At 35.2% G+C, this 922,746-nt stretch carries 716 protein-coding genes, 3 tRNA genes, 2 other RNA genes, 3 pseudogenes and 2 riboswitches (2 of these 726 running past the window's edge); of the genes and pseudogenes, 353 read left to right on the forward strand and 371 right to left on the reverse strand.

From position 1 onward, the window contains the following. The 10 genes from FA048_RS06640 to FA048_RS06685 all read left to right on the forward strand — a co-directional run. Positions 1-1,559, forward strand: partial view of a SusC/RagA family TonB-linked outer membrane protein gene (locus FA048_RS06640; protein ID WP_136839464.1) — the end only. Its footprint begins 1,681 nt before the window's first position; only the last 1,559 of its 3,240 coding nucleotides appear in the window; its start codon lies off the left edge, out of view; the stop codon is at positions 1,557-1,559. Positions 1,560-1,583: 24 nt separating this feature from the next. Beyond that, the gene (locus FA048_RS06645; protein ID WP_136839465.1) at positions 1,584-3,026 is read left to right on the forward strand and encodes a RagB/SusD family nutrient uptake outer membrane protein; all 1,443 of its coding nucleotides are present in this window, start codon (positions 1,584-1,586) and stop codon (positions 3,024-3,026) included. Then, the gene (locus FA048_RS06650; RefSeq protein WP_136839466.1) at positions 3,016-4,203 is read left to right on the forward strand and encodes a sialidase family protein; all 1,188 of its coding nucleotides are present in this window, start codon (positions 3,016-3,018) and stop codon (positions 4,201-4,203) included. The genes FA048_RS06645 and FA048_RS06650 overlap by 11 nt, the downstream gene beginning before the upstream one ends. 2 nt (positions 4,204-4,205) lie before the next feature. Then, a complete protein-coding gene (locus FA048_RS06655; RefSeq protein ID WP_136839467.1) occupies positions 4,206-5,843 on the forward strand; it encodes a sialidase family protein in 1,638 nt (545 codons plus the stop codon). An 18-nt stretch (positions 5,844-5,861) separates the two neighbouring features. Next, positions 5,862-6,782, forward strand: coding sequence for a dihydrodipicolinate synthase family protein (locus tag FA048_RS06660; protein WP_136839468.1), 921 nt, complete (start codon positions 5,862-5,864; stop codon positions 6,780-6,782). A 10-nt stretch (positions 6,783-6,792) separates the two neighbouring features. Continuing rightward, positions 6,793-8,292, forward strand: coding sequence for a PKD domain-containing protein (locus FA048_RS06665; protein WP_136839469.1), 1,500 nt, complete (start codon positions 6,793-6,795; stop codon positions 8,290-8,292). Next, a complete protein-coding gene (locus FA048_RS06670) occupies positions 8,292-9,395 on the forward strand; it encodes a galactose oxidase (RefSeq protein WP_136839470.1) in 1,104 nt (367 codons plus the stop codon). The genes FA048_RS06665 and FA048_RS06670 overlap by 1 nt, the downstream gene beginning before the upstream one ends. A 27-nt stretch (positions 9,396-9,422) precedes the next feature. Beyond that, positions 9,423-10,655: an MFS transporter gene (locus FA048_RS06675; RefSeq protein WP_136839471.1), complete on the forward strand. Its 1,233-nt coding sequence runs from the start codon at positions 9,423-9,425 to the stop codon at positions 10,653-10,655. 1 nt (position 10,656) lies between these two features. Further along, on the forward strand, positions 10,657-12,054 hold the full coding sequence (locus FA048_RS06680) for a sialate O-acetylesterase (RefSeq protein WP_136839472.1): 1,398 nt from the start codon (positions 10,657-10,659) through the stop codon (positions 12,052-12,054). A 169-nt stretch (positions 12,055-12,223) separates the two neighbouring features. Beyond that, a complete protein-coding gene (locus FA048_RS06685; RefSeq protein WP_136839473.1) occupies positions 12,224-13,273 on the forward strand; it encodes an endonuclease/exonuclease/phosphatase family protein in 1,050 nt (349 codons plus the stop codon). Between the two features lie 110 nt (positions 13,274-13,383). Here the strand turns inward: FA048_RS06685 and FA048_RS06690 are convergent, their stop codons facing one another. The 4 genes from FA048_RS06690 to bla form a co-directional block, all read right to left on the reverse strand. After that, positions 13,384-14,136, reverse strand: a complete 753-nt coding sequence (locus FA048_RS06690; protein ID WP_136839474.1) for a LytR/AlgR family response regulator transcription factor — start codon at positions 14,134-14,136, stop codon at positions 13,384-13,386. Continuing rightward, positions 14,137-15,567 (reverse strand): sensor histidine kinase, encoded by a 1,431-nt coding sequence (locus FA048_RS06695; protein WP_136839475.1) that lies wholly within the window; start codon positions 15,565-15,567, stop codon positions 14,137-14,139. Between the two features lie 61 nt (positions 15,568-15,628). Then, positions 15,629-16,903, reverse strand: coding sequence for a TlpA disulfide reductase family protein (locus FA048_RS06700; protein WP_136839476.1), 1,275 nt, complete (start codon positions 16,901-16,903; stop codon positions 15,629-15,631). A 208-nt stretch (positions 16,904-17,111) separates the two neighbouring features. Next, positions 17,112-18,002, reverse strand: coding sequence for a subclass B3 metallo-beta-lactamase (gene bla / locus FA048_RS06705; RefSeq protein WP_136841208.1), 891 nt, complete (start codon positions 18,000-18,002; stop codon positions 17,112-17,114). Between the two features lie 567 nt (positions 18,003-18,569). Here bla and FA048_RS06710 point away from each other — a divergent pair. Together FA048_RS06710 and FA048_RS06715 are read left to right on the forward strand one after the other, a co-directional pair. Next, the gene (locus FA048_RS06710; RefSeq protein ID WP_136839477.1) at positions 18,570-20,531 is read left to right on the forward strand and encodes a PAS domain-containing sensor histidine kinase; all 1,962 of its coding nucleotides are present in this window, start codon (positions 18,570-18,572) and stop codon (positions 20,529-20,531) included. A 49-nt stretch (positions 20,532-20,580) separates the two neighbouring features. After that, the gene (locus tag FA048_RS06715) at positions 20,581-20,946 is read left to right on the forward strand and encodes a response regulator transcription factor (RefSeq protein ID WP_169306824.1); all 366 of its coding nucleotides are present in this window, start codon (positions 20,581-20,583) and stop codon (positions 20,944-20,946) included. Positions 20,947-21,006: 60 nt separating this feature from the next. Here FA048_RS06715 and FA048_RS06720 read toward each other — a convergent pair whose 3' ends face one another. Next, positions 21,007-21,333, reverse strand: coding sequence for a hypothetical protein (locus FA048_RS06720; protein ID WP_136839479.1), 327 nt, complete (start codon positions 21,331-21,333; stop codon positions 21,007-21,009). 222 nt (positions 21,334-21,555) lie between these two features. Between FA048_RS06720 and FA048_RS06725 the strand changes: the two genes are divergently transcribed. Both FA048_RS06725 and FA048_RS06730 read left to right on the forward strand, forming a co-directional pair. Then, entirely contained in the window at positions 21,556-27,195 is a 5,640-nt protein-coding gene (locus FA048_RS06725) for a HAMP domain-containing protein (RefSeq protein ID WP_136839480.1), read from the forward strand. Between the two features lie 4 nt (positions 27,196-27,199). Beyond that, on the forward strand, positions 27,200-28,426 hold the full coding sequence (locus FA048_RS06730) for a hybrid sensor histidine kinase/response regulator (RefSeq protein ID WP_136839481.1): 1,227 nt from the start codon (positions 27,200-27,202) through the stop codon (positions 28,424-28,426). A 112-nt stretch (positions 28,427-28,538) separates the two neighbouring features. Here FA048_RS06730 and FA048_RS06735 read toward each other — a convergent pair whose 3' ends face one another. Then, a complete protein-coding gene (locus FA048_RS06735; RefSeq protein WP_136839482.1) occupies positions 28,539-29,822 on the reverse strand; it encodes a sensor histidine kinase in 1,284 nt (427 codons plus the stop codon). 244 nt (positions 29,823-30,066) lie between these two features. Here FA048_RS06735 and FA048_RS06740 point away from each other — a divergent pair, with 244 nt between their 5' ends. The 8 genes from FA048_RS06740 to FA048_RS06775 all read left to right on the forward strand — a co-directional run bounded on the left by FA048_RS06740 (position 30,067) and on the right by FA048_RS06775 (position 40,257). Next, on the forward strand, positions 30,067-31,548 hold the full coding sequence (locus FA048_RS06740; RefSeq protein WP_205943445.1) for a serine hydrolase: 1,482 nt from the start codon (positions 30,067-30,069) through the stop codon (positions 31,546-31,548). Between the two features lie 214 nt (positions 31,549-31,762). Next, the gene (locus tag FA048_RS06745) at positions 31,763-33,010 is read left to right on the forward strand and encodes an efflux RND transporter periplasmic adaptor subunit (protein WP_136839483.1); all 1,248 of its coding nucleotides are present in this window, start codon (positions 31,763-31,765) and stop codon (positions 33,008-33,010) included. A 10-nt stretch (positions 33,011-33,020) separates the two neighbouring features. After that, complete coding sequence (locus tag FA048_RS06750) at positions 33,021-34,475, forward strand: TolC family protein (RefSeq protein ID WP_136839484.1); 1,455 nt, start codon at positions 33,021-33,023, stop codon at positions 34,473-34,475. A 22-nt stretch (positions 34,476-34,497) separates the two neighbouring features. Further along, the gene (locus FA048_RS06755) at positions 34,498-35,163 is read left to right on the forward strand and encodes an ABC transporter ATP-binding protein (RefSeq protein WP_136839485.1); all 666 of its coding nucleotides are present in this window, start codon (positions 34,498-34,500) and stop codon (positions 35,161-35,163) included. An 8-nt stretch (positions 35,164-35,171) separates the two neighbouring features. Next, the gene (locus FA048_RS06760; protein WP_136839486.1) at positions 35,172-36,410 is read left to right on the forward strand and encodes an ABC transporter permease; all 1,239 of its coding nucleotides are present in this window, start codon (positions 35,172-35,174) and stop codon (positions 36,408-36,410) included. A gap of 21 nt (positions 36,411-36,431) precedes the next feature. Then, entirely contained in the window at positions 36,432-37,616 is a 1,185-nt protein-coding gene (locus FA048_RS06765) for an ABC transporter permease (protein ID WP_136839487.1), read from the forward strand. A 21-nt stretch (positions 37,617-37,637) separates the two neighbouring features. Continuing rightward, positions 37,638-39,011 carry a sigma-54-dependent transcriptional regulator gene (locus FA048_RS06770; protein WP_136839488.1) on the forward strand — a complete coding sequence of 458 codons (1,374 nt, stop codon included), beginning with the start codon at positions 37,638-37,640 and terminating at the stop codon, positions 39,009-39,011. Beyond that, on the forward strand, positions 38,995-40,257 hold the full coding sequence (locus FA048_RS06775; protein WP_136839489.1) for a sensor histidine kinase: 1,263 nt from the start codon (positions 38,995-38,997) through the stop codon (positions 40,255-40,257). Before FA048_RS06770 ends, FA048_RS06775 begins: the two co-directional genes overlap by 17 nt. A 36-nt stretch (positions 40,258-40,293) precedes the next feature. Here the strand turns inward: FA048_RS06775 and moaCB are convergent, their stop codons facing one another. From moaCB to FA048_RS06825, 9 genes are all read right to left on the reverse strand, one after another. Then, entirely contained in the window at positions 40,294-41,202 is a 909-nt protein-coding gene (gene moaCB, locus FA048_RS06780; protein WP_136839490.1) for a bifunctional molybdenum cofactor biosynthesis protein MoaC/MoaB, read from the reverse strand. A gap of 1 nt (position 41,203) precedes the next feature. After that, complete coding sequence (locus FA048_RS06785) at positions 41,204-41,647, reverse strand: molybdenum cofactor biosynthesis protein MoaE (protein WP_136839491.1); 444 nt, start codon at positions 41,645-41,647, stop codon at positions 41,204-41,206. 1 nt (position 41,648) lies between these two features. Next, positions 41,649-42,749 (reverse strand): HesA/MoeB/ThiF family protein, encoded by a 1,101-nt coding sequence (gene moeB / locus FA048_RS06790; protein ID WP_136839492.1) that lies wholly within the window; start codon positions 42,747-42,749, stop codon positions 41,649-41,651. A gap of 2 nt (positions 42,750-42,751) precedes the next feature. Continuing rightward, on the reverse strand, positions 42,752-42,985 hold the full coding sequence (locus FA048_RS06795; RefSeq protein WP_136839493.1) for a MoaD/ThiS family protein: 234 nt from the start codon (positions 42,983-42,985) through the stop codon (positions 42,752-42,754). 49 nt (positions 42,986-43,034) lie between these two features. Then, positions 43,035-43,775 (reverse strand): sulfite exporter TauE/SafE family protein, encoded by a 741-nt coding sequence (locus tag FA048_RS06800; protein ID WP_136839494.1) that lies wholly within the window; start codon positions 43,773-43,775, stop codon positions 43,035-43,037. Between the two features lie 3 nt (positions 43,776-43,778). Next, positions 43,779-44,957, reverse strand: a complete 1,179-nt coding sequence (locus FA048_RS06805; protein ID WP_136839495.1) for a molybdopterin molybdotransferase MoeA — start codon at positions 44,955-44,957, stop codon at positions 43,779-43,781. 7 nt (positions 44,958-44,964) lie between these two features. Further along, entirely contained in the window at positions 44,965-45,945 is a 981-nt protein-coding gene (gene moaA, locus FA048_RS06810) for a GTP 3',8-cyclase MoaA (RefSeq protein ID WP_136839496.1), read from the reverse strand. A 391-nt stretch (positions 45,946-46,336) separates the two neighbouring features. Then, positions 46,337-47,134, reverse strand: a complete 798-nt coding sequence (locus tag FA048_RS06820; RefSeq protein ID WP_136839497.1) for an AraC family transcriptional regulator — start codon at positions 47,132-47,134, stop codon at positions 46,337-46,339. A gap of 78 nt (positions 47,135-47,212) precedes the next feature. Beyond that, positions 47,213-48,097 carry an oxidoreductase gene (locus tag FA048_RS06825; RefSeq protein WP_136839498.1) on the reverse strand — a complete coding sequence of 295 codons (885 nt, stop codon included), beginning with the start codon at positions 48,095-48,097 and terminating at the stop codon, positions 47,213-47,215. A 151-nt stretch (positions 48,098-48,248) separates the two neighbouring features. Between FA048_RS06825 and FA048_RS06830 the strand changes: the two genes are divergently transcribed. Continuing rightward, positions 48,249-48,998: a pyridoxamine 5'-phosphate oxidase family protein gene (locus FA048_RS06830; protein WP_205943446.1), complete on the forward strand. Its 750-nt coding sequence runs from the start codon at positions 48,249-48,251 to the stop codon at positions 48,996-48,998. A gap of 866 nt (positions 48,999-49,864) precedes the next feature. On the opposite strand, the gene cobA is transcribed toward FA048_RS06830, so the two are convergent. Continuing rightward, complete coding sequence (gene cobA, locus FA048_RS06835) at positions 49,865-50,629, reverse strand: uroporphyrinogen-III C-methyltransferase (RefSeq protein WP_136839499.1); 765 nt, start codon at positions 50,627-50,629, stop codon at positions 49,865-49,867. Positions 50,630-50,891: 262 nt separating this feature from the next. Between cobA and nirB the strand changes: the two genes are divergently transcribed. From nirB to FA048_RS06870, 7 genes are all read left to right on the forward strand, one after another. Next, the gene (nirB, locus tag FA048_RS06840) at positions 50,892-53,411 is read left to right on the forward strand and encodes a nitrite reductase large subunit NirB (protein WP_136839500.1); all 2,520 of its coding nucleotides are present in this window, start codon (positions 50,892-50,894) and stop codon (positions 53,409-53,411) included. 115 nt (positions 53,412-53,526) lie between these two features. Beyond that, positions 53,527-53,871, forward strand: coding sequence for a nitrite reductase small subunit NirD (gene nirD / locus FA048_RS06845; RefSeq protein ID WP_136839501.1), 345 nt, complete (start codon positions 53,527-53,529; stop codon positions 53,869-53,871). A 60-nt stretch (positions 53,872-53,931) separates the two neighbouring features. Continuing rightward, positions 53,932-54,327 carry a hypothetical protein gene (locus tag FA048_RS06850; protein WP_225872499.1) on the forward strand — a complete coding sequence of 132 codons (396 nt, stop codon included), beginning with the start codon at positions 53,932-53,934 and terminating at the stop codon, positions 54,325-54,327. A 90-nt stretch (positions 54,328-54,417) separates the two neighbouring features. Then, the gene (locus FA048_RS06855) at positions 54,418-55,716 is read left to right on the forward strand and encodes an MFS transporter (RefSeq protein WP_225872500.1); all 1,299 of its coding nucleotides are present in this window, start codon (positions 54,418-54,420) and stop codon (positions 55,714-55,716) included. A gap of 116 nt (positions 55,717-55,832) precedes the next feature. Further along, positions 55,833-59,429, forward strand: a complete 3,597-nt coding sequence (locus FA048_RS06860; protein ID WP_136839503.1) for a nitrate reductase — start codon at positions 55,833-55,835, stop codon at positions 59,427-59,429. Between the two features lie 49 nt (positions 59,430-59,478). Next, positions 59,479-59,976 (forward strand): nitrate reductase associated protein, encoded by a 498-nt coding sequence (locus tag FA048_RS06865; protein ID WP_136839504.1) that lies wholly within the window; start codon positions 59,479-59,481, stop codon positions 59,974-59,976. A 6-nt stretch (positions 59,977-59,982) separates the two neighbouring features. Next, positions 59,983-61,461, forward strand: coding sequence for a rubredoxin (locus FA048_RS06870; protein WP_136839505.1), 1,479 nt, complete (start codon positions 59,983-59,985; stop codon positions 61,459-61,461). 341 nt (positions 61,462-61,802) lie between these two features. Here the strand turns inward: FA048_RS06870 and FA048_RS06875 are convergent, their stop codons facing one another. Together FA048_RS06875 and FA048_RS06880 are read right to left on the reverse strand one after the other, a co-directional pair. Beyond that, the gene (locus FA048_RS06875) at positions 61,803-62,387 is read right to left on the reverse strand and encodes a molybdenum cofactor guanylyltransferase (protein ID WP_136839506.1); all 585 of its coding nucleotides are present in this window, start codon (positions 62,385-62,387) and stop codon (positions 61,803-61,805) included. Beyond that, positions 62,387-63,076, reverse strand: a complete 690-nt coding sequence (locus FA048_RS06880; RefSeq protein ID WP_136839507.1) for a Crp/Fnr family transcriptional regulator — start codon at positions 63,074-63,076, stop codon at positions 62,387-62,389. The genes FA048_RS06875 and FA048_RS06880 overlap by 1 nt, the downstream gene beginning before the upstream one ends. Positions 63,077-63,329: 253 nt before the next feature. On the opposite strand from FA048_RS06880, the gene FA048_RS06885 reads away from it, so the two are divergent. The 21 genes from FA048_RS06885 to FA048_RS06985 all read left to right on the forward strand — a co-directional run bounded on the left by FA048_RS06885 (position 63,330) and on the right by FA048_RS06985 (position 100,188). After that, positions 63,330-67,190, forward strand: coding sequence for a TIM-barrel domain-containing protein (locus FA048_RS06885; RefSeq protein ID WP_136839508.1), 3,861 nt, complete (start codon positions 63,330-63,332; stop codon positions 67,188-67,190). A gap of 261 nt (positions 67,191-67,451) precedes the next feature. Then, a complete protein-coding gene (locus FA048_RS06890) occupies positions 67,452-70,607 on the forward strand; it encodes a glycoside hydrolase family 2 TIM barrel-domain containing protein (protein WP_136839509.1) in 3,156 nt (1,051 codons plus the stop codon). 118 nt (positions 70,608-70,725) lie between these two features. Then, complete coding sequence (locus tag FA048_RS06895) at positions 70,726-72,981, forward strand: glycosyl hydrolase family 95 catalytic domain-containing protein (RefSeq protein ID WP_136839510.1); 2,256 nt, start codon at positions 70,726-70,728, stop codon at positions 72,979-72,981. Between the two features lie 817 nt (positions 72,982-73,798). Next, complete coding sequence (locus tag FA048_RS06900; protein ID WP_136839511.1) at positions 73,799-76,828, forward strand: SusC/RagA family TonB-linked outer membrane protein; 3,030 nt, start codon at positions 73,799-73,801, stop codon at positions 76,826-76,828. 14 nt (positions 76,829-76,842) lie between these two features. Further along, positions 76,843-78,408 (forward strand): RagB/SusD family nutrient uptake outer membrane protein, encoded by a 1,566-nt coding sequence (locus tag FA048_RS06905; protein WP_136839512.1) that lies wholly within the window; start codon positions 76,843-76,845, stop codon positions 78,406-78,408. Between the two features lie 23 nt (positions 78,409-78,431). After that, the gene (locus FA048_RS06910) at positions 78,432-79,112 is read left to right on the forward strand and encodes a fasciclin domain-containing protein (protein WP_225872501.1); all 681 of its coding nucleotides are present in this window, start codon (positions 78,432-78,434) and stop codon (positions 79,110-79,112) included. Positions 79,113-79,123: 11 nt separating this feature from the next. Beyond that, positions 79,124-80,149: a DUF5007 domain-containing protein gene (locus FA048_RS06915; RefSeq protein WP_136839513.1), complete on the forward strand. Its 1,026-nt coding sequence runs from the start codon at positions 79,124-79,126 to the stop codon at positions 80,147-80,149. Positions 80,150-80,228: 79 nt separating this feature from the next. After that, positions 80,229-83,354, forward strand: coding sequence for a SusC/RagA family TonB-linked outer membrane protein (locus FA048_RS06920; RefSeq protein ID WP_205943447.1), 3,126 nt, complete (start codon positions 80,229-80,231; stop codon positions 83,352-83,354). A gap of 18 nt (positions 83,355-83,372) precedes the next feature. Continuing rightward, on the forward strand, positions 83,373-84,890 hold the full coding sequence (locus FA048_RS06925; protein ID WP_225872502.1) for a RagB/SusD family nutrient uptake outer membrane protein: 1,518 nt from the start codon (positions 83,373-83,375) through the stop codon (positions 84,888-84,890). 4 nt (positions 84,891-84,894) lie between these two features. Beyond that, positions 84,895-85,680 (forward strand): fasciclin domain-containing protein, encoded by a 786-nt coding sequence (locus FA048_RS06930; RefSeq protein ID WP_136839515.1) that lies wholly within the window; start codon positions 84,895-84,897, stop codon positions 85,678-85,680. A gap of 28 nt (positions 85,681-85,708) precedes the next feature. Then, entirely contained in the window at positions 85,709-87,415 is a 1,707-nt protein-coding gene (locus FA048_RS06935; protein ID WP_169306826.1) for a DUF5008 domain-containing protein, read from the forward strand. 17 nt (positions 87,416-87,432) lie between these two features. Then, positions 87,433-89,184 (forward strand): DUF4983 domain-containing protein, encoded by a 1,752-nt coding sequence (locus FA048_RS06940; RefSeq protein WP_136839517.1) that lies wholly within the window; start codon positions 87,433-87,435, stop codon positions 89,182-89,184. A 4-nt stretch (positions 89,185-89,188) separates the two neighbouring features. Further along, positions 89,189-91,132 (forward strand): M60 family metallopeptidase, encoded by a 1,944-nt coding sequence (locus FA048_RS06945; RefSeq protein ID WP_136839518.1) that lies wholly within the window; start codon positions 89,189-89,191, stop codon positions 91,130-91,132. An 11-nt stretch (positions 91,133-91,143) separates the two neighbouring features. Continuing rightward, the gene (locus FA048_RS06950; protein WP_136839519.1) at positions 91,144-92,817 is read left to right on the forward strand and encodes a LamG-like jellyroll fold domain-containing protein; all 1,674 of its coding nucleotides are present in this window, start codon (positions 91,144-91,146) and stop codon (positions 92,815-92,817) included. 176 nt (positions 92,818-92,993) lie between these two features. Further along, entirely contained in the window at positions 92,994-94,052 is a 1,059-nt protein-coding gene (locus tag FA048_RS06955) for a phosphotransferase enzyme family protein (protein WP_136839520.1), read from the forward strand. A 305-nt stretch (positions 94,053-94,357) separates the two neighbouring features. Beyond that, positions 94,358-94,594 (forward strand): hypothetical protein, encoded by a 237-nt coding sequence (locus FA048_RS06960; protein ID WP_136839521.1) that lies wholly within the window; start codon positions 94,358-94,360, stop codon positions 94,592-94,594. 5 nt (positions 94,595-94,599) lie between these two features. Beyond that, positions 94,600-95,685, forward strand: coding sequence for a formylglycine-generating enzyme family protein (locus FA048_RS06965; protein WP_136839522.1), 1,086 nt, complete (start codon positions 94,600-94,602; stop codon positions 95,683-95,685). Positions 95,686-95,794: 109 nt separating this feature from the next. Further along, a complete protein-coding gene (locus FA048_RS06970) occupies positions 95,795-96,454 on the forward strand; it encodes a hypothetical protein (protein WP_136839523.1) in 660 nt (219 codons plus the stop codon). Positions 96,455-96,544: 90 nt separating this feature from the next. Beyond that, a complete protein-coding gene (locus FA048_RS06975) occupies positions 96,545-96,841 on the forward strand; it encodes a hypothetical protein (protein ID WP_136839524.1) in 297 nt (98 codons plus the stop codon). A 34-nt stretch (positions 96,842-96,875) separates the two neighbouring features. Beyond that, positions 96,876-97,160: a hypothetical protein gene (locus FA048_RS06980; RefSeq protein WP_136839525.1), complete on the forward strand. Its 285-nt coding sequence runs from the start codon at positions 96,876-96,878 to the stop codon at positions 97,158-97,160. Positions 97,161-97,260: 100 nt separating this feature from the next. After that, positions 97,261-100,188, forward strand: a complete 2,928-nt coding sequence (locus FA048_RS06985) for a DEAD/DEAH box helicase (protein WP_136839526.1) — start codon at positions 97,261-97,263, stop codon at positions 100,186-100,188. 780 nt (positions 100,189-100,968) lie between these two features. Here the strand turns inward: FA048_RS06985 and FA048_RS06990 are convergent. The 5 genes from FA048_RS06990 to FA048_RS07010 form a co-directional block, all read right to left on the reverse strand. Next, entirely contained in the window at positions 100,969-103,068 is a 2,100-nt protein-coding gene (locus FA048_RS06990) for a tetratricopeptide repeat-containing sensor histidine kinase (RefSeq protein ID WP_136839527.1), read from the reverse strand. A gap of 209 nt (positions 103,069-103,277) precedes the next feature. After that, positions 103,278-104,057, reverse strand: coding sequence for an ABC transporter permease (locus FA048_RS06995; protein WP_136839528.1), 780 nt, complete (start codon positions 104,055-104,057; stop codon positions 103,278-103,280). Next, positions 104,054-104,968, reverse strand: a complete 915-nt coding sequence (locus FA048_RS07000; RefSeq protein ID WP_136839529.1) for an ATP-binding cassette domain-containing protein — start codon at positions 104,966-104,968, stop codon at positions 104,054-104,056. Before FA048_RS07000 ends, FA048_RS06995 begins: the two co-directional genes overlap by 4 nt. Before the next feature lie 24 nt (positions 104,969-104,992). Beyond that, complete coding sequence (locus FA048_RS07005; protein WP_136839530.1) at positions 104,993-107,431, reverse strand: outer membrane beta-barrel protein; 2,439 nt, start codon at positions 107,429-107,431, stop codon at positions 104,993-104,995. Positions 107,432-107,836: 405 nt separating this feature from the next. Further along, a complete protein-coding gene (locus tag FA048_RS07010) occupies positions 107,837-108,433 on the reverse strand; it encodes a YceI family protein (RefSeq protein ID WP_136839531.1) in 597 nt (198 codons plus the stop codon). A 105-nt stretch (positions 108,434-108,538) separates the two neighbouring features. Between FA048_RS07010 and FA048_RS07015 the strand changes: the two genes are divergently transcribed. Next, positions 108,539-109,438, forward strand: a complete 900-nt coding sequence (locus FA048_RS07015; protein ID WP_136839532.1) for a winged helix-turn-helix domain-containing protein — start codon at positions 108,539-108,541, stop codon at positions 109,436-109,438. A gap of 13 nt (positions 109,439-109,451) precedes the next feature. Here FA048_RS07015 and idi (FA048_RS07020) read toward each other — a convergent pair whose 3' ends face one another. Then, entirely contained in the window at positions 109,452-109,985 is a 534-nt protein-coding gene (gene idi / locus FA048_RS07020; protein ID WP_136839533.1) for an isopentenyl-diphosphate Delta-isomerase, read from the reverse strand. A gap of 200 nt (positions 109,986-110,185) precedes the next feature. Between idi (FA048_RS07020) and FA048_RS07025 the strand changes: the two genes are divergently transcribed. From FA048_RS07025 to FA048_RS07035, 3 genes are all read left to right on the forward strand, one after another. Next, complete coding sequence (locus FA048_RS07025) at positions 110,186-110,491, forward strand: helix-turn-helix domain-containing protein (protein ID WP_169306827.1); 306 nt, start codon at positions 110,186-110,188, stop codon at positions 110,489-110,491. 127 nt (positions 110,492-110,618) lie between these two features. Continuing rightward, on the forward strand, positions 110,619-111,365 hold the full coding sequence (locus tag FA048_RS07030) for a LytR/AlgR family response regulator transcription factor (protein WP_225872503.1): 747 nt from the start codon (positions 110,619-110,621) through the stop codon (positions 111,363-111,365). 263 nt (positions 111,366-111,628) lie between these two features. Continuing rightward, the gene (locus FA048_RS07035; RefSeq protein ID WP_136839536.1) at positions 111,629-112,723 is read left to right on the forward strand and encodes a sensor histidine kinase; all 1,095 of its coding nucleotides are present in this window, start codon (positions 111,629-111,631) and stop codon (positions 112,721-112,723) included. On the opposite strand, the gene FA048_RS07040 is transcribed toward FA048_RS07035, so the two are convergent. The 3 genes from FA048_RS07040 to FA048_RS07050 all read right to left on the reverse strand — a co-directional run bounded on the left by FA048_RS07040 (position 112,698) and on the right by FA048_RS07050 (position 117,437). Next, positions 112,698-115,460, reverse strand: coding sequence for a lantibiotic dehydratase (locus FA048_RS07040; RefSeq protein WP_169306828.1), 2,763 nt, complete (start codon positions 115,458-115,460; stop codon positions 112,698-112,700). The two genes, FA048_RS07035 and FA048_RS07040, sit on opposite strands and share 26 nt — an antisense overlap. A gap of 457 nt (positions 115,461-115,917) precedes the next feature. Continuing rightward, positions 115,918-116,448: an RNA polymerase sigma factor gene (locus FA048_RS07045; RefSeq protein WP_136839538.1), complete on the reverse strand. Its 531-nt coding sequence runs from the start codon at positions 116,446-116,448 to the stop codon at positions 115,918-115,920. Positions 116,449-116,840: 392 nt separating this feature from the next. Next, on the reverse strand, positions 116,841-117,437 hold the full coding sequence (locus FA048_RS07050; RefSeq protein WP_136839539.1) for an RNA polymerase sigma factor: 597 nt from the start codon (positions 117,435-117,437) through the stop codon (positions 116,841-116,843). 224 nt (positions 117,438-117,661) lie between these two features. On the opposite strand from FA048_RS07050, the gene FA048_RS07055 reads away from it, so the two are divergent. Further along, positions 117,662-118,381: a ferritin-like domain-containing protein gene (locus tag FA048_RS07055; protein WP_136839540.1), complete on the forward strand. Its 720-nt coding sequence runs from the start codon at positions 117,662-117,664 to the stop codon at positions 118,379-118,381. Positions 118,382-118,398: 17 nt separating this feature from the next. Beyond that, positions 118,399-119,256, forward strand: a complete 858-nt coding sequence (locus FA048_RS07060; RefSeq protein ID WP_136839541.1) for a ferritin-like domain-containing protein — start codon at positions 118,399-118,401, stop codon at positions 119,254-119,256. Positions 119,257-119,700: 444 nt separating this feature from the next. Here FA048_RS07060 and FA048_RS07065 read toward each other — a convergent pair whose 3' ends face one another. Then, positions 119,701-119,982, reverse strand: a complete 282-nt coding sequence (locus tag FA048_RS07065) for a hypothetical protein (RefSeq protein WP_136839542.1) — start codon at positions 119,980-119,982, stop codon at positions 119,701-119,703. Positions 119,983-120,129: 147 nt separating this feature from the next. On the opposite strand from FA048_RS07065, the gene FA048_RS07070 reads away from it, so the two are divergent. After that, a complete protein-coding gene (locus tag FA048_RS07070) occupies positions 120,130-120,585 on the forward strand; it encodes a ferritin-like domain-containing protein (RefSeq protein ID WP_136839543.1) in 456 nt (151 codons plus the stop codon). A gap of 51 nt (positions 120,586-120,636) precedes the next feature. Here the strand turns inward: FA048_RS07070 and FA048_RS07075 are convergent, their stop codons facing one another. Next, a complete protein-coding gene (locus tag FA048_RS07075) occupies positions 120,637-120,960 on the reverse strand; it encodes a hypothetical protein (RefSeq protein WP_136839544.1) in 324 nt (107 codons plus the stop codon). A 480-nt stretch (positions 120,961-121,440) separates the two neighbouring features. Here FA048_RS07075 and xth point away from each other — a divergent pair, with 480 nt between their 5' ends. Continuing rightward, the gene (xth, locus tag FA048_RS07080; protein WP_136839545.1) at positions 121,441-122,211 is read left to right on the forward strand and encodes an exodeoxyribonuclease III; all 771 of its coding nucleotides are present in this window, start codon (positions 121,441-121,443) and stop codon (positions 122,209-122,211) included. Positions 122,212-122,228: 17 nt separating this feature from the next. On the opposite strand, the gene FA048_RS07085 is transcribed toward xth, so the two are convergent. Beyond that, positions 122,229-122,630 (reverse strand): response regulator, encoded by a 402-nt coding sequence (locus FA048_RS07085; RefSeq protein WP_225872504.1) that lies wholly within the window; start codon positions 122,628-122,630, stop codon positions 122,229-122,231. A 144-nt stretch (positions 122,631-122,774) separates the two neighbouring features. On the opposite strand from FA048_RS07085, the gene FA048_RS07090 reads away from it, so the two are divergent. Both FA048_RS07090 and FA048_RS07095 read left to right on the forward strand, forming a co-directional pair. Continuing rightward, positions 122,775-124,487 (forward strand): FAD/NAD(P)-binding protein, encoded by a 1,713-nt coding sequence (locus tag FA048_RS07090; RefSeq protein WP_136839546.1) that lies wholly within the window; start codon positions 122,775-122,777, stop codon positions 124,485-124,487. Positions 124,488-124,575: 88 nt separating this feature from the next. After that, positions 124,576-125,628, forward strand: coding sequence for a glycoside hydrolase family 130 protein (locus tag FA048_RS07095; RefSeq protein WP_136839547.1), 1,053 nt, complete (start codon positions 124,576-124,578; stop codon positions 125,626-125,628). A 22-nt stretch (positions 125,629-125,650) separates the two neighbouring features. Here FA048_RS07095 and FA048_RS07100 read toward each other — a convergent pair whose 3' ends face one another. Next, positions 125,651-126,019 (reverse strand): hypothetical protein, encoded by a 369-nt coding sequence (locus FA048_RS07100; protein ID WP_136839548.1) that lies wholly within the window; start codon positions 126,017-126,019, stop codon positions 125,651-125,653. A gap of 386 nt (positions 126,020-126,405) precedes the next feature. On the opposite strand from FA048_RS07100, the gene FA048_RS07105 reads away from it, so the two are divergent. From FA048_RS07105 to FA048_RS07125, 6 genes are all read left to right on the forward strand, one after another. Further along, the gene (locus FA048_RS07105) at positions 126,406-126,795 is read left to right on the forward strand and encodes a response regulator (RefSeq protein WP_169306829.1); all 390 of its coding nucleotides are present in this window, start codon (positions 126,406-126,408) and stop codon (positions 126,793-126,795) included. 163 nt (positions 126,796-126,958) lie between these two features. Beyond that, positions 126,959-127,132 carry a hypothetical protein gene (locus FA048_RS19695; protein ID WP_169306830.1) on the forward strand — a complete coding sequence of 58 codons (174 nt, stop codon included), beginning with the start codon at positions 126,959-126,961 and terminating at the stop codon, positions 127,130-127,132. Between the two features lie 68 nt (positions 127,133-127,200). Next, on the forward strand, positions 127,201-127,506 hold the full coding sequence (locus tag FA048_RS07110; RefSeq protein ID WP_136839550.1) for an ArsR/SmtB family transcription factor: 306 nt from the start codon (positions 127,201-127,203) through the stop codon (positions 127,504-127,506). A gap of 55 nt (positions 127,507-127,561) precedes the next feature. Beyond that, complete coding sequence (locus tag FA048_RS07115) at positions 127,562-128,593, forward strand: LLM class flavin-dependent oxidoreductase (RefSeq protein ID WP_136839551.1); 1,032 nt, start codon at positions 127,562-127,564, stop codon at positions 128,591-128,593. A gap of 42 nt (positions 128,594-128,635) precedes the next feature. Beyond that, the gene (locus FA048_RS07120; protein WP_136839552.1) at positions 128,636-129,670 is read left to right on the forward strand and encodes an aldo/keto reductase; all 1,035 of its coding nucleotides are present in this window, start codon (positions 128,636-128,638) and stop codon (positions 129,668-129,670) included. Between the two features lie 92 nt (positions 129,671-129,762). Further along, entirely contained in the window at positions 129,763-131,343 is a 1,581-nt protein-coding gene (locus FA048_RS07125; RefSeq protein ID WP_136839553.1) for a M1 family metallopeptidase, read from the forward strand. A 3-nt stretch (positions 131,344-131,346) separates the two neighbouring features. Here FA048_RS07125 and FA048_RS07130 read toward each other — a convergent pair whose 3' ends face one another. Then, on the reverse strand, positions 131,347-131,748 hold the full coding sequence (locus tag FA048_RS07130) for an OsmC family protein (protein WP_136839554.1): 402 nt from the start codon (positions 131,746-131,748) through the stop codon (positions 131,347-131,349). A gap of 43 nt (positions 131,749-131,791) precedes the next feature. On the opposite strand from FA048_RS07130, the gene FA048_RS07135 reads away from it, so the two are divergent. The 4 genes from FA048_RS07135 (at position 131,792) to FA048_RS07150 (ending at position 137,460) form a co-directional block, all read left to right on the forward strand. Beyond that, positions 131,792-132,235 carry a PaaI family thioesterase gene (locus tag FA048_RS07135; protein WP_205943448.1) on the forward strand — a complete coding sequence of 148 codons (444 nt, stop codon included), beginning with the start codon at positions 131,792-131,794 and terminating at the stop codon, positions 132,233-132,235. A gap of 167 nt (positions 132,236-132,402) precedes the next feature. Then, a complete protein-coding gene (locus FA048_RS07140) occupies positions 132,403-132,657 on the forward strand; it encodes a hypothetical protein (protein WP_136839555.1) in 255 nt (84 codons plus the stop codon). 106 nt (positions 132,658-132,763) lie between these two features. Beyond that, positions 132,764-136,021, forward strand: a complete 3,258-nt coding sequence (locus FA048_RS07145) for a SusC/RagA family TonB-linked outer membrane protein (RefSeq protein ID WP_136839556.1) — start codon at positions 132,764-132,766, stop codon at positions 136,019-136,021. 11 nt (positions 136,022-136,032) lie between these two features. Then, positions 136,033-137,460: a SusD/RagB family nutrient-binding outer membrane lipoprotein gene (locus FA048_RS07150; RefSeq protein WP_205943449.1), complete on the forward strand. Its 1,428-nt coding sequence runs from the start codon at positions 136,033-136,035 to the stop codon at positions 137,458-137,460. Between the two features lie 402 nt (positions 137,461-137,862). Here FA048_RS07150 and FA048_RS07155 read toward each other — a convergent pair whose 3' ends face one another. From FA048_RS07155 to FA048_RS07205, 11 genes are all read right to left on the reverse strand, one after another. Next, on the reverse strand, positions 137,863-139,143 hold the full coding sequence (locus FA048_RS07155) for a nucleoside recognition domain-containing protein (protein ID WP_136839557.1): 1,281 nt from the start codon (positions 139,141-139,143) through the stop codon (positions 137,863-137,865). Positions 139,144-139,238: 95 nt separating this feature from the next. Continuing rightward, the gene (locus FA048_RS07160; protein WP_136839558.1) at positions 139,239-140,411 is read right to left on the reverse strand and encodes a M14 family zinc carboxypeptidase; all 1,173 of its coding nucleotides are present in this window, start codon (positions 140,409-140,411) and stop codon (positions 139,239-139,241) included. Positions 140,412-140,462: 51 nt separating this feature from the next. Beyond that, entirely contained in the window at positions 140,463-143,333 is a 2,871-nt protein-coding gene (locus tag FA048_RS07165; protein WP_136839559.1) for a S9 family peptidase, read from the reverse strand. Between the two features lie 381 nt (positions 143,334-143,714). Continuing rightward, positions 143,715-145,526 carry a membrane protein insertase YidC gene (yidC, locus tag FA048_RS07170; protein WP_136839560.1) on the reverse strand — a complete coding sequence of 604 codons (1,812 nt, stop codon included), beginning with the start codon at positions 145,524-145,526 and terminating at the stop codon, positions 143,715-143,717. Positions 145,527-145,546: 20 nt separating this feature from the next. Then, positions 145,547-147,163, reverse strand: coding sequence for a CTP synthase (locus FA048_RS07175; RefSeq protein WP_136839561.1), 1,617 nt, complete (start codon positions 147,161-147,163; stop codon positions 145,547-145,549). Between the two features lie 342 nt (positions 147,164-147,505). Further along, positions 147,506-148,270, reverse strand: coding sequence for a GLPGLI family protein (locus FA048_RS07180; protein ID WP_136841224.1), 765 nt, complete (start codon positions 148,268-148,270; stop codon positions 147,506-147,508). A gap of 4 nt (positions 148,271-148,274) precedes the next feature. Next, positions 148,275-151,052 carry an outer membrane beta-barrel protein gene (locus tag FA048_RS07185; protein WP_136839562.1) on the reverse strand — a complete coding sequence of 926 codons (2,778 nt, stop codon included), beginning with the start codon at positions 151,050-151,052 and terminating at the stop codon, positions 148,275-148,277. A 219-nt stretch (positions 151,053-151,271) separates the two neighbouring features. Continuing rightward, the gene (locus FA048_RS07190; RefSeq protein WP_136839563.1) at positions 151,272-152,153 is read right to left on the reverse strand and encodes a glycoside hydrolase family 16 protein; all 882 of its coding nucleotides are present in this window, start codon (positions 152,151-152,153) and stop codon (positions 151,272-151,274) included. Positions 152,154-152,208: 55 nt separating this feature from the next. Then, entirely contained in the window at positions 152,209-153,621 is a 1,413-nt protein-coding gene (locus FA048_RS07195) for a PKD domain-containing protein (protein ID WP_136839564.1), read from the reverse strand. A gap of 11 nt (positions 153,622-153,632) precedes the next feature. Beyond that, positions 153,633-155,144, reverse strand: coding sequence for a RagB/SusD family nutrient uptake outer membrane protein (locus FA048_RS07200; RefSeq protein ID WP_169306831.1), 1,512 nt, complete (start codon positions 155,142-155,144; stop codon positions 153,633-153,635). A 10-nt stretch (positions 155,145-155,154) separates the two neighbouring features. Further along, positions 155,155-158,256 (reverse strand): SusC/RagA family TonB-linked outer membrane protein, encoded by a 3,102-nt coding sequence (locus tag FA048_RS07205; RefSeq protein WP_205943450.1) that lies wholly within the window; start codon positions 158,254-158,256, stop codon positions 155,155-155,157. A gap of 276 nt (positions 158,257-158,532) precedes the next feature. On the opposite strand from FA048_RS07205, the gene FA048_RS07210 reads away from it, so the two are divergent. Then, positions 158,533-161,424, forward strand: coding sequence for a triple tyrosine motif-containing protein (locus FA048_RS07210; protein ID WP_136839566.1), 2,892 nt, complete (start codon positions 158,533-158,535; stop codon positions 161,422-161,424). Here the strand turns inward: FA048_RS07210 and FA048_RS07215 are convergent. The 4 genes from FA048_RS07215 to trpS form a co-directional block, all read right to left on the reverse strand. Continuing rightward, a complete protein-coding gene (locus FA048_RS07215) occupies positions 161,421-161,945 on the reverse strand; it encodes a hypothetical protein (protein WP_136839567.1) in 525 nt (174 codons plus the stop codon). The two genes, FA048_RS07210 and FA048_RS07215, sit on opposite strands and share 4 nt — an antisense overlap. A gap of 39 nt (positions 161,946-161,984) precedes the next feature. Then, positions 161,985-162,767 (reverse strand): 3-deoxy-manno-octulosonate cytidylyltransferase, encoded by a 783-nt coding sequence (gene kdsB / locus FA048_RS07220; RefSeq protein ID WP_136839568.1) that lies wholly within the window; start codon positions 162,765-162,767, stop codon positions 161,985-161,987. A 28-nt stretch (positions 162,768-162,795) separates the two neighbouring features. Beyond that, entirely contained in the window at positions 162,796-163,422 is a 627-nt protein-coding gene (locus FA048_RS07225) for a deoxynucleoside kinase (protein ID WP_136839569.1), read from the reverse strand. Positions 163,423-163,503: 81 nt separating this feature from the next. After that, a complete protein-coding gene (trpS, locus tag FA048_RS07230) occupies positions 163,504-164,502 on the reverse strand; it encodes a tryptophan--tRNA ligase (protein WP_136839570.1) in 999 nt (332 codons plus the stop codon). Between the two features lie 140 nt (positions 164,503-164,642). On the opposite strand from trpS, the gene FA048_RS07235 reads away from it, so the two are divergent. The 6 genes from FA048_RS07235 to FA048_RS07260 all read left to right on the forward strand — a co-directional run bounded on the left by FA048_RS07235 (position 164,643) and on the right by FA048_RS07260 (position 167,705). Next, a complete protein-coding gene (locus tag FA048_RS07235) occupies positions 164,643-165,368 on the forward strand; it encodes a lysophospholipid acyltransferase family protein (RefSeq protein ID WP_136839571.1) in 726 nt (241 codons plus the stop codon). Next, positions 165,365-165,658, forward strand: a complete 294-nt coding sequence (gene gatC, locus FA048_RS07240) for an Asp-tRNA(Asn)/Glu-tRNA(Gln) amidotransferase subunit GatC (RefSeq protein WP_136839572.1) — start codon at positions 165,365-165,367, stop codon at positions 165,656-165,658. The genes FA048_RS07235 and gatC overlap by 4 nt, the downstream gene beginning before the upstream one ends. Before the next feature lie 69 nt (positions 165,659-165,727). Continuing rightward, positions 165,728-166,486, forward strand: a complete 759-nt coding sequence (locus FA048_RS07245) for an ABC transporter ATP-binding protein (RefSeq protein WP_136839573.1) — start codon at positions 165,728-165,730, stop codon at positions 166,484-166,486. A 68-nt stretch (positions 166,487-166,554) separates the two neighbouring features. Continuing rightward, the gene (locus FA048_RS07250) at positions 166,555-167,103 is read left to right on the forward strand and encodes a cob(I)yrinic acid a,c-diamide adenosyltransferase (RefSeq protein WP_136839574.1); all 549 of its coding nucleotides are present in this window, start codon (positions 166,555-166,557) and stop codon (positions 167,101-167,103) included. An 86-nt stretch (positions 167,104-167,189) separates the two neighbouring features. Continuing rightward, positions 167,190-167,411 (forward strand): DUF2795 domain-containing protein, encoded by a 222-nt coding sequence (locus FA048_RS07255; RefSeq protein ID WP_008240955.1) that lies wholly within the window; start codon positions 167,190-167,192, stop codon positions 167,409-167,411. 141 nt (positions 167,412-167,552) lie between these two features. Further along, entirely contained in the window at positions 167,553-167,705 is a 153-nt protein-coding gene (locus FA048_RS07260; RefSeq protein ID WP_136839575.1) for a lmo0937 family membrane protein, read from the forward strand. Between the two features lie 72 nt (positions 167,706-167,777). Here FA048_RS07260 and FA048_RS07265 read toward each other — a convergent pair whose 3' ends face one another. Beyond that, a complete protein-coding gene (locus FA048_RS07265) occupies positions 167,778-168,443 on the reverse strand; it encodes a 2-C-methyl-D-erythritol 4-phosphate cytidylyltransferase (RefSeq protein WP_136839576.1) in 666 nt (221 codons plus the stop codon). A gap of 73 nt (positions 168,444-168,516) precedes the next feature. Then, positions 168,517-169,566 carry a tRNA preQ1(34) S-adenosylmethionine ribosyltransferase-isomerase QueA gene (gene queA / locus FA048_RS07270; protein WP_136839577.1) on the reverse strand — a complete coding sequence of 350 codons (1,050 nt, stop codon included), beginning with the start codon at positions 169,564-169,566 and terminating at the stop codon, positions 168,517-168,519. A gap of 164 nt (positions 169,567-169,730) precedes the next feature. Between queA and FA048_RS07275 the strand changes: the two genes are divergently transcribed. Then, a complete protein-coding gene (locus FA048_RS07275) occupies positions 169,731-170,975 on the forward strand; it encodes an ABC transporter permease (protein WP_136839578.1) in 1,245 nt (414 codons plus the stop codon). Positions 170,976-171,112: 137 nt separating this feature from the next. Here the strand turns inward: FA048_RS07275 and FA048_RS07280 are convergent, their stop codons facing one another. Further along, positions 171,113-172,309: a pyridoxal phosphate-dependent aminotransferase gene (locus FA048_RS07280; protein WP_205943451.1), complete on the reverse strand. Its 1,197-nt coding sequence runs from the start codon at positions 172,307-172,309 to the stop codon at positions 171,113-171,115. 168 nt (positions 172,310-172,477) lie between these two features. Here FA048_RS07280 and FA048_RS07285 point away from each other — a divergent pair, with 168 nt between their 5' ends. Genes FA048_RS07285 through FA048_RS07305 form a run of 5 tightly spaced genes read left to right on the forward strand, consistent with a single transcriptional unit; the run spans position 172,478 to position 176,603 of the window. Further along, the gene (locus FA048_RS07285) at positions 172,478-173,401 is read left to right on the forward strand and encodes a cation diffusion facilitator family transporter (protein ID WP_394347488.1); all 924 of its coding nucleotides are present in this window, start codon (positions 172,478-172,480) and stop codon (positions 173,399-173,401) included. Then, positions 173,398-173,835 carry an NUDIX domain-containing protein gene (locus FA048_RS07290; RefSeq protein WP_136839580.1) on the forward strand — a complete coding sequence of 146 codons (438 nt, stop codon included), beginning with the start codon at positions 173,398-173,400 and terminating at the stop codon, positions 173,833-173,835. Before FA048_RS07285 ends, FA048_RS07290 begins: the two co-directional genes overlap by 4 nt. Before the next feature lie 2 nt (positions 173,836-173,837). Continuing rightward, on the forward strand, positions 173,838-174,719 hold the full coding sequence (locus FA048_RS07295) for a CPBP family intramembrane glutamic endopeptidase (protein ID WP_136839581.1): 882 nt from the start codon (positions 173,838-173,840) through the stop codon (positions 174,717-174,719). Then, a complete protein-coding gene (bioA, locus tag FA048_RS07300; protein ID WP_136839582.1) occupies positions 174,716-175,984 on the forward strand; it encodes an adenosylmethionine--8-amino-7-oxononanoate transaminase in 1,269 nt (422 codons plus the stop codon). The genes FA048_RS07295 and bioA overlap by 4 nt, the downstream gene beginning before the upstream one ends. 1 nt (position 175,985) lies before the next feature. Next, positions 175,986-176,603, forward strand: a complete 618-nt coding sequence (locus tag FA048_RS07305) for a hypothetical protein (RefSeq protein ID WP_136839583.1) — start codon at positions 175,986-175,988, stop codon at positions 176,601-176,603. Positions 176,604-176,681: 78 nt separating this feature from the next. On the opposite strand, the gene FA048_RS07310 is transcribed toward FA048_RS07305, so the two are convergent. The 4 genes from FA048_RS07310 to FA048_RS07325 are packed head-to-tail and all read right to left on the reverse strand — an operon-like array spanning position 176,682 to position 179,751. Then, the gene (locus tag FA048_RS07310; RefSeq protein WP_136839584.1) at positions 176,682-177,416 is read right to left on the reverse strand and encodes a hypothetical protein; all 735 of its coding nucleotides are present in this window, start codon (positions 177,414-177,416) and stop codon (positions 176,682-176,684) included. Positions 177,417-177,469: 53 nt separating this feature from the next. After that, on the reverse strand, positions 177,470-178,393 hold the full coding sequence (locus FA048_RS07315) for a DUF4097 family beta strand repeat-containing protein (protein WP_136839585.1): 924 nt from the start codon (positions 178,391-178,393) through the stop codon (positions 177,470-177,472). A gap of 31 nt (positions 178,394-178,424) precedes the next feature. Continuing rightward, the gene (locus tag FA048_RS07320; RefSeq protein ID WP_136839586.1) at positions 178,425-179,201 is read right to left on the reverse strand and encodes a HEAT repeat domain-containing protein; all 777 of its coding nucleotides are present in this window, start codon (positions 179,199-179,201) and stop codon (positions 178,425-178,427) included. Further along, positions 179,194-179,751, reverse strand: a complete 558-nt coding sequence (locus tag FA048_RS07325) for an RNA polymerase sigma factor (RefSeq protein WP_136839587.1) — start codon at positions 179,749-179,751, stop codon at positions 179,194-179,196. The genes FA048_RS07320 and FA048_RS07325 overlap by 8 nt, the downstream gene beginning before the upstream one ends. Before the next feature lie 195 nt (positions 179,752-179,946). Here FA048_RS07325 and trxA point away from each other — a divergent pair, with 195 nt between their 5' ends. Continuing rightward, positions 179,947-180,243, forward strand: a complete 297-nt coding sequence (trxA, locus tag FA048_RS07330; protein ID WP_136839588.1) for a thioredoxin — start codon at positions 179,947-179,949, stop codon at positions 180,241-180,243. On the opposite strand, the gene pdeM is transcribed toward trxA, so the two are convergent. Further along, positions 180,240-180,878, reverse strand: a complete 639-nt coding sequence (pdeM, locus tag FA048_RS07335; RefSeq protein WP_136839589.1) for a ligase-associated DNA damage response endonuclease PdeM — start codon at positions 180,876-180,878, stop codon at positions 180,240-180,242. The genes trxA and pdeM overlap by 4 nt on opposite strands. Positions 180,879-180,972: 94 nt before the next feature. Continuing rightward, on the reverse strand, positions 180,973-183,438 hold the full coding sequence (locus FA048_RS07340) for a ligase-associated DNA damage response DEXH box helicase (RefSeq protein WP_136839590.1): 2,466 nt from the start codon (positions 183,436-183,438) through the stop codon (positions 180,973-180,975). A 130-nt stretch (positions 183,439-183,568) separates the two neighbouring features. Between FA048_RS07340 and FA048_RS07345 the strand changes: the two genes are divergently transcribed. Further along, a complete protein-coding gene (locus tag FA048_RS07345; protein WP_136839591.1) occupies positions 183,569-184,276 on the forward strand; it encodes an outer membrane beta-barrel protein in 708 nt (235 codons plus the stop codon). Here FA048_RS07345 and FA048_RS07350 read toward each other — a convergent pair whose 3' ends face one another. Together FA048_RS07350 and FA048_RS07355 are read right to left on the reverse strand one after the other, a co-directional pair. Further along, on the reverse strand, positions 184,277-185,869 hold the full coding sequence (locus FA048_RS07350) for an ATP-dependent DNA ligase (protein ID WP_136839592.1): 1,593 nt from the start codon (positions 185,867-185,869) through the stop codon (positions 184,277-184,279). Continuing rightward, the gene (locus FA048_RS07355; protein ID WP_136839593.1) at positions 185,866-186,897 is read right to left on the reverse strand and encodes a ligase-associated DNA damage response exonuclease; all 1,032 of its coding nucleotides are present in this window, start codon (positions 186,895-186,897) and stop codon (positions 185,866-185,868) included. Before FA048_RS07355 ends, FA048_RS07350 begins: the two co-directional genes overlap by 4 nt. A gap of 156 nt (positions 186,898-187,053) precedes the next feature. Here FA048_RS07355 and FA048_RS07360 point away from each other — a divergent pair, with 156 nt between their 5' ends. Then, on the forward strand, positions 187,054-187,665 hold the full coding sequence (locus FA048_RS07360; protein ID WP_136839594.1) for a SatD family protein: 612 nt from the start codon (positions 187,054-187,056) through the stop codon (positions 187,663-187,665). Then, entirely contained in the window at positions 187,665-188,366 is a 702-nt protein-coding gene (locus FA048_RS07365; RefSeq protein WP_136839595.1) for a DUF3307 domain-containing protein, read from the forward strand. The genes FA048_RS07360 and FA048_RS07365 overlap by 1 nt, the downstream gene beginning before the upstream one ends. 156 nt (positions 188,367-188,522) lie before the next feature. Here the strand turns inward: FA048_RS07365 and FA048_RS07370 are convergent, their stop codons facing one another. From FA048_RS07370 to FA048_RS07400, 7 genes are all read right to left on the reverse strand, one after another. Then, positions 188,523-190,694 carry a S9 family peptidase gene (locus FA048_RS07370; RefSeq protein ID WP_136839596.1) on the reverse strand — a complete coding sequence of 724 codons (2,172 nt, stop codon included), beginning with the start codon at positions 190,692-190,694 and terminating at the stop codon, positions 188,523-188,525. 1 nt (position 190,695) lies between these two features. After that, positions 190,696-192,396: an LTA synthase family protein gene (locus tag FA048_RS07375; RefSeq protein WP_225872505.1), complete on the reverse strand. Its 1,701-nt coding sequence runs from the start codon at positions 192,394-192,396 to the stop codon at positions 190,696-190,698. 230 nt (positions 192,397-192,626) lie between these two features. Continuing rightward, a complete protein-coding gene (locus FA048_RS07380; protein WP_136839598.1) occupies positions 192,627-193,307 on the reverse strand; it encodes a hypothetical protein in 681 nt (226 codons plus the stop codon). Between the two features lie 22 nt (positions 193,308-193,329). After that, positions 193,330-194,109, reverse strand: a complete 780-nt coding sequence (locus FA048_RS07385; RefSeq protein ID WP_136839599.1) for an enoyl-CoA hydratase/isomerase family protein — start codon at positions 194,107-194,109, stop codon at positions 193,330-193,332. A gap of 4 nt (positions 194,110-194,113) precedes the next feature. Next, complete coding sequence (locus FA048_RS07390; RefSeq protein WP_136839600.1) at positions 194,114-196,201, reverse strand: ComEC/Rec2 family competence protein; 2,088 nt, start codon at positions 196,199-196,201, stop codon at positions 194,114-194,116. Between the two features lie 3 nt (positions 196,202-196,204). Then, positions 196,205-198,241 (reverse strand): helix-hairpin-helix domain-containing protein, encoded by a 2,037-nt coding sequence (locus tag FA048_RS07395; RefSeq protein ID WP_136839601.1) that lies wholly within the window; start codon positions 198,239-198,241, stop codon positions 196,205-196,207. Further along, positions 198,231-199,037: a PorV/PorQ family protein gene (locus FA048_RS07400; protein ID WP_136839602.1), complete on the reverse strand. Its 807-nt coding sequence runs from the start codon at positions 199,035-199,037 to the stop codon at positions 198,231-198,233. Before FA048_RS07400 ends, FA048_RS07395 begins: the two co-directional genes overlap by 11 nt. A 315-nt stretch (positions 199,038-199,352) precedes the next feature. Between FA048_RS07400 and FA048_RS07405 the strand changes: the two genes are divergently transcribed. From FA048_RS07405 to FA048_RS07430, 6 genes are all read left to right on the forward strand, one after another. Then, positions 199,353-200,045, forward strand: a complete 693-nt coding sequence (locus tag FA048_RS07405; protein WP_136839603.1) for a DUF4397 domain-containing protein — start codon at positions 199,353-199,355, stop codon at positions 200,043-200,045. Between the two features lie 91 nt (positions 200,046-200,136). Next, complete coding sequence (locus FA048_RS07410) at positions 200,137-200,934, forward strand: HipA family kinase (RefSeq protein ID WP_136839604.1); 798 nt, start codon at positions 200,137-200,139, stop codon at positions 200,932-200,934. After that, the gene (locus tag FA048_RS07415) at positions 200,912-201,295 is read left to right on the forward strand and encodes a DUF3037 domain-containing protein (protein WP_136839605.1); all 384 of its coding nucleotides are present in this window, start codon (positions 200,912-200,914) and stop codon (positions 201,293-201,295) included. Before FA048_RS07410 ends, FA048_RS07415 begins: the two co-directional genes overlap by 23 nt. A 5-nt stretch (positions 201,296-201,300) precedes the next feature. Then, on the forward strand, positions 201,301-201,765 hold the full coding sequence (locus FA048_RS20065) for a response regulator transcription factor (RefSeq protein ID WP_136839606.1): 465 nt from the start codon (positions 201,301-201,303) through the stop codon (positions 201,763-201,765). A 193-nt stretch (positions 201,766-201,958) separates the two neighbouring features. Beyond that, the gene (locus FA048_RS07425) at positions 201,959-202,498 is read left to right on the forward strand and encodes a DUF4199 domain-containing protein (protein WP_136839607.1); all 540 of its coding nucleotides are present in this window, start codon (positions 201,959-201,961) and stop codon (positions 202,496-202,498) included. Positions 202,499-202,669: 171 nt separating this feature from the next. After that, a complete protein-coding gene (locus tag FA048_RS07430) occupies positions 202,670-203,008 on the forward strand; it encodes a hypothetical protein (RefSeq protein ID WP_136839608.1) in 339 nt (112 codons plus the stop codon). Between the two features lie 2 nt (positions 203,009-203,010). On the opposite strand, the gene FA048_RS07435 is transcribed toward FA048_RS07430, so the two are convergent. Both FA048_RS07435 and FA048_RS07440 read right to left on the reverse strand, forming a co-directional pair. After that, positions 203,011-204,396 carry an MBL fold metallo-hydrolase RNA specificity domain-containing protein gene (locus tag FA048_RS07435; RefSeq protein ID WP_136839609.1) on the reverse strand — a complete coding sequence of 462 codons (1,386 nt, stop codon included), beginning with the start codon at positions 204,394-204,396 and terminating at the stop codon, positions 203,011-203,013. 130 nt (positions 204,397-204,526) lie between these two features. After that, complete coding sequence (locus FA048_RS07440) at positions 204,527-204,712, reverse strand: hypothetical protein (protein WP_055133765.1); 186 nt, start codon at positions 204,710-204,712, stop codon at positions 204,527-204,529. 357 nt (positions 204,713-205,069) lie between these two features. On the opposite strand from FA048_RS07440, the gene FA048_RS07445 reads away from it, so the two are divergent. The 6 genes from FA048_RS07445 (at position 205,070) to FA048_RS07470 (ending at position 210,138) form a co-directional block, all read left to right on the forward strand. Then, entirely contained in the window at positions 205,070-205,537 is a 468-nt protein-coding gene (locus FA048_RS07445; RefSeq protein ID WP_136839610.1) for a YMGG-like glycine zipper-containing protein, read from the forward strand. A 187-nt stretch (positions 205,538-205,724) separates the two neighbouring features. Then, on the forward strand, positions 205,725-206,810 hold the full coding sequence (locus tag FA048_RS07450; RefSeq protein ID WP_136839611.1) for an MBL fold metallo-hydrolase: 1,086 nt from the start codon (positions 205,725-205,727) through the stop codon (positions 206,808-206,810). Between the two features lie 59 nt (positions 206,811-206,869). Continuing rightward, on the forward strand, positions 206,870-207,247 hold the full coding sequence (locus FA048_RS07455; RefSeq protein ID WP_136839612.1) for a DUF1801 domain-containing protein: 378 nt from the start codon (positions 206,870-206,872) through the stop codon (positions 207,245-207,247). After that, the gene (locus tag FA048_RS07460; protein WP_136839613.1) at positions 207,238-208,080 is read left to right on the forward strand and encodes a hypothetical protein; all 843 of its coding nucleotides are present in this window, start codon (positions 207,238-207,240) and stop codon (positions 208,078-208,080) included. Before FA048_RS07455 ends, FA048_RS07460 begins: the two co-directional genes overlap by 10 nt. Before the next feature lie 2 nt (positions 208,081-208,082). Beyond that, on the forward strand, positions 208,083-209,021 hold the full coding sequence (gene miaA, locus FA048_RS07465; protein ID WP_136839614.1) for a tRNA (adenosine(37)-N6)-dimethylallyltransferase MiaA: 939 nt from the start codon (positions 208,083-208,085) through the stop codon (positions 209,019-209,021). Then, a complete protein-coding gene (locus FA048_RS07470) occupies positions 209,011-210,138 on the forward strand; it encodes a DNA adenine methylase (protein WP_136839615.1) in 1,128 nt (375 codons plus the stop codon). The genes miaA and FA048_RS07470 overlap by 11 nt, the downstream gene beginning before the upstream one ends. 68 nt (positions 210,139-210,206) lie before the next feature. Here FA048_RS07470 and FA048_RS07475 read toward each other — a convergent pair whose 3' ends face one another. Both FA048_RS07475 and FA048_RS07480 read right to left on the reverse strand, forming a co-directional pair. Then, positions 210,207-210,629: an SH3 domain-containing protein gene (locus FA048_RS07475; RefSeq protein ID WP_136839616.1), complete on the reverse strand. Its 423-nt coding sequence runs from the start codon at positions 210,627-210,629 to the stop codon at positions 210,207-210,209. 8 nt (positions 210,630-210,637) lie between these two features. Further along, complete coding sequence (locus FA048_RS07480; protein ID WP_136839617.1) at positions 210,638-211,108, reverse strand: BON domain-containing protein; 471 nt, start codon at positions 211,106-211,108, stop codon at positions 210,638-210,640. A 371-nt stretch (positions 211,109-211,479) separates the two neighbouring features. Between FA048_RS07480 and FA048_RS07485 the strand changes: the two genes are divergently transcribed. From FA048_RS07485 to FA048_RS07500, 4 genes are all read left to right on the forward strand, one after another. Further along, on the forward strand, positions 211,480-211,974 hold the full coding sequence (locus tag FA048_RS07485; RefSeq protein ID WP_136839618.1) for a hypothetical protein: 495 nt from the start codon (positions 211,480-211,482) through the stop codon (positions 211,972-211,974). A 156-nt stretch (positions 211,975-212,130) separates the two neighbouring features. Continuing rightward, a complete protein-coding gene (locus tag FA048_RS07490) occupies positions 212,131-212,673 on the forward strand; it encodes a porin family protein (RefSeq protein WP_136839619.1) in 543 nt (180 codons plus the stop codon). A gap of 340 nt (positions 212,674-213,013) precedes the next feature. Next, a complete protein-coding gene (locus FA048_RS07495; protein WP_136839620.1) occupies positions 213,014-213,547 on the forward strand; it encodes a DUF3347 domain-containing protein in 534 nt (177 codons plus the stop codon). Positions 213,548-213,642: 95 nt separating this feature from the next. Beyond that, the gene (locus FA048_RS07500; RefSeq protein ID WP_136839621.1) at positions 213,643-214,929 is read left to right on the forward strand and encodes a citrate synthase; all 1,287 of its coding nucleotides are present in this window, start codon (positions 213,643-213,645) and stop codon (positions 214,927-214,929) included. A 63-nt stretch (positions 214,930-214,992) separates the two neighbouring features. On the opposite strand, the gene FA048_RS07505 is transcribed toward FA048_RS07500, so the two are convergent. From FA048_RS07505 to FA048_RS07530, 6 genes are all read right to left on the reverse strand, one after another. Continuing rightward, on the reverse strand, positions 214,993-216,120 hold the full coding sequence (locus FA048_RS07505) for a DUF3667 domain-containing protein (RefSeq protein WP_136839622.1): 1,128 nt from the start codon (positions 216,118-216,120) through the stop codon (positions 214,993-214,995). 9 nt (positions 216,121-216,129) lie between these two features. Further along, a complete protein-coding gene (locus FA048_RS07510; RefSeq protein ID WP_136839623.1) occupies positions 216,130-217,248 on the reverse strand; it encodes a DUF3667 domain-containing protein in 1,119 nt (372 codons plus the stop codon). Between the two features lie 29 nt (positions 217,249-217,277). After that, positions 217,278-218,663: a nucleoside permease gene (locus FA048_RS07515; protein ID WP_136839624.1), complete on the reverse strand. Its 1,386-nt coding sequence runs from the start codon at positions 218,661-218,663 to the stop codon at positions 217,278-217,280. Positions 218,664-218,789: 126 nt separating this feature from the next. Beyond that, positions 218,790-219,404: a bifunctional nuclease family protein gene (locus FA048_RS07520; RefSeq protein ID WP_136839625.1), complete on the reverse strand. Its 615-nt coding sequence runs from the start codon at positions 219,402-219,404 to the stop codon at positions 218,790-218,792. A 48-nt stretch (positions 219,405-219,452) separates the two neighbouring features. Continuing rightward, positions 219,453-220,421 (reverse strand): electron transfer flavoprotein subunit alpha/FixB family protein, encoded by a 969-nt coding sequence (locus FA048_RS07525; protein WP_136839626.1) that lies wholly within the window; start codon positions 220,419-220,421, stop codon positions 219,453-219,455. A 112-nt stretch (positions 220,422-220,533) separates the two neighbouring features. Continuing rightward, positions 220,534-221,271, reverse strand: coding sequence for an electron transfer flavoprotein subunit beta/FixA family protein (locus FA048_RS07530; RefSeq protein WP_136839627.1), 738 nt, complete (start codon positions 221,269-221,271; stop codon positions 220,534-220,536). 112 nt (positions 221,272-221,383) lie between these two features. Here FA048_RS07530 and FA048_RS07535 point away from each other — a divergent pair, with 112 nt between their 5' ends. Together FA048_RS07535 and chrA are read left to right on the forward strand one after the other, a co-directional pair. Next, on the forward strand, positions 221,384-221,719 hold the full coding sequence (locus FA048_RS07535; RefSeq protein ID WP_136839628.1) for a tetratricopeptide repeat protein: 336 nt from the start codon (positions 221,384-221,386) through the stop codon (positions 221,717-221,719). Between the two features lie 21 nt (positions 221,720-221,740). Further along, entirely contained in the window at positions 221,741-222,940 is a 1,200-nt protein-coding gene (chrA, locus tag FA048_RS07540; RefSeq protein ID WP_136839629.1) for a chromate efflux transporter, read from the forward strand. Positions 222,941-222,999: 59 nt separating this feature from the next. Here chrA and dnaB read toward each other — a convergent pair whose 3' ends face one another. Beyond that, on the reverse strand, positions 223,000-224,565 hold the full coding sequence (gene dnaB, locus FA048_RS07545) for a replicative DNA helicase (RefSeq protein WP_136839630.1): 1,566 nt from the start codon (positions 224,563-224,565) through the stop codon (positions 223,000-223,002). A gap of 188 nt (positions 224,566-224,753) precedes the next feature. On the opposite strand from dnaB, the gene rlmB reads away from it, so the two are divergent. Beyond that, positions 224,754-225,521 (forward strand): 23S rRNA (guanosine(2251)-2'-O)-methyltransferase RlmB, encoded by a 768-nt coding sequence (gene rlmB, locus FA048_RS07550; protein WP_136839631.1) that lies wholly within the window; start codon positions 224,754-224,756, stop codon positions 225,519-225,521. Positions 225,522-225,536: 15 nt separating this feature from the next. Here the strand turns inward: rlmB and FA048_RS07555 are convergent, their stop codons facing one another. Next, on the reverse strand, positions 225,537-226,628 hold the full coding sequence (locus tag FA048_RS07555; protein ID WP_136839632.1) for a mannose-1-phosphate guanylyltransferase: 1,092 nt from the start codon (positions 226,626-226,628) through the stop codon (positions 225,537-225,539). 21 nt (positions 226,629-226,649) lie between these two features. After that, on the reverse strand, positions 226,650-227,615 hold the full coding sequence (locus FA048_RS07560) for a KpsF/GutQ family sugar-phosphate isomerase (RefSeq protein WP_136839633.1): 966 nt from the start codon (positions 227,613-227,615) through the stop codon (positions 226,650-226,652). Between the two features lie 87 nt (positions 227,616-227,702). Here FA048_RS07560 and recQ point away from each other — a divergent pair, with 87 nt between their 5' ends. The 3 genes from recQ (at position 227,703) to FA048_RS07575 (ending at position 231,494) form a co-directional block, all read left to right on the forward strand. Further along, positions 227,703-229,892: a DNA helicase RecQ gene (gene recQ, locus FA048_RS07565; protein ID WP_136841230.1), complete on the forward strand. Its 2,190-nt coding sequence runs from the start codon at positions 227,703-227,705 to the stop codon at positions 229,890-229,892. A gap of 66 nt (positions 229,893-229,958) precedes the next feature. Beyond that, positions 229,959-230,768, forward strand: a complete 810-nt coding sequence (gene kdsA / locus FA048_RS07570) for a 3-deoxy-8-phosphooctulonate synthase (RefSeq protein WP_136839634.1) — start codon at positions 229,959-229,961, stop codon at positions 230,766-230,768. Further along, positions 230,769-231,494 (forward strand): YqjF family protein, encoded by a 726-nt coding sequence (locus tag FA048_RS07575; RefSeq protein ID WP_136839635.1) that lies wholly within the window; start codon positions 230,769-230,771, stop codon positions 231,492-231,494. It abuts the gene before it with no gap. 3 nt (positions 231,495-231,497) lie between these two features. Here FA048_RS07575 and FA048_RS07580 read toward each other — a convergent pair whose 3' ends face one another. The 3 genes from FA048_RS07580 to FA048_RS07590 are packed head-to-tail and all read right to left on the reverse strand — an operon-like array spanning position 231,498 to position 234,494. Next, positions 231,498-231,926 (reverse strand): DUF6526 family protein, encoded by a 429-nt coding sequence (locus FA048_RS07580; RefSeq protein ID WP_225872506.1) that lies wholly within the window; start codon positions 231,924-231,926, stop codon positions 231,498-231,500. Beyond that, positions 231,926-233,821 (reverse strand): OmpA family protein, encoded by a 1,896-nt coding sequence (locus FA048_RS07585; protein ID WP_136839637.1) that lies wholly within the window; start codon positions 233,819-233,821, stop codon positions 231,926-231,928. Before FA048_RS07585 ends, FA048_RS07580 begins: the two co-directional genes overlap by 1 nt. Before the next feature lie 49 nt (positions 233,822-233,870). Then, complete coding sequence (locus tag FA048_RS07590) at positions 233,871-234,494, reverse strand: 7-carboxy-7-deazaguanine synthase QueE (RefSeq protein ID WP_136839638.1); 624 nt, start codon at positions 234,492-234,494, stop codon at positions 233,871-233,873. A 46-nt stretch (positions 234,495-234,540) separates the two neighbouring features. Between FA048_RS07590 and FA048_RS07595 the strand changes: the two genes are divergently transcribed. After that, entirely contained in the window at positions 234,541-234,876 is a 336-nt protein-coding gene (locus FA048_RS07595; RefSeq protein ID WP_136839639.1) for a Rieske (2Fe-2S) protein, read from the forward strand. A gap of 199 nt (positions 234,877-235,075) precedes the next feature. On the opposite strand, the gene FA048_RS07600 is transcribed toward FA048_RS07595, so the two are convergent. From FA048_RS07600 to FA048_RS07650, 11 genes are all read right to left on the reverse strand, one after another. Continuing rightward, on the reverse strand, positions 235,076-235,498 hold the full coding sequence (locus FA048_RS07600; protein ID WP_225872507.1) for a PIN domain-containing protein: 423 nt from the start codon (positions 235,496-235,498) through the stop codon (positions 235,076-235,078). Further along, positions 235,498-235,758 (reverse strand): DUF6364 family protein, encoded by a 261-nt coding sequence (locus FA048_RS07605; protein ID WP_136839640.1) that lies wholly within the window; start codon positions 235,756-235,758, stop codon positions 235,498-235,500. The genes FA048_RS07600 and FA048_RS07605 overlap by 1 nt, the downstream gene beginning before the upstream one ends. A gap of 99 nt (positions 235,759-235,857) precedes the next feature. Further along, positions 235,858-236,739, reverse strand: a complete 882-nt coding sequence (locus FA048_RS07610) for a bifunctional 5,10-methylenetetrahydrofolate dehydrogenase/5,10-methenyltetrahydrofolate cyclohydrolase (protein ID WP_136839641.1) — start codon at positions 236,737-236,739, stop codon at positions 235,858-235,860. Between the two features lie 61 nt (positions 236,740-236,800). Beyond that, positions 236,801-238,588: a translation elongation factor 4 gene (lepA, locus tag FA048_RS07615; protein ID WP_136839642.1), complete on the reverse strand. Its 1,788-nt coding sequence runs from the start codon at positions 238,586-238,588 to the stop codon at positions 236,801-236,803. A gap of 326 nt (positions 238,589-238,914) precedes the next feature. Next, the gene (locus FA048_RS07620; protein WP_136839643.1) at positions 238,915-241,842 is read right to left on the reverse strand and encodes a GH92 family glycosyl hydrolase; all 2,928 of its coding nucleotides are present in this window, start codon (positions 241,840-241,842) and stop codon (positions 238,915-238,917) included. Between the two features lie 4 nt (positions 241,843-241,846). Continuing rightward, entirely contained in the window at positions 241,847-242,293 is a 447-nt protein-coding gene (locus tag FA048_RS07625; protein ID WP_136839644.1) for a hypothetical protein, read from the reverse strand. Next, entirely contained in the window at positions 242,290-243,054 is a 765-nt protein-coding gene (locus FA048_RS07630; protein WP_136839645.1) for a copper homeostasis protein CutC, read from the reverse strand. The genes FA048_RS07625 and FA048_RS07630 overlap by 4 nt, the downstream gene beginning before the upstream one ends. 66 nt (positions 243,055-243,120) lie before the next feature. Beyond that, entirely contained in the window at positions 243,121-244,152 is a 1,032-nt protein-coding gene (locus FA048_RS07635; protein WP_136839646.1) for a N(4)-(beta-N-acetylglucosaminyl)-L-asparaginase, read from the reverse strand. A gap of 15 nt (positions 244,153-244,167) precedes the next feature. Next, positions 244,168-244,971 (reverse strand): nitrilase family protein, encoded by an 804-nt coding sequence (locus FA048_RS07640; protein WP_205943452.1) that lies wholly within the window; start codon positions 244,969-244,971, stop codon positions 244,168-244,170. 22 nt (positions 244,972-244,993) lie between these two features. Further along, on the reverse strand, positions 244,994-246,139 hold the full coding sequence (locus FA048_RS07645; protein WP_136839647.1) for a methionine aminotransferase: 1,146 nt from the start codon (positions 246,137-246,139) through the stop codon (positions 244,994-244,996). A gap of 65 nt (positions 246,140-246,204) precedes the next feature. After that, positions 246,205-247,407 carry a multidrug effflux MFS transporter gene (locus FA048_RS07650; RefSeq protein WP_136839648.1) on the reverse strand — a complete coding sequence of 401 codons (1,203 nt, stop codon included), beginning with the start codon at positions 247,405-247,407 and terminating at the stop codon, positions 246,205-246,207. A 134-nt stretch (positions 247,408-247,541) separates the two neighbouring features. On the opposite strand from FA048_RS07650, the gene FA048_RS07655 reads away from it, so the two are divergent. The 6 genes from FA048_RS07655 to FA048_RS07680 all read left to right on the forward strand — a co-directional run bounded on the left by FA048_RS07655 (position 247,542) and on the right by FA048_RS07680 (position 252,050). Further along, positions 247,542-248,312: a queuosine precursor transporter gene (locus tag FA048_RS07655; protein ID WP_136839649.1), complete on the forward strand. Its 771-nt coding sequence runs from the start codon at positions 247,542-247,544 to the stop codon at positions 248,310-248,312. Beyond that, on the forward strand, positions 248,312-248,656 hold the full coding sequence (locus FA048_RS07660; protein WP_136839650.1) for a hypothetical protein: 345 nt from the start codon (positions 248,312-248,314) through the stop codon (positions 248,654-248,656). The genes FA048_RS07655 and FA048_RS07660 overlap by 1 nt, the downstream gene beginning before the upstream one ends. A gap of 106 nt (positions 248,657-248,762) precedes the next feature. Continuing rightward, positions 248,763-249,473: a DUF421 domain-containing protein gene (locus FA048_RS07665; RefSeq protein ID WP_136839651.1), complete on the forward strand. Its 711-nt coding sequence runs from the start codon at positions 248,763-248,765 to the stop codon at positions 249,471-249,473. A gap of 113 nt (positions 249,474-249,586) precedes the next feature. Beyond that, a complete protein-coding gene (locus FA048_RS07670) occupies positions 249,587-249,898 on the forward strand; it encodes an RNA recognition motif domain-containing protein (RefSeq protein ID WP_136839652.1) in 312 nt (103 codons plus the stop codon). A gap of 216 nt (positions 249,899-250,114) precedes the next feature. Then, on the forward strand, positions 250,115-251,344 hold the full coding sequence (locus FA048_RS07675; RefSeq protein WP_136839653.1) for a sterol desaturase family protein: 1,230 nt from the start codon (positions 250,115-250,117) through the stop codon (positions 251,342-251,344). Then, positions 251,325-252,050: a lysoplasmalogenase gene (locus FA048_RS07680; protein ID WP_136839654.1), complete on the forward strand. Its 726-nt coding sequence runs from the start codon at positions 251,325-251,327 to the stop codon at positions 252,048-252,050. Before FA048_RS07675 ends, FA048_RS07680 begins: the two co-directional genes overlap by 20 nt. Here the strand turns inward: FA048_RS07680 and pbpC are convergent. The 4 genes from pbpC to topA form a co-directional block, all read right to left on the reverse strand. Further along, the gene (gene pbpC, locus FA048_RS07685) at positions 252,031-254,436 is read right to left on the reverse strand and encodes a penicillin-binding protein 1C (protein ID WP_136839655.1); all 2,406 of its coding nucleotides are present in this window, start codon (positions 254,434-254,436) and stop codon (positions 252,031-252,033) included. The two genes, FA048_RS07680 and pbpC, sit on opposite strands and share 20 nt — an antisense overlap. Before the next feature lie 467 nt (positions 254,437-254,903). Then, positions 254,904-260,495: an alpha-2-macroglobulin family protein gene (locus FA048_RS07690; RefSeq protein ID WP_136839656.1), complete on the reverse strand. Its 5,592-nt coding sequence runs from the start codon at positions 260,493-260,495 to the stop codon at positions 254,904-254,906. A gap of 335 nt (positions 260,496-260,830) precedes the next feature. Next, a complete protein-coding gene (locus FA048_RS07695) occupies positions 260,831-261,235 on the reverse strand; it encodes a hypothetical protein (protein WP_136839657.1) in 405 nt (134 codons plus the stop codon). Positions 261,236-261,316: 81 nt separating this feature from the next. Further along, positions 261,317-263,863 (reverse strand): type I DNA topoisomerase, encoded by a 2,547-nt coding sequence (gene topA, locus FA048_RS07700; protein WP_136839658.1) that lies wholly within the window; start codon positions 263,861-263,863, stop codon positions 261,317-261,319. A gap of 301 nt (positions 263,864-264,164) precedes the next feature. Between topA and FA048_RS07705 the strand changes: the two genes are divergently transcribed. From FA048_RS07705 to FA048_RS07720, 4 genes are all read left to right on the forward strand, one after another. Continuing rightward, complete coding sequence (locus FA048_RS07705; RefSeq protein WP_136839659.1) at positions 264,165-264,683, forward strand: glutathione peroxidase; 519 nt, start codon at positions 264,165-264,167, stop codon at positions 264,681-264,683. 66 nt (positions 264,684-264,749) lie between these two features. After that, positions 264,750-265,523: a M90 family metallopeptidase gene (locus FA048_RS07710; RefSeq protein ID WP_136839660.1), complete on the forward strand. Its 774-nt coding sequence runs from the start codon at positions 264,750-264,752 to the stop codon at positions 265,521-265,523. A 143-nt stretch (positions 265,524-265,666) separates the two neighbouring features. Further along, positions 265,667-266,419 carry a 5'-nucleotidase C-terminal domain-containing protein gene (locus tag FA048_RS07715; protein WP_136839661.1) on the forward strand — a complete coding sequence of 251 codons (753 nt, stop codon included), beginning with the start codon at positions 265,667-265,669 and terminating at the stop codon, positions 266,417-266,419. Beyond that, positions 266,397-267,353 carry a metallophosphoesterase gene (locus FA048_RS07720; RefSeq protein ID WP_136839662.1) on the forward strand — a complete coding sequence of 319 codons (957 nt, stop codon included), beginning with the start codon at positions 266,397-266,399 and terminating at the stop codon, positions 267,351-267,353. The genes FA048_RS07715 and FA048_RS07720 overlap by 23 nt, the downstream gene beginning before the upstream one ends. A 107-nt stretch (positions 267,354-267,460) precedes the next feature. Here the strand turns inward: FA048_RS07720 and mnmA are convergent, their stop codons facing one another. Then, positions 267,461-268,552, reverse strand: coding sequence for a tRNA 2-thiouridine(34) synthase MnmA (mnmA, locus tag FA048_RS07725; protein ID WP_136839663.1), 1,092 nt, complete (start codon positions 268,550-268,552; stop codon positions 267,461-267,463). Positions 268,553-268,629: 77 nt separating this feature from the next. Further along, positions 268,630-269,664, reverse strand: a complete 1,035-nt coding sequence (locus FA048_RS07730; protein ID WP_136839664.1) for a LacI family DNA-binding transcriptional regulator — start codon at positions 269,662-269,664, stop codon at positions 268,630-268,632. Positions 269,665-269,819: 155 nt separating this feature from the next. Here FA048_RS07730 and FA048_RS07735 point away from each other — a divergent pair, with 155 nt between their 5' ends. After that, on the forward strand, positions 269,820-272,105 hold the full coding sequence (locus FA048_RS07735) for a GH92 family glycosyl hydrolase (RefSeq protein WP_136839665.1): 2,286 nt from the start codon (positions 269,820-269,822) through the stop codon (positions 272,103-272,105). A 72-nt stretch (positions 272,106-272,177) separates the two neighbouring features. Here FA048_RS07735 and FA048_RS07740 read toward each other — a convergent pair whose 3' ends face one another. Then, positions 272,178-273,065 (reverse strand): polysaccharide lyase, encoded by an 888-nt coding sequence (locus tag FA048_RS07740; RefSeq protein ID WP_136839666.1) that lies wholly within the window; start codon positions 273,063-273,065, stop codon positions 272,178-272,180. 504 nt (positions 273,066-273,569) lie between these two features. Here FA048_RS07740 and FA048_RS07745 point away from each other — a divergent pair. Together FA048_RS07745 and FA048_RS07750 are read left to right on the forward strand one after the other, a co-directional pair. Next, complete coding sequence (locus FA048_RS07745; protein WP_136839667.1) at positions 273,570-275,417, forward strand: DNA topoisomerase; 1,848 nt, start codon at positions 273,570-273,572, stop codon at positions 275,415-275,417. Between the two features lie 71 nt (positions 275,418-275,488). Next, positions 275,489-276,514 carry a S66 peptidase family protein gene (locus FA048_RS07750; RefSeq protein WP_136839668.1) on the forward strand — a complete coding sequence of 342 codons (1,026 nt, stop codon included), beginning with the start codon at positions 275,489-275,491 and terminating at the stop codon, positions 276,512-276,514. A gap of 151 nt (positions 276,515-276,665) precedes the next feature. Here FA048_RS07750 and FA048_RS07755 read toward each other — a convergent pair whose 3' ends face one another. Next, entirely contained in the window at positions 276,666-277,433 is a 768-nt protein-coding gene (locus FA048_RS07755) for an MBL fold metallo-hydrolase (RefSeq protein WP_136839669.1), read from the reverse strand. Between the two features lie 115 nt (positions 277,434-277,548). Here FA048_RS07755 and FA048_RS07760 point away from each other — a divergent pair, with 115 nt between their 5' ends. The 4 genes from FA048_RS07760 to FA048_RS07775 all read left to right on the forward strand — a co-directional run bounded on the left by FA048_RS07760 (position 277,549) and on the right by FA048_RS07775 (position 279,752). Continuing rightward, positions 277,549-277,944, forward strand: a complete 396-nt coding sequence (locus FA048_RS07760; RefSeq protein WP_136839670.1) for a cupin domain-containing protein — start codon at positions 277,549-277,551, stop codon at positions 277,942-277,944. Between the two features lie 179 nt (positions 277,945-278,123). Then, the gene (locus tag FA048_RS07765) at positions 278,124-278,303 is read left to right on the forward strand and encodes a histone H1 (RefSeq protein ID WP_131553776.1); all 180 of its coding nucleotides are present in this window, start codon (positions 278,124-278,126) and stop codon (positions 278,301-278,303) included. Between the two features lie 144 nt (positions 278,304-278,447). Continuing rightward, entirely contained in the window at positions 278,448-278,756 is a 309-nt protein-coding gene (locus tag FA048_RS07770) for a hypothetical protein (RefSeq protein WP_136839671.1), read from the forward strand. A 132-nt stretch (positions 278,757-278,888) separates the two neighbouring features. Beyond that, positions 278,889-279,752, forward strand: a complete 864-nt coding sequence (locus tag FA048_RS07775) for an OmpA family protein (protein ID WP_136839672.1) — start codon at positions 278,889-278,891, stop codon at positions 279,750-279,752. Between the two features lie 48 nt (positions 279,753-279,800). On the opposite strand, the gene FA048_RS07780 is transcribed toward FA048_RS07775, so the two are convergent. Continuing rightward, positions 279,801-280,496: an NUDIX hydrolase gene (locus FA048_RS07780; RefSeq protein ID WP_136839673.1), complete on the reverse strand. Its 696-nt coding sequence runs from the start codon at positions 280,494-280,496 to the stop codon at positions 279,801-279,803. 177 nt (positions 280,497-280,673) lie between these two features. Between FA048_RS07780 and FA048_RS07785 the strand changes: the two genes are divergently transcribed. Continuing rightward, positions 280,674-281,816, forward strand: a complete 1,143-nt coding sequence (locus FA048_RS07785) for an aldose epimerase family protein (protein WP_136839674.1) — start codon at positions 280,674-280,676, stop codon at positions 281,814-281,816. A 601-nt stretch (positions 281,817-282,417) separates the two neighbouring features. On the opposite strand, the gene FA048_RS07790 is transcribed toward FA048_RS07785, so the two are convergent. The 5 genes from FA048_RS07790 to FA048_RS07810 form a co-directional block, all read right to left on the reverse strand. Then, positions 282,418-283,587 (reverse strand): alpha-hydroxy acid oxidase, encoded by a 1,170-nt coding sequence (locus FA048_RS07790; RefSeq protein ID WP_136839675.1) that lies wholly within the window; start codon positions 283,585-283,587, stop codon positions 282,418-282,420. 276 nt (positions 283,588-283,863) lie between these two features. Further along, positions 283,864-284,685: an amidohydrolase family protein gene (locus FA048_RS07795; protein ID WP_136839676.1), complete on the reverse strand. Its 822-nt coding sequence runs from the start codon at positions 284,683-284,685 to the stop codon at positions 283,864-283,866. A 1-nt stretch (position 284,686) separates the two neighbouring features. Then, positions 284,687-285,016: an L-rhamnose mutarotase gene (locus FA048_RS07800; protein ID WP_136839677.1), complete on the reverse strand. Its 330-nt coding sequence runs from the start codon at positions 285,014-285,016 to the stop codon at positions 284,687-284,689. A gap of 69 nt (positions 285,017-285,085) precedes the next feature. Next, positions 285,086-285,934 carry a fumarylacetoacetate hydrolase family protein gene (locus FA048_RS07805; RefSeq protein ID WP_136839678.1) on the reverse strand — a complete coding sequence of 283 codons (849 nt, stop codon included), beginning with the start codon at positions 285,932-285,934 and terminating at the stop codon, positions 285,086-285,088. A 20-nt stretch (positions 285,935-285,954) separates the two neighbouring features. Then, a complete protein-coding gene (locus tag FA048_RS07810; protein ID WP_136839679.1) occupies positions 285,955-286,719 on the reverse strand; it encodes an SDR family NAD(P)-dependent oxidoreductase in 765 nt (254 codons plus the stop codon). An 865-nt stretch (positions 286,720-287,584) separates the two neighbouring features. Here FA048_RS07810 and FA048_RS07815 point away from each other — a divergent pair. From FA048_RS07815 to FA048_RS07845, 7 genes are all read left to right on the forward strand, one after another. Next, positions 287,585-290,335 (forward strand): alpha-d-galacturonidase, encoded by a 2,751-nt coding sequence (locus FA048_RS07815; RefSeq protein WP_136839680.1) that lies wholly within the window; start codon positions 287,585-287,587, stop codon positions 290,333-290,335. Continuing rightward, the gene (locus tag FA048_RS07820) at positions 290,335-291,888 is read left to right on the forward strand and encodes an MGH1-like glycoside hydrolase domain-containing protein (RefSeq protein WP_205943453.1); all 1,554 of its coding nucleotides are present in this window, start codon (positions 290,335-290,337) and stop codon (positions 291,886-291,888) included. The genes FA048_RS07815 and FA048_RS07820 overlap by 1 nt, the downstream gene beginning before the upstream one ends. 213 nt (positions 291,889-292,101) lie before the next feature. Further along, positions 292,102-293,679: a glycoside hydrolase family 28 protein gene (locus FA048_RS07825; protein ID WP_225872508.1), complete on the forward strand. Its 1,578-nt coding sequence runs from the start codon at positions 292,102-292,104 to the stop codon at positions 293,677-293,679. Between the two features lie 128 nt (positions 293,680-293,807). After that, the gene (locus tag FA048_RS07830) at positions 293,808-296,630 is read left to right on the forward strand and encodes a glycoside hydrolase family 95 protein (RefSeq protein WP_136839682.1); all 2,823 of its coding nucleotides are present in this window, start codon (positions 293,808-293,810) and stop codon (positions 296,628-296,630) included. A 103-nt stretch (positions 296,631-296,733) separates the two neighbouring features. Further along, complete coding sequence (locus tag FA048_RS07835; RefSeq protein WP_136839683.1) at positions 296,734-300,246, forward strand: malectin domain-containing carbohydrate-binding protein; 3,513 nt, start codon at positions 296,734-296,736, stop codon at positions 300,244-300,246. Positions 300,247-300,402: 156 nt separating this feature from the next. Next, entirely contained in the window at positions 300,403-302,004 is a 1,602-nt protein-coding gene (locus FA048_RS07840) for a sodium:solute symporter (RefSeq protein WP_225872509.1), read from the forward strand. A gap of 52 nt (positions 302,005-302,056) precedes the next feature. Beyond that, positions 302,057-302,989, forward strand: coding sequence for a dihydrodipicolinate synthase family protein (locus FA048_RS07845; protein ID WP_136839684.1), 933 nt, complete (start codon positions 302,057-302,059; stop codon positions 302,987-302,989). Positions 302,990-303,307: 318 nt separating this feature from the next. On the opposite strand, the gene FA048_RS07850 is transcribed toward FA048_RS07845, so the two are convergent. Beyond that, positions 303,308-304,177 (reverse strand): AraC family transcriptional regulator, encoded by an 870-nt coding sequence (locus FA048_RS07850; protein ID WP_136839685.1) that lies wholly within the window; start codon positions 304,175-304,177, stop codon positions 303,308-303,310. 228 nt (positions 304,178-304,405) lie between these two features. Between FA048_RS07850 and FA048_RS07855 the strand changes: the two genes are divergently transcribed. The 22 genes from FA048_RS07855 to FA048_RS07960 all read left to right on the forward strand — a co-directional run bounded on the left by FA048_RS07855 (position 304,406) and on the right by FA048_RS07960 (position 343,300). Next, positions 304,406-306,037 carry a fucose isomerase gene (locus FA048_RS07855; protein ID WP_136839686.1) on the forward strand — a complete coding sequence of 544 codons (1,632 nt, stop codon included), beginning with the start codon at positions 304,406-304,408 and terminating at the stop codon, positions 306,035-306,037. Between the two features lie 12 nt (positions 306,038-306,049). Then, positions 306,050-306,727 (forward strand): DUF3826 domain-containing protein, encoded by a 678-nt coding sequence (locus tag FA048_RS07860; RefSeq protein WP_136839687.1) that lies wholly within the window; start codon positions 306,050-306,052, stop codon positions 306,725-306,727. Positions 306,728-306,774: 47 nt separating this feature from the next. Further along, complete coding sequence (locus tag FA048_RS07865) at positions 306,775-309,915, forward strand: SusC/RagA family TonB-linked outer membrane protein (protein ID WP_136839688.1); 3,141 nt, start codon at positions 306,775-306,777, stop codon at positions 309,913-309,915. Between the two features lie 19 nt (positions 309,916-309,934). Next, on the forward strand, positions 309,935-311,779 hold the full coding sequence (locus FA048_RS07870) for a RagB/SusD family nutrient uptake outer membrane protein (RefSeq protein ID WP_136839689.1): 1,845 nt from the start codon (positions 309,935-309,937) through the stop codon (positions 311,777-311,779). 36 nt (positions 311,780-311,815) lie between these two features. Then, positions 311,816-312,730, forward strand: a complete 915-nt coding sequence (locus FA048_RS07875) for a hypothetical protein (protein WP_136839690.1) — start codon at positions 311,816-311,818, stop codon at positions 312,728-312,730. A gap of 360 nt (positions 312,731-313,090) precedes the next feature. Continuing rightward, the gene (locus FA048_RS07880) at positions 313,091-314,743 is read left to right on the forward strand and encodes a pectate lyase family protein (protein WP_136839691.1); all 1,653 of its coding nucleotides are present in this window, start codon (positions 313,091-313,093) and stop codon (positions 314,741-314,743) included. Positions 314,744-314,747: 4 nt separating this feature from the next. Beyond that, positions 314,748-316,379, forward strand: coding sequence for a pectate lyase family protein (locus FA048_RS07885; RefSeq protein ID WP_136839692.1), 1,632 nt, complete (start codon positions 314,748-314,750; stop codon positions 316,377-316,379). Positions 316,380-316,426: 47 nt separating this feature from the next. Next, positions 316,427-319,594 carry a DUF6298 domain-containing protein gene (locus tag FA048_RS07890; protein ID WP_225872510.1) on the forward strand — a complete coding sequence of 1,056 codons (3,168 nt, stop codon included), beginning with the start codon at positions 316,427-316,429 and terminating at the stop codon, positions 319,592-319,594. Positions 319,595-319,597: 3 nt separating this feature from the next. Next, entirely contained in the window at positions 319,598-321,019 is a 1,422-nt protein-coding gene (locus tag FA048_RS07895) for a glycoside hydrolase family 140 protein (protein WP_136839693.1), read from the forward strand. A 174-nt stretch (positions 321,020-321,193) separates the two neighbouring features. After that, positions 321,194-322,072, forward strand: a complete 879-nt coding sequence (locus FA048_RS07900) for a glycoside hydrolase family 43 protein (protein WP_136839694.1) — start codon at positions 321,194-321,196, stop codon at positions 322,070-322,072. A gap of 153 nt (positions 322,073-322,225) precedes the next feature. After that, positions 322,226-324,055, forward strand: a complete 1,830-nt coding sequence (locus FA048_RS07905) for a sialidase family protein (protein ID WP_136839695.1) — start codon at positions 322,226-322,228, stop codon at positions 324,053-324,055. A gap of 98 nt (positions 324,056-324,153) precedes the next feature. Then, on the forward strand, positions 324,154-325,566 hold the full coding sequence (locus FA048_RS07910) for a sialate O-acetylesterase (RefSeq protein ID WP_225872511.1): 1,413 nt from the start codon (positions 324,154-324,156) through the stop codon (positions 325,564-325,566). Then, positions 325,566-328,334 carry a glycoside hydrolase family 2 protein gene (locus tag FA048_RS07915; RefSeq protein ID WP_136839696.1) on the forward strand — a complete coding sequence of 923 codons (2,769 nt, stop codon included), beginning with the start codon at positions 325,566-325,568 and terminating at the stop codon, positions 328,332-328,334. Before FA048_RS07910 ends, FA048_RS07915 begins: the two co-directional genes overlap by 1 nt. Positions 328,335-328,426: 92 nt before the next feature. Next, the gene (locus FA048_RS07920) at positions 328,427-331,159 is read left to right on the forward strand and encodes an alpha-L-rhamnosidase (RefSeq protein WP_169306833.1); all 2,733 of its coding nucleotides are present in this window, start codon (positions 328,427-328,429) and stop codon (positions 331,157-331,159) included. A 99-nt stretch (positions 331,160-331,258) separates the two neighbouring features. Beyond that, on the forward strand, positions 331,259-331,912 hold the full coding sequence (locus FA048_RS07925) for a DUF3826 domain-containing protein (RefSeq protein WP_136839697.1): 654 nt from the start codon (positions 331,259-331,261) through the stop codon (positions 331,910-331,912). A gap of 101 nt (positions 331,913-332,013) precedes the next feature. Next, a complete protein-coding gene (locus tag FA048_RS07930; protein WP_136839698.1) occupies positions 332,014-333,150 on the forward strand; it encodes a sialidase family protein in 1,137 nt (378 codons plus the stop codon). A 128-nt stretch (positions 333,151-333,278) separates the two neighbouring features. Next, on the forward strand, positions 333,279-334,709 hold the full coding sequence (locus tag FA048_RS07935) for an acetylxylan esterase (protein ID WP_225872512.1): 1,431 nt from the start codon (positions 333,279-333,281) through the stop codon (positions 334,707-334,709). A 1-nt stretch (position 334,710) separates the two neighbouring features. After that, the gene (locus FA048_RS07940) at positions 334,711-335,607 is read left to right on the forward strand and encodes a sugar phosphate isomerase/epimerase family protein (protein ID WP_136839699.1); all 897 of its coding nucleotides are present in this window, start codon (positions 334,711-334,713) and stop codon (positions 335,605-335,607) included. Position 335,608: 1 nt separating this feature from the next. Beyond that, on the forward strand, positions 335,609-338,128 hold the full coding sequence (locus FA048_RS07945; protein WP_136839700.1) for a right-handed parallel beta-helix repeat-containing protein: 2,520 nt from the start codon (positions 335,609-335,611) through the stop codon (positions 338,126-338,128). Between the two features lie 67 nt (positions 338,129-338,195). Beyond that, positions 338,196-339,281, forward strand: coding sequence for a Gfo/Idh/MocA family protein (locus tag FA048_RS07950; RefSeq protein ID WP_136839701.1), 1,086 nt, complete (start codon positions 338,196-338,198; stop codon positions 339,279-339,281). A gap of 201 nt (positions 339,282-339,482) precedes the next feature. Then, a complete protein-coding gene (locus tag FA048_RS07955) occupies positions 339,483-341,072 on the forward strand; it encodes a sodium:solute symporter family transporter (protein ID WP_136839702.1) in 1,590 nt (529 codons plus the stop codon). Positions 341,073-341,134: 62 nt separating this feature from the next. Further along, a complete protein-coding gene (locus FA048_RS07960) occupies positions 341,135-343,300 on the forward strand; it encodes an alpha-L-rhamnosidase-related protein (protein ID WP_136839703.1) in 2,166 nt (721 codons plus the stop codon). Between the two features lie 114 nt (positions 343,301-343,414). On the opposite strand, the gene FA048_RS07965 is transcribed toward FA048_RS07960, so the two are convergent. After that, entirely contained in the window at positions 343,415-344,197 is a 783-nt protein-coding gene (locus FA048_RS07965; RefSeq protein ID WP_136839704.1) for an IclR family transcriptional regulator, read from the reverse strand. A 235-nt stretch (positions 344,198-344,432) separates the two neighbouring features. On the opposite strand from FA048_RS07965, the gene FA048_RS07970 reads away from it, so the two are divergent. The 16 genes from FA048_RS07970 to FA048_RS08045 all read left to right on the forward strand — a co-directional run bounded on the left by FA048_RS07970 (position 344,433) and on the right by FA048_RS08045 (position 370,367). Further along, complete coding sequence (locus FA048_RS07970) at positions 344,433-347,189, forward strand: family 78 glycoside hydrolase catalytic domain (RefSeq protein ID WP_136839705.1); 2,757 nt, start codon at positions 344,433-344,435, stop codon at positions 347,187-347,189. Beyond that, entirely contained in the window at positions 347,186-348,298 is a 1,113-nt protein-coding gene (locus tag FA048_RS07975; RefSeq protein WP_136839706.1) for a glycoside hydrolase family protein, read from the forward strand. Before FA048_RS07970 ends, FA048_RS07975 begins: the two co-directional genes overlap by 4 nt. Positions 348,299-348,453: 155 nt before the next feature. After that, positions 348,454-350,826, forward strand: a complete 2,373-nt coding sequence (locus FA048_RS07980) for a glycoside hydrolase family 2 TIM barrel-domain containing protein (protein WP_225872513.1) — start codon at positions 348,454-348,456, stop codon at positions 350,824-350,826. 93 nt (positions 350,827-350,919) lie between these two features. Continuing rightward, positions 350,920-352,080: an ABC transporter substrate-binding protein gene (locus FA048_RS07985; protein ID WP_136839708.1), complete on the forward strand. Its 1,161-nt coding sequence runs from the start codon at positions 350,920-350,922 to the stop codon at positions 352,078-352,080. Continuing rightward, positions 352,077-353,228, forward strand: coding sequence for a CaiB/BaiF CoA transferase family protein (locus FA048_RS07990; RefSeq protein WP_136839709.1), 1,152 nt, complete (start codon positions 352,077-352,079; stop codon positions 353,226-353,228). Before FA048_RS07985 ends, FA048_RS07990 begins: the two co-directional genes overlap by 4 nt. A 94-nt stretch (positions 353,229-353,322) precedes the next feature. Further along, positions 353,323-354,486 (forward strand): CaiB/BaiF CoA transferase family protein, encoded by a 1,164-nt coding sequence (locus tag FA048_RS07995; RefSeq protein ID WP_136839710.1) that lies wholly within the window; start codon positions 353,323-353,325, stop codon positions 354,484-354,486. Then, positions 354,479-355,717 carry an extracellular solute-binding protein gene (locus FA048_RS08000; protein WP_225872514.1) on the forward strand — a complete coding sequence of 413 codons (1,239 nt, stop codon included), beginning with the start codon at positions 354,479-354,481 and terminating at the stop codon, positions 355,715-355,717. The genes FA048_RS07995 and FA048_RS08000 overlap by 8 nt, the downstream gene beginning before the upstream one ends. Further along, positions 355,714-356,793, forward strand: coding sequence for a Gfo/Idh/MocA family protein (locus tag FA048_RS08005; RefSeq protein WP_136839711.1), 1,080 nt, complete (start codon positions 355,714-355,716; stop codon positions 356,791-356,793). Before FA048_RS08000 ends, FA048_RS08005 begins: the two co-directional genes overlap by 4 nt. 220 nt (positions 356,794-357,013) lie before the next feature. Then, entirely contained in the window at positions 357,014-357,454 is a 441-nt protein-coding gene (locus tag FA048_RS08010; RefSeq protein ID WP_136839712.1) for a MaoC/PaaZ C-terminal domain-containing protein, read from the forward strand. Positions 357,455-357,604: 150 nt separating this feature from the next. Beyond that, positions 357,605-358,894, forward strand: coding sequence for an L-fucose:H+ symporter permease (gene fucP / locus FA048_RS08015; RefSeq protein WP_136839713.1), 1,290 nt, complete (start codon positions 357,605-357,607; stop codon positions 358,892-358,894). A 104-nt stretch (positions 358,895-358,998) separates the two neighbouring features. Next, positions 358,999-362,418: a glycosyl hydrolase gene (locus tag FA048_RS08020; RefSeq protein WP_136839714.1), complete on the forward strand. Its 3,420-nt coding sequence runs from the start codon at positions 358,999-359,001 to the stop codon at positions 362,416-362,418. Positions 362,419-362,558: 140 nt separating this feature from the next. Then, complete coding sequence (locus FA048_RS08025; protein WP_449421251.1) at positions 362,559-364,559, forward strand: aceric acid hydrolase; 2,001 nt, start codon at positions 362,559-362,561, stop codon at positions 364,557-364,559. 6 nt (positions 364,560-364,565) lie between these two features. After that, positions 364,566-365,993, forward strand: a complete 1,428-nt coding sequence (locus FA048_RS08030; RefSeq protein ID WP_136839715.1) for a sialate O-acetylesterase — start codon at positions 364,566-364,568, stop codon at positions 365,991-365,993. Between the two features lie 136 nt (positions 365,994-366,129). Beyond that, entirely contained in the window at positions 366,130-368,391 is a 2,262-nt protein-coding gene (locus FA048_RS08035; RefSeq protein ID WP_136839716.1) for a DUF5703 domain-containing protein, read from the forward strand. Between the two features lie 96 nt (positions 368,392-368,487). Continuing rightward, on the forward strand, positions 368,488-369,276 hold the full coding sequence (locus FA048_RS08040; RefSeq protein ID WP_136839717.1) for an L-fucose dehydrogenase: 789 nt from the start codon (positions 368,488-368,490) through the stop codon (positions 369,274-369,276). A gap of 71 nt (positions 369,277-369,347) precedes the next feature. Beyond that, positions 369,348-370,367 (forward strand): zinc-binding alcohol dehydrogenase family protein, encoded by a 1,020-nt coding sequence (locus tag FA048_RS08045; protein ID WP_136839718.1) that lies wholly within the window; start codon positions 369,348-369,350, stop codon positions 370,365-370,367. 272 nt (positions 370,368-370,639) lie between these two features. Here FA048_RS08045 and FA048_RS08050 read toward each other — a convergent pair whose 3' ends face one another. The 4 genes from FA048_RS08050 to FA048_RS08065 form a co-directional block, all read right to left on the reverse strand. After that, positions 370,640-372,340, reverse strand: a complete 1,701-nt coding sequence (locus tag FA048_RS08050; protein WP_136839719.1) for a sodium:solute symporter family transporter — start codon at positions 372,338-372,340, stop codon at positions 370,640-370,642. A 34-nt stretch (positions 372,341-372,374) separates the two neighbouring features. Next, the gene (araA, locus tag FA048_RS08055) at positions 372,375-373,865 is read right to left on the reverse strand and encodes an L-arabinose isomerase (RefSeq protein ID WP_136839720.1); all 1,491 of its coding nucleotides are present in this window, start codon (positions 373,863-373,865) and stop codon (positions 372,375-372,377) included. Between the two features lie 147 nt (positions 373,866-374,012). Then, a complete protein-coding gene (locus FA048_RS08060; RefSeq protein ID WP_205943455.1) occupies positions 374,013-374,711 on the reverse strand; it encodes an L-ribulose-5-phosphate 4-epimerase in 699 nt (232 codons plus the stop codon). Next, positions 374,708-376,408, reverse strand: coding sequence for a ribulokinase (locus tag FA048_RS08065; RefSeq protein ID WP_136839722.1), 1,701 nt, complete (start codon positions 376,406-376,408; stop codon positions 374,708-374,710). Before FA048_RS08065 ends, FA048_RS08060 begins: the two co-directional genes overlap by 4 nt. A gap of 167 nt (positions 376,409-376,575) precedes the next feature. Between FA048_RS08065 and FA048_RS08070 the strand changes: the two genes are divergently transcribed. Beyond that, positions 376,576-377,106: a hypothetical protein gene (locus tag FA048_RS08070; RefSeq protein ID WP_136839723.1), complete on the forward strand. Its 531-nt coding sequence runs from the start codon at positions 376,576-376,578 to the stop codon at positions 377,104-377,106. A 91-nt stretch (positions 377,107-377,197) separates the two neighbouring features. Next, positions 377,198-377,698 (forward strand): annotated as a pseudogene (locus FA048_RS08075) (transposase); the annotation flags it as partial. A gap of 146 nt (positions 377,699-377,844) precedes the next feature. Here FA048_RS08075 and FA048_RS08080 read toward each other — a convergent pair. From FA048_RS08080 to FA048_RS08090, 3 genes are all read right to left on the reverse strand, one after another. Beyond that, the gene (locus tag FA048_RS08080) at positions 377,845-378,558 is read right to left on the reverse strand and encodes a hypothetical protein (RefSeq protein ID WP_136839724.1); all 714 of its coding nucleotides are present in this window, start codon (positions 378,556-378,558) and stop codon (positions 377,845-377,847) included. An 880-nt stretch (positions 378,559-379,438) separates the two neighbouring features. Continuing rightward, on the reverse strand, positions 379,439-379,993 hold the full coding sequence (locus tag FA048_RS08085) for a hypothetical protein (protein ID WP_136839725.1): 555 nt from the start codon (positions 379,991-379,993) through the stop codon (positions 379,439-379,441). Between the two features lie 335 nt (positions 379,994-380,328). Beyond that, positions 380,329-380,401, reverse strand: a tRNA-Lys gene (locus FA048_RS08090). 191 nt (positions 380,402-380,592) lie between these two features. Here FA048_RS08090 and FA048_RS08095 point away from each other — a divergent pair. From FA048_RS08095 to FA048_RS08115, 5 genes are all read left to right on the forward strand, one after another. Next, a complete protein-coding gene (locus FA048_RS08095) occupies positions 380,593-380,970 on the forward strand; it encodes a hypothetical protein (RefSeq protein WP_136839726.1) in 378 nt (125 codons plus the stop codon). Positions 380,971-381,066: 96 nt separating this feature from the next. After that, positions 381,067-382,104 carry an NAD(P)-dependent alcohol dehydrogenase gene (locus tag FA048_RS08100; protein ID WP_136839727.1) on the forward strand — a complete coding sequence of 346 codons (1,038 nt, stop codon included), beginning with the start codon at positions 381,067-381,069 and terminating at the stop codon, positions 382,102-382,104. A gap of 360 nt (positions 382,105-382,464) precedes the next feature. Beyond that, positions 382,465-383,232, forward strand: coding sequence for a hypothetical protein (locus tag FA048_RS08105; RefSeq protein ID WP_136839728.1), 768 nt, complete (start codon positions 382,465-382,467; stop codon positions 383,230-383,232). Positions 383,233-383,381: 149 nt separating this feature from the next. Next, positions 383,382-383,576, forward strand: a complete 195-nt coding sequence (locus tag FA048_RS08110; RefSeq protein WP_136841251.1) for a YtxH domain-containing protein — start codon at positions 383,382-383,384, stop codon at positions 383,574-383,576. A gap of 439 nt (positions 383,577-384,015) precedes the next feature. Next, a complete protein-coding gene (locus tag FA048_RS08115; RefSeq protein ID WP_136839729.1) occupies positions 384,016-385,848 on the forward strand; it encodes a beta-N-acetylhexosaminidase in 1,833 nt (610 codons plus the stop codon). A gap of 43 nt (positions 385,849-385,891) precedes the next feature. Here FA048_RS08115 and FA048_RS08120 read toward each other — a convergent pair whose 3' ends face one another. Next, positions 385,892-386,119: a zinc-binding dehydrogenase gene (locus FA048_RS08120; protein WP_136839730.1), complete on the reverse strand. Its 228-nt coding sequence runs from the start codon at positions 386,117-386,119 to the stop codon at positions 385,892-385,894. 79 nt (positions 386,120-386,198) lie between these two features. On the opposite strand from FA048_RS08120, the gene FA048_RS08125 reads away from it, so the two are divergent. The 3 genes from FA048_RS08125 to FA048_RS08135 are packed head-to-tail and all read left to right on the forward strand — an operon-like array spanning position 386,199 to position 388,006. Continuing rightward, positions 386,199-387,023: a helix-turn-helix domain-containing protein gene (locus FA048_RS08125; protein ID WP_136839731.1), complete on the forward strand. Its 825-nt coding sequence runs from the start codon at positions 386,199-386,201 to the stop codon at positions 387,021-387,023. Next, on the forward strand, positions 387,004-387,264 hold the full coding sequence (locus FA048_RS08130) for a hypothetical protein (RefSeq protein WP_136839732.1): 261 nt from the start codon (positions 387,004-387,006) through the stop codon (positions 387,262-387,264). The genes FA048_RS08125 and FA048_RS08130 overlap by 20 nt, the downstream gene beginning before the upstream one ends. Before the next feature lie 16 nt (positions 387,265-387,280). Beyond that, positions 387,281-388,006 (forward strand): hypothetical protein, encoded by a 726-nt coding sequence (locus tag FA048_RS08135; protein ID WP_136839733.1) that lies wholly within the window; start codon positions 387,281-387,283, stop codon positions 388,004-388,006. Positions 388,007-388,285: 279 nt separating this feature from the next. Here the strand turns inward: FA048_RS08135 and FA048_RS08140 are convergent, their stop codons facing one another. Both FA048_RS08140 and FA048_RS08145 read right to left on the reverse strand, forming a co-directional pair. After that, on the reverse strand, positions 388,286-389,614 hold the full coding sequence (locus FA048_RS08140) for a paraquat-inducible protein A (RefSeq protein WP_136839734.1): 1,329 nt from the start codon (positions 389,612-389,614) through the stop codon (positions 388,286-388,288). Positions 389,615-389,661: 47 nt separating this feature from the next. Next, a complete protein-coding gene (locus tag FA048_RS08145) occupies positions 389,662-390,933 on the reverse strand; it encodes a paraquat-inducible protein A (RefSeq protein ID WP_136839735.1) in 1,272 nt (423 codons plus the stop codon). Between the two features lie 574 nt (positions 390,934-391,507). Here FA048_RS08145 and FA048_RS08150 point away from each other — a divergent pair. Genes FA048_RS08150 through FA048_RS08165 form a run of 4 tightly spaced genes read left to right on the forward strand, consistent with a single transcriptional unit; the run spans position 391,508 to position 396,535 of the window. Beyond that, entirely contained in the window at positions 391,508-393,844 is a 2,337-nt protein-coding gene (locus FA048_RS08150; protein WP_169306835.1) for a DUF11 domain-containing protein, read from the forward strand. A 17-nt stretch (positions 393,845-393,861) separates the two neighbouring features. Then, complete coding sequence (locus FA048_RS08155; protein WP_136839737.1) at positions 393,862-394,605, forward strand: hypothetical protein; 744 nt, start codon at positions 393,862-393,864, stop codon at positions 394,603-394,605. A 24-nt stretch (positions 394,606-394,629) separates the two neighbouring features. Then, entirely contained in the window at positions 394,630-395,556 is a 927-nt protein-coding gene (locus FA048_RS19910; RefSeq protein ID WP_136839738.1) for a T9SS type B sorting domain-containing protein, read from the forward strand. Between the two features lies 1 nt (position 395,557). Further along, positions 395,558-396,535: a PorP/SprF family type IX secretion system membrane protein gene (locus tag FA048_RS08165; protein ID WP_136839739.1), complete on the forward strand. Its 978-nt coding sequence runs from the start codon at positions 395,558-395,560 to the stop codon at positions 396,533-396,535. Positions 396,536-396,762: 227 nt separating this feature from the next. On the opposite strand, the pseudogene FA048_RS19915 reads toward FA048_RS08165, so the two are convergent. After that, positions 396,763-396,991 (reverse strand): annotated as a pseudogene (locus tag FA048_RS19915) (helix-turn-helix domain-containing protein); the annotation flags it as partial. A 187-nt stretch (positions 396,992-397,178) separates the two neighbouring features. On the opposite strand from FA048_RS19915, the gene FA048_RS08175 reads away from it, so the two are divergent. Both FA048_RS08175 and FA048_RS08180 read left to right on the forward strand, forming a co-directional pair. Then, a complete protein-coding gene (locus FA048_RS08175) occupies positions 397,179-397,898 on the forward strand; it encodes a helix-turn-helix transcriptional regulator (protein WP_136839740.1) in 720 nt (239 codons plus the stop codon). Positions 397,899-397,942: 44 nt separating this feature from the next. Next, positions 397,943-398,410: a GyrI-like domain-containing protein gene (locus tag FA048_RS08180; protein ID WP_136839741.1), complete on the forward strand. Its 468-nt coding sequence runs from the start codon at positions 397,943-397,945 to the stop codon at positions 398,408-398,410. Between the two features lie 455 nt (positions 398,411-398,865). On the opposite strand, the gene FA048_RS08185 is transcribed toward FA048_RS08180, so the two are convergent. Together FA048_RS08185 and FA048_RS08190 are read right to left on the reverse strand one after the other, a co-directional pair. Beyond that, a complete protein-coding gene (locus FA048_RS08185; RefSeq protein ID WP_169306836.1) occupies positions 398,866-399,996 on the reverse strand; it encodes a sensor histidine kinase in 1,131 nt (376 codons plus the stop codon). A 524-nt stretch (positions 399,997-400,520) separates the two neighbouring features. After that, a tRNA-Lys gene (locus FA048_RS08190) sits at positions 400,521-400,593 on the reverse strand. 213 nt (positions 400,594-400,806) lie between these two features. Here FA048_RS08190 and FA048_RS08195 point away from each other — a divergent pair. Beyond that, positions 400,807-402,969 carry a glycoside hydrolase family 3 C-terminal domain-containing protein gene (locus FA048_RS08195; RefSeq protein WP_136839743.1) on the forward strand — a complete coding sequence of 721 codons (2,163 nt, stop codon included), beginning with the start codon at positions 400,807-400,809 and terminating at the stop codon, positions 402,967-402,969. A gap of 131 nt (positions 402,970-403,100) precedes the next feature. On the opposite strand, the gene FA048_RS08200 is transcribed toward FA048_RS08195, so the two are convergent. Continuing rightward, on the reverse strand, positions 403,101-405,152 hold the full coding sequence (locus FA048_RS08200; RefSeq protein ID WP_136839745.1) for an OPT family oligopeptide transporter: 2,052 nt from the start codon (positions 405,150-405,152) through the stop codon (positions 403,101-403,103). Between the two features lie 243 nt (positions 405,153-405,395). On the opposite strand from FA048_RS08200, the gene FA048_RS08205 reads away from it, so the two are divergent. Continuing rightward, positions 405,396-405,893, forward strand: coding sequence for a D-glycero-alpha-D-manno-heptose-1,7-bisphosphate 7-phosphatase (locus FA048_RS08205; RefSeq protein WP_136839747.1), 498 nt, complete (start codon positions 405,396-405,398; stop codon positions 405,891-405,893). Between the two features lie 165 nt (positions 405,894-406,058). Here the strand turns inward: FA048_RS08205 and fsa are convergent, their stop codons facing one another. After that, positions 406,059-406,718, reverse strand: a complete 660-nt coding sequence (gene fsa, locus FA048_RS08210; protein ID WP_136839749.1) for a fructose-6-phosphate aldolase — start codon at positions 406,716-406,718, stop codon at positions 406,059-406,061. A gap of 85 nt (positions 406,719-406,803) precedes the next feature. Further along, positions 406,804-406,903: signal recognition particle sRNA small type (gene ffs, locus FA048_RS08215), an RNA gene on the reverse strand. 588 nt (positions 406,904-407,491) lie between these two features. Between ffs and gltB the strand changes: the two genes are divergently transcribed. Both gltB and FA048_RS08225 read left to right on the forward strand, forming a co-directional pair. Next, positions 407,492-412,000, forward strand: coding sequence for a glutamate synthase large subunit (gene gltB, locus FA048_RS08220; RefSeq protein WP_136839751.1), 4,509 nt, complete (start codon positions 407,492-407,494; stop codon positions 411,998-412,000). Between the two features lies 1 nt (position 412,001). After that, the gene (locus FA048_RS08225; RefSeq protein ID WP_136839752.1) at positions 412,002-413,468 is read left to right on the forward strand and encodes a glutamate synthase subunit beta; all 1,467 of its coding nucleotides are present in this window, start codon (positions 412,002-412,004) and stop codon (positions 413,466-413,468) included. 318 nt (positions 413,469-413,786) lie between these two features. On the opposite strand, the gene FA048_RS20085 is transcribed toward FA048_RS08225, so the two are convergent. From FA048_RS20085 to FA048_RS08230, 3 genes are all read right to left on the reverse strand, one after another. Beyond that, on the reverse strand, positions 413,787-414,140 hold the full coding sequence (locus FA048_RS20085; protein WP_394347485.1) for a DUF6804 family protein: 354 nt from the start codon (positions 414,138-414,140) through the stop codon (positions 413,787-413,789). Positions 414,141-414,160: 20 nt separating this feature from the next. Next, complete coding sequence (locus tag FA048_RS19700) at positions 414,161-414,307, reverse strand: hypothetical protein (protein ID WP_169306837.1); 147 nt, start codon at positions 414,305-414,307, stop codon at positions 414,161-414,163. 467 nt (positions 414,308-414,774) lie between these two features. After that, positions 414,775-415,182, reverse strand: a complete 408-nt coding sequence (locus tag FA048_RS08230) for a hypothetical protein (protein ID WP_136839754.1) — start codon at positions 415,180-415,182, stop codon at positions 414,775-414,777. A gap of 463 nt (positions 415,183-415,645) precedes the next feature. On the opposite strand from FA048_RS08230, the gene FA048_RS08235 reads away from it, so the two are divergent. From FA048_RS08235 to FA048_RS08245, 3 genes are read left to right on the forward strand one after another with little or no spacing between them, the layout of a single operon-like run. Then, positions 415,646-416,266 (forward strand): (2Fe-2S)-binding protein, encoded by a 621-nt coding sequence (locus tag FA048_RS08235; protein WP_136839756.1) that lies wholly within the window; start codon positions 415,646-415,648, stop codon positions 416,264-416,266. Further along, positions 416,263-417,246 carry an FAD binding domain-containing protein gene (locus FA048_RS08240; protein ID WP_136839758.1) on the forward strand — a complete coding sequence of 328 codons (984 nt, stop codon included), beginning with the start codon at positions 416,263-416,265 and terminating at the stop codon, positions 417,244-417,246. The genes FA048_RS08235 and FA048_RS08240 overlap by 4 nt, the downstream gene beginning before the upstream one ends. Next, the gene (locus FA048_RS08245) at positions 417,246-419,366 is read left to right on the forward strand and encodes a xanthine dehydrogenase family protein molybdopterin-binding subunit (protein WP_136839760.1); all 2,121 of its coding nucleotides are present in this window, start codon (positions 417,246-417,248) and stop codon (positions 419,364-419,366) included. The genes FA048_RS08240 and FA048_RS08245 overlap by 1 nt, the downstream gene beginning before the upstream one ends. Positions 419,367-419,433: 67 nt before the next feature. On the opposite strand, the gene FA048_RS08250 is transcribed toward FA048_RS08245, so the two are convergent. The 4 genes from FA048_RS08250 to FA048_RS08265 all read right to left on the reverse strand — a co-directional run bounded on the left by FA048_RS08250 (position 419,434) and on the right by FA048_RS08265 (position 423,436). Continuing rightward, positions 419,434-420,090 carry a YdeI/OmpD-associated family protein gene (locus tag FA048_RS08250; protein WP_169306838.1) on the reverse strand — a complete coding sequence of 219 codons (657 nt, stop codon included), beginning with the start codon at positions 420,088-420,090 and terminating at the stop codon, positions 419,434-419,436. Between the two features lie 89 nt (positions 420,091-420,179). After that, complete coding sequence (locus FA048_RS08255) at positions 420,180-421,520, reverse strand: OmpA family protein (protein ID WP_136839764.1); 1,341 nt, start codon at positions 421,518-421,520, stop codon at positions 420,180-420,182. Positions 421,521-421,718: 198 nt separating this feature from the next. After that, entirely contained in the window at positions 421,719-422,249 is a 531-nt protein-coding gene (locus FA048_RS08260) for an RNA methyltransferase (protein WP_136839766.1), read from the reverse strand. A 29-nt stretch (positions 422,250-422,278) separates the two neighbouring features. Further along, a complete protein-coding gene (locus FA048_RS08265; RefSeq protein WP_136839768.1) occupies positions 422,279-423,436 on the reverse strand; it encodes a galactokinase in 1,158 nt (385 codons plus the stop codon). Positions 423,437-423,500: 64 nt separating this feature from the next. On the opposite strand from FA048_RS08265, the gene FA048_RS08270 reads away from it, so the two are divergent. The 5 genes from FA048_RS08270 to FA048_RS08290 all read left to right on the forward strand — a co-directional run bounded on the left by FA048_RS08270 (position 423,501) and on the right by FA048_RS08290 (position 427,957). Next, positions 423,501-424,547 carry an aldose epimerase family protein gene (locus FA048_RS08270; RefSeq protein WP_136839770.1) on the forward strand — a complete coding sequence of 349 codons (1,047 nt, stop codon included), beginning with the start codon at positions 423,501-423,503 and terminating at the stop codon, positions 424,545-424,547. A 7-nt stretch (positions 424,548-424,554) separates the two neighbouring features. After that, positions 424,555-424,944, forward strand: coding sequence for a DUF1398 domain-containing protein (locus FA048_RS08275; protein WP_136839772.1), 390 nt, complete (start codon positions 424,555-424,557; stop codon positions 424,942-424,944). A gap of 99 nt (positions 424,945-425,043) precedes the next feature. Continuing rightward, on the forward strand, positions 425,044-426,255 hold the full coding sequence (locus FA048_RS08280) for a glycosyltransferase family 87 protein (RefSeq protein ID WP_225872517.1): 1,212 nt from the start codon (positions 425,044-425,046) through the stop codon (positions 426,253-426,255). After that, entirely contained in the window at positions 426,245-427,180 is a 936-nt protein-coding gene (locus FA048_RS08285; protein WP_136839774.1) for a glycosyltransferase family 2 protein, read from the forward strand. The genes FA048_RS08280 and FA048_RS08285 overlap by 11 nt, the downstream gene beginning before the upstream one ends. Beyond that, a complete protein-coding gene (locus FA048_RS08290) occupies positions 427,181-427,957 on the forward strand; it encodes a polysaccharide deacetylase family protein (RefSeq protein ID WP_136839776.1) in 777 nt (258 codons plus the stop codon). A 1-nt stretch (position 427,958) separates the two neighbouring features. Here FA048_RS08290 and FA048_RS08295 read toward each other — a convergent pair whose 3' ends face one another. The 4 genes from FA048_RS08295 to ribD form a co-directional block, all read right to left on the reverse strand. Further along, positions 427,959-428,822, reverse strand: a complete 864-nt coding sequence (locus FA048_RS08295; protein WP_136839778.1) for a nucleoside phosphorylase — start codon at positions 428,820-428,822, stop codon at positions 427,959-427,961. A gap of 210 nt (positions 428,823-429,032) precedes the next feature. Beyond that, positions 429,033-429,647: an IMPACT family protein gene (locus tag FA048_RS08300; protein WP_136839781.1), complete on the reverse strand. Its 615-nt coding sequence runs from the start codon at positions 429,645-429,647 to the stop codon at positions 429,033-429,035. Beyond that, positions 429,637-430,503, reverse strand: a complete 867-nt coding sequence (locus FA048_RS08305; protein WP_136839783.1) for an EamA family transporter — start codon at positions 430,501-430,503, stop codon at positions 429,637-429,639. Before FA048_RS08305 ends, FA048_RS08300 begins: the two co-directional genes overlap by 11 nt. Then, complete coding sequence (gene ribD / locus FA048_RS08310) at positions 430,503-431,555, reverse strand: bifunctional diaminohydroxyphosphoribosylaminopyrimidine deaminase/5-amino-6-(5-phosphoribosylamino)uracil reductase RibD (protein WP_136839785.1); 1,053 nt, start codon at positions 431,553-431,555, stop codon at positions 430,503-430,505. Before ribD ends, FA048_RS08305 begins: the two co-directional genes overlap by 1 nt. 85 nt (positions 431,556-431,640) lie before the next feature. Here ribD and prmC point away from each other — a divergent pair, with 85 nt between their 5' ends. Next, positions 431,641-432,543 (forward strand): peptide chain release factor N(5)-glutamine methyltransferase, encoded by a 903-nt coding sequence (gene prmC / locus FA048_RS08315; protein WP_136839787.1) that lies wholly within the window; start codon positions 431,641-431,643, stop codon positions 432,541-432,543. Positions 432,544-432,632: 89 nt separating this feature from the next. Here prmC and xerD read toward each other — a convergent pair whose 3' ends face one another. After that, a complete protein-coding gene (gene xerD / locus FA048_RS08320; protein WP_136839789.1) occupies positions 432,633-433,532 on the reverse strand; it encodes a site-specific tyrosine recombinase XerD in 900 nt (299 codons plus the stop codon). A 60-nt stretch (positions 433,533-433,592) separates the two neighbouring features. On the opposite strand from xerD, the gene aroQ reads away from it, so the two are divergent. Together aroQ and FA048_RS08330 are read left to right on the forward strand one after the other, a co-directional pair. Then, on the forward strand, positions 433,593-434,009 hold the full coding sequence (aroQ, locus tag FA048_RS08325; protein ID WP_136839791.1) for a type II 3-dehydroquinate dehydratase: 417 nt from the start codon (positions 433,593-433,595) through the stop codon (positions 434,007-434,009). Positions 434,010-434,024: 15 nt separating this feature from the next. Then, the gene (locus tag FA048_RS08330; RefSeq protein WP_136839793.1) at positions 434,025-434,756 is read left to right on the forward strand and encodes a TlpA family protein disulfide reductase; all 732 of its coding nucleotides are present in this window, start codon (positions 434,025-434,027) and stop codon (positions 434,754-434,756) included. Here FA048_RS08330 and FA048_RS08335 read toward each other — a convergent pair whose 3' ends face one another. Both FA048_RS08335 and FA048_RS08340 read right to left on the reverse strand, forming a co-directional pair. Beyond that, positions 434,757-435,773 (reverse strand): glycosyltransferase family 2 protein, encoded by a 1,017-nt coding sequence (locus FA048_RS08335; protein ID WP_136839795.1) that lies wholly within the window; start codon positions 435,771-435,773, stop codon positions 434,757-434,759. A 6-nt stretch (positions 435,774-435,779) separates the two neighbouring features. Further along, the gene (locus tag FA048_RS08340; protein WP_136839797.1) at positions 435,780-436,649 is read right to left on the reverse strand and encodes a lysophospholipid acyltransferase family protein; all 870 of its coding nucleotides are present in this window, start codon (positions 436,647-436,649) and stop codon (positions 435,780-435,782) included. A 37-nt stretch (positions 436,650-436,686) separates the two neighbouring features. On the opposite strand from FA048_RS08340, the gene FA048_RS08345 reads away from it, so the two are divergent. The 5 genes from FA048_RS08345 (at position 436,687) to bioB (ending at position 441,819) form a co-directional block, all read left to right on the forward strand. Then, positions 436,687-437,295 (forward strand): WbqC family protein, encoded by a 609-nt coding sequence (locus tag FA048_RS08345; protein ID WP_136839798.1) that lies wholly within the window; start codon positions 436,687-436,689, stop codon positions 437,293-437,295. A gap of 3 nt (positions 437,296-437,298) precedes the next feature. Next, on the forward strand, positions 437,299-438,417 hold the full coding sequence (corA, locus tag FA048_RS08350) for a magnesium/cobalt transporter CorA (RefSeq protein ID WP_136839800.1): 1,119 nt from the start codon (positions 437,299-437,301) through the stop codon (positions 438,415-438,417). A 273-nt stretch (positions 438,418-438,690) separates the two neighbouring features. Next, positions 438,691-439,176: a hypothetical protein gene (locus tag FA048_RS08355; RefSeq protein ID WP_136839802.1), complete on the forward strand. Its 486-nt coding sequence runs from the start codon at positions 438,691-438,693 to the stop codon at positions 439,174-439,176. Between the two features lie 247 nt (positions 439,177-439,423). Next, entirely contained in the window at positions 439,424-440,773 is a 1,350-nt protein-coding gene (mgtE, locus tag FA048_RS08360; protein WP_136839803.1) for a magnesium transporter, read from the forward strand. A 47-nt stretch (positions 440,774-440,820) separates the two neighbouring features. Beyond that, positions 440,821-441,819, forward strand: a complete 999-nt coding sequence (gene bioB / locus FA048_RS08365) for a biotin synthase BioB (protein ID WP_136839805.1) — start codon at positions 440,821-440,823, stop codon at positions 441,817-441,819. A 90-nt stretch (positions 441,820-441,909) separates the two neighbouring features. On the opposite strand, the gene FA048_RS08370 is transcribed toward bioB, so the two are convergent. Beyond that, on the reverse strand, positions 441,910-442,320 hold the full coding sequence (locus tag FA048_RS08370; protein ID WP_136839807.1) for an organic hydroperoxide resistance protein: 411 nt from the start codon (positions 442,318-442,320) through the stop codon (positions 441,910-441,912). A 123-nt stretch (positions 442,321-442,443) separates the two neighbouring features. Then, positions 442,444-444,600: an FUSC family protein gene (locus tag FA048_RS08375; RefSeq protein ID WP_136839808.1), complete on the reverse strand. Its 2,157-nt coding sequence runs from the start codon at positions 444,598-444,600 to the stop codon at positions 442,444-442,446. Between the two features lie 998 nt (positions 444,601-445,598). Here FA048_RS08375 and FA048_RS08380 point away from each other — a divergent pair. Next, positions 445,599-446,951 (forward strand): PhoH family protein, encoded by a 1,353-nt coding sequence (locus FA048_RS08380; protein ID WP_136839809.1) that lies wholly within the window; start codon positions 445,599-445,601, stop codon positions 446,949-446,951. Here FA048_RS08380 and FA048_RS08385 read toward each other — a convergent pair. The 12 genes from FA048_RS08385 to FA048_RS08440 form a co-directional block, all read right to left on the reverse strand. Next, the gene (locus tag FA048_RS08385; protein ID WP_136839811.1) at positions 446,948-448,156 is read right to left on the reverse strand and encodes a TCR/Tet family MFS transporter; all 1,209 of its coding nucleotides are present in this window, start codon (positions 448,154-448,156) and stop codon (positions 446,948-446,950) included. The genes FA048_RS08380 and FA048_RS08385 overlap by 4 nt on opposite strands. A gap of 35 nt (positions 448,157-448,191) precedes the next feature. Next, positions 448,192-448,908 carry a deoxyribonuclease V gene (gene nfi / locus FA048_RS08390; RefSeq protein WP_225872518.1) on the reverse strand — a complete coding sequence of 239 codons (717 nt, stop codon included), beginning with the start codon at positions 448,906-448,908 and terminating at the stop codon, positions 448,192-448,194. Continuing rightward, entirely contained in the window at positions 448,901-450,109 is a 1,209-nt protein-coding gene (locus FA048_RS08395) for a DUF763 domain-containing protein (protein ID WP_136839812.1), read from the reverse strand. The genes nfi and FA048_RS08395 overlap by 8 nt, the downstream gene beginning before the upstream one ends. A gap of 488 nt (positions 450,110-450,597) precedes the next feature. Beyond that, complete coding sequence (locus FA048_RS08400) at positions 450,598-451,728, reverse strand: tetratricopeptide repeat protein (protein ID WP_136839814.1); 1,131 nt, start codon at positions 451,726-451,728, stop codon at positions 450,598-450,600. A gap of 128 nt (positions 451,729-451,856) precedes the next feature. Next, entirely contained in the window at positions 451,857-452,942 is a 1,086-nt protein-coding gene (locus tag FA048_RS08405) for a tetratricopeptide repeat protein (RefSeq protein ID WP_136839816.1), read from the reverse strand. A gap of 98 nt (positions 452,943-453,040) precedes the next feature. Next, the gene (gyrA, locus tag FA048_RS08410; protein ID WP_136839817.1) at positions 453,041-455,626 is read right to left on the reverse strand and encodes a DNA gyrase subunit A; all 2,586 of its coding nucleotides are present in this window, start codon (positions 455,624-455,626) and stop codon (positions 453,041-453,043) included. 233 nt (positions 455,627-455,859) lie between these two features. Continuing rightward, complete coding sequence (locus FA048_RS08415; RefSeq protein ID WP_136839819.1) at positions 455,860-458,877, reverse strand: helix-hairpin-helix domain-containing protein; 3,018 nt, start codon at positions 458,875-458,877, stop codon at positions 455,860-455,862. A gap of 103 nt (positions 458,878-458,980) precedes the next feature. Continuing rightward, on the reverse strand, positions 458,981-460,168 hold the full coding sequence (gene dinB / locus FA048_RS08420) for a DNA polymerase IV (protein ID WP_136839821.1): 1,188 nt from the start codon (positions 460,166-460,168) through the stop codon (positions 458,981-458,983). A gap of 490 nt (positions 460,169-460,658) precedes the next feature. Further along, positions 460,659-461,552, reverse strand: a complete 894-nt coding sequence (gene hemF, locus FA048_RS08425) for an oxygen-dependent coproporphyrinogen oxidase (protein ID WP_136839823.1) — start codon at positions 461,550-461,552, stop codon at positions 460,659-460,661. Positions 461,553-461,695: 143 nt separating this feature from the next. Further along, positions 461,696-462,916: an MFS transporter gene (locus FA048_RS08430; protein ID WP_136839825.1), complete on the reverse strand. Its 1,221-nt coding sequence runs from the start codon at positions 462,914-462,916 to the stop codon at positions 461,696-461,698. Positions 462,917-463,023: 107 nt separating this feature from the next. After that, the gene (locus FA048_RS08435; RefSeq protein ID WP_136839827.1) at positions 463,024-463,611 is read right to left on the reverse strand and encodes a fasciclin domain-containing protein; all 588 of its coding nucleotides are present in this window, start codon (positions 463,609-463,611) and stop codon (positions 463,024-463,026) included. A gap of 80 nt (positions 463,612-463,691) precedes the next feature. Beyond that, complete coding sequence (locus FA048_RS08440; RefSeq protein WP_136839829.1) at positions 463,692-464,315, reverse strand: hypothetical protein; 624 nt, start codon at positions 464,313-464,315, stop codon at positions 463,692-463,694. 123 nt (positions 464,316-464,438) lie between these two features. On the opposite strand from FA048_RS08440, the gene FA048_RS08445 reads away from it, so the two are divergent. After that, the gene (locus FA048_RS08445) at positions 464,439-465,911 is read left to right on the forward strand and encodes a sensor histidine kinase (protein WP_169306839.1); all 1,473 of its coding nucleotides are present in this window, start codon (positions 464,439-464,441) and stop codon (positions 465,909-465,911) included. After that, a complete protein-coding gene (locus FA048_RS08450; RefSeq protein ID WP_136839834.1) occupies positions 465,898-466,584 on the forward strand; it encodes a response regulator transcription factor in 687 nt (228 codons plus the stop codon). Before FA048_RS08445 ends, FA048_RS08450 begins: the two co-directional genes overlap by 14 nt. Before the next feature lie 75 nt (positions 466,585-466,659). On the opposite strand, the gene FA048_RS08455 is transcribed toward FA048_RS08450, so the two are convergent. From FA048_RS08455 to FA048_RS08465, 3 genes are read right to left on the reverse strand one after another with little or no spacing between them, the layout of a single operon-like run. Beyond that, positions 466,660-466,971 carry a phosphoribosylpyrophosphate synthetase gene (locus FA048_RS08455; RefSeq protein ID WP_136839836.1) on the reverse strand — a complete coding sequence of 104 codons (312 nt, stop codon included), beginning with the start codon at positions 466,969-466,971 and terminating at the stop codon, positions 466,660-466,662. Positions 466,972-466,987: 16 nt separating this feature from the next. After that, positions 466,988-467,788 (reverse strand): DUF4249 domain-containing protein, encoded by an 801-nt coding sequence (locus FA048_RS08460; RefSeq protein WP_136839838.1) that lies wholly within the window; start codon positions 467,786-467,788, stop codon positions 466,988-466,990. A gap of 2 nt (positions 467,789-467,790) precedes the next feature. Then, complete coding sequence (locus FA048_RS08465; protein WP_394347486.1) at positions 467,791-470,130, reverse strand: TonB-dependent receptor; 2,340 nt, start codon at positions 470,128-470,130, stop codon at positions 467,791-467,793. Positions 470,131-470,312: 182 nt separating this feature from the next. Between FA048_RS08465 and FA048_RS08470 the strand changes: the two genes are divergently transcribed. The 8 genes from FA048_RS08470 (at position 470,313) to FA048_RS08505 (ending at position 480,246) form a co-directional block, all read left to right on the forward strand. Beyond that, entirely contained in the window at positions 470,313-470,798 is a 486-nt protein-coding gene (locus FA048_RS08470; RefSeq protein WP_136839840.1) for a PaaI family thioesterase, read from the forward strand. An 18-nt stretch (positions 470,799-470,816) separates the two neighbouring features. Next, a complete protein-coding gene (locus FA048_RS08475; protein ID WP_136839842.1) occupies positions 470,817-471,449 on the forward strand; it encodes an AlbA family DNA-binding domain-containing protein in 633 nt (210 codons plus the stop codon). Positions 471,450-471,513: 64 nt separating this feature from the next. Continuing rightward, complete coding sequence (locus FA048_RS08480) at positions 471,514-472,881, forward strand: MATE family efflux transporter (protein ID WP_136839844.1); 1,368 nt, start codon at positions 471,514-471,516, stop codon at positions 472,879-472,881. A 70-nt stretch (positions 472,882-472,951) separates the two neighbouring features. Beyond that, the gene (locus FA048_RS08485; RefSeq protein WP_136839846.1) at positions 472,952-475,750 is read left to right on the forward strand and encodes a TonB-dependent receptor domain-containing protein; all 2,799 of its coding nucleotides are present in this window, start codon (positions 472,952-472,954) and stop codon (positions 475,748-475,750) included. 3 nt (positions 475,751-475,753) lie between these two features. Further along, the gene (locus FA048_RS08490; protein WP_136839848.1) at positions 475,754-477,097 is read left to right on the forward strand and encodes a DUF4876 domain-containing protein; all 1,344 of its coding nucleotides are present in this window, start codon (positions 475,754-475,756) and stop codon (positions 477,095-477,097) included. Positions 477,098-477,123: 26 nt separating this feature from the next. Beyond that, positions 477,124-478,680 (forward strand): DUF6850 family outer membrane beta-barrel protein, encoded by a 1,557-nt coding sequence (locus tag FA048_RS08495; protein WP_136839850.1) that lies wholly within the window; start codon positions 477,124-477,126, stop codon positions 478,678-478,680. A 4-nt stretch (positions 478,681-478,684) separates the two neighbouring features. Continuing rightward, positions 478,685-479,824 (forward strand): cytochrome-c peroxidase, encoded by a 1,140-nt coding sequence (locus FA048_RS08500; protein WP_136839852.1) that lies wholly within the window; start codon positions 478,685-478,687, stop codon positions 479,822-479,824. A gap of 56 nt (positions 479,825-479,880) precedes the next feature. Then, positions 479,881-480,246: a response regulator gene (locus FA048_RS08505; protein WP_136839853.1), complete on the forward strand. Its 366-nt coding sequence runs from the start codon at positions 479,881-479,883 to the stop codon at positions 480,244-480,246. Between the two features lie 132 nt (positions 480,247-480,378). Here the strand turns inward: FA048_RS08505 and FA048_RS19705 are convergent, their stop codons facing one another. The 13 genes and pseudogenes from FA048_RS19705 to FA048_RS08565 all read right to left on the reverse strand — a co-directional run bounded on the left by FA048_RS19705 (position 480,379) and on the right by FA048_RS08565 (position 490,818). Next, positions 480,379-480,537, reverse strand: coding sequence for a hypothetical protein (locus FA048_RS19705; protein ID WP_169306840.1), 159 nt, complete (start codon positions 480,535-480,537; stop codon positions 480,379-480,381). A 74-nt stretch (positions 480,538-480,611) separates the two neighbouring features. Beyond that, on the reverse strand, positions 480,612-481,721 hold the full coding sequence (gene dinB, locus FA048_RS08510; RefSeq protein WP_136839855.1) for a DNA polymerase IV: 1,110 nt from the start codon (positions 481,719-481,721) through the stop codon (positions 480,612-480,614). Then, positions 481,722-482,678 carry a hypothetical protein gene (locus FA048_RS08515; protein WP_136839857.1) on the reverse strand — a complete coding sequence of 319 codons (957 nt, stop codon included), beginning with the start codon at positions 482,676-482,678 and terminating at the stop codon, positions 481,722-481,724. A 23-nt stretch (positions 482,679-482,701) separates the two neighbouring features. Further along, the gene (locus tag FA048_RS08520; protein ID WP_136839859.1) at positions 482,702-483,448 is read right to left on the reverse strand and encodes a hypothetical protein; all 747 of its coding nucleotides are present in this window, start codon (positions 483,446-483,448) and stop codon (positions 482,702-482,704) included. A gap of 38 nt (positions 483,449-483,486) precedes the next feature. After that, positions 483,487-484,170 (reverse strand): pseudouridine synthase, encoded by a 684-nt coding sequence (locus FA048_RS08525; protein WP_136839861.1) that lies wholly within the window; start codon positions 484,168-484,170, stop codon positions 483,487-483,489. Between the two features lie 182 nt (positions 484,171-484,352). Further along, positions 484,353-484,874 (reverse strand): hypothetical protein, encoded by a 522-nt coding sequence (locus FA048_RS08530; protein WP_136839863.1) that lies wholly within the window; start codon positions 484,872-484,874, stop codon positions 484,353-484,355. Between the two features lie 8 nt (positions 484,875-484,882). Then, complete coding sequence (locus FA048_RS08535; RefSeq protein ID WP_136839866.1) at positions 484,883-485,755, reverse strand: carboxypeptidase-like regulatory domain-containing protein; 873 nt, start codon at positions 485,753-485,755, stop codon at positions 484,883-484,885. A gap of 86 nt (positions 485,756-485,841) precedes the next feature. Further along, positions 485,842-486,744 carry a histone deacetylase family protein gene (locus FA048_RS08540; protein ID WP_136839868.1) on the reverse strand — a complete coding sequence of 301 codons (903 nt, stop codon included), beginning with the start codon at positions 486,742-486,744 and terminating at the stop codon, positions 485,842-485,844. An 84-nt stretch (positions 486,745-486,828) separates the two neighbouring features. Further along, positions 486,829-487,689: a bestrophin family protein gene (locus tag FA048_RS08545; protein ID WP_136839870.1), complete on the reverse strand. Its 861-nt coding sequence runs from the start codon at positions 487,687-487,689 to the stop codon at positions 486,829-486,831. Next, a complete protein-coding gene (gene kynU, locus FA048_RS08550; protein ID WP_136839872.1) occupies positions 487,686-488,972 on the reverse strand; it encodes a kynureninase in 1,287 nt (428 codons plus the stop codon). The genes FA048_RS08545 and kynU overlap by 4 nt, the downstream gene beginning before the upstream one ends. A gap of 63 nt (positions 488,973-489,035) precedes the next feature. Continuing rightward, positions 489,036-489,522: pseudogene (locus FA048_RS08555) on the reverse strand (pyridoxamine 5'-phosphate oxidase family protein). 221 nt (positions 489,523-489,743) lie between these two features. Further along, positions 489,744-490,349, reverse strand: a complete 606-nt coding sequence (locus FA048_RS08560) for a DNA-3-methyladenine glycosylase (RefSeq protein ID WP_136839874.1) — start codon at positions 490,347-490,349, stop codon at positions 489,744-489,746. Beyond that, positions 490,342-490,818 (reverse strand): GAF domain-containing protein, encoded by a 477-nt coding sequence (locus FA048_RS08565; RefSeq protein WP_136839876.1) that lies wholly within the window; start codon positions 490,816-490,818, stop codon positions 490,342-490,344. Before FA048_RS08565 ends, FA048_RS08560 begins: the two co-directional genes overlap by 8 nt. 136 nt (positions 490,819-490,954) lie before the next feature. On the opposite strand from FA048_RS08565, the gene FA048_RS08570 reads away from it, so the two are divergent. From FA048_RS08570 to FA048_RS08580, 3 genes are all read left to right on the forward strand, one after another. Then, positions 490,955-493,123 carry a S46 family peptidase gene (locus FA048_RS08570; protein WP_136839878.1) on the forward strand — a complete coding sequence of 723 codons (2,169 nt, stop codon included), beginning with the start codon at positions 490,955-490,957 and terminating at the stop codon, positions 493,121-493,123. 85 nt (positions 493,124-493,208) lie between these two features. Then, complete coding sequence (locus FA048_RS08575) at positions 493,209-493,457, forward strand: hypothetical protein (RefSeq protein ID WP_136839880.1); 249 nt, start codon at positions 493,209-493,211, stop codon at positions 493,455-493,457. A 365-nt stretch (positions 493,458-493,822) separates the two neighbouring features. Continuing rightward, on the forward strand, positions 493,823-494,461 hold the full coding sequence (locus FA048_RS08580) for a hypothetical protein (RefSeq protein ID WP_136839882.1): 639 nt from the start codon (positions 493,823-493,825) through the stop codon (positions 494,459-494,461). 2 nt (positions 494,462-494,463) lie between these two features. On the opposite strand, the gene FA048_RS08585 is transcribed toward FA048_RS08580, so the two are convergent. From FA048_RS08585 to FA048_RS08595, 3 genes are all read right to left on the reverse strand, one after another. Then, a complete protein-coding gene (locus tag FA048_RS08585) occupies positions 494,464-495,162 on the reverse strand; it encodes a Dph6-related ATP pyrophosphatase (RefSeq protein WP_136839884.1) in 699 nt (232 codons plus the stop codon). Continuing rightward, positions 495,155-495,847, reverse strand: coding sequence for a Sir2 family NAD-dependent protein deacetylase (locus tag FA048_RS08590; RefSeq protein WP_136839886.1), 693 nt, complete (start codon positions 495,845-495,847; stop codon positions 495,155-495,157). Before FA048_RS08590 ends, FA048_RS08585 begins: the two co-directional genes overlap by 8 nt. Positions 495,848-495,945: 98 nt before the next feature. Continuing rightward, entirely contained in the window at positions 495,946-496,524 is a 579-nt protein-coding gene (locus tag FA048_RS08595; RefSeq protein WP_136839888.1) for a DUF6580 family putative transport protein, read from the reverse strand. 259 nt (positions 496,525-496,783) lie between these two features. Between FA048_RS08595 and FA048_RS08600 the strand changes: the two genes are divergently transcribed. Then, positions 496,784-497,989, forward strand: coding sequence for a serine hydrolase (locus FA048_RS08600; RefSeq protein ID WP_225872519.1), 1,206 nt, complete (start codon positions 496,784-496,786; stop codon positions 497,987-497,989). Positions 497,990-498,034: 45 nt separating this feature from the next. Here the strand turns inward: FA048_RS08600 and FA048_RS08605 are convergent, their stop codons facing one another. Both FA048_RS08605 and FA048_RS08610 read right to left on the reverse strand, forming a co-directional pair. After that, positions 498,035-499,909 carry a TonB-dependent receptor plug domain-containing protein gene (locus tag FA048_RS08605; RefSeq protein ID WP_136839891.1) on the reverse strand — a complete coding sequence of 625 codons (1,875 nt, stop codon included), beginning with the start codon at positions 499,907-499,909 and terminating at the stop codon, positions 498,035-498,037. Between the two features lie 90 nt (positions 499,910-499,999). Further along, positions 500,000-500,194, reverse strand: a riboswitch (cobalamin riboswitch). 96 nt (positions 500,195-500,290) lie between these two features. After that, positions 500,291-501,172: a polyphosphate kinase 2 family protein gene (locus tag FA048_RS08610; RefSeq protein ID WP_136839894.1), complete on the reverse strand. Its 882-nt coding sequence runs from the start codon at positions 501,170-501,172 to the stop codon at positions 500,291-500,293. Positions 501,173-501,403: 231 nt separating this feature from the next. On the opposite strand from FA048_RS08610, the gene FA048_RS08615 reads away from it, so the two are divergent. Continuing rightward, the gene (locus FA048_RS08615) at positions 501,404-503,851 is read left to right on the forward strand and encodes a transglycosylase domain-containing protein (RefSeq protein ID WP_136839896.1); all 2,448 of its coding nucleotides are present in this window, start codon (positions 501,404-501,406) and stop codon (positions 503,849-503,851) included. Between the two features lie 72 nt (positions 503,852-503,923). Beyond that, positions 503,924-507,094 carry a PD40 domain-containing protein gene (locus FA048_RS08620; protein WP_136839898.1) on the forward strand — a complete coding sequence of 1,057 codons (3,171 nt, stop codon included), beginning with the start codon at positions 503,924-503,926 and terminating at the stop codon, positions 507,092-507,094. 62 nt (positions 507,095-507,156) lie between these two features. Here the strand turns inward: FA048_RS08620 and FA048_RS08625 are convergent, their stop codons facing one another. After that, entirely contained in the window at positions 507,157-507,507 is a 351-nt protein-coding gene (locus FA048_RS08625; protein ID WP_136839900.1) for a GIY-YIG nuclease family protein, read from the reverse strand. Positions 507,508-507,641: 134 nt separating this feature from the next. On the opposite strand from FA048_RS08625, the gene FA048_RS08630 reads away from it, so the two are divergent. Next, entirely contained in the window at positions 507,642-508,418 is a 777-nt protein-coding gene (locus tag FA048_RS08630) for an XRE family transcriptional regulator (protein WP_136839902.1), read from the forward strand. A 76-nt stretch (positions 508,419-508,494) separates the two neighbouring features. Further along, the gene (locus FA048_RS08635; protein ID WP_136839904.1) at positions 508,495-508,938 is read left to right on the forward strand and encodes a multiple ligand-binding protein 1; all 444 of its coding nucleotides are present in this window, start codon (positions 508,495-508,497) and stop codon (positions 508,936-508,938) included. A 55-nt stretch (positions 508,939-508,993) separates the two neighbouring features. Here the strand turns inward: FA048_RS08635 and FA048_RS08640 are convergent, their stop codons facing one another. The 9 genes from FA048_RS08640 to FA048_RS08680 all read right to left on the reverse strand — a co-directional run bounded on the left by FA048_RS08640 (position 508,994) and on the right by FA048_RS08680 (position 521,889). After that, on the reverse strand, positions 508,994-509,686 hold the full coding sequence (locus tag FA048_RS08640) for a GDSL-type esterase/lipase family protein (RefSeq protein WP_136839906.1): 693 nt from the start codon (positions 509,684-509,686) through the stop codon (positions 508,994-508,996). A gap of 7 nt (positions 509,687-509,693) precedes the next feature. Continuing rightward, positions 509,694-511,040: a glycerol-3-phosphate transporter gene (gene glpT, locus FA048_RS08645; protein WP_136839908.1), complete on the reverse strand. Its 1,347-nt coding sequence runs from the start codon at positions 511,038-511,040 to the stop codon at positions 509,694-509,696. A gap of 37 nt (positions 511,041-511,077) precedes the next feature. Beyond that, a complete protein-coding gene (locus FA048_RS08650; RefSeq protein ID WP_136839909.1) occupies positions 511,078-511,971 on the reverse strand; it encodes a glycerophosphodiester phosphodiesterase family protein in 894 nt (297 codons plus the stop codon). Positions 511,972-512,202: 231 nt separating this feature from the next. Then, entirely contained in the window at positions 512,203-512,592 is a 390-nt protein-coding gene (locus FA048_RS08655; protein WP_205943457.1) for a hypothetical protein, read from the reverse strand. Positions 512,593-512,705: 113 nt separating this feature from the next. After that, positions 512,706-514,106 carry a calcineurin-like phosphoesterase C-terminal domain-containing protein gene (locus tag FA048_RS08660; protein ID WP_136839913.1) on the reverse strand — a complete coding sequence of 467 codons (1,401 nt, stop codon included), beginning with the start codon at positions 514,104-514,106 and terminating at the stop codon, positions 512,706-512,708. A gap of 2 nt (positions 514,107-514,108) precedes the next feature. After that, a complete protein-coding gene (locus tag FA048_RS08665) occupies positions 514,109-515,644 on the reverse strand; it encodes a DUF5689 domain-containing protein (protein ID WP_136839915.1) in 1,536 nt (511 codons plus the stop codon). A 32-nt stretch (positions 515,645-515,676) separates the two neighbouring features. Beyond that, positions 515,677-517,275 (reverse strand): SusD/RagB family nutrient-binding outer membrane lipoprotein, encoded by a 1,599-nt coding sequence (locus FA048_RS08670; protein ID WP_317130520.1) that lies wholly within the window; start codon positions 517,273-517,275, stop codon positions 515,677-515,679. A gap of 17 nt (positions 517,276-517,292) precedes the next feature. Continuing rightward, positions 517,293-520,616 (reverse strand): SusC/RagA family TonB-linked outer membrane protein, encoded by a 3,324-nt coding sequence (locus tag FA048_RS08675; RefSeq protein ID WP_136839918.1) that lies wholly within the window; start codon positions 520,614-520,616, stop codon positions 517,293-517,295. 508 nt (positions 520,617-521,124) lie between these two features. Then, positions 521,125-521,889 (reverse strand): DeoR/GlpR family DNA-binding transcription regulator, encoded by a 765-nt coding sequence (locus tag FA048_RS08680; protein ID WP_136841261.1) that lies wholly within the window; start codon positions 521,887-521,889, stop codon positions 521,125-521,127. Between the two features lie 151 nt (positions 521,890-522,040). On the opposite strand from FA048_RS08680, the gene FA048_RS08685 reads away from it, so the two are divergent. The 5 genes from FA048_RS08685 to bioD all read left to right on the forward strand — a co-directional run bounded on the left by FA048_RS08685 (position 522,041) and on the right by bioD (position 527,739). Next, complete coding sequence (locus FA048_RS08685; protein WP_136839920.1) at positions 522,041-523,633, forward strand: glycerol-3-phosphate dehydrogenase/oxidase; 1,593 nt, start codon at positions 522,041-522,043, stop codon at positions 523,631-523,633. Positions 523,634-523,655: 22 nt separating this feature from the next. Further along, the gene (gene glpK / locus FA048_RS08690) at positions 523,656-525,146 is read left to right on the forward strand and encodes a glycerol kinase GlpK (RefSeq protein WP_136839922.1); all 1,491 of its coding nucleotides are present in this window, start codon (positions 523,656-523,658) and stop codon (positions 525,144-525,146) included. 54 nt (positions 525,147-525,200) lie between these two features. Next, a complete protein-coding gene (locus tag FA048_RS08695; protein ID WP_136839924.1) occupies positions 525,201-525,938 on the forward strand; it encodes an MIP/aquaporin family protein in 738 nt (245 codons plus the stop codon). Between the two features lie 65 nt (positions 525,939-526,003). After that, on the forward strand, positions 526,004-527,125 hold the full coding sequence (locus FA048_RS08700; RefSeq protein WP_136839926.1) for an aminotransferase class I/II-fold pyridoxal phosphate-dependent enzyme: 1,122 nt from the start codon (positions 526,004-526,006) through the stop codon (positions 527,123-527,125). A 2-nt stretch (positions 527,126-527,127) separates the two neighbouring features. After that, on the forward strand, positions 527,128-527,739 hold the full coding sequence (bioD, locus tag FA048_RS08705; RefSeq protein WP_136839928.1) for a dethiobiotin synthase: 612 nt from the start codon (positions 527,128-527,130) through the stop codon (positions 527,737-527,739). Positions 527,740-528,005: 266 nt separating this feature from the next. On the opposite strand, the gene rplT is transcribed toward bioD, so the two are convergent. The 8 genes from rplT to FA048_RS08745 form a co-directional block, all read right to left on the reverse strand. Further along, on the reverse strand, positions 528,006-528,350 hold the full coding sequence (rplT, locus tag FA048_RS08710; protein WP_055131818.1) for a 50S ribosomal protein L20: 345 nt from the start codon (positions 528,348-528,350) through the stop codon (positions 528,006-528,008). Between the two features lie 69 nt (positions 528,351-528,419). Further along, on the reverse strand, positions 528,420-528,620 hold the full coding sequence (rpmI, locus tag FA048_RS08715) for a 50S ribosomal protein L35 (RefSeq protein ID WP_136839930.1): 201 nt from the start codon (positions 528,618-528,620) through the stop codon (positions 528,420-528,422). A gap of 27 nt (positions 528,621-528,647) precedes the next feature. After that, positions 528,648-529,217, reverse strand: coding sequence for a translation initiation factor IF-3 (infC, locus tag FA048_RS08720; RefSeq protein WP_113652646.1), 570 nt, complete (start codon positions 529,215-529,217; stop codon positions 528,648-528,650). Between the two features lie 13 nt (positions 529,218-529,230). Continuing rightward, on the reverse strand, positions 529,231-531,156 hold the full coding sequence (thrS, locus tag FA048_RS08725; RefSeq protein ID WP_136839932.1) for a threonine--tRNA ligase: 1,926 nt from the start codon (positions 531,154-531,156) through the stop codon (positions 529,231-529,233). A gap of 156 nt (positions 531,157-531,312) precedes the next feature. After that, complete coding sequence (locus FA048_RS08730; protein WP_136839934.1) at positions 531,313-532,242, reverse strand: hypothetical protein; 930 nt, start codon at positions 532,240-532,242, stop codon at positions 531,313-531,315. A gap of 160 nt (positions 532,243-532,402) precedes the next feature. Continuing rightward, positions 532,403-533,131, reverse strand: coding sequence for a (Fe-S)-binding protein (locus FA048_RS08735; RefSeq protein WP_136839936.1), 729 nt, complete (start codon positions 533,129-533,131; stop codon positions 532,403-532,405). 25 nt (positions 533,132-533,156) lie between these two features. Next, entirely contained in the window at positions 533,157-534,470 is a 1,314-nt protein-coding gene (locus FA048_RS08740; protein ID WP_136839938.1) for an MFS transporter, read from the reverse strand. Between the two features lie 122 nt (positions 534,471-534,592). Next, a complete protein-coding gene (locus FA048_RS08745) occupies positions 534,593-536,485 on the reverse strand; it encodes a RecQ family ATP-dependent DNA helicase (protein ID WP_136839940.1) in 1,893 nt (630 codons plus the stop codon). A 75-nt stretch (positions 536,486-536,560) separates the two neighbouring features. Here FA048_RS08745 and FA048_RS08750 point away from each other — a divergent pair, with 75 nt between their 5' ends. Both FA048_RS08750 and FA048_RS08755 read left to right on the forward strand, forming a co-directional pair. Further along, positions 536,561-539,812, forward strand: a complete 3,252-nt coding sequence (locus FA048_RS08750) for an amidohydrolase family protein (protein ID WP_136839942.1) — start codon at positions 536,561-536,563, stop codon at positions 539,810-539,812. A 270-nt stretch (positions 539,813-540,082) separates the two neighbouring features. Further along, a complete protein-coding gene (locus FA048_RS08755; RefSeq protein WP_136839944.1) occupies positions 540,083-540,535 on the forward strand; it encodes an SRPBCC family protein in 453 nt (150 codons plus the stop codon). An 80-nt stretch (positions 540,536-540,615) separates the two neighbouring features. On the opposite strand, the gene FA048_RS08760 is transcribed toward FA048_RS08755, so the two are convergent. After that, entirely contained in the window at positions 540,616-542,817 is a 2,202-nt protein-coding gene (locus FA048_RS08760; protein ID WP_136839946.1) for a B12-binding domain-containing radical SAM protein, read from the reverse strand. A 181-nt stretch (positions 542,818-542,998) separates the two neighbouring features. After that, a complete protein-coding gene (locus FA048_RS08765; protein WP_136841264.1) occupies positions 542,999-544,189 on the reverse strand; it encodes a BaiN/RdsA family NAD(P)/FAD-dependent oxidoreductase in 1,191 nt (396 codons plus the stop codon). A gap of 264 nt (positions 544,190-544,453) precedes the next feature. Between FA048_RS08765 and FA048_RS08770 the strand changes: the two genes are divergently transcribed. Further along, positions 544,454-545,593: a 5-(carboxyamino)imidazole ribonucleotide synthase gene (locus FA048_RS08770; RefSeq protein WP_136839948.1), complete on the forward strand. Its 1,140-nt coding sequence runs from the start codon at positions 544,454-544,456 to the stop codon at positions 545,591-545,593. 57 nt (positions 545,594-545,650) lie between these two features. Then, a complete protein-coding gene (gene purE / locus FA048_RS08775) occupies positions 545,651-546,139 on the forward strand; it encodes a 5-(carboxyamino)imidazole ribonucleotide mutase (protein ID WP_136839950.1) in 489 nt (162 codons plus the stop codon). A 75-nt stretch (positions 546,140-546,214) separates the two neighbouring features. On the opposite strand, the gene FA048_RS08780 is transcribed toward purE, so the two are convergent. Next, positions 546,215-546,778, reverse strand: coding sequence for a YqgE/AlgH family protein (locus tag FA048_RS08780; protein ID WP_136839953.1), 564 nt, complete (start codon positions 546,776-546,778; stop codon positions 546,215-546,217). Positions 546,779-546,904: 126 nt separating this feature from the next. Between FA048_RS08780 and pdxH the strand changes: the two genes are divergently transcribed. From pdxH to FA048_RS08800, 4 genes are all read left to right on the forward strand, one after another. Beyond that, the gene (gene pdxH / locus FA048_RS08785; protein ID WP_136839954.1) at positions 546,905-547,555 is read left to right on the forward strand and encodes a pyridoxamine 5'-phosphate oxidase; all 651 of its coding nucleotides are present in this window, start codon (positions 546,905-546,907) and stop codon (positions 547,553-547,555) included. An 8-nt stretch (positions 547,556-547,563) separates the two neighbouring features. Continuing rightward, the gene (locus tag FA048_RS08790; protein ID WP_136839956.1) at positions 547,564-548,451 is read left to right on the forward strand and encodes a 3-hydroxybutyryl-CoA dehydrogenase; all 888 of its coding nucleotides are present in this window, start codon (positions 547,564-547,566) and stop codon (positions 548,449-548,451) included. A gap of 66 nt (positions 548,452-548,517) precedes the next feature. After that, the gene (ruvB, locus tag FA048_RS08795; RefSeq protein WP_136839958.1) at positions 548,518-549,540 is read left to right on the forward strand and encodes a Holliday junction branch migration DNA helicase RuvB; all 1,023 of its coding nucleotides are present in this window, start codon (positions 548,518-548,520) and stop codon (positions 549,538-549,540) included. 72 nt (positions 549,541-549,612) lie between these two features. Next, entirely contained in the window at positions 549,613-551,118 is a 1,506-nt protein-coding gene (locus FA048_RS08800) for a bifunctional GNAT family N-acetyltransferase/carbon-nitrogen hydrolase family protein (protein WP_136839960.1), read from the forward strand. Positions 551,119-551,192: 74 nt separating this feature from the next. Here the strand turns inward: FA048_RS08800 and FA048_RS08805 are convergent, their stop codons facing one another. After that, positions 551,193-551,414, reverse strand: a complete 222-nt coding sequence (locus FA048_RS08805) for a hypothetical protein (protein ID WP_136839962.1) — start codon at positions 551,412-551,414, stop codon at positions 551,193-551,195. A gap of 103 nt (positions 551,415-551,517) precedes the next feature. On the opposite strand from FA048_RS08805, the gene queG reads away from it, so the two are divergent. Further along, the gene (gene queG, locus FA048_RS08810; protein ID WP_136839964.1) at positions 551,518-552,453 is read left to right on the forward strand and encodes a tRNA epoxyqueuosine(34) reductase QueG; all 936 of its coding nucleotides are present in this window, start codon (positions 551,518-551,520) and stop codon (positions 552,451-552,453) included. Beyond that, positions 552,454-553,302 (forward strand): hypothetical protein, encoded by an 849-nt coding sequence (locus tag FA048_RS08815; protein ID WP_136839966.1) that lies wholly within the window; start codon positions 552,454-552,456, stop codon positions 553,300-553,302. 90 nt (positions 553,303-553,392) lie between these two features. On the opposite strand, the gene FA048_RS08820 is transcribed toward FA048_RS08815, so the two are convergent. From FA048_RS08820 to FA048_RS08830, 3 genes are all read right to left on the reverse strand, one after another. Next, on the reverse strand, positions 553,393-555,285 hold the full coding sequence (locus tag FA048_RS08820; RefSeq protein ID WP_169306841.1) for a M1 family metallopeptidase: 1,893 nt from the start codon (positions 555,283-555,285) through the stop codon (positions 553,393-553,395). Between the two features lie 68 nt (positions 555,286-555,353). Then, a complete protein-coding gene (locus FA048_RS08825; RefSeq protein ID WP_136839968.1) occupies positions 555,354-555,725 on the reverse strand; it encodes a GxxExxY protein in 372 nt (123 codons plus the stop codon). A gap of 119 nt (positions 555,726-555,844) precedes the next feature. Further along, on the reverse strand, positions 555,845-556,786 hold the full coding sequence (locus tag FA048_RS08830; protein WP_136839970.1) for a 3'-5' exonuclease: 942 nt from the start codon (positions 556,784-556,786) through the stop codon (positions 555,845-555,847). A gap of 177 nt (positions 556,787-556,963) precedes the next feature. Here FA048_RS08830 and FA048_RS08835 point away from each other — a divergent pair, with 177 nt between their 5' ends. Both FA048_RS08835 and FA048_RS08840 read left to right on the forward strand, forming a co-directional pair. Next, entirely contained in the window at positions 556,964-558,937 is a 1,974-nt protein-coding gene (locus tag FA048_RS08835) for a DUF3857 domain-containing protein (RefSeq protein WP_136839972.1), read from the forward strand. After that, entirely contained in the window at positions 558,937-560,841 is a 1,905-nt protein-coding gene (locus FA048_RS08840; RefSeq protein ID WP_136839974.1) for a DUF3857 domain-containing protein, read from the forward strand. The genes FA048_RS08835 and FA048_RS08840 overlap by 1 nt, the downstream gene beginning before the upstream one ends. 150 nt (positions 560,842-560,991) lie before the next feature. Here the strand turns inward: FA048_RS08840 and FA048_RS08845 are convergent, their stop codons facing one another. The 6 genes from FA048_RS08845 to FA048_RS08870 all read right to left on the reverse strand — a co-directional run bounded on the left by FA048_RS08845 (position 560,992) and on the right by FA048_RS08870 (position 566,626). Continuing rightward, the gene (locus tag FA048_RS08845; protein ID WP_136839976.1) at positions 560,992-561,606 is read right to left on the reverse strand and encodes a thioredoxin family protein; all 615 of its coding nucleotides are present in this window, start codon (positions 561,604-561,606) and stop codon (positions 560,992-560,994) included. Positions 561,607-561,610: 4 nt separating this feature from the next. Next, positions 561,611-562,099 carry a TlpA disulfide reductase family protein gene (locus tag FA048_RS08850; protein WP_136839978.1) on the reverse strand — a complete coding sequence of 163 codons (489 nt, stop codon included), beginning with the start codon at positions 562,097-562,099 and terminating at the stop codon, positions 561,611-561,613. Between the two features lie 40 nt (positions 562,100-562,139). After that, positions 562,140-562,691 (reverse strand): redoxin family protein, encoded by a 552-nt coding sequence (locus FA048_RS08855; RefSeq protein WP_136839980.1) that lies wholly within the window; start codon positions 562,689-562,691, stop codon positions 562,140-562,142. Between the two features lie 4 nt (positions 562,692-562,695). Continuing rightward, complete coding sequence (locus FA048_RS08860; protein WP_136839982.1) at positions 562,696-563,193, reverse strand: C40 family peptidase; 498 nt, start codon at positions 563,191-563,193, stop codon at positions 562,696-562,698. A gap of 2 nt (positions 563,194-563,195) precedes the next feature. Then, entirely contained in the window at positions 563,196-565,805 is a 2,610-nt protein-coding gene (mutS, locus tag FA048_RS08865) for a DNA mismatch repair protein MutS (RefSeq protein ID WP_136839984.1), read from the reverse strand. A gap of 245 nt (positions 565,806-566,050) precedes the next feature. After that, a complete protein-coding gene (locus FA048_RS08870; protein ID WP_136839986.1) occupies positions 566,051-566,626 on the reverse strand; it encodes a 2'-5' RNA ligase family protein in 576 nt (191 codons plus the stop codon). 115 nt (positions 566,627-566,741) lie between these two features. Between FA048_RS08870 and FA048_RS19815 the strand changes: the two genes are divergently transcribed. After that, the gene (locus tag FA048_RS19815) at positions 566,742-567,305 is read left to right on the forward strand and encodes a hypothetical protein (protein ID WP_205943458.1); all 564 of its coding nucleotides are present in this window, start codon (positions 566,742-566,744) and stop codon (positions 567,303-567,305) included. A 98-nt stretch (positions 567,306-567,403) separates the two neighbouring features. On the opposite strand, the gene FA048_RS08880 is transcribed toward FA048_RS19815, so the two are convergent. Continuing rightward, entirely contained in the window at positions 567,404-568,216 is an 813-nt protein-coding gene (locus tag FA048_RS08880; protein ID WP_136839988.1) for a DUF3108 domain-containing protein, read from the reverse strand. A 212-nt stretch (positions 568,217-568,428) separates the two neighbouring features. Between FA048_RS08880 and FA048_RS08885 the strand changes: the two genes are divergently transcribed. Both FA048_RS08885 and FA048_RS08890 read left to right on the forward strand, forming a co-directional pair. Then, on the forward strand, positions 568,429-569,442 hold the full coding sequence (locus tag FA048_RS08885) for a sensor histidine kinase (RefSeq protein ID WP_136839990.1): 1,014 nt from the start codon (positions 568,429-568,431) through the stop codon (positions 569,440-569,442). A 1-nt stretch (position 569,443) separates the two neighbouring features. After that, positions 569,444-570,157, forward strand: coding sequence for a LytR/AlgR family response regulator transcription factor (locus tag FA048_RS08890; RefSeq protein WP_136839992.1), 714 nt, complete (start codon positions 569,444-569,446; stop codon positions 570,155-570,157). Positions 570,158-570,186: 29 nt separating this feature from the next. On the opposite strand, the gene FA048_RS08895 is transcribed toward FA048_RS08890, so the two are convergent. Further along, on the reverse strand, positions 570,187-570,903 hold the full coding sequence (locus tag FA048_RS08895) for a LytR/AlgR family response regulator transcription factor (protein WP_136839994.1): 717 nt from the start codon (positions 570,901-570,903) through the stop codon (positions 570,187-570,189). A gap of 14 nt (positions 570,904-570,917) precedes the next feature. After that, a complete protein-coding gene (locus FA048_RS08900; RefSeq protein ID WP_205943459.1) occupies positions 570,918-571,868 on the reverse strand; it encodes a sensor histidine kinase in 951 nt (316 codons plus the stop codon). Between the two features lie 344 nt (positions 571,869-572,212). On the opposite strand from FA048_RS08900, the gene FA048_RS08905 reads away from it, so the two are divergent. Both FA048_RS08905 and FA048_RS08910 read left to right on the forward strand, forming a co-directional pair. Next, on the forward strand, positions 572,213-573,397 hold the full coding sequence (locus FA048_RS08905) for a serine hydrolase domain-containing protein (protein ID WP_136839998.1): 1,185 nt from the start codon (positions 572,213-572,215) through the stop codon (positions 573,395-573,397). A gap of 52 nt (positions 573,398-573,449) precedes the next feature. After that, complete coding sequence (locus FA048_RS08910) at positions 573,450-575,813, forward strand: outer membrane beta-barrel family protein (RefSeq protein ID WP_136840000.1); 2,364 nt, start codon at positions 573,450-573,452, stop codon at positions 575,811-575,813. 60 nt (positions 575,814-575,873) lie between these two features. Here the strand turns inward: FA048_RS08910 and FA048_RS08915 are convergent, their stop codons facing one another. From FA048_RS08915 to FA048_RS08930, 4 genes are all read right to left on the reverse strand, one after another. After that, complete coding sequence (locus FA048_RS08915) at positions 575,874-576,599, reverse strand: menaquinone biosynthetic enzyme MqnA/MqnD family protein (RefSeq protein ID WP_136840002.1); 726 nt, start codon at positions 576,597-576,599, stop codon at positions 575,874-575,876. Between the two features lie 89 nt (positions 576,600-576,688). Continuing rightward, on the reverse strand, positions 576,689-577,306 hold the full coding sequence (locus FA048_RS08920; RefSeq protein WP_205943460.1) for a histidine phosphatase family protein: 618 nt from the start codon (positions 577,304-577,306) through the stop codon (positions 576,689-576,691). A gap of 31 nt (positions 577,307-577,337) precedes the next feature. Next, positions 577,338-578,522: an aminofutalosine synthase MqnE gene (gene mqnE, locus FA048_RS08925; protein WP_136840006.1), complete on the reverse strand. Its 1,185-nt coding sequence runs from the start codon at positions 578,520-578,522 to the stop codon at positions 577,338-577,340. Positions 578,523-578,658: 136 nt separating this feature from the next. After that, the gene (locus FA048_RS08930) at positions 578,659-579,153 is read right to left on the reverse strand and encodes a lipocalin family protein (RefSeq protein ID WP_136840008.1); all 495 of its coding nucleotides are present in this window, start codon (positions 579,151-579,153) and stop codon (positions 578,659-578,661) included. Between the two features lie 105 nt (positions 579,154-579,258). Here FA048_RS08930 and FA048_RS08935 point away from each other — a divergent pair, with 105 nt between their 5' ends. Continuing rightward, positions 579,259-580,374, forward strand: coding sequence for a trans-sulfuration enzyme family protein (locus tag FA048_RS08935; RefSeq protein ID WP_136840010.1), 1,116 nt, complete (start codon positions 579,259-579,261; stop codon positions 580,372-580,374). Between the two features lie 131 nt (positions 580,375-580,505). Here FA048_RS08935 and cysM read toward each other — a convergent pair whose 3' ends face one another. Both cysM and epsC read right to left on the reverse strand, forming a co-directional pair. Beyond that, positions 580,506-581,378, reverse strand: a complete 873-nt coding sequence (gene cysM / locus FA048_RS08940; protein ID WP_136840012.1) for a cysteine synthase CysM — start codon at positions 581,376-581,378, stop codon at positions 580,506-580,508. After that, a complete protein-coding gene (epsC, locus tag FA048_RS08945; RefSeq protein ID WP_136840015.1) occupies positions 581,375-582,184 on the reverse strand; it encodes a serine O-acetyltransferase EpsC in 810 nt (269 codons plus the stop codon). Before epsC ends, cysM begins: the two co-directional genes overlap by 4 nt. A gap of 222 nt (positions 582,185-582,406) precedes the next feature. Continuing rightward, a riboswitch (SAM riboswitch) is annotated at positions 582,407-582,519 on the forward strand. A 261-nt stretch (positions 582,520-582,780) separates the two neighbouring features. On the opposite strand from epsC, the gene FA048_RS08950 reads away from it, so the two are divergent. Together FA048_RS08950 and FA048_RS08955 are read left to right on the forward strand one after the other, a co-directional pair. Continuing rightward, positions 582,781-583,878, forward strand: a complete 1,098-nt coding sequence (locus FA048_RS08950) for a homoserine O-acetyltransferase family protein (protein WP_136840017.1) — start codon at positions 582,781-582,783, stop codon at positions 583,876-583,878. A gap of 64 nt (positions 583,879-583,942) precedes the next feature. Then, positions 583,943-585,184: a homoserine dehydrogenase gene (locus FA048_RS08955; RefSeq protein WP_136840019.1), complete on the forward strand. Its 1,242-nt coding sequence runs from the start codon at positions 583,943-583,945 to the stop codon at positions 585,182-585,184. 271 nt (positions 585,185-585,455) lie between these two features. On the opposite strand, the gene FA048_RS08960 is transcribed toward FA048_RS08955, so the two are convergent. Genes FA048_RS08960 through FA048_RS08970 form a run of 3 tightly spaced genes read right to left on the reverse strand, consistent with a single transcriptional unit; the run spans position 585,456 to position 590,848 of the window. Next, positions 585,456-586,790: a dihydrolipoamide acetyltransferase family protein gene (locus FA048_RS08960; protein ID WP_136840022.1), complete on the reverse strand. Its 1,335-nt coding sequence runs from the start codon at positions 586,788-586,790 to the stop codon at positions 585,456-585,458. Positions 586,791-586,847: 57 nt separating this feature from the next. Then, positions 586,848-588,095: a competence/damage-inducible protein A gene (locus tag FA048_RS08965; protein ID WP_136840024.1), complete on the reverse strand. Its 1,248-nt coding sequence runs from the start codon at positions 588,093-588,095 to the stop codon at positions 586,848-586,850. An 8-nt stretch (positions 588,096-588,103) separates the two neighbouring features. Beyond that, entirely contained in the window at positions 588,104-590,848 is a 2,745-nt protein-coding gene (locus FA048_RS08970; RefSeq protein WP_136840026.1) for a putative LPS assembly protein LptD, read from the reverse strand. Between the two features lie 56 nt (positions 590,849-590,904). Here FA048_RS08970 and FA048_RS08975 point away from each other — a divergent pair, with 56 nt between their 5' ends. The 3 genes from FA048_RS08975 (at position 590,905) to FA048_RS08985 (ending at position 593,637) form a co-directional block, all read left to right on the forward strand. Next, complete coding sequence (locus FA048_RS08975; RefSeq protein ID WP_225872520.1) at positions 590,905-591,783, forward strand: N-acetylmuramoyl-L-alanine amidase family protein; 879 nt, start codon at positions 590,905-590,907, stop codon at positions 591,781-591,783. A 41-nt stretch (positions 591,784-591,824) separates the two neighbouring features. After that, complete coding sequence (locus FA048_RS08980) at positions 591,825-592,598, forward strand: N-acetylmuramoyl-L-alanine amidase family protein (protein WP_136840031.1); 774 nt, start codon at positions 591,825-591,827, stop codon at positions 592,596-592,598. A gap of 85 nt (positions 592,599-592,683) precedes the next feature. Beyond that, positions 592,684-593,637, forward strand: a complete 954-nt coding sequence (locus tag FA048_RS08985) for an MlaD family protein (RefSeq protein ID WP_136840033.1) — start codon at positions 592,684-592,686, stop codon at positions 593,635-593,637. 240 nt (positions 593,638-593,877) lie between these two features. Here FA048_RS08985 and FA048_RS08990 read toward each other — a convergent pair whose 3' ends face one another. From FA048_RS08990 to FA048_RS09010, 5 genes are all read right to left on the reverse strand, one after another. Then, on the reverse strand, positions 593,878-594,789 hold the full coding sequence (locus FA048_RS08990) for a ribonuclease Z (RefSeq protein ID WP_136840035.1): 912 nt from the start codon (positions 594,787-594,789) through the stop codon (positions 593,878-593,880). A gap of 5 nt (positions 594,790-594,794) precedes the next feature. Then, positions 594,795-595,181, reverse strand: a complete 387-nt coding sequence (locus tag FA048_RS08995; protein WP_136840037.1) for an STAS domain-containing protein — start codon at positions 595,179-595,181, stop codon at positions 594,795-594,797. 37 nt (positions 595,182-595,218) lie between these two features. Further along, complete coding sequence (locus FA048_RS09000; RefSeq protein ID WP_136840040.1) at positions 595,219-596,172, reverse strand: phosphoribosylaminoimidazolesuccinocarboxamide synthase; 954 nt, start codon at positions 596,170-596,172, stop codon at positions 595,219-595,221. Positions 596,173-596,291: 119 nt separating this feature from the next. Continuing rightward, positions 596,292-596,567: a hypothetical protein gene (locus FA048_RS09005; protein ID WP_136840042.1), complete on the reverse strand. Its 276-nt coding sequence runs from the start codon at positions 596,565-596,567 to the stop codon at positions 596,292-596,294. Between the two features lie 42 nt (positions 596,568-596,609). After that, entirely contained in the window at positions 596,610-597,569 is a 960-nt protein-coding gene (locus FA048_RS09010; RefSeq protein WP_136840045.1) for a PhoH family protein, read from the reverse strand. Between the two features lie 102 nt (positions 597,570-597,671). On the opposite strand from FA048_RS09010, the gene FA048_RS09015 reads away from it, so the two are divergent. The 3 genes from FA048_RS09015 (at position 597,672) to FA048_RS09025 (ending at position 599,403) form a co-directional block, all read left to right on the forward strand. Then, a complete protein-coding gene (locus FA048_RS09015; RefSeq protein ID WP_136840047.1) occupies positions 597,672-598,451 on the forward strand; it encodes an SAM hydrolase/SAM-dependent halogenase family protein in 780 nt (259 codons plus the stop codon). 122 nt (positions 598,452-598,573) lie between these two features. Next, positions 598,574-598,858: a putative quinol monooxygenase gene (locus FA048_RS09020; RefSeq protein ID WP_136840050.1), complete on the forward strand. Its 285-nt coding sequence runs from the start codon at positions 598,574-598,576 to the stop codon at positions 598,856-598,858. A gap of 11 nt (positions 598,859-598,869) precedes the next feature. Beyond that, positions 598,870-599,403, forward strand: coding sequence for a hypothetical protein (locus tag FA048_RS09025; RefSeq protein WP_225872521.1), 534 nt, complete (start codon positions 598,870-598,872; stop codon positions 599,401-599,403). Between the two features lie 128 nt (positions 599,404-599,531). Here the strand turns inward: FA048_RS09025 and FA048_RS09030 are convergent, their stop codons facing one another. The 7 genes from FA048_RS09030 to rpsO all read right to left on the reverse strand — a co-directional run bounded on the left by FA048_RS09030 (position 599,532) and on the right by rpsO (position 609,195). Further along, complete coding sequence (locus tag FA048_RS09030) at positions 599,532-600,767, reverse strand: DUF1015 domain-containing protein (RefSeq protein WP_136840052.1); 1,236 nt, start codon at positions 600,765-600,767, stop codon at positions 599,532-599,534. 189 nt (positions 600,768-600,956) lie between these two features. After that, entirely contained in the window at positions 600,957-601,910 is a 954-nt protein-coding gene (locus FA048_RS09035) for a D-2-hydroxyacid dehydrogenase (protein WP_205943461.1), read from the reverse strand. A gap of 55 nt (positions 601,911-601,965) precedes the next feature. Next, positions 601,966-603,045, reverse strand: coding sequence for a 3-phosphoserine/phosphohydroxythreonine transaminase (gene serC / locus FA048_RS09040; protein WP_136840055.1), 1,080 nt, complete (start codon positions 603,043-603,045; stop codon positions 601,966-601,968). 179 nt (positions 603,046-603,224) lie between these two features. After that, a complete protein-coding gene (locus tag FA048_RS09045) occupies positions 603,225-605,666 on the reverse strand; it encodes a TonB-dependent receptor (protein WP_136840057.1) in 2,442 nt (813 codons plus the stop codon). Positions 605,667-605,675: 9 nt separating this feature from the next. After that, positions 605,676-606,347: a ribulose-phosphate 3-epimerase gene (gene rpe, locus FA048_RS09050; RefSeq protein ID WP_136840060.1), complete on the reverse strand. Its 672-nt coding sequence runs from the start codon at positions 606,345-606,347 to the stop codon at positions 605,676-605,678. A gap of 319 nt (positions 606,348-606,666) precedes the next feature. After that, the gene (gene pnp, locus FA048_RS09055) at positions 606,667-608,802 is read right to left on the reverse strand and encodes a polyribonucleotide nucleotidyltransferase (RefSeq protein ID WP_136840062.1); all 2,136 of its coding nucleotides are present in this window, start codon (positions 608,800-608,802) and stop codon (positions 606,667-606,669) included. A gap of 108 nt (positions 608,803-608,910) precedes the next feature. Continuing rightward, a complete protein-coding gene (rpsO, locus tag FA048_RS09060) occupies positions 608,911-609,195 on the reverse strand; it encodes a 30S ribosomal protein S15 (RefSeq protein WP_136840064.1) in 285 nt (94 codons plus the stop codon). Positions 609,196-609,866: 671 nt separating this feature from the next. Here rpsO and FA048_RS09065 point away from each other — a divergent pair. Further along, positions 609,867-610,286 carry an acyl-CoA thioesterase gene (locus FA048_RS09065; protein WP_136840066.1) on the forward strand — a complete coding sequence of 140 codons (420 nt, stop codon included), beginning with the start codon at positions 609,867-609,869 and terminating at the stop codon, positions 610,284-610,286. Between the two features lie 63 nt (positions 610,287-610,349). On the opposite strand, the gene FA048_RS09070 is transcribed toward FA048_RS09065, so the two are convergent. Together FA048_RS09070 and FA048_RS09075 are read right to left on the reverse strand one after the other, a co-directional pair. Further along, positions 610,350-611,447, reverse strand: coding sequence for a hypothetical protein (locus FA048_RS09070; RefSeq protein ID WP_136840068.1), 1,098 nt, complete (start codon positions 611,445-611,447; stop codon positions 610,350-610,352). Beyond that, positions 611,441-612,070: an ABC transporter ATP-binding protein gene (locus FA048_RS09075; protein ID WP_136840070.1), complete on the reverse strand. Its 630-nt coding sequence runs from the start codon at positions 612,068-612,070 to the stop codon at positions 611,441-611,443. Before FA048_RS09075 ends, FA048_RS09070 begins: the two co-directional genes overlap by 7 nt. A 246-nt stretch (positions 612,071-612,316) precedes the next feature. On the opposite strand from FA048_RS09075, the gene FA048_RS09080 reads away from it, so the two are divergent. After that, the gene (locus FA048_RS09080; RefSeq protein ID WP_136840072.1) at positions 612,317-613,741 is read left to right on the forward strand and encodes an MATE family efflux transporter; all 1,425 of its coding nucleotides are present in this window, start codon (positions 612,317-612,319) and stop codon (positions 613,739-613,741) included. Positions 613,742-613,787: 46 nt separating this feature from the next. Here the strand turns inward: FA048_RS09080 and FA048_RS09085 are convergent, their stop codons facing one another. Beyond that, entirely contained in the window at positions 613,788-614,771 is a 984-nt protein-coding gene (locus tag FA048_RS09085) for a D-alanine--D-alanine ligase (RefSeq protein WP_136840074.1), read from the reverse strand. 118 nt (positions 614,772-614,889) lie between these two features. On the opposite strand from FA048_RS09085, the gene FA048_RS09090 reads away from it, so the two are divergent. The 10 genes from FA048_RS09090 (at position 614,890) to FA048_RS09135 (ending at position 621,601) form a co-directional block, all read left to right on the forward strand. Continuing rightward, a complete protein-coding gene (locus FA048_RS09090; protein ID WP_136840078.1) occupies positions 614,890-615,663 on the forward strand; it encodes a PASTA domain-containing protein in 774 nt (257 codons plus the stop codon). 10 nt (positions 615,664-615,673) lie between these two features. Further along, positions 615,674-616,729 carry an endolytic transglycosylase MltG gene (mltG, locus tag FA048_RS09095; RefSeq protein WP_136840080.1) on the forward strand — a complete coding sequence of 352 codons (1,056 nt, stop codon included), beginning with the start codon at positions 615,674-615,676 and terminating at the stop codon, positions 616,727-616,729. After that, positions 616,729-617,139, forward strand: a complete 411-nt coding sequence (locus FA048_RS09100) for an acyl-CoA thioesterase (RefSeq protein ID WP_136840082.1) — start codon at positions 616,729-616,731, stop codon at positions 617,137-617,139. The genes mltG and FA048_RS09100 overlap by 1 nt, the downstream gene beginning before the upstream one ends. Further along, positions 617,140-618,129 (forward strand): YihY/virulence factor BrkB family protein, encoded by a 990-nt coding sequence (locus FA048_RS09105; RefSeq protein ID WP_136840084.1) that lies wholly within the window; start codon positions 617,140-617,142, stop codon positions 618,127-618,129. Positions 618,130-618,226: 97 nt separating this feature from the next. Continuing rightward, a tRNA-Ser gene (locus tag FA048_RS09110) sits at positions 618,227-618,313 on the forward strand. A gap of 348 nt (positions 618,314-618,661) precedes the next feature. Then, entirely contained in the window at positions 618,662-619,084 is a 423-nt protein-coding gene (locus tag FA048_RS09115) for a hypothetical protein (protein WP_136840086.1), read from the forward strand. 2 nt (positions 619,085-619,086) lie between these two features. Then, the gene (locus tag FA048_RS09120; RefSeq protein ID WP_136840088.1) at positions 619,087-619,452 is read left to right on the forward strand and encodes a hypothetical protein; all 366 of its coding nucleotides are present in this window, start codon (positions 619,087-619,089) and stop codon (positions 619,450-619,452) included. Beyond that, positions 619,452-619,916, forward strand: a complete 465-nt coding sequence (locus FA048_RS09125) for a protein-export chaperone SecB (RefSeq protein ID WP_136840090.1) — start codon at positions 619,452-619,454, stop codon at positions 619,914-619,916. The genes FA048_RS09120 and FA048_RS09125 overlap by 1 nt, the downstream gene beginning before the upstream one ends. A gap of 151 nt (positions 619,917-620,067) precedes the next feature. Further along, positions 620,068-620,376 (forward strand): hypothetical protein, encoded by a 309-nt coding sequence (locus tag FA048_RS09130; RefSeq protein WP_136840092.1) that lies wholly within the window; start codon positions 620,068-620,070, stop codon positions 620,374-620,376. A gap of 37 nt (positions 620,377-620,413) precedes the next feature. Next, positions 620,414-621,601, forward strand: coding sequence for a DUF1624 domain-containing protein (locus FA048_RS09135; RefSeq protein ID WP_136840094.1), 1,188 nt, complete (start codon positions 620,414-620,416; stop codon positions 621,599-621,601). Here the strand turns inward: FA048_RS09135 and FA048_RS09140 are convergent, their stop codons facing one another. The 5 genes from FA048_RS09140 to rhaT all read right to left on the reverse strand — a co-directional run bounded on the left by FA048_RS09140 (position 621,602) and on the right by rhaT (position 628,714). Further along, a complete protein-coding gene (locus FA048_RS09140; protein ID WP_136840096.1) occupies positions 621,602-622,633 on the reverse strand; it encodes a GntR family transcriptional regulator in 1,032 nt (343 codons plus the stop codon). A gap of 63 nt (positions 622,634-622,696) precedes the next feature. Then, positions 622,697-624,076: an FGGY-family carbohydrate kinase gene (locus FA048_RS09145; RefSeq protein ID WP_136840098.1), complete on the reverse strand. Its 1,380-nt coding sequence runs from the start codon at positions 624,074-624,076 to the stop codon at positions 622,697-622,699. A 9-nt stretch (positions 624,077-624,085) separates the two neighbouring features. Beyond that, on the reverse strand, positions 624,086-625,369 hold the full coding sequence (locus FA048_RS09150; protein ID WP_136840100.1) for a sugar isomerase: 1,284 nt from the start codon (positions 625,367-625,369) through the stop codon (positions 624,086-624,088). A gap of 109 nt (positions 625,370-625,478) precedes the next feature. After that, positions 625,479-627,599, reverse strand: a complete 2,121-nt coding sequence (locus tag FA048_RS09155) for a bifunctional aldolase/short-chain dehydrogenase (protein ID WP_136840102.1) — start codon at positions 627,597-627,599, stop codon at positions 625,479-625,481. A gap of 20 nt (positions 627,600-627,619) precedes the next feature. Then, complete coding sequence (rhaT, locus tag FA048_RS09160) at positions 627,620-628,714, reverse strand: L-rhamnose/proton symporter RhaT (RefSeq protein ID WP_136840104.1); 1,095 nt, start codon at positions 628,712-628,714, stop codon at positions 627,620-627,622. Positions 628,715-628,957: 243 nt separating this feature from the next. Here rhaT and FA048_RS09165 point away from each other — a divergent pair, with 243 nt between their 5' ends. The 8 genes from FA048_RS09165 to FA048_RS09200 all read left to right on the forward strand — a co-directional run bounded on the left by FA048_RS09165 (position 628,958) and on the right by FA048_RS09200 (position 636,592). After that, positions 628,958-629,716, forward strand: a complete 759-nt coding sequence (locus FA048_RS09165; RefSeq protein WP_136840106.1) for an ROK family protein — start codon at positions 628,958-628,960, stop codon at positions 629,714-629,716. Then, complete coding sequence (locus tag FA048_RS09170) at positions 629,716-630,318, forward strand: HAD family hydrolase (RefSeq protein ID WP_136840108.1); 603 nt, start codon at positions 629,716-629,718, stop codon at positions 630,316-630,318. Before FA048_RS09165 ends, FA048_RS09170 begins: the two co-directional genes overlap by 1 nt. Positions 630,319-630,326: 8 nt before the next feature. Beyond that, on the forward strand, positions 630,327-631,751 hold the full coding sequence (gndA, locus tag FA048_RS09175) for an NADP-dependent phosphogluconate dehydrogenase (RefSeq protein ID WP_136840110.1): 1,425 nt from the start codon (positions 630,327-630,329) through the stop codon (positions 631,749-631,751). 80 nt (positions 631,752-631,831) lie between these two features. Next, entirely contained in the window at positions 631,832-633,343 is a 1,512-nt protein-coding gene (gene zwf, locus FA048_RS09180) for a glucose-6-phosphate dehydrogenase (protein ID WP_136840112.1), read from the forward strand. Positions 633,344-633,422: 79 nt separating this feature from the next. Continuing rightward, positions 633,423-634,148, forward strand: coding sequence for a 6-phosphogluconolactonase (gene pgl, locus FA048_RS09185; protein WP_136840114.1), 726 nt, complete (start codon positions 633,423-633,425; stop codon positions 634,146-634,148). An 84-nt stretch (positions 634,149-634,232) separates the two neighbouring features. After that, on the forward strand, positions 634,233-635,084 hold the full coding sequence (locus FA048_RS09190; RefSeq protein WP_136840116.1) for a bifunctional helix-turn-helix domain-containing protein/methylated-DNA--[protein]-cysteine S-methyltransferase: 852 nt from the start codon (positions 634,233-634,235) through the stop codon (positions 635,082-635,084). 1 nt (position 635,085) lies between these two features. Next, positions 635,086-635,796 carry a 2OG-Fe(II) oxygenase gene (locus FA048_RS09195; RefSeq protein ID WP_136840118.1) on the forward strand — a complete coding sequence of 237 codons (711 nt, stop codon included), beginning with the start codon at positions 635,086-635,088 and terminating at the stop codon, positions 635,794-635,796. Positions 635,797-635,983: 187 nt separating this feature from the next. Beyond that, positions 635,984-636,592 carry an alpha-ketoglutarate-dependent dioxygenase AlkB family protein gene (locus tag FA048_RS09200; protein ID WP_136840120.1) on the forward strand — a complete coding sequence of 203 codons (609 nt, stop codon included), beginning with the start codon at positions 635,984-635,986 and terminating at the stop codon, positions 636,590-636,592. A gap of 228 nt (positions 636,593-636,820) precedes the next feature. Here FA048_RS09200 and FA048_RS09205 read toward each other — a convergent pair whose 3' ends face one another. The 3 genes from FA048_RS09205 to FA048_RS09215 form a co-directional block, all read right to left on the reverse strand. Next, positions 636,821-637,705 carry a Ppx/GppA phosphatase family protein gene (locus FA048_RS09205; RefSeq protein WP_136840122.1) on the reverse strand — a complete coding sequence of 295 codons (885 nt, stop codon included), beginning with the start codon at positions 637,703-637,705 and terminating at the stop codon, positions 636,821-636,823. A gap of 4 nt (positions 637,706-637,709) precedes the next feature. Further along, positions 637,710-639,767, reverse strand: a complete 2,058-nt coding sequence (gene ppk1, locus FA048_RS09210; protein ID WP_136840124.1) for a polyphosphate kinase 1 — start codon at positions 639,765-639,767, stop codon at positions 637,710-637,712. A 106-nt stretch (positions 639,768-639,873) separates the two neighbouring features. After that, the gene (locus FA048_RS09215; RefSeq protein ID WP_136840126.1) at positions 639,874-640,461 is read right to left on the reverse strand and encodes a hypothetical protein; all 588 of its coding nucleotides are present in this window, start codon (positions 640,459-640,461) and stop codon (positions 639,874-639,876) included. Positions 640,462-640,537: 76 nt separating this feature from the next. Between FA048_RS09215 and FA048_RS09220 the strand changes: the two genes are divergently transcribed. Beyond that, entirely contained in the window at positions 640,538-641,029 is a 492-nt protein-coding gene (locus tag FA048_RS09220; protein ID WP_136840128.1) for a YajQ family cyclic di-GMP-binding protein, read from the forward strand. Positions 641,030-641,200: 171 nt separating this feature from the next. Continuing rightward, positions 641,201-641,653, forward strand: a complete 453-nt coding sequence (locus FA048_RS09225) for a GNAT family N-acetyltransferase (RefSeq protein ID WP_136840130.1) — start codon at positions 641,201-641,203, stop codon at positions 641,651-641,653. A gap of 35 nt (positions 641,654-641,688) precedes the next feature. Here the strand turns inward: FA048_RS09225 and FA048_RS09230 are convergent, their stop codons facing one another. From FA048_RS09230 to FA048_RS09245, 4 genes are all read right to left on the reverse strand, one after another. Beyond that, the gene (locus FA048_RS09230) at positions 641,689-642,651 is read right to left on the reverse strand and encodes a glycoside hydrolase family 43 protein (protein WP_136840132.1); all 963 of its coding nucleotides are present in this window, start codon (positions 642,649-642,651) and stop codon (positions 641,689-641,691) included. Positions 642,652-642,805: 154 nt separating this feature from the next. Continuing rightward, on the reverse strand, positions 642,806-643,762 hold the full coding sequence (gene rlmF, locus FA048_RS09235) for a 23S rRNA (adenine(1618)-N(6))-methyltransferase RlmF (RefSeq protein WP_136840133.1): 957 nt from the start codon (positions 643,760-643,762) through the stop codon (positions 642,806-642,808). Continuing rightward, positions 643,762-645,075, reverse strand: coding sequence for a nicotinamide mononucleotide adenylyltransferase (locus tag FA048_RS09240; RefSeq protein ID WP_136840135.1), 1,314 nt, complete (start codon positions 645,073-645,075; stop codon positions 643,762-643,764). Before FA048_RS09240 ends, rlmF begins: the two co-directional genes overlap by 1 nt. A 158-nt stretch (positions 645,076-645,233) precedes the next feature. Then, entirely contained in the window at positions 645,234-645,665 is a 432-nt protein-coding gene (locus tag FA048_RS09245; protein WP_136840137.1) for an Hsp20/alpha crystallin family protein, read from the reverse strand. Positions 645,666-645,739: 74 nt separating this feature from the next. On the opposite strand from FA048_RS09245, the gene FA048_RS09250 reads away from it, so the two are divergent. Beyond that, positions 645,740-646,234, forward strand: coding sequence for an acyl-CoA thioesterase (locus tag FA048_RS09250; RefSeq protein WP_136840139.1), 495 nt, complete (start codon positions 645,740-645,742; stop codon positions 646,232-646,234). Positions 646,235-646,263: 29 nt separating this feature from the next. Here FA048_RS09250 and FA048_RS09255 read toward each other — a convergent pair whose 3' ends face one another. Further along, positions 646,264-647,676 (reverse strand): FAD-binding oxidoreductase, encoded by a 1,413-nt coding sequence (locus tag FA048_RS09255; RefSeq protein ID WP_136840141.1) that lies wholly within the window; start codon positions 647,674-647,676, stop codon positions 646,264-646,266. 2 nt (positions 647,677-647,678) lie between these two features. Further along, positions 647,679-648,041, reverse strand: coding sequence for a dihydroneopterin aldolase (gene folB, locus FA048_RS09260; protein WP_136840144.1), 363 nt, complete (start codon positions 648,039-648,041; stop codon positions 647,679-647,681). Between the two features lie 125 nt (positions 648,042-648,166). Between folB and FA048_RS09265 the strand changes: the two genes are divergently transcribed. The 5 genes from FA048_RS09265 to FA048_RS09285 all read left to right on the forward strand — a co-directional run bounded on the left by FA048_RS09265 (position 648,167) and on the right by FA048_RS09285 (position 651,388). Beyond that, positions 648,167-649,357: an acyl-CoA dehydrogenase family protein gene (locus FA048_RS09265; RefSeq protein ID WP_136840146.1), complete on the forward strand. Its 1,191-nt coding sequence runs from the start codon at positions 648,167-648,169 to the stop codon at positions 649,355-649,357. Between the two features lie 221 nt (positions 649,358-649,578). Further along, on the forward strand, positions 649,579-649,965 hold the full coding sequence (locus tag FA048_RS09270; protein ID WP_136840147.1) for an SRPBCC domain-containing protein: 387 nt from the start codon (positions 649,579-649,581) through the stop codon (positions 649,963-649,965). Next, positions 649,965-650,321, forward strand: coding sequence for a DUF1801 domain-containing protein (locus tag FA048_RS09275; protein ID WP_136840149.1), 357 nt, complete (start codon positions 649,965-649,967; stop codon positions 650,319-650,321). The genes FA048_RS09270 and FA048_RS09275 overlap by 1 nt, the downstream gene beginning before the upstream one ends. 10 nt (positions 650,322-650,331) lie before the next feature. Beyond that, positions 650,332-651,114: a hypothetical protein gene (locus FA048_RS09280; protein ID WP_136840151.1), complete on the forward strand. Its 783-nt coding sequence runs from the start codon at positions 650,332-650,334 to the stop codon at positions 651,112-651,114. A gap of 61 nt (positions 651,115-651,175) precedes the next feature. Next, the gene (locus FA048_RS09285; protein ID WP_136840153.1) at positions 651,176-651,388 is read left to right on the forward strand and encodes a YidH family protein; all 213 of its coding nucleotides are present in this window, start codon (positions 651,176-651,178) and stop codon (positions 651,386-651,388) included. 101 nt (positions 651,389-651,489) lie between these two features. Here the strand turns inward: FA048_RS09285 and lysA are convergent, their stop codons facing one another. Beyond that, positions 651,490-652,662 (reverse strand): diaminopimelate decarboxylase, encoded by a 1,173-nt coding sequence (gene lysA / locus FA048_RS09290; RefSeq protein WP_136840155.1) that lies wholly within the window; start codon positions 652,660-652,662, stop codon positions 651,490-651,492. A 174-nt stretch (positions 652,663-652,836) separates the two neighbouring features. Continuing rightward, complete coding sequence (locus FA048_RS09295; RefSeq protein WP_136840157.1) at positions 652,837-654,147, reverse strand: aspartate kinase; 1,311 nt, start codon at positions 654,145-654,147, stop codon at positions 652,837-652,839. 260 nt (positions 654,148-654,407) lie between these two features. Between FA048_RS09295 and FA048_RS09300 the strand changes: the two genes are divergently transcribed. The 11 genes from FA048_RS09300 (at position 654,408) to FA048_RS09350 (ending at position 664,291) form a co-directional block, all read left to right on the forward strand. Beyond that, entirely contained in the window at positions 654,408-656,141 is a 1,734-nt protein-coding gene (locus FA048_RS09300; protein WP_136840159.1) for a phospho-sugar mutase, read from the forward strand. A 204-nt stretch (positions 656,142-656,345) separates the two neighbouring features. After that, entirely contained in the window at positions 656,346-656,543 is a 198-nt protein-coding gene (locus FA048_RS09305) for a hypothetical protein (protein WP_136840161.1), read from the forward strand. A 233-nt stretch (positions 656,544-656,776) separates the two neighbouring features. Then, on the forward strand, positions 656,777-657,580 hold the full coding sequence (gene budA / locus FA048_RS09310; protein ID WP_136840162.1) for an acetolactate decarboxylase: 804 nt from the start codon (positions 656,777-656,779) through the stop codon (positions 657,578-657,580). Positions 657,581-657,730: 150 nt separating this feature from the next. Beyond that, on the forward strand, positions 657,731-658,108 hold the full coding sequence (locus FA048_RS09315; protein ID WP_136840165.1) for a hypothetical protein: 378 nt from the start codon (positions 657,731-657,733) through the stop codon (positions 658,106-658,108). 144 nt (positions 658,109-658,252) lie between these two features. Continuing rightward, positions 658,253-659,026 carry an MbnP family protein gene (locus FA048_RS09320; RefSeq protein ID WP_136840167.1) on the forward strand — a complete coding sequence of 258 codons (774 nt, stop codon included), beginning with the start codon at positions 658,253-658,255 and terminating at the stop codon, positions 659,024-659,026. Positions 659,027-659,105: 79 nt separating this feature from the next. After that, positions 659,106-660,065 carry a cytochrome-c peroxidase gene (locus FA048_RS09325; protein WP_225872522.1) on the forward strand — a complete coding sequence of 320 codons (960 nt, stop codon included), beginning with the start codon at positions 659,106-659,108 and terminating at the stop codon, positions 660,063-660,065. Positions 660,066-660,132: 67 nt separating this feature from the next. Further along, positions 660,133-661,035 (forward strand): hypothetical protein, encoded by a 903-nt coding sequence (locus FA048_RS09330; protein ID WP_136840169.1) that lies wholly within the window; start codon positions 660,133-660,135, stop codon positions 661,033-661,035. 69 nt (positions 661,036-661,104) lie between these two features. Beyond that, positions 661,105-661,761: an SCO family protein gene (locus FA048_RS09335; RefSeq protein ID WP_136840170.1), complete on the forward strand. Its 657-nt coding sequence runs from the start codon at positions 661,105-661,107 to the stop codon at positions 661,759-661,761. A gap of 2 nt (positions 661,762-661,763) precedes the next feature. Continuing rightward, a complete protein-coding gene (locus tag FA048_RS09340) occupies positions 661,764-662,186 on the forward strand; it encodes a c-type cytochrome (RefSeq protein WP_136840172.1) in 423 nt (140 codons plus the stop codon). A gap of 72 nt (positions 662,187-662,258) precedes the next feature. Next, an RNA gene (gene rnpB, locus FA048_RS09345) (RNase P RNA component class A) lies at positions 662,259-662,636 on the forward strand. Between the two features lie 257 nt (positions 662,637-662,893). Continuing rightward, complete coding sequence (locus FA048_RS09350; protein WP_136840174.1) at positions 662,894-664,291, forward strand: sigma-54-dependent transcriptional regulator; 1,398 nt, start codon at positions 662,894-662,896, stop codon at positions 664,289-664,291. 127 nt (positions 664,292-664,418) lie between these two features. Here FA048_RS09350 and FA048_RS09355 read toward each other — a convergent pair whose 3' ends face one another. The 4 genes from FA048_RS09355 to gatB form a co-directional block, all read right to left on the reverse strand. Continuing rightward, positions 664,419-665,141 (reverse strand): RluA family pseudouridine synthase, encoded by a 723-nt coding sequence (locus tag FA048_RS09355; RefSeq protein ID WP_136840176.1) that lies wholly within the window; start codon positions 665,139-665,141, stop codon positions 664,419-664,421. Between the two features lie 162 nt (positions 665,142-665,303). Further along, positions 665,304-665,993, reverse strand: a complete 690-nt coding sequence (locus FA048_RS09360; protein ID WP_136840178.1) for a response regulator transcription factor — start codon at positions 665,991-665,993, stop codon at positions 665,304-665,306. Between the two features lie 103 nt (positions 665,994-666,096). Next, positions 666,097-667,203: a TlpA disulfide reductase family protein gene (locus FA048_RS09365; RefSeq protein ID WP_136840180.1), complete on the reverse strand. Its 1,107-nt coding sequence runs from the start codon at positions 667,201-667,203 to the stop codon at positions 666,097-666,099. Then, positions 667,204-668,661 (reverse strand): Asp-tRNA(Asn)/Glu-tRNA(Gln) amidotransferase subunit GatB, encoded by a 1,458-nt coding sequence (gene gatB / locus FA048_RS09370; protein ID WP_136840182.1) that lies wholly within the window; start codon positions 668,659-668,661, stop codon positions 667,204-667,206. Positions 668,662-668,802: 141 nt separating this feature from the next. Here gatB and FA048_RS09375 point away from each other — a divergent pair, with 141 nt between their 5' ends. Both FA048_RS09375 and FA048_RS09380 read left to right on the forward strand, forming a co-directional pair. After that, positions 668,803-669,147 (forward strand): hypothetical protein, encoded by a 345-nt coding sequence (locus tag FA048_RS09375; protein WP_136840184.1) that lies wholly within the window; start codon positions 668,803-668,805, stop codon positions 669,145-669,147. A gap of 26 nt (positions 669,148-669,173) precedes the next feature. After that, positions 669,174-669,719 carry a hypothetical protein gene (locus FA048_RS09380; RefSeq protein WP_136840186.1) on the forward strand — a complete coding sequence of 182 codons (546 nt, stop codon included), beginning with the start codon at positions 669,174-669,176 and terminating at the stop codon, positions 669,717-669,719. A gap of 53 nt (positions 669,720-669,772) precedes the next feature. Here FA048_RS09380 and FA048_RS09385 read toward each other — a convergent pair whose 3' ends face one another. Further along, positions 669,773-670,324 carry a hypothetical protein gene (locus FA048_RS09385; RefSeq protein ID WP_136840188.1) on the reverse strand — a complete coding sequence of 184 codons (552 nt, stop codon included), beginning with the start codon at positions 670,322-670,324 and terminating at the stop codon, positions 669,773-669,775. Between the two features lie 31 nt (positions 670,325-670,355). Next, positions 670,356-673,064: an alanine--tRNA ligase gene (gene alaS / locus FA048_RS09390; RefSeq protein ID WP_136840190.1), complete on the reverse strand. Its 2,709-nt coding sequence runs from the start codon at positions 673,062-673,064 to the stop codon at positions 670,356-670,358. Between the two features lie 117 nt (positions 673,065-673,181). On the opposite strand from alaS, the gene FA048_RS09395 reads away from it, so the two are divergent. Then, positions 673,182-673,517 carry a MerR family transcriptional regulator gene (locus FA048_RS09395; RefSeq protein ID WP_113653523.1) on the forward strand — a complete coding sequence of 112 codons (336 nt, stop codon included), beginning with the start codon at positions 673,182-673,184 and terminating at the stop codon, positions 673,515-673,517. Between the two features lie 55 nt (positions 673,518-673,572). Here FA048_RS09395 and FA048_RS09400 read toward each other — a convergent pair whose 3' ends face one another. From FA048_RS09400 to cmoA, 6 genes are all read right to left on the reverse strand, one after another. Continuing rightward, on the reverse strand, positions 673,573-673,785 hold the full coding sequence (locus tag FA048_RS09400; protein ID WP_136840192.1) for a hypothetical protein: 213 nt from the start codon (positions 673,783-673,785) through the stop codon (positions 673,573-673,575). Between the two features lie 81 nt (positions 673,786-673,866). Next, entirely contained in the window at positions 673,867-674,061 is a 195-nt protein-coding gene (locus FA048_RS09405; protein WP_136840194.1) for a coproporphyrinogen III oxidase, read from the reverse strand. Between the two features lie 195 nt (positions 674,062-674,256). Then, positions 674,257-674,490 (reverse strand): hypothetical protein, encoded by a 234-nt coding sequence (locus FA048_RS09410; RefSeq protein WP_136840195.1) that lies wholly within the window; start codon positions 674,488-674,490, stop codon positions 674,257-674,259. 294 nt (positions 674,491-674,784) lie between these two features. After that, positions 674,785-675,702, reverse strand: coding sequence for an SMP-30/gluconolactonase/LRE family protein (locus FA048_RS09415; protein ID WP_136840197.1), 918 nt, complete (start codon positions 675,700-675,702; stop codon positions 674,785-674,787). Positions 675,703-675,749: 47 nt separating this feature from the next. Beyond that, on the reverse strand, positions 675,750-676,472 hold the full coding sequence (locus FA048_RS09420; protein WP_136840199.1) for a methyltransferase family protein: 723 nt from the start codon (positions 676,470-676,472) through the stop codon (positions 675,750-675,752). A 1-nt stretch (position 676,473) separates the two neighbouring features. Beyond that, entirely contained in the window at positions 676,474-677,214 is a 741-nt protein-coding gene (cmoA, locus tag FA048_RS09425) for a carboxy-S-adenosyl-L-methionine synthase CmoA (protein ID WP_136840201.1), read from the reverse strand. Positions 677,215-677,448: 234 nt separating this feature from the next. Between cmoA and FA048_RS09430 the strand changes: the two genes are divergently transcribed. Further along, positions 677,449-677,844, forward strand: coding sequence for a YtxH domain-containing protein (locus tag FA048_RS09430; RefSeq protein WP_136840204.1), 396 nt, complete (start codon positions 677,449-677,451; stop codon positions 677,842-677,844). On the opposite strand, the gene FA048_RS09435 is transcribed toward FA048_RS09430, so the two are convergent. Then, positions 677,841-678,152 carry a hypothetical protein gene (locus FA048_RS09435; RefSeq protein WP_136840206.1) on the reverse strand — a complete coding sequence of 104 codons (312 nt, stop codon included), beginning with the start codon at positions 678,150-678,152 and terminating at the stop codon, positions 677,841-677,843. The genes FA048_RS09430 and FA048_RS09435 overlap by 4 nt on opposite strands. A gap of 195 nt (positions 678,153-678,347) precedes the next feature. Next, a complete protein-coding gene (locus FA048_RS09440; protein WP_136840208.1) occupies positions 678,348-678,737 on the reverse strand; it encodes a response regulator in 390 nt (129 codons plus the stop codon). A 241-nt stretch (positions 678,738-678,978) separates the two neighbouring features. On the opposite strand from FA048_RS09440, the gene FA048_RS09445 reads away from it, so the two are divergent. After that, entirely contained in the window at positions 678,979-679,776 is a 798-nt protein-coding gene (locus FA048_RS09445) for a S1/P1 nuclease (protein ID WP_136840210.1), read from the forward strand. On the opposite strand, the gene FA048_RS09450 is transcribed toward FA048_RS09445, so the two are convergent. Together FA048_RS09450 and FA048_RS09455 are read right to left on the reverse strand one after the other, a co-directional pair. Then, positions 679,769-680,149 (reverse strand): YchJ family protein, encoded by a 381-nt coding sequence (locus FA048_RS09450; protein WP_136840212.1) that lies wholly within the window; start codon positions 680,147-680,149, stop codon positions 679,769-679,771. The two genes, FA048_RS09445 and FA048_RS09450, sit on opposite strands and share 8 nt — an antisense overlap. Before the next feature lie 2 nt (positions 680,150-680,151). Further along, the gene (locus tag FA048_RS09455) at positions 680,152-680,604 is read right to left on the reverse strand and encodes a hypothetical protein (protein WP_136840214.1); all 453 of its coding nucleotides are present in this window, start codon (positions 680,602-680,604) and stop codon (positions 680,152-680,154) included. 342 nt (positions 680,605-680,946) lie between these two features. On the opposite strand from FA048_RS09455, the gene FA048_RS09460 reads away from it, so the two are divergent. Further along, entirely contained in the window at positions 680,947-681,618 is a 672-nt protein-coding gene (locus tag FA048_RS09460; RefSeq protein ID WP_136840216.1) for a DUF4397 domain-containing protein, read from the forward strand. 288 nt (positions 681,619-681,906) lie between these two features. Here FA048_RS09460 and FA048_RS09465 read toward each other — a convergent pair whose 3' ends face one another. Beyond that, positions 681,907-683,109, reverse strand: coding sequence for an MFS transporter (locus FA048_RS09465; protein WP_225872523.1), 1,203 nt, complete (start codon positions 683,107-683,109; stop codon positions 681,907-681,909). A gap of 174 nt (positions 683,110-683,283) precedes the next feature. On the opposite strand from FA048_RS09465, the gene FA048_RS09470 reads away from it, so the two are divergent. Genes FA048_RS09470 through FA048_RS09480 form a run of 3 tightly spaced genes read left to right on the forward strand, consistent with a single transcriptional unit; the run spans position 683,284 to position 685,235 of the window. Continuing rightward, entirely contained in the window at positions 683,284-684,255 is a 972-nt protein-coding gene (locus FA048_RS09470) for a Gfo/Idh/MocA family protein (RefSeq protein WP_136840220.1), read from the forward strand. 6 nt (positions 684,256-684,261) lie between these two features. Beyond that, positions 684,262-684,825 (forward strand): YeeE/YedE family protein, encoded by a 564-nt coding sequence (locus FA048_RS09475; protein ID WP_136840222.1) that lies wholly within the window; start codon positions 684,262-684,264, stop codon positions 684,823-684,825. Further along, positions 684,822-685,235: a DUF6691 family protein gene (locus FA048_RS09480; protein WP_136840224.1), complete on the forward strand. Its 414-nt coding sequence runs from the start codon at positions 684,822-684,824 to the stop codon at positions 685,233-685,235. The genes FA048_RS09475 and FA048_RS09480 overlap by 4 nt, the downstream gene beginning before the upstream one ends. A 2-nt stretch (positions 685,236-685,237) precedes the next feature. Here the strand turns inward: FA048_RS09480 and msrA are convergent, their stop codons facing one another. Then, positions 685,238-685,729, reverse strand: coding sequence for a peptide-methionine (S)-S-oxide reductase MsrA (msrA, locus tag FA048_RS09485; protein ID WP_136840226.1), 492 nt, complete (start codon positions 685,727-685,729; stop codon positions 685,238-685,240). Between the two features lie 222 nt (positions 685,730-685,951). Here msrA and FA048_RS09490 point away from each other — a divergent pair, with 222 nt between their 5' ends. Then, positions 685,952-687,694, forward strand: coding sequence for an ABC transporter ATP-binding protein (locus FA048_RS09490; protein WP_136840228.1), 1,743 nt, complete (start codon positions 685,952-685,954; stop codon positions 687,692-687,694). A gap of 59 nt (positions 687,695-687,753) precedes the next feature. On the opposite strand, the gene FA048_RS09495 is transcribed toward FA048_RS09490, so the two are convergent. The 6 genes from FA048_RS09495 to FA048_RS09520 all read right to left on the reverse strand — a co-directional run bounded on the left by FA048_RS09495 (position 687,754) and on the right by FA048_RS09520 (position 693,100). After that, a complete protein-coding gene (locus FA048_RS09495; RefSeq protein WP_136840230.1) occupies positions 687,754-688,236 on the reverse strand; it encodes a hypothetical protein in 483 nt (160 codons plus the stop codon). Between the two features lie 246 nt (positions 688,237-688,482). Continuing rightward, the gene (locus FA048_RS09500) at positions 688,483-688,674 is read right to left on the reverse strand and encodes a cold-shock protein (protein WP_136840231.1); all 192 of its coding nucleotides are present in this window, start codon (positions 688,672-688,674) and stop codon (positions 688,483-688,485) included. Between the two features lie 112 nt (positions 688,675-688,786). Further along, complete coding sequence (locus tag FA048_RS09505) at positions 688,787-688,987, reverse strand: YtxH domain-containing protein (RefSeq protein WP_136840233.1); 201 nt, start codon at positions 688,985-688,987, stop codon at positions 688,787-688,789. A gap of 179 nt (positions 688,988-689,166) precedes the next feature. Then, on the reverse strand, positions 689,167-689,838 hold the full coding sequence (locus FA048_RS09510; protein ID WP_225872524.1) for a competence protein CoiA family protein: 672 nt from the start codon (positions 689,836-689,838) through the stop codon (positions 689,167-689,169). A 276-nt stretch (positions 689,839-690,114) separates the two neighbouring features. Then, positions 690,115-691,818 carry a PAS domain-containing protein gene (locus FA048_RS09515; RefSeq protein ID WP_136840235.1) on the reverse strand — a complete coding sequence of 568 codons (1,704 nt, stop codon included), beginning with the start codon at positions 691,816-691,818 and terminating at the stop codon, positions 690,115-690,117. A gap of 628 nt (positions 691,819-692,446) precedes the next feature. Further along, entirely contained in the window at positions 692,447-693,100 is a 654-nt protein-coding gene (locus FA048_RS09520) for a LexA family transcriptional regulator (RefSeq protein ID WP_136840237.1), read from the reverse strand. A 113-nt stretch (positions 693,101-693,213) separates the two neighbouring features. Between FA048_RS09520 and FA048_RS09525 the strand changes: the two genes are divergently transcribed. The 8 genes from FA048_RS09525 to FA048_RS09560 all read left to right on the forward strand — a co-directional run bounded on the left by FA048_RS09525 (position 693,214) and on the right by FA048_RS09560 (position 703,801). Beyond that, positions 693,214-694,407: a hypothetical protein gene (locus FA048_RS09525; protein WP_136840239.1), complete on the forward strand. Its 1,194-nt coding sequence runs from the start codon at positions 693,214-693,216 to the stop codon at positions 694,405-694,407. Beyond that, entirely contained in the window at positions 694,397-695,413 is a 1,017-nt protein-coding gene (locus FA048_RS09530) for a HEPN domain-containing protein (RefSeq protein WP_136840241.1), read from the forward strand. Before FA048_RS09525 ends, FA048_RS09530 begins: the two co-directional genes overlap by 11 nt. Before the next feature lie 222 nt (positions 695,414-695,635). Then, complete coding sequence (locus FA048_RS09535) at positions 695,636-697,846, forward strand: PAS domain S-box protein (protein ID WP_136840243.1); 2,211 nt, start codon at positions 695,636-695,638, stop codon at positions 697,844-697,846. A gap of 615 nt (positions 697,847-698,461) precedes the next feature. After that, positions 698,462-700,564: an InlB B-repeat-containing protein gene (locus FA048_RS09540; protein ID WP_136840245.1), complete on the forward strand. Its 2,103-nt coding sequence runs from the start codon at positions 698,462-698,464 to the stop codon at positions 700,562-700,564. 65 nt (positions 700,565-700,629) lie between these two features. Then, the gene (locus FA048_RS09545; RefSeq protein WP_136840247.1) at positions 700,630-702,564 is read left to right on the forward strand and encodes an OmpA family protein; all 1,935 of its coding nucleotides are present in this window, start codon (positions 700,630-700,632) and stop codon (positions 702,562-702,564) included. 174 nt (positions 702,565-702,738) lie between these two features. Next, a complete protein-coding gene (locus FA048_RS09550) occupies positions 702,739-703,101 on the forward strand; it encodes a response regulator transcription factor (protein ID WP_136840249.1) in 363 nt (120 codons plus the stop codon). A gap of 83 nt (positions 703,102-703,184) precedes the next feature. Next, positions 703,185-703,382 (forward strand): hypothetical protein, encoded by a 198-nt coding sequence (locus FA048_RS09555; RefSeq protein ID WP_136840251.1) that lies wholly within the window; start codon positions 703,185-703,187, stop codon positions 703,380-703,382. A gap of 5 nt (positions 703,383-703,387) precedes the next feature. Continuing rightward, positions 703,388-703,801 (forward strand): DUF1810 domain-containing protein, encoded by a 414-nt coding sequence (locus FA048_RS09560; RefSeq protein ID WP_136840253.1) that lies wholly within the window; start codon positions 703,388-703,390, stop codon positions 703,799-703,801. Positions 703,802-703,921: 120 nt separating this feature from the next. Here FA048_RS09560 and FA048_RS09565 read toward each other — a convergent pair whose 3' ends face one another. Next, positions 703,922-704,878, reverse strand: a complete 957-nt coding sequence (locus tag FA048_RS09565) for an NAD-dependent epimerase/dehydratase family protein (protein WP_136840255.1) — start codon at positions 704,876-704,878, stop codon at positions 703,922-703,924. A 665-nt stretch (positions 704,879-705,543) separates the two neighbouring features. Here FA048_RS09565 and FA048_RS09570 point away from each other — a divergent pair. Then, on the forward strand, positions 705,544-706,074 hold the full coding sequence (locus FA048_RS09570; protein WP_205943462.1) for an Lrp/AsnC family transcriptional regulator: 531 nt from the start codon (positions 705,544-705,546) through the stop codon (positions 706,072-706,074). Between the two features lie 125 nt (positions 706,075-706,199). Beyond that, positions 706,200-706,460 carry a hypothetical protein gene (locus tag FA048_RS09575; RefSeq protein WP_136840260.1) on the forward strand — a complete coding sequence of 87 codons (261 nt, stop codon included), beginning with the start codon at positions 706,200-706,202 and terminating at the stop codon, positions 706,458-706,460. Positions 706,461-706,927: 467 nt separating this feature from the next. On the opposite strand, the gene FA048_RS09580 is transcribed toward FA048_RS09575, so the two are convergent. From FA048_RS09580 to FA048_RS09650, 12 genes are all read right to left on the reverse strand, one after another. Further along, positions 706,928-708,886, reverse strand: coding sequence for an OmpA family protein (locus FA048_RS09580; protein WP_136840262.1), 1,959 nt, complete (start codon positions 708,884-708,886; stop codon positions 706,928-706,930). Between the two features lie 30 nt (positions 708,887-708,916). Then, positions 708,917-709,888: a PorP/SprF family type IX secretion system membrane protein gene (locus FA048_RS09585; RefSeq protein WP_136840263.1), complete on the reverse strand. Its 972-nt coding sequence runs from the start codon at positions 709,886-709,888 to the stop codon at positions 708,917-708,919. A gap of 68 nt (positions 709,889-709,956) precedes the next feature. Next, positions 709,957-711,255, reverse strand: coding sequence for a gliding motility-associated C-terminal domain-containing protein (locus tag FA048_RS09590; RefSeq protein ID WP_169306843.1), 1,299 nt, complete (start codon positions 711,253-711,255; stop codon positions 709,957-709,959). A 4-nt stretch (positions 711,256-711,259) separates the two neighbouring features. Beyond that, positions 711,260-711,979, reverse strand: coding sequence for a hypothetical protein (locus FA048_RS09595; RefSeq protein WP_136840268.1), 720 nt, complete (start codon positions 711,977-711,979; stop codon positions 711,260-711,262). Positions 711,980-711,991: 12 nt separating this feature from the next. Beyond that, positions 711,992-712,903 carry a hypothetical protein gene (locus tag FA048_RS09600; RefSeq protein WP_136840270.1) on the reverse strand — a complete coding sequence of 304 codons (912 nt, stop codon included), beginning with the start codon at positions 712,901-712,903 and terminating at the stop codon, positions 711,992-711,994. Between the two features lie 58 nt (positions 712,904-712,961). Continuing rightward, positions 712,962-713,873, reverse strand: coding sequence for a hypothetical protein (locus tag FA048_RS09605; RefSeq protein WP_136840272.1), 912 nt, complete (start codon positions 713,871-713,873; stop codon positions 712,962-712,964). A gap of 9 nt (positions 713,874-713,882) precedes the next feature. Beyond that, positions 713,883-714,539 carry a hypothetical protein gene (locus FA048_RS09610; RefSeq protein ID WP_136840274.1) on the reverse strand — a complete coding sequence of 219 codons (657 nt, stop codon included), beginning with the start codon at positions 714,537-714,539 and terminating at the stop codon, positions 713,883-713,885. A gap of 63 nt (positions 714,540-714,602) precedes the next feature. Beyond that, positions 714,603-715,220: a hypothetical protein gene (locus FA048_RS09615; protein ID WP_205943463.1), complete on the reverse strand. Its 618-nt coding sequence runs from the start codon at positions 715,218-715,220 to the stop codon at positions 714,603-714,605. Between the two features lie 104 nt (positions 715,221-715,324). After that, positions 715,325-721,771 (reverse strand): collagen-like domain-containing protein, encoded by a 6,447-nt coding sequence (locus FA048_RS19710; protein ID WP_169306845.1) that lies wholly within the window; start codon positions 721,769-721,771, stop codon positions 715,325-715,327. A gap of 241 nt (positions 721,772-722,012) precedes the next feature. Beyond that, positions 722,013-722,321: a hypothetical protein gene (locus FA048_RS09640; RefSeq protein WP_136840278.1), complete on the reverse strand. Its 309-nt coding sequence runs from the start codon at positions 722,319-722,321 to the stop codon at positions 722,013-722,015. Positions 722,322-722,619: 298 nt separating this feature from the next. Beyond that, positions 722,620-723,219 carry a hypothetical protein gene (locus tag FA048_RS09645; RefSeq protein WP_136840280.1) on the reverse strand — a complete coding sequence of 200 codons (600 nt, stop codon included), beginning with the start codon at positions 723,217-723,219 and terminating at the stop codon, positions 722,620-722,622. Positions 723,220-723,429: 210 nt separating this feature from the next. Continuing rightward, positions 723,430-724,872 carry a tetratricopeptide repeat protein gene (locus tag FA048_RS09650; RefSeq protein ID WP_136840282.1) on the reverse strand — a complete coding sequence of 481 codons (1,443 nt, stop codon included), beginning with the start codon at positions 724,870-724,872 and terminating at the stop codon, positions 723,430-723,432. Positions 724,873-725,294: 422 nt separating this feature from the next. Between FA048_RS09650 and FA048_RS09655 the strand changes: the two genes are divergently transcribed. After that, positions 725,295-725,675, forward strand: coding sequence for a hypothetical protein (locus FA048_RS09655; protein WP_136840284.1), 381 nt, complete (start codon positions 725,295-725,297; stop codon positions 725,673-725,675). A gap of 59 nt (positions 725,676-725,734) precedes the next feature. On the opposite strand, the gene FA048_RS09660 is transcribed toward FA048_RS09655, so the two are convergent. Next, positions 725,735-726,364, reverse strand: coding sequence for a DUF4142 domain-containing protein (locus FA048_RS09660; RefSeq protein WP_136840286.1), 630 nt, complete (start codon positions 726,362-726,364; stop codon positions 725,735-725,737). A 1,185-nt stretch (positions 726,365-727,549) separates the two neighbouring features. Between FA048_RS09660 and FA048_RS09665 the strand changes: the two genes are divergently transcribed. From FA048_RS09665 to FA048_RS09675, 3 genes are read left to right on the forward strand one after another with little or no spacing between them, the layout of a single operon-like run. After that, positions 727,550-730,507, forward strand: coding sequence for a sugar-binding domain-containing protein (locus FA048_RS09665; RefSeq protein ID WP_136840288.1), 2,958 nt, complete (start codon positions 727,550-727,552; stop codon positions 730,505-730,507). A 21-nt stretch (positions 730,508-730,528) separates the two neighbouring features. After that, on the forward strand, positions 730,529-732,190 hold the full coding sequence (locus tag FA048_RS09670) for a GH39 family glycosyl hydrolase (protein ID WP_136840290.1): 1,662 nt from the start codon (positions 730,529-730,531) through the stop codon (positions 732,188-732,190). After that, positions 732,190-733,794: a family 43 glycosylhydrolase gene (locus FA048_RS09675; protein WP_136840292.1), complete on the forward strand. Its 1,605-nt coding sequence runs from the start codon at positions 732,190-732,192 to the stop codon at positions 733,792-733,794. The genes FA048_RS09670 and FA048_RS09675 overlap by 1 nt, the downstream gene beginning before the upstream one ends. A gap of 16 nt (positions 733,795-733,810) precedes the next feature. Here the strand turns inward: FA048_RS09675 and FA048_RS09680 are convergent, their stop codons facing one another. From FA048_RS09680 to FA048_RS09690, 3 genes are read right to left on the reverse strand one after another with little or no spacing between them, the layout of a single operon-like run. Beyond that, positions 733,811-735,055 (reverse strand): GDSL-type esterase/lipase family protein, encoded by a 1,245-nt coding sequence (locus FA048_RS09680; RefSeq protein ID WP_136840294.1) that lies wholly within the window; start codon positions 735,053-735,055, stop codon positions 733,811-733,813. Positions 735,056-735,077: 22 nt separating this feature from the next. Next, on the reverse strand, positions 735,078-736,025 hold the full coding sequence (locus FA048_RS09685; RefSeq protein ID WP_136840295.1) for a family 43 glycosylhydrolase: 948 nt from the start codon (positions 736,023-736,025) through the stop codon (positions 735,078-735,080). A 10-nt stretch (positions 736,026-736,035) separates the two neighbouring features. Beyond that, positions 736,036-737,373, reverse strand: coding sequence for a glycoside hydrolase family 43 protein (locus tag FA048_RS09690; RefSeq protein ID WP_205943464.1), 1,338 nt, complete (start codon positions 737,371-737,373; stop codon positions 736,036-736,038). 774 nt (positions 737,374-738,147) lie between these two features. Here FA048_RS09690 and FA048_RS09695 point away from each other — a divergent pair. The 3 genes from FA048_RS09695 to FA048_RS09705 all read left to right on the forward strand — a co-directional run bounded on the left by FA048_RS09695 (position 738,148) and on the right by FA048_RS09705 (position 744,467). Next, a complete protein-coding gene (locus tag FA048_RS09695; protein ID WP_169306846.1) occupies positions 738,148-741,276 on the forward strand; it encodes a SusC/RagA family TonB-linked outer membrane protein in 3,129 nt (1,042 codons plus the stop codon). Positions 741,277-741,377: 101 nt separating this feature from the next. Beyond that, the gene (locus FA048_RS09700; RefSeq protein WP_136840299.1) at positions 741,378-743,378 is read left to right on the forward strand and encodes a RagB/SusD family nutrient uptake outer membrane protein; all 2,001 of its coding nucleotides are present in this window, start codon (positions 741,378-741,380) and stop codon (positions 743,376-743,378) included. Positions 743,379-743,912: 534 nt separating this feature from the next. Further along, positions 743,913-744,467 carry a hypothetical protein gene (locus FA048_RS09705; protein WP_136840301.1) on the forward strand — a complete coding sequence of 185 codons (555 nt, stop codon included), beginning with the start codon at positions 743,913-743,915 and terminating at the stop codon, positions 744,465-744,467. A 302-nt stretch (positions 744,468-744,769) separates the two neighbouring features. On the opposite strand, the gene FA048_RS09710 is transcribed toward FA048_RS09705, so the two are convergent. The 21 genes from FA048_RS09710 to FA048_RS09810 form a co-directional block, all read right to left on the reverse strand. After that, positions 744,770-746,023, reverse strand: coding sequence for a glycoside hydrolase family 28 protein (locus FA048_RS09710; protein ID WP_136840303.1), 1,254 nt, complete (start codon positions 746,021-746,023; stop codon positions 744,770-744,772). A 349-nt stretch (positions 746,024-746,372) separates the two neighbouring features. Then, positions 746,373-748,103 carry a RagB/SusD family nutrient uptake outer membrane protein gene (locus tag FA048_RS09715; RefSeq protein ID WP_136840305.1) on the reverse strand — a complete coding sequence of 577 codons (1,731 nt, stop codon included), beginning with the start codon at positions 748,101-748,103 and terminating at the stop codon, positions 746,373-746,375. A gap of 18 nt (positions 748,104-748,121) precedes the next feature. Then, positions 748,122-751,355: a SusC/RagA family TonB-linked outer membrane protein gene (locus FA048_RS09720; RefSeq protein ID WP_136840307.1), complete on the reverse strand. Its 3,234-nt coding sequence runs from the start codon at positions 751,353-751,355 to the stop codon at positions 748,122-748,124. A 28-nt stretch (positions 751,356-751,383) separates the two neighbouring features. After that, on the reverse strand, positions 751,384-752,823 hold the full coding sequence (locus FA048_RS09725) for a fasciclin domain-containing protein (RefSeq protein ID WP_136840309.1): 1,440 nt from the start codon (positions 752,821-752,823) through the stop codon (positions 751,384-751,386). 32 nt (positions 752,824-752,855) lie between these two features. After that, the gene (locus FA048_RS09730) at positions 752,856-754,667 is read right to left on the reverse strand and encodes a fasciclin domain-containing protein (RefSeq protein WP_136840311.1); all 1,812 of its coding nucleotides are present in this window, start codon (positions 754,665-754,667) and stop codon (positions 752,856-752,858) included. A 7-nt stretch (positions 754,668-754,674) separates the two neighbouring features. Next, on the reverse strand, positions 754,675-756,144 hold the full coding sequence (locus FA048_RS09735; protein WP_205943465.1) for a RagB/SusD family nutrient uptake outer membrane protein: 1,470 nt from the start codon (positions 756,142-756,144) through the stop codon (positions 754,675-754,677). 14 nt (positions 756,145-756,158) lie between these two features. Beyond that, a complete protein-coding gene (locus FA048_RS09740; protein WP_136840315.1) occupies positions 756,159-759,431 on the reverse strand; it encodes a SusC/RagA family TonB-linked outer membrane protein in 3,273 nt (1,090 codons plus the stop codon). A gap of 2 nt (positions 759,432-759,433) precedes the next feature. Further along, entirely contained in the window at positions 759,434-761,665 is a 2,232-nt protein-coding gene (locus FA048_RS09745; RefSeq protein WP_136840317.1) for a fasciclin domain-containing protein, read from the reverse strand. A 530-nt stretch (positions 761,666-762,195) separates the two neighbouring features. Then, the gene (locus tag FA048_RS09750; RefSeq protein ID WP_136840319.1) at positions 762,196-764,961 is read right to left on the reverse strand and encodes a glycosyl hydrolase; all 2,766 of its coding nucleotides are present in this window, start codon (positions 764,959-764,961) and stop codon (positions 762,196-762,198) included. 88 nt (positions 764,962-765,049) lie between these two features. Next, positions 765,050-765,358, reverse strand: a complete 309-nt coding sequence (gene rhaM, locus FA048_RS09755) for an L-rhamnose mutarotase (protein ID WP_136840321.1) — start codon at positions 765,356-765,358, stop codon at positions 765,050-765,052. Between the two features lie 5 nt (positions 765,359-765,363). Continuing rightward, positions 765,364-767,811 (reverse strand): glycoside hydrolase family 31 protein, encoded by a 2,448-nt coding sequence (locus tag FA048_RS09760; protein WP_136840324.1) that lies wholly within the window; start codon positions 767,809-767,811, stop codon positions 765,364-765,366. 2 nt (positions 767,812-767,813) lie between these two features. After that, positions 767,814-770,258, reverse strand: a complete 2,445-nt coding sequence (locus tag FA048_RS09765) for a glycosyl hydrolase 115 family protein (protein ID WP_205943466.1) — start codon at positions 770,256-770,258, stop codon at positions 767,814-767,816. A gap of 68 nt (positions 770,259-770,326) precedes the next feature. Then, the gene (locus FA048_RS09770) at positions 770,327-771,451 is read right to left on the reverse strand and encodes a glycoside hydrolase family 88/105 protein (RefSeq protein WP_136840328.1); all 1,125 of its coding nucleotides are present in this window, start codon (positions 771,449-771,451) and stop codon (positions 770,327-770,329) included. 26 nt (positions 771,452-771,477) lie between these two features. Further along, the gene (locus FA048_RS09775) at positions 771,478-774,378 is read right to left on the reverse strand and encodes an exo-beta-1,4-galactosidase (protein WP_136840330.1); all 2,901 of its coding nucleotides are present in this window, start codon (positions 774,376-774,378) and stop codon (positions 771,478-771,480) included. Between the two features lie 402 nt (positions 774,379-774,780). Then, the gene (locus FA048_RS09780; RefSeq protein ID WP_136840332.1) at positions 774,781-776,433 is read right to left on the reverse strand and encodes an alpha-L-fucosidase; all 1,653 of its coding nucleotides are present in this window, start codon (positions 776,431-776,433) and stop codon (positions 774,781-774,783) included. A gap of 192 nt (positions 776,434-776,625) precedes the next feature. Then, positions 776,626-777,420: a rhamnogalacturonan acetylesterase gene (locus tag FA048_RS09785; protein WP_136840334.1), complete on the reverse strand. Its 795-nt coding sequence runs from the start codon at positions 777,418-777,420 to the stop codon at positions 776,626-776,628. Continuing rightward, on the reverse strand, positions 777,420-778,187 hold the full coding sequence (locus FA048_RS09790; protein ID WP_136840336.1) for a rhamnogalacturonan acetylesterase: 768 nt from the start codon (positions 778,185-778,187) through the stop codon (positions 777,420-777,422). The genes FA048_RS09785 and FA048_RS09790 overlap by 1 nt, the downstream gene beginning before the upstream one ends. 44 nt (positions 778,188-778,231) lie before the next feature. Continuing rightward, positions 778,232-780,085: a rhamnogalacturonan lyase gene (locus tag FA048_RS09795; protein WP_317130521.1), complete on the reverse strand. Its 1,854-nt coding sequence runs from the start codon at positions 780,083-780,085 to the stop codon at positions 778,232-778,234. Between the two features lie 12 nt (positions 780,086-780,097). Next, on the reverse strand, positions 780,098-781,717 hold the full coding sequence (locus tag FA048_RS09800; protein ID WP_136840340.1) for an arylsulfatase: 1,620 nt from the start codon (positions 781,715-781,717) through the stop codon (positions 780,098-780,100). A gap of 3 nt (positions 781,718-781,720) precedes the next feature. Beyond that, complete coding sequence (locus tag FA048_RS09805; RefSeq protein WP_136840342.1) at positions 781,721-784,147, reverse strand: hypothetical protein; 2,427 nt, start codon at positions 784,145-784,147, stop codon at positions 781,721-781,723. Positions 784,148-784,158: 11 nt separating this feature from the next. After that, complete coding sequence (locus FA048_RS09810) at positions 784,159-786,615, reverse strand: glycoside hydrolase family 95 protein (protein ID WP_136840344.1); 2,457 nt, start codon at positions 786,613-786,615, stop codon at positions 784,159-784,161. Between the two features lie 289 nt (positions 786,616-786,904). On the opposite strand from FA048_RS09810, the gene FA048_RS09815 reads away from it, so the two are divergent. From FA048_RS09815 to FA048_RS09835, 5 genes are all read left to right on the forward strand, one after another. After that, positions 786,905-788,911, forward strand: a complete 2,007-nt coding sequence (locus FA048_RS09815) for an alpha-L-arabinofuranosidase C-terminal domain-containing protein (protein WP_136840346.1) — start codon at positions 786,905-786,907, stop codon at positions 788,909-788,911. Between the two features lie 5 nt (positions 788,912-788,916). After that, positions 788,917-790,458: an alpha-N-arabinofuranosidase gene (locus FA048_RS09820; protein WP_136840348.1), complete on the forward strand. Its 1,542-nt coding sequence runs from the start codon at positions 788,917-788,919 to the stop codon at positions 790,456-790,458. Between the two features lie 86 nt (positions 790,459-790,544). Further along, positions 790,545-791,471 carry a glycoside hydrolase family 43 protein gene (locus FA048_RS09825; RefSeq protein WP_136840350.1) on the forward strand — a complete coding sequence of 309 codons (927 nt, stop codon included), beginning with the start codon at positions 790,545-790,547 and terminating at the stop codon, positions 791,469-791,471. Between the two features lies 1 nt (position 791,472). Then, the gene (locus FA048_RS09830; protein ID WP_136840352.1) at positions 791,473-792,450 is read left to right on the forward strand and encodes a glycoside hydrolase family 43 protein; all 978 of its coding nucleotides are present in this window, start codon (positions 791,473-791,475) and stop codon (positions 792,448-792,450) included. A gap of 251 nt (positions 792,451-792,701) precedes the next feature. Beyond that, positions 792,702-795,047, forward strand: a complete 2,346-nt coding sequence (locus FA048_RS09835; RefSeq protein ID WP_136840354.1) for a glycoside hydrolase family 127 protein — start codon at positions 792,702-792,704, stop codon at positions 795,045-795,047. A gap of 22 nt (positions 795,048-795,069) precedes the next feature. On the opposite strand, the gene galB is transcribed toward FA048_RS09835, so the two are convergent. Both galB and FA048_RS09845 read right to left on the reverse strand, forming a co-directional pair. Then, positions 795,070-797,502 (reverse strand): beta-galactosidase GalB, encoded by a 2,433-nt coding sequence (galB, locus tag FA048_RS09840; protein ID WP_136840356.1) that lies wholly within the window; start codon positions 797,500-797,502, stop codon positions 795,070-795,072. A gap of 40 nt (positions 797,503-797,542) precedes the next feature. Further along, the gene (locus FA048_RS09845) at positions 797,543-798,904 is read right to left on the reverse strand and encodes a glycoside hydrolase family 27 protein (protein WP_136840358.1); all 1,362 of its coding nucleotides are present in this window, start codon (positions 798,902-798,904) and stop codon (positions 797,543-797,545) included. A gap of 139 nt (positions 798,905-799,043) precedes the next feature. On the opposite strand from FA048_RS09845, the gene FA048_RS09850 reads away from it, so the two are divergent. Next, a complete protein-coding gene (locus FA048_RS09850; protein ID WP_136840360.1) occupies positions 799,044-800,036 on the forward strand; it encodes an aldo/keto reductase in 993 nt (330 codons plus the stop codon). Between the two features lie 3 nt (positions 800,037-800,039). Here FA048_RS09850 and galK read toward each other — a convergent pair whose 3' ends face one another. From galK to FA048_RS10030, 36 genes are all read right to left on the reverse strand, one after another. Further along, positions 800,040-801,191 (reverse strand): galactokinase, encoded by a 1,152-nt coding sequence (galK, locus tag FA048_RS09855; RefSeq protein WP_136840362.1) that lies wholly within the window; start codon positions 801,189-801,191, stop codon positions 800,040-800,042. A gap of 1 nt (position 801,192) precedes the next feature. Then, positions 801,193-802,062 carry a glycoside hydrolase family 16 protein gene (locus FA048_RS09860; protein WP_136840364.1) on the reverse strand — a complete coding sequence of 290 codons (870 nt, stop codon included), beginning with the start codon at positions 802,060-802,062 and terminating at the stop codon, positions 801,193-801,195. Between the two features lie 5 nt (positions 802,063-802,067). Continuing rightward, positions 802,068-805,193: a glycoside hydrolase family 2 TIM barrel-domain containing protein gene (locus FA048_RS09865; RefSeq protein ID WP_136840365.1), complete on the reverse strand. Its 3,126-nt coding sequence runs from the start codon at positions 805,191-805,193 to the stop codon at positions 802,068-802,070. A gap of 24 nt (positions 805,194-805,217) precedes the next feature. After that, positions 805,218-806,450: a fibronectin type III domain-containing protein gene (locus FA048_RS09870; protein ID WP_136840367.1), complete on the reverse strand. Its 1,233-nt coding sequence runs from the start codon at positions 806,448-806,450 to the stop codon at positions 805,218-805,220. A gap of 134 nt (positions 806,451-806,584) precedes the next feature. Beyond that, positions 806,585-807,817, reverse strand: a complete 1,233-nt coding sequence (locus FA048_RS09875; protein ID WP_169306847.1) for a DUF4998 domain-containing protein — start codon at positions 807,815-807,817, stop codon at positions 806,585-806,587. A gap of 25 nt (positions 807,818-807,842) precedes the next feature. Continuing rightward, complete coding sequence (locus FA048_RS09880) at positions 807,843-809,039, reverse strand: DUF5000 domain-containing lipoprotein (RefSeq protein ID WP_136840371.1); 1,197 nt, start codon at positions 809,037-809,039, stop codon at positions 807,843-807,845. 24 nt (positions 809,040-809,063) lie between these two features. Further along, complete coding sequence (locus FA048_RS09885; RefSeq protein ID WP_225872525.1) at positions 809,064-811,034, reverse strand: RagB/SusD family nutrient uptake outer membrane protein; 1,971 nt, start codon at positions 811,032-811,034, stop codon at positions 809,064-809,066. A 25-nt stretch (positions 811,035-811,059) separates the two neighbouring features. Beyond that, positions 811,060-814,305 carry a SusC/RagA family TonB-linked outer membrane protein gene (locus FA048_RS09890; RefSeq protein ID WP_205943467.1) on the reverse strand — a complete coding sequence of 1,082 codons (3,246 nt, stop codon included), beginning with the start codon at positions 814,303-814,305 and terminating at the stop codon, positions 811,060-811,062. A gap of 613 nt (positions 814,306-814,918) precedes the next feature. Then, positions 814,919-816,052 (reverse strand): glycoside hydrolase family 43 protein, encoded by a 1,134-nt coding sequence (locus tag FA048_RS09895; protein WP_136840373.1) that lies wholly within the window; start codon positions 816,050-816,052, stop codon positions 814,919-814,921. A 289-nt stretch (positions 816,053-816,341) separates the two neighbouring features. Further along, positions 816,342-817,646: a BNR repeat-containing protein gene (locus FA048_RS09900; protein ID WP_136840375.1), complete on the reverse strand. Its 1,305-nt coding sequence runs from the start codon at positions 817,644-817,646 to the stop codon at positions 816,342-816,344. A gap of 3 nt (positions 817,647-817,649) precedes the next feature. Beyond that, positions 817,650-818,906, reverse strand: a complete 1,257-nt coding sequence (locus FA048_RS09905) for a DUF2264 domain-containing protein (RefSeq protein ID WP_136840377.1) — start codon at positions 818,904-818,906, stop codon at positions 817,650-817,652. A gap of 2 nt (positions 818,907-818,908) precedes the next feature. Beyond that, positions 818,909-820,033, reverse strand: coding sequence for a glycoside hydrolase family 88/105 protein (locus tag FA048_RS09910; RefSeq protein ID WP_136840379.1), 1,125 nt, complete (start codon positions 820,031-820,033; stop codon positions 818,909-818,911). A gap of 120 nt (positions 820,034-820,153) precedes the next feature. Further along, positions 820,154-824,209, reverse strand: coding sequence for a hybrid sensor histidine kinase/response regulator transcription factor (locus tag FA048_RS09915; RefSeq protein ID WP_136840381.1), 4,056 nt, complete (start codon positions 824,207-824,209; stop codon positions 820,154-820,156). A 268-nt stretch (positions 824,210-824,477) separates the two neighbouring features. Further along, the gene (locus FA048_RS09920) at positions 824,478-826,412 is read right to left on the reverse strand and encodes a RagB/SusD family nutrient uptake outer membrane protein (RefSeq protein WP_136840383.1); all 1,935 of its coding nucleotides are present in this window, start codon (positions 826,410-826,412) and stop codon (positions 824,478-824,480) included. 11 nt (positions 826,413-826,423) lie between these two features. Next, positions 826,424-829,696 (reverse strand): SusC/RagA family TonB-linked outer membrane protein, encoded by a 3,273-nt coding sequence (locus tag FA048_RS09925; protein ID WP_136840385.1) that lies wholly within the window; start codon positions 829,694-829,696, stop codon positions 826,424-826,426. 1,871 nt (positions 829,697-831,567) lie between these two features. Continuing rightward, positions 831,568-833,649 carry a CehA/McbA family metallohydrolase domain-containing protein gene (locus tag FA048_RS09930; RefSeq protein WP_136840386.1) on the reverse strand — a complete coding sequence of 694 codons (2,082 nt, stop codon included), beginning with the start codon at positions 833,647-833,649 and terminating at the stop codon, positions 831,568-831,570. A 175-nt stretch (positions 833,650-833,824) separates the two neighbouring features. Continuing rightward, complete coding sequence (locus FA048_RS09935; RefSeq protein WP_136840388.1) at positions 833,825-834,985, reverse strand: transglutaminase domain-containing protein; 1,161 nt, start codon at positions 834,983-834,985, stop codon at positions 833,825-833,827. A 603-nt stretch (positions 834,986-835,588) separates the two neighbouring features. Next, entirely contained in the window at positions 835,589-836,035 is a 447-nt protein-coding gene (locus FA048_RS09940) for an Hsp20/alpha crystallin family protein (protein ID WP_136840390.1), read from the reverse strand. 451 nt (positions 836,036-836,486) lie between these two features. Next, positions 836,487-836,768: a hypothetical protein gene (locus tag FA048_RS09945; RefSeq protein ID WP_136840392.1), complete on the reverse strand. Its 282-nt coding sequence runs from the start codon at positions 836,766-836,768 to the stop codon at positions 836,487-836,489. Positions 836,769-836,841: 73 nt separating this feature from the next. Next, positions 836,842-837,111, reverse strand: a complete 270-nt coding sequence (locus FA048_RS09950) for a hypothetical protein (RefSeq protein WP_136840394.1) — start codon at positions 837,109-837,111, stop codon at positions 836,842-836,844. Positions 837,112-837,170: 59 nt separating this feature from the next. Then, positions 837,171-837,725 carry a DUF2589 domain-containing protein gene (locus FA048_RS09955; RefSeq protein ID WP_136840396.1) on the reverse strand — a complete coding sequence of 185 codons (555 nt, stop codon included), beginning with the start codon at positions 837,723-837,725 and terminating at the stop codon, positions 837,171-837,173. Positions 837,726-837,756: 31 nt separating this feature from the next. After that, positions 837,757-837,954 carry a hypothetical protein gene (locus FA048_RS09960; RefSeq protein WP_136840398.1) on the reverse strand — a complete coding sequence of 66 codons (198 nt, stop codon included), beginning with the start codon at positions 837,952-837,954 and terminating at the stop codon, positions 837,757-837,759. Between the two features lie 18 nt (positions 837,955-837,972). Next, a complete protein-coding gene (locus FA048_RS09965; RefSeq protein ID WP_136840400.1) occupies positions 837,973-838,650 on the reverse strand; it encodes a DUF2589 domain-containing protein in 678 nt (225 codons plus the stop codon). A gap of 63 nt (positions 838,651-838,713) precedes the next feature. Next, positions 838,714-839,493 carry a DUF2589 domain-containing protein gene (locus tag FA048_RS09970; protein ID WP_136840402.1) on the reverse strand — a complete coding sequence of 260 codons (780 nt, stop codon included), beginning with the start codon at positions 839,491-839,493 and terminating at the stop codon, positions 838,714-838,716. A 68-nt stretch (positions 839,494-839,561) separates the two neighbouring features. Further along, entirely contained in the window at positions 839,562-840,422 is an 861-nt protein-coding gene (locus tag FA048_RS09975) for a GH25 family lysozyme (protein ID WP_136840404.1), read from the reverse strand. Between the two features lie 213 nt (positions 840,423-840,635). After that, complete coding sequence (locus FA048_RS09980) at positions 840,636-841,304, reverse strand: response regulator transcription factor (protein ID WP_136840406.1); 669 nt, start codon at positions 841,302-841,304, stop codon at positions 840,636-840,638. 4 nt (positions 841,305-841,308) lie between these two features. Further along, entirely contained in the window at positions 841,309-842,091 is a 783-nt protein-coding gene (locus FA048_RS09985) for a sensor histidine kinase (RefSeq protein WP_136840408.1), read from the reverse strand. Then, on the reverse strand, positions 842,058-842,735 hold the full coding sequence (locus FA048_RS09990) for a hypothetical protein (RefSeq protein WP_136840410.1): 678 nt from the start codon (positions 842,733-842,735) through the stop codon (positions 842,058-842,060). The genes FA048_RS09985 and FA048_RS09990 overlap by 34 nt, the downstream gene beginning before the upstream one ends. A 12-nt stretch (positions 842,736-842,747) precedes the next feature. After that, positions 842,748-843,146 carry a hypothetical protein gene (locus tag FA048_RS09995; RefSeq protein ID WP_136840411.1) on the reverse strand — a complete coding sequence of 133 codons (399 nt, stop codon included), beginning with the start codon at positions 843,144-843,146 and terminating at the stop codon, positions 842,748-842,750. Between the two features lie 797 nt (positions 843,147-843,943). Continuing rightward, positions 843,944-844,666: a lycopene cyclase domain-containing protein gene (locus tag FA048_RS10000; protein WP_136840413.1), complete on the reverse strand. Its 723-nt coding sequence runs from the start codon at positions 844,664-844,666 to the stop codon at positions 843,944-843,946. Further along, positions 844,663-845,127 carry a sterol desaturase family protein gene (locus FA048_RS10005; protein WP_136840415.1) on the reverse strand — a complete coding sequence of 155 codons (465 nt, stop codon included), beginning with the start codon at positions 845,125-845,127 and terminating at the stop codon, positions 844,663-844,665. Before FA048_RS10005 ends, FA048_RS10000 begins: the two co-directional genes overlap by 4 nt. Next, positions 845,111-845,650, reverse strand: a complete 540-nt coding sequence (gene idi / locus FA048_RS10010; protein ID WP_136840417.1) for an isopentenyl-diphosphate Delta-isomerase — start codon at positions 845,648-845,650, stop codon at positions 845,111-845,113. The genes FA048_RS10005 and idi (FA048_RS10010) overlap by 17 nt, the downstream gene beginning before the upstream one ends. Continuing rightward, positions 845,647-846,147 carry a hypothetical protein gene (locus FA048_RS10015; protein ID WP_136840419.1) on the reverse strand — a complete coding sequence of 167 codons (501 nt, stop codon included), beginning with the start codon at positions 846,145-846,147 and terminating at the stop codon, positions 845,647-845,649. The genes idi (FA048_RS10010) and FA048_RS10015 overlap by 4 nt, the downstream gene beginning before the upstream one ends. Continuing rightward, positions 846,144-846,980, reverse strand: coding sequence for a phytoene/squalene synthase family protein (locus tag FA048_RS10020; protein WP_136840421.1), 837 nt, complete (start codon positions 846,978-846,980; stop codon positions 846,144-846,146). The genes FA048_RS10015 and FA048_RS10020 overlap by 4 nt, the downstream gene beginning before the upstream one ends. Further along, entirely contained in the window at positions 846,977-848,482 is a 1,506-nt protein-coding gene (locus FA048_RS10025) for a phytoene desaturase family protein (RefSeq protein ID WP_136840423.1), read from the reverse strand. Before FA048_RS10025 ends, FA048_RS10020 begins: the two co-directional genes overlap by 4 nt. Continuing rightward, positions 848,472-849,368: a MerR family transcriptional regulator gene (locus tag FA048_RS10030; protein WP_136840425.1), complete on the reverse strand. Its 897-nt coding sequence runs from the start codon at positions 849,366-849,368 to the stop codon at positions 848,472-848,474. The genes FA048_RS10025 and FA048_RS10030 overlap by 11 nt, the downstream gene beginning before the upstream one ends. A gap of 1,105 nt (positions 849,369-850,473) precedes the next feature. Here FA048_RS10030 and FA048_RS10035 point away from each other — a divergent pair. Beyond that, complete coding sequence (locus tag FA048_RS10035) at positions 850,474-852,570, forward strand: HRDC domain-containing protein (protein WP_136840427.1); 2,097 nt, start codon at positions 850,474-850,476, stop codon at positions 852,568-852,570. A gap of 23 nt (positions 852,571-852,593) precedes the next feature. On the opposite strand, the gene FA048_RS10040 is transcribed toward FA048_RS10035, so the two are convergent. From FA048_RS10040 to ligD, 6 genes are all read right to left on the reverse strand, one after another. Further along, positions 852,594-853,676: an AI-2E family transporter gene (locus FA048_RS10040; protein WP_136840429.1), complete on the reverse strand. Its 1,083-nt coding sequence runs from the start codon at positions 853,674-853,676 to the stop codon at positions 852,594-852,596. Between the two features lie 167 nt (positions 853,677-853,843). Then, a complete protein-coding gene (locus FA048_RS10045; RefSeq protein ID WP_136840431.1) occupies positions 853,844-854,020 on the reverse strand; it encodes a DUF3606 domain-containing protein in 177 nt (58 codons plus the stop codon). Positions 854,021-854,061: 41 nt separating this feature from the next. Beyond that, entirely contained in the window at positions 854,062-854,277 is a 216-nt protein-coding gene (locus tag FA048_RS10050) for a hypothetical protein (RefSeq protein WP_136840432.1), read from the reverse strand. Between the two features lie 39 nt (positions 854,278-854,316). After that, on the reverse strand, positions 854,317-855,093 hold the full coding sequence (locus FA048_RS10055) for a DNA-formamidopyrimidine glycosylase family protein (protein ID WP_136840434.1): 777 nt from the start codon (positions 855,091-855,093) through the stop codon (positions 854,317-854,319). A gap of 3 nt (positions 855,094-855,096) precedes the next feature. Then, on the reverse strand, positions 855,097-855,360 hold the full coding sequence (locus tag FA048_RS10060) for a DUF3606 domain-containing protein (protein WP_136840436.1): 264 nt from the start codon (positions 855,358-855,360) through the stop codon (positions 855,097-855,099). 26 nt (positions 855,361-855,386) lie between these two features. Continuing rightward, positions 855,387-858,200: a DNA ligase D gene (gene ligD, locus FA048_RS10065; protein ID WP_136840438.1), complete on the reverse strand. Its 2,814-nt coding sequence runs from the start codon at positions 858,198-858,200 to the stop codon at positions 855,387-855,389. 299 nt (positions 858,201-858,499) lie between these two features. Between ligD and FA048_RS10070 the strand changes: the two genes are divergently transcribed. The 4 genes from FA048_RS10070 to FA048_RS10085 all read left to right on the forward strand — a co-directional run bounded on the left by FA048_RS10070 (position 858,500) and on the right by FA048_RS10085 (position 861,139). Next, positions 858,500-859,450 carry a manganese catalase family protein gene (locus FA048_RS10070; protein ID WP_136840440.1) on the forward strand — a complete coding sequence of 317 codons (951 nt, stop codon included), beginning with the start codon at positions 858,500-858,502 and terminating at the stop codon, positions 859,448-859,450. Between the two features lie 91 nt (positions 859,451-859,541). Then, on the forward strand, positions 859,542-860,138 hold the full coding sequence (locus FA048_RS10075; protein ID WP_136840442.1) for a CinA family protein: 597 nt from the start codon (positions 859,542-859,544) through the stop codon (positions 860,136-860,138). Between the two features lie 67 nt (positions 860,139-860,205). Next, positions 860,206-860,778, forward strand: a complete 573-nt coding sequence (locus tag FA048_RS10080) for a YciE/YciF ferroxidase family protein (RefSeq protein ID WP_136841286.1) — start codon at positions 860,206-860,208, stop codon at positions 860,776-860,778. Positions 860,779-860,884: 106 nt separating this feature from the next. Next, on the forward strand, positions 860,885-861,139 hold the full coding sequence (locus FA048_RS10085; protein ID WP_136840444.1) for a hypothetical protein: 255 nt from the start codon (positions 860,885-860,887) through the stop codon (positions 861,137-861,139). 11 nt (positions 861,140-861,150) lie between these two features. Here the strand turns inward: FA048_RS10085 and FA048_RS10090 are convergent, their stop codons facing one another. Continuing rightward, positions 861,151-861,912 (reverse strand): DUF72 domain-containing protein, encoded by a 762-nt coding sequence (locus tag FA048_RS10090; RefSeq protein ID WP_136840446.1) that lies wholly within the window; start codon positions 861,910-861,912, stop codon positions 861,151-861,153. An 83-nt stretch (positions 861,913-861,995) separates the two neighbouring features. On the opposite strand from FA048_RS10090, the gene FA048_RS10095 reads away from it, so the two are divergent. From FA048_RS10095 to FA048_RS10105, 3 genes are read left to right on the forward strand one after another with little or no spacing between them, the layout of a single operon-like run. Beyond that, the gene (locus FA048_RS10095; protein ID WP_225872526.1) at positions 861,996-862,760 is read left to right on the forward strand and encodes an SRPBCC family protein; all 765 of its coding nucleotides are present in this window, start codon (positions 861,996-861,998) and stop codon (positions 862,758-862,760) included. A 44-nt stretch (positions 862,761-862,804) separates the two neighbouring features. Continuing rightward, on the forward strand, positions 862,805-863,425 hold the full coding sequence (locus tag FA048_RS10100) for an OmpA family protein (RefSeq protein ID WP_136840448.1): 621 nt from the start codon (positions 862,805-862,807) through the stop codon (positions 863,423-863,425). A gap of 46 nt (positions 863,426-863,471) precedes the next feature. Further along, the gene (locus FA048_RS10105) at positions 863,472-864,002 is read left to right on the forward strand and encodes a PRC-barrel domain-containing protein (protein ID WP_136840450.1); all 531 of its coding nucleotides are present in this window, start codon (positions 863,472-863,474) and stop codon (positions 864,000-864,002) included. Positions 864,003-864,253: 251 nt separating this feature from the next. Here FA048_RS10105 and FA048_RS10110 read toward each other — a convergent pair whose 3' ends face one another. The 3 genes from FA048_RS10110 to FA048_RS10120 form a co-directional block, all read right to left on the reverse strand. Then, positions 864,254-867,430, reverse strand: coding sequence for a chemotaxis protein CheB (locus FA048_RS10110; protein WP_136840452.1), 3,177 nt, complete (start codon positions 867,428-867,430; stop codon positions 864,254-864,256). A gap of 187 nt (positions 867,431-867,617) precedes the next feature. Further along, positions 867,618-868,076, reverse strand: a complete 459-nt coding sequence (locus FA048_RS10115) for a PA2169 family four-helix-bundle protein (RefSeq protein ID WP_136840454.1) — start codon at positions 868,074-868,076, stop codon at positions 867,618-867,620. Positions 868,077-868,295: 219 nt separating this feature from the next. Next, positions 868,296-870,758, reverse strand: coding sequence for a PAS domain S-box protein (locus FA048_RS10120; protein ID WP_136840456.1), 2,463 nt, complete (start codon positions 870,756-870,758; stop codon positions 868,296-868,298). A gap of 382 nt (positions 870,759-871,140) precedes the next feature. Here FA048_RS10120 and FA048_RS10125 point away from each other — a divergent pair, with 382 nt between their 5' ends. Continuing rightward, complete coding sequence (locus FA048_RS10125; protein ID WP_136840458.1) at positions 871,141-871,500, forward strand: response regulator transcription factor; 360 nt, start codon at positions 871,141-871,143, stop codon at positions 871,498-871,500. A gap of 25 nt (positions 871,501-871,525) precedes the next feature. Here the strand turns inward: FA048_RS10125 and FA048_RS10130 are convergent, their stop codons facing one another. Both FA048_RS10130 and FA048_RS10135 read right to left on the reverse strand, forming a co-directional pair. Beyond that, positions 871,526-872,605 (reverse strand): sensor histidine kinase, encoded by a 1,080-nt coding sequence (locus FA048_RS10130; protein ID WP_136840460.1) that lies wholly within the window; start codon positions 872,603-872,605, stop codon positions 871,526-871,528. A gap of 107 nt (positions 872,606-872,712) precedes the next feature. After that, on the reverse strand, positions 872,713-874,272 hold the full coding sequence (locus tag FA048_RS10135; RefSeq protein ID WP_169306849.1) for a PAS domain-containing sensor histidine kinase: 1,560 nt from the start codon (positions 874,270-874,272) through the stop codon (positions 872,713-872,715). 289 nt (positions 874,273-874,561) lie between these two features. Between FA048_RS10135 and FA048_RS10140 the strand changes: the two genes are divergently transcribed. After that, a complete protein-coding gene (locus FA048_RS10140; RefSeq protein ID WP_136840464.1) occupies positions 874,562-875,548 on the forward strand; it encodes a 2-hydroxyacid dehydrogenase in 987 nt (328 codons plus the stop codon). 158 nt (positions 875,549-875,706) lie between these two features. Beyond that, positions 875,707-876,084 (forward strand): response regulator transcription factor, encoded by a 378-nt coding sequence (locus FA048_RS10145; protein WP_169306850.1) that lies wholly within the window; start codon positions 875,707-875,709, stop codon positions 876,082-876,084. A 189-nt stretch (positions 876,085-876,273) separates the two neighbouring features. Here the strand turns inward: FA048_RS10145 and FA048_RS10150 are convergent, their stop codons facing one another. The 6 genes from FA048_RS10150 to FA048_RS10175 all read right to left on the reverse strand — a co-directional run bounded on the left by FA048_RS10150 (position 876,274) and on the right by FA048_RS10175 (position 886,422). Beyond that, the gene (locus FA048_RS10150; protein ID WP_136840468.1) at positions 876,274-877,659 is read right to left on the reverse strand and encodes a serine/threonine protein kinase; all 1,386 of its coding nucleotides are present in this window, start codon (positions 877,657-877,659) and stop codon (positions 876,274-876,276) included. Further along, positions 877,652-878,452 carry an FHA domain-containing protein gene (locus FA048_RS10155; protein WP_225872527.1) on the reverse strand — a complete coding sequence of 267 codons (801 nt, stop codon included), beginning with the start codon at positions 878,450-878,452 and terminating at the stop codon, positions 877,652-877,654. The genes FA048_RS10150 and FA048_RS10155 overlap by 8 nt, the downstream gene beginning before the upstream one ends. Positions 878,453-878,457: 5 nt before the next feature. Further along, positions 878,458-882,555 (reverse strand): FtsW/RodA/SpoVE family cell cycle protein, encoded by a 4,098-nt coding sequence (locus tag FA048_RS10160; RefSeq protein ID WP_136840470.1) that lies wholly within the window; start codon positions 882,553-882,555, stop codon positions 878,458-878,460. Then, on the reverse strand, positions 882,542-883,984 hold the full coding sequence (locus FA048_RS10165) for a PP2C family protein-serine/threonine phosphatase (RefSeq protein WP_136840472.1): 1,443 nt from the start codon (positions 883,982-883,984) through the stop codon (positions 882,542-882,544). The genes FA048_RS10160 and FA048_RS10165 overlap by 14 nt, the downstream gene beginning before the upstream one ends. Before the next feature lie 94 nt (positions 883,985-884,078). Next, the gene (locus tag FA048_RS10170; RefSeq protein WP_136840474.1) at positions 884,079-885,029 is read right to left on the reverse strand and encodes a hypothetical protein; all 951 of its coding nucleotides are present in this window, start codon (positions 885,027-885,029) and stop codon (positions 884,079-884,081) included. A gap of 46 nt (positions 885,030-885,075) precedes the next feature. After that, positions 885,076-886,422 (reverse strand): serine/threonine-protein kinase, encoded by a 1,347-nt coding sequence (locus FA048_RS10175; protein ID WP_136840476.1) that lies wholly within the window; start codon positions 886,420-886,422, stop codon positions 885,076-885,078. Positions 886,423-887,027: 605 nt separating this feature from the next. On the opposite strand from FA048_RS10175, the gene FA048_RS10180 reads away from it, so the two are divergent. The 4 genes from FA048_RS10180 (at position 887,028) to FA048_RS19715 (ending at position 893,670) form a co-directional block, all read left to right on the forward strand. Next, positions 887,028-888,782, forward strand: coding sequence for an ArnT family glycosyltransferase (locus FA048_RS10180; protein WP_205943468.1), 1,755 nt, complete (start codon positions 887,028-887,030; stop codon positions 888,780-888,782). A gap of 478 nt (positions 888,783-889,260) precedes the next feature. Further along, on the forward strand, positions 889,261-891,297 hold the full coding sequence (locus FA048_RS10185) for a tetratricopeptide repeat-containing sensor histidine kinase (RefSeq protein WP_136840480.1): 2,037 nt from the start codon (positions 889,261-889,263) through the stop codon (positions 891,295-891,297). 171 nt (positions 891,298-891,468) lie between these two features. Beyond that, positions 891,469-892,524: a helix-turn-helix domain-containing protein gene (locus FA048_RS10190; protein ID WP_136840482.1), complete on the forward strand. Its 1,056-nt coding sequence runs from the start codon at positions 891,469-891,471 to the stop codon at positions 892,522-892,524. 654 nt (positions 892,525-893,178) lie between these two features. Continuing rightward, entirely contained in the window at positions 893,179-893,670 is a 492-nt protein-coding gene (locus FA048_RS19715; protein WP_169306851.1) for a helix-turn-helix domain-containing protein, read from the forward strand. A gap of 315 nt (positions 893,671-893,985) precedes the next feature. Here the strand turns inward: FA048_RS19715 and FA048_RS10200 are convergent, their stop codons facing one another. Genes FA048_RS10200 through FA048_RS10210 form a run of 3 tightly spaced genes read right to left on the reverse strand, consistent with a single transcriptional unit; the run spans position 893,986 to position 909,119 of the window. Beyond that, positions 893,986-895,932 (reverse strand): OmpA family protein, encoded by a 1,947-nt coding sequence (locus FA048_RS10200; RefSeq protein ID WP_136840486.1) that lies wholly within the window; start codon positions 895,930-895,932, stop codon positions 893,986-893,988. 20 nt (positions 895,933-895,952) lie between these two features. Then, on the reverse strand, positions 895,953-896,966 hold the full coding sequence (locus tag FA048_RS10205) for a PorP/SprF family type IX secretion system membrane protein (protein WP_136840488.1): 1,014 nt from the start codon (positions 896,964-896,966) through the stop codon (positions 895,953-895,955). Between the two features lie 36 nt (positions 896,967-897,002). Beyond that, positions 897,003-909,119, reverse strand: a complete 12,117-nt coding sequence (locus tag FA048_RS10210; protein ID WP_136840490.1) for a DUF7507 domain-containing protein — start codon at positions 909,117-909,119, stop codon at positions 897,003-897,005. Between the two features lie 1,472 nt (positions 909,120-910,591). Between FA048_RS10210 and FA048_RS10215 the strand changes: the two genes are divergently transcribed. The 4 genes from FA048_RS10215 (at position 910,592) to FA048_RS10230 (ending at position 914,873) form a co-directional block, all read left to right on the forward strand. After that, on the forward strand, positions 910,592-911,401 hold the full coding sequence (locus tag FA048_RS10215) for a helix-turn-helix domain-containing protein (protein WP_136840492.1): 810 nt from the start codon (positions 910,592-910,594) through the stop codon (positions 911,399-911,401). A gap of 61 nt (positions 911,402-911,462) precedes the next feature. Further along, the gene (locus FA048_RS10220; protein WP_136840494.1) at positions 911,463-913,061 is read left to right on the forward strand and encodes a serine hydrolase domain-containing protein; all 1,599 of its coding nucleotides are present in this window, start codon (positions 911,463-911,465) and stop codon (positions 913,059-913,061) included. 139 nt (positions 913,062-913,200) lie between these two features. After that, complete coding sequence (locus FA048_RS10225; RefSeq protein WP_169306852.1) at positions 913,201-913,794, forward strand: helix-turn-helix domain-containing protein; 594 nt, start codon at positions 913,201-913,203, stop codon at positions 913,792-913,794. 104 nt (positions 913,795-913,898) lie between these two features. Continuing rightward, positions 913,899-914,873, forward strand: a complete 975-nt coding sequence (locus FA048_RS10230; protein WP_136840498.1) for a hypothetical protein — start codon at positions 913,899-913,901, stop codon at positions 914,871-914,873. 566 nt (positions 914,874-915,439) lie between these two features. On the opposite strand, the gene mnmE is transcribed toward FA048_RS10230, so the two are convergent. Beyond that, positions 915,440-916,798 (reverse strand): tRNA uridine-5-carboxymethylaminomethyl(34) synthesis GTPase MnmE, encoded by a 1,359-nt coding sequence (gene mnmE / locus FA048_RS10235; protein ID WP_136840500.1) that lies wholly within the window; start codon positions 916,796-916,798, stop codon positions 915,440-915,442. A 409-nt stretch (positions 916,799-917,207) separates the two neighbouring features. Here mnmE and FA048_RS10240 point away from each other — a divergent pair, with 409 nt between their 5' ends. After that, positions 917,208-918,332, forward strand: a complete 1,125-nt coding sequence (locus FA048_RS10240; RefSeq protein ID WP_136840502.1) for an AI-2E family transporter — start codon at positions 917,208-917,210, stop codon at positions 918,330-918,332. 568 nt (positions 918,333-918,900) lie between these two features. Here FA048_RS10240 and FA048_RS10245 read toward each other — a convergent pair. Both FA048_RS10245 and argS read right to left on the reverse strand, forming a co-directional pair. Beyond that, positions 918,901-919,695, reverse strand: coding sequence for a sulfite exporter TauE/SafE family protein (locus FA048_RS10245; protein ID WP_225872528.1), 795 nt, complete (start codon positions 919,693-919,695; stop codon positions 918,901-918,903). Positions 919,696-919,957: 262 nt separating this feature from the next. Beyond that, a complete protein-coding gene (gene argS / locus FA048_RS10250) occupies positions 919,958-921,730 on the reverse strand; it encodes an arginine--tRNA ligase (RefSeq protein ID WP_136840504.1) in 1,773 nt (590 codons plus the stop codon). A gap of 299 nt (positions 921,731-922,029) precedes the next feature. Here argS and FA048_RS10255 point away from each other — a divergent pair, with 299 nt between their 5' ends. Next, positions 922,030-922,746, forward strand: partial view of an arginine deiminase family protein gene (locus FA048_RS10255; protein WP_136840506.1) — the start only. The gene runs 732 nt beyond the window's last position; only the first 717 of its 1,449 coding nucleotides appear in the window; its start codon is at positions 922,030-922,032; its stop codon lies beyond the right edge, outside the window.

A 922,746-nucleotide genomic window follows, 5' to 3' on the forward strand; every position in this document is an offset into this window, starting at 1 on the left:
ACATCAATAATTATAACTACGGAGTTAATGCATCTGGATACGGAGCTCCAACTGATAACATCAGAACAGTAAATGCTACTTCACTATTAACCCAACGTAGTAGTTCAGATATCAGCTCTGATATCGTATTAAGCTTTTTTGGGAGGGTGAATTATGATTATGACCGCAAATATCTTTTCTCTGCAAGTTTAAGACAAGATGGTTCGTCTAAATTCACTTCTGAAAACAAATGGGCATTGTTTCCAGGTGTTTCTGCAGGATGGAACGTGCACAATGAAAAATTCTTTGACCCGATTAAAAAATATGTGTCAACCTTTAAATTGCGTTCAAGTTGGGGTCAGGCGGGGCAAAATGAGCTGTCAATCTTTGATACTCAAGGCCAATATAGTATAGGTAATACCTACCTAGGTGAGGTTGGTATTTTAAATACACGACTTGCCAACAAAGACCTAATTTGGGAAACTACAACTTCATTTGATGTAGGTGCAGATATTGGTTTGTTTAAAGACAGGGTTACTTTTTTGGTAGACTACTACAATAAAAGAACTTCCGATAGGATATTTAGCAAACCCTTAGATGCTACCTCAGGTTTCAGTTCTATAACCAGTAACTTCGGAACAATTCAGTCTGCCGGTTTTGACTTTGAAATCGCTGGTAAAGCAATCAAAACTAAAAACTTCTCTTGGGATATAAATCTTACCCTATCATTTAACAAATCAATAATTATTGATCTTCCAGAAAACGGAGAGCTTAAAAATAGAATTGGTGGAAACATCGTGTTCGATAAAAACTTAAATGATTATGTAAAAGTAGGCGGTACAGCAGAAGGAGAAAGATACGGTGGCAGGTGGGCTTACAACATGATAGGTGTTTATGCTACCGATGCAGATGCAGCAAATGCACCAAAAGATGTAGAAGCAAACAATCGTGTTAAAAAGGGTGGTGATGCTATTTGGGAAGATGTTGATGCAAATGGGATTATAGATGCAAGAGACATGGTTTTTATGGGTTACATCAGACCAGATAGAACTGGTGGTATCGTAAATACCTTTACTTACAAAGGGCTTTCTATGCGTGTTGTTGCAGATTTTGCAGTGGGCCATGTAATAGACAACTCTTTTAGGGGACGATCATTAGGTAGTGCTAGAAATAACAATATGACCCTAAGTGATGTAATGAGTGATAAGATCTGGAAGAATCAAGGTGATAATGCCAGTATTCCAAAATATACTGTTCAGAGTGATGCCGATTACAATTATAGAAATCACCTTAGAGGTGGTAATGGCCTAGCATCATCTTCTGGATATATTACAGCGAATTCAGCCTATCATTCAAAAGGAGACTTCCTTGCCTTTAGAGAGGTTTCCTTGAGTTACAGATTGCAGGCAGATTTTTTAAGAAAAGTACATATTGCTGGAGTGAATCTTTATGCTGGAGTATACAATATTGGCTATATCACCAAGTATGATGGTTTAATGCCAGAGATTTTTACTGGTAATGATCAGGGATCTTATCCTCGTCCGAGACAATATAATTTTGGAGCAACACTTACATTTTAAATCATGATGTTAAAGAAATATACAATGAGAAAGCAACTATATATATATACCGCTATCTGCTGTCTAGTTAGCTTCGCAAGCTGTAAAAAATTACTAGATGCACCACCAGTATCAAGCATCACCAATGAGTCATATTGGAAAGCTGAAGGTGATGTAACAGGATATATGACCGGAATCAATGCCGATTTCAGAAATCTGATGAACACAACTTTATATTTTGAAGATAGGAGTGATGTTTTTGTGCTTGGTTTAGAAGGAGCTACAAGTACAGCTTGGGCACAAAACTTAACCAGTTTAAACGCACCAAACTGGATCAATTTTTATAACCTGATCCACCATTGCAATTTGGTAATCAAATATGCGCCAACTATAACTACGGGTACGGCGGCCAATATTAACAGGGCGTTAGCACAAGCTTATTTCATTAGGGCACACACTTATTTTTCGCTGATTAGAACCTGGGGGAACGTGCCTATCGTACTGCAACCAACAGAAAGTGCTGAAACTGAACTTCCTGCTCGTTCGCCTGCAACTGAGGTAATGGCACTGATTCTTTCTGATATTGAGCAGTCACTCAAAAACTTCCCTGAAAATGGTTTTGTAAATAAAAACAAGGTTTCTAAGCCTGCTGCTAATGCTTTAAAAGCAGATGTATTGTTATGGAAGAATAAGGTGCTTTCTGGTACTAACGCTGATCTCGAAGGAGCAATTGCTGCAGCAGACTTGGCACTAGGAGCTGGAGTTTCTATTATAAGTGATTTTAGTAAGGTACATGCTACCGATAACCGTAAAAATGCGGAAATTATCTTTGCCTTTTATTTCCTACGTGATGAGAAATCTGACCAGTATGGCAGTAGATTAAAACCTAGAGATATTTTTGTTGCCGCGGCAACAAATGTTGCACAGTTGCCATTCTCAAAAAATGGGGCACGTAGTGTTTATGCGCCAAGTGCAAAAATTCAGAGTCTTTTTGCTTCAAATGATGTAAGAAAAGCAAATTCATTTATTGCTGCGGTTGATGCCTCGAATAATATTACTGGGGTATTCGATAACAAATTTAGAGGTACATTATATCCTGATGACCGCTATTACGAAAATGAGATTGTACTTTATCGTGCCGCCGAAATGATTTTGTTCAAAGCTGAGGCCTTGGCTGCCTTGAACAGAATTCCAGAAGCAAAAACCGAACTCGATAAGGTAAGAGGAAGGGCTGGCATCGGACCATACAACGGGCCTATGGACAAAATTTCTTTCGAAAAAGAACTACTTAACGAGCGTGCGAGAGAATTCTGGCTTGAACTGAAACGCTGGCCAGATCTGGTAAGGTTTCATTTTGGTGGAACCATCAATGTGTACAATGAAGTGCCTAACCTTTTAGGTAAATCAATTCCGTTGTTCTCCCCAATTCCCAATACCCAGATTTTCTTAAATCCGAACTTAAAACAGACAGAAGGCTATGCGAACTAAACAAACATATAAATTTCAATCGATCAGTTGCCTGATCGCAGTAACGTTAATTATATTTTCAAGCTGTGGTAAAGAAACTGGACCTATTGCAGAACCTAAGCCGGCACCTGCTCCAACAACAGGGAATACCAGTTACAATCATATCTATAAATCAAATGAAGGTGGTTATTATTGTTTCCGTATTCCTGCCATCATTAAAACCAAACAAGGTACTTTATTGGCTTTTGCAGAAGCAAGAAAAAACAATTGCGGTGATGAAGGAGATATTGATATGGTGGTAAAACGCTCTACTGATAAAGGCAAGACTTGGAGTGCATTGAGCGTAATTTGGACCGATGGAGAAAATACCTGCGGCAATCCTGCACCTGTTGTAGATGAAGCAACAGGTAAAATACACCTGCTCATGACCTGGAATTTAGGGACTGACGATATTTCTACAATAAATAACGGTACAAGTAAAGACACCAGAAGAGTTTATAAAACTTCATCTGTAGATGATGGTGTAAGTTGGGTCGCGCCAATAGAAATTACCACTGATGTAAAACTTGCAGCTTGGGGTTGGTATGCTACTGGACCATGTCATGGTATTCAAATTAGTAAGGGTACTTTCAAAGGAAGACTTGTAATCCCATGTGATAATATTGAAAAAGGCGCTGGAAGAAAAGGGTATTCACATGTGATTTATTCAGATGACAATGGCAATACTTGGAGATTAGGAGGAGTAACACCACCGATTTCAGTTAACCCTAACGAAAGTACAGTTGCAGAACTTGCAGATGGTAACTTAATGTTAAACATGAGAGTATCAGGTAATAACAACTTAAGAATGAAGAGTGTAAGTACAGATGGAGGGATTACGTGGTCGGTACCTGTAGATGCGCTTGGGCTTGTAGATCCTGTTTGCCAAGGAAGTCTGGTTTCGGGAACTGTTGGTGCCCAGCATACACTTTTCTTTTCCAATCCATCAAGTATTACACGAACGAATATGACTATAAAGATGAGCACTGATAATGGTGTCACTTGGCCAAAAGCTTATTCGGTATTCACGGGTATGGCGGCTTATTCAGATCTAGTAATGATTGAGAATAATGAAATTGGTATATTGTATGAGGCAGGAGTATCAAGGTTTTCTGATGGAATTGCCTTTAGGAGTGTAAATGTTTCAGAAATCAAGTAACTATGGTAAATCAAATCAAAATATTGTTTTTATTGTGTTCGATGCTGTTTTTTGTATCGGTAAATGCACAGGACCATATTTCTCAACAGAAATATCAATTACCTCTTTTAATTGGAAAAGATTTAAATCCGGTGTTACGTTTGGCTATAAATGTTAACAAGGATAAACCTTTAAGTGGGCTTGCGATAAATGTTCCTATCAATGGAACAGATATAGATGAAGTTCAACTTTTTTCACTTGATCAGGATTCGGCATTTATCACAACAGCTAAATTGGAAAAATTGATTCCAATAGCAAAGGTTAATGTGAGTAAGTCTAAAGAATTGCTACTCAAATTCAATAAACCTTTAAAATCAGGGCAGCATTTTTTCTGGCTTACATTAAAACTTAAAGACAAGGCAGATCTTCAGCATCGAATTAACTTAACAGTAAGTACGGTTATTTTAGGCGACAAAAAAATCAATGTTCGTCAACCAGTTACGCCAATTAGCCAGTATGTTGCTGTGGCTTTACGTCAACATAATCAGGAAAATGTGCATACACACCGCATTCCAGGCATCGCAACAGCAAAAGATGGAAGCTTACTAGCAGTTTATGATGCTCGAAGAACCAAAGGAGGTGATTTGCAAGGAGATATTGATATTGGTTTATCAAAAAGTATCGATAAAGGCAAAACCTGGCTTCCTATGCAAGTTGTGCTTGATATGGGTGCATGGGGCGGACTTCCAGAAAAATTTAATGGTGTTTCTGATGCTTGTATTCTGGTAGATAAAAATACGGGAGACATATTTGTAGCAGGCCTTTGGATGTATGGCGTAATCAATAAAGATGGTAAATGGGTTGAAGGTTTGAATGAACAGAGTACCGATTGGAACCACCAATGGCGAGATAGGGGATCACAACCAGGTTTTGATGTTAAACAAACATCACAATTTATGATTACCAAAAGTTCTGACAATGGAAAAACCTGGAGCAAACCATTGAACATTACCAAAATGTGTAAAAAAGAAGAATGGTGGCTCTGGGCACCTGCACCTGGTGCAGGTATTACTTTAAAGGATGGTACGCTGGTTTTTCCAACGCAGGGAAGAGATGCAACAGGTAAGCCTTTTTCAAATATTACCTACAGCAAAGATCATGGAGTAACTTGGCAAACCAGTGCAGCGGCTACAGACGAATCGACAACAGAAAACATGGCTGTTGAATTATCGGATGGTTCAGTTATGCTAAACATGAGAGCAAATTCGAATCGTACTGATACCAGTATAAATAATGGACGAGCAATAGCAGTAACCAAAGATTTAGGTAAAACCTGGACAATCCATCCAACTTCACATAAAGCTTTACAAGAACCAACCTGCATGGCTAGTATTTTACGCCATGATTATTCAATTGGTAAAGTGAAAAAATCAATATTGCTTTTCTGTAATCCAGATTCAAAGATTGCTAGAAATTACATTATGCTAAAAATGAGTAGTGATGATGGCAAATCATGGGAACGAAAAGTACTATTTGATGAATGGAAGGGTCGCGGATATTCTTGTATAACAAGCGTGGATGAACAAACAATTGGGGTTTTGTATGAAAGCAGTCAGGCAGATCTTGTCTTTCAAACGGTTAAATTAAAAGATTTGCTATAATAGATTTAGGATATAAAAATGAATAAGATAAAAGGACTAATTGCTGCAACTTTTGCAGCCTACAATGCAGATGGCAGTATAAATCTCTCAATAATCCCAGCAATTGTAGATAAAATGATAAACGATGGACTGACAGGTGTTTTCATCTGCGGAACAAATGGTGAAGGACCAAATCTTACCATCGAGGAACGCATGCAGATTGCAGAAGCATACGTGAAGGCCGCTAATAAACGTATTTTGGTTTTGGTGCATGTTGGGCACAGTTCTATTGCAGAATGCAGGAAACTAGCTGCCCATGCGGAGCAGATCGGTGCAGATGCCATATCTTCTGTTGCAGCATTCTATTTCAAACCTACCTCTGTTAAAAACTTGGTGAATAGCATTGCCGAAATTGCTTCGGCAGCGCCGAATACGCCATTCTATTATTATAACATCCCTACTTTAACAGGGGTTGCAATGGATATGGTAGATTTTTTAGAGCAGGCAGAAAAAGCCATTCCAACATTAGCTGGCATTAAATATACCGCTTCCACCTTACATGAATATCAGGCTTGCCTAGCTTATAAAAATGGCAAATTTGATATACTTTTTGGTTTTGATGAGATGTTGCTTCCAGCTTTAGCTGTTGGTGCCAAAGGTGCAATAGGAAGCACTTATACTTTTGCAGCACCACTTTATCTAAAGGTGATTGAACTTTATGAGCTAGGCAAAGCCGAAGAGGCTGCTGCCATGCAACTGAATTCTGTAAATATGGTGCGTTGTTTGGTAAAATATCCGCCAATTCCGGCGCAAAGAGCCATCATGAGAATGGAAGGTTTTGAATTAGGCAATTGTAGGTTGCCACTAGTGCCATTAAGTAAGACAGATGAAGAAAATTTTAAAGCCTCATTAGAGGAGATAGATTTTTTTAATATAGTTAACAGTGTAGCCATTTTGTAAAACTGATTGTATGAAACTTAAATTTTTACCAGTAATAGTCCTGATCTTATTTGTATTGGGTTGTAAAAAAGATGAACTCTCTAAAGAACTTAAACCCAACTTTAGTGTTGTTTCCCAACAAATATTAGCGGGAGAAAGTGTAGTGTTCAGTGATCTTTCCGAAGGACAAGCTTCTTCATGGAGTTGGGAATTTGAAGGTGGTACACCAGCAGTATCAGAGCTTTCTGGTCCAACGGTAACCTATAACCAACCTGGCACTTATGCGGTAAGCCTTACTGTGAAAAACAGTGCTACTACTGCGGTAGAGAAAAAGACGGCATACATTACGGTAAGCTACCGTGACATTACAGCTGATTTTACTGTGGCTACAACTTCGATAAAACAAAACGAAAGTATAACATTTACCGATAAAAGCCTTGGTATGCCTACCCAATGGGCATGGGAATTTAAATCAGGCGCTACAGTATTAACTTCTACAAGCCAAAATCCGTCGATGATATTTACTGTTCCAGGAGTATATACAGTTACTTTAACTGCAACCAATCCAAAAGGTGCTCAAACCGTAACTAAAACAAATCTGTTAACTGTTGTTGATATTACTTCTGTGGAAGCTAATTTTGACAGTGATCAAACGGCCACTTACACGGGAGGTAGTATTAAATTTAACGATAAATCTATTGGTACAGCAACCGCTTGGGCTTGGACCTTTGAAGGTGCTTCTGTTGGTAGTTCTACAGTTCAGAACCCAACGGTAAGTTACGCAAGTCCTGGACGCTATAAGGTAAAACTTGTGGCCTCTAATACAGTTAAAACCTCTACAATTGAAAAAACTGCCTATATCTTGGTTGTTCCTGGTGGATCGCTGACAGCATTTTATCCACTCAATGGAAGCATTAATGATGCGGGTCCATCCAAATTGGTTTCAACACCTGTGGGTACAGTTGGCTTTGAAGCAGACCGTACCGCGGCAGAGGGTAGAACTGGAATTTTTGGCAGCACTGGTGGCTTTATTGTACCAGATAATGAGGCGATGAACTTCGGAACTGGAGATTATTCTGTATCGGTTTGGGTTAAAACATCAACTACTACAAGAGGTATGATTTGGCAAGAAAGTGGTGCAAAAGGTTCGAAAGATAACCAAACATGGGTACGTATTTTAAATTCTGCGACCCAGGTAACTTCATTTTCTACAGAGGATGAAATCAATGGCTCTAGTATCCATTTGAACAATGCAAATGATGGTGCAGTAGCATCTATGAATGATGGTGCTTGGCATCATATTGTAACAACTAGAAAAGGTACATTAACTGCAATATATATAGATGGTGTAAAAATTAAGGAAGCTACAGCATCTGGTATAAAAAATGTTTCAAACCAAAGTCCATTTAAAGTAGGTTTGCAAGAAGGGACAGGAGGCTATAATAATCAATATAATGGCTTAATGGACGATCTGATCATCTACAAAAAAGCATTGACACAAGCTGAGGTTACTGCGCTTAAGAATTTATAATGATTAAACTACACTATCTATTTATACTCCTTTTTATGGTTACAACACTAAATGAAAATATAGTGCAGGCACAGACTGTGCAAAAATTTGATTGGCAACAATTACCTAGTATTCCTGATCAAATTGGCTTTGCAGGCTCTTTTGCTGGTGTTGCAGGAAACGTGTTGTTGGTTGCAGGTGGTGCTAACTTTCCAGATGGCGGCGCACCATGGACAGGATCAAAAAAGGCATGGAGCGATCAAATATTTGCTTTAGAAAAACATGGGGGGACTTGGAAGAAAATTGGAAATCTTCCAAAAAAAATGGGATATGGAGTGTCTGTAAATTATAAAGATGCTTTCATACTGATAGGCGGAAGCAATGAGCAAGGGCATCATCTGGATGTGGTTAAACTCCATTACATCAGTGGAAAATTAAATGTTGAGCGCTTGCCAGATTTACCTCAACCTATTGCAAATACTAGCGGAGTGCTGCTGGGTGATGTTATCTATGTAATGGGTGGCATACTTTCTCCTGATTCGAAAATAGCCGGAAATAACTTCTGGAAACTTGACCTATCTAAGGAAAATAAAGTATGGGAAGTTTTACCAAATTTGCCGGGAGAACCCCGGATGTTGAGCGTTGCTGGTTCGTTGAATGGCTCAATATATCTTTTTAGTGGGGTAGCACTGGTTGATGGGCAAAGAAAATACCTAACAGATGCTTACCAATATACGCTTAAGAATGGTTGGAAAAGGATTGCAGACCTGCCTATTACTGTAGCTGCAGCACCAACACCAGCCTTTGCTAGCAAGAATCAGCTATTTGTTTTTGGAGGAGATGATGGCGTTCTTGCGTCAAGTGCTGCTGCACTAAAAGAGAATCATCCTGGGTTTTCAAATCAAATCTTGGCTTATGACCCAGTGAAAAATATTTGGTGTAAATCAGGAGAGATTGATACAGTTAAAAAAGGTGATGCAGTGAACAATCCGAACGGAAGTATTTGGGCTCCGGTAACTACCACCTTAACCATTTGGAAAGGAAATGTAATTTTACCGGGAGGTGAGGTAAGGCCTGCAACCCGTACACCAAATGTACTAATGGCCAAACCTACTATGAATTAATACCAATAATTAAATAAATCAGCCTTAATGAATAATTCCACAAATGTAGTTTCCCGTTATGCATGGCTAATTGTTGGCATGTTATGGATAGTAGCATTCCTTAATTACCTCGACCGTATCCTGATTACCTCAATGAGGGATCCTATAGTTGCTGATTTTGCGTTAACAGATGCTCAATTTGGTTTGCTAACTGCGGTATTTTTATGGTCGTATGGAATTTTTAGTCCATTTGGTGGTTTCATCGCTGATAAATACAGTCGGAAAAAAGTAATTGTTTTCAGTGTTTTTGTGTGGTCGTTGGTCACGCTTTGGACAGGTTATGCCTCTTCATTTAATGAAATGTTGTTGACGAGGTTTTTAATGGGGATTAGCGAAGCTTGTTATATTCCTGCTGCCTTGGCTTTGATTACAGATTATCACAAAGGTCGAACCCGTTCTTTAGCCACTGGCTTACACATGAGTGGATTATATGCAGGCTTGGCATTGGGTGGTTTGGGTGGATATATTGCAACCATTTGGGGTTGGCGTTTTGGTTTTCACGCATTCGGTGCTTTTGGAATTGTCTATTCAATCATTTTGTTATATGTACTAAAAGATAAAAAAGAACCAGTAGCAGAAACGGACGAATTAATGCCTGTTACCGAAAAAATTACTCCGCTTGGTGCGCTAAAGGTGCTTTTTAGTGAAAGGTCATTCTATATTTTGCTCTTTTATTTTGCGGTTTTGGGTATGGTAAATTGGTTGGTTAATGGTTGGCTACCTACTTTCTTGAAAGACCATTTCAAACTAGATCTTGGTGCAGCAGGATTTTCTGCAACAGGTTACATACAGATCGGTTCGTTTATAGGGGTTGTTGCGGGTGGTATATTGGCAGATAGATGGACACGTAAAAATGAAAAAGGCAGGCTTTACATGTTAATAATAGGTTTTACTTTGGGAGCACCATTTCTATTTTTGATGGCTTCTACAAACGTATTTGCAATAGCCATTGTTGCTATGTTGGTATTCGGTTTGGCTAGAGGATTTAACGATTCGAATTTAATGCCCATCTTGCGACAGGTTGCCGATGGACGTTTTATTGCTACTGGTTACGGTCTGCTAAATTTCCTAAGTACAATTGTTGGTGGGTCAATGGTTTATGTAGGTGGTGCGCTAAAGGATGCAAACATTGATCTTTCCATTATCTATCAAATTGCTGCAATAATAATGTTAATTGCCACTTGGAGTTTGTTTGCTGTTAAGATTAAAAAGACGAGTTAGTATGAAAAGATATTTTTCGGTTATTTTGTTGATTAGCTGTTTTGTCCAGCTTGTTAAAGCAGAAGTTGTTCTTCCTGCAATATTTAGCAATGGAATGGTACTTCAGCAGAAGGAAAATGTTAAATTCTGGGGAAAGGCGAGGCCTAATGTCAATTTAGTAATTACTACTTCCTGGAACAACAAAACCATAACCGTTAAAACAGGTGCTGATGGAAATTGGAGATCGAATGTTAATACTCCGGTTGCAGGAGGTCCCTATACGATTATTTTGAATGATGGTAACAAGCTTATTTTATCTGATGTGCTGATAGGAGAGGTTTGGGTTTGTTCGGGGCAATCTAACATGGAAATGCCTGTAAAGGGTTTCGCAAATCAGCCAGTATTAGGCGCCAATGATATACTATTGGATGCTGAGGAAGCCGGAGTTAGACTTTTCAGGATAGAAAAGAATTTGAGTAGGTTACCTATTGAGAAGATATCGAGTAAATGGGAAGTAAGCAGCTCGAAATCTGTAAGCGAATTTAGTGCAGTTGGCTATCAGTTTGCAAGGTTTTTGCAACATAACCTTAAAGTGCCTATTGGGATTATTCAAACTGCATACGGAGGCACGGATATTGAAGCCTGGATGACAAAAAATAGCCTAGCTGGATTTAGTGATTTTAAGAATCCATCAGATACAGCCAAAATTATCAAGAATGATCCTGCTGTGCTTTTCAATGCTATGGTTAATCCGATTATAGGTTACCAAATTAAAGGAGTAATCTGGTATCAGGGAGAAAATAACAGGGTTAATCCATTAACTTATGATCGAAAAATGGCAGCTATGGTTAAGGAATGGCGTGCACTTTGGGAAGCAGGAAATTGGCCTTTTTATTATGTTCAAATTGCTCCAAATGTATATAAAGATCACAAGGAAGATATTCCACTGTTATATGAGGCACAAGCAAGAGCTATGTCGCTAATTGAAAATTCTGGAATGGTGGTGAGTGTTGATGCTGGTAGCCAAAAAACTATACACCCGCCTAACAAAACCATAATTGCAAAACGATTAGCTTATTGGGCTCTTGCAAAAAATTACAACAGGGAAGCTATTGCCTATCTAGGGCCTATTTACAAATCGCTAAAAATAGAAGGCGAAAAAGCTATTCTTAACTTTGAACAAATCCCTCTTGGACTTACAGCTTATGACCAGAAATTGATTGGTTTTGAGATAGCCGGCTCCGATAAGATTTTCATTCCGGCAGATGCAGTGATTACTGGTAAGACTGTTGTTGTTAAAAGTGAACAAGTTAAAAACCCCATGGCAGTTAGGTATTGTTTCAAAGATAGTGCGGTTGGTAACCTGTACAATGTAGAGGGACTGCCTTTAGGTCCATTCCGGACAGATAAGTGGGAATAAGTTACATGGTTTTCTTATAAATACAAGTATAGCTGTTAAGTAACCATTGGTATTGCCGTTTATTGGTAAATGTAAATTGGAGTTGCAATCTATAAAGATGTTCCTAGTATCCTTGGTGATATGGAACTAATGGCTTATTTTAGTCGATCAGTTGATTTCTGCTTTACCTATGCACCAAGCGCTTTTCTATATTTCTGTACTTATCATTATTGCAAGTTTAGTTCCCTTGATTCGCCATGACTTTTGGTTATTCAGAGTATTTGAGTATCCCAGATTACAAAAGCTAGTACTAAATGTAGTATTATTAATAGCGTACTTTTGGTTTCCCCCAATTACTGTTTATGAAAAAATTGTGGGCTGTGCACTTGTGCTGAACCTTGGTTATCTTATCTATCAAGTCTTTCCATTCACCTTGCTGGGCAAAAGGCAGATCATTTCGGCAAGGTACCCAGCTGGAGACAACAATATTTTACTATTGATTGCTAATGTCTATCAGGACAACCGTAAGAGCCAAAGCTACCTAGAGCTAATTAAGAGATGTGATCCCGATGTGCTGTTAATGGTAGAGACCAATTCGTGGTGGCAAGAGCAGATAGACGTTATTGGGAATGAATATCCACATCAGTTAAAGGTACCACTAGAAAACACCTACGGTATGATTTTTTATTCTAAACTTGAACTGCGAGAAGGCAGTATCAATTTTTTGGTGGAAGAGGATATTCCTTCTATACAAGTCGATGTAAAATTAAGATCTGGACAATGGGTGAGGTTGTATTGTCTTCATCCACAGCCTCCGGTACCACAAGAAAATCCACGTTCGACGGAAAGAGATAGGGAGATATTAATGGTCGCTGAGCTGGCAAAAGACTGCGAACTTCCGGTAATTGTAATGGGCGACCTAAACGATGTGGCCTGGAGTTATACCACTGAACTCTTTGGAAAGGTGAGTGGACTTTTAGATCCGCGAAGGGGAAGGGGTTTTTTTAATAGTTTCAACGCTAAATATTTATTTCTGCGGTTTCCGTTAGACCATATCTTCTGTTCTGCTGATTTTACGCTCTCTGGCATCAAGAGGATGGAAAGCTGCGGTTCAGATCATTTTCCTATGTGCGTGAATCTGCAGTATGACCCACGTTCTGAAAAGAACAATGAAAAGCCGGTTGCAGACCAGGAAGATTTAGCGCTTGCCCAAAACAAGTTAGCGGCAGATACAAACTAATAAGGCTGACCCTTGTTTAATTGTTTTATAGTTTATTGCCATATCTCATCTAGAGTAAATGGATTTATGGGACTTGATTATATTGTCAATGTGATTAATTTTCTCTGAAATTATATTTTTAACAAAGACTTCACTAAACTCTTTCTCTGTTTTGCGATAGGTATTTTTTGAGTAGTATAGTTCATGATCAAGTATCCCGAGTCTTCATTGAGCATGCTGGTAACATGTGCTTTATTTACCAAATGCGATTGGTGGCACCGTATAAAACCATATGGGACTAGTAATTCATCGTATTCATACAATGGTCTAGAAATAAGGTGTTCTACTCCACTTACCATAAAAAAAGAGGTGTAGTTGTTCGAAGATTCACATCTAACGATGTCTTTAACTGGTACTAAATAAGTTTCTTTAAGTGTTGGTAAAGCTATCTTCTGGTTTTCATCAGGATATTTATTATCCAGTAAGTGAAGAAGATTATCTAATCTTAAGTTTTGTTTTTTAGCATTTACTGATTTTTCTATTCTACTTACTGTATTTTTAAGCTCAGTAATATCAATGGGCTTTAATAAATAATCTAGCGCAGAAAATTTTACCGCCAATATACCATAAGCATCATAAGCAGTAACAAAAACCACTGCAAATTCTGGGTTTTTGAATGATTTTAATAGATCAAACCCATTCTTTCCTGGCATTTCAATATCAAGAAATACAACATCTGGTTTTAATTCTTGGATACAAGTTTTTGCTTGATCTGCATTTATAGCCGATGCTACAACTTCAATCTCTTTGCAATGGCGAACAAGCAGCGCTTGTAAATTGCTTATGTTAATAAGCTCATCATCAACTATTATTGCACTTATCATTTAATTATCTAACCAATTATGAAATGTTAAAATGGCTTCAGTTCCATCTTTTTTATTAAAATCGAGGACAATATTTTGCTCTTTTTTCATCGAATTAATTGTCTTTATTCTTTCTTCTGTTAAAGAAAGACCATAACCAAATTCACTACTTTTATTCAACCATGTTCCATTATCTTTCACCACAATTACAAAAGTACCTTTTTTTTGCCCTTCCTTACAAACAATGAGTAGTTGCCCTTTTTCTCCCAAACCAGAGAGACCATGCTTTATTGAATTCTCTATCAGAGGTTGTAATAACAAAGTTGGTATTTCTATTACAGAAGGATTGAGCTCCTCAGCGATTTCAATATCCCATGAAAAATTAAATCTAAAAGCTTCTATCCTAATATACATACGCATCATCTCAAGTTCTTGGTCCAGACTATTAAAAATATGCTTGCTTTTAGCCAATGTTTTTCTTAATAAAGAACTAAATTCCTGTAAATATTGATTTGCTTCATCAATTCGGTTCGTATTCATCAAACCTTGAATAGAACTCAATGCGTTAAAAGTAAAATGTGGGTTTAACAGCGACTGCAACCGTATAGCCGCTTGTTCCATTTTTTGCTGTTCCTTTAATGATGATTTAACCTTGTTTTTAAGACTTCTCGTGATCAATAAGATAACAATAGCCACAAATACTAGCAAAGCAATAATATATGTTGTGATAGATTGGTACCAATAAGGTTTTACACGCAGATAACCGACTCCTACATTTTCTTTTTGAACAACGTAGTTGACTCTCAACTCATAGTCCGTGTTCGCAACTAATTTTAAAGATTCAAGCTTGCTTTGGATGATTTTATGTTCAGTTCTTTTCGTTTTTAGGTTTACTAAAGTGTACTCAACTTGCAAGTCCCTAAAATCGGCTTCTCTATCAATAACGAGTTTTATTTTCTCTCCAGGTGATAGCTTAAACTCACTTGAATGATCGTCAGATGGCAAAACCAAAGAGCGGATTCCACTTTCGTTTGTAGTATATAGCTTGATTTTAGGGATTGACCTGAGTCTTTTAATTTCATACCTGCATACAAGCGAATCTGTTTTCCCATCTAAAATATCAACATAAAACTCTTCATTAGGATTTAAATAAACCTCACTAGGTAAAATATTTTTTGATTGTTTATGGGGCCTTTCTTTAAGATATGTATTGAGGTAAAGCTTATTGGCTAATTTATCAAATGTGTTAGTTGAGTTAATTGTTACAAAGCCCCCAACTGTATAAATCTTCACAAGTTTTTCCTTTGTAGCCTCTTTTATTTGACTGGTAAGCAGTCCTTTGCCTTCAACTCGTATGTATGAGCTGTTCAGTATATTAGATTGCTGACCATAAGCACCTTGTACATACATTAAAAGAAATAAAACAGGTGTAATATATTTCTTAAGCCTCATCTTGGTTATTGTTTAATTTCATTCGTAATGCTAATATAATATTTATTATAACTTTCGATTGTTATTGCGCTTTAGCAATAGCAATCATTGCTTCTAGTTCATTAATCAGTTCGGCGTCTGAGGAATATCCGCTGGTTGAAAATCTTAGTCTGCCATTTTTATCAATTACCATTTTAGCAGGAATTCCTTTTATGTTGTAGGCAACTGCAGTTGGGAATATTTTTGGATTTTTAGCTGATGGTTTATCCATCAATACATTATTGGGAAATTTGTATTTTTTGATATATGATTTTACACGTTCTTCTGCACTAGGTCCAGATTCCTGAGTTGCTATAAATAGAAAAATTACTTCTGGGTGCTGGCTGCTCACTTTCTTCATTGCTGGCATAGATGCGATGCAAGGAACACACCATGTCGCCCAAAAATCAAGCACTACAATCTTTCCTCTTAAATCAAGGAGTGATACACGTTTTCCACTAAGGTCAAATAGCGTAAAATTAGGCGCTTCAACATCAGCTATCATTTTCTTTGCCATTTCGATTTTATAAGCTTTGTTAACATTTCTTTGAATTGAGTCTAAAAAATTGGCTCCATTGGCTTTACTACCTCCATTTTTTACATATAATCTTTTAAGTTGGGTATTCATATTGGTAGAAGATTTCCCTAATTCGGCCATTTTAAGTAGTATTTCGTATGCCTTGGGCTCTTGACCTTCTAATTCTAAAAGCTTAGTATAAAGTTCAACAGAAGTTTGCTGGATTTCTTCCATGTCTGTACTTTTCCATGCTTTTTCTAGATATAAAAATGCTGCATGATTTTTACCGTTCGCATACAGAGTCTTGGCGTATGTTTCATAATAAGGATAAGCAGCCATTTTCATAAACTTGTTCCAACTTTCTTCTGGAAAATTGTTTGGTCTTGCCGATGGATCATTTTTATAGGAATCATACAGTTCTACTGTTTTTTTTGCAATCACCTCTGCATAATCCAAGTGTACATTGTCCCTATTTAAAATGTCTGCTGCCATATTCAGATAAGAGGTTTGGTTAAACTTGTTTTTGATTGACTTAATATAGTTTTCAAATTGTGGAAAAACCTTTACGTTGAGAAAATTCAGTGCTACCATTCCTTTCATAAGGTCAATATCTTCAGCGTTTTCAATTGTATCCAAGTTGTAGTCTTTAATGATTTTATGAAGAGATAGCACATTTTTTTCAGGATCCGTTTCTTTGATCATAGATTGGATCTGATTTCTCATTGCTTCCAAATTTTGTGCATTTGCATTCCATGAAATGCAAAAAAGCATGCTTAATACTATTCTGATGATAATTTTCATATTTCTTGTTTTTAACTTCTTGCCAAAATTAAATACAGGTATACGGAAAAAATACTATCACTGTGACAATAGCCAATATGGGTGTGAATTGGGATTGTTTCGTATCTATAAGATATCTTGCTATAACAATGTGGATATTTAACAGATTGAAATTGAAATCGCCTTTTTGTTGAATTCGAAAATATATATAGAAAGTTAATGGTTCAAACTAGTCTTTTTTGACCTTTTTATCGTATTGAATCTGTAGTTCAGCCAATGCCTTGTGATAGCCAGCTTGATCTATAAATGCTGTTGGAGCATAAGGCACTCCCGGTTTATGCTTTTGGTGTAGATTAAATTGACTAGCATGTGAGGATAACCAAATATCAAATTTCAGGTTCTTCATCGCCTTGAGGGTATAGGCATAATCTTTTTCAATTGTTGGATAGTTAGCTACGTCTGAGAATTTTTTTTCCGTTACAATGGTTGGCATGTTAGCGATTAATACCTTATAGGTCTTAGTGCCATCGATTACATCGAAAATATAGCTACATGAACCCTTAGTATGGCCTGGATGGTTTAGCATCTTGAGTTTTATGCCACCAAGGCTAATCAGCTCCCCATCTTTTAAAGTTTTATCAGGATTTAAAGGTAGATAGCTGCTCACGCCGTTTCCCAACGCATAATCTGAGCTTCCTCCATCCCTCATTACTTGTGCATCATTTTGGTTAACCATTACCTTTGCACCTGTACTTTTCTTTAACGCTGCCATTGCTCCCATATGATCATAATGAGCTTGTGTAGTAAGCAGTATCTTGGTGTCTGATAATTTAAAACCAAGTGCTTTGATGTTTTTTTCAATGATGACCGCAGAATTGGCTAATCCGGTATTGATCAGGATGTTTCCTTGTGCTGTTGTAAGGAGGTAGCAGGCAAGATCATACGTGCCTACATAGTACAAATTGCCTACAATGCGGAATGGAGGATAGGGTTTTGACCATTCGCTTGGGGTGTCTTTTGGTTCTTTAACTGTTTGCGCATGACTAGATAAGCTCGCTAATGCAAGAAAAAGTACAAGTGTCGTAGCTTTGGTTAGGTTTTTTAGGCTAAAAAAAATCATTTTCAAATATACAGATCTGAAAGAATTTCTGTATATTTTTTCCATTTTATCCCAGATTTAAATCCTGTTTTAGTCCCAGTATTTAAACTAATATTTTGCCGATTTTAGCAAACTTTGCATTAACTCAACCAGCTAAGTTATCTTGGGTTGGTATTATCAAATTAAAAATGAAAGTAGAGAACAGCGAGTTGCAAATCTAATGAACCTTTGTAGTACTGAAATAACAGAAGGTCAGTTTTCAGAAATAATTTTCCTGCTTCATATCTTCGGCTTTAGTCTGGTAAAAAATATGTAGTATTAATTGAGTTAAAGCATGTAAACATTTGGATAATAAATGTATAAAAATACATAAGTTTCATATTGTTTCGTTTTTTTATCGATAATTTATCTATAATTCTGTCAAAAATGTTGGATTTTCATTGTGTTACAACCTACATAAATACACTTTTATGCTAGTGTTTAGTTGGGATGAGTCTTCGCATCCAGCGCTAGATTTATCATTTTTATTAGCTACTTTTGGATATGAGATTTCTTTAGATCTTCATCTATCTATCAAGGAAATAAATTATGATTTTTGAACAACTCATAAAAGAGTCGCCGCTTGCTATTTATACATGTGATGCAAATGGACGAGTAACTTTTTTTAATGATTCGGCAGCAGTGTTGTGGGGAAGGAAACCAGAGCTTCTAAAAGATTATTGGTGTGGTTCATGGAAAATTTTTCATCCAGATGGCAGGCCCATGGAATTAAACAGTTGCCCAATGGCCCTTACGCTGAAACAAGGCAAATCTTTTGCGGGAGAAGAGATTGTTATCCAGCGTCCCGACGACTCATTTCGTTCGTTATTGGTCTATCCATCGCCTGTTTTTAGTGAGGATAAAGTGCTATTGGGAGCTTATAATACACTTGTCGATATTACAGAAAATAAATCTGGTGAAGAGAAACATGCCATACTTTCGGCTATCGTAGAATCCTCGGATGATGCAATATTGAGCAAGGGGCTAGATGGGGTCATAAAAAGCTGGAATACGGGGGCGCAGAAAATTTTTGGATATACAGAACAAGAGATGTTGGGGAGGCATATCAGCACGATCATTCCTCCAGCATTGATAAGCGAAGAGGAGGTAATTATTTCCAATATCAAGGCCGGCAAAAAGGTTGATCACTTCCAGACCATCAGAATGCATAAAGATGGGCATGAAATTGATATCTCACTCACAGTTTCTCCAATTAAGGATGCCTTTGGGAATATTACAGGGGCTTCAAAAGTGGCAAGGGATATCTCTGAGATAAAGAGAGCCGAACGTATGACCATAGAATTTGCTAAAAGGCAGCAGCTATTGAACTCTATCGGAACTGCTATTTCAGAAAAACTTGATGTTAAAGAAATTCTGCAAAGGGTTACGGATGCAACAACCGAAATTACGGGTGCGGCTTTTGGTGCCTTCTTTTACAATACTTACGATGAAAAAGGTGATTCATTAATGCTTTTTACGGTATCTGGAGCACCACATGAAGCTTTTGAACAGTTTGAGATGCCAACGGATACAGCGATTTTTCATTCTACCTTTTCTCTAGAGCGCATTGTTCGGTTAGACGATATAACCAAAGACCCTAATTATAGTAAAAATGCTCCCTATTTTGGTATACCAATAGAGCAACTTGACGTAGTTAGCTTTCTAGTCGTTCCGGTTATCTCCTCATCTGGTCAGGTAATTGGCGTGCTGTTCTTCGGACATCCTAAGGCTGGTATGTTCAAAATAGAACATGAAGAAATTATGGCTAGTGTAGCCTCACAGGCTGCAGTAGCACTAGATAATTCTAAACTATTTGAGGAGGTAAGAGCATTAAGTGAGAAAAAAGATGAATTTATAGCACTTGCAAGCCACGAACTTAAAACGCCACTAACTACTTTAAAAGGTTATTTGCAAATGTTGCAAAACGAAAAAGGAAGTAAGATGGCTGAATTCTTTGTGCAAAAATCTTTAAAGCAATTGGACCGCTTAGGCTCACTCATTGGTGATTTGCTAGACGTTTCTAAAGTAGAGGCGGGTAAGTTGCAATTCAATTTCGAAATTTTTGATCTGGGGCAAACTTTAAAAGATATTTTGGAAACTTTCCACTACAATACGAGCTCGCATGTAATTTCCTTTTCAGGATATGAAGGGCAGCTGTTGGTGTATGGAGACCAGCAGCGAATTGAACAGGTGATTATTAACCTATTGAACAATGCTGTTAAATATTCACCACGATCGAAACAGGTTTACGTAACCCTTGAGACGAATCAGGACCAAGCTGTGATTAGGGTGAGAGACAATGGGATTGGCTTAAGCAAAGAACAGCAAAAGAGTATCTTTAAGCGCTTTTTTAGAGCTGAAGGAGTTTCTGATATTGCTGGGTTGGGACTTGGCCTTTATATCAGCAAAGAGATCATAGATCGGCATAAAGGATCCTTTACCATAGCTAGCGAGGTAGGGGTTGGATCTGAATTTTGTTTTGCCATTCCGATAAAAAATACTGATGTTTAAAACAATTTAAACTAGAGGGATGTTCCCGGTTTGTCAAACAGAAAAAAACATGAACGATAAAAAGATGGTTTACGTTGTTGAAGATGATGGAGATATCAGTGAAATGATTGTCTTGCTGTTATCCAATGCTGATCTTGAGGTGAGTGCGAGTGCTACACTTTCAGATTTTCGCGAATTGCTTGATAGCCAACTGCCTGATCTGATTGTGATGGATGTAATGCTTCCTGATGGAAATGGTATGGACGAATGTCGTGAACTAAAAGAATCTAGCAGTTTAAAGCATATTCCACTACTGCTAATGTCGGCGCATGCTCAAAGTCACTTGGTGATTAGTGAGTGCCCTGCCGATGGTTTTATTGCGAAGCCTTTTGATATCTACGATTTTATTGATCGCGTTAAGTTGCAACTAGCCTGAATATCATCTTCCAAGTGAAAGTTTAAGCCAGCCTAACTTATTCTTTAAATTTTGTATCAATTAGGCTCTATTGATGTTGATTCCCTCTCTAATTCCATTTTGTTCAAAATAAAGCTGTAAAGGAGTATTAAACTTTACAAAAGCTGAGATATCTTCTTTTAACTTGTTTAGCAAGTCTATAAAGTCTACCTGTGGCTGTACGAATATAATGATATCGTCTCCCTGATGCTTGTATTGTTTAAGTTCATTCCCATATTTATTGTAAAGACGAATGATTAAATCTATTGGGCCGTCATTTTTGCGTTTGCTGGAATACGGCATTTTATTGTTGTTAAAATATTCCATACTTAGGCTTGTCCATAAATCGTACCAAAGCTTTCTAACCATTTGATTATGTGATGTAAAGATAACTTGCACTCAAAATTAGCAGTTTTCATTTCCATTTTGTTATCGAAACTAGTCTTCTCAATTAGTCCTACTGCTCTATCTAATGACTTTGTTGTCTATTATATGGTATTTTAAAAAATTATCTTTAATTTTCAGTTATGATCACTTGATGCCGGAACTTAATAGCTGGCCAAGTGTTAAATCTTAGCCCTTTTTACCACTATGGATGCTCAATATCTCACAACAACTTCTGCTGAATCAAAGGCAGCCGTTAACACATCTCTTGACTTAAAAGTGTTATTGAACGTGCTTTCCGCAGTCAAGAGCGGAAGGCTGAACATCAGGATGCCAGTAACCCAGGCGGGTATAGAAGGCAGGATTTGCGAGGTGCTCAATGATATCATTGATATGAACCAACGTTTTGTGGCGGAGATTTCTTCTGCAGAAAAGACAATTGGTAAAAAAGGGAACCTTTCTAAAAGAATAGAACTGCCAGAGGCAAAAGGGGAATGGGCTGATGGGGTCAGTTCGCTAAATACACTGATTACCGACTTAACGTCTCCAACTCTGGAGATTGCTAATATGATCAACTCTGTTGCTAATGGAGATCTTTCAAGACAAATTCCCTTGGAGATTAGTGGGCAGCCCCTAAGGGGAGAGTTCCTACGGATAGCTAAGGAGTCCAATCAGATGCTTTCCAAGTTGAGGCTTTTTTCGATGGAGGTAACTAGAGTTGCCCGTCAGGTAGGTTCCGAAGGAAAACTTGGTGAACAAGCGAAAATCAAAGGGGTAGCAGGTGTATGGGCGGAATTAACAGATTCGGTAAACCAGATGGCCGGTAATCTCACCGCCCAAGTAAGGAATGTGGCTGCGGTTACTACCGCAGTGGCGAAGGGTGACCTTTCCAGAAAAATTACCGTAGAGGCAAAAGGAGAGATATTGGAGCTCAAAAATACAATCAATACCATGGTGGATCAGTTGAACTCTTTCTCTTCTGAGGTAACACGTGTAGCCTTGGAGGTGGGAACAGAAGGGAAACTAGGTGGACAAGCAGAGGTGCCAGGAGTAGCTGGAACTTGGAAGGACCTTACAGATTCGGTGAACCGGATGGCGGGTAACCTAACCTCGCAGGTAAGAAACATTGCTGGGGTAACTACTGCGGTAGCCAATGGTGATCTTTCCAAAAAAATTACTGTAGATGTAAAGGGGGAAATGCTGGAGTTGAAGAAAACCATCAACACAATGGTAGATCAGTTGAATTCTTTTGCTTCAGAAGTAACCCGTGTGGCCTTAGAGGTGGGTACCGAAGGCGAATTGGGTGGCCAAGCAAGGGTAAAGGGCGTAGGTGGAGTGTGGAAGGACCTAACCGATTCAGTAAACCAAATGGGTAGCAACCTAACCGATCAGGTAAGAAATATTGCAGGAGTAACCACTGCAGTAGCAAAAGGTGATCTTTCTAGAAAGATCACCGTAGATGCTAAAGGGGAACTATTGGAGCTAAAGAATACGATTAATACTATGGTAGACCAACTGAACTCTTTTTCTTCAGAGGTAACCCGTGTGGCTCGAGAGGTTGGTTCTGAAGGGCAGTTGGGTGGACAGGCAAATGTACCTGGTGTAGGGGGTACTTGGAAAGATCTAACCGATTCGGTAAACCAGATGGCGGGCAACCTGACCGGACAAGTAAGGAATATTGCAGAGGTGACCACAGCGGTGGCTAAAGGAGATTTGTCTAAAAAAATTACAGTAGATGTTCAAGGAGAAATGCTAGAGCTTAAGATTACCATCAATACAATGGTGGATCAGCTCAATTCCTTCGGCTCGGAGGTAACTCGTGTGGCTAGGGAGGTAGGTTCTGAAGGACAGCTAGGCGGTCAGGCAAACGTACCTGGTGTAGGTGGTACTTGGAAGGATTTAACAGATTCGGTAAATAAAATGGCCGATAACTTAACCTCTCAGGTACGGAATATTGCAGAGGTAACAACTGCGGTGGCTAAGGGAGATCTTTCCCGAAAAATTACAGTAGACGCCAAAGGTGAACTCTTAGAACTAAAAGATACCATTAATACCATGGTAGATCAGTTGAGGGGTTTTGCATCAGAGGTAACTCGTGTAGCAAGAGAGGTAGGTTCTGAAGGACAGCTGGGTGGTCAAGCTAATGTACCTGGAGTGGATGGTACTTGGAAAGACTTAACAGATAGTGTAAACAAAATGGCGGGTAACCTAACCGCCCAATTAAGAAATATAGCAGATGTGGCTATTGCGGTAGCCAATGGAGACCTTTCCAAAAAGATTACGGTTGATGTGAGGGGAGAAATCCTACAATTAAAGGAAACCATTAATACCATGGTAGATCAGCTGAGAGGCTTTGCTTCTGAGGTAACTAGGGTGGCAAGAGAGGTAGGTACAGATGGAAATCTTGGTGGACAGGCCTTTGTTCCAGGTGTTGCCGGAACTTGGAAGGATTTGACTGATTCGGTAAATCAGATGTCGAGTAACCTCACCTCACAAGTACGTAATATTGCTGAAGTAACCAAAGCCGTGGCAAGTGGAGATTTATCTAAAACGGTAATTATAGATGTGAAGGGAGAGATGATGGACTTGAAGAATACCATCAATACGATGGTAGATCAGTTGAATTCATTCGCCTCTGAGGTAACCCGTGTGGCTAGAGAGGTGGGTACAGAAGGGAAACTAGGCGGACAGGCACAGGTAAAGGGTGTAGGTGGTACTTGGAAAGATTTAACGGATTCGGTAAATCAGATGGCATCGAATCTTACCGGACAGATCCGTGGTATTGCAAAAGTGGCGACTGGTATTGCAAAAGGAAACTTGAAGCAACGCCTCTCTATCAATGCATTAGGTGAGGTAGCACAGCTAACAGACACAATCAATGAGATGATTGATACGCTTGCCGTTTTTGCCGATCAGGTAACTACTGTTGCCCGTGAGGTAGGGGTACAAGGTAGGTTGGGCGGACAAGCTAGTGTGCCGGGAGCATCTGGAACATGGAAAGATTTAACCGAGAATGTAAATCAGTTGGCGCAGAACCTGACAACCCAAGTACGTTCGATTTCTGAGGTAGCCTCAGCGGTAACAAAGGGAGATTTAACAAGGACAATCCGTGTGGATGCAAAAGGAGAACTTGAGGCATTAAAAGACACCATCAACCAAATGATCGCCAACTTGAAGGGTACTACACTAAGGAACCATGAACAGGATTGGCTGAAATCTAACTTAGCTAAATTTGCCCAAATGCTACAAGGGCAACGTGACAGAAATGCGGTGGCGAATAAGGTGCTCTCCGAATTAGCAGAACTCGTAAATGCCCGTTATGGTGCATTTTATATTCTAGAACAGTTAGAGTCGATGGAAGAGCCGAAACTGAAGTTGTTTGCCGGTTACGCTCAAAAGAGTTCCAAGTTGATCAATCAAGAATTTTCATTGAGCGAAGGCTTAGTAGGCCAATGCGCAACCGATAAAGAACGGATTAGGATTAGCAATTTCCCAAATGATTACCTGCAGATAAGCTCTGGCATTGGCAGTGCCACACCTTTGGATCTTGTTATTCTTCCAGTGCTTTTCGAGAATAATGTTAAAGCGGTAATAGAGCTAGCATCCTTAGATACCTTTAGCGATACGCACATCGATTTTTTAGATCAGTTGACCGAAAGTATCGGTATAGTGCTCAACAATATCGAGACCAATACGCGTACTGAGGAATTGTTAACCCAGTCACAATCTCTAGCTGGTGAGCTTTCTGCACAACAGGAAGAACTCAGGAGGGCAAATGATGAGCTGCATGATAAAGGAAGATCGCTTGAAGAAAAGGCAGAACAATTGACACTGACCTCCAAATATAAATCAGAATTTCTAGCCAATATGTCCCATGAACTTCGGACACCATTGAACAGTCTTCTTATTCTTGCCCAGCAGCTTTTCGAAAATCATGAGGGCAACCTAACCGAAAAGCAGATTAAATATGCGAAGACTATTCATTCTTGTGGTGACGATTTGATCCAGCTAATCAATGATATTTTAGATCTTTCTAAAATTGAATCTGGCGTAATTTCAGCTGATGTACTGCCGGTAAGCTTTAGAGAAATTGCTTCCTTTGTAGAATCTACATTTAAGCCGATTTCAGAGACCAAGAACCTAAAGTTCGAAATCAACGTAGAAGGTGGATTACCAGAAATGATAGAAACAGATATCCAACGATTGAACCAGATTTTGAAGAACCTGTTATCCAATGCATTCAAATTTACTGAGAAGGGTAGCGTTAAACTTAATATCTACAGGCCAAATCTGGCACAGTTGGGCACGGTGCGCAAGCCGGAAGAGGTGATCGCATTTTCTATAGAAGATACAGGTATTGGGATTTCTAGAAATACGCAAGGCATTATCTTCGAGGCATTTCAGCAAGCTGAGGGTTCTACCAGTAGAAAATATGGAGGAACGGGACTTGGGTTATCTATCAGTAAAGGATTTGCAGAGCTATTAGGTGGTACCATTACCGTGGGTAGTGAACTAGGAAAGGGCAGTGTCTTTACGCTTTTACTGCCATTGAAATATCAAGAAGGAGGAATTGTTGTTCCGCAGGCCAAAGATCACTTTACTAGTCAAGCCCGAACCAATCTAATTGATACAGTTGAAATGCATATTGAAGATGATCGCCTACATATCGTTGCTGAAGATAAGGTGATTATCGTTGTTGAAGACGATGTAAGGTTTACCAAGATTGTGATGGATAAGGCACATGATCTCAATTTAAAGGTAGTTGTAGCTTCAGGATATTTTGAGATCTTTGAAAGCATACAAAAGTACAATCCCATCGCCATTACCTTAGATGTAAATATGCCGGAGTCTAATGGCTGGAAAATACTCAAGCTGTTAAAGAGCGACATGTCCTTTAGGCACATTCCAGTGCATCTTATTTCAGGTGAAGACAATAAGGCGATGGCTCTTAAACTGGGTGCTAAAAGTTTTAATCTAAAACCCTTATCCAATAAGGCATTAGATGATCTGATCTCTGGAATTATTGCTTTTAACAGCCAACAAAAGAAAAGGGTATTGATTATAGAGGATGATGAAATGGAGCTTGAAAGGCTTTCGGGGCTGCTAAGCAATGAAAACATAGAAATATTTTGTGCAAGTACCGCGAAAAAAGGTTTATCATTTTTGAAAAATAATATTTTCGATTGTATCATCCTTGATTACGTAATGCCAGGTGTAAAGGGAATGGAACTACTAAAAAAGGTAGACCTTTTGAAACATCCACAAACCACCATTATGATCCACTCTGCCAGAGACTTTAACCACGACGAGCTTACCCAGCTTAAAAGACTAAACCATAGAATTATCACTAAAACACCTACTTCTAATGTAAATTTGCTAGAAACGTTGCTGGTAAATTTGCATGTAAATAAAAAGCACCTCAGTGAGGATAAGCTACTGATGATAGAAAAACTGATGATAAGCAATGATATTTTAAGTGGTAAAAAGGTTTTGGTGGTAGATGATGATGTAAGAAATCTTTTTGCGTTGACCGCTGCCTTTGAACGCTCCAAAATTGAGGTGCTTACTGCAGAAAGTGGTAGGGAGGCCATTGAGTTATTAAATGGCGATAAGCGGATAGATATTGTGCTGATGGATATCATGATGCCAGAAATGGATGGCTATGAGACTATTCAAATGATAAGAAAAGAACCCAGACACAAAAATTTGCCCATCATTGCGGTTACAGCAAAGGCAATGATCGGTGATAGACAGAAATGTATCGCCTCTGGTGCCTCTGATTATATCACTAAGCCGGTAAAGACAGACCAGTTGCAATCACTGATGAAAATATGGTTGATCAAGTAAGGAAATGAAAGCTGACAAAAATATCAAGATACTCATCGTTGACGACAACCAGAACAATCTGATGTCGATAGAAGTTGCCTTGGAAAAGGAGGGTTATAGTTTTTCACGTGCACTATCTGGACGTGAGGCATTACGAATACTGCTGCACGACCAGAATTTTTCTTTAATCCTGCTAGATGTAAAGATGCCTATCATGGATGGTTATGAGACCGCAGAACTGATTTATGAAAGAGACAGCCTTAAAGACATTCCCATTATCTTTATTACTGCTCACGACTATGAAGAGGCTGCTATGTTTAAGGGCTATAGGGCAGGTGCGGTAGATTTTATCCGCAAACCATTTAATCCTGAAATGCTCAGGACTAAGGTTGCAGTTTTTGCAGAAATGTTCAGGAAGAACCAATTACTTAAAAGACAAGAAGAAAAGCTCAAAGCCAATAATCAGGAATTAGTATTGCTAAATACGGAATTGGAAAGTCGTGTTAACGAACGCACAGCTGAGCTTTTAGAACTTAATACAGAATTGAGGGCCTTAAACCTCTCTAAGGATAGGTTTCTTTCTGTTATCTCTCATGACCTGAGAAACCCATTAAGTTCCATTCTTATTGCGGCAGAATTTTTGAATAAAAATGCCGCTAGAATTACCCCGAAGCAAGTACTCAATCTTTCAGGAATAATTAATAAGACTGCAAAAGAGGTTCTCCAACAGTTGAATGACCTTGTAGATTGGGCTATGAAACAACGAGAGAAGTCGAGATTTAGCCCTTCTAAACTTGACCTTAGAAATGAAATTGACCAATCACTGGAATTATTGAGTTCGTTAGCCAACCAAAAGAAAATAGGCCTAGAGAATAATGTATATGATAAAATATGCATTAATGGCGATGAACATATGCTCCGCTCCATCTTGCAAAACGTTATTACAAATGCCATTAAATTTACTCCAGCTGCAGGTGCACCGATAAGTATAACAGCAGCTAAGGTGGAGGATATGGTTGAGATCTGCATTGCAGACAATGGAGCAGGGATGTCTAATGATACGCTAAATGCATTGTTAGACTTAGGGGGTAGCAAGCCAGAACTAGGCACCGATAGCGAACGAGGAAGTGGTTTGGGTCTATTATTGGTTAGAGAGTTTGTATCGCAACATGGTGGAAGCATTGCTATAGAAAGCCAGCTTGGTGCAGGTACAAAATTTAGGTTTACCATACCATTCTATGTAGAGGTATAATAATCCTATCAACTAGGGTTATAATCGAGCTCACTGTTAGGTGTAACCTTAGAAATCTAAGGCTTTTTATTTTAGATTAGACTACTACCCATACTATTTTCGCTAGTACTGCCTACGCATTAACAAGCTCGTCTCTATTAAGGGAAAAATTGATAGTAGTTCCTTTTCCCACTTTACTTTCGATCCATAGGTTTCCATTATTATTTTCAATGAACTCTTGACAGAAGATTAGTCCAAGACCACTTCCTTTTTCATTGGCGGTTCCTTTTTCTGAAAAACGATTGCTAATCTGAAATAATGAGGATTGCATCTCTGTACTCATGCCTATACCCTGATCTTTGACACAAATGGTGACTTTACCGTCGTTTTCCGAACTTGAAAAGATAATGTGTTGATCACTATGGCTAAACTTTAGTGCATTGCTGGTCAGATTTCGCAGTACAAAGGCAATCTGTTGTCTATCTGCATAGATCCTTGTTGCTGGATCGATAGAATTGCTCATTGTAACCTGTTTCTGTAAGGACAGCTGAGTAAATCCTTCGATGGCTGTATCAACCATCTCTTTTACTTTTAGCGTTTCTTTTTTGATTTTGGTTTGCATGACCGAACCATAATAGGCTTGTGAAGCCCATTCGAGAATATTATCGAGTGTCTGCAGTGAGAGATCTATATCTGAATGAAGCAGGGCAAGTACATGATGCTTTTCTTCCTTTGACAACAGTTCATTCTCTAGAAGGTAGATTAGGCTTTTCGCACTATTGAAGGGTGAGCGCATATCGTGTCCGATAATGGAAAGTACCTTGTCTTTGAATTGATTGGAATCGGCTAGGTCTCGCTTCTGTTGTTGGATGATAGCATTAGATTTGGCTGCATCGCTAATCACGGTCCAACAGATCATAGAAATGATGATTAGCGGTGTAAGTACGTTTACTGCCGACAGCAGATCGATGAACTTTGGTAGACTGTAGAGTGGCTCATAAAAATTCTGATAGATATTAACCGACAAGGCAGTGGCAAGGATGACTAAAATACTGATAGTGCGATATGTTTTGTTCTTGGCATAGATGGCTAAGGCCACCAGTGCGATGACCAAGTAGTTCTGTGTACCTAAGCGGTTACCAAAAGCGATACACATGTAGGTGATCCAGATTGTTGTAGCTAAAGGGACGAAGTATTTAGTAAGTGAAGTTTTGGAGTTGAAATTCATTAGCAACGACCCAATAAATATGCAGCTTAAAGTAATTAGGCTGATCGAATAGGGAAGCGAGTCGCGTCCAATAAAAGCCGATAATAACGCAAGCAGGGCACTGATGATGCAGACTAAATTAATTATTTTGATTCTTGATTTTTCAACAAAGGCAATATTGTCTAAAACAGTCTGAGAGTTATTCGGCATGGAGCGTAATATATTGGCGGCTACTAAGATACTAATCTATTGCTTAAAAAAAATGATGCCAATGCGTTAGTCCACCAATATTTGGTTTTAGATTATCCTAACCTACTTTCCATTTCTTTATGCCTAGCTCTAATCAATCACTTATATTTACCAATGCAAAATGAGATGCAACCATATCGGCTCAATCAACGCCCTACTGTAACATATATATAAAATAATTGTCTACAAGACAAACTAACACATCATGAAATTAACCTCTAAACTATTTACTTTTTTAATGATTATCGCTCTTCCTATACTTTCTAGAGCGCAGTTAACCACTTCAGACAACATAGACGTTTTTATAAAAAGCAAAATGCAACAGCGAAATATTCCTGCCTTGCAAATAGCGGTTGTTAGAAGCGGAAAAGTGGTTAAGTTGAGCCACTATGGCACTGCTAATCTAGAGTACGCTGTTCCTGCTACAGACCAAACAGTATTCCCAATCAACTCTATCACTAAAGCTTTTGTGGGGGTGGCAATTATGCAATTGGCAGAAGAAGGAAAACTAAAAATTCATGATCCTATTTCAAAATACCTAGATAGCTTACCTGTTAACTGGCAATCACTAACCTTGCAACAGTTATTAACACATACTTCTGGCTTGCCAGATATTATTGACGAAGATGAACAAGTATTTGGAGGTGGGGAACAGGCTGCTTGGAAAAGAGTTACCTCTTTACCATTACTGTCTAAGCCTGGAGAGAAATTTAGTTATAACCAAACTGGTTATGTAGCGCTTGGTAAAATCATTACTAAATTGAGCGGAATGCACTTTACTAAGTTTATTACCGAAAAACAATTTAAAATAGCAGGAATGCCACTTACCAGATTTGGAGATTCATACGATGTAGTTCCAAATTCTGCTGGCGCTTATACAATGTATAAAATGGTAAATGGAAATTTTATACGTAACAATACACCAGGTATATCTTATATCCAATTTCCAGAATTTTATAGAACTGCAGCTGGTATTATGTCTACAGCTCAGGATATGGCTAATTGGATTATAGCCTTAAAAGATGGTCGTTTGCTAAAGGAACAGCCTAGTATCGAAACCATGTTTACAGCAGCCTTACTTAACAACGGAAAAATTGGTGGCTTTAATGCACTTACCAATGGTTATGCGCTAGGTTGGCCTACCGTAACTAGGAGCGACCATCCCGCCGTTGCACCAGTTGGTGGTGGCAGGAATGCACTTTTTGTCTATTTAAAAGACGATCTGTCCATTGTAATACTCACCAATTTAATGGGATCTAGTCCTGAACGAATGATCGATGAAATTGCAGGATATTACATCAACGACATGCATGAAGCCAATGGTTTTGGCCTTCCGGTTGGTATTAAAAAGCTCCGTGCCGAATTACTTAAAAAAGGATTTGAACATCCTTTAACCACAGTTGAGTCTTTAAAAAAGAAAGAACCAGCTATCGATTTGAACGAACAAGATTTAAACGCATGGGCTTATCAATTGTTAGCGCAAAAAGATCATGTTAAAGCGCTTGCCATTTTTCAACTCAATACCATATTATATCCAACTAGTGCAAATGTTTATGACAGCTTAGCGGAAATTTTTGAAGTAATGGAAAATCAACCCGCTGCTTTAATTAATTACAAAAAAGTACTTGTCTTAGATCCTGGAAATAAAAATGCAATAGCAAGAATTAAAGCACTTTCTGGGAAGTAATAAATAAACCCTTTAGTGATTAAATAGGCTGCAGCTTTATTTTAAGATTGATAATATTAATCTATAGTATTTAAAATCCCCAACTCAAAATGCCCGCTATCAAACGCAATGTTCGATATCGGGCATTTTTATTTTCTGAAATTTATGTAATAATCTAATTATCAATATTTTGACTATGGCATTGCTCTTGTAAAGAGTATGTAAAATAGCTCAAATGGATATACTGATAGAAGAAGAAGTTACTAGAACAAAAAAGAAGAAACGATTACTGGTTATTAGCCTAATTATTATCGCATTGATTGCTTCAGTTTTTTTGATCCGTTATTATTTTAAAACCTCATTAAATAGTGCAGATTTTACAACGGCAAAAGTAGAAGTAGGAATAATAGAAAACACCATAAATGCCACAGGAGAGGTATTGCCAGAATTTGAAGAAATAATAGCTAGTCCGATTAATGCTTCCATTAAAAAAGTACTAATGGATGCGGGTAACAATGTAAATAAAGGTCAATCTATACTCACTTTAGATAAATCGGTTACACAAACAGATTATGAGAAACTCCGCTTCCAAATGGAGTCAAAAGAAAATGAAATTCGCAAATTAAAACTCGATCTAGAAAAAAGCTTTTTCGATATTAAATCTAACAACAGTATTAAACAATTGCGCATCAGTAATTTAAAAGATGCTGTTTCTTCTGCAAAAAGATTGCTTAAAGCTGGAGGTGGTACTAAGGAAGATGTAGAACGTGCTGAACTTGACCTAAAAGTAGCAGAATTAGAAAAACTGCAATTGGAAAACGAAATCAAAAGCAAACAGCAAACGATGAAGATTGAAATTAGGGAAGCTGAAATTGCTTTGGCAATACAAAGGAATGATTTAAATGCATTAAATAGAAAACTTGATTTAGCAGAGGTGGTAGCTACTAGAGCTGGTGTAATAACATGGGTAAATAAAAATATTGGTGCAAGCATTCGTGAAGGGGAAGCTTTGGTTCGTATAGCGGATTTAAGCGGATTTAAAGTTGCAGGAAGCATGTCAGACAATATGTTAGATAAGATAAATAACCACATGGCAGCCATTATAAGGATAGGTGATAAATTATTAAGGGGCACCATTACAAACATTTCTCCAGCTGTAAACAATGGCATCGTTTCTTTTGAGTTGCAGCTAAATGACAAGAGCAATGCAGCATTAAGGCCTAATCAGAAAGTAGATGTGTTTTTAATTACTTCTACAAGAAATGAGATTTTACGAGTTGCCAATGGTCCAGCATTTAATGGTTCGAATTTACAGGAAGTATATGTAATTAAAAACGGAATTGCTGAACGCAGAACTGTAAAAACAGGCCTTAGTAATTTCGATTATGTAGAGATATTAAGCGGACTAAAAGCTGGTGATGAGATTATTACCTCAGACATGAGTGCATATAAAAATACTAAAACCATCACCATTGGAAACTAAACTTAAAATAATGAAGAAATTTTTAGCTTTTGGATTATTTATGATATTTGGTTTAAATACCTATGCAGCTTTAGATACGATAAGGCTGACATTACCTGAGGTGGTAGCCATGGCAAAATCTAATTCTATTGCTGCAAAACAAGCTATTACAGTTAAAGAAACCAAATATTGGGAATGGCGTACATTTAAATCTAACTATCAGCCACAATTATCTTTACAAGGAATTTTACCTGGTTACACTAAAACGTACACACAAGTGCAACAACCAAATGGTACCATTCTGTTCCAGCCGGTGCATAATGATAACTCGTCGCTTACCCTTAATTTTACCCAAAGTATTGCTGCTACTGGTGGTACGATTTATGGTACTACCCAATTACAAAGGTTTGATGATTTTGACAGGAATAATGTGCTTTATAATGGTATTCCTTATGGCATTGGTTATACCCAACCTTTATTGCAATTTAATAGCCTGAAATGGGATAAAAAGATAGAGCCATTAAAATACGATGAAAGTAAACAAGCATTTATAGAAACTCAAGAAAAAATTGCTATTACTGTAACTGAATATTTCTTTGATTTATTACTTGCTCAAGTAAACCTCAACATTTCTGAAACCAACTTTGCCAATACACAAAGGATTTTAACCATAGCAAATACAAAATTTGAGTTAGGTAAAATCTCAAAAAATGAAATTCTACAATTACAATTAGAAGTATTAAATGCGCAAAAAGCAGTAGGTACAGCCAAAAGGGATGTAGAAATTGCTACTTTAAATTTGCGTAGTTATGCTGGTATAGAAGGAGATGACAAGATTAAACTCAATATGCCAGCAGTAGTGCAGCAAATGACTGTTGCAGCAGATAAAGTGCTGAAAGAGGCTTTCGAAAACCGTTCTGATGCTATTGCATTTGTACGCCGTTTGGCAGAAGCAAAAAGAGATGTTGCTAAAGCTAAAGGGGAAAATGGATTAACGGCTACATTAAGGGCAAACTTGGGTTACTCAAGTGCAGGGCCAAATATCTTTGATGTGTATCGCTCCCCAAAAAACCAGCAAGCTGTTGAGTTGCAGTTTGCCATTCCCATTATGGATTGGGGGAGATCTAAATCTAGAACAAAAACAGCACTTGCAAATGAGCAATTTACAACTTACGCAGTTGAACAAGATAAACAGACTTTTAAACAACAAATTATAACTCAGGTAACGCTTTTCAATATGATGAAGGAACAGATTTTATTAACAGATGCTGCTGAGAAAATTGCTGCCGAAAAGTATAAAATTGCCAGTGAACGTTATGTGCTTGGTAATCTTAGTATTACTGATTTAAGCATTGCCTTCCAAGAAAATGATCGGGCAAAACGTGATTATGTCTCTTCGTTACGAGATTTTTGGGCGGCTTATTATCAACTGCGCTATTTATCACTCTACGATTTTGAAAACAATAAAAAAATAACCTATTCATAACTCTTTAATTAAAATTGCATAAATGATACACTTACAAAACATAGAAAAAGTTTACCGAACAGATACGGTAGAAACCTTAGCCATAAACGGCATCAATTTAAATATTGCCAAAGGAGAATTTCTTTCTATTATGGGTCCTTCTGGTTGCGGAAAAAGCACTTTGCTTAATATTATGGGTCTTTTAGATGAACCCTCAAAAGGTAAAATCAGTATAGATGAACAAGATCTTAGCAGATTTTCTGATCAACAACTCGCTAAATTCAGAAATCAGAAACTGGGTTTTATTTTTCAAAGCTATCACCTCATTAATGACCTTAGGGTATTAGATAATGTAGAGCTACCCCTGTTATACCGAACTTCTTCAACTAAAGAGCGTAAAATGCTCGCTTCAGCAGCGCTAGAAAAAGTTGGATTGAGCAATAGGCTCAAACATTTTCCTACACAATTATCAGGCGGGCAGCGCCAACGTGTAGCTATTGCAAGAGCAATTGTGGGCAATCCACAAATTATATTAGCCGATGAGCCTACAGGTAACTTAGATAGCGCAATGGGGAATGAGATTATGGAAATTCTGATCAATCTTAACCGCAATGAAGGTACCACCATTGTTATGGTTACCCACGATGAAAACATGGCAAATAAAACACACCGATTGGTTCGTCTTTTTGATGGCTCACAAGTTCAATAAATAAGATCATGTTAAAAAACTATTTTAAAATCGCAATTGCCGTATTGAAACGAAGAAAATTCTTCACTTTCATTAGCCTATTCGGAATTAGCTTTACCCTAACTATTTTAATGGTGGGCTTTGCCTTTCTCGATAAAATAATTAGTCCTGATTATCCAGATTATAAAAGAGAAAGGTCATTGTATGTAACCACAATGGAAATGTCAAACTCGAAAGAAGGTTGGCTTAACCGATCTGATGTTTCTTTTTACTTTTTAGATCATTATGTATCTCGCCTTAAAAATGTAGCAATGATGGGTGTTTCATCTAATGCCAGAGCCTCAAACGCTTACGTAAACAACAAGAAAATTGTAATAGACTATAAACATACAAATGCCGATTATTGGAAGGTATTAGAGTATAATTTTTTAGAAGGAAAACCTTTTACCCAGCAACAAATAGACAATGCAGAACAGGTAGCAGTTATTTCTATCGAAACCAAAAAGGCATATTTTGGAGATGAAGCAAAAGTAGTAGGCAAATATATCTCTGCTGATAATATAAACTACCGTGTAATTGGTGTGGTAGACAATGTGCCAGAAACCCTGTATAGTTTTGCTGGTGATATGTACCTGCCTTATACGGTAGCTAAAGACGATTACAATAAACCAGACCTTATGGGAGGCTACAATGCTGTGTTATTGGCAAAAACAAAAGCAGATGTACCTAAAATGAAACAGGAATTTGATCAAATGATGAGAAAAGTTCCATTGCCAAGTAAAGAATTCGACAAAGTATATAGCCATGCTGATCCATTTTTTACTAGTATGACCAGAAGAATTGCTGGTGATGGAAAAAATTCGGGTATGACTATAGTAGTTGGTATTCTAAGTGTTTTTGTATTGTTGTTTTTGTTATTGCCTACCATCAACTTGGTTAATATTAACATTACCCGCATTTTAGAACGCTCATCTGAAATTGGCGTGCGGAAAGCCTTTGGCGCTTCTTCAAAAACCTTAGTGTATCAATTCATTGTAGAGAATATGATTTTAACTTTTTTAGGGGGACTCATTGGATTGTGTCTTTCCATGCTGGTCATTTATTTTATCAACGATCTCGAACTGCTCGAAAATGTAAGCTTAAAAATGAATTTTGCAGTATTACTCTACAGTTTCATCGCGTGTTTGTTTTTCGGACTGCTATCTGGGGTCTATCCAGCTTGGCGAATGTCTAAACTAAATGTAGTTAAAGCCTTAAAAGCACAATAACATTACTTAAAAAAAATTATCATGTTAAAACATTTATTTAAATTGATATGGAATAAACGGAAGCAGAACTTCCTGTTTCTTTCCGAAATTCTCGTATCGTTTTTGGTCATCTTTGCCGTATTCTCTTTTCTTACCTATTATTATCAAAACTACACCAAGCCTTTGGGTTTCGAATATGAACGTGTGTGGGCAATTAATTACGATAATGGGCAATTCCCAAAAAATAAAGACTCGCTGCAAACTTTATACAGTACCTTAAGCAATTCGCTTAAAGCCATGCCTCAAATAGAAGAGGTTTGTTATGCAAGCGGTAATTTCCCCTATGCCAGTAGCACCATGAGTACAGCGGTAAAGCAGAACGGGAAAAAATTTGACCGTGTTAATTTTTATACTGTTTCAGAAGATTATAAAAAGGTATGGAACGTAACAATGCTAGCTGGGCGATGGTTTGAACCTGAAGATGCTGTTAGTAAAGACAAAAGCATTGTGATTAATGAAACCTTAAAAACGGCAATCTTTGGCGAAGGCAGCGCTGTTGGTAAATTAATTGGCGACTTTGAAGATAAACATAAAATGAAAGTGATTGGGGTAGTGCAAGATATTAAAACTGCTGGCGATTATTGGCCTGCTGGCAATGCTATGTTTAATCGTCTTGATACTGGTTATTTAAAAGATACAAGGAACATTTTAATTAAAGTAAGCCCAGATGCCGATGCTACTTTCGAAAGTCAACTGTATAAATTCATGACCAGTACCTTCAAAAATTCTACCATCGAGATTGAGCACTTGAGCGAAATGCGTGATTCAAAAAATAAAGTTACCATTATTCCAATGGTCATTTTTATGATTATTGCTGGGTTTCTGATCATTAATGTTGCACTAGGTCTATTTGGTGTGCTATGGTATAATATCAATAAACGCAAAGGCGAAATTGGCCTGCGTAGGGCAATTGGCGCTAGTGGCAATTCGGTATCTTATCAATTGGTGTTAGAAGCTTTAATTTTAGCCACTTTATCGCTAGTAGTGGGCTGTTTCTTTGCCGTTCAGTTCCCACTGCTCAGCGTTTTCGATGTTCCATCAAGTGTATACCTTATTGCCATGGTACTCGCCGTTATTTTTATTTATCTTTTAGTATTTGCTTGTGCTTTGTATCCAGGTAAGCAGGCAGCAAGTATTCATCCTGCTGTTGCATTGCATGAAGAATAATGCTTATCTTAACTTCGCATAATGATACTAATTGTTGACGATGATATTGCAGTAAGAACTTCACTAACACTCTTGTTAAAAGGTGCTGGAAATGAGGTAGTCACAGCAAATAATGCTGTTCAGGCTTTTGAGACCATACAAGCTCAAAAGCCTGAACTTGTTATTCTAGATCTTAATTTTTCTATAGATACCTCTGGGAAAGAAGGTATGAGCCTGCTTCAGCAGATTAGGGTTCACTACCCAGTTTTACCTATTATTTTAATTACGGGTTGGGCTAGCATTGACCTTGCTATACAAGGCATGAAATTAGGTGCAAACGATTTTATCCATAAGCCATGGAACAATGACTATGTATTACAATCTGTAGTAACCCTGCTGCAATTAAATGGAAAGAAAGCTACTTCCAAAAGCAGGAAAGAACTAGATCAAAAATATCAGTTTAAACAGATAATTGGAGAAGATGCTGGTTTATTAAATATATTGGAGATTATAGGTAGGGTAGCTAGCACCAATGCTTCAATTCTCATTACTGGTGAAAGTGGTACAGGAAAGGAATTGATTGCAGAAGCTATACATGAGAATAGTGGACGTGCTGCAAAACCATTTGTGAAAGTTAACCTAGGCGGTATTTCTACTTCTTTATTTGAAAGTGAAATGTTTGGGCATGCTAAAGGAGCATTTACAGATGCACGCTTTGATCGCATGGGTCGTTTTGAAATGGCACATAAAGGCACCATTTTTTTAGATGAAATTGGCGATTTAGAAGCGAGTAGCCAAGTTAAATTATTGCGTGTTTTGCAAGATAGAACCTATGAGGTTTTGGGTAGTAGCCGAACAAAAATTGTGGATGCTAGAGTAATATGTGCTACCAATAAAAATTTAAATGAAATGGTGAATCTTGGCACATTTAGAGAAGATTTGTTGTATCGGATCAATTTGATAGCTATTCACCTTCCTGCACTTAGAGAACGATCGGGCGATATACCATTGCTGGTTAATTTTTTCATTGATAATTTGAAGGAAATCTACAATAGGCCACAGCTAACGGTTGCTGCACCCGCCATGCGTTGGTTACGACAATTACCCTTGCCAGGCAACATTAGACAGTTAAAAAACCTAGTAGAGCGCACAGTATTAATTAGCAATAAAAATGAATTAGGTATTGATGATTTTCAAGCGCAAATGCATCTTTCACCCTTAAAGGCCGACAAAGTTAAACTTCCTGGTGTAGGCACGATGACTCTCGATCAAATGGAAGAGGAAATGGTAAAACAAGCCATGAAATTTCATAAAAATAGGATAACCAAAGCCGCTGCTTCACTTGGTATTACTAGAAATGCACTATACCGTAGGTTAGAGAAGTATCAAATTCCTTTTAATGAGACTGAAGACTAAGTATATCGGTTTTGTGGTGGCGATTCACCTAGTTTGCTTAGTAATGAGTTATCTCATCTTCGAACAGCATAAACTCTTTTTTATACTGGCAGAAGTAGTGATCATTATTTCTATTGTTATTTCTCTGAACCTATACAAACAATTGATTAAACCACTCGTGTATTTGAAGCAGGGTGTGAATGCAATAAAAGATCAGGATTTTAATGTCAAGTTTTTAACTACTGGTCAAAAAGAAGTTGATGAGCTAGTAGATGTATATAATCGGATGATCGATGAATTAAGAACAGAACGTACCAAACAGCAAGAGCAACATTTTTTTCTAGAAAAACTAATCCAGACTTCACCAACAGGAATTATTGTATTAGATTATAACGAAGAAATTAAACAAATCAACCCAAAGGCGAAGGAGATATTAAGCGCTTATCCCAATTTTTTGATAGAGCAAATCTATCCAATGAAAATAGGGTTGGCTAAAATGATAAAGATAGGAGGGTTGCGTACCTATAAAGTTCAAAAATCTAAGTTCATAGATCGTGGATTTGAAAGAATATTTATCATGTTAGAAGAAGTAACTGCCGAAATTTTTGAGGCTGAAAAAAATGTCTATAGCAAGGTAATCCGCATGATGGCCCATGAAGTTAACAATACCATCGGACCGGTAAATTCTATTATAAACTCCACATTGGCACATAAATCGGCATGGATAGCTGAAAACGATCCACTCTTGGCAAATGCTTTACAGGTAGCGATGGATAGGAATCAAAATTTGAACATTTTTATGCGCAATTTTGCCGATTTAGTTAAACTCCCAGATGCCAATAAAAAGCAGATTGATTTAGTTGTCCTATTAAAATCAGTTGCTGACCTGATGCGCTTTGTTGCACAAGAAAAACAAGTTAAGTTCGAGTTTGACTTGCCAAATGAACCTTATTACCTTATAGCAGATGCACAGCAATTAGAACAGGCTTTTATAAATATTGTAAAAAATGCGATGGAGGCCATTGAATCTGTTGGTGTTATTACATTTACGCTAGACCCAATTAAGCAGCAGCTGGTGATTACTGATAATGGAAAGGGTATTGCAAAAGCAGATACAGCTCATTTGTTTAGCCCATTTTTTAGCACAAAAAAAGATGGGCAAGGTATTGGATTGACTTTGGTAAGGGAGATTTTATTGAATCATAGCTATGAGTTTTCCCTAAGCACAGCCGATGGGCTTACGAAGTTTATTATTCAGGTGAAGTAAGTGTTCTTAACTTATCCTTACAACCAAGCCTTAATATTAATGCTTTTGGCCTTTGTTGATGTTGAAAAGATGAAGTACCTGTGGGAACAATGCGGCAATGTATTCTTCTGCGCCAGTTTTTGAACCCGGAAAGGTGAGTACGAGTGTTTCGCCAATAAAGCCAGAAACCCCTCGAGATAACATGGCGTAGGGCATTCGTTCTTGTCCATATCTTCTTGCTGTTTCCATTATCCCCTCAATTGGGCGGTCAATTAGCGGGGCAATGGCCTCTGGAGTAACATCTCGGGGTGAGAGACCAGTACCGCCAGTAAAAATGAGTAATTGATGTTCATCACCACAAAGTGAAATTGCTTTTTCTTGAATGCTATTTACTTCATCTGGAATGATTTCATATTTAATGGTATTTATGCCATATTGTTCAAGTAGGGCGATGATAGCTTTGCCTGAAGTGTCTTGAGCTTTGCCAGCCGAAATAGAATCTGAGCAAACTACTACAGCCGCTTTTATCTCCGGAAATTTATTGTTTTTGAGATCAGATTTGCCACCAGATTTCTTCAGTAAACGTATATGCTGAATTTCTACACCTTTATCTATTGGTTTCAGCATGTCATACATCGTTAATGCAGTGATAGATGCACCATGCATAGCTTCTACTTCAACACCTGTTTTATAAATGGTATGTACTTCAACAGTGATAATTACATTTAGGCCTTCTATGGCATAAGTAATGGCGGTATATTCTACAGGTAATGGGTGGCAATCTGGAATAAGATCACTTGTTTTTTTTACACCTAATAGTCCTGCTGCGCGAGCAAACTCAAAAACATCTCCTTTCGGGATTTTTCTTTGTTCAATAGCATCAATAGTCTCTTGTTTTGAAACCTTTACAGTAGCTGTTGCAATTGCAATTCTAAGTGTGTTCGATTTTTGTGTAATGTTTACCATGTTAACTATTTTCCTTCCACTGGTGTGTCTCGTCTTCAAATATTTCCTTACCCCAAATTGGTAATTCTGCTTTTATTCTTTCTACAATTTCTGAACAAGCTTCAATAGCTGGCTTTCGCCTGATAGATGATGTAAACACAAACAAGCAAATTTCACCTACTTTTACTGTTCCTAAGCTATGGTAAATGTGCATGCAGCTTAATGGGTATTTTTTAAAGATATCTTCCCTAATTTGATCCATCTGGGTTAAGGCAAGCTCTTTATAGGTTGTGTAGTCTATGGCGGCTACCATTTTACCGTCAATTTCATCATTTCTAACCTGACCAAGGAATAGGCTATGTCCGCCAATATTCTTTTTATCACTATGCTTGGCAATACTTTCGCCAATGAACATAGGGTCAATTTTACCATTTATAAATATGTCTTTTACTTTCCTATCGCTCATTTCAAATTGTTAAATGATTTCTCCATTTGGCAATTCCACCTTTTAAACTGTATACTTTTTTGCTTGTGCCATACTTTTTATGGAAATTTTCTGCTGCAGTTATACTTCTAATCCCATGTTGGCAAATAAAAATGACATGATATGCTGTGACTTCTTGTGCTAAAAACTCATCCAATTTAGACATTGGTATTTTTTTATATAGATCTGGGTTCAATAATGGAACTTCGAATTCTTCTCTAACATCTATAATTAGGGTAGAAGGTTTTTGCTGAATTTGTTTTAATTGTGTTGCATCAATCTCCAAATAGCTATCTATCTCACAGCTGTTATTGTCTTCCATTTTTAAAAAATCTGCTACCGTATGCGGTAAGGTATAGTCACTTCCCGAACTCATATTTAGTTCATACTGTTGCAAGGTAAGAATGTTGTAATGTAATAAACGGTTAATTAATGGTTTTCCGATTTCGGTGATTAGTTTAATAACTTCGGCCGCTGCCAAGCTACCAATAATGCCTGGCAAAACACCAAGCACACCATTTTCTGCACAGTTAGGTATTTCTCCTTTTTTTGGTGGGATAGGAAAAAGATCCCTGTAATTGGTACATATGCCATTATCATCTTTGATGTTAAAAATGGCAAGTTGACCTTCGTAACCATCAACTGCAGCAAAAACTAATGGAATGTTTAAAAGTGCGCAAGCATCGTTAATAATGTATCTCGTTTCAAAATTATCAGTTCCATCTAACACAATGTGATAATCTTGTATTAAGTTAAGAATGTTATTTCTTTGAATATAAGTAGGATAGGTTATGATCTCTATTTCAGGATTCATTTCTACTAATCGTTCTGCCGCAACTTCAACTTTTAGTTTTCCTATATCGGTTGTTGTGTAAAGTACTTGGCGGTGAAGGTTAGATAAGGCTACGGTATCATCGTCTACTAAGCCCAAATGCCCAATACCAGCAGCTGCCAGGTATTGCAGGGCCGGACACCCGAGTCCGCCAACACCAATAACCAACACTTTAGCAGATGCCAGTTTTAATTGTGCTTCCTCACCAAAACCTTTAAGGATAAGCTGTCTATGATATCGTTCTGACGCCATGATTAACCTCCAGAAAATGGTGGCATGATCGCAACCGTATCGCCGCTTTTTAACTCAACGGTTTCTTGAATGATGGTTTTGTTTAGTGCCAATTTGTATTTGATGCCTGCTAATGGAGGGAATTCTTGTTCAAGGAAATCTTTCAACTGCGCAGTAGTTTTAATGCCATCTACTGTTAGCCTTTGATTTGCCATGAATTCTGCAATCTTCCCAAAACTAATAATCTCGATTTCCATTTGTCTAATTTACGCGTAAGATGCTAATATTGCTCCATCCTTTTTCATTTTATGCATGGGTAAATAACAATTTATAAGCTGCTAGGGCAAGTACGCAAGCCAGTACATTTTTTAATATAGTTTGAGGGAACTTCAAAGCCCCAAAATAAGCACCGCAAATACCTCCAGTAAAGGCAACGGCAACATAAGCTACCATGTGGTTATTAAATTCAAATCCTTTGATCAATTGACCGCCCAAGCCAGCAACAGAGTTTACAAAGATAAATGCAGCGCTAATGGCAGCTGTTTGTTTTTGGTCGGCCCATTTTAACAATAATAAAACAGGAGAGAGAATAATACCTCCACCAATGCCAATCATTCCTGATAAGAGTCCAATCATACCACCAACTAATAAAGAAAGAGGGATGTTAGCAGATTTAAAATCTTTAGGGTCTGTGTTTTTGAAAAAGAAAAACCTAATTACCGGAATGAGTAATAAAACACCCAATATTTTTTTATAAATGGAACTTTCTATGGCCATCATACCACCTATAAATGAGAGTGGGATGGATGCCAAGGCAAAAGGCCAAAATAACTTCCATTTAAAATGACCACCTCTATAAAATTGTATAAATGAAGTGGATGACACAAAAAGGTTAAGTAGTAAGGCAGTAGGTTTCATGATGGCAGGAGATACAGCAAAAATGGCCATTAAAGCCAAGTAACCACTAGCACCACCGTGACCAACCGATGCATATAAAAAAGCAACAACGAATAGTAAGATGTAAAAAAGGATAAAAGATTCTTGCATTCCTTAGCTTGGTAATAATAATATTGTTACCGATTGTTTCTCCTTAAAACTTTCTTCTTCTTCAGGTAAGCAGATTAAACAGTTTGCTTGGGCAAAAGAACTTAATCGATAAGAGTCTTGTGCATTTAATGGGCTTGCCTGCCCATTTTTATAAAACCCTTTTAAAAAATGTGTTAATCCTTTTGGTTTTTGGTAAGCCATTGTAAGCACTGCTTTTAATTCTAATACCGTATTTTCTTTCTGGGATAATTGTTTCAAACAAGGCAATACATAATTGTAATAACAACTTAAAACAGACGAAGGATTGCCAGGAAGCCCGAAGACCAATTGTTGTTCCTTTTTACCAAAATAGAGTGGTTTGCCAGGTTTTTGCTTCACTTTATGAAACAACTGTGCTATGCCGCATCTTTGCGAAGCCTCAATTACAAAATCATAATCACCTACACTTACACCTCCTGTCAGTAAAACTACATCGGCATTTGCCAGTGCTTCTTTGAGTACATTGGTTAATATATCAAGCTCATCATCTGCTTCAAATACAGCGATCTCGGTAATCCCTTCATTTTTTAATGCTGCGGTAAGCGAGTAAGAATTAGATTCGTACACTTGACCAAAATTAAGTGTCAGTCCAGGTTTTTGTAATTCTTTGCCAGTTACAATAATGGCAACCTTAGGCATAGGGAATACGGAAACAGTTGTAATACCAATGCCGGCCAAAAATCCAATAGCTGCAGGTGTTAAAAGGTTGCCTTTGCTCATCGCTAAATCACCAGCACTAATTTCAGCGCCTTTTTCTCTTGCATTTAGTCCTTTTTTAAGATTGAGGTCTTGAAGCCATATTTTACCATTTTCTACACTAACTTTTTCTTGCATGATCACTGTATCTGCTCCTTCAGGTAATGGTGCACCAGTAAAAATTCGATGTGTTTCTCCAGCTTTTAGCGCTGACTTTATAGCCGTTCCGGCAGCCATTTCGCCAGTAATGGTCAATTCTTTTAAATCTTCTTCAAATTTTAAAGCATAACCATCCATAGCCGATTGTCTAAATGCAGGAATATCACAGTTAGCGTAGCTATCTTCAGCAAGTATATGTCCTGAAGCTTGAGCCAGATTTAAGTTGATGGCTGCTAATGGAGTGACATTGTTATTGATTATTGTTTTTGCTTCGGCTACGGTAATCATATTTGGTTTATCCTCCAATGGTAATCATGCTTCTATTTTGTAGGGTGGCGGTGTCAATCTGCTCAAAGTGTTTGCCGAGCTGACCACCCAATTCTTTCTTTTTGCTTAAAATAGAAGCGTGGATAAGCGGTAATACCTCTTCGTTGTTACGTAATGCAGTTAACAAATCTGTTTCTCCATCGCTAAAAAGACAGTTTTTTAATTTGCCATCTGCAGTTAAACGCATTCTATTGCAGGTGTCGCAAAATGGAGCAGTCATGGTACTTATAATGGCAAATGATCCTTCATGGCCTGGTATCATGAAACTTTTAGCGGTATCATGTGGCTCTGCCTTAACAGGAAGAACCGTGAAATCTTTTTCAATAACCTGCAGTATCTCGGCCAAGGAGAACATTTTATTGCTTGTCCATCTATTTCCACTGAATGGCATGAATTCTATAAACCTAATCTGCAAAGGATGATGTTTGGTCCAATCTATGAAATCCTTGATTTCATCATCATTTAAGCCCTTCATCACCACCATGTTAATTTTTACGGTAAACTTATGTTGCAATAAAAGTTCAATATTGCTCCGCACCTGATGAAAAAGATCGCGACGGGTAATGAGCATGAATTTCTCAGGCTGCAAGGTATCTAAACTAATGTTGATGGATTTAATGCCTGCAGCTTTTAGGGTAGGTAACAATTCTGCAATTCTTGTCCCGTTGGTGGTAATTACCAATTCTACAGGTAACTTCCCTAGGTTGGTAATGATCTCTGCTGCATCTTTACGAACTAATGGCTCACCACCAGTTAACCTTATTTTTTTTACCCCTTGTGCTACAAATAGCTTAGCCAAACTTAAAATCTCATCAGGCTGCATTAATCTAGCCGCAGGCGTAAAATCATAATCCTCTTCGGGCATACAATAAAAGCAGCGGAAGTTACAGTTATCAGTAAGTGATATCCGTAAGTAATCATGCACACGTCCAAAAGAATCTGCTATCATTGTTGTTTTGTTAAGTTATGGTAATCTGCCTCAGTATCTATATCAATATGCCCTTCTTCGAAAGCAATGGCAGCTACATCTTTGTATCAGGTATTTCGCTCCAGTATCGCCACTCAAATTCATCAGTTGTATCATAAGTAACCATTTTTTTTGTTGTTGATGAATAGCCGAAAGTGCTTTTTTCAATGCATCGCCCTCTAAACAACCACCACTGATGGCTCATTGCCGTTTTGCAGGTGGGAATTTAGCTATTTTTTTCGCGATTGACTAGAAAAGGTGTCATTTTTAGGTTAAGTTGTTGAGGTGGGGAGTTGTTGAGGGGTTTAAGTCGAACAACGAGCAACGGCTAACGCTCAACGAAGGGCCAATATGTTCATTTGGTTAGCATGTTTCAGAGCCTTGATGGTGATACACCATACCTGTTCTTGAAGGCGAAGGAAAAATGAGAAAGGTTTTCAAAACCAAGTTCAAGGTAAATCTCCGAGGCGGATCTGCCCTTTTCGCTGATCTGGTAATGGGCCTCGTGCAACCTCCGTTGCTGTAGCCACTTGCTCGGGCTGTTGCCAAAGATTTTCTGGAAATCACGTTTAAAGGTAGCAAGGCTTCGTCCGGTTAGGTAAGCGAAACGCTCTAAGGGCACGTTAAAATGAAAGTTTTTCTCCATGAATGCGTGCAAGTCGGTCTTTATGGGGTCGCTAAAGTCAAATAGCATTTCTTTTAATTCTGGATTACCTTGCAATAAGATGAAGATGGCTTCACGCAACTTGATAGCTACGAGCTTTGGATCCATTTTAACTCCATCTTGATTGTAAGGAGATAGGGAATCGATATAACTTTTGAGCAGCGGACGAGGAGCTAGACTAACAAAACTGCCCTTGGCCGTTGGTGATGATGCACGGATGTCATGCTCCACGCTCATGCTGCGCAGGGTGTGTTGGTCTAGATACACCGAAACCGAGCGGAACTCGCCTCCTGGTGGGGGCTCCTTAAGGAATTTGACCAATTGGTTTCGCCTAATCAACCTAAAATCCCCAGGGTTAAAGACATGCTGCTTTTCTCCATAACCGAGTGTCAATGTGCCTGAGATCTGGTAGCTAAACACATGCTCGCTCACGAACTGTTCACCCTCCCTGTTCTTGGCGTAATAGCAGGAATAAGAGATGCTTGGATGGTTTATTTTGGGAGCCATAGTTTTAAATGGGTTGATGGAAGAACAATTTGGCTAGCAAGGAATGTCCATTGCTCAGTCCATCAACTTAATTGAATGTTACTTTTTTAAATTTAGGTATTTTTTGCCGTGTTCCGTCTGCAAAAAGTTTTCGGCATCGTCTGCATCTGTGGAGATGCTGATGTTTTCCCATTGCTCAAGCTCCCTAAGCTTTGCCGCCTCTGAATACTTCACAATGGCCACGGCCTCGCTGCCAAGCAGCAGGTGAAGTGGGGGTTGTGGGTGGTTCACCATGTTAATCATTACCTTGGCCGCCTTATCAGGATCTCCCATTGGTTTTATGCCCCCGCTCTTAAAGGCGTTCACCCTGGCATCTACCGTAGTTTCATACCCTTCTATGTGTGGGGCATAAGTCATTGAATCTCCCGCCCAGTCGGTACGAAAACCCCCTGGTTCAATGCAGGTTACCTTGATGCCCAATGGAGCCACCTCAATCGCCAGGCCCTCGCTGAAACCGCTGAGGCCAAATTTTGCAGCCTGGTAAATGCTTACGCCTCCACTGCCAACCCTGCCACCTATGGAGCTGACCTGCAAGATGTGCCCTGATCTTTGCTTGCGCATATAAGGGAGTACTGCTCGGGTTAATGCAATAGGGGCATAAAGGTTGGTCTGCAATTGACTGCTCACTTGTTCTTCCGTATAACCTTCAACTGCTCCAGTGATGCCGAAGCCTGCATTGTTCACCAGTACGTCAATCCTTCCAAAATGTGCAATCGTATCTGTTACGGCAGCTACAATATTTTTTGCTATGTTAACATCCAGTTGGAGTGGATAGAGTTGATTGGGGTATTTTTCGTTGAGGTCTTTCAGTGTGCTAATATCCCTTGCGGTTGCTGCTACCAGATCTCCTGTTGCCAATACCGCTGCTGTTAGGCTGCGACCCAGTCCCCTGGAGCTGCCTGTTATGAACCAAACTTTTTTCATGTTATTGATTTTTATTTGATACAAAGGTAAAGGTGCAGCACAGCATTAGCTTTGTTTAAAGGCTCAATCTACTTTGTTGAAAAGGTCATTTATTATAGGTTCAGTTAGGACTTAGCAATCGGCAAGGCAAAAGAACGCTCCATCTTTATTCATGCAACACCATGCTGGGAAAAAATTGAATGAAAAGCAGACTGTCATCGCTATGATAAAAATCTATGCTAATCATCGGTTCCTGAAAATTAATCGTAATTTGTATAAAAACGCTGATCATATGAACTATCCCGAGATTGCCTTTACAAAGGAGGTGAAAACTTTACAAGAAAAATTTGGCAGCAGGGCAGCTTACGCCCGAATGGTACATTCACGAACAACGGATGGCCTTTCAGAGGGTGAGATCGACTTCATCATGGGTCAAGATCATTTCTACCTTTCAACCATTAGCGAAAGTGGCTATCCTTACATCCAGTTTAGGGGAGGTCCAAAAGGTTTTTTAAAAGTGATTGATCAAACGACCCTGGGTTTCATCGATTTTGAGGGGAATAAGCAGTACATCTCTACTGGCAACATTAAAACCAACAATAAGGCGGCTTTATTTTTTCTTGACCAGGCTTCCCAAACCCGGCTTAAGATGTTCGCTGAAGTTGAAGTGGTATCCCTGGCTGATCGGCCCAGCCTTTTTGAAAAACTTAGCCTGGCTGATTATCAATACAAACCCAAGTTCATCATGCTCTTCAAGGTTCAGGGTTACGATTGGAATTGCCCCCAGCACATCACACCAAGATATACACAGGAAGAAATCCAAGCCGCATTTAAGGGGCATCTAGAAGAATCAGAACGGTTAAAAGAGGCAAACGAAAGATTGAGTAGAGAGATAGCGAAGCTTAAGGCTTCGAATGGGTAAAAGGCGGAAGAGAAATTGCGAAATTCGTCCCGATAGCAATCGGGAAGTAAATAAACCAATCGATTCCCTTGTATAATTTTAAAATTGGAATTCTACAGGATAATGATCTGTTATAGGTAAATCTTAAAATTGGTTAATTCAAACTAACGTAAGCTTGGGTATTTTGCTATTGCCCCAAAAGCACGTTAGTTTGATTTGTAGTTTCTGCTATGCATGAGCCATGTTCGTTAAACATGAAGATCCCAAAAGTAGCGTTAGCTGAAAAGCCTATTGGTATTTTAGCTTTGTTGTACCGTATAGGTTACTGCTGCTGAATCTGCGGCAAGTATATGAACTTTACCGGATGTTAAGGTAACGCTTTTGGGCACAAAGGCCAGGTTGATAGGCGTGCCGTCTAATGACGGAGACTGTTGAATGCTGCTTGTTTTTGGGGCAGTGAATGTAAGTACTGCGCCGCGGGTAAAGGGCCCTAAATTAACTTGCTGTTTGGGTTGTAATACTGGCATGATAAGATATGAATTAGATTTACCTACTCTGTTAAGGCTTTTCGGTTTACGCCTGCTAAAACAGTTGATATGCTTATAAAAAGCATACATGTCTTACATTCAAAGAAAGGAGAATGTGGTAAATCTTTTAAGCGTGGTAATACGGTTTTTAAAAGCAGGTAGAAGTACCTGTTAGGTGAGGATGGTTAAAATAGGGGTAATCAGCTGATGCCTAATGGCAAGTGATATTGAGTACTCAATATTACTGCTTTGGATTTCGTTTTAGTGTTTTAATGAAGCGATTATAGTTTAATAGCTATCTTCCCGATGAATCAGGACAGGCTGTTGCTACGCTGCCGATGTAAATCCCATTGCTTTCTGTTAAACGGCCAATAACCTGTTTTGAGTCTCGTAAATCACTTCCCTAGCTTTAACCACATTACCTATTATAATAATTGCCGGATAGGCTAATCCTTCTCTTGAAGCAGCTTCCGATAGGTCTTTTACCTCACATATTACCTGTTTTTGATGTGGTAGCGTAGCGTTTTGAATGATTGCCGCAGGCATTGAGCCTAAACCACCTTTAATATAAGTGTTAGCAATTTCTTCCATTTTCTTCATACCCATATATATAACTACAGTAGCTGAACTTTTCATGGCGCATTTTAAATCATTAGAAAGGCTTCCATCTTTTTTAGTTCCCGTAATCATCCAAATACTTTCACTTATTCCTCTATGGGTTAAAGGGATGTCCATAAAACCAGCACCTTGCATACTACTAATGCCTGGAATGTATGTTGCTTTAATACCGTGCTCTTCTGCATATAGTAATTCTTCAAAACCTCTTCCAAAAATATAAGGATCACCACCTTTTAACCTTACAATAACTTTATGGGTTTTAGTATGGGCTACAATTAATCTGTTTATTTCTTCTTGCGGAGTATAACAACCATAAGGTTGTTTGCCTACATAAACCATTTTGCAAGACTTTGGAGCTATTTCTAATAGATCTTTGTTGCTTAAGTTGTCATAAAGTAGAACATCTGCTCTTTTAATTACATTAAATGCTTTCATTGTAATCAATTCTGGGTCACCTGGACCGCCTCCTACAATAAATACTTCAAAATCGTTTGTTTTTAGCTCCATAATTTTAAATATTCTAGTATTATTTCGTAAAAATGATAAAAAATATCTTAAAAATTAAATTATTTATGATAAATATCATAAAATTTTATGTTTTTATCATTCTAGAGTCTATATTTGAATATCATTAATCATAATAATTGGTTTTTGATATTCAAAATATCATAAAATAGATTAGAAAATGGTAAGTTTTTAGATTTTTAGTTAAAAAAATCAAAATATTTAGGTGAAAAACTGTTTAGTTTTAAGAAAATACTAAAAAATTATGAAAAAAACTCAAATTATCGTGATTGGAAATGGAATGGTTGGATATAAGTTCTGTGAAAAGCTTAAATCGAAATCTGAGTCGTTTAATTTAATTGTTTTTGGTGAAGAATGCAGAAGAGCTTATGATCGTGTTCATTTAAGTGAGTACTTTAATGGTAAAACAGCAGAAGATCTTTCTTTATCTACAGCAACTTGGTATGAAGAACAAAATATTACACTTTTCTTAAGTAATCCCATTACTAAGATAGATCGCGACTTTAAAATGGTGTATGCTGCAGATGGATTAAGTTATTCATACGATTATTTAGTGTTCGCTACGGGTTCTGCCGCTTTTGTACCTACAATACCAGGTGTTGAAAAAGATGGAGTTTTTGTTTATCGTACCATCGAAGATTTAGAATTGATAAGTGAGTTTGCTAAAAAAGCAAAAACTGGAGCGGTAATAGGTGGAGGTTTATTGGGCTTAGAAGCAGCCAAGGCCTTGATAGATTTGGGAATTGAACAAACTCATATTATAGAGTTTGCACCTCGTTTAATGCCTAGGCAAATTGATGTTGCAGGAAGTGAAATGCTAAAATCTAAATTAGCTGATCTAGGATTAAAAATTCATTTGAATAAAAACACAACAAGTATAGTAGGTGATGGAAAAATTGCAGCTATGCAATTTAGCGATGATACAAATTTAGAGGTTGACATGTTGGTCATCTCAGCAGGGATTAAACCTAGGGATGAGTTAGCTAAGGCATGTGGTATTGAGGTAGGCCAGCGAGGTGGAATTTTGGTGAATGAAAAAATGCAAACAAGTGATCCATCTGTATTTGCTATTGGCGAATGTGCTTTATATGATGGGATGATTTATGGCTTAATTGCTCCAGGATATGAAATGGCTGAAGTATTAGCTGCTAATTTGTGTGAAGGCGATAAAGAGTTTACAGGTTTTGATATGAGTACCAAGCTTAAATTGATAGGAATTGATGTAGCTAGTTTTGGTGATAATTTTATAGATGAACCAGATTGTAGGACAATTATTTTTGAGAATAAACATAAAGGAATTTATAGCCGAATAAATGTAAGTAATGATGGACAATACCTTTTAGGAGGTATATTGATTGGTGATGCAACAGCATATAATATGCTGTTGCAAACTGTCAATAACAAAATTGTTTTACCAGAAAATCCAGAAGAACTAATTTTTGGAAGTAGAAGTGGGGGAGAAAGCGACGGAGCAGGTATAACAAGTTTACCAGATTCGGCATTAATTTGTAGTTGCGAAGGTGTAAGTAAAGGTGATATTTGCAGTGCGGTTACTGATCAAAATTGTGAAAATCTAGACGACATTAAAAAGTGTACAAAAGCCGGCACTGGTTGTGGTGGTTGTATTCCGATGGTTAAAGATTTAATGGTTCATACTTTTAAATCTCAAGGTAAATACGTTAAAAACGTAATTTGCGAACACTTTAACTACAGTAGACAAGAACTTTTCGATTTGATACATATTCACGAATTGAAAAGTTATGATGAAGTTTTAAATGAGTTTGGTAAAAATGATGGATGCGAAGTTTGTAAGCCATTAGTTGCTTCATTATTAGCAAGTCTTTGGAATGAAATGATTCTGAAAAAAGGAAACGATGTTGCGCAAGATAGTAATGATCGTTTTTTAGCGAATATTCAAAAAGGTGGTTCATATTCTGTGGTTCCCCGAGTTCCAGGAGGAGAAATTACACCAGATAAATTAATTATCATCGGCGAGGTAGCCAAAAAATATAATCTCTATACCAAAATTACTGGAGGACAACGCATTGATATGTTTGGTGCGCACCTTAATGACCTTCCAATTATTTGGGAAGAGTTAATTGCAGCTGGTTTTGAAAGCGGACATGCTTATGGCAAAGGTTTAAGAACTGTTAAAAGTTGTGTAGGAAGTACTTGGTGCAGATTTGGTTTACATGATAGTGTAAGTTATGCCATTAGAATTGAGGAAAGATACAGAGGTATTAGAGCACCACACAAATTCAAATCTGCCGTTAGTGGCTGCATTAGAGAATGTGCTGAAGCGCAGAGTAAGGATTTTGGTATCATCGCAACAGAAAAAGGCTGGAATTTATACGTATGTGGTAATGGAGGTAGCAAACCTCAACATGCTTTATTGTTGGCAACCGATTTAGATAGTGAGACTTGCATCAAGTATATCGATCGCTTTTTAATGTTTTACATCCGCACTGCAGACCCATTAACAAGAACAGCAACTTGGCTAAATAAAATGGAAGGTGGAATTGATTATTTACGCAACGTAGTAATTAATGATAGTTTAGGAATGGCCGAACAATGGGAACAAGAAATTGAAAATTTAATTAGTTCATACAAATGCGAATGGAAGGAGGCAGTAGAAAATCCTGCCATCAGAAAAAGATTTTCTCACTTTGTGAATGCACCAGAGGAGAAAGATCCAACCATTGAATTTGTAGATATGCGTGGACAGAAACGCGTAGCAGAATGGAAAACTTCTAACCAAATATAAAGTGTATGGTCGATTGTCGAATAGTCAATAGCTTGGATTAATAAGCTTAACGACTATTAACTATTGACTAAAAACTATGAACCAGTTTAATTATGAACCTTAAACCCTAAAGAAGATGACAGACACATCAAATTGGTTAGCAGCTTGCCGAGTCGAAGACGCCGTAGAAAATGGCGGCGTTTGTGTAAAAAATGGTGAAGAACAAATTGCCCTTTTTTATTTTAAGAGAAGAAATGAATGGTTTGCAACGCAGAATGAATGTCCGCACCGCAAACAGATGGCTTTAAGCCGAGGAATGATTGGATCAACTACAGATGAACCTAAAGTAGCTTGTCCATTCCACAAAAAGACTTTTTCACTTCATACTGGCGAATGTTTAAGTGGCGATGAATGCGCTATTAAAACTTATCCGGTAAAAATTGATAACGGAATTGTCTACATCGGGAAATCTCCGAAATAAATCATAATCGTATGAAATAACCAGTCATACGTAATTTAAACCAACAAAAAAACTGACATTATGAATCTTAAAAAATTTGTAGCCTTAACTGGCTGCCTAGCATTAACTATGCTCTTTTTTACCGCAAAAGCCCAAACAAAAGCTGTTTTGTTTGATGGAATTCTAGTTGCGGGATATGTTGACAATGGTGCTTTTGTCAACTGCGCAGGACCCAGTATTAAATTCAGCAAAAAACCATATACAATTTTAGTAGGTATGTTGCCTAGCATAAGAATTAAGGAAGATAAAGTTGCCACCGGAGCAAGCCAAAATACATTGGTTACACCAAATCTTGGTTTTGGTGCAACAGCTGTTTTCCATCACGTAGCCTTGCAAGTACCATTTTATTATAATGCTAAAACAGCAGCTAAAGATGGAAAATGGAACGTGGGCGTAGGCCTGGGTTATAAGTTTTAATATTTACTCATTTTAAATTAAGCAATCATGACTAATATAACCGCTCAGCCGTTAAGCAGGCTTAATATATTTTCGCTAAAAGGTGTTCAAATGAAAACCTTTCACATTACTTGGCTTACTTTTTTCTTTTGTTTTTTTGCATGGTTTGGGATGGCTCCCTTAATGAAGATAGCCAGAGAGCAACTGCATCTTACAAAAGACCAAGTAGGTAATATCCAAATCGCATCTGTTTCTGCCACTATTATTGCTCGTTTGTTAATTGGTAGGTTAATAGACAAATTTGGACCAAAATTGATTTATACATGGTTATTGGTCATTTGTGCCATTCCAGTTTTGCTAATAGGCACAAGTCAATCTTATACCTCTTTCTTACTTTTCAGGTTAGCAATTGGGGTTATTGGAGCTTCATTTGTAATTACCCAATTTCATACTTCCATTATGTTTGCGCCTAACATTAAAGGAACTGCCAATGCAACTGCAGGTGGTTTTGGAAATGCAGGTGGCGGAGCAGCAAACTTTTTTATGCCATTAATTGCATCTGGTTTTACTGCGCTGGGCCTTTGTAGCACCGAAGATAGTTGGAGGTTTGCCATGCTTGTTCCAGGAGTAATGTTATTGGTTTGCGCTTTTTTATATCATCGGTATACACTTGATAGCCCAAAAGGTGATTTTAAAGACCTACCTGCAACAGAAAAAAGCACCAAGAATACTTTTTTAATTGCCGCTAAAGATTACCGCACTTGGATTTTAACCATCGCCTATGCAGCTTGTTTCGGCGTAGAAATTACAGTAGATAATTTTGCACCTATCTTTTTTACAGATTCGTTTGGCTCAACAATAGCCATTGCAGGAATGGTTGCTGGGATTTTTGGCTGGATTAATATTTTCGCTAGACCATTAGGCGGAATTGTAGCTGATAAAATTGACAAAACTTGGGGCTTTGATGGTAAAACGCTCTTGCTTTCTGTTTTACTTTTAGTGGAGGGAGTAGGGATTATTTGGTTTGCAAAATCTGGCAACATTAGTATGGCTATTTTAATGATGTTCATTTTTGGAATGAGTTTAAAAATGGCAAATGGCGCAACTTATAGTTTGGTTCCCTTTATTAACCCACTGGCGGTAGGTAGCGTGGCAGGAATTGTTGGCGCAGGTGGTAATATTGGTGCAATGTTAATTGCTTTCATGTTTAAGGCTAAAGCAACACACGTTGTTAAAAATGTTGTAGAAAACGGTGTAACTGTTCAAAAAGACTTGATTGATTATACCAGTGCTTTCACCTTGTTGGGCTATATTATATTGGGAATTGGTATTGCAGTATTGGTTTTTAGAACGGTTACTGCACAAAAACGCTCAGGAATTGAAGATTTGAATATCGTTACTGCTAAATAGCTAGTTGATGGCTTATAGCTAATGGTCAATAGTTGATAGCCGAGTTGTCTATATAATCATAGATTACTGGAAATTGAACCATAAACTATTAACTATCAACCATTGTCCCCTTAACTATGAACAATCAAAAAAACATATTGGCAACTCAAACCACAACCTGCTGTTATTGCGGAGTAGGTTGTGGTATTGTTGTTACCAAAGAAGCGCATGAGCATATTACTGTATCCGGTGATGTGAATCATCCTGTTAATAAAGGGATGTTGTGTAGCAAGGGAATGAATTTGCATTATACCGTTAATGATAAAAGTGATCGATTACTTTATCCGCAAATGCGGTATCATAAAAACATGCCTTTACAAAGGGTAAGTTGGGATGTTGCTCTAGAAAGAACGGCTGCTGTTTTTAAAACACTAATTAAAAAATACGGTGCAGATAGTGTAGCTTTTTATGCCAGCGGACAATGTTTAACAGAAGAATATTACGTAGTAAATAAGCTGATTAAAGGGTTTATTGGAAGCAATAATATTGATACGAATAGCCGTTTGTGCATGAGTAGTGCAGTAATGGGCTATAAAATGAGTTTGGGTGAGGATAGTGTTCCCATTAGTTACGATGATTTAGAATTAGCAGATTGTATATTTGTATCTGGTGCAAATCCTGCTTGGTGTCATCCTATTTTATGGCGAAGAGTAGAAGCTGCTAAAGAGAAAAATCCAAACTTAAAGATCATTGTAAGCGATCCAAGGAAAACCCAAACTTGTTCTTTAGCGGATGTTCATTTACAACTAAATCCAGGTACCGATATTACGCTACACCATGCTATAGGAAGATGTTTGATAGAGGACGGCAAGGTAGACCAAGATTTCATTAACAATAGTACCAATGGTTACGGAAAATACAAGGAAACCGTTTTTGAGACCACCATATTTGAAGCAGCCATTATTTGTGGCGTAGCTGAAAGTGACATCCGGCTTGCGGCATCTTATATAGCAAATGCTAGGGGTTTCATCACCATGTGGACAATGGGTTTAAATCAAAGTGTAATTGGTACCCATAAAAATCTATCCTTAATTAACCTTAACCTCATTACTGGTCATATTGGTAAACCTGGCAGCGGACCATTCTCTTTAACAGGTCAACCTAATGCAATGGGCGGTAGGGAAGTTGGCGGATTAAGTAATTTGTTACCAGCGCACAGAAATTTAGCAAATGAAGAACACCGAAATGAGGTAGAGAAATTTTGGCAAATCCCTTTGGGCACAATTAGTGCAAAACCTGGTTTAACCGCTACTGAAATGTTCGAGGAATTGAATACAGGGAAATTGAAAGCTGTTTGGATTTTATGCACCAATCCGTTAATTAGTTTGCCAGATGTTCGCGTAGCAGAAGCAGGACTAAAGAAAGCGAAGTTTGTTGTGGTACAAGATATTAGCAACAAAGTTGAAACTTTAAAATATGCAGATGTAGTATTGCCAGCAGCAGCTTGGGCCGAAAAAGAAGGCACAATGACCAATGCTGGTCGCTATATTTCTTACCTCAGTAAAATTGTAGATGCACCAGGGGAGGCAATTCCAGATGCAGAAATCATTTGTCGTTTTGCAAAGAAGATGGGTTATAAAGGTTTCGATTTTGAAAATGCAGCTGCCATTTACGATGAACACGCTGCACTAACCGAAGGAACCCATATTGATATAAGTGGTTTGAGTTATGCTATTTTGAAAGAGAAAAGAGCAATTCAGTGGCCTTATCCTAAAAATAGTACTGGTTATGGTACGTCAAGATTATTTACAGACCATCAATTTTATACACCAGATCAAAAAGCAAATATTCAGTCGTTTAGCGACCAAAATAAGTCTGAACCTTTAACGCCAGACCACCCACTAATTTTAACAACAGGAAGAATTAGAGACCAATGGCATACCAGAAGTAAGACAGGAAAAGTAAATAAGCTCAATCAACATATCAGCGAATCTTTTTTAGAAATTAACCCCACTGATGCAAAAGCAAGAAATATAGCCGATAATGATGTTGTTGAAGTTTTAAGCCTGAGGGGAAATGTAAGGGTTAAAGCTAAATTTTCTGATGATATAAAAGCAGGTGTGGTGTTTATGCCAATGCATTGGGGACTGATTTTAGACAGCGATTTGAATAGAGTTAACAACCTTACCAACAATCTGGTTGATCCGATAAGTAAAGAACCAGATTTTAAATATACAGCAGTACAAGTTAAGCTTTACCAAAAAGCAAGGCAGAAAATAGTAATAATTGGTGCTGGGGCTGGCGCTTGTGGTTTTGTAAAAAGTTATAGGGCATTAAATACTACAGATGATATTGAAATCTTTAGTAAAGAAAATTTTCCTTTTTATAATAGAGTTTTGTTACCAGACTATATCATTGGGACTTTGCCTTGGCAAAACCTAATTAAGATGAGTGATAGTGAAGAACAGGATTATCGCATTAAATTACATAGAGGTTTAGGAATTGAAACGATTGATAAACACAACAAAACAATTACAGACAGTAAGGGAGAAATCCATAGTTATGATGTCTTATTATTGGCAACAGGAAGTAGAGCTTTTGTTTTAAAGGATATTCCGAAGTTGGAAGGTATATTTACAATGAGAAGTCGTGATGATGCTGATGGTTTTAGAAAGCATATTGATACCACCACAGGGAGGGTAATTATTGTGGGCGGAGGTTTATTAGGAATTGAACTGGCCACTTCGTTAGCAGAAACTGGATCAAAAGTGACAATCATACAACGAATTTCACGATTGATGGGTAGACAATTGGATGCATTGGGTAGTCAGTTGCTACACGAAGAATTAATAAGTAAAGGTATTGAGGTCTTTTATAATGATGAAGTTGATCGTTTTTTAGGTGATAAGAATATTTCAGGCATTCGTTTAAAAAGTGGTTTGCTAATAGACTGCGAAACATTGGTGATCGCCATTGGCACAGTGCCTAATATAGAAATGATTAAGGAAGCTGGTATTGATTGTCAAAGAGGTGTTGTGGTTGACGAATACTTAAGGACTAGCGAAAAGGATATTTTTGCTGTTGGTGAGATTGCTGAATTTGATGGTGAACTTTATGGGATAACTGCTGCTGCAGAACAACAAGCTGATATTGTTGCTAGGTTTCTTTGTGGAGATATTGCTAAGTATTACAAGGGCAGTCTTTTAATGAACATCTTAAAAATGAACAGCTTAGCCGTTTGTTGCTTGGGTTTAGCAGAAATACCAAATGATGACCCAACTTATGAGGAAATTGTTTTTATTGATCGAGCTAAGCGTTATTATAAAAAATGTATTGTACACAATGATAAATTGGTTGGTGCCATTCTTATTGGTGATAAAAGCGAGTTTTTAGAATTTAGAAACCTAATCGAAAATAAAATGGAGTTGAGCGAAAAGCGTCTTCAATTATTGAGAAGTGGGAACACTGCTGAACCAATTATTGGCAAAACAGTTTGTAGTTGCAACAACGTTGGTGAAGGAAACTTAATTAATAAAATTAAGGATGGTTGTACGGATCATTTGCAACTTTGCCAGCTTACAGGAGCTGGAATGGGTTGTGGTAGTTGCAGGCCAGAAGTTAAAGCAATTTTAGATTCATTTGTAAATGTGAAGAAAAACGATGTTGAAGATGGGCGTCATTGCGAGGAACGAAGCAATCTCCTTGTTGAACCAATAGCAAGCCCAGCGCTTTAAGATTGCTTCGTGCCTCGCAATGACGTATAATGATTAAGATAATAAAAATATGAAAAAACCTATCGGACCATCGGAATTTAAAAACTTAAAAGGAATTGAATATTTCAAATTCGAAGAAGATTTTATTGAAGATAATGTTCGCTGTATACCCATGGTTGTTCGTTTTAAGATGGATGCTGTTGGCATTAAATTAAAATTATCAGAATGGAGCAAATTTCATTCAGATGAAAGAATAGAATTAGCGATTATGCCTATCTCAGATCAGACTGAGTTAAAGAACTATTATAATTATTTACTTAGTTTGATTGAAAAATACACCAACAACAAAGCAACAATTATACCTGTTGATCCAATACCGATTTGGACAGAATTAGATCAATTGCCACGAATATTGGAAGAAAAATTGGAAGAAGTGGGCATGAGGATTTCTTTAGAACAATGGAAAAAACTGTCTAACATTCAACGTTTTACTTTACTAAAATTGTGTAGGCCAGGGCATGAGAATAAAAATTTTCCGAAGGCAATATTAGAGTTTGGATTAAGCTAAATAAATATGGAACAAACTATCATCATCAATTTTTCTGGCGGCATTATTTCTCCAGGAAATCTGTACAATATACTTGTTGCAACTAGCAAAAGTAGGATTAGGTTTGTCCGTTTTGGTTTAAGACAGCAGTTATTGGTAGATATTGCCTCTTATAACTTGAAGGCATTTACTGATGAACTTGATCAATTGGGAATTGATTATGAGGTTGACGAAAATAATTTTCCTAACATCATTAGTTCCTATCCCGCAGAAGAAATTTTTATTCGTAATTCTTGGTTAACAGAAGGGGTTTATAAAGATATTTTTGATGCAATTAATTTCCGGCCATCGGTTAAAGTAAATATTTGTGATAGCAATCAAAGTTTTACACCAATGCTAACAGGAAACATCAATTGGATAGCTTCTCCTCAATCGGCGCATTATTGGCATCTCATTATCCGTTTTCCTAAAACCAATGTAGTTTACGAGTGGAATCAACTTTGTTATACCAATAATATAGCAATGATGACCCAGCAAATAGAAGCAATTATTAATGCGAATCCATCAGCATTTATAGATAATGAAAAAGCAAGGGGGGAAAAGCTTTTTTCTTTGTTAAATATTTCGAATTTCATTACCAAACCTGCTGAGAATTCGGTTTCACTTTCTTCCTTTAATTTACCTTATTATGAGGGCCTAAATCGTTATAACAATAAATATTGGTTAGGTATTTATAGACGTGATGAGTTGTTTGCTGTAGATTTTTTAAAGAAAATTTGCTTGCTCTGTTTGGAGACCAAGTTAGGGCAACTTTGCTGTACATCTTGGAAAACAATCATCATTAAAGGAATTGATGAGCAACACAAACACTATTGGAATGCACTATTAGAAGAATTTGAAGTTAATATGCGCCATGCAGCAAACGAATTGAATTTTCAGGTAGAAGACCACTGTGTGGAAGGTTTAGAATTAAAAAACTATTTGGTTAAACATTTAAGTGTAAACGATACAAGAACCTTCGGGATTTGTTTTGGTATAAAAACTCGGAAAAAAAGTGAGGTATTTAGTAGTATACTCATTAGGAAAAGGTATTTGATCAATTTGCCAGGGATAAAGATATTTGCTGTTTATGATATCCTATGTGCTAAAAATTTTAACCCTAACGAGCGTACGGGTTATGTTTTTAGCAAAGGCAATCCAAAATCCTTATTGCCCGAACAGGTGCGCAGAGCAGTACTTAAATTTTATCAAGCTAGGTTGGGGGTTAAAAATGAACAACTAATTACACAAACAAGCTCAGACCAATTAATAGCTAAGGAAATAGAATTTCTATATCAATGTAGTGATTGTTTTACTGTTTACAGTGAGGATTTAGGAGATGTAACTCAAGGCATTGTGGCTGGTACAAAGTTCGATGATTTGCCTACCAACTTTTGTTGTTCACTTTGTGAGAACGATAAAAATAACTTCATAAAGGTGGAAAAAATGGCGCTTCAAATTTTATAATTGATTTTGGAACCAACAACCAAGGAATTGATCAAAGTATTTGAAGCGCAAGGCAAATGCTAAAAAATTTAAGGCAGTCCTACTTTTCGCTTGTATTTTTTTAATGTCCTTCGACTTCGCTACCGATGTAAAATCGGCACACGTCAGGATGACATTCAAAAAGATACCGCTTCAATTAGGGCTATTTAACTTAGACCTGTGCAAGGAAACCCTTCATAGTAGCACAAACCTGCGTAAAATAAACCCGATTAAACGAAAAGCCCACAGCGCAGCGAGGACTTGCAGTGAAAGCGGGACTAACATTAAAATGAAAAACAAGTTTGCTTTTCAAAAATCCTAAATTATAACTCATTAAGTTCAGTAGGAGAGTTAAAGTTCTTGAAACAACTTCGTTCAGCAGCCGGTAAGATTAGTTTATCTGTATTCAACAAATCTAGCGTTGCATGCATACTATGTTTTTTCAAGTTTCCTTCCTTGTAAAACTTTACTATTTTTGCTAGGCCTTTTGCTGTATAAATACCGCATAAAGGTTCGTAAAATTCATTATTTAAGAAAACATAAGCGTCAAAATCAGGATGCTGTTTCTGTTCATGTATCAGTTTATTTATTAAGCTGATGTCCATTTTAATCAAATCGCAAGCTAAAACGAAAAGGTCTTCAGCAGGAGCTGATAAATGCACAGATAAAATACCTTTTAATGGTCCGCCAATATGTAGGGTTTGGTTATCAGGGATAAGATTTTCTTTTTGAAATAAGTTGCTATAAATTGCTTCTTGACCAGTGTTAACAGAAAACTTAACTGGAATGTTTAAAGATTTTAATTTTCTTTCAGCTAGACTTGCCCAAGTTTGATTATTAACCAACATAGTTCCTTTATCTGCGCCCATTCGCACACTTTGTCCACCACAAAGTACTAAACCTATCATTACTTAACTTGGTTACTTAAATCTGTTAAGCCTTCCTCATTTAAAATACTGATCATTTTGCCCTTTAATACAATTAGCTTTTCTGCAATTAACTCATTCATTGTTCTAAAAACAGTTTCGTAGGTGGCGCCAGTATAAGCAGCTAAATCTTGTCTGCTTAAATCTAAATTAAGGCAATCATCGGCATTTAATCCAAATTGATCTCTCAAACTCAATAGAGCAACGGCTAACCTGCTTTTTACAGACATTAATGCCAGGTTGCGCATTTTCTTTTCCGATGCATTTAATTCATCAGCATAGAACATCAACATGCCGTAGGCAAAATCATTGTTAACCTTTAAAGTAGTTTTGAAAAAATCGATAGGAACGAAACAAACAGTAGTAGTTTCTAATGCAGTAGCAGAAATAGGGTAGAAGGATAAGTTAGATGCAATTCCCCTATGCCCTAAAATAGCACCGTTATTTGCGAAACGTAAAATCAATTCTTTGTCGCCCCACTTTTTGTGCACTTTAACATTACCAGAAGTTACAAAATAAACACCAGTTACAGGGTCGCCTTCTTTAATAATTAATTCTCCTTTTTTTGCTATAAAATTTTGTTTATGACTAGCAATAGCCGGATGCCATTCTTGCAAAGAGAGCTTGCACATGAAACAAGTTTGTAAATCACAGCTTTTATTTTTCTTCATCGTTAAGGCTATTGAACAAAAATAGGATATAAAAGGTAAAATTAATGCAAGCCTAATACAAATTAAACTCACAGCTAATTTTAGGGATAAATAATGGAATTAACTTAAAGAACAAACGTTTGCGTTGTAATTAAATATTAAAAAACAATTTTCATTCCTATTTTGGTGTTATTAATTCTCTACTAATAGCAAATGAAAATATATTCACAATGCCTTTTGAGATAGAGAAGACCTTAAACGAACCTAAAAATTAATGAAAATATTTTGTATGTCTAAACCCAGTAAAGCAGTTTTGTTTTTACTTGCTTTTTCTCTTTTTATGTCTGTTTTGCCATTAGCAGCACAACAAATAAATAGTGTAAAACTAGAAAAATCACAGGATACGAAAGTGATTAATGCAAGAAAAATCAATTCTACAACTGTTGAGGTATTGCTTTCGGATAATCAAAGATTGACAGTAGATTTTTATGGGGAAAATATTTTTAGGCTATTTCAAGATAATAATGGTGGTGTGATCAGGGACCCAGAAGCTAAACCAACAGCACAAATTTTGGTAAAAAATCCGCGTAAGCCAGTATCTATACTTACTGTAAAAGATGAAAACGGACAAATCTTTATTTCAACAGCAAGTATTACAATACTAATAGATAAAAATACAAACTTATTTAAGGTAATTAATCAAAAAAGCCAAACTCTTGTTATCGAGGAGATGGTTCCTGTTATTTTCGATAAAAATAAAGTGACTTTAACCTTTAAAGAACAACCCGAAGAATATTTTTATGGTGGTGGTGTACAGAATGGCCGTTTTTCTCACAAAGGAAAATCAATTGCAATCGAAAACCAAAATAGCTGGACAGATGGTGGTGTGGCTTCTCCAAATCCGTACTATTGGAGCACAAAAGGGTATGGGGTAATGTTTTACACATTCAAAAAAGGGCGATACGATTTTGGAGCTTCAACAAAAGGAACAGTAAAATTAGCTCATGAAACTGATTATTTGGATGTTTTTTTGATGGTGAATGATGGTGCTGTACCTTTATTAAACGATTTTTATCAACTAACAGGAAATCCAGTTTTATTGCCAAAATTTGGTTTTTATGAAGGCCATCTAAATGCTTTTAACCGCGATTATTGGAAAGCAGATAGTACTGGGATTTTATTTGAAGATGGCCAACGATACAAAGAAAGCCAGAAAGATAATGGAGGAATTAAAGAATCGCTTAATGGTGAAAAAAATAATTATCAGTTTTCAGCTCGTGCGGTAATCGATAGGTATAAAAAACACGATATGCCCTTAGGCTGGATTTTACCAAACGATGGCTATGGCGCTGGATATGGTCAAACCGAAACTTTAGACGGTAACATTGCTAACTTAAAAAGCTTTGGTGATTATGCTCGTAAAAATGGTGTAGAAATTGGCTTGTGGACACAATCTGATTTACATCCGAAGCCAGAAATTAGTCCGTTGTTACAGCGTGATATTTTAAAAGAAGTAAAAGATGCTGGCGTTCGTGTTTTAAAAACAGATGTAGCTTGGGTAGGGGCAGGCTATTCTTTCGGATTAAATGGTGTAGCCGATGTTGGTCAAATCATTCCTGATTACGGTAACAATGCAAGACCATTTATTATTTCTTTAGATGGTTGGGCAGGTACACAACGCTATGCAACCATTTGGTCTGGCGATCAAACTGGAGGTAATTGGGAGTACATTCGTTTCCATATTCCTACATATATTGGTTCTGGTTTATCAGGTCAACCAAACATAACTTCTGATATGGATGGTATTTTTGGAGGTAAAAATGGAGCAATGAACATCAGAGATTTTCAATGGAAAACTTTTACCCCAATGCAATTAAATATGGATGGCTGGGGTTCTAGTCAAAAATATCCTCAGGCACAAGGCGAGCCTGTTACCTCCATTAATCGTAATTATTTGAAATTAAAATCAGCTTTGCTCCCTTATCAATACAGTATTGCAAAAGAGGCGGTAGATGGTTTGCCTATCATCAGAGCAATGTTTTTAGCAGCCCCTAATGCTTATACACAAGGTATAGCTACCCAATATCAATACCTATTTGGTCCACACTTCTTGGTAGCACCAATTTATCAAGCTACTAAGGCAGATGAAAAAGGGAATGATATCCGCAATAATATTTACTTACCAGAAGGTACTTGGATAGATTATTTTTCGGGAGAAAAATACACCGGAAATAGGGTCATTAATAGTTTTGATGTACCAATCTGGAAAATCCCGGTTTTTGTAAAAAATGGTGCAATTATCCCAATGGCAAACCCAACTAACAATGTTTCGGAAGTGAACAAAGCACTGCGTAGCTATGAGGTTTATCCTAGTGGCAATAGCAATTTTACAGATTATGATGATGATGGGATAACTGAGGCCTATAAATTGGGTAAAAACGTAACTACACTAATTACTTCCTCGGTAGATAAGGATAATGCCCTAATAACCATAGCAACCACCAAAGGCGATTTTGAAGGTTTTGTAAAAGAGAAAGCAACTTCGTTTGTAATTAATGTAACAACTGAACCTAAAAGTGTTTCTGCTAAAATTGGTGGTAAAAGCGTAAAATTAGTAGAAGCTAAATCGGTTGATGAATTTACTCAATTACAAAATGGATATTTTTATGATGCTAAACCTAATTTAAATCGCTTTGCTACAAAAGGAAGTGATTTTGAAAAAGTAGTAATGGTTAAAAATGCACAGTTGTTAGTGAAATTAGGACCAACTGATGTAACAGTAAATAATGTGGTATTGGAAATTAAAGGTTTCCGTTTCGAGCCTACTGATAAAAACCGTGTTTCAATAGGTTTATTAACTACACCAGCTTTGGCTCAAGTTACCGAGAAAAACAAAAGTGCTTTTGGCCTACAACCAACTTGGAAAAAAGTAGATAATGCTGATTTTTATGAGATTGAGTTTAACGAAATGTTATATACCACCATTAAAGATACCACTTTTGTGTTTGATGGTTTAACACCAGAAACGGCTTATACTTTTAAATTAAGAGCAGTTAACAAAGAAGGTAATTCTGATTGGGCACAAATAGATGCAACAACTACAACAAACCCATTACAGTTTGCCATAAAAGGAATTAGAGCCACAAGTACAGCTGAAGATCAAGGTGGTTCTGGCATTAATAAATTATTTGATTTTGATATAGACAATGGCTGGCATACAAAATGGGGGCAAAATGCGGTGCCATTTGATATTGTAATGGATTTAAAAAGTGTAAACCAATTAGAGAAAATTCAATACTTACCACGTGCTGGAGGAGGAAATGGAGTGTTGCTAAAAGGAACTATTTTTTATAGCGATAATAAATCTACATGGACAGAAGCAGGTAAATTTGAATGGGCCAAAAATGGGGATGTTAAAACTTTCGAAATTAAAGATCATCCCACAGCACGTTATATCAAAATTGCTGTTAGCACTGCTGTTGGTGGTTTTGGTTCTGGAAGAGAATTATATGTATTTAAGGTGCCTGGAACAGAAAGCTACATTCCGGGTGATATTAACAACGATAAAATAATTGATGGTAACGATTTAACCTCTTATACCAATTATACTGGTTTACGCAAAGGCGATGGAGATTTTGATGGTTATATCAGTAATGGTGATATAAATAAAAATAACTTGATTGATGCTTACGATATTTCTAATGTAGCAACGCAGTTAGATGGTGGTGTAGAAATTGGTAAAGCCGATAAATTATCTGGTAGTTTAGTTTTAACTACTGCAAAAACAACTTACAAAGAGGGAGAAGTTGTGGAGGTAAAAGTGAAAGGTACAAATCTAGCTAGTGTAAATGCAATAAGTTTTGGTTTACCATACAATCCACTAGATTTTGATTTTGTAGGTGTACAGGCCCTTGGAGTAAAGGAAATGGATAACCTTACTTACGATAGATTACATACCAATGGCAAAAAAGCCCTGTATCCAACTTTTGTAAATGTAGGTGATAAAGAAACGCTAAAGGGAAATGTTGATTTATTCCTTATTAAATTAAAAGCCAAACGTAAAGTAACCTTTAACCTTAAGCTTGTTGATGGTTTATTGGTTGACAAGAACCTCAATTCCATTACGATTGAGTAAGATAATTTATTCTTTACTGATATTATGAATCTGTCTTTCACTTAAATAAGTGGAAGACAGAGTTGTTGTAAAACTACCGGAAGCCATGTACTTAACAAGAAGAGAAAAACAAACGTTTGCGCTGAATAACTATATAAAAATTTATTCAATTGATGCTCATTATTAGAAAGCCGATTTATCGTTTTAATCCATAATAATTTTAAGCTAACATCAAATAGCAGTACAAATCATATTAAAAACACTCACAAATCAAACTCACAAATGAAAAAAATCATACCCTTATTAACTTTATCAATTTTGGTCTGGCAACTACAGGCACAAGAATTACCTGTAGAATTACAAACACCTGAAATTGTATCGATAAATCGAATGCCTATGCGAGCAAACGCTTATGCATTCGAAAGTAGAGCATTGGCAGAAAAACGTGACAAAGAAAAATCAACTTTTTTTATGTCATTAAATGGCTCGTGGAAATTTAATTGGGTAAAAGATCCACACAAGCGTCCAACAGATTTCTTTCAGATAAATTTTGATGATAGCAAATGGGATAACTTTAAAGTGCCCGCCAATTGGGAAACAAATGGTTATGGTATACCTATTTATGTAAATCAGCCTTATGAATTTGCTGGCAGACAATTAACTGGCGAAAGAATGAATCCTCCATTTGATATTCCAGTTGATAATAATCCAGTAGGTTCCTACCGAAAAAAAATAATTATCCCAGAAAACTGGAATGGCCGTCAGGTTTTTATTAGTTTGGGTGCAGTAAAGTCAGCTTTCTTTATTTGGGTTAATGGTAAAAAAGTTGGTTACAGTGAAGATAGCAAACTTGCAGCTGAGTTTGATATCACTAAATATGTGAAGCCTGGAGAAAACCTAATCGCTTTGCAAGTTTACCGCTGGAGTGATGGAAGCTACCTTGAATGCCAAGATATGTGGCGCATTTCAGGCATTGAACGCGATGTTTACCTTTACTCAACGCCAAAATTAAATATTAGGGATTTCAAAACCATAGCTACTTTAGATCCAACCTATACTAATGGACTATTGACTGCAAATATAAAAGTTGATAATTATAAAATTGATCGTAGGACAAACCATAGCAAACCTGATAGTTTTTATGTAGCACTTGACTTGGTTGATGCCAAGGGAAACAGCATCTGGAAAGAAAACTCAAAGCTTACAACAGTTTTGGGTAATTTTAATAATACCTTATCTTTTAAAACACAGGTTAACAATGTTAAAACCTGGAGTTCAGAAATACCTTATTTATATACACTATACATTTCATTAAAAGATAAAAATGAAAAAGTGATTGAGGTAATTCCACAACGTATTGGTTTCCGGTCTGTAGAGATTAATGGAGCTGATTTTTTAGTTAATGGAAAACGTGTTTTCTTGAAAGGAGTAAACCGTCATGAACATAATGCAACACAAGGGCATACCTTAACTCATGCCGATATGGAAAAAGATATGGAAATGATGAAGAAGCTAAATGTAAATGCTGTTCGCCATTCACATTATCCACCAGATCCTTATTGGATGCAACTCTGCGATGAATATGGTCTGTATGTAATTGATGAGGCAAATATAGAAAGCCATGGTCGTTATTACAGCTTAGAAACAACTTTTGCCAATGATAAAGAATGGAGAGTTCCGCATTTGGAACGTGTGCAAAGAATGTATGAACGTGATAAAAATCACCCATCAATTGTAACCTGGAGTTTAGGAAACGAAGCTGGTAATGGTATAAACTTTTATGAAGCTTATGAATGGTTAAAGAAAACTGATACACGTCCAGTACAATACGAGAGAGCAGAAAATGATTTCAATACAGATTTGATTGTGCCTCAATACCCTTCTCCAAATTATTTACCTTATTATTCTAAATCAAAAAACACTCGTCCGTTTGTCATGAGCGAATATGCGCACATTATGGGCAATAGTTTAGGTAATTTTAAAGAATATTGGGATGCCATTGAGAGTAATCCAAAACTACAAGGTGGCTTTGTCTGGGAATGGATAGACCAAGCTATTGATACAGTTAAAAATGGTAAGCGCATCATGGCCTATGGTGGCGATTTTCCATTAAGTGGTCCTGTTGATGAAAACTTTAGCGACAATAATTTTTGTGTGAAAGGTGTAGTTACCGCATATCGAGGGATGACACCTATGGCTGTGGAGTTAAAAAAAGTTCACCAATATATTAAAACTACCTTTAATGGCTCTAATCAAATAAATATAAACAACAGCTATTTCTTTAAAGATATTAGTAATGTACAGTTGAATTGGGAAGTTTTAGAAAATGGAAAAGTAGTCCAAAGTGGCTTGATTGCAGATTTAAATATTAGCCCATGCCAAACACAAACCCTTACGCTGCCTTTTAAAGCAAATTACAAGGAAGGAAAAGAATATTTTTTAAATGTATATTATCGTTTAAAAACACCAGAGCCATTTTTGGAGAAAGGTTATGATATTGCCTACGAACAAATTGCATTAGCGGGTATACCAAAATCAAGTAATTATGCTGAAGTTAAAAAAACATTAAAAGTTGAGCAGACTGCAGGTAGGGCAGTAGTTAAAGGCAGCGACTTTATTGCAACTTTTGACTTAACCAAAGGAACTTTGATAAGTTACCTTTCTAAAGGGCAAGAACTCTTGGTTACAGGGCCACAACCTGGATTTTATCGTGCTCCAACAGATAATGATATTGGTGCTGGTTTAAATACAAAATTGCGCATGTGGAGAAATGTTTATCAAGATCCAAGTAATAATATCCAAGCTATAGTTGCTCCAACACCAAATAGTGTTACACTTACAATAACAGCTAATTTGCTAAAAGGCGATGAAAAAACAACACAAATTTTTAGTGTATTTGCAGACGGTACTATCAAAGTTGATAACCAATTTAAAGCAGTTATGGGTAACTACAAAAGCTTAATGCGTATTGGTAACGACCTACAATTGAATTCAACCTATAGCAATATTGAATGGTATGGTCGTGGTCCGGGAGAGAACTATATAGATAGAAAAACAGCATCCTTAATAGGTACTTATAAGTCAACAGTTGACGAACAGTATTTTGCTTATGCTCGCCCACAAGAAAGTGGTAATAAATCAGATGTGCGATGGGTAAAATTTACCAATAAACAAGGGAAAGGTTTACGTTTCGAATTTATCGATCAATTATTAAGTTTTAATGCTTTGCCTTATTCGGTAGAAGATTTAGATCCAGAAGCAGAGAAAAAACAATATCATTCAGGTGAGTTGGTTAAACGAAATCAAATTTACATACACATGGACATGCAACAATTAGGTGTACAAGGTATAGATAGTTGGGGTTCTATGCCATTGGTTCAATATCAAATTCCATTTAAGGATTACAGTTATAGTTATTACATTAAACCCATTAAATAAATTGTCATCAGGAGCTAGTGAAGGATTATTTTAGAAGCAGAGTATGAAATTAAAAGCGATGCTTGGAATTTTGCTAATTCGATGGATAAAGCAAATACTAACTACACATTGATATGATATGAAAAAGTTATCCTTAATTCTATTGATCATTTTTGTATGCCAAATTAGCCTTGCACAAAACTTAAGCAAATACAATCTCACCTTTGATAAATTGGCCAGCAAATGGGATGAAGCCATGCCCCTAGGGAATGGTATGCTAGGGGTTTTAGTTTGGGGAAAAGCAGGTAAACTAAGACTTTCTTTAGATCGAGCTGATTTATGGGACGAACGCCAGTCAATGCCAGATTTAAATATATATAATTTTAAATGGGTGCAAAATCAAGTTGATAAAAAGGAATATCAAATAGTACAACAAAAACTAGATGACCCATATGACAGAGCTACACCTACTAAAATCCCGGCAGCTGCTATAGAATTTAATATCACAAATTTAGGCAAAGTAATGTCTAATGTTTTAGATATCAAAACAGCCTTGAATACAGTAAAATTTCAAAGTGGAGTAATGTTTAACTGTTACCTTCATGCTACAAGAAACCAAGGTTTTTTTAGTTTTGAGAATCTGAAAAATACCGATATTTTACCCGAATTAATTGTACATAATTATGCTGGAAATGAAAAAATAGCTAATGATAATAGTCATGAAGGTCTAGGTCTTCAGCAATTAGGCTACAAAAAAGGGAATATTACCAAAACAACAAATACCATTCGTTATAACCAACCAATGGCAGATGGACATTTTTACGAAGTATTGATCCTATGGGAAAAAATAAATAATAATATAATAGGTTCTTGGACAGTTTCTAAAGACGCAGTGGCAACTATTCCACCCATTTCATCAACAGCTAAAGAACCAACTAGTTGGGATGCACATATCAAATGGTGGACAAATTTCTGGAGTAAATCTTCAATTTCCATTCCTGATGAATTGGTGGAAAAGCAGTATTACCTAGAACAATACAAACTAGGTTCAGTAGCAAAAAAAGGTGCTCCAGCTATTACTTTGCAAGCGGTGTGGACAGCTGACAATGGAACCTTACCGCCCTGGAAAGGTGATTTTCATAATGATTTAAATACCCAGTTAAGTTATTGGCCAACTTATACTTCGAACCATTTGGAAGAAGGTAAAACATTTACGGATTGGCTTTGGAAAGTTAAGGGCGAAAGTGAAAAATATACAAGAAATTATTTTGGTGTATCGGGAGTGAATATTCCAGGTGTAGTTACATTAAGCGGTTATCCCATGGGCGGTTGGATACAATATGCCATGAGCCCTACAGTGAGTGCTTGGTGTTCTCAACATTTTTACTGGCAGTGGAAATACAGCATGGACAAACAGTTTTTAGATAAAGAAGCTTATCCTTACATTACCCAATCGGCTACATTTTTAGAAAATATTACCTTTTTAAAAGATGGAGTTAGGATGTTACCTTTAAGCTCTAGTCCAGAATATAATGATAACGATATTACAGCATGGTTTAAAAAATGGAGTAATTTTGATTTAGGCCTAACTAAATTTTTGTTTAAGGCAGCAAAAGAAGTCTCTGTAGCTAAAGGTGATAAAAAGGGTGCTGAACATTGGCAAATTCTTACTAACCAACTACCCGATTATGAGGTGAACGAAACTGGATTTACCATTGCACCAGGTCAAAATTTAACTGCATCTCACCGCCATATGTCGCAATATATGGCTATTTATCCTTTGGCATTGCTTGATTATAATAAGCCTGAAGATAAAATCCGCATCGATAATTCATATAAACAATTAGAGGCCAAGGGAACAAGAGCATGGTGTGGATATTCTTTTAGTTGGATGGCTTCCTTATATGCAAGAGCTTATCAAGGAGATAAGGCACTTAAACAATTACAGGTTTTTGCTTCAAATTTTTGTTCTTCTAATAGCTTCCATCTAAATGGAGACCAAAAAGGTGGGCAATATTCGAGTTTTACCTATCGTCCGTTTACATTGGAGGGTAATTTTGCTTTTGCTCAAGGTGTAAATGAATTACTATTGCAAAGTAGAGGTGATTATATTGAAGTTTTTCCGTCGATACCGAGCACTTGGAAAGATTGTTCTTTTAAAGATTTGCGAGCAGAAGGAGCATTTTTAATTAGTGCAAATAGAGTAAATAGCATTGCCGAAAAAGTAAAGATTTATGCAGAACAAGGTGGTCAAATTAGAATTAAACTCCCTTTCAAATCAATGATTGCTAAAGACGAAAAAGGCAGGGAAGTTAAAGCAACCACTACTGCAGGAATTACCAATTATAGTTTTAAAAAAGGCGAAATTATTACGTTTTTAAATAATAACGGATAGTTGCCAAACAGGTAAATAAATATTTAAACGGCAGTTTAAACCCCAGGGCAGATGTAATAATAACTTGTATTGATGAAGATATCCAATATACTTCGAATGATTAGTACAGCCCTTATCTTTGCAATACCCCTTTATAAATACTAAAGTAGTCTACTATTCAGAAGGCTTTAATTAATCAAATCATTGTATAAAACAGAATTCACTAACTGTTTATCTTAATTTGCTGCAAAACAAACGTTTGTGCTGAATTTGTAACAAATTATTTTCAATCACATTTTTAGTGCTATATTAAAATTGAAAATATTGTATATCAGCATATTAATTTTTATTAAGTGCTTTAAATCATTAATAAAAATCCTCCTTTTATTATTCATATTCCTTTTTTAGTTGCTAAAAGGATATTCATCTATAAATCTAAGCCCAACTATATGCCTATAATTTGGAATATTTGCCTTTGATTAAACAAACGTTTGCGCTGAGAAAAAATATAAACTCGGCTTTCTTTACCTATACCTTGCATCAACAAACGACAACGAACTGGATGTTTTTTTATTATCCCAGCACCAAATACATTTTCTTATCAATTAAGTAAGAAGCATAAACCAACCTCTAACCAAGGTATTTAATAAACAAACAATTAACTGTTCTTAATGCAAAACAACTGCACAAAGAATTAATATTAACCAAACTTAACCCAAATCGAATGTGTAAAATTCTACGCTTTGCCTCTAGGCCTTGCTGTTTCCAAAAATCTCCTATAGATACAGCTTTTGCTATAGCATTTAATTTAAAATAAAAACTTAATAAAACTAATCAAATGGTTAAAATCATTACAAGCATTTTCTTTGCCTTGTTGCTATCTTTTTTTGGTTTTCAAAACGCCAAGGCGAATCCTTTAAAAATTGCCTTTTCAACTCAACTTCAAGTAGAAAATAAACTAGTTGTTGCTATTGATACCAATAAGAAAAAAAAGCTAGCGAAGGATTCTAGTGCTATAGATACCTTAAAAAATAAGGGACTAGAGAAGGGCACCGGATTTAATTTTCAATATCAAGGAAATAAAGATTCTCTACGAGTAGGAGCATCAAGAGCTGTTCCAAATCTTTCCTTACAACAGATGTTAAAAGGTAACATTGCGGGTGTATATGTTCAAGAAACTACCGGAGAACCTGGAACAGAACAAAGTATGATCATACAAGGAACTTCCAGTCCAATTTTTACAAAAAAAGATATTTACAGCGTGCAACCTGCTATTTATCTAAATGGTGTTTATTTAGTGCAAGACAATCCATTTGCCTATGATGTGCAAAAATACGATTATAACAGAATCGGACCAGCAACGAATTTATTGGCAAACATAGATGTAGATAACATTCAATCTATTGAAGTTATAAAAGACCCTATTTCTTTAGCCAAATTAGGCCCAAATGCCGCTAATGGTGCTATTTGGATTACTACAAAACTAGCTAAAAGCGGTTTAAGAGAAATTAGTTTAAATTCATACGTTGGCATTGTACCTGCAAATAATGCACAAACAGTAAATGGCGTGTTCGAGAATAATTTTCGTGCTCCGTTTTATAAAAAATATGCAAGCCCAACAAATTATGATAATTATGCTAGTTTCTTAAGAGATTCTACTAACCTTGATTATTTCGGTAAATCAAATTGGAATGATCTATATTATAAGAATGCACAAATTTATGGGGTTAACTTAGGAATTACCGGAGGTAATGAACGTGCAAACTTTAGGTTTTATGGAACTGGTATGAAAAGTGCCAGCAATGCTGATGAAACTTCTTTAAGTAAATACAACGCTTATTTCGCAATTAATATGATGCCATTTAAGTGGATGACTGTTTCCAGTTTCTTAAATGCATCGAGGATGGATAGAGATAGAAATAGAAGTTTACGTGATCGTTTTGCAGAAGTAAGGTACTTGCCCGATTTTTCTAATCCATTATCTCCTAATAAAGATAACTACCAGTTGTTTTTAAATGAATATTCAAAAGTTGTTGATGACAATAGAAACAATTTACTAAATGGTTCATTGGCAGTTAATTTTAAATTGATGCCGAAATTAAATTTCAATACCGCAGTTGTATTTGATTATAATGAGGGTTTAAGAGATGCTTTTTATCCTACGACTTTAATGGACGGAGTTAATTATGTATCTGGTTTTTTTGGTTATAATCAACGTTTTGGTATTAATAATTTATTAAGCTATCAATACGATCTTAATAAAGATCACTCATTTGATTTTCAATTGGGACAATCTTTACAAGCTGATGCTTATAAGTATAATTATGCAAGAGGATATAATGGAAACAGCGATTATATTAAAATCAATGTAGTTAAAGGAGATCCAAAGAATACCGATCCTGGTTACCTAAATGCTATTGATAACTTTTACTTATTTAGGTATAGTGATAAAATGGAAAATGGTTTGGTCTCATTTTTTGGTGCTGCAAAATATAGATATAAAGACCTACTTAGTTTTGGAGCTATTTTAAGAAGAGATGGTTCATCAAATGGACAACCAAATAACCGTTGGATTACCACACCTGCTTTCAGTGCAGATTGGAACTTAAAAAATCAGATCTTAAGCAACAACAAATTTTTTAATCAATTTACCCTAGGTGCGTCATGGGCTAGATCGGCTAAGATATTTTTAGATGATCGTTTTGCGGCTGGGCCGCAGTATCGTACCGAATATGGTTGGAATGAAGAACCAACTATACCAACATTTGGTGGCTTCCAAGGAATTTCTCGTCCTTATAATACAGGATGGGTAGGTTATGGTGTAACCTTACCTTACTCAGATCGCTTAAATATTTCAGCATCCTCAACAATGTTAAAAAATAGATTAAGTACAGCTATAACTTTTTATAGTCGTAATGATAAAAATCAACTCTTAAATATTCCATTATCCGCAGAAAGTGGATATGCAAGCATTTATAAAAATGGAATGGCTATTAACAATAAAGGTATTGATTTAATATTAACAGGTAATGTCCTTCAGAATGAAAAGTCATTGAATTGGACTTCTGCAATTAATTTAAACTATAACAGAAACGAATTAACAGCATTACCTGATGGCTTAAACGAACTTGTAATAGGTAATAATAAATTAAAAGTAGGACAATCAGTAGGTGCTTATTGGTTGTATACCAATAATGGTATTTACAATTCTGACTCTGAAATACCAGCTAATCCAACAACATCGCAAAAGTTAACCTTTAATGGTCTAGCATTGAAAGCTGGTGATCCTAAATGGGTTGATTATAATGGTGATTTTAATATTACAGATGCTGATAAACAATTTATTGGGAATAGGATGCCAAAATTTATTGGTGGATGGATGAATGATTTTAGCTATAAAAATTTCGAATTGAACTTTCACATCTTTTTTGCACTTGGACAAAAAGCAATCAATCAGTTTGATGCCGCTAGATATGATTTTGCCAATAGAGAATCTGCAAGTGATATTAACTCTGTAAAAGAAATTACCAGCTGGGAAACTAGTGATAATTTAAAAAGTTATCCAATATATAATGTTTGGAGTAATGTAATTCCTTATCGTACCGATCAAGATTTGTTTTTAGAAAGTGCTTCTTATGTAAAACTGCGTTCAGTAACATTAGGCTATGATTTAACCAAAACTAAATTTATTACTAATGCAAAATTGGGATTCAGAAGAGCCTACTTATACCTAACAGGAAGCAATTTACTTACCGTAACAAACTTTTCGGGTAAAGACCCAGAGCTAATCAATTATAACGGTAATTATGATGGTACCAGTTTACCTATTGCCAGAACTTTCACATTAGGTTTAAAATTAGATTTATAGGAGCGCAAATTATTATGATAACATTAAAATATAAACGCGTTAAATTAAATAAGTTTTTAATTACGCTGTCATTAATCTCTCTCATCACTACTAATTTTTCTTGTAAGAAAGTACTTGATGTTCAATCAACAAGATTGGCTGCTGAAGAAAACTTATGGAAAAATCAAGAAGATGCAAAGGGAGCATTGATTGGAATGTACACTTTAATGCGTACAGCAATGGTAGCTGATAATACCCACTGGCTAATGGGAGATTTGAGACAGGGAGATTTTGTTTCTACCAACCGTTCTGATTTAAAAGCCATTATTGATGGACAATTGAATGCTTCTTACCCACTGCTAAATAATATTTCAAACTGGAGAAGATTTTATTCAGTTATAAATGCTGCAAGTTTATTTATTGAGCGTTCTCGTGAGATTGTTGCTAAAGACCCACGCTATACACCAATTAATAACCAAGTAGATGTGGCTCAAGCTAGGGCACTTAGAGCATTTGCTTACTTTTACATGGTTCGTATTTGGGGAGACGTACCTTTGTTGATCACCTCACATGATGGTGACTTTAATACGCACCCACGTACATCTAAAGATAAAGTTTTAGCATTTGCTACATCAGAATTGTTATTAGCGATCAAAGTGTTACCATTTAGATATGGTGGTTCAGATCCAATTTTTCCAGGTTTATATTACGGAAGTAGTTGGACTACATGGAATGGTGTATTGCTAACAAAGTTATCTGCTTATGCTATTTTAGCACATATTGCAGCTTGGCAAAACAATTATTTAGATTGCGAAGTTTACACAAAATTCTTTGTAGATAATACTTCGCAACTTAATGGTGATGGGAGTTTTGGTGTAAAATTCATTACAACAGATGAACTAACAGAAAATGTTAATGGCTATAGTCCATTTGCATTTAAACGTGCCGTACAAATTGTAGGTTTTGGTTTTGAATATGGTAATGGTGAAGCTACAGCCAATGGTCACTTAGAACAATTAACATTAGCCAAACCATTAATCCTAAAAGAATATCCGGAAATTTTTGTGCCTAAAGATACTATTAGAAAGGCCTTTACAGATTCAGAAGATTTACGTTTTAGCGTTGATCCATTAACTAATCTTAATCGTACCAATTACTTTACTAATTACAGTAGCGAACGTCCAATTTTTAGTAAAATTAAAGTAATAAATGCTGCACAAACTAGTGGTAATCTAGCCTTTTTCTCTTCAGCAGTATTGTTTACGCGGATTGAAGAAATTACTTTACTAAGGGCAGAGGCATTAGCAGTTTTAGGCTTACGTAATGATGCTATTAATGCCTTAAATCAAGCAGCAGGCTTAAGAGGAACAGCTCCGTATTTATCAAGCTCAACGACAGATTTGGTAGATGCAATTTTTGCCGAGCGTAGAAGAGAATTGATGGGAGAAGGTTGGCGCTGGTATGATCTGGTTAGGTACAACAAAATTAAAAATAATGCAGCGTTTAGAGCATTAATTGATAGAGATGGAATTTATTGGCCTGTATCAAGAGATATCTTAAATGCCAATTCTCAAATTAAACAAAATCCATATTGGAATTAGTGGTATCAATCATTTAAAATAAGATGATCAAAAGAAATAGAAAATTATTGCAGTGGCCAATCATGTTATTGGTTTTAATAGGCACAGCCCTTACTGCTTGTAAAAAAGATTCAGAATATTACGATTACAAAAACGATGTAAAAGAATTTAATGGTACAGTATTGCAATATTTGCAAGCCCAGCCAGCAAATACCTTTGATTCGCTCTTGTTAGTTTTAAACAGACTTCCCGATTTGAAGGATACCTTAACTAACAATAATATAACTTTTTTCGCACCAACAAATGCTAGTTTTCAGGCTGTTGTTAAAAACTTAAACATTTTAAGAAAAAGTCAAGGTAAAACACCTTTGTATTTGAAAGATTGTAATCCATTAGCATTACATATTCTTACCACAAGTTATATTATAAGAGGTGCTAGAACTATTGATGCTTATGCTCCATTTGTTGATGGTGCTTTATATACTAGTGTGTTTTATAACTATCCAATGCATATTCAATATGATAAATTGAATGCATCTGGCTTTGTACAAGGTGGCCCGCAATCTATAATTTTCAGCGATCCAAAGAACAGTATTTTCGAAAAATATTGGCAAAGAACTACCACAAATGCTGTAAATATTAAAGCCAAAAATGGTGTAATTAACATATTGGCACCACTACACGATTATGGCTTCAACGAATTTGTAGAATTGGTTAATCAATAAGATTTAAAGAAATGAACAATAAAAAATATTTATTATTAGTAGCCTTGATGCTTTTAAGCATCACATTTATTACTGCTTGTAAAAAGAATTTACCCGATGTAAGGCTATCATTAGGTAGTGATTCTCAGTTTACAACCACTATTTATCAGCCCTTTTTAGGCCGTAATACCTTGTTTTCGGACAACTTCTTTATTGGAAGTTCTTCAGTACCGCTTGATTTTAAAATAGTAAACATGCGTAGGTTTACAGGAGAACCTGCTCCAGAATTATTAGAATATTTCCCTGTTCAAGTTTGGAAATCAGCTTATGATGGAACTGAAAAATCTCTTGCAGAAATTGAAGCTAAACGTAAAATAGAAAATCATCAGCTATTTGAAATCCGTGAGCATTCTGGTCAGTTCTTAATGTGGAATAAAGCTAATTCTAATTTTGTAAAGGCTCAGCCAGACTCTGGTTATGTGTTTGACGTTGAGGTGTCTAATTCTGGTGGTCGTCGCTATTTTAAGGATTTGAAATTGCGTCCTTTTAAAGAACGCCCTTTTGAGCCTTCAAACTTAAATCCAACTACTGGTCAGGCAATAAGTACAGGGGTATTTCCTTCTATTATGAGTAGTATTAGAGGTGAAAAAACAGGAAGATTTTTAAACCCTTTAGATATAGAAGTACAGTTTAAAAAGAACAACGCTCCAGGAAATTCTCTTTCTTTCAAGTTTTTAGATACCCTACAACAAGTTATCGATCCTAATAAGTTTGCTGCTACAGAATGGACTAATCTATTACATGGCTTTAACATGATTAAGAATAGCGATTCGGTAAAATTTGATGTGGCTTATCCTATTCCTCTTGCAGCCTATCCTACAAAATATACTACCCCAACAGGGCAGCAGGCCAAGGCTATTTTTAGATATGACCGTCAAGGTTTTGGGAATATAAGAGAAAGCGCATTGATCGGAATGAACTTTAACATTTTCGAACAGGGTAATTGGACGATTATATTTTGGTTTAAGACAGAACGCCCCAAATTCATAAATGATTAATAAAATAAACCTGAAAGAAATTAATTTATCGAAGATGAGATATATTTACATATTTGCTTTTTTATGTCTGTTTCTAGGCATGAATCAAGAATTAAAGGCCCAAACTAAAAAGACGGTTACTGGTACAGTTTCCGACAACCAAGGAGGTATTCCGAATGTGAATATCCTTCAGGATAGAAAAGCTATAGGGGTTACTGATTCAGAGGGTCAATTTTCTGTTTCTGTTCTTGATAATGCAGTTTTAGAGTTCTCTTATATTGGCTATAAAACCGTAAAGGTGAGTGTAGCAGGAAAAACTAAACTTAGCATTAAATTAGAAAATGATAACAATAACCTAAAAGAAATAACGATTTCTGGTTACGTAAATAAAACCAAAGAGACATCAGTAGGTTCTAGTGTTAAAATTTCTGGTAAAGATTTACAAGCAGTTCCAGTAGCAAGTATTACAGATATGCTACAAGGTAAAGTGGCTGGATTAAATATTCAACAGAATACTGGTTCACCTGGTATGCGAGGTTCTATGGCCATTCGTGGATTATCCAGCACCAGTATTACAGGTTCAGGTAATCAAGCATATTTGCAGCCTACTTCGCCATTATTTGTGGTTGATGGGGTGCCTATTGATGATAATCAGAACTTTAGCTATGGTTTTCAATCTGCTGGCCCTGGCGTAAGTCCAATTTCATTAATTCCCCAACAAGACGTAGAAAGCATTGAAGTACTAAAAGATGCTTCCGCAACTGCTTTATATGGTTCTCGTGGTGCTTACGGAGTTATATTAATTACCACTAAAAGAGGTAATTCGAAAATACCAGTAGTAACTTATAATGGACAGTTCTTTGTAAGTGCAGTACCAAAATTACGCTCAGTTATAGGTGGTATTGATGAGCGTGATTTGCGTATAGCTCAAATATTATCTAGCGATACCAGTTATTATCATGCATTAGGTTTAATTAACGGAACGTCGTTTATAGCTGATAGTTTAAATGCTTATTACAATAATTCAACTGATTGGCAATCTTATTTCTATAGAACGACTTACAATCAAACACATAACTTAAACATTTCAGGTGGCGACCAAGCCTTTAACTATAAAGTGAACCTTGGTTATTACGATCAAAAAGGGATTCAAGAAAACACAGGCTTTAACAGATCTAACTTGAGAATGAACATGCAATACATGCCTAACCAAAAGTTTAAACTTTATGCTACCATTAACGGCGCATTAGGTAAGCAACAGAAAGGAAGTGGTAATGGGTTATTCAATACAGGTATTGCTACTGGTGGAGCATCATCATCATTACTGCCCTCACCATCTCAATATTCAGCAACTAACTCTGTTTTAGGAGCGGTAACTACCGATAACGATAATAAAACAGTTGATTTAAATAGTACAATTGAGATAAAGTACGAAATCCTTAAAAATCTGAGCATAACCTCAAATTTTAATTATACCTTTTTTACAGGTACAGAAGATAATTTTTTACCAGCTTCAATTAATGGGGATCGATCTTCATTATATGCCTATAATAGTGTAAAGAATGTAGTTTACAATAGAAACTTACTACAGTATGTTTATGCAATTAAAGATAACAAAGGAGAAGATGCACATAACTTTTTAGCGTATGTATTTAATGAAACTAATGCTGCTAATTTCAAGGCAGATGTAATTAAAAATAACAAAGTTGTAAATGACTATTTAAGAGGGCCAATTGTTGGAGTTGATGATTATGAAACTTCACTGGGTGGTACACTTGATAACTTTTATCAAACACGTTCGGTAGCATTTGCGGGAAGTTTTCAGTATAACTACAAGAGGAGATATATATTAGATGCTACTTATCGATTAGATGGTAACTCGTCAAATGGTCCAGATGCAGGTTATACCAAAAGCCCATCAATTGGTGTTAGATGGAATATTGGTAATGAACCATTCTTAGCTAAGCAAGCAGAAAAATGGTTAGATTATGCCTCTATTCGATTAACTTATGGTACAGTATTACAACCTAGTGGTGATGTTTACGATGTATATGGAAAATATTTATCTCTTGGCAACTACAATGGTTCACAAACAGTTGGTATTTCAAATGGCAGAGCTCCAAATACAAATTTACAACCAGCAAAAAATACTACCTATAATTTTGCATTTGATTTCGGGATATTAAAAAATAGAATATTTGGTACGTTTGAGGCTTATTATAAACAAACAGATAATTTGTTTGATAAAAAGCCATTAGCTAATATTAATGGTTTTAGTGAAATTACTACCAATGAAGAAGCTATTGTAAATATTGGATATGAAGCAAGTTTAACAGGAAGTCTTTTACCAAACTCTAGTAAAGCAAGATTTACAGTAAGTGTAAATGGTGCCATTAATCATGATTACTTAGCTGCTTTACCTAATGGTGTACGTCAATTTATATATGTTGATCCAGCTACTGGACAATCTATACTAAAAAGAGTAGGTTCAAATGCCTTAGCTAACTTTATCTACAATACCAAAGGGGTTTATGCCAATAATGGTGATGTGCCAGTAGATCCTTTAACTGGTTTAAGATATAGAGCTCGTAATAGCGATGGTTCTTTAGGTGGGGTATTAAACTATTTTAAAGCAGGCGACCCGAGATATACAGATTTAAATGGAGATTACATACTTGACGCATCTGATCTAGTTGATGCGGGTAATTCTCAAATCCGTTTTAGTGGAGGTGTCACTTTAGACTTCAGATACAAAAATTTCAGTGTCCAAGTGCAGGGTACTGGAATTTTGGGTAGAGATATATTAAACAATGCTTTAGCTTCTCAATTTCAAGCATTTAATAACCCTTTAGCATTAAATGGTTTAGTGCCGATAACTGAATATGATATATGGAAAAATGCAGGACAAAACGCAACTTATCCAAATCCTTATGATTATTTGAGAAGTGGTATTGTTAATCCATATCGTTTTGCTCAAACACTATTTCAAGAAGATGGATCATATTTTAAGCTTAACTACATCTCTTTAGGTTATACCTTAAACCAGAAATTTACTAGTCGTTATGGAATGAATAGGGTAGTACTTGGAGGAACAGTAAATAATGTTTTTATGATAACTAATTATTCTGGTCCAAATCCGGAAAATGTAACTGCATTAGGTAGAGATTATTCTGGTGGTTACCCAAATCCAAGAACATTCATACTTAATTTAAACATCGAGTTTTAATTTTTCAATTATATTCTAATGAAAAAATATACAATTATACTTTTAGCAGTTTTAACTTTCTCTAGCGTTGGCTGTAAAAAGTTCTTAAACATTGTGCCAACAGATGCACTTTCAGGTAACAATTATTGGCAAACCCAAAAAGATGTAGAAACCTTTACAAATGGTATGTATGCCAAATTACGAACAAAGTTAAATGCTGGTTTTATTACTTTAGCAGATATGCGTTCGGCACCAATTAGTACCACAGAGGGCACTTATGGTAGCTATTTGAGCACAAATGATTTAAAAGGTTTACAAAATAATTCAACACCAACGGTATGGAACGGAGAAAAATATGTGCCACAATGGAACAATGGCTGGACTTGGGGAAACATGACCAAGTGGAAACCATTTTATGACATTATTGCTTCGGCGAATTTACTTTACAAACAAATAGACGCAGTACCTGCTGGTGTATTGAGTGAAGCAGAAATAAAACGATATAAAGCAGAAGCTGTATTTATGCGCAACCTGTGCTATTTTTTCTTGGTTCGTTTATACGGAGATGTACCCTATAATACAGATGCACTAACTACCAACGCTTTACCTAGAACACCAATGGTAAAAGTACTAAACAACTGTATTGCAGATTTAGAAGCAGTAAAAGGAGATTTACCATGGACTTATGCAAATCCATCTTTAGTTGGGGTAAGAGCAATGCGAGGTGGAGCTATTGCTTTATTAATGCACATGCATATGTGGGCTGCAGGTTTTGATTCTGAAACTAATAAACCAACTTATTATGCAGCAGTAAAGAGATTAGGTGTAGAGATAAGTAGTTCAACAGATTATGGTTTAATGACTTACACTCAAGAAGACAGTAAACGATTATTTAAAGGACGTACAAAAGAGAGCTTGTTTGAGATTTTTCAAAGTTTTAATAATGGAGAGAGCTTTTCTGTTTATGCTAATCTTGGATATGTTTTAAGTCATTATCCTTATTTAGGGCAACAAACATTTACTACTAGTAGAGGTTTTTACCTGAAAACTTGGATGGATAAAATCTATAGTGATGGAGAACCTGATGCTAGAAAAGAACTTTGGTTCGAAAATAGAACAGTTAATAACAATACTTTCCAGTTTAAAAAGTTCGCAAATGTATTTGTAAATGGTATAACTGTACAAAATGATGATGACCTGATAATTTTCCGTTTATCAGATGCTTATTTGCTTGCCGCAGAAGCATCAGCAGAACTAGGGGAAGACAATGAAGCTAAAATTTATTTGAATAAAGTTAGAAATCGCGCAAACGCAACACCTATTGGGTCTACTGGAGAAAAATTAAAAGAAGATATCTATCACGAACGTGTAAGAGAATTGATGGGCGAAGGTCATTACTACTATGATTTAGTTCGAACCAAGAGAATATGTGATCCTGAATATTGTTTAGCGCCAATTTCGGTAACAAGCTTTAATGCAGGTGCTTGGACATGGCCAATTGATGAATCTGCATTAATAGAAAATCCTAGTATGACTTTAAATAATTATTGGAGATAACAAGATGAAGAAATTAACTATAAAGGCAATTATTTTATTTGCTATAAGCATCACTTTATTCACAGCTTGCCAAAAAGACAAATATTTTTTTGACAGCGGCACACAAAAAGGCACGTTTAATGGAAGTATTTTAGCCTTTTTAAAATCGAAGCCAGTGTACTTTGATACCTTAACCAAGGTAATTGAAATTGGTGGTATGAATGAGGTGTTAGATAAACAAAATGTAACTTTTTTTGCACCAACAAGTTCTTCAATTTATAAATCTGTTAAAGGCCTTAATGAATATCTTAAACAGAATGGTAGAGATACGGTTGCGAAATTAGAGCAGATTAAGCCAGGGGCTTGGAAAGAACTCTTATCACAATACATTTTTAAGGGATCCAATAAGCTTAAAGATTATCCTCAAATAGATACATTAAATATGGCTGCATTCCCGGGCCAAGGTTATACATCTATGAGTGGTAGAACCATGAATATAGGAGTGCGTTTTAATGATGCTGTATCATATGAGGATGGTGTAGAAAAATCAAGGATTAAATATGCGGGTTATCGTCAACTATTTATCGCTTACATTCCAAATTATGCAGATCCTAAAGTAGGATTAATCCATATCCCTGTTGCCAGTTCTGATATTTCACCAACAAATGGAGTTATACATGTATTAGCGCAAGAAGCTGATTACTATAATGGCACACAAAACGTTTGGAAGAGTAAACACAATTTTGGTTTTAGTACCGACTTGTTTATCAATACAGTTTTATCATATGGTATTTTACCTGTAACTCCTTAATTGTTAAAAGATTAATTATATGCGAAATATGTTTAATAATTACAAAAATAGAATCCACTTAAATCATATACTGGTGCTATTGATAGCCTTAGTCATCTATTCATGCAAAAAGGGAGATGTGATTGGTGAAGATCCTTATGCTGGTGGGAAACAACCACTGGGTATAAAGTTTGATAATACCTTGCCTGATCCAGCTTTAGCTACACAAGGTTCAGAAGTAACGGTTTTCGTAAGAGGTGTAAAGAAATTTGAAAACGATTATAAGCTTTATGTAAATGAAATTGAAGCAAAAGTTCTGAAGTTAACCGATACTACAGCGCTAATAGTAGTGCCTGATAATGCAAGTACAGGTGGTTTATCAATTGTTACTAAAGAACAAACTTTCTTTGGCCCTGTGCTTAAGATAGAAGGGAAGGTAAGTATAGACGAATCCTTCCAAACTAATGGAGCCAGCTATCGTGACAATAACTCAAACAACAATAATGCAGCTATAAATGATATTACCGCATTAGCAAATGGTAACTTCTTTGTAGGTGGTTCGTTCAATAATTTTGACAACAGGTGGACTGAGAAAATTCCAAATGGAGGAATAGCGCAAATAGACCTTAATGGAAGTTATGTTGCTCCGGTAACTAATGATGCTAGTTCTGTTAATTTTGGTAAGGGAGCTAATGGTGTATTAACTAATGTAACTCGTTTAACTAATGGTGTTCACAGCGGAAAATATATTATCTCAGGTATCTTTAGTAGCTTCAATTCTACCCGTCCGAACCGCTTTAATATTAATAGTATAACAAGATTAAACAGCAATGGCACACTTGATAGTACTATTATAGATGTAATTAATCCAACACCTAATGATTTAAAGAAAAATAGAGATACCGTACCAACTTTTAATGGTGGAGTAGATGGTTTTATTAGAAAATCATTTGTATTCGGTAATCGCTTATATATAGTAGGTGGTTTTAATAATTATGTGAGACGCTTTTATGAAAGGTCTACTTATGACACTAAAGTACTAGATGTAGTACGGATGAACCAAATGGCTTGTTTAAAAATTAATGAGGCTAATCCTGTTGATGAGGGAAGTTTGGATTTAACTTTTCATTATAATTCTGCAACTAAACAAAGCCCAATTGCAGGCAATGGTAATATCAATGATGCAATTCAACAACCAGATGGAAAACTGATTTTAGTAGGGGCATTTACCACATTTAATGGTTTACCAGCCAATCATATAGTTCGTATTAATTTAGATGGGTCGGTAGACCAGAGTTTTAGTGTAGGTAAGGGCGCAGATGATGACATCACCTCTATTACCTATAATGCAACCACCAATAAAATTATGGTTGCAGGCTTATTTAAGAATTTCAATAACAGCAGCAAACAAGGAGTAGCAATGCTAGAGTTAGATGGAAGCTTAACACCTACTTTTAATTTTGGTACAGTTACTACAGGAATACCAAATTTTGCTGGTCAGCTAAATAGCGGTAAAATTATTGTTTCTGGTAGCTTTAAAACCTATAACGGAGTAATTCGTCAAGGCTTTATGATTATAAATGCCGATGGATCTTTAGCTGCTGGATATAACAATACAGGACAGTTTGTAGGCTCTATACATAAAATGATTGAAACAACTTCTGGTACTAATACCAAAGTTACATTAGTAGGCTTGATTTCAAGATTCGATAATCGAACTTTTAGAAGCATACTTCGTATTACTTTAAAAAATTAACACATAAAATATTTGTTATGAAAACGCTAAATAAAAAGCATCAATTAATAGTAATAAATAGCTTGGGTATCATCTGTTTGCTGCTGCTATTAATGTTCCTCCCATCTTGTAATAAAGATTTTCCTAATACCTTGAGGACGGAATACCCTGGTGATACCACTGATATTAAAGAAGGTAAACGTAAGGTATTATACTTGATATTAGATGGAGTAAGAGGAAACGCAGTAAGCTCATTACTTCCAAAGAATATTAGTTTGGTAGCTCGTAATTCTATTTATACTTATGATGGTTTAAGTGATTACCAAGCCAATACAATTACCAATGCTGCTGGTTGGGCTAATATGACTACTGGCGTAAACGGTGAGAAACATAAAATCACTTCAGAAAGTTTTACAGGAAGTGACTTGGTTAGCTATCCTACACTGTTTACTAGATTAAAAGCTGCAAATCCAAGATATAGAACTATATCTATTGCAGTTAGTACTGCATTTAATACAAATTTGGCAATTGATGCCACAGAAAAACAAACATTAACGACAGACTTAGCTGTAAAAGATGCATTAATTAGTGAGTTAAAAACTAAAGATGCAGATTTAATTGTAGGTCAATTCCATTCGGCAGAAGTAGAAGGTGCTGCTAATGGTTATGAAACCACCAATACAGCATATACTGCAGCTATTACCACATTAGATGGATATATTGGAAACATCATGAATGAGTTAAAGGCTAGACCAAATTTCATTAAAGAGAATTGGTTGGTAGTTATTGCTTCTAATAAGGGTGGTGTTGCTGTAACTCTTCCAGGTAGCAGTGATCTTGGGGCTTATGGAGATCCTACAAGAAATAATTTTATTATTTACTACAACCCTAAATTTTCTACTCAACCTCTATCCAGACCAGATGCAAATTCATTTCCATATGTTGGTTTTGGGCCAAGGTTTCAAGCTACAACTACGTCAAGCGGGAGTGCTACATTAAACAATACTGCTATTGGTAATTTTGGAACCACGGGTGAATTTACCTTTATGTTTAAAATGAGGAATGATGCAAGTTCTCCTAATTATTACCCAGCTTTTTTAGGCAAGAGAGCTAATTTCAATAGCGTTGATGGATTGGGCTGGGGCTTCTTATTTGGTGCAGATGATTACCAATTGGATTGGGGTGGTAGTCCACGCCCTGGTGGCGGTAAAGTACGTGATGGGGTATGGCATAGTATAGCTTTTAAGATTTTTACCTTAAGTGGCACGAGATATTTGGCTTTATTTACAGACGGTGTAAAAAAGACAGCTAATCTTAACATCAATAGTAAAAATGTTAACAATTCAGCAGCGTTAAGAATTGGAGCTAATCTTGCAGGAAACGATAGTGAACTGACTAACATAATCATTAAAGATGTAGCCTTATTTAATGTAGCCATGTCTGATGCGGAGCTCTCAACTAATATGAGAAAGGAATTAACCAATTTAAATCCATTTTTTGGTAATCTAATAGGATGGTGGCCTGGTAATGAAGCTTCTGGAAATACTATTGTCGATTTTTCCGGGAAAGGCAACAATTTTATAACTAATGCTGATGTAACAAGAGCTTCTTTCGAAGATCTTTCTCCAAATGTTAGCCCTTTAATTTCAACCGCAAGTTACCGGGTGGTAATAAATAGTGTAGATATACCAACACAAATTTACCAGTGGATGGGTATCGCACCAACAGCTAATTGGAAGTTGGACGGTAAGGTTTGGAAATTATTATATACCGACGTAAGAAATAATTAACGATATGAAATCAATAAGATTTATAAGCTTTACTACGATTGTAGCAGTCTTATGCAGTTTAACTGCTTGCAAAAAATATGGTGTTGAAGTGCCTGATGGTTACGATGATGCATCGGGCAACCAGAATAATGTAACGGTTGATACTAATATGAAAAATATTGATCGTTCTGGCTATGCCAAAGCTCGTTTATTCCCTGGCTTAGTAGATCAAGCAGAACCTCGTGTTCAAAATAAAGAGTTTACGCTTGATTTAAATTTTGCCAACCAAACAGCAGCCAATTTACGTATACAGGTAGCTCCAGAACCACAGTTTAGCACAGGCTATTATGCAGCTCCAGGAGAGTTGATTAAAATTATTGTACCAGCTGGGGTAAATGGCCTGAGCATGCAAATTGGTGGACATACGGATAATTTATCTGGTAAATCACCTTTGCTTCGCGACCCAATAATTTATAGTGTAAAAGCTTTATATCCTGGTGTAAATTATATGCGAAATATTTATGGTGGTACAATTTATATCCACGCTAGTTTTGCTATTCTACAACCAGTAAAATTTGTCATTTCTGGGGCAGTAGTTTCACCAGATTTTATATTAGGTGTAGATACAGATGCAGATTGGGTAACTAAAGTAAAAGCATCAAATGTGCCTTGGTTAGAATTTAGAGCTAAACGAGTGATCTTTTTGATACCTAAAGATAAGGTAATGGCTACTTTTAGCTCTAGTGAACCATTAACTAATCCAACGGCTGTTATGACCAAATGGAATGAGGTTTTTGATCTTGATTACAATGCATGGATGGGCTTATCTGACAATTCAGCTGATTTAGTAGATCGAAGCCCACAAGGGCCATGGAGAGGCGTGTTGGATATTCAACTTACTAATGGCTATGGTCATTCTGGCTTTCCGTTTGTAGGTACAAATGATAGCGAATGGTTCAAGGGCTTTACCAGCCTTAAAGGTGTTACAACTAGTATAGGTATGTGGGGGAGTTACCATGAATTTGGCCACAACTGTCAACAGCCTAACGTTTGGAGTTGGAGTACCTTAGGGGAAACTACCAATAACCTCTTTAACTTTAAAGTTGCTAATCGTATTAAGGCCGATTATACCAAATTACATCCTTCAGTAACTAGCGGTCTTCCATTGGCTATTGCGTGGGCTACATCTGCTATTGGTACCCGTAATTTTGACAATACTGCAGATGCTGTGTTGGGAGAAGATCCATTTATGCGCATGACACCTTTTGTGCAAATTTTTGAATTATATGGCTATGGGGCTATGACTAAATTATATACTGAAGCCCGCCATGCTCAACGTTTTTCAATTAACGATATTGATAAACATGATTTTGTATATGAAAAATTTTCTGAATATTGTCAAGTTGATTTAATTCCATTTTTTGAGGCTTGGGGTATTGTTGTTAGCCCATTGTCTCAAGCAAAAATTGGAGCTAAATTTCCTTTGTTGGCAAAACAAATTTGGACCTATAATCCACTTACAAAGACAGGTGGAACAGGTAATATTGTTTATACTACCTCAGTAGTCTCGGCTAGTTCTCCTGCGCAAGAAGGTTCAACAGCAAACTTAATTGATAATAACCCTGCAACTTATTATCATTCTCAATATTCAAATCCAACGCCAGCACAAACTTATCCATTTACATTTATTTTTAACGCTGGAGCAAATATGCCGATTAAAGGAATGTACTTTAATGGAAGGGCTACAGGGAGGGCAGGTGATGCAAAATCAATTGAAATTTTTAGCAGTAGAGATAATATTACTTATACGAGTATAGGTAAAACAACTTTGCCTAACTCTGCCAATAGATACGAGTACATATTTCCAAATGGGAATGTTAATGCCAAGTATTTTAAAGTACTTGTGACAAATGGATATACCACTAATCCTTATGTAGTATTTGGGGAAATGAATTTAATTAAGCCTTAGTTAAAAAGAATATGAAATTACATCTTAATATTAAACAGGTATTACCTCTGATAGCGTTAATCGCAATTATTTACAGTAGCTGTAAAAAATATGATAATCCTCCTCCAGTTTTTGAAGAACCAATAACTAGGAGTACTATTCAACGAAGAGTCATGGTCATCAGTATTGATGGATTAACGGGATCTGAGTTAAGAACAATTGCACCACCTGCTATACAAGGTTTAAGAAAAACATCAAAATATACTTATGATGTATTACGTGGCTCTGTAGCTAATGATGTAGCTTCTTGGGCTTCAATGGTCAACGGAGTAAGTTATACTAAACATCAAATAAAAAATGATGACTTTTTACCTACACCAAAAGAAAATTCGCATGAGGCACCTGGAGCTTATCGTAATGCATTCGATTATATATTGCAATATAAATCCTTAAAAACAGTAATTGTAACACCATGGGCTAATCTTCGAAATTATTTACGTATTGCTGATATTGCTCCAATTGTAAGTACCGATGCTGCAGTAAAAGATTCGGTAGTCAATATTTTAAATACTCAAACGCAACTAGGAGCAATCGTAGTAAATTTTAGAGATGTGCAGGCTGCTGGAGATAATGGTGGTTTCGTAGCTACAAATCCAAATTACAAAAATGCTGTTATAAAGGCAGATGAATATGTGGGTAATATTGTAACTGCAATAAAAGCCAGAAAAAGTTATGCCAATGAAGATTGGCTAATTATTGTAACAACTAACCATGGAGGAAGCAATCTTGATCCTAAACCTGGGTTTTTAATTGCATATAATAAAAACCTAAAGGAAGAAGAGGCTAAAAAAAGTGGATTTAATTCAGTGAATTTTACATCTGAGTCAATTAATGCAACCGTTCCAAATGATAATGGTCTTTACGACTTTGGTGCTGATAAAGACTTTACCGTTCAGATGGATACTAAATTTAATGTTGCTTCTTATTACCCTCAGTTTTTAGGAAAAAGCACTCCTCTTGATGCAAGTTTCACTGGTTGGTTTTGGATGCAAGAGGGAGGTAATCAGTGGAATTTAGAGTTTGGTGGAGTAAAAAATGGAGGGGCTGGCAAACAGCAATTAGGAATTCCTGTAAATTTAACCTCTGGCTGGCATACTTTAACTATGACCGTTAAATATGTCAATGCAACAACCAGAACAGCATCTGCTTACGTAGATGGAGTTTTTAAAAACTCATATAATGTGAGCAATGTTAAAAATATCAATACTAATGAACTTCTACGTATAGGCGCTAGGGGTAATTCATCAGACTTTTATGCAGCTAACTTAGAAATTTTTAATGTAGCCTTAGATGCCGCAACAATTTTAGCAAATAAAGATTTAAAAGACATTACTAAACACCCTAATTACAACAATTTGATAGGTTATTGGCCACTAGATGAAGGAACTGAAGGTGTTTTCGGAAATAAAGCACCTGGAGCTGGTTACAATATGTTGATAGCAGGTAATTTTAAATGGAATTCTTTAGGTACTGATGTACCTGCAACTGTAACAGCTGATACAAACGCTAGTGGAAAATCAATTGTATTGACACCTACAGCAGTAGGTGCAACCATGTTATATTGGTTAAACATTAATATTTTGCCAGAATTTGGTATAGATGGTAATCCTTTTTTAAACCAATTTGAAATTGAATTCATAAAATAATAAATAGTAGTTAATTGCTTGTACCTTTTGCCACTTTTGGTGGCAAAAGGTTTTTGCTTGCTAAGCTTTAGTATCGACTCTCACAGATTTTTTTCGCAGCTATATAAAACTAAATGCTGAACTCAAATCGATATTTAATTACTGTTTATTCAGTCACACACCTAATAAGTACACCTATGTTTCAAGAAATCTTAGCTAGCTATGGTTTTCAATACGATAATTTTAAGATAGAGCCCCATGGTTCTGGACTCATTAACCACACTTGGAAAATTTCTGGTCAAGAAAATGACTATTTATTGCAAAGAATAAACGTTAATGTCTTTAAAGAGCCTACCCATATAGATGAAAACCTTTTTGAGTTAAGAAAATACCTGGATCAACATGCACCAGATTACTTATTCGTTTCGCCATTGGCTAACCTAAAAAAAGAAACATTAGTGGTTGTTGATGGAGAATACTTTAGGATATTTCCTTTTATCAAAAATTCTACTTCAATAGATGTTGTAGAAAATACAGAAGACGCTTATCAAGCTGCAAAACAATTCGGGAAATTTTCTAAGAAATTTCATGCATTTGATACCAGTAAACTCAAGTTTACCCTTGTTGATTTTCATAATCTTACCTTACGGATCAATCAATTTAAGCAAGCTTTAAAAAGTGCCAATAGACAAAGACTATATGCAGCTGCCGAAGAAATAGAAGAAGTGGTTAAGCATTATGGTATAGAAAAAAAATATACTGAGATTATTAATAATGGCGACCTTAAAAAAAGGGTAATTCACCATGATACAAAAATTAACAATGTATTATTTAGTAACCAAACTGGTAAAGGAATCTGTGTAATTGATCTTGATACGGTAATGCCAGGTTATTATATTAGTGATGTTGGTGACATGATGAGGACTTACTTATCAGAAGCTAATGAAGAAGAAAAAGATTTAACAAAAATTGCTGTGAGAGAAGGTGTATTCTCTGCTATTTATCGTGGTTATATGGAGCAGATGGAAGAAGTACTCTCTATACCAGAAAAGGAGCAGTTTATTTTTAGTGGTAAGTTTATGATTTTTATGCAGGCCATCAGGTTTTTGACAGATTTTTTAAATAACGATGTTTATTACCATACAACCTACCCAGAGCATAACTTAATTAGAGCTAAAAATCAGTTGCAGCTTTTAAAATCGTACTTATTATCAGAACATAGCTTCAGAAAAATTTTGCAAGAAACATTAGTATAATAAGAGAAAGGTAACTGAACTTGTATCATTGTAAGTCTCAATTCTTATAATTTAGATTAGAATTTCCCTAGGCAATCAAGCTGTCGAAGAATACAAATTCTTCGACAGGCTCAGTATGGTAATAGGTGTGATTATTAGCACAAAATTAACCTTGCAAATTGAGTAGCTATTATTCAATAAATTGTTATTGTTACAAATTGGTATAATGTGGTACGTTATATTTGCAATAAGACAAGTTGTAAAGCTTGTGGTTACCGTATCGCTATTAACTGTAATTTTGGAAATTCGTTAAATAACAATATACAATGAAAATAAAACAAGCCTTTTTGGTTGGTATTGGTTGTATAATTTTATTGCTATCAATTTTAAGTTGTCAGCATAAAGAAAAAAGTCACAAAGTAAACCCCAAAACTACTATTGCCACAGCAAAACTGCCCAAGAGTTGTTGTACCAGTAAAACGCCTTCACGTTTTGCCACTGTATTATCAACAACCAAGACCAAATCTTTAGCAGATAGTCTTGGATATAAAAGTAAAAGGTAGTTGCTATGAAAAATATATACACCAGCATTTTACATTATTCTAGCCTTATTTTGTTGCTGGCTTCCTGTAACCAATTGTCAAAACCAGGTGCAGAAATAGAAGATACTCCACAACAAAACCCTAAACAAGAAATTACTTTTAGCGGAGATACTTCAAAAACTGGGATGGTGTATATTCCAGGCGGAACTTATATGATGGGAGGTGACAATGCCCAAGCTTCGGCAGATGAGCTTCCAAAGCATGAGGTAACAGTTTCTTCATTTTGGATGGATGAGCACGAAGTAACCAATGCTCAATTTGCTCAATTTGTAAAGGCAACTGGTTATATTACAACTGCCGAACAGAAACCAGATTGGGAAGAACTTAAAAAACAATTGCCACCAGGAACGCCCAAACCGGCAGATAGTCTTCTTGTACCTTCATCTTTGGTTTTTACACCTCCAACTCATCTGGTAGAATTAAATGATTACGGGCAATGGTGGAGTTGGGTGCCCGGCGCCAGTTGGAAACATCCAAATGGTAAAGGAAGTGGTATTGCTGGAACAGAAAACTATCCAGTTATCCAGGTGAGCTGGGATGACGCAATGGCCTATTGTAAGTGGGTTGGTAAGCGTTTACCTACCGAAGCTGAATGGGAATATGCGGCCCGAGGTGGTCTAAAAAACAACATTTATCCATGGGGTAATGAATCAATAAACACTGGTAAACCTAAAGCAAATTCATGGGACGGCAGCTTTCCAGATAAAAATACAAAACGTGATGGCTATGTAAACCTAGCCCCGGTTAAATCTTTCGATCCAAACGGATACAAGCTTTATGACATGGCGGGTAATGTATGGGAGTGGTGTTCAGATTGGTATAGAGATGATTATTATAAAATATTAGCGCAACAGAGAAACACAAACAATCCAAAAGGGCCTTCAGATAGCCATGACCCAGACGAGCCTTTAATCCAAAAAAAGGTAATACGAGGTGGTTCTTTTATGTGTAATGAAAGTTATTGTTCTGGCTATAGAACTGCTCGAAGAATGAAAAGTAGCTACGATTCTGGTATGAGTAATTTAGGCTTTAGGTGCGTTAGCACTAACTAATTTAACTTACATACACACTTCTAAAGCTGTCTCTTATCAGTTGCTTAAAAACGTTAGTCAAACCATTAGCTTGAGAGATTGTTGCTACATAACACATATACATGCTGTAATGAAAAAAATAATTTATTTGCTTTCCTGTTTGTTGTTGGTTTCTTGCAGTCAAGAGCAATCGCCAGTTAAAAATACTATCCCAATAAAAACAGCTACAAAAGACAAACCTGTCTTAAATAATAGCCTAAACAAGGTAGTTCCTATTCCTAAATCCGTAGTAGAAATTAAGCAGAGTTATACCGCCACGATAAATAAATTGAAAAATGGCGTACTCGATTCTATAACTCTTAAATACAATTGCAATAACGAGAGGAGTGGTACTATTGTTTACTTTTCTGAAAATGGTAAACTTTTAATGATTAAGCACAATTACAATGAATACGATCACCATTCGGCAACCGATCAATATTTTTTAAACGACAAGACATTGTATTTCGCCTACCTTAACAGGCTGTCGTGGAGCTTTGTTTCTGGAGCAACTGCAGAAGGAGCAACAAAAGATGATATTACCGAACAACGACTATACATTGTAGATAACCAAGCTATCCAATGTCTCGAAAAAAAGTATAGCATCTTTTCTCAAGCTACAAATAACCCTAAACCAAATGCGGTACCGAACAAGCTGGTAAACTGTAAACCTCTAAAACCAATAATAAGTGAGTTTAATAAACTATTGGCCTTTCAGCATAACTCAAAAAAAGGCTGTTTAGAAAAATAAACCATTCGTGTTCCTGCCTACAACATTATTATTTCATTTCACCACAACAATTAGTGCAGTTGCTTGTTTTAAAAGCTCAATAGATTAGTTATGGATACCAACAACGAATTTAACCATAGGGAAACCCAAGGGGAAAACCGAGAAAATCAATTCAGAATTGAAGTGGCAGATGGCAATCAAGCGAAATTCTTTTCCATTAGGCCATTGGGCAACGGACGCTATGAAATAATAGATGACGATGGTACTATAGGAACCATCCAACTTGATGAAACAGATCATGCCAGGTGCGAAAGCCAAGGTTGTGAATTAGATTTGCCTTTGCTACATTCTATCAGAGATCAAATTCAATTCCATCAACAGTTAAAGAGCAATACACAAGAGCCTTAAAGACTGAATTTCATTTGCAGTAAAATTAACAGTTATGAAAGAAGACAACAAAATAGTAACCCCTGTAGTTATTCAAGAAAGTGACATCAAGGGTGAAAAGATTATTTTTGATATCCTCATTAAACAAAAGTTAGCACATGTTATTGTGGTTAAAGAAGCACAACACTATCATATCAACCTAAACGGTGAAGATTTGGGTAGTTTTTCTAAAGATGAGGGTGGAAAAGTTAACCGTTACGGACAACCAAGGGGTGCTGCTGATGATTACGAAGATTATTTTAAACCAATTGAGGCGAAACTTAATGAGCTGAACAAATAGATCTAATTTTAACCCACATTATTCAAGCAAATAATGTTAAATCAAACTCTTTGAAGAAGTATTTGATTTGTATTATCTTTAGGCCTGATCAATACAGTGGATGCCCGATAAAGAAGATTTTAATACAGAGAAGCTAGATTACAGTAAACTTGCGCCTATATTAATGGCAAACAAAACCAGCAGTTTGGGCTTGGCAGATCAGCGCCCTTTAAAAACTGTGGTCATTTTAAGTAGGCATCGTTTTTACAGACATTTAGTAGTAGAGTTGACAACTGCTGCATTAAGCCAAAACGGGAAACTTAAAAACCCAATCAACACGCTAGATCCGCTTGACTTTGTTTGGAAAAGCGAAAAACAAGAAGAACTAAAGTTTTATACTGGCATTTCGAGCTTTAAAAATAATTACAACGAAAACAGAACAGGCGCTGATCTCGAAGCCTTAAAAGTGATCGTAGCAAATCCACTAAACCTACAATTTTACCAACATGATGAAAAAGCTGCTGCAACCGTAAATGCCAGCTCGCTTGTACCGGTAAAGGTTTCTATACTGAAAGTAAATTTAGAGCTCAGTGTAGACGAAAGGGGAGATAATTTTGCCATATCTGGACTACTTCATCTCAATAGCAAAGCCTATGCTATGGAAGACGTCGAACTTCGTTTCCATTACTTTGTGCAGGTAAAAGAACAATTATACTTAATAGATAACCCATATTTTTTAAGTGTAATCGATTTTTTTAAGCAGCATCGCAACAACTTAGTCATAGAAAGACCTGAGTACGAAGATTTTCAACAGAACGTATTAGCGATATTAGAAGAGAAAATTAAAATTAACTACGCTTACCTTAAAAAAGCTACTCAAAAGCAACTCGTTGAGCAGGGTTTCGACCTAGACAATGAGGAAATTGTATACCTATCAGAATCTGATGATTTTGTGCTACTTACTCCTGTAATGAGGTACGGAGCTTTAGAAATCCCTATCATCTCCCAAAAACAAATCAGAGCTAAAGACAAAAGAGATAAATTTTTTACCCTAGATCGCGACAGCCAAAAAGAACTTCAATTTATTACCAACATTGCAAAAATGCATCCTTTCTTCACAGAACAGGCTGCCGAATTTGCTGAACAACTACATGCAGATTGTTTTTATATGCACCGCAAGCACTTTCTAGAACCAGGCTGGTTTTTAACTGCATTTGAAGCTTGGCGAAGCAAGGGCATTGCCATTTTGGGTTTTAACGAACTTAAAAACAATAAACTAAACCCATACCAAGCCAATATTACTATTAATGTGGTGAGTGGCATAGATTGGTTTGAAACTGCGATAAAAGTAAAATTCAATAAACAAACCGTTTCTTTAAAACACCTACACAAATCTATCCGCAATAAAAGCAAGTTTGTACAGCTAGATGATGGTACCACAGGCATATTGCCAGATGAATGGCTAGCTAAGTTTGAAAGTTATTTTGGTGCTGGCGAAATTGTGGGAGAGACTCTGCATACCCCAAACATCAATTATGCAGCCGTAGCAGAACTGTATGAAGAAGAGTTATTAGACTTAGCAACCAGAGAACGTCTTACCTTATACCGCTCCCAACTTTCAGCTTTCGAGGCCATTGAAGCTGTTACTGTGCCTGCAACACTTAATGCCACTTTAAGAGGTTATCAGCAAGATGGTCTAAACTGGCTTAACTTTTTAGATGGATTTAACTTTGGTGGTTGTTTAGCCGATGACATGGGCCTAGGAAAAACAATACAAATATTAGCCTTTATCTTATCTCAACGAGAAAAAATAGGGCACAATACGAATTTGGTTGTAGTGCCTGCATCGCTGGTATTTAACTGGCAACAAGAAATTAAAAAGTTTGCGCCAAGCCTTAAAGTGTTAACCGTTTATGGCTCAGACCGGGCAAAAATTGTAGCTAATTTTAGCAAGTATGAGGTTATCCTTACTTCTTACGGCACATTACTATCAGACATTAAATGGATTAAAGATTACCGCTTCAATTACATTTTTTTAGATGAATCGCAAACCATTAAAAACCCAGATTCACAACGTTACAAAGCTGTTCGCTTGCTGCAATCGCGCAACAAGGTAGTAATGACAGGTACACCGATAGAAAACAATACTTTTGATTTATACGGACAGCTATCTTTTGCTTGCCCTGGCTTGTTGGGTAGCAGAGAACAATTTAAACAATTGTATTCGGTGCCTATAGATCAGTTTAAAGATGCTAGGCGAGCAGCAGAACTGCAAAAACGGATCAATCCTTTTTTACTAAGGCGAACCAAAGAGCAAGTTGCCAGCGAATTACCAGATAAAACAGAAATGGTAATTTACTGCGAAATGGGCGAGCAGCAACGTGAAATATATGATAGCGCTCGAAACGAAATTAGGGCTTATTTAATGGGAACAGCAGAAGATGAGCTTACCAAAAGCAGCATGCATGTATTGCAGGGCATTACCAAGTTAAGGCAAATTTGTAATTCGCCCGCCATACTCAGCAAAGAAAAATACTTTGGCAATGCTTCTGCCAAAATGGATGTACTTTTAGAGCAAATAGAAAGCAAGGCGCCCTACCATAAAATTCTGGTATTTTCGCAATTTGTAAGTATGTTAGATTTGGTAAAGGACGAGCTAGCGAAACGCAACATTACCTTTGCTTACCTTACTGGGCAAACCAAAAACAGAGAAGCGGTAGTAAATTCTTTTCAAAATAACCCCGAAATAAGGGTATTCCTTATCAGTTTAAAAGCCGGGGGCATTGGCTTAAATTTAACCCAGGCGGCTTATGTTTACCTTATCGATCCTTGGTGGAACCCAGCCATAGAGAACCAAGCCATAGATAGGGCCTACCGCATTGGGCAACACCAAAATGTAATGGCAGTTCGCCTCATTTGTCCAGATACTATAGAAGAAAAAATCATGCTCATGCAAGAAACTAAAAAGGATTTGGCAAGCGACCTGATTAAAACAGAAGAGTCTATTTTTAAAGCTTTAACGAAGCGTGATTTGTTAGCGTTGATATAAGTTTGGTAAATGCGATAAGAAGATAGATATGCGGGAATAATAGTCAGCTGCGTAATCAATGCAATGAGCAGCAAAATGTATTTTTTAACACATTTACACGTTATCAGTGTGCTTAGCAATAAAACAATTGCCATCGACAAAAAAATCCACAAAAAAGAATTACGCTATTAGCTTAATTATCAGTGTATAAGCAATAAAATATAATTTTATTTTAAACGTTAATAACTATTCTTGCAATAAATTGACAAATATAATTAGCTTGCATAAAGAAGTTAAGCCAATACTTCAAACCTGCAGCCTGTTAACATAATGATAATTTAATGTTATGCTGAAGTTATTTTAATTTTACCAGACGCTATTACCAGTTTAAGAACTGGCCTTTTTAAAATTTTAATAATGGACCTATGAACACTACTAATTTTGCAATTATTATTTTACTTGTGCTCGATATCGTGGTGATAGGCCTTGCCCTTAACGCGGATAAACAATTACACAACCATATTGTCATATCTAAGCACTATAATTTTAAACCTACTAAGAATGGATTTGATAGAAAAAGTTCATTTGATTTAATTAGCTATTGCAAACGAATTGTAAAGTTATTTAGGATAGGGTAGAAAGGTTGTTGTACTTTACAGGAGATATCTCATCGCTGCGTTACGTTCGATGTAACTGCAAGAGAGAAAAGCTATGCACTTTCTTTCTAACGACCACTCACTAATACGTACTGGCAAATTATTTGTTACCAGTGCTGTATGCTGTGTTGCTTCGATATGAATGTTAAGCAGCAACACTCAACAAGCTTACCTCAACCTCAGTACCTTTACCCGTTTCACTAGCTACTTTTAATTTGCCACCCATTAAATTAGCAAATGTTTTGCAGAGCATTAAACCCAATCCGGTTCCTGTTTCTTTATTGGTGCCAGGTCTGCTGGTTTGGTGATAGGTAGTTTCATCGCTATTTAATTGTGCCAATATTTCTGTTGGCATACCAATACCACTATCGCTTATTTTAAAATTGATATGCTTATTATCTTGTAATGCACTTAGGTTAATTGTACCCTTATTTGGGGTAAACTTAATGGCATTGGCCACTAGGTTGCGCATAATGAGTTCTGTCATGTCGCCATCAGCGAAAACTTGCATATCAGTATCAATAGTATTGGTAATATATATGCCTTTTTTAGCAGCTTGTACTGCTAAAGTGTTTATAACCTGGTCTGCAATAGGTTTTAAATGTTGCATTTTAAGTTGTGGTTGGTAACCTTGTAATTGACTTCTACTCCAGTTTAATAAGTTTTCCATCATTACTGAAGTATGGTTGAGCGTTTGGCTAATCTTTTCGGCATAAACCCTAATCTTGTCCGACGAAAGGTCATGATCTTCCAGTAGGTAATTAAAAGAAGTTAAGGTGTTTACAGGCGCCCGCATGTCGTGCCCAATGATGCTAAAAATACGATCCTTAACGGCATTTACCTGTTCAAGGTCTTTCTTCTGCAATGTAATAAGTGCATTTAGGTTTCTGGTTTTGCGTTGGTTGTAAAAAATAAAAATGGCAATGCCAATAGCCATTACAGCAAGCAAAGCAAAAAAGATTTGCATTCTGTTTTTGGTTGCTATCTCTTGCTTTTGTGTAAAAATCTGTTGTTCGCTAGTTTGTTTGTCTAGTTTAGCTTGTAAACGGTCTTTTTGCATAGCTGCTGTCTGCAATTTCTTCTGATTTTCTAGCTCGTTTTTGCGCTTGGTAAATAACAATTCGCTGTTTTCTTTTTGCTGTAAAGTTAGCTGTAGCAGCTTTTTGTTCAATAGCAACTGCTGTTGTTGCTGTAGGTTTAGTACGTATTGATTGGCTATTTTTTCATCTTTTAACTTGGTATCATACTTAGCCTGCAAGTTTAAAATTTCGGCTACTTTTTCTTTCTCATAAAGACTTTGGTCTATTCTAAAGAGAGAATCAGAATAAGCCAATGCTTTTTGGTATTCGCCTTTAATTTTATAAATGCTATATAGGTTGCTAAATAAACCTCTTTTTAATACCCTTTCATTATTGCCAGAAGAGTTGGCCAAGGCTTGTAAAATATAGGCCTCTGCTTTATCATACTCCTTCATTTCGAAAGTTAATTCGGCTAAGTTTTGGTAAATACTTTGTTTGTAATAAGCACTATTTCCTTTGTCTACTATAATTTTAGATTTTTCAAAAGAGACCAGCGCATCTTTAAATTTTTTGGCCCTACGCTGACTGATACCTAGATTCATTAAAGTGCTGATTTGATTACCTTCTAATCCTTTCTTTTCATTTAAAGATAGGGCTAGTTTATAAGACTCAATAGCAAGTTCGTATTTACCCTGACTGTCATTTAATATGCCAACGTAGTTGTAACTTATGGCTTGTTCTGGAATTAGGTTTTCTTTTTTAGTAATGGCAATAGCGGTTTGGATCAACTGATTGGCATTGTCATAAGCTTTGAGCTGGATTTGGATCCAAGTGAGATCTAAATGAGCACGCCATAGATTTTTAGGTTCATTAATTTTTTGGTAAACAGCCAAGGCCTGCATGTAATAAGGATAGGCATTCGAATATTCGCCAATAAGTATATATGCATAACCAATAGTTAAATAACTAAGGCCAAGCAAGTGTTGATTGTTGTATTGTAGCGCATTTTTAATAGCTAGATTGGCTATTTCATTGCGCAATGGTTTTTTAGTAACTAGCAAATTATAAGCATATTCGTTAGTTTTTTTGATCCGAATACTATCTACTTGTATTTTTTGAAGAGCTACATAGATACTGTCTGTAGCCGCATTTTTTTGTGCGAATAAATGCGTTGGAAATAAGTTGAGCAATACACCGAGGAGTGCACTAATTAACAATCTGTACATGAAGAGCTTTAAGTTGGATTATTTTCTAAAGATTAGAAAAAATGTTAACTTTTAATTAAATTTTTGTTTTTTTTAATTAAGAAGTTATTGTTAAAGCAAGCTTCAATTAGTTAGGGGAAAGGAACACACAGAAAGAAACTGCATCATTTGTACAGTTATGAAAAAAAAGCACCAATCTAATTAAAGTTGGTGCTTTTTATGAATGCAAGTTAACGCTCTTTAGCCCTACTAAAATCTAAAAAACCGAGTAGCAAAATCACAGTTGCATAAGCTGCGGAGCTCCATAACACATAAGGTACTTTCGCCGCGTTTTGCTTGATGAAAATAAAGCCTGAAAAAGTATAGAAATATTTATCAGCATCAACAACATGGTAGCCAACCATGTTAATTATACCTAAAATATAACATAAAACTCCTACACCCATTGGTAATAAAAAGCTTTTGAAACGTAATCCCATCCAAAATTGAATTGTAGAAAGCGCCAAAATAGCAATATAGGTTTTTGAAGTAATGGCTAACAGTTTTTGCCAATCTAAAGCGTGTGAGTTATAGTTGAATTTTGGATTAAGCATACCTGAAAATACGCACGATATACCAATGAGAAGTAAACTTGCTATCAAAAACACCAAAATAAAGAACTGAAATACTAAAAATTTAGATAGATAGAGCTTTCCCAATGACTGGGGAGAAGCAAACACTTGTTTCCAGGTATGGTTTCTATATTCTATCTGTGGTAATAATGTGCTAATTAAAATAACAAACATGGGTAAGAATAGGAAGCTAATCATGCCAATACCCTGATAAAAATAAAAATTCCACCCTTCTTTACTAATTTTTGCTATATCATCAGATAGATGGCCATCATGCGATTCTTTAATAACCAATAACATAAATAAGGGTACAAATGCGGCCATAACCAAAGTTAAGATCCAACTAGGTGAACGTTTGGTTTTTAAGAATTCAGATCTTAAAGAAATAGCTAAGCTCATGCGTGTTGTGTGGTTAAGTCCATAAATAATTGTTCCAGATTGTTTTGCTGCGGATGAAGCAAATAGATATCTAACTGCTTTTCGTGCAACGCTCGGCTCATTTTTGCTATTTCTTGTTCATCTTGGTAAGCAATTGAAATGGCATGTCCAATATACTCAGGCGTGTAAGCTTTAAGCACATCCATTGCTAGTTGATCATCAGAGGTATGAATGAGTACGCTAGATTGTTTCTTTTGTAGCTGCCCTAATGCATGCAACGAACCTTGAAAAATGATTTCACCTTTAGAAATAATTCCTACATGGCTTACCATTTTCTCTATTTCAGAGAGTTGATGACTAGACATTAAAATGGTCATCCCTTCTTCTTTGTTTAATTTCTTAACCAATTCCCTTAATTCAATAATTCCGGTAGGGTCTAAACCATTTGCCGGTTCATCTAAAATCAATAATTCGGGATTTGGCAAAAGTGCTAACGCTACAGATAAGCGTTGCTTCATGCCCAAAGAAAATTGCTTTACTTTTTTACTGCCTGTTTTATCCAATCCAACAATTTTTAGCACTTCGGTCAATCTTGCTTTAGAAGCACCATACAATTCACGGTAAACTTCTAAGTTTTCATTGGCTCGCAAATGTCCATACAAAGACGGAGTTTCTATCAATGAGCCAATCTTTTTTAAAATCTCTATGCGATTAGTGCCAAATTCTTGTCCAAATATTTCAATTTTACCAGTTTGTAATTTCGATAGGCCAAGTAACAAGCGTAAAGTGGTGGTTTTACCAGCCCCATTTGGACCAAGAAAGCCGTAAATTTCTCCTTTTTTAACTGCTAGGTTAATGTCGGTTAAGGTTTTTACCCCTTTGGTATGGCGATGTTCTAGCCCTGTTGTTTTAATGATATAGTTATCGTTCATCTTTAATTTGTTTGGTTGGTAAGCTTAAAGGCTTGAACCTTCAGATACATCATTATTATTAATACCCTTTTTATTTTTCTTAATGGAATCCTTCAATTTACCAAAACGATAATTTAAGCTAGTGGTAAAATTTCTCTGATAGTTTTGATTGTATGATTCTTGGATAAAGTTTGGTCCATTGGTATAATTGATAGCTTTTCTGTATTTGTTAAAGGCATTATTTGCTGCAAATGAAAGGGTCAATTTGTTGTCGAACAAATCTTTATTTAAGCTAAATGAAGAGAAAACAAAAGAATTTGAAGTTCCTTGGATAGATAAATTAGGCCCATTGTAATTTACACTAGCAGTAGCTTGCCAAGTTTTGCTTGGGCGATAAGTTAAAGATGTAAATGCACGTCTCATTAACCCTTGCTTATCTAAATCAACGCCATTAATTTCTGCTTTTACAATACCATAATTCGCCATTGCACCAAGCACCCCTCTTAATTTACTGCTAAAAGGATAGTTAATATTTACATTTAAACCAATTAGTGTAGCACTTCCAGTATTTGCATAACTAGTACGGGTAATTTGGGTTACTGGATCAGTTACTACACTCGGCATGATAATTCCAGTTCCGTGAAGTGCACGGAAGCCTATGTTTAATGATGCTTTTTTGAATCTGCTATAATTAACCTCTATGCTGTGCCCTTTCATTGGTTTAAGATCCGGATTTCCTGATGATTCGAAATTTGGATTAGAACGATCAACAAATGGATTCAATTGATTAATGCCCGGTCTTTGGATTCTGGAAGTAAAACCAAAGTTGATACTACTCATATCCTTGAATTTACGATTAACAGAAATTGAAGGAATTAAATTTAATGAGCTTCTATTTAAATTAGAACTAGTAAAAACAGCATCAATTTCGGTCTGTTCTGCTCTAACCCCAGCTTTTACACCCCATTTTTTAATATTAAATTGATAGGTATTGTATATGCCATATACGTTTTGAGTATTATCGAAAATATTGGTTCTTAGGGGATCAAGAATATAATCACCTGATGAATTTAAAGACAAGTACTCGAAATTACTGTTGTTATCTCTAAAAATAGCTTTTACACCTGCTTCGATTGTTAATTTTTTAATCGGTAATACGTAATCAATTTGTACTGTCTGTTCAGATGAGCCTCCAGAGTTTTGCTGTTGATAATCTTTCAGTGCTTCTGGAGTGGGATTGTTTGGAGAAGGATTAATTACCTGATTAAATATTCCAACATTGTTAAACTGATCATTAGTAAATTTATAGTAACGATAAGAAAAGGTTAACAAACGATTTTTGTCTTTTTTAAATCCCAATTGATAATTTAAGGCTGCATCAACACCATTTCCTGAACCAGCTAAATTATTTCGTAACTCATAAGTATGTAATACTTGATTTAAATTATTTAAGGTTGAATATTGATTGCTTAAACTCTCATTGTCATTAGCATTGTAGTTAAATTGCGCTGAAATTAAGTTCAGACTGTCAATTTCAAAACTTAATTCGGTACCTATATAGCCACTTTTTCCAGAAAAATCTTTATTTCCGGTTTGCCATAATTTGGTCTCATTGGCTCCAAGGGTATTTCTTAAATTACTATTGTTCAATAGGGGCGTACTATTTAAATTTCCACCTGCGTTTGTTGCAATGCCAAACTTTCCAGATTTTAAAGTAAATGAGCCTCCAATACCAGGTCCACCAACAGGAAAACGTTCACTTACGTTTATAGTACCATTGGTTCCGTTATCTGCTTTTTTAAAGGTGATGATATTGATGATTCCAGCCAAACCCTCTCCATCATATTTTGCTGGTGGTGTAGTAATTACTTCAATTCTTTCAATGCTAGAAGCTGGCATACTTTTTAAAATATCTTTCGGGTTTCTTTCCATCATGCCAGATGGACGACCGTTAATTAGAATTTTATAATTGCTGTTTCCTTGCAACTGAATGTTCTCATCTCCATCAACAGACAGCATTGGTACTTTTCGCATCATTTCTAACACATTGTTCACTTTGCTCTCAGGATCAGCTTTAACATCATAAGAAATACGGTCTATCTCTTGCTTTATTAACGGACGATCTGCAGTAACCGTTACTCCTTTTAACTGAGTGGGAGTGGCCATTAGCGAGATGTTATTTAAAACTATAGAAGTTGTGCCAAGTGCCACAGGAACTACTTTTGTTTGGTAGCCAACATAAACAATGGCTAACAAATAGTTGCCAGTTGAAAGACCGGTAAGCGAAAATGAACCATCTTTTCCGGTTACAACAGATTTTAACTGAACCTTTTTATCATTCTTTAATAGAATTGAGGCATAGGTAATTGCTTTATTGGCCGATGAGTCGATTATTTTTCCGCTGATTTGTAATGGCGGATTAGTTTGGCTTTTTGCAACGAAGTTGAAGCAAATGCAGCAAATTAAAAAAATTAAAGTCTTCATATTTGTTTGGTTTTGGATTTGTCGTGTGTCTACTTGTTAGTGTACTAGTTAAATAATACACAAGTATACGTAGTTTTTTTATTTTTCCAAATTAAATGTGACGAACAGCTTAAAAAATGTGATGGAAGACCGAATTTTTATTTTTAATAGGGAGCTTAGCTTTCTTATTTTCTCTATCCAATCACTCATAAATTGGTATTATAGGTCAAATATAATAAAGCGCTTTGAATTACAAAGTAATTTGTTAAAAATATTTAACCCTTAATGTAGGGGGAAGCAAAGAATTGTAATAATAGGATTTGTTTAAGCCGAAGCCATGAATGCCTAGCTATTTCTGGCTTAAATATAAAAGCAATATAAACGAAGCCTTAGTATTAAGGCTCCGCTTCATAGAAAAATAGAGTTTTATTTATGGAAAGTAAGATCTAAAGTAATCATAATGTCTTCTGGCATCATTTTATCTTTTATGGTAGCAAAAAAGTCATGATCTTTTGGTTTCTCTTGTAGGTCTATTTTCCATTTTGCACGAGCTATGGTAAGATTGGATTTAACTGTAATGACCTCACCCTTTTTAACAATAGCAGCAGTGAATTCAATGGGATTGGTAATCCCCTTAATTGTCAGATTTCCTCTCACTCTGTAAATTAGAGGAGTAGGAGTAGGCAAAATTTGCTTGACATCCATTGTAGCAGTTGGATGAATATTTACATCAAAAAAGCCTGGTGATCTTAACTCGATATCAATTTTCTCTCTTCCTTTAGCTGTTGGGCGATCCATACTGCGCATACCATTCATATTTATAGTGAAATATGCTGTAGTGGGCTGGCCTTTCCCCGAATAATTTAATTTTCCAGAACTAAAAAGTATGTAACCATTGTGCTTTCCTACTGTTTCTATTTTCCATAAGATTTTACTTTTTTTAATATCTAATAAATAGTTTTGGGCCTTTACAGAAAGAGAAAGCACACACAATAGCAAAATAAGTGTAGTTTTATTGATCATGATTTTATGGGTTTAAAACTGTAAACCTATAGATCAAGATTAAATTTTAGATGATAGATATTGTAAAAAAAAATGTAAACTTTGTAAAAATCAATAAGAACATTTATGGCAACTTATCAAACACGTTCTGATTCTAAAAATAAATACCTTGTTGGGTTAATAGTTTTAATACTATCAGCAATGGCTTCTGTAGCATTTAACTTAAACAATGACAAAGATTTTGAGTTAGCTAGACAGCAAATACTATTGAGAAAGATTGGACATGAGCTGTTGCTACATTCAGGAGATAGTACCTCAAGAGTCTTACCAGTCCAAAGAATTGCGACAAATGAATACCAAATCAGATTTGAAAACGAGTTTAGTTTCAAGCCAGATTCGCTAGTAAAGATTGTAAAGAGTGCACTTGCAAAAGATCAGCTTGCTACAGACTACATAGTTAATGTAAGAAATTGCTCGGGGTTTGGTGTGATTTTCGGTTATGTAATATCTGGTAATGAAAAGAGTGATATAGTGCCTTGTACCAGTAGGATACAACCAAAGGGTTGTTACCTTATAGAAATTGAGTTTCAAAAGATAGGCATGACTACCTCACAGAAAAGCTATCTGATTGGTGGGATTCCCTTACTTGCTTTTTTAGGGTTACTATTTGTTAGATCTAGAGGAGTAAACCAGAAGATTAAAACTGGTAATGAGGTTGGGCAGTTAGAAATAGGCAATACACTTTTTAATGTAGAAGATCGAAAACTCGTTTTTACAGGTAATACAATAGATCTTACCCTAAAGGAAACAAAGCTACTGCTGATTTTAGCAAGTTCGCCAAATGTGATCATAGAAAGGAGCAGACTCCAAAAGGAGATATGGGAAGATGAAGGTGTGATTGTTGGCCGGAGCCTAGACATGTTTATATCTAAGTTGAGGAAGAAATTAGAAGGAGATATATCTATCCAACTCAAAAATATACATAGTAAGGGTTATAAACTAGTAATAAATAGCAGCACTAACTGAGTTTGTTAAGCCCCTAATTTTCTTGTGTTAGTTTTGTACGGTAAATTGCTAACACTTGATCAAAAGAGATTTTTAGCCATTCTGTATAAAGATCTGGATGTAGTCGGAGATCTTCTACTAAAATATCCAAATCAATATATTTATAAGCTGATACTTCATCTGGATTTAAAGTTGGTTTATCGTCTGAAGAGCCAAAATAGACATGGTCATACTCATGCTCTAAAAGTCCATCTTTTACATCAGCTTTATATAAAAAGCTAAAGCCATATATTAAATCACACTCCATACCCATTTCTTCTTGTAGCCTTCTATTTGCTGCAATAATAGTCTTTTCACCAATCCTTGGGTGACTACAACAGGTATTCGTCCATTTACCACCTGAATGATATTTGCCTAAAGCTCTTTGTTGTAAGAGCAATTGACCTTTTTTGTTAAATATAAAAATTGAAAAAGCCCGATGTAAAGTGCCAGATAAGTGCGCCTGCATTTTAGACATCGATCCAATTTCTTTATCGTTTTGATCTACTAATATTACGTTATCTGTCAATTCTTTATTCTCTTATAGCCTAATCAGCAAAAATAGATAATTTTTCTATACTAAATGACTTTCATCAGTATTGTAAGGGTTCGTGTAGAATTTAGTCCTGTTTGTATAGAATATCGCCCTGTTCGTATAAGGAAGATGTAAAGATCATGAACATTGATCATATTCAAAGAATAAAAAGTGCCCTAATCAATAGATACAGTATGAAAATTCAATTTGGATATATTTTAAAAGATTTAAGAAAATCGAAAAACTTAAGCCAGCAAGAACTGGCAAATTACTTATGCATTAGTAGGCCAACCTATCTTAGGTTTGAGAAAAACCTAGTAGAAGCCCCACTATCTAAACTTTTCGAATTATCAGAGCTTTATCAATTAGATGTAGTTAAGTTAATTTCTAAAGATCAGTTAAAGCGCACCAAGCAGAAAAAGAATAAAAAATTATTGATTACTAATGAAATGCATCATGTGAAACAAATGGTAGATTTAGCGGTTCATCTTACAGGTTGATTTTGCCTAAAATCTATTTGAACCTTTAGATTTTCTATATGAACAGGTGAATTTTCTTTTCAAGATAATTATTTTATTTTGGAGAAATCATCATTTTTGTACATATTGGTATAACTAGAAAATTAGGATGTACAAGTGTATTATAATTGATGATGAACCACATGCCATTGAGGGATTAAAAGGATACATTAATGCAATGCCTGAACTTTCTTTGTTAAAAAGTTATGTTGATCCACTTATTGCATTAAAAGAAATTAATAGCAATGAGCCAATAGATATTATTTTTTTAGATGTAGATATGCCTAAAATTAATGGGATAGAACTTTCTAAAGAGATCAGAAGTAAAACCAATAAACTTGTTTTTACCACAGCACATACTAAATATGCTTATGAAGCATTTGAGGCAAATGCCGATGCTTATCTGTTAAAACCCTATTCATTAGGTAAGTTTATAATTACTATAAATAAATTATTTCCGGCACAAGAAAAAGGTAGTCAAAATTTTGCTGAAAAATCAATTAAGGAAAATTTTTTCTTTGTGAAAAGTAGGGAAGATGATTTAAAGATATTAAAGATCAAATATGAAGATATAATTGCTGTAGAAAGCAAGCAAAATTACATTATGATTTATACTACCACAAAAAAGGTATTAACATATATGTCATTAACTGAAATTGCTAAAATATTGCATGAAATGCCTAATTTCATGCAATTGCATCGAAGTTTTGTAATCAACCAAGATCAAATTGAAACCATAGACGGAAATTTAGTTAAGATGACGAATGGCATCCGACTAACTGTTGGTGAGAATTACCGTAAAGAATTTAATGTATTTGTAGCAAATAGGTTAATCAAAGCGGGAAAACAACCGTAATCCCGCTTTGATTGCCAAGCGATTACCTACCTTTTAAGTATGCCGGTTAACGTAGTAGTTATTGTTGTCATACTGGTAGTTGGTTCTGTTTCGCCTTTGCCGATTTTAGAACTACTTTGTTTGTAAGTGAATAATACACTTGATTTAATTTTAAGAGCTTTTTGTTTCATATTGTTTAAATTTTTATGAAACTTAGGACGATGAAATTTAGAAGTGAAACAAGTTATACAGAAGGGATATTTTTCTATTCGAAACCGTAGATTATGCTGAAAAATAGTTTAAACTGGATAAAAAAATATAAAATTCATTTTATAGTTTGGGCCTTGTTCATGCTATATGAAACTGTTGTTATCGGTCTTCTTTTTAATCTATACGGTAATCCAATAATTTACATTGCTCACTATATTGTTATCGTCTCAATTTTTTATGTACACGCTAACTTTATTTTAGCCTGGGCACTTAGAGATAAAACAAATGTGATTTGGAGGCTCCCTTTCATTATTATTATTCAAATTATACTTTATATTTTACTTAATTATTCAGCTGATTTAATACTGATTGGTCTAAATTTAATTGAGGTAAAAGGAAAGCATAACTTAGATTCGACATTTATATTAAGAAATTTATATAGGGGTATTTATTTTTTAGGCTTTTCTACAGGTTATTATTTCCTAAGTAACTTCTTAAGCCAAAGAAAGAAAACGGAAGAACTAGAAAAAGAAAAGCTAGAAAAAGTTATCCAGCAACAAAAAACAGAACAAGAGTTAATTATTGCTCAAAATGCGTTTTTGAAGGCACAGATTAATCCTCATTTTTTATTCAATACACTTGATTTTATCTACCATAAGGTAAATATGCATTCAGAAATTGCTGGAGAGGCAGTAATTAGGTTGTCTCAAATGATGCGTTATGCTATCGATTCTGATGAAATGGAAAATACCATTTATTTGGCTGATGAAATAGAACAGGTAGAAAATCTAATATACCTTTATCAAATCCGTAAAACGAATGATTTAAATGTCTATTTTTCTTACACTGAAGATGTAAAACATTTGCAACTGATCCCCCTAGTACTACTCACCTTAGTAGAGAATATTTTTAAACATGGTGATATCAGTGATGATGATGATATTGCCTACATTAATTTAAGCATTCTTAATGAATTGCTCCAAATTCAAACTGTAAATTTAATTAACCATCATAAAGTTAAAAATACCACAAATTCTGGGCTAAACAACATTCACAAAAGGTTATGTTATGCCTATGGCAATGAAGTTTCGTTTCAATACCAAAGTATAGATCAACATTTCAAGGCGAATATTGAAATACCTGTTAAACTGTTGAAATTGCCAATTTAGTATGTAATATCCTTATTAAATAATGGTATATAATCGTTTCATATATTCTTTGGTCAGCAAGGAAAAGTCTATTGATGTGCATGTGTATTAAATCTGCTAATAATGTTTGTTTAACAGCTTGGTCTTCACAACTAACCATTAGTTTACTAAATAAATTTTTCCATTTTTTATTTATACCAATTGGTCGTTGAATAATTTCTTTAGCTAAATTTCCTTTTAATTGATTAAAATTTGTATTTATTTTTTTAAAACTTGTAGCCTCTAAATTCATTTCCTCTGCAAAACTTTTAGCCATTTTTTTAACAAATGAAATTTGCTCTTCCAAAGTTTCAAAACAAAGTTCACATAATTCCTTTACTACATGTGTTGCGTTTATCATCAACTGATAATCGGAGGTAGAATGTTTAACTAGGAAGAGTGCATAAATACTATCTTCCTTAAAAAATTGCTCAATTAAATCTATTTTTTTGCTACCATAGCGTTGGTTTTCTTTGTGGTACGTTTGCAGTTTAAAATCAGTAATTAAGCCTTTTTGCATTTCAGGTTCTACTAATTTTTGTAATGCTTGGATTAGTATAAACCCTAAGTTGGTATTTTTTAAATGCAAACGTAAACGAATGTGCGGTTTTGGGTCTGTATACCGGATATAGAACCATTTTTTTAGGTGTATTTTATTGATATTTAAATAGTTTCTAATTAAGCCAAGTAAAATCGAGTTGCTTTTAGCTGGATGGCAATAAATTTCAAAATATAACCATTCAGAACCAGGTAAGTAGAATTGAACAGGTTCATTTGGCTTTGGAGAACTAGGGTTATAAACTCTATCCTGATGGTAATAATTTACAATATATTGAGGAGAATAAAGATTATTTTCTTCGTCTTTAATATAATCTACCTCAGCTAATAAGGCTTCGGTAATGTAAATTTCGTCTTGCTGTTTGCTATAATTTAACAATGCCCATAGATCCTCTTTTTTTTTAGGGTCGAAACTTAAAGATTGGTCTGCATAACCAACTTTAAATATCTTGTCTATGTGTTGAGCTGCTAACCAATTGCTAATGCTTGTTATATCATTTAGCGCTGATGAAGGTAAAAGCCACATAGCTGGGGAAATGATAATCTCTTTAAAATTAACTCTGGGATAATATACTAAACCCGGAAAAAAATCTTGCAATTTAAAATTAAAGCTAGTCAACAGACCTTGACATTGGATATCACATAAAAATCGATAAACAGCCAAATCTGAACGCGTATAATTATAAGCAGATGGAATTCTGGGTATTAACCTCTTGCCTAAACTCTTCGATTTTAATATCACTTCATTCTGCTCAACAGCAACTAAAATATCGTTTAAATCTAATGGATTATTCGTGTCAGACCAAGTTAAAATAGGTAGTTCATATGGGTATAATTGTTTTCTTCTATTTACATTATCTACTTTATTTTCTGCTTGGTAAGCGATATCAAAAAATAATACATTGGAATTGGCATTCATTTCTAAATCTGCAATTGCTCTTGCATCATTTTCAAATTCTTGATTAACTATTGTAAAACGACCTAACAAAGCGTTTGCAGTACTGCCACCAGTATGTGCTAAAACAGGCTTGCCATGATATAAATGAAAAATCAAGCTAAAAGTATTTGGTAACATTGAGTTACCTTTCTCCTCAACCTCAAATTCATTTAAATCTATAGTTACATTTGCTAGCATTTTTTTCAATAAGAATTGTTGCAACTTCCCATAGTTAATTTGTTTTTCTAGTATGTTACCTTTCAAATTCTTTATTTCATCAACCAATATGTCTGTACCACTCAATTGCGCTAAATTGCCATAACCAATCCCTATTTCAGGATCCATCAGCTGAGCTAAACTCATTTCCTTATGTTCAAATCTTTTGACAAACTCACTTTTAAAATTTGACAGATCAGTATTTTGAGGCACTTTAAAACATTTGGTAAAAAAAGCAATCATTTCTGGAAGAGACTTTAATAATTTTCCGTCAAAATGTCCTTGTAGTAATGCTCTTTCTGCAATGATGTAATTCCTCGCCTGTTTTGGGTATGCGATTTGTAGTTTAGTGAAATAATCTTCACCTGTAATGTTGGCTTGTAAATCTGTATGCAATAACTGCAAATCCACCAATTGTTGTAATAGATGTTTTGTACTCCTCTTGTCCATATTAAAAACATTTTTCATAAGCTCATAAATACTTCCTAAACTGGTTTTTATTTTACAGTTAAGTAATATTGTATTGAGCTCTGGCAACGCAGTTACAGCAGCAAGTTCAAATGTATCGGCTGAAGTTTTAAGGTATCTGATTTCATCTTCAACTAGGTAAATAGAAGAATTGCTACATATGTAATTTATATTTGATACATTATTATTTAGGTAATTCTCTTTTTGATCCCAATTTATCCAATGGTGTTGGAACATATCTTTAGTAATTACAAGATTTTTAGTTTCGGCAAATGACAATTTTACATTTAAAATGGCTGCAAAAGAACCAAATGGGGTAGACCTAAACTTTGCTCTATTAAAGTATTTCCAAATGGTATACTTGGCTTTTTCATCAAGTTGATTTAACTCGCTAGTTTTTAATGTTTTAATTACGGAATGAAATCCAGGTGATGATTCTTCAATTTTAAGTTTTAATTCTTCCCATACCTCTTCAATGGTTTGATTAATACCAAAAGCAGGTGTACGACAAATGATCTTGTCAAGTGGTATAATTTTCATAAAATAAAGATTATGGTAGATTTTTATTTTGGATATGTTAGCATAAAAATGCACAACATCTATAAAAACCATAAGTGTATTAAGATAATCATTAAATGATTACCTAACCAAATTTAATCGATAAAGTAAGTTAGTATAGATAGATTAAATATAAAGAAAAAACATGCTAAACAAACTACTTCTTATAGCTAATGGACTTAAAACAGCATTTAATATATTTTTAAATAAAAGCTTGCTTAAGAATAAGGTCTTAACATAGCTAGAAGTCTCTAACGCTATAAAAAGAAAAACGGAGACGCAGTTGTTACCCTGTGTCCCCGTTTAAATTAACGCTCTCGGGACAAAGATAAAATTATTCTATAATTATTAAAAATATTAGGGATATAAAAGGAAAGCCTCGTTTTTTAACGAGGCTTTCCTAGGTAGATGATTATCTTTAGTATAAGTATAGGGTTTGTTAAGAAATCTTACATTTTAATTCTTCGTAAACCTTAAGGTATTTCTTCAAATGTAACCTGGCATAATGGATTCTTGTTTTCACAGTACCAATTGGCATATCAAATTCCTCTGCAATTTCATGGTATTTGTAGCCTTCGAAATACCTCATAAATGGATCATACAAGTTGGCTGGTAATGAACTTAAGGCTTTCTCAATGTCGCCATTAATGAATTTTTGCTCACCTTGGTTTCTAGATGCACTATGTAGTAACTGACTTGATGAAATTTCATCAGTTGTAGATAAAACCTTTTGGACTCTGGTATTTCTGCGATAATCATTAATAAATGTATTGCGCATAATAGTAAATAACCACGCCCTAAAATTAGTTTCAGGTTTAAACTTAGCAAAATAAGTAAATGCCTTTAAAAGTGTATCCTGAATAAGATCGTTAGCGTTTTCTTCATCGTTGGTAAAGCCCATTGCATAAGCCTTAAGTTTAGCACGATAAGGAATAATCATTGAATCGAAGTTTAATGTTTCTGTTGCCATTTTTAGATAGTTTAGTTTTTCAGAGATCCGATAACAAATTATTGACTTCAAACTTTATACCATGTTCATGGTGGGATGTTATTGGATTACTGTTAAAAAAGTTTAACTATTAATTATTTTTTTTTTGGCATAGCGTAATTATTAAAAGAAAGTAGTTTTTATTGGAATCTAAATCAGATAATATAAAAAAAATAAAATTTATTTTGCCGTATTTAGCGTATTTATACGTTGAATATTAGGTGTTTATCGCAGTAAACCTCCTTTGTCTTTTGGGTAAGATTCCTAAAAAACAATCAGGATTTACAAATATTAGACAGTGATTGTAGTCCATAGAAGCTTAGTTTTGAGTATGAATTATAGTGAAGTTTCTTAAATTTTAGTTATAATTAAGCTCAGTTAAAATATTTTCTAAGCTTTAATATGGCCAATCTAAGTTTAGTTTTAATAGTGCCTAATGGGGTATTAAGTATTTCTGCGGCTTGAACGTGGGTAAATCCTTTAAAATAAATTAAGTTAATAATTTCTTGCTCATCGGCATTTAGACGAGTTAGAAGTTGTTTAATGCCAATGGTTTCTAAATTAATCAGCACATAAGTCTTATGATCAATAATTTCAATTGGAATTTCACCGAGATCATCTGTTTTACTATAATTTAAATGTGCTTTACTTCTAAGTTGATCTATTGCAAGATTTTTTGCAACATTAGCCATCCATGTAAATAACCTGCCTTTTGAACAATCATATTGATTTATGGATTTCCATATTTTAACAAAAGTATCTTGTAAAATATCTTCAGCCACTTCATCAAATTTTATTATTCTTTTAATAATCCCATTTAAAGCTGGAGCATACATCTTGTACAACCTTTTAATGGCTAATGGATTACCTGATTTTAAATCAGCAACTAAAATCTCCTCAATTGAAGGAGGTTTAACTAACCTTAAACTTTGGTAATCAGCTTTCAGAAGGGGAAGTATAAGGGCTAGCATTTCAATGATATCAAATGATTATGATGTTGCAACATATAAGTTGGTGATTTGTTCCGGATATTCCTGCTAAGAATGCGAATTGTAAATGCTTAATAATCAGTGTATTCTAAAAAGGAGTGAAATAATTACGTTTTCTAGCTACTTCCTAAAAACCAAAGCATTTTTTCTGTCGTATGTGAAGCATATAAGACCTTATAACCGAAACTTAAATAAAATTCATTTTTATGGAAAATTTAAACGAAAAACAACAAGATGTACTCAATGAAAGTACTATTTTGGAAGCTAAACTACAGCGCCGTTCTTTCTTGCAATATGCAGGAGCAGGAGCAGCGGTTGTAGCTTTAACAGCGGCAGGCTGTAGAAAAGATCGCGTAAACCCACCTCTTACAGGTACTACGCTAGATTTTAAAGATGATTTTGGAGTTTTAAATTATGCTTATGCCCTAGAGCAATTAGAAGCAGCATTTTATATCCAAGTAGCTTCTGCACCACCATCTGGTTTCAGTACAGCAGAGAGAAATTACTTTAATGATATCCAATATCACGAAATTGCGCACAGAGAATTTTTTAAAAATGCATTAGGTGCTGCTGCTATAGGTAGTTTAGCTGTTGATTTTTCGAGTATAGATTTTACTAGCCGCACAAGCGTACTTGGTGCAGCTATGGCTTTCGAAGATTTGGGTGTTGCAGCATATAATGGTGCTGGTGTTCGTATTGTAAACAATGATTACTTATTATTAGCAGGTAAAATCGTTTCTGTAGAAGCACGTCATGCAGCTTATATCCGTGATATTATTTCTAATGGAACTTTTGCTGATATACCTTCCTTAACTCCACTTGGGGCAAATGTAGCTGGAGCACTTGATGGAGCTTTAACTCCGGACAAGGTTTTAGGTATTGCAGGAAAATACATTAAAACTCAAATTAACGTAATTAATCTTTAATCTTAAACTCAGCAATCATGAATATCTTAAATGTAATAGAAGAAATAGAAAAAGTTGACGGTGAGATCTATGAAAGATTAAATCCGAGACGTAAAGCAATGAAGGACTTTTTTAACGTAGGTAAAAAAGTAGCTGTTGCATCATTGCCATTGGCTTTAGGTTCAATGTTCCAAAAAGCTTATGGACAAACCACACCAACAGCAGTAGTTGATGTGTTAAACTTTGCACTGTCATTAGAATATTTAGAATACCACTTTTATAACCGTGCTTTAACAGGTACTCCTGCTCCACCAATTCCTGCAGGCGCCCCATTAGCTGCAATTACCACCATACGTAACCATGAAGATGCCCATGTTAAGTTATTAGCGGGTGCTCTTGGAGCTAGTGCTAGGCCAGTTTTAGTACAAAGTGACTTTGATTTTACAGCAGGTGGTGCTTTTGCTGATGTATTTACAAACTACCAAACTTTCTTAAAAGTTGCGTTAGCATTTGAAGATACAGGTGTTAGAGCTTATAAAGGACAAGCTGGTGTATTAAATCGCAGTCCATTTTTAACTACGGCTTTACAAATACATGGTGTTGAAGCTCGTCACGCAGCGCATTTGCGACAAATGGTTGCGGCTAATGTTACAGGTGCTAGTGGTTTAAAACCATGGATAGCCTATACTGCAAACGGTAATGATACTGGTATAGCAGCTGTAGATGCAGTTTATGCAGGCGAACAGTTAACTACACAAGCAACTATTAATATTGTTGGCATTAATGGTTCTGCAGTAACGCAAACTCATGCTTCAGAAAGTTTCGATGAACCGTTAACAAGAGCACAAGTAGTAGCTATTGCTAACCAATTTATACCCATAAAAAAATTATCATAAGTTTAATTGGTTTAAGTTAAGGGAGGGAGTTTTATAATTTCCTTCCTTTTTTTATGCCCAAGAATTTGCTGAAAAATAAAAAAGCCCTTGCTTAAATCAAGGGCTTTAACTATTATGGTGTGCCTGCCCTTCACGGATCACCCGTTCACAGGACTTTTTTATCTCTTTTGTTTACTGATAACAATTTAGCATTTTGTTAGTTTAAGTAACCTGAAAACTTTTGCACAGCCTGTGGATTATCCACAAAAAGCCTCAAAAATTGTTGGTTTTTATAATATCTTAAACATTTCTTAACAAAGTTCGTTACCCAGTCATAAAACCAATATTTTTGGTGATCGCCGAAGTTGCAAAGGTTAGAATTGAAACTTTCGTTATGGCATTCATTCTTTAGCTTCAAATTATTAAACAATTGTAGATAAGATATGCTGATACTATAAGCGGTCTTTAATAAATTACATTTTCAATTTCTCCAGCAATCTGATTAATTTCAGGTAAATTTAAAACTACTTTAGGTTGATCATCCGAGTAACTTTGCTTGTAATCATAAAGGGGTAAAATTCCAGGTTCAATTTCATCTTCTGCAACTAATTCCCAATCATGATCTAATTGTTTAATAGCACCCACTATTGCTCCAAAATAAACGATTTTAAAGTAATCTTTTTCTGGTAAAATGGTTAATGTAATTTCCTGTTGATTGTGGTTAATTTTGATATTAAATGGTTCCATAATACTTAAACTAAGTTTAGGTTCAATTGTTTTATCAATTCTCTAATTCTTTAGAGCGTTAGATATACAAGCACTATTTACAGTTATAACCTTAAATAAATAAAAACCTTTTCTGCCAAAATATAGTTATAGCACAAAAATAACATTATGGAAAATAATCAAGATATAATAGCAGATCTAAAGAGCCTAATTAGCATTGTAAACGATGGCAAAGAGGGATACCAATCTGCAGCAGATGTAATTGAAAACCCAACCTTAAAAGGTGTATTTTTAAAAAATGCTACTCAGAGATTTGTATACGAACAAGAATTAAAAGCGCATATTTTAAAACATGGAGGTGTATCTGATAATGAAGAAGGTGGGATTTTAGGGTTTTTACACCGTACTTGGATTGGCATTAAAGAAGCCTTAAGTAGCAAAGAAGAAACTTCGGTGCTTAGTGCTATAGAAACAGGTGAGCAAGCGGCATTAGATAAATATGACCAATGCATTAAAGATTACGAAAATCATGCAGATCATTTAGAATTGCTCATTAGACAAAGGGCTGGTATATTAGATGCTTTAAAGGAAGTAGAGGTCTTGCATCAAGAATTATCGAATTAATAAAAAAAGCCAGTGAATTTACACTGGCTTTTTTTATTCTAGTAAAATCATTTACCTGATAGGCCTGTTGGCATTATAAGCCACTATGTAATTTAGCTCTAAACGCTCAATGCTTTTTTTATCAAGTAAAGCTATTTCCATATCTTCTGCTTGCTTCATTTTTGTTCTAATAGATTGATAAACTTCAACAATTATTCCCTTTGGAATTTGTGTTGCAATAGCAGGTTTGTAATCCTTTACTATTTTTTTCATATCAATTTCATTGGTCAGTTTTAAATCCCATTTTTCATCACTTTTAAATCCACTCTCATCTGAAGTGTTATTTAATTGAAAAAGGAACAGTCCAATTTGGTATTGAATTTCTTTTGCATTCATAACTGTATTTTTAAAATTACCTCTAAATAATGTTGAATAGCTAATGATAGATAAAGCTATGCTGTAACATTAGAAAATTTAAGGAAGGTAGGGTTTGATTTTCTATTTGCAAAGATACGCTATTAATATTTGTTTAAGGCATAGCTCCTCATCAATCTGTCTAAGAACATTCAAAAACAATCTTTCATTACTGATGTTAATTATTTAGTTATAAATTTAAAATCTAAACCTATATTACCAATAGAAAATGAGCCAATAGGCTGGAATGAAAATCAAAATAATCCCAATCTTAACAATGAAAGGAATAAAGTAGAAAACGAGGAAGAAACAGATGATCTTCAAAATGATATTGCTGGTAATGCTGCAGGAAATCTTCCGCCTGAAGAAAAAGAAGACAGTGAAGACGAATCTGCAAATGACAATGATGGAAAAGGATTTTTGGGTGATTTTGCTAAGCCGCAACATGACGATTAATTTAAAATGAAAATAGCAACTTACAACGTAAATGGGGTAAATGGCAGATTACCTGTATTGTTAAAATGGCTTGATGAGGCAAAACCAGATGTGGTCTGTTTGCAGGAACTTAAAGCACCTGATGAAAAGTTTCCTTTACAGGCTATTAACGATGCTGGTTACAATGCAATTTGGCACGGACAGAAAAGCTGGAATGGAGTTGCTATTTTAGCTAGAAATAAAGAAATTAAAGAATTAAGGAGAGGACTTGATGGAGAAGAGGATGATCTGCATAGCAGGTACATTGAGGCTATAATTGATGGTATTGTTATTGGTTGTCTTTATTTGCCAAATGGAAATCCAGCACCTGGACCAAAATTCGATTATAAATTGCGGTGGTTTGAAAGATTAACTACGCATGCAGCCAATCTATTAACTTACAATTTACCAGTGGTATTGGTAGGTGATTATAATGTAATGCCAACAGAATTGGACGTTTACAAACCTGAGCGTTGGGTAGATGATGCCTTATTTAGACCAGAAACTCGTTTGGCTTTTAAAAATTTAATAGCTCAAGGATGGACCGATGCCATTAGAACATTGTATCCAGACCAAAAGATTTATACTTTTTATGATTATTTTCGTAATGCATATGCACGAGATGCTGGTTTACGAATTGATCATTTTCTATTAAGTCCAGATTTAAAAACCAAACTTAAAAGTGCTGCAGTTGATAAACATGTAAGAGGTTGGGAAAAAACAAGTGATCATTGCCCAGTTTGGATTGAGATAGCTTAATCCAAACTAAGTAGCATTTAGAGTAAATGATCATTTACTCTTGCAATGAAATCGTTAACATCAAAGGGTTTATTTATAAAATCTTCAGTTTCACATCTTTGCTTAGCATTACTGTAGTAATCATTTGCAGACATCATTAATACAGGAATATGTTGCGTGCGTCTATTATCTTTTAGTTCGTCGCAAACATCTATACCATTACCATCTGGTAACATCACGTCAAGTATAATAAGATCTGGTTGGGCAAATAAAATTCCCTTTTTAAATTCTTCTACAGTAGCAAATCCCTGTACCTCATAATTTTCATCTGTAAGAATATGAGTAATAACTTCTCTGATATCTTCGGTATCATCTAAAATGAAAATGCTCTTTTTCATTGCTTTAATATTTATAGTCAACGTTGTTATAGTTAACTTCATTAAAATTAAATTGTTTAAAGAAATGGCAAAAAATATGATTTTAAAACTATAGGTTGTATGGATTGTTAATTTATTACTTAGCTAAACATATTGATTAAATTATTGTTCATTCATCTAAATCTTAAATAAATTAACGCATCATTAATGAAAAAGAAGGCCAAAAAGCATATTGCTATTCTAGGAGGCGGTCCGAGTGGATTATTTATCTACAAGCGATTGGTTGAAGCTAATCTCCATAATTTTGAAGTAACAATTTTTGAACGTAAAAACCAACTTGGTGTTGGGATGCCTTACAGCAAAGAAGGCGCAAGTGATGAACATATTACAAATGTTTCTGATAATGAAGTGCCAGATTTTGTAAATTCCATAGAAGAATGGTCAAAAACAGCACCTAAAGCATTACTTGATAAATATAAAATCAATCCCGAAAATTTTAACGAATACAAGGTTTTACCACGACTTTTTTTTGGTGCCTATCTACAAGCTCAATTTGAATTGTTGACAACGAAAGCTGAAGAGAAGGGGATTAAAACAGACATTAGATTAAACTGTAAAGTAGAAGATTTAATTTATAAGAAAGCGCTAAATAAAGTTTGGGTTAAAATAGAAAACCAATCAGTTTTTAAATTTGATGAAGTAATTATTGCCACTGGTCACAATTGGCCACATTTGCATGAAGATAAGGTAAGTGGCTATTTTGATTCACCTTATCCGCCAGCAAAAATTGCACTTAAACTTAACCATCCTGTTGCCATTAAAGGTTCTTCATTAACGGCTATAGACGCCATTAGAACCTTATCTCGTAAAAACGGAACATTCCAAAAAGATAATAGTGGTAAGTTGTTTTATAAGTTAAATAGAGATAGCACTGAATTTAAAATGGTAATGCATTCTAGAAACGGAATGTTACCCGCTGTTAGATTTCATTTAGAAGATTCACATCTTAAAAACGATTCGCTCCTAACCATCGAAGATTTCGCTAAACATAGGGCAGAAAATAATGGATTTATCTCTTTAGATTTTGTTTTCGAAAAAGATTTTAAAGAAATTTTTAAAGAGAAAGATCCATCTTTTTATAAGCAGATTAAAGATTTAGATGTGGAGGGATTTGTAGATGCTATGATGGGGCTAAGGGAGAAGCTCGAACCTTTCCAACTCTTAAAGGCAGAATATGCACAAGCACAAAAATCTATTAAATATAAAGAATCTGTGTATTGGAAAGAGATGCTCGCCATACTCAGTTTTTCAATGAATTATCCTGCAAAGTATTTCTCAGCAGAAGATATGATGAGGTTGCAGAAAAAATTGATGCCTTTAATCTCTATTGTGATTGCTTTTGTGCCTCAAAGTTCATGTGAAGAATTGATTGCCTTAAATGAAGCTGGTGTATTAGAGATTGTATCAGTAGGAAATGATAGTGAAATTGAAATAGCAGATGAAATTGGAATTATTTATCATTATACAAATGAAGATAATGAGGAAATAGCTATTCCTTTTAAAACATTTATAGATTGTGTGGGTCAGCCACATTTAAATTATGACAAATTTCCTTTTAAAAGTTTAATCTCTAACCATGAAATTACTCCGGCTAGGTTAAAATTTAAAGATAAGAAGCTAGCAGAGCAGGAGATTTCAAATCAAAATGAAAATGTAGAACAAGACAATGATGGAGAATTTTATTTGAGAGTTCCGGGTATTACAATTAATGATGATTTTCAGATTGTAAACCGCGAAGGTAAAGTAAATCCCCATATCTTTATCATGGCAGTACCTTATATTGGTGGCTTTAATCCAGATTACTCTGGAATAGATTTTTGTGAAGAAGCCTCTAAAAGGATAATTGCTAAGATGATTTAATTACTTTAAGAAAATAAGTAATCAGTTAAAATACTTTAACTTCTTGATTGTCTTAAAACTATAAGCTGAGCAAAAGTGTTAAGTTCTCATGAAAGATATTGCCCAAAGATTTCCACAAAACCCTTTGTTAATGCCTAAAGATCTGAAACCTAGTATAAATGAGTTACAGATAATTAGTTTGTTAAATCCTGGAGTTTTTACGTTTAAAAACAAAATTTGGATATTAGTTCGCGTGGCAGAAAGTATTGCTCAGAAAGATGGGGTAATTTTTTTCCCAGTATTAAATGATACTGGGAAATTAGAAATTATAGAAGTTCCATTAAATGATCCAGATTTAATTGCAAGTGATGCTAGAGTAATTAATTACAAAGGATTAGATTATTTAACTACAGTTTCACATTTACGATTATTAAGTAGTGAAGATGGTATTCATTTTAAAGAAAGTGAAGATTATCCACCTCTTTTTGGAAAGGGAGAATTAGAACATTTTGGTATAGAAGACTGTAGGGTTACACAAATTGATAAAACTTATTATTTAGCCTATACCGCAGTATCAGGTAGTGGAGTAGGCGTAGGCTTAAGAGTAACAAAAGATTGGAAGAAATTTGATGAAAAAGGAATGATTTTTCCTCCTCATAATAAGGACTGTGCCATATTTGAGGAAAAGATTAATGGTAAATTTTATGCCTTACACAGACCCAGTAGTAAAGAAATTGGTGGTAATTTTATTTGGCTTGCCGAATCAAAGGATGGTCTACATTGGGGAAATCACAAATGTATCATTAAAACAAGGGCAGGCATTTGGGATAACGCTAGGGTTGGGGCAGGTGCCGCACCAATAAAAACAAAAAAAGGATGGTTGGCTGTTTATCATGGAGCAAATATTGAACACCAATATTGTTTAGGTGCGTTTTTAATGGATTTAAATGATCCATCTTTAGTAATTGGAAGAACTGTAGAACCAATTATGGTGCCTACCGAAAATTATGAATTAAGTGGCTTTTTTGGTTATGTAGTTTTTACAAATGGCCACATTATAAATGGAGATAAACTAACAATTTATTATGGTGCCGCTGATGAATTTGTTTGTGGTGCCCATTTTTCTATCAAAGAGATATTGAAATTGATAGAACCTATTTAAGGGCACAGTTAGGAAGACTAAACTAATCTGGAGGTAAGTTTTGTTCTTCCTTTTTAGTAATTATTTTCAGTTTTTTAAGGTCAATTCTAATCAGATTATACAAACTCATGTATACATTTGCAATCCATACAATAGAAAAACCTGCTAATATATAACCTCTCCAACCAGGATAAACCAAAGTATAGTTAGTCATTAATAAAATTAGTACAGTTACGTAATGACTAAAACAATACTCGCAGGTAAAAAGATAAAAAAATTTTCTTTTATATAGTGACTTGCAATTCTGAGATTTGCCCACACAAAATTCTCTAATTTCTCTAAAAACTTCTTCTTTGGTTACAGTCCAGGCGATACACGCCACAGGAATAGCTAAAATAAATATCATTTCCATAATAATAGGCTTAGATGGTATAATCACTTAACTTAATTTTTAAATAAAAGTTTGCAGATTAATTATAAAAAATTAAGCAATTTTTAATGTTTTATATATGCATATATTTAGTTAAACAGCATTGATAAATGTAGAAATTTATTCCTAATAGCATGTAATCTTTCCCAAATTGGGGAATAAAATCGTCAGTCTAATATTTTGTGGAATTTTCAAATTTTCTTTACAATTCATTATCATGATGTTTTGAGCCTTAACAAAGCCAATGTAATAAAACAAGATTAACTGGCTTTGATTTTGATAAAGTAAAATGTCTAACTAACGCTTATAAAAAAAACTTATCATACTATTTTGGTAATCAAATGATAAGATGCTTAATAATATTTAATATGGTAAACAAAAATAGAATAATGATTGTAGATGATAATCCTATAGACCATATGATTACCAAATATGTATTAAAGCATAATTATGCAATTGAGGATATAATGGTAATGGAGTCTGCAGAAGAAGCTTTAAAGTATTTAGAAAAGCATCGCACACAGTTAGATGCTTTACCAGAACTTATTATTCTTGACCTTGATATGCCTGATTTAAATGGGTTTGATTTCCTTGAACGTTTTTCTAGTTACAGTGATGAGCTAAAAAATGCTTGTAAAATTGTAGTGCTTACCGCCTCTGATGTTTTATTAAATCTTGAAAAAATTAAAGCCAATATTAATGTGATCGAATTAATTAATAAGCCACTTCAAAAGGATGATTTGCTAACTATAATTTAAGAGCTCAATAAAAACTTTTTAAATCTAAATTAGAACTCTCGCATAATTCTACAATAAGTTACGCCAATCTCGGGTTAAACAATCCGTTTAATTCCAATTATATTTTAATTCCTTAAAACCTTTCTGCTGTTGAAGTGCTTTTACTATTATCAAAGCATAACTTATGGAAAGCAAAAAACAGAATGTTCCTTCAGTAAATATTAATCCGGTTTCTAGGCCAAGCAATGAAGAAATAGAGGGTAATATTGCAGATGATATTGATGAGCAATTGAGTGAAAATGCTCAACCAAATAAATTTCAAAAAAATGAAAATCAAGGAGAAGGAGTAGAAGATTAATTCTCATCTTCCTGTCATCTAATTTTATTTAATTGGAATATCGGGAATTACCGATATATATTTGCGCCATGGATCAGATAGAGATATTCAAGGCACTTTCTAATAAGACAAGGTTACAGATTTTAACTTGGCTTAAAGAACCAGAAAAGCATTTTCCAGATCATAAAATATCATGTGACCACAATAACCTTGGTGTTTGTGTTGGTCATATTCAGCAAAAAGCTGGGTTAACGCAGTCTACAATTTCAGAATATTTATCGCTTTTACAACGTGCTGGTTTAGTTACCGCAACTAGAATGGGGCAATGGACCTATTACAAAAGAAATGAAGCTGCTTTTGAAGCTTTAAGTAATCTTATCGCATCCGAAATTTAAAATAATGTCAACGTAGAGTTTTTCTAAAGGCTTAGCGAGACAAATTATAAGAAACATGAGTACAAAACAATTATCATCACTTACTTACTCGATATTAGATTTAGCTACCGTTATAGAAGGTAAAACACCTGCAGATACTTTTAAAAGGAGCGTAGATGTTGCCAGACATGCAGAAGAATGGGGTTATGAACGTTATTGGTTTGCAGAACATCATAATATGATCAGTGTGGCAAGCTCAGCAACCTCTTTACTAATAGGGCATATTGCAGAAAAAACCACCAAAATTAGGGTGGGTTCTGGAGGGATTATGCTACCCAACCATTCTCCATTAATTATTGCAGAACAATTTGGAACTTTAGCAACCCTTTACCCAAATCGGATAGATTTAGGTTTGGGTAGAGCACCAGGTACAGATCAATTAACAGCAATGGCCATTAGAGGTGAGCGCTTTAGTGCTCCGCATGATTTTCCTACAGATGTTAGAAAATTGCAAGCTTTTTTATCAGCAGAAAATAAAAATAGTAAGGTAAGAGCAATTCCTGGAGAGGGAACAGATGTACCAATTTGGATTTTAGGTTCAAGCACCGATAGTGCACATTTAGCAGCCGCTTATGGCTTGCCTTATGCTTTTGCCAGTCACTTTGCACCACAGCAATTTTTAGCAGCCATAAAAATCTACAGAGATAATTTCAAACCATCTGCACAATTGCAACAACCTTATGTAATGGCTTGTGTAAATGTTGTAGTTGCTGATACAGATCAGCAAGCAGAGCGTTTAGCTACTTCATTAAAACAACTTTTTATGGGTATAGTTACTGGTAAACGGAAGCTTTTACAAGAACCTGTTGAAAGTATGGATGGAATTTGGGACGATATGCAAGAAGAAGCAGTTTATCAAATGCTAGCTGTTTCTTTTATCGGCGGACCAGTAAAGGTTAAAACAGATTTGCAATCTTTTTTAGCGCAAACCCAAGTTGATGAAGTAATGGCAACATCTCATATTTATGATCATCAAGCGAGGCTTCATTCTTATGAGTTATTAGCCAATATCATTAAAGGAAATTTACAATTGGCAGCTAACAGTTAACGGTTTAACAATCTATCAATATAACAATTTTAATATAATTATATGGAATACAGGCAATTAGGGGCTTCTGGTTTAAATGTACCAGTACTTAGTTTCGGTACCGCAACATTTGGTGGTACAAATGAGTTTTTTAAAGCTTGGGGCACAACCCAAGTAGCAGAAGCTAAACAATTAATTGAACTCTGCATGGAGGCTGGAGTTAATCTTTTCGACACAGCAAATATTTACTCTCGTGGTGTTGCCGAAGAGATTTTAGGGAAAGCTATTGAAGGCTTAGAACGCGATAAGATACTAATTTCTACAAAAGCTACTTTCTCAATGGGAGATGGAGCAAATGAGTTTGGCTCGGGTCGCTTACACTTGGTTAAACAAGTAGAAGATAGCTTGAAGCGTTTAAATACAGATTACATTGACATATACCATATGCATGGCTTTGATGCCAATACCCCTGTAGAAGAAACCCTTAAAACATTAGATAATTTAATTCAGAGTGGGAAAGTAAGGTATATTGCCTGTTCTAATTTTTCTGGCTGGCATTTAATGAAATCCTTATCAGCTTCAGAAAGGTATGGATGGTCTAAATATATCGGACATCAAGTTTTATATTCCTTATTTGATAGAGAATTTGAATGGGAATTAATGCCTTTGGCAATTGACCAAAATATAGGTACAATGGTTTGGAGCCCTTTGTCATCTGGAAAGTTAGGTGGTAGATACGAAAGAGGAAAGCCAATTCCAACAGACAATAGAATTCAGCAAGGTGGATCTCATGGACCAGAAATAGATCATGAGCGTTTATTTACCATTGTTGATGCCTTAAAGATTGTTGCCGAAGAAACAGAAAAGACTGTTCCACAAGTTGCATTGAATTGGTTGTTGCAAAGACCAACCGTAGCAAACATCATTATTGGTGCAAGAAACGAAGAGCAATTGAAACAAAATTTACAAGCAGTTGGATGGAATTTAACCCCAGCTCAAGTTAAGAGGCTAGATGAAGCTAGTTATGTTTATCCTGCATATCCTTATTGGCATCAGCAACAAAATCCAAAATTAGTTCCTCAACCAAAATTTTATTAATCTATAACTAGTTTTAAAAATGACGCATTGAAAGAAATCAATGCGCCATTTTTGTTTTACCACAAAATTAGTATCTTCCAAAAAAACTAAATATGAACAAACTACTTCTGCTATTTCTAACCTTTTTTTGTTTAACAGCTAACGCACAAAATAACTATTGGCAACAAAATCTTAATTATACAATTGATGTTTCTTTAAATGATACAGACAAATCTTTAATAGGGTTTGAGAAATTAGTTTATAAAAATAATTCACCTTCAAATTTAGATTTTATTTGGTTTCATATTTATCCAAATGCGTATAAGAATGAATCAACGGCTATGTTTCAACAAATTAAAAATGACCCATCTCGTAAAAAGAAATTAGAAAAATACAGTTTGGGGAGCATTGAAGGATTAAATTTCAAAGTAAATGGTCAGGTCGCTATAACAGAATCACATCCTAATCCTCAATATATCGATGTAATTAAAGTTAAACTTCAATCGCCATTAAAACCTGGTGATTCGGTAACCATCACAACAGACTTTAAAGTTACATTACCTACTTATTTCTCTAGGTCTGGATTTGCCGATGGCGAATTTATGGTTACACAATGGTACCCAAAACCAGCAGTATTTGATAAAGATGGATGGCACGAATTTCCATATTTAGATATGGGAGAATTTTATAGTGAATATGCAGATTATAAGGTAAACATTACGCTACCAGCTGAGTATGTAGTAGGTGCAACTGGTATTTTGCAAAATGCAGATGAATTGGAGCAGTATAAAATTACTGGGGCTATAAACTATGCACAAAAAACTGATAAGCCTGCCTTATATGTTGCGAAAGATAAAACTGCTAATAAAACATTAAGCTATGTAATGAAAAATGTGCCCGATTTTGCTTGGTTTGCAGATAAAAAGTATGTCATCTCTTATGATACCTTAAAACTGGCATCTGGTAAAAGTGTTGATGTTTTTACCTATTACTACAATAAAAAAAAGAGCCTTTGGTTACAAAGTGTTGATTATGTTAAAGATGCAGTTAAAAAATATAGTAACTGGATTGGCGAATACGAATATCCTGTGGTACAAGTTGTAGAAGGTCCAAAAAACAATGCAAGTGGGGGTATGGAGTATCCAACAATTACTTTAATTACAAGTCCTGATGCAAAACCAGAGTCGTTAGATGCCGTAATTACTCATGAGGTTGGACACAATTGGTTCATGAGTATTCTGGGCAACAATGAAAGGGCAAATACTTGGCAAGATGAAGGACTGAATACTTACTATCAATTTAGGTATGAGGCAGAGAAGTATAAAACAAATTCTATTTTTGGTGATGCTTTGCCTGCAAATGTCAAAGCTTTACCTGTAGATCAGTTTCAAGCAGCTATTTACAATGCAATTATGGGTATCCCAATGAAACCAGCAATTGCAACTTCTGCAGAGAAATTTGCAACATCTGATGATTATGGAATTACATCTTATGTTAAAACTGCTTTATGGATGTATTTATTAGAAGCTAGTGTTGGAAGAGATAAAGTAGATAATGCTTTTAAAGCTTATTTTAACGAGTGGAAAAACAAACATCCGTCACCACAAGACATGAAAACCTCTTTTGAAAAATCATTAGGAACTAATTTAGATAGCTTTTTTGAATTATTAAATAAAGAAGGGTCATTTAAATAAATATTAGCTTGTTAGAATTTTAATCGGGTTAGATAATAATTTGTGAATTGGGCACTTATCTGCAATTACCACTAATCTTTCACGTTGCTCTTGAGTTATTGGGCCAAGAAACTCTATTTTTCTTGTAATAGTGGTTTCTTTGCTCATTTCTTCTTCTTTGCAAATGGCTAAGTCTATTTTAATTGCTTCCAATGGGATTTCTTTTCTATCAGCATACATTCTAATGGTAATGGCCGTACAACTACCCAAACTAGCTAGAAGTAACGCACCTGGCGACATTCCTTCATCTGTTCCGCCTAATTCTGTTGGTTCGTCTGCATAAATTAAATGACCACCAGCATAAACTTTAGTTTTGTATTTAGATTGATCTAATTCTGTTATTGCAGTAATAATTGAAGAACTCATAATAATAATTTAATGGCTAAATTTACCATAAACATAATGTAAAATGGAAGAACAAAATGAAACTCAGCAACGATTAATTAATTTTCAATCATTTACTGGAAAAGAAATTACAAATTCACCTTCTCATTTTATGAATTGGCTAAAACCAACATTAATTAATGCTGAACGTGGAACATTACACTGTAGCTATTTGGTTAGGAAAGAAATGACAAATCCTTATGGTATTTTACATGGGGGAATTACTGCTGGAATTATTGATGATCTAATTGGTGCTACAGTATTTATATTAGGCTTAAATACCAGATATACAACCATAAATAATAATATAGATTATTTTGCGACGGCAAATGAAGATGATATAATTACTGCAAAAACCTCAATTGTAAAGCAGGGAAGAACAATTATAAATTTACAATGTGAAGTTTTCTTGCCATCTAAAAATAGACTAATTGCTAAGGGATATTCTAATATGTTGAATGTTGGATAAGCGTTGATTTATGTCAATAGTTTGTAGTTAATTGCTTGGTGATAAATTAAAGACTATCAACTATTTACCATCAACTACTCTTTAAAAAGATTTCTTAATAAAAACTTAATTTTAGCTAAACAATTGGTTTGTAAGTTTGTTACTACATCACCCTAAACCAAAATACCATGTTGAACAATTATTTAAATCTCCAGTTTGATGTTAAAGGTAAAACCTTTAAAGGTTTTTGTATGAGAATTCAAGACGATTTTCATGTAACTTATGCGGTTATTTTAGAAGATTGTCATTCGTTTTGCATTTGGTTAGACGAAAAAACTGCAAAATGGTATTCATCTAAGTTTACAAATTTAGATCCTAGTGTTTTAGATCAAATTATTGGTAAAATAGACGTTAAAGAAGAGACGCAGTATCTGGTTTCTTAATTCTAATACAATTTATATTTAAATTCATTCTTAATACACTGTTGTGTTAAGTTTAAGTTAATGATTTTTTGTAATTTTCATTAAACTTAAACTTAATTCACAGATTATGAACAGAAAATTTATCCTAATTCTATTCGGATTCTTGCTGTTTGCCACAGTAACTTTTGCCCAAAAAACAATAAGAGGTAAGGTTGTTGATGCTACAGATGGTAAAGGCATTCCTGGTGTAAGTGTACTTGTAAAGGGCACAACATCTGGTGCAACAACTCAAACAGATGGGTCATACGCTATTAATGTGCCATCAGATGGTACTACCTTGGTTTTTAAATATCTCGGTTTTGCTACGCAAGAGGTTGCAATTGGTAGCAAGTCAGAAATTAATATTACCCTAGCTTCTAGTGCAGAAACTTTAGAAGGTGTTATTGTAACTGCACTTGGTATAAAACGTAGTGAGAAATCAGTAGGTTATTCCGTACAAGTAGTAAAGGGAGGAGATTTAACTATGACTAAAGATAACAATGTTATCGGTGCCCTAGCGGGTAAAATAGCTGGCGCACAAGTTACTGGATCTTCTGGTGCGAACTTAGGTGGAACGCAAAAAATTAAATTGAGAGGAGTAAATTCTGTTACAGGTGGCGGTAGCCCTTTAATAGTAATTGATGGTACACCGTTTAATAATGGGAACTTTAGTAATTCGGACGCAAACGGAGTAGACCTTGGAAACTTAGCACAAGATTTAAACCCAGAAGACATTGAAACTATCAGTGTTCTAAAAGGACCAGCTGCTGCAGCCTTGTATGGCTCTAGAGGCCAATACGGTGCAATTTTATATACCACAAAAAAAGGTAAAGAGGGAAAGATGACAGTAGAGTTTAATACTTCTAATATGATGGAAAAGGTTGGGAATTTTACGCCTATGCAAAATATATATGGAGTTGGTAACAATCAAACTTTTTTAACTTTTGGTGCTACAACACCGCTTTCTGGTCAAAAGTATGTTACTGGAAACGACGAGAGTTGGGGGCCTAAAATGGATGGTACACCTATAAGGATGTATTTTTCATTTTATCCACAAGATTCTAGATTTGGACAATTAACACCCTTTTCACCACAGCCTAATAACATTAAAGACTTTTATGAAACTGGTTTTAACACAAACAATGGTATAACAATAGCTGGCGGTAATGAAAAGATAAATTTAAGGCTAAGCTATAATAATACCTATATCAAAGGAACCTATCCAAATACAAATTTAAAAAGGAACAATTTAGGTTTATCTTCTTCTATAAAAATCACAGAAAAACTAACAGCTGGAGCAAACTTGAACTACGCAAACAATGATGGCATAAGACCAGTACAAGGTTATCAAGGTTCTTTCACGGGGGCATCTCAGTGGTTTCAAAGAAATATAGATATTAAAGAATTAAAAGATTACAAATATCCTGATGGAACGATTAAGAACTGGAATGTTAATCCTAGCACTGCAGCAGCAACTGCAGGTATTATTTTAACTAATAATCCTTCAGACTGGAATAATCCATATTTTGATGCCTATGAAAATTTAAATCTAGATGATAGAGATAGGTTTTTTGGAGATATCAATTTATCGTATCAAGTATTGCCAGAACTAAAATTATCTGGATTTGTAAGGTCGGATATGTATGTGCAACGTTTAAGAAACTATAGAGCTTTAGGAGGGAGGTTTATCGGAGGAACTGCAGATGGATATTCAGAAGGGAAATATCAAAATACAGAAAATAATTATGAGTTTTTAGCGCAGTATAACAAAAGTTTTGGAGACATTTCCTTAAATGTTAATGCAGGAGCGAACTTGTTAACTCAAGAGTATTCTTATCTCTCTCAATCTACGGCTGGTGGTTTAGTTAGCCCAGGATGGTTTAATATCGCAGCTTCCGTTGATAGACCAGTTGCAAACGGTTATTTAAGAAAAAAGCAAGTTAGGAGTGTTTATGGCATGGCGTCTTTAGGGTATAAGGATATTTATTTTATAGATGCGACTATCAGAAATGATGTTTCTTCAGCTTTGCCTAGTAACAATAATTCATATGTTTATCCATCAGTTTCGGGTAGTGTTGTATTTAGCGAGTTGCTAAAATGGAAGCCACTGAGTTTTGGTAAATTTAGGATGTCATACGCTGTAGCTGGTTCAGATCTATCTGCATACGAAATTTCCCCTGTATATGTAGCAGGTACAGTGTATACGGGTACACCAGTTATTAATACTCAGACATTACCAAGTGTTTTAAGAAATCCGAATATAGAACCTTCTTTTGCTAATTCTTTTGAAGTAGGAACTGAGTTGAAGTTTTTAAATAATAGGGTTGGTCTTGATTTTACTTATTATAATCAACTTAATGAAAATCAAATCATTAACTTGACGGTTTCTCCTGCAAGTGGTTATGGTGCAACTGTTGTTAATGCTGGTAAAATTAGAAACAAAGGGATTGAACTATCTTTGAATGCAATCCCTATAAAATCAAATAATTTTACTTGGAATACTGTATTAAACTTTAATAAAAACAACAATATGGTAGAGGAATTACATCCTGATGTTAAGCTATTAACTTTAGGTAGTAATGTGTACTCAAACCAGACCGTATTCTTATATGCAGAGGAAGGTAAAGAATTTGGATCTATCGTTGGCCCAGGCTACGCAAAAGATCCGTCTACTGGCAAAATATTATTGGATGCAGCAGATCAACCAGTTCGTCAATTAGGCGTTGATTTTGGATCTGCTATTCCTGATTTTACAGGCGGCTTTAGAAACACTTTTAAATATAAAAACCTTGATCTTGGTGTGATGATTGACTTCCAAAAAGGTGGAAATTTTATGAGTTGGACAAATATGTTGGCTGCAAAAGCAGGTACAGCAGAAATAACTGCCGCTATGAATGATAAAGGATTTAACATAAGAGAACCATTAGCTAATGGGGGAGGTGTAAAAGTAAGTGGGATATATGCTCCCGGAACAATAAAAACTATTAATAGTGTACCTACTAACGTGGGTGGGCAAGAATTTACTGGTTATGTTGATGCTAGGGAATACTACAGGAACAGATTGGGTACTTATATTTACGATGAGTGGATTTATGATGCTTCATACATCAAACTTAGAGAAGTTACGTTAGGTTATACATTATCTAATAAGCTGCTAGCCAAAACCCCTTTCTCTTCTGTTAGAATTGCTGCTATTGCTCGTAATCCATTAATGATATGGCAAAAAGCCCCTAAAGGTGTAGATCCTTCAGAATTATCATCTGGGAGCGGATCTGTTAGCTGGATAGAAAAGGGTGAATTACAAACGGTTAGATCATTTGGATTTAATTTAAGTGTTAAGTTTTAATTTGTAATACGATGAAAAAAATAATTATAAAAGGACTAAGCTTGATATTGATATTAGGATTAGTAGTTCCAGGATGTACAAAGTTTGACGAAAACTTAAATAAAGATCCAAATAGTGCAAGCCAGGCTTCTGGTACTAGGCTTATTGCAAATACTATGTTGTATTTACCTGGAATAAGTTCAAATGCATATGGTGTCCATTATCCGCAATACTTATCGCTTACCACGTTCCCGAATAATGCTCGATATATAGAAACAAATTTCAGTTTCTCATCATGGTACTTAGCTTTAACTAATCTAGAAGTCGCGTTAAACTCTACTTTGGAACCAACAGAAGGTTTAATAGATAATCAAAAAGCGGTAGCAAAAATTTTAAAGGCGTATATATTTTGGCATATGACAGATAGATGGGGAGATATTCCATTTTCAGAGGCACTTCAAGCAGGTGCTAATTATGTGCCTAAATATGATAAGCAAAAAGACGTTTACAATGGCCTATTTAAACTCTTGGATGAAGCCAGTGCCCATATTACGGTAACTACTGCGGCTGGCAACATTAAGAATGATATTATGTATGCTGGTAATATAGACAGATGGAGGAAACTTGGCAATACCATTCATATGCTAATGGCGTTACGTCTTTCGAAAGTTGATCCAGTTACAGGCAAAGCTGAATTTAATAAAGCATTGGCAAGAGGTATTATGACTGCTAATACTGATAATTTTGCTTTTCCACATTTAGCTCAGGCAGCACATCAAAATTTTTGGTACAATTCTTTTACAAGTTTAGGAAGACAATGGTATGCAGTAAGTAAGCCTTTAGTAGATTATATGAAACCTTTGGCAGATCCAAGGTTGCCTATTTTTGCTGATAAAACAAGTGCTACTAATGATTATGTAGGCTTAGCTTATGGATTATCAACCGACTCTCCGCCAGCTAACTTCTCATTGTTAGGTGCGAATTTGCGTAAACAAGATTCTCCTGTTTATTTGGTGACATATTCACAAGCATTATTTGCTTTAGCAGAAGCGGCAAAATTAACTTGGATTACCGGCGGAGATGCTACTGCCGCTACGCACTATAATAACGCAATTACAGAGTCTATCAGACAATGGACTGGCACAACTACAGGTGCAACTACTTATTTGGCAAATCCTAGTGTAGTTTATTCTCCTACTAATGCAATTAAGCAAATAGCTACAGAAAGATGGGTACATTTATTTTTGCATGGTTACGAAGGCTGGGCAGAATGGAGAAGAACTGGATTTCCAGTTTTAACAGCTGCTCCAGGAGCTAATGGTGATCTAATTCCGAGAAGAGAAGGGTATCCTGTAAACGAACCTCAAATTAACAGGATAAGTTATAATGCTGCAGTAGCTGCATTTCCGTATGGTGGTACCGATGGTTTAAATGCAAGAGTTTGGTGGGATAAACCATAGTTAATTAACAGCTTTCAATTGGCAAATTGAATAATGTCATACTGAGCCGTCGAAGTATCGAAGGATAATATCAATAAAAAAGTCCCATTCTACAAAGAGCGGGACTTTTTTTATTGGAAGCGCAATGGCAATGCAATTTTTTAAGTTTGTTCCTGCTTTGCGCTAAATCTTTTTTGATTGTCCTTCGACTACGCTCATGATGACATCAAAAAAGGATATCGCTCCAATCAGGGCTATGATTATCGGATGTGCAATTAGCTGTTAATAATTCAAAAGACCTGCGTATTCTAAACCTGACATACGCGAAAATCTCTCGATCCTTCATCGAGAATTGTAGCATTGGCAGGACTTACATTAATAGTATTATTGCTTTTGCTTTACTGATAATTTAGAGATAAAAATTTATAAACTACTTCCAAAAAACAAATAAGCCAAGCCTATTGCGGTACAAACGCCCACCAAATCTGCCAATAACATTGCACCAACCGCATAACGAGTATTTTTTACAGAAATAGAACCAAAATAAACTGCTATTACATAAAAAGTGGTATCCGATGCACCCTGAAAAATTCCAGATAATTTACTTGCAAATGAATCGGCGCCGTAAGCTGTCATTGTATCAACCATCATCCCCCTTGCCGCACCACCACTTAAAGGCCTAATTAAGGCAGTAGGTAAGGCTTCAACAAAACGAGTATCTGAACCAAAAAACATAAATATTTTCTTGATGCCTAAAATAACAACATCAAAAGTTCCACTAGTACGCAACATGCTTATGGCTACCAACATTCCAACTAGGTAGGGGATAATTTTAACCGCTGTTTCAAATCCATTTTTAGCACCATCAATAAAAGCATCAAAAACATCAATCTTTTTATAAATACCACCTAAAACAATTAGTAAAAAAACAAGTAAAATAAGTCCATTACTTAATATCCCAGAGAAGGATTTAATGCCGTCTGCATTTAAAGAGGTTACATATAAAACCAATAATGCAATAAGGATGGAAATACTTAAAATCCAACCAATAATAACAGGTTGAAATAAATTGATCTTTTGTTTAAAAGATACAATTAGCATAGCTGCCATTGTACCAACGAATGTTACAATTAAACATGGTATAAAAATATCTGTAGGGTCTGATGCATTTTGAGACGCACGTATGGCGATTACACTTACAGGAATAAGACTTAAACCGGCAGCGTGTAAACACAAAAACATTAACTGTGAGTTACTTGCGGTATCTTTATTGGGGTTTAGTTCTTGTAAACTTTCCATTGCTTTTAAGCCGAAAGGTGTTGCAGCATTGTCTAGTCCTAATAAATTAGCAGAAAAATTCATAATCATATGTCCCATTGATGGATGACCTTTTGGTATTTCTGGAAAAAGTTTAGAGAAAAATGGACCAACAATTCTAGACAATAAGCGAATACCACCAGCTCTCTCTGCAATACTCATGAAGCCCATGAACAAAGCAAGAATTCCGATAAGCTTTAAGCACAACTCTACTGATGTCCAGCAAGTTTCAATTATTCCATTTACCTTTGTTAAGTTGGTAGGGTCATCGGCTTTGCCAACAACCATCCAGCTAAAAATTTCGGTTTGACCGAAGAAAAAACATTTTATACCAGCAACAACAATTGCTACAATAATAAAACCAGACCAAATTCTACTTAATGCCATTCGTTTTTAATTTTGATGTTGAATGTAGTATTTTTTTAAAGCAATTTTTCATTTGTATATAATGTTTTTTAATGGTAATGAAGCTATCATGAGTTTTAGTTTCTTAGCGGTAAGCTCATGATGGTTCCATTTTCAAAAGACAAAATTATGTTGTCTCCTTCAAATAATTGAAAATTAGCATTTTTAAATAGAATAATTTCTCCCTTAAGCAGGTAATTAGTTGCAGATAAAGTATGATAGGCATCACAAAAGCTTAAATCACCTATATCTTGAATAGCATACGTTTTAGCTGTACTAAATCCATCAGCTGTTGCACATTCTTCATAATTAATGCCTATACTCACTTCAATTCCATTTAAATTCACATTATGAATTAGATAATGAAAAATCTGTTTATTGTTTTTAGGAATAGCAAAGTAATTTTTAGTGTCTTGTGTTTCAAAACTTTTACTGGCAATTGAAATTATTCCAGATAGGATAGAAGCGAAGTAGTATTTCCTAATTTCTTGCTTTTCGAAATCATTTTGGTAACCACCAGCCTCAATTAATATAGTTGATGTGCCAGCTTTTTGAAAATTATCTCCAAAAGCCCTTGGCTCGAATTCATCGTCAAATAAACCAATCTGTCCTGGTAAATATTTGTCTAAATCCTTAAACATATCTGCAATCACTAACATCGCGTGTTGTCTAGTTTCATCAATATTTAATTCTTCATCAATTGCAGGTGCAAGAAAAGACAATGTTGCAGGTTTTAATGTTTTAGTAACGCTCCAAGTAGTTAATTGATCGTGCAAGTTAAATCCAAAATCAGGATTAATATCTGCTCTGCATTGCTTTAATATTTTAGCTTCTGGACTAGTTTCTTTTAGAAAATCCCTATTGATATCAATTTGCTGGATATTTCTCCTTGTAAAAACCTCAGCCCCATCAGGATTAACCATAGGGATGATATGCAGTTGGCAATTCTCAGTTAGCAGTTTTATTAACTCATTATCGCTCTGCAAAAAGTTAAACAAATCAAATAAAGCCATAGTTCCTGTGGCTTCATCACCATGCATTTGGCTCCATAGCATAATTTTTGTTTTGCCTTTTCCCCAACTAACAAGGTTGATGCTTTTTCCATTTACAGACTTTCCTAACTCCTTAATTTCAAAAGCAGATGGAAGCTTTGTTAATAATTCAACAATATCTTTATGTTTAAAAAAGCGGTCTTTTAACCGCTTTTCTTTAAATATTGCGTAATTATTTATTACAGATTTAATGTTCATTTGTGATTGTCAAATAAAACTGTCAACTGTTAATTATAAACTGAGAACTGATTAAGGTTTTTCGTCTGTCAACTCAAATCCCCAAGTTTTTCCTTTTTCTGTTGCAGGAATACCACCAACCATCCAAACTGGTGCTTTTACACCTTTTAAATAATAATCAAAAAACTGTTGTTCACGAATTTGAATATCTTTTCTGTTTTGACGTTGCACCAAGTTGTGTGCTTCGTTGTTATAGTTTAACAACCAAACTGGCTTGCCTAAACGTTTTAAACCAGTAAACATTTCAATACCTTGATACCAAGGCACAGCTCCATCAGCGTCGTTACTCATTACCACTACAGGAGTATTCACCTTTGGGAAATTAAATAATGGAGAATTTTCGATATATAATTCTGGCTTCTCCCATAAAGTTGCACCAATTCTACTCTGTGTTTTTTCATATTGAAATTGTCTATTCATGCCACTTTCCCAACGAATACCACCATAAGCAGAAGTCATGTTTACAACTGGAGCACCTGCCCAAGCGGCTGCATACATATTGGTTACAGTTATTAAATGTGCAACTTGATAACCTCCCCAACTTTGACCTTGAATACCAATTTTAGAACCATCTACCCATGCGTTTTTCTTTAAACTTTCTACACCAGAATTGATGAACTCTTCTGCAGATTTACCCGGATGACCAATTTCGTAACTGATATCTGGTGCAAAAACTAAATAACCATTACTTACAAAAAATGGAATATTTAAACGAGAAGGAGTAGGGGCAGGAGCATTATAAGCATACAATCCGTCAGATAGTTTTTCATAGAAATAAACAATCATAGGGTATTTTTTATTGGGATCGAAATTTTCTGGCTTGTATAAAATACCTTCAGATTTATAACCTTTTGGTGTTGTCCATTTTACTAATTCTGCAGTTCCCCAGTTGTATTGAGATTGTTGTGGGTTTGTGCTGCTTAATTTGGTGGCAGTTTTTAATCCATCTCTAGAAACATATACATCAGGTGAATTAGTGTAATTTCCTTTATCAAAAATATAAGCATCAGCATTTTTAGCTTTTACCAAATTAGAATAAGTCATCGGAGCCATAATTACCAATTCCGGCGCTTTACTATCATTAATTCCTTTGCGATAAAAACCACGTTCTTTTGTAGTGTTGTTAAAAGCATCTAACCATAACACATCTTTTTTTGTAAAAAATCTATCATCCGGATTTACACGTTCAACCCTAAAAGTAAGGTTATTCGTTCTTCCAAATCCATTAGTGAAGTTTTTTGGTGCAGACTTACCATCTGGCGAAAATTGCCAAATATCATAACGGTCATATAAATAAACAGCTTTATCTTCTTCAGACCAACCTGCTATGCCATAACTGTTTGGTAGTGCAGGAACATCATTTTCTTCGTTATAGAATTTAATATTCATACCTGCATTTAAAATTGTCTTTTTACCTGTAGCAACCTGGTATGTATTCCAAGACATGTCTTTCTCATTGTAATAAATGATATAATTGCCATCTGGAGATGCAGATGCATTGCCATCTAAACTCTCAATTATCTTTTTACGAGCGCCAGTTTTAATATCCACCAAATAATAATCTCGAACAGTGCCGCCAGTCCATTGAGATGCAATGCGATTTCCATAATCTGTTGATGCCAATACGAAAGCAGCATTACCTTCATTTACAAGTGTTGCATCAGGTAATTTTGCATCAGTTAAAGGAACAATTCTTGGATCTACGCTGTAAATATCAATTGCAGTTAGGTAACTTCTTTTAGATTCTCGGTCTGCATTTTTTAATTGCATTGATTGTAAATAATCATCTTTATAACCCCAAATGTCTAGTTTGGCATTTTCAAAATCTACCAGAGTTGTATCTTTTGCCTTTTTAATAGGGGCAATGCCGAAGAATAATTTATTTCCATCTTTACTAAAGGTTACTTTACCATCACCGCTAACTGCAAACCTTTGTGGCATACCAGTCATGTCATTATCTACTAAAATTTGTGCAGTATCTAAAGTTGGTGAGTTATAATAAAGATTAAAGTCTTTGATTTCTGTTTTTTCAGGACTTGTTTCCCCTAAAAATGCCAAACGCTCACTATCATCATCAAATACAAAGCTTTTAAAGTTTCCTTTTGCTTTCACTAGTGTTTTTAAAACTCCTGTTTCATTATTTAATAAAAAGACACCCATTGGGGCTGTTTTCTCTTTTTTAGAGCCAGAGCAGGTAAAAACTAGTTGTTTGCCATCTTTGCTAAAAGCATAGTCTGTTACAAATTTATAAGTGCGCTCAATACCAGTTGTTAAATTTTTAACAATCAAATCAGTACCTTCCTTTGCTGTACTAGCACCTGCAGGTTCATCATCTGCAAAGTAATCTGCATCATTTTTGTTTTCTTGTGTTTGTGTAGTTTTAGTTTTTTTACTTGTATCTACAGGCTTTTCTAAATTATAGGCTAAAATAGAGGCTCCATTTTCTGGAAATTTAAAAGACTTTACTCTGGGGATTTTAGAAATAGCTGTTGTAGTTAGGTTAACTATGCCTAAAGTATCTTTTGTCATTTCATCTGGTTTTTTCTTTTTGATTTTTGCCAATCTTGTATCCTTATATAAAGGTTTAATGGCAAAAGCTGCAAATTTACTATCAGCACTAAATAATGATGAACTAGCAAAACCTTGTTGAGCGGCTGTACCTCTGGATACTTTAATTTTTTGAGCTGTTGAGGTTTGTTGAAAGTATAAGTTTGGATCGCCTTCTTGTTGGGTTATGCTATAGGCAGCCCATAATCCATCGTTTGAAAATTGTTTAATACCAACAGATTCCCAAGTATCGTAAACAGAATGATCTAATGGCTTTTTTTGCCCATAAGCTATACTAGCAAACAATAAAAAAAGGATGGTTAGTTTTTTTTGCATGGTTTATAAATAATTTTAATGGTTAGTCTTATCGAATGCTAAAAGTTGCAAATTTTAAGCATAATTTCATCATGTGTATGCCAAATTTTACATAAAAGTAGAATGTTTGCTCTTGTAAAGAAATTAATAACTCATTAAAAAAATAGTTTGTCATTTCGACTTTGGAGGAATCTATAAGTTAAAATTACTGTACTCCAAATTTCTTTTTTATCGCATTATGATACCTAATCAAGTTGGGTATGACTGATTCGGAATTGGAGTAAATAAAAAAAGCCGCAGATGTTCAGATTTAATTCTGCGCATCTGTGGCTTTTTAATTATCAGTTGGCAATTAGCAGTTCTGAATCCAAAACTGAAAACCTTTAACTCTGTACTGAAAACTTATTTCCCTTTTTTCTCTTGGGTTTTAGCTTGAGCTTGAGTTCTCATGTAATCATCTAAACGAGCTTGGAACTTAGATTTTTTCTTTTCTGCCTGTGGTTTGGTTTTGTTTTCTTGTAAAATGGCGTGGATCTTGTCATCATTAACCATTTTTCTAATTAAGTATTGTTGCAAGAACGTAAACATATTCGCTAAGAAATAGTAATAGTTCAAACCTGCTGGGTAACTATTCAAAACTCCTAAGAAAATGATTGGCATTATGTAACCAATGTATTTCATTTGGCCTGTAGCACCAGAAATTTGGTTGTTAAAATAAGTGTAAATTAATGTAGAAATGGTCATCAAAATACACATCAAACTCAAGTGATCTCCAATGAATGGAATGGTAAAACCAAATTTAATGAAATCATCATAAGTTGATAAATCATGCATCCATAAGAAGCTTTCTCCTCTTAATTCGAATAAGTTAGGGAAGAAGAAGAAAAACGCCATTACAAAGGGTAGCTGTAATAGCATAGGTAAACATCCACCTAACGGATTAACCCCTACTTTTTTATAGAGCTTTAGATATTCTTGTTGTAAAAGTGTTGCATTGTCTTCACCCACTTTGGCTTTAATCTCATCCATTTCTGGTTTTAAGATTCTCATTTTAGCCATTGAGATGTATGATTTATATGTTAATGGAGACATTGCTATTTTAAGCAATACAGTTAAAACCAAAATGATTAATCCATAACCCCAACCAAAGCTTTCTAAGAATTGGAATACTGGTAATACAATGAATCTATTGATGTATTTTAATGGCCAGTAACCCATGTCAACTTGTTTCTCAATGTCTTGACCTTGAGCTTTTAAGTTGTCAAATTTGTTATCACCAAAGTAAAACTTCATCGCATAGTTTTGCGTAGCTAGGTGCGTGTATGGGAGTTGCATATTTGCGCCATACCATTTTACCTTACCGGTATCAGTTAATACCTTAACTTCTAACTCACCTTTTTCAAAAGGAACTTGTGGAATTAATACTGCTGAGAAAAATTGTTGTTTAAATGAAAACCATTCAATTTTACCTTCTTTTAGTTCTTCTTTTTTATCTCCACCCATACCTAAATGGTCTGGGTTTTCACCTATATATTTATAGTAAGGAGCAGAGTGCTCTTGCTCTTTTTTAGCAGATTTTTCTTGTTCTAATAAAGTAGTTTCCCAGTTTAAAGAAACATTGTTTCCTTGTACAATCTGGTTTAAACCATTTAAATTAATGTTAAAACCAACATTATTGCTTCCTGCTTTAACATCATAAACAAACTCAATAAACTTATCTGCACTATAGTTGGCACGCATGCTAATGCTATTTGCAGTTTTTGTAGCAGTTGTAAAATAAAGATTATTAGTGTTTACAATTTTACCATCGATATTGATATTTAAGCCAAATTTGTTTTCGTTGCCTTTAAATAAAATAACAGGTTTTTTAGAGTACGTAACTTCCTTTTTTAATTCAACAGCTAAAATTTTACCACCCAAATTGGTGAATGTTAATTTTAATAAATCGTTCTCTAAAACTGATGTTTGTTCAGCTCCGTTAATATTGCCACCAAATGGCCCTTTTAACGTAGTTGTATCTGGTTTAACTGAATCTGCTGGCTTAATGGCTACCACAGCTGGTGTAGCTTTTGCTGCTTTTACTTTACTTAATGAGTCGGCGGTAATTTTTTCTCTTTCTTTTTTAATATCTGCCTCGCTAGGCTTCATAAAAAAAACAGAAGCCCCTATAATTATCATGATTAGGAAGAGCCCTGTAAATGTATTTCTATCCATTATGTTGTTTTAAACTTGTATTAAATTGTTTTCTTTTTGGTATGCTCCATCGCAGCGGCGACAAATTTAACAAAAAGTGGGTGAGGATTTGCAACAGTTGACTTTAATTCTGGATGAAATTGTCCACCAACGAAAAAAGGATGGTTTTTTAATTCAATAATCTCTACTAAATTACTGTCAGGATTAATTCCTGAAGCCATCATTCCCGCATCTTCATATTGCTTTAAATATTTATTATTAAACTCATAGCGATGTCTGTGTCTTTCGGTAATATGCTGCTTTCCGTATGCAGAGAAGGCTTTTGTTCCTTTTTTAACATCACAAGGATAAGCGCCTAAACGCATTGTTCCACCTTTTAAAGTCACGCTTTTCTGTTCTTCCATCATGTTAATTACAGGATGTTCAGCATTTTCATCAATTTCTGTAGTGTTGGCATTTTTTAGTCCCAATACATTTCTTCCGTACTCAATAACTGCGCATTGCATACCTAAACAGATACCAAAGAAAGGAATTTCATTTTCTCTAACGTATTGGATCGCAGTAATCTTACCTTCAATACCACGGCTACCAAACCCAGGAGCAACTAAAACTCCATGTAAATGGCTTAATTTTTCCTTAACGTTATCAGCATAGATACTTTCTGATGGAATATATTCTACGCGAACTTTACATTCGTTTTTCGCACCGGCATGGATGAAAGATTCGCTAATGGATTTATAAGCATCAGGTAATTCTACATATTTACCCACTAAGCCGATTTTAATGTCAGCTGTAGGATTTTTTAAGCGCCCTAAGAAATCTTTCCAGCTTTCCATATCTGGTTCGCTTTTAGATGGAAGTTTTAATTTACTTAAAACGGTTTTATCCAATTGCTCTTTCATCATCAATAAAGGCACACTATAAATAGAAGAGGCGTCTATTGATTCGATTACAGCATTTACATTAACGTTACAAAATAAAGCGATTTTTTTACGAATATCTGGACTAATGTGATGTTCTGTACGGCATACTAAAATATCTGGTTGAATGCCATACTCTAACAATGCTTTAACAGAGTGTTGTGTAGGTTTTGTTTTTAATTCTCCTGCAGCAGCTAAATATGGAACCAATGTTAAGTGAATTACAATTGCATTGTTTGCGCCTTCTTCCCACTTAAATTGACGTACAGCTTCTACAAATGGTAATGATTCGATATCTCCAACTGTCCCGCCAATTTCTGTAATAACAATATCGTAATCTCCGCTATCGCCCAAAATACGCATGTTGCGCTTAATTTCATCGGTAATATGCGGCACAACTTGAACCGTTTTGCCTAAATAATCGCCAGCTCTTTCTTTATTAATTACATTCTGATAAATACGACCGGTTGTAATGTTATTTGCCTGAGAAGTAGGGGTGTTTAGAAAACGCTCATAATGACCTAAATCTAAATCTGTTTCAGCTCCATCTTCTGTAACAAAGCATTCACCATGTTCATAAGGATTTAATGTTCCCGGATCAATATTGATATAAGGGTCGAATTTCTGGATGGTTACACGGTAACCTCTTGCTTGTAAAAGTTTGGCTAATGAAGCGGAGATGATGCCCTTACCTAGTGAGGAAGTAACACCGCCCGTAACAAAAATATACTTAGTCATGTTTGTGAGTTTGTGAAATTAATTAGGTTTTAAGACCTTTTTAATTGTTTTTGTACGGGATACAAAGCTACACAAAATTCTGATTTGAGCAGTATTTGTTTAAATAAATTATTTGGTTGACAGTGAGCAAGTAACCACAATTGTCATTCCGACTTTGGAGGAATCTGTTTAATAGACCTTACTTCTCTATGATTGAGATTTGAGAAATCGAAAAAGAATGGTAGTAGTCTTTGGCAAAACCAGACCTTCTTTTTGCTGCTGCCGATGAAGAATCGGCATTCGCGTCAATAAGGTTTATAATGCAACTTTGTGGTTCTTTTGGACGTCAGTTCCCCTCAAAGTCTATAACAAAAACCCATACAAATTCTTCTTTATGTCCTCTATTTTGCGAGGTTTTTTCTTGTCATCGTATCTGGTATACATTTCAATTAACTTTTTGAATTCTTTCTCATTATCTGCTCTTTTGCCTTTTGTAGGCTGAGAAATTTCATAAATAGGAACATTTACTGCTTCAACTTTTGTAGCAAACCATGTTGTGTTATATCTTGGGATGGCTAAGCCCAATATCATTCCAGGTAAACCAGTAAATCCCTCTGGACCACCTTTTAATAAAATTTCATCTGTATAAAATGCAACAACATATACACTGTCATTAATTACAGCAATTGCTTTTCTGCAATCGTAACCTGCAATTTTTCTAACATCGTGCATTATTTTCCAGTCTAAATTCGGAATGGTATCTGGTAAAATATAATCTTCACCCATAATTGATTTTTTAATTACACGAGACTTTTTACTAATGTCTGTATACATTTCGGCGGTATTCTGACCAGATGAAAAGGCAAACATATTATCACTTACATTGCTTTCTTTTTTCTGAGCTTTATAACTAGCCGTTGTTTCGTTAAAACTGTAATCCCAGAGCGTAATTACATATTTTTTCATTTTATCTTTAGCATCATCAGATATCCATGTATTGTTAGCCATCTGACGTTGTAAGTTTAACTTCTTCTCATAAGTAATTTTTGCACTCGTTACGAACTCATTTTGAGCTTTAACACCTATTATTAAGAAAGCCAGTAGGAATGTTAATATTGATTTTTTCATCATCTTATTTTTTATCTGCTTTAGCAAAATTTCCGCTTAAATTGTAAGTTAATCCTATTAAAAAGTATCTAGGTATGTAACTGTATGTTGATTCATTGATGTAATTGCCACTAACATATCTATTATAGCCAATTTTTTCATTTAGAATATCAGAAACCGAAAGCTTCATTTCTAATGCATCTGTTTTTAACATTTTTTTAGAGAGGTAAGCATTCCAAATATATACGTTTAATGGAGTTTTAAATGATGCATTTGGTGGTCTGTATGATAATGAAATTGAGGTATTGAACTCGGTTTTATAAGGCAATTGAATTGTTCCATTTATTTCGTGATTGTGGGTAAATGTTTTACCATTATTAATTGATCCAGTTGTAGAATTGCTATTTTGGAAATTAAATGATGGTCTATAACTTAAATTTACTTTTTGTGTGTAGTAACTCACATTTGGCGTAAGCGATATATTTTCATTAAAATTCTCGTTTTTAACCTTGTTAATAATAGAGACAGAAGTTGAAGCATTATACCCAACACTTATGCTCGTTCTAAGGTGAAGTTTACTAAAACCTTTTTGATAAGATGCATTAGCATACATGCTTTTATTACCATTTAGGTTAATGTAACTTGTAACCGTTTTGTTGGAGGTTAAATCTACAGTTTGAGTAGAGACAATGGCATTATTTGTAAAGTTATAACTAATATACCCATACATAAATTGCTCTGATTTAAATTGATAACTGTTAAAATTAAAACTGAAATTGTTGCTAAAAGATGGTTTCAGATTTAAATTACCAACTATTTCATATAATGGATTGCTGATTTGCCTAATTGGCTGCAATTGATCAACTCGTGGTTGATTGGTACTTCCACTATAGTTGATTGAAAAACTAGTGTTTTTACTTAATTTATAATTGAAATTACTTCTAGGTGCCCAGTTTAAATAATTACGACTAAACTTATTGTTTCTATCTAAATCATTTAAATCAAAACTAGTTTGCGTAGCTTCAACACCACCTGATAAAGAGAATTTTGTTGCCCTAAATTGTAGCACTACTTTAGCAATATTAGAGAAGTTATTGAAATCGAAGTTATTACTTAAAGAATCGATACGTTTTCTATTTAACAAATTGTCGTAAACCATTTTATTACTTGATGATTCAATAGTTTTAAAACTATAAGCTGTTTGTAAAGACCATTTTTTACCTAATGGTTCTGTGTAAGAAAATCTTGCTCCTAAAGAGGTTTGCTTACCAGAATTGTCCTTAAAGAGATCTAAAGTCCTAGTATTATCAAGTGTACCTGCAGGTTTATAGAAATCTGTAATATTTAAACTGTTTTCAATACTGCTATTGTTCTGCGTTTCCGGCTGTAAATCTATTGATAAGGTTCTTCCTTTCTTTTTAGATTTTCTGGTGTAATTAATATTTCCATTAAATAATTCACTATCTCCATTACCACTAGTGATTTGATTGTTTCTGCTTGCAAATAAACCAGCCTCATTTGTAGATTGACTGTAATTGATGGCATTGTTTTCACTTGTGTTCTTTTTTCCGGCAAAAGAGATTTTCATGGTGGATAATGAATCAACAAATATTTCAAAATTTCCCTTCAGATTTTGAATTGTCTTTCTAGTATTATCAGTAGTTCTACCAGAGTTAAAAAAAGAAGTTCCATCTGGAAGTAAGTTTTGACCGTTTGATGTTCTATTGTCTAAAACTCGATTGTCATTATTTTTGTAATTTAGTTTTAAGCCTAGTTTATTTTCATTCCATTTATCAGAAAAGTGAGCGCCAAAAGTAGTATAATCTGGCAAACCATTAGTAGGAGAGAAGTAATCATCCGAATCTCCGGCAGACATATATGAAATTGTACTACCATCATCAAGTACTTCAATCATATCGTAATCTCCACCTTTTAGTTTAGACATTGCAGCTGTAATTTTCGAATCTTGATTTAAATTAGATGAATTACCATAAACAGCCGCTTTCAGTTTACCTTTATAAACCCCAAACATACCTCCTATATTTTTATAATGATCTAGGTCACTATTGGCGTCCAATGTAGAGAGGTAGCCATTTTTAGCGTTGTCTTTTAATTTGATGTTGATAATTTTTTCTTTTTTTCCATCCTCAATCCCGGTTAATTCAGTCTCCTTACTTTTTCTATCATAAACTTGAACTTCTTTAACCGCACTGGCCTTTAAATATTTTGTAGCTAGCAATGGATCATCACCAAAAAACTCTTCGCCCTCTACCAAAACAGTATTTACATCTTCTCCTGCTGCTTTAATTGCTCCATTTTTATCAACTTCTATTCCTGGTAACCTTCTAAGTAGGTCTTGTACATTAGCATTGGGTTGCACTTTAAAACTATCTGCAGCAAATACAATGGTATCACCTTTCATTTTTATAGCTGCCTGTCTTTGAGCCTGAATGATTACCTCATTTAGTAAAAATGTTTTGGTTTCCATGTGAATAGAACCAAGATTAAATTTAGAACTATCCGATAATCTAATGTCTCTTACATAATCGGCCATTTTTGGATAAGAAATGAGCAAGGTATAGTCTCCATTTTTTAAGTTTTTCATTTCATATTCGCCTTTGGCATCAGCTCTTACAGACATTACAAGAATAGAATCTTTAACTCTAATTAATGAAATAGAACTGTTTTGTAATTTCTTTTTTTGTAGGGTATCTACTACAGAACCTTTAATACTAGCTTTTTGAGCAAAAACAGTAACAATAGAAAAACTCAGGATGAAAATTAAGAATAGTTTTTTTAGCATATGAGAGTGTATGTGTTTGATTTTTTGTGTGTTATAACGAAAGTAGCCTTAATTAAAAACGCAATTTGTTAAAGTCTTGTTAATTAATGTTAAATACTATTGGTTAAGAATGCTTTGCTAATATATAACTAATTTATTAGTTTTTGTATGTTCAACTAAAATTTTAGTCAAAAAAAATGCCCAGCATAAGCTGAGCATTAATAGGGGAGATTTTAAATTCTATTTTTCTATCATCTTATAATAGCGTACATAATCAATTTCAAATTTTTGTGGAAAAATACTATCGTCAATTCCTTGAGCGCCACCCCAATCTCCACCAATAGCTAAGTTGAGTAGTACATGGAATCTTTTGTCAAAAGGCCAAACTTTATAACCAGTACCTTCATTGGCAAATTCGAAAACTAACACATTATCAAAGTATCCTCGAACTGCATAAGGTGTCCAATCTACTCTATACAAATGGAAAGCCGTACTTGCATCAGCAATCAGCTTACTGCTGGTTTTAGCCGTATTGATTTTGAAGTAGTATGCTTCTGTATGCGTACTAAAATGAACTTTGTTCTGATCGTAACCAACGTGTTCCATGATATCTATTTCACCTGATTTTGGCCAATCTCCATAAGAACGGTCTGTTGGTAACATCCAAATCGCTGGCCAAGTTCCCTTTCCAGTTGGGAGTTTTGCTTTCACTTCAATTCTGCCATAAGTTACATCCATTTTATTTCTGGTTACCAAGCGGGTAGAAGTGTAAGCCATACCGTTTAAGTTTTCTTTTTTTGCAGTAATGGTTAGCAATCCGCCTCCAACATTTACATTTGAGGGAGAATTAGTATACAATTGCTTCTCATTGTTACCCCAACCAGATCCACCCAAATCATAATCCCATTTGGTATCCAAAGGTAATCCTGTATAATCAAATTCATCAGACCAATTTGGTGTAGCCTCAAAGGTCCAATTTTTGTCTACAACAACTGTTGGAGTAGGCGGAATAATAATTGGTTCTTCTACACCTTTTCCAGAAGAACAAGATTGACAAGATAAGATTGAGCCTGCACTAAGTGCAATTAGAAAGAACCCTCTTCTTTTAGTTATAAATTTCATAGTAGCTTAATTTTTTACAGTCTGGTTAACTAAAACCAGACTGTAAGATTATATCTTATTTAAATTCGAAATCGTCAATATAGAAGATACCAGGATGCGGATGACCTTCACCACCTAATTGGACAACTATTTTATCGTAAAGTGTTTGTGCAGCGGATGCAGAATAATCAAATTCTAATTGGATCCATTGGTTTTGTTGAGTAATTGAAATCGTTTTAACAATTTCTATTTGAGTTTGCCAAGCATTACCACCTAATAATGAGTTTTGAAGTTTAACAGAAACTTTTGGCTCAACCTTAGTAAAATCATTTGCACCAGAAACAAATACTTTTAATCTAATTTTATTTTTAGCTGCCAAATCAAAACGATAAGGCATAGTAACATTTAAGTTCCCGTATTGTCCATCATTTCCTGTTCTTTTTTCATAATAACCAACAGTAGCTGATGTGTTTACGCCAATTTTAAATGGATTTGTATAACCTCTTGAGAAATCTATATTCTCAGCATTCCATGTAACCGTACCAGTTGCTTGAAAATCGTCTGAGATGTTTGCTGGTTGCATTGGTTTCTGCACCGGAGGTATAACTGGTCTAACATATCCTTTTCTAATTAATTTTAAATACCAAGCATTACCAGCATTGGATTTATCTAAACATCTTAACCACATTTCATCAGCTGTTAAGGTTAGAATTTGATATTGCGATACGCCTAAGTAATATGATATAAATCCATTATTGCTAATAGTGATATATTTTTTACCATTATTTTCGGTGATCAACCAAGTCATGTTAGTGGGAGGTGTATAATTTACAGTTGGGTCACTGCTTCCGGTTGGCCCACCAATACCTGGTGCATTAGATGCATTTGCAAAGGTTGTTCCATTATTAGCATAAGTATACTTTAATGAGTTCATGTTAAAAGTCATCTCATCATCGTAAAATCCATTTGTTGCTTTTTCATTTGGACCAGCTTGATACCAGTTAGGTTCTTGTAATGCAATCTCACCAACACCTAAGTGACCAACTTGCGTTTGATCTATAACCCAAATTTTGCCATTGGCATTAGTTAAACCACCAGAAAGTAAAGTAAAAGCTGGATCGGTTAACATTGCTGGATTTGTGTTTGCAATTGTAATGGTCTTGGTACTTGATGCATATCCACCATCAGTAACTATGGTTAGTTTAACGGTATATGTACCGGCTAAAGGATAAGACGCTTGTGCAGAGTTGCCTTCTGCAGTTGCTCCATTACCAAAATCCCATATTGCTTTAAAACCTGGAGATGTATTGGTAAATTGGACAATATTTGCATTTGCTGTTGTTGGAGTAGCCGTGAATTGAACCTGGGCTGAAGTAGGAGCTGCTCCCAATTCGCCATCAGTCTCTGATTTTTTACAAGACCCCAATAGTAACATCATACCTAAACTAATCCAGATTGATGTTTTTATAGTGTTTTTAAATGATTTCATTTTCTTGATGATTAATTATAACCTGGATTTTGTTTAATAATTCCTTTGGTAATGTCAATTTCAGTTTGAGGAATTGGTAAATACTCGCTTTTATTAGCTTTAAAACCAACAGTGCCTAAAACTGTAACAGCTTTACCAGTACGTACCAAATCAAAGAAACGATGACCTTCTGTTGCCAATTCTAATCTACGCTCATTGTAAATATTATCAAGCGTAACAGCAATAGAACCTAAACCAACTCTGCCCCTTACAGCATCTAATAGCTCTTTAGCTCTGGTAGGGTTTGTACCAGTTTTAACCAAAGCCTCGGCTTGCATCAAGTATGTATCAGCTAATCTAATTTCTATCTCATTAATTGGCCAATTTTGTTCGGCAACGCCACTAGCTGAGCGATAAGCTTTTAAAGGAGCATATTTTTTAATAAAATAATCTGTGTTTTGATAACGGGCATTGTAGGTTGCACCACCAGCTTTTAAAGCAGTACCATCTATTATAGTTGCACTAAAGCGTGGGTCTGTTTTTAAAGCATTAACTAAATCTAAGGTAACAGGACAGAAACCCCAACCACTAGAGTATGTATCGCCATTATAGCTATCCATTCCAATAAATTGGGTTCCAACATTTCCTTCACCACCATTAATCCAACCCCAATCTCCCCAAGCAGCATTGTTAGAATGAGGGATTTCTAAAATAGATTCAGTGTTGAATTTATTGGCAGGGTTAAAAATATCTGCATATACAGGCATTAAATTATAGCCATATACATTACCAACTTTATTAATGTCTTCAAACAAAGTAATAGCTTCGGCTAATTTTGCATTGTCATTTTGGTACAATAAAACTTTACCTAGTTGTGCTTTTGCCGCACCCATAGAAATTCTGCCTTTTTCTGTAGCAGAAATAGTAGGAGGTAAGCCAGGATAAGCCTCTCTTAAGTCTTTTTCTATTTGGGCATAAATTTGAGCAGGAGTAGATTGAGCCTGATTGTATAAATCTGCAGTAGGTAAAACAGTTATAATTAATGGCACCCTACCAAATAATCTTACTAGATCAAAGTAAAAATAGGCCCTTAAAAACTTTGCCTCTGCAGTTACTCTGGTTTTAAAAGGAACACTTAATGTTGTGGCATTTTCAATCTTGCTTAAAATTAAGTTAGCACGGTTAATACCAGTAAAGTTTTTATTCCATAATCCACCTTGCGGGCCAATTCTAGAATCCATATTAAAATTGTCAAAAGCAACCCAATTAGGTTGATCAGATGCATTACTTCCGCCAGCCCAAGTATCGTCTGATGCTGCACTTAATAACGGCATTTTCATGGTATAACCACCTGTTGTTCCCCATTGCATTACATCGTAAACAGAGATTATGCCCTGCATTACTTCAGTTTCATTTTTGTAGAAGTTGTCTTCGAGCGCAGTTCCCTTTGGGGTAAGCTCCAAGAAATCTTTTTTACATGATACGAAAATCTGCATGATCGCAACTATTGCGATTGTACATTTTATATATTTATTTTTCATCATTCTATTTTTATTAAAAACCAACATTTAACCCTGCAAAAAATGTCCTAGCCTGCGGATAAAATCCACGGTCAACACCATAACTGCCACCACCAATCTCTGGATCGTAACCAGTGTATTTTGTGAATGTAACTAGGTTGTTGGCCATCACATAAAATCTAAGTTTGTTTAATCCAGCTTTGCTAACCAATTTTGTTGGTAAAGAATAACCAATCTGCAAAGTTTTAATTCTGAAATATGAACCATCTTCTAAAAATAAGCTAGATACACGACTGTAGTTTTTATTGTCATCTTGAAGTGTTAATCGAGGAGTAACATTACTTGTTCCTTCACCTCTCCATCTATCTAAAATTGCAGTAGTGTAGTTTGCAGTTGGTAAATCAAATCTTCTTAATGCATTAAATACCTGATTACCAGCAACACCTTGACCTAACATAACGAAATCAAAACCTTTGTAAGCTGCATTAATTGTAAAACCGTAGGTGAAATCTGGGGTTGGATCACCAATAATTTCTCTATCATTATCGCTAATTAAACCATCACCATTTAAATCGATGAATTTAATATCTCCTGGCTTAGCATTAGGTTGAACTAAAGCGCCTCCGGCATTTTTATAGTTATTTATTTCTGCCTGATTTTGGAATAAACCATTGCTTCTATAGCCATAAAATGATCCAATTGCATGGCCAATTACAGTACGTGTAACTTCTAATCCTTGAGGTGTTACAGTCTGCCCTCCTAAGAATTCTTTATCATCACCTAAGAAATCGATATTGTTTGTTAAGAATGAGCCATTTGCCGCAACTTTGAAAGAAAATTCTCCAATTCTTTTGTTGTAACCAAGCTCTAATTCGAAACCTTTATTAGATAAATCTGCAATGTTACCAATAGGACCAGAGTTACCTACATAACCTGGTACTGCAATTTGCAACAACATACCTGATGTTTTTTTGTGATACCAGTCTGCAGTAATTGTGAAGTTGCCAAATAAAGTTGCATCTAAACCAATATCAGTAGAAGATGTTTCTTCCCATCTCAAATCTGGATTTGATAATGCATCAGGACTAACGCCATTGTTTAAACCTGCTGATGTTCCTAAAGTGTAATTTCTTCCACCACTTACTGTAGATAAATATCTAAAATCTCCAATATTATCATTACCGGTAATACCATAAGATCCTCTAAACTTTAAAAAAGTAACTACTTTGTTTTGAGGGAAGAAACTTTCTTTACTGGCAATCCACCCCACAGAACCTGAAGGGAAGTAACCATATTTGTTATTCGGGCCAAAACGTGATGAACCATCTCTACGAACAATTCCAGTAAATAAATATTTTTCATTGTAATCATATGTTAAACGAGCAAACATGGAGTTTAAAGTGTTTAAGTATTCACCACCGTAAAAAACATCGTTAGTTCTTGAAACCGGAAATTGTAAAGAAGCATCTTTTAGGTTATTAACTGGAATGCCATCCTTAGAGCCGCCATTGGTTTCACCTTTGTTTTTTTGAGCAGAATAGCCTAATAAAACAGTAAAGTTGTGTTTTTCAATTGCTTTATTATAGCTAATTGTATTTTCTAAAGACCAAAATAAACCTCTATTTGAATTTCTGTTATAAGAAGTAATTGTTGTTTGGTTAATTGAATTTAAGAAATAGATAGGAGTGAAGCCTTCGTTACCCCAAAAAGCTAAATCAACACCGCCTTGTGATCTGATTTTTAAGCCTTTTATAGGTTCAACCTCTACAAATGCATTTCCTACAACTTTGTCAGACCAACCTTTTCCTTGAGCAACAGCTAATGCGGCTATAGGGTTTAGAATTTCAGATTGAGCATAAGATGAAATCCCATAAGGTAAGCCTTGTGAATTTCTAACAACAGGATTTCCAGTATATAATGGTAAATTATATTTTGCAGGATCTGTTTCTACTATTGGAGTAAGTGGATCAATGTTTATAGCTCTATTAAGTGGAGAACCATATTCTGTATTTGTACTTACACCAACAGAATTGGTTCTGGTATAACCAATTGTTTGTCCGAATTTGATTGCTTTAGTTATCTGGTGCTCTGAATTGAAACGAGCTGTAAATCTTTTGTATTGTGAATTGTCAGACGCAACAATACCATCTTGATCAAAATAACCAAATGAACTGTAATAAATTGATTTTTCTCCACCACCACTTAAGCTTAATTCATGGTTTTGAATTTTTGCACTATTATTAAATATTGCTGATTGCCAATCTGTTCCAACACCATATTGAGATGGGTTTGGAAAACGTGGCGCTGCAACATTTGGATTTGCAGCAAACTCTGCTTCATTATATAAGGTAGCATATTGAGTTGCGTTTAGTAAATCTAACTTCCTTGCTGGAGCTTGAGTTCCTAAATAGGTATTGTAATTTACACTCATTTTACCACTTCTGGTACCTTTTTTTGTTGTTACAATAACAACTCCATTTGCAGCTCTAGCGCCATATATCGCTGCTGAAGCGGCATCTTTTAAAACCTCGATAGACTCAATGTCAGATTGGTTAAGGTAATCAATACCACCGCCAACTTGCACACCATCTACTATGTATAATGCATCACTATTGTTAATTGAAGTTGTACCTCTAATCCTTAACGTTGCTCCATCACCTGGTTGTCCAGAACTAGTTGTAATTGTTAAACCAGCAGTTCTACCTTGTAAAGATTGCTCAATACGCATTACTGGCATGTTTTCTAGATCAGATGCTTTAACTTGTGAAATGGCACCTGTAACTATACTTTTCTTTTGTGTGCCATAACCAACAACAACAACCTGTTCTAACTCATTTTCTGTGTCTGTTAGTACTACATTGATAGGTTCGTTGCTATTAATCGCAAACGTTTGCGTAGCCATACCAATTTGAGAGAAAACCAATACTGTACCAGCCTTTGGTACTTTGATTCTAAACTCTCCATTCTGGTTAGTCGCTACACCAATTTTAGTGCCTTGAATTAATACGGAAACACCAGGGATCGGTAGGCCGTCTTTAGAAGTTACTTTCCCTGATACATCAATTTCTTGTGCCCGAACGGACAAAGAAAAAAGCATGGAAAACAGCAAAAGAATGAACGTAGATTTTCCTTTCATAACAAATAATTTAAGTTTATATTTTGGTTAATATTATTTGTCTAGTTTTTAGATAAAACCTGCCAACTTAGACAAATACGTTAAAACAAATATAAACTCACTATTACCCTTTTGTCAAAAAAACACCCACTACAATACCCATACAAGAACAACTTTTTTCTTTAAAAACGATAAGAATATGCAATGTTTAACCACAACATTAATAAATTTATTATCTTCATGTTAGTTGTAAGAAATTTACAATAGCCAAATATAGAACCTATACTTTTGAATGAAATGAGATATACTTTTCTCTTGTTTTTTGTGGTGTTATTGCCTTCGTATTTTTTAAAAGCCCAGGGTCCAATAGGTTTACCCCAGGTTAGTAGCTATAGCAGCTTACAATATAAAGGTGGCACCCAAAATTGGGGTATTGCGCAAGACAAAAATGGAATTTTATATTTTGCAAATAATGAAGGCCTTTTAACCTTTAATGGCGCTTACTGGAAATTATACCCTTTACCCAATAAAACTATCGTTAGATCTGTTAGAATTGATGACAGTGGCAAAATTTATGTTGGAGGTCAAGATGAAATGGGATATTTCTTTCCTAATCAAAATGGTTCGCTTATCTATCATTCTTTAAAGAATTTAATTCCAGAAGGCGAAAAGCAGTTTGCAGACATCTGGGACATTTATATTTTAAATAAGGAAGTATATTTTAGAATAGTAAATAAGATTTTTAGATTAAGTAATAACAAAATTGATGTTTACGTTACTCGAAATGCATGGGTTTACATGGGTAATGTGAATAAAGAAATCCTTGCTCAGGAGAATAAAATTGGTTTAAAATATTTTAAAAATGGCGAGTGGCTAATGAAGTGTGATGATAAACGCATTCTAAATGTTAACATAACTTCTATCTTACCTTACAATGCTGATACCTTACTAATCACCACACTAAAAGATGGGTTATTTCTATTAAAAGGAAATAAGCTGATTAAAAAACAAACCATTAACGATAAAATATTCTTGAATGACCGTATCAATTGCGCAATTCAAATCAATGAAAGCTTATATGCATTAGGTACTACTTCTTCTGCCTTATTAATTATCAATAAAGAAGGTAAAATAGAAAGGCAGTTTTCTTATGCTGAGGGTTTGAATAATAATAACATTAGAAGTGTATTGTTAGATCAGCATCAAAATTTATGGCTTGGTTTAGATGATGGGATCTCATTCATTGCATTTAATAGTGCAATCAAGCATATTTATCCTGATAGAAACAAACAAGTCTCCAGTTATGCAACTAGAATTTTTAATAACAAACTTTATATAGGAACATCGAATGGATTGTTAGTAGCGCCGATAAACACTAATCTAGATGATTTAAGTAATACACAAGCAAAATTTACAGAAGTAACCAATACCAAAGGGCAAACGTGGGGTTTAGCAGAAGTTAATAAGCACTTATTATTAGCGAATGAAGATGGAGGTTTTGTTGTTAATGGTTCTTCTGCCCTTCAACTATACACAGGTTTAGGAACTTGGCTGTATTCTTCATTATCCAAAGATAAAAATGATGACAATGTAGTAGCTGGAACATATACAGGTTTGCAGCTAATAAATTATAAAGATGGAATATTTAGTGCCAAAGGGACTTTATCTGCTTTAAATGAGCCGCTTAGGTTTATTGCTGTAGATCAAAAGTTGAATTGTGTTTGGGCATCTCATCCCTACAGGGGCATTTACAAATTGGACTTATCCATAGATAGAAAAAGGATAATAAAAACCACTTTACTAACTAAAGATGATGGTTTGCCATTAACACTCTACAATTATATTTTTGCAATAAAAGATAGAATTGTTGCATCAACTGCTGATGGAATTTATGAATATAATCCTACTAAGAAAAGATTTTATCAAAGTTCTTTTTTTAGGCCAATGTTTAGAAATTTATCAATTCAATTTTTAAATGAAGACCAAGATGGGAATGTTTGGTTTGTTTCTGAAAAGCGGGTGGGGGTAGTTGATTTTAAGCATAAAAATGACAATAAGAACTTCAATATTGTAGAATTTCCAGAACTCACTTCTAAGGTTTTGGCTGGTTTCGAAAATATTTATCCATATAATGATAGAAATATTTTTATTGGAGCAAATAAAGGTTTAATTCATATTGATTACCGAAAGTATGCTGCTAATATTTATAAGCCTAATATTCTTTTAGGTCAGATAAGGATAATTGGTAAAACTGATAGTGTCTTTTTTGGTGGCTATTTTCCAAAAGATAGAAAAACTATGCCTAAGTTATCTTACGAGTTTAATTCAATGCATTTCGAATATTCTTCAACTTTATTTGAGCAAAGGGAAAATATAGAGTATAGTTATCAATTAAAAGGATACGACGAAGATTGGTCTGTTTGGAGTAGCAAAAGTGAAAAGGACTACACCAATTTACCACATGGGAAATATAATTTTTTAGTTAAAGCTAGAAACAATTTAGGCAATGAATCTATACCTACCAGTTACAGCTTTACAATTTCACCAGCGTGGTATAGAAGTAATCTAGCTTATGTATTTTATATCTTGTTTTTTGGATTTCTTGTATACCTTTTAATTAAACTTCAAGAGAAAGAACATTTAAAAGAGCAAGATGATTTAAGACAAAAACATCAATTAGAAATAGAGCGTAATGAGCAGCAGATTACAAAGCTCCAAAAGAAACAATTAGAAGCTGATGTTGAATTTAAAAATAAGGAACTAGCAACTACCACTATGCACTTGGTGCAGAGAGGAAAGCTTTTGTCTAAAATTGGAGATGAGCTTTTACCTTTGGTTCAGCAGTCTACAAGTAAGGATACTGCAAATGATTTAAAGAAAGTAATTAGGTTATTAAACGAAGCAAAAAAACTAGATAGCGATTGGGATCAATTTGCCATACACTTTGATCAGGTACATGCAAATTTCTTAAGCAATTTAAAAGATAAATACCCTAATCTTAGTCCAAATGATTTAAAGCTATGTGCCTATCTCAAATTAAATTTATCATCTAAAGAAATTGCACAACTTTTAAATATTACACCTAGAGCCGTAGAAGTAAGCAGATACAGGCTAAGGAAAAAATTGAATTTGAAACCCGAAATAAATTTATTTGATTTCTTGCTTAATGGTTCATCTAAACCAACTTAACAACACTTATAATAAATTTTTACTTGGTTGTTTTTAGTAGACCAAGCAATATAAATGCTCTTATCTTTACCTAAACTATAATAAAAACCATTTAATTTTGTTTGTTTAAGTTCATCGTAAAAGGCTTTATCTGGTGTGTTATTGTCTAATTCTTGATCTTCAGTTATGGCAGGTTCAAGAAAGTGTTCCTCCTCAAAGAAAACGTTAATCTGTTCATTTATGAACTTAATTTTATCGTTTTCTTTTTTTAAATCTTCGCTCGCTAAATAACTTTTTAAAAGTTCAGCTGTTTTAATTTGTTTATGATAAATCTGGCTCCCTTTAAAGTTAGTAATGGTAAAATTTAATACCATATCTGAAGATTTCTTTCCAGTTAAAGTAAGCTTAAAAGTGTCTAGGTTAACTGTATCGGTAAAAGCTTGTAATTTCGTCTTTTCAGTTATAGGATCAACTTTCTTTTCAGTATTACAGGAAGTAAAAGCTAGAAAGGCAAATAAAAGTAGGAGGTAAGACTGTTTCATAGGTGTTATCGATTTAACAACCGAAGATAAAAAAATATCCTAAAAAATTATTTTTTGTAAATCTTCAGGCGTATCGATAGCTATGGTTTCTATTCCCGTAACTTTTGTTTGTATTTGATAACCATTTTCTAACCAACGTAATTGCTCTAAACTTTCGGCTAATTCTAATGAAGATGGGGCTAGCTTGGTAATTTCTAGTAAGGTTTGAGTTGTATAACCGTAAATACCAATGTGTTTATAAAATTGATGAGTGGTTACCCAATCTTCTTTTTTTTCCGCATTGCGGAGATATGGAATTGGATGGCGGCTAAAATAGATAGCCTGCTGGTTAGCATTAATTACCACCTTAGGAATATTTGTATTAAAGAGCTCATCATCACCATGAATTTCTTTAATTAAAGTAGCAAGTTGAATATTTTTATCTGTAAAACAAGAACGAACCAAAGCGATTTGTGCCGGATCAATAAAAGGTTCATCGCCTTGAATATTTATTACCACATCATAACCAGGAAGCTTCAGTGCAACCTCAGCACAACGATCTGTTCCGCTTTGGTGTTTCGTGTCAGTCATTATTACTTCGCCTCCAAATGCTTTAACAACAGAAGAAATTCTTTCATCGTCAGTAGCTACAACAACTTTATCTAAATCACACTTTTTAGCTTGTTCGTAAACGCGTTGGATCATTGTTTTTCCAGCAATATCAACCAAGGGTTTTGCTGGAAAACGCGTTGAAGCGTAGCGAGCCGGAATGATACCTAGAGTTTTAACCCCTAAATCCCCTGAAGGGGACTTTGTATTTCTATCTTGGATGTGATGAGCCATAAAATTACTTTGGGTTAGAAATTCCCTTTTAGGGGGTTGGGGGAAACAATCCGTTAATCTCCGCTTCAATAGATTGGATGATAGAACCTAAATCTTCTGGATTATTCGTAAAATCAAGCTTATCCTTATCTAAAATTAGAAGTTTACCCAGACTATAGTTTTTAATCCAAGCTTCATATTTTTCATTCAGTTTAGATAAATAATCTATGCGGATGCTAGCTTCATATTCTCTTCCTCTGCGTTGTATATTGTTTACTAAAGTAGGTACAGATGCTCTTAAGTAAACCAGCAAATCTGGTGGTTTAATAAATGAAGTGATATTCTCGAAAATTGCTTTGTAATTATCATGATCGCGAGAAGTCATTAAGCCCATTTCGTGCAAGTTTTCAGCAAAAATGTGGGCATCTTCATAAATTGTACGGTCTTGAATCACATTGCGTTGATTGGTCTCAATCTCTACAATTTGCTGAAAACGACTATTTAGAAAGTAAATTTGAAGGTTGAAACTCCATCGTTTCATATCACTATAAAAATCTTCTAAATATGGGTTATTATCTACAGCTTCGTACAAAGCTTCCCATCCGTAGTTTTTAGCAAGTAAACCTGTTAATGTTGTTTTACCTGCTCCTATGTTGCCAACTATTGCTATGTGCATATATTAGTATTGAGATTTGCGTATTGTGTATTGCGATTGTGCCATTTTAGCACAGCCTTTACATTACACAATACTACTAAATTAAAAACTTTTAAACCCTATTAATTCTCTAACTTCTCTAATGGTTTTTTGTGCGCTCTCTCGAGCTTTTAAAGCACCATGCCTTGCCACCTGGCGGAGGTAAGAAGTATCTGCAGCAATTTCATTGATACGTTCACGCATTGGCGTTGTGGTAATGATCATGTCTTCTGCCAATTGTTTTTTAAAATCGCCATAACGGATGGCCATTTTGTTATATTGCTCATCAAAATGCGCTAAGGTGTCTGCTGATGAAACAATTTTCATTAAATCGAATAGGTTTTGAATTGCTTCTGGCTTTTCTTGATATTCTGCAGTAGGGCCACTATCTGTAACAGCTCTAGAAACTTTTTTACGAATAATTTCTGGTGTGTCAGATAAATAAACGGCATTACCTTCACCTTCAGATTTACCCATTTTACCTTTACCATCCAGACCTGGTACTTTTACCAAATTTTTAGAATAGCTAAAGGCATATGGTTCTGGAAAATAATCTTGATTATATAAACGGTTAAAACGATTACCAAAAGTACGAGCCATTTCTAAATGCTGTTCTTGGTCTTTACCAACCGGAACCTTTGTAGCTCTATGTATTAAAATATCTGCAGCCATTAATACAGGGTAAGTTAATAAACCTGCATTTACATTATCCGGATTAGCACGAACCTTATCTTTAAATGAGGTACTACGTTCTAATTCACCCATATATGCATTCATATTTAAATACAAATATAATTCAGCAATTTCTGGCACGTCAGATTGTACATAAATTGTACTTACTTCTGGATCGATACCACAAGCTAAATATTCAACCAGAACATGTTTTACATTTCCATGTAAATCTCCAGGCGTTGGATGCGTAGTAAGTGAATGTAGATCGGCAATAAAAAAATAGCAGTTATAGTCATGTTGCATTTGCACGAAGTTTTTTACTGCTCCGTAGTAATTTCCTATATGTAATTTTCCAGTAGAACGAATTCCACTTAGTACTGTTTCTTTCATAATTGCCGAAATTAAGAAAAAACATAGGAATGGATTTGAAATATTTATTTTTTGTAATAAAATGAGGTGTTTTTATGAAAATTAATTAGGCTTGTTCAAAAAATGAGAAATAGATTTTCTTAATTTGTACTTTTACTTAAATGATTAAATTGCTTAAAAGAATACATTCCATTTATTTTTCTTTTTGGATTGTATTTTTCTTTTTCCTTTTTTGGCCACTTTATTATTGGGGAACACGAAGGCCGAGTCGCTATTTGGCGCTTAATAAAATTAGAGCAGTACATGCTTTTTTGTCCACAGCTTTGTCGGGTGTGTTTTTTCGTTTTAAATTTGAAAAACCCCTTGACAATCAAACTTATATTTATTGTGCTAACCATACTTCTAACCTAGATATTGTTTTGTTTTGCCTTTTGGCCAAAGGGAAATTTCATTTTATGGGTAAAGAAGAACTGATGAAAAACCCAGTATTAGGCATTTTTTTTAGAACAATAGATGTGGCTGTTTCTAGAGATAGTAAAATATCTGCATTTAGAGCATTTAAAAAAGTTGGTGAAAATTTGGATAGAGGAATGAGTTTGATCATTTTTCCAGAAGGAAGGATAGATGATTTATATCCTCCAGTATTACATGAATTTAAAAATGGACCATTTAGGCTGGCGATAGAACATAACATCCCAATTGTACCTGTAAGTATTATAAATTTATGGGAGATAATGTGGGATAGTGGTTTTAAATACGGAACAAGACCAGGTATAGGAGAAATTTATGTGCATGAACCAATTTCAACTGTTATCTTAGCAACCGAAAGCGCTGATGTTTTAAAGGAAGAGGTTTTTAATAAAATTAATAGTAAGCTACAGAGATGATAATAGATAAAGAAACCGTACATAAGGTTGCCGATTTAGCTAGAATAGCCATAAAAGAAGAGGAAGTAGGGGCTTTAACTAAAGAAATGAACAAAATACTTACGTTTATGGAAAAGTTAAATGAGTTAGATACTACAGGAGTAAAACCACTTGTGTATATGAATGAAGAGGTTAACGTTTGGAGAGAAGATGTAGTTAAACATGAAATTAGCGTAACAGACGGTTTAAAAAATGCTGCAAAACATAACGAAAGCTTCTTCTTCGTGCCTAAAATTATAGAAAAACAATAAAGTCCTAATGAAAAATAATTCTACACTGTAACATTGGGTAGGTAAGTTTGGTCTAAAAAAGAAAAAACAATGCAGAAAGCACTAATCAACATTAAAGATATAGGTCGTAAATACGTAATTGGTACAGAAGTAATTCACGCTTTAAAATCTGTAAGTTTAGATATTAATAAAGGTGAATTTGTTGCTTTAATGGGGCCTTCTGGTTCTGGTAAATCTACCTTAATGAATATCTTAGGTTGCTTAGATACACCAAGTAAAGGCGATTATATTTTAAATGGGGTTAATGTTAGTCAAATGAGTGAAAACGAATTGGCTGAAGTGAGAAATAAAGAAATTGGCTTCGTTTTTCAAACATTTAACTTATTACCACGCTCAACTTCATTAGATAATGTAGCACTGCCTTTAATTTATGCTGGTGCCGGAAAAAAAGAACGAGATGCTAGAGCTACTAAAGCACTAGAAAATGTTGGTTTAGGTAATCGAATTACACACAAACCAAATGAGCTTTCTGGAGGGCAGCGTCAACGTGTTGCTGTAGCAAGAGCATTAATCAATAATCCATCAATTATTCTGGCAGATGAGCCTACAGGTAACTTAGATACCAAAACCTCTATCGAAATTATGGGTTTACTTGAAGAAATTCATAGTAAAGGGAATACCATTATTTTGGTAACTCACGAAGAAGATATTGCACAACATGCACATAGAATTGTGCGTATGCGTGATGGTTTGATCGAAAAAGACTATGTAAATGATGATATCAAAACTGTGTCACCCCGTTTATCTCACTTAGATAAAAAAGGTGATGATTTTGAGAACATACAATAAACCCCTAAATCTCCTAAGGGAGACTTTGGTATTTTTTAACATTTAATTCCCCTTTAGGGGCTAGGGGTATGAAAATTTATACAAAAACTGGCGATAAGGGTCAAACCTCACTAATTGGAGGTACGCGTGTACCCAAGTACCATGTTCGCATTGAAAGCTATGGAACAGTTGATGAGTTAAATTCTTACATTGGTTTAATTATGTGCCAAGACATAGAAGCACATCATCAACAGATTTTAAAAGAGATCCAAGATAGGTTATTCACAATTGGATCTTCATTAGCATCAGACCCAGAAAGGTCAAAAATGAAAATTCCTGATTTGTTAGAGAGCGACATTTCTCTGTTAGAAAAAGAAATGGATAGCATGAATGATGTGTTGCCAGAACTTAAACATTTTATCTTACCAGGGGGAAATACAATTGTATCTTATTGTCATTTAGCTCGTTGTGTTTGTAGAAGAGCAGAGAGATTAACAGTTCATTTAGCAGAAGAAAGTTTTGTTGACAGCAATATTACAATCTATTTGAACAGATTAAGTGATTATTTGTTTGTTTTGGCACGAAAACTGAATGCAGATGCTAAAACAGTAGAAAACATTTGGATACCGCGCTTGTAAAATGGTGGAAAAAAATATTTGTTTTGCTCGTTTTTTTTAACATACTTTTGCGCAAATAGAAAATAGAATAATTTAATAATAAGAATATGTATTGGACATTAGAACTAGCATCGCACTTGGAAGACGCTCCATGGCCTGCAACAAAAGACGAATTAATTGATTATGGTATTCGTTCTGGTGCACCTGTAGAGGTGATTGAGAATTTACAAGCCTTAGAAGATGATGGTGAGCCTTATGAAACGATTGAAGAAATCTGGCCAGATTATCCGACAAAAGACGACTTCTTCTTTAACGAAGATGAATATTAAATCTTAAATGATTATAAAGCCCACGATTAAATCGTGGGCTTTTTTTATTTTCCAGAACAATTTAGAGATTGCAGTTGTTAATGGTTAGGAAATCAAATAAATGAATTCGTAATCAATTATTAACTAAAAAACAAAAAAGTCATGGGAAATCTACTTTATGTAATCGCAGTAATCTTAGTAATCATTTGGGCAATTAGCTTCCTCGGAGGTTATTATACTGGTGGTATAATTCACACTTTATTGGTTATAGCAATTATTGCTATCATCTTAAGAGTTATTAGAGGAGCCGCCTAATCATAAAATTGGTCATTTCGGATATTTATTGTTCGAAATGACCATTTAGTTATTTGCCACAAATGAAATAGGCTATTTCAATAAAAAACTTGCTAATTCTAAGTCTTCAGGATAGGTAATTTTAAGGTTGTGCCTTTCTCCTTCAATTAGATTTATTTTGAAGCCGGCCTTTTCTACTACAGAAGCATCGTCTGTAAACTTAGTTTTGTAATGTTGCTGGTAACCTTTTCTTAATTGACTAATTTCAAATGCTTGAGGTGTTTGTATTAAAACTAAATCATCCCTATTCACAATTTTACTTTCAGTCTCTGATTTTATCTTCCTTACGGAATCACTCGGCTTAATATAGGTAATGGCGTTACCTTTTTCTTCGGCAACTTCATAAGCCCTGCAAATTAAACTAGTGCTAACCAAGGGTCTAACAGCGTCATGAACAGCTACAATTCCTTCCCCCTTAATAGTCATTAAACCATTCCTCACAGAGTAAAACCTTTGTTCGCCTGCATTTACCAACAAATAAGGTATGTCAAAATCATATTTCAAGCACAAATCTTTCCAGTACTGATGTAAATCTGGATGCAGAACAAGAATAATTTCGGGTTTAAATGAACATGAAATGAAAGCCGAGATGGTGTGCATAAGCACTGGCTTGTTCTTAAGCAATAAAAATTGTTTAGCTATTACATTCTGCATCCGCTTACCGGAGCCGCCACCAACAATTATTGCATAATATTTCATTGTATAAGGATCAAAATTAAGTATCAAGTAGCAAGATACAATCTCGATACTTGATACTCGGTACTTTTGTCTATTATATAATTAACATTGCATCGCCATAGCTATAAAAGCGATACTTTTCTTTTAACGCTACTTGATAGGCATTCATTACATTTTCATAACCACCAAAAGCACTAACCATCATTAATAATGTAGATTCTGGTGTATGGAAGTTAGTAATCATGCAATTCGCAATGCTGAAATCATAAGGAGGGAAAATAAACTTGCTTGTCCAATCGTTCGCAGGTTTTAATCTTCTGCCAGATGAAACAGCTGATTCTATTGCACGCATTGAAGTTGTACCAACAGCACAGATTTTTCTCTTATCATCTAAAGCTTTGTTTACAATACCAACAGCTTTTTCATCAATAATGAATTGCTCAGAATCCATTTTATGTTTGGTTAAATCTTCCACTTCAACTGGTCTAAATGTTCCTAAACCAACATGTAACGTCACTTCAGCAAAATCTACACCTTTTAATTCTAAACGTTTCATCAACTCTCTGCTAAAGTGCAATCCAGCTGTAGGAGCTGCAACAGCGCCTTCATGTTTTGCGAAAATTGTTTGGTAGCGCTCTTTATCTTGCTCTGTAGCTTTACGTTTAATGTATTTTGGAAGTGGAGTTTCTCCTAAAATTTCAACATTTTTTCTGAATTCTTCATCAGTGCCGTCAAATAAGAAACGGATGGTACGACCACGAGATGTAGTGTTATCTACAACTTCAGCAACTAATAAATCATCATCACCAAAATATAATTTATTACCGACACGAATTTTACGAGCTGGATCTACAAGCACATCCCATAAACGTAATTCTTTATTTAATTCGCGAAGTAAAAAAACTTCAATAGTTGCACCAGTTTTTTCTTTATTACCATATAATCGAGCAGGAAATACTTTAGTGTTGTTAAGAATCATCACATCCTTATCATCAAAATAACCTAAAACGTCTTTAAAAATCTTATGCTCAATCTTGCCACTATCTTTGTGCAAAACCATTAAACGGGCTTCGTCTCTATTTTCTGCAGGAGTATTCGCTAAAAGCGATTCTGGTAAATTAAACTTAAATTGAGATAACTTCATGTTTCTTTAATGTAGTAAATTAGGGCGCAAATTTACGAATTATAATTTTGTTTTTTATAATTTAAATTTATACACTTCCTATCGAAAATTGTTTTTGAATGTATTTTTTATAATATACTTTAAGACCTGTAACCTTTTTAAGTATTTTTGGTCTAAACAATACTATGATGATATTTAGACTAATAGGCGAAAGTTTCAGGTTTGCATGGGACGCACTTCGCCAAAACAAACTTAGAACAGCTTTATCTCTATTGGGCATCACTATTGGTATCTTTATCATCATTGCCGTTTCTACAGGCGTTGATACAATGCGTGATAAAATTCAAAGCAGCGTTGATAAATTAGGCTCAAATACATTATTTGTTCAAAAATGGCCATGGATTTTTAGTGATAATTTTCCATGGTGGAAATATGTAAATAGACCAGAACCTTCTCTTAGAGATTATTTAGCCTTAAAAGATAGGATGGATATGGCAAAGGGCGTTTGCTATGAAGTTTCGGCAAATAACCGTACTATAAAGTATAGAAGTAATTCTGTAGAGGGTGCAAATTTAAACGCTGCTTCTCAAGAATATGATCAAACATGGGATTTAGTGTTTCAAGAAGGTAGATATTTCACGGACAATGAAGGTCAATCTGGTTCTCCAGTTTGTGTATTAGGTGCCGAAATTGCAGAAGGATTATTTGATGGCGACAATCCTATTGGAAAGCAAATTAAAGTAATGGGACGAAGGATTACTGTGATTGGAGTTTTCAAAAAAGAAGGAGAGGACATGATGGGAATGTCTCAAGATAAAAACGTGCTTATTCCATTAAATTTGGCAAAAGGTATTTTTGATGTAAATAACGAAAGATACAACCCACAAGTAACGGTAAGAGGAAAAGATAGTATAAGTTTAGATGAAGTAGAAAGTGAACTGAAAGGGCAAATGCGTTCTATTCGTCGTTTAAAACCAGGACAAGAAGATGATTTTTCTTTGAATAAAACCACGATGTTGTCTAATCAGTTAGATATTATGTTTGGGGTAGTAAATATTGCTGGTCTTATTATTGGTGGATTCTCTGTCTTAGTGGGTGGTTTTGGGATTGCAAACATTATGTTCGTTTCAGTAAAAGAAAGAACAAATATTATAGGAATTCAAAAATCATTAGGCGCAAAAAGATATTTCATATTATTGCAGTTCGTGTTTGAGGCTATTGCATTATGCCTAATGGGCGGTTTGCTAGGTTTAGGACTAGTTTATATCCTTACAGTTGTTTTTACTAAGCTGTTAGATGTAGAAATTATCCTTTATTTTAGGAATATAATTAAAGGAATTGGTTGGTCTGTAGGTATCGGCTTAATTGCAGGATTTTGGCCAGCTTATGCCGCGTCAAGGTTAGATCCAGTAGAAGCGATAAGGTCGTAAACCCCTAAATCCCCTAAAGGGGACTTAAGCCTATATAGTCTTTATATTACAAATAAAAAGAGCTTTACAATTTTGTAAAGCTCTTTTTGTATCGTATTATCTGCAATTTGCAAAGTCCCCTTTAGGGGATTTAGGGGTTAATTTAATTTAGCTAAAGCTTCTTTAATTCTTCTTAAAGCCTCAATTAGACTTTCGTCTGATGCAGCGTATGATAAACGGATGTAATTGTTGTTGCCAAAAGAATCGCCACCAACTGTTGCCACATGACCTACATTTAATAGGTATAAAGCTAAATCTGCTGAATCTTTAATTACATTTCCATCAGCATCTTTTTTGCCGAAAAATGAACTGATTTCTGGGAAAAAGTAAAAAGCTCCATCTGGTAAATTTGTTTTTACACCAGGAATGTCATTTAACAATTCATAAACCAATTGTCTACGTCTAGCAAATGATTTTTTCATTTCTAAAACAGTCTCCAAACCTTGCTCATAAGCAACAATACCAGCACGTTGTGCGATAGAACAAGTTCCAGAAGTTGTTTGGCCTTGCATTTTATCATTAGCGGCGGCTATTTCTTTATTTGCAGCAATGTAACCCAATCTCCAACCAGTCATTGCAAATGCTTTAGAAAAACCATTAACAATAATTACACGGTCTTTAATGCTGTCAAATTGGGCAATAGATTCATGGCTATCTACAAAATTGATATGCTCATAAATTTCATCTGAGAGGATATAAAGGTCTGGATATTTTTCAAAAACTTTAACCAAAGCTGCCAACTCATCTTTACTATAAACACTTCCTGTTGGATTACATGGAGATGAAAACATAAAAAGCTTAGATTTTGGAGTGATAGCAGCTTCAAGTTGTTCAGGAGTTATCTTAAAATCACTTTCAATATCAGTATCAATAAAAACAGACTTACCTTCTGCCAATACCACCATCTCAGAATAAGAAACCCAATAAGGAGTAGGAATGATTACTTCTTCTCCAGGGTTAATTAAAGTTAAAATAACATTAGATAAGGATTGTTTTGCACCTGTTGAAACAACAATTTGAGAAATATCATAATCTAGATTATTCTCTCTTTTAAGCTTATTAACGATTGCCTGACGTAATTCAGGATATCCGGGTACTGGAGAGTAACGCGTATAATTTTCGTCTAAAGCTTTCTTAGCAGCTTCCTTTACATGCTCTGGAGTGTTAAAATCTGGTTCGCCAATGCTCAAACTAATAATATTAATTCCTTTGGCTGCTAATTCGCGACCAAGTTTGGTCATTTTAAGTGTAGCGGACTCTGATAAGTTGTTGATTCTTTGTGATAAAACTGCCATAATATTTTTGTGAATGCGCAAATATAAAAATCCAATGCTATTAGGCAATAAAAAAGATAGTTTTTCTTAAAATTACGTAGCTAAACTGTACTTTTGAGCTCTTAAAAAATCAATTTGCAACCAAAAAAGAAAGCCATACTTATTTCACTTTGCGTAAGCATCATTTTGATGTTAGCAAAGTTTGTTGCTTATTTCTTAACAAATTCTAATGCTGTTTTAACTGATGCTGCAGAAAGCATAGTGAATGTAATTGCAAGTGCATTTGCCTTTTATAGCATTTATCTAACAACACTTCCAAAAGATGAAAATCATCCTTATGGACATGGGAAGGTAGAGTTTTTTTCTGCTTTTGTAGAGGGGATTTTAATTGGTGTTGCAGGAATAGTCATTGTTTTCAAATCAAGTTATGATTTGTTCTATCCAAGTGCAATAAAACAGTTATATGATGGTGCAATTATTATTGGCTCAACTGGTTTGGTTAATTTGATTATTGGCTTTTATCTAATTAATACAGGCAAAAGAAATAATTCAATCACATTAGAAGCTGACGGTAAGCACTTACTTACAGACTCTATTAGTAGTGCAGGATTGGTAGTTGGTATTGTTTTAATTCAATTGACAGGGATTTATTGGTTGGATGGGGTAATTTCTATTGCTCTTGGTTTATATATTATTTTTAATGGGTATAAGCTAACAAGAAGATCTGTTGGAGGCTTAATGGATGAAAGTAATATTGGATTGGTAAAAGACATTGTATCTATATTACAAGCAAATAGACAAGAAAGCTGGATAGATGTGCATAATTTAAGAGCACAACAATATGGTGCTGATTTGCACATAGATTGCCACGTTACACTTCCATATTATTTCGATCTAAATGCTGTGCATCAAGAAATATCAAATATTGATAAATTAATTAATGTTTCTAGCTCTCACCAAACAGAGCTTTTTATACATGCAGACCCTTGCTTGCCAGCTTGTTGCAATTATTGCAAAATGTCAAACTGTGGGGTAAGACAAGAGGAGTTTAAAGGAGAGATTGGTTGGAACATGGAAAATGTAACAAAAAATCAAAAACATTTTAGCCAATGAGTTATTTCAATGTTAGAGTTTATGGCTTGCTTATCAATGGTAATAATGAGATTTTAATAAGTGATGAGTATGAAAATGAGCAATATTTTTCTAAGTTCCCTGGTGGAGGGTTAGAGCTGGGTGAAGGCTTGATAACTGCACTAAAACGTGAATTTATGGAAGAGTGTAATGCCGAGATTGAAGTAACAGGTCATTTTTATACTACAGATTTTTACGAGAAATCTTCTTTTAACAACAGTCAGGTAATCAGTATTTATTATTTGGTTAAAGAACTGCACCCACTTCAATTGAATTTTAAAACTACCGTATTTGACTTTGATGAAAACACTAATCAATCTTTTAGATGGGTTAATCTCAAAGATTTGTCTGAAGATAGCGTGACCTTCAAAACAGATAAAACAGTAGTTGCACTCTTAAAAAAAACAATCTCTTAATAATGGAAGAGAAAATTTTATATTATTTAATGCCTGTTTTTAAGTTAGTCCTCTTTCTAGCACTAGCATTTATTTGTTTCTTTCCAACATTGATGGTTCTAACATTTGATTTTATACCATTTGATGAGACCTCTATATATACTCAAATTTTTTACGAATTTGGAGTTGCCTTATCTGTTGTTGGCGGACTTTTAATGACTTTTTACATTTTAAAAAATTACGATTTAACAAGTGTTTTCATTGTTAAAGAAAAAGCTGTATCTGGATTTTTAAAAGGGAGTTTAATTGGGTTTGGAATTTTAGTTACATGTTCAGCCTTGGCTTATTTTAATGGGAATGTAGTATTTTCACTTGGAAAGATTAGTATAGCTACATTTTCTCTTTATATTATTTATTATATCATTGTTGCAATTTTTGAAGAATTGCTTTTTAGGACATTCCCTTTAAGAGTTTTTTCAGAACGGTATCCAACTATTTTAGCTATTGTTTTAACTAGTGGTTTATTCGGATTGGCACACCTAGGTAATGTTGGTTTTACATGGCTTGCTATGTTAAATATAACTTTAGCAGGTTCTTTATTCGCCTTATTTATTTTGCAAAAAAGAAACATTAGTTGGGCCATAGGCATTCATTTTGGATGGAATTTTACACAGGGAACTTTATTGGGTTATCAAGTTAGTGGTACCCATTCTCCAGGTGTGCTTTCCGCAAAACCCATAGGATTGGAGTACCTGTCGGGAGGTGTTTTTGGAATTGAAAATTCGATATTTTGTACAGGTGTAATGGTTATTTTAATACTCATTTTAATGATGTCTATTAAAATTGAACCAATTAATGAAAATGATATTTATGAAGAAATAGAAGAGGAGATAGAAGCAACATGAGTTTAGTAGAAAGAGATAAAAAAGTAATTTGGCATCCTTATACCCAGATGAAAGATGCTCAAAATCCCATTCCAATAGTTAGGGGGGAAGGTGTTTACGTTTTTGATGACCAAGATAAAAAATACATAGATGCAGTTTCATCTTGGTGGGTAAATATTCATGGGCATGCACATCCATACATAGCAGAAAAGGTTTCAGCGCAGCTTAAAGAACTGGAACATGTAATTTTTGCAGGGTTTACACATGAACCCGCAGTTAAACTCGCAGAACGATTACTGCCTCTTTTACCAGGAGAACAAGCTAAAATATTTTATAGCGACAATGGTTCTACTGCAGTAGAAGTAGCCTTGAAGATGTGCTTACAGTATTGGAATAATTCTGGCAATACGCAAAAAAAGAAAGTTTTAGCTTTTAAGGATGCCTATCATGGAGATACTTTTGGAGCAATGTCTGTTAGTGGCAGAAGTATTTTTACAAATCCTTTTAATGATTTATTATTCGATGTAGAATTTATTGATCTCCCAACTGCAGCTAATATTTCTGAACTCAAAACTAAAATCTCTAAGCTTCAAACTCAACTTTCTTGTTTCATATTTGAGCCCTTAATTTTAGGTGCAGGTGGAATGCAGATGTACGAGGCAAAATATCTTGATGAACTTCTAAAAGTTTGCCAAGAAAATGATGTCTTAACTATTGCAGATGAGGTAATGACTGGTTTTGGCCGTACAGGAACTTATTTTGCTTGTGAACAATTAATATATAAACCTGATATATTCTGCTTAAGCAAGGGCCTAACGGGCGGTACAATGCCAATGGGGGTTACCAGTTGTGGTGAGAAAGTTTTCAATGCTTTTTTGAGCGATGATAAATTGAAAACCTTATACCATGGACACTCATTTACTGCAAATCCAGTTGCTTGTGCGGCCTCGTTAGCAAGTTTAGATATTTTATTGGCTGATGAAACTTTAGCTAATATCAAAAGGGTAGAAGCGCAACACAAAGAATTTTTTAAAAGAATAGAAGACCACCCAAAAGTTAAAACGATTAGGCAAACAGGAACAATCATTGCCATAGAATGGCAAACCGGAAATGATACTTCTTATTTAAATGGATTGAGAGATCAGCTTTATAATTACTTTTTAGCCAAGGGAATTATTCTTCGCCCATTAGGAAATATCATTTATATCTTACCTCCTTATGTCATTTCAAATAATGATTTGGCGTACATTTACCAAACAATTCAACAAGCATTAGACGAAATTTAATATGCACCTATCCTCAATTTTAGAAAAAATAGTTAATGATAACACTTTACATTCCAAATGGTTAAATACTTTATCCTATATGGAAAATGCAGGTGCAAAAAAAATATCAGCTTCTGAACATAAAGAAGAAGTGACTTTGTTGATTTTAAAACATGCAGCTGAAGAACATCGCCATGCCTATTATTTAAAAAAGCAATTAGCTAAGCTTGATGAAAATTTTTGTAAAACATATAGCAATGCTGAATTATTAGCGCCAAATTATACCAAATACTACTTAAACACACTAGATGTTCAAGTTTGCAGGTATTTGAAGGATAATTTTAACCTCTCTGGTTATGATTTAAAATTTGCAGCTTACCTATTTGTTACTTATGCCATTGAAGTTAGAGCAGATGAGCTTTATCCAATTTATCAGGACGTTTTATCGGCAAAAGATAGTCGTGTAACAGTTAAATCAATTATTTTAGAAGAAGAAGGTCATTTAGAGGAAATGCTTAACCAATTGCGAGAATTTTCTCCCGATTGGGAAAAACACGCTCAAGAAATCATTAAAATAGAGCAAAAAATGTTTAATGATTGGATGATTGGGTTGCAGGAAGAATTAACAATCGTTGCGTAGTTTTAATAGCTAAGTTTCATTATTGATAGTAAGTTTCTATCAATAATGAAACTAATTCAAGTGGTACTATTAACCTAACTAATTATTAGATCTTCTTAAATAGATATTACCATACGATGAGCTTAAATCATAGGAAGGCCCTTTTCCTGGTTCAGCCGTAATTGAGGTAAAATAGCTACTATCTTTCTTTTCTGTGGCTGTTAATTGCAAATTGCTGTAAATTTTTCCGTAACGATTGGTCAATTTAATTTTTCCAATTTGGCTTTCATTCATACTGGCATCAATACCGCCATAAGTAGCTTCAATAGCTGAAGGTGCTTTAAAATCTATCAGTTCAATCATTCCATAAGTAGATTTTATGGTTGAAAAAGTGGAAGATGGTACTTTAACCTCAAGATTTACTGTAAAATTGCGTTGCGTATAAAATGAAGCATTTTGAAGAGCACTGTTTTCTTTCTTGTAGTTTTCAAAATCTTGCTTTGTTGGGAAACTAGTTTTTATTCCGTTGGCAACTACATAATATTGATTAGGAATTTTTTCCCAGTCTATTCTATTGCGAATAGAAACAGTATTGTTTACTACAGAATCACGTAAAATGAATGCATCAATGTGTTCTCCATCTTCAGTGCTCACAGTTGCAACAATAGAAACTTCATTTTTATCCCAACTGCTTATTTTAATTATTTTAGGATAATCGAAATGCAAATTAATCTCTTGGCCTTCTTTTACTGGATAACTTTTGGTTATTTTATTTTGAGCATGTACTATAAGTGATGATAAAATAAAAAATAGTATTGTGAATATTGTTTTCATAATATGTCTGTTAAATAAAAAGTCCCATCTATGATGAGACTTTAAAGTTTGGTTTATTTTTCTCTTAAGTATACGTTTTTGTAGGTTGATTTGAAGATAAAATCAATACCTCCACCATTTAGCTTGCCTTTAATTTGGTCGCCGCTACCATATGTTCCTATAGAATACGTTAAGCCATTACCTGATGTTATTATAGTTCCGCCTGTTGCTCTAGCTGGAGTACTACCGCTTTCTGTTTTTGTAGTAATACTACCACTTGTTGTTTGAGCTCCATTAATTGTATAAATGCCTCTATCAGTCTTTCTATCTGATTCTGTTTTCTCGAAGTCGATTTTAAACTCTTTTCCAGCATATAATTTTCCATAACTAGTGCCAAGTTCAATATTTGCTTTACTGCTAGAAGGCATGGCAACATCTACATAGCCGTAAATTGATATGATAGAGATAGGACCTTTTAATTCGCTATTAAATGTTGCATCAATAGGACTGTGAATGGTTTTAATATTCATCGGACCAGTATTGTTCTCTAATTTAACTTTATTATAAGTTGTAGAAACTTCTATTTCACCTTTTATGTCTTTAATGAAGAGTTCATCAGAATATAATGTGCTGTTATTTGTAAACGAAACTTTCATGTTTTGAGGAACCTTAATAGTTATGATGCCAATTGGTTTTTTAGACACCATATTCACAAGGGCTTCTTGTCCATTCTCAGTAACACTAATTCCCATCCCCGTGTTATCTGTATAACCAGAGCCACTAACGGCAACAAGACCTTTTGCACGTTCGTCTACTTCGTCTATTTTAGCATCTTTACTAGAGAAGATTACTTCTTTTCCATCATAGCCTTCAATAATTGCCCCATTGATGTTAAGTTTTAATTGTCCAGTTGATTTTGATAATCGGAACTCTTTCTGTGCATTAGTGAATAGGCTAGCACATAATAATGTGATTAAAATAATTGATTGCTTTTTCATTTGTTTTTTTGTGTTTATGTTTCTTTAAATTTTATAATTTGTTTTGATTAAGTAAGATTAGGTATGCCTGATCTTTTACTGCTGCAAAAGTTGTAGGATCGTTTGCCAGTGCATAAAGCTTATCATCAAGTTTTGGATTGTTAGTTTGACTAAGTAGTTCAATTAATCCAAGTTGTACTAATGGATCTTTCTGACTTGAAAGCGATTGCATAAACGTATTTCCAACATAGCTATCTTCCGTGTATTTACTCATTAAATTAAGTGCAGCTAAACGAACATTACTATTCGAGTCGTGGTTTAGGGATTTCGCCAACTGATCAATGATAGCATAGCTCATTACATTCGATTTTTGAATGTCGAGTATTGCAGCTAATCTATTACTTGCTGAAGTACTATCAGTTAAGCCTTTATAAGCTGCAAGCATGTTTATCTCTGCATTTTGCTCTTTAAATTTTCTTTTAGCTGTTACTTTAACTAGTGTTTTTTTAATGTCATTTATAGGTTCAACTTGAATAATCGCTTTTGGCTGGTCAACAATTTCAGGGATTGTTCTTTTTGTAATCTGCTGTTTATTAATAAGCTGATCCGTACTGTTATTTGTTATAAATAAATAAGTAATTGATATGGTAATCACAATTGAAGCTGCGACTAACCATTTATGATTAAGAATTAATCGCATTCCTCCCTTTTCTTCTTTTGCTGCACTCTTTAGTTCTCCTTTTATTTTGAAGAAGATATCTGCAGAGGGCTCAAGGTTATCGAAGTCGTCGCGATTATCCTCAATATATTTTTTTAATGGATCATTCATATACTTTATCTTTTAATAATAATAAGACTTTCTTTTTTGCACGATGGTATTGTGTTCTTACGGTATTGTGTGATATTCCTAACATTGCGCCTATTTCTTCTTGCGGAATGTTTTCGAATAAATAAAGACACATTATCGTTTTATAACCTTGTGGTAAATTGTCGATACTCTTACGTACATCACTTACCTGGGTTTCAAATAATTCGTTTTCTTGAATGTCATATTCCTTTTCTGCTACTATTTCGGTGGTATCTACATCCGAAAATTCAATTTTCTTTTTTCTTAAATGTGAGATGGACCTGTTGATTGCAATTCTTTTAATCCATCCTTCAAAATTTACCACATTAGCTAGTTTGTCAATTTCTTTAAAAACAGTTAAAAATGTTTCTTGTAAAATATCTTCAGCTTCTGCTGTGTGTGAAACAATACGGTGTATAGAATTATAAATACGCTTTGCATATCTTCCATATAATTCGGAATACCCCAAATCATTATTTGCTTTGCACATAGCAATTAATTCATGATCTGTTTTTTTCTGTATTGGCGTCAATTAAATAGTCTTAGAGTATAAACAAAAAACCGTTTCTATAAGGTAGTCGCATTATTAATACTTTTGTTGCATCAACTTAATAAATTTTAAAATAAATATAGCCATATCGATTATTGAGATATAATATTTAGAACAAATTAATGAGCTCATCAGAACTTCTTGCCCAAATTATTGTTTTACATAAAATGTTTTCATATGTCTAAGTTTTCTGAATTAATAAATGGCGATAAACCAGTTTTGGTAGATTTTTTCGCTGAATGGTGCGGCCCCTGTAAAATGATGGCACCAATTTTAGATCAAGTTAAAAGTCAAATAGGAGATAAGGCTTCCATTATTAAAGTTGATGTAGATAAAAATAGAAATGCTGCTTCTGCCTATAATGTTCAGGGAGTACCAACATTAATTTTATTCAAAAATGGCAAACAAATCTGGCGACAAAGTGGTGTTGTGCAGGCAACTCAACTTAAAGACATTATTGAAAGTAATATTTAAACCTTTACCACCTTTGTAGGTGTAATGGCATAAACTTGCTCATTTGCTTTAGGTTTTACTAAGCTTAAACCAGTAAATACACTAAAAGCTGGCATTACGGCATAGTCATTGCCAAAATAAAAGCAAGGAAATTTCAAGCTTTGTTTTGCTTTACCAAAAACAGCAACGCCAGGGTGGATATGGCCACTAATTGGATAAAGGTTCTCTTCTTTACATTTTACAGCATCGTGAATGAAACAAAAACTCGAGGTACAATAACTAGGATCATGAATTTTGATTCCTAAATTTTGATATTGCTTTTCATCCAACTTATCATGGTTTCCTTTTACTAAAATGAAGTTTAAATTTGAATACTGCAGCTTCCAACGCCCAAAATCATCAACATCAGTATTTACATCATGATGAAACATATCGCCATTAATTAATAGTGTTTTTGGTTGAAATCGTTCTAAAAGTATACTTAATCTTTCTAGGTCACCTTGTGCTAGTGTAGATGGAACTTGTAAACCAGCTTTGCGAAAGTGGGCAGCCTTACCTAAATGTAAATCACTTATGGCTAAAAGCTCTTGTTGAGGTAAATATATAGCTCTTTCTTTTGCTAAAATCAGCTCTTCATCTCTAATCGTTATCGTCATCTATTCAGTATTGTCATGCTAAGCTTATCAGAGCATCTATAAATTAAACACGGCAAAGTTAAGTGATTTTGCCTTTTGACACGACAAAATTTCCTTATTTAAAAACCTCTACCTTCATACGCTCAATACGCTGCTCTAATTCTTCAGAACTCATATTAGCTCGTAAACTATCTACTTTAATTGGGAAAGATAGGGGTGTAAACCTTTTCGGGTGAGTAATTACAATTGTACTTTGCTGAATGCGATGTAAAGCAGCAGCCAAACGGGGTTCTTCTAATTGTTGATAAAAAACTTCATCATAAGCTTGGCGCAACAATAAATTGTGTTTGTCGAAATCGCTAAAAACATTAAAAAATAATCCTGCAGAAGATTGTAAATGTCTATTTGCTACATATTTACCAGGATATCCTTGAAAAACTAAACCAGAAATGCATGCAATATCTCGAAACTTTCTACGGGCCATTTCTGTAGAATTAATGCTTAAGGTAATATCTTCAGTTAAATTCTCTGGCGAAAAAACTTCATAGGCAATCGCATCATCCATCGGTATTTCGATATCACTCAAGAGCTCAAAACCGTAATCGTTCATTGCCAAAGAAAAAGTAATTGGTATTAATTTACTTAAGCGATAAGCAACTAACGCAGCCAGAATTTCATGAACTAATCTGCCTTCAAAAGGATAGGCAAAAAGATGGAATCCCTCTTTGTTATTAATTATTTCAACTAATAACTCATCATTTCTAGGCACATGAGAACGTTCTTGTTGAACCAAAAATATTGGATAAACAGCATTTAATTCTTCTTCTTGATGAGTTTTATTTAAAACCTCATTATATTTTTTTCTTAAAACTGTTCCTAGGTTTGATGAAAGTGGCAATCTTCCTCCTAACCAACTTGGCGACATTGCTTTCTTTTGTTTGCTTTTACGAACAATAACTGTCATGTCTTTAATGTGCACAAATTCGAGAATTCTGCCTGCCAAGGTAAAGCTATCGCCAACTTTAAGCTTAGATACAAAATACTCCTCCACCATTCCAATATATCCACCAGATAAGAATTTAACTTTCAGCATTGCATCGCTTACAATCGTTCCAATATGTAATCGATGTCGCATTGCAATTTGTCTGCCTTTTACCTTCCAAAGCCCATCTTCTTCATCTTTAACTACTTTTTTAAATTCTTGGTAAGCTGTTAGACTATCACCTCCAGAAGTGATGAATTGCATTAACCAAGACCATTCTTGTGGTAAAAGCATTTTAAAAGCATGAGTATTTTTCACTTCTTCATAGATAACTTTATCATCAAAACCATCGCCTATGGCTAGTGTCACTAAATATTGAATCAATGTATCGAAAACCATAATTACAGGCTCTCTACTTTCAATATTATTTTCTTTTGCAGCTTCTTTAATCGCTGCAGCTTCAACTAGTTCTAAAGCATGAGTAGGTAAAAAATATATTTTAGAAGTTTCCCCTGGTGAATGACCAGAACGACCAGCTCTTTGCAAAAACCGAGCGACACCTTTTGGGGAACCAACTTGTATAACAGTATCTACAGGTTTAAAATCTACTCCTAAATCTAGTGAAGAGGTAGCAATAACAGCCTTCAGCAGACCTGTATGTAAAGCATCTTCAATCCAATTGCGTAATTCAAAATCTATAGATCCATGATGGATTGCTATTCTTCCGGCTAATTCTGGCTCCAGATTGAGCAAATGCTGGTACCACATTTCAGATTGGCCACGAGTATTGATAAAGATTAAAGTTGTTTTACTCTTTTCTATAATTGGCAACAGCTTATAAGCTAATTTTAATCCTAGATGTCCAGCCCACGGCATGGTCTCAATATCATCTGGTAAGATTGATTTTATGATTGTTTTTTTATTCAGCTTTGCTTTAATTATAATTCGTTTTGCATTTAAATCGGGCTCAATTACGTCTAAAGCTTCTTCAATGTTCCCTATAGTTGCAGAAATTCCCCAAACTCGTAAATGTTGTTGCTTGGCGGCTTTTTGTAAACCTTTAATTCTAGAGATAGCCAATTCTACCAAAACACCACGTTTATTACCTAAAAGTTCATGCCACTCATCTGCAACAATACACTTTAAAGTTTCAAACAAAGTTGATGAACCTTTTTGCGCTAATAAAAGATGCAAACTTTCTGGCGTAATAAGCAAAACCTCTGGCATTGATTTTTTCTGTTGCAGTTTTTCTGCCTGAGTGGTATCTCCATTTCGTACACCAACATGCCAGTCGAGTTCAAGTTCGGTTAAAACTTCTCGCATCGCTCTTGCAATATCTTTCGCTAATGAACGTAAAGGTGTAATCCAGATGAGTTGTAAGCGGTCTTTGGCTTTTTTTTTATCCTTTGTGTTGGCTAAATTTATTCCTTCAATTACAACAGCTAAAAATAAAGAAAACGTTTTTCCGAAACCAGTAGGGGCATTAACTAATCCACTATAGCCTTTGGCATAATAACTCCATGCTTCTTCCTGAAACTTGAATGGTTTTTTATCATCTTTTTTAAGCCAATCAAGAACTTTTTGCTGTCCCTTATTCATTCGGTATTTTAAGATTAAACAAAAATAAATAGCATTTGTGTTACAGACTTAAATATTATTCAAGCAGATTTTGATAATACAAAATACATATTACTTTTGTAGGTATAAACGCTCTAATTTTAATTCATAAATGAAAAAGCTATTACTTTCCGTTCTCCTGTTATCTTCTTCAATAACTACTTTTGCACAAAATAATTTTAAAAAATCATCAGCATTTATAGAATTAGGTCCAAGTATACCCACTGGCGATTTTGCTTCTAAAGTGGCTTCTGATGAAAAAGCAGGTTTAGCTACTACAGGTTTTTATTTTGACTTAGGGTATCAATATCAGTTTTCTAAAAACGTTGGGGCAATTGCTATGTTTAATTGGAGAATTAATGGAATTGATAAACAGGCTTTAAACTATTCATTACCTACAGGTTCTGGCGGTAGTATGTCTGTTACAACAACAACCTGGAGAATGGCATCCATTTTGGGAGGCTTAAATCAATCGTTTCCATTAATTAAAAACGAAAAATTATCAATAGAGTTTAGAGAGTTAGCTGGTGTACAATTTAGTTCATCACCCGAAATAAATGTTAGTTATAATATTCCGGGGGTTGGTTCTTCATCGGGCAAACAAGAATCATCAAATGCTACATCATTTAGTTATTTGTTAGGATTAGGCTTTAAATATAAATTAAGTAATAGTTTGGGATTAAGATTAAACGCAGATTATCATTCGTCTAATCCTAAGTTTACTGTAATTACTTATCCAGCTGATGCTCCGGTAGAACATAAATCTGAACAAAAAATAAGCACAATAAATGTTGGTGTTGGACTAGTTATTGGATTTTAATTATTGGCTAGCTATTAGTAACTGCCTCAAGTCATCTAAAGTATTAATTTCATCGGCTTTTTTATCTTTTCGCCAACGGGCGATGCGTGGAAAACGTAAGGCCAAACCAGCTTTATGTCTTTTGCTCTCGGCTATACCTTCAAATGCAATTTCAAAAACAAGTTCTGGTTTTACTGTTCTAACCGGACCAAATTTTTCTATTGCATTTTTGTTTACAAATGAATTTACTTCTTTAATTTCTTTATCTGTTAAACCAGAGTAAGCTTTAGCAATGGTAATGAGTTGCTCTCCATCTCTTACAGCAAAAGTATAATCGGTGTAAAAATTGGCTCTTCTTCCGCTTCCTTTTTGTGCATAAATCATTACGGTATCAACGGTGTAGGGGTTTATTTTCCATTTCCACCAATCGCCACGCTTACGTCCGGTATGAAACACCGAATCTAATTTTTTAAGCATTATGCCTTCGCTATTGATAGCTCTAGCTGTCTCTCTTAATTCAGCCAGCTTTTCCCAACTTTCAAATTCAATAACCGGAGATAATAAAACGATGTCTTTTATTGCTAAATTTCCAATAATATCCACTAAAATCTTTCTTCGTTCTGCTAAAGGTTCCTGTCGGATATCTATCCCTTTGTGTTCTAAAATATCATAAGTAAAGAAGCCTATTGGTGCATCATTAAGTTGAGATTTATTTATTGTTTTACGGTTTAGTCTTTGTTGTAGCATACTAAATGATTGTACATTTCCATCTTTAACCGAAAGTATTTCTCCATCTAAAACAGTACCATCTGGTAAATCATCTTTCAAAAAATGCAATTCTGGAAATTGGTCAGTCACTAGCTCTTCACCCCGCGACCAAATAAATAATTCGCCATTTCGTTTTACAATTTGTCCACGAATGCCATCCCATTTCCATTCGGCTTGCCAAGCGCTTGTTTCTCCTAAGTTTTCTGGTTCGGTTTCTAAAGCATAAGCTAAACAAAAGGGGTAAGGCCAAGAATTATCAGTGTTTACGTGGGCGCCAGCAATTAATTCTTGATAAGTGATTTCATTCGGCAACCACTTACCCATAATGCTGTGCATTATCTTGCTACTGTCTTCTTCGCCGTGTTTAGCGATAGCATTAACCAACATTTTATTAGAAACTCCAATTCTAAAATTACCAGATATTAACTTGTTAAAAATGAAACGTTCTTGCGTATTAAGGCTATTCCAAGCATTTAAAATGTATTCTTTTTTAGCCTCATCTGTTTCTCCATTTAGTTGAGCAAGCTCGGTAATCCATTGGTGTAAAGGTTTATCAACTGCATTTTCTGCTGGTGGAAGGACCAAAGCAATCGTTTCACTTAAATCGCCTACGCTACTGTAACTTTCTGAAAATAACCATTCTGGAATTCCACTTAATTCAATTGCCCATTGTTTAATTAAGGCCGTATTTACAGGTCTTTTAGGTTTTTTACCAGTAAACATTGCAATAACATAAGGTTTATCTTTATCATTGGCTTCATTAAAATAAGAAACCAATGCTGCAATTTTATCATTTGTTTTATTGCTAAGCTCTAATTCTTGGATCAGTTGTGAAAATCGCTTCATTTTGTTTCCTCTTTAGGATTTTCATTCACTTCACCAATTACCTCATCATCTTCTGCACCATATTTAGTAGTAACTTCTTCAGAGCAGATGCCAATTTCATTTAAATATTTCGAGAAAACAGCAGTAGAGCCATGTGTAACAAATACTTTTTCAGCTTCTGTAGCTTTAATGGCTGATAATAATCCTGGCCAATCTGCATGGTCGCTTAAAGCAAAACCAGCATCTGCACTTCTCCATCTTCTGCCTGCTCTAACAGCCATCCAACCAGAGCAAACGCCAATTGCAGGTTGTTGTAAGCTTTTCACCCATCTTCCATCAGCTAACGCAGGAGGGATGATTATAATGCCTTTTTGCAATTCATCTTTTTTGATGTCTATATCAATTCTTATCGTTTCAGGTAATTCTACTCCAGCCGCTGCAAAACCTTCGTTTAAATTGGCAATAGAATTATGTACGTAAATTGGGTATTCGCCAGCTAAGTTTTTAATTAACCTTTGTGCTTTACCCAAACTATAAGCAACCAAAATGCTTGTTTTACCTTTGTTATTATTGTCTTTTACCCAATTCTTTATTTGCGCAAATATTAATTCTTGCTCTTGCCAAGTATAAATGGGTAATCCAAAAGTACTTTCAGAAACAAAAGTGTGGCATTTTACAGGTTCAAAAGCGGTACTAATTCCATCATATTCTACTTTATAGTCACCAGAAACCACACAGATTTCTCCTTTGTATTCTAGCCTAATTTGCGCCGATCCAATTACATGTCCTGCTGGGAAAAGACTCAGTTTAACACCATTTATATCTATTTCCTTATTGTATGGCAAGGTTTGCACATTATCTTCTAAACCATAACGTTGTTTTAATATGGGCTTAGTAAGTTCATGGCATAAATAATTCTTATTTCCCCATTTTACATGATCGGCATGGCCATGTGTGGTAACCGCATAATCTACAGGATGCCAAGGATCAATATAAAAATTGCCTTGCTTGCAATAAATTCCTCGATTTGTAAATTTTATTAGTGCCATTTTGCTATTATAACGAACAAACAAACAATAAGTTTTTGTTTTGTTATCGGCATTTTAGCCGATAAATACAATTATCGGGTATTTAGCCGATATATTAAATTATCGGGTAATTAGCCGATATTTGGAATTATCGTGCATTTACCCGATATTAGTATTATGATTGCTGTAATAACAGGAGATATAATTAACTCTAGGACATTGCCAGAAGAATGGATAAGTACATTAAAAAGTGCTTTAGAGGGGTTATTTGGTGAAAATTTGAAGTGGGAAATATTTAGAGGAGATAGTTTTCAGGTTGAATTAAACGCAAAAGATGCCCTAATAAATGCCATATATATTAAGGCTTGTATCAAAACGTTAAAAAAGGCAGATGTTAGAATAGGCATAGGTATTGGAAAGAAAAGTATCAGTGCTGAAAAAGTTACTGAGGCTAATGGAGAAGCTTACATTAACTCTGGATCTGCTTTTGATACTTTAAAAATAAACAAGACAAATATGGCACTAAAAACTCCTTGGATTAATTTTGATGAAGAAATGAATTTATCAATTCGTTTAGCATTAATTGCCATGGATAGTTGGGGCCAAATTACTGCTGAAATGGTAAGATATGCTATTGAAAATCAAAATACAAAGCAAGATAAAATTGCCAAAATATCAGGAAGGAGCCAATCTTCTGTTAGTGAGGCTTTAAAAAGAGCCCATTTTACAGAAATTATGGAGCTAGAAAATAGATATAGAAACCAAGTGACTAACCTAATTAAAAAATAATGGAAATCGCCTTGCTAAAACTTTTGTTGGCTCATGTATTGGGCGATTTCTTTTTACAACCAAATGCTTGGGTTATAGAAAAAGAAGATAAAAAACTCAAATCTAATAAGCTTTATCTACATCTTGTAATTCATTCTGCCTTAATCTTTATCATTTTTGCTTCTTTTGATGTTTGGGCAGTAGCTTTGACAATAGGTTTAGGTCATGGGATTATTGACGCGATGAAGTTGATGTTTCAAAAGGATAAAACAAAAAGAATATGGTTTTTTGTTGATCAGATATTACATGTAGCCTTAATTATTGCTTGTTGGCAATACTATTTCCATGCTCCAATAAATTTAGGTTTTTTACAAAATAATCAGTTTTGGTTATTCTTGCTCGGTGCATTATTTTTAACATCGCCTGCAGCTATATTTATTAGGGTAATTATTGCGAAATGGATACCAGAAAAGGCTTCAACCTCATTACAAGATGCAGGTAAATTTATTGGTATAATGGAACGCTTGCTGATTTATCTTTTTGTATGCACGCACCATTTTGAAGCTGTCGGCTTTTTATTAGCGGCTAAATCTATTTTTAGATTCGGAGATTTAAAAGACGCACATGACATTAAACTTACCGAGTACGTATTAATTGGGACTTTGTTGAGCTTCGGAATAGCCTTAATTGTAGCCATGAGCGTATTAAATTTCAATCTCTAAGGTTAAGTGTGGTTCAGCGAAGACCTCAGTTAAGGTAACTGAAAGCCTATCGGAAATGACAAACATTTGAAACAAAGAGAATAATGAATTGCATTCAACTAAAAAGCCTCAAATATTAAATACTTGAGGCTTTTATTATTTAGAGATTTCTCTCTATTATCTTGCGCCTGGAGGGCAGTTCTCTTTTAAGAATTTAGTAAAAGTTAAGCCTAAATGTTGTCTAGTTCCTTCGCCTTCAGAAATTCCATGTGTACGATTTGGATAACTCATTAATTGAAATACTTTTTTGTTTTTAATTAATTCATTAATTAACATTTCTGCATTTTGATAATGAACATTGTCATCTCCGGTACCATGTACATACAATAAATTTCCTTTCAAGTTTTTAGCATAAGTAATAGGCGAACCTTTTACATAAGCATCTGTATTAGGGAAAGGTGTTCCCATATAACGTTCTTGGTAAATATTATCGTAAGTTAACTGGTTAGCAACCGCAGCTACAGCAATACCAGTTTTATAAATTTCTGGATATTGGAACAATAAGTTAAGTGTTGATGAACCACCACCACTCCAACCATGTACAGCAACACGATCCTTATCCATAAATGGATAAGTTGCCAATAGTTTTTTAGTAGCCATAGCTTGATCACGAATATTAATTACGCCTATGTTTTTATAAATAGCCTTTCTCCAAGCTGCACCTTTTGGAACTGGAGCACCACGGTTATCCATAGAAATATAGATGTAACCATCCTTAGCCATATCACCTGCATATAAGCCAGTTGTGCCAGCGCCCCAAACATCAGCAGCAGTTTGGGAAGCAGGTTCACCATACACATAAAATAAAACAGGATATTTTTTTGTAGCATCAAAATTATCAGGCTTTTTCATCCAACCATCCATTTCAACACCATCTTCTGTAGTTACTTTAAAAAATTCTACTTTGTTTTTAGGAGGTGTTTGTTTTGCCAATTGACTAGTAATGCTTCCATCCATAGAAATTGGTTGGTTTGCCGCAAAGTTCATCCACTCTGTTACTGGAGAAATTACAGAACTATTGTAACTGTGACGAGCAAATAATCCATTAGGAGAAATAGAATAACTATGTGTGCCAGGTAAAACAGAAGGAGTAACCATTTCTAATTTACCTTTACCATCTAATTTCGTTTTATATAAATATTTTTGAGTTGCATTAGTTGGTGATGCTAAAAAATAAACTGTATTATTTTTTTCATCCACTAAACTTACATCTATTACATCGTAGTTGCCTTTTGTAATTAATGTTTCTTTTTTACCATCTCGGCTAATGCGATACAAGTGTGTATAACCGTCTTTATCTGATTGGTAAACAAATTCCTTATTGCCATTTAACCAAAAAAAGCTGTCTTGAGCATCTATCCAAGCTTTATTATTTTCTTTGTAAATTTCTGCACTAGCTCCAGTTGTGGCATTGGCAACAAATAATTTACTTTCATTTTGCTCACGATTTAATTGTTGTAAAATTACTTCGTTTGTATTTGGAATCCAATCCATACGAGGGATATAGTGTTGAACATTATCACCAGGAACTGCTAACCAGTTTGTTTTCGCAGTTTCAATATCTACAACACCAATTTTGCAAGAAGAAGGATCTTGGCCAACTTTAGGGTATTCTACAGGAACATTAAAAGAATAGATCGAATCTGTATTGTTAATCATTAAGAAATTTTTGATTTTGGTTGCATCAATTTCCCAGTAAGCAATAGATTTTCCATCTGGCGACCATCTAAAACCATCTAAACAGCCAAATTCTTCTTCATAAACCCAATCAAAAGTCCCATTTATCATTCTCGCAGTTCCATTTGTAGTTAATGCTTTTATAGCACCACTTGCTAAATCTTCTACATATATATTATGCTCACTAACATAGGCAACTTTGCTACCATCAGGTGAAAATTTAGCAAACATTAATGATGATGCAGGTTTGCCCTTTCCAATTTGTTTTAAAGTATTATTTGTAATGTCAGCAACCCAATAGTCTCCACGGCTATCTTGACGCCAAACTCTCTTTGTATTTGTATAAATTAAAGCTTTTGTACCATCGCTGGTTAAATCAAAGCTCCTTACATTTAATGGACTAGTTGCGTTTGCAGGTGTTAGCAATTGCCTGCTTACTACTGTTTTGCGATCGTTTTTAGGTAAAGTAATGGTAACGATTTCTCCACCAGCATTTTGATAATAACTGTTCCCGTCTTTAGTCCAGTTAATGCCACCTCTCTGTGCTTTTACATTGCTATTACCAATAAAGGCTACAATTGCAACAGCGATAAATAGTTTAGTTAATTTCATGTTATAGTTTTATAAATTGTTGATATACTGTTTGTAAGTAGGATTGTCCTAATTTAAGATTGTGATTCGTTTTTATAATATCTTTTGAATTGCTATTGTACAAAATATTTTTCCCAATGTTATCAAATGTAACGCAATGGTTATCATTTACGAAGCCCAAGCCGTTGTCCCAGGTAAAGAAGGCAAAGTGTTTGGTATATGGATTTAATAAGTTTTTACTCCATAAAAAATCTTGATGAGGAATATTTAATTGTGCCAATAAGGTTGCTGCAATGTCTTGTTGACTACCTATTTGACTTAATTTTTTGCCTTTATATTCATCTTTAATTACATCGCCATAAAAGAGTAAAGGAATATGGTAGCGCTGAGGTTGAAATATTTCGAACTTGTTTTTTGGATAAAGATGCCCATGATCTGCTACAAATATAAATAGTGTGTTTTTATACCATGCTTGTTTTCTAGCTGCAATTAGATAAGAATTAATACACGAATCAGTATAAAAAGCTGTGCTTTTAAACTCTTGAATGATATCTTTTTTACCAAACTTAGGTGTAGTAGGAACTTCAAAGGGTTCGTGATTGGTTAAAGATAAAATGGTAGAAAAGAAAGGTTGCTTAGTTTGATTGAGTTCTTGCAACTGCCTATTGAAAACCAGCCCATCATAAGCTCCCCATTTGGAATTCATGTCTTTCTTGTCAAAACTATTTTTATCTATTAGTTTTTGATAGCTGTGACCTAAAATAAAAGCTTTGTAATTATCAAACTCTGACTCACCACCATAATAAAATGAGGTTTGATAATTGTTTTGGAAAAGCTTCTGACTAATGGCAGGGATTTTCTGCATCTTTTCAGGCCACTTTACAATACTTCCTGTTCCAAGAGTAGGAAAGCCTGTAAGAGTTCCAATTAAACCTTTGTCAGTTCTGTTTCCGGCAGCATAAATATTAGTAAATAAAACGCCTTTATTTGTTAAACTGTCAAAATTTGGGGTAATTCCATCTTCGTTTCCAAGTGTTTTTGTTAAGTCTGCTGTAAAACTCTCTAAAATAAAAATTACAATATTTGGTCGCTTAGTTTTTAAAATAGAAACCGTTGTATCTTTTTCTACGCTGTATAACTCTGTAATTTCTTTTTCTGCAGTTGCATTATCAAAGTATAAGTATGGATTTTTGTTTGTCTTTTTAGATGCTAAAATACTTGAGATTAAATTCCACTCTGTATTTAAGGAAGCATGATTTAAAATCTCATATTTAGAGAAATAGGCCATGCTTTGATTGTTAGGTGCAACATCCCAACCACCTCTAATCAATAAAAAGTTAACACCAAGCAGAATAACAGTAACAATTACTTTTAGCCAAAATGGTGTTTTAATAAAGTTAATTTGTTTTTTATTGATTAAAAAGTTCAGGTATAATCCTGACCCAATCAATATAATTAGCACAAATAAAGACAATAGGATAGGGGAAGAAGCGCTTGAAGCAAATGCTTCATTTGGTGTGTCAACAGCAAATGAAAGTGCTCTCGCATTAACTTTGCTACCCCATTCTCTATAAATATTAAAATTAATAACAGAAAGCAGACTGAAAACTACAATTAAAATCTTGTTGTAAACTGATGCCCATTTTAAACTGATATGATCTCTTTTAGAGAAATACCAAATAGAGAAAATAATTAGCGGAATCACGACTAAGTAAGCAGTCATTGATAAATCTAAGCGTAACGCATGGTAAAAGGTAGATAGCTTTTCTCCAAATGGGAGGCCTCTCAGTTTTTTATGAAAGATAAATAAGAAGATAAATCTATCTAGGGCAAAGAATAATAACCAGAATAAAAAAAATCGTACAAAAAAAATCAGGCTTTTAAACATTGGCGCAATTTAATAAAAATGCCAAAATAAAAGCCTGATTCGATAGAAAGCATTATTAAAGGTGATTATTCTCCACCACCACCTTGCATGGCCATAATTTCTTCCATAGTTTTAACTTCATAACCCTTAGGAACATCTAAATTAAAAGGACCTGCTTTTTCTTCTTTGATTTCTTTAACGGTTAAAGTTTGTTTAATTCCTTGTTGAAAGTGCGTGTATTTAATCAAAGAACCTTTAACATCTTTAAAATTTTCACCAGAAAAACCAGTTGGCAATTCGATATCAGTTGTTGCCCATAGTTCATAAGTGCCACCTTTATCGTCTTTATAAGTATATTTTTCTGTGTTGTATGAGCCAATCATTTTTTTCTCACCAGTAGCTTTGAAATCACTAAATTTTGGAGAGCTGGCTTTTTGTTTATCATATTCTGCTTTGCCTTGTTTAACAGCAAATTGCATTTGCGCAACTGGAACATCAATTAATACTAAACCTAAATTTGAAACTACATCTTGCAAAACAGTAATGGTAGCGGGACCTTGTTCCATTTCCATTCTGATCATTGGACCATTAAATTTTACTTTTTGCTCAGTAGGCAACATAGCAACTGCTGCTTCTTGTTCTGCTGTAGGAGCATATTCAACTTTATAAGTAATAGTTCCTTCAGTTATTTTCTTTTGTGCATGTGCAATAATTGCTGTGCTGATTAAGATTGCGGCTAAAATGCCAGTTTTCATAGATTTAAACATAGTATTAATTTTAGTTATTTATTTACCATTTAGTTTTTTCTTTGTTTAGGAATGATGCTACTCCTTTTTTAAAATCATCACTTTCCCTAACTCTTGCATTGATCTGTACAGCCATATCCAAACTCTTTTCTAACAAAGGATAAGTAGTTTGGTTTATTAATTGTTTAGTAACCATTAATGCGCTTGCAGAAGCATTGTTACACAAATCTAATGCAAAATCCTTTACTCTTTGAGCAATATCTTCCTTTTTTGTTACAAAAGTTATGAGGTTATACTTTAATGCATCTTCAGCCGAAAAGAGCTCGCCTGTTAATAATATCTTCTTAGCCACGGTTTCACTTGTTTTACGCATTAAAAAGCAAGATACAATTGCTGGTACAAAACCCAATTTAACTTCTGTATAGCCAAAATTAGCTTCTGGGACAGCAAATATAATATCACATACTGTTGCCAGACCACAGCCACCTGCAATAGCATGGCCCTCTACTTGTGCAATTACAATTTTCGGTAAGTAACAAATCGTAGTAAATAGTTTCTTTAAATTATTTGAGTCTGCTAAATTTTCTTCATAGGTGTTTTGTTGCAACTGTTGAAGATAAGCTAAATCTGCACCTGCACTAAATGTACCTCCGTTAGCTTTTAGCACTATCACTTTTACTTCCTCATCTTCGCTAGCCTTTAATAAATAGTCAGTAAGTTGGGCAATTAGGTCCGGATTCAGCGCATTTCTTTTATCAACCCTGTTAAGTGTTATGCTAGCTATTCTATCTTTTACTATATATAAAACAAGGTCTTCACTCATATATTTATTTTATGTTAATCAAATATGCCTTATTTTTCTTTAAAGTGTAATGTTGCAATTGAAATTTATTTGCTTCTTCTTCAAATCTTTTAATTTTATAGTCTTTGTTACTTGCATCTATTAACAAGGTTGAAAATATAATCTCAGTCCTTAATTCTTGTATGGATTTTTTAGGATTTTGATGCAACCACACGGAATTAAACTTAGGTAACTGCTGCATTTTTCTATAGTTAAAACCTTGATCTATAAGCAGAATTTTATAATCGTAAAAGCTAATTTGATGCTCTTTTTTTATCAAAGAATTGATGGTGGTGTCTTGTCCCCATTTCACAAATAAAATTTCTTTAATCTGCATTTTTTCTAGTGCAGGATTAACAAAGAATTGAAAATTTTTATCTTCTGCCATTAAATCAGTAACTAGAATAGCTTTCTTTGAATCGATAAATGCTACTGCATAATTTTTCCTTAAGCTAAAAAAAAGTATTTTTCTTTGGCGAGATGCTAATATTTTATTATATGCTGAATAAGATTGAAAAGCGACAAGCAGAATAATTGAAACTATTAAAAGTTTTTTTCGATAGTTAGTCAAAGCAAAAATTAAAATGGCTAAAGCAACACTTAGTAAGAGCAATTGCCAACAATTTAACCAAATAGCAGTAATTCCTGAAAATGGCAAACTGGCTATCCATTTTAATCCATCATTAGTAAATGTTATAATCCATTCAAAAATTGGGGCTAAGAAGTAAAGTTTTAATAGCAAAATGCCTATTCCAAAATACATCAATGCTATTAATGGCAAAAGAATAAATAGGTTTCCCAATATAAAATAGATAGGGAATTGATGAAAATAGTAAATACTCAATGGAAATGTAACCAATTGTGCAGCTAAACTTAAAGCTATTGCAGACCATAATTTATCCAGCCATTTATTTTTTACATATAACCATTTATAAATTTTAGGTTGAAGATAGATTAATCCAAATACAGAAATAAATGATAGCTGAAATCCCACATCCCATATAAAAAACGGATTGTAAATCAACAGGCAAAACGCCGTAAAAGCAAGTATGTTATAGTTATTACTGTTTCTATTAAATGCTTTTGCAAGAATAAAAATGGTAAGCATAATTGCCGAACGTAGCGCTGAAGACGAGAAACCCGTTAGTAAAGAGTAATACCAAATTAACGAGCAAATAAACAGAAGTTTAAATATTTTTAAAGCTCTTTTTCTATCTAAAAAGGACAAAATTGAATTTAAAAGAAAGAAAATAATGCCAACATGTGCACCAGATACAGATAAAGCATGTATTGTTCCGGTTTTACTATAAGCAAGCAAAGTTTCCTTACTTAAATCGGCTCTATAACCCAAAACTAAGGTTGATGCAACTGCAAATGCTTCATCATTTTTAATTAGCCTCCTATATATTGCAACTTGCTTTTTGCGTTCTTCAATTGCATATTTTATGATTGGATTGCCTTTATTGGTAGTTAATTTAGTAAGCTGATTTTCATTAATGAATGTTTGTTCATAAATATTTTTAGATGCTAACCATGCTTTAAAATCAAATTCGCCTGGATTGTAACTTGGTTCGACAGTAGAGTAATTGCTTGTTATAATTAGTTCATCACCATAATTAAGCTGAATTGGTTTTAAGCTGTCAATTTTTAAAGCAATTAATAATTTACCAGTTACTGCTTTTGATTTTCCATTTTTATAAGCAGTGGTAACTTCAACCTCTAAACGTAAAATATTATTGGTTAACTGTGGTTCGTTGTTTACCCAGACTTTTAAATACTTGTAAGATTGATTTGCGTAATAGTCTTTTTTAATAAATTGTGTATTAAATAGACAAATCATTCCGCCCATGGTGAAGCAGAAAAGGTAGCATATAACTCCTGTAATGCCTTTAAATTTATAAGCGTTTATTTTGTTATAAAATAAATTAATGGCTATTAAGTAGGATAGCAATACAATATTTGCAACTATAGCTGATAATATAAGGCTTGGACTAGCAAATAAATAGGCACAAACTATTCCTGCAATAAAAGGAAGTAAAATCCTAACGAAAACTATTTCTGATTTAAATGTCACAGCTTAAAATTGATAGCGAATTTGAATTTTTACGTCATTTTTTTTGCTACCATTTATTTCATCAAGCCCAGAACCAACGGTTTCTACATTTCTATATAAAAATAAAGCATGTCTTGCCCAAATATCTAGCCTTTTCCAGAGTTTATATTTAATGTTGACGTAAGTTCTAAAACCGTTCCCACTGTACATTCCAAACGCAAAGTTGTATAGAACATCATCTTCGTATGCGTAAATTCTACTATTGTAGCTTGGTGTATTGAAATACGCAATTCTTATGTTGCCTGATAATTTTGAAAGGTTTGGAGAATAATCAACATCTTGATAAATCATGTATCCAAATTCTGCCTTTACATTACCCTTTTTAAATTGCGATACTTCAACTCTGTTTTGAAAACTTAGTGATTTGTTTAGCCTCCAGCTCACATCACCTCTATAAGTTTCCTTTTTAACATCATCTAAATAATTAATAGGAACTTCTATATCTGTATTCTGTTGCTTTAATTCAGACTTGTATCTTAAAAAAGCTTTGAAAGTTTTAGTCGGTGTATAGGTTAATTGACCTAAAAACTCGTAACCATCAGATGGAGCATCAATTCTAAACTTAAGCCAAGGGAACTTAAAATAATCGGCATAAATTGCTATAGACCAATATTTTATAGGCGTAATGTTTAAGCCTGCATAAAATCCTTTTTCATTAAAAGCTTCACTGGCTTCAGCAGTTGCTTGATTAAAAAAATTATGATAATCCTTTTGATAATTTCTATGTAATAAAACAGCTGAAACTTTAGCAGATAAGCTAATCAATGCACCATTTAGGTATGCGAAACCACTCTTTAAGTTTTTAGCACCTTCACCGAAGAAATAGATATTTTTATAGGTATAATTATAATGTAGACCAACATTTGTGATAGTTTTACCTGTGAAATTATAGTTACGATAAACTTGGCTGCCGGTTTCAAATTTATTGCTATATAAGGTATGATAAGCTACTGCACCCAAACTTAAATTATCCTTTTGGTATTGAATTGCACCACCAAATAATTGCTGATTTATACTGGTTTTGTTTTTGATCTCCGTTGCTGTTCGATGTAAACCAGTTTCATTAATGGTAGATAAAACTTCATCACCATTGTTATCTAAATTTAAGCTTGCGTCAAGCTTTCTGTAAGAACTGAAAATTGTAAGGTCAATATTTTTATTTAAAGATACCGTTGTTGCCAAGCCTCTAAAAAATGAATATTCATTAGCAGAAGTGTAAGGCTTTAACCCAACGTCTTTTTTGGCTACACTTGTTACATCTGGTGCTTTACCAAAAGAAAAACCAGACCACAAAGTTAATCCCTGTCCAAATTGTAATGTATAATCACCAGCTACAATTTTTTTAAAGCGTCCAGTATTAAATATTGCAATATGGGCTGATTGATAGTCTAAAAGAAATTGTTTTTCTCCACGAATAAAATTTTCACCAGCATCTTTTTCAAAAATTAATGATGCCGAAACTCTATTAGAATAATTGTATTTATAACGCAATAAAAATCGTTCTGGTGAACCCAAGTATCTACTTCCCTTCAAATCCGTAAATCCCTTTTGGGTTTCTATAACCCTTCCAAATCTTATTACTAAATCATTGTCTGCTAAAACCCTCATATTTCTCAGGGTAATTTTATCAACTAAATCCGTTTGGTTAAGCGTTACAAAGGGTAAAAGTCTTTGTATAGTTTCAGTATCAAAATCTGCAATGCTTTGTAATTCTAGTACATCTATTAACTTTCCATTGGTTTTAATGTGGGTAAATAAATTACTGATTTGCAGTGGGGAAAGAAAAATTAAGCTTTTTAATTCTTCAGCTGTAGTTTTATTTAAATTAATTGGATGTTTTTTAAAGAATATTAACCTGTCTTGTAGTTCAGATAGGTCATAATCTTCAGGTAGGTTTTCTGTTAAACTTTCAATTAGATCTTTGATAAAGGTATCTTCCTGTGCCCGTACAGTCCCAATACAACTAATAATAAGCAAAGTGAGTAAAATTCTAAAATACATAAGCGAGGGAAATTTGAGGTGTATAACCTTGGTAAGCATTTGTTTCTATTGCAAAGTCTAACAGCAATTTTTTATAGTTAATGCCAAACCCACCATATTGCTTAAATGGTTTGGCTGTTAAACCAGCCCTTAAGCTTAATATTTCTAACAGTTTATAATCAATACCCAAACTCACATCTACTACAGCATTCATATCCTTACTTATTGTAGTAGCAATCAGTAGCTTATCTGATGCTTTATAGCTAGCACCTACATGGATTATAGTAGGGATAACCGTTTCTATTGCTTTACTACTATATTTTTGGAAGGATGGATTGTTTATATAAACTCCTAATGTTAATTGTTTATTCAAGTGATACATAGCACCTACGTCTACTGAAAAACCTGTTGAAGCCCCATAATTGCTAATTTTAATTTGATGGTAATTTCCTTTTAAGGCTATAGATAATTTGTCTCCAAATTTCTTTGCTAATGCAATTCCAGCCTTAATTTCATTATATTCAGAAATGCCATAACGTTGGAAACTAGTACCAATGAAATTATTTTTTACTGGCAGTACAAATGAAATTGCTTGTTTACTTAGTTCGCTATCAACTAAATATTTTGAGTAATTCAGGGCAATTATAGGTGTTGTTATACCAGTTATTCCGGAAGGATTTGCCTCTACGCTCCAAATGTCCTGTATGGCAGATCCATTATTTCCCATAGCCGATAAACGGGGCCCAAAATTAATTTGTGCTAAGCATGGAGTGATGCTAAGAAATAGCATCAATGATAAGTTAAATATTTTGTTCATTGATTTAAAAAAAAAGCAATAAACAAAATATTGTTTAATTATAATCAATAATTATAAAATTTAATTTCATAATTAACTATAAATCAATATTTAATTCTTTAACGAATTATTTTATACTTAAAAGAAAAGATTTCTTTTAAGTTAAGGTAGGTGCTCTGCTATTTTTATCAAATGATGTTTAGAGTTTTTAGACTATTATTATAAATAATTGAATACTCCATTTATATCTAGCTTAAAAACTTTAATACTAGTTATTTAGATCGCATTTGGCGTAATATTTGAGGTGTTTTTACTTTTAAATTAAACTAAAAACACATGAAAACCTTAACTAACAAAAAACCGGCACTCTTGCTTATGGTAATAAGCATGTTTGCCATATTAATATCTTCTTGTAAAAAAGACGATGATCCAGCTCCGATTGTTTACGGTGATGCAAAAATTAGCGTTACAAATACGGCATCTGGTTCAAACGCTCAAGATTTTTATCAGGGTGATACTAAATTAACAACAACCGCAGTTGCTTATACAGAAACTAGCCCTTATTTAACTGTAAAAGCGGGTAATAGCGTACTTTCATTTAAAAATACTGGATCTACAACAAATACTGCCTCTATATCAGTTGGCTTAGATACTGATGCGTCTTATACTGTTTTTTATTATACCAATTTAGCTGGCACAGGGTTAATAACTGGTGCTGGAAATGATAATATACCCCCTGCAACGGGTAAAGTGAAAGTTAGATTTGCAAACTTTGGAGCAGCATTAAATAATACTTTAAATATTGGTGTAACGGGTGGTGCGAATCTTGTAACAGGCTTAGGCTTCGGTAATATCACTAATACTTATTTTACGATAGATGCCAATTTAGGTCTAGACTTCACTGTATTAAATTCTGGAATAACAGTTCAAATACCAAGTTCAAACTTTGTTTCTGGAAAAATTTATACAGTTTGGTTTGATACTAATATTGCTACAACTGCAAAATTTCATGTAATACAAGAGAACTAATATTCATATTGAAAACTTAAAAGCATCCTATCTAATGGGATGCTTTTTTTATGCCTAAAAACGAGGAAATTTTCTATTTTTGAATAGTATAATGGAAAATAACCAAGCTTTACAACTAAGAACAGTTAATGTTACAAGATATGTAACACCTTTACGTGAAGGTGGTTCTATGCCAGCAATTGCAGAAGCTGATGATGGATTCTTATATGTTTTAAAATTCCGTGGAGCCGGTCAGGGCCATAAAGCTTTAATTTCTGAAATTATTGGCGGTGAGATTGCTAGAAAACTAGGATTGAGAGTGCCTGAATTAGTTTTTGCTAGATTAGATGAAGCTTTTGGGAGAACTGAGCCCGATGAGGAGATTCAAGATTTATTGAAAGCAAGTGTAGGTTTAAATCTAGCACTTCATTATTTATCGGGAGCAATAACGTATGATCCAATGGTAACTCAAGTAGATCCGCTACTTGCGTCTCAAATTGTTTGGCTCGACTGTTTATTAACCAATATGGATCGTACTGCTCGTAATACAAATATGTTGTTATGGCATAAAGAATTATGGTTAATTGATCATGGAGCATCTTTATATTTTCATCATTCGTGGCAAAATTGGGAGGAACAAGCCAAACGACCTTTTGTATTGGTAAAGGATCATGTATTGTTACCTCAAGCAGAAAATTTAGCCGAGGTTAACCAAATATTTCGTTCTATTTTAACACCAGTAGTTATCAATAACATTCTCAATCTAATCCCAGATGAATGGCTAAATGAGGATATTTTTATAAGTAGCGGAGCTCAAAGAGAAGCTTATGCTCTATTTTTGAACACAAGAATTGCACATTCTGCAGTTTTTGTAAAAGAAGCACAAAATGCAAAAGAAGCACTTGTTTGAGTACGCTGTAATTCGCGTTGTGCCTAGGGTAGAGCGTGAAGAATTTATAAATGTAGGGGTAATTTTATATTGTGCCGATCAGAAGTATTTAAAATCTTTGTTTGAAATAAATGAGACTCGCTTGAGCGCTTTTATTTGCGAAATTGAGCCTGATGTAATTTTATCAAACCTTAAAGCAATTGAGAAAATTTGTTGTGGAGGAATAGATGCCGGGCCTATTGGTAATTTAGATATTGCTTCTCGCTTTAGATGGCTTACAGCTACAAGAAGCACAGTGGTACAGGCTTCTAAAGTTCACCCTGGTTTTTGTATTGATGCAGAAAAAACATTAGATAAACTTTTTAATCAGTTGGTTCTCTAATCTACATGGCAATTCATCTCAAAAAATATAGCCAAATTATATCTTATGGAGTAGGGTTTGCTGTTTTATTGATCATTATTAAGTGGCTTGAGATTAGGTTTATTGTAATAAATTATTCTTTTGAGATTTATGCAAGTGCAATTGCTGTTCTTTTTACAGCATTAGGTATATGGATCGCATTAAAACTTACCAGACCAAAATTTAAAATTATTGAGAAGGAAGTTTTAGTTACTAATTCAATTGATTTTAAATTTAATGAGAAAGCTTTTGCTGAACTTGGCTTAAGTAAGAGAGAATTAGAAGTTTTACAATTAATGGCGAATGGATTAAGTAATCAAGAAATTGCCGAAAAGCTATTTGTATCGTTAAATACCATCAAAACTCATAATAGCCGTTTGTTTGAGAAAATGGAAGTAAAACGACGAACTCAAGCTATTGAACAAGCTAAAAAGATGTCTATTATTTCATAAATATTCACACTTAAGTATTATCATAGGATGATTTTAACAAAATCATCCTAAAGTATGAATGCTTTTTTACTTCGTTGACTTTACTTTGCAACCTAAACTATTTTAAAGTATGAAACCATCATGATTTACAAATCACACAGTGACATAATTAAATCATGATAGCTTCATCACAATTGAAACAAAATTTAAACAGATGAAAAAAAATATCTTAATTTTTGGGTTAATAGCAGGATTGATTATTAGCACAATGATGGCAGTAAGTGCTATTAAATGTTACGAACAAAAAGATTTTGAAGGAAGCATGGTGTTAGGTTTTACAACCATGATCATTGCTTTTTCAGTTATTTTTGTAGCAGTTAAAAATTACCGCGATAAATTTAATAATGGTGTTATAAGTTTTGGTAAAGCTTTTAAAATCGGAATCTTAATAACACTAATTGGTTCTACACTTTATGTAGCAACCTGGTTGGTTGTTTATTACAATTTTGTTCCGAATTTTATGGAAGTAATGAGTGCTGATAGTATTGAGAAAATAAAATTGAATAAAGATTTGACTGCATCAGAAGCTAATGAGCAAATTGCAGGAATAAATAGCATGAAAGAGATGTATAAAAATCCTGTTATGGTAATTTTGTTAACCTACATGGAGGTTTTTCCTATTGGTTTAATCATCACCTTGATTAGTGCCTTACTCCTTAAAAGAAAACAGAATAAAAATATCAGCGTTGCATAGGGATTTTTGCGTTAACGATGGAAACGACATCCTTTATGGCTTTCTTTGTTCTTGAGGATGGAGAAGCCATAAAGATATAGTGGACAGCGTGTTAAAACACCCAAAATAAAACTAAAATCTTGTTTTCTAAATTTTGCTTAAAATGATGTAAATTGCGTCAAAATTAAAACTATGAGCGAAACTAATGTCATTCCAGAATTTAAAGATTTTAAAACTTTTTATAAAAAAGCTGTTGAACCTTTAAAAAAAGCTAATATTGGAATTGTTAGGCTCGACGGCAAGTTAAAGGGTGATACCAGAAATACTTTTGCTTATTTTTGGTATAAGGATAAAAAATGGAGGGTTAAAGCTGATACTTTCATTGATCGTTTAAAAATAGCTTTTGATGAATCTCAGAAATCTGATGAACCATTTGTAATTAAACCAACTAGAGATTATAAAGGTGAAACATTAGCTATAAAGGGTCAACCTATAAGAGATTATAAGTTTTACGTTTACTTAGTAGTTTAACCTTAAAGTTCTAAAGTTTCTCCTTTTTTTGGAATAACCACTTGATATCCCTCTTCTTTTAAAGAGTTGGCTAAAGCATCGAGGCTCTTTGTCTCACCATGAACCAGAAATACTTTTTTAAGCGTATTAACGTTTTGTTGCTTTACAGTCTCTACTAAATCTTTGTGGTCTCCGTGTCCACTTAATAGGTCAGTTTTTTTAATTGAAGCATAAACCATTAGGTCTCTATTACGTAATCTAACAATAGGATCACCTCTTAATAACCTATCTCCTAATGTTCCTTTAGCACAATAACCAATAAATAGGATAGTGCAATAATAGTTCTGTATGTTATGGTATAAATGGTCTTGTATTCTTCCTCCTTCTAACATTCCGGCTGATGAAATGATAATACAGGGCTCTAGGTAATTCATTACAGATTGACTTTCTTTTCTGTCGTGAACATAAATCAGGTTCTCAAATTCAAATTCATCACCCTTGGTTTGATAAAAATGTTTGGCTTCATCATTTACCAGTTGATGATGTTTTCTATATACCTCTGTAGCATAATTAGCAAGTGGGCTATCTACAAAAATTTGCACAGGTGGCAATAATCCTTTACTAAATATTTGATTTAGAGCAAATACTAAAGATTGTGTTCTTCCAATGCTAAATGCTGGTATAATTAATCTTCCAGGACTTTTAATACAGGCTTCTTCAATAGTCTGGATTAGTTTATCTTGTAAAGAGGTGTCTGTTGTATGTAATCTTCCTCCATAAGTAGATTCACTTACCAAGTAGTCTAACTGTGGTAAAATTTGTGGATCTATTAAAACAGGATAATTTTTTCTGCCTATATCTCCAGTAAAACCAATTTTCTTAGTTACTTCATGTTCTGTAATGGTTAAAATTACAGCAGCAGCACCTAGTAAATGTCCAACAGGAATAAATGTTACTTCTATATTTCCATTAACTTTAAATGGTTTATTAAAACCAATAGTAACAAAACGATCTACAGTTTCCATTACATGTTTTTGAAGATATAAGGGTTGTGGGCCAGAATATCCTTTCCCTCGTCTAGTTTTTTTGTTTTGCTTACTTAAAAATATGTTTACAGAATCTAATAATAGCAATTCTGCTAAATCTGCAGTAGGAGGAGTGCATAAAACCTGACCTTCAAAACCCATTCTTACCAAAGTTGGAAGATTACCTGAATGATCTATGTGAGCATGGGTAAGAATTACTAAATCTATGATAGCGGGGTTAAAGGGGAAATATTGATTCTCTTCCTGATAAGTGCCTTTTTCATAATCAAGGCCGCAATCTATAAGTATAGTGTAGTTTTCTGTTTGCAACAAGTGCATGCTGCCAGTTACCTGTTGTGCAGCGCCCCAAATGGTTAATTTCATTTATAAAATACTAGGCTAGCTTTTGGGCAAGATATAGTTTTTTAGTTCTAAATCATAATATCAAAATTGTAATATTGTTGATTATGCTATAAACTAAAACTCCCGCATTAAGAGCGGGAGCGAGGTATTGTTATTTTTTTTCTGGTGGTGTAGAAACAATTTCACCGAATTCATTTACGTAAGCCATCATGCTTTCCAAATCTCCACCTGTAGAGTTTTGTTGACGCTCTTGTTTACGTTCTAATTTTTCTTCTTTTTTCTTTTGTCTATTTTTTTCTAACTGTTTTTTCATGAAGGTAGCCTGCGACTTTGCCATATAATGTTGTTTTAATTAAAAACTGACTATTCTCTAAGTAACCTTTGGTTGATCTTTTAACTGATTGTTAAAATGAATTAGATCAAGACTTATATTTTATCCTGCATGGTAACGGTTTCCTGCTAAAGATTGGAATGCTGAAATAAAGTATTTCAGTAGGTATTGTAAAGAGAAAAGTATATTGATATTCCGTTGTTGCAAATATACGTAAATTATGCGTAAAACTCAATTAGATTTCTATTAGTTGTGTAAATAATAATACTGCTCACTTCATCTTTATAAATTATTTTCAACATTATTAAATCTTGGCATCATTTTTACAATACATCATATATTATTAATTTATAATTAACAGACATGAAAAAGATATTCGCAATAGTTGCATTGGCTACAGTTTTAGCTTCATGTGGCAATAGTGCCAAAGAAGAGGCATTAGCAAAACAACAGGCAGTAGCTGCTGTTAAAGACAGTTTGAAATTAGATAGTTTTAAAAGGGCAGAAGTTGCCAGACAACAACAACAATTAGAAGAGAAACACCAAGCAGAACTTGTTGCTGCAAGACGTAGAGCAACATCATCAAGTTATTCATCAAGTGGAAGTACAACAACTTCATCTGCAGGTACAACAGCTGCTAAGAAAAAAGGATGGAGTGATGCAGCTAAAGGTACCGCAATTGGAGCAGGTGTAGGTGCTTTGGGTGGTATTTTAATTGATAAAAAAGATGGTAGAGGTGCTGTAATTGGTGGCTTAGCTGGCGCAGGTGCCGGTTATGCAATTGGTAGAGCGCAAGATAGAAAAAGTGGAAGAGTACAACCTAAAAACTAATATATAGTTAATTTGTAAAGCCTCCAACCTTAAATGGTTGGAGGCTTTTTTATTGTCGTTAGATTTCTTATTAAACAATGTTTTTAATCCATTGTATCTCTATCGTCACTTTAATTCTAAAATATGGTTATTAATTGTAAGACACCAAAATAGTACATATCATTGTGATTTTATTTTAATATTTAAGATGTACATCACATTAGTCCTAATTATAACAGTTACACTCCTTATCTTCTTTGTTATAAACTTGCCTGTTTTTGGTAAGCTACCAACTGGTAAAAGGTTAAATAAAATTAAAAATCTATCAAACTATTTAGATGGTGAGATTAAAAACTTGTCGTTAACACCTGTAAAACCCGAAGATGTTTCCTATTGGCAAATGTTGGGTAAAGTAATTGAAGGAAATAAGAATGGTTCTCCAAAAAAAACTATCCCACATCAAATTCCTGATTTTACTTCATCAGAAGAGTTTAAGATTACATGGTTTGGCCATTCTTCTTATCTAATTCAAGTTGATGGTAAAAACATTTTGGTCGATCCGGTTTTTAGTAAAAGAACATCTCCATTTCAATTTTTGGGTACAAAAGGTTTTGAAGGAACAGATTTTATTAAACCAGAAGAACTACCCAATTTAGATATTATTTTAATAACACATGATCATTATGATCATTTAGATTATAATTCAATATTAAAATTAAAAAATAAGACTAAGTATTTTTTAACCTCATTAGGTGTTGGAAGCCATTTAGAAAATTGGGGTATTTTACCTGAAAAAATTATAGAATTAGCCTGGGGTGAAGAAGCCTTCCCATTAGAAAATATAAGCTTTACTGCAGCAAATGCAAGACACTTCTCTGGTAGATTATTTAAAAGAAATCGAACAGCTTGGTCTTCATTTATATTAAAAACAAAAAATAATAAAATTTATTTAGGTGGGGATTCTGGTTATGATACACATTTTAAAATCATAGGAGAAACCTATGGGCCGTTTGATTTGGCTATTTTAGAATGTGGTCAATACAATGCAATGTGGCCATTAATACATATGGTTCCAGAGGAAGTTACCCAAGCAAGTTTAGATTTAAATGCTAAACATTTATTGCCAGTACATTGGGGTAAATATAGATTAGCACTCCATGACTGGGATGATTCAATTAAAAGGGTAGTTAAAAGTGCCAAGGATTTAAATATATCAATATTAACCCCAGAATTAGGTCAAACATTAAAGTTAAAAGATAATTGGGATTTTAAACCTTGGTGGGCAAATTTATAATTGCTTAAATGAACAATTGGTAGTAATTTAGTGTTATAAAAAGCATAAAAGCTAAACTTATGAAAACAGACCTTGTAGAAATTTTTCAAACAATAAGAGCCGAAATGCAGCCATACACAGTTCAGGGCTTAAATGCTAGAACCAATTCTGAAACTGCCTACGAGCTTTGGAGTGAAAAAGCAATTGAAATAGAGGGTAGAAAAAAAGATGAAGTATACTTTGCTGGTGTGGTAATAAGAAAAGGTTATGTTGGCTTTTATTATATGCCAGTATATGCAGAGGCTGAAATGAAATTAATTTTTCATCCAGAATTAATGAAATTGTTGAAAGGTAAATCTTGTTTTCACATAAAAAAACTAGATGATGAGTTATTAGGATTCATTTCTCAAGCATTAGTTGCAGGCTTTACAAGCTATAAACAAAAAGGGTGGGTTTAAATTCTTTTTGGCAAGAAGATGTTTTTTTAACTGTACAGGGATTTCAACATCAGGTGCAGCTACTTGATGTAAATCCTTATTTTATTATAGATACGCAAAAAGATTTCCTCATACACTTAGTTCCATTAAATAATCATTTTACGCCTAAAGACTTAATTCAATTACAAGTCAGTTTTCAACAAGAAAACAAACAGTTAATTCACCTATGGGAAGATGTATGGCATAGTAAAAGAGAACAAGTTTTAAGTAGATTTTACTCCTTTTTTGGTCTTAACAAAGGTTTTCATGGCCGTAAAGCTGGTATTGTTGAGCTTGATATTCAACAAACATCCCAGTTTTTAAATACTTACCATTTACAGGGTTATGTAAAATCAAAATATAGCTTCGGACTAGTAAACAATAGTGAAATTATTGCGGTAGCAAGTTTTAGTGCGACTAGAATTATGAAAAGCAAAAACGCAAACTATAAGTCAGCAGAGTTGGTTCGGTTTGCGTCAAAAGATGGAGTTACAATAGTGGGCGGTTTAAGTAAACTCATTAAACACTTTCTAAAACAATTTGAGCTAAATGACTTGATGACTTACGCAGACAGAGACTGGTCATTAGGAAAGGGTTATGAAAAATTAAATTTTCAATTATCGGAAAAGACCGAACCCTTGGATTTATATGTTAACACAGACACATTAATTAGATACACTCCTCATCGTATTCCTAAAAACCTATTATTAGCATTTAAAGCCCAAAATATTTTAAATTTGCCTGATTTTCTAGCAGCAAACGGTTTCATAAAACTATTTAATACTGGTAACTTAAAATATCACCTTTACCTATAAATATGTTTCCAAATCCATTATTGATTATTTTAGGACCCACTGCATCTGGTAAAACTAAGCTTGCAGTAAGCTTGGCTGATGAATTTAATGGAGAAATAATCAGTGCAGACAGTAGACAGATTTTTAAAGGTATGGATATTGGTACCGGAAAGGATTTAGCAGAATACCATATCAATGGCAAACAAATTCCATATCATCTCATAAATATTAGATCAGCAGGGGATAAATACAATGTGAATTTATTTAAGGAAGACTTTTATCATTCATTTCAAGATATTAATCAGAGAAATAGATTGCCTATTCTTTGTGGCGGAACTGGGATGTATATTCATAGTGTTTTGCAAAATTATGAGTTAACTGCAGTTCCTAGAGATGAAAGTTTAAGAGCGAAATATGAAGGGTTTTCCAGAGAGCAGTTACAAGATACGCTCAATTCTTATCCAAAAAAATTAAGAGAACAAGCTGATTCTTCCTCATCTAAAAGATTAATTAGAGCAATTGAAATTGCTGAATATCTTCAATATAATGATGTTAAAAAAAAAGAAAGGCCGATTATTAATCCTATTGTTATTGGCTTGCAGAGCGATTTAACTACTAGAAGGGATAGAATTTTGGCAAGATTAGACTTAAGGTTAAAGAATGGTCTAATTGAAGAAGTTGAAAGTTTATTAGCTAATGGAGTTAGTTTAGAAATATTAACCTTTTATGGATTAGAATATAAATTTGTTGCTTCATACTTAGTTGGTGATATAGATTTTGTCTCTTTAAAGGAGAGATTGGGTATTGCCATTTGTCAATTTGCAAAAAGGCAGATGACTTTTTTTAGGAAAATGGAAAAAGATGGTGTCCAAATTAACTGGCTTAATGCCGATGACCAATTTAGTATGTTAAAATCTAAGGCAATTCAATTAATCAATTCTAAATTTGATAATGAAAAATAAGTTAAGGCCAATTATTAAATGGACAGGGGGGAAGTATGATGAATTTGCCTTATTTGCCAATCACATTCCAACATTTACACGCTATATTGAACCTTTTTTTGGTGGCGGAGGAGTATTTTTTGCATTACAACCAAAGGTGAAATCTTTTATAAATGATAAAAGCACAGACTTAGTTAACTTTTACCAACAGCTTGGTAACAACGACTTTAAATCTGAAATCTTAAAGTATGCGGATGCTTGGGACGAACTAGGAAAGATCCATAATTTACTGTGGGAAAGTTGTTCAGAAAGCTATTCAAACTATATCAATAAAGAAACTGAAATAAGCCAATTAAATGATATTATCACTGAAAAATTAACTAAGGCTTTAAAATCAGATTTATTAATTAATGATGAGGCGTTTATAATTGATAGAGCTCTTTTTAAAAAGATGTTATTATCTAGTATTGCTGATAAAGCAAGAAGAATTAAAAGAATTTGTGAGAAAGAGCAAAGAGTTTTTAATTATGAGGAATTAAGAAATCATTTTGAAACTGGGATTAGGAGTGGTGCTTATTTGTTTTTTAGAACTTTACTTAATAAAGAATATCATAAAACATTGCTATTAACACCTGCTAAAACTGCAGCTAATTGGTACTTTGTAAGAGAGTTTTGCTACGGATCTATGTTTAGATTTAATGCTAGAGGTGAATTTAATATCCCATATGGTGGTATTGCATACAATAAAAAGAAATTCCGCCAGAAAGCAGAAAAAATATTTGACAAGTCAATTACTGAGCTTTTTAATAATACTGAAGTATTCAATTTGGATTTTGAAGCGTTTTTGAATAAAATCAGTTTGGAAGAAAGTGATTTTATTTTTTTAGATCCTCCTTATGATAGTGAGTTTTCAGAATATGATCAGAGCGCTTTTACTCAAGATGATCAACAACGTTTAGCCACTTTCCTTATTCAAGCCAAATCAAAATGGATGGTTGTGATAAAGGAAACAGGTTTTATTAAAGAAATTTATACGCATCCATTAGTTAAAATTACAACTTTCGATAAAAACTATGTTTACAATGTTCGGGGCAGGAATAACAGAGCTGTAAGACATTTGATTATCACCAACTATTAAATAATAGATAGTATGAAAATGAAAAATCCAGACTGTACCACTACAGTCTGGATTAATAAACTCAGTTTTTATGCTTCTGGAGATAGATATTGAGCATAACAATAGCCCTCCTCGTTATCTTTTGTTCTTACAAGCCACCATTGTTCATTACTTCTATTTACCAGAGTAATAACTTCTCCATGCGCAGCTTTTCCAACAATGGGTTGGTCTGTTCCTGGTCCTTTTCTAATATTTAGGTTACTATTTTCAGTTACTACTTTTACTTTGGTAACACTTGCATCAATAGAAACATTAACATTTAGAATTAAGTCTCCAGAACTAAAATTTGGATCAATGCTATTATAAATATCCCACAATTGGTCTTTAATCGCACCACTTGGAGCTGTTCCGTCAATATATAATATACCATCTTGCTCTCTCACAATTAAATCTGAAATGCCAGCAGCACTTGCAGCATCAGTTAGTTGTTTATATTTATCTTGTAAAGCCATGCTTTTTATTAGTTTGTAGTTAATTGATTATTAATTTTCTTTGGTTTTAGTGCGCTTATGGCCATCATTAATTTAGGCAAGGCTTCTTTTTTAATTTTCCCAGTTAAAGAAATAATCCCGTCTTTAACATTTGCAACAACAGTTGGGTAATCTTTAACTGCATCATTTACAGCTTTTGTTAAAAGGTCATCAACGGCAACTAATACAGGAGTAGTAATGCTAAGATTGTTCACCACAGACTTAACTCCTTTCACAGCTTTCGTAGTAGTTTCTGCTAATCCTTTAGCATTGTCATCTTTTAACTGTCCAGTAAGTGTTACAATGCCATCTTTAACATCAACAGTTGTACCTGTTAAATTTGGTAAGGCAGAAATACTTTTTTCAACTGCAATTTTAATGTCAGCATCTTTTGGTTTACAGCCAATAAAAAATGTGGATGTAATTAGTGCCATTAAGGCTAGTGATTTGATAATTTTCATATGTATAGATTATGTTTAAAATTGATTGAAAGTAAAAATTTTATAGACGCTATGCTATTAATTTTTGTAATAATTATCAACATAAACTATTAGTTAATAACGTTTTACATTTTTTAACTACTAAGAATAAAAATTAATTATTTTGAATTTTGTTTTTGTTAAACGAAAAGTATTTAATTGCTTTTTTGCCCTAAACCAATAATTTCTATAGTTTAATATTCCCAATTGAGCTAAGAATTTAATGAGGTAAAATGTTAATATGTTATTAAGTATTTCGGTTTTCATTTGGGCTTGTGGCATACAATTTGTTTAATTTTAAGTATCTGAGTAATTAAGCTCGAATAAAAAACTTAACCAAAGTATTTAAAAAAATGAAAAACTCTACAAAATTTTTAGCTTCTGCAGTAGCTGTGGTAGCTTTGTTCTTTTCAGTTAATGCAAATGCACAATCCCCGAAATTTGGTATTGGCTTAAATGTAGGCGCAGGAACCTCTTCAGGTACTGGTTTAGCTATAGGTGGTGATTTACGTTATCAGTTTGACATTGATAAACAATTATCTGTACCAATTACTGCTGGTTATACAAATATTGCGATTAAAGATACAGACCTAAATTTTGGATTTATTCCAGTTAAAGCAGGTTTAAAGTATTTCTTTAATGATAGCGGTGCTGGTGCTTACGGTTTAGCAGAAGCTGGCGCAGCATTTTCAGCTGGCGATAATGCTGGAACTTCCTTTGTTTATTCTCCAGCGATAGGTTATTCTTGGAGTAACGGATTAGATTTGGCCGCTAAGTATGAAGGATATTCTAATAACGGTAGTGTGGGTTATGCTGGTATTCGTTTAGCATATGGTTTTAAACTATAATTAAGCAAAAACTATAAAAAAACCCTGGTCAATTTGGCCGGGGTTTTTTTATGATTAATATTTTAATAAATAAAATTTGAAAAAAATGATCATTTAGAAAACTGAATTGATATTTTGCTCGTAAATAGGTTAATAAATTCAATTAAAATTAACACTATGAAAATTACTACTAAAATTCTTATGTCTGCTTTTCTAATCGCTGGAACATTAATTTCATCAGATTTAAAGGCTCAAACTATGCCCATGTCTTCTAACGGACTTGGCTTTAAAATCGGCATTGGAGCGGGTGCAGGTATTGTGAGAGATAGTTCTCCTTTTAGCTATGGCTTAGGTGCAGATGTACGTTTGCAATTAGATTTGGCTCCAGCAGTTGCACTTACTGCTTCTGGTGGATATACTCGTTTAATGGCAAAAGAAGCAAGTCCGTTTGCTGACTATGATTTTATTCCAGCTGTTGGCGGTGTAAAAGTATTTCCTATTAAAAGAATGTATATCACAGGTTTACTTGGCGCTGGTTTTGCAATTCAAGAGGGTTCTAAAACCTCATTCATTTTCGGTGGTGGTACTGGTTATGAATGGAATAATGGTTTGGAACTGAGTGTACGTTATGAAGGTTACCAACAAGACGGAACTTCAACAACGTATCAGCCTGTTAATGGACAATATGCATTACGCTTAGGTTACAATTTCAAAATGTAATTAAAAACTAATTATTGAAAGCTCCAATTGAAGAAATTGGGGCTTTTGCTTTTTATGGAGGAATTTGATTACGAATTCATTGCGTATTGATTTATCTTAATAATATACTAAATAGGATGAAAACTCTTTAACTTATTCGTCTTTAAATGGATATGTTGCTTTTCGATTAGCATATCACTTCTAATTATAATTAAAATCTAATTTTATTAAAAAACCATTAAAAATTTAGTAGGCTTTTTTGTTATTTTAAAATTATAAATGCTATTTTGAGCAAGAAACAAAATCTATGAACAATCTTAGTATTTTGTTATCAATACTACCTATTAAATTATTAAATAAAATGAAAAACTATTTCGGAATTGCTGCCATTATGATTTTAATGGCTTGTAATAATAACGCTAATAAATCTGCCGAAACTAAAGATACTGTAGCTAATAAAACTGATAAAGTTGCTATATCAAATGTTAGTTTTAAAGATGAAAAAGTACAAAATCTTTATCATTCTTACATTTCATTAAAAGATGCTTTAGTAGCATCGAAATTAGAGGATGCCAAAAAGGAAGCAACAATTTTAGCTGATCAGTTAAAGACTTATAGTGGATGTGAAAACACCGCTTTAATTGCAAATAAGATTAAAAACGCTAAAGATATTGTAGAGCAACGTAAACAATTTACTGCTTTAAGCTCTGATGTTATTGCTTTGTTTAAGCATACAGAACTTGCATCAGGTACAATATTTATTCAACATTGTCCAATGGCTAATGATGGAGATGGGGGAGATTGGTTAGCTTCTGAGAAAAAAATTCAAAATCCATATTACGGAAGCGAAATGATGGAATGCGGAGCTGTAATAGAAGAAATTAAAATTAAATAAAATCCATTTTATTCAAAAATTAACAGCATTGTTAGGTTCAAACCCCCATTTTTAAAAACAGATTAACTATTTTTGTTATCTATAAACTATAATATATGTCAGCTATTGCAGAAATTAAGATAGACGGTAAAACCTATGAGTTTCCGGTTATTACGGGAACTGAAGGTGAGAAGGCCATCGATATTTCAAAACTAAGAGATTTAACAGGTCACATTACTTTAGATTTGGGTTATAAAAATACCGGATCTACTAAAAGCGCAATCACATTCCTTGATGGAGAACTTGGTGTTTTAAAATACCGTGGTTATCCAATAGAACAGTTAGCAGAAAAATCTACATTTTTAGAAGTTGCATATTTATTAATTTATGGTTCACTACCAAAAAAATCAGAATTAGAAGATTTTCAAAGCAACATAAGCCGCCATACTTTAATTCATGAAGACATGAAAAAGTTTTTAGACGGTTATCCATCTAAATCTCACCCAATGGCGCAGGTTGCTTCTTTGGTATGCTCATTGTCTACATTCTATCCAGAATCGCTAAATGCAAATTCTTCTCAAGAAGAAATGAATTTAACGATGATTAAGCTGTTGGCTAAGTTTCCAACTATAGTATCATTTATTTATAAAAAGTCTTTAGGACACCCACTTATTTATCCTAAAAACAAATATGATTATGTAACCAATTTCATGAACATGATCTTTGGTCAACGTACAGAAGAGATTGAAATTGATCCTGTTGTAGTTAGTGCAATGAATACTTTACTTATTCTTCATGCAGATCATGAACAAAATTGTTCAGCTTCTACTGTAAGAATGGTTGGTTCTTCAGATTGTAATTTGTATGCTTCAGTTTCTGCTGGCATTTCAGCGCTTTGGGGCCCACTTCATGGTGGTGCTAATCAAGCTGTAATTGAGATGCTTGAATTAATTAAAGAAGATGGTGGCGATACCGAGAAATGGATTAATAAAGCCAAAGATAAAAACGATCCATTCCGTATGATGGGTTTTGGCCACCGTGTTTATAAAAACTTTGACCCAAGAGCTAAAATCATTAAAAAAGCATGTGATGATATTCTTGAAAAATTAGGTATTAATGATCCAGTATTAGAAATAGCTAAGAAATTAGAGGAAGCTGCATTAAGTGATTCATATTTTATTGATCGTAAACTATATCCTAACGTTGATTTTTATTCAGGTATTATTTATAGAGCATTAGGTTTTCCAACAGATATGTTTACTGTTTTATTTGCTTTAGGCCGTTTACCAGGATGGATTGCACAATGGAAGGAAATGCATGAGAACAAAGAACCAATTGGTCGTCCGCGTCAAATTTATGTTGGCGATGTAGATATGGACTTTGTTGAAATAGAGAAAAGATAATTATATCAAATTATAAAAAAAGCCAGTGCACCTCGCATTGGCTTTTTTTATGGTTGATTATTTTTATGTAGTAACATAAAAAATTAGATTCACCATTATTGTTTCTGCGATTTCTAAGGAAATTCCATATAGACAAATGATCCAAATCATTCTCCAAATGGTAGTTGAAGTTTTACGTTGATAGAATATTTTTAAGCTTTTAAATAAATACCAGCATATCCAAGCAATTAATCCAAGTCCCATTACGCTAGCAATCATGGAAAGACTTTCGGGTAGCACTCTTCTTAATGGCTGTACTATAATTGAAACCATAAAGAAGGCAGTCATGCCATGAATGGTAAAAATAAGGTGATCTAAATATTTAATATGATTTTTTCTGAAATTAATCATGACAAACAATGCCATTAATGGCATAAAAAGAAAATATTGCTTGGGGCGATTGTATTCTAATTTTTCATTTATAATTTCAGCATTTTCTCCAATGCTAATCCTTCTTTTCTCGATGTATCTTTTGAAGATATTATCCTTTTCATCAGGAGCTAAAGTTTTTTGTCTAGCTAAATAAGAAGCATAGGTGCTATCATTTTTAATGATATGTATTTCATCTAGCTTTTTGATCATTTCTAAAAGTGAATCAGATTTATTAACTTGATAAGTAAGTTTAAGGTTTTTTAAGATTGTATCTTGCTGCTTGAAGCTCATCGAGCTAAAATTTTCTTCGTCTAAGTCCTGTTTTACAGCTTGTTGAGTAGTGGTTATAAATTCACCACTTAAACCTGCTGCAGTTAAAGGCTTACTTATACTATCTAATACTGCTCTTTGTTTTTGCTGTTTTTTAACAACTTCTATTTGTTTTTCTTTTTTTGGTTTTTCTTTTATTTTAGGAGGAGATACTATGATAAAATATACAATCGATACAAAGATGTACATGCTGATTGGATTAATATATCTAGCTCTTTTTCCGGCTAAGTATTCTAGAGTAACCTTGCCCGGTTTTGTAAGTAATGGAACTAGGGTTTGAAAGAATTTATTATCGAAATGAAAGTAATGTGCAATGCTATGACTTATAAATTGCCAAAAGCTTTCTTTAAGTTCCAAATTGGGTTGTCCGCATCTACTGCAATAATGTTCTTCAACATGGAAGCCACAATTTAAGCAATTGTGTTCTTTTCTATATTTTCCGGTAGACATATGAGAGAGTTAAATCATTACAAAACTAACCGCAATAACAATTAAGAAACAAATGGTAAGCACAATATTATAGGCAAAGCTTAAGAAAAACATTTTCAATACAGTTATCCACCTTGTACTACCATAAAAAGTTCTTAATGATCGATATATATACCAAATAATGTAAATGGCACATAATATACCCAACCATGCATCAATTTCATATATAAAGCCGCATAACCACTGCAATAACATTGTGATTAAAATGCTTAAGAAGATAGCAGAATGAAGATGGAATGAGTAGATTAAATGTTCATAGTAATACCTTTTTTTATTAATGTAAACCAATTTTAAGATTAGGGCAAACATTGGTAGCAGCAAAAACATCATTTTAGGGATATTGTGCAAAAAGTCTTCTAAAAACTTCTCTTCTGGATTTTCATATTGATCTAATTCTAAAGTTCTTTTAATAAAATAGTGTTTAATAAAACCATCTTTTTTATCTTTTGACAGTGCTGCTTGATTTTTTTCGTACTGAACAACGGTGGTATCCTTGGTTTTCCATTTATTAGAAAAACCTTTCTTTTTCCCTGTTCCAAAGCTAATACTACCATTATCATCTTCCTTTTTGCCTGATGATTCTTCAGCTATTGCTTTTTTGATAATGCTATCACGCAAGCCATTAGCATTTGGTACGTATTTTAAGCTTTCTTTAATTTCTTTTATTTGCGCAGGCGTAAGTTCTTTTTTTGCTGTGGTATCTTTTGGATTTGTTACTGATTTTGAAGTTGTAGCTTTTGGCTCTTCTTTTTCTGTAGATTTATTCTCACTTTTTCCTTTGCCACCCAAAACCACCAAAAAGAAAACTATGCTTATGAAAATGTATAAACGAATAGGGTGGATGAATGAAACCCTTTTGCCTGCTACATAAGCTGTTGTAAGTTGGCCAGGTTTTATTAATAATGGTTTAATTGTGCCAAAAAACTTATGCTCGAAGTGAAAATAATCAGCTACAGCATGTGCTACCATGTGGATGGCATCTTCTTTAACTTCTATATTCTCTTGGCCACAGGTTGGGCAAAAATGCTTTTCTACAGTATTGCCACAATTGAGACAATTTTTTTCTTTTCTAAGTTTAAAGGATGACATGAGGCTATTAACAATTGGGATTTTGCTTATTAATGAGTTATTGCTTCAATTGCATTTTCTTCTGTTTTGGTATGTTTATGTTTAAAGAAAATCATGAAGAGTATTGTAATTACTAAGGCATATATGGTAAATGAAAGCCATATGTTATGCCAATCTTTTACATCTAATGCCCTGCTTAAATCGCCATTACCAGATACCATAATACCTTTATCTCCAAGAAATTTAAGCAAATGTTTATTATCTGTTGTTGAGCCAACATGATCTGCAAGAGATTGGATGTTACTATATGCCTTTGTGAAATATTTTTGGATCATCCAACCAGAAACAACACTTCCTAATATTGCACCAAAGCCATTTGTCATCATCATAAATAAACCTTGAGCAGAAGAACGAGTTTTAGCTGTTGTTGATGTTTCTACGAAAAGTGAACCAGAAATGTTAAAGAAATCAAATGCCATTCCATAAACAATACACGAGAATACGATCATCCATAAATTACCAGATGGATCACCATAAGCGAATAATCCGAAACGGAAAACCCAGGCAAGCATTGCAATTACCATTACTCTTTTAATTCCAAATCGTTTTAAAAAGAATGGAATTGCCAAAATAAATAAGGTCTCAGAAACCTGAGAAATAGACATAATAATGGTAGAATACTTGATTACGAACGATTCAGCGTAAACAGGAAATAGTTTAAATTCATCTAAAAAAACATCCCCATATGCATTAGTTAATTGTAATGCCCCGCCTAAAAACATAGAAAAAATAAAAAATAAAGCCATTTTATAATTGGCAAATAGTTTAAAAGCATCTAATCCGAATTTTTGAGATAGGTTAGATTTTTCTTCAAGCAGTTTAGATGGAGGGCATTTAGGCAATGAAAATGAATAAGCACCAAGTGCTAAAGCCGCGATACCAGCAATATAAAATTGATTTGCACTCGCTTTACTTCCCGTTAAATTAGTAATCCACATTGCTGCAATAAATCCTATTGTTCCCCAAACTCTAATTGGGGGAAAATCTTTAACAACGTCTAAATTGCTAGATTTTAATGTAGTGTATGATATAGAATTGCTTAACGAGATTGTTGGCATGTAAAAACACATAGCTAAAAAAATCGTCCAGAAAAATTCATTTGGAGTTTCTACCTGAGGAATATAAAATAAGGTAGCAGCGTATAGTATATGAAGTATTCCATAAAGCTTCTCGGCATTAATCCATTTGTCTGCAATTATTCCAGTAATGGTAGGCATAAATAAAGAAGCAAATCCCATGGTTGCGAAGATTAACCCAAATTGTGCGCCATCCCATTGCTTAGTGCCAAACCAATAATTTGCAATTGTAATTAACCAAGCGCCCCACACAAAAAATTGCATAAAACTTACTACGGTCAACCGAAATTTAATATTCATATAGCCTAGTTGTTTGTTTAGTTTAAAAGTAGCTGAAAGTTACTATTATTTTTAATAACAAATTACTAGATAAAATGAAAATCGTAGAAATAGAAGAGATTATTGAAACTTTATATAAATGACGTCTTATTCGGCATTTCTTTTACTAATTTCATCTCTAATTCTGGCTGCCTTTTCATAAGCTTCATCAGCCAATGCTTCATTTAACTTTTCTTGAAGTTCTTCTATTGTTAATGACTGGTATCCAGAAACCGGAATAGAAGTAGGCATATCTTCAGAACTATGTTCTTTTGTAATTGATTCCATGTTTTCTAAAAATAGAAAATCATTACCTTCAATTACAATACCTGCAGATGATAAGATAAATTCGTAAGTATAGATAGTTGCATTAAATCGTACAGCTAAAGCAATTGCATCTGAGGTTCTTGCATCAATCTCTTGGGTAGTTTGGCCATCGGTACAAATTAATTTGGCGAAGAATACACCGTCAACTAAATTGTAAATGATAATTTCTGTGATTTCAATATGATAAACTTGTGCAAAGGTTTTAAAAAGATCGTGAGTGAGTGGACGAGTAGGGGTCATCTTTTCAATTTCTATGGCAATTGCCTGGGCTTCAAACGCGCCAATAATAATTGGTAAACGTCTTCTCCCATTTACTTCGCCCAGAACCAATGCGTATGCGCCAGACTGAGTTTGGCTATAGGATAATCCTACGATATCAAGTTTTACTTTCTTCATAAATATTAAAACCTTGTGGATTAAGCACCCACAAGGTTTATTTTTTGTTTATCCTTTATGTGCTTTTAATGCAGCTATAATTTTTGGAACTACTTCAAAAGCATCACCCACAATACCATAATCAGCAACTTTAAAGAAAGGAGCTTCTGGATCTTTGTTGATTACTACGATAACTTTTGAAGAACTAACACCTGCTAAATGCTGAATAGCTCCAGAGATGCCAATTGCGATATATAAGTTAGGGCTAATTGCAATACCTGTTTGCCCAACGTGTTCTGAATGTGGTCTCCAATCTGCATCAGATACTGGTTTAGAGCAAGCTGTAGCCGCACCTAAAAGCGAAGCCAATTCTTCAATCATTCCCCAGTTTTCAGGACCTTTTAAACCTCTACCTGCAGATACAACTAATTCAGCATCTGGTAAGGATATTTTATTGGTTGCTCTTACAATTTCTTTAACAATTGCAGTTAAATCTGTTGGTTTAATTTCTGGACTAAAATTTTCAACTGTTGCATCTACAGCATTTTCCTTAACTCCAAAAGCATTTGGGTTTAAAGCAATTACTTTATTTTCTGATGTTAATGAAGTAATTGCGAAAGCTTTACCAGAAAACGCTGTTTTCTTCACAGAAAACCCACCATCAAAGTTTGGCATTTCTACCGCACCATCTACTAAACCAGCTTTAAGTTTTACTGCAACACGTGGTGCTAATCCTTTACCAGAGAAAGAGTTAGACAATACAATTAAATTTGCTCCTTCTTTTTTTGCAGCTTCGGCAATTACTGATGCATAAGCCTGATTTACGAAGTTTTTTAATTGATCTGCGGCAACATTTAAAATCTTTGATGCCCCATATTTGCCTAATTCTTTTAAATCTCCTTCTGCAACATTACCAATTGAAATTGCAGTTAAGCTTGTATTTTGATTATCTGCGATAGCTTTTGCATAAGAAACTGCTTCGAAAACAGATTTCTTAAATTTACCATCGGCTTGTTCTACATATACTAATACTGACATATTTACCCTTAAATCCCCTAAAGGACTTTATTTTATAATGAAATTAATTCTATTAATTATCTCTATATTATTTTAAGCAACTAGAACTGAAAATTCTAAACTGCCAACTCTTTTATATAACCTTAGCTTCGCTATGTAATAACCCTATTAAATTTTCTGCGTTTTCTGCCGGAATTAACTTAACAGCACCTCGAGGAGCAGGGGTTTCAAATTTGGTAACCTTACCTAGTTCATCAATCGCAACAGCTTCAACAACAGTTAAAGGTTTTGTTCTTGCAGACATAATGCCACGCATATTTGGAATTTTTGCTTCTGCAGTACCTTCTGCACAACTTGCAACAAATTTACCTGTTACAGAAACAACTTCTTTTCCACCTTCAATCTCACGCTCAATTGTTGCTGTAGTTCCATCAAAATCTAATTTCTTAATAATTGAAATAGATGGGATATCTAAAAATTCTCCAATCATGGCAGCAACCTGAGAACCATTGTAATCAATAGATTCACGTCCACATAAAATCATGTCAAAATCATTTGCTTTTGCATATTCTGCAATTTGGAAGGCAGTAAAATAAGCATCCCTTGGAGCAGCATTAACCCTAACAGCATCATCAGCCCCAATCGCCAATGCTTTTCTTATCGTAGGTTCAGTAGCTACTTCACCAACATTAATAACGGTTACTGTTCCCTTTCCACCTTCACAAAGCTCAATTGCTCTTGATAGTGCAATTTCATCATAAGGGTTCACAATAAATTGCACACCTGCAGTATTGAATTGTGTATTATCGTTAGTAAAAGTTATTTTTGTCGTTGTGTCTGGCACGTTACTAATACAAACTAATATTTTCATATGTATATATTTGATTAAAGGTAATAAAACCAACATTAGCAAACATTAAAGCGAACGATGATTTCCTTAAATTGTCTTTGTGCAAATCTAATTAAAAAAGCAGGGATTTAAAATGCAAAATACGCGATTAGCTAAGTTATTAGAGTTTTTAGAGAACGAACCTAACGATAGCTTTATATTATACGCTTTAGCAACAGAATACAACTCATTAAATGACATTGAAAAGGCATTTACTTATTATTTGAAATTGGTAAATGATCATCCTGATTATGTAGGTACTTATTACCATCTGGGTAAATTGTACGAGAAAGAAAACCAAAAAGACAAGGCAATCGAAATATACCAGAAAGGAATGTTAGCAGCAAGAGCAAAGCGTGATATGCATGCGCTTTCTGAACTACAAGGGGCATATAATACAGCTGCTGGTTTAGATTATGAAGACGACTAAACCCTAAAGTGGCTAATAGTTATGGCGAAAAGACAACTCTTATTTATTAGAAATGTAATCTTTTTTACGTTTACCGCTTTTGGGGGTGCGCAAGCACATATTTCTCTCTTGCTGAGGTATTTTGTTAAGAATATACATTTTATAACCGAAGAAGAATTGTTAGAACTTAATGCATTAGCACAAGTTTTACCTGGCCCGTCTTCTACGCAAACCCTAGTTGGTATAGGTTACAAAGTTGGTGGATTAAAGTTAGCCATTATCACTTTTTTGATTTGGATTTTACCTTCTGCAGCGATTATGACATTTGCCGCCATAAGTTATGCACTATTAGATTCAAAGGAAAAATTTATAGAAATACTTCAATATATTCACCCAATAGCACTTGGCATTGTAGCCTATGGAGCTTATAATTTGGCTCGTAAAGTTTTAAAATCAGAAGTTTCAATTCTACTAGCCTTAGCTGCAATTGTAGCAACATTAGTTTTAAAAAATGCATACGTGTTTCCCATTGCAATTTTGGTAGGGGGGATGGTCTCATCAGCAATTGGTACTCCAACGGAAGAGGCTCAAATTAGAGTTCGCTTGTTTGCCAACATCAATCCTCGAAAGCTGAGTTATTTCATCGGTGTACTACTCTTTATGGCTATGTTAGGTGCAATAATTAATAGAACATCACCTTTTAGTCTACCTATTAGGTTGTTTGAAAATTTTTACCGTAACGGAATTTTTGTTTTTGGTGGCGGACAAGTATTGGTGCCGTTGATGTTTACTGAGTTTGTAGAAATGAAACATTATTTGCTACAATCTGATTTTATCTCTGGCTTTGCTTTACAACAAGTTTTACCGGGCCCTACTTTTTCATTTAGTAGCTATTTAGGTGCACTAAGTATGAAACAGGGTGGTTATGGAATTATCGGACAAGTATTTGGAGGTCTTTTAGCGGTAGTGGGTATCAATTTGCCAGGCTTAATTTTGGTATTGTTTATTGTTCCATTCTGGGATGATTTGAAGAAAATTACAAGAATTAAAAAATCACTTTCTGGGATTAATGCCGTAAGTGTAGGTTTTATTATTGCAGCATTTATTTTGTTAGCAAAACCTATTGGATTTCAAATTTTACCTATTTCCCTAATAATTTCTACTTTTTTAATTTTAACTTTTACTAAAGTTAGTCCACCGTTTATTGTGCTTGCAGGTATACTTTTAGGTTTTATATTCTAATTTTTTGAAAAGCAAATACGGTAAAATAATAGAAAGTCAGTCGTTTTGCTTAATTCTATTTAGAAAGGAGCATCTTCATCACTATAATCATCCATTTTAGATGGTTTAATAATCACATTACCAGCAGGTTTATCAAAATTGGACGATGGCATCATTTGGCTTTCTGAAGAGAAGCTATTTTGAGGCATGAAACTTTCTTCTAAATCGGCAAACTTAACATATTTACCAATAAAGCGAAGTGGAACGATACCTGTTTCACCATTACGGTGCTTTGCAATAATAACCTCACCAACTCCTGCAAGCGATCTTCCTTGTTCATCTTCTGTTAAACCATAATATTCTGGTCTGTATAAGAAGAGTACCATATCTGCATCTTGCTCAATAGATCCAGATTCACGTAAATCGGATAACAATGGTCTCTTACCATTTGGTCCAGGTCTATTTTCTACCGCTCTACTTAACTGAGAAAGTGCCAATACAGGAACTTCCAATTCTTTTGCAACAGATTTAAGTGCTCTTGAAATACTACCAATCTCTTGCTCACGGTTACCTCCACCACTTTGGCCTTCGCCTTTACCATGCATTAACTGCAAGTAATCGATAATAATCATTTGAATATCGTATTGTGATTTTAATCGACGACATTTTGCTCTAAATTCGAAAATATTTAATGCAGGGGTATCATCAATTAGTAGCGGAGCCTCTGTTAATGTTCCAATTTTGCTGTGTAATTGTTGCCATTCCCATTCAGCTAAATTTCCTTTTCTAATTTTCTCTTGTTCAATTTCAGTTTCTCCAGAAATTAAACGATTTACCAATTGAACAGAAGACATCTCCAATGAGAAAACCACAACTGGTTTTTTAAAATCAACTGCAGCATTACGAGCACAGGTTAATACAAACGCAGTTTTACCCATCGCAGGTCTTGCCGCAATAATTACCAAGTCAGATTTTTGCCAACCCCCTGTAATTCTATCTAAGTCTGTAAAACCAGAAGGTACACCAGTTAAACCGTCCGTTTTTGTTCTTAATTCTTCTAGTGTAGCCAAGGATTGCTTGATAATCTCGTCCATTTTTTGCGTATCTCTACGTAAGTTATTTTGGGCGATATCAAATAAATTCTTTTCAGCGTGGTCTAATAAGTCGAAAATATCTGTTGTATCTTCATAAGCGTTGGTGATGATTTCTGTAGAAATTCTAATCAATTCACGCTGAATATATTTTTGAGAAATGATACGAGCATGGTACTCAATGTTTGCAGCAGAGGCAACCCGGTTTGTTAAGTTGGTAATGTAATATGCACCACCTACAACTTCCAATGTGCCTTGTGTGCGCATTTCTGAAGTAACAGTTAAAATATCAACTGGTTTAGATTTTTGAAACAATTGTTGAATGGCCTCAAAGATTTTTTTATGTGCTTCTGCATAAAAAACTTCAGGTTTTAAGATATCGATAACTGTAGATAAAGCATCTTTTTCTAACATTAAGGCCCCAAGTACAGCTTCTTCTAAATCAATGGCTTGGGGCGGTATTTTGCCCATGGTATTCATTGAGGTAGTAAGTCTAGCTTTTCTTGCTGAAGTTGAGAATTTTCCTTGACCTTGTTGTTCGTTATCGGTAATCATAGCATCAAAATTAAGTAAAAGAAGCATCCAATTTTTATTTCTTTTTAAACAGACTGTGGATTAAGAAGTTGTATTTAATTATTGTTTTAACATCTTTTATTTATTTGTAAACAATTAAATGTTAATAAGGAGACAAACAATTCGCCACAGAAATTTATTTAAATTACTTTTGTAGCAGATTAAAAAGTATGGATAATTTTAGAAGACCGCAACGCGTAAAAGAGAATAACGAATTTGTTTTTGGAATAAGGGCTGTTATAGAAGCTATAAAGGCAGGACGAGATATTGAAACAATTTATTTGCAACGTGGTTTAGCTGGCGAATTATTTACAGAGTTGAAAACTTTATTGCATGGCACTTTAATTCCATTAAATTCTGTTCCTATCGAGAAATTGAATAGGATGTCTCAGAAGAACCATCAAGGCGTTATTGCGGTAATTTCTCCCATTACTTATCAAAATATTGAAGATATTATACCTGCTATTTTTGAGAAGGGGGAGACCCCATTAATTTTAGTTTTAGATAGTGTTACCGATGTTCGTAATATGGGTGCAATTGCTCGTACAGCGGCATGTGTTGGTGTTCATGCTATTGTTGTTCCATTAAAAAATGCTGCTCAAATTAATGCTGATGCAATTAAAACATCTGCAGGTGCTTTATTTAGCATTCCAATTTGTAGACATTCAAATTTGCATAAAACCTGTTTATTTTTACAAGACAGTGGTTTGCAAATAGTAGCCTGTACAGAAAAAACCAATGATTTAATATATGTTCCTGATTATACTTTACCCACAGCAATAGTAATGGGATCTGAAGATGAAGGAATTTCTAATGAATTGTTAAGGGTGGCCAACTATCTAGCTAAAATACCAATGGCAGGTAAAATAGAATCATTGAATGTTTCTGTTTCTGCTGGAGTGATTTTATATGAGGCAGTGAGACAACGAAATACCTAAATTTTCTTTAGGGTTTTATATAAATTTATTTCCAAATTTTAGCTTAACGTCTGCAACGATATTTTTTACACTTTGCTCTTCAGAACGAGGACAAATTAATAATGTGTTATTGGATTCTACTACAATATAATCATGCAGGCTTTGTAGAATTACCAATTTGTTGGCAGGAACATTTACCATACAATTAGAAGAGTCGAACATCATCACTTGCTCAGAAGGAATTACAGCATTACCAACATAATCCTTTTCAGCCATTTCATAAATTGAAGCCCAAGTTCCTAAATCAGACCAACCAAAATCTGATGGTAAAACATATACATTGTCTGCTTTTTCCATGATTCCAAAATCTATAGAAATATTGGTACATTGTAAATAAGCATTTGCAATAAATTCAATTTCGTTCTTGGTATTGTAAAAAGATTTGCCCTGATTAAAAATCTCATGCATATCTGGTAAGTGCTTTTCAAATGAATTATTAATTGCCTTAGCAGACCAAATGAATATACCTGCATTCCAAAGAAAATCTCCACTTTGAAGGAATGACTGAGCTAATTCCAGATTTGGTTTTTCTGTAAATGTTTTTACTTTGTGTATATCACTATCAGTTTTTAAAACATCATCATTGTATTGAATATAGCCATAGCCGGTATCTGGTCTATTTGGCTTAATGCCTAAGGTTATCAAACATTTATTATTTGCAGCTGCTTCCATAGATTGCTCAATGGCTGTTATAAAACCTTGCTGGTTAGCTATTGTATGATCTGAAGGGGCAACAACTATTACTGCATCAGGATTTAATTCAGCAATTTTCATAGAACCATATGCAATACAAGGTGCTGTATTACGCATAATTGGTTCGGCTAAGATTTGATTATCCTCAATATTTGGGATTTGCTCTTTTATTAAATTTACATAAATATCATTGGTTACAATAAATATGTTTTCTGCAGGACAAATCTGCAAAAATCTTTCATAGGTACTTTGAATTAATGTTTTACCTACACCAAAAAAATCGATAAACTGTTTAGGGAATTCTGTTCTGCTTACTGGCCAAAAACGACTGCCTACACCGCCAGCCATAATTAATGCGTAATTATTTTTATTCATTTATAGCAAAGATAATCTTATTTAAATAATACCTTCTTGTAAAAGGTCATGCATATGTATTAATCCATAATAGGTATCGCCACTAGTAACCAATAATTGTGTGATATTGTTTGCTTTTATTATTTCTAATGCATACAACGCTAATTCATCTTTGTCAATCCTTTTAGGATTTATATTCATTAGATCTGATGCCTTGATATTTTCAATTTCTGTATATCTTTCAAGCATTCTTCTTATGTCACCATCAGTTATAATACCTAGTATTTTTTCATCAGCAATAACAATAACAGCACCTAAACGGTTTTTACTAATTTCTATTATTACGTCTTTAACAGATGCATCTGGCTTAATACTTGGTCTTTCATTTTTTAAGGCCAAATCACCAGCCTTTAAGTATAACCTCTTACCAAGCGAGCCCCCTGGATGATAGCGAGCAAAATCTGCTGTGTTAAATTCTCTAGCTTCTAATAGGCAAATCGCTAAAGCATCACCCATAGCCAATTGAGCAGTTGTACTTGTTGTAGGAGCTAAATTATGTGGGCAGGCTTCTTTATCAACAATAGTATTTAAAACTAAATCGGCTTGTTTAGCTAAATCAGAATCAACTTGACCTAACATGCCTATTAACAAGTTGTTAGACTGTTTTAAAAGGGGAGCAAGTAATTTAATCTCAGGTGTATTTCCACTTTTTGACAAACAAAGGACAATATCATCTTTTTGGATCATACCTAAATCTCCATGTACAGCATCAGCTGCATGCATAAAAATTGCGGGTGTACCCGTAGAATTAAAAGTTGCTACAATTTTTTGTGCTATGATTGCGCTTTTTCCAATCCCTGTAACAATAACTCGACCTTTACTGTCTAAAATGGCCTGTACAACTTTAACAAAATCATCGTTAATATGTTGTATGAGGTTTAAAATAGCATCTGATTCTAACTTTAAAGTAGATGTAGCAGATTCGATAATAGATTTTTTACTTTTCAAAGAGAATTTATTAGTATATTGATGCTTTAATTACTGCAAAATTATGTTATTTTGAACAATAATAGCACAGAATATTTGATACAAAAAATGGACGTGAAAAAGTCGTTGTTTGATAACTTACAAACTTTCTTCGGTTTTGATAATTTTAAAGGAGACCAAGAGCCCATCATTACTAATATATTAGAGGGGAAAAATACGTTCGTAATTATGCCAACTGGTGGTGGTAAGTCTATTTGCTATCAGTTGCCAGCATTAATGAGTGAAGGAACTGCAATTGTGATCTCGCCTTTAATTGCATTGATGAAAAACCAGGTTGATCAGTTAAGAGCATTTGGAGGAAGTGATAGTATTGCACATTTTCTTAATTCATCTTTAAATAAGACCGAAATTACACAAGTTAAATCTGATTTACTTGATGGACAGACTAAGCTACTTTATGTTGCACCCGAATCTTTAGCTAAACAAGAAAATATTGAATTTTTAAGGTTGCTTAAAATTTCTTTTGTGGCGGTTGATGAAGCACATTGTATTTCTGAATGGGGTCATGATTTTAGACCAGAATACCGTAAAATTAGGCAGGTAATTACAGGTTTGGGAGAACATATACCTATTATTGCCCTTACAGCTACGGCAACTCCTAAAGTACAACAGGATATTATCAAAAACCTGCAGATGACGGATGCAACTTTGTTTAAATCGTCATTTAATAGACCCAATTTATTTTATGAAATCCGTCCTAAACGAGATGTTATCAAAGAAATTATTAGATATATTAAATATAACACTGGTAAATCTGGGATAATATATTGTTTAAGCCGTAAAAAGGTAGAGGAAGTTGCAGAAAGCTTAAATTTAAATGGAATTAAGGCACTGCCTTACCATGCAGGCTTAGAGCCTAAAGTAAGAGCAGATACTCAAGACAAGTTTTTAATGGAAGACGCCGAAGTAATTGTGGCTACAATAGCTTTTGGTATGGGAATAGATAAGCCAGATGTGCGTTTTGTAATTCACCATGATATTCCAAAAAGCATGGAAGGTTACTATCAGGAAACTGGTAGAGCTGGTAGAGATGGCGGAGAAGGGTATTGTTTATCATTTTACGCACAAAAAGATGTAGATAAACTGGCTAAGTTCATGAAAGATAAACCAGTTTCTGAGCGTGAAATTGGAACCCAAATCTTAAAAGAAGTAATAGATTACGCAGAATCTGGCGTTTGCAGAAGAAAGCAAATTCTACATTATTTTGGAGAAAACTTTAATGAAACTGGTTGTAATTGCATGTGCGATAATTGCAAAAAACCAAAACAACAGTTTGAAGCCGAACAGCATTTATTAATCTTTTTAAAACTAATTCAATCTACAGACGAAAAGTTTGATGATACGCATTTGTTAAACATTTTTATGGGTAGCGAAACAGCTCAAACTATAGCGTACGAACAGAATAAATTACCAGAGTTCGGTTTAGGGAAAGAAGAAGGAGAAATTCTATGGAAATCTCTCATTAGACAAGCTGTTTTGAATAATTTTGTTTCTAAGGATATTGATAGTTACGGTGTTCTTAAATTAACAAAAGCCGGCAAAGAGTTTATAGAAAACCCTTATAGTTTAAAATTTATTTTAAACGAATTAATAGAAAGTGCTGCTGATGATGACGAAGAGGATGTTAAACATGGAACCGGAGCTTTAGATACCCAGTTATTAGGATTACTTAAAGATTTACGCAAGAAAATTGCTAAGCAAAAAAGTGTTCCACCTTTTGTTGTTTTTCAAGATCCGTCTTTAGAAGAAATGTGTACTCATTATCCAATAACAATGGAGGAGCTGAAGCAAATTTCTGGGGTTGGCCATGGTAAAGCGGTTAAATTTGGTAGCCCTTTTATTGAGCTGATTAAAAAATATGTTGAGGACAATGATATTGAAAGACCAATTGATTTAGTAATTAAAACTCAAGCGAATAAATCTGCTTTAAAAGTTTCAATCATTCAAAATATAGATAGACAAATTGGATTAGAAGATATTGCTCGCTCAAAAGGTATTACTTATTTTGATATTTTGAAAGAAGTAGAGGCAATAGTTAATTCGGGCACAAAATTAAATTTAGGTTATTTTGTTGATGAAGTAATTGATGAAGACAGACAAGATGAAGTTTTCGATTACTTTAGGGCAGCTGATAATGACTCTATTGATGAAGCCTTAAGTGATTTAGGCGAAAGCGATTACACTCGCGAAGAAATACAACTGATGAGAATTAAATTCATGTCTGAATTAGGAAATTAAAACATAGATGTGAGATGTTAGTATTGCGTAGTTATCTCAATCCGCAATACCCAATACCAAATAAAAATGCTACAACTAGATAAACTCAAACACCAAGATTCAAATAATTTCTTTTTAATGGCTGGTCCTTGTGCGATAGAAGGCGAAGAAATTGCTTTACGCATAGCTGAAAGGATAGTTTCATTAACAGATAAATTAAATATTCCATTCATTTTTAAAGGTTCTTACCGCAAAGCGAATAGAAGTAAAGGAAGTTCTTTTACTGGTATTGGCGATGAAAAAGCACTAAAGATTTTAGAAAAAATCGGGAAAATATTTGATGTGCCAACTGTAACAGATATCCATGAAAGTGGAGAGGCAGCAATGGCAGCGGCTTATGTAGATGTTTTGCAAATCCCAGCTTTTTTATGCCGACAAACAGATTTGTTAATCGCAGCAGCAGAAACTGGAAAAGTTGTTAATGTTAAAAAGGGTCAGTTTTTATCTGCAGGTTCTATGAAATTTGCAGTTGATAAAATTAAAGATTCAGGAAATAATAGAGTTATTCTTACTGATAGAGGTAATACTTTTGGCTATCAAGATTTAATCGTTGATTATCGTGGTTTACCAGAGATGCAAAGTTTTGGTGTACCAGTGGTGATGGATTGCACTCATTCTTTACAACAACCAAATCAGAGCAGTGGTATTACAGGTGGTAAACCAGAATTGATAACAACCATTGCTAAAGCAGCAATAGCAGTTGGTGCCGATGGATTATTTATTGAAACTCATCCTGACCCTGCAAACGCAAAATCTGATGGAGCTAATATGTTAAATTTGGCTTTGCTTGAAGAGTTATTATTAAAGTTAATTCGAGTTAGGCAAGCTGTGATCTAAATGACTGGCAATAATATCTTTTTATCAGCTGATTGGCGTAAATTAGCTTTAGCTCAATATGAAGTAGATAAAGAAATTCTATTAAAATATCTTCCGCCATTTACAGAATTGGATGATTGGCAAGGCAAATATTACGTAAGCCTTGTTGGATTTATGTTTTTAAATACCAAATTAAAAGGCTTCCACATTCCGTTTCATGGTAATTTTGAAGAAGTTAATTTGAGGTTTTATGTAAAATATAAAGATGAAACTGGAGTATGGAAAAGAGGGGTGGTATTTGTAAAAGAAATTGTGCCAAAACCAGCAATTACCTTTATTGCAAATACAGTTTATAAAGAAAACTACCAAACTTTGCCAATGAAACATTGTTGGATTACAAACAATAATGAGCTTTTTGTAGAGTATGCTTGGAAAACTAAAAATTGGAACACATTTTCTGTAACAGCAAACCGAAACAGCGAGCCAATAGCAATTGCTAGTGAAGAAGAATTTATCACCGAACACTATTGGGGTTATACAAAAATTGGATCCAATATCACTTCAGAATATGGTGTAGAACATCCGCGATGGGAAATGTATCCTGTAAAAGATTATAAAATTGATGTGGATTTTGAAAGAAATTACGGTATAGATTTTGGTTTTCTATCTAATGCAAAACCGGATTCAGTAATGTTAGCAGAAGGTTCAGCAATTTATGTCAAAAAAGGTCAAAAGTTAAAATCTTGAATTTTACAATCGGTAACGATCCTCTCTCCATTTTTTTATTGAAGCTTTAATTTCTTTTGAAGATAACTTCTCTGCAATAGCTCTATCAACAAGTATAATTAGTTCTTCATCAGAGGCAAAGCGTAATGCGATGATTTGACTTCCTCTAAGTTCTTGAGGCAGTAATTTTCCAGCAAGAGAAAAGTACCTTAAGTTTTCTTGAGCAAAAATTGCTCTATCTTGTGCTTTAAGTGGGAACTGCCTCACATACCAAAATAGAATAATGGCAATCAGAAATAAAATCAACAACAATGCTGAGTTATAATGATTAGCGTTACTTAAGGAATGATAAAAATTAATTATTGCTCCAATTGTACCGATCAATATTAAGAAAGAGAGTACAAAATGATACCCTTTTACATATCTGCTATGATTTTTTAAGTTCTGTTCCATTATATTTTTGTAATGATAAATTCTGTTCTTCTATTTTGTTTTCTACCTTCTTCGGTTATATTATCGGCTTGAGGTTTTGTTGCTCCGTAACCTTTATAACTTAATCTTTTCTTTTCAATGCCATTGCCAATTAAAAAATCATATACAGCTTTTGCTCTATTTTCAGATAGCTTATCGTTTAATTTAACATCTCCAACATTATCCGTATGACCCTGAATTTCAATCGCAACATTTTGATTGTTTTTGAGTAGCTCTGTCAAAATATTTAACTCAACCATTGATGATGGCAAAAGTTCATATTTATTCGTGTCAAAAAAAATGTTTTGAAGTGTAACATTGCTACCGACTTTTATTTTTTCTAATAGAATTTCAAATTCAAATGGTTTATTTCCTTCGATCTTTTCTAATTCAAAATGCTGTGAGTTAAATAGATATCCATCTGCATCTACATTGAAGCAATATTGGCTTCCAATAGGCATAACTGCCATAAAATCTCCAGTTTCTTTTGATGTATAGTCGTTAAAAACAGGGTTATTTGTTTTTAAATCAATTACTAAAACATTTGCTTCAAGCAATTCTTTGGTATCTTTATCTCTAACAATACCTTTAACATAAGTAACTTGTAGTGGTTTCACCTTCTCTGGCAATTTGAAATGATAAACATCCAAATCACCAAAGCCCCCATCTTTCATATTGGATGAGAATAATCCTTCTGTTCCATCTGCTGTAACAATTAATCCAATTTCTTCATTATAAGTATTAATAGGATAACCTAAGTTAATTGGAGTTGTAAATTTTCCACCTTCACCAATTCGACTGTAGAAAATATCTTTATCTCCAAAACCTGGCCATCCGCTTGATGAAAAATACAATGTTTTTCCATCCGCATGGATAAACGGCGTATTTTCATCGTAGATTGTATTGATTTCTGGCCCTAAATTTATTGGGGCTGTCCACTGGCCTTCATTAGTAAGTGTGCTCTTCCAAATATCATACCCACCAATTCCGCCAGGTCTATTGCTCACAAAATAGAGCGTAGAACCATCTGGACTAATTGAGGGTTGAGATTCCCAAAATTCAGAATTGATTGCTCTCCCTAAATTAATGGTTTTGCCCCATTCGTTTCCTTCTTTTCTTGATACATAAATATCACATCTACCTAATCCATCAGGGCGATTGCAACCTGTAAAAAACAAATATTTTCCATCTGGTGATATAGATTGTGCACCTTCATTATAATTCGGTGTATTTATTTTATTGCTTAGGGATTGAGCTTTGTGCCACTCATTGTTCTCTTTTGTAGAAATAAAGAAATCCTCATTTCCATCAACAACACGTGTAAAAATAATAGTTTGGCCATCTGCAGTTAGGGCAGGGAAATAATCACGATTTGGACTATTAATATAAAAGCCCATATTTATAGGTTCGTATTTGGTTGGTGATTTTATGGCAGTTATCGCAAAATCACAATCTAGAATATACTTTTTGGTTCTATGTATAAAGTCTCCATCATTACCCGTATATTTTTGTTGAAAAAACAAAAAATTAGATTTAGCATTTATATAGTCGCCAGAAAGCAATTCGCTTTCTCCTAATACATAATAAATTCTAGGCTCTATTGTTGGTGCTGAACTAACAGCTTTGCGATAATTTTCCTTTGCTTTTAGATAAGTTTTTAGTCTTCTATAAATATCCCCAAGTTGGATATAAGCCATTTGAAATTTTGGATCTAATCTAATAGCTTCATCTAAGTGTTTAATGCCATCGTCATAAATATTCTGTCTTAAGTATTGCTGGGCATCTTCAAAGCTTTCTTGCGCTTTCTTGTTGAGAGAATTCTGGGCATTAGCCGAAAATGTAAACAAGCAGAAGAAAAATATGAAATATTTTTTCATTTAAGCCATTTGAGTTGGTAATGACTAATGTAAATAAATTATCGAATAATTAAGGGATATTGAGGAATTTATGCGTTTGCAGAGATATCTCCCATTTTGGATTTGCCATTACATAGTCAACTATTAGTGGCGTCATCTCTTTAGATTTAGACCACTCTGGTTGCAAATAAAGCTTACATGTTGCAGAAACACTTTCGGCGTATTTCTCAGCCCATTCGAAATCGCTTTTGTTAAAAACAATAACTTTTAATTCATTAGCAAAGGGAGTAATATCTGGCCTGGGTGCTTTAAATTTCTTTGGAGAAAGGCAAATCCAATCCCAAGAACCCGAAAGTGGGTATGCGCCAGAAGTTTCAATAAATGTTAAGATACCTTTGTCTTGTAGTTTTCTGGTCAAATAATCTAAGTTATAAATCAATGGTTCCCCGCCAGTTACAACAACAGCTTTACCCGGAAAAGTATCTGCTTTTTCAACAATATCATCAGAAAGAGTGAGTGGATGTAATTCTGCATCCCAACTTTCCTTTACATCACACCAATGGCAACCAACATCACAACCTCCTAAACGAATAAAATATGCAGCTTTTCCGGTATTGTATCCTTCTCCTTGTATTGTGTAAAATTCTTCCATTAAAGGAAGTAATGTGCCATCTTCTGGTATATTGTGTGCCATTTCGTAAATTAGAGCGCAAATATACACATTCAAAAAAGCAGAAAAGATGATTTGGGTAAAGGTTTTGTCAAAACAAGAAACTGAAAGAGAAGATTTTGTAGAAATGGCAAAGGCCGATAGTAAGAAAATTTGTATTGTTAAACACAACGGAAAGTTTTCTGCTATTCAAAATACTTGCCCACACGCTGGAGGAATTCTAAGTGGAGGCTGGTGTAAGGAAGGTAATATTATTTGTCCAATACATCGCTGGGAATACAATTTAACAAATGGAAGAGGAGCAGAGGGGCAAGGAGATTATATAGATATCTATCCAACAGAGTTGAGAGAAGATGGATTATATGTTGGCTTTAAGCAAAATTGGATTAAAAAGTTATTTTCTTAGTCACTTGTCATCCAGAACGAAGTGAAGGATCTATTCTGAAAAACTCAATTCTGAGATAATTTCGCATTGTTCTATATTACAATTTAAGGAGGTCGTCATTGCGAGAATTGTTTTCACAATCCGAAGCAATCTCCCTCTAGTTTTACTTTAATAGGAGATTACTTGGTGCCTTTAAATGACGAAATATGAGCGAAAATTCTTAATTCAATAAATATCGATTGAAAAATGCTACACAATCCAATACTTCAATTTCAGAAAAATAAAAATCCTCAATGTCTTCAGTAACTATGCAAGTACATTTATTTTCTTTAGCAGCATAATATTCTAAACCATCTTCAAAATCATGTATTTTCTTATTACTTAAAGTTTTAAGTACACCATCTGTTAAATTTTCTGCAATAATTATATGCTCACAAAGTATATCAATTTTTTGCTTGGCTAATTTAGATTTATGCTTTTTCTCTGCAAAATAAAAAGCAATTGCTAAACAAAGAGGAGAGGTGTAAACCTCAAATTTTGGATGAGAAGCTAAACTTAAAATCCTAGATGAATAAGTAAATAATGGATATTCTTTGTTTAAAACAGAAACAAGAACATTAGCATCTAAGAAAATTCTTATCATTATTTTTTAGATGAAAAGAACTCATCCTTGTTAGATTTACGAGATGTTTTTGGAGCTCTTTTGTATTCTACTTCACCTTCTGCAACCATGTTAACCCAATCTGCAACTGGAAAATCTTCTAGTGATTTGTATTGTGTAGATGTAACCTGAGTTAATAAATGCTCAATTAACCTAGATAAACTAATATTGTTATCAGCAGCATATTTTTTAGCCTTTGTTACAACTTCTTGATTGAAGCTTAAAGTTAATTTCGCATCCATATTCTTTTGATTAATAATCAAAGATAATAATTAATACGTGAATTAAAAATTATCTATACGTATTAATTGGTTTTTCGCTTGAAGCTTTTACCTTTCTGCTTAAGAGTATATTTCTCCTTTTGCTGATGCCAATGTGTTTTTTAACAAACCAACTATAGTCATTAAACCTACACCACCAGGAACAGGAGTAATCCAAGATGCTTTTGGAGCTACATTTTCGAAATCAACATCACCAAACAGTTTGTAACCAGATTTAGTTTCTGTTGAAGTTTCTCTATTGATACCTACGTCAATGATGATAGCACCAGGCTTAACCATATCTGCAGTAACAAAATTCTTTCTGCCAATTGCTGCAACAACGATATCGCCTTGCAAAACCATTTCTTTTAAATTATGAGTTTTGCTATGTGTAAGAGTAACGGTACAGTTTCCTGGGTTAGCGTTACGAGCCATTAAAATACTCATCGGACTACCTACAATGTTACTTCTACCTACAACAACACAATGTTTACCAGTTGTATCAATGTTGTAAGCTTGTAACATCAATAAAATCCCATAAGGAGTAGCAGGAATAAAACAAGGTAAATTACGCATCATCCTGCCTAAGTTAACTGGATGAAATCCATCAACATCTTTACGATAATCAATAGTTTCCGTAACTTTTTCTGGATCAATATGTTTAGGTAAAGGCAACTGCACAATTAAACCATCAACATCAGTATCTTTATTTATTTCTTCAATTTTAGCTAATAGTTCAGCTTCGGTTACCGAGTTGTCATATCTAAATAGTGAAGATTTAAAACCAACCTTCTCACAGTTTTTCATCTTGCTAGCCACATAAGTTTCACTACCACCATCATTACCAACTAATATGGCAACTAAATGTGGCTTGCGTCCACTTTGCGTTAAAAAAGCTGCTGCTTCTGCTGCTATTTCTGTTTTTATCTTTTCTGATGCGAATTTGCCGTCGAGTAATTGCATATTTATAAGTATCGAGTATCTAGTATCAAGTATCTAGAATTGCAATGTCTTGCTACTTGGTTTAATCTAATTTTAAAACTGCCATAAACGCTGATTGTGGAATTTCTACGTTTCCAACCTGGCGCATACGTTTTTTACCTTTTTTCTGTTTTTCTAATAACTTACGTTTACGAGAAATATCACCACCATAACATTTAGCAGTAACATCTTTACGTAAAGCACTAAGTGTTTCGCGAGCAATAACTTTGGCACCAATAGAGGCTTGTATTTTAATCTCAAATTGCTGACGAGGGATTAATTCCCTCAACTTATCGCAGATTTTTTTACCAAAATCATATGCATTGCTACGGTGTATCAAAGATGATAATGCATCAACGGGTTCTTCATTTAACAACAAATCTAAACGCACCAAGTCAGATTTACGGTAACCAATTTGATGATAATCGAATGAAGCATAACCCTTAGAAATTGTTTTTAACTTATCATAAAAGTCGAATACAATTTCTGCCATCGGTATTTCAAAAATCAATTCAACTCTATCAGAAGTTAAGTAAGATTGATTAACAATAGTTCCTCTTTTTTGAATACAAAGTGACATTACTGGACCAACGAATTCCGCTTTGGTAATAATATTCGCTTTAATAAAAGGTTCTTCAACAGAGTCCAATTTACTTGGGTCTGGTAAATCTGAAGGGTTATTTACAATAAATTCATCGCCTTTGGTAGTGTGTGCAATATATGATACGTTGGGAACCGTAGTAATTACCGTCATATCGAATTCACGTTCTAAACGCTCTTGGATAATTTCCATATGCAGCATTCCTAAGAAACCACAACGGAAACCAAAACCTAATGCGGCAGAACTTTCTGGTTCAAATACGATAGAAGCATCATTCAGTTGCAACTTGTGCATTGCCTCACGAAGCTCTTCAAACTCATCAGTATCAACAGGATAAATACCTGCAAATACCATTGGTTTTACTTCCTCAAAACCTTGAATTGCACCAGTAGCTGGTCTAGCAACATTGGTAATCGTATCACCAACTTTTACTTCACGAGCCTCTTTAATTCCAGAAATGATATAACCAACATCACCAGTTTTAACTGATGTTCTTGGTGACATATCCAATTTCAAAATGCCAACCTCATCAGCTAAATATTCTTTACCAGTGTTAATGAATTTTACTTTATCACCTTTTTTAATTTCACCATTAACTACTTTGAAATAAGCAATAATTCCTCTAAAAGAATTAAAAACGCTATCGAAAATCAATGCTTGTAATGGTGCTTCTGGGTCACCCACAGGAGCAGGAACACGGTCTACAATTGCTTGCAAAATTTCAGGAATTCCCATTCCTGTTTTACCAGATGCAGGAATAATTTCTTCTCTTTTACAGCCAATTAAATCAATAATTTGGTCTTTTACCTCTTCAGGCATCGCCCCAGGCAAATCCATTTTATTTAAAATCGGAATGATTTCTAAATCGTGCTCTAATGCCAAATAAAGGTTAGAAATTGTTTGGGCCTGTATACCTTGAGATGCATCTACAATCAGTAATGCGCCTTCACAAGCAGCAATAGAACGAGATACTTCATAAGAAAAATCAACGTGTCCAGGGGTGTCAATTAGATTAAAATTATACTCCTGACCATCAATTTTGAAATTCATTTGTATAGCATGACTTTTAATCGTGATACCACGCTCACGCTCCAAATCCATATTATCAAGCAATTGTGCTTGGGATTCTCGTTGAGAAATCGTCGCTGTATATTCTAGTAACCTATCAGCTAAAGTGCTTTTGCCGTGGTCTATATGTGCAATTATGCAAAAATTACGTATGTGCTTCATCTTTGTGCAAAGATAGTTTTTTTAAGGTAAGATGGGAAACGGAAAATAGAAGATGTTTCAGCAATAAAAAGTATGATTTGAAAAGCAATTTCAGTGGTTTATTTGATATTTCAGTCCAGCTTTACACTGTATTACCGATGAAAAATCGGGAGATGCCGTTTCAATCTGGTTTAGCTAACAAAGGGCTGTGGTACTATTAAAAGTTGTATAGTTTCTTAGGTAGGTGCGTCATTGTGAGCAAAGCGAAGCAATCTTTCCTGTTAGATAGATTGCTTTCCCGAAAAGTCCAGGACAGGCTGGCGTTCCTCTTCGCAATGACGAGTTAGCTATTTAACCGTTATCTCATCAAAAAAAGTATGTGCTTTACCACCAGCACCTTCATGCCAAGCGGGAAGTTCGCCATAATTTTTGGCGATGATTTTAATGTATCTACAATCTAAATTTACTTTTACACCTAATTCTTTAATCTGTATGTTATAATCTTTCGCATCAACTGGCGCTTTAACAGTTCCAATTAACTTGAAATTCATATCGTCGCCAGCGGTATAAAATTCAGTCGATGGGGGAAAAACAATCCAAGCATTTGTATCTTGCAAAGCACCAATACTTACAGAATTTACTTGTTGGTCTTTTCCTAAATCTAAAATAGCTTCGAAATCTTTTCCCCAGAAACCTTGCCACCTATTGCCAACTCTCCAATTGATAGAGCCTCTAACACCGTCAATTAAGGCATCATTTCCTCCGCCAGTAAAGCTTTTGTTAATTTCAGAGTTAATTTTGATGGTATAGTTATTATTAATCCTTTTATAGGTTGCAGTGCTTACATAACTTGTTTTGAAACCTTTTCTGTAAGCGATGGCATTTACAGTTACATCTTTATTAATACCAAATGGAGCTACATATTTTGTTGAATTCTGATTTGGTACAGCACCATCTAATGTGTAATAGATTTCTGTGTTTGGAAGGGCAGAAGTGATGGTAACCTCCGCTTTATCTTTAAAGGTTTCTTGCGGACCATCAATTATAGGATTTGGAACAATGAGATTTTCTGTAATTTTCATCACAGGTTTTTGTAAGCCGTTTAAGTATTTCATATTTGGTGTAGACGACAGCGTAAAATTTAAGGTTGCTCCATTTGCTAAATCTTCAAAGTTTAAAAACAGTTTATTATAGGTTTTTCCATTTAACGAAATTCCTTTGATGTAATAATTTGCATTAGTTTTAGCAGGAGCAGAGATGATGATTTTTTTACCATTCTCTAGGTTAATCGTCATCTTTTTAAACCAAGGTGTTCCGATATTGTACATATTGTTTCCAGGAGAAACGGGATAAATTCCCATAGCACTCATCACTAACCAAGCACTCATTTGTCCGCAATCTTCATTTCCAGACAGACCATCAGGCTGGTCGTGGTATTGCTCATTCATTATTTTGTTAATATAATACTGTGTTTTTTCTGGGTGAGATGTGAAATTAAAAAGATAAGCCATATGATGACTTGGTTCGTTTCCATGAGCATATTGACCAATTAAACCTGTAATATCACTTTGATCACGACCTGTTAAGCCTTGTTTTGTAGTAAATAATTCATCTAATTTTGCTTGATAAGTTTTCTCTCCACCCATCAATTCCATATGTCCATTTATATCTTGCTGTGTACTAAAGCTATAATGCCAAGAATTCCCTTCAGTATAGTTATTATTTACTTCTGTTGGATTAAAAGGCTTCCACCAACCACCATTATTTCTAGCTCTAATATGACCCGTTGACGGGTCGTAAACGTTTTTCCAATTTTGTGCTCTGGTAATGTAAGTTTGATAATCAGCTTCTTCACCAATCATTTTTGCAAACTGAGCAATGCACCAATCATCATAAGCATACTCTACTGTTTTAGAAGCGCTTTCATGTTCCACATCGGCCAGTACTGCACCATTTTTTGCATAAACATCTATGCCAAATTGTTTGCGGTTTACAGCATGTTTCATTGCTTCTAAAGTCAATTTTGTATCAAAGCCTCTAATTCCTTTTGCATAAGCATCAGTTATTACTGGAATAGCATGGTTACCAATCATGCAAAAGGTTTCATCATTAGCCAATGGCCAAATAGGTAATTGTCCACCTTGTTGGTGCATTGCTAAAAAAGTTTTGATGAAGTCTAAAGTTCGCTTCTTATCAATTAATGTTAGTAAAGGATTCTCAGTTCTATAAGTATCCCATAGTGAGAAAACAGTGTAATATTCAAAGTCTTTTGCAGTATGAATTTTATTGTCTAATCCACGATATTTGCCATCCACATCCATATATAAGTTTGGATTAAGTAAGCTATGGTAAAGTGCAGAATAAAAAGTAGTTAGTTGTTTTTTATTAGTACTTTCTGCATCAATTTTTGAGAGTTCCTTGTTCCAAGCTATTTTAGCTTTTGAAAGCACTTTAGTAAAATCCAAACCATCAGTTTCAGCATTCAGATTCTTTAAAGCACCTTTATCATCAACGGCAGAAATTGCAACTCTAGAAAGAATTGCTTCTTGCTCATTTGTTGCAAACTGGATATATAATTTGATGTTTGTTCCTTGAGCTTTTTTAAGTCCAGGTTTCAATTCATCATTAACAACAATACCATAAGCTTTAAAAGGTTTGTTATATCGAACATGAAAATATAGTTCTTGTCCGGTTGCCCAAGCTTTCGATTTTCGGAAACCTTTAATTTCTCTATCATTTACAATTTCAATCCAGCTATCTAAAACTTTATCTCTATGTTTTAAATCGATAATGATATTTGCTTCGTTAGACCTCGGATAAGTGAATTTATATAGTCCTGAGCGTCTGGTGGCTGTAATTTCAGCTTTAACTTTATATTTATCTAAAAAAGTACTGTAATACCCTGGACTAGCTTTTTCATTTTTCTTTTGAAAGGGCGAGGCGTATTGCGTATTTAAAAATTGAGGTTTTCCAAGTGTTGGCATAAAAAGAAAATCGCAATAATCTGCAATACCAGTTCCGCTTAGGTGAGTTTGTGAAAATCCATATACTAAAGAATCGGTATAATGATAACCAGAACAACCATCCCAACCTTCTAATCTTGTATCTGGTCCCGGCTGTATCATCCCAAAGGGAAGGGCAGGCCCAGGATAAGTATGACCGTGGCCACCAGTACCAATAAATGGATTAACATATTGATTATAATCCCTTTTAGTTTGGGCAGTTGCAAAATTTACAAATAGTAAGATTGCTATTAATATTTTAGAGAACTTCATTAAATTAGTTTGTAATAGGTTTTATTTCAACTCTTTTCATTCTAGAGAATGGATAACCATTGCATCCCTTTTTAGGATTTTGTCTATCGGCAGCAGCAGTTTTCTCAGCAATTACGTCAGTTTCTGCATCATAGGCAGTTAAGCAAAATCCCCATAGATAAGGTTCCATCCCACTAAAAGTCATATAATCAATACGTGTGTATTTGTTTCCATCAGCTTTATTTCCAGCATCATTTCTTGCAACTAAATATTGCTTTTCTGGATTCCATTTAATGATGTGGTATTTAGTTTTTGGGTTTTGAACCCACAATGTATCATTTATCGAATAGCTTATTCCGTAATCATCAGTAAAAGTTCCTAATGCAAATTCAGGAGCTTTTTGTTTGGCATTTTGTGCATTAGCGATTAACGCACAAGTGATTAATAATAAAATAATATTTAGTCTTTTCATATAAGCTTTTCTACCATCTGTTTTACTAATTCTGCTGATGTTTGTTGATACTGATATTCATCTTCAATATTCCCCATTTTAGCGGTTTGATTACGGTATTCCATTTTACTTTTCACTGTTATCCTTGCCGAGGAGTGGAAGTTTTTAGCTCCGGTTTTAGTAGCAATCTCTTGAATGTTATGAGGATTTATTCCAGCACCTGGCATAATTTCTATTTTTCCATTGGCTTGTTTAACCAATTTATGGATAGTATCAATTCCTTCGTATGCATTATTTGCTCCACCTGATGTTAAAACCCTTATAAAACCTAACTCAATTAAATCATCTAAAGCTTTTTCCAAATCATTGCTCATGTCAAAAGCTCTATGGAAAGAAACAGGTATCGGCTTTGCTAATTCTATTAATTCAACACAACGTTTTTTGTCTATTTTTCCATTGGTTAATAAAATTCCGGTTACAACGCCATCACAGTTTAATGATTTACAGATTTTGATGTCTTCTTTCATCAATTCGAATTCATCATCAGTGTATAAAAAATCTCCACCTCGCGGGCGAATAATTGGCCATACTTGGATACTTAGTTTTTCTTTACAAAGTTTAATTTGAGCATAACTAGGTGTGGTGCCACCTTCAGCCATATTTTCACAAAGCTCAACGCGATTTGCTCCCCCTTTCTCTGCTGCAAGAGCAGAGGAGAATGAATTTGCGCAGATTTCTAAACCCCAAACTTCTAAAGGGGGCTTTTCCAGTAATGTGTTCATAACAAAGTCGTCATATATTTTGCAATTGATTATTCGGTTTGCAACTCCACCTTTAGGGTCGGGGGTTTAATAATAGCTTTTTCCTTTAACTACCAAATCCTGCTTTTTGCTATCACAAACAGCGTAGCTGAAACCTTGTTGAATAGCATATGCGCCATATTCGCCTTTTTTATTCATTGCTAAAAAGCCAACCTGAATATTTTTAGCGGTTTCAGGCTTCTTTTTAATGATACGCATTACAGCTTCTTTACAAGCTTCTTCTGGTGAATAACCTTGTCGCATTAATTCTACAACCAAGAACGAACCCACATTTCTCACTACCTCTTCTCCGACACCTGTCGATGTGGCCCCACCAATTTCATTGTCAATATATAACCCAGCACCAATAATCGGACTGTCTCCAATACGACCATGTAATTTGTAAGCCATTCCACTTGTAGTGCAAGCACCAGAAAAATTGCCTTGAGCATCCATTGCAATCATTCCAATGGTATCGTGGTTATATTTATTTCCAGGTAATTTATTAGGAGCAGCTTTATCATAAAGCTTATTCTCAATGTTCATTACAGGTTCGTACTTAGCTGTCTTTAACCATTCTTTCCAAGCTTTTTCTGATGATGGAGTAAGGAGGTTAATTTTTTTAAAACCTTGTTCTAAAGCAAACTGCAAAGCACCATCTCCAGCTAACATTACATGCGGTGTTTTCTCCATCACTTTACGAGCCACAGAAATGGGATGTAAGATGTGTTCTAATGCTAAAACAGCTCCGCAATTGCCTTGCTCATCCATTATGCAGGCATCTAAAGTAACTTTACCATCTCTATCAGGTAAGCCGCCATATCCTACAGATTGATTGCTTTCATCAGCCTCTGGTACCCAAACACCTTGTTCAACAGCATCTAAAGCTCTACCATTTTTACTTAAAATTTTCCAAGCATCAGCATTTGCTGCAACACCGAAATCCCAAGTAGAAATTACGATTGGTTTGTTAATAACATTGGTAGCGGTGGGTAGGGTATGAGCTATACTTTTTTTATCAATTGCTAATAAAGCAGTAGATAAAGCCGAAGCTTTTAAAAATTTTCTTCTATTGAGCATTTTGGAGTTGAAATATTAGGATAAACTAAATTCATCAGCATCTTTTAGAAAGGGAAATTGTCTTCTTATCTTTTCTAAATCAGGATAGTTGATGCTAAAAGTATATAAATCTTCATCTTCTGGTTTGTAGTAAACAGTATTGCCATAAGGGTCTATACACATAGAATGGCCACTATGGTAAACTTGATTACCATCATGCCCGACCCTGTTCACACCAATAACATAGCTTTGATTTTCTACTGCACGAGCATGTATCAATGTTCTCCAATGAGATACACGTTTATCTGGCCAACTTGCAACTAAAAGAAGAATATCATATTCAGCATTTTTATTCCTTAACCAAACAGGAAAACGTAAATCATAACAGATAGCTAAACGAATTTTCCAACCTTTTAATTCTACAATAAGTTGCTTATTCCCAGCTTCAAAATTTTTATTTTCATCAGCCATGGTAAATAAATGATGTTTGTCATAATACTGACATTCACCAGTAGGCAACATCCAAATCATTCTATTATAGAAATTGTTATTTTCTTTAATGATTAAGCTCCCAGTAACAACGCAATCATAACTTGAAGCTGTTTTGATTAACCATTGCATGGTTTTACCATCCATTTCTTCAGCCATTTCTTCAGCTCTCATGGTAAAACCAGTATTAAACATCTCAGGTAAAACAATGAGATCGGTTTTCTCTCTAACACCACCAGATAATCTCAATGAGATATTTTGAAGGTTCTTATCTACATTTTCCCAAAACAAATAGGCCTGAAAGACAGTAATCTTTAGGTTTTGAATGTTCAAATATTGTGGACTTTCCATTTTATAATTTTTTAGGGATAAATTATATTTTTATTAGTCTTTCAACAGCAGTTTGTAGTGTATTTTCTTCTTTTGCAAAGCAGAAACGTAATATTTTGTCGTCAGTATTTTTAGTGTAAAACGCAGAAATTGGAATGCTAGCAACCCCAAAGTCAGTCACTAATCTTTTCGCAAAATCAGAATCTTTTTCATCACTAATTCCACTAAAGCTTACACATTGAAAATAAGAACCTTTACAAGGTAATAATTTAAATTTAGTGTTACTTAATAGGGAACGGAACAAATCTCTTTTTTCTTGGAAGTAGCTAGAAAGATTTTCATACACATTTTCGCTTTGTAAGTAATTAGCTATACCAAGCTGCATAGGTGTATTTACGCTAAATACATTAAACTGGTGGATTTTTCTAAACTCTGACGTTAGTTTAGTAGGTGCCATGCAATAGCCTAATTTCCAGCCGGTAGTATGCAATAATTTCCCGAAAGATGCAATTACAAAACTTCTTTCTTTTAATTCTGGATAGATTGAAACACTAAGATGTTTTTCTCCATCAAAAACGATGTGTTCATAAACTTCATCACTTAATATAAGTATATCTGTATTTTTGGTTAACTTAATAAGTGCATCAATATCAGTTTTGTTAAGTATGCTACCAGTTGGGTTTTGCGGACTATTTAAAATAATCATTCTCGTGTTTGCGGTAAATAATTTTTTTACCATTTCCCAATCAATAGTATAATCTGGAGCATGTAATTCGAATGGTTTCACTAAACCACCTAGTAATTTTATGGTTGGTGAATAACTATCATAAGCAGGTTCAAAGATAATTACCTCGTCGCCAGGATTAATTACAGCCGCTAAAGCAGTAAATATGGCTTGTGTACCACCTGCAGTAATTGTTATCTCTGTTTCTGGATTGTAGTTTGCGCCATAAAGTTTAGTGGTTTTTTCAGCTATTAATTCTCGAAGGACAGGTAGCCCAGTCATTGGTGCATATTGATTATGACCATCTTTCATTGCATTGGCCACAAATTCAATTAGCTTAGGATTTGTTGGATAATCTGGGAAACCTTGAGATAGGTTAATTGCGTTGTGTTCTTTGGCTAATTTAGACATCACTGTAAAAATGGTGGTGCCTACGGTAGGGAGTTTAGAGTTTATAAGTATCATGCACTACGAAAATAGTAATAATCCGAGAGAATTATAACGATCCATTTAGTTCGATAGATATAAATCTATAAGTTATTAATGTTAGTTTTTATTTTTCTTCCACCTATAAATAAGCAAAACAAGGCAATTAATGCTGCAATTGTCATCACGGCTGGCATTGGCCAAATTACGTCAGCAGCAAACATGCTAATTACTGCCGAAGCTAATGCACCCAGCCCCATTTGTAAAGCTCCCATTAATGCCGATGCACTACCAGCATTTTTAGAAAATGGAGCCAATGAAAGTGCTGATGCATTTGGATTGATAAAGCCAAGGCAGCCTAAAAATAAAGCTATAAATGTAATTGTTGTATACAGGTTTAATAGGTTATAAACTGCAGCAATAAGAAACAATATGCTGAATATACTTTGTATTATTAATGCCCAGAATACAATTTCTTTACTTGTAAACCATTTTAAAATGTAGCTATTTACTTGACTAAAGCCAATAAAAAACACTGATAGTAATGCAAAAATCCAACCATATCCTGTTTCTGTTACCTTATACAAATCCATAAATACCACAGGTGATGAAGATACATAAGCAAATAAACCGCTAAAAGTAACAGCACTTATTAATGCATAAGTATAAAAGCTAGGCTCTTTTAAAACAATTAAAAAGTTGCTTAATATAGGTTTCGGTTTTAGTGAATAATGAGGATCTGGTTTATAGCTTTCTGGTAGCCACCATATGCTAGCTAATAACATTAATATTGCCACTAAACCTAAAAACACAAATACAGATTGCCAACCTAAAGCAGTAATTAAATAACCACCTCCAGTTGGAGCTAGCATTGGTGAAACCGCAATCACTAACATTAAGGATGCAAATACTTTAGGGCTTTCTTCTACAGTAAATAAATCTCTTACCATGGCTATTGCAGCTACAGATGCTGCACAGCACCCGATTGCCTGTATAAATCTTAATACAATTAATTGATCTATGGAAGTAACGAGCAAACAACAAATTGATGATAGAATGTATAAAGACAATCCAAAATAGAGTGGCTTTTTTCTTCCGAATTTGTCTAATAAGGGGCCATAAAGTAACTGTCCTACAGAAATGCCGATAAAAAAAGTTGATAACGAAAGTGATACTTTTGGTACGTCTGTATTTAAATCTAGTGCAATTGCTTTAAATCCTGGCAAGTACATGTCTATAGAAAATGGTGCCAATGCGGCTAAACAACCAAGAATTAGTATTAAAAAGAAAGATTTAGATTTTGCCATGAATTTTTTAGAAGTCGCAAAGATGAGAATTTGAACCTTGATGCAGGTAGGCTAATTGTAAAAAATTAGAATGATATATGTTTAAACATGAAGCTTACATTTAATTCTATTAAAATAATCGTATTTTAGCTACCATGACTTTTAAAACCAAAGAAAGCCGATTGCTACTTGTTCTGGGTGCATTTTTTGTAGCCAATGCCATTTTATCAGAATTTATTGGGGTTAAGATTTTTTCAGTTGAAGGGACTTTAGGGATTAAGAAATTAGATATTAATTTATTTGGTGTTCCTAATCTTTCATTTAACATGTCTGCTGGCGTTTTAACTTGGCCAATCATTTTCATAATGACAGATATTATCAATGAATATTTTGGTGTAAAACAAGTTAGGTTTCTTTCTATCTTAACAAGTGTACTAATCGGTTTTGCATTTTTAGTAGTTTGGTTAGCTATGAAGTTACAACCATCTGATTTTTGGTTAATGCAAAAAGTTGATGGACAAGAAATTAACATGTTGGTTGCCTTTGATGCTATTTTTGGTCAGGGAATGTGGATTATAGTAGGCTCAATTACTGCCTTTCTAATAGGACAAATGGTAGATGTATTGATTTTCCATAGAATTAAAAAATTCACCGGAGAAAAAGCACTTTGGTTAAGATCTACTGGTTCTACTTTGTTTTCTCAACTCATAGATAGTTTTGTTGTTATTTTTATTGCCTTTTACTTAAATCCAGCCTATCATTGGAGCTGGCAAATGGTTGCTGCAATTGGTATTGTAGGTTACACCTATAAATTCATTATAGCGTTAGCGATGACACCCATCCTTTATATTGTACATGGAATAATAGATCGATATTTAGGAAGAGATTTGGCACATAGAATGATAAAAATGGCAGGAAGAGGATAATGACCAACAAAACATTGCTTGCTTTAACATTTATCAGGAAAGTTGTTTTTGAATTTCCTGGCGTAACAGAGCAAATATGTTTTGAAACACCTGCGTTTTATGTCGAGAAATATATTTTTGCTAGATTAAAAGAAGATGGGGAAAATTTAGTAATTCACACGCTTGAGCGAGACAAATGGCTGGAAAAAGATCCTAATACCTTTTTTATCACACCCCACTATCTCAAATACAAATACATGTTGGTTAACCTAGATAGGGTAGTACCCGAAGTTTTAAGTGGGCTTTTATTTACTGCTTGGAAGAACAGAGCGCCAAAAAAATTGTTAAAACAGCTAAAAGATTAACCATGTATTGCTAATAGGGACTCTCAAAGCTTGAACTAAAGCTTAAAAATATTTTCTCATTTCAACACAAAAAGGGCAGTTTTATGTTATAGCTATTAAACTTTTGATGACTATTATTTTACTAAGCTTTTTTAAGGATATAGAAAAATTATTAATTGGGGATGAAGATTGGAGTTTCATTCCAGAAATAATGATCCGAACATTGATAATGTATCTCATTGTCTTGGTGAGCTTAAGAGCTTTAGGCAAACGAGGGGTAAAACAATTATCGGTATTTGAATTGGTTGTGATAATCAGCTTAGGTTCAGCCGCTGGCGACCCAATGTTTTATAAAGAGGTTGGTTTAATATCAGCAGCAGCGGTTTTTGCTGTAGTTGTTTTGGCATATAAGGTTACCTCTTATTTCGTAAACAAAAGTAAAAAGGTAGAAGAATTACTTGAGGGAAGTTGCACTTGTTTAATTGAAGATGGAAAATTCGCAATTGACAATTTTAAAAAAGAAACATTGGCTCAAGATGAATTTTTTTCTGAATTAAGATTGAAAAGCGTGGCTCACTTGGGGCAGGTTCAATTGGCCATAATTGAAACATCAGGAAGTATAAGTGTTTTCTTTTATGCTGATACAGAAGTTAAATATGGATTGCCAATTTTACCCTCTTTATTTTGCGATAAACATACTGAAATTAAACATAAGGGTTATTATTCTTGTAGCTTTTGCGGTTTTACAGCCCAACTTTCGGCTAGCGAAAAAACTGTTTGTGAAGTGTGTAAAAAATCAGAATGGGTAAAATCCTTAAATGTGACTAGAATAATTTGATGTTATTTCACTAATTATATGGAAAAATAATAGCTTATAAATAAGATTAACTGACACTTAGATAGCAAAATACCCATTTTTTTTTGTATCTTTGTACAAATTTTTAAACATTAATGAAGATATTTATTACAGGCCTTCCTTTAGAAGTAGGGGAAGATGAATTAACAGCCGTATTTGGTGATTTCGGTCAAGTAAAATCACTTAGAATTATTAAAGATCGTGAAACTAATCAAAGCCGCGGCTTTGGTTTTGTAGAGATGCCTAATGATGAGGAAGCTAAAGAAGCTATCAAAAGAATGAACGGTGGAGACTACAACGGTAACAGAATTAAAGTTGCTGAAGCTCAAGATAAGCCAAATACTGGCGGTGGAAACACAGGTGGTGGTGGTTTTAAACGTAACAACACAAGAGAACGTAGTTACTAAATTGTAGATTTCATTTACCTTATATTAATTAAGGTATTGAATTTTGCGCATTAATATTTCTATAAGAAACTTATTCTTAAGTTTCAATAATATAAAATGATTGCGGGTTTTTAACCTGCAATTTTTTTTGCCTCAATTTCAGCTAGTTTCAAATGCATTTTTGTATCAACGTTATTTTAATGTTAAAACAGATTTATTTTGTTATAAATTAGTAAAATGAAAGTTGATTATATCGCTTTATCTGTTCCCATTTTCTTTATTCTTATCGGGATAGAATTAGCGTATTCTTTTTATAAGAAGCTTGGATATTATCGATTAAACGATTCTATATCAAATTTAAGTCAAGGCATTGGTTCTCAAATAACAGGTTTGTTTATGAAAACAGCTTTGTTTTTTGGTTATAAATATGTGTTTGAGCACTGGCGCTTATTCGACTTGCCAAAAACAGTTTGGATATGGGTTATTCTTTTTATTGGAGTTGACTTTTTCTATTACTGGTTTCATAGAATGAGTCACCAAATTAATGCTTTATGGGCCGCACATATTGTCCACCATCAATCTGAAGAATATAATTTAACTGTTGCCTTACGTCAATCTTGGTTTCAAAGCTGGTTTTCATGGGTGTTTTATCTTCCTTTGGCTTGGTTCGGTTTTGATCCTTTAATGTTTGTAACCTTAAGTGCTTTTAATACTTTATATCAGTTTTGGATACATACTAGAGCAATTAAAAGTATGGGGTTTTTAGAACACATATTAAATACACCATCTCATCACAGAGTTCATCACGGAAGTAATCCGAAGTACATTGACAAAAACCACGCAGGTTCTCTAATTATTTGGGACAAAATGTTTGGTACATTTCAGAAAGAAGAAGAAGAAGTTTATTATGGAATTACAACTCCATTGGCAAGCTGGAATCCTGTTTGGGCAAATGTGCACTATTGGTCTGAACTTTGGAATACAGCAAGAAAAACTGATAGCATTGGAGATAAATTTAGAGTTTTTATTAAACCTCCAGGTTGGTTTCCGGCTTCGTTAGGAGGTTTTAAATATGCACAAGAAATTGATGTTGTAAACTATAAAAAATTTGATTCGGAATATAATAGGAGTGCAACTGCTTATATAATTTTTCAATTTTTAGTAGCATTGGCAACCGGATCTGCTTTGTTATTTCTATATACTAAAATAGAAATGGGGCAAGTTTTTGTTGCTGCAATATTTACAATTTTTACTTTATTGACTTGTGGGGCACTATTAGAAAATAAACCATGGTTGAAATATTTCGAATATACTAGGTTTTTTTTAAGCATTGCTGGATTATTCTTTTTTAGAGATATTTTAATATTTAACATACTAGCTATAAGTTTAATTGCTGTTCAAACATCTTCACTAATTTGGTTTTATTATTTACTCAATATCGCTTCTCATGTTAAAAAAACATCTTGAATTTAGTTTTGCCTTTATCATTATTTTCGTTATTCAGCTTTTAGCTGAGTCTGATCAAAAAACAACACATTTGGTTCTCGGGGAATTCAAATACATACTTAAGCCATCAATCACCATTTCTTTAATGATATTTTATGCTTACCAAACTCAATTAAGAGGTAGGTTTGCCAAAAGAATTTTCATGGGGCTGTTGTTTGGCTTAGTTGGGGATAGCTTGTTGATGTTTGTGGATGTTAACTCCTCATTTTTTATGTTTGGATTAATTGCTTTTCTTTTAGGGCATTTAATGTACATATTTGCCTTTTACCTAGATTATAAATGGAATCCTCAGATAGAGAAATCTGCAACTAGAATTGCCCTAGCTGTATTCGGAGCTTTTTGCCTTGGATTTTATCTTTACCTAAGACCCTATCTTGATTCGATGAAAATTCCGGTAATGATTTATGCTTTTGTAATTTCTCTAATGGCAATTATGGCTGTTAATAGAAAAGGAAGAGTGAGTACGTTGAGCTTCAATTTAATATTTATTGGTGCAATACTATTTCTAATTTCAGACTCTTTTTTAGCTTACAATAAATTTGTTAAACCTTTTGAAGGGGCAGGAGTAGTAATTATGGCTACTTATATGCTAGCCCAATATTTAATCACCGTTGGGTCTGTAGAAAGAAAATTAAAGAAATCCATAGCTATAAATCCACGGGACTAATTATTTTTAGCTTTTTATCTTTTTCTAAAACTGTAAAAATCTGTGTTAAACGTTCTCCATTTTCATCAACAATTGTTAAAGCATGTTTTCCGGGTTTAGGGCTTACTGCCAACTGATGAAATGATTTGGTATTACCCATATATTCAGCATCAATATGCCAGTATATTTTAGTTTCGGGATTTCTATGTGCTGCATTGAGAACTATTTTACCTCTGGTTCCGTCTAATTCAATAGGAATATAAACTATAGCATTGTTTTTGGGATAAATCATGTCCATCACTGTATTTCCTCCAGCTTCATCACAACCTGGCATAAAAGGAGGTAATATTTTATAATCGCTGTTTTTAATCTTATAATAATACTCCATTGCTGGGGGTAAAATGAACCATTTCTGATGCTGCATTACAGCTGTACTTTCGCATTTATCTGTTACTCTAAGTGTTCCTTTTGAGTTTAAATGAACCAATTTATGGTAAGGGCAAACACCCGTTTTCTCTCCAGAAAACGGAACAAGTTCAATTACTTTATTTGTACAATATTCTCCAGCTTTAAACCCACTTTGTTTACAAGTAAGCATTTTTTTAAGCTTTGTTTTGGGTATTTCAAACCATTTAGACGATGGTAATTGCCTAAAAATATCAAATAAAACTGGGGCCGCTACATCAATCCCCATTAGGCCAGGTCTACCTTCACCATCGGCATTGCCCACCCAAACACAGACTATGTAATTTGGTGTTAAGCCAATTGCCCAAGCATCTCTAAAACCAAAACTTGTTCCGGTTTTCCAAGCTACTCTTTGTGATGATGAAAACTGTTCCCATAAACCTTCATCTCCTGGGCGCATTACTTCTTCCATTGCATTAAAAGTAGCCCAAATAGAGCCATGGTCTAACATAGAATTTAATTCTATACCTTCCTTTTTAAAGGGTGACTTTAAATCTTTAACATACACTGGAGCATCATAATCATGTGGATTGTATTTGCCTTGATATTCATTAAAATGATTAAGTGTTCTTGCCATTCCCATATAGCTTTTTGCTAAATCCCACATGGTTACTTCACTTCCTCCTAAAATTAATGATAAACCATAGTGATCAGCGGGTTGATTTAGTGTTGTAAAATCTAACTTTTTGAGTTTGTCATAAAATCTTTCATATTTATATTGCTGCAGCATTTTAACTGCTGGGATATTTAACGATCTACTTAAAGCTTTATCAGCCGAGATTGCTCCATCGTAACTCAAATCATAATTTTGTGGTGTATAACCTGCTATTTGAGTGGGCACATCGGCAACGAGTGTATGTGGTAATAACATTCCATCACTTAACATACTCGCATAAAGTAGGGGTTTTAATGTGCTACCTGGGCTTCGAGGGGCTTTAATCATATCAACATAACTTTCAAATGCAGCATTTTCTGGTTGATAACAATTACCGATATAACTTTTTACAGTTCCAGTTTTAATATCTAATACTAAGGCTGCAATGTTATTGATATCATTTGCTTTATAGCGATTATTATAGCGTTTAAGCAACTCATTCAGTTTTAACTGTAAATCATAGTCTATGGTAGTTTTTAAACTTGTAGAACTAATTTGTAGCGATTTTCTTTCTTCTTTAAATCTACTTAACAAATAAGGTGCATTTTGAGGCAATGGAAGTGGATTTCCAGGAATGGGTTCTGATTTAGATAAATCAGCAGTTGCTTGGTCGATAATAGCTAACCTAGCCAACTTGTCTAGTAAATCATTACGCTTTTTAATTAAGCGATTTGAGTTCTTTCCAGGATGAACTAATGATGGGCTGTTTGGTAAAACTGCCAAAGTTGCCATCTCTCCCCATGATAGATTTTCTGCTTTTCTACCATAATATCTCCAGCTTGCTGCATTTAATCCAACTACATTACTCCCAAAAGGAGCATTAGCAGCATATAACCCAATTATTTCTTTTTTAGAATGAGTAAACTCTAATCGTACTGCCAACCACATTTCTGTTAGTTTTTGCCAAACATTTCGGTTCTGTTTTCGTGATAATCGAATAACTTGCATCGTTAAGGTACTTCCGCCACTAACTACAGTTTTCGCTGATAAATTTTGTTTCATCGCCCTGCTCATTGCAACTGGATCTACACCTAAATGCAAAAAGAAACGTTGGTCTTCAAAGGCAGTAATACATTTTACAAATTTACCAGGAACGCTATCTGCTACAGGAAATCGCCATTGGCCATCGCTAGCAATTGAAGCGCTTAAGAGCTCACCATTGCTAGCTTCAAGTACAAAAGAGGTTGGGGATTTAAACAGTTGTTTTGGTAAAGAAAATAGAAAAAATAGAAACACCAAAAAGCAAATGCAATCGGAAATTAGTAAGGCTTTTTGTTTGTTATTCATTTTTTGCTATCATCTTGGGTAACATTTTCTGCATAGTTTTTATATATAACAAAATGCATTGTTATGGAAAAATTAGCTACTTTTTTAAGATTGCTCTTGGGTTTTATCCGCTTTTTATTAATTAATATTTATCCAAGGTTATAGTTTAAATCCGTTATTGGGTACTACTGTTTTACAGACCTTGCTTTGGTAGGTGATGGCTTTGTTATTGATTTATCTAGCCTTTTCTTTTTTGAAAACGAAAGTCAGTTTTCCATAGCTTCTTCAGTCTTGCTATTCGTTTCAACAATGAAAAATTGTTTATACTACTATCAGGTTTATAGAACTAAGGACAATGTTTCAAACCTTCCTAATAAGTTCGTCATTGCGAGGTTCTGTTTTTCACAGACCGAAGCAATCTCCTTTCAAGTTTTCCATTTAGGAGGAGATTGCTTCGCTTGCTCGCAATGATGATATATTTTGTCTGTCTATTTAACCACCTGAACCCATTTCCCAGCTTGTGTTGCACTAATGTTGTTATTATACATCGCTTCACATTGCACAGCTGATAAATAATACTTACCTAAATAAGATGCATTTAACAGTACTCTATAGGTTAAAGTTTCATTTTCGCGGATATTGAAATAAGTAAATACTCTATCGTCTCTTATATCACGATAGGTGTAAGGTGCAGATGCCAAGGCACCTTCATTATTATTCAATCTTGTGTTAATGATTTCCCAACCAGATGGGAAGATCTGTGTTAAAGCCATTTGTTCATAATAGCCCATTTTACCTGGATTCTTAACCATTACTTCTGCATAAAAATCTGTACCTTGTTTTAAGGTAGTTGGATCTAATGCTAATCCTTTTAAAGTTTTATAGCTCACGTTCATCTCTAAAACTTCAGGATTATTAGGCAAGAAATTATTTTGTCCTGCAACAGGTTGACCTTGCAAAATCAATCTTATAAATAATACATTTTTACCTGTATTGGTAATGCTAGCTGTATTATTTTTAAACGTTAATGCAGTTGTGTTTAGGTATTGCTCGCTGTTTGTATTTCCTTTAGCTCCATTTAGCAAATAGTTGTACTGCAACCTGTTCGACGAACTATTTTGCCCACAGAATTTAGCTATTGCCAATAAACAATATGCGGTTGTTTGCGTACTATACCAAGTATCTTGCCCTAAACGAGAAGCAACTTTGGTTAATAATTGAGCTGCTTGATTTTTCTGACCCATTAAAGTTAATGTTTCCATAATCATCGCTTCATCCCTTAAATCAGAACCATAAGTTCCGCTTAATTGGTTGTATGGTTTTACAGTTTGGGCTAAACCTCTAATTAAAGCATTGGCAGCAGCAGCTTGTCCGGCCAATTGATATGCAGCAGCTAAACGCCATTTTGATGCAACCGATAAATATTCGAAAGCTCTCAATCTATTCATTGCGGCCATTTCTGGTTTTTTAGCCAGAGCCAAAACATATAAACGGTAAGCTTGACTTAAATCGCCACCATAGAAATTCTCTGAATTTGGCACCCAATTATTTGCTTTGCTTTTTTGGTAACGGATTAATTCATCAAACATTCCAGCTGGTAAAGTATACCCAGCATTTTGTGCTTCAATTAAGAAATGTCCGGCATAATTTGTTCCCCATTCATCAGATGAACCTTCGCCTGGCCAATAACTTAAACCACCATCTGTAGTTTGGAAACCTTTTAATCGGTTGATGCCTGATTTAATATTTCGTTCTACTTCGGTTTTTCGTTGTGTAGAAAGTGGTGTCAACTTATCTAACATTAGTTGAGGGAAAATGCTAGATGTAGTTTGTTCTACGCAACCATGTGGGTATTGAATTAAATAACTCAATCGTTTATTCAGATTGATAGGAGGGATTGACGATACTTCAACCGAACCAGAATTTGTTCCATTCATTCCAATTGGTACGTATTTTAGCGTCCAACTTTGTTTAGGCTGAAGAGTTGCTGAAACTACATTGGTAACGTAAGGGTTTGGATTTCTAATGTCCATCTCTACGTCGTAAACGGTTTTCTCATTTCCACTTTGTGCTATGATTCTCACTTTTGCTACCCCAGTACTATTTGGTGCTTTAACTTGGAAATAAGTCATCTGTTCGCCTGCTTGTTTAAAGCTTAATTGTTGAGTTTTCGAGCCCCCAACTATCAAATTAGAACTTTGTAATTGAACTGAAACATTTTTTAAATTGTTATTAGTTGCAAAAATATTAACTGGTAAAGTAAAGCTTTCTCCTGGTCCAATTACCCTAGGTAACGTTGCTAAAACCATTAAAGGTTTTTTAACTTCCACTGCTTTTTCTGCAAATCCATAAGCACCATCCTGACCAGCGATAACCATCGCTCTTACCGAACCAATGTATTGTGGTAGTTTAAATTTATGCGTGTTGCTTTCGCCTTTACTTAAATAATAAGGCCCCATAAATTTAACAACAGGTTTAAATCTATTTGCCTTAGCAGGATTTAAGTTTCTATTGATAGAACCATCTCCACCAATACTTAAAATTCTTTCTAAATTTCCACCCCAAGCGCCTAAAACTTGATCAAATAAATCCCAAGTTTTAACACCTAAACCTTCTCTAGCATAAAATATACTATGTGGGTCTGGAGTTTTAAAACGAGTTAAGTCCAATAATCCTTCATCAACCAATGCAATGGTATAGGTCATCGCTTTGCCATTACCTTCTGAAACTGCAATTGTACTTTCTACTTCCGGTTTTAAAGTAGAAGCCATTTTTATGACTGGTTTTAAGATAGTTTCTGGGTCTTCAATAGTTATAGGAATTGCCCCATACATCCTTATAGGTAAATCATTTAACGTTTGAGCATGAGGTTGTATTAGCGTAACGTTCGCAAAAACATTTGGCGCCATATTTTTCTCAGCTTTAAAACTAAATTGAGTTTGTCCTTTTTTGGTATCAACCCAAAAGGTTTTTAATACACGACTTCCATTTTCAATAGAAACTAAAGCTTTACCATTTTCTCCTGTCGGGATGGTTAAAGTAATATCTTCTCCAACTGAAAATTTCTGCTTGTTGGCTGTAAAAGATAACATCGATGCCTCGGTTGGATTACTGCCTTGCTCACGTTGTGCCCAACCTGGCCAATCTACGTAAACAGATCTTCCTGTTGTGTGACCACCATTTTCATCTCGAACTAAGATTAGATATCTGCCCCAGTTAGGCTCATTGATACGCAATGTGTAATTTCCTTTTCCATCTGTTAGGTTTACATATTGTTTTGAAATAAGCTTGTTATATTCATTTTGTGTAAAATTGGCATAACTCTGTTGATTATCTTGTTCCCACCACCAACGCCATTGAACTTTATATAATTCAACTGAAACTGTTTTACTTCCACCTAATAATTTACCATCTCTGTTTACGTTTACAATTTCTACTTTGTGGTCTCTATCAGTGAGCAACATTCCACTTAAACGATCACCAACAGGAGCTTTAACACCTAGGTAATTGTTGTAAACATGATAAGGGATACTGAAGTTGTCTATACTGAAATTACCCCCTGGTTCAAATACCTTCGTCGTAAAGTTTGCTCTTAAAACACCTGGTGCAACACCACTTTCACTTAGATTAGTGTTAACAATAGCTGTTCCCAAAGCATTTAATGTTCCTTCAAAAATGGTTTTAATTTGCGACTCAAAATTTACTGTAGGGTTGTCAAATGAATAACCGTCAAATCCTTTAAACTTAGTTTCCGTTGTATTCAAGTTTACATCAACTTTAGCTTTCAAGTTTTGCGCTGGTGTACCGAAAAGCCATTTTGCAGATAGGGTAGTAGCAGATGATGTGCCATTGCCTAGGTAAGTTTTTCCGCCTAAATCAAAATTGATTTTTAAACGATTTGGCATTATGGTTTCAATCTTAATTGTTTTTGAAAAAGAGGCACCACCAACTTTAGCTTTTACCAACCAATTTCCTGTTGGTGCCGTATTTTCGGTAGCTGTTTTAAAAGTGTAGAAACCATTTAATGCTTGTGCAATTACTGTTCGTTTGGCTAGTTGCCCCTTTGGATTAAAGAGTTCGAAAGTAACTGGATAATTCGCAGGAAGTTTCTTCAATTTATCTTCTAAAATAAATGAAACAAAAACGCTATCTCCAGGTCGCCAAACACCACGTTCGCCATAAATAAACCCTTTAATTCCATTCTGTACAACATCTCCACCAACATCAAAACGACTTAATGGCAATGAGTTTCCATCATCTAACTTTAAATAACCTCGTTCTTTTCCATTTTTGGCAACCAACAAAAAAGGTTTACTTTTCAAATCAAATATTGCCAAGCCATCGCTATCAGTTTTTATTGTAGTTAGTATTTGTCGTTGGTAATCTTGCAATTCTAAACTTACACCACTTAAAGGCTTGGCTGTCAATAAATCAGTAGCCACAATAAGCATACTGTTATCATTTCCTCTTTTGGCTACCAAGCCGATGTTTGATGCTAATAAATTTCTACTTGCCCAACGTTCGTTTGTATAGTAGGAAGGGGTGCAAGGGTTGTCTCTATCTGCCCATCTATAATGGTTTGGATAATAATCTTGGTAACTATTCCAAAACTCATCATCTTCATCAATCGTTTCGCCGTAACTTTCGTAATCTCCTTCGTAGTCATCACCATCTTCGTTAGTAGTGGTTGAAGAACTTTCTTTACATTCATAAACGTTATAAGCTTTTCTAAAACCAATCGTTACCCGGTACATTGCACCTGGTTCTGTACGAATTAGCTTATCTAAATCTAAGGTAAAACGTGTTTTCTTATGTAAATTAACCCCTTTATCTTCATCTAAACGGATTGTTTTTTGAACAACAGGTTTAGCAACTCTTCTTAATTCATTTCCTTCCTTGTAGTTATTTACTTGAAAAAATTGAGGAATATTGTTCTCGTAAATTTTAATTACAGTTACATCAACTGCTTTTAGGTTAACGGCTTCGAAAGGTAAAACTAGCTTTCCAGAATTGGGTAGGATAGTCCCAGTTCCTGCAATCGTAACAGAAGGTAATTTATCTTCGAAAATAATATTGGCACTTTTAGCGCTTTCTAATTTTTTGCCTTCAATATCAGTAATGGCAGCATTTACGGTTACTGCATAGTTTCCTTGCAATTCATCAGGTGCATAAACTTTAATCTGACTTGCATCTATCGTAAAACGGAGGTCTTGCAAATCGCCCAAAGAAATTAAACCATTTAAATCTTGTGCTACATTTATTGGTTCAGAACATTGAATTAAAGCATAATCTTCAGCACCTTGTACAGCTTTAATATCTAATACCTTAAAAATAGTTTTTGCTGGAATAATTACCTTTTCCTCACCTTTATCTTCATCCGCATTTATTGCATCGCCATTCCATTTTAAAGTTAAAGTAGTCTCTTTATTTATTTTTTTTATACTATCAATTACAAAAGTAGAACGATGTTTTTCAGGGTCATGTGTCCACTTAACTTTCAATTGCTGAGCAAAATCTAAGCTCAATGCTTTCTCCACACCTTGCTGTTCTTCATAATCTGAAGTATTGATTTCGCCCATCAACTTCATATATGTTAATGATGTGTTGTTTTGAGAAACCAAACCATTTTGGCTCAAGTTCAATCCAGGTTTAATTACTTTAAAATCGAAATCAAATTCTTCTAAACCTTTTTCGGTTGTCGTTATCTTACTTAAATTAAGTGTAGCCTCATATTTTTGGTCTGGCTCTAATTGCTCGTCTGGTCTAAATTCTATGGTTTGCGGGTCAATCCAAAATGTTTTTCCTTTAATGCTTGGCGAGAAATCGAAAATTTCCCTGTCATCAGGCTTGCCTAAATCACTTAAACTTTTTACCGCACTAGCTAAATGAACTCTGATGTAACTTTTTTTAGAAATAGTCCCAGAAGTATAAGACTCTACATATTTTGCATAAGCCTGATTGTCTTGTTGGTTTTTCTTTTTGAAGAACAGAAAGTAGATTGCAAAAATTGATACTAAAAATAGTGCTCCAAAAAGCACTTTTTTCAATGTAGATGAAGAATATTTAGCGGTGTTTTCCATACAATTTAAAGGAGTAAATGTTGTATGAAATTTAGCGAAAAAAGAAGTGAGAAAAAGAAATTATTTATTAATTTATTATGTTAATTGTTAGCAAAGCAAATTTAGTGCTAATCGGTTCAGATAGTCCGTCTTTCCGCTAAATCTTTTTTGGGCTTCTATACGCTCAGCCTGACAAAAAGGATATCGCTTCAATACCGTTTAGCTGGCAATGCTTATGCAGGATTATAAGATTTATGTTATCATCGTCCTGATGAATTTATTTCAGCATCTTTCTAGCGTAAAAGACCCTGAAATAAATTCAGGGTGACGTATCTTTAGTTAAGGTGCCCAAATACTTATTTAATCATCACCCCAGGCATATTCAAAACCGGAACTCTAATTAAATTATTCTCAACTATACTTTCTGGAAGGAAGATGAATTTCTTGTCGTAGATTTCTTTACCAATGTAATAGCTTAACCAATATTCATTAGTTAATCCAAAAACTGCTGGATCAATAGCTTCAACTCCTGCAAAAGAATTTGCATTTAAGTCTCCAATAAAATGTCTTAGCAATGAAGTTTTGACTTGTTTACCATCCTTTTCTCCATAACCTTTTGATGTGATTAAGACATTAGTAAGCGGTTCGTTTTTGTAATTCACAATATAAACCGTCCAACTTCCAACTTCTGGCGTTTCACCCACTAAAGCAACCGCAATAGCTACATCCTCAACTATATTTTCTGGTAAATCTGCTTTCATAAGTTAAATAAAAAAGAATGTCACGTTGAGCTTGTCGAAACGTCCTTCGACAGGCTCAGGATGACAATACAATAAGTTTAACTATTTTTTCTTCGCTACCGCTTTCTTTTTTGCTGGTGCTTTTTTCTTAACGTCAAACGCTTTTGGCAATTGTTCAACTATTAATTTTTTAACATCTTCCAAAGGAATTTCTGCCAATTCTTCTGCTGTATATTTGGCTTTAGTTTTAGGATTATTCCTCAATTTCAGCATTTCTTTACCAAAACGGATGAAAGGTCCCCAACGGCCATTTTCTATAGCAATTTTCTCACTTTCCCATTGTTGGATATAGCGATTGTTTTCCTTCTCAATTTTTTTCTCAATCAGTTCCTTGATATCATTTGCTGATAAACTTTCGAAATTATAAGCTTTCGGAACATTAATGAACAAGCTATTCCATTTAATGAAAGGACCAAAACGTCCAGTTCCTTTAGTTACTGGTAATCCTTCATATTCAGCAACTGGCGCATCAGCAGTAACTTTTTCGCCAATAATTTCAATAGCTCGAGCTTGGTCAACAGTTAATGGGTCTTCATTTTTAGGAATTGAAATAAAAGCTTCTCCCCATTTCACATATGGGCCAAAACGACCAACGCCAACTGAAACTTCCTTACCTTCGTAATCTTCCAATTGGAAAGGCAATTTGAATTGATCCAAAGCTTCTTCAAGGCTAACTGTGCCTACGGATTGAGATTTACCTAAACTTGCGTAACGAGGTTTATCTTCCTCGTCATCAGATAATTCGCCAATTTGAACTAAAGGGCCATAGCGACCAACTTTGGCATAAACATTTTTGCCAGTCGTTGGGTCTATACCTAATAAACGTTCACCGTTTGCACGGTCTGCATTTTCTAAAGTATTTTCTACTTCACTATGGAAAGGTGTATAGAAGGAGTGAAGCATTTTTGTCCATTCTTGTAAACCCTGTGCAATCTCATCGAACTGTTTTTCTACTTTAGCAGTAAAGTTAAAGTCTACAATTCCTTTAAAATGTTCTACTAAAAAGTCATTTACAACTTCACCAATATCGGTAGGGAAGAGCTTTGATTTTTCAGCTCCTGTTATTTCAGATTTTGTTACTTTACTAATGCTTCCATTAGCCAATACCATACTTACAAATTCCCGCTTTCTTCCATCTTTATCTTCTTTAACCACATACCCACGATTTTGAACCGTAGAAATTGTTGGTGCATAAGTAGATGGTCGGCCAATGCCTAGTTCTTCTAATTTCTTAACCAAACTAGCTTCAGTATATCTTGCAGGTGGACGAGAAAATCTTTCTGTTGCCGCTAATTCTTTTAAAATTAAAGTTTGCCCTTTGGCCAATGGTGGAAGTAGATTGTTATCGTCATTATCTTCATCTTCCTCATCAGTTGATTCTAGATAAACTTTCAAAAAGCCATCAAATTTTAATACTTCGCCCTCTGCTAGTAATTCTTCTTTTCTGGTAGATATACTGATGTTAACATTCGTTTTTTCAAATATAGCCTCACTCATTTGAGAAGCAATGGCACGTTTCCAAATCAAATCATACAAACGTTTCTCAGAGTTATCTCCATCCACACTGTGCTGATTAAAATAAGTAGGACGGATAGCTTCGTGAGCTTCTTGTGCACCTGCAGATTTTGTTTTGTAGACTCTAGGTTGATGATATTTTTCACCCCAAGCAGATCTAATTTCAGCCGATGCTGCAGCAATAGCCGTTTCAGATAAATTTACTGAATCGGTTCTCATGTAAGTGATTTTACCACTTTCATAAAGCTTTTGCGCAATTTGCATTGTTCTTGCAACCGAGAAACCTAGCTTACGGGAGGCCTCTTGTTGTAATGTTGAAGTTGTAAATGGAGCTGCTGGATTTCTCTTTGCAGGTTTTACTTCCAAACTGCTTACCGCAAAGCCTGCGTTAATACAATCTTGTAAGAATTTCTCTGCATCTGTTGCTTTCTCAAAACGTTGTGGCAATTCTGCTTTTACAATTTCTTTACCTTTTCCGGTATTAAATTGAGCAGTTATTTTAAAGGCTGCTGTACTGTTAAATTTATTTACTTCACGTTCACGGTCTACAATTAACCGCACTGCAACAGATTGAACTCTACCAGCAGATAAAGAAGGTTTTACTTTTTTCCACAATACAGGAGAAAGTTCAAAACCTACTAACCTATCTAAAACACGACGGGCTTGCTGCGCAAAAACCAAATTGTAATCAATTGTACGTGGGTTATCTATAGCCTTTAATATGGCAGGTTTGGTAATTTCATGAAAAACGATGCGTTTTGTATTACTTTCTTTTAAACCTAAAGTTTCATATAAATGCCAAGAAATAGCTTCTCCCTCGCGGTCTTCATCGGATGCTAGCCAGACCATTTCGGCTTCCTTCGCCAGTTTTTTTAGTTCGGCAACTACTTGTTTTTTGTCGGCAGGAACTTCATAAGTTTGGGAAAAATTATTTTCAGTATCAATTCCCATATCGCCTTTTACTAAATCTCGGATATGACCATAACTAGACTTAACCAAAAAATCCTTCCCTAAATAACCCTCTATGGTTTTAGCTTTTGCAGGTGACTCGACTATTAGTAAATTTTTTGCCATTCAGAACGTTTTTCTGCAAATAAAACTATAAATAAGTCTAAAATCAAAATTGGTATAGCAATTATTTTAAAAATAACAATTAGATTTAGTGCTTAACATGCTGTTTTACATCACTTAAAGCTTATATAATAGCCCTTTATTTATTTTTTTAAAATATCAATTTCTTTACGATATAATTATTTAACACATCTAATTAGTAAGTATCTTCGTTTATTGAAAAGAGAATTGCTTAGCGAGTATAGCGTATTGAGACAAGGAAGATAGCTAGCAAAAGAACAATTTAACAACTAAAACTAAAAAAATGATCAATACCTTATTATTACTATTAAACTTATGGATTGCTCCGAATCCACCTAAATCTGTTTATGATTTTACTTTTAAAACACTTGAAGGAAAGGAAATAAAACTTTCAAAATTTAAAGGAAAGAAAATTTTGATTGTAAATACTGCCTCTAAATGTGGTTATACACCACAGTATGAAGATTTAGAAAAATTACATAAAAAATATGGTAAAAATGTAGTTTTAATTGGTTTTCCTGCCGGAAATTTCAAAGAACAAGAATTAGGTACAAGTAAAGAAATTCAAGAATTCTGTACTCAAAAATATGGGGTTACTTTTTTAATGAGTGAGAAAGTGAGCGTAAAAGGGGCAGATATCAATCCTTTATTTGCTTATCTGACTAATCAGATAAATCCAGATTTTACAGGTGATATTAAATGGAATTTCGAGAAGTTTCTAATCAATGAAAAAGGTCAATTGGTGCACCGTTACCGTTCTCCGGTTAAACCTTTAGACGCTGCTATCGTTCAAAATCTATAATATTTCTTTATAGTTTCTTAATCCCAGGGCTTCATTGTTTTGGGATTTTTTTGTTTATAATTGATCATGAACTATTCCCCATACCTAATCCTCATATTAGTTTTAATAATAGCGTTATATTTTATTTTCCGTAAGAAGAAAGTTGTTTCAATTCCATTAAGTAAAGCTGATAAAAAGTTATTAAGCAATAATGTCGATTTTTATACCTGTCTTAATGGCACTAAAAAGTTATTGTTTGAACAAAAAGTTGCGGCATTTTTAGCAGCCATTAAAATTGAAGGTGTTGGATTAGAAATTATCCAATTAGATAAGTTATTAGTTGCTTCTAGTGCTGTTATTCCAATATTTGGCTTTACAGATTGGGAATATAAAAACTTAACAAATGTGGTTTTGTATCCAGATACTTTTAATCATGATTTCCAATTTGAAGGTGGTGAAAGAAACATCATGGGGATGGTTGGAAGTGGATTTATGAATGGCCAAATGATACTCTCACAATCTGCCTTAAGACACGGGTTTTCTAAAAGTGCGGGAAAAGAAAATACAGGAATCCATGAGTTTGTACATCTTTTAGATAAATCTGATGGCGCAACAGACGGCGTTCCTGAGAATTTAATGGCTCATGAATATACTTTGCCTTGGGTAAAAATGATGCACGAAGAAATTGAAAGAATTGAAGAAAATAAATCTGATATTAACCCTTATGCAATTACCAATCAAGCTGAGTTTTTCGCAGTCGTATCTGAATATTTTTTTGAACAACCAGAAATATTAAAAGAAAAACATCCTGATCTGTACCATATATTAAGTAAAACTTTTGAGCAAAATTTGGTAGAATGAGGGTCACCCTGAGCGTAGTCGAAGGGTAATTAAATCGAGTCTTCAACTACGCTCAGACTAACATCCCGTCAACCAAATGGCGAATTTATTTTGCTTTTCCCTCTTTATCAATCTATCTTAGCAAACATCAAAACAATCCTTTTATGACTGTAAAAAACAGGATTCATCTTCTTTCTATTTTATTACTCTTATTAGCATCTTGTACAACAAAATATGCCCTTGTAAAGTCAAATAGAGAAGAATACAAAATAAGCAATGACGTTCAGGTAGATAGTTCTATCATTAAAACCTATATGCCTTACAAAGCAAAGGTAGAAGCAGAAATGAATGAGGTGATAGGTTATACTGAAGTTTTATTAGCTAAAAGCTCTACAGTACCCGAATCTGTTTTAGGAAACTTTTTCGCTGATGCAGTATTTAATCAGGTTAAAAAATTAGAACCAAATGTAGATTTTGTTTTCCCAAGTACTAAAGGTGGATTAAGAAATGATATTGCCAAAGGACCCATAAGTGTTTCTAATATATTTGAATTGATGCCTTTTGAAAATCAATTGGTTCTGTTTAATCTAAAAGGCGAAGATTTTTTAAAAGTACTTAACTATATCGCAGCTACAAATGGACAACCTGTTAGTGGATTAAAAATGAATATTAAGGATAAGCTTGCTGAAAATATTTCTATTAATGGGAAGCCTTTTGATGTAGCTAAAAATTATTGGGTAGTTGCCTCAGATTATATTGCAAGCGGTGGTGATGACGCTGTAGGCTTTAATACACCTATTTCAAGAAAAAATATTGGACTGTTAGTTCGTGATGCACTATTAAGAGAAGTTAGGCAAATTCAAGCTGAAGGAAAGAGAATAAATGCAAAATTAGATGGAAGAATTACAAAAAATTAATCGTCGGAATTTTATAAAAGCTGGTGGTATTGCAAGTGCAGCAGTAGCATTGAGCTTGGATTCTTTAGATGTTTTTGCAAATGGTCGGCTGCAAAAACTAACCATTCTACATACCAACGATGTGCATAGTAGGATAGAACCTTTCCCAATGGATGGTTCTCGTAACCAAGGATTAGGTGGAACCGCTAGACGCTCTGCATTAATTAAAAAGATTAGAGCCGAACAAGAGAATGTACTGTTATTAGATGCTGGCGACATTTTTCAAGGAACACCTTATTTCAACAAATTTGGTGGCGAGCTAGAAATTAAATTGATGAGCCAAATGCAATATGATGCCACAACTTTAGGTAATCATGATTTTGATAACGGTGTTGAAGGGTTTTACAAACAACTGCCTCACGCCAATTTTCCTGTTTTAATTGCCAATTACGATTTATCTAATACGGCTCTTTCTAAATCTACACAATCATTTAAAGTTTTTAAAAAAGCAGGACTAAAAATAGGAGTGTTTGGCTTAGGTATACAATTAAAAGGATTAGTAGACCCTAAAAATTATGGAGAAACACAATACTTAGATCCAGTTGCTAAAGCAAACGAAACTGCAGCCATATTAAAAAATGATTATAAGTGTGATTTAGTGATTTGTTTATCTCATTTGGGTTATTCTTACCGAAGCAATATGGTTTCTGATAAGGTTTTAGCTGCAAATACCAGAAATATTGATTTAATTATTGGGGGACATACGCATACTTTTTTGGATGTGCCAGAAGATGTAAAAAACTTAGATGGACAAATTACCACCATTAATCAGGTTGGTTTCGCGGGGATTAATTTAGGTAGAATAGATTATTATTTTGAAGCTTACAAAGACAAAAAAATGAAAGTAGGCACCCCTTATTTGATTAATAATAAATTGGAACCCCCAACCCCCTAGAGGGGGCTTTGCAACTCTAAACATAACGCTTAGCATATCTTTTACATTTAATGCTTATGAAACTAATATGATCGCTAGGTAAGTCCCCTTTAGGGGATTTAGGGGTTTTAAACCAAAAAACCGCCACCTAGCAAATCATTGCCTTCATAAAAAACAGCAGATTGTCCTGGTGCGATTGCAGATACATTATGATCGAAAATTACACGCATTTGGTCTTTTTCCTGCACAATGGTACTTAGCATTCCAGCATCTTTATAACGAATTTTAGTAATTACATTGTCCATCGGTGCATAAATATTCTCATATTTAACCAAGTTGATATTCCTAACCATAGCTTCTTTACGCTCCAATTCATCAGCTCTGCCTAAAACAACAGTATTGCTTTCTGGTAAAATTTGGGTAACAAACATTGGCTCGCCAAAAGCTACACCTAAACCTTTTCTTTGCCCAATAGTATAAAATGGATATCCTTTATGTTGACCAATAATCATCCCATTACTGTTAACGAAATTTCCACCGGCAACTCTATCTTCTAAGTCTTCCACTTTGTGTTTTAAGAAGGCCCTATAATCGTTATCAGGAACGAAACATATTTCGTAGCTCTCAGATTTTTTAGCCAATTCTTCTTGCCCCATATCCATTGCCATCTGGCGGATATCAGCCTTAGCAAAACTGCCTAACGGGAATTTGGTACGCGATAGATTTTCTTGAGAAACACCCCACAGCACATAAGATTGGTCTTTATTTTCATCTTTACCTTTAGAAATTACATAGCGTCCGCTATCTTGTTGATGAATATTTGCATAATGACCAGTTGCAATAAATTCGCAATCTAGTTTATTGGCACGTTTCAATAAAGCTTCCCATTTGATATGGGTATTACATAAAACACAAGGATTTGGTGTACGACCGGCCAAATACTCATCTACAAAATTGTCGATAACAAAATCACCAAATTCATCACGAATATCTAGAATATAGTGAGGAAAACCATAATTTACAGCTAAGGTACGAGCATCATTAATACTATCTAAGCTGCAACAACCAGTTTCTTTACTACTTCCACCAGATGTAGCGTAGTCCCAAGTCTTCATGGTAAGGCCGATTACTTCGTAACCCTGCTCGTGCAACATTACCGCTGCAACCGAACTGTCAACCCCGCCACTCATGGCAACTAAAATTCTACCGTGTTTACTCATTATTAAAAATCAGGATGCAAAAATACAGGTTTTTGGTGAAATAATCTGATAAGGTAGTCTGAACAATGTAAAAAAGGCTATTTGCTTTTTTGACTAGATGACCTTACTTGAATTTGAGTATCCAAAAGAATAGTTTCGAATGGAGTATTGGTTTTATCATCAATTAAAGACAATAATTGTTTAGCGGCTAAGCTTCCAATTTCAAAAGATGGTTGATAAATAGTACTTAAAGATGGATTTAAGGCATCTGCTAAATCTGTGTTGCTAAAACCAATTAATGCTACATCGGTTGGAACAAGGTAGCCTAATTTATTTAATATGGCTAAGCATCTGGTACTCAATTGGTCTGTTGCTGTAAAAATTGCATCGGGTTTAGTGTCAGCATGCATTAATGCTTGAAGTATTTTTTCTAAATTTTGATTTAGGTTATCAGCAGTAGTTGTATCAAAAAATTGAACCAAGTTAGCATTGTAAGGTATTTTCGCATCAGCTAATGCTTTTTTGTAACCTTCGAAACGCTCTGTTGCCATGCTTAATTTAGTATCACTATTAATATGAGCTATGTTTTTGTAACCATTATCAATTAAATGCAAAGTTGCATTATAAGCACCTTTAAAGTTATCTACTGCAACTTTATGTGTATCAATTTTATCGCTTAGCCTATCAAATAAAACAATAGGTAAGCCTGATTTTTGTAAATTAATTAAGTAGTCGAAATCTGTAGTTTGGTAAGTAGGAGAGATGAGTAGCCCATCAATACCGCCCGAATAAAGTAAGTTAATGCAAGCTTTTTCTTGTTCAAATAGTTCCTTGCTTTGCATAATAATAATTTGATACTGATGCTCAGTACAATAATGATCTATACCATCAAGCATTTGTGCCACAAAATTGTTATCAATAGAACACACTACTACTCCAATAGATCTACTTTTACCTTCTTTTAAACTTCTCGCTATTCGATTTGGAACATAATTATGCTCATTGGCATATGCTAAAACCTTTTTTTTAGTTTTATCTCCAATTTGGTAACTATCTGTTAATGCTCTAGATACGGTAGAAACAGATAATTTTAACGCTTCAGCAATATCCCGTAAGGTAATGTTGTTATTCATTTAAGTTGTTAACTCTTATTGGGCTAAATATACGCATTTTTGTAGATTGAAATAATTCGTTAAATACTGATTTTTTGTTTTACTAAAACCATTTAGTAAAGATTTAATGTAAAATTAATACCTTAGACTTTCGAATTATAAATCATTATTAAAATATGAAACAATTTTTTTTCTATTGTCTACTTTTCCTATCATTTGTAGCTAATGCACAGCAAAATTTGGTGAAATATGTGAAACCTCTTATTGGTACCGAAAAGATGGGACATACTTACCCTGGTGCTACTGTTCCTTTTGGTGCAGTACAACTAAGTCCAGAAACAGATACCATCCCTTATGAAATGAATGGGAAATATAATGGTGATGTTTATAAATATTGTGCAGGTTACAAGTATGAAGACAAAACTATTGTAGGTTTTAGCCATACTCATTTTAGCGGAACTGGTCACTCAGATTTAGGAGACTTTTTAATTATGCCAACGCAAGGAAAATTACAAATGAACCCAGGAACCGCTAATAATACTAAATCTGGTTTTCGTTCTGCCTTTTCTCATGCTAATGAAACTGCCGAAGCTGGATATTATAGAGTAAAATTAGATGATGACAACATTACAGCAGAAATGACAGCTACCACGCGTGTGGGTATGCATCAATATACTTTTCCAAAATCTGATCAGAGCCATATAATATTAGATTTAATGGCCGGAATTTACAACTATGATGATAAAACAGTTTGGACTTATGTTCGCGTAGTTAATGATACTTTGGTAACTGGTTACCGCCAAACTTATGGTTGGGCTCGTACACGTACAGTTTATTTTTCTATGAGTTTCTCTAAACCGTTTAAATCATACGGACAAAAGAATTATGATGCAAAGCAAGCTTATCGTGGCTTTTGGGGTAAATTTGATCAAAGCAAGAACTTCCCAGAAATAGCAGGCAGAAAAGTAAGAATGTATTTTGATTTTGATACCAATGAAGGAGAAAAGGTTAAAATTAAATTTGCTTTATCTCCTGTAAGCCAAGAAAATGCATTAGAAAATATGCGTGCAGAAATAAGTGGATGGGATTTTGATAAAGTAAAAGCACAAGCACAAGCAACCTGGAATAAAGAATTAAATAAAATAAATATTTCGGCGTCTGAAGATGATAAAATCAATTTCTATACAGCCATGTATCATGCGTTTATCAGCCCAACAACTTATACAGATGGTAATGGACAATACAAAGGTTTAGACCAAGGCATTCATACCGCAAATGGGTTTACCAATTATACAACATTCTCTTTGTGGGATACATATAGAGCGTTGCATCCATTTTTTAACATTATACAGCCCTCAAGAAACAATGATATGGTTAAATCTATGATGGCACACTATGATCAGAGTAGTTTAAATATGTTGCCAATCTGGTCGCATTATGCAAATGACAATTGGTGTATGAGTGGTTACCATAGTGTTTCTGTAGTTGCCGATGCAATTATTAAAGGAGTTTATACTGGAGATGCAAATAAAGCTTTAGATGCTTGTATCATGACTGCTAAAAAACGCAATTATGAAGGTATTGGTTACTATATGGATTTAGGTTACATTCCTGCAGAGCGAAGCGGAATTTCTGTATCTAATACTTTAGAATATGCTTATGATGATTGGGCAATTGCGCAAATAGCCAAGAAATTAAACAGAATGGATGTTTATAATGAATTCATTAAACGTTCTAACAATTGGAAAAACAATTATGATGCTTCTATAGGCTTTATGCGTCCTAAAATGGCAGATGGAACATTTAAAAAAGTATTTGACTCTAAAGATACAGAAGGACAGGGGTTTATTGAGGGAAATAGCTGGAACTATAGCTTCTTTGTGCCCCAAGATCCAGCTGGGTTATTTGAGGTAATGGGTGGTAAAAAGAAATTCGCATTGAGATTGGATACTTTATTTACCATGCACTTGCCAGATGAGTTTTTTGCACATACCGAAGATATTACTCGTGAAGGTATCATTGGTGGTTATGTACATGGAAATGAGCCTGCCCATCATATTGCTTATTTGTATAATTGGACAGATCAGGCTTATAAAACTCAAGCCCAAGTACGTCATATTTTAAAAATGCAATACAAACCAACTCCAGATGGATTGGGAGGAAATGACGATTGTGGCCAAATGAGTGCTTGGTATATGTTTTCTTCATTGGGTTTTTATCCTGTATCACCAGGTGGTGATGAATATGCATTAGGTTCTCCGGCTGTAAATAATGCAAGTTTAACTTTAGAGAACGGCAAAAAATTTACTGTTGAAGCAATTAACCAAAGTGATAAAAATGTGTATGTTCAAAAAGTGTTGCTAAACGGAAAGGAGTTAGCTAAACCATTTATAAAACATAGTGATATCACATCTGGTGGAAAATTGACTTTTTACATGAGCTCTAAACCAAAAAAGAGTTAAATTTAAAGCTTACCATAAATTTAAAAAGCCATCATTTTTATGATGGCTTTTTGTTTAGGGTTAATTGTTTTGTTATTGAATTTTGTTAACCACAACATTGTCAAAGTAGATATAACTTGTTTGGCTAGAACCCCAAACAGCAACGTCTTTTCCACCTCTAAAATTATGAAATGACAACCTTTTGATTAGCCTTTTGCTATCATTAGTTGTCCATCTTATAGATTGGTCTAACACCGTATTATTATCGATTTTAAGTTGTACCCAACCATTTTTAGTTGAACCTGTATTGCTTTTTAAATACATATGTACCGTATAAGTTTGGCCTTTATTTATACTACCAGAAGTAGGATAAGTTTTACCAAAGGTATCACCACAAGGGCCAGCCATATCTCTGTGATAAAGATAGGGTTGAAAATAAACACGACCAGCATCATTTTGATACCACATTAATCTGAAGCTGCCTCCATTACCATCTGTTGCAATGTCACAACCTGTATTTTCATCACCGATTAAAAAACCAAAACCTACTTTTCCGCCTCGGCTCCAATCAAACTGACTGTGAAAACGTACATTGTAAGTGAGTTCGTACGCAGCACCATCAGAAATATCAAATCCGGCAATTAATCCATTTGAAACTGAATTAGGTGCCAATGTTGCACGGGCTTGGTTACCAGAAATATAGGCTCTAGATTCATTCCATCCGGTAATAGATGCGCCTCCGAAATCTGCACTGGCTTCCTCATAAGAATATGATCCATCTGCATGGTTAAATCCAGTGTTGATATTACTTGGGTAAGCGGCAGCAACATTTGCAATGTTTGTAGCTTCAGTAGTAACTTTTGTCTCTAATTCTCCAGGGGACTTTGTTTCGATCTGGTCTTTACTGCAACTTGAAGCAAGTACTGCTAAAGAAATGGTAGTCGCTAACATTAACGTTTGTGAAATTAAATTCTTTTTCATACAATTTTAGGTTTAGGGTTTAAATATTTGGGTTGATTTTATTTAGAAATAAGCATGCTGTAATTAAGAGCTAAAGAGCTTCAGCGTAAATAGAAACTTGAGTTACAGATGTGAACAATCCTTTGGGAAAGGATAATCTTTCGAGGTAATTTTTCATACAGTAGGATGATTTTGCCGGTTAACAAAATATTTGGTTCATCAAATATATAGGATACTAATTGATAAATACAATAAAAAAATAATATAAATATCTGATTTACAATATGTTATATTAATTTTGAAACGCTTGAGGCACAACCTTAAAATTTTTAAAGTATTGATATTCAGTAGTGTATGTTTTTGTCGATAAAAAGCCTGATACGTTTGAACCGCATTGAAAAAAATATGTTTTTATTATTAAAATGTGCAGATTAATTAACTGAAATAGGCCATTGTCGAAAACTTTAATCCGTATCTCTCTAAAATTTTCTGATATTTAACGCTCTAAAATAGCGAAGCGTAAGAATGAAGATTGTAATTGCCGAGAAACCATCAGTAGGACGAGAATTAGCAAAAGTATTTGGCGCAACCACCCGCAAAGATGGTTATATAGAAGGCAAAGGTTACTCATTTACATGGGCTTTTGGTCATTTATTGCAATTAGCTCCGCCACAGGAATATGGTTTTATTGGCTGGCGTAGACAACATTTACCAATGTTGCCAGCTAAATTCAAGCTTTCAATCCGTAAGGTAAAAACTAAAGATGGTTTTGTAGAAGATCCAGGTGTTAGGAAACAATTAGATATCATTAAAAAGCTTTTTGATGAAGCCACAGAAATTATCGTAGCTACAGATGCTGGACGTGAAGGAGAATTAATTTTCAGGTACATTTATTATTTTCTTAAATGTAAAAAACCGTTTAAACGTTTATGGATTTCTTCGCAAACTGATGAGGCCATAAAAGATGGATTTAGAAATTTAAAACCAGGAACAGATTATGATACCTTATTTAACTCAGCACATTGCCGATCGGAATCTGATTGGTTAGTGGGGATGAATGCAACTCAAGCACTAAGTATTTCCGCAGGTTCTAAAAGTGTACTTTCATTAGGCAGGGTGCAAACACCAACATTGGCCATGGTTTGTGCTCGATTTTTAGAGAATAGAAATTTTGTACCTCAAACCTTTTATCAAATTAGCATACAGTTAGATAAAGATGGACAGTTATTTAAAGCAATTTCTGTCGCTAATTTCAAAACCCAGCCTGAAGCACAAGGAATATTTGACAAAGTAGAAGATGTGGCATCAGGTTTTGCCACTGGTGGAAATATAACGGCAGTTGAAGCTAAACCGAGGAAAGAACCACCTCCTTTATTACATGATTTAAGCAGTTTGCAACAAGAAGGAAATAAGAAAAATGGCTTTACAGCAGATCAAACCTTAAATTTATTGCAGAATTTGTACGAAAGTAAACTAGTTTCATATCCACGTACTGGAAGTAGATATATTGGAGATGATGTTTTTTCAACCGTTCCTCAATTGATAAGTACGTTAACTGATCATCCAACTTTTGGTAATCAAGCTAATTTTCTGCAAACAGCAACTTTAAATAAAAGAAGTGTAAACGCTAAAAAAGTAACTGATCACCATGCTGTTTTGCCTACTGGTGTAAAACCGTATAATTTAAGTAAGGATCATCAGGCAATTTATGATATGGTTGCAGGGCGGATGTTAGAAGCCTTCCATCAAGAATGCATTAAGGAAATTACTAAAATTACAATTGAATCTGGTTCAATATTTATTGCAAATGGTACTGTAATTAGATCTGCAGGATGGCGATCAGTATTTAATGAAACAGAAGACGATAAAAAAGATGAGGATAATCCTGCACTGCCAAAAGTAAAAGCCGGAGAATTATTACCGATTGTAAATAAAGCTTTATTAGAGAAGCAGACCAAACCAAAGCCATTATATAACGAAGCTTCATTATTAAAAGCACTAGAAACATCTGGTAAAGAAATTGAAGATGAAGAGTTACGTTACGCAATGAAAGATAGTGGATTAGGAACACCTGCAACTCGTGCTGCAATTATTGAAACCTTGCTAACAAGAGAATACATTATTCGCGAAAAAAGAAATTTAATTCCTACTCAAAAAGGATTGGCGGTTTATGAGGTAGTTAAGGATAAAAAAATTGCGCAGGCAGAATTAACCGGACAGTGGGAAAAACGACTAGAAGAAATTCGTTCTGGTGCTTCAGTAACTGATTTTAAGGCAGAAATTGCAGATTACACTAAAACGATTACGCAAGAGCTTTTATTGGCAGGAGCAGGTCTTTCTGCTCAATTGGCAGAGGTTCCGGCTACAGTATAGTTATTACAACCTTAAAATGAACTGAAGTTTCTTAACTGGTAAATTATCTTTTATATTTATATTGCTTAATAATGAATCGTAAATATTTCTTATCCCTTCTTCCAGCTTCATTAGTAATAAACCCTTTAAAAAGTATTGCTACAGAAACCCCAAACATACAATCACTTAAAAGAGTCAAAATTCCTTCCTATTTATTGTCAGGTGATACTATTGGAATTACTTGTCCTGCTGGTTATATTACTCAAGCAGAAATAGATCCATCAATCATTCAAATGAAAAGTTGGGGATTTAATGTTAGCGTTGGCAAAACCGTGGGTGCAAGAGATTTTACTTTTGGAGGAACAGATCAGGAGCGCTTAGCAGATCTTCAACAAATGTTGGATGACCCAAACATCAAAGCAATTATGTGTGCTCGTGGCGGTTATGGAGCAATTAGGATATTAGATCAATTAGATTTTAGTAAATATAAGTCTTCTCCTAAATGGTTAATTGGCTTTAGCGACATTACAATATTGCACAGTCATATCAATACAAACTATCGTGTAGCTACAATTCACTCTAAAATGTGTAACAGCTTTCCATCAGATTGGGCTTTAGCAGAACCAATACAAATAGAAACCATTAATTCTATTCAGCATGCTCTAAAGGGAGATCGAATGAAATATACTACTCCTTGTAATGTAAGCAATAGGATGGGATCTGTTTCTGGAGAATTAATTGGTGGTAATTTACGTTGTATCGAAAACTTAGCAGGAAGTAAATCTGAAATAGAAACCGAGGGGAAAATACTTTTTGTTGAAGATACTGGCGAATATTTGTACAGTATAGACCGTATGTTTTACAACCTTAAACGAAGTGGTAAATTGGATAAACTTAAAGGGTTAATTATTGGAGGATTTAAAGTTAAACCAGATGATGCTGGCTCTGAATTTGGCAAAACGCTAACGGAAATAGTTTTAGATAAAGTAAAAGAATTTGAATATCCGGTTTGTTTTGATTTTCCCGTTGGACACCAAAGGGCAAACTTCGCTTTAAAATGTGGTGTGAAACATAACTTTGAGGTTTGGGAAAGTGGTACAAAACTAGAGGAAGTTTAGACCCTTCTCCATCCGTCATTTCGAACGAGGAACGAGGAGAAATCTCAAAGATTTGAACAAAAGCTAATTTTCAGAATTAAGGAGTCTACTAATAGATCTCTCGTCGCACGCTCTGTCGAGATGACGGAGAGTTATGTTTCTATGTGGTAAATTAAGCAGAAATATGGTAAACTGCTGTTTCTTGCAGCCTTGAGGCTACAATAATCTTTGTTCCATTTGAATGTGATTGAAACAGATTATATACTAATTCAGGGCAATTGTTATCCTTACTTAAATGAGAAAGAAATAAATGACTCATGTAAGCTGGTTTATGCCCCAAAAATAAATCTAATGCTTGTTTATTAGACAAATGCCCATTACCACCTCTAATTCTATTCTTTAGAAAATACGGATATCTACCATTGTCTAACATTTCATCATCATAATTTGCTTCTAAAAAAGCAGCATGGCAATTTTTAAAATTCTTAATCACATGCTCACAATGCCCACCAATATCTGTAAAAACACCTACTGTAACCCCATTACAACAAACTGTAAAGCTGTGAGGTTCTGCAGCATCATGTTTTTTAGGGAAAGCTATAACGCTTAAATTTCCTAGTTGAACAGGAATGTAGGCTAAAAAAGATTGAATAAGGTTAGGTTGAATCACCTGTCTTCCTCTAAGTAAGGTATGTTGGGTAATATAAACTGGTATTTGATACTTTTTAGCTAAAACTGGTAATCCACGAATGTGGTCACTATGTTCGTGAGAAATGAAAATTGCTTTTACTTTATTTATACAAAGTGATAAGCGCTGCATCCTGACTTCTGTTTCCTTGCAACTTAAACCGGCATCAATCAAAATTGCTTCATCAGCATTGCCAATATAGAAACAATTGCCGTTACTGCCTGTGTTTAATGAACTAATAAATAATGCCATAGGATAATACAAAGAAAATGAATTTATCAATTCATAAACATCTTATTTATAAACATTATGTTGATTTGAAACAACTTTAACTAATTTACTGTTTTTATGAGGTAAATAAACAACTATGGAAGAGAAACACAACAATGCTACGCAACGGAGACCAGAAGGTGCAAGACCTTTGGATGCAGGAATAATTCCTATTCATATTCCGAAATATATAGAGCAGATTAAAAATGAAGAGGCCTACCACAAAAATGGTAAAAATGCAATCACTGTTTTTAAATCTGATAAAGTAACAATAACGCTAATTGCACTTAAAAAGGAGGAGAGTTTTCAGCCTGGTAAAGAAGAAAATGAAGCAACAATGAGTTTACAAGTCATAAAAGGTCTGATTTATTTCGAAAGTTTTGATCATAAAATTGATCTACAAGAAGGTGAACTAGTTACTTTACACCAGCAATTATCATTTAAAACTGTAGCGCTGAATGATACAATTTGCCTCTTAACAATGGTCAAATAGCATTTAGAGGCACTTTTTTTTGAAAAAAAGAAAAATAAATGATTTGCTAACAAATTAGGTTTCAGGAGCTTTTGCCCAAAAAGTGGCTTAGCATTGCTAAAAAGCAATATTAATTATTCAACAGATACTTGTTTATTAGGTTTAAATGATATATTTGAATTCAAATAAAAACTAAAAAAATGGAAAAATTCTCAAAAGTTAAAGAAGTAATTGCTGCTATTGAAGCAGATGCAGAAAAATTTTATAACGGTGGTAATGCTGCTGCAGGTACAAGAGTACGTAAAGCTATGCAAGACCTTAAAGGCTTAGCTCAAGAAATTCGTACTGAAGTAACTGAGAAAAAAAACTCGGGTAAATAAGCTTTTGAGCTCAATCATTACGAAGAGAGACTTTGCTATGGCAAGGTCTTTTTTATGTTTAAAGGTTTCTCATTTGTTGTGTCCTAAGGTATTTTTAAGATTTAACAAAAATTTGTACATTTAAGCATTTAATATAACTCAAAGATGATTTCAGTAAAAGTTAGTTATACCGTTAAGCCTGAGTATGTTCAGCAAAACAAACAAAATATTAATAATTTCTTATCAGACTTTAAAAAACAAAAAACCTTAAATTTTCTATATAATGTATATTTACAGGAAGATAAGGTAACTTTTATTCATATTTCTATGTACGAAAATGAAGAGGTGCAAAATCAAATCCTTAACATACCTTCTTTTATTCAGTTTCAAAAGGAGAGAGATAAAAGTGGTTTAAATGATAGCCATAAAATTGAATACATTGAGTTTATTGGATCTTCACTGAATTTATTATAACTAATTTCCTATTCACAAAAATCTGTTAATTATCTTATTTATAGGTAATTAACTTGGTTGTTCTCTACCGAGATTATTGATGCCCAAACTTTATAACTTTTTGTTTGTTTTAACAGGTAAAATATAAAAGTTATGAAATATCCAAAATTAACATCAATAGCTTTTGCTCTGGCTATATTAACACAAGGTTGTGTTAGCAATAAAAAATTTCAAGAGCTACAGGCAAACAATAGTAAGTTACAACAAAGTAACCAAGACTTAAATAAACGTTTGCAAGACAGTGAATCAGATGTATCTGGTCAGAAAATTAGAGTAAAAAGTTTAGAAGAGCAAATTGCAAGTCAAAAGTCAAACCTTGTTTCATTACAAGCTGCGTTAGATAAATGCTTAAATTCTACTAGTCAAGGTAATGTTAACATTTCAAAGTTAGTTGATGAAATAAATGCATCAAATAAATATATCCAACAACTAGTTAATGCCAAAAACAAAAGCGATTCATTAAATATGGTATTAACTAATAATTTAACTAGATCATTAAGTCGTGAAGAAATGACTGATGTTGATGTTAAAGTATTAAAAGGAGTTGTGTATATCTCATTATCAGACAACATGTTGTATAAATCTGGTAGTTATGAAATTTCAGATAAAGCTGGAACAACCTTAAGTAAAATTGCAAAAATCATAACGGACTATAGTAATTATGATGTGCTGATTGAAGGTAATACTGATAACGTACCAATCTCTCAGCCAAATATTCGTAGCAATTGGGATTTAAGTGCTTTAAGAGCCTCTTCAGTTGTTCAATCCCTCCAAAAAAACTACAATATAGATCCTAAACGTTTAACTGCAGGAGGTAGGGGTGAATACAATCCTATAGCAGGAAACGATACTCCAGCTGGGAAAGCTCAGAATAGACGTACCCAGATAATCATTACGCCTAAATTAGATCAGTTTATGGATTTGATTGGTAAAGCACCAGAGGCCTCAAAGCCTTAAGGTTACAGCAATAAGTAAAAAGCCCCGAATTTAATTTTCGGGGCTTTTTTATTTAGACTTTGCGGTTAAATTTAGAAAAGATTGGAATTGTGCTTTGTGTTTTTGTTTGTCCAATTTAAAATAGAAAGCTCCGCGTCTTGAGTTAGATTTGTCTTTTTCAGTTTGTTTTATCAGCAATCCACTAGCTGTTATTTTCCGAATAAAATTCCTATTGTCTATAGGAGAATCATAAACTTGTTCATATAAGGCCTGTAGTTGAGGAATGGTAAACTTTTTTGGCAAAAGTTCAAATAGGATGGGATGAAGTGCAGCCTGGTAACGGATTTTGTCCATTGCAGCCTTCACCATTTTATCATGGTCAAATATCAGTTTAGGTATTTCTTTTAACTTGAACCATTCTGCATGATATTGATCATTAATTTGTTTGCTATACTTATTGATGTCAATTAATGCAAAATAAGCTACTGAAACAGTTCTTTCAATTGGGTCTCTATCAGGATTTCCGTAAGCATGCAATTGTTCTAAATAAACATCATGCAAACCCGTTAATTCTAATAATATACGTTTTGCGGCACCATCTAAATTTTCATCGTCACCAACAAAACCTCCCATTAAACTCCACTTGTCTTTTTCGGGTTCAATTGCTCTTTTTACAAGTAAAAGCTTTAAATGTTCGCCGTCATAACCAAATATAATGCAGTCTACTGCTATAAGAATGGGTTTAACGTTACTATACTTGGCCATACGAAAATTAAGCGTTAAATAGATTTGGTTTAATAATTAGTTCCATATTGTAGGATTTCGCTAAATTATATATAATTTTTTTGATGTAACTAAAATCCTTCTTTATTAATAATAAATATAATCGTTATTACAACGTTAATTAAATTTACTATTTTAGCACAAACCAAAATAAATCTCATGAAAAAAATCATTCTTAAAGCACTTCCTTTTGCGACATTTTGTTTAATTGTTGCATTTTCATCTTGTAATCAAGCCCAGAAATCAGTAGAAACCGTTAAAAGCGATTCTCTTCAATACGATACTGTAATTAATGATAAACAAGTAAAACTTTATACATTAACTAACAGTAATGGTGTATCTGTTACTATCACAAATTTTGGTGGTCGTGTAGTTTCATTATTAGTGCCTGATAAAAATGATAAATTAACAGACGTTGTTTTAGGTTATGATAGCATTAGCACATACCGCAAAACAGGTGAACCTTTTTTTGGAGCATTAATTGGTCGTTATGGCAATAGAATAGGAAAAGGTAAATTTACCCTAGAAGGAAAAGAATATCAATTGCAATTAAATAATGGGCCAAATACTTTACATGGTGGTACTGATGGTTTTTACGGAAAGGTTTGGGATGCAAAACAAGATGGACAGAAATTAGAATTAACTTATTCATCTGCTGATGGAGAGGCTGGTTATCCTGGTAAGTTAGACGTTAAGGTAATTTATACTTTAACCAACGAAAATGCCCTTCAAATAGACTATACAGCAACAACTGATAAAACAACAATAGTTAATTTAACTAACCATGCTTACTTTAACTTAAGTGGAGAGGGTAATAAAACAATTTTGGATCACGAGTTAATGATTGCTGCTGATGCTATTACACCAGTTGATAGTACCTTAATCCCGACAGGCGCATTAATGCCAGTAAAAGGAACTTCATTTGATTTTAATGTAGCTAAAGCAATTGGCAAAGACATTGAGTTAAAGGAAGAACAATTGAAATTTGGTAAAGGTTATGATCATAACTTCGCTTTAAAGGCTAATGATGGTAAAACACCAGTAGCTACTTTAAAAAGCCCTGTAACAGGTATTAAAATGGAAGTGTATACAACTGAGCCAGGCTTACAATTTTATAGTGGGAACTTTTTAACAGGCGAAACTAAAGATGGTAAAAAAGGAAAATCTTATCCTCATCGTTCTGCATTATGTTTAGAAACACAACATTTCCCTGATGCACCAAATCATGCAAATTTTTCTTCTACAACGCTTAAACCTGGTCAGACTTATACAACTAGTACAACTTATAAGTTCTTAAAATAAATCCCCAACCCCCTAAAGGGGGCTTTACAAGATTAGATAGCACAAAAAAGCAAGACTCATAAAGTCTTGCTTTTTATTTTTAATGTAGACCTTACAGCTAAGTTTCGTCATACTCAACTCGATTGGGTATCGTAATGCGACATAAAGGCTAATTTGGATTGCAACTTGCATTAAGATTCCCATTTTCATGCGAATGACAGGGGCGAACATTGTTTCCCAATAGGACTATTCTGTAGAATTTTTAAGGGTAAAGCAGTTGCCTTTTCCATGGTAAGCTGCAGCCCCGCTATTCGCTACAAAATCTTTTTTTCCTTCGACTTCGCTCAGGATGACAAAAAGATTTTTCTACTGCTATCGGGTTTGTTTTACACAGGCTTTTGCAACTATTTAGGTTTGCACCTAGCAATTGCCAAGAACCACCAACTTTGTTAGTTAAACCTGATTAAGGCGATAGCTCTTGAGCTGAAAGCGAAAAGACTAAAGCTGAGAGCAGGACTGTATTTGCGATGAAAAACTGACATTCTTTTTCAAAAAAAAAACCTCAACAATTATGTAAGGTTTTATAGTTTTACGACTTGCAGGTAAGTCCCTTTTAGGGGATTTAGGGGTTTAATAACCGCTCTGGAAACTGAGAAATTTTCTCGATGGTTAGTTGTTGCATTATTTGGTATAAATGAGTCTTAAACATATTAATTGTATGTTCTCCTCCTTCGTTACCCAAGGCGCCAACCCCATACATAAAAGGCCTGCCCATAAAGTTAAATTCAGAGCCAACGGCGTGTGCTCTTGCTAAATCAACACCAGATCGAATACCTCCGTCTAACATTATTTTTAGCTTAGATTTATACGCTGGATTATTGGCTAACTTAATCAACGATTTAATTGAAGACTCACCTGCATCGATTTGCCTTCCGCCATGATTGGATACAATAACGCCATCTACACCGATTTGAATAGCCGCCTGCATATCTTCATCTGTTGCAATTCCTTTTAGTACTAAAGGCCCTTTCCATATATCTCGAATTGCTGAAACCTTTTCTATATCAACCTTACCAGTAAACGTTTTATTCATAAATTGTCCCAATTGAGACATATCTAAACCTTTTTCCATATAAGGTTTCAATGTAGCAAATGAAGGAATTCCATGCTGTAAGGTTTTAATTCCCCACAAAGGACGAGCAAAAGCCTGTAATATGTTGTTAATTGACATTTTAGGAGGAATAGACAATCCGCTCTTGATTTCTTTATATCTTAATCCGAACGCAGGGACATCTACTAAAACTACTAAAACTGGGCACTCGACCACTTTTAACCGATTTAAAATATCGTCTCTTAATTTGTTTTCTGTAGGATGATACAATTGGAACCATGCTTTCCCTTCTGATACTTCTGCAATTCGCTCGATGCTACTTGTTGATACGGTGCTTAATGTATAAGGGATATCATGTTTGGCTGCAGCTTTGGCTAAAATTTCTGGAGCATTTGGCCACATTAAACCTTGTAAACCTATTGGCGATATGCCAAAAGGAGCACTATATTTACGACCAAATAATTCGACAGACATATCAATATCTCCGCCAACACGTAAATAATTTGGTTTAAGATAAATATCATCGAAATCACTTTCGTTACGGGCTAAATTAAGTCCCTCATTACAACCGCCTTCTAAGTAGTCAAAAGCGAACTTAGGAATTCTACTCTTTGCTTTGCGTCTTAAGTCTGCTACGGAAGGGTATTGAGAATGGTAGGGGAATGTAATTTTTTTGCTCATATTTAATTTGTTGTCTGGTCAGATCCTTGATTTAAAAGTGGGAAACTAATATTTTATATTTTATTTTCCATCCTGCTCTATCTGCTGTTCTTTAGTTTGCGTCACCCTGAATTTATTTCAGGGTCCTTTTATGTTGGTCTGGATTTGCAATCCAGAACCTTTAATTGAGGATTTAAAATCCTCAGGTAATAAGGTCGAGATTACAAATCTCGACCAAGATGGATTTAAAAGTAAGTTAACATACAGATTCCTCCGAAGTCGGAATGACAAAACGTGTTATATCTTGTAAAATGCTTTTGCATTACTTGAAAAAACTTTCATTTTTTCTTCCTCAGTAAATTGGGAAACGTACTTATTAACCAAGTTAAACCAATCTGTATAAGGTTTGCTTACTAAAACTACTGGCCAATCGCTTCCATACATTATTCTATCAGTTCCGAAGTGTTTAAATATCACGTCAAAACAATTAAAGATCTCAGTTTCTGTCCAGTTAAACCAATCAGCTTCTGTTAATAATCCAGAGATTTTACAATATACATTTGGGTTTTGTGCTAGTGTTTTAATGTTTTCATCCCAAGCTTTTAAATCCTGAGTTTTAGCATCAGGTTTGCCACAATGATCTAAAACCAAAAGTTGGTTTGGTAATTTATCAACTAGTCTGTTGATAGCTTTTAGTTGGGTGTGATAACATAACAAATCATAGGTATAACTGAAATCATTTAATGTTTTTACACCTTTTGCAAATTGATCATCTAAGATAAAATCATCTTGCTCTGCTTGTAAAATGTGCCTCCAACCTTTAATTAAAGGAAATGATTTCCAATGATTTAATCTTTCTTCTAAACTATCAGCCTTCAAGTCTGTCCAACCAACAATACCTTTAATAATAGAGTTTTGTGAAGCTAAACCGAGTAGAAATTCTGTTTCTGTTTCACTCTGATTGGCTTGTACGGCAACACAGCCAGTTATTCCTATTTCATTATAAGTTTTAGAAATATCATTAGGCGTAAAATCATTTCTGATTATACCCATATCTTCAGTTATCCAATTATCTCTAATTGGGTCGAAATTCCAAAAATGAACATGACTGTCAATCATTTTATAACTCAAATATTTGATCCATCATTACCCATTTTTCTCCTGATTTTGCCCAAGGTAACGGTTGTTGGAAATTCCACATCAATTTTTCCCATTCTTGCACTTTTGAGTTTGCTAAATCGGCTTTCTTTTTTGCTTCGAAGGTAAACTCATCATCAACCTCCATGATCATAAAAAGCCTATTTGCAACTAAATAGATTTCTAAATTTTCTATTCCAACATCCCTTAAGCTATCTTTAATTTCGGGCCAAACAGATCTATGATACTGCTTATAAGTTTCAATCAATTTTTTGTCTTCCTTAAGGTCAAGTGTGAAACAGTATCTATCCATAAATTAATTTTAAATCCGATGCTATCGGAATACGATTGGCTCGTTAAATTAAAAAAAATAATTGGATGTTTATTGATAGGCCTTTACATTTTGTTTGCTGCTTCCTAATCCGTCTATCCCTAACTCCACAACATCACCAGGTTTTAAATACCAAGGTGTAGGTTTCTGTCCCAATCCAACTCCTGCTGGTGTTCCGGTTGTAATTACATCTCCTGGTAAAAGGGTCATGAACTGACTGATATATGAAATCATGAAAGGAACATTGAAAATTAAGTTGCTGGTATTTCCATCTTGTAGTGTTTTTCCATTTACGGTTAACCAAAGGCGAAGATTGTGTACATCTGCAATTTCATCTTGAGTTGCAATAAATGGTCCGATAGGTGCAAAAGTATCTGCACTTTTACCCTTTACCCATTGTCCGTTTCTTTCTAATTGGAATTCGCGTTCACTATAGTCATTGTGTAAAACATAGCCTGCGATATGGTCATAGGCGTCAGCTTCTGAAACATATTTAGCTTTTTTACCAATCACAATTGCCAATTCAACTTCCCAGTCTGTTTTAATACTGTTTTTAGGAATTTCCAAATCATCATTCGGACCAACAATAGCAGTAGTTGCCTTGAAGAATAAAATGGGTTCAGTAGGGATAGGGGCATTTGTTTCTGCAGCATGGTCTTTGTAGTTTAAACCAACGCAAATTATTTTAGAAGGTCTAGCCAAAGCAGGGCCTAATCTTACTTCTTTATCAATTTGAGGTAAATCTGCGGTTTTTATTGCTTCAGCTAGTTTTTTTATCGCATCACCCGAAAAGAAGTTTTCATCATAATCACTTACTAAACCAGATACATCGTAGTATTTCTCGTCTATAATTACTCCCGGTTTTTCAGCTCCAGCTTCGCCAAATCTTATTAATTTCATTCTATAAAGTTTTGTATAATTTAATTATTTAAAGTCGTAAATCCACCATCAATTGGGTAATCGCATCCTGTAATAAAGGCTGCTTCATCACTGCAAAGAAATAAAGCTAAAGCGCCAACTTCTTCAGGTTTGCCCATTCTGCCAATTGGTTGAGATTTTGATAATTTCTCGAACATTTCAGAGATATTGTCAGGATAATTTTTCTGTAAAAATCCATCAACAAAAGGTGTATGAACCCTTGCCGGAGAAATAGAATTACATCTGATATTCTCATTGATATAGTCCTTTGCAATACTCATTGTCATGGCTTTAACAGCACCTTTTGCAGCACTATAAGCAAAACGATCAGGCAAACCAATTAAAGCTGCAATAGAAGCCATATTGATAATCACACCTCCGCCAGCTAAACGAAGTTGAGGAATTACAGCGTGTAAACAGTTATAAACTCCTTTTACATTTACATTCATCACTCTGTCAAAATCGGTTTCTGAAGTTGTATCTACTTTTCCAACGTGAGCAATTCCTGCATTATTAATTAGAATATCAATTTTCCCGATTGTTTTAAAAGCATCAACAACAGCTTGATGATTAGCAACATCACAAGCATAACTAAAAGCTGTACCTCCAGCATTTTTAATTTCTTCTAGTGAAGCTGAAGCTTGTTCAATTCCCAGTTCTATAATGTGCACTTCGGCACCTTGTTTAGCTAATATAGTTGCAATTGCCTTCCCAATTCCACTTCCACCCCCTGTAACAACTGCTTTTTTGCCTTGTAATGAAAACATATTTATATTTAGTTTTAATATTCTAAAATTATTTGGGCGTTTTAATCCCGAATATTCGGGATCCGCTGTATTCCCGATAAAGAATCGGGAGAGGCCGCTTCCATCGTTAACGCTTGCAAATCGTTCACCCTATATTATGGATAATCTAATGATATATTTTACCTCAATGTTAGCTTATAAATCATATCAGATTATAAATTATCCAAGTTTACAAATAAACTAGTAATAAGGTATTTAAAGTTGTATTTTTTTGCCTAAATATTATGTTATATTGGCATAGTTTATCAAAATAAACTAAATCGAGATCTATGATGTTTTTGTTCGAAATATTTACTTACGTTATAGGTAAGTTAATATTGGTGAATCTGGGTATACTGGTTAAAAAAGGTTTTTATTCTATAATTGGATCAAAGTATCAACCAAAAAAAATGAAACGTTATGATTTGTTCGATGCCGAAGATTATAGTAACTGTTTTTTTGGTGTATTAACTATCGTGTTTATTGTAGTTGTTATTAATCTTGTCATTTAATTTGATGCCATGATGCATGCCCATGTGAACCAAACAATTTAATTGTAAAACTTGACAGTAACTTAGAAATTGCTTTTTTTCTCGCAGATAAGAACCGACTTGGCTCACCGAACATTAGCGTTCTTTTAAATCTGCAATTTTCTGCGGTAATATTAACTTATGACATACTTTAACAAATTTCAAATGCTAATATGCTACATTAACTTGCAGAAATATTACATTAAACAAAATATGTATTTACTTATATTTGAATATTAGTTTTATATTTAAATAATATTGATAACCAAATATAGTTTTAAACCGTTAGAAGTTTAAAAATACTTGAACCAAATTGAATGAGAAATTTCATTATATTTATTTCCCTTTTATTTATAGCTCCTATAATTACTGAAGCAGCAAAGCTGCCTAAGGAATCTAAAAATATCTATATTTCTTCGCAAGGTGGACAAAGAGTAGGTTTTGGAACAAAACGTTTGCTTAATAATTTAATTAAAGCAGGTTATGAAATAAAGCTTACCGTTATTAACTATAAAGAAAAACTACCAAAAGGAAAAAATTCCATTGTAATTGGTACTGCAACTGATAAAGTTTTAGTTAGTTTACTTCCAAATTCTTTTAAAAATAATGCTTTAACAGCAGGGAAAGAAGGTTTCTCTATCTCTTACGATAAAGATGGTACACTATATATTATTGGAGCAGATAATTCTGGAACTTTGTATGGTTGTGTAGATTTAAGTGAGAAAATCACATCTGGGGGAAAAATCCCATCTCAACTTTCCATCACTGACCATCCTCAAATGGTATTAAGAGGAACTTGCATTGGTCTCCAAAAACCAGATTATTTACCTGGTAGAGATGTTTATGAATATCCCTACACGCCAGAAAGCTTTCCTTGGTTTTACGATAAGGCACTATGGATAAAGTATTTAGATATGATGGTTGATAATCGTTTTAACTCATTGTATTTGTGGAATGGGCATCCATTTTCATCATTGGTGAAGTTAAAAGACTATCCTTATGCTCTGGAAGTTGATGAAGCTACTTTTAAGAAGAATGAGGAAATGTTTCGTTTCTTAACAGCAGAGGCTGATAAAAGAGGGATTTGGGTAATCCAGATGTTTTATAATATCATCATTCCTAAACCTTTTGCAGAAAAACATAACCTAAAAACTCAAGATAGAAATCGTCCCATCATTCCTTTGATAGCTGATTATACGCAGAAATCAATTGCTGCATTTGTGCAAAAATACCCTAACGTAGGTATAATGGTGGCTTTAGGCGAGGCGATGGAAGGTGTTGGACAGGATGATATTGATTGGTTTACCAAAACGATTATTCCTGGTGTAAAGGATGGATTAAAAGCTGCTGGAATTAAAGAAGAACCTCCAATCGTTTTACGTGCACATGATACAGATGCACCTGCGGTAATGAAAGCAGCGCTGCCAATTTATAAGAATTTGTATACTGAAAATAAGTTCAATGGAGAGGCATTAACTACCTATGCACCAAGAGGTGCTTGGGCAGAACTGAATAGAACTTTGAGCAGAATTGGTACAATGAACATTTCTAACGTACACATTCTTGCAAATTTAGAGCCTTTTAGATATGGTTCTGCTGATTTTATACAGAAATCTGTACAAGCAATGGACAAAATTTATGGGGCCAAAGGGTTGCATTTATATCCACAATCAGGTTATTGGGATTGGCCTTACACAGCAGATAAGATTGCAGAAAGACAATTACAAGTAGATAGAGATTGGATATGGTACAAAGAATGGGCAAGGTATGCCTGGAATGCTAATCGCGATAGGAACGAAGAGATTAATTATTTGGGAAACCAATTGGCGAACAAATACGGCACAAACTTAACAGGAGGGAAGGCTATTTTAAATGCATATGAGGAGTCGGGTGAGATTTCTCCGAAGCTGTTAAGACGTTACGGAATAACTGATGGTAACCGCCAAACTTTAACCTTAGGGATGTTGATGACACAACTCATAAATCCTTACCGTTATGGTGTATTTACATTGATGTATGAATCAGAAGCTCCAGAAGGAGAAATGATTATCGAATACGCTGAAAAAGAATGGAATAAACAGGCTCATATTGGCGAAACTCCAATACAAATTGCAAAAGAAGTTGTGGAACATGGGAAAAAAGCTTTAGCATCAATTAACCAAGTATCAACCACTGTTACCAAGGATAAAGAAGAATTTAGAAGGCTTAAAAATGACATGTATTGTTATGATGCAATGGCAAATTTTTATGCGGAGAAGGTTAAAAGTGCATTATGGATTTTAAGATTTAAATATTCTAACAAAGTTGAGGATTTGGAAAAAGCCTTGCCATCATTACAAAAGAGCGTTGATTATTATACAGAACTGGTTAAGCTAACAGAAAACGATTATTTGTATGCCAACAGTATGCAGACCAAACAACGTAAAATACCAATGCGTGGCGTAGATAAAACTTTCATCACTTGGAAAGAAATGTTGCCTGTTTACACTAAAGAATTAAATCATTTCAAAAAAAGTATCGATTCTTTAAAATCTATTAAGCCTGGAGTTGTAGCATCAATTATTCCTTTTCAAAATGCTGATGTACAATTACTTTCTAATAACCAGACTTATATAATCGATAAATCAGCAATTGTATTTACTGATACAACTTCTCAAATAAAAGAAGTGACTGAAAAATTAATCGGCTTAAAAGGAATTCAGTTTGCTAAAAAACAACAAATAACTGCCGGAACAGAAATTAAGTTCACTACAAAAACACCTGTTAAGTTATTGATTGGTTTCTTTAATGAGAAAAATCCTAAATATTCTCCTGCGCCACAATTAGAAATAGATGCAAGTGCTAACAATTATGGTCAATCTGAAATCAAGATTTCTAATGGAATAATTGTAAATGGCTTTCCGCCAGTAAATGTACATGCCTACTCATTTGCTGCTGGTACCCATACTTTAAATTTAAGTAAAGGTGCTTGTTTGGTGTTGGGTTTTATAGATGACAAACAAGAATTAAGAATTTTTAATGCAGGTCTCGATGGACGTGGAAGAGATATAGATTGGCTATTTGAATAATGAGAAAAGAAAAGAAAATATTATCAACATTGTTGTTGCTACTGCTAACTGCAACTGGTTATTCGCAACAGCAACACTTGTTAAGTACAGCTAAACTGAAAAAGTATGTAACTTATTTCAATGGTATTGACACAGAGGCGGTTAAAAATTTTGTACCTAATGTACAAGCTTTCGATTGGCTAGCTGCAAATGTGCCTTTGTTAGATTGTCCAGACCCAATTATCGAACAGAATTATTATTACCGTTGGTGGACATTTAGAAAACATTTGGTTAAAACTCCAGAAGGTTTCATCTTCACAGAATTTATTGAGCCAGTAAAACATGCAGGTAAGTATAACTCCATCAGCTGTGCTTTAGGCCACCATATTTATGAGGGTAGATGGCTGAAGAATAACAGTTATTTAAAAGAATACATCAATTTTTGGTTGTACAAAGCAGATGTTGGTCAGACTAAGCAACGTTTCCATCAGTTTAGTAGTTGGGTTGATGACGCTGTTTATCAAAATTATTTGGTAAAACCTGATGTTGGATTTCTAAAAAGTATTCTCCCAGCTTTAGATGCAGATTATACCAAATGGGAAACAGAAAGGCAAGTTAAAAACGGCTTGTTTTGGCAACACGATGTAAAAGATGGGATGGAAGAATCTGTGAGTGGCTCAAGAAAAGACCAAAATAACCGACCAACCATTAACAGTTATATGTATGCAAATGCAAAGGCGCTAGTTAATATTTCAACATTGTTGAAGAATGAAAATTTAAAACAAAAGTATCAAGCTAAACAAGCAATATTAAAAAAGCTAGTTCAAGATAGTTTGTGGGATGCATCGACTTCGTTTTTTAAAACTAGAAATGCCAAAGGTGGTTTAGCAAAAGCCAGAGAAGCTATTGGTTTTATTCCTTGGGATTTTAATTTGCCAGATGACAATGCCAATTACGCCAGAGCTTGGGATCAATTACTAGATACTGGTGGATTTAAAGCACCTTGGGGATTAACCACTGCCGAAAGAAGAGAACCAACATTTAGAACTCGTGGAACAGGACACAGTTGTGAATGGGACGGTGCTTTATGGCCGTTTGCTACCTCACAAACTTTAAAAGGATTGTCGAACTTGTTGGTTAATTACAAAAACCACGGTAAAATGACGCCAAAGGTTTTTTATACTGAATTGCAGCAGTACGCTAAGTCTCATGCCAAGAATGGCAAACCTTATATTGGTGAATATCAAGATGAGAAAAATGGCGAATGGCTAAAGGGTGATAACCCAAGAAGTAGTTTCTACAACCACTCTACTTTTGCTGATTTAGTAATTAATGATTTAATCGGCTTTAAACCTAGAGCTGACAATATTTTAGAAATTTATCCCTTAATACCGAAAGGGCAATGGGATTGGTTTATGTTGGATAGAATTTCTTATCATGGTAAAACAATTACCTTGCTTTGGGATAAAACAGGAAAGAAATACAATAAAGGAAAAGGGTTTCAGATTTATGTGAATGGTAAATTAATTTACAAAACTGCTGATTTGAAACCGGTTAAAGTTGCAATGAAATAAAATAACATAATCGTCATTACGAGGAGGAACGACGAAGCAATCTTTCTTACTAATAACTTAGCTGGAAAGATTGCTTCGCCTCGATGAAAAATCGAGTCTCGCAATGACGATATAAACGTTTTGTCATTCAGAGCGCAGAGAAGAATCTAATTAAAAGAGTTTAACTTAATTGATTCCTCCAAAATCGGAATGACAAAGCATAAAAAGAACAAAATGAAATATATCTTAAAATCATTAATAGTTGCTTTACTTACAAGTCTGAGCATATCCGCAAATGCACAAAACTATTACAATGTGCTTAATTACGGTGCAAAAAACGACAGTAGTAAACTAGCCACAACAGCTATTAAAAACGCTATCGATGCAGCTGTTAAAAAAGGAGGAGGGACAGTTTATTTTCCGGCAGGTAAATACTTAACAGGACCAATTCATTTAAAAAGCAATATTACCATTTTAATTGATGCTGGTGCAGAACTCCACTTTAGCGATGATTTTGATCAATACCTACCAATGGTAAAAAGCAGATATGAAGGTGTAGATGTAACCAGTTTTTCTCCACTTTTTTATGCTTACAAAGCAGAAAATATAGCTATTAAGGGTAGAGGGATTATTGATGGTCACGGGAAAAAATGGTGGGATTTTGTAGAAGGCTACAAAGAAGGGCAAACTCGTTCTAAATGGCAACTTAAATTTGATGAACTAAATAAGGATATCCTCTTGCCAGACGACCCGAAACAAATGAAACGTGGCTTTTTACGTCCACCTTTTATTCAATTTATGTACAGTAAAAACATTCAAATTGAAGGGATTACAATTCGTAATTCTCCTTTTTGGACAGTCAATCCAGAGTTTTGTGAAAATGTAAAAATTCATGCGGTTACCATTTTTAATCCGCATAAAAATGCACCAAATACAGATGGCATCAATCCAGAGTCTTGTAAAAACGTTCATATTTCAGACTGCCATATAAGCGTTGGCGATGATTGTATTACGGTAAAATCAGGAAAAGATGGGCCAGGTAGAAAAATGGCTGTTCCGGCAGAAAATTATACCATTACCAACTGTACCATGTTATCAGGTCATGGGGGTGTGGTAATTGGCAGCGAAATGAGTGGTGATGTGAGAAAAATTACCATTTCTAATTGTGTTTTTGATGGTACAGATCGTGGAATTAGAATAAAATCAGCAAGGGGTAGAGGTGGCATTGTTGAAGAAATTAGGGTAAGCAATATTGTGATGAAAAACATAAGGGATCAGGCCATAGTACTCGATTTACAGTATGCAAAAACCAATTTTGAGCCAGTTTCTGAGCGAACACCCAGATTTAGGAATATTCATTTTAGCAATATAACAGGGCAAGTAAATCAAGCTGCATATTTAAATGGATTAGAAGAGATGCCAATCGAAAACATCACATTCAGTGATATCAATCTAGATGCTAAATCTGGTTTCAATATTTCTAGTGCTAATAGAATTGAGTTCCACAACGTCCAAATCAATACAGAAATAGGTGCTTCCATCATTGCTTCGAAAGTAAATAACCTAACTATCGATAATGTGAAAAGTTACACGCCTTTAGCAATTTCACCAATTTTAGATTTGAAAAATGTGAACGATGCTTTTATTTACAATTCAAATCCATTTACAGGAACAGCGACTTATTTACGTTTGAGTGGAACAGATACAAAGAATATTAGCCTGGGCAATAACAATTTCAGAAATGCTAAAGTTCCCGTTAAAAAAGAAGCTGATGTAAAGGAAGAGGTTACAGTTATTTCTGGAGATAAATAAATAATATGTGCGTCATTGCGAGGAGGAACGACGTGGCAATCTATCAAGCAGGAAAAATTGCTTCATGGCGATGAAAAATCGACCTTCGCAATGACGAAAATAGTTTAATAAACTATATTAAAAAAACAATGACTAATCAAACCAAGCATATTGTCCTCACATTGTTTTTGCTTATTGCCTTGAGCAATAATGCATTTACCCAAACAGACCATCACCTTTGGTACAATAAACCTGCAGAGAAATGGACGGATGCTTTGCCAATAGGCAATGGACGGATAGGTGCAATGATTTTTGGAGGTATTTCACAAGATCATATTCAATTTAACGAAGAAACTTTATGGTCAGGCAAACCAAGGAACTACAATAAAAAAGGTGCCTCTAAATACCTTCAAGAAATCAGAAGATTGCTTTTTGAAGGTAAACAAAAGGAAGCAGAAACTTTAGCTGAAACCGAATTTATGGGTTCAAAAAGTGAAGCAGGAGATAAAACCAGATGGGTTTCGGAAATGAAAGCTGGAAAAGGGATTACAGGAAACCCTTCGGCTGAAAGATACGATGATAAACTTTGGAAAACCCTCCAAGTTCCATCTTATGAAGGTTGGGAGATTGTTGGTTTATCAAATTTAGATGGTGCCGTTTGGTTTAGAACAACTTTTGAAGTGCCAGCAAACTGGGTTGGGAAAGATTTAGTTTTAGATTTAAATAGAATTCGCGACCAGGATTTTACGTATATCAATGGTCAATTGGTTGGCAATACTGATAACACAGAGCCACGAAAATATACCATTCCAGCAAAGCTGATCAAAGCAGGAACAAACACCATCGCCATACAAGTTTTAAACTATTATGATAAAGGTGGAATTGCTGGCTACAAAGACACAAAAAGACATATTGGAGTATATCCTGTTGGTTCTAACATTGAAAATGGTGTTTCATTGGTGAAAAAGTGGAAATATAAAATTCAAAATGAAGAGCCACCTGCAACTGCTCAATATCAAGCAAGTTACCAGCCATTTGGCGATTTAAACTTGTATTTCAAAAATGATAAGTCTACAGTATCGAACTATAAAAGAACATTAGATTTATCAACGGCTATCTCAACCACAACTTATACTTTAAACAAAGTTGATTATAAGAGAGAATATTTTGCTAGTCAACCAAATCAAGCCGTTGTAATTCATTTATCTGCCAATAAAACCAAATCGATTACTTTTGAAGCGGGTTTGTCAAGTCCTCATTTACATTCCATTGTTAAGGTTGTAAATAACAATACAATTTCTATCTCGGTAAAAGTTAAGGATGGTGCTTTAAAAGGCGAAAGCCGATTAACAGCAGTGGTAAAGAATGGAACACTGAAAATCGTAAATCAGAGGATAAATATCAGCAATGCTGATGAAGTTACTTTATACTTAACTGCAGGAACTAATTTTATCAATGCTGATGATGTTTCAGGAAATCCCGTAAGCGCCAATACCAAAGCATTAGTAAGTTTAAAAGGAAAAACTTATAATCAAATTAAACAGGCTCATATTCAAGAATATCAGAGTTATTACAAAACATTCGATGTAAACTTTGGGATTGCTGAAAATGCAAAATTACCAACGGATGAGCGTTTGGTAAAATTTGCCAAAGCTAGCGACCCAGCTTTTATGGCTTTGTATATGAAATATGGTAGGTATTTGTTAATTTCTAGTTCAAGACCTGGCGGACAACCAGCAAACTTGCAAGGCATTTGGAACGATTTATTGTCTCCACCTTGGGGAAGTAAATACACTACCAACATCAATATGGAGATGAATTATTGGCCGACTGAAATTTTAAATCTATCAGCATTAAATGAACCATTGTTTAGCAAAATAAAAGCATTATCTGTTAAAGGAACAGAAACTGCCAAGGAATATTACAATGCAAATGGTTGGGTTTTACATCACAATACAGATTTATGGAACGGAACTGCACCCATAAATGCTTCTAACCACGGTATTTGGGTTACAGGTGCAGCTTGGTTATGTCAGCATTTATGGGAGCATTATTTGTTTACTGGAGATAAAAAGTTCTTACAGGAAGAGGCTTACCCGATGATGAAACAATCGGCGCAATTTTTTGAAGATTTTCTAGTGAAAGACCAAAAAACAGGTTGGTTGATTAGTACTCCCTCAAATTCTCCTGAAAATGGTGGTTTAGTTGCTGGCCCAACAATGGATCATCAAATTATTAGAACATTGTTTAACAATTGTATTGAGGCCTCACAAACTTTAGGGGTTGATGAAGGTTTAAGAAAATCACTTCAAGAAAAAGTTAAACAAATTGCCCCTAATAAAATTGGTAAATACGGGCAGTTGCAAGAATGGTTAGAGGATAAAGACGATACGACTAATAAACATCGTCACGTTTCGCATTTGTGGGGCGTTTATCCTGGTAACGATATAACATGGGATAAAGATGCCAAAATGATGGAAGCTGCTAAACAATCGCTTTTATATCGTGGTGACGATGCCACAGGTTGGAGCTTGGCTTGGAAAATAAATTATTGGGCAAGGTTTAAAGATGGCAATCACGCTATGACCTTGGTTAAAATGTTATTGAAACCAGCAACTGATGGAGCATCAGGCTCGTATGTTAATCTTTTTGATGCGCACCCACCATTTCAAATTGATGGAAATTTTGGAGGAGCTGCAGGTATTGCCGAAATGATTGTACAAAGTCATCAAGGTTATATAGAACTTTTACCTTCGTTGCCAGATGCTATTCCCTTTGGAGAAATTAAGGGGGTAATGGCAAGAGGAGGTTTTGAGCTAAGCTTGAAATGGAATAACGGAAAATTGGAAAATGTGGAGGTTAAATCAAAAGTTGGTGGGACTTGTATAATTCGTTATAAAAATCAAATGATCAGCATTGCTACAAAAATGGGTGAGACTTATAAACTGAATGGAGCTTTAAAATTGCTTTAAAGTAAATCGTCATTGCGAGGTACGAAGCAATCTTAAAGCGATTGCAGAACTAGTTAACGAATGAGATTGCTTCGTGCCTCGCAATGACGCAAGTGTGTTATTTATGAAAAATATAAAAGTATTATTAGTTATTCTTATCCTTTCATTCGCCCCCGAAGCTTTTGCGCAAAATCTACGTAAAGACATTTTACTCAACAATAATTGGTTAAGCATAGCTGATGAGAAGGACATCAGCGCTTATAATGGATTTGAAAATAATCCATACAAAACTTCTAACTGGAAATCGGTAAATGTTCCTCACAATTGGGACCAATATGAAGGTTACCAAAGAAAGCTCCACGGCAACAAACACGGTTATGCTTGGTACAGAAAAACCTTTAAAAGCAATGAAGTAAAAACAGGAAAGCGATTTTTTCTTTATTTTGAAGGGGTAGGGTCTTATGCTACAGTTTGGTTAAATGGTAAAAAAGTTGGTTATCATGCTGGCGGAAGAACAACTTTTACGCTTGATGTAACTTCTGTTATCAAACTTAATAGCCAAGAAAATTTATTGGCAGTTCGGGCAGATCATCCCGCAAATATTCAAGATTTACCTTGGGTTGATGGTGGCTGCTCAACCGAGCGAGGTTTTTCCGAGGGTTCTCAACCAATGGGGATTTTTAGACCAGTACATCTCATCGTTACCAACGAAATTAGAATTGAGCCTTTTGGTGTCCATATTTGGAATGATGATCAGATTTCTGAAAAATCAGCTGAGCTTAATTTTGAAACAACTGTAAAAAACTACGGCTCTCAAACCAAAACCATCACAATCATTAACCAATTGGTAGATGGAGCTGGCAAAGTAATTACTGAATTAAAACGCAATGAAAAAATTGCTGCTGGAAAAGATTTAGTGTTAACTCAACAATCAGATAAACTGATTAACCCTAAATTATGGTCGTTAGAAAATCCGTATTTGTATACAGTTAAAACTAAAATCATTGAAAATAACAAAGTTGTAGACGAATTAAATACACCTTACGGCATAAGATGGATCAGTTGGCCAATTGGCGATAAAGCAAATCAGAAAGTATTTCTATTAAATGGAAAGCCGGTTTTCATCAACGGAATTGCAGAATATGAACATTTGATTGGCCAGAGCCACGCTTTTAGCAACGAGCAAATTCGTTCGAGAGTGATGCAAATTAAATCTGCTGGTTTTAACGCTTTCCGCGATGCGCACCAACCACACAACTTACTTTATCAAACTTATTGGGATAAATTAGGGATTTTAAGTTGGACTCAAATGGCTGCTCACATTTGGTACGATACACCAGAGTTTAGAAAGAACTTTAAATCGTTATTAACAGATTGGGTAAAGGAGAGAAGAAATAGTCCTTCGGTTGTGTTATGGGGATTAGAAAATGAAAGTACCCTGCCAGAAGATTTTGCTAGAGAATGTACAGAACTGATTAGAAAGTTAGACCCAACCGCTTCATCACAACGTAAAGTAACTACTTGTAATGGCGGCAAAGGAACTGATTGGGATGTGCCTCAAAACTGGACTGGAACTTACGGTGGCAACCCACTAACCTATGGAGATGATTTGCAGAAGCAGGTTTTAGTAGGCGAGTATGGTGCTTGGAGAACTTTAGATTTGCATACGGCAGATCCACAGGCTAAAAACCCAACACATACTGAAAATTATATGACCGAACTAATGGAAACAAAAGTTCGCTTGGCAGAAAGTGTTAAGGATAAAACTGCAGGGCATTATTTCTGGCTGTACAGTTCTCACGACAATCCAGGTAGGGTACAAGGTGGTGAAGGCTTAAGAGATTTAGATAGGGTTGGCCCCGTAAATTACAAAGGAATGTATACGCCTTGGGAAGAGCCTACTGATGTTTATTACATGTTTAGGGCAAATTATGCGCCAAAACAAACCGAGCCAATGGTTTACATTGTATCGCATACATGGCCAAATCGTTGGTTAACTCCTGGTATAAAAGATAGCATTACAGTATATTCAAATTGCGATGAAGTTGAACTTTTTAACGATGTTAATCAGCAATCGTTAGGTAAAAGAACTCGAAAAGGAATTGGAAGTCACTTCCAATGGGATCGCCCGACTATTCAATATAATGTACTTTATGCAGTTGGTTATGTAAATGGAAAGGCAGTTGCTAGAGATTATATTGTTTTAAACAATTTGCCGAAATCACCAAATTTTAAGAGTTTAATTGAAAATACAAACATCACAGAACCCGTAAAAGGTTATCATTACCTATATCGCTTAAATGCTGGTGGACCTAGTTATACTGATCAATTTGGTAAAGTTTGGTCTGCAGATCAACAAGCTGACTCCGAAACTGGTGCATATGGTTCAACATCTTGGACGGCCAACTTCCCAGGTGTCCCTTCTTTTTTTGCTAGTCAGCGAAGAACTTTTGACCCAATAAAGGGAACGTCAGATTGGAAATTATTTCAAACTTTTAGGTATGGAAGAGATCAATTGAAATTTCAATTCCCTATTCCTGCTGATGGAGAATACTTGGTCGAATTATACTTTATTGAACCTTGGCTGGGCATTGGAGGCGGAATGGATGCAAAAGGAATGCGTTTATTTGATGTAGCTATCAATGATAAAACAGTTATCAAAGATTTAGACATTTGGAAGGAAGTTGGTACTAATAAGATTTTAAAAAAGACGGTTAAGGTTTTTTGTAAAGCCGGACAAATGGTTGTTTCTTTTCCGCAAGTTAAAGTCGGACAAGCAGTAATTTCAGCAATTGCAGTAGCAACTTTAAACCCAAATATTAAACTCGCGGCTTTAAATAATTCTATAATAGAGCATTCAAATAATATTGAAAACTCGACTTGGTTGGATATTGGAGATAAACAATATACGGATGAACAGATAGAATTTACTTCATTACCATCAAACTTATTTGGTGCCGAATGGATTCAAAGTTCAAATAAAACCAATAAAAGTTTATCATTTAAAATAACCACAGCAGCTGATGTTTTTGTAATTGCAGATGAAAAAACTAAACTAGATTGGTTAACAAATTATGAGGATACAAAATCAATTGTGGTTAATAATGCAGGTATAAAGTTTAACGTTTTCCGTAAAAGGTTTGCCAAAGGTGATGAGATTAAACTAGGCCTAAAGGGTTTAAATACGCAAATGTATTCGGTAGCTGTCGTTCCTCCAACAAATTTAGAACCTGCTTACGATTTAAAAACTGTAACAACATACAAAGCAACTGACGCTAATTTAAAAGGGGCGGGGTTGGTTAAAGAAGACTTAATGGGCAGGGCAAGAGTCGTTTTTAAAAACAACGAAAGCAGTGTCTTAGAATGGAAAATAAACACAGGGGTTGCTGATATTTATTCACTAACTATTAAATATCATAATTCTTTTGACTACAATTTGAAGGCGAAAATGGAGTTTTTATCAGCTGATGGTACAGTAATGAAAACTGAACTGGTAGAATTTATCCCAACTAAAGAAGGTAAATGGAATTATTTCAACACCAATACGGGCAGTATGATTAATGCTGGAAGTTACTTAGTTAGAATTATCCCAACAGAAACCAAAGGTTTGTATGTTGATGCTTTAGATGTGCAGTGATGGGTTACGAGTTACAGGTTGTGGGTTATAGGTCTGGGCGTTTATTTGTAATATCTGAATTATTAGGTTGGCTACTTGACCCGTAACTCAATTAGATAATATGCTACAATACAAAGACAAAATTCGATATGAAAACTGCTGTTTATGCATTGATATTTGTTTAAACCAATTATAAACGAACAACCAGAAATGAAGGGTCTCCCTATTCTCGATTTAGCAATAATCGTAATTTATCTCATAGGGATGATATTGGTTGGTGTTTATTTTTCGCGAAAGAATAAAAATTCAGAGCAGTTTACAAAGGCTTCTGGACTTATCCCTGGATGGGCGATAGGGTTATCAATTTATGCAACTTTTTTAAGCAGTAATACTTTTTTGGGTGTTCCCGGAAAAGCATTTGGAACCAACTGGAATGCATTTGTTTTTAGCATTTCAATGCCATTAGCGGCTTGGATAGCCTCTAAATACTTCGTTCCCTTTTACAGAAGCACTGGAGAAATATCAGCTTATACCCATTTAGAAAATAGGTTTGGACCTTGGGCAAGAGCTTATGCGGTAATCTGCTTTTTGTTAACGCAATTGGCAAGAATGGGTTCTATATTTTTCGGAATTGCCCTCAGCTTACAAGCCCTAACAGGTTACTCAATGCAAATTATAATGATTGTGATGGGAATTTGCATTATCATTTATACGGTGCTCGGTGGTATAGAAGCAGTGATTTGGACTGAAGTGGTGCAAGCAGTGATAAAAACTTTGGGAGCATTATTAATCCTATATCTTATCATTACAAATATGCCAGGTGGTATAGCAAAAGTAATTGAAATAGGAAAAGCTGACCATAAATTTAGTCTCGGAAGTTTTTCTCCAGATTTTGTCAGTTCATCATTTTGGGTGGTATTGCTTTATGGGTTTTTCATTAACCTGAATAACTTTGGAATGGACCAAAACTACATTCAACGCTACCATACGGCATCATCTAGCAAAGCTGCTTCAAAGTCAATTTGGTTATGTGTATGGTTATATATTCCGGCTTCACTTTTGTTTTTTGTGATTGGATCGGCTTTATATGCTTATTATCAGGTTAATCCAGATTTGATTTTAGCCATCAAACATCAAGTTGCAGTTGAAAGATTACCATTAAATGCATCAGCAGCCGACATACTTAAAGTGCAAAATGCACTGGTTCCAGCAGACTATGGCGATAAAATCATGCCTCATTTTATGGTAAATAAGATCCCGATTGGATTAGTTGGGTTAATTGTTTCGGCTATTTTGTCTGCTGCAATGAGTACAATTAGTTCGGGAATGAATTCTTCGGCAACTGTATTTACAGTAGATATTTATAAAAGATACTTTAAAAAAGACATTAACGAAAAGCAAAATCTATCTGTTTTACACATTGCTACAGTTGTTTTTGGTTTGTTAGGGATGATAGCGGGGATTGCAATGATTGGGGTTAAAAGCATTTTAGATGTGTGGTGGGAGCTTTCAGGAATTTTTGCAGCAGGGATGTTAGGATTGTTCTTGTTGGGTATTGTAAGCAAACAGACCAAAAATCACGAAGCTATTACGGCAACAATAATTGGTATAGCAGTAATTATTTGGATGACTTTTTCTTATCTCTTGCCGACTGAATACGAGACGTTTAGAAATCCGTTACATAAAAATATGATTATTGTAGTAGGTACTTTAACCATATTCTTAACAGGAATTTTCTTGACTAGAATTAAAAATAAAAATTTAAAATCAACAGGTTGATATCAATCAGGTAACAACCATTAAATAGTAACGAATTATATATTAAATAGCAATGGAAAACTCACAAAAAGGGTTCATCCCGGTAATGCTCACGCCTTTTTCGAGCAACGGAAATATAGACTATACTGCATTAACTCAATTAACTGAGGTATATCTACAAGCAGGTGCGGCTGGGTTATTCGCTAATTGTTTATCGAGTGAGATGTTCGAATTAACTGATGTAGAAAGAATTCAGGCTATTAAACACGTAATAAACGTTGTAGGTGGGGAAGTTCCCGTTATTGCGACTGGTACGTTTGGTGGAGCAATTGCTAAGCAAGCTGATTTTGCGAAGAGCGTAAATGATACAGGGGTAGAAGCCGTAATTGCCATTACCAGTTTGTTGGCCGATGAGAATGATAGTGACGAAGTTTTTGATGCCAATGTTTTTGATTTACTGAAGCAAACAGATGGCATTCCGTTAGGATTTTATGAATGTCCAGTGCCTTATAAAAGAGTTCTAAAACCAAGTCAATTACAGCAATTTGTTGCAACAGATCGAGTAATTTATCACAAAGACACAAGTTTAGACCTCGATCAAATTAAGGAAAAGCTAGCCTTAACAAAAGGGCATAAATTTGGATTGTATGATGCATATATGGCTCATGCAGTCGAGTCTCTAAAAGCGGGATCTGCAGGTCTTTCTTGTATTCAAGGAAATTATTTTCCTGAGCTTATTGTTTGGTTATGCGATCATTATAATGATAAAAGCCTAACTCATGAGGTTAATGTAGTTCAGCAGTTTATCATCGACAATATGGATGTAATGCATAATGTTTATCCCATTGTTTCTAAATATTTTCTTCAAAAAAGAGGATTAAATATTTCAACCTTTACTAGAAGGGATGTAGGGGTCTTTACACCTAAAATTGTAAAAGAAGTAGAAAGCCTGTTTGAAGATTATACAGCATTGCTAAATGATTTTAATATTAAGGTGATTATTTAAGTTTACCGTCATATCGACAGCGCGTAGCGACGAGATATCTGCCTTCTAAACTACTGAATCTATTATAGCACAAGACCCTTCGACAGGCTCAGGGTGACATGCCTTAGAAGCAATATTTCGAAAGACTCAATGTGATGCTAGGTAGATATTATGCATTCAAACCCTGTCAGTCTGAGCTTGTCGAAGACTCTGGGTTGGTCCTTCGATAGACCGTTCAGTGCTAAAGAGCGTTAGAGATTTCTCCTCGATGAAAAATCTCGTTCGAAATGACGACTAGGGGTTTGATATCCTAATGAACCAATGATACCAATGAACTATCTATTCATTTAAATACTTTCTTTTATAATCTAACGGTGTCATTCCCGTAACCTTTTTAAAGTGTCTGTAAAAGTTGGAAACGTTATTGAAGCCGCAATTAAAGCAAATCATTTCTGTTGGTAACTTGTTTTCTATCAGAAATCTGCATGCATGACTTACCCTAATTTCAATTAAAAAATCATAATAAGTTTTTTTAGTCATTAGCTTAAAATAACGACAGAATGATGTAATACTTAAATTACTTAAAGAGGCTACCTCCTCTAAGCTGATATCTTTTTTATAATTGGTAAGGGTATAAGTGCAAATTTTGTTAATCCTTAAGGTTTCTGATTCATTTGACTGATAGAACGTATTTTTACTTGTAATGATCTCATATTCATCTGTTTCTGCTAAAGTTTTTAAGATGGTTAATAAAATAATAATGCGTTCTAAATTTGTAGCATGAATGGCATTTTCCATCAAAACTGCTAATTTTTCCTTTGCCTTACCATGAATTACCATTCCGCTTTTAGCTTTTTCGAACAATTTAGGAATTAAGTAAGCCTCTGGTAAATTCAATAAATGCTTTCCAAGGCAGTCTGGTAAAAAATGAATAACCATAGCCTCTACTTTTAGGTCTGGATTATTCTGAAAATATTCTTCCTTGCAGCGCCATGTATGTGGTAAATTTTCTCCCAATAATACCATCTCATCAGACACGAAATTGCTAATGTTATCACCTATAAATCGCACACCTTCTCCCTTCATATTATAGTGCAATTCTAACTCTGGATGGTAGTGCCAAACATTGCCAAAATCTGGTTTGATATCGTGTCGAATACTGAACGAACTTTGTAAAGTAATCGGAACTTTGTGGAAGTGAGGTTTCATTATAAAAAATAAATATTTGGTTTTTTAGGTGTTCATAATTTTTGCAAATCATAAGTCCTAAAAAGCTAAAGGTAGGGTGTTTTATGATAATATCCTATATTAATTTGGTAAAAACTTAGAGTAAATAGTGTTTTTCTTTGTTCAGTTTTGTATAAGGCCTCTTTGCCTATAACCAAAATATAAACCGACAAACTCTTTTTATATAAATTGTTTGTTCAGTAATGAATTATGAAACAAGGTGTACTTAACCAAATTGTATTAGTTTCAAGTGGAGATTTAAGGCTCTCAGCAAACCAAAATTGCTGGGCTGCTCAACTTCAAATGGAAGGTAATTTAACTGCCGCAATTGAGAAATTTGGTTGGACTGTAAGACGTGCTCATCCTTATAATTCTACAAAAAAACATGGCTTCATAGATTCCCAAAGAATGGGGATGGATGTGTTTCATGATATAGACCCAAACCAACCATTAATTGTAGCCGAAAGTGTATGGCAATATTCGCACCATGTACTTGCTGGCCTTACCACACATAAAGGACCAATTTTAACCGTTGCAAACTGGAGTGGTCAATGGCCAGGCCTAGTTGGCATGTTAAATCTTAACGGTTGTTTAACAAAAGCACAAATTCCTTATAGCACCTTATGGAGTGAAAATTTTGACGACGAATTTTTCACAGATGGTTTACAAGAATGGCTTTCTACTGGTAAAATAAGTTACGATCAAAGCCATGTTAAAAGCTTTAGCCTCAGTAAAATTCCATTAGCAGATGAAAAGAAAGGTAGAACGTTTGCTCGTAGCTTGAGAGATAGAAAAGTAATAATGGGAGTTTTTGATGAAGGTTGTATGGGAATGTACAATGCCATCATCCCTGATGAACTTTTACATCAAACTGGTTTCTTTAAAGAAAGACTAAGTCAATCTGCCCTATATGCAGCAATGCTTCAGGTAACAGAAAAAGAAGCTGAAGCGGTTTTGAATTGGTTAATAAAAAAAGGAATACAATTTAATTGGGGAACCAATGAACAAACTGAATTAACTAAAACGCAAACTCTAGAGCAATGTAAAATGTATATTGCTGCAGTACGTATAGCTGATGATTTTAGTTGTGATACGATAGGAATTCAATACCAACAAGGTTTAAAAGACTTAACAGTTGCCAGTGATTTAGTAGAAGGTTTATTAAATAATGAGGATAGACCACCAGTTTATTCATTAAAAGGAAAAGAGCTTTATGCAAAAAAAGCTCTACCACATTTTAATGAAGTAGATGAATGTGCAGGTTTAGACACATTAGTAACTTATAAACTTTGGAACGAGTTGGGTATGACTGGAGAAAATACATTGCATGACATTCGCTGGGGAGAACATTATAAAGGAGAAGGCATAAATGAATTTGTTTGGCTTTTCTTAATTTCAGGAGCAGCACCGCCTGCCCATTTTATTGATGGTTATGCAGGTGCAAGTAGTGAAAGACAACCACCAATGTATTTTAGATTAGGGGGTGGTACACTTAAAGGAATTAGTAAACCAGGGTTTATAGTTTGGAGTAGGGTATATGTTTGCGATAACGCATTACATTGTGATTTAGGTGTGGGAGAAGTTGTAGCTTTACCCATTGAAGAAACAAACAGGCGTTGGAATGGAACAACGCCAGAATGGCCAATAATGCATGCCGTTTTAAAGGGTATTAGTCGTGATCAAATGATGGCCAGGCATAAAGCAAATCATATTCAAGTAGTTTATGCAAATTATGAGGCAAGCGCCCATGAAGCATGTAGAGTTAAAGCAGCAGCAATGGATGAGTTAGGGATAACGGTACATTTTTGTGGCGATGTGAATTTAATTAAGAAAAGAAATTAATTTAAAAAGAGAATGAGGTTTTTAGGAATACTGTTTTTTATATTGATAAACGTTACAAATACGTTTGCACAGAATAATCCCGTTTCAGATAAGGACACCTACGTAAAAGTAATTACAGAACGTGCTGCTAAAATTGTAGCAGTTTTAGCTATTGATGATAAGGCCAAAGCAGAAAAAGTAACAAATACCATTAGAGACCAATACAGCAATCTTAATGATATTTATACTGCCAGAGATTTAAATATCAAATCAATTAAAGAAAAGTATAAGAAAAATAAAGCAGAAAGAGATACAGCAATAGCAAAAGAAAATAGGGCTGCTAATGTTTCACTTGCTAAACTTCATAAAAAATACCTAAAGAATTTGTCAGCTCAATTAACAGCTAAACAAATTGAACAAGTAAAAGACGGAATGACTTATGGGGTTGTGCCACTTACCTATAGAGCTTACCAAGAACAAATATTAACACTTACTGAAGACCAAAAGAAACAAATTTTAGTTTGGCTAATCGAAGCTAGAGAAAAAGCCATGGATGCAGAATCATCAGACAAAAAGCATGCTTGGTTTGGAAAATACAAGGGTAAAATAAATAATTATTTATCAGCCGCAGGCTATGATTTAAAAAAGGAGGGCATTGAATGGGAAAAACGAAGGAAAGCAGCAGCTGCAAAATTAAATTCTATTAAGTAGAATAAATAATTAAAGATAAGAACACAAACTAACCAAATTAATAAATTATGAACTTAAAATTTTTACAAAAAATTTCATTGTCCTTACTGGTAATGTTGCTCGTAAGTACATCTCTATTTGCTCAAGACCGAAAGGTTACAGGTAAAGTAGTAGACGAGTCTGGCCCTATACCGGGAGTTAACGTAAGTCTAAAAGGTATTCCAAGTAATGTAAGCACCAACGCAGATGGTGTGTATACTATTCAGGTTAAGTCTGATGCTGATGTACTGGTATTTTCTTATATTGGTTTTGTACGTCAGCAAATCGTTGTTGGCAATCGTAATAAGATCGATGTAACCATGATCTCAGAAAACAATACACTTAATGAAGTAGTGGTTAATGTTGGTTATGGTACTAAGAAACGTGCAAATGTACTTGGAGCTGTAGCAAGCATTAAAGCAGAAGATATCGAAGATTTACCAGTTGCGAATTTAGGCGCTGCATTACAGAATAGAGTAGCAGGTTTAGGGGTAAGTATTGCTTCTGGTAAGCCTGGTGCAAATACTTCTCTACAAATTAGAAATCCTACACTTTTTGGAGCTTCAGGGTCATTGGGTCTTACTTCAGATCCATTATTTGTAATTGATGGATTAACTGCTACAAAATCTGACTTTGATAATTTGGATGCAAGTTTAGTGGATAATATTTCATTTTTAAAAGATGCATCTGCAGCAGTTTATGGTGCAGCTGGTGCTAAAGGTGTTGTGTTAGTAACTACAAAAAGAGGTAAGCCAGGTAAACCTAGAATTAGTTATTCTAGCTATTTTGGTACATCAACATCTACAGAAAAACCAAATGTATTAACTGCATATGAGCACGCTAAAATGTTAAATGATGGTTTTGAATTAAATAACTCTCCAAATAACGTTAGATTTTCTCAAGCAGATTTAGATTTATTAGCAAGTAAGCCTAACGAAAGTTGGTATGATGAACTTTGGAAATCTTCACATTTAATGCGTCATACAATAAACGTTAGTGGTGGTAATGATAAAGTAACATTTTTTGCTGGTGGTAATTACTATGATGAGGATGGTAATTTCGGTGATGTTTCCATTAGAAAATATGGTATCCGTTCTGGTATGGATGCTAACATAACTCCTGAGTTGAAAGCAAGTGTAAGCTTAAATATGGACTATGCAACTACTGATAGAAATACATTAAAAAATAGTGGTGTAGATACTGAAGATTTAATGACGAGAGCGTTATTTCTTACTCCAGCTTGGGTTCCATTAAAAATAAATGGCTTACCTAACAACTGGGCAAACGGACCAAACCCTCCGGGTGCTTGGAATCCTCAAGCTTTATTTGATTCTGGTGAATATGAAAGAAACAATAACCAAGGTTTAAGTTTAAATACAAGTATAGAATATAGGCCTAAATTTATTAGTGGATTAGCTGCTAAAGTTCAATTTGGTAAGTTTAACAGATTTGGAAATGCTAAACAATATTTCCCATCATACACGGTTTATAACTTTGTTAGAGGTGGTCAAAATGGATTATTGTATACAAACGTACCAACAACTAGTCCAACATCAACCATTGCAAACTCAAACCGTTTGTCTATGGGTACTACGTTTAGCGGTAGTTATCAACTAATAGGATCATTATCATACGCCAAAAAAATTAAAAAACATGACTTTGATGTTTTAGTTTTAACAGAGCAAATCGAATCTAGTGGAGATGGATATGCAACTTACCGTGATGGCCAACAAATTCCTGGTGTAGATCAGTTCTTTGCATTTAATGCTGCTACAACTACTGCTCAATTAGATGGGGCAAGAGAAGCTGGTAAACGTTCTTATTTAGCTAGGTTAAACTATTCATATAATGATAGATATATTTTAGAGGCTGTTGCAAGGTATGATGGTTCGGCAAACTTCCCTCCAGATAAACGTTGGGGTTTATTTCCATCAGTAGGTTTAGGTTGGAGAGTGAGTGAAGAGCCATTCTTTAAAGACAATGTTAAATTTGTAAATTCATTAAAGCTAAGAGCAAACGTTGGTTTAGTAGGTGATGATAGAGTTCAATCTTATCAATATTTGGCACGCTTTACTCAAACAACAGGGATGTTATTTGGTACAGCAGTAACAAACGGTTTAGATCCAAATCTTTATCCAAACCCAGATATTACTTGGGAAAAAGCATTTACTCAAAACTATGGTATTGATGCAACTTTCTTAGATAATAAACTAAACTTTGCTATGGATGTTTGGCATAGACATACTTATGACGGTTTTGACAACTACACAGTTACAGGATTACCTTATACTGTTGGTATCAGTTCTGGATTAAAAAATTATGGTATTCAAAATTCTTGGGGAACTGAATTCACTGTTGGCTACCGCGATAAAATTAATGACAATTGGGGTTTCAGTGTAGATGCGATTGCAGGAACAAGTGATAATCAGTTAATACAATCTTATTATAGCTTATCTAGATTAGGTTTGGTAACAGAATACGCGGATGCGCCTATAGGTAAAAGTTCAAATAAATATACAAGTTCTAACTATGGCTACCTTGCAAAAGGAATTATTCGTACACAAGCACAGGTAGACGCAATTTTAGCTAATAATCCTAACTATAAAATTGGTGGACAAAAACCTCAAGTTGGTTTTATGGATTTTGAAGATGTTAACAAAGATGGTGTAATTGATGATAATGATATCACTGTTATGTATGAGAATGTAGCAACCAAAATCAATTTCGGTTTTACATTAGGGGTTTCGTATAAAACTTTTAGATTAAGTACTAATGTTGCACTAGCTGTAGGTGGACGTAAATTTATTGACTCAGAGGCAAGAAAAGTTCCTACTACAACACAATCTGCTCCTTCATTTTGGGCAGATCACTGGACACCTACAACACCTGATGCAAAATATCCAAGAGCTGATGCTCCATTGGCAAGAGAAAATTCTACTTTCTGGTCGGTAAGTGGTACAGTAGCGCGTGTAAACAATGCTCAACTATCTTATAGTTTACCAAAGAAAATTTCTGAAAAATATAGAATTCCAGAATTTAGAGCTTACTTAATTGGAACTAATCTTTTCAATATTTATAATCCTTATGATTATAAAGATCCAAACACTAGTTCTTTTGCAAATTATCCAACCTTAAGAACAATCTCTTTAGGTTTAAACATTAGTATGTAAATCACTTAAAAATATCAAAATGAAAAATAATATAATTAATAAACTCTTCTTACTTATCGCTTTAAGCATGGTCTTGTTATCATGTCAAAAAGATATTTTCGATAAAAGAGATTTAAGTGGTCTTGATCCTGATATTTGGAATACAGAATCGGCAACTAATTTATACATTAATAAAACATATGACTTAGTTATGCCAAACTGGCCAATTGCTGGGGCTTTGCACAATACTTCAGATGAAAGTAATGGTGCAACAACAGCTTTGTTATACGGACAATTAACCGAAACAAGTGTGCCAGATATTGCATCCAATAATACAGGTTCTGGTAATAATCAATATTTTACAATTAGACGTATCAATCTTGCTATTCAGGGTATCGAAGAAAGCACTTTGAGTACAGAAGTAAAAGCTAAACTAAAAGGACAAATGTATTTCTTTAGGGCTTACATGTATTTTAACTTGATTAAACTTTATGGTGGTGTTCCCCTGGTTATAAAGTCACAAGATATTAATACTGATGAATTAGATGTACCAAGAGCAAAAACGAGTGATTGCGTAAAACAAATTGTTAAAGATTTAGATTCTTGTTATGGGTTGCCTTACACTTGGCCATTAAGTACTGATGGTGGAAGAATCAACAGAATGGCTGCTTTAGCACTTAAAGGAAAAGTTTTAATGTACTGGGCAAGTCCGCAGTTTAACCCAACAAACGATTTAACCAGATGGGAAGCAGCTTACACAGCTTGTAAAGAAGCTTATGATAAAGGGTTGGCGAATAATTATGATTTGATAGCAAATTATGCTAACATCTTTACAGATGAAACCACTGGAAATAAAGAAAGAATAATGTGGAGAACATACGATGCAATTACTACAAATCCTGGAAGAGGAACTAATATCGAAAATGCATTAAGACCCTTTTCAGAATCTACTGCAGGTGGTGGTAGTTATCAACCAACATGGAATTTAGTGCAAGCATATACACTTAAAGATGGTGTGCCAATTACAAGTGCTGCTTCTTCATCTTTCACTTATAATCAAACATTGTTTTATTTAAATCGTGATCCACGTTTTGATGCTTCTATTGCTTATAATGGAAATGTGTGGGCACTAAGCGGAAAATCAGGACGCAAGCAATGGAATTACATAGGGATTTTAGAAGATGCCAGTAGACAAACAGCCACGGGTTTTTACATTAAAAGAATTTCAAATCCTAATATAACTGCACTAGGTGCTGCTTATAACAGTAATACAGGCGGTGGTAGTGGTATGGATTGGATTGAGCTTCGTTTTGCAGAAGTATTGCTAAATCTTGCTGAAAGCGCAAATGCAACTGGGCGTATAGCTGAAGCTAAAACACTTTTAGTTAAGTTACGTACTCGTGCGGGTATTGTAGCAGGAACCAAGAATTACGGTTTAGATTTAGCTACCAACTCAACACAATTGGCTACCGTTATTTTAAACGAACGTCAAGTTGAATTTGCAATGGAAGGTAAACGTTATGATGATTTAAGACGTACAAGAACTTTTCATTTATTAACAGGTACAGTTAGACAAGGTTACAGATGGACACCGAAATCTCCTTATGTAGCAGGGCCATTACCACAAACTCCAGATTTAACTAAGGTTTATTTAGACATTACAAATGCTCAAGCTTTCAAGCCTCGAGATACCATCACTGTTACAAATTCTGACGTTATCAACAAAGTGTTTACATTATCAGTGGTAAGTTTAGACACGGCGCAACCGATTAGTTTTCCAACTACCTATTATTTCTATCCATTACCAACAGGATTTTTAACATCCTCTGTTAAAATAGAACAGACCATTGGGTGGTCTGGTGGAACATTTGACCCACTATTATAATAAAGCTAAAGTATAATTGAATAAATATTAAAGAAAATGAAAACTAAAAACATAATATTTTCAGCATTACTTAGCTTATTAGTTATAGTATTTAGCTGTAAAAAAATTGATATCCCGAATACAAATAAAGTTGCTGTGTCTTTCGCTAGTCCAGGAGCAAATTATGTAACTAATGATATTACCGTAGCCCCTAATGCAGTAATTAAATTTAATTTCACAATAACTTCAGAAAGTGAAATGGAAACTGTATTGATATTTAAGAATGCTACTGAAATTTCTAGAGAGACTGTTATTGGTAATAAATTATCCTTTACAAGCGACAAGAGCTTTACTGCAGATGCAGCTCCAGGTGTTTATACCTATCGTTTTTTAGCAAGAGATAAAGGTGGTATTTATATGGGTGAAAGGAAACTTGTAGTTACGGTAACAAATGCTAATGATATGAACTTTTATACCATTAAGCAATTATTTGTTCCAGATACAGTTGCCAAAACTAATCCAACTTATTACTCACTATCAACTAATGAGGCATTTAGTTACAGTAATGTAGGTACAAAAAGTAATTTAATTGATTTTGGTTATTTCTGGGATCCTGAACTAACAGGTAATCCGTTAGCACCAAAAGGACATACTATTTATGCATTAAATATAACTCCAATACCCGCTCCGCTAGCAATTTATGACATTAGTGGCTTTACTAAAAATGCAACTTTGCTGAAAACAATAACGTCACCAACATTTGCAAACCTTACTTCATCTACACTATTGCAATCTACTGGGGTTACGCAGTTAGCATCAGGCACATCCAGAAGCATATTTCAAGCCGTAGGAAAAACGATTTTGTTTAAGACTGCTGCAGGTAAATATGGTGCCTTGCAAATTACTTATGGAAATCAAGAAAAACCTAATAAGGATACTTATATAGTATTCGATATTAAGATTCAAAAATAATTACTAAAAAACGTTCTTATAACGATAGGCTCGTTATGTGTTTTAGTATATTTGGTTAAAGGGATACGAAAGTATCCCTTTTTTTATTTGGAAATGTTACATTTATATATAAATTCTTATTATTCAATTTAGTAACTTGCAGGATACAATGAATTAAGATTGTTACGCGATAAATGGGCCAATGGTAAGATGGTATAGTCTTTTGAGAAGATGATAGATTAAATAGCCATTTTTAGCGTTTATTTTTGAGATATAATATACATTCTAACCAATATAAATTACTCGGTTAAACTAAAAATAATGTCCAATTTTATGTTGGAAAAAACCATTATTACTAATTTAACCAATGAACAAATCAAAATGAAAACAAAATTTTTAAGTCTTTTACTGGTTGTATCATTAATCCTCTTAGCAAAATATTCTTTTGCCCAGTACCCAAATATACCTGCTGATGTTAAAAAAGCTTCAGACGATATGATGCGTGAAGCAACCAGACAATCTGATATTGCATGGGAAAAAGCTAAAATAATTATTGCAAAAGAAGCCAAAGAAGGCAAACCTTACATTCCTTTCGCTGGTCGCCCTACAGATTTACCTCAGTCAGAAATTATTGCATTTCCAGGTGCTGAAGGTGGTGGCGCCTATAGCTTTGGTGGTAGAGGCGGTAGAGTGATTGTTGTTAAAAACTTAAACGATAGTGGCCCAGGTTCTTTGCGTGATGCTTGTGAGCAAGGTGGCGCTAGAATAGTTGTCTTCAATGTTGCTGGTATTATTCGCATTAAAACCCCTCTAATTATCCGAGCTCCATATATTACAATTGCGGGTCAAACTGCTCCTGGTGATGGTGTTTGTGTAGCGGGAGAATCGGTTTGGATCAATACTCATGATGTTGTAGTACGTTTTATGCGTTTTAGAAGAGGCGAAACTTTTGTGGGTAGAAGAGATGATGCAATAGGTGGTAATCCAGTAGGAAATATTATGATTGACCACGTTTCTGCTAGTTGGGGATTAGATGAGAACATGTCTATGTATCGCCACATGTATAATGATAGTACTGGTAAAATAGAAGACAAATTAGCAACTGTTAATATCACTATTCAAAACTCTATATTCTCAGAAGCTTTAGATACTTGGAACCATGCTTTTGGTAGTACCTTAGGTGGAGAGAATTGTACATTTATGCGTAATCTCTGGGCAGATAATGGTGCTAGAAACCCATCGATTGGATGGAATGGTATTTTCAATTTTGCTAACAATGTTATCTTTAACTGGAATAACAGATCTACTGACGGTGGAGATTACACAGCGTTGTATAACATCATCAATAACTATTACAAACCTGGTCCAGTTACAAATCTAAAAGAACCAATAAGCTATAGAATTTTAAAACCTGAATCTGGACGAAGTAAATTGCCTTATGTTGTTTTTGGTAGAGCTTATGTAGAAGGAAATATTATTGAAGGGAATGAAAAAGTAACTAAGAATAACTGGGATGGCGGTGTGCAAGTAGAAGATAAAAAAGGCGAATTGATGACTTACGAACAGTCTCAGCCATATTTTGCAGCAATGCGTGTTTTTAAACCATTCCCTATGGCTAAAATTACAATCTTACCTACTTTAGCAGCTAAAAATTATGTTTTAACTAATGTTGGTGCTAATTTACCTAAAAGAGATCCTGTTGATACAAGAGTAATTAAACAAGTTCAAACTGGTAAAATTGATTATATCGAAGGTGTAAAATTACCTGAGAAAGACTTTGAACATCGCCGTTTACCTAAAGATTCATATAAACTAGGCATCATTACAGATATTAGTCAAGTTGGTGGTTACCCTGTTTATAAAGGTACTCCATATACAGATTCTGATAATGATGGATTACCTGATGCCTATGAAACTAAAAATGGCTTAAATCCAAAGGATGCTACTGATGCAGCTAAAATTGCGAAAAGTGGTTATTCAAATATTGAAGTTTATTTAAATAGTGTTGTTCCGGTTAGTATAGTAAAACCTTAATATCATGCGTAAGTTATTCTCATTTACCTTATTTACAGGTATTGTATGTATGGCTAGTTTGGCAGCAGCACAATATCCGGTAATTCCAGAAGCGATGGAAAAGAAAGCAGATTCTTTACTGAATGAGATCGAAAGACTTTCCGAGCTTCAGTTTATGAAGGTTAAACCCATTGTAGATGCAGAAGCTAAATTAGGCAAACCTTATATTCCTTGGGCGGCTAAACCAAGTGATTTACCACAATCAAAGTTATTAGCTTTTCCTGGTGCAGAAGGTGGTGGTGCTTACACTTTTGGTGGCCGAGGCGGAAAAATTTATGTAGTTACAAGCTTAGCCGATGCTGGGCCAGGTACTTTAAGAGAAGCCTGTGAACAGGGTGGAGCTAGAATAGTTGTCTTCAATGTTTCTGGTATCATCAAATTAAAAACCCCATTAATTATTAGAGCTCCATATATTACTATTGCTGGTCAGAGCGCACCAGGTAATGGTATTTGTGTAGCAGGAGAATCTGTTTGGTTAAATACCCATGATGTGATTATCCGCTTTATGCGTTTTCGTAGAGGTGAGACAGATGTTACCCGTAGAGATGATGCAATTGGAGGTAATCCAGTTGGAAATATCATCATTGATCATGTTTCTGCTAGTTGGGGTTTAGATGAAAATATGTCTATCTATCGCCACGTTTACGACCCTAAAGATGGCTCTAAACCTGTAAAACTGCCAACAGTAAACGTAACTATTCAAAACTCTATTTTTTCTGAGGCATTAGACACTTATAATCATGCTTTTGGAAGTACAATAGGTGGTTTAAACAGTACATTTATGCGTAACCTTTGGGCTTCAAATATTAGCAGAAACCCTTCTGTAGGCATGTATGGTGATTTTGGTTTTGTAAATAATGTAGTTTTCAATTGGTGGAATCGTAGTGCAGATGGTGGAGATAATGCATCATTTTATAGCTTTATCAATAATTATTATAAACCAGGACCAATTACTCCAGCAGGAGAGCCCATAAGTTATAGAATTTTAAAACCCGAATCAGGTAGAGACAAAAAGTTTACAACCGCCTTTGGCAAAGCATATATAACAGGCAATATTGTTGAAGGTAATGAGAAAGTAACAAAGGACAATTGGGATGGTGGTGTACAGCCAGAAGTCAGAGGGGATAAAAAGAAATTATTAGACTCCATTAGAACAAACACACCGTTACCAATGGCAAAAGTTAGTTTAATTGACGCCAAACAAGCTTACAGTTATGTTCTAGCGAATGCCGGCGCCACGCTGCCTCAAAGAGATGCTGTAGATTTAAGAATTGTTGAGCAAGTTAAAACTGGAAAAATAACACATGTAGCAGATGGAAAATTACCAGCTAAGCAAAGTTATGTGAAACGTCGTTTGCAAGCAGATTCATACAAAAAAGGAATAATATCAGACATTGCTCAAGTTGGCGGTTATCCAGAATACAAAGGGAAACCATATATAGATGCAGATAAAGATGGGATTCCTGATGCTTGGGAGGTTAAAAATGGTTTAGACCCTAAAAATACAGCTGATGCTGAAAAAATTGCGAAGAATGGATACGCCAATATTGAAGTTTATCTGAACAGTTTGGTTGAAATTAATCAAGTAAAACCTTAAATTACATGCTGCTCAAAGTATAAAATTAACTATTGTAAAACACGGTTGTGGTAAATAAACATCATATATACTTTTATGAAAAATCAGTAAAACAGTACATATCTCTAGCATGTGCTGTTTTACTGTGTTTTGGATTCATAACCACTACAGCTCAAAATAAAAAGATAGATCCACCAAAACCTCTTTTTAAAGGCAAAGATGGTAAACTAGCCTATACACCAGATACATACGGAAATCGAATCCCAGATTTTTCCTATAGTGGTTACATGGCAGGTGAAAAGGCAATTCCAACAGCGCCTGTAAGCGTATTTGTTCCTGTTAAAGAGGGCGATGCGACGTTAAGAATTCAATCTGCCATTAACTATGTTTCTAAATTACCGATTGGAAGAGATGGTTTACGTGGTGCAGTTTTATTAGAAAAAGGATTGTATAAAGTTGCTGGAACGTTAAAAATCACTGCTTCTGGAGTTATACTTCGTGGCAGTGGAATGGATAATGGTGGAACTTTAATTCAAGCTTCAGGCTTGGATAGAATTGGTGTGATTAGAATTTTAGGAAAATCAGATAGACTTGAAGAAGCTGCTGTTCAAATTACAGATGAATATGTGCCTGTAAATGCGATGAAATTTTCTGTTGGTAATGCAGCTAATTTTAGAGTTGGCGAGCAAATTTTAATTCACCGTCCGTCTACTAAAGAGTGGATTGAAACACTTAAAACTGCCGAATTTGGTGGTGGGGAAAGTGCTTTAGGGTGGAAACCTGAAACTAGAGATATTCATTGGGATAGAAAAATTACCAATATTTCTGGAAATGTGATTAGTATTGACGCACCCATTACAACTGCTTTAGATGCAAAATATGGTGGCGGAACGATATCAAAATACAAATGGGATGGAAGAATTACTCAATCTGGTGTAGAAAACTTAAAACTTCAATCAGATTACCACAAAGATAATTTAAAAGATGAATATCACCGTTGGACAGCTATTAGTGTAGAGAACGTGGAAGATGCTTGGATCCGTCAAGTCATTTTTCAACATTTTGCTGGATCAGCAGTTTATGTTTCAGAAACAGCAAAAAGAATTACTGTTGAAGATTGTAAATCCCTAACACCAGTTTCTGAAATTGGTGGAGAAAGAAGAAATACTTTTTTTACAGCAGGTCAGCAAACACTTTTTCAAAGAATTTATGCTGAATATGGCATACATGATTTTGCGGTAGGATTTTGCGTACCTGGGCCAAATGCATTTGTGCAATGTCAATCTTATTTACCATTCAGCTTTAGTGGTGCAATTGATAGTTGGGCATCAGGTACTTTGTTCGATATAGTAAATATTGATGGTCAGGCAATGAGTTTCATGAATCGTGGACAAGATGGGCAAGGAGCTGGTTGGGCAGGAGCAAATAGTGTTTTTTGGCAATGCAGTGCGGCTCGAGTAGATAATTATCAGCCACCAACTGCACAAAATTGGGCTTTTGGAACTTGGGCACAGTTTGCTGGAGATGGCTATTGGGACATGTCTAATGAACAAATTCAACCTAGAAGTTTGTATTACACTCAGTTAAAAGATAGAATTGGAAATGAAGCTGACAGTCGTACAATTTTATTACCTGTAGAAACTGAAGCATCAAGCAGTCCACCTGTGGATGTGGCTGAAAAATTAACCAAAATAGCTTTTAAACCTGCGTTAGCACTTGCAGAATATATAGATAAAGCTTCAGAAAGGACCAAAATCTCATCAGATAAAAATCAGGCTAAAAGTATTGAGGCTATAGGACTTGATAAGATTACAACCCCAACCTTAGCTGCTATGATGAGCATAAAGAATGGTTGGTTAGTTCGTGGCAATGAAATAGTAGTTGGCAATAGGCAAGATGTGCAATGGTGGAATGGTAGTGCAAGACCTTATGGGTTTAAAAATAGCAAGCCACATGTTACTCGTTTTGTTCCTGGGCGCTCTGGCAAAGGGCTAACAGATGACTTAGCTGAAATTACTGACTCGATGAAAAATGGAACTGTAAAGATTTTAGATCATAATTATGGACTTTGGTACGACAGAAGAAGAGATGATCACCAACGTGTTCGCCGTATGGATGGTGATGTATGGGCACCTTTTTACGAACTGCCATTTGCACGAAGCGGGCAAGATAAAGCTTGGGATGGTTTAAGCAAATATGATATTTCTAAATACAATCTTTGGTATTGGGATAGGCTAAAGCAGTTTGCAAACTTAGCCGATCAAAAAGGTTTGGTTTTAATTCATGAGAATTATTTTCAACATAATATCATTGAGGCTGGCGCACATTATGCCGATTTTCCTTGGCGTACTGCAAATAATATCAACAGTACTGGTTTTCCAGAACCCGTTCCTTATGCAGGAGATAAACGCATTTTTATGGCTGAGCAATTTTATGACATCAATGACCCAGTTAGAAGAAAATTGCACAAAGCTTATATTTACAAGTGTTTAGAAAATTTTGATGATAACAACGGAGTTATCCAATTAATAGGTGCAGAATTTACTGGTCCAATCAGCTTTGTACAGTTCTGGATTGATACCATTAAAGAATGGAAAAAAACCACAGGCAAGCATCCAATAATTGGTTTAAGTGTAACTAAAGATGTTCAGGATGCAATTTTAGCAGATCCGAATAGGGCTAATGTTATAGATTTAATAGACATTAGGTATTGGCATTATCAAGAAGATGGAACAGCTTATGCACCACTAGGAGGGCAAAATTTAGCACCTAGGCAGCATGCTCGCTTGCTAAAACCTAAAAAGACATCATTCGAGCAAGTTTATCATGCCGTTTCCGAATACAAAACTAAGTTTCCGACTAAAGCTGTCATCTATTCTGGTGATAATTATACAGGCTATGGATGGGCAATTTTAATGGCAGGTGGTTCATTATCAAATGTTTTTGGACTTAATAATGAACAATTAATTTCAGCCTCTGCTATGAAACCATTTATACCTAGTGGAAGTACCAAACAATATGGCTTAGAAAATGTAGGTAAAGCTTATATTTTATACAATGCATCTGCAGATGCCCTTAACCTCGACTTAAGCAAAGTTTCTGGCAGTTTCAGTCTTAAAATCCAGAATGCAAAAAATGGATCAGTATTAAAAGAAGAGAAAGTTAATGCAGGCTCAATTATCAAAATAAATAAAACTGGGAGTGGTGACGAAGTGATCATCCTTAACAAAATATAACCTATGGCTTTGCTTACAAAAAAAATAATTTTAATCCTTTTAGTGTGCGCTGTCATATTTGGCTGTAACCAAGATAAAAAAGCAGCAGAAAAAATTTCAAAAGATCCTAAAAGTCTGCAAATTTCAGAAAATGGCAGGTACTTGATGACTGGAGATGGAAAACCATTCTTTTGGATTGGAGATACAGGATGGTTATTATTTAGTAGATTAACTAGGGAAGAAGCCGTTCAATACTTAGATGACCGTAAGCAAAAAGGCTTTAATGTAATACAGGTAATGCTTTTACATGATGTACCTTCTAGAAATGTGTATTTAGATTCTTCTGTAGTGAGGGCTGATGTAGCAAAACCTGCAATTATTGAAGGAAATAATTATAAAGACTCAATTCAATATGATTATTGGGACCATGTAGATTATATTATTGACGAGGCAGGTAAAAGAGGAATTTATATGGCATTAGTTCCGGTATGGGGCACAAATGTTAAAGAAAAGAAAGTTAAGCAAGTACAGGCTGGTACTTATGCTAAGTTCTTGGCAAATCGGTATAAAAACAAATGGAATATTGTTTGGTTAAATGGGGGTGATATTAAGGGAAGTGAACAAATGCAAGTTTGGAAAACTATTGGCGAAACCCTTAACGCTAATGATCCAAATCACTTGATAACTTTTCACCCAAGGGGAAGAACCGCATCTTCTGATTGGTTTCATAAATCAGATTGGATGGACTTTAACATGATACAATCTGGACATAGGCGATATGAACAGGATACTTCTAAAAATGAAAAAAACCATTATGGACAAGACAACTGGAAGTATATTGATGTAGACTATAAATTAAAACCAATTAAACCCACTATTGATGGAGAACCTTCTTATGAGGATATTCCGCAAGGTTTGCATAACACTAAAGAGCCAAGATGGACTGCTAGTGACGTAAGAAGATATGGATACTGGTCGGTTTTTGCTGGTGCTTTTGGTTACACTTATGGTCATAATTCTATCATGCAGTTTTACAAAAAAACTGATCCAAAACCAGCTTATGGACCACACGATGAATGGTTCGTGGCTATGAATTCTCTAGGAGCCAAACAGATGATCCATTTGAAAAACTTAATGCTTTCTCGTTCTTATTTTGATCGCGTTCCAGATCAGTCTTTAATTGCTGGTACAAATGGCGAAAGATATGAAAGAGTAATTGCCACCAGAGGTGCAGCTTATGTAATGGCTTATACTTATACAGGAAAAGATTTTAGCCTGAATATGGGTAGGATAGATGGAACAAAAGTTAAAGCATTGTGGTATGATCCAAGAACTGGAAAGTCTACCGCTATTGGTGAAGTAGAGAACAAAGGCATTCAGAATTTTAATCCTCCGGGCGAACCAAAAGATGGAAATGATTGGGTTTTAATATTAGATAAAATATAAAACCCAATTCGTCATTGAGAGGAGAAAGACGAAGCAATGTGCTAAGAGCGATGGGAACTAAAGTAATTAAAAAAACGGTGTAAGTCTGAGCGTAGTTGAAGACTTGTATAATTGAAACAAATAGTGTTAAAAACAAAGTTCATATCATCATTTCGTATAGCTATAATTGGCTTAATGGCTTGTGCATTAACTTCTTGCTCAAGATACACTTATGTTTTTACATCATTCCACGAACCAGCTAATGAAGGATTAAGACTGTTATATGCTAAAGATGGTTTACATTGGACTGACCTGAATAAAATCTTCTTGAAACCAGAAGTTGGAACACAAAAAATAATGCGTGATCCTTCTATTGTTCAAGGACCTGATGGTACATTTCATTTGGTTTGGACTTGCAGCTGGAAAGGAGATAATGGATTTGGTTATGCAAGTTCAAAAGATCTGAAAAATTGGAGTGAGCAAAAATTCATTCCAGTGATGCAAAAGGAGCCAACAACAGTTAATGTTTGGGCACCTGAAATTTTTTATGACGATGAAAATGCTCAATTTATTGTCATTTGGGCATCAACCATTCCTTTTCGTTTCCCTAAGGGGATTGAGGAGGAGGATAATAACCATAGAATGTATTCAATTACTACAAAGGACTTTAAATCGTTCTCTGAACCTAAATTATTCTTAGACCCAGGTTTTAGTGTAATTGATGCTGTAATTGTTAAAAGAGCAGTTAAGGATTATGTGTTGGTTTTAAAGGATAATACTCGACCAAATAGGAATTTAAAAGTTGCCTTTAGCGACAATGCCTTAGGCCCTTATACCAATATTTCTGAAAGTTTTACTCCGAAATTAACAGAAGGACCAACGGTTTTAAGACAAGGAAATAAGTATTTGATTTATTATGATGCTTATGGCGATAAAAAATACACTACACTAAAAACATACGATTTTAAGAATTTTGAAGATATCAGTTCCTCAACGGTAATACCAGAAGGACATAAACACGGTACGGTAATGAGGGTAGAGAAGAAGATTGTGAGGGATTTAAAGAAAGATTGATAACCGCAAAGAACGCCAAGAACGCAAAGTTTGGTTTAATACTATTATGCTCTTTGTGTCATAGTGGTTAAAAGAGAATTGATAAACAAAAAACACTTAGTTAGCATTAAAATTCTTTGCGCTCTTTGTGTCTTTGTGGTTAAATTAAAAAAAATGAAATTGAATAAACTATATATCATCTTATTTTTTGCCTTTGCGATACATACCTCGCAAGCGCAAGATACTGTGCGTTATACTGGTAAAACATTGGTTAATGCAGATTATCATCATGGCCAATTAACGCCTGTTATGGGTGTACACAGCATTCAAACATTCCGTGCCAATCGTGAACATCCAGAATTGGCAGAAAACTTTGGTTGGACGTATAATCATGCTCCAATGATTGCTTATTGGAACAATAAATTTTATGTAGAATATTTAAGCGATAAATTAGGAGAAAGCATCCCGCCAGGGCAAACCTTATTACAAAGCAGTGCTGATGGTTATAATTGGACAAAACCAGATGTAATTTTCCCAATTTATAGAATTACTGATGGAACCAAAAAACCTGGAAGAGATGATGTGGCAAAAGATTTAGATGCTGTAATGCACCAAAGAATGGGATTTTATGTTTCTACAAAAAATGTGTTTTTGGTGTTAGGTTTTTATGCCATAAGTTTTGATGCAAAAGATGATCCAAATGATGGTAATGGAATTGGTAGAGCAGTAAGAGAAATTCAATCAGATGGGAAATACGGACCAATCTATTTTATTCACTATAACCCGAATTGGTCAGAGAAAAACACTTTATATCCATTCTATACAAAAAGTAAAAACAAAGCTTTTATTGATGCTTGTAATGAGCTGTTAGCTAACAAGTTAATGACACAGCAATGGAATGAAGAAGCAGATCGGAAAGACCCTTTAATTACGTTGCAGAAGCAATATAAAGCATTTAATTATTATCATCTAAACGATGGTAGGGTTGTTGGCCTATGGAAAAATGCGCTAACAGCAATTAGTACAGATAATGGTAAAACTTGGCCAGAAAATGCAAGCAGAGCACCCGGTTTTGTAAATAGTAATGCTAAATTTTGGGGTCAAAGAACAGCTGATGGAAACTTTGCAACGGTTTACAATCCATCCGAATATAGATGGCCGTTAGCAATTTCTACCAGTAAAAATGGATTAGATTATACGAATTTGTTATTGGTTAATGGAGAAGTAGCACCAATGCGTTATGGAGGTAATTACAAGTCTTACGGTCCACAATACGTTAGGGGTATTATTGAGGGTAATGGAAAACCTGCAGATGGAAAGCTGTGGGTAACCTATAGTATGAACAAAGAAGATATTTGGGTTTCATCAATTCCATTACCTGTTTCAGAAATTGCTAAACAACAAGTGGATGATGATTTTTCTAAACTTCCAATGGGGAAAGAACTAGCACTTTGGAATATATACAGCCCACTTTGGGCACCTGTAAAAGTGGAGAACAAAGTTTTAATTTTAAAAGACAAAGACCCTTTTGATTATGCAAAAGCGGAAAGAGTTTTTCCAGCAGCCTCAAAAGTTACCACTCAGTTTTCAATTACTCCTAAGCAAGATAATTTTGGTGTAATGGAAATTGAGCTACAAGATGCAAAAGGAATGGCAACCGTTCGTTTAACTTTCGATTCTACTGGTACATTAAGTGCAAAAGCGGGTGCTCGCTACAAAAACTTTATGAAATACAAAGCTGGAGAAAGCTATGATATTAAAATCAAGCTTGATGCATTTACTAGATTTTATACCATCACCGTAAATGGAAAAGATGTATTAACGAGTTTAGCATTTCAGCCTGTAACAGAAGTTTCAAGAATTGTTTTTAGAACAGGAACGGTTCGCCATTTCCCTGATGTTGATACACCAGCAGACCAAACTTATGATTTGCCAAATGCTGGTGAAAGTGAAAAAAATGAAGCCGTTTATGCTATTAAATACTTAAAAACAGGCAAATGGTAAGGAAGTTTTCAGTTTTCAGTTTGGAGTTTGCAGTTTTAAAGCGAAACGTCATTGCGAGCTTTCGATTTTTCATCGAAGCGAAGCAATCTTTCCTGCTAATGGTGTTTACGATCTTCTCTTTCTCTGCCAATGCAAAAATCTTATTACCTCAAATTTTAGGAAATGATATGGTTTTACAACGCGATAAACCTATCAATATTTGGGGTTTCGGCGCTGTTAGCGAGAAAGTAACAGTAAACTTTGCTGGACAAACAAAAACAATTGTAACAGATACTAAAGGAAATTGGCTTATTGTCTTAGCTCCTTTAAAAACATCAGCTACGCCGCAAAAAATGACTATTTCTGGAAGTAATAAAATTGAATTGACCAATATTTTGGTAGGAGAAGTTTGGTTGTGTTCTGGTCAATCTAATATGGAATATGCCATGCGGAAGCTAGCTAAAATACCAAAACCAAAAAATGAAAAATTAGGTTTTCCAGCTGATGAAGTTGCAAAAGCAAAAAATAAACAAATCAGGATATTTTTAGTAAATCGTAAAGCTTTAATCAAACCAGATTCAGTTCATAAAAGTTGGGCTATTGCGCAAGATTCTGCTTTAAGAAATTTTTCTGCAGTTGGCTATTTCTTTGCTAAAGAGCTACAAGAAAAATTGGGTATTCCAATTGGTATAATATCATCGGCTGTGCCCGGAAGTGCCATAGAACCTTGGATTTCTAATGAAGCCTTCGCTAATGAACCATTCTTTAAAGGTCAGAAAATAGGTAATGACCCAAGTAAGTTTTATACACCAATGGTTGAACCATTAAACAAATTTGCTTTGCGTGGATTTTTATGGTACCAAGGGGAAACCAATTGCTTTTTAGGCGAAACCATCAGCTATGCTTATAAAATGAAAGCATTAATTACCAGTTGGAGAAAAGCTTGGAATGATGATAAAATGCCTTTTTATTACGTACAAATAGCACCTTACAATTATTCGAAAACCACTGGAAAGGTAATAATGACTTCAGATACTGAACCAGGATTTTGGGAAGCTCAAGCACAATTGTTACGCTTACCAAATACAGGAACGGTAATAACTACAGATTTAAATGATAATCAAGAAGATTTGCACCCAACATATAAATGGGAGATAGGCAGAAGGTTATCACTTTGGGCTTTGGCAAGAACATATCATCAGAAAATTAATTTTTCGGGACCAATTTATAAAAAAAATAGAGTGTATGAGAACTACCTTATACTCTCATTTGAACACATAGGTTTCTTTGTTTCTAAAGAAAGAGACCAATTTGAGGGATTTGAAATAGCAAATAAGGATGGAAAGTTTATAAAGGCTAAGGCATTTCAAAAGGGCAATGAAATAATTGTTTCATCACCAGAAATTGCAAATCCTAAATATGTACGCTACAATTGGACAGAAAATCCTACTGGTAATTTTTATAGTAACGGTTTACCTGCATTACCATTTAGAACTAACAATCCACTAACAAATCAATTTAAAATTAATTAATGAAACGCAGATTTATACTCTTCTTGTGTTTAATAGCTATGTTTTGTACGGCAAGTGCACAGCAAACAGAAAAATTATATCTCTCTGGAACTGGAAACGACAAAACTGTGAATTGGGACTTCTTTGTTACTGGAGGAATGAATGCTAATAAATGGACTACAATCCCTGTTCCTTCTAACTGGGAATTGCATAGCTTCGGTAAGTACAATTATGGTTTCGATAAAGACACTTTAAGAGGCAAAGAACAAGGATTATATAAATACAAATTTAAAGTTCCTGCTGAATGGAAAAGCAAAAAAATTAACATTGTTTTTGAAGGATCGATGACAGATACCGAAGTAAAAATCAATGGCAAATCTACTGGAGCTATACATCAAGGTTCATTCTATGTTTTTAAATATGATATTTCAAAACTGTTAAAATCAGGTGATAATCTTCTTGAAGTTAAGGTCTCTAAGCACTCAGCTAATCAATCAGTTAATGAAGCAGAACGCAAAGCAGATTTCTGGATTTTTGGAGGAATTTTTAGACCAGTTTATTTAGAGGCTTTACCTAAAGCACATATCGAAAGAGTTCAGATTAGCGCGAGTGCTAATGGTTTTTTCGAGACAAACATATTGGCAACTAACGGAGCGGATAAAGTTTCTATTCAATTATATGATAATAATGGAACAGCGTACGGGGATCGTATCGATGCCGATATTAAACATCAAATCAGACTCCAAAGAGAATTTATTAATCCAAAATTATGGTCTACAGAGTTCCCAAATTTATATACAGCTAAGTTTATTTTATATAAAGGAACCCAAATAGTTCATACAATTTCTAAAAAAGTAGGTTTTAGAACCGTTGAAGTAAAAGAGCGTGATGGAGTTTACATTAATGGGGTAAAAATGAAGTTTAAAGGCGTAAATCGTCATTCATTTTATCCTACATCAGGCAGAACTACGAGTAAAGCAATTAGTATAGCTGATGTGAAGCTGATGAAAGAGATGAACATGAACGCAGTTCGTATGGCTCATTATCCTCCAGATGGACACTTTTTAGATGTTTGCGATTCACTGGGTTTATTTGTAATGGATGAATTGGCGGGTTGGCATGGTAATTACGATACAAAAACGGGCACTAAATTGCTTGCAGAAATGATGGAAAACGATGAAAATCATCCATCAATTATATTTTGGGCTAATGGGAACGAAGGTGGCCATAATAGAGAGTTAGATCATTTATTTGCAGAGCAAGATATTCAAAAACGTCCTTTAATTCATCCTTGGGAAGTTTTTGGTGGGTTTGAGACTACTCATTACCGCGATTATAATTATGGTATTGGAAACTATGATTATGGTCATAACATTTTAATGCCAACTGAGTTTTTACATGGAATGTGGGATGGTGGACATGGTGCAGGTTTAGAAGATTATTGGAAAGCAATGTGGAACAATCCATTATCTGCAGGAGGGTTCCTATGGGATTTTGCAGATCAAGGGGTGGTACGAACAGATAAAAATGGTTTTGTTGATACTGATGGAAATCATGGTCCTGATGGAATTGTAGGACCTTATCATGAAAAAGAAGGAAGTTTTTATGCCATAAAAGAAGTTTGGAGTCCAATATTTTTTGAACACAGAGAGCTGGCTGCTGGATTTGATGGCTCGTTTAATGTAGAAAACAGATATGCTTTCACCAATTTAAATCAATGCACTTTCGAATGGAGATTAGAAGAATTGACAAACCCAATTTCAACTTTTGAAAGTGGCACTGCAATCGCACCATCCATTAAACCTTTCGAAAAAGGAACATTAAAGGTTAATTTGCCAGAAGGTTGGAGAAATTATGATGTACTTTATATCACAGCAAAATCTCTTAGTGGCCAAACAATTTTTACTTGGAGTTTCCCAATTACTTTACCAAAAGAAGAGGTGAATAAATTGGTGGTGAAAACTGCAAAATCAAAGGTTACTATTGCAGCTAACGTATTAACTTATGAAGTTTCGGCAAATGGAATTGAAGTTGTATTCGATAAAACTACTGGATTACTGCAGAAAGTTAAAAATGCAAAGGGCGAAATTCCATTTACAAATGGGCCAATTTTACAAGAAGGGGTAAACAACTTCAAGAATTTTACTCAGAAAATAATTGGCGACACTGTAGTCATTTCTTCAACTTTTGAACGAAAAGAGAACTTTAATACATTAGAGTGGACAATTTATCCTTCTGGAATTGTTAAAATGCAGGTTAAATATTTCCCATTAGCTTACTTTACCACATTTGTGGGAATGAATTTCTCTTATCCTGAAACTGAAATGAAAGGAATTGAATATAAAGGAAATGGACCAAATCGTGTTTGGAAGAATAGGATGAAAGGGAATCAGTTTGGGATTTGGAAAAAAAGTTACAACAATTCAGCAACTGGAGAACCACCATTTTTATATCCAGAGTTTAAGGGATATTATTCAAACATGTACTGGTGTAAGTTTATTGGTAGGTCTAATTCTTTTAAAGTTTATACCGACCAAGAAGATATTTTCTTCAGGTTATTTACACCGAAAAAATCAAAAGATACGTCATATGATAACATGAATCCAACTTTTCCAAATGAAGATATTTCATTTATGAACGGGATTTCAGCTATTGGAACTAAAACTCAAAAGCCAGAAACAACTGGTCCGATGGGAATGAAACACGTATTTTATGATTTTGAAAAAGAACCAGCAAGGGCATTAGAAATGACTTTGTATTTTGATTTTAGCACAGAAGATAGGAAATAGAGAATGGAGAATAAGAAATAGACTGGATTCATAGCAATTTCGCTAACTGTTTTGTCTATTTCCCATTTTCTATTCCCACAAATACAAAATATATGAACCTAAAAATATATATCGTACTGCTTGGCATTCTGCTTTTACCATTTCAAAAGATGGTACCGCAGGTGAGCTTGCAAAATACCACTTGCGAAATGCTGGTTAATCCGATGGGTATCGACGTAATGAAACCAAGATTTGCTTGGCATATTATTTCTGCAGAAAGGAATGTAATGCAAACTGCTTATCAAATTCTGGTATCGTCTACACCAGAAAAATTGAATGCTAACGAAGGCGATTTATGGGATTCCGGAAAGATAAATGAAAATGCGTCTATCCAGGTTGCATATAATGGTAAGGAATTAACAAGTCGTTTGCGTTGCTATTGGAAAGTTAAAGTATGGACTAACAATGGACAAAGCGAATGGTCTGCTAATAATTCATTTACAATGGGCTTGCTCTACTATAAGGATTGGCCAAAAGGATGGATTGGATTTGATAGGGCTTTTCCTTGGGATAACACCAAAACAGATTCACGATTATCTGCAAGATATTATAGAAAGGAATTTCAAAGCGCTAAACAAATAAAATATGCAACTGCATCTATCATAGGGTTAGGTCTTTATGAGCTTTATATCAATGGAAAAAAGGTTGGTAATGATGTGTTAAGCCCAACACCAACAGACTATACTAAAAATGTAAAATACAATACCTATGATGTAACTGAATACATCAAAAGTGGTAAAAATGCAGTCGGTGCAATACTTGGAAATGGCCGTTTCTTTGCAATGCGCCAAAATGAGAAGCCTTATAAAATTAAAACATTTGGTTTCCCTAAAATGCTAATGAATATCAATATTGTGTACACCGATGGTACCACTGCAAACATTGATACAGACGATAGTTGGAAAGGTACTACAGATGGACCAATTCGTACCAACAATGAATATGATGGAGAAGAATATGATGCTACAAAAGAATTTCCTGGTTGGAATTCTATTGGTTTTGATGACAGTAAATGGCTAAAAGCAGAATTTGTTCAAGAACCTTCAGGAGTTATCGAAGCCCAAATGAATGAGAATATTAAAGTAATGAATACTTTAAAGCCAATTTCTATCAAAAAACTAAGTAGTGGAAGGTTCATTTTGGACATGGGCCAAAATATGGTAGGTTGGTTACAAATCAAAGTAAAAGGCTCAAAAGGAAAACAAATTAAGCTTCGCTTTGCCGAATCCCTTAAAGAAGACGGTGAACTTTTTACAGCTAATCTTCGCAATGCGAAATGTACTGATTTATATACTTTAAAGGGGAATGAACAAGAAACCTGGGAACCAACATTTGTGTATCGTGGATTTAGATATGTTGAATTATCAGGTTATAGCTATCAACCATCTGTAAATGATTTAATAGGCAAGATGATTTACGATAACATTAAAACCGTTGGCACATTCGAAACTTCAGATGCTTTAACGAATCAGATTTTTAAAAATGCTTGGTGGGGGATTGCTGGTAACTATAAAGGTATTCCAATAGATTGTCCGCAAAGAAATGAGCGACAACCTTGGTTAGGAGATAGAGGTGCGGTAGCTTTTGGCGAAAGTTTTGTTTTTGACAATGGCAGATTTTATACCAAATGGTTACAAGACATCAGAAATTCTCAAAAAGAAGATGGCGCTATTCCGGATGTTGCACCTGCATTTTGGCGTTACTATAGCGATAACATGACTTGGCCAGGTACAATGTTGCTCATCACCGAAATGGTTTATAATCAAACTGGAGATGTGAATGTTGTTAAGGATAATTATCCGGCTATGAAAAAATGGTTGAGCTATATGAAGGATAGGTATATGAAAGACTATATCTTAACTAAAGATAGTTATGGCGATTGGTGTATGCCACCTGTAACCATTGAGGCTGGAAGAGGTAAAAGTGCTGATAAAAAATATCCTTCAGAATTAATTTCTACAGCATATTACTATCACTTCACACAGTTAATGATACAATTTAGTAAAGTGACTGGCAAAAATGGTGATGCAAAGGAATTTGAAATTTTGGGAAATAAAATCGCAGCTGCTTTTCATCAAAAATATTATAATGAAAAGGGCTATTATGCAACCAATGTTTTAACTGATAACATTATTCCACTTTATTTTAAAATGGTGCCAGAAAAACAAGTCGACAAGGTTTTTAAAAATATTGCTTACACTGTTGAAGTAACAAATAAAGGGCATTTGAGTAATGGATTAGTTGGTATTCAATGGTTAATGCGCTGTTTAAACGATTACGGCAGGCCAGATTTAGCTTATACAGTTGCCACTAAAAAAACCTACCCATCTTGGGGATACATGATCGAGAATGGCGCAACAACCATTTGGGAATTATGGAATGGAAATACAGCCGACCCTAAAATGAATTCACAAAATCACGTAATGATGTTAGGCGATTTATTAACCTGGTATTACGAGAACTTGGCAGGAATAAAAGCTGCTTCGCCAGGATTTAAAAAGATAATAATGAAACCCGAAATGATTGTTGGCTTAGATTATGTAAATGCTTCCTATCAATCTGCTTATGGAATGATTAAAAGCAATTGGAAAAAATCTACAAAACAATTTAACTGGGCAATAACTGTTCCGCCAAATACAACTGCTGTAGTTTATTTACCAGCAAACGAAGGTGATGTGGTTGCGGAACAAACGATAAAAGATTTAAAGCTAATTAAGAATGAAAATGGTAGAGCAGTTTACGAAATAGGCTCAGGTGATTACTCATTTATAGTGAAGAAAAAGTAATGTACGTTTTGTCATTCTGAGCCTAGCGAAGAATCTACATTGATGAATTATCAAAGAAATCCTTCCTTCATCAGGATGACAAAATATAAAAAAACAATTATGAAGAAGATAATCATATTCACATTTTTAGCTTTAGCAATTACATTTGCAAAAGCACAAACAGCAGCAAATGCTGACGAAGAGAACAGTAAAAAAGCTGCTGAATGGGTTGCATCCTTAAATTTAAGTGATGCTCAAAAAGAAGCTCGTGTAAAGGACGTTGTGTCTAATCACTTAACAACCATTCGTAATTGGCACAATTCTCACCCAGCTTCAACCGTTCCTGCCGGGATAAATCCAGTTACTGGTAATAAATTAACTGATTTAGATAGAGAGATTATTGCAGATAGTGCAATGCCTGCAACTGTTCACTCAACTTTAATGGATGGCTTAAAGAAAGATTTAACACCAGAACAAGTAGAAGCAATTTTAGATAAGTACACAATTGGCAAAGTTGCTTTTACAATGAATGGTTACAAATCGATCGTTCCAGATTTAACAGCTGATGAAGAAGCAAAAATTCTAGGTTTTTTAAAACAAGCTCGTGAACAAGCAGTTGATTATAAGAACATGAAACAGATCTCTGCAATTTTCGAAATCTATAAAACTAAATCAGAACAGTTTTTAAATAGTAATGGCCGTAATTGGAGAACACTTTATAGCGATTACACCAAAAAAATTAAAGCAGAGAAAGCGGCAAAGGCTAAGCAGTAAGCAGTTTGCAGTTGGGAGTTTTCAGTTTTAGATACCTAGAAAAATCTGTGAAATCAAGTTAAATCTGTGAAATCACACTCTAAGAGAAAGAAAGTAGAATTATGAAACTAAAAAAAACATACATCACATTAAGCCTTGTTTTCGCGATAGCGATAGGAGCAAACGCACAATTAGAAAAATGGCAAAAGGGAATAGTAACACAAGAGTTTTTGTATGATAAAGCACCTTTTCCATCTTGTCACTCAGCAACAATTGTTGAAACTCCAACTGGTTTAGTAGCCTCTTATTTTGGCGGAACAAAAGAACGTCATCCAGATGTTGAAATTTATATCAGTCGTTTTGTTGATGGTAAATGGCTAACCCCAGTATCTGCTGCAAATGGTATTCAGCCAGATGGCAAAAGATTACCAACTTGGAATCCGGTTTTATATCAGGTTCCTGGTGGAGAACTAATCTTGTTCTACAAAATTGGACCAAAACCAGCTGAGTGGTGGGGAATGATGAGAACTTCAAAAGATGGTGGTAAAACTTGGTCTGATGCTACAAAATTACCAGAAGGATATATCGGTCCTGTAAAAAATAAGCCTGTATTGTTAAGTAATGGAAATCTTTTTGCGCCATCTAGCAAGGAAGGCAAAGGTTGGAGAATTCATTTTGAAGTAACAAAAGATAATGGCAAAACTTGGCGTACAATTGGCCCTATTGACAGTAATGGTTTAGATGCCATTCAACCTAGTATTTTGCAACACGGCAATGGAAAACTTCAAATATTAGCAAGAACTAGGAACCGTGCTTTAGCAGAATCTTGGTCAACAGATAATGGAGAAACTTGGTCGCCCATGGCAAAAACCAATTTACCAAACAATAACTCTGGTACAGATGCAGTAACCATGAAAGATGGTAGACACGTTTTAGTGTATAATCACATTCTGCCACCGGGAGAATTAGCAAAAGGACCAAGAACACCTTTAAATGTTTCTATTTCCAAAGACGGTAAACAATGGTATGCAGCTTTAATTTTAGAAGATTCTCCAATTAGCCAATATTCTTATCCTGCCGTAATTCAAACCTCAGATGGTATGCTTCATTTCATCTATACTTGGAGAAGAGAAAAAATTAAACATGTTGTTGTTGACCCCTCTAAATTAAAATTGAAAAAGATAAAAAATGGAACATGGCCAAATATGAAAGGTTACTCAGCTCCAATATTAACCGAAACTAAAAACGAAGAACCGTGAGAAAGGAAATAAATTTTCACAGATTTTACTCGTCATTGCGAGGCTTTTTTTCAAAGCCGAAGCAATCTCCTGCTTCTTATGGTTTTGTAAAGGTTTTACCTTTGCATAAAGGAGATTGCTTCATTTCGATGAAGAATCGAAAACTCGCAATGACGAGCAGGACGGCAAGGTGTTTAGTAGTGGTTATCTTCTACTTATTTTCTATTAATATAGTTTCTGCCCAAAGTGGAAACACAGATAACCAATATAGAAAGCCACTACTACAAGTACTTAAGGATATTGAAACCCGCTTTGGCGTTAAAATCAAATATTCAGATCCACAGGTAAAAGATAAATGGGTTAATTATGCCGATTGGCGTTTTAGAACAAATGTCGATCAAACTTTAGACAATGTCCTTAAACCTTTGGATATGAAGGTGAACAAAGAAAAAGACAAAGTTTATAAACTAAAAGAATATGAATATAATCGTTGGGACGTAAAAGATGGTTGGGCTTATCTAGATACTTTAGCCACCAAATATAACGATGTAGCAAGTTGGGAAAAGCGTAAGGCATTAATCAAACCTCAATTGTACGAGGCTTTATTATTATCTCCCTTGCCTGCAAAACCAAACTCAAAACCAATCATTACTCCTAAAAGAGTTTTTGATGGTTACACCATAGAAAATATTGCTATTGAGATTATGCCAGGTTTATATATCAATGGTTCATTGTACAAACCATTAAACTATAAAGGTAAAATCCCTGTGGTCTTAAGTCCAGACGGGCATTGGGAAAAACAACGTTTCCGTGCCGATTGCCAAACTAGGTGTGCTATGATTGCCAAAATGGGGGCAATGGCTTTTAGCTACGATCTCTTTGCTTGGGGCGAATCAATGCTTCAATTTAAATATGAAGACCATAGAAGAAGTTTAGCACAAACTGTTCAAACTTTGGGAGGCATTAGAATTTTAGACTATTTCACTTCCTTAAAAGAAACAGATACAGCTAGAATAGGCATTAGTGGGGGCTCTGGAGCAGGTAGCCATTCTATTTTAATGACTGCAATGGATGCAAGGATCAAATTAAGTGCACCCGTTGTAGCGATGTCTTCTTATTTTTATGGTGGCTGCCCTTGTGAAAGCGGAATGCCCATTCATTTTTGTGCTGGCGGAACAAATAATGTAGAACTAGCAGCTATGGCAGCTCCAAGACCTCAATTAATCGTTTCTGATGGTGGAGATTGGACAGCAGAAACTCCTCAACACGATTTTCCTTATCTGCAAAAAATGTATGGTTATTATGGATTGAGTAACAAGGTTGAAAATGTTCATTTCCCTACTGAAAAACATGATTTTGGAGTAAATAAGCGTACTGCTTTATATGATTTTTTAATTAAAAATTTTAAGCTAAATGCTACTGCTGTTAAAGATAAAACAGGTAAATACGATGAAAGTAAAGTGACCATCGAACCAGAAACTGCTTTATATGTATTTGGTGATAAAGGGCAAAATTTACCGAAAAATGCTATAATAGGTTTCGAAAGCCTGAAGAAATTATTTCCAAATTTTAAAGATTAAGATGCAAACGCAAGATAGAAGAACATTTATAAATTCATTGGCTTTGTTAACAGGAAGCTTAATGTTACCAAGTGGATTTCTATTTGCAGCAACAAAAAAATCAAAGTATAAGATTGCAGTAATTGATTTGATGATTTTAAAGCGTCAAAAATTAAGTGCTTTGCAATTGGCAAAGGAAATTGGAGCCGATGGTTTGGAGATTGATATGGGAGGTTTGGGAGATAGAGAAACCTTTGACAATAAGTTAGCTGATCCGATAATTAGACAACAATATTTAGATAAAGCTAAAGAATTGAACTTAGAGATTTGCGCTTTAGCCATGACCGGTTTTTATGCCCAATCATTTGCTAAAAGACCAACATATTTAAAAATGATTCAAGATTGCTTGGATACAATGAAAGCAATGAATGTTAAAGTTGGCTTTTTGCCATTAGGTGTTCAGGGGGACTTGGTTAAAAACCCAGAATTACGTCAACCAATTGTTGATCGTTTGAAAATAGTGGGGAAAATGGCTAAAAAAGCTGGGGTTGTTATCGGTATTGAAACTTCCTTAGATGCAAAAGGCGAATTAGAGCTGCTAAAAGAAATTGACTCAAAAGCCATCAAAAGTTATTTCAATTTCTCTAATGCCATTAAGAATGGAAGAGATTTACATCAAGAATTGAGGATTTTGGGTAGAAAAAATATCATACAAATTCACAGTACAAATGAAGATGGCGTTTGGCTAGAAAATGACCCTAAAATTGATCTGATAAAAGTTAAAGAAACCTTAGATGACATGGGATGGTGTGGTTGGTTAGTAATAGAACGTTCAAGAGATGCAAAGCAACCAACAAACGTAAAGTATAATTTTAGTGCAAATACAGCTTATTTAAAAAAGATATTTCAATCTAATTAAAATGAACAGAAAAGGCTTTTTTTATTTGTTTTTACTTTTTAACGTTACAATAACGGTTATTAATGTTGATGCAGCTGATATTTATGTCTCATTAAAAGGTAATGATTTTAATTTAGGGACTAAAGAAAAACCTTTATCAACCCTTCATTCTGCTTTACGAAAGGCAAGGGAATTACGTCGGCTAAATGACCCATCAATAAAAGGAGGAATTAAGATCATCCTAGAAAATGGTGTATATAAATTAAATGAACCACTAATTGTTCACCCAGAAGATTCTGGAACAAAAGATAGTCCAACAGAAATTATTGCCGCTTCAAAGGGCAAGGTAGTTTTAAGCGGGGGGGTAGAATTAGTTGGTTGGAAAAAAGTGGTCGGAAATATCTCAGGACTCCCTAAAAATGCAATAGGAAATGTTTGGAGTGCAAATGTTCCTTCACCAGCAGGCCAAACTTTAGTTTTTAGGCAACTTTGGCTAAATGCGAAAAAAGCAACCAAGGCCAGAGATAAAAATGGTGAAGAGATGAGTAGAATATTGTCTTGGGATTTCAAAAACCAGACTTGTAGAATTCCGCTCCTCAAGAATATACATCCTTCAACAATGGCTGGAATGGAAATGGTCATTCATCAATGGTGGGCAATAGCTAATTTGAGAATTAAATCTGCAAAAACCATTGGTAATGCTATTGAACTAACTTTTATGCAACCAGAAAGTAGAATTCAATCAGAACATCCTTGGCCAGCTCCTTGGATTTCTGAATCAGGAAACTCTGCTTTTTACCTTACCAATTCTATCCAGTTTTTAGATGAGCCAGGAGAATGGTATGAAGATTTATATAACCATAAAGTTTATTATTGGCCTAAAAAAAATGAGCAAATGCAAAATGCAGATGCTGTAGTACCGCATTTAGAAACACTTTTAAAAATTGAAGGAACAATAGACAATCCTGTAGTGTATGTTACTTTTAAAGGTATTTCATTTGAGCATTCTACTTGGTTACGTCCATCAAAAGAGGGACATGTGCCTCATCAAACTGGAATGTATATGCTAGACGCTTATAAACTAGAAATTCCAGGAACTCCTGATAAACAAAGTTTAGAAAACCAAGCTTGGGTTGGAAGACCAGCAGCAGCAGTAGAAGTAAGTTATGCCACTAATACTAATTTTGAAAACTGCAGGTTCGAACATCTAGCTTCAACGGGTTTAGATTATAAAAAAGGCACTAGAGATAATGTGGTAAAGGGAAATCTATTTAAAGATATTGGTGGTTCTGGAATTTTAGTAGGTACTTTTTCTGATGAGGCTGTTGAAGTTCATTTGCCCTATAAACCATCAGATTTAAGAGAGGTTGCCACAGGTAATCGTATTGAAAACAATTTGATAACCGATGTTACTAATGAAGATTGGGGAGCAGTAGGTATTGGTGCAGGTTATGTGAGTGATTTGAAAATTTTGAATAATGAGATTAACGAGGTTTCTTATACAGGGATAAGTGTGGGTTGGGGATGGACAAAATCACAAAATGTGATGAAGAATAATCTCATTAGCGAAAACAAAATCCATCATTATGGTAAAAGAATGTATGATGTTGCCGGAATTTATACACTTTCTGCACAGCCAGGTACACAGATTATCGGCAATGATATAGATTACATTTACGATGCTCCATATGCGCATTTACCAGATCATTGGTTTTATATTTATACCGATGAAGGTTCATCAGGTATTACGCTAAGAAACAATTGGACACCAGCAGAAAAATATCTTCAAAATGCAAATGGGCCCGACAATTTATGGGAAAACAATGGTCCTAAAGTAGCAGAAAGCATTAGGCAAAATGCAGGCTTACAAAAGGAGTTTCATTATTTACTAAAAGATAATTCATCGCCATCACTAACTCAGAAAATTAAGAAAGCAGAAGACAAGCAAGCGCTTTTCGAACTTGTCTTTAAATCAGATGAACTGCCAAATACAAAAGAACTCACAACTTTTGCAAAAGAGAATAACCTTCTTCCATCATCATTTTTCAAATGGAATAACAGGTTGATTATATATACTTCTAGTTTAAAGGTAGAAAGCCTAACACAAACACTAAAGAAGTTTAAAGCAAATGAGATTAAGCTTTACGATGATATGTTTTATGATTTCAATCGTAAAAAAATATGTGGGGTAGAACCAGCAAAGGAGTGGGATCATGTCATTTTATCTGCCAACTTGGTTGACGATCAAAAACTGCAAAAAGAATATTTAAACTATCATAAAACACAATTCGAAAAGTGGCCAGAACTTTCTAAGGGATTTTGTAATGCAGATTTTCAGCAGTTGGTTATTTTTAGAAATGGTAGACAATTAATGTTAATCATTAGCATTCCGAAAGGAGCAGATTTAGATAAATTAAATCCAAAAACAACCGAAAATAATCCTCGTGTAAATGAATGGAATGCTTTAATGAAAAAATATCAAGAAGGAATAGAAGGAACGAAAAAAGATGAAGTTTGGGTTTTCTTTAAAAAGATAAATTAGGCAGTATGTTGTCCCCCTTTGGAGGGGGTTGGGGGGAGGAAATAAAAAATATTAATAATTATAACTAATGTTAAAACTAGGGATTTTAGGTTTAGGGGAAGGTAGAAGTACAATTTCAGCAGCATTGGCAAGCTCAGCATATGAGCTGATTACAATCTGTGATGCTAATGAAGAAATCTGCAGACTCAGAGCTAAGGAGTTCGATTTTCATCATTATACTACCAATTATCAGCAGATGTTAGATGATAAAAACATTGATGTAATCGCTATTTACACACCCGATCATTTACATGCTGAACACATTAAACAAGCTTTGCTTCACGGTAAGCACGTTGTTTGTACCAAACCTTTTATTGATGATTTAGCTAAGGCTAACGAACTGTTGGTACTTGGTAACCAATCTGGAAAGAAAGTTTTCGTTGGACAAAGTTCTCGTTTTTTTGAACCTGCAAAACGCCAGAGAAAAGATTTTGAAGAGGGCTTAATTGGAGAACTAATTACCATAGAAGCGCAATATCATGCTGATCATCGTTGGTTTTTAGAAAAAGGTTGGTCGTTAAAACAATCATTTAAATGGTTGTATGGTGGCTTAAGTCATCCAACAGATTTTATTCGTTGGTACTTGCCAAATATTGAAGAGGTAATGGGTTATGGAATGTTAAGTAGCAATGGCAGCAAAGCAGGATTGAAAAATCAAGATACAATGCATTTCATTTTTAAAGCTAAAGATGGAAGAATTGCTCGTGTAAGTGGTGCTTATACTGGTCCCACACAACCCGCAAGTAGAGATAGCGGAATGAGTACAATTTTAAGGTGTACTGAGGGAGCAAGCCAAGCAGATTACCACGAATTACGATATGCTGTTACAGATAAAAGTGGCGAGGAAAAAATCATTACTTGGGGTGATGCGACTTTAAAACATTATTTCCGTTTTGAAGGGCAAAGTCACCATGCTGGTGAGTACCAAAATTACCTAGAATACTTTGCTGATAGTATTAAAAACGATACAGTTGCTTACCCAGATTTAAAAGAAGGAATTGGTACAGTTGCTCTATTACAAGCAATGGACAGGTCCTTGGAAACTGGTTTGCCAGTAAAGATTGATGATATTTTAAAGGAATATAACATTTCGAAAGAGGAGATAGGACTATAGTAAGTTCGTCATTGCGAGTCCCGATTTTTCATCGGGCGAAGCAATCTTTTTAGCAGGAAAGATTGCTTTGTCGCTCCTCCTCGCAATGACGAAAAGAATAAATGATTTGATTGGTGAGGACACCAACCAAGGAACCAAGTCGAAATGACAAAGTGTAAACTAAATCGTGAAATCAAATAAATCTGTGTAATCAAATATAATATGAACAACATTGTAGAACGTTTAACGGCTTTAGATTACATCATTGTAGTTGCTTACCTCGTTATTTTAGTTATCATAGGTTATCGAGCTAGTTTTTCTAAAAAGAAGAATGCAGATGAGAACTTATTTCTAGCCGATAAATCTTTAAATTGGAGTAGCATTGGATTCAACATGTGGGGTACTAATGTTGGCCCCTCTATGTTAGTTGCATTTGCAAGCATCGGCTATGCCACAGGTATTGTTGCCGTAAATTTCGAGTGGTATGCTTTTATTTTCCTATTTCTATTGGCAATTGTTTTTGCACCTAAGTATTTAGCGGCAAATGTGAGTACAATGCCAGAGTTTATGGGAAACAGATATGGAGATTCTACTCAAAATATTTTAGCTTGGTATGCATTAATCAAAATCTTAATTTCTTGGTTATCACTTGGTTTGTTTGCTGGTGGCGTTTTAGTTCGGCAAATTTTAGGGATCCCTATGTGGCAATCTGTTACTGTATTGGTCGCTTTTGCTGGCTTGTTTGCCTTTTTTGGTGGATTGAAGGCCATTGCCAAAGTGAATGTTTTTCAAATGATTTTACTGATTTGCGTTTCACTAGCCCTAACTTATTTAGGCTTAGAAAAAGTTGGCGGAATTGCAGCTTTATATGAACGTACGCCAAAACATTTTTGGAATTTAGCGCAACCAGCAAGCGATCCTCAATATCCTTGGTATGCTATTTTATTAGGTTATCCAGTTTCTGCAGTAGCATTTTTCTGTACAGACCAATCAATGGTGCAATCTGTTTTAGGGGCAAAAAACTTAGAACAAGGGCAATTAGGCGTAAGTTTTATTGGTTGGCTTAAAATATTATCGTTGCCACTTTTTATCATTACAGGCATACTGTGTTATGTTTTGTATCCAGGTCTAGAAAATCCTGATATGGCTTACATGACTATGGTAACCAACTTATTTCCCCCCGGAATGAACGGATTAGTTATAGTTGTGCTTATTGCTGTTTTGGTTGGTACTATAGGCTCTTGCTTAAATTCTTTAAGTACCGTTTTTACTATGGATGTGTATGTGAAAAAGATTAATCCCAAAGCAACCAATAAAGAAATCATTAAGGTTGGTAGATTAACGGTTATTGCAGGGTGTATTTTTGCCATTTTAGTGGCTTTAGCAATAGATAATATCAAAGGTCTTAAATTATTCGATGTGTTTCAAGCCGTGCTAGGTTTTATCGCTCCACCATTATCAGTTGTGTTTTTGTCTACTGTCATTTGGAAAAGAACAACAAAGAAAGCCGTTAATTTCACACTTTCAATTGGCTCAGCCATCAGTTTGGGCATTGGTGTTTGTTACCTGTGGGTATTTCCTTCTTCAAAGTATGATTTTTGGCCACATTATATGGTTTTGTCTTTCCTAATCTTTGCTTTTCTAACTGTATTAGCTGTTGTTATTTCTCTTGCAGATACTTCACCATCAGTTTATAAAATAAATGAAATACACCAAGCAAATATTGAGAAACCTACGCGTAGGGTTTGGATTTCTTTTGGAGCCTTGGCAATAATAATGGTAGCACTTTACATTTTCTTTAACGGACATTAAAACATCTCGTCATTGCGAGGCACGAAGCAATCTTAAGCGGTTTATATATTAAAAAAAATAATATGAAAAATTTAAAAAAAATAGTACTTCTAATAATTTTAAGTTGTTTAACGTTTCCAATTTTTGCTCAAAAAGCAAGTTGGATTTGGTATCCAGGCGATTTTGATATTTACATGAGCAATGTAATGCAAAATCGTAGAACAGAAAGAGGTTCCTTCTTCCCAGTGTTCTGGAAAATGGATAGTCATTTTGTTTTAGTAGATTTTCATAAAGAATTTAACCTGTCATCACCCGAAGAAGTTAAACTCTATGTAGAAGGAACTTACAATGTTAAGATTGATGGACAGGCAATAACAGGTTTCCCAAAATCTATTACCATTCCTGCTGGAAAGCACAAATTGAGCTTAAAAGTTTACGGAACGGATAAAGTTCCAGCAATTTTTGTACAAGGTAAAACTGTGGTTTCTGATGATACTTGGTTAACCACTTTTGAAGACAAAGAGTGGATTGACGCAAGCGGAAAAACTTCAGATAAATCTGGAACTACTTTCGTTAATGCAGGAACTTGGAATTTAACTGACCCATTAACACCACCATCAAAATTCAAGTTGCCAACAGTGCCAATGTTTGCAGGTAAAACAGACAAAGTAAACAAAGGCTTCGTTTCAGATTTTGGTAAGGAAACTTTTGGTTTTATTAAGGTTCACGGGCTCAAAGGAAAAGGGAAATTGAATATCTATTATGGCGAATCTAAAGAAGAGGCTTTGTCGGTTGATAAATGTGAAACTTTAGATTTATTGGAACTTGATTTATCAAGAAAAACTGATTCAATAATGATACTTTCTAAGGCATTTAGATATGTAAATGTTCAGCCAGAAGGTTCAGTATCTCTTGATTCCGTTTCAATGCTATATGAATATTCGCCTGTAGCTGAACGTGGAAGTTTTAAAAGTTCGGATATTGAATTGAATAAGATTTATGACGTAGCTAAATACACTTTTCAATTAAATACAAGAGAATTTTTTATTGATGGAATTAAACGTGACAGATGGGTATGGAGTGGAGATGCTTATCAAAGCTATCTAATGAATTATTATTCGTTTTTTGATGCATCTACTGTAAAAAGAACTTTATGGGCACAACGAGGAAAAGATCCAGTTACAGCTCATATAAACACCATTATGGATTATTCATTTTATTGGTTTTTAGGTATATATGATTATTATCAGTACGCCGGAGATAAGAAATTTGTAGAAGATATTTATCCAAGAATGAAAACATTAATGACTTATATTGATGGTCGTAAAAACAAAAATGGTTTATTAGAATGGATGCCTGGAGACTGGATTTTTATAGATTGGGCAGATAAATTAAGTAAAGATGGCGAAGTTAGTTTTGAGCAATTATTATATTGCCGAAGCTTAGAAACGATGGCCTTATGTGCTAAATTAGCAAATGACAATGCAAGTGCTGCGCTCTACACCAAACAAGCAGCCGACTTAAAAGCTAAAATATTTGCTTTGTATTGGAACCCAACCAAAAAAGCTTTAGTTCATAGCCGCATCAATGGAAAACAGACTGATAATGTAACGCGTTACGCCAATATGTTCGGTATTTTCTTCGATTATTTTACGCCAGCACAAAAATTAGCAGTAAAAAAGAATGTATTATTAAACGATAAAGTTGCCAAAATCACTACACCTTATATGCGTTTTTATGAACTGGAAGCACTTTGTGCGATGGGAGAGCAACCTTATGTTTTAAAAGAAATGAAAAATTATTGGGGTGGAATGTTAAAGTTAGGAGCAACTTCATTTTGGGAAGAATACAATCCTGATAAGAAAGACACGGAACATTTAGCAATGTATGGTCGTCCCTATGGAAAAAGTTTGTGCCACGCTTGGGGTGCTAGTCCAATTTATTTATTAGGTAAGTATTATTTAGGAGTTAAACCTACATCTGCTGCATATCAAACTTATGTTATTGAACCAAATTTAGGTGGTTTAGAATGGATGGAAGGCAAAGTGCCAACCAATAATGGAGAAATTGCTATTTCGGTAAGTGAAAAAGAAATAAAGGTTAAAGCAGCAGAGGGTGTTGGTAAATTGAGATTTAAAAGTGTTACTAAACCAAGTGTAAACGACGCAGAAGTAAAAGAAATTTCAAAAGGTTTATACGAAGTAACGATACAAAAAGGAGTAGAGTATTTGGTGAAGTACGAAGGGTAAAAAGGCTTCGTCATTCCCGTGAAAACGGGAATCGTAAAGCGCTGAAAAGGTATTGTTATTTTCCTATCGCATTACGATTGCCAGTCAAGCTGGCAATGACGACACTATTAAGGGTTACAACCCTAAAACACCAATCCTTTGTTCAATTTTTTTAACACATTTATTAGCTTCGGCTAATATCTCATCGTTCTTTATATTCTTGTTAATGTTTAAAGTGCTTAACATTGAGATGGTTAAACATGCTATAATGCCATTTGTGCTGTGTTTTCCTATTGGGAGAGAAATATCTGAAACACCTTCGGCCAAATCACTGGGTTTAAAATATGCTCCAGTTTCTTTGATGTTAGCTAAAGAAGCTAAAAATTCATCTCTTTTAGGTTTTGGATATTTCTTATAAATTGGATTAACTTTTAAAACTGTGGCTCGCTCTGTTTCATTCATATAAGCCAGTAAAACTTTGCCAGAAGCAGTTAAAGGCAAAGGGAAAAGATTTCCCTCTTCTATAGATAAAGCAATTGGTCCGGGACTTTTAGCGTGAATTATTACCATTACTTGGTTCATGTATAAAATACTCAAATGGCAAGATTGTCTAACTATACCAGCTAACTCTTCCAATGGAAATTGTGCAGCTTTTCTAAGTTCATCTACTGGAGAATGCCTGTGTGAAAGATAAAAAAGCTTTAAAGATAATCGGTATTTGCCCGAAACTTCATCTCTTAAAATGTAACCTCTACTCTCGAGACTCATTAACATTCTGTAAATTTCATTTGGAGTTTTATCAATTCCTAGTGCAATTTCAGACTGAGAAAGGGGAATGGATTGTGCTGAAAGGTATTCTAATATATCAAGACCCTTATCGAGAGCAGGTGCCTGATATTTTGATTCGTTTTCGTTCATCGTACCGATTTAATATAATGCTTACTTTTTCAAACATACAAAATGCTTTCTAATTTATGATTTAACAAGTAGTAATTTTTTAACGAGAATAACTTTCATATTTAAAAAAAACATTTATATTTGAATACAAGAGTATTTTAAGCCTAAGTAAAAGTAACCAATTATAAACTGATACCTTTTGTATCACATTACAACTAAAATATTAGCAATAAACAATGGCTAATGTATTTATAGAATGAACAAAGTTTTAACAATTTTCTTGCTCTATTTTATTTCACTCCCAAGTTATGGACAGCGACTAAAAGTTGTTGATTTAACCTGCGAGTACAGAACAGAACCTATTGGCATTGATGTTGTTTATCCTTCTTTAAGTTGGAAATCTACTTCTTCAGAAAGAAATGTCTACCAAACTGCTTATCAAATCTTAGTTTCAGATAATCTTCAATCATTAAACAAGAATATTGGAAATGTTTGGGATTCAAAAAAGATAACTTCTAATCAGTCCATTCAATTGAAGTATAAGGGGCTAAAGCTTATAGCAACCAAAAAATATTATTGGAAAGTTAAAATTTGGGCTTATAATAGCATAGCTGTTTGGAGCAAGACCGCCTTTTGGCAAATGGGGCTTTTAACTGTAAATGATTGGAAAGGAGCACAGTGGATTGCTTATGATAAAATTGCAGATTCAAATAAAAACACCCTTCCTGTAGACGGAAAGAAAGATACTTTCAAGGAGAATAACATCTTGCCGATGTTTCGCAAAAGTTTTAGCGTAGCAAAGCCGATAAAAAAAGCAACCGTTTTTATTTCTGGTTTGGGTCATTTTGAAATGAGTTTAAACGGACAAAAAGTTGGTGATCATTTTTTAGATCCAGGATGGGCAAAATATGATAAAGAGGCTTTATACGTAACTTTTGATTTGACAAAACAGCTAAAATCTGGCGAAAATGTTATGGGTGTAATGTTAGGCAATGGTTTTTATTACGTTCCACCAATAAGTTCAAGGTACAGGAAACTTAAATCTGCTTTTGGTTATCCAAAAATGATTTGCCGATTGGCAATAGAATATGTTGATGGCACAACTTCAAATATTATTTCTAATCCATCTTGGAAAACTACTCCATCTCCAATTACTTTTTCAAGTATTTATGGGGGTGAGGACTATAATGCCAACTTAGAACAAAAAGGATGGGATTTACCAAAATTCGATGATAGTAAGTGGAAAGCAGCTTTGCTAGTTGATGGACCAAAATTGAACGCCCAGAAAGAAGAGCCAGTAAAAGTATTTGAAAACTTTAATGCAAAAACAATTCAGTCTGTTGCAAATGGCGAATGGGTTTATGATTTAGGTCAAAATTCATCAGCTATTATTGAGTTAAAAGTTCGTGGTAAAAAAGGAGATACTATTCGAATTACGCCAGCTGAACTATTAAAAACCGATGGTTCAGTTACACAACGCAATATTGGTGGACCATCATACTTCACTTATATCTTAAAAGGCGATGGCTTAGAAACTTGGCGACCAAGATTTATGTACACTGGTTTTCGTTATTTACAGGTTAAAGGTGGTATTCCTGCCGGAAAAGAAAATCCATCAAATAAAGCTGTTGTTGAAGATTTAAAAGGACTTCACATCCGCAATGCGGCAACAGCTGTTGGAAGTTTTAACAGCTCAAATGATTTGTTCAATAAAACATTTAGTTTGATAGATTGGTCTATTAAAAGTAATATGGTAAGTGTATTTACCGATTGTCCACACAGAGAAAAGTTAGGTTGGTTAGAGCAATTACACCTAATGGGAAGTTCCGTTAGTTACAATTATGACGTTGCACCCTTGTTTAAAAAAGCTTTACGGGATATGCAAAATTCGCAAACAGTAGATGGTTTAATTCCTGAAATTGCGCCAGAATATGTAAAGTTTGAGTGGGGTGGTGATATGTTTCGTGATTCACCAGAATGGGGAAGTAGTGGTATTTTAATGCCTTGGTATTTGTATCAATGGTATGGCGATAAACAAACAATGATAGATTACTATCCAATGATGCAACGCTACGCCAACTATTTAAAAACAAAAGCAAACAATCATATTTTAGCTCAGGGCCTTGGTGATTGGTATGATTTAGGTCCAAATCCTCCTGGAGTTTCTCAATTAACACCAATGGGTGTTACAGGAACAGCCATTTATTATCACGATTTAATTATACTAGAAAAAATTGCCAACCTCATCGGGAAACCTCAGGATGCGATTACTTACAAAAGCCTTGCATCACAAGTTAGAAAAGCATTTAATACTAAATTCTTTAATGCCAGCACTAAGCAATACGCAACTGGAAGCCAAGCTGCAAATGCAATGGCAGTTTATATGGAATTGGTTGAACCACAATACAAACAAGCAGTTGTAGATAATATCATTAAAGATATCAGGAACAGAAATAACAGCCTTACTGCCGGTGATATCGGTTATCGTTATTTATTAAGAGTTCTAGAAAACGAAGGTAGGTCTGATGTAATATTTGATATGAATAATCGCTCTGATGTGCCCGGTTATGGAATGCAAATTGCAAAAGGTGCAACCGCATTAACAGAAAGCTGGGCTGCATTACCCACTGTTTCTAACAATCATTTCATGTTAGGTCATTTAATGGAATGGTTTTATAGTGGCGTTGGTGGCATTAGGCAAGAGGAAGGCTCAATCGCTTGGAACAAGATTAAAATATATCCAGAAATTGTTGGCGATTTAACATCTGCAAATACAAGCTACAATTCTCCTTATGGTGTAATTGCTACGAATTGGCGTAAATCATCTACAAGTTTTGAGTTAGACGTAAACATACCTGCAAATACCTCGGCTACAATATATTTACCTGCAAAAATATCTCAAAGTATAATTAATGAAGGAGTTGGGAAATTCAATATCCTCAATTATGATGGAGATAGAGCAAAAATTGCAGTTGGTTCAGGAGTTTACAAATTTAAAGTTCAGAACAAATGAGAAAGATAAGTCTATTTATTTTCCTCTTTGTTTGCGCATTAAACGTAGATGCTCAAAAATACAATCCTGTTTCTCAAATAGAAATGGAGAAGATTTATCAAGAAGTAAGAACACCTTACAAATACGGTTTAGTGTTAGTTCCTAATGATGAGCAGCATAAAATGGATTGTCCTACTATCTTTCGAAAAGGAAAGTTTTGGTATATGACTTATCTGATTTACAGCGGAAGGGGTTATGAAACTTGGCTGGCAAAAAGTAAGGATTTATTGAACTGGGAAAATCTTGGAAAACAAATGTCGTTTGGTGATGCAGGCAGCTGGGATGACAATCAAAAAGCTGGTTACAATGCTTTAATAAACACCAAGTGGAATGGAAATTATAAGCTAGGTAAATTCGATGGCAAATATTGGATGTCTTATTTCGGTGGTAAAGAAAAAGGTTATGAAACAGAACCTTTGTCAATCGGAATGGCTTATGTAAAAAGCAATCCTTGGGTTGCACAAGAATGGACAAGATTAGAAAAGCCAGTTTTAACTTCAGCAGATGCCGATGTAAGATGGTGGGAGAATAGAAATAAACTGTTTAAAAGCTCGATAATTGAAGATAAAAAGAAGTTAACCGGGCATCAGTTTGTAATGTATTACAATGCAGTTGGAGATTCATTGGTAAACAATAAAAAAACAAGGTGGTACGAGCGTATCGGGATGGCTGTTTCTGATGATATGTTGAACTGGAAAAGATTTCAAAAAGATCCAGTGGTTCATCACCCAGTTGGGATAACAGGAGACGGTGTGATCCAGAAAATAGATAATACTTGGGTAATGTTCTATTTCGGTGCTTTTTGGGAAGACAGAAAAGGGGCATTTAACCGTTTTGCGGCATCAAATGATCTAGTGAACTGGACAGATTGGAATGGTGGTAATTTAATCGAGTCATCAGAAAAATATGATGAATTGTATGCACATAAATCATTTGTTTTAAAGTATAAAGGAGTTGTTTATCATTTCTATTGTGCAGTAAATAAGAAAGACCAACGAGGAATTGCAGTAGCAACCTCAAAAGATTTAGGGAAAAGTAAAGTGAATTTTGTAAACGAAAACAAGAACTAAGAATGTTAGGGTTAAATATAAAATATAAGTTTTTTATCTTTTTGCTTAGCGCAACGTTAGCATCAAGTTATTGCCTTGCTATTATTGCTCCCTTGCCTTCATTGCGAGTAGGCACGACAAAGCAATCTATCTTGCAGGAAAGATTGCTTCTCCCGTTGAAGGATCGGGATCGCAATGACGAACCTCCTCGCTCAAGAATTAGCTTTAACAAAGATTGGAAGTTCTTTTTAGGCGATGAACCAAATGCAAAAAGTACAACTTACAATGATACCAAATGGCGTAAATTAACGTTACCTCACGATTGGAGCATTGAAGGAAAATTTGATGAGAAGAACCCTGCTAAGCCAGAAGGTGGTGGTTTGCCAACTGGAATTGGATGGTATAGAAAAGATTTTATCGCCCCTGCAAATTTTAAAAATAGAATTACAACCATAGAATTTGATGGCGTTTACAAAAACTCAGAGGTTTGGTTAAATGGTCATTTTGTAGGCAAGCGCCCTTATGGCTATATTTCGTTTTCTTATGAGCTAAGCAAATACCTAAAAGCTGGTAAAAATACAATTGCTGTAAAAGTAGATAATTCTGCTCAACCAGATTCTAGATGGTATTCAGGCTCTGGAATTTATAGAAATGTATGGTTAACCTCAACTTCTAAAGTGGCAATCGCACACTGGGGAGTTAAAGTAAATCCACAGCTTTCTAAAGATGGGAGCAAGGTTTTAGTTAATGTTGGCACTATCATTTACAACAAGACGAAACAAAATCAAACTGCGGCTTTAATCAACTCAATTTATGATGAAAATGGTAAATTGATTAAAAAGAGTAATCCATATTTTTTAAAACTGGATACTACTAACCTAGATATGACCACAGATTTATCTATCAAAAATCCAATTCTTTGGTCGGTAGATAACCCTAAACAATACAAACTGGTTACTGAAATTTTACAGAATGGAAAAGTAATCGATAGCAAAACCACCTTATTCGGTATTCGTTCATTTAGTTTTGATGCAAAAAAGGGTTTTTCATTAAATGGAAAATCAATGAAAATTCAAGGTGTTTGTTTGCACCATGATTTAGGCGCTTTAGGTGCTGCTGTTAATACCAGAGGAATGGAACGCCAATTGGAAATTATGAAAGCAATGGGGGTAAATGCAATTAGGACAGCACACAATCCGCCAGCACCAGAGTTTTTAGATTTATGCGATAAAATGGGCTTTTTAGTAATGGATGAAGCTTTTGATATGTGGGTTAAAAAGAAAACTAAAAACGATTATCATTTAGATTTTCCTGCTTGGCACAGAAGAGACTTAGAAGATATGGTTAAACGTGACATTAATCACCCATCCATCATTTTATGGAGTATCGGAAATGAAATTCGTGAGCAGTTTGATAGCACAGGAATTGCCATTACAAAAGAACTGGTTACCATCGTTAAAAATTTGGATAGAACTCGTCCCGTAATCTCTGCTTTAACAGAAACAGATCCGAAGAAAAACTTCATTTATCAAGCTGATGCTTTAGATATTTATGGATTAAACTACAATCACAAAAAGTATAAAGATTTCCCTATAAACTATCCAAATGTTAAGTTTTTAGGAACAGAAACTACATCAGCCTTAGCCACAAGGGGTTATTACGATACTGCAGATAGCATTCGCCGTTGGCCAAAAGATGGAAAAACCAAATTTACAGAAGGAAATAAGGATTGGGCAGCTTCATCTTATGATAATGTTTCTGCTTATTGGGGTTCAACCCACGAAGAAACTTTAAAGGAAGCTAAAAAATATGAGCACGTTTCGGGCATTTTTGTATGGACAGGATTTGACTATTTAGGCGAACCTTTGCCTTATGCTTGGCCAGCGAGAAGTTCTTATTTCGGCATTGTAGACTTGGCGGGTTTTCCAAAAGATTCTTATTATTTATACCAAAGCGAGTGGACTAACAGGCCCGTTTTGCATTTATTACCACATTGGAACTGGAATACAGGAAAATCTGTAGAAGTATGGGCTTATTACAACAATGCAGATGAAGTTGAATTGTACCTGAATGGCAAATCATTAGGTAAAAAAAGTAAACAAGGTGATGATTTACACCTAATGTGGAATGTTCCTTTCGAAACCGGAACACTAAAAGCTATCTCTCGAAAAGGCGGAAAAGAGATTTTAGTTAAAGAAATTAAAACAGCGGGTGCTCCAGCTAAAATAGAATTAATTGCAGATAGAAAAGTCATCAAAGCTGATGGTAGGGACCTATCATTTATTACGGTTAAGGTTTTAGATAAGGATGGAAATTTAGTGCCAAATGCAGCTAATTTGGTAAATTTTAAAATAGAGGGTGAAGGATTTATAGCAGGAGTTGACAATGGTTTTCAGGCAAGTTTAGAGCCTTTTAAAGCAAATTATAGAAAAGCATATAATGGACTTTGCTTGGCTATAATTCAAGCTAAAGAAAAAGCAGGAACAATTAAATTAACAGCAACATCGAATGGATTAACAAGTTCATCGGTTTTGATAACAACTAAATAATTAGAAATTAACCACATAGAAACATAGTACATATAGAAATAGCTGCAAACAACCTATGTTTTCTATGTGCCTATGTGTTAAAAAAATTAGACAGTGAGTAAGAATATAATTTTAAAAGGAATTACTTGGAACCATAGTCGTGGCTTACTGCCAATGGTAGCAACTGCGCAGCGATTTTCTGAGCTAAATCCTAATGTTCAGATTACTTGGGAAAAGAGAAGTTTACAGCAATTTGCAGATTTTTCTATCCAAGAATTAGCAGAGCGATTTGATTTATTGGTTATTGACCATCCTTGGGCTGGTTTTGCTTCAAAAACAAAATCAATTATCCCATTGGATGAATATTTGCCAGCCGATTATTTAAAAGACCAAGAAGTAAATTCAGTTGGTGCCTCTTATGAGAGTTATAATTTTAATAACCATCAATGGGCATTGCCGATAGATGCAGCAACTCCCGTAGCGTCTAGTAGACCAGATATTTTGGCCGAAAAGGGATTGTCTTTACCCAAATCTTTTGAGGATTTATTAGCATTAGCAGATAAAGGTTTAGTTGCTTTTGCAGCCATTCCAATTGATGTTTTAATGAATTTTTATACGTTGTGTTGCTCACTAGGAGAAGATCCTTGTCAAGCAGATGATATTGTAATTTCTCCGGAAATTGGCGTTAAAGCTTTAAAAATGTACCTCCAATTGGCATTAAAAATTGATGTTGCAAATTTTAATAGAAACCCAATTCAGGTGTATGAAGCAATGACACAGAGTGATGAAATTGCATATTGTCCATTTGCTTATGGTTATTCAAATTACTCAAGAAATGGTTATGCTCGCAAGCCCTTACACTTTCACGATATGATTTCTTTAGATGGCAAAACCAATTTGAGAAGCACACTTGGTGGAACAGGTTTGGCAATTTCTTCTAAATGTGAAAACTTAGCAATCGCAGTCGAATATGCTAAATATGTAGGTTCAGAAGCTTGTCAATCAAGTTTGTATTTTGAAAGTGGCGGTCAACCAGGGCATTTGTCGGCTTGGAAAAACAAAGAAGTGAACAGACAAAGTCAGAATTATTATTTGAATACTTTACCAGCTTTACAAAGAGCATTTCTTCGCCCACGTTACCATGGCTCAATGTCTTTTCAAGACCATGCTGGTGATGTTGTAAGAAATTATTTAATGCAAGGTGGAGATGAATATCAGGTTTTAGCAGATTTAAATAAACTATATCAAGAATCTAAAACCTTAACATTAGCATGAGAAGACCGTTAGAAGGAGTTTTGGTTTTAGAGTTTTGTCAATTTTTGGCAGGGCCATCTGCTGGACTAAGGTTAGCAGATTTAGGTGCAAGGGTGATCAAAATTGAAAGACCAAAAACAGGAGATGCTTGCAGGCAATTAGCTATCAAAAATCTTTTTGTAGATAATGATAGTTTGCTTTTTCATACCATCAACAGAAATAAAGAAAGCTATGCTGCAGATTTAAAAAATGCTGATGATTTGATGCGGTTGAAGAAGTTAATTAGCAAGGCAGATATCATGATTCATAATTTTAGACCGGGAGTGATGGAGAAAATTGGTTTAGATTATACTTCAGTGCAACAAATCAACTCTAAAATTATTTATGGACTTGTAACTGGTTATGGCGAAAAAGGCCCTTGGGCAAATAAACCTGGTCAAGATTTGCTAGTACAATCTGTTTCTGGCTTAACATATTTGTCTGGCAGTGATATTGATGGACCAGTTCCATTTGGTTTATCAGTTTCTGATATCATGTGTGGCAACCATTTGGCGCAAGGTTTAATGGCGGCATTAATCAAAAGAGCCAAAACAGATAAAAGTGTTTTAGTTGAAGTTAGCTTGTTAGAATCAATTTTAGATGTTCAGTTTGAAGTACTTACTACTTATTTAAATGATGGCGGAAAATTACCAGAACGCAGTGCTGTAAAAGGAAGCGCCCACGCTTATTTAAGCGCACCTTACGGAATGTACAGAACTAAAAACGGACACATTGCATTAGCCATGGGTGATTTAAAATTGATCTGTTCAATAATAGGTTGTGATATTTCTGATTTATACATAGATGCGAATTCAGCATTTAAAAATCGTGACCAGTTGATATTAAGATTGGGAGAAACCTTTAAACATCAAAATAGAGAACATTGGCTTGGTTTATTGGAGAGTAATGGAATTTGGTGCGCTGCTGTTTTAAATTATAAAGAAGCAACAAACTTAGATGTTTACAAGAACTTGAAAATTGAACAACAATTGAATCTAGGGGAAGGCAAAAACATAAAAACAACCGCTAGCCCAATTAGATTGGATGGTATTAAGTTATATGCAGCTAAACCTGCTCCAGTTTTAGGACATCACAATGTTGAAATTAATAAAGAGTTTAAATTAAATTAGAAATCTAACCGTCACCCTGAATTTATTTCAGGGTCTGTATAGCAGGAAAGGTGCTGAAATGAATTCAGCATGACGAGTTTAAAAAAATAAAAATATGCGTCCTCTTGAAGATTATTTAGTTATAGATTTTAGTCAGTTCCTTTCTGGCCCATCTGCAAGTTTGCGTTTGGCAGATATGGGTGCTCGTGTAATTAAAATAGAGCGTTTAGGTTTGGGAGATATTTGTCGCACTTTGTACACTTCTAATTTGGTAATGAATGGTGAATCATCAGTTTTTCACGCCATCAATAGAAATAAAGAGAGTTTTGAAGTAGACTTGAAAAATGAAGAAGATTGTGATATGGTTCGTGAACTGCTAAAAAGAGCAGATGTAATGATCCATAATTTCCGCCCGGGCGTAATGGAAAGATTAGGTTTTGATTACCAGTCCGTTTCAAGCATTAATTCATCTATTATTTATGGTGAGATTTCTGGCTTTGGCAATGAAGAAAGTGAATGGCGAAATAAACCTGGTCAGGATTTGCTTTTACAGTCAATTACAGGTTTAACCTCGCTAACAGGCAATGCCGATAGTGGCCCGGTAGCAATGGGTTTATCTATTATTGATATGCTAACGGGAGCTCATCTAGCGCAAGGATTACTAGCTTGTTTATATCGCAAAGCAATTACAAATGAAGGTGGTTTGGTGCAAGTAAGTATGATGGAATCTGCTTATGATTTTCAGTTCGAGACTATTACAACTTATTTGAATGACGGCGGTGCTTTACCTGAGCGTTCAGTAAAAAACAATGCAAATGCTTATTTAGGAGCACCTTATGGAATTTATCAAACAGAAAATGGGTATTTGGCTTTGGCAATGGGTTCAATCCCTGTTTTAGGAAAGTTATTGGAATGTGAAGCGATGTTGAGTTATACGGATATTAAAGAGGCATTCGATAAACGTGATGAGATTAAAGCAATTTTAGCTAAACACTTGTTAACCGGAACAACTGAAAAATGGCTTTCTAAGTTAGAACCAGCAGATATTTGGTGTGCTGATGTTTTAAACTGGGAGCAATTAATGGCTCATGACGGATTTAAGGTTTTAGATATGGTACAAGAAGTAGAAATGATCGATGGTTATAAATACGAAACTACCCGTTGTCCTATTCGTATTGATGGAGAATTATTAACTTCATCAAAAGGTTCGCCTAAGTTGGGCCAGGATAATGAAAAAATCATTAAAGAGTTTAATCTAAAATTTATCGCAAGTGCATAATCCACAAGAAACATTTAGAATTGCGGTACGCAAATTTGCTCCATTTGAATCTGCAATGCAGAAATTTTGGGATAAATATTGCCTACAATCTGGATGTGAATTGAAATTGGATATGGTAGTGATGGATTTACACGAACTCCACGAAAGAACCTTAACTAACAACGGATTGGCTGATGGAGAATTTGATGTAGCACATATCAATACAGATTGGATTTATGAGGGTTTTGTAAACGATGCCTTTGAAGTTTTAAATGATAACATTGAAAAAAATCCGCCAGTAAACTTTCCTCATGGATGGAGCAAATCATTATTGGGTTTACAAAATTTTGATGGTAAAATTGTCGGATTGCCATTTCACGATGGTCCAGAATGTTTAATCTATAGAAAAGACCTTTTCGAAAGCCAAAAAGAACAAGCTGATTATTTAGTTCAATACGGTAAAAATTTAAGGGTGCCACAAACGTGGGAAGACTTTACGCAAATTGCGGAGTTTTTCAATCGTCCTGCGGATAATTTATATGGAAGCATTTTTGCCTGTTATCCAGATGGTCACAATACGGTTTTCGATTATTGTTTGCAATTATGGACCAGAGGAGGAAGTTTAGTCGACAAAAATGGTTTTATTGATATCAATACAAAAGCTTCTGTTGAAGGATTAAACTTTTACAGAAACATTGTGAAAGATAAAAATGCCGTTCATCCAGGTTCTGATCAATTTGATTCTGTTGCTGCTGGTTTAGCTTTTATGAACGGTGAAGCTGCGATGATGATCAACTGGTTTGGTTTTGCCGCAATGTGCGAAGTTGATGCAAATTCAAAAGTGAAAGGCAAAATTTATGTAGATGTTTTACCTTCTGCTGTCGACCAAATATCAGCATCGCTGAACGTGTATTGGCTTTATACCATTGGAAAGGGAAGTAAAAATAAAGAAGTAGCTTATGATTTTCTTCGTTTTGTAACCAATCAGGAAAACGATAAACTTTTAACTTTAGAAGGTGGAATTGGTTGTAGAATTTCTAGTTGGAATGATGCAGAGATTAATAAGATTATTCCATATTACCATAAATTAGATACTTTACACGCAGTGGCGAATATGTTGCCGCAAAAGAAAAACTGGGCGGCAATTGCATCAGTAATCGATGAGATGGTTTTATCTGCGATTAACACCATTGAGCCAACAGAGAAATTGATTGTGCTAGCTCAGCAAAAGATTAATGAATTAGAAAAATGAGTATTGATATAAAATATAAACCTGAACTTCCAGTAACTGAGCAACCTATAATTATTATTGGTGCTGGTGGAATTGTGACAGATGCACATTTGCCAGCCTATAAAATAGCAGGTTTCAAAGTTCACGGCATTGTTAACAGAACAAAAGAAAGAGCAGAAAAAGTAGCTGCTCAATTCAATATCCCCAACGTTTATAATTCTGTTGCCGAAGCGGCACAACTAGCTCCTGCAAATGTGGTTTATGATTTAACCATAATGCCAGAGCAATATTTGGAGACATTAAAACAACTACCAGATGGAAGTGCGGTTTTAATTCAGAAGCCGATGGGTGATGATTTTAACCAGGCAAAAGAGATTTTAACGTTATGTAGAGAGAAAAATTTTAAGGCAGCAATCAACTTTCAATTGCGTTATGCACCATTTGTAAGTACAGCAAAATACCTAATAGATGCTGGTTTAATTGGCGAGTTATACGACATGGAAGTTCGTGTAACGATTAAAACACCATGGGAGATTTTTCCTCACGTAATCATACATCCTAGACTAGAAATTCAATACCACAGTATTCATTATATCGATTTAATTCGTTCGTTTTTGGGTAATCCAGAAAGCGTATTGGCGAAGACATTAAAACATCCAGCCAAGAATTTATCATCATCGCGTAGTACAATACTATTCGATTATGGAGATACTTTACACGCAGTAATTAATACCAATCACGATCATGATTTCGGTGCAAAACACCAAGAAAGTTATATCAAATGGGAGGGGACAAAAGGAGCAATTGTAGCTAAAATAGGTTTATTGATGGATTATCCTCACGGAGTACCTGATGTTTTTGAGTATTGTATTATAGAAGAAGGTAAATCGCCCGAATGGCAAACTGTAAAATTGGAAGGTTCTTGGTTTCCAGAAGCATTTATTGGCACAATGTCTAATTTAATGAGATATAACGAAGGTTCAGATAAAATATTAAATACCAGTGTAGAAGATGTAATTAATACAATGGCAGTGGTAGAAAGTGCTTATCAGTCCAGTGATAATGGCGGAGTAAAAGTGAGTGAACAATTAAAATAATAAATAAGCGTCATTGCGAACTGAAGCAAAGGCAAAGCGTGGGAGTGAAGCAATCTATCTTACAGGAAAGATTGCTTCGCCCGATGAAAAATCGGACTCGCAATGACGACAATTAAAATAGATGAATAATAATCAAAAAATGTCATCCTGAGCTTGTCGAAGGAATTTTTTGAACAAGAGTCTTCGACAGGCTCAGACTGACAAATAAAAAAAAGAAACAATGTATTTCAAATCAACATTTTTTGAAGATTACCTTTTAAACGACAAACGTATAACCTTGGGTCGTACCATTACAGAAACTGATTTTGTGGTTCACGCCGGTCATACAGGTGATTTTTTTCCTCATCATATGGATGCAGAATGGTGCGCAACACAACCATTTAAGCAACGTATAGCTCACGGAACAATGATTTTTAGCATAGGAATTGGCTTAACAGCATCAGAGATTAATCCTGAAGCAATGTCTAAAGGTTATGATAAATTGCGTTTTGTAAAACCTGTTTTTATTGGCGATACCATTCATTCTGAAGTAACAATCTCAGACAAAGCTGAAGCTAAAAAACCAGAATACGGAACAGTAACAGAACATGTAGAAATTATCAACCAACACGGAGAAGTCGTTTTAGTATGCGACCATCTTTTAGTAGTTAAGAAAAAATAGTTCATTTGTTCACTAGTTCATTTAGGATATGCCAAACTTAATGAACCAATGATACAGCTGAACTAATATGACACCAATGAACTAATACACTATAAATTATAACCAAACTTTAAGTCCCTTAGGGGGTTTAGGGGTAATTAAAACCAAAATATGAACCATAGTAATCAAACCGAAGTTGTTGTAGAAGAAGGAACTTCAAGCAAGAAATTTCTAGTTCCTTTCATTTTTGTTGTCAGTCTATTTTTCCTTTGGGGGATGGCTCACAATTTAGATTCTAGTTTAATTCCCCATCTAAAAAAAGCTTGTAATCTTAACTTTATTGAATCAATGTTTATTGATTTTTCAATCTTCTTTGCTTATTTCATAATGGCAATACCTGCTGGAATGATTTTAAAGAAATGGGGGTATAAAAAAAGTATGATTGCAGGTTTGGTAGCCTTTGCAGTTGGGGCCTTTCTTTTTGTTCCAGCAGCTAATTCCTTATCTTATATTACATTCTTAACTGCATTATTCATTATTGGATGTGGTTTGACAATTTTAGAGACTACAGCAAATCCTTATGCAGCTGTGTTGGGAGATCCCAAAAAAGCTACATTCAGACTTAATCTTGCAGCTTCATTTAATGGTTTGGCAGCAGCAGTTGCCGCTTACATCGGCACTCGTTTTATATTATCTGATAAATCATTTACAACCGAAGAACTTAATGCGATGCCAAAATCAGAAAGTTTAGCCTACTTTTTAGAAGAAGCTGCATCTGTTAAATTGCCCTATATAATTTTAGGTAGCGTATTGATCATTATTGCAATTATTTTTTGTTTTATCCATTTTCCTGAAATTAAAACCAAAAGTATTGATGGAGAAGCAAAAGGAAGTTTTTTAGGTGCTTTGAGACATAAACATCTAAAGTGGGCAGTAGTTGCTCAGTTTTTTTATGTTGGTGCACAGGTATGTGTAACTAGTTCTTTTATTTTTGCAATGCAACAAGGTGCTGGATTTGATAAAGAGACAGCAGGCAATTATCTAATTGCTTATGGAGTATTATTTACAGTAGGTCGTTTTGTAGGAACAGCCTTATTAAGATTTATTTCACCTAATAAATTACTTTCTACCTATTCTTTAATTGCCATTATACTTTGTTTAATTGCAGTTTTCGGTAAGGGCGATATAATGGCTTATGCGCTTGGTGGATTAGGTTTTTTTATGTCAATTATGTTTCCAACCATATTTGGTCTTGGTATTGATGGCATTGGTGACGATACTAAACCTGGCTCTTCTTGGTTAATTATGTCTATTGTAGGTGGTGCTGTTGTTCCTCTCGCTATGGGTGCTCTAATGGATAGTAATAAAGAAAATGTGCAGATTGGTTATAGCATTCCCTTAGTTTGCTTTTTGGTCATCCTATATTTCGGTCTAAAAGGTTATAAAATTGCCCATAAATAATAAAAAAATAACCCCAAAGAAACGAAGAACGCAAAGAGGGAAATCAAAATAGCTTTGCGTTCTCTGCGCTCTTTGCGGTTAAATAAATTAATAAAATGAAACCAATGTTTAGTAAAATCTTCTTGTTCTTTCTGCTTTGTGCTTTTAGCTTTCAGCTTAATGCGCAACAAAACGAGAATGCTAAGCCTTGGGTTTTCTGGTATTGGGTACAATCAGGTATTTCTAAAAAAGGTATTACAGCAGATTTAGAAGCAATGAAAGCCAATGGAATTGGTGGTGCATATCTAATGACCATAAAAGGTAGTAAATCTTCAAACCCATCATTATATGAAAAACCGGTAGAGCAATTGACGCCCGAATGGTGGGAGATGGTAAAGTTTGCAATGGATGAGGCCAAACGATTGGATTTGAAATTAGGGATGCATGTTAGTGATGGTTTTGCCCTTGCTGGCGGGCCTTGGATTACTCCAGAATTGTCCATGCAAAAGGTAGTTTCATCAAAGATAACTATCAATAATTCAAATACTAAGATTAAGTTACCTCAACCAGAAACAAAGGATGATTATTATAAAGATATTGCAGTTTATGCTTATCCATCACCGATAGGAACAGATCAATCTACTCAAACCATTATCCCTAAAATTACAGCAAGTAATGGAGCAGATGCAAGTGGATTAATCAGACCAGGTAACAAACAAAACTTTGGCTCAAGTGAACCGCTTTATATCCAGTATGAATTTGAAAAGCCTTTTACTTGTCGCACAGTTAAGATTAAAGTAAGTGGCAATAACTACCAAGCACAGCGATTAAAAATAGAAGTAAGTAATGATGGTAAAACCTTCCGTTCTATTGGCAGGTTAGAACCACCAAGACATGGTTGGCAAGATACAGATGAAGATGTAACACATTCAATTGTTCCAACTACAGCTAAGTTTTTCCGTTTTGTTTACGATAAAACCGGTTCTGAACCTGGTTCAGAAGATCTAGATGCCGCAAAATGGAAACCATCCTTAAAATTAGTAAACCTTGAATTGTTCGCTGAAGCACAAATTAATCAGTTTGAAGGTAAAAATGGCTCAATTTGGCGCATCAGTAAAAGAACTACAAATGAGCAATTACCAAGCAATTTATGTGTACCATTAAATAAAATGATTAACCTAACTGGAAAATTAAAAGCAGATGGCAGTTTAGATTGGAAAGCTCCAAAAGGTAATTGGACAATCTTAAGAATTGGGCATACCTCAACCGGGCAAACAAATGCCACTGGTGGTGCTGGAGCAGGGCTAGAGTGTGATAAATTTAATCCGACAGCAGTTAAGCTACAATTTAATAAATGGTACGGAGAAGCCTTAAAACATGGTGGACCAGAAATAGCTTCAAAAGTTTTAAGCATTTTCCACGTAGATAGCTGGGAATGTGGGAGTCAGAATTGGTCTAGTAATTTTAAAGCAGAGTTTTTAAAACGCAGAGGATATGATTTAACCCCATATCTTCCAATTATGACTGGATTGCCAGTGCAAAGCGCATCAGTTTCTGAAAGCTTTTTATATGATGTGAGAAAGACTATTTCAGAATTGGTTGTCGACCAGTTTTACAAAACCTTAGCGGCTTTAGCCAAAGAAAAAGGAGTAACGTTTACCGCAGAAAGCATTGCGCCAACAATGATGAGTGATGGTTTATTGCATTATAAAACCGTAGATGTACCAATGGGCGAATTTTGGTTAAACAGTCCAACTCACGATAAGCCAAATGACATGTTAGATGCCATTTCTGGTGCTCATATCTATGGGAAGAACATTATTCAAGCAGAAGCTTTTACAACGGTTAGAATGGACTGGAATGAAAGTCCGATGAATATGAAAACTTTGCAAGACAGAAACTATGCTTTGGGCATCAACAAGTTGTCTTATCACGTTTTTACACATAATCCTTGGATGGATAGAAAGCCAGGAATGACTTTAGATGGTGTTGGTTTATACTTTCAACGTGACCAAACTTGGTGGAAAGCTGGAAAAACTTGGATAGATTATGCAACAAGAACGCAAGAATTATTGCAACAAGGTAAACCAGTAGTTGATATAGCTGTTTTTACAGGAGAAGAATTGCCTCGACGTTCGGTTCTACCAGATAGGTTAGTTTCAACTTTACCAGGTCTTTTTGGTAAAGAGGTAGTAGAAGCTGAACGCAAAAGATTAGCTAATGTAGGCGAACCTTTAAGGTCAATTCCATCCGGTGTTTCACATTCAGCAAATATGGCCGACCCAGAGAATTGGGTAAACCCATTGAGAGGTTATGCTTACGATAGTTTTAATCCAGATGTTTTAAGTACTGCAACAGTTAAAAATAAAGAAGTTGTTTTTGCAAGTGGTGCATCATATAAGGTTTTGGTTATTCCTGGAGATATGAAAATGAACCCAAATTACCAATACATGAGCTATGCAACTGTTAAGAAATTGGGTGAATTGGTAAAAGCAGGGGCTACTGTTATTGTTGGAGAAAAGCCTTTATATCAAATTGGACTCCAAAAAGTTAGTGATGTTGAGTTTAATGGTTTAGTTAATCAAATTTGGGATGATAATCTTAAGAGCAATTTCATTAAAAAAATTGGGCTTGGAATGATTGCGAAGGCCCCATATTATAGTGAAAACCTCAATAAGTTAGGTTTAGGAAAAGATTTAGATGTTAGAGAAAAAATTGAAGAAACGGATACCCCAATGCCTTCAGCAAAAAATATAGCATATACACATAGACAAGAAAATGAGAAGGAAATCTACTTTATATCAAATCAGGAAAATAAAAAAAGAGAACTTTATTTAACCTTAAGAAATGGTAAAAAATCAGTTCAAATATACGATGCTGTAAGCAACACTTATTCCAGAGCACACAGAGTTAACAATTACTTTTCAGGAACAAGCTTGAGTTTAAATCTGTATCCAAATCAATCTGTTTTTATCATATTAGATACACCTGAAGTTTATTCTTTTTACTCAGAAAGTGCGGAAAAACAATTGAAAGCTGCAAAAGGAGAAATAACTATAAATACTGGTATAGATATCTCTAAATCTTGGCAGGTCACGTTCAATCCATCTTATGGTGGTCCATCTTCTCCTGTTGAATTTAAAACTTTAACCGATTGGACATTAAATGCAGATAGCGCTATAAAGTATTACTCTGGCACAGCAACCTATACCAAAACATTCAACTTTGAAAGTAAAAACAAAGATAAAGTTTGGATAGATTTAGGCGCTTTCTCAAGCATCGCTGAAGTGAAAATAAATGGAATTGATTGCGGTACTTTATGGACAGCACCTTTCGAATTAGAAATAAGCAAAGCTTTAAAACAAGGCGAAAACCAGATAGAAATACAGATCATAAATACTTGGGCTAATCGTTTAATTGGAGATAGCAAATTACCTGTTGATAAACGAATTACAATTACTACTGCACCTTTTCGTTTAGGTGGAAAACCATTAAATCCCGCTGGTTTATTCGGGCCAGTTACCCTTAAAATTGAAGAGAAATAATGATGAAAAAACTAAATATAAATTACGAGCTTTCAGTCTTTCGGACTTTCGGACTTCTTTATTTTTACCGCAAAGACACAAAGACCGCAAAGGTTTGTTATTCGATTTTTCGTCTTCCCGACTTTCGGACTTTCGGACTAATCGCTTTATTCTCTCTAGCTTTAAACTCCTCGAAAGCGCAACAAAACGCCTTAACCAACAATAGCAATAGTCCATACGCTAAATTAAAAAGTCTAGATATGAAGGATGTAACCTGGACACAAGGTTTTTGGGCCGACCGCTTTAAAGTAGCTACCGAAACAATGGTGCCAAATATGTGGACAATTTACAACGACTCTAAGACAAGTCATGCCTTTAAAAACTTTGAAATTGCTGCTGGATTAGACACAGGAAGCCACAAAGGACCTTCTTTTCATGATGGAGATTATTACAAAACCTTAGAAGCGATGGCAAGTTTGTATGCTTCTACAGGCAATCCGAAATTGAATGAAATGATGGACAAAGCAATTACAGTTATTGCTAAATCACAGCGTGAAGATGGTTATATCTACACCAAAGCAATGATAGAGCAACGTAAAACAGGTTCAAAAAATCAATTTCAAGATAGGTTAAGTTTCGAAGCCTACAATATCGGGCATTTAATGACGGCTGCTTGTGTACACTATCGTGCTACTGGAAAAACAACCTTACTAAACGTAGCAAAAAAAGCAACTGAATATTTATACAATTTCTATAAAACCGCATCGCCAACATTAGCCAGAAATGCAATTTGTCCATCTCATTATATGGGCACAATAGAAATGTATCGCACCACAAAAGAACCTAGATATTTAGAACTAGCAAAACATCTCATCGCTATTAAAGGCAAAATAGAAGATGGAACAGACGATAACCAAGATAGAATTCCGTTTCTTCAACAGAAAAAAGCTACTGGTCACGCTGTTAGAGCAAGTTATCTGTATGCTGGCGTAGCGGATTTATATTCAGAAACCGGAAACGATAGTTTAATAAAGTCTTTAAACTTGATGTGGAATGATGTAAATAGCCACAAAATGTATGTTACTGGCGGATTAGGCTCTTTATATGATGGTACATCGCCCGACGGTACTTCTTATAACCCAACTGAAGTACAAAAAATTCATCAGGCCTTTGGTAGAGATTATCAGTTACCAAACTTTACTGCTCACAATGAAACATGTGCAAATATTGGCAATGTGCTTTGGAACTGGAGAATGTTGCAATTAACCGGTGATGCAAAATATGCTGATGTAATGGAATTGGCATTGCATAACAGCGTTTTATCTGGCATCAGCCTTAATGGCAAAAACTTTTTATACACCAACCCTTTGGCACAAAGCGATAATTTACCCTTCAAACAACGTTGGAGCAAAGATCGTGTGCCTTATATTGGCTTATCCAATTGTTGTCCACCGAATGTGGTGCGTACCATTGCCGAGGTAAGTAATTATGCTTATAGTATATCTGATAAAGGCATTTGGTTTAATTTATATGGTGGCAATAAGGTAAATACTAAATTGGCTGATGGATCTAAAATTAACCTCACAGAAGTAACCAATTATCCTTGGGATGGAAATATTAAGGTTACAGTAAATGAAACGAGTGAGAAAGCTTATTCGATGTTTTTTAGAATTCCAGGTTGGGCTTTAGAGGCCGAAATAAGTATCAACGGCAAATTGCAACTTCTTCAACTTCCTCCAGGTAGATACGCAGAGCTGAATAGAACTTGGAAAGTTGGCGATGTAATTGAATTAGTCTTACCCATGAAGGCCCAATTGATTGAGGCAAATCCACTAGTAGAAGAGAACAGAAACCAAGTAGCGGTAAAACATGGGCCAATTGTTTACTGTCTGGAATCGAATGATTTTCAAGGTAAAAGCATTTTTAATGCTATAATTCCTTCTTCTATTGTTTTGAAAGCAATGCCAATTACAATTGATGGCACACAAATGATGAGTTTAGAAGGTACAGCGAAATTAAGCGCAAAAACAGACTGGGCAAATACACTTTATCATCCAATTTCAAGAACTAACGAAACCACACCAATCAAATTAGTTCCGTATTTTGCCTGGGGAAATAGAGGTCACTCAGAAATGTCGGTTTGGTTACCATTAAGTAGATAATTTAATATGATGAATAATTTAAAAACATTTTTAGCAATACTAGCCTGCTTTGTTGGCTTTGGTGCAAATGCAACAGTTAAACCTGCATCAATTTTTACTGATCATATGGTTTTACAGCAACAAAGTAATGTTGCAATATGGGGTTGGGCAAAACCAGCAAGTAGTGTTAAAATCATTACTTCTTGGAATAAAAAACTGTATACAGTGTCTGCTGATGCCTCAGGAAAATTCAAAATCAAAGTATCAACCCCTAAAGCTGGTGGACCATTTGAAATTAGCCTAAATGATGGCGAATTATTGGTTTTAAGAGATATTTTAATAGGGGAGGTCTGGTTCTGCGGTGGTCAATCTAATATGGAAATGCCAATGAAAGGTTTCAAAAGTCAACCAATTTTAGGTTCAAACGAGACTATTCTGAAATCTAAAAACCAGAATATTAGACTGTATACCGTACCACGTTCTTCAATTACAACTAGACAAGAAAATAGTAAACCATCAGATTGGAAAATAGCAGGCCCAGAAGCAGTTTCAAACTTCAGTGCTACCGCTTATTACTTTGGGTCACTATTAAACGAGATGCTAAACGTACCTATCGGCTTAATTAATGATAGCTATGGCGGCTCTACTATAGAAGCCTGGATGTCATCCGATGATTTAAAAGCTTTCCCAGAGGTTAAAATCCCAATACCAACAGATACGATTAAGGAAGCGAGTAGAACGCCCACAACTTTATACAACGGAATGCTCCATCCTGTAATTGGTTATGGTATTAAAGGTGCAATATGGTACCAAGGAGAGTCTAATGTAGGAAATCCAGATAGATATGAGGATTTATTTCCAGCAATGGTAAACAATTGGAGAAAAGCCTGGGGTAATGGCGAATTTCCTTTCTTCTACGCACAAATAGCTCCTTTTAAATACATTCCAATTATCAATAATCCTAAGTCAAATTCTGCTTTTTTAAGAGATGCACAAAGAAAATCGTTAGCTAAAATTGCCAATAGCGGCATGGCTGTTTTAATGGATATAGGCGAAGATAAAAATATCCATCCGGCACATAAAAAAGAGGGTGGAGAAAGATTGGCTTATTTAGCTTTGGCCCAAACTTATGGCTTAAAAGGTTTTGGTTTTGCAAGTCCTAATTACGAATCTGTAACAATAGATAAAGATAAAGCAGTGCTGAAGTTTCAAAATGTCCAAAACGGCTTAACTTCCTTTGGCAAAGAACTAACTTTATTTGAAATAGCTGGAGCCGATAAGAAGTTTTATCCTGCTACGGCTAAAATTACAGGAAGTAGTGTTGCAGTTACTTCTACAGATGTAAAAGCTCCTGTTGCTGTTCGTTATGCTTTTAAAGACTTCGTAATTGGAGATTTGTTTGGTAATGATGGGTTACCAGTTTCATCGTTTAGAACTGATAATTGGGATTATTAAAATGAGATTAGCCACAAAGCCACAAAGAACACTAATTTGGAAATTTAAGAACTTATATGTTCTTAAATGCCTTATATGGTTTATAACCCAGGCACTAAAATCTTTCTTTGCGCCCTTTGCTTCTTTGCGGTTAAAAATGCTCTCTGTGCTCTTCATTTCTCTATGGTTAAATAATAATGCTGGTGCACAACAAACAGAACTTTTAAATAACAATGTAGTTTGGATCAGCCAAAGCAAAAACTCATCAGAATCTATGCCTGTTGGTGGTGGTGATATTGGTGTAAATGTTTGGGTAGAAAAAGGAGAAGTTTATCTTTATCTCTCACGTAGTGGAACATTTGATGAGAACAATACCTTATTAAAATTAGGAAGGGTAAAATTGAAGTTAAATCCCAATCCATTCGAAGGAAAGAATTTTAAACAAGAGCTGATTTTAAAAGATGGATATGTTCAAATCATTGGTGTTAATGGTAAGCTTAATGCTCAAGTAAATATTTGGGTAGACGTTTTTAAACCTATTGTAAATCTTGAAGTTAAATCAAATCATAAAGTAGTTGTTGAAGCTAGTTATGAAAGTTGGCGTTTTGAAGATAGAATAACTAAAGGCAAAGAAAATAACCAGAATTCTTATAAATGGGCTCCTCAAGGAGTTGTTAAAACTCTTAAAGATGAGATTGGTTTCAACGGCAATAAAATTGAATTTTCTCACCAAAACAAAGATGAAACCGTTTTCGATGTAGTAGTTAAACAACAAGGTTTAGAAAACTATAAATCCACTTTGTTTAACCCCTTAAAAAACTTAAAGTTTGGCGGAGTAATGCACGGAGAGCAGATGGTTGCAGCAGGAAATTATACAGGTCAATATTTAAATACACCATTTAAAGGCTGGACAATCAAAAGTGTCAAACCTTCCAAATCAAATCAGATAGCTATTCTATTAAAGAGCAGCCAAGATAACAGCCTAACTGAAAATCAAAAATACAATGCAACCAAGTCATTTGCCGAAACTAAAAAATGGTGGAATAATTATTGGAATAAAAGTTTCATTCATATAAATTCATTAGATACACTAGCAAATCAGGTTGGTAAAAACTACCAATTGTTTAGATACATGCTAGGAGCAAATGCTTATGGTTTATCACCAACCAAATTTAATGGTGGACTGTTTACTTTCGATCCGCAATTAACTGATACCTCCTTAAAATACACACCTGATTTTAGAAACTGGGGTGGCGGAACACATGCTGCACAAAATCAACGTTTGGTTTATTGGCCAATGCTCAAAAGTGGGGATTTTGAATCGATGAAGCCACAATTCGATTTTTACCTGAATATTTTAAAAAATGCCGAAATAAGAACAGAGGCCGCTTGGGGACATAAAGGGGCGAGTTTTACAGAGCAAATAGAAAATTTTGGTTTACCAAATCCTGCAGAATATGGATGGAAACGCCCAGCAGATTTTAACAAGGGAATGGAATACAATGCCTGGTTAGAATATGAATGGGATACGGTGCTGGAGTTTTGTACGATGATTTTGGAGACAGAACGTTATAATGGAGAGAACATTGAAAAATATATACCATTGATAGAAAGTAGCTTAACTTTTTTCAGAGAACATTATACCTATTTAGCTAAACAAAGAGGGACAAAAGCCCTAGATGCAAACGGTCATTTGGTTTTATATCCAGGTTCTGCCGCAGAAACCTATAAGATGGCCTATAATGCCACTTCAACCATTGCTGGCTTAAAAACTGTATTGCAAAGATTGTTAGTATTAAAATCAGCCTCTGAACAACAAAGGAAGAATTGGCAAGCAATGTTAAATACCATTCCTCCAATTAGTTTCCGTGAGTTTAACGGGAAACCAACCATTTCTCCGGCTAAAGTTTGGGAAAGGATAAACAATACCGAAAGTCCACAATTGTACCCTGTCTTTCCTTGGGGAATTTATGGAGTTGGCAAACCTGGATTAGACACAGCAATTAACACTTATCAGTTAGATGCTGATGTTTTGAAATTCAGAAGTCACATTGGGTGGAAACAAGACAATATTTTTGCAGCTAGATTAGGTTTAACAGAAGATGCAGCAAGATTAACCACTTTAAAATTAAGAGATTCTGGTAGAAGGTTTCCAGCTTTTTGGGGGCCAGGATACGATTGGACACCAGACCATAATTGGGGCGGGTCTGGAATGATTGGCTTACAGGAAATGTTAATGCAATGTGATGGGAATAAAATTTTACTATTTCCTGCTTGGCCAAAAGCCTGGGATGTACATTTTAAACTTCATGCACCTTATCAAACAACGGTTGAGGGAGTTTTGAAAGATGGAAAAGTAGAAAGCTTGAAAGTTATACCAGAATCCAGAAGAACTGACATTATTAATATGCTTAAATAATAATAAACCACAGATGAAAAGGATAAACACAGATGCTGAATAACAAAAATCTGTGTCTATCTGTGAAATCTGTGGTTAAAACATAAAAAACTAAAAATGAATTTAAACTTAAAAGATAAAGTAATCATCATTACTGGTGCCGCCAAAGGCATTGGTAAAGCAATGGCAGAGTTATTTGCTAAGGAAGATGCAATTGCTGTGGTTGTTGGTCGTAAAGAAGCCGATAATTTAAAAGTTACAGATGCAATTAACACCAGTGGAGGCAAAGCTTTCCAGTTTGTAGCAGAGCTAGCAAAACCAGAAGATTGCGAAGCAGTAATTAAAGCGATTGTAGCGCAGTTCGGAAAAATTGATGGTCTTGTAAATAATGCAGGGGTTAATGACGGTGTAGGGCTTGAAAATGGGAATTATGAAGACTTTATGTCGTCATTGCATAAAAATGTTGTTCATTATTACTTAATGGCACACTATGCTTTACCAGAATTAATTAAATCTAAAGGCGCTATTGTTAACATCACTTCTAAAACTGGAGAAACTGGACAAGGAAATACTTCTGCTTATGCTGCAGCAAATGGGGGTAGAAATGCATTAACTAGAGAGTGGGCAGTAGAATTATTAAAATACGGAATTCGTGTAAATGCAATTATGGTTGCCGAATGTTGGACACCAGCTTATGAAACTTGGATAGATACTTTACCAAATGCCCAAGAAAAACTAAATGAAATTACGGCAAAAATTCCATTTGAAAATAGAATGACAACTGCAGAAGAAATAGCTAATATGGCTGCGTTTTTAATGTCTGATAAATCAAGTCATACCACTGGACAAATTATTCATGTGGATGGTGGTTATGTGCATTTAGATAGAGCACTGGCGAACGCATAATTAGTTTTCAGTTTGCAATTTTCAGTCTTCCCAACAATAAAGCAATTCAACAATATAAACAATCAATACCAATGAAAACCCTAACCTGCACAACTCCCGGAAACTTCGAATACTCAACAACTGAAAAACCTCAACTACAAAAAGGTCAAGCTATTATTAAAATTAAGCGCATTGGTATCTGTGGTACAGATTTACATGCATTTGAAGGTACACAGCCATTTTTCAATTACCCTAGGGTTTTAGGTCACGAGCTTTCTGGCGAATTAGTGGCAATAGATGGTAATGACAATTTTAAAGTTGGTGAGAAAGTAACTTTTATTCCATACTTTAATTGTGGTGAGTGTATTGCTTGCAGAATGAACAAACCAAACTGCTGTGTTAAAATGCAAGTTTGTGGTGTACACATCGATGGGGGAATGCGTGAATACCTTTCGGTACCGGCTAGCACCTTATTGCATGGCGAAAACTTAAGTTATGATGAACTAGCTTTAGTAGAACCTTTAGCCATTGGAGCACATGGTGTTCGTAGAGCAGAAGTTCAAGAAGGCGAATTCGTTTTGGTTATAGGTGCCGGACCAATTGGTTTAGGTACAATGGAATTTGCCAGAATAGCAGGAGCGAAGGTGATTGCTTTGGATATAAACAATAATAGATTAGCATTTTGCAAGGATAAATTAAAGGTTGATTATGTTATTAATGCTTTAGATACAGATGTAGTCGAACAGCTTGCTGAAATTACAAATGGCGATATGCCAACAGTTGTTATAGATGCCACAGGAAATCAAAAAGCAATTAATAATGCCATAAACTATATGGCACATGGTGCTAGGTTTGTTTTAATCGGGTTACAAAAGGGTGATTTAATTTTCAATCATCCAGAATTCCACAAGCGCGAATCTACTTTGATGAGTAGCAGAAATGCAACCATTCAAGATTTTGAACATGTAATTAAATCTATGAAAGCCGGTTTGGTTAATCCTACAAATTACATTACACACCAAGTTCAATTTGAAGAGGTAAAAGATGAGTTTACAAGTTGGCTAGACCCTAAAAATGGTGTAATTAAAGCAATGGTAAAAATGGAAGATTAAGACGTGTGTTAGTCGAGATTTGTTATCTCGATTAATATAGGTGAGGATTATAAATCCTTAATTAGAAAGGTCTGGATTGCAAATCCAGACCAACTTACTTCAGCAGCTACAAATTAAATCTTGTTAGTCGAGATTTGCAATCTCGACTTAAATAGCTTAGGATTTCAAATCCTCAAATTAGAAAATCTGGATCGCAAATCCAGACCAACTTAGTTTCAACAAAAAAGGCGATAACCACTAAGATTATCGCCTTTAACATGATTAGAACTTTTTTACCAGAACCTAACGTAGATTAAGGTTATTACTAGAAGGGTAATTACAATTAAAGCCATTGTAGAAGCTGGCACTTTAAACATCGATTTATCGATTTCAAAAGCTTTTGGATTAACTTTTGGTCCAGCTAAACTCATTACCACCATAACCAGCATGGTAAAACCGAAAGATAAGCCCATACAAATTAAGAATGGAATTTCGTAAACACCATCTTTATTGATGAAAGCTGTATACAGAAATGTTTCATGACCGAACCAGCTAGGAGCATAATTGTTAAATACAACAGACAAGATAAAACCAGTTAATAAACCTGCTATTGCAGCTGCTCCAGTAGTTCTTTTCCAGAACATACCTAAAATAAACATTGCAAATACTCCTGGACTAATGAAACCAGTATATTTTTGAATGAATGTAAAACCACCTTCACCACCAATACCCAGTAAATCTTTCCATGTTAAAGCAATTGAAATAATAATCGCCACAAGGATTGCTATTCTACCAACAACAACTAATTTTTTATCATCAGCAGTTTTGTTGATGTATTTTTTATAGATATCAAGTGTAAAAATAGTTGAAATACTATTCGCCTTACCAGCTAAAGATGCTACGATTGCAGCAGTTAGGGCAGCTAGTGAAAGTCCTTTTAAACCAGTTGGTAAAAATGTTAAGATTGCTGAATAGGCATTATCTGCAACTAATTTACCATTTGGTGCCATTTCAGCTTGTAGTGCACCGTTTTTATGCAATACATAAGCTGCAATACCTGGTAACATTACAATAATCGGCATACCTAATTTCAAGAAACCAGCGAATAAGATCCCTGTTCTTGCAGTTTTTAAATCAGCACCCAAAGCTCTTTGTGTAATGTATTGATTACAGCCCCAATAGTTTAAGTTCACAATCCACTGACCTGCAAAATACATTGCGATACCAGGTAAGGCTAAGTATTTGTTTACATATTCTTGAGATGAATTTGCATCAGGTTTAGCTAAGATCATTTTAAAGTGATCTGGTGAGTCTTTCATTAACATTTTAAAACCAGCAATTGCATCTTTACCCATTCCAAAATGATCACTCACCATTGTTAGCGCAATATAAGTTGTTGCTAAACCGCCAATAATAAGTACCACTACCTGAATTACATCTGTATAGCCAATTACCTTCATGCCACCAAGTGTAATAATTAAGGCAAAAACCGCTAGACCTAACATTACAATACCAAAGTAATCTGGATTAACCATGCTACTAATAGCAATAGCACCTAAATATAAAATGGAAGTAAGATTTACGAAAATGTATAAGAATAACCAGAAAATAGCCATAATTAAACTTACGGTCTCATTATATCGAGTCTGCAAGAATTGAGGCATGGTAAAAATCTTATTCTTTAAGTAAATTGGTATAAACCACACGGCTACAATAATTAAAGCAATTGCAGCAAGCCATTCATAAGCTGCAACAGCAATACCTACGGTAAAGCCTTGGCCGCTCATTCCAATAAATTGCTCTGCAGAAATATTTGATGCAATTAAAGATGCACCAATAGCCCACCAGGTTAGCGATCCTTCTGCTAAAAAGAAATCGTGACTACCAGATACTGATTTGTTCTTTTTACGACTGTAGATCCAGTAGCCGTATCCAGAAATTAAGATAAAATAGAAGATAAATACTCCATAATCTATCGCAGAAAAACTGTTCATAAATTTGTGTTTATTTGGTTAGGGTTTAATTATTTTATTTGTAAAAAACTTCATTCCAATGAAGCTCGTTTCTAAATTGGTTCAATTTAGTATCTGCTCCAATGTTAATGTATTCTAGTCCAGCAATATTAGCAAAATCTAGCAAATGTGCAGTAGTTAAATTTTGACTATAAACAGTATGGTGCGCACCACCAGCATAAATCCAGGCCGCACACCCTGTTTTCATATCTGGCAGTGGCTTCCATAATACCCTTGCGACTGGCAAATTCGGTAATTCATTTTCAACTTCAACTGCTTGTACTTCATTAATTAATAGACGGAAACGATTACCCATATCAATTAAAGATGCATTTAAAGCATTTCCACCAGCTACATTAAATACCAAACGAGCCGGATCTTCTTTACCACCAATTCCTAATGGGTGAACTTCTAGGTTAGCCTTTCCTTTAGCCAACGAAGCATCAATTTCTAGCATATGCGAACCTAATACCATCGAATTTTGAGGGTCGAAATGATAGGTATAATCTTCCATAAAAGCATTTCCACCAGGTAAGCCAGCACCCATTACTTTACAAGCCCGTACTAGCGCTGCAGTTTTCCAATCACCTTCACCAGCAAAACCGTAGCCATCTGCCATTAAACGTTGAGCAGCAATACCTGGTAATTGGATCATTCCATGTAAATCTTCAAAAGTATCAGAGAAACCTTTAAAGTTTCCATCAACTAGAAATTTCCTTAAGCCAATTTCAATTTTAGCTGCTTCATATACAGAAGAATGTTTTGCACCACCAGTTTTTAGCTCATCAGCCATGTAGTAGCTTGCTTCATACTCAGCAACTAACTTTTTTACATCCTCATCAGGTGTACTGTTAATGATTGCAACTAAATCACCAATTCCGTAAGTATTTACAGAGAAACCAAATTTCATTTCAGCTTCTACTTTATCACCATCAGTAACGGCAACATAGCGCATGTTGTCTCCAAAACGAGCAAATTTTGCACCTTGCCAATCGTTCCATCCAGCAGCAGCTCGGCACCAAGTATCAACTTGTTTTGCAACTTCTTCATCTTGCCAATGGCCAACAACAACTTTTCTATCTTTACGCATACGCGAAACCATGAAACCAAACTCTCTATCACCATGTGCACTTTGGTTTAAGTTCATGAAATCCATATCAATCGTATCCCAAGGAATGTCACGATTAAACTGTGTATGCAAATGTAATAGTGGTTTTTGAAGAATGTTTAATCCTCTAATCCACATCTTAGCAGGAGAGAAGGTATGCATCCAAGTAATTACCCCAATACAGTTTTCATCTATATTTGCTTGTTGTAAAGTTTCAAAAATCTCATCTGGAGTTTTTACTATGGGTTTGTAAACAACAGAAACAGAAATATTAGAATTATTATTTAATGAATTTGCAACTTGTTGAGCATGTTCTGCTACTTGTTTTAGTGTTTCTTCTCCGTATAAATGTTGGGTTCCGGTAATGAACCAAACTTGAAATTTCTTTAAATCAATCATTATATTTTTTATTGGTTATTTGTTTTTTCGCTTCGCGGATGATTACACTGATTATATGATTACACAGATTATTGCTGCGTTAGTCTTTCTGCTTTAGTCTTTCAGCTTTTTTATCCTTACTCTTTGTTCTTTTATCTTTATTCTTACTTATTCCTGTCCGTAATAAGCATCAACACCATGTTTACGGTCATAATGCTTTTTAATCAGCGAATCCTTTAACCTTGGTGCATTTGGATTAATTTGCTGTGTTAACAATGCCATTTGTGCCGTATATTCTAAAACTGCACTATTGTAAACGGCTTTATCGGCTGTTTTTCCCCAGGTAAAAGGAGCGTGGTTGCCTACCAAAATCATTTCTACCTCTTTATAACTTAAACCTAATGCTGCAAAATGATTAATGATTTGAAAACCTGTTTCATATTCATAATTACCTTTTATCATTTCATCTGCCATTGGTGGCGCACAAGGTATGTCAGTTGTTAAATGGTCTGCATGTGTAGTTCCGTAAATAGGAATTGGTAATTGCGCCTGCGCCCATGAGGTAGCATAAGTAGAGTGTGTGTGCACTATTCCGCTAATTTCTTTCCAATTTTTATACAAAACAGCATGCGTTTTGGTGTCTGATGATGGCCTTAAATTACCTTCAATGATATTTGAGTCAAAATCTACTACAACCATTTTATCTACAGTAAGTTGCTCATAAGGAACACCACTTGGTTTAATGGCAAAAACTCCTTTAGTTTGATCTGCCGCACTTACATTACCAAAAGTAAAAAGTACCAAATTCAATTTAGGCAATTGCATATTGGCTTCGTAAGCTTGTTCCTTTATATCTTGATAACTCATGATTGATAAGGTTTTACATCTCTTTTATTATATTTTTCAATATACCTGCCTAAGCCTAAATATTGTTCGTAATGTTCGCGGTACAGTTTTCTTTTTTTAGCATTAGGCTTGTATTCTTTTTCAAAACCAGTCCCCATTTTATCCATAGCTATTTCAATAGTAGGATAGATGCTAGCAGCAACCGCAGCAAACATTGCCGCACCTAAAGCACAGGTATGCTCAAAACGGTGAATACGTATAGGCATTTCCAGCACATCGGCCATCATTTGCATAATGTATGGTGATTTTTTGGCCACACCACCAATGCCTATAATCCCTTTAACAGGAACTCCTTCATCTTTAAATCTATCTACTATGTTTTTAGCACCAAAACAGGTTGCTTCGGCCAATGCTCTAAAAACTCTGGGCGCATCAGTGCCTAAACTTAGTCCTTTAATTGCACCTTTTAATTCCTGATTGGCATCTGGAGTTCTTCTGCCGTTTAACCAATCTAAAGCAAGTTCAGCATTATCATCATCTGGTAATTCTGCTGCTTGTTTACTTAAAGTTGCGATAATCTTTCCTTCTATTTCTTCTTTAAGTGCAATGGCAGTTGAATTATCTATTAATGAACTTTCTGTTAGCAAATGATTTAATGGCCAACTTATTAAGTTTTTAAACCAAGCATAAGTATCACCAAAAGCAGATTGGCCAGCTTCTAAACCAGCCATATTCGGAATAACAGAGCCATTAACCTGTCCGCAAATCCCTTTAATCAATTTGCCATCCATATCTTTGTTTGGAGCAACTAGAATATCACAAGTACTCGTTCCCATTACTTTACTCAAGTAATAAGGTTCAATCTGACCACCTACAGCGCCCATATGGGCATCAAAAGCACCTACACCAATTACTACATCAGTGCTTAAGCCAAGCTGTTCTGCCCATTCCGTACTTAAATTCCCTGCAACTACATCTGATGTGTAAGTATCTTTAAATAATTTTTCTCTATAACCTTTTAAAAGAGGATCTAACTTACTGAAAAATGTTTCTGGAGGTAGTCCATCAAATTCTTCAGCCCATAATGCTTTATGACCAGCGGCGCAACGACTACGTTTCATAGCTGTAACATCAGTTCCGCCAGTTAATAAGAAAGGAATCCAATCACAATGCTCAACCCATGAACTTGTAGCTTTTCTAACCTCTTTATCTACACGTAAAACATGTAATAATTTAGCCCAAAACCACTCAGATGAATAAGTGCCACCAACATATTTTAAATAATTGATACTGAATTTTGTTGCATGGTTATTGATTTCCAAGGCTTCACCTACAGCTGTATGATCTTTCCAAAGCACAAACATGGCATTTGGGTTGCTTTCAAAATCTTGATGTAAAGCCAAAGGAACGCCTCTTTCATCAACGGCAACCGGACTAGAACCTGTTGTGTCTACAGAAATACCTTTAACTAGCTGTGCGATAGGAGAGCCACCTGCTTTTGATATACAATCTTTAATGGTATGGGTTAAACCTTCGATATAATCTAATGGATGTTGCCTGAATTGATTTTGAGCAGGATTACAATATAAACCTTTTTGCCACCTGGGATAAAAGAATACTGAAGATGAGATTTCGTTCCCATTAGCGGTATCTACAATTACCGAACGTACAGAGTCTGTTCCATAATCTACGCCAATTACATATTGTGCTTCGTTCATACAAGAAATTAATAAATGTCTAATTAACGTTTATTTATTCAGAATAAAAAATTTATATGAACTTTTTTAAGATTAGATTTTATTGTTTGTGAATACTAATTCGTGCATGCTATGTAATGTTAAATTTATGATGGCATACGGTTTGTCAACTCTGTTTCTAAAAACATATGATGAAACAAATATTTTTCTACCTAAGCATGCTATTATTTTTTAGCAGTTGTAATGTAAACAACAAGACATCAGCTGAAAATGAAATCAATTCGAAAATAGACAGCCTCTTTAAAGACTATGATTTTACTTCAACAGCAATATATTCAACTGATTTAAGAAACCTGCTTAACGAAGCAATTGGAATGGCTAAAGCTGATGCTGAACGAATACTAAGAAGTGATCATCCTACTGACAAGCCTAGAACTATGGAAGACTTAACTTTTACAGGTGTACTTGATGGAACTAAACAAAAGGTAAAGAAAATAGCCATAACAGGAAACACTGCGGAAGCTATTGTAGAAATTGAGGCTAGCGAGGCCGAGAGTGAGGGTAAAATATATCCAGCAGTAATTTGGGAAACTAAAGTTCAACTTATTAATGAGAATGGCTGGAAAATAGACAACATTATCTATACTGATAAACCTACTTATAAAAACCAAATCAAATATTTTATTTCGGAAACAAAGAAAGAATTTACTGAGAAATAAATACTTATAAAACTGTGGACGGCGTGTAGAGAGGTGCGGTGTAATGAGAAATTCTGTGGATTTAATTCCATAATAAGAAGGGCTATACTTTGTAAGCTTTGCAACGGTATATTGGATAGATGTTTTTGTCCGTCCTTTATATTGTGATATTTTGGTAGAGAGCTTGACTTATTGCAAGGCAAACCTGGGCCTTGAGCTTTATTGCTGGTGCATCATGCCAAGCCACGTGCACCTGATATTCAAGGCAAGGGAAAACAATCCCGATATTTTGTTGGGCAGGTTTAAGGAACATACCTCAAAACAGATTGTAAGGGCGATAAAAGAAAACAACCAGGAAAGTAGAAAGGAGTGGATGCTTTGGATGTTCGAGAGGGCGGCGTTAAAGAGTAGCAATGTAAAGGGAAGCCAGTTTTGGCAGCATAACAATAAACCAATAGAACTGTGGAGTGCAGAAGTGATAGAGCAAAAGGCAGATTATCTACACTACAACCCGGTAGCTTCTGGCTTTGTTAATGATGTCCTGCATTGGAAGTACAGTAGTGCAATTGACTATGGTGGGGGTAAGGGATTAATTGAAGTTGATTTTTTATGATTTATTTAAGAAATGGGTTTATGATGGAAAATAGGTTTGCACACGCGACACGCGGGCGCTAGCATGGGTTTTCTTTTGATCTCATTTTACACTCAAAAAAAACCGCCTAAGTATGACGGTCTTTTGTATATTATTAAAATAATATTCTATTTTTTGGTTTCATCTAATTCAAAATCTTCTTTTTTAGGATCCCACACGAATGACATTGTAAAGGGTTTATTATTTTTCAGACCTGAGAAAATGATGTCCTTTTGTTTATCATTATTAACGTCTTTCAGTTCAAATGGTAATATTTTTGGCGAATAATTATTTCCGTCAATAGTTTGGATGGTCCAGTCTTTAGTATTCAGATATTCTTTAACGCTATCTTTATTGATTCCTACAAAATGGTGAATTCCATTTGCTTTGGAAGTTTCTTCCGTGATCATTAATAAAGGTGATTGATTTTCAAAAGCGGTAACCGGCTCATATTTTTGGGTTAAGAAATTACCCTTTATCTGACCTTTATCGTCCAAAATAAAAAGTTCTTTATACGGCCAGCCAGACATTGCTCCATCAATTTCGTCTACATAAGCAAGAGTATACGGTCTATCTGATCCGTAAAGTTTTATTTCTTCTGTTTTAATCAAACGATAGGGTGTTCCTTTATCATCTTTAGGTTGCTGTCCCAGTTTTTTGTATAAACTTATTAAGAAAGCACTTTCATCCTTATTTTGCTTAAAACTGTCTAGTAAAGTTTTAGTTGTTGTTTGCGCTGTAGAATCTTTAACTAATTCTGATTCCGACTTAGGTTTATTTGTTTGGCATGCCGATACAGAAGCTATTACTGCTATTGCACCAGCGATTAATTTTAATCTCATTGTGTATGTTTTTACTAAGTTCACATGCTAAAAGTATACCAGTATTTAAACACAAGAAATTATTTTTTAGATATTTAACTTTTCACTGGAGTCAGTTCAAGGCGGTCTTTATTGATTTTAAAATTATAAGTTCCGTTCAATGTTTTGGGTTCATCACAACCATTGGACATATCTATTGAACCTTCGCTTATATCTACCTGATTATTTTCATACATACTGTACGTTCAAGTCATATGAAAACAAGAATTTCCGTTGTGGGATTTTTCTATCTTCAAACTGAAGAAAATAAAACTTAAGTTGTTCATCAGGAAATTTGACCTATTTTGCTTTTTTTAAAATAGCGCTTCCATCGTTGAGCATTTTTTCAACTTCCCAGGTTGTTTTGGGAGGAAAAAATCCAACTTATTAATGATAATGGCTGGAAAGTAGACAACATTATCTTCACTAACAAACCTACTTATAAAAACCAAATCAAATATTTTATTTCGGAGACAAAGAAAGAATTTACTGGGAAATAAATAATCTAACACGATTTAAAATTCTAAAATTGCGTTTAATCTGTGTATCTAATAGCTGTACTGAGGAATACTGGGATTTTTATTCCCCTATATGAGGAAAGACTTTAATGTATATAATGGATTTTACCTTTAGTTGGTGTTATGGCTGAATAATTGTTGTTTATTGTTTTATAATGCATTCAATGGATCATGAAGTGATTCTATAGACATAACAAGAGTATTTATTATGTGCTACAGATATAAATAAATTAGATAAGATGGTAAGACACGCTTACATTTGAGGCATGCAAATGGAAAAAAATAAAAGGAACTTAATTTTGAGTTCCTTTTATCTAGGATATCTTTTTGTTAAATTTACAAGCTTATTTAAAATTCTTTTTGAGTCTTTCATTTTCGGCTTTTTGTTCTTTAGAAAGAGGTGTTGCTTCCCTAGTTTCAGAAATAGGTACACCTGTATTTACATCATTTATCTGATAGTAAACTGAACCCGTCATATCTCCATTTTCACTCCAAAGCTGATTTAAGTTCTGATCCAAAACCTGAAAACAATTTTCAAGTGGTTGGCCGTTATTTAAAACATAAATAGTTCCATATTTTTCAGATTCCTTTACCATAAAAGATCCTGTACTATTTATATTCTTTAATTTTTCACCTTCATACATACTTCCTTTAGGGTAAATTACAGAGCTTTTAAATTCTCCACCATCACCTTTTTCATTTAAATCCAAAGTAAGTGTTTCTGTAACTATCACATCCATGATAGATGTGAATCTACTTTTATAAATTTTAGTTTTAGATATAGTAGGCGGTTTTTTAACATTAGTTTCTGCTAAATTTTCGTTTTGGTTTTTTCCTTTGCAAGAAAATAATAAAAGACCAGCTATAACAACTGACAGATTCAATGCTTTTTTTATCATAATTTTTATATTTTCTAGGAGTTATTGCAAATGGCATTCCAAATAAAATTTTAGTAGGTCAGGATTAATTTCTGTTCTCCTATCCATATCATAATCATAATTTCAGGAAACCCAATGCCCATTTTTGCAAAATATGTCTTATGAAAACCAAAGCTGTTCGAGATGTTCTGAAGGTCATCTCGAACTTTCTATCATTAGGATAATAACATTTAGAGTTAGTATTCAACCTGGTTTAGTAAAGTATTCTTAAATTGTTCTACTTATAGATTCCTCGTACCTCGGAATGACAAAGGCTATTAAAACAAAAAAGCCCTACATTACTGTGAGGCTTTTTGTGATCCCGCTGGGATTCGAACCCAGGACCACTACATTAAAAGTGTAATGCTCTACCAGCTGAGCTACGGAATCATTTCCTTTTGTTTAAGGAGGTGCAAATATAGAAATTAAAATTTATTTGCCCAATTATTTAAATAAAAAGTTGAAAATCATCATTTTTAATGCAATAAAGGCTTTTTTGAATGATATTTAAGAAGTGTTTCTTTTACAAATCAAACAATTCAGGCCTATTTTATATTTCATAGATAGATAATTATAATGCTATGGAAAATTCAAATCAAGAAAACAAGGATACACAAAATCCAAAACCTACAGATCAAGTACAATTGGAAATAGAAACGGTAACACCAGAAACCGAAATAGATGTACCTGCTTTAGCAAACACCAACAAGCAACCGAGTGAAAATGATACAACTGGGTTAGCAGAAGGGGAGGCTGAAACGAAAGATAAAAATATACCACAAAAAACTGCATCGATCTCAACAGAAGGAGGTGAGGTAGCAACTGAAACTCCGGATAAGAAAGAAGAACAGGTTCCCACAGATAAAGGTATACCAAGTGAGAAATTAGAAGGAGATTCACCCAAAGACCATAAAGATGAGGATGATGAACGCAATCAAGTTGAAACCGTAAGTCCTTAAAACTATAAATTGTAATGCATTCGCCATAATTTCAAATGACCATTTTATCGCCATGCGTTTATGATAACTTTACTAGCTTAAAACGAAATAAAAATTATGATACAGTCAAAAGGATATGCAGCACAAACCCCCGAAACTGATTTAGCAGCTTGGGACTTTGAGCGTAGGGAAGTTGGACCTCATGATGTTCAACTAGAAATATTGTACTGTGGTGTTTGCCATAGTGATTTACATCAAATTAAAAACGACTGGTTTCCGGGTGTTTTCCCAATGGTGCCCGGTCATGAAATTGTAGGTAAAGTAATTAAAGTAGGCGACCATGTAAAAAACTTTAAATTAGGAGAATTAGCAGGCATAGGTTGTTTGGTAGATTCTTGTCAAGTATGCGAAAACTGTAAAGATGGCTTAGAGCAGTACTGCCTTGATGGAAATACACAAACCTATAACAATAAGGGCAGAGATGGCGTACCAACTTATGGAGGCTACTCAAATAATATTGTGGTTCGTGAAGAGTTTGTATTACACATTTCAGCTAAATTACCTTTAGCAGCAACAGCTCCATTATTATGCGCAGGTATCACTACTTATTCTCCCTTAAAACATTGGAAAGTAGGTAAAGGCCACAAATTAGCAGTTTTAGGTTTGGGCGGCTTAGGGCATATGGCTGTTAAATTTGGTGTGGCTTTCGGTGCAGAAGTTACAGTATTAAGTACTTCGCCTTCAAAAAAAGCAGCAGCTAAAGAATTAGGTGCACACCACTTTGTGGTAACTTCAGATGCCGAACAATTGAAAGCCGTTAAAGGCAGTTTTGATTTCATCTTAGACACCGTATCTGCCGATCATGACATGAACATGTATCTTTCATTATTACGCACTAACGGTGTGCATATAGTGGTTGGTGTACCTGCACCTTATCCAATTCATCCATTCTCATTAATTGGTGGTCGCAAGAGCTTGGTTGGTTCTGGCATTGGGGGTATTCAAGAAACCCAAGAAATGTTAGATTTTTGTGCCGAACACAATATTGTTTCTGATATAGAATTAATTGATATTAAAGACATTACTGCTTCTTATGAAAGAATGGTTAAAGGTGATGTAAGGTATAGATTTGTAATTGATATGGCTACCTTATAAGGTTAGCTGTTTAAGGGTTATTTTACCTGCAGTTGGTATAATTGGTCTGGATTTGCAATCCAGACCATATTATTTAAGGATTTGTAATCCTTACCTGTCTTAATCCAAATTAAGCTATGCCTTAGCCTATGTTCCGGTAATAGTAATAGCATTTTCCTTAGGGTTTACTCCATAGCTACACCGCATCTAGTCCGCATCTAGTCCGCGTGTAGGTAATAAAACGCGGACTAGTTGTGGTTTAGTAGTGAATTAGTTGTATATTAGATACGAAGAAAGCTCGGATGGGCCATACTTCAATAACAGCCGAATAGCCAATCATCCCTAAATGATTAATGGATATTAAATAAATAACAAAAATTTATGGCTTTATACGACGGAAAAAACATTAAAGGAAGCATTGGGAAGCTTAGCTTTAGAAAAAGAGACAAAAAGACAACTACAATTCAAAGTAACCCAGGTAAGGGCACGATGAAACAAACCCCAGCGACGAAAAAAAGTGCTTCACTTTTTGGTAGCGTCGTTAGTCCACTTGCCAAGCACATTAGGCATAACCTACAACATTTGGTAAATGGCTTTTACGATATTAAAATGGTAAACCGAATGAACTCGGACATTGCAATTATCATTAACCAACATTTACAAGAGGATAGACAAATTGTATTTAATCAAGATAGCTTCAATCGCTTGAATGGGTTTGAATTCAATACCAAATCTTTATTAATTGATTCATTGTTAATTAGTCCGAAATTAAGTTTTGAAAATTCACAAGTTCAACTTACGTTTCCGGCTTTAAAGGTAGCTAAAGATCTAAAATTTCGAGTAGGGTCAAACAAGGTCATGCTACAAATTCAACCCGTTTTCTTTTGTTTAGCAAAAGGATTATGGTTAAAACCAACCATGCAAACAATTTGCCTAGAGAAAGGTCAAGCAATAACAGCTATACAAAACTTTAATTACAGTTTCCCTAAAGGCACTACCTGCCTGTTTGGTATTGGACTTGTATTTTTTAATGGATCTATTGCCATTAACGATAAGATATTTAATCCTGCAGGTATTTGTGCCAGTGCATATAATGAAGGGACAATTGACGAAACTGAGCTTACGGGATGGTTTAAAATGGGATTGTAGCCTTAGCTAATTATCAACTATGTTGGTAACAAAATATAGCTAACTAACGTAGTAGCTTTGGATTTGCAAATTAAGCTGTAACAAAAATATATTTAACTACTCAAAACATTTCTAAAGCATAAATGTTAAACCTAAAAAATATAGAAATTATGGGATTATTTAGAACAGCATTAATAGGAGCGGCCCTTTACGGTGCCTATAAATACATCACTAAACCTGATGAATTAACAGGTAGAACGATTGTAGACGATTTGAAAGAAAAAGCACCAGAATGGATTGATAAGGCTAAAGCTTATAAGGAAGACTTAGAGGCTAAATACATGAATGATGGCTTAGCGAAATAATTGAGCTAACGAAATAGAAAGAGGTTGTGAAAGCAACCTCTTTTTTGTTTTAATATACTTTTAGCAAGTGATAAGTTATTTCCAAAATGTATCCAATCTAGCTATTCATTAGTTGTGCTATAGCAATTGTTATTTCTATTAAACAAACGTTTGTCCTAAGTTTTATGGGGTTAATTTCTGGTCTATGGCGATGATGGTTTCTATGCTGGTTTATATTTTTACTAAAAATGTGCTATGAATAGTTTTTAATAGCTATTCATACTGTTTTTCAAGCTGTTTAATACAAGCGATCTAATTTTAATAAATATTTACTCTTTCCCTGTTTGCTCAGCTATCTAGTAGGTGCTATGCAAACGTTTGTCCAGATAAAAATAAGAACTACCACATTGTTATCAATATCTTGCATTGAGTAATTAGCATTAAATCATCCCCATAAACAATGAAACAGTTACTATCCCTTATTTTTTTAATAACCTGTACAATTAACTTAGCTGCACAGTCAAAGCTTTCTTTAATTCCACTTCCAGCAAAAATGGAAGAACGTGCAGGAAATTTTATGCTTAACAAAGAAGTATATATTAGTTATGCCCCTCATTTGAAAAATTTGGCAGTATTAACACAAGTTGCATTAAGTGAAACTACCGGTATAAAACCTGTGTTAAAAATAACCAGGGAACTACCAAAAAATGCCAAAGCAATTCGCTTAATTATTGATCCAAAAATAACTGCTAAAGAAGGATACGTATTAGAGGTTAGTAGCAATCAAATCCTACTAAAAGCCGGCACCGAAAATGGACTCTTTTACGGTATCCAAACTCTTGTACAACTGGTACCATTAAAAGGTGATTTAAAGCTGCCATGTGTTTATATAGCAGATGAACCAAGGTTTGGATGGCGTGGAATGTTATTTGATAGTTGTAGGCATATTTGGTCTGTTGATTTTATTAAGAAGTTTATAGATCAAATGGCCAAGCATAAATTAAACAAGTTTCATTGGCACCTTACAGAAGATCAAGGCTGGAGGATAGAGATAAAAAAATACCCACGCTTGCAAGAGGTTGCAGCCTATAGAAATGGAACCCAGATTGGGCCTAACAGACAAAAAGATGTAGATAGCACTAGATATGGAGGTTATTATACCCAAGATCAGATTAAAGAAGTTGTGGCCTATGCAAGCTCAAAGTACATAGAAGTAATTCCAGAAATTGAAATGCCTGGCCATTCGGTAGCAGCAATTACCGCTTATCCATACTTGGCCTGTGGCAAGGTAAGTTTTGAAAATGGAAAACCTTTTGAAGTAAGAAAGGTTTGGGGTGTATCTAAAGATTTATATTGTGCAGGTAACGATACCGTATTTACTTTCTTACAAGATGTATTGACTGAAATTATACCTTTATTTCCTTCTAAATACATCCACATAGGTGGAGATGAGGCACCCCATGATGCCTGGAAAACTTGCCCAAAATGTCAGGCACGCATGAAAAAGGAGGGACTAAAAGATGAGGCTGCGTTGCAGAGCTGGTTCATTCAGCGCATGGAGAAATTTATCAATAACAAAGGGAAAAAGATTATTGGATGGGAAGAAATTATGCAGGGTGGACTTGCAGAAAATGCAACCGTACATTCATGGCTAGGTGTACAAAGTGGTTTAAAAGCTGCTAAAAGCGGTCATGATGCGATCATGTCTCCTTATTCACATTTATATTTTGATGGCTATCAGGCTGAAGCTAAGATTGAGCCAATGGCTATTGGGTATTGGGTACCATTGGACAGTGTATATGCCTTTGAACCTGTACACCCCGATTTGAATGAAACAGAGGCAAAGCATATTTTAGGAGCCCAAGCCAATTTATGGACAGAGTTTATTGCAACGGAAGATTACTTAGAATATATGGCTTTTCCGCGTATGTCAGCATTGGCTGAAATTGATTGGTCTCCCAAATCATCAAGAAACTTTGCTGATTTTAAGGGCAGGTTAAATGCACAATACCAGCGTTACCATAATCAGGGTATAAACTTCCGTATCCCTGTACCGCTTATACAACTAACAGTAAATGCAGATAGTACCAATAACATTACCCTTACAGATCCTACAACGAGCAGTACAATTAGGTATACAACAGACGGAACTGATGTTAACTTAAATTCGCCCATTTATACCAAACCGGTAACTTTGCAAAAAGGACAATCGATACGCTATGCATTGTTTTTTAATAATTTAAGGAAAAGTAGTACTGATTATTTTCCAAAACTTAGCAAGAGAAGCAAATAGCAACCTTAAAATAGCGATATGTTGTATTTATTAAAGTTTAAAATTATTTAACCTTTATTACAACTTTTCCTTTTGTACGACCAGATTCTACATAAGCCATAGCTTCATTTGTTTGCTCAAATTGAAAGACTTTATCAATAACAGGCCTTATCATATCTGATTCAATAAGCTGAGTGATTTGTTCTAATTGGCTGCCTTCTGCTCTCATGAACAAGAACTTGAAACTGACATTTAATTTTTTCGCTTTTTTCTTTGCCCCAGAACTTATCAGCTTCCATAATAACGCAGCAGATTTTTACCAACCATTAGGAAAATTTATTAAATTTAAATCGTAATCATCTGTTTGTTTTATGAAGTACCACCAATACCCTGTACATCCTGCGCTACAAAACTGGATAAGGTATTTTTGGAGCTATGAGGGAGATACTACAGCTATTAATCAGCTACATATTCGCTCTTTTGCTGATTGTTATCCACGTCTTATTTTCCAGGACATAGCTTCATTCTCGCCAGTTAAAAATGGTAATGGTGACATTATGCCTATTTGTTATTTAAGCGGTTTAGACACCAAACCGTCAGATGGTTTTTGGGAAAGTCGTTTCTCTCATTTTGGTGTAAGTTTTTTTCCTCATGCACTGCATGCATTATTTAGGATAGACGCTTCAGAAATTACCAATGAAACGCCAGATATTCTAGCATTGGACAAAACGATAATTCCACAAATTTTGTTAGCCACAACAAATAATTTTGAAAGAGTTACCATTCTAAGCAAATATTTTTACGATAGGCTATTTGATGGTAAAAACGATAAAATTATTAATGACCTTATCCATCAGCCTTTGATATATCAACTCAGTATTGATGGAAATTTGGGAAACATTTCAGACTATTATAATATCTCAGAGAGACAAATGCAACGAAAGTTTAAACAAAATGTTGGCGTATCTCCAGGTAAATTCTTCAGACTCCAAAAATTTGAAAAAGCATTAAAACTACTGCCCTCTATCCAATATGGTACTTTGACACAGCTTGCTTACGATTTAGGCTATGCTGACCAATCTCATTTTATTAGTGATTTTAAATCATTCTCTGGACTTTCTCCTTATGAGTTTATGAGAAAACCAAGTTTAGGTTCTGAAAGTGCTTCATTTATCTATGCAGAGCAAAGTTCCTAATATTGGAGGTGTTATTAGCCCCACAATTTTAACTGCTGCAGCACTAAGGGGGGTGAAGGTTTTTCAATCCTTTGTGGTAATTATTAATAATCAGCTTTATCTTTTACAACCAATTGAAATAACCCCACAACTTGATTTAGATGTTAAGATTCCCTACCTTAATGTTATTGCTGGGCCTGTTAATTTGGAACTGCCTAACTTGCCCAATATTGGCCCAGACTATAACGAACTACAACCATAAAAGCGCTAACAGGCCTATGAAAGTTTCCGTTAAAAATATAAAAGGAAAGCAAGTTTTGGAATGGGTCGCATCCGGGAAGGCAATCCTTAGAAATGACCTGCGAAGAACCGATCTTGAAGATTGGCTGGACTTTTATGTTTTAGAGAGCGGAGAACTGTTGCTAGTCGACAAATTTGAGAAGAGAAATGGTACGCTGTACCCAAACTTTGAAGACTATCAGAAAATGATGGATAGGTTTGATCAAAAACAATCTATTGTCGCTAAAAATACAGATAAGGCCACAGGGGCCTTTAACGAGTTTTATCATGTTAGCCAAAGTGAATTCGAGCAGATAATTCCGAAATCTGCCACGCTGCTCGCTAACGAATTTAAGTTGGATCCCAATAAGTTGGATTATTCGATCGAGAGCCTAAAGGTAGTCCATCGAGAAATGAAAAAGTACTTGAGGAAGAATGACACTTATGATTTTATCGACCATTATTTTGTGTTAATTACAGCGTACTGCGGAGAGATCATGAAGAGAGAAATTAATGGTGAATGGCAAATAACTGGCGATGGTACGGGAAGGATTAATAAAGTGGTGATCGTAGAAAAAGAAAACCCCGAATATAGCTATTTACCCCAATTGCCATTAAATGAAATATTAAGTGGCGACGCTGGGAAAGGAATAACGCTATTAATGGAAGTAAGGGCCCATCTTGGAAAACACGACTTTATTAAAGGAGGACTTTTACCTAAATAACACAAGTTAATGGGAAGATTTGTTCACATACTAGAGGGCCCTAGAAATTAAAAAATCCAGCTGTTCGTAATATGCTGAAAGGCATTTCTAAATCCTATCTAAGGGATTTGTAATCCCATTAAGCGAATTCTGCTTGGATAGTAAGGTATTCAATTTTTAGATTCCTCGTGCCTCAGCATGACAAATCTTGTTGCTAAAACAAAAAGCCCCAAATGCTGCAAGGCTTTCTATGATGGCAGTGACATTTATTCTTAAACTGTCAATTTCTTTTTTATGGTATTATTTTGTGCTGCAAGTTACTTTCTTTAACATATAGGAAAGGAAAAATGCAAAGGTTACGTAACCTACAAAGATGATAAAGCCGGGTTGCAAGGAAGTGTAATTAACTGTGGCAGTAGTTAAAAACTCATCTTTCATGTTCAATCCAGAAAGTTGACTTTTAAGAATTCCGTTTAAGCCAATGTAGGTCATCAATATCCCTACCACCATTACATCAGCCATGTCCCATTTGCCAGATTCAAATGCCAAGTATTTTGTAATGGCATTTTCTGCAATGGGTGGTTTGCACAACATGTGAATTCCTCTGGCAGTAATACGCAATATGGGCAGTATAATTACAAAAAGTATAATGATAATGCCCACAGTAATTGCATCTGGTTTAGGTTGTTGTATAAGCACTTCTCCAATACCCAGAACACTTTTGCTCTGGAAAAAAAGCACTTGATTTTCGAAGACTACCTTTTCGCCCATCATTAAAAACTCAAGTGAGCTCAGGCGGGCATCTACTTCAATAATTGAAACCGTTACACCAGTTGCCAATAAGGCCAAAGCAAAAAGTAATGACATTATGAATAGGGTATTGTGCAAATAGGTTTTTTTTCTTAAGATGAGCCAAGCTATAAAGGCCATAGCTACACAACCTAGCATGGCATAAGCATAGTTATAAGTAACCTTACGGATGTTGCTTAACCTTGTTTCTATGTGTTTATTGAAAGCCTGTTGATTGTTTACATAATACCTGCTATAAAGCTGTTTTGTAACTTGATAAATGGCAACTTTAGTGCTGTCAAAGGTTTGATCTGCCAGTTTATCTAACTTATTTGTAGCAATGTTTTTGAGTTTATTGGTTGCTTTTGTACTCGTAATTCTATTGACAATGGTAGTAGCGAAGGAGGGAACCTGGTCATGAAGCTCTTTAGGATTAACAAATTGCTTAAAGGCAAACTTTTTGAGTTTATTGCCAAGGCCTTTTTGGGGTTTGGTTATTTCCTTAGTTACTTGATTAATCATGGCATGAAGTTGTGTTTCAATTTCTATGCGAATCTCTTTTTTTTGCTCACTGGTAATTTTGAAACCTTTAATCTCCTTCGTTACGATATGCGCTATCTTATCTCGCCAAAGATCTACAGAAAAAACACCAAAAGTGATGCTATTCACAGTAGCATAATCGGTTGCAATTTGCTCTTGCTCGTTAGACAAGGTATAGAGCTTGTAACCGCTGTAGTATGTTCCAGCTAAAAAAATACCAAGACTCAAAATCAAAAGAACATGAGCTAGTATATTCTTTTTAGCTTTGTTTTGCTGCTGGTTATGTTTTTCGATAGTCAAGATATAGCTGATTATGGGGTTTAAGAATTAGTTTTTTGCACTAAAATTTAAGAGGCATCGTTTGGTGTAATGAATTTGAGAATGGTTGATAGTATTAAGCCAAACAATACAAAAGCAATAAATATAATGTAACCAGGTTGAAGCGCTGTATTGTGAGTTGATAGGAGTGTAAGTGAGGTAGCAGGAACATTAAGTTGATGGAGTTGATTTTCTAACAAACCATTTAAACCAATGTAAGCCATTAGTATCGCTATAACTATTACATCGGCCATACTCCATTTACCAGACTGAAATGCAAAATACTTGATGATCTTGTTTTCTGCCAAACTCTTTTTTCCTAGCAGATGTATACCTGTTGAGCTAAGTTTCATAATTGGAAAAAGTATACTGAATACTAGAATAAGAACGCCTACCAGAATAGAATCTATTGCTGTTCCGTTAACTAGGATAATGACCACATCTAATATACTCTTGCTTTGAAAGAATAATACTTGGTCTTGAAAGGTAATGTGCTGACCAAGCAATACAAAATCTAGTGCATTGATGCGTGCATCTACCTCAATCATTGAGGCCGTGAGGCCAACACCCAATAGAATGAAGGCAAACAGCAATGACATGATAAAAAGGATAGCATGTAATGCTTTTCGTTTTCTAAAGATCCACCATAAAGCGAGCACTACTACAATGCATATTAGCATGGCTGTGCAATAGGTATAGGTAGCAGTTTCAATATGTTTGAGTTCTGCCTTGATTTTTTGATTCAGCTGCTCGGTAGAAGTAACGTTGTACTTTTTGTAAACCTTGCCTATGGCTATGGCATTAGCTGTTAAAATACTGTCTATTACTTCTGTCTGCTCAAACTTATCGAGCTCTTTGAGCGCCATTTTACTCAGTTGTTTTTTGTTGTTGGGATTATCGATTTTCTTAATGATACCTTTGGCAATACCTGGCACCTGCTTTTTAATCGTATCTGTGTTCACAAAATTTTTGACTGCAAACTTGACTAATTTACCTCTAATAGACTTTTTTTCTGGCTTTGTTACTAGTGCTTCTGCCTTGTTAATGAGCGCAATAATTACCCCTTCTATTTCCTTTTGAAGTTCTTTTTTCTCTTTGGCAGAGATATTTAAGGTTTTAGCTTGGTGGTTGATGATATGCTGTACCTTATCGTGCCACTGATCAATTGAAAAAAGACCTAGATTAATATTGTTCATATCCGCATAATCCTTTTTCAAGTGCTCTTGGCGTTCGGAAAGGTTGTGTAATTGATAACCAAAATATCCTTCACCAATCAATAGCAAGGAGAGTCCTATAATCAATATGATTTTGACTATACTCGATTTATTTGCGGGAGTTGTTTGTAGATTTTTAGACAAGTGCGTAGGCTATTTGCTACTAACAACCAATAAGAGATATTGTTTTTAGCGGGTAAATTGAAATGATAAATTTTTATCAAAACTATGCGGCGCTCAAGTTCAAACATCTCGAAATGACAAACACTGTTAATACTATTTAAAAGCTTTAAGATTTCTTACACCAGTTCACTTGAGTTATTGATCTCAACTTCGTGATTAAATAGAAATTGTGGATATCTCAAATGTACATTAATAATTTTATAATATAATCACTAACAGTAAGATAGGAGACAATTGCTTTTTTGTAGAAATTATATAGTGTAGAATATTGGGCAATATTATCTACACTTATAATCAAAAAATATAATTTTATCCACATTTCATGGAAAATAATGCTCCTATCAAATTTTGTACCTAATTTTGGGGAAAGGAAATAATACAAACACACTACTACCTATTTTATGTTTGGTTTACAACAGTCACGCTCTTGCAGTGCATACTCTTTTGAAATATGTATTGCGTTAGGGTTGTAAATATATTGAAGCTATCATTATTAACTTCACGGCTTTCGCTGTGTGGTTTAGCCATTATTTTACTTTCTCTTTTTACCCAAACCACTTTTGCAGAAGGTAGTAAAGATCTTTACCCTGCTGGAGCACTAGGCAATAGGGCATTTTTACTATGTAATACCAACTCTGTTTCGCTTTTTTCCAATCCTTTTAAAACTACTGGTACGCATTATGTATATGCCAACGCTGGTGAAATTATTGCTGTTGCATCGAGTGCTCAAGGTAAAGGGTTAGGTACCATCATACTTACAGCACCAAATGGCATGGTATATACATCAGGAAGTTCTACTACTGTAGGACTTATTCCAGACCGTAATAGGGAACTCGCCGGACCAAGTGGCGTGGGCCCACCAGGAGGTAAGTATACTCCATTCACCAAAACCGTATTATTGGAAGAAGCTGGGATTTGGAAAATAGATTTTATAACACCATTAGGGCCTAACGGAAATGCAACTTCTCTTGCGCCAGCTGATGTATTAGCAGATGACCCTTGGACACAAGGTTCAGGTAATACCAATGCAGATAATGGAGATATACTTGCCGCGTGGGATGTTTCGGTAAGAGCTGGAACAACATGGTTAACAGGAAGGGTATTTACCAATGTTCTAACGCTTTATATAAACGGGGGATTTACACAAAATACATCGTTCCATGTTACCAATTATATTTTAACCCAAGATGGTAGGGCATACAGGGTAAAAACTAATGGAAACAATGGTATAGGATTCACATTTTTTTCAAATAATAATGGTTTTGCTGTTAACGGGGTACCAACATATAAAAGTTTAAATTTTTCTGATGCTAGAATAAATCCGTATGTGCACGATCCAAGAAGTTTGGATGATGATAAAAATATTACCCACAAAATTTTCTATAACAAACCCAATCCCGACCTACCGCAATCGGCGCCAACATATATTACTGCGGCCGGTCAGAGTACCTGGCTTAAAAATATAGCAGTCCTCCCAGTTATCTCTAATTTACTGGTAACCGGAGTTGAGGGGACTATTGGACGAGTAAGTCAAAAGGGTGCAAATATTAGCTTTAATTCAACTACCACCGGAACTTTTACCATTACAATACCCGTAGCATCTGGTACAAATAGGGTTATGACTGGTGTTGCTAATGTAGGTGCAAATTCTATTTTTTGGGATGCAAAAGATGGAAATGGAAATTTTGTTCCCGCTGGATCGGTTATTAGTCAGCTAAAGACGATGTTGCGATCTGCCGAGGTTCACTTCCCATATATTGATATGGAAATAAATCCGAATGGAATTACCATCGAATTAACAGATAATACAACCAACTACGATTTACAAACAGGTAATCCAGACCGATCGGTTTATAGTGATTTAGTGTATTGGGACGATTCCGATATTAGTAATAGAGGTAATACCGCTTCTGAAACTTCTGATCCTTACCAAAATTTAACAGGTATATCCAGTAATTCGAATGGTCATATATGGGGTAAATATTCAGGATTGGGAGGTAGCAGTTTCGGTAATGAAAAATCGATGGATACCTGGGCTTACATTCAGGGTAGTGAAGAGGCACAACCTATTAACATGGTTATTACTGAAGCAGACCTGAAAATTGAAAGCATTACACCAGATTTATCCAAGTACTTTTCAGATAAAACGATTACTTATACCATTAGTGTGAAAAATGATGGTCCTTCTGCGGCCAATGGAGCAAAGTTAGCGATTGCCTTACCAGCAGGATTAACTATTAGTTCGGTAACCCCAGCCAACCCAAGCACAGGCGTAAGCTTAAGTAATGGTGTTACAAGTGCACAGAGCTATACGGCTTCACTTGATCTGCCAAATCAGGCTATAATCGATTTCGTTATCGTGGCTACCTTTACCGGAAGTTATAATCAAACATTTGACATAAAAGCAAGTATATTAAGACCTGCCGATTTAAGCGATATAGATGCTACAGGCAACAATGCCGCAGGTCCTGTAGATCCAGATGAAGAGTGCAAAAATGGAATCTCTTCTAGCGTTGGCTTGTGCAACAACATTAAATATAATACAGTTAATGGACAGGAGGTATGCCAAGGAAGCACTATTGTTTCCGTCAGCTATCCTTTATCTGCAGATGGAACACAATTTGAAAACCCAACGCTTCCTACAGCATTAAGCTCACAGGATGCAGCTGGAAACCGGACAATAAGTGGCAGCCTATCTTCTTCTGGTATACAAATGTTCTATATCAAAACATTGAACACTAAAAGAACACAAACTAATGTAATCATTAGGTCCTATCCCAAACCTACAAAAGCACATATTCAATTAAACAATTAATAAAAAACCACCAAAAAATGAAAGCAACATTTATCAAATCAATCTTAGCTGCATTTATCATCATCTTGAGTGTAAGTGCAAGAAGTAAGGCGCAAACTTACTATCCAGTTTATTTATGCGATGCCGGAACAGCCACCCTGCATACCCCAGAAGAGACAACCCTGGCAACTGGGGATAAGGTCTATTGGTACTTGGAAGGCGTTGAGGTAGCAGTTAAAACTTTCAATGGCACAGCTAACATAACCGACTACGTTACGCCTAATAATCTTACTGCTGGCGTTCATAATTATACGACCAAAATATTGTCTGTCGCTGGTTGTTGGGGAGACGTGTCAGATCCTTTTCAGGTTTACCAACTACCAAGCAAAACACTTGCTTTAACTGCAAATAATGCTTCCTATTGCGGTGATAATGCTCTTTTAAGTTCTGTAATTACTGCTACCACTACACCAGCACAAGCATTGCCTGACGGTATAGAGTACGGATACGCTTGGACGGCCACGAAAAATGGTACTGCTGTGAGCCCGCTTACTGGAATTGGCTCAGATGATGCCTCAAAAACAGCTGTAAACAAATTTACCCTTACTACAACCGGGGCAGGAACTTATGTTTTTAATGCAACGGTAATATACGTAAAAACAGTAGCCAATACAGGTGTGATAAAATCGGGCGATAACAAAGGATGTGAGGTTACAGCTACTGCAACTCAAACCGTAACCGTAACGCCAAAGCCTGTTAAACCTACAATTGTTATCCAATAATTTTGATTTTTACAAACCACTAGGGTGAACGTAAAACGGTATATATTACTGGCGTTCTTCTTTCTGCTGACCAATTGGGCATTCGCACAAACAAATCCTACGGTTGTTAGGATCCGTTTAGGTGCTTCAGTCAATTTTGCAGTAAGAGATCAGGCTGGGTTCTACTCGTACCAATGGTATAGAGATGGGAAGCCTATAGCCAATGCCACTGGAGCAGTATATACCGCAAGTGTGGCAGGCTTATACCAAGTTGCTACAATGAATTTAGAAAAATGTAAGTCTGATCTGTCTGATGGTTTTTTATTAATAGTTGAATATGCGGATTTAGAAGTTCGCAAAATTTCTGAAAAGAGATTTGTTGGCCCGGGTGAGGCCTTTGAATATCAAATTTCAGTACAGAACAATGGAAATACTGATGCAACGGGGGTAGAAGTAGTAGATAAACTACCAAGTAACTTAAAATATATGGGCACTACAGGTGAAACGGTTGGAAACGTTACGGTAGTTGATCAGGTAATCCGTTGGAAAATTGGTGCCCTAGCGAATAATCAAAAATTGGTTTTGTCGATAAAAACTTCAGCAATTAAGGCGGGAAGGGTAGTGAATACCGCCAATGTAACTGCGATTGAGCCAGATCCAAATTTGGCGAATAACATATCTACAGATGTAAAGGAAATTATTGGCGAGGTGGTGGCGCCTAATGTAATTACACCAAATGGTGATGGCAAAAATGATGTTTTTAGAATAGATGGGTTGGAACTTCATCCAAACCATGCCTTATATATTTTTAACAGATGGGGTAATGAAGTATATAAGAGCAATGGCCCTTACAAAAATGACTGGAATGGAAATGGTCTTAATGAGGGTACTTATTACTACTTATTGAAGATCAGAGAAAAAGATGGAAGCGAAAGAAGCACTACAGGTTGGATTACATTGATAAAAGATTGATATGTGGAAATTAACTAAGTTTATTTTATTGTTATGTGTGGCAAGCCCATGCTTTGCCCAGCAAGATGCGCAGTATAGCCAATATATTTTCAATGGCATTTATATCAATCCGGCCTATGCCGGATATCGACAACGTGTAAATATAAATGCGACCTACAGAAACCAGTGGACTGGCATTGAAGGTGCGCCAAAAAGTTTTTCTTTGGCAGCAGATGCCCTAATGCCAAACGAACGGGTTGGATTATCGTTAACAATGAATGCAGAACAGTTGGGTGCCCAGAAAAGCATATCAGTCTTTGCCAACTATGCTTACCATTTGCCAATTAACGAAGATAGAACTTCGAAACTGGCCTTTGGACTAGGCATTGGGGTTATGCAATCGAGCTTAAATGGCGATATGTTAAACCCTAGAGATTTGGGCGACAATTATATTCCAAGCGGTACGGTAAAACAAATACTTCCAGACGTGCATGCTGGTGTATTTTTCTCTACGCCCAAAATGTATATTGGCGCATCGGTAAACAATTTGATAGGTAAATATATATTGGACAAAAAATCATTGGATTACAACTTTCCAACGCCAAGACCACATTATTATTTAACGGGTGGTGTATTAATTCCATTAGAAGAATATGTGATAGATTTTAAACCTTTCTTTTTAATTAAAGATGATATTAAAGGGCCAACAGTATTAGATATAAATGCTTTTTTTCTGTTTAAGCAAGTGGTTTGGTTGGGTGTAGGTTACAGAACAGGCATCAAACTTTATGATAAGCCCGCTTTGCAAGGTGATATCAATAACAAAAATGCACTTATCGGCATGAGTGAAATATTTATTAGTCAACGTTTAAGGTTGGGTTATTCGTACGATCATAGTATGGGCAATTTGGCGGGTTATGCTGGTTCAACCCACGAAATCTCTCTCAGCTGGAACTTCTTTACCGAAAAGGAGAGGCAGTTGAATTTCTGTTATTTTTAAGCGTTGTTTAAAATTAAATAGAAAAACATTTGGTGGATGTCATCAGCTACCGTCCATGACAATGTATCCACCATTGGTTTTTACATAAGCATTACGTTGAAGGCTTTCTACGAACCCGTTGGTACAAAATTCTAACCATTTATTGGAAGATTTAAGCTTTTGAGTGAATAATGGCTGCTTTATTGGGCTATTCTTATTAGGTAAGCTTCATAGGTGTATCTTAATTATCAGTTAAATGCCTGCCGGAATTCAAGAGGTGACAAACTGGTTTTCTTTTTAAATAGCGTACTGAACGATTGTGTGTGTTCAAAGCTAATATATAAGCAATTTCGCTTACCGATAAATTTGTAGTTTTTCCTTCGCCTTTTCAATCAACCTCTGGTGTATATGCTGTTGTGTATTTTGCCCTGTATGCATGCGCAGTAGATCGCTCAGGTAATTCGGGTACAATTGGATAATAACTTAGAAGCTAACAGTGCTGAAAGATAATTGGCTGTACGTACTTTTTGTTTCCAATAGCATCAAGGCAGAAGTATTCATCAAACTGTTAAAAATGTTATAATTTTAAGTTACCAGCTTTCATAATTAAACATATCAATATATTTGCCCCGAGCAACTGTATAAACATCACGTCAGACATAAAATGAACGACAACGACACAAAAAGACTTTCACGACTGACAGCAATTCTTATACAACTGCAAGCAAAACGACTATTAACAGCTACTGAATTAGCTGAAAAATTTTCAATTAGTAAACGGACAATTTACCGTGACATTAAAGCATTGGAACAAGCAGGAGTTCCCATTATTACAGAAGAAGGAAAAGGTTATACTTTAATGGACGATTATAGAATTCCGCCAATAATGTTTTCAGAAAGAGAAGCAAACGCTTTGATTACAGTCGAACAATTGGTTTTGAAAAACAAAGACGCATCTTTGGTAAAAGATTACACCGAAGCAATCAATAAAATCAAATCTGTATTAAAAAACAACACTAAAGACAAAGCTAATTTACTTTCCATCCGTATTATATCAGGACAAAACACCAACAACGACCGTACAAGTAATAATCTATCAACCCTTCAATTGGCTTTGACAAATTTTAATCTTATCAAAATAAAATATTTCTCGCCAGACAATAATCAAACAACAGAAAGAACCATCGAACCTTTTGCGATTTACACCTCTCAAGAAAATTGGTTGCTCATTGCACTTTGCAGATTGAGAAATGATTATAGAGCTTTTCGTTTGGATAGAATTGAAAGTTTGTTGGTGCAAAACCACACATTTGAACCGCACAAAATAACCTTTGAGGAGTATTTTGATATATGCAGAAAAAAATGTTCGCCACCCTTGACATAGGGTTGTCGCAAGAGCATTCTAAATTGCAGCTTAATCAAAATAAGATGAACAATCAAACTATTCAAAAATTTTACGTAATCGGAATTTCAACAAGAACAACTAATGCTAATGGACAATCTGCCAAAGACATCGAAGCATTATGGGGCAAGTTTTGGGGCGAAGAAATTCAAAAACAAATCCCTAATAACGCAAGTGATGAAATTTATGCAGTTTACACCGATTATGAAACAGACTTCACTGGTCTTTACACCACTATTGTAGGATTACCAGTAACTTCCTTAGAAAATATCCCAAAAGGTTTTATAGGCATAACAATTGAAACTTCGTTGTACCAAAAATTTGTTTCCAAAGGAAAAATGCCAGAGGCTGTGCTCAATACTTGGTTGGAAATATGGGAAAATAAAGAGCTAAACTTAAAACGTGCCTATAAAGCTGACTTTACTATTCATGGAAAAAAATATTATGACGGAGACAATGCGGAAGTAGAAACTTTTATATCCGTAAAAGAATAAAATCACAGCTATTCGAGATGCTCTGAAAGGCATCTCGAAATCCTATCTAAAGTATTTTAATATCATTTAAGCATTAGATTCCTCGTACCTCGGAATGACGGTCTATTAAAACAAGAAAGCCTCACATTACTGTGAGGCTTTCTGTGAACGTCATGGTACAAAGTTCGAACCATTTATTAGAGGATCTACGCAAATTGGCAGCTTTGTTTACTTGATCATAATGTATAATTCTGTAGAAGGAAACGGCAAGATGTCGTAGCAACAAGCAATCTTTCTTCTTCAATTGAGCGTGTACTGCTTCAATCAATTTAATTCCTGCCTTCCCAAATCTTTCCAAGCAAATGGATGGTGAATAGATACAAACCAGCGTGTAATTACATAATAAAGCGCTGATATTACATATAGAAAACTATTATTGTATTTTACCTGCCTATCCTAATCATTGCCAGTCATTTTTATAAGATTAAAACAAATTCAGTGCCGCTATTCACTTTGCTTTTTACCGATATCGTTCCATTTAGAGATTCGATTTGAGTCTTCAATAGGTACAGACCTATGCCTCTGCTATCATACCCTTTATGAAAAGTTTCATTGAGTTTAAATATCTTATTTCCAAACTTTTTCAGATCAATACCCAATCCATTATCTTTTACAGAGAGAATCACATTATCTCCGATCTGTCGGGTTGAAAGGATAATTTTTGGTGCGACATTTTTCTTAGAATATTTTAACGCATTGCTAATAAGATTGTATAAAATGTTTTCAAGGTAGATTTTTGGGTAGCTAACTATATAAACTAGGAAATTCTGTGTGATGATGGCTTTCTTTTCATGGATAACCCCTTGTAGTTGGCTAATAACCTGCTCAGTAGTGGCTTTAATATCACAATTGTCATAAGTGATTCCACGATCTAACCGCATTTGTGTACTTATAATCAGCGTTTCAAGACTTTCAAGCAACGAAGTACTCGCCATATCGATCATCCCTATTATTTCTAAATTACCAAATAGATTTTCTGAAGAATCTGTTTTCTTAAACATTTCAGCAAGCATCTGTATGTTTTTAGCCGGACCTCTCACATTGTGCGCAATAATATGACTGAACTCCTCCAATTGCTCGACCTTTTCTACCAATTTGCCTTGTGTTGCTTCTAATTCCTCATTTTTCCTCCTAAGCTCATCTGTCAATTCTTTACTCTCGGTGATATCTAGTATCTGTGAGATAAAAAAATTTGGTGTATTCTCATCGCTCCAGACAAGAGAAACTGTTAGCAATACCCAGACAACTTTACTAGTTTTAGTTATATATCTTTTTTCAAGGTTATAGTTATCTATTTCCTTATTCAGCATTTGCCCGACTAATTCCAAGTCAATTTCCAAATCGTCTGGATATGTGATGTCCTGGAAGGTTAGTTTCATTAACTCATGCTTAGAATATCCAGTAATCGTGCAAACAGCATCATTAACCTCTAACCATTTACCGTCAGGGCTTATTAATGCAATACCAGTAGCCGAGTATTTAAAGGCATTTGAAAAAATGTCTATACTTTTTTTAAAGTGTTCTTCTGTTTTTGTCGGACTATTCACGGAATTTGTTCTCCTTATGTTGTGTTTTTGCACGCACTTTTCTACACTAAATGATTTACTCTAAGATAAAAAAGATGATGTTATCTGTACGAAATGTTACAGGTTTCCACCTTAAAGGTACTGCACTATCGACTATATAACAATGACCGCTAGTCATCAAAAATAATGATTGTAATCATTATTTGGAAAAACTATCACTTATTGACCCTTCTTCATCAAAAATAAATTGTTGATTACTTTCTGATAGCCTATTTGTTTTGTAATATTCTAAATTGGTAGCTAAAGATAGGAAAAATTCAATTAATTATTTATGCTTATGTACCACAATCGTTTGACCCCTCATCCGCTTTGTAAACAATAAATTAGCTGAAAAAAAAGGGAAAGAGCTAGATTTTTCTAGTCTTTCCCATCATGTGATCCCGCTGCGATTTTCCGATATCCGCTACGCTACATCGGGATAAACTTCTTATCCCAAAGGGAACTAAAATAAAAACCTCCAAGCTATTCGCTTGAAGGTTGGTCTGTGATCCCGCTGGGATTCGAACCCAGGACCACTACATTAAAAGTGTAATGCTCTACCAGCTGAGCTACGGAATCAATTTAAAGTTTTCGTTTAACCGTTTCCTTTAAAGTGGTGCAAATATAGCTTTATGGAATTTTTAATGCAAGGTTTTTTTTTGGCAATGCCGTAGTCTACTGATTTATAAGGGGATTAATTATTAATTACATAATTTGAATTTAACAATAGCCGTTTTAGACTTAAAAATTTTGTAAAATTGTTTACGAATCAAAGCTAATCCGTCATCCAATATGCAATTTAAGTTCACCACCCTTCTGTTATTCTGCTGTTCATCTTTCTGTTTTGCACAAAATGCACCTTACCTAAATACACAATTACCTTTAGAAACTCGTGTTAAAGATTTACTGAAAAGAATGACCTTAGAAGAGAAAGCTTTGCAGATGGATAACCGCACACCAGCAATAGAGCGGTTAAAAATACCTGCTTACGATTGGTGGAACGAAGCTTTGCATGGTGTAGCAAGGGCAGGTTTAGCCACTTCATTTCCTCAGCCCATTGGTTTGGCGGCAACTTTTAATACAGCTGGCATTTTTACAATGGGAACAATGGTTAGTGATGAGGCAAGGGCAAAACACCATCAATTTGTAAGAGAAGGTAATAGGAAAGAATATACAGGGCTAACATTCTATTCACCCAATGTAAACATTTTCAGAGATCCACGTTGGGGCAGAGGTCATGAGACCTTTGGCGAAGACCCATATTTAACCGGAAAACTGGGTGTAGCTTTTGTTAAAAGCATGCAGGGGGAGGATCCTCGCTATTTTAAAACGATTACTACAGCTAAACACTTTGCTGTACATAGCGGACCAGAACCAAGCAGACATGAGTTTGATGCTAGGCCTAGCAAAAGAGATTTATGGGAAACCTATCTGCCTGCTTTTAAAATGTTAGCACAAGAAGGGCACGTGTATTCTTTTATGTGCGCCTACAATCGCCTGTATGGTCAACCTTGCTGCAGTGATGCTTTTTTATTAAATGATATCCTCCGCAACAAATGGAATTTTAAAGGTTTTGTAGCAACTGATTGTGGTGCGGTATACGATTTTTATATGTTTCATAAAACGGCTAAAGATAGTGTGGAAGCTGTAGCACAAGCCATAAAAGCAGGTGCAGATAACCAGTGTTATGGATATGCAAAAGCCGTTATTCCGGCTATAAAACAAGGTCTATTGAAAGAAAGTGAATTAGATACAGCTGTTGCTAGGTTATTAAGAGCCAAGTTTAAATTAGGGGTTTTTGATTCAGATGAATCTAATCCGTATTCGAAAATTCCTTACAGTGTGGTTAATAATGAAGCACATCAAGCTCATGCGTTAAAAATGGCAAAGGAATCTATTGTTTTGCTAAAAAATAGAGGAAACATTCTGCCATTAAAAAGTAACTTGAAAAACTTGGCCGTTATTGGACCAAATGCAAACGACTCGGCAGTTTTATTAGGAAACTATAATGGTGACCCTAAACATATTGTTACACCATTAGAGGGCATTCAAAAAGCTTTCTTAAACGCAAATGTAATGTATGCCAAAGGCTGTAATGTGATAGATACTCCAAACTATAACCATCAAAAAGAATTTGATGAGGCTTTAAAGATTGCTGCAAAAGCCGAAGTGATTGTTTTTGTAGGTGGAATTTCACCCAGATTGGAAGGAGAGGAGTTGAAGGTTAAAGTGCCAGGATTTTTAGGGGGCGATAAAACAGATTTGAATTTACCTGCTATTCAAACTCAATTGTTAAAAGAATTAAAAAAACTGGGAAAACCTATTGTACTGGTGCTGTTAAATGGAAGTGCTTTAGCTATCAATTGGGAACAAGAAAACTTAGATGCCATAGTTGAGACTTGGTATGGTGGTGAAAAAGGGGGTGCAGCATTGGCTGATGTATTGATTGGGAAATATAATCCAGCGGGAAGACTTCCAATTACTTTTTATAAATCGATTGCTGATATTCCTGCTTTTGACGATTACAGCATGACTGGAAAAACGTATCGTTACGTAAGCAAACCTGTGCTTTATCCTTTTGGCTATGGCTTAAGTTATACCAACTTTACGTACAGCAATTTAAAATTATCATCAACAAAATTGACAGCCAGGTCACCTTTAAAAATAAACTTAATTGTTAAAAATACAGGTACTTATGATGGTGATGAAGTAGTTCAACTTTACATTAAACAAGTAGGTATAGACATGCCTTTAAAAGAGTTGAAAGGCTTTAAGCGCATTCATTTAAAGAAAGGAACACAACAGCATTTAACCTTCGAACTAAAGGCGTCTGATATTCAGCACTACGATGCCAAATTAGATGATTTAAAAACTAAAGCAGGTAAAGTCCAACTGATGATTGGCCCATCTTCTGCTAAAGCTAAATTAGTAGCAACCTTTGAGCTAATTAAATAAGTTTTACCACATATGCACACAACTATATTTACTATGTCCCTATGTGGTAAAAACTAAAGCAGGTAAGTCACTACTTATGACTGTAAAAAGAGGATGTCACCCTGAGCCTGTCGAAGGGTCGTAAATTTCCCTTATATCTTCTCTTGTTTTTTAATACCGATGTTATACAACACAAATCCCATAAACAAGAAGAACAGTACCCCTAAAATCTGGTAACCACCATCACCAAACCAACTGGTAAATAAGGGTTCGATGTTTACTTTACTCAAATTGTCTCTTACAGCAGGAATAACCATTAAAATAGCTACGATAACACCTGCAATGGCACCACCTGCCACTAAGCCTGTAGCAAATAAGTTGCCCGGTGCAATTTCTTCCTCTTCAGCAGATTTAGCCTTTTGTTTTTCTTTCCAATTGATTAAACCTTTAATTGCACCACCTGCAAAAATTGGAAGGGTAGTAGATAATGGCAAATAAGCTCCAACTGCAAATGAAAGTGCATTAATTCCACAAAGTTCAATTGTTATGGCAATAAAAACCCCAACCAACACATACTGCCAATCTAAATTAAATGACAACATTCCTTTAATTAATGTGGCCATTAAAGTAGCCTGTGGCGCAGCATAAGTTTCTGTTCCAATAGCATGATGAATGCCTTGTTTTAGCATTTCGGCAGTTGGGGTATCTAAAATTCTTACTGTTAAGCCAATTACTATAGAAGATACAATTGCACCAATAAATAAAGCAATCTGCTGGTATTTCGGTGTTGCTCCAATTAAATAGCCGGTTTTTAAATCTTGTGATGTTGCTCCTGCATTTGCAGCGGCAATACAAATCATTCCGCCAACTACTAAGGCCATTGGCTCATATATTTTGCCAGTCCATCCAACAGCTATAAAAACCAAACAAGTTCCCATAATGGTAGCAATGGTCATCCCAGAAATTGGATTATTACTAGAGCCAATTAAACCTACAATTCGACTAGAAACGGTAACGAAAAATGCACCAAATACAATCACCAAAACCCCAATTAAGAGTTTATTAACAATGCTATCACCAGGAATTTGGGGTAAAACCGCCATCAATAAAATTAAGGCTAAACTTCCAATACCTACAATTTTGATAGATAGATCTCTATCGGTACGTTTAACTACACCACCAGCTTTACCTTCTTTAATAGAACTCACACTCTCTTTAAATGAAGAAATGATAGTAGGAATGGTTTTTAATAAAGTAATGAAACCCCCAGCAGCAACTGCTCCGGCACCAATTTGCTTTACAAATGCTTGGTAAATAGCTCGAGGGTAATCTGCAAAAGTTTGTGTCATCGGGTCCCAGCTACCAGCACCACCAGGTTTAGTAATATCTGCTAGTAAACCTAATTTAACCAATTGCTTTGCAGCAACTAATGGATCTATCAAAGTTGAGAGTAATGGGATTAAAGCTAACCAGGCTAAAACACCGCCTGCCACTAAAACACCCGCTATTTTTGGACCAATAATGTAACCCACACCCATATATTCTGGAGTAATTTCTCCACTAATTTGGGCTGATGGTAGGAATTTATTGGTTTGTTTAGATGCCCAAGTTGGAGCCTCTGCTACTACATGGAATACTTTCTGCATTAATGCATATACCAAAGAAAAACCTAATCCCCAGAAAGCTGTACGAGCAAAACTACCCCCTTTTTCTCCTGCTTGCAGAACTGAGGCACAAGCCGTACCTTCAGGATAAGGTAAATTATCGTGTTCTTTAACAATCAAAGATCTTCTGAGGGGAATCATCATCAATGTGCCTAAGATCCCACCTAAAATGGCGAGAATTAAAATGGTCATGTAATTGAAAAAAGCTTCTCCAGAGCTCTGACCTCCAATGCCGCTTAAGAATAGAAATCCTGGTAAGGTAAAAACTACTCCAGCAGCAATAGATTCGCCCGCAGAGCCAGTAGTTTGGATAATGTTATTTTCTAATATGGTAGTTTTGAAGAACCTTTTACCTAATGTAATGGCCAATACTGCAATTGGAATTGAGGCTGAAACTGTTAATCCAGCCTTTAAGGCCAAATATACGGTTGCTGCTCCAAAAATTATTCCGGCAATACAGCCTAATAAAATTGATTTGATGGTAAACTCTGCAACATTACTTTCTGCAGGTACAAAAGGTTTAAATTCTTCTTTACTCATTTGAACAAGATTAGAGAATAAAGATAATTTTTTTTACGAATATCTTCATCATTTATACGAGAAGTGGATAACGTCATTTCGAAATGAGCTTTTGCGATTGAGAAATCTCTAAGTTTCATGAGCACTTACCAAATTTCTGTTCTCATTAAGCCAGCAATTCTTAGCCAAGAGCTATATCACTGTTCCTCGTTCGCTAGGATGCCTCAAGATGGAGAAGACGAAAATTATTAAGATATTAGCAGAATGAAGAATAAAGCAATTTTTTTAGATAGAGATGGAGTTTTAAATCACGAGATAAACGATTATATATGTAGGGTAGAGGATTTTGAAGTATTGGAATATCAAATTCCACCATTAAAGAAATTTTATGATGAAGGGTATTTATTAATTGTAATTACCAACCAAGGCGGAATTGCCTTAAATAGATATACAGAACAGGGCCTAGCAGAAATGCACCAGATTTTATTTAATACTTATCAAAAACAAGGCGTAACCTTTAAGGATGCCTACCATTGCCCGCATCATCCAACTGTTAACGATCCGTGCTTATGTAGAAAACCAGGTTCTGGGATGATATTAGATGCAATTGCAAAATACGATATCGATCCAACTTTATCTGTTATGATTGGAGATAAAACAAGAGACGTTGAAGCAGCAAATGGAGCAGGAGTGAAGGGCATCTTAATTGAACCTGACGAGCAGATTGATTATGATAAAGTGAAAGAAGTTCTAGCAAATTAGCTGGTATTGTCATTCCGACTTTGGGGAATCTCAGCATGAATTTACTTCAGAGATTAGCTTCGCTGAGGCCTTCGGGGTTCTTCGTTTCACTCAGGATGACAAAATAAAAAAAGCCTCGAAATATTCGAGGCTTTCAATATGTTTAATGATCGGGATGACGATCGATTATTTTCCGCTTGCTTTAGCATGATCTGCTAAGAAAGTAGCTAAACCACTATCAGTTAATGGGTGTTTTAATAAAGCTGTAATAGCAGCTAAAGGAGCTGTAATTACATCAGCACCTAATTTAGCACATGCTACAATATGTAATGGACCACGTATTGATGCAGCTAAAATTTCAGTAGGGTAACCGTAGTTATCAAAAATTAAACGGATATCTTCAATTAATTGTAAACCATCAGTAGAAATATCATCTAAACGACCTAAAAATGGAGATACATAACTTGCACCAGCCTTAGCAGCCAATAATGCCTGTCCTGGAGAGAAAATTAAAGTACAGTTGGTTCTAATTCCTTTTCCAGAAAAATATTTAATGGCTTTAATACCATCTTTAATCATAGGTACTTTAACCACAATTTTAGGGTTTAAAGCAGCTAATGCTTCACCTTCTTTAATAATGCCATCATAATCAGTAGCAATTACTTCAGCACTTACATTATCATCAACAATATCACAAATCGCTTTGTAATGAGCCAATACATTCGCTTCGCCGGTAATACCTTCTTTGGCCATTAGGCTTGGGTTAGTAGTTACTCCATCTAAAACGCCTAAATCTTGTGCTTCTTTAATGTTATCAAGATTTGCGGTATCAATAAAAAATTTCATAGTCCCTAGAATTCCGTGAGGAAAATTTAAAATGACAAAAACCCTGATTAGTTTAACATCGCCCCTTCAGGGGGTAAGGGGAAAAAATGGGCAAGCAACTTTTATCGCACCGCTACAACCTTCTACCCTTGCTTCGTTCCCGCCCTGGGGGAGTTCAAAGGGAGCTGATCGTAAAAGACTTGCCCGGCACAAAGGTAGAAAAAGGAAGCGTTTTACAAAAAGAAATGTGCGAAAAATTAGATTAAAACATATATTACTGATTGTTAGTTTGTTATAGGCGGTTATATTTTACTGATGTATTGTTTTATTGTTGAGTTAGCATTTTATATTGTATAATTTGAAAAACTATGGTCATGCTTATCGGCATTTTCAGTCCTTCTTTTCATTACAATAAGGTTTATAATTTAATTGGAGTGGTTCTTGGCAAACTGCTATCCCTCACAGTAAAATTTCCCGTTGCTTCAACCTTTGGTAGGAGGCATCCTTTTAATCGTCTTTCATGACCAAAAGATACAATGGAAAGTCAGATTTACATAAATAATTGCACGTCAAAAACCTTTTCAATTCCCCTAAATTCAATTTCTTATGCAAGAATAGTATTTTTTCATATTAACAATATGGTAAATGATAACGATATCAATTGCCATAATTGTAATAATTACTCTAATTTGTGGGTAAAATATAAATCTATCTCAAAAATATTACCGATTATGTAATTTGTCATAAAAAATGAGTATCTTAGTGTTTCCTATACACTAACTAATACCAATAGAATGAACCACTTGAATGAACAACAAGGATTATACCGTAAAAGCTTCGAACATGATGCCTGTGGCATTGGTTTCGTTGCGCATGTAAAGGGGCGAAAATCCCACCAAATTATCTCAGATGCCATTACCATTCTCGAAAACCTAGATCATCGTGGTGCTTGTGGTGCTGAACCAAATACAGGCGACGGAGCAGGGATTATGATTCAAGTGCCTCATGAATTTTTATTTGACGAATGTTTGAGAACTGGTTTCAGTTTACCTGCCTATGGCGATTATGGCGTTGGCCAACTCTTTTTGCCTAAAGAAATTCGTGCCAGAGAGGAGTGTCGTGAAATTATTTATCGTACTGCAGAAAAACTTGGACTAGAAGTACTGGGTTTTAGAAAAGTACAGATTGATACTACAGATATAGGCAATATGGCGCTGTCTGTAGAGCCAGAAATTGAACAAGTGTTTGTGGCTAGACCTTATCATATTGCTGAGGGGGCAGATTTTGAACGTAAACTATTCGTACTTAAGACTTATTTAACCAAAACGATTTACAATACAGTAGCCGGAAGTAAAGAAGATTTTTATATTGTTTCTTTTTCTTCTCGTACTATTATATATAAAGGTCAGCTAACTTCTTTGCAAGTTAGAACCTATTTTACAGAGTTAAGTGACAAACGTATGGTTTCGGCCTTTGGTTTAGTTCACTCACGTTTTGCAACCAATACTTTTCCATCTTGGAGATTAGCGCAACCTTTTAGATTTATCGCCCATAATGGCGAGATCAATACCTTACAAGGTAACTTAAATTGGTTTAGATCTAGTGTTAAATCATTCGCATCTCCATATTTTACGCCAGAAGAATTGAATATGATTCTTCCAGTAATTGATGAAACGCAATCTGATTCTGGCTGTTTAGATAACGTAGTTGAATTGTTATTACATGCTGGTCGTTCATTGCCACATGTATTGATGATGTTAATTCCTGAAGCTTGGGACGGAAATGAGGACATGGATCCGATTAAAAAGGCATTTTATGAATTCCATGCTTCATTAATGGAACCTTGGGATGGGCCTGCAGCTATCGCTTTTACAGATGGTAGGTTAATCGGCGCAACTTTAGATCGAAATGGCTTACGTCCGTCTCGTTATGCGCTAACCAGCGATGACAGGGTAATTATGGCGTCAGAATCTGGCGCATTGGCAATTGACCAGAGCACGGTAATTGAAAAAGGCAGATTAACTCCAGGCAAAATGTTTGTAGTAGATATGCAACAAGGCCGAATTATCAGTGATCAAGAAATTAAACAACAAGTTTGCAGCCGCAGACCATATGCCGATTGGATTAATCAATACCAAATAAAATTAGAAGAATTACCAGAACCAAGGGTAATGTTTACCAACTTGGCAGAAGATTCTATCTTTAAATACCAACAAGTTTTTGGATATAGTAGAGAAGACATTGATTTGTTATTGAAACCAATGGCTATTGAAGGTAAAGAGGCAATTGGATCCATGGGTACAGATACTCCATTGGCGATTTTATCTAAGCAACCTCAACATCTTTCCTCTTACTTTAAGCAATTGTTTGCACAGGTAACCAATCCGCCAATTGATCCAATTCGTGAGAAAGTAGTGATGAGTTTGGCTGGGTTTATGGGTAATAATGGTAACTTATTAGAAGAAAACCAGATGCAATGCCATTGCGTAGGCATTAAACATCCTATATTAACCAATTTAGAATTAGAGAAGCTACGTAGTATAGATACTGGTTTATTCCAATCTAAAACATTACAAATGTATTTTAGAGCAGATGGAAAACCAGGCGCAATGCAAAAAGCTTTAGACCGTTTATGTCGCTATGCTGTAGATGCTGTAGAAGATGGTTTCCAAGTAATTGTACTTTCGGATAGAGCAATCGATTCAGAACATGCTGCTATTCCATCTTTATTAGCGGTTTCTTCTGTTCACCATCACTTAATTAGAAAAGGATATCGTGGTGCAGTTGGGATTGTAGTAGAAGCTGGTGATGTTTGGGAAGTACATCATTTTGCAACCTTAATCGGCTTTGGTGCAACAGCGGTAAATCCTTATTTAGCGTTAGAAACCATTAGAAGGTTTGATACAGAAAGTGGTTTAAAACCAGAAAAATTAATTTCAAATTATATCTATGCTGTAAATAATGGTTTGTTAAAGATTTTCTCTAAAATGGGAATTTCTACTTTACAATCTTATCACGGTGCTCAAATCTTTGAGATTTTGGGTATCAATGAGCAAGTGGTTAATACACATTTTACAGGTGCGGTATCTCGTATTGGTGGTTTAGGTTTAGATGAAATTGCGCATGAAACGCTAATTAAACATCGTCGTAGTTTTGGACCAAAAACCCAAGCAGAACCTATTTTACCAACTGGTGGAACATATAAATGGAGAAGACGTGGAGAAAAACACTTGTTTAATCCAGAAACCATTCACTTGTTACAAAATGCGACAAGAACGAATAACTATGCAACTTTCAAAAGATATTCTAAGTTAATTAACGAGCAAACACAACAAGCTTATACCATTCGTGGTTTATTAGAATTTAATTATGCTCGCCCTGCAGTTAGCTTAGATGAAGTTGAATCTACAGAATCTATCTTAAAAAGATTTGCAACAGGGGCAATGTCGTTTGGTTCAATTTCTCACGAAGCACACTCTACTTTAGCAATTGCCATGAACCGCATTGGCGGAAAAAGCAATACAGGAGAAGGTGGTGAGGATGACATGCGCTATGAAAAATTAGCAAATGGCGATTCAATGCGTTCGGCTATTAAACAAATTGCATCAGCACGTTTTGGCGTAACCAGTAATTATTTAACCAATGCTGATGAGCTACAGATTAAAATGGCACAAGGAGCAAAACCTGGTGAAGGTGGACAGTTGCCTGGTCATAAAGTAGATGACTGGATTGCAAGAGTTCGTCATGCTACACCTGGGGTTGGTTTAATTTCTCCTCCACCACACCATGATATTTACTCAATTGAAGATTTAGCACAGTTAATCTTTGACTTAAAAAATTCTAATAGAGCTGCTAGAATTAACGTAAAACTTGTTTCTAAAGCCGGTGTAGGTACAATTGCAGCAGGTGTGGCCAAAGCACATGCTGATGTGATTTTGGTTTCAGGCTATGATGGGGGTACAGGTGCGTCTCCTCTAACCTCTATTCAACATACTGGCCTACCTTGGGAATTAGGTTTAGCCGAAGCGCACCAAACTTTGGTTAAAAATAGATTAAGAGGTAGAGTAGTATTACAAACTGATGGTCAGTTAAAAACTGGTCGCGATATTGCTATAGCTGCTTTATTAGGTGCTGAAGAGTGGGGTGTTGCAACTGCAGCTTTGGTAACTTCTGGCTGTATTATGATGCGCAAATGCCATTTAAATACTTGTCCGGTAGGTGTGGCTACTCAAGATCCAGAATTAAGAAAACTATTTACTGGTGATGCAGATCATGTGGTAAATCTATTCTATTTCTTAGCAGAAGAGCTACGTGAAATTATGGCTGAGCTTGGTTTTAAAACCATTAATGAGATGATTGGCCAATCTCAAGTTTTACAAATGAGAGAGATTGCAGATGCAGATTGGAAATTGAAATATGTAAACTTAGCACCAATCTTGTATAAAGAGCCAGATAATGGTTTACCATTGTATCAAACAGAATTCCAAGATCATGGATTGGCCAATGTTTTAGATCATCAATTGATTGAAAAAGCACAACCTGCCATATTAAACAACGAACCTGTTTTTGCTAATTTTGAAGTTAAAAACACAGATAGGGCTATAGGAACCATGCTTTCTAATGAGATTTCCAAAGTTCATAAAAGTGCAGGTTTACCTGCAGACACTATCAACTTTAAATGTTTCGGTTCTGCAGGTCAAAGTTTTGGTGCATTTGCTGCTAAAGGATTAACCTTAACGTTAGAAGGCGAAGGAAATGATTATGTAGGTAAGGGCTTGTCTGGTGCTAAATTGGTAGTTTACCCGTTCAGTAATATCAACTATGTGCCAGAGCAAAACATTATAATTGGTAATGTGGCTTTGTACGGCGCTACTTCAGGTGAATTGTACATTAGAGGCAAAGCAGGCGAACGTTTTGCTGTTCGTAACTCTGGTGCAACATCGGTTGTAGAAGGAGTAGGTGATCACGGTTGCGAATACATGACTGGTGGTGAAGTTTTGGTACTTGGAGACACAGGTAGCAATTTCGCAGCAGGTATGAGTGGAGGTATCGCTTGGATTTACGATGTAAGCAAAACTTTTGCGAATAAATGTAATCCAGAAATGGTTGATCTTGATCCACTACAAGCAGAGGATGAAGAAAGAATTACTACACTGTTAAAAAATCATATTCGATTAACTAACAGTAGGGTTGCAGAATTTATCTTAAGCGATTGGGAAAATCAATCAACACACTTCGTAAAGGTATTCCCTAAAGAATACAAAGCAGTTTTATTACAACGTCAACAAGTTAAAATCAATTAAGATGGGAAAAGTTACAGGATTTTTGGAGTACGAAAGAGTTTCGCCTACCAGACAACAACCTAGCGAACGCCTAGAACATTATAATGAATTTTTAAACCCACTTCCACCAGAGCAATTGAATCATCAAGCTGCTCGTTGCATGGATTGTGGTGTGCCTTTTTGCCAATCGGGTTGCCCGTTAGGAAATGTGATTCCAGAATTTAATGATGCCGTTTACAAGGGCGATTGGTTAAATGCAGCTGAGATTCTATTAAGTACTAATAATTTTCCGGAGTTTACTGGTAGAATTTGCCCTGCACCGTGCGAAAGCGCTTGCGTGTTAGGAATTAACAAATCTCCAGTATCTATCGAGGAAATTGAAAAACATATTATAGAAATTGCCTTCGATAAAGGTTACATTAAAGCGAACGCACCATTAATTAGAACTGGTAAAAAAGTAGCTGTAATTGGGTCTGGACCTGCGGGTTTAGCTGCTGCAGCTCAATTAAATAAGGCTGGTCATGAGGTAGTGGTTTTTGAACGTGATGATGTGCCAGGCGGTTTATTACGTTATGGTATTCCAGATTTTAAACTACAGAAAGATGTAGTGGAGCGTAGAGTTAAATTAATGGAGGAAGAGGGTATAGTATTTAAATGCAATGCAAATGTGGGTGAAAATGTAGAACTAAGTACCTTATTAAGAGATTACCAAGCCTTAGTTTTAGCTGGTGGTTCTACTATTCCGAGAGATTTAAATTTATCAGGAAGAGAATTGGAGGGCATTTACCCTGCAATGGATTTCTTAAAGCAGCAAAATAAACGCGTTAGTGGTAGAGCTGTTGAAGGAAAAGAAATAAAAGCAACAGGCAAAAATGTAATTGTTATTGGTGGTGGTGATACTGGTTCTGATTGTATTGGTACTTCAAACCGTCATGGCGCTAAATCTGTTACTCAATTTGAGATTATGCCTATGCCACCGCAAAGCAGAACTGAACACATGCCTTGGCCACAATACCCAATGTTGTTAAAAGTAACTTCATCTCATGAAGAAGGTGCACACAGAAACTGGGCGGTTAACACACAGAAATTCAATGCTGATGAAAACGGTAATTTAAAATCATTGAGCGTAATTGAAGTGCAATGGGAAATTGATGCCAATGGAAGAGCATTAGGCTTTAAAGAAATTCCAGGAACAGAAAAAGAATATCCTTGCGAATTGGTTTTATTGGCGATGGGTTTCTTACATCCTCAAAAACAGGGATTATTAGAAAAACTTGGGGTAGAACTTGATGAAAGAGGCAATGTGAAAGCTATCGAAGGTAATTTCCAAACCAATATCCCTAAGGTTTTTGCCGCTGGAGATATGCGTAGGGGTCAATCTCTAGTAGTTTGGGCCATTTCTGAAGGTAGGGAAACTGCTAGAAAAGTAGATGAATATTTAATGGGTTATAGCAAACTACCATCTAAGGATGCAGTTGCTTATGCTTAAACAATAACTCGTCACTGCGAGGGTCGGTTTTAACCGCCCGAAGCAATCTCACTCGATAAATTATAGCCGCAGATGCACAGATTTAATCTGATGCCTGTGGCTTTTTTTATTCAATAAATCGTCATTGCGAGGCTGTGTTGGGCTAGAGCGAGCCGTGGCAATCTCCTTTGCGAATTTTTTGTGTCTCATCGTCATTTCGAACGAGTTCTTCACGAGGAGAAATCTATTAATAAAAACCAAATTTTATCTAGCGTAAATGAAGAATTTGATTTATAAGTAAATACATCCTTAAAGAAAGGTCAACCTCTTATAAAAATATTAATCATCCTTTTTGAATAAATTAAGTTTATATTTCCAAATATCGTAAATATGAAATAAAAGAATTATTGATATGATTGATATTGCGAAAATATCAATCATTATCCATTCTTGTTTTTTAAATGGATATTTTATCACAGGTAAGAAAAAGCAAGCAATCACACAGAAAATTAAGCCAATAAGTTTTCTTTTACTCACCCAGTTAAGCATAAAAAGATTTATTAGTCCTATCAAGAGTGGTATTTTAAGTATAAAATAGTAACTGTATTTTAGTTTCAAAGTTAATAAACAAGCCAAAACCACGAGGCATATTAAATTTAATGGTATACTAAATCTGTAATACTCTTTGCTCATATTTCTCCGTTTTTTAGTAGTTACAAACCTTGTTCTTCATATTCATAATTATCCTCGTCATATTTGTCTTGACTTTCATTGTCAACCGTATCTGGAATAACTTTTATGATTTTGAATTGTATGATATACAGACTGTCTGAGGCTCTAATAGTATCTATTCCGTTCATATCCCTAGGGGTTATGACATAATCTGCTTCTGGCTCGGTTCTGTTTTTTTTATTACTACAATAAAAGCTTAAAGCCATTATGCCGAAAAGTATTATGAAGCCTAGAACAATTTCAAAAGATTTTTTCATTTCTGAGAGCGCCTTGCAGTTCCAGTAAGGCAATATAGTATGAAGCGTGGAACCGAAAACAATTACCCGCTCTAAAGGCTCCGCAAAATCCCATTCTGCAAATAAAGTTCAAACCACACTTAACAGCAAGGAATTGAAACTCTATTATTTGTGTACTTTATTATTTTGCGAATTTTAAAAGCAAGTGTAAAAGTTAACGCTTCTGTATAAATATGTAAAATTGTATTTATTTAATTACATCAAACTTAGTAATATATAAATAGATAATTGTAATTATGGGATAGAAAAACGAATTACCCATATTATGATATAGTTTTAAAAAAACATTTTCAGATATACTAAAGGTAATCGCCCCTTGAGACTAATTCACTAATCGTATTTGAAGCGACGTCAGCACAGGCAGGTTGTTCTAAAATTTTTATTTTGGCGTTTTCGCTTATATGCGCTTTTACTGTGCTGTAGAAAAGCGTTATCATTTCGGTCAAAGTAATTAGGTCTTTTTCTTTACTTTCAATATCATATGAAAACCCTTGTTCCAATCTGAAACCTAGTAATTCGTCATTATCACTACGCCTTATTACGTGTATTCTATAACCCATTTGAAGTATATTTCCTACTGAAGGACTAGACCCAATCAAGAAATATAATTCAGTCTCTTGTTGTGTATCGGTTGAATCAATATTTTTGATACCATCATTAATATCAAATCTAATTTCTTTTGGTGCGTATAGTTGCTTTATTATCATAAGTTTACCATAATAGTAAATACTAAAATAACAATTTAAAGCTAATTTGGTTAGCTCTGTATATAAATCTTTAATTTTACAACACTTTACATTTATTCAAAGGATGAAAAGGGTTTTTAACTCTGAGGGAAACTGTTTCTCCCAAAGAACCACTGCCTTGTATATAAACCTTCCTTCGACAGGCTCAGGATGACAAATTGATAATAAATTGGAAAGAAAGGCTGTTTATGCCAAGAAATACTGACATTGTTTTCTAACAACCTTTGTCATCAAGAACACAGTGAAGGATTTATTTAGGCAGTGGATTTCTACACTGAGATTCTTCGCGATGCTCAGAATGACAAAAATGTTTATATGATAAAAGTTATAATAGACTCCTTCTAAATTATCAAAACCTAGTAAAACAAATTTTGTTATTGCGATATTTAGCTAAATATCCCATTGTAATATTAATTGTTTTCCTATGTCTGAAATTGACAATAACCAATCTGGTGATACTCGCCGTGATTTCTTAAAGAAAACTTCACTTTTTACTGCATTGTCCTTAACACCTTTAACGGTTTTAAAAGCAGCAGACAACAAAGTTGATGAACGTTTTGCGGAACTATTCGAGAAAATTCCTTTAAACTTAAAAGTAAATAATAAACCTTATGTACTTAAAGTTGAGCCAAGGGTTACCTTGTTAGATTTATTAAGAGAACAATTGCATTTAACCGGTACCAAAAAAGGCTGCGATCATGGTCAATGTGGTGCATGTACCGTACATGTAGATGGTGAACGAGTTAATTCTTGCCTAAGTTTAGCAGTAATGAATGAAGGTAAGAGCATTACCACCATTGAAGGCTTAGCTAAAGGTGATGAATTGCACCCTATGCAGGCTGCCTTTATTAAACACGATGGTTTTCAATGTGGATATTGTACACCCGGACAAATTATGAGTGGGATTGCTTGCATACGTGAAGGACATGCAAATTCTAAAGAAGAGATTAGAGAATATATGAGTGGAAATATCTGTAGATGTGGAGCTTACCCTAATATAGTTGATGCCATACAGGAAGTAAAAGAGAAGGGAGCAACGATATGATTAATTTCCAATACTTAAGAACTTCTGTAGTTAAAACTGCATTGAATTTACTTGCTAAAGACCCAAAAGCTACTTTTATTGCTGGTGGTACCAATTTGGTAGATCTAATGAAAAGAGGAGTGACAGCTCCAGAAAAATTAATTGACATTAATCATTTACCACTTAAACAAATTGAACTTAAAAATAATGTTTTACGTATTGGAGCTTTAACATCCAACTCTGCACTGGCTGAAAATGCAATTGTAAAGGAGAAATTTCCTTTGTTAATGTTGGCTTTACAATCTGGCGCATCAGCACAATTGCGAAACGTAGCTACAGTTGGCGGCAACATGATGCAACGCACACGTTGTGGTTATTTTTATGATACCACAATGCCTTGCAACAAACGTCAGCCTGGAAGTGGTTGCGGAGCCATTGGCGGCTATAATAGGATGCATGCAATATTTGGAACCTCAGAAGCTTGTATTGCCGTACATCCAAGCGATATGTGTGTGGGACTAGTGGCACTAGAAGCACAAGTGGTTATTGCAAGTACCAAAGGCGAAAGAAAAATTAATTTTATAGACTTTCATCGCTTGGCAGGAACAACCCCTGAAAAAGACAATAACCTTCAAAAAGGTGAATTGATTGTAAGATTAGAAATTCCTTTAAATAATTTGAATAAGAATTTCCACTATTTAAAAGTGAGAGATCGTTCATCCTATGCATTTGCCTTAGTTTCTGTTGCAGCTGCTTTAGAGCTAAAGGATGGTGTAATTAGCAATGTTCGTTTGGCAATGGGAGGTGTGGCGCATAAACCATGGCGTTTAACGGCTTCAGAAAACTTTTTAAAGGGCAAACAAGCTACTATTGCCAATTTTGAAGCAGCTGCTAAATTGGCAATGAATGGTGCGAAAGGGTTTGGAGAAAATGATTTCAAACTTAAATTGGCACCAAATACAATTATTGAAGCGTTAACCGTAGCCAAAGCTAAAGCGTAATGGAATTTTTTGTAGATGAAAACGACCGCGTAGACGGTGTAGATAAGGTAACTGGAAAAGCGAAATATTTTGCTGAATATCAATTACCTGGATTAACTTATGGGGTTTTAGTAACAAGTACCATTACAAAGGGAAAGATTACAACTATCGATACCAAATTGGCTAAGAGTGCACCTGGCGTTTTAGATGTGTTATCTCATTTAAATAAACCTGTTGCGGCTGGTTATGAGCAGGCCGGTGGGTCGCCAATGAAGATTTTTTATACAGACCAAGTTTTTTTTAATGGTCAGCCAATTGCTCTAGTAGTGGCAGATACTTTTGAAAGAGCTACTTATGCTGCAACATTGGTAAAAGTAAATTATGAAAAAGAAGCTTTTAACACTGATTTTGAAAATAGCATTAAAGATGCAAAAGCTAAAAAACTCCAAGGTCAGCCACCATACATACGAGGTGTAGCCGATGCTTATAAAACTGCTGAAGTAAAAATTGAGCAAATTTATACCATGCCTGTAGAAACGCATAATCCGATGGAATTACATGGGATTATTGCAGATTGGTGTGCAAATGACCAAGTTACTGTTTACGCAAAAACCCAAGGCGTTAAAGCGGCACAAGCAGCTATAGCCAATGTTTTTAAAATTCCGCAAGAAAATATTCAGGTAAACTCTGAATTTGTAGGAGGTGGTTTTGGAATGGCTTTAAAAACTTGGCCAATTGAAATTGCCACAGTGATGGCCTCTAAACATTTAAAGAAGCCTGTTAAATTGGTTGTTACACGTGATCAAATGTTTACCATGGTCGGAAATCGTCCTGCTGCTTATCAAAAAGTTGGCTTAGGTGCTACAAAAGATGGTAAGATCACTGGAATTACCCATACTGCATTTGGACAAACTGCTACTTACGAAAATTTTACCGAAGGTGTAGTGAACATGACTAAGTTCATGTATGATTCTGAAAATGTGAACACCAATTACTATGTTGTTCCATTGGATATGAGCGTGCCTATTTGGATGCGCGGTCCAGGTGAAGCGACAGGAGCTTTTGCTTTAGAAAGTGCAATTGATGAAATGGCACATGCTTTAGACATGGATCCATTGGATTTTAGAATGAAAAATGATCCTGAAATTGATCCCGCTAAGAAAATACCATTTTCGAGCAAAAACATTAAAGAGGCTTATAAATTAGGTTCGGCTAAAATTGGTTGGAGCAATAGAAAAAATAAACCTGGAAGTATTGTTGATGGTGCGTGGCAGATTGGTTATGGGGTAAGTATTGGGGTTTTCAATGCCAGTAGAGGTAGAGCAAGTGTAAAAGGTATTTTAAAGGCTGACGGGACTTTAGTTTTACAAAGTGCAACGAGTGATATTGGCCCAGGAACTGGTACAGGAATGGGGTTAATTGCAAGTAGATTATTAAATATCCCAACAAACAAAATTACTTTTGAACTGGGCGATTCTTCTTTACCACCAGCGCCAAGTCAGGGTGGCTCTGCTACACTTTCTACAGTAGGAACAGCAGTTAATGATGTTTGTGTCTCATTAAAATCAACTATTGCAGAATTAGCAGCAAACTCAAATATGGATGCTACATCAAATTTTGTTGATGTTCTGAAGAAAAATAATCTACCTATGATTGAGGTTACTAAACAATCTCAGTCTAATCAACAAGGTAAAGATTACTCTATGTATTCTTTCTCTATCCACTTTGTGCAGGTAAAGGTGCATCAATTAACTGGTGTAGTTAAAGTAAGTAAAATCGTTTCGGTTGGTGATTCTGGTAAAATTGTTAGTCCTAAAACTGCTCGTAGTCAGATGATTGGCGGCGCAGTTGGTGGCATAGGTATGGCTTTAACAGAAGAAGCATTGCTTGATAATCGTTATGGTCGTTATGTAAATAACAATTTTGCCGATTATCATGTTCCTGTACATGCCGATGTGCCAGAAATTGATGTAATTTTTATAGATAAACCAGATTTTATTGTCAATCCGATGGGAGCAAAGGGAATGGGAGAGATTGCTTTAATTGGTTTTGCGGGTGCTGTAGCCAATGCGGTTTTTAATGCTACTGGTAAAAGGATAAGGAGTTTACCTATTACACCTGATAAGGTTTTAGAGGGATAATTAAAATATTTGTCACATTGAGCTTATCGAAACGTCCTTCGGTAGGCTCAGGATGACATTATTGAAATTACTTTTCACTAGGATTTTTCTTACCTACGGACAATTTTTGTACTGCTTTTTCTATCCTATCTAATCTTGTTTTTTCTTGCTTTGCAGATACAACCCAAAGCACATATTCTTTTCTGTTTGAATAAGATAATTGTTGGTAAAATTGAAAAGCAGATAAATGTTTGTTGAGTTCAATTGCTAAATCTTCAGGTAAGGTAATGATCTTGTTTACAACATCTACATAATTACCATATTCACTATTAGCAATTTCTGTATTTCCCAACCCAGATCTTTTCATTTCTGTTTCGGGCTTAATTCTTAAAGCCGTCCAAATTTCATCTATAGCGGCAGAACCACAAGGAGTGAAGTTAAATGTTTTTAAATCTTCCCAACTTTGCATTAAGTTTAAATCGCTAGCTAATTTAGTTTTTGCTTTTGGGTATAAAATCCAACAGATTGTCTTAGCGTTTATTTCTTCTGCTTTTAAAGCAGCTAATAGGTCTACTTTATTAATTGCAAAAATTAGTAAAGCTTCAAATCCTATTTTATCATTAAATGAAAATTCTATATCAGTGGGTAAATCGCCAATTATAACAGGAAAGTTTTCTGGGGCATTAAGTACTTTAATTTTAAACCCAGACTTAATTTGTAGTTTTTTCAATAACTTATTTTCCATGATACTATTCATATCTCAAATCTAATAAAGTTTTAAAAACAAAAAAGCCCTCAATTTCTTGAAGGCTTTTCTATTATTTAAGTTAGAACTTAGTATAAAGTAAATTCTACTCTTCTGTTTTGTTGACGACCAGTTGCACTATTGTTTGATGCAATTGGTTGACTTTCGCCATAACCTGTTGCTTCAACTCTGCTAGCATTAGCACCTTGAGATACTAGGTATGCTTTTACCGATTCTGCTCTGTCTTTAGATAAACGTAAATTCAATGCATCAGATCCAGTATTATCAGTATGACCTGCTAATTTTAAGCTAAAGTTTTTCTCTACCAATAAAGCAGCAACTCTATTTAAAGTACTATAAGATTTAGAACGGATAGTTGCTTTACCTAAGTCAAATTCTAAGTTAGAAATTGCATCAGCAACAACTTTACGATCTGCTTCTGTTACAACAACTTTTGTTTCTTTAATGATTTGAGGTCTTGGAGTAGCTAAAGGACATCCTGATCCATCAACAACAGTTCCAGCAGCAGTACCCTGACACTTATCAAATTTATTTGCTACACCATCATTGTCATCATCTCCCATGTCTTTAGCATATTGATCTCTGTCTCTTTGCGCATTTTGTTCTGCCGTAGATAAAGCTCTTCTTAATTCATCGCTTTCTTCTTTAGACTGCATACGTAGGGCAGCTAATGAGCTGTAGTTTTGCAGTTGAGGTTTTTCTTTGCTACCTAAAGCAAATTCTAAACCAGCGTGTGCATAAGTAAATTTGTCATTTGTACTACTGTTAAGTCCATCAAATGTAGATGATTTAACAAAGTTTACATCATAACCCATATCTAAATTAATTCCTTTAGCTACACCTAATTTAAATCCAATTCCGGTAGGAATAAACCAATTCTCTTGATAGTTTTGGTTATTCTGAACAGCTCCTACATAAGCAGTAGCACCAGATGACATATAACCAGCACCAGCTTTCACATAAGGAATTAAGATAGCATTTTCGTTATTGATGTTAATGTTAGCAACATTGTAAACTGCTGTTAATGCACCAGACCATTGAATTTTAGATTCAAAACCAGAGTTTGCTATATATGTAGGGTTGCCCATAGCATCTACACCACCTCTTGCTCTTAAACCTTCAACTTTACCAGCTAAAAATTCGGCCTGAATACCTAATGCAGGTAATATTTGTTTTTTGATGTAACCACCATAACCAACATTTTCTTTTGCAGTTTGAAAATCTCTTAATTTTCCGTCGAACAATGTTCTAGGAGTTAATGCTCCGCCATGTATACCAATAGACCAAGTACGAAATTGTTGAGTTGAAAAGCGTGAAACACTTGTAGATGGCGTTTGTTGAGCCATTACTGAACCTGAAATACCTAATAAGGCAATCATTAATGCAGATTTTGTAATTTTTGAATTCATTTTTTTATATTTTAATAGATAAGATGAAATAGTAACCTATTTTCAGCTCTCACTAGAAAAACCTTGCCAAGAATTAAATAAATTAGTCAATCAACAAGCTATCAGGAGCTTAATGTATCATTGGTGATACAAGAGCATATGGTTAGGAGTGGGTAATTATGTATACAAAAAAAGACATTTTGTATATAATGTTCTATATTAGAGTTTAAGTTTTGCAAAAAAATCCCAAAGTACAATTCCAGCAGAAATTACAATATTAAAAGAGTGTTTTGTCCCGAATTGTGGGATTTCTATACATTGATCAATTTTTTCCATTGCTTCATCACTTACCCCATTCACCTCATTGCCAAAAATAAGTGCATATTTTTGATGGCTATTAGGTTTAAAAGTATTAAGCATGGTACTATTTTCAGCTTGCTCTATAGCAATGATTTGGTAACCTTCTGTTCTTAAGCTTTCTATAGCTTTTAGTGTATCTTCAAAATGGACCCAATCTACAGATTGCGTTGCTCCTAAAGCAGTTTTTTCAATTTCACGATGTGGAGGTTGTGCTGTAATGCCGCAAAGCACTACTTTTTCAATTGAAAAACCATCTGCAGTTCTAAAAACAGAACCTACATTATGCATACTTCTCACATTGTCTAGCACTACAACAACAGGTAATTTTTCTTGCTCTTTAAATTCTTGAATATCTACACGATTGAGTTCATCGAGTTTTAATTTTCTCATGCAACAAAATTAGCTAATAAGCTTATCAATTAATCAGCTATTTTTTTAACACCATCACCAATTTGATGAACATAAATTGCAGCAGGGTAGCCCACTTTAGCCACATAATCATCTGTTAATTTCTTTGCGAAATCTTCTTCATAACCCTTTTTAAGTAGGGCAATAGCGCATCCTCCAAAACCAGCGCCAGTCATTCTTGCGCCAATAACATGCTCATAACTTGAGCAAAAATCTACTACTGCATCTAATTCTTTTCCGGTTACTTCATATAAATCTTTTAAAGATTTGTGAGAGGCATACATTAACCTTCCAAATTCATCAAGTTGTTTAGCATTTAGAGCTTTGGCAGCTAGATGTACTCTGTCATTTTCTTTAACAACATGTGTTGCACGCTTTAAAACAGTTTCATCAGCAATTAAATGACTATGTAAAGCAAATTTTTCGGCACTAAGTTCACACAAATTGGTAATGTTAATTTCTTTCTGCAATGCAGTTAGTGCGGTGTTACATTCTTCAACTCGCTCATTATATTTTGACTCTGATAATTCTCTTCTTTTGTTTGTATTTATGATTGCTAGAACATAATCTCCCAAATCGCAATCAACTACCTTATATTTTAGCGTATCGCAATTTAAAACTAGTGCCTTATCAGCTTCTCCAAAAGCAATAGAAAACTGATCCATAATACCAGAATTGACACCTATAAATTCATTTTCTACCTTTTTTGATAGCTTAACCAATTCTAATTTATCATGTTCTAAACCATAATAGTCATTCAATGCAAAAGCGGTAAGTACTTCTATTGAGGCAGATGAGGAAAGACCAGAGCCAATTGGAATATTGCCAAAGTAAAGCAAATCTAAACCACTTGCATTCCATTCTCCATCTTGCAATTCATGAAAAACTCCCAATGGGTAATTGTACCATTCCTTACCTGTTTTAGTATATCTTTTTTGAACTGGGAAAGTTCCTTCTTCGTTAAAATTTACACTACTAAATCTAATTACGTTATCATTATTCGGGGTTAAAAGTAACCAAGTTCCTGCTGTTATAGCACAAGGCATTACTAAGCCACCATTATAATCTATATGTTCTCCTATTAAATTCACTCTTCCTGGAGCGAAGTATGTTGCTGTTGGTTGTTGGTTATATTTCTTTAAAAAAGTATCAACTAATTGATTGGTCATAAATTGTATTTTCTTCGGGACTTATAAGTTTTAATTGTATTTTAGCTCGACTAAGATACAATTTATGATAGTAAAACAAATCAAGACGGGGCATTTTATTGAAGAAAAAGAAGTAATCGAAATTGAGTTAATAAATGATAGTGGAAGTAGGGTTAAGATCTATAATTACGGAACTATTATTAGCCAGTTTATAATAAAAAATGCCAAAGGTGAGGAGCAAGATATTGTTTTAGGATTTGATAGTTTTGAACAATACATTAGTAAAGAATACCTTTCTAACTATCCATATTTTGGGGCAATAATAGGACGTTATGCAAACAGAATTAAAGACGGCAAAATTAAAATTGATGAGACCGAATACCAACTTGCACAAAACAATGGTCCTGACTGTTTGCATGGCGGTGTAAATGGTTTTGATAAGAAAGTTTGGGATATAATTGATGTTACTGAGGAGCCAAATGCAAGCGTAACTTTCCAGTATTTCAGCCTTGATGGCGAAGAAAATTTCCCTGGCGATTTGGCCATACAACTTCGCTTTGAATTAACCAATAGTAATGAGCTGATTTTAACATACCATGCTGATACAGATGAAAGTACACCTATTAATTTAACTCATCATAGTTATTTTAATTTATCTACAACTGGCGATAAAATAATGAATCACATTCACCAAATGAATGCCTCAAATTATTTAGAGCAAGATATCAACAGTGTTGTAACTGGTAAATTATTACCTGTAGAAGGTACACATCATGATTTTAGAAAGGGGAAAAAAATAGGTGAGGGTTGGGATGAAAATAGTGGCTACGACCAGAGCTATGTTTTAGATAAAGAATATGGTGATCTGACCTTGGTTAGTAAAACGGTTGAAACTAATAGTGGTTTATCTTTGTTAGTTTATAGTACAGAACCAGTAGCACATTTATATACTGCTAAATATTTAGGTGTAAAAAATGGCAAGGGAGGGAGAGACTATTCCGAATTTGATGCTTTTTGTGTAGAAACACAACATCATCCAAATGCAGTTAATATCCCTCATTTCCCAACAACTATTTTAAGCCCAGATGAGGTTTATACACAAACAACCATTTATAAAGTTATAACCAACTAAAGAAATTATGTTTACCATTGAAGAAATACAGGTTGCAGTAGAGAAAATTAATACTGGTGCAGATTTTCCACAGTTTGCTAGAGATTTAAAAGAAATAGGGGTAACAAGAAGTGATGTTTTTGTAATGAATGGAATGGCTATTTATTATGGCAAAGATGATTTCGTTGTAGAGGGGCCACCAGTATATGAAAATTTAATTGTTGAACAAGAATCTTCAGTACCAGATTTAAAAGATGCGTTATCTATCCATCAAAACGGTGAAACTGATTTTCAAACATTTTGTAGACAAATGGCTGCTGCTGGAGTGGAAAAATGGATTATTGATCTTTCTACAATGAAGGTAAGTTACTTAGATATGGCAGGCAAAGAATTAATTGTTGAGCATATCCCTAATTAATTTTAAATATTTTGTTAATTATTGTTTTGTAACAGAAATGTTGTGAATAGTTATATATTTGTATAACCAAATATTACAACTTAATAATTCAAATATTTTGTGTATAAAAAAATAAATCCGATTGTAAAATCAACCGCTCTCCACGGTTTATTTAAACTCCTTAATAATCAAAAATTCATACTTGGAGTATGGATATTATTAGCGCTTTTAGTTGCAATTAAGCAAGCATTTCAGCCAACAAATAATAATTATCTCATTTTTAAATATGTCTATTTTCATGCTGTAGAGCGGCTTCCACTTTATATTCCATATCCTAATGAGCATTTAGACACTAACCATTACGGTCCATTATTTAGCCTTTTAATTGCACCTTTTGCGCTATTGCCAAATTATATAGGCATGTTGCTATGGCAACTGGCGAATACGCTATTCTTATACTTTGCTATCAAACAGCTTCCAATTGGTATTCGAAAAGTAAATGCGATTTATTGGATCGTTGCTCATGAGTTGTTAACTGCAATGTTTGGTTTACAGTTTAATATTTCAATAGCTGCAATTATTATATTTGCTTATGTTCTTATTGATAAGAACAAGAATTTTTGGGCTGCTTTTGTAATTATTTTTGGTTTTTACATTAAGCTTTATGGTATAGTTGGGCTTGCATTTTTCTTTTTTGCCAAGCAAAAACCAAAATTTATTTTGTACTGTATTTTCTGGGCAATTTTGCTTTTCATTTTACCAATGTTATTCTTTTCTCCTAGCTATATACTACAGTGTTATCAAGATTGGTATGTATCTCTGTCAGAAAAGCAAGCATTAAATGCATCCTTAACTTCAATGCAAGATATTTCTGTGATGGGCATGGCAAGAAGAATAACAGGTGATGCAAGTATTTCTAATTTACCATTTTTAGTAATCGGACTAACTTTATTCATCATTCCCTATTTGAGATTTAAAATGTATAAAATTCCTGATTTTAGGCTTTTATTCTTAGCATCTGCTTTGATATTCACAGTTATATTTAGCAATTCATCTGAATCTCCAACTTATATCATTGCATTTGTTGGTGTAGCAATTTGGTTTGTCTTGCAAGAAAAACCAATAAATCCATACTCTATTGCTTTATTTATATTCGCTCTACTACTAACAAGCCTATCACCATCAGACTTATTTCCAAAATATATTAGAGAAGCTTATATTAAGCCATATTCACTAAAGGCTTTACCATGCATTTTAATATGGATTGTGGTTACCTACCAATTAATGTTTAAAAAATTTATTTTAAACCCCGTTAAAACCGATGGAGAATAAACTTGTTTCTGTTGTAATTCCTGCTCACAACGAGGAAGATAATATTATTGTAATTATAAAAAGAATTGAGAAAGTATTTTCAGAACTTCATTATAACTATGAGATTTTGTTAGTAGATGATGGGTGCACTGATAATACACTTTCTATTATTAAGGATCTTTCATCAAGAGACCCGAGACTATTTTATGTAGAATTCTCTAGAAATTTTGGTCATCAGCCTGCTTTAAAAGCTGGTTTAGATTTATCTCATGGAGACTGTGTGATTTCATTAGATGCAGATTTGCAGCACCCACCAGAGCTATTTAAACAAATGTTAGAGAAATGGGAAGAGGGATATGAGGTAGTTTATACAAGGAGAAAAGAAGACAAAAATCTTTCCTTTAAAAAAAGAAAAAGTTCACAATATTTTTATAAGCTATTAAATTCATTATCAGATATTGAATTGGAATCTGGCACTGCAGATTTTAGGTTATTAGATAGGGTAGCAGTAGAGGCATTTAGAAATTTTAATGAAGCAGATCCTTTTATCAGGGGCTTAGTAAAGCTATTGGGCTTTAAGCAATTTGCCATTGATTATGTGCCGGACAAGCGATTTTCTGGCGCTAGCAAATACAGTATTTCTAAGATGCGTAGACTTGCTATTCAAGGTGTTACCTCATTAAGTATTAAACCTTTGCATACAGCAGTTTATCTTGGCTTTACATTTTCAATGATCTCATTGCTTTATTTACCTTATGTATTTTATGCATTTTACAAAGGGCAGGAAGTAAATGGTTGGGCATCATTAATTATGACAATTTCCTTTTTTGGCGGATTACAGTTAGTTATTTTAGGTATAATTGGAATTTATGTGGGTAAAATGTTTATCCAAACTAAAAATAGACCGAATTACATTATTCGTTCTACTAATTTAAAAAATATATAAATGATTTTATTGAGTTTTGATATTGAAGAATTTGATATGCCATTTGAATATGGTAAAGAACTCTCGTTTGATGAACAAATTCGAATATCTACAACTGGCAGCCATATTATATTAGATTTATTAGCTAAACACAAAATCAAAGCTACTTTTTTTTCTACTGCAACATTTGCAATTAATGCGATAGAAGTTATAAATAGAATAAAGAATGAGGGGCATGAGCTGGCATCTCATACCTATTATCATTCTAAATTTGAAGTGGCAGATTTACTTAATTCCAGATTAAAATTAGAGGAACTTTCTGGCACCCAAGTATCTGGTTTTAGAATGCCGAGAATGATGCCTGTGAGTAATGAGGAGATTGAAAAGGCAGGGTATACCTATAACAGCTCTATTAATCCAACTTTGTTACCAGGAAGATATAACAACTTAAAGGTTTCTAGAACTCATTTTAAAATAGGTAATGTACTTCAATTACCGGCTTCAGTAAGCCCATTTCGTATTCCTCTGTTTTGGTTATCATTTCACAACTTTCCATTTTGGTACTATAAATATTTAGCGAAAAGGACAATCAAAAAAGATGGTTATTTAAACATCTATTTTCACCCATGGGAGTTTACTGATCTTACTGATAAAGAAAAATATGGTTTCCCAAGTTATGTAAGCAAAAACTCTGGAGAGCAAATGACTGCAAGAATGGACAATTTCATGAAATGGATTATAGCACAAAATTATAAATGTGGTACAATTCATTCATTTACAGAAAGCTTGTCTAAGTAATTTAAAGCCTATCGAGTACCATTTTAATAGCTTTATCAACTATTTTATTTGGTTCGCTGCTAAATTCAAACTTTACTCTACTAGCTAAGATAGCATTGACTGACAAGGCTTTATGCCCAAGTGTTTTTGCTAATGCATAAATTCCTGCTGTTTCCATTTCAAGGTTAGTAACTCTGTTATTACTTTGCTTAAAGTTAGTTAACAGACTTATAAAATTTGGAACAGCATTTTTAGCCCTTACTTGTCTACCTTGAGGTGCATAAAAACCAGGTGCAGTTACGGTAATTCCTTGTTCCATACCACTACCAATTGTACGCAATAAAGACTGATCTGCAGCTGTTAAATAAGGATGGATATTTTTGATATGTGAAAAATGAGATTTAATACTATCTAGCAAGCTATGTTCATCACCAGAAATTTCATGTATATAATAATGCATCAATGCATCAAAACCTAAACCATAAGAAGAGGCTAAGATTGTACCCATTGGAATATCTTCTTGTACAGCTCCAGAAGTTCCAATACGAATGATATTTAAAGATTTCAGTTCTTTTTTAATTTCACGAGTATCAAAATCAATGTTTACTAAAGCATCTAGTTCATTAAAAACAATATCAATATTGTCTGTACCAATGCCAGTAGACAGAACTGTAATCCTTTTTTTTCCTAAATACCCTGTATGTGTAATAAACTCTCGTTTCCCTTTTTTAACCTCAATAGAATCAAAATGTTTGCTGATCTCTGCAACACGATCTAAATCGCCAACTGTAATTACTGTATCTGCAATATCTTCTGGCAATAAATTTAGATGGTAAATACTTCCATCCGGATTGATAATTAAATCTGCTTCTGATAATTTTTGCATGGTTTAGTTCATTAGTTCCTTCTATCATTGGTTCATTATTTGATAGCAGGGGTAAGACAAACTTAATAAAAATAGTTTATTAGTGTTATTGGTTCATTAGAAAGCTCATCATGCCCAACTCCATTAGCTATCATAATGCAAAAAGATTTCTAATTAGCTTGCTTTAAGATTCCCGTATGCACGGGAATGATAGCAAGATGTAGAAACAACCTATACAGTAGCCAAGTATTTAATTTCTATACCATCAACCTTTTCTAATTTACCTAAAACACTGTTTAGATTTGCTTTTCGAACTTCAAACTTAATTAAACAATTGGTGTCAAATTCTTGAGTGGTAATTTCTAATTGCTCATCTTTTACAATTCGCATCACTTGGTTCATTGCCAAATAATCAAAGTTAATTTGATAAATGTCATTTACTGTTTTTGTAATGATTTTATTTTCTTTAAGTGCTTCAACAGTAGCAGTTTTATAAGCATTAATTAAACCCGGAACACCTAATAATGTTCCACCAAAATAGCGAACAACAACCACCAATATATTCGTTACATCAGTAGAAAGTAATGTATTTAAAATTGGTCTTCCAGCAGTTCCAGAAGGTTCTCCATCATCATTAAGTTTAAATATATTCCGGTCTGGAGTTAAACGTAAAGCCCAACAAAAATGTCTCGCTTTTGCATGATCTGCTCTTAAATTATTAATGATATTTTTAACTTCTGTCTCACTTCTAATGGGATAAGCATAACCAATAAATTTACTTCCCTTATCTCTAAAAACACCTTCAGAAGCAAACGTTATGGTTTGATAAGTATCATCAAACAGCATGTAATTTTGATAAAGTGATTAATATAATTGCCACCAAAGCAAGCACTAGACCAGCATAATTCCATTTACTTAATTTCTCTTTAAATAAAATGATGCCAATAAAACTTCCAATAATAATTACTCCCATATTCATTGATGCAAAAACAACTGAAGGATTGTCTGCCATTGCTCTATGAGCCTTTAAATAGAACAATATATTACCAAAGTTAAAGAAGCCCAGTACACAACCGCAAATAAAATTGATAAGCTGCAACTTTGTTTTTCTGATAGCTGCTAAATACAAGATATAAATTAGGGACAATACAAATGAGATACAAAAAATAACAAATAGGGATGTAGTGTAAGGTAAAACAGTAATTTGACTAACTAACTTAAAAAGTACGTCTATTACACCGAAACCAGCAAATACCAATAACAAATACAACCAGCTATTTTTAGACGATATACCACTACTTTTGCGGTACATAGTTAAAATAATTGCAGCAAAGCCAAAAATTAGACCAACATATTTTAGTCTATCAAAGTGATCATTAAATAAAAAATATGCCGCACAAAGTGATAAAAACAATGATAAGCGTTGTGCTATATCGGTTCTGGCTAAACCTGCTTGTCTAACTGCAATACCTTGAAATAGAAATATGATAGGTAGCAAAACGCCTAAATAGATATAAATAGGAGAGATTACCTGTAGATTTAAATTGCTCAAATCTGGTTTAAAGAAAAAGATACTCAGGCTTATTGCAAATAAGTAATTCCAAGTAACGGCTTGCATTACATTAATTTCATATCGCTTTGCTAATTTGAGTAAAACACCAACTGTAACACTACAAATTATACTTAAAACTAAAAAAATCATTATTTTATATTTGGTGTATAAATTGTTAAGTCATCGTCGCCAAGTGACAATTGTTCTATTACATTTCCTTTAATTTCTGGCGCCTTAATTCCTTCGTTCCAGTTTATTTTTGATGTAAATATCCTAGCCTCATCCCATAAATTAGCGTTGATAAACTGATTTAGTATTTGAGCCCCACCCTCAATAATAACTGATTGGATATCCATTAAATACAACTGAAAAGCTATTTTTTGTGCTAAGTAAAATTTCATGTCTTCCATTTGTATAAAGTGAATATTCTCCACTACAGCTGTCTTTACCTCATTAAATATAATAGTTTTGGCTTCATTATTATAGAGATGATGAGTTGTAGGTATTGTTAATGATCTATCAATAACTATTCTGATGGGGTTTTTCCCTGAACTATTTCTATTTGTTAATAATGGATTATCTATTAATGCAGTTTGTTTACCTACTAAAATCGCATCTTCTTCGCCTCGCCATTGATGTGAAAGTTGTTTGGATAATGGTCCAGTAATCCATTGCTGAGTTCCACCCATTGGTGCAAAGTATTGATTAGCAGTTTGGGCCCACTTCAATATAATGAATGGTCTTTGTTGTTTAATTCTGTTAAAAAATCTTCGGTTAATATAGCTGCATTTATCTTCTAAAATACCAATTACAACTTGAATCCCCGCTGATTTTAACTTTTCAATTCCTTTTCCATTTACGATTTCAAAGGGATCAGTATTGCCAATTACAACTTTTTTTACTTGATGTTTAACCAATAAATCTGCACAAGGTGGAGTTTTGCCAAAATGAGCACAAGGCTCCAAACTAACATAAACTGTTGCATTCTTTAAAAGAGTAGGGGCAGAATCACCAAATTTGGTAAAAACGTTATTGATCGCATTTACTTCAGCATGTGCTTCTCCAATTTTTTGATGGTAGCCTTCGCCTATAATTTCATTTTCATGAACAATTACACAACCTACCATCGGATTTGGACTAACATTACCCATACCTAATACGGCAAGTTCTAAACATCGTTGCATGTAAAGCTCATCACTCATTGCTACAAATGTAGGTTATATTTTGGATTTACGATTTTTGATTTACGAATAGCAATTTGCATGATTATCACTATTTTTACAGCAAATGCAATTAAAACAATTAGCTCAGAAATTTAAAGAAACCTTAGTCGCTATTTATCAAGAAGATGAGGCGAAAGCTTTGTTTTTAGTTACATTAAATTATTTTTTAAATTTTAGTAGGGCTGATTATCTATTAAAAAAAGAAGTAGTGCTTTTGCCAGATCAGTTGACCAAATTTGAAGATGTTTTGAATGAGTTAAAAACAGGCAAACCTATTCAATATATTTTAGGAGAGGCTCATTTTTATGGTTTGACCTTTAAAGTTAATTCATCGGTTTTAATCCCAAGACCAGAAACCGAGGAGTTGGTAGAATGGATTTTGAATGGTGTTACGAGTTATGAGTTACAAGTTGTGAGGCATAACCCTTTAACACACAACCCACAACCCATAACTATCTTAGATATTGGTACTGGAAGTGGTTGTATAGCTATTTCATTAAAGAAAAATCTTCCCAACACAAAAGTCTATGCCTTAGATATTACAGAAGACACTTTAGAAACCGCCAAACAAAATGCAGTATTAAACAATGTTGATATTGATTTTATAAAAGATGATATTCTTACATCTCAATACGAAACACATCAAGCAGAATATGCAGTTATAGTAAGCAATCCCCCTTATATTAAAGAAGATGAAAAACCAGCTATGCATCCCAATGTTCTGGTTAATGAACCGCATAGAGCTCTATTTGTAAGCAATGAAAATCCATTAATTTTTTACGAAGCAATTGCGAATTTTGCCTTGAAAAATCTTTCCCAAAAAGGATTGCTTTTTTTTGAAATCAATGAATTTTTAGGTCAACAAACAGTTGATTTATTATCTCATAAAGGTTTTAAAAACATTGAGTTAAGAAAAGATATGCAGGGTAAGGATAGGATGATAAAGGCCAACCCACCAACCCCATAAAAGAGAGTCATCATATTGTAAATGCAGTTCGTTTACATGCTGTGAGAAATTATGTCTTAGTGGAAAGTCCCCTTTAGGGGATTTAAGGGTTAAGACCTGGGATGGAATTGTGTAATAACACTCCTCAAATAATCCCTATCCAAGTGAGTATAAATTTCTGTAGTGGTAATACTAGCATGACCTAACATTTCTTGTACTGCTCTTAAATCGGCTCCCCCCTCTATTAAATGTGTAGCAAAAGAGTGCCTTAAAGTATGTGGACTGATATTTTTGTGAATTCCGGTTGTTAATGCTAGAGATTTGATGAGATTGAAAACTGAAATACGAGATAACCTGCTTCCAGAACGATTTAAAAAGATAAAATCTTCATGACCTTTTTTAATATCTAAATGAACCCGGATTTGACTTACATATATTTCTAAAAATTTTAAAGCAACGGATCCAATAGGCACCAAACGTTCTTTGTTTCCCTTACCAATTACCTTAATAAATTCTGTTTCTGCATAAATGTTTGAAATACGAAGCTCTACTAATTCTGTAACACGCAAACCACAACCATAAAGCATCTCTATTATGGCTTTATTACGCATTCCTTCTGGTTTAGAAGCATCAATAGCATCAATTAATTTATTTATTTCATGAATACTTAATGTGTCTGGTAATTTTCTAGTTAATTTTGGTGCTTCTAACAATGCGGTCGGATCTTCTTCTATCATTTCTTCTTGCATTAGGTAGGTAAAAAAAGCCTTTATGCCCGAAATTACCCTAGCCTGTGTATTAGATTGCATTCCAATTTCATTAAGCCAAGTAATAAATTCTCTTAAATCTTTAAGTTGAACCTTATTTAAGATCAATTCTTTATCCACTGCTAAATAAAATTGCAACAACTTATCTACATCATTTAAATAAGCATTAATAGAATGTTTGGAAAGCGATCGCTCCAATTTTAAATAATCTTTAAATCCTTTTAGGTAAGAGTGGGTATTCACTATATTTATTGAGTTTTTTTTATAACATTGCAACGTTACAACATTATAAGCTTACAACGCATGAAAATACAAATTATTAATGGTCCGAATTTAAACCTTTTAGGGTTAAGGGAGCCTACAATATACGGTTCGGAAGGATTTGATAATTATATTTCGCAGCTCCGAGAATTGTATTCAATTATTGAAATTGATTATTACCAAAGCAATGTAGAAGGAGAATTGATTAACAAATTACATGAAGTTGGTTTTTCCTATGATGGAATTATCATCAACGCTGGTGGCTATACGCATACATCAGTAGCTATTGCTGATGCTATTGCAGCTATAAAAACTCCAGTAATTGAAGTTCATATTTCTAATATCTATGCTAGAGAAGAGTATCGTCATGTTTCCTTAACTGGAAAAAACTGCAAAGGTGTACTTACTGGCTTCGGTTTAGATGGTTATCGCTTAGCAATAGAAAGTTTACTAAAATAATTTATCCATATAGACATGAAGAAATACGTATTGATGCTTAGCTTGTTTTTTGCGATTAACTCTTATGCACAAAATATAACAAGCTCTACTTCCACTAGATTAGATGAAAACACAATTGTAAAAGATGGTTCAGGTACTGTATTGCCTTATGCTATATGGAAAAAACTAATGCAAACAGGCGAGTATAACCTTAAAAGAGTTGATGGTACTGCTGAGTTTATAGCTTACCAGATGACAGACGCCGAAAAGGTAAAGGCTGCAGAACGTAAAAAAGCACAAATGGAAATGATGCCTAAACCAGGATCAGCTGCCTCTTTTAAAGAAGGCGAGAAATTTAAAGGCGAGAAAATTACTGATATGAATGGTAATAAATACGATCTTAAAGTTTTGTCTGATAAAATTTATGTCATTAACTTTTGGTTCATCAACTGTCCTCCCTGTAAACAAGAAATTCCAGAATTAAATAAATTAGTTGCTAAATACAAAGAGAATAAGAATGTAGTATTTCTTGCAATTGCTTTGGATAATAGCATTTTATTAAAACAATTCATAAAAACGAGTCCTTTCGATTACAACATAGTTGATGATGGCAGATATTATGCCCAAAAATATGGGGTAGAAGGGTATCCAACTCATGTAGTTGTTGGAAAAGATGGGTTAATTAAGTTTAGTACACTTGGCCTAACTGGAAACACAGTTTATTGGGTAGAAAAAACAATTAAAGACCAACTATTAGCAACACTTTAATTACCAATTTAACTGGCTAAACTTTTTAATCTTGTTAATAAAGTAGCTATAAACAATACTGTTTTTATAAACACCGGTATGCTGTAATAAAGGGCTTTGTTTTATAGTTCTTTTTTGAGCCGTATGTTTAATATCTCTAAAAAAATGGAAGTGAGCTTTACTTACTGCACCGCAAAATTCAGTTTTTCCCTTAAGCAAAAATTGTAACCAAGCGGCTAGATCGAACCACATTCGTATAAAAATCCTAAAATATGCATCTTCTTTTGGCAAGTTCTTTTGCATAATTATTAAGTTATTTCTAAAGTTGAGGTAAGTTTTATAAGGATTATTTGCGTTTAACGTTCCGCCACCCACATGATAAACTTCTGCAGCTGTGCAACAAACAACCCTGTAACCTAGGTTTTTTAATCGCCAACACAAGTCTATCTCTTCCATATGGGCAAACAAATCTGCATCTAAGCCATTTACTTCTTTCCAAGCTTTACTCTTGATAAAAAATGCTGCACCGCTTGCCCAAAAAATATCAATATCAGTATCGTATTGATTTTCATCCAGTTCTACTTCATCAAAAATTCTTCCTCTACAAAAAGGGTACGCATATAAATCTAAAAATCCGCCAGCAGCACCAGCGTACTCAAATTGGTTTTTGTTTTTTTGATACTTAATTTTTGGCTGAGCGACTGCAATACTTTCATCACTTTGCATTAAATCTATTACAGGTTTAATCCAATCCTTAGGTACCTCAACATCAGAGTTTAACAATACAAAATAATCTGCTTCTACTTTTGCTAAAACCTGATTATATCCTCCGGCAAAGCCATAATTTTTGTCATTTTCTATAATAACTATTTGAGGATATGTAGCTTTTACAAATGCTACTGAATCATCCGTTGATGCATTATCGCCAACAATAATTTGAAGATTTGGATAATTTGAAGCAACTACACTAGACAAAAATTTATCTAGCCATGTTTTACCATTCCAATTTAAAATAACAACTGCTACACTAGCTTCCATATGCATTTAAACAATAAATTTCCATCGCCTATGGCTCCAAAGCCAAAAAGCAGGTTCGCGTTGAATAGTATGAGTTAAATATTCAAATAACAAATCTGTTATTTCATGATCCTTTGTAGCTTTCGGATCTAAGCAAAGAGGTAAACAATCAACTTCATAATATCCTCTTTTCACTTTTATTACATCAAAATAAAATATAGGTCTATTGGTTTGTAAAGCAATTTTCTCTAAACCCAAAAGAACTGCAGTTGGCTGGTTTAAAAACTGCAAAGTGTATTGTGTTTCTTCGCGTACGGGTGTTTGATCGCTTGCAAAACAAAACATTGTTGGTTGGTTTTTAGTCGCAATTACTTTTCTTAAAGTTTGGCGCATTGGCACAAATTCATTTCCATATTGGGTTCTCCATTTTTGAAACCAACACTCAAAAACCTCACTTGCTAAAGGCTTGTAAATTACATGTGCCGTACCACTTATATTTAAACCTAAAGCTAGCATACACAACTCCCAATTACCGTAATGACCAGTGCAGGCTAAAACGCTTTCTCCTTTATTAAAATAGGTTTCAACTTGGCCTAAACCGTTAAATTTAACTCGTTTTCGCAGTTCTTTTTCAGAAATATTGGTTAATTTAATGATCTCGAAAATTAAATCAGCCAAATATTTATAGAAACGCTTCTCAATGTTAATAATTTCATCTAAACTCTTTTCTGGAAAAGAATTTAACAAATTTTCTCTTACAACTTTTCTACGATATTGAACAATGTAGTACAGGGGATAGTAAAGTAGTCTTGCAAAAAATAGGAGTACAGGTAGGGGGAAAAGAGATAAAATATATAAAAAGAATATACCGATATACGAAAAACCTTTTAGAATCATTAATTTGGGCAGCTAGAATACAAACATAAAGCAACAGATGCAAAGTTTAGCAATATTTCCTCTTTTTTATCTTCCACCAGTTAGTTATTTCACTGCTTTAAAAGAACACCATTTCGACTACGTTATCGAAAAACACGAGCATTTTGTAAAACAAACCTATAGAAATAGAGCAAGTATTGCATCTCCAGATGGTATTTTAGATTTGATGATTCCTGTTGTAAAAGGCTCTAAATTTCATACCCCAATTAAGGATGTAAAGATTAGTTATGATTCTAAGTGGCAACGCTTGCATTGGTTAAGCTTACAAACGTGTTATAGAAGTTCTGCTTATTTTGAATACTATGAAGATGGTTTAGTGCCCTTTTATACAAAAAAGTATGATTTTTTATTAGACTACAACCTAGAATTACTGAACTGGATTTTAAAGCAAATGAAACAAAGTTCACCAGAGAATTTTACGCAAGAATATGAAAAGGAAATAGGAACTGAATTAGATTTCAGGGATAAGTTTAATAAAAATACAATTCATATAGGCGAAACGAAAACCTATTTTCAGGTGTTTAGCGATAGAAATAAATTTATCCCCAACTTAAGTATTGTTGATTTGCTATTTAACCAAGGTCCACAAGCAAAAACTTATCTTTAACGTATGTCAAAACCTACTAAGCATAAACATAAAAAACATCGTTATGTATTGCCATCGCCAGGATCTAGCCCAGGTATGGTTTTTATTGATGAAAACTCTGTTGAGCCACACATTAATCTTTATATCTATAATGAAAACTATTACAAAGTAGAGCATCTTGAAAACATTGAAGGTTTAAAACAGCGATTAACTGATAAAACCTATAATTATTGGATTGAAATAAAGGGCTTTAATTCTATGTCCATGTTTGAGACTTTAACCAAAGATTGGAATATCAATAAGCTCATTTTAGAAGACATTACCAGAACTTACCAAAGACCTAAGTATGAAGAATACGGTAATTATGATTTTGCAGTTAGCAGGATGTTATTTATTGATGAAGAAAATGGGTTGGAAAATGAACAATTGTCTTTTATCTTAACAAATAATGTATTATTTACTTTTCAAGATAAATATGAAGATTGTTTAGATCCAGTTCGTAATCGCTTAGAAATTGGAAAAGGAAACATTCGGATTGGAGGAAGTAGTTATTTGATGTATGCTTTAATGGATATGATTGTAGATGAGTATTTTACAGTTTTAGGAACATGGAGTGAACAATTAGATAATATTGAGGATCGTTTATTCGAGAAACCGGATAAAACCATCATGTTTGATACCCAACTGATTAAAAGAAATTTAATAACAGTAAGACGAGTTGCTTGGCCAGAACGTGATAAAATGAATGATATTTTACGAACGGATAGTGCTCAAATAGACGAAAAAACAAAGGTTTACATTCGCGATGCCTATGACCATTGCATTCAGATCATTGATATGGTAGAATCGCTTAAAGAGATCTCTGCAAGTAATATAGACATGTATTTGTCTATCATTAGCAATAGGATGAATGAGATTATGAAAGTACTTACCATCATATCATCTATATTTATTCCACTTACTTTTATTGCCGGTATTTACGGTATGAACTTTAGTAGGGAAGACCCAGTTACAGGAAAAGTGTTGCCACAGAATATGCCAGAGCTCTATCAAGAACATGGTTATTTGTACACCATGATTGTAATGGGCTTAATTGCTGTTGTACAAGTTATTTATTTTTGGCGCAAGGGGTGGTTTAAATAATTAGTTCCTTGGTTAAATTGGTTCATTAGCTCATTTGGCATAGTTTGGCACCCTGAGCGTAGTCGCGAAGGGCTTAGATAAACCATACTTGAATAAAGAGTTTTTTGAAAAGCAAAGCCAGCATTCCAATTAATGGTTCTGTCCCGCTTTCCTTACAGCCACAAAAAAATGTGGCTTTCATACAATCGGGTTTAGGTAACAAAAGCTTGATTTTCATAGGAAGGAGTAAATCCTAACAAAGAGAAAAAGTATTAATGCTATAATTTATTATCAATGAAATTTGCTAGAATTATAAAAGATACTTTAATCGTAACGATAATAATTATTATTGCTATTCCATTAATTATTCTAATTTCTCCAATAGTTTTTATTTCCTTAATTAACACACATTTTACTAATAAGGCATATAAAAAAGCTTATCAAGAATATTTATTAAAAATTAATGGCTGTAATTTCTTTTGTTACAATAATAAGCGGTCAATACAAAATTTAATTGAGCAAAAAATTTTACCATTACTTGATAATGAGATAAATATCATTTTCTTAGATGGTAGGAAACCCGTATCAGATTTTAATAACTCTTATATTTCAACTGCATTATATGAAGTTAAAAACAAAATTGGTTTTCCTTATTTATTAAAAATTAGGGACGGTGTTGTGATCGATAAATCAATTAATGCTGAATTATATAAGACAATTAACCATAATAAAGATATGAATTCCCTTGTGGAGAAAATTGATTTGTTTTTTAAGGACTAAATATTTTAAGCTAGAAGATTGCCATATTGTTCCTCCTTGCAATAACGGAAAGTACAAAAGGACTACTGCCTGTGTGCTATAAACCTTATTGAAGTGTATGCCGTTTTTCACGGCAGCAACGAAAAGAAGGACTACAATTGCCATAAAATACTGACACTGTTTTTCTAATGTTAAAAAACCTTTTATATCTATTCTAAATGGCTTTTTGTGGCATTTTGAAAATAAATTATTTCTATCTTAGTAGCATATGCAATCATTTGATTTAGATAAGACAGACGTTTCTAAGCTAAAGCAAGCAATAAGTGGTGATAATGAACAACTTAAAGCTACGCTGGCAGAATATCATGCGTCTGAAATTGCTATTTTATTTGAGAGTATTAGCAGTGAAGACAGAGAGCGAATCATCAATTTGCTCGACATAGAAATTGCATCTGAAGTAATTTCTGAAATGCATGAAGAGGCGCATCCTGAAGAATTACTTCTACAACTACATCCAGACAAGAGAACCGAAATTGTTGAGGAACTCGATTATGATGATGCGACGGATATTATTTCGCAGTTAGAGGAGCACGAGCAAAAAGAGATTTTAGGTGATTTAAGTGAGGATGATGCATCGAGCATTCGTAATTTATTAAGTTACGATGAGGAAACTGCGGGCGGTTTAATGAATACTGAGGTTATTCGAATTAACCTTAACCTGACTAAGAAAGATGCAATTGACGAAATCATACGTCAAAGTGAAGAAATAGAAGAGTTCTACACCGTAAATGTAGTTGATGACCATAATATTTTTAAAGGTATTGTTTCCTTAAAAGACATTATTAAAGCTAAAGGTAATGCCAAAATAACAGATATGGTTAATGCTGATGTGGTTTATGTAAAAGCAGGTACCGATCAAGAAGAAGTGGCTAAACTAATTTCTCAATATAATTTAACAAGTATTCCGGTTGTAGATGATGAAATGCATTTACTTGGACGTGTTACTTTTGATGATGTAATTGATGTTTTAGAAGATGAGAATACAGAAGATTTCCTGAAAATATCTGGGGTTTCTGAAGATGAAGAACTAAGTGGTAACTGGATAGAAGCGGTAAAATCTCGTTTACCTTGGTTAATTATCAATTTAGGTACGGCTTTTTTGGCTTCAGCAGTTGTTCGTCATTATGAAAATACATTAAATCACTTAGCCGTACTCTCTGCATATATGGTTATTATAGCAGGGATGGGGGGGAATGCGGCTACGCAAGCTTTAGCTGTAACAGTTAGGCGTATTTCATTAAACGATTTAACTGATAATCAAGCTTATAGAACTGTTTTAAAAGAATTTACTGTAGGCTTAATTAATGGTGCTGTTACGGGTTTGATTGTATTTGCTTTTGCTTACTTTTTTGATGCCAACCCTATGTTAGGTTTTGTTATCTTTTTAGCCATGACAGGGAATTTAGTAATTGCTGGTATTACTGGTTCTAGTATTCCATTAATTTTAAAACGAGTTGGTATTGATCCAGCCATTGCATCCTCTATAATTATTACGACATTTACAGACGTTTTCGGATTTTTACTTTTATTAGGTTTAGCAAGCAAACTGCTTTTATAAAGACGAGATTAACTTAAAACTTATTACTAACAACGTATAACTCAACTATGCAAACATTAAGACACGATTGGACAAAAGAAGAAATACAAGCTATTTATGATAAACCATTTTTAGATTTAGTTTATGAAGCTGCTAGTATTCATCGTGAGCAAAAAGATTATAACGAAGTACAAATTAGTTCATTAATTTCTATCAAAACAGGTGGTTGTGCAGAAGATTGTTCTTACTGTCCACAAGCGGCACGTTACCACACGGATTTAGAAGTACAACCTTTAATGCAAATTGGGCAGGTTGTAAGTGCAGCGGTTAAGGCAAAAGAAGGAGGTGCGTCTCGTTTATGCATGGGAGCTGCTTGGCGTGAGGTTAGAGATAACCGTGATTTCGATCGTGTGATAGAAATGGTTAAAGCTGTTAACGATATGGATATGGAGGTTTGCTGTACATTAGGCATGTTAACAGAAAATCAAGCTCAACGCTTAGCAGATGCTGGTTTGTATGCTTACAACCATAACATTGATACTTCTGAAGAGGATTACAAAAGAATTATCTCAACCCGTACCTATGATGATCGTTTAAATACTATAAAAAATGTACGTAAAGCAAAACTAACGGTTTGTAGCGGTGGTATTATAGGTTTAGGAGAAACGCCAGCTGATAGAGTTGCTATGTTGCAAACATTGGCTAATATGCCCCAACATCCCGAATCTGTTCCTGTAAATGCATTGGTACCAGTAAAAGGAACTCCTTTAGAAGATCAACCTAGAGTACCAATTTGGGATATGGTTAGAATGATTGCTACCGCTAGAATTGTAATGCCAAATTCTGTGGTACGTTTAAGTGCCGGTAGAAATGAAATGAGCACATTAGAGCAAGCTTTCTGTTTTATGGCTGGAGCTAGTTCTATTTTTGCTGGTGATAAATTATTAACTACACCAAATCCATCTTTTATAGATGATATGGCAATGTTTGAATTGTTAGGTCTAAAAACTAGAGAAGCCTTTAAAAATGGTAGACCAGAAAATACCAAGAAAGAAGTTTTTGTATAATTGTAGAGCAGATATAAGGTTAAATTGAACTAATAAAAAAAGCTTCCCGATCTTCAGGAAGCTTTTTTATTAAACACAGCTTATAATTCTTTATACTGCCGTTACTCTAACTTCAATATTGCCTCTAGTTGCTTTAGAGTAAGGACATGTTTTATGTGCCAAATCAGCTAATCTTTGTGTTTCATCATGCGATAAACCAGGTACATGAACATCCAAATCTGCAGAAAGCGCAAATCCTTTTCCATCTTTGTTAAATGATATTTGAACATTAACAGTAGCTTCACTTACATCTACCCCTTCAGATTCTGCTATACTACCTAAAGCACCTAAGTAACAAGGTCCCCAAGCTGCAGCAAATAACTGTTCAGGATTAGTAGCGCCACCCTGACCTTCTAATTCTTTCGGTCTTTTTAATTCGAAATCTAAAATTCCATCACTAGATTTAATGTGTCCATCTCTTCCGCCTTGGGCGGTAACAGATGCAGTATATAACTTATTCATAAATATTTTTCTTTATTTATAAATTAACAAACTGAAGGTTAAGAAGTTTGAAATACTAAGAAAACAATACTAAATGCAATGGATTTTAATTATTCAGCATTTATTAAAATGTAATGAAGCTATTTAAATTTTCAGCTTTTCTGTTAGCTTAAATATGTCATAAGCTACTTTTTGAATAGAATCAAATTGTTCTGCTATAATCATACTTTCATTTTCAAGTGCTAATTCGTTAATATTTTTTCGTCTTATTAGCGGTACATTGCTGATATCATCATTGTGGGTAGTTAAATTTTGCGAAGACTGACTGAGTAGATAAATTGTATTTTTTGAAACAGGCTTTAAATCTTCATGATTTAAATATACAAAAGAGTGTTCCTTATTATATAAAGCTAAAGTAGCTATGTAAGAGGAAAGCAAATGATTAAGAACCGTAAACTGATGAAGTTCTTTAATGTGAAGTTGTTTGCTTTTAGGTTCAGAAAACATCCTTTGAAAAAGAGAAGACAAATTCGATGAATTTACATAAACTTCTTTTCTTGCTAATTTATAATTAGTAAGGTTAACATTTTGTTCAAAATATAACAAAGTAACTTGTTCAAAATAGTTCTTATTCGCTTTAATAGTATCAATCATGGCCTCTTTCAATTTTTCATGTTCCCAATTTGGAAACAAAGAATAGCTAGCTAATAAGGCAATACCAGAGCCTATTAGTGTGTCGTATATTCTTTCACGAGCTAAAGAAAGGCTTCCCATGCCTAAAAAATCAAATAATACTAGAATATAGGGTGTCATAAAAAGCACGCTTACCACATAATTCTTACGTTGAAAACTATAACTTCCAATCATGCAGATCAATAGAATTACAAAAAGCGTGTTCTTATCGTGGATATAAACAAGAATACCCATACCAATAAAAGCACCTATAATAGTGCCTATTAAACGTTGAATATTCCTCTCCTTAGTTAAGCTAAAGCCAGGTTTAGAAATTACAAGAATAGTTAGTAGAATCCAATAGCTATGTGCAAAATCCAGGCTTTTAGCAACTACAAAACCTATTAACATCACAATAGCCACCCTTAACGAATGTCTGAATGTAGATGAGCTAAATGTTAAATTATCAAAGAATAATTTAACATCCATGTTCTGTTTAGTTACAAACTTTTCTACATCAATATCTCTACTTTTTAGATTTTTCTTTTCTTTCTTATTAAAATAACTGTTAATTGTTTTTACTCTACCAACAATGTTTTCAATATTTACTTCAATGTTTTTAAGCGCAATTAAGCCTAATGTATTGTATTTCTCATTTTGGTTCTTTTCGAGAAGGGTAATTTTATATTTAAGTTTTTCTACTCCTATAATTAGCCTTGAATCTAAATGTGGAATTCCTCCACTTTTAAGTGCAAACGCAATTTCATCTAATGAAGATGCGATTTGATTAATAACCCTTTCATATCTAGGTAAAATACCAGATGAGTCAAACTGTTCATGTAACTGTTTGTAATTGTAATAGGTAGACATTACTTGCTCAAATAAATCAACCATATCAACAAAAACTAGCAATAAAAATCTTCCTTCTGGCGTAGATTCTCTTACAATTTCTCTTGTTCTAAATAATACATCACGTACTTCATCTTGCTTTTCATGTACATGAACCTGTAATTGTAATAATTCAGTATAATTCTTTTCATAATCGGTATTTTCATGATAAAATTTTGCCTTAGCTCTTAAAAAAGTACTCACTTCTAAAATAGAATCACTCAACATTTGTTGTACCAAACGATAGGGGCGTAGCCTGTAAACAAAGTAGCTTAATAAAGTATACCAAATACTACCTGCTAAAACTAGTAAAGCATAAAAGATTACTTCTCGCCAAGGTCTAATATCATCGATGCTTAAAACCATGATCAGTAAAACTGATGTACCTACAGATGCAGCTCTATTACCATAAAGAAAAAACATGGAGAAGAAGAAGCTACAAAGCACTAATAATGTACCTGTTACATATATATTTAAGTTGGTTAAACCTACAACAATAGAGATAATGAATAAAAGTACAGTGGTAATTAACATCGCATTGCGACGATGAACAATAGGGCCTGGCGAGTCTACAACACTAATACAAAGTGCACCTAACGATAGGGTCATTCCATATTGCAACATCCCAAATTGTGCCATGATAAGGGAGGGGCAAAGTACACCAATTGTAATACGTAAACCATCTGCAAAATAAGTACTGAGCAAAAAATCCTGTATATTTCTAATTGGCTGATTAAGCATGGTTCAAATTTACAATATTTAGCACTTAAAATCCTTTCAAATTAGTATATATAAATTTCAATAAATTAGTAGTAAGCAGAAAAATAAGCAGAATTTAATTTGATAAAGTTTACTAAACATTAAATATATGTGAAGAAGTAGAGCGTATTAAAATGTTAATAATGTTTAGCAAATTGAGGTATTAAATGCCTAATGCCATAATGAAATTAGGGTTTACAAGATTCAAAGTGTTGATAACCAGTAAAAAAAGGTTCATAACTTGTTAAAAAAATAATTCGATTTTTCTTGACATGTATCACTTCAAGTCCTAATTTAGATGATATCAATAACGAAGTACTTTGACAGTCTGGTAGAATAATCCAAAACAAAAATGAAGTCTCAAGGCTAAAATTTTTGGGAATATTCAAAGCTTAAAAATCAAATTCGAAAAGCATTGCAAAATGCAGATCGGTTTACATAAAGAAGTCGCAAGACTGTTAGTGTGTAAAAAATTAGTAACTGAAAATTCAATCACTCGCAAGAGGAGATAAATTGAAAACAACTAAGGTTTCAATACCAATAATTAATTTGAGGTAACAAATTCGATGAGCATTGAGAAATGCAAATCGTTTTACATTAAGAAGTCGCAAGATGGTTAGCATGTAAAAAATTAAGTCACCAAACTCAATCACTCGCAAGAGCGGATAAGTTTAGAAAACTTAAGGGCTGCAAAACCCATAATTAATTTGTAAGCAATACTAGGCACTATTTTAATTGCCGCATTTTACGGAGTAACGCAATAATAGAATAGGTTATAAACGAGTTTCGGAATTCGCAAGAAGACCAGACCACGAATTAGGTTAAGTATATTCAATTGATGCCATATTTTTGATTACGGTTAAAAATAAGGTTAAAACGGAGAAACCAAATCGCAAGAAGAGGGTCTCCGTTTTTCTTTTTATAGGGATTTAGCAAATAAACTATAATCTTTAATTGCTAAATGCTAATTTTAAGGTGCAATGGCAAAAAAAGAACTTCAAGATAAAAATTCATCCAAAAAAATATTTGTATTAGATACTTCAGTTATTTTATATGATCACGATGCTGTAAATAACTTTCAGGAGCATGATGTAGCAGTACCAGTATTGGTTTTAGAAGAATTAGACAATTTTAAAAGCGGTAATGATACACGTAATTTCGAAGCTCGTAACTTTATAAGGTTAATTGATCAGGCATCTAAAAATCATTTGATTAACAAGTGGTTTACGTTAAAGAAAAATAGTTTAGGAAAGTTTAAGGTTGTTTTAGATGAGCATCCAAAAAAAATAAATGCAGAAAAATTATTTGGGGAGGGAAAATTTGACAATCGAATTTTAAACGCCGCACTAGCACTCAAAGAAGAAAATCCTAAACGTAAGGTGATTTTAGTTTCTAAAGATATTTGCTTGCGTTTAAAAGCAAAGTCGCTAGATCTACATGCAGAGGATTATGAAACTGGAAAAATCAAGAATGCTGACGAATTATATACAGGAAGGACAGAATTAACAGATTTTGATTCTAAAGTTATTGATACCCTAAAACGAGGTATTACAATAGAAACTACTCAACTAAATTTACCTTATACTGATTCAAATCATTTTTATATTCTTAGAAATAAGAAAAAAAGTATAATTGCTTTTTATGATCAAACTGCTAAAAGTTTGCGTAAAGTTGATGAAGGTTTGGTGTTTAATATTCAGCCACGTAACGCAGAACAATCTTTTGCTATTGATGCTTTATTAAATCCCGACATTAAACTGGTAACAATACAGGGTAATGCTGGAACTGGCAAAACCCTTTTGGCATTAGCAAGCGCTTTAGAACAAAGAAAAGATTTTCGGCAAATTTACATTACAAGGCCAATTGTTCCCTTAAGCAATAAGGATATAGGTTTCTTACCTGGTGATGTTAAGCAAAAAATTGATCCTTACATGGCTCCAATATGGGACAATTTAAGGTTTATAAGAGAGCAATATGCGAATGATGAGAAGATGCAATTTAAAATTGATGAGCTGATCAGAACAGAAAAAATTCAAATTGCTCCTCTAGCATATATCCGCGGCAGAACCATTACCAAAATCTACTTTATAGTTGATGAAGCTCAAAATCTTACTCCACATGAAATTAAAACCATTATTTCGAGAGCAGGGGAACATACTAAGATTGTTTTTACAGGAGATATTTATCAAATTGACACCCCTTATCTTGATTCAGAAAGTAATGGTTTATCCTATCTAATTGAAAATGCTAAAAAGCATCCACTGTATGCTCATATCACTCTTCAAAAAGGAGAGAGGAGTGAGTTGGCCAACTTGGCTATCGAACTACTTTAATGGTGTTTTCGTAATGCAGAAATTGCTATAAATAAAGCAATTAGAGTTAAAACTGCACTAAAGATAAATGGTGCTCCCGGAAAATAAACATTATTACCTTTATTTATAAAGTGTGCAAAAATGTAAGCCATAGAAAATGGGCCTAATATTGCACCCGCACTTTGCATACTTGTTACGATGCCCTGAATTTCTCCTTGGGCATTATCAGGTACCTGATTAGAAATGATGGTTTGCATAGCTGGATTTCCAATTCCTGCCAAACAATAGGGAAGAATAAAAATCATCATCATTAATCCATTTGGCGCGAAGGCAAAGCACATAAACCCAATTATATAAAGAGATAAACCTAATATAATTGCATTTTTGCTGCCTATTTTCGGAATTACAATTCGAATTAAGCCGCCTTGTACTACAGCTACGGCAATACCAACAACAGTTAATGAATAACCAATCATAGTTGGATCCCAGCTAAATTTTTCTTTCACATAATAACCCCAATTAGATTGTACAGAATGACTTGCTATAAAAAGTAATAATAAAGCAACCACTAAACCAATAATTGCTGGGTATTTTGAAACACTTTGTAATGCTCCAATCGGATTTGCTCTTTTCCAAGAAAATTCTCTACGCTTATCTTTGGCTAACGATTCAGGTAAAATAAAATAACCATAAAGCCAGTTTAATAATGCCAATCCAGCCGAAATCATAAAAGGCACCCTAAGTCCCATGTTACTAACCAAGCCACCAAGCAACGGACCTATAATAAATCCTATTCCAAATGCTACACCAACCATTCCGAAATTTTGCGCTTTCTTTTCTGGTGTACTAATATCTGCAATGTATGCCATAGCTGTAGTAAAACTGGCACCAGTAATACCAGCAATTACTCTACCTACAAATAGCCAAGCTAATGTTGGAGCAAATGATAAGAAAATGTAATCTATCCCTAAACCTAAAAGAGATATCAATAATATCGGACGCCTTCCGTATTTATCACTCAAGCCACCAACAATTGGCGAAAAAGCAAACTGTGCTATTGAATAAGCAACTAATAATAACCCACCATATTCTGCTGCTTCTGCAAGTGATCTACCAGAAAGTTCTTTTATTAAATCTGGTAAAACCGGAATAATTATTCCAAAACCAATACAGTCAATTAAAATAGTAATGAATATAAAGCCTAAGGTCGATTTTTTGTTGTCCATTTTTTACAATTTGCTATAAAAATATAAGTTTAAGGTTAAAATAATTCAAAAGGAGAATTAACTTGACTAAATCCTTCTTTTAATTTGCCATTCCTAAATTCATTTACAATTTCATGTGCAATTCTTGTTGGCTCAGGAATTCGATATTTACCAATGCAGTTTTTCATAATTTCTAAACTTTTCTTTAATGTTAAACCATAACCTGGAGAAATATACACCGGTTTTGTGTTATTTTTTGTACGTAATGCAAACCCAATATGTTCATTTGAGCGTTTCTCATAAACAGGATTTGCAGCAAATTTCAAAACCGATGGTTCTTCATAAAAACCATATAACGAACTTTTAGCACAACCGATAGTTGGATGATTTGTTAATACTCCAAAGTGAGAGGCGATACCCATCCTTCGAGGATGAAGATAACCTTGTCCATCCAATACCACAACATCTGGCTTGTTTTCAATATGTTTCCATGCCTGAAGCAAAGCTGGGACTTCTCTAAAGCCCAAAAAACCTGAAACGTAAGGAAATTGTGTTTCAGCAGTTGCTAATGAATAAGACTTCAATTTTAGATCTGGATAACCTAAAATTACAATAACAGCATACATGAGTGTACTATTGGCATTAAATGATATATCTGCTCCTGCAATTGAGGTGATGCTAGTTTTGTCTGGAATATTAAATTTAAGTTGTTTCCTAAATTCCTCCTGCATAACAATTGCTTCAGGGATAGTTACTTTATCGTAATTAATCATTGAATAAATTTAGTTGACTTGAAATAGGGGCTTTATCTTTACCAAATACAGTTCTACCTCCATATTTCCAAGAATTAGTTCTTTCTTTCTCAATTAGTTCATCTAGATTTTCATTTGGTGTAAAATTATCTTCTGCTTTTGCAGCAATTTGAGATAGAGATCTAATTGCGTTTATTTTATCTGAATTTCCCAATTTTGATTTGTCAATTGCATTCCTTAATGTGTTGATGGTTTCATCATATACATTAACTGGAACAGGGAAGGGGTGACCATCTTTACCGCCATTGGCAAATGAAAAGCGTGCTGGATCTTTGAATCTAGCCGGATTTCCATAAATAACTTCACTAACCAATGCTAATGATTGCAATGTTCTTGGCCCAAGGCCTTGTAATAACAGCAGTTCTTCAAAATTTGATATGTTGTTTTCTTGAGCCAACCAAAGAATAGCACCCAGCCGTTTTAAATCTACATCTTTTGCTTTTACATCATGATGATTGGGCATTACCAACTTCCTAATTTCAGCTATCATTTTTTCAGGATGCTCAGATGTTAAACTCAACATTGATTTTTTAAGTGGGCTTGCCTGTTTATCAGTTAAATTTAAAATTTTACCACAATTTTGTCCATAAATAAAGGTATGAGGCTCTTCTGTAAAAGATTTTAAAGCAGAAGAATGCCAATGGTATCTTCTAGCAGTAGCACTTTGATTACTCATGCCTTGCTGAATAACGGTCCAGTTACCTTCATCACTAACAATAAAATTATGTTGGTACAATTGAAATCCATCTTGAACAGCTGTATTGTCAACTTTTGCACTTAGTTTACTACATTTTACAAGACTGTTAGCATCCAATCCATTTGTTTCAGAAAACTTAATAATTTCATTTGGTGTATTTGTTGAAAGTTTTCCTTTACCACCACAAATGTAAATACCAAATTCTTTAGTATGTAGATTTATATTTCTTTTTAATGCTCCTAAAACAGATGTTGTAATACCAGATGAATGCCAATCCATTCCCATAACAGCTCCAAGACTTTGAAACCAAAAAGGATCACTCATCCGCCTTAAGAAATCATTTTTACCGTTATTTGCAATAATTTCTTCAGTAATAGCTAAGCCTAATTTACCCATCCGCTCGGCTAACCATAATGGTACATAACCGTAATGTAAAGGTAAATCTGCAATCCCAGCTCTCTTCATAATACTAACAAATTTAGCAAAAAGAACTATAAATGCAAATAAGTTTAATAAAAATGAATTATTTATTGACGGTAGTGGCTGACAGCAATTTTACTTTATAATTTGTGTTTTTATAACGTTTTACCTTATTAGATACCTGCAGAATTTGATCTGGTTGAATAGTTTTATTGATTACAATTTCTTCTTTATCTAATTCAATACCTTTATTTGAAAAATACACAATTTGCAACTTAATATCTTTATAAATAGTTAATTGAGCAGTATTTTTTAATTTGATATGAATTGATATGAATTAAATAACCGATACTAGAAATAGTGAGAAGCGATAATTATGCATAAATGTATTTTGGTGTTTTTATTAGCCTAAAGTAATAAATATATAAGTATGATGCACAAAGCCATGTTAATCATCGCATTTATTATTGTCTTATAATTAACATTATGTTAAGTAATAATTTAAAACATATCCTCTACTATGTAGATCATGATTAAAATTCGTTAAGCTTTCTTTTTAATTCTTGAACTTTATCCAACCTATTCTTCCTGGTATAAATTTCAATTAGCAATTGAATTGTGTTTCTGTCGTTCAGATTTATTTCATGTGCACGCTGTAAAATAAATTCTGCACGATTTACATAGGATGTAAATTTTTGTTTGTTTTTATCTTTTAATGATTCATTAGCAATATTAACATAAACCAAACCTAGTTGATATAGTGCATCAAAATAGTTTTGATCAATATCTAATGCTTTTTTATAAGCTAGTTCTGCGGTGCCGGCATTCTTTAATTGAGATTGCTGTAAATAACCATATAGGAATAAAAGCAATTTACTTCTTTTTTCTGTTGCAATTGACCCCTCAATTATTTTAACAGCTCTATCATATTTCTCATTATCTAATAGCAAATTAATATAATCTGTTGTTAAATTTGAATGGTATGGATTAATTTTTAATCCATCCTCTAAGGTTTTAATAGCCAATTCACTTTCAAATTTTGAAGCATAGATATTTGCCATACTTTGAAATACTATTGGATTTTTAATTCCATTGTCTTTAGCCCTTTTAAAATAATTTAAGGCCTCATTATAGTCTTGGATATTCTGCGCACATATTCCAACGTTTATTGCTAGAGTTGTATCAGTTGGCAAATAGTCACTTACTTGTTTTAGCGTGTTGAAAGCGCTTGTAAAATCATTTTGTTGGTATGCTTTATTGCCATCTGTTTGTTTTTTGATATTTACATTGTAAGTTGCAGCTTTTATTAATGAAGAATTAGCCTGGTACTTGTCTAAAGAAATTGCTTTTTCTAAAGCCTCAACAGCTAGGCTATAATATTTATCAGCATTTGCTTCATTGTCAACTATAGCAATATATGAACTCAAATAAGCTTTAACAGCCCATGTTTCTGGCCAGTTTTTTGTTTTCTTGTCACTTTGAGCTAATTCTATAGCCTTAATGCCCTCACCTATTATAGTGAGCTGTTTTTTAACATCTTCCTTATTTGCAATACTTACTTGTAATTTACCTACACTGTTTTGGGCAAGTTGAACTTGAGATTTTTGAGCAATAGATTTAACGCTAAAAAAAAGGAGAATAATTAATATATGCTTAAAGTTCATTATGATGCTTTTGATATCCAAAAATAACAAAAATGAATAGAACAATTAGTCTTCATTATTGCTGGTACTCATTATTTTTCAAAAAAAAAGGGATAAATAAATTATCCCTTTTTTTAAAGTAATTGATTTTAATTTTTTGCTGGTATAGCATCTAATCTTTTCTTAATCTCATCATAGCTTTTAGTATCTCCTTTAAAAGCATAAATCTTAGTTAAGATATCTAAGGTTGGCGCATGATTGGCATCAATTTCTAAAGCCTTTTTATAGAACGGAATTGATTGATCAATTAAGGCTACTACTTTAGCAGTTTCAGCATTATATTCTTTAACCTTTTTCTGATCAAGCTTATCTCTTTCTTTTTGTACAAAAAGTGCTTTATTGAAATAAGTATTACCCATTAAATACTGATACAATGCATTTTTTGGATTAGTAGCAATTAACTTAGATAATGATTCTTGTGATTTAGCAATATCACCTTTGGCAATATAAATATCAGTTTCAGCAGCTATAAAATCCCCTTCATTTGGGTATTTTGCCAAGGCTTCTTTAATAATCCCCAAACCAGCAGTAGTATCTTTTAGATTAGTTAATGTTATCCCTATAATTTCCGCATAATAGTTCTTTGCATCAGGAACATTAAATTCAATCATCTTTTTAAAGTTTTTTACCGACTCTTCATAATTACCATCCATTTTAGCAACTAAACCAGCATTCATGTATGTAGACGTATCACTTGGATTTAGTACTAATAATTCTTTAAATGAACTTAACGCTGCTTTATAGTCTTTTTTATTGTAAGCTCTAATTGCTCTTGCACTAATTGCATTACGAATATTAATTTTTGCAAGATCGATATTCTCTTTTTCAGAATTTTTAGCATCTAAACTTTTTGCTTTTTCTATTGCTTCTTCAGCAATTTTTTGTTTAGCTATAGAATTGGCTAAATCAACAGAATCTGTTAATGCAATTGCAGATGCAAATAAAGCCCTGTATGACCAAGCATCTGGTAAAATTTTAGATTTTTCATTCGCAATAGCATTATCTGTATTTGTTAAACCAGAATTTAAAGCAGTCATTGACTTATCAAATGCTTGTTTATTAGCAGTAATGCCATAAATATCCCACTTCTTTTTTGCTTCTGCTACTTCACTTTTTTGAGCATTTGCAAGTGTAGCACTACCTACAATTAATATACTTAAAAGTAATTTTTTCATATTATTTGTTTTTAATGGTTGTGAAGCTATCATAGGTTTACCAAACCTAATTAGTAAAATTATGATAACTTCATGTTTCTATTTTTTTCGAAATTATATTAATTCTCTTCTTTTTCTTCGTCGGTATCAGGATTGTTATCTTCTTTAGGGGCTTCGTTTGTTGGCTCTTCTACTTCTGTTATAGTTTCTTCGCCCTCAACAATTTCTGCTTCCTCTTCGTCAATCTCATCTTCATGCTCAATTTTTGCTACCGATGCAATTTCATCATTTCCTTTTAAAGTAATTAATCTAACACCTTGCGTTGCTCTACCCATTACTCTCAATTCGCTAACAACAATCCTAATAACTATACCAGATTTATTAATGATCATTAAATCATCAGCATCTGTTACATTTTTAATAGCAACTAGTGCGCCAGTTTTTTCAGTAACATTAATTGTTTTAACGCCTTTACCTCCTCTATTTGTAACGCGATAATCATCAATATCAGTACGTTTACCATAACCTTTTTCTGAAACTACCAATACAGTTGCCGTAGGATCATCAATTGCAATCATACCTACAACTTCATCTTTATCGTGTGCTAAAGTAACACCTCTAACTCCTGTTGCAGTTCTTCCCATTGGTCTAACTGTACTTTCGTTAAAGCGAATTGCTCTTCCAGAACGTAACGCCATTACAATTTCACTGCTTCCAGTTGTTAAACTTGCTTCTAATAATTGATCACCTTCATTAATGTTTATTGCATTAATACCATTAACACGTGGACGAGAGTAAGCTTCTAAAGAAGTTTTCTTAATAGTACCTTTTTTAGTACACATAATAATAAAGTTATTCTCTAAGTATTCTTGATCCTTAAGGTTTTTAACTTTAATGTAAGCTTTAACTTTTTCTTCTTTAGGAATGTTGATGATATTCTGTAATGCTCTTCCTTTACTTAATCTACTTCCCTCTGGAATTTCGTAAACTCTTAACCAGAAACAACGTCCGGCTTCGGTAAAGAACAACATGTAATTGTGGTTAGAGGCAATTAATAAGTGTTCGATAAAGTCTTCATTTCTTGAATCACTTCCTTTTGAACCTTTACCACCCCTACCTTGTGTACGGTATTCTGAAGCTGGTGTACGTTTAATATAGCCTTCATGTGAAATGGTGATAACAACTTCTTCATCTTCTATGAAGTCTTCCATGCTCATATCTTCTGCCGAGTGAACGATTGTTGTTCTACGTTCATCACCATATTTATCAAGCATTTCAGCTAATTCATCTTTAATGATTTGCATACGTAAAGTTTCATCAGCCAAGATAGATTTTAAATACTCTATGGTTTTCATCAACTCTGCATACTCATCTTTGATTTTATCACGTTCTAGACCTGTCAATCTACGTAAAGTCATATCTAAGATCGCTCTAGCTTGGATATCACTCAAACCAAATGATTCCATTAAGCCAACTCTAGCTTCTTCTGGTGTATTTGAAGCACGAATTAATTTAATTACTTCTTCAATATGATCTAAAGCAATTAATAAGCCTTCTAAAATATGTGCACGTTTTTCAGCCTCCGCTAACTCGAACTTAGTTCTACGAACAATTACATCATGCCTGTGGTCAACAAAATGACGGATTAAGTCTTTTAGATTTAACATTTGCGGACGGCCATGAACCAACGCAATATTGTTTACACTAAATGAGGTTTGTAAAGCTGTTTGTTTAAATAAATTATTTAGTACAATGCTTGCATTCGCATCGCGTTTAATTTCATAAACGATACGAATACCATCTTTATTTGATTCGTCTTTAATGTTAGAAATACCTTCTAGTTTTTTCTCGCCAACCAATTCAGCAGTACGCTCAATCATCATTGACTTGTTTACCTGATAAGGAATTTCTGTAACAATAATTGTTTCGCGATCTTTAATAGTTTCGATTTCAGCTTTTGCACGCATTACAATACGACCTCTACCTGTTTCGAAAGCTTCTTGTACACCTGCATAACCATAAATAATAGCTCCTGTCGGGAAATCAGGACCTTTTACATATTTCATTAACTCAGGTATGGTAATTTCATTATTTTCGATGTAAGCAACAGTAGCATTGATAACCTCTGTAAGGTTATGCGGCGCCATATTTGTTGCCATACCTACTGCAATACCAGATGAACCGTTAATTAACAGATTTGGTACCTTAGCAGGCAATACAGTTGGTTCTTGTAATGAATCATCAAAGTTTAACTGAAAATCTACAGTATCCTTGTTGATATCGGCCAACATTTCTTCTGCAATCTTTTGAAAACGAGCCTCTGTATAACGCATTGCTGCTGGCGAGTCTCCATCAATTGAACCATAGTTACCTTGTCCATCAACCATTAAATAACGTAAGCTCCACTCCTGAGCCATACGCACCATAGTCATATATACAGACGAATCTCCATGTGGGTGATATTTACCCAACACCTCTCCTACAATACGTGCAGATTTTTTGTAAGGTTTTCCTGCACCTAAACCCAAGTCTAACATACCGTATAAAACACGGCGGTGTACTGGCTTTAACCCATCACGTACATCAGGCAAAGCCCTACTTACAATAACAGACATCGAATAATCGATGTAAGCAGATTTCATCTGCTCGTCTATGTTTATTGAAATGATTTTGTCGTTCTCTTGATTTTCTAAATCTTCTGCCATAAATTTTTGTTTGTTGCGTTTGCGTAGGGCTTTGTGCGTTAAACGCTTACCCTTATCGCTATTCGCAATAATAAATTAGGTTTTACTATAACCTTGCGAATTTAACAAAATAACGGTCAATATGCACCTTAATGTGGAAAAGTTTTAGCCTTGGGGATAACCTTTTTTTGAAGGGTATTTTTATACAGGATTCGTCTTGCTGAACTTGTTTATAATAGCGATGTGGGGTGCTTTCACGTAAATTTTTGTTTCAACGGCTTACTATCTGTTATTAACACCGGATTATCCATAATTGGCAATTTAGCAAACTTGATAACCTCGATACTGGGTACTCCAAAATCCAATACAACCTTACCCAAAATTAAATAACAGCCCTTCCCCCTAAAAGGATAAATAGGTGAACTATTCGGAAAATGCGTGGTATCAAAGAAGTTTCCTTCACTATCAATGAAGGTACCAAACCACATCTTCGTATTTTTTATGGTATGCACAGTTTTGTCGCAGACAAAGTTGCCTAACATTTTTACTATTTTCCCTTCGTATTGCTCTAAATCTTTAGCCAAAACATCCCCACGGTAATCTGTTTTAAGTAAATCGAACATACTCAGGGTAATTGGATATCCTAACAATTCCAGTTCCTGGTAAGCATCCTCTATCAAATGATTATCTAAATTTGGTAATACATATTCCTTAGTTGGCAGATGAAATAATTCTTTGCCTGCAATAATTTTAGTCTTGTTCCCTAGGTAATTATGTACCTCCCAAAGCAGCTCTTTTTTGCTTTTACCTGTAAAGCGTAAAGCACCAATTCTTATTAAGATAAGTGATTGTTCTAGAGAAAGATAAGTTCGCTTAATTAAATCTTCTAAATCGATATAATTTCCATTTGTTTGCCGTTCCTGCGGAATGATTTCAATCAGCTTATTCTCCAAACCTTGAATACCAATTAAACCCAGATAGACTTCATCACCTTTGATATTTACAACAGCATAACTGCAGTTTACACAAGGCAAATTCACTTTTGCACCTGTTTGTTGTAAAGCATGAACATACACCCAACGTTGATAGAACCCTCCATAATTGTTCAAAACAGCCACCATAAACTCCATAGGATGGTAAGTTTTGAGATAAAGACTTTGATAACTTTCTACAGCGAAACTTGCAGAATGGGCCTTGGAGAAGCTAAATCCGGCGAAACTTGATACCTGTCGCCATACTTCCTTGGTAATTCCCTCATCTCTACCTAAGGATTTTGCAGTTGTAAAAAAACGTTTAGATAACTTGTCAAACTCTGTATCCTTGGCTCTGTATTTACCACTCATTCCACGTCTCAAAATATCGGCATCGGCTAAATCCAAACCTGCGTAATGGCAACAAATCTTAATCACATCTTCTTGATAAACCATAATGCCAAAAGTTTCTCCAAGTTGCTCTTTCATCACTTCAGATAAGTACCTCACTCCTTTTGGATTATGATAACTTTCAATATACATTTTCATCATTCCAGAACTTGCCACACCAGGCCTAATAATAGAGCTTGCAGCAACTAGCGTGTTGTAATTATCGCATTCAAGTTTTTTAAGTAATTGCCGCATTGCAGGAGATTCAATATAGAAGCAGCCAATAGGCGTTCCGGCCCGCAATTGCGCATTTAGCTTTGGATCGGTTTTAAAGGTTTTAAAATCGTGTATGTCAATTGATATATCTTTATTTTTTAATACCAATTGAACCGCTTCTCTAATATGACCAATACCTCTCTGACTAAGGATATCGTATTTATCAAGGCCAATGGCTTCTGCTTCATACATATCCCATTGCACAGTAGGTAAGCCTTTTGGCGGCAAATCTAAAGCTGTGTAATATGTTAATGGTTCCTCGCCAATTAAAATACCGCCAGCGTGTATAGAACGTTGGTTTGGCATATTCTTCATTTTCTCAGTAATAGCCAGTATTTTATTAAAAGTGGGATTATTTCGATGAAGATGACCCTTTGAAGGATCTGTGAAACTATCTATTTCGCTTTTGGGCAAGCCCAGCACCTTACCAATTTCCCTAATGATCGCTCTATCTTTAAAGCTACTCATTGTGCCTAATAAAGCAGTATTAGGGTATTTTTTAAATATGTAGTTCTGAATATCTGGACGCTCATCCCAACTAAAATCGATATCAAAATCTGGTGGTGAACTTCGTTTGTGGTTTAGAAACCGTTCAAAATAAAGGTCTAATGCAATGGGATCTACATCTGTAATTTTAAGACAATAAGCCACAATACTATTTGCTCCAGAACCGCGGCCAACGTGGTAATAACCCTTTTCTTCCATTGCATAACGAACTACATCCCAAGTAATGAGAAAATAAGCACAAAAATTAAGCTCATAAATAACTTTGAGCTCCATATTTACCCTTGCTAAAGCATCAACATTGTTCGTTCCATAACGATAAGCCAAACCCTTCATAGCCAGTTCTGTTAAAAGCGCTAAATCTTCTTTAGGACTATTTTTAAAATTATGCTTATTCTTTCTGCCAAAGGTATAATCGCCCATACAGCAACTATCCAAAAGTTGCTGAGTATTTGCTAAAATAAACTCATGGTTTTCAAACTTTTGTACCAACTCATCTTCACTTATTAGCATTTCGTCTTCTTGGCAGAAATCGCTTTCTGTAAGCTTTCCAAAAACCGTACTTAAACCAATAGCTCTTAAGTACTTATGCAACCTATGTTCAAGTTTATTTTTAACTGTTACCGGATGAAAAACAACTAGCTTTTCCTTGATATTTAGTAATGGTTTACCAGCAATTTTATTGAGCTCATTGGCTCTAATTCCTAAATATTCATTTTCTCTTAAATCGATTTTACTGCCATACGGATAAAGCACAAATGCATTGTTAAACCTAAAAGGTTGATCTGGCAAAGGCAATTGATTAAGGTTATGATGAGTTAAAAAATCATTTAACTCTTTCATTCCTTCTTTGTTTTTGGCAATTCCGATGTATAAAAGCTGGTTATCTCGTCTAAATTCTATTCCGATGATTGGTTTAATATCATAAGCAGGAATTAGTTTGCCATCCGCATCTTCTTGGTCAAATGCTGCTTTACGGCAAAGCCGAATAAATTCCATACAACCTGTAGAGTTGTTAATATCCGTTAACACCATTTGATGTACGTTTTTCGCTCTCGCTTCAACAATCAATTCTTTGATATCAATTGTACCGTAACGAAGGCTATATTGAGAATGAACGTTTAAAAACATAATTAGCTTGGTTGATAGTTAATGGTCAATAGTTTACAGCCTAGTTGTTTATGACTTTGACTTAAACATCATAGCCATCAACTATTGACTATAGCCCATTAACTCAAGGGCGCCTATATAATTTCTTAGCTTCGCCTTTATTAGGCATAACAGTTGCCAATTTAATAGCATCCACACCATAACGAGAACGCATTTTATCCATACTTTGGTAAAGGTTATAGATTTTTTCTGAGGGTCCGTATAAGCCAATTTGCTCATTTCCGCTTACTAAATGAGATAATTTTACACCAACTAATCGCAACAACATTCGTTTGCTGTAGAGTTTATCGAAAAGTTCTTTTGCTTTGGCTATTAACGTACTATCAAGCGAAGTGTATGGAATTTTTGCTTGTTGCGTAACCGTTTCGAAATTGGCATAGCGAATAGTTACAGTAATGCAAGCTGTTAACTTCTGTTTTTGCCTAAGTTCAAAAGCCAAGTTGGTAATCATATCAGTTAAAATGATTTTCATACCAGCTATATCCATGCTATCACTATCAAAAGTGGTTTGTTTACCTATAGATTTCTGTTCTCGATAAGGTATAACTGGAGAATTATCTATTCCATTTGCCTTTTGCCATAGACTTAACCCATTCTGACCTAATATTTTAAACATTAAATCTTGTGGAATTTGTGTTAAGGTATGTATTTTACGGACACCCATTTCACTCAATTTCAAGAAAGTAGAATCGCCCAAGCCAGGTATCTTTTTAATGGAAAGCGGATCTAAAAAAGATTGAACCCCTAGTTTTTCCACCTGTCTTTCTCCATTTGGCTTACATTCATTGGTTACCATTTTAGACACGGTTTTATTAATGGATAAGCCAAAGGAAATTGGTAAGCCAATTTGGTCTAAAACAGCTTTACGGAGTTCATGCGCAAATTTCATACAACCAAAAAATTTATCCATTCCCGTCATATCTATATAATGCTCATCTATACTGGCCTTTTCTAGTAAAGGCACCTTCTCTTGTAAAAGTTCAGTAATTTGATGCGAATATTTACTGTACTCATCCATACTGCCTTTAACAAAAATAGCGTGCGGACAAAGTTGACGAGCCATTCTACTTGGCATTGCCGAATGCACTCCAAATTTACGAGCTTCATAACTACAAGATGCCACCACGCCCCTATCAGACATACCGCCAATAATAACTGGTTGTCCGGCCAAGCTACTATTCTTTTTTATTTCTACAGAAACAAAAAAAGCATCTTGATCCATATGTATGATATGTTTATCTGCGAAATCCATAAATTGACAAACAAATATAATACTAATTATTTTAGTAATTAAAATTACCAAGACTTTTAGCTAAATATGTTAGTAAGTTTAAATTGATCAGGAGCTAACAAAATCGAATGTTTTAGAAGAATTTGAAAAGCAAATACAGTAGCTCATATTAAAGTTAGCCCCTGCTGTACACTTTACTCACTTCGCTCGTGCTCATTACCATCAGGTTTTGAGAACAAAAAATTGTGCAAGAAACTGCATTGCATGATGTTCAGAGTGTAGTGAGCAACAGCATTTCATTGCTGTTGGTTGAAAAGAAAATAGCGGGACGTAGAGTAAAAAATCGCTGGCTTTGTTTTTCTACTCTTCGACAGGCTCAGAGTGACAATTATATTTAACCCAGTTAACTTTTTAAGAAAATCTATTGCTCTTCAAAATGTTAACGAAGCGCATTTCAAATTAAAAGATGAAGCGGATTTGAAATCCGCAAATATCAATGCTTCAAAATCTATTAAACCCAATCAATTCCTTTTTTAAGGAAATTTAGCGTTTTTTCTTCTTCGCTTTCTGCTAAAATTTGCGGATTATAATTCCATTTTGCAGTTGGTGGCAAACTCATTAAAATACTTTCGATGCGGCCATTGGTTTCTAAGCCAAATTTTGTACCCGCATCGTAAACTAAATTAAATTCAGCATAACGACTACGGCGTAGATATTGCCATTCTTTATGCTCTTCGGTATAGTTTTGGTCGCGGTTACGGTCTATTAATTCTGTATATACTGGTAAAAATGTATTGCCAACAGCTTTTGAAAATTCCAAAATCTGATTGAAATCTAGATTGGTACTTTCAGGTTTTAACCTATCATAAAATATGCCCCCTACTCCTCTTGTTTCTTCACGATGTTTGATGTAGAAATAATCGTCGGCAGTTGCCTTAAATTTTGGATAAAAAGATGGATCAAACTCATCACAAGTTTGCTTTAAACGATGATGAAAAAAGCGAGCATCGGTTGGGATTACATAATGAGGTGTTAAATCAATGCCACCACCGAACCATCGAGTTTGCTCATCCATTTCAAAATACCTAATATTCATATGAATAATGGGTACAAATGGATTTTCTGGGTGCATTACAATAGAAACACCAGTTGCAAAAAAATCATCGCTCTCTACATTAAAAGCCTTTTTTACCGCTTCAGGAAGTTTGCCATGAACGGCAGAGAAGTTAACACCGCCTTTCTCTATCACATTGCCATTTTGCATTACACGCGTTCGGCCACCACCACCACCATCACGTTGCCAAAGCTCTTCTTCAAACTTTGCTTTTCCATCTGCCTGAACCAATCCCTCACAAATGCTATCTTGTATTTGCTGGTATGCTAACGCTACTTCGTCCCTAAACATCCTCATATAAATTATATAGCAAAGGTAAGGCTAATGAAATGCTTATGATTAACTAATAATTAGAATTACGTTTTTTTGACATTGTAAGCGTATTGAGAATTGAGTATAGCGTACTGCGATTGAACTACTGAACCAGTGAACTATTAAACCTCTACGTAATCTAAATCTTTACTAAAAGTTTCTTTTAATTGACTTAAAGCTATTAAGGCGATGATTAAGCAAATAAAACCAACAATCATTGCTCCTTGTAAAATGCCAAATTCAGCTTTAAAGAACTGAAACGCAATTAAAATAACTACCAAAGAACCACGTACAAAATTTGGCACCGTAGTAGTTACAGTGGCTCTTAAGTTTGTACCAAATTGTTCTGATGCAATAGTGACAAAGGTTGCCCAATATCCAGATGCAAAGCCCAAAAATAAACTTAGCCAAATGAATGTTTTTGGAGTTAAACCAAAAGCATAAAGATAGACCAGAATAGCAACAGCTGTTAAGAGCAAGAAAATAAGCATAACCTTTTTCCGAGATTTTAGCATCTGACTTAAAAAGCCTGCTACAATATCGCCAACTGCAATACCGATATAACAATACATTACACCTTCTCCTGCGTTTATAATGCCAGTTGCACCTAAAGCCTTACCAAATTCTGGTGAAAATGTAATCAGCACGCCAACTACAAACCAAAGGGGTAAGCCTATTAAAATGCAGCATAGATATTTTTTAAATCGAATTTTATTGTTAAAAAGCATGAGCATATTGCCACGTTGAAATGCGCTTTCTTTTACTTCTTTAAACATGCCTGATTCTGCCAGACCTACACGCAAGAATAATAAAAGCAACCCCATTCCACCACCAATGAAATAACTGATTTGCCAAGTATAGTGGCCGCCAATTAAGGCTGCTGCAACAGCACCAAACAAACCAACACCGGCTACTATCATAGTACCATAGCCTCTATTCTCTCTACTCATATTCTCAGTAACAAGCGTAATACCTGCTCCTAATTCTCCTGCTAAACCAACGCCAGCTATAAAACGAATAATAGTATACCAAGTAACGGAGGTTACAAAGCCATTGGCAATATTAGCTAATGAGTATAAAATGATTGAACCAAATAGAACACTTAACCTTCCCTTTTTATCGCCCAATACTCCCCATAAAATCCCACCTATCAGCATCCCAAACATTTGACTATTAATGATTGTAGCACCTACATCTAGTAAATCTGCATCGGCAACTCCCAGTTCTTTAAGGCTTTTAACTCTAACTATAGAAAATAAAATAAGGTCGTAAATATCAACAAAATAGCCAAGAGCAGCCACAGTGATAATAAGCGCAACATTTCGCTTGTTAATTTGGTCCATTAGTACGTTTAGTTTGGTGGGCTTAAACTACAAAAAAAATAATGAATCAAAAAGCCTCTTCCAAAATATGAAAGAGGCTTTAAAATTAATTAATTATTTACTGAAATTTATTTTGGCATTAATACACCATCAATAACATGGGTTACACCATTGCTAGAAACTACATCGGCAATAGTAACTTTTGCGCCATTTATCATCACTACACCATCTTTAATAGACACCATTAATTTACCACCTTGTACGGTAGTTAATTCTTGTCCATCCTTTAAATCTGCAGCTTTTAGTGCACCTGCAACAACATGATAAGTTAAGATTTTAGTTAAATCTGCTTTCATCTCTGGTTTCATTAAACCATCTAAAGTTGCTTTAGGAACCATTGCAAATGCTGCATTAGTTGGAGCAAATACAGTAAATGGTCCTGTACCACTTAAAGTTTCAACCAACCCTGCTTGTTTAACAGCAGCTACTAAAGTGGTGTGATCGCTAGAACCCATTGCATTTTCTACAATGTTTTTAGAAGGAACCATCATTGCACCACCAACCATTACTCCAGCTTCATCCATAGTAGTATCTGCCATGGTGGTGTCCATTGAAGTGGTATCACCCATAGAAGAATCTGTTTTAGTAGAATTACATGCACTAGTCATAGCTAAAATTGCTACAGCCATCGCTAAGCTTAAGAATTTTGTTTTCATTTTATTTTCTGTTTTAAGTTTTGTATAATGATATACGAGACCAAATGAAAAATGGTTTTCTCATCTTAACATCAAATAATTTATTCAAATTTCATTTCAAATAATAAGTAGTGTTTAATTCCAAATTTCTTACCCCAGTTTTCAATATCTTTTCCGCTACTACCTACTTCACACCAAGATGATGAACCATCTTTGCGTTTATATGGGAGAATGTAGGCCATGAAATAGAATTTCTCTCCATAACTTATTGGCAATTTACTTTCATCTACTAAATTTCTCAAGCTATAGTCTTTACTATCTATAGCGTCATATTCTTTTGTATTCGAAAACCGATCAAATGCAAAAGTTACTTTTAGTTTGTTTTTTGGGGTTAGTTTAGACATCACTTTTATCTTTAAAGTTGTATCTTTTACTTTATCTAAACCAGCTTCAGCTAAATCTTTACTGTTAAAAACAGTTTTTTCTGATTTGGTTTTACCATCCCAAATTTCCTTAACTGTAATGATATAGGTTTTACCCTTAAGTTCACTTCCAGTAAAATCTATTTTGTAATAATCGATATTTTCGAACCTAAACAAATCCAATAATTCTTTATTATCAGTTCCGTAATTTGAAACCATCTTCAAATCTTTTTTTTGTTGGCCATAAGATGGATATACCAATGATGCCAAAAGCAGTAATGCCAATATTGTTATTCTTTTCATAATTTATTTGTTTCTACAAAATTGGGATGAAAAAGAAACCCTAAAAGTTAACTGCCGTTAAAGCAAAGTTAATTAGTGTTAACTCAGTTCTGAATTTAACATTAGAGCCTTATGTTTGTGCTTATGCAAAAGAAGATTGTTTTTGTTTTGATCATGATGAGTAGCTGTGTATTAGGCATTACAGGATTACAGCTCTATTGGAACTATAAAAATTATCAAACAGTTGTTGCAAACTTTAAAAAAGATGCCAATAATGCACTGGATGTTGCAGTTGATAAAGAAATGCTACTTAGAAAAGAGCAACTTCTGCTGACTATAAAAAAGTGGATGAATGATACATCAATCATAAGAATAACCTGCGATACCCTTAACAAAGAACACGAAACTGCCTTTACGATGGAAGATGTTGTTCCTTATTATGCTGATGAAAAGGCTGATAAAATTACAATGGGCATTTCATCGTACAAGGAAAAGGTAGGTAAAATCACAGTCCAAGCAAAAACAAGATTTATTGATCACTTTGCTGAAATAGTTAGAAGCGATTTAAAACAATCTACAGTACATTATTACACCCAAGGTTTAGGTCATAGGATTGAAAAAGCATTCTCCGCTAGTAAGATTGATAAAACTAATTTTACAAGAATTTATAAAGAAGAGTTAGCAAAAAGACAAATATTAACCTCGTTTAAACTTAATTTAGATAGCACTAAACATACAAATGTTTTCTTTACGCATAAAACTAATACGGCATTTAGAAGACCATATGTTAATGCTTCAGTTTGGGCTGGTTTAGAAAACCCTAGTCAATATTACTTAAGAGAAATGAAATGGCTCATTATCTCCTCTTTTTTACTGATTGCAATTACTTTGTTTTGTTTTTATTATACTATTAAAACATTATTTAACCAATATAAACTACTTGCGATAAAAAACCAGTTCATTAGTAACATGACACATGAAATAAATACGCCATTGTCATCTATACAAGTTACTGCAGAGGCACTACAAAAATTTAATTTTGATGAGGAAACAAGCCAAAAATATTTAGATATCATCCTTTACCAAACCAAAAAACTTAATGACCTATCAAGTGAGATTTTGGCTAATGCAAAGTTGGAAACTGCAACTTTTACAATTGATGAAACAATAGATTTAAATGAATTGATAATAGATATTATCAGTAACGAAGAACTAGTGAAACGTACCAGAGTTAAATATCAACCAGTTTCAGAAACGTTCATCATTAAAGGAAATAAAATTCATTTATCAAGGTCGATAGTTAATTTAATTGAGAATGCTGCTAAGTATAACGTATCAGAAAGCCCTACAATTGAGGTTAGGTTACAGATAAGTTCAAAAGGAATTAACCTAAGTATAATTGACAATGGCCCTGGTATTGCAGATGAATTTAAGGATAAAATATTCGATCAATTTTATCGCATTCCTACAGGAAACATCCATAATGTTAAAGGTTATGGTTTAGGATTAAGCTATGTAAAAAAGGTAATTATTCAACACCATGGCAACATCAATGTTTTCGATAATCAATCAAATGGAAGTATATTTTTAATAAACCTACCAAATGACAGAAAGTAATAATCTCCTTTTAGTAGAAGATGAACCATTTCTTGCCAAGGTAGTAGAAGACAGCCTAAAGCATAAAGGTTATCGAGTTACCTATGCTGGAGATGGCAAAAAAGGATATAACCTGTTCTTAAATGGTAATTTTGATCTAATTATTTTAGATGTGATGTTACCTTACACAGATGGTTTTACATTGGCTAGGCAGATTAGGATGAAAAATCAACATATTCCTATCCTATTTTTAACGGCAAAAACTGAAACTGATGATCTGATCAACGGCTATAAAAGTGGAGGAAACGATTACCTTAAAAAACCATTTAGCTTAGAAGAGCTTTTTTTAAGAATAGATGAATTATTAAAAAGAAGCATGAGGCAAGTTGAGTTAAACGTAGCCGAAATTGCTATTGGCAAATACCTGTTTAATTACCATAAACAAGAGCTATGTTGGAATAATGAAATTATTAAACTTTCGAACCGTGAATCTGAGCTACTTTTTCTTCTGTACAAAAACAAAAATGGCTTAACCGATAGAAAAATGGTTTTAATGACGCTCTGGGGCGATGATAGTTTTTTTAACACCAGAACAATGGATGTTTTTATTACTAGACTGCGCAAACATCTTAAACAAGATCTACAAATTGAAATTTTAAATGTACGAGGTATGGGATATAAATTGATTTGTTAATCTTTTTTTACTTTGGAAAGTCTGTAATTGAGAATTAATACATTAGATTCTTCGCTGCGCTCTGAATGACAATTACTAATTATCGTGATGGACTTTTAATTTATCTAGCAGTTCCGCAGAAATGTTTTCCGCATAAGCGCCATAAGCATCAATAATTACACCTTTTAAATTGCCAACTGGCGATGAGATTGCATAAATGACCGAACTGTCGGCAGGATCTGTCATTCCTTCGAAACGATAAAATTCATCAATCTCAAATTCCTCGGGCATTAGCTGCAGGTCTAAAGATTTACATTCAATGCAGTCTTGAGCCAGGTTAAAATCATATTCGTAACCTCTTTTTTCTAAATCAGCTACAGCAGCCGTTAGGGTATCATATATATACATACAGCAATTTAATAATTTATTTAATGGTTAACGAATCAACTGTAAAAGTAGATGCGCTAAAAAAACCCAAAGCACCATTATTAAAGTTAGAGTTTGGATTTGCAGGAGTTGTTGGAGGCCCGCCATTTCCACTTATCTGCGAAATAGAGAAAAGGTATTTATAAACATTTTCATCAATGGTAAGTAGCTGTATTTTAACTTTATCACCGGTAACAAGATCAGGATCATCTATAAAGATTGTGTTCTTCACATTTCTACCATCAGTAAACCTATCAGATTCTACATTAAATTGATCTTTTTTTAAGTTGTTTATAAAAAGCCTGTTGTAGTAAAAATTGGTTACACCTGCAGGGTCATCATAATTAACCTGGACTAACTTTCGCGTTTCGCCAAAAGCCGAAAGCTCAATTTGATTTAACGATTTTATTGGTACTGCTAACGGCATTACCGATGTTGCCGTATAAGTAATTCCATTAGCAACTACAGTAATTGTATATTTTTTACCTGGAATGCCTTTATATTTTGTAGAAATATAATTACCTGGAGTTTGTTCAGTATAAATAATTGTAGGTCCGTTTTCTTCCTTTATACTTACCAAAGCGCCAGAAACTGGGATTTTTGTATTGCTAGCATCAAAATTTGCAGTATTAGAAAGCGAAACGATGTGCTTAACATCTAAATCGGTTAAAATGGCTTCGATAACCAATTTAGGTTCAGTATTATCTAATTTCAGGTCTAAAACTTTCTCGCATGATGAAAATACAACGGTAAGGATTAGTACCAATAAAATATAATATTTCTTAAATAAGTTTTTCATGTTTAAAATTTAAAATTCCAGGTTACTGATGGGATGATACCAAATAATGAAGTTTGCACGGCCTGAGTTTGTGAAGTATTATCAGGGTTATCCTTGAAATCAATTGAAAATGGATTTTTTCTATTATAGAGGTTATAAATACCAAAATTCCAGCTCGATTTAAATTTTTTATTTGGTTTGCCTTCTAAGGTTGCAGAAACATCTAACCTATGAAAATCAGGAGTCCTACTGCCGTTACGCTCGCCGTAATAAAAAACTGTTTGTCCGTCTATATTGTATTTACCTATTGGAAAAGTAACAGCATTTCCGCTACTGTACACAAAGGTTGATGAAAATATCCATCTTTTGCCCGGTTTATAAATCCCAACTAGAGAAATATCATGCGGTCTATCTTGCCTTGCGGTAAACCAGTTGCCATTATTTATTTGATTAAACTGTCTTTCAGTTTTCGAAAGCGTATATCCTATCCAACCATTAAACTTTCCGTATCTCTTTTTAAAGAATAGTTCCATACCATAAGCTCTTCCTTTGCCATAAATTAGATCTGCCTCTACATTTTGGTTACCTCTTAAATCAGTTCCATTTCTGTATTCAATTTGGTTTTGCATAGGTTTGTAGTAAACTTCTGTAGAAAACTCATAATCATTATCTTTAAAATTATTAAAATAGCCCAAAGAAAATTGATCGGCCAACTCTGGTTTTGTATTTAAACTATTCATAATATACAAATCTGTTGGCGATGTAGCTGTAGAATTAGACATCAAGTGCAAATTTTGGACATTTCGAGTATAAGATGTTTTTATAGATTTTGTATCATCTATTTGAAAACTTGCCGAAAATCTTGGTTCTAGATTCAAATAGGTTTTAACAATTTCGCTGGATTTGTAAAAAGTTGCACTTGTTTCATTGCCATCAATATCGAATGTTTTAAAATTTCCTCCACCCAATAGTGAGAATGATGAAATTCTTAAACCATAAACAAGTTTAATTTTATCACTCAGGTTGTATTGGTCTGAAATGTAAGCAGCTAACTCAACTCCTTTTCTGTTTTCAATTTTAATTTCGTTTACGCTAGAGGTGCTTGGAGATGAGATTTGGCCTGGAGCGATGGTATGATGAATAGCATCAAACCCAAACCTTAGTTCATGTTTGTTATTCAATGCAAATGTAAAATCTTGTTTTAAATTAAAATCACTAATACTTGAGTTCACTTTAAACTCACTACCACTCAAAAGATTTTCTATTGTATAATCATATTTACTTACTATAAAGGAGGTATTCGAAAATAGCTTATTACTGAAAAGATGGTTCCATCTTAATGTTCCGGTTGCATTGCCCCAATTAAAACCAAATGTATTGCTCAATCCTAATTTATCTCTACCAAAATATCCTGACAGGTAAACCGTATTTTTATCATCTAATTGGTAATTAGCTTTGGCATTTAAATCATAAAAATATAGTGTGTTTCCACGTAATGAAGTATCAGGAGCTAAAGACAAAAATGCATCTGCATAGGTTCTTCTACCACTAATCATAAACGAACTTTTATCTTTTACAAATGGGCCTTCAATTTTTAACCTTGATGAGATTAGACCAACACCTCCCTCAAAAGTGGTTGTTTTTTTATTCCCATCGTTCATTCTAACATCTAATACTGAAGATAACCTACCTCCATACTGAGCAGGCATACCACCTTTATAAACTGTAACATCTTTTATTGCGTCAGAGTTAAAAGTAGAGAAAAACCCAAGTAAGTGTGAAGCGTTGTAAACTGGTGCTTCATCCAATAAAATTAAATTTTGATCTGTAGAACCACCTCTCACATAGAAACCGCTATTTCCTTCGCCTGCAGATTTAATACCAGGTAAAAGTTGTAATGTTTTTAAAATATCCTTCTCCCCAAATAGTACTGGAATATTCTGAATATCCTTAACATTTAACTTCTCAACTCCCATTTGTGCTTTAATTACATTTTCATTCCTTTTGGCAATGCTAATTACAACTTCACTAAGGTTATTAAATTCTTCTATACTAAAGTCTTGTTTTGTATTGGCATTTATAATTATATCTTTAATTAATGTGGTATAGCCAATGTAAGAAACCTCGAATTTATAATTGCCTTCTGGCAGATTTAAGCTATAAAAGCCATAAGAATTTGTAGAAGTACCTAACTGTGAACTGCCACTAATCTTTACGTTTGCACCGATTAATGTTTCTCCGGTTGACGAGTTTCTTACCACCCCATTTACCGTATATGTTTTTTGGGCGAACAGTATTGAAATAGTAGAAAAATAAAGAACAGCTAAAACAAGGGATTTTTTAAAAGAGAGAAGTTTAATCAAAATATGTCTATCTAAATAGTTGAGTTACAAAGTAAGTTAACAGATAGTTAAATCGTTACATCTGCAACGAAATAATGATAAAAAAATTGTAAAATTTATGTAGATAGTTTTACAATTCGATTATCAGGTTTATGTACTAAAAATTTTTAAAGCTCAATTGTATTGCTGATATTTAAAACATCATGATAGTTTCCGAGAGCACCCTTAAATGGGCAATGTGTTTATATCCACCACTTTTATTTCAGCGCATTTGGGTTAAAAAATTCCATACAGGGTTTTTGGGTGTAGATGTTAAAATTAGTAATAGCTTTTTAAACAGAAACTATAATGGCTCTATTTTTGGCGGTACAATCTATGCCGCTACTGACCCCTTTTACGCCATCTTATTTGACCAATTAATGCAGCGCAGAGGCTTTAAAGTAAGGGTTTGGTTAAAAAGTGCGTCAATCCAATATTTAAAACCCGGATTAACCAATTTGTATTTTACTTTAAAAATAACTGAAGAAATGATTGCAGAGGCAGAAATTTCATTAAAAGAAACAGGGAAATTTGTAAAAGCGTATCCTATGGAATTATTTAATAAACAGGGTGAGTTATGTGCAACAGTAATGAATGAAGTTTATTTAAGGACAAAATTCCCTGGAGAGAAACAGCGAGTTGCTATTTAATTATGTAGAGCCGAAGCAATGAACATTAAAAGACTAATTCTAGAAGGCGAAAATGTAAGCTTGGATTTCAAAAAAACCATCAGCAGTAGCGAAAAAATAGCTAAAACTTTAGTTGCTTTTGCTAATAACAGAGGTGGTAAATTGTTAATTGGCATTGCCGACGATGGCAATATTAAGGGTGTAAAATCTGAAGATGAAGAGAAATACATGATCACAAAAGCTGCGCACGTATTTTGCAAACCAGCTTTAGAGCCAAAATTTGAAGAGATTTACATTGATGATAAAGTGATTTTAGTTGTTGATATACCCAAAAGCGACATAAAACCACATTATGCAATGGATGAAAATAAAAAGTGGTGGGTTTATTTTAGGGTTAAAGATAAAAGTGTTTTAGCAAGCAAAATTATTGTAGATGTTTTAAAAGAGAGCAATAACGAAGCTGGTCAGCTCATCTCCTACTCTGAACATGAAAAAAAATTGCTATCCTATTTAGAAGAGCATGGTCGTATCACTTTAAAAGAATATAGTAAATTAACAAGGAGTGCATATAAAAAAGCCCAAAAAATTATTGTTAGTTTAATTCTAACTGGTGTTTTACTTCCCCATATTTCTGAAAAAGAAGAGTATTTTACGGCTGCAGAACTAAAATAATTCAAATTATTTTTTGTCCTCCACAGCATAGGATAACAAATAAAAATACGATTTTTGTAAGCGTATGTTTCAAACTCTATTTACCAAATATAAATCTTATTACAAAGAAAATTTAATACTTGCTTTACCAATTGTTGGTTCTCAAATTGGGCATATGGCCGTTCATATGGCCGATAGTATTATTGTGGGTCAGTTTGCTGGCACTACACAACTAGCCGCAGTTTCTTTAGTGAATAGTCTATTTATGTTAGTGCTGGTTTTAGGATTAGGGATTTCTTATGGTTTAACTCCTTTAATTGCACAAGCAAATGGTAGAAAAGATAACAATGAATGTGGCAAGCTCCTATCAAATAGTCTAATTATCAATATCGTTACCGGTCTATTTCTTTACTCACTCATTCATTTTGGCACATTAGCAGTAATCGATAATATTGGTCAATCGCCAGATGTTGTTTTTCATGCTAAACCTTACCTTGGTTACCTATCATTTTCTATTGTTCCTTTAATGATTTTTCAAACCTTTAAGCAATTTGCAGAAGGTTTAGGTTTTACGCTGCAAGCAATGCTCATTTCTATTTTTGGAAACATCCTCAACATTATTATAGGAATTATTCTGGTGAAGGGAATGTTTGGCTTCGAACCGATGGGTGTTAAAGGTGTGGGCATAAGTACGTTGATTGATAGAACATTAATGGCAATTGTGATGGCAATGTATGTGCTAAGGTCTAGAAATTTCAAGATTTTTTTAAAGGAGTTTAAGATTTATGCAATAGATAAAATTAGAAGCATTCAAATTATTAGAATTGGAGCTCCTGTAGCCATGCAATACATTTTTGAGATTAGTGCTTTTAGTGGTGCAGCAATTATAATTGGTACTATCGGTACAGCTCCACAAGCAGCTCATCAAATTGCAATCAATTTGGCTGCTTTTACTTATATGATAGCAAGTGGTGTAGCTTCATCGGCCACCATTAAAACCGGAAATTATTTAGGACAGCGAAGTTTTACAGATTTACGTTGTTCTGCAATAGCAAGTTATCATGTTGTTATTGCTTTTATGACATTTACAGCAATACTGTTTGTTTTGGCGAACACACTCCTACCATACATTTATACCAAGGATATAGAAGTTATCGCGATAGCAGCTCAATTGCTAATTATCGCTGGCTTTTTCCAGTTGTTTGATGGCACTCAAGTTGTTGGTTTGGGAGTTTTACGTGGTATTGGCGATGTAAATATTCCTACAATCATAACCTTTTTATCGTATTGGGTAATTGGTATCCCTTTGGGTTATATTTTAGGATTTTATTTTGATTTGGGCGTTAAGGGTATTTGGTACGGATTAACTTTTGGTCTATTAACTGCTTCAATACTACTATTTCTTAGGTTTCAATTTAAAACAAGACAATTAATTTCTACTACCACTACTTAGAATTATTCTAAACAACTTGCGTATATAGTGTATTTTTTACACCTTTGCGTCAAATTAGAATTAGTCTAAATTGAAACAGCTATACATTTTACTCCTCGTCGTATTATTTGCTCACAGGGGAAGTGCGCAAGTAAATAATTTCATTACCGCTAAAATAGTAAACATTAAAAGCGAGGCCTTAGAACTTGCAAATGTTAAGGTAATAGAAACAAATCAATATGCTACAACTGATAAAAACGGCATATTTAAAGTTGGTGGCATACAATCCAATTCAAGTTTAACTTTACAGATTTCATTTATTGGTTTTCAAACACTTAGAATCCCTGTTCTATTTAAAACTGGAGAGAATAACCTGGGTATCATTACCTTAAAGAATCTTGATCTAAGTTTAGAAAACATCGAGATTAATGCTAAAAGAAATTATTCTGGGACAACAAACTCATCTTTAATCATTACAAGGGATCTTATTGAGCAAACTCCTGCATTGAGTTTAAATGATTTATTGAACCAAATTCCAAATAGAAAAATACAACCACCATCTTTGCAGCGAGTTCAAAATTTAAATCTAAGAGCAGCCTATGAACCTACAAGAACAGGGAAAGGAGATTTTGAATTAAATAATGCCTTTGGTATTGCAATTATCATGGATGGGAATGTAATTAGTAATAATGCTAACATGCAAAGTTTTAATCCAGGGCGAGCTGGGGGACAAGGTCGATCTTTTGTTACTAGTGGCAATTACGGATTAAATGGCGCACCATCACCTGTGATTAATGGCATACCATCTACATCCTATTCTGGAGATTATACGTTTGGAGGTACAGATTTAAGGCAAATCCCTGCCGACAACATTGAAAGTATAGAAGTTATTGCAGGTATTGCACCAGCTAAATATGGGGATTTAACCGATGGAGCTGTTATTATTGAACGTCAAGCTGGTAAATCTCCTGCTTATGTACGCATGCAGTTGAGAGATAATGCTACCTCATATGGTTTCTCTAAAGGTTTTGAGCTCAGCCCTAGATTTGGTGCAGTGAATGTTGGTGTTAACTATGTTAATTCATTTGAAGATAATCGCGACAAACTAAAAGCATACCGAAGAGTAAATACAAATGCCATGTGGACAAACTCATTTGGTAAGACAAATCAACTAAAAAATACCTTCAGCATAGATTACGGCAGAAACTTAGACGGAATTAAAAAAGATCCAGATGATGAAAAAGGAACTAGAACTAGATTTGATAGTTGGAATTTTAGCGTAGCAAACCGAAGTAATTATCGCTTTAATAATGGTTTTTTAAAAAACATTGGTTTTAATCTAAGGTATTCAGAAGGGCATCAAGTAAGTTATAATGAACAATTACTGAATGATGCTTATGTACTTTACACAACGGCAACAACCACCGGAATACATGAGGGTACATATGATACAGGAGTTTATACAGCAAAATCTTTAATTGATGGTAGACCAGTAAATGCCGGTGCTAACTTAGATCTTACAGGTGGATTTGAAACAGGAAGTATTGCGCATTATCTTTCTTTCGGAACAAGTTTTAGCTATAGTGCAAATAAAGGATTGGGCCAAACTATAGATCCAAATGAACCAAGAAGTGGAACAAAAATAGCTACAAGTTCTATTGGAGCAGAAAGTTCTGAACGTTATTATGATTTTAAGTTAGCTATAGCACAAAAAGACCTAGGTTTTTATGTTGAAGATATGTTTACCGCAAGTCTATTTGGCAAACCTTTAAATGTTAGAGCTGGTATTAGGACAGATATTCAAAATGGTTATACTTCACTTTCACCAAGAACCAATATCAATTATGAAATAAGTAAAAAATTTAGGTTAGGTGTAGCGTACGGACTATCATACAAATCGCCAGGATTGGCTCAACGCTACCCAGGACCTACATTTTACGAAATTCCATTATTAAATTCATACAATGGAAAAGTAAATGAAAGTACCTATCTGGTTTATGTAGAACGCTATGAGCCAACAAATGCTGGTTTGAAACCATCAAAAAGTGAAAGCATAGAATTATCGGCACAAATTAAGGTTAACAAGTTTAACCTTTCCCTAACTGCTTTTAATAAAAAATCGAGGAGTGGTATTTCTACCGTTCAAAACTTACAAAGCATAGTATTACCAATTTATACTGCTACAACAAATGCGGGTGTAAAGCCCACTATATCCCAAATTGGGGTAAAGCCATATGCAATCAATTATTTTACATTTAAAAATGATCTTTCATCAGATAATCAAGGATTTGAGGTTATTATGAACACTCCAGAAATTAATGAAATAAAAACATCATTTAATTTAAGCGGTGGTCTTTTTAGAACAGCCTATAAATCGATATCTAATATTTTAAGTAGCAAAGTTCCAAATACGATACCTACAGATCCAGAATACGCATATATCGGTGTTTACGAACCTCGCAACACAAAAGCATATTTTAGTAACGGAAGAATAACAAGTGTAACTCATATTCCAAAATTGAGCTTGGTCATTCAATTCATTGCGGAATTTGATTTATTAAACAAAACCGTTAATACCGCAAGTTCACGAATTCCATTAGGATATTATAATCGCTCTAATCAGTACACATCAATTACTAATTTTGACAAGACTAATCCATCTTATGGTCATCTTTATATTACTCCAGAAGAGCAAAAGGCAAATGATTTACCTAAAATTATATCAAATTATCATTTTAGTATAGCTAAAGAAATCAAGAAGCGCTTTAAATTCGCTTTCAATGTTTATAATGTATTTAATTATCAGCCATACTATTTAACTACAGCTGGTTCATATACATACCCAAATAGCTCACCAACCTTTGGAGCAGAATTATCTATAAAACTTTAGGATATGAAAAATAAAACATTCACACTTCTATCTATTGTATTAATTGCAATTATTTTTTCAGCTTGTAAAAAGTATCAAGAAGATACAACAGGTATTCATCCTGTAAAATTTCAGGTTTTAACATCTTACTCATCCACAGACTTAGGTAAAGTTTTGCCTAAATCTCAAATTGAAGTTAAGTTTAAAAATACTAAAACCAATATAGAGCAGAAGTTTTTGACTAATGCAAATGGTATTGTTGAGTTAGATTCTATCTCTCCAGGAGAGTATGACATTTCTGCAACCATTAAGATTCCTGCTTTATATTACATTGCATTAACAGGCGAGCAGGTTGATAAAGAAGTAGTTTTTAATGCATCAGAAAAGGCTAAAACTATAACAATTGAAGATAACCAAAAAATAGACTTGAAACTTATTTCTGGAGCTACAGGTCCATGGGCAATTAAACAGATTTATTATGCAGGTTCTAATACAACCACAGGAGCAACATTTAGAGATCAATTTATAGAAATACACAACAATTCTGATTCGCTATTATATGCCGATAGCTTGTACATTGCAGAGGCCATTGGTGTACAAAATTTTACAGGAACAACTGTACATAGACAAGTAAATAGCCGTCAGTATGATTGGAGTAAATCACAAGGTATGCAAGCTGATATTGATGCCAACAATGATTATATATATGCAAGAGCTCTATTAATGATTCCTGGAACAGGAAAACAATATCCTGTTAAACCTGGAGAAAGTATAATTTTGGCTCAAACAGCTATTAATCACAAAGCACCATTTGTTGGTAGCGATGGAAAAACAATTACAGTAAGAGATCCTTCATTAACTGTAGATTTAAGCGGAGCAGATTTTGAAGCTTACTATGCTCCATTTTTACCAAGACCTTTAGCATCTGATATCGATAATCCTAATGTTCCTAATGTTGAGGTATTGTCTTATAATGGAACAGATTTAATTCTTGATAATCCTGGAAGAATGGGCTATGTAATTTTTAAGAATAAAGGTACAGTTGATATAAAAAAGCTAAATCAATATCCATTTCCATCTATTACCCCTCCATCATCTACAGCAGATAAATATTATCAAATTCCGAGTAGCTTTATTATTGATGCTGTAGAAACCCAACCAAATACAGCCGCTGCAAGAGTACCTAAGAAACTCGGGCCTAAATTAGACGCACTTTATACTTATGCACCTAATGGAGCTTACTCATCACAATCTGTAATTAGAAAAACAGAAAGTATTGTTAACGGAAGAAGAATTTTAAAGGACACCAATAATTCTGCAGAAGATTTTGACTTTCTGCCACTTGCAATACCAAGAGGATTTAAATAATTGAAAGCTATACTGCACAACATACAATGAAGCACACTCCTATTTATATTTTATTATTTTTAAGTTCAGTTTTTTCTGCTTTTGCACAAAAAAAGGATACAATTAACCTTGGCACTAATGGTAAATCTTTTGTTGCCGATTCGACCAAAAACATAGCCTATAATTTTGCTCAATCTAGTCCATACTACCTAAAATCATTAATGCCTGCTAAATTCAATAAATTAAGCGCTGGCTATAATTTTGAAAAAGGCAATTTAACACCAGCTCAAAATGCTACTTCATTAAATGAAACTTATTTAAGTACTGAAGGAATCTCTCAATTAAATTCAATAAGTATTTGGGGCCAGTTTACTTATCGCAGAATTGTTGAAGACAGTACGGCTTTTACTCATGAAACCAGAAACAATCTTGCAAATTCTTATTATTTTGGCTCTCCTAAAAGTGTTAGTTATCAAAGAGCTATTTATAATTTAAAAGCTTTAGCTAGTAAAAATTTTGTCAAAAACAATTTGCCTATAGGTTTAGGTGTTGACTATAGAATCGGCAACCATTATTCTACTAATGATCCAAGAGGTGATGTTGGAGACTACCAACTAAATTTAGTAGGTACAATTGCTTATAACATTTTAAAATCTTTAACTATTGGCGCTGGTTACAGATATGGTTATGGACTTGAAAAAGTAAATATTGCTTATAAAAATAGCAGTGTTTCTCAAGGGCACCTTATTCCAGAATATAATAATTACTTAATAAATGGGTATGGTGAGCCTGAAATATTTAACACCAATAGAAGGTACCAAAACAATGAAACCAGAAATGGATTAGATGTTTATTTAAGTTATAAAAATGATGAAATTGGACAACTTAATCTTAATTATCAAACCATAAAAGAAAAGCAAAACTTTAATTACCGAAGCGATGAAGGAATCGCGGAATACATAAAATTTAATATTATAAATGAGCATTATAAATTCTTTTGGTTAAAGAACATTGCAAAAAATAGCTTAAGTATAGAGTTAGGTTACCAAACTAATGATGGCGATAATTTCTTGAATAAGTATTTGGCAAACAGTTACCTATATAGTAATAGCACAGCTAATTTAAAGGCATTATTAGCCATTAAAAAAAGCCAATTTATCCACAATATTGGAGTTGGCTTAAAAAAATATGAAGAACGCAGGCAAGATGGGATTGCTGGGAATGATATCAGATTTAATCAGTTAAATTATGCCATTAGTTACGGCTTAAATCATACTAATAAAAATAATCATAATTGGGGATTCAGTGTAACAGGACTATATAATCAATTCTTAGATTCTGATTTTAATGTACTTTTAGTTAATGAGGGCATATTTACCAGAAATGTAATTTATCATGATTATGCATACAATACTACATCAAAATTTGGAGGTAATATCGTTATCGATTATAGCATTCCATTATTTAATCAAATCCAAGCAGGTATTAAGCTAAGTACATCCTATTTGAGAAGAAACGATTTAAAAGACTTTGATCGGACTTTAACTAAAACACCTGGTAAAGATAGGTTTTTTAATAATATCAGCTTAAATCTGTATTTTTGACACAATGAATAAAGTATTATCAGGCTTAACTGTTCTATTTGTCTTTTTATTATTTCTATCTTTTAAATCTATCGATTTAAGTTTTAGTGGTGATATTTCTATTGATTCACTTAGAAAAATATACTCAAAACCAACAAGCGAGTGGCCAAAACCCACTATTGATAGTGGCGTAGCCTTTCAAGAATTAGGAGAGCTGCTACCTTCTCCCCTTAACCTAAAAAGTGATTCTATTAAAAAGTTAATTGAACTTGGAAAGATTTTATTCTTCGATCCTCGTTTGTCTGGTTCAAATCAAATTTCTTGCTCTAGTTGCCATGCTCCCGATTTGAATTGGCAAGACGGAAGACGAGTTTCTGTTGGGCATGATCATCAAGAAAACATCCGCAATGCGCCTTCTTTAGAAAATGTATGGTTTTATAAAAAACTATTTTGGGATGGTAGAGCAAATAGCTTAGAAGAGCAAGCTGCTATGCCTGTTACAGCCCACAACGAAATGCACCAAGACATGAAGTTGTTACCTAAAAAGCTAAAAAAAATTAAAGGTTATCAGCCTTATTTTTTAGCTGCATTTGGGTCTAAAGAAATAACTAACGAACGTGTTTTTGCAAGTCTTGCTACTTTTCAGCGTAGCATTGTAAGTAGACGTACAGCTTTTGACCGTTTCTTAGCAAAAGATAAAAAAGCATTAACAGATCAACAATTAGTGGGTTTACACTTATTTAGAACTAAGGCTCGTTGTATGAATTGCCACAATGGTCCATTTTTTACAGATAATCAATTCCACAATGATGGTCTTACTTACTATGGTCGTAAATACGAAGATTTAGGTTTATACAACGTGACTAAAAACCCTGAAGATGTAGGTAAGTTTAAAACCCCAGGCTTAAGAAATGTAATGAGAACTGCACCTTGGTTCCATAATGGTTTATTTGGTGATATGGATGGTGTGATGAACATGTATAACATGGGAATGCCTGTTCAACGGGTTAGACCAGAACAAGAAAAAGATCCTCTGCTACCCAAAAACGACAAACTTTTAAGAGGTATTAGATTAAGTAATTCGGAAAAAGAAGCTGTAATTGCTTTTCTAGGTTCACTCTCTTCTGTACCAGTTTTATTAAGAGTTGAAGAACTTCCAAAATAGTATTATATTTATTAGTTCAAAATTTAATTACCTTTGGGGCTGAATTATATATCTAAATGAAAAAACGCGTTTTAGTTGTCGAAAATAATAAGGATATCCTTGAGTTAATTTCATTGGTACTTGATGAAGCTGGATATGACATTCATGCTTTTACCAATGATAAAGACATTTTTGATCTTATTAAAACTTTTCAGCCAGATGCTATTTTACTAGATATCATTCAACCTACGTTACAAGGAACCGAACTTTGTAGGCAAATTAAGGAAGCTGAAGGAACTAGTCATATCCCAGTAATTGTGCTCTCAACCCATCCACAAATACAAAAAGTTAAAGAGGTTTGTGCTGATGAAATAGTTGAAAAACCTTTTGATATAGATGGATTATTGGAAATTTTAAGTGAGCAACTTAAAAACGCTAGTTAACAATCATACAGAAACACGGTATTTTCTCTCAATAGTCTCAGATTTAAGGCTAGATTTCTATTCAGCGATTTAGAAATTATATGTGTCAGTGCTAATCAGCGATAAAAAACAATCTAAAAGTTACTTTGAGTTTTAAATCTTATTTTCATCATGTTTATCTGGAGTTAATTCTTTTTGATTAAGCTCATTTTCTAATTCTTTCTGATCTTTTCTATTTCGTTTTACAATGAAATAAACAAATGCCAAAATCGCTACGATTATAATTGCAATTACTACAATATTGAGTTTCATAAAACTGATTACTAAATTATCTTCAATAAATATAATCATTAATTGTTTGGTTAAGATTAACTTAAGATTAATTCTCAGCGCATTTCTGGAAACAAGGTTTGTTGGTATCCATCAAAACGATCTCTAACCCTTATTTCACCAAAATTAGAAAAACTTATACCAAGTAACCTTACTTTTTTACCATCTAAATCCGTATTTGCCAAAAGCATCTTACTTGTATCCAAAACTTGCTCAAGTTCATTTATTGGTGTAGGGAAAGAAATACTCCTTGTAATTTGTTTAAAATCTTCGAATTTGATTTTTAGGGTTAGTGTACGACCATAAATTTGATAATGTTGCAAACGTTTAAAAGCAGATTTCGCAATTTGGATTAACCACTCATCTAATTCTTCTCCCTTGTCTAAATCATAAGAAAAAGTATCTTCAGCACTTATTGATTTAATTTCTTGATGTGGTTGTACAGGTCGATGGTCAATGCCACGAACAATGTTGTAAAAAAACCTACCACTTTTACCAAACAATTGCATTAACCTTTGTTCTGTTTGATTTTTAAGATCTAAGCCAGTGTGCAAGCCTTGTCTTTTCATTTTTTCGGCAGTTACCTTGCCTACACCAAAAAACTTTTCTACCGGCAATTTTTCCATGAATTTTTCCATTTTGGATGGACCAATAAAAGTTAGCCCATCTGGTTTATTCATATCTGAGGCAATTTTAGCGGTAAATTTGTTAATTGAAACCCCGGCAGATGCTGTGAGGTTAAGTTCGTCTTTAATTGCTTGTTTAATTTGTTCTGCAATAGTTATAGCAGAGCCGATATTAAGTTTATCTTCTGTAACATCTAAATAGGCCTCATCTAAAGAAAGTGGTTCTATTAAATCGGTATAACGACTAAATATTTCTCTAATTCTTCTCGACACTTCTTTATAAGCATCGAATCTTGGTCTTACAAAAATAGCATACGGACAAAGTTGTTGTGCCTTTTTACTTGTCATTGCAGACTTGATACCAAATTTTCGAGCTTCATAGCTTGCAGTTGCAACTACCCCTCTACCCTCTGGCGATCCACCTACAACAAGAGGTTTGCCCCTATATTCTGGATAATCTCTTTGCTCAACAGCTGCATAAAATGCATCCATATCGATATGGATGATTTTACGAACAATGTTTTTGCTTTCAGCTTCCATTTATTTTAAAATGAAATTAGAGTACACCCTATCTTCCCAAAAGTTATAGTTTATTTGGTGAAAAGCTGTTCCATTAAAAACAAGTTGTATAAAACCATTTTTTTCTACCAAAACTGTATGGTAAATTTTAGCAGCTGGGTTTTTAATCAGTGTAAATTCAATGAGCTGTTTTTTATCATTCCAGTTTAACCGATGAGGTAAATCAGCTTTTTTTAATTTAAAATCATTTTGCAAGTCATTAGCCATCAACTTGCTTCTGTACCAAGTTCCGCCTGTAGGCGATACTAAAGGTTTACCATTATAAACTACAACGCTATCATTATAAGCTATAACTTGGAGCGATTTATTTTTCGCTTTTAGCCAACGTTTAAGCTTCTCAGCGTGCTTTTCTGTTTCATAACCATAAGTTGCATCTAAAAACCCTATTCGTTGAATATACTTTGGTATTTCTGTTTGTGCGTTGATATATCCGAAAACAAAGCTTCCTCCTCCACTATGGCAACTTAAAATAAGTTGTGGGTTATATTTAAGATATTTGGCTCTCGTTATTTCTACAATTGTAGTTAATCGCTCATCTTGGTAACCAAACTTTTTTCTCCAAGCGGGCCAACTTTTTAAGTTATTTTCAATATAGGCAACAATATAATTTGATTTTTGATCTGTATTGCGAATAAATGCTGTTTGTGCACCAATGTGCTGAATATCGAAATGCCAATCATCACCCCCTACTAATTTTTTACCAAAAGATTGAGCTGAAGTATTCCCATTAGGTAAGGCAAATAAAATAAGTATTGTTGGTTTTGAGACATCAATTGTGCTAGGCTCGTCAAAGGTTAAAGTAACTCCGCTGTCTACACTCAGTTGTTGCAAACTATTAAATCTTTCTGCAAAGCTTAACTGAGCATTTACATTTGAATTGCAAACAAGTAAACAAATGATAATTAGCAACCATCTCATGCTAACAAATTTACAATAATCTCTTATTGTTTTTTCGGTGCTCTACCTAAATTTACAACAGCACCAATACTAAACACAGAATTCCCAGCATTTAAAAATTTTCGACTTTTTAGTCCAAAATTACTGCCACTCGTATACTGCAACTGTACTTGATCACTTAAAATCATTCTCGTAAAGAATACAGGTTCTAAAAAAATATTATCTTCATTAGCTTGTAAAAGCCCATTCTTGTAAAAATTATTTGTATTTACAAAACTCATTCGCAATGCAGTACCATAATTCAGTCCAAAATTAGCACCAAACAAACGCAAATTACTCCTCTTCTTAGAACTGTAATTTACCTGGATAAATTTATTGTCATAATCAGCTTTTTGATGATCTAAGCTTATCAGAGCCTGGTTATCATCATACTCTCTAAACAATCTATCGCTTTTTCCACTCCCAATACCTGCATAAATTTCCAAAATACGATTGTTATCAGGGCCAAAAGTATTAAAGTACCCACCGCCTATCTCTATCATTTTATGTTTAATATACTTTTTAGTCCTGTCATTTTGCATAAAACCGCCATTTGCTAGAACTGCAAAATGATTACTCACAGCATAGGCCGAATTAAAATTGAAATTCCCTTTTAAAGACATATGTGCACCTGCCGCTACCTCTCCTTTAGTAGTTAGCATTGGTGTGTTAGGCACACTTGGTATATAAATAGATGAACAACTGCTTAATAAAATAGAAAGTACTAAAAGTGATGGTAAATATTGTTTCATATCTATATTAGAACTCAATATTTAAGCCAATTATTGTATTAATTGCTAAACTTCATTAAATCCATTACCCTTTTAAACTCATCATGAATGTTAGCATTTAAGTTTACTTGAGCACCTGTAACTGGATGTATAAAAGAAAGTTCTGATGCATGAAGTAACATTGTTGTCATTTCAAATTGCTCCTTAAAAAATTTATTCTGTTTATTGCATCCATGTTTTCTATCACCAATAATTGGATGAAATATATGTGCAAAATGTCTTCTCAATTGATGCATTCGTCCTGTTTTTGGCGTAGCTTCTACCAATGAATAACGAGATGTTACGTGTTTACCAAAGGCTACATCTATTTCTGCTCTTTGCAAAGTTTTAAAAGAGGTAAAGGCATCTTGCATATTGCCATTTTCTTTTGCCAAAGGATAATCTATATCTAGTTCGTCTGGCGCATAACCTCTTAAAATAGCAATATATTTTTTTACAACTTCGCTTTCTTGAAACTGCTTATGCATGGCAATTTCTACATCTTTATCAAATGCAAATAGCAATAACCCACTTGTCTTTCTATCTAGGCGATGTACAGGACTAACATGTTTACCAATTTGATCCCTTAAGATTTGTAAGGCAAATTCAGTTGCATCATTTGCAATTTTAGAGCGATGAACCAAAAGGCCATGTGGTTTATTGATTGCGATTAAATGATCATCTTGATAAACTATTTCTAACATTAAGCGAAGGTAAGGAATAAAAAAGATGTCACCCTGAGAGATTTTGTCATATCAAATCGTCATTAGAATGAACGAAGCAATCTTCTTGCTGGTTAAGTGCTCATTGCATAAAGGAGATTGCTTCACCCCTGTGAAAAACAGAGGCTCGCAATGACTAGAGTTATCAACCTAAAACAGGATGATTACTTTAATGTAAATGGTATTGATCTTTTAAGGGTAAAATAGGTATCTAAATCTATTTCATTTCCACTATTACTAATAATTTTGCCATTAAAATCTATTTGATAAGTACTTATCTTAGTGGATTTTATATTGCCTGAGAGAGCAATGTCATATTCATGGATTTTTTCTTCTATTTTAATTTTATCATTCTTAAAAACATAGGTGTAAACAGACCTACCCATTTCTCCATAAAATGTTACAGTCAATCTTTTTATCTGATTATCAACATAAAATGCTTTTCCTTCATTTCCTTCAGCACTTAAATTCTCGTCTAATGAGAATTTATAAACCGTTGTATCATTAACTGAACTATCTAAGGTCAATATTTCTCTTTTAATAGAATCTATATTGATCGTTAATATTTGATTTTTAGGGAGCTTATTTTTCTCTATAGCAATGCTATCTATTTTTGTATCAGTTGTTTTTAGGTTGTTACAAGCAATAATTATTATACACAGCAGTAGTAAATAAAATCTACTCATTTTCTATATCAATCTTTTTTTGAGAAATCTATCTTATTTTTAAACTCTTTCTTTATCCCCATCAAAATTACTCCATTTGCAGCTTTCGAACCATAAAGTGCAGTTGCACTCGCGTCTTTTAAAATATCTAGTTTCTCAATCCAATTGGGATTTATACTTTTAACTTGATTAGCATTTGCCACACAACTCTTATTACCATAATAAATTACATATAGCGGCTCTTTAGTGGTTGATATAGACGATATGCCTCCTAACATTATTACTATTTCTTTCATTTTAACAACCATATCAGCTGTTATTGACATTTCTTTTTTGTCATATCCAGCAGCTTCAAACAAGAGGATATTAGTTTTATCTTCTTCTGCTACAGAAAGCGTAAAATTGCCAGAACTATCCGTCAGTGCTACTACATTATTAAAGTTTTTGTATTTAATCTTAACACCTACTAATGGTTTGCCAATATTTACATCAACTACTTTCCCCTTTACAATATCAACTATAGGATCTTCGACCAAATTAGACTGTTGTGAAGATGAATTACGAGGTAAAGGATTATTTCCATTCTGACTAATAATAGGAGTAAAACCCAAAGATTTTAACGGCGAAAAAATACTTACTCCCAATGCAATTGGCATGAGCCAATACCAGTTAGGTCTTTGACGAGGCACCGTTAGCTCTCGATTAAGTTGTGTTGATAACAACCGCCCACAAACATTTGCTTTTTTGTTTTTAAAAAAATCAATGAGCTCTGTATCAGTTTTGGCAGTAAGATCTATAATATGCTTTGTGCACTGATCGCAAAAGCGCCCAGCTTTAGCGGGTTGCATTTCATTCCAATTCTCAGAACAGGGATTAGTAAGTACGAGATGTAATTTTTTCAATTGCTCTTTTGTTTAAAGTTTGATGCAAAAGCCTAGCTATTTCCATAATTTAAATTAATAAATCTTTTAACTAAGTTAGCATTAAATTATCCATACAGATCAAAAGCAACCCTAAATGTATTACAGTGAGCGTCTACAATCGTTTTAATATCTGCAGAATAGCCACCTCCCATACTTACTTGAACTGGAACTTGATGTTTTAAACAAGCTTCAAAAACCAGTTGATCACGTTGTTTGCAAGCCTTTTTTGTTAGCGAAAGCTTACCCAATTTATCGCTTTCCAAAACGTCTACTCCCGCTAAATAAAAAACAAAATCTGGTTGATGTTTTTCGAATACAAATTTTAAACTTTCTTTAAGTTTACTCAAAAACACATCATCGTCAGTTTCATCCGGCAATGCGATATCTAAGTCAGATTGTTCTTTTCTAAATGGAAAATTTTTAGCTCCATGCATAGAAAATGTAAAAACTCTTTGCTCATTTTGAAAAATTTCTGCTGTGCCATTTCCCTGATGAACATCTAAATCTATAATTAATATACGCTTAGCTAAATGATTATTTAACAGATAGTTTGATGCAATTGCCTGATCATTCAATAAACAAAACCCTTCACCCCAATTACTCCCTGCATGATGGGTTCCACCAGCAACATTAAACGCGGCGCCATTCTGTAAAGCATACAAAGCGCCATTAATGGTTCCTTTTGCAATTCTTATCTCCCGTTCTACCAATTGCGCATTTAACGGAAATCCAATTCTTCGTTGTTCTTTTAATGGTAGTGTTAAATTCTTAAGCTGTAGCCAATAGACCTCTTCATGGGTAGTAATAATGTCTTTTTCGGTTAAAGGTTCTGGCGAGAATAGATTTTCTTGTTGTATGGTACCCTCATGTAATAATTGTGCAGGTATCAGTTCATATTTAAGCATCGGAAATCGATGCCCCTCTGGCAAGGGATGTGCATAAATTGGATGATAGGCTATTTTTAACATCAGCATTGTTATATGGTTTGATTGTTAAATTGTTAGTATGCCCTAACTAAAGCAATCTAACAATGTTGCAATAGAGCAATTAAGCTAACTTAAAATCTCGCCAATATGTTTTTCAATGTTATTACAAATGGTGTCTACAGGCAAATCATTTGCATCTACACCAAATGGATTTTCAATTTCTTCGGCAATTAGCTCTAAACTTGCTAGTACATAAAGAATAAACGGAACAATTGGCACTACAAAATAGCCTAAACTAAAAACCCATCCTATTGGTAAAGTAAGCACATAAATAAAGATAAATTTCTTGATAAAAGCACTATATGAATATGGAATAGGTGTATTCTTAATCCTTTCACAACCACCACAAATATCTGTAAACTGGTTCGCATCGTTACTTAGCGTAATCAATTGCTCTTGAGAAATCCTTCCTTCAGTTTGCAAGCTATATAGCCTTGTTACTAAACTAGTTGCCACTTGATTTGGGATATGTTTACCTCCATCAATCTCAATTAAAAAGCTATCCTTACCGAAATATTGTTTCTCACGAAGGTGTTCTTTTAAAGCAAAGGCATATTTAGGAATACCATATTTAAAAAATTCTATATCCTCTTTACTTAAGTTTAATGCTTTAATTTTTATTGCAAAATTGCGGCTCACATTAGTTAAGGCACCTAGCAACCTTCTTCCTTCCCACCACCTGTCGTAAGATGTATTTGTTCTAAAAACCAACAACATAGAGATTACAAAACCTAAAAGGCTATGCATCATGCCTACATTTTTGATATATGCTGTTTCTGCGAGCTTTAGATAATTGAGCTCTAGAAAAGCTATAATAGCAGAAAATATTGCTATACTGAGCATTAAAGGCCACAGTTTTCTAAAAGTATCTGCTTTGTGGATATGGAATATAAAGCTTATCCATTCTTTGGGATTGTAATTTATCATTTGATAGATTGGCTTATAGTTAACAACAATTCTCCGGTTCTAAAAACATCTTCAAAACTATTATACATTGGTACTGGGCTTAAGCGAATTACATTAGGTTCACGCCAATCGCCTAATACATTATGAGCAACTAATGCATCGAATATTTTCTTTCCATCTGCCTTTGCAATAATAGAAACTTGCGCACCTCTCTCATTTTCAGCTTGAGGGGTAATAATTTTAAATTGCTCCTCTCCTAGTGTATTATTCACTTGATTTATAAGATAAAATAAATAGCTAGTTAAAGTTTTACTTTTAGTTCTCAAGCTATCTAAAAACCCTGCTTTTTCAAATAATTGAAGCGATGCATGATACAAAGCCATTGGCATAACCTGTGTACAACTCACTTGCCAACCATCAGCTCCTGCTTCTGGAATAAAGCCTTTCTCCATTTTAAACCTTTGGTCTTCTTTGTAGCCCCACCATCCTGCAAAGCGATTTAAAGAAGTATCTCCGAAATGCTTTTCGTGAACAAATATCCCACTAATTCCACCTGGACCAGCATTTTGGTATTTATATGAGCACCAACAAGCAAAATCTACATTCCAATCGTGTAGCTGTAAGGGAACATTGCCCGCAGCATGTGCCAAGTCGAAACCAACGATTGCACCAATCTTGTGTCCAGCTTTAGTAATCGCTGGCATATCAAACCATTGACCAGTAAAGTAATTTATACCACCAAACAATACTAAGGCTATTTCATCCCCATTTTCTTCTATGGTTTTTACAATATCTTCAATTCTTAAAGTATATTCCCCCTCCCTAGGTTTAACTTCAATTATTGCATCATTGGGGTCGTAGCCATGAAAACGAATTTGGCTTTCAATAGCATATTGATCTGATGGAAAAGCACCAAATTCCATGATGATTTTATATTTTTTCGCTTTTGGCTGATAAAAGCTAACCATTAACAAATGCAAGTTAACAGTTAAAGTGTTCATAGGACAAACTTCTAAGGGTTTAGAACCAACAATTGGAGCCATCAAATTCTTTAGTTCCTTGTGGTAGAACATCCAGGGTGAATCTCCGTCGAACCAACCTTCAACTGCAAGGTTTTGCCAGTTATTTAATTGCACTTCTAACACCTCTCTTGCCACTTTAGGTTGCAATCCTAATGAATTACCACACAAATAGATAAATGGTTTTCCATTTTGTTGTGGAAACAAAAATTCATTACGCATTTCTCTTAAAGAATCTTGTTGGTCTAAAGCTTGGGCAAAGGCTAAATTATTCTCGAAATTCATATCGCAATATTACAAAAAAAGCCTAACCGTAAGGCTAGACTTTTCATTAACATATTAAACTGATTAAAATTTAATCGTATCGTGTTTACCCAAATCGGGTGTATCTCCTGTTACAATTGCCTTTAATATTTTAAACGCTACTACCATCTTACTAGAATTCGAATCCCAATATTCGGCAGTAGAGGGGCTTACTTTAATCAGTATTAAATTTGGGTCTTCAACACCTTCCGGAAACCACGCTTTTATACGTGGAGAGAAATACGCATCTTTTCGAGCTTGGTCATCTACGAATTCCGCTTTCCCATTTACGGAAATGTAAGTGTTACTTGATGGATCGCTATAAGCCAGATTAACTTCATTCTCTTTAGAAATCTCCTTACTTTTTAAAGAATATTCATTTGTAAAACCAAATGCTACCATCATCTTCAATTTTAGCCGTCCCCATAGGCCTACTGCTAAATACATCGTCAGCACTTAATGTTGTGAACATACAAATCCTTACCTTTTCTGCCATTTCTTGAAGTATGGCTATATTTTTTTCATTTTTCATAACTAATGTATTTAGTTATGAAACACCGGAGAAATTGAAAAGGTTTTAGAGTTTATTTTATTAAGGCTTATTTTTAACAATCCAGTCTTAATATAAGGTTATAATAATTGTAAACTATCCATCCTTCGTTCATCTTACGTTCATCCTTCGTTCATCTTTCGTCTTTATAGTGTTTCTAAAGGCTCTGTGTAGAGGTCTGAATAATAACCAATGCTATGATGCTAAGAATTTGGTTTACTCACAAACTTGTTACCCTTGATGTAAAATCGCCAAGGCAACAAAGCATGATCTTCTGCATAATCTACACCAACTCTAGGAGAAGCAATTATCTGTTCTGATTTAAAATGAATACCGTTGTCTTCAATCCAAATTTCATCACCTAATAAATCTTTAGCATTCAGGTTTTTATCTATTCCTAAGGCTTTTGCGAGTGCACCTGGCCCTGCCGTTATTCTTGGTGCTATACTTTGCATATTTCTACGCACTAACATGGTTGACAAACCTTCAGTAGGCTCAATTCCTCTTATCAAAACAGCGTGGGGATTATCCTTAGTGTTTGTAACCACATTAAATAAGTGATGAATGCCATAACACAAATACACATAAGATATCCCTCCATCTTCATACATGGTAGAAGTTCGTGGTGTAAACCTTCCGTTGTATGCATGAGAAGCTTTATCAATTATACCATTGTATGCTTCGGTTTCTACAATAGTTCCCCCAGTTAGTTGTCCATCAATTAGTGTAAATAATTGCTTGCCTAACAATTGAACTGCTAGACTAGTAACATCTTCTTGTTGGTAAAAAGAATAAGGTAATTTAGGCATTTAATAAGTTGATAACCTGATTTAAGTACTGCTCGTCGATATGATCAAAGTGAGCAAGATATTCGCTATCAACATCTAAAACGCCAATAATGTTTTCTCCTTTGTAAAGTGGTAATACAATTTCGGATTTTGATGCCGAAGCACAAGCAATATGACCTGGGAATTGATCAACATCAGGAACAATGATTGTTTCAGCTTTTTCCCAAGATGCACCGCATACCCCTTTTCCCTTTTTAATTCTTGTACAAGCAACAGGACCTTGAAATGGTCCTAATACCAATTCATCGTTTTTAACTAAATAAAAGCCTACCCAAAACCAATTAAACTGTTCTTTTAAAGCAGCACAAACATTCGCCAAATTAGCTATTAAGTCTGTTTCGCCATAAAGCAAAGCCTCTATCTGAGGTATTAAAGATTGATATTGTTCTTCTTTGGTGCCAGTTTTAGCAATTGTTAAGTCTTCAGCCATGATACAAAGTTACTAAATGATTAAATAATCTGGATTCGATATAGAATAATTAACAATTCTACGACTATTCCACAATGCACCCATCCTAGAAACAAAATCATTAGATTTGAAATTTACAAGTATTATACACAACACTATGAACAAGAAAACCTTATTAATTACTTTACTATTATTAAGTGGATTTATTCAGTTTGGCTACAATTTACCAGAAGAAGGAATGTTTCCGCTTAGCGAAATACATAAACTAGATTTAAAAAAAGCTGGATTAAAAATAGATCAAAATGAAGTTTACAATCCAAAAGGAATAAGTTTGGTTGATGCATTAGTAAATGTGGGCGGTTGTACAGGATCATTCGTTTCAAATGAAGGGTTAATCATTACCAATCATCATTGTGCATTTAGTGCAGTTCAATTGGCAAGTACACCAGAGCACGACTATTTAAACAATGGTTTTGTTGCAAAATCTAAAGAACAAGAACTTGAAGCAAAAGGCCTAACATGTCGTATTACTGATAGTTATGAAGATGTATCAGATCAAATTTTAGGCGCAGTAGCTCAAATTGAAGATCCCGCATCAAGACTTCAAATGATTAACAATGCGATGAAGAACATTGCAATTGAAGCAGACAAAAAAGACCCTAGCATTAAAGCAGAAGTTTCTGAAATGTTTATAGGCAAGAGCTATGTTTTATTCAGATATAAAATCATTTTAGATGTTCGTTTGGTTTATGTACCAAATCGCAAAATTGGAGAGTATGGTGGCGAAACTGACAATTGGGTATGGCCACGCCACACTGGAGATTACTCTTTTATGAGGGCTTATGTTTCAAAGGATGGTAAACCAGCAAAATATGCTAAAGACAATATTCCTTATACCCCTAAAAAGTTCTTAAAAGTAAATCCGGCGGGGACAACTGAAGAAGATTTTGTTTTCATTTTAGGTTATCCAGGCAAAACTTTTCGTCATCGCCCAGCGCAATTTATAGATTTTCAACAAAAATATTTACTTCCTTATACTTCTGAATTGTACGATTTTCAGAATACTACTATGGAAAATATAGGCAAAAGAGATAAAACAACAGAATTGAAATTGGCTACCCGAATTAAAAAGAACGCCAATGTAATGAAAAACTATAGAGGCAAACTAAAAGGATTGCGTGACATAGATTTGGTTGCACAAAAGAAGCAAGAAGATGCAGGTTTAGCACAATTTATTAACAATAATGTTGAAGTCAAAGCTCGTTACGGCAACTTAATGACAGATATCGATCAGCTTTATAAACAATTAAACGGCGATGTTTACCGAGATATGTGGTTTAGTCAGATTTATACCTCTACCAGCCTATTAAATATTTCTAAGCAACTTAATGCGTTTAAAACAGAAATGGATAAGCAACCACCTTCACAAAAAGAAATATTTTTTAATGCAAATATTGAAAAGCTAAAACAAGGATTAAGTGTAGTTTATGATGCTTATGACATTGATGTTGACAGAAGGATTTTCAAAAAAATGATGACAGATGCAGCTCTCTTTAATTCAAACCAAAGAGTGAACGCAGTTGATAAGATAATAAGTAAGGGTTCAAATAATGAAGCCATGATTAATGAATATATCAACGACACCTTTGGTTTAACAAAGTTGAAGGACAAAAACTATGTATTCAATAACCTGCTAAAGTCCAGCAAGGCTATTACAGATTATAATGATGGTTTATTACTGTTCGAGAGAGATATCTCCATGCAAATAACTGAATTAAAACCAGAAAAAGACCGAAGAGATGGCGTATTAAATAAGCTAATGGGCGATTATGTAAATGTAAAGGAGAAATTTTTAAAGAAAGATTTTATTCCTGATGCCAATAGCACATTAAGATTAACTTATGGCCATGTTAGGGGCTATTCTCCTGCTGATGCCAATTACATGTCGCCATACACAAGCGTTAAAGGTATATTGGAAAAGGGAGCCACAGGAAACCCAGAGTATACCTACCCAAATATCATTAAAACATTATGGGACGCAAAAGATTTTGGCCTATTTGCAAAGAAAGAGTTAAATGATGTACCTGTTGCATTTTTATACAACATGGATACTACAGGAGGGAATTCTGGATCTCCCATCATGAACGCCTATGGCGAGTTAATTGGAGTTAATTTTGATCGTGCCTATGGCGCAACTATTAATGATTATGCTTGGAATGAAAGTTATAGTCGTTCTATTGGTGTTGATATTCGTTATGTATTGTGGGTAGCCTCAAAAATTGATCATGCTGATTTCTTGCTAAAAGAAATGGGTGTGAATTTGTAAAAAAAACATTTTGTAAAACGAGAAAATAATGGCTATTAATTAAACTAATTAGCTTCATTATTTTTTAATAAAACTTTAAATTATCATGAGAATAATTGCCGAATTGCCACATCCTGCATGCAAGATTACTTTGTTTAATATGAACCAAAAATACATAGTAAAATTTGAACAGGGGCAGCTTGAACAAAGCTATAAATTATCAGAACTTGACCTTACAGGAGGAGGGGCAAATGAGATTTTTCAAATCATAGATGAAGAATTTATGAATACAGTTATAGAGCGTTTTAAAACGATGAGAGCGGATTTTTCATTAGCCTACCAAAGACAACAGTAACAGTTTACATAAAACATATAACTAACTGTAAATTAATGAGTTTATTTGGTATTCAGAATTTAATTTTGATTTTTCAGCAATTTTAGCAGAAAATTAGGTGCTAATTAATAAGTTAAACTTGACATAATAATATTTAAGTTATTGATATATAAATTATTAAATAATTATAAAAAATATAATTTTGTTTGCCAAAACAGCCAAATAAATGGGAAGTTTGGCCTAAATTGAGATGGAATCTCCTAACCTAAGTAATTATTATTTTATTAATTTAAGCAGTGCTTTTAGTGCTGCTTTTTTTATTGGGAACATCATTTCAAACAATACCCTACTCCTGCTGTTCTTACTAAAACACAATCTCATTAATCATGAAAAAATATTTATTAGCTTCACTAATTGGAAGTTTATTTTTGATAATTTCTAATCAATCTAAAGCGCAAGAAAGTACAACAAGACCAGACAAATTATATAGCATGAGTGGCATAGGTTTCTCCCTCCCAGTTGGCGAAACTGCAGACTACCTAAAGCCTAAATTTTCTACTTCTTTAGGTATAAACTTAGGCTTGGGAAATGGAGGATTATTCTTGTACCCTAAAGTAAGTTTACATGCCTATGCTTTTAATGAACTTACACCAGATGCGGGATATAACTACGCACTACAAAAAGGAAGGACAACTACCTATTTGTTAAATGTTGCCTTAGGGTATCGTAAAATAAGTGGGAAATTTGCTTTTTACGGATTTGCAGGTGGTGGTGGCGGTGTAATTTTAACACCAAGAATAGCTGTAAACCCAACTACGCTACAAGCAGAGTTAAATAACAAGAGCAATAGCATGGGAATGATAGAAGGTGGTGCAGGTACAGAATACAATATTGGTAACGCAGTTTTATTTCTTGAAGCTGGTTATATGCATGGCTTTAGTAAAATACAAAACAGAAGTTTTAGTGCAGTGCCAATTAGCGTTGGGATAAAGCCTAACTTAAGTAAGTTATTTAAGAAGAAATAAATTTAATCAACTGGTACTAGATCTATATACCAATAGCCAGTTGGAATATCACTTTGATTGGGACTTGGGAAAGTTTTAAAAACTTTCTCGCCCAATGTAAAATCTATTGGTTTAGCAAAAATAGGTCCGTCAAACACAAAAGTATGGAATTCTCCATTTTCTCCACATGGATCAATATCTTTAGGCAAATCAGCCAAAAATGCATCATCAATTATTCTTCCACAAAAATCTTCCAAACCCTCTTTCGTGCAAACTACAACTGTTTTGTAGCCTAAATCAATAAATTCTTTAACCAATGTTAAGCTATCTCTTTTCCAAAGAGGAAAAACTGCTTTCATATCAATTTTAGCTAATTGATTTTCTCTATAAGTTTTTAAATCTTCTAAAAAGATATCTCCAAATATAGAATGGTAAATACCTTCGCTTTTAAGCTGCTCTAATTGTAAAGTGATCTTCCTCTCGTAAATATCCATATCAGGCATTTCTGGCAAGCGTACTTGAACTAAAGGAATTTTTAAGCTACTTACTTGTTCTAACAATAAAGTCTCCCTAACGCCATGCATTGCAACTCTATTAAAAAAGTCGTTTACTGTGGTAAGCAAATAATGTACATCATATTGTTCTTGAGCTAGTATGTGGTGTAAGGCTAAAGTACTATCCTTCCCTCCGCTCCAATTAAATACTGCAGGTATTTTAGGCATTGGCTTTTAGTATATTGTAAACTTCTTTTAATCCAGCTGTAGCTGATTTTTCTATTTTAATAATATTTTTATAGTGATTTACCGATGGTATGTTAGGATCAACTATATATTTAGGAACCTGATGAGGAACGAAATCTATTAATCCAGCAGCTGGATATACTGCTAAAGATGTACCAATAAGCAAAAACAAATCTGCTGCTTCACAAATTACAGCAGCAGTTTCTATCATGGGCACCGCCTCACCAAACCAAACTACATGAGGCCTTAGTTGCGAACCCAGTTCACACAACTCTCCCATTTTTATTTCATCCCCTTTGATAGGATAAAGTAAGGATGAATTTTTATCAGACTGCGCAAAAGTAATTACACCATGCAAGTGCGTTATATTGGTAGAACCCGCTCTTTCATGTAAATCGTCAATATTTTGTGTAATGATCTGTACATCAAAATCATCTTCAAGTTTGGCTAAGGTAAAATGTGCATCATTAGGTTTAGCTTGCAAAACTTGCTTTCTTCTTTCATTATAAAATTGTTGTACTAGTGTTGGATTGCTCTCCCAGGCTTCTGGAGTAGCCACATCCATTACGTTATACCCTTCCCACAGTCCATTAGCATCTCTAAAAGTTTTTATGCCACTTTCTGCACTAATCCCTGCACCTGTTAAAACAACTAACCTCTTTTTCATCCCTCTATGTCTTTTAATGGATTTTCTATTCAAATTTAAATAAAAAACCCTTTTGTATTCATACAAAAGGGTTTCAATTTATTGTTTAGCTTAAAATTTTAAGCTGAATTTCTATTTAAGCTTAAAGCTGGATATTTAACTTTTAAAGTTTCAAAAGCACCAAACATAATAGCAGCATAAGCAATTGTTCCATATAGGAAATTTAACTCGTATGGAATGGCAGCAACCAAACAAGCCCAAAAGCCTGCTAATGTTTGCGGATAAAGTGTAGAACCGAACCAAACACCATAATCAGAAACTATCCAATGTATAAAAACTGCAGCAATGCCTGCCCCAAAAACATTTTGAACATTTACCTTTTTAATAATTAGTTTACCAACTAGTACCATTAATACAAAAGCGATATAAGTATAGTACCAACCGCCGTAAAAGCCATAATCTTTACCCATTGTTAATACAAGGCCTAAATCGCTTAAAAATAAAACCAATATTGGCAATAAAAATGCATTGATGTTATTTTTAAAATAAGCCCCGCCAAATATTGCTACAGCTCCAAGGCCAGAGAAATTGGCTATTATTTTAAAATCAGGAGAAAGTGGTGCAATAACTCTTAAACCAATAATTACTAACATTAATAATAAAAGCACTACCGTTCTGTAACTAGATTTTTTTTCCATTGTATATTTAAATTGATATGCAAAACTAGCTTTTTTAATGCTGAATAAAAAATATCTGTTTTATTTAATATTTATGGGCATAGACAATTTACACTAATAGAAATATACCTATTACTACAACCCTCTTTATAAGCAAAAAATTTGCTTTATACATTAAAGATCTTTTTTTATGAAGATGATTAAACCCTATCTTTAAGACTCAAATTAGCATATGCATAGATTATTATTTTGCCTAATCTCCTTAATTAGTACCCAAACAATGGCCCAAAAAACAGATACCCTGTTCTTACAGCAACTGATGGAAAGCAAACCTGAATTGTTTGCCAAGATTTTAAATAATCATAATAAAAATGATGTACAAATTATGTACACTCAAGTTAATAGAGATAAAAATAATAAACCAAGCTTTAAAACCTTTAGTTACAACTATAATGCAAAGCGTTATTTTTATCCTGCAAGCACAGTAAAATTAGCAGGGGTGATATTTGCACTAGAGCGGGTAAATGAATTAAAAAACAAAGGGTTAACTGCTAATTTAACTATGATAACTGATAGCAGTTTTAAAGGACAAACCAAAGTATTAAAAGATGAAAGTGCAGCAAATGGAAAACCAAGTATAGCTCATTATGTAAAGAAGGTTTTGTTAACCAGTGATAATGATGCTTTTAATAGATTATTTGAGTTTGTTGGCAGAGCAGAAATTAACTCAAAGCTTAAAAAATACGGCTTAACTGAAAGTAGAATTTTAAATCGCTTAGCTATAGGTGATGGTGACGAATCAGCTAAACACACAAATGCTATAAATTTTTATAATGGAGATCAGCTAATCTATCAACAAGCTGCTCAATATGACAACAAAGAATATCCTTTAGAATTAACCAATTTAATTGTTGGCAAAGGCTATATGGATAGCAAAGATCAATTGGTAAATGAGCCCTATAGTTTTGCCAACAAAAACGTTTTCACTATTGCTGATCAGCTGTCCTTAATGAAAAGATTAATGATGCCTGAAGCTTATCCTGTGAAGGAAAGATTCAATTTATCCATAGAGGATTACAAACTCATTTATACCTATATGAGTAAGCTACCTACAGAAAGCGATTATCCCAAATATGATCCACAGGAATTTTGGCCAACTTATGCTAAAATGTTATTTTATGGAAGAGAGAAGGAAGCTTTTTTAGATCCAAACATTAGGATATTTAATAAATATGGAGATAGCTACGGATTTATCATCGACAACTCCTACTTTGTTGATTTTAAAAACAAGGTTGAATATTTTTTAACTGCTGTAGTGCAAAGTAATGAAGATGGTATTTATAACGACAACAAATATGAATACGAAACGGTTTGTTATCCTTTTATGAAAAACTTGGGTAGAGCAATTTATGAATTTGAGCTCAATAGAAAGAAAAAGCAGTTGCCAGATTTGAGCAAGTTTAAAATGGATTATACAAACAAATAAAAAAGCCCCGAATTTCTTCGAGGCTTTAATTATTAAGTATGAAGATTATTTAAAATTAAAGCTTACACCAGCATTCATATTGAAGCCCATTGTACGGTAACCAATAATTTCAGTATATTTTTCGTCAGTTAAGTTCTTCAAATCGGCGAAGATTTTAAGACGCTTTTTAGCTAAAGCATATTCTGCATAAAAATTAAATATCTGATAAGAATCTAAAATTTTATTAACAGAAGGATAAGTACTAAAATCGCTATCAGTTCTTTCTCCTGTAAATTTATAGTTTGCACTTAAATATAAGTTTTCAGTAGCCTGTACACCAGCATTTACGCCATACGTATTTTTTGGTCTACGTAATAGGATATCAGATATGGTAGTTCCTGCAATTTGCTTCCCCTCTACATAAGCATAATATCCGTTTATGTAAAATCTATCAAACTTCACTCCTGGTTCAATTTCAAAGCCTTTATCCTTTTGTTGATCTTGATTTATATACCCAACTGAACCATAGATAATTGCATCTTTCATATCTCTTTTAAAGCCAACTACACGAAGGTTTAACTTTTCATTTAAGAAATTAAAAGTTGCACCAGCTTCATAATTTGTTGCCTTCTCTGGCTTTAAGTTTAAATTTGCTCCATATTGACCAAATAGCATTTCTAAGGTTGGTGCCCTAAAAGCAGAAGAAACCGTACCGAATATTTTTATTTCTTTAATAAGATTGATACTTGGTGTAACCACATAAGTATAATTTTCGCCATATTTATTATGTTTATTATAACGTCCTCCTACTTCTAAATTAAACACACTTAAATCATGTAGAAATAACGAGGCATAAGTACTAAATAGATTTGCTGATGGCTCTCTATCCTTTGTAGCATTAAAATGGGTAACTGAAGTTGCTCTATTATCTAAGCCTAAAAGGATGTTTACTTTATCTCCTAAATTTTGATTGTAGAAAACATCTAGCAGATCCATTTTACCCTGATATTGGCCACTATACTTGCTTATATATTTCCTATTTGTATTTTGATGACTATAGTTGAAAGTAATTTTTCCATTATCTAATTGATAAATCGCATTTAGTCCGCCATTAAAATGCTTTGATGTTGATGTATTTCCTGCATCGGTAAAAGCATTATCATCATAGTCAAATCTTCCTTCAAAATACCTAACAAATGGATTTATGCTCAATCTTTTATCTAATTGTAACGAGAAATTCGCATTTAATGCATCTTGCTTTACTCCGTCTTTATCAAAAACTAGATTGTTCCCTACTGGATTTTCTGCTTCAGAAATACCATCAGTTCTAAAATGACTGTAACTTAAATTATAAGTAAAAGCATCTACTTTACTACTTAAACCAATTGTCCCCTTGTAGGTATTATAACTTCCGGCAGTTGCTACACCATACACATTGTTGCCTTTTGTACCACTTTTTTTAGTGATGATATTTACTACACCTGCAACTGCATCAGAACCATAAATGGTAGATTGACCACCTCTTAAAATTTCGATTCTTTCAATTTGATCAATTGCCAATAATCTTAAATCAAAAGATGATCCTGAAACTGAGGGATCTGTAGCTAAAACTCCATCAATTAAAATTACAGCATAAGAACTACCAGCACCCCTAAAGAAAAGGCTTTTTTCTTTACTAGCATTGCTTCCAAACCCTACAACTGTAATACCAGCTTGTTGATTTAGTAGGTCAGCTAAATTTCTTCCACTGCTGCGAGCTAATTCTTCACTTGTAATAATGGTTACTACTTTACCTGTTTGTGATTGTTTTTGTTCATTTTTTGTGGTAGAAATAACCACTTCATTTAACGTTTTGGCATCTTGTGCCATAGCAGATTTACCCAAAAGGGTTAATTGTACAAGTCCTAGACCTGCAGCAATTAATTTAGTTTTTTTGTTCATTTGTTGTGAGTTTTTCACACACAGCAACAGAATCAGAATAGAAATGAGTATAATAAAGTCCCACTCCTAGCTTCAATCCCCGAAAGCTATGAAATATTAAACTTTTAGGCAGGTCTTCTGACTTACTCTAGTTTTCCTGTCTTCCCATCCCGATTTATCGGGAAAGTGACTGTAGATTTGAAAAACTTTTTTTAGAGCTTACAGCTGCGGGACAGTTACAGATTTACACTGTATTCCCTTTTAATCCTAATTCGAAAATCGGGAACCAAAAAGCGATGCAAAGGTATATTTTAATTTATTAGTAAAAAATGAATAATCATTAATTTAAATAAGCGTAGGCAAAGCATGCTTATAACATTGAGAACTCATATGCTTATGAAATTAAATCTCATTTAAAAGTTGTTGCTTTAGCACCTCTAATTCGGCTGTTTCATCTGCAGGCAATACCGGAAACTTTAAATCCATTGCTGTTAATGTTTCAGCAACTATTTGACTAATTGCTAATCTCGTATACCACTTATTGTCTGCAGGAATAACATACCAGGGAGCTTTTTCGGTAGAGGTTTCTCTAATTGCATCTTGATAGGCAGTCATGTATTTATCCCATAATGCTCTTTCTTTTAAATCTCCAGCAGAAAATTTCCAATTTTTAGATTTATCTTCAATCCTATCCAAAAACCTTTGCTTTTGTTCATCCTTACTTACATGTAAGAAAAATTTAATAACGATAGTTCCATTTTCTACCAGGTGGCTTTCAAAATTTCTAATGCTCTCGTATCTATTATTCCAGAATTTTTTATCAATTTTTTTAACATCATCATAAGCTGGAATACGTTCGCTCATTACATATTCTGGATGTACCTTACAAACTAATACATTCTCGTAATGTGAGCGATTATGAATTCCTATTCTGCCACGTTCTGGCAAAGCTTTATAGTGTCGCCATAAATAATCATGCTCATACTCTTCACTATTTGGAGTTTTAAAGCTATATACTTGACAACCTTGAGGATTTAATCCAGACATAACGTGTTCAATAGCACTATCCTTACCGGCCGCGTCCATAGCTTGAAAAATGATTAATAAGGAATGAGAATTAGCAGCATATAACGTTTCTTGAAGTACAGAGAGTTCGTCTTTTACTTTTTCTAGCTCTTCTTTGCCATCACTTTTATTTAAATGACCGTTGTAAGTTGTACTAAAATCTTTAAGAGAAAATTTGCCATCTGGCTTTACTAAATAATTTTTTGTGTTGGTTTTCAAAGGGTAAGTTTTTTAAAGGTTAATGTTTTGTTTTATTTTTAAATATAGAGTAAAATTTAAGTAAATTAAATACGTTAATTTGTACTTAGAATCTGTTTAATCATTATTTACAAAACGTACCATAAGTAACTCTTGTTTTGCGTTTTTTTTGTATGAAAATAATTTTAAACATTTTTATAGTTTAACACTATTTTAACAGATAATAATTCACGTTTTTTCCATCTTTATACCATGTTTCGAGAAATAAAAAATAAATACGTTCGCTACATTACACTACTTATATATTTCATAGTTATTTTCTTTTGTGCGTTACAAGTTAACTTTTTATGGCTTTTTGGTTATTCTCCAAGCTATGCTGATATTAAAAAACCAGCACAAAGAGTTGGTTCAGAATTATATACCGCTGATAGTGTTCTAATTGGTCGCTATTTTAAAGAAAATAGAACCCCAGTTGATTTTAATCAAATTTCTCCTAGCATAATCCATGCATTGGTTGCCACAGAAGATGTTCGTTTTTATAACCATTGGGGTATTGATGCTCAAGCAGTTGGAAGAGCTATTGTAGGAATGGGAAAAGATGGAGGAGCAAGTACAATTACACAACAATTGGCAAAAAACCTATATCGCACTCGCTACAGCAAATCTTCGGGCTTAATTAAACATGTCCCTTTAGTTAGGACATTGGTCTCTAAATTTAAAGAATGGATGACGGCCATGAAATTAGAATCCAATTATGAGAAGAACGATATCATAACTATGTATTTAAACACCGTTTCATTTGGAAATAATGCATATGGTATTAAAACAGCAGCAAGAATTTATTTTGATAAAGAAGCTAAAGATTTACAAGTCAATGAAGCTGCCTTACTTGTTGGTATGTTAAAAGGTACAAATCTCTATAACCCAACAAAAAATCCAGCAGGTGCTTTAAATAGAAGAAATATAGTACTTAATCAAATGAACAAGTACAATTATTTAAGTAAAGATAGTTTAACATTACTTTCCAAACTTCCAATACAATTAAAAGAAGGTAAAATGAGAGATGCCAGCAGCGGCGATTCTTATTTGCGAGCTGCAGTTGATAAATATTTAGAAGAGTGGTGCAAGGAGAATAACTACGATTTATATGAAGATGGTTTAAAAATTTACACTACTATCGATTCTAAGTTGCAAGGCTACGCAGAAGAATCAGTTAAGGATCAAATGAGGATCATCCAAAGAAGATTTTATAATGTATGGGGTAATGAAGATCCGTGGGAAGATTCTGAACGTAAAAAAGTAGACTATCCCGATAGGGCTAAAAAGAACCTACCTATTTATGCCATGTTGCAAAAGAAATTTAACAACAATACTGATTCTATTGATGCTTATTTTAACAAGAAAAAAAAGATGAAAATCTTCTCTTACAAAGGAGATAGAGATACCTTATTTAGCACGATGGATTCTATCCGCTACTATGGAAAAATCATGAATGCTGGAATGATGACCATGGAACCTAAGAGCGGTAAAATTAAAGTCTGGGTTGGCGGTATCGATCATAAATTTTTCAAATATGACCATGTTAACCAAGCAAAACGCCAAGCAGGATCTACCTTTAAACCTTTTGCTTATTTAGCAGCTTTAGAAAGCGGAATGAGCCCTTGCGATACTTTTGTAGATAAACCAGTAAAAATAGCCTACCAAAATAAAGGTAAAACTGAATACTGGGAGCCTAAAAATGCCGATTGGAGTAATAGTTATCAGGAAATGTCATTACGTTGGGCAATGGCTAAGTCTGTAAACACCATAACTGCACAGGTAACTGAAAAAGTTGGATCGGATAATGTAGTAAAATGGGCACATGAATGTGGAATAGAAAGCAATTTAGAATCTGTTCCATCTGTAAGTTTGGGGCCAAATGATGTTACTGTTTTTGAAATGGTTAAAGCCTACAGTACTTTTTTAAATGAAGGTGTAAAAACAGATCCTATTCTTGTAGAGAAAATTACTGACCAAAATGACAATTTAATTGAAGAATTTAAGCCAAAAACCAAACGAGTTTTAACTGAGGAAATTGCTTGGTTAATGTTATATATGTTTAGAGGCGGTATGGAAGAACCAGGTGGAACCTCGCAAGCACTTTGGGAGTGGGATCTATTTAACAAGAATAACCAAATTGGTGGTAAAACTGGTACCTCATCAGATTATGTTGATGCTTGGTATATGGGCATAACCAAAGATTTAGTAACGGGTGTTTGGGTTGGATGTGATGAACGCACAGCACATTTTAGAAACGGAGAAACTGGTGAAGGCTCTAGAACAGCATTACCAATTTTTGCCAAATTTATGGAGAAGGTTTACCATGACCCAACCAGTGGATATACCTATGGTCCATTCCCTAAAGCGAAGGTAGAAATCAATATAAAATATAATTGTCCTACACCGAGACAACGAGTTGACACTACAGTTGTTGATAGTACATTAGTGGACTCATTAGATATGGTAGAGCCAATTATTGAAACACAACCAGTTGTAGTACCTGAAACGGAAGTTAAAAAAACAGAAGAAAAGAAAGTTCCAGAAACACAACCAAGTCCTACCACTACCCCTACGGTTCCATTAACTAAAAAGGAAGAAAGAGAACTGCGCAGAAAGCAACGACAAGAAGAAAAAGAAAAAAATAAAAACGGTGGGGACTAGTTTAGTGTTCATAAAACTATAAAGCATATTATATCGTAAATTAACCATCATATTGTTCTTAAAAATCACACCATGAATAGAAATTTTACTTTTATAAAAAAGTTATTACTAATATTATTATTGGTTTTAACATCTGTTATTTCTGTTAAAGCCCAGTATTTTGGGCAAAATGTAGTTCGATATAAGAATGCTGATTTCAAGGTATTACAAACACCACATTTCGAGATCTATTATTATATTAAGAATGATAAACTCCTAAAAAAATTCGCTCAGGATGCTGAAACTTGGTATAAAATGCATCAAGAAGTTTTTCGTGATACATTTTTAACTAAAAATCCTATTATTTTATATAGTAATCATCCAGATTTTCAGCAAACAACTGCATTAGGTGGCGGTTCTCCAGGCGTGGGTACCGGTGGTGTTACCGAGGCATTAAAGAACAGAATTATTATGCCTGTTTTAGATTTGAGTAGCCAAACAAGGCATGTACTTGGACACGAATTGGTACACGCTTTTCAATATCACGTATTGTTAGAGAAAGACTCTATTAGCTTAGAAAATATTGGAAATACACCTTTATGGATGGTTGAAGGTATGGCCGAATATCTTTCTGTTGGTAAAAAAGATGCATTTACATCTATGTGGATGCGTGATGCATTATTAAATAGAGATATCCCTTCACTTAAAGATTTAACCAATTCAAATAAATATTTCCCTTATCGTTATGGACAAGCTTTTTGGACATTTGTAGGGTCTCTTTATGGGGATACTACTATTGTGCCATTGTTTAAAAACACAGCTAAGTTTGGTTATGAAAATGGAATTAAATACACTTTTGGGTTTGACGACAGAACTTTATCAGGATTGTGGAAAAACTCTATTGAAGAACATTACAGGCCATTATTAAAAGCAGATAGCTCTCAAATTAAAATTTCTGGAACTAAAATTATAGACAATAAGAATGCTGGAAATATGAATGTTGCTCCAGCTATTAGTCCTGATGGTAAATTTTTGGCGTTTTTATCTGAAAAAGACTTATTTGGTATCGATTTATTTCTAGCAGACGCTAAAACAGGTAAAATCTTAAGAAAGTTAACTAGTCAAGTTGCAAACTCTCACATTGATGATTTTAACTTCATTGAATCTGCAGGAACTTGGTCGCCAGATAGCAAACAATTTGCCTTTAGTATTTTTAGTAAGGGAAAAAATCAAATGCTTATTGTTGATGTTGCAAATGGCAATACTGTTTTAAAAACAGATATGGGCAATGTAGAACAGTTTAGTAATTTAACATGGGCTCCAAACGGAAAAGATATTGCTTTTTCGGGAATGGTTGAAGGACAGAGTGATATTTTCTCTTATAATTTAGACACAAAAGTTGTTACTCAAATAACCAATGATGAGTTTTCTGATTATGCTCCTAATTATTCTCCAGATGGAACTAAGCTTGTTTTTTCATCAGATAGGGCAGCAATGTCAAGTGGGAACATCAGTGCTGTTAACCCATTAAACTTAACAAGTTATGACATTGCTAGTAAAACTTTGAGCAATGTTCCTGTATTTAATGGTGCAAATAATCTAAATGCACAGTTTTCTGGCGATAGTAAACGCATCTTCTTTTTAAGTAACAGAGACGGTTTCAGAAACTTATATGAAGTAACCTTAAGCGACAATAGTGTTAAACAGTTAACAGATTATTTTACAGGTATAAGTGGTATTACAGAGTTCTCTCCTGCTATTACTGTTTCAAGAGATGATGATATCATTTATAGTTATTATCGCTACCAACGCTATACGTTGTACAATTCTACCTTAAGCAATTTTAAAGCTAAAACTGTTAATGCGCAAGATGTAAACTTTAACGCTGCGATATTGCCCCCAATGGAAAACGTAGGTGTAAATATAGTTAACTCTAATTTGGGCAACTTTGATAGGTTTGAGAAGACAACAACAGATTCTATGAAAACTGTAGCTTATAGACCTAAATTTAAATTAGATTATTTAGCAAATAGTGGTGTTGGGGTTTCTGCAAGTAGATTTGGGGCTGGTTTACAGGGTGGTATTATTGGGATGTTTAGCGATATACTAGGCCGTAACCAAATTATTGCTAACTTATCTATCAATGGAGAAATTTATGATTTTGGAGGTTTAGCCGCATATATCAATCAAAAAAATAGAATTAACTGGGGTGTTGCAGTTTCTCATATACCTTATATAACTGGTTTTACAACATATGGACTTTATAATCCACAATATAGCTCAGAACCAATTGATACAATTAGTACAAATATTTTAAGAACTTTTGAAGATAAGTTGGAAGTTTTTGCATCTTATCCTTTTAGTAAAGTTCACAGGTTTGAAGCAGGAACTGCATTTTCTCATTATGGTTATCGTTTAGATAGGTATAATGAATATCAAGATATAAGTGGATATTATTTAGGTGCAGAAAGACAAAAAGTATCTAATTCTGAAGCAACAAACACTTTAGGAATTCCTCTTAATCCATTTACCATATTTTCGGCCAATGCCTCTTTTGTAGGAGATAATTCTATAAATGGGCTAACAGCTCCTTTGGATGGATTTAGATATCGAGTTGGTGCGGAACAATATTTTGGAGACTTTAGTTTTTCTGCTGTAACTGTAGATTTTAGAAAGTATTTAAGAGCAAAACCTGTTACTTTTGCAGTTAGAACCTATAATTATTTAAGGCTGGGTAGAGATGGAGAGAATCTTTATCCATTATATGCTGGTTATGGTTATTACATTAGAGGATATGAAGCCAATTCATTTTATAATAGCAAATATCAAACTACTGGAACATTTGATATAGATCAATTATCTGGAAGTAAATTGGCTGTATTTAATTTTGAAGCTAGACTACCTTTTACTGGCCCTAAAAAATTGGCTCAAATACAATCTAGACTTTTATTTTCAGATTTAAATGTATTCTTTGATGCTGGCTTATCATGGAATGAAGATTCAAAAGTGGTTTTCAAGGGCCAACCTACCTATCAAACTGTTCCACTACTAGATCAGCAAGGTAATCCTGTTTTGGATAAACAAGGTAAACCACGAACAGCCCAGGTTACCAATGAAAGAGTGCCGGCAATGAGTGTTGGTGTTTCTTTAAGGGTAAACTTATTTGGTGCACTTATAATTGAACCTTATTATGCATTTCCTTTTCAACGGAGAGATTTGGGTGGCAAAGGTGTGTTTGGTTTAAATTTTGCCCCAGGTTGGTAGATTAATCTCAAAACATAAAAAGAGCATCTCAAATATTGGGATGCTTTTTTTATATACTGATATTAGGATAAAATACTTAAGGGTAATGCAACTTGAGTATTTAACTTTTTCTGATAAATGATATTTTCGAAATCAAGACCAATAGTTAAATCAATCCAATCAGGATTACATGAGCGAACAATTCTTTCTTTTTGAGGTCTTGTAAAGCGACTAACTACTTTAAAACGGTTCAATGCCTGAGATTCAGTTTTAAACTCTTCAAAGTAAACCAAACGTGTTAATTGCTGGCCGCTATCAAAAAATAAGTTAGGCATCTGTTTATAGAAATCAAGCGTTTTAATTAGATCTGCGCTCATTCCTACATGTAAACTAGTGCGGTTTCTGTCGGTTACGATATAAACAAATTTTTTCATGACTTCTCGGCTTAAAGGTTAAAAACTAAATTATTTAGATAAATGTTTGTACTTTTAATAAATATTACTAACTTTATGAGCACAATAATACTAACAATTTTAGTAAAAACAAATTTATTTTAAAATTATTTTTTATGTCAAACATTTCAGGCAACCTTAAATACTTAAGAAAGAAAAAAGGTCATACACAGCAACAATTCGCTGATGCTATGGAAATTAAACGTTCATTGATTGGAGCCTATGAAGAAGATAGAGCAGAACCAAAATATGATTTACTAAAAAAAATAGCAGAATATTTTGATTTAACTATTGATGAGTTTATCAATGAAACTATAAATGACAATTGGAAACCAAAACCAAAAAGTCAAGGCTCTAATTTAAGAGTGTTAAGTATATCTGTAGATCAAAACGATAATGAGAATATAGAACTTGTTCCTGTTAAGGCAAGTGCTGGTTATCTAAATGGCTTTTCAGATCCACAATACGTAAAAGACTTACCTAAATTTCAACTTCCCCTACCCGCTTTAAAACAGGGAACATTTAGAGCCTTTGAAATTATGGGGGATTCGATGTTACCTATTCAACCCGGTAGTGTAATTATTGGTGAATATATGGATAACTGGAATGATGTTAAAACAGGAGAAACTTATGTAATCATTAGCAAAAATGAAGGTGTAGTATATAAAAGAGCAGGCAATCGTTTTAAAGAGAACAAAGAGCTCAAATTAATTTCAGACAATACAGTCTACGATCCTTACTCGGTTGCTGCTGATGATATTTTAGAGATATGGAGAGCAAAAGCATATATATCTACTACTTTACCAGATCCAACACCAGAACCTACTATAGAAACTCTCTCTAGTATGATGGCACAAATGCAAAAATCAATTTCTCAATTAAATAAGAATTAACATAATTTAACAGAGGCTGATTAAACTCTGGCTTACTTTTTACATCTATGCTATTAAACAACCAATTAATATACAGATGAAAAAATTATTTTACACGGTAGCTTTAGTAGTAATGGGAATTACAGCTAGCTATGCACAAAAACCTGAAAGAGAAAAATTAACTCCAGAACAAAGAGCTGAAAAAACTGCGACTGCATTGGAACAAAAATTAAGTTTAAATGCAGATCAAAAAACCAAAGTTCAGCAATTAGAGTTAGAACGCATTAAGAAAAATGATGAATGGCGTAAGCAAGACGTAGGTACCATGAAAGACAAGATGGAAGAACGCAAGGCTTACATGAAAGCTTCTAAAGAAAAAATGGATGCTATTTTAACTCCAGAGCAGAAAAAAACATTGGATGCTTCTCGTGATAAAATGAGAGACAAAATGAAAGATAGAAAAGGCGGCAAAGGATTAAGAGGTCCCAAAGGGACTAAACCTGGAGAAGGAACCCCAACTCCCCCAGCAAAAAATAATTAACAAAAGAAAAGCCTCGACAATTATCGAGGCTTTTCTTTTTAAAGATGATTGAAAATTATTTTAAGTAGCCAGTAGCATTTAAAAAATCTGCCCATACCTTATATCCCTCCGGAATAAGATGCAAACCATCTTTAGTTAACTCTGCTTTTAAATGATTGTCCTTATCTAAAAACTGGGTATATAAATCAATTACAGTTACATTTTTCGCAGCTATTTTTTTAATCTCATTATTGAGATAAAGAATATGCTCATCCTTACCATAATGGTTTTTAAACTTTTCGAAAGAAGCATTTACAGGAAGAAGCGTATTAAAATAGATTTGAGTTTTCTTTGACCCTTCTCTAATTCGCTTTACAATTTTCTTGTAATTACCTAAAATTACACTGTCAGGGATATTTCTAGAAATGTCATTTATACCTATAAGAATAAATATTTTTTTTGGTTTACCATCTATCACATCTTGTAAGCGTTCTAAAACTCCAAAAGTAATATCACCAGAAATACCTCTATTTTTTGCTTGTGGTAAACTTAACAATTTTGCCCAATCTGTACCTGCAGTAATACTATTCCCTAAAAAAACATAATCTTTTTTAGATTTAACATCTGCTTTGAATTTGGCTACTTGCTCTATATACTTTCCTGGGCGATATGTACTGTCCCATTTAACTGTTTGAGCACTTGCAAGATTTACATTTAATGCAATTAGTAATCCTAATGCAATTGAAACCTTTTTTAATAATATCTTCATTTATATCTTATTTAAGATCTGCTAGATTTTGTTTCTCTCTATTCCAAGTAAATGCCGTAAAGAATATGGCTAAGACGCAAGCTGCAACGATAACTAAAAATCCTCCATCCCATCCCCATTCATCAACTACAAAGCCGATTGCAATGTTTGCAAATAAAGCACCGCCTAAATAACCGAACAAGCCTGTTAACCCAGCTGCTGTTCCTGCTGCTTTTTTAGGCACTAAATCTAAAGCTTGAACGCCAATTAGCATTACTGGACCATAAATTAAAAAACCAATAGCAATTAGCGCAGAAATATCAATCCAAACATTGCCTGGAGGATTTTTCCAATAAACTAGTACAGCTACCAAAACTAAAGCCATATAAATAACAGTGGCGGGTGCTCTTCGTCCTTTAAAAATTTTATCACTAACCAACCCACATAATAATGTTCCAGGTATACCTGCCCACTCATAAGCAAAATAAGACCAACTAGATTCATTAATAGAAAATCCTTTGGCCTGCTGTAAAAAGGCTGGGGCCCAATCTAAAACCCCGTATCTTACTAGGTAAACAAATGCATTTGCAAAAGCAATGTACCAAAGCATTCTGTTATTTAAAACATAATTAAAGAAAATTTCTTTGGCTGAGAATTCTTTTTCTTGATCTGCAGAATAATTTTTTGGATAATCATTTTTGTACTGTTCAATTGGTGGTAAACCACAGGATTGGGGTGTATCTCTAACAAAAATATAAGCAATTAGTGCAAAAACCAAAGCAATCAATCCTGGAAAGTAGAGTTGCGCATGCCAATTAGCAAAAATTTCTATTGCCAATATTGATATAGGCCCAACTAAACCTCCACCCACATTGTGTGCAACATTCCAGATAGACATCGCTGTACCTCGTTCCCTGACAGAATACCAATGCACTACCACTCTGCCACAAGGAGGCCAACCCATGCCTTGAAACCATCCATTTATGAATAGCAGAACAAACATAATTGTAACTGAAGATGTCGCATACGGTATAACTCCCATAAAAATCATGGTTACCGCAGATAAAACCAATCCGATTGCTAAGAAAATTCTTGCATTGCTTCTATCAGAAAAATTACCCATTATAAATTTACTTAAACCGTAGGCAATGGAAACACTAGATAATGCTATACCAAGTTCTCCTTTAGAAAAACCTTGCTTCTCCAGTTCTGGGATTACCAATGAAAAGTTCTTCCTAACTAAATAATAACCAGCATAACCTAAAAATATCCCTAAAAAAACTTTAATTCTCTGCGATTTATATTCAGCATCGATTTCAGATTCTGGCAATAACGGTTTATGCGCTGCTGGTGGTGGAAAAAGTCTAAAACTCATGTATTATTTAGGTCGATTTAGATTAGTAAATTGTATATTAAAACAAATTAGGATAATCTGTGATGATGCCATCAACTTTTAAAGATTTTAATCTATTGATTTCTTCAATTGTATTGACTGTCCAAGGGATAACTTTAATTCCATCAGCATGTGCTTTTTTAACTAAATCAGCATCAACCATATTATAATTAGGACTTAAAATAAATGGTTTGTAACCTAAATCAGCTATGTTTTCTTCGTAGGTTTTTTTATTGGCTACCAAGAAAGAAGTTTTAACACCAGGATATTTTTGATTAATGATTTGAATTGTTCTTTTATCAAAAGACTGGATAACCACATAAGGGGTAATTTTTTTACTTTCTATAACATCCATTAATAACTTTACAAAAACTTCTGGTGTTGGATTAACGACATTATCTCCAGCAACATCACATTTAGTTTCGATATTGTAAAATACTTGTTTTTTGCCTTTAACCTTAATATCATTCTGAACAGCATCAATTAAATCAGATAATAAAGGAATAAAGGTTTTAATCTTTTTTTGTTGTGGAAAACCTGTATTTATCTTTGTTCCTATATCAAAAGTTTTTAAAAGATCATAATCCATTTGGTAGATTGCATACTTTTTACTGTCGGTTTTAGGAATTTCATTTCCCTCTGGAGTAAGCATAAAACCAGGACTTAAGTAGTCATCATGTGTTACTACCACTTTCCCATCTTTGGTAATATGAGTATCCATTTCTAAGGTTGTAATAGAATCAAATTTCATTGCATCTTGCATTGCAATAATGGTATTTTCAGGCATTAAACCTCTACCACCTCTGTGGGCTTCTGCACTAAAGGCAGGAAATTTGGCTGTCTGTGCACTCATTTGACAAGAATAGCCTAAAAAGGTGATTAAACCTAAAGATAGTGTTTTTACAATTTTCATCTTATTAAATATGCTTTTAGCGGTAAGCTACCATGACTTTAAACAATTCATTATATGATTGTAAAATCATGGTTGTTTTATTTGATCATTTGTAATTAAATATACAAAGAGCTATTAAAATAAATAGCTCTTTGTCCTGTTTTAGATTCCAGTAAATGTTATTAGCAAAGGATTAACAACAGTAAACCTTATAATTAGCAATGTACCTTTACTAAAGGCAATACCGCAAAATTATGGAATGATAATATAGTCTGGGCTTGACAACAAACGCAGGTAATAACTTCTTGAATAACTGTTGCCCTCATTGTTGGAGTAAGATCCATAAAAAAGAACATCGCTGGCTAATAAATCATAACCTTCCTGCATCAAATACTGACCATTTTGGCTAACGCCATCAGGTAGAAATGGAGATGTTGCAGATGGATCTAGACCAAATAGTATGTTGATTGCATAAGTAGGATAAATCCGGGTTGTCATACTTGCATCGCTATAAAAACGAACCATATAAGTTCCTCTAGTTTCAGTACTCCAATTGTCTCCATTATCTTCCGTAACGGTATAATCATCTTCAATTTCAAGATGAGCGTAAACTTGTGAACGACCTACTAGGCTGCATAGCACAATACTGAATAATAAAATAATTTTTTTCATTGTTTTTTGATTAAAATGTTTAATTTTTACTAAAGTAAAACAGTATTATTAGCTAACTATTAAGCAATTATAAATTATATTTATTAACTCATCTCGGAAATATATTTCTCTCCGAAACGATCTGTTGCTACTACTTTTACTTTTTTAACAGATGGCTCGAAATGGGCTATAAATAAATGATCTGTCATTCTAGGTTCTGGAAAAGTTCTACCTAATGGTAATTTATCGCCCTTATATAATTGAACAGAAAGTGGATCAAATCCTTTTTGTTGTTCCATTATTCCCATCGGCTTTCCATCTAAAAAATATTCTACTTTCCACTTAGGATCATAGTTCCAAACATTGGCAATTAACCTTTTTTGATTGGTTAGCTCATCAACGTAAAGACGAATTTGTTCTTTTCTATCTAAGCCTGTTGGTTGGTAATACCATTTTAAATCAGTACCATTAACTTCATATACTCCATATCCACTAGGCGTTCCATCTTCACAAATTGGACCAGTCCACCAAGCACCACATACTGTTCCATGGTTATGTTCAAATACATCATTTGTAATCATGTTTCTGTTGTAATGGGTATGACCAGACATGATATGTACATTAGAAAATCCGGAAATAACCTTAAAGAAATCTTCGTTATTTTTAACTCCACTATTAACAGGAATATGTAGTGAAATGATTATCAAAGCATCTTTGGCAACATGTTGTAAATCTTTTGCCATCCAATCTAATTGGGCTTGACTTATAAAACCATCGTAATTGCGTTCGGTACCTAAATACCTCACATCATCTAAAACAATATAATGCGCTTTACCCCTATTAAAAGAATAATAAGTTGGCCCATAATGCTCACTGAAAGTCTTATCGGATGTTTCATCTCCGCCCATGCGGTAATCCATATCATGATTACCTAAAGCCTGAAAGAATGGAATACCCATTTCAGCCACTGCTTTATTATAGTCTGCAAATAATTCGTGGTTATCCCAAACGATATCACCAACACAAATACCATGAACAGGGGTATTTCCCATAGACTTGATGATTTTTTTTGTATCTGGTACAGAATAGGTCATCATTTTCTCCACATCCTTTTTATTCTTTACTTGCGGATCTGCCCAAATGATGAAATTATGTTTATCATCATTTCTACTCAATGCTTTTAGTTCAAAGTTTAGCTTTGTTGAAGTAGCAAATTTCTCATAGTGTTTAGCTAAATAGCTTTCCGTTTTAAACTCATACCCTGATGGTGTGCTTAACCAAATAAATTTGGCTAAAATATTTACTTCAATAGTATAATTACCATCCGCATCTGTTTGCACTACATTAAATCCATCAGAAACTACAACGTTTGCAATACCTTTTCCCTTGCTGGTTATACGACCAGAAATTTTGATTACGGTGTCAAAAAAGGAATGAGCTTTTAGGCTAATAAATAAAGTTGTAGCTAATAAGCTTGACTTTTGTATAAATGATCTTCTATTCATAATTAGTTTATAACCTTAGTTACATCAGCTTTTCCTTCAATATCAGCAAGGGTTTTAGGTGTAAGAATCGGTTTGTCTACACGTAGAGACCCTACCCATTTTTTAGCTGTAGCATCATATACTCCACCCAAATAACTGAAACTATTAACACCAGGATTAGCCCCTACTTTGGTTGTATTGGTACCCTGTGTATAAAAAGGCTGAAAAGTGGCTCCATTATTTCTTTTATAACGATCATTATCACATATAGCATAACCAACACCATTTCCAAATAAGCTACCACCACCAGCAAAGAAAATAACATCAGATGGAACAGTGTTTAGATCAACGTTGGTAGTTGCAAAAACTGCAATTCCTCCAGCGTTACCTGTATTAGCCAATAAATTTGATGTCTTAGTTCCAATACCGTTATCACCATCTATATTAGCATATTGCTTACTCACTGCCCAGTTAGCATTGCTAATATCGGTAGAGCCATTGCCATTGATTACTTTATTACCACCAACATAAAAGAAAGTACCTTTTGCTACAGTACCTCTAGTAATATTAAATTTATAGGTCCTCAAGTCGCCAGTAGCCCAACCGTTAACAGGAAAGCCTGTTGGAGTAGAAGCGCCAGCATTATTCGTTGTAAATAGACTAAAATTCTTTTGTCTAAAATCAAGATCTTGAGTAGCCATTAGTTGTATGTACTCAAAATTGGCATCAGTACTAGTTGGGTCGGCAAAGAATCCAGTAATAATTACTGGATTTGGACCTAATGGAATACTTGCATCAACTGTAAGACTAGTAGGTGTAAAATCTGACTTAACACGAGGATAAATTTGTGACGCAACTGTTGCTGATGGGATAACTATACCTTTTATAATTGCAGAATATGGTAAAAATTCACGTTTAAAACTTGCATTACTACTCACATTCATTTGCATATCTCCTGAGCCTTCGTTAAAGGTTTTTACACCTTCTATAGTTTCAACACCTATATTAGGTTCGAAATTACAGTTGTAGATGACGGCTAAACAGCTCTCGAAACGTTCTGGAGCTAATTTAAGATTAGACGTAGAAACTTGAACAGTTCTTAAGGTTACACCAGACGCTTTTTTCTCTACATTGGCTGCCGTTAATCCAGTAATTTGTAAGATACCACTTATTCGTTTAAGTACCCCTCCCTCTAGATTTATATGAACAGAATCTCCTGGAATGTAATTCGCAGCAGCTGCACCAATATTAATAGCTATTCCTCTTAGGGAATCTATACCGCCACCAAAATCTTTAGCATTTTGAACGAAAAGCAAACCATTTGGCATATTACCACCAGTTTGATCAGAAATAACCTGCCCTCTTAAATAAGATGCTTCACGTAAATTTTCCTTAGTAAGCGTTACATCAACACCTCTATGTATCCTTCTCAAATCTAAATTTGCTATATAGGAACTAACCGAACCTTTTACAACATTAATCTCGTCGTCTGGCTTACAGCTAGACCATAGTGCAGCAAAAACAGTAAATACTACAATATATTTTATAAGATCTTTCATTATATTTTTTTATTTTAAAATGATGTGAAAAATTATGGTTTTTGCCACCAAACCAATGTATTAATGTCGTCAGCTCCTTGCGTAGCTATAGCATTTTTGTAATTAGTTGGATTAGTTGATTGGGTAATAGTTGGATAAAACAATCTAGCAGGCATTTTAGCTCCATTTACTAAACCCGGTCCTTTTGGTAATTGCGGATGCCCAGTGCGTCTATATTCAAACCATTGTTGAAAGTCTACCAAAAACATAGCGTAGTATTTTTGAAGATGTATCATTTCCATTTTACTATTATTACCGTAGGTCGAATCGTCTAAAGGAAGTGCTGGCTTCCAAGCTAAATTATTATCATTTAAATAGCTAATAAAATTAGCTTGAGTTAAACTCGAAATAAAATTTGGTCTCCAATAATTGATAGCGTCAGCTATACCCTGATGATAAAAATCACCTGCATTACCATTAATCCATCCTTTTGCAGCTGCCTCTGCTTTTATAAAGCTAACCTCAGCTACATTCATGATAATGCCTGTGTAAGCATCTCGTTGTAAATTATATGATTTTTTTCTAGCAGCAGTCCCCGTACCATCTACATCGTCGTCGGCATTAAAATGTGCCAATATACCTGGAATCGCACCTGGAACAGATCCGCTAGGGATACCTTCTACTCCATCTATGCTCCAACGTGATGTATAAGAAGGTGCCCCCATGTTAGTTACGCATGGATGTCCCCAAGTCATCAATTTTCCCAAAAAGAAGTCACATAAGCCTATTGCCCTGAAATCATTAGGACGTATACTAGACATAAAAGGTGAAGTATATAATGCCGCTGCTGAATTTGAACCTGTCCATAATATCCTACCATTATCTCCATTTTGATTAATAGCACCTTGGTCATTGTTTGTAATAATAGGATAATTAGCAGGATTAGTATCGATAATCTCTTTTATTTTAGCTACTGTATTAGCAGCTACTTCTGACTTTCCTGCAATACGCAACAACAATCTCAAATATAAAGAATTGCCTAATTTACGCCACTTAGCTACATCTCCTTTGTAAACTGGGTCACTTTGAGGAACAATTGCCCTTCCCTTTTTAAGTAGTTCGTTAGCCTCTTCTAATTTTTTAAACAAATCCAAATAAATGTCTTTCTGTTTATCAAAAACCGGTTGTAGATTATTTCTACCATCATTAGCTTGGGTATAGGGTACATCTCCGTAAGTATCGGTTAATAAAGAATATATCCAAGCCTGCGTAATCAAGGAAATACCCTGATAAGATTCGTTAATACTTTCCGGCTTACTTGCAATAGTGTAGATATCTTTAATATTGGTTAAATTAACATACCAACCGTTCCAAGTATTATCTGCCTGGGTACGTCTGATATCATATCTAAATACCTTTCCTTCTGCAGGGCTCAATTCAACAGTAACCTGCATTAACTCGTTATTGAAATTACGGTTACGCAGCATATTGGTTGCCATAAGATTGACTAATGTTGGCGCTAAAAGTTGCTCAGGAGTAGCTTTCACATTGCCCAGTGGATCAGTATTTACCTCATTAAAGTCTTTCGTACATGAGAATGTAGATAAACTTAAAGCGGCTAAAAGTATATATATGATATTTTTTTTATTCATTTTCATCATTTTAAGTATTAAATGCCCACAACTAAACGTAATCCATAATTTCTTGTTGATGGTAGCTGTCCAACTTCAAAACCTTGTTGAATATCAGAACCAGACAATGTTCCAAACTCAGGATCGAAACCTGGCCAACGCGACCATATAAATAGGTTACGTCCATACGCACTGATTGTCATTTTACTAAAACCAATTCTTTGCAAGAATTTCTTATTAAAACTATAAGTAAGATTGGCTTCTCTAAACTTCAGGTAATTTGTGCTATAAACCGCTCCTTCTGCTTGGTTATAACCTATTGTCTCATAATAACTCTGTATGTCGGCAGCTATCACATCATTTGGCCTATAGGTTCCCAAACGATTACCATTCACATCTGTATTCTCTACCACTCCTTGTCCTAAAATACCATTATATCTACCAGGCAAGGTAAGTGATGATTTACCAAATCTTAATAATTGAGCCATTGTCATAGAGTGCCCTACCGCTCCTAATTGAGCATCGAAAAGTACATTCATACTTACTTGTTTGTATGTAAAACCTGTACCAAAACTATATCTAAATAAAGGCATTGTATTGCCTAAATACCTTATATTATTATCAATTCTTGGTACGCCAGTTTTTTCGTCAAATATGATTTGCCCATCAGATGTGCGCAAAAAGCCATTGCCATATAAATCACCCATACTACCACCAACTTGCGCCACAATTTGTCCTCCATTACCAAATCCACCAGTACGTAACACAACTGAACTATCAGCCAATTCTTTAATTTTATTACGGTTGGCTGTGAAAGTACCATTAACCGTCCAACTGAAGTTCTTAGATTTTATTGGCGTAGCGTTCAATGCAATTTCAATACCCTTATTATCAACTTGTCCTACGTTAAACACACCTATATTATACCCTGTTGATTTATCGAGGATACGGCTAAGTATTTGATTTTTGGTATTCCCTGAATAGATGGCAAAATCTAAATTTAAGCGATTATTAAACATCTTTAAATCTAACCCTAATTCTACGGTAGTAGTAATTAATGGTTTAAGATTTGCATTAGGCAAAATGGTTGGATTAGTCAATGCATTGCCTGGATATGTATTATTTGCAGCTATTAAATAGTTGTATTCAGTACGATAAGGAATAGTACTACCACTACCTACTTGTGCAATAGAAGCTCTAAATTTCGCAAAGCTGATAGACTTTGGTAATTTCCAATAATCTGAAGCTATGAAAGCTAAACTTGCAGAGGGATAAAAGAAACCCACATTATCTGTTCTTGTAATGGTCGCCAAAGTACTGTTCCAATCTTGACGGGCCGTTAAATCTAGATATAAATAATTTTTATACGAAAAAGATGCTGTTCCATAAAAACTGTTGATCCTGTAACGTGCAGTATCCGGCGCATATACTAATGGATTAAGGTTATTATCTAATCTGAAAATATTTGGCGTAACCAAACCATCAGCACGAACTTCTAATCTATTATATTCGTTACGCATTTGGCTTCCACCTAAGCTAGCATTCAGTTGAAAATCTTTGCCTATTTTTTTATCATATTTCAACATGAAGTCAGCACTAATTTCGTAAGAGCGTATGTTACTTACACGATAAGCACCTTGAGCCCATCCAGTTCCATTAGCACCAAAAGGTCTTTTAGTTTCTCGCACATCCTTATTCAAATCCCCAGAAGCACGAACCATTAAACTTAGTTCTTTGGTAAATTTATAGTTAGCTTGTATATTACCCAAAAAACCATTACGACGTTGTCCATTCAAGTACTGTTCAGAAATGGCGTAAGGTCCTTCTGGAAATGAGGTGGTTAAATCCGAAAATTCTATAAATTCTCTACCAGTTTTCCAATAATCTCTGTACCAATCGGTATTGATGTTCGGTTGAGAAAATGCAAACCAGTACATTAAAGATTGATTACCAAAACCTGTAGTAGGCAAATTATCGGCATTTCGATTACTATACTGTGCCTTTATGTTGACACTAAGTTTTTTGGTGATATTTGAATTAGCATTTAAAGCTACAGATGTACGTTCTAAACCTGTATTTGGAACGATCCACTCATTTTCACCATGACTAGCAGTTAACCGTAATCCAACTCCTTTATACGTACCATCTAAAGTAAGGGAATTTGTTTGCTCAAAACCAGTAACAAAAAAAGCGTCAATAGGATCTTCGTATGCCACAAATGGTGTACGTGTTGTACCAAGTGCTTTAGTTGCTGGATCATATTGATAAAACATTAATCCCGTACCCAATGGAGGTCCGTAAGCGGCACTAACAGCACCTGTTCCCCATTGATAGAAATTGGAACCATCATTACCCAAACCAAACTCAGTTTGCCTATCTGGTTTTCTATTCACTTGCTCCCAAGCACTGTTAGAAGTAAATGTAATCCCCACCGTTTTTCTATTCTTGGTTGCAGATTTAGTGGTTATGACAATAGCTCCATTAGCACCACGTTGTCCATACAAAGCCGAAGCTGCTGGTCCCTTAAGCACAGTCACACTTTCAATATCCTCAGAGTTTAAATCATTCAATCCACTCCCAAAATCCACTGGCATAATATCACCACCTGTACCGTAAGCACCACCACCTGTAGCTGCAGTTCTTCTGGAACTACTTGAAGCAACCACACCATCAATTACAATAAGTGCTTCGTTGTCTCCTGTTAAATTGTTTTCACCCCTTAATATAATTTTATTTGAAGCAGCAGGTCCACTATTACGCACTAAATTTAAACCTGCAACTTTACCAGACAAAGCATCAGTCCAGTTACTCGAAATAGCATTAGTAATCGTGGTGCTGTCTAAAGTTGTAGTTGCATAACCTAAAGCTCGTTCAGAACGTTTAATACCTAAGGCGGTGGTAATTACAACCTCACTTAACTGGCTTGAAGATTCTTTAATACGAATAACTAAGTTAGCTTGGCCATCATTAAATGTTCTAGTTATAGTAGCGTAACCGATCATAGAAAAGCTAACTACCGTGCCTTTTGGTACACTGATTGAAAACTCTCCATTTTCATTAGTAACACCTAAAACTTTTCTAGTGTTATCAACAACAGTAATACCTGGCACCACCTGTCCATCAGCATCATCAACAACTTTACCTTTTACAACCACATTTTGTACAGTAGTTTGTTGTGCAAAAGATTGTGCTGATGTAATTGCTAGAATTAAACTTCCAAACAAGAATAGTTTACAGGAAAAAATACCACTGTAGATTAAATTAAAACTACTTCGTTTTTTGTACTGCTTTTCCGCGTCTTTAGTTTCACTACGCAAGTTATGCCAAAGCAGAGCAACATGTTGAGTAAATGTTTTGTTCATAATTTATTGATATATCCGGTTAGTTTATGCAAACAATTTAGTTCTGCTACCGAAGTCGCAAAAGTAAGCGACGAACGTTAAGCCAATATTAACTATTCGTTAATAGTTTCGAACTTTTTTATTCCGATTTATTTAATTTTATGTTATTAAATATTTCGATATAAAAATATAAAAACAAATTGAAACTACTAATTATTTTTAAATATTCAAAAATGATTGGCTTTTTTAGAACAAAAACAAGGTTTAATTAAATTAACAGCGTAAGTAATTATTCAATAATAATTGCCATTACAAATCAAAAAGACTTAAATTCCCTGCTGAAGAATATTATTTTAGCTAACATAGATTTAACACGCAACATTTCGGTTACAAGGAATAAGTTCTATGAAAGAATAGCAATGAGATTAATATCGAAACTTGCTCGAAAGGTTAATAACAGAAATAAAACTTCTTATTAGTTAATTGAAAGGAACTGAATAGCCATTAATATATAAGAGTAAAGGACTAATTAAACGATAGTGACCGTAACACCTAGTCCTTCAAGGTGATTTACAATTTGCTGAGATATACCTTTATCAGTAATAATATGATCTATATCTTCAAGCCCACAAATTTTACCAAAGCCCCTTTTACCAAACTTAGTAGAGTCGGCTAGAACAATTGTTTTTTGTGAAACATTGATCATTTTACGGTTTAGATGAGCTTCCATTGCATTAGTGGTGGTTAAGCCGTAATCTAAATCAATTCCGTCAACACCTAAAAACAGTGTGTTAAAATAAAAATCTTGAAGTACTTGTTCTGCATAAACCCCCATTACAGACGATGAGCTTTTACGCAATATACCACCCAATTGAATGACCTCAATACCAGGCTCTCTTAACAATTCTAATGCAATATTTAAAGCAGATGTTACAACTGTTAAATTAAGTCCAGCGGGAATGTTTTTTACAAAATATAACAAAGTAGTACCAGAAGCAACGACTACAGAATCATTCTCTTTTAAAAGCTTGGCAGCAGCAGCACCAATCTTGTTTTTCTCAATTGATTGTAGCTTTTCTTTTTCGTTAACTGGCCTGTCAACTGTATATGGATTATTAACTGTAGCACCACCATGTGTTCTAAAAAGCAAGCTTTTATCTTCTAATAGCTTCAAATCTTTCCGTATCGTTACAGATGAAACTTTTAGTTCTTTACACAGTTCAACAACATTTATATACTGATCTTTTTGTATCCTGTTCAGTATAAACTGATGTCTTTCAGCTAAGTTCATTATCATATTTGGGTCTTCTTGTTTGCAAAATAATAAATAAAATAAAGACTCAATCTATTTGGTTAAATAAAATATTTTTTTTAGTTGATTTTTTATATTTCGAAATGATTACTTATACTTGCTTATTGTTTCGTTTTATTATTTTTCATTATTAATGCGTAGAATACACAGTTATCGTTTATCAGATCAATCAACCTGGGATGTAATCATTATTGGTGGTGGCGCAACAGGATTGGGCACTGCACTTGACTCGGCTAGCAGGGGCTTAAAAACATTACTCGTTGAACAGTCCGATTTTGCCAAAGGCACATCTAGTAGAAGTACCAAATTAGTACATGGCGGCGTGCGTTATTTGGCTCAAGGTGATATAGGACTAGTTAAACATGCTCTTCGTGAGAGAGGATTGTTAGAACAAAATGCTTCTCATCTAGTTCATAAAGAAGAATTTATTATCCCTTGCTATGATTGGTTTTCTGTAGCAAAGTACCTAACTGGATTAACGCTATACGACTGGCTTGCAGGTAAATATAGCTTTGGAAAATCTAAATATTTATCAAAAAAAGAAACATTAAAAGTAATGCCTGGCATTAAGCAAAAAGGCCTTAAAGGAGCTATTAGGTATTTTGATGGCAAGTTTGATGATGCTCGTTTAGCTATAAATATTGCTCAAACTGCAACTGAACAAGGAGCTACCTTAATTAATTACATGAAAGTAGTTAACCTTTTAAAAGAAGGAGATTGTGTAACCGGAATTGAAGCTGAAGATGCGATAACACAGGAAAGATTTAAACTTAAAGGGAAAATAGTAATCAATGCAACAGGAGTTTTTGTTGATGAGATTTTACAAATGAACAACCCTAACGCAAAGAAAATGGTTCGCCCTAGCCAAGGTGTTCACATTGTACTAAAAAAGGAATTTTTAAATAGCGAATCTGCACTTATGATTCCAAAAACTGCAGATGGAAGGGTTTTATTTGCAGTACAATGGCATGAACATCTATTAGTTGGAACTACAGACACACCTTTAGACGAACATAGTTTAGAGCCTCGAGCTTTAAAAGAAGAAACAGATTTTATACTAGCCACTGCCGGATCTTACTTTAACACTAAACCTACTGAAAATGATATCTTAAGCGTTTTTTCTGGTTTAAGGCCATTAGCCGCTCCTACCGATTCAAATGGCAATAGTACTAAAGAAATCAGCAGGGATCATAAATTAATAGTTTCTGCAAAAGGTTTAATTACAATTACGGGAGGTAAATGGACTACCTATAGAAGAATGGCAGAAGAAACAATTGATTTAGCGATTAAACATAGTGGATTCGAGCCCAAAAGCTGTGTAACAAAAAATCTTAAGATTCATGGGTGTGCAATTAGTACGGATAATAACTATATGAATATTTATGGGTCTGATAGGGAATTTATTGAAGATTTATGCAAAAAACAACCTGAACTAAGTAAAAAACTACACCTTAACTTTCCATATACAGAAGCTGAGGTGGTTTGGTCAATCAGAAATGAAATGGCAGAAACTGTTGAAGATATTTTAAGCAGAAGACTAAGAGTGCTTTTCATTGATGCAAGTGCAGCAATTGAGATGAGCGAAAGAGTTGCTTCAATTTTAGCAGAAGAATTGGGTGCAGATAAAAATTGGAAAGAGAATCAAATAGAAATATTTAATAAATTAGCTTCTGGATACATCTATCACGCTAATAAAATTGATCACAAACCAGCTTTAGCGAGTTAGTAACCTAACCAAATATAAACTTATGAGCAAATACATCCTATCTCTCGATCAAGGAACCACAAGTTCGAGAGCAATAGTTTTTAACCATGATGGTGAAATTGTTGCCATTGCGCAAAAAGAATTCACACAAATTTATCCTCATGCAGGTTGGGTTGAGCATGATCCATTGGAAATTTGGTCTACGCAATTATCTGTAGCTGCCGAGGCTATTGTAAAAGCTGGATTATCGGCAACTGATATCAACTCAATTGGAATCACTAATCAAAGAGAAACTACAGTTGTATGGGATAGAGAAACTGGTCAACCAGTTTACAATGCAATTGTTTGGCAAGATAGACGTACATCTGATTATTGTGATAGTATTAGAAAACAAGGGCTATCTCAAAAAATTCAAGATAAAACTGGTTTAATAATCGATTCTTATTTCTCTGCCACAAAAGCAAGATGGGTTTTAGAGAATGTAGCAGGTGCAAAAGAAAAAGCAGCTGCTGGTAAATTGGCATTTGGAACAATTGACACTTGGTTAATTTGGAAATTAACAAATGGTGCAACTCATGTAACTGATGTAAGTAACGCATCTCGAACCATGATTTACAATATCCACACTTTAAGTTGGGATGAAGAATTACTGGATTTATTTGGCATTCCAAAATCAATGTTACCAGAAGTAAAATCATCAAGTGAGATTTATGGCGAAACCGCTGGGAATGTTTTAGCAGCTAAAATACCTATCGCTGGTATCGCTGGTGATCAGCAATCTGCCCTATTTGGACAAATGTGTACAGAAATTGGAATGGTAAAAAATACATACGGCACAGGTTGTTTTATGTTAATGAACATTGGTAAAACTCCAAAAATCTCTGTTAATAACCTTCTAACTACAATTGCTTGGCAAATAAATGGTGAAGTAAATTATGCATTAGAAGGAAGTATTTTTATAGGTGGGGCCGTTGTACAATGGCTTAGAGATGAACTTGGCATGATATCTAAATCTGCTGATGTAGAAACGTTAGCTTCTAAAGTTCCTGATACACAAGGCGTTTATATTGTTCCAGCATTTGCTGGCTTGGGAGCCCCACATTGGGACCAACATGCTCGTGGAACAATAACTGGCTTAACTAGGGGTACAAATAAATCGCATATTGCAAGAGCTGCATTAGAAAGTATTGCTTACCAAACCATGGATGTTTTGAAAGCTATGGAAGCTGATGCTGGAGTTGGTATTTCAGAACTAAGAGTTGATGGGGGTGCAACAGCAAATAATCTTTTAATGCAATTTCAGGCTGATTTATTAAACTGCAAAGTGATTAGACCAGAAGTTACCGAAGTTACGGCAATTGGGGCAGCCTATCTTGCAGGTTTGGCAACAGGTTTTTGGGATAGTATAGATCAAATAAGATCTCAATGGAAAATCAATAGAACATTTGTAGCAAGTGATAATATTGACAATACAACCCGAATTAAAGGTTGGAATAGAGCGATAAAAGCTGCAAGAGTTAACGCAGAAGATTAAAAATATTTACAAATTGCAAATCCCTTTGGATATTGCATTTAACCAAATAAAAATATGAACGTATACCTATCAGAATTCATTGGCACAGCATTAATGATATTATTAGGCAATGGTGTAGTAGCAAATGTTGTACTTAAGGATACAAAAGGCAACAATAGTGGTTGGATGGTGATAACTACTGCTTGGGCCCTAGCTGTATTTGTTGGTGTTGTAGTTGCCGGTCCACATAGTGGTGCACATTTAAACCCTATTGTAAGTTTAGGTTTAGCTATTGCTGGAAAATTTAGTTGGGCATTAGTGCCAGGATATGCAGGTGCTCAAGTTGCCGGTGCAATGACCGGTGCATTCTTAGTTTGGCTAATGTATAAAGATCATTTTGATGCTACTGAGGATCAAGGATTAAAAGCAGCTCCGTTTGCAACCGGTCCAGCAATAAGAAATTATACTTCTAATTTAATATCAGAAATTATTGGGACTTTCGTTTTAATCTTCGTCATTTTCTATTTTACTGATGCTAATATGGGCACTAAAGAAGAGGCCACTCCTATTGGTTTAGGGTCTTTAGGCGCAATACCTGTAGCATTTTTAGTTTGGGTAATTGGTTTAGGTTTAGGTGGCACAACTGGATATGCAATTAACCCAGCTAGAGATTTAGGACCAAGAATAGTTCATGCTTTAATTCCAATGAAGGGTAAAGGTGGTAGCGACTGGGCCTATGCATGGGTACCAATTATAGGTCCGATAATAGGCTCTTCCTTAGCTGCTTTAGCTTTTTTAGCATTAAACCCTTAATAATTTGATAAATATTAAATAAGGAAAGCCTCGATAATCTCGGGGCTTTCTTTATTTTTGAATGAATGAACCAAGCAGAAAATTTTCTTCAGAAAAAATTGAATGAAAGGGTTGAAAAAGGGCTATTAAGGAAACTTACAAGTACCTCACTCCCAATTGATTTTTGTTCAAATGATTACTTAGGTTTTGCAAGATCGTTAGCGTTAAAGGAATTAATCGATAAGCAAAGTAGTGAAATTGAAAATTTTAAAAATGGATCTGGTGGTTCACGTCTATTAAGTGGAAACCATCCTTTTACCGAAAAAACGGAACAATTCATTGCAAATTTTCATCATGCACAAAGTGGATTGATTTTTAATTCTGGCTATGATGCGAATATTGGCTTATTATCCTCAATACCTCAACGTGGAGATACTATAATTACAGATGACCTTATACATGCAAGTTTAATAGATGGTGCAAGATTAAGCTACGCAGAACGATTTAAGTTTAAACACAATGATTTAATAGATCTTGAACAAAAACTAAAAAATGCAAAGGGCATTACCTATGTAGTTGTAGAAAGTGTTTATTCAATGGATGGAGATACTGCTCCCCTAGTAGAAATAAATGAGCTCTGCAAAAAGTATAATGCTAATTTAATTGTTGATGAGGCACATGCTACAGGCGTTTTTGGGCAGCAAGGCAAAGGATTAGTCTACCAATTAGGCCTAGAAAATGATGTTTTTGCCAGGATTGTAACTTTTGGCAAAGCGATGGGAACTCATGGTGCTATTATTTTAGGCAATGATACACTTAGAAACTACCTGATTAATTTTGCAAGATCTTTCATTTATACAACTGCTGCTCCTTTACACAATATTATCTCGATAAATTGTGCTTATCAGCTCTTATCAAGTGGAGATTTTGAATATCAAATCCAACAAAAAATAGCCTTATATAATCAATTAATTAAAAATATAAATTTGCCAGTAATTAAAAGTACAAGTGCAATTCAAACTATGTTGTTTGATGATAACGATAGCGCTAGAAATGCAGCAGCTGTTATGCAAAGCAAGGGTTTTGATGTCAAAGCAATTCTAAGTCCAACTGTGCCAGAAGGAAAAGAACGGTTAAGAATTTGCCTTCATACTTATAACAGTGATCAAGAAATAACCGATTTGGTTAATGAATTAAAAGTTTTGTAATAATGGCCAATAAATATTTTATTACTGGAATTGGAACTGGAATTGGAAAAACAGTTGTTAGTGCAATTTTAACCGAAAAATTAAAGGCAGACTATTGGAAACCTATACAATCTGGGGATCTAGAGCAAAGTGATAGCTTGACAGTTGAGAGTTTAATCAGTAATCAAAAAACTAAAATTCATCCAGAAACTTACCGATTAAATCACCCACTATCACCACATTTATCTGCAAAGTTAGATGGAGTTGAAATCGAATTAAACCAATTTCACCTTCCAAAAACTGATAATTCGCTTATAGTTGAAGGCGCTGGTGGCTTACTAGTTCCGTTAAATGATAAAGAACTAATTTTAGATTTGATTAAGCATTTGAATCTTGAAGTTATTGTGGTTTCACAAAATTACTTAGGAAGCATAAATCATACATTACTTACCATTAATACCCTACAGCAACATAATATTGCTATTAAAGGCATAATTTTTAATGGGGAAGCTAATTCGGAGAGCGAAAGCTATATTTTGAATTATACTCAAATTAATCATTTAGGAAATATCCAGGCCCTCAAGAGTTTAGATAAAATAAATATTATTGAAGCAGGAAAAAGTTTAAATCTTTAGTAATCCCCTTTTGCATCTCTGTTTCTTGCACAATTTGAAGTTTATAAACTGGATTGAAGCGATCTCCTGATTCTTCATCGGGAATAGAGCGTAAAGCCAGACTGACATTAATAAAAGTGATGAAATTGCTTTTCTAAAACATTACCTGTCATACCGACTTCGGAGGAATCTGATCAAAGAGATTCTTCGCTGTGCTCTGAATGACAAAAAAATGGTCATAAAAAAAGGGGAACAAATTGCTCCCCTTTTTTATTGTAATGTATTTCTTATTTTACTGCATCAATGATTGCTTTGAAAGCATCTTTATGGTTCATTGCTAAGTCTGCTAATACTTTACGGTTTAAACCGATGTTTTTAGCTGCCAATTTACCAATTAATTGAGAGTAAGATACACCGTGCTCACGTGCTCCAGCGTTGATACGTTGGATCCACAAACCGCGGAATTCTCTTTTCTTAACTTTACGGTCACGGTAAGCATATTGCAAACCTTTTTCTACCGTGTTTTTAGCAATGGTAAATACCTTGCTTCTTGATCCCCAATAGCCTTTGGCCATATTTAGGACTTTTTTCCTTCTGCGTCTAGCAGCTACTGCGTTTACCGAACGTGGCATAGTGTGTTGTTTTTGATAAGCGGTGTTGCTTTCGCAATCTTAGTTACCGAGTATCTGGTTAAAAATTAATTATTTACCGATTGCAAGCATACGTTTAACGTTGCCCATATCAGCTGCACTTACCAGACTTGTCTGGCCTAAGTTACGCTTACGTTTAGTGCTCATTTTAGTTAAAATGTGACTTTTGTATGCGTTCTTTCTTGAGATTTTACCTGTTCCAGTAAGCGAAAAACGCTTTTTAGCACTGGAATTGGTTTTCATTTTTGGCATAACCCTGTTTTAATTTATATAATTGTATTACTTCTTTGCTACTTTAGGAGCTAATGTTAAAAACATACGCTTTCCTTCTAATTTAGGTAATAATTCTACCTTACCTATTTCTTCTAAGGCTTGAGCAAACTTTAACAATAAGATTTCACCTTGTTCTTTGTAAACAATAGCTCTACCTTTAAAGTGTACATAAGCTCTTACTTTCTCACCATTTTCTAAGAAACTAACAGCATGCTTTAATTTAAATTGAAAATCGTGATCGTTTGTATTAGGACCAAAACGAATTTCTTTAATTACCGTTTGTTTAGCATTTGCTTTTATCTCTTTTTGCTTTTTCTTTTGTTCGTAAACAAACTTGCTATAATCGATAATACGGCAAACTGGTGGAACTGCATTTGGTGAGATTTCTACTAAATCTAGCTCCAATTCATCAGCAAGTGCCAAAGCTTTAGCCAAAGGATAAATCCCTGGTTCAACATTATCTCCAGCTAACCTAACTTCTTGAGCCCTGATATACTGATTAATATTATGTTCTGCTTCTTTTTTCTTAAAAGGAGGACGTGGTCCCCTATTAAATCCTGGTCTTCCTAATGCCAAATGTAAATCCTGTTTAAACTGTTATTTCTTTATTAATTAATGCACTAAATTCTGCTAAAGTCATCGAACCTAAATCTCCTTCGCCATGTTTACGAACTGAAACTTTTTGCTCTTCCATTTCCTTTTCGCCAATTATTAGCATATAAGGCAACTTTTTAACTTCAGCATCTCTGATTTTTCTTCCAATCTTCTCATCTCGAAAGTCTATCAGCCCGCGAATATCGGAATTATTTAGTTCATCTGAAACTTTTTTTGCATATTCTTCATACTTTTCTGAAATAGGAAGGATAATATATTGTTCGGGCGAAAGCCATAATGGAAAATTACCAGCACAATGTTCAATTAACACCGCCACGAAACGCTCTAGCGAGCCAAATGGAGCACGATGAATCATTACCGGACGATGTTTTAAATTATCGCTACCTGTATACTCTAACTCAAACCGCTCAGGCAAGTTATAATCTACCTGTATTGTGCCTAACTGCCATTTTCTACCCAATGCATCCTTAACCATAAAATCTAGCTTAGGTCCATAAAAAGCAGCTTCACCAAGTTCTACTACGGTTGGTAATCCCATTTCTTCTGCAGCTTCTATAATTGCAGTTTCAGCTAGTCTCCAATTCTCATCAGAACCAATGTATTTTGCTTTATTTTCTGGGTCGCGTAAAGAAACCTGTGCAATATAATTATCGAATCCTAAAGATTTGAAAACATACAAAACAAGGTCGATTACTTTTTTAAACTCTTCTTTAACTTGATCTGGACGGCAAAATAAATGTGCATCATCTTGAGTAAATCCTCTTACACGGGTTAAACCATGTAACTCACCACTTTGTTCATACCGATAAACAGTACCAAATTCTGCAAAGCGAACTGGTAAATCTTTATAAGAACGAGGTTTAAACTTGTACATTTCGCAGTGATGCGGGCAATTCATCGGTTTTAAGAAAAACTCTTCTCCTTCTTGGGGTGTTTTTATTGGCTGAAAACTATCTTTTCCATATTTATCATAATGACCCGAAGTAACATATAAATTTTTATGGCCAATATGAGGAGTAATTACCTGCTCATAACCAGATTTAACTTGGGCTTTTGTTAAAAATTGAACTAAACGCTCACGTAAAGCGGTACCTTTTGGCAGCCACATTGGCAAACCAGCACCAACTTTTTCAGAGAACATAAATAGCTCTAATTCCTTACCTAGTTTACGGTGATCACGCTTTTTAGCTTCCTCAATCATCAACAGGTACTCTGTTAGTTCACTAGCTTTTGGAAAAGTTACTCCATATATACGAGTTAGTTGCTTTTTAGTTTCATCCCCACGCCAATATGCACCAGCAACATTCATCAATTTTATAGCTTTGATAAAACCAGTGTTTGGAATATGTGGACCGCGACATAAATCAGTAAAAGCACCTTGAGTATAAAAAGTGATTTTACCATCATCTAACCCTTCTAAAAGATCTAGCTTATATTCATCACCTTTTTCGGTAAAATATTGAATTGCATCAGCTTTGCTTACGCTTTTTCTGCTAAACTCTTCTTTCTGTTTAGCGAGCTCAAGCATTTTGGTTTCAATGGCTTTAAAATCGTCTGAAGAAAATTCTCTATCTCCAAAATCTACATCGTAGTAAAAACCAGTTTCTATGGCAGGGCCGATACCGAATTTTGTTCCTGGATATAGCGATTCTAGAGCCTCAGCCATTAAGTGGGCTGAAGAATGCCAAAATGTAGCTTTTCCGGCAGTGTCGTTCCAAGTTAATAATTTTACGCTTGAATCAGATTCAATTGGTCTCGATGAGTCCCAAATTTCTCCATTCACTTCTGCAGCTAAAACGTTTCTTGCTAAGCCTTCTGATATAGATAAGGCTATTTGATGGGCAGATGTGCCCTTTTCGTACTGACGACTAGAGCCATCAGGTAAAGTAATGTTAATCATCTACAACTATGATTTAAAAGTTAAAAATTTGTTTAGTTAAATCACCTACTACGTGATTTTTGAAATGCAAAGATAAGAGTTATCAGCATTATAAAAATACATATATAAAAAAAGCCCCAATTAAAATTGAGGCTCTTAAACAGATATTTAGTAAAATTAATTAATTATCACGCTTCTTGCCTGACCTGTTGCACCACCTGGTCTGCCACCACCTGTAAACCTTTTCATCATGGTTTCCATTTTGGTTTTGTATTGCTCTGCTGTAATAGGCAAAGCCTTTTTAGGGGCAGTAACATCTTTGGCACTAACATTTCTATATTCTATACTTTTTGCCGTTGTAGTTTTACCTTTATTTTCAATTGCTAAAACTGTTCCTTCAGTCCAAAAATTTGGGTCTGGAGAAAAATTAAAGCCTAGGTCATTGGTAAACCAAACTGCTGTTTCATCAATTACATCTCTATCTTCACCCAATACCTTTGCTTTGCGAATTGATTTTACAATTACTTTATTACAATTAAATCCAATAATTTTTTTGGTTTCATCAGATTTAACAACTTCTAATGTTGGTGGGCCAGGTAAAAACTGAACTGCACTAACAGTAGTTGTATTTCCTGTAGTAGTTGCCGCATTGTTATTGTTTTGAGATCTGTTACCCATGTTAATTGGTTGTGCTGGTAATGCTACTGCTAATTTACCTTGCATAACATAAGTTGTATCACTTACATCAAATACTTCTACTAATTTCTGATCTGCAAACGTGTAATAATATTCTCTTGCACCACCGGCACCCCCAAATCTCATCATCATACGACCCATTCCACCACCACCTTGACCACCATTACTATCTTCCGTCTCTTCTACAGGCATGTAACTAGCACTAGTGGCATTAAAAAGTAATTCGAAATTTGTTTTCACTGCTTTAGGCATACGTGCCCTCATTTCATCACTTAATTGAATACCGTTTGCAGATGCCATTGCAGCTGGATCCATTGTACTTTCAAATTGAATTGCTCCCGACTTTTTTTGAGCTTGCGCACTTATCGTTAATGTTAATAAGCCGACAAAGGCCATACATATTTTTTTCATAGGTATTTTTATTGTTTTGATACTACAAATTTATTGTAGTTTTTAGACTTAAAATGTTAAAAAAGGTTAATTTGTTTTAATATAACTTTTCTTTTACATAAGCCCTTAATCCCCTAAAGGGACTTTAAACTCACAATTCCCCCTCCAGAGGGTTAGGGAGTTAATAATCTAACCAACCATTTGCCAATACATCAGCAATATGCATGGTTTTAATTGGAATGTTATTCTTTTTGATGTATCCTTCTAAATGCATTAAACATGATAAATCCGTTGAAATGATATATTCTGCTTCCATTTCTATGGCATTGTTTATTTTTTGCTCTGCCATTGCTGATGAAATTGCATCGAACTTAACAGCAAAAGTACCCCCAAAGCCACAACACATATCAGTATCTTTCATTTCTACCATTTCTAAACCATGTACTTTAGAAAGTAGCTGACGAGGTTCATCTTTAATTTTACACTCTCTTAAGCCACTACAAGAATCATGGTAAACAGCTTTTCCATCAAGTTCTGCTCCAAAATAATCTTTCTTTAAAACATTGACTAAAAAATCAGAAAGTTCAAAGATATTACTTTGCATATTTCTACACTTGTTATGTACTATAGTATTGGTAAATAAATCATTAAAGCCATTTTTAACCATACCAACGCAAGAAGCAGAAGGTGCAACAATGTAATCGCTTTCCGAAAAATCATTTAAAAATTTATTACCGATTTCTTTTGCTTGCTCCCAATAACCTGCATTATAAGCTGGTTGTCCACAGCAAGTTTGTTTGGCATTATAATTTACTTCACAACCTGCTTTCTCAAGCAATTTAATTGTGTTAAAAGCGGTTTCTGGATATAATTGATCTACAAAACAAGGAACAAATAACTCTATCTTCATTGGTGGATGTTAAATTCTAGGCGTCCTATTCTACAATAACAGACTTTGGCTCTACCTTTTTTAGGAACAGCAAAAATAGTAAACCTAAAATGAAAAACACTGCTAATGCGATAACAGAATTTCGCATACCTAACTGTTCATCAATAAAACCGAAAATAAACATCCCAAAAACAAGTGCTACTTTTTCCGCAACATCATAAAAACTAAAGAAAGAGGTATGATCTGGACTTTCCTGTGGCAAAAATTTAGAATAGGTAGAACGAGACAAAGATTGAATACCACCCATTATTAACCCAATTACAGCCGCTAAAGCATAAAATTGATATTCTGTATGAATGAAATAAGCTGCGATACAAGCCCCAATCCAAATAACTACTACACCAATCAATACATTTACGTTTCCATATTTTTTTGAGGATAGATATGACATCAGCATTGCACCAGGAATAGCCACCAATTGTAAAATTAAAATTGTGGCAATTAATTTTTCTGTAGGTAAGTGTAATTCCTTTTCTCCAAATATGGTTGCTACTAACATGACCGTTTGCACACCCATTGAGTAAAAAAAGAAAGCGAATAAAAAGCGTTTTAAGTAAGCCATTTGCTTAACCTGAAGCCATACTTTATTTAGTTCATTAAAGCCATTTGTAAAAATATTTTGGTTCTCTGCTTTAAAGTTTGGACTTCCTTTTGGTAGATTTTTAAAAGGAATTTGAGCAAAAACCATCCACCAAACACCAACCATAAAAAATGATAATCTAGCGGGAATTGAACTATCTGTAATGCCAAACCAATCTGGTTTAAACACAAATACAAAGCATATTATTTGTAAGATAATACTACCTATATAGCCGTACGTAAATCCTTTTGCACTTACTTTATCTTGCTGATCTACAGTTGCTATTTCTGGTAAATAAGAATTGTAAAAAACCAAGCTTCCCCAAAAGCCAATAGCTGCAACCACGCATAAAACAACTCCTAGTTCTAATGTATCTGTTTTAAAAAAGAAAAGTCCACAACAGGCCAAAGAGCCTAAATAGGTAAACATTTGCATGAAAACTTTTTTATTTCCACGAGTATCTGCTATTGAAGACAATATTGGAGACAATATTGCAATTACTAAAAATGCAAATGCCATTGCATAACTATAAAGTGCAGAGTTAACAAATTTTCTTCCAAAGAAAGTTACATAATCAATGGTATCAGGGTTTTTATCTGATGTGATAATGGTATAATATGCTGGAAATATAGTGGAAGTTATAACCAAGTTATAAGCTGAGTTAGCCCAATCGAAATAAGCCCAAGAGCGAATTGTCTTTTTGTCGTTTTTTGCTTGCATAATTTTAGATTAACTAAAAGTAGATAAAAAAATAATAAACAATGTAAATGTTAAAAATTGCTCGATTGTTAAATTGTTAATTGCGGCAAGTATTGTCTCAATACTCACTACTCAATCCATTATTATAAATAATACTTTTTCCCATCACTCTTGATTTTACCCGCATCTAATAGCTCGCGAATACGGTCTATCTTTTCAGTTTCTGTACCAGAATTTACTGAACCTACTAGTTCATCTAAACTATAATGTTCGCTTTGCAATAGCGTAATAAGCTCAAAATCTATTTTATCTTTTAATTGAGCTATTTCTTCTAACTTCTTTTCTGCTAGACAGATATCGCAAAATCCACATTTATCCGCATTTATTTCTCCAAAGTAATAAAGCAATTGTCTGCTTCTACAAAGTTGTGTTGAAGCATAACTTAGAACTGCGCTTACTTGGTCTTTTTGAATTTGTTGTCTTAGCAAAATATATTTCACATCAATGTCTAAGTTCACTTGATCTCTTCGAGGTAAAATAAATTGTAATTGAGGTTGGTCGGTTTGAGGTAGGTAAGATAAAACACCAAATTGTTGAAGGCGATTTAAATAATCAATCACATCCTTATAAGAGATTTTCAACCGGTTAGACAAATCCGCTTCTTTAATTTTAACATAGCCATCAAAGGCGCCCCCATAACTACGTTGAATTGTCTTTATAATTGGATCATAGGCAGAATTCTCAATCTGAAAACGGTATACATCTTCATGGCCTGTAGTAAACATTATTCTCGATTGTAAAAAGATATTTTCAGACAATGCGATATAACCATCATGCTCTAAGAATTTTAAAGCAGCTAACGTTTTAATTACACCTAAGCTAAACTTCTTACAGAAATCTGCAACATCAAATTCAAAACTTAGGCCCTCACCTGCACCAAAAGCCAATTGAAAATAATTTCCTAAATAATGGTAAGTCTTTTTTATTTCATCAACTGTAGGGAAACTATCTGCATACTTAGCATTTAAAATTAGCTGATCAGATTTATTAGCTAGCAACACAGCAAATGCACGTTTTTCATCTCGTCCTGCCCTGCCTGCTTCTTGATAATATGCTTCTAAACTGTCTGGCAAATCTAAATGAATCACAAAACGAACATTAGGTTTATCAATCCCCATTCCGAAAGCATTGGTGGCAACCATAATTCTAATTACATCCTTTTTCCAATCTTCCTGTTTTTTAAATCGGAGTTCTTTTTCTATTCCGGCGTGATAAAAATCTGCCGCAATTCCGTTCCGTTGTAAAAAATGGGCAACCTCTGCTGTTTCTCTCCTATTTCTAACATATACTAGACCACAGCCTTTCACATTGTTAGCAACCTCTAATAATTTTTTATGTTTATCTTCTAAATCAAAAACTACGTAGCTTAAATTTCTACGTGAAAAACTTTTTACAAAAACCTGAGCATCCTTCATCTCCAATTTATGTACAATATCTTCTTTTACAAAGGCAGTTGCTGTAGCTGTTAAAGCCAAAATTGGTTTATCTGGATGAATTTCACGAAGTTCTTTAACTTTTAAATATGGCGGGCGAAAATCATATCCCCATTGAGAAATACAATGTGCTTCATCTATAGCAATTAAATTCACCTTCATATAAGAGATGCGTTCTCGAACTATTTCTGAGAGTAATCTTTCTGGAGATAAGTAAAGAAATTTAATATTTCCGTAAATGCAATTGTCTAAAAGAATGTCTATTTCACGTTTACCCATACCTGCATAAATCGCGATAGCTTGAATTCCTTTAGCCTTTAAATTTTCAACCTGATCTTTCATGAGGGCAATTAATGGAGAAACCACAATACAAATTCCGTCCATAACCATTGCAGGCACCTGAAAGCATATAGATTTCCCTCCGCCAGTTGGCAACAAAGCAAGGGTATCTTTTCCGTCTAAAACTGATTGGACAATTTCATCCTGTAATGGCCTAAAATTATCAAATCCCCAATATTTTTTTAATATCTCCGCTGCTGTCATAAAAAGGTGTCATCAAAACTAATAAAAACGATGTGATATTATTAAATTGCGGGCTAATTAATCTTAATCCTTAAAATGAACAAATTTTTCCTATTCACAAGCTGTTTATTTATTACTTTCTCAGTTGCGGCACAAGATAAAAAAGAAGCCACAAAATGGGATATAGAACAATATAAAGGTCAAACCAAAACTTTTACAATAAATACCGATGAAGGTACTTGGATGAACTTAGATGTTAGTCCAGATGGGCAAGAAATTGTTTTCGATTTATTAGGGGATATTTATAAAATGTCTATCAGTGGTGGTCCTGCCAAATTAATAAGTGGTGGTATTGCTTATGATGTTCAACCTCGTTTTAGTCCGAATGGCAAGTATATTTCTTACACAAGTGATAAAAGTGGTGGTGATAACATTTGGATTATGGATCGCGAAGGAGGTAATAGAAAGCAGATTACCAAAGAAACTTTCCGGTTGCTAAATAATGCTACTTGGATGCCAAATAGTGAATATATAATTGCTCGTAAACATTTTACTGGTTCACGTTCATTAGGTGCCGGTGAAATGTGGATGTATAGTATTTATGGAGGAGATGGTGTTCAATTAACCAAAAGAAAAAATGACCAGCAAGATGCTGGTGAACCAAATGTTTCACCAGATGGCAAATTCTTATATTTTAGCGAAGATGTTTCTCCGGGACCAAATTTCGAATATAGCAAAGATCCAAATGGTTTAATTTACGCCATTAGACAATTGGATTTAACTACAGGGAAATTAACTAATTTAATTGCTGAACAAGGTGGTTCTGCTCGTCCGCAAATATCGCCTGATGGCAAATTTATGGCTTACGTTAAACGTGTTCGCTTAAAGTCTGCTTTATATATCCAAAACATTAAAACAGGCGAACAATGGCCACTAACTGAAGAATTAACGCATGACCAACAAGAAACTTGGGCAGTTTTTGGAGTATATCCAAATTTTGCATGGACACCAGATTCTAAAAAAATCATTTTTTACGCTAAAGGAAAAATTAAACAAATAGACCTTAATAATTTATATGTTTCTGATATTCCATTTGAAGTAAATAGCCAACAGACCATACAACAATCATTGCATTTTGAACATAAAGTTTTTAGCCCAGAGATTAGTGTGAAAATGATTAGACAGCTAACTACCTCACCTGACGGAAAAATGGTTGTTTTTAATGCTGCAGGTTATTTATATAAAAAAGAATTACCTAACGGTGTACCAGAAAGACTTACAACTGGACTTGATTTTGAGTTTGAGCCAGAATTTAGTCCCGATGGTAAATTTGTGGTTTACACTACTTGGAGCGATGAATTTAAAGGCTCAATCAAAAGAACTGAGCTAAAATCTGGTAAAACTATTTCATTAACAGATGAAAAAGGTTATTACTATTCTCCTTCTTATTCCAATAAAGGTGATAAGATTGTTTTTAGAAAAGGTGGTGGTAATGAAACTTTAGGTTTAACTTATAGTAAAAATACAGGTGTTTTCATCATCTCATCAAATGGTGGTGCAAAAACTTTAATAAGCGAAAGTGGTATCAAACCAATATTTAATAGCGATGATACAAGAATTTATTTTCAAGGATATGATGCTAGTAAAAAAGCATATAAAAGCATGGATTTGAATGGTGGTAATGAAAGAACTCATTATACATCTCAATATGCCAATCAATTTATCCCGAGTCCAGACGGGAAGTGGATGGCATTTACCGAATTGTTTAATGTTTACATTACTCCTATGGTTACCACAGGAATTCCAATGGATTTATCAGCAAGTAATAAATCTATCCCTTTGGCTAGGGTTACAAAGGATGCTGGAACCTATTTACACTGGAGCTCAGATAGTAAAAAATTATTTTGGACTTTAGGGGAACAATATTACAATAGAGAAATTAAAAACACTTTCAGCTTTATTGAAGGCGCACCACAAGTTTTACCCGAATTAGACACTGCTGGGATTGCTATTGGTTTAAAGTTAAAGGCTGATGCCCCTACTGGGTTATTAGCTTTAAAAGGCGCTAGAATTATCACCATGAAAGGTGATGAAGTGATAGAGGAAGGAACCATTCTTTTAGAAAACAATAAAATAATAGCTGTTGGTAAAACTGCTGATGTAATTGTTCCCTCAGATGCTAAAGTTGTTGATGTAAATGGTAAAACAATTATGCCAGGAATAATTGATGTGCATGCTCATTTACGTACCAGTCCTGATGGGATTAGCCCACAACAAGATTGGTCTTATTTAGCTAATTTAGCATTTGGAGTAACTACTTCCCATGATCCGAGCAGCAATACAGAAATGGTATTTAGCCAAAGTGAAATGCTAAAAGCTGGTAGAATGATCGGTCCACGTTTATATTCAACTGGGTCAATATTATATGGAGCAGACGGCGATTTTAAAGTAGTGATTAATAGTTTAGATGACGCTTTATCACATTTAAAAAGGCTTAAAGCAGTTGGTGCTTTTTCAGTTAAATCATATAATCAGCCACGCAGAGATCAACGTCAGCAAATTTTAGAAGCGGCCAAGCAATTGAAAATGGAAGTTGTGCCAGAAGGTGGCTCTACATTTTTCCATAACATGAATATGATTGCAGATGGACATACTGGAATTGAGCATAGTATTCCGGTAGCGCCAGTTTATAAAGATGTTGTTAATTTCTGGAAAAACACTTCAGTTGCTTATACACCTACTTTAATTGTAGCTTATGGAGGTCAATGGGGAGAAAATTATTGGTATGATAGAACAAACGTTTGGGAAAACGAAAGGCTTTTAAACTTTACACCACGCTCAATAATCGATTCGCGTTCTAGAAGAAGAACAACTTCAGAATATGGAGATTACGGACATATTGAGGTTGCTAAAACAGTTAAGCAACTTGCTGATGCTGGAACTAAAATTAACTTAGGCGCACATGGGCAAATACAAGGTTTGGGTGCACATTGGGAACTTTGGATGTTTGTACAAGGTGGAGCAACACCATTACAAGCGATCCGTAATGCAACTTTAAATGGTGCAAACTATTTAGGAATGGATAAAGAAATTGGCTCTTTAGAAGTAGGGAAATTAGGAGATTTGGTAATAATGGACTCCAATCCTTTAGATGACATTAGAAATTCTGAGAAGATAAAATATGTAATGGTTAATGGGAGGTTATATGATAGCATGACGATGAATGAAACAGGAACTAGAGAGAAAGTTCGTTCAAAACTTTGGTTTGAATTAGATAAAGGTGTTTCATTTTCTATTCCTTACAAACTATCTGAAACCTGGACTTTTACTGTTCCTAATTGCGACTAGAAGTTTTTTATGCTTGTTTTGTCATTCCGACTTCGTAGTTTGTCATTCCGACTTTGGAAGAATCTGTTGGGTTGTTTTATTGTTATAGATTCTTCGCTTCGCTCTGAATGACAAAATTGGCAATGAGAAGTTTTTTACCCTGTTTTGTCATTCCGACTTTGGAGTTTGTCATTCCGACTTCGGAGGAATCTATTGTGTTATTTTATTGTTATAGATTCTTCGCTTCGCTCTGAATGACAAAATGTTCTGAATGACAATTATTTAAAAATAATGACCGAAATAATTCTTTACACTTCTATCAATGCGCCTATTCAAATTGTATTTGATTGTGCACGTAGTATAGACATCCATCAGTTATCTACTGCAAAAACCAACGAAAAAGCAATTGCAGGAAGATTGAGTGGTCTGTGTGAATTAGGAGATGAAGTAACTTGGAGAGCTAAACATTTCGGGATTTATCAAACATTAAGCTCAAAAATAACTAAACTAAAAGCACCTTTCTACTTTCAAGATTGTATGGTAAAAGGGGCGTTTAGCTTCATTAAACATGACCATTATTTTGAGGAGAAAAAAGGAGTTACTGAGATGAAAGATGTATTCTCCTATGGCGTTCCTTATGGGATATTTGGGGAATTTTTTAATAAAATTATCCTTAACAAATATATGATAGCTTTGTTAACTGAGAGAAATAGAGTGATTAAAGAGGTTGCGGAGAAAGAATAATGTAAAACTCGTCCTGCTGGATTTATTTCAGCATCTTTTTCATGCCAGACCCTGAAATAAATTCAGGGTGACGTTAACATTTACAAAACAAGCAAGCCAAACTCTCTCAACGTATGAATCGGTTTGGAATACCAGAACAATTCAAAATGTTCTATCGTGTTTTCAAAATCAGTTTTGATTTCTTGAAAAGTCAAGACCTTCTCGTTTACAACAGAAATCTTCTCTAAAATAGAAACCAACCACTCTCCTTCTTTTTTATTGGTTTGAATGCTGTAAGTTTCCTTTTTACTATGAAAATTTAAAATCATCATATCCCAAGTATTGCCTTTTTTAGATTTGGTAAAGATTTCTATTGTTGGTTTCCCTCCTAACCAAACTATTTTGGCTGTAGGTTTAACATTGAAATTTTCATCAGTTTGTAAAGCACTGTCAATAAAATTAGATGGAATAGAAGTTCTAGGAATTTTAAAATCAAACCAATCTTGCAGTTTGTAATCAAAACAAATGCCGTGCATAAAGTTGAAAAGCGATTTTTTCAGTCCGAAGCTGAACTTGTTATGGTCTATCCCAGTTTTATCAGTGTAATTGATATCATTATTGGCAAATGTTCCAATTTCTTCAGTTTCTTTTACCACACCAAACTTTTCAGGATATAATCCAACTGGACTATGAGCCGTCATTGCAAATTGATGCCAGAAACCAGATTGTAAAACCCCAACTTCAAATAACTGACGAACCATTTCTAAACTATCAACAGTTTCTTGAACAGTTTGAGTTGGATAACCATACATTAAATAAGCATGAACCATTATTCCGGCTTCAGTAAAGTTTCTTGTTACTTTAGCCACTTGTTCTACCGTTACGCCTTTATCAATCAGTTTTAATAACCGATCAGATGCAACTTCTAAGCCACCAGATACTGCTATGCAACCAGATGCCTTTAACAGTAAACATAAATCTTGCGTAAAGCTTTTCTCGAAACGAATGTTCGTCCACCACGTAACCGAAATCTTTCTTCGTAAAATCTCTAATGCTACTTCACGCATTAAGGCCGGTGGTGCAGCTTCATCCACAAAGTGAAACCCATTCTGGCCTGTTTTTCCAGCTAAGTCTTCAATTCTATCTACAATGAGCTTTGCTGCAACAGGTTCATAAACTTTAATATAATCGAGAGAAATATCACAAAAAGTGCATTTACCCCAATAACAACCATGTGCCATTGTGAGTTTGTTCCAACGACCATCACTCCACATTCTATGCATCGGATTTACAATCTCAATAACAGAAATATACTTGTCTAATTGTAAGTCAGTATAATCTGGGGTACCAACATCGGCTTGCTTGTAGTCGTTTTTTAAAGCGTCATTTCTATAAATAACCTCTCCATTCTCTAATAAAAAAGTTCTTTTATAGAGGTTAAATTCGTCGCCTCTCCTAATCGCATTGTACAACAATTCGATTGGTAACTCTCCATCATCTAAAGTAATGTAATCGAAAAATTCGAAAACCCTTTTATCAGCTAATGAGCGTAATTCTGTATTTGGGAAACCACCACCCATAGATATTTTAATATGTGGATAGTTTTGTTTTACATATTGTGCACAGCGAAATGCCGAATATAAATTACCAGGAAAAGGGACAGAGATAAGGAATAATTGAGGTTGAACTTCTTCTATCCTATTTTTAAGGATATCTATTAGAATTCTATCTATATAAGTAGCTCCCTCATTTAAAGCCTGATATAACTCATCAAATGAATTAGCACTTCGCCCCAATCTCTCTGCATAACGACTAAAACCAAAATTTGGGTCTATACATTCTACAATAAAATCAGAAATATCTTCTAAATAAAGTGTAGCTAAATGCTTGGCTTTATCTTGCGTTCCCATTGCACCAAAAGCCCAATCTAACTCTTCTAATTGTGCAAATCGAGAAGCTTCTGGCAAATAATCTTCCTGACAAATCTGTAAAGCTAAAGTCGGATTTTTCCCCTGCAAGAAAGCAATAACGGCATCTATGGTTTTAAGGTATTCTTCTTTTAAAGAAATGATTCGTTGAATGTTGAAAGATGGTGGTACTGCACTTCGACTGCGCTCAGCGTGACAAAACAAGTTTAACAAACCGTTTTTTGAAAACAGCGCTAAAATAACTTCGATACCTAAATCGGCTTGAGTTGAGGAAATTCCTTTTGTATTTAAAAAACCTTTAATATACGCAGTTGCTGGATACGGTGTATTCAGTTGTGTAAATGGCGGTGTAATTAAAAGAAGGTCGCTTTTCAAAGGATTTGTTTTCTGCAAAAATACAGGAATTTTAAGATTAAACTAATTTGCATTTTTAAGGCTACGTCTTGCTGAATTTTTCAGCAGCATTTATTTGTTTTTTATCTTCAAGTAAGCTTCGCTTTTTATTTCATTATCTGCCTTGCAGGGAAGACCCTGAAATAAATTCAGGGTGACGCAATTACAAATTCTGTGCAATTACAAAACCACTTGCCCAAGCCCATTGAAAGTTATAACCCCCAAGCCAGCCTGTTACATCCATACATTCGCCACCAAAATATAAGCCAGGTATCTTTTTGCATTCTAATGTTTTGCTAGAAATTTCATTGGTATCAATTCCACCACGCATCACCTCTGCTTTATCGTAACCTTTGTCGCCTGCTGGCTTAACTTTAAACTCGTGAATGGTCTGATAAACCAACTCCATATCAGCTTTGCTTAAATCGGCTACCGTTTTAGTTAAAGGCAAAAACTTACCCAAGGCATCTGTAAATTTCTTTGCATAAAAACGGTTCAGCAGAGTTGATAACAATGTTTTCCCGTTTGATTTACGCTCTTCTTCTATCAATTCGAGAATGTTTTGATTGGGTAATAAGTTGATATTAAATACTTCACCCCTACGCCAATAAGATGAGATTTGTAAAATTGCAGGACCGCTCAAGCCCCAATGTGTAAATAGAATATTCTCTTCAAATGAGATCTCATCATTACTTACCTCACAAAAAACGGAGTTTCCAGAAAGTTGTGCATACCAATCTTCATCCTTACCCGTAATGGTTAAAGGAACTAATGCTGGAGCGGTTTCTATAATTTTTAATCCATTGTTACGAGCAAACCTTAAAGCAAAATCAGTTGCACCCATTTTCGGAATTGGTAATCCACCACTTGCAATAACTACTTTTGGAGCAGAAATAGTTTTCACTTTATCTCCAACAGTATAGCTCAAGATAAAACCTTTTTCATTTTGTTCAATGTCTTTTACATCTGTATTACACCAAATTTCCTGCTCCATTTCTTCGCAGAGCGATATAAAAACTTCGACTATGTCTTTGGCATTTTTATCTTCAGGAAATAACTGACCTAATGTTTTTTCTTTACCAATGATGCCGTAGGTTTCAAAAAAATTGATGGTGTCTTCAACAGTCCATTGATTAAAAGACGATTTTAAAAAATGGGGATTAGCAGAGATAAACTGTTCTGTGGTTGCCCATTGATTGGTATAATTACATCTTCCGCCACCAGAAATTAAGATTTTAGCACCTGGTTTACTGTTCTTTTCGAGTACAATTACTTTTTTACCTAAAAAACCAGCTTGTACTGCACACATTAATCCACAAGCACCGGCACCAATAATTATTGCATCTGCATCCATATTTAAGTTCAAAGTTAAAAGTTTTTAAGTTGAAAGTTAATAATAGCACAAATGTTTGTTTATAGCCCCAATTGAAGCGACATCCTTTTTTGTTCCTTCGACTACGCTCAAGATGACAACAAAAAAGATATAGCGGAAAGCGGGACTGATTTTAGATAGCTGCACTAACCTTGCGCTTCAAAAAATTGACAAGGCTTCATTTAACAAAATCACAAATGGCGTTTATTTTTTGTTATTTTTGCAGCTTATCAATCTATTTAGATAATGGCAAAACAAATAAGCGAGTTAAAATTAGGAATATTAGGTGGCGGACAGCTGGGCAGAATGCTGATACAAGAAGCCATCAACTATAATTTAACCACTTTAGTTTTAGATCCAGACCCAGATGCGCCTTGCAAAAGCATAGCTAACAAGTTTGAATGTGGTTCTATCACAGATTTTGATACCGTTTACAACTTCGGTAAAAAGGCAGATATCATTACCATTGAAATTGAAAAGGTAAATATTGAAGCTTTAGAGCAATTAGAAAAAGAAGGTAAAGTGGTATTTCCTCAATCTCGGGTTATTCGCTTAATTCAAGATAAAGGCGTACAAAAACAGTTTTTTAAGGAAAACGATATTCCTACTGCTCCTTTTCAATTGGTAAATTCAAAAGAAGACTTATTAAGTACCAATTTTACTTATCCTTATATTTTAAAACAACGTAGGGATGGTTATGATGGTAAAGGAGTAATGAAAATAAACAGTATTGCTGAAATTGAAAATGCATTTGATGCTCCTTCCTTAATTGAAGAATTAATAGATTTTGATAAGGAAATAGCGGTAATTGTTGCCAGAAATGCTAATGGTGACATGAAAACTTTTCCGATGGTTGAAATGGAATTTAATGCCGAAGCTAACTTGGTAGAATTCTTGATTTCGCCGTCAACTTATCCAGAAGACATACAACAAAGAGCTGAGAAGATTGCGATAAACATTGCATCGGCTTTAAATATTACAGGTATTTTGGCAGTGGAAATGTTTGTAACCAAAGATGGGAACATCTTAGTTAATGAGCTCGCTCCTCGCCCACATAATAGCGGTCACCAAACCATTGAAGGCAATTATGTATCACAGTTTGAACAACATTTGCGTTCTATTTTTAATCTGCCATTAGGCGATACTCGATCTATCAATAATGCAGTAATGATTAATTTATTGGGTGAAAAAGGTCATGATGGTTTAGCAAAATATAACGGTTTGGAAAAAATAATGGCTATTGATGGGGTTTATGTACATTTATATGGAAAGAAATACACTAAGCCTTTTCGTAAAATGGGACACGTAACAGTAGTTGACCAAAACCGTGACCATGCTATTGAAAAAGCAAGATATGTACAACAGACTTTGAAAGTAATTTCATAAAGAAGCTGAAAGACTAAAGCAGAAAGATTAAGGACATTAAGTATTAAAACAAACAATATGAGTGCAAGAGTAGGTATTATAATGGGTAGTAAATCAGATTTAAATGTGATGCAAGATGCTGCTGATATCTGTCAGGAATTTGGTGTTGAATTTGAAATGACTGTTGTTTCTGCTCATCGTACGCCAGAACGAATGTTTACCTACGCTAAAAAGGCTGCTCAAAAAGGTTTAAAAGTGATTATTGCTGGTGCCGGTGGTGCTGCTCATTTACCTGGCATGGTTGCCTCTATAACAACATTACCCGTTATTGGTGTTCCTGTTAAATCTTCAAATTCTATTGATGGTTGGGATTCTATCTTATCAATTCTTCAGATGCCAAACGGTATCCCTGTGGCAACCGTTGCCTTAAATGCTGCTAAAAATGCCGGCTTATTGGCTGTTCAGATTTTGGCAACTGCCGATGACAGTTTAGCACAAAAAATTCAAGCATATAAAGAGGATTTGAAGAAAAAGGTAGAGGAAAGTGCCGAGGAGATGGAAAAATAGTCCGAAAGTCCGGATGTCCGTAAGATTAAGTATCATTATCTTTCCGACTTTTCTGACTTGCTGACTTCCGACTATTTAATTCAAACTTGGGTCACTCGGAAAATTACTTACATGAGCATATTTCGGACCTAAATTGATGATTACTTCTCGCCAAAGCTCTTCTTCATTATGTGAAAAAACAACATCTTGGTTAAATTTGTCTGAAACTATCCACGTATTTTCGTTAATTTCTTCAGCCAGTTGGTCTATTCCCCAGCCAGAATAACCTAAAAAGAATTTTACTTCATCTGATGAGATACTATTGTTGTTTACTAATATTTTAAGTGTTTCGAAATTACCTCCCCAATAAATACCCTTAGCAATTTCTTCACCACTATTTAGTTTATCATAACAGCGATGAATAAAATGAATTGTGTCTACTTCAACTGGTCCACCAATAAATACCTGAAAATCTGCCTGCCATAAATCGGGCACTAAATCCTTTAATAACAACTGGCTTGGATGGTTTAAAATAAAACCTAAAGTACCTTCATCACTATGCTCTGCCATTAAAACAACCGAACGTTTAAAGTTAGGGTCATTTAAAAATGGCTCAGATATCAATAGTTTTCCGGTAGCAGGTATTACTTTACTTAACATTTGCGAAATTTAAGAAACCATTGTGATTTTACCAAAACAGATGTAGTCGCATTGGTTATTACCAATATCAAACAAAATTATATTCTAAATCAGAAAATTAAATAAACTAAAGTCTATTTTTGCCTTATGGAACTAACAAAAGAAATGATACAAAGTTTGAGGCAAGATTATCGCTCTGCAGAATTAAGTGAAAAAGATGCTGATAAAAGCCCTATCAAACAGTTCGAAAAATGGTTTACTGCAGCAATAGATGCTCAATTATATGAACCAAATGTAATGACTTTAGCAACAGCCGATAAATCTGGTAAACCTAATGCCCGTATTGTTTTATTAAAAGGATTTGATGAAAATGGTTTCAGTTTCTATACAAATTACTTAAGTCAAAAAGGTAAAGAGATTAAAAAAAATCCTCAAGCTTGTTTAGTATTCTTTTGGGCCGAATTAGAAAGACAAGTTCGAATCGAAGGTAAAATTGAGAAATTATCTAAAGAGGCATCAGAAAAATATTTCCATTCTAGACCAGTAGAAAGTCAGATTGGAGCAATTGTTTCTCCTCAAAGTCAAATCATTACAAATAGGCAGCTATTAGAAACAAAGGTTAAAGAATTAACTGCTCAATATGAAGGTAAAACAATTCCTAAACCAGCACATTGGGGTGGATACATTGTTAAACCAACATCAATAGAGTTTTGGCAAGGTAGAACTAGTCGTTTGCACGATAGAATTAAATATGATTTGATTAATGGTAAATGGCAAACCAATAGATTAGCACCTTAATATTATATATGAAAAACATTACAGTAATCGGTTCTGGTACAATGGGCAATGGAATTGCGCACACATTTGCGCAGTTTGGTTATCAAGTAAATCTTGTAGATATTAATATCGAAGCACTTGACAAAGCCATTGTAACTATAACAAAAAATTTAGATAGACAAGTTGCAAAAGGAACCTTAACTGAGGAGGCAAAAGAAGCAACACTCAGTAATATTACAACCATAACAGATTTGCAAACTGGAGTTGAAAATGCAGATTTAATTGTGGAAGCAGCTACAGAAAATATAGAGCTCAAGCTTAAAATTTTTAAAGATTTAGATCAATTTGCAAAGCCAGAAGCCATTTTAGCAAGTAATACTTCTTCCATTTCCATTACCCAAATTGCAGCTGTTACCAATCGTGGAGATAAAGTTATTGGTATGCATTTTATGAATCCAGTTCCTGTAATGAAATTGGTTGAGGTTATTAGAGGTTATGCAACTAGTAATGAAACAACTCATCAGATAATGGAGCTTTCGAAAAAATTAGAAAAATCTCCTGTAGAAGTTAATGATTATCCAGGTTTTGTGGCTAATAGAATTCTAATGCCCATGATTAATGAAGCTGTATATACGCTATTTGAGGGTGTAGCTGGTGTTGAAGAAATAGATACAGTTATGAAATTAGGAATGGCCCATCCGATGGGACCCTTACAATTGGCAGATTTCATTGGTCTTGATGTCTGTTTAGCCATTTTAAATGTATTACATCAAGGCTTTGGAAATCCAAAATATGCTCCCTGCCCCTTATTAGTTAATATGGTAATGGCAGGTAAAAAAGGAGTAAAATCTGGCGAAGGTTTTTATGATTATAGCAATGGTGTAAAAGAAGCTAAGGTTGCTGCCAAGTTTATATAATTTTTGGCTCATGGCTCATGGCTAATTGACCATGAACTATTGACTATTAACTATTATCTTTACCAAATGAATGAAAATCTAGACCCTTCTTCAGATAACTTAAGTCCAATAGAACGTGATATTGAAAAAGTATTACGTCCACAAGAATTTGAGGATTTTACAGGTCAAGAAAAGATTTTAGAAAATCTCAAAATTTTCGTTAAAGCAGCAAAACTAAGAGGAGAAGCATTGGATCATGTTTTATTACATGGCCCTCCGGGATTGGGGAAAACTACGCTTTCATACATCATTGCTAATGAAATGGGTGTGAATATCAAAGTAACCTCTGGTCCTGTTTTAGATAAGCCTGGTGACTTGGCAGGCTTATTAACAAATCTAGAAACGGGAGATATTTTATTTATTGATGAAATTCATCGTTTATCACCTTTGGTAGAGGAATATTTATACTCTGCAATGGAAGATTTTAAGATTGACATTATGTTAGAGAGTGGACCAAATGCTCGCTCAGTACAAATAGGTTTAAATCCGTTTACCTTAGTTGGCGCCACAACACGTTCTGGACTATTAACGGCACCATTAAGAGCAAGGTTTGGCATTAATTCTCGTCTAGCCTATTATGATGCAAAAATTTTAACAACTATTGTCTTACGTTCATCTGCTATTTTAAACACGCCAATATCTGATGAAGGAGCTTATGAAATTGCCCGTCGTAGCCGTGGTACTCCCCGTATTGCCAATGCGCTTTTACGTAGAACTAGAGATTTTGCACAGATAAAAGGAAATGGAAGTATTGATACAGAAATTGCTCGCTATGCATTAACGGCTTTAAATGTTGATGAACATGGTTTAGATGAGATGGATAATAAAATTCTACTAGCCATTATTGATAAATTTAAAGGTGGCCCAGTTGGTTTAAAAACCATTGCAACTGCTGTTGGTGAAGACGATGGTACTATTGAAGAAGTTTATGAACCATTTCTCATCCAAGAAGGTTATTTAATGCGTACAGCTCGTGGTAGAGAAGTAACTGAAGCCGCATACAAACACCTAAATAGGATTAAACTAGGGCAAACGGGCAAACTATTTTAGCAAATTGTTGTTAATAAATTAAGACTAACCTTTAGCAATAAAAATTTCCTTTATTGCTTTTAATATCATTTTATGAATATAGAAATACGAAAACTCACAATAGAGGATTATAAAGATTTACGTGAATCGATGGTACAAGCTTATACCAGTGGAAATGGAATCTGGAGCAGAGCAAACATCTTAAATTTATTGACATTATTTCCAAAAGGCCAACTTTGCGTAGCTGTTGATAATAAGGTTGTAGCCTGTTCTTTATCTATTATAGTTGATTATGATATTTTTGGAGACAACCATACCTATGAAGATATCACTGGAAAATATACCTTTTCTACCCACACAGCAAGTGGGAATGTTTTGTATGGCATTGAAGTTTTTGTTCATCCAGAATATCGTGGTTTGCGCTTAGCTAGAAGATTATATGAAGCAAGAAAAGAGTTGTGCGAAACATTAAATCTAGAAAGCATTATAGCGGGTGGTAGAATTCCAGGTTATCATGAATTTGCAGATACACTTTCACCAAGAGCATACATCGATAAAGTTAAATCTAAAGAAATTTACGATCCTACGCTTACTTTTCAGATTTCAAATGATTTTCACGTTCGTAAAGTTTTAAAGAATTATTTACCTGGTGATTTAGAATCAAAAGAATATGCAACTTTAATTGAGTGGAACAATATCTATTATCAAGACAATGTTTCAGCAAGATCTGCCAAGACTATAAGATTGGGATTGGTACAATGGCAAATGCGTTTATTTCCAGATATAGATGCATTTTACGAGCAAGTTAAATTTTTTGTTGATGCAGTAAGCGGATACAAATCAGATTTTATCATGTTCCCAGAATTTTTCAATACGCCACTGCTAGAGCCCTACAACCATTTACCTGAAATGGAAGCCATGAGAAAACTGGCCGAAAGTACGGCTGAGATTGTGAAGAAACTCCAAGAATATGCAGTTTCATATAATGTAAATATTATCTCTGGTAGTATGCCGATTATAGAAAACGGAAAACTATACAATGCCACTTATTTATGCCATAGAAATGGATTAACAGAAGATTACAGGAAAATACACATCACGCCTAACGAGCAAAAATACTATGGCATGTCTGGAGGAGATAAGATAGGTGTATTCGATACCGACTGTGGTAAAATTGGAATTTTAATCTGTTACGACGTCGAATTTCCAGAACTAAGTAGAATTTACGCAGACCAAGGAATGCAGATATTATTTGTTCCATTTTTAACTGACACTCAAAATGGATATACCAGAGTTCGGAGATGTGCGCAAGCTAGAGCGATAGAAAATGAGTGTTATGTAGCAATTGCAGGTTGCGTTGGTAATCTACCTAAAGTAAATAACATGGATATTCAGTTTGCACAATCTGCAGTTTTTACTCCTTCTGATTTTGCTTTTCCTACAAATGCAGTAAAAGCAGAAACTACACCTAATACAGAAATGATGTTAGTAGTAGATGTTGATTTACATCTTTTAGACGAATTACATCACTTTGGTACAGTTAAAATATTAAAAGACAGACGGAAAGATTTGTATGAGGTTAGATTATTAAAATCTTAGATTATCTTCAAATATTTGTCATTCTGAGGAACAAATATAGTTTGCTCAGAATGACTTATTAAATGTAAATCTTTTTAATTTGAAACATTGTTTCTAAAGAAGATGAAATAAACAATAAGTAAGACCACAATAACAATTGGAATAATCCACTTCATGGCCTGTCCAGCCCCTTTGTTATCAGGTTCATTAACAGTTGGCGCAGGTCCAGGATTTTCCTTATGAGCCTCATAATTTGTTTCTACTGGTGGAGCAGCTTTATTTGGGTCTTCTGTATGGTTAGGCGTTGAATTTTCCATGATATTTATAATTTAATTTTCCATGATAGGATAATTTCCAATCAAATACCTAACAAATAGAAAGCATAAAAGGTTTTTTACTTAAAAGCCTATCTTTGTATAAATGTTCAACAATTCTGCAAAATATAGTCAAATGATTAAAGCGGAAGCTTTACGCTTAGGCTTTATGGCTTGTGGAATTAGTAAGGCCGAATTTTTAGAAGAAGAAGCTCCTAGATTAGAAAATTGGCTCAACAATAACCATCACGGCGAAATGGGTTATATGGAAAATCATTTCGATAAGCGATTAGATCCGCGTCTATTGGTTGATGATGCCAAATCTATAGTTTCTTTAACGCTCAACTACTTTACCGAAGATAAACAGTTGGATATCAATGCGCCTAAAATTTCTAAATACGCTTTTGGAACAGATTATCACAGTGTGATAAAAGAAAAACTTAAAGAATTATTAGCATTTATAAATGAAAACATTGGAGAAGTAGCTGGTCGTTGCTTTGTAGACTCAGCTCCTGTAATGGATAAAGCGTGGGCACAAAAATCTGGATTAGGTTGGCGAGGAAAAAATTCAAACTTAATAAGTAAGGATGCAGGATCTTTTTTCTTTTTGGCAGAACTGATTATAGACTTAGAATTAGCTTATGATTCTCCCTTTGCAGCAGATCATTGCGGCTCATGTACACGTTGCATAGACGCCTGCCCTACGGATGCTATTGTTGCTCCCTATACTGTAGATGGAAGCAAATGCATTTCTTATTTAACCATTGAATTAAAGAACGAAATACCAACAGAATTTAAGGGTAAAATGGAAAATTGGATGTTTGGTTGTGATATTTGCCAAGATGTTTGTCCTTGGAATAGATTTGCCACGCCACATAAAGAGCCAGCATTTGAGCCTGCCCTAACCCTTTTACAACTTAAAAAAGATGAGTTAATTGAAATGACAGATGATGTCTTTAAACAGGTTTTTAAAGGTTCTGCGGTTAAGCGTACAAAATTTACCGGCTTAAAAAGAAACATTGATTTTTTAAGAGAAAATTAGATGAGATATTTGATAATAATTGTACTTGTACTTTGCTTATTAGAAAGCTTAAATGCCCAAGTTTTGAAATTGAAACCACGCAAAGCGAATGCTATAACAGGTTCAGCTTTTGCGAAATCTATTGCTGATAGTACTTTATCATTAGCACAACGCGAAGTATTGATTTTAAATGAAATTAAAAGTGGAAATGTCCCAGATTTTTTAAGGAAGCTCAAAGAAATTACAGATAATACTGATCATAGTATGGGGATAGAAAAGGTATCCATAAGTTATTATGTTTTACCTGATTATTTTTGCATAGGTAGTAATGAAGATTTTTTTTATATACCTATGACTCCAATTTTGGCACAAAAAGTAGCTGATTTAACTAAATGTAGTTTACCCACAAAGCGGATGGTTGATCAAATCTATAAAAATGCTACAATTAAGCTTTCTCCGCAACCAATTCCTCCTACAAAAGCAATGACAACAGTACCCATCTTTATAGCACATAATGATGTATTAAATAAGCAATTAGCACCCTTTCTATTAAAACACAATGCTAGTGATTTAACTGCTGGGAATAAAAAGGACATCATTATTAGCAATAAAATTTATGGAGAAAAAACTGATAGAGTTGTTATTTATGGTTGGCATAAATTAGATGGAAAAGCTATTCAACCAGTTTATAATAAACACACTAATACTTGGGCAGATTACAGCCATGGTGTTCGTTTAGTTCAAAACAAAGTATGGGTTAATGGTAAAAAAACCAATATTGCTAAAGTTTTAGCAGATAAAAAAAATTGTTTTTTATTGAGTGAGGAAGGTGTAATAGAAAAGCCTTATTATCCGATTACTAAGTATTAATTTCTTTTAAATCATAACAATTTAAAGAATACCAAAGTACGGAGTAAAACAAAAGCCCGATTAATATTAATCGGGCTTCTAAATTTGCTTTTAATTCTTTACTACAAAAGTATTGTCACTCCTATCCTTATCTGGAACATGGCTGCTGCCCAATACAACTTTATTCAATTTTTTGGTAGTGGGGAATCTGCTTACCACTTCTTTGTTTCCATTTTTCCAAGCTATTATACTTAAGTGACTTTTTTCAGTTGTTCCGTCATCATAAGTCAAGGTTAAATCAACTGGCAAGGGTTTATTGCTCTTATTTTGTACAATAACTGAATAACCTGTTTGGGTTTTAATTACATCTGTTATCGCCAGATCCGTTACTCCCTCCTCAAAAAACCAAGGTTTCCAAAACCAATCTAGATTTTCTCCAGCTCCAGTATTCATGCTGTAAAAGAAATCATACGGCATTGGGTGTTTGCCATTCCAGTTTTTAATATAATGATGTAAGGCTTTGGTAAATAATTCATCTCCTAAATAGTCTTTTATAAAAAGATAGCCAAAACCAGGTTTAGGATAGGAATTGATAAATGAGCCAACCCCTTTTAATTCTGTTGTTAAAGTTACAATTGGAGAATCGTCTTTATTACCCGAAGAATTACCGGTTTGTAATACTCCATAATCATCTACAATTGTACTATCTATCATGGGCGAAATTAGCCACTCACCTATTGTAGCCCAGCCCTCGTCCATCCAACCGTATTTTGTTTCATTTATCCCCATATAAAACGGGAACATGGTATGAAAAATCTCATGATCAGTTAAGGTAATTGCATCAAAAGTGTTGCTAGTTGGATTGTCATTAACCATCATTGGATATTCCATCTGATCTAAACCATCAAAAACTGTAATGTGATTATATGGAAAAGGCCATTTTGGAAAATTATAACTCATTGCATAAACTGTCTTCCGAGCAAAGTTTATAACTTCATAATAGTCTTTATGTTTTGCATTAAATACGGCATCTACCCTAGTCCTTCTTTTAGTAATAGGATCTACCACCAAACTATTCGATTTCCATAGGTAGTGGTTACTGGTTGCAAAAGCAAAATCAACTACATTTTTAGCATCGAATTTAAAAGTGTTGAATGGTTTTTGCACTGTTATTTTATTACTTGCTAAATCGGCACTATCAATTACATTGATAGTCACATCACTTTTTTCTGCTTGTTGGAGCTTTTTATAAACCTCTTTATTAAATACTTCCGCACCATTTACCAAATCTCCAGTTGCCCAAACTCCAAAATTTTTGGGTACGGTAATAGTTACGTGAAAATTACAAAAATCATTGTAAAACTCTTCTGCACCACTGTAAGGTATTCTATTCCAACCATCTACATCATCATAAACAGCAATTCTGGGAAAGAAATAGGCTATAAAATGTGCACCTTCGTCTACCTGACCAGTTCTTTGATGAGAACCCTTATTTAACGTGTAACTGTACTCAATTTTAAAATTAATAGTTTTACCAGGTGACAAGGCCGGAATTTTGGTATGCATATTAGTTCCGTCGATTACTAAACTTGAGGTATCTTTAAGCTGATTATTTAGTAAAACACTTGTGATTTTAACACCTTCACCTAAATCACGTTCATTGAACTTAGATTTTCTAGGAACTCCCTTTTTATAAAGGTTTGGATATAACTTAAACCAAATTTCTTCTAAAACATCTGGGCTATTATTGGTGTATTGAATTTCTACCGTTCCTTTTAACAATCTAGTTTCAGGATTAAAATCTACTTTGATATTGTAGTTAGCTGTATTTTGCCAATAGTTTTTCCCCGGTGCACCATTAATGTCACGAGTTCCTTTTTGGTAAGCTTTTTGAAAAACTGTTTCTACCGGAAGCTGAGCCTTAGCATTGATGGCAGTAGAAAAAGCAAGAACCGCACATGCAAATAGGTAAACACAGATTTTTTGTTTATTTCTTTTAACCATTGTATTTCATTAATATAAAAAAATTTAAAACCACAGATTACACAGATAAACACAGATGTTTTGCTTAACTAATAACCATTTAACATTCTTTTAATTTCAACTCGGGGTTTTCCAAAGTTTATGAGTAAACCGCATTGCTTGTTGCAAGCTACTAGGTAATTCATTAATTGTGCTTGATGTATTTCTGTTAGCTCTTTTACTGCTTTTAGTTCTACTACAACCTTGTTTTCAACCATTAAATCTGCAAAATATTCACCTACAACCTCACCATGATATAGTACTTGTAAAGGTTGCTGTTTCATAACTAATAAATTGCATCTCACAATTTCTATAAACAATGCATTTTCATATACCTTTTCTAGAAAACCTGAACCTAGCGTATTGGAAACTGCATAGGCAGAACCAATAATTTTTTCTGTTATAGCATTAATTTCTTCCATAAAAAAACAAGTAATTATTGCAAACAGATTTTAGAAAACGGAATAAGCACATTCATAGACATTTATATCTGTGTTCATCCTTTTCATCTGTGGTTAAGTTTATTTGTAGTGAAACGACCTTATTTCCCAAATTTCATTTTTAACTGTTCTAACATATCGTTATTGATAGGTTTTGCAGGCTCTTGAGGTTTAACAGGTCTTGGGCTTTCCGTTTTTGAAGGTTGAACTTGTTGTTTCGCTTGTTTAGCTTCTTCTTTCTTTTTATTCCAACGTGCCCAAATTTCATCCAGTTTCTTTTTGGTATATAATGGGAAATCACCTTGTTTCATCCATGAATAGTAACTTGGTTCAACATCTAGCACAGATTCTACTGTACGGCCTTTGTGTTTACCGAAGTTAATTACCTCTTCTCCGTTTTCATTATAAACCATTCGGCCTGCAAAATCAACTACCTTATTCATATTGGTAAATTGATGTAAAGCATCAACATCATTTTGAACGGGCTTAGATTTAACTCCTTTTTTATCTTCGAACTCAGTATCCTGGTATTTGTCAAGTTGAGATAGTAAAACTTCATAAGTTGCTCTAATATCAGCCTCTGCAGAGTGCGCATTGATGATATCTTTTTCACAATAAAACCTATATGCAGCCTTTAAGGTACGTTGTTCCATTTGATGGAAAATATTCTGTACATCAACAAATTTTCTATCAGTCATGTCAAAATCTATCCCAACCCTTAAAAATTCTTCCAATAACATCGGAATATCGAATTTATTAGAATTGTAACCTGCTAAATCAGCGTCACCTATAAATTCTGCAATCTCTTTAGCTGCATCTTTAAAGGTTTGGGCATCTTTAATGTCTTCATCATAAATACCGTGAATTAGTGAAGTAACCAACGGAATTGGCATCTCAGGATTAATTCTTTTAGTCAGAATTAATTCTGTTCCATCTGGCATAGCTTTTAAAATGGCAATTTCAACAATTCTGTCTGAGCCTACATTTATTCCCGTTGCTTCTAAATCAAAAAAAGCTAAAGGACGTTTTAAATTTAATTTCATTTTTATAGATGTGAATATTAGAACTGCTATTAAGATAAAAACATATCTCTTTCTGCAATTCAAAAATGCTAAAAAGGTTTGGTTAGTTTTGAACTATTTCATTTAAAATTTTAATGCAAATTAATTTCATAATGTTAAACTGTACATTTATCTTGCCATAAGACAAATAAACTCTATATGAAGAAAATTTTAACGCTTTTCTCCCTCCTTCTATTTCATTATTCTGCTATTGCTCAGAGTTTTAATTATGGATCAATTACCCAAGAAGATATAAATTTTGATAAAAATAAAATAGACAGCAATGCCAATGCAGTTGTTTTAAAAGAATTTGGAACCGCAAGACTACAAATTGATGATGCAACAGGAAGTTTAGTTTTAATGTTTGATTATCATGTTAAAATTAAAATATTTAATAAGGATGGATTTGAGCAAGCAAACGTAATTATCCCTACCTATAAAGATGATATAAAACAAGAATTTGTTCAAGAGATAAAAGCTACTACTTATAACTATATTAATGGAAATCTTCAAGAAAGCTTGATGGATAAAAAAGCCATTTTCACAGAAAACAGATCAAAATATAATTCATTAACAAAGTTTACATTACCGAACATAAAAGAAGGTTCTATTATAGAATATAGTTATCATATCCAATCTCCTTTAATATTTAACTTTAGACAGTGGGAATTTCAAAGTAACATACCTAAAGTTATTAGCGAATATGTAGCTTTTATACCCGGAAACTATAATTACAATGTGTTATTAAGAGGTTTTTATAAATTAAGTGATCAAAAATCTGAAATAAATAAAGAATGCCTGCGGATAAATGGGGTAAATATTGATTGTTCAAAAATGACCTACATTATGAAAAATGTACCTGCATTTATTGAGGAAGATTACATGACAGCTGCTAGTAATTTTAAATCAGCAATGTATTTTGAACTTTCTGATGTACAAATGTTAAATGGTAGTAAGCAGAATATTACCAAAGAATGGAAAAATGTAGATAATGAGTTAGTTAGTGAAAGAAGATTAGGTTCACAAATGAAAAGAAAAGATCTTTTTAAGGATCTAATGCCAACTATCTTAACAAACACTACTGATGATTTAAGTAAAGCAAAAGCTGTTTATAATTATATCCGTAAGCAAATAAAATGGAACAATTATTATGGTAAGTTTAGCGAAGAAAGTGTAAAAACTGCTTTAGATACACGTTCTGGAAATGTTGCAGACATTAATTTGAGCTTAATAGCTGCATTATCTGCAGCTAATTTAGATGCAGAAGCGGTAATATTATCAACAAGAGATAATGGTACAGTAAACAAGCTTTATCCAGTAATAAGCGAATTTAACTACCTTGTTGCAAAGGTAAATATTGGCGACAAAAGCTATTTATTAGATGCAACTGAACCTTTAATTACTTTTGGTTTATTGCCATTAAGATGTATAAATGATCAAGGTAGAGTAATTAATCTTAAAAAACCCTCTTATTGGATAGATTTAAAAGCAGCACAAAGAAGTGTAACCAGCTATATGCTTACCGGCAAATTAACTGCGGATGGTAAAATTAGGGGATTGTTAACCACTACTACATCTGGTTATGCTGCATTTAATAAAAGAAGAGAAATTAAAAAGTATAATTCTATAGATGAATATGTTGAGAAATTAGATGAATCTTTACCCAAATTGAGCATCAAAAAGCATGAGATCTCTAAAATAGATAGTGTTGATCTTGCTTTGATAGAATCTTATGAAGTTGAGTTTGCTGTACACGATGGGACAAATAAAGAACAATTGTTCCTTAACCCCTTTTTCATTAATCGTATTTCTAAAAACCCCTTTAATTTAAATGAGAGAACTTATCCCGTTGACTTAGGAGCATCATCAGACGAAAGAATTATTATTAATATCACCTTACCAGAGAAATATACTTTACAAGATAAACCAAAAGACATGGCTATGGCTTTACCCCAAGCTGGTGGTCGATACCTTCTTCAATCTAGTGTAACGGATAATGTTTTAAGTCTAAGTCAAATATTACAGTTTAATAAAGCCATTTATACCTCTGAAGAGTATTTGTATCTTAAAGAATTTTATAGCAAAATCATCCAGAATCAAAAAACAGATTTAGTATTAAAATCAACCAACTAATGAGGTTATTTCCGTTTTTTATATTATTTTCTTTGTGCTTTTCTGTTTGTATTGCCCAAGATAACTATGATGCAGAACTAATTCCATCGGCCTTACGAAATAGGGCAAATGCAACGATTAGAAATGAGGAAACAGTAGTTGATATGCGTTCACCTAATAATGTAATGTATACTGTTAAACAAGCAATAACTGTATTAAACAAAAATGGTGATGAAAATGCGAGATTAGTACTCTTTTATGATAAAAATATTTCGATAAAGAGTATTAAAGGAGAAGTTTACAACGAAGTAGGCAAACTAGTTAACAAGTTTTCGCAAAGCGATTTTAAGGATGAAAGTGCTGTGCAGGGGTTTTCTTTATTTGAAGATAACAGAGTAAAACATTTCTTACCATCAGTTAATACCTATCCGTACACTATAGTTTATAATTATGAAATACGTTATAAACAAAATTTAATCATTCCAGATTGGGTACCAAAACCAGCTAGCGATGTTTCTGTAGAAAAAAGCAGCTATACTTTTATTTGTAAGCCATCAGATCAGTTTCGTATAAAGACGCAAAGTTTAACCACAAGTGTTGATGAGAAAGTAGATGATAAACAGAAAGTTTTGGTTTGGAAAGTAAATCATTTATTGGGTGTAAAACCAGAGCCTTACAGCCCATTAAAAGAAACATATCAAACTTATGTTAAAATAGCTCCTCAACAATTTAGTTATTTCAATTACAAGGGAAGTTATGCCAATTGGCAAGAATTGGGAAAATGGTATTATGATAATTTATTAAAAGACAGAAATAATTTACCCCCTGCTACCATTGAGGTCATTAAAGATTTAATAAAAAACGAAAAAACAGATAAAGATAAAGCAAGAAAAATATACCAGTACCTACAAGATAAAACCCGCTACATCAGCATTCAGGTAGGCATTGGTGGCTTTCAACCTTTTACAGCTGCAGATGTAGATCGTTTAGGTTATGGAGACTGCAAGGCTTTGGTAAATTACATGCAAAGTCTTTTAAATGTTGCAGGTATAGAATCTTACTATTGTGTAGTAAAGTCAGGATCAGAAAAGAAAAGCCTAGATCCTACTTATGCAAGTATGAATCAAGGTAATCACATTATCTTATGTATGCCATTAAAAGGTGACACAACTTGGTTAGAATGTACGAGCCAGAAAATACCCTTTGGATTTTTAAGTGATTTTACTGATGATAGATACGTTTTAGCCTGTACATCGGAGGGTGGTAAGTTGCTAAAAACACCCACCTATAGCATGCAAAACAATTTGCAAGTTCGTAATGCTAATTTAGTTATAGACAACAATGGAAGTGTAAATGGAACTGTAAAAACAATATTTTCTGGAACTCAATATGATAATCATGAAGAAATTGTTGGAAAACCCTTAACAGAGCAACAAAAATTACTAAAGGAAGATTATAACATTGATAATATTAATTTTGATAAAATAGCCTATCTACAACATAAAGATGCAAATCCGAAAATTACAGAAAATCTGAGTTTAAACATTAGGAACTATTGCGCTATTAATAACAACAGAATGTTTATTGTAGTTAATGCATTTAATGTTATAGCAACCATACCAGAGGTTAGAAATAGAACAATGCCTGTTTATCTAAATAGAGGTTATACTGATATTGATACCATTGTTTATACGATACCTGAAACTGTAATAGGGATTATAGAACCTATTCATAAAAACATCAAAAGTGAATTTGGTTCTTATGCTTCATCAGCTGTTTTAGATGGAAATAAATTAACTTATTACCGCAAAATTGAATTGAACGAGGGCACTTTTCCTGCAGAGAGTTATGAGAAGTTTTCGAGATTTATAACAGATATTAATGTAGCCGACAACTTGAAGCTGATATTTAGCTTAAAAAAATAATTCCAAGTGTTATACCAATAACCATAATTAAATACATCAGAATTTCTGTAGAGGCAAATCGCTTGTATTTTGACCAGAAGGAATAATCTTCTTTAGGTTTAGACATAAAAAATCCCGAAATTTTTGTTTCGGGATAAAGTTATGATTTTTTTATTCTGTGGTTCCTTCTTTTTTCCACTTAATACTACAACCAACTGCTTTTGTAGCTGTAACTGTTGGCTTTTTTCCATCTAATAGAAGATTTACCGCATTTTTAACATAGTTTTCTCTATTGGTATTTTCTTCCTGCTGATCATTATCAATGGCACCAATATAAGCCACTTCATTGCCTTTGGCGGTTTTTTGCAACACAAAAATGTGGGGTGTTTTAGTAGCACCAAATTTTTTGGTATACACATGATTTGGATCCTCCAAATACACGTAGCTGTAGCTCTTTTCTTTAGCTAATGCCTGCATTCTTTCGTAGCTATCTCCTGGTGATGTCACTGGATCATTTGTGTTTATAGCAATTACAGGATAGCCTTTTGCCGCATACTCTTTATTCAGTGCCTCTATCCTAGCTTGATAAGCCTTTGCTACTGGGCAAGTATTACAAGTAAATACAACAATGTATCCTTTCGCAGCAGCATAACTTGCAAGAGAAACATTCTTTCCATCAACATTTTTCAAACTAAAATCTGTAGCAATATCTCCTACTTGGTAACCGGTTTGTGCTTTTGCCATAATGCCTAGCATTAATAAGCAAACAAATAAAAATTTTCTCATTTATTTAAGGTTTATAATCTCCGTGAACTATATTTTTAACTAAATCTTCTAATTCTTTACTTGTAAATTCTCTTTCAAAAAATAACCTGCGATTCTTTTTTGCAATCAAAGTAGCTGGGATTGCCCCAGACCAATTTTTATCAACTTTTTCTATAAATGCTTGTTGGTCTTTTTCATTAATAATATAAACTTCAGATTTGAGCTTGTGTTTTTTAACAAATGGAATAACCTCCGACTTAAGTTTCGACTTGAAGTCTAAACTCATTAAAATTACTTTTAGCGGCTTATTTTTATTTTCAAACTGCAATTTCTCAAAGCTCGGTAATTCTTCTACACATGGTCTGCACCATGTTGCCCAAAAATTAACAACATAGGTTGTGTCTTTTCCTTTAGCTATTCTTTGCTCTAATTCATTTAAAGTTAACAACTTAACTTGAGATTTAGCGGAAATAGTTATAAAAAACAATAAAAGTATGAAGCAGTATTTAATCATAATAAAATTTGAAATGCCTCAATAATTTAAGACATATTATTTACTGTAGCATTTTATTAACTACTTGTTCTACAAACTTATTTTTTGGAACTTTCTTTTCATCTTCCTCATCATCAATTTTACCAATATATTTAATAAGCAGGCCATTAGGTTTTTTCTGAAACACAACAGCGCTTGGTGTTTGTTTTATACCCAATAAAAAAGTGTATTTAAAGTTGTCATCTGTTAAATATGGAAAAGTAAAGCCTTTGCTTACCGCAAGCTTTTTCATTTCTGGCATCGCATCTAACGGATATTTAATCGGATTATCTCCATAAGGTCCAATAGCAACAACAGGAAATCCCTTAACTTTATATTTTTTATCTAGGGCCATAACTCTTTTTTCATACATGATACAATGATCACAGGTTGGTGTCATAAAAACAACAATAAATCCCTTTGCAGATTTTTGAGCTCTAAAATCATATACAGTTCCTTTAGTACTTAAAAGTGCAATATTTGAAACAGTTTGGCCTACAGTTAGTTCCTTTTGCGCAAAAAGAGTAGATGATAGACAGCTTAACAAACACAGGATGATGGTAATTTTTCGCATAATTTTATTTTAAAGTTCCTGTTTTAACAATTGCATTCTGATATACAGGTAAATTCAGATCGTCAACTACAACACCTCTGGTAGTGGAGGCATGTACAAAAAAATCGTTATTTAAATAAACGCCAACATGATCTACTTCATTGCCTCCAAATGAGAAAAAGATGAGATCGCCCTCTTCTAGATTGCTTTTGCTCCTTTTTTTAACCGCTTCTGCTTGATCCTTAGATCTCCTTGGCAAAGTAAAACCGTAAATATTTTTTTCAAGTAATAGCGCAAAACCAGAACAATCAATTCCACTTTTATCTAAGCCACCTAAACGATATTTTACACCAGTCCAATCGGTAATGAAGCGATATAAACCCTTGTTTTTTAAATTAGCCATAGCATCAGCTGCTTTAGCGGCTTTGGTATTAGATTTTGCAGTATACTTTCGCGTACCACATGAAGATAAAAATAATGCTAACAATAAAATGAATAAACAATTTAGCTTAAAATTTTTCATACTTATGTTTTTATCAGTCTTTGTATTTCATCCAATTTTAACAAAGCTTCAACAGGTGTTAATACGTTAACATCAAGGTTATTTAGCGTATCTCTAATTTTTACTAAAACTGGGTCATCAATAGCGAACATTTGCAATTGGTAAGCCTGGTTCTGTACTTTCTTAATACTGTCTTTTATGCTTTGCCCCTCTGTTCTATCAATTTCTAAACGTTTTAAAATTTCATTAGCACGATTAATCAATTTAGAAGGCATACCAGCCATTTTAGCTACATGAATACCAAAACTATGCTCACTCCCACCCGGCACCAACTTACGCAAGAAAATAACCTTATTGCTCATTTCTTTAATAGTTACATTAAAGTTCTTAATCCGAGGCATGGTATTTTCAAGTTCGTTTAATTCATGATAATGTGTAGCGAATAAAGTTTTTGGTCTAGCCGAAGGATGCTCATGTAAAAATTCGGCAATTGCCCATGCTATAGAAATACCATCATATGTACTTGTTCCACGACCAATTTCATCTAATAAAATTAAACTTCTATCAGATATGTTATTTAAAATGCTGGCTGTTTCATTCATTTCTACCATGAATGTACTTTCACCAGATGATAAATTATCTGATGCACCTACTCTAGTGAAAATTTTATCAATTAGTCCAAAAGTTACATCTTTGGCAGGAACAAAACATCCCATTTGGGCCATTAAAACAATTAAAGCTGTTTGCCTTAATATTGCCGATTTACCGGACATGTTTGGACCAGTAATAATGATAATTTGTTGGGTATCATTATCTAAAAAAACATCATTTGTAATATATTCTTGGCCAATTGGTAGTTGTTTTTCTATAACTGGATGGCGGCCACCCTTAATATCCAGGTCTTTTTTATGGTTTAGGTGAGGTTTTACATAATGATTTTTAACCGCTAATTGAGCGAAACACAATAACACATCTAACTTGGCTATTAAGTAGGCATTTAACTGAATTGGTTTAATAAATTGGGCAACTTGATACATCAATTCGCCATATAAACGCACTTCAATTGTTTGTATTTTCTCTTCTGCACCTAAAATTTGTTCTTCGTATTCTTTTAGTTCTGGCGTAATATATCGCTCTGCATTTACCAAAGTTTGCTTACGGATCCAGCTTCCTGGTACTTTATCTTTATGGGTATGGGTAACTTCTAAATAATAGCCAAACACATTATTAAAAGAGATTTTTAAGGATGGAATTCCTGTACTTGCAGCTTCTCTTTTCTGAATTTCAACTAAGTACTCTTTTCCACCAAAAGCTATTTTACGTAAACGATCCAATTCATCATCAATTCCATCTGCAATTACATTTCCCTTAATTAACAAAGCTGGAGGATCTTGATTTAGCTCTCTTTCTAATTTTTCTTTAATGCTTAAGCAAGGGTTTAATTGTGATGCTAACACAGTTAAAAATTGGTTTCCGGTTTTTTCGGCTAATAACTTTACCTCTTCTATATGTGAAAGCGCCCTTTTCAATTGAACCAATTCCCTTGGACCCGCTTTTTGTAAACCAACTTTAGAAATTAGCCGTTCTAGGTCTCCAATAGGTTTAATGTGATTTAAAAATGCCTGCAACAAATCATCATGACCTACTAAATACTCTACCATTCCTAGTCGTTCCTGGATAGGTTTAAGCTCTTTTAATGGCATGATAATCCATTTATGCAGCATTCTGGCTCCCATTGGGGTTGATGTTTGATCAAGTACATCAAAAAGGGTTACCCCATTATCATTTGCAGTACTTACCAATTCTAAATTGCGAATGGTAAAACGATCTAACCACATGTAACGGTCTTCCTCTAACCTAGAAATAGAAGAAATATGTTGCAAGTTTCGGTGTTCGGTTTCTCCTAAATAATAAAGCACAACGCCAGCTGCTACAATACCAGATTGCAATTTATCAACCCCAAAACCTTTTAAAGAATTAACTTCGAAATGTTTGGTCAATATTTCATTCGCATAGTCATTGGTAAAAGCCCAATCATCAAGCGTATAGGTGTAAAATTTATCACCAAATAGGTTTAAAAACTCTTGTCGTTTATTTTTCTGAAAAACAACTTCTGTTGGCCTAAAGCCCTGCAAAAGCTTATCTATATATTCTGCATTGCCTTGAGCAACTAAGAATTCTCCTGTAGAGATATCGCAAAAAGCAACACCTAAATTTTGTTTATCAAAAAAAACTGCAGCTAAATAGTTATTAGATTTTTGACTTAAAATATTGTCATTGTATGCAACACCTGGCGTAACCAATTCGGTAACTCCACGTTTTACAATTGTTTTAGTTGTTTTTGGGTCTTCTAACTGATCGCAAATGGCTACTCTTTGCCCTGCTCTAACCAATTTAGAAAGATAGTTCTCTAAAGAATGATGCGGAAAACCAGCCAACTCTAAAGCTCCATTAGGACCAGTACCTCTTTTGGTTAAAACTATACCTAAAATATTAGCTGTTTTTACTGCATCCTCACCAAATGTTTCATAAAAATCCCCTACTCTAAATAACAATAATGCACCAGGATATTTCGCCTTAATGGTATTGTATTGCTGCATTAATGGTGTTACAGTTTCTTTTGCTTTGGCCAAAATCTTGATAAATTACTAAGGTGTAAATATAGCATCTTGAGACTTAGCGTTGAAGTTTTTGTGGATAAATTATTAAAATGTTAAGAGGTAAAAATTTATTAGATTTTTTGGAAATCAGTTTCATCACTTTTTTAAAAGTTAGTCCTGCTGTACATTATAGCCCTCTCCGCCAAGGCGGATTCAGGGCTGTCATTTCCATCAGGTTTAAAAAGCAAAGCTTGTAAAACTATTAATGGGTTGGGCACTTAAAACAAACTCTGCTGAGGATTTGGTTTAGGTTCAACCCCAAGAAACTTGAAATCCTCAGAAAAAATTTCATATTGCCTTTTATTCGGATTGAATTTCCTGAGCACAAGATTGGCACAATCAAAATCAAGTTTAACATCAGCAAACATTTGTAAGGCAATTTTAACATTTTGCTCACTTAATTTCCTCCCTATAGACATATGTGGATCTTTGCTATTATATGAGTTTTTGATGTCCAAATTCTTTTGGATTCTTTTCATTAAACTGGTTAAAGTTATTTTGGTTTGTTCATCTGGAGCTAAAAAAACCGCACCATTAGCATAACTATTTACTCCATCAAAATTTAAATGAATTGGATTTTCATAACTAACTACTTCTTTTAGATGGTTTATGATTCGATTGACTTCATCTTCATGAGTTACAAATTCGCTTATGGTAATATGAGCATCAGAATTTCTACTATTATACCATCCTATTTCTGAATATAAATCATTCTTTAATTTGGCAACAAATTCAATTCCATTCTGTAAAGGCATTATCGCGATTGAGTATTTATCTTCTAACAAGGTCATCATACTTAAAATTAGTAAATCTAAATTGTGAGCCGAATAAAAAGTATAATCGGCTCATTAATTGCCATTTTCTGAGCCGAATAGTAATACCTATATTTGCAAAACATTAAAAAATCAAATGGCAATTTTACATCATAAAGAAGAAAAAATACAGGTAGTGCTAGGTAGGTTGCCTAAAAAATACACACACGAACAATTCGTTGAAATGTTCATTAAATTATATTCTAAAGATTGGGGCAAAATTAAAGCTGCTTATATTAAACAATCTCAAGATAAAGAACCGGGAACAGTAATCAATATGCCTAAACCAGATCTTTATTTAAAGCAAATCCTAGATACCTATATTATTGCTAACCCTCCAAAAGCAGAAGAAATAAAGGAAAAAGCAGTAAAAGTTGAAAAATCTCCAGTTACTAAAGCTGCTCCTAAGAAAAAAGTAGATTTAATTGTAGCTGAAGAGCCAGTTAAAAAACCAAAAGTTGTGGCTAAAAAGAAAACTGATGCAGTTGATAAAGTTGAAATGGTTAAAAAGCCAAAAGCTGTATCAAAAAAGAAAGTGGAAATAGAAGAAACAGTTGAGCCAACTGCAACAGCTAAGAAAAAGGTTCCTGCTAAAAAGAAAATTGAAGAAGAAAAAATTGCTCCTGCTAAGGTAAAAAAGGCAAAAACTACAGAGAAATAAAAAATTAGTGACTAATAACGGGGATCAAATCATACCGATTGATCCCCGTTTCTTTTTTTATAAATATTTCAACGTCTTTTTCAGGCTAATATTCTGTGTTATTTCGCTTTAAACCTTAGCGGTAAATTCGGTGCAGCACCATTTAGCTTAACTTTATACCTATAACCGTTATTAAAAGTATCTTCCTCTTTTAAAAGCTCTTTATTCTTTTTACTGATCCAAAAACGTTGAACAAATTTATTCCCGTTAAAATCCGATTCGTTCCTTAAAATCCAGCAGTCTACTTTTTGCAGATCGTTTGTTTCTAGTATTTCGCTACCTTCTACTTTATATAACACATATTTTGGCGTTGAATATCCTGCATCATAAAAGTTAATAGCAAAAGTTTTTCCCTCTGCAAGAGGCAACATTTCAAATGTTTCAATATCCAAGTTCCAATTAAAACAAGGCCCAGTAAAATCCTGTTTAAAATCTTTTTTCAGGTTTTGCGCTACGGTATCAGCTCCTTTTATTTGTTTAGAATCCCAATTGTAAGCACTTAACTTGATTCCAATCTGCTCTGAATGATAAATAGGGGAAAAATCTTTGGCGTTATTTACAGAATATACTTTGCGGTACATTGCAGTATCATTTGAATACCATTGCTGATTAATCACAAATACATCTTGGCCATTTCTCTTTTCTTTTTTAATATCTCTCAACCATAAAGACATCATTAATGTTTTAGCTTGTTTTGGCATCTGAAAATAAACCAGGTATTGTTTTAGCCCAGGTTTTAATGCAGCGGTGTTGAGTTTTCCTTTGCCAATTTGAATAGTATCTATTTTTTGAGCAGATACGGGATTAAACAGGCAACAAAGCATCATTACCGTTAATAATGCAAAAGGATAATTGAAATTTATTCTTTTCATGTTTGAAAGGTTTTTATGTAAATAATGAACCTAAAATTTGTACTATTATCTTATCTCTTAAAACTTTTTCAACGGTTAGTGTCTTATTTTTAATGCTTAGTCGTTTTTAAACTATTCATATTTTACAAGCATTTTTAAGCAATTGATTGAAAATAATAGGCAAATGGTTTAAAGAAACTAAGCAGAAAAGGATAAGCTTTGTATATTTAAAAATGAATTTTTTGAACTTAAAGAAGATCACCATAAAACAGCTGCAGTGGCTAGCATGGATTGCTATTTTTTTAGTTTCATTTTTTTCTATGGTTACTGTAGATGCCTTCACTTGGTCTCTTACCTATAGTTTAATTAACACGGGCTTTTATGCCATTATAATTTATGGCAACATTAACTGGCTATTTCCACGCTACTATGAGCGCAATAAAAAGTTTATCTATGTTATTTTGGTAATTGTGTTTTTAACGCTCTGTGGTTTTGGGAGAGGTTATTTAATTACGTTTGTGTATAATACTTTCTTTAGTATTAAGCCAATTACTATAGAATGGTATAGGTTAATTTATTTGAGCATTAGCGGTATCGTTATTTTTATATTGAGCTTTATGTTGAGGATAGTTTTGGCGTATTTTGTTTTGAAGCAACAAACCGAAGATATTTTGCTGCAAAAAACTACAGCAGAACTTAATTTATTAAAATCACAAGTACAACCTCATTTTTTATTTAACACCTTAAATAACATTTATTACGAAGCTTATTTAGAAGCACCTAAAACTGCCGAGTTAATTGAACGTTTAGCTGCGATGATGCGTTATTTTGTAGATGAAAGTCCAAAAACAGAGGTAACCATATCTACAGAACTTAATTTTTTAGAAAACTACATTGCATTAGAAAAAATCCGCATTAGGCATCAGATTTCTATTAACTTTATTAAAGATTATTCTACTGATCATTTATTACCTCCAATGTTGATGATGACTTTTGTTGAGAATATTTTTAAACATGGGATTGATAAATTGAGCGATAAAAATCAAATAGAGATTACGCTTACAGCGTTAGATGGAAATCTCTTATTTAAAACAGTAAATAGCAGTAACAAAAACACGGTAGATAAAGGTGGTTTTGGTATTGAGAATTTAAAGAAACGCTTAACCATTTTATACGGAAATCGGTTTGAATTACATACTGAACTTATAGCTAATTGCTATACCGCTTACTTTAAAATCCCAATCTGATATGAGTTTAAGTTGCATGATTATAGATGACGAACCCAATGCAGTTGGCTTGTTAACCGTACTTATTAAGGAAACTACTACCTGGAATTTAGTTGCCTCATGTTACAATGCGCTTGAAGCACTTTCATTTCTAAAAAATAACACAGTAGATTTTGTCTTTCTAGACATAAACATGCCCTTATTAAGTGGAATGGAATTGGCTGAACTCCTACCCCAAAATATTAAAATAGTTTTTACTACAGCCTATACTGAGCATGCTGCCGAGAGCTATAATTACCAAACAATAGATTATTTATTAAAGCCCATAACACTTAAGCGTTTTTTAGCGGCAATAAAAAAAATTGAATTCTATTTTCAAAATCCTAATCAAAACATACAAAATGATAATGGTAATAACAGTGACGAATATTTTTTTGTTAAATCTGGTAAAACCTTAAGCAAAATATCGTTGGCCAATATCTTATATTTTGAGGGTGAAAAAGAATATGTAAGATTAGTTACCCCATCAGAACAGCTGTTAATTTATAAGAGGTTAAAAGACATTGAATGCCAATTAAAATTACCTTTTGTGAGAGTGCACAATTCTTATATTGTAAACATTAACCAATTGCATAAAATACAAGATAACCACCTATTTATCGCTGATAAACAAATCCCCATCAGTGATAAGTTTAGAGATTATTTTATGACCCTGATTAAAGAACGAATCTTCTAAATTGATTATCAAATACTTAAAAAGAGAAGCTAATAATCCTTTAAATTTTTAAGAATTTTAAATACATACTCTTTATAATTAGTACCTATCGGAATTTCTTGGCTACCTATTTCAATATCATTGATTGTAAATGCTGTTATTTTTTGCTGATTAACTATATATGATCTATGGATACGTAAAAAGTTAAATGTTTTTAGCTCTATTTCTATGTCACTTATTTTATACTTAGCGTTTATCTTTTGATTCTTACAATGGATCAACACATAGTCTTTTAAGCTTTCTACATATAAAATATCATCAATATAAAGCTTATGGAACTTGCCACCAGTTTTAATATAAATAAACTGATTAGTAGTACTTTGTATGGCAGTTAATTTTGGATCTTGTGTTTGTACAGTTCGGAGATAGCGATCTATTGCTTTAAAAAAGCGATCAAAAGTGATGGGTTTCAAAAGATAATCCACTATATCTAAGTCATAACCATCTAAGGCAAACTCTCTGTAGGCAGTAGTAATAATTACTGCAGGTGGATTTTTAAGCGACTTTAAAAAGTCAATTCCAGTAAGTAGAGGCATTTTAATATCAAGAAATATAAGGTCGATAGTTTTAGACCTAAGCACTTCTAACGCTTTTATTGCATTACTACAAGTGTCTACCACTTCAAACATTTCTAATTGTGCCAAATGGTTTTCTACTAGCTTAATGGCTAAAGGTTCATCATCTACTAAAAGACATCTTACTTTCATTTATAGGCTAAACTTTAAGGATTAATAGATTCGATTAATTTTATTGTAAGTGTAGTTATAAAGGTACTTTCCTCAATTACGATATTGAATTGGTGATTTCCTGGATAAATCATTTCTAATTGCCTGCGAATATTATCTAGCCCTATTTTATTATTTCCAATTTGCTCCTTTTTTGATAAGAAAGTATTAGAAACCCTAAAATGAAAATCATTTTTAATCAATTTGAGATCAATGTTGATAATTGGTTTGCCGATGTCTTCGCTTGCGCCATGTTTAAAAGCATTCTCTACAATAGATAGTAAAATTAGTGGTGCAATAGGCTTATCATCATCTATGTAATGCGTAAAATTAACCATTAATCGATCATCGTATCTCAATTTCTCTAGACCTATGTAATTTTTCAATAAGGCAATTTCTGTAGATATGGGGACATAAATATCATTACATCGATAAAGAATATGGTCTAAAATCTCTGATAAGCCAGCAATAGATTTAGAGGTAATAGGTGAATTAACCAATGAAAGTGAATAGATATTATTGAGTGTGTTAAATAAGAAATGAGGATTAAGCTGTGCTTTTAAAATTTTCAGTTCCGACTCTGTTTTTTCTTTCTCCAACAACAATGTCCTCTGCTTTACCAAATACTGATCTTTAAGCAACTTTATAAAGCCAAAAATCCAAGCAAGCGAAAAATTCTGTAAAAAATAAACTGTAAAAAGTACATGAATGTCTGTTAATATTTCAAAAATTGATTCTTGATTAAAAGGTGGTGTACGTACAATAGGCTCTAATACATGCACTACCGCTATTCTTAAAAAAGCACTAATAATATAACCACCAGCAATAAAATAAAGAATAACCAGCAAGTAATTTTTACCACGTAAGAGTTTAGGGATGATAAAATAGGCAACAAAATAAGAAGCAAGCATGTAAAAAAAAACATAGAATATGTTTTCAATCAGCATATTTCGGAAACTCACTCCTTCTTGATACTGAGGAACAATAAATACAACCAGCCAAAATAAAAGGTGGCTAGATACCCTATAAACAGAGCTGAAACGTATTATTCTATCGAAAATTGACATCTGTTCTCAAATATACCATTCGTTTGAATTCAAATGGTCGTTATAGACGAATATCAAAAAAAAACAGCCGAATAGGTTAAAAACACCTATCAAACTATTTTAGGCATTAACATAACTCATATAAGTGCATTTCTGATGTATAAAACATGTATTTATTTTTTGAATGTAACAGCAATTCATCTTTGAGGTAACAAACAGAAAATTAAATAAACCAAATAAAATACATGAAAAATATTTTCACATTTACGCTCGCTTTAGTTGTCATTTTCCAGTCCCAAAGAGCAATCAGTCAAACTAAAAGCACAACAAGCAATATTGATGAGCTAATTGAAACAAGACTAAAAGAGACAGGTATAGTTGGACTTGGTGCAGCCATTATAGTAGATAAAAAATTAGTATGGACTAAGGGATATGGCTATGCAGATAGAGACTTAAAAACTCCATTTACTCCAAACACCATCATGAATGTTGCTTCAACTGCTAAAGCTTTTACTGGCGTTTCTTTGATGCGTCTTGTTGAAGAAAACAAGATATCACTTGATGAAGATATCAATACCTATTTGCCCTTTAAAGTTATCAATCCAAATTTCCCAAATGAAAAAATCACTTTAAGGCATTTGGCAACTCATACCTCTGGTCTTATAGATCGCTATCCTTTTTACGACAGCACATATGTTGTTCCAGGTAAACCAAGAGAATCTTTGGGAGAATTTCTGAAAAATTATTTTGTACCAGGTGGCAAATACTATTCAAAAGATAATTTCTTAAAATCAAAACCTGGTACCTATCGTAGTTATGGCAATTTTGGTGCAGGTTTAGCAGGTTATATTGTTGAGTTGAGAACAGGAAAAAAGTTAAATGAATATACCAAAAAGTACATTTTTAATCCTCTAAAAATGGATAATTCAGGTTGGTTTTTATCAGAGGTCAATGTAAAGAATCACACGAAACTTTACAACAAAGAAGGAAAAGATATTAAGCAAATTGATTTGTATGAAGGTATCACTTATCCTGATGGTGGCTTACGTACCACTGTAAATGAATTATCAAGATTCTTTATTGCCTTATTGAATGAAGGAGTATATGGCAAAACAAGCATCCTGAAAAAAGAATCAGTTAAAAATATGCTTCAATTTCAGCATACACCTATAAATAAGCCAGAAAACGTGAATTTAGACAAGCTCAATTCTGGAATTTTTTGGGCAACAAAAATAGGTGCTACTACAATTGGCCATAATGGATCAGATCCAGGCGTAAGAGTTTTTATGCTCTCTGACCTAAATAAAGAAGTAGCTGTTATATTTTTCGCTAACACTTCACTTACTGATTCTGAAGAAGGAGTATACTTTGATATCTATGAAGATCTCTACAAATATGGCTTAACATTAAAAAAAGCCCAAACTAACTAAAATAGAAATAGTAAGTAAGATTTAACAGAAAATACAATCTAAAAACATAAACGTGAAGAAAAAACTAATCTTTATTTTGCTCTTAATTTGCACTTTACAAAGTTTTGCGCAAAACACAAAAAGCATCACTATCAAAGGAAAAATTATTGAGGCCCAAACTAAACAACCCATAGAAAATGCAGGGATAACTGTATTGTCAAGCATCGACCAAAAGTACATCAAGGGTATTGCAACAAATAAAAATGGAGAATTTACATTGACAATCCCGCCAGGAAAATACCATATCAGAATAGAATTTATATCTTTCAAGTCCATCTTGTTAGAAAATAGACAGATTGATTCAGATTTAGACTTAGAAATCATCTCTTTAAAAGAAGACACTAAACTTTTAAAAAGTGTTGAGGTAATTGGAGAGAAATCTACCTCTGAACTTAATTTAGATAAAAAGGTATTTAATGTAGGTAAGGATCTCATGTCAAAAGGCGGAAGTGCAAATGACATATTAAATAATGTGCCTTCAGTAAATGTTGATGCAAATGGGGCTATTAGTTTAAGGGGAAATACTGGAGTAAGGATATTAATCAATGGCAAACCTTCAATGATGTCCATGAATAATGGTTTGCAGCAAATTCCGGCAAGTAATATCGAGAAGATAGAAGTCATCACCAATCCATCAGCTAGATATGAGGCCCAAGGCGGTGCTGGAATTATTAATATCGTTTTAAAGAAGAACAATTTAACAGGACTTAATGGTTCTATACAAGCGGGTATGGGTGATCCTACCAATTATACTAGTAATATCAATCTAAGTTATAAAACAGAAAAGATTAACTTATTTACCAATTTTGGTTTACGTTTAAGAGATTTCATAATCAATGACGAAAGGAAACAGACTACCTTAAACAATTCGATAAAAAATGTATTGTTCCAGAATAATGTTACCAATAGAACTGATGAATCTTACGATTTTTACATTGGAGGGGATTATTACATTGATGCAAAAAACACTTTAACAGGTAGTTTTTATCATAGCACCTTAATTATCAATAACAAGATTGATTACAACTATAATTATTTTAATGCAAATAATACAAGAGATAGCACTATCTACCGTTTTGAACATTATAAAGAACCAAAAAAGTATAATCAACTTGAATTATACCATGTTAAAACCTTTAACAATAAAAATAAAAAATGGGCAACCAGCTTACAATATGATTTTTGGAATGATGATGAAAATCAAAACATCAACCAACAAAAGATCTTCCCTATTGCAAATCCCATCAATAATTTAATTTCAAAGAACATTGAGAGTAGTAATGATATTTTTATACAAAGCGATTTTATAACAACTTTTGGTGAAAGTGGTAGGTTTGAGACAGGAATTAGAAGTGATCTTAGAGCTATTAGAAGTGACTATTTGGCAAAATCAAATGATGTATTGTTAACGCAATACAACAACAAACTCAACTATGATGAGAACTTATTTAGTGGATATTTTCAGATTGGAAATAAAATTAACAAGTTCAATTATCTTTTAGGCTTAAGATCTGAGCTGTCTATAATTGGAATATCTGATCGTGCTGGAACATTTAGAGATCATAAAGAGTATATCAACTTATTTCCAACGGCACATTTTATTTATAACCTACAGAAAACAACAGATTTACAGCTAAGTTATAGTAGGAGAATTGACAGACCACAGTTTTGGCAATTGAATCCTTTTGGAGGGCTTTCTGATACGCGTAACCTAACAATCGGTAATCCAGACTTGGACCCTACCTATACCAACTCTTTTGAGTTTGCCTTATTAAAAAAATGGACAAAGTTTACAATTACTCCATCAATTTATTATTCAAGTACTAAAAATTATTTTCAATATGTACTTAAACAATTGGCAGATGGGAGCTTTTTAAGGACGCCCGTGAATTTAGATTTTGAAGAAAGGTATGGCCTTGAAGTATCAAGTAGTTATAATCCTTTTTCTTGGTGGCGTTTATCATTGAATTTTAATTATTATGGCTTTAAACAGGAAGGAGAGTTTGAAGGAAAACGCTATAATTCTGATGATAAAACGTGGACCACTCAAATAAATACCAGAATCAAACTTCCAAAAAGCCTAGCAATTGAATCTCTCTTTAGCTATAGAGGGAGGTTTAAAGATATACAATCTATTAACAAGGCGGTTTATAGAGCAAATATTGCCATAAGTAAAGATTTGTTTAAAGAAAAAATGACATTTAACATAGCTGTTAACAACATATTCAATTCAAACATTGATAGGCAAGAACTTAATACACCAACCTACCAACTGGAATCTACTTTTAGATCAATTCGTAGAGCGGTAAACTTAGGAATTGTATATAGGTTTAATAGAAAGAAAGGCGAAAAAGATCGTTTGCCAGGTGAAAATTAAATTTGAATATATAAAGGTTTAGAATTTAAATCTAAACCTTTATTCAACTTTTTAATATTACTAAAGTTGTTCTATATAGTTTAAAAACAATGCTAACGCCTTTCTTTTGTCTGCTGTCAATTCAAAATCAAGCTTATTAAAAAGGTAATCTTCTAAATCAAAGTTTGATATTTTTGGTAATTCTCTTAAAACTTCTTTTCTATTAGCTAAGCCAAATTTTAAAGCCTGATCAAAATCTTCAATAAATGATTTTGAAATAGTTTTATTTGCAACCCAAGCTGCATATACAAAGGGCAAACCAGTAAACTTCATCCACTCCTCTCCCATATCATAGGCATATGCAAAATCAGCTTTTCGACCAAATGTTCGATCACCAATTAAAACCATAGCATCAGTATTTATAGCTGAATCAGTAATAAATTCTACATCAGTTTTAAAGTGAAATTTCAATAATACTTTAGCTAAATTATTTGAGGTACGCGATTGCGAATCTAGTTTTAAAGTCTTGATTTCTGCTACAGGAACTTTAGAAAAAATGAAAACAGAATTTACAGCTCCAACTGAACCGATACAGTAAGAACCTATAATATTTGCATTAGGTACAAAAGGAATTGCTGCTATCGGAATTAAACCTATATCAACTTGATTATTAATTAATTTAGTAGCACAATCTGAAGGGATATCTAAGCTTAAATCTATTTGATTATAAACTTCACTTCTTTCAATCCCGTAAATAAATGGTTTGGTATTGGTATAGGAAACTGCTGATATTTTTATCTTACTCACTTGTTATTTCTACTTTATATTTCGTAACCCTGAACTAATTTCAAAGGCTATTCATTAAGATGCTAAAATAATTCAGCATGACGAACTCATTATTTTAAATCTTTTAAATGCACTGTATTGTTAAAATCTATTACTGCGAATTTACCATTTTCGTAACTCATTCTGTACAGCGTTGTATTCTGATGAGGAAAATCACCCATTTCGCAAAGCTCTTTTTCTAATAGCAAACAAAGCAACAAACGCATTGCTCTACCATGCATACAAACCAGCACTAAATTTTCATCAGTATGATCTGTTATCACTTTAAGTGCCTCTAATAACCTTACCTTAACCTGATTAGGGCTTTCACCACCTTCAAAACCAGCTTCATAATTGCCACCTTGCCATTTTTCCATTATTTCTTTAAAGGCCATTCTAGCTTCTTCGGTATTTGGTTTTCCTTCCCAAACTCCCCAAGCCAATTCGTCTAAGCCAGTTAATTGCTCCCAGGGAAGCCCTAAGTCTATAAAATGTTGTACAGTTTGGTGTGTTCTCTTTAATACAGATGTATATATTTTATCGAATTTTAAGTTTTTATAGTGATGGTAAAAAGCTTTGGCTTGTGCTCTTCCAGTATCGTTTAAATCGCTGTCTATACCTCTTCCTTGTACAATTCCTAAACGGTTTAACTCTGTCTCGCCATGGCGGATGATATATATTTCTTTCATAATTAAGCGAATTCACTAACTAGCTTATTAGCTAATTTATTACCGGCAATTTATAATAAGAAGGTTTTGCTTCATTTTCAAAAATAACATCTGTATAATCAGTAACTACATTATACAGCGTATCTCTTTCAATTGGTTTACGACCAACTTGTTTAATCAAATTTACCAATTCTTGAGTACTCATAGCGGGATTTTGCTCCTCTGCGCCTGCCATAGAATAGATTTTAGTGGTATCATCTAAAGTACCGTCAATATCATCAACCCCAAAATTTAAAGACATTTGTGCAGTTTCTCTACTGATCATTGCCCAATATGCTTTAATATGGTCGAAGTTATCTAAATAGATTCTTCCAATTGCATAATTTCTTAAATCTTCAATTACAGAAACCTCTGCAACATTACTCATTTGGTTATGTTGGTTTCTGAATTTTAAAGGAATAAATGTTTGAAAACCTCCTGTTTTATCTTGTAACTGGCGAAGTTGTTCCATGTGATCTACACGATGCTCAAATTTTTCAATATGACCATATAACATTGTAGCATTAGAACGCATCCCTAATTTATGCCATTCTTCATGAATAGCCAACCATTGATCGCCTGTACACTTATCTTTTGCAATTTGTTCCCTAATTTCAGGATGAAAAATTTCTGCACCTCCTCCAGGTATTGATTCTAAGCCAGCATCTTTCATTAATTTCATTCCAGTAGCATAATCAATCTTAGCCTTTTTAAAAATATAATGATACTCTACTGGAGTTAAGGCTTTAACATGTAAATCTGGACGGTGTTTTTTAATAGCAGTAAATAAAGCAGAATAAAAAGCTACATCATACTGTGGCAAAACTCCACCAACAATATGAACTTCAGTAACTGGTTCCTCATCATACTTTTTAACCACATCAAGCATTTCTTCCATTGTTAATGCCCAACCCTCTTCCTTCTGCTTAATTAAGCGAGAATAAGAGCAGAATTTACAATCGTAGACACAAAGATTTGTTGGTTCTAAATGAAAATTGCGGTTAAAATAAGTTTTGTCGCCATGCTTATCTTCTCTAATAAAATTAGCCAAAACACCTAAATAACCTAATTCAGCATGTTCGTATAAATATACTCCTTCATCAAAACTAATACGTTGATGGGTTGCAACTTTCTGAGCTATAGCTTTTAAGGGAGTTGAAATATTTTGATTGTTAAGAAGAATATCTAAGGCCTGCACAGTGATTCTTTAATAATTTAAGCAAAAGTACAATAATGCCCTAATTGTAAATCATTTTCTTGTAAAAATGGCTTATTTAGAAACAATAAAAGCCCTGAAATTTTCAGGGCTTTTAAAACAATGTTGTTGATTATAATTATTTAACTGCTTTTGTAAAATTCATTACAACATAAGCTGTTCTTCCACCATATTCAATAGGCGATTTAATTACCATGTTAGCACCATCAGCGCTAGCTAATGCTAATCGATGACCGTCTGTTACATCTTTTGCTTTATCACCTTCAAATAATTTTTTAAATTGGAAAGTTCCATCGGCTGGACTAACTGACCAAAAAATAGTTTGGGTTTTAGCGGCACAACTAGCACTACTTGGCAAGCTATAGCTACCATTACCACTATTTGTTAAAGTCCATGCACTACCAACAAAGCATTTATAAGAACTTTCACCCAAGAAAGATTTTACGGCAACTTCAGGTATACCATCAAAAGTGATGTCATTAACAACCCAATTACCAGATACATCACCTCTTTTTGCTGCTACAGCACCAGATGTTGTTGTTTTCGGAGAACAGCTTTGTAACACTATTAATGAACTACAAATTAAAGCTGCTATTAAAAATATTCTTTTCATATACTTGTTTTTTGATAAGCTAATTACATAAATCTTGCCAAAACAGATTATTTGCTTAAGATTTTAATTTAGCTTTGTTTAATCCGTAACAATCAGCATAAAAAAATGAAAACAGAAACTATAGCGATACATGCTTTAAATTTAGTTAAAAGTGCTACAGGCGATGTAACCATGCCTATTAGTCTATCCACTACATTTTTACGTGATGAAACAGGTGGTTATCCTGGCGGGCATATGTATAGTAGAGTGAGCAACCCAAATCGTGCTGCTTTAGAACAAGTAATTACCGAGTTAGAGTTTGGTGAAGAGACTTGCACTTTTTCTTCTGGAAATACTGCTGGTATGTCCATTTTTCAGGCCTTAAAATATGGAAGCCATATTATAGCACCTGATGATATGTATTGGGGATTAAAAAAGCAGTTACTTAGTTTTTTTGCCGATAAACTTACCTTTGATTTTATTGATTTAACTGATGTTGATAAAGTAGAAAGTTTCATCAAACCCAATACGGAAATGGTTTGGGCAGAAACACCATCCAACCCATTACTTAAAATTACAGATATTGAGGCATTGGCAAAAATTTGCAAAGCAAATAATTTAATATTTGCTGTTGATAGCACATTTGCTTCTCCTATGTTACAAAATCCAATTCTTTTGGGAGCTGATATTGTAATGCACTCTACCACCAAATATATTGGCGGCCATAGTGATGTTTTAGGTGGCTCATTAACTACGGCAAGTAAAAATAAATTTTGGGAAAGAGTTAGAGATATACAACAAACAGGAGGAGCAGTTCCCTCGCCATTTGATTGCTTTTTACTACTTCGTAGTATTAAAACTTTAGCTTATAGAATGAAGGGGCATTGTGAAAATGCAATTCAATTGGCTAAATATTTAGAAAACCATCCAAAAATAGAGGCAGTTTATTACCCAGGATTAGCTTCTCATGCTCAACATCAAATTGCAAAAAACCAAATGAAAAATTTTGGCGGAATGTTATCAATACTTGTAAAGGGAGATGCGGTAGATGCCCGTAAAGTGGTGAATAGTGTGAAGATATTTGCACAGGCAACAAGTTTAGGTGGGGTTGAAAGTTTAATAGAGCACCGCGCCTCTGTAGAAGGACCAGATACTAAAACGCCACAAAATTTAATTCGGATATCTGTAGGCTTAGAACATATTGATGATTTGATTGCTGATTTAGAGCAAGCTTTGGGGTAGTTTGGTCATCATCAACTCGAGTGGTAGTAGCAACTTCTTTTGTCACTTCGATTTATGGAGAAATCTTTGAGACTACACTTTCTCAAAGATTCTTCATTACATTATGAATAGTCGAAATGATGAATTGGTACTTACCCAAACAAATTGCTACTTAAATATCTATCTCCTCTATCGCAAGCAATAAAAACGATCAAACCGCTTTCTAGTTCTTCAGCTAGTTGTAAAGCACAATGCAAAGCACCACCACTACTCATTCCAGCAAAAACACCTTCTTTTCTTGCTAAATTTCTTGAAGCTATAATTGCATCTTGCTGAGAAACATCCATAATTCTGTCTACACGTTCAGGCTCATAGATCCTTGGCAAATACTCAATAGGCCATCTTCTAATACCAGGAATAGATGATTCTTCTGTTGGCTGACAACCCACAATTTGAATAGCTGAATTTTTCTCCTTTAAATACCTGGAGTTCCCCATAATACTACCTGTAGTACCCATACTACTCACAAAATGCGTAATCCCACCCTTAGTATCATTCCAAATTTCGGGTCCAGTAGTTTTATAATGTGCTAAATAATTATCTGGATTAGCAAATTGGTTCAATAAGAAATAACCGGGTTGTATCCCTTTCTCTTCTGCATAATCTCTACAAACCTCAATAGATTCAAGTAAAGTTACTTTAGCTCCGAAAGCTTCCATAGTTAAAGTGCGCTCTCTTGTAGAGCTTGCAGGCATTACCAATTCTATCTCAATTCCGTAAATAGAAGCAATCATCGCCAATGCAATTCCCGTATTTCCACTGGTTGCCTCTATAAGTTTGGTGTTTTTATCAATTTCCCCTCTCTCCATCGCACTGCGTATCATATTCAAAGCTGCTCTATCTTTTACACTGCCACCAGGATTATTGCCTTCTAGCTTGGCGTAAATTTTAACATTAGGGTTTGAATTAAGATATCTGATTTCTGCCAATGGTGTATTTCCAATGCAATCTATAATCGTCATCATGCTTTTTTAGTCTCCTTAATTTTAATTTCTGACTGGTGATAAACCGTTGAATTTTCTGGAACACTAACCGTTAACCACACGTTTCCACCAATAATACTATGATCGCCAATAATAGTAGAACCACCTAAAATAGTTGCTCCAGAATAAATAATAACATGGTTACCTATTGTTGGATGCCTTTTGATATTTGACTTAGACTTATCGACACTTAAAGCACCTAAAGTTACACCCTGATAAAGTTTTACATGATCTCCAATTACGGTAGTTTCACCAATTACCAAACCTGTTCCATGATCGATGTACAAATATTCGCCTATGCTAGCCGCTGGATGGATGTCAATACCTGTAATGGTATGTGCATATTCTGTAATAATACGGGGAATGTGAGGCACTTCTAGCAAGTGTAATTCATGCGCAAAGCGATACATGGAAATGGCAAAAAAACCAGGATAGCACCTAATAATTTCGAACTCACTTTGTGCTGCAGGATCCCCATCTACGAGAGATGTCAAATCCGTATTCAGCTTTCTATATATTTCAGGCAGCCTATTAAAAAAAGTATCTGAAATTTCTTTATAATGCGTTTTATTACATGCTTTAGTCGATTTCAAAATTAACTGAAGTTCTTCTTTAAGTTCAAAAAATACGCCTTTAAGTATCTCGTGATTGTAATTTGTTGAAGCTCCACGTTCTGGAAAAATCAGATCAAGTAAAGCCTGTGCCCAATTAGCAATCGTCTGATTTGAAGGTACTACTTGTTGCTGGTTTTGGCGATAGATAATACTATCTAAAAATTTTGAATCCAAGGGTATAAAAAATTGTTTATACTACAAAGTTAGTATTTATTTTGCCCCATCTACCCGTTGCTATTGGCTAAATCAAATAAATTCATTTCTAGAACAATTTAAATAGCTAATAATCAAATCATTAATATATATTCAGAATTTTATTTTGCATTAATTATAATTTCACACTATATTTGAAACATTATTTGGAAGAACCAAGTAAAAATCAATTCCTTAGGTATTGATTTATAAAGAAGTGGCGAGAGACAGGCTCTTAGACCCACTGGCAACCCTCCCTAATGGAGAAGGTGCCAATTCCTGACCACTCAACATGGTGTTGATTGGAAATATAAATTAAGAAGATGAAAATATTAAATTCAATTTCGCTCATTAGCGACAATCTTAACTCAAAACTCAGCAGGTCGGTTTCACGCTTAAAAATGAATCTATTTTGTTGTAATACGCAGTCGATGAACTGTATGTGCTATCGCATATACTAATTCAAAAATCTTCCTTTTTGTACTTCAATCCGGAAGGTCCTGAAAAATCGGGATACGCTTGCAACTATCAGACTCCAAACCCCTTAAGGGGATTTAAGCAATTTAGCATAAAAGAACATGTCAACTAATATAAATAGAGAAAATTCAAAGTCACTTTCTGGAGAGTTAGGGATTTATAAACACCCAAAAATTTTTAAACTAGAGAATGGTAAGAAATTACGCAATCTTGAAATTGCTTACCAAACATTTGGTAAACTAAATGAAAAAAAAGACAATGTAATTTGGGCTTGCCATGCACTTACTGCAAATGCTGATGTACTTGATTGGTGGAAGGGCTTATTTGGTAATAATGACTTATTTAACCCAGAAGAACATTTTATCATTTGTGCAAATATTATAGGTTCAAATTACGGAACAACAAATCCATTGAGTGAAAATCCAGTTACTGGACAGCCTTATTATTTATCTTTCCCTGAATTCACAATCAGAGATTTAGCTACTGCTCACCAATTATTAGCTACACATTTAGCAATCAGTAATATTAAAGTTTTGATTGGCGGTTCTTTAGGTGGACAACAGGCTTTAGAATGGTCTTTGGCAAAAACGCAAACTATTGAAAATCTTATCCTAGTTGCCACAAACGCTGTTCATTCTCCTTGGGGAATTGCGTTTAATGAAAGCCAGCGTTTAGCAATTAGTGCAGACAGAACTTTCTATGCTAATAACCCTCAAGGTGGCTTAAAAGGTTTAAAAGTTGCACGGAGCATTGCTTTACTTTCTTACCGTACTTATCAGGCTTATGCTGATACACAAATAGAGAGTGTAAATGATAAAACAACGGGTTATAGAGCCTCATCTTATCAAAACTATCAGGGAGAAAAATTATGCAAACGCTTTAATGCTTATAGTTATTGGTATTTAAGCAAAGCGATGGATAGTCATAACGTTGGTCGTGGTAGAAAAAGCATCGTTGCAGCATTGGCTGAAGTTAAAGCCAATACATTAGTAATTGGCATTGAAAATGACATTTTGTTCCCTATTAGCGAGCAAAAGTTTTTAGCAGAAAACATTACTAATGCACAATTTAGTAGTATTAACTGTGCTTATGGCCATGATGGATTTCTAATTGAAACCGATAAATTAACAAACATTATTGGCAATTTCTTAAAAGATAGTGCGAATAAAAAAATCATAAAATTAAACAGAACAGCTTAAAGGCAATAAAACAATAAACAGATAAATCGGTGAAATCATTTTATCTGGTAATCAAAATTAAAAAATGAGCAAGAAACTTAAAATAGGATTATTTGGATTTGGAGTAGTAGGTCAAGGCTTACATGACATTATTCGTGGGCAAAACTTAAATTTAGAGGTAGTTAAAATTGCGATTAAAAACCCTGAAAAAAAACGCAGTTTAGATGCCCATCTTTTTACAACTTCACATGATGAGATTTTAAATGATCCAGAAATAAACACTATAGTTGAATTAATTGACGATGCAGATGCGGCTTTTATAATTGTTAAAAAAGCTTTAACCAGTGGTAAAAATGTGGTATCAGCTAACAAAAAAATGATTGCTATCCATTTAGAAGAACTAGTAAAATTACAGTTGGAAAATGGTACGTCATTATTGTATGAAGGTGCTGTTTGTGGTAGTATCCCGATTATTAGAAATTTAGAAGAATATTATGATAATGAACTTTTACATGGCATTAGTGGAATTTTTAATGGTTCATCAAACTATATTCTATCAAAAATATTCAATGAAGGCTTAGCCTATTCAACAGCATTAAAACAAGCTCAAGATTTAGGTTTTGCAGAAACTGATCCTATTTTAGACGTTGGAGGCTATGACCCTAAATTTAAACTAACTATTGCTACAGCACATGCTTATGGATTGTTTATTAATCCTGATCAAATATTAAACGTTGGTATTCAAAATATTTCAGATGCTGACATTCAATATGCTAAAGAGAAAAACTTCAAAATCAAACTTGTACCAACTGCTCGAAAAATCAGCACAAAACAAGTAGTTACTTTTGTATTGCCAAAATTTGTTAAACCTGATGATTTTCTTTACAACGTTGAAAATGAATACAATGGAGTAACTGTTCAAGCGGCATTTGCAGATAAACAATTCTTCTTCGGAAAAGGCGCAGGCGGCCACCCTACCGGTGCTGCAGTGCTTTCGGATATTGCTGCGCTTCGCTATGATTATCGTTATGAATATAAAAAATACAATCAAAATAATGGCTTAATTCATACCGATAAAGTAAGCATTGAAGTTTATTTGCGCTATGTACATGAGTATACAGTAGAAAAGCTGCAAGTAGAAAATATTTCTGAACGTTTTTCTCGTAACGATTATAAATATGTGATTGGTAGCATCAGTTTAAAAAGCTTAATTGCCAACCGAGATTTACTTTTAAATAAAGACGTATTTATTGCGCAGACTGGAAAGTTAACTTATAGTCAACAAGATATTGCAGCAATTGCCGAAGAGGCTGTATTGCTAAATTAATTATTTTTTGTTTTGTTTTGATTGCAAAGAGCCTTGATGAAAATCGAGGCTTTTGCTTTTTAAGATTAATCGTCTTACTCCGATTTATCGGAGAGGAACGACGAAACAATCCTTTATTGATTACTATAAGTTAACCGCAAAGACACAAAGAGCGCAAAAACATTTAGTGCAGTTGAAAAAGTATTCTTCATTGCATTAAGAATGACAAAAAGCAAAAAGGTCTGTGAAACACAGACCTAAGCAATAATATTTTTATAATAGTCCAAAAGAACTAACTAATCTTTCTATTAATATCCCAATTCTCTAAATAATCTGCTACTCGGCGAACAAAAGAACCTCCTAGTGCACCATCAACAACTCTATGGTCATAAGAAAGTGAAAGGAACATCATATGTCGAATTGCAATTACATCGCCAAATTCTGTTTCTAAAACTGCAGGTTTCTTTTTAATTGCACCTACAGCTAATATTGCGACTTGAGGTTGATTGATAATTGGAGTTCCCATTACATTTCCAAAAGAACCAACATTGGTTAATGTAAATGTACCATTCTGAGTTTCGTCTGGTTTTAATTTAGAGTTACGAGCTCGTGATGCTAAATCATTAACAGCTTTTGTTAAACCTACTAGATTTAATTGATCTGCATTTTTAATTACGGGTACAATTAAATTACCGCTTGGTAAAGCTGCTGCCATACCTATATTAATGTCTTTTTTCTTAATGATTTGAGTTCCATTTACAGTTACATTAATCATCGGAAAATCTTTTATCGCTCTACTTACTGCTTCAATGAAAATTGGCGTAAAGGTTATCTTTTCATTTTCACGTTGTTCAAATGCTTTTTTCACTTTATCTCTCCACATCACCATATTAGTCACATCAGCCTCAACAAATGAAGTTACATGCGGAGAGGTATGCTTGCTCATCACCATGTGCTCGGCAATAAGTTTACGCATTCTATCCATTTCTATAATTTCGTCCCCACCATTTAAACTTGGTGCAGGAGATTGTTGTTTTACGGTATCAGTTGGTTTTTGAATTGGAGGTGGGGTTTGGATAACAACCTCTATCACTTTTTCAGGAGTATTAGTATTTTTGCCGATGTAATTTAATAAATCATCTTTTGTTAAACGCCCATCAGCACCACTTCCTTTAATCTGATCTAGTTGTGCTAAAGATATATTCTCTTGAGCAGCAATGCTTTTAACTAGAGGTGAATAAAAGCGATCTGAACTTTTTAAATCTTGTGGTTGATTTATTGTGTCATCAACTTGTAGTTGGTTAATCCCTGGAATTTGCTCAGCTACTGGTGCAGCCTGAACAGTTTCTTCCTTTACTTGAGGAGCTGCTATAGTTTCTTCACCACCTTCTGTTTCGATAATTGCAATTACAGCACCAACCTGAACAACATCATCAGTAACAAAAAGTTGTTTTATTAATTTACCTGCTACAGGAGATGGAACCTCAGAATCCACTTTATCAGTTGCGATTTCTAAGATGGTATCATCTAGTTGAATTGTATCCCCTGGTTGTTTAGTCCATTTGATAATTGTTGCTTCTGCAACGCTCTCGCCCATTTTTGGTAACAATAATTCGTATTGAGCCATATTGTTGGTATGTTTTATAATTGGTAACTAGGCGCAAAAGTACGCCTTTTTAACCATTTAATTCAAATCTTGTTTCAATAGATTTAGCAGCATAGTTAAAGCAGCTGTAGCAGAACGTTCTATGTTTTGTATTCTTTTATTGCTAAATGTAAATAGTTTCGCAACTGTTTTATCTTTTGATGCAATAGCAACCCAAACTGTACCAACAGGTTTACCTGGCATGCCACCATCAGGGCCAGCAATACCACTTACGGCAATTGAATAATCAGTTTTAAAATGGGTAATTGCTCCTGCTGCCATTTCCTTAACAGTTTGCTCGCTAACGGCTCCAAACTCTGTTAAAGTTTCATGTTTTACTCCCAAAACAGCTTCTTTTAAATCGTAAGAATATGCAACTGCCCCACCTACAAAAACTGTAGACGAACCTGCATGCTGTGTAATTAAGTGAGAAATATAACCTCCTGTACAACTTTCAGCGGTTGAAAGTGTAAGGTTTTTTGCCTTCATCATATCTAAAATGGCTTTTTCTAAAGGAACATCTTCTTCTGCAGCTATATATGCTTTAGCTCTTTCAATAATTTGCTGTGCATATATATTCATTTCAATTTTAAGTTTCAACTCATCCTTTCCGGTTGCGCTTAACCTAAGTCTCACCTGGCCTAGTTTAGGTAAATATGCAAGCTTAATATGGCTTGGCAAACTATCTTCGATATCTTCAATTTGTTGTGCAAGAAATGATTCTCCCTGACCAACAGTTAGGATGGTTTTGTGTACAATAAAAGGTAAATCAAAGTTGTTTTTAAGGCGTGGCAAAATCTCTTCTTCCATTAAGTACATCATTTCAAAAGGCACTCCAGGCATAGAAATAAAGGTTTTTCCATTAACCTCAAACCACATACAAGGTGCAGTGCCATTTTTATTCTGAATAACAGTACAACCATCGGGAACATCAGCTTGCCTAATGTTTACATCAATCATTGGTCTATTAAATTTAGCAAATAGCGCTTCTACATGATCTAATGTTACTTTATCTCGCCTCAAAGGCATATTAAAGTATCTAGAAAGTGTAAGCTTTGTGATATCGTCTCTTGTAGGACCTAGGCCACCGGTAATAAGTATAACATCAGCTCTTTTTTGCGCCTCATCTAAGGCTTCAATAATATGGTCTGCATTATCAGAAACTGATGTAATTTGCTTTACTCCAATTCCTATTTTATTTAATTCTCGGCCCATCCATGCAGAATTGGTATCTACTATCTGACCAATAAGTATTTCGTCTCCAATGGTAATGATTTCGGCAAGCATATAAAATTTTAATATTTGGTGTAGTAACCTTTACGTTTACTCAATTTAAGATCTTGAAGTATTGATGCCTTTACTTTAATGTCTATAGAATAACTTTGATATAGACCAAAAGGAACCCAAGTTGCACTCAAATCCCAACAATGTAAATCTCTGTATATTGTAAATGAGGTTGGAGAAATTTCAGTTCTTTTAAAATCGAAACCAGAAGTAAATTGAATCTTCCACTTTGGTGTTAGATTAAAATCGCCATTTATGGATAAACTATTACTCACCGTTCTTGATTCTTTTCGACCTAAAGGATTACTGTAATTAAAACTATAACCAAGTGCTATATTCCAAGGGATATTAAAATCTACAAAAGCATTAGGATCCCTACTTATCATGGCAAGCTGTTCAATTTGCTCCTGCGTTTTATTGCCATTATTAGCTTTATCTGTTGCTCCCTTTACAGCATCCATATTTTCATTACGCTTTTTTAGGGCATCTGGATTAAAACTAAAATCAGTAGAAAAATTAAATGAGGTTAATCTTGGCAATTTCCCATCTTTCCAAACATATCTATCAACCTCTTGGTAACTATAGGTAGTTACTTGTGTAGTACCAGCCCCATAAGTTGTAGCAATATTGTCTACTGCATAAGGACTAAAAACACCACCAAAATTAAAACCTAATTTATCAGTAAACTGTGAGCGTCCGCTAAAACTAATAGGTGCTAATTTTTTTTCTTTCGCAACAAAATTATATGAACTAGCAAATGATAAACCTTGTATAATTGGTATTTTCTTCTCTCCAGTACCTGTTGTATCTTTAGTTGATAAAACTTTTAATTCTACGTTGTTATCAATTGAAAAGTTTAAACCTGCATATTTTCCCGCAGAAGGCCCGCCAAATGCAGCTTGTTCAAATATTGAATATTTTAATGGTTTACCATCACTACCCCTAATAATTTCCGAGCCATCGTTTGCAATAGGAACACTTTTTCCTGGTCTGATATCATTTGTATAATAAACTTGCTCTTTGTAATAACCGTAATTACTGCTAGAGAAATCTGGTTTATATGAAAACCCAATATTTGGAGTAATTACATGTCTAATAGCTGAAATATTACCAATAGGTTTTTTAAATTCTTTCTTTCCATACAACTTGGTAGACATCCCCATGTTTAAACTGTACTCACCCGCTCTTTTAAAGCCACTTACAGTATCAATTCTTGTACTATCAGAAGTTGGCAACCGAATAAATCTCTTTTCAATAGTCTGAAAATACCATTTTTCAGAATAATTAACACTTGTATTAAAGTTAAGAAACTGGAGCACGTTAAAGGGCAAACTTATAGGCACATTATGTTGAATTCCATTTTGAAAACGGCTAAGGCCTCCCTTTTTAAAAACTAAACTTTCTTTATCACTTACAAAATTCTTTGCTTCTAAACTATATCCAACAGTTAGTTTCTGATAGAATTTTTGCGGTCCAACTCTATCTTTCGAATCAAATGGATTTATTGTCGACATATTTAAACTAACTGTAGGTAAGGTTAGCGTAATGGTTTTGGTACTAGTTTCTTGAGAATGGGTTAATGCTGATGTTAAATTGAATAATCCATTTCCAAATACTTTTCCGTAAGCTATACTTGAACTTAACGTGTTTTGGGCAATTTGATTAAAGTCATTGGTTGCCATTGCTCCTGTAGTTCTAAAATAGGTGCTCGTTCCTGCATTTACCGAGGCACTAAAAGTTGTACCAGGCCTAGCATTTGGATTTTGAGAATGTGTCCATCCAATGTGGAAGTTTTTTTGAGGAGTATACTCAGGCGTTCCCTCTAGACCGTTCCTTGTGCTTGAATAGGCTAGGTTAAAGTTACCAGTGAATTTATATCTTTTGATATAATTGGTTGCTAAACTCAAGTCATAAGAACCGTTTGTAAAAATATTACCTGTAAGCTTTGCGTCCCAATAATCATTTAAAGCAATATAATATCCACCGTTGGTTAGAGAAAAGCCTTTTGTAGCATCTTCACCAGGTGTAGGCAAGATAAAACCAGAGGATTTTTTATTGGGTTTTGGAAAAAATGCAAAGGGCAAACCAAGCGGCATCGGAATTCTCTCAAATTCCATATATAGCGGTCCGGTAATAATTTGATTTTTAGTAATGATTGCTTTTGTAAAATGAATTCCAAAATGTGGTTCTGGTAAATTACAAGTACTAAATGTTTGTCCAAGTGAGTGTATTTCTTCATCAGGCTGTATTTTAGCTATACCTCCAGAAAAAAAGCCTCCTTCTTGTTCTGTAGATACACCATATACAATTCCCTTACTCATTTTTGTATTATAAGTTAACGAATCGGCAATAGATGTTCCATCTTTACCCATCTTAAAAATTGGCCTACCAAAATATTTTCCTTTATCATTTTTTACACCTCGAGCAAAGATGGTGTTGTTTCTAGAATCAAATCTGATATATTCTGCATCTAATTCAAAGTCTTCATAAATTACACGGGCACTACCGTACAGTTGCATTACACCATTCTTTCTATCAATAGCTGTTGTGTCTTTAGCGTAATATTCTAGTTTATCATCTAAACCACCACCACCTTTAGTCATTTTTTTACCTACCTTGGCAGTATCTTTCTTAGAAGAATCTGTTTGTTTAGTTATTTGTTGAAAGGAAAAATTGGATAGCGCAAAAGCCTTGTTACCAACAGATGTTAGTAAAAGAGCGCAAATAAAAAAAATGATATACCGTAAAAGTTTCAAATTTGTGTGTGAATGTTATTTTTGCAATAATGTTTATCACAAAACGTTCAAAATTAATGAAAAATATACCATTGCTTAGGTCAAATAAAATTTTGATGCTATTTATTTCTGCATTAACCCTACTATGCATTGACAATCAATTACTTGCACAAGAGTATAAAATAAAAACAATTGTGATAGATGCTGGTCATGGAGGGAAAGATGGCAGTACACGTGGCGAATATTCTACTGAAAAGGATGTTGCACTAAAAACTGCACTTCGATTAGGAAAGTTAATTCAGGAAAATTTAAAGGATGTAAAAGTAATTTTCACACGTAGTGACGATACTTTTATCCCATTATATGAGCGTATAGGAATTGCAAATAATGCTAAGGCAGATTTGTTTATCTCTATCCATTGTAATGATATGCCAGTATATAGTACTCGTTATATTAGTAGTTATACTAGAAATAAAAAAGGCAAAAAGGTTCCTGTTTATAAAACCAGATATACTAAAAGTACATCAACTAGAGGAGTAGAAACTTTTGTATCAGGTAGTGGAAGAATAAACGAGCAAGATGCTGCAATTAAAAGAGAAAATGCTTCCATCTTTTTAGAAGACAACTATAAAGAAAATTACGATGGTTTTAATCCAGACGATCCAGAATCGGCAATTATCCTGTCATTAATGAAAAACACTTTTAGAACCCAAAGCTTAAAATTTGCTAAAATGGTTCAAGATCAATATGTAAGTGTGGGGCGAATAGATAGAGGTGTTCAAGAAAAAAGTTTGGCAGTATTGGCCAGAGCAGGTATGCCTGCTATTTTAACAGAAATTGGTTTTATCAGTAATCCAGGAGAAGAAGATTACATGAACTCTGAAGCTGGCCAAATAGAAATTACCAATTGTCTTTTAAAAGCAATACAAGCTTATAAAATAAGTGTAGAAATTTAGTTTATTATTTTTATTATAAATTTGCAGGAAAATAAGCTTAAATGAGATTAAAAAACATCCTATTTTTTATATTAATACTCTCTTCGTTTCACATAAATATTGCAAAAGCCCAAGGTTATAAAATAAAAACCATAGTAATTGATGCGGGTCATGGCGGTGTTAAACCCGGTGCTGCTGGCAAATACTCTTTAGAAAAAAACGTGGCTTTAAAAGTAGCACTTAAGCTTGGTAAAATGCTTGAAGAAGAATTACCGGGTATTAAAATATTACAAATAAGAAAAACAGATGTTGATGTAGATTGGTACAGAAGAGCAGAAATTGCAAATGATGCAAAAGCAGATTTATTTATCTCTATTCACTGTAACTCTATGCCTAAAGGAAATAATACAACCAGAGGAACGGAAACCTTTGTAGGCGCTTATCGTCGTATTAACGAAATGGATGCCGGCATTAAAGAAAATGAAGACATTATAAAAGATAAAGATTATAAAAAGAAAGGTGCATATAATCCTACTGATCCTGAAGAATTAATTATGTTATCTTTGTATAAATCTCTATTTAGAACCAAAAGCCTTGCATTGGCTAAAATGATTCAGAAAAACTATACTGAAGTAAACAAAAGGGTTAATAGAGGTGTTAAAGAGCAAGGGTTATTAATTTTACAACGCTGCGCAATGCCATCGGTATTAACAGAAATAGGTTTTATTTCTAATCCAGCTGAAGAAGATTACATGAACTCTGAAGATGGGCAAAAAGAGATTGTTACTGCAATTGTTGATGCGATAAAACAGTATAAGAAACAAATAGAAAACTAAACAAACACCAAACAACTTGAAATTATCATAACATACTGAGAATATCTATGATAACTTCATTACTATTAAAAGACATTTTACACAAATGAAAATAAAAAACGAAACTAAGGTTGGCGTATTAGCTGCATTTGCTATCGCCTTGTTAATCATTGGCTATAACTTTTTAAAGGGAAATTCTATTTTCTCTAGTGAAACAGAGCTATTTGCAATGTATACTCAGGTAGATGGTCTTGGAGTTTCAAAACCAGTGTTAATTAATGGCTTTCAGATTGGAAGGGTTGATAAATTAGAGCTACAAGCAGATGGTAGAATTAAAGCAACCTTAAAAATTAAAGACGAGTATCAAATTCCTATAAATACTGTTGCAAGACTGGAAAGTACAGATTTGTTAGGCGGCAAAGCTGTTGTTATGATTCTTGGCAATAGCAAAGAATATGCAGAAGATGGTTATGTTTTAAATGCTAATGTTGAAAGAAGCTTGATGGAATCTGTTCAGCCGGTACAAAAGAAAGCTGAACTGATCATTACCAAAATGGATTCTATTTTAACAAGTGTTAATTCAATCCTTAATCCTAGTTTCCAAAAAAATGTAGACAAAAGCTTTACAAGTATTGCCTCTACTTTAGGCGCTTTAGAAGCAACATCTAAAAAGGTTGACGCTTTGGTAGGTTCTGAGAGTTCTAAACTATCTAGTATCTTATCTAATGTTGAAGCAATAACTGCTAACTTTAAAAACAATGGTGCTAAAATTGATGCCGTTTTAACAAATTTAAACACAGTTACAGATAATGTTGCTGCTTTAAACTTTAAAAGCACAATTGATAATGCAAACAAAGCAGTGGCCGATTTACAAGTAATGGTTTCAGATCTTAAAGCAGGAAAAGGATCATTAGGTAAATTACTTAATGATGAAGAAATGTACAGAAACTTAACTAGTGCTTCTAAAAACCTAGATGCATTGATGATTGATCTTAAAGCCAATCCTAAACGCTATGTTCACTTCTCTGTATTTGGCGGTGGTAATAAAACTGATAAATAAGTAAAACGATATTTATTTAAGCCGCAGATGCGCAGATTATTCTTCTGTACATCTGCGGTTTTTTATTTAGAAAGAAAATTGGAGTTTCTTCATTCCCACGCAGGTGGGAACCACGATTGCTCAGCGCAGCTAATCTTAAAGCGGAAAACATAAATTATGGTGCATTACGATACCCAATCGAGTTGGGTATGACGACCTACCAAAATATTATTCTGATCACAAATCAAAAAATTATTTTAATTATATCTCAAAGGTTAAACCTTCTATTGCTAATTCTGTTTTGGGGAAAACAGTTCTTGCTTCATCTAATAATTCAACAAGCGTTTTGTAACGAGATGAAAAATGACCAATGAGCAATTTCTTTGCTCCTACCGTTTGAGCAACCTCAGCGGCTTGTAAGGCGGTGGTATGATGTGTTTCTTTTGCTCTCTCTATCATCTCATGTAAAAAAGTAGCTTCATGATAAAGTGTATCACAACCTCTTATACTTTCGAAATACTTCGAATCATATAACGTATCTGAGCAATAAGCGTAAGATTTTGGTGTAGCAGAATCAGTAGTGTAATCAATGTTTTTTATCACATTACCATTTGGCAAATCCAGGTCTACTCCTCTTTTTAATAGTGGATACAGTTCGATTGGGATTTCATCTTGTTCAAGTTTCTCAATGAGTAATTTCCTTAAACGTTTTTTCTCAGTAAACTTAAATCCCGTGCAAGGAATACGGTGATTTAATATAATCGTTTGTACACTTACATCATTGTTTTCAAAAATAACTTCTGATTTTGTCGGATCGATTGCAAAATAGATCAGTTCATATTTCAAATTCGTATCAGAATGTTTAAACTGAAGTTCTAATATTTCTTGGATCGCTTTAGGTGCAAAAATATGCAATGGCTTTATACGCCCATTTAAATGCAGACTAGAAAGCAAGCCAATTAATCCAAAATAATGATCGCCATGCAAATGACTAATGAATATATAATCTATTTTAGACGCTTTGAGGCCAAATTTTATCAATTGTTGTTGCGTTCCTTCTGCACAATCAATTAAGTAAAACTTATCATTGCAATTTAATAGTTGCGATGTTGGATTTCGATTAAATATGGGAGTAGCAGAGCTGCTACCTAAAATGGTTACCTCAAATGTCATTAAAATTATCCCTTATCTACGCTACCACGTAATTCTTTCTCTATTTCTTCCATAAAGATCAAATCTGTAGCCTCATCTAACTTATTTACAAATGTAATTGATTGATGAAGATTAGACATTTTAACAATATTAGCGATTGAATTGTTTACACTAGAAACCACAAAAACACCTCCAGCACTCTTACAAAGTCTATCACCCACTAATAGGCAACTCAGGTCTTGAGAATCATTGCATTCTTCTACCATCGACAAATCAAGTACGATATTACGGTATCCTTCAGTATTTAATAAGATAAATTCCGATTTTAAAGCTGGTGTATTGTTATTGGTGAACCTAGGTTCATCCAATTTTAAAACAACATATTTTTCGTGTTTATCTGTAGAGAATTTCATGCTTGTATATATTTATGTAAAACGAAAGTAGCTATTTTTATCTTGATAATAAATCGTTAATCGCATTATTAACATTTGTTTCTATTCTATTTACAATGTTTGATGATGAATTTTTAACGAATTGATCACCTGTTATTTGTTCATATAGCTCAATGTAACGCTCTGATATAGAATTAACAATCTCTTCAGTCATTAAGGGAACAACTTGTCCATCCTTACCTTGAAAATTGTTTTCTATTAACCATTTCCGCACAAATTCTTTCGATAATTGTTTTTGAGGTTCTTTTTTTTCTTGTCTTTCTTCGTACCCATCAGCATAAAAGTAACGCGACGAGTCTGGTGTATGAATTTCATCAATTAGATAAATGGTGTCTCCTATTTTACCAAATTCATATTTAGTATCAACTAAAATTAGGCCTCGCTCAGCAGCTATTTCTGTACCACGTTTGTAAAGGGCATGGGTATATTCTTCTAGTTTCTCATAATCGAGCATAGAAACAATCCCTTTCGCCAAAATATCTCCTTTAGAAATATCTTCATCGTGCCCAACAGCTGCTTTTGTAGTTGGTGTAATAATTGGCTCTGGCAATTTATCGTTTTCACTTAATCCTTCTGGCAAAGCAACTCCACAAACACTTCTTTTGCCTAAACTATACTCTCGAGAAGCATGACCAGCTAAATAACCTCTAATTACCATTTCTACTTTAAATGGTTCGCAAATTCTACCAATGGTAACCATTTCATCTGGGGTAGACAAAACCCAATTAGGAACGATATCATGTGTAGCAGCTAAAAATTTAGCCGCAATTTGATTCAAAACCTGGCCTTTAAAAGGAATGGCTTCTGGTAATACAACATCAAATGCAGATATTCTATCTGTTACAACCATTGCCATTAATTGGTCATCAATTGTATACACATCACGAACTTTACCTTTATAAAAACTGGTTTGTTTCGGAAAATTAAAGTGGGTTTCTTTGATTGCTTTCATTGGCTATAAAAATACGATTTTTATTAAAAAGCAGAGAAATTATTAGGTTAATAGTTAATGGTCATTGGTTCATAGATTTACAAACCACTAACTATCAACCATAAGCTATTAACTAATTATTATAAATTATCTAACACGTTCTTAAAATCATTTGTTGATATAATAGCGCTTGGTTTGTTTTTAATTACAACCTCGATAATTTCATTGCGTTTATGTAGCTGCAATCGTCCTTTAAAAATATTAATCTCATCGGCTTTCAAGAAATTTTGTAAGTTTTTATAAGTTTCTTTTCTACAAACTAACTCCATATCAGCTTCTGAAATAATTAACCTTACCCCTTTATCCAAAGTTTCAAAAGATAAAGTTAATTTCTCATTGAGGATGATTTGCCGCATTATATCTAACTATTAAATACTTAATTTAAATACTTGCTCCTATTACTGAATATCTCCGTAAGCTTTTAGTATTGCTTTAACCAATTTATGTCTAACCACATCATCACCATTTAGATAAATAATGTCTATACCTTTAATCTCTTCTAAAATTCGAAGCGCATTATGCAATCCAGACTGCGCTTTTCTTGGTAGATCTATTTGAGTTACATCACCAGTTACAATAAATTTAGCCGTTGGCCCCATACGCGTTAAAAACATTTTTAACTGTAAATCTGTAGAGTTCTGGGCTTCATCTAATATTACAAAACAGTTATCTAACGTACGTCCACGCATAAATGCTAGTGGAGCAATTTCAATTGTTCTGTTTTCTAAATATAATTTTAGTTTTTCTGGCGGAATCATATCATCAAGTGCATCATAAAGCGGACGTAAATACGGGTCTACCTTTTCTTTTAAGTCACCAGGTAAAAAGCCTAAACTCTCTCCTGCTTCAACTGCGGGCCTTGTTAAAATAATTCTTTTAATTTCTTTATTCTTTAAAGCTCTTACTGCTAGCGCTACTGCGGTATAGGTTTTTCCCGTTCCTGCAGGGCCTATAGCAAACAAAACATCATTTTTACCAATGCTATCTACCATTTTACGTTGGTTTGCAGTACGGGCTTTAATCATTAAACCATGATTACCAAATACAATTACCTCACCTGTATTAATGGCCGCTGTTGGTGTTTCTTCTGTTTTTGTCGCAGTTTTTTTTGATCCTAAGATAGATTCTACGTCATTATGCGAAAGTGTTCTATACTTTTCTAAATGGGCAACCAATTGTTCGAACTTTTGCTCAAAAGCCTTAAGCTCAGCCTCATCTCCCAATGCTTTTACGTCATTTCCTCTTGCTACGATTTTTAATTTTGGAAAAGCAGTTTTAACTAACTCATAGTGCTCATTGTTAGCACCCCAAAATTGTACCTGGTCTGTTGTTTCTAATGTTAGCTTTAGTTCGTTCAAAATATTGTATTTTTATTTTAGGAGTGTATTTTTGATTTAAAAATTGAATATTTGTAGGCGCTTAGCCTCTACACAAGAATAAGAATAAATATTGAATTTTTAATGGCCATAATTACATTAACAACAGACTTAGGTTCTAAAGATTTTTATCAGGCTGCTTTAAAAGGCAGTATCCTGAATATCTTACCGACAGCCAATATTGTGGACATTACTCATGAAGTTCCATCATTCAATATTTCTTATGCAGCTTTTGTACTTAAAAATGCTTATCCATATTTTCCTAAAAATACAGTACACCTAATTGGGATTGATTCTGTGTTTAGTGAAAATACAAAATACATAGCTCTGCGCTATAAAGATCATTATTTTGTTGGTGCCGATAACGGGATTTTCTCTCTCTTGTTAGATGAAAAACCAGACGAGTTGGTAGAGCTGAATATTATGCAAGACTTAAAATATTTGCATTTTCCACTGGTAGATATTTTTGTAAAAGCAGCCATTCATTTAGCCAAAGGCGGAAAATTAAAAGACATTGGCTTACCTACAGGAGAGATTGAACACAGGATGCTTTTACATCCTGTTATAGAGAGAGATATAATTAGAGGAAGTGTAATTTATATTGATACTTTTTGTAATGTAATTACCAATATTACCAAAGACCTGTTTACAAAAATACAACGTAACCGCGACTTCACTTTGTACTTTAGAAAAAGCGAAACAATTACCCAGTTAAGCTGGCATTATAACGAAGTACCAGAGGGAGAAAAGTTATGCTTATTTGGTATTAGTAACCATTTAGAAATTGCAATTAACAAAGGCAAGGCAAGTGGTTTACTAGGTTTACATCTAAGTGATATTGTGAGAGTGGAGTTCCATCCTTAAAGGAAAAGCTGAAAGACTAAGAGAATGAAAGTTAGATTTGTCATGCAGAGAGAAGCGTGGCACCTAATTAAACTAAAGAGATTCTTCACTGCGTTCTGAATGACAAATTAAAAAACACTTCTATGCTGGTTCGTATTGTAAAAATGCACTTTACCCCTTCATTTATTGAAGATTTTAAGGTTCTATTCAATGGTGTAAAGTCAAAAATATCAAATTTTGAAGGATGTAAAAGCGTCCAACTATTACAACATGAGAGCGATCCAGGTATTTTTTTCACAATTAGCAATTGGCAAAGTGCAGAAGATTTAGATAACTACCGTAAATCTGAATTATTTATTGAAACTTGGGCACAAGTAAAACCTAATTTCTTAAGTAAAGCTGAGGCATGGAGTTTGCTTGAACATTAAAAACAAAGAACATGATCAACAAAACAATCTTTCTACTTTTACTTTTTCCATTTCTTTTAACGAATATTTATGCACAAGATACATCTGCTTATGAAATTCAGCGTGCAAAAATCAATGCACTCTTAGCCGAAAGAAGTGCAAAATTTGGTCAATATGATGAAAGTTTAAATGCTAGAACAGGTATTTTCGGTTTCCAAACCAAGCGAGATATCAAAAATTCTAATGAAATTTTAAGGCAAATTGCAATTAACGACAATGAGATATTTACGCAATTAAAGGTTTTAATGGATTATAAAGATTTACAGGCAGAACAAATTAAAACTGCAGCAAACAGTAACTCTGAAAGCATACAGAACTATAGAAAAACGATTAAAGATCTTCAAGAACAAAATCAGATCCTAGCAGATAATCAAGATAAAAAAGATAATGCAAAAGATTTAGCCTATTTATTAATGTTTATTTTTTTAATTGGTTGTGCTGTGTTAGGCTACTTTTTAAATCTAAAAAATAAACAAATTAAGCAATATGAAAAGACAGCTGTTTAAGTTTTTAGTAAAGCTAAATAAATTAATTTTGCCAAGTTATTATCAAAAAGATCCAATGAAGTTAACCACATTTCAAAAGGCTATTTTAGCTTTTAGGTATTGGGCATTGACTAATTCGTTAGCCTAAATTAGCTATTAAAATAGTGGCTTAATAAGCCTACTAAAAATTTAGGCTCTACCCAAGTGGATTTGGGAGGCATAACCTGATTTGCATCAGCCACCTCGATTAATTGATCAATTGAGGTAGGAAATAGTATAAATGCAACAGTATCCAAGCCATTATCTACCCTACTCTCTATTTTTTTTGTTAAACCTTTACCACCTTCAAACGTAATTCTAGAATCAGTTCTTGGGTCGTTAATATTTAAGATTGGAGCTAATATAAAATCCTGTAATATAGTAACATCCAATACACTAACTGGATTATCCGTATAAGTTTGTGGCTTAGCAACCAAAGTGTACCATCCCGATTTAAGATACATTGCAAAATGATGCAGGGTTGTTGGTATCACCAATTGTTCTACTCTTTTAACTTCAAAATATACAGCAATCTTTACAATAAATTCTTCTTCGGTTAATCCCGCTAAATCTCTTACTAACCTATTGTAAGCTAATATTTTTAATTGTTGTGTGTCCATATACACTGTAGTAAAATAGTTAAAAGCAGCATTTTCGTCAGTTGAAACCGTTTTTTTGTGTAAACACATTTTTGCCATTGAGGCTGCCCTATGGTGTCCATCTGCAATGTATACGGTTGATATATCATCGAATGCTTTAACCATAATATCCAAATCCTCTTCTTTATCTATTCTCCAAATTCGATGTTGTGTATCATCTACATAATCCAAATCGATAGTAGGTTTTAATGCTATATATTTTTTAATGATAGATTGAATAATTTGATTTGGATGATAAGTAATTAAAACAGGATTTGCATCTAAACCTGTTTGTTGTAGATATTCTGCCAGTAATTTTTCTCTTCTTTCTACAGTTAATTCGTGCTTTTTAATATTTCCTTGTAAATAATCATTAATATGTGTTAGTGTCCATATCCCTGTTTGCACTAATCCATCATGTTTTACTTCATAAATATAAATAGAGGGGGTTTCCTCTAGTATTAATATTTTATCTTCGATAAAAGCTTCTAAATTATCGCCAATTGTTTTATAAACCAACTCTTGACGTGATCCACGTAGGTAGGGATTATCAAGTTCTGGACTTATTAAGTGCAAAAAACTAGTTGGGTTCTCAGATGCCATTAATCTAGCTTCTCCCAAGCCATAATATTCAAGAGGTCTAGTAACTACATTATTAAGCAAAGCTGGTGCTGCTTTTAGGGCGCAAAATGGCTTTATTTTTGGCATTAAAGATTTATAAATGGTTAGGACGAAGATAGGTTTGATCTCTATCCATTTCAAAATAAAATTTAAGTTATTTTGTTATTATTTCTAACCCCTAGCAATGTGATATTATTCATTATCAACTCTGCTTTAATTTTTAGTCAAAAAAAAAACCTCCAGCAATGCTGAAGGTTCAAATTATTTAGCGTAAAACTATTTTTTATTAAAGTGAGCTATAATTAAATTAGCCAATTCTGTACCAACACGTTCTTGTGCCTCATTTGTAGATGCACCAATATGTGGTGTTAAAGAAACCTTCGGATGATTTAATAGTTCTTTTAATGGTGTTGGTTCATTATCAAAAACATCCAATCCTGCAAAAGCAACTTTACCTGAATTTAGAGCCTCAATTAAGGCTGGTTCATCAATTGTACCTCCACGAGAACAGTTTACAATACCAACACCAGGTTTCATTGCAGCAAATTCATCTGCCCCTAAAATAGGTTTATCTGCAAATGGAGTGTGAAGTGAAATAAAATCACTCAGTGAAATTACCTCTGCTAAGCTTACTGTTTCTACTGGGATATCAACTTTGACCCCACCTTGAAGATTTAAAGTAATACTACCAACAAAAGGAAATAAATCATAAGCTAAAACATTCATACCTAAGCCTAAAGCAACAGCCGCAGTTTCTCTACCTATTCTACCAAAACCAATTATACCTATAGTTTTACCACGTAATTCTATACCTTTTGCATAAGCTTTTTTCAAATCGTTAAATTTTGTACCGCCTTCTAAAGGCATTTTACGATTTGCATCATACAGAAAGCGAACTCCTGAAAACAAATGAGAGAAAACCAATTCTGCAACTGATAATGAGGAAGCAGCTGGTGTATTTACTACATTTACGCCTTTACTACGAGCATAATCAACATCAATATTGTCCATGCCTACTCCACCTCTACCTATTAGTTTAATATTAGGGCAAGCATCAATTAATTCTGCTCTAACTTTAGTAGCGCTACGAACTGTAATTGCATCATAATTTAACAATGCTTCTGCTAATTGATCTTGAGGAATTGTTTGTGTATCGACTGTAAAACCAGCTTCTTCTAATAATTGTTTTCCTATTGGGTCTATGCCATCGTTGGCGAGTATCTTGATCATACGATATGATTTCACTAATTAAATTGATTACACAGCTTATGCAATCAATAATATGTTAATTTATTTTATTTTTATTTTGGTTCTCTTCAAAAGTTTGCATTAAATCTATTAATGCATGAACGCTAGTAATAGGAAGTGCATTATACATTGAGGCTCTAAAGCCACCAACACTTCTATGTCCTTTTAAACCTTCAAAACCATTATCATCTGCAAATTTGGCAAATGATTTTTCTAGTTCAGGTTTTTCCATTACAAAACAAACATTCATTCTTGAACGGTCTTCAACCGCACAGGTTCCTTTGAACAATGGATTTCTATCTATTTCTTTGTACAAAGCATCAGCTTTTGCTTTATTTTCTTTTTCAATTTCGGCAATGCCACCTTTAGATTTTAACCAATTTAGGTTCAGCATAGCTACATAAATTGAAAATACAGGCGGTGTATTGTACATTGAGTCATTATCCTTGTAAGATGCATAATCTAACATAGATGGAATTGCTCTTCCGCTTTTGCCTAAAATATCATCTTTAACAATTACAATTGTTAATCCGGCAGGGCCAATGTTCTTTTGAGCACCAGCGTAGATTAAATCGTATTTAGAAACATCTATTTCACGGCTCATGATATCAGATGACATGTCACAAACTACAGGAACTTTAGTAACTGGTAAAGTAAATAATTCTGTTCCGTAAATGGTGTTATTTGAAGTGTAGTGAAAGTATGCACTATCTTCAGGAATTTCATAATCCTTTGGAATAAAAGTGAAATTAGCTTCTTTAGAGGTTGCAACTACGTTTGCTTTTCCAAAATTTTTAACTTCTTTAATTGCTTTATTTGCCCAAACACCAGTTTCTAAATAAGCAGCTGTTTTTCCTTCTGGTAATAAGTTCATTGGCACCATTGCAAACTGCAAACTTGCACCACCTTGTAAAAATAAAACGGAATAACCAGATGGTACATTTAAAAGTTCCTTAACCAATTTGTTTGCTTCAGCCATCACTTCCTCAAACTCAGGACTACGATGCGAAATTTCTAAAATTGATAAACCGTCTTTAAAATCTAAAACCGCTCTAGAAGCTTGTTTAAATACCTCTTGTGGTAAGATACAAGGGCCTGCACCAAAATTATGTCTCATTTTTTATTGTATAAATTATTAATATTTTGTTTATGATTTTCATTTGTATTAATGAACTCGTAAACTCGGTTTGTTTTTAATGGTAATAAAGCTATCATGATTTAATAGTTAGCTAATTGGGTAATCATGATAGTTATATTTAAGTTTTAATGAGCGTAAATCTAGTAAATCAGTAGCACTTATTGATGATTTTTAAACTTTAAAATTAATTTAAAATTAAACTGACGACCAGTTAAATAATTAGGTACAGCATATTGAATGTTATCTACATCTTTTAGCCATAAATATGATACAGTATTATTGATATTTAGCAAATTAAATACTTCGATATAAGCCGTGAACGAATTAAAATATTTTTCTAATAATTTAGGTTTTCTTAAGGCAAAATCATCTAAAAAATCTTTAGAAAATCCGATGTCAACTCGCTTATAGGCAGGGATTTGAAAATCATCACTGTAATGGTCACTTTGTGGAGCACCAATTGGCAATCTAGAGCCATACAGCATAGTTAAGTGCACTTTATAGGTAGGACTTTTAAGAAGTCTATCTTGGAAAAATACAGAAAAATTAATTCGCTGATCTGTTGGTCGTTTTAAATAGCCGGGATAAATAGTAGTTTGTTGGCCTACTGCGTTTTTCATTACATAAGAATCGCCAATAATGTCTTGGTTGGCCTTCATGAAAGAAATTCTAAAATAAGAAACCAAATCCTTTACAAATTCGCCTCCTATGCTAAAATCTGCACCGTAGGTATGCCCTTTGGCCGTTTCAGAAGACAGGTATTTTATTCTAACATTATCTATAATATAAGGAACTAACCTATCAGAATATTTAAAATAAGCCTCAGAACTAAATTTTAATCGGGTACCCAAACCATCAAATGCATAATCAAATCCTATAGAAGAATTGTAAGAACGTTGTGCTTTTTGCGTAAGATTTAAATTTCCATCAAAGGCTCTAATGCTTCGATAAGTTGGCGCTTGCTGATAGATTCCTGCTGTAAAACGAATAATTTGTTTGTTGTTTGTGGGCCTATAGGCTAGCAATAATCTAGGACTAACCAATAATTGTTCTGTTAGGCTATTATAGCTTCCTCTTACCCCCAGTTGCAGGGTGGTGTTTTTTGATAAACTGTAACTGTCTTGAGCAAAGGCACTATAATTATCTATATCTATTTCGTTTGCTTTTTGAATAGATTGCTCTAAATAAAACTTTTTAGAATCATATGGTAAAATATATCCTGCAGAATCTGTTAAATGATATTCACTTAACTCATCCTTAAATCTACTTTTTTCAAATCTTATACCCCATGAAAAAACATGATTATCGAAATTTTGATCGGCTTTTATTTCTGAGCTTAAAGTTTGGGAATTTAAACTGTTACGAGCATAATTTAAATAGGTACCTATACCCCTATTAATTCTAACAGATGTAAACCTATTAGAACTAAGACCAGTTTCTAGCTCATCAAATATATATCTCCCCTCAATATCAAAACGTTCTCTTTCTTTTGTATTGAAATAACTATTGATCCACTTAATAACTAAATTGGGTTGAGGACTAAATGTTGCCGTTACAGCTGCACCAGCAGTGCGATAACTATCAATTTCTTGACCATTATATGCTATGTTTAACCTAAGTTGGGTACTAAGTGTACCAAATTGAGTTTCTCTGTCTTCAGGTATTAACTTAAATTGTCCAATGTTAAAATTACCTAAGGCACTTAAACTAAATTTATCAGAAAAATTATATTGATATAATAATTGAGCATCCGCAAAATTTGGATTATAACTTCCTTTATTATCTTGCTTATTTAATACGCTACTATTGTTTTTATACCTTAAGCCAGCTAAAAAAAAACTTTTATCTGCTACATGTTTAGCGCTAAATGATGTACCCAAAAAACCTGTAGTTAAAACGATTTGATTACTATCTGGCCTATCATATTTTACATCTAGTACAGAAGAAAGTTTGTCTCCGTATCTAGCTTCAAATCCTCCAGCTGAGAATTTTGCTCTAGTTACAAGATCTCCATTGATAAAACTTAAACCTTCTTGCTGACCATTTCTAATTAAAATTGGCCTGCTAATTTCTACATCGTTCACATAAATTAGGTTTTCATCAAAATTACCACCTCTAACACTATATTGCGAGCTCAGTTCATTGTTGGTAGAAACACCAGGAAGTGTTTTTAAAATTGCCTCAAAATTCCCTGATACAGATGGTAAAGATGACAAATCAGCAATATTAATAGTACTAGTATTACTTAATTGATTTTGCTTATTAGTTACCGTAACCTGTTCAAGTTCATTGATATTGGGTATGAGAATTAAATCTATAACAATTCTACCAGCAGCTTTTTCATTTACTTTTGAAATTACAGGTTTATAGCCCAATAAGTTAAATTTTAAACTGAAAGATGTTGTTTTAGAATAGATGGTATAGTCGCCATTTAAATCTGTTAATGTTGATTCTTGCTGACCTAAAACAGACACCGTTACCTGTTGTAAGGGATTAGATTTTGGGTCTAAAATTTTGCCTGTAACCCTCACTAAAGGTTGTGCATTTACAAAAGTAAAGCCCAATACAAAAGCCAATATCAACAGATAAACTTTATGCATTCAAGAAGATTATATTTGATTAGCAGTAATATCTATTTTTTTCATATCTGAAATCATATGAGCAGGATTTTCCGCTGCGAAGATTGCATTACCAGCTACAAAAGCATTTGCACCTGCTTTAATTAGGCTGTCAATATTGGAAATACTTACCCCACCATCAACTTCAATTATAAGTTGGGGATGAATCTCATTAGCCATTCTCCTTAGCGCTGTTATTTTATTTAAAGATTGATGAATAAACTGCTGACCACCAAAACCCGGGTTTACAGACATGATTAAAACCATATCTAAATCATGTAAAATATCTTTAAGCAAATTAACAGGTGTATGCGGATTTAAAGCTACACTTGCCTTACAGCCAGCATCCTTTATCATTTGTATTACTCGATGTAAGTGTGTGCAAGCTTCATAATGTACAGTAATGATATCCGCTCCTCCTTTTGCAAATTCTTGGATATATTTTTCTGGATTTACAATCATTAGATGCACATCTAAAGGCTTTTTAGCATATTGTTTAACTGATTTTAAAACCGGGAAGCCAAAAGAAATATTTGGTACAAATACCCCGTCCATTACGTCAACATGAAACCAGTCTGCTTCACTATTATTGATCATTTCGATATCGCGTTGTAGGTTGGCAAAATCAGCAGAAAGTATAGATGGAGCTATGATGTGTTTCATTTGTTATTCGGTTATTTTATTATTTCGTCATTGCGACTTCTTAGAAATGCAATATACAAAACAAGCTTGAAAATCCGTATATAACGAACTTTCTAAAGGCAAATTTCCGTTTGTAACTAACAAAAAAACTCCCAGTAAACTAAAAGGGTTAGTTTATTAATCAAGTTTTGTCATTCCGAGGAACGAGGAATCTATCGAGTTAGATCCTTCGACTGCGCTCAGGATGACAAATCTCAAAAACAAAAAACCCTTCCAGTAAAACTGAAAGGGTTTATATAACTTCCGACTTTCCGACATACGGACTTTCGGACTTTTTTAATTATGCTTGTGGAGCTGTAGGTTTTTCAGGTCTTGGCAATAAAACTTTACGAGAAAGTTTCATTTTACCTTGTTTATCTACATCTAACAATTTAACTTCTATTTTATCGCCTTCTTTAAGTACACCATCCATAGTTTCTAAACGTTCCCATGAAATTTCAGAGATATGTAATAAACCATCTTTACCTGGCATAATTTCTACAAATGCACCAAATGGCATGATAGATTTTACTTTACCTTGGTAAGTTGCACCAATTTCTGGCTTAGCAGCAATTGCACTTATACGAGCAACGGCAGCATCAATTGCAGCTTTATTATCAGCAAAAATTTCAACGATACCTTTGTTACCAACCTCTTCAATAGAGATAGATGCACCAGTTTCTCGTTGCATTTCTTGAATAATTTTACCACCTGGGCCTATTACTGCACCAATAAATTCTTTATCAATACTTAATGAAACAATACGAGGAGCATGTGGTTTTAAATCTTCATTAGGCTTAGCGATGGTTTTCTTCATCTCACCTAAAATATGTAAACGACCTTCCTTAGCTTGTAATAAAGCTTTAGTTAATACTTCATATGATAAACCATTGATTTTTAAGTCCATTTGACAAGCAACAATACCATTTTCAGTACCAGTTACTTTAAAGTCCATATCACCTAAATGATCTTCATCACCTAAAATATCTGAAAGGATAGCATATTTACCAGTTTTCTCATCAGTAATTAAACCCATTGCAATACCAGAAACTGGAGATTTGATTTTAATACCTGCATCCATTAATGCTAATGTACCAGCACAAACAGTTGCCATTGATGATGAACCATTAGATTCTAAAATATCAGAAACAATACGAATTGTATATGGATTTTCTTCACCTTCAGGTAATACTTTCTTTAATGAACGTTGTGCTAATGCACCGTGTCCAATTTCTCTACGTCCAGCACCTCTATTAGGTCTAACCTCTCCAGTTGAGAAACCAGGGAAATTATAGTGTAATAAGAATTTGTTGTAACCATTAACAAAAGCACCATCAATCATTTGCTCATCATCTTTGCTACCTAAAGTAACTGATGTTAAAGATTGAGTTTCACCACGTGTAAATACCGCTGAGCCGTGAGCTGCAGGTAAATAACCTACTTCACTCCAAATTTTACGAATTTCAGTTGTTTTACGACCATCTAAACGGATACCTTCATCTAACAATAGATTTCTAATCGCATCATACTGCACATCATGGTAATAATGTTTAGCCATTGCTTTGGTTAAATCTGCAGTATCTTCAGGCATTGCCTCAAAAAACTCATTGATGATATCAGTAAAACCTTTTTTACGAACATCTTTATCACCACCAGCTTTCGCTACTGCGTAAACTTTATCATAAGTATCAGCATAAACCTTCGCTTTTAAATCAGCATCATGATCTTCGTGGTTATACTCACGTTTTACAGTTTTGCCTGTAGCTTCAGTTAATTCAACCTGAATAGCACATTGAACTTTAATTGCAGCATGTGCAAATTTTAAAGCCTCAACCATTTCATCTTCTTGAATTTCATCACACTCACCTTCAACCATACCTATATCGTTAGCTGAACCAGCAACCATAAACTCTAAAGTTGCACGCTCTAATTCGCTAGCTAATGGATTGATTACCAATTTACCATCAATTTTAGCTACACGTACTTCAGATATCGGGCCATTGAAAGGAATATCAGAAACTGATAAAGCTGCAGATGCTGCTAAACCAGCTAAACAATCTGGCATGATATCTTTATCAGCCGAGATCAATGAAATCATTACTTGTGTATCAGAGTGATAATCACTTGGGAACATAGGGCGTAAAGCTCTATCAACCAAACGAGAAATTAACACTTCATAGTCAGATAATCTTGCCTCACGACGTAAAAATCCTCCTGGAATACGGCCAGTAGCCGCATATTTTTCTTGATAATCTACCGATAATGGTAAAAAATCTGTACCTGGTTTGGCACCAACTGTAGATACTACTGTTGCTAACAACATTGTATCACCCATTTTAACTACAACAGCACCATCAGCTTGTTTAGCTAATTTACCTGTTTCAATTTCTACAATTCTACCATCGCCCAAATCGAACGATTTTTTTATTACATTCATATTTTAATGTTGTGATCTGTTTTTCCTCTTTCGAACAGATCGAGTTTATATTTTATTTTCGAGTATTAAACTAAAAAAAGCCACTCTAAAAGAATGGCTTTTATAACATTACACCGATTTGATGATATCTCTTAGCTGTAAGGCTTTGATGATAGCACGATAACGATTAATATCTTTTTTAAATAAGTACGCCAAAATACCGCGACGTTTACCTACTAATTTTTGAAGTGACAACTGAGTAGAGAAATCTTTACGATTTTTCTTTAAGTGTTCTGTTAAGTGCGCAATACGGTATGTAAATAACGCTACTTGACCTTCTGCAGAACCAGTGTTGGTTTCTACTTCGCCGTGTTGTTTAAAGATTTCGGCTTTCTTTTCTGGACTTAAATACATTCTTGAATAATATTAAAGTTAAAATTAATTAATGTGGCGCAAAGATAAGCTAAGTTTAGTATAAAAACAAGTATTGTCATCGGATGAATATATCCATTTTACAAATATTCATCCGATGACTAGTTTTTAGTTAAATGTTTGAAAATCAGAAGTACTAAGTCTTCGGCAATTTCAGTCCCGCCCTCGCTTCTGCCGTGAAGGCGGCATCTCGCTAAGTCGGGTTTATTTAACAAAGGAATTGGTTCTTTTGAAATGTCAATTTCCCCTCGGCATTTACAAGATTTAAATAACTGAGGATTTGAAATCTCGGTTCTAAAGGTCTGGATCGCAAATCCAAACCAAATAGCGTCTTTAAGGTAAATATCTAAATCTCCAGTTGTGCGATTATAACCATATCGATTGACTGCAAAACCACCAACAATTAAATAATGTACATGGTATACAAAAATTACATCGAATAATAAAACACACTAGTCGAAATTTTAAACGCAAATCTAACCAATTCAGAGTGAATCACCACAAGTTCACCGTCCGTATAGGCTCGGTATACCGTCGGTTCACCGTCCAAATAGGCTTTTCGACGGTGAACCGACACAGGATTGACGGAGCGCCGACGGTGAAAATGCATTATTTTGACATTCTAAATAATAAATCATTTACTTTTGCTGCTGATGGAAAAAAATCAATTCAGCATCTTCGAAACAGTGTTAAATGTTCGTCCAGACGATATAGATATGTTTAACCATGTGCATAACAGCAAATATTTAGATTATGTATTAGCAGCCCGTTATGAGCAAATGGAAAAATTTTATGGCATGAGTTGGGAAAAATTTTCTGAACAAGGTTTTGGGTGGGTTGTAGCAAAAGTTAGTATCAATTTTAAACGTCCTTTAAAAATGGGCGATCAAATGATAGTGAGAACCGGGATTTTAGAAATGAATGAAAAAGGTAGTAATGTACAATTTGAAATCATTAATAAAACAACAGGTAAAATTTCTTCAGATGGGGTTTTTGAATATGTAATGATTGATTTAAAAACTCAGCGTTCTTGTAAGGTTACTGAAGAAATGATTAAAGCTTATAGTATTTAGAAGTTGATTTCACAGATTTTAGGTGAATTTCATAGATTTTAGATGATTGCACTGGTTCAGGGCTTACACTGATAATTCTTTTAAGTCTAAGCTATTGTAATTCCAAAAGAAAATAATAGTGGAAAGAATAATAACAGCTAAACTAAAGGGTAAATAATACCCACCAAGAATAGCAAACATACTTACAAAGAAAAAGAACAAAAGATACTGTAAATACCTATCCGTGTTTGCCTTTAATAAATATACTAGGGCTTGCAGAACTAATATAGAACCCAAGCAAAACAAAACACAATTAGCAAATTGTAATGGGGTAATTCCGGTAGAAACTACAAGCAATATCAATTCTGGAATTAACAACAAACCAAACACAAAAACCCAATAAGTCAACCTCTTAATTGCATTAATGGGTAAGTTTTTAGCAAAGGAGTTATAGAAAGCATCAAATTTTGTGAGGTTCAAAATCAGTATGGCGTGACTTAAAACCACAGCTAACAAAGCAGTTAAATAAATCCTAATGTCATTAGGTATGTCTGCAAAAACCAATAAGATAGCCTTAAAAGCCAAAAAAGAAACGATTTTACAAATCAATAGCATTATTCGTTGTTCGTTTAACAAATACCAAATTGGCCAAGACCAAAATGGTTTATTAATTTTAAGATTAGGGAAATTTAACCAAGCTTTTGAAACATTAAAATTGAAATTGCTAGAGCGATAGGTATAAATAGCTAACGATATCATTACTAAACCTAACATCGCAATGGTAGCAAAAAAGCTAAAGAAATACTGATGAACAATTGAGGTAATTATAACTAAACCTGCATAACACAAAACTGGAACAAGAAGAAATGAATAAACCTTAATCCATATAATGATTTGTGCTTTTTTAGAAACAGCTGTTAATTCTTTTGCAAAACCATAATCTTCTTGAGAAAGCTTTTGCCTTACAAAAAGCAAGGATTTTAACGAATATAAAATCCAAATACCAAATAGAATTAAAAGATTTAATGGCGAAGAACAAATGGAAAGCAACAAAGCTTTATGAAATAGAATTAAGTCATAACCTTGTATCATGCCGAATAGTAAATAGAAAATAACCAAAAACAAACCAACATGCCGTTGGTAAAAAGTTGCGCCTATTGTTCTAATTAATAGCTTTAGCATATCATTACTTTTTTGTTTTCGATTACAAAAACACCATCAACCTTTAATTTAGCTGCATCAATTTCTTGATGAGATGAGATTAAAAAACTTTTCCCTTGCTCCGATTTTTCAATTATTAATCGGTACAATTTATCAGCCGATGCTGTATCAATGGTAATTAAGGGTTCATCTAAAATGTAAAGCGATACATCGCCAATAAACACACAGATTAAAGAGAGTTTCTTTAACATTCCGCTAGAATAATCTCCAATTTTTTGATTTAAATAAGCTGTCATTTCAAACAAATCAGTTAACGAATCTATGTCGCTTTGACTGGCCTTTCTTATAGCCGCATAAAAATTGAGTAATTCTTTCCCTGTAACAAATAATGGATATTGTGGTTCAGCTTCTGCATAGCTAATTTTTGAACGGAAATTAGTTGGCTGTTTTTTCAGATTTATCTCATTTAATAAAACAGTTCCCTCAAATGGAGTTTGACCAGATATAATTCTAAACAGCGTAGTTTTCCCTGTTCCATTTCCACCTTTTAGCCAGTAAATTCCCGAATTGATTTTCCATTCATCAAATTCTAAAACCGTATGGCTACCATACTTTTTGCAGATATTATTTAAGGTTAAATTCAATTAGTTTAGTTTTATTGTTTTGATAAAAATTAGCAATTCTTGTTACAGCAATCTCTTAACAAACTGATAATCAAGTTAAATTTTGCTGTTTAAATTTATTTTATATTTTTGCAACATTAAATTCTACTGAACCATGATAGTATCGAGGGAAAAATTTGGCTGTTAATAAGCTAAATCCACATTCTTTTATCAAATAGTTGATGCTTTACAACAAGCATCTAATGGTTTATATCTTAATTTTTTATAATGTTACAATCTTCAAAAACTAAAAATAGTTTTACTAATTTTTTTACTGTTTTATGGCAAGCAATTATTGGCAAGGAAACAGATTATACAACTATTAGCATTCGCAAAGCAATTTTTCTGTTGGCAATTCCTATGATGCTAGAAATGATGATGGAATCTGTATTTGCCTTGGTAGATCTTTACTTTGTAGGTCATTTACCAAATAGCAGTAATGCCATACAAACAGTTGGTTTAACAGAATCTGTTTTAACCATTATTTATTCACTGGCTATAGGCATGAGCATGGCGGCTACAGCTGTAGTTGCTCGCAGAATTGGCGAGAAAAATCCAGAGGCGGCTGCAAAAGCAGGAATGCAGGCAATTGTGATTGCTGTATTTGTAAATGTAGTAATCAGCATTGCGGGATTAATTTATGCAAAGGAAATTCTCTTGCTAATGGGTGCTACAGAAACTACAGCTGTACAAGGCACTACTTTTGTTCAAATAATGATGAGTAGTAGTGTGATTATCATGCTATTATTTTTAATTAATGGGATTTTTAGAGGAGCTGGAAATGCTTCTATCGCCATGCAAAGTTTAATTATTGCAAATGTTGCGAACTGTATTTTATGCCCAATATTTATTAGAGGCCTTGGTCCTATCCCAGCATTTGGGTTAACAGGTGCCGCAATAGCAACAACTATTGGAAGAGGTCTTGGTGTTTGTTATCAAATATTTCATTTAGCCAGGGGAAACAGTGCGTTGAAAATTAAATTATCTTATTTTAAACCACATTGGGAACAAATTAAGGCGATTGTTAAAATAGCTGCCCCAGCAATTTTACAGTTCGTTATTGCTTCTTGTAGTTGGATATTTTTAGCAGAATTGGTAGCTACTACTGGCGGAGATCATGGATCGGCAGGTTACCAAACAGCATTACGTTTAATGATGTTTTTTATGCTACCAGCATGGGGCTTAAGTAATGCAGCAGCCACATTGGTCGGCCAGAATATGGGTGCAGGGCATATGGATAGGGCAAAACAATCTGTATTTGTAACCATGAAGTACTCCGTTATATTTATGGCTTGTGTTACTATATTGTTTTTAACCTGCGGTAAATATTTTGCTGCTTTCTTTACTACAGATGAGCAAATAAAAGTTGTAGCTATTGAAGCCCTAAGAATTTTAAGTTATGGCTTTGTGCTATATGGCATAGGGATGGTATTGGTAAGTGCCTTTAATGGTGCTGGTGACACTTGGACACCAACAAAAATTAATGTAATTGCATTTTGGTTGTTCCAAATTCCATTTGCTTTCTTTTTAGCGAAATATTTAAACATGGGCCCAACAGGAGTTTTCATTGCTATACCAGTAGCAGAAGTTGGAATTACCATAGCCGCATTTATTTTATTTAAGCGAGGTAAATGGCAGAAAACAATAGTATAAAAAATAATAATCCTATAAGGTTAAAACCTTATAGGATTATATTAACTTAAATTGATTCTTCAATAACTTGAGTATAAAACTCCTTTAATTCCATGCCCATAGCCGCCACTTGTTGAGGAATAAAACTTGTTGCTGTTTGACCCGGAATGGTATTTATTTCGATAAAATAAAAGTTATCGGTATCGTTCTCTAAAAAGTAATCGATACGAACAATACCATTACAATTTAACTTCTCGTAAACTGCTGTAACAACTGTTTCAACTCTACTTTTTTCTTCATCAGACATTCTACCTGGAGTGATTTCTTCAGTAGCTCCCGGCGTATATTTAGCTTCGAAATCAAAGAATTCATTTGCAGGAATCACCTCGGTAGCTGGTAAAACAATTATTTTGCCTTTGGTTTTAAAAACACCAACCGAAAACTCTCTTCCTTCTACAAATTCCTCTATTAATACCTGATTATCTTCGTTAAAGGCTTTATCTAATGCTACTTTTAAATCATCTGCATGTTTTACCTTGCTCATGCCTATGCTACTGCCCCCATTATTAGGTTTAACAAAATAGGGTAGTTTTAATTGATTTTTAATATCCTCAATTGAGTAAGTAGCATTTTTAAATATTTGAATAGACTTTGCAACTTTCAAATCTTTAATCCCATCAACAATTGCTTTTGTATAGCCTTTATTCATGGTAATGGCAGATGTTAACGCGCTACAAGTAGTATAAGGAATACCCAACATATCGAAATAACCCTGTAGTTTTCCATCTTCACCTGGCGAACCATGAATGGCAATAAAAACACCATCAAATTTTATCTTTCTACCATTTATTGTCAATGAGAAATCGTTTTTATCTATATCAATTTTAACAGAATCTGAAGGTTCATAAAACCAACCATTTTCATTAAGCATAATTTTATATACCTCGAATTTAGTTGTATCTATGTTCTGAGCTATTGTTGCAGCGCTTTTTACTGAAACAACCCACTCACCTGTTGTGCCTCCTGTTAATAATGCAATTGTTTTCTTCATTGATGTTAAATTTTACATCCAAAAATATAAATTAGTTGATGCAGATTTGATTTTAATTGAGATAAAATATTTTTTTAAGCTAAATTTGAACTGTTAACATCAATCCTAAAGAAAAATAATGGGCAAATTTATTGCATACCTTAAAACAAAATCTTTCAGAAACAACCTCATTGCTGCTGTATGTACAGTTGCAGCTATTTTATTAATCGCATTTTTTAGTTTACGTTATTACACCAAACATGGCGAGGGCTTAAATGTACCAGAAGTTAAAGGTTTAACGTTAGCACAAGCAGTTAGCAAACTAGAAGACTTGGGTTTACGTTATGAAATTGATTCGGTTTATATTATGGATAAACCTCCTGGTATTGTAACCGATCAAGATCCTGATGCTAACACTTTTGTAAAGGGAAATAGAACTATCTATTTAACTATTAATACTGCACAAGCTCCAAATGTTAAATTTCCAGATATTGAAAATAAATCTTTAAGAGAAGCACAAGCAATATTAGAAAGTTACCGTTTAAAGTTAGGTGATACGACTTACAAACCAGATGTAGCAAAAGATGTAGTGCTTGAAACTTTCTTTGGCGGTCAAATAATTAGAACTGGTGAAGTTTTACCTACTGGTTCTATTATTAACTTAACGCTTGGAGATGGTCGTGGTGCCGAAGACATTGAACTGCCTAACTTAACAGGATTTACAATTGACGAAGCTAAATTCTCTTTAAGAGGCTCTATGTTAACTCTTGGCACCATAACTTGGGAAGGTGAAATTACAGATTCTGCAACTGCAGTTATTGTAACCCAATTTCCTTTAGTAGCTGATACTTTAGTAAAAGTTAAAATAGGTACACCAGTAAATATTACACTATCAAACAAACCAAAAAATTAGTAATACCAACATGATTTTAGAACACGATAAAAAAGCGAAGAAAAGCACAAAAATTATATTAGCCATTCTCTTAATTCTTTTAATTATAGGGGGAACTTATGGATTTAACATTTATAAAACTTACTTAGCAGCAAACATTATTGGAAACCAAAAGTATATTTATGTGAATACTGGTATGACCTATGATGGATTTTTACATAATTTATTAGAAAAAGGTATCTTAAAAAATCCGGATGCGTTTAAGGAAGCAGCTGAAAAGATGGGATTGCCTAAAAGTTTAAAACCTGGTCGTTATGCTGTAAAGGAAGGAATGAATAACCGTACTTTAATCAACAAATTAAAGGCCGGCAATCAGGATGCAGTAAAACTGAAATTTCAAAATATAAGAAAGAAAGAAAACTTTGCCGCTTATCTTGCTAAAAACATGGAAGCAGATTCATTGGCATTTATTAATGTTTTAGATTCTGCCGCATTGGTAGAGAAGTATGGTTTCAATACCGAAAACATTTATACCATGTTTATTCCAAACACTTACGAGATGTATTGGAATAGTAGCCCAACAGACTTTTTTGAGAAAATACAAAAGGAATATGCTAAATTTTGGACAGCCGAACGCAAGAAAAAAGCAGCAGCATTAAACCTTACACCTATCCAAGTTTCCATTTTAGCATCAATAGTAGATTCTGAAGCGCTTTACGACAAAGAAATGCCAACCATCGCAGGTTTATATTTAAATCGCTTAAATCGTGGCATTTTATTACAGGCAGACCCAACAGTAATTTTCGCTAATGACGATTTTACTATTAAAAGGGTACTTAATTCGCATTTGGCTTTAGATTCTAAGTACAATACTTATAAATACGCTGGTTTGCCTCCTGGACCAATCATGATGCCTAGTATAAATGCCATTGACGCTGTTTTAAATAGAGAGCAAAATAACTTTATTTACATGTGTGCAAAAGAAGATTTTTCTGGCTATCATGCCTTTGCAGAAACCAGAGAACAGCATGAAATTAATGCAAATAAATATAGGGCTGCAATGAACAAACGTAACATTTATAAATAATGTTTGTATACGAAAGCAAAGTAAAGGTTAGGTATGTAGAAACTGATCAAATGGGTGTTGTACACCACAGTAACTATGCACAATATTACGAGCTTGCAAGAACAGAATGTTTTGAAGCATGCTCTGGGATGACCTATGAAACTATGGAAAGCGAAGGTGTCATGTTGCCTATATTAGAATTACAATCAAAATTTTATAAGCCAGCTTTATACAATCAGGTATTAACCATAAAATCTATAGTAAAAGATCTACCAACTGTTAGATTAACTGTAGATTACGAGATATACAATGAAACACAGGAATTGATTAATACGGGTAAAACGGTTTTGGTTTTTGTAAACAAGCAAACAAGACGGCCATGCCAACCACCAGAAAACTTCATGCAACAAGTTCGTCAATACTTTAAATAAATGGATTGGGTTCATAAACAACTGTTAAAAATTGGATTATACAGATTGTTCATTTCATGGACAAAAGTTTGTGTACTGCCAGGTTTTAGCCCACTACCACTTTATACAGTAGCAACTTTCTTCTTTAAAGAGATTGGAAAAGAAGCTCTGGTAAACAAAGCCTCTTCATTATCTTATAATTTCATGTTGGCTATCTTTCCTGCCATCATTTTCTTGTTCACCTTAATTCCATATATACCGAAAAGCATAGGCTTTCAAGATACCTTAATGTCTTTATTGGCTTTGGTACTGCCAAATAACGCCTATTTAGCATTTGAAACAACCATTATTGAAATTGTTAACATTCAAAATGGCAGTTTACTATCTGTGGGTTTCTTGCTATCACTATTTTTTGCTACAAATGGTGTGCATAAATTGATGGTTGCTTTTAATAAATCATCGCTTATTGTAGAAACCAGAACTTGGTTTAAGCAAAGGATGGTTGCTGTAGTTTTAACAGTAATTATTGCCTTATCTGTTATAGTTTGCATTGTAGCGATGGCAATTGGTGAGATTTTATTAAAATATTTGCAAAAAGAGTTACACTATAAAGGTGGCATTACACTTTTTACTATTCAGTTTACTCAGTGGACATTGTTAGGTGTCTTGTACTTCATAACAGTTTCTATTTTATACCGCTACGGACCAGCCCATGCCAAAAAGTGGAAGTTTTTCAGTGCAGGTTCTTGGTTTGCCACTATCCTTGCTTTTTTAACCATGTGGGGATTTTCATTTTATATTAATCATTTTGGCTCTTACAATAAAATTTATGGTTCAATTGGAACCTTGATTGTAGTGATGATTTGGCTATACTTAAATTCTTTAATTTTATTGATCGGTTTTGAGTTAAATGCGAGTGTAGATTTATCAAAAAGAAGTGTTAAAATTATACGTCCAAACTTCAATCTCTTCAAAAAACCACTTCCAGTAGAAGATAAATTGGAAAAATAAGAAATTTTTATTGCTCTGTTATAGGCATTTAGCCAGTTTCTTCAAAAAAAAGCTATTCATAGTTTGCAGATTTAAAGAGGATTTGTACTTTTGCGGCGGAGAGTTGGCAGAGTGGTCGATTGCGGCAGTCTTGAAAACTGTTGACTTGTCAAAGGGTCCGCGGGTTCGAATCCCCCACTCTCCGCACAATTAAAGCCTTTAGTAAACTACTAGAGGCTTTTTTATTTTTATAGTTTAGTCAACAAGTTTTCATCAATAAATCAATTTGGTTGATATTGATTGGATTTTGGATATGAGTTAATATTTGTCATTGTGATCGTTTAGATTATTTAGGTTATATATAAAATGATTTAAAAAATTGGGAAATATGGTAATGGGTACAAATACTTTTAAATAATGTCTTGTTAATTTGATTTCAAAATAATAGATTGCATTGTAAACCAAATCTCACATAAAGTAGGAAAATATAATATGTCATTAATTATTGTACCTTTGCACCTTCAAAATGAGATTAAAAAACTATATAATCTTAATGTCTAATTGGCTCTCCAAATCCATTAATTCTTTCGCCATTGCAAACAATGCTGGACTCAGTGTGTTTAATGATAACCGCGTCCATTGCTTTTACTATGGATGTGTACAATTATTGAAACATGTAGTCCTAAATAATTTCAATGGTATGGATGTTGAGCAGGTTGAAAATGAATGTAACCCTAAAAAGAAGCCAGAAAATAAGGGTACTCATCAATACCTTAAACTGAAAATAAAAGAAGATTTAAATAATAGATCTGAAAGGTTAGTTAGTGTTGATTTTAACTCAAAATTATTGGCATTACAAAATCTGAGAACCAAAGCTGATTACGGCATTGACAATATTTCACAACTGGAAATTGAAAATGCAAAACAGTACTCAGATTTAATTAATAATACATTAAATAAATTTTATAAAATCTAAAGATGACTATCAAAGATTTTTTATTAGAGCAAGCTAATGCAGTTGTAACCAAATTCGACGATATTAGAATTAGGTTGTCATACAACGAGCTTTCAGATATACATTTTATGGAGATTCATCCGGAATCAGCATATAATGATGAAATTAAGTTGTTTTTATCATATGTGATGGATGATTTTTATAACATCTTTCCTGAAGATTCCTTATCTTTTGTTACTGAATGTGATTTAATAGATTCTTCTTCTACTGATGAATGGGTTACAGGAGAAAATTTCCAAATGGATTGGAACTTATGGTTTGAAAATACAGCTTCCGAGTTTATTGTCGAGCCTGTTTATGCAGATGATTCATATTTTATAGCCGCATAATGACTAAAATAGCAGAACTACATGGATCTCCATTTGCTTTAAACCAATTTCACATTGACGAATTTAGCATTAAAAGAAATCCTGTAAAACCAGGGAAACCAATATTTACATTCAATCCTTCCGGGTTGATTGATTACGACACTAGTGGATATGTTTTAACTATTGATTTTGAAGTTAAAGACGCTAATGATGCGTTTACAATTAAATGTAATTGTATTGGATATTTTAAATTTAAAGTTGAAGAGGGGAAAAGTGCAGATCTTAAAAGTTTTTTTTATCTAAATGCCCCAGCTATAATATTTCCTTATATAAGATCATATATTGCTTCTGTAACAGCATTATCTGGGCTAGAAGCTGTGAATCTTCCTCTGATAAATTTTCCAAAATCGATAGCTGAAAACTTAATGCAGAACACAAAAACTAGAGAGCCAAATAACTCCGATGTAACAACTAGCCAAGCATGATAACATTTATGTTGTTTTTGGTATTTTCATAAGAATACGTAGAGCAATCTAACTCTCCGCACAATTAAATGCTATTAGTCGAAAGATTAATAGCATTTTTGTTTAATATATAAACTCAATTTCGCATTTTTATTTCTAATAACAGGTTCAAATGATCTACGCGAATAAAAAAGTAACAGGTAAAGTTAATTTAGCACAACAAACTGCTAAAATTATCGCCAACGTACTAGAGTTAGAAAGCAAAAACCTAATTAGATTAGAAGCAGATACTATTTTCTTGTATCCACAGCTATGGAAAGATAGAATTTCAGCTATTAATTGGATCAATTGCCTCCATCATTACTACTGCTTAAAAAAACAATTAAAAAGTAGTCAACCGCTTTATTTTAAAAACATTGAAACTGAAGAATTAATTGGGAATATGGTAAATAAAAAACCTAAAGTTTTAATCTTTAATTGATTATTGTAATTTTAAGTTAAATCAACCAAGCGCTCTCATGACAACTGACAAAAAACGCATCCTCTCTATAGATATTTTGAGGGGATTAGTGATGGTAATTATGGCCTTAGACCATACCCGTGATTTTTTTCATAACAATGGAAACATGATGAGCGACCCAATGAATCCAGAAACAACAAATCTGTTTTTGTATTTCACAAGGTTGATTACCCATTTCTGTGCCCCTACTTTTGTTTTCTTATCTGGCATTTCTGCTTACCTATCAGCTAAAAATAAGGAACCAAAACAAGCCAGTAATTTTTTAATAAAGCGTGGTTTATGGCTGTTATTTGTAGAAATCGTATTAATTACATTTGGTTTAACTTTTAACCCATTCTATAATTTTATTGTATTACAGGTAATTTGGGCAATTGGCTGGAGCATGATTTTATTAGGGATATTGAGTAGAATTTCTCATCGGTTGGTTTTAATAGTCGGCTTAATCTTATTTTTTGGTCATAACTTATTAAACTACCTACAACTTCCTGCACCTGATACGCTTAGCGGAGGCTTGTTAGCTGCATTATTCACCACAAGAGGTACATTTATCCCACTAGGAACCAACCATTTAATTGGGCTATTTTATGCAATTTTACCATGGACAGGCGCCATGTTATTAGGCTTTTCCATTGGTAACTGGTACAATTCAAATTTCGATGCCAACAAAAGAAAACGCTTACTATTTTACAGTGGATTAAGCCTCCTTTTATCTTTCCTTATTTTACGTTATTTTAGTTTGTATGGTAACCCAGATCCAAGAACAGCACATACAGATCAACTAAAAACCATTTTCGATTTCTTTAATGTGAGCAAGTATCCGCCATCATTGCAATATTTCGGAATGACTTTAGGCCCTGCATTAATGCTCTTATCCGGTATAGAAAACGTTAAAAATTGGTTTAGTAGGATAATGATGGTGTACGGAAATGTGCCATTCTTTTATTATGTATTACACTTTTATGTAATTCATATTGCACTTGTGGTATTCTTTTTTGCAAGTGGGTATGGCGTAGACCAGATTAGCACACCACAATCACCATTCTTGTTCCGTCCTAATGATTTTGGATATACCCTACCAATAGTGTACGTAATTTGGCTTGGAGTTGTAGCAATCCTTTATATACCTTGTATTTGGTTTCAGAAATATAAAGCTACGCATAGACAATGGTGGCTTAGGTATTTGTAACTATAAAGAGTTTCGAAGGGTTAGATAGAACGGAATTTCTATTTTTTCTGTTTTATTTTCGAGGATCAGTTCAGCTGCTTTACTGCCTAATTGTATGAAATCTGTCGAAATGGTAGTGATACCGTCTAAAATAATCCGTTTTAATGGGGTTTCGTTATAAGAGATTACACCAACATCTTTACCTATCTTTAATTTTAAAGCAATTAAACGTTCAATTAAAATCACTAGATCATCTTCCATTAAGTTGATATAAACTTCGCCAACATTAATTTCTTCATCTTTAATATTATGAATCACTTTGTGATTAAATGCATATTGCTGACAGAATCTATAAAAACCTGTTAATATTTCTTGGGGGAAATAGCTGTTCTTAGGAAAGATAATTTTTATCGTATCATAATTAGCTAATTTAGCTAAAGCTTGCTCTAGGGCGCTGTAAATATCTTGTGCGAAGTTTTCATAGGCTGCAGCATAATCTCCAATAATACCCGGCAAAAGCTTATCTACGATAATTAATTTTTCTTTCGGAATGGTATTGATGATATCATGTGCATTTTCTCCCCCCTCGTTAAAATGAGGAATAATTACAAAATGAGAATAATCATTGCTTTTGCTAATTAGCATTTTTTTAAACAGCGCAAAATCATTGTTGTAAATATAAAAATCTACCATCGCTTGTTCACCAATTGATTTGATGAACGAATCGTATATAATTTTTTTGTGCGTACTTAACTTATTGAACAATAAGCAAATTTTAAGTTTACGAGCAAAATCTACATTTACAATGAAAAAACCTTTTCCAGGTACAGATTCTACAATCCCTAGCTTACGCAGGTGTCGATATCCTTTTTCTGCAGTATCCCTTGAGATTTCGAGTTTAAAACTTAACTCATTAATTGAAGGCAAAAGACTGTTTTTCTTCAGCTTACCACTAGAAATAGCCGATAATATAGCATTTGTTAATTGCTTATATTTTGGTGTGGAAGAATATTCATCTACAAGAATATGTGCTATAAGGTCTTCTGGTTTCAAAACGATATCATTAAGGCTCTTTCGAAGGTAACAATAATTAACTAGTGTATAACCAATATTTTGCTAAACTGTACGCTGAATAGATGAATAATATTTAAGCTCAATAATATCTGTTGGAATTGGGTTTTTATTCCATGCTTCATTGATAGCTAATGCTGTACCAATGGCTGTTGCCTGTGAAACTGAAGATGCATACACTTCGATATGAGGAATTGAAATAGCTAACAGATGCATATAGATTGCATTTTTTCCAAATCCACCATCCACAAAAATTCTGGTAACCCCAGGATTTAAAATTAATTTTAATGAATAAATTTGTTGTTTTACTAGGTCATAGATCAGTTGATGATAGGCTTCTTCTGCAGTTCTAAATAAGTTTAAATCTCTTTCGGAAAATGCAGATACAGTTGAAAATTTAAGTTGTGGTTCTTGATTTTCTGGCACTTTAGCTGCCAATTTTAAAAACAAACCAGGGTTAAACTTTAAATGTTTAAAGAGATAAGCTGCTCTATCAAAATGATCTGCAATACGTTTTAGCTGTTGCTCATGCTCATAACCTGCAAAAATACGTGATGCCTTTACTGCTTTTCCTTTAAAATGCATGTAACAAAGGCAATCTTGCTTTAACTCTTCTGCTGTTAGCGGTTGTTGATTAAAAGGGTTTAAGCTGATGCACCACGTTCCTGTTGACAGTAACACAAAAGGAGTTGAGAAATTTGCCAGATATGGTATAAGCGCAGCTGAGCTATCATGTAAGCCAACTCCTACTTTATAGCTAATCCCCTCATAATTGGTTTCTAAACTAGAATCTGCCGGTGTAAATTCTCCCAGCTTTTCTGCTAAGCCTTCTTCTATCACCCATCTATGGTATTGATTTTTGGTAAAATCCCACAAATGAGTATGGCAACCAATACTTGTAATATCTGCAAGTGCCTTTCCGGTAATTAAATAACTTAGGTACTGAGGTAGATGTAAGGCATATTTTACCTTTTCAAAAACTTCAGGTTTTTCTTTTTTAAGTCGATATAACTGCAAACCTGAATTTAAGCTTCCTAAAATCGGAGAAGCTGTTTCTTGGGCAATTTTTTCTTCACCCCCATATTTCGCATAAAATGCTGCGCTTAACTCTTCAGGGTAAGCTTTTAAATAATTGTAAAGCGGTGTTAACGGTTTTCCTTTTTCATCAAGATAAACAAAGCTTGCACCATAGGTAGAAAAATTGATGGCTTTGATATCAAATTCTTGCATTTTCTGAACTTGATGTAAAGAATCATGAACAGAAGAAATTAGACTTTCTAAATTTTCGCAAGGTTCTCCATCTTCATCTAACGTTTCTACAAAACGGGCAGAACGTTCGTACACAATATGATACTCTTCATCTATAAGGAATAACTTTTTATTCGTTTTCCCAACATCAAATATGGCAATTACAGGTTTAGGCATTTTATTAAATTATAATCCTGTTGCTACAGTATTTTGTCCACGTTGCCCAATTAATGTTTTTCTACAAGCTAGATCTCTATATAAATTTAAGGGAGCTAATGCAGCACCGGCTCTTAATCTTGCTTCGGCAACTATTGCTCTCAAATCGCTACGAAAAGTATATTGTAATATCTCTTGACAAAGTACAACATCATTATTTTCTTGTGCTGCAACTAATGCTTTTCTGTCTACCAATAAAGCTTGCGCATAGGCAATCATGATTGCTTCAATTGACTGTAATAAATCTTCTAAAGGATCTTTTACGTTGTGAGATGCATCAATCATCCAGCCTAAACCAGTTGCGTGATCCATACCTTTTGCATCCATTCCTTCAACCAATTCGTTAAAGATTAAAAACAATTGATAAGGTTTGATACTACCTGTAGTTAAATCGTCATCGCCATATTTAGAATCGTTAAAATGGAAACCACCTAATTTACCTTCCATTAATAATAAAGAAACAATTTGCTCAATATTTGCATTTGGTAAATGGTGACCTAAATCAACCAAAGTATAAGCTTTATCTCCTAATTTATTAGCGTATAATAAAGATTGACCCCAATCTCCAACAGTTGTTGAATAGAAATTAGGCTCATAAGCTTTATATTCTACAAACATTTTCCAGTTTGCTGGCAAAGCCGAATAAATCTCTTGTAAACTTGCTAAAGTATTTTCAAATGCTTGTCTGAAGTTCAATTGACCTGGAAAGCAAGAACCATCTGCCAACCAAACGGTTAAAGATTCTGAACCTAAGGCAACACCTTGTTTAATTACTTCGATGTTATGCTCAATAGCTTGCTTGCGAACTGCTTTATCTACGTGTTGCAAAGAGCCAAATTTATAACTTACTGGAGAACCAGGTTGGTCTTGAAACGTGTTTGAGTTTACCGCATCGAACTTTAATCCATAACTAGCTGCTAAACTTTTAATCTGATCTGGGTTTTGAGGAATATCCCATGGAATATGGAGAGAAATAGCTCCACTAGAATTATTTAAAGCATGTAAAAGGCCAACATCTTCAATTTTCTGTTCAAGATTTGTTGGTTCTCCACCACCAGTCGCAAAACGTCCAAAACGTGTACCTCCAGTTCCTAAAGCCCAACTTGGAATGGCAATTTGAAAGTCTACTAACTTTTTAATTACAGCTTCAATATCAATATGTGACCACTCGCTTTTTAGGTTATTCAGTTTTTGTTGGTGTTTGCTGATTAGCGAATCGTTATGTTGTTCTATTTGGTTTTTCTCAATGTTCATGAGTACGGTTAGGTTATAGGTTTAATATTAAACCACAGATTACACAGATAAACACAGATTTAATTTCTTATCTGTGTCCATCCTTTTTATCTGTGGTTACATTTATTATTTATCTAGCAAATGCCATTGCCACACCACCATCAACATTTAACATGTTTCCTGTTGATTTACTTAGCAAGCCACCTACAAAAGCAAAACAAGCGTTTGCAATATCTTCTGGTAATATAATTTGGTTTAACAAGGTACGTTTTGCATAATAAGCAGGCAATTCTGCAACGGTAATTCCGTATGCTTTTGCTCTACCTTCTGCCCAACCACCTGCCCAGATATTACTATCGCTAATTACAGCGTCTGGATTTACCACATTTACACGGATACCATCTGCACCTAATTCTGCAGCATTTAAACGACTTAAATGTAATTGAGCAGCTTTTGCACTGCCGTAACCTGCATTATTTGGTCCGCTAACTAAAGCATTTTTACTTACAATATTAATAATATCTCCGCCAATATGCTGCTTTTGCATCACACTTGCTGCTGCTTGAGTTACAAAAAATTGTCCTTTTACTAAAACATCATACAATAAGTCCCAGTCTTTTTCACCATGATCAGCAATTGATTTAGAGATTGATAAACCTGCATTATTAATTACAATATCAATTCCTCCAAAAGCTAAAGCTGCAGAATCGAATGCGGTATTGATATCATTAGCGCTAGTTACATTTAAAACTGCTGTACTGTATGCGTCTTTGCCATATAATTTTTCAAATTCTGTTCCTGCTTCTGCTAATCGCTCTGCATTCATGTCATTTAAAATAACTACACCACCTTCAGCAATGAATTTTTTAGCAATTGCTTTTCCAATTCCGCCAGCACTGCCCGTAATTAAAGCAATTTTACCAGTTAATGGTTTTGGTTTAGGCATACGTTGTAATTTCGCTTCCTCTAATAACCAGTATTCGATGTTAAATGCTTCTTGGTGTGGTAGTGAAGTATACTCTGAAATAGCTTCAGCACCTTTCATTACGTTAATGGCATTGGTGTAGAATTCTGCAGCTACCCTAGCCGTTTGTTTATCTTTAGAAAAAGTAAACATTCCAATACCTGGATATAAAATTACAACTGGGTTAGTATCGCGAATTGCTGGACTATTTGGATGTTTACAAGTCTCGTAATAATCAGTATACATTTGTCTGTATGCTTCAAATGCTGGTGTTAAACTAGCTTTTAAAGCAGCTACATCAGTTAAATCAGCATCACTGGCTAAATCTAAAACCAACGGACTTATTTTAGTACGCAAAAAGTGATCTGGACAACTTGTACCCATTGGCGCTAAGCGACTTAAATCATTTGAGTTAATGAATTCCAACACCCTTGTATCATCAGTAAAGTGACCAATCATGTGTTGCTTTGAAGAACATAAGCCACGTAAAACGGGAGCTAAAGCAGCCGCTTGTTTTTTACGTTGATCTACTGCTGCACTTTCTATTTTTTGTCCACCAAAAACTGAACCTCTTTTACCATAATTTTCATTTAGGTATTCTGAGCATATTTCAATTACATCTAAAGTGTTGATATAACTTTCGTAAGCGGTATCGCCCCAAGTGAACAAGCCATGAGAACCTAGCATAATCCCTCTAATACCTGGATTTTCGTCTAAACATTTTTTAAGGGATAAACCTAATTCAAATCCTGGTTTTTTCCATTCTACCCAACCAATTGTTCCGTTAAAAAGCTTTTCAGTAATTGCCTTTCCATCTTTAGCTGCAGCAATTGCAATAGCTGCATCAGGATGTAAATGATCGATATGTGCAAAAGGTAAAAACCCATGTAAAGGCGTATCAATTGAAGGCGCTTTAGAACTTAAATCGAAAATACAATGGTTAAATAACTCAACCATTTCATCTTCATGTGCTACGCCACGATAAATATTTTTAAGACTTCTTAATCTATCAACATAAAGTGCAGCTAAGCCACTTTTTTTCAAAGTACCTAAATCGCCACCTGACCCCTTAACCCACATTACTTCGGTTTCTAAGCCCGTTAATGGATCTTTTTCTTGCAACTTACAAGAAGTGTTACCACCACCGTAATTGGTTAAGCGTAAATCTGCACCTAATAAATTAGAACGATAAATTAATAAAGCCACCTCATCACCCGCTAATTTTGCAGCCTCTTCATCATCCCATAAATAACTTACGTATTTATAACTCTTTGTATCGATTGACATTTTATATAATTTTTATTTTTTTAAACCTTAATTGAATTTCCATAACCTACTATTAAAACAGAAAGTATAATTGTAGCTATACCTACTATAATAGTAATTAATGTACCTTTTGACACACCTTTCCATTCTTTTAATATAAGACCCCAAGCATTGGCAATTAAAATGATAAACGCCATGTGCAAAATCCAAGAACTTGCTCCATTGCCCATTTTGCTTTCGCCCATACCGTAAAAGAAGAATTGTAAGAACCAAGTTGTCCCGGCTAATGCCGAAAAAATATAATTTTTTAACAGTGGAGTTTTTGCATTAGTATAATCTCCGAAAGTTTTATTTCTGGCATTTAAAATCATACACCAAATGAAGTTGGTTGTTAGACCACCCCAAAGGATAACGATATAAGTTACATTATTTGAATAAAGGAAATTAGTAGTTTCAGTAGGATTAGCTGCTTTCCAAACTGTATTAACTGCATCTGAAATTGGTTTCCCGGCTTCGATACCAAAATTAAAACAAGCACTTAGCACACCAGAAACAATACCTACAAACAAACCTAACCCAAATTTGTACTCTGTTTTTACTTCTAACCCATGAGGATCTGTAACAGCCGTTTTTAACTGTCTTTCTTTCATCATTCCGGCTTTACCACAAATGATAATACCAATTACACAAACTAAAAGCCCTAACAGTACCATCTGACCCCAATCTGTTGTTAAAAACATCGTAAATGTGTCTTTACCTTCTTTCGGGAATACATCAAAATAAATTGATGGCAGAATTGAACCCAACACCATACAAAGTCCTAATATAATAGAACTACCTAATGAAACACCAAGGTAACGAACACCTAAGCCATAGGTTAATCCACCTATACCCCATAAAACACCAAAGAAATAAGTTAGCAACAACACACTTCCAGTTGCGCTACTTAAAAATTCTGTAAAATTTGGAACTGTTAAATAAGCTGCCAATGGCGGAACAATTAGCCATGAAAAGATACCGCCTACTATCCAGTAACTCTCCCAAGACCAGCCTTTTACCTTTTTATACGGAATGTAGAAACTACCAGAGGCGAAGCCACCGATAAAATGAAAGAATACACCTAAAATTGCTTGCATAGTTTTATATTTGGTTTGTCTAAAATAAAAATTGATTGAAAACTAACTGTTATGCACTGTTATGACAGAAATGCAAAAGCAAATAACACATTTATTAGTAAATATATAATTTTTACTAACACTAAATATTAGCTTGTTAATAATTACGCATAACTTATTACAAAAATATTATGGCTAAGCTATATAATGATTGTAAATTTGTTAGGTCAACAAGTAGTAAAACTGTTGATTTCAATTTAAGCTATGCCAGTAAAAACTAAGGTTCCACAAGGCGATATTTTATCGATAGACATCGGTGGCACTAACATCAAATCTTGTTTATTAAGTCCAAAAGGGAAGTTATTAACGGATTTCAAGAAAACCCCTACCCCAAAGAATTCTACACCTGAAGAAGTTTTGAAAGCTATCAAGAAACTTTGTGCTGATTTTAAAAAATTTGAAAAGATTTCAATAGGTTTTCCTGGTTATGTAAAAATGGGTATAGTACAAACTGCACCTAATTTAGCAGAAAACCAATGGGTAAACATTGATTTAGCTCAACAAGTGGCAGACTTATTCGGCAAACCTGTTCGTTTAATTAACGATGCCGACCAACAAGGCTTAGGAATTGTAAGTGGTAAAGGATTTGAGATTGTATTTACGCTGGGAACTGGCTTTGGCACTTCTCTTCTTTTTGATGGAGAACTACTTCCACATTTAGAATTAGCACACTTACCAGTAAATAAAACAGATGATTATGATGACTTTATAGGTGACAGAGGTTATCATAAGGTTGGTAAAAAGAAATGGAATAAACGTCTACAATATTTAATTGAGATCTATAAAACAGTTTTTAATTACGACAAATTGTATATTGGCGGCGGAAATTCAAATGAGATTAATTTCGACCTAGAAAAAAATATCAAGCTTGTTTCAAATAAAGATGGTATAAAAGGTGGTGCTAAACTATGGTTAGCTAAAGAAAAATACCATGTTCACACTACTCATCCACAAAAAAAATAATGAACGATATAAAAATACTTTTCTTAGATATTGGGGGTGTTTTACTAAGTGATGGCTGGAACCATACCTCGCGGATACAAGCCATAGAAAAATTCAACTTAGAGCCCATTCAATTTCAAAAAGATCATTCCGTTGCTTTTCCGCTATTTGAAAACGGAAAACTAAACTTAGACCAATACCTTGATTCGGTCATTTTTAACATTGATAGAGACTTTTCCAAACAAGAATTCTCTGATTTTATGTTTTCTAAAACAACCCAGTTGCCAGATTTTCTGCCTTGGCTAATTAATTGGAAAAAGCAAACAGGTGTTAAAATCTTTTCTATTAATAACGAAGGCAAAGAATTTAACGATTACAGAATTAAAAAATTCAACCTTCATGAATGTTTCGATGCATTCATATCCTCTTGCGAAGTAGGTTTCTCTAAACCAGACCCATCAATTTTTAAGCTAGCTTTAGGGGTTGCACAGGTAGAACCTCAAAATTCCCTTTATTTTGATGATAGGGCGATTCACGTAGCCATTGCAAAACAAATGGGCATAAATGCACATGTGCATGAAAGTTTCGAAAAAAGTAAATTAATTTTAGAAAGTATAAAATAAATCATAAAATGAATAAGGATAATAAAGCACAATTTGCATTCGGGATGGTTGGTTTAGGAACCATGGGACGTAATTTGTTATTAAACATGGCCGATAATGGTTTTGCCGTTACAGGTTATGATAAGAGTGAGAAAATGCTTCAAATATTTGAAGAAGAAGGAAAATCGCATAACCTAAAAGGATACGCAGATATTAACGAATTTGTTGAGAGTTTGCAATCTCCACGCACAATTATCCTTTTAGTTCCTGCAGGTGCAATTGTTGATAGTGTGATTTTAGAATTACAGCCTTTACTAGATAAAGGTGATATTATTATTGATAGCGGAAACTCTTATTTTGCAGATACAAGCAGAAGATATTTAGAATTAAAGGATAAAGGGATTCACTTTTTTGGCATGGGTATTTCTGGCGGAGAAGAAGGCGCTAGATTTGGTCCAAGTATGATGCCTGGCGGAGATAAAGAAGCTTATGCTGTTGTAAAAAACATGCTAGAAGCTGTTTCGGCTAAAGTAAACGACGAACCTTGCGTAACTTATATTGGCGCTGGTGCTTCTGGCCACTTTGTAAAAATGACACATAATGGGATTGAATATGCGATTATGCAGTTATTAGCAGAGACCTATGAAATCCTAAAAAATGGTTTGGATTATGATAATAATCAAATTCAACAAGTTTTTGAGAGCTGGAACAATGGTCGTTTAAAATCATTTTTAATGGAGATTACCAAAGATGTTTTCTTATTTAAGGATGTAAAAACTGGTAATCTTTTGGTTGATGAAATTAAAGATGAAGCAAAATCGAAAGGTACAGGCAAATGGACTTCGCAAGTTGCAATGGACGTTGAAATGCCTATTCCAATAATTGATACGGCGGTTTCTACAAGAAATTTATCTAAACTTAAAAAACTTAGAGTAGAGCTAAACGAAGCTTTTGGACCAACAGAAAAAATCAAAGCAAGCAAAGATTTTATTGATGATTTAGAAGAAGCTTTCTATTTTGCAATGGCAAACGCCTATGCACAAGGCATGCATTTATTATGGAAAGCATCTATTGACTATGAATATGGTTTAAAAATGGCCGAAATTGCTAAAATTTGGCGTGGGGGATGTATCATTAGGGCAGAATTTTTAGAAGATATTTATCAAGCCTATAAAAAACAGCCAGATTTACAGCACTTATTTTCTGACGCAAACGTTCAAGCTAAGATTAAGAAAAGCTTAAAAGGTACCAGAAATGTGGTTTCGTCTGCAATTTCTGCTGGCTTGGCTATCCCGTGCTTTGCTGCTGCGCTAACTTATTTTGATACTTTAAAAACTGGCAGAATGCCTTCTAACTTAACGCAAGCTCAAAGAGATTTCTTTGGTGCCCATACTTTTGAACGTATTGATAGCGAAGGGATATTCCACGCAGACTGGAACCAAAAAAACCTATAATTTAATACATACATAGAAACCCTGAGCAAAATATCAATATTGATCTAAGCTCAAATAATGAATACAAAAATTCATAAATCATGAAAAAAAAGAGTAACCTTCATCCAACTATTTTTGTAATTTTTGGTGGTACCGGCGACTTAAACAAACGCAAACTTGCACCTGCATTATATAACTTATTTACAGAAGGTTATATGCCAGAAAAATTTTCGATAATTGGAACAGGTAGAACAGAATTTACAGACAAAAAATACCAAGAGGTAATACTAGAAAATGTAAATGAATTTTCTAGAAATGGAAAGGTTAAAAAGGAAACTTGGAGCTCTTTCGAATCCAACATTCGTTATTGCCCTACTGACATTACAACTCCAAAAACTTTTGAAAACTTAAAAGAGACAGTTGAGAAGTTACAACAAGAATTTGGCAAGGAAACTCAAATTATTTATTATTTAGCTGTTGCACCTAACTTTTTCCCTTTAATTGCAGAATGCTTATGCAAATACAAATTAACAGAAGATGAAGATAACAGCAGAATTGTAATTGAAAAACCTTTCGGCAACGATTTAGAAAGCGCAAAAGAGCTTAACCTATTATTGAGCAAGATCTTTACCGAAAAACAAATCTATCGTATAGATCATTATTTAGGTAAGGAAACAGTTCAAAACATGATGGCTTTCCGCTTTGCGAATTCATTATTTGAACCATTATGGAACAGAAATTATATTGAACACATACAAATTTCTGTAACAGAGCAATTAGGTGTTGGAGATCGTGGTGGTTATTATGAAGGAGCTGGTGCATTAAGAGATATGATCCAAAATCACTTGTTGCAGTTACTTTGTTTGGTTGGCATGGAGGCTCCTATTTCATTTGATGCAGATGAAATTAGAGATAGAAAGGTTGAAGTTTTAAGAGCAATGCGTCCTTTTAAACCTGAAGAAATTAGTTCTAATGCGGTTCGTGGCCAATACAGTAAAGGCTGGGTAGAAGGAAAAGAAGTTCCTGGGTATAGACACGAAACAGGTGTTGATCCACATTCAAATACAGAAACCTTTGCTGCCGTTAAGTTTTTTATAGATAACTGGCGTTGGCAAGGAATTCCTTTTTATTTACGTACTGGTAAAAGGATGAACCAAACTTCTTCAATCATTACCATTCAGTTTAAGGACGTTCCTCATCATATCTTTTCGTCTAGAGCTACTGAAACTTGGCAACAAAATCGTTTAATCATTAGTATACAACCAGAAATGAGTATTCGTTTACAAGTTCAAGCGAAAAGACCTGGGGTTAAAATGGTTTTAAATCCGGTTGATATGGTTTTTGATTACAAAGGAACTTATGATACTGATACTCCCGAAGCTTATGAGACCTTGCTTTTAGATGCGATGAATGGTGATCAAACTTTATTTATGCGTGGCGATCAAGTAGAGGCAGCATGGGAATTAGTTATGCCGATCATCAATACGTGGGAAAGCAAAAAATCATTAAACTTCCCTAATTATCAAGCAGATAGCTGGGGACCAGAAGATGCAGAAGCATTAATTGCCAAAGATGGCTTTCACTGGTTTACCTTACCTTTAAAGGATAAATAATAATTTATTTGTCATGCTGAGCTCGTCGAAGAACGTCATTGCGTTTCGACAAGCTCAACGTGACATTCAACTATAAAACATGAACTTACATATCTTTAAATCTATACCAGAGCTTAACGAAAATCTTATAGCTTATGTAATTAAAATTGCGAATGAGGCTATCTCAACAAAAGGTCGCTTTGATTTCGTTTTAACTGGTGGAAACTCGCCAAAAGAACTTTATAAGCAACTTTCTACCACTTATAAAGATAAGATAGATTGGACTAAAGTATTCTTCTTTTTTGGTGATGAAAGAAATGTATTGCCAGATCATAAAGATTACAACGGTTTGATGGCAAAAGAAAATTTATTTGATAACCTACAGACTCCTCCAGGCCATATATTTTATATTGATACTACATTAATCCCTAAGGATGCTGCCATTGCTTATAAAAATGCCTTGGATAATCATTTTAAAGGCGAAGAAATTGTATTTGATCTAATCCTCTTAGGTATGGGTGATGATGCACATACTGCCTCTATTTTTCCAGACACTGAATTGGTAAAAAGTATCCATGCAACAGTTGATTCTGTTTGGGTTGAAAAGTTAAATACATTCCGGATCAGTTTAACAGCACCACTAATTAATAAAGCTAAAAATATTGCTTTTATCACTTTTGGAGAGAACAAGGCTAATGCTTTAAAACATGTAATTGGCGATGAACAAAAAGACTATTTCATCTATCCTGCACAACTGATCAAACCATTAAATGGTAATTTAAATTGGTTTGTTGATGATAAAGCAACCAGCTTTTTAGAGCTATAATTTTCTAATTTGTAATAATCTTAGCAAGTTTCGGGTTTTATCACGTTTAACGGCAACTTACTTTTGTATATCAAAACAAACGAAATGAGTACACAAGAGCAGTTAAATTACCAACGTATTGCAGAAGCAATTGGTTATCTACAAGAAAATTTTAAAATACAACCAGATTTAGATCTCATAGCAAAAAAGATAAATCTAAGTCCGTTTCATTTTCAGCGGTTATTTACTGAATGGGCTGGTGTTAGTCCCAAAAAATTCTTGCAATACCTTAGCCTGAATTATGCAAAAGACATGCTTAAGGATCAACAAGCTACACTTTTTGATGTTGCTTACGAAATAGGTTTATCTGGAACTGGTCGTTTACACGATTTATTTATAAATATTGAAGGGATGACACCCGGAGAATTTAAAAATGGAGGAGAAAACCTAATCATCAATTATAGTTATTTCCATACCTTATTTGGCAATTTATTAATAGCATCTACATCAATAGGGATTTGTTATATGGCATTTGCCGATGATGAATTTATAGCTTTTGAAGAATTAATAAAGCAGTTTCCTAAAGCTAAATTCAATAAACAAGAAGATAAAATCCAAGAAGATGCACTAGCTATTTTTAACAAAGATTGGACTAAAAACACAACAGTTAAACTACATTTAAAAGGAACCCCGTTTCAATTAAAAGTTTGGGAAACACTATTAAAAATTCCTAAAGGCAATTTTACAACCTACAGAGCTATTGCCAAAGCGATAGGTAGCTCAAATGCATCTAGAGCAGTGGGTTCTGCAATTGGCAACAATCCAGTTGCCTTCTTAATCCCATGCCATCGCGTTATTCAATCATCAGGTAATTTTGGACAATACCATTGGGGAAGTGTGCGCAAAACAGCGCTATTAGGTTGGGAAGCATCTCAAGTTAATTTAGGAACTATTTAAAATGGAGCTTTTGCAAAAAATAGGAAGCATTGAGAAAGATGCTTTAGCCGAGACAATGCACCAAAAGGGTTATGCAATTCTAAACGAAATCTTAACAAATGAACAATGTGATGAATTAATTAAAAATTATGATCAATCTGAATTATACAGAAAAACAGTTGTAATGGAACGTTATCGTTTTGGGTTGGGAGCGTACAAATATTTCAATTACCCATTACCAAGCATCATTAATAATCTAAGAACTAGTATCTACCCTATTCTGGCACCAATCGCAAATACCTGGATGAGGGCACTGAATATAGAAATTAGTTATCCGACAGGTTACGATGAGTTTTTAAAGCTGTGTCATGATAATGCCCAAACAAAAGCAACTCCACTAATTTTAAAATATGGTAAAGGAGGTTTCAATACGCTTCATCAAGACTTGTATGGAGACATTTATTTCCCCATGCAAATGGTTATATTTTTGAGTGATCCTGAAATAGATTACAATGGTGGAGAATTTGTATTAACTCAACAAAATGTAAGAGCGCAGTCTAAAGCTATTGTCTTAAAGCCTAAAAAAGGAGATATTCTTATTTTAACCACAAATTTTAGACCTGTTAAAGGCTCAAAAGGGTATTATCGGGCAAGTATGAAACATGGAGTTAGTGAGGTTCATAGCGGAGAAAGATATACGCTAGGAATTATATTTCATGATGCTTTAACTTAAAATTATAATTCCGTCATTCCCGTGAAAACGGGAATCGTAATGCAAAGAACAGATAATCAGCACATAAAATTCAACTAGAATTAATGACAATGCATTAAGATGCCCAGTCGAGCTGAGCATGACGAACTAAAGAAGAGCGTAACTATAAAAATAACAATTGAAGATGTAAATTTGGATTACAAAATCTATGGATTTATTCAACACTCAACCTGCTCAGAACATCAATGTTTTGCCACAAGGTGGAACGGTTAACTATTATGGAATAATCATGTCCAATCAGCAAGCAAACAGCTATTACAATTGCTTGTTAGAAACTATAGCGTGGAAAAATGATGAAGCGGTAATTTTCGGGAAGCATATTTTAACCAAAAGAAAAGTAGCTTGGTATGGCGATTTACCTTTTGAATATACTTACTCAAACACAACTAAACAAGCTTTGCCTTGGACAAAGGAATTGCTAGAATTAAAGAGATTATGTGAAGAAAAAACAGGAGAAACATACAATTCTTGTTTATTGAATTTGTACCATAATGGAGATGAAGGTATGGCTTGGCATAGCGATGGAGAAACGGATTTAAAGAAAAATGGTGCAATTGCTTCTGTAAGCCTCGGCGCAGAGCGAAAATTTGCATTTAAGCATAAAGAAACCAAACAAACTATTTCTATTATACTTCAACATGGGAGTTTATTAGTTATGAAAAATGAAACTCAAAAAAATTGGTTACATCGTTTACCACCAACAAAATTGGTTACCAAACCAAGAGTGAATTTAACTTTTAGAACGATAGTTAAATAGTTTGCCATCTTAGAAATCTAAGATGCTTTCTAGATAGTTGAGGAATAAGATAAAATGATCTTAAATAGTTCAAACAATTGTTAGATGACTTTTTGAACATTAAGGAGTTAGATTAAATACTTAATTCCTTAATGTTCATTTTTTTCTAATCTTAGGTGTCCTTTGGTTTCTTTGGTGGTTCAACTTATCATAAAACTAAGATGAACTTAGATTTCTTAGATGGTAAAACTAAGAACCCAAATTCTCTTCAATCAGTAAATTGATAATCCCATCAACCATTCCAACTTTTGGCACATACATTTGTTTAATACCAGTCCACTTCATTAAAGTTAAATAGATTTCGCAAGCTGGAATAATTACGTCTGCCCTATCCGGATTAAGTTTCATTAAGCTAATTCGTTCTTTTAAAGAATAAGAATTAAGCTCATTATACATGGTTTTCAGCTTTAAAAAAGATAAAGGCATATCATCTTTTTCATCAGACATTTTAAATAATTTATTGATATTTCCGCCTGTTCCTATGCCTGCTAAGTTCTTTAAATCCTTAGTGTAACTTTTAACCCAATCTCTCATTTCATCCCAGGTTTCATCTTTATCTTGATTGTCTAAAATTCGAATAGTGCCTATATTAAATGACTTAGAAGCTAAGGGTTGCTTATTTACAAATACAGAAAGTTCAGTACTACCTCCACCAACATCAATATATAAATAGCTTTTATTGGCGTCTAGATTTTGTTCGATGTGGTTAGCATAGATAATATTGGCTTCTCTATGACCTTCTATAATCTCTAAATCGATATCGGTAAGTTTTTTGAGTTTTTTAATAACTTCATTACCATTTTCAGCTTCACGCATAGCTGATGTTGCACAAGCCAAATAATGAGTAACTTGATAAACATCCATCAAGTTCTTAAAAGCACTCATGGTTTTAACCAGATCGTCAACCTTCTTTACAGAAATTTTATGGTCTAAAAAAGCATCATCACCTAAACGTAGCGGGACGCGAATTAAAGTGTTTTTTTTAAAGCCATACCCCTTTTCACTATGAGTAATATCAGCAATTAATAATCTAACGGCATTAGAGCCTACATCTATGGCAGCATATCTTAACATGGCATTATTGATGTTTATTTTTAAGGTAGTTGTAAGTCTGCACCTGTGCTCTAACCTTGTTAACTAATCTATTTCTATGGTATTTATTGTTATTTAGTCGAGTAATGTCTCTCGCTTTTACATTGTCTTGTAACTGAAAATCGATAATATCTTTAATCTCCTGCCTCACATCTTCATCCAAAACAGGAAAACCAACTTCAACTCTATGCTCAAAATTTCTGCTCATTAAATCTGCAGACGAAAGAAACATTTCTTCTTTACCATTATTGCCGAATATAAAAACACGAGCATGTTCTAAAAATTTGTCTATAATGCTGATTACTGTTATGTTTTCACTAAAACCTACAATGCCAGGAACCAAGCAACAAATACCCCGAACAATTAGCTTTATCTTAACTCCCGCATTACTTGCATCATACAATTTCTGTACTATTCCTTCATCTGCTAAGCTATTTACCTTTAAAATCATGTAAGCAGGTTTTCCAGCCATAGCAAATTTTATTTCCCGATTTATTAGACCATAAATTTTGTTTCTAGATTCTAAAGGAGATACGATTAAATGCTTAAAACCTTTAATAACAGTACGTTTATTTAAAGCAGTAAAAAGCTTAAGTAAATCTAATGTGATTTCTTTTTTTGCGGTAAAAATGCTGTGGTCACAGTAAATTCTTGCTGTTTTTTCATTAAAATTCCCAGTTGCAAGATTTGCATAATATACAGCTTTACCTTTTTCTATCCGCTTTACTAGACATATTTTAGAGTGAACTTTATAATCTGTTAAACCATAGTTTACATTTACACCCTCTTCCATTAATCGGTTTGTCCAGAAAATATTAGCTTGCTCATCAAATCTAGCTTTTAGCTCCACAACACAGTTGACTTTTTTTCCGTTTTTAACTGCATTGATAAGTGCATTGATAACTTTAGAGTTTTCTGCTAGGCGATAAAGAGTGATGTTAATTTCTGTAACTTTTGGATCAATAGCAGCTTCGCGAAGAAACAAAATGATATAATCGTAAGATTGATAAGGCAAATTGATCAGATAGTCTCTATCTGCCAACTTATTAAAAATGCTCTCCGTTCTATGCAATCCATGCACCTTAAGAGGCGCTGCTGGGGTATATTCTAAATCTTTGCTTCCAACATTTGGGAAAGCAATAAAGTCGCCAAAACGATGGTAACGATTGCCAGGAATCAAGCCTTCTGCTTCAATCTTAAGCTTTGCAACCAATACACTTAACATCTCGAAAGGCATTGCGGTATCATAAAGCAAACGCATTGGTTTACCCTTCCTACGTTTATCTAAGCTGGTTTTAAGTTCCTCAATAAATTTATCACTAATATTTTTATCAATATCAAGTTCTGCATCTCTAGTGAGTTGAATAGAAAAAGCTTCGATATGATTGTAATTGAAGACGTAAAATATATCATCTAAGCAATATTTAATAATATCTTCTGCAAGAATGATAAATTTCAAACCATTGGTTTCTGGTAAAACCAAAAATCGTGGTAAACTATTTGGCAATTCAATGAGTGCGAACTTCTCACTCCTTTTAGTGCCTTTTTTGGTTAATCTTACAAAGAAATATAAGTATCTGTCTTTTAATTCTGGAAATGGCTCTTCCAAATCTATCATTATGGGTACCAAATTGGATAAAATTCTATCTCTAAAATGGTTTCTAACAAATTCACCTCTTGCTACATTTAGCTGAGTATCATTTAAAATGAAGATCTTGTTTTGAGCTAATTCGTTTATTAATATATGCTGAAAAAGACTTTCAAACTTACGTTCATGCTTTACAACAATATTTTTGATTTCATTTAGAACCTTTTTTGCATTAAAACCCAAAAGCTCTTTTGCTTTATCATTTAAGTTCACTAATCTACTTAAGGTAGCTACCCTAACACGATAGAACTCTTCCAAATTAGAAGAAAAAATAGACAAAAACCTTATTCTCTCTATCAAAGGAACGGTTTCATCTGCAGCTTCCTGCAAAACACGTTCATTAAAATATAGCCAACTTATTTCTCTATTTAAAAATGGTAGCTTTTTTTTAGCCATGTATTAAAATCAAAAAAATCCTCTTTTTGGAGGATTTTCAAATCTGCGAATTTTAAAGTTAAATTAGTGTTAAATAACAACTAATTAAACTACAAAAATTAACTTATTATTTTTTGTCAGCTGCACTAGTGGTATTCTTTTTAGCTGGAATATTTTTAACAGTCACTTTTTTTACCGGGTTATTTGTAACTGCTTTTACCACTGCTTGTTTTGCAGATGATGCTGTAGTTGTTGCTTTAGCTGCCATAGTTTTAGTTGTTGCTCTTTTTACTGGTGCCTTTACTGCTGTAACTGTTTTCTGTTCCGTTGGCAAAGGTGTTACTTTAACACTTGTGGCTACTGGTTTAGCTTTTTTTACAGCTTTCTTCACCACTTTAGTTACAGATTTATCTACCTTTTTCAACAATTTAGAAGTATCTTTCTTAGCCAATTTAATTTTTTTAGCTACAGGCTTTTTTTCTGTTGCCGCATCTTCAATTTTAAGTTCAACTGCAGATTTTACCTCTTGAAATTTCTTAGCTAGTTTTTTAGCTGCCGCTTTGCTTACTTTTGCAATATCTTCTGCAATAATTTCGGCATTATGGCCTAAACCTTTAACAGCTTCTAAAAACCTATCTGTTAAACTTTGCTCTATTTGTTTTTTAACCGCTTTTTTAGTGGTTTTTTTCTGAGGCTTACTTTTATTGGTTTTCATATATTTTTTCGCGTTTTTTGTAATGATATTTATATTTACCTAAATCTATAAATTTTAATCAATTAAATTCAAAATCATGCCATCTTTCGATATCGTTAGCAAAGTAGATGCTCAAACATTAGATAATGCCATCAACAATGCCAAAAAAGAAATTTTAAACCGTTATGATTTTAATGGCTCTAAAAGCACAATAGAACTTGATAAGAAGACAAATGCTATCACTATTGTAACTGAAGACGATATGCGACTTAAAGCCATTACCGATTCGATCATTTCTCGTATGATGAAACAAAATTTAGACCCAAAAAGTTTGGATTTCGGAAAAGAACATGCTGCTTCAGGCAATATGATTAAAAAGGAAATTAATATAAAAGAAGGAATTGACAAAGAAGCCGCAAAAAAAATCGTTGCGAAGATTAAAGATAGCAAGTTAAAAGTGCAAGCTTCTATGATGGATGATCAAGTTAGGGTACAGAGCAAAAACATTGATGATTTACAAAAAGTAATCTCATTATGCAGAGGAGAGGATTTTGGCCAGCCATTGCAGTTTATTAACATGAGGAACTAATTATCATTGGTTCATTAGCTAACAACTTAAGGATGATAAGATTTTTTTAACGATTACAATAGTATGTTCGATTTAACTTTCACCTAAAGCTCAGAAGTTCTACAAAATCCAGATAATTAAATTCAATAGGTTTATGGTCCATAGACCATGGACTATAAACCATATTTACAAATGGAAATTAAAGATAACGGTTTCATTTTCTCAGATGACAGTAATTTAGTTGATGTTAAAGCCGTACATCATTACTTAAGCACACAATCCTATTGGGCAAAAGAAATTCCTTTACAAATTGTACAAAAATCAATTACAAACTCACTTTGTTTTGGAGTTTACAAAGATGGTAAACAAGTAGGTTTTGCTCGCTGGGTAACAGACAGAACTACCTTCGCCTACCTATGTGATGTTTATATTGAAGAAAATTTTAGAGGTTTTGGCTTATCAAAAAAATTGATGTCACTAATGATGTTTCATCCTGATTTGCAAGGTTTAAGAACTTATTGCCTGGCTACATTAGATGCACATGGCTTATATTCACAATTCGGATTTAAAGCTGTTGAAACTCCAGAAAAATTAATGGAAATTAGAATACCAGACATTTATTTAAATGGGAAAGGGCAGCTGTAAGATGCGTTTCTCATCTTACAGCTATCATCTTACCTCTACAGTTTATTCTTCTTCACACCCTCTTTAGTAATCTTAACAGGATTAATCAATCCATCTTTATCAAAAGTCATTAAATCGATACAAGTTACGCGGTGATTACCATCTTTTTCTCCTAGTGGTCTGCGGTGGTAAACAATATACCATAAATCTTTTTTAGCATCATGGATTACAGAGTGGTGCCCAGCACCTGTTGCTACTTCTGGATCTTGTTTTAAAATCTTCCCAATCCTTTTAAATGGGCCCATAGGTGAATCGGCTACCGCATAAGCTACAGAATAATCAGGACCAGTCCATCCGCCTTCACTCCACATAAAGTAATATTTTCCATTTCTGATAAACATGAAAGAACCCTCTACATATCCTTCTGGAGTTATTTCTTTAAATGTCGAGCCATCAGAAAACTTCTCAAAACCTGTAAAATCCTTGTTTAATTTGGCTATATTACAATGAGACCAACCACCATAAATTAGGTAATACTGTCCATCTTTATCCTTGAAAACGAATTGATCTATCGGCTGTGCCTTATTATGAAATTTATCTATTAAAGGTTTGCCCAACAAATCCTTAAACGGCCCTTCTGGTTTATCAGCTACGGCAACTCCTATCCCACCTAATTCGTTATCGCTCTGTATATCATTTGCACCAAAAAACAGGTAATATTTACCATCTTTTTGGGTAATCGATGGCGCCCACATTGCCTTATTTGCCCATTTAACAGATGCTGTATCTATAATTCTTTCGTGTTTTTTCCAAGTTATCAAATCTTTTGATGAAAATGCATCCATAAAAACTTGCTCCTTGTATTTTGCAGAATAGGTTGGATAAATCCAATAAGTTTTACCAAAAACTATTGCCTCGGGATCTGCATACCAACCAGGAAATATTGGATTACCAGATGTTTGTGCTTGAGCCAACACTGGAAGTATCAATAAGAAAAGGATAAATCGATTTAGTTTCATACTGCAAGATAAAAAATGATTTGTTATTTTGAGTATTTTTATCATTCTGAGCTTTTTGTCATTTAGAGCGCAGCGAAGAATCTATTTAGATAAATTAAGGAATTAGATTCCTCCAAAGCCGGAATGACAAATCTATTTGGAATGACAAAGTCGATTACCAACTCTTAACCCAATCTTCTTGCTGTTTTTCGTTTAAGAAAGTCCAAGCTACAATTCGGGTTATTTTATTACCTGTAGACATTTCACTTGTTCTAATTTCAGTCACTTCTGCTCTCTCAAGCATTGCATATATACCACCCAAATTTTCACTCTTAGAAACTAAACTCGTGAACCAGAAACATTGTGTTTTATAACTTTTACTTTCTTCAATCATCTTACCAACAAAAGCAACTTCACCACCTTTTGTCCATAATTCGCTGTTTATACCACCAAAATTGAGGACTGGATTAGTATAATTTTTATTCCCTAAATTTCTATTTTTTCTTTGCGAGCCAGCATTTGCTTCTTCTGCGGAAGAATGGAAAGGAGGATTGCAAATTGTTAAATCGAATTTTTCTTCTTTATGAACGATATTCTTGAAAATATCCAATTTAGAAGGCTGTAGCCTAATCTCAACGTTCTTTTTTAAAGTTTGGTTGATTTCAATTATATTCTTTGCAGAACGGGTAGCAACTTCATCAATGTCAGAACCAACAAAATACCAACTATATTCCTGATGCCCAATAATTGGATAAACACAATTTGCTCCTACCCCAATATCCAAAACTTTAATCCTTTTTCCGGTAGGTATATTTTGATGATTACAAGAGGCCAACAAATCTGCAGCATAATGTATATAATCTGCTCTTCCTGGTATTGGAGGGCACAGATATCCGTCAGGAATATCCCAAAAGTCGATTTGATAAAAATGCTTAAGTAAAGCCTTGTTTAAAGTTTTAACAGCCTGTGGATTAGCAAAGTCTATAGATTCATCTCCATATTTATTTACAGCAACAAAATCAGAGAGCTCCTTTACCGTCTCAGTTAAAGCTTTAAAATCATACCGAGATTTATGCTTGTTTCTAACATGCAAACTGCTTTTTTCTGTTGGAAAATTTTTCTTCTTTTCCATTAAGCAGTTTTTACATCATCCTCGCTATAATCTTTAATATCAGTAATGTACCCATTAATCAATAAGAAATCAAATAGCGGTTTAGCGTCTGGTGTAACCGGCATATTAGAGGTAGAAATTACAGTATTTGTCTTTTTATCCATGAAAGGATAAGCGAAAAGCTTTACATTTTTCGTAAACATATCACTTACATAGGCAAGCAGCTGACTTGAATAATCTTCACCAAAATTGGTTGAGTTAAATACAAATTTAAGGTTATTGATATTAGTAGAGATCCCAACACTTTTTGGTCTACAGCGATCTAAGTATTTGGCCAATCTATGGTTACGTGTAAAATTAGAAACAATAACCAAGTTCCCAGTTTTGCACATATCTTCTGCTCTTTTCGCTACTGATTCTAAATCAATATCATCTGGTGTTTCTTGCTGGTCTGTTAAAACATTGGTTAATAAAACTTCAATCATTACGCTCAAATTACCAGGTTCTACATTATTTGTACGTGTAAATTGCTCAGTAGCTTTATTAAACAGGTTAAAGTTCGGATTAGATTTTTGTCCAAATTTAGTCCGTAAAATCATGATATCCTTTTTATATAAAAGATCTTTAGCTTGTCTTGGGTGACCATCCGCATCAAAAATTGCAGCTGCAGAAAAATCTTTCATAATTAAATAAAGATTTAGTAACGTGTTGTTCACTTCACCAAAAGCTGGACCTTGAACAGAAATTAAATCTATTTCTACAGAACCTACAGTTAAGTTATCAACTAATGATTCTATCATCACCTTTGGTTCATTATGATGGTAAAAAGCTGCGTAAACTAAATTTACCCCAATAATGCCCAATACCCGTTGTTGCATATTAACATCGGTATCAAATAAACGAATATGAAAAAATATTTCATTTGGTAACCCACCCGGCTCTGTTTGGAAACGAATACCAACCCAACCGTGAGGCTCATTTGTACGTTTAAAATTTAAAGTAGTAACGGTATTAGCAAAAGCAAAAAAAGTACGATTTTCATATTTTTCTCCATGCAAACGCTCGTTTAACAAGCTAAATTCATGTTCTAACATACGTAAAAGCCTATTCTGACTTACATATCTTCCAGAAGCTTCAGCACCATAAATGGCATCACTAAAAGTCATATCATAAGCAGACATTGTTTTAGCAACGGTACCTGCAGCAGCACCAGCAGTAAAAAAATTACGAGCAACTTCTTGTCCAGCACCTATTTCTGCAAATGTGCCGTAAATTTTTTCGTTTAAATTTATTTTTAGTGCCTTACGCTTGGTATCAAGGATTTCTCTTTCCATGATGCAAAGGTAATAAATTGGTTCATTAGTTCATTCGTATCATTGGTTCATTAAATCTCCCAGCCCAATGAACTAATGACTAATGAACTATAAAAGACAAAAGGCGATATCTTTCAATATCGCCTCTGTCAACCTTAAACTTAAATCAAACTATTGTATTATGAAACTACAATTTCTTTATGTGCTTGTTTTGTGTCATCTAACTTACCAATAGTGATATATAAAATCCCATTGATATATTCTGCACTTATTTTATCCGCATCAACTCCTTCTGGCAAAACAAATGATCTAGCAAATGAGTTGTATTCAAATTCTTTACGGGTATAATCTTTTTGTGTATCGGTAGCTACTTTTTTCTCGGCCCAAACAGAAAGATTATCTTTTTTTAAATCAATTTTAAAGTCTTCCTTGTTTAAGCCCGGAGCTGCTAACTCAATTTTATATTCGTTTGCGCTCTCATAAATATTTACATTAGGCACTTTATTTACAACGTAATTTTTATTTAACGCATCGCTAAACAAAGAATCGAAAACATTGTTAAAGTAAGGGGCTGTGTTTCTAGTTTTGTTGTTAAATTTTACTAAAGTCATTTTTATTTCCTCCGTTATTTTATTTTTTAAATTATAATTGTTCATATTCAAACCTTATTCCAAAGTATATATTTATGTTTTTTAAGTCATTTTGGCGCAAAAAAGAAACAACACCAGACAAAAAGTCAGTAGAACTCAATAATACTGATAGTTATAAGTATAAAACGAGTCTAGAAATGCGTTTTGCTGATTTAGATATGATGGGTCATGTAAACAATGCTATCTATTTCACTTACATGGAAATGGGTAGAACAAAATATTGGAAACACGCCATTAAATGGGACTGGCATAAAACGGGAGTTGTAATTGGAAAAGCTTCTATAGATTATATTGCCCCGATATTTTTAGATGATAAGATACATATCTATGTTAAAACATCGAGGATTGGAACAACTAGTTTTGATTTGGATTATCTTATTGTTAAAGAGATTAATGGAAAAGAAGTGGTTTGTAGTAGAGGCAAAACAGTTTGTGTAGCGTTTGATTACACCACAAAAAAACCAGCTCCAATTCCGGATAAGGAAAGAGAAAAAATGATAAGTTTTGAGCAGTTACCCCCAACCCCCTAAGGGGGCTTATTCCATGAACACCAGCCCCTTTAGGGATTTGGAGTTGGTGTGATTTTACCAGGATTTAAAATTCCTTTGGGGTCAAAAACCGCTTTAATGCTACGCATTAGATTAAGATGGATTTCACTGTACTTAATTGGCATATAATCTTTTTGCACCAAACCTATACCATGCTCTCCAGAAATTGTACCACCTAGAGCAGTTGTCAATTCGAAGATTTCAACAATCCCATCTTTCAACCTATGTTTCCAATCTTCATCGCTCATACCCGCTTTGATGATATTAATATGCAAATTACCATCGCCTGCGTGACCGTAACAAACACTTTCAAAACCATATCTGGCACCAATTTCTTTAATTCCATTTACTAGTTTAGGCAATGCCGCTCTTGGCACAACTGTATCTTCTTCTTTATAAACTGAATTTGATTTTACAGATTCTGCCATCGTTCTCCGCATACGCCAAATTTCTTCTTTTTGTTGTGAGGTATCTGCAAATAAAACTTCTGTACACCCAAATTCTTCTAATACCATGTTTACTTTTTCACAATCTTTAAATATGGTATCCAAATCGTCACCATCAAATTCTATCATTAAAAAAGCATTTACATCATCTTTTAAATCAAATTTAATATCATCAAATTTAATTACCCACTCTACCCCTTTCCGCTCCATAAACTCTAAAGCTGAAGGTGTAATACCAGCCCTAAAAATTGCAGAAACAGCAGCACATGCCTGTTCATTTGTACTAAAAGAACCTAACATTAAAACACTTTGGCTTACCGCAGGAATAAGTTTGGTTACAATTTTTGTTACCACGGCTAATGTACCTTCAGAACCAATCATCAACTGTGTTAAATTGTAGCCAGAAGCATATTTTAAAGTATTTGCACCTGTCCATATAATGTCTCCATTTGCCAATACAACTTCTAGGTTAAGGATATATTCCCTAATAGTTCCGTACTTTACTACTCTTGGTCCACCAGAACCGTGAGCCACATTACCACCAATAAAACATGAACCCTTACTACTTGGGTCAACTGGGTAAAGTAAGCCTTTTGCTGCTACAGCATTCATAAACTCCTCAGTAATTACACCAGGTTCTACTGTAGCCTGTAAATTATCTGTATCGATATCAATAATAGCTTTAAACTTTTCCATTGACAATAAAACACCACCATAAATTGGTAAAGCTGCACCACTTAGCCCCGTTCCGCCACCACGTGGGGTAACAGGAACAGCGTAATGATTACAAATTTTTAGCAAAGCTGATACAGCTATAGTATCCGTAGGTTTCACTACAACCTCTGGAAAATATTTTAAATCTTCAGTTTCATCATGTGCATAATTGGCTAAAGAATCATCATCAATAAACACATTTTCTTTACCGATAGCATTTTCAATTTCTGCTAAAATAGCATTGGTTATTTTGGTGTATTCCATTTTTATTTTTGGGAAGTATAACTTAGTTGTACAAATGAATGGCCTATTTCTCCTGGCATAGGCGGATGTAGTTTTTTAATTCCAACTACTGCTGTTGTTACAAAAGGATAGATAGAAATTAACTGGTCCAATATATTTTTAACAACGGTTTCTAAAAGTTTCTGCGTATTTTTCATTTCAGCAGTAACTACCGTATTTATAACTTCATAATTTACAGTAAACTCCAACTCTTCAGTATTACCTTTTGGCGTAAAAGTTACCTCTACATCTACCAAAAAATGATTTCCAATGAGCTGTTCTTCGGGATAAAACCCATGATAGGCATGAAATTTAACTTCTTTTAGCGCTACAGTTTGTACAAACATTAGGTTTAAATTATTTAAAGCAATATTCTGCGCAAAATTAATTTTTTGCTCGGTTTTTACTAGTCATTACACTAAATTATTACCTTTGGAACATTCACTTTGCTTAATCAAATATAGTGTAAAACATGAATAAATCAGCTAAGAAAGACCTTTACGAAGCACCAGATTATTATCAATTGGATGAACTTTTATCTGAAGAACACCTTTTAATTCGCTCAACCGTAAGAGATTGGGTGAAGAAAGAGGTAAGTCCTATTATTGAAGATTATGCACAGAGAGCAGAGTTCCCTAAACATTTAATAAAAGGTTTAGGGGAGATTGGTGCATTTGGACCTACAATTCCAGTGGAATATGGTGGAGCCGGTTTAGATTATACCGCATATGGTATTATTATGCAAGAAATTGAGCGTGGCGATTCAGGTATCCGTTCTACAGCATCGGTTCAGGGATCATTAGTAATGTACCCTATTTATGCTTATGGTACTGAAGAACAACGCAAAAAATATTTACCAAAATTAGCCACAGGCGAATTAATGGGTTGTTTTGGTTTAACAGAACCAGATCATGGATCTAATCCGGGTGGTATGGTTACTAATATTAAAGATAAAGGCGATCATTTTTTATTAAATGGAGCAAAAATGTGGATTTCTAATGCTCCTTTTGCAGATATTGCTGTAGTTTGGGCAAAAGACGAAGAAGGAAAAATCCGTGGAATGGTTGTAGAGCGTGGAATGGAAGGTTTCACCACACCAGAAACACATGGCAAATGGAGCTTAAGAGCTTCGGCTACTGGCGAATTAGTTTTCGACAATGTTAAGGTTCCAAAAGAAAATATTTTCCCTGATATTAAAGGTTTAAAAGGACCTTTAGGTTGTTTAAATCAAGCTCGTTATGGTATTGCTTGGGGCGCTTTAGGTGCTGCAATGGATTGTTACGATACTGCTCTTCGTTATTCAAAAGAACGTGTTCAGTTCGGCAGACCAATTGGTGGTTTCCAGTTACAACAAAAGAAATTGGCTGAAATGATTACAGAAATCACAAAAGGTCAATTATTAGTTTGGCGCTTAGGAACATTAAAAAGTGAGAATAGAGCTACTGCAGAACAGATTTCGATGGCCAAACGTAACAGTGTAGAAATTGCTTTAGATATAGCTAGAAATGCTCGCCAAATGTTAGGCGGAATGGGAATAACTGGCGAATACTCTATCATGCGCCACATGATGAATTTAGAATCTGTAGTAACTTACGAAGGAACTCATGATGTTCATTTATTAATAACTGGAATGGATGTGACTGGATTAAATGCATTTAAATAAGGAGTAGGATAGTGTGATTTTCAGGGAGAAGAGCTGATTTTATAATTGAAAATCAAATAGTGGTTGAACCTAAAGCTTAATCAATTTAGAAAATACACATTTAGCCTAAGCCAAAAATTATGTTGTTGCCTATAAGTTTCCTATTTGATTATTAATTAATTTTGGTTCAACAAGCTTCCAATTTAAAAGGTGTACAATTCAAACAACAAAACTTAATCCTGATGAAAACATTTAAAAAATATATACCACTTCCAGCACCTCCTGATGAGGTTTACTTGGCATTAACTAAGCCTCAAAGTATTCAATTATGGACCGGTGCCGAGGTAGAATTTACTGAAGAGGCAGGAACTGAATTTTCATTTTGGGAAGGTGATATTGTTGGAAAAAATATTGAATTTGAACCCAACAAAAAGATTGTTCAGCAATGGTATTTTGGAGATGAAGGTGAGCCATCAATCGTAACCATTAAACTGCATGAAGACAAAAAAGGAACATCTTTAGAGTTTAGCCAAACAAATATACCAGATGAAGATTATAAAGAATTTACTGAAGGCATTGAAGAATATTTTTTAGGTGGATTAGCAGACTTTTTTGAAATTGAATACTAATGTTAAGTGATTTAGATAACTTTTACCTGCGGTATGAGGAACCTACAAGAGGTTGCTTGTTAACTTTAAGGGATGTTATCCTAAAACATAATGTAAACATTACTGCAGAATGGAAGTATAAACTTCCATTTTTTTGTTTTAAAGGGAAAATGCTCTGCTATTTATGGTTGCATAAAAAATATAAAAAACCCTACATAGGTTTTGTTGATGGAAATTTGATTAAGCACGAAGATTTATTACAAGAAAAACGAGCCAGAATGAAAATTTTATTAATAGATGAAAACAGCAATTTACCCATTGAAAAAATTAACGATATCTTAGCTTCTGCCATATATATTTGTACAACAAAGAATTAATTATGCTTTCATGAAACGAAAATACGCTCTCCTCTCTCTAATATCAGTTACACTATTTTTTAGCTCTTGTTCAACTCCCTCTTATTTTATTCCAGCAGCAGCAGGAAATGATGTTTCGTATTTACCAAAACCAATGGAATCCGATTCTTTAAAAGTAAAAAACTATATCAGTGCAAGTATAGCTGCTCTAGACCTCCCATATGGCACTGGTGCTGTTGACTTAGGTTTTTTGAACTTTAGCAGAGGACATACTTTAAAAAATATTAACATTGCCTATGGGGCATATGGTTTTGCAGGAGCGACTAATTATGATAGTGAGTATAACAAGACGAACGCTGTGCCAGAATTTGATGGAAAGGGTATTTTTGGTGGGGGCTTGAGAACATCTATTGGTTATTATGATAATGCAGGTAATGCAGAATTTAGAATTTTAAGTTGGGAAAATGCACTAAGTTTTGAAAGTGGCAACTATGCTGATTTTAGAAAGAAAATGAGAAACTTAAATGATCCAAACATAATTAGCTCCACAAAAACAACCCTTTTTACAACAGGTGGTGCAACAGAAATTATCTGGCATAGCAAAAGAAATTACAACAATCACTTTGCTTTTAGGTTATTTTATGGTGTTACTCCAGGATTAAATAGTAGTTTGAGAAACGAGTATAATTTAGATGTTAATGGAGGGTCGTTCGACTTCTCATTCTATTTTAAACTCAATAAGCTTTACGGTATATTTAATGCCGGAGCTAATAAAGGCGCCACTAGTAAACTAAGCTTGGGTTATTCTTTTTAGGATTAGGCAAACTTTTATTACCTAATAACTGTTCATATTTCAAATTAATAAATAGAACATCATGGGCAGAACATTAGGCATAATATTAATTGTACTAGGTATAGTATTATTAGTTTGGACTGGATTTACCTATACCAAAAAAGAAAAAGTAATTGATGCAGGACCAATTCAGGTTTCTGCGGATAGAGAAAAATCGGTAAACTGGCCTCCCTATGTTGGCGGCATCGTTTTAATTGCTGGAGTTATTGTTTTTGTGGGTTCTAGAAAAAAGTAAAGGAAAATTCGTCATTTTTTTTTGTCATTCCGACTTTGGAGGAATCCATTAACTGAATTTTAGAAAATAGACTCTTCATTACATTCAGAATGACAAAGCTTTTAATTTAAATCTTCACTAGAAACTGTTTGTACAGTTTCTCTTAAATTATAATGTGATGCCATTACTTCGCCATAAGCGCCCGTACTTCTAATGGCAATTAAATCATTTCTAAAACTTTCTTGTAATTCTACTTCCTTACCAAAACAATCTGTGCTCTCACAAATAGGCCCTACAACATCATACCTTACACTTTCAGATTCCGCATTTACGATTTTAGACTGAGAGAGATTTTCAATTTTATGATAAGCTTGATATAATGCAGGGCGCATTAATTCTGTCATACCAGCATCTAAAATGATAAAGTTCTTTTTCTTGCCATTTTTAACATACAGCACTCTACTAATTAGCGAAGCACTTTGTCCAACTAAAGCTCTTCCAAGCTCAAAATGAACCTCTTGATAAGGTTTTACTTCAAGAAAATCGGCAAAGATTTTAAAATAGGTTTCAAAATTTGGAATTTGTTGATCTGGGTTATGGTAATCAATTCCTAAACCTCCACCAACATTTAAAACAGTTACTTTAAATCCATGGTCTTCAAACCAAGTTGCAAACTCGTTTACGCGTACACATAGATTTTTATAAACATCCATATTGGTAATTTGAGAACCAATATGAAAATGTATACCTATAAATTCAAGATTTGGCGAAATATTTAACACGGCAGCACAAGCTGGCATATCCCAAGAGTTAACACCAAATTTATTCTCATCTAAACCTGTGGTAATATTTGCATGAGTATGCGCATCTACATTCGGATTTATCCTAATTGCAACTTTTGCTTTTTTTTGTTTCTTTTCTGCAAGCTCATTAATTACAGAAAGTTCTTGAACAGATTCTACATTGAAACAGAAAATATCATTATCTAAAGCATCATTAATTTCTTTGTCTGATTTGCCTACTCCAGCAAATACAACCTTCTTTCTCTTAAAACCAACATCGATAGCTTTTTTTACTTCACCCCCACTCACGCAATCTGCACCAAAACCAATTGCTTCGATTTTTTTTAATACAATTGGGTTAAAGTTTGCTTTCATTGCATAATGCACATGAAACTTATAAGTATCAGCAGCTTTTTTACATGCTTTTAATGTACTTTCAAGCAAGTTTAGGTCGTAGTAATAAAATGGAGTTTCTAATTTAGAAAAATGTGCTATATCTTTATCGGAAAACATACTCTTGAAATTTCTATTTATAATCTTCTTAGTTTTTATTGCTATTGTTTATGCTGGCAATTATATCGATTATCGAAAGCAGAACATTAGTCGTAAAGAATTTGAAAGAAGAATTCGGTTAACTATTATATTGGTAATTATTGCAATTTTTATTTTTTTCTATTTTAGAAGGCATTAGAAAATGCGGTCGTGTAAACTCCTTAAAGCTTCTACTTTGTTTTCTGTTCCAACTAATAAAGAAATATTATAAGCGCTTCCACCATAAGAAATCATCCTTACTGGAATATGTTTAATTGAATCTAGAACTTTAGCGGCATAGCCATGTTTTTCTGCACCAAAGTCACCTACAACACACACAATAGATTGATCTCTATCAATTTCTACACTCCCAAAAGAATTTAGTTCCTTTACAATTTCATCCAAATTATCTGTAAAATCGATAGTTAATGAAACTGCAACTTCAGAAGTAGTAATCATATCAATTGGTGTTTTATATCTTTCGAAAATCTCGAAAATTCTTCTTAAAAAACCGTAAGCCAACAGCATTCTGCTAGATTGGATTTTAATGGCAGTAATTCCGTCTTTAGCTGCAATAGATTTAATTTTTCCTTTTTCACTTTCAGTACTAATTACAGTACCCAAAGCTTTTGGCTCCATTGTATTTAGTAAACGAACTGGTATTTTATATTTTTGAGCTGGAAAAACAGATTGTGGGTGCAAAATTTTCGCCCCAAAATAAGCTAACTCAGCTGCCTCATCAAAAGACAAATGAGAAATTGGCTTTGTTCCTTTTACAATTCTTGGATCATTGTTGTGCATTCCATCAATATCTGTCCAAATTTGAACCTCTTCTGCTAAAATTGCAGCGCCTAAAAGAGAAGCTGTATAATCACTCCCTCCTCTACGTAAGTTATCAACCTCTCCAAAGCTATTTCTACAAATAAAACCCTGAGTAATAAATAGTTTATTGTCTTTATGACGCTCTAAAAGTGGAGTTAAGTGTTTTGTTGTAAAAGGAATATCAGGCTCATTGTCTTCATCTATTTTCATGAAATCTAAAGCCGGTAAAAGAACAGATGGTACTCCTATCGATTTTAAATAGATATGGTATAATGTAGTTGACAACAATTCACCCTGTGCTAAAACAACTTTATCCTCAATATTTGTAAATAAATCATTTACCAAAGAAGCTAAAAAATTAAAATGATAATCTACAACTTCCTGACCTTGCTCTCTAAAATCAACATCAGGCAATAATTCAATTACAAATTCATTGTACTTTTGGTGTAACGCCTTTATCAATGTTGTAGCTTCCTGCTTTTCTTCCTTTAGTAATTTAGAAGAAATTTCTACCAAACTATTTGTAGTACCAGACACTGCTGACAATACTACAATTTGCTCTTCTGTCGGATTAACAATATCCAACAATTTTTTCATGCGCTCTGGACTACCTACAGATGTACCACCAAATTTTAATATTTTCATTTACTTAATTATTGTTTATTGGTAATGAAGCCTTTATAATTTTATTTAATTGTTTTTACTTGATTATAAATTATAAAGGTTTCATTTTTTATTTTAGAATGCGTATTTTTCTTATTATTGTAACAGGGCGTGAAAATAGCGAAAAGACCGTTAAATCTCGCTTAAATGACAAAATAAAATTCTGATAACGTTCCCAAAACATCATTTGAACAATTTTAATTTTGTTTTGTAATATATAAGAACATCAACCAAATTAGTATATGCAACTAGAAAAATCGACTTTAGACACCATAAACACATGGCTTAATGGTAGTTATGACCAAAAAACCAAAACAGAAATCCAATCCTTATTAGATAAAGAAGCAACTACAGAGTTAACGGATGCTTTTTATAGAAGTTTAGAATTTGGAACTGGAGGATTACGAGGTATTATGGGGCCAGGCTCAAACCGTATTAATAAATATACCATTGGCACTGCTACACAAGGTCTTGCCAATTATTTGAACAAGAAATATAAGGATGAAAAAATAAGTGTTGCCATTGCCCACGATAGCAGAAATAATTCTGATGTTTTTGCAAACATTACTGCAGATGTTTTCTCGGCAAATGGAATTAAAGTTTATTTCTTTTCTGCTTTGCGACCAACACCAGAGCTTTCTTTTGCCATAAGAGAATTAGGATGCAAAAGTGGGGTAATGTTAACTGCATCTCATAATCCGAAAGAGTACAATGGCTATAAGGCTTATGGAAATGATGGCGGGCAATTTACTGCTCCTGATGATAAAATGGTAATGGATGAAGTTGCGGCTATTAAAAGCATAGATGAGGTAAAATTTAATCGTGTTGAGATTAATGTAGAAACTATTGGAGAAGAAATAGACAAACTTTATTTAGATAAAATCACCGCACTTTCTGTTTCGCCAGATGCTATTGCTCGCGAGCATGATTTAAAAATTGTATACTCTCCTATTCATGGCACAGGCATAACTTTGGTACCAAAAGCATTAGCTCAATTCGGTTTCACCAATGTAACCGTAGTGGAAGAACAAAGTAAGCCAGATGGTAATTTTCCAACAGTTGTTTATCCAAACCCAGAAGAAAAAGAAGCACTAACATTGGCTTTAAAAAAGGCAGCAGAAATTGATGCCGATTTGGTTTTAGCTACAGACCCTGATGCGGATAGAGTTGGTATTGCCGTTAAAAATAATGATGGTGAATTTGAATTATTAAACGGAAATCAAACAGGAAGTTTATTGATCAACTATTTACTTACCGCTTGGGAAGAAAAAGAAAAGCTAACAGGTAATGAATATGTTGTTTCAACTATTGTTACAACTAGCTTAATTAAAGCCATTTGTGATGCCAAGGGAGTTGAATATTATAATACATTAACAGGCTTTAAGTGGATTGGACAAGTAATGACACAACTACAAGGCAAAAAAACATTTATTGCTGGTGGAGAAGAAAGTTATGGTTATTTAATTGGCGATTTAGTGCGCGATAAAGACGCTGTGATTTCTTGTGCATTTATTGCTGAAATGACTGCTTTTTACAAAGACAAAGGAAGTAGCTTATATCAGGCAATGATTGACATGTATGTAACTTATGGCATGTACAAAGAAGATTTAGTCTCAATTACCAAAAAAGGTAAAACTGGTGCTGAAGAAATTAAAGCCATGATGGAGAAGTTTAGAAATAACCCACCTGCAAAATTGGGAGGTTCTGATGTAGTAACACTAAAAGATTACGAATTAAATAAAGAAACTGATATTAAAGCTGGTACAAGTAAAGAACTAGGTTTCCCTAAGTCTGATGTATTGCAGTTTATTACCGAAGATGACAGTATTATTTCTGCAAGACCAAGCGGAACAGAGCCAAAAATTAAGTTCTATTGTAGTGTAAATACACCTTTGGCGTCAGCCGAAGATTATAAAGCCACAGAAGAAAAGTTAGCTGAAAAGATTAGTGAAATAATGGAAGATTTGCAGGCTTAATTAAAAGATGAAGAAAATATTATTTACAGTCTATTATTCATAATAATCTTATCATCATGTAAAAAGGATAAAGAGACTGAAATCGATAAAAATAAAAAACTTCTTACAGGCTCTACTTGGTCGCTTTATTCTATACACAAGAAAAAGTATACAAGAACAGATGCTACAGTCTTGTTAGATACTACAATTATTGGAAACTGTTCTATGAAATCTAGGCTAAATCTTAAAAATGATGGAGTAGCTGAATATGACGATAATTGTGATTTCAATAAACAGATTATAGGTACATGGGGAATTACTCCAGATGGAAATATCTATGCAAATCTAGATGTTGCTTTGTCACCTGCTACAGGTTGGACTAGTTGGAGCCTTGGTTTCCCTAAATCCGAAATTTTAGCCTAGATAAAAATGAGTTTAAGCGTAAGCATTTTGACTATTATTCTTTTACTGATGCTAATGGCAGAATAGATTATGTTATGGAGGTAATTACAACCTATAAAAAAGTAAATTAGAATAAAGGTTGGTGTTTTATACACCAACCTTTATTATTAAGTACAAAATAGTTCTAGCTTGGCAAAACGATGATTTTAAATTAATTTTGCTTTATTTGTTAAATTAAAATTAATCATCTCTCAATGTTTAGAACTAAAATTTGTGTTGTTCTTTTATCTATTTTCTTAATATCAAGTGTAAAATCACAAACCAATCAAAGCATCAATCCAACTAATAATTTATATACTGCTGGCCATGCCAGTGCCTTTATTGGTGGTTTATACAATGCTTTTTACTCATACAAAACACTCAAATTACATGGCAATTTTGGTTTAGGTGCACCTGATTTATTGGATGGTGAATTGTTAATTTTAGACGGTAAAATCTATCAAACACAAGCAAGTGGTAAAACATTCGAAATCAATGATAATCACCTCACTCCTTTTGCTGTTGTTAATTTCTTTAATGCAGATCAGACAATAAAAACTACTAGAAGCGTATCAAAAGAAAGGCTATATAGTTACCTAGATAGCATTTTGCCCAATCAAAATGCAATTTATGCTATCCATATCAAAGGAACATTTAAAAATATTAAAACAAGAGCCTTCCCTCCCGTAAAAGAAAAACCGTATTTACCTTTGGCAGAAATGCTACCGTTACAACAGTTCTTTACCTTTAAAAATATTGAAGGCGACTTAGTTGGTTACAGAATTCCAGCTCATATGGAGGGTCCAAACATTAGTGGCTATCATTTTCATTTTTTGTCAGCAGATAAAAAAAGTGGTGGTCATATCATTGAATTATTAACAGATGTAATATCAATTGAAATAGATTTACTGAATAGTTTTACTGTAGCACTACCACAAACAAAAGATTTTGCAGCATTTGATCTCAAAAAAGATAGAAGCGAAGAAATTAAAAGGGTTGAAAATGGTAAAAAGAATTAACAAGGTTGAAAGACAAATTCTTTTCATGCATTAAAAATTTTAAAATTAAGGTTGGTGTTTATGCACCAACCTTTTTCATGCATTAAAAATTTACCTGCTAATTTAAAATTTAGCTTAAGAATTCTAAACACATTGCCTACATTTGCGGCAATGACAGCGTTTAGAAAAATTATCGCAATTTTTTTACTACTTGGAATTGTAACCAATTGTTTCAATCAATGGCTGTTATTTTCTTCTTATTCTTTGAATAGGTCTTATATTGCTACCGTACTCTGTACAAATTTAGACAAGCCAGAAATGCATTGCGATGGGAAATGCTTTATGGATATTAAACTCAAAGAACTGGAACAAAAGAACAAACAAGACCAAGAGAATTTAAAAAGGATGGTCGAAACATTAGCTCCTACTTATGTGAGTTTAATGCCAACAGTTTTCGAACTTCCAATTAAATTAGAAACACCCCACTATTTGCAACAAGAACCCATCGGTAAGGTTGTAGCAATTTTTCAACCACCTAAAATAGCCTAATTTTTCCTATTCATTTGTTGTTATCGCCACAAAGCGATATGTTTCTGCTATGCCTATAAATTTCATGGCATTCAACAAAAAAATCTAAGCAAAACCAGGCTAAAGACCTTGTTATGCAATCTTATTACTATTAATTAATTTAAAATGAATATCAAAAATATATTGGTAACACTTTTCGCTATTTTAACCTTAGGCTTCACTTCTTGCAAAAAAGAAAAACAACAACCAGATGCAAATCAGACTGGGAGTTTTACATTAGAATTTGACAATACAGTAAATGGTGCCCAATTAATGTTAAACACTCAAAATTACACCAATGCCAATGGTGATAGCTATACTATTTCTACCTTTAAATATTATGTGAGCAATGTTAAATTAAGCAAAGCTGATGGTACGACTTATAGCATTCCTGAGAGTTACATTTTGGTTGATGCGAGTAAACCATCATCTTCATTAATTAGCATAGCTGATGTACCTGAGGGAGATTATACTAAAATAAATTTCACTATCGGAGTTAACAAAGAGCGAAATCTTGCAGGTGCACAAACGGGTGCCTTAGACCCCGCACTAGGTATGTTTTGGACATGGAATAGCGGCTACATCTTTGTAAAACTAGAAGGAAATTCGCCTCAATCTACAGCAGCTAATCACACACTAACTTTTCACATCGGCGGAATTGTAGATCCAAACAATACCATCAGAACATTTAGCACAGACTTTAACGTTGCAAATCCATTAAGAATTAGAGAAGACAAAAAACCACAACTACATTTTAAGGTAAATGCAGGTAGTTTATTTACTGGCAAACAGAACGTAAATTTTGCTCAACTCAACTTTACTATGGGGGGTGCAAATTCTGTAATTGTAGCAAATAACTATGTAAGTGGATTATTTGAATTAGATCATATTCACAACTAAAATGAGGCGATTTAAAATTTATCTCCTACTTGTAATAAGTATGGGGGTATTGTATGCCTGCAGCAAAAGTGAAGCTATAATGCCAAAGATTGAAGAAATTGTATTTAAAGTACCTGCAAATTTTCCGGATGCAGTTTACAAATTTGAAGACAATACACTATCTAAAAATGGTTTCGAACTAGGCAAAAAGCTCTTTTATGATACTAGGTTATCAGCAGACAAAAGCGTTTCATGTGGCAGTTGTCATCAACAATTTGCAGCATTTGCACAGTTAGACCATGCTGTTAGCCATGGTGTAGACAATTGCTTGGGCAAGAGAAATGCGCCTGTATTATTCAATTTAGCTTGGCAAAAGGAATTCTTTTGGGATGGTGGAGCAAAAAATCTAGAAATAGTACCTATCAATGCCGTCACAGATGCTTGCGAAATGAGAACTGATCTTACTAAAGTAGTATCTTTTTTAAATAATACAAGTCCATACCCTCAATTATTTAAGGATGCTTTTGGAAATTCAACTGTCAATTCTCAAAACTTTTTAAAGGCTTTAACTCAGTTTACTGCGGCAATGATTTCTGCAAATAGCAAATATGATAAAGTCATTAGAAAAGAAACATCATTTACAATTGAAGAGCAAAATGGGTATCACCTTTTTAATGAAAAATGTGCGAGCTGTCATGCAGGGTCTTTATTTACAGACTTAAGCTATAAAAGTAACGGATTGGATTTGACTAGTATTGATGAAGGTCGTAAAACGATTACAGGTTTGGCAAGTGATTTGGGAAAATTTAGAGTTCCAACATTAAGGAATATCGAACTGTCTTCACCCTACATGCATGATGGTCGTTTTAACTCACTAGAAAAAGTTTTAGAGCATTATAATACTGGTGTAAAGCATGCTACTAATCTTGATGCGACTTTATTTCAAAATGGCAAGTTAGGCATCTCTCTTTCTAGTGCCCAAAAACAACAATTAATTTCATTTTTAAAAACATTAACCGATAATGAATTTATTAAAAATAAAAATTTCAGTGAGAACTAAATGGCTAATCATTTTATTAATTTTTTGCGCTATAAATACATTCGCTTGTGATATTTGCGGGTGTTTTATGGGTTTAACGCCTTATGATAACCAAAGTAGCTTTGGAATATTATATCGCTATCGATCTTTTAGTGGTTATCATGGTCAAAGCCATCAAACATTTCCAAAGGGAAGTAATTTCTTTTTTCCAAAAGATGATAAAATGGCTCCGTTAAGTGGCCACAACAATAACCCTACTGATTATGAGCTTTACCGAACTATGGAAATTAGAGGGAGATATTTCATCCATAAAAGAATTGAGTTAAATGCAATTCTTCCTTACAACTCAAACAGTGAGCGTTACAATGGCAACACCTCTTCCATTTCGGGCATGGGTGACATAAACGTGTATGCTGGTTATCATTTGATCAGAAAATTAGATCAATCTCCCATAAACCAGCGACTAATTGTTGGTGCAGGTTTAAAATTACCTAGTGGAAAAAATGATATCAAAACCCGAGGTGGAATCAGATATTCGGCATTAATGCAACCAGGCACAGGTAGTACAGATGGTTTTGTATATGCAAATTACTTAATAGGTTATAAAAAGCTGGGGATGAGTATCAATACCTCTTATAAAATAAATGGCGAGAATAAAGAATTAGAGGGAATAGCGAATAGCAGTACCACTTTTTTAAACTTCTTTTATACACAACGTTTAAGTAAAGATTGGCAAGTAATGCCTTCCCTTCAATTTTTTTATGAAAATTCTGCTGGTGAAACATATAAGGGTGAAAAAACAGGCGACCATGAAATGAATAACCTAATGGGAGGTGTTGGTGCAGATTTGTACTATAAAAACATTGCATTAAATATTGGGATGCAGCGTAATCTCTGGCAAGCAAAAACCGATCATCCACAGAGTGCTGCTAAAATATATTTAGGGATCACTTATAACATCAATCAATTGTATTATTTAATTAAATCTTAACAAATACTTACAACATACGTTAAACATTATTTGCGTTTAACGTATGTTTGTAAACTAAATTCAATCATCATGATAAAATTTAAAAACACCATCAGCTTTGCTGTATTATTAGCTTTAACAATCGGCTTTGCTGCCTGTAACAACAATAAAAAACTACCAATATATGGGCAACGTGAGGCTGTGATTACTAAAGATAAAGATGGAAACCAAGTAGTAGATACAGTTTATCAAACTATACCAAATTTTTCCTTTTTAAATCAAGATAGCACCATTATCACGCAAGATGTATTTAAGGGAAAAGTGTATGTAGCAGATTTTTTCTTTACTTCTTGTACTACTATTTGCCCTACCATGCATAGAAATTTAAAAACTGTATATGAAGATTTTAAAAGTAATCCAGATGTGATGTTTTTATCACACACTATAGATTTTAAATATGATAAACCGGCTGTATTAAAAAAATACTCACAAAAATTGGGTATAGACAACTCAAAATGGCTATTTGTTTATGGCAGTAAAGAAGATGTGTATCGTTTGGCAGAAAAGAATTATTTAGTTGCTGTTGAAGAAGATAGCACGGCAAGAGATGGCTATATACATCAAGGCTGGTTGGTATTAATTGATAAGGACAAAAAAATGCGTGGGGCTTATGATGGCACCAAAACAGAGCAGGTAGAACAATTAAAGAAAGATATCTCTACCTTATTAGCTGAAGAAAAAGATTAAGCATGCGTAAAATTATATTACTTGCAATATTTACGATTACCATTTGCACTATGATTTATTCTTGTCAGAGTGAAAGTGAAATCGAATTAGCCTCATATGTGAGCAATGGAAAAGATATTTACATTAAATATTGCCAAAATTGCCATGGAGAAAAAGGAGAAGGCTTAGGCCAATTAGCACCACCATTAACTGATAGTGTATTTTTAAAAGAAAATAAATCACAACTGGCTTGTTTTATTAAAAATGGGGTTAATAAACCTATGGTGATTAATGGTAAAACTTATCAAGAAAAAATGCCCTCTTTTCCTCAATTAGAGAATATAGATATTGCACAAGTAATCGTTTATGTAACCAATTCTTTTGGCAATAAACAAGGCATATATCAACATCAGTTGGTAGAAAGCGATTTAAGAAATTGTAAATAAATTAGGTTATAGTCCATGGTGCATAGGCCATTATCCATGGACTATCAACCTTTATTCTTACCTTTACAAAAAAATGCAAGTCGTTCTATCGCCGTATCTTAATGGTAAGGAGGAAAGTCCGGGCAACATAGAGCATCTCGCTTCCTAACGGGAAGGAGTTTAGGATTGAATACCTAAACGACAGAAAGTGCCACAGAAAATATACCGCCACGAAGCATTACGCTATGGGGTAAGGGTGAAAACGTGAGGTAAGAGCTCACGATCATGCTAGGTGACTAGCATTTTGGTAAACCTCGGGAGTTGAAAGACCAAATAGGCTAACGCATGTAGGGCTGCTCGCTCGATGTTAGTGGGTAGGTCGTTAGAGATGAACGGCAACGTTTAGACTAGATTAATGATAGAATACTGATTTATCAGGAACAGAACCCGGCTTATAGGCTTGCATTTTTTTATTTCTTCAAAGCGTAATTACAGTACACTTTTAAAGCCACTGCAATAGAGAATCTAGATTATTAGATTCCTCCAAAGTCGGAATGACAAACTAGAAACAGAAATGGTTGTTTTTTCTTTGTGCCTCTTTGTTAATTAAGGCTTTATTTTAATCTACAAAAACCTTTAAAGTTTTTTATGGTTATAACTGTATAAAAAACTATACATTAAACCAAAAAACAATATATTAGCATTCTAATATAAATTGACTACCCAAAATGGCAAAACTGCTTATAATTGATGATGAGAGAGCGATAAGAAGTACTCTACGAGAAATTTTAGAATACGAAAGCTATGAAGTTGATGACATTGATAATGGCATTGATGGTTTAGAACTCATCAAAAAAAACAACTACGATTTAGTATTGTGCGATATTAAGATGAATAAAATGGATGGTATGGAAGTGCTTGAAAATGCACAGATCCTAAAGCCAGACCTTCCTTTTATCATGATATCTGGACATGGCACAGTTGAAACAGCTATTGAGGCAAGTAAAAAAGGTGCTTTTGATTTTGTTTCTAAACCACCAGATTTAAATAGACTATTAATTACGGTTCGTAACGCGTTAGATAGAGGTAATTTAGTAACTGAAACTAAGGTTTTAAAAAGAAAAGTTAGTAAAACTCGTCATATTTTAGGCGAATCTGATAGCATTAGCAAAATTAAAGAAACCATTGATCGTGTTGCCCCTACAGAAGCCCGTGTTTTAATTACTGGTGCCAACGGTAGTGGTAAAGAATTAGTTGCTCGATGGATCCACGAAAAATCAAATAGAGCTGAAAACCCTTTAATTGAGGTTAATTGCGCTGCCATTCCATCAGAATTAATAGAAAGTGAATTATTTGGACATGAAAAAGGTTCATTTACTTCTGCAGTAAAACAACGCATTGGTAAATTTGAATTGGCAAATGGTGGTACTTTATTTTTAGATGAAATTGGAGACATGAGCCTTTCTGCACAAGCTAAAGTATTGAGAGCCTTACAGGAACATAAAATTACACGTGTTGGTGGAGAAAAAGAATTAGATGTAAATGTTAGAGTTTTAGCAGCAACAAACAAAGATTTACTGAAAGAGATTGAAGAAGGTAATTTTAGAATGGACCTTTACCATCGTTTAAATGTAATTAATATCCATGTACCTCATTTAACAGAGCGTACAGATGATATTCCGGTTATTGCGCAACAGTTTTTAGAAGAAATTTGTGGTGATTATGGCATGCCTGTTAAAAAGATTAACGACAATGCAATGGAAGCTTTAAAAGGCCTTCCATGGACAGGTAACGTGCGGGAATTACATAATATGATTGAACGTTTAATTATTCTAAGCGATAAAAGTATTACTGAAAATGATGTGATTGCTTTCGCCAACCCAACTGGGGGCACAAATATTGGAACTGGAAATAGCAATGGTGCAGCAGCAAATAGTGGTGCAACTGTAGCTTATGAAAAGTTCTCAAACTTTCAGGATTATAAAGATTATGCTGAAAAGGAATTTATCAAATTTAAATTAGAAAAAAACAATTGGAATGTATCTAAAACTGCTGATGACATAGAAATTCAACGCAGTCATTTATATAGTAAAATTGAGAAATTCGGCTTAAAACGAGCTGAGTAATTTAGATCTTAAAAAGCAGGAATGTAGATACATCCCTGCTTTTTATTTATTAAAGATTAATTTCTTTTCACTAATCGCCTTACACATACCAAAAACAACACCTGCTTAAACAAAAGGCCAAATAATACTAAGCATCAAATTTATCCAATAACTTTAAAAGTGTAGTAAAGTCTTTCGGGTATGGCGCTTCAATATGAATATCTTGCTCATCTAATCCTTTAAATGTAATTTCTTTCGCATGAAGTGCAAAACGTTTCATGATAGGCTGCTCTTCTTCATCTTTAGATAAGCGATAACCTTTTTTAAGTGCAGATAAATAAACGGGTTTACCTTTATACATGGTATCGCCGCAAATTGCAGCTCTTTGTGTAGCAAGGTGAATACGGATTTGGTGCATTCTGCCAGTTACAGGTTTACACTCTACTAACGTATAATGTTTATAGTATTTTAAAGAGTTAAAATAAGTCTCCGCACGTTTACCCTCTGCCCTATCTATCGTTACATTTTTATTACCATCATTTAATATTGGAAGATCAACAAATAGGTTATCAAATTGATATTGCCCATCTACTACAGCGTGATATATTTTCTTCACTTTTCTTCTTTCAAACTGCATAGATAAAGAACGATAAGCTTCAGGATTTTTGGCAATTGCAATTGCTCCTGAAGTTTCTTTATCTAAGCGATGGCAAACTTGGGCATCATCAGCATATTGTTTAGCTAAACGTAATATGTTTACTTCGCCTGCACCACCACGTTCATCTAAAGAGGCTACAAAAGGTGGTTTGTTTACAACGATATAATCATCGTTTTCGAATAAAATAAGGTCTTTAAAATTTGGATACTTCACGCTAAAATTTAAATAAGGCACAAAAGTACGGAAATAATAATTAGCTAATTAATGAATGTGATAATTAGCTAATTGACGATGCAATTGCAAAAAAAAGTCTTAGCAAATGCTAAGACTTTTCAATATATTTTGATCTTATAAATCTTTCAGATCTTCAGACTATTAACTCAACTCAAACTTATAGCCAACACCTTTAACTGTAGCTACATAAGTTTCACCTAGTTTTTCACGTAATTTACGGATGTGTACATCAATAGTTCTATTGGTAACAACTACTGAGTCTTCCCATATATTTTTAAGAATAGATTCTCTTGTATAAACTTTACCAGGTTTTGATGCTAGCAAATATAAAAGTTCGAATTCTTTTTTAGCTAGCACAACTTTTTTACCATTTTGGTAAACTAAATATGCTTCTCTATCAATTACTAAATCACCTATTTCAACTTTGTTATCAGAAACTTCTTCTCCGCTGGTATTTCTTCTAAGAATTGCATTTATTCTACTTACTAAAGCTCTAGGTTTAATTGGTTTAGCAATATAATCATCAGCACCAACATTAAAACCTGCTATTTCAGAATATTCTTCGCTCCTAGCCGTTAAAAACACCATAAAAGTATTTTTAAACTCAGGTATTGCTCTCATTAATCGACAAGCCTCAATTCCATCCATCTTAGGCATCATGATGTCTAAAATAATTAAATCTGGATGAACTTTCTTAGCAACTGAAATCCCTTCTTGACCGTTATTGGCTAAAAACACTTGATAACCTTCTTTTTTAAGGTTATACTCAATCAGCTCTAAAATATCTGGTTCGTCATCAACAATTAATATTTTCTGTTTCGCTGTACTCATCGTTTATTTATTTATTACGAAAGTAAGTATACAATTGCACTATTGAGTTAAAATCAAGTTAACAAATTGTTAAACTGATTAATATTTTAACAATGAATTAAGTTTAAGGTAAGGTTTTATTTAAGAAAACACCCAATTCTTCTGCTCTTAAATTTCTAGAAATGATTTTTCCAGTGGGATCTAATAGGAAAGATGCTGGTATTGCTTCAACTTGATACAACCTAACTGTAGGTCCAGAAAAATCAGCTAATTCACTTGCATGTGTCCAAGTTAAACCATCTTGCTTGATTGCTTGCTGCCAAGCTGCTTTATCTTTATCTAGTGAGATACCTAAAATAGTAAAATTTCTATCTTTATATGTATTATAAGCTTTAACCACATTAGGATTTTCGTTTCTACATGGCCCACACCATGATGCCCAAAAATCTATTAAAACATATTTACCTTTAAAATCAGCTAGTCTAATTGTTTTTCCATCAACAGTATTCATGCTAAAATCTGGAGCTTGCTGACCAACCTGAACTGCTTTTAACTTTATAACTTTATCTACAAAAGTTTTAACAGCAGAATTTTTCTTTAAATTTTCATCAACTTTCTCAGCATAAGTAACCATAGCTGCCTCATTACCTGTTGGATTAATAAGGCTAATGGCATAAAAGCTAACCAATGATTTGGTGTTATCGTGTGCAAATTTAATAATCGCATTATTTAAATCACCCAATGCTTTCATATAGCTTGGTGTAAATTTCTGTATCAATGTTTCTCTATCTGCAGCATTAAGTGCAACCTCTTTCTCGAATGCTGTTTTAACAGAATCTAAACTAGTACTATATTTAAATTTTAGCGCATTAAACTCTGCAAGCTTCTCAGCATCATCAGCTCCGCTTATTTTATAGCTATTGTTCTTGTCATTTAAATCAGCCTGTATATTAACTTCATCACCATTTTTAGCAATAAGCATATATTCTTTCTCGCCAGCATTCACTCTAAAAAAATCAGTTTCTGGAGAAACACGACTAAACTTAAATTCTCCCTTATCAGATAATGTTGTTGAATCTAAGACTTTCATTGCATTATTTGACATGCCGTATAAAAACACTTTTTTATCAGCACCTGAATTTTCGAATTTCCCTTCTATTACAAACTTAGTTTTGTCTTTACATGCTGCTAAAACAACAATTAGACTTAACATTAATACTATTTTTTTCATTTATTTTAATTTTTCAATTATCAAATCACTTATTTTCTTTGCATCTGCCTTGCCTTTTGCAAGTTTCATTACCTCGCCAACAAACAAACCTAAAACGCCTTTTTTACCGGTTTTGTATGCCTGCACTTGTGGTTGGTATTTAGCCAATACTTCATCTATATACGTTGAAATCTCGTCATTATCTTCTGCAATCAATAAATTTAATTGAGTTGCCATTTGCAAAACGTCCTCTCCGTTCTTTAATGCAGGTAAAAGCTCTTGTAAAGCATTTTGCTGACTAATTTTTTTCTCATCAACCAAATTAATTATTGTAGCCAATTGATTAGGTGAGATTTTAAACTCAGTAATACTGCAATTTTGTTCGTTTAACAAGGCTCTTATAGAACCTAACAACCAATTAACCAAGCTTTTTTGGTTTTTAACATCAAGTTTAGCTACATTAAAATAATTATACAGATCAGTGTCTTCAGCTAGTAAGTTAGCTTCTGTTTTATTGATGCCAAAATCTACAATCAACTGTTTCGCAATTTCTTTAGGTAATGCAGGCATAGCCGATTTAATTTCTGCTAACCATTCATCGGAAATTGAAATGGGTTGTAAATCAGGGTCTGGAAAATAACGATAGTCATTTGCCTCCTCTTTTGTTCTCATTGGAGAAGTTGTGCCTTTATCTGCATCAAAATTTAAGGTGCTTTGAATAATCTTTCCGCCTTTGGAGGTTACTTCTACTTGGCGTGAGAATTCAAATTCCATCGCCCTTCTAACATTACGTATAGAATTTAGGTTTTTAACCTCACAACGTGTTCCAAATGCCGTGGTACCTTTTTCACGAATAGAAATATTGGCATCACAACGTAAAGAACCTTCCTCCATATTACCATCACTAACATTTAAATGGCGCACCAACTGCCTAATTTCTGTTAGCAAAGCTGATGCTTCTTCTGCACTTCGAATATCTGGCTCAGTTACAATTTCAATTAAAGGCACACCTGCCCTATTTAAATCTACATAAGAGTATTTAATGTCTTGATCATGTAAGCTTTTACCTGCATCTTCTTCAAGGTGGATACGATTGATACCAATTCTTTTTTCTTCTCCATTAGCCAAAACAACATTTAAGTATCCATTTTTACATATTGGACTATTGTCTTGTGTAATTTGATATCCCTTTGGTAAATCGGCGTAGAAATAATTTTTACGATCAAAAAAGTTATGCTGATTGATTTCGCAGTTTAAGGCCAACCCAATTCTTATGGCTTTAGCCACAACTTCTTTATTTAGTTTAGGTAAAGCACCTGGTAGTGCCAAAGAAACTGGAGAAATATGCTCATTTGGTTTAGCACCAAAAGAGGCACTATCTGATGAAAATATTTTTGATTGTGTATTTAACTGTACATGTATCTCTAAACCAGAAACCAATTCTAAGTTAATACTTTCAGTTGTAGTAATTGCACTCATTAACGGGTAATATGTTGTAAAAAGGTCGTTTTTAACTGTTCAAAGATAAGATTAATGTATCAATATTATTTAAAAATGGGTAACAATATACTTATGGCATAGAATTGGATTTGATAACAGTACACACAAAATTTAAAAGCTATGAAAAAGTTCATTTTATTGGCAATGCTCGGAATTGCATTGGCCGTTTATCAACCCGCAAAAGCTCAGGTTAGTTTAAGTATTAATATTGGTTCGCAACCTAGGTATGAATCTTATGGTTATTATACCGATTATGAAAGACCTGTTGTGCATCATACCTATTATGCTCCTGCACCACGTTACGTTTATGTAGATAGACATAAAAAGTATTATAAGCCAACTAGGGTTTATAGATCATCTTATAGCAGGCCTTCTACCAGATATTATAGTGTAAAACAGAATAACTATAAACACTATAACAAATCTTTCAAACATGGAAAAGGTCACGGAAAAGGAAGACATTAATTTAACCAATATCTAAATATAATTACATGAAAAAGTTAATCGTTATAGCGATGCTAGGAATTGCATCGTTATTTTACAACACTGCGACTGCACAAATAAGTTTAAATGTAAACATAGGCTCACAGCCTTTATGGGGCCCTACTGGGTATGACCATGTTGATTATTACTATTTACCAGACGTAGACAGTTATTATAATGTTCCAAAACAACAGTTTGTTTATTTAAATAACGGGAACTGGGTTTTTAACAACTCTTTGCCTACTAGATATAGTAATTATAACCTATATAATGGCTATAAAGTAGTTATCAATGGAGATAGACCTTATTTAAATTATAATACGCATAAAGTTAAATATTCAAAGTTTAAAAACTGGGGTGGTAAACAATCAGTTATCAAGAATAGCAATAATAAAAAATATTATGTGGTAAAAGGTCATCCACATGGTATGCCTCCCGGACAGGCTAAAAAAATATACAATGGGAATGGAAAAGCAAAAGTGAACGTTGTTAATGTTAAAGGTAATAACGGAAAAGGCAACAACGGGAATGGAAAAGGAAAAGGGAAGAATTAATTAGTAAAATCAATATAAAAAAGGCCTCGATACATATCGAGGCCTTTTTTTATTTAAAATCTTTTGCCTATTGTAATGCCCGCTCTTGGATACCCACCAACTCCTTCAGTTCCAAACAATCTACCAGCTCCAAGATATATTTCACCAACAAAGCCATTTTTAGTTAAGAATTTAGCTCCTGCTGCTGCACCTAATCCAAAGTTTGTTTCATTGCGATTACTAGAATAATATGAAGAAGTATTTGTATTGTAATCGTAAACGTAATAATTATCTAAGCTTGAGGTAACCACTGCCATATTCCCTTCAATAAAAAATCCATTTGCTTTTCTACCACCAAAATAAATTCTATAATTTGGAATAAATGCGAACTTAAATTCTACATCATCCTCCAAACCAATCAAAATAGCAACACCTACGCTCGAATCATCTTTAAGGATTCGTTCGTAATTTATTTCTGGAAAACCACCAATAGTATAAGCTAAATTAAGCTTCAATTCATTATTACCACTTATACCTGTTTTTTTTAACGAAACAGTATCAGTCTTTTGTGCTTGTACAAATAAAGTTGAGGCTATTAAAAAGCCAGAGAGCATTAATTTTTTCATTAATAGTGTGATTTTTTAGTTTTTCTAATTGCTAAATTATATAATTCTTTGCCTTTTCCAATACTTTAGTTAAGCCATCTGCATTTTTACCACCTGCTGTTGCATAAAATGGTTGGCCCCCGCCACCACCTTGAATTTCTTTACCTAACTCACGCACAATTTTTGCAGCATTTAATGTTTCTGAAACTACATTTTCTGAAATCATTACTGTAATACCAGGTTTTTCTTCGATTAAGGTAGTAAACACTAAATAAAGATTAGGAACTAAAGCTTTAACCTCAAAGGCTAAATTTTTAACTGCTTCTGCATTTGGTAAATCTACTTGAGTGGCAATAAAATTAATTCCATTTACATTTTCTGCCTTGGCAGCGATATCTTGTTTCATATCACCTGCTTTAGCCAAAATGCTCTTCTCTATTTCTTTTTTAAGTCGAGCATTTTCATCTATTAAGGCCTGTACCGCACTATTAATGTTCTGACTTCCTTTTAGCAGTCCTTTAAGTTGGTTTAGTTCTTTACTTTGCTCAATAATAAATTGTTCAGCTTTATCTGCTGTGATGGCTTCAATTCTACGAACACCAGCAGCTACAGCACTTTCTGATATGATTTTAAAGTAACCAATTTGACCGGTCGCTTTTACATGTGTTCCGCCACAAAGTTCTTTAGAGAAATGATCATCGAAAGTAATTACGCGAACAAAGTCCCCATATTTTTCGCCGAACAAGGCAGTCACACCAGAAGTAATCGCTTCATTATAAGGTATATTTCTCTGTTCTTTTAAACGGATATTAGCTCTAATTTTCTGATTAACAACATGTTCAATCTTCGCTAAATCCTCTTCGCTAATTTTAGCGAAATGCGAAAAGTCAAAACGTAAATTATCGGCATTTACCAAACTACCTTTCTGATTAACATGAGCACCTAATACCTTTTTTAAAGCTGCGTGTAATAAGTGAGTAGCCGAGTGGTTATCTTCTGTTAAAACTCTTTTTTCCTCATCTATTACTGCCCAAAACTTACCATCAAGATCTGTAGGTAGGGTATCAGTATAGTGAACAATAACGCCATTTTCTTTTTTGGTGTCAGTAATTTCTACCCAAAACTGTCTGCTGTGGTCTTCTAATCGACCTGTATCTCCTACTTGTCCCCCACTTTCTGCATAAAAAGGCGTTTGACGTAAAACGATTTGATATTGTTCTTTACCTTTTGCACTTATTTTACGGTATTTTAAAATATCTGTTTCAATTTCCGTTAAATCATAGCCTACAAATTCTGTATCATTATCTGAGTTTACAATTACCCAATCTCCGGTATCTATTGCAGTTGCTGCACGAGAACGATTTTTCTGCTCAGTTAAAGCTTTATTGAATTCCACTATATTAACATTAAACCCTTTTTCACGAGCCATTAACTCTGTCAAATCAATAGGAAATCCAAAAGTATCATACAGTAAAAAAGAAAAATTGCCTGAAATTGAATTTAGCGGAACATTTTCTATTAAAGCTCCATCATAGTCAAATCCATAGCCATGGCCTTCATTATTTGCTGGGATAACAGTATTATTTAAATGATTTTCAAAAAGCGTTATTCCTTTCTCTAGTGTTCTCAAAAAAGAAACCTCTTCCTCCAAAACAACTTTTTGCACAAAATCTTTCTGCAAATACAACTCATCAAAAACACCTTTAAACTGTTCTGCCAAAACGGGCACCAATTGGTTTAAAAAGGGTTCTTTCAAATTCAGAAATGTATAAGCATAACGCACTGCTCTACGTAAAATACGCCTGATCACGTATCCTGCCTTATTATTAGATGGCAACTGACCATCGGCAATTACAAAAGAGATAGCTCTGATATGATCGGCCATTACACGCATCGCTACAGCTTCATTCCAGCCATTATCTCCAGATTCTGCATTGCTGCTATATTCAAATCCAGATTTTTCTGCAATAAATTGAATTAGGGGTTGAAACACATCAGAATCATAATTAGACGTTTTGCCCTGTAACACACGCACCAAACGCTCAAATCCCATTCCTGTATCTACATGTTGTGCAGGCAAGGGTTTTAATGAGCCGTCTTTTACGCGATTAAATTGCATAAATACGTTGTTCCAAATCTCAATTACTTGAGGGTGATCTGCATTCACTAAGTCCTTTCCACTAGAGGCATCTCTTTCTGCCAAAGGGCGGCAATCTACATGAATTTCTGAGCAAGGACCACATGGTCCGGTGTCTCCCATTTCCCAGAAGTTATCTTTTTTATTGCCTAAAATAATCCGATCTTCTGGCACAAATTGTTTCCAAAGTTCAAAAGCCTCTGTGTCTTTGGGTAAACCTTCTTTTTCATCACCTTCAAAAATAGAAACGTACAATTGGTCCTTGGGTATTTTATAAACTTCTGTTAATAATTCCCAGCTCCAAGCAATGGCTTCTTTTTTAAAATAATCTCCAAAACTCCAGTTACCAAGCATCTCAAACATGGTATGATGGTAGGTATCAATTCCTACCTCTTCTAGATCATTATGTTTACCAGAAACGCGTAAGCAACGTTGTGTATCTGCAACACGAGGATATTTAATGGCAGCTTCTCCTAAAAATAAATCTTTAAATTGGTTCATACCGGCATTGGTAAACATGAGCGTTGGGTCATTTTTAACCACAATAGGTGCCGATGCTACAATATGATGTTGTTTACTTTTAAAAAAATCTAAATAGGTCTGTCTTATTTCTTTGGCTGTCATTCTGTGTAGAAAATTTAGAGAACAAAATTAAAATTTTATTGCGGTATTCTACTAAAATCGCATTACATTTGAATACTTTAAGTAAAAGCTACAATCAATTCATAATCAGACAAAAGCATGCCATATAAAGAGAGAGAGATTAATAAAATGTACTATACCATGGGTGAAGTAACCGAAATGTTTGGTGTAAATGCTTCTCAAATTAGGTTTTATGAGAAAGAATTTGATGTATTACAACCTAAGAAAAACAAAAAAGGTAATCGTCTTTTTACTCCAGAAGATATTGAGAACTTAAAAATTATTTTTCATCTGGTAGACGATAAAGGCTTTACACTAAAAGGTGCTAAAGAACACCTTAAAAACAATTCTGGCGAGGTTAAAGAAAATCAAAAAGTTATTGCTTCTTTAGAAAAGTTAAAGGACTTTTTATTGAAGTTAAATGAAGAGATTTAAATTTCCTTAAATTGTATGCTTGAGCTAAGAAACACGAATTGAAATTACCAAATAATTATTTTTCAGGATTATCCTCTGGATTAATTTCTTGATCCTCGATTTCAGCTTGGCCTTTATTTATGTCAATATCAGTATTACTCCTTGAGTCATAATCTGCATCACTGCCTTGTATCTGCTCAGGCAAATCTTTTAGATCTGAATTTGTGATTACACCTTCATTAGGAGCATTTGTTACTTTATCTCTTGGATCTTTTTCTTTACTATTCATAACAACATTTAAAAAAGAACAACTGCAATAAAATCTTGCAGTTGTTCTAGATTTATAACAATTAACTAAATACGCTCTATATTATTGCTGCTTTGTAGTATCTGGTTGTTTTTTAGTTGTATCTGGAACAGTTTTCATTGTATCTCTCATCATCGAGTCTCTTTTCAAACTATCTATTGCTGAAGAATCCATTGTTCCACTACCACTTTTGCTAGAGCTACATCCTGCAATTGCCATACCGGCAACTGTAAGAAACATTAAGAATTTCAATTTCATATTCTGTTTTTTAATTAAACTTTAATTTTCCACCTGTTATTAAGGGTTCTACTTAATAAAGGACTTTGGGCCTAAAAAGTTTTAAAAAAAGAAAAAAAATATTTTAAATTGTTTATACATAAATAGTTACCTACTTACAAAAGCTAAACAACTATATATTCTTTTTTAATAAACAATTGACAGAGTTGAATTATACTAGGCTGGATTTAAACATTCGTGATCTATGAATTTACCTATTTTACTAATAAACTCATCAGGCATTTTACCACCTCCTATTTGCTCCCAGCCATCAGTTACTTTATTGATGGTACCTACCAATTGGTCGCCAACACAGATGTAAAAAACCTCCGAAACATCACCTTGTAATAAAGTAAAAAGTAGTGGTAGTTGATTTTCAAAAATATCGCACAAATAATCAATTTTTACCATTTGAATGAGATTAATTTATAATTGAACAATTATATATCAATAACCAAAATTTTGGCGAATTGTTTAACACAATTAATTACTCATTCAATTTACGTATTTATTCTATTTTTCTAAAATAATTTTGCTACAAAACTTTTAAAATCAGCTCATTTTTATCAAAAAAAGTCTAAGAAAAGATATTTTTAACTTCGACTTAACTTTACCATTATATTGGATTTGGTTTTTCTTACGCTACTGAAGATTAACGTTAGCATTTTAATATATGCTCTTTCTGTTAAAATATTTTTTGGTAGATCACTCTACACCTTTCACCGTCATTGGTAAAGTATAAATAGATTTTCCTGAGGTAATAAATAAGATATTTCTTTTTTTACCCCCAAAGCAAACATTAGATGTTCTAGCTAAAGGGACGTTGATATGTGCAATTTGTTTTCCTGCTTTATCAAAAATAGTCACCCCATTTCCAGTTAAATATATGTTACCATGTTCATCTAGTGTCATTCCATCAGAACCTTGATTAATCAGCATTACTCTGTTCATTAATGAGCCATCAGGTTTAATATCATACTGATAAGTTTTACCACCTTTTGCATCTGCTACATATAATATTTTTCCATTTGGTGTACCTACAATTCCATTAGGTCTTTGCAAACTGTCTTCTACCACAATTATACCGCCCATGCCTTCCTCACGTTTAGTAGCTTTTAGAAAGTAAACTTTTTCTCCCACTATAGCTGGGGCTTTCCTTGTCCAATAATCACGTTGATAATAAGGATCTGTAAAGTAAATTTCACCTTTGCGATTAATCCATAAATCATTTGGCCCATTTAAATTACTATGCTTTGGATTTTGATACACAAGAGTTGGGTTTGCATTTTTATCGAACGATAATATTTTGAAATTCTCATCAGCACAAGCAATTAAATTGCCTTTTTTATCGAAATAAGTTCCATTGGCTCTTCCAGCCTTAGCAGTAAACAAACTTAATTTACCTGCTGTACTATATTTCCAAATGGTATTATTGGGTTGATCCGTAAAAAACACATTACCTTTTTTATCAACTGATGCGCCTTCTGTAAATTTAAACTGAGAAGAGATAAGCTTTAAGCTATCTTGGATGAAAAGAGGTTCGTTTTCTCCTAATTGAGCTCTAACACAACTTGAGGATAAAATTAAAATAAATAGTAGCTGTAATTGAATTTTAAGTTTCATCAATAATTTAATGTTTATTAATTAATGTGCAGTTATGTTTACTTTTTTTAAGCCTTCCACTTACCACTTTTTTTCAAATATCTAATGATAACGTAATAAGCAGCTAAGATAACAAGTGCCGTAATGCCAATCTTATCTCTTAAAACTGTATCTCCTCCTGTTAGTTGAGGATAATAATAAAGTAAAATCACTACAATACCTAACATCCAAACCGTTTGTGTATTGTATTCTTTAATGAGCCAACGTTTACCATTAAAAGCCATGCTTCCAATTGTTTTATGAATACCACCAAAGTTAATCCACCACCTATTTACTCTTGCACAATAAGCGTCAAACTGTTCACCAAATTTATTTCTTAGAAAATTCTCTTCGGCCAATACAATTGCTTGGTAAATGAATAAAAATAGCGGAATGAATATGCACATAAAAACTACAGAGTTCATTAAAATGCCAACTCCTACTAACATTAAAATATTGCCTACATATAATGGATTACGGCCATGGTTAAAGAAACCTTCGGTTACCAAATCATCTGCATGAACTTTTTTATTTAAACCACCACGAACTATATAAGCAAGAGATATTGCTACTCCACGTATAAGTTGCCCAAAAATGGTTACAAATAATCCAATAATTAGGGGGTATAAATAATAGTTTTCCCCAAATGTGCTTTCTCTAAATAGTTGTGGCGATGGGATGAATAAAGCGAGGTACAAAAAAATAAATAAGAAATTTCTGTACTTGAAAAAGAAGTTACCAATTGCGATCATATTAGTTTTTTACAGCGATAAAACCTGAAAAATTATACCATTTAAAGAATGTTTCTACTAAAGGGAAACCTACTTCTCTTAACATCTTAAAGTTCTCACTCAATTTATAAGGAATGAGTACATTTTCTAATGCTTCTCGCTTCTGTGAAATCTCCATTTCACTATATTGATTGCGACGTTTATAATCATAATAATATTTAATGAAATTTCTGTTGAACATGCTATCCTCAGCCAAGATCTTTTCAGAAATAATCAATACCCCTCCTGGTACTAATCCATCATATATTTTTTTTAGTAGTCTTTCTCTGTAAATTGGTCTTAAAAATTGTAAGGTTAAACATAAAATAACAACAGATGCATTTTCAATTTTTACATCTTCATGTAAATCACCTATAATTAATTCATAAGGTCTTTTAAAATTGGCCTCCTTTAACTTAACATCACATTTTTTAAGCATTTCTGCTGAATCATCAAGACCTATAAACTTGATATTTTCGTTAACCAAGGGATTTAAGCCTATCATGGTTGTACCAGTACTACAACCTAAATCTATCACATTAGTGTTGGGCAAAGCATGTTCTGCTGCCAACTCAATAATCATTCTTTGTATTTCATTATAAAAAGGAACAGAACGTTCCACCATATCATCGAAAGCATTGGCAACAGTAGCGCCAAATTTAAAATCTGAAGGTTTCTTAATTTCTTCTTTAAAAACGTTATCTAGGTTGTCTTTTTTAGTCATGTAGTTTAAAATTTATAACTCGTTTTTGGGTCACATATCTGACTAAACAAATTTTAAATAGTTTAGTTAGAAAGAATATATAAATAAGATAAAAACTTAATAAAAAAGCAGATTAAATTATAGGTTCTAAGTTTTGATAACATATAATTTAATAGAAATTTGAATTTCTAAAACACTAATCTTTTCAAAACAATTCTAATTATGATTGGTTACTTATGAGTAAATCATCTACCTATGAATTATCAAAAAATATTAAAATCTTCTTTGTTAGAGAAAAAAGATTCAACAATGTCAACAGTTGCTATAATTGGAGGAGTTGCTGTTGGACTTGCAATTGGTGCATTGTTTGCCACCAAAAATGGACGTGAAACTAAATCAAGGTTAATTAATTTCTTGGATAAGCTTACAGGTAGGTCATCAAGGCTACTGGGTATGAATCAATTAGGTAATATAGTTGAGAATGTTCGTGGACACATTAAGCAAAATACTGAAAGCTTGTTAGGTCCAGAAAATCATCGTCAACAAGCTTCAGAAATTCATGTTGAAAGTGCTGGAACTACAGCCTGGAAGAATCAACAAGAAAAACCTGTTTTTCCTAATGATACTAATCCGAATGTGATTTATAATTAGTTGTTCCCTTTAAAAATATTTACAGTAGTAGTTTTCCAAGCGATATAGCCCTTTAAAGCGCAAGCTTGAGCTACTTCCTTCTCAACATAATCTGGTACATCATTGGCAATTCGCCAGCGCACTGTGTATTTTAAATTGTAGCTAAGGTAAACCACAACATCTGCATCCATAGGCGGCAGTAAGTTTAAGGATTTTAAATTTACATCTTGTAGCTCTGCTGCCAAGCGAATTAACCTTTCTTTCAAAACCTTAGCTAAGGGAGCGTGTGGATTGAACTCATCAAATATGGCGACGACAGTAACGATCATGAATAAAATTGCTATTATTTTTAGTAAAAGTAAGCAATTAATAGAACTTAAGTGCACGAAAACCATCATTTTTTTATCAAAAACCGTATTCCCCTAGCTTTTAGCGTGTTATTTTATAGTCTAGTAGTTCTACATTTGATCAATCTAGCAAGCTGTAACAAAAAGCCCCAATGAAAATCGGGAGCTTCTTATGAATTAAGCTAATAAAAGCATATGTATAAAGTCTTGGAACTTTTTAATATTGAGGGGTTTTTTAAGGAGATAATCTATCCCGATGTCTTTTTTTAATTCATCTTCCGCAATATCTGTAGTAGAGATTACAATGATGGGGGTATCCGCAGACATTGCTTTGATTCTTTTAGAGGCTTCAAAACCATCCATTTCTGGCATGTAAAGGTCCATAATTACCAAATCTGCCTTTTCTTTTTTAAATTTTTCTATTGCATCTAAACCATTTACAGCTATAACCAATTGAAACTGGTACGGTGCGAGTATTTTTTGGATTACCAAAATACTCATAGGTTCATCTTCTACAATTAGAATCTTCTTCTTTATTTCTTCTATTTTTTTAAAGTTGAATTTCACAATAAGCTTGTTTTTGTGTGGCTAATGTAAATATAAAGAATGAAAACTTACTTTCAATATTTCTTTTTTAAATCAATAAAAGAATATTTTTATTATGTAGATACATAATGATATGAACAACAAACTCATCTTATTTGTTTTTAACCAGTTAAAGCCATTTTATTATTTTTTAACGTAACCTCTTTAAGACAAATTAATTTATAATATCGACATAAATTATCTTTGAAGTTAAATTTGTTACATGAAAATTAAACATATTCTCTCTGTCACTATATTAAGCATTAGTCTAACTTTAATCTCTTGGGGTTACACCGGTCATCGAACAATTGGTCAGCTAGCAGAAAACCATTTAAACCCTAATGCCAAAGTAGCCATTAAAAACTTATTAGGAGATACTACTATCGCTGATGCTTGCACTTGGGCAGATGATGCTAGAAAAGACCCTCAATTTGCAGCAACTGCAAATTGGCACTTTCTAAATCTCCCATTAGGATTATCCTTTGAAGACTTTAAGAAACAAATAGATACCATTAGCCAGGGTAACGTATACAGTGCATTATTAAAAGCAGAAGGTGATTTAGCAAATAACGATACACCTAGGCAACAGCAAATTTATGCACTAAAATTCATCATGCATTTTGTGGGCGATTTGCATCAGCCTATGCACATCAGCAGAGCTGAGGATAAAGGTGGTAATACAATTCAACTAAACTATGAAGATAAAGGTACCAATCTGCACAGTCTGTGGGATACAAAAATGTTAGAGCACCAAGGTTTAACCTATACGCAATTGGCAAGTAAATACGATGACATTTCTGCGGAAGATATTAAACAATGGCAAAGCGATACGCTTATTCAATGGATTTGGGAAAGCTACCAAATTAGCTCACAGCTTTATGCAGAAATTGATCTTATGGGCAAAAGGGTGATTGATGATACATATGTACAAAAACATTTACCGACTGTAGAAAAACGAATTAAACAAGCAGGAATTAGATTGGCTGGTATTCTTAATGGGATTTACCCAGAAATTAATTAAAATATTCTCCACTAACATAATACCATCTCTCTTCCTCACAGCTAAAGGTAGAACGTTCATGATGTATATGTAACTGTTTGTTATTTTCATAATATGCTTTAAATTCAACAGTACAACCATTAGCACTACATATCTCTAGCTTGAGCCAAATATTATTGGTTGCCCAGTCTCTTATCGCACCTTTTTGATGTAAGTGTCGTGTTGATGGGTGTGTAGTATCGATTAAGTAAGCTATCAAATGTAAAGCGTAAGCACTATACCTCGAGCGCATTAAAGCTTCCGCAGTTGAGGGAACAGTTTCATTTTGATGATATATTTTGCAACAATCAGTATAATTTAAACCAGATGTGCAAGGACAGAGTATTTGTGACATTGTTATTTACAAATTGTTTTTTCAAATATAAATCTGCCCCTATCATAATCAATAGGCACTTTTTCATCATGAAACCCTGAACCCCATACCAAAATCGTTTCGCCAACACCCATCACAAGTTTTTCTTCTTTTTTAAGGAATGCAACAGGATTTCTATACCACTTATCTATTTTATTTAACTTAAAATCAAAATGTCCCTTAAGTGTATCTCCATTTATGGTTCCTTTCACTTGCCCATCAAATTTTTTAATACCACCATAGCTCATGGTAAGCAACCCATTCATTTTCCTATTAGAAGTATCAATGCTAAGCCAAGCGGTATCCCCTTTATCAATAGCTATATAACAAATCAATTTAAATTTATCTAAAGCCTCTTCTTCCTTCTTGAAGAAGTTACAGCCTGTAGCCAAGAAGATTATGCCAGTTAATGGCAAGATGATTTTACTCAATTTCATGGTATTAAAATAAGATTTCTAAATTAAGTTTTAAAATTTAATGCTGAGCCATTCAACTAATAGCAATGCAATTAATTTAACAATCCGATTTACTCCATATTCCTCCCATTATTTGTAACAGAAATGATGCATTTACTATACACAATATATCATTTTCTATACTAGAATTTGACTTCGTATTTAACAAAGAAAACTCAGTAAATAATTATATAACAAACTGTAAAACAAAACTTTATATATTAATTATAAAATTTATTATCGATATTATTATTTATTTTGAGTTAAATAATCTGCCCTATCGGCATGGTGTTTGTTTAAATATTAACACAAAAACCATATATCATGAAAACGAAAACTAACCGATTATTTACTGGCATCGCCTTGCTAGGCGCCCTGGTAATCTCTATCTCTTCTTGTAAAAAAGATGATGATGAAACCTTAAGTGCAACTGTAACACTTGTAAATTCAGCAGATGGTTCTGCAGCTCAAGATGCTTATTTTAATGATTCAAAATCAAGTGCCTCGGCAATTGCTTATGGAAATGCAGCTACTAATGTGAGTACTACAACCTCAACTAAAACTGTTGCCTTTAAAAATGCTGGCACGAACACTACTACTGCATCAGCAAATGTTAACTTTTCTGCCAATAGCTCTACCTCTTTATATCTGGTTAAACAAGCCAATGGAAATTATACTATTAATAGTTATGCAAATGACAATGCAACAGTTAGCGGTAAAGCCAAAGTTAGATTTGTTAATGTTGCTCCTCTTTTAGCGGGAACAGTAAATGTAACAACTTCAACAGGTGTGGCTTTAGCTAACGCTTTAGCTTTTAGTGCAGCCTCTGCTTATCAAACTGTTGATGCAAATACTGCTTTAAATGTAAATATGACTGGTTCATTAGAAATTACAACCATTGCAGGAAGTGAATTGCAAGCTGGTAAAATTTATACCATTTGGTTTGACAGTACAACTACAACGAAAGCTAAATATCACGTAGTAGTAGAAAAATAGTTATAATTTCAACTTATTTAAAAGGCTATTAACTTTATTGTTAATAGCCTTTTTTTATCCTCACTAAAATCATTTTATTTATCTGGGCTTGTCATTCCTATCTTTTTTAAATATGCTATAAAAAACAAGTAGTCCGCCTGAGCAAGAAATTAGCCCAAGTATCAGTGCTGTTGTATCATTCATAATGTTTTAACATAAAAAAAGGCAGTCAAAGCATTGACTACCCTTTTGTTTAGATTGTATTTTAACAACATCCGAAATACCAGATTGTTTGAAAAATCTAAGCCATTACTGCAGGTTCCTTTTATTCATCCTAACAATTACAAACATTATCAATATCGACATGCCAATTAATAATGTATAACTATAGGCCAAATTAAGTTCATCTTTTGCTGGTATTAAGGCAATTACACCATAGGTTAAAAAAGAAACAATCACATAATTGATCCCACCTGTTAATCCACTTGCAATTCCTGCATTTTTTGGAAATCGAGAAAGACAAAAAGTAAAAAAAGTATTAAAAGTATAACCTGAACAAGCATGAATGATAAAGGCAAAAAATACCATAGAATAGAGATTGGCAACAAAGTTTACACTCACCAACATCGCCACCACAAATAGCAATTGCAAACCAATATTAACCGAAAGTTTAGCAATGAAAGGTTTATTAATTGTGGCCTTACCCAATAAACCACCAACCATTACAGCCCCACCTAATAACAATGAACTGTATCCTGCTGCAATTGGTGAAAGGCCAAAATGGTGCTCAATTACAAATGGCCCAGTCATATTGTATATCATTACCATCCCGTAAGAAAGGCCAAGCATTACAATACCAAGGGTAAAACTAGCTGTACTAACCATATCTATATAAATAGAAGCAATTTTCCGAAAGCTAAATTCCATCTTTTGTTTAATGGTTTCACCACTAAAACTCAATTCTAACACTAAAATTATCATAGCAAACACAGCTAAGAAATAAAAGTTAGACTCCCAACCAAACCAACTTTGCAAATATCCGCCTACAAAAGGTGCTATAATTGGAGCTGTTGCCCATATAATAGAAAACATACTTAAGTAATTTTTCAACTTATCGCCAGAAAAAACATCGACAAAAAAGGTTCTTTTAGATACTACAATAGCTGCTACGGTGATCCCGTGGATAATTCGCATCAAATAAATTAAATAAATATTGGCGGTATTGGCTATAACCACACTAGCCAAAGCAAAGACAAAAAGGCTAATCAATCCAATTCTATATCTGCCAAAACTATCTAGTAAACTACCGACAAATAATTGTGCAACACCATAACTAATTAGAAACATACCAAGAGTTAATTGTACTTGTAAGTCGCTAACACCTAGCTCTCTAGACATGGTTGGTAAGGATGGAATATAGACATCAGTGGCAAAACCTGATAATGGAATGAGTGCAAAAGCAAGTATTGTAGCCTTACTTTGGTTTTCGGAACTTAGTTTTTTAATGTTCAATGGGAGCTCTATTAAAGTAGCAAAGATAGGTTTTGGTTTTTCCTTTTATAATAACAAATCAACACCATAATGTAATAAACTTACCTTTTTTAAGATTGAAAATCATTCATTGTAATCTAGTTTCCTTCCTTCAATGAAAATAAATATCTTGTACCCTTCTTGATGTTTGAAAATATGGAAAGAGTAAATTGGGGTATAATTGGTTGTGGTGATGTTACTGAAGTAAAAAGTGGGCCAGCATTTAACAAAGTACCCAATTCAAAATTAATAGCAGTAATGCGCAGAGATGCTAATAAAGCCAAAGACTATGCAATAAGACATGGTGTGCCTAAATGGTTTGCAAATGCAGATGAACTGATTAACGACCCAGAAGTAAATGCGATTTATATTGCCACACCACCTTCTAGCCATGTTGAATATGTTTTAAAGGCAATCCAAGCTAAAAAACCAGTATATGTAGAAAAGCCGATGTCACTTAATTACACAGAAGGTAAACGCATGGTAGACGCAGCTAATGCAAATAATATAAAGCTTACTGTAGCTCATTACCGCAGAGCGCAACCCATGTTCTTAAAAATTAAATCTTTGTTGGATAAAAGTGCCATAGGCGATATACGTTTGGTTAATCTTAATCTTTTGCAACCACAAATTACTGATATCATTGCACAAACTGCAACAAATTGGCGTATTGACCCATCAATTTCTGGTGGTGGCCTATTCCATGATCTTGCCCCTCATCAACTTGATCTCATGATTTACTTTTTTGGTGCTATTGAATCTTTTTATGGAATGTCTACCTCAGTTAATAAAAGTAGTGTTGATGACGTAGTTACTGGTCAAATTCTATTTAAAAATAACGTTGTTTTTAATGGAAACTGGTGTTTTAATGTAGCTGCAGCTGATGCGCTTGATTGTTGTGAAATTTATGGTACAAATGGGAAAATCAGTTTTCCTATTTTTGGTCACAAAATAACCATTACGCAAAATGGACAAACCGAAATCGAAGAAACTGAGCCCTTAACTCATGTGCAACAACCAATGATTGCTAAAGTGGTTGATTATTTCTTAGGGAAAGCTGATAACCCGTGTACTGGTGAAACAGCGCTTGAGACCATGAAATTGATAGATAAATTCACTACAAAATAAATTAAAATGTTGGAACTTATTAAACAACCTTGGCCTTGGTATTTTTCAGGGTTTATGATTGTTGTCATTATGCTATTATTGGTGTTTTGGGGCAAATCATTTGGTTTCTCTGCTAACCTGCGCAATTTGTGTGCAATGGCAGGTGCAGGACGAAAAGTAAAATTTTTCGACTTTGATTGGAAAAGCCAGCAATGGAATCTATTATTTTTAGTAGGTGCTATAATTGGTGGCTTCATCTCTTCACATTATTTAAGTGATCCTAATGAACTTCAACTTTCAGCAACAACCATTAAAGATCTTAAACAATTAAATATTTCTTTTAACGGTGAGCTAAATCCAACAGAATTGTTTTCACTCCAGACCTTAACCGAACCAAAAACAATTTTCCTACTGCTTTTTGGTGGTATTTTAGTAGGTTTTGGATCTAGGTATGCTGGTGGTTGTACATCAGGCCACGCCATATCTGGCCTTTCTAATTTCCAGTTCCCTTCACTATTGGCAATAATTGGCTTTTTTATTGGCGGTTTACTTATGACATTTTTCTTTATGCCTTATTTATTTAAAATATGAAAGCAATCAAATTTATATTAGCAGGTATTCTATTTGGCATCGTCATGAGCAAGTCTGAAGCAATTTCATGGTTTAGGATACAGGAAATGTTCAGGTTCCAATCTTTTCACATGTATGGTATTATCGGCACTGCCGTAGTACTTGGTGCTTTATCTGTAATGATGATTAAAAGATTTAAGCTAAAAGATACAGCTAAACAGCCCATTGTTTTTAAAGACAAGGATAAAGGCTATTACCGTTATATCTTTGGTGGAATTATCTTCGGATTAGGCTGGGCATTAACAGGTGCATGCCCTGGCCCTATGTTTGTGAATATTGGTTATGGATACCTATCTATGCTTATAGTTGTTGCTGGAGCCTTACTGGGTACATTAATATATGGGATTATTAAAGATCGCCTACCCCACTAATATTAACTTAATTTCCAATCTGGCCTTTCAAAATGACAGGTATAGCCATAAGGGTTCTTTTGTAAATAATCTTGGTGTTCTGCTTCTGCATTCCAAAAATCAGTTGCTGGTAATACTTCAGTAATAATTTTCCCCGGCCAAACTCCAGAAGCTTCCATCTCAGCTATTAATGCATTGGCAGTTTCACGTTGTTTATCATCGATAAAAAAAATAGCAGAGCGATAAGAGGTACCAATATCATTTCCCTGTCTATTTCTAGTTGTAGGATCATGAATTTGGAAAAAATACGCTAACAATTTACGATACGATAAAATCGCAGGGTCAAATACAATTTCAATTGCTTCTGCATGTGTACCATGATTTCTATAGGTAGCATTTGGTACATCACCACCGGTATAACCAACAACTGTTGAAATTACGCCTGGGTAATGACGGATTAATTCTTCAACTCCCCAAAAACAACCTCCAGCAAGAACTGCTTTCTCTGTATTCATATTAATTTATTTTATTTAAAGTTACAGTGATGAGATGAAAATGGCAAGGATTGGCGATATTATGACATAGTTAGGAACTTGGCGAATCCTTTTTCTTTATATTACCACTGTAGCCAAAACATCCTTGTCTCGCTACTGTTATCTTTATTCAATTATATTTTATCAATTAAACAATCATCCCTTTTCATAAAATGATCATTATACACATGAATTACTGAGCCGATGAAAATACTTTGGAAATACCTGAAACCACATCGTGCATTAATTGCACTTTCACTTGGTTTGGCTGGCATAGCACAATTACTTAACCTTATAGATCCAGTTATATTTGGCCGTATCATAGACGAATATTCTACCAACAAAAATAATCTTGGCGAGAGACAACTCATTGCCGAAGTGACTTACTGGTTGTTAATTGCATTGGCAATAGCAGTAGTAGCTAAATTTTGTAAAGCAATACAAGAATTTACTACAAGAAAAGCTGTCGCTCTATTTGGGATGGGTATTTTTAATGATGGTTTAAAACAAACACTTCGTCTATCTTTCCAAGAATTTGAGGAAAGCCGCAGCGGCACTACCCTATCTGTTTTGCAAAAAGTAAAAACAGATGCAGAAAGATTTATCAATGCATTTATCAATATTCTTTTTTCATCAACCGTAGGAATCTGTTTTTTGCTTTGGTATAGCATTAACAAAAACTGGTTATTGGTACCCGTATTTTTTGTGGGCGTGTTACTTTTGGGCTCATTAACTGGATTAATCTCTAAAAAAATCAAAACCATACAGCGCTCTATTAATCGCCAGTCCGATAGTCAGGCAGGGATCATTACCGAAAGTTTGCGCAACATAGAGCTGGTAAAAAGCTTGGGACTTACTTTCTCAGAAATCAGGAGACTGAACATTCAAACCCTTAAAATCTTTAATCTGGAAATGTTAAAGGCAAAAAAAGTAAGTATGCTTGCTTTCTTTCAAGGAAACCTACTCAACCTGCTGAAACAGTCGGTATTGTTTATTTTGTTATGGCTAATTTTTAGAAAAGTTTTATCAACCGGAGAATTAATAGCGATGCAGTTTATTTCTACTGCTATATTTACTCCCCTGCAGGATCTTGGTAACATGATCATTTTATATAGGGAAGCAGATGCATCGCTAAAAACTTTTGATGCTTTGATGCACAAAAATGTAGAACTACGTCCAGAAAACTCTGTAGAACTTGGAAAATTAGAGCGATTAGAGTTTCAGCATGTTATTTTTAAACATAAAACAGCTGGTTACAATGCCATAGATGATATTTCATTCGAGATTGAGAAAGGTCAAACGGTTGCTTTTGTAGGCCCATCTGGCTCTGGAAAATCTACTTTAGTTAAATTATTAGTGGGTCTTTATCTTCCTTTAAAAGGAGGAATAATGTTTAATGGTGTAAATGCTGAAAAAATACGTTACAATCCACTTCGCAGACAAATTGGTTTTGTTACCCAGGATACACAACTATATGCTGGCTCTATCCGCGAAAATATGTTGTTTGTTAACCCAAATGCTACAGAAGACGATATTTTAGGTGCGTTAGAAAAAGCATCAGCTACTGGCTTAATTCAAAGAGCTTCAAATGGCATAGACACTATCCTTGGCGAAAATGGAATGAAGCTTTCAGGAGGAGAAAAACAACGTATTTCAATTGCTAGAGCATTACTAAGACAACCAAGGTTATTGATCTTTGATGAAGCTACTTCTGCACTCGACTCTTTAACAGAAGAAGAAATTTCGACCACTATTAGAGAAATTTCTAACAGGCGTGAGCAAATGACTATTTTAATTGCACACAGGCTTTCTACCATTATGCATGCAGACACGATTTATGTATTAGAAAAAGGGAAGATTTCTGAGGCAGGCAGTCATGAAGAATTGCTTGAACTCAAAGGGCTTTATTATTCTATGTGGAGACAACAGATTGGAGAGCGTAGGTAGTTAATATGATAAACGTAAAAGCCCCTTTTGCAAGAGGCTTTTTTTGAAGTTAAATTTAATTAAAGTCCGTTATCACCTCTTTCTCCCAGGCTACTTTCGTTATCTCCAAATGATCCTTGATCTAGTTCATCATCTTCAAACTGATCTTCTTCATCAGAACCATCACCTTCGTTAGCTATATCATCTTCCTGATCTCCATTTCCAGTAGTTTGATTATTGGTAGTTTGGCCGAAAGTATTCGATTGACCATCATTTTGTAAACCTGATTGATTCTGATCTTGTTCTTGGCTCTGATTTACTTGATTTTGAGCACCTTGGTTCTGGTTTTGTCCTTCTCTAAATTGATTTTCTTCCCTTGAAGGATCGTTTTGCTCATTCTGAGAAGAAGTACCATAAGAAGGGCCCCCATTAGCTTGATTTTGGCTTTGATTTTGAGTGTTTCCGTTTTCTTGATTGTTTTCTTCTGAACGGTTCATTTCTCCAGTATTTTCATCTTGTTGATTTGAATACTGATTTTCTGGTTGATAATCTTGATTTTCCATGATATTTGATATTTAGGTTGATTAGTATCATAAATGCTTTCAATTTTAAAAAGTTTTAAAATTTTTAGCTAAAAACAACTAATTGCACCTTTTAAAACTTGTAAGAGTGTTAATTATATTAAATATCTAGGGGCAGTATATTCTGTATCAAGATCTATTTTCTAATTACAGTAATTAGAAAAATTTAGGCAAAAAAAAACATCCGCCAAATGGACGGATGCTTCTCAATTTATGAAGGATAATCTCTTAGTCTATCTTAACATTAACTGCGTTTAGGCCTTTTTTGCCTTGCTCGATATCATAGCTTACTGAATCATTCTCACGAATTTGATCGATTAAACCTGATACATGTACAAAAATTTCGGCATCACCGTTTGCTGGTGTAATAAATCCAAAACCTTTTGTCTCATTGAAAAATTTTACTGTTCCTTGTTGCATTATATTGTAATTAATAAGTTGCAAATATAATTAAAATAAAGCTTACTACCAAATATTTACAAAAGTAATGCCCTATTTGTTCTAATCGCAATATATATGGATAATAAACTAATTAAGAATAATGTGGGTCGATTGGTTGCTCTACTTTAATTTCTACTTCTTTTGCATAAATTTTTGCTTTGTCTATAAATTCTGGAGCTTTTTCTAATAGCTCATCTAAAATAGACCTTCCAGTTAATATATCTTTTTTAGTAATATATTGTATTCCTGCATAAATTGCTGCTCCAACAAGAGCTGATTTAATAAATCCCATAATTTAAATGTTTTAATTTTATAGGCAACAAGCAAACAGTCAAATAGTTTCTAAAATTCTTAATTTTATCTACCTAAAATACTAGCACTAATTTTATAAATAAGCACCACTAAAAATTAAGTGGCAACAAAGCGAGTACTTATATCAACAGTTAGATAATCTCTAACTAAATAATCTACTCATTTTTTTACGTATCGCTCAATAAAATCCTTTCTTGGAATCATGTGGAGGTAGGCATAATCTCCACTACTTTGCTTCCGTTGTTTCAGTTGATAGAGAAAGTATCCACCTAAATCAATCACAATCATACATTTGGCTTCATACCAAACCCGGTGAGGATTACGCCAAGTAAAGGAATAATAATGTGAGGTTAAAGGAATGTGTCGTAATTCTGGGTGATGAAATGTGAGTACTCTAGGTTTTACAATACCTGACAATACATCACTCTTTCGCACCATGCAAAGGTTGGCTGTATCGCGAAACTCAAATGCAGCAAGCTTAGGATCATCTACATCTGGCAAGTGTTTTAAAATTTTAAAGCCTTTAAATTTTGCACCATTCACCACCCATATCAAATTAGGATAAAAAGCTTCCCTACTCTGCAATTCTGCTACACAAATCGGAGAATTTTGAAATTCGATTGCCGTACCACAAGGTGTAAAAACATCAGCTCTATGGTAATAGCCTTCAAGTTTATTTAAGAACGTTTTTTCACGATAACTAACTGGAAAAGCCTTTTTCCAACCACTATGCCATTCTGTTTCTCCAGGATAGGGTGAAATTACTTTGGTAGCCTCATCATTAAGCAATAAGTGTAGTGCATTTAAGCTTTCAGAAATTTCACTTTCCATTGTATTTAAAAATTCTTTGTTCTAAAAGGTTATTACCTACTGATATACAATTAATGAATTTGGAGCTCTTAATTGGATGTTTTAACAAAGTTATACTAAAAATATTAGTATTAAAAATACGACTTACTCCTGCTTGGAGTAAATTATAATCCCATAAGATTTAACAGAGAATTAATTGTTGCCTTACGCAAAGCGTAAAGCTCAAATACATCGATAAAATTTGCAAATCGACGGCAGGTAGGAAAAATTTATACTTTTAATACTATCTGGATAAAATCAAGTCTGATTGGCAATAGTTGTAATAATTTGATCTAACTCATCTGCTGATGATTTGAGGTATTTCATTAGTTCTAAACGCTCTTGTTCGTCTTTGCTATGTGCTAGCAATTCTACAAGAGACAAGATTCTTGCCAACGGTGCTCTTGCCACATGAGATTGCATCCAACTAATTTCATTTAGCTTTCTATTCTGCTCTTCTATCTCATCCATGTGGCGCCAATACTCACTTACATCTCGTCTAATACTAACCCATCTGGCCAATTTCCCATCCCCTTCAAATATCGGATTAAGGGTAACACTTACGTGGTAGCTTTGTCCTTGTTTAGTATAATTTACCAACTCTACTGCGCAGGGTTTTTGATCTTTAATAGCTTGTTTTAGTTTATTAAGTGCTCGTTGATCGGAATGTTTATTATGCAATATATCTGGAAACTGACCAATCAACTCCTCCCTGCTATAGCCAGACATCTCCACAAGGGCATCGTTTACATAAATAATAACCGGTTGTTCTGCAGCATTTGTAATCAAAATTGCATCTGTTGCATTTACTACTACAGATTCTAATACCTCAGACCAAGCTTCTTCTTCCTTTCTAGCTGTAATATCTTGCATAGCACCTATCATTCTGTAAGCTTTGCCTTTTTCATCCAAGAGTACAAATCCACGATCAAAAATATATTTATAGCTGCCATCTCCGCAGCGAAAACGGTATTCATCTTCCCATTTAGTAGAACCACTTGCTATGCAACGCTCTAATTTAGCTAGAACTCTCTCTTTGTCTTCCTCATGTATCTGTTCTAGCCACCATTTATAAGTAGTATGTTCTTTATTCTTATACTTTAAAACACCATTAATTGCCTTATTCCATGCAATTGTATCATTTACGAAATTACAATCCCAAATTATATCACTGGTGGCTTTAGACACAATATTATAACGTTCGATATTCTCTTGTACAATGCGGTCATTTTTAATGCGTTCTGTAATATCTTTAGATGTACAAACAATACCCTGTATTGCAGGTTCATGGTATAGATTTGTAGCCCTAGTTTCTATCCAAAGCCAATTCCCATTTAAATCACGGTAACGATAAGGCGAAAGCTGAATATGCTTATACTCCCAAATCTGTATAGCTTCCTTTTCTACTAATGCGAGATCATCTGGATGGATGTAGGCAAAAGCATTTTTACCGATAAAAAAATCAGGCTCAACGCCAAATACCCGTTTAGATGCCGGGCTTACATATTTGTAGTTAAAATCACGATCTATTACTGTAATCAAATCAGAGCCATCTCGGACTAAAGCTTTAAAGCGTTCTTCGCTCATTTTCAAAGCCTCTTGTGCATGCAGTATTTCACTAATATCTATTGCTAAAACTACTCTTGCCTCTTTTCCTTCAAAATTAATCAGGTTACTGGCTATCTCAACGTTAATTATTTCTCCATTTTTAAGAATGTGTCTAAAAGTATTTGTGTAGAAAATACCTGTCTCCACATTTTCTTTTATAATCCCTTCTATCCTCTCTATATCTTCAGGGGGTCTGATCTGATGAATAGTCATCGACAAAAATTCGTCTTTACTGTAACCATATTGTTCAATAGCAGCTTTATTTACGTCTAAGAATTTATAGGTAGACACATCAAATATCCAAATGGGTACTGGTGATAACTCGAATAGGTTAAATAAATCGGTATTTTTCATAGTACATTGGACTAGATAGTTGCACGCTTTTAACTTCAGTACGGTTTCAAAAAACCAATAGTAATATAGCTGTTTTTTTTCTCTTCTAGCAATGGATTTCAAAACATTTGAGTAAAAAAAATAATTTTGAATTCATTCAACATCATTAAAAATGAAGACAAATTGGCAACGAAAAAAACATAAAAAAATAAATACTACTAATTTGGTAGTCTTTATTTAATTTGTATATTTGTCCTGTTCATACACATTTATATTTGGTTTGAAAAAGTGGCTGTCCGGATGGGCAGCCCTTTTCATTTTACAGAGGTAACATCAATATATTTAATGCACAGCTGCATCAAAACGCATATAAGTCATAAATTCAACTAATTTTATTTCTCAATATTATAACTACTGCTATCTAACTTGTTTATGGTTTTACTGATATATTATTTCACCCTTGCAAAGAGAAAATTATTTACATAGTTTACTGGAAAGAATAGTTAAAATAAAACGCAATGTAAAGAATATGAACATTTTACGCATAAAAATATAGTTTAAAACAAGCGTTTTTTAATGCATAAAAAAATCTATTATTTCCAGAGATCGGGAGAGAAATTGGATTGCATCTTGAGATATTACAAAAGGCTTAAATCAAATTTCTGGTAATTTTCCCTTTAATAATATACATGGAGCTAATGCTTTTTTTATTGATTATGGTATCTCCTTTAAAATTCGGATTACTTGAACGCAATATTAATTTATTCGGATCGGCATGTTGATGTACCAGTTTAATGCTTCTAATGCCATTTGTAGTATCATCACCCATAATTACATAAGCTTCGCCCCATTGCAATACTTCAAAATTTGTTACTTCTTTAACTGCTATAATTTCGCCAGAAGCATATTTCGGATACATGCTATCTCCGTATACAGGTAAGTAAGCTGTACAATCATTAAAAGGTTTATAGTTTACAAAGTATTCTGGCTCTTCTTCCATAAATACAGAGTGATTGATATCAGCTAGGCTAACATCAAAATAAGGTACCCCCTCTTTAGTTTCAGAAACGATTGGTCCTTTTTTAAGAAAGGGTTCGCCAATACCTTCGGTTAACCATTCTTGATTCACATTAAACATAAATGTTAACTTATCCTTAATGGCATTAGAGATCTTCATACCACCCTTTCCCCTAATTATATCTGATAAAGAACCACTTTGAATGTTCAATTTAACAGCAAATTCCTTTTGGGTTTTGAAATGAAGCTTATCAATAATAAGTTTTAGTCGTTCGTTTTCAGTCATTTAACAAAATGTTAATAAGATTATCTTACAATATTAAGATAATCCTTATATAAGTCATAGATTAGAGATGACAACGCAAGTTATTAAATCTACCTCAAAATACCACACCTCCTATGAAAGACAACATATTTAACCTAAACGAAACAAAATTTTTAGATGACATCCAAGGGTTTTTCAGCACCAGCGCATTAAACGACCATCTCCTTTTTATAGATTATTGGATGGAATTGTTATTGGGTGGCAAACCACGAAAAAAAAGGATTAACCTATCCAACTTGTATTTCTTCTATGAAAAGATGGTAATACTCTTCGAAAGTTGCCATGAGTTGCTCCAACTACCTCAAGAACTTCCCTTACTAGAAAATAAAGCTAAAGTAGAAACAACCTTCTTAATTACCGAAAAACAAACCCTATCCTACTTTCCTTATCAGCTGAAGGTGCAAGAACTGATCAACCCCTTTAAAGCCATTAAAGCGGTATTTAAAAAACATGACCTTCATTTTTACCTGCAAATTTTAAAAAAATGGATAGCTGTAGGATTAAACACTGGTAGCATTATAGAAAATACCACTTTTATTGTGCCTTTATACGGTAATGCAAAAAAGCTAATTGCAGCTTGCTGGTTAATCCATGAAAGGATTGTGAGCAAAAACAGTTTCAGGATCCCTACCTATCAAAACCCTTTATTAAATTTCGCCTTAACGGAGCCATTTCTTTTTGAACCGAAAGTAGCGGCGAATCCCTTTTCGATGATTGAATCATTTTTTAGCTTTACTAACCTCAGTGGTTACAGACAAGAACTTCAAAAATGGTATACTGCAGCTATTACCGAAAATTTAAGGTACGAAAACCCAAATGATCTATTTTTTATCTACAACCAATACCTCCTACTCATCCAAGCTGGGTACTTTATCGTAACCAACAATTTAACTTATAAGCCTAAGCCAAATCAAAATAACCAGCAAGTTTTTGGCCAATGGTTATTAAAGATTAGAGATGACCATATTGAAAATGGAGAATTAACACTAAGTGATGAATCTCCACATTTGTTGGCCCTAAATTATAGAACAAACCCTTTAGCTTATTGCAAGGAACAATTAACCTTGCCAAATATTATTAAACTTAGGTTGGGCCTAAAAGAATGGTTAGAGGCTGGCCTAAGTAATAATGTAGACATTAATGGTATTACTCCAGAATATGCTTTTGAACAGTACCTAACGCTTCAAAAAATAACCGAAGCCTTTTATATCATCATTACAGCAATTCCTAACGCCGAAGTTTTAACAGTTGCAACACATGAAGCCTAAACAAATTTTGATACTAGATTATGAAAAAGAACTAAATAGTTTGTTCAGGTATTACCCTACCGAACTTATAGAGAGTTCGCTATTGCCTTTACTACCTCCTGATGATGAAATAAATGAGCACATGAGTATTACTCATCTCTTTTATGCAGAGCTCAATTATATTACCCAACGTTGCTTGGCTTCTTATCAGCAAAACTATAAGGATGAAGAATTTGATGAGGAGAATTACACCTTGAAAGACCTCTCTGCTATTGTAAAGATTTTAAAAGAGATAATTCCAGTAGGTTATATTTTTTACCATTGTGCTAGCACCAATAATTGTAGTCTTACCATTGTACTCGATCAATACCTATATAAGCCATTAGATGATATCCAAAGCCTTGTTAATTTCACTTTATTGGCTTATCCAAACATCAGCTGTGCGATACACGCCTATAGTACTATGGCCAATATGATTACACAGTGTCATTTTTATTATGCAACACTATGCATCCGGGCAAATTGCATCTACCAACGAAGCACCGATTTCATGCTCCCAAAACCAAATTTGATTTATTTGGCAGAAAATCAGCTAAAAACAAAAACAGAGTTTAAGCATCACACTCAGAAGGCTACTAACTTCTTTGAGGGGGCAAAATCGTTTTTGGATAACCAAGAACATGGAATGGCAGCTTTTATGTTGCAACAAGCCTGTGAATTTTCATTAAGAAGCTTGATTGTAGCTTTTAAAGGAAAGGATTTCAGAAGTCATGAATTATTGGTATTGCGCAAACATGCATTACATTACTGTCCAGGTCTGATGGGTTTGTTTAACCCCATCCAAAGAAAAGAGCTTCATTTATTTACTATATTAGAAGAAGCCTACATCAAAGCTCGGTATGAAAGTACGTATCAAATAGATGAGCTATTACTAACCACACTATTTAACGCAACAGCAAATTTAATAATAGGCGTACAACAATTATTTGAAGAATGGGTAAAAAAGGCACAAGCCACAACCGTCTAACTTTTTAATTAAGAAGTACCAAAAGTATAACTGCTAAAATTTAAAAATGCTAATCATTTCAATGATAGTTAAGGCTTGTATTTTTGAAATTAACATATTAACCATCAATATCAATAATCAGCGTACTCCTTATCTTAAACTTATTTAAAAAACACAAATAAGGTAGGTCAAAACAGCTCTAATTGCCTATATTTGTGTAACCAGTATAAGCCAATCTACCCGATGGAAAAAATTTCGACCTTAATCGAGCATATCCTTGCGGTATCTCCATTGCCAACGGCAATTGTTGATACCAATATGCGTTATCTTGCCGCCTCAGAAAAATGGATTTCTTTTTACAATTTACATAATACTCCGCTTATTGGCAGATCTCATTACGAGGTATTTCCTGAAATTAGCGATAGGTGGAAAGAAATTCATGCACAATGTTTGCAAGGAAAGGATCAGAATGCTATCAATGATAGGTTTGAACGAGCAGATGGTTCGGTTATGTACCTTAAATGGGAAGTAAGGCATTTTTTAGGTGACGACGGAAAAATTGCTGGCATGATGATGACCAGCGAAGATGTAACCGTGAATAATGATGTAGTGATGAACGAAAATCGTTTCCAGCTTTTCATGAACCATTTTCCGGGCTTGGCTTGGATTGCTGGAGCGGATGGCGTACTTAAATATGCCAATAAGTGTTTTTACGACACTCTTCATCTTACTCCAGATGTAGTAGGTAAGAAGAGTGAAGAAATATTTGGCCATGAAATTGGCATGATTGCTAACTACAAGATTGAGCAGGCACTAGAAAAAGGTCAAGGGATAGATTTTCAGCAAACAGTAAGAGACCAACAAGGCCATCCAAAAGTTTACAAAATCTATAAGTTTCCTTTTGCTGATGAAAATAGTGGAGGACGTATGGTTGGGGCTATTGCATTTGATATTACAAAGAGCACCCTTTTAAGGCAAGAATTAGATAAAAGCGAGGCACAGTTTAAGCTGGCATTTGAACATTCGCTCATTGGCATGGCGCTTATTAGTCCTGAGGGCAATTGGAAAAGGGTAAATAAGAGTCTTTGTCAAATGCTGGGCTATACTGAAAAAGAAATAAAAGCCCTTTCGATAAAAGACATTACACATCCTGATGATCTTGAAAAAACAGCGTCCATGTTAAGTGATTTTGCCACTGGTAAAATGGAACGCACCAAGTATGAAAAACGTTACTTGCATAAAAACGGGAATGTAATTTGGGTTATTATTGCCGCTACTATGTTACATGATTATGATGGTACACCGTTATATTATGTTTCACAAATAGAAGACATTACCAAAAGAAAGGAAATTGAAAACGACCTTGTGCTGAGTGAGAAAAAATACCGTACTATTTTTGAGAACGTACAAGATGTATTTTACCAGACAGACCACCAGGGTTTAGTAACTGAGATAAGCCCATCCATAGAACAATATTCTGGCTACCCTCGCCATGAAATTATAGGTAAGCCTGTAGCTAACTTCTATTTTTATCCACAAGATAGAGAAAGAATTATAGAAAGCCTGCGCACTCATGGTTTTGTAATAGATTTTGAAGTAAGATTGAAAACCAGCGACCAAGAACTGCGTTACGCTTCTGTAAATGCTAGACTAATTGTAGAAAATGGAGTGATCGTTGCTACCGAAGGGAGCATGCGTGATGTAACTACCAGAAAATTTCAGGAAAATGCATTAAAAGCCTTAAATTCAGAACTTACTGCTTCTAACGAACAAAAAAGTAAACTTCTTTCTATCATCGGTCACGATTTGCGCAATCCAATAGCAGGTAGCTTACAATTGCTGAGCTTAACCATTGATGATTTACCAGAAACAGACCCAGAGCAACTCCAAAATTATTTACTGGCCATGAAACGCGAACTTTCAAGTGCCAATGATCTATTAGAAGACTTACTTAAATGGGCAAAATCGCAGTTCAATTCTGTTACCTTCAATCCAATAAAAATTGACAATGTACAACAATTATTGAATAAATGTATACAGACTGTAGAGGCCATGGCAATTAAAAAAAACATCGAGGTGGTTATTGAACTAAAAGAACCCATTGACCTTGAAGCTGACAGAGCCATGCTTGAAACAATTATTCGAAACCTGCTAACAAATGCTATTAAATTCACACCAGTTAAAGGTAAAGTAACCATTGCTGTAGCAACAAATGAACGTGGGATCAGATTTTCTGTAAGTGATACCGGTGTTGGAATCTCTAAAGAACAGCTTGCCCTACTTTTTAATCAAACCAGTTTAAGTACTTTTGGAACAGAAGGAGAAAAAGGAACAGGACTAGGTTTAGGCTTATGTTATGATTTTGTAGCAAGGCATAAAGGACAGATTTGGGCAGAAAGCGAAGTAGGCAAAGGCAGTAGTTTCTTTTTTACCTTGCCACCTATAGAAAAGTAAGGCTTCTATTTATGTGACCCTTTATCTATTGGCACTCTCAGTTATTCTAAATTGTAGAGCATTTACTTTTGTACAATTATACAATGAATCTATTTCAGGTCTTTCGCAATGCTAATGGGATTAAAATTTAGCTCGCTTACTTATAATTAACCTAAAAGAAAATTCATGTTACAATAATATGTGCTTTTTTGAGTTGATTGAAAAAAAATCGTTAATAGTAGCCTCATTATAAGGCTTATAAGTCCATAAACTTAACAATGCAACATTCAAAAATAAATCATAACTAATTGATTTACAATAAATTTCATTCAATTTATTATTAGTTAAAATCTTACACTAATTCCTTTAAACAGAGCATAACCCATTTTTTTATCCGTTGTTAATTTATTAGTTTTTAAAAAAAATTACTTATTAGTTAAGAGCTTTAACCTACATCAAAGGTAACATTACTGTTAAATACCTACCATACAACCGTAAATTTTAAGAGCTCTCCATTCAGTGGCATCTGCTTTGCAAATACAGTTATAACTTATGGCTTAATTATAAAATTCTAATTATATCAACAATATTCTCTTATTGTTAGGCCTCAATTACATCAATTAAACAACATTTGCAATGAAAAGAAAAACTACTCCAACAGAGGGCATTACCTTGTTGCGCCTACCCCTGCGCTATTTTAAAACTTTTAGTTACCTCCTTTCGGTAATTACATTATCAACCCTATTAATAGTAAGTTGTAAAAAAGATGACTTTAAAGACGAAGTTGTTGGCTTATGTCCAGTAATCACCTCTACAGACCCTATGGATAAAGCTGTAGATGTAGTATTGGATAAGTTAATTACCATTACTTTTAATACAGACATGGATGCCGCATCTATTAATGGTAGTACTTTTACCATTAAACAAGCTGGTATTTTAGTTGCAGGAAAAATTGCGGCCACAGCAGATTTAAAGGTATATACTTTTAAGCCTGATTTACCACTTACCCCTTTTGCCACTTACACAGGAACAGTTACTTCAGCTGTGAAAGATGTATTTCATACGGCAATGGTAAATGACTATACATGGACTTTTACAAGTATTCCATTAATTACGTTATCTGCCAATCCAACAGTTGGTGGAACGGTTACAGGTGCTGGTCAATTTGCACAGGCGTCTACCGCAACTGTTTCAGCAATACCAAGTGCAGGTTTTACTTTTACCAATTGGACTGAAAACGGTGTAAGTGTTTCTACAAGTTCTAATTATCAGTTTACGATAGCTGGAAATAGAACATTGGTAGCTAATTTTGCTCCAGTACCAGTAGGTAACTTTGCTGTAAACTTATCATCTAGCCCTGCAGCTGGTGGAATTAACAGTGGATCTGGATCTTACACAGCAGGTTCTCCTGTTACAGTAACTGCTGCCGCAAATGCCGGGTATACATTTTTAAATTGGACTGAAAATGGAAATATTGTAGCAACAAGTGCTAGTTTCCAGTTTATCATTACTGGCAATAGAACATTAGTAGCCAACTATAGAGTGATACCAGCTTCTCAATTTGCTGTAACCTTATCATCAAACCCTTTAAGTGGTGGTACTACAGATGGTGAAGGATCTTACGCAAGTGGAGCTTCAGTTACTATAGTAGCTACTAGAAATACAGGTTACACCTTTGTAAACTGGATAGATAAAGCAACAGGAGCAGTGGTTTCTACTAGTGCAAGTTATACTTTTGCATTAACAGCAAATAGAAGCTTTACTGCTAATTTCATCCTCAATACTTACACTTTAAATGTAACGGCAGTTAATGGTGCTGTTCTTAAAACACCTAATTCGGCTACCTATAACCATGGGTCTACTGTTGTGCTTACTGCCACTCCAAGTCCAGGCTATGTATTTACATCTTGGTCTGGTGATGCATCTGGCTCAGTTAATCCATTAACTGTTACCATGACAGCCAATAGAAATATTACTGCAAACTTTACACAAATAGCTCCAGTAAATATTTTGGGTAGCGTTGCTTTGTTTGGTGCTTTTGGTGGAAATGCTGGTATTACCAATATGGGATTGAATACAGTAATTAATAATGGAAGTATTGGTACAACTGCTGCTTCAACATTAATCACTGGTTTCCATGACGGTACTACTGCAGACATCTATACCGAGACGCCTTTAAATAGAGGTAATGTAACTGGTAGAATTTATACGGCACCTCCTGCCCCAGGAAATGCAACTTCATTTGCAATAGCATCTCAAGGATTAGCGGATGCAACGGTAGCCTACAATAGCATTTCGCCTGCGTCTAAACCAGGTGGTTCTGACCCAGGTGCTGGAGAGCTTGGTGGATTAACATTGCCTCCAGGTATTTATAGATCAGCAAGTGGTACATTTAAAATCACAAATGGTAATCTTACGCTAGATGCACAAGGTAATCCAAACGCAGAATGGTTCTTCCAAACCGCTGCAGGCTTAACTGTAGGTGTTGCTGGTCCAGCTGGAGCTAGAAGCGTATCAATGATTAATGGCGGATTAGCTAAAAATGTATACTGGTATGTAGGAAGTGCAGCAGTAATTAATTCTGCCGGTGGTGGTATTATGACTGGTAACATTATCTCTACAGCAGGTATTACATTCTCTACCGCAGGTAATGCAGTACAAACAGTACTTAACGGAAGGGCGATTTCATTAGTTGCATCGGTAACGATGGTTAACACCACTATTAACGTACCGCAATAATGTTAACGAATCAATCACCGATAAGCAATTGTTTGCAAATTAATTTATCAATTAAAAATATAACTATGTTAGCCCTAAATAAAATCATCCAGAAAACAATAGCATGCTGTTTAATGCTATTGTTGATACAAACTACGCTTCACGCCCAAACTACCCCACCAAAATGGTGGTTTGGGGTTGCAGGAGCATCAAATTTTAATTTTTTCGATGGCACTACACAACGCTTAAACAATGGGTTAATTGTGCCTACTGCCTTTCATGAAGGAAAAGGAGTAAAACCTTTTGGTTCTGTACTTGTTGAATACCGACCTACACCGATATGGGGTGGCACACTTAATATTGGTTATGATGGTAGAGGTGGAAAGTTTGATGGTGTAATTGCACCATGTGACTGCCCAGCAACCTTAGCAACTAATGTAAGTTACCTTACGATTGAACCAACTCTGCGTGTAAATCCTTGGGGTGGTAATCTATTTTTCTTTGCTGGTCCTAGGCTTGCTTTTAACCTTCAAAAAGATTTTGATTACACACAGCTTAAACAAGAAAATACTTCAAGCGAGTTTAGTGAGGTGCGTAAAAATATAATTTCTGGACAAGTTGGTGCAGGATATGATATTGATATATCTTCTCCAACAAGCACCACTAAATTTGTAATTGCTCCTTTCGTTTCATTCCATCCTTATTTCGGACAAGATGTAAGAAAAATTGAAAGTTGGTCTATGACAACAGTGCGAACTGGTATAGCATTTAAATTTGGTAAAGGTAAAGCTGTAGCTAAGCCAGAAACAGCGGTAGTGCCTGTATCTTTAGATGTTAACTTTAGTGTTAAAGCGCCATCTGCTGTAATCATGAAACGTAAGGTAAGTGAGAGTTTACCTATACTTAATTATGTTTTCTTTGATGAAGGAGCGACAACAATTCCATCTCGTTACGTGTTATTATCACCTGCCCAGGCTGCTAAATTTAAACAAGAAGATTTACAACAAGAACCTTCTGAAAACATGAATGTTCGCTCTGAAAGACAACTTAAGGTTTATTATAATATCCTAAATATTTTAGGTGACCGTATGAGAGCAAATCCAGAAGCTAACATTACATTAAGTGGTGCTTCATTAGCAGGTCCAGTAGAGGGTAAAACATTTGCAATGGAAATTAAAAAATACCTTGTAGATGTGTATGCTATTAATGAAAATAGAATAGCCACAAATGGAAGAACTAAACCTGTCAATCCCTCAGAGCAGGTTGGTGGTAAAAAAGAGTTAAATTTATTAAGAGAAGGTGACCGTAGAGTTGACATTCAGAGTAATTCTAGTGCTTTATTGATGGTATTGGGCGGTGAGCTCATGAAACCTATTCAAATTAATGCAACACAGGTTGATCCTAAAGACAGTGCTGTTACTTTTTATGTGGGTAAAGCAAGTGAAGTATTGAGTTCATACACCCTTGATGTTACCGATCCAAATGGCACAACAAAACAGTATGGTCCATTCACTAAAAACGAAGAGCGCATCTCTGGAAAAACCATTTTCACTAACAATACACCTGGAAGTTATAAAGTTGTGATGTTGGGAACTACTAAAACAGGAAATGTGATTAGAAAAGAAAGTGCTGTACAGCTAATGGGTACTGAAGAACAAACAGAAAACGGTTTGCGTTATAGTATCTTATATAACTTTAATAAAGCTAACACTACTGCTACTTATGCTAAATTCCTTACCGATGAAGTAGCTCCTTTAATTAGTGAAAATTCAACTGTAATTATTCATGGCCATACAGATATCATTGGAAGTGAAAAATACAATTTAGAATTATCTAACAAAAGAGCCCAAGAGACACAGCAAATACTAGAAGCTGCACTCGCAAAAGCAGGAAAAAGAAATGTGAAGTTTGAAACAACTGGAAATGGAGAAGCGACCGATAGCGCTCCTTTCGAAAACAGTAGACCAGAAGAACGTTTTTACAACAGAACCGTTGTTATAGACATCAATACTGTTAAATAATTTTAAAAAATTGATTGATAAGGCATACCCCATGGGTATGCCTTTTTTATTTCTCTATTTTTAAGATTTACTGGCTACAATCTCCAAACGTTAATAACTTCTAAAAGGTTGAAAAGTATCGTAAACTTCTGATCATCATTAAAGTTATAGCTATACATCCTAAATAAATGAGCTATGAAAAAGTGCATATATGTAGTAGAAGACAATGCTACAATTAGAGAGATGATAGAGTTTTTGCTTATCGAAGAGCAGTATGATGTTAAAGTTTGTCCAAATACCAGCATGTTTTGGCAAGAGATGCAGCATCACAAACCAGATATGGTGGTGCTAGATGTGATGTTGCCAGATGGAAACGGTTTAGACATTTGTGCTAAGTTAAAACGCAATGTTAAAACATATGATATTCCGGTAATGATAATGTCGGCTGGTAATCAACTTAGCCAGATCAAAGCAAAATGCGAAGCAGAAGATTTTATCAATAAACCCTTTGATCTAAATGATTTTGTGCATCGTGTAGAACATCATGTACAGAACTAGTTTATTTAGTAATTACATACAAGTAATAATTTAGGTTAAACTTAAATGGCGACACTGTGTTTTAATATTAAAAATAACGAACCATGGAAAATTCACCTAAAGATCAACCAGGTCAAAATGAAAAGCAGTCTCAAGTTAATGATCAACTGCAGCAAAACGCAACTAAAGCCAAAGCAAACAAATATACACCAGAAGAAAAGAAATTTACAGATGGTGAAGGAACACCATTAGACAAGGCCATTGATGGTGACCTAACCAATCCTGCAACTAGAGGCGAATAGTTGGTATGGATAAGCTTGATCGATTTATTAAAGCACAACAGAAAGATTTTCATACTGCATTGGCAGAAATTAGAAATGGCAAAAAAACAAGCCATTGGATGTGGTATATCTTTCCGCAAATTGCTGGGCTAGGGTATTCAGAAACTGCCCAATATTATGCTATTGAGAACACAGTTGAAGCTGAAACCTATCTTAACCATCCTATTTTAGGGCAGAGATTAATTGAAATTAGCACTTCACTTTTGAATTTGAAAAGCAAAGATGCAAATTACATTTTTGGTAGTCCAGATCACTTGAAGCTGAAATCTAGCATGACCTTGTTTGCAGCTATATCAAATGCAGACCCTGTTTTTGAACAGGTGTTGACCATGTTTTTTAATGGAGTAAAAGATGAGCAAACGTTGAAGAGGTTAGCTTAATTGTTTTTAATGCTAATTATGTACTTATAAAATATGATGTTAGCAGGGCAGGCATCCACCATGCCCTGTTTTATTAATTAACTATTAAATCTAACATAAATATATAGTCTCTTTTGACTATTATGATGTCTTTTCTACCTTTACATTTTCCATCATCACGTTCACAATCTCATCAGTTCCAAATCTTGGTAGCCAACCCCAATCTTCTCTTGCAACATTATCATTGATTGAAGCAGGCCAACCATCTGCAATTTCTTGCCTAAAATCTGGCTCATAGCTGATTTCAAAATTTGGCTCAACCTTTCTAATTGCTGTAGCCAGTTCTGATGGAGTGAAACTTACAGCAGCCAAATTATAACTCGTTCTGATAGAGATGTTTTCTTTCTGTGTTTCCATCAGATCTAAAGTAGCCTTTACCGCATCATCCATAAACATCATAGGAAGTGCAGTATCAGATTTTAAAAAACAAGTGTATTTTTCACCCGCCTTTGCTTTGTAAAAAATATCAACCGCATAATCTGTAGTACCACCACCTGGCAATGTTTTATAGGAAATCAAACCAGGATAACGTAAGCTCCGAACATCAAGCCCGAACTTTTCAAAATAATACCTGCACCAATATTCGCCTGAAAGCTTACTGATCCCGTACACTGTAGTAGGAATAGTAAAAGCATTTTGACCACAATCCTCTTTTGGACTTTCTGGACCAAATACTGCAATGCTGCTTGGCCAGAAAACCTTTTCCACTTGATAGCTGACTGAAAGATCTAGCACATTCAACAGCCCATTCATATTTACTTGCCAAGCCATTCCAGGATCTTTCTCTCCACTGGCTGACAATACTGCGGCAAGCAGATAAATCTGGGTAATACGCTCTTCAACAATCACCAATTGTAGATATGCCTTATCCATCACATCTAATTTAACGTATTTTACGTCTTTTATATTCGCCTTTGCATACTCCAGCCTATCACAAGCAATGATGGCTTTTTCACCGTACTTATTCTTTAGCGCAACGGTAAGCTCATGCCCCAATTGCCCACAAGCACCAATTACTAATATTCTTTCTTCTTTCATATGTTCAAATCCAGTGTATATCCTCATCTTCGGAAACTACACGTTTGTTTCTTTTTCTATATATTTTAATACCCAAGGTTAGCACTCCTGCACACACCAAGACCAACATCAACTTCATCTTCAAGGTTTTCTTATCAAACATAATTGTACTTCCTTCCTCCTACTTGCACTCTTGTTCTTTTAAAAGTAGCTCTCTTCTGCTGATAGAGGTGTTCTTTTGTGAGTTTCATTTTTATAGCCACAGTACAGCAGCATTTAATAAAAGGTAGAAAATCAATCATCATCGTCTTACTGCTTTTATTTAATAAGCTTAGTCCTTTAACATCTGGGATTAGCGATTCCAAATTAGTTGTGTAATCGATATTAATTCCCTTGAATCTCCAAAGTTGTACTTGTTGAGTTGACACGCTATTTTGATATTATATTTGGTTGTTTCAAATTTCAGTGGATTGTTCGAAAGATTCTTAATGTTGTATAACTTTGGCAAAAACACTCAGTTTTAGTTTAATAAACTTCCTATTTATTTTGTACATCTTCTATTTTAACCCTTAAGCAGAATATTATTTTTTCACTTAACCAAAATTGACATTGGTGTAAGTTAATACTAGGCGCTAACTGCAAAAGTTTGACTGAATTTTGCATTAAGGAAAACTAATTTTATATATTTGAACCAGCTATTATCCCTATTATTTTTACCTAAAGAACGTCCAATAAGCTTTTGGCAAATAATGGATTCATACAAACCTGACCAAACAGATATCAAAATCCTCAACCTTCTTCAAACCGATGGGTTGATGACTTATAGGCAGCTCGCTAAGGAGACGCATAGATCACAAAATCCTATCGTAGAGCGAGTAAATCGCTTAAAAAAACTTGGTTATATTACCGGTACAGTTGCCCTGATTAACGTTAAGAAAATCAAGAGCGTGTTTACTGCCTTTCCAATGATCCAGCTTAAAAACCATTCAGAAGATACTTTTGTTTCTTTTCAGGAGTTAATGAAGCAACACTCCGAAATTATGGAATGCCATCATGTGATGGGTCAGTTTGATTTTATTTTGAAGATTGTAGTTGCCGATGCCAATTCTTATAACGAGTTCTTGCGCAAGAACATTAGTACACTCGAATATGTGTTACGTATAGAAAGTTTTCCGATGCTAGCCGAAATTAAGAGGGATACTGCTTTTAAATTATAACCAACATTTGGTTCATTTGCTAACCCACAGCATCCAACACGGCTAAGTGCTAATTTAAATAGTTAATAAAGCTATTGATAAAATCGACAGAAAAATGCTATTTTTAGACACACACAACGCTATAGATGAAATACCACTACCAGTTCGTTTCCAAAACTAAGGTCCGTATAGAGGTTATTCCCGAAGACAGAAAAGAAAGTAGCCTACTCGAAGCCCTCCTACAGGAAAATGAGGATAACAATTTAGAACTAACTGAATATTTTAGAAAGGGCTTATCTACCTATAATGGTGATGCTATCTTAACTAAGACCAACTTTATGAAATACCCAAAAGTTGCGCTCTGCAGTTTTGAGATATCCGTGGAGGCCATTGAAAATCTAAGCTAAAACAATAAAAAGCTAAAAAGATTCTGGTTTTGTAAAGGTCTGCAATTCAAGCAAAAATTAAAAAACCATGCGACCGGAGCTTAAACTATATCCCTATTTGTTCAAAAACTGCTCCTGGTCGACATGGTTAAGGTAATTAACTATTAAAATTCTTTTCTATCTAGCAATCAACTTTACGGTTTAATACTTACAATCATTGACATTCATTTTAGTCGTGTTACCTTTCTGATAACTGTTGATAATAAGGGTATGCAGGAAATAACTGATAACTCTCAATACCAGCTGTATTTCCTTTAATGCATACCCTCCATCAAAAAATCTGGAATGCTCATCCAAGCAGATTTCATACAGGGTTTAATAAGACGCTCAAACCATATCACCCGTATCGTACATCCAATCTAAATCCAGACATTGAATATCTTATATTAAATGATCTCAATTCATCTTATATTATTTATTTACACCTATCAATATTCTTTTATAATTTTAAATTCTGTTCTTCTATTTAACTGGTGTTCTTCATTTGAACATTTCACCCCATCGTTGCATTTGTTAATCAATTGCGTTTCTCCATAACCACGGGATATAACTCTGTTTTTTACTATACCCTTAGAAATGATATATTTCACAGCTGCATCAGCTCTTTTTTGTGACAATGCCAAATTATAGGCATCATTACCCCTACTATCTGTATGAGAGCCCAGCTCTATCCAAATGGTTGGATTATCTATAAGAATCTTTACCAATTTATCTAACTCAAATCCAGCATCTGTACGGATATTCCATTTGTTAAAATCGTAATAGATGTTCTCTAACCTGATGGCCTTGTTAATCTCAATCGGGGTTAAATAGAAGTCTTTTATCAATGATTTTTTTGTACGGAAATTAGTATCAGCGTATAAGAATTTAACTTTTTTTGCACTTACACGGTAAGAAATATCCTGGTCTATTTTAAACGAATAGTAACCACTATCGTCAGTTTGTACTTTAAGTACACTCCCATCCTTGGTTTTTAAAGTAGCTGTGGCAGCTGCAAGTGGTTGGCCAGTTTTTTTATTAAATATTTTTCCTTCAAGCTTGAATACTTCAGGTAATACTACTGGAATAGTTGGTAATGTAAAATTATAAATATCATCACTACCAAGGCCACCGGTACGGTTGGAAGAAAAATAGCCCGTTTTAGCCGAATTCATGTTATACGCAAAATCGTCTTGTGGTGAATTTATCGGATAACCAAGGTTAACCGGCTTGTTAATGATGTACTCTTTAATGGTAGATTTAAAGATGTCTAAACCTCCCATACCCGGATAGCCATCGCTACTAAAGAATAAAATAGCAGCTTCATCTAAAAAAGGGCTACGTTCATTATTTTCAGTATTAATTGCTGCAAGATTTAAAGGAGTAGCCCATTCGCCAGTAGTATTTTTAGTAGTGGTATAAATATCTGTACCACCTTTACCACCAGGCTTATCAGAAACAAAGTAGAGTGTTTTTCCATCCTTACTAATAAATGGATCACCTACAGAATAGGTATTGACATTATTAAATTTTAAAGCAACAGGTGTTTCCCAAGTGTTTCCATCAGCAGCTTTCTTACTGCTATAAATTTCTACATTTACTGTAGCCAGTTTATCTTTACTATAATCTAAATTTTGGGGTATTCGGGTTAAGGTAAAATACATTTCTTTGCCATCAGCAGTGAAACTAGAAACACCGATATGGTATGCAGTACCTGCATTAAATGGAAAAAGTTGCACACTGTCATTACCTACCTTTTGGTAAAGTCTGAGGTATTGATTACCTGTCCACCCATAAACGTGCTGGTCAGGCATTTTCCCTATACCAAACTTTAAGAAGGGTTTTTCACTTTTGGTATGGTCTTTAATATAATCTTCCCTATCGGAAGTGAATATGGTGTTGCTATTTATTTTAACAGCACCCCAGTCTGACTTTGCACTATTCAGTTCTTTAGCATTTTGAATTTGAATTGCCATTGGGTTTTGCATCCACTTTAATGCCGAATCGCAAGACTGCAACCACAAATCTTTTTGTCTTTGAGACACATCGCCTTTTAAATTAATATAGCGCTGTAACTGTTGTTTGGCTTCAGTGTATTTGCTATTGCTAATTAAGGTTTGGGCATAACCTAAAACATGCTTAGGTGTACTTGTTGGCATGCCAGCAACAGTAGCATACCAGCTTTGGGCCTGTACATAGTTTTTTGTTAAGTTATATCCCTCGGCTAATCGTTCTGCAGCATGTAATGTATTTTTCTTTTTATAAGCCTGCTCATATAAATCAATAGCTTTGATATAATTATATAAACGGTATTGTTCATCGGCCTCATGTAATATATACTGTGCTTTTGCCGACAGGTTAAACATTAGCAATACGGCAGACAAACTTATCAGTAATTTTCTTTTCATATTTCTTTTCTCTATAGGATACATACCGAATTAGAAGTAGCGAGGGGTAAGCATTCTTGTGCTTTTGTTTTTGAAATAATATCCAATAGATATCTCATGTGTACTGCCACTATAACCGCGTAACGCACCTACAGAGAGATCGTAGGCGTACCCGATGCGAAGATTATTTACTGGAAATACCTCCATTGCACCTACAACAGCATTTCGCTTGGAAAGACCGTTTTGCAAATAGCTTTTATCATATAATTTAACCCCTGTACGATAAGAGCCACCAAGCCAAAGTTTTTCTGCTAATAGCACAAAAGCATTGATATCTAAACTTGTTGGACCACCACGATCATCCTTTAGCAAGAATGAAGGTTTAAGTTGAACATCATTAGATAAGGGAATTAACATTCCAGCGGTTAAATAATAATGTGGTTTGGTCTGCAGCGTAAAGCTACCAGACTTTACTTTAGTTGCCTGAGCAATTAAGTTATCTACAGAAAAACCTGCATAAAACCTATCATCAGCATAATAAACTCCTGCCCTTGCATCTGGAACAATTTTACTTTGCATACCTGTGGGTTGTTCCTGCTCAGCATCATTAGTGTTAAGCTTTGATCCATCGATTCCCAATTGTACAATTCCAATGCCTAGCCCAAGTGATAAACGAGCTGTTTCATCTGTATTTACCCTTAAACGGTAGGCATAATTTGCATAGGCTGACAGGGTACTTTGCGCACCAATTTGATCACTTGCAACTTGCAATGCCAAACCAACATTACCGTTATTTGCAATAGCATCTACTGCAAGCGACATACTTTTAGGAGCCCCAGTTATGCCAGTCCATTGACTTCTATAAAAGCTATGCAGATTTAATTGTTCCTTATATCCCGCATATGCGGGATTGATGTAAATTCCGTTAAACATGTATTGGCTATACTGAGTCTCTTGTTGAGCACTTACCTGCTGGGCTCCGAACATCAATAATCCGGCTACTACTAATTTTATGTTTTTCATTCTAAATGCTTTCTAAGCCAGGTTACCATTATAGATTAATATTTAATTTCGGTCTGACAAGTGGCTATTTAATTTTTTAATGATTTCATCAATGTGATATATCCCTTAAACACCTGCCACTCTGAGTTTTGGTTCTCTTTTACACGTATAACGTAGAAATAAGTACCTTCATTTAAACCCTCTCCTGCCCATGTATTTTTATAATTGGTCTGTTTAAATACCTCGTTGCCCCAACGGTTAACCACAAGCAGATCGTTTGCTGCGAAGTGTTCTAAACCTCGAATTTCAAATACATCATTTGTACCATCGCCATTTGGCGTAAAGAGGTTAGGGATTACCAATGAACCTGCAACTGTATATTTGGTAAACCAATTGTCATTGTCTGTTAAGCCTGTAAACACATCTGCACCTAAAGTGGTATGGATACCGTAGCGTGGATTGGTGCTTTTTAAGTTGTTCCATTTTGTACCACCAGCAAATTGGGCAATAACAGCATTAGGATCCTTAAATAATGCTCCATTTGTGTTGGTATTGTGCTGTAAGGTCATATCTACCTTTAATGGTTTTAACCCATAGATATGCCAATTTCTATCCATGCCGAGCTCAGGCTTAAGCCCACTTACAAATGACCCTGTATAATTCTGAACACCTACATAAAGGGTTCCGGCAGTTAATGGGCTTAATGTTACCGGAGTGTAATCGCCTTTGGCAATGCCCAATGGAAATACAAATGAAGAATTGCTACCATATTCTTTAACCATGTGGCCAGCAATGCTGTTGCTGGTAATCACCATCCTGTCAGCGCTATAATTAGTAATTTTACCATCACTGTTAAAAACCAGGTTATTACCATTTAGCAAAATATTGGCATTGTTTACGGCAAGGTCTAGTGTTGACCCTATTTTAAATGCTGCCGCTAAAGCCCCTTGTGGGTTTATTGTTGCGTAACCAGGATCGTTAATATCCGACAAAACCATGTTATCATCATTTCGGTGCTCTACAAGCATCCCGATAAAAGCGCCATTGTTACCATCTATCTTGGTTGGGCCTGCAGGCATTTGTTCATAAAATGGATTGGATCCAGAATTGTAGATGATAATCTTTCCGGCTCCGCTAAAGGTTGCACCAGGTGCAATCCAAATATTTTTGCTGTAAATCTCTAAAGTGCCATCTATTTGCCAATGGGCATTAGGACCAAAGTAACTTCCTTCAGAAAAACGCAGTTCTGTAGTACCTGCATTAATATGCATTATAGAATTGTCTACCGTCATACTGCCTACTCCTGTTTGTGCCAGAAGCCCCGAAGTATGACCTAGCAACGTTACTGACAATAGGATTTTAAATAAAATGTATCTTGATTTTTCCATGTTCTTAGTGTATAAAAATGTCCATTCTTCTATCTGATGCATTTGTTGCCACTGAGCCACTTGTATATAATACCCTGAAAATAATGGTATGTGACCCTGGTGCTAGTGAACCTGACCAAGTTGCTACTGATGAATGTCTAGGTAACTCGCCACTTGCAGCATTTATGATAGTATAATTTCTCGTATTTTGGGCTACGCCATCAATTACAAGATTGTATACACCATTGGTATATACGTTAACCCCATTACTGTTGCACATAGGAACAAAGTTGGCTGTTACCAGTACATTTTGTTTACCAGCTAAGGTAAAGGTGCTGGTTAGCTCTGCAGGTGTATTTATTGTGAGTGTTGAAACATCATCAACCGCAACTGAAAATGTTTTTGAATTTTGACCTACCCAATTTGTGCCATTATAGGTATAAAGGCTCTTTTCATCAGAATTATATATCGTTCTGCCAGGGTTGGGGCTCGATATCGCATTCATTTGCACTGTAGTAAAAGCCTTATGTTCTCCAAATTCTACTGCTTTTAATACTCCTGTAGTATTTGCAGTAACTACTTTATCAGAGGCTGCTGCACCGATAGTTGTATTGATATCACGAACTCTTAGGTTCCCGGTAGCAACATCCAGTTTTTCGGTTGGCGTTGTGGTACCAATTCCGGTATTTTGCGCAAATGAAATACTTGTTAACAGCATTAACATTACAATTAGTATTATTCTCATTATCTTATATTTTTAGTCTACACGGGAAATATTAATTATATAATTTGCAGTTCTCCCATTAGCTGACTGCCAAGTAGCCACTTGACACTGAATAACCTGACCAGCATTAAGTTTGACTACATCTGTAATATTCAATATATCATTCGATACGCTTACAACAGCCGCACTAATCTTTGTATTACCGCCACTATAATATGGTGCTATAGGACCAGTACCGGCTAAAATCCTTGCTCTTCCCAGATATGTAGTACCGTTGTTTGGTTGTGGAAAATTGACACTAAAACTGACTTGATATAATCCTGTTTGAGCAGCGGTAAACGTAGCTGAAGTAAATTCATTCAGGTTATCAAAAGTTTCAGTCCCTGCACCATTATTATTGGTATAGTAGAATTGATTGTCTGATACAAAAGTTACATTACCAGTTACTCTTACGGCACTCACTGAAGCAGCAGTTTTTAGTTTTAAAACACTACTTGCATCCACTACTACCGTCCCTACGCTGCTTGTGGCACCTTGTAAACCACTTATAGCCAATGTATTTGCAGCGGATGTAGCAATTGTAGTAGGAGCCGATAATGTTCCGCCTAATCTAACATCACCCGCAACAGCATTTAAGCCATTACTTGCCGTTGTAAGTATGGGTACTGCAGGTGTACTTGCCAAGCCATTTACTGTTGATATTAAGTTGCCATTTACTGCTGTTAAGATATTGGTTGTAGTTACAGTTTTTAAAACACCATTGGCATCTGCTACCACTGTTTTATCTGTACCTGCTACACCAGGGCTTGTACCGATATTGCGGATCCTCACGTTTCCAGCAGCAACATCTAGCTTTTCTGTTGGCGTTACAGTACCAATTCCTGTATTTTGGGCAAATGAAATGCTTTTTACCAGCATTAGGATTAGGATTAGGATTAGTCTCATATTTAATATTTATGGGGTGCTTTGATGTATAGATTAGCAATTAAATGCAATAAGAGATTTAATCAACCCTAGTGATGCTAACAACATACTTTCCTGTAAGTCCTCCGGTAGTCTGATAAATACCCGCTTGAAACTGAATAACCTGACCAGCAGTAAGTTTGACTATATCTGTAACACTACATATATCACTCAATGCCGTTCCAACAGCCCCACTAATTTTTGAATTACCGCTAGTATAGGTTGATGGTGTAGCAGCGTTACCGGATAAAACGTTCAGTTTTCCCAGATACGCAGCACCATTGCTTGATTGTGCAAAATTGACACTAAAATTGAATTGATATAATCCTGTCTGAACAGCGGTAAACTGGGCTCCAGCAAATTCATTCAGGTTATCAAAAGTTTCAGTCATTGTACCATTATTATTAATAAAGTAGAATTGATCATTGTTTGTAAAAGTTATATCACCAGTTACTCTTACGGAACTTATTGAAGCAGCGGTTTTTAGTTTTAAAACACCGTTTGCATCCACTACTACTGTTCCTACACTGCTTGTGGCATTTTGCAAGCCACTTGCAGCTAATGTATTTACAGCAGATGTAGCAATTGTAGTAGGAGCCGATAATGTTCCGCCCAATCTTACATCAGCCGCAACAGCATTTAAACCATTATTTGCCGTTGCAAGTATGGGTACTGCAGGTGTACTAGCCAAGCCATTTACCGTTGATATTAAGTTGCCATTTACTGCTGTTAAGGTATTGGTGGTAGCTAACGTTTTTAAAACGCCATTGGCATCTGCCACTACTGTTTTATCTGTACCTGCTGCACCAGGGTTTGTACTGATATTACGGATCCTTACGTTCCCAGCAGCAATATCTAGCTTTTCGGTTGGTGTTATAGTACCAATTCCTGTATTTTGTGCAAATGAAATGCTTGCTGACAGCATTAACATTACAATTAATATTATTCTCATTTTGTTATATTATAATGGTGTAAAAATGATATGAAGAAAGGCTTTTCCTTGGGAGTAAGCTGTTGAGTTACCTGTACTTGTTTGAATATAAATGAGATCATTAGCCTCTAGCTGCACCACGTATGTCCCATTCATAGTGTATCTATTACCAGACAAGATTATTCCCCCAACGGTCAAGGTATTCATTGCAGAAGAGGGGCCAGCTTTTATACTAATAACATAACTTCCAGCTTCAACCTCATTGAGTAAAGTACCGGTAACAATCTGATAAACCCCCTTTTTTGTTACTGTAAAAGTATTGGTTGTTGCATCCCAAGTACCTGCAGAAGTTTTAATAAAATTAACTGTACTGAAAACGGTCTGATTAAGCGTATTATTTCCAGACAAAGATGTTGTTAAATCTGTGTTTTGCTGGGCATTAAAAATATTTACAGGTACCTTTAAAGCCTCTACAAAGTCTGTGGTCTTAACATTCAATACATTTCCATTATTATCAGATAGTAAAGTATTATATAAAGTTGCGTCTGTAGTACTGGCAATTGACCTGATCCTTAAATTACCATTTACATCTAGTTTTGCAGTAGGCGTTAACGTGCCAATTCCGGTATTTTGTGCAAATGAAATGTTTTTTAAAAGTATTAACATTACAATTAGTAGTAGTCTCATGTTCTTTATATTAATATATTGATAAACGTATACAGGCAGTCTCTAAATTTTAACAGAGTAATCTTATAAAGGGGTAAAAGTGATATATAAGAAGGCCTTTCCTTGTGAGTAAGGAGTTATGGCGCCCGTATTTGTATAGGTATAAATGGTATCATTAGCGTTTAGAAGCATCACATAATTACCATTTGTAGCATATTTATTCCCAGTCAGGGCAATTCCTCCAACAGTCAATAAGCTCGATCCAGCAATAATGTGCATTACATAATTTGCTACCTCAACCTCATTAAGTAAACAGCCTGCAACAATCTGATAAATTCCCTTCTTTGCCACTGTAAAAACATTGGTTGTTGCGTTCCAAGTACCTGCAGTAGTTTTAATCAGATTAACGGTACCAAAAACAGTCTTATTAAACGTATTGAGTCCAAGTAAAGGGGTCTCTACATCTGTGTTTTGCTGCGCATTAAAAATAGTTGTCGGGATCTTTAAGGCATCAACAAAGTCTGTGGTCTTGACATTCATTACATTTCCGCTATCATCAGACAGTAAAGTATTATATAAAGTTGCATCTGTAGTACTGCTAGCTGACCTAACCCTTAAATCGCCATTTACATCTAGTTTTGCAGTAGGCGATATTGTGCCAATTCCGGTATTTTGCGCAAACGAAATGCTTGTTTCGAGCATTAACATTAGAACTAGGATTAGGATTAGAATTGTTCTCATATTTTATTTATTGATCTACAATGGGTGCAAATAAATTATTTGCACCCATTGTAGTTTTCCTTAGCTTATTTTTTATTTGATGACATTTGCTCTAATCTTATCAATCGTGCTTTCATCTCGTCTACATCTTTTTTCATTGCACTGATTTCTTGATTTTTGCTTTCAATTTGCTTTTGTTGCTCGATTACATGGAGGTATAATTCCTCTAATTTTTCTAAAGACTGAACTGATAATTCAGTTAAGTTGAAAGAATATCCATCTTTTGTTTTAAGCAAATCTTTAATTGAGGTTACCCCAGGCAAATGCTCATTTTTCTTAATGTACTCTTCCACCTCTTTTAAGGTTTTGAATTTATAATCAGCTTTAATTATAGATGATCCTCTAAAATAATCTTGAAACACATAATCAGCATACACACTAAAGGCAGTTCTGATTGAACCATTTACTGCAAGTTTTTCCCCTGCTGAACCAAACATAGCGTTCTGTCCGATGGCAACATTACCAGTGTGGTATATAGCCTGAGCATCCGTAGTTGCCTGTACAGTACCACTTTGAACAAACCAAGGTTCTACTTTAAGTGTTGTTAGGTCTGAAGTTACTTCAGAACCATTTACGCCTATTGTTAACAAATTCGTACTCGTATCAAAGGCACTTAATAAACTTCTTACTGTTGGTGCGCTTGAACTCACTCCATTTACAACTGATGTCATAATATTACCTGTACTTGACAAAGTATTCGTGGTTGCAGGAATGACTGCATTTACAACATAAGCGTCTGTACTTGTTCCTGTACCAGTAATAGTAACATTTGAACCTGCAGTAGTTTTACCTCCAAGACCATCTGCACCAGTTGGGCCTTGTGATCCTTGGATACCCTGAGCTCCAGTGGCACCATTTGCCCCGGTTAGTCCTATTGGACCCTGTGAACCTGTGGCTCCAACCGCTCCATCAACACCGTTTGTTCCATTTGTTCCGGCTGCACCTGTCAATCCGATTGGACCTTGGGGACCTGTTGCGCCAGTGGCACCGGCCGCTCCGGTATCACCTTTATCGCCCTTGTCTCCTTTTATACCTTGGATGCCCTGAGTTCCGGTTGCACCAACGGCTCCGTTTGCTCCGGTCAATCCTATTGGACCCTGGGAACCTGTGGCTCCAACCGCTCCATCAACACCGTTTGTTCCATTTGTTCCGGCTGCACCTGTCAATCCGATTGGACCTTGGGAACCTGTTGCGCCTGTGGCACCGGCCGCTCCTGTATCACCTTTATCTCCCTTGTCTCCTTTTATACCTTGGATGCCCTGAGCTCCGGTTGCACCAACGGCTCCGTTTGCTCCGGTCAATCCTATTGGGCCCTGTGAACCTGTGGCTCCAACCGCTCCATCAACACCGTTTGTTCCATTTGTTCCGGCTGCACCTGTCAATCCGATTGGACCTTGGGGACCTGTTGCGCCAGTGGCACCGGCCGCTCCGGTATCACCTTTATCGCCCTTGTCTCCTTTTATACCTTGGATGCCCTGAGCTCCGGTTGCACCAACGGCTCCGTTTGCTCCGGTCAATCCTATTGGACCCTGGGAACCTGTGGCTCCAACCGCTCCATCAACACCGTTTGTTCCATTTGTTCCGGCTGCACCTGTCAATCCGATTGGACCTTGGGAACCTGTTGCGCCTGTGGCACCGGCCGCTCCGGTATCACCTTTATCGCCCTTGTCTCCTTTTATACCTTGGATGCCCTGAGCTCCGGTTGCACCAACGGCTCCGTTTGCTCCGGTCAATCCTATTGGGCCCTGGGAACCTGTGGCTCCTACTGCTCCATCAACACCGTTTGTTCCATTTGTTCCGGCTGCACCTGTCAGTCCGATTGGCCCTTGGGAACCTGTTGCGCCTGTGGCACCGGCCGTTCCGGTATCACCTTTATCGCCCTTGTCTCCTTTTATACCTTGGATGCCCTGGGCTCCGGTTGCACCAACGGCTCCGTTTGCTCCGGTCAATCCTACTGGACCCTGGGAACCTGTTGCCCCAACCGCTCCATCAACACCGTTTGTTCCATTTGTTCCGGCTGCACCCGTCAGTCCGATTGGACCTTGGGAACCTGTTGCGCCTGTGGCACCGGCCGCTCCTGTATCACCTTTATCTCCCTTGTCTCCCTTTATACCTTGGATGCCCTGGGCTCCGGTTGCGCCAACCGCTCCGTTTGCTCCGGTCAATCCTATTGGACCCTGTGAACCTGTTGCTCCAACCGCACCATCAACACCGTTTGTTCCATTTGTTCCCGCTGCACCCGTCAATCCTATTGGACCTTGGGGACCTGTTGCGCCTGTGGCACCGGCCGCTCCTGTATCACCTTTATCTCCCTTGTCTCCCTTTATACCCTGGGCTCCGGTTGCGCCAACCGCTCCGTTTGCTCCGGTCAATCCCATTGGGCCCTGGGAACCTGTTGCCCCAACCGCTCCATCAACTCCGTTTGTTCCATTTGTTCCGGCTGCACCCGTCAGTCCAATTGGACCTTGGGGACCAACCGCACCAGTTGCACCGGTCAATCCTATTGGACCCTGTGAACCTGTTGCTCCAACCGCTCCATCAACTCCGTTTGTCCCATTTGTTCCGGCTGCACCTGTCAATCCGATTGGACCTTGGGAACCTGTTGCGCCTGTGGCACCGGCCGCTCCTGTATCACCTTTATCTCCCTTGTCTCCCTTTATACCCTGGGCTCCGGTTGCGCCAACCGCTCCGTTTGCTCCGGTCAATCCTATTGGGCCCTGCGAACCTGTTGCCCCAACCGCTCCATCAACTCCGTTTGTTCCATTTGTTCCGGCTGCACCCGTCAATCCGATTGGACCTTGGAGACCTGTAGCTCCAGTGGCACCATTTGCTCCAGTATCACCTTTATCTCCCTTGTCTCCCTTTATACCCTGGGCTCCGGTTGCGCCAACCGCTCCGTTTGCTCCGGTCAATCCTATTGGTCCCTGTGAACCTGTTGCTCCAACCGCTCCATCAACTCCGTTTGTTCCATTTGTTCCGGCTGCACCTGTCAGTCCGATTGGACCTTGGGGACCAACCGCACCAGTTGCACCGGTCAATCCTATTGGACCCTGTGAACCTGTTGCTCCAACCGCTCCATCAACTCCGTTTGTTCCGTTTGTTCCGGCTGCACCCGTCAGTCCGATTGGACCTTGAGCTCCGGCCGTACCTTGTGGCCCAGTTGCACCGGTTAATCCTATTGGTCCCTGTGAACCTGTTGCTCCAACTGAACCCGCTGCTCCGGTATCACCTTTATCCCCCTTGTCTCCTTTTAATCCCTGGATACCCTGGGCTCCGGTTGCACCAACCGCTCCATTTGCTCCGGTCAATCCCATTGGGCCCTGCGAACCTGTTGCTCCAACCGCTCCATCAACTCCGTTTGTTCCATTTGTTCCGGCCGTACCTTGCGGCCCAGTTGCACCGGTTAACCCTATTGGTCCCTGTGAACCTGTTGCTCCAACTGCTCCGGTATCACCTTTATCCCCCTTGTCTCCTTTTAATCCCTGGATGCCCTGGGCTCCGGTCGCACCAACCGCTCCACTTGCTCCGGTCAATCCCATCGGGCCCTGCGAACCTGTTGCTCCAACCGCTCCATCAACACCGTTTGTCCCATTTGTTCCGGCTGCACCCGTCAGTCCGATTGGACCTTGGGCTCCGGCCGTACCTTGTGGCCCAGTTGCACCGGTTAATCCTATTGGTCCCTGTGAACCTGTTGCTCCAACTGCACCGGTATCACCTTTATCCCCCTTGTCTCCTTTTAATCCCTGGATACCCTGGGCTCCATTTGCTCCGGTTAATCCCATTGGGCCCTGCGAACCTGTTGCTCCTACTGATCCATCAACACCGTTTGTTCCGGCTGCACCTGTCAGTCCGATTGGACCTTGAGCTCCGGCCGTACCTTGTGGCCCAGTTGCACCGGTTAATCCTATTGGTCCCTGTGAACCTGTTGCCCCTGTATCTCCCTTATCACCTTTCAGACCCTGAGCCCCAGTTGCACCATCCAATCCAGCGGTACCCTGAGGTCCAACTGCTCCAGTGGCACCTACTGCTCCGGTTACTCCAATATCTCCTTTATCGCCCTTGTCTCCTTTTAACCCTTGGATACCTTGAGCTCCAGTTGCACCAACTGCTCCGTCCAATCCAGCTATACCCTGAGGTCCTACTGCTCCGGTTACTCCAATATCTCCTTTGTCTCCTTTTAATCCCTGGACACCTTGAGTTCCAGTTGCACCGTCCAATCCAGCGGTACCCTGAGGTCCAACTGCTCCAGTGGCACCTACTGCTCCGGTTACTCCAATATCTCCTTTATCGCCCTTGTCTCCTTTCAAACCCTGGATGCCCTGAGCTCCGGTTGCACCGTCTATTCCATTTGTTCCATTTGCTCCTGTTGAACCAGTTAAGCCGATTGGACCTTGGGGACCAACTGCTCCTGTATCTCCCTTGTCACCTTTCAGACCCTGGGCCCCAGTTGCACCGTCCAATCCAGCTATACCCTGTGGACCAACTGCACCCGTTACTCCAATATCACCTTTGTCTCCTTTTAATCCCTGGATACCCTGGGCTCCGGTTGAACCAGTAGCACCTACTGCTCCGGTATCTCCCTTATCACCTTTCAAACCCTGAGCCCCAGTTGCACCATCCAATCCAGCGGTACCCTGAGGTCCAACTGCTCCAGTGGCACCTACTGCTCCGGTTACTCCAATATCACCTTTGTCTCCTTTTAAACCTTGGATACCCTGAGCTCCCGTTGCACCGTCTATTCCATTTGCTCCTGTTGAACCAGTTAAGCCGATTGGGCCTTGGGGACCAACTGCTCCTGTATCTCCCTTGTCACCTTTCAAACCCTGGGCCCCAGTTGCACCGTCCAATCCAGCTATACCCTGTGGACCAACTGCACCCGTTACTCCAATATCACCTTTATCTCCCTTGTCTCCCTTTATACCCTGGGCTCCGGTTGAACCAACTGCTCCGTCCAATCCAGCTATACCCTGAGGTCCAACTGCACCTGTATCCCCTTTGTCACCTTTCAGACCCTGGGCTCCGGTTGCACCATCTATTCCATTTGCTCCAGTTGAACCAGTTAAGCCGATTGGACCTTGCGGACCAACTGCTCCTGTATCTCCTTTCAAACCCTGAGCCCCAGTTGCACCATCTATTCCAGCGGTACCCTGAGGACCAACTGCACCAGTGGCACCTACCGCTCCGGTTACTCCAATATCTCCTTTATCACCCTTGTCTCCTTTTATTCCCTGGATACCTTGAGCTCCGGCTGCACCAACTTCACCTGTATCTCCCTTGTCACCTTTCAGACCCTGAGCTCCGGTTGCACCGTCCAATCCAGCGGTACCCTGAGGTCCAACTGCTCCAGTGGCACCTACTGCTCCGGTTACTCCAATATCTCCTTTATCGCCCTTGTCTCCTTTTAACCCTTGGATACCCTGAGCTCCGGTTGCACCGTCTATTCCATTTGTTCCATTTGCTCCTGTTGAACCAGTTAAGCCGATTGGACCTTGGGAACCAACTGCTCCAGTCTCACCTTTTATGCCTGCTACATAGTCCGTTGCAGTTTTGGTTTCGTTGCCAGGAATTTCCTTCCAGATCTCGAATGCAGATTTACCTGCTGCACCAACTGCTCCAGCATCACCTTTTATGCTTGTGGCATAGTCCGTTGCAGTTTTGGTTTCGTTGCCGGGAATTTCCTTCCAGATCTCGAATGCGGATTTACCTGCTGCACCAACTGCTCCAGCATCACCTTTATCGCCTTTTAATCCTTGAATACCCTGGGCACCAGTTGCACCAACCGCTCCCGCCACTCCAATATCACCTTTATCTCCCTTTAACCCTCGGAGACCCCGAGCTCCAGTTGCACCGGCTAATCCAGCTGTACCCTGGGGGCCAGTTGCACCTGCTATGCCTGGTGCACCAGTATCACCTTTATCTCCCTTCAAACCCCGAGCTCCGGTTGCACCGGCCAATCCAGTTGCACCCTGGGGCCCAACTGCACCTTGTATACCTTGTGCTCCAGTATCACCCTTATCTCCTTTTGGACCGCTGATATTAAGCCATTCTCCTGTTTCAGCATTATAAATCCAAGTACCACTGTCATTTTTAACAATGGTAACTCCTACGCCAGTACCTTTGGGTATCCCTGTTTCTCCAATGTGATTTTCAATTTTTATCGTTCCTGTGTTTCCTTTAACAAAAACCCATTTTGAACCATCATTGTAATAAATACCTGGAACAACATCAGCATTTTTGGCTGTATTGTATACCATCATTCCAGCTATGTGCATAGAAAGCGGTAAAGGATTTGTGCTTTCAATTAAAGCAACCCTTGCATGCAAAAGACCCTTATTGTTACTTTCCAGTTCTAATAAAGCATCCTTACTTGCCAAATTTCCGTTCGAAATTGTTCCGTCTTTTATTTTCTGCTGAGCATTAACAGACAATGCAGCAAGCATAAAAGAGAAACCTAATAGTAATCTTTTTTTCATTGGTAGAGTAATTTAGATGTATGATAGATTAGCATTCACTGTATAATACAGCGCACATACAACAGGGAAATTTAGTAGTGATGTTTTTTCATTTGATAGCGTAGGGTCCTTTTAGCTGTGGGCATGGGCCCATAACTAATTATATTTTTTCTACAAAAATGCGCTTAGTGTAACTTAAGCTGTATGAAAAAAAAATACGCAAATCTACTGCAAGTCAAATAAGTAACTGATAATCAATTTTTTACAAACAGTTTAAAATAAATAGATACATATCTTCAGAAGAAGGGATATTGAATTTTTTCCTAATTCGGTACTTTCTAGATTCACCTTGGTCGTTGTTAAGAGCTATTTGATCATTTCCAAACTTACTATCACTCATCACCAACTTGGCAATTTTATAATGACGTTTTAAGACATTCGATCCCAGCATTCGTTCAGTCTTTGCATTTTCTTGCCGATCTGAAACAATAGTATCCCTTATTTTTTGTTGCCCTTTACTGGTTAGGAGAAACAACATAAGAGATAAACTTAAGAGTAGACGTTTTTTCATATTTAGATAGAGAATTTTACACGTTTGATTACTTCATTACAAAAGCGTTCCATATGTCAATATCTAATACCAAGACTCCTTACCAAAACCGACCAAATATCACTTAACAAACTCATAATCAGCAGATAACTATCTTTATTTTAATTAAAAAATAGAAAATTTATTGCTGAGTGCATCTTTTATAGAATGGGTATGTTGTTCTATAATTTCCTCAAAATGAGGTCTTTTTAACTATAAATCCCCAAAAGAATATCCATTATGTTTTGCGAAATGAATAATTGGAAATTAGATTAGAAAATTATTTCTTCAAAGTGAATTCTATATAAATGGTGAGTTCATCTTCAAGAGCTTCTAAACGAATATTCGGATCACTTATTCCAAAATCGCTCAACCTAGTAAATAACTTTCCCTTTACGGTTATGGTTCTTTCGTTATCAACAACATATATCAAATTCATTGGTGAAGACTTAACCAACTTCATTGCTTTTAAATCTCCAACCATATGAACTACCTTCATCATTGGGAGAATCATTAAATTGGTTTGTGTAAATTCAATTGTATTACAACCGCTACTTTGGAATGCATGTAGTATCAATGTTTCTATTTTATTTCCATTACTATTTAGCGGATCGATTTTCAGACTGAGGGAAAAATCTCGAACTCCCTCCATCACTTGTTCATTTGCAAGAAATCTTGCATCCATCTTAAAGGTTTCTATAACCAACTTCCAATCCTTATACTTCCCAGAGCCAGCAATAGCTATTTTTGGATTAAGGATCTGGTAACCTGCTTCTGTGTTATTAAACTTGGCAGAAAATTTTAGATATTTAGATAAATGTGCACTAGCCAAAAAAACAGCGAACATAATAGAAAAACTCAGTAGCAATGTTTTTTTCATTCGGTAGCATCATTTAGGTGTTTGTACACAAGCCTAAATTAATTAGGTTTTTTTTACAAAAATGCGTTGGACCTAACTTACTCGTAGGGAAAAAGAATACGCAAATCTACTGCAGTAACATAAATTGATTGATAGACAAACATTTAGGTTATTTATTCACATCATTAAATAAACAAAAGAGATAATCTATTTTAGCTCATTTGCTGGAATTCAGCTATTAAAGATGAAAAGGTTGATATCTTCTGAAGAAGAAATATTGAACTTTTTTCTGAGCCGATATTTCCTGGATTCTACTGAGCGAACACTTATATTGGCAAATCTGGCTATTTCTTTAGTATCTAAGTTCATCCTGAGATAGGCACAAAATTCCAGGTCATTAAGACTTAGATCTGGAAATTTGCTAAGCATTTTCTCCTTGAAGGTTGGATATAATTCATTAAATTTTATTAAAAATGCTGGATCTTTTGCTTTTGCCAATTCCAACAGGAGACCTAAAGAATCTATTTCTGCTTGGCTTTTAGTTTCTGAAATTGAATTGAGCAAGTCATTCTTTTCTTTAATGATATTTTTTTGAGTTTTTCTATAAATTCTAAATTTAAAGAAACCTAATGTAGATACCAGAAGAACGCTGACTACGATTAACCCTATCAGGTATCTCATTTTCTTTTTTTCATTATCAAGAACCTGCTGTTCTTTTTCGCCCATAGATTTAACAACAACAGCCAAATTATTTTTGCTATTTATACTATCAGATAGTTTTTTATGTAGGTTAAGGTATTGATTGGCCTCTTTTTCATTTTTGCTTGCAGTATATGCTTTTTGTAGCCTATTATAAACATCCCTAAGTTCATAGGATAAATTTAATTTCTTAAGGGTGGGTACAGTACTTTTTAAAAATATAATTGCAGAATCACTTTTCTTATTCTTTGTGTAATAATAAGCCCAGCCAGAGTTTGTTGTGGCTATAGCATAGGGATGTTTACTCTCATTAGCAAATCTCATAGCGATGTCTAGGTAAAATTTTGCGGAATCATTTTTTTTCTCCTGAATAAATGCAACTGCTAAGTTGTTGGCCAATACAGCTAAATTGATCCTCACCATTGGATCTTTTACTTTTAGCAAAGCATTATAGGCTCTTTTGCGGTAGATGTATGCTGAATCTCGGAGTTTTAATTTATTAAAACAGGTACTAATTTCCCCATTCGCTTGGGCATATAAACCATGATCTGCTATAACTTCAGGCGTAAGCATTTTTTTAAAGCTTTCTATTGCCTTTTCGAATAGTTTTTCCATCATGTACCGCTGACCATAGACGAAATTGATATCGGCCATAAACTTTTCTGAGGTTTTTACAAAGTCTTCATTTTCTGCTAGTTTTAGGTATTCTTCTGCTTTACTAAAGTCCCCAGCTCTATTGTAGGCGTTAGCAATTGTGATACAAGTGCTAGCTATTCCTTCGGAGTAGGAAATTCGTTTAGAATCTTTTATTATTTCTTGGGTTGTTTTAATAAATTCATTTAAACCACCTCCAGTACTAAGTGTTTTATCAGCTTCGAAGATCCTTGCATCAATTTCGTTATGAGCCGTAGGTTTCTGAGCCAATGCGCTATTAGCGAACCAGAAAAAAATGATTATCAAAGAGAGTTTAAACATAAGTTGAGCAACTGAAAAAACCTTAAAATTTCACTTGACCTGTACTTACCAATTGAGTTTTAACAAAGTTATTTCACTACAAAATTAAGACGAAATTATATCAAAAACAAACATTACCTAAATATATGTATCTAAATAGTTACATTATTTATCAAATCATAAAATATGGCAATGCGTAGTCCTTATGAACCCCATTAAAACATGCACAAGTCTATGAGTGTTGAGCATCTTCTACGAAGTATCGCTATTTACAGTTTAATATTATGTTATAGCTAATGTTTTTAAAATTGTATATCTAATAATAGTTGCTAATCGTTACTTTACTGCTGAGTAATACCTTACCTTTGGAGAATTAGGGAAAATGCGCAATGGATTTTATTATTGTTTTTAAAAAGAGAGGTGGGTATATAATTGCCCTGTGTTTGAGTTTGATTTGTTTTAAAACTAGCGCGACTACTTATGGTTGTGTGTCTAATGATACTGGATACATCTATCCAAATGAAGCGTATGGCACAACTTATGAAGCTAGCCCTGTTGCTTACGTAGGTACTGGTGATTTCTGTAGACCAAGCTATAAAGGTAATTGTAGAATAAGATCTAGGGTAGATTGTAGACAATGTACTGGTCCAGTTAATGAGGGAAGTAATTGGAACCAAGACATCTGGTACTACCAGGCAGGTAAAGAATACTCGTATATAGATTGTCCCATTGATACAGAAATTGGGTTCCTATTAATTGGCGTTCTTGGAATGGGTGTATTCTTTATTAGAAAGAATAAAAAATTAGTGATCAATCCCTATTAGGAAGTCCTTTATTATTAGTTGTACTCCATTACCTACTATCCCTCTAAACTATTCTCATCTTAATGTGCTTTCCTGTCGCTCAACTTCAATGGATCATCTCCTTGGTTGGCCTTTGGTGCCTGAAAGGCCGTATCTATCTGCATTACCAAACGATAATGATGTTTAAGCTTAGGTAGCAGTCCTGAGGCAAACTGGCTTATTTGTTTATCAGCAGATCTTTCGGCCAGCGCAAACAAATCGATGGCAGTTTTATGTTCATTGATCATCAGTTGTAGGTAATATTCGTTTCTTCCCTCATCTTTAAACGAATCCATTTTATTGATTAGTTCAATTTTACTATTCGGTAATGCCGATGGCAATACATATCCCTTGCTTTGGGCCAACGCACTTAGTTTTCGATTAGCATCTCCATGATCATTTACCATCATTTGGGCAAAGGTTTTGATAGCAGAATCTTCAGTTGTAACCAAAATCTTGCTGCTGCTCTCTACTTCTACCATACCTCCATAAGCTGCATGCTCAAAAAAGGAAACATCATTGCTATCTAGCTTGGTTGCATCGTCTGTTTTTACCAATAAAGTATCTGGTTGACTGGCACTGCTGTCTTTAGTGGAAGTGCTATCTTTTTGTTCATTGCTACCACAGGCAGCAAGTACAAGGATTATTAGATATAGAAAGGGATTTTTCATAATTCATATTTTAGACTCCAACAATGTGGTTTGCATTTGGTTTCAATAATTTATAAGTATCGAAACGCTCTTGCTGTGCCACCACTCAGGCTTGCCACCCACCTGTCTTCCGTCATTGCGAAGCTGGTCTTCTTCGGCTGTGGCAATCTCATCCTTACTTTATTAGCTGTCATGCTGAGCCTGTCGAAGCATCATTTAGTTAAATGCCAACGCTTAACCTTGCCTCGGCTCTTGGGCGCCGAAAGCCCTAGTCCTTTTTTTCTTGATGAAAAAAGTACCAAAAACATCAAGAAAGAACGATGCTTCCACCCGCAGGCTACCGCATGGCCCGCCGTTCTTTCAGCCCAACGCTCTTGGGGACAGTAGTAAATATGATAATTTCGTGGTTTTCGATTTATGTTCCATCTCCTTCTGCAATGAACTGTGGGTTAAACCCATAGGCTGCCGTTTATTGTAGCAACTCTCCCTTCTTTCTAACATTGATAGCACGCAGGGCTTATCCAGCAACGGAGAAAACTGGCAAATGAAGGTTTGAGGGCGGGAAAGGCATAGCTGTTTTGCCCTTCAGCAAAACCGTAGCCTGTGTTTGCCAGTTTTGTGAGTGGACTAGAGCGCAAGGTTGCCTAGGAGAAGCCTAAGCATTTTTGCATACTTTTGATGCTTCAAAAGTTTGTTGCCTCGCGGCAAAGAGCGTTTAGAGCTAGTTGTTCAGCTGTCATGCTGAGCCTAGCGAAGCATCTATTACTAAAGATGCCAACGCTTAGCCTTGCCTCGGCTCATGGGCGCCGAAAGCCCTAGTCCTTTTTTTCTTGATGAAAAAAGTACCAAAAACATCAAGAAAGAACGATGCTTCCACCCACAAACCTACGCATGGCCCGCCGTTCTTTCATCCCTGCGCTCTTGGGGACAGTGGGGAATGGGATAATTTGGAGGTTTTGGTGTACGCCTCTACCCTGCTACCCCATCCGTCATCTCGACCTTGGGAGAGATCTGCAGCCTACGAAGCAGTGCACCCAAGCTATTATGCTACTAGTAATATTGTCTTGCTGAGCCTGTCGAAGCACTTTTTGCCGTTGGCGCAACTCACAAGCTTGCTTAGCTTAACAAGGCAATACACAGGATAGTACAGGTTGCTAATATTAACGATTGGATATATCTTAGCAAAAACCAATTATAAACCATCCCATGAAGCATAAATTGTTTCTCCTTTTTTTTCTGTCCGCTTTAGGACTTCAAACTAGTTTTGCCCAAAATCAACGTAGTACCTATAACTTCAATCCAGGTTGGAAATTATACATTGGTGATATCACTAATGCTGAAGCCATTGATTTTGATGATAAAAGTTGGAAAGGGATTACCCTACCCTACGCTTGGAATGAAGGCGAGGCTTTTAAAAAATCTATAGAAGATTTATCAACTGGCATTGCCTGGTACCGTAAACATTTTACTTTACCGAATGGTGCTCAAGACAAAAAAATATTTCTAGAATTTGAAGGTATTAGACAAGCGGGAGAATTTTATTTAAATGGAAAGTTTATTGGGAGACATGAAAATGGTATCACAGCTTTTGGTTTCGATATTAGTAACTTAATTATCCCTGATAAAGAAAATGTATTGGCCGTAAGAATTGACAATGCATGGAACTACCGGGAAAAAGCAACCAACTCACCTTATCAATGGAATGATAAGAATTTTAATGCCAATTATGGTGGTATCTCTAAAAATGTACGCCTACATATCGCAGGAAAGCTTTATCAAACGCTGCCACTTTATTCGAGTTTAAAAACTACTGGAAATTATATTTACGCAAAAAACTTTAACATTACTGGTAAAAGCGCCGTTGTTGTATCAGAATCTGAAGTTAAAAATGAGACCAATGAATTAAAAAATATTAGCTACGAAATAGACCTAAAAGATGCAGATGGGAAGCTCATCAAAACTTTTAATGCGATTCCTCAAAATTTAGCACCCGGTGAGACAGCAATTTTAAAAGCAGAAGCTGTAGTAAATGGATTAAATTTCTGGAGCTGGGGTTATGGCTATTTATATACAATTACCTCACGATTAAAAGTAAATGGCGTTACGGTTGATGAACTATATACGAAAACGGGTTTCCGTAAAACGGAATTTAAAAATGGGATGGTTTACCTAAACGATCAGGTGTTAATGATGAAAGGCTATGCGCAACGAACCAGTAACGAATGGCCTGCCGTTGGTTTATCTGTACCGGCATGGCTAAGTGATTACAGCAATCAATTAATGGTAGAGAGTAACGCTAATTTGGTGCGATGGATGCACATTACCCCTTGGAAACAGGATATAGAATCGTGCGACAGAGTTGGTTTGATACAAGCTATGCCAGCAGGCGATTCAGAAAAAGATGTAACAGGAACCAGATGGGACCAACGTAAAGCGGTAATGACTGATGCAATTGTGTACAACCGAAACAATCCGAGCATTGTTTTTTACGAGTGCGGAAACGAATCTATCAGTGCTGAACACATGGTTGAGATGAAAGATATCCGCAATCAATATGACCCCAATGGAGGAAGAGCAATTGGCTCAAGAGAGATGCTTGATATTAATGCAGCAGAATATGGTGGTGAAATGTTATATATCAACAAAAGTGCAAACAAGCCCTTATGGAGCATGGAATACTCTAGAGATGAAGGTTTACGGAAATATTGGGATGAGTTTTCACCTCCCTACCACATTAACGGTGCTGGTCCTAAATATAAAGATGCCGATGCGAGTGATTACAATAGAAACCAAGACTCTCATGCCATTGAAAATGTAATTAGATGGAATGAATATTATCAAGAACGGCCAGGAACCGGTACGAGAGTGAGTTCTGGTGGTGTAAACATTATTTTTTCTGATTCGAATACCCATCATCGTGGTGAAGAGAATTACCGTAGAAGTGGTGAAGTAGATGCAATGCGTATTCCAAAAGATGGCTTTTTTGCACATAAAGTAATGTGGGATGGTTGGGTTGATGCGAAAAAAGAGGGTATACATTTAATTGGACATTGGAATTATAAGGCTGGTACTAAAAAGAACGTATATGTAGTTGCAGCAGGTAATAAAGTAGCGTTATTTTTAAATGGCAAATCGCTAGGCTATGGTGAAAAAAGCAATGGTTTTCTTTTCACATTTAAGGCAGTTAATTACCAGTCTGGCATATTAAAAGCTGTTTCTTATGATGCTAAAGGTGTAAAATTAGCTGAAACACAATTAAAAACTTCGGGCGAACCAGTAAGTATTAAATTAACTAAAATGCAAAATCCAACAGGCTTTAAAGCAGATGGTTCAGATCTTGCTTTGGTACAGGTAGAAGTGATTGATGCAGCAGGAAACCGCTGTCCTATTGCATTAAATATGATTAATTTTGAATTAACTGGACCAGCCGAATGGCGTGGTGGAATTGCACAAGGACCAGATAATTACATTTTATCTAAACAATTGCCAGTTGAAGGTGGCGTAAATAGAATTTTAGTAAGGTCTACAACTACAGCAGGCAAAATAAACATTACAGCTAAGGCCGAAGGATTAAAATCTAGCACAATTGCACTTGAAACCTTTCCGGTATCAGTTAAAAATGGTTTATCTAGCCAATTCCCTGCTGACGGACTAAAGTCTAACTTAAAAAGAGGTGCTACGCCAACAGCGCAAACCTATCAGGTTAGCAGAAAAACTATTAAAATAATTGGTGCAAGTGCAGGGGCTAATACAGATAAAGCAAGATTAAGCTATGATGATAACGAATTAAGTGACTGGGTAAATGATGGAACATTAAATACAGCTTGGATTAAATACGACTTGGAAAAAGAAAGCACCGTTACACAAGTTGAATTAAAAGTAAATGGCTTTAGAACTAAAGCCTATCCTATTCGTATTTTGGTTGATGGAAAGGAAGTTTTTAAAGGAAATACCATACCAAGTCTAGGTTACTTTACAGCCATTTGCAAACCTACAAAAGGGAAAACGGTAACTATACAATTGCTGGGATCTGGTAAAGACAATAATGCAAATATTGGCGTTGAGGTGAATGGTAAAAAATTAGATGATGGAATTGAACGCGTAGAAACGAAATCTAAAGGAGGCCTGAGTATTATAGAAGCAGAAATTTACGAAGCAAAATAAAAACATCAAAATTAAATGAAAATGCTCCCTAACATACGTCTTATTACGGTATTGATCTTATTCGTAACGCAAATAAGCAATGCTCAAAACAAAGCCAATATTGAAGTTAACTTTGATAAAAAAGTTGCAGAGATGAAACCAATTTGGGCTTGGTTTGGATACGACGAACCCAACTATACCTATATGAAAGATGGTCAGAAATTATTGACCGACATCTCAAAATTGAGTCCTGTACCTGTGTATGTTAGGGCACACAATCTATTAACATCTGGAGATGGCACTCCTGCCTTAAAATGGGGTTCTACCAATGCATATACCGAAGATGCGAATGGTAATCCTATTTACAACTGGACAATTGTAGACCGCATTTTCGATACCTATGTAAAACGAGGGATGAAACCATTAGCGCAAATTGGCTTTATGCCAGAGGCTTTATCTATAAAACCTATTCCTTATCAACATAAATGGAAACCCGGTGTTCGTTATGATGAAATTTTAACTGGTTGGGCTTATCCCCCAAAGGATTACAAAAAATGGGGCAATTTGGTTTATGAATGGGTAAAACACTGTGTAGAAAGATATGGCCAAAAAGAAGTAGAAAGTTGGTATTGGGAAGTTTGGAATGAACCTGATGGTGCTTATTGGAAAGCTACGCAAGCCGAATTTTTTAAATTGTACGACTACGCAGCTGATGGATTGAAAAGAGCTTTACCTACCGCTAAAATTGGAGGTGCAAATGTAACTGGCGGAGGAAGTAAATATTTAGATGCATTCATCAATCACTGTTTAAAAGACACGAATTATGTAACTGGCAAAATTGGTTCACCATTAGATGCCATATTGTTTCATGCTAAGGGATCACCAAGAGTAGTTAAAGGAACCGTTGTAATGAATATAGGCACAGAACTAAGAAATGTAGATGCTAATTATAAGGTCATTAGCAAATATCCTCAGCTTAAAAATATACCTGTAATTATTGGAGAGTTCGATCCAGAAGGATGTGCTGCTTGTGGAATGGCAACCAATCCAGAAAATGCTTATAGAAATGGAACCATGTATTCTAGCTATACCGCAGCCTCTTTTGCAAGGTTATATGAATTAACCGATAAGTACAACATCAATCTGTTAGGTGCAGTAAGCTGGTCATTTGAATTCGAAAACCAACCTTGGTTTGCGGGCTTTAGGGACTTAGCTACCAATGGTGTTAACAAGCCTGTATTAAATGTATTTAAGATGTTTGGAATGATGAAAGGTAATCGAGTGGAAGCAAAAAGCAATCAAATGTATTACCTCAAATCTGTTTTAGATTCAAGTATTAGAAAATCAGTTCCAGATATCGGCGTATTAGCTGCAAAAGCTGAAAATTCAACTACAGTTTTAATTTGGAATTACCATGATGAGGATAAAAAAGGCGCTGTTGATACGGTTGCTGTGTCGTTAAATGGCTTAACTAAAAAAGTGGTCAACATTATCCATTATCGTATTGATGAGCTCAACAGCAATGCTTACGAAACATGGAAAAAGATGGGTTCTCCTCAAAACCCAAGTGCTGCACAACTAAAAGAGCTCACCCAATCTAGTGAACTAAAAAAAATTGGCAAACCCATAAAGTTTAACACTACAACTGGCCCCTTTAAATTTGAATTGGGTAGACAAGGTGTTTCTTTGCTAACAATAAATTAATGAAAATACAAACCGGCAATGTGATTAAGATTATTATAGCATTCTATTGCTGCATCGAACTCGGATCAACAGCCGTAAAAGCGCAGACCAATACTATCAAAAATGATGCATTCTGGCAAACAAAAGATGGACAGCCAATTAATAGCCAAGGTGGTGGAATATTTAGATTTAATGATCCTAAAACAGGTGAAAAGAAATATTACTGGTACGGGGTACATTATGCAGAAGCCGATGCTTATCGCAATAATCCATCTATAACACAACCTCGGGCTACTTTCGAATCAGTAACCTGTTACAGTTCTACCGATTTGGTTAACTGGACCTTTGAGAGAGATGTGTTAACTAAAAAAGAAACCAATAAGGGAGGAAAAACCTGGGTTGGCCGTTTAGGAGTTGCTTATGTAAGTGAATTAAAAAAATATGCCCTATTCGTTCAACACGGTAACCAAGTGCTAATTACAGTAGCTGATTCACCTACAGGTGATTTTACCTGGCATCAAAAAATAGACATGGAACCTATGATTGGCACTAGCAATACTGGTGATCAGACGGTATTTACTGATGAGGATACGGGTAAATCTTATCTCATTTATTCTTATGGCAAAGGCCGAAACAAAATCTATGTATCTGAAATTGGTGCTAAGGATGGGAAAGTGAATTTGCTAGATTGTACTCAGATCTTTAAGGGTGAAAGTAGAGAAGGGAACTGCATGTTTAAGCACAAGGGTAAATATTACATGTTTGCGTCTAATATATATGGATGGGATTCATCTCACGCCTATTATTTAGTAGCTGATAACATAAGAGGGCCTTACCTACCCACTAATAAAATGTTGGTAATGGATGGTGCAGCTAATGATTATGCACATGTATCACAAACTGGTTTTTTTGTAGTAGTAAAAGGCACTGCCCAAGAAACAGTTGTTTATTGTGGCGACCGTTGGGCTAACTTAGCGGGTAACGGCTTAGGCTACAATCAATGGTGCCCACTATCATTTAAGGGCAAAACACCCTACTTTAATTCATTAAACTCTTGGAACCTCGACGCTAAAACAGGTAAATGGGCAGTAGCTACTGATAATAATTATGTAATGAACGGTAGTTTTGAAGCAGACAGAAAACGCATACCGAGCGTAATAAAACCTGTGCAAACACAATTAACCGGTTGGGTTACTACCGTAATTGAAGGAAATAAGATTAACCTAGATAGCACTCAATCACCCAACTTAAACTACTTTAACACAGCCGCTGATAGAAAAGTAGTTATTGGTGAAAAAAGCTTAAATATGAGTGATAAAGTAAACTTTAGGCGAAGAGTAGCTCAACAGATTAGTTCTTCTCCTTATGTAAAACTTGAAGACGGATTTTATACATTAATAGCCAAAATCAAGAACAACAATAAGTTTAAGAATTTAGAAATGTATGCTACCAGCAATGGCAAGCTGTTTAAATACACAATAAAGGTAGAACATACAACATGGCAAACCATCAGTATACCGAAGATCCTCATTAAAAATGGAAAGGTAGAGATTGGCTTTTTAGCAGATGGCAATGCACATGCTTCTTGTTACATAGATGATGTATCGCTAGTAAAAGTAAAATGATAAACTTTAAGTTTTGCTAATTTCCATCTGGTTTTACCATACTCGCTTGTAAACTTTCTGGCCAATGCCACGTATCAAGTCCATCTGGCTGAGCTGGGTTAAACTTTTGCTTAGGATCAATTAGAAAATTAGCCAGGGGCAATTTCGCTGATTTTATACCTTCAACTATACATTTGGCAATTTCATAGGCACCATAAGGGCTAAAATGAGTATTATCTGCTAGCGGTTGATTTTGCCCTGGATAAGTATTGGCAGGATAATGAACAAATGCTTTTTTTGAGGGTTCTACACCCATAGCATTAAACAAAATAGTAGTTAACTGATTTAAATCAATTAAGGCTACCCCTTCTTGAGCGGCCACTTTACGAGCTGCATCTGGAAAATCGCCCAGTGAATTTTGAATCTTTCCATCTTTATCAAAAGATCTTCTAGTAGTTGATGTCACAATAACAGGTATTCCACCTTTCTCTCTAAATCTAGACACAAATAACTTTAAACGTTCGGTGTACGATTTATAGGCTCCATCATCCGGTCCTTTATCTTTCTGGTCATTATGCCCAAACTCTACAAAGAGATAGTCTCCTCGCTTCATTACACTCATAATTTTATCTAATCTTTTACTTCCTAGAAAAGAACCTAAGGTTAATCCAGATTCAGCATGATTTGCAATGGCTACTCCAGGTTTAAAAAAACGAGGTATCATTTGCCCCCAAGCTGCCCAAGGTTCATAATCGCCATTTACAACGGTAGAATTACCAGCTAAAAATACCGTAACCTGATCTTCAACTTTCTTAATTGTTATGGCTTTTAAAACCACATATTTATCAAATTCTAAGGTGAGTTTATTGTCCCAATCCAGCTTGGTTAATTCTCTTTCTTTAAGCTTCACAGTTTCTTTATCGTTTATTTTCTTGTTTTTTATATTAACGATAAATGTTTTTTTAACAAACTGACCAGCTTTTGTTTGCACATCTTCTAGCATCAATCTCCTCGATTCTGCTTTTACAAAAGTGCCATGTGTACTGCTTAGGATAACGGTAACTTGGTAATTGCCTTCTGGAACGTTTACCGAAAAATAAAAAGGACTGCCTTCTTTACTCATTTTGGTATCAAAATCAAATCCTGCTCCACTGGCGGTTGTACAATTTGATAAGTTTTTCCCTTTACTAAAGTCAAAATTAAAAGTTGTTTTTACTTGAGCTATGCTACAATTGCCTAATAACGCAAATAATATGATGAAGTTGATTTTCTTGATATTCATGGGTTTGATTCGAATGTTATGGCTATTTGATCTTAACTGGTTTTACTTTTTCAAAAACATCAATAGGCATGATATTTCCATCTTGATCAAATCGCAATGGCGAAATACAGGTCTCTCTATTGTAACCATTGCCACCTGGAATTTTAAAACGATGATAAGCAATATACCATTCATCTTTTCCTGGCACCTGAACAATAGAATGATGCCCTGCGCCTTTTACAACACCTTTGCCTTTTAAAATTGGATTTTTAGTTGCTTTAACAAAAGGGCCCAAGGGAGAATCTGAAGTAGCATAAGCTACGGAATATCTAGGGTCTCTGGTATCATATTCTGACCAACTTAGGTAATACTTTCCATTTCTTTTAAAAACAAATGAACCTTCATTATATCCCCTTGGTTTAATGGATATAATTTTGGTGGTATCATAAGAAATCATGTTATCAGCTAACTTTACAATATTGCAATTCCCTTGTCCAAAATACAGATAGGCAGCGCCATCATCGTCAACAAACACCATCGGATCAATCATTTGCCCACGCAACATTGCTTTTTTAACAAGTGGCTTTCCCAATGCATCTTTAAAAGGACCAGTTGGCTTGTCTGAAACCGCTACCCCAATATTAACATCTGCAGAAAAATAGTAATAGTATTTTCCATTTTTGTAAGCGATGGCCGGAGCCCAAGCTCTCTCTTTAGCCCAGCTAATGTCTTTTGGCAAATCCAAAATTACCTTCTCATACTTCCATTTTACCAGATCTTTAGAAGACCAGGCTGTAAAACTTGTCGACTTCCACCCTTCTGAACCATCTGTAGTAGGATAGATATAAAATCGATTACCAAAAGCAGCAATATGCGGATCTGCATAAACATTAGGCAATACGGCTGCTGGGGCATTTAAAGTATCTATTTGAGCAGTTGCTGTTGTAGCAAAAAAGAGTACATTTAATACTATCAATACTATATTTTTCATTGCAATTAATTTATTGTTTTTTTATTAAAAGTTCTGGCACACCACCCCATTTTTCGTTTAAACGTTTAGCTTCCTCATTGGTTATTCCAATTACACTTCCATGTCTTGGATAAAAATTCTTAGTAAATGATTCTGGCGTTTGGGTAAACTCGTACAAATCTTTACTCCGTTGAAACTCATAGCGGTGATTGGTATACAAATCATACATCAATATATAAGTGTCGGCATTGTTTAGTTTAAAAACGCTAGAACCCTCTACCACTATTTTCTTAGCAGAATAAGCATCAAGGTATTTAAACTCCTCAACCCAAGGACCTTGCAAGCTTTTTGCAGTTGCCTGTTGAATACCGTTTTTGATTTCTTTTCCTTTTTCGTCCTTGGTATTCGCCTTAAAGAAGAAATGATAAGTGCCATCCTTATAAATGATATCACCATCAATTGCACCATACTTAGGACTAAACATCAATTTAGGCTCATGCTCAAAACCACTAAAATCTATATTGGCATAGGCTGCATAAAAATCAAGCTTCGCATCATCCTTAAATTTAACGGTAAAATAAACTAAATATTTACCTACTGCTGGGTCATAAATGGTTTGTGGCGCCCAAACCCATTGTACATTTTTAAACTTGGCGGGATAACTCTTTTCTAGGTCTATAAAATTATGTTTCCAGTTAATTAAATCAATCGATTTAAGCATTACAATACCTGGGTTATGTCCCCAACCATTTTTGGCCGTACTCATATCAGTAGCTACTAAATAAAAGCTTTTTTCGTCCTCTCCTCTCAAAATATGTGGATCTCTCACTCCTCCTGTTCCCGATATTTTTTCTGAAGCAATGATAGGTTGGTTTTTATTCAAAGCAAACCAGTTCGAAGCATCAGCACTTACCCCAAATCTAATCTGCTCATCCATATTACGTGGACCTGAACCTTCAAAGTAAGTAAACAAATAACCTTGTAAGGCTTGTTCCTGATAAGCGATGGTAACATCAAATGATTTTTTAAACCTCATGCTACCTACAGCAATGGTAGCAGTCATTTTTGCCTTTATTCTCTTTCCGTTTCGGGGTGATAGTTTAATCAGTTTGCCATTATTGGATAGGTATGTTGGGTTGTTCGATTTCCAAGTAATGGTAGAACCGTATTTACCAATGGTATCAAGAACCAAATCCCAATGCAGATTTTGGGCATAACTTGCTGGAATTTTTAAAGAATCGGCTGCAAGGGCAACCTTCATTCTTGCCGACCCTCCTTGTGGCGCATCCCATATAGTTTGGGCTTGCAAATTTCCACCAGCAATCAGTAAAATTAGGGCGTACACATACGATAAAGCATGTTTTGTCATTTAAATATTTGGTTAGTATAAAATTGTCTGCTGTTTTGAAATGATTTCCCATCAGCTAACTCAAATATCAACAAAGCAATAGTTAAAAGCATCCTGTAGTATCCTGCCTATTAAAACTTACCAAACAGTGCAGGATGGTGTAAAATTAAGAAACCTATATATTTGATACAACCAAATATTCGCCATATGCGCAACTATCTATCTATTCTGTTAAGTTTACTTACGCTGGTGTACTTCCCTACATAACTAAACAAAAAAAGGCTCCCCATACTAATCACTTTTCTGAGCTAATATTAAGCCATTATTAATTAGCTCATTAACAATTATGCTACTTCTTCAACAGCATTTACTAAACCAAAAAAGCTTTATAAATTCATCCATAAATGTCCTCACCTTACGGTACAGTACAGGATGGAATAATAAAACAAATGTTATAATTTTCATTTATCTAACCAATTCTCTTAAAAAAACTGCTTCAGCAGTAACTTAATTTTTAGTCTTATTCTATGTAGCATAAAAATTTAAACCTTATCCACAGCTTAAATAATGCAATCGGTTGCTTCAAGTTAAAACTCTCAGTTAATTTCAAATCAGACACTAATAAAATTATAAACAAAACTAATCCAACTTAAAACCCATAAATAATAGCCTCAGCATAAGCTATCATTCAACAAGTAATCAATTATTTCTAACCAAATAAATAAAACCATGTATTTTTATTTACATCCAAAGTCGTTTCATAGGCGACACGCAAACAGCAGCAAAACTCTGATTATGGGAATTGCTGCGCTTTCCTTATTTCTATTGGATAGTCCAGCAAATGCAGCTATCCGTTTTAAAAATGTTAATCCATTAGTTAAAAAACTTGACATAACTGTTAAAGGAACTATTAGTGATGAAAAAGGTGAAACACTGCCTGGTGTTGGTGTTAAGCTAAAAAACACAACCTTAACTACTACTACTGATGGCAATGGAGCATTTTCCATTACCATTCCAAGTGGAACAGTAAACCCCACCCTTATTATTACCTACATCGGGTTTGCCACACAAGAGGTGATAGTTAATGGCCGTGTAAATATTCCAATTACTTTAAAAAGTACTGTTAGCGACTTAGATGCAGTTGTAATTGTAGGCTACAATACCGTTAAGAAAAGTGACTTAACTGGAGCCGTAGTGAGCATTGGTGCAGAAGAAATTAGATCTAGACCAGTAACCAACGCCTTGCAGGCCATACAAGGTAAAGCAGCAGGTGTAGATATTACCTCAAACGAACGCCCAGGTCAAATGGGAAGCATCTTAATTCGTGGGGTGAGATCGCTTGCGGCAAGCAACTCTCCTTTATATGTTGTTGATGGAATTCCATTACAAGCTGGTGGTATCGAAGCTATCAATCCAAATGACATTGAAAGCATCGACATTTTAAAAGACGCCTCTGCTACGGCAATCTATGGGTCTCGTGGTGCAAACGGTGTAGTTTTAGTAACGACTAAAAGAGGCAAAGTAGGACGAGTAACCTTAGATTACGTAGGTACTTCTACTATAGAACAATTAGAAGACCGCATGGAAATGATGAATTCGGCACAATATGTTGAATTTAGAAGAAATGCCTTCAGGGCACTGGCTGCTACAGACACCAGAAAATACCCAGATGTAGCTACACTTGCTGCCGACCAAAAAATCTTCGCAGGAGATCCCAACGTACTTGCAAATCTTGCATTAGGTTGGCAAAATGGGGTTTATGACGGTAGTTTAATCCCTACTACAGATTGGGGAGATTTGGTTACCAGAACCGGGCTCACCCATGATCATGTTTTGAGTGTGAGCGGGGGTACCGATAAAATCAAGGCTTACGGATCTTTCGGTTACTTAAACCAAGAAGGCACACAATTAGGACAAGATTTTGAAAGATATAGTGGTAAGTTAAGTGTTGAAATTAATCCGGTAAAATGGTTTAAAATGGGCGCTAACTTAACGGCCAATTATGGTTTACAGAACTATGGTTTTGTAGCCGCAAGTGCATCTGGGGCTCCCTACATCTACGCTGCCGCTCGCGGAATGCTACCATTGGCAATTCCTTTTGATGCCTCAGGCAATAGAATAAACCTTCCTGGTGGAGATATCAACATTCAAAATCCGGTTCTTGAGGCAGATTACAATATCAATCTTCGCAAAACCCTAAGAACCATTGGATCTATTTTCGCAGAGGTAAAACTTATTGAGGGATTAAGATACCGGATTAATTTTGGCCCTGATTTTTCACATTTCTATAATGGAAGATACCAGGATGCCAAATCTGTAAATCGTGATGCAGGTATCGTAGGTTCTATTAATAATTTGGCCAATTTAGATCAGAGCACCAGATTTGCCTATACCCTAGATCACTTGTTGTATTATGATAAAACCATCAACAAACACAATTTTGGCGTAACCTTATTACAGAGTTCATCCGCTTTTAGAGATGAATCATCAGCATTGAGCGGCAGCAAATTGTCTTTACCACAATCGCTTTGGTACGGGTTAAATAACGGAGTAATTACAGGACTAGATGGCTTTAATAGTGATTTAGACAAATCTGCGTTGGTATCTTACATGGGTAGGGTAAATTACAGTTTCAACAGTAAATATTTGCTCACCGCATCTGCCAGATGGGATGGAGCCTCTCAATTAGCTGCTGGCAACAAATGGGATTTTTACCCCTCTGTAGCCCTGGCATGGCGCTTGGAACAAGAAGATTTCATGAAAAACATCAAGTGGGTAGATCAACTTAAATTAAGGTTTGGTGTGGGTAGTACAGGTAATTCTGCCGTACAAATTGGCAGCACCCTTGGTATTTTACAGCCGCTAACTTATACGTTCGGTAGCTCTGCGCAAACTGGATATGTTTCTTCAGACGCCTCTTTGGCCAACCCCATTACCTTGCCCAACAAACTATTAAGCTGGGAAAAAACTACACAATATAACCTGGGCTTAGACTTTGATTTATTTAAAGGAAGAATAAGCGGATCGCTTGACCTATACAAATCTAGAACCAATGATCTTATATTGTTAAAATCTATTTCCTCTATTAATGGTTATACAAAATCTTTCGACAATGTGGCCTCTACCAAAAATAAAGGGCTAGACCTTACTGTAAATTCAGTTAACATCAAAACCAAAGACTTTACTTGGGAGTCAACGCTAAATTTCTCTATGAGTAAAGACGAAATTGTTAAGCTAGACAATGGAGATATGGTAGCCGATCGCTTCTTTATAGGGCAAAGAAACGGCGTGGCTTATGATTTTGTAAAAGAGGGAATTTGGCAAAATACACCCGAAGACAAAATTGAAATGGATAAGTTTAACGCAAATATTATTAGTGTAAACAGCCAATTTAAACCTGGAAGTATTAAGATTAAGGATTTAAATGGCGATTATAAAATTGATGCCAATTATGACCTTAAGGTATTAGGCCATTATAACCCAAGTTGGACCGGAGGCTTAACCAATACTTTTGGTTATAAAAACTTCGACCTATCTATATTTATCATTGCCCGTTACAACTTCTTAATCCAAACTGGAGCCGAGTCTCTTCAGGGCCGTTATGCGCAGCGTGTGGTAGATTATTGGACACCTACAAACCCTACTAATGATTACCCTGCACCAAATTATGGCAATGCAAGCGGAGACCAATACGTAAGTTCATTAAACTATCAGGATGCTTCTTTTATTAAAATCAGGAACATATCCTTAGGTTATAACCTGCCAGCAAACTTGGTTAAAAAAATGACCTTATCTAGATTGAGGGTATATGCACAAGCCATCAATCCTGGTTTAATTTATTCTAATATCAAGTGGATAGATCCAGATTTGGGTGTTTCTGCTTTTAACAGAGGTGTGGTATTTGGAATTAACGCTAGCTTTTAACCAAAAAAGAAAAATGAACATGAAACCATCATTATTTCAAATTCACACGTAGCTGAATAAAATCATGATAGCTTCATCACAATTACATAATATATAAAAGGATGAAAAAGATAATAAATACATTAACAGGGTTGGCAATGCTAAGTGGATTAATGATCCTCCCAACTTCCTGTAAAAAGAGCTTCTTAGATGAAGAAGTAATCAATTCTCACAATACCTCAGAGTTTAAAACAACGCTGGGTTTAGATGGATTGGTTATTGGCATGTACCAAAGTTTAAGGTTTCATTTTAACTACACTTGGGCTTATACTACTACCAATTATGGTGTAGACGAGTTTACCGTTGGTGGCGATAGAACAGAACAAATGTTTAACTCTTACGATGGCAATTTCAATGCTAGATCTGGAGATATTGCTACCGTTTGGGACAATATGTACGGCAACATCAATTCTGCAAATATTGTAATTAAAAATGTTCCGTTATTTTATGAGGGAACAAATAAAAATACTCGTTTAGGCGAAGGTTATTTTATGCGTGCCTTTGATTATTTTAAACTCGTGAAACAGTTTGGCGGCGTTCCCATTAAACTTGACCCTTCTGAAACTATCCAAGAAGAGTTTACCAGAAACTCTGCCAAAGAGGTTTATGAACAAGTGATCCAAGATTTTATCCAAGCTTATAATTTGCTTCCAGCAGCTCCAGCAGAAACTGGCAGAATTACCAAATGGGCAGCTGCACACTTTTTAGCCAAAGTTTACCTGTTTCGTGCCAGTGAAATTAACAACGATTGGAACGGCGCCACTAAAACTGATGATTTAGAGAATGCCATAAAATACGCAGACTTAGTAATCAATAGTGGAAGCCATACGCTCGCCACAAATTTCAGCGATTTATGGAACTTTACAACAGTTGATGGGCCTAACGAAACCAACAAAGAAGTAATTTTAGCTGCTCAGTTTTCTAATAACGAGACTACCAAAGGTAGGTATGGCAATCAAATTCATTTGTATTACCCATCTATTTACCAAGTTCTACCAGGCATGATACGTGATCTTCCCGGAGGGCGTGAATTTCAGCGCATGAGGTCTACAGATTATGCACTGGATGTATTTGACCGTGTGAACGATTCTAGGTTCTGGAAAAGCTTTAAAACCCGTTACGTTTGTAATAACCCGGGTACCGCACCAAAATGGACTGCCGCAACAGCGCCTACACCTGGGCAAGTTGGACAATTTAAATTTGTTGGTGGTGAAGAAGCCATTTTATACATTGTAAACAATGCCGGAGATACCAGATACACCGCAGCAGATGTTAATGCAACCAATCCTTTACCAACAGATATTGGTAGACGTAAGTCTAACCTGTTGGTGCGGTATTTTGCTGGGCAACCACAAAGTTACCTCAACGCACATGGCAACTATGGGGTTAGTCAATTTGTGGCCTTATCTAAATTTATGGATGGATCTAGAAATATAGTAGGTTCTCAGTTTGGCCAACGAGATGGCATATTGGCCCGCTTAGCCGAAACTCATCTTATTGCTGCAGAAGCAAATGGCAGGTTGGGTAGATTTGCACAAGCCATTACCTACCTTAACAAGGTAAGAGACCGTGCAGCTTACAAAGATGGAGAAAATAGAGAAAGTTATGTAGATGGTGGCATTGCTTATAAAACCAATCCTGCAACAAATGCTACTGCACTTCCCTCTTATTCAGACAAGAATAGCTATTTCGAATCGAATAACATTCCGGTGAGTACAGTAAATACCTTAGCCGCTATGCATTTAAATGGCGAAGCTGATATATTTAATACCAACAAAGAATTTTATGATAAAATTGGGGCTACCTCGCAAGCAGATAAGTTTACTGCCTTCATTTTAAATGAGCGTTCTAGAGAGTTAATGGGCGAATTGATGAGATGGGAAGATCTTGCCCGTACCAAAACATTGGTAGCAAGAACAGCTGCTTTTAACTTAGAGGCTAAACCTGTTGAAAGTAAACATTATTTACGCCCAATTCCGCAAACGTTTTTAGATGTAATTAAAAGTGGTGGGGCACCATTAACATCCGAGCAGAAACAGGCCATGCAAAACCCTAATTGGTAAGCAATTTAATATTCATAAAAAAGAGCAATTAACGTTATGTTAATTGCTCTTTTTTTATGGCTTATAAATAATATTTTCATCATGGGCCTTTAGAAAGAGCATGTCATCCTGAGCCTGTCGAAGGGCTTGTTCTAAATAAAAAGTAACAATAGTATTGCAAGCAAGGAGATTGCTTCGTCGTGCCTTCTCGCAATGACGATTGATAAGAACTCGTTGTATGATTGGTTGTAACCCTGCCTGTCGAAGGGCTAAACTAAAGAGTCTTCGACAAGCTCAGACTGACATGATTTGTATGTAAGTTCTACTACAGAGCTATGTCACATTGTGCCTGTCGAAGGGCTAAACTAAGAGTCTTCGACAAGCTCAGACTCACATGATTTGTATGTAAGTTCCACTACAGAGTTATGTCACATTGAGCCTCTCGAAATGTTATTGTCACTAGCTTATAAAAAAAATTAAAAAGAAGGGGTAACATTTTTCATCAGGAGTTGATATCAATAAAAACAACCAATTATTAACCTTAAAAAAACAGTTATGAAAAAGTTTATTCAAATTATCGGCCTATTAAGCATTGCATTGGTTACCCTTTTTGCATGTAAAAAAAATGAAGTAGAAGTAAAAAAAGAAGATAGATTTTCTGTTGGGCTACAAGCTGCCACAGCTAGAGGTTCAGAAAATGCCATACTCATTGGCACTAAAGCAGAACTTAAAGCAGCGTTAACAGCCAAAGAAGGGCCTGTATACCTTAAAAAAGTTGCGACAGCTAACAATGTATTTATTCCTATAAAAGGTGAAGGACCTGGACCATTAAATCCAAGCGAACCATGTTGGGATGAGATAGAAGCCTATGTTAGTGCACATCTTGCAGAATGGCAATTGGCAGCTAACCAAACCTGTAGCAATGTAACAGTGTGTTTAACTTGTCCTAATGCCGGCGGGGGTTTATATGTGATGTACGTAATTAAACCTACTTCACCAAAATGTAACCTACTAGAAGCCTTTGAAGCTCAATTTAGCTTAGCTGCCTTTGATTTTGGTAATGACCAATTAGAAAGTGAAGCTGTAGCCGCTCATATCAAAGCGAAATAAATCTTATTAAAACGCAATTTATTAAAACGAATACATCAATTAGGCGCAAGCAAATGCTTGCGCCTAATTGATTCTACAAATCTCTAGTATAATTGTCAAAGAGATTTGGTCTAATTCCTCCCCCAACCCTCCCAATAAATCAGGATAAACCCTCCAAAGGGAAAGCATTTTCAAGCAAAGCAACCGTAATTATGAAAATTGCTATTGCACCCTGTCTCCCGCTGGCGGAGTAATCTAGGGGGTATTCATTTACCTTTTCCTCCACTATATCCAAAGGACAGTATACAGCTAGTAAAGAATAACTATTTCTTCATCACCAATGGTGCACCATTTACCATTACGTTTTCTATTTTAACATCATCGTACTTATTTTTAAGCACAGGGTTTTTGGTAGTTACCTCCATGTTCTTAAACGTAACATTAGACAACACATCTAACGGATTGCCATTCATTATCCCAAACTGGGTACTTTCTACTTTAATGTTAGCAAAGGTTATATTTCTGATGGTTCCAAATGGCTTTTCGGTACTACCTGCTAAGTCAAAAAACTGTTTCCAGGGATTTAAACTAATGATAGAACCACATTTACCAGTGATATTTTCAATCGTAATGTTCTCGTAAATTTGAAAAGTATCTCCCCTCATCTTCAGGTTTAAAATTGGGCAGTTGTTCTCCATAATGCAATTTCTCATCACAATGTTAGTGGCATAAATGCATTCGCTCCCTAGGGTTAGTACGGCATGCGAATTACCAAAAGTGCAATTCTCTATTAAAACATCTTCTACCCTCCCATTTTCGGGCAATACATGTGCAGTTGGTCCTTTACCACCTTTAATGGCTATGGCATCATCATTTACCGAAATATAACAATTGCGTATGGTTACCTTTTTACAAACATCTAAGTCTATCCCATCTGTACTTGGGGCGGGCACGGGTTGGTATGGCGAACTGATATCTGTATTTTCAATCAACACGTCATTACACTGGTACAAATGTGTTGTCCAAAAACCAGCGTTACGCAGTTTCACGTTTTGTATTTTTACTTGGTTACTGCCCCATATCAAAATCAAGCGTGGCCTGCTTACTTCTAAATTGGTACTTTCTTTACCTATCTTTCTTAAAGAGTCACGGTGTGCCCAAAAAGTTTTCCAAAACTTTAGGCCATTGCCATTAATGGTACCTGGGCCCGTAATGCTAAACTGATCTACTTGGTAAGCATTAATTAAGGCGGCAAAGTATTTCTGGCTTCTCCCTTCCATTCTTGAGGGAATAAAAGGATAATTGACAATATCGTCTGATCCTTTTAAAACTGCTCCTTCCTGTAAACGCAGTTTCGTTTTTTGCTTAAAAAATAAGGCACCCGTTAAGTAGGTACCCTTTGGAATGACTATGGTACCACCTCCTTTGGCTGCTGCTTTATCAATTACCTTTTGTATGGTTTTGGTTTGTATAAGGCTACTATCAGCTTTTATTCCAAAATTAGCAAGGTTATATTCTTGTGCATTCGCACAAAAAGAAATACAAATTAAATAGCATAACAGGCTTAGTTTTTTCATTGTATTGATAATAAGGGGTAAATATCTTATTTTTTCAGGTATAATATAATTTTGCAATTAGCTTCCTCCCCCAAAACCCTCCACAGTAAAAAAACAGCATAACACAAGTAAAGCAGTATTAATTATTAGAATTGCTACTGGCATCTTGTGTCCCCCGCTGACGGGGGAATCTAGGGGGTAGTTTGTTCATTTATCTTTTTCCTCTCCCACCTACCGATGAATCGGGATCAACTCTCCAGATTGGAGCAGTATGAAGAATAAATTATTTTTTCTACATTCTCAGGTTTAAAAAAAAAAATTGCCCGAGGCAAGCTCAGGGCAATTAAAGAGAACGGTTATTTAAGTAATGTTATTTCCAATCAAAGGGTAAATACCAGTTGGCGGGGTTCATTAATTTCGCCCTTACGCTAGCTGCGTTGGGGTTACCCGCTTTTAGTAATTTTTGGTAAACACGGTCTGCTAAAAAGGCAGGGTTATTTTGCCTGCGGGCTATCCGTACCAAATCTGGCCAACGGTTACCTTCAAAAGCCAATTCTAAAGCAGCCTCATCAATCAGTTTGTCTTCTAGGCCTATCATATCCGTTTGTAAGGCAACTGGATGTGCTACCAAGCCTGCCCTGCCCCTAATGCCCGAATTACGGTACCAGGTACCAGAAAGATCTGCTGTTTTTCTTGCATCAAAATAATAAGGTGAAGTTGCTGGATAAGGAGTGATCATGGTATTCTGTTCCGCTTCGTTAACTGGCGCGATGGCACCTGCCGTATAAGTACCTACATAATAGGTATTGGTTAAGCCTATATTTAAAAATGCCCAGCCCAATTTGCTTTGTCCATCTCTATTGGCCGCTTCGGCAAAGCGCAAATGTAACAAGGCAGCACGGTAAATACCCCATTTGCCCCCATTGTCTGTAAACTTGGTAATCATATCGCCACCCAGTGTGGTGCTATAAGAAAGCCGGCCCCTAGCATCAGCAGGAATTCCACTAGCATGCATTTGGCTATTCCAGTAATCTTTAATGGCTTGTGAAGGTCTAATCTGGTAGCTTCTGGTTGGTGAAACCAAGTCTATCATGGGGTTACCAGGCTTAAAAGCCGGATTGTAAGGCAATGCCCAAAACCATTCTGTATTCCAAGACGTTAAGGTGGTTGGCAAACCAAAAATAGCACGCCAGCCCACATCAGGACTATTAACCAATGAGCTTGGATCTTGCCACCTAGAGAACTGCACCCCTAAATTGGCATAAACAGCATCAACAAAGGTATTGATTTTGTAGAAATTGAATCTAAAGTTATCATTGGCATTGTTATCCTCTGCTTTCATGCATTTCGAATAATTTTCAGCAGCCTTAAAATAATTTCCTTTCCACAAATACAAATCGCCCAATAAAAAAGGCTTGGTAATGAAAAATCTTGCAGTAGAATTGCCATCAACCGTTGCCAATATTGGGTTACCAGCAGTATAAGCGTATACTTCTTTGTAAGGCAAACTTTCAGTAAAGGCAATCAATTTGTCTAGCAGCGCATCAAAAGAGATTTTAGGGTAATTAGCCAAACCTTTTAAATCATCTACCGTTTCTAATGCATCAGTAATGTAGGGCACACTGCCATATTGAATGCCCAATTGCAAATAAATCCAGCTTCTTAAGGCACCAATATCAGAATAGTGTTTATTGTAATCGTCTACACTCATCTTAAATTCCGCCTTCATTTTATCGAAATTTTTGAGTACATCATTACAGTTTACAATTAATTTGTAATAAGGTCTAGGATCTATGTATGGGTTTGTTTTAGCTGTATTATGGTTAGACAGGTCTTGCAAATCTATAGTAGAATTTGCGGTTACGTCTAATAAATCTGCACGCAGCTCGTTTTGCAAGATGTAGATTTTTTGCAATTCTTGAAACTGACCATAAATACCCAGCACTGCTGCATCAGCATCACTCACATTTTTATAGGCATTGCTATAATCTAAGTTATTTTCTATGGGTACGTCGAGCATTTTTTTGCAAGACCAAGATCCACCAGCTACCATTCCCAATACCAATAGGGTAGCCACTTTTTTATTTAAATTCATCTTCATGATTAATTTCTTCTAAAATTATAATCCAACCCTAATTCCCAATTGTACCGACCTAAATTGCGGCTCAAGTGTAGTATCTACACCCTGTGTAAATAAACTGCCTGTATTGCTAAATTCTGGATCGTAGCCCAAGTAATTGCTAAGGGTAAATAAATTATTACCAGTAGCATAAATTTTTGCGTATTTAATTGCTTTGAGCTTTAAAGGCACATTATAAGTTATACTAACGGTACGCAAGCGCAAGAAAGAGCCGTCTTCTATCCAACGATCAGAGAAACGGGCATTGCCCATAGGGTCGCCATACGTTGCTTTTGGGGTATTGGTAATTTGGCCATTCCCTCTCCACCTGTTGTTTACTGCTAAAGTTTGGTTGTAATAGTTGCTGCTCGATTCTAATTGTGCTCTGGTATAGTTATAAATATCATTGTTGCTTACAAAGTTAACCAAGGCATCCAAACTCCAGTTTTTATAGGTAAACGTACTGGTAATGCTGCCATAAAAAGACGGATTTGGATTGCCAATTACTGTGCGATCTGCATCATCAATAATTTTATCCCCGTTGGTATCTATAAACCTCACATCTCCTCCAGTAAAAGGAAGTAGCGTTCCCAATTCATTCTTTACCATTAAGCCCGAAGCCGCAGCTTCTGCATCTGTAGCATAAACACCATTGCTACGGTGCCCAAAAAATTGATTGGCAGATTTACCTACCGAAGTAAGGTAAGTGCCACCAGCATAAGTAGTAATCACGTCATTTCCATCGGGCAAGGCAGTAATGGTATTACTAGAAGTACCTAAGGTAAAACCAGCATCCCATTTCAGGTTGTTGTTTAAGATTCTTCCATTGATAGTTAAGTCTAGCCCTTTGGTTCTCATGCCACCATTGTTACCTAAAAAAGAGGCGGTACCTGCAATAGAATTCACCAATTGGTAAGTAAGCATATCTTTAGTGCTATTAATAAAGGCATCTACACTGATGCTTAAACGTTCGCTAAAAAATGAACCATCTATACCCGCATTAAATTTGCGCACGGTTTCCCATTGTAAATTCGGATTGGCAAAATTACCAGTTACCAAACCTCTAATACCCAATATATTTTGTGAGGTATAGTATTTACGGGCAGTATAATTGCCTACATCATCATTACCTGTTAAACCATAGCTCATTCTTATTTTCAATAGGTCTACCCTATTTAAGTTGCGCATAAAAGGTTCTGAAGAGATAACCCAAGCGGCACCGATAGCGGGTAACACTGCAAATCGATTACCATTGATTCTTAAGCCATCATCAAAGTTTAAAAAGCCTTGGCCATCTTTGGCTCCAAATCTCGAAGAACCATCTACTGCCATAGCGAAGTTAAGCAGGTATTTATCGGCATAACTGTAATTGGCTATTAAATAATTATTCAACGTACGCCACCTACCTATGTCGCCACCAAAAGTTCTAATGGTCGCATTGCTATTGGCAATCCCAATCAACTGGTCTGTTGCCGAATTAAAGCCCAAGGCAAAATCTTGTTCGGCATCTGATTCTGAATAGCGGAAACCTGCAATGGTATGCACTTTACTGTATTTGCCAAATTTCTTGTCGAAGGTTAGCCTTAAATCGTTAAACACATTAAAAAATCGACCTACTTGTGAACCTAATCTACTATCGGCCACAAAATTAGAAAGGGTATCATTGGTTACTCCTTTTCTTGGGATAAATAAGGTTTCTTGGTATTTATCATACGTAACCCCTGTTAAGTTAGATAACTTGAAAGTTTTGTTAAAGGTATAATCGAAATTAATGTTCCCTACAAAACGGTAAGCCTTTTTTTGGTTCAAACCTTTCTCTATTAAAGACCTTGGATTACTTATTTGTAAGGTATCATAATCTGCCAAGTTTGGCGAAACTGCCCCTGAACTGCTCACATCATTTTTAGCCATAAATGGCGATTTGATCAATGATAAGAATAAAGGATTGGTGGCTGGCGAAATGCTCTGGTCTTTTAAACTTTGTTCGCTATAGGTAAAAGCCAAACTGGTATTGCCCTGTAGCTTTTTAGTTAAATTTAAATCACTGTTAAACCTGGTGCTGTATTTTAAATTATCGGTACTGTCTATTACCCCTTTATCTCTGGCATAAGCTGCAGACAAAGCATATTTGGCAATATTATCGCCACCTGTAACCTTTAAAAAGTAATTCTGGTCGAAACTATTCCTCAGCACTTGTTTTTGCCAATCGGTATCATTATGGTATTTGTAATAATCAGGATTTGCAGTATTGTCATTCATGTAAGGCAAAGCTGCAATGGTAGCATTGCTTAAACCTTGACTTTTTAACACATCAGACAAATAGATGCGGTAATCTGCTGCATTCATTACCGGCAATTGTTTAGGTTTAAAGTTAAAACCGCTATAGGCAGAAAAATCGATATTGGTAGCCAAATCACGAGCCCTATTGGTGGTAATGAGCACAATGCCATTGGCTGCTTTTACTCCATAAGCCGCAGTTGCCGTAGCATCTTTTACAATACTTATATTTTCTATATCCCTCAAGTCTATAAATTGCAATGGATTATTAACGTGACCCTTGGTTAAAGAAAGCCCATAAGAATTCGCGTCGAAAACCATTCCATCAACCACATATAAAGGCTGGTTAGAACCATATAAAGAGTTAAAGCCCCTAATAAAAATATCAGCTCCAATACCAGGTGTACCCGATCTTCTGGTTACCCTTACCCCTGCAGCCCTACCTTGCATATAGCTACCTGCAGATTCTGAGTTGTTGGCCCAATTGCCCTGCATATTTATGTTGTTAATGGCAGGAACTGTTCTAGCTTGTGATACTACACCAGATGGAGTTACTACCTCATTGTAAACAGAGGTATAAGAAATGGGATAAATTTTAGTACGCACCGGTTTGCCTTTATACACAGGTACCACTTTGGTTTGAAACCCATTGGCAGAAATTTGGATGCTCGAGTTAAAATCTGGAACGGTGATGGTAAAATTACCCTTATCATCTGTAATGGCGGCACTAAAACCAGTAACACTGATGTTAATGCCCACCAATGGTTTATTGGTATTGCCATCAATTACTGTTCCGGTTACTTTCTCGCCCTTAACTGTTTTTAGGTTTACCTTAACCGTTGTAGTATCTGTATAGGTTTTTGCAGTATCTACTTCTTGAGCCTTTACGGCCAGGCTAGTGGTGAATAAGCATACCAGCAACAAGCAAGCTCTTTTTATTTTTGTAAAATTATACATAGTATTTTCTTTGAAAGCTAGATTTAGGTTAAGGTAAAACAGGTTCGAAACGCAAGTAGTCCAATATCAATGTACTTACATTTTGGCCAGTACTATTTGCCGCAGTTAGCCTAAACTGCAAATTACCAAATTGTGCGGGGGTGTATTCTCCGCAATAAGTTTCGGTATAGATAAGTGGGGTAATGGCATGTGTGTAAAATAAAGTATAGGCCAAAGAGCTAGGGTTATAAAAGAAGTAACGCTGTGTAAAAGCAGCTACCTGAGAATCTCCGGGTAAACCCGAAACTGCCCTTGCATACACTTTGTATTTAACTACTGGTAAATTTGTTTTGGCATAAAATGCTGCAAATTCTGCTACCCCATGATTGTAAACCTCTATATCATTGAAAGGAACCCCTAAATTATCAACTTTTGTTCGGTATAAAACTGTGCGTGAAGCACTAAAAAATAGTGGTTTTTCGCCTTCTATTTTAAATTGAGGTACTTTGTCTTTTAACCTAAAAGGCAAGGCATTCAATACATAAACTATTCCATTACTGGCTTTGTAAGATTTTACAATATTGGCTTTGTTAATGGGCACTTTAACTCCCCTTACAGATACTAAAGTATCTGGTAGCTGGTTTTGTTTGTACACGCCTTTAATGGTTAAATCTTTAGCTAAATAGAATGAAGCATTAAAATTAGGATCTGTACTTGGATAATAGGTGCTTAATTTGGCGCTTTCGCTAGTAAATGCATTGTCTTGCAACATAAAGTAGGTGTACTCTTTGCTTTCGTCTCTTAAATCTGCCACATTTACCCAATAGGTATTGCGTGCAATTAAAGGCGGGTTAGGCGCAAAAATTGGATTGCCATTGGTATTGTAACCAATAATGGTAGCATTGGCCGTATCAATTACCATTGTAGATAGATTTTTAATATAGTCTCTTTGCAAAGGTGCATCTGTACTGGCTAGCATGTAATCCCATACATTTGCTTTGGTTACCAAGGCTTGGTCTATGGTATGCAATACGCCATTTTTAACAAATTTCCCTCCGCCAGCAATTGTTGCTTCTTCAAACTGATTAGCTACCAAGTTTGCATATTTATTGTTTAACAATTTCACCCTAATTGTATCTGGTTTATTTGATACTGGATAGGCTGTTAAAGCAATGTGATTGGCTACAAAATCTTTAAGCTTTGTCTGATCTGAAACAATAGCAGGGTCTAGGCCTGCTAAAGCTGCATTAGTTGGTGCCCAAACGGTATAGTTTTGAGAATTAGCCAAGATTATATCATAACCTGTACTTTTCACATAACCATTAAATACACTTAAGTTTGCCTCTGTCGCCAATTTTTGTGATAGGTTAACCGTATTGTCTACGTTCTCTACCTCATTGTGTACCTCCCAATTGTCCTTACAAGAGTACAATAAAGTACTTAAGCTTAGCAAGGATATATAGATTAAATATCTTTTTTTCATCATCATCTTTTTATAGTTTGGTTACTATTTCGTTGCTTTTATGGACGTTTGAATATTGCGCCAGTTGGATGAAACCTTGGATAATTTTGGTCATCATCAATAGGAATAAAATGAATCATATCAATATTCATATTTGCAGTTTGGTTACCCCTTAATGCGGTAAGGCGTAGCCAATGCCTATCGGTTGTTTTAATATCCGCAACACCTGCAAGTTTGCCAACCATAACAGACCATTGGTTATTTACTGAAACTGGCTGTAAACCTTTTGTTACCCCATCTGTTGCAGTTTCAATAGTGGTGGCCATGTAACGTTTAAAACCATTGGTTAACATTAAGCCATCTGCATCTGATCTAGCAGCGTTTGCGGTAGGCACTCCAGAAGAAGTTAAAGACTGAGTAAAATCTACCAAGTTTGGCAATAACTGTTCTTGTGGGGTACCCACATCAATACCAATTTGATCAAGCGGACCATTTTGATTTTGGGTATAACAGATCCATACCTTGTATTTACCCTTTACCAGCATTGGCGTTCTAATTTCAATCCAAAAGTTACGTGCAGTATTATTTGTTGAGGCGTTAAACTGAATAACATCTCTGTTGGCATAACTTCTACCATCTGAAGCACCAATTGGTAAGGACGATACTGCATAAGTTATAGGTTGCCCAGGAATCCTATCTCCCCTTATACCAGCTGGAATAAATTTGCCATTGGCAATTAAATTGAAACCCTGTCCTGGCACCCTCCATGCAGCCATCGCTTTCAATTCTGGTTGATCTGTAATATCAAAGAAAACGCCAGTAGGTACACGAGGTTTAATTTTGTAGAAACTTTTCGATTCGTGTAGCACCCCATTTGAAGCCGTTTGGTTACTAAAGGTTCTATTTACTTCTACACCTGGTTCAATTACACCATTAAACTCATCCTCATTTAATAAAATTTTAGTACCCACTAGTTTGGTGGTTACAATTTCACTGGGTACTAAAGTGGAAATTGAAGGTGATGAAATGATATCAGGTGTGTAACTGGCGCCTGTAGAAATGTGATAAGCTACATACATCCATAAACTATCAGTATGGCTACGTGGATTACCTTTGGATAATTTATTACGTAACTCGGTGTAACTATTAAAGCCTGCGGCTTTTAAGGCTGAATCTGATTCTAATATTACCGTTTGAAAGCGACGTGTAGTATCTGGTATATTGGTTTGTGCGTAATTTAAAGAATCATAAAAACCTGTTGCTTTTAAAGCTTCGGTAAAGATTTTATAACGGTCATTTGCTTCAATACTTTGTGCTAATGTTTTAGTAGCTGGTACCAATACATGGTCTATTACATGGATAATTCCGTTTCCTGTTCTTACATTAGAAAGAAGAATAGTTGTGGTTTTATTAACCACATAACTACTTACCCCACCCTTAAATGCAACACCTGTTTGTAAATATTGACCGTATAAAGTAATCTGAGCTAGCTTACCATCTGTAAATTTGGTAGTGGCAATGGTATCTGCTAAAACATGAAAACGAACCACATCTTTTAACTCGGCTGGAGTCATTTGATCTATACCAGTTTTATTGATAGATTTTAACCATTCATTTACGGCTGTGTTGTTAGGGGTAAACATGGTGTATTTACCGTAAGCGCCTAAATATCCTTTGGTACCAGAACGTTCTAATATTTGCAAAAACAAAGAAAACTGGTCAGGGTTTTTTTCTAGGTATCCTGTAATGTTCACATCTTCTGTAGTGGTTTGCGTGTATTGTTCTTTATTACAAGCATTAATCACGAAAAATACCATTGCACTAAGTATCACCAAATAGGCTAACTTGTGGATGTTTAATTTCTTTTTCATATCAATATTATTTAGTGTAGAATGGATTTTGAACTAATTTCGGATCAGCAAATAGGTCGTCTTGGAAGATTGGTAGGTAATGGCTATTTGGGTCTCTAAATTTGGTAATGGCTGATTGTTGTAAAGTTGGTTGAACGGTTCTTGATACCATATCTAATAAAATATCTATTCTGCTGTAGTTATTGCGTTTGGCATGGCGCAACAAATCAAACCAGCGTTTGCCTTCAAAAGCAAACTCCCTGGCACGTTCGGCTAAAATGTAATCACAAACCGCTTCTTTATCAGCTGGGTCTATGATAGGCTTTGGATTGGGATCAACAGCATTACGTCTAGTACGCAAATCGTCTACAATAACTAAGGCACCAGCTCCATCTCCTGTTAAAGCTAAAGCTTCTGCTTTGATCAATTGTATATCAGAAATTCTATAGGCTTGCCATTTTACAAATGAAGGATTTTCTGTCCCAAACTTTTGTATGGTAAAAGCAGCATTGTAAAAAGAAGCAGCCCTAATGTCGTAGATGTTGTCTGGATCAATATCATCTGGTACAAAAACATCTGAAACCAAAAATGGAGAACCGATATAACGTCTTTGTGCACGCACCAATAAATTATAAAATGGATTTTCAATAGTCTGGTCAAATTCAAAAATAGTCTCTACAGACGAACCTCTAAAAAATACCGTATTGAACCAGTTTGAGTTGGCACCCACATAAGCAAATCGTTGCGAAGAAATGATCTTTTCACACTCGGCTAAACATTCTGGGTATTTTTCCATCCATAGGTAAACATCAGCCAATATGGCGTTAACTGTAAATTTGGTTACCCGTCCTTTATCTGTTCTAGTATTACCATAGCTCGTTACGGCACCTTGTTCTGCTTTTTTCAAATCGATAACAATTTGATTTAAAACTTCTGCTTGTGTACTTTTAGCCAGATCCAATAAATCTGTGTCTTTGGTAGTTGCAGTTAGCTTTAAAGGTACAGCGCCAAATGTACGCGCTAAATAGAAGTACATTAAACTCCTTAGTGTTAATGCTTCGGCTACATAGGCATTTAATGCCGCGTCTGTAAAAGTTGGGTCTGTGCTTTTTACAGCAGGTGCCTCTTGTATTACCGTATTGCAATAATTAATGGTACGGTAAAATGCTGCCCATTTAGTAAAGGAATTATCTGGAGTTGTATTTACATTAATGATATTAAACTCCTCATTAACCATACTTGGCCCAGGACTAACCATATCTGCTCTAAGCTCTCCAAATACAAACATGTATTCTAACAAAGACCTGTCAGACACATTTGGTGGCGAGGCTAGTAAAGAAGCATAACAGCCAGAAACTGCTGCCAATACATCTTCTTTTGTTTTCCAAAATTCTTGTTTTGTAATGCCATCACGAGGTTCTAAATCAAGCCATTTATTGCAAGAAGTACCCAAAACCAGTATGGTAAATAAAGTAATGCTATATATAATCTTTTTCATCTTTTTTACGCTCATTAAAAGTTAGCAGTTAAACCAAAAGTGATGGTTTTAATTGGGGGTGTGGTAGAATAATCGATTACGGTATTAGAACCATTTAAGCGAACCGGCACCTCTGGATCTTGACCTGTATATTTAGTAAAGGTGAGTATGTTTTCTACAGTAACATAAGTACCTATAGATTTCATGCCCAATCTTTTGATAAAGTTCTTTGCAAAATCGTATTTTAAAGTCACTGTTCTTAACCTTAAGAAAGAGCCGTCTTCAATATACCTATCAGAACCTAACCAATTGTATCCACCTTGGTAGACAGCCCTAGGCATATCTGTTACATCACCCTCTTTTTTCCAACGGCGTAATACTGCTGTACTTTGGTTGTTGTATCCATACATATTGGTGGTATTAATTTTAGTACCATTAATAATATCTGCTCCAGTACGGAAAGAGAAATTAACTGATAATTTAAGGTTACCCTTATAAATCCATGAAGAGCCAAAGCCACCTGTTAATTTCGGATTACCATTACCTAAATACACAATATCTTTGTAATCGATATTTCCATCATGGTTAATGTCTTCGTACATAGCATCACCAGGTTGAAAAACATAATCAATTGAAGGGTAAGCGAAACGCATGTAAATTTTATCGCCATTTGGACCAATAATTTGGTTGCCACTTTCATCTACAGCAATAGTTGCATCTCTGTCTTTGTAAACACCTTTAAACTTGAAACCATAGAAAGAGCCAAACGGATTATTCTCTTGTACAAAAACCTTGTATACATTGTTATCGGTTACTTTACCCTTATTCTCTCTAGGTACCAACGGAGAAAGCTGTCTAATTACATTTTCATTGTGTGCAATGTTAAAGCTCAAATCCCATCTCAGGTTTTTCTTTTTCACTACCGTACCATACAAGTTCAACTCCCAACCTTGGTTATCTAAAGTACCTACATTCATGTCTACTCCTCCATACCCATTGTAGGTGGCTACTTGTAAGTTATTTTGGAATAAATCTGTTGTTCTTTTGCGGTACAAATCAAAATCAGCTGTTAATCTGTATTTAAATAAATTTAAGGTAAGCCCTACGTTAGATTGAGTTACGGTTTCCCATCTTAAATCGGTTAACTCCATATTGGTAGAGTACACTCCAGCATTGTCTATGTAGCTAAAGCCATAGTTTTGATAAGTATTGAAATAGCTGTAATCATTACGAGGTACGTTTCCACTTTGTCCATAACTGGCTCTAAAACTAAAATCATCAATGTATTTTTTAGTTTTTTCCATGAATTTTTCACTAGAAACTCTCCATCTACCAGAAATGGAAGGGAAAAGCCCATAACGGTTATTGGATCCAAATCTCGAGTTACCATCTCCCCTTATACTTCCATTGATGATATAACGGTCTAACAATTTATACTGCACACTGGCCAATAAACCAACTGAACGGTATTGACTAGCAGATGAACCAGCAGAACCATTTGTATTGGTACGACCATCTATTGAAGGATCTGTTAAGAAAGAAGAGGCAGAATTAGTAGCATATAGAAACTGACTTGTTCTACGCGTATCTTCGCTATCGAAACGTAAAAATGCGACAATGTTATGTTTCTTACCCAAATCAGGTGTATAACTTAAATTTAAATTGGTATTCATGGTAAATGAATCACCATCAGAATCTGATGATGTATTCACTACTGATTCTGTAAAAGGTCTACCAGTGGCAATTTGAGGCAAGAAAGTTTTTGATTTGGTATTGCTAATGTTGGCCTGAAAAGTTCCTCTAAGTTCAAGTCTAGAAGGTACAATGGTATATAACAAACTGAACTTTGGTGTAATTCTTTCTGCCAATTGAGCATTACTAGCTGCCTTTGCCATAGCTAAAGGGTTGTAAGTACCTGAGTACGTACCTTGAGCTGTTGCTGCTGGACTGAAAAAATTGCCCGTTAAATTTCCATATTCATCATATTCATACAAGCTCTGGTTAGGCATTTTAGCATACGCTACATCCCTAATTCTACTGTTAAAAACATTTGATTGATCTATATGTGTATAGGCAATATCTGAGCTGAACCTAATTCGATTAGAAACTGTATAATCTAAATTTACCCTAGCAGAAACACGGGTTAAGCCTGTACCTACCGTAGTACCATTTTGGCCAAAATAATTTACCGATGCACGGTATTTGGCTTTTTCACCACCCCCAGAGATAGATAAGTTATGATCTTGCAGAAATCCATTTCTAGTAATGGCATTTAGCCAATCGGTATTATTGCTGTAATTAAAATAGTTATAAGGGTCATTTTTATCATATTGAAATTGTTTGGCAAACTCTGAGGTAGAGAATTGACGACCTGCATTGTAAAATTCTTCTAATACCAATGAAGAGTATTGATTTCCATCTAACATTGGGATTGGACCAGGCTGTGCCGAATAAGAACCTTTAAAATTGTATGAGATTGCTGGCGGACCAATTGAACCTCTTTTTGTATCAATTACCAATACTCCATTTGCCGCTCTCGAACCCCAAACTGAAGTTGCTGCTGCATCTTTTAATACAGTGATTGTTTTTATATCTGATGGCGCAATGTTTAACAATTGTCCGTAGCCATTTTCATCAGAAGTAGCAAAATCGAAATCTGAAGGAACAGTAATGTCATACGGCATACCATCTACCACAATCAATGGATCTACCGCTCCGTTAAGTGAAGAGGTACCACGAATACGGATCTGCATGGGTGCACCTGGATCACCAGAACTAGCTGTAATGTCTACTCCTGCCATTCTACCCTGTAAAGCTTGATCGATAGAGGCGGCCTGCATGTCTTCTAATTCTTTGGCATCTATGGTTACAGATGCCGAAGTTTGGTCACGTTTGTCAATCTGCATTCCACTGCCATTACTCGTTTTCACTCGAGATGAAATCACAACCTCATCCATTGTATTGGATGATTCTTCTAATTGGAAGTTAATAACAGGCTTATCGATATTTAATGGTGATGTAGTATTGTAACCAATAAAAGAAACCATAATTCTTAAACTTTTATCAGTTACTGGGATTACATAGTTTCCATTTAAATCTGAAGAAACCCCTTTAACTACCCTTTTATCTTTGTCTACCAACATTACAGATGCACCAGGAATTGGGCCTTTATCTCTTTTATCGATAATGCGTCCACGCACCGAAGTGATAGGTGGTTGAGTTTGGGCTTTAACAACTACTGATAAAAATAAACAGCAAAGCAAGATGAATATACCACTTGTATATTTTTTATGTATAGAGATCTTCATCGTTAAAATTGATATTTTAAATAAGTGTTAATTTGATGGATAACTGTTCGGTTGGAGAGCACATTGCTTCGGTCTGTTGGGCCCAATAGCACATTAACTGTACTGTTGGCAACATCTCTAAGTGTAAGTACATTTGGGCCATTGGTATTGGCAGTAACGGTAACTTTAGCAGCATCACCTGAATCATCTTTTAACAAAGATTCAAATACACCTGTTTTTTGTCCATCATTGGCTACTGTATTTTTAATGATATGGTATTGGATGAACTTGGATACTTTACTAATCTCTGCGGCATCTGTAGGGGCAAAGTTTGGTGTACCATTGGCTAATTTAGGCAACAGGTTAGCTGTTACAGCTGCCTGAACTGCGGCATTGGTAGGCACAAAAATGGTATAAAAAGAACCATCAGAAACACCATTTATTGCACCAGTTGTAGCATTATATAAGGTTACATTACCCTTTAAGTATTGCCAAAATGCATAATATGGGTCGGTTGCCAATGTTCCATTTTTTTCAATGTGCTTACTTACTGGTAATACGGTATACATTAATACTTTAGCAGCATACACATCTGCTCCATTCACCGCTGTTGTTATAGAATCAATAGCAATTGTTTTATCAATCACAGCTGCGTTATCTTCTGTACCTGCAGATGATATTCTACCATTCGCATATTTGATGTATTCTCCGTTTGAAGCTTCTAAAATACCAGAGCTTGCTGCAAAATTCGGTACATCACGATTTCCTAACGGGATGATATGGGTTTGTAATATTCTTCTCAATATTGTTAAATCTCCACGTATTGGGGCTTTAGGGAAAAATGGATCATAAGAAATACCCATGCTCACTAAAGTTGCATCAGTAATTGGAACAATTATATAGCGCAATGAAGCTGTTTTAGGAGGAATGGTATAGCCTAAAAAGTCCATTGCCTGTTTCATAATCTTATAGGTAGGATCTAAATTGATTTTACCGTAAACCGTAGCGAAAGCGTTTGCATTTTGGGCAGTACTCACACCGTATAATAGTCCGTTACTTAAAAACTGTTTATCTACTACATTACCAGTAGTTAATTTAGTTGGCTCTCCTAAAAAACTATTTACAGTTGTGAATTTAGTTGGCCATACAGCTGCTCTATACATGTGAGAGTTGATAAAATCTCTAATGATGTCTGGTCTAATAGCTGATAACTCATTTAATTGCTCTTTATACGTACCTGGTCTTAAAACACTTTTAGCGTAATATTTTAGCAATACCTTTGAATAAGCTTCGACAGCTGCATCAGTTGGTGCAAATATGGTGTACATACCTGTTTGGGCATCATTGGCATCTTCTTTTAAGAAATTTTCATTGTTAGGTGAGAAACCAAGTAAACTGCTGTAGTTTTTTGCATATACATTATCTGCTTTGCCAGTTAGTACTTGATAGCGATGAGAAATATCTGCATTAAGGTTATACGTAACATACTTATCAAGTAGTGATTTAAAAGCACCATATTGTGATTTTGTGTTGATGTATTGATCTATACTTAATGGTGGTGTTAAAACTTTATCTATAATATGAATAACTCCATTTTCTGCTACAATATCTTGTTCAGTAATTTGAGCACCAGCAACATTTTTGCCATTGTAATTTGCATTAGGGTAGAAAAAATTATAATCTACAGCAGAAATGCCCGTAAAGCTCATGAATGGAGGCAAAAAGTATGGGATGTTTTTATTGTTAAAATCTGTAGACAGATAAGTTCCATTACGATTTCCCGCGATTACTTTAATCGGGTTCCCATCAGCATCTGTACCATCATAAACAAAGTCATAATAAACAGTACGACGTCTAAAACCTGTATTTTTCACGAAACCTCTTGAGGTGAGATTATCACTTAAACGTTCAATTTTTTCACCATCATAAGTCATTGCATACCTTACAATAGCTGATGCCAACTCATTACTAATGGTAGTTAAATTGTTTTCTGCCATGTAGGTTGCAAAAGCAGCATCAGTTGGTGCAAATACCGTCCATGAACCCGCAGCGCTTAAGGTTTCCTTATAGCCAGATTTATCAATACAATCTAAAAATTTAGTGAAATTTCCTTTTTGTTGCAGTTGTTGATAGATGGGGTCTCCCAAGTTTTCTGGTCTACCGTAGAATTCATCAAACTCCTTTTTTCTGCAACCAGTCAGTAAAAAGATAAAAGTCAAACAGACAGTTATAAAATTTAGTACAAGTTTAGTCATAGCTATTTTATTAAATAAAACGGCTATTACTTAAGCATAGAAATACAAATCACTCTAATCAAATAGAACTGAAAACTTAATAAATGATGAAGTAGAGTAGAGTTTATTTCATACTTAGCAATAACAACGTTAGTTTATATTTGGTTAGTGTTTTTGGTTTTATCAATTACATTTAATCACAAAGACAATATTAAGCGAGTCTTTTAAATTGGGGATCTTAATAAAAAATGAATTAATCTCAGCTTTCTTAATCGATAACGAATTGTTCACCATTTGATTAAGAATGCAGCGTGAATTATTTCATACTTAAGGGCAGCTTATATTTTGGTTTTGTTCATTTGGTTAACTTTTTAAATGTAAAAGTTAAATATTAAAAGTCCATCCTGTACTATCCTGTCGGTTTACTATAAAATATTATCATAAAAAAATGCAAGCTAGTATTGGAATTGATAAATCGATTTACCTTAATATTAAGGCAATAAGCATCTGGATTTTTAAGCGAAAAAAAATAAAAATAATTCTAACATCTGTTAGTTGTAAGGTGTAATAAATACTGGACCTATAAGCCCAGAGGGCATAACCGACCATTTTGAGGCATCGAAATCCTTATAGTTGATATCTACAAAATTAATTTCATGATAGTTACGCCATTTGATTTTTTTGATGTCCATATCTCGGATGCGATTAGCCATTAGATTTACGACTTCTATTTTTATAGAATTAGCACCAACTTTAAGGTACTTACCTACCCTAGCCTGAAAGGGAATACTCCATAAAATACCCACATCTTGGCCATTGATATAAACTCTTGCACTTTCATCAACCTGGTTTAAATTAAGAACATATTCTTTCGCATTTTTTTCAGGTAAATTAAACGTTGTAGTATATACTCCTGTTCCAGAAAAAGATTGTACTTTATTATCATATAATTCGGTCCATGAAACTAATTTTCCTAGTTTTTGATCTGCTGGTAATTCAGGCCCACCCGCTGTAAAATGTAAGTTCCAAGTCTGGGTGAATGCTAGCTGATTTGCTGGTTTTCCTAAATATCTCCACGCACTAGTAATTAATGATTTTTCTTGTGTAATTTTTAAGATAATGCTCTCGCCTGATTTGAGTTGAAGCCTAACTTTAGTTTTACCACTTTCTACTTTTGTAGCAGCCAAGCCATAAGCCCCATTTTGCGGATCCATTAATAAAACGTTTCCATTCTCATTGATAGGTAAATAACTATCAATATCATTAGCGGTATGATTAACTACAAAGTAATACTTTCCTCCAGCAATATTTCTACGGATAAACTGCAATCCAGAATCTGTTAATTCTTCTCTTCTAATTGATTTAAATTGTAATGCTTTTTGAATATCATTAGCCAATAGAATTTGCCCCTTACCTATTTTAAATTGCTTAATTCCGCTTTCTACAGTAATGAAATTCAATTTGTCTAGGGCAGTTTTTAATTGTAACCTCCTTAACGGTAAATCATTTAAACCTGGTACATCTTTAGGTAATTCTTGAAAAATAACTGTGGCACCTGCATTTGCCATTGCTATTACCTTGTTCAATGTGTTTAAATTTATCATCTCACATTGTGGAATAATTAAGGTTTGATAAGGTGATGCGTTTGCTGAAGTTTTTACAAAACCATTTGCTATGGTAGATTGAGCTAATAAATTGTCTGAAGCAAAATCAAAAGCGTAACCATTTTTAGATAAGCTTGTAGCTAATTTATAAAATGGAGTTGGATGTAACCAATCATCAACATCATGTACTTTTAGTGCGATATCTAGCCCTTTGGCTTGGTTCCAAACATCATAAACTGGCCAGTAGATTAACAATTCATTATCTGCCTTGCCAGCTTGTAATACAGATTGACAACGAGCGATGTAGTTATTAAGTCCATCTATTTGTGGCCATAAACTATTTGTTGGGTTCATTTGCACCGATGCATAAAACAACCAACCTGGCCAAACTGCAGCTGAAGGAGAATTGGTAGTGCCATGATAAAAGATATGATTTACTCCCGAAAGAAATAACTGCTCAGCTTCTGGTTTACATTGAGAAAACGAGGTTTTAAAATGCTCGGTTAACCAGGTAAATGTTTCTGATGAAACTAATTTTTTGCCTGTTGTATGTGCTGCCGATGAAGCAAACTTGCTCATCATTGGATCTGGGTTTACATTGCGTACATCTTCTTTATTGCGACGCAGCCCTGGAATAGCAAAAGCACTTGAACCAAAAGTTTCTGTTTCCGGAATATCTACTGCACTATACAAATCTAACAGGTTGCCTGGAGATCCGTGTGCTTGATTTTTAGATAGAGATTTATATTGATGTGCCCAATTCGTCCATGTTTTGGTAAAGTTATTTAGCAGCAATTCATTCATTGTTTCTCTATAATCAGATTTCACCCTCTTGATTGTTTCCGAATCGCCATCATCTGCTGTTAACTCCTTTATATAATTGCTTAAATCATAACCTCTGTTCTTTTTAAAAACGGTTAAAAAAGTAGGTGTCCAAGTTGCACCATAAACTTCATAGCTGTCGTTAAAAAATGACCTTACACCTTGCGGTTTATTTGCAAAGGCATTATCAAATCTTTTCAAATAAGTGTCAACTGCATTTTTATCTAAGTGATCTAAAGTAAAGCCTTCACCACCAGGTGCAGCACGTTTTACCTGTTGCCTTGTTTTGCCAGCAAACACCGCATAAATTTCATAAGTTCCTTTGCTTGGCGACCAGTTTAAATTTCCATTTGCATCTACTTGGCTTAGTAAGTTTAAAATCTCATCATTTCCATACGCCGTTACCGCTTGTAATTTGGCAAGGTCTTGTTTGGCTTCTTTAACTTTAATAGGTTCACTTAATTTCTCCCCTTCTTTAATACTGTATTTTTGGGTGATGAGTTTAGTAGCAGCATTTTCTGGTTTAATTTGCGGACCACCAAATGGCCATCCTGTTCCAGTATTCATGTCTACCCCTAAACCCAAGGCATTAGATTTATTAACTGTAAACTGCAACATTTTCATCCATTTTGGCGATAGAAAATCAATGTAACTAGATTCGTAACCCACAGCACCATAAATTGGTGTAATCTCTACTCCCCCTATCCCTGCTTTTTGGTAGGTTGCTAAATTTTGACTTAAGTTTTTTTCATCAACAGCACTCCCCATCCACCACCAGCGAACCCAAGGTTTCATTTGTTTTTCCATTACCGGCCAAACGGTTTTAGTTTGAGCAAATGAATAATGAGTAAGGGATAATGCAATAATAAGTATTGAAAAAAATCTTTTCATAATGTAATATTAGGTATTCGTTCAATGTGAGCTAAGTAGAGTGTATTTTTCATATCAGATTCTTCGCGTTGCTCAGAATGACAAAAAATTAATCTAAATGGAAAACTTCTAATAAAGGTTTACTTATTGGAGAATTATCTGGATTGGTATCCATGATATCTGCCATATAAGCCCACCATTTTTGAACAATTGCTGTGCTACCTAAATCTTGAGATGATTGTCCGTTTTGCTGCTGAACGGCAAACAAGATATTTGTTTCTTCATCTAAAAATATGGTATAATCACTTACACCGTTGGCCTTAAGCAAAACTGATAACTCTGGCCAAATTTCATCATGACGCTTTTTATATTCAGCAGCAAAACCTGGTTTAAGTTTCATTTTAAAAGCAGTTTTCATATTCTTTAGTTGATGTTAAGCTTAATAGATGAGTTGTTTTTACCTGATGTTTTAATCCAGAGTATTTTACTTTTTGGATCAAAAAACCAGCCTGCCTTATTCTCTAATGCAGATGTGGTAGAAACAGCATTAACTATTTGGTCATTTTCTATAACTGTTTTAGGTTGATTGGTACCATTCCAATGAATTTCTGTTAAATAACTATGTGTTGTTGGTTTAAATTGACCAATTGGCTTGTCAATGTTAATGGATAAATTTGACCCTACTAAATTTGAAGTAATTTTTGTGTTTGAAAAATTCCCTTTTTGATAGTTTAGGCTTAAGTTATCATCTTCATATAAATCATAACTCGACTTCCCGTAAGGAAAAATTGCTAAAGTGATTACATCAACAGGTTTTTCGCCAGTATAGCGCATTTCGGGTTGCATCGGAATAATACTTCCACCTTTTACAAAAATCGGTATGGTATCTAAAGGTGCTACCACATGGTGATAAGTTTTACCCTCATATTTTTGATTGGTCCAATAATTAAACCATATTCCTTTTGGCAAATAAACTGATCTGGTAATGGCTCCTTTTGTAGTTACTGGGGCAATCATTAAGTTATCACCAAACATGTATTGGTCTGCTATCTCGTACACATTTTCATCTTCTTGGTTATCCAATACCAATGCCCTCATTATAGGCACACCAGTTTGGTATTGCTGATGCATGCTTGTATACATATACGGAAATAAACGGTAGCGCAATAAATCGTACTTTTTGAAATTACGCAATGCATCGTCACCATATTTCCAAGGCTCTTTATAACCTGGATGATCCATTCCAAAAACTAATGCAATTGGACTAAACATACCAAACTGAACCCAACGTATATATAATTCTGGATCTACCTGATGCTCAAAACCTCCCATACAATGGGCCCAAGTACCTACACCTGATAGCCCAACATTTAAGCCTGCTTTAATAACTGGTGCAAAATACTGCCATTCGCTTGGCCAATCGCCAGCAAAAATATAGGGATAGCGTTGAATACCCGAATAACCTTCACGAGTTTGATTTAAACCTCTAAAACCATTAAACTTCTCGAATTCTTGGAAAGGAGCCTTAGCATAAGCAATAGGAAAAACGTTATGTAATTTTTCTGCTTCCTTTCCTGTAGGTCCTACTTTTTCACTTTCATTTGCTAAAGCACCAAAAGCACTACCTTCATCTGTTTTTAAGAATTTTGCACCAAGATTTGCAACCCTTTTTACACCATTCTCCCACCACCATTTTACAGCAGTAGAATCGAAAAAATTAACAAATTCACCAGGTTTTCCGTTCTCAGGGTAAGTATAGCCCTTTTCTCTTGCTTGGTCTAATAGATTTAATTTTTTAGCATTATCAAATCTTGGTCTAATATGCAAACCAACCATCTTATAATTCAAGGCATATAAACTATCAAACATTGATTTTGGATTTTTAAAAGTTTCTCTCCATTCGAAAGTTGTTGCACCCTTACCTCCGTTTTCACCAAATAAACGCCAAGTAGAATCTAACCAAAACAAATCAACAGGAATTCCCAATTCTCTATATTTTTTTGCCAGTTCTACCACATAATGATCAGAAGTTTCCTTTTCGTGCCCCCAAGTACCACCACTATAGGTGCCTGCATGTAAACCTAATGCAAACTGTGGCAACATTGGCGATTTACCAGTAATTGAGGTATAATTATTTAAGATATTTGGAAAAGTTGGCCCATAGATAAAGTAATAATCCAATTCTCCATCAACAGCCTTAAAACTATATTGATCGTTTTTAGCAGCCCCCATATCCCACTCTGTAGCAAAAGAATTATGCAAAAAGATGCCGTAACCTTTGGTACTCATAAAAAATGGAACTGGGCAATAATTAGCTTCTAGGATATTGTAAGCTCCAATTGCATGTGGTAAGCCCTTACCTCTCCCAACATTTAATTTAACTTTCTTACTTCTACGGTCCATAAAATCCATACGCTCACCGAAGCCGAAAAAATGTTCATCAGCATCCATCTTCTTATTTACAACAACAGCATTTCCTTCTTTTTGCATTCCGCTTGCATCAGTACTTAAAAGTTTACCTTTTGCATCAAACACCACTATCCTAAATGGACTTTTAAATAGTTTAACTGTTAGTTTTGCTGTAGTTAGCAAGAAATGATCCTTTTTATCTTCTACTTTGGGGTTTACCAAAGGCCATTTGTAATTGCTTACCATTAGGTTTTCTTGAGCCTCAAATTTGCCATTCCAACTTGCGCTCACTCTAAAAATTTCGGGAGAGCAGAATTCTAATCTAACCTCGCCATTGGTAGTTAAAAACGATAATGTATTTCCAGTTTTTTTGTATCCTGATTTATAATTACCGATAGTTTGAGCACCAACAATGCATGAACTAAAAATTAAAAGAAACGCTATTGATAAAGATCTAATCATACTTATTGTATTTCCAATTGATTAATTACTATTCCAGGATCTAACAGGTAAATTTTAACAACTGAATTGCCCACTTTTGTAATTTGGTGTTTGGTTATACCTGAGGCGAAACCTTGTAACACATTTTTTTTCCAGATATCATTTTCAGCTGCAGGAGAAATATTTATAATTTGGGGTTTTTCGTTACCAACCCCAATGGCATAGCGAACTTTGCCAGTAGCACTTACCCTTTGAGTTGGCAAACACTTAACTTCAATTTGATGTTCTCCTGTGGTTTTGAAATTAACATTGTAAGTTAAAAATGCTGCTTTTTCAAATTCATTATCTTTGGTAGGCACAAAATTTAATGGAAATACAGAAATGCCCTTCCCACTTACTCCTAAACCCTTAATAGTCTGCAACATTGTTCCTTTTGGAGCAAATCTTTGCACAAATGTTGTTGCACTGATAACTTGTTTATTTTCACTTTTTACTTCATTTTTTACCGTTTCGGCTATTGAAGTGGCAACTTTAGGCATATCGAAAACCGGAAGCTTACGTGGCCTATAATCCATTATCCCATCCCATTTACCACCTGCAATTTCTTTATTGTATTTTACAGTAATGGTTTTAATTTCCTCGAAGGCATCTTTTGCTTTTTGGGCATACACTAGGCCTTGTTTATCCCCCCTATCAGCGTATAAGAAACTTTTCTTTGCGTATAGAATTTTCTGGTTCATTAAATATGCGCCTTGCACTGGATATAGGATCAGTTCAAAATATGCATCTTTTAACCTAGGTGGAATTTTTTCGTTAAGCGCAACTGCATTCTTATAAATTGCCGCATAAGCTGCTAATCTTTCATTAGCTTGTTGATCAGTAAAACTAACAGAGCCCATATGTTCTGGCTTTGCCTCATGGGCTAAGCGATAGTAAATGGCTTTAATTTCTGCAATCGGTTTGGCAAATTCTTGTCCAAATGTTTCTGCGGCCCAACTTTCAGCATAATTATGCGCATTTTCAGGTCTCCATTTATTTACATCCCAAGCCAAATCCATTGCAAATTGAGTTTCCATTTCAGCTGGCTTAATATCACCAACATTAATAACCCACAACCGATCTGCTTTATACTGATAGGCTTTGGTTAACTCATAAGATATTAATGAAGGAGAAATTGACGAAAGCCATAAATAGTCGTGCGGAGCACCCCAATAAGAAATATGGTAGTAAACCCCACTTCCACCAGCACGTTTTTGTTCTTGAGCATTAGATAACTGACGGATGTACCCATGATTATCATCAGCCCAAACAATGGTTACATCATCTGGCAAATCTAAACCTGCTTGGTAAAGCGACAAAACTTCTTTGTACGGACAAAAGATTTGAGGGATGGTATTTACTGGCTGGGTTAAATTGGTGGCATCTAACATTAACCTTTGGTCTTTGATCACTTCGCCCAATAATCTTACTTTTTCGTTTTTGTCTTTTGGTCCAGGCATACTTCCATCATGTATACCTCTCATGCCTACGGTATAAACGGCTTCGTAATTTTTGGCTTCGAGCACTCGATCTGTCCAATAAGTTGCCATTTCATTTTTATTCAAATCGTAGCGCCATTCACCTGGTTTCTTGCCGTATTCGTGTTCAAAATTCTCTGCCCACTCAAATACGTTATTCCTTAACATCGGCTCACAATGGCTCCCACCTAAAACAATGGCATATTTGTCGGCAACTTTTGGATTTTCTTTATAGTAAAAAAAAGCTTTAGTAGATGGATGCATGGCTGGCCAGATGTAATTGGCCTTTAATCTCAATAATAATTCAAATATTTTGGCGTACGTTTTTGGACCCATATCTTTCACATCGGTATCCATATTTTTGGCAGCCCAAGGCTGTATGCCCCAATCTTCATCATTAATGAAAATACCACGATATTTTACCGAAGGTGGACCTATTAAACTTTGCCCTGTTGTAACGTATAAAGCGTTTTTATGTGCTGGTTTAACATCTGCCCACCAGTTTAAAGGTGAAACACCAAGCATTCTAGACAGTTCAAAAACTCCAAAGGCTGTTCCTCTTCTATCGCTACCAGCAATAATTAAAGCTCTTTTAACTCCTTTAGCAGGGTTTTCGACCACAGAAATGGAAAATGTTTCCCACTTACCCACCAAAGTATTTTTATTTATTTTACCTGTTTTAATCAGCTGATCGATGTAATAGGACTTTCCGATTGTGCCTACAATGATTGGATAAGTGCTTAAAACTGGGGTATTTTTAAATATTTTTGGCGTTACGTTAGTTAATAAATAGATGTCGTTTTTAAAAGCTTCGGCAGCAATGCCAACTACTTCAGCATCTTTTTCATCGATGTAAACCGAAGAAGATTTTCCATTCTCAACAATTGGAAAAGACAATGGAATATTCTTTTCAGTAATCCGAATTGTCGCTTTTTTTTCTTGTGCAAACAATACATTTGTCGTTAAACACAAAAAGCATAGTAAGGATAAAAGAAAACTCTTTCTGACTAACATAGAGATTACTTTTTCAATTTATAAACTTCAGTCCCAGCCAATAAAAAACAGCCTAAACCATAATCTTCAAAATCTGGCATACTGGTATAACTTACTGGCTGACCATCTTTTGGTTCTTTACCAGTTCCTTGCATATAGCCGATGAAACCCGTTTTCTGAATAGCATCTTTTTTCATGCCATTCCAGGCTTTGGTAATAATTGGTAAATAAACTTTTTTGTCTAAGATTCCTTTATTTACACCCCAGGCTATTCCATAGACAAACAATGCTGTTCCTGAAGTTTCTTTTCCACCGAAATGAGTTGGATCAACTAAACTTACATTCCAGAAGCCATCTTCACGTTGTAAAGGAACTAAAGCTTTAATCATTTCATAATATGTTTTTAAATATTCATCTCTGTGAGGAGCATTTTCAGGCATAATTTCTAACACTCTAACCAAGGCTGCAACTACCCAACCATTGCCTCTAGACCAGTAACAATCTTTACCATTTGGTTCCTTGTATGGTGGCACAAAATCTTTATCTCTCCACCACAAACCATCTTTGGCATTGTATAAACCACCACCTTCTATATTTTTAGTATGCATATACATTTTGTACATGTACTCGTAATAAGTATCATCTTTTGTTAAAACACCCAATTTTGCAAAAACAGGCATTGCCATTTGTAAAGCATCAATCCAAGTCCAATCGTTAACCTTACCAGATTTGATCATTAAATCCATAGATGCTTTGATGTCCTTAATTCGTTCTGGTTTTGGGTCGATATTATATAAATCTATATACGTTTGTCCACAAGCTTGGTCATCTCCATTACGCGTTTGTATACCATTTCTTAGTCCCCATTTATGTTTTTCGCCCCATTGTACAGCGTAATCATAAAATTCTTTATCAGGATTGATTTGATATAAAGCCATTAATCCTTCATAATACACCGCTCTCGTCCAAATATTGCTAGGTCTTTCTTTATTGGTAAAAATTGATTTGCCGGCATCAGGCCATTTATTCATGAAATAGGCATTGGTTGATTTCATCGCTTTCATCACTCCTTTTTTTGAAGGTATTTTTTGTGCAAAAACGGAACACGTTAAAAGGGAAAGTATGAATGTAGTTAGAATTAGCTTTTTCATTTGGATTATGCTTCGGGTTATCGTCTTTATTTAGTTTTTTGCTTGGTCTTCAATTCATCAGGAGCATCTTTTGTAAAAGTTTCAAATTGTTGCTTAGATGGGGTTTCAAAAATATCTTTTATCGTACTGAAATCAACTTCAAACTTTGGGTTAAATTGATCTGAGGCCATATATTTTTGCAAACTATAATACAATTGTTGTGCACTTGGCATCTCTTTTAAGTCTGGGGATAAATTAGCACTAGATACGATTAATTTACCTTTACCAACTCTAGCTTCAAAGACCATTGCCAAACGGCGATTTAAAAACCAGGTATCAATAGGTTGGATAATTGGCTTAAATCCTTTCGGGAAGTCTTCCAAATTCATTACCTGGCTTTTATTTACAATTTCCCACCATTGCATATCGCTATGATAAGAAGTTGGGAATTCAGCCAGCGCTGGATTTTTTGGATCTACTACAAAACCTAAGGTATGTGGTGGACGCATTTTAAACCAAGAAGTATTCCAAAATACAGGTAAAAATGTTTGAACAACTTCTTTTCCTTTTACTACTTTTCCAGCAGCGTTTAAAAATACTTTTCCACCATTATTTAGTACTGCTCTGGCTTTATCATCAAGATCATTTGTATAATAAACATCGGTTTTTATTTCTGGAAGTTTTGTTGGAAAAAACCAAAAATCCCAGTCGTTTGCAAATTCCGTTCCATCAATTGCAACTTCTAGCTTTAATTTTCCTGCTTTTGAAATGTGGTTTGATAAATATTTAATTGAGCCAATTTGAGTTAATTCGCCAACAGCCAAGGTGCTAGGTCCGAATTTATATGTAAAAACAACTTTTCCACTTTCATCAATTAATCTACATGTAAGATTTACAGTTAAAGGTGCTTTACCCCAATGTGCAACTTCAATCTTTGGCTCAAAGCTTTCATCACTTGTATAAACAAATTTAGGCACCCTAATTAAAGGAACTGTGCTATTAGAAAAGCGTTTAAATTCTTTAGCGGTAATGTAACCTTTCTCATCCCAAAAAGCATCTAAAACTCCAATTAATGCTGTTCCCTGACCAGGATAGTCATTTAATGATAAGAGCTGAAAGCCATTATAGTTTGGTGTTCTTAAAGCTTTTTCAATCTCATTTTTATAGCATAAAGCCTGAAGTTTACCAGAAGCCATTAAAAATGATTCGGCTTGATCTGCCATGTCATGATCTTTTAAATCTTCTTCAAATAATTCAAAGTTTTTAGCTCTATAAACCCCTGTATATTTTCTGATCTCTTTAAAATTAGGAAACACACAATATTGCCCCATTTCATGCGCTACAAAAGGAACTGTGAATTGTTCAATCTGCTTCGCATAGGTCGCAATACTTTCAGGTTTCTTGCCCCAATCTAAACCTCTAGCTCCTGCCCTAACCATAAATTCATTATTAGGAATAACTGGCCAACTACCTCCTACAGATGCACCGGTATATAATCTCCTAGAATCTTTGGCCTTCCAATACTCATTAAATTTGGTAAGGTATTCTACTTGTTTACCACTAGGTTCATTACCGTAAGCCATCATGCAAAAAGAAGCATAATTACCATAGTTTTTGGTCATGCGATTAGTTTCATCATAAATGAACTGATCAATAGGCCTGCCGTTACCAATGGAAGAACCATGATTGGCCCAACTTGGCCCTTCAGGTTGTAAATAAAAGCCAATTAGATCGGCAGCTATAAATGCAGCTTCTGGTGGGCACCATGAATGAAAGCGCATGTGATTTAGTCCGTGAGCTTTTGAGATTTTAAAAATCCGAACCCAAGCTTCAACATCCATTGCGGGATACCCAGTTAAAGGGAACTCGCAATTATTAACTGTCCCCCTTAAGAAAACAGGTCTGCCATTAATCTGAAAACTTCTGCCTACAGCTTTAAATTCACGCATACCAAACTGAACTTGCTTTTCATCTTTTTTGCCATCCTTGCTTAAAAGAGATGCTTTTAATCGGTATAGTGCAGGGTCAAACTCATCCCAGGTTGCAATTTTATCGCCCATTGGCAGCTCAACTTCTAAAGTACCAACACCATTAGTGATCGAATATGCTTTTGTTATTGGTTTTACATTTAAAATCTCTTTGGTATTGAAACTAGTAGCACCTAAGGTAATTTTTCCTGTTGATGAAGTATTTGAAGGTGCTTTTAATTGAATTTTGACTTTCGCTATCTTTCGTTTCAAATCAGGATATACCTGAATATCCTCTAAATAAATAGGTGAACTAGCCTGTAGCAGCATTTTACCAACTACGCCATTCCAATTTCCTTGTGTATGGTCTGTTAAACTGTGTGAGTCTTTTCCTACATTGATCGCTCTTATGCTATTATCAATTTGAAGTGTAATGGTGTGTTTGCCTGGTTTTAAATTAGCTGGCAATTCGAAATTCTGAGCAACTACAAATGTGTATTGACTACCAATTTCTACACCATCAATCCAAACTTTAGTTGCTGAATGTGGGTATTCTAGCGATAAAACTATTCTTTTTCCATTCCAATTTGCTGGAATTTCAATGTCTTTTTGATACCAAGCTACACCTACATAATGTTTATGTGGAGTTAACCAGAAAGGAATTTTAATGTTATTTGCTTGACGGTATTTAGCCAAACCAGGGTTATAGAAATAAGAGCTATCATAAATACTCCCTGTCCATTTTGTTTTTAAAGTAATGTCATCCCCTTTAAAATTCTCGGCCATTGACCCTGGCAAATTGATAGTTCCTGGAAGAACAGTTGAAAACCACTTGGCTTTTAATCCCTCATCATTGGCATCGATCTTAAATCTCCATTTACCTTTTAAAGAGATAGTTTGAGCTTGAGTAGTATTTAAAGAGAAGAAAATAAAAAAACCAGCTAGCAGCCAATTCTTGAATTTAGGTACATTTATTTGCATATCATTTAAAAAGTGAATGTTTGAACAGTCACTCTATTTGGTTAGAGCTACTATATTAAGCTTTAATAGAGATATGGGCAACCTGTAGTGTCCTGCAATAATTGAAAAAACCCTTGTTAAGCGGTGATTCTAGCTTTCTAAAGGTGATTTTAACCGTAACATATTTGTGGTAGTATTATTTAATTTTACCACATAGGCACATAGCTATATAGGTTTGAGTATTTTTCTATGCAATTCTCATTTAGTTAGTTGTGAGTCTGAGTGTAGTTAAGGAGCATTTATTGGTCAGGATTTGAAATCCTCAGCTAGCTAAATCGAGATTACAAATCTCGACTAAAACAGGTTATTAGACATAACATACTCTTGTAGTATATTTACTATTACCACATAGATAACATGAGTTTAAGTCACCTTTAATACATACGCATAGCTCAATTCGGGTTTATTTTTTGGGAGTTCAACTTCTAGTCCATTTACTGTACGTTCAAATTGAAGTGATGAACCTCCTAAAAGTTCAACCTTGGAAATAGGTTCTGGTCTTAATGAATTTCCAGTTGATAAACTTGTAATGATTGCATTTCCTGTTTCATGCCAAGCCATTCCTAAAACATACAATACACCACCTTTTTGCGTAAATCTATAATCTAGTTCGCTAAACGCCTTTCCATCACTTTCATTAAAACCCTGGGCTTTTAGTGGGTTTTGTGATTTTTGCGCTGGTCCTTCACCAAAAATTCTCCAAGGACGAGTACCAAAAATACCCTCTCCGTTTGGTTGCATCCACTTTCCAATTTCTGTAACAACCGCTAATTCATCGCTATCAATAGTTCCATCTCCTTTAACAGGAACACTCAATAATAAATTTCCATTTTTACTTACAATGTCTATTAAGTTATGGATTACTGTTTTTGCATTTTTGTATCTATGTTTTTCAAAAATTGATTTGTTATAATGCCAAGATCCTAAACATGTACAAGTTTGCCATTCAAAAGGTTCTAAGCGATCGCTTCTTCCCTTCTCTATATCCCAAACCATACATTTCCTCTGTTCTTCATTCAGTATTTTACCATTTATTACAGCTTGTAGTTTTCCATTTTTAGCAATACTTTGATTATAATAATGAGAAGCTATTTTTAATCCAACATCACTAATTGGCCACAATGGCAAAGCTGTATCATCGAAATAAATCAAGTCTGGATTGTATTGATCTATTAAATCTATGGTTCTATTCAAAAAATTGTCACAATATTTTTTATCAGGAACTGTTGCTCCGTTCTCGTAATCCCATTGTTTGTGAATACTTCCAACATCTTCGCTTCCTTCACTTAATTTATGATTTTGGGCATAAAGATCTTTTGGATCATAACCTTGCCACCATTTATTTTTTCCATCTTTTTTAGTTAGATTTCCATCATAAGGCACGCCCTTTAAATCACCCTTTTTGTCACTCCTTTGGGCTGTTTCATAAAAACTCCAAGCATGTGCAGCGTGTACGCTAACACCAAAATGTAACCCGTGTTTTTTAGCAGCTTTAGCCCACCCACCAATAATATCTTTTTTTGGACCCATATTAACAGAATTCCAAGGTTGATGCTTGCTATTGTAATTATCAAAATTATCATGATGGCTTGCCATTCCAACAAAATATTTAGCACCAGCATTTTTATATAATTCAACAAGTTGATCTGGATTCCACTTTTCAGCCTTCCAATCGTTTATCACTTCTTTGAAACCTGCTTTAGAAGGATGTCCGTATTTTTTAACGTGAAAATTGTATTGGGAACTTCCTTCATTGTACATCAAACGGGCATACCAGTCACCTTCTTCTGGTTGGCATTGTGGCCCCCAATGAGCCCAAATTCCAAATTTGGCATCTCTAAACCACTCTGGTGTTTTATATTGTTTTAAAGATTCCCAGTTAGATTTAAACGGGCCTTTAATTAGCCTTTTTTCTGATGTATAATTTAAAACGGAGTCAAAAGCCAGTAATTTTTCGCTTAAAAAAATAGATGGAATACCGATTGATAAACCTTTAATCAGATCTCTTCTTTTCATAGTCAATAATTATTTTAGTTGATGGTTCACTAAGCAAAAACCCCCTATATCAAATATTTAGTCTACTTAGAGTTTATAATGCTCTTAAACTTGTTTTATTTAGTCGGATTCCAATCTGGATCCTTGTGATTGAGGATTTAAAATCCTCAACTAGCCAAAGTCGAGATTGCAAATCTTGACTAATGACAAAACTTACTTTAAATATTTATTCAACTTAGAGTTCTTCAATGTTTTTAATCCTTCCACAACAAGTGAAGCATTTAATTTAGCACCTGCTTCATTGGTATGTGTGTGATCTTTTTCTGTGAAGTAAGTTTTAATTAAATCTGCGTTTGCAGTACCATAGTTATCTTTTATTAATTGGTTTAATGGAATAAAATCTACTTTTTCAGCTTTAGCAACTTCTTCAGCCCACTTTGCATAACTATCATTTGCCAATACAATTTTAGCATCTTTTACTGGATTACGGGGAATTGGAGAGCACACAATTGGTGTTGCTCCTTTGGCTTTAACATCATTAATAAACTTGCGTAAGTACCATCCATAGGTATAAACCTCTTCTTGCTGCTTTTTAATTGGATTAAAGATTACTTTACTTTCTGTACCGATTCCTTTAATCGTTCCACGAGCACGGGCTGTATCATCTAAAGCACTTCCGTCATTATGCCCAAATTGCATCATTACGAAATCTCCTTTTTTGATTTTAGCTAAAACAGGTTCCCACAAGCCATTTGTTTGGAAAGTACGACTACTCGTTCCTCCAAGCGCATTATTTTCAACATTGATTGTGTTGGTATTAAAAAATTCACCTATAAAACTTCCCCAGCCCCACAAAGATCCATCGCCTTTGCCTTTTCCGTTTTTAACAGTAGAGTCTCCAATTAAAAATAGTGTTGGTTTTTCGTTTTGCTTTAAAATTACACATGAAGAAAAAATCGTAAATACCACTGTTAATGCTAGCAATAAATGTTTTTTGTTAGGTTTCATTATTTTTTAATATAATTTTTAAGTGGACAATCTTTTAATGCCTCAATGCCTTCGATAACCGATTGCGCATTTACTTTTGCACCTTCTAAGTTGGTATGTGTATGATCGCCAGGGAAAAATGCTTTCACTTTTTCTGGTCCCATTGCATCATATTTATCTCCTGTGATTTTATTCAAGTCGACAAAAAATGCATTTTCTTCTCTAGCTACATCTGCAGCCCATTTGCCAAAATTTTGATCGGCACGTAAAACCTTTCCATCTTTAAATTGATTTCTAGGTATCATTGAAACCACGATTGGGATTGCCCCTTTTGACTTAGTTTCACGAACAAATTTCCTGATATACCAACCATAAGTATGCACAGTTTCTAACTTGCCATCTGGCCAAGTTAATACTTTGGTTTCTTCTCCAGTACCTTTTAGCACTCCTCTACGACCTGCTTTTGTAGTATCTGGCGCACTGCCATCATTATGACCAAATTGCATGGTTACAAAATCACCGGGTTTTAATGTTTGTAGAACTTTATCCCATCTGCCTTCGGATAAAAAAGTTCTTGTACTTCTACCAGCCATTGCATTATTTTCTACATGTAATTTTGTAGTATCAAACAATGCTGCAATTGGTGTTCCCCATCCCCAGGTTTCCTTATTCGAATTGCGAACAGTTGAGTCCCCTATTGTATGTAAAGCTGGCTTTTGCTGAGTGATGAATGCAAAGGAAGAAATTAGGATTAAACAACCTATAATGGGATAGTTATATTTTTTCATTGATTTATTTTTTATTTGTTTGTGATCTGATAATTTTCTCTTGCTCATTTTTTGGGTTCAACTAAAACAATGTTAGGTTTTGGTGCTTTCTTCATTCCATAGCCAAAATAAAAACCAGTATGAGGGGGCTGATTATAACCTACATTTTGCCAAGCTATACTTAAACGATATTGAGGATCATGCATTAACGTATAAACTCTATGTTGTGTTGGACTTGTTGTGGTATATATTCTTAAGCTTTTATTGTCGTAAGCACGGAAAATTACCTCTTCACGCCAATCGCCAAAAAGGTCTGCACTTAATGCTGGATTAGATTTTGAACCATTATTTGACAGGTAACCATTTGCAGTAAACAATCTACCTCCATTATATTTGTCTATATGATTACCATCTAATAATTCGCGAGATAAATCACCGTCCCAATAAATTAAAAAATTTGTAGAACGAGGTTGATCGCCAATACGGTTGCCCTTAATATCATAAAGTCCGTTTGAGCCCGACCACCACATTTGTGCTCCGATGCGTGTATTATCTATATTATCTGCCACACCTCTACCCACATCTTCATCGTCAGATCCAGACCATAAAATTTTACCTGTTTTGGCATCATATACTGCAGCACCTGGGCCTTTTGTACCTTCTTCAATTTCATGCACACCAAATACCTCTAAACCAGGATGGTCTGGATCTAAATCAGACACATGTAAAGCATCACCATGTCTTAAGCCAGTAGTATATAAACCTTTACCGTCATCATTTACCACCATTGAACCATAAACTATTTCATCTTTGCCATCGCCATCTACATCAGCTACACTTAAGCCGTGATTACCCATTCCTGAATATGGATTTTCACCGTCTTTGGTATCAAAAACCCAACGTGAGGTTAGCTTTCCATTTCTCCAATCCCAAGCGGCTAAAACTGTTCTTCCATAATAACCTCTACACATTACAACACTTGGATGAATTCCATCTAAATAAGCAATGCATGCAGTAAATCTATCCACTCTATTTCCAGTAAAATCATTTTTGCCGTTACCACCTTTACCACCCCAACTTCCAACTTCTCCCCTAGATGGTATATAATCCGTTGTAGCTAAGGCCTCTCCTGTTTTACCACTAAAAATGGTAAAAAACTCTGGCCCGTCTAAAATTTTACCGCTTCTATTCACCCAAGTTTTGGTAGAATCGCCAATTATCTTACCTTTTCCATCCATTGTTCCATCAGCAGTTTTACAGGCAAATTCTGCTATACCATCACCATCTAAATCATACACCATAAATTGCGTATAATGTGCGCCTTCACGAATATTTTTCCCTAAATTAATTTGCCATAAAAAAGTGCCATCCATTTTATAGGCTTGAAATATGGGTGGATCTGTTAAACCACTTGATGAGTTGTCTCTACCACGACCAGTTTGATGTACAATAAGATCATATTCGCCATCGCCATCTAAATCGCCAACAGACATATCATTAGGAGTATATCCTATAGGGGTTTGCAAAGGGATTTGTAAGTATTGCTTTGAACTAGAATTTACGGGCAAAGTAAAAGATTTGCTAGCTGATTGCTCTACGCCAGTAATTATTGCTTTTACAAAATAACTGTTAGCAAAACCAAAATCTACCTTGGCATCTATATAGTTTGTACTTTGAGTAATAGGTTCTTTATTTAACTTAATCGCCTGTTTATCTCCAGTTTTACGATAAAGATTAAAAGAAATATCATCAGGTTCTGTACCTAATAAACGCCAACCCACATAAACAGAATCAATTCCTTGGCGCATTGCAATCATGCCCCTATCTAATTTTTCCATCTGCCTTTGAGCGAACAAATTAGAAGTACTAAAGACCAAAAAGGCAATTACTGCGAATTTTAATTTATATTTTATTTTCAATTTTTTCTGCATTTAATATCCTTCCCCTTTTTTAGTCGCTAATTTTTCAAATGAAATTACATCCGACTTTTGTGCCCAATTGTTATAAAGAGCAATTAATTCTTGTACTTTTTTGGGTTGAGATTTACTTAAATCATTTAATTCGGTTCTATCAGCTACCATATTAAATAAGTGCCATTCATTATCTGGATAATTTGATACCAATTTCCAATCTCCCTTTCTAACTGCACGATTGCCCTCATGCTCGAAAAATAACGCATTGTGGCCAATCCATTTTTGACCTTTAAAAAGTGGAACAAGATTTACACCTGCACTCTGTTTTATTTGACGGTCTTTGTAAATTGATGGGTAATTAGCACCGGCAAGATTTAAACAAGTTGTCATGATATCAATAATATGGCCCGGTTGATGAGAAGTTACCCCTGCTTTAATTATAGTTGGACCATAGGCGATAAAAGGAGTTGCTGTACCACCTTCATATTCCCAGTGCTTAAATAGGCGAAAAGGGGTATTGCTCACGTTTGCACCTTCAAAACCATAAGCCGTAAAAGAACTCGGATCGCTAGCTAATTTCTTGCTGCTTTGAAAAATTTCTGGTAAAAAACCATTTGGATTAATTGTTTCATTGCTAGCCCCATTGTCTGAAAGAAACATAATTACTGTATTGTTCTCTTGTCCAAGATCCTTCAATTTTTTTCTAATCCTACCAATATTTTGATCCATGCAATCTAACATAGCGGCATAAACTGCCATTTTATCATCCCAGTTTAGTTTTTCTGCTTGAGACAATGAATTCCATTCTGGTAAGTTGCTATCTCTTGGAGATAGTTTAATGTTTTTTGGGATGATACCCATTTCTTGCATCCTTTTAAATCGTGCTTCACGAAGTTTATCCCAACCCTGCATATATTTGCCTTTGTACTTTACTATGTCTTGCTGCAATGCATGCAAAGGCCAATGAGGAGCTTGATAGGCTAAATATAAAAAGAAAGGTTTTTTGGTCTTATCGTTCTCTTCGATAAACTTTAAAGCGTAATCTGTATAAGCATTGGTAGAATAATAGTCTTTATCTGGTGTAAATTCTTTATCATCTAAAGCGATGGTAAGTTTTTGTTTGGGACGATAAGGATAAGGGCCGAAATAACTTCCAGCTCCATCTATTAAACCAAAATAACGATCGAAACCTCTTTTAACTGGCCAGTTTGCTGGAGCTTGGCCAACATGCCATTTTCCAGCCATTAAAGTAGTATAACCATAAGATTTTAAAGCCTCGGCAATTGTAACACAGTTCTGATTTAAATAGCCTTGATAAGCGGGTTCTTTACGGGTATTCATCATATCACCAACTCCAGCTTGATGCTGATAAAGACCAGTTAACAACGATGCTCTTGTTGGGCAACACCTGGATGCATTGTAGAATTGAGTCATTTTTAATCCCTTTGCTGCCATTTCATCCAAATTCGGCGTTTTAGTTTCTGAGCCAAAACAGCCGAGATCGGAATACCCCATATCATCAGCCAAAATCACAATGATGTTAGGTTTCTTGTTTAAGGCTTTCTTTTGCGCTTTAGTTGTTGAGAGGCCAAAAGCGAAAAAAAACGAAAAAATAAATAGCAAATTCTTATTAATCATGAGCTATTGAATCTTATATGTGGTTTTAGAAGAAACTGCAATTCCGTTATCAGTAATCCCATCAGCTTTTATAACTACTTCTCCTTTGTTATCAGCATTGAAGAATGATACACTAACCTCGCCCTTATCGTTAGTTTTTAACAATGGCGCCCAAAAAATCGTAGTTCTTAAATCTTTATTATTTGTAGAATTGCTTGTATAATTAGGTGAATAAAAAGATCTAGCAGCGTAATATCCATTTAAGTTAAGATTTAATAGGTGAAGGTTTGGCCCACGTAAGGCACTGTCTTTTAAATCTAAACTAATTACATAAACATCTGTAGCCTGCGGAGCGCCATCAGAAGGAGATGAATTTCCTATTAAATGTTTAACAACAATTTTGTTAATCTGATCCATTGTTAAACTATAATAATCTAGCCTACCTTGTATATCTTCTTTGTTGTTAACTATAATTCTTGGTCTTACCTTTTTTCCGTTAACCAGAAATACAACACCTTCATTACTGTTCGAATCTAAATTTTCTGCTGAACCTAATTCATCAACTGACTGAGTACCCTCAACTTTTGTTAACAGGAAATGTTCTAAACCTCTGTAAGAATAATCTGCAGCTGTTATGTTAAAAACCTGATCTGGATAACCAAAAGTGGTTAAAGTTTGATCAAACAATTGTACTGTTGCACTCTTCTCTCCTATGATATTTACTTCTTTCAAAAGAATTGAATCTCCTATTTTATAGGTGCGGTTATAGGTCATCCTTTTCCCCAATTCATCATCTACATGATTAGGAACAGTTAATGGGTTAATTTTTTGAATGGTTATAGGAAGTGTTAAAAACGAAGTATCTATTTGTAACCAACCACCTTTTTTACCTTTATTGTCTTGAGATGATATTTTAACGGCTTGATTGCCATACCATTTTAAACCATCTAAAAAATAGTGCCCGGCAGCATCTGTTTTGGTCGTAAAGATCTTACTACCGATAAAATTAGAGCCGAATAAAGTAATATTCATATCTGGTAATGGTTTATCTTTCAGTTTCTCTCTAACTAAACCTTTTATGGTTATCCCAGGTTCTGGTAAATGGCTTACTTTTAGAGCCGAATCTCCAAGTTTACGCCATATATATTCTCTCCAACCCTGTGTTAGCAATAGTAGGTCTAACTGCTTAAATCTCCCTGCATTTTTAACATCAAAATATTGGTCGGCATCTTTTATTTCACCTTTTACTTCAGATTGAAGCATTAAATAACTTACAATATTATTTGCATCTGCTGGAATTAAACCATCTACCACTGCTAAAGACAATGATGTTTTTGCTGGTTGCCCAAGCGTGTTAGTTGCCCTTACATTTAATGTTACTTGCTCTCTTGAGCCATAAGTAGGTTTATTAGGGTTAACTGTTAGCTTTATTTTGTTGGCAGATTGAATGTAAATTAAACGTTCACAATTTGGCCTTCCTAAATGATCTAGTACAGTAAAAACAGCTACACCAGCAGGTAAATCTTTTGTTGGTATTGTTATTGAAAAAGTAGCTTTCGATAAAGTGATAGAACCTGTATAAATATTATCACCAGCATGTTTAATTACAATTGAAATTGGTTTCCCTTTTAATTCATTAAACAGTACTTCATTCGCACTAATAGATGCTTTAATATTTGTAGAATCTGTTGTTACATGCAAAGAAAGACCTTTTTTAAGTACAGTTGGCAAAGCTGATGCAAATTTTTCATTATTGTAAGATCCTTCAATTTTGTATTGCTCATTAATGGCGGGTGTAAAGGCGAAACTGCCCATTCCAATTGCTGTGCTTTGAAAAGTAGTTATCGTATCACCTTTTGATGAGATAATGCTTCCGCTTGTTTTTAAGCCATTTCCATATTCATCAGTTGTTTTAAATGCTACAAGAGATGTTAAACCCTCAACTAATGAACCGCCTTCTGGGAAAAAGGTTATCGACTTTTTTGAATTGATAGCTATCGGTTTCTGAACATTATTTTTTGCAGCATTATTGATGTATACTTTTTTCTGAAAAACAAAGTCATCACCAAAATTTCGCATCCAATTGGTGTAAGCCATAATGTTATACCAGCCAGCTTGAAGTGTATCTTTTAACTTAAAATCTCCTTTACCTAAGCCTTTATCTATGCGAATAAGTTTACGGTCTACCACTTCTGATTTGGAATTGATCAGCTCTACATATAAGTTATTACTTGTACTTGTTAAACTGGCACTTTTACCGTTCACTAAATAAGCTGCAAACCAAATATCTTCTCCACTACTATAATAAGTTCTATCTATCTGCAAGTAAGCCTTTTCAAAAAACAGTTTAAAAGTTTTAGGATCTTGGTTAACAACAGCTTTTTTTTGAGCAAGTATATGACCTGAAATCAAGCATAACGAAAAGAAGGTAACGGCTTTTAAAAATTTCATATGAGCATAATTTATTGTGAAATTGTTATTTCGTAAACGGCACCAGGCTTGGTAACAAAGCTTGTGTCATACAACATACTTAGGTTATTCTTAGTCTTTTTAGAAACAGCTTTTTGCCCAGCAATTTTGACTGGTACATTTGTTAAAAGGTTTAATACACCTCCGTTTTTGGCTTGTATTTTCGCCTTACTTAATTTACCATTCTCCCAATTCATATCTACTACAAAACCCCCACGAGCAACCAGTCCTTTAACAGAACCATTAACCCAAGCTGCAGAAAGAGCTGGCAATAATTGAATTTTATCCAAATGACTTTGCAAAAGCATTTCTGCAATACCTGCAGTTGCACCAAAATTGCCATCTATTTGGAAAGGAGGATGTGTATCAAAAAGATTATTTAATGTAGAATTTTTTAACAATTCTTGGTACATTTTGTAAGCATGATTTCCATCGAGCATTCTAGCCCAAAAGTTAATTTTCCATGCTTTACTCCAACCCGTTCCCTCGTCACCACGAACGATTAAAGTCTGCCTAGCTGCGTTTGAATACACAGTATCAATTAATGGAGAAATTTCCCTGCCTGGGTGCAATCCAAATAAATGAGAAATATGGCGATGCTGTGGATCTTCGTCCTCAAAATCACCATACCACTCTTGCAGGTTACCTTTTTTGCCAACTTTAAGCGGATGAAGTTTGGCATATTTTGCTTTTAGCACTGCTGAAAACTCTTTATCAATGCCTAAAATTGCAGAAGCATCCATTACATTTCTGAATAAATCTCTTATGATAGACATATCCATTGTAGAAGCAATGGTTACTACTTCTTTATTCCCGTTAGGTAAAATGTAACTATTTTCTGGAGAGGTTGAAGGAGCGGTTACTAAATACCCGTCTTTTTCTACCAGCCAATCTAAACAGAATTCTGCAGCTCCTTTCATTAATGGATAAGCAGTTTCTTTCAAATATTTTTTATCTCCTGTAAATAAATAATGTTCGTATAAATGCTGTGATAACCAAGGACTGCCTAATGACCAGTTAGCCCATCTTGGATCGCCCCCTCCTTCACCTACCGGATTAGTTTGTGCCCAAATATCTGAATTGTGATGTGCTGCCCAGCCAGCCGCCTTATAATAATTGGTTGCTGTTGCTTTACCGTTAACCGCCATGTGTTTAATCTGCGTGATTAATGGTTCTGTTAGCTCCGATAAATTGCAAACTTCTGCTGGCCAATAGTTCATTTGAAGGTTAATGTTGGTTGTAAAATTACTTCGCCAAGAGGGTCTAATTGATGCATTCCAAATCCCTTGTAAATTGGCTGCAATCCCACTTGGGCGAGAGCAAGAAATCAATAAGTACCTTCCAAAATCAAAGTATAACTGTTCTAGTCCGAAATCTGTTTTGCCAGTTTTATAATTTGCTAATCTTTCATTGGTAGGTACATTGGCTAATAAATCTCCAACATTGTTGATGTTTAATTTTACTCTATTAAAAAAATATTGATAATCTGTAATGTGCGCTTTTTTTAATGCTAAATATGTTTTTAAACTTGCTGCTTTTAAAAAATTAACAGCAATTGCTGTTTCGTCCTTACCGTTTAAATCTGGGTATTGATCATACCCATTATAACTTGTTGAACCTGATATTAGTACTAAAATTTCTGAAGCTCCGTTAACATTTAATAAACTATCTGTACTTAGTTTTCCATCCGTGCTAATTACTTTAAGTCTTGTTTGGTAACGCATGCCATTGTGGTGCAAACTATCAGCGTATATTATAGGTTTAGGATTTCTGCGTTCATCAGAATAAGTCCTTGCCTTTCCTTTTAATACTAATTCGTTATTGTTCTCTCCAGCAACTTTAAATTGAAGTTCAGTATTTAAGCCAAAACTTACATCAATTGCATTAGATTTATTAGAGGTTAATCGCATTACAATCACTTGATCTGGTGCCGATGAAAAATATTCTCTTGTATATTCTACTCCATCTACTGTAAATTTTGTGGTGGCAATTGCATCAGCAATGTTTAAGGTTCTGATGTAATTACTTACTTCGCCAATTAACTTTTGCTTTAAAACTACATTTGCCAAGGGTTGATACATATTTGTATTTGGACCTTGCATTTTGCGCATTAGTTTTACGGCATCTCCATTTTTGCCTTCAAAAAGTAGTTTTCTAACTTGAGGTAAATATTGTGGTGCTTGCGGATTTGGATTAGGATTTACTGGTCCACCGGTCCATAGCGTTTCTTCATTTAATTGAATCAATTCATTATCAATTCTTCCAAATATCATTGCTCCTAATCTTCCATTGCCTATCGGAAGTGCTTCATCCCAGTTCTTAGCAGATTTAGTATACCACAAAGTTTGGGTTAAGGAAGTAGGTTTTAACTTAACTGATTTTTCTTGGGCTAAAAGCGTTGCATCAATACACACCAACAACACCCATAAAATAATGTTTCGAAAGGCCATAAGGATATATTTGGTTGTTATCATTAATTATAATATGCTATGTTTTAATGATAGTTGCCAATTTAATTAGTTAATTATTGAGTTGCATCCTGTGCCATCCTGTTTTTATATCTATTTAATATGTATTGATGTAATAAGGTTATGACAGTTATAAACTAAACTCATTTACCTTCATTATCAATGGTAAATACCTGTTTAAAAATATTCTTAAATAATAATCGTACAAATGACGTTTATTATTCTAAATATTTTACTTTTACAGTTTAGATCTTTCCAAATATTAAACTTTATGAAAATTAATTCTCATACCAAGAGCGTGTTATGTCTCTTTGTAGCTTATTGCTTTATTAGTTTTGGGCTATCAAATCAATCTTTAGCACAGCAAACAAAAACATTTTTGGTTAAAACAGATCAATCAATTGCTAAAATTGAACCTAAAATGTGGGGTGTATTTTTTGAGGATATTAATTTTGGTGCTGATGGTGGCATCTACGCTGAGTTGATCAAAAATAGATCCTTCGAATTTGCCAAACCCTTAATGGGTTGGTCAATTTACAGAAATAGACAAAAAGAGGGTGAAGTTTTGGTTATTAATCGCAAAGAAGTAAATGACGCAAATCCAAGATATTTACAGGTTAAAAGACAAACTGATGATTTCGAGCTTATCAATGAGGGTTTTAAAGGTATAGGAATTAAAAAAGGAATACGTTACGATTTTTCAATGTTATATCGCATGCCTACATTAGGTATTAAAATGATATTACAATTAAAGACTGCCGACAATAAAATAATTGGTCAAACAGTTTTAACTCCATCACAAACAAACGGAGCCACTTGGCAAAAACAAGCTGCCAATATCATTGCAACAGAAACCGATCCAAAAGCCAAATTCTCTATTATATTTCAAGGTAAAGGAGATATAGACTTAGATATGATTTCTTTGTTTCCTAGCGATACTTGGAAGAACAGACCACAAGGGTTAAGAGCTGATATGGTGCAAATGTTGGCTGATATGAAACCAGGTTTTATCCGTTTCCCGGGTGGGTGTATTGTTGAGGGAACAGACTTAGCAAATCGTTACCAATGGAAAAACACCATAGGTCCAATTGAAAACCGTAAGATGATCATGAACAGGTGGAACGTTGAATTTGCCCATCGCCCTGCACCAGATTATTACCAAACTTTTGGATTAGGTTTTTTAGAATATTTTCAACTTGCTGAAGATTTAGGATCTGAGGCTTTGCCTATTTTAAATTGCGGAATGGCTTGCCAATACAATACAGGTGAGGTTGCTGTTTTGGATGAATTAGATCCTTATGTACAAGATGCCTTGGATTTAATTGAATTTGCAAATGGTGATATCAATACCAAATGGGGCAAAAAGAGAGCAGATTTAGGTCATCCAAAGCCTTTTAACCTAAAAATGTTAGGTATTGGAAACGAAAACTGGGGACCACAATATTTAGAGCGTTTAGCAATTTTTACTAAAGCCATTAAAGCAAAATACCCAGAAATTAAACTTATCAATAGCTCTGGCACAGGGCCAGATGGAGATCGGTTCGACTTATTAAATACATCTCTTAGAAACAGCAAGGCAGATTTTATTGATGAACATTACTACAAACCTGCAGATTGGTTTCTAAAAAATGCTGGCCGTTATGATAATTATCCTAGAAATGATTCGAAAGTTTTTGTGGGCGAATACGCTGTACATGCAGACTCTAAAGTTATTGGAAGCAATAGAAATAACTGGCAAAGTGCACTAGCCGCTGCAGCATTAATGACCGGTTTAGAACGTAATGCAGATGTAGTTCAAATGGCATCATACGCTCCTCTTTTTGCACATGTTGATGCATGGCAATGGGCTCCAGATATGATTTGGGTAGATAACTTAAACGTTTATGGCACACCAGATTATTATGTTCAAAAATTATTCTCTACCAATAAAGGTACAGATGTAGTGTCAATTACAGCAGATGAAAAGAACGTGATTGGCCAAGATGGCCTTTATGCTTCAGCTGTTACTGATAAGACCACCAATGAGCTAATTATCAAAATTGCCAATACCGCCAATCAAACTCAAACCATCAATTTGAATTTAGATGGCAAGAAAAAATTAAAATCAAAAGCCTCTTTGGATGAATTGGAGAACAACAACCTATCTGAAACTAACTCATTAGAAAGACCAACTACCATTGCACCAAAAACAACAACCATAACACTTAAGGGCAAAAGACTAAGCTTAGTTTTAAAACCATACTCATTTAACGTAATCAGAATACCATTTAATTCATAAAAGCCATGAAGAAGCTACTCCTATCTATTTCTATAATTTGTAGTGCATTCGTTTTAAATGCACAAACAGAAACATCACTAACCATTAAAGCCGCAAATAATCAGATCATTAGCAAACATATTTATGGTCATTTCTCTGAGCATTTAGGGCGCTGCATTTATGATGGGTTTTGGGTTGATGAAAATTCTACTATTCCAAATAAAGGAAGAATTAGGTTAGATATTGTTGAAGCTTTAAAGAAAATCAAAATTCCAAATCTACGTTGGCCAGGGGGATGTTTTGCAGACGAATACCATTGGAGAGATGGAATTGGACCTAGAAATCTCCGTCCAAAAATGGTAAATACCAATTGGGGAGGTGTTACAGAAGACAATAGTTTTGGAACACATGAGTTTTTAGAGCTTTGTGAAATGCTACAAACAGAACCCTACATTGCTGGTAACGTTGGTAGTGGAACAGTTGAGGAAATGGCTAAATGGGTTGAATATTTAAACTTTGACGGTGTTAGTCCGATGACAGCTATCCGTAAGGAAAATGGACGAGAAAAGCCTTGGAAGGTAGCTTTTTGGGGCGTTGGAAATGAAAGTTGGGGTTGTGGAGGAAACATGACTGCACAGTATTACAGTGATTTATATCGCAGATATGCAACTTATGCACGTGATTATCCGGGTGCACCACTTAAAAAAATTGCTGCTGGTGCCAATTCAGATGATTACAAGTGGACAGAAACCTGTATGAAAAATATGGGCAGACAGATGTGGGGTTTAACCTTACATTATTACACCATCCCTACCGGTAAATGGAATGCAAAAGGATCGGCTACTAATTTTGATGAAAATCAATATTTCACTACCATGCAAAACTGTTTAAGGATGGAAGAATTAGTGACTAAACATTCAGCTATTATGGATAAATATGATCCAAATAAAAAAGTAGCATTGGTTGTTGATGAATGGGGAATTTGGACTGATGTTGAACCTGGCACAAATCCTGGGTTTTTATACCAGCAAAATAGCCTACGCGATGCTTTAATTGCTGGTACAACGCTAAACATCTTTAATAACCACTCAGATAGAGTAAAAATGGCAAACTTAGCCCAAACAGTAAACGTTTTGCAAGCTTTAGTTTTAACTGAAAAAAATAAGGTGATTTTAACGCCAACTTATCACATTTTTGATTTGTACAAAGTTCATCAGGATGCTAAATATTTACCGATTGATTTCGTAAGTCCTGATTATACTTCTGGTGATAAAAAAATTCCTGCACTAAATGTCTCTGCCTCACAAGATGAAACAGGTGCAATACACATTTCATTAGTTAATCTGGATCCGAATAAGAAAATTACTTTAAATACTGTTTTAGAAGGATTAAACTGGAAAAATGTAACAGGTCAAATCTTAACTTCAGCTAAAATTACTGATGTAAATTCATTTGATAATCCTAATAAAATCCACATTGTGAAATTTAATGGCGCTAAGAAAAGTGGCAACAAACTTTCTGTAGAATTACCAGCACAATCTGTGGTTGTTTTAGAATTAAAAAACTAACTAAATTGTTGGCGGGGGACGCCATCAAAAGAAATTCAAACGTTGGCGTCCTCGCCAATGGATTTTAGAATATCATAAAAAACATAATGAAAAAACTCCTATTTCTAAGCTTCATACTCTTCATCTCATTCAATGTAAATGCGCAAAAAAATTACATTTTTGCCTACTTTAACAACAATGGGCAAGATGGGCTTCATTTAGCTTATAGCAAAGATGGTTATCAATGGACAGCTTTAAAAAATGACAAATCGTTTTTAACACCAACAGTTAGTAAGGATAAATTAATGAGAGACCCTTGCATTGTTAGAGGTGCTGATGGTTTATTTCATATGGTGTGGACAGTAAGCTGGAAAGATAAGGGAATTGGTTATGCAAGCTCTAAAGATTTAATTAATTGGAGCGAACAACAATTTATACCAGTAATGGCTAAAGAAGAAGGTGCAAGAAACACATGGGCACCAGAAATTACTTATGATGAAGCCACCAAAACGTATATGATTTACTGGGCAACCACCATCATTGGTAAGTTTCCCGAAACAGCATCAAAAGCCGATGATGGTTATAACCACAGAATGTACTACGTTACTACCAAAGATTTTAAAACATTTTCTGAAACCAAGCTACTATATGATCCTGGTTTTAATGTAATTGATGCCACCATTGTAAAAGACAAAAACAGGTTTGTGATGTTCTTAAAAGACGAAACCAGAGAGCCAGATCAAAAAAATCTTAAAATTGCTTATAGCGATAACTTGGTTGGCCCCTACTCAAAAGCCAGTCCAAAAATTACTGGAAATTATTGGGCAGAAGGACCAACAACTTTAAAAATAGGAAATGATTGGTTAGTTTATTTCGATAAGTACAGAGATCATAAATATGGCGCTATCCAGTCTGCTGATTTGGTAAACTGGACTGATGTATCTGCTAAAATATCTTTACCAAAAGGAATTAGGCATGGTACCATTTTAACCATCAAGAAAAAAGAATTAAAGAAATTATTAGCAGTAAATTAAAATGAAAAATAATACAAAAATTCTTGGTTTAGGATTGATAACCGTTTTTTTTAATCTTACCTCAGCTAAATCACAAGAAAAGATCATCGTTTCAAAAGGTAATCCAATCATAACAGATAAATATACAGCAGACCCTGCAGCCTATGTTTATGGCGATTCTGTTTATTTATATACTGGCCATGATGTGCCGAAACCACCCAAAAATAGTTACGAAATGCATGAATGGTTAGTTTATTCATCTGCAGATATGGTAACCTGGAAGGAACATAAATCTCCTCTAGATGTTAAGGCTTTCGCTTGGGCAAAAAAAGATGCATGGGCTTCGCAAGTAATAGAAAGAGATGGTAAATTCTATTGGTATGTTGCTATTGAACACGGCACCATACACGGTAAATCAATTGGTATTGCAGTTTCTGATAGTCCGAGGGGACCATTCAAAGATGCATTGGGCAAAGCATTAATTACCAATGATATGACCACAGATGTAAAAATTAGTTGGGATGATATTGATCCTTCTGTAATTATTGATGATGATGGTCAGGCTTACTTATTTTGGGGCAACCAGAAGTGCCGTTATGTAAAGTTAAAGAAGAACATGATAGAAATGGATGGTCCAATTGTAACTTTAGATTTACCCGAATTTACAGAGGCTCCTTGGATACATAAAAGAAAGGGATGGTATTATCTTTCTTATGCATCGCAATTTCCTGAAAAAATAGTTTATGCCATGAGCAAAAAAATAACTGGACCTTGGGAATACAAAGGCATATTAAATGAAATTGCTGGCAACTCGAATACTAACCATCAAGCCATTATTGATTTTAAGGGCAAATCTTATTTCATTTATCATAATGGTGGCATCAATACAGAAGGTGGCAGCTTTAGAAGATCAGTATGTATAGATTATTTATACTATAATAAAGATGGAACTATGAAAAGAGTAGTAATGACTAGTGAAGGGATTAAGAAGGCGAATTAATTAATCGAAGACTTCACCACCTAGGCACATAGAAAACATAGGTTTATTTTTTTCTATATGTGCTATGTTTCTATGTGGTTTAAAAATTAGAAAAGCAAGTAGCTTTAACTATCAAAGTCCGCCCTTCTTTACGCTAAATCTTTTTTGCTGTCCTTCCGACTTGGAGGAATCTGCTGAAAGAAGTCCATTGCAATAGATTCTTCGCTGCGCTCTGAATGACAGGTTACGTTTAGAATAAAAAATAATCAAATATGATTAAAAAACTTACACTTTCTGCAATCCTAATCTTCACCGCAAGTTTTGCTTTCGGGCAAGATAAATTGCAAGCTTTTAGCTTAAATGAAGTGCGCTTGCTTGATGGACCTTTTAAAGCAGCACAACAAATAGATTTAGCTTATCTACTTTCACTTGATGCAGATCGTTTATTGGCACCTTATTTAAAAGAAGCTGGATTACCCGCAAAGGCAGAACAGTATGGCAACTGGGAAAACACAGGCTTAGACGGACATATGGCTGGTCATTACTTGTCTGCCCTATCCTTAATGTATGGTTCTACTGCAGATGCTAAAGTAAAAGAAAAGATTGTTTATTTAATTAGTGAATTAGAAAGATGCCAAGATAAAAATGGCAATGGTTATGTAGGCGGGGTTCCAGGAGGTAAGTTGATATGGGAACAGATTAAAAAAGGAGACATTAAGGCCTCCAGTTTTTCACTCAATGGAAAGTGGGTTCCTTTATATAACATTCATAAAATTTACAATGGTTTGTATGATGCTTATGCAGTTACCGGAAACTTAAAAGCAAAAAATATCCTCCTCAAACTTACAGATTGGTGCATTGATTTGGTAGCTAATTTGTCTGATGCTCAAATTCAAGAAATACTAAAAAGCGAACATGGAGGTCTAAATGAGGTTTTTGCAAATGTTGCAACAATAACAAGCGACAAAAAATATTTAACATTAGCGAAAAAGTTTTCAGATTTATCTATCCTTACTCCATTACTTAATCAAAAGGATGCTTTAAATGGGTTACATGCAAATACTCAAATACCGAAAGTAATTGGATTTGAACAAGTGGCTAAAGTAGCTAATGATGCAACTTGGGCAAATGCAGCAGATTTTTTCTGGCAAACTGTAGTTAAAAATAGAACTATTGCTATTGGCGGAAACAGTGTTAGAGAGCATTTTAACCCTGCAAATAATTTTTCTTCGATGATAGATTCGAGAGAAGGTCCAGAAACATGCAACTCTTACAACATGTTAAAATTAACAAAGCAATTGTTTTTGACTAACCCAAAAGCTAATTATGTTGATTATTATGAACGTACATTATATAATCACATTCTTAGTTCTCAAAGTAAAAGTGGTGGCTTTGTTTATTTTACGCCTATTAGACCAGGCCATTATCGCGTATATTCTAAACCTCAAGAAAGTTTTTGGTGCTGTGTAGGTTCTGGACTAGAGAACCATGCAAAATATGGTGAAATGATCTATGCGCATGATAAAACTGACTTATTCGTCAATCTATATATTCCATCAACCTTAAATTGGAAAGAAAAAGGGTTGCAAATCACACAGCAAACCACCTTTCCAAATACAGAAACTTCGGAGTTTACCCTTAAAATTACCAAGCAAAGTCATTTTGCTATTAAGTTTCGTTATCCTTCTTGGATAGAGAACGGACTACAAATTACTGTAAATGGCAAAAAACAAACGATAGTAAAAAACAAGGATGGCTATGTCAGTATTAGTCGCCTATGGAAAACTGGTGATCGTATAAATATCCATTTACCAATGCAAAATACTGTGGAATTTTTACCTGATCAATCCAATTGGCTTGCCTTTCTACATGGGCCAATTGTAATGGCTGCAGAGATAGATACCCTAAAACCCAAAAATTTTATAGCCGATGGAAGTAGAATGGGACATATAGCTTCAGAAACATTACTTCCAATAGATCAAGCACCATTTATTGTGGGTGATAAAAACAACTTGGTTGCTAAAATTAAGGCCGACCCAGCGCATAAAATGCAATTTAAAATTAACGATCTCATTTATCAACAACGTTATAAAAATTTAAAGTTAGTACCGTTTTATACCATACAAAGTAGCAGGTATATGATATATTGGCCTTATACCAATGAAGCTAATTTAAAGGAAAAGTTAGCCAGTATAAAGAAAATTGAGAACGAAAAAAACCAACTCGACTTATTGACAATTGACTTGATAAATACTGGAGAGCAACAACCAGAAACCGATCATAATTTTAAAGGAGAACAAACTGAGAATGGTACTTATCAGGAACGACACTTTAGAAATAGCAAAGCCTGGTTTAGTTATGACCTTAAAAATAAAGACCTAAAGGCAACCAAACTTCGTTTAACCTTATACGGAAAGGATAAGAACAAGGATTTTGCTATTTTCATTAACGATGTTTTGTTAACCAATGTAGCATTAGATGGTTCGAAAGGGAATGATTTTTACAATACAGAATACCTTATTCCCTCAACCCTATTGAAAGAAAATATGCAAGTAAAATTTATTGCCACAGCGAAATCTGCTGTGGCAAATATTTACGAAATCCGGTTAATGAAATAATCTTGTCTCAATTATTTTATCATCATTTAGCATTAAGGGTAATTATGCCCTGAGGTAAACCTTTTGCCGTTACTTTCAAACTGATATTTCCTTTTACTTTTGAAGTTTCTACAATTGCCACTGCCATTCCGCTAAATGCTTTCATTTCTGGTTGATGAAATAGTTGTAATGAAGTTGGATCACCATTACATGCTGCACGGTATTTTCCAGCACCCTCAACTTTAAAAATCAAATCATTGGTTGCATTTGGACAAATATTTCCAGCCTTATCTACCACACTGATGGTTACAAAAGCAAGGTCTTTACCATTTGCTGTTAACTGCGTACGATCTGCTTTTAGTTTTAAATGATGCGGTGCGCCTGCAGTTGTAATCTCTTTAGTCGCCACAGCTTTTCCACTTTCATCATAAGCCACAACTTTAATACTTCCCTTTTGGTAAACTACATCATTCCACATTAAACGGTAACGAGTTTGATTATTCAAATTACTTTTTTTCTGAATACCCATACTTTTCCCATTTACAAATAACTCTGCAGATGGATAATTAGTATAACAGAAAACGGGAACGTTTTGGCCTTCTTTGCCTTCCCAATTCCAATGTGGTAAAAGGTGCAAAGTAGGTTCTTCTGGTTTCCAGCGACTTTTATATAAATAGAATCTATCCTTAGGAATGCCTGCTAAATCATAAATACCAAAATAAGAACTGCGTGATGGCCAATAATCATCATAAGGAGTTGGTTCACCTAAATAATCAAAACCTGTCCAAACAAATTCACCAGCAGAATAAGCTGTTGTATCCTGCACTGCCCATTCATCGTCTGGTACCTGAGACCAATTACAATACTCTAAATCGTAAGATGAACTTTGATTGTCTGGATGATGGATATCTTTACCCATTTTAACTGGAAGATGGTAAACACCTCTTGAACTAACCGTTGAGGCCGTTTCTGAGCCATAAAGAAAGCCTTGTGGTAATTTTTTATATGCTTCGAAATATTGTTTTGGTTTGTAATTAAATCCAGGTACATCTAAAGAGGCTGCAAAGTTATTTTTTAAAGCAGAATTAATACGATCCATTCCAGCTGTCACCAATCTTGTTGGGTCTAATTTATGGCAAATGTTTTGGAGATATTCTACAATCTTATAGCCTTCTTTATTATCTTGATCGGGTACTTCATTTCCAATACTCCACATAATGATACTTGGGTGATTGCGATCTCTTTCTAACATATTGGTTAAATCCTTTTCTGCCCAAGCATTGAAATAATTGTGATAACCGTTTTTCATTTTTCCTCTTTTCCATTCATCAAAAGTCTCTTCAATTACTAAAAAACCCATTTCATCACATAAATCTAAAAACTCTGGTGCTACTGGATTGTGTGAGGTACGAATAGCATTACAACCTAAATCCTTTAACAAAACCAATTGTCTACGCATAGCGGAAACATTTATAGCAGTACCTAAAGGTCCTAGATCATGGTGAAGGCAAACACCTTTGAATTTTACATTTTTATCGTTTAACCAAAAACCTGTTTCACGCTTGAATTCTGTTTTTCTAACTCCAAACTTGGTTTGCTGTTGATCTGTTAAAACATTATTTAGGTAAAGTTTAGTAACCAAGGTATAAAGTGTTGGGCTTTCTGGCGACCACAATTTAGGATTTTTAAGATTTAAATTGATTTCATTTTTACCTAAAGCAGAACCACTTGCTAAAAGTGTTCCTTTTGAATCTAAAACATTATAAACCAGTTTAAATCCTTTAACTAAGCTGTCTGAAAGTGCAGTTTTCACATTTACTTTTGCAACATTGGCTGAAATTTCTGGTGTAGTTACAAATGTACCCCATGTTTTAAGGTTTATTTTGTTTTTAACAATAAGGTGTACATTTCTATAAATACCTGCTCCCGGATACCATCTGGATGATTCTGGCTTATTATCAACCCTAACACTTAGGGTATTAGATTTTCCTTTGATGATATAAGGTGAAATATTAAAATGAAAAGAGCTATAACCATATGGCCAATGACCAATTTCCTTACCATTTACAAATATGGTCGAATTACTCATTACCCCATCAAACAGTAAGCTTACTTCATCACCTGCTGAAATTGCAGGAACCGTGAATTTGGTGCGATACCAACCAATACCCATATAAGGTAATGCACCCGTTCTACCTGTCTTGCGTGTTTCCTTCTGCTCATTATTTTGTGTAATTTTAACAATTTGAATATCATTGTTTTCATCAAACGGGCCATATATAGCCCAATCGTGTGGTACCCTTACCGACTGCCAACCTTTATCATTAAAAGTTGCCTTAGCGGCAGTTGGGAAATCTCCTTTTGAGAATTTCCAGCCATCTTCCAATAAAATATCCTTGGTGATTTGGGCTTGTGCTAAATTTACACTCAAACTTGCCACAATGACAATAACTATTGTTTTTATTCCCTTTATCATGTTTATATCTATCCAGTATCTATTAACGTATATCAATTTTTTATTTCGAAATGCTAAAAACCTTACTTGCATGTGGTGCAATTTGTTGAGAGAAAGATGCTGCTGATCCTTTAGCAATTTCACCTGTCCACAAGTTTTTGATCTTATATTTACCATTAAACCCCAAATCTTTTAAGTCCACCGCAATGGTTGTTGTTTCTTTATCGCCAATGTTAAATAAGGCAAGGTAGCGCTCACCTGTTTTGCTATTGCGAGATGTTACAGCTACTCTCCCATTCTCCATAAACAATTGGCGTACCTCTACGCCTTCTTTATGCATTTTAAGAATATCTTTGTTGTTGAGTAATGAAAGTGTAAAAGCATCATTAGAGGGTAAATCGCCACCAAACATTAATGGTGAACGGAAAATGGTGAAAAACGTCATTAACGATACTTGCTCATCTTTGGTTAAACGAGTCATGCGGTCTTTTCCACGTTCTCCACGAATCGCTATCCTCCCTAGCGGAATCATATCGCAATCAGGCCAAGTACCAGGAGCCGAATAGGCATACCAACCTTTAGCCACATTCATTAAGTGAACCAAATCTTTCCAAACATCCCACACATCATCTACCATCCGCCACATATTGGCATGCTCTTTAACATGTGCTGCATTTTTTATAGGTGTTTCCCCTGGTGAAGTGCTTAGTACAATCGGCCGTCCGGTTCGATCTATTGCCTTTCTAATTAGTTCTATCTCACCCTGATGATAAGGTCTTGATAAATCATCTACCTTAATAAAATCAACACCCCATGAAGCATATAGCGCTAAGATAGAATTGTAGTATTCCTGTGCGCCTGGTTTTTCGGCTACAATAGTATAGTTATCAGTAAGCCATTTACACTGTAAATCGGTAGTGTAAATCTGATCAGCGGTAATTCCATTTGTTCCTTTAATAGGAAGCTTTCGTTTTACAGCATCTACCGGGATACCTCTCATGATATGAATCCCAAACTTTAAACCCTTGCTGTGAATATAATCAGCCAATGCTTTAAAACCTTTGCCCCCAGCAGCCGATGGAAAACGACCACTATAAGGTAAATATCTACCATATTCGTCCATTACATAGCGTGGGTCTGTTTGGTTATAACCTCCAGCTTTATCATTTTCTACAAACCAACGGATGTCGACAACAACGTACTGCCATCCTAATTTTTTAAGATTGGTAGCCATATAATCAGCATTCGCTTTTACTTCAGCCTCTGTTACAGTAGAGCCATAACAATCCCAGCTATTCCATCCCATTGGTGGCGTAAGGGCCCAATTTTTAAATGAAGTTTGCGCTTGTGAAGTATAGTTAAACAAAAGCATTAGCACTATAAGAATTATAATGCGTTTAGGTTGCAATATTCTAAATTTCATTTCAGCTTTACAATTTGGTTAAATCAAAAATAAAAAAATAAACGTTAAAAGTACGTTTATAGATAAAATATATTTCAAGCTAAATTACTTTGTTCTCGTTTATTGATTATTACTATATTAGGCTTCCAAATTTTATCAAATGAACTATATTCCTTTAGCCAGTAGATATCAAAATATGCAGTACAACAGATGTGGTTATAGCGGCTTAAAATTGCCCGCAATCTCCTTAGGTTTATGGCATAATTTTGGAAATGTAGATGATCCAACTAATTTTCGAAACATACTTTTACATGCGTTTGATAGTGGAATAACACATTTTGACTTGGCCAATAATTACGGTCCGCCTCCTGGTTCTGCAGAAGAAAATTTTGGGAAGCTATTGGCTACAGATTTAAAATCACATCGTGATGAATTAATTATTTCTACCAAAGCAGGTTATACCATGTGGGATGGACCTTATGGTGATTGGGGTTCAAAAAAATATTTGATATCAAGTCTAGACCAGAGTTTAAAACGGATGGGGATTCCTTATGTAGATATATTTTACCACCACAGACCAGACCCAGATACGCCTTTAGAAGAAACAATGACTGCTCTTGATCTTATTGTTAAACAAGGAAAGGCGTTGTATGTTGGTCTCTCTAATTACAAGCCAAAAGAAGCAAAAGAGGCCATCAGTATCTTAAAACAATTGGGTACACCTTGCCTTATTCATCAACCCAAATACTCTATGTTTGAGCGAAGTCCTGAAGAGGGATTATTTAAGGTTTTGGAAGATGAAAAAATAGGTTGCATTCCTTTCTCTCCATTGGCACAAGGAATGTTAACCAATAAATACCTAAAAGGAATTCCTGAAACTTCTAGAGCAGCTAAAGCCACTGGTTTTTTACAAGCAGCAGCTATTACACCAGAAAAATTAAATCAGATCAATAAACTAAATGAAATTGCCAAAACTAGGAATCAAACGCTTGCTCAAATGGCTTTAGCTTGGGTTTTAAGACAGCAATGCGTTACTTCTGTTCTAGTTGGAGCAAGTAGTACTGCCCAATTAACTGATTCTATTGAAACATTAAACAATTTGGAATTTTCTTCAGCAGAACTCCTTACAATTGAACAGATTTTGACGGGCTAGAAATTATAAAATTAGTGTAACACCATCATCTGTTTCAACAACATAAGAGTCTAATTTTTTCGAAAATTCATCTTCATAAGCCTGTGTGATTTTTTCAATGAATTCATCTATTTTCTCTTCTTTTACAATGCTTAGTGTACAACCATCAAAACCCTCACCCATCATTCTTGCACCTAAAACATAGGGTAAGCTTTTTACAGAATCAACCAGAAAATCTAATTTTTTGCAACTTACTTGGTAAAACTCTCTCAATCCATCATGTGCTTGAAACATAGCCTGTCCAAGGCCCTTTAAGTTGCCATTTTTTAATTGTTCTGCAGCGGAGATTATCCTTTGGTTTTCTTCAATGATAAATTTGCATTTTCGATAGACATCAATATCCTTATGTTTAACATATTTGTCAAGCATTTTTATGTTCACCTCACTTAGACTTGTTACCTGACTAATATTTGCTTTCACCCAAGCTAAACCTTGCTCACATTGCGCTCTTACCAAAGTAGATGCAGAATTTGATAGTGAGTATTTAATGTTTGTATTTAGCAAAACCAATTGATAACCATTTAGTTTTAATGGAATATAATCATAGAACATGCTTTTACAATCTAGAAGAATGGCATTGCCCCTTTTCCCAAAAACAGCTGCAAATTGATCTATAAAACCATTTTCAACTCCAGCAAAACCCTGCTCAGTCATCTGGGCAATTTTTACTAGATCTAGCTTTGATGCTGACAAAGAAAAAAGTTCCATCAATGCATAGCCAGTTGCACATGCTATTGCTGCAGATGATGAAAGTCTAGTGCCCAAAGGTACATCACCATCTATGTAAAGATTAAATCCCCCAATGTGATAACCCCATTTCTGTAACTGGTCTGCCACACCAAGAATATAATTTACCCAGTCCTTTTCAGTTTGTTTTAAATCAGAAAGCTTAGCCTGAAAAGCTTCTCCATAACTTTCAGCATATAGGTGAATTTCCTCATCATTTCTCCTAGAAACAGCAACATATATTGCAATATCTATAGCTACAGGCATTACATACCCATCACTACAAGCTGTATGCTCACCAATAATATTAATCCTCGCTGGAGATCGGACAATAATGGGAACCCGATTGAAATGCGTTTGAAAAGCTAATTCTATAGATTCAATAATCATGTTAGTTTTTCTGGTAAACCCTTACATAATCTACTTCCATTCTGTTTGGAAACTTTGTCTCCTCAACATCTCCACCATTTAATCCGCCCATGGCAAGATTTAGCAGTATATAATGCTTTTGTTTAAAAGGATTTAAGGCTTCAGCATCTTCATTTTGCAACTGAGTTAAGGATACTTTAAGGTATAGTACGTCATCAACCAATAAGCTAATATTTTCTCTATCCCAGTCCATTCGCCAAACATGAAATTTTTCTGCCCAATCACTTCCTCCTAACTTTTTTACATCTTTGGTCGTACTAAACCATTTTGGTTTTCTATTACTTCCCATACTGGCAATATTTGCTAAGATTTTACCTTTATAATACTCCATAATATCTATTTCACCGTTTGCGGGCCACCTACCACTTACACCTAAAGTCCAAAATGCTGGCCATAAACCATTGCTAACATCAATTTTGCCACGCATTTCAAAACGTCCATACTCCCAACTTTGCAAACCTTTGGTTATTAAACAAGCACTTGTATAATCAATATTCTTTCGTGTTTTCCTCCACTCTTTGCTGCCTTCAACATACAATGGATTTGGTTTTTGTTCCTTTCGCCCTTCTATTATCAATATACCATTTTTACAAAATGCATTTTCGGGCTGGTACCATTGCAGTTCTTCATTGCGAACAAAACCCTTTTCGTAAGTCCAGTTCTTAGGATTTGGTACTCCATCTTGTTCAAATTCATCAGCCCACACCAATTGATATCCTTCAGTGCTATAGTCTGCAACTTTTTGGTAGTCAATAGACTTTGGGACAGAACAAGAAAACACAAAGATTAAACCTAATAATAAGCCTATATGCATGTTATTTAGCCTGCCCATTGTCTTTAATTTACCAATTTGATGAAATAGCTGTAACTATATTTTTTATCCATAAGCCTATATGGCCTGTGGGGATAGGCACCCCAACTGTCATCTCCACCTATCCCACGTTGCTTAAGATCTATATTTAAAAACACATTTTTTCTAACTGGCAAATCAGTTGGATGTTGCTGCTTTTTGGTTAACCCTGGATCAAGATCTTCTGTAGAATGGTTAATGGCTGTAAATGAAAGTGGTTGTAAGCCTTCAATCAAGATACCTTTTCCTTGATCATCAGTTAAACTTAGCCATCTTACATCAGTTTTATTACCACTTTCTTGTGGTCTGATGTAGCCTTTGTAAAATTGATTTGCCACATTATCAGTATATAATCCAACAAAAGAAGAAAAATTTCTATCGCTGTAATTCTCATGAGGGCCACGTCCATAATAGTCTAGCTTATCATACCTTTGCGACAATTCGGTACGCATCCCAAATCTTGGTAATTCTGGTAAATCTCTTCCGCTCATATCCATTGCAGCAGTAACTTTTATAGCCCCATCGTTTGTAATGAGATAGCTAATGGTATATGGAACCATGATGTTATTTAATTGATAGTTTACGCGAATAAACTGACCACTATCTGCTTGTTTAGCAACATCAACACTAATGAGTTTTCTATTTTCATGAGCAGAACGCCATATTCCTAATTTTGATGGCATGCCATTTCCAAAATCATTATCTGTTGGAGCCCTCCAAAAGTAGGGTTCAGGAAAATTATTTAAGGTTCCTCCATTATCTTTCGTGTATCTGGTAAACCTTCCAGCCTTGGTATCAAATTCCCCATGTACATCGCCAGCATCAAAACTTAGTTTGTCGCTATTGGTGCTTATTTTAAGTTTTGCTTCAGTCTTCTTATTTTTTGCGAAAAAATCTCCAGCATATTTAAATTGTTCTTTTGCAACTTCAAATCCAGCTGGTAACATAGCCGATGCTGTTTTGCGATAAGCATATATATTTATGTAAAACTCTGTTCCTTCTATTGCTTTTATTACTGGGAGGTTAAGTTTTACTTCTTTTTTAGCATGAGGATTTAGACTAACATCAAAAGTTCCATCTTTAAATGACTTGCCATTGCTGATTAATTCCCATTTAAAATTATACTCATTGAGGTTTGTAAAATCATGTAAATTCTCTATTGTTATATTTCCTTTTGATATATCATTAGAAGTAAACTGAATATATTGATATACTTTCTTGATTTCATAAGCTGCCGGATCTGGGGTTCTATCAGAACTGATCATTCCATCGGCAACGCCATTTTCATCGTTTTGCCAATAAAAACCCCCAATATCGCCTCCATAAGCCCAAAAAGTTTTACCATTTGCATCTTTGGTTTTTATCCCTTGATCTACCCAATCCCATATAAAACCACCTTGCATGTGTTTGCTACTTCGAATAATATCAAAATATTCTTGAAAATTACCATTGCTGTTTCCCATTGCATGAGAATATTCACACATAATATAAGGTCTCTTTTTGGTTGTATCTGCAGCATACTTCTTCATGTTACTTATGCTCGGATACATCGGACAAACGATATCAGTATTCCAATCCTCTCCAGCCTGTTCAAACTGCACCGGGCGGGTATTATCCCTCTGTTTAATCCATTTGTAATTATCATGAAATACTGGTCCATTACCAGATTCATTACCTAAAGACCAGATGATGATCGATGCATGGTTTTTATCTCTCTCTACCATTCTAACGGTTCTATCCACATGAGCTGCAGCCCATTCTGGCAAGTAAGCTGGGTGTTTGGTCTTATCAAACCAACCTTGCAACTCGGCGCCCATTGCATGTGTTTCTATGTTTGCCTCATCTACTAAATAAAGGCCATATTCATCACATAACTTATACCAAAGTGGATCATTTGGATAATGAGAAAGTCGAACCGCATTAATGTTAAGTTCTTTCATTAAGCGAATATCTTTTAACATCAATTCTTTAGTGGTGGTGTGCCCTGTTACATCATCATGTTCATGCCTATTTACACCATGCACATAAGTAGCCACACCATTAATTAATAACTGTGCATTTTTAATTTCTACTTTTCTAAAACCTATTTTTGCACCGGTAACGGCTAATTGTTTCCCTTTGCTATCTTTTAAAGTAATAATGCAATTGTAAAGGTTCGGTTGTTCCGCATTCCATTTTAAAGCATTTTTAACTGTACCACTAAAGCTTATTGTTTGAATAGAATCACCAATAGCACTAAAGTTCTGTGTTTTTTGGAAAACTGATTTTCCATTTTTATCAATTAAAGACACCAACAATGAACCCTCAGTAAGTTCTGCTTTGGCGAATTTTCTTACATCAATAGCTGCACTAAACAATCCATTGGTATAGGTTTGATCTAAATCACCTTTTAAAAAGAAGTCCCACACTGTTTGTTTTGGCATAGAGAAAAGATATACATTGCGCTCTATTCCACTTAAACGCCAAAAATCTTGATCTTCTAAATAACTTCCATCATGCCAACGAAAAACCTGGACAGCCAATTGGTTAATTCCCTTTTTAAGGAATGGAGTGATGTTAAACTCTGCAGGTGTTTTTGAAGCCTTTGTTATGCCTACCTTTTTACCATTTACATAAATAAATGCACAACCCGATATAGATCCAAAATGAATTAGTGTTTCTCTATTTTCCCAGTTTTCTGGAATATTAAATGTTTTTCTATAGGTACCTACCGGATTATTATCGCCAATAAAAGGTGGATTTTTAGGGTGTGGGTAAGTAATATTAGTATAAATAGGAATACCAAAGCCATTTAATTCCCAATTGGAAGGCACATTTATATTTGCCCAACCAGCGTCATTTAAATCAGTTCTATAAAAATCTTTAATACGATCTGCATGTTTATCTACATAATTAAATTTCCACTGTCCATTTAAAGACTGATGATAAGGAGATTTGGAATAATCATCTTGAATTACATCTTTTTCAGAATCAAAGAGCATAAACGTAACATGGGCCTTTTCTTTTCCCTGATCTACTAACTGTGGATTTTCCCAATCGTTATGCTGAGCCCATAGAGGTGTCGAAAAAAGTAATGCTATTAAAGATAGAGGGAGCTGTATTTTGAAATTCATTATGATTGATATTTGTGATTGTATTTAAGGGTTATAAGGTCCGCTGGTAGCAGTAGGCAAGCCGTCTTTTCTCATGGCTTCTATTAAGATGCAGTTGTATACATAATCCCAGCTAGAAGTTACTTCAGAATTTTGGTTTAATCCAAAAGGCCACCAATGTTGCGTATCGCCACTTAATTGTTCTGTAGTACTATTTTTTATTTTTTTCAACAGTTCATTTGTATACTGTCCTTGAAATTTACCGCCAACAATTTTACCTGTCCACCAACTGGTAGTACCTGTACCAAGCGTATGGTTCATTTCGTGTAGCATTGTCCTTAAATTCTGAAAGCCAGAATTCACACCAAAACGCATCCAGCCTTCATTATTTGCATCGGCAGTTGGTGTGCCTTCTACATAATTTAGATAAACGTGCTTAGTAGCAGAAGTATAATTGCTTAAGTACCAAGCTGCACTATCTACAGCTATCTGCAAACGAGCATAGGCTTCAAGCTGTTCAGCATTTGGGTTTGTAGCTTTATTAAAAGTATAGGTAATTTTGCCTTTTGGGATGGTCTTAAAAGTGACGTTACTACTATAACTAACTCCTTTAGCATTAACTGCATAAGCTCGAACGTGATAATTTGTTCGTTCTAAAAGTCCTTTTATCATTAACCTATACTTTCCAGTACCGGTGCTATTGTGCTTAATCTTGGTATCAACTACGGTTGGATTTTCGATCAAACCATAGACCAAACCACGTTCGGTAACTTGATCTCCACCATCGTTTATAATATCTATATCGCATGTTGCAAGTGTAGCACCAACAATAAACATAGGTACGACATTAAAACTTGCATTACCAATATTGGTGGTAGTAAAAGAAATCTCGTTTCCATAACCAATTCCATTTTTATTAACTGCAAAAGCTCTCACATAATACGTTGTACCTGCTTTGAGTGCGCTAATTTCGCTAACAAATTCTCCGGCACCAGTAACACTAACAGTTCCAATTTTAGTATTTGTTGTAGTTGGCGCAGGAGTTAAACTAAGTACTAGACCACGCTCAGTAACAGTATTGCCTCCATTATCTACAACTGTTCCACCACTTTGTGCTGTAATTGTAGTAACATTTTTAATGAGTGCTGTTTGCACTTTAGGCACAGTACCAGTGCTTACAATGGGAGTAGTTTTAGTTTCATTATTTGGCTTGTCTACCTTTTTGCAGTGCATAAGCAAAATTGTAGCAGCTATTAAAATAAGATAATTAATTTTCATGTTGTTTTTTGGATAGTTTAGATGGAGTCAGCTAAGTGGTCTCATTTCTTGTTTCTAAACAAGTGTTTGAATTAGGAATTAAGAAACAATCTATAGGAATTAACATCCTATAGATTGTTTAAAGAAATTTGATTTTATAAGTAATTGATTTTGTAAAGCCTAACTGAGGCTATTTTTGCATACATTCCGGTACTACCAGTACCAGTTAAGGTAGCAGCAAATCCAATAGAAACCTGTTTGGCCTGATCTAAATTAAAGTTAAGTATCTTGCTTTCTAAATTTGAGAAGGCAATACTGGAACTCGTAATGTTGGCAACGTTTGGAAGTGAAGTACCTTCGGCAACAGCCATATACCTTGATCCTCCAGCATTAAAATCATTCATTACAATTTCCATCCGATAACTGCCAGCAGGTAGATTTACGGTTTGATAGATTTTACCATCAGTAACATTTGGTAGTCCCCAGCCCGCCTCTAATGAAATAAATCCGACATTGCTTCTTTTTTCGTAGCCACCAAAGCCACTCGCATTTTTAACTGAGGGGCTGGTAATCCAATCACTTAATATGCCCCATCTATTACCACTATTAATTGAAGAGTAAGTTACATTTGCACCAACGTTTTTTAGATAGGTAGCTGTTACATCAACTTTACTGAATTTAGGAATATACATATTTGCATATGATGTATAGAAGGTATCGACACTCAAGGTGTCTGGTAAAAACAACGTACGGAATTTGATGGTTCCCTTTTCTTTAAAATTGGGAATAGTATAATTAATCACATCAATAGGAATTCTAACTGTTTTCTCGATGTTTGAGTTATCGAAGTAAATCATTTCTGTTGCAAACACACCGCTTACCCTATCCATACCACCCCATTCTATTGTTGAAACTCCACTTTCATTTGTAAATGCAGAGTTTATACCTCTATTAGATAAAGTAGATTGGTACCTATCTCCATAAACTCTTCCAGTTCTAAAAACTGGAATAGATTTATTGCCAGCAGCATCATAAGTATAGATAACAAAATTCTGTACACCTTCTGTAATGTTATTGATGAATAACTTAAGTGTATCAACCTTGTCTGTTCGGGTAACGGGTATAACAAGAGAATCTACCTTGTTATTCCAATATATTACACATTTTTTAACTTTCGGATCTGCAAGGAACAAGCCATTTAACAATACACGGTATCTTCCCGAGTTAATTTTAACCGAATCTAGCTTACCTGTATAAGAAATCTCCCCATCTTTTGTGAAATTTTTATAGTCATCCATTTTAGTGCATGATGACATGATGCCTACCAATAGAATGGTCAAGGCTGCAAGCAGCAGCTCCTTGTTTAATTTTTTTATATTATTTTTCATCTTAATACTCATTTAAGCGTTTATATTATCTTGGATCACCATATACTTGAAGCTCGCCGATTGACATAAATGTTGTTCCTTGCCAATTTTTTAAACTTTTGATACGTAAGTACCTAACCTTAGGTATACCTGCATCAAACGTGTAGTTTAAGCCAGCTTGGCCCGCAGCAATATCTTCTGTTGTATTTGCCCCATAGGCAGCACCAGATGGTTTCTTAGCTTTAAAAGTTCCAAGCTTAGTCCAGTTGGTAAAACTTCCATCTGATGGTGGGTTATCAGTTCCCCAAATCTCGAAATCTAATAAGTTACCTCCATAAAAATAGGTACGTCCGTTCAGGTATTCAGGATAATCCCATATTACAATGCGGCTTAGTGCAGACAGTTTGCCAATATCAAATGTAACCCACTGTGGTGTCAATACTGCCGAACTAGACATCATTACCTTTGGCCAGTTTAACAGATCTGCATCCCACAATCCGGTTAATGCTGTTGCTGTATGAAGCGCTACATCACTTGGTAAGGTAACGGCCTTATACCCTGTTTTAGGAATTTCGGCCTCAAACAAAGGTATAAGTGTAGTGTAAAGTGTATCACTATAATTTAACCATCGGTCTCTGATGGTGATCGCAAACTTGCGTTGCACAGGATCATAGCCACGAATTGCCTGATCAATATCTACTGTTGAGGTATAGATATTTTTTGTGGTCGGCATCATTCTTCCCTTACTATCTTCAGTTAAAATTTCGATCGCCAAATCTGCTTTTGCAGGGTTTGTTGCAGTAAATCTCAGACCACCAAAATCAGCTAGGGCCTTCATGCTTCTAAAAACACCCCAAATTGGATTTTCAAGAGGTTTTACTTTAATAGAAACCGGTGCAGAGGCTATTTCACTTCGGTTTACGGCGTACAATTTCACTTCATGTTCATCTGTATCGCCAAAGCCTTCTACTGTTAAAGTATTACCATAATAAGAAGCTTTTACCTCCATTACTCGGCCATTTGCCAAAGTGTAAATAGCTTTAACGTATAACAAATCTTTATCCGTTGGCAAGGCATAAGTTAGAACTGCATTTCCAGGACCAGCCGTAAATTTTACATTTGATACAGGGCCAGGAGCATTTGTATTTTTTTCAAGTGGCTCGATCTTATCAACCTTGCAACTTGACACTAATGCTACTATTATAGCTAGCATTAGTGAGAAACTCATTTTAATTGTTTTCATATAGAAAAATTAATTAGTTAGTGATTACCATCCTGGATTTTGAACCAGTTTAGGATTTACAGTTATATCATAGTTTCTAATTGGCGCTAAATAATCTCTTGGTGCCACAAAGTTTTGGGTGTAAATAGTTCTAGGTCTGTAATAATCTGCAGTATTGGCTTGAAAAACACTCCATCCTGTAATAGGTTGGTTAAATGCTTCTGCTGCTTTTTTCCACCTTTTCAAATCCCAGTAACGGCTACCTTCAAAAGCCATTTCTATCCCTCTTTCTTGGTGGATAATTTCTCTTAAACCTTCTTTGGTAGTGGGTTTACTTGGATTGTTAGAAAAACTGTTCCATGATTCTATCACTCCTTTTAAACCAGCACGTTTTCTGATACGGTCAAGATATTCAAAGACATTGTTAGCTGGTCCTTGAGATTCATTTAACGCTTCTGCATACATGAGGTACAAATCAGCTAAACGAACCTGTGGCCAAGGATAATCACGATAAGAAACCCCATTGGAGCTATTTGTCATGTTCCAATCCACTACTTTCTTTAGGTAATATCCAGTCTCATTATAGAAACCTACGTGCGTAGCACCAGCAAGCTGTGTATATTTTCCTTCTACAACCCAAGTATTTTCATCAGAATTACTAGGGCTATCATATTTATACCAAACCCCACCATCAAAACCTAAATCTGCATAGAAACGTGGTTCTCTATCAAAATTTAAACGAGCAGTTTCATGACCTTCTTTGATAAAGAAGCGTTCACTTTTAAGCGCAGTTCTTAAAGTATATTTATTAGAAAAATTAATTAATTTATCTTCATTAATTGGAACTCCATTGCTAGAATAAAACATTTCAGCAATTTTTAATGGTGCTGCTAATTGCATTCTTGCATCTCCACTAGCACCGCCAGTTGCTAATTTAGGCATGGCTGTACGTTGTAAAAAATCTGTTCTACTATTTGGATTTGCCCAAACATGCTCAACATTCCAACGCTCGGTAATTGCGCAACGCAGGGTTAGCTGTAAGTTTGTGGTATCAGATAACTTAAATGTAGATCCAGGAAATACATATAGCTTTGCACCAGCTTGTTCTGCTGCATCGATAGCCACTTTAGCAGCATCTGCAGCATTCTTCCATTTATCTGCATTAAAAGTGCTTGGAAATAAACTCACTCCATCGTTATCTTTGAAACCGGTATAATCTGAATTTCCATTAAACAACGGACTTGCAGCCATTAAAAGTAATTTAGCTTTAACAGCAAGTGCAACAGGTTTTGTAATTCTACCTAGTTCTGTTGTTCTATCGGTAATAATTGGGGGTAAGTTTAGTGCAGCCTCGTCCAAAAGTGCTGAAATAAAACTCACACATTCATCAAAAGGCATTCTCTTGATACGTACATCAGTTTCAGGAGCACTGATATCAATGTTTTTATCAACCAAAGGAATTGGTCCATACATACGCAATAAGTAGAAGTGATAATATGCTTTTAAGAAGGTTGCTTCTGCTATCCATCTGGCACGCTCATCTGATCTTAAATCACGAACCTTGGTTTCGTCTTTTACATTTTCTAAAAAAATGTTACAGTTTCTAATCCCTTTCCAAAGTCCAAAAAGATCACCTGGGCCACCACCCTGAAAATTGCCCTGCCATGCATTCATGTAAGGATTAGCAGCATTCTGACCACCCCTTGCTCCACGCCACGCGTATGATACAAAGTCCCATTCTTGAGTCGGTACCCAAAGCTCATCACCAGATAGATAACCCACATTAAAAATTGGATCGCCATCTTTAGGCAAGAACGAATAGCAAGTGAATAGGTATTTTTCTGCCTCTGTTCTCATGGTAAAGGCATTATCAATTGTTGCCACGTTATCTGGTATAATGTCCAAATATTTTTTACAAGCAGACAAACTGAATAAGGTTGCAGTAAAACATGAAATAAATAACATGTTTTTAATACTTCCTTTAATCTTATTGATTGTTATATTTTTAAATTTCATTTTATTTTCTTTAACAATGTCCTAATTAAAATGATGCTCTAACTCCTAAGTTATAGGTGCCTTGAATAGGATAACCTAAACCATTACCACCCATTTCTGGATCCCAAGTTTTATAACTGCTGATATATCCTAAATTTGTAGCACTTAGATAAACACGAAGTGATCTTAAGCCTATTTTTTGATTGAATTTTTGAGGAGTATTATAGGCAACTTCGACACTTCTTAATCTTAAGAAACTACCGTTTCTCATCCACCATGTTGAAGTTCTATTGTTATTAGGCACAAAATTTGAACTTAAGCGTGGCCATAGTGCGTAAACATTTCTGTTCTCTTCAGACCAGTAACTATCTGAAATGGATTTGAGCAATCCATTTTGGCTACCACCGTTTAATACAAATGGGGCAATATTTTGCGAATTGATGAAAAATGATGAGCGATCAGAACCTTGAAAGAAGAAACTAAAATCAACACTTTTGTAACCAAGAGTTCCACCAAAACCATAAATAATCTCTGGTGAAGTAGGTAAACCGATTGGTACAACATCTTGATCATTTACCATGCCATCATTGTTTACATCTCTGTATTTGATGTCTCCACCACCATAAGTTAAGCCTGGCGTACCATCAAATTGCTGTGGAGCATTTTTTGCTTCGTTATCATCAACAAATAAACGTTCGGCAATTAATCCATAACCTTGTGTGGTAGAATTACCAATAGTTGAACGATAGTATTCGCTATTAGGATAGCTCGGTTCATCGTTAATTAAGATTTTACTTTTTGCATAGGTAAAATTACCCCTCATTTGCATAGACCAGCCATTTCCAAATGTTTTGTTATAAGCAGCAGCAAAGTCTACACCTTCACTTTGAGCCTTATTTGTGTTTGCTCTAACCGTAGCCTGTAACCCCATTGTAGTAGGAATATAGGTACGCCCAGTTAAAATATTTGAACGTGTATTTCTATAGACATCAACATTGACATCCAAGGCATTTAAAAATCTAAAATCTGCTCCAAAATTTATTTGTTCAGATTTTTCCCAAGTAATAAGTGGGTTTGCATATCTGGTTACTAAAACACCTGCTTTTGAATACCCATATTGCTCTCCAAATGTAGCGCCATAAGTAGCATTGTTCATGTTAACTTCAGACATATAGAAGAAACGATCACCATCATTACCAATTTGGTCATTCCCTACTAAACCGTAGGTTGCCCTTAATTTTAGACTATTAATTACTTTTGTTAATGGTTGAAAGAATTTTTCATTGGATACCACATATCCTAAACCAACAGAAGGGAAAAACCCAAAACGATTATCTGTTGCAAAACGTTCAGAGCCGTTATATCCAAAGTTAAACTCGACTAAATACTTATCATCGTATCCATAAGTTGCCCTACCTGAAACTCCTTGGTTACGAGAAGGTAGTGAAGCTTGTAAACTTCCTGCATTTCCTGAAAGATAGTTCCGAAGGGTTGTAATCAACATCCCACCTACAGCATGTTTCTCTGCAAATATTCTATTATAAGAGAAAGCAAGCTCAGCATAAAAAGTAGAATTTAATCGCTTTAAACCTTCGGAATAGCCCAAGTATTCAGTTCCTGTTGCTCCAATAGAACCTTGTCCACCAGGATTTAACACCTGCACACCCACACTACCATTCGGTTGTTCGGTTGCAGAATAGAAAAATGGATTGTAACTTCTAGATACATCAAAGTAAGAGTATCTTCTGGCATAAGTCATCAACCTAGCATTTAATCCTTTAACAAGTTTATTCAGATCTTGTTTAAGCTCAACTTGTGTTTGTAAGGTTGATGAATTGTATTCTGAATAACCTTTAACCATCTCTGCGTAAGGGTTAACGTATAATCCATTATTAGGGGTAACAGCATTACCAAACAAAGCATGGGTAGCAAAAGGAGACAATGAAGAAGGATAAACAGCTGGAAATAAAACCGGATTAGACCAGATAGCCTGGTTAAAAACTCTCTGACCACCATTTACAGGATTACCATTTTCATCATAACCTAATAGAGGACCAGTATAATCATCAAACTGACCATATACCCTAATAGCTGCAGTAGTAGTCTTTGTTAAATTTATATCAACATTAGAACGCACTGAGTAATTTTTCAGTTTTACGTTGTTATTGAAATTATTTAGTCCCTCAACTTTTAGTACACCATTATCTATGTTATAAGTTCCGGCAACATAATATCTAGCTTTTTCTCCACCTCCCTGAACGCTAATATTGTTGCGGTAGTTAATAGTGTAGTCTTTGATCAATTGTTCTATCCAATTATTGCTTGGATACAATAAAGGGTTATCTCCTCTCGCTGTAGCATCAATTTTAGTTTGCAAATAGGGCAATGCAGCAGTAGGGTTTCTTGTTAAAGCAGCTTCATTAGCCAACTTCATGTAAGTAATATTGTCTGCAAACTGAAAGTTTTTGGTATTTGAGGATACTGCAGATTCTGATCTAACCGTAAAGTTGGTTACACCAGCCTCACCAGATTTTGTAGTAATCAATACTACCCCATTTGCACCACGTGCACCATAAACTGCAGAAGCTGTAGCATCTTTTAAAACACTAAAAGACGCAATATCATCTGCTTGTAAACGTGCCATGTCATTTTGGGTAGATTCTATACCATCAATTAAAATCAATGGATCTTGTTTACCTGTTCCAAATGTTCCTAAACCACGAATAAAGAACTGTGCATTATCCGCACCAGGCTCTCCGCTTCGCTGATAAGCAATCATACCAGCCACACGTCCTTGCATCATTGTGGTTAAGTTACTTGTGGGGCCTTTTAATTCTTTTGGATTAATAGTGGTAATTGAACTGATCATACTGGCCTTTTTCTGCGTACCAAAACCTACAACGGCAACTTCGTCTAATGAATTAACATCGTTTTCTAACGTAAGGTTAATGACATAAATGCCTTCTGCATTTGGTGTATAATCGGCAACATTTACCGTTTTAGGTTTAAAACCTATTGCTGTAAAAAGCAGTCTTCCAGATCTAGGCAGTGTAATAGTGTATTTACCCTCTGCATCTGAGTTAGCACCTCGGTTGGTTCCAGAAACTTTGATGCTTACGCCAGGTAAACCACCAATGGTATCTTTAACTGTACCTCTAACGGTTACATCTGTTTGCGCCCAAGACTTTATACTGCTTGTTACTAAAACAAAAAAAACGAGCAGCTTAAAACTAGATTTAAGCGTACTTGTAAAAAATTGTGGTTGAATTTGATTGCGTAGTTTTTTCATCATATTAAAAAAAATTTTGATTGATGATTAGATTGAACTGTACAGGGCATAATTTGCCTTTTTGATGGATAGCATAAAGAGATTTCTGTACAAACGGAATCCCTAATCTTTAATAACATTTTGAGCATTCGATTTAAATATTTGGTTAGTAATTAGATTAATGAATTTGTATAACCCTAATTGAATTTACTTCTGCTTTAACTTATTAAACTTGACTGTTTACCAGTCAATTTGACAGAGTCAAAAACTTTTTAGGTTAGCTTTATTCACATGATTTTAATTTGGTTTTAAACAAAGTAACCATTAAAACCACTGTCTTAGTGAGGGGCAATACAGTATTTAAAAGGGGTGAAATTGTTATTTTGGCTTATAAACCGTGTTATTTGATAACAATTAAATAATACTGAGGTACAGATTAAGAAATTTAAACCTATGAGATTTGAAACATTGCAGGATTACTTCTATAACCATTTTTGGTTACAAGCCAGTTCTATTACAACGAACCGTTGAATGTTAAATTTTGATTCTATAAAGTTTTAAAACCTTATAGAATTGTATTGATTTATACACAAAAAAACTGTGTATCTATTGTAGAAAAGAAGGAAGAAGATTAGCGCTACTTAGACTTAAAAATACTCAGGTCCCATTCATCCATCCAGGCAATCTCTATGTTGTTGGCTTTAAACTGAATGGGTAACCAAAGGTACCTTCCATCAATTGCATTTTTAGGTCTCCAGATATCTGCCATGAAAATAAATTCATCTTTTTTATTGGGTGCTGGTAACACATAAGTACTCTGACCACCAAAAGTTTTTTCTGCTCCCTTACCTATACATGGATTACCCATAAACGTCCATGGTCCCCACATTGATTTTGCAGTAAACCAACGTGCAGGATTTGGTGCCCAACCGGTACATCCAGAACCTATCATGTAATAGACACCGTTCTTTTTAAACAATGCTGGAGCTTCGGTTTGTTGACCAACGTATATTCTTGTAAACTTACCAGTATGACTTAAATAATCTGGTGCTAATTCGGCTACATGTAAAGTAAAGTTCTCTTCAGAAGAAAAAATATGATAAGCTTTTCCGTCATCATCCACAAAAACAGTCATGTCACGAGCCATTTGCCCACCCGCAAAATCACGACAAAAGAAACCATCACTTTTATTTGCTGGAGCAGCACAGTTTAGCTTTTCACTTTCTGATACATCAGCAGTATAAATAGGCATTTTACCAGCATTAGGGCGATAACTTTTGATAAATACATAGGGCCCAGTAACTTTATCAGCAACTGCAACGCCCGCTCTTGCAGCTGCATATCCTTTGTCTTTTAGCTCCAAATGGAACCACATCACAAACTTTTTTGTTTTTTTATTATAGACAACTTTTGGTCTTTCAATTACACTTCCTTTAACTATATCACTTTGTGGATCATCACTCACAGTTAGTGAGGTTCCTTCGTCTTTCCAATTGTATAAATCTTTTGATGAATAACAATGAACCCCAACTTGAGCAGTATTTCCAATCTCACCAGCAACTTTATGTTCACCAAACCAATAATAAATACCTTTATGCACTACAATACCTCCGCCATGCGCATTAATGTGTACACCCTTATCGTCATTCCAAATTTTTCCAGGTGTAAAAGCAGTTAGTTTTGTTTGCTGAGCAATTAACTGAATTGAAAGGCTGATAAGAAGAATTAAGGTTAAACCAAAACTCCAATATTTGTTGATGGTGTGTTTCATAATCAAAATTTCGGATCAATAAGCGTTAATCATACATTTATTAGTATAAAAATAGGAATATTTTCGTATCTCATACTAGTTTCGTCATGCTGAATTTATTTCAGCATATGGCTTGCAGAAAAGACCCTGAAATAAATTCAGGGTGACGAAAACCACTTAACCGTGATCTGTGACCCACAGACCACCTATTGTTGCCATATTATATATGTGTTACTAGAAATTAGTGTTCTGTGTGCCACAGACCACGGAATACAAGTCTTCGACTACGCTCAGACTGACAAAACTAATTCTATCTCTTCCAAGTAAGGACTTGCACTTTAGTGGGTATAGCCTTTGCCTTTCCTTCGCCATCAACCTGCTCTACCTTTTGAATAAACAAATCCAATCGTTTTTTAGCTTTCCATAGTTCGGTATCAAAAGTGGGTTCCCACTCCCCCACACTAAATAAAGTTAGATCTTTGTAAACCCATTCTCCTTTTGTAATATCTTTACTTATTGCGATAGAAACTTTATTTCCTCTTTCGATATCTCTAAAAATAAGGGCACAAGAAATTGTATTTTTTGATGGCCAACTAATTAATTGTGGTCTTGATATTGGAATTTTCTTTGTGCCACCACCACTTAAGCTAAAGGGAGTTTTACGGAAATCTAATTTATTCACAGCCCAGCTTTGATTAACTTTGTAAACAATGTGATATTGTGGAACGGTCTCACCCGCATCTCTCCAATAAGTCGCAATGAATGGATTTCCATTTTCATCTGCAAACATTGAAGTTTGATTAATTAACTCGCTGTTTTGAGGTATTTTCAATGCATACTCTGCATTTGTAGCATTAATTGGCAATTGATATTTAACACCATCAGATTTTTCCCAAGTTATACCACCATCATTAGATTTTGCATAACACAAATCATGATTACTTGCTACATCAGGGCTTTCTCGCCAAACCCATGATAAATGAATGGTTCCTTTAGCATCAATCGCAGTTTGTAAATAGGCATTTCTTTCGCCCTGCCCATCAATCAAATTATCTTGAATCCTTTTCCAGGTTTTCGTATTTAGCTCATAGCGATTGATCATCAAGTTACCATTTCCAGACCCTCCATCCCGATAAAAGAAAAGCAGGTTTCCGTTAGCTAGCTTATAAAACTCTGGGTAGCTCACTTTGCTCTCTTTTAAACCCAACATGGCTTCTTTCTTTCCAAGTATCAAACTTTCGGGTGCTACCGACTTTGCATAGTTGAGGTTGTTGTTGTGTTGCCCCCAGCTTAAGTGTAAATACCCACTCCCATCAACCATAATGCTAATTGATTTGTGTGCATCAGTTGCATCACCTTTATATTGTGTTTTTAAAGCTTCCCATTTTTGTGAATTGAGCTTACGTTTTGCTAAAACCACAAATTGATCGGCATCATAGTAAGCGGCATATTGGTTATTTTTAAAAGTTGTTAATGCATTTTTTCTAAAAATAACTGTATTAACAGAATTGTTTGCCCAGCCATTTGTTGCAATGGTACTTAAGTTAAACTCCTGACTACTAACAGAAAGATTTAGACAAATAAACAATAGGAAAACTACTGAACTTTTAAACATGTATTATCTTAAATCTGCACTATGATCATTCGGAAAATCTTCTCCACTCCATATTTTTTGAGCACTCCATTTTACAGCAGCACTTGCCCAAAAAGCATCAGTTTCTGGTAAACCTAAAGGTAAGAATATATTACTGCAGATGTAAGGGCTACCTTGGTTATTGTAAAAATCGCCTAAATTAGGTTGATCGCCATATAAACCAATGGTTAACCAACCGTTTTTATAAGTGGTAGGACTTTCTAAAGTTTTTTTAATTACTGCAGTTAAGGCGCAACGTACCTGTGCAGGGCTTAGCTGTTTTGGTAATATTTTTTTATAGGCCATATCAGCTAGATGATGAAATGCACCTCCACGATAAACGATGGACCTTCCTGTTGCCGGATACGTTCCATCAGTATTAATCAATCGTTCTTGTATAACTGCATAACGCTCGTTACGCTTCCTTATCTTATCGAACATGGTGTTGTAAGAATTTGTCTTTTTACCAATAATATCAACTAATGTTCCTAAATATGGATGTATAACATAGCTATTATAATAATCAAAAGCATAACTGCTTCCATCTTTGTACATGCCATCACCAACATACCATTGTTCCATTTGTTGCAAAGCATAATCTACACGCATCACATCCCAGTCATAGCCAAACTTTGCCATAAAAGCTTCATTCATAGCCGAAAAAAGTAGCCAGTTAGAAAATACAGGTTTAAACATTCTAGTAGTAGCAATAGAGTTTAATAGGAGCTGCTGGTTCTTTTTATCCAAGTTTTCCCACAACCAAGACGCACGGATAAAAGCTAATGCAACATAAGAAGCATCAACCAATTGTTGTCCACCAATATTGTAGTTCATAAAATCTTTGGCATTAGAATCCAATGAATTTTTAATACCCTGAATAACCCAAGTACGGTATTGGTTGCGCAAAGCGATTTCTGATTCAGATCCTCCCTCTAACTGTAACCAAGGGGCAATTCCGCTTAATACCCTACCTAAAACTTCAACATATTGTACTTTTATACGGTGCTCCTTATTGTCAACGTGAATAGAAGTAACTTTTGGCATTACAATGCGCAAACTATCTTTAGCTAAATTGTAAATAACAGGTCTTACCATTTTATCCATTTCCTTTAACCAAACTTGTCGATCAGTTAAGGGAGCTACATTCGCTGTTTTACTTTTCTTTTGCGCTGTTACACTACCCACGCTGAAAGCAAGGGTTAAAAAAGTAACGGTAATGCTTTTTACTAATAATAATCTCATACTTATTTTTTATGCGTTAAAAACCTATACATTTCACAATTTGCCAATAAAAATGCCCCTACCCCAAAATTGGAGGTTGAGTTTGCATCTACCACTTGACCTGGAATAGCTTTTTCTCCAATTGGTTGTATATAACCAACTTTTCCATTTGCTTGAAGTGCGGTTTTGGTAAGGTAGTCGTATCCTTTTTTTGCCGCTGGAAGGTATTTATTTTCTTTAAGCACTCCATTGTTAATACCCCACAACAAACCATAGGTAAAAAAAGCTGTCCCACTGGTTTCTGGTCCTGGTGCATGTTGCGGATCAAGCATACTTCTAGTCCAATATCCTTCGGCTTGTTGACTTTTCAAAATCGCCTTTGCCATATTTTTGTACTTAGTCAAATACTCAACACGATGTGGATCATTTTTCGGCAGATCTTTTAAAACTTTGGCCAATCCAGCGAAAACCCATCCATCCCCTCTAGCCCAAAAGTCTTTTTTACCATTTACGCTTTTGTGCTTAGGATAAACATATTTAGCATCTCGATAATAAAGTTTTTCTTTTTTATCGTACATAATGCTATTTGCATACATGAAATAGGTATAAAGTTTTTCTAAATATTGTGGATTTCCAGTTACTTTGTACATTTTAGTCATTACGGGCATAACCATATACAGCCCATCAGCCCACCACCAATAATCATTTGCCGAGGTAGACATTTGATATTCCATTACTTCTTTTGCTCGGGCAATTTTATAAACCTCTGGCTTAAGGTTATACAAATCTATATAGGTTTGAAAGCAGATTTGCCAGTCTCCAAACAATACAAATTCGTCTGTTTCGCCATATTTATATTTCCACTTACTTTTATCTGTACTTTTTGCACCCATCCATTTGTTGTAACTAGCCCAAGTTTCTGAATAGGTTTTATAAGCTTCGTTTTTGGTGATTTCATAAGCCTCCATATTTCCGGTATGATAAGCCGCATGATCCCAAAAAGCCCTTACTTCTGGTTTATTATTACTTTGCCAATAATTATTAGCTTGATTAATTGTTATGAGTACTTCTTGTTTTGAAGGTAAAGTCTGTGCATTTCCGATCTCAACAATCAGCAGCAAGGCAACGAGCCAATTATATTTTTTCATTGGTAGAAGTGTGAGTTGCTTATTCAATTTATATTTGGTAAGCTAAGTACATTAATTTTACTGTTTTTAAACGGGGGCTTACTAATACTTTGTAGGGGGTTATTCAACAAAACATTAGTTCTAATTCAAATTCGTATTTATGTTGTAGTGCTTATGAAATGTTTTTCGGTGTTTTTTAATAAATGCCGAAGGTGTAAGTTTAAACTGATTTTGAAATTGCAACCTAAAATATTTAATATCGTTAATGCCCACCCTAAAGGCAACTTCGTTAATATTCAGGTTGGTATTTATCAGTAGTTCAGCAGCTTTTCTTAATCGAATAAAACGAACAAAACTATTAATTGATAAGCCTGAAGTAGCTTTTATTCTTTTATAAAGGTTTGAATGACTCATGCTCAGTTCAGATGCCAATGTTTTTACGTTGAAATTAGTTGACATCAGGTTATCTTCAATAATCACGATAGACTTTTGGATGAAGCTTTTGTCTTCTTGCGAAATTTTGTTGCTTTCAGATTTTAAGGTAACCTCATTATAAAAATAGGACTGTAGGTTACTCCTATTTTTGATGACACCATTAATTTTTGCCGTAAACAATTCTTTGTCAAAAGGTTTACTAATAAAATCATAGGCTCCAACTTCTATACCCTGCAGCTTAATCTCTGGACTTGGATCTGCTGTTAATAGTATTACAGGAATATGGCTCATGGATGGATCTGCCTTTATTTCCCTACAAAACTCTATTCCATTTAAGCCATCCATATTTACATCAGAAATAATAATGTCTGGTAGGTGTTCACGTGCTGCTTCTAGGCCCTCTAATCCGTTACTAGCTTTGAAAATTTTAAAACTTTGATGAAAAATTTGGTGAATATATTCTATAATCTGTTCATTGTCATCCACCACCAAAATAGAATGCAGGTCTGAAATTAATAGCTCTAAATTTGGAATTTGATCATTATCACTTATATCATCTTCTTCTGCAATCAGCTCATTAATGTACTTCAATTGCTCCTGTTCTTCCGAAGATTCTACTTGTTCTTCTACGTCATCGCCCTTAGGTAAATTAATTAAAAACGTTGTGCCTTCACCTGGTTTAGAAGTATAAGAAATTGAGCCTTTGTGCAACTCAACAAAATTCTTTACCAAATAGAGCCCAATTCCGAACCCAATTTTTATTGAGCTTTTATTCATTACCTTATAAAACTTATCAAATAACTTATCTCCTACTTCAGCAGGTATACCAGCACCCGTATCGGCAACTTTAATTTGTATCACATCATTGACTAAATAGATGGAAATAACAACTTTACCACCTTTTGGTGTAAATTTTAGCGCATTAGAAAGTAAATTAAACAGAATGATTTCTAATTTATCTCTATCTGCATATACCTGAAGGTTCTCATCTTCACATTCAAATTGATAGCTAATGTTATTGTTATTTGCCAGATAGCTGAAACATAAGAATATTTCATATGCAAATTTAAAAAGGTTAATTTTAACTAGTTTCAGGGGCTCATTCTCATTTTCTGTTTTCCTAAAAAGAAGCAACTGGTCTACCAAACTTAATAAACGTCTCGAATTTCGGTATACTACATTCAAATCGTTCTTTTCCTGCCCATTTTCTTTAGTGCTTAAAATATCTTTAATTGGGTTTACGATAAGCGTTAATGGTGTTCTCAGCTCATGCGAAATATTAGTAAAAAAGTTAAGTTTTTTCTCATTTAGCTCTTTCTCTCGTTCCATGTTTAGGTTGGCTATCTCAACTTCATGTTTTAAACGATCTTGTCTTCTTCTGTATTTAACAAAAGTGATGTATAGGGCAATGATTGACATGAGATACAAAGAATAAGCCCACCATGTTCGGTACCAAGGAGGTAATATCTCAATAATGATAATTTTTTCATTCGCTGTCCAAGTACCTTCTGTATCAGTGCTCTTTAAATGAAGTTTATAGGTTCCTTCATTTAAACGAGAATAATAGGCAATGTTCAGCTTGTCAATATAATTCCAATCCCTATCCCATCCCTCTAAGTAATAAGCATATTTAATCTGATCTTGGAAAGAAAATTCGATGGCAGAAAATTTAACAGAAATTACAGCAGCATTATAAGGTATAGAGATTTCCTCTAATCCAACTACAGATAATTCATTCTGATAGGCTGGTTCTTCATCAATTGGGATATTGTTAACCCTAAAATCTGTAATTACAATTTTTGGTACTCGTTTATTAATCCTAATGCTATCAGGAAAAAACTTATTAAAACCGTTTATCCCTCCAAATAGCAATTCTCCGTTACTTAAACGTAGAGCAGCATTGTAATTAAACTGATTGCTTTGTAAACCATCAGTTGCAAAATAGTTTTTAAACTTTGAGGTTTTGATATTAAATTTTGAAAGTCCATTATAGGTGCTGCACCATAGGTTACCTTTGTTATCTTCTAAAATATTTAAAACAGAATTGCTTGGTAGTCCGTTAGATTGGATATACCTCTTTAATTCTTTTGTCTCCCTATTTAATGTCAACAAGCCTCCGCCTTCAGTTCCTATCCATAATTGTTTGTAGCGATCTTCATGAATAGCTCGTATGGCAATATTAACTGGTATGTATTTATGTTTTTTATGAATGGCATCAATCTGGATGAGGTGTGTATAATTCCCACCCCAAAGAATTCCCGCTCGATCTTGATAAAAAGTATGAATATCCTTTAATTTCGAATCAAAAAGTTCAAATTTATCTAAACTACTGTTATATAAATATAAGGCACCTCCTTTAGTAGTGCCAGCCCAAAGTCTATTGTCTCTGTCCTGAAATATTTTCCAAACATTTACTTCCTCTACACCTTTTACGCTATTGTAACAGGTGTAATGTTTAAATTTTTTGGTTTGCTTATCAAAGCGATCTATACCGCCGTTAAAAGTGGTAACCCAAATGTTTTTTTGATGGTCATTTAAAATGCTAGTTACAAAATTGCTAGATAATGTTGATGGATCTTCTTGACGGTGTACATAATTGGTATATACATTTAATCTAGGATTCCACACACTTAACCCACCACCATCTGTACCAATCCAAATATTTTTATTTTCATCTTCACAGAAAGACAAAATAAAATTATTTACCAGTGTATTTGTATTAAAAGGATCACTTTTAATCGTTGTAAACTGTGCTTGTTCATTGTCTATGATATTTACCCCACCCCTTAAGGTAGCAATCCACTTTCTCGCTTCCTTGTCCTCATATACAGCGCCTATAGAATTGCTACTCAACATTCCTTTTGCTCTAGATGTATTTAGAAAACTTGATTTTTTAGTTTTGAGATCTATAATGGTAATGCCACCGCCGTCTGTGGCTACCCATAATTGCTGTTGATGATCGATGGTTAAACCCATGATATTATCATTGCTCAGTTTAACAGGAACTCTATCTAGTTGAGCAGTAGCGATATGGTAGGAGAACAACCCCCTTTCGGTACCAATTAACAATTCGCCTTTTTGGGCATTAATGAGTGTGGTTACCGAATAAATAGTTGATTTGACTAGTTTAATTTTGCCAATGGCTGGATTATACTTACACAGCCCAACATCTTTTATAAATACCCATAAATTAGCATGCTCGTCAATAGCTAAACCTCTTGCTGTAAAATTAAGATCGCTGCCAAAAGAAATCTGGCTTGCAATAAGTGACCCTTTTTTAATAACAAATAAGCCCTTTTCATCTGTAGCAAAATAAGTAGACCCATTTTTATCAGTTGCAATTGAGGTAATTGGAGCTGTAACCTTAGCTCTTTTTCCTTTGTCCATGTAAAAAACAGGCTGCATTCTTGAGTTCGAATAATCAAAAAACGAAATCCCTTTTTGTGTACCAACCCAAATGCGGTCTTGGTTATCACCATTTAGTGCGGTTATATGGTTATTAATAAGAGAATTTTCATCTTCCCACTTGTTCCTGAAGATCTTAAAACTATACCCATCATAACGGTTAAGCCCATCATAGGTGCCCATCCAAATAAAACCAAACCGATCTTGATAAAGAGAATTTACTACGTTATTCGAAAGTCCTTGTTCTACGCTTAAATATTTAATGGCCTTGCCATTTAATTGTGCAAAACAATTACTTACGCTAAAAAAGAGATAAATAACTCCAATAATCGACTTTAGAAAGTAGTTTTTTGGCATTGATGATTAGACTGAAATATTTGGTCTTCCTAAGATACATAATTAATAAACGTTACAAAGACATTTTTAAATTAACGATATAAATAACTAATAATCAAATAATTAATCAGTAAAAAACATAATTTAAAAGGTAAGTATTACTGCAAAAAAAATGCTTTAGAAATTTCTAAAGCATTCATAAAGATGATTATCCTTATCAAAAAGGTAATCAGCCCTTAATTTTGAAGCCAATTACCTTTTAGTTTTACGTATCAACAGCTAACTTATCTTAATTAGTCACATCTTCATCTGCCACAGCTTCTTGCCAAGTTTCCCATCGTTTTATGCTCGCATTGTAACCAGTATATCCTTGATTTTGCCAAAGTTGGGCACCACCATTAGACTGGATAGATCCATTAGGTATTGGCCAGTTGATATTGTGTGGCGCCATGGTATAAGAACGTCCTCTTACTTGTACTTTACCTTTATTGTAAAAATCACTGTAATGTTGAATTCTCTGATACCAATAACTGTTTTGCACTAAATTATCAACAGTATAAGTATTTCCCCACTCATCAGCTTTACCACTCAATGCTAAGGAATAAGAAACACGACTTAACTCTGTAAAGCGCCATTCTTCCATATTCAATTCGCGGGCACGCTCATTCATAATATCACCAATAGTTACAGCAGTGTACATTTGAGTACATTTCGCTCGCTCTCTAATCTTGTTTACATCGGCAGTTGCCCCAGCAATATCTCCTTTATAAAACTTAGCTTCAGCACGTAATAAATAAGTTTCTGCCAAACGATATAGGTACAAATCACCTGCGCCGCCTCTATGGTTTACTTCATTTGGATTTAATGATTCGATTGGATCTTCGATGTAATATTTGTAATGTGGCCAAGAGAAATAACTACGAATGGTATCTGTACATAAAAGAGCTCCCGAAGTATTTCTAAGACGTACGTTTTGACCAAAAGAGGTACTTGTTGGATCATTGTATTTAAGTGATTCCATTTCGAACCAGTTACCTGTTGCTGTACTGTGGCGCAAATCGCCTGCATCATTAAGGCCATTTACATACCAAAGCGATTTTTGTGCAAAATAGGTAGGACGAATGTGCGCAATACCACGACCAATGGCATGCACGTAATCTAAATTGGCACGATAACTTGAATTTGCAGCTGGTAAAAAGCGAATGGCCTGTTTTGCATCTGGCGTGGTTAAGCCTATGTTATCTAAAAATGGAAGCCAGTTACGCATGGTATTCATTTTTATGCCCATATCTGTAGCATTACGGTTTGGCATAATCATAATTGCTTCTGTATTTGCACCAATAGATTTGTTTTCTGGACGGTGTAAATCCCATATTACATTACGTGTAATTGGCCAAGTTGTAGGATAAGGGTTATAGAAGTTGCCAAAATTATTCATCGCTAAAGAATAGCCAGAACTATTAATAAGTAGATCTGCCTGTGCAATGGCTTTATCAAATTGTCCTGTTGCCAAATAACATTTAATTAATAATTGGCGGCATGCACCTTTATTTACCAACCCTCTCAGAGTCATGTCTTTCTGATCTGGCACCCATTGCACAGCTTGCTCCATGTCTTCGGTTATCTTTTGCAAAATAGCCTCACGCTTTGTACTGCGGTAATTTACCTTTGGCACACTCACAATTTTAGTTACAAAGGGCACATCTTTAAATTGAAAACACAGGGCTAAGTACCGAAATGAACGGTGGAAAAGCGCTCTTCCTTTGTATTGATTTTTGGTCGCATCATCTAAGCCCTGTACCCCATCAATAAAGGTAAGGATGGTGTTTGCGTACTTGATTCCGTTATAAGTCTCACCCCAAAAATAGGGTACCCTTTCTGGCATATCTGTTGGCGTGAGCCTAGTGGCCATGTCAGTAAATATATTCCCATCATCCGTTTTAGATGCTACGTTTAACTCTGTAAACATATATTCTGTACTAATTGGAAGACCTAAATCTATATAAGAAGAAGAAGTCCAATATGATCGCAAATGGCGGTCGGCAATGGCTACAGCAGCGTCTAAACCGCTCTTTGTAGTAAATGTTTCTCCCGGCTCGAAAAATGATAATGGTTCTGGCTGCAAAAATGTTTTCTTACAACCAGCAAAAGTCATTGCAATACCTGCACCTATAAAAAGGGCAGTCGATACTTTTTTGATTATGTTGTTCTGTTTCTTTTTCATCGCTCTATTGCTTAAAAATTTACGTTTAATCCAAATGTGTATATTCTAGGTGCTAATGCTCCTGTTTCTACATCCCAATAATCCCAGTTTTTGTCTTTAGTCCAAACTGCTACATTACGAATAGAACTGTATACTTTTAGTCTCTCTATACCAAATTTGCTTGTGAGTTTGCTTGGAAATGAATAACCTAAGGTTACATTTTCTAAGCGGATGAATGACCGATCATACAGCATACCTGGTGCAGATACACCTGCAGGTCCTCTTGCATCAAGGCGAGCAAAATCATTAGTAGGATTTTCAAGTGTCCAATAATTTTTCTTCCAAGTATTGGCAAGATTGGTTACCAATGAAGTACCATTGTCTTGATTAAGGTAAGCACCATTTAAACTTTTGTGCCCCATATAAGAATACATATTGAAGGAGAAATTAAGGTTTTTATAGGTGAACTCATTTCGCAATGACCACATAATGGGAGGATTGGTTTGACCTAAAAACTCCTTATCCTTATCATTATATACAGGTGTACCATTAGCATTATCATCTGCAGTGTAGTTATTAGCTACTTTAGGATCTCCTGGACGTTGGCCATATTTGGCAGCTTCTGTAACCTCATTGGCTTGCCAAATACCTGTTACGCGATAATTCCATATGGCACCAATAGCACGCCCGATGAACCATCCATTTCCAATATCATCTCTTTCTTTTGTAGAGGTTACATTTCCATTTGCATCAATTATATTATCGTATACATAATACAAGTGCTTGATAGTGTTTTTGTATTTAGAAATTTGGAAAGTAGTATTCCATGTAAAAACACTGTTTTTAATATTCTGTGAACTGATTGAAAGCTCAAGACCTCTGTTTTCTACTTTTCCAAGATTGGTATTTATAGAAGGAAATCCAGTAAAATCTGGTAGTGACCTGGTCATGATCATGTCAACCGTTGGAGTGATATAGTAATCAATTGATCCACTGATGCGGTTATTTAGGAAACCAAAATCTAAACCAGCATTAAATGCCTCTGTCTTTTCCCAACTTAAACTTGGGTTTGCCAAACGATCCATTAATAAATACCTGTACTGTATCAGGTTACCACTATTATCTATATAACCTGCTGTTGCTCCAGCTCCTAGACCAAGGTTTGCCAAGGCTAGGTAAGGATCTCCAAGCTGTCTATTTCCATTTTGGCCCCATGATATTCTTAGTTTACCATTACTCATGGCCTTCCATTTAAAGAAACTTTCGTTGGTAAATGTCCATGCTACCGCTGTAGAGAAGAAGGTTGCTCTTGGATTAGATGCACCGAATGCCGAATAACCATCGCGACGAACTGAAGTGGTCAACATATAGCGATCATCATACGAATAGAACAAACGACCTAATAAACCATCAGCTGTTTCTTTGGTATCATTTGAGTCGAAACGGCTTAGGTTTTTGTCGCCAAAAAGTGTCTCATGATAACCTAAAGCGTCACTTGGTAAAATGTTACGGGCTTCTATCCTATCTTGCCAATATTCTCTTTGTTCTGCTTCTTGCACTAAAGTGATGTTAACACGATGCTTTTTAGCGAATTCATGTTCCCAGCTCAGTGTGTTGTTTATCGACCAATCGAAACGCTTAGCTTGTTCGCGGTTTACCAATCCATTTGTTCCTTTCCAGTCTGGATGACTAGCTGATTCCCAATAACGATCATGGAAATATTGGTAGCGTGGAGAAGCATTAAATGAATAATTGATATTAAAAGGCAATTTTACCTTCGCATTTAAAATGGTATTTAATACGGTATAGCCTTTATCTAAATCAAGATATAAGCGATTAAAATCGTAATTGTAACCATAGTTATTAACCATGTTATCGCCCATTGGATGTACCACTAAATTTCCATTGGCATCTTTATAATTGGCATAAGGAGAATTATTCAATATTTGTCTGCTCCAATCTACAGCCAAATCGCCATCAGTTCTGTTTTGGAAGTTTACATTCGCACCTATTTCTAGCCACTTGGTAATCTTACCCTCTAACTTTAAATTACCACGAACAGCACTATATTCATTTCCTACAGCAACACCTTTATTAGACAAGTACCCTAATGATAAATAATAATTCATCTTGTCTGTTGCACCAGAGGCACTGATGTTGTAGTCTTGATTGGTACCTGTCTGAAAACTATGATCGTACCAATTGAATGTTTGACCTGAAAGGAAGTTGTTTAACACGGTGCTTTGTAGTAACATACGTTTTCCCCAAATTTCATTATCAGAATTAACACCAGTATTTGTTGTATAAGCTCTCCATTGTGCAAGTGTAGCACCATACTTATTTACAGCATCTGTAGGTGAGGCGAAATAGCCTGGTTGTGTTTTAAAGGTAGATTGATAAGCCTCATAATTTCCAGTTGTAGTATTTAAACCATAAGTTGGAGCGGTATACCAATCTTCACGGTATTTAATATAACCATCAGCGTCAAAAACCTCACGCTTTGCAGCACTGGTTACAAAACCAGCATTTGATGTGAAATTAATTTTCGGCTTGCCTATCTTTCCTTTTTTGGTAGTGATAATGATTACACCATTGGCAGATTTGGCGCCATAAACGGCCGCAGCAGAAGCATCTTTCAAGATGTCCATTTGTTCAATATCGTCTGGATTAATTTCAGATAGTTCTCCATAAAATATGGTACCGTCTAAAATAAGTAGTGGATCATTGTGTCCACCAGCACTGTATACAGAACGAATTCCACGAATTTGAATAGAGCCCCCTCCTTTAGCAGAAGCATCTAAACCCACACTTACTCCAGCGGTTCCACGAAGAATATCTTGTACAGTGTTTGGGTTTTGATCTGCAATTTTATCAGGTCTAATCTGTGTGATTGCACCCGTAAGATCTTTTTTACGCATGGTACCATAACCTACACCCACTACTTCTACTTGTGAAAGCATCGTAGCATTTGGCATCAGTTTAATGGTAAGTTGCGTTAAGTCTCCCACAGGAACTACCTGTGTGTCATAGCCTACATAAGATACGTTGAGACTGGCATTATTAGCAACAGTGAGGGAGAATTTTCCATTGCCATCAGTACTTGTACTGCTTTGTGAATTGGTAACCTTTATGGCGGCACCTATTAGCGTCTCTCCTGTTTTTGCATCGGTAACTACACCGGTAATCACCTTGGTCTGACCAAAGGCGGCACCAGCTGTAGCAAGTAGCAATGCAAAGCATAAAAAAAAGCAGCCAGTTATGGCTTTTGCTTTTTGAATTTTAAAAATTAAGTAATAGTTGAGCATAGTTAAAAGTTAAGTGGTCTGGTTTGGACTAATTAATTTTCTTTGGATTGCTCTTAAAGCTGATGGTTCATTGCCTAGGGCTCTAGTTTGGAGCAATCGATCGTGGCTATAAAGCAGCCCAAATCCTAGGGGTCGTTTGTAGTAAATTTAAACCTCATGATGTTCGTGTTATATTTGGTAGTATAAAGAAAGTGCATATTTTCTTTCTCGATGAGGGGTATTTCTGTATAATGTAGGGGAGAAATTCTCCAAATGATTTTATCTTTTGTTTTTAAGCCAAAACATATAAAGAGAATCTTAGCCGCGGAGTTGTATACCTAGCCATCATTGCGAAGCCGATGAAAAATCGGCTTCGCAATCTCATTCTTGCTTTTATCAGCGGTCATGCTGAGCTTGTCGAAGCACTTTTATTTAAGTGCCACCGCACAACCTTGCCTCGGCTCATGGGCGCCGAAGCCCCTAGTCCTTTTTTTCTTGATGAAAAAAGTACCAAAAACATCAAGAAAGAACGATGCTTCCACCCACAGACCTCCGCGTGGCCCGCCGTTCTTTCATCCCAGCGCTCTTTGGACAGTGAGGATAGGAATGATTGGGGATTTTGATTTACAGACAATACTTGGGCTCCTGCAATAAACTGTGGGTTAAGCCCAAAGGCTGCTGTTTATTGCAGCAACTTTCCCTTTCTTACAACATTGATAGCACGCAGGGCTTATCCAGCAACGGAGAAAAAACTGGCAAATGATGGCATTGAGGGCGGGAAAAGGCATAGCTGTTTTGCCCTTCAGCAAAACCGTAGCCTGTGTTTGCAAGTTTTGTGAGAGGGCTAGAGTGCAAGGTTGCCTAGGAGAAGCCGAAGCATTTTTGCATACTTTTGATGCTTCAATAATGCGAAGCATTCTTGAACATCTTTAAAAATATAACAATAGGTGAAAAACTTTGTTGCCTCGCGGCAAAGAGCGTAGAGAATTAACAGATCAATCATTCATATGTCATGCTGAGCCTGTCGAAGCATCCTTTAGTTAGTACCACCGCACAACCTTGCCTCGGCTAATGGGCGCCGAAAGCCCTAGTCCTTTTTTTCTTGATGAAAAAAGTACCAAAAACATCAAGAAAGAACGATGCTTCCACCCACAAGCCTACGCATGGCCCGCCGTTCTTTCAGCCCAGCGCTCTTTGGACAGTGAGGATAGGAATGATTGGGGATTTTGATTTACAGACAATACTTGGGCTCCTGCAATAAACTGTGGGTTAAGCCCAAAGGCTGCTGTTTATTGCAGCAACTTTCCCTTTCTTACAACATTGATAGCACGCAGGGCTTATCCAGCAACGGAGAAAAAACTGGCAAATGAAGGCATTGAGGGCGGGAAAAGGCATAGCTGTTTTGCCCTTCAGCAAAACCGTAGCCTGTGTTTGCAAGTTTTGTGAGAGGGCTAGAGCGCAAGGTTGCCTAGGAGAAGCCGAAGGGTTTGCCTTCTTTGCCCCTCAAAGAAGGTTGCCTCGCGGCAAAGAGCGTTAACTAGTTATTCAGTTGTCATGCTGAGCCTGTAGAAGCACTTTTTATTATGCCAACGCACAGCCTTGCCTCGGCTCTTGGGCGCCGAAACCCCTAGTCCTTTTTTTCTTGATGAAAAAAGTACCAAAAACATCAAGAAAGAACGATGCTTCCGCCCACAGGCCTAAGCGTGGCCCGCCGTTCTTTCAGCCCAACGCTCTCTGGAACAGTGGTAAACAGTAATGATTGGTGCTCTTGGTTTATGTACCTTACCTCCGCCGCCTCATCGTCATCTCGACCTTGGGAGATATCTACGACATACGAAGTAGTAATTCTAAACTGTCAAAAAAACCACTAAAAAACAGAAAACATGTAATGATTAATTTCCAATATAAAAGGTTTGACTAAAAGCGCCATTTGCTGCGATATCCCATGCCTCAACCCTTAGCCATTTTCTTCCAGTAAGTTTTGTTTTGAATTGGAACAACTTGTCGCCAAAAGCTCTGGTATTAGTCAGGTCAATTTTATCTCGGTATACCTTACTTCCATCCCCAGATATCACTTCGATAAAATTCATTGGGAATGTCCAGTTGAGCTTCAATTTAATATTTACATTGCCTCCGGTATCTAGTTGTATGGTCTCTCCAGATGTCTTTCCATTTATGGTAAGCTGAGGCATGAGCACTTCTCCGGTACTTGAAAAGAACTTACCCTTTTGCATGGCTGTTAATACTGGTTTCCATCCATCTTTGTATTTGGGCAAATCATCTATCGCCAGGTAATTCACATTTAAATGTGCATACATCTCATTTTCAGGAGTTATGGTAAACAAGTCTGCTTCGGTTATGATGGTTTTCTTCTCGCCCCAATTGTTCATATCATCCAGTAGATCAAGTACACGTTTTCCCAATCTTGGCTGAGACAGGTCTGCAGGCATTGCCTTCCATGCGGCACCCATAAAACGGTCTGATTTGAAAAATGCCTCTTCCTTATAAACATCAGGAGCATTAACAGAACCTTTTGTCCGCGCATGGGCAGTCCAGGCTAAGCCACCTTCCAATTCAAGGAGTTTGAGCATATCATCCTTATCTCCAATATGATAGATCTTTCCGTAAACGGGATGGTTTTCTACCAACGGAACTCCTTTTTTACGTGACATGATCCAATATACTTCGCTTGGAAAAAAATTGAGCCAGTGCCCGCCAAAAAACTCATTAGGTTCTTCGCCTGGTAAAAGAAGCAGTTGTTCATCCGAGTAGCGTTTGCACATTTCAAAAAGCATTTTCAGCTCCAGTAAACGCAATTCGTCTGGTCCATTTGGATGCGCAGTATAATGAAACTCAGCAAGATGAACAATATCAATGCCCGTTTTCTTAAAAACGCTAACAAAATCTGGAACATCTGGCATGTCTTTATTAGCCATCATCACTTTCATTACAAACTCATTATGAAAATGACTTGACATCGTTTTAAAGCCAGGTAATTTCACATAACTATCATTGTGGGTAAATTTCTTAACTTCAGTAAATGCAGCATTTTCATCAACAGGACTTAAATAACAGAAGAAATTTAACCTTTGCCTAGTTTGAGGCGGCGCATTAAACCATGGAACAAAGCGGTTATCACCTTTCAAATCCTGTCGGATACCCATACCATAACCATCAAACATTTTCCGGTACTGGTTTCCGTACCAAGTAAATTTTAAGTTAAAAGCCTCATCCAATGGATAAAAGTACTGATGGGGAGCTGGGAAGATGACAATTGCGCCCTCTTTTCCTTTAGCCGCAATAGCACGATATTTTACAGCAAGATTTTTAGCAGAATCTGTTGTATTCACGCTTTTGGTCATCGTGCTATCCTTGGTGCTGATCCATGAGATATTTTTCCAGCCTGCTTTTCTGTCAATTAATCCAGCATCGTAAACGATAGCAGTAGCATCTTGCTGGGTGCTGATAACCGCAGCAATATTGAACATCGGACTACCATTATAAAAAGTAATTTCTAAATCTCCTGAAAAATGATCGGCCTTAAGTGAATTTATGCTAACGATAGTCTGGCTACCAATCGTTTTAACAGTTGCCGATAATTTCTCCAGTATTATAGGAAAGGTTTTATAAGGTTTTTGGGGTACCTTATCGAAGAATATATTCCAACCGTTTTGAGACAACAGGTCTCTTTTACCTATACTCAAAAGAAAGGCGGGATCAAGATTGGTGGAAACTGTTTTAACAGCACCTTTGACTCCTACAGCTATCGTTTTAAATAAGGGTTGGCCTGCAGTCATATCCAGTGTAACTTGGCCTGTGTTGTCGCCACCGGCGGGCCATTTCAGATCGAGGATATTGCCTTTCTGGACGAGTGTAACTTCGTTTTTACGGTTAAACTGACTGGTATTTACTTTAAATTGCGCGGAAACTGTGGAACTGGCCAACAGCAAAAAAATTAGGATCTTACTATTCATACTGGGTTTCTTTTGAAACCCTAACTTACATTTTTTTCTTTAAAGTTAAAACATATTCAAGTTCGAACAGATTTGAGATGAGAGGTATAGGGTACGACAAAGACATTACCAACTCGATAAACTTGTTTTCAGCCCTACAAAAAACACTTCTCTACAAAGTTCTGGGAAATGGTATTTATTTAGGGATAGTCCAGAACAAATTCGGATTATTTGTTTTGTAATAGGTAAACTTAACGCCATTCTTTTCGTTGACTGACTCTCTTTTTTGTGGAGTTTGCACAATACCGTCCAATGGTAGCAGTTCTACATAAGCTACTTCCTTACCACTTATCCAAGTTTCTGAATCGTATTGGCTCACCAAAGGGGTTTCTAAACGATAAAGGTTTTTTGCCATGTAGGTTTGCAGGTAATGTTCTTTGGATTGCAATGAGGTTCGATTCCAGTTCGCATCTGCATTTAACAACAATGGCATTCCTTTTATCAATCGTTCTCTTACTTCTTGTATACCTAAAAGACTGCCTTTTTCATCCATAACATAGGCATCAAACGTAGGATCTATCCATATCCATTTTTTTAAATCTTTACTATATACCATATTGATGACATGACAGTCGTCGAATTTAGTTTCTTTGGGCATGCAGGTAATGTACCTAGAGGTAATGCCCATCGATAAATAACACTCATTTAATACGGTAGCCAACATTCTGCAGTTTACCCCACGGTTTTCTGCTTTGCATACCTTAATCAGATCAATTGCATTTTTAAGTGTTGGATTGTTGCTGCTGCCATCGTGCCTAATTAGGTTGTGTACCCAGTGCAAAAGGTTAAATACCTTAGAAAGTTCGTTGCCGTTGCCTGCAATAGAATCTAATTTCAGCTCCTTCCTAATACGTACAAGATTAGGGTTGTCCATTGATTGATAAGTAAATTTAGGGATTTCCCGCTGATCTGAAAAATTGTATTTCTCTGCTTTGCGAAGTGTGTCTAAATAAGCAGGTGGATTTCTATTCGGTGCCTTTGGATCGTATTTTACTTGTGTCCTAGCAGTATCTTTACCATTAACTACTATGATAAAATTATATTCCCCAACTTTAGGATCAACATTAAAAGAAATAGATTCCTGATTGGTATAAAACGTTACTTTTTTGGCTGAAGTGGTGTAAACATCTAGCTTTTGTGCAGGTTCAATGGTCCATGCATTTTTTCTGACTGGATTGTTATCATCTTTAATATCCACTTGTGTGGAAGTTGCTTTAATGATAGGTAGTTTCTTTTGTGCAAAGACAGCGTTTACAGAAAGAAAAAGTATGATAATGGGGAAAAGTTTAGTTTTCATTCAATTCAGCGTTTAAAGATGGGGTGTTTTAATATAAGACGATCAGAGGTTTTAGAACGTTGCATTTAAATTAAAATATTTATTCGCAAGGGCAATTGTCAATGCAGAGCTTCTCGACGCAATCAACTGTCATGCTGAGCCTGTAGAAGCACTCTTTTAGCTACCAGTGCCAGGCTTGCCTCAGCTCATCGGCGCCGAAGCCCTAGTCCTTTTTTTCTTGATGAAAAAAGTACCAAAAAACATCAAGAAAGAACGATGCTTCGCCCACAGGCCTTCGCATGGCCCGCCGTTCTTTCATCCCAACGTCTTGGGACAGTGAGGAATAGGAGAATTTTGAGGTTTTTAGTGTAAATATCTACACCGCTCCACTAACCGTCATTTCGACCTTGGGAGAAATCTCCCACCTATGAGCAGTGCATTACTGTCATGCTGAGCCTGTCGAAGCATCCTTAAGTTCAGAGAACATAATTCATCGCTTGTAGATTCTTCACTACGCTCTGAATGACAAATACCCATAAATTTTATTATCAGATTTAACAAATCTACAATTCCAAAAAAAAGCTGCCATTGCTGGCAGCCTTTAATCTTATGATTTTAAATCCCTTAGCTGATAGAAATCTGGCGAGCAACCATTTTCGCTTCTTCCCTTTTTGGGATCTCAACATGCAGGATCCCATTGTTATATTTGGCCTCGATGCCATTGTCATCTGCACTGTCAGGTAAGGTGAACGAACGGGTAAACGAACTGTAATTGAATTCTTTTCTGCTAAAGTTCTTACCCTCTTCTTGGTTCGACAGTTCTTTGGCTACTGAAATCGTTAGCATCTTGTGTTCAAGGTTAACCTTGAAATCTTCTTTTGCCAAACCAGGAGCTGCAAGCTCTATCTGGAAATGGTCTGCAGTTTCGCAGATGTTTACCGCAGGTAGCAGCGCCATGTCACGACCGGTAAAGAAGCTGTCGGTAAAGATTGAATCGAACACATTGTTGAATGAAGGTACAAGACCTCTTTGGCTGTTGTTTTTGTCTGAATTGAATTTAACTAGTGTCATTGGTTTTTCCTCCTTAATTTTTTTAATGATTGAAACTATGATTAATTAAAATGGAATTTGTCCCAAAAACCTATATACAAGTGGTATGCCAAGGCTTATTTGGCATTTTAAAACTGAAAAAATTTCAGGAATTATGAAAATTTTTCAGTTTGAGTTGACAATTTTTCATAATAACTATTGTCAACAATTGGCCAGTTATCCAAACCTTCCACAACATTTGCCACAGCGAGTAATATTTATTTTGCAGCCGAAGGACCCTTGCCAAAACAAATCTGTTTCTGAAACAGACCTAAAAAGAAAGCGAGAAAGACCAAAGACCCTTCCCGCTTATTTAAATTAACACCATCGGAATATTAAATACCGAAAGAATTGAGATGTTTTACTCGACCCATATTTGAAAACTGGGCATCTACAATTATTTTAGTTAAAATTGGCTCATAGCGGTTGATGGTTATCTAAATCGAATGATATCAGCAGCTCCACCATTTCCAGTAAATAGAACTGTTGCCGGATTTGCTGCTCCATTAGCCGCAACAAAAGTGGCTACATAAGTTCTTCCCGCTACAAATCCCCCTGTTTTATTGGGATAAGCTACAGCTCCACAACTAACACTGGTAATTGTAATTGGTAATTGATCTAGGCTGGTATTATTTGCCATATTACCACCTAGCTGATTTACACCGTCTCTTAATTGTAGTTGTTGCCCTGTAGTATTTCTTACTAGTAATGCCATAACTTTATGTTTTAAAGATTGTGCCTACTCTAATTCGGTTTTTCAGCTTCCACCTTTGTCAATTAGCTCATTGTTAGCTGAACGTAACTATATCAGCTGCACCATTTCCAGTAAACCGAACCATGTTAGGGTTTCCATTTCCAGCAGGCACAAATGTTGCGCTGTAATTACTGTTAACCAAAAGACCTCCTCTTTTGTTGTGATAGCCAACATTTCCAAGTGTAATGCTGGTAATGGTAATTGGCAGTTGCTGACCTATTGCTGCAGGTCCTAGATTTGCCAATTGATTTCCACCGTCCCATAGCTCAAGCTGTTGGCCGGTGTTGTTTGTAACTGATGCCATAATTTTATGTTTTTAAATATTGCCTACTCTGATCAGGTTTTTCGGCTTCCACCTTTTATTTAAGATAACTGTCTTTTCAAAATAGCCTCATAACCTTCTACTAATAACTTATATCCTTCCGAGGTTTCTTGTGGAGCGAGGGATATTTCAATTTTACCCCAGGCCATTTTTGGTTTTTTCTTAAAGAAGCCACCATTACCTTCATTGCCAAGATCTAGTTGAACTTCACCATTAACTACAGCCATTTTAAAACTGGCAGTAATGGTAGCCTTATCTATTTTAGACATTGTTAGTGGCACTAAAGTGATCAGCGGAACTGAAACTTCCAGGTTTTCAACCGTACCATCATTACCAAGATGTGGATATTCGAGAATAACACTTCTAGGAACCAGTGTATGTTTATCAGGCACAGGTGCACCTTTAACATTTGGTTGTTCTTTATCTTCATCATCGAGTGGTTGATAATCTCCCATGTTAGATGTTTGATGATCACCAACCTTAGGCCCTTCGATAAAATATTTATCTAAGAGTGATATATTTTTATCCATCAATGCATCACTGGCACTGATAATAGCCTCTTGAATGGCGTTTACAAATAGTTTAAAACTGATCATGATTGATATAATTTATAGGTGGTTGTTCTAATTATTTTGAAGTTTTTCCTTTTGCTGCTTCCAATTTCTCCATCGTTTCTTGAACAAGTTCTTTGCTTTCTGGAGCTAGTCCAACCGATGCTGCACAATTAGGACATGCAAATTGTACGCCCATCATCAATTGTTTAGTATCGAATGGGATTCCAGTACTACAAACTGGACAAGGGATATTTTGACTTTGCGCTATCATGTTGTTTATTTTAATTGTTTAATTTTCTGGTTTATTTTCTGTTGGCACTGCCTGAATAGACTTGGTATAAATATCAATGATGGTAAGTACACCTGCAGGCAACGGAAGCGTAGCTGCATTGAGATTGATTTTTATTTTATTTAAAGTCTTACTCTGATTTGCCGAACCGCGTTCGCTATTTGAGCCCGAATCGCTTACTTTACCATAGAGTTGTGCTTTACGATCGGTAATCGTGTTATTCGATTCATTTGCACTACCTGATGGCTTGGAAGCTACCGAGGTAATTTCCATATCGAAATCTATATTTACCTTCTCTACCGCCAAAGAATTTAACGGAACAATGGTGAGCAAGGGCAAGGTAAAATGGGTAGTTACCATTTGCATCGACTGCGGAATTGCCGGTGTGGCTTCAACTGCTTCAACTACAGGCATTACACCTGGTGCCGAAGCGGCTACTGCTTTTACAGCAGCTTTGCCAGGGTCAATTACAGGTTTGGTTAATGCCATCTGTATCAGAATCGGCTCATAACTCTCTCCATTTTTCTTAAAACAGTATTCAAGCAAAAACCTGGTCTGACCTTGTGCCATTACCACGTTGGCCTTTGAAACTGCCACAAGTGGAGCACTAATTAATGATTCAATATCCAATGCTTTACTAAAGTTTGGGTTGAATTCTCGATTCGTTACTTTTGGCATAATAATTTATAATTAATTGGTGAACAAATAAGTTAGCCGAGCTAACTTATTTGATTTGTTAATTTAATTCGCTCCGATTGTGATTGGAGAGATAGATTGTGCAAACGCTTCAATAATTGTGTTTACACCTTTTGGTAGTGGAAGCTGTCCAGCATGTACATTTACACTGTATTTAGCAGAGTTGCTTTTTTCATAGTGTGTATTGTGTGTAGACGAATCTTTCGAATCGTAACTAGCACTTCCTCTAATGGTTACCGATACCGGACCCCATCCAATTTTAGCTTCAAAACTACCTTCACCTTTGCTTTCTGTTGATTTTTGCTCTGATTGATCTTCAGAGAAGCTCGATTTTACCTCCATTTCGAAATTGATGTCTACAGTATCAACCGCTAATGAATTTAATGGAACGATGGTTAACAATGGCAAGTTGAACTGAGTTACAAAACTCTGAATTTGGGTTGCGGTAGCCGGTGTAGCCGGAACTGGTGGTGTAGCAGTTGGGTCACCAGGGCTTCCGGGAGTTCCGGGAGTGATTACCCCTCTTTGCAATGACATTACAATCATTACAGGTACATAGTTGTCATGCGCAGGAATTGCAGGCGTACCAATTACCTCTGGTGTAGTTACCAAGCCAGTAGCTGGGTCTATTACCGCAGGTACTGCAGTTATTTCTTGAGTTGCAGCAACTGGTGTTTTTGCAAAACAAGTATCCAACATGAATTTGGTTTGTGTTAGCGCCATCGCAGCATTTGCACGAGCAGCAGCATTTAGTGGTCCACCAATAAGAGCATCCATAGGCAAGCCTGAGAACTCTTGGGACATGGACAATAGATTAGATTCCATAACTTTTGTTTTTAATTATTAGTGATTTTGTTGATTACTTGTTTGATTTGGCAGCTATAATTTGATGGTTATAGCAATGCCAATTTTTTAAGGTCGTCCAAGGTTCCGTTAAAAATATCTTTATCTACTTGCCCACTTACACTGTTGATGTTTCCGGTACCGCTATTTTGCCAAAAAGTATATTTATTCCAGCCTGGAGGCAGCAATGGTGGTGCTGATTGGTAGGCTGCAATCCATAATGGATAGTTCTCAAACCCTGTCGGATTACCTAGGAAATCATGCCAAAACACACGATTGGTATAGATCATTGGTGTACGTCTTGTTTCTAAGGCCACACCGGTTAACCAATCTTTGATCAGTTGTACACAAGCTTCACGGTTTTGAAGAATATAAGGATTAAGGGTATCAGGCACTTGCCATTCTACATCTAATACCGGGGGTAAAAGACCTGGTTTCGAGAAATCAACCCCACAATTTAAAAAGTTATCGATTTGTTGTTGTGCGGTTGCACCCTGAAAATTCAAGAAATGATAGGCACCATGTAAAATTCCCAAACCACTTAATTTAGAAGAATTGAATTGGAACATGTTGTCTTTAAAGCCGCCCCCCTGACTAGCTTTGCAATACACAAAATTTACTTCGCTTGCCAGTGTCGCCCAGTTTATAGTGCCATTGTTATGAGAAATATCAATCCCCCTAATGATATTGGTAGGACTATCATTATCCAACAACGCATTGATGGTATTTTGTGTATTCGGACCCACCATACCATCACTAGGGAGCTGATGATCGACTTGAAATTGTTTCACCACATTTAAGGTATTTACTCCAAAAATTCCATCTACCGTAAGTGGGTAACCTAAACTGGATAATTGTTGTTGTAGTAACTTTACGTCGTCACCTTTTGAGTTCAGTTGAAGAATAGCCATAATTTAATTAGTTTAATTTTTAAAGGCAAAATTTCAATAAAAGCGACGCCGTATATTTTACCTTTTTAGGCAATAAGTAGCGATTGAAAAGCTTTTATTGTTTTGCTTATCTCAAATTGAGCTAATAAATGACTTGAATTTACAGGCATAAATGCCTGTTTAAAAAGCAGGCAGAAGTACGTGGTTGTTTAAGCGTAGTACTACTACAATAGTTTATAATACTTCAAATAGGAGGTGCCTAATGGCGAATAATACCAGACCAGCAGTATTGCGACTTTGGGTTTTGAGCAACAGGTTATTACGATGACCTTCAACAGTGCGCACACTTAAGAAGAGTTTCTCAGCAATTTCGGCACTGCTGTTTTCTTTACAGATTAATTCTAACACTTCTTTTTCACGTGGGGTAAGTTCAAAAGAAGGGCTATCGAATATGCTGATGGTTTTACTGCTAGAACGATTTACTTGTTGTATAGCCATCAATACCTGTTTATTCATGTAAAAGCCAGTTTCGTAAGTACTTTTAATGGCAGTAATTAATTCTTCTTTATCACAGTTTTTAATCAGGTAGCCGGCTGCACCAGAAGTAATCATTTTGGAAATTAAGCGATCTTGCGCATGGACTGACAACACGATTACCCGAATATTGGGATATTTACGAGCAATGATCTTGTTCAGTTCAATGCCATTCATTTCTGGCATATTCATGTCCATCAATAAAACATCTGGAATTTGCGCTGGCAAAGTATCAAAAATTGTTAACAGCATTGATGCAGTAGCTGCTTCTGCAACCACTTCAAATTCGGGAACACTTTTAATCAGTAGACTTAAACTCTGCCTAAAAATATTCTGATCATCTATAATGCCTATTTTCATGGTTTCCATTTTACTATTTTAATATAAATTGACACTGATATCCGCTATGCGGCACAGTTGACGGGCTTACTATTGCCCCAATCATTTTTAAACGGCTCTCAATATTGTGAAGCCCCATCCCTTTTCGAGATTTTTGGTCAGCCATTATTCCTGTACCATTGTCTTGATAGATCACCGTAATTTCTTGGCCATTTGCTATAAAATAAATGTCTACTGTTTTGGCTTTTGCATGTTTAATCGTGTTGTTTAAAAGCTCTTCCATAATCCGATATAAAGAAATCGCTGCAGTAGCGTTAAGCTCATCAAGACCAATTTCCGCATGGTTATGGATGGTAATCTGAATGTGTTGGGTCTGGACAACTGAATCACACAATTCTTCTAATGCACCTAAGAAGCCATATAATTCTATTCCAGGGGGAGAAAGGTTGTGCGAAATGTGGCGCACATCTTTAATCACTTTATCTATAATATGCTTGCATCGATCTGAGAAATTGCCCAGGGTATTTTCAGAATCAGGTCTAAAAACATCTATTGTAAGCCTTAAGTTTGAAAGTGCAGTACCAACATCGTCGTGTAAATCTTGTCCAATCCGTTTACGTTCAGTTTCTTGAGAACTAATCATAGTTTGAAGTAACTCTTCCTGATGTTGCAATTGGAGTTGTTGCTCACGGTCTTTCTGCTTCAATGTTTTGTTCTGGAGTTTCACATTTAAAAAGATAAATGAAATTGCCAGAATACACATCCCTGCCATCCCGGCAAAGATTAGGATATATACGTTTTCGTCGATGTTTTCCATTTACTAAATCCAAAAGCCATGAGCAAGTACAGTACAACCACAAGGGAGTTATGCAAGTTCCAGATTAGCATTTTCGCATCATGGCTTAATTTAAAGGTGATTACATTAGAGAGGATAAATACAAATAAAGAACCAGAGAAATATAGCAACAAGCCGGCATTGATGAGGTTAAGACCATTGCTGTACCATGATTGGTCTGGGTCTGTATCTACCAAGTTAAAAAAATACAGCAAGCTGTAACAGATAAAAATCAGGGCCTCTAGTGGTCTAACATAAGAGTTGAACTGATATTTACTCTGAAAAAAAAGCACATTGACCAGGCATAACAGTGGAAATATGACTATAATCAGGTAACTGTATTTCTTGATTGTTTTGTTATGGTTAATGCCAGCAAAATAAACCGCTAAAAACAAAAATTCTACTACGGTATAAATATGCAGCAATGGCAAGTTATTACTTCCAGATTTTAGGATTGCTATTAAGTTAATGCTACCCGAAACGACTAGATAATACAGCAAAATCTTAAATAACCTATTGATATAGCGATAATTATAGATTGCTACACCAATAGGAATAAAAATTGAAACAGGAACAATCAGTCCCTGGTAATAATAAGAAAATGAGTGGCCATAAATCGTTAACAATGTGATCCTTGATTAGAATAAATCACTTTCTGGATCACAGCAATGTGGACATGGCTTGGTGAAATCGTAGATAGACGAATCTTCTACATCAGATGTTGCTGACGGCTCGATGATATCTTTACAGATACCTTTATCATCAACACGAACTGGGACAAGAACGGCCGAAATGCCTTCACCTTTTTTAAAACCAGGCTTATGCAAAGTAAAATAAGCTCTAGCACCTATCGCTTCTGGGTATAGATCTGACAGGGCCTTAATATCTTCAAATGGGATGTAAAAGCCTTTAGGAAGAATGGCATCATGATCATCAAAAAGGGGTTTGATCGCTTCACGCCAAAAATTTGTACGGTCCATTGCCTCAGCAAGTGAAATTCTATTGTCATCAAGAATTGATGTAGGTTTCTTTTTCATTAATTTTAGTTTTTAGAAAGGTTAATTATGAGTTAAAAATGGAATACCGATCGCTAAAAGTAATATCCATTTTATGGTAATACTGAGCATAAATGCCATTAATTCAAATCTATTGATAAGAAATTAGATTTCCTAGTGGACAAATGTTCAATCTTTTTACAAACCAATTTGTTGATGAATCCTATTAATATTTCAACCCATTAACCTTCTAATTTCGATGAAGAATCGCTTCGCAATCTCATTCTTGCTGTTGTTTTATTAACCCTTATACTTAGGTATATTTTGCCATGTTGAGCCTGTCGAAGCACTTTTATTAATGCCACCACTCAGCCTTGCCCCGGTTCATGGCGCCGAACCACTAGTCCTTTTTTTTCTTGATGAAAAATTACCAAAAACATCAAGAAAGAACGATGCTCCCGCATGGCCCGCCGTTCTTTCATCCCTGCGCTCTTTGGGACAGTGAGGAATAGGAGAATTTTGAGGTTTTTAGTGTAAGTATCTACACCGCTCCACTAACCGTCATTTCGACCTTGGGAGAAATCTCCCGCCTATGAGCAGTGTATTAACGTCATGCCGAGCTTCTATAAGTATCCTCTAGTTCAGAGAAATCTCATTCATCGCTTATAGATTCTTCGCTATGCTCTGAATGACAAATAATCATAATCCACACACCACTCCTATTACCGTCATCTCGACCTTGGGAGAGATCTGGAACCTATAGATCACTAAAGCTCAAATTGTAATACAGCTATAATAACCATAATTGCAAAGTTGATCTTTATGTTTAAGGGTTTAGGCTAAACTTTACCTTTAGCGTTTTCATTCAAGCTGTTAGCATACTTATCTTTCCTCCAGTTATAGATCAATAGGTTTAGAAGGATCAGGTTTAGCCCGTAAAATACATCCTCAAATGGAATGGTCATTATCCTAAGCCCAATAATATGCTTTGCATTGTACCAAACTACTGGGGCATCCAGTCCTGTTCCTGTTAAAATTCCATTTACAATGCAGAATGGAATAAGCAATACCAGGTACACCAGATAAAATTTACCGAGCCAACGTACTTTTAAAACGAACCTAGCCAAAATCAAAAGACCAACCATTACCAAACCTGTTGATGCCGTATACAAGCTACCCCAATAGTATATCCCTCCAAAAACCCCAAGAAATACAAATGCAAGTGTCAATACATCTTCAGCTGGTTTGGGCAATTGCAATTTTAAAAGTTGGGTAAGGCAATGATAAGTGAATACGCAGGAATAAGGGATACAGAGAAAAAAAAGCAGTTCCTCTAGCGGCAGGCCTAAAAAATTTGCGCCCAAAATATAGTCGGGGTTAAAGCCCCACACCCCCAGATGTGTAAAATAAATATCCCAAATCACAAATAGCACACCAGTTACGACTACCGCAGGAAAAAATGCCTTCCAGGTTTTATGGAACTGCAGCCTTGGATGGAATGAGAATAGCAAGGGAACAATTATTGTGAAAAAATCGACCAGAAGGTAGGTATATCTCATCATGCCTTTTTTCTAGCTTCCAAAAAGTATTTCAATGGCACCCATAGCATTCCAAAACACTCACCCTGCTCTTTACCCAAGTGTTTGTGGTGCATTTTGTGTGCCCTACGGATGGCTTTGAGGTACCAGTTATCTGAATTTCTAAAAATCTTGAAGCGCTGGTGGATAAAGATATCATGCACCAGAAAGTAACATGCGCCATAGAGTGTAATCCCGATCCCGATAAACAACGCCAATTCATTCCCATAGAAATTACCCAGCGCTAAACATATTATCCCGGGAATGGCAAAGATCAAAAAGAAAAAATCATTGCGTTCCAAAAAATCGTCATGGTCTTTGTTATGATGGTCACTGTGCAGAAACCAGCATAGCCCATGCATTATATATTTGTGTGTAAGCCAAGCCACCCCTTCCATCGCCAGAAAAGTTGCCAGTACAATTCCTATGTTAACCAATACGCCCATCTTTCAACATTTGTGTATAATATTTCATAACCTTCTCCAAACAGATCTTTAGCCATTCGGTATACAACTCAGGATGCACTTTGATATCCTTTGCCAATTCATTCATGCCAATATACCTAAAGCCCGCAACTTCTTGAGGTGCAAAATTAGGCCTATTATCGCTTATCCCAAAATAAACATGATCAAATTCATGCTCAATAATGCCCGCTGTCACCTCTGCCTTATACATAAAATTGAAGCCATATTCAAGGTGGCATACCATTCCCATTTCTTCTAATAACCTGCGGTGGGCGGCAACTGTAGTATGTTCATGTTCTCTTGGGTGACTGCAGCAGGTATTGGTCCACTTGCCTCCCGAATGGTATTTATCTACTGCCCGTTGTTGCAACAGCAGTTCTCCCTTGCTATTGAAGATGAATACTGAAAAGGCACGGTGCAATTGCCCAGAGAAATGTGCCTGCATTTTCTCCATCAGCCCCACTTGGTTGTCATCACTATCTACCAATATCACATTATCTATCACAGTTTCAATTTTTTAAGTTCTTCTTTGGTACATTTTTTCGATGCTATCAAATAACTGGTGATGTTCTCTCTCAACACCCTGTCCTCCATTTGTTCCACCTCTAACAACAACTTTTGCTTATCTGCCTGAATCTGTCCATTATAACCAAGAAATCCAGGCAGATTGTTCTGGAGGGAAAACCTGATGAACCTCATTTCCACATTACTAGGCTCTTTGGATATGGCCTGCTCTATTGCTGCTTTTCCCTTCCTGAACCTGGCAAGCTTTGTAATTGGGTTGAAAGCGTACTTGGCCTCCATCATATATGACGCTCCCTTGTAACACCATAGTATGGGTGAGGAACTTCTGTTCACTGATTTTAGCGATCTAGAAAGTTCGGCAGAGGCCGAAGAATCCTCTGCTGCCTTGTAATAAAGCCTTCTAAGTTCGGCTACTTCGGGTTCTGCACCAGCATGTAATGAAGAACCTACAAGAAAAAAAATCAGCACCATTTTCATAAAGCATTCATTCTATAGCGGATCAGCGAATCGAACATCAGTCCAACCTTGTGTCCATTAGAGATCCTAATCCTTCCCTGCATTACTTTTTCTGCTGATGCCTTTTTAATCTTTTTGAACAGCTCTAGGTAATAGATATAGGCCAAGTAAACCCCACTCCTTGCCTCCCTTGGTAATAACCTAATTCCTTGAAGGGCAACACGGAACTCTGATTCAATTTCCGTTTCGATCTGCTTTTTCTGGTCATTGCCAAATGCCGAAAGGTCTACACCAGGGAAATAGCTCCTGCCCAGCACTTCATAATCGGCATTCAGGTCTCTCAAAAAATTTACCTTCTGGAAAGCCGACCCGAGCAGCATGGCTGATTCCCTGAGCCGCTCGTATTCTTTATTATCCCCGGCGGTAAATACCCGCAGGCACATAAGCCCTACCACTTGCGCCGAGCCAAGGATATATTTATCGTATTTATCTCCCGTATAATATTCTTCCTTTAAATCCATTTCCATGCTGTCCAAGAAAAGGTCTACAAGTTCCATCTCTATCTTGTACTGATTCACTACCTGCTGAAAGGAATTTAAGATCGGATTTAAGCTAATCCCTTGCTCGATTGCCTCATAGCAATCTCTTTTAAACTTGTCTAACAAATAGGCCTTATCAAAATCATGAAAACTGTCTACAATCTCATCGGCAAGGCGCACAAAGCCATAGATCGAGTAGATCGGCTGTCTTAGCTTTTTGTGTAGGAAATAGATTCCAAGTGAAAAACTAGTACTGTAGCGGAGCGTAGTCATCTTGCTGCACTGGGCAGATAGGCTGTCGAATTTTTCTTTCATCGCTTTTTCTCTAGGCTTTTATTCAATTGCGCTGCTGCAAGCTTTCCCGAAATAATTGAGGGCGGAACCCCTGGACCGGGAACCGTTAGTTGGCCAGCATAAAACAGGTTGTTAATTTTTTTATTGTTGAGCGAAGGCTTTAGGTTTGCCGTCTGCATCAACGTATTGGCAAGGCCATAGGCATTGCCCTTATAGGAATTGTAGTCTTGTACAAAATCATTGATACAATAGCTTTTTTTATAATCAATATTGCTTCTAACCTCTTCGCCACAAAATGTTTCTAAGCGATCCATGATCAGCTCGAAATAGCGTTCCCGTAGTTCTTCGCTATCCTGCAGTTCGGTAGCTAGTGGCATTAGCATAAAAATATTCTCATGACCTATTGGCGCAACGCTATCATCGCTCTTCGCAGGGCAACAGGCATAGAAAAGGGGCTTGCTTGGCCATTGTGGATTTTCGTAGATTTCCTTGGCATGCACATCAAGTTCTTCATCAAAAAAAAGGGTGTGATGAGACAACTTATCTAGCTTTTTGGTAAGCCCTAAGTAAAAGATCAAGCTAGATGGGGCAAGCACTCTTTTGTTCCAATAACTTTCGGGATAGTTGCGAAGTGCTTCACCGAGTAGTTGGTCTTCTACATGGTGGTAATCTGCTGAGGCCACTACACCATCGAAGTTTAATTTGTAGCGTTTGGAATTTACCCCAATGATTTTTCCTGCCGAAAACTCGAAGCCTGATACTGGCTCATCAACAAGAAATTTTACACCTAGGTTTTCGGCCACAGTGCGCATGCCGCCAACTACCGAGGCAAAGCCACCCTTCGGGTACCAAGTACCCAATGAAAGACCTGCGTAGTTCATCAAGCTATAAAGTGCTGGGGTATTTTTGGCAGTAGCACCCAAAAAAAGGATAGGGAATTCCATTAGCGCAATGAGCTTTGGATGGCTAAAATATTTTTTAACATGAGTGCGGAAAGATTGCAAAAGCTGCAGTTTAAATGCGCCCCTGATCACATCCATGTCTAAAAATTCGGTTAGTGAAAGGCCTGGTTTATGAACCAGTTTTTCCATACCTACTTTATACTTAAATTCGGCTCCTTCAAGAAATTTCCTGAGCTTTAACGCACTACCCCGTTCAATATCTTCAAAAACTTCTTCTAATTCCTCATTCGAACTCGGAATGTGCATTACATCATTTTGCCCAAAAACAATCGAAAAACCTGGATCAAGTTGGGAAAGTTCATAAAAGTCAGCAGGTTTGTGGCCAAAGTCACTAAAGAACTGCTCAAACACCCCAGGCATCCAATACCAGCTTGGCCCCATATCAAAACTGTAGCCATTAGCTGTTACCAACTGCCTTGCCCTTCCCCCAATTTGTGGGTTCTTTTCATAAACAGTCACTTCTGCCCCATCCTTGGCTAAGTAACAGGCTGCACTTAGCCCAGCAAAGCCCGAACCTATAACTGCAACCTTTGGCTTTGTTGGTAACGATCTATTGTCCATTTCCACCTTTCACTAATTGTGAGAATTCAGCTATAGAAGAGAAGCATGACATGTTAGCCCCTAACTCTAGTTCAGCAATCAACTTTCCATTTCCTGCCAAAAAGATATTTGCATTGGGGAAGGTATTGCTTAGGTTTTGAAGGTAGTTCCCTGTTTCTTTAACAGGACGCTGCCTCACCAAAAAAAACAGCAGGTGATCTACCTGGGTTGAGCTATAAGCATCTTTAAGCGATTCCATAGGCACTCTTTCACCTAGGTAGATGACCTTAAAGCCGTAGCTGCGCAACATGAAACTTGCAAACAATAAGGGGATATCATGAGCCTCATCTTCTGGAAGAAAAAGCAACCATACCGGACCACCCCTATTGCTTAAGGGAAGCGAATTGATAGCCGTCATGAGCTTTTGCCTTACAATCGCTGAAATAAAATGTTCGTGAGCAGGGCATATATGGTCTAATCGCCACATTAGGCCAAGGCGCTGCAGTAGCGGAAACATCACCTGCTCATAAGTCTTCATGATTCCATGTTCTTCAATGCATTGATCAAGAAGAATACTGAAACTTAGCTCATCATATTTAACACCTGCGTTTAACAGTTGGGATACATAAAATTCAAAGCTCGCAAGGCCAGGCATGATAGCTTTTAATTCTTTTTCCAGAAACTCCTCCATCTGGTCACCAGTTAGTGAACAGGCTTGGGATATTTTAACCCCAGCTTGGTTTAAGCTTACAATGTTCAATAGCCTCTTCAAGTGCTCATCATTATAAGACCGGGTATTACCGCTCGATCTCAAAGGTTCAAGTGCATTATACCTTCGCTCCCAAATGCGGATAGTATGTACGGGAACTCCAGAAAGTTGCTCGAGATCGGAAATGGATAGTTTCATTTTGTCTATATTTTAAATAAAATATTTAGACAAAAGTAACATTACTTTGCTATAAAAAGTTTGCTGTCCGGTATTTTTTCTACAAAAATGTTGTGACAAATGTTTTATCACTTGTCATGCTGAGCTTAACGAAGCACTATTTATTAAAATATTTATAGACACTTTCTGAGTCACCACCACTTTAGCCGTCATTGCGAAGCCGATCTTCATTGGGTATGGCAATCTCATTCTTGCTGTTATAGTTTGTCATGCTGAGCCTGTCGAAGCACTTTTTCACTTAAAACACCAACTCACAGCCTTGCCTCGGCTCATGGGCGCCGAAAGCCCTAGTCCTTTTTTTCTTAATGAAAAATTACCTAAAAACATCAAGAAAGAACGATGTTTCCACCCAAATGGCCTACGCGTGGCCCGCCGTTCTTTCATCCCTACACTCTTTGGGGAAGTGGTAAATAGTGAGATTGATGCTTGATTTATGGACATACCCCAACTCGTGCAATGAACTGTGGGTTAAGCCTGTAGACTACTGTTTATTACAGCACCCCCCCCTCTTTCCAACATTAATAGTACGCAGGGCTTATCCAGCAACGGAAGAAAAACTGGCAAATGATGGCTTGAGGGCGGGAAAAGGCATAGTTGTTTTGCCCTTCAGCAAAACCGTAGCCTGTGTTTGCAAGTTTTTGTGAAGGGATGGGAGCGCAAGGTTGCCTAGGAGAAGCCGAAAGGGTTTGCCTTCTTTGCCCTTCAAAGAAGGTTGCCTCGCGGCAAAGAGCGTTTAGACCTAGTTGTTCAGTTGCCATGCTGAGCCTGTCGAAGACACTTAAGTTAAAACACCAACGCACAGCCTTGCCTCGGCTCATCGCCCCCGAGAGGCTCTTTCGTTTTTCACGGTTATCTATTTTAGAGGTGTTCAAGATTGCTGCGCAATATCTCCTTGATAGAAAAGAAACAAAAGATCAAGAAAGAACGATGCTTCCACCCACAGGCCTCCGCGTGGCCCGCCGTTCTTTCATCCCTACGCTCTTTGGGACAGTGATTAAATTGAAAGATGGACTGTTGAAAAGTAGATGCGATTTCGGGCAACATAAGCCTTAATTTTGTACACATAATGACACTAGAACCCCTGCATGAATTGATCCTCGATTTTATCGAAAAAACAAACAGACCAATCTTCATGACAGGAAAAGCGGGAACCGGAAAAACAACCTTCCTGCGCCACATTCGCTCCAGCACCAAAAAGAACCTTGCGGTAGTAGCACCAACGGCCGTAGCGGCAATTAACGCAGGTGGAGTAACCATCCACTCCTTTTTCCAGGTTCCCTTCGGACCTTTGCTACCACCATCTCCGCAAGAAACAATTTTCACTGAATTTTCTGGCAAAAGCTTCGGAGCGGAAAAAGCCAAACTCATCAAATGCCTCGACTTGCTCATCATCGACGAGATTAGTATGGTAAGGGCCGACACCCTAGACTATATTGATAGGGCACTACGGTTTGTGAAGGGAAATAGCCAACCATTTGGGGGCGTACAGTTACTCATGATCGGCGACCTTTACCAGCTGCCGCCTGTTTTTCAAAACGACTGGCATTTGCTTGGGAAATTTTATAATGGGCCCTATTTCTTCGACAGTTTAATCTTTAGGGCATTTCCCCTACTCACGTTTGAACTTACCAAAGTCCACAGGCAGAGCGATCCTACCTTTATTGAAATACTGAACGAAATAAGGAATGGCTCGATCAGCGATACGCTCCTCCAAAAACTAAATGCGCATTACCAGCAAAATCCAAACAGTGGGGAATTAGCTGACCATGTTACCCTCACTACGCATAATCCGCTGGTTAAAAAGATCAATGAAGAAAGACTAGCAAACCTAGCAGGCGATACACATACCTTTAAAGCAAAAATTACAGGAGACTTTCCAAAAGAAGCCTTTCCTACCGAAGAGGAACTTGTATTGAAGGCTGGCGCAATGGTAATGTTTATTAAAAACGACAGCTCAGGCAAAAAGCAATTTTATAATGGCCGTACAGCAAAGGTAGACAGCATTAACGGAGAAATCATAAGCCTAACCTTTCTTGATGATGGATCGACATTTGAGGCCACTCAGGAAATATGGGAGAATACCAAGTATGCGCTATCAGAAACCGACCAAAAGATAACCCAAACCAGCGCAGGTACTTTCAGCCAGTTCCCACTTCGCTTAGCTTGGGCAATTACCATCCATAAAAGTCAGGGATTAACTTTTGATAAAGCTGTAATTGATGTAGGTGCTGCCTTTGCCCATGGGCAAACCTATGTAGCACTGAGCCGATGCCGGACATTGGATGGCTTGATCCTAAAGGAAAAAGTAGATAGTAAGAACATCATTACCGATCCATCGGTTGCTGCTTTTATGAAAAAGGCCCAAGCGCAAAGTCCAGATCAACATAGTCTTCAACAGTTGTTGGTGGCTGCCGAACTTGAAACTTTGGTTGATTGTTTTGACTTCAATCCAATAACCGAAACTTATACCCATTTAAAAGCAGTACTGTTAGCGCTCCTGCCAAATGAAACAGTATTAAATCAAAAGATCAATGAAGCTGAACAATTGTTAAGCATTAAAATTGGCCCCATTGGAGAGCGCTTCGTCCGCCAGGAACTGAAAACGATAGTCAATAAATTTGAAGCGGGCCCTATAAAAACACGTTTGGCAAAAGCAGCAGGATATTTTCTTCCGAATCTGATTGAACTACACGAACATGTGATTGCCCTGCATAGCTTAATTACGGGTGCTCCCTTTCATCCGGATTATTTCCCGACCTTAAACCAATTGTTAGAACAGCTGCAAGCCAAGATTGAGCTGTTTAAATTGCTACCAAATTTTATTAAAGTGGATGAGTTATCGAAGGCCAATCGAAACACGGCTATTAGCTATAAACCGCTTGACAGTTGGAAGCAAAAACAGCTGAATGAAACCAGTATCGAAAACCCAGCACTCCATCTTGAGTTATTAAACTGGAGAAAGCAAACTGCGGAAAACAAAAAAGCATTAGGCTATCACATCATTTCTGACCAAGCCATAGCTGATATCTCTGCAAAACTACCAAAAACGCTAACCCAATTGGCTAAGATTAAAAATGTAGGAGAAGGAAAAGCAACACAATATGGAGACGAGATACTTAAACTCATTAGACATCACTTGGGCGAAAACGAGCTTTTGTTCTAGCATACGCTACAAACTATTTGGGTTTATTTCTTCCCAAATAGTTTTTTCATGTAATCTAATATTGTGGTTTTTGGCTTTCGCGGATTTTCTGGGCCAATGAGAAAGCCATAGGGTTGCAAATGAGGATAACTGTCGCAGATGATCTTTGCCATGCCCAATAGCGGTACTGCCAAAATCATTCCCGCCACACCCCAAATTAGTTCACCCAGTACAATGGCCATAATGGTAAACAGTGGATTGATATTTACCTGTTCGCCAACGATAATGGGTTCGAGGATATAGGTTTGTATAAACTGAACTAGCAAATAGGTAACCAATACTCCAATAACCATCTTGCTATTTCCACCCTGTGCCATTACAGCCAGTACTGTTAAACCCGTGCCAGTTAGGTTACCAATAAAGGGTACAATTTCTAGCAAACCGCATAGTACGGCAAAAAATAGTGCACTTTCTACTCCTACAATACTGAAACCAATGCCATACATTACCCACAGTACCCCTATCATTGCAGCCAGACCGCTCAGGTATTTCTGAGAAACCTTTCCAGTTTGATGTATCACAGCTGTTGTATCTGCATTTTCCTTATTAGGCACTAGTTTTAAGATGAACTTTTTGATGTGGCTGCGCATGGAAAGAAAAAGGAACATGTACACCAATACAAGGATGGTGTTGATTAAAATTCCCATCAACCCTGCTGCAAAAGAAAGAATCATGCCACCAGATTTGCCCTTGGTACCCTGATCTATTGCCTTCTGCTGGTCAATCTTTTTAATACCAATGGTTTCATTGATCCAAGATTTAAGCGATTCGAGCATACTTACGATCCGCTTTTCCATTCCATCTAGATTCTCGGCCAGGCTACTCAACTCAATAGATAGCAGCCCCAAAACAAGTCCTATGGAAAGGACAAAAAGTACAATACATAATACTGAAGCTACTCCTCTGCTTACTCCTTTGCTTTCTATAAAGCTGCACAGCCTGATAAATACCATAGAGAGTACTGCTGCAAGGGTAAGGGGAATTAGAAAAGGAGAGGCAAAATAAAGTCCGGCAAAGGTTAGTACAAAAAAGAAAAGTGTGTTAACCGATAGGCTGAGTTTTTCCATATCCTAGTCTAACAAAACTAACCAGTGAAAGTTTAAGTTAAATCGTATTCTGTAATGTCCGCACCTTTTTTAAAATTAGGTTAAAAAGAAAACGGGAACGACTAAAGGTCCTTCCCGCTATCTTTTCTTTCAATTTTTATTTTGAAGTCAATTGGGTCCCAAAAGAACTATTTCTTTTTATCAGAGATGTATTTTTCAATTACCGTGCGGTCGTTCGATTTTGTTGCACGTTTTGCACCTACAACCTGTTGTACACTTACACCCATTTTGGTTGCTACGTGTGAAAGCTCATAATCTTGAGATGAATTTACTTTTTTTCTGTCACTTGGTCCTTGCTTTGCCATAATTATTTGTTTTTAGGTAGATATGATAAATTAATATTCCGTTACATTTGGTGCTCGGAGATCAACTCGCCAATTTGCCCTACAAAACCTTCCTCCAGTTCGTCCATAGTTCTCCAATTGGTTCCAAATTTTCCTACTTCGGGATAGACCACCCCGATTTTTTCTTCGCCTTCAAGGATTCGAAAAGTTCCATTATCCTGAGGTTCGACTTGGTATTGCTTTTCTAAAAGCTGTATGTTAAATGTTTGCATATCCATAAGTTTTTTTGTTTAAACAAGGTAAATCGAGGATTGTTTTTACGAATACATTTTCTGTTCATCTGTATAATATGCGGTTCTTCCGCCTATTTTTTCCGACTTGATTTCTTTGCCCGTTGGGCTCTTTTCGATCTTCGCCCCATGCACTTTCATCGCATCCCGCAGTTCACCACGCAATTCATCACCGTTCTCTTTCGCTATAAAATCAATGGCTTCCCGTAAAACGGAAACCATGCTGGCATAGAGCTTCTTCGCTACTTTCTCTGGGATGGCATTTGACAAGGAAAAAGGTGAGATTCGGGCATCCCACAGAATTTCATCAGCGTAAGAATTGCCTATTCCTCGAATCACTTTCTGGTCCATCAGTACCTCTTTCACCATTCCCTTTTTCTTTGCAAGCAGCGTTATAAAATCTGCTTCGGAAATTTCCAGCGCATCGGGTGATTTGGCTTTCACCGGATCAAGTGTTGGCGTGGCCTGCTTTAACCGATCTGTAACTGCAAATCCGCCACCACCTGCAAAGTGGAAACCGAAGACCAGAAACTTAGGTTCTGGGTTAGATTGGTCTAACAATTCCAGTTCACCCCGAAGCATTAAGTGCATGCCAAGCACGTGATTACTTGAAAATTTAAACTGTAAAGTCTTTCCCTCTCGCAGTACTTCTATCAGTTTTTTTCCCTCCAAGGCTTCCTTAAGCTCTGCAACTGTCCCTTTTAGCTTTTTTGCCACCTTTACATCAATCTCCTTTAGGGTCTTTCCTGCAAATTTGCGCGACAGGATCTGCGCAAAAACGGTTAAATCTGGTAGTTCTGCCATCACTTATACACTTAGGTATTTCTTAATTTCTTTAACCGAGTTGCCATTCATTACCATTGCTGCCTTCAGTTCATCTACACTGATCTGAAACTGATCTGCCCAAGCCTTCACATCGGCTGGATCATCGGCATTGATTTCTCTATGCTCATTTTCATCGATAAAGGGTTCTAAGGTATCCGAATCATCCTCAATCGAATACCGCTCCCTGATTTCCTCTGGATCTGGGATATTTTCTCCAAAACCAAAATTGTCCTTATTTTCTTCCATGTCTATTATCTTATTAATATCATCGGTTACGGATAAACTTCTTTTGCTTTCAAAATTGCTGTTTCAAGGTCAATCCCCTTTCCCAGTACACCCTTAAAAATATCACCCTTAGTCTTTAACCTTTCAATTGCATTAAAAATGGTAAAGTCCTTCATTTTCAGTCCTGGTTTCACTTCCTCCCATTCCAATGGCATCGAAACTGTCGCCCCTGGTTTTGGTCGCAAAGAATAGGGTCCCGCGATAGTTGCGCCTGGTCTATTTTGCAAAAAGTCTAAGTACATCTTTCCTTTACGGGCAGGGATCATTCGCTCAAGAGAGGTAAACTTCGGAATGATGGTATTGACAATCCCAACGATGATCCTCGCAAAAAGTTGGCTTTGGTCATAATCGTATTTTCCACCCAATGGGATATAGATATGTATCCCAGTTGAGCCAGATGTTTTTGGAAAGCTTGGCACATTGATAGCATCTAACACTTCCTTCACTACGTTTGCTGCTTCAATTACTTTATCAAAATGGTGTTTATCTGGATCAAGATCAATCACGCAATAATCAGGATTGTCTGGCGATTGCACTCGAGAAAACCAAGGATTAATCTCTATACAACCCAGTGTATTCATCCACAAAAGTGTTGCTACATCATCACCAACCAAATATTCTTTCGGTTCTCCATCACTTGTAGAATAAGGAAAAGTTTTCGCCCATTCTGGCGCCTTGCCTTTCACGTCTTTCTGGTAAAAACTTTGGCCCTTTATGCCACCTGGAAAACGGTTTAAGGAAAGTGGTCTATCCTTTAGGTAAGGAAGAATGAAATCTGCCACCTGATAATAATAGTTGAATAAATCTCGCTTAGTCACCCCGTCTTCAGGCCAATAGACCTTAGAAAGGTGATTAAATTTCAGTTCCTTACCATCTACCTTGCGTACTTGGGTTTCATCTTTTGGATTCAATAAGGTTTTAGGAATGGTTACTTTTGGTGGTCTAATTGCCGAGGCATGTTGATCAACCACCACTTCCTTTTTATCTTTTTTAGTTTCCTTTACTGCTTTTTTGGGGGCTTTATCTTTTGTATTACTTTCTATTTCTGTATGGGTTAATTCCGCCGCTACTTCTTCTACAATTTTTTCGGTATCGGCAGCTGTTTCTCGTACAACGTCCTTGGCATTCTTATCTATACGCATACCCTGAAATGATGGATGACGGAAGATTCCCTCATCGGTTACCTCGGTAAAGGCTACCTCGCAAACCAGTTCTGGTTTCATCCAGGTTGCTTTGGCATTCAATTGCTTGTGCTGAAAACGAGAAAGCTTATTGATATCTGGTACAACTGTAAAAGGACTTTTATCGGTAATGTAAGGCTGAAAAGCTTTCAACATCTTTTTCTGGTCAGCATCCGAAAACCCTGTTCCCACCTTGCCAACATAGGTTAATACTTTATTTTCCCGTACTGCTAAAATGAGCGAACTGAAAAGTTTTGAGGTGTCTGCGTTTTTGGTGAACCCTGCAACAATCACTTCCTGCCTGCGAGAGACTTTGATTTTTAGCCATTCCTTAGACCTGTTGGATAAGGTATAGGTAGAAGATTTTCTTTTGGCCATAATCCCTTCCAGCCCCATCCGTTCTGCAGCTGCAAAAAAGTCTATCCCTGAGGCATCGAACACTTTAGAGATTCGCACCCTATCATCATCGGTAGGGAGCACTTCATTTAAAATTGCTTGCCGCTCCACCAGCGAAAGCGCGGTTAGGTCTTTTCCATCGTACCATAGTATATCGAATACGTAGAAAACGAGTTCTCCATCTGCCTCACTTCTCCAGTTCTGCAATGCCCCGAAGTTAGAAACGCCTTTGTCGTTTAACACCAAAATCTCTCCATCAAATACCGCATTCAGTTCCCAAGAAGAAAGTATTTTATGAATTGGGTAGAATTTATCGTCAAAGGATTTATTGTTACGGGAGAGCAGTTCTACCTTTCCCTTGTTTACAAATGCAAGTGTACGGTAACCGTCCCACTTCACCTCATATTGCCAATCCGGATCATCAAACGGCCCATCTACAAGGGTCGCTAACATGGGTTTCACACCCTTTGGAATAGCGCCTTTAGGTGCAGCTTTCAGCACCAACTTAGCGTCAAGCTGAGCAGATTCAACGGCAACCTTTGTTCCATTATCCTTATCAGCTTCCCCCTTTTTGGCTGAGCTTTTTTTAGCTTTGGGTGATTTTGCCTCCAACTTCTCTTCACGGTCGGAATGCCAAACGGCATCACTGTTCTTTTCCATGAGTTCGATCGTTTTGCCCGAAAGCACCGAGGTATCTTGCTTAGTTATATCTTTTTTTGATGAAAAATCATCGTCATGTTTAATCAGCAGCCATGAATTTTCTCCCATCCCGTTGGTACGCACCAAAGCGAACTCACCATTTAGTTTCTCTCCATGCAGTTTCATCTTTACCGAACCTTTTTTTAGCTCAGCAAGCAGGTACTTTTCCTGTGCTTTTTTTCCTTTGATAGGTTCGATTGTCTCGTACCAACCTTGATCCCAAACAATCACCGTACCACCGCCATATTCTCCTTTGGGAATGGTGCCCTCAAAGTTGCGGTAATCAAAAGGATGATCCTCAACCATCATGGCCAATCGTTTCACTTTTGGATCTAAGGTAGGTCCTTTGGGTACTGCCCAGCTTTTCAGCACTCCTTCCATCTCCAAACGAAAATCGTAATGTAGCCTAGAGGCATCGTGTTTCTGTATCACGAACATCAGTTTATTGCTGTCCATGCTCCTGCCTGCTTTAGGTTCAGCAGTCTTAGAAAAATCGCGCTTCTGTTTATACTTATCTAGTCCCATGGCATCTTGTTTAAGCAAATCAATTTGTGCTTTAAACAGCCAAGAACTTAAAATGTTTAACTGAAATCTGCTAGTATAAAAGATAACCTACCACAGCGCTGTTACTAGAAGAAAGGGCATCAGTATTTCTGCTCCGTATAAATACCCAAATTAAATAAACTTATACTCAATTTCAAATTAGCTGAAACAATCTGCTACCAATGTCCTTTATACCAACAGCGAACGCTTAGTAATCAAATAAAAACAAAAGGACCAAGCGCTCTACCAAAACGTTATCATTTACCTAAATCAATACTATTATGTTCTATCACGTAAAAGACCTACAATTCAATGCACGCGTTTCGCGTCCAGATCCTAGATTTGCAAACATCCTCCTTGAGCAATTCGGTGGAGAAAATGGAGAGTTAGCAGCAGCCATGCAGTACTTTACCCAGGCCTATGGTGCCAAAATGCCCCATCCAGATAAATACGATATGCTGATGGATATTGCCACCGAAGAGTTCTCTCACCTTGAGATTGTTGGTGCCACCATCCAGATGTTGCTTAAAGGCGTAAATGGAGAAATGAAATACGCTGCCGATTCGGAAGAAATTATGCAGGTAATGGAGGGAAGCGAAAAACGCGAATCAATTATCCATGCCGCACTAACCGCTAATCCGCAATTCCCTATACTCTCTACAGGCGGACCAAGGTTAACCAACAGCCAAGGGATTCCATGGTGTGGATCTTACATCCATTCAAACGGTGACCTAACCGTCGACCTGAGAAGCAACTTGGCGTCAGAGTCAAGGGCAAAGTTAGTGTACGAGCACTTGATGAAATTTACTGACGACCCCTATGTAAAAGAAACCCTTTCCTTTTTGATGACCAGAGAGGTTGCCCATTATAAAATGTTCGAAGCTGCTCTTTCTACCATCGAACCGAACTTCCCACCAGCAGTACTTCAAGCAGACCCAAGGTTTACCCAACAGTATTTTAACCTTTCTAAAGGAGATAATTTCCGCGGGCCATGGAACGAGGGAGAAATGCCAGACATGGGCAAGGAGTGGGAATATATTGCCAACCCAATTGTACATGTTAGAGACACAAATGGACTGACCGAACAACCAGAAGATATGGATGAGCAGCTTGCAGCTACTAAGAAGCTTGATGAACAGATGAGCGAAATGAAGAGCGATGAAGTTATCAGTTCAGAACCAGAAGGTGTTGCCCAATGGAGCGACTACGCTGCTCCAGAAAAGGAATCCTAAATTTTAAGTGCCGTGGGCAACTGCGGTACTTTTAAAACTTTATTACCCATTACCATCAATGTTAGCATATTGACAATAAACACAAGTCAAAATGGAAACACAGCCGAACCTTAAAAAGATCCAGCATTGTGCAGACGAACTCATAAGCCAAGGCCTTACTATCGCTTTTGCAGAAAGTGCTACCGCAGGACGCATCTGTGCGGATTTCTCCTTAGCAGATGATGCTGGAAAATTCTTAAAAGGTGGTTTGGCCTGCTATGACGCTAACCTTAAAGAAGATCTTTTGAAGGTAGATCCCCAGTTGATTGAGACTTACACACCAGAATCACCCCAGGTGACTATGGCAATTACAAAGGGGCTTGCCCAGTTAATCAAAGCAGATATCCACATTGGGTGTACAGGATTAACCTGTCCAGGTGGTAGCGAAACGATAGAAAAACCTGTAGGTACAATGTTCTTTTATGGGATACTGAATGGTCAAACGATATTCTCTGAAAAGACCGTTTTTCCTGGGTCTCCTAATGAAGTTGTTGTTCAATCTGTTGATAGAATCACACAGCTCTTATTGGACTATCTCCTTAAGAGTTCAGCAGACGAATCAACCGATGATGGCAGCAATAAAAACAAAGCAAAATCCACTGCATCCAGTGGCAATGGATTCGATGAGTGGTCTGTGTCTTGGCCATAAAAATAAAAAACTAAACATTACCATTATTATATGGTTACCTCTACCAGAAACTAAAAAAGAAAAATATATGGCAACTACCAAAACAGCTGCGAAACCTGCAGCAAAAAAAACAACAACAAAATCATCAAGCAGTAAAGCAAAATCAGAAGGAAATGAATTCCAAGATTTCTTTGTTGATGAACTGAAAGACATCTATTGGGCAGAAAAGCATCTTGCAAAAGCGCTTCCTAAGATGCAAAAAGCAGCAACTAGTGAGGAACTAGCCATGGCATTTGAAAAACATACCCAAGAGACTAAACTCCACGCAGAGATTTTGGAGCAAGTATTTGGCATGTTCGATGAGAAAGCAGTAGCTAAAAAATGTGATGCTATGGCTGGCCTTTTAGAAGAAGCAGATGGAATCATTGAAGACACTGAAGAAGGAACAATGATCAGAGATGCAGCATTAATTCTTGCAGCACAAAAAGTAGAGCATTATGAAATTGCTACTTACGGTACATTAGTAGTATTTGCAAGAACCATGGGTCGTGATGACGTTGCAGATCTATTAGCTCAAGTTTTAGAAAACGAAAAAGCTACCGATGTGGCATTAACCACCGTAGCCGAAGGCTTTATCAATAAAGAAGCGGCTAGCGAATAAAAACCACAGGAAATAAGTAAAATACAACGCCCGCTTCCCAAAAGGAAGCGGGCCTTTTTAAACAAAAAATCTACAAATTTGTTAAGCATTTAAATTCAAGACGTGAATGATAAGGCCAAGATTAGAACGCTATAGAAAATATTTCCTTAACCACTTTGATAATTACGTACTTGCAGCAGAATTTGACCTAAAGAAGAATTTGGTTGTTTATGCCACTCCTTACCAAGACTTTGATGAAATCGTAATAGAAATCTGCGAAGGACTAGTTGATACTGTAGATTTCTCTGACCATGTGCTTCTTTACCTTTATCCATTTGGCAGTAATAAGTATATCAAGATTGCTATCAACCCAACAAATTAAATATTAAAATTTTAGTAAGTATCTCTTACAATTTGGCGCAACATGTTCAAATTCGCATGCGCCTCTCCCATGGTATTGTTAAAATAGACAAAAACCTTTTTACCCTCGCTCAGCCATTCGGTAACATAGCTCGCATATTCATACAGCACATCATCAGCGTAACTTCCACGATAGTTTCCTCCTGGTCCATGAAACCTAAGATAGATAAAATCTAGCCCAGAATCACGAATGGGATTTGAAGCTGGTGTTTTATCGTGGATAACCATACCAAAAGAAAACTCTTCTAAAAGTTCATAAATTTCTTCGCAGTATAGCGAGTTATGGCGAAATTCTAGCGCAATCTTCCACTGATGATCAGGATCATTATCTCTAAGCACAGACATCAAAAAACGCAATTGTGCAAAATGAGATATCCGAACACTGGGTGGAAACTGCACTAAAAGACAGCCCTTTTTCTGGTTAACATGAGAAATTACATGAAAGAACCTAGATACAATTGCTGGATCAAAGGCAAGGTCTTTATTATGGGTGATCTCTTTAAAAAGCTTAAAGGTAAAGAGGAATTCTTCTGGTACATCCAAAGCCCATTTTTTCATTGTAGAGGAAAGTGGGATTTTATAAAAAGAACTATTGACCTCAATAGTATCCATCAGCGAGGCATAATAACAGAGCCTGCTCTTGTCTTGAAACTCCTCTGGATAATAAAGCTTATTGGGAACGGGCAGCAGCAGCCCACTCGTACCAGAATAATAATTGTTAAAGCTGATCTCCATTTAAGTTAAACACCACTGCGGAGATTTTGTTGATAAAAAAACTGCATAAAAACTTAAACATTCATCTCCTAAATCTGTTCCCCTTGCACATAAGAAGAAACGACATGGATACCAAATTTGTACAAAACATCATCAGCGGCATAAAGGAAATTGACTTAAAGCCCTCAGGAGAAAAGAACATTGATACTGGCGAACGAGCTTTATCGCTAATTATGGACAGCTATCTGCTTTATAAATCATTAAAAAGTATCACTAGACACCCGCTAATAGGCATACAGGGAGCAGCGGCAAGTGGATTATTGATCTATCGCGGTGCTACAGGCGTTTGTCCGGTCTATAAAAAACTAGACATAGACACCACCGACCCTCAGGCCATCAATATCTCAGAGACCATCACTGTAAACGCCTCTAGAGAAAAGGTTTATGCCTTTTGGCGAGAACTTTCTAACCTACCAAAGTTCATGCAGCACCTTAAAGAAGTGACTGAAACAAGTGATACAGAGTCTCACTGGATTGCTAATACACCTGGCAACCTTATCCCGTTGAGTTGGAATGCAGAGATTACCCATGAGGAAACTGGAAGTTACCTTGGTTGGCAGTCAACTGAGGGCTCAATGGTCGAAAACGCGGGTAAGGTAGAGTTCACCGATACCTTAAATAGCATAGGCACCCAATTACACATCGAAATCAATTATTTTCCGCCGGCTGGAAGTGTAGGCCGTGGTATAGCCTCATTGTTTAACGGGATGTTCGAAAAAATGATCAGGGCCGATATCCAGAACTTCAAGGCATATGCCGAACAGGCAGACTTTAGAGCCTACGCGGGCCTTAGCATGGAAGAATATTAACCCTTATCCTCTAATCAGTATAAATCACAAAAAAACCAATACCTATGGCACATCTAGAAGTAGAACCAAAACCAAAACGCCCACTATGGATATGGATCCTATTGGCAATTACCCTTGTTGCATTGGCCGCAATGCTTCTTAGAAAATGCGACGCTGAACAGTCAGATGTACAGAGAGCAGCAATGGCAGATTCTACAAACGCAATCGCTTCAACAGTTCCAGATTGGAATAGTGTAGATTTTAATTCTGCAACCTCTACTGATGTAGATATTACTGATCAAGAAATTCAGACTAGAGGAAACGGTACTTATACCATTTATACCCTTGGTGAGAACATCCTTTTTCCTACAGATGGCAATGATGTATCTGAAAATGGACAGGCAAAACTAAAAATAATAGCTGATGCATTGAACAAAAAATTTGAAGGTGCAACGATTGGCGTATTCGGCAGCACCGATTCAACTGGTCCAGCTGATGAAAACAAAGATCTAGGTAAACAAAGGGCCGAAGCAGTAAAGAATTGGCTAACCTCATCAGGAGGAGTACCAAGCGGCACCGTATCAGTACAATCACTAGGCGAAACCCAACCGGTAGCTACCAATCAAACTAGCGAAGGTCGTAAACAAAACCGCAATGTTTCAATCGTAGTCTTCCCTAAACAGTAGAAACAACAAAAAATCACAAACCCACCTTAACCTAAATACATTTACCATGGAAAAATATATCTATAGATACTTACTCGGACTGAAAAACAGTGATTTTCAGATTGTAGAAGGCGAACCCAACATCATTGGATGGGAAGTAAAGTCAGAAAGCGACAGCTATATTGGAGAAGTGAATGATCTTCTCTTTGATCCTGAATCAAGGTCGGTAAGGTATCTTGTTATTGACCTTAAAGACAATGGAATGGAACTTGGAGATAAAAAGGTAATGATACCCATAGGTACGGCACACCTTCATACTTCTGATGACGAAGTAGTATTGCCAAACATTACCGCCAGCCAACTGGCCTCTCTTCCAGCATATGATGAAAACAGTACCGTTCCAGCTACGGAAGTACAAATCCGCGAGGTTATTGGCAGTCCACAGACTCAAAGAGAAAGAGAGATTGAAGAATTTAACCAGAACGAGTTTTATGCTCACGAGCATTTCGACAAAAACAGGTTCTATCAAAGAGGTGGTAGCGGCCAAGAATATACTGGAGATCGCAGATTGAGCAACAGGAAATTCACAATTTGGTAGAAAATTCAAAGGATCATGATTTTCATGCAGCAGACGAGCACACAGGAAATGATACCCATCACAACGAAGGCAAAAGAATTGAAGAGGAACAAAAAAATAATGATGGTTATCTAGATAGTAATAGGCCGCCAAACACTTAAAAATATATTACCAAGGGATGCCACTAGCATCCCTTTTTTAGCTAAAAAGTATATTATTATTCATAAGAGAATTACATTTTATTAGATTGATCAGAACCTATCATTTCTTGCTCAATCCATAATCAAACTATTAAGATAAATAGTAAAAATGCTTCCTTTTCCTGGTTCGCTCTCTACAACTATTTTTCCGCCAGCCGCATTTATAATTTTTTTGGCAAGGTACAGGCCTATTCCACTGCCTTCTATATCCTGATTAAGCCTACCATACATGGCGAAAATCTTGTCTAAACCTTGCGCATCAATTCCCTTTCCGTTATCCTTAATCTTCAAAATGATATTTTTCCCTACTTTTTGACACTGTATGTTTATAAGGGGTTCCTCATTGCCTTTAAATTTAATGGCATTTGATATGAGGTTGAACATAATGCTCCTTAGATTTTTTCTAGAAAAGGACAGCTCGTTTACTTCTAGATTTCGAATGATCTTAGCGCCTGATTGTTTGATCTTGTCAGTCAGGCTCCACTCTACATTATCGATGATTTCATTCAAGTTTACCATTTCCATGACGGCCATCTCATGTTCTACCTTTGCAATAACGCCAATGTCTGTAATTAACAGTCTATAGGTTTTGATCGATCTGTTGATTAAATCCAGTACATCAATCAATTTTGCATCCGAAAGTGCTATATGATTCATTACATTAATACTTGTTTCGATATTCCCAAGCGGAGCTAGCAGGTCATGAGAGGCGGCATGGATGAAATGATCTAAATCTGCATTGATCCTGAGTAAGCTCTGGTTTTTCTCATCCAGTTCAAACTGGATATCCTTAAGCTGGGTAATGTCACTAAAAGTAATAATAGCACCACTCCTTGTCTTTGAACTTTGTTGTAGATAGGGCATAATCATCATCTGGTACCATCTGCCATTGGTAGTTTCTATCTCCTTAGCAAACACAGTATCATTCTCCAATACATTTTTGATGTCTTCTATCAGGTTTTCGAATTTAATGTTGGTTGATATGTGGTTAATTGGTCTTCCCACATCTGAATCCCTCAAATTGATGAGGTTAATTGCTCCAGGAGAGAACTTCATCAGCTCTAATTCATTGTTTATGAACAATTGGCCATTGATATTGCTACGAAAATAGTTGTTAAGATCATCATTGATCTCCAACAATTCCTTATTCTTGAGGTGATATTCAGTATTAATGGTATGCAATTCTTCATTTACCGACTGCATCTCCTCATTGGTACTCTGCATTTCTTCATTGGCTGAGATGAGCTCCTCATTAAATGACTGCATGTTTTCATTTGAAGAATCAAGTTCATCATGAACTTCGTTAAGTTTAAGTTTCAACGCTCTTAGCTCCTGCTCAAGGTTTTGGGTATACTTATCCTGATAGATCTTTTCGTCGAATATTGGCGTGTTGCCAATCATACTATGCTCATTTTCACTGAACAGTGCCATCAATATCTTTTGATATACATTTTTGGTGACGATAGGCACTACTGAAAGATTGATGCTAATGACTTCACTACCATTTTTGATACTAATTGCTGAAACATTAGCTCTTTCATTATTTTGGATAGCGGTTGTTCTTAAGGTATTAAAAGCAATGGCCAATGGGGGTTTTAAGAGTTCTTCTAGGTTAGAATTAAAGTTCTCTTGAAGCATATACCTACTGGTGTCTCCGTATGCGCGGATAACATGGTTGTACTCATCAACAAAAACACACAAATAGCCCATTTCCCTTGCTGCCGCATTAGACATCAGGTCAGTTAGTGTGTTGTTGTTATTTTTACCATCCCCTTCGCCAGAAAAGATTGATTTTCGTTTAATCTCTTGGTATTCGGGAATTGCAAAGGCATCAAAGCTGATTGCTTTTTTATTCTTTGTATTTCTATAGATCTTCCATCTTTTATCTGCAATCTCTAAACTGTTAATGATTGGTGTTGGGTTTTCACTAGAACCCAAAAAGAGATAACCGTCCATCTTTAGACCAAAAAGAAGCATATTAAATACCTTCTTTTGCAATACGGGAGTCATATAGATCAATAAGTTCCTACAGCTAATCAAATGCATATTGCAATAAGGCGGATTTTTAACAAGGTCATGTTGGGCGAAGATGACCATCTTTCTGATGCCCTGTTTGATCTTGTAGTTTTCTCCTTCCTTAGTAAAATAATCATCAAGTCTTTTTTGACTAACAGTTTTTGAAATATCCAAACTATAAGTTCCCTTTGCAGCATGGGCCATAGCGGCTGTATCGATGTCTGTAGCAAATATTTTTACGATAGTATTTTTATGGGCTCCTGTTAGCTGTTCTGCTATTAGTATTGCTAGGGAATAAGCTTCCTCTCCTGTTGCACAGCCTGCTACCCAAATCTTCAGTTCTTCTCTAACTTCTAACTTTTCGAGAATTTTTGGAATGATTTTTTTCTCAATATGGTCAAATGCTTCTGGGTCTCTAAAGAAAGCGGTAACACTAATTAGGAATTCTTTTCCTAAGGCAATAACTTCACTTGGATTTTCATTCAAAAACTCCAAATATGCCTGAAGTGAATTAAAGTTTTCTTGTGATGCCCTCTTCTGTGTCCGCCTTAAAATTGTAGATTGCTTATAACCAGAAAAATCGTGGGGTGATGACTGTTCTATGAGTTTGATGATTTCAGGTATTACCAACTGGTCTTCTGGACTTTCTACCGACAGCTTACCTTCCTTATCAACATAGGCTTCGATAGCTGCAGGCATCAAAGCTGGTTCAAGAATAAAATCAACCATTCCTGTAGCAACCGCATGGGCTGGCATGCTAGAGAAATCTGAGGTTTCAGGATTTCGTACCATTACCATACCTCCCTTTTTCTTGATTTCAATGATACCCTCGGTGCCATCAGATCCAAGACCTGAAAGAACAACACCAATTGCCTTTGTACCACAATCTTTAGCAAGTGAATTAAAAAAAGTATTAATGGTTAAGTGTGGTCCTTTGTTCCCTTTTTCGGTAAGTCGCAACTTGCCATCTTTAATGGTCATGAACTTATTGTTAGGGATTAGGTATACTTCGTTACTTTTCACATTCGATCCATCTTCTGCCTCACGCACCTTTAATTTACTGTGCTTTCCTAGCAATTCGACCATACGGCTTTTAAAAACTGGCGAAAGATGCTGCACAATTACATAGGCTACCCCATCCAATGGGGTATTGTCGAAGAAAGAATTAATCTCTTCCATCCCCCCAGCAGATGCGCCGATGGCAATGATGTACTTTGGATCTAAATTTAACATAATAAGGTAGTTAGAAGAGCGAGGTTCGGTAAGGTAGGGTTTAATTAATGAAAGAACCTAGAATAATATATATATTTATTTGAAAACCAAGACATTGTAGCAACAAAATCTTTTACTGAAACGGACAAAAAGAAAGCGGAAAAGACCAAAGATCCTTCCCGCTCATTTAATAAAAATTTCGGCTAGACTATAAGTCTTTGTATTTCTGCTCTAATACTTCAATTTCTTTTAATGCTTCGGCAATTCCATTGCGCTGAGCAGTTAATAAATTTAAGTGGTCTTCATGCAGCTGGTTATCTTTAATCGCCATGTCATATTTTTCGAGAGCTGCTTTCTCACCAGTCACTACAGCGCCAAGAACAGCAGTTTCACTTCTATCAGTAAGGGCTTCTTTGATATCTATCCAAGTACGATGGATTGCTCCAAGAATTCCGCCCTCTTCGTTATCAGAATTACCACCATGTTTTGCCAAATGTGCTTTCAATTCATTTTCATACAATGCCCTTTCGGCAACATATTTTAAAAATACAGCTTTAAGCTCAATGTTATCTGTCGATTCAGAAGCCGATTGATATCCTTCTTTTCCGTCATTGATGATAGAGATCAGACCCTTCAAGTCTGAAATGATTTCTTGATTATTTTCCATGTTTTTAGGTGTTTTTTATTGAAAGAACCAACATGCCTATAGAAAGGTTTGTCATTTTTTTGTAGCAACAAATCTATATCAGGTTACTAACTGCCTACTATTAAGTTAGAGATCGATTAACATTAGCTTTCAATCATAGCAGAAAGCAAAACAAATAATTTTCCGAGTAAAAACTGCAATAATCAGTTAAAAATGAAAAAAGAAATAAGGATAATAAGTTTAGCTATTAGTTTTTTCGGGCATCTCAAACACGATTTTGAACGTCGTTCCCACCCCTACCTCGCTCTCTACACTAATAGTTCCATTAAGTTGCTGCACCTGCATATTTACCATATATAGTCCCATGCCCTTGCCCTCAATTTCTGGATGAAAGCGCTTATAAAGACCAAAGAGTTGTTCGGCGTTCTTTTCCAGATTGATGCCCATACCATTGTCGGCAAACTCCAATACCAGTTTATCGCTATCTATTCGGCTTGAAATATGGATTATCGCTGCTTTATCAGTCCTTCTGTATTTGATGCTATTGAGTATTAGGTTATAAAAAATGCTATGCAGATAGCTCTTATAGCAATAGGTATGCTGAGCCTGCGAAAAGTCGGTAGTAATTGAAACGCCACTGCTTTCGATTAGGTTTGCGATACTGATTTTGATATCTGCAATAAGTGATGCGAAATCCACGCGCTCCAACGCTTCGGTAAGCTCATGATTCATATTTAGGATAAAGTTAAGGTCTCTGATTACAGAATCTAGCTTTTCTGTCGACTCGGTAAGTGCTGCGATCACATCTTCATCCTCGCAAACACCCTTGGGGTCTAATAATGCGATTAGCGAAATGATGTTCACTAGTGGCGCCCGAACGTTATGGGATACCACGTAAGAAAACTGCTCCAGATCCTTGTTACGTCGCACCAAGTCGGCCATCATTTTTGCCCGTTCCAATTCCGCCTGTTTTTGTGAGGTGATATCTAGGGAGATCCCCAGCATGCCGCGTTCTTGGTTGCCAGGCAATTCATAGGGTACCTTTACCGTATAGAAGTATTTTATGCTTCCGTCTGCCAATGTATAGGGTTGCTCGGGGATCGTTATGCCTACTCCGGTGCGAATTACCTGCTGATCCTGCTCAAGAAAAAGATTCCTTTCCCCTTCCACCTCCAATTGCTTGAAGATATCTTCCAAAAGAAATTCTTCGGCAGAAACTCCGTACAGTGATGCAAAGCTTTTGTTTACGAAAAGGTAGTGGCCATGTTTATCCTTGATAAATATCCCTTGGGGAATCAGGTCCATGATTAGTTGAAGGTTCTGTTCATACCGAGATCTTGCACCCTCGGATTCCTTGATCTGGGTGATATCGTGCGCAACTCCATGCATACCAATTGCCCTGCCCAGTTCATCGAGCTCATACTCCCCTTGCGAAAAGATATGCCTTACTGAACCGTCTCTACGGATGATTCTGTGGTAGATAGCCGAAGGCGCCAATGAGTCTTTTACTTCTGCTATCACTTTATGCACATGTTGGATATCCTCTGGATGCACCATTTCCAACCATGCATCGTAGGGATGGCTGTTATCGGAAGTATCAAAGCCGTAAATCCTACAAAGCTCTTCTGACCAAGTTGAAATACCTGTAGAAAAATCGATCTCAAAACTACCTACGTGCGCAATCGACTGTGCCTGCTTTAGCCTCAGTTCGGAAGTCTGCCGCTGCTTTTCCGCCCTTTTTCTTGAGCGTTCTCTTTGGAAGGCATTGATCGCAAAGGAGATATCCCCCGCTACCTCTTCAAGCAGCCCGCATTCTTGAGCGCTAAAAAGCTCACGTTGTCCTGAATACAAGTTCAGTGTACCAATAATTTCGTCATTCTTTCTGATCGGTAATACCATAAAAGAAAGAATCCCATTGGCAGTGGCAAAATTTCTCCAGCCATAATGCCTAAAGTTATTTATATCATTGCAAACGTATGGCCCTCCCGACGCCAGTACTTGAGAAATTGGTCCATGCGGCCATATCCCTGCTCCGTCGAACCATTCCATAAAAGACTCTGGTATGCCAGATCCTTGGGCTAGAGAAACCTTTGTTCTGTGCTTATTTAACAATCCCACCCAAGCCATTTTAAAATTACCAATGTCTGTGGCAATTCTACAGGTTTCACTGAAAAGCTCGTCTTCGTTATTCGTCTGCACAATCGCCTGATTGATTTGGCTGATAAATCCATAGAGCCTATTGGCGCTACGGGTCTTCTCCTGGGCCAGAACAGTTTCTGTCACATCCCTAAAATTGTCTACGATCCCACGAATATCTCTATCGTGCAACATATTGGTTACCACAGCCTCATACCAGCGCCAAGAACCATCGCCATGACGCATCCTTCCAGTATGGCCTTTTATAGGAACTCCTGGATTTGCCATTACCTGAGCCATTACATCCGATAGTGATGCAGAGTCATCGGGATGGGCAATAGCAGAAATATCAAGTTTTAGCACCTGCTCAGGTGTATAGCCGAGCACCTTAAAAATGGAGGAAGAAGCATGTATCAACTTTCCCTTATCATTAATTACCACAACCGCGTCCCCAGCATTTTCCAGCAGCGTTTGATACCTGCGCTTGAGCCTTTTGAACCTAGAAAAGACAAACCATGCACCAGCGTAAATTAAAAAAAATAATGCCGCAGCTATTACATACTGCATACCAGCACGGTTAAAGTAAACGCAGCGACAATTGTGCAGGTCGCATCAATTAGCGGGCAGCATGATCTTGGATCATCCATAATTTGGGATTTGGTTAGAAGAGTAGTAAATATAGGCAATTAGCCCCACATTCTTCCTATCACACTTAAAAACAAGTAGTTAATAGCCTTTGGATAAATAGAAGCATAAAACATGATTAATCATTGTTTAATGTACATCAAAGGGGTTTTTGGAGTTAATAGCCGCCAAACTGATAGCAAGTAATCCAAGGCGGCAATTCTGCCGAACAAATCTTAAAACCACAAGCTATAAATCATCTTATCCCAAACAAATAAGCAGGCGGTGGGTTATTAAAAAAACATCTACAGAAAACTTGAACCTAATGAAGAAAACAATATTTATACTTGAAGATAACGACGAGCTTAGGGAATTGTATGGCTATATTCTAGAAGGTGAAAATTATGAAATAAGGACTTTTGCTACAGTAACTCAATTTATGGAAAATGCCAGACAGATACCCCATCTTTACTTGCTTGATGTGATGCTTCCAGATGGTGATGGCATTGAGCTCTGTATAGAGTTGAAAAGAAATTCCCTTACCGCAAATGTACCAGTAATCATGATATCGGCACACAAAAATCTGGCAGACATAAAATCAGAATGCCCACAAGCAGACTTTATCGCTAAACCTTTCGATATAGAAGAGCTAACTAAGCGAATTGCCTTAAAGATCAATGCATAAACAATAGTCCAAACCTAGATCAACACTAGCTCTGATTTTTAAGATAAACTTTAAAAGTAGATCCTTTTCCGATCTCACTTTCAACGGTGATTTTTCCACCGGCTAAATTGACGATTTCCCTCACTAGATAAAGCCCGATCCCAGTGCCTTCAACATCACTAGAGATCCGCTCATATTTGGTGAAGATCTTTTCAAGATCAGCTTCAGCAATTCCTCTGCTATTATCGGTAATGGTTATCACAGTAAAAACATCTTCAAGAGCAACATTAATGCTAATCTTTGGTACTCTACCTGCAACTCTATATTTAATGGAATTGCTCACTAGGTTATAAACTACACTCCGCAGTTTTCGGCGTACAAAAACAATCTCCGAATGACAAACCTCACACTCAATTACCGCACCAGATTCCCAAATTTGCTGAGCAAGCGTTAACCGTACATCCTCCAAAATATGCTCAAAGTCAAGTAGTTCCTCTACAGCCTTGTAACGATGTTCAGACTGTCTAGACTCGGTAAGATCATGGATAATATCCTTCATTTTCACAAGACTATTTTCTACTTTTTCTAACAGCATGGGAAACTTTTCCATACCTTTTTCTGGAATTTTTCTTAGCATCTCGATAGTCAAGCCCAAACTGGTTAAAGGTGTTTTGATGTCATGAGAAATGGTATCTAACAAAATTTCATGTTCTGCAATGAGCTTTTCCTGTTCTTTTAGGTCGCGAATCCGCATGGTAATCTCTACAAAGGTAATGATCACCCCATCTGTCTTCTGCGCCTTAGCTACTACGTATGGCAAGATGTTCATCTGGTACCAGCGCATATCGGTAGTTTGAATCTCCTTTTCTAACACCTCACCAGTATCAATTACATGTTGGATGTTATCAATGATGCTGGGAAAACGAAAATTGTCTGTAATATCTGCCATGGGCCTGCCCACATCCTCCAACTTTAAGCTGAACTGTTTCATTGCCGGTGGTGTGAATTTTCGAAGCACAAGGTGAGTATCTACAAACAGTTGTGGAATAATGGTATTACGAAAATAGTTTTCGAGTTCTTCGTTGAGTTCGATCAACTCTCTGATCTGCTGATTCTTGTCCTGCATCTGATATACAGCCGGTTGCAAAAGCCCAGCTACCACACAAAGTTATGAAAAAAGGGTGAATATTCACTCTTAATATTCCCATAAGCGCTGGACTTGCAGTAGGTCTATCAGTCTTCAAGTGGTAGGCTGAAATAAAAGGTAGAGCCTTTACCCAGCTCGCTCTGTGCCCAGATTTTACCGCCATGGAGCCGTACAATCTCTGCACTAAGGTAAAGACCAATCCCAAATCCAGAAATATTTTTGGTTTGCCTGCCCGAGACCCTATAATAACGCTCAAAGATCCGCTCCAAGTCATGCGGAGCGATGCCAAGCCCTTGGTCAGAAACTGAGAAAACAAGTTCCCCATTATTACAGGAGCAGTCCATTTCTACCCTGCCACCAGTGGGAGAATACTTTACTGCATTGCCCATGAGATTAGTTACTACCGAGATGATCTTTTCCCTATCGGCCATTACCATGTGCACGTCCCTGCAGTCCATCACTAGCTGATGACCAGATGAAGACAACTGCAGCTCCTCCATTGCCTCTACTACAAGGCTGGTAAAATCTATTTGGGTTTTTTCGATATGAATTTGTCCAGACTCTAATCTGGATACATTTAAAAAACCATTGATCATCTCAGTCATCCGTTTCACCTGACCAGCTGCCCGGTCCATCCCATCTATGAGAAAACCATCAGCTGAACCAGCTTTGCGCAACCTAATGCCAGCCAACTGCACAATTGCCTGAAGTGAAGTGAGTGGCGTTTTTAACTCATGACTCACTATCCCTATAAAATCGTTCTTGCGAATTTCTTCTCGCTTGCGCTCTGTCACCTCAATGGCAAAGACCAATATACCAACAGCCTTCCCTTTCCCATCCAATCTGGCTTGATAGGTAAAATCAAAGTATCGGTTCTCCACTTCTCCTCCATCTGTCCTAGACATCGGTATCAATTCATCGGTTCCATGATAGGTCTTACCACTGGCCATCACTTCTTCTAAAACACCTATAATGGGGTCGCCCAAAAGTTCAGGAATCGCCTGTAATAACGCCTTCCCCAATAGCTCTCGCCCTGGAAAAAGCTGTTGATATAGTGGATTAACCATATCAAAGCGAAGGTCCTGTCCTTCGAGGATACATATTCCTGCTGGGGCCTGCCTAAAGAATTCCATCAACCGGTCTCGTTCCTGCGCAGTGTGCGCCTGAGACGCTCGCAACTCCTCTTGGGTATTTTCAAGTTCCAAAAAAGCATTGACCTTATCAGTTGTTTCTATCACATTGGTTAGCACTCCGCAGATATTGCCTTGTTCATCAAGAATTGGGCTATAGGCAAAGTCGAAATAACATTCTTCTCGGAAACCGCTTCGTTCTAGAAACACCCTAAAATCTTGTATTCTAACAGGCCTACCTTCCATTACTCCCGCAAACATCGGCCCCACAGTATCCCAGATCTCAGGAAACGATTCGCTGATGGGAAGGCCCAGCGCTTTAGGATGCTTCAGTGTACCAAGCACCGGACGGTAGGCATCGTTATATAATTGTATATATTCCATGCCCCAGGTAATGTGCATTGGAAAAGGAGAGCGTAACATAATGCCCACTGAAATCTTAAGCGCAGAAGGCCACTGCTCAGGATCGCCTAGGATCGTATCTTTCCAAGAAAAGTTTCGGATGAGCTTGCCCATTATTCCGCCCTCGGCCAAAAAGGGATATTGATTTATTGTTGGCACATGTGGGCCCATAATTAAGTATTGAACTTATGTAACCCATTAGTAGAACAATTGTTTTTATTTATCGGCTGTTTGCATCAGTCTCCTTCTCAACTCTAAAAGAATTCTTAGCTTGAGTATTGTCTTAATCAACATTGCAACTGCTTTTAGCATCAAACACCATCTTGCAAGGTAAAATGTAGTATACTAGGAAAATTGGGAAGATACGAAATTAATAGCCTACCTTGCCATAAACCTATCTCCCATGAAAATCGCAGTCTTCAGTACCCGCAACTATGACCAGCAGTTCCTAGAACAGTTTAACACCGGTCATGAGCTTACCTTTTTTACACAATCGCTTAGCCTGCAGAACATACCGCTCACCCAGGGATTTGATGCACTCTGCCTTTTCGTTAACGACAATGCGGATGCACAGGTACTTGCAAAGCTCGAAGAAAATGGAATAAAACTTATTTTGCTTAGGTGCGCCGGCTTCAATAACATCGACCTATTCGCTGCCGCAGAAACTGGAATCAAGGTGCTGCGTGTACCCGCCTATTCTCCGCAGGCAGTTGCCGAGCATGCCATGGCTATGATACTTACCCTGAATCGTAAAACCCATAAGGCACACAACCGCACCCGTGAAGGAAACTTTTCTTTAGAGGGATTGATGGGCTTTAACTTACACAGTGCCAAGGTTGCGTTGATTGGAACGGGCAATATTGGCAAGGCATTTTATAATATACTAGTTGGCTTTGGTTGCCAGATTATGGCCTATGACCCCTATCCGGATAAAGAACTTACAGCCAAGGGCCTGCAGTATGGAACTTTGGAACAGGTTATTTCAGGTGCAGATATCGTCTCGTTGCACTGCCCACTGTTAGAAGATAACCACCATATGATTAATACTACAACCTTGCAGCTTTTTAAAAAAGGCGCTATGTTGATCAACACCAGTCGCGGAGGGCTTATTAACACTCCCGAAGTAATTGCAGCGCTCAAATCGGGTCAGTTGGGTTACCTTGGGATTGATGTATATGAGCAGGAGTCAAAACTTTTCTTTGCAGATCATTCCTCAGAAATCATGACCGACGAGCTGATCGCAAGGCTGATTTCCTTTCCCAACGTGCTGATAACTTCTCATCAGGGCTTTTTTACTAGAGAGGCAATGGAACAGATTGCTCAGACCACATACGCCAATGTAGATGCCTTTGCTTCGGGATCGGCTCTGGACAATGAGGTACGTGAGTAGCAGGGTTAAATACATACATTTTTTCTCCATTAAAACCTGACTGAAATATTGCTGCAGCTACGCTTTAGCGATGCTCAAGGCATTTAAATCAAAGCAAATAGATCAAATTGGAGTAGAAAAATTGAAACAATACCATGTTAGGAAGGTTACCTTATACTATGGAAGATATCACTGAACCTAAAAAATGCGCTTTTGTTTTAGAAGATGATGATGCACTACGCAAACTCTTTACCTACGTGCTCGAAGAAGAGTCTTTTGAAGTTAAAGCCTACGCCAATGCAACAAGTTTCAAGCAAAGCATTCGCACACAGCATCCTGCCATCATTATCATGGATATGATATTACCAGATGGAAATGGAATTGATATCTGCCACGATCTTAAAGCCGACCCAGAAACTGCCCAAATCCCCATCATCCTACTATCGGCACATAGCGAATTGCATATACTCGCAAAAGGATGCCAGGCCGAAGCATATATGCCAAAACCCTTTGACATCCACGAGTTTATCTCTAGCGTTGAAAAATTCGTTAATTAAATTTACTGAAATAAACTTCAATGATCCAAGGTCGCGAACCGAAACCTTCATCTATCATGAAGGTTTTCTCATGCGATAGATATCGGTGAAGTTCAGTGGGTACTTGATCGCATCGGATAGCAAAGCGTCCTTGGCTTTACAGGCTCCAGTGTGAAATACCAAAATGCCATGGAACATATGTGGACGCCCTTAAAATATCCCTAGAAATTTTTTTCGCTTTTTCTTCTTTCCTGACTGCTTTTGCACCTCAGCCCTGAAATTCTCTGCCCGAATCCTCTCCTGTACCAGCCTTTCCTCTTGCGCATCCAACAGTTGCTGATGATACTGCTTTCCAAGAGTGACAAATGGAGGTTCGTAATGGCCAACAGTAACCGGCACAAAAACCTCACTATTTATGGTCAAGCTAAAACCTAAAAAAGCAATAAGTAGTATACATCCGCATGCTAATCCTACAAAGGCTTTCCTTGGTGCACTGATATAATCACCTTGGTGGTATGTTCCACTTTCCTCATTGTATTTTATTCCTGCTTTCAAGGCTAGTGGTCTCAGCAATGCAAGTTCTTTCTCAAGGGCCTCGTTTTTATCTTGGGTCTTTTTAGTAGTTGCAGCATATTTTAGTTCTATGCCAGGCGATGCATTTTGCTGGTTCCCAAAATCTGATGGAGAGTCTAACAACAGGCCATTTGTAAGTGCTTTATATAGCTCCATTCCATCGGCAAACCGATCTTGAGGTTTCTTTTGTATACAACGCCCAATAAATTGAAGCAACCATTGCGGCACTTGCATTTCACTGTTTAATACATCATTTGGAAGTGTATCTGCCAGGTTATTTCTACGAAGTTTCATCGCGTCCGGAACTTCCTTTTCTAGGTGTCCAATCATCACCGAATTGCGATTAGTATCTCCGTTTCCTTCCAAGGGAAAGGGAACCTGTCCTGCTAACAATTCGTATAGAATAATGCCATAACTGTAGATATCAGTTTGAAATAACATTGTTCCTTCATGCTGTTCTGGCGCCATAAATTCAATCGCTCCTGCATGGCGGATGCTTGTTCTGCGCTGTTCTTCGCTCATGATGGCAAGGCCAAAGTCCAATAGCACATAATTGGCCGTTTTCACATCGTATTTTACATTATTACTTTTGATGTCGCCATGCTTTACACCTACTTGATGGCAATGAGCAAGTGCTGCCGCCAATTGTTCAGTTACTTTTAACAATTCCTTGATCGTAAAAACTTTTTGATGGGGCGGCTGCAAAAGTTCATTCAATTCAGGCCCATCAATGTATTCCATCTCAATGTAAGGAAATGAACCGCTTTCGGTTATTCCAGAGCTTAAGATTTTGACAACATTGGGACTAGGATTTTCATTCACTTTTTGCAATTTTGTTACTTCATTCAAAAAGTTCCGATAGTTCTTATCGCTCTCGTCTTCTAGGTAAATTGGCGTAGGAATAAGTTTGATAGCTGAGTAAATTGGTCCCATGCGCATTCCTTTGTAAACCGAACCCTGTCCTCCAGTTTTTAGTGCACCAAGATTTTGCAAGCCCTCTGTAATAGTGAAAACTTTACTCATGGCTTTGTGGCTGATAACTGAACTCCAATACAACTGATTCACCTAAAATAATCTGATCTCCTTCTGCTAACTCCTGCCCAATTTGTGTAGCATGCAGCTTTACTATTTTCTCGGTTAATGCAGACCGTAGCTTTACTTTATTTCTAGGCGGTATACCACCTTCATCTGCAAAAATCATGAATTTGGCTAAATTTTTATTCCACTCTATGTGTGCATGTTCTCTGCTAATATATCTGTTACGCTCATCACTACTTTCTGATGGAAACGCAATGTGGTTTGTTCGAAAATATCCCATATCAGATTGCGCCTTTTCATCTCTTCCAATGTTGTATTTCCCACCATCTGAATTTAACAGATAGCTTGGTTTTAACGTTGTACCACTAAGTGCCTTCACATAAGCTGTTGCTTGCTGCTTTACAAAATGGGTATCGGTTTTAACGAACAATGCAGCAGGCAAATTTGGCATTACTACTGCTTCATCTGGAAACGCTTCCTCAAAAGTAAGTGCAAGTGTCCAGTTGCCAGGCAGATCAAGGGAATAGTCATCGCTGATGCGCTGTATTTCGGATTTTAGCAGATCAGGATTATCAGTATAAACAGCAGCTTCATATACTTGTCGCTCTGCAGCTGTACAGTTTATATAAATACTCAAACCTTTAATATTTGCTCCTTCACCACCTTCTGCCTTTTGTAGTGTTTGCTTAATAAACTGCAGTAATGCGTGCCTAATTCCTTTCACATCATCTGGACGCTCGTCTGTTCTACCTTTAAATAAGTCGAATATCATTTTCATTTCTTTTAGTTAGACAATCTAATAGTGTTATCAATTGCATCTGATGGTACAATACTTTTAATATAACCACCTTCTTTTAAAAACGGAATTACATGTTTACCAGCTAATTTAACTGCATCAGAAGAGCCTTTCGTTGCCTCGATACGTACACATACTACAATGTTACCTTTTCCGCTTGCGGTGGGTGCAAAAAACACATACCATCCATCATTGATCTGTGCTTTTTTCCAAATTCGCTCGGGTGTACCTGTTTTGCCGGCTACTGCTACGCCAAGAGTCCCTGTTTTTAGCTCACTTTGTTTAATCATGTAACCTTTCATTAACTGTGCGTATGCAGGGTCATTTACCAATGTTGTGCCTTTTTTTACTTCCTGCAATTGATCACTTACTTTAAGTACGTACCTATTGGCAATCATATTACCATTGTTTGCAATTCCTGCAGCCATCCTTGCCACAGCGGCTGGGGTTGCAATCAACTCTCCCTGCCCCCAAGACATGCCCGATATTCCTTTTGCCCTAGTTTTGCGGATGTTATTGGGATTATATTTCGGTTTGGTATTAAATTCGGTTCTGCGCCACAGCTGTCTCCATTTCTCTTCCTGAATACCATTTTCACTTGGTTTATTATAATAGTATCCTCCAGCCCCATGCAAAAACATGCCTGTTTTTAGATACAGATCGCCCATTTGTTCTTGTAGCTGTTCTTGGTTGGCCAGTTTAATAAAATAGACATTATTAGATTTTACTACTGCTCGTTCTAAATTGATCAATCCGGTTTCATCAGGCTCAATGCCTTTGGTACGGATACGCTCCCAAGATGCTACCGGATATTTTTTATTTTCTGCTGCCAATCCCAACTTGTTAAAAGATGCCATGGCGGTAATAAGTTTAGCAGTAGACCCGGGCTGTGTAAAATGGGTAAAACCTAAATCCGAGGTGGTTTGCCATGAGGAAAGCTGGTTCTGTTCTGCACTGGTCATGGTTAAACGCTCCCAATCATGGATAGGAGGCAATGGGTATACCGCAGAAGTAAGCACATCGCCAGTACTTGCTTCCATAATAACAACAGAAACACGGTTATCCATTAGCGAGGTATCTTTTGCAATTGATTTTTGTATTTTAGTCTGCAGACCCGCATCTATCGTTAATTGTACATCCCTATTCTTATTTTTAAATGCTTCTACTTCTTTGCTACTAATACCAGCAAGGAGCAATGGAGCAAGCGCTGCATAGTCTTTTTTCACTACTGTCATTTCCTTAACTCCCCTTGCCAGGAAACGGTTTTCTCTATACTTATTGGCAAGTACGGTAAAACTCTTGGTTGGTAGTTTAAAACCACGGAGTTCGGCTGCATGTTCATAATCTGCAAAATAGCCGTTCACACTACCATTAAATACGCCCGAATTTGCATCACCCGTCCAAAAAAACAATTGCTCTTCAAAAGGGTAATACCTATCTAAGCGTTGATGGACCGCAGAATCCAGATTGTAATTGGCTACTCCTACCCCAATTAACTTAAATCGTTGATTTTTAACAGTATCTACGTTACTAGTTGCCAATAAAATTCCTTTCCGGTCATGTAATGTACCTGCCTTTAATCTGTTCATCAATATGGCGATGCGTGGATTGTAGCTAAACATTCGTGCACCACTCCGATCGGCAACCAACGCTGGTTGCACTACCCATTTTTGATTATTCAGCACATAACTCGCTACATTAGCGCCCAATAATATAATACCCAAACAAGCGGCCATTAAAGCTGGCACAAGATTTTTGTCTTGCTGTTTAGCAATGTACTCCATCTGCACCTGGATGCCACGAACCATAGATACCGACATCAAAAATCCGGCAGCCAAAAAATTGAGGACAAGTGATGATCCACCGTAACTTTGAAAAGGTAGGGACACACCCGATAAAGGTAGGGCGCCAGTAGAGCCACCAGCAATGAGCAAAAACTGAACAAAGGTAGACGCCCCTATTCCTGCGCTCAGATAAAAAAGAAATGGCGAGCCCGTTCGTCTGCCGATAATGATTGACCGGTGCAGATATAACAGAAACAGCAAGAAAATGCACAGCATTCCTGTTAATCCAAATTCCTCACCTATTGAAGGTAAAATCATATCTGTATGTGCTTCAGGAATGGTTTTGGCAAAACCTTCACCAACACCTTGGCCGGTTGCACCACCAGTAGACATGGCCCATAAACCATTGGCTACTTGGTCGCCGCCATACACTTCATTGTTCCAGGCATCTTGCCAAATGGCTTTTCGATCGCCCAAGCGCTGTACCGGCCCTGGAAAAATTCGATCTAGGTAGGGAATTTGATCAATCGTTAAAAAGGCCGACATGATAACCAGCACCATTATAGTGGATTCACTAAGTTGTTTGCGTTGAAAAAACATCAGTGCTCCAACCATAAGCAATGTAACTCCAGTAGATATCCAAATGTTATCAAAAATCCATGAGGCTACAACATATAACACCACAGCCCCTGCCATGAACATAAAATCTCCCCGAGAAAATGAAAATAAAATAATAAAAGTGAAACAAACTACCATTGCCGGACCAAGATCTCCCAATATCAGGAAGAGCATGAGTGTTAACAATATCGCTATTACAGCAAATGAGAAAAACGACCACCTTTTGTTCCAACTGGTATATTCACTGATCAACTTTTCATTTACCGCGAAAAATCCCGCAAGAAAGAAAATGACAAGGTACTTTACCACTTCACTGGGCTGAAAACCAAACAGATTTACCTTTACCCCACTGCCCTCTGGCCCGGTTCCAAACAAAACTGTTAGTGCAAGCAACCCAATGGCTAGCAAAGCCCAAGGCCACCCGTTTGCAGCTGAGCGAATATTTTTGAACACAAGTAGACGATAAGCCCAAGTATCGGTATTAAATCTTCGCCATTTAACGCATAACATTAGCAGTATACCACCAAAACCCATCAGTAGATACAGTAATGAATCCTTTGCCAGAAAGCGATCACGTAGTGGATCTTGCAAGCTCAACAGCGTTAAAAAAGAAATGCCAGTAAGTAGCATCACCAATGGAAGGATGACCTGGTCTGCAGTGCTGAATCTCCAAGACAATACCAAGTGGACAACAAAAAAACCTACAATCAAGCTTCCGCAGATGATGAAAAACCATTTATTAAATTCTTCAGGTGTTCTAATAATTAGTGATTTTTCTTTTTTAAGGATACTGAAATCCCTAGCAGAAAAAAGTCTAATGGTATGTGGGCGCTGCTCAAAAGTGAAATCAGTATCATCACCAAGGCTTTGCACGCCCTTAGAAGCACCAAATTGAAAACCTGGCTTTAACGGCAATACTTTGAATGACTTATTGTCTGGCAGGTGACCGAAGCTGAAATGACCTGCTGCATTGGTTCGTGTATAAGCAGTAAGTTGTTGTAATCTGCGTTTGCCGGCACTATCTAAGGTAAAAACCTTTGTAAAGCCATCCGAATTTTCTGTTATGTTTTTAGTGGCTTCCGTCGGCTCATCATTGTAAATGCTGTCTTGGGGCAAAATCATTTCCAAGCGGATCAGCACACCTGCTACGGGCAGTTCATTTTCTATAATCTTTCCGCTAATATTGTGTTTACCAAGACCGAGGTCTACCTCGGCCGGATATTGACGGGGATTATTTCTTTCTTGGGCAAATGTTAACGAATCATCACCAGTGTAACCAAGCAAAGCCCGAGAAGCCATTACCCTTGCCTTGAATGATTTACCCCCTTTTTCAAAGGCTTCATCTGCCAACAAAAAGTATCGGCGTTTGTTAACCTCGCCAATGTTGTCTAGTTGGCTGATATTCTGCGTTGCACCTGCTACGGTTGCTTCAATAAGATCTATGTCCCGTTGATCTTCAAAATAATATCCTTTTTTTAAAAGATTCCTAATATTTTCTGCAGGTTTTCCTGCATTTAGGTTTACCATAGTGCCAGCTTTTAAACGTGGCGCTACTTCGGCAAATCTTGGTTGAACTACCGTGTATAATTGATAAAAAAACAGCGCCAGTACCAGGCCGATAACCAATATAAATATTCTCTCACGAATTCGACTTACTTTACCAGCGGTCTTATTTTGTTCCATTTTTCGAATTTGTAGCTTTAAGGGTTACACTTTTCAATGGATTAAGCATGGGTACCTCAGCGTTTACCAATTGTTGGTTCGGGAAGTTATAGCTGTTTTTTAGTGGAAGTACACAGTTAATGAATCTAACATTTTTTAACAGCAAGGCCTGATTTGAAACAGCGATAGCGGTACCGAATCCCCGAAACTGCAAACTGTCCAACTTCATCAGTTTCGATTGCTGCATCATGGTTATGGCCGCACCTCTGTATCCGCTGTCTGCCTGCAATACAATCCCATTGGCGAAAACATATAAAGTATCTTTCCTTATACGCAACGTATCGCTAATTAAAATCGGGCTTTTAAAAATCGAATCAGAGAGCACCAAGGTATCGCCTACCGCATGATCAAATGCATCTTGCAGCAACTGTTCCTGACTATTCCGCACCAACTTTGGAGTGGGCTGTACCATTGCTGATCCGTGATTCGCTGTGCGTTGTGTTTGAAGAAAAAGCAGCACCGTAGCGCAAAGTAGAACAATACATAAAATAATCAATGCAATAAATCCGGAATGTCTTTTGGGAGACTTGTTAGCCTTTGGTATGGGTTCATCAACTGGTGTTGCTGCTATATATTCTACATCGGCAGATGCAGGAGCTTGATGTACAAAACCTGGCTTGGTGGGCTCTACTCGTTGCGGTGTCTTATCGTTCTGAACTAACACAACTGTGATATTGTCACGGCCACCGTTTTCGTTGGCAAGAGCTACCAAATTACCGGCTTTTTTTTCAAGTGTATCACCCTGCATAAGTAAACTCACAATATCCTGCTTGTTCACCATATCGGTGAGGCCATCACTACAAAGCAACAGCAAATCGCCAGGTAGAAATGGTGATTGGCCCGTTTCGATGTAGCTTTCGTCATCCGCAATCTGATCGCTAAAACCAATGGCTTTATTGAGTTCATTACGTTTTGGATGCTGCATGGCGGCGGTCTCATTTAGTCTTCCCGAATCTTCTAAAAAACCTACAAAGGAATGGTCTTTCGAGATTTTGATCAGCGAGCCATCACGCAATAGATATAATCTGGTATCACCTACATGTGCATAATAAAATTGATTGTGCTCAATATCTGCCAGCACTAGGGTAGCAACACAGGCCATTTCCGAAAGTTCTTTTTCTGCATTCTTTTTGGCAACGATTACCTCATTGGCCTTGCGAAAGGCATTGATCATCTGGGAAATCGGATCTACAGGCCGTGCTTTAAATTGCTTGGAAATCTCTTCCTTAGCTATTGCAGCAGCAACCTCGCCACCATTATAGCCCCCAACGCCATCTATGGCCGCGGCTAAAATAAATTGTCCATTAGCAATAGGCTCCACAATGAAGCTATCTTCATTGTTGTCTCTGATTTTGCCGGTGTCTGTAAGTCCAAAAAAGTGTTTAGCCATTTTTATTTCGAGAGTTTTTAATGTCCTTAAAATGTAGTATCAACAATGAAACAACCAAGAGTAGCAATATAATTGATAAAAGTTGCGACATGTGCTATGATTTAAATAGGTTTAAGCCAATAATACCGTTAAGTAGTAATCGAGAATTAAGTGGTAATGCAATCCATTGTGGTGAATTTATCTCGCTCCTTGCCACTAAAACTTCATTTAAGGTAGTGAGTTCTCCGAATGAAGCCAGATAGAAATTACCATCAGCCTTGTTGTAACGAATATGTAGATGTGGTGAATTAGCCCAATCTGAAGGGATTTTGAAAATATTGCTGTCTTGGCGTTCTTCATCGCTGCCAGAAACAATGGTATCCTCTGTTTTAATTAGAAATTCAATCTTTTTACCTGCATACTGTTTATCAGGAATGATTGTTTCTAAACGGGCAATCAATGTCTGATCACCCTGGACAGGATTACCTTCCACATATTCGAGTTGAGCCTCATAGGGAATTTCCATATAGCCATCACTATAATAGGTGAAACCTTTTAAAATGTCATTGTTTACATCGAATGTTTGGGCAATCCCTGTTTGACGCGGAATGAATGTTACTCGAAGGTTTTCCGCCTTCTGATTGTTGTCTGGTAATAGTTTTCCAATAAAACCTTTATCACCCCTTACATAATCTGGATGTGACACCAGTCTAAAAACCCATTTCGAACCTGAAGGCTCTACCGTTTTCCCCCCAACGCGATATTCCTTTAAGATTTCATAGAATTTTTTAACCGTTTCTTGAACGATCAGGCCGAAAATACCTTGTTTATTTTCTATAAACTCGCGGTAATCTTCTTCGTTAAAGCTGATGATAAATTCGTGATAGAAAACAACGCGATCGGCAAACGAAAGTTCCCTGATGGACTCCCTGAATTTTTCGATGATATAGCTGTAGACTGCTTCTGGTGTCAATTGTGGCGTTTTACCGTTGAGGCCATTTGTTTCATCGGTTAAAAACCAGTCCTGAAGGCCAATACGCTGCCAGAAATTCGACTTTGTTTCCATATTTAATTTGCATGTGCCAATTAAGGCATTTTTTTTATCGGTGTAATTAAAATCCCTGTGGGGTAACAGTTGTATCGGGTGTTGACTCTTCGGTAGAATCTGTAGTTTCTTTTTGGCTGTTTCTTATTTCCTCCCTAAGGGTACTGTCTATTACTTTCTGAACTGCTGCTCTTCGTATCATTTCACGTTGTCGCTTCGCTTTTTCGGCGTCATATTCGTTGGTATCTGTTGCAGGCACTATCGAATCGATTGGATTATTTACTACAGTCTGAACATGATCCTTTTTAGTATACTCTGAATAGCCCACTAGCCCCATCAATCCGATAATTGCAATTATTAAACAGGCAAATACGAATGGAGATAGCAATATTCCAGGCTTCTTTGTTTCTTGCATCCCATTTTCTAACTCGCTTATTTGCTGGCGGAGTGCTTTGTTCTCTTCTTCAATTGCGTTTGGGAAAAGATTATTTACAGGTATTGTAGTGCTTGATAAGCTGCCTGCAACTAATGCTTCCAGTAGTGACATTCCATTTTCAAACCGATGTGCAGGATCTTTCTGTAGACATTTATCGATTAGTTTTAAGAGCCAGTCTGGAATTTGCATTTCCTTTGCTTTTTGTTCCTCGCTCCAGTTTGTAGGTAAGTTCGCTTTGCGCAATTCGGTTACATCTGGCAGTTCACTTTCCAAATGTCCTATCATTACTGTATTGCGACCAGTATCGCTATTGCCTGATAAGGGGAAAGGTACTTGTCCGCCAAGTAATTCGTACAAAATCACACCATAGCTATAAACATCGCTTTGTGGTAGCATTTTACCTTCGTTCTGTTCTGGCGCCATAAACTCAACTGCACCAGCATGCCTGATACTACTGCGACGCTGCTCATCACTCATAATCGCTAATCCAAAATCTAGCAACACATAATTGCCGGTATGAATGTTGTATTTTACATTATTGCTTTTAATATCACCATGCTTAACACCAACCTTATGGCAATGTGCAAGGGCAGATGCCAGTTGCTCTGCCACCTTAATCAGTTCTTTTAGGGTAAAAATCTTGTTATGTGGTGGTTGGAGAAGTTCGGACAGGTCCGGACCATCTATGTACTCCATCTCGATGAATGGAAAAGACCCACTTTCGGTAATGCCAGAACTGAGCATCTTTACCACATTAGGGCTCGGGTGCTCGTTAACCTTCAATAGCTTTTCTACCTCGTTTTTAAAATTTCGATAATTCTTATCGTTCAGGTCCTCGGTATAAATTGGTGTGGGAATAAGTTTTACAGCTGAATAAATTGCACCAATGCGTCTACCCTTGTATACCGAACCTTGTCCGCCAGTCCGCATTGCGCCCAAGTTCTCTAAACCTTCTGCGATTGTGAATACCTTACTCATTGTTACCTTTAACAAATATCAAGTCAATTTTGTTGCCAAGAATGGATAAATATAAATATATTAATCAACTATGATACTTTCTACCATACACCTCTTAAAAAAATCATTTCCAAAGACCCGAACACCTCCGTACTCACCTAAAACTTATAAACCGACCCATAGTTAAACTAACCGTTGCTACCTAATAAGTAAAGCCAAGTTCTACAAGTCCAATTTAACAGACATAAAAAAAGCCCAAGGCCAGAAGGCCTAAGGCTTTAATGTTCTACGAACGCAATAATATAGCTCGGTACTATCTTTTTTTCTTAAGGGCCGTATACAGTACAAATCCCAGCAAGGCAAATATGGCCACCTTAGCAGCAACGCCTTTGGGGTTGTGCTTAAGCTCCATCTTCCACCCACCTTCTGAGAAAGCATTGGGAAAATGACCTTTTTTCAGATCATCTACCAACCGTCCATAGCTAACATAATCTCTACTTTAGGTTCTGGCAGGCCTCGCCTGCCCACTGGACTCATCCAATGTAGTACAACCCCGATATAATTTTGTTTTCGCAGATTTGAAATTATGATTATAGCACATCAGGAACAAAAATAATCTCCTGCATTTGTCACAAAGGAAAATAAGAGCAGATAATCTAAACCCAAACGCCATTTCGCTGTTGTCAGCTTATCAACAATTCTGCAAGCGATCAATGGACTACAAAAGACCCTACCAAAATATAGAGATTTTTCCCGAACCAAGAACCGGTATTTTCAGCCAAGGGGTAAGTCAAAGACAAAGACTGGTCTTGTTGGTCAGCCTAATCGCCTTGTTACAGCTGCTGCTGCACCTTGGGGCAATAGGCCAGTATGGTTTCCATCAGGACGAACTGTTGTACATCTCTCTTAGTAAGCGGCTGGCCTTGGGCTACAGCGAAACCCCACCCTTTATTGCCCTAATTGGAAAGCTAAGCAGCATGCTACTTGGCGAAAGCCTTATTGCTTACAGGCTCATCCCTGCCATTTGCGCAGGAGCCATTGTGCACCTAACTGGAATGCTCTGCATTAGGCTGGGCGGCGGATTTTTCGCAACCGCTATCGCCTGCCTTTCGGTAGCGCTTTCCTCTGCCTTTCTGGCCACAGGGGCGCTGTTCATCCCGCAAGTATTTGATGAGCTATTCTGGCTGCTGGCTGCCTATTTGCTAGTCTGCTGGTGGCAACGGCCGAGGGATATCTACCTGTACCTGCTTGGGGCGGTAATAGGAATTGGCCTATTGGTTAAGTATACCTTGATCATCTACTTGTTGGGGTTGCTACTTGGATTTTTGATTTATCCCCGCTCGCGTAGCGTGTTCAAGCGTCCTGCACTTTACAATGGCGCTCTGATCGCACTGCTTATCTTCCTTCCTCACCTCTACTGGCAGTTCCAGAACGGTTTTCCTGCTTTGCACCACTATCGCGAACTTGGACACACCCAGCTCGTTTACCTTACTAGGACAGACTTTCTCATCCAACAGCTAGTGGTAAATGGTACCGGGATCTTGGTCTGGCTGCCCGGATTATATTATTGCCTAACCAGCCCTAAGCTCAGACACTACCGATTTCTTGGTATCGCCTTTATATTTGTAATGGTCGTTCTGTTGTTGCTCAACGGAAAGGCCTACTACGGCTTCGGCGCCTTTCCGGCAGTCTTTGCCCTAGGAGCCGTTGTACTAGAAAGTGCCATCGGCAAACGTACAGTATTCCGGTCAGGACTGATATCCCTGCTGATCATCCCCAACCTGCTGCTTGCAGTCATCGTTCTGCCTTATCTTTCCATCGAAAAGGCTGCTAAGGTATTCCAATGGACGTATGCCAATTTGGACCTACACTTCCCGTTAAAATGGGAGGACCAAAAGATCCACAACGTTAACCAGAACTACGCCGACATGATTGGCTGGGACGAACTGGCGCACAAGGCCTCCCAACTCTACCAATCATTTCCCAGCACCCAGCAAAGAGACGTACTCATCTTTGCCGATAATTATGGGGAGGCCGGGGCGATGGACTATTACCGCTCCAGCTACCCGCTGCCTCCAGTGGTATCCTTCAGTAGTAGTTTTGCCCTGTGGGCACCCCAAAAGATCAATCAGAACACAATCATCTATATTTCGGCAAGACCACTACCGCAGATGCTCTCAGAGGGTACACGGAAATATGGAGAAATCCAAAACCCTTATTCGAGGGTAAAGGGGATGAGCATATACCTGCTTGGGAACAACGACCGCTTCAGCATCTGGTACAGCCGACATAAAAGCAAAAGCAGGCCTAACAGAAATTATTATGCGGATCGGCAGGCGGCGGCTAAAAGCTCCCAAAAACCAGCATCCAAATTGGAATAGATAGTCTGGGAACACCCCAAATCTTCCAAACCAACACCAATTAACTTATCGAGGCCCACGCCCGTCTGGTACATCCTCCAGGCTCGGGACAAATCATCATTTAACTATTGCTAACGCAGATTTTTATCAAAATCTACCACTTTGACTTTTTATTGTCAAAATCTGTTACGGGCGGATCATTTCTCTTTTCCGCAAATGATAATTTATTATCTTAGCAAAACAATAGTTGAAATAGGAACTAATGTGAGGATAGAAACAAAACCTCAAAAAGAGTAAATTAAATGTATGATTTCTGGAATAAATATAACACTCTAAATTCATACGAAGGGTTATTATACTGAGACACTCCCTTATGCGCGAAAGAACCATTTATATTGTAGAACTATTTAACGTGACTATCAAAAACCAACACAGTACTTACTTGCTCTAAAGCAAATTAGAAGTGTAGTAGTTCTTGAAGAGTCACTAATAACCCATAATGAATAAGATTATATTAAGACCATTGAACAACCTAGCGATAAAACTTTTTTGTTTAGTGATTTTTTTCTGCCTAATTAGCTGTAATAACTATACTGATGATGACAATGGGAAAAAGATTGACGAACTGTTGACCTTTAACGAATTTGTTCCAATAACACGTTACCATATCAAAAAGCTTGATTCACTCAGAAATCAGATAGACAACAAAGACATTCCGAAACTGAGTAGATTTTATACGCTCAAAAGTGATTTTCTCTCAGGGGTCAATCCAGATTCGGCACAAATATATGCAGACAGCCTGGTCAATCTTTTTTCCGATGAATCCGACATCAAAACATACAAGAAGGCTTACTTTGATGCACTAATGACAAAAGGCTACCGTTTGTTTAATACCGGAAAATATAATCAGGCTGTTATTCTCTTTCTACAGGCCAGAGCTTTTGGATTGAAGAATTTAGGTATCTGTGATACCAAGGCAATTGACGAGCGCATTGGAAATGTTTACTATGTTCAACGCAATTTCACAATGGCCGCTTTCTATTACAACAAAACATACCATGCTGAGCTTGGTTGCAAAGATAAAAGAAACCCAGAGGATAAGTTTTATAAGATACAAGCCCTTCTGAATAACACTGGTTATTGCTATGAATTGATGAATGACATTGATCGTGCAGCATCTTTTTACCAAAGAGACCTGGCATACATCGATTCAACAAAGGCAACGAAATTGGTTGCAATGCCTGGCTTAAATAATGCCATAGCTGCTGTTACCGACAATTTGGGAAGTATTTATTTAAAGAAGGGCCAACTGGATAAAGCCGAGTTTTTACTTAAGAAAAGCCTCAATACGCCCTACGCTGGCGATGAAGGTATTCGGATTGCACCTCTCATCAAGTTAGGCATACTCTACACGCAAAAAAATAACATTCCATTGGCTCAGCAAAGGTTTTCAGAAGCAGAACAATTGCTCAAGAAAATCCACAACGGATATTATGAGTCTCGCTTGAGCCAAGGTAGGGCTCTGCTCTATGCAAAACTAGGAGATTTTCATAATGCTTATCTGGAAGAACAGAACCATCAGTCATTGAAAGAAAAATTGGATGAGGAAGCTAATAAACTTTCTACCATAAACATCGAAAAGGACCTTGCAGGTGTTGAACAGGAATTTGCGTTGCAAAACCTTAAGAAAATAGATTCTATAAAGAACATTTATCTAATTTTCGCGTCATTTCTGTTGGTTTTGGTTGTAGTAATCGCCCTCTTATTAAAACGAAACTTTGAACAATCAAAAAAGAACAGCCAAATTATCAAGTTAAATAATGAAGAGTTACAAGAAAGTTTACAGAAGTTAGAGCTTGTAAATCAGAATTATGCAAGGATCATGAAGGTAATGACACACGATCTTAAAAATCCATTAAATGGAATTTTGAGTATTTCTGCTTTACTTGCAGAAGAAGAAAAAATACCAAAAAAGCAAAAAGTATCTATCGTTGTGATTAAGGAATCTGCAGATAATGCACTTGCAATGATTAATGAAATCCTTGATTCATCGTTATTTGTAACTGGTAGAGTTAAAATAAGAAGGGAGAATATCAATATCCAGTTAGTATTGCAACAATGCGTTTCAATGTTAAAATTCAAAGCGAATGAAAAAGGACAGACACTTACCTTAACTACCGCCCATGAAATCATCATCCATGCAAATAAGGAGAAGCTATGGCGAGTATTCAATAACATCATTGTAAATGCAATCAAGTTCAGTCCACCAAGTAAAAAAATAACAGTGGGCATAAAGGAATTACCTCGATACATTATTGTTAGTGTAGAAGATAATGGAATTGGTATACCTGAGGTATATAGCGAAAAAATATATGATGTTTTCACAGAAACTAAACGTCCAGGAACTGCTGGCGAAAAGCCATATGGGTTAGGCCTCTCCATCTCAAAGCAAATTATTGATGCTCACTTTGGCAAAATATGGTTCGAGAACAATCCAAAAGGCGGAACGATATTTTTTGTACAACTACCAAAGTAAGCAGCTTATACTTCTTATGCTAGTGAACAACAAGTTTGAGCGCTAATTTTGCGATGGGTGATAATACATCAACGCATCTAGCAACAAGAAAACTTAATGTAAAAAATTAAGTTTAGATTATATTTTTTGCTTATTAATTAAATAGTATTTTTGTCTATCATCCGAAATACTATGCTCAATTTTGATAATCCTAAGTGGACCGATCCCTCTAATGGGCTGAAGGACAGCTTTCGTTTTTACACCGTTGCAATCCTTTTTTTAAGTTTTATCAACATAGCTTACAAAATCGACTGGAATGGAGAGGGTTTAATGGTAGCTTCTAACCTTTGGAATCCACTATGGTTACTCTTAGGACCAGCTCTTTATCTTTCCCAAAAAAGCCTTCTAGCAGAAAAAATCGGAAGAAGCAGTCTACTTCACTTACTACCCTTCATGACTTTCGGCATCTTCTTTGTTTACCTATCATTTACTACAGATATGAGCAATCCTTGGGAAAATACAGGTTTTGCTTATTATCAAGATTCTTATGGTGTATTAGCTATCTCCCTAATGGGATATGCCATTCGTGTACTTATCAAGACCCTTAATACCCAATATACTGGCATCCGGGATGCAGATGCACTGATCATTTCGTTATCAATTGTCTATATTCTTATAAGTTTAGTACTTTTTCTGATGTTTATTAGTTGGAGGATAATACCCATGGAGATGGGCTTTGATTATCGGTATCTAAGCTATGGGCTACTTATTTTCGCAAACCTAATGCTTGTCTCTTATTGGCTCTTCGGCGATAAAGACAATAAGACAAAACATTTGCAAGAGATAGATGAAGAGGAAAATGAAAAAAACAATACTCGTTCGGCGCTTACAGATGAGCTTGCTGATGATTACAGCCATCGTATTACCTCTTATTTCGAAAACACACAGGTATATCTAAACCCAAACATCACCATAGATATACTTTCTAAAGAATTAATGATTCCCAAACATGATTTCTCTAGACTTTTCAATATATACTTCGAAAAAAACTTTCATAATTTTATTGCTGAGTACAGAATCATGCATGCCATTGCCTTAATTAAAGAAAATCATGAAAATCTAAAGATCGAATCTTTGGCAAGCTCATGTGGGTTCAATTCCAAGGCTTCTTTCTTTAAGCATTTCAAGGACAAAACTGGCCTAACTCCAGCCGAATACAGGTTGCAATTAGGTAGAAAGTCGGCCTAATCTGACCATTGTGATTCCTCAAGCTAAATATTAATGGCTCTATCTTTCGCTCTTATTTCATTTACTTTATTTGCAACCAGTATCATTGCCCTTCTTACTTTCCTGTTGAGTAGGAAGATTCATTTACCACGAAATTTTCGGTGGGTATTCCTATTTGCCATCTGTTATATCTGCCTGCATTCCACTTATAGCTTCACCATAGAAGTTTTTGTTTCTCATGGTTCATGGAAAGAGCGACTCGCACCGTTTATCTTATTGTATGGCCCACTGTTCTATTTCGGCATGGTTTCTCTTAAAGATAGCAGAATATCTATAAAATGGGTATTTATCCATTCCATTCCATTTTTGTACTACGCAGGTTGGTTTCTGATACTTGTTCTAGGTCTTTCCAACATTGATGAGCGTACGCAATTGATATTTACCAGACAACTTTATCTCTTCGGTCCAATATCCTTAATCGGATATACTTTGAGTTCTCTTCCACTCGAAAGGCAACTCCTTAAGAATAAGATCAAATATAATGTGGTGATATTTGCCTTTGTGAGGATTGCCCTTTTATTCTTAGGTATTGTACTACTAGCAGTTTCCTTCTCCCACACCATGTTTGAGCATCAAACAGCAGTAAACCTACTTAGGATGCTAATCTATTCGTGTATGCTCATCTTTATATGCTTAACCTACCACTTTGTTGTAAGAGAACTAATTTCCCCAAGCATTACGGTAATTCCAGACAAGTCGAAAGAAATGCTAAAGAACCCTGTAGGTAAGTATTGGAAATCTTCGCTATCCGTTGAACAGTTGAATAATTATGACGACAAGTTAAAGAGTACCATGCTAGAAGAAAAATTGTTTCTGAAACCTTCTTTGTCTCTAAGTGGTTTGGCAACACACCTTAAGATGCCAAATCATCATCTTACGCAAGTGCTGAGCAGACAAGCACATCAAACCTTTCATCAATACATAAATAATCTCCGTGTTGCATACGCCTGCGAATTGCTAACAGATAGCACAAAAGAGGCCAGTCTTGAGACCATAGCAGAGAAAAGTGGATTTAACTCCCAACCATCATTCAACCGTCAATTCAAGGCAATTATAGGCTGTAGCCCTTCTGAATATCGAAATCAACAACGTAGTCAATTGACTTAATATACTTGATTGTTTCTGCCGTTTAGACCAAATAGGTTAAGCAGAACGTGAGTGGTTTCCTTAAGGAATAGGTAAAAAGAAAACCCAGCCGAAACTGGGTTTATTGTCTTATGGTACGAACTTAGTGTTATGTTTTAGAAATTTATTTGGGTTATTATATTAAATAAATAACGATTAAAATTAATGCTATAAATGCAATTAAAATAACTGCAATAGCCCATGTTTTTTTAACTTCCATCATAATAATACTAATCAGATCTTCTTTATAAAAAGATTAGGTTAATAAGCTGTTTTTTCAACAGCTTATTAACTACGCTAATATTTGATTATCTTAAATTCGGTTCTTCTGTTTGCTTGATGTTCCGCTACTGTACAGCTAACTCCATTACTACACTTGTTTAATAATTGGGTTTCTCCATAACCTTTAGCTGTCATCCGTTCCCTTGCAATACCTCGCGTTACCAAATAATTTACAACCGATCTGGCCCTACGTTGAGAAAGATCAATGTTATAAATATCTATGCCTCGGCTATCGGTATGCGAACCTAGCTCTATCTCCAAGGTCGGATTATCTCGCATAGTACGCACAAGCTCATCTAAAATCTTAGCGGCATCTGGCCTGATGTTATCCTTATCAAAGTTGTAATGAATATTTTGAATTGCTATTGTCTTACCTATTTCAAACAACGGCTCTAACTGTAACTTTGCGTTTAGGACTTGAGATTTGTTGATACCTGTTGTAACGATCGTAGCAGAGTCGGCATAAAATTTCTCTTTCTGACCTACCAGTTGATAAGTTTTACCTGGTTCAAGATCAAACATAAAAGTGCCTTGGCCTGTACTGCTTTGACGAGCCACAACTTGATGGCCTTCGTTATATAGGGTAACCGTAGCTCCGGGAATAATTTCTCCTGTTTTTTTATTGCCAATATTACCGTTCAAAGCCAACACAACCTTTGGAGCAATATAGTTATAGGTAAAGCTATAGATATCATCGTTTCCAGCTCCACCTTTACGGTTTGATGAAAGGTATCCTGTAGCAATATTACCTTTGTTGATAAGGGTTAGAAAAGCAAAATCATCTCCTGGAGAATTTAATGGAAACTTTAAGTTTTGTGGTTTAGTCCACGATTGTTTGCTACCTTTTGTACTAAAAATATCAAGTCCCCCCATTCCTGGCCATCCGGTACTTGAAAAGTAGAGCGTTCCATCCTCATCTACATTAGGAAACATTTCATCTTTTACAGTATTAATGTCTGGACCAGCATTTTGAGGTGTGCCCCAGCTTTGATCCGCTTGAAGTTCACAGTACCAGATATCCGTTCCGCCTAAACCACCCGGCATATCCGAAATGAAATATAAGGTCTGTTCATCCTTACTTAATGCAGCATGACCAACAGAATATTTTTCTACATTATTATAGGGAAATGCAGCTTCGACCCATTTGCCATTTGAATTTTTATAGAGATATAGCTCCAAATTAGCTGTACTATATTTGTATTTTCCTGCTTTTACCACCTCAAGTATTTTACCAGTAGTAGTTCTGGTTACATACAAAACAGAACCTGATTTATTGGTACTTACCGGCCCAATGTGATACTCGCCTTTATTATAAAGCATCGAGTCTACTCGTGGATTGCTCAAAGCATTTTGATCTCCTTTAGCAGCTGTAAAAATTCTCAGGTAAGGGTGTCCTGTGCGGTCGTAAAGATCTTTATAACCGTTTGGAGCAGGCTCCCCTGTAAAAAACACTCCGTTTTGGTAAGGGAATATAGAGAAGTTGGCCAAAGGTGTATTTATAAGACTTTCATTTTTAATTTGATGTATGGTTGGATTTGCAATCCATAGCAGTGCCGAATCGCAACCTGCAAGTTCTACTTCAACAGCAGCTTTATTACCTGTTGTAGTTGCATATTGTTGTAATACTTTTTTTGCCGCGTCATATTTCAAGTTATTTTTAAGCGTTTCTCCGTATAACATTAAATTTTCTGGCTTGCTGCCTGATGTTGCTATTACTCTTGCATACCAGTTTTCTGCTGCTTCATAATCTTTTAATTTTACATAGCAATCTGCCAAGCCTTCTAAATCTTCGAGCTTAGGATTTTTAACATCAACCAACTTTTGGAAAAGTGCTGCTGCCTGGTAATATTTATATTCGTTATAAAACTTTTGTGCACGGTCGCGGAGGTTAAATTGTGCCTGTGCAAATGCTGAATTCAGACTAGTGAGTGCAATTAATACGATGATAATATATTTCTTCATAATTTTATGGGATAAACCTCTTAGAAAAATCTTGGACTTAACAAACGGCTAAAGCTTCTTGGAAAGGTCATGCCTAAAGTAATTTCATGTGAGCCAGATTGGGTTGAGCCCAACTTGTTCAGCATATAATCGTAAGAATACCCAATCCTTAGGTTACTGTTTACATGAAACTGCGCAACGCCAGATACCGAGTTGGTATTGGTAAGATCCATACCGTTGCTATAATCTTTGTTCCAAATTTTTAGCCCTGTTCGATAAGAGGCGCCTAACCAAAATCGCTCATTAAAAATGAACATGCCACTCAGATCCAAACTTGTTGGACCTTTAAAATCTTCCTTGAGCAATATGCTTGGTCTAAGCTTTATTCCATCTGAAAGATCTGTCACCATACCTGCGATAGCATACACATGGCGTTTGCGCTTTAAATTTCCTGAGCTTCCTGCATCCCATCTAAAGATCCCGTTATCGCTATCTCCAGAAAAAAGATCCATTACAGAAGCTCCCACATAGAATTTTTCACTGTAGTAATATACACCAAAGCGGGCATCTGGAATGTAATTGCTTAATTGTCCGCTAGGAAGGTTCTGATCGCTCTGATCTACTGGGTTCAGTTGCGTTCCGTCGAGACCATAGTTGGTTACCCCAACTGCAATCCCAAAGCTTAAGCGTTGGGTATCTTCTGCATTTAGCCTAAGGCGATAGGCAAAGTTAGCATAGGCCGATGTAGCCGATTGGGGGCCTAGTTTATCGGCAGTAACCTGCAAACCCACTCCCATTCTTTTGCTCACCGGATCAACAATGCCATCGAATGACAGTTGCCCAGTTTTAGGAGCACCTTCTAAGCCTGTCCACTGCGTGCGAAGAGCAACTTGACCGAACCATTCTTCCTTATATCCTGCATATGCAGGGTTTACGCTCATCGAATTAAAAATGTACTGCGTAAACTGAATGTTCTGCTGTGCACCTGCAGGACTTATCCCTGCGAGGATAAGACCTAGACCGATGATTGTTCGTTTGATATAATGCTTTTTCATGTTTTCTACTATTGAAATATTGTGCAATTTGACCGATTAACGTTTAATTAATACCCACCCTTTTTGAACAGAAACTGTATTTCCTTTTCTAAGTCTAATGGTATAATAGTAAGTACCCTCATTCAGTCTTTCGCCATTCCAATCATTTTTATAATTGTTATTGATATAAACCTGGTTACCCCAACGGTTATAGAACTCTACTTCTACCCTGTCATAGTTAGGCAAGCCTACAATAACGAAGTAGTCATTCTTGCCATCACCATCTGGTGTAATTACATTCGGTATAAATGTACCTTCCACTAAAACAGTTACAGTGGCTGCATTTGTCCAGTTGCCATACTTATCTTTTACTCTATAAGTAAAGGTTTCTGTACCGGTGTAACCATCTTTTGGTGTATAGGTAATGGTTCCATCAGCATTAATTTTAATGGTACCATGTTGAGGTTGTCCTATGATCTCAATTGTAGCCGGATCGAAGTCAGCACCATCTTTCACATCATTTAAGATCACTGGAATGGTTACCGGAGTGTTAAATGTTGTTTTAGCAGCATCATTTGTTGCTTTAGGATTACTTGGCACCACTGTTAGGTTTACTACTGCCGGATTAGAGGTTTGTCCATTTGCATCTTTCACAGTATAAGTAAAAGTGTCTGTACCTACATAACCAGGGTTTGGTGTATAGGTTACCGTACCATCTGCATTTACTTTTACGGTACCATGAGCTGGTTGCACCGTGATTACTACTGTAGCAGGAGCAATTGGTGTACTACCCGGAACATCGTTTGTAACTACGGTAACTGTAACAGGGTCATTCTGACGTGTAGTTGCAGCATCATTATTTGCTACTGGTGGTTTTGCCAAAGATGTTACTGTTGGTGTATTGTTAGTTGTAGTACTTCCAGAAACATCAGTAATCGGGTTGTTCGCCGGATCTTTTGCATTTACTACAGCCGTATTTGTTACATTACCTGCTGCAATATCTGAAGCGATAACCGTATAGGTTCTAACTATTGTAGCTGTTGCATTTGGTGCAAGTGTACCTGGTATCGCTATTGTTCCGGTACCCAATTTAACATCTGTTAAAGTAATGCCGCTCAAAGTAACATTACCAGTATTTGTAATGGTAAAAGTATACTGAATTGCATCACCTAATACAAAATTACCACCTGCGCCAGTTCCAGTATTTGTTACCGTTTTAACTAGGGCAATCGATCCTATTTGTACAATTGGTGTAACAGTACAGGTTGGACATGCCGGTGTTGGTGGATTAATTGGATATTCAGGAGCACCAGGAACCACTGGTGTCGGATCTGTAGAATTAACGGTAATCGTTTGGTTTCTAGGATCTTTTCCAGTTGCTGTTGCGGTATTAAACACACCTTTATTATCTATATCTCCTTGTGTAAGCACATGGTAACCGGTAAAGGTTGTACTATTACTTGCGCCAACAGCTAGTGAGGCTAAAGGACCTCCATTGATGGTGGCATTCGCATCTGCAATTGTAATGTTGGTTAAAGTTACGTTACCAGTATTGGTTACCCTGAAGGTATAGTTGATACGATCGCCTACATTTACCTTACCATCGCCATTGGTATCATTGTAAACACCATCTTTTAATAGTGTCATGCTGCCAGTTTGTACAATTGGTGTAACTGTACAGGTTGGACATACCGGTATTGGTGGCGTTATAGGGTAATTCGGATCAGTTGGATTTAAAGGTGTTGGATCGTTAGAAGTAGTAGTGATGTCTTTGTTCTTAGGATCTTTTCCTTTAGCTACAGCACTGTTAAATACTCCGCCATTATCCATATCTGCTTGTGTTAAGATATGGTAAGCAGTAAATGTAGTGTTATTGCTAGCACCCACTGCAAGTGTGGTTAACGGACCGCCATTTACAACTGCATTTGCATCTGTAACGGTAATGTTTGTTAAGGTTACATTTCCAGTATTGGCTACCACGAAGGTATAGTTTATACGGTCGCCGATGTTAACCTTACCATCGCCATTGGTATCGCTATAAGTACCTTCTTTTGCTATACTCATGCTTCCAATTTGTGGTACTGGTGTAACAGTACAGGTTGGGCATGCCGGTGTTGGCGGCGTAACCGGATAGTTTGGATCTGTTGGATTTAATGGTGTTGGATCAATAGAAGTAGTTGTAATGTCTTTTCCTCTAGGATCTTTACCCTTAGCTGTTGCCACATTAAATACTCCTCCATTATCAATATCAGCTTGTGTTAAGATATGGTAAGCGGTAAATGTGCTATTATTGCTGGCACCAGCGGCAAGTGTTGCCAAAGGACCACCCGTAATTACTGCACTAGGATCTGTAACAGTGATGTTGGTAAGTGTTGTATTTCCAGTATTGGTTACAACGAAGGTGTAGTTAATCCTATCGCCTACATTAACCCTTCCATCAGCGTTAAAGTCATTGTAAACACCTTCCTTGGCCAAACTCATACTACCAGTTTGAACGATTGGTGTAACCGTGCAAGTAGGGCAAGCCGGAGTTGGTGGCGTTACCGGATAATTCGGATCTGTCGGATCAAGTGGTGTTGGATCATTCGAAGTAGTAGTGATTGTTTTGTCCTTCGGATCTTTACCAGTTGCAGTTGCGGTGTTAAACACTCCTCCATTGTCTAGCTCTGCTGCAGTTAATACATGGTAGCCAGTAAATGTAGTATTATCTGTAGCTCCCACTGCTAGTGTAGCGATTGGACCACCAGTAATTATTGCATTAACATCGCTTACATTAACGTTAGTCAATGTTACGTTACCTGTATTGGTCACTACGAAAGTATAGTTGATACGGTCGCCAGCATCTACCTTGCCATTCGCATTAAAGTCATTGTATGAACCATCCTTTGCCAAGGTCATTGCACCTGTCTGTACAATCGGTGTGATGGTACAGGTTGGGCATGCCGGTGTCGGTGGTGTAACCGGATAGTTAGGATCCGTTGGATCTAACGGTGTTGGATCGTTCGAAGTAGTAGTGATATCCTTGCCTTTAGGGTCTTTTGCCTTCGCTGTTGCCAGGTTGTAAACTCCGCTGTTATCAATATCAGCCTGAGTTAATACATGGTAACCTGTAAAGGTTGAATTATCTACTGCGCCTACTGCCAGTGAAGCTATTGGACCACCCGTGATGGTTGCTGCAGGATCGGTTACCATAACATTAGTAAGAGTGGTATTTCCTGTATTGGTTACCACGAAGGTATAGTTGATGCGGTCGCCCACGTTAACCTTTCCGTCTCCATTGGCATCACTGTAAACACCCTCTTTTGCCAGTGACATGCTGCCGGTCTGAACGATTGGTGTGATGGTACAGGTTGGACAAGCTGGTGTCGGTGGAGTAACCGGATAGTTAGGATCGGTTGGATCTAAAGGTGTTGGATCGTTCGAAGTAGTTGTAATCGTTTTGTCCTTCGGATCTTTACCTGTAGCGGTAGCCAAATTGTAAACTCCGCTATTGTCAATATCAGCCTGTGTTAATACATGATAACCTGTAAATGTTGAATTATCTATTGCACCTACTGCCAATGAAGCAATCGGGCCACCAGTAATGGTTGCAGCAGGATCGGTTACCATAACATTGGTCAACGTTACGTTACCAGTATTGGTCACTACAAAAGTGTAGTTAATTCTATCACCAGCATCTACCTTGCCATTTGCATTAAAGTCATTGTATGAACCGTCTTTCGCCAAGGTCATTGCACCTGTCTGTACGATTGGTGTAATGGTACAGGTTGGACAAGCTGGTGTCGGTGGCGTAACCGGATAGTTAGGGTCGGTTGGATCTAAAGGTGTTGGATCATTCGAAGTCGTTGTGATTGTTTTGTCCTTCGGATCTTTTCCTGTAGCCGTAGCCAGGTTGTAAACCCCGCTGTTATCAATATCAGCCTGAGTTAATACATGATAACCTGTAAAGGTCGAGTTATCTACTGCGCCTACTACCAATGAAGCAATTGGTCCGCCGGTGATAGTTGCAGCAGGATCGGTTACCATAACATTGGTCAACGTTACGTTACCAGTATTGGTTACCACGAAGGTATAGTTGATGCGGTCGCCCACGTTAACCTTTCCATCTCCGTTAACATCACTGTAAACACCCTCTTTTGTTAGTGACATGCTGCCGGTCTGAACGATCGGAGTGATGGTACAGGTTGGACAAGCTGGGGTCGGTGGAGTAACCGGATAGTTAGGATCGGTTGGATCTAAAGGTGTTGGATCGTTCGAAGTAGTTGTAATCGTTTTGTCCTTCGGATCTTTTCCTGTAGCCGTAGCCAGGTTGTAAACACCTCCATTGTCAATTTCCGACTGGGTTAAGGTATGGAAACCGGTAAAAGTATTGTTATTTGATGCACCTACTGCCAATGAAGCAATCGGGCCACCAGTAATGGTTGCAGCAGGATCGGTTACCATAACATTGGTCAACGTTACGTTACCAGTATTGGTTACCACAAAGGTATAGTTGATACGGTCTCCGGCATCTACCTTGCCATTTGCGTTAAAGTCGTTGTATGAACCGTCTTTCGCCAAGGTCAATGCACCTGTCTGTACAATTGGAGTAATGGTACAGGTTGGACATGCCGGTGTCGGTGGCGTAACCGGATAGTTCGGATCGGTTGGATCTAAAGGTGTCGGATCGTTCGAAGTAGTAGTGATCGTTTTGTCCTTCGGATCTTTACCTGTAGCCGTAGCCAGGTTGTAAACACCTCCATTGTCAATTTCAGACTGGGTTAAGGTATGGAAACCGGTAAAAGTATTGTTATTTGATGCACCTACCGCCAATGAAGCAATCGGGCCACCTGTGATGGTCGCGTTTGCATCCGTAATGGTAACATTGGTCAACGTTACGTTACCCGTATTGGTTACCACAAAGGTATAGTTGATACGGTCGCCAGCATCTACCTTGCCGTTCGCGTTAAAGTCATTATATGAACCATCTTTTGCCAAGGTCATAGCCCCTGTCTGTACGATTGGTGTAACAGTACAGGTCGGGCATGCTGGTGTTGGCGGTGTAACCGGATAGTTCGGGTCTGTAGGCGACAGTGGTGTCGGATCGTTCGAAGTAGTGGTTACGTTATTGTTCTTAGGATCTTTTCCCGTAGCCGTAGCCAGGTTGAACACACCTCCGTTATCAATTTCTGCCTGTGTTAATACATGATAGCCGATAAAAGTATTACTGTTCACTGCTCCAGAAGCAAGTGAAACAATTGGACCACCAGTAATGGTTGCTGAAGGATCGGTTACCATAACATTGGTCAACGTTACGTTACCCGTATTGGTCACCACAAAAGTGTAGTTAATTCTATCACCAGCATCTACCTTGCCGTTCGCATTAAAGTCATTGTATGAGCCGTCTTTTATTAAAGCTAGACTTGGGGTTTGTACAATTGGGGTAATGGTACAAGTTGGACAGGCCGGTGTTGGTGGAGTAACTGGATAGTTAGGATCGGTTGGATCTAAAGGTGTTGGATCATTCGAAGTAGTAGTGATCGTTTTATCCTTCGGATCTTTACCTGTAGCGGTAGCCAAATTGTAAACACCCCCATTGTCAATTTCAGACTGGGTTAGGGTATGGAAACCTGTAAAAGTATTGTTGTTTGATGCACCTACTGCCAATGAAGCAATCGGGCCACCAGTAATGGTTGCGTTTGCATCCGTAATGGTAACATTGGTCAACGTTACGTTGCCTGTATTGGTTACCACAAAGGTATAGTTGATACGGTCGCCAGCATCTACCTTGCCATTTGCATTAAAGTCATTGTATGAACCGTCTTTAGCCAGTGACATGCTGCCGGTCTGAACGATCGGTGTGATGGTACAGGTTGGACAGGCCGGTGTTGGTGGCGTAACCGGATAGTTAGGATCGGTTGGATCTAAAGGTGTTGGATCATTTGAGGTAGTAGTAATATCCTTGCCTTTAGGGTCTTTTGCCTTCGCGGTTGCCAAGTTGTAAACCCCGCTGTTATCAATATCAGCCTGGGTTAATACATGATAACCTGTAAAAGTATTGTTATTTGATGCACCAACCGCTAATGAAGCAATCGGGCCACCTGTGATGGTCGCATTTGCATCCGTAATGGTAACATTGGTCAACGTTACGTTACCAGTATTGGTTACCACGAAGGTGTAGTTGATGCGATCTCCAGCATCTACCTTGCCATTTGCGTTAAAGTCGTTGTATGAACCATCCTTTGCCAAGGTCATCGCCCCTGTCTGTAAGATTGGAGTAACGGTACAGGTTGGACATGCCGGTGTTGGTGGTGTAACCGGATAGTTCGGATCGGTTGGCGACAATGGTGTAGGATCGTTAGAAGTAGTGGTTACGTTATTGTTTTTAGGGTCTTTTCCTGTAGCCGTAGCCAGGTTGAACACACCTCCGTTGTCTATTTCTGCTTGTGTTAAAGTATGGAAGCCAGTGAAAGTACTGTTATCTACCCCAGCAACAGCAAGTGAAACGATTGGACCACCAGTAATAGTTGCAGCGGGATCGCTTATGGTAATGTTTGTTACTGGAACCGTGCCCGTATTGGTTACTACAAAAGTGTAGTTAATTCTATCACCAGCATCTACTTTACCATTTGCATTAAAGTCGTTGTAAATACCTTCTTTAGCTAATGTAATTTTTGGATCGTAAACAGTAATATTCACTGTAATTGGATCTGATTTTACACCATCTGGGGTTTCCAAAATGTAAGTATAAGTATCGTTGCCCACATAACCGTTGTTAGGTGTGTAGGTAATAGATTTATCAGGGTTAATGGTAATTGATCCATTGGTTGGATTTGTGCCACCTGGAATTACGGTTGTACCTATCCCACTTGGACCATCATTTGCAGTTACCACTGTAGTTGTAGCTGTGTTAATTGGAGTGATATCTGTATCTGTTACTCCAACAGGTTTAACGCTGATTACAAATGTTTGAGTGGCAGATTGATCTACACCTCCATTTGCTGTACCACCGTTATCTTGGATATAAACTGTTACCGTTGTTTTACCGTACTGACCAGCAGCTGGAGTGTAGGTTAAAACACCCGTAGAACTTATCGCCGGTTGAGTGGTAAACAAACCGTTTTTATCATTTGTAACTACAAAGTTTAGGGTTTGTGAGCTTTCATTTGCAGGCCCACTGCTAATTGTAGTTGCCCAAGGTGTTACAGTTTGAGCAGGAGAATTAATTGCGATAACTTGATCAGCACCTTTTGTAAATGAAGGGATATCATTTACTGGAGTTATAGCAATAGCTAGTGTACTGGTAGCAGTTCCTCCATTTCCGTCAGTAATGTTGTAAGTAATCGAAGGCACTGCACCATTATAATTGGCTACTGGTTGGAAAGCGTAACTTCCATTTGCATTAATTGTAATTGTTCCTACTCCCGTTATAATTACAGGAGTACCAACAGTTTGGGTACCTGCTATACCAGCTATGCTGTAGTCTGTTACAGTTAAGGTATTTCCTTCTGCATCTGTATCATTTACCAATATATCTCCTGTAACACCCGTTGCTCCATCAGCAACAGTCAAATTTGTATCTTCTAATGTAGTATTGGTATTTGCGACCGCAATTGGTGCGTCGTTTATAGGATTAATCGTTATAGTTAAAGTTGAAGTCGCTGTAGCAGTGCCATCAGTTGCAGTATAGGTAATTACTGGTACTGCTCCATCATAGTTTGCTGCAGGTACAAAAGTGTAGGCTCCATTCGCGTTGATGGTGATTGTACCAACATTTGCAATTACAACAGGAGTGCCAACAATTTGCGTACCCACAATGCCCGCAATGGTATAGCTGGCAACCGTTAAGGTATTGCCGTCTATGTCGGTATCGTTAACCAAGATGTCTCCAGTTACACCAGTAGCACCATCGGCAACAGTTAGGGTCACATCTTCATTGGTATTACCCGTGTTTGCAACAGCAACTGGTGCATCATTTACTGGCGTTACCGTAATATCTAAAGTTGAGGTAGCGGTAGCCGTACCATCGGTTGCAGTATAGGTAATCTGTGGAACAGTGCCGTTATAGTTGGCAACCGGAACGAAAGTGTAAGATCCGTTCGCGTTGATGGTAATGGTACCAACCGCTGGGATCAGTACAGGTGTAGCAACAGTTTGCGTACCTACAATGCCTGCAATGGTATAGCTGGCAACTGTTAATGTGTTTCCATCAATATCGCTGTCGTTAACAAGTATATCTCCGGTAACTCCAGCATCGCCATCAACAACAGTCAATGTTATGTCTTCGGCAACAGTATTTGTATTGGCAGTAAGCACTGGTACATCGTTAACCGGTGTAACCGTAATATCCAAAGTTGAGGTAGCGGTAGCCGTGCCATCAGTTGCCGTATAGGTAATCTGTGGAACAGTGCCATTATAGTTGGCAACTGGAACGAAAGTGTAAGATCCGTTCGCGTTTATGGTAATGGTACCAACCGCTGGGATCAGTACAGGTGTAGCAACAGTTTGCGTACCTACAATGCCTGCAATGGTATAGCTGGCAACTGTTAATGTGTTTCCATCAACATCGGTATCGTTAACCAGGATGTCGCCGGTTACACCTGTAGCTCCATCGGCGACCGTTAAGGTTACATCTTCGGCGACCGTATTCGTGTTGGCCGCCAAAACAGGGGTGTCGTTTATAGGGTTAATGGTAATGGTTAGGGTTGCCGTAGCAGTGGCCGTTCCATCAGTAACCGTATAGGTCATTACTGGAACTGCACCGTTATAGTTAGCCGCCGGCACAAACGTGTAGCTTCCGTCTACGTTAATGGTGATGGTACTTACGTTGGTAATCACCACAGGAGTGCCTACAGTTTGCGTACCTATAATGCCTGCAATGGTATAGCTGGCAACTGTTAATGTATTGCCTTCAACATCGGTATCGTTAACCAAGATATCACCGGTTACACCTGTAGCGCCATCGGTTACTGTTAAGGTTACATCTTCGTTGGTATTGCCCGTATTGTTAACGGCTACTGGTGCATCATTAACAGGGGTTACCGTAATATCTAAAGTTGAAGTCGCTGTAGCGGTGCCATCAGTTGCGGTATAAGTAATTTGAGGAACGTTGCCATTGTAATTAAGTGCTGGCACGAATGTGTATGAACCATTCGCATTAATGGTAATGGTACCTACGTTGGTAATCACCACTGGTGTACCTACTGTTTCTGTACCCACCACACCAAAAATGGTATAGCTAGCTACAGTTAATGTATTGCCATCAACATCGCTATCGTTAACTAGGATGTCTCCTGTTACACCGGTAGCACCATCAGTTACCGTTAACGTTACATCTTCGGCAACAGTGTTGGTATTGGCAGTCAGCACAGGGGCATCATTAACCGGAGTTACCGTAATATCTAAAGTAGAAGTTGCCGTAGCCGTGCCATCAGTTGCCGTATAGGTAATTTGTGGAACAGTGCCGTTATAGTTGGCAACTGGAACGAAAGTATAGGAACCATTTGCATTGATGGTAATCGTACCAACCGCCGGAATCAGTACAGGTGTAGCAACAGTTTGCGTACCTACAATACCTGCAATGGTATAGCTTGTAATCGTGAGTACATCATTTTCTGGATCTGTATCGTTTACCAATAAATCTCCAGTAACGCCTGTAGCACCGTCGGCAACTGTTAAAGTTACATCTTCTGCAACGGTATTTGTATTAGCTACTCCTGTTGGAGCGCTGTTTGTTGCATTTACTGTTATATTTAAAGTGGTTGTTGTCGTAGCAGTTCCATCACTTAGCGTGTAAGTAATCGTATTAACCGCACCAGTAAAGTTGGTTACCGGAACGAACGAGTAACTACCGTTTGCGTTGATGGTAATTGTTCCTTGACCAGGAATTAAAAAGCCAGCGCCACCTAACGTTTTGTCACCAGCAGAACCTGCAACAGTAAACTTAGTGACAACAAGTGCATCTCCATCAGCATCAGTATCATTTACCAATAAATCCCCGCCTGTTCCTGTTGCACCATCAGCCACTGTTAATGTAGTGTTCATATTAGTACTACTTACGTTAGGCACACCAACTGGTGGAGAATTCGGGATGGTAACACCAGTTGGTGATTTTATATTATTACACCCTACTCCACTTGGATTTCCATCACATTCTGTATCCACATTGCCAGAAAATGTTGGCGTACTTTCGTCTGTTGCATTTGGATCGGCGATATCTGCTGGACGCAAGATGGTTGCTCTAGGTGTAAGTGTTGTATTTTTTAAGGCTGCTCCTATTGTTCCTGTAATTACATAAGTAGCTTGGGAACCCGAAGTCATGCTTAAAGTAGAAGAAAATTTAGTGGCTGTCGTAGTTGGTGAACTTTCAACAATGGTTCCAGTATTTACGGTTAATACCGCAGAGTTCACTGTAAAGCCAGTTGGGTATTCTAAACCAAATGTAGCGCCTGTTACATCGCTCACACTTACACCAGCTGTATTTAAGTTCTTAATTACTACAGTATAAGTAACTGTATTCCCTACAGTTTGGTTAGTTACAGAAGGTGTAATACTGGTAACTTCTAAATCTGCCTGTGCAATGGTAACAGCAATAACTTTTGTTATCTCTGCTCCCGGAACAAACGTATAGGTATCAAGCGACTTTTCATTACCATAATCACCTGCTCCCGCACCTGGGTTGGCACCCCATTTATGCCCATTCGCATTACTACTGATATTTGATATCCCTAATACAGCTTTTTTAGGGTTAGGTGGAGTACCAGCATTAGATACATTGCTGTCGTCCCAATATACAATATCTCCACCGGCAACAAGATTATAAGCACCGTCGGTTGTTAATTGCTCGATAATTAACCCATTTGGATTAATCTCCACATCAATGAATGGGAAATGCACCTCTGCTCCAAATAATTGAACTTTTACTTGATTCAAAACAGTACCAGGAGGCACTTTGATACCTGGACTGACAGGGTCTGCCACAGACAAGCCTGCAGCTCCGTCCCAAACCACGGTATTGTTCCCAGCAACTGTGGTACCTGTCAACACCCTATCTATAAAATTCCCACCACCTGGAATTAAAATTTTGTACGTACCATTAACATTTGAATCAAATTTAATATTTGCTCCTTTACTACTAACATTTGAACCAGAATTCTCCACCCCCTCAAAGACGATGTTAGTTACCGTAGGAACTACAACACTAGCTGGTTTTAACCAAGTAGTTCCCCCATCGGCGAATGTTGCTGTTGCCGGGAGATTGGTATCATCTGGTTTATTATAAAATATCTTATGGGTTATTCCATTAGCATTATCAGCTGTTCGAGGATCTTTAACAAAAACATTAACCGTAGAGGAATTTAAGCTTTTATAGGTAGGACTACCTGCACCACCAGCGGCACTAGTAAAACCCTTACTGTTAACGAAAAATGTGTAAGCTGCTCCATTTAAACCATTTTCGTTTACCAAATAGGCATATCCATCTTTTGTTAATACATAATGCTTTCCATAAAAACCTTCCCCAGCGTTCCATGTTTGAGGTAACATCAGATTCAAAACATTTGAATAAATTCTCCCTGTTACAGGGGTTGTGGTAACAGCATTTGCAAATACAGATACATCCCATGCAGATACTGAAGCATTTGTTGCTTGAGCCCAATTCGCATCAGCATCAATAGTTACAGGGCTTGTAGACACACCAGCACTGGGAGATATAAATTCTATCTTCCAAACTCCCTCTTGGGCTGCACTAGCAACTCTTTCAAAAGGGGCATATCCAATTCTTGAACCAGCCAATTCAGACGCACGGTTAGTGGCCATTGCCGCTAACCCAGCTGCAGGTACATTCACTGCATGGTTATAAATACGACCAATATCAGTATTTGTTGAGGTATATACGGTACCATCTGGAGCAGTAAGCCTAATGCGTCCATTACTTACGTTTTGTGCACTAGAGGCGGCTGCTATTGTTTCTCCATTTTTAACATAAGCGTAATGAGCGCCTTCTGTTAAAAATGGGTAACTATTTGCGGAAATAAATCCCCCTGGATAAGTAGTCGTACTTACTAAGAAAGCTCTATTTCCTGAAACACCCGAAGGATAAAAATCTTTAGATCCTTCAGCAAAAACCGGAGTTGCAAAAATCATCCCAATTAGGATAATAAATAAAAGTAGAATGCGTTTGTAAAATAGTTTCATACTCGACAGCGTTTTATTCGTAATTAAACGCCGCAAATGTACTTTTGCAAATCAGCGAAAATAAATCAACCCTGTGGGGAGTAGTCCTTCCCACAGGGTTGAATAGAATAAATAAAACCCTTTTTAATCAAGAAACTGTGAAATAGAGCTGAAAACGCTAATACCCCCTTTTAGACGTGATAGGATTAGATAACCTTCGTTGAATAATGGTATCTCTACAATTATAAATGAAAACTAATGTCAATAGTATCAAAAATCTGTTCTGAAGCTGACTAATATCAATGGTGAATAAATTATGCTAATAAAGAAGCAATGCAGTCTTGTGAAATAATCTATACCCTTTTATATGGAGTTACCGATAGTAACTTCATCTTGTTAACCAAGAGTTCATACACCATTCTAAATATCCAGTATGAATATAAACGCTATTAAATTGATTTTTCAAGATTGTCGTTGAGCACCAATAAATAATTGATGAAACATGGTATTTAGAAGATAAGAGATTAAAGCTTAGCACAAACTACCCAACCGTCATTGCTGCTATTTTAATTGCTGTATCTAACTAGTTTGTCATGCTGAGCCTGTCGAAGCACTTTTTTAGTTAAAACGCCACCGCTCAGCCTTGCCTCGGCTCATGGGCGCCGAAGCCCTTAGTCCTTTTTTTCTTGATGAAAAAAGTACCAAAAACATCAAGAAAGAACGATGCTTCCACCCACAGGCTCCCGCGTGGCCCGCCGTTCTTTCGGCCCTACGCTCTTGGTGCAGTGGGGAATAGGGATATTTAGTGCTTTAGTTTAGTGTCATGACTCTGCTCCTAAAATAACTGTGGGTTAAGCCCATAGCCTGCTGTTTATTGCATCAACTTTCCCTTCTTCCAACATTGATAGCACGCAGGGGCTTATCCAGCAACGGAGAAAAAACTGGCAAATGAAGGCATTGAGGGTGGAAAAAGGCATAGCTGTTTTGCCCTTCAGCAAAACCGTAGCCTGTGTTTGCAAGTTTTGTGAGAGGGCTAGAGCGCAAGGTTGCCTAGGAGAAGCCAAAAGGGTTTGCCTTCTTTGCCCTTCAAAGAAGGTTGCCTCGCGGCAAAGAGCGTTAGAGTTGTTATTTAGTTGTCATGCTGAGCCTGTCGAAGTCTCCTTTAGTTAAATGGCTACGCACAACCTTGCCTCGGCTCATGGGCGCCGAAAGCCCTAGTCCTTTTTTTCTTGATGAAAAAAGTACCAAAAACATCAAGAAAGAACGATGCTTCCACGCACAGGCCTACGCATGGCCCGCCGTTCTTTCATCCCTACGCTCTTGGCAGTGGGGAATAGGAATGTTTTAGTGCTTAGTTTAAGTGTCATGACTCTGCTCCCCCTCCCTTACCGTTATCTCGACCTTGGGAGATATCTATTCCTATGTATCGTCAAAATTCAATTAACTGAGTTCATCATAGTAACAAATACGACAATTTTCATTCTAAAAAGAGGATGGAAAAATTAAATTCAGGTGAGTTCTTTGGTATAACCAATCAAAGGCTAGATACAGATGGACTTATTCTCACCAATACCGCCTATACCCACGATTATGTGGACTGGCATCATCATGAGAATGCTTATTTTACCTTTATCCTATCTGGAAAGGTAATTGAAGGTAGCAAAAAAGGCAAGGTTAACCTCTCTGCAGGCAGTCTTTTATTTCACAATGCTCAAGAATCTCATTACAATATCAAACCAAAAGGAAATACCTACGGCATGCACCTAGAGCTAGAACCACGTTGGATGGATGAAATCTATGCTACGGTGAAAGGGAAAGAAGGAAGTTTTGAAGTTTCTTGTCATCAAACCAAAATCATATTCTACAAAATACTAAAGGAGAGCAGAATGGCCGATGACACGGTAGAACTTGGAATTCAGCACTTGGTGATAGAGGCAATGGCTTCACTTTTCCCTGAGCAATCAGGCTCTAATTTCTACCCTTCTTGGATTAAACGCGTAACAGAACTTCTACAAGATAATTATCTTTCTAAGCTAGACCTTAAAGCAATAGCCGAGGTAGCTGGCGTTCACCCAGTTCATCTTTCGAGATCGTTCAGTAAATATCTTGGATGCACTATGGCCGAGTACATTCGTAGGCTAAAGGTTGAGCGGGCGCTTTCCCAGCTTTCTGCTCCGGGTACTTCGCTCAGTTCTATTGCCTACCAGTTTGGTTTTGCTGACCAAAGTCATATGATCAGGTGTTTTAAAGAAATTAGCGGAGACACGCCACTATTCTTTCGTAAATTAATAAATTCTTTATAACAGGTTAATCTTGTTCTATTTTATAGGGGCAGTCTGTGCTAAATTAGCCGAAAATTACATTATGAAACCTAAAATTTTTGCCGTTGCCTTTCTTTTTTCATTACAACTTTTTGCATCACATACTTGGGCACAAAAGTTAAGTTTTTATGACTTCAGGCCTCTAAGAGACAGTATCCAGACTTCAAGAGCAATTACCTCTTTTAATATCAGCACCGATAGGGATTTCTATCTGCTGTTATCTCCAGCTGCATCCCTTCAAAGCGAACTCGCCAAACTAACCCCAGAACTAAAGCCTGATGAACTATTCACAAAAGGTAATTACAGTTTTGATTTTTTGGTGGATGGTCTAAAGGTCTATTCAGAAAATCTTCATCCAGGTGCTATCCTACTAGAAGATAAACTCACTAAGCGCCCCTTAGATATCGCATTGATCAGTAACAACAGGTCTGGCTTGTGGAGCATTAACCTATGGGAGCGTTTCATGTCAAAATCTGGCTATCGATTACTGGGCAAACAGCCAAAGGTGCTAGAAATCCAGATCAGAACGTATATTGATCACAACGGCCTCAGGTATGGTGAAGTATTGAACCAAGCAAAACTCAGTGTTACAAGAATTCCGAAAACGATAGATCCCCAAACTATGCTTCCTGAACCCATTGCTGCAGGAAGTGGTTTCGAGCTTTCTAAAGCAAACTTAGACCAAAGGCTCATCATTGAGTTAAACACCAAAATAGCCGAGCAAACTTATCGCAAGATTAATGGAATTGTGGTGCTTAAGAAAGGAGAATTACTATTGGAACAGTACTATAACAAAGAAAATAGGGAAAGTCTGCATGATCCAAGGTCAGTGAGTAAGTCGATCACTTCAACACTAACTGGTATGGCCATAAAAGATGGTTATATCTCCTCAGAAAACCAGGTTTTAAAAGAATTTTACAACTTGCATCAATATGCCGCTTACAGTGAAAAGAAAGATAGCGTTAAACTGGTTGATCTACTTAGTATGAGTGCTGCTTTTGAGGGAAACGATGAGGTAGATACTTCCCTAGGAAACGAGGAAAATATGTATCCCACGGCAGATTATACCAAATTTACACTCGACTTACCAATGAGTGCTACCAGAGAAAATGGCAAGAGCTGGGCGTACTTTACTGCAGGAACGAACCTTGTAATGGATATTTTAGACAAAAGGATACCCGGAGGTATAGAAGCCTATGCACAAAGTAAACTTTTCGCACCTTTGGGGATAGAAAAATTCGAATGGGCACGTACACCACAAGGAAAGCCATTTGGTGGTGGAGGACTTAAACTGCGTGCGCTTGATTTTGCAAAATATGGTCAATTATATTTAGACAACGGCGTTTTTAAAGGCAAACGGATCCTTGAGAAATCGTGGGTAAAGAAAAGCCTTTCTCCCTTACAAGTGCTTCCAGCAGATAGACCAGGCTTTTATGGCTTATTGTTTTGGAACAAAACTTTCCTCGTGAATGGCAAGAATCATGAGGTTTATTATTGCAGTGGAAATGGAGGTAATAAAATCTACATCTTCAAAGATCTTCCTATTGTAGTGGTAATTACCTCATCTGCCTATGGTACAGCATTTGGACACCTCCAAGCAGATGAGATCGTTGAAAAGTATTTGTTGCCTTCCCTATTGTAACCGCATCTTCTTTTCCAGCACCAATTTCAGCAATCTTACTATTCTTGCATCAAATTATTATTACCGTTGTAATGTTTGCTTTCCTCATTCATACCCACTCATTATTTATCGGCAAATACTATCTTTGTTAAGCGTAAAAATGGAACTGGGCGAAAAAATAGCACAAGCAAGAAAAAACAAGGGATTGACCCAAGAGCAGTTGGCTGAACTGACAAAGGTGACTGGACGTACGATTCAGCGTATAGAAAGCGGAGCAAGTGAACCCAGGACTTTTACCCTCAAAGTAATTGCCGAAGCCTTGGACACAAGTTTTGAGCAGCTTAACAGCACATCGGCAACAGGCGATATAAGGGTAAATATTAAGCCGGATACTGATGAGCAACGGCATTTTTTGCAGCTGCTCACCCTGTCTTGCTTTAGTTATATCTTAATCCCAGTATTCCACTTTCTCATTCCTTTATTGATTTTTAAAAGATCAAAAGACAGGGACGCCAGCACAATAAAGATAGCGCGAAGGATCATCAGGACCCAAATCTATTGGGTGGTAGCCACCAACATTTTTTTTCTGCTCTGCCTTGGCTATAATCTGATCAGTGCCGTCTATTTTAAAAGGGAATTCCTTATTAGTTACCTTGTTCCATTTTTTGTGACTTACTTATTTAACGCAGGGCTACTCTTTTGGCAAATGCTTGAAATCAGCAAGGCAGATTTGGACGAAAAAAGACCAAACTAGACCTTCAACATCCAAACGTCGGGCTATTGTCGTGCAAATGTCGCCCCTAACAACCCTAAAAAACCTGCCTTCTCCCCTAGCTTTGCAGTTCAAAACAAACCTATATGCACAGCACTCCAAAACTTTTAAAACGCACAGCAGCCATTTGCCTGTTATTGATTACGGCAATCATCCATCCTTCACGCTCCCAGCAGCAACCACAACCAACTAATAAGCTTTCCCTTCCAGTAGCAGCCTACAAGCTAAAATTTAAATGGCAGGGCGATTCGGTGCTGAACAAATGGGAACAGCATTCGGCTATCCTCATTCCGGTGAAGCTAAAAAACTGCCCCAAAACATTCTATATGCAATTTGACCTAGGTTCGCCCTATTCTCTTTTCTACAGCAATAAACTTAAAGCCATCAGCGATAAATACCCAAGTGCCGTAGTTCCAGAAACACCTGCCAAAGCAACCACTGCCATCAATTTCATGTTGCACAATGTACAAATCAATGCAACTGAAATTGCAACTACAAACTTGGGCAAAGTAGAAATTAACTGGAAGGACAAAAAATCTATTGAGATTATTGGCACTATCGGTGCTGACCTGATTGACCAGAAGGTACTCGTTATCGATTATCCGGGCCAAACCTTAGTCATTTCTCCAGAGATCCCCAGCAAACTAAAAGAAATTCAGCTAACAGACTTTGTCTACATGAGAAAGAGCATTATGCTGCCTGCAAAATTAAACGGCAAGCAGACTTTGCTGTTTTTTGATACCGGATCTAGCAGGTATTCACTACTCGCTGACCAGAAGACCGCACAATCGCTGGCCCAACCAAATGGAAAGGCAACAACCAGTAAGGTGAGCTCTTGGGGCCGAATGCTAACCGCAAACAGCCTTCAAACCTCTGCCAACATCACAATTGCAGGATATGAGCTTCCCATCGGACATGTCACCTATATGGAAGGGGTATCTAGCGCACAGGTTGACATGATGAAGGGCCTTGGCATTGGCGGAATGACTGGGAACAAGCTTTTCCTTAACTACAAGCTCATTCTTGATACCAAAGACAAAAAGTTCGCTCTGGTCAACTAAAAAGTCTCGGAATGTTGGGTTTGGATTTAACCTTTATGCTGAGCTTGTGGAAGCACCTTTAGTTAGTGCCAATGCATAGATATAATAGTTGGTGCTTTGTTCACAGACCGCTCCTTTAACCGTCATTGCGAAGGTGATTTTTCATCGAATGTGGCAATCTCATTCATGCTATTGTTTTTAATTGTCGTACCTAACATTAGTATTGTCATGCTGAATCTGTCTAAGCATCTATAGTTAGCGCAAACGCTTAGCCTTGCCTCGGCTCGCCGCCGAGGGGCTCTTTCTTTTCTCTTGATAGAAAAGAAACAAAAGATCAAGAAAGAACGATGCCTCCGCCCACAGACCTACACATGGCCCGCCGTTCTTTCTGTCCAACGCTCTTGGGGCAGTGGGGAGTAGGAATGATGGGGCTTTGGTTTACGGGTCATAACTGCTCCCGCTCCCCATTACCGTCATTACGAAGGCTATTTTTCATCGACCATGGCAATCTCATTCTGGATGTTGTTTTTTTATTGTCGTACCTAACATAGTATCGTCATGCTGAGATTGTCGAAGCACCGTTTTTATTACTTTCCGATGCAAAACTTACTAAATATATTCTCTAACAAATCATCAGTAGTAACTGCACCCGTAATTTCCCCTAAATAATGAAGCGCTTGTTTAATGTCCATTGCCAAGAAATCTGAAGTAACAGGGTTATCGATATTGTTGAGCACATTAGCCAAAGCAGTTTCCGTATTTCTTAAAGCCTGTACGTGGCGCACATTGCTCACTAAAGTTTCGCTGGTGTTAATAGAGTGTAGATTAACTTTGGCTAGTAAGGCAGTTTTCAACTCCTCTACCCCAATATTCTCTTTAGCCGATAAAAACAATACCTCTTGTTTGGCAAAGGCTGCTTTTTGCTCATCGGTAAATAAATCTGCTTTGTTTACGATGGCCAAATAAGGAATACCAATTTTCTTCAGATCAATCAATTGTTCCTCCAGTTCATCTGGCGTTTGTAAAGCATCAGCCATGTACATAATCAGTTTGGCCTGTTTCATACGCTCTAAAGTACGCTCTACCCCTTTGGCTTCAATAATATCAGCCGTATCACGAATACCTGCGGTATCAATAAACCTAAAAATGATTCCATTAATGTTCAGCTCATCCTCTATGGTATCTCTTGTGGTTCCGGCAATGTCAGATACAATGGCTCTATCTTCATTTAACAAAGCATTTAACAAGGTAGATTTGCCTACATTAGGTTTACCAGCAATTACAATCGGTACGCCATTTTTAAGCACGTTCCCCATCTCAAAAGAGGAGATTAAACGGTACAGCACACTATTGATGCGCAAGATTAAAGCTTTCAATTGATCGCGGTTGGCAAATTCTACATCTTCTTCTGCAAAATCAAGCTCCAATTCAATCATCGAGGCAAAATGGATCAATTGATCCCTCAGTTCTTTTAATTCTGAAGAAAAACCACCTCGCATTTGTTGCAGTGCCACATCGTGCGAAGCCTTGCTATCTGAGGCAATTAAATCAGCCACTGCTTCTGCCTGACTTAGGTCGAAAGCCCCATTTAAAAAAGCCCTTAGGGTAAATTCACCCGGTTTAGCTGCCCTTGCTCCTTTTTTAATCAACAGGTTTAAAATTTGCTGAATGATGTAGTTTGAACCGTGACAAGAAATCTCTACCACGTTTTCTTTGGTGTAAGATTTAGGTGCTACATATAAACCTGCGACAACTTCATCCACTATCAATTCATCGTCTTTAATTAAGCCAAAATGCAAGGTATGACTTGCTTGTTTGGTTAAATCTTTACCTGCAAAAACTTCATTGGTTAAAGTAATGGCATCTGGTCCAGATAAACGAATTACGCCAATGGCGCCACTTCCTGGAGGTGTTGATAAAGCAATGATGGTATCTGTTGTGTACATTTTAGAAGGATAAAGCTTAAAGACTAAAGCTTAAAGACCAAAGCAAAGAGCTTTAAAGCCAAGCGAAAGACTAGGCAAAATTAATATTTTAAATGGGAGTTTTAGTAATTAGAAGGTAAGGTGTGAGGTATTGTGATACTAACATTGCCGGAAACGAGCACAAATTGCCAAGCGCTAGGTCTGCTTCAGCTAGCCGCTGAATGGATCTCTTCTATTTAAACTATTCTTCCTTCCTTTGCATTCAAGGCCGGTCCTAGTTCTTAGGAAAGTGATGTGCTCCTATCTCTGCTCCTTATTCTTTCATCTTTATCCCTTATTCATTGCTCTTTGTTCTTTTTTCCTGCTCTTTTTTCACGTAAACAAACAATTTAACTATATTAGTGTTATCTGCTACTAAAACAAACCATCTATGAAAGAATTTCCGCTCACCGTAAAAAGATCCATTGAATTATTAGGCCTAGTGCTGGCGGTTACTATATTGGTAGTGGGCAGAGACATCATTATGCCAGTAATCATGGCATTTTTCATCAGCATTATGCTGTTGCCCATCTATCGCATTTTAAAAAGATACAAGTTTCCTGAATCTCTTGCCATCATTTTACCTATTTTATTTGTGTTGATTTTTATTGCAGGGATCGTATGGTTTTTCTCGGCACAGATTGGCCTTTTGGTAGATGATTTTCCGCAGATTAAGCAAAATGTAGCTAAACATTTGCAATCGTTAAAAGAATGGGTTAGTCAACTAACAGGTATAAATACAGGTAAACAAGAAACATTTTTAAGAGAGAAAAGTGATGATTTGCTGTCTATGGGTGGTAAAGCGGCCAGTGGTGCAGCAGTTACCTTAAGTGGGGTTTTTGTATTTGTTGGTCTGTTGCCCATCTATATTTACCTGATCTTATTCTATAAAGATATTTTGCTTCGTTTCTCTTTCATGTGGTTTAAAACAGACGACCATTCTAAAGTAAAAGAAGTAGTTTATGAAACTGAATCTATCATTAAAAGTTACCTGGTTGGTTTATTGATTCAAGTTACTTATATGACCATCCTTTTAGGTGGTATATTATTAGCCATAGGGATTAAGCATGCCTTATTAATTGGGGTAATCTTTGCGCTTTTAAATCTTATCCCTTATGTAGGTGCCTTAATAGGAAACTTAATTGGGGTATTGTTAACCTTAACTTCTTCTACAGAACTATGGCCTGTACTTACCGTTTTAGTAGTTATTGCAGTGGTTCAATTTTTAGATAATAATATCTTGATGCCTCGAATTGTGGGCTCTAAAGTAAAAATAAATGCACTCTTTTCTATTCTTGGGGTATTTATTGGTGGCGCCATTGCAGGCGTCTCCGGCATGTTCCTCTCCTTACCGATTATAGCGGTGCTGAAAATCATTTTCGATCGCTCTGAGCAGTTTAAACAATGGGGTGTTTTATTGGGCGATGAAAGACCAGAGAAAAGCCCCATGCAGTTCCCCAGTTTTAGAAAGAAGAAAATTGTGGAAACTAAAAGTGGAACGATTGACAAGAAGTAATTAATTAGCTAATAGCTATCGACTCTGAGTATGTCAGGCTTAGCCTGTCGAAGCCTCTTTTAACTACATTCGACAGGCTCAATGTGACATGATACTTGGGTATATATTGTTCAAATTAATAAATGGATTAAGTTTTTTTGTAAAGCAAAACCAGTGCTTTTTTTATGGTTAGTCGGGCTTTTTATTTCAAGTCCTCGGCTCGTTCCTCCCCTGTGGGCTTTCCATTCCAATCCCGTTTATAAAAATTGGCTTGTGCGCTTTACAACCACTCATAGTAGCAGCAGACCAGAGTACCTAAACCTTATTGCAGCGGTATCCTTTAATGAGTGAAGCGAGGAAAAGATTTAGCGGAAAGAAGGACTAGCTTTAAGAATGAGCAGTACTATGCTTTTCTAAACCTATAACAATACAGATAATTTTGTTTAAACTCACACATTTCGACAAGCTCAATGTGACATGATCACAGCTAGGGATTACACCAACAAACTATGTCACGCTGAGCTTGTCGAAGCCCCTTTCAACTACATTTCGATAGGCTCGATGTCACAAGTGAACCAATATAGATGAACTAATGAACTAATATATCCCAAGCAAACTTCATAATCGTTCCAAAAACAACGATTAAAAAGAAAATTCGAATAAATTTATTGCCTTTGAGTAAGGCTAATTTTGCACCAAAAAAAGAACCCATGATATTAAATATGGCCATAGGTATAGCATATTGATATAAGATATGCCCTGTGGAGCTAAAGTAAATTAATGCTGCCAAATTGGTTGCTATATTTACAATTTTAGCATGTGCACTAGCGCCCACAAAATCAAAACCTAAAACTGCAATAAACACTAAGATTAAAAAAGACCCAGTTCCCGGCCCTATTAAACCATCATAAAAACCAATAATTAAGCCAAAGAACCCTGCCAACAATACCTGTTTTTGAATAGAATGGGCCTTGTGTTGGTGAATGCCAAACTGCTTATTGAAATAAGTATAAATGGCAACAAGGATCAGCACTATTAAAATAATTGGTTTAATTACTTCATTATTGATCATACTTACGCAATAAGCACCCAATAGCGAAGCACAAAAAGCAGCAATTACACAAGCGGTTAAAACTTTATAATTGAATTTTACTTGCTTGGAATATTTGTATGCGGCCACAGTAGTACCTGCAAGTGATGGAATTTTAACCGTACCGAAAATACTGGCTACTGGATAATGAGGTAAAATGAGCAAGGTTGCTGGGGTTTGCAACAAACCGCCTCCACCTACTATGGCATCGATAAAACCAGCTGCAAAGGCTGCAATACAAAGTAAAATGAGTTCTAATCCAACCTCACTAAAAGAGTTTATAAAAGCATTCAATATTTTATTTTTTTAATAGCGTTAACCTTTTTTTGCCCCGTCCTAAGCTCCCAGTGTCCCCCGCTGGCGGGGGAATCAAAGGGGGTGGAATCTTTCAAATCCTTCAAGATGATAGTAACAGTTCCTCCCCCTGCCCCTCCTGAGGGGGACATGCATGCTGTCAAAAAGTTAAAATTATTTTCCTCTACCAAACTCATCCAAGAGAAGCGACATAAAGCGTGCCCAATGAACTAATTACCAAATGAACTAATATATTTAAGACTTACATCCGCTCTGGAACATTGATACCCAATATCCTAGTTCCTGCTTTTAACACATCGGCAGTAACTTTGCAAATATTTAAACGATGCTGTTTTAAAGCCTCATTTTCTTCTTTTACAATTGGTGGTACTTCATGGTAAAACTTATTGAACAGCTTTGCTACTTCATATAAATAATTAGCTAAAAACGCTGGACTGTAAGCTTTTGCGGCATTACTTAACTCTTCTGGATATTTAGCCAATAACATAATCATTTCCAACTCTGTTGGATCTAATCCTTCAACTTTACTCAGGACGACATTAGATTTGAAGTTTGCTTTCGCTAACAACGATTTAACCCTAGCATGGGTATATTGAATAAACGGACCAGTATGACCTTGAAAATCGATAGATTCTGATGGATCAAACAACAAACGTTTTTTAGGCTCTACTTTTAATAAGAAATACTTTAAGGCACCTAAACCAATATTGTAATATAATTCTTCCTTTTCTTGTTCAGAAAAATCGTTGATTTTACCTAAAGCCTCTGTTTTTTGCTTGGCAGTTTTAATCATTTCTGCTACCAAATCATCTGCATCAACTACTGTACCCTCCCTACTTTTCATTTTTCCGCTAGGTAAATCTACCATGCCATAAGATAGGTGATGTAAGCCTTTTGCCCAGCTCTTGCCTAATTTCTCTAAGATTAAAAACAGTACCTTGAAATGATAATCTTGCTCGTTACCTACCACATAAATAGACTGATCCATATGGAAGTCATCATATTTCATTTGGGCAGTTCCTAAATCTTGGGTAATGTAAACCGAAGTTCCATCTGCACGTAAAACCAATTTTTGGTCTAAACCATCAGCAGTTAAATCAATCCACACCGAACCATCTTCTTTTTTAAAGAAAACACCTTTTTCCAAACCTTCCTCAACAGTGTCCTTACCTAATAAATAGGTGTTGCTTTCGTAGTAATATTTATCAAAGTCTACCCCTAAGTTTTTATAGCTGATATCAAACCCAGCATACACCCAACCGTTCATCTTTTTCCACAGCTCAATTACCGCTTCATCACCTGCCTCCCATGCCAATAACATTTGTTGGGCATCCTTAATCAAAGGAGCATTCTTTTTAGCTTCATCCTCTGTCTGACCCTCGGCTTTAAGCACATCAATCTGCTTTTTATATTCCTTGTCGAAAATCACATAGTATTTACCTACCAAGTGATCTCCTTTTAAACCAGAACTTTCTGGCGTTTCGCCATTGCCCCAAATTTGCCAAGCTAACATCGATTTGCAAATATGAATTCCTCTATCATTTACCAAATTCACTTTAAAAACCTCATAACCATCGGCTTTTAACAGCTCAGCTACTGCATAACCCAATAAATTATTACGCACATGCCCTAAGTGTAAGGGTTTGTTGGTATTTGGTGATGAATACTCTACCATCACTTTTTGTCCATTCGATTTGATCTTACCAAAATCGTCACTCAACAATTCATTATTGAATAGGTTTATCCAATAACTATCTGCTATGCTTAAATTAAGAAAGCCTTTAACCACATTAAAAGCGGTAACTTCTGCAACATTTTGCACCAAATATTCGCCAATTGCTGTAGCTGTTTCTTCTGGAGATTTCTTTGAAATCTTGGTAATAGGAAAAACAACAATCGTTACCTGACCTTCAAATTCCTTACGTGTTTCTTGTATATTAAGTACACTTTCAGCAACATCTTCATTGTAAATCTGTTTAATCGCGTTAAGTGTGGCAGTGATAATAAAATTCATACCGCGAAAATAGCGATTAAAGACTAAAGCTGAAAGACCAAAGCCTAAAGAAACATATTGATGGCTTTTAGAACAATATTTTGGGCGTTCGGGCGGCTATCTGCTGTATCTTTTAACTTGTCCTTCGCTTCGCTCGGGTTAAAAGTATGCCGCTCCTATCCCTAACGCAAAAAGGCAGAAAATGCATGCACTAATGAACAAATGACACTAATGAACTTAATCATTCGACTTTTACGTCTTCCCGACTTTCGGACTCTCAAAAAATCTAATAGCTTTGTATCAGAACGCACACCAAATATATGAGCAATCAGCAAGGAAATTTTAAAGTAAATGTAAATACAGAAATTGGCAGGTTAAGAAAATTGCTTATCCATAGTCCAGACAGTGGTTTAGGAAAAGTTGTACCTTCTAAAGCACAAGATTGGCTTTTTGAAGATATTGTTCATTTAGATACCATCCGTAAAGGCGAATATGATTATTATTTGAAATTATTGATGTATTTCTTAGATCCAGAAAAAATAAAAGGCAAATTAGCTGAGATTGATTCTGAAGCCGCCGATCGTAATTTCTTTAAGCCTAATCATCCAGATTTCCATAACTCAAAGTCAGTAATCGAAGTTCAGAATTTATTGAGCGAGATGTTAGAGAATGAGTCCATCAGAAAAAAATTAGTTGCTGCAGTTTGTGCAATTGAAGGCTGTACTTATAAGGTTCAATTAGAGCTAACAAATACAGACCCTAAAATATTGGCAGAAATCTTTATTTCTGGCACTTTGGCTAACGATACCATGATTTTTGCACCCATTCCTAATCTTATTTTTACCAGAGATGTGGGTACAACAATCAATAACCATATTTTATTAAATAAACCAGCAAAGAAAGCCCGTGTTCGCGAAACGCTTTTAATGCGTTACATCTTTTTTAACCACCCTATTTTTGAAGATTACAGAAATAACATACTAGAAATTCCAGATGTGACCATGCACTTCTTAAGACCAGGTGATGAACCTGCTTTT

The organism is Pedobacter polaris (assembly GCF_005116505.1).
GTDB classification, from domain to species: Bacteria; Bacteroidota; Bacteroidia; order Sphingobacteriales; family Sphingobacteriaceae; genus Pedobacter; species Pedobacter polaris.

Bases quoted from the DNA above. Each gene is read 5' to 3' on its own strand.
- FA048_RS07425 (WP_136839607.1), top strand. From the start codon at position 201,959: ATGAAAAAAAATATCTTAATTTTTGGGTTAATAGCAGGATTGATTATT.
- FA048_RS10220 (WP_136840494.1), top strand. From the start codon at position 911,463: ATGAAACCTAAAATTTTTGCCGTTGCCTTTCTTTTTTCATTACAACTT.
- FA048_RS07530 (WP_136839627.1), bottom strand. From the start codon at position 221,271: ATGAAAATATTAGTTTGTATTAGTAACGTGCCAGACACAACGACAAAA.
- alaS (WP_136840190.1), bottom strand. From the start codon at position 673,064: ATGACAGCCAAAGAAATAAGACAGACCTATTTAGATTTTTTTAAAAGT.
- ligD (WP_136840438.1), bottom strand. From the start codon at position 858,200: ATGGGACTAGATAAGTATAAACAGAAGCGCGATTTTTCTAAGACTGCT.
- FA048_RS09340 (WP_136840172.1), top strand. From the start codon at position 661,764: ATGCGTAAAATTATATTACTTGCAATATTTACGATTACCATTTGCACT.
- FA048_RS06800 (WP_136839494.1), bottom strand. From the start codon at position 43,775: ATGCAAGAATCTTTTATCCTTTTTTACATCTTACTATTCGTTGTTGCT.
- FA048_RS09025 (WP_225872521.1), top strand. From the start codon at position 598,870: ATGATCAACAAAACAATCTTTCTACTTTTACTTTTTCCATTTCTTTTA.
- FA048_RS20065 (WP_136839606.1), top strand. From the start codon at position 201,301: ATGGCAATTCATCTCAAAAAATATAGCCAAATTATATCTTATGGAGTA.
- FA048_RS06900 (WP_136839511.1), top strand. From the start codon at position 73,799: ATGGTTAAAATCATTACAAGCATTTTCTTTGCCTTGTTGCTATCTTTT.
- FA048_RS07860 (WP_136839687.1), top strand. From the start codon at position 306,050: ATGAGGTTTTTAGGAATACTGTTTTTTATATTGATAAACGTTACAAAT.
- glpK (WP_136839922.1), top strand. From the start codon at position 523,656: ATGAGCAAATACATCCTATCTCTCGATCAAGGAACCACAAGTTCGAGA.
- FA048_RS10125 (WP_136840458.1), top strand. From the start codon at position 871,141: ATGAAGAAAACAATATTTATACTTGAAGATAACGACGAGCTTAGGGAA.
- FA048_RS07000 (WP_136839529.1), bottom strand. From the start codon at position 104,968: ATGAACGATAACTATATCATTAAAACAACAGGGCTAGAACATCGCCAT.
- FA048_RS08205 (WP_136839747.1), top strand. From the start codon at position 405,396: ATGAAGAATAAAGCAATTTTTTTAGATAGAGATGGAGTTTTAAATCAC.
- bioA (WP_136839582.1), top strand. From the start codon at position 174,716: ATGAGTTTAGTAGAAAGAGATAAAAAAGTAATTTGGCATCCTTATACC.
- FA048_RS07885 (WP_136839692.1), top strand. From the start codon at position 314,748: ATGCGTAAGTTATTCTCATTTACCTTATTTACAGGTATTGTATGTATG.
- serC (WP_136840055.1), bottom strand. From the start codon at position 603,045: ATGAGACATAATTTTGGTGCAGGCCCTTGTATCTTACCACAAGAGGTA.
- FA048_RS09285 (WP_136840153.1), top strand. From the start codon at position 651,176: ATGGGCAGAACATTAGGCATAATATTAATTGTACTAGGTATAGTATTA.
- lepA (WP_136839642.1), bottom strand. From the start codon at position 238,588: ATGAAGCACATACGTAATTTTTGCATAATTGCACATATAGACCACGGC.
- FA048_RS06770 (WP_136839488.1), top strand. From the start codon at position 37,638: ATGATACTAATTGTTGACGATGATATTGCAGTAAGAACTTCACTAACA.
- FA048_RS08570 (WP_136839878.1), top strand. From the start codon at position 490,955: ATGAACAAGAAAACCTTATTAATTACTTTACTATTATTAAGTGGATTT.
- kdsA (WP_136839634.1), top strand. From the start codon at position 229,959: ATGCTACAACTAGATAAACTCAAACACCAAGATTCAAATAATTTCTTT.
- FA048_RS07745 (WP_136839667.1), top strand. From the start codon at position 273,570: ATGAAGATTGTAATTGCCGAGAAACCATCAGTAGGACGAGAATTAGCA.
- FA048_RS08735 (WP_136839936.1), bottom strand. From the start codon at position 533,131: ATGAAGATAGAGTTATTTGTTCCTTGTTTTGTAGATCAATTATATCCA.
- FA048_RS07770 (WP_136839671.1), top strand. From the start codon at position 278,448: ATGATTTCAGTAAAAGTTAGTTATACCGTTAAGCCTGAGTATGTTCAG.
- folB (WP_136840144.1), bottom strand. From the start codon at position 648,041: ATGTTTGTACAAACTGTAGCGCTAAAAGAAGTTAAATTTCATGCCTAT.
- FA048_RS06760 (WP_136839486.1), top strand. From the start codon at position 35,172: ATGTTAAAAAACTATTTTAAAATCGCAATTGCCGTATTGAAACGAAGA.
- FA048_RS10225 (WP_169306852.1), top strand. From the start codon at position 913,201: ATGGAACTGGGCGAAAAAATAGCACAAGCAAGAAAAAACAAGGGATTG.
- FA048_RS19815 (WP_205943458.1), top strand. From the start codon at position 566,742: ATGGCAATTTTACATCATAAAGAAGAAAAAATACAGGTAGTGCTAGGT.
- FA048_RS09920 (WP_136840383.1), bottom strand. From the start codon at position 826,412: ATGAAAAAGAAACAGAACAACATAATCAAAAAAGTATCGACTGCCCTT.
- FA048_RS09165 (WP_136840106.1), top strand. From the start codon at position 628,958: ATGCCAGTAAAAACTAAGGTTCCACAAGGCGATATTTTATCGATAGAC.
- FA048_RS06650 (WP_136839466.1), top strand. From the start codon at position 3,016: ATGCGAACTAAACAAACATATAAATTTCAATCGATCAGTTGCCTGATC.
- FA048_RS08840 (WP_136839974.1), top strand. From the start codon at position 558,937: ATGAGGTTATTTCCGTTTTTTATATTATTTTCTTTGTGCTTTTCTGTT.
- FA048_RS06655 (WP_136839467.1), top strand. From the start codon at position 4,206: ATGGTAAATCAAATCAAAATATTGTTTTTATTGTGTTCGATGCTGTTT.
- FA048_RS07145 (WP_136839556.1), top strand. From the start codon at position 132,764: ATGAACAGAAAATTTATCCTAATTCTATTCGGATTCTTGCTGTTTGCC.
- FA048_RS07120 (WP_136839552.1), top strand. From the start codon at position 128,636: ATGGAATACAGGCAATTAGGGGCTTCTGGTTTAAATGTACCAGTACTT.
- FA048_RS08845 (WP_136839976.1), bottom strand. From the start codon at position 561,606: ATGAGAAAATTTTTATTTGTTTGCTTATTAATGCTAGGCATTATGGCA.
- FA048_RS09730 (WP_136840311.1), bottom strand. From the start codon at position 754,667: ATGAAAAAGAAATTAAACATCCACAAGTTAGCCTATTTGGTGATACTT.
- FA048_RS08740 (WP_136839938.1), bottom strand. From the start codon at position 534,470: ATGCAAGCAAAAAACGACAAAAAGACAATTCGCTCTTGGGCTTATTTC.
- FA048_RS09330 (WP_136840169.1), top strand. From the start codon at position 660,133: ATGGGTTTAACGCCTTATGATAACCAAAGTAGCTTTGGAATATTATAT.
- moaA (WP_136839496.1), bottom strand. From the start codon at position 45,945: ATGATAGCAGATTCTTTTGGACGTGTGCATGATTACTTACGGATATCA.
- FA048_RS07785 (WP_136839674.1), top strand. From the start codon at position 280,674: ATGAAAAAAATCATTCTTAAAGCACTTCCTTTTGCGACATTTTGTTTA.
- FA048_RS08545 (WP_136839870.1), bottom strand. From the start codon at position 487,689: ATGATAAATTACAATCCCAAAGAATGGATAAGCTTTATATTCCATATC.
- gatB (WP_136840182.1), bottom strand. From the start codon at position 668,661: ATGAGTGCAATTACTACAACTGAAAGTATTAACTTAGAATTGGTTTCT.
- FA048_RS08030 (WP_136839715.1), top strand. From the start codon at position 364,566: ATGATGAATAATTTAAAAACATTTTTAGCAATACTAGCCTGCTTTGTT.
- FA048_RS08260 (WP_136839766.1), bottom strand. From the start codon at position 422,249: ATGAGAAAATTAAAACTCGATGAACTCAATCGTGTAGATATTCAAGAA.
- hemF (WP_136839823.1), bottom strand. From the start codon at position 461,552: ATGTTTAGGGACGAAGTAGCGTTAGCATACCAGCAAATACAAGATAGC.
- FA048_RS08625 (WP_136839900.1), bottom strand. From the start codon at position 507,507: ATGAAAAAATTTGTTTATATCGTAACCGACAGAAACCGCACTAGTTTA.
- FA048_RS09080 (WP_136840072.1), top strand. From the start codon at position 612,317: ATGTTACAATCTTCAAAAACTAAAAATAGTTTTACTAATTTTTTTACT.
- FA048_RS06995 (WP_136839528.1), bottom strand. From the start codon at position 104,057: ATGAGCTTAGCTATTTCTTTAAGATCTGAATTCTTAAAAACCAAACGT.
- FA048_RS08575 (WP_136839880.1), top strand. From the start codon at position 493,209: ATGAGAATAATTGCCGAATTGCCACATCCTGCATGCAAGATTACTTTG.
- FA048_RS07655 (WP_136839649.1), top strand. From the start codon at position 247,542: ATGACTTTTAAAACCAAAGAAAGCCGATTGCTACTTGTTCTGGGTGCA.
- FA048_RS07340 (WP_136839590.1), bottom strand. From the start codon at position 183,438: ATGAATAAGGGACAGCAAAAAGTTCTTGATTGGCTTAAAAAAGATGAT.
- FA048_RS08330 (WP_136839793.1), top strand. From the start codon at position 434,025: ATGAAGAAATACGTATTGATGCTTAGCTTGTTTTTTGCGATTAACTCT.
- FA048_RS09365 (WP_136840180.1), bottom strand. From the start codon at position 667,203: ATGAAAAAAATAGTATTAATGTTAAGTCTAATTGTTGTTTTAGCAGCA.
- FA048_RS07975 (WP_136839706.1), top strand. From the start codon at position 347,186: ATGAGAAAGATAAGTCTATTTATTTTCCTCTTTGTTTGCGCATTAAAC.
- FA048_RS09480 (WP_136840224.1), top strand. From the start codon at position 684,822: ATGAAAGCAATCAAATTTATATTAGCAGGTATTCTATTTGGCATCGTC.
- FA048_RS08455 (WP_136839836.1), bottom strand. From the start codon at position 466,971: ATGTATATATATGATACCCTAACGGCTGCTGTAGCTGATTTAGAAAAA.
- FA048_RS06870 (WP_136839505.1), top strand. From the start codon at position 59,983: ATGGAACAAACTATCATCATCAATTTTTCTGGCGGCATTATTTCTCCA.
- FA048_RS06985 (WP_136839526.1), top strand. From the start codon at position 97,261: ATGCCCGATAAAGAAGATTTTAATACAGAGAAGCTAGATTACAGTAAA.
- FA048_RS09530 (WP_136840241.1), top strand. From the start codon at position 694,397: ATGAAGCCTAAACAAATTTTGATACTAGATTATGAAAAAGAACTAAAT.
- FA048_RS08730 (WP_136839934.1), bottom strand. From the start codon at position 532,242: ATGAAAAAAATATGTATGGCCTTTGTCGGCTTATTAACATTAACGATA.
- FA048_RS07620 (WP_136839643.1), bottom strand. From the start codon at position 241,842: ATGAAGTTCTCTAAAATATTAATAGCAATCTTACTATTTGTAAATTTT.
- FA048_RS07695 (WP_136839657.1), bottom strand. From the start codon at position 261,235: ATGAAAGCAGATTTACCAGAAAATATAGTTGAGGATGTAGCTATTGCG.
- FA048_RS08135 (WP_136839733.1), top strand. From the start codon at position 387,281: ATGAAAGTTTCCGTTAAAAATATAAAAGGAAAGCAAGTTTTGGAATGG.
- FA048_RS07505 (WP_136839622.1), bottom strand. From the start codon at position 216,120: ATGTCTACCGGAAAATATAGAAAAGAACACAATTGCTTAAATTGTGGC.
- FA048_RS08265 (WP_136839768.1), bottom strand. From the start codon at position 423,436: ATGACCAATCAATTAGTTGATACTTTTTTAAAGAAATATAACCAACAA.
- FA048_RS09265 (WP_136840146.1), top strand. From the start codon at position 648,167: ATGAATAAATCAGCTAAGAAAGACCTTTACGAAGCACCAGATTATTAT.
- FA048_RS09100 (WP_136840082.1), top strand. From the start codon at position 616,729: ATGTTTGTATACGAAAGCAAAGTAAAGGTTAGGTATGTAGAAACTGAT.
- FA048_RS07025 (WP_169306827.1), top strand. From the start codon at position 110,186: ATGAAAATTCAATTTGGATATATTTTAAAAGATTTAAGAAAATCGAAA.
- FA048_RS09955 (WP_136840396.1), bottom strand. From the start codon at position 837,725: ATGATCAGTTTTAAACTATTTGTAAACGCCATTCAAGAGGCTATTATC.
- FA048_RS08340 (WP_136839797.1), bottom strand. From the start codon at position 436,649: ATGATTCTAAAAGGTTTTTCGTATATCGGTATATTCTTTTTATATATT.
- FA048_RS07590 (WP_136839638.1), bottom strand. From the start codon at position 234,494: ATGGCACACAATATACCAGAAGATGGCACATTACTTCCTTTAATGGAA.
- FA048_RS09325 (WP_225872522.1), top strand. From the start codon at position 659,106: ATGCCAAAGATTGAAGAAATTGTATTTAAAGTACCTGCAAATTTTCCG.
- FA048_RS08050 (WP_136839719.1), bottom strand. From the start codon at position 372,340: ATGAACAGTTTTTCTGCGATAGATTATGGAGTATTTATCTTCTATTTT.
- FA048_RS08835 (WP_136839972.1), top strand. From the start codon at position 556,964: ATGAAGAAAATTTTAACGCTTTTCTCCCTCCTTCTATTTCATTATTCT.
- FA048_RS06720 (WP_136839479.1), bottom strand. From the start codon at position 21,333: ATGGTTAGAAAGCTTTGGTACGATTTATGGACAAGCCTAAGTATGGAA.
- FA048_RS07305 (WP_136839583.1), top strand. From the start codon at position 175,986: ATGCACCTATCCTCAATTTTAGAAAAAATAGTTAATGATAACACTTTA.
- bioB (WP_136839805.1), top strand. From the start codon at position 440,821: ATGCAAACATTAAGACACGATTGGACAAAAGAAGAAATACAAGCTATT.
- FA048_RS08385 (WP_136839811.1), bottom strand. From the start codon at position 448,156: ATGGACAACAAAAAATCGACCTTAGGCTTTATATTCATTACTATTTTA.
- FA048_RS08805 (WP_136839962.1), bottom strand. From the start codon at position 551,414: ATGGAAAATTCAACGCCTAACCATACAGAAGACCCAAATAAAGCTGCT.
- FA048_RS07185 (WP_136839562.1), bottom strand. From the start codon at position 151,052: ATGCTAAAAAAACTATTCTTAATTTTCATCCTGAGTTTTTCTATTGTT.
- FA048_RS06865 (WP_136839504.1), top strand. From the start codon at position 59,479: ATGAAAAAACCTATCGGACCATCGGAATTTAAAAACTTAAAAGGAATT.
- FA048_RS09595 (WP_136840268.1), bottom strand. From the start codon at position 711,979: ATGAGAATAATACTAATTGTAATGTTAATGCTGTTAACAAGTATTTCA.
- FA048_RS09835 (WP_136840354.1), top strand. From the start codon at position 792,702: ATGATTAAAAAACTTACACTTTCTGCAATCCTAATCTTCACCGCAAGT.
- FA048_RS08255 (WP_136839764.1), bottom strand. From the start codon at position 421,520: ATGAATTCAAAAATTACAAAATCTGCATTAATGATTGCCTTATTAGGT.
- FA048_RS10215 (WP_136840492.1), top strand. From the start codon at position 910,592: ATGGAAAAATTAAATTCAGGTGAGTTCTTTGGTATAACCAATCAAAGG.
- fsa (WP_136839749.1), bottom strand. From the start codon at position 406,718: ATGAAATTTTTTATTGATACCGCAAATCTTGATAACATTAAAGAAGCA.
- FA048_RS06645 (WP_136839465.1), top strand. From the start codon at position 1,584: ATGAGAAAGCAACTATATATATATACCGCTATCTGCTGTCTAGTTAGC.
- FA048_RS08195 (WP_136839743.1), top strand. From the start codon at position 400,807: ATGCAATTTAAGTTCACCACCCTTCTGTTATTCTGCTGTTCATCTTTC.
- FA048_RS08435 (WP_136839827.1), bottom strand. From the start codon at position 463,611: ATGAAAACAAAATTCTTAAGCTTAGCGATGGCTGTAGCAATTTTAGCT.
- FA048_RS08765 (WP_136841264.1), bottom strand. From the start codon at position 544,189: ATGGATGCAGATGCAATAATTATTGGTGCCGGTGCTTGTGGATTAATG.
- FA048_RS07295 (WP_136839581.1), top strand. From the start codon at position 173,838: ATGGAAGAGAAAATTTTATATTATTTAATGCCTGTTTTTAAGTTAGTC.
- FA048_RS09610 (WP_136840274.1), bottom strand. From the start codon at position 714,539: ATGAGACTACTACTAATTGTAATGTTAATACTTTTAAAAAACATTTCA.
- FA048_RS09995 (WP_136840411.1), bottom strand. From the start codon at position 843,146: ATGAAAAAGAAACCTACATCAATTCTTGATGACAATAGAATTTCACTT.
- FA048_RS10165 (WP_136840472.1), bottom strand. From the start codon at position 883,984: ATGGCTAAACACTTTTTTGGACTTACAGACACCGGCAAAATCAGAGAC.
- FA048_RS09470 (WP_136840220.1), top strand. From the start codon at position 683,284: ATGGAAAGAGTAAATTGGGGTATAATTGGTTGTGGTGATGTTACTGAA.
- FA048_RS08110 (WP_136841251.1), top strand. From the start codon at position 383,382: ATGGGATTATTTAGAACAGCATTAATAGGAGCGGCCCTTTACGGTGCC.
- FA048_RS07265 (WP_136839576.1), bottom strand. From the start codon at position 168,443: ATGAAATATTATGCAATAATTGTTGGTGGCGGCTCCGGTAAGCGGATG.
- FA048_RS10060 (WP_136840436.1), bottom strand. From the start codon at position 855,360: ATGGAAGAAAATAAGGACAATTTTGGTTTTGGAGAAAATATCCCAGAT.
- FA048_RS10080 (WP_136841286.1), top strand. From the start codon at position 860,206: ATGGCAACTACCAAAACAGCTGCGAAACCTGCAGCAAAAAAAACAACA.
- FA048_RS07930 (WP_136839698.1), top strand. From the start codon at position 332,014: ATGAAACTAAAAAAAACATACATCACATTAAGCCTTGTTTTCGCGATA.
- FA048_RS07395 (WP_136839601.1), bottom strand. From the start codon at position 198,241: ATGTATTTTAGAATTTTACTCACTTTGCTTATTATTAGTTGTATTGGG.
- FA048_RS08995 (WP_136840037.1), bottom strand. From the start codon at position 595,181: ATGAAATTCTCTACAGATAAACACGAAAAATATGTTGTTTTAAAATTG.
- FA048_RS07030 (WP_225872503.1), top strand. From the start codon at position 110,619: ATGTACAAGTGTATTATAATTGATGATGAACCACATGCCATTGAGGGA.
- mltG (WP_136840080.1), top strand. From the start codon at position 615,674: ATGATTTTAGAACACGATAAAAAAGCGAAGAAAAGCACAAAAATTATA.
- FA048_RS07085 (WP_225872504.1), bottom strand. From the start codon at position 122,630: ATGAAGTTAACTATAACAACGTTGACTATAAATATTAAAGCAATGAAA.
- FA048_RS07190 (WP_136839563.1), bottom strand. From the start codon at position 152,153: ATGAAATTTATAACTAAAAGAAGAGGGTTCTTTCTAATTGCACTTAGT.
- FA048_RS06670 (WP_136839470.1), top strand. From the start codon at position 8,292: ATGATTAAACTACACTATCTATTTATACTCCTTTTTATGGTTACAACA.
- FA048_RS06885 (WP_136839508.1), top strand. From the start codon at position 63,330: ATGAAAATATTTTGTATGTCTAAACCCAGTAAAGCAGTTTTGTTTTTA.
- FA048_RS08505 (WP_136839853.1), top strand. From the start codon at position 479,881: ATGAAAAAACGCGTTTTAGTTGTCGAAAATAATAAGGATATCCTTGAG.
- glpT (WP_136839908.1), bottom strand. From the start codon at position 511,040: ATGAGTTTTAGACTTTTTCCACCACCAGCAGCGCATAAACCGTTATTG.
- FA048_RS07495 (WP_136839620.1), top strand. From the start codon at position 213,014: ATGAAAAACTATTTCGGAATTGCTGCCATTATGATTTTAATGGCTTGT.
- queG (WP_136839964.1), top strand. From the start codon at position 551,518: ATGTTCAACAATTCTGCAAAATATAGTCAAATGATTAAAGCGGAAGCT.
- FA048_RS07280 (WP_205943451.1), bottom strand. From the start codon at position 172,309: ATGGCAGTTTTATCACAAAGAATCAACAACTTATCAGAGTCCGCTACA.
- FA048_RS07345 (WP_136839591.1), top strand. From the start codon at position 183,569: ATGAAAAAGCTATTACTTTCCGTTCTCCTGTTATCTTCTTCAATAACT.
- FA048_RS07205 (WP_205943450.1), bottom strand. From the start codon at position 158,256: ATGAAAGGAAAATCTACGTTCATTCTTTTGCTGTTTTCCATGCTTTTT.
- FA048_RS08980 (WP_136840031.1), top strand. From the start codon at position 591,825: ATGAGATTAAAAAACATCCTATTTTTTATATTAATACTCTCTTCGTTT.
- FA048_RS06685 (WP_136839473.1), top strand. From the start codon at position 12,224: ATGCACCAAGCGCTTTTCTATATTTCTGTACTTATCATTATTGCAAGT.
- purE (WP_136839950.1), top strand. From the start codon at position 545,651: ATGAGTGCAAGAGTAGGTATTATAATGGGTAGTAAATCAGATTTAAAT.
- FA048_RS06690 (WP_136839474.1), bottom strand. From the start codon at position 14,136: ATGATAAGTGCAATAATAGTTGATGATGAGCTTATTAACATAAGCAAT.
- FA048_RS07525 (WP_136839626.1), bottom strand. From the start codon at position 220,421: ATGTCAGTATTAGTATATGTAGAACAAGCCGATGGTAAATTTAAGAAA.
- FA048_RS07750 (WP_136839668.1), top strand. From the start codon at position 275,489: ATGAATCGTAAATATTTCTTATCCCTTCTTCCAGCTTCATTAGTAATA.
- FA048_RS09130 (WP_136840092.1), top strand. From the start codon at position 620,068: ATGATCTACGCGAATAAAAAAGTAACAGGTAAAGTTAATTTAGCACAA.
- FA048_RS06725 (WP_136839480.1), top strand. From the start codon at position 21,556: ATGGATGCTCAATATCTCACAACAACTTCTGCTGAATCAAAGGCAGCC.
- FA048_RS09030 (WP_136840052.1), bottom strand. From the start codon at position 600,767: ATGCCAAAAATAAAGCCATTTTGCGCCCTAAAAGCAGCACCAGCTTTG.
- FA048_RS08665 (WP_136839915.1), bottom strand. From the start codon at position 515,644: ATGAAAGATCTTATAAAATATATTGTAGTATTTACTGTTTTTGCTGCA.
- FA048_RS09775 (WP_136840330.1), bottom strand. From the start codon at position 774,378: ATGCAAATAAATGTACCTAAATTCAAGAATTGGCTGCTAGCTGGTTTT.
- FA048_RS09195 (WP_136840118.1), top strand. From the start codon at position 635,086: ATGGAGCTTTTGCAAAAAATAGGAAGCATTGAGAAAGATGCTTTAGCC.
- FA048_RS06765 (WP_136839487.1), top strand. From the start codon at position 36,432: ATGTTAAAACATTTATTTAAATTGATATGGAATAAACGGAAGCAGAAC.
- FA048_RS08770 (WP_136839948.1), top strand. From the start codon at position 544,454: ATGGCAAAACAAATAAGCGAGTTAAAATTAGGAATATTAGGTGGCGGA.
- FA048_RS07485 (WP_136839618.1), top strand. From the start codon at position 211,480: ATGAAAAACTCTACAAAATTTTTAGCTTCTGCAGTAGCTGTGGTAGCT.
- FA048_RS09935 (WP_136840388.1), bottom strand. From the start codon at position 834,985: ATGAAAACTAAACTTTTCCCCATTATCATACTTTTTCTTTCTGTAAAC.
- FA048_RS08585 (WP_136839884.1), bottom strand. From the start codon at position 495,162: ATGCCTAAAATACCTGCAGTATTTAATTGGAGCGGAGGGAAGGATAGT.
- FA048_RS07410 (WP_136839604.1), top strand. From the start codon at position 200,137: ATGGAAAATAACCAAGCTTTACAACTAAGAACAGTTAATGTTACAAGA.
- FA048_RS10175 (WP_136840476.1), bottom strand. From the start codon at position 886,422: ATGAGTAAGGTATTCACAATCGCAGAAGGTTTAGAGAACTTGGGCGCA.
- FA048_RS09305 (WP_136840161.1), top strand. From the start codon at position 656,346: ATGAAATCTAGGCTAAATCTTAAAAATGATGGAGTAGCTGAATATGAC.
- FA048_RS09860 (WP_136840364.1), bottom strand. From the start codon at position 802,062: ATGGGCAGGCTAAATAACATGCATATAGGCTTATTATTAGGTTTAATC.
- FA048_RS07905 (WP_136839695.1), top strand. From the start codon at position 322,226: ATGAAATTGAATAAACTATATATCATCTTATTTTTTGCCTTTGCGATA.
- FA048_RS08415 (WP_136839819.1), bottom strand. From the start codon at position 458,877: ATGTTTTTAAACGTTCATTCTCAATATAGCCTTCGTTACGGTACAATT.
- FA048_RS06925 (WP_225872502.1), top strand. From the start codon at position 83,373: ATGAAAAAATATACAATTATACTTTTAGCAGTTTTAACTTTCTCTAGC.
- FA048_RS09980 (WP_136840406.1), bottom strand. From the start codon at position 841,304: ATGGAAACCATGAAAATAGGCATTATAGATGATCAGAATATTTTTAGG.
- FA048_RS09690 (WP_205943464.1), bottom strand. From the start codon at position 737,373: ATGACAAAACATGCTTTATCGTATGTGTACGCCCTAATTTTACTGATT.
- FA048_RS08270 (WP_136839770.1), top strand. From the start codon at position 423,501: ATGATAGTAAAACAAATCAAGACGGGGCATTTTATTGAAGAAAAAGAA.
- FA048_RS07650 (WP_136839648.1), bottom strand. From the start codon at position 247,407: ATGGCAAAATCTAAATCTTTCTTTTTAATACTAATTCTTGGTTGTTTA.
- FA048_RS06755 (WP_136839485.1), top strand. From the start codon at position 34,498: ATGATACACTTACAAAACATAGAAAAAGTTTACCGAACAGATACGGTA.
- FA048_RS08020 (WP_136839714.1), top strand. From the start codon at position 358,999: ATGTTTAGTAAAATCTTCTTGTTCTTTCTGCTTTGTGCTTTTAGCTTT.
- FA048_RS08825 (WP_136839968.1), bottom strand. From the start codon at position 555,725: ATGGAAGAAATTAATGCTATAACAGAAAAAATTATTGGTTCTGCCTAT.
- FA048_RS08470 (WP_136839840.1), top strand. From the start codon at position 470,313: ATGATAGTTTCCGAGAGCACCCTTAAATGGGCAATGTGTTTATATCCA.
- FA048_RS07400 (WP_136839602.1), bottom strand. From the start codon at position 199,037: ATGAACAAAATATTTAACTTATCATTGATGCTATTTCTTAGCATCACT.
- FA048_RS07705 (WP_136839659.1), top strand. From the start codon at position 264,165: ATGATCAATACCTTATTATTACTATTAAACTTATGGATTGCTCCGAAT.
- FA048_RS06875 (WP_136839506.1), bottom strand. From the start codon at position 62,387: ATGATAGGTTTAGTACTTTGTGGTGGACAAAGTGTGCGAATGGGCGCA.
- FA048_RS07490 (WP_136839619.1), top strand. From the start codon at position 212,131: ATGAAAATTACTACTAAAATTCTTATGTCTGCTTTTCTAATCGCTGGA.
- FA048_RS06825 (WP_136839498.1), bottom strand. From the start codon at position 48,097: ATGAAAAAAGTTTGGTTCATAACAGGCAGCTCCAGGGGACTGGGTCGC.
- FA048_RS09120 (WP_136840088.1), top strand. From the start codon at position 619,087: ATGACTATCAAAGATTTTTTATTAGAGCAAGCTAATGCAGTTGTAACC.
- FA048_RS08525 (WP_136839861.1), bottom strand. From the start codon at position 484,170: ATGTTAGAAATAGTTTATCAAGATGATCATTTAATCGCAATCAATAAA.
- FA048_RS10000 (WP_136840413.1), bottom strand. From the start codon at position 844,666: ATGATGAGATATACCTACCTTCTGGTCGATTTTTTCACAATAATTGTT.
- FA048_RS08950 (WP_136840017.1), top strand. From the start codon at position 582,781: ATGTCAACTAATATAAATAGAGAAAATTCAAAGTCACTTTCTGGAGAG.
- FA048_RS08580 (WP_136839882.1), top strand. From the start codon at position 493,823: ATGAAAAAATATTTATTAGCTTCACTAATTGGAAGTTTATTTTTGATA.
- FA048_RS09375 (WP_136840184.1), top strand. From the start codon at position 668,803: ATGAAAAAGTTCATTTTATTGGCAATGCTCGGAATTGCATTGGCCGTT.
- FA048_RS08275 (WP_136839772.1), top strand. From the start codon at position 424,555: ATGTTTACCATTGAAGAAATACAGGTTGCAGTAGAGAAAATTAATACT.
- FA048_RS08045 (WP_136839718.1), top strand. From the start codon at position 369,348: ATGAAAACCCTAACCTGCACAACTCCCGGAAACTTCGAATACTCAACA.
- FA048_RS08860 (WP_136839982.1), bottom strand. From the start codon at position 563,193: ATGAAAAATTTTAAGCTAAATTGTTTATTCATTTTATTGTTAGCATTA.
- FA048_RS20085 (WP_394347485.1), bottom strand. From the start codon at position 414,140: ATGAGCAAAGAGTATTACAGATTTAGTATACCATTAAATTTAATATGC.
- FA048_RS08500 (WP_136839852.1), top strand. From the start codon at position 478,685: ATGAATAAAGTATTATCAGGCTTAACTGTTCTATTTGTCTTTTTATTA.
- FA048_RS10075 (WP_136840442.1), top strand. From the start codon at position 859,542: ATGGAAACACAGCCGAACCTTAAAAAGATCCAGCATTGTGCAGACGAA.
- galB (WP_136840356.1), bottom strand. From the start codon at position 797,502: ATGATAAAGGGAATAAAAACAATAGTTATTGTCATTGTGGCAAGTTTG.
- FA048_RS07585 (WP_136839637.1), bottom strand. From the start codon at position 233,821: ATGAAAAAATATTTCATATTTTTCTTCTGCTTGTTTACATTTTCGGCT.
- FA048_RS07060 (WP_136839541.1), top strand. From the start codon at position 118,399: ATGAATATCTTAAATGTAATAGAAGAAATAGAAAAAGTTGACGGTGAG.
- FA048_RS06930 (WP_136839515.1), top strand. From the start codon at position 84,895: ATGAAGAAATTAACTATAAAGGCAATTATTTTATTTGCTATAAGCATC.
- FA048_RS09400 (WP_136840192.1), bottom strand. From the start codon at position 673,785: ATGAATAGTAAAGAAAAAGATCCAAGAGATAAAGTAACAAATGCTCCT.
- FA048_RS09020 (WP_136840050.1), top strand. From the start codon at position 598,574: ATGCTGGTTCGTATTGTAAAAATGCACTTTACCCCTTCATTTATTGAA.
- FA048_RS08070 (WP_136839723.1), top strand. From the start codon at position 376,576: ATGATGAAACAAATATTTTTCTACCTAAGCATGCTATTATTTTTTAGC.
- FA048_RS09720 (WP_136840307.1), bottom strand. From the start codon at position 751,355: ATGTATAATTTTACAAAAATAAAAAGAGCTTGCTTGTTGCTGGTATGC.
- FA048_RS07510 (WP_136839623.1), bottom strand. From the start codon at position 217,248: ATGTCATCCTTTAAACTTAGAAAAGAAAAAAATTGTCTCAATTGTGGC.
- FA048_RS08640 (WP_136839906.1), bottom strand. From the start codon at position 509,686: ATGAAGATATTATTAAAAAAGGTTTCAATTGCATTAGGATTACTAATT.
- FA048_RS10020 (WP_136840421.1), bottom strand. From the start codon at position 846,980: ATGAAAGAAAAATTCGACAGCCTATCTGCCCAGTGCAGCAAGATGACT.
- budA (WP_136840162.1), top strand. From the start codon at position 656,777: ATGTTTAGAACTAAAATTTGTGTTGTTCTTTTATCTATTTTCTTAATA.
- FA048_RS08870 (WP_136839986.1), bottom strand. From the start codon at position 566,626: ATGATGACCTTGTTAGAAGATAAATACTCAATCGCGATAATGCCTTTA.
- FA048_RS08290 (WP_136839776.1), top strand. From the start codon at position 427,181: ATGATTTTATTGAGTTTTGATATTGAAGAATTTGATATGCCATTTGAA.
- FA048_RS07690 (WP_136839656.1), bottom strand. From the start codon at position 260,495: ATGGAAAACACCGCTAAATATTCTTCATCTACATTGAAAAAAGTGCTT.
- FA048_RS09940 (WP_136840390.1), bottom strand. From the start codon at position 836,035: ATGACACTAGTTAAATTCAATTCAGACAAAAACAACAGCCAAAGAGGT.
- FA048_RS09930 (WP_136840386.1), bottom strand. From the start codon at position 833,649: ATGAATAGTAAGATCCTAATTTTTTTGCTGTTGGCCAGTTCCACAGTT.
- corA (WP_136839800.1), top strand. From the start codon at position 437,299: ATGTCAAAACCTACTAAGCATAAACATAAAAAACATCGTTATGTATTG.
- FA048_RS09550 (WP_136840249.1), top strand. From the start codon at position 702,739: ATGAAAAAGTGCATATATGTAGTAGAAGACAATGCTACAATTAGAGAG.
- FA048_RS09815 (WP_136840346.1), top strand. From the start codon at position 786,905: ATGAAAATTAATTCTCATACCAAGAGCGTGTTATGTCTCTTTGTAGCT.
- FA048_RS10040 (WP_136840429.1), bottom strand. From the start codon at position 853,676: ATGGAAAAACTCAGCCTATCGGTTAACACACTTTTCTTTTTTGTACTA.
- FA048_RS09270 (WP_136840147.1), top strand. From the start codon at position 649,579: ATGAAAACATTTAAAAAATATATACCACTTCCAGCACCTCCTGATGAG.
- FA048_RS06915 (WP_136839513.1), top strand. From the start codon at position 79,124: ATGAACAATAAAAAATATTTATTATTAGTAGCCTTGATGCTTTTAAGC.
- FA048_RS09820 (WP_136840348.1), top strand. From the start codon at position 788,917: ATGAAGAAGCTACTCCTATCTATTTCTATAATTTGTAGTGCATTCGTT.
- FA048_RS06905 (WP_136839512.1), top strand. From the start codon at position 76,843: ATGATAACATTAAAATATAAACGCGTTAAATTAAATAAGTTTTTAATT.
- FA048_RS09445 (WP_136840210.1), top strand. From the start codon at position 678,979: ATGAAAATTAAACATATTCTCTCTGTCACTATATTAAGCATTAGTCTA.
- FA048_RS06940 (WP_136839517.1), top strand. From the start codon at position 87,433: ATGAAAACGCTAAATAAAAAGCATCAATTAATAGTAATAAATAGCTTG.
- FA048_RS09395 (WP_113653523.1), top strand. From the start codon at position 673,182: ATGCCATATAAAGAGAGAGAGATTAATAAAATGTACTATACCATGGGT.
- FA048_RS06820 (WP_136839497.1), bottom strand. From the start codon at position 47,134: ATGGCTCCCAAAATAAACCATCCAAGCATCTCTTATTCCTGCTATTAC.
- FA048_RS10045 (WP_136840431.1), bottom strand. From the start codon at position 854,020: ATGGCAAAGCAAGGACCAAGTGACAGAAAAAAAGTAAATTCATCTCAA.
- FA048_RS08125 (WP_136839731.1), top strand. From the start codon at position 386,199: ATGAAGTACCACCAATACCCTGTACATCCTGCGCTACAAAACTGGATA.
- rlmB (WP_136839631.1), top strand. From the start codon at position 224,754: ATGGATAATTTTAGAAGACCGCAACGCGTAAAAGAGAATAACGAATTT.
- FA048_RS08105 (WP_136839728.1), top strand. From the start codon at position 382,465: ATGGCTTTATACGACGGAAAAAACATTAAAGGAAGCATTGGGAAGCTT.
- FA048_RS07870 (WP_136839689.1), top strand. From the start codon at position 309,935: ATGAAAAATAATATAATTAATAAACTCTTCTTACTTATCGCTTTAAGC.
- FA048_RS09215 (WP_136840126.1), bottom strand. From the start codon at position 640,461: ATGAAAACCAATAAAAGTAAGCCTCAGAAAAAAACCACTAAAAAAGCG.
- FA048_RS08180 (WP_136839741.1), top strand. From the start codon at position 397,943: ATGAACAATCAAACTATTCAAAAATTTTACGTAATCGGAATTTCAACA.
- FA048_RS08495 (WP_136839850.1), top strand. From the start codon at position 477,124: ATGAAGCACACTCCTATTTATATTTTATTATTTTTAAGTTCAGTTTTT.
- FA048_RS06980 (WP_136839525.1), top strand. From the start codon at position 96,876: ATGAAAGAAGACAACAAAATAGTAACCCCTGTAGTTATTCAAGAAAGT.
- FA048_RS08460 (WP_136839838.1), bottom strand. From the start codon at position 467,788: ATGAAAAACTTATTTAAGAAATATTATATTTTATTGGTACTAATCCTT.
- FA048_RS07500 (WP_136839621.1), top strand. From the start codon at position 213,643: ATGTCAGCTATTGCAGAAATTAAGATAGACGGTAAAACCTATGAGTTT.
- FA048_RS07955 (WP_136839702.1), top strand. From the start codon at position 339,483: ATGAACAACATTGTAGAACGTTTAACGGCTTTAGATTACATCATTGTA.
- rpsO (WP_136840064.1), bottom strand. From the start codon at position 609,195: ATGTATTTAAGTCCAGAAAAGAAAGCCGAAATCTTTAAACAACACGGC.
- FA048_RS08685 (WP_136839920.1), top strand. From the start codon at position 522,041: ATGCGTAGAATACACAGTTATCGTTTATCAGATCAATCAACCTGGGAT.
- FA048_RS09405 (WP_136840194.1), bottom strand. From the start codon at position 674,061: ATGAAATTGAAATTCTTAATGTTTCTTACAGTTGCCGGTATGGCAATT.
- mnmA (WP_136839663.1), bottom strand. From the start codon at position 268,552: ATGAGTAAACACGGTAGAATTTTAGTTGCCATGAGTGGCGGGGTTGAC.
- FA048_RS09155 (WP_136840102.1), bottom strand. From the start codon at position 627,599: ATGTCAATCGATACAAAGAGTTATAAATACGTAAGTTATTTATGGGAT.
- FA048_RS07945 (WP_136839700.1), top strand. From the start codon at position 335,609: ATGAACAGAAAAGGCTTTTTTTATTTGTTTTTACTTTTTAACGTTACA.
- FA048_RS10135 (WP_169306849.1), bottom strand. From the start codon at position 874,272: ATGGGCAAGCTCATCCGAAACTTTTCTTGGAAAGATACGATCCTAGGC.
- FA048_RS10100 (WP_136840448.1), top strand. From the start codon at position 862,805: ATGGCACATCTAGAAGTAGAACCAAAACCAAAACGCCCACTATGGATA.
- FA048_RS10230 (WP_136840498.1), top strand. From the start codon at position 913,899: ATGCACAGCACTCCAAAACTTTTAAAACGCACAGCAGCCATTTGCCTG.
- FA048_RS07850 (WP_136839685.1), bottom strand. From the start codon at position 304,177: ATGAAACCTCACTTCCACAAAGTTCCGATTACTTTACAAAGTTCGTTC.
- FA048_RS08230 (WP_136839754.1), bottom strand. From the start codon at position 415,182: ATGATAATAAAGCAACTATACGCACCAAAAGAAATTAGATTTGATATT.
- FA048_RS09875 (WP_169306847.1), bottom strand. From the start codon at position 807,817: ATGAAAAATAATATAAAAAAATTAAACAAGGAGCTGCTGCTTGCAGCC.
- FA048_RS08675 (WP_136839918.1), bottom strand. From the start codon at position 520,616: ATGAACAAAACATTTACTCAACATGTTGCTCTGCTTTGGCATAACTTG.
- FA048_RS09680 (WP_136840294.1), bottom strand. From the start codon at position 735,055: ATGAATATCAAGAAAATCAACTTCATCATATTATTTGCGTTATTAGGC.
- FA048_RS06965 (WP_136839522.1), top strand. From the start codon at position 94,600: ATGAAAAATATATACACCAGCATTTTACATTATTCTAGCCTTATTTTG.
- FA048_RS07845 (WP_136839684.1), top strand. From the start codon at position 302,057: ATGGAAAACTCACAAAAAGGGTTCATCCCGGTAATGCTCACGCCTTTT.
- FA048_RS09115 (WP_136840086.1), top strand. From the start codon at position 618,662: ATGTCTAATTGGCTCTCCAAATCCATTAATTCTTTCGCCATTGCAAAC.
- FA048_RS08285 (WP_136839774.1), top strand. From the start codon at position 426,245: ATGGAGAATAAACTTGTTTCTGTTGTAATTCCTGCTCACAACGAGGAA.
- FA048_RS08095 (WP_136839726.1), top strand. From the start codon at position 380,593: ATGGAAAATTCAAATCAAGAAAACAAGGATACACAAAATCCAAAACCT.
- FA048_RS09825 (WP_136840350.1), top strand. From the start codon at position 790,545: ATGAAAAAACTCCTATTTCTAAGCTTCATACTCTTCATCTCATTCAAT.
- FA048_RS07555 (WP_136839632.1), bottom strand. From the start codon at position 226,628: ATGAATAAAAATAATTACGCATTAATTATGGCTGGCGGTGTAGGCAGT.
- FA048_RS07735 (WP_136839665.1), top strand. From the start codon at position 269,820: ATGAAACAATTTTTTTTCTATTGTCTACTTTTCCTATCATTTGTAGCT.
- FA048_RS06680 (WP_136839472.1), top strand. From the start codon at position 10,657: ATGAAAAGATATTTTTCGGTTATTTTGTTGATTAGCTGTTTTGTCCAG.
- ribD (WP_136839785.1), bottom strand. From the start codon at position 431,555: ATGAGTGATGAGCTTTACATGCAACGATGTTTAGAACTTGCCGTATTA.
- FA048_RS08745 (WP_136839940.1), bottom strand. From the start codon at position 536,485: ATGACAGCAGCGGAGATATTAAAAAAATATTGGGGATTTGATAATTTT.
- FA048_RS09515 (WP_136840235.1), bottom strand. From the start codon at position 691,818: ATGAAAAATACCGATTTATTTAACCTATTCGAGTTATCACCAGTACCC.
- FA048_RS09640 (WP_136840278.1), bottom strand. From the start codon at position 722,321: ATGAAAAAACGTCTACTCTTAAGTTTATCTCTTATGTTGTTTCTCCTA.
- FA048_RS08300 (WP_136839781.1), bottom strand. From the start codon at position 429,647: ATGCTGTTTGATGATACTTATCAAACCATAACGTTTGCTTCTGAAGGT.
- FA048_RS09950 (WP_136840394.1), bottom strand. From the start codon at position 837,111: ATGGCATCAGTTACAAACAACACCGGCCAACAGCTTGAGCTATGGGAC.
- FA048_RS07355 (WP_136839593.1), bottom strand. From the start codon at position 186,897: ATGGCACTAATAAAATTTACAAATCGAGGAATTTATTGCAAGCAAGGC.
- FA048_RS06830 (WP_205943446.1), top strand. From the start codon at position 48,249: ATGCAACACCATGCTGGGAAAAAATTGAATGAAAAGCAGACTGTCATC.
- FA048_RS08815 (WP_136839966.1), top strand. From the start codon at position 552,454: ATGAGATATTTGATAATAATTGTACTTGTACTTTGCTTATTAGAAAGC.
- FA048_RS09005 (WP_136840042.1), bottom strand. From the start codon at position 596,567: ATGCGGCAAATCATCCTCAATGAGAAATTAACTTTATCTTTTGAAACT.
- FA048_RS09560 (WP_136840253.1), top strand. From the start codon at position 703,388: ATGGATAAGCTTGATCGATTTATTAAAGCACAACAGAAAGATTTTCAT.
- msrA (WP_136840226.1), bottom strand. From the start codon at position 685,729: ATGAATACAGAGAAAGCAGTTCTTGCTGGAGGTTGTTTTTGGGGAGTT.
- FA048_RS08700 (WP_136839926.1), top strand. From the start codon at position 526,004: ATGAACCAAGCAGAAAATTTTCTTCAGAAAAAATTGAATGAAAGGGTT.
- FA048_RS08040 (WP_136839717.1), top strand. From the start codon at position 368,488: ATGAATTTAAACTTAAAAGATAAAGTAATCATCATTACTGGTGCCGCC.
- FA048_RS09295 (WP_136840157.1), bottom strand. From the start codon at position 654,147: ATGAAAATATTAAAATTTGGTGGTACATCTGTAGGTAGTCCAGAGCGC.
- FA048_RS07665 (WP_136839651.1), top strand. From the start codon at position 248,763: ATGACTATTATTTTACTAAGCTTTTTTAAGGATATAGAAAAATTATTA.
- FA048_RS08005 (WP_136839711.1), top strand. From the start codon at position 355,714: ATGAGTATTGATATAAAATATAAACCTGAACTTCCAGTAACTGAGCAA.
- FA048_RS09800 (WP_136840340.1), bottom strand. From the start codon at position 781,717: ATGATTAATAAGAATTTGCTATTTATTTTTTCGTTTTTTTTCGCTTTT.
- argS (WP_136840504.1), bottom strand. From the start codon at position 921,730: ATGAATTTTATTATCACTGCCACACTTAACGCGATTAAACAGATTTAC.
- FA048_RS09910 (WP_136840379.1), bottom strand. From the start codon at position 820,033: ATGAAAAAATATAATTGGCTCGTTGCCTTGCTGCTGATTGTTGAGATC.
- FA048_RS09675 (WP_136840292.1), top strand. From the start codon at position 732,190: ATGAAAATACAAACCGGCAATGTGATTAAGATTATTATAGCATTCTAT.
- FA048_RS09780 (WP_136840332.1), bottom strand. From the start codon at position 776,433: ATGAAAAGAAGAGATCTGATTAAAGGTTTATCAATCGGTATTCCATCT.
- FA048_RS07805 (WP_136839678.1), bottom strand. From the start codon at position 285,934: ATGAAATTAATAAGATTTGGCGAAGCTGGAGCTGAAAAACCGGGAGTA.
- FA048_RS09085 (WP_136840074.1), bottom strand. From the start codon at position 614,771: ATGAAGAAAACAATTGCATTATTAACAGGAGGCACAACAGGTGAGTGG.
- FA048_RS07040 (WP_169306828.1), bottom strand. From the start codon at position 115,460: ATGAAAATTATACCACTTGACAAGATCATTTGTCGTACACCTGCTTTT.
- FA048_RS06730 (WP_136839481.1), top strand. From the start codon at position 27,200: ATGAAAGCTGACAAAAATATCAAGATACTCATCGTTGACGACAACCAG.
- FA048_RS10110 (WP_136840452.1), bottom strand. From the start codon at position 867,430: ATGTTAAATTTAGATCCAAAGTACATCATTGCCATCGGCGCATCTGCT.
- FA048_RS07670 (WP_136839652.1), top strand. From the start codon at position 249,587: ATGAAGATATTTATTACAGGCCTTCCTTTAGAAGTAGGGGAAGATGAA.
- FA048_RS07360 (WP_136839594.1), top strand. From the start codon at position 187,054: ATGATTGCTGTAATAACAGGAGATATAATTAACTCTAGGACATTGCCA.
- FA048_RS08010 (WP_136839712.1), top strand. From the start codon at position 357,014: ATGTATTTCAAATCAACATTTTTTGAAGATTACCTTTTAAACGACAAA.
- FA048_RS06855 (WP_225872500.1), top strand. From the start codon at position 54,418: ATGAAAACCTTTCACATTACTTGGCTTACTTTTTTCTTTTGTTTTTTT.
- FA048_RS06960 (WP_136839521.1), top strand. From the start codon at position 94,358: ATGAAAATAAAACAAGCCTTTTTGGTTGGTATTGGTTGTATAATTTTA.
- FA048_RS09090 (WP_136840078.1), top strand. From the start codon at position 614,890: ATGGGCAAATTTATTGCATACCTTAAAACAAAATCTTTCAGAAACAAC.
- FA048_RS06975 (WP_136839524.1), top strand. From the start codon at position 96,545: ATGGATACCAACAACGAATTTAACCATAGGGAAACCCAAGGGGAAAAC.
- nfi (WP_225872518.1), bottom strand. From the start codon at position 448,908: ATGATTAATTACGATAAAGTAACTATCCCTGAAGCAATTGTTATGCAG.
- FA048_RS08880 (WP_136839988.1), bottom strand. From the start codon at position 568,216: ATGAAAAGAATAAATTTCAATTATCCTTTTGCATTATTAACGGTAATG.
- FA048_RS07365 (WP_136839595.1), top strand. From the start codon at position 187,665: ATGGAAATCGCCTTGCTAAAACTTTTGTTGGCTCATGTATTGGGCGAT.
- kdsB (WP_136839568.1), bottom strand. From the start codon at position 162,767: ATGGCTCATCACATCCAAGATAGAAATACAAAGTCCCCTTCAGGGGAT.
- FA048_RS06970 (WP_136839523.1), top strand. From the start codon at position 95,795: ATGAAAAAAATAATTTATTTGCTTTCCTGTTTGTTGTTGGTTTCTTGC.
- FA048_RS07825 (WP_225872508.1), top strand. From the start codon at position 292,102: ATGAAATATATCTTAAAATCATTAATAGTTGCTTTACTTACAAGTCTG.
- FA048_RS09740 (WP_136840315.1), bottom strand. From the start codon at position 759,431: ATGAAGATCTCTATACATAAAAAATATACAAGTGGTATATTCATCTTG.
- FA048_RS07475 (WP_136839616.1), bottom strand. From the start codon at position 210,629: ATGGCTTTACAAGATAAATATAAACAACTAACTGATGCTGCAAGTGCT.
- FA048_RS10130 (WP_136840460.1), bottom strand. From the start codon at position 872,605: ATGCAGGACAAGAATCAGCAGATCAGAGAGTTGATCGAACTCAACGAA.
- FA048_RS06700 (WP_136839476.1), bottom strand. From the start codon at position 16,903: ATGAAAATTATCATCAGAATAGTATTAAGCATGCTTTTTTGCATTTCA.
- FA048_RS09845 (WP_136840358.1), bottom strand. From the start codon at position 798,904: ATGAAATTTAGAATATTGCAACCTAAACGCATTATAATTCTTATAGTG.
- FA048_RS09525 (WP_136840239.1), top strand. From the start codon at position 693,214: ATGAAAGACAACATATTTAACCTAAACGAAACAAAATTTTTAGATGAC.
- gltB (WP_136839751.1), top strand. From the start codon at position 407,492: ATGAACCACTTGAATGAACAACAAGGATTATACCGTAAAAGCTTCGAA.
- FA048_RS07055 (WP_136839540.1), top strand. From the start codon at position 117,662: ATGGAAAATTTAAACGAAAAACAACAAGATGTACTCAATGAAAGTACT.
- FA048_RS08985 (WP_136840033.1), top strand. From the start codon at position 592,684: ATGAAAATAAAAAACGAAACTAAGGTTGGCGTATTAGCTGCATTTGCT.
- FA048_RS08800 (WP_136839960.1), top strand. From the start codon at position 549,613: ATGAATATAGAAATACGAAAACTCACAATAGAGGATTATAAAGATTTA.
- FA048_RS07175 (WP_136839561.1), bottom strand. From the start codon at position 147,163: ATGACTAAGTATATTTTTGTTACGGGCGGTGTTACTTCCTCACTAGGT.
- FA048_RS09220 (WP_136840128.1), top strand. From the start codon at position 640,538: ATGCCATCTTTCGATATCGTTAGCAAAGTAGATGCTCAAACATTAGAT.
- FA048_RS09695 (WP_169306846.1), top strand. From the start codon at position 738,148: ATGGGAATTGCTGCGCTTTCCTTATTTCTATTGGATAGTCCAGCAAAT.
- FA048_RS10155 (WP_225872527.1), bottom strand. From the start codon at position 878,452: ATGAAAATGATATTCGACTTATTTAAAGGTAGAACAGACGAGCGTCCA.
- pdeM (WP_136839589.1), bottom strand. From the start codon at position 180,878: ATGACGATAACGATTAGAGATGAAGAGCTGATTTTAGCAAAAGAAAGA.
- FA048_RS08750 (WP_136839942.1), top strand. From the start codon at position 536,561: ATGAACAAATTTTTCCTATTCACAAGCTGTTTATTTATTACTTTCTCA.
- FA048_RS08855 (WP_136839980.1), bottom strand. From the start codon at position 562,691: ATGCGAAAAATTACCATCATCCTGTGTTTGTTAAGCTGTCTATCATCT.
- FA048_RS07780 (WP_136839673.1), bottom strand. From the start codon at position 280,496: ATGGCCAAGTATAGTAACGTTAAACCCATTCTTATAGCAGTAGACTGC.
- FA048_RS07380 (WP_136839598.1), bottom strand. From the start codon at position 193,307: ATGTTTAAATCTATGAAAACTGGCATTTTAGCCGCAATCTTAATCAGC.
- FA048_RS09670 (WP_136840290.1), top strand. From the start codon at position 730,529: ATGCTCCCTAACATACGTCTTATTACGGTATTGATCTTATTCGTAACG.
- FA048_RS07875 (WP_136839690.1), top strand. From the start codon at position 311,816: ATGAAAACTAAAAACATAATATTTTCAGCATTACTTAGCTTATTAGTT.
- FA048_RS08130 (WP_136839732.1), top strand. From the start codon at position 387,004: ATGCAGAGCAAAGTTCCTAATATTGGAGGTGTTATTAGCCCCACAATT.
- FA048_RS09645 (WP_136840280.1), bottom strand. From the start codon at position 723,219: ATGAAAAAAACATTGCTACTGAGTTTTTCTATTATGTTCGCTGTTTTT.
- FA048_RS08370 (WP_136839807.1), bottom strand. From the start codon at position 442,320: ATGAATAAGTTATATACTGCATCTGTTACCGCCCAAGGCGGAAGAGAT.
- FA048_RS08450 (WP_136839834.1), top strand. From the start codon at position 465,898: ATGACAGAAAGTAATAATCTCCTTTTAGTAGAAGATGAACCATTTCTT.
- FA048_RS09705 (WP_136840301.1), top strand. From the start codon at position 743,913: ATGAAAAAGTTTATTCAAATTATCGGCCTATTAAGCATTGCATTGGTT.
- FA048_RS09495 (WP_136840230.1), bottom strand. From the start codon at position 688,236: ATGGAAAATCAAGATTATCAACCAGAAAATCAGTATTCAAATCAACAA.
- FA048_RS09475 (WP_136840222.1), top strand. From the start codon at position 684,262: ATGTTGGAACTTATTAAACAACCTTGGCCTTGGTATTTTTCAGGGTTT.
- FA048_RS07660 (WP_136839650.1), top strand. From the start codon at position 248,312: ATGACCAACAAAACATTGCTTGCTTTAACATTTATCAGGAAAGTTGTT.
- aroQ (WP_136839791.1), top strand. From the start codon at position 433,593: ATGAAAATACAAATTATTAATGGTCCGAATTTAAACCTTTTAGGGTTA.
- FA048_RS07675 (WP_136839653.1), top strand. From the start codon at position 250,115: ATGAAAGTTGATTATATCGCTTTATCTGTTCCCATTTTCTTTATTCTT.
- FA048_RS09150 (WP_136840100.1), bottom strand. From the start codon at position 625,369: ATGAACATTGAGAAAAACCAAATAGAACAACATAACGATTCGCTAATC.
- FA048_RS09205 (WP_136840122.1), bottom strand. From the start codon at position 637,705: ATGTTAAGATATGCTGCCATAGATGTAGGCTCTAATGCCGTTAGATTA.
- fucP (WP_136839713.1), top strand. From the start codon at position 357,605: ATGAACCATAGTAATCAAACCGAAGTTGTTGTAGAAGAAGGAACTTCA.
- FA048_RS07250 (WP_136839574.1), top strand. From the start codon at position 166,555: ATGAAAATTTATACAAAAACTGGCGATAAGGGTCAAACCTCACTAATT.
- nirB (WP_136839500.1), top strand. From the start codon at position 50,892: ATGAAAAAAACTCAAATTATCGTGATTGGAAATGGAATGGTTGGATAT.
- FA048_RS08520 (WP_136839859.1), bottom strand. From the start codon at position 483,448: ATGAAACAATATTTACCATCACTTTTAGTACTTTCTATTTTATTAAGC.
- FA048_RS10015 (WP_136840419.1), bottom strand. From the start codon at position 846,147: ATGAAAATGGTGCTGATTTTTTTTCTTGTAGGTTCTTCATTACATGCT.
- ruvB (WP_136839958.1), top strand. From the start codon at position 548,518: ATGAATGAAAATCTAGACCCTTCTTCAGATAACTTAAGTCCAATAGAA.
- FA048_RS09380 (WP_136840186.1), top strand. From the start codon at position 669,174: ATGAAAAAGTTAATCGTTATAGCGATGCTAGGAATTGCATCGTTATTT.
- FA048_RS06935 (WP_169306826.1), top strand. From the start codon at position 85,709: ATGTTTAATAATTACAAAAATAGAATCCACTTAAATCATATACTGGTG.
- FA048_RS07810 (WP_136839679.1), bottom strand. From the start codon at position 286,719: ATGTTTTCATTACAAGGCAAAAAAGCAGTTGTTACAGGGGGTGGAAGT.
- FA048_RS06775 (WP_136839489.1), top strand. From the start codon at position 38,995: ATGAGACTGAAGACTAAGTATATCGGTTTTGTGGTGGCGATTCACCTA.
- FA048_RS07755 (WP_136839669.1), bottom strand. From the start codon at position 277,433: ATGGCATTATTTATTAGTTCATTAAACACAGGCAGTAACGGCAATTGT.
- FA048_RS09565 (WP_136840255.1), bottom strand. From the start codon at position 704,878: ATGAAAGAAGAAAGAATATTAGTAATTGGTGCTTGTGGGCAATTGGGG.
- FA048_RS08780 (WP_136839953.1), bottom strand. From the start codon at position 546,778: ATGTTAAGTAAAGTAATACCTGCTACCGGAAAACTATTGATATCTGAG.
- FA048_RS09230 (WP_136840132.1), bottom strand. From the start codon at position 642,651: ATGAAACTAAATCGATTTATCCTTTTCTTATTGATACTTCCAGTGTTG.
- dnaB (WP_136839630.1), bottom strand. From the start codon at position 224,565: ATGATTACCGATAACGAACAACAAGGTCAAGGAAAATTCTCAACTTCA.
- FA048_RS09685 (WP_136840295.1), bottom strand. From the start codon at position 736,025: ATGAAAAATATAGTATTGATAGTATTAAATGTACTCTTTTTTGCTACA.
- FA048_RS09545 (WP_136840247.1), top strand. From the start codon at position 700,630: ATGTTAGCCCTAAATAAAATCATCCAGAAAACAATAGCATGCTGTTTA.
- FA048_RS08100 (WP_136839727.1), top strand. From the start codon at position 381,067: ATGATACAGTCAAAAGGATATGCAGCACAAACCCCCGAAACTGATTTA.
- FA048_RS07995 (WP_136839710.1), top strand. From the start codon at position 353,323: ATGCGTCCTCTTGAAGATTATTTAGTTATAGATTTTAGTCAGTTCCTT.
- FA048_RS08990 (WP_136840035.1), bottom strand. From the start codon at position 594,789: ATGACATTTGAGGTAACCATTTTAGGTAGCAGCTCTGCTACTCCCATA.
- FA048_RS08975 (WP_225872520.1), top strand. From the start codon at position 590,905: ATGAAAAATATACCATTGCTTAGGTCAAATAAAATTTTGATGCTATTT.
- FA048_RS10070 (WP_136840440.1), top strand. From the start codon at position 858,500: ATGTTCTATCACGTAAAAGACCTACAATTCAATGCACGCGTTTCGCGT.
- FA048_RS09320 (WP_136840167.1), top strand. From the start codon at position 658,253: ATGAATATCAAAAATATATTGGTAACACTTTTCGCTATTTTAACCTTA.
- FA048_RS07455 (WP_136839612.1), top strand. From the start codon at position 206,870: ATGAAAACAGACCTTGTAGAAATTTTTCAAACAATAAGAGCCGAAATG.
- FA048_RS07990 (WP_136839709.1), top strand. From the start codon at position 352,077: ATGAGAAGACCGTTAGAAGGAGTTTTGGTTTTAGAGTTTTGTCAATTT.
- FA048_RS09335 (WP_136840170.1), top strand. From the start codon at position 661,105: ATGATAAAATTTAAAAACACCATCAGCTTTGCTGTATTATTAGCTTTA.
- FA048_RS09360 (WP_136840178.1), bottom strand. From the start codon at position 665,993: ATGAGTACAGCGAAACAGAAAATATTAATTGTTGATGACGAACCAGAT.
- FA048_RS07210 (WP_136839566.1), top strand. From the start codon at position 158,533: ATGAGATATACTTTTCTCTTGTTTTTTGTGGTGTTATTGCCTTCGTAT.
- FA048_RS08080 (WP_136839724.1), bottom strand. From the start codon at position 378,558: ATGAGATTAAAATTAATCGCTGGTGCAATAGCAGTAATAGCTTCTGTA.
- FA048_RS09915 (WP_136840381.1), bottom strand. From the start codon at position 824,209: ATGCCAAAAAACTACTTTCTAAAGTCGATTATTGGAGTTATTTATCTC.
- FA048_RS07775 (WP_136839672.1), top strand. From the start codon at position 278,889: ATGAAATATCCAAAATTAACATCAATAGCTTTTGCTCTGGCTATATTA.
- FA048_RS09585 (WP_136840263.1), bottom strand. From the start codon at position 709,888: ATGAAAAACATAAAATTAGTAGTAGCCGGATTATTGATGTTCGGAGCC.
- trxA (WP_136839588.1), top strand. From the start codon at position 179,947: ATGTCTAAGTTTTCTGAATTAATAAATGGCGATAAACCAGTTTTGGTA.
- FA048_RS06805 (WP_136839495.1), bottom strand. From the start codon at position 44,957: ATGATTACCGTAGCCGAAGCAAAAACAATAATCAATAACAATGTCACT.
- FA048_RS07915 (WP_136839696.1), top strand. From the start codon at position 325,566: ATGAAACGCAGATTTATACTCTTCTTGTGTTTAATAGCTATGTTTTGT.
- zwf (WP_136840112.1), top strand. From the start codon at position 631,832: ATGAAAAAAAAGAGTAACCTTCATCCAACTATTTTTGTAATTTTTGGT.
- FA048_RS09190 (WP_136840116.1), top strand. From the start codon at position 634,233: ATGAGTACACAAGAGCAGTTAAATTACCAACGTATTGCAGAAGCAATT.
- FA048_RS07200 (WP_169306831.1), bottom strand. From the start codon at position 155,144: ATGATGAAAAATAAATATATAAAATGTACAATCGCAATAGTTGCGATC.
- FA048_RS06850 (WP_225872499.1), top strand. From the start codon at position 53,932: ATGAATCTTAAAAAATTTGTAGCCTTAACTGGCTGCCTAGCATTAACT.
- FA048_RS07095 (WP_136839547.1), top strand. From the start codon at position 124,576: ATGAAAGATATTGCCCAAAGATTTCCACAAAACCCTTTGTTAATGCCT.
- gyrA (WP_136839817.1), bottom strand. From the start codon at position 455,626: ATGGCAGAAGATTTAGAAAATCAAGAGAACGACAAAATCATTTCAATA.
- rlmF (WP_136840133.1), bottom strand. From the start codon at position 643,762: ATGGAAAAGAAGAAAAATTTTCCAACAGAAAAAAGCAGTTTGCATGTT.
- FA048_RS09970 (WP_136840402.1), bottom strand. From the start codon at position 839,493: ATGGAATCTAATCTATTGTCCATGTCCCAAGAGTTCTCAGGCTTGCCT.
- FA048_RS06860 (WP_136839503.1), top strand. From the start codon at position 55,833: ATGAACAATCAAAAAAACATATTGGCAACTCAAACCACAACCTGCTGT.
- FA048_RS08885 (WP_136839990.1), top strand. From the start codon at position 568,429: ATGAATTTTTTGAACTTAAAGAAGATCACCATAAAACAGCTGCAGTGG.
- FA048_RS07065 (WP_136839542.1), bottom strand. From the start codon at position 119,982: ATGGAACCATTTAATATCAAAATTAACCACAATCAACAGGAAATTACA.
- FA048_RS07940 (WP_136839699.1), top strand. From the start codon at position 334,711: ATGCAAACGCAAGATAGAAGAACATTTATAAATTCATTGGCTTTGTTA.
- FA048_RS08060 (WP_205943455.1), bottom strand. From the start codon at position 374,711: ATGAGTTATCAAGATATAAAGGAACAAGCTTACGAAGCCAATATGCAA.
- ppk1 (WP_136840124.1), bottom strand. From the start codon at position 639,767: ATGGCTAAAAAAAAGCTACCATTTTTAAATAGAGAAATAAGTTGGCTA.
- FA048_RS09520 (WP_136840237.1), bottom strand. From the start codon at position 693,100: ATGACTGAAAACGAACGACTAAAACTTATTATTGATAAGCTTCATTTC.
- FA048_RS10240 (WP_136840502.1), top strand. From the start codon at position 917,208: ATGAAAGAATTTCCGCTCACCGTAAAAAGATCCATTGAATTATTAGGC.
- FA048_RS09430 (WP_136840204.1), top strand. From the start codon at position 677,449: ATGAATTATCAAAAAATATTAAAATCTTCTTTGTTAGAGAAAAAAGAT.
- FA048_RS08240 (WP_136839758.1), top strand. From the start codon at position 416,263: ATGATTAATTTCCAATACTTAAGAACTTCTGTAGTTAAAACTGCATTG.
- FA048_RS08235 (WP_136839756.1), top strand. From the start codon at position 415,646: ATGTCTGAAATTGACAATAACCAATCTGGTGATACTCGCCGTGATTTC.
- rpmI (WP_136839930.1), bottom strand. From the start codon at position 528,620: ATGCCAAAAATGAAAACCAATTCCAGTGCTAAAAAGCGTTTTTCGCTT.
- FA048_RS10005 (WP_136840415.1), bottom strand. From the start codon at position 845,127: ATGGGCGTATTGGTTAACATAGGAATTGTACTGGCAACTTTTCTGGCG.
- FA048_RS09965 (WP_136840400.1), bottom strand. From the start codon at position 838,650: ATGCCAAAAGTAACGAATCGAGAATTCAACCCAAACTTTAGTAAAGCA.
- FA048_RS07135 (WP_205943448.1), top strand. From the start codon at position 131,792: ATGGAAGAACAAAATGAAACTCAGCAACGATTAATTAATTTTCAATCA.
- FA048_RS09450 (WP_136840212.1), bottom strand. From the start codon at position 680,149: ATGTCACAAATACTCTGTCCTTGCACATCTGGTTTAAATTATACTGAT.
- FA048_RS07610 (WP_136839641.1), bottom strand. From the start codon at position 236,739: ATGCAATTACTCGACGGCAAATTCGCATCAGAAAAGATAAAAACAGAA.
- FA048_RS06950 (WP_136839519.1), top strand. From the start codon at position 91,144: ATGAAATTACATCTTAATATTAAACAGGTATTACCTCTGATAGCGTTA.
- FA048_RS08355 (WP_136839802.1), top strand. From the start codon at position 438,691: ATGAAATTTGCTAGAATTATAAAAGATACTTTAATCGTAACGATAATA.
- FA048_RS19695 (WP_169306830.1), top strand. From the start codon at position 126,959: ATGGAAAGCAAAAAACAGAATGTTCCTTCAGTAAATATTAATCCGGTT.
- FA048_RS08375 (WP_136839808.1), bottom strand. From the start codon at position 444,600: ATGCTTAATCAGCCAATTAGAAATATACAGGATTTTTTGCTCAGTACT.
- thrS (WP_136839932.1), bottom strand. From the start codon at position 531,156: ATGATTAACATTACTTTACCTGATGGCTCTAGTCGTCAGTACGAAAAG.
- FA048_RS09505 (WP_136840233.1), bottom strand. From the start codon at position 688,987: ATGGGATTTATTAAATCAGCTCTTGTTGGAGCAGCAATTTATGCAGGA.
- FA048_RS07130 (WP_136839554.1), bottom strand. From the start codon at position 131,748: ATGAGTTCTTCAATTATTACTGCAATAACAGAATTAGATCAATCTAAA.
- FA048_RS07895 (WP_136839693.1), top strand. From the start codon at position 319,598: ATGGCTTTGCTTACAAAAAAAATAATTTTAATCCTTTTAGTGTGCGCT.
- FA048_RS07830 (WP_136839682.1), top strand. From the start codon at position 293,808: ATGACTAATCAAACCAAGCATATTGTCCTCACATTGTTTTTGCTTATT.
- FA048_RS07715 (WP_136839661.1), top strand. From the start codon at position 265,667: ATGACTGTAAAAAACAGGATTCATCTTCTTTCTATTTTATTACTCTTA.
- FA048_RS07865 (WP_136839688.1), top strand. From the start codon at position 306,775: ATGAACTTAAAATTTTTACAAAAAATTTCATTGTCCTTACTGGTAATG.
- FA048_RS07965 (WP_136839704.1), bottom strand. From the start codon at position 344,197: ATGAACGAAAACGAATCAAAATATCAGGCACCTGCTCTCGATAAGGGT.
- FA048_RS06910 (WP_225872501.1), top strand. From the start codon at position 78,432: ATGATCAAAAGAAATAGAAAATTATTGCAGTGGCCAATCATGTTATTG.
- FA048_RS09200 (WP_136840120.1), top strand. From the start codon at position 635,984: ATGGATTTATTCAACACTCAACCTGCTCAGAACATCAATGTTTTGCCA.
- FA048_RS09435 (WP_136840206.1), bottom strand. From the start codon at position 678,152: ATGATCGTTACTGTCGTCGCCATATTTGATGAGTTCAATCCACACGCT.
- FA048_RS08475 (WP_136839842.1), top strand. From the start codon at position 470,817: ATGAACATTAAAAGACTAATTCTAGAAGGCGAAAATGTAAGCTTGGAT.
- FA048_RS07405 (WP_136839603.1), top strand. From the start codon at position 199,353: ATGAAAACCTTAACTAACAAAAAACCGGCACTCTTGCTTATGGTAATA.
- queA (WP_136839577.1), bottom strand. From the start codon at position 169,566: ATGAAGTTATCTCAATTTAAGTTTAATTTACCAGAATCGCTTTTAGCG.
- recQ (WP_136841230.1), top strand. From the start codon at position 227,703: ATGGACGTGAAAAAGTCGTTGTTTGATAACTTACAAACTTTCTTCGGT.
- FA048_RS09945 (WP_136840392.1), bottom strand. From the start codon at position 836,768: ATGGCATTACTAGTAAGAAATACTACAGGGCAACAACTACAATTAAGA.
- FA048_RS07835 (WP_136839683.1), top strand. From the start codon at position 296,734: ATGAAAAATATAAAAGTATTATTAGTTATTCTTATCCTTTCATTCGCC.
- FA048_RS06955 (WP_136839520.1), top strand. From the start codon at position 92,994: ATGTTTCAAGAAATCTTAGCTAGCTATGGTTTTCAATACGATAATTTT.
- FA048_RS07445 (WP_136839610.1), top strand. From the start codon at position 205,070: ATGAAAAAGATATTCGCAATAGTTGCATTGGCTACAGTTTTAGCTTCA.
- FA048_RS08085 (WP_136839725.1), bottom strand. From the start codon at position 379,993: ATGATAAAAAAAGCATTGAATCTGTCAGTTGTTATAGCTGGTCTTTTA.
- FA048_RS07165 (WP_136839559.1), bottom strand. From the start codon at position 143,333: ATGCAAAAAAAACTAACCATCCTTTTTTTATTGTTTGCTAGTATAGCT.
- FA048_RS08540 (WP_136839868.1), bottom strand. From the start codon at position 486,744: ATGTTAAAAATAGCCTATCATCCAATTTATGCACATCCCTTGCCAGAG.
- FA048_RS09300 (WP_136840159.1), top strand. From the start codon at position 654,408: ATGCAACTAGAAAAATCGACTTTAGACACCATAAACACATGGCTTAAT.
- FA048_RS10055 (WP_136840434.1), bottom strand. From the start codon at position 855,093: ATGGCAGAACTACCAGATTTAACCGTTTTTGCGCAGATCCTGTCGCGC.
- FA048_RS09555 (WP_136840251.1), top strand. From the start codon at position 703,185: ATGGAAAATTCACCTAAAGATCAACCAGGTCAAAATGAAAAGCAGTCT.
- FA048_RS09985 (WP_136840408.1), bottom strand. From the start codon at position 842,091: ATGGAAAACATCGACGAAAACGTATATATCCTAATCTTTGCCGGGATG.
- FA048_RS09070 (WP_136840068.1), bottom strand. From the start codon at position 611,447: ATGCTAAAGCTATTAATTAGAACAATAGGCGCAACTTTTTACCAACGG.
- FA048_RS08920 (WP_205943460.1), bottom strand. From the start codon at position 577,306: ATGAAAGAAATATATATCATCCGCCATGGCGAGACAGAGTTAAACCGT.
- FA048_RS06795 (WP_136839493.1), bottom strand. From the start codon at position 42,985: ATGGAAATCGAGATTATTAGTTTTGGGAAGATTGCAGAATTCATGGCA.
- FA048_RS07195 (WP_136839564.1), bottom strand. From the start codon at position 153,621: ATGAAATCATTTAAAAACACTATAAAAACATCAATCTGGATTAGTTTA.
- FA048_RS07215 (WP_136839567.1), bottom strand. From the start codon at position 161,945: ATGAAACAGTCTTACCTCCTACTTTTATTTGCCTTTCTAGCTTTTACT.
- FA048_RS06880 (WP_136839507.1), bottom strand. From the start codon at position 63,076: ATGAAGAAAAATAAAAGCTGTGATTTACAAACTTGTTTCATGTGCAAG.
- FA048_RS08930 (WP_136840008.1), bottom strand. From the start codon at position 579,153: ATGAAAAGAATATTTTTAATAGCAGCTTTAATTTGTAGTTCATTAATA.
- FA048_RS07765 (WP_131553776.1), top strand. From the start codon at position 278,124: ATGGAAAAATTCTCAAAAGTTAAAGAAGTAATTGCTGCTATTGAAGCA.
- FA048_RS08695 (WP_136839924.1), top strand. From the start codon at position 525,201: ATGAACGTATACCTATCAGAATTCATTGGCACAGCATTAATGATATTA.
- FA048_RS10085 (WP_136840444.1), top strand. From the start codon at position 860,885: ATGATAAGGCCAAGATTAGAACGCTATAGAAAATATTTCCTTAACCAC.
- FA048_RS06710 (WP_136839477.1), top strand. From the start codon at position 18,570: ATGATTTTTGAACAACTCATAAAAGAGTCGCCGCTTGCTATTTATACA.
- FA048_RS07435 (WP_136839609.1), bottom strand. From the start codon at position 204,396: ATGAAATTAACCATTTGGGGCGCTGCACAACAGGTAACTGGCAGCATG.
- pnp (WP_136840062.1), bottom strand. From the start codon at position 608,802: ATGAATGTAATAAAAAAATCGTTCGATTTGGGCGATGGTAGAATTGTA.
- FA048_RS09735 (WP_205943465.1), bottom strand. From the start codon at position 756,144: ATGAAAAAGATTATATATAGCATTACTTTATTTACCATACTGGTTTTG.
- FA048_RS08890 (WP_136839992.1), top strand. From the start codon at position 569,444: ATGAGTTTAAGTTGCATGATTATAGATGACGAACCCAATGCAGTTGGC.
- rplT (WP_055131818.1), bottom strand. From the start codon at position 528,350: ATGCCACGTTCGGTAAACGCAGTAGCTGCTAGACGCAGAAGGAAAAAA.
- FA048_RS09925 (WP_136840385.1), bottom strand. From the start codon at position 829,696: ATGCTCAACTATTACTTAATTTTTAAAATTCAAAAAGCAAAAGCCATA.
- FA048_RS08480 (WP_136839844.1), top strand. From the start codon at position 471,514: ATGTTTCAAACTCTATTTACCAAATATAAATCTTATTACAAAGAAAAT.
- FA048_RS06695 (WP_136839475.1), bottom strand. From the start codon at position 15,567: ATGAGGCTTAAGAAATATATTACACCTGTTTTATTTCTTTTAATGTAT.
- dinB (WP_136839855.1), bottom strand. From the start codon at position 481,721: ATGGAAGCTGAAAGCAAAAACATTGTTCGTAAAATCATCCATATCGAT.
- FA048_RS09770 (WP_136840328.1), bottom strand. From the start codon at position 771,451: ATGAAAAAGCTAATTCTAACTACATTCATACTTTCCCTTTTAACGTGT.
- FA048_RS08900 (WP_205943459.1), bottom strand. From the start codon at position 571,868: ATGCTGATTGAAAACATATTCTATGTTTTTTTTTACATGCTTGCTTCT.
- FA048_RS09490 (WP_136840228.1), top strand. From the start codon at position 685,952: ATGAAAATACTTTGGAAATACCTGAAACCACATCGTGCATTAATTGCA.
- FA048_RS10090 (WP_136840446.1), bottom strand. From the start codon at position 861,912: ATGGAGATCAGCTTTAACAATTATTATTCTGGTACGAGTGGGCTGCTG.
- FA048_RS09865 (WP_136840365.1), bottom strand. From the start codon at position 805,193: ATGAATTTCAAAATACAGCTCCCTCTATCTTTAATAGCATTACTTTTT.
- FA048_RS07960 (WP_136839703.1), top strand. From the start codon at position 341,135: ATGAAAAATTTAAAAAAAATAGTACTTCTAATAATTTTAAGTTGTTTA.
- mnmE (WP_136840500.1), bottom strand. From the start codon at position 916,798: ATGTACACAACAGATACCATCATTGCTTTATCAACACCTCCAGGAAGT.
- FA048_RS06750 (WP_136839484.1), top strand. From the start codon at position 33,021: ATGAAGAAATTTTTAGCTTTTGGATTATTTATGATATTTGGTTTAAAT.
- FA048_RS07415 (WP_136839605.1), top strand. From the start codon at position 200,912: ATGCAAAAGAAGCACTTGTTTGAGTACGCTGTAATTCGCGTTGTGCCT.
- FA048_RS07600 (WP_225872507.1), bottom strand. From the start codon at position 235,498: ATGATAAGAATTTTCTTAGATGCTAATGTTCTTGTTTCTGTTTTAAAC.
- FA048_RS08225 (WP_136839752.1), top strand. From the start codon at position 412,002: ATGGGAAAAGTTACAGGATTTTTGGAGTACGAAAGAGTTTCGCCTACC.
- rpe (WP_136840060.1), bottom strand. From the start codon at position 606,347: ATGAAACACATCATAGCTCCATCTATACTTTCTGCTGATTTTGCCAAC.
- FA048_RS07680 (WP_136839654.1), top strand. From the start codon at position 251,325: ATGTTAAAAAAACATCTTGAATTTAGTTTTGCCTTTATCATTATTTTC.
- FA048_RS10050 (WP_136840432.1), bottom strand. From the start codon at position 854,277: ATGGATATGCAAACATTTAACATACAGCTTTTAGAAAAGCAATACCAA.
- FA048_RS06715 (WP_169306824.1), top strand. From the start codon at position 20,581: ATGAACGATAAAAAGATGGTTTACGTTGTTGAAGATGATGGAGATATC.
- FA048_RS09540 (WP_136840245.1), top strand. From the start codon at position 698,462: ATGAAAAGAAAAACTACTCCAACAGAGGGCATTACCTTGTTGCGCCTA.
- FA048_RS10185 (WP_136840480.1), top strand. From the start codon at position 889,261: ATGAATAAGATTATATTAAGACCATTGAACAACCTAGCGATAAAACTT.
- FA048_RS07005 (WP_136839530.1), bottom strand. From the start codon at position 107,431: ATGAAGACTTTAATTTTTTTAATTTGCTGCATTTGCTTCAACTTCGTT.
- FA048_RS08595 (WP_136839888.1), bottom strand. From the start codon at position 496,524: ATGGAAAAAAAATCTAGTTACAGAACGGTAGTGCTTTTATTATTAATG.
- FA048_RS08400 (WP_136839814.1), bottom strand. From the start codon at position 451,728: ATGAACTTTAAGCATATATTAATTATTCTCCTTTTTTTTAGCGTTAAA.
- FA048_RS08405 (WP_136839816.1), bottom strand. From the start codon at position 452,942: ATGAAAAAATTACTTTTAAGTATATTAATTGTAGGTAGTGCTACACTT.
- cysM (WP_136840012.1), bottom strand. From the start codon at position 581,378: ATGATGACGATTATAGATTGCATTGGAAATACACCATTGGCAGAAATC.
- bioD (WP_136839928.1), top strand. From the start codon at position 527,128: ATGGCCAATAAATATTTTATTACTGGAATTGGAACTGGAATTGGAAAA.
- FA048_RS09760 (WP_136840324.1), bottom strand. From the start codon at position 767,811: ATGATTAGATCTTTATCAATAGCGTTTCTTTTAATTTTTAGTTCATGC.
- FA048_RS09510 (WP_225872524.1), bottom strand. From the start codon at position 689,838: ATGGAAAGTGAAATTTCTGAAAGCTTAAATGCACTACACTTATTGCTT.
- yidC (WP_136839560.1), bottom strand. From the start codon at position 145,526: ATGGATAGAAATACATTTACAGGGCTCTTCCTAATCATGATAATTATA.
- FA048_RS09605 (WP_136840272.1), bottom strand. From the start codon at position 713,873: ATGAGAATAATATTAATTGTAATGTTAATGCTGTCAGCAAGCATTTCA.
- FA048_RS10145 (WP_169306850.1), top strand. From the start codon at position 875,707: ATGGAAGATATCACTGAACCTAAAAAATGCGCTTTTGTTTTAGAAGAT.
- FA048_RS07580 (WP_225872506.1), bottom strand. From the start codon at position 231,926: ATGGAACAGAACTTAAAAAATCATAGCAGATATGTAAAAGGGTATCAT.
- FA048_RS07235 (WP_136839571.1), top strand. From the start codon at position 164,643: ATGATTAAATTGCTTAAAAGAATACATTCCATTTATTTTTCTTTTTGG.
- FA048_RS08830 (WP_136839970.1), bottom strand. From the start codon at position 556,786: ATGAAATTAAATTTAAAACGTCCTTTAGCTTTTTTTGATTTAGAAGCA.
- FA048_RS09045 (WP_136840057.1), bottom strand. From the start codon at position 605,666: ATGCATAAAGTTTATCTGTTGATATTGGCTTTTGTATTGGGCTTTACT.
- FA048_RS06920 (WP_205943447.1), top strand. From the start codon at position 80,229: ATGAATCAAGAATTAAAGGCCCAAACTAAAAAGACGGTTACTGGTACA.
- FA048_RS07385 (WP_136839599.1), bottom strand. From the start codon at position 194,109: ATGAGTGAAGACCTTGTTTTATATATAGTAAAAGATAGAATAGCTAGC.
- FA048_RS08960 (WP_136840022.1), bottom strand. From the start codon at position 586,790: ATGGCTCAATACGAATTATTGTTACCAAAAATGGGCGAGAGCGTTGCA.
- FA048_RS09805 (WP_136840342.1), bottom strand. From the start codon at position 784,147: ATGAAATTTTTAAAAGCCGTTACCTTCTTTTCGTTATGCTTGATTTCA.
- FA048_RS08445 (WP_169306839.1), top strand. From the start codon at position 464,439: ATGCAAAAGAAGATTGTTTTTGTTTTGATCATGATGAGTAGCTGTGTA.
- FA048_RS09315 (WP_136840165.1), top strand. From the start codon at position 657,731: ATGACAGCGTTTAGAAAAATTATCGCAATTTTTTTACTACTTGGAATT.
- FA048_RS08620 (WP_136839898.1), top strand. From the start codon at position 503,924: ATGAATAGAAATTTTACTTTTATAAAAAAGTTATTACTAATATTATTA.
- FA048_RS09240 (WP_136840135.1), bottom strand. From the start codon at position 645,075: ATGGAAAGAGAAATCCTTGATACCAAGCGTAAGGCACTAAAAATAAAT.
- FA048_RS07285 (WP_394347488.1), top strand. From the start codon at position 172,478: ATGTTAGCAAAGTTTGTTGCTTATTTCTTAACAAATTCTAATGCTGTT.
- FA048_RS09725 (WP_136840309.1), bottom strand. From the start codon at position 752,823: ATGATGATGAAAAAAAGATATTTAATCTATATATCCTTGCTAAGCTTA.
- FA048_RS10170 (WP_136840474.1), bottom strand. From the start codon at position 885,029: ATGGAAACAAAGTCGAATTTCTGGCAGCGTATTGGCCTTCAGGACTGG.
- FA048_RS09015 (WP_136840047.1), top strand. From the start codon at position 597,672: ATGGCCATAATTACATTAACAACAGACTTAGGTTCTAAAGATTTTTAT.
- FA048_RS08515 (WP_136839857.1), bottom strand. From the start codon at position 482,678: ATGAGATGGTTGCTAATTATCATTTGTTTACTTGTTTGCAATTCAAAT.
- topA (WP_136839658.1), bottom strand. From the start codon at position 263,863: ATGGCAAAAAATTTACTAATAGTCGAGTCACCTGCAAAAGCTAAAACC.
- FA048_RS07925 (WP_136839697.1), top strand. From the start codon at position 331,259: ATGAAGAAGATAATCATATTCACATTTTTAGCTTTAGCAATTACATTT.
- FA048_RS07140 (WP_136839555.1), top strand. From the start codon at position 132,403: ATGTTGAACAATTATTTAAATCTCCAGTTTGATGTTAAAGGTAAAACC.
- FA048_RS09590 (WP_169306843.1), bottom strand. From the start codon at position 711,255: ATGGAAAAATCAAGATACATTTTATTTAAAATCCTATTGTCAGTAACG.
- FA048_RS06665 (WP_136839469.1), top strand. From the start codon at position 6,793: ATGAAACTTAAATTTTTACCAGTAATAGTCCTGATCTTATTTGTATTG.
- bla (WP_136841208.1), bottom strand. From the start codon at position 18,002: ATGATTTTTTTTAGCCTAAAAAACCTAACCAAAGCTACGACACTTGTA.
- FA048_RS07480 (WP_136839617.1), bottom strand. From the start codon at position 211,108: ATGAAAATTATCAAATCACTAGCCTTAATGGCACTAATTACATCCACA.
- FA048_RS09750 (WP_136840319.1), bottom strand. From the start codon at position 764,961: ATGAAAAGATTTTTTTCAATACTTATTATTGCATTATCCCTTACTCAT.
- gatC (WP_136839572.1), top strand. From the start codon at position 165,365: ATGATAATAGATAAAGAAACCGTACATAAGGTTGCCGATTTAGCTAGA.
- FA048_RS09135 (WP_136840094.1), top strand. From the start codon at position 620,414: ATGACAACTGACAAAAAACGCATCCTCTCTATAGATATTTTGAGGGGA.
- FA048_RS07070 (WP_136839543.1), top strand. From the start codon at position 120,130: ATGGAAAATAATCAAGATATAATAGCAGATCTAAAGAGCCTAATTAGC.
- FA048_RS07115 (WP_136839551.1), top strand. From the start codon at position 127,562: ATGAGTACAAAACAATTATCATCACTTACTTACTCGATATTAGATTTA.
- FA048_RS09790 (WP_136840336.1), bottom strand. From the start codon at position 778,187: ATGAAAAAATATAACTATCCCATTATAGGTTGTTTAATCCTAATTTCT.
- FA048_RS08200 (WP_136839745.1), bottom strand. From the start codon at position 405,152: ATGAGTAAAGAAGAATTTAAACCTTTTGTACCTGCAGAAAGTAATGTT.
- FA048_RS19700 (WP_169306837.1), bottom strand. From the start codon at position 414,307: ATGAACGGAATAGATACTATTAGAGCCTCAGACAGTCTGTATATCATA.
- FA048_RS06745 (WP_136839483.1), top strand. From the start codon at position 31,763: ATGGATATACTGATAGAAGAAGAAGTTACTAGAACAAAAAAGAAGAAA.
- prmC (WP_136839787.1), top strand. From the start codon at position 431,641: ATGCAATTAAAACAATTAGCTCAGAAATTTAAAGAAACCTTAGTCGCT.
- FA048_RS09650 (WP_136840282.1), bottom strand. From the start codon at position 724,872: ATGTTTAAACTCTCTTTGATAATCATTTTTTTCTGGTTCGCTAATAGC.
- FA048_RS07315 (WP_136839585.1), bottom strand. From the start codon at position 178,393: ATGAAAAAGCAATCAATTATTTTAATCACATTATTATGTGCTAGCCTA.
- FA048_RS07015 (WP_136839532.1), top strand. From the start codon at position 108,539: ATGGCAACTTATCAAACACGTTCTGATTCTAAAAATAAATACCTTGTT.
- FA048_RS07535 (WP_136839628.1), top strand. From the start codon at position 221,384: ATGCAAAATACGCGATTAGCTAAGTTATTAGAGTTTTTAGAGAACGAA.
- FA048_RS10120 (WP_136840456.1), bottom strand. From the start codon at position 870,758: ATGCAGTATGTAATAGCTGCGGCATTATTTTTTTTAATTTACGCTGGT.
- FA048_RS08490 (WP_136839848.1), top strand. From the start codon at position 475,754: ATGAAAAATAAAACATTCACACTTCTATCTATTGTATTAATTGCAATT.
- pdxH (WP_136839954.1), top strand. From the start codon at position 546,905: ATGGAACTAACAAAAGAAATGATACAAAGTTTGAGGCAAGATTATCGC.
- FA048_RS07320 (WP_136839586.1), bottom strand. From the start codon at position 179,201: ATGAATGATCCATTAAAAAAATATATTGAGGATAATCGCGACGACTTC.
- FA048_RS08935 (WP_136840010.1), top strand. From the start codon at position 579,259: ATGAAAACAGAAACTATAGCGATACATGCTTTAAATTTAGTTAAAAGT.
- FA048_RS09960 (WP_136840398.1), bottom strand. From the start codon at position 837,954: ATGATAGCGCAAAGTCAAAATATCCCTTGTCCAGTTTGTAGTACTGGA.
- FA048_RS09580 (WP_136840262.1), bottom strand. From the start codon at position 708,886: ATGAAAAGAAAATTACTGATAAGTTTGTCTGCCGTATTGCTAATGTTT.
- moaCB (WP_136839490.1), bottom strand. From the start codon at position 41,202: ATGGTAAACATTACACAAAAATCGAACACACTTAGAATTGCAATTGCA.
- FA048_RS09170 (WP_136840108.1), top strand. From the start codon at position 629,716: ATGAACGATATAAAAATACTTTTCTTAGATATTGGGGGTGTTTTACTA.
- FA048_RS08565 (WP_136839876.1), bottom strand. From the start codon at position 490,818: ATGGCTGAAGACTTAACAATTGCTAAAACTGGCACCAAAGAAGAACAA.
- FA048_RS09415 (WP_136840197.1), bottom strand. From the start codon at position 675,702: ATGAAACTTAAAATTCAATTACAGCTACTATTTATTTTAATTTTATCC.
- FA048_RS07275 (WP_136839578.1), top strand. From the start codon at position 169,731: ATGATGATATTTAGACTAATAGGCGAAAGTTTCAGGTTTGCATGGGAC.
- FA048_RS08335 (WP_136839795.1), bottom strand. From the start codon at position 435,773: ATGGAAGCTAGTGTAGCAGTTGTTATTTTAAATTGGAATGGTAAAACA.
- FA048_RS07640 (WP_205943452.1), bottom strand. From the start codon at position 244,971: ATGGAAAGTCCACAATATTTGAACATTCAAAACCTAAAGATTACTGTC.
- FA048_RS09710 (WP_136840303.1), bottom strand. From the start codon at position 746,023: ATGAAAAAACTAAGCCTGTTATGCTATTTAATTTGTATTTCTTTTTGT.
- FA048_RS06890 (WP_136839509.1), top strand. From the start codon at position 67,452: ATGAAAAAAATCATACCCTTATTAACTTTATCAATTTTGGTCTGGCAA.
- FA048_RS07910 (WP_225872511.1), top strand. From the start codon at position 324,154: ATGGTGTTTACGATCTTCTCTTTCTCTGCCAATGCAAAAATCTTATTA.
- FA048_RS10150 (WP_136840468.1), bottom strand. From the start codon at position 877,659: ATGAGTAAAGTTTTCACTATTACAGAGGGCTTGCAAAATCTTGGTGCA.
- FA048_RS09975 (WP_136840404.1), bottom strand. From the start codon at position 840,422: ATGGCTATTCTTCAACTGAACTCAAAAGGTGACGACGTAAAGTTACTA.
- FA048_RS07710 (WP_136839660.1), top strand. From the start codon at position 264,750: ATGAACTATTCCCCATACCTAATCCTCATATTAGTTTTAATAATAGCG.
- FA048_RS07260 (WP_136839575.1), top strand. From the start codon at position 167,553: ATGGGAAATCTACTTTATGTAATCGCAGTAATCTTAGTAATCATTTGG.
- FA048_RS07105 (WP_169306829.1), top strand. From the start codon at position 126,406: ATGGTAAACAAAAATAGAATAATGATTGTAGATGATAATCCTATAGAC.
- FA048_RS08635 (WP_136839904.1), top strand. From the start codon at position 508,495: ATGAAAAAATTATTTTACACGGTAGCTTTAGTAGTAATGGGAATTACA.
- FA048_RS08605 (WP_136839891.1), bottom strand. From the start codon at position 499,909: ATGAACAAAAAAACTAAATTAATTGCTGCAGGTCTAGGACTTGTACAA.
- FA048_RS19705 (WP_169306840.1), bottom strand. From the start codon at position 480,537: ATGAAACTCAATATTGTAGTAATTGCAATTATAATCGTAGCGATTTTG.
- gndA (WP_136840110.1), top strand. From the start codon at position 630,327: ATGAATAAGGATAATAAAGCACAATTTGCATTCGGGATGGTTGGTTTA.
- FA048_RS08755 (WP_136839944.1), top strand. From the start codon at position 540,083: ATGACCGAAATAATTCTTTACACTTCTATCAATGCGCCTATTCAAATT.
- FA048_RS07520 (WP_136839625.1), bottom strand. From the start codon at position 219,404: ATGAAGAAAGTAAAACTTGATATCGTAGGATTATCCTATAGCCAAACT.
- FA048_RS08670 (WP_317130520.1), bottom strand. From the start codon at position 517,275: ATGAATAAAAAAAATATCATATATATACTTTTAGCCGCTTTAAGTTTA.
- FA048_RS07720 (WP_136839662.1), top strand. From the start codon at position 266,397: ATGGAAGAATTACAAAAAATTAATCGTCGGAATTTTATAAAAGCTGGT.
- FA048_RS06735 (WP_136839482.1), bottom strand. From the start codon at position 29,822: ATGCCGAATAACTCTCAGACTGTTTTAGACAATATTGCCTTTGTTGAA.
- FA048_RS07760 (WP_136839670.1), top strand. From the start codon at position 277,549: ATGGAAGAGAAACACAACAATGCTACGCAACGGAGACCAGAAGGTGCA.
- FA048_RS08345 (WP_136839798.1), top strand. From the start codon at position 436,687: ATGCAAAGTTTAGCAATATTTCCTCTTTTTTATCTTCCACCAGTTAGT.
- FA048_RS07075 (WP_136839544.1), bottom strand. From the start codon at position 120,960: ATGAATGCAAAAGAAATTCAATACCAAATTGGACTGTTCCTTTTTCAA.
- FA048_RS10105 (WP_136840450.1), top strand. From the start codon at position 863,472: ATGGAAAAATATATCTATAGATACTTACTCGGACTGAAAAACAGTGAT.
- FA048_RS08115 (WP_136839729.1), top strand. From the start codon at position 384,016: ATGAAACAGTTACTATCCCTTATTTTTTTAATAACCTGTACAATTAAC.
- FA048_RS07470 (WP_136839615.1), top strand. From the start codon at position 209,011: ATGAAAAATAAGTTAAGGCCAATTATTAAATGGACAGGGGGGAAGTAT.
- FA048_RS09460 (WP_136840216.1), top strand. From the start codon at position 680,947: ATGAAAACGAAAACTAACCGATTATTTACTGGCATCGCCTTGCTAGGC.
- FA048_RS07730 (WP_136839664.1), bottom strand. From the start codon at position 269,664: ATGAATAACAACATTACCTTACGGGATATTGCTGAAGCGTTAAAATTA.
- FA048_RS07310 (WP_136839584.1), bottom strand. From the start codon at position 177,416: ATGAAAACAATATTCACAATACTATTTTTTATTTTATCATCACTTATA.
- FA048_RS06895 (WP_136839510.1), top strand. From the start codon at position 70,726: ATGAAAAAGTTATCCTTAATTCTATTGATCATTTTTGTATGCCAAATT.
- FA048_RS08175 (WP_136839740.1), top strand. From the start codon at position 397,179: ATGAACGACAACGACACAAAAAGACTTTCACGACTGACAGCAATTCTT.
- araA (WP_136839720.1), bottom strand. From the start codon at position 373,865: ATGATTGATTTAAAGAAATTTCAAGTTTGGTTCATTACCGGAACCCAA.
- FA048_RS10160 (WP_136840470.1), bottom strand. From the start codon at position 882,555: ATGGAACAAAATAAGACCGCTGGTAAAGTAAGTCGAATTCGTGAGAGA.
- FA048_RS06785 (WP_136839491.1), bottom strand. From the start codon at position 41,647: ATGAGCGATAGGAAAGTAAAAGACATATTTATAAATGGTAAAATTGAC.
- kynU (WP_136839872.1), bottom strand. From the start codon at position 488,972: ATGAATTTCGAGAATAATTTAGCCTTTGCCCAAGCTTTAGACCAACAA.
- FA048_RS08660 (WP_136839913.1), bottom strand. From the start codon at position 514,106: ATGAATAGAAGATCATTTATACAAAAGTCAAGCTTATTAGCTACAACT.
- FA048_RS09700 (WP_136840299.1), top strand. From the start codon at position 741,378: ATGAAAAAGATAATAAATACATTAACAGGGTTGGCAATGCTAAGTGGA.
- FA048_RS08245 (WP_136839760.1), top strand. From the start codon at position 417,246: ATGGAATTTTTTGTAGATGAAAACGACCGCGTAGACGGTGTAGATAAG.
- FA048_RS08165 (WP_136839739.1), top strand. From the start codon at position 395,558: ATGTGGAAATTAACTAAGTTTATTTTATTGTTATGTGTGGCAAGCCCA.
- FA048_RS10140 (WP_136840464.1), top strand. From the start codon at position 874,562: ATGAAAATCGCAGTCTTCAGTACCCGCAACTATGACCAGCAGTTCCTA.
- FA048_RS07110 (WP_136839550.1), top strand. From the start codon at position 127,201: ATGGATCAGATAGAGATATTCAAGGCACTTTCTAATAAGACAAGGTTA.
- FA048_RS09870 (WP_136840367.1), bottom strand. From the start codon at position 806,450: ATGAAAATTAATTATCTTATTTTAATAGCTGCTACAATTTTGCTTATG.
- FA048_RS10210 (WP_136840490.1), bottom strand. From the start codon at position 909,119: ATGAAACTATTTTACAAACGCATTCTACTTTTATTTATTATCCTAATT.
- FA048_RS07375 (WP_225872505.1), bottom strand. From the start codon at position 192,396: ATGACTGCTTACTTAGTCGTGATTCCGCTAATTATTTTCTCTATTTGG.
- FA048_RS09000 (WP_136840040.1), bottom strand. From the start codon at position 596,172: ATGAAAGCAATCAAAGAAACCCACTTTAATTTTCCGAAACAAACCAGT.
- FA048_RS07370 (WP_136839596.1), bottom strand. From the start codon at position 190,694: ATGAAATTAACTAAACTATTTATCGCTGTTGCAATTGTAGCCTTTATT.
- FA048_RS08820 (WP_169306841.1), bottom strand. From the start codon at position 555,285: ATGGTTAAAAGAAATAAACAAAAAATCTGTGTTTACCTATTTGCATGT.
- FA048_RS07430 (WP_136839608.1), top strand. From the start codon at position 202,670: ATGAGCGAAACTAATGTCATTCCAGAATTTAAAGATTTTAAAACTTTT.
- FA048_RS08590 (WP_136839886.1), bottom strand. From the start codon at position 495,847: ATGAAAAAGAGGTTAGTTGTTTTAACAGGTGCAGGGATTAGTGCAGAA.
- FA048_RS09410 (WP_136840195.1), bottom strand. From the start codon at position 674,490: ATGGTAAAAATTGATTATTTGTGCGATATTTTTGAAAATCAACTACCA.
- xth (WP_136839545.1), top strand. From the start codon at position 121,441: ATGAAAATAGCAACTTACAACGTAAATGGGGTAAATGGCAGATTACCT.
- FA048_RS08035 (WP_136839716.1), top strand. From the start codon at position 366,130: ATGCTCTCTGTGCTCTTCATTTCTCTATGGTTAAATAATAATGCTGGT.
- FA048_RS07155 (WP_136839557.1), bottom strand. From the start codon at position 139,143: ATGGCATTAAGTAGAATTTGGTCTGGTTTTATTATTGTAGCAATTGTT.
- FA048_RS08295 (WP_136839778.1), bottom strand. From the start codon at position 428,822: ATGCAAAAATTATCAGAAGCAGATTTAATTATCAATCCGGATGGAAGT.
- FA048_RS09500 (WP_136840231.1), bottom strand. From the start codon at position 688,674: ATGCAACAAGGAACAGTAAAATTTTTCAATGAGACAAAAGGTTTTGGA.
- FA048_RS07575 (WP_136839635.1), top strand. From the start codon at position 230,769: ATGACTGGCAATAATATCTTTTTATCAGCTGATTGGCGTAAATTAGCT.
- FA048_RS07795 (WP_136839676.1), bottom strand. From the start codon at position 284,685: ATGATTGACAGTCATGTTCATTTTTGGAATTTCGACCCAATTAGAGAT.
- FA048_RS07290 (WP_136839580.1), top strand. From the start codon at position 173,398: ATGAGTTATTTCAATGTTAGAGTTTATGGCTTGCTTATCAATGGTAAT.
- FA048_RS08380 (WP_136839809.1), top strand. From the start codon at position 445,599: ATGGCAAAAAAAGAACTTCAAGATAAAAATTCATCCAAAAAAATATTT.
- FA048_RS09905 (WP_136840377.1), bottom strand. From the start codon at position 818,906: ATGAGATTATTATTAGTAAAAAGCATTACCGTTACTTTTTTAACCCTT.
- FA048_RS07160 (WP_136839558.1), bottom strand. From the start codon at position 140,411: ATGAACATTAAATCTGTAATAAATAATTACGCAATATTTAAAGAAAAG.
- FA048_RS09280 (WP_136840151.1), top strand. From the start codon at position 650,332: ATGAAACGAAAATACGCTCTCCTCTCTCTAATATCAGTTACACTATTT.
- FA048_RS07350 (WP_136839592.1), bottom strand. From the start codon at position 185,869: ATGAAGCGATTTTCACAACTGATCCAAGAATTAGAGCTTAGCAATAAA.
- FA048_RS07800 (WP_136839677.1), bottom strand. From the start codon at position 285,016: ATGGATAGATACTGTTTCACACTTGACCTTAAGGAAGACAAAAAATTG.
- FA048_RS07125 (WP_136839553.1), top strand. From the start codon at position 129,763: ATGAACAAACTACTTCTGCTATTTCTAACCTTTTTTTGTTTAACAGCT.
- FA048_RS07035 (WP_136839536.1), top strand. From the start codon at position 111,629: ATGCTGAAAAATAGTTTAAACTGGATAAAAAAATATAAAATTCATTTT.
- FA048_RS10025 (WP_136840423.1), bottom strand. From the start codon at position 848,482: ATGGACAATAGATCGTTACCAACAAAGCCAAAGGTTGCAGTTATAGGT.
- FA048_RS07225 (WP_136839569.1), bottom strand. From the start codon at position 163,422: ATGCACATAGCAATAGTTGGCAACATAGGAGCAGGTAAAACAACATTA.
- rhaT (WP_136840104.1), bottom strand. From the start codon at position 628,714: ATGCAAGCAATTTTAGGTGTATTCTTTCATTTTATCGGTGGCTTCGCC.
- FA048_RS10205 (WP_136840488.1), bottom strand. From the start codon at position 896,966: ATGAAAAAGCATTATATCAAACGAACAATCATCGGTCTAGGTCTTATC.
- FA048_RS09420 (WP_136840199.1), bottom strand. From the start codon at position 676,472: ATGATCGCAATTGGTAACTTCTTTTTCAAGTACAGAAATTTCTTATTT.
- FA048_RS06990 (WP_136839527.1), bottom strand. From the start codon at position 103,068: ATGTACAGATTGTTAATTAGTGCACTCCTCGGTGTATTGCTCAACTTA.
- FA048_RS09900 (WP_136840375.1), bottom strand. From the start codon at position 817,646: ATGTTTAAAAGTTCAGTAGTTTTCCTATTGTTTATTTGTCTAAATCTT.
- FA048_RS09250 (WP_136840139.1), top strand. From the start codon at position 645,740: ATGTTTTTTAAGTCATTTTGGCGCAAAAAAGAAACAACACCAGACAAA.
- FA048_RS09850 (WP_136840360.1), top strand. From the start codon at position 799,044: ATGAACTATATTCCTTTAGCCAGTAGATATCAAAATATGCAGTACAAC.
- FA048_RS07920 (WP_169306833.1), top strand. From the start codon at position 328,427: ATGAACCTAAAAATATATATCGTACTGCTTGGCATTCTGCTTTTACCA.
- FA048_RS07150 (WP_205943449.1), top strand. From the start codon at position 136,033: ATGAAAAAAATAATTATAAAAGGACTAAGCTTGATATTGATATTAGGA.
- rhaM (WP_136840321.1), bottom strand. From the start codon at position 765,358: ATGAAAACTGCTTTTAAAATGAAACTTAAACCAGGTTTTGCTGCTGAA.
- FA048_RS06675 (WP_136839471.1), top strand. From the start codon at position 9,423: ATGAATAATTCCACAAATGTAGTTTCCCGTTATGCATGGCTAATTGTT.
- FA048_RS07880 (WP_136839691.1), top strand. From the start codon at position 313,091: ATGAAAACAAAATTTTTAAGTCTTTTACTGGTTGTATCATTAATCCTC.
- FA048_RS08955 (WP_136840019.1), top strand. From the start codon at position 583,943: ATGAGCAAGAAACTTAAAATAGGATTATTTGGATTTGGAGTAGTAGGT.
- FA048_RS08155 (WP_136839737.1), top strand. From the start codon at position 393,862: ATGAAAGCAACATTTATCAAATCAATCTTAGCTGCATTTATCATCATC.
- FA048_RS07900 (WP_136839694.1), top strand. From the start codon at position 321,194: ATGGCTTGTGCATTAACTTCTTGCTCAAGATACACTTATGTTTTTACA.
- cobA (WP_136839499.1), bottom strand. From the start codon at position 50,629: ATGGAGCTAAAAACAAACGATTTTGAAGTATTTATTGTAGGAGGCGGT.
- FA048_RS07090 (WP_136839546.1), top strand. From the start codon at position 122,775: ATGAAAAAGAAGGCCAAAAAGCATATTGCTATTCTAGGAGGCGGTCCG.
- FA048_RS08250 (WP_169306838.1), bottom strand. From the start codon at position 420,090: ATGGAAAATAAGTTATTGAAAAAACTACAAATTAAGTCTGGGTTTAAA.
- FA048_RS07970 (WP_136839705.1), top strand. From the start codon at position 344,433: ATGAACAAAGTTTTAACAATTTTCTTGCTCTATTTTATTTCACTCCCA.
- FA048_RS06660 (WP_136839468.1), top strand. From the start codon at position 5,862: ATGAATAAGATAAAAGGACTAATTGCTGCAACTTTTGCAGCCTACAAT.
- galK (WP_136840362.1), bottom strand. From the start codon at position 801,191: ATGATTATTGAATCTATAGAATTAGCTTTTCAAACGCATTTCAATCGG.
- FA048_RS06945 (WP_136839518.1), top strand. From the start codon at position 89,189: ATGAAATCAATAAGATTTATAAGCTTTACTACGATTGTAGCAGTCTTA.
- FA048_RS09660 (WP_136840286.1), bottom strand. From the start codon at position 726,364: ATGAAAAATCCCTTTCTATATCTAATAATCCTTGTACTTGCTGCCTGT.
- cmoA (WP_136840201.1), bottom strand. From the start codon at position 677,214: ATGACTAAAAAAGACAACCTAGATAACGTTTTTAAAGAAGAAATTAAG.
- FA048_RS07180 (WP_136841224.1), bottom strand. From the start codon at position 148,270: ATGAAAAAATCAATATTAACATTCCTACTGGCTTTCTTAATAATAGGT.
- FA048_RS09065 (WP_136840066.1), top strand. From the start codon at position 609,867: ATGGAAAAAAATCAATTCAGCATCTTCGAAACAGTGTTAAATGTTCGT.
- FA048_RS09145 (WP_136840098.1), bottom strand. From the start codon at position 624,076: ATGCCTAAACCTGTAATTGCCATATTTGATGTTGGGAAAACGAATAAA.
- FA048_RS07010 (WP_136839531.1), bottom strand. From the start codon at position 108,433: ATGATCAATAAAACTACACTTATTTTGCTATTGTGTGTGCTTTCTCTT.
- FA048_RS09745 (WP_136840317.1), bottom strand. From the start codon at position 761,665: ATGACTAAACTTGTACTAAATTTTATAACTGTCTGTTTGACTTTTATC.
- chrA (WP_136839629.1), top strand. From the start codon at position 221,741: ATGGCGAAAAGACAACTCTTATTTATTAGAAATGTAATCTTTTTTACG.
- FA048_RS19710 (WP_169306845.1), bottom strand. From the start codon at position 721,771: ATGAAAAAAAGATTACTATTAGGTTTCTCTTTTATGCTTGCTGCATTG.
- FA048_RS08650 (WP_136839909.1), bottom strand. From the start codon at position 511,971: ATGAAAATTGTAAAAACACTATCTTTAGGTTTAATCACCTTTTTAGGC.
- FA048_RS08305 (WP_136839783.1), bottom strand. From the start codon at position 430,503: ATGATTTTTTTAGTTTTAAGTATAATTTGTAGTGTTACAGTTGGTGTT.
- FA048_RS09275 (WP_136840149.1), top strand. From the start codon at position 649,965: ATGTTAAGTGATTTAGATAACTTTTACCTGCGGTATGAGGAACCTACA.
- FA048_RS08850 (WP_136839978.1), bottom strand. From the start codon at position 562,099: ATGATTAAATACTGCTTCATACTTTTATTGTTTTTTATAACTATTTCC.
- FA048_RS08905 (WP_136839998.1), top strand. From the start codon at position 572,213: ATGAAAAATATTTTCACATTTACGCTCGCTTTAGTTGTCATTTTCCAG.
- FA048_RS07855 (WP_136839686.1), top strand. From the start codon at position 304,406: ATGAAACAAGGTGTACTTAACCAAATTGTATTAGTTTCAAGTGGAGAT.
- dinB (WP_136839821.1), bottom strand. From the start codon at position 460,168: ATGGATTTCGCAGATAAACATATCATACATATGGATCAAGATGCTTTT.
- FA048_RS09350 (WP_136840174.1), top strand. From the start codon at position 662,894: ATGGCAAAACTGCTTATAATTGATGATGAGAGAGCGATAAGAAGTACT.
- FA048_RS07605 (WP_136839640.1), bottom strand. From the start codon at position 235,758: ATGGATGCGAAATTAACTTTAAGCTTCAATCAAGAAGTTGTAACAAAG.
- FA048_RS07790 (WP_136839675.1), bottom strand. From the start codon at position 283,587: ATGAGCAAAAAAATTACATTCCCCTACCATTCTCAATACCCTTCCGTA.
- FA048_RS08395 (WP_136839812.1), bottom strand. From the start codon at position 450,109: ATGAAGAGAGCTGGGATTGCAGATTTACCTTTACATTACGGTTATGTA.
- FA048_RS09890 (WP_205943467.1), bottom strand. From the start codon at position 814,305: ATGATGAAAAAACTACGCAATCAAATTCAACCACAATTTTTTACAAGT.
- FA048_RS19715 (WP_169306851.1), top strand. From the start codon at position 893,179: ATGCTCATCTTTATATGCTTAACCTACCACTTTGTTGTAAGAGAACTA.
- FA048_RS09105 (WP_136840084.1), top strand. From the start codon at position 617,140: ATGGATTGGGTTCATAAACAACTGTTAAAAATTGGATTATACAGATTG.
- FA048_RS09895 (WP_136840373.1), bottom strand. From the start codon at position 816,052: ATGAAACACACCATCAACAAATATTGGAGTTTTGGTTTAACCTTAATT.
- nirD (WP_136839501.1), top strand. From the start codon at position 53,527: ATGACAGACACATCAAATTGGTTAGCAGCTTGCCGAGTCGAAGACGCC.
- FA048_RS07515 (WP_136839624.1), bottom strand. From the start codon at position 218,663: ATGAATATTAAATTTCGGTTGACCGTAGTAAGTTTTATGCAATTTTTT.
- FA048_RS07630 (WP_136839645.1), bottom strand. From the start codon at position 243,054: ATGAACACATTACTGGAAAAGCCCCCTTTAGAAGTTTGGGGTTTAGAA.
- FA048_RS10035 (WP_136840427.1), top strand. From the start codon at position 850,474: ATGACACTAGAACCCCTGCATGAATTGATCCTCGATTTTATCGAAAAA.
- pbpC (WP_136839655.1), bottom strand. From the start codon at position 254,436: ATGAATAACAAACAAAAAGCCTTACTAATTTCCGATTGCATTTGCTTT.
- FA048_RS09715 (WP_136840305.1), bottom strand. From the start codon at position 748,103: ATGAAGATGAATTTAAATAAAAAAGTGGCTACCCTATTGGTATTGGGA.
- FA048_RS07815 (WP_136839680.1), top strand. From the start codon at position 287,585: ATGAGAAATTTCATTATATTTATTTCCCTTTTATTTATAGCTCCTATA.
- FA048_RS09385 (WP_136840188.1), bottom strand. From the start codon at position 670,324: ATGAAAAAATTAATGCTCTCTGGCTTTTTAATAGCCTCAACTTTATTT.
- FA048_RS08560 (WP_136839874.1), bottom strand. From the start codon at position 490,349: ATGCCTAAATTACCTTATTCTTTTTACCAACAAGAAGATGTTACTAGT.
- FA048_RS06740 (WP_205943445.1), top strand. From the start codon at position 30,067: ATGAAATTAACCTCTAAACTATTTACTTTTTTAATGATTATCGCTCTT.
- FA048_RS08790 (WP_136839956.1), top strand. From the start codon at position 547,564: ATGAAAAACATTACAGTAATCGGTTCTGGTACAATGGGCAATGGAATT.
- trpS (WP_136839570.1), bottom strand. From the start codon at position 164,502: ATGAAAGAAACAGTACTAAGTGGAATTCGTTCTACTGGAAAATTACAT.
- FA048_RS09455 (WP_136840214.1), bottom strand. From the start codon at position 680,604: ATGAAATTGAGTAAAATCATCTTGCCATTAACTGGCATAATCTTCTTG.
- FA048_RS07820 (WP_205943453.1), top strand. From the start codon at position 290,335: ATGAGAAAAGAAAAGAAAATATTATCAACATTGTTGTTGCTACTGCTA.
- FA048_RS07595 (WP_136839639.1), top strand. From the start codon at position 234,541: ATGATTTGGGTAAAGGTTTTGTCAAAACAAGAAACTGAAAGAGAAGAT.
- FA048_RS09665 (WP_136840288.1), top strand. From the start codon at position 727,550: ATGAAGCATAAATTGTTTCTCCTTTTTTTTCTGTCCGCTTTAGGACTT.
- FA048_RS08630 (WP_136839902.1), top strand. From the start codon at position 507,642: ATGTCAAACATTTCAGGCAACCTTAAATACTTAAGAAAGAAAAAAGGT.
- FA048_RS08065 (WP_136839722.1), bottom strand. From the start codon at position 376,408: ATGAACGAAGCACAATATGTAATTGGCGTAGATTATGGAACAGACTCT.
- FA048_RS09035 (WP_205943461.1), bottom strand. From the start codon at position 601,910: ATGATCAAGATACTCGCCAACGATGGCATAGACCCAATAGGAAAACAA.
- FA048_RS09600 (WP_136840270.1), bottom strand. From the start codon at position 712,903: ATGAGACTAATCCTAATCCTAATCCTAATGCTGGTAAAAAGCATTTCA.
- FA048_RS09125 (WP_136840090.1), top strand. From the start codon at position 619,452: ATGACTAAAATAGCAGAACTACATGGATCTCCATTTGCTTTAAACCAA.
- FA048_RS08965 (WP_136840024.1), bottom strand. From the start codon at position 588,095: ATGCTTGCCGAAATCATTACCATTGGAGACGAAATACTTATTGGTCAG.
- FA048_RS09885 (WP_225872525.1), bottom strand. From the start codon at position 811,034: ATGAAATTTAAAAATATAACAATCAATAAGATTAAAGGAAGTATTAAA.
- moeB (WP_136839492.1), bottom strand. From the start codon at position 42,749: ATGGCGTCAGAACGATATCATAGACAGCTTATCCTTAAAGGTTTTGGT.
- FA048_RS07950 (WP_136839701.1), top strand. From the start codon at position 338,196: ATGTTAAAACTAGGGATTTTAGGTTTAGGGGAAGGTAGAAGTACAATT.
- lysA (WP_136840155.1), bottom strand. From the start codon at position 652,662: ATGTTTTCCGATAAAGATATAGCACATTTTTCTAAATTAGAAACTCCA.
- FA048_RS07245 (WP_136839573.1), top strand. From the start codon at position 165,728: ATGCAGAAAGCACTAATCAACATTAAAGATATAGGTCGTAAATACGTA.
- FA048_RS07045 (WP_136839538.1), bottom strand. From the start codon at position 116,448: ATGGCAACAGAAACATTAAACTTCGATTCAATGATTATTCCTTATCGT.
- FA048_RS09255 (WP_136840141.1), bottom strand. From the start codon at position 647,676: ATGGAATACACCAAAATAACCAATGCTATTTTAGCAGAAATTGAAAAT.
- FA048_RS09810 (WP_136840344.1), bottom strand. From the start codon at position 786,615: ATGGCCTTTCGAAACATTATTTTATGGGTGTTGTTGGTGTGTATTGAT.
- FA048_RS09830 (WP_136840352.1), top strand. From the start codon at position 791,473: ATGAAAAATAATACAAAAATTCTTGGTTTAGGATTGATAACCGTTTTT.
- FA048_RS08530 (WP_136839863.1), bottom strand. From the start codon at position 484,874: ATGAGTAGATTTTATTTACTACTGCTGTGTATAATAATTATTGCTTGT.
- FA048_RS09880 (WP_136840371.1), bottom strand. From the start codon at position 809,039: ATGAAAACAATTAAAATGAGTTTCTCACTAATGCTAGCTATAATAGTA.
- FA048_RS10030 (WP_136840425.1), bottom strand. From the start codon at position 849,368: ATGAAACTATCCATTTCCGATCTCGAGCAACTTTCTGGAGTTCCCGTA.
- FA048_RS08600 (WP_225872519.1), top strand. From the start codon at position 496,784: ATGGCCCAAAAAACAGATACCCTGTTCTTACAGCAACTGATGGAAAGC.
- FA048_RS08615 (WP_136839896.1), top strand. From the start codon at position 501,404: ATGTTTCGAGAAATAAAAAATAAATACGTTCGCTACATTACACTACTT.
- FA048_RS10115 (WP_136840454.1), bottom strand. From the start codon at position 868,076: ATGGAAAATAATCAAGAAATCATTTCAGACTTGAAGGGTCTGATCTCT.
- FA048_RS09535 (WP_136840243.1), top strand. From the start codon at position 695,636: ATGGAAAAAATTTCGACCTTAATCGAGCATATCCTTGCGGTATCTCCA.
- FA048_RS08895 (WP_136839994.1), bottom strand. From the start codon at position 570,903: ATGAAAGTAAGATGTCTTTTAGTAGATGATGAACCTTTAGCCATTAAG.
- FA048_RS10200 (WP_136840486.1), bottom strand. From the start codon at position 895,932: ATGAAGAAATATATTATCATCGTATTAATTGCACTCACTAGTCTGAAT.
- FA048_RS07635 (WP_136839646.1), bottom strand. From the start codon at position 244,152: ATGCTCAATAGAAGAAAATTTTTAAAAGCTTCGGCTTTATCTACTGCT.
- FA048_RS07645 (WP_136839647.1), bottom strand. From the start codon at position 246,139: ATGATACTTATAAACTCTAAACTCCCTACCGTAGGCACCACCATTTTT.
- FA048_RS08440 (WP_136839829.1), bottom strand. From the start codon at position 464,315: ATGAAAAGAATAACAATATTGGCATTACTGCTTTTGGCATCATTGGTA.
- FA048_RS07740 (WP_136839666.1), bottom strand. From the start codon at position 273,065: ATGAAAAAGAATTTAATTTCACAAACGTTAATGTTAGCGACTACCATT.
- FA048_RS09245 (WP_136840137.1), bottom strand. From the start codon at position 645,665: ATGACTTTAGTAAAATTTAACAACAAAACTAGAAACACAGCCCCTTAC.
- FA048_RS09785 (WP_136840334.1), bottom strand. From the start codon at position 777,420: ATGAAACCTAACAAAAAACATTTATTGCTAGCATTAACAGTGGTATTT.
- FA048_RS07625 (WP_136839644.1), bottom strand. From the start codon at position 242,293: ATGAAAAGACTAAATATTATTTTATTATTAATCACTTGTGCGTTAATC.
- FA048_RS09225 (WP_136840130.1), top strand. From the start codon at position 641,201: ATGGAAATTAAAGATAACGGTTTCATTTTCTCAGATGACAGTAATTTA.
- FA048_RS09575 (WP_136840260.1), top strand. From the start codon at position 706,200: ATGAAATACCACTACCAGTTCGTTTCCAAAACTAAGGTCCGTATAGAG.
- FA048_RS07100 (WP_136839548.1), bottom strand. From the start codon at position 126,019: ATGGAAATGATATTTATTTTAGCTATTCCTGTGGCGTGTATCGCCTGG.
- pgl (WP_136840114.1), top strand. From the start codon at position 633,423: ATGAACTTACATATCTTTAAATCTATACCAGAGCTTAACGAAAATCTT.
- FA048_RS10190 (WP_136840482.1), top strand. From the start codon at position 891,469: ATGCTCAATTTTGATAATCCTAAGTGGACCGATCCCTCTAATGGGCTG.
- FA048_RS07450 (WP_136839611.1), top strand. From the start codon at position 205,725: ATGTACATCACATTAGTCCTAATTATAACAGTTACACTCCTTATCTTC.
- FA048_RS07440 (WP_055133765.1), bottom strand. From the start codon at position 204,712: ATGGCAAAGTCGCAGGCTACCTTCATGAAAAAACAGTTAGAAAAAAAT.
- FA048_RS07050 (WP_136839539.1), bottom strand. From the start codon at position 117,437: ATGCTAGCCCTTATACTTCCCCTTCTGAAAGCTGATTACCAAAGTTTA.
- miaA (WP_136839614.1), top strand. From the start codon at position 208,083: ATGTTTCCAAATCCATTATTGATTATTTTAGGACCCACTGCATCTGGT.
- FA048_RS09615 (WP_205943463.1), bottom strand. From the start codon at position 715,220: ATGCTCGAAACAAGCATTTCGTTTGCGCAAAATACCGGAATTGGCACA.
- FA048_RS08430 (WP_136839825.1), bottom strand. From the start codon at position 462,916: ATGGACCAAATTAACAAGCGAAATGTTGCGCTTATTATCACTGTGGCT.
- mgtE (WP_136839803.1), top strand. From the start codon at position 439,424: ATGCAATCATTTGATTTAGATAAGACAGACGTTTCTAAGCTAAAGCAA.
- FA048_RS07255 (WP_008240955.1), top strand. From the start codon at position 167,190: ATGTATTGGACATTAGAACTAGCATCGCACTTGGAAGACGCTCCATGG.
- FA048_RS07935 (WP_225872512.1), top strand. From the start codon at position 333,279: ATGAAGAATCGAAAACTCGCAATGACGAGCAGGACGGCAAGGTGTTTA.